This is a genomic window from Terriglobus aquaticus, from assembly GCF_025685415.1.
Lineage (GTDB): Bacteria > Acidobacteriota > Terriglobia > Terriglobales > Acidobacteriaceae > Terriglobus > Terriglobus aquaticus.
Map to the genome: position 1 here is coordinate 862,076 of NZ_JAGSYB010000001.1, position 922,746 is coordinate 1,784,821.

A 922,746-nucleotide genomic window follows, 5' to 3' on the forward strand; every position below is an offset into this window, starting at 1 on the left:
GCTACCGGAAGCCGACTTCCGCGACGTCGCTGTACAGCGTGCTGCCGCAGGCGTTCCGCAATGGCGATTTCTCTGCGCTGCTAACGGCTGCAAACGGCAGCAAGCAGTTGTACGACTCGCAGAACGGCTATCGTGCCTTTGCAAACAACCAGCTACCGATCAATAACCCGGTGGCGAAGTACCTGTTTGCGCATCCGGAGCTTTACCCCTTGCCAAATCGCACATCACCTGCGGCGGATGGTGTGTACCAGAACTACACGGGCGCGGCGGTCAAGTCGCTGGACCGGAACGATCAGGGCGACATCAAGATCGACTACAGGATCTCTGACCGCGACAGCGTGTTCGCTCGCGCTTCGTTCAGCCAGGCTCGCTCCGGTGCTTCGAATCAGGGCGTCGGTTTCGCGTTGCCGCTGGTCTCAGAGTTCCCCTTCAGCAGCTATGCCGCGAGCTACACGCGCGTCTTCTCGCCGACGATCTTGAACGAGTTCCGCGGCGGCTTCACGCGCATCGCCTACAACAGCTATAACCAGGACTTTACGGGCGTGTTCGGCAACAACGGCGATGGCCTGGTGGGTATTAGCCTGCCATTTGCGCAAACCGCACCAGGCTTCACTGCGCAATCGTTCGTGCAGAACGCGTCTACGCCGCCTTCCACTTTGGGGACGGCTGCATCGGGTCGTCTTGCTCTAGATAACAATTACGAGTACGACGACACTCTCTCGATCCAGCGTGGACGGCACCAATTGCGCGCCGGCATCCAGGTGGTCTTCTACGAAAATAACTTCCAGGCGAATCCGGCGGGCGCGCTGGGTACATTCACCTACAACGGCCTGTACACCGGCAATCCCGCGGCGAAGTCACCCAACGGTTATGACCTGGCGGACTGGGTGCTTGGCTATGCGTCTGCTTCGTCGATCAGCGTGGGCGGTACCGGACGTCGCGGTGGGAGACAGATTCGGTCCGCTTACTTCTTCCAGGACGACTTCCGCGTGAACGACAAGCTCACGTTGAATCTCGGCCTGCGGTATGAGTACGACCAGCCCTTCCACGAGGTGCAGAACCGCATCGCCAAGATCGACATTGCGACCGGGCAGTTGCGGCTGGCGGGTGTGAACGGCAACAACCGCGCGCTCTATAACCCGTTTTACGGTCAGGTTGATCCGCGCTTTGGCTTCGCGTACCAGATCAACCCGCGCACAGTGGTTCGCGGTGGCTTTGCCAGCACGACGTTTATGGACTTCAACCAGTTCGTTAGCCACGCCACCAACCGACCGTTCGTGAACACCGCAACGGCAGCGGGCGTGACGCCCAGCGCGACTACGGGTGGTACGGTCATCAATCCTGCAAACGGCTTCGCCAACGTCGCGGCAGCGAGCACACCCACCAGCTACGCAACGTGGCGCGACGACCTACGGCCCGCATTTGTGCCGTCGTACGATCTGTCGTTGGAATACCAGCTGAGCAACACGCAGACACTGATGGCAGCGTACGTCGGCAACATCGGCAACCGCCTGTTGAACCTTCGCAACATCAACCAGCTGCACAATCCGGTGGTGGGCACCAGCACCGAGGTCGCGCCGTACTTCGCGCTTGCCGGACAGACGAACACGGTCACGCTGTTCGACCAAGAAGGTATGCAGAACTACAACGCGGGCGAGGTGATCTACCGTAAGCGCGCGAGCCGCGGCATCACTTTTACGCTGAACTACACGTTTGCCAAAAACCTGACCAACGCGCAGGGATACGCGGCGCCGTCGAACATCTCTGGCGGTAGCAACTACCCGCAGGACTCATACAATCTGCGTGCGGAGTACGGCCCGGCCGGCTTCGACATTCGGCAGAACCTTACGTCGACATTTGTCGCGGAGCTGCCGTTCGGTCGTGGTCGCGCGATCGGACGCAACATGAACCCCGTGCTGGATACTCTGGTTGGCGGCTGGAAGGTAGCGGGCAACGCAACGCTGTACACCGGGTTCCCGATCACGGTCCAGGCGAACAACGCCGCAAACACAAACCAAGCTACAGGTCGCGCCAATCACTACCGCAAGCTGGTGCGCCGCAATCCCAAGTTCCTGCCAGTGGTTCAGGCGACCACGGCAAGTGGGGCGGGCCAGTATGGATGGTGGGGCAACGATCCCTCTGCTACGCCGTGCACCACGCCCGGTGTTGACAACGGCATTTGCGCTTATGGCGTGCCGGCTGCCGGGACGTATGGCAACGCTGGGATCGGTACGGAGCGCAGCCCGGGGTTCCGCGGGATCGACGCTGCCGGATTTAAGAACTTCCACATCTGGCGCGAGAACAACTTGGTCTTCCGCGTGGATGCGTACAACGTGGGCAACATCGCGTCGTACAACAACCCTGGTCGCAGCGTAGCGACACCTTCCACTTTCGGGCTTGTGCAGAGCACGCGCTCGCAGCAGCGCCAAATCCAGTTCGCTCTGAAATACACGTTCTAAGTCTGCAGTTGGCTCCTCCATAGGTCGGCCTTTGGGCCGGCCTCCTTTTTTTGGGTTTCAGCGGGACCTGGCGCGGCTGCTTACTCTGGAGGTCGGAGCCGCACCAATCCGGAGCACTGGACGCGATAGCTGATGCGGCTCTTCCTCTGCGGCGTACTTGAGCGCTCACAGCTACTGGTTGAAGCGGGCAAAGCGAGAGGCGAGCAACGCCATGAGCAGACCCAACAGCAAATAGAGCCAACCAGTGTTGCCAAGTGCGTGCGCCATGCCGAGGCGCTTGGATAGGCCAGCTACATACAGCGGCGCCAAGCCTCCACCGATCCAGCCGAGGGAGTTCATCAGGCCCGCGGCAAAGCCTCGCTCCTCTTCGGAGACGGTGTCGTAAAGCGATGCCCAGATGTTCGAGTCGTAGATTCCTTTGGCCAGGCCGAAGCCGATCAGCGCAAAGATCACCAGCGATAACGCAGATGCGCCACCGAAGAGCAGCAGGAAGGGCGCACCGACAAACAGGCCGATAGCCTGTGTCCGCATGCGTCCGCCACGCCGCTTGCGTGACATGCGATCCGCGAGCACGCCGCCCAGCAGCACGCCCAAGATTGAGGCGACCTGCACGTAAATGGTCGACTGTAAACCGGCCGACGCAACGTTCAGGTGCCAACGCTGGTACAAGAACGTGGGCAGCCACGTTAGAAAGCAGGAAGCGACGAAGTTTGCGCCGATGAAGATGCAGACCAGCAGTTGCGCACGCTGGTTCTGCGCAAGTCGAAAAAGCTGCTTTTCGAGGTTGAGGGTCTCAGGCATGCGCTTAACCGTGTTGCGCATGTGCGGCTGTCGAAGATAAAGAGCAAGAATGACTGCCAGCACCAGCCCGCCCGCTCCAAAGAAGGCAAAGCTCTGGTGCCATCCGCTGCGCTCCGCGATCCATGCCGCGAGTCCGCCACCGGCTACCGTGCCCACATACACACCCGACTGGTGAAAGGCGAGCGCGCGGGAGCGAGTGTCTGGGCCGTGGTAGTCGGCGAGCAGCGAGAGTGCGGCGGGAAAGTAAAAGGCCTCGCCCAAGCCGCTTAGCGTTCGCAGAACGATGAGTGGAGTCAGGGTATGGACGAACGCTGTCGCTCCGGTGACAAGCGACCACAACGTTAGCGCGATGACGATGATCCACTTGCGGCTGAACCGGTCGCACAAGCGGCCGGCGATGGGCCCGGTCACGGCGTACATCCACATGAATGCGGAGCCGACAAAGCCAAGCTGGTAAGGGCCCAGATGTAGATCGCGCGACAGCAACGGAAAAACGGAAAAGATCGCCTGGCGATCTGCATAGTTGAAAAAGCAGACCCACCACAGCAGCGCTACCGCGACCCAGCGACCGTCTCTTTTTTCGGTCACGCCTTACATCCCGGTCCGTGCAACGGTCGCGGGGTCAATGCCGAGATCGAAAGCGGCACTGTGCTTCTGCATCAGCCGCTCGCGCGTGTAGGCGTCGTACTCCTCCAGGCGCTCTTGCAGGGAATGGCGGATGTGCGCGGCGAGCAGCCCCGCTGCGCGATCAGCGTCCTGCGCCAGCACAGCGTCCACAATTTCGCAGTGCTGTTTGTGGATGATCTCCAGCGCTTTTAGATCGTGGCCCTGCCGGCGAATCGAGAAGATGCGCACTAAGATGCGGGTGTCGTTCACAATCTTCTGCATCCGCGCATTCTGGGTTGAGAGCACAAGCAGAGCATGCAAGCGCAGATCCAGCATCATGAATGCGGCCTGCTCCTGGTCATCCAGTCGCTGCTTGCCGCTGGTGGCAAGAGTGTGGTGAATCTCCTCAAGCTGCTGCAGTATCTTCTTCAGATGTTCGACACTGGGGGCAGGCATACCGCGTTCCGCGGCCTTACGCACCGCGAACGTCTCCAGCGCCTCGCGCACCTCGTACAGGTCGACAATGTCTGTGCGTGACAGGTCGACGACGATCGAGCTGCGATTGGGCGACTGCTCGACAATGCCCTCGGCAACCAGTTGGCCGATGGCTTCACGCACCGGTGTCCTGCTCACGCGCAGATCCTGCGAGATCTGCAGCTCCGAGAGAACGGTGCCACGCGCAATCTTTCCAGAGATGATGCCTTGCTGAAGATGGGCATACACACGCTGGCGGGCGGAGACCTTTGGCTTCTGCTTGGGCTTGAGCTTTGTTGCAGGCATGGGACTATTTTGCTTCAAAAAATGGTTGGCTGCGCATCAATAACAGTTGTCGACAACCTGCCGACCAAAATACTATGAGAAGGCACTTCAGGACTGGAGCCCCGACGCACTTGCAAAGGCCGCCCTCTGCGCCAAACCCTTTCGCCTTCCGTATTTCAGGAGTTTGCGCGGCTCTCCTTGTGCCTCGAACGCCAGAGCACGCGGTCGACCTGGAGGCGACTTTGCGACTGCTCCAGTTTCTGCAGGCCCGTGGCATCCGGTCCTTCGCGCTGAATGGCGCGACCGGCGAGTACACGCGTTCCTCACAAGACGAAGTCGCGGAGCTGCTGCGCTGCGTGAAGTCAAATCTGGTTGCGGGGACCAGCCTTGTGCTTGGCGTCGGAGGTCCGGATACCCGGCGGGTCCAGGAGTTGATCGACCTGGGAGAAGACGCCGGCGTTGACGGTTACCTGGTTTCGGTTCCTTCCTTCTTTCCGCTGGAACAGCAGGACATCGTTTCGTTCGTAGATGCGCTACTCCTGCAGAAGCCGGCCTACCTTTACAACCTGCCTGCCTTCACGACGGCGATCACGCCAGAGACTTCAGTCGGTCTGGTTCGCAGCAACGAGCACATCATCGGGGTGAAAGATTCCAGTGGTACGCTCGACACCGTCCGGCTGCTCTCTCGTGAGGCGCCGGAGGCTTCCAGGATTATCGGAAACGACAGCGCGCTACACCCCGCATTAGGAGAGGGGGTGTGCGACGGTGTCGTCTCCGGTGTTGGCGGAGTTCTGCCCGAAATGATGCAGCGGCTGTACTCCGAGACGAGCCGCAATGCCATAAGCGACACCTCTCAACAACTGCTCCAAGTGCTGGCGGAATACATCGCGTGGCTCGGCAGGTTCCCGGTACCGTGGGGTTTGAAACTGACTGCGCAATACCGCGGGCTGTTCCGGGCTGAATTCCCGCTGCCGTTTTCCAGCGAGCGTCGCACCCATGCCGAGCAATTTTCAAAGTGGCTCGATGAACATCGCGAAAATCTACAGATCTCTTAGGACTCACTTTCATGAAGACATCGATCGTGTACCTGGTGACAAGTGGCGACCTGCGCGACAGCGCCAACCGCATCTGCTGGCCCGCGCAGCGCGACCTGGAAGCTGCGCTGACCAACTGCTTGAGCAAGCGAGGCGTGACGCTGAAGCGTGCGGTTCCTGTGGACGAGGCTCGCGGGCACGGGTTCGTCAGCTCGCAGCGCGAAGGCATGGACATCTTTCTTCAGATCCCGCCGGAGGCGCCGCTCATCTTCGCAACGGCTGCGTGGCAATATACCCACCATGTGCTTCCGGGTCTGCGATCGCACAAGGGATCGATCCTTACGGTCGCGAACTGGTCAGGGCAGTGGCCGGGCTTAGTCGGTTTGCTGAACCTGAATGGATCGCTGGTGAAGGCGGGCGTGCCGTTCTCCAGCCTGTGGAGCGAAAAGTTCGACGACGAGTTCTTTTTGCGCGGTCTGGATGAGTGGCTTGCAACGGGCGAGATCACGCACGACCTGTCGCAGGTCCGCAGCTTCGATCCCGCTGGCGTACAGCTAGAGGTGAAGAAGGTCGCACAGACGCTCGCGGACGACGTGCTGCGCCGGAAGGCGATCCTTGGTGTCTTCGACGAAGGCTGCATGGGTATGTACAACGCCATCTTGGATGACGAACTGCTGAATCCGATGGGCTTGTACAAAGAGCGGCTCAGCCAGTCGGCGCTGCTTGCGGCGATGCAGCATGTGTCACAGAAGGAGGCGGACGGTGTGTATGCCTGGTTGCGCAATGCCGGCGTGACCTTTCACTTCGGTGACGATGCCGCCCAGCACTTGACCCCGGAGCAGGTGCTGAACCAGTGTCGGATGTACATCGCCGCGGTACGCATCGCGGACGAATTCCACTGCGACGCGATCGGCATTCAATACCAGCAGGGCCTGAAGGACATGGCCTCTGCCTCGGACCTTCCCGAAGGCTTGCTGAACAATCCGGAGCGTCCTCCGGTCTACTCGCCCGACGGTCGCGAGCTGTACGCGGGCAAGGCGCTGCCGCACTTCAACGAGGTGGACGAGTGCGCGGGCGTGGACGCCCTGCTGACAAATCGCGTCTGGGAAAGGCTTGGCCTGGATCCTTCGACCACGCTGCACGACCTTCGTTGGGGAGAGCTTTACCCTCGAAATTCAGCGATTCCAGAGGACTTTGTGTGGCTGCTGCAGATCTCCGGTGCGGCGCCGGCTTCGCACTTTGTGGGCGGCTACTCCGGCGCTTCCAGCATGCGTCAGCCTGCGATGTATTTTCCGCAAGGCGGTGGTTCGCTGCGTGGCGTTAGCAGGCCGGGCGAGATTGTGTGGAGCCGCGTGTTCCAGGAAGGCGGTCGGCTCCACATGGACATCGGTCGCGGCTCTATTCTTGAACTGCCGGATGCGGAGACGCAGCGGCGCTGGAACAATGTCACCTACGAGTGGCCGATCGTTCACGCGAAGCTGCACGGCATGACGCGCGATCGGTTGATGGCGCGGCATCGTGCAAACCACATGAACATTGCGTACGCTCCGACAGCGCAAGAGGCAGACCACGCGCTCGCGTGCAAGGCCGCGCTGTTTGAACAGCTCGGCGGTAAAGTACACCTGTGTGGGCGGGTACAGCTATAGGTGATACTCATTCATGGGTGCGCTGGAGCTCTTCTCGAAGAGCGCTTGGTCGACGATTCATCGGTTTAGGCTGCCGCCCTGAAGGGGTCGTGTGCCATAGTTCCTTCTCTCAGTGCAGCAATTCGAAGACCGAGTGCGGTTTAGGGGAGCGGTGCCCCGATGTGACTGGATCTCACAAATCCGACGGGTGATGCCACGGCTGACAGGTCGACCTGGGAGCAAAGGCAGCACGAGGTCCAGCCCCTTCGCATAGATCCGTCGCGAGTGCAACGAAGATCACGGAATCCAGGACCACCTTGGAACTGCGCCGGAGTCAGTGTCGGCATTTTCGGCTATCCGAGAGATCTAACCGTTCCAAGGCTTCCAGGTGTTTTCAGAAGACGAAAGCGATAAGTCGAAACGCCGTGCATTGCCCGGATCGAGCTGCATAGCCAGAGCAAGCCAGCGCGAGCGCTGGGTAAGTCGCCATTTGAGATTGGGGCGCGGCCCTCCCGCAGGCGGCTCTGAATGCGGGGCGGGAGTAGCAGTAGAGCCGGCTGGGCGTGAGGGGTGCCGGCGAGGGACGCCGTTGCCACGATGCAGGCAGCGAAGCGGAGGGAGCGGCAGGTGTTCCTCGGTTCTGAGGCGGAGCTGGCGCGAGGTCCTGGAGTCAGTCTGCGGAGCGTTCGCTGGAGGCGCGCACGTGAGTGCCAGCCGCGGGCAGTTCTTGCTGATGTCTTCGTGATTGCGCAAGACCTTGGAGATGGTGACCGCTGAAAGGCCCAGGTCTTTTGCGATTTCCTTAAGGTGACTGCCATTGCTTGTGCCTGTACTGGCTTGTTTGGAGGCTGGCTATCCCGATCGGTAGAAGGTGCACGCTTGCTTTCAGATGTACATGCTCAAGGACGCGCCGTGGAGGCCGGCTAGTGCAACTAATAGATCTTCCGCATGGGTTGAGACTTCGGGGTCAGGTCACTGCCCTCGTTTACCTCTGGAACCTTGTCATCAGGCTCTCCCTCTCGAGGACCTTGGGATCGCTGGCATCCAAGGCGGTCTTGGCTTCCATGGTGAAGCTGTCCTCAGCTTTCAGGATCATGCAGAGGTGAGTGCCAAGCAGGTAGATCTGTATGTCCGTAACGCCGGCTTTGCGGACGCTGCTTGATCTAGGGCCAAACGTTCTGGTGCAGGTGTAAGTACTCGCGACGAGGGTCGGGTCGGGCCGCAGGTCAAGGTAGAGGCAGAAGCGCTGAATGGAACTCCCGGGTTGCGAGACGCGCCAGGCCCCTATCGTAGAGCAGAAAATACCGGAGTACGCGTTGTCTGTAACGTTGACGCGGTGGTACGCTGCCGCCCAAGGAAGTTGCCTGAGGAGAGGCCATGCGGTGCGGTCGCTCGAAGAGCCGATTCCGGATGCTGTGCTGGCCGGGGTTCGCGCCCATCCTGTCGCCGGTGGCGAATGTAGTGTGGCCGTCCGGCTTGCCTGAGAACCAGGACTTGCCGCAGAGCCGTCAGGAAGCTGCCTATGTTTCGCATTGATGCGCACCATCACCTGTGGCACTACGACGCCGACGAGTACGCGTGGATTACGGATGACCTTGCTCCGTTGCGGCGCGACTTTGTGGCTGCGGACCTGATCGCGACACTGGCGGATGCAGGTCTGCAAGGTGCGATCACGGTACAGGCGCGGCAAAACGTAAAGGAGACAGAATGGCTACTGCAGGTTGCGGCCGTGACGCCGCCGGTGCTTGGAGTCGTAGGCTGGCTGCCGTTGCGGGATCCGGCACTGCCTGAGCTGCTGGAGCGGTTCTCACAAGTTGCACTGCTCAAGGGCTTGCGGCACGTGGTGCAGGCCGAGCCCGCTGGCTTTATGGACGACGCGGCCTTTCGTGAAGGGCTGGCGCATGTCGCAGCCGCCGGGCTCACGTACGACCTCCTGATTGTGGAACAGCAACTGGAAGAGGCGACGCGTCTGGTCGACGCATTTCCGCAGATCTCGTTTGTGCTGGATCACATTGCTAAGCCGCGCATGGGCGATGGCGATATGACTGAGTGGTCGCGGGGCATTGTGGAACTTGCACGACGTCCGAATACGGTTTGTAAGGTGTCTGGCATTGTCACGGAGGCGAGCAGTGGCGCCTGGTCCGCTAAATCGTTGCGTCCGTATTACGAGGTGGTGCTGGACGCATTCACGCCGAAGCGCCTGCTATTTGGCAGCGACTGGCCGGTGGTGCTGGCGCGGTGCAGCTACGTGGATTGGTTCCGGATCGTGCAGGGTTGGACCGCCGACCTATCTGCGATGGAGCAAGCGGCGATCTTCGGCGAGAACGCTGTGCGCGTGTACGGCGTTGCCAAGCGTGAGGCAGCGACGCAACAGGGAGAAAGGGCGTGAAAGCGGTGGCACTGTTGGCACCCGGGCAGGCGACTGTGACGGAGGTGCCAGAGCCCGAGCGCCGCGAAGGGGATCTGCTGCTGCGGGTGGAGATGGTTGGTTTGTGCGGGACCGATCTGAATAGCTTTCGCGGTCGCAATCCCATGGTCAGCTTTCCGCGTGTGATCGGGCATGAGATTGCCGCGACGGTGCTGGAAGGGAACGCTGAAGTGCCTTCCGGCACCAGAGTCACGGTCTTGCCGTATACCGCCTGTGGCACGTGTGCGGCCTGCCGGGCGGGGCGGTTCAACGCGTGCCAGGTCAACCAGACCTTAGGTGTGCAGCGCGACGGTGGGATGACGGAGCTGCTGAGTGTGCCGGCAGATAAGGTCTACCCGTCCGATCTGTCGCTCCAGGAGCTTTGCTTAGTGGAGCCGCTTACAGTTGGTATGCACGCGGTTTCGCGAGCGCGGGTTCAGGCCGGGGAGGCCGTTGCGGTGTACGGTTGCGGCGGCGTTGGACTGGGTGCGATTGCGGGCGCAGCGTTTTGCGGAGCGACGATCATTGCGATCGACGTCGATGACGAGAAGCTGGCGATTGCGGCCGCGGCTGGAGCGAAGCACTGCATCCACTCCCGCCGCGAGTCCGTGCACGACCGGCTGCAGGAGATCACGGGCGGTGAGGGTCCCGCCGTTGTGATCGAAGCGATCGGCCTGCCCGAGACGTTTCGTGCCGCTGTGGAGGAGGTCTCCTTCGCCGGACGGGTGGCCTACATTGGCTACGCGAAGGAGCCCGTGAGTTATGAGACCAAGCTGTTTGTGCAGAAGGAACTCGACATCCTGGGTTCTCGCAACGCCCTGCCAGCCGATTTCAGGGAAGTGATTGCGCTGCTGCGGAGAGGGGTGTTCCCGACAGAACGAGCCATCTCCGCAGTGGTTTCGATTGACGAAGCTCCTGCGATGCTGGCACGCTGGTCGGACGATCCAGCCAGCTTTACCAAGATTGTGGTCCGGATTCGGTAGTCCCAGGAGCACGCATGATTGCCTCGACATCGACACGCCCGCAACGCGCGGGAGCGGTGCTCCTGCCCCAGGGAACTGCGGGCATCTTCTCGCTGGTTGCCGGCCTGTTCTTCTTGTGGGGCATTCCCAACAACCTGAATGATGTGCTGATCCGGCAGTTCATGAAGTCGTTCGCGATTACGCGATTCGAAGCTGGGCTGGTGCAGTCCGCTTTCTACCTTGGATACTTCTTGCTGGCCTTGCCCGCCGGGTTGCTGATGGCCAAGAAGGGCTACAAGGCGGGATTTCTGACAGGTTTGCTGCTGTTCAGCACGGGCTGCTTTCTGTTCTGGCCGGCGGCACACTCGGGGCATTATCTGGCATTTCTGATTGCATTGTTCGTGGTGGCCAGCGGTCTCGCATTTCTGGAGACTGCGGCCAATCCCTTCGTTGCGCAACTGGGGCCGACCGACAGCTCTGAAGCCAGACTTAATCTGGCGCAGGCGTTCAATCCCATCGGTTCAATTGCCGGCGTGCTGCTAGGCGTTCGCTTCATCTTTTCTGGCGTGGAGCTAACGCCTGCCCAGGTGAGCAGCATGAGGGCAGCGGGCACGTACACCAACTACCTGCACGCGGAGACGTTTCGCGTGGTCGTTCCGTACCTGGTGTTGGGTGGCCTGGCCCTGCTGTGGGCGGTGATGATTGCGCTTACTAGATTTCCCGCGTTCATCCATCAGCGCGAACACGTGGCTGAGGTGGAGACCGACTGGAAGGCGCTGTTTCGCAAGAAGCACTTTGTGTTCGCGCTCTTTGCGCAGTTTATGTACGTGGCAGCGCAGGTTGGCACGTGGAGCTTCTTCATTCAATACGCGCAGCAATACGGGCACACGGACGAGCGGACGGCGGGCTTCTTTCTTACCGGTACGCTTGCGGCGTTCGGTGCTGGCCGGTTCTTGTCGTCGTTGCTGATGCGGCGGGTGCGTGCGGATCGCGTGATGGTCTGGTACGCGGCGATGAACATTGTGCTGCTTGCCGTGGGCATCACCATGCCCGGTTGGGCGGGGCTAATCGCGGTGCTGCTGACCAGCTTCTTTATGTCGATCATGTTTCCCACGATCTTTGCGCTGGGATTGAAGGACCTGGGCGGCAACACGAACCTGGGTGGCTCGTTCCTGGTGATGACGATCATTGGTGGAGCGGTCGGCACACCGTTGATGGGTCGTTTGGGAGAACACAGCACCGCTCTGTCGTATCTGATCCCACTGCTTGGGTATGTGGTGGTGGCAGCCTACGCGTTGTACATGCGGCGTTACACCTCGACGCGATTGCAGGTTTCTAACTTCGACATCTAAGCGCGGGTGTGCGCCGCAAGCGGTCGCATCCGCTTTCGCCTGATCCGCGCCTTCGCGTCAGCCACGGCACATGCTCCGCGTGTACCATGCAGTCATCGTTAACGTAGCTGACGACTGTACAGCGTGAGGTTGGTCAAGGACCGGACTCGAGGCATACCGGCTGTTCGCTCGGCTTATGTGAGTGAGCTACTGCGGGAGGGTGAGGCATCTTCGACACAACCGCGCTCCGCTGGACTCGGGCAGTTCGAAAGTTGAGGTTAAGCGTAACGGGCGCTCTGGTATCGCAGATGAAATGGACTGTATTCTGTTTGCCAGCTGGCTCGTCTTGTCGGCGTTTCCGTGGATCACTCGTGAAGCAAGTTCGATGGGCTGCGGAGTCGTTCCTCTATCGCCCCGATAGCACACACCAACGTATCGAGAGCCTTGTGTGATCTCACCCGTTCGATCTGAGCAAACCTCCGTTCGCGGCACCAGTCGCCCGATCGTCATCGTGGGTGCGGGCAGCATTGTGAATGATGCGCATCTGCCGGCGTATCGCGCCACGGGTTTGGAAGTGATCGCCATCGCGGACATGGACCAACGCCGTGCCGAGCGGGTTGCTGCCCAGTTCGGAATCCCGCGGAGCTTTGGCAGCGTGGAGGAAGCGGTGCAGAACGCGCCGCGCGATTGCGTGTTCGACGTCGCAGTCCCGGCACCTGCATTAGTACGCGTGCTTTCGGTCTTGCCTGAGGGGTCGGCCGTGCTGATGCAGAAGCCCATGGGCGAAACGCTCGAGGAAGCACGAACGATTGTGGAGCTGTGCCGGGCGCGCAGGTTTACAGCGGCCGTGAACTTTCAACTTCGCTTTGCTCCGAACATGGCAAAGGCACTTGCTCTGCGCGCTGTGGGAGACCTTGGTCAACTGCACGACTTTCAGGTGGACGTGAGCTGCCACATGCCGTGGGAGACGTGGAGTTTTCTGGCCAAAGCACCGCGGCTCGAGATTCTGTACCACTCGATTCACTACCTGGATCTGGCGCGCGCCTGGATGGGTGAACCCGCAGCCGTTCAGGCGCGCACGGTGCGGAGTCCTGTGACGCCGGATCTGAGCGCAACCAAGAGTTCGATCGTGTTGGATTACGGTGACTGGACCCGGGCGCTGATCGCAACCAACCACAGCAATGGGTTCGGAATGGGTAACCAGCGGTCGTTTGTGCAGGTGGAGGGCACGCTGGGCGCGGTGCATGCGCAGATGGGTGTCAATCTGGACTATCCACGTGGTCTGCCAGATACGCTGGATGTAAGCCTGGGCCAAGCCGGGTGGCAACCGGTGCCCCTGGGTGGCAACTGGTTCCCGGAGGCATTCGCCGGCTCGATGAACTCGCTGCAGAACTTTCTTGCTTCCACAACGGATGTGCTGCCCACACGTGTCGACGATGCCTTTCGCACGATGGCACTTGTTGAGGCTTGTTATGAATCGAGCAGGACCGGGCGGGCGATTGCACCGAACGATCTGCTGCTGCCCCACGAACTAGAGAGGTACGACGCGCAATGATCGGGAACGAAGAGAACTCTGGTGTGCTTACAGGGAAAACTGCGCTGGTTACGGGCGCAGGCAGCGGCATTGGCGCGGCCATTGCGACGGCACTCGCGGGCGCCGGTGCAGAAGTTGTGCTTGCAGATATTCGACTGCAAGCTGCGGAGGCTGTGGCGAAGGACCTGCCTGGTGCGCGAGCGCTGGAGCTGGATGTGTGTGACGCGAAGGCGATCGAAGCCGCTGCCGCGAAGTTCGATACGCTCGACATCCTGGTGAACAACGCGGGAATCGGATTGGTTGGAGATATTGCGGCGACCGAGCAGGAGGACTTTGCTCGTGTCATGCACGTGAACGTGGATTCCGTGTTCCTGGTGACGAAGGCCTTTCTGCCGCACTTGATGAAACGTCGCGGGTCGATCGTCAACATCGCTTCTGTCGCAGGATTGGTGGGCATTCGTCAGCGCTTTGCTTACTGTGCTTCCAAGGGAGCGGTGGTGGCCATGTCCCGCCAGCTCGCGGTGGAGTATCCTCAGCAGCTTCGGGTGAACTGTGTGTGTCCGGGCACGATCGATTCGCCGTTCGTCGCCGGCTTTCTGGAGAAGTATCACGCAGGTCAAGAAGAAGAAGTGCGCGAGCAACTGCGGGTGCGACAGCCCGTGGGCAGGCTTGGGAGGCCGGATGAAGTTGCTTCTTTGGTGCTGTACCTGTGCTCGCCGGCTGCCGACTTCATGCACGGCAGCGTGATCACCCTGGACGGAGGGTGGACCGCGGCATGAGCACTCCTACACTGGCTGAATTGCAATTAACGCGCGATGTGACGATCCGGGATGTTCAGGTCGTCGATGTGCGGTTTCCCACGTCGCTGTTCCGCATCGGCTCCGATGCGGTGAATACCGACCCCGACTACTCGGCCGCTTACATCACCCTTGTCACCGATACGGAGGAGCAGGGGTATGGTCTGACCTTCACTCTTGGTCGCGGGACAGAGGTGTGCGTGCTGGCGATTCAGTTCCTTGCCGGATTTGTGCGAGGACGGAAGCTGAGCGCTATCGTTAGTGACTTCGGTGTGTTTGTGCGGGAGTTGGTGCGCGATACCCAGTTTCGCTGGCTCGGACCGGAAAAGGGTGTGGTTCACTTGGCGGCGGCCGCGCTGATCAATGCTGTGTGGGATCTGTATGCACGTGTTGCTGGCAAGCCTGTGTGGCAGCTGCTGGCGGAGATGCCTAGCGAACACCTGGTGCGCCTGATGGACTTTTCGTACATCACTGACGCGCTAACGCCGGCGGAGGCGTACGAGATCCTTCAGGCGGGCCAAGTTGGCCTAGCGGAGCGCCTTGCAGAACTGAAGCGCACGGGTGTGCCAGCGTACACGACGTCGCCCGGCTGGATTGGCCTGAGGGACGATGAGGTGCGCACCTTGTGCACTCAGGCGGCCGCGCAAGGGTTCCGCCACGTGAAGATGAAGGTGGGCGGCGCGCACGAAGAAGACATGCGGCGTGCCGCGCTGATTCGTTCCACCCTGCCCCCGTATATGCGCCTGATGATGGATGCCAACCAGCGATGGGACGTGGGTGAGGCGATCGAACGCACCCGCGCCTTGAGCGTCTTCGATCCATGGTGGATGGAAGAGCCGACGAGTCCGGATGACATCCTGGGGCATGCGGCGATCCGCCGCGAGACCGGAGTGCGTATCGCGACAGGCGAGCATTGTCAAAATCGCGTGATCTTCAAACAACTGCTGCAGGCGGGGGCTACCGATGTGGTCCAAATTGACAGCTGCCGTCTCGCGGGCGTGAACGAAAATGTGACGGTGCTTTTGCTGGCTGCGAAGTTTGGCGTGCCTGTGTGTGCGCATGCGGGTGGCGTCGGCCTGTGCGAGTATGTGCAACACCTGGCGGCTTTCGATTACCTGCGGGTTGCATGCACGTTCGAGAACCGGGTGACGGAATTTGTCGACCACCTCCACGAGCATTTCACCGACCCTGTGGAGATGGTGAACGGTCACTATCGCCTGCCGATCGCGCCGGGATATAGCGCACAGATGTGGGACGCATCGGTCGCGGAGTTCCAGTTTCCGCACGGCCGAGCATGGGCCGATCACGAATCGGTATGACCGCTGGCCGGACGGACGAAGAGAGTGTGCTGTGACCACTGGGCAAGGTAGCCACCGCTTGGGTAGCTTGAACCTTGGCGAGCTCATCTGCGGTTGCTGTGATGCCGGGCGAGAGCGGAGAGGGTAGATCACCCCGGCAACGTCGCAGTAGCACCTTGCACTGACAAGAAGGCTACAACGGTCTGGCATGGTCAACTGCGAGCTCGTTCAGACTTGGTACGGGTCTGAGCGCCGCAATGTGCCTCGGTTTGCAATCTGATTCGCGTTCCTGTAACACAGACTGAACACCGCAAAACTTAGCAGACAATCAGGACCCGTATGGAGTTCTTTGCCTCTGTCCCCGCCACTCTGACCTGGAGGACGTAGATGAGACGAATCTGTGCCCATGCTCCCGCAGTTGTTGTGCTCGCTGTGGCGGCAACGACGCTTGCCCAGAACGCAACCACATCGCTGCGCGGAGTTGTGCGCGATCCAAGCGGAGCTGTTGTCGCTGGAGCTACCGTTCAGTTGAGCAACCCGGCGAACGGGCAAACGTTCAGCACTACTTCCAAGTCAAGCGGCGATTATCAGATCCAGCAGATTCCGCCAGCCAAGTACGACATCACGGTGAGCTTCAGCGGCTTCGGCAGTCAGACTAAGCGTGCCGAGTTGCTGGTCAACCAGCCTGCCACCGTGGACTTTGAATTGGCGCCTCAGGGCACGGACGTTGTGGTCAACGTGAGCACTGCCGCGCAGACGTTGAATACAACGGATGCGTCGATCGGCAACTCGACGAGCAATGCGACCATTCAGGCGCTGCCAAGCGAGACGCGCAATATCCCCGATCTGCTTTCGTTGAATGCAGGCGTCTTCTTCGTGCCCATTCCGGCCGGCTCGGACCCAGCGTTGCAGGACAGCCGCAGTGGCGCGGTGAACGGCGGACGTTCCGACCAAAGCAACGTCACGCTGGATGGTGTGGACGACAACGACCAGATTCGAGGTCTCGCGTTTACCGGCGTGCTGCGCGCAACGCAGGACTCTACGGAGGAGTTTCGTGTCACGACGAGCAATGCGAATGCAGACGCGGGTCGCTCCTCGGGTGCGCAGGTCAGCCTGGTGACCAAGTCGGGCACGAACAGCTTTCACGGTGCGGTGTATGAGTACAACAGGCCGACGATCACGGTGGCGAACGACTTCTTCTTGAAGGCTTCGCAGCTTGCGTCCGGTCTGCCGAATCGTCCGCCCAAGCTGATCCGCAACATCTTCGGTGGAGACCTGGGCGGTCCCATCAAGAAGGACAAGCTCTTCTTCTTCGCCAATTACGAAGGTCAGCGCCAGGCGGAGAGCTCGATTCAGCAGCGTACTGTGCCTACGGCGTCATACCAGCAAGGCAATCTGAAGTACAAAGATGCAAATGGAAACGTGGTCACCCTGTCGCCCGCACAGGTGACTGCGCTCGATGCGGCGAACGGTTGCAACGTCTGTGGAACGGCTGCTTACAGCGCAGGTCCAGGGCCGAACCCGAACATCCTCACCCTGCTGAATCAGTATCCGGCGGCGAACGGCACACAGCTTGGTGACGGACTGAACACCGGCTCGTACACGTTCTCCTCCCCGCACCCGATCTCGCTGAACACGACGATCGTCAAGCTGGACTGGGTGCCTTCTGACCGTCAGCGGCTGTTTGCGCGCGGCAATCTGCAGAAGGACACTACCGGAGGCGTAGAGCAGTTTCCGGGACAGGGGCCATCGTTCCTGCTGGTGGACAACAGCAAAGGCATGACGTTTGGCGACACATGGACGATATCGCCCTCGCTGGTAAACGATGTGCGTTATGGGTATGTGCGCCAAGGGTATGGCAACAGTGGTGTCGGCACCGGGGATTATGTCAGCTTCCGGTTTATCGATCCGCCGACTGCACAGACACGCACGACTGTTGTCAGTGCGCCGGTGCACAACATCATCGACAACCTGAACTGGACACGAGGCAATCACAACTTTCAGTTCGGTGGCAACTGGCGACAGGTGCATCAGAACCGCCGGTCCGATGCAAACTCCTATTCGTACGCGTCGACCAATCCTTATTACCTGAGCGGCTCGCCGCCGGATCCGTCGCTGATCGGTCAGAACGGGGTGGATTCAGGCTTCACGAACTCATACGTGGTTGCCCTGGCGAACCTGTTGGGCACGATTCCCAGTGTGACGAATCTGTACAATTATCAGGTGTCCAGCGCCACCACGGGAACCCTGCTGGCGGATGGCACCCCAATCAGCCGGAACTTCAAAGCCAACGAGTTCGAGTACTACTTGCAGGACTCCTGGCGGGCCACCCCGAACCTGACATTCACGTTTGGTATCCGGCACACGATCCTGCAGACGCCATACGACGTGAACGGACAGCAGGTAGCGCCGACCATCGATACCCACGCATGGTTTGCGCAACGCGAGGCCGCGGCGCAAGTGGGCCAGATCTATGAGCCCGATCTGCAGTTCGCGCCCAACGGTCCGTACTACGGAAAGCCCGGATACTGGCCGAAGCAGAAGTTGAACATCGCACCGCGCTTCGCAGTGGTGTACGCGCCGAACGCGAAGACCTCGATTCGGGCCGGTGCCGGTCAGTACTTCGACCACTTCGGCGAAGGGCTGGTGAACACGTTCGATCAGAATGGATCGTTCGGGCTTTCTTCGACTCTGACGAATCAGCCCGGAACCTACAGCTACAGTTCGGCGCCGCGGTTTACGAGCCGTCGCTCGTTCCCGTTCAACAATGGTGCGCCGGCCGCGTCCGTGCAGTTTCCGTATACGGCACCTGAGGGCTTGTTCAACATCACGTGGGGGCTGGATAACCGTCTGAAGACGCCGTACACCGAAGCGTTCGACTTTTCCGTTCAGCGCGAGCTCCCGGGCGGGTTCACCCTGGAGACCGCATACGTTGGTCGGCTTGGCCGCCACCTGCTGCAGAGTCTCGACCTTGCCGAGCCGGTTGACTTCGTTGACCCGCAGGGTGGGGGAGACTACTTCAGCGCGGGCGCCCAACTGTCCAAGGTCGTGGATCAGAATGCGGGCGACAACAATGCGCAGGTGGCTGCGATCCCGTATTTTGAACACCTGTTCCCATACATGGCCGGATACGACTACCCCGGCGAAAGCGCGACGCAGGCGATCTACACAAATGAGTGGGCTCCATATCGCTCCAATCTTGGCGCGACGACCGCTCTAGCAGACATCGACTTCTATTGCGTCTATGGTTGCCCGGCGAACCATGTTCCGCGCTTCTGGCAGAACCAGTTCTCTTCGCTTTACGCTCTGTCGACGATCGGCATGAGCTATTACAACGCGGCCCAGTTCACTTTGCGCCACCCGATGGCTCACGGCCTGCAGATGGACCTGAGTTATACGTACTCCCGCTCGATCGATATGGGATCGGACACGGAGCGCACCTCGGAGTTCGCGAATAATGTTGCGTTCAATGCCAGCAGCATCATCAACAGCTGGAAGCCTTACCTGAACCGTTCCGTATCGGACTTCGACACAACGCACATCATTACCGTCAACTACGTGTACCAACTCCCGTTTGGGCGAGGGCGACACTTCTTGAACGGTGGCGGCGGCTTGATGAATGCTTTGCTTGGAGGTTGGCAGAACACGGGCATCCTGCGCAGCACGAGCGGTTTGCCGTTCTCGTTGTTTGAGCCGGGCTACACCACCAATTGGCAGCAACCCGGGTTTGGTGTGGTAGTGGACAAGAAGGGCGCGGCGATCAAGCGCCACTTCGATAGCAGTGGAAATCCGCAGTTCTTTGCGAATGTCGACGCGATCAATCCAGGCACCACTACGGGAGGCCCGGTTCGTCTGCCTTATGCAGGCGAAGCAGGGCAGCGCAACAACTTCAGAGGCGACGGATACTTTTCACTGGATAGCGGCCTGAACAAGTCCTGGACGATTGAGAAAGGAACCCTGCGGTTCGCGTGGGAGGTCTACAACGTGACGAACACATTCCGTTTCGATCCGCAGTCCATCACGTCGCAGCTCACCAACAATACGCTCGGTATCGCTACGGCGCAGTTGGGAACGCCTCGCCGCATGCAGTTCTCGCTTCGTTACGATTTCTGATTTTCTACACCGATGAGATCGCCGTGGTGCACGGTTGATCTCATCGGTATGGTTTTTGCCTTTGGGCAGCGCTGCATATCGATACCAAGGATTTCTATGAGACTCATCCGGACGCGAGCCTCGCTTGCTGCACTTGCGGCAGGCCTTCTTTTTGCGACGCCTTACCGGTCCTTAGCGCAGAGTGCGGCTGCCGGCCTGCCTCCAATCACGCTTGACGAGTACCTGAACACCACGGAGATTGTCGCGGCCGAGTTGTCGCCGGATGGCTCTGCCGCGGTGTTCGGCACGAACAGTCCCGATTGGTCGCACGACCGGTTCGAAAAGAGGCTTTGGTTGTGGCGTCGCGGTGCCAGGCCACTTATGCCTTTGACCAGCGCGGGCGATGATGGGCAGCCAGAGTGGTCGCCGGACGGCCAATACGTTGCATTCGTTTCCGACCGGCCGCTACCAGCGACGCAGAAGCCCGCCGGCGATGGCAATGATAAGGACAAGACCGGCCGCATTTGGATCTTGCCAGTTCATGGTGGCGAAGCCTTTCCGCTGTATCGTGAGCCGCTGCGCCTGCACGCTTTCTCGTGGGCGCCCAAAGGCAACGTTGTCGTCTTCTCCGTGATGGAACCTCTCTCGAAGAATGCTGACGAAGCCTACAAGAAGGAATGGAAAGACACCGTTGAGTGGCGCAATAAGGATCGCGGCGACACCCTGCTGGCCCTGGCTGTAGACGCCGCGGAGCATGTCAATCAGCAGACACCGATGGCGCATGAAGACCCCAAGGTCCCTGCGGATCAGCCAGCTTATCCGCAGGGATCCAAGGTCATCGCACATAGCACCCTCGGCATTGGCGACATCGCCGTCTCGCCGGCCGGAGACCAGGTTGCGTTCGAGACTGGCCCTGTCGCGGATCGGCTGGAAGATCCCGCGAACACGGAACTCTTCACGGTCGCATTCAGCGGTGGCACGCCGCACCAGGTGACGCATAACGAGGGTCTCGAAGGTCAGTTGGCATGGGATCCCGCAGGAAAGACGATCTATGTGCTGGTGCGTGCCGCGGGAGGTTCGATCGACGGGCCGTACCAGGATGTGCAGGGGCGCGTGTACGGGATCGATGCAGCTTCTGGCACTAGTCATAGGCTCGGCTCCAAATTTGACGGCTCATGGGAGAATCTGACGATCAGCCGGGATGGCCGGATCTTTGCGATTGGCCTGAAGGGCACAAACCGCCTCGTCTACCAACTACACGGAGACGAAGCCAAGCTCGTCGCACAGACTCCAGGCGCGTACGGGCGGTTGAGCATCGCGGATCATGGTGGCTCCATGCTGTTCACCCACTCGGCCATCGGTGAGCCGACTCAGGTGTACCTCGCCGCACAGCCTGGCAGTATGGACAAGCCGGAGGCGATCACGGCATTCAATCTCGTTTTTGCGCAACGAGCGAAGCCTGAATGGCAGCCGTTTACATGGAAGGGAGAAGACGGGACGCCTGTAGAAGGCGTGCTTATCTATCCGCCAGGCGTGAAGAACGCGAAGCGACTGCGCATGCTCACTCTGATCCATGGTGGGCCCGCGGATGCCGACGGCAACCGGTTTGGTGCCAACTGGTACGACTGGGCCGGTCTGGCAGCCGCCCAGGGCTGGCTGGTCTTTCGGCCCAACTATCGTGGGAGCACAGGATATGGGGACACGTTCCAACTTGGCATTCGGCCACACCTGGTAAGCGCGCCCGGCAAGGACATCCTGAGTGGCGTGGATGCGCTAGTGCAGCAGGGAATCGCAGACCCCGACCATCTGGCGATCGGCGGATATAGCTATGGCGGCTATATGACGAATTGGATCATTACGCAGACCACACGCTTCAAAGCTGCGGTGACCGGTGCCGGCGCAGTCGAACATGCTGCGAACTGGGGCTTCGACGATCTGACGTTTGATGATGCCTGGTATCTGTCAGGTTCGCCATGGGAAAAGCCGGAGTTGTATGAGAGTGAGGCCGCCCTGTTTCAGATGAACAAGGTGAAGACGCCAACGCACATGGTCGGCGGAGACGTGGACAACCGCGTCAGCTTTTTTGAGCAGATTGTCTTCGAGCGGGCACTTGCGCGGCTGAACGTGCCGCGCGCGCTGTTGCAGTTTCCGGGCGAGAATCACCCGTTAGGCAATAATCCCTGGCATGGGTACATCAAGGTCAGGGAAGAACTGAAGTGGCTCGACAAATACGCCAAGTAATCAAGGATGGAGATTCCGTTGATCCAGCAGCATCGTCCACACGTCGTAGCGGTCGGGCTGGCGCTGCTCGCCGTCCTTTCGATTGCGAAGCCGTTTCAGGCGCAAGCTGTTCAGCCCGGGACTCAACCGATAGTGGAGACCGTGGAATACATCAAGGCCGGTAAGCTGTTTGACAGTGTGGCTGGCCGCTACGTGGATGGTGCAGTGCTTGTGGTCGAAGGAGCGCGCATCCGAAGTGTGGAAGGGAAGGGTTTTCCGATTCCTGATGGTGCAAAGGTCATCGATTTGTCAGATGACTATGTGTTGCCAGGTCTGATCGATTGCCACACTCACCTGACCGCTCGCGCGGACAAGTACGACGAAATCAATGCGTTTCGCGAGACGCCGTTCATCGCCGCGATCAATGGCGTGGTGAATGCGAAGAAGACACTTGATGCTGGGTTCACCACGGTACGTGACGTGGGTTCCCCGCCGTTTGCCGCGGTCGATCTGCGAAACAACATCAACGAGGGGTACATCCCAGGACCTCGTATCGTCGCGTCGGGTCCGGCAATCTCGATTACTGGCGGGCATGGCGACCTGAATAACTTCTCGCCTGAAGTGCGACCCATGCTGTACCCCAACGATCGCGACTTCCAGATTGCGGACGGAGAGCAGCAGGTGCAACAAACCGTTCGAGCGCAGGTGAAATACAACGTCGACGTGATCAAGATTCTGGCAAGCGGGGGCGTGTTGAGCAAAGGGGATCAGCCCGGAGCGCCGCAGTACACATTGTCGGAATTGAAGATGGCGGCGGACACCGCGCACCAGGCTGGCCGCAAAATCGCGGCGCACGCCCATGGGGCGCTGAGCATCAAGTGGTCCATCCTTGCGGGTATCGACTCCATTGAGCACGCATCGCTGGCGGACGATGAAGACATTCGTCTCGCTAAAGAGCACGGTACGTATTTCGTGATGGACATCTACGATGACGACTACATTCTGCAGGAAGCACCCAAGTTTGGTTTGCCGAAAGAGCAGATCGAGAAGGAGAGGGGTGTCGGACAGAAGCAGCGGGAGACCTTTCGCCGGGCGTGGAAGGCTGGAGTAAAGATGGCGTTTGGCACGGATGAAGGTGTCTACCCGCACGGTGACAACGCGAAGCAGTTCCACTACATGGTGCAGTTCGGTATGACCCCGACTGAAGCTATTCAGGCTGCCACAGTGCATGCTGCTGATCTGATCGGGCGTTCGGACGATGTAGGTCAGCTGACCGCCGGTCACTACGCGGACCTAATCGCCTTGAAAGCTGATCCTCTACAGAAGATAGAGGTGTTGACGTCAGTCCCGTTTGTGATGAAGGGCGGAGCGGTGACGAAAGATACTCGCTAACCCTAGGGGATGCGCGGAGTTTGTCTGCGCATCACTTCTTACGCTGACAGCTTGGCAGTGTAGTGTGGAAACCATGCGCCTTCCTTTACTTGCCCTCGCCGCGCTCGGCCTGCACCTGGTTGTCCCTGCTTGCTCGCAAGCGCAAACGGTCAATGATTCGACCGTACGCCTACTGCAGCAACTTGCCGATGCCGCGGGGCCTCCCGGAGCGGAGGAGCCGGTACGAGCCATCATGGTGCCGCTCATGAAGCAGAGCAGCGACTCGTTGCGCTTTGACGGCCTTGGTTCTGTGATTGCGCAGCAGGGGACCAGCGGACCTCGCGTGATGGTCGACGCACATATGGACGAACTGGGCGGCATGGTGCGACGCGTCACTCCCAATGGTTTCCTCACTATGCAGATGCTTGGAGGGTGGCTGGACCAGGCGCTGCCTGACCAGCGATGGATCATTCTGGGCAGCAAGGGCCCGGTGCACGCGGTCACCGGTATCCGCGACATCCATGTGGTGCCGACTGATGAGCGTTCCCGCGTCTTCAGCCGCGACAGCCTGATGCTGGACGTGGGTGCGACGACCGCCGCCGAGGTCGCCGCGCTTGGCCTGGAGCCAGGTGACCCGGTCGTGCCCGACTCACCGTTCCTGGTGATGAATGGCGGCAACTACCTTGGTAAGGGTTGGGATGATCGGATTGGATGTGCCGCACTTCTGCTGGCTATGCAGCGCACCGCGCACGAGGCCCACGCGAACCAGATCTTCTATGTCGCAACCGTGCAGGAAGAGATCGGTTTGCGGGGCGCGCGTACGGCGGCGCAGGTGGTTAAGCCAGACATCGGCATCGCCCTGGAAGGCGGAATCGTCGGGGATACGCCCGGATCGCACCCTGAGGAAACGCAGGCAAAGCTAGGCGGCGGCCCAGGTATTTTCCTGTATGACTCCAGCGCTCTGGCCAACCGGAAGGTCGTTGCCTTTGTACGGCGCACAGCCGCAGCAAGCAAGATTCCCCTGCAACTCGATCTGGTCCAGGGCTACGGCGATGACTCTGCCGAGATGCAACTGTCCAATGGCGGTACGCCTACGGTGAACATTGTCGTTCCAGTTCGCTACACCCATTCGCACAACGGGATCGTGAATCGCAAGGACTTCGATGAGACGGTCGATCTGCTCGTGGCATTGCTAAAGTCGCTGGATGCATCTACTGTTCAGCAACTGCGTGACTTCACACCTTCGCCGTAGGCGGGAAAGCCAGACGAAGGCTTGATGCTTCCACGATCCGGATGGGGGCACGGCACTGATGGGCGCGATTCAGTCCATGTCTAGTCGTGGACATGTGTCGCCATCACGATTGGCGAATACTTCCTAAGCTAAGGGCGACGCCTTACTCTTTGGCGACGTCCGTCATGTTGTCGTCGGAGATGCGATCGATCAGCTTGTTGAAGGGATCGATGCCGGCTCGTGTGGGCTGCTGGTCGACGACGAACGAATAGGTGGCGTGTTCTGCAGTCATGCGTTCGCGGCGGACGCTCAGGGTTTTCTCTTCGTCCTTCTTGCCGGTGAACACGCCCACTTCGATGACATCGTTGAGCGCCATGGGCGACTCTACACCGTTGCCGTCCGCCTGCGTCTTGCGTGCCTGCACGTCCAGCGTGACGTCGTACTTGCCATCAGTGCGTTTCTTCCACTTCGCACTGAGCGCCTTGTTGTCATACAGGACGATGCGGTTGAAGCCGTCGTCGATGAGGTATTGCAGGTCAGGTGGAGTCTGCTCGCGCAGGGCCGCGACAAGCAAGCGTGTGTCCGGATACATCTGCGACGCCGCAGCAATGCCGGTGGTGTGACCGGCGGCATCCACCTGATTGTTTGCATTGGCGTACCGGTACTGCATCAGAAAGTTCTTGAGCGCCAGATTGATCTTGTCCTCGCCCACGTAGTCGGCCAGCGTGTACATGATCTGGCCGCCCTTCTCGTACCAGACATACGGCTCGCGCTGCACAAGAGCCAGCGGTGGCTCATGCCGAATCTCGCCCGCCCTGCCGCGCAGGTAGCGATCCAGAAAGTGCCGGAAAACTCGATGCATGTAGTCATCGCCATACTTGCGCCGCATGATCTGGTACGCGGTGTACTCAGCGTAGGTCTCCGACATCATGTTGGACCCTTGCACCATGCCGCCGATCAACTGGTGTCCCCACCATTGGTGACCGAGCTCGTGCGCAGTGACGAAATATGTGAGGTCCACGTCTGTTGGCTTTTCAACGCGGTTGATAAAGCCGATCGCTTCGGAGTAGGGAATCGTGTTTGGAAACGACTGCGCGAAGCCGCGATAACGGGGGAACTCAATCACGCGATACTGAGTGAACTGGTAGGGGCTGAAGAACTGCTGATCGTACGCGAGGCCCGCCTTGGAGGAGGCGATCATCGTATCCACGTCGTAGGGATGATGCTCGTCGTAGTAGACCTCGATGTTCACGGGCCCGTTCGGCCCTTGATACACGTCGCGTTTCACCTGGTAGCGGCCGCTGATGTAATTGAAGAAATCCTGAACGTGCGTGGACCCCATGCTGTATTCGAAGTAGCGCCGCCCATTCGCTTGCCACTCCCGTTGCAAATAGCCGGGCGACAGCGCGATCTGGTCCGGGCTGGTTGAGACGACGGTGTGGTACGTGATCCAGTCTGCCTGTTGTCCGGTGAAATGGTTCTGACGCCCGTAAACGGGATCGCCGCGCTCTGCCATCTCGTGCAGAGGGCCGAGCTTTTCTTCTCGACGGCGACGCGGGTCGGCCAGTTCGTTGCCATCCTGGTAGCCAATCGCCGGAAAAATGCCGTTGTCGAAAAATGTACCGTTGAAGGCGTACTGTGCCGGCTCGTTGCCATCGCGGAAGCCTCGCGTCACATGCCGCATATCTGCGGTCATGGTCACCACGTCACCGGGAGCGACTGGCGTGGCAAACCGGTAGATCGTGTACTGGTTCAGCGGCGCAGTCAACGTGGTCTGTGCCGGACGATCGAAGCGGACGTTCTGATCCACATCCCAGTCACCGGTGAGATGGATCTCCTGGATTGGCTGACCTGTTTTGTTCTGTAACGTGAATACGCCAACCGCGTGCACGGAGCGCTGGTACGGGTCGATGTCTACCCTGGTGTCGACTGCCGTGACCTTCAACTGCGGCACACCGCGATACTGGCGGAAGTTCGTCTCGTAGAGCGCCTGCTCATGCCGGCGCATCTTCGCGGTGGTGTAGCGGTTCAGCACGTGCGAGTTGTAGTAGAACCAACCGCCCGAGGCTATGGCCAACAGGGCAAACACTGCAAACGCGGGAGCAAGGCGCGCAGCGCGCATCCGCGCCAGGTGTGTGCGTGCCTTAAGTGAGATGTCAGAACCGCGGCGCGTATAGGCAATGGACACGACTCCGAGTGCGGCGAAGATACTGACCCAGTACAGGATTGCGGTTGCGAGCGCTGGTACAAAATGCCCGAAGCCATTCATATCGCTGAGCATGTACACGGGTGTTTGGCCGGGCAGCACCAGCGTGTTCTCTATGCCGAAGTTGTAAAGGATCGGCACGATTACAAAGATGCCAATCACGATGCCGTGCCCGATGAACTTGTTGGACACAATCGTCTGCACAAACATCGCAAGGATCGCAAAGCCGACCAGTTGCGGGAAGGTGACCAGATACAGTTCCTTGAAGTACATGGGAAAGTCGTACTGGTGAAAGCCGGCGATCGTCTGCATGAGCACGCCGCATAGCAGGGTGACGGTCAGCAGCACCAACTCCACCGCTGCGATGGCAGTCAGTTTGGCAAGCCAGTCCACAGTTTCGCTCATGGGCAGCGCGTCGTGGATACCGTCGAAGTGGTTGTCCCGCTCGCGCCAGACCAGCTCCGCGGCATACAGGGTAGCGACGATGTAAAAGAAGAGCTGGGCCGATCCTTCTACTGCATTCAGCATGAGGTAGGTAACCGGCCAGACGTTTTCACCACCGACTTGGCCGGCAAAGCGGCCGTTGTTGATGGCGAAGACGATTAGCAGACCAACGATGGCCCAGAACGGAATCTCGCGAAAGATCGTGCGCAACCGGAGCCGCGCCATGGATAGGAATTGTGCCCACGTCGTGCTGGTCCCGAAGACCTGGCGGACGCGAGGCAGTGCGGTTACCACGAGCGAGCGCACAGGCTTCTGCTCTTCGTGCTCGGCGGTACGCTGACGGGCCGCGCGCTTGCTTTGCGACTTCGCGGTGAGCGCCTCCGCGCTCATGGGGAACAGCTTCCATAAGAGAAGAAGCGCAAGAAGCCCGACCCCGGACCAGAGCAGACGGTTGTACACAAACACGCCGGGGGAGTAGCCGCTGTGCAGGTCCCAGGGCAGAAGCAGGGTGTTCTTTTCGGCCACTGTCCAATATCGGGCTACGTTGTCCAGGGTGATATTGCCGAGAGGATCGAGGATGCCGGACCAGAAGTGTTCCAATGAGCGCGTGGAACCGTACACCGTAACGCCGATGATCCAAGCCATGAAGACCGCGACGCCCTGCAGATAGACCACGAAGATCTTGCGGGTGAGCGCAGCAACGGTGAAGAAGAGCGAGCCGAGGAAGAAGATCTGGAGGACGATAAGGCTGAAGAACGGCTGAAGATACCACCAGAGGTGATTGGGGCCGATACGCGCATGGTCTGCCCACGGAGCGAACGTGCCCAGGAAGGTGCCGACCATCATGCCGCTAAACGCAAAGACGGTGGTGACGAAAGAGCCGAGCCAGCGACCGCCGAGATAGGCTCCCTTGCTCACGGGTTTGGTGAAGAGGATCTGCACCGTGTCGCGCTGGAAGTCGCGCAGAACGGATGTGCCAAAGATTGCGGCCATGATAATCGTGCCAAACATGCACGAACCGACGTCGTTCATGCTGATGGCATACGGTCCGTTCAGCAGCACTTTGCCGTTGCTGTTGCTTACGGGGCCGAAGCTCTCTGAAGCCACGCAAAGAAAGCTGAATGTCACCCACAGAAGGAAGTAGACATAGGTGGCGATGCTCTTGAAGCGAAGCTTCAGTTCAAAGGTGAAGAACTCCCAAAACTGTGTCATCACTCGATCCTTGCGGTCTGGCCGTCGGCGTAGGAAAACGAAATCGCGCTTTGCTTGGTGCTGCAGCAGGGCAGGACGTGGCGGTCAGGCTGCTGCGGGAATCCGGCGTCCGTGCTCGGAGAGGTTGAGGAAGTACACGTCCTCAAGATGGCTTGGCACTGGCTCGAATCCGCTGCCTGGTGACGCCGCGCTGAATACGCGGACTTCGTGCTGTCCGCTCACCAAGTGTGTGCTGATGACGTGCATCGTGGCTTCGAGTTCTTTCAACTCTGCGTCGCTCGGCACAATGCGGCTCCAGATCTGGCCTTCGAGCGCGCGCAGCGTCTCGCTGGGAGAACCCTCCAGTAGCACCTCACCTGCTGCGATGATTGCCATGCGCGGGCACAGCTCCCGGACGTCCTCGACAATGTGCGTCGAAAGGATGACCGTCACATCGCGACCGATGGATGCAAGCAGATTCAAGAAGCGGTTCCGCTCCGCAGGGTCCAGACCTGCGGTCGGTTCGTCCACGATGATGAGTCGCGGATTTGCGAGGAGCGCCTGCGCGATGCCAAAGCGCTGTTTCATGCCGCCGGAGTAGGTGCTGAGCGACTTTTTGCCCGCGTCCCAGAGATTGGTCTGGTGTAACAGAGCGTCGACCATCTCGCGCCGCTCGCCGGCTGCGGTGATTCCCTTGAGCACGGCCAGATGATGCAGCATGTCGAGGGCGCTCATGCGCGGATAAACACCGAACTCCTGCGGCAGGTAACCGAGGATGCGACGGACTTCATTCTTCTGCTTGACGACATCGATGCCGTCCAGCGTCACGGAACCAGAATCGGGATCCTGCAGCGTGGCGATGGTGCGCATAAGCGAACTCTTGCCCGCGCCGTTCGGCCCGAGCAGGCCGAACATGTTATTGCCGATCGAGAGCGTCAGGTTTTTCAGAGCTTTTACGCCGTTGCCATAGGTCTTCGACACTCCCACAATCTCGAGCGACATGCGCCTTCTCCGTTTCCAAATTTCTGTGTAACGGAACTCTAGCAGCGCATGGGCTGACCTTGACAGGTTTTTCTAAGTAGGATCGAGCCGATGTGAGAGGGCCGGACTAGCAAAGCCCCGAGATACTGATCCCTGGCGTCTCTATCTGTTGGGAAAGGCTTCTCTCGGTAAGCCTTGGATGGCCGGAGTCGTGAGCCTCAGCTCATCCACCTACAGACTCACAAAGCCTGGTGCCGGGCGGATCGATTCTTGTGAGTTGCTTTTCGTAGATGGTCTTGACCGTGTTGCCGAGACCCTGACCAAAGGCCTGAGCTGAGGCACCGACCTTTCCCCAAAGATGAATGTCATGCCGGGTACACGGCACGATGGCAGAGATTCCGGTGAAGCTCATACCTGCACTGGAGACCATTTCGAAGTAAGCAGTGGCGTCGCTACTGGTTGCCATCTCCGCCGCTTTACTGACGGTCATACTTCCTACGGGCGAAGCTTTGAAGGCAGCATATTGGTCTGGCGTTAGGGCCTTCTCTGCCAGGATGTTGGCGATCATGTCGACTTTTTCCGCGGCGCCCTGAATATCCGAAAAGGGGAGGATCTTACTGATTCCGAAGCTCAACTCGATGCGCGGGGCCGCGAAAGCGACCACCATACCCATGGGCGCCAGCGCCGAGATGTTTTGCCCTTCCAGGAACTTGATGTCTCCACTTATGTTGCCGTCGGAGTCGATGTTTCCTTTGCCGCCGGTGAAGCTGTTGTAGCCCTGGAAGCCAATGTGGAAAGCTCCGCGGCTGTACTCTTTGCCCCCGGACAGCGCGGGCTTGATGATCAATGCCGAGCTGATCTCCAGGTACAGCGGCAATCCATCGAGGTAGCGGTAGAGAGGAATCGAGATCGCTGCGGGCAGCTTGATGCGGTCATCGCCCGTGTGCGCACCGGGCGTGTCGGTGGCAACTTCCCACTTGAAGTTCATGCCGCCGTTCAGATTCTTGAGCCCTGATTGTATCTTCTCGAGCTTGCCCTGCTGTACGTCGATGTCACCCGAAAAGTCGAAGTTGGAGACCGATCCTTCTCCATTGATGGTCGCCAGCATCCCGCCGATGGATTTCTTCATGCTGAGCGTGATGTTGAGCTTTCCGTTCCCGGGCGAGGTGGCGAAGTCCGTGGTCCAACCCTCGATGACGAGGCCTTTCACGCCACTGAGTACATTCCCCATAGCGTCTTTGGTGCCCTGCGACTCGGCCTTGTTGAGTCCCTCACTGCCCATACTCTGCGCGTAAACGACCGGAGACAGCCGGTCCCAGAAGCGAGGACCGCCGGCGGACGCAGCCTCGGATGGCGCCGCAGAGCCGAAGCGGATCGGCGCTGCCACTTGGATATGGCCGTCCTGGATAGCGTCGGTGAGCTGAGCCTGCTGAGTGAGGATGAGAAGCTGGTTTCCCTCCTGCATCTCGGACGCAACCACTTTCTTCGCAAGAAGGCCCTTGATCACCAGGACGTCGCCAGGTTTAAGCGAGGCGATCTTCGGGTCTGAAGCATCCAGCAGGAAGGCTGCTCCGTTGGTGCTGATTCCACGAATCTTCTTTGTGCCTGAGTCTTGATCGAGTACGTGGGTTGTGGGTTTGTAGGTCACGCTTGCTGAGCCCGAACCCTTCGAGAGCATCGGGCCATTGGTTGCAGTCGACTTGGCTTCGAGGTGTCCGGAATGGCAGCCGCCCACCAAGGCGGCAACGAGAAGCCAACCGGCTAAGAGAACGAGTGACCTCGCCACGCGGTGGCCTTTCTGAGGCGTGTGACCGCAAGGAGGTTTTGTTCGTAACGCTTTCGAGAGTCTTGTCTTCAACTACCGTGCCTCCGTCGATTTGGGCCGCTTCCAACTCGGATCGGCGTCAGAATCCCGCAAAGGCTTCTACTGGTCAATGGGACGGCGATGAAGCGCGTCTGAACTCTTAAGTCACTAAAGATGAGTGAGCTGCAGGCTCACCTCAAGATCGTCGGTAAGCGTTCTTTGGACCTGCGAAGTGCATCCTGCATGGACGCTCGCTCAAACGCGAGGTGGCGCGGAACTGAAGTCGGCTGTTCTAGTTGGAGGGAGCCGCGACCCCAAGGCTCTGGTATTCCGCTTGCACCCGGCGCAGCAATGGCAAGTCCACATCGCCGCCTCTCCATCGCTGAAGGAAGGTAGCGTACTCGCCGCGAGACTGTTTCAGGTCGCCGATGAGACGCCAACCGCGGGCCATGCCGAGATGCGCGAGAGGAATGTAGGGAGAGATCGGGCAGAGGGAACGCAGTTGTTCCAAGCGCGCGAACTCTTTCTCCGCTTCCAGACCCCGACCTGCTGACAGCAGCGCTTGAGCGCGGTCGTAGATCGACACAAGCTCGATGACGCGAGATCGATCGAAGGTCTGTACCGGCCGCAGTTGATCCACGGCAGCTTCCGGATGCCTACTAACCCGGCTTAAACGGGACTCCGTGATCGGCAGGATCATTTTCACGAAGATCGTGTTCTGTGGCGCAGCAGACCGCACCGCTTCCGCGAGAGTCGACGCCTGCGTCGGCTCGCCTGCGACGGCCAGGACCATCGCCGCGAACGCCTTTACGTTCAGCACGTCCGGGGCAAGGCGAAGCGAGTGGCCTACCTCAGTTCGCGCCTCTTGGATCTGACCAATGTCAGCCTCAAACTGGGCCAATTCCAGTCCTGCGTCGGCTGCGGACTCCTTGAGTCCGTTGTTGAGCGCGACCTCCTGAGCCCGGTGGAATAAGGTTTGCGCAGCACGTAGCCGTCCTTCCGCGACGCACACCCAACCTTCCAACATCAGCATCTCGGCCTGACGAGGATTTCCGGCGGCCCACTCCTCCTGTTGCTGAATCAGTGCCGCATCACCTTGCGCAACGCCGACCCGGAACATCGCCATGCGCGAGATGATCGAGTCATCCAACTTCTTTACCGACGCGTCGTGCCATACGCTACGTGCTTCCTCGTAGAGGCCCAGGCGCTGATCGGCCTGGAGCAAACCCGCGTAAGGGAACGCGTTGTTCGGCGCGATGCGCACCGCCTCGCGCGCCATTGCGCGAGCCAACTCGGGCTCGCCAAGTGTTTCATACAGATCGGCCAGATTGTTTGGTGCGATCAGGTCTTCCGGATATAGTTGCCGCCATAAGTTGTAGACCTCCTCTGCTCGTTCAGCGTCTCCCAACGCTGAGCTGTAATAGTGGGCGGTCAGGTAAAGGCGCTCCCGTTCCGTAGTGTGGAGGCGCAGATCGAAGGCCTTCTGATACACAGCGCGGGAAAGCTCGGTCTCGTTCTCATTGCCATACACTGTGCCGAGCCGGGCATAGGCCAGCGCGAACTCCGGGTCCAGATCGGTCGCAAGCTTATAGTCCGCAATGGTCTCGTGGTCCTGCCCGCGCGCCCGCTTTTGCTCGCCCGAGGCGAACGCTTGCAGGGCCGGCAGGGAGGAGGTCGTCGCCTGCAGAATGGGTGTGCCAAAGCGCTTCACGGAGCTTTCCGGCTCGCCCAGGTCACGGCGCAGACGATCGGCCGTGTCACCCAGCGTCAAGAGCAAGGCATTCGTCGATGGGGAAAAGGCCTCTTCTTGTACCAGCGCTCCACCGTTACATAATTCGGCTTGGAGTTGCACTCGCAAGCCATCCCTGATGGGAGCGACCGTACCGTGCACGATCGCTTTCGCGTGCAACGTCCCGCAAATGCGCTGGGCATCCTGGAGAGAGACACGGCCGGTGCCTTGGACTCCCCCTTGCTCCAGCGCGGCCTGGGTGGCCTTGGCCGAGGTCAGGGCGAAATAGGGTGACTCTTCCAACTTGATCCGCAAGGCGCTCAAGAGCGTTTCCGTAAAGACTACGTTTCCCGTTGTATTGTCGAAATCGGTCAGCAGTATCTGGTCGTTGGCGCGCAGCGGAGTCTGCACCTTCGAGGGCCGCAGAAGAAATAAGGCGCCACCGGCGAGCAGAAGAAGAGCGGCCGCGGCGAACCACCGCAAATGATCCGAGAAGCGCCTTCCGACTCGAGGTTCCGGGATGATCGATTGCTCAGCGGTGGTGGCAACCGAGAGTTCCTCGTGCGGCGGTGGAGTTAGTGACTGAAGTTCAGGCTTTGCCGGCGCGGAGAGGGCAGGCGATTCCTGCATGACTGGTGCAATGAAACGATAACCCCGGCGAGGCACCGTCTCAATAAAGCGGGGATTATCCGCGACATCTCCCAAGGCCTGGCGGAGCTTCGCGACAGCCGTACTTAGCCCTTGGTCGAACTCGACGAACACATCCTGCGGCCAAAGCTGTTTTGCCAAGACATCTCGCGGGACGATCTGTCCATGCTGTTCGAGCAGTGTCACCAACACTCGAAACGGCAGTTCCTGGATCCTGACGCGCTGACCACGCCGGTACAACTCGCCGGCTTCGGGCATGACCTCGAAATGACCGAAGCGGTAAATCAGCACCGGAGCGTATCTCGTCTCTGCCATGCCGGCGAGCCTTCATGGTTTGGGATGCAAGGATGTCGGCAATTCTAGCATTCCGACTCCTCAGGACGGAGCATAGAAGCTTGCAAGCTCCACAAAGGGAGGGGTTTGTCGGTTCAGGTCAAGTTCAGCTACAGCATGTTGACCTGCACAGTATGAGGAGCGAAGTTCACATCCATGCAAGTGATGGTGGAGCAAGCATGGAGTTGGAAGCGAGCGGCTCGAGCGCGCCATGGTTTTTCGTTCCTGGGCCTGGCAGTTGGCACGCTGCTCCTCGTGTCGAGGCCCGCAAACCTCGGGGCTGAAGACACGCCCGCAGCGGTTTTGGATCATGCGCGCTCGGTGTACGCAGCCCTCGGCAGCTACGCCGATACGGGCACAGTCCTGAAGGAGTACGGTCCAAGTAGCCGCGACAGCCAAAGCTTCTCCACTTATTTCACCCGAGCGCCCCGGCATTTCCTATTCGATTTCCGCCGGCCGGAAGGCGACCGCCTGGTGGTCTGGGGAGATCCCGAGGCTTTCCATGTGTGGTGGAAGGCCACTGCTCAGGTGACTGCTTATCCCAATCCGGATAATGCCCGGGCCATCACCCTGAACGATTACCCAACGAGCAATACAGTCACCAAGATTCCACCGTTGCTTTATTCCAAGGCGAATCTGCCGGGCGCTTTACAACACTTTGAGCCGAAGCAGATGACGTCCTCGGATGACGGGATAGGCCACCGGTGCTACCGGCTGGACGGTGTCACCAGTGATTCCTATGGCGGGACTGGGAACCGGGTGAACGTACACGACCTGACGTTGTGGATCGATGTAAGCAGTTACCTGGTGCGGAAGATCGTTGAGCAGTCACCCGCGCCGCCAGGATCAATCAACCGAATCACTGTCGTGTTCGAACCCAGAGCGAATCCTACGCTCGACGACCAGCTCTTTCGGTTCGCTGTTCCCAAATAAGGCACCTACAAACAGGAGAATGATCGTGCCAGTAAACGGGAACGACACACTGATTGAACCAGCGGTGCTGCTCGGACAAATAGCCGCTGCTGTGTTTGGACTGCTGCTCATCCTGATTGGCGTCGCCGTCCTCTACACCATCGCCCAGTGGGCTTGCCGAGGGCGAAAAGTTGATGGTGTCGTTGTCGGCGTGCGCCGGCGGGGCACGCAGTTCTATAGCGTGTACCGGTATGCCCTGGAGGAAGGCGGTTGGGGTGAGGCCAACGCAGTCCAAGGCAGCGGCAGCCTTGCGGGCAGAGGCACCGGCACGCGCAAGCTGATCCGTGTCACCCCTGAGCGCCCGGATGAGGCCCGTGAGGCAGCGGCACCGGTGGTGTGGTCGTTGGCCTTCGGATTCCTGCTGGGCGGTGGTTGGCTTACCTGGTCCAGCCTCGGCACCCTGAAGTACTCCCTCGTCACATGGATTGTTGCGGCACTTCTCGCCGTTGTGGTGGGACGCATGTTACGGCCAAGGCTCAAGCTCTTTCTCAAAGCTGGATCGGCACTGGCGATCCGAAATCAAGGTTTGCAATCCACGCCCGTCGAGAGTGCGGAGAGTCTCGGGTTGCCGTATAGGCGTCCAGGTGTGCAGGTTTCGAGCAGAAAGTCGGGCCGAGTAGGGCCGGTGTTTTGTCTGGCGGGCCTGGTGGTACTTGCGACCGCTGCGATACCCGTCCGCAAGTTGATCGAACTGCAGAAGGGGACGCGAACAGAAGGCGTCGTCCTTTGGCTGGAGATAAACCCGAGCAACAACCATCGCAACATCAGATTCCCGGAGGTGCAGTTTACGGCCGTGGACGGCGCGGCGGTTCGCTTTCTCGACCGCGCCGGAGCAAACCCTTCGCCCTACAAGGTTGGCGACCGCGTGACCGTGCTGTATCTGCCCGCGAAGCAAGGCACCGCCATGATCGATCGCGGCTGGCGCAACTGGGAGCCTGTCGCGGCTCTGATGGTGCTCGGAACGACGCTGCTGACGCTAGGCGTGATGACGCTGCGAGGCAATCTTCTCTCGGCACAGTCAGGCTCAGACAAATCGCTTTTGTGGACAGAGACAACGATGCGATCAGGACTGAGGAGATAAGCGTGACCAACTGTATTCGATGTAAAGCTCCTATGATTGGCGCCTACTGCACGGCTTGCAGCAGCCCTTCGTCGGCAACCCATCCCACCGTCACCAAGGAGCAGGAAGATCGCAGCGGTCCTCGCGGATTACTCTTCGCCGGCTTAGCCGTGGTGATGGCCGCGATCTTGGCGATTACTGCATCCGCGTATGCGATGCACCAGGCAAGACTCAAGGCGAAGCAGCTTGTGCGCGACGCCGAGTCCGTACCAGTCACCGTCGAGCCGGTCGCACTCTCGTCTCCTGTCGCCGGGACGGAACAGAGTGATGCGACAACCGCCGCCTTCCCGGCGTGGCAGTCGTCCTCCGCCTCTCCGAATCCAGCCCCACCGCGGAGCGGCATGTTGGTCGTTACGGCGATTGATGATCCCCAAGGCGATTACGAATCGATGAAGCAAATCCGTTCCATCGATGCGAAGGGAATTACGCTCGCCTATCACGGAGCCAAGCCAACTGAGAAGGGGCAAGACATCACCGATCTCGAACGTCTCGTGCTCGCACAGGATCTGGACAAGGCACACGACTACGCCCAACTGTTCAGTCGTAACCAACCGCAATCCATTCCTGGAACCACGGCGATCACCGTTTCCAGGGAAGTGTTCACGGACCTTTCGCAGAACCGAAGTTCTGCATTCACTTTTCAGCCGGAGGGGATCAGGGGAGCAATCAGCAACATGGTCAACGTTCTCTCGGGCTTTGGTGTGAGCAGCGAGCACCTAGGCGGTGACGCCGAGCTGAACAAGGTCTCCAAAGTTCAATGCACTTTGCACCGCGAGGGATCGGCACTGGTCGCGTTTCCTGTACTGCTCGACGATCAGCCGACCACGCTTCCAGCGCTGCGTGCTGGATGTTCCACCGACGATGGCCCGGCGGAGTTCTACATCCTGAATCAACCTAACTACCCACTGATGCTGGCGTGGAAATTCGGCGCAGGTTCGCAGTTGCAGGTCACCAAGATCTCCTACCCCCCAACCGCCAAAGCGGCCGATGATCTGCCCTCTAGCCATATCGAGCAGCAGCTCAAGGAGAACAAGAAGGTTGAGATCTATGGCATCTACTTCGACTTCGGGAGCGATCATCTCAAACCTGAATCAGAACCCGTTCTGAGAGAGATTGGTGCGGTGCTTGCGGCACATCCTGATTGGAAGTTGAAGGTAAGCGGCCACACCGACAACATCGGCGGAGACGATTACAACCTCGATCTGTCGACCCGCCGCTCCGCAGCGGTGAAGGCAGAGCTGGTCTCTAAGTACCACGTGCCCGCGGCTGCTTTGGATACGAGTGGTTTCGGTGCCGCACAGCCCATTGACACGAATGCGACCTTAGCTGGGCGTGCGCGGAACCGGCGCGTCGAGTTGGTCCGCGAGTAATAACACTTTCGAGCGAACACAGAAACAGCAAAGGAGACATCATGCTTACCAATCGATCGGCCACACGCTCTTTACCACTTGCCGCTGCGCTTCTTGGCAACGTTCTACAACCTGTCCTGGCTCATGCAGACGTGAGCTACCAGGAGACCATGCAGATTACGGGCGGAACCGTGGTGGGCATGCTGAAGATGGCTGGAGCGTTTAGTTCACAAGTCAGGCAGCTCAGTGGTCCCATGACCTTCAAGGTGATGATTCACGGGAACCGTATGGTTCGTGCGGGCCTGCATACGACCCAGATCATCGATCTTGATCGGCAGACGATCACGATGGTGGATCACGACAAGCGCTCTTACTCCGTAGTCACCTTTCAGCAGATGGAACAGCAGATGGCGAAGGTAGTGAGCCAGGCAAAGGGAACAACCGCCGCTGGATCCACCGGTGACCAAGTCGCTTTCAACGCACACATCACCAGCAATGGCACCACGCGCCAGGTTGACGGGCGGAGCGCGGCTGAATCGCTTCTCACTGTCACCTTCACGCAGCCAGACGCGAGTAAGTCTGCGATGGCTGCCACGAGTGAGATCTGGTCCGTTGCGGATTGTCCAGGGCTTAGCGAGTTGCGGGCATTTCGAGAGCGCCTCAGCAAAGAGTTGTCCGTTCAGATCGAATCGGCATCGATGGCCTCGCTGTTGTCTTCACAGCCAGGGGGAGCACAGGCACTCGCGGAGCTACAGAAAGAGTCGGCGAAGATGACGGGTTTTCCAGTGCTGCAGGTAACCCGGGTAGGATTCACCGCGAATGGTGAGCCCCTGCCGCCTCCATCTGCTGTGCCTTTGGCACACAACGAAAATCAAGGATCATCCGAAGCTGCTTCCATCGCGAAGGAAACAGCCACTGCCACTGCAACTCAAACCGCAAGCGATCAGATGAGCAAGCTTGGCACGTTCGGGCGAGCGCTCTCTGGAGCAACGATGGGATCTCTGCTGCACCACACGCAGAAGGCATCCCCTGCTGCGGGTAAGTCCGGATCCGGGACAGCCGATGCCGCTGCTGCCGTGTTGATGGAGGCGCAAACGCAAGCTTCGTCTTTTTCCGTTGCACCGGTGGAGCTCTCGGGATTCGACGTGCCAACCGGCTACAAGGCCGTGTCGTCACCGCTCAACAGCAGGTAACTCAGCTTTCCTACAAGCTGAGGGCGTTGGTGGAGCGATGATGATGTGCTCGTGCGGCATTGGATTCGCAGCCGCACGAGAATCAACACTAAAGGCCAGCAGGGATGTAAGTAATCCGAGCAATCGTTGAAAGTGATATCACTCCGGCAGCGCAACCGTATCGGTCACGTGCAACGTTGTATTGACGTCCGAAGCTCCATCTCCGGGTTGTCCGCCTCCGACGAAGACTGTGTAATCGCCCTGTGCAACGATCGGGTTGCCGAGTTCGGTGACCATACCGAGGTCTCGTGGGTTCAGGTGAAATGACACTTTGCGGCTTACTCCTGGATCTACGTTCACGCGGGTAAAGCTGCGAAGCGCCAACAGCGGTGCGCCCTTTACGCTTGGGAACTTCAGGTAGAGCTGGACGACTTCGTCGCCCGCAACCTTGCCAGTGTTTGTGACGGTCACGTCGGCATCGACCGGCTGGCCGGCAGCGATGCTGTTGCTGGAGAGGTGCAGGTCGCGATAGGCAAAGCTCGTGTAGCTGAGTCCGTAACCAAAGTTGTACAGCGGCTTGCCCGTGAAATAGCGATACGTGCGGTTTGCCATGCCGTAGTCTTCGAAGTTCGGCAACTGGTCTGTGCCCCTATAGAAGGTGACCGGCAGACGGCCGGCGGGGTTGTTCTTGCCGGACAACGTGTCCGCAATTGCGGCGCCACCCTCTTCGCCCGGGTACCAGGCCTCGACGATCGCGTTCGCGTGATCGTGGATCCAGTTCACCGATAGGGCGCTGCCGTTCATCAGCACAACGCACAGCGGCTTACCAGTTCCGGCCACTGCTTCCACCAGGTCTTCTTCAGGTTGCGGCAAGTTCAAGCTGGTCCGATCACCGCCGCTGAATCCAGCTTCGGTCACCGGCATCTCCTCACCCTCAAGCTGGCTGGTGATGCCGACCACTGCGATGACGGCGTCGGCACTCCTGGCTGCAGCCACTGCCTTTGCGTCTACCGCGTAGTTGACCGGACTCCAGATCAGTTCCGCTCCCGGGTCTCCGTTCTGCACGCCATTCTCGATACCCACGGTAACCTTGCGGCCCTTTTCTAACTCGACTTTGCCCATGGTCGATTCGACATTGCGTCCGCCGTAGGAAGTGGCGATCTGCTTACCATCGACCACGAAACGAACTGAACCGCGCGTGCGCATGCCGATCTGGTACAGCCCGGAGGCTGTGGGGGTGAGGAAGCCCGTCCAGCGAACTCCGTAGTTCTTCCGCCCAGCTATCTCTGCGGGCAGGTTCGATCCCGAAAGGTTCGCCGTCGGTTCGTTGCGACTCAGGAGCAATTTGGGTTTATCGTCGAAGGCTTTGTGAGCTTCGTTGTATTCGGCGTGCAAGCCGGGCTTGCCATCAGGCGTGGTGAGCAGGGCTATCGGCAGCGGCGTGCCTTCCGCGTGCAAGAACTGCGTTCCCGGCACAAAGGTGATCGAAGCGTTCGGGAACTGCGCATGCAGACCCTCCATGACCGACACGATGTGAGTAGGCTGCCCCGCGTAGTTGCCGATGAGTGGCGTGGTCTGGTCGGCAAGCGGACCGACCACCGCGATGCTCCGAATGCCATTACGCAGCGGCAGCATGCCATCATTTTTCAGCAGCACCATGGATTCGTCTGCCAGCTTGCGGGCGTGCGCACGGTGTTCCGCGCTGTCCAGTTCCTTCTCGTCGATCTTCGTGTACGGCACCTGGTCCGGCGGATCGAACATGCCGAGCTTGATGCGGGCGGTGAATAGCCGAATGAGCGCTGTGTCCAGTGAGCTTTCCGGCAGATAGCCCTGCTGCACGGCGTCGACGTATGCCTTGTCTACCGGTTCGCCAAAACGAGAAGAGAACGTGACGCACTCGTTGTCCATGCCGCGGAGCACCGAGATCGCCGCCCCCTGCGCCTGCGTGGGACGGTAACGGTGGTTGGCCGCAACGTCGCGTACGGCGTCGCAGTCGGAGACCACATATCCCTGAAAGCCCCAGTGGCCGCGCAGCTGCTCCTGCAGCAGGTGCTGGTTGGCGCAGGCAGGCTCGCCGTTGATTGCGTTGTAGGCGCACATTACGGAGCCAGCCTTTGCCTCGGTAATCGCGGCGCGAAAAGCAGGCTCGTAGGTGTCGACTTCGTCGTGGCGGCTCACGTCAACGTCGGCGAAGTGGCGGGTCGGCTCGGGTCCACTGTGCACCGCGAAGTGTTTCGGGGTCGCGATGCCAAGGTAGTACCTGGGATTGTCACCCTGCAGGCCGGTGATGTAGGCCACGCCCATGCGTCCCGTGAGGTACGGGTCTTCGCCATAGGTCTCCTGCCCGCGACCCCAGCGCGGATCGCGAAAGATGTTCAGGTTTGGCGACCAGAAATCCAGACCGCCCATGATGCCGGTGTGATGTTCGCGCAGGTTCTGCACGTGCTTAATGCGGCCTTCGATTCCGATCTGGCCGGCCATGGTGTGTATGCCCGCAGTGTCAAAGGTCGCAGCCAAACCAATTGGCTCTGGATACTCCGTGACGCCGTCATTGATGACACCGTGCAGGGCCTCGCTCCACCATTGGTAAGCAGGGATGTTGAGGCGGGGAACCGCAGCAGAGTTGTTCTGCATCTGCGAAGCTTTCTCGGCCATAGTCATGCGATGCACCAGGTCTGTCGCGCGCGCTTCCGGAGAGAGCTGCGTATTCAGAAACGCGGCACCGCTGGCGTCCTGTGCCAGAGCGGAGGGCTGTAGCAGAGCAGCGAGAACGAGAGCAGAGAGTGAGGCAGACGCTACGGTGTTGCGCTTCATTTGATATCTCCGGCTGAGGCTGTGGTGCAGTGTGTAGCGAAGCATAAGTGCTGGCTGAAGAAAGGCACAACGTAGTTCTGAAAGCGTTGGGCTATGGCGCTGGTGTGCGTTCCGGGATAGATCGTGAAGCTGTTCTGGACACCGTAGTTGTCGAGCACCTGATGGAGCTTGCCGGTATCCTCGCGCAGGCCGTCCTGATCGCCCACATCCAGCGCGATGGCGCTGTACTGTTTCAGAGCGTCGATGTACTGGTCCACAAACGCCAGCGGAGCGTTGGCTGCATACTTTGCGGCAATGTTCGACTGCACCACGCCGTCTTTGGTGAGGAGGTCGAAGTACAGCGGCGGCTTCTTTGGGTTGGGTGACCACGCGGCGGCCGTCGCATACTGGGCCGCGGCAAAGCCCGGCGATTGAGCGGCGAGTTGCGCCGGAGACGTGGCCGCTTCGGCTTTCTTCTCACCAGCGATGGCACGCTCGGTCGCCTGGTCTGCGGGACCCGGCCCGCCTGCTGTCATGGGCGAGAGACAGCATGGGCTCATTAGGTAGAGGGCGCCGAAGACGTCAGCGTGCTTCATGCCGATGCGCGCCGCGCCATAACCGCCCATGGAGTGGCCGACCAGACCGCGACTCTGGCGATCGGGCAGCGTGCGGTAGTGCGCGTCGATGTACTGAACCAGATCGTGCGAGATGAATCGCTCGTAGTCACCGGTGGTCGCCGAACTCGAGTACATGGAGCCGTTGTAGACCGTCTTGGAGTCCGGCAGCACCACGATCATCTCGCGACTGCCCTGGGCAAAGGCGCCTTCTATGGTCTGCGGCACGTGGATTTCGTGAGTCCATTGCTCCGCTCCGATGAAGTAGCCGTGTAGGGCGTAGAGGACCGGATAGTGTCGCGTGGGCTGCTGCTGATACGTGGCTGGCAGAAACACGATCACGTCGCGGTCGGCCGGGTCGCCTTCAAGATTGCCTTCGAGCGCGGCACTGTGCACCTTGATGTGTTGCGCGGTGAGTGGCTTGGCACCGGGGACAGGCACCGGGACCAATGTTTCTACCTGCGCACGAGCCGCAAGGAAGGATGCGAGCAGTCCGCACACCATTGCGACGGGGACAATACCGAAACACGTTCTTTTCATCGTGCACCTTGCGGTTGGGAGACTGTGACTATGTTGGGCGTCGGCAGCTTGAGCTAGGGGAGGAACGGGTCGATGGTCTGGATGTGGCCTTGGGCGTCGAACGAGAGAGGCGTGACCTTGACGTTCCGCAGGTGGTTCTTATTGGAGAGCTGCGTGTCCGCGTAGAACAGCAGCCACTGACCCTCCCATTCGACAATGGAGTGGTGAGTCGTCCAGCCCTGCACTGGCAGAAGGAAGTGACCCTGGTAGGTGAACGGGCCTAGCGGGGAGGAGCCGATGGCGTATGCCAGGAAGTGCGTGTCACCTGTGGAGTAGGTGAAATAGTACCGGCCCTGCCGCTTGAACATCCATGCAGCCTCGAAGAAGCGGCGGTCGTGATCGCCGCCAAGTAAGGGCTTGCCGTTCGCGTCGACGATCACCGCATCCTGCGCCGGTGCGGCGAGGTGCATCATGTCGGCGCTCAATCTGGCTACTTTCGGCATGAGTGCAGGTGCCGCGTCCTGATGAAGGTCCGTGCTGGAGCGTTGGCTGAAGTGGCCGTCCACCCAGTTCTGTAGCTGTCCGCCCCAGATGCCCCCGAAGTACATGTAGCTCTGGCCATCGGTGTCGGTGAAGACGGCTGGATCGATGCTGTAGGTCCCCGCGATGGGCTCAGGCTCTGCATGGAACGGACCCATCGGATCGGTCCCAGTCGCCACACCAATGCGGAAGTGGTCCTGTTTATCCCTTGCAGGAAAGTACAGGAAGTAACGGCCGTTCTTGTATGCAGCATCCGGGGCCCACATCTGCTTGCTTGCCCACGGCACGTCTTTCACATCCAGAGCGACAGGGCCGATGGTCACCGGACCATTCAGGCGATCCATCCGAAGCACGCGATAGTCGTGCATCGCGTACTCACTGCCCAGGTCATCGTCCGGGATGTTGGTGGGGACGTCGTGCGACGGGTAGATGTACAGGCGATCGCCAAAGACGTGGGCAGATGGGTCTGCGGTGAAGATCTCCCGAGTCAAAGGTTGCGAGAGGTAGTGTCGCCCATTCGGCGCAAGCGGGGCGCCAGCCTGACCGGCGGCAGCGGCCGCAACGAAAACTGCAGTGCAGAGGTGTAGCGATCTCATGAGTGCGATTCCGCCGCATAGCGTACCAGTTCTCTCGTAAGTCTGTCTTTTCCTTCATCGCAAAAAATAAAGACTGGGTCTGCTTGACAGGTTCGTGAAAGCCGGCGTAAAAACCGGCTGCACGCTTGTTGAGGGTTTTATTAGCGACAAAGAAAGAAGCCCAGGCATCACGGCTGAGCGCGTTGAAGGCGCGCCAAAGAGAATGCCTGACCCAACCCCATTTGCAACGGAGAGCCCTATGATTTACAAGTCGAAGTCCGCAAAAAACCGCGTCATCACGAGCAAAACATTCCTGCGGAGCGTAGGCCCCACCTGTCTCCTGGCGGTAAGCTGCGTGTCCGCAAACCTGGTTGCGCAAACCACAACCGCAACCCTGGGCGGAACCGTTGCTGATGCCGGCGGCGCGATTATTCCAAGAGCCGAAATCACGCTGAAGAACGAAGCAACGGGTGATCTGCGGAAGGCCACGGCGAACGGCTCTGGGGTTTTCAACTTCTCCGCAGTTCCGACGGGAGACTACGACGTAACGATCTCCGCACCGGGCTTCCGCACCTATGCGCAGACTGGCATTCACCTAAATCCCGGCGACCAGCAGTCGGTGCGTGACATTCGCCTGTCTGCTGGCGATGTGTCGCAAACGGTCGAGGTGCAGAGCGCTAACGAGACCATTCCGCTTGACTCCGGAGAACAAAGCTCCCTGATCTCCTCGGAGGAGATCAAGCACTTGTCGGTGCAGGGCCGCGATGTGACGGAGCTGCTGAAGATCCTGCCCGGCTTCGCGATCTCCAAGGGTGGTGCGGGAAGTTTCGACAATGCCAGCTACGATCCGTCGCAGGTAAACCCGACGGGCGCCCTGGGCCAGTATGCCGCGAACGGTACGCCGGTGAACGGTCAGGCTCTGCTGTCAGATGGCGTGGACATCACCGATCCGGGTGCCTTTGGCGGAGCCCTGCAGAACGTGAACTATGAGCAGGTGGCGGAGGTAAAGATCTCCACTTCCAGTTTCACCGCCGACCAGGCACACGGTCCCATTGTGATCAATGCCGTGGGCAAATCCGGCGCGAACAAGTTTCATGGCTCCCTGTATACGTTCGCGCGCACCTCACAGTTGAATTCCATCGACTGGATCGCGAAGTACAGTCAACAGGGCAAGCCGCCCGACCGCTACATCTACCCCGGCTTCACCCTTGGCGGCCCCATCCTGATTCCGGGCACCGGCTTCAACAAGCAGCGCACGCTCACCTTTTTTGTGGGTGGCGAAGAATATGCGCAGCGGAATGCCTACGCGTACGGTAGCGCTTCGGCAGCGACGCTGAACGCACTGGTCCCGACGCTTGGGATGCGTGCGGGCGATTTCAGTCAGGCGCAGTTGCAGCAGTACCTTGGTTCGGCATATGGTGTCGATCCGAATGGTGGCGCGTGCAGCTACAACGGCTCGACCACCGGCTACATTCCGAACCAGAACATCTGCCGCGTGCCGGTCACCGCGCCGAATGGTGCCGCGGTGGTGAATGGCAACATCTCGCAATACATGGATCCGCTCAGCAAGATCATCCTGAACCAGATGCCGGTTCCGAATGTGGCAAGCAACGGCACCTACAACTGGATCACCACGAACCTGATCAATAACAACCTGTGGCAGGGGCGCGGCCGAGTGGACTACGGCGGAGATCGGGACAAGATCTTCGGCACCTACAGCATCGAGAAGGGAACGTCTGGCGTTCCGCAGAATGAGTACTATTCCGCGCGCGGCAATCTGGGTGGCGTCAACGTACCGGGTGGCGGCCTGCTGAGTCCTGTCAGCTCGCACATTGCCAGCATCAACTACACACACATCTTCAACTCCACGCTGACGAACGAGTTCTACATCTCTGGCGCTTACTTCAATCAGAGCTTCGTCAACAAGAACTTTTCTGCAGTGGCGAACAATCCGTACCAGGGCGTGTTTGCCAATGGCAGCAAGGTGCAGCCGACGCTTGAGGATTACGGCAACGACGGCCTGCCGCTGCTCCGGACCCCGGACACCAGTTTCGGCGGCATCTTCGCAAAGAAGCAGGTGCGCACGGCCGGCGACAACCTGACCAAGGTGCTGGGCCAGCACACCTTCCGCGCGGGGGTGTTTTACCAGTGGGATTCAAACCCGCAGGCAGCGCCGTTCATCAACACCAATGGCACGATCAACCTGTACTACTTCGGTGAAACCTTTACCGACCCGCTGAAGGGCACCGTTCACTCGACGGGGCCGGTCGGGAGCGGCAATGGCGGAAATTACCTAGCGAACTTCGCCGAAGGCGGCATCTTCCAGTACAACCAAACCAATCTTCTGCCGAAGCCAAACCTATATTTCTGGAACCTGGCGGGCTATGTGCAGGATCACTGGCGCGTGACAAGTCGTTTGACGCTGGATGCAGGCATTCGACTGGAGCACATCACGCCATGGGAAGACAGCCACGGCCAGGGTCTGGCTGTATTTACTGCGGCTGCTTACGCCGCGAACTCGAACCCAACGCTGCCCGGCATCACGTATCACGGCATGGACAAGTCGGTTCCGAATGGCGGCCGTCCTACTCGCTGGGCCTTCACGAATCCGCGCGTCGGCTTTGCATGGGACACGTATGGCCATGGCGATACGATCGTGCGCGGTGGTTTCGGCATCTTCCGCGCGCATGATGCGTACAACAGCGCTCAGTCGCAAAACCAGACGGTGCTCGGACTTCGCCAGTACACGGTGAGCGGCCCGCTGTTGCTGTCGTCTGTGAGTTCGTACCAAAGCGCCGCGACGACTTCGACCGGCTTCACGCCCGACTCGAACGTGTATGCCTCCAATCCCAATGACGACGAGGAGCCGCGCGTCTTCACCTACAACGTCTCTGTCGATCAGCGGCTGCCAGGCCACATGCTCCTTGAGGTGGCGTATGTCGGCAACAAGAGCGATCACTTGTTGAACGATGGATCCACGCAGAACACCACACTTAGCAACATCAACTCGCTACCGATCGGGGCATTGTTCAATCCGTATCCGAACACGCGGCCAGACACCGGCGTGGCTCCGGGCACACGGTTTCCGCTCTTCGCTCCGGCTGGTGCCTCGGGCAACAATACCAATGTCGGCGGGCTACAGCAGGGCGTAATCGACGCGTACAAGCCGTTCCCGCTGTACAACCACCTGTATGTGCCAGTGCATAACACTTATGCCAACTACAACGGCCTGCAGGTGGGCCTGGTTCGCCAAACCGGCAAGGCGCACTACAGCGTGAACTACACCTGGTCCAAGGCTCTGGGTATTCAGGGGCTAGGTGGGTCGGCTACCTACAGCACACCGGCGGACCCTTTCAATTACCGCAACAACTACTACAACCTGCCGTTTGATCGGCGCAGCATCTTCAACGCTGCGTATTCCTACCAGCTTGGTACGGTCGTACATCAGCGCTTGATCGGTGGAGTTACGAACGGCTGGGAGGTTTCCGGCATCGTCAACTATCAGAGCGGTGCCAATCTGCCCAGCGTCATCAGTTCCAACTTCGGCCTGACCGGTTCCATCCAGGTTCCGGTGGGCGCGACAGCAACCGTGGGAGGCAACAGCAGCACCTGCACCACAACCAGTGGCACGGGAACCTGCACGGTGTCGGTCAGCAACACCAACATCCTGGGCACGCCTGACGTAACGTTGCAGCCGGCGATCATCGGTGCACCGAACCAGGTAACCCGTTCGGCGAAGCAGTTCATCAACGCTTCGGCATTTGGCCTGCCTACCCTGGGCACCAACGGCGCTTACAAATATGGGTACCTGCCCGGTCCTAACTTCTTCGACACGGACATCACCGCGGCGAAGACGTTCCGCGTGAAAGAATCGCAAAGCTTCCAGTTGCGCGTGGCTGCCTTCAATTTCATAAACCGAGCCAATAACTCCTTTACTCAGGTGAACCAGCAGAACTACACCCTCAACTTCAGCCAAACGAGCAATGTCACCAACTTTAACCAGGCGCTCAGCAGCGCAAACGCGGCCGCTAATCCGCAGTTTGGATTTGCTCCGCTGAAGGAAGGTCGTCGCATCATGGAGGTCGCGATTCGCTACGACTTCTAACCGGTACCAGACATTGCAAAGCGGGGACGCTTCATGCGTCCCCGCTTTGCTCTTAGCGATGCTGTCTTGCTTTGTTCGGGAGCGAGCTGTCCCTACTTGCCGCTGGCATCGGGCATCCAAATGCGAAAGTTGCCGGTGGTGTGCAGCATGCTGATGAAGTACAGAAGACCGTCGTAGTAGCGCTGCTCGCCACTAGGTACGGACGTGTTCCATAGCTCAGCGAGGAAGGCGGCGCGCGCTGCTGTGTGGCTTGCCGCAAGGCCGCTGGTTGCCGTCGTGGCGACCATACCGGGCGAGTGCCTGGTGGAGAGGGGAGTGCCGCTCAATGTGTACTGGTCGGCGAAGGTGTGGATGCCCTGCGAGGTGAGGAACGACTGAATTCTGTCGCTCAGGACCTGCGCATTCGGATTCGCCTCGAACCAGGCCTGGTCCACCGCCCAGTTGCTTGCAGTGCGCCAGGAATCGTAGCTGAAGTCGGCAGAGTGCGGATTGAATGGCGTCCGGTGTGGGCTGCCGTCAAAGTTGGTGTAGTCCGCGGAAAGACCGGTGTTGGGTCCTGTTACCGCGACGAAGTAGTTGCGGCTCACGGTAGCAGCGCGCCGCCAGAACTCGCGGTCTTCCGGCGGTCCCCACATGGCCCACAACTGGTAGAAGTGCGGCAGGTGATAGCTGGGATCGCTGAACGTGTTGCCGCCCGCGCTGGGAACGAAGACGATCATGCTGTGAGCTTCGTCGACCATGGGTCCTACTGTGGTGGAGCGTGGCGGGAACGGCTTGCCATCTCTGCCGCGCGGCACAAACGGCGGGTCCGCTGGATGAATGCGGAATGGACCGGTGGCGGTCACGACCGGATGATGCCGCATGATGCGAAGGATGCGCTCGGCTTGAGCCTGGTAGTCGTACAGACCAGAGCCGTTGCCCCAGCGGTGCGCCGCAAACAGGAGCGACATGGCAAAGTACTCCTCGCCATCCGGGGCAGGCCCGTCCGAGCGTGGAGTGCCGTCGCTGTTCATGGACCAGGCATAGTACCCGGCGGACGGATTGGCCGGATCGGTGATGAGCATGTAGGTGTTGGCCCAGTTCCAGATGGCGTCGAACTCAGCCTTGCGGTTCATTTGTACGGCGGCCATCATGCCGTAACTCATGCCCTCGGTGCGAACGTCGTGGTTCGCCACGTCGGTGATGTAGGCCAGCGGGCCGTCGCTGTTGCGCCCGGCTTCGTAGTAGATGGCTTGCGTCTGCTTGTCGCCGTGGAAGAGTTGCTCGAAGGCGGAGTTGAGGCGTGCCTGAATCTCCGCTTCACTGTGGCCGGCTTCGGCCATCAGGTTGGGATGGCGACCTGTCGCGAAGGCGCCCTGCGCACGCGTGACGGGCGCGGTCGACGGTGCCGGTTGCGCGCCTGCCTGCGCGGTAGCGACACAGCCCAGGAGCAAGCCAAGAGAGAAGCGGCACGGCATGGTCATGCTCCTGAGCGTGTTGTAGATCGTTACAGCTTGTCGGTGTAGATGGCTCGGGCGAGTAGGTTTTCGATCTGTTCCTGTCGGCCGGAGCGGGGCTTGGGGTTCAGGTTGTTCTGCAGGGCGTGCTGCTCGATCTGTTCCAGCGACAGCTTGCCCTGGAACATGTCGGCAGCGGTGCCGCTCTGCCAGCCCTGGTAGCGGTCGGTGAGGATCTTGTCGTACTTACGGTCTTCGATCAGCTTGGCCGCAGTGAGGAAGGCGCGGGCGCAGAGGTCGGCGCCGCCCACGTGGGCGTAGATCATGTCTTCGGGGGTGAAGCTCTGGCGGCGGACCTTGGCGTCAAAGTTGCAGCCACCCTTGCCCAGGCCGCCCGCCTTGATCACGTGGTACATGCTCATGGTCATGGTCCACAGGTCGTTGGGGAACTGGTCGGTGTCCCAGCCGAGGAGGGCGTCACCACGGTTGATGTCGAGCGATCCCAGGATGCCGAAGGCGCCGGCGCTCGCGATCTCATGCTCGAACGAGTGGCCGGCCAGCGTGGCGTGGTTGGCCTCGATGTTGACGCGCACCTCGTTCTCCAGGCCGTAGGTCTTCAGGAAGCCATAGACCGTCGCCACGTCGAAGTCGTACTGGTGGCTGGTGGGTTCCTTGGGCTTGGGCTCGATCAGGATCTGGCCGTTGAAGCCGATCTTGTGCTTGTAGTCGACCACGAGCGAAAGGAAGCGGCCCATCTGGTCGAGCTCTTGCTTCAGGTTGGTGTTGAGCAGGGTCTCGTAGCCCTCGCGGCCGCCCCACAGAACGTAGTTCGACCCGCCCAGCCGTTTGGTCGCGTCCATGCAGTTCTTTACTGTGGCGGCGCACCAGGCAAAGACTTCGGGATCCGGGTTGGTCGAGGCACCGGCCATGAACCGCGGGTGACTGAACAGGTTGGCCGTGCCCCACAGGAGCTTCGTCTTGTACTGCCCCTGCTTCTCTTCCAGGTAGTCGACCAGGGTGTGGAAGTTCTTCAGCGTCTCGGCGAGCGTGTCGGCGGGCGGCGCGATGTCGGCGTCATGGAAGCAGTAGAAGGGCAGGTCGAGCACGCGGAAGAGCTCGAAGGCCGCGTCCGCCTTCACCTTGGCCTGCGCGATCGGGTCACCGGGCTCCATCCAGGGCCGAAAGATCGTCGGCCCGCCAAATGGGTCCGATCCCGACATCGCCAGCGAATGCCAGTACGCCACGGCAAAGCGCAAATGCTCTTTGAGCGGCTTGCCCAGCACCACCCGCTCCGCGTCATACCAGCGATAGGCCAGTTCGTTTTCGCTGCTCGGGCCTTCAAAGGCGACAGTGGGAAAGCTGCTGAAGATCGTCTCGTTGCTCATCGGCATCCTTGTTCAAAAAGTTTCGAGGAAGCAATCCACCCCAAGCTGCGGACTTATTTCGTCCACAATCAGAAACGCGAGGATTTGCTTCCGAGCTGACGAACAAACCATAGAATGCCGCACGATCAACGGTCAACTCCAGTCGCCTTGCTCTGCAGCGGACAAACGGGCTTAGCCGTTTGTTTGTCAGGACCAAAGAAGCGCATCTGCGTCGGCTTACGGTCGATGTTGAACTCCAGCAGGCTATCCTGGCAGGCGAAGCCGGTACACTGAACGCGCTCATGAAAGCGAAAAAGAACAGTCCCCAAGCGACCTCTGTGGCTGAGCGAGAGGCGAGAGGAAAGCGTTCCGTTCGTGAGTTCGCATGGGTAGAAGCGGCCTCCAGCGAGCTGACGCGAGACATCAATCGCGACTTGATCCTGGAGCAGATCCGTTCACGGCAGCCAATCTCGCGCGTCGCTCTTGCGCGGCACACCGGCCTGCAGCCCAGCACCGTTTCCTCCATCGTGGAACAGCTGAAGCAGGAACGATGGATCAAGGAAGGCCCAGCGGTTCAGACTCCCCGCGGGCGCCGGCCCACGATGGTGACATTGAACGATGACCTGCTGATGCTGGTGGCAGACGTGCGGCCGTCCCAAGCGGTGCTGGCCGTTGTGGACCTAAATGGCCGGTTTCTCTCGCGACGTGTTGTCCCATTGCCTACCGCTCCAGAAGGAGCCGTGATGGCGATTGCGAGTGGCTTTCAGGCTCTTCGTGACGGCCACCCTGGGAAGGTTTTCGAGGGCGTTGGTATCAGCGTGCCAGGGCGGGTCAACCCTGAAACAAACGCATTGATGCTGATTCCAAATCTGAACTGGATGAACTACGACGTTAGCGGCAAACTGTCGGAGATCCTCGGTCTCACGGTCGAAATAGAGAATGACGCAAATGCCTGCCTGCTGAGCGAGTTGTGGTTTGGGAATCTGGATGGGCTGCGCAATGTGGTCCTGCTGGCCATTTCAGAGGGACTGGGGGCAGCGCTGCTGGTGGAAGGCCGGCTTGTGAGCGGAAGCAATGGCCTCGCAGGAGAGTTTGGACACGTGACCGTGGATGCCGACGGGCCAAAGTGCGGGTGCGGCAAACAGGGCTGCTGGGAGGTATTTGCTTCCTCGCAGGCTGCGCAACGCTACTACGCGGAGCAGCGGGGGCACACCGGAAAGATCTCGATGCGTGAACTGGTCTCCCTCGCGCTGGACGATGACGAAGCAGCAAAGGCGGCACTGCGGCAACAGTGCGAACACATCGGAAGTGGCTTACGCGTCGTCAACGCTTCGCTTGCCCCAGAGGCGATCCTCTTCGCCGGAGAGATCACAACGTTTTGGTCCTTGGCCTCTCCCATCATCGAAGCGGAATGTAAGCGCGGTCTGCTGGCCGAAACTGGGCCCCGGCTCATTTCTACAGGCGACGGCGAGCTAGCCCTTTTGCGAGGAGCTGCCGCTGTGGTGCTCCACCGCCACTCCGGGTATTACCGAGCTTCCTCGGTCCGGAACAGGAAGGCGAGCTCCTGAGGGCCACGCTCGCCCTGACGCTTCGTCCAGCTTTCTCTTCGATTTGGGCAAGTTCATCCGCGTCCACCTTGGGAAACGATGCCTTAAGCCTTCGCTTATAAGATCATCCGGTCGCTCTCTGGACGCCGGTACACAACTGTCCCCTTTGTCGGTCAAATCTTAATCAGCTAGCGTACGGACGAGTGCGCTCTGCGTCTAGCCGAAGGCATAGGTGCTCAAAAGCCTCGCGCGTTTGACGGCAGACCGGGATAGTTCCGGAACGAACACTCTGGGGACGGGAGATCAGAATCCGGCTGACCCGACAGGGTGACCACCCTGTTGGGAAGCAAAGCTCCTCCGCTTTTTCAGGTGAGGAGGCATGTGGTTGGTGCGAGGCAATCCTTCACGTTATCACCGGATCAACGAACTTGCCACGTATTATCGTTATGTCAAATCACCCGCTGGAAGAGCAGCGGAGGAAGGGAGGAGTCTGCCTTGGATTTGATTCAGCCGAACACCTTCCGGGATGATGCGAAGAGCCTTCTTCAGTCGATCATCGCTTCGTCCGAAGACGCAATCGTCACCAAGAATCTCGATGGCATCGTCACAAGTTGGAACTCGGGTGCGCAGCGCATCTTTGGCTACGAGCCGCACGAGATGATCGGTGAGTCGATCATCCGCTTGATTCCAGATGAGTTGAAGCACGAGGAGGATCAGATCCTCGCAAAGCTGCGCGCCGGTCAACGAATCGACCACTTCGAGACCATCCGCGTCCGCAAGAATGGCGAGCGCTTTCCAATCTCAGTGACCATCTCCCCAGTAAAGGACGAAACAGGGACGATCATCGGAGCTTCCAAGATCGCTCGTGACATCTCCGACCGTCGCAGAGCCGAGGAGAGCCGGGCGCGCCTCGCCGCCATTGTCGACTCCGCAGACGACGCCATCATCAGCAAAGACTTAAACGGGATCATCACCAGCTGGAATCCAGGTGCATGCAGGCTCTTCGGCTACCAGGCAGAGGAGATTGTGGGAGAGTCGATCCTCCGCCTGATTCCAGACGAGCTAAAGCACGAAGAGGAAGAAATCCTACGGACGCTTCGAGCGGGTGGGAAGATTGAGCACTACGAGACGACGCGCCTCAGCAAGACGGGTGAACTTCGCGAAGTCTCGGTCACCATCTCTCCCATTCGTGACAGCTCTGGCCGCGTCATCGGGGCGTCAAAGATCGCCCGCAACATAGCCGATCGGAAGAAGGTGGAGCGACTCGCCATCCAAGCAGAAAAGCTGGGCGCTACGGGTCGAATGGCAGCAACGATCGCGCACGAGATCAACAATCCGCTCGCATCCGTGATGAACCTCATCTATCTGGCGCAGCAGGACGACGTAAGCAGGGAAGAGCAGAAGAGCTATCTGAGAATCGCTGAGAACGAGTTGGAGCGGATCTCGCACATCGCTCGCCAAACCCTCGGCTACTACAGAGACACAGTCGGCCCCGTTTCCGTTCACCTGCACGACCTGGTCAACACGGTGTTAACTGTGTACGGAAACAAGCTCTCTGGTCAGGGCATCACTGTGAGCACGGCCTTCAACGACATGAAGAAGATCTGCGTCAGCTCAGGCGAGATCATTCAGGTCTTTTCGAATGTCGTCGCCAATGCAATCGATGCCATGCCCAAAGGCGGAACACTGAACATCTCCGTGTCCCGCACGATGAGGTTGGGGAAAGACGGCCTGGTAAGTACCTTTAGTGACACCGGCCGCGGCATCAGTCGCGATCACGTGAGCCAGGTCTTCGAGCCGTTCTTCACGACCAAAGGTAGCTTAGGTACCGGCATTGGTCTGTGGGTCGCCAAGCAGATTGTTGAAAGGCACGGCGGACAGATTTCGTTAGCGAGCAGCACGGAAACCGCCAACAGTGGGACGACGATAACAATCCATCTTCCTTTCATCAGCGAAGTCTCTCAAGGGAGGGTGGAACAGGATGCACTTTAATGTTGAGCACAAGACCCTTGTAGCGGACGACCTCCCGCAACTGTCGAGCTCGGGTGAGTTCGATCCAGACGAGAGCGTGGCGCAAGGGTCTGAAAGACGAGCCGGGGAGGAGTCGCTGTCTCGACGTCGGGTCCTCGTGGTCGATGACGAAAGATTGCTGGCCGACACCACTGCTGCCATTCTCCGCAGAGCTGGTTTTGAGGCGCGAACGGCGTATGGCGGCTGGGAAGCTCTCGAAATCGTCAAGGGCTATAACCCTGACTACCTTTTGACAGATGTGATGATGCCCATGATGAACGGCATGGAACTGGCGATGGCGGTGAGCAAGATGTCCCCATCTACCGCGATCCTGCTCTCTTCGGGCCAAGCTGGTGTCGCGCCCATCCTGGAAGATGCAAAAGCGAAAGGCTACGAGTTCCCGCTCTTAGCTAAGCCGGTTCACCCGTCGAAAGTCGTGGAGCGCCTGCGCGAGCTCGGCTCCGCTAGTCACTGATGGGCGATTTGGCTGGACGCTTTGTTGGTGCACGGAGTGCGCTGAGAAGCTCCGTCGTGGGTAGCGTGACGAATATGCGCCGCGCGGCGACCTCAGACGCTTGCGACGAGCGGTTCTTTCCGCTACGACTTGCGTAAAGTCTGCGTTCCTCCAAGAATCTCCATGGATCGGATGCGAGGCTTCATCCAGCACTCGATGTGCTGGCCTCACCCACGCATCTCTTCTCTGTAGTAGCCCGCGTCGTTTTCGTTGCTGTCTCTCCTGACAACGGCGTGTCACATAGGTTGCAGCACGAGCCTTATCCGCGCAAGCCATCCGCCAGCGAAGTCCGATACGCACGCCAGGCAGGAACAAGCCCGACTACGGCCGAGAGTGCAATGGTTGCTGCGCCGTAGAGCAGTACGCGTTGCGATGGCCTGGTGATCATCAGCGGGATCCCCGTTGCACGCTCCACCGCGCCATGCGCCAGTAACAGACCGACGTATACCGCGACAAATCCGAGCACCGTCGCGACGGTCGCAATCACAACTGCCTCCGCCACAAACAGCAGCAGGATCTGTGAGCTTGGCATGCCCACCGCTCGCAGGATCGCTACTTCGTGACGCCGCTCGTTCACGGCGGTGTACAGCGCGACCAGCATCGTCAACAGGCCGACCACCAGCACCGCCGCGCTCACCAAGGACAGCGCCTCGTCCGCGTAGTCCAGCAGCACCCAGAGCTCCTGCAGCGTGTAGGCCGGGATGATCGCGGAGAGCGGCTCGGGCTTGTAGGTGTTGATCTCGCGCTGCAGGTATAGCGTGCTCATGCGCGACCGCGCTCCCAGCAGAAACGACGTGATCTGATCCACATGCAGCTGGCTCACGTCCAGCTTGGGCGCCGCCTCGCCGATAGCGGGTGGCGTTCCGCCTTCCCATCCGAAGTGCATGGCTTCTTCGCCCAGTAGCGTGATGAACACGGATCGATCGATCGGAGTTCCCGTTTGTGCAAGCACGCCGGCGACGGTGAACGGCGTCGCATCGTGTTTCAGAATGGACCGCTCCTCGATGCCGTGCGACAGCGTCAGCCTATCGCCCAAGCCCAAGTGCAACTGGTTCGCCACAGATGCGCCGAGCGTGGCTTCGAAGATGCTTTGGGGCGAGTGCCCAGTAGCGAAGCTCAGACTGTGATCGCCGCGATACTTATAATGCGCGTACAGGTTGTCGTCCGTTGCGATCACGCGGAAGCCGTGGAACGAATCGCCCATGCTGATCGGGATCGTCCACGCGACTGCAGGGTGATGGGCAAAGTGCTCGTAGCTCTGCCAGGAGATGTTGTTGGATGCCGTGCCCACGTGAAAGATCGTGGACAAGAGCAGAGGCAGCTCGCCACCGCGTGCACCCACAACCAAGTCTGTATGTGAGACAGTGCCCGCAAAGCCGGCCTTGGTGCCGGCGCGCAACGCATCCACTGCGGTCAGCAACGCGATCGACAGAGCGATGGAGCACACCGTCAGCGTGGTTGTCAGCGCGCGCGAACGCAGCGACGCCAGCGCCAGCCTAAGCAGCCGCACGGCCACCCTCCGGTTGCGATGCCTGGTTGATCTCCGACAGGCTCAGCGTTCTGCTGAAGTGCGATGCCAGACCCATGTCATGCGACACATACAGCAGCGTCGTCGCGTTTCCTTGCTGCCGCGCTTCTTCGACCATCTCCAGCAGCAGCGCGACAAATTCATCGCGCCGGTTCGCATCCAGCGAACTCGTCGGCTCGTCCGCAATCAGCAGCGCGGGGTAGCCGATCAGCGCGCGCGCAATCGCCACGCGCTGCTGCTGGCCTACGGACAGGGTGCTCGGTCTTTCGTCCAGAAGCGCGGAGATGTCGAGCCGCTGTGCAAGGCGTTCTACCTCGGCATGTAGCGAGCCCTCACGCATGTGGCGCAGCCGTTCGCGATACAGCTCGCACGGCAGCAAGATGTTCTGCCGAACCGAAAGATAAGGGATCAAATTGAAACTCTGAAACACATAACCCATGCGGCTGCCGCGAACACGGTCGCGCGTGGCGGCGGAAGCTTTGTCAAAGGCCTGGTCGAGCACCTGCACGGTACCGGCAGTCGATTGCAGCACACCGGCAACCAGCGACAGCAGTGTGCTCTTGCCGCTGCCCGAGGGGCCATACAGAAAGACACTCTCGCCCAGGCCGATCCGCAGCTCCGGAATTCGCAGCACCGGCTCGCGCTTGCCGTAGCGAAACACCACATCCCGCAGCAGCACTGCATCTCGGACGCGTGAAGGCGAAAGGTCGCCTTGTAATTCCGCGTCACTGCTCATACGGCTTCACGGAGTCGCCATCCATATTGAACGACACATCGCCATACGGGCTCTGGACCGTGCTCACATGTAATTGGCCGGACACGATGATGGGCTGCGTAAAGCTCATGGCTGCCTTTTTGCCGCCGCGCAACTTCACATAGACCATCTGGTTGGGTGGAGGTGGCGGAACGTGAATGCATGCACCGGAGAACGGCACCAGCAGGAACTCCGTGACCTGCTCGGCATCATCCTCCAGCGGCACCATGAAGCCGGGGATCGCAACCGTCTTGCGATCCAGCGCCTTGGCGGGTGAAGGCTTCGCGTCGGCCGTCAGCGTCTTCAACGTCGACCACGACACCTGGGGCACGCCGGCCGTGGGTGTCGCCGCGCGTGCTGCGCCGCCCTGCAATGAAAACGATGCCAGCAGGAGCATGCTGCATGCGATACCTTTTGGGCGTATCCGCTTCATGAAGCCTCCTGCTCTGTTGGACGCGCTTTGGACTCATTCAGGAGTCAGGCCGCCATCAATCGATGGCGGCCTGAGTCTGTATACCGCTCTTGCTACTTCTTCGGGATCGCCTTGTCCTGCACCTGCGGCGGCGCGTTCACCGGCGTCGAGGTGGGGAACCGCTGTCCGCGAGTGGCGCCAAAGGGCCGTTCGCTGAACACTGTCCAACGCCTCGCCTGCCGCTCGTCCGCGCTGTGCTTCGTAGCGTCCCACATGTCTGCGGAAAGACCGTTCAGGTCGTACACGATCTTGCCGTCTTTCACGGTCATCTGACACACCAGCTTCTGTGTGCCCATCATCTTGGTGTTGTACATATCCACGAACCCGAAGTTGCCGTGATCGACGGATAGCACAGCCACGTCGGCAATGCCGCCGACGGAGAGGTTGCCGTACTGCTCCTGCCGGATCTCATGCGCCGGATGCGAGGTCATCTGCGCGATCACTTCTGGGACCGTCTCGCCCAGCACCAGCAGCTTGTCTGCCACGTTCAGCAGGTCCTTCATTCCATTGTTCATCGACCCAACGTGCAGGTCGGTCGAGATGGAATCCGGCTTGTAGCCTGACGCTACGATCGGCTTCGCTACCGTCCAGGCAAAGCTGCCGCCCCCGTGGCCCACGTCGCAGTAAATGCCACGCTGCCGCATGACCAGCAACGCTTTGGACGGGCCGCCGGTCTGCGGGTCCTGCTCGTTGCGCAGACCGCTGAAGCAGTGGGTGTAGATGTCGCTGGGGCGCAGATGGCTCTCGACCAATTGCAGCAGGGGACGCTCAATGCGGTTCGCACCAAAGTCGATCATCACAGGGATGTGCGCGATGTCCTCGGCGATCTGCGCTTGGTCGTACGGCTTCCATTCCGGCCCGGTGAAGTGCGCGCTTTTGATGCCGACGATCACGCCCGGAAATTTCAGCGCCTTTTCGCCGGTCAGCTTGCCGTCCATGTCGTCCAGGTTGTCTTCGTACTTGGCGCCACGCATGCCCGAGCCGACGATGTTCAGTTCGGCGAGAACGCGGGTGCGGCTGCGGTCGATGATGCGGTCTTTGAAGTCGTCGAAGTTGCGCCAGCCAGAGCTGCCCGCGTCCACGATCGTGGTCACGCCATTGCGCAGCGTAAAGCCATCGGGCATCACAGACAGGTCGCCGGCGTAGGAGTTCTTCTCGCCGGTACCGGTGTACACGTGCGTGTGCAGGTCGATGAGGCCGGGCGTGATGTAGTAGCCCTGGACATCAACAGTCTTCAGCGCGTCCTTCGGATTCAGGTGTGCGCCTATGGCGGCGATCTTGCCGTCCTTGATGCCAACATCGCCACTCATGTCGACGTGGTTCTTGTCATCCAGCACGTGGCCATTAGTCAGGAGGAGATCGTAGGGCAGGGGATTCGGCGGCAGAGCCGGACCGCGAACCGGGCCTTCCTGCGCTCGCACCGCCGCAGCGCTCAACAGCAGCGCTGCACACATCCACTTGCCAACCACGCCACACACCGAACGCATCAAGCTCACTCCCAGTTCTGTCTCTTACCGTTCTACGCCTTTGCCTTGGGCCTTTGCAGGCGACGCGTTACGCCCGCGTCGCCGTGAAGGTCGCCTTGCCGTACTCACCCAGGTTCACGTCGCCGGAGAAGGTGTTGCCGCTCACCGCCCCGCTGAAACTAAAGCGCACATCCTGCCCGTTCGCCTTCATCACCGAGTTCAGGAAGGCGTGATCGCCCTTCACCTCGCCCGCGATCTTCGTGGTGTAGATCTCGCCCTTCTGCTCGCCGGTGATCTTATCGCCCTGCTGCTGCAGCGTGAAGACCTGATGGCCCACACCCAGGTTGTAATGAACCTCCACGTTCCAGCGGCCGTCCAGCTTGGCCGCCGGTCCGCCGTACACGGGCACCTTCGGCACCTCGCCCGGGTTCTTCAGGTAGTGAGCGATCGTCTCCGCCACCACCTTGTACTCACCTGGCTGCAGCATGTACGGCATGATGCCGACGGACGATTCCATGTGGTCCGGCCGCATGCCCGACCCGCCATCCACCAAGATGCGGGGCGTGCCCTTGTCCAGCTTCTCCACCAGCTCGGTGCCGGTGATGCCTACCTTGCTGCCGTCCCACTTGATGCGCAGCGTTGGCGCGCGGTTCGACAGATCTTCGGACGGCATCTTGATTTCGGTCGTCACGGTCGGAATGCTCTTGACCGCGTCGGCGATGGCCTGGTCCCACTGCAGCCACTGCTTCTGCTCGGCGTCGTGATCGCGCTTGTACCACATGCGCACAGCGGCCAGCATACCCATGGCTTCTTCCTTGCCCACCTTCAGCGCGCGGCCCCAGTTGTGGTGCGGCGCAGCGTTCCAGAACGCGGCGGCGACCAGATCCTTGGGCCCCAGCAGAACGCCGGCAGTCTGCGGCCCACGCATGCACTTGCCGCCCGAGTAGCCAACGAATGTTGCGCCCGCGGCCAGGTGAATGTTAGGCACGACAGGCTCTTCAGCGGCGGCATCCACAAACACCGGCACGCCTTTTTCCTTCGCAATCGCGCACACTGTCTTGACCGACAGCGGCTCCTGGAACATGCGTGGACCGGAGTACAGGTAGATCATGGCGGTGCGCTCGCTCAGCTTCGAGCGCAGCTCGTCGTCGCTCTCCACCTCCACAATTTCAGGGCCCGACATGCGCGTGCCGAAGTCGTACGGGTTGCGCGAATACTTCGGGATAATCACCTGGTCCTTCTTGCGGATGTAGGGAAACGCCTGCGACTCTTCGGGATCGGTGCCGCACATGCAGGCAACCGTGGCGAGTGCAATGGCCGCTTCGCAGCCGCAGGTGACGATAGCCGAAGGCGCACCCATCAGCTTCGCGATCTCCGATCCCACGGCAGGCATCAACTCGTCCAGGTGAACGTAGTAGCGCGAAGCCTCAAACATCGCCTGCTTCACCTCCGGCAGCGACTGTGAGCCGGTGATGATGGTGAACGTGCCACGCGCGTTGATGATGGGCCGCACGCCGATCTGCGTGTACAGGTTGTCGGTCGGCGTTCCTTTCGCCGTCAGCGTAGTGACGGTTTGTGGCTCCACCACTCCGCCGCTCTGCGCATCCATGGCAATGGGCGCGAGCATCGCCGTGGCGGAAAAGATGCCGGAGTTCTTCAGCATCTGGCGGCGCGACAGGCGCCCTGCAGTAAGACCGTTGACCAAGGACACGCGAAGACTCCTCATCTTTCTTCATGAATGCAGCGGGAAAGCATGAACCCTGCCGGCACATACCCGCAGGGTTCCTGAACACTACAGGGCAGCGATACAGTCGATCTCGACGAGCGAATCGCCGGGTACGCCGTTGACGACAGCGACGGTAGTGCGAACCGGCGGCTCCGCACCGAAGCGTCCCAGGAACACCGAATTCATGCGTTGGTAGTTCGCCAGGTCGCTCAGGTACACGTTAACCTTTAGAACCTTCTCCATCGACGAGCCAGCGGCCTTCAGGTTCTCTTCCAGCTCATCCAGGACGTGCTTGGTGTGCTCTTCAATGGTGCCCTTGAAGTGCGCTCCCACCCCGGCCAGAAATACCAGGTTGCCAAAGGTGACGATGCTGTTGAACAGCGGCGGCTTCGCAGCCGAGGGGGCAGGCTTCTGGTCCTGGGCCGAGGCCGGCGGTCCGCCCTTGTGCACAATCTTCTTGATCCACTCCACGTTGGGGGACTGCGCCTCGGCACTTGGCTCAACCTTCGCCATGGCTGCTACGCCGGCGGTTGCCGCCGCTGCGCCTTTCAACAGATTCCTGCGGCTCTGCTTCTGCATGGTGCTCGCTCCCTCTAGGTTGCGTGATCGTTTTGCGGTTGAGTTCAGGCCTTCGTCGGTTGGCTGTTTCCAAGCAGGGCAGTGCGCAATGCTCTGCCCACCACTCTGTCTTCGCCGGGCTGCAGCATCCACACGCCCACCACTAAGGTATTCGCGTCGGACGGGATACCCTGGTTCGCGGGCCGGCAACTGTTCGGGTTTAACTCGATCGACGGTGTTCCTGCGCGCACGGCTGTGAGCACCGCTGACGCAGGCACCCGCGACACCGCCGGGTCCACGCGAACGAGCAGGTGCGGCACGTGGTTCGCGATGTGGGGGGTCACTGTTTCTGTGCGGACTCCAGGCAGGCCGCGCAGCGTCGACGCAATCAGGTCGGCGCGCTCCTGGTAGTTGCCCTGCATCTGCTCTTCCGTATGCGACAGGACCCAGTCGACCGCCGCAACCATGCCGACAATCTGTTCCTTCGCCACCTTCATGCCTCGGCACACACCATCGTTGGGATTGTTGTTGGCGTGCGCCAGGTCGGTCAATCGCTTCTTGCCCAGCAAGACACCGGCGTTCTGTGGACCGCGGATGCCTTTACCGCCGGAGAACGAGACCAGGTCGAACCCCATGCCGGTGTACTTCCACAGGTTTGAGATTGGCGGCATGTCTGCCGCGGCGTCGATGTGGCACGGAATCCCGTAATCGTGCGCCACGCGCAGCCATTCCTCGCGGCCGATCTGGGCCGGACCTTCCGGGCCAATCTCATCTTCGGCGGCGTTGAAGAAGTTCGTCATCACCGCATCGCCTGCACCGCAGGCGCGCTTGTAGTCGTCCATGGTCAGTACTTCGGTGATGCGAGCGCCCGGCGTGAAGATCGCGTGATCGTAGCCGTAGCGATGCGCCCGCTGCACGATCACCTGCTTCTTCGCGGTGCCAAGATTTTGCGGCATATCTGTAATCTGCAGCTTCGGGTTCGCCGCCTGCAAACAGGCTGCCGTCGCCAGCGTGATTGCGCTGCTGGCTCCGCAGGTAACCACCGCACCTTCGCACCGCAGCCGCTGCGCAAGGTACTCGCCGGCCTTCTGCTGCAGGTCGTGCAACCTGACCGGGTGCAGTGCCGCCACGCGAACGGCTTCGACCACCTCGGGCGGCATGCACGCCGCGGTCAACGCCGTGTATGTTCCAGCGGCGTTAATGATCTTTGTGACTCCGAGCTCGTCGTAGTAATCCACGCCGGCGGGCGCAATGGCTGCAGCAGGCGCGGTCTGCGCCGCTGCACCTGCTGACCTGAGCGAAGCGGCTAGGGCGCCAAGCGCGCCCACAAAGCCGCGCCGCGTTACCGGGTGCAAACGAAATGACGGGAACGAACGCACAGTGGTCCAACCTGACAATTCGGGGAAGAAACGAGCGGCCGGCCGCATGGGCAGACAAACCGCTCAAGGCAAAAGGCTGTTACGCCTTTGTAATCGAAGCGAGGGAACCCTTGCACAGGGCATCTGTCCTAGTTGGCCAGATAACCCCGGACAGTCCCCCGACACGGACAACTCTCGCCCGGAAAAGCGCCGCCGCTAGATCCGCCCGAACTGCTTCACCGCTTCCACGATCGAGTGGAACTTTTCGATGTACGGGTACATGCTGTGTTCGCTGAAGTCGAGCTGCTGCGCCTTCACCAGAATTTCTGCCGCGTGCGACCGCGGCACAACTACCACGCCGTCCTGGTCGGCCACGATGATGTCGTTTGCTTCCACGTGCGTGCCCGCTACGTCCAGCGGGATGTTCTTGCCGCCGAACCGATAGTGCCCCACGGATGTGGAAGGCACCGGCCCCGTCGCAAACACAGGGAAGCCGATCTTCGTCAGTTGTGGGATATCGCGCACACCACCGTCGACCACCGCGCCGGTAAAGCCGCGATTGAACATCGCCGTGCCCATCAGTCCACCCATGCCCGCGATGTCCGCTCCGTCTTCCACCTTCATCACGTACACCGAACCCGGACCGCCGCTATCGATCGCCTCCAGCATGCCGCTCAACGCGTTTGGATCCTTGTTCTCTTCTTTCTTCAGCAGCACCGTCAGCGCAACGCCCGCAAACTTCGCCGGGAAGATCGCGCGCTCGGTGTGGCTCATGTAGTGCTTCTCATGCAGGATCTGCTCTTCCGCATCGCTCACGGACGCGGCCTCCACATGCTTGTACGCGTCCAGCATGCGCGGCAGGTCCTTCGCATAGTCCGCCGCGGTCAGCGGAGTGTCCGCGTGCAGCGCCACCGTTCCAGCAGCCGCCAGCAACACTGCCGCGCTCAGGCACGCCCACGTCATCGATCGCACGTTCTTCAAAGCTCTACCTCAAACCTTTCAGTCGCAACCATGCTCGCACAACACCCTCAGAAACGGTTCAGCCGCCATCGTAAGCGGAGGGCGGCTGAACCAGTTCGACGTGTAAAGAACGCGTTTAGAAGTTGATCTTGCCCGCCAGTTGCAGCGTGCGTGGCGTGTAGCCGGTGGCTGTGCTGGTGATCGTACCGAAGTTCGAACTGGCGAAGTTCGGCGTCGTCGAGAGCACACCGTTTACCGGCGCAAACGCATTGGGTAGCGTCGCGTTCGGGTTGCCGGGGTTGGAGGAGTTGAACAGGTTGAACGTCTCGGCGCGCAACTGGATCTTCAGCCGCTCATAGATCTGGAAATCCTTGAACAGCGAGAAGTTCACGTTGCGGAATCCGGGTCCTTTCAGGTCGTTGCGGTGCAGGTTGCCAAAAGTACCAGCCAGCGGGATGGAATACGCCGAACGATCAATGCAGGTTGTTCCGTTGATGCGGGTACCGATGCCGCAGTTCGCCGTACCGATCTTTACGGCGTTCGGTCGCTGGGTTCCAATGCCGAGGACGTGCGCGCGATCATCGCTGATCGACACGTTGAACGGGATGCCGCTTTGCAATGTCACGATCGCGTTTGCGTGCCATCCGCCTAGCAGCGAGTTGCCGATCGAGCCAAACTTGTGGAAGTCCGGCATAGCGTATGTCACGGTTCCCACGAAACGGTTGCGGATATCCCAGTTCGAGTTGCCGTAATCCGCGCGCAGGTTGTTCTGGATCATAGCCGTACCGCCGCCATTGGCGTCGTTGGACGTGTCCATGTTGTGCGCCCACGTGTAACCGATCTGCGCATCCAACCCCTTGTAGGTGCGCTGGCGGAAGATTGCGGTCAGGCCGTGGTATGTGGAAAAGCTGTCGTTGTTGATCGAACGAATCTGACCGAACAACTGATAGGGACGGTTCGCATTGCTGGTCGCCCCTACTGCTGGGGCCGGCTGGTTCGGGTAGTACGAGCGATCCAGGTAGATGCCCTTGGAGCCCAGGTACTGCAGTTCAAACGCGCCGCCGTTCCACAGCTCCACACCGGTGTCGGCATTCCACTGATACAGGCGTGGTGTGGGCAGGTACTTGTTGTCCGTGAACGCACTCACGTACGTTCCGGGAATGCCCGCGATCGCTGGCCCAGTAGACTGGCCGCCGGTGGGGTTCGCAAACGTCAGGTTGCCGGTCGCGCTGTTGTTGCGCGTGTACACCACCGAAGCCGCAAGCGGGAAGTTGGTCGACGCCAGCGTGAAGGCATTCATGTGATTCGGGTTGTAGTAAATGCCGCCGCCGCCGCGGAAGACAATTTTTTCATTTGCGCGGTAAGCAACGCCCAGGCGCGGCGAGACCAGGTTCAGGTTCGAGTCGTGGAACTTGAAGCCGGGCGTGGGAACGAAAGTCGCGCCGGTTGTCGCGTTGCTGGTCGGAATGAGCGCCGTGTAGCTGGAGTTCAGAATGCGGGCGTAACCGTTCAGCGAGTAGGGAACCAGCGGCAGTTCATAGCGCACGCCATACTGAACCGTCAGCTTCTGGCTAGCCTGCCAGTTGTCCTGGATGAAGAAGCCGTTGCGCCACTCGGCTACGGAACCCTTCACCTGGAAGACCGGCGTCGTGGTCTGGAACACATAGCCCGCGATGAAGTCTGCTGCCGCGTCACCCGTCACGCCACCGTTGAAGTTGAATTGTCCGCGCGGCGTGTTGCCCGCGGCACGGCCGATGGACATCTTGCGAATGTCTGCGCCAGCCATCACGTTGTGTTTGCCGAACATGTAACTGATCTGGTCGTAGCCGTGCAGAGTGCGGTCGTCCTGGAACCAGTTCGTACCTTCCGCACCAAAGCCCTGGTAGGTGCCGATTAGCACTGTCGGAATACCGGGGTTGTTGTTTGCGGTGTCTGCGTTGAATCCCGGGATGCCCAGGTTGGTTCCGGCCTGGGTCAGGCCGTTGTTATAGAAGTAGTTCAGCGTGTTCGAGTTGAAGCGGTTGAAACCGAGCCGCAGGTCGTTGATCAGCCTTGGGGTGATCAGGTAAGTGAGACCCAGAACGCCGTTGCGGTTGCGGGTGGGCGTGGTACTGCCGGAGGTGGCAACAATGTTGCCATTTACACCGTCAATCTTTTGCCAATCGTAACGGCCGAAAATGCGCAGCTTCTCGCTGAATGCATAGTCCACGCGATCCAACGTCTGGTCCTGGTTGAATTGCGTCGCCACGTTCTGAGTGATGTTGTTTGTGTTGCCGCCCACGGTTGGATTCGCGTAGTACTGCAGGAATCTCGTTGCAAACGGCGAAACCGGAACCTGGTTATTCGGGTAGGGCTGGCCAGTCGCCGGGTTGGTCAACGGCTTGCCAAGACTGGAGAAGTCGCCGTTGCGGAAGGCCGTTGGAATCAACGTCGCGACGACCGGGCTCTGCTGATTCGAACGAATGCCTTCGTACGATCCCATGAAGAACAGCTTGTCCTTGAGGATGGGACCGCCGATCTCGCCGCCAAATTGGTTGAAGCGCACACGCGGCTTGGCCTGGGTCGGGCTGGCGAGGAAGCTGCGCGCATTGAACGCATCGTTCTGCACGTAATCGAACACCGTTCCGTGGAACTGGTTCGTTCCGGCCTTGGTGTCCACGTTGATGTGAACGCCCATGTAGGCGCCGTACTGCGCGGTGTAGTTGCCAGTCTGGGTCTGCACTGCGCCCACCGCGTCCGCGTTCGGCGTCACGGGCGAGCTGGAGATCAGCGAGTTCATGATCGTGATGCCGTCCAGCGTCAGCGAATTCGTCACTTCGCGCGTACCGGCGCCGATGAAGTTGGCTCCCGGCGGTGTTCCGGTATAACTGGTTTTGGGTCCGACGATGATGCTCGGGTTGGTCGCCGCCAACTCCAGCACACGGCGCCCGGCGATGGGCAGGTTGGCTACCTGATCCGCGCGCAGAGTTTCGCCAACCACAGCATCGTCCGTCGAAAGGGCGGGGGTGTCCGCGCTCACGGTCACCTCGGTCGACTCGCTGCCTGCCTTCAGCTCCACGTCCGTACGCACGGCCAGGTTCAGCGTTACCAGCACGCCGCTGGCCAGGGTCCTGCTGTAGCCGGACTTCTCCACGGTCACGTCGTAGGTTCCTGGCTGCACGAACTGGATGTTGTAGAACCCTCCGTTGTTGGTCGTGCCGGGGTACGCGACCTTGGTGGCGCGATCGACGGCGACTACCTTGGCACCCGCGACCACGCCGCCGCTGGCGTCGGTTACGGTTCCAACCAGGGCGGTATTGTTGGCGACCTGCGCACTACACGCAGAAACGGCGAGCAGGACCGGGATGCTGCGAAGAAATTTGTGGTTCACGGAAACTTCCTTTCAGCGCAAGTCGTCTCTTGAACGCGAAGTCTTCTCGCGCCGCAATGAGCGATTCTGCGGTGTCGTACGGATACCGCAATGTCACCTGAATTTCACGCCGCTGTCATCGGCCCCATGCCCCGCCTCGTTGTAGGTCATATGGCCTACAACGACGCTCCTGCTGAAACCTATGCGGGATCCAGGTGCACCAGGCCGCGCTGCAAGGCGTAGATCGTCGCCTGTGTGCGATCCCGCGCTCCTAGTTTGTCGAGCACCGCACTTACGTGAATCCTCACTGTTTTCTCGGCAATGCCGAGCTCTTCCGCAATCTCGCGATTGGAAAAGCCGCGCGTCACGCATTGCAGCACCTGCGATTCGCGTGGTGTGAGCGATACGCCGGGCATGCGCTCCGCCAACCGGTGCAGCGCGACCTGTGGCAGGTAACGGGTCCCACGATGCACGCTCTGTAGCGCCTGGATCACCTGCTCACCGCTGGCGTCTTTCGCCAGGTAGCCCATGGCACCAGCCTGCATCGCGCGATAGATGTCTTCCGAGCCCTGGTAGTTCGACAAGACTACGATGCGCGCACGGTATTGCTCGCGTAGCCGACTAATCACCTCAAAGCCGCTCATCTGCGGCAGCCGCAGATCCAGCACCACTACGTCCGGCCGCAAGAGGGCGTACTGCTCAATGCCCGTTTCGCCGTCCGGCGCTTCGCCCACAATCTGGATGGAGCTGTGCTTCGACAGTACGGAGTGCAACGCCATGCGCGCCAGGAAATGATCCTCCACCAGGAGAACGCGAATGGAGTTCTTCGCGGTGTTCGCCTTTTGCGCCGTGGTGGCGTGATCGAGGTCATTGCCTCCCGAATGCGATCGTCCATTCCACATCGTCATCTCTGCTCCTGTCACACACCGATCCATCGAACCACGGCGGGCTGCTGCACCGAGGGTTGCTGAATCCCTCGAAACTTGACAGTGACCACCACCTCGGTTCCTTTGTTGACGGCGCTCGTCAGCCGCAGTTGTCCACCCAATTTGCGGGTACGTTCTTCCATAACGGAGATGCCGAAGTGCCCGGCGCGCACCTGCCGGTCCTGCACCACGAAGCCGCAGCCATCATCGCGCACGCTCAGCGATAACGAATCTGCGCTGTACTCCAACTCCACCTGAATTGACGACCCTCCCGCATGCCGCAGCGCGTTCGTCATCGCCTCCTGACCGATGCAGGTGAGGTGGTGCACTGCTGACGGCGACAGGTTTACTTCTTCGCCCACCACGGTCAGCGAGGCCTGCAGGTCGTCACGCATGCGGTGCGCATCCATGGCATCCGCTAATGACTCCGACAGCAGATTCGTAATGCGGTCGGAGTTGCGCAGGTCCCAAATGATGCGTCGCGCCTCGGCCTGGCAGTGCCCCATCATGCTGCGCGCCAGTTCCAGCGACTGCAATGCCTCGCGTTGCTCCGGCGCATCGTTGCTCATCTGCTGCGACGTAGCCTCTAACTGCCAGCTCACCGCCGCGAATCCGGCCATGAGCGTGTCATGGCACTCGCTGGCGATGCGGTTGCGCTCGTCTAGCACCATGGCCATCTGCCCCTTCAGCAACTGGTCGCGTTGCCGCAGCAGTTGCACGCACACCGCGATCAGGAAGGCACAGACCATGACTGCCGCGTACCAGGTCTGGTAGAAGAACGGTTTCTGCACTACGTGCAATGTCGCCATCTGGGATGGCCACCCACCGCCCGGCAGCGCAGCCTGCACCTGAAACTGATAATCGCCCGGCGACAGCATCCAGAAGTGCGCCGAGCTGGAGCGCGTCTCCGTCCAGTCGTCGGATAATCCCGTCAGGCGGTATCGGAAGATCTGCGGCCGCAGCAGCGCCTGCTGTCCACCGCCGGCATGGAAAAACACAATCAGTTCCGGATGCCCGGGCTGCAATGTCAGTGTGTCTTTGCCAGACTCAGTTGGCGCCAGTTCACTACCAAACGACCAGCCATCGATGCTCGCCGCTCCCGGAGCATTACCCTGCGCATGCAGGCAGGGTAGTGCCTCCAGCGATAGCAGCAGCAATAACAGCGTTCGGACAAACCTGGTCACGGTGCAATTAGCGCACCACACTCCCGGCAGGGTTGGCAAGGCTTCTCAGCTCTGGCATCGCTTCGGGAGCCGGATTTTCCAATGCGCGCTCAGGGTGCACGACGAACCAGCACAAAGCTCCGACAACCGCCATGACCGCCGCGACGCCGAACGAACTGGTCCATCCAAATCGCTGCGCGATCCACGGCGTCAGCGATGCTGTCAACGCGCCGCCAAGCTGGCCGCCCATGTTGACCAGCGACGAGAACACGCCCGAACTCTTACCTGCGATGTCTACCGAAACCGACCAGAACGTGCTCTGCGACACGTACAGCGCACCTGCTCCACCGGCCAGGATAATGCCCGCAAACACGGGGCTGGCCACTTGCGACCCAAGCACCAGGAACAGCGCAGTGACCAGCATGGCAGCCGAAGCGAGATAGCAGCGGCCCACACGCAAGCCGCGAGTGCTCGTGAGCCGGTCGCTGAGCACACCCCCAACCAAGCTGAAGATCGTCATGCACAGGAAGGGCAGCATTGCGTAGCGCGCACTCGACTTCAGGTCAAAGCCCCGCACCTGGGCCATGTAGAGAAAAAACCAGCTAAAGAACACCCACGCGATGTACCCGAAACTGAAATAGCCGACCATCAATGCGGCCAAATCTTTGCGGTGGAAGATCGCGCGCCAGGAGATGGTAGGTGCCTTTTCCTCGGCCCGTCCCTGCTGGGGCAAGTCGTACGACAGCCCCTCCTGGATCTCCTGCAACTCCTTGCGCGAAACACCCAGGTGTTGCTCCGGTGTGTCCCGCGCGAAGACCCACCAAACCGTTCCGGCGATCGCGCCCACGCCCGCACTGAACCAGAAGGCCGAGCGCCATCCGTGCTCGGTGATCATCCACGTGAGCAGCGGCGGGGTAAGGCCGCTACCCGCGCCGACGCCGGCAAAGATGAGGCCGTTGACAAAGCCGCGTTCGCGCTGCGGAACCCAGCGAGCAACAAATTGATTAGCCGCGGGATACACCACGGCCTCCCCTGCGCCCAAGAGAAACCGAATCGCGATCAGCCACAGCAAGGTGTGCGGGATTGTCGTCGGCAGCATCGCCGTGAGTGCCGTTGCGATGCACCACCACAGCACGCCCATGGTCAGCACCACGCGCGGACCGAAGCGCGCACTCAAAATGCCTGCGGGGATTTGGAAGCCGGCGTACCCGATCAGGAATGCCGAGAAAATCCACCCCAGCCGCTGGTTATCGATGCCGTATTCATGAATGATTTGCAGCCCGGCGATGGAGATGTTGGTGCGATCCAGGAATGCGACACCGCTCAGAATGAAAAGCCAGAACGCTAAGAACATCCGAACCCGGCTGGTTCGTACCAACGACATACACCTGCTCCAGGCACCTCCTGTAACGCCACCGAAGGTGGCAGGACGCACTCCAGCATGGAAACAAATATCGTCAGCTTTCGCCTAGGGCATTTGCATTACCCGTTCGGGAAAGCTGGCTCCTAAGCTCGGAGAGTGCTTACGTTTCGACGGCAGGGATGCTCTAATCTCCCCGCCCAGCCCGAAGTGCGCCGCTTCCTAATTCGACTCAGAAGTCCGCTGCCGCTCGCCGCATTCCTAACGCTCGCGGCCGCAAGCTGCGCAACCAACATGGCTTTGGCGCAGAAGCCAGCTGCGCAGTCCAGCGGCGAGACCACCACTCGAAACGCACAAACGGACAACCGGCCGGAGCGCCTCGAATGGTTCCGCGACCAGGGCCTCGGCCTGTTCATTCACTGGAGCATCGACTCCCAGCTCGGCCTCATCATCAGCCACTCGCTCGCTGGCAGCAGCCACGACTACGCCAGCCGCTTCTACAGTGACCTGCCGAAGACCTTCAACCCGACCAGCTTCGACCCCGACCGTCTGGCTCGTCTCGCGCGCCTCGCTGGCTTTCGCTACATGGTCTTCACGACCAAGCACCACAACGGCTTCGCGATGTGGGACACCGCGACGACCGACTTCAGCATCACGCACACTCCGTACCGGGCCGACATAACGCAGCGGCTGCTGACCAGCTTCCGCGCGCAGGGCATCGCCACCGGCCTTTACTTTTCGCCTGACGACTTCCACTGGCTCTTTCAGAACGGCAAGCCAATCCAGCGCCTCGTTCCACAGGTGCAGCCCAAGGCGAACCCCGGCCTCATGCAGCTCGACCAGCAGCAGGTGACTGAGCTGATGACTCGCTACGGCCCGATCCGGGTATTCTTCTTCGACGGCGAGGCCACCGGCCTGCGTGACATCGTCTGGCGTTCGCAGCCGGATACGGTCGTCACGCGCGGCGCCTTAGAAACGCCGGAGCAGAACGTGCCCGGCGCACCGCTCGCCGGCGCTTGGGAAGCCAACATGACTCTGGGCACCGCATGGGGCGATCAGCCCACGGACGACGTGCTCAAGCCCGTCGATGAGGTGGTCCGCACGCTCGTTCACGTGCGATCGCGAGGTGGCAATCTGCTGCTCAACGTAAGTCCCACGGCTGAGGGCGCGTTACCCGCCGCACAGGAAGCGACCATTCGCACGCTCGGCTCGTGGATGTTCGTCAACGGTGAAGCGATCTACAGCACGCGGCCTTGGGTGGTGACGAATGAGGGCGACCTATGGTTCACCCGATCGAAGGACGGGCACTCGCTTTACGTGATCGTGGACGGCGCAGCCAATACAGCCGGCTGGAGGCGCGGCGATCGTCGCGAGTTCGTTCTCAAGACCGTGCGCGCCACTTCCGCCACGCGCGCCAGCGTCCTGGGCCAAAGTGACGAACTGGTGGAGTACCGCCCGGAGATCGACGCGAGAAGCCGCATCGAGCAGAAGCCCGACGGCCTGCACGTCTCCGTCGTTCGCGCACAACGCATGCGCGACAGCGATCAGTGGCCGCTGCCCACCGTCATCCGCCTGACCGACGTCGCCGAAGCCTTTACGCCACCAGAGGTCCGTACCTTGCCACCCAGGCGCCAGCCGGATGGTACGGTTCAGCTTCGTGGCGAATGGACCTCCAACGAATCGAGCACCGCCGCCCACGGCGCAACATTCAGCTTCGAGGTCCGCGACATCACCGGCGAAGACAAGCAGTCACGCTTGCGGGGCTGGTCGCATCTGCCGTCACAACCCGCGCCACAGCCCGGCGCCTACACTGCCAGTTTCACGCCGGAACCCGGCCACCAGTACGAGGTCCGCTCCGTCCTCGCGCACCCTCTGCTCACGCTCTACGGCCCGGTTGTCCCGCTCCAGTAACCGCGCGCGGAGCCTCCGCGTCGCTGAGTCATGATCTTTTCGGAGGCTTGAATCCACGACCGGTTAGGGTCTGCGGATTTCGGGTCAGGAAAGGTTTTGGAGTTCCTGGCGGGCCGCGGCGGAGACGGGATCGTTCTCGTCGGCATTGTGCCGGAGATCGAGGCATGCGACATAGGCGCGGCGGGCTTCCGCATTCTTGCCAAGGGCGGCGTCGGCACGTGCTAGGCCGAGCCAACTGAGCGGATAGGCGTAGCTGCTATCGAAGCCAGGGTGCTCGACGGCTTTGCCGAAGTGAACCGCGGCATTCGCGGGATCGTGGAGGGCGAGATAGGCGGACCCGCGCAGGTAGGCGATCTGGGCGTCAACATGATCGAGGACACCTTCGGCGTTTAGAGCGTCGAGCGCCTTCTGCGGCTGACCGGTGGCCAGCTCGCCCATCGCGACGATCATGGGGGCGTACAGCAGATGCCACTGCGTATCGCGTTCGCGCTTGTGGAGTTCGGCGTCCAGAAGGCGTCTGCTCTGACTCACATCGCCGAGCAGGGCGAGTGACATGAGGTCCGCGGGCTGTTCCGGATCGAGGCGTTCAGCGCGGAAGAGGCGTTCGCCGTCGGCGCGGTCGCCGCTCGCGATCAGTTCCATGGCGTTCACCTTGCGGGCATAGGCCGCGCCGCCTTCGCTTCCTTGCTCCTGGTACGCGACTGCGGCCAGGGCGGTCAGGCGCTGCGCCTCCCGGAAGCGTCCGCCCAGGCGCGCCAGCTCGGCTTCCAGCGTGGGCATGCCGAATCTGCCGGGATGGGTCGCCATCCAGGCTAGCTGCTCCCGGGCAAGTGCGTCGTCGTGGGCGTGCAGGGCGACGCGGGCCAAGGTCATGCGGACGGGTTCCAGCTCCGGCGATCCGGCCAGGCCGCGTTCGGCGGAAAGGCGCGCCCCCGCAAGATCCCCGGTGTGAATCTGCGCCTGAGCCAGACTGGCCCAAATCATGCCGGCATCCGGACGTAGAGCGGCGGCTTTCTGTTCGGCTGCGACCGCGCCCGCGTAGTCGCCAAGCTTGGCCAGGGTTTCGGACAGGGCATCCCACGGATACGCGTTGCGGGGAAACTCTTCGACCCAGAGGCGGCCGTTTCGGAGGGCGGCGTACAGGTCACCGGTGGCGGTGCCCTCATAACGCGCGGTGATGATGCGCTGCGACTGCGGATCGACGTTTTTCCGCAACTCGTAAGCGCGGGTGATGCTCGCGCGGGCGCTTTCGGGATCGTCCAGATTGGATTGGGCGATGCACAGGTTGAAGTAGGCCATCGCGAAGTCGGGATCGATCGTCACGGCTCGGCGGGAGGCCTCGAGCGCCTCGGCGACTTTGCCGGAGTTGCCGAGGATCATGGCTTCGTAGTTGGCTTTGAGCGCTTCCAACGAGACGGTTTCGTAGGTGTAGGCAGGGGTGGTGAAGCGGGCGACGCTCCAGCGGGCCTCGCCAAGCTGGCGCCGGAGGTGGTCGGTGAGGCGGCCCAGAGCGAGCGGCAGGTCCTCGGCGCGGCCCGCCTCCTGCGAGGTCGAGGCGAGGGTTCCGCCGTTGACGCAGCTCACCGCCTCAGCGGTCAGCAGGAACTGCTGGCCGGTATGGGCGAGAACGGCGTGGATGACGGCCTGACTGCTGCTGCGTTCGCAGACTTCGCGGGCCGTGGCGGAGGAAAGCGCTTCACCGTCGGGCCGACGCATGCGACGCAGGGTGTCAGCCACCTGAGACTGGGGTAGCAGCGTCACGAACGGGCTTTGCGCCAGATCGAACCGCAGCGCAGCGCTCAGGGCGTGATCCAGGGTGATGTCGCCAGTGGAGCCTTCCATTGGAGTGAGCACCACCTGGATGGGTGGACCGGAGGTACGGTGTTGCCACCAGCGCCAGCCGATCCAGCCTGCCAGGGCGAGAACGGCGGCAAAAGCGATGGCTGCCGCGGTCCAGAGCGCACCGCGCCGACGCGGCGGTGGCACGTTGACCGGGAACGAGGCAGGGGTGAGAGCGCCCGTTTCGCCGGGGAGAGCTTCGGCAGCCGGAGCGGAGCTGTCATCGATCTCCTCGGTCTCCTCTTCCACCGTGATGCGAGTGATGGACTGCTCGGAGCTAAGGACGAGCCCGGGTGAGGCGGAGTCCACGGCTTCCACGTCGCAAGCCAGCCGATAGCCACGGCCGGGGACGGTTTCGACCAGGCGGGTAGCTTCCGGGTGGCGGGTCATCGCCTTGCGAAGAGTGGAGACCTGCTGGGCCAGGTTGTTCTCGTCGACGAACTGGCCGGGCCAGACGGCGTCCATCAAGTCGTCGCGGGAGACGACGCGCGGGTGGGCACGAACCAGGCAGAGCAGAAGGTCAAATGACCGGCGATGGAGCGTGACCGGATCGGAACCGAAGCGGAGTTGCCACCGATCGCAGTCGAGCTCATAGCCGGCGAACCGGTACAGGGCGGCGCCTGCTTCGGATTTGCCGGATTTCAGGGGGATTTCAGGCAGGTTTGAGGTTTCTTTCAAGCCAGACCTCGACTGTCCGTTGGAACCTTGGGCTCGGAAGGACCGACCCAGCGATGCCGATGTGTGTGCAGCATAGCAGCCTACACGCCTCGCGGGGAGGGGTGCGGGCGATGAAGCGGATCCGGCGCATCACGGTGGAGTTGGTTCGGCAGCGGCTGGTAGTACGAGCCGGTTCGGACGCGTCCGCCATCGTGAACGCCGAGGATGGCGCTCCACGCTCCGACCGACCGGCTGCGTTGGCAAGCGAGCCGGTGGGGGCCTGTCCCCGGTGCGGCACGGAATGGGTGCTGTTGGACGACCGGCGCCTCCTGGAGGACGCTGCCACGCTGCCGGACCTGGAGGCAGCGCTGACGAGCCTTCACCTGCACTTGCACAGCGGCGAGGACGGCCGGGTGTGGGTCTGCCAAGAGTCCTTGCGGATGCTTGCCGAGCAATGGCGAGAGTCCGGTTGACCGGGAAAGCACCATTTGGCGCAGGACGGAACCTGCGCCAGGCCAGTGCCGGGACGAGAATCCGCCTCGGTTTTGAACGACGGAGTCATGAGGAGAAGTTCCATGAAGTGCAAGGTATTTAGTGAGGCACCTGCTCAGGGCAGCAATGCGGGGCGATTCGGACAGGTTGGAAGGGCGGCGCGGCTTGCGATCGGTGTGGTGCTGCTGGCCATCGCTGGATTGAGCCTGGCCGGGCCGGCCGGGGCACAGGCGGCGACCAGCGCGGCGGTCTCGCTGCGGCCGGCGAACCCGACCTTTGCCGACACGGTAACCGTGACGGTGACGGTGGCCGGGGCGGGCGGCCATGTGCCGACCGGGACGGTGACGTATTCGGTGGACGGCGGAACCGCCCAGACCGTGACCGTGGGGACACGCGGAGCGAACGGTGTGGCGTTCCTGCAGGTTGCGCCGCAGCGGCCCGGGTCTCACACGCTGGCGGTGAGCTACGGCGGCGACGCTAATTTCCAGGCCACAGATAGCCAAACGACGCCCTTCACTGTAACGGACCTGCCGGTGGCCGTGATCGGCGGCATTTATGCCCTGAACCCCTTTGTGTACACCCACGTGCAGAACAACGGGTGGAGCTCCTACGGCATATCGGGCGTGGCCGTGGACGGCGGCGGCAACGTCTTCCTGGCGTATGGGTTGACCGGCACGACGCCCGATCCGGGGCTGGCGGAGATCTCCGCGGACCTGAACTACCACGTGCTGCCGGCGACCGGGTTGGGGCGCGACCTGCAGTTGGCGGTGGACGGAAGCGGAACGCTGTACGTTGCGGACCCAAACAACTCGCGCGTGATGAAGTACACGGCGGCAGCGGGGCTGACCGCGCTGAACATCACGGGCCTGCAGCATCCGACGTCGTTGAGCTATGAGGCGTCCAGCAATGCGCTGTATGTGATCGATACGGGTCTCGGCGGGGTTATTCGGTACGACCTCCGCGCCGGAACGCAGACGACGGTGTTCAGCGGTGTGACTGGGCTGGACATGCCCGTGACAACCGACGGCGCTGGCGGCCTGTACTACGCGGTCGGGTTCACGCCGTACTTCCGGGCGACGAACGGTACGGTGACGCCGATCTTTGGCGAGTTCAACCTAGGGCTGTTCGAAGGCTTCAACGACCAGATTCAGGGGCTGGCGTATGACACGCGCCGGCACTGGCTCTACGTCGCGATCGAAGGCGCGAGTCCGGTTGCCAGCACCTTTGTGCTGGATGCGGACGGGCACGTACGGAACCGATTTCCGAACGGGCAGCGAGAAGGGCTGGACACAGCCAATCAGATTGCGGTGAGCGGGGACGGCACCGTCTACGGGACGTCTGAGGTATTTACGCCGGGCGCCGCTGCAAACCTGGGTCCGGACCAGGGACTGGCGCCGAGCGATTCGGCGGTCCTGATGCAGTCCTATGCCGCCGCGAACATGGCGGGGGTGCAGGGTGCGTTCAGCTCTTTGATTCTGGAGTCGCACCACGAACCCGGTATCGGCACTGCTTCGTGGATCGACTTGGACAACCAAAACCCGGTCACGGGCGCTTCTCTGCCGATTCCGGTGTATGGCATCGGATTGCGGCAATGGCTGGCGAGTACGCCCGGTAATGCCGCTTCGCTGCAGATGTCCGTGGGCCGCGCGGGTGGCATCGCGTACAGCGCTCCGTACCGGGGTTATGGCGACACGATTTACGCGTCTGACCAGGCGGTCAACCAGGTGGTGTTCACGCAGTACGAGCCGAACACCGACGGGACGCTGACCTTTTACCGCAGCGGAACAGCGCCTTTCACCGGCCTCGTGCAGCCGGGGCAGTTGGCCGCGATCGGGTCGGGCTACGTGTGGGTGATGGACCAGGGTGCGGCGTCAGGCGGCACTCGGATTCTCCGGCTGGATCCCTCGAACGTGCAGACGGTGGCGTACAGCGCAGCGACGGGCGATCCGGCTGGGCTCCTGAGCAATGTGACGGCGTTCACGGCCGACGGAGCGACGAAGCTGTTTTTGGCCGGTACGGAGAACGGGACCGGCGTGGTCGCGGAGATTGACTCGTTGGGATTGGAGCAGCAGATTGCGACCGGGCTTGGAACGCCGGCGGCGATCGCGGTGGATGCCGGAGGCAACGTGTTCGTGGCCGACACGGCGGGAACGCTGGTGCGCGTGGACCATCACAGCGGTGCCGTGACGACGCTGGCGACTGGGCTGCCGTTGGCGACAGGAATCTCGCTGGACCCGAGTGGGACGGTGTACCTGGCCAGTGCCGGAGCGCCGGCAGTGGTCACGGTGGACCCGTCGGGCAGCAAGGGCAGTCTGCCCGTACCGGGTGTGACGAATGCGGCATTTGCGGTGGAGGACTACACCGGCAACCTGCATGTGGTGGACGGCACAACGGGCACTGCAGTCGCGTATGTGCGATCGGTGTACAACATCGTGAACTTCGGCAACGTGGCGGTGAACACCTCAGCAACGCACAACGCGACGCTGACGAATGTGGGCAATGTCGCGTCGCCAGCACTGCAGTTGGTGCAGGCGACTGGGACGCCCTTCACGATCGCCGCGGGTGCGACGAACGGATGTCCGGTGCAGGGAAGCTCGCAGGCGGGGCTTGCCGTAGGCGCGAGCTGTCAGGTGGCGCTAACGTACGCGCCGACAGCAGTTCACAGCGACTCCGCGCAGATCACGGTGAACTCGGACATCGAAGCGCCGACCTACAACTACGGGCTGCTGTCGTCGGAATACTTCCAGGTGCAGGGCGCGGGCGTTGCGAATGCGGGAGCGCCGGTGCCGGTGCTCACGCCGGCGACGCTCGCGTTCGGCAATGTGACGGAGACACGGACCAGCGCGGTGAGTGTGGCGACGCTGACCAACACCGGCAATGCCGCGCTCACGGTGTCCGGGATCGCGTTGACGGGAACGAGTGCCGGCTCATATCAGCAGACGGCGACGACCTGCGGTGGCACGCTGGCGGCTGGAAGCAGCTGCACGATCTCGCTGACCTGCACACCGAACAGCGCGGGGCCTCAGCCGGCTTCGCTGGTGGTGAGCTTTCCGTCTCCGCTTGCGTCGGTTTCGTCCGCGCTGACGTGCACGGGAGCGACGTCCGCGGCGCCGGGCGCCAGCCTGTCGCCGGCGACGCAGGATTTCGGCAGCCTGACGGTGGGCGCGACGAGTGCGACGGAGACGTTCACGCTCGCGAGTACCGGTACGGCGGCACTAAATCTGCAGTCCATCGCAATCGGCGGTACGGATGCGTCGAGTTTCGTGATCACGGGTGGAAGCTGCTCCACGGCGCAACACGCTACGGTGCGGTCCGCGCGAGGTGGGGTGCGAAGCGCGGCGGCGGTGGCGGCAGGGGCATCGTGCACAGTCACGGTGGTATTTACGCCGGGGCATAGCGGGGCTTCGTCGGCGACGCTAAGCATCACGGATGACGCGGGCACGCAGACTTCGGCGCTGACAGGGACGGGGAATGCGGTAGTGACGACTCCACAGGCGGCGCTGACACCGGGCACCGGTGGGTTCGGCGCGGTGAGCGTGGGCGCCAGTGGAGCGGTGCAGACGTTTACGCTGAGCAACCCGGGAACGGCGACGCTGGCGATTACGTCCATCGGCATTGCCGGGCCGAATGCGAGCAGCTTCCCGATGCAGGGGAACACGTGCGGAGCGAGCCTGGCCGCGGGTGCGAGTTGCACGGTGATGATCGGGTTCACGCCCGCTGCCGCTGGTGCCGTGATCGCGACGCTAACGGTGGTGGATGCGGTTGGAACCCAGACGGCGGCGTTGTCCGGCAGTGGAACGGCGGTGGTGACTGCGCCCTCCGACTTCACCTTGGCGGTGACGCCGAGAGCGGAGACGGGCGCGCGCGGTGCAGCGATGGTGTACACCGTACAGCTACAGTCGGTGACTGCCGCAAATCCGTTCACCAGTGCGGTGGCGCTCTCGGTGGACGGCTTGCCAGCGGGTGCGAGGGCGACATTTGCACCGGCGGCGGTGGTGCCGGGAACGTCGCAGCCTGCGGCGAGCCAGATGACGGTCACGGTTCCGGTGTTGTCGGCCGAGGCGATCCCGGTGCAACGCAACGGAGGCGTACCAGCGGAGCGGCTGGCCTGCTTGCTGGCTCCGGTTGGACTCGCGGCAGCGGCACTGCGGCGAAGGCGTTTCGCCCCTCGATGGCTGGCGCTGCTGTGCCTTGTCGGCATTGGCTTCACGGTGACGGGTTGCGGATCCGGAACGGGATTCGGGCTGCCGGCATCGAGCTCGACGCTGACGGTGACGGGCACGAGCGGACCGATCACGCATACGGCCACAGTCACGCTGACGGTGCGGTAGCCCGCCATTAGAGCGCTGCCGCAGCGAGCGGCAGCAAATCGCCAGAACGCGCGCGAAGGAGACCAGATGTTGTTGAGAACGATAGGAAAGTGGATGGGTCGGAAGGAGCTTGGCTGCAAGGGTGTGTGGCTTGCTGCGCTCCTCGGTGTGGCGGCGATGCCGGCGGCGGCGCAGCGGCACGAGGTCGAGGTGGGCGCGACGTATACGTACGTGCGCACCAACCTGGTGCCTGGGTGCAACTGCTTTGGGACGCAGGGTGGCAGCGGCCTCTTCACGGTCCGGCTGTCGCCCACGTGGCAGGCGCTGGGCGAGGTGGACGTGACGCACCGCGCTGACATTACAGCGAACGGGTATGACCTGACGCAGACGGTGTTCACCGGTGGAGCGCGCTACACGCCGGCCTGGATGCGGGTACGAGTTCGTCCGTTTGGCGACGTGCTGGTGGGTGGAGCGCATGCTGGCGGCAGCCTGGCCCCCAACAACACGGGGCTGGGCGGAGCCTTCGCATTTGCGTTTCAAACGGGAGGCGGCCTGCAGGTTTCGATGCGGCGGTGGAGCATCGTGCCGTTGGATGCGGACTACCTCCTGACGACGTTTCAGAACGGTACAGGGGCTAACCGGCAGAACGATCTTCGGCTTTCCGCTGGGGTGATGTTCCGGATCCGGTGAGTGTGCGTGCCGGTCTGAAGCTTCCCGGGTGCAGCGGCGAGCCTGCTGGCCTCCGCCGCGCCCGGGAAAGTACATGCAAGTCGCGGGTCGAAGCGAGCGGATGCGTGTGAAGATGATGGCCGTTGGAGCCAAAGCTGCGAACGTGGCGGACTGTGCCGCCGGGAAGAGGGATAAAAATGCGAGTTTCTCATGGGATTGCAATGATGTTGCTCGTGGCGCTGCCGGTCGGTGCGCAATCGCCTGACGGGCGGCCGCACATTGCGAAGGAGGCAGACCTGCCGCGGATCAGCTATCCGGTGAGCGGGACGGCGCAAGAGCTGCTGCAGATGCCGAAGTCACGGTTCCTGCAGTTCGCGGCGCCGGTGGAAGCGGATATGCGAAAGATCCAGGCGCAGTACCAGATTGACGATCACACAACATTGGCCGCGATGCTGGAGGCAGAGGTGAACGTCTTGGTGCTTCGGGGCGGTCACGACCAGGAGGCGCTGGACCTGATCGCGCGCATCCGTTCGCTGGAGGATAAGCCGGCGGAGAAGCTGACGGCCGACCTGGGAACCGAGGTGTTTTTGCGGGCGCGGATGGCCGGTGGCGGAGCATCGGAAGCGTGCCCCAAGGCGGAGCCGGCTCTGTATGCCAAGACATTGCAGGGTCTGCCGTGGGAGACGGTTGCGCCGGCTGTACGGGAACTGCGGATGCGCAATCAGGTGGTCACGCCGTCATTCCTGGCGGGCATGGTGGACGCGCAGATCGGCCCCGCTCTGGCTCGGCAGCATGCCCTGACGTTGGGAGATGCGCAGTTCGTGATCGACATTCGGGGTTTTCTGGAGACGATGGCGCCGTGCAAGGCGGTGGTGCTGCCGGTGCTGGAAACCTACATGGCGGCACACCAGACGCAGAAGCCGGACATCTGGGCGGCGCGCGAGGTGACTCTGACGGACGCGGACCGGCTGACGCCGGTACCTGTGGCCATCTGGGATTCGGGCATCGATCTGCAACTGTTTCCTGGGCGGCTCTACACGAATCCGTCGCCCGGACGGGACGAGGATCCGCATGGGATTGCGTGGGACGTTTTCGACGACCGCACCCATGGTCCGCTGATTCCTTTGCCCGCGGACATCCAGCAGCAGTACGCGGAGCAGGTCCGGCTGATGGAGGGTGTGGGCGATCTGCAGAACGGGACGGACAGCCCGGCTGCGAGTGCGCTAAGGGCGCGGCTGGCGGCCATGTCTCCCGCGGAGACGCGCGCGTTCTTTGACACGCAGGCCATAGTCGGCGGATACGCGCATGGGACGCATGTGACCGGCATTGCGGCGCGCGGCAATCCCGCGATCCGGCTGGCCTACGCGCGCATGACGTACGACAACGGCAACCCGCACCAGCCACCGAGCGAAGCGCTCTCGCGGAAGTCGGCCGCGGCCATGACCGAGAGTGTGGCCTGGTTCAAGGCGCAGGGCATCCGAGTGGTGAACATGAGCTGGTGGGACAGGCCGTCAAACTTTGAGAAGGACTTGGCGGACAACGGCATCGGCAAGGAAGACACGGAACGCAAGGCGATGGCGCGGCACCTGTTCGGCATGGAGCGGGATGCGCTGTACGCGGCAATTCAGGGCGCGCCGGACATCCTGTTTGTGACGATCGCCGGAAACAACAACGTGGACAACGCGTTTGAGGAGTGCATGCCGTCGTCGTTTGTGCTGCCCAACCTGATTGTGACCGGGGCAGTGGACCAGGCGGGCGAGCCCACCGGCTTCACCAGCTATGGCGACAATGTGGCCGTGGACGCGAACGGATACGCCGTGCCGAGCGTGGTTCCGGGCGGGGCGACGGTGCGGGACAGTGGAACCAGCATGGCAGCACCGCAGGTGACGAACCTGGCGGCAAAGCTGCTGGCGGTGGACCCGAAACTGACGCCTCCCGAGTTGATTTCGCTGATCCGGGAGGGAGCGACCACCAGCGCGGACGGCAAGCGGCACCTGATCGATCCTCAGCGTTCCATGGCGCTGCTGAAGGCGAAGATGGGCGTGTCGACGCAGGCCATGATGCAGTAGCGGCACGGTGAATCCCGGAGCCACATAGAGTGTGCGGACGCCAGTCCGCACATACGTTGTAGCGCCAGGCATTCAACGCCCGTGATCCACGGCAGAAACCCAGGCGCTTGCCGGGGCCGAATAAGTGGCAAAGGCTTCAGCGGTAGTTGCGCATCGTCGCGTCGTCGCTGCCTTCCTGGGCATCGGAGTTCCGTCCGCGGAACGAAATGACACAAGCCGCAGAAGCGGTATAGCTCGCCCTGAGTGCTGGCGAGCTAAGCGAAACATAGAAGGAGTCTTGCTGGTGCCCGGAGGGGGACTTGAACCCCCACGACCGGTTAAGGTCTGCGGATTTTAAGTCCGCTGTGTCTGCCGATTTCACCATCCGGGCGTGTTGCAGGGCCGTTAGCGAGAGCCCGCCAACGCCTGTTGCTGCGTCTTTGCGGCTTCCGCTTCCAACCAGTCGACAAGCTTCACGAACGGATCGAAGCCGATCACGTTCACGCCGTCCGCGACGAAGTTCGAAAGCGCGTTCGTGTCGTAGTAGAGCAGGGAACCGTCTCGATCGTCGACGATGTATTCAATGCCGCCGATCTCGATGCCGGACGCAGCCATGATCTGCTCGACCTGCGCGATGACATCGGCTGGCGGCTCATACGCTTCCACGCGGATGCCGGACTTGGGAGCGTCGATCGCACACGCGGCCCGGTTCAGCTCCACACCGCCCGTGGTGCGGCAGATGTCCGCGGGGCACAGGTCAAAGGTCTCGCCGGTGATGTGAACCTTGATGGCGTAGAGATATTTGCCATTGAGCACCTCTACGCGGACGATGTGCTGGCCGCGGGCGGGGATGAACTCTTGCACCAGCGCCGTGGAGTCCAGGCCAAAGGCGAGTTCGCCGCGGTCGGCAGCGCGCTGCAGATCGTCGGCGCGGTCGAAACGGGTAACACCGGCGCCGGAACCGCCGATGTTCGGCTTGACCACCACGGGCCAGCGCAGGCCGGCGGTCGCCTTGACGGCCTGCGACGCACGATGGATGACCGCGGCCTTGGGGTAGGGCAGGTTGAGCGAGTCGAGCAGAGAGAGTTGTGAAGCCTTCGACAGCTCGGAGCGGAAGGCCTTCACGCCGTTGATCACGCGTACGCCGCGCATCTCCAGGTGTTCCAGAAAGCCGACGGTGTAGAAAATTTGATCGCCGTGATCGCGATTCCAGGCCGATGGACTCATGCGGTTGAAGACCAGCGAGTAGAGTTCTTCGGGGTGATCGTCTGGCGTGTAGCTGTGCTCCACCGCGTCGAGCTTCAGATAGTTGGTGCCGCGGCGATCCAGCTCAGCAAACAGCGGCTTGAACCAGTTCGGCTGTTCGTAGTAGATCGCAATCGGCTTCTGGTGCGAGGCTTCGTTCGGCATCGGGGCGGGCTCCTTCAAGGCACGGTGAGGCGCAACGCCTCTGCCTGTTCAGTTTAGCGTTGCGGCCGCAGTGGCGGCAGTGGAATGCCCAGGTGAAGCGCTGCGGCCTCGGCGGCCAGGGCACCACACATGCCGTGCACACCTCCTGCTGGGGGTGTGGAGGAACTGCACAGAAAGACGCCGGGCACGGGTGTAGAGTAGGGCGGCAGCTTGGGCCGCCGCAGCAGTTGCGACAACTCCATGGCTCCGCCGGAGACATCGCCTCCCAGCAGGTTGGGGTTCCATGCCTCCATCTGTGGAGCGGTGCGCGTGTTACGGGCAAGAATCACGTCGCGGAAGCCGGGCGCGAAGCGCTCGACTTGAGCCTCGATGGCAGGAGTCATGTCACGCGTACTGCCGTTGGGAACGTGGCAGTACGCCCATGCGGTGTGCTTGCCGGCGGGCGCGCGAGAGGGGTCGAACAGGCTGGGCTGCGAGAGCAGAACGAACGGCCGATCGTTGTCCCGACCTTCAAAGGCATCCACTTCTGAGGCGACGATCTCCTGTTCCGAGCCGCCTAGGTGGATTGTTCCCGCACGTCGGCAGAGATCGTTCTGCCAGGGGATTGGGCTGCTCAGGGCCCAGTCGATCTTGCAGATGCCCGGGCCCCGGCGAAACTTCACGTAGGGGCGGCGGCGGTCCAGCGGAAGGCTCTCGCCGGCAAGCTGCAGGAACTGCTGCGGCGTCACGTCCAGCAGGGTGCAGTCCGCCGGCGGGAGATCGTCAACGGAGGAGACCCAGTGATTTGTCTCGACGGTGCCTCTAAACGATCCGAGCACACCCACAAGCGCATCTGCAACGGCCTGCGACCCTCCTCGCGCGATCGGCCAGCCGCCGGTATGGGCCGTTGCCCCCAGCACCAGGGCGACCGCACTGGTGGCCAGCGAATCCAGAGGTACCACCGCGTGCGCCGCCAAGCCCGCGAAGAGCGTGCGAGCGCGATCGGTGCGGAAATGTGACCGCGCCAGCGTCGTAGCCGGCTGGAATGCCTTCAGGCCGAATCCGGCCAGCGCAAACGGATGACGCGGGAGATGGAAGATCGGACCGAGGACTTCGTAGATCAGGTCGTGCCAGGCCCGAACAATGTTCTGCATCAGGTCGCGATAGGCCTCGCCATCTTCGCGCAGGTGGTTGGCTGTTTCTTCTAAGGAATGGAACAGTGCGACAGCATCGCCGTTCGGCAACGGGTGAGCGAGCGGAATCTCCGGCTCGATCCAATCGAGCCCGTGCCGGGCAAGCGGGAGTGAGCGCAGGAAGGGCGACGCCACGGCCATAGGGAAGACGGCAGCGCCGATATCGTGACGGAAGCCGGGCAGCGTGGCTGCTTCTGTGCGCAAGCTGCCGCCCGCCACCGTATGGCCTTCGAAGACTCGGACACGCACTCCCTGCCGGGCGAGCGCAATTGCGGCACTGAGACCATTGGGACCGCTCCCGACGACGTTCGCGAGCTTCATACTAGTGTGGGATGCGCTTTCGTACCGCTGCCGTGTCGCGATCCGCCGCTTTGTTGCTGTCGTTACTCACCGCCTGGCCCGGGCAGACGAATGCATTTGGGCCCGATGTACCGGAACGCCTGTTCACCCTGAACCACGGCGCCATGGCAACGGAGTGGCAACTGGTGGTGAGTGCGCGAGATGAGACCCGCGCCGCCGAGCTGGCTGGCGAGGTGTTCGACGAAGTGGATCGCCTGGAAGATCTGCTGAGCAACTACCGCCCGCATAGCGAACTGTCGCGCATCAACGCAGACGCGGCAAGCGGTCCGGTCACGACCGATCCGGAGACGTTCGCGTTTCTGGAAGAGGCACAGCACTGGAGCCGGGCGAGCGACGGCGCCTTCGACATTACAGTGGGACCTTTGATGAAGGCGTGGGGCTTCTTTCGCAAAGAGGGCCGCGTGCCGAACTCGGCCGAACTGCAAGCGCTGCACGAACGGGTGGGCTCGCGCAAGATGGAGCTGCAGCCGGCGAACCGGAGTGTGTTGTTTCGCGTGCCAGGCGTGGAGCTTGATCCGGGCGGGATCGGAAAAGGATTTGCCGTAGATGCCGGGCTTCGCATACTGCGGGCCGCAGGCGTCCGATCTGCCATGCTCTCCGCTGGTAGCAGCACCATAGGAACGATCGGTCCACCGGCCGGAAGCGCCGCGTGGAGAGTGAACGCACACGATCCCTGGCGACCAGGGAATGATGTGACCTACACCCTGTTGCGCGACACAACGCTCTCTACAGCGAACTGCGCTGAGAAGAACTTCACGCTGCAGGGGCATCGGTACTGTCACATCATGGATCCGCGGACGCTGCGCCCTGTCGAGAACGTGCAGCAGGTGACGATTGTCGACCCTTCCGCAACGGCGAGTGACGCTCTGTCCAACGCCTTGTTCGTTTTGTCGCCTTCGGAAAGCATTCGGCTGCTGCACTCGCTGCCGAACGATCGTGCGTTGATCGTCACAGGCGCAGAGGACCATCGTGTGTGCACCGCGATACGATGGCGGCAGCCGATTGCGCCCGGGTTCTGCCGGCGCGTCGTGGAGGTGGAATGAATCGAAGGACCTTTTTGCAGACTTCGGCGGCGACGGCGGCCATGTTTGCGCGGGATGGACACGCGACGATGTCGGCCCGCAGCGCGAATGATCGGGTCCAGATGGGCGTGATCGGACCGGGAAGCCGAGGCAAAGAGGTGCTGCGCCAGATGCTGCACGTGCCGGGGGTGGAGGTGGTTGGCGTAGCCGATGTGTACGAGCCGCGCTTTGCCCAGGCCGACGCCGTTGCCGAGCGCACGGTATTTCACACCAAGGACTATCGCGAGCTGATCGCCCGGCCGGATGTGGATGCCTTTCTGATTGCGACTCCTCTCTCGCTGCACCGCGAACACCTGGAGGCCGTGCTGCATACCGGCAAGCCGGTGTACAGCGAAAAGGCGATGGGCTTTACCGTCCCAGACTGCCAGGGCATTATCGCCGCGGCACGCCGCAGCCGGAGCATTCTGCAGATCGGGCACCAGTACCGCTACGCGCCATGGATCGTGGCGAGCATGGAGCGCATCCGCAAAGGCGAGATCGGCGAACCCACGCACGTGTACGCGTACTGGCATCGCAACAACGACTGGCGCCGACCCGTGCCGAAGGATGACCCAAACGGAAAGTTAGAACACCTGATCAACTGGCGGCTTTACCGCGAAACTTCCGGCGGCCTCGTCACCGAGCTTGGCGTGCACCACATCGATCTGGCGAACTGGATCTTTGGCGGCCAGCCAACCCACGTGCTGGGTACCAACAGCATCGTGCGGTACCGCGATGGCCGAACAGTCGGCGATAACACCCAATGCACGTTCCTGTATGCAGGCGGCAAGCGGATGGTGTTCAGTTCGCTGACTGACAATGCCAAGCAAGGTAACGAGTTCTGGGTGTACGGCACGGAAGGCAGCGTGCAGTTCACGATCGAAGACGCCGTCTTCTACTACGAGAAGAAGAAGCCGCTGCCCAAAGAGGCCAACGCAACCGTGGTAGAGCATGGGGTGGAGACCGGGGCAAGTTACTCGACCGGCAACGAGATGCCTTACCGCGGACCCGGCGACAAGGTGCAGGTGACGTATATCGATCCGACGCTGGCCTGCGCTTCGGCCTTCTTCGCCGCGGTGCGGGGCGGAGCAAAGCCGCTGGCAAATGCTGAGGTCGGCTACCGTGCGGCGATCGCCTGCGCCGTGGCACACGATGCGGTCTTCACGGAAGAGAAAACGCCTATCCCGGCGTTGCCGGTCGTATGACGGACCGGGCAGTGGAGACAGACACCGCACCGCTGTTTATCGATCTCAGCGCAGTGTCCGTGATGCGCGGGGATGCCGTGGTGCTGCACGACATCGCGCTGGAGATCCCGGCAGGGCAGTGTGTGGCCATTCTGGGGCCGAACGGATGTGGCAAGTCCACGCTGGTCCAAACGTTGACGCGTGAGCTGTATCCCGTGGTGCGGCCGGGTATGCACGTGCGCATCTTTGGCCGCGAGCGCTGGGATGTGACAGAGCTGCGGCGGCGGCTAGGCATTGTGCCTTCCACTGCGCCGCCTCGCGATGCGCTGGGCGTGCCTGCGTTGGAGGTCGTGACCGCCGGCTTTTTTTCCGCAGCGCGATTGTGGCCAAACCTGCGGCCGACCGCAGAGATGCGAGAAGAGGCATACGCAGGCATGGAGCGACTCGGCATAGCTAGTCTGGCGGACCGGGAGCTTGGTGCCATGTCCGCAGGGCAGCAGAAACGGGTGATGATCGCGCGAGCGCTCTGCTCCAGCGGCGATGGCAGCGGCCAACGTGTGCTGTTGCTGGATGAGCCATCGAACGCGCTTGACCTGCGCGCCCAGCATGAGTTGCGCGAGACGTTGATGCGGCTTGCGGGGGACGGAGTGGGCCTGGTACTAGTGACTCACCACACGCAAGACATCGTCCCTGCATTTGAGCGAGTGCTAATGATGCAGTCGGGGCGCATCATGGCAGACGGAACACCGAGCGACCTGCTTACCGCTGAGGCGTTGAGCGATCTGTACGACCTGCAGTTGCAGGTTCAGCAGCGCGATGATCTCTACTTCGCGTTCTGAGCGGGAGGCAACATACCGCCGGGCGCTGAGCAGGCGCACGCCGTAAACCCGGCGGCGCTGCTGTGCTGCATGGCACATCGTTGCTGGGGCCACGTCGCGCGGACCGCAAACAGCCGCAGGCCGGAGGCCAACGAAGTCTGGTACGCATCGATCTGCGTCGCAGCGGCGTCGGGTGTTGTCTCCCAGCGGTGCAGTAGGTCGCTCACGCTGCGCGCCGTGAAGTTCGGCTCAGAGTACCGCTCGCGGAAGTCGTAAGCCGTGGACCATCGCCAAGCTTGCGACGGCTCTGCACCCGCCGGCGTCGCTGGAGAGACTGCGGTCGCGACTCGCTTGCTGTAGTCCACCAGCGTTGCCGAACCGGGATCGATCTGTGCGAGGAGGTAAGCGGGAGCATTGCCGCTGACAGGGGAGATGGATGGGACCGTCTTCAGTGCGACACCCGGAGCGGCGGAGTCGCTGCCTTCGATGCGATGGATTTCGTCCACATGGGAATGACCCGAGATGAAAACGCGCACCGTGTCGGCGTATTCAACCAGGAGATTGGCGAATGTGTCGTCAGGGAAGAAGGTAGCTGGCGCCTGCCCGTGGCAGATGTCGTGCGGGTGCAGGTAGGTCCGGTAGATGTTCACCTCCGGCGGGATGTGGGCAAGAACCCAGACCGCCTGGTGTGCGGCTCGGGCAGCAGCAAGCTGACCACGAAGCCAGGACAGCAAAGCGGCGGCGCTGGCGCGATTCGCTTGATGCCCACAGGTTCCCTTGTAGTCCGACGCGAGATAGAGGTCGTCGAGCGCGATCACGCGCGTGTTGGGCAGGGTCGCCGCCATAGGCAGCGCGTACGAACCGAAACGCATGAAGTCCTGCCGAGCGAGGTCGCGATCGTGGGCTGAGGTATTGCGCCAACCGGCGGAGATCGTCGGCGCCAGCCGGTGAAGCAAGCGGCTGTCCTCATCCAGCGCGTAATCTTCGCAGTCGGTGTCGTTGTTGCCGGGAGCGAAGTGGATCGTCGCCTCGGGAAAGCGCTGCTGCAACTGCAGCAACTGGAACTCGATGGTCTTTGCGGCGAAGTCTGACAGGCCGGAGCTGTCCGTCCCAGAGGGATCGAGCAAGGTGCGGTAGCGGCAGGCGAATCCGTGCACCAGCATGTCTCCGGGGACGAGCACGACGGACGGGTGGGCCTTCGCGGCATCGTCGAAGGCCGAAAGCTCCAGCGCTGGGTCGGAATCCGTTAGCTTCTCGTTGCAGGTAGCCTGCAGATTGGCGAACTGGGCGGCCGCGTCGGCCGCTGGCGGTTCAGCAAGAATGGCCGACCACTGCGCGACCGGCGCAGCAGCCAGGCGTTTCGCGCGCGAGGGGTCGCGGAACGGATCGAGATGCGGATCGCTCAGCAGCGCGGCCGTGACTGTGCCGGCGGGCGCGGCCTGCGCGCGCAACGCTGGCCCCAGCGCGGGCGCGAGCAGAGCAAGAACAAACAGCAGAAGCAACGGAAGTCTCGCGCGCACACCGAAACGAATTTCCCGTGCGCGGGTCGGCATTCAGCGATCCGTTCCGGTAAATGCGATTTGCAAAGGGACGAGTTCCGGCTGCTTGATCTTGGTTGGCCCCAGCACAGCGACGCGCGGCACCGGTCCGCGGATCATCGCCAATTCATCGCAGGCATGCAGCCGAGGACACTTCTGGCAATCCTTGTAGATCTTGTCGGGCAGCGCGGTGCGATCCATGGTAGTGCGGAAGCCGTAGTGAAAGAAAAAATCCGGGATACGCGTGAAGAGGCACGTGGTTTGCACGCCGTGCTCCTCTGCTTCGGCCAGCAAGGCCTTCAGCAGCTTGCCGCCGGCGCCCTGGCCCTTGGCTTCTGGTTTCACGACGATCGAGCGCACCTCGGCCAGGTGCGGACCGTACAGGTGCAGGGCGCCGCAGCCGAGAAAGATGCCGCCTTCCGACTCCGCGACGAAGAAGTCACGAACGTTTTCGCAGATCTCCGCGTACTGCCGGCGCAACAGCGTGCCATCCCCCGAGAGCGAGTTGACCAGCTCGAAGATGTTGGCCGCATCCTGCAGCCGGGCCTTGCGAACGCTAGCTCCGGGCATACTCAGCCTCCCGGAGAGTTCCGTCCAGCATCTCCACCGCGCTCTGCTCGGAGAGCCGCGCGCGTGCTTCCCCGAGCGCCGCCAGCACGCGCTTCATCGCCGTTCCACCAATCACGTCATGGCAGTCGATGGTTGCTCGCAGCGAGATTGCATCGTGGAAGTCCGGCCCAAACTCATCGCCAAACTGCTTCAGTTCCTCGACGGAAAGAGCGTTCAACTCGCGCCCACTTTCCAATGCAAAGCGAACAGCATTGCCGATCTTCTCGTGTGCCTTGCGGAAAGGCACGCCCTTGTTGGAGAGATACGTCGCGGCTGCCATCGCGTTCAGATATCCCCGGGATGCCGCCTCCTGCATGCGCTCGTAGCGGAACCGCAGTGACGAGGTAAAGCGATGCAGCAGCACCGTGATCTCGATGATGGTGTCGCTCGCGTTGAAGACAGCTTCCTGCCCTTCCTGAAGATCCTTGTTGTATGCCAGAGGAAGACCCTTCACCAGCATCAGCAACGTGGACAACGCACCGGTGACTCTCGAACACTTACCGCGTAGCAATTCCGTGAAGTCCGGATTCTTCTTCTGCGGCATCGCCGAAGAGCCGGTGGAGAATGCCTCTGGAAGCTCGATAAACTGAAACTCCGAAGATGCGAAGAGCGTGATCTCTTCCGCGAACCGCGAGATGTGCAAGGCAAACGTCGAGAGCACTTGGACGAACTCGATGGCGAAGTCACGGTCAGAGGTCGCGTCGATGCTGTTGGGTGTGGGAGCGGTAAACCACAGCGCACGGCTCGCGATCTCGCGATCCAACGGCAGCGTTGCCCCGGCCACGGCGCCAGAGCCAAGCGGGCAAAAGCTGAGCCGCTTCTTGCAATCCGCAAGGCGCGAAAGATCGCGTTCGATCATGGAAACATAGGCAAGCAGCCAGTGCGCCACCAGCACCGGCTCCGCGCGCTGCAGGTGTGTGTACGACGGCATCACCGCATCCCCAGCCTGCTCTGCAAGTTCAACCAGCGCGAGCGCCCAGCGCTTCATGCCCTCTGCGATCAGGTACATGCTGTCGCCCACGTACAGCCGCATGTCTGTCGCAATCTGTTCGTTGCGGCTGCGGCCCGTGTGCAGCTTCAGGGCGAGGTCGCCGATCTGGCGCTTCAGCTCCAACTCGACAAAATGGTGAACGTCTTCTGCCTGACTTGCCGAGTCTGCCCAGGGAGCGCCCGCGTCGAAGATGGTGCGCTCGTCGTTCAGGCCTTCCTGCCGCACAAGCTGACCTAGAGCTTCGATCATTTGCTGCTCTTCGTCGGCCGTCAGAATGCCTGCAGCCGCGATCATCCGCGCATGGGCGATACTGGCGCTCGCTTCCATCGGAATCAGCCGCCAGTCGAACACAAACGAGCGCTGCCACTGCTCGAAGTCAGGATCGAGAGGCTCGCGAAAGCGGCCGGACCACATCTTTGTCGGTTGGGTCGCCATGCTTATTCCGCACCCTTCAGTTGTGGCATTTCCGAGCCGCCCTGCGCACCACCGCTCAGTTGGATTAGACCCGATTCCGAGTAGGTCTTCAGCTTCGCGCGGGTATCGGTGATGTCGAGATTGCGCATGGTGAGCTGGCCGATGCGGTCACGCGGCGAGAAGGTGGATTCTGTCTTCTCCATCGAGAGGCGCTCCGGCGCAAAGGTGAGGTTGGCGCTTTCCGTGTTCAGAATCGTGTAATCGTTGCCCCGGCGCAGTTCCATTGTCACTTCGCCCGTAACGGGACGTGCGACCCAGCGCTGGGACGCTTCGCGCAGCATGATCGCTTGCGGATCGAACCAGCGACCCTGGTAAAGCAGGCGGCCCAGCTTGCGGCCGTTCTCGCGATACTGCTCGATCGTGTCTTCGTTGTGAATGCCGGTGATCAGACGCTCGTACGCGATGAAGAGGAGCGCAAGACCGGGCGCCTCGTAGATGCCGCGGCTCTTCGCCTCAATGATGCGGTTCTCGATCTGGTCGCTCATACCGAGGCCGTGACGGCCGCCGATGCGGTTCGCTTCCAGCATGAGTTCGACACTGTCGGTGTACTCGGTGCCATTCAGCGCAACGGGCACGCCTTCCGCGAAGCGTACGGTGATCGTCTCCGGCTTCACGGCAACATCGTCCTTCCACGAGGCGACACCCATGATGGGCGCAACGATCTTCATGGACGTGCTCAGGTGTTCGAGGTCCTTCGCTTCATGCGTCGCGCCCAGAATGTTGGAGTCCGTCGAGTACGCTTTCTCCAAAGACATCTTGTATTCAAAGCCGCTTTGCTGCAGGAACGCCGACATTTCCGCGCGGCCCCCAAGCTCGTCGATGAACGCTGAATCCAGCCAGGGTTTATAGACCTTCAGATCCGGATTCACCAGCAGACCGTAACGGTAGAACCGCTCGATGTCGTTGCCCTTGTAGGTGCTGCCGTCGCCCCAGATGTTGACGCCGTCTTCCTGCATGGCGGTCACGAGCATGGTGCCGGTAACGGCACGACCGATGGGCGTGGTGTTGAAGTACGTGACGCCCGCCGTGGTGATGTGGAACGCTCCAGCCTGCAGAGCAGCTATGCCCTCACGAACAAGCTGCGGGCGGCAATCGATCAGGCGAGCCTGCTCGGCGCCGTATTCCAGCGCCTTGCGCGGGATGGCCTCATAGTCCGACTCGTCCGGCTGACCTAAATTCGCCGTGTAGGCGTAGGGAACAGCGCCTTTGCGCTTCATCCAGTGCAGCGCGGCGGACGTGTCGAGACCGCCTGAGAACGCGATCCCAACCTTTTGCCCAACCGGCAACGACTCAAGAATGACCGACATGAAACTAGAACCTTTCGTTAGCGCTCCGGAACGGAACTGCTGTGTTGGATGACGATGTGCTCCAGAGCGATCTGGCCCCAGTGGCTCACGAGCGATCGAGGCACCGGCAGGCCGGAAGATAAGAGAACGTGGGCGTTCGCGCCTAGGCCCGGCGGCGTTTGCCCATGCCGCGGTCGCGCGGAATGCGCTTGGCTCCACCCAGCAGCATCAGCAGCAGCGCCTTCTGGGCGTGCAGTCGGTTCTCCGCCTGGTCGAAGACGATGCTTTGCGCCGAGTCGATCACGGCGTCGGTGACCTCCTGCCCGCGATGCGCCGGCAGGCAATGCATGAAGACGCTGTGTTCGGCCGCGTGCTTCATCAGGTCCTCATTCACCTGGTAGGGCCGGAAGATCGGCGTGCGCTTGGTCGCTTCGTTCTCCTGGCCCATGCTGATGCAAACGTCCGTGTACACGGCATCGGCACCGGTCACGGCCCTCACCGGGTCGTGCATCAACTGAATCGATCCGCCGGTCTGCTCCGCAAAGGCGATGGCCTTGTGAATCACGTCCAGCTCCGGTTCGTAGCCCTTGGGAGTCGCTACCGTAACGTGCGCTCCGAGTAGAGCGCCCGCCAGCATCAACGAGTGACAGACATTGTTGCCGTCGCCCACATAGGTGAACTTGAGGCCTTCGCAGGAACCGAAGCGCTCCTCCAGCGTGCAGAAGTCCGCGATGGCCTGGCAAGGGTGTTCGTAGTCAGAGAGGGCATTGATCACCGGAACTTTGGCATTCTCGCCGATCTCTGTCACCGTCTCATGCGCGTAGGTGCGAAGCACAATCACATCGACCCAGCGCTCCAGGTTGTGCGCCACATCGGCCAGCGACTCGCGCTCGCCCAGAACCGATTGCGTTTGATCGACAAAGATTGCATTTCCGCCGCACGTGTTGATCGCGGTCTCAAAGGTGAGCCGCGTACGCAGCGATGCCTTCTCAAAGATCAGCACCATCTGCTTTGCGTCCAGAGCGTGACGAAAGTCCTCAGGCCGTCCCTTGACCGCGTGCGCAAGCTCAAGGATCGCGGCAAGTTCCTGCACGGAAAGGTCGGAGATGGACGTGAGGTCGCGTCCGCGCAGAGCCTTAGCCGCCTCGGTGAACGCGGCATCCGACTGGATCCCAAGCTCTACACGTGGCCGGGGCTGTTCGTGCTCCGGCCGATTCATCACTACGGTCTTGCTGCTATCCATGTACCGCTTCTCCAGCAGCCTCAACCTCGCTCGTCTGCTTTGCTTCGATCTCAGGCAGCAGCGACTCGAGGGCTGCAATAGTTTCGTCTACCTGCGCGTGCGTAAGCAGGAACGGAGGCAGGAAGCGCAGGACAGTTTCACTGGTGCGATTCAGCAGGATGTGCTTCTCGAGCATCATGCGCCCCTGAAGTTCGCCTGCGATTTCGGCGGAGTGCATGTCCATGCCGAGCATCAGGCCCATGCCGCGCACTTCCGCGACGACCGGGTGCCGGGATGCGAACTCCTCAAGCTGCTGCTTGAAGTAGGCGCCCACCTCACTCACGTGGTCCAGCAGGGAAGAGCGCTCAATCTCGTCGATCACGGCAAGCGCGACGGCGCAGACCAGCGGCCCGCCACCGAAGGTGGTGCCGTGCATGCCTGGAGTGATCGCACGAGCTGCTTCTTCGTTGCAGCACATGGCGCCCATCGGCAGGCCGCCGGCGATCGGCTTGGCCAGCGTCGTCACATCGGGCTGAATGCCCGTGTGCTGGTAGGCGCACCACTTGCCGGTGCGGCCCATGCCGCTCTGGATCTCGTCGGCCAGCAGGAGCGCGCCCGTGGAATCGCACAGCTCACGTGCTGCGGCGAAGAACTCCTGCGGGACGGGATGGATGCCACCTTCGCCCTGGAGTGGCTCAATGCAGATGGCGCAGATGTCTTCCGAGAACGCGGAGCGCAAGGCATCCACGTCGTTGAACGGAACAAAGGTGACGCCCGGCATGACCGGCTGAAACGGCTCACGGTACTTGTGCTTGTGCGTGGTCGCGACCGAACCCATGGTGCGGCCGTGGAAGCTATGCTCCAGCGCGAGAATGCGTGTGCCGATGTGCTTGCCTTCGGAGCGCAACAGTTCTGCATGCGCGCGAGCCAGCTTCAACGCCGCCTCCCACGCCTCTGTGCCGCTGTTGCACAGGAACACGCGGTCCATGCCGGTCAGTTCGGTCAGCTTCAGCGCCAACGTGGCGGTGTGGCTGTGAAAGAAGAGGTTTGACGTATGTAGCAGGCCCGTCGCAACCTGCTCGGCAATGGCCTTGTTGATGGCCGGGTGGTTGTATCCCAGACCACACACGCCGATGCCGCTGAGCAGGTCAAGGTACCGTGTGCCCGCATCGTCAACCAAGTGAACGCCTTCACCGCGCGTGAACAAAACCGGATGGCGGTCGTACGTGGAAAGCAGCAGCTTCTGTTCAGCCGCCTGGGTCGCAACAAGGTTCATGTTGGTTGCACCTCCGTCCTTCGCAATCGGTTCGTGGTTCGCGATCATGGGTTCCGTCCTGTTGGGGTGAGAGTTGACGTGGTAACGAAGGGGCGAGTGCATTTCGGTTCGAGTACTTGCGAAGGTGCTCATGCTGCCATCACCTCCGTACCCTGTTCGACGCGGGAACTGATCAGGTCGGGCAGAACGCGGGCTGCCTCGGCCGGAAGAATGCGGACACGCTTCACGCCGGCCTGCAGAGCGTCGCGGCAGGCGTTCAGCTTCGGCAGCATGCCGCCGCTGATCACCGAGTTCTGTTGCAGCGCCGGAACATCGCGCAGCGACAACCAACGCATAACGGTGCCGTCCGCGCCCTTCACTCCGGGCACGTCCGTGAGGAATACGAGCGCGTCTGCCTTCACGCAGGCTGCGGTCGCTGCGGCCATCTCGTCGGCGTTGATGTTGTAGTACTCGCCGTCAAAACCAAGCGCGATGGAACTGATGACGGGCACGGAGTTCATCGTCCAGATAGCCTCGATCCAACGCGGGTCGGTGGCAGCGATCTCACCGACAAATCCCAAATCCGGCGTGGTTCTTTTCTTACGCGCGCGAAACACCTGCCCGTCGCCGCCGCAAATGCCGACAGCGGATTGCCCCTGCTGATTGAGAGATGCCACCAGGGACTTGTTGACGCGCCCGGCAAGCACCATCAGCGCGGCATCGCGCGTTTCGGCATCTGTCACACGCAAACCACTGATGAACTGCGATTCCTTACCCATCTGCGCCAGCGTGCGGGTCAACTGCACGCCGCCACCATGTACCACGGCGACCCTGTGCCCGTCCGCTACCAAGTCTGCGATGGCCTTGCCGATCGCCTGGAGCAGTTCGGGTTGTTCCAGGGAGGCGCCGCCCAACTTCACCACGTACTTCAAAGCAGGCCCTCCGATTCGTTCCATCCACACATCACGTTCAGGTTCTGAACGGCCTGTCCGGCCGCACCCTTCAACAGGTTGTCCAGGCAGCTCACCAGCACAAGCCGCTTTCCGTCCGGCCCCACCTCAAAGCCGATGTCGCAGAAGTTCGTGTGCGCCACGTGCAGGATCTGGGGCAGCTCGCCAGCTCGCCGCACCCGAACCATCGGGCTATCCGCGTAGAAGCTGCGCAAGGTGCGCTCGATGTCGACGGCAGTCGCGTTCCCAGCGAGACGTGCATAGATCGTGCTCAGAATGCCGCGCGGAATCGGCAGCAGGTGCGGCGTGAACTGAATCTGGTCCGATTGCAAGCCGAGCTGCTCCAGAAGTTCACCGGTGTGCCGATGACCGAAGACGCCGTAGGCGGACAGGTTGTCGGCCGCGTACATAAAGTGAGTCTTGGGCGTGGGCGCCTTGCCCGCGCCGCTCACGCCGGACTTGGCATCAGCGATGATGCCGCGATCCAGATCGAGCATACCCGTCTGAATCAGCGGCGCCAGAGCAAGAATGATCGAGGTCGCGTAACAACCCGGGTTGGCCACCAGCGACGCCCCAGCAATGGCAGAGCGGTGCAGCTCCGGGCAGCCGTAGACCGCAGCCGCCTGCAGCCGCGCCGCCGCTGCCGGATCGGCGTCGTGCAGCTTATACACCGCCGCGTTGGCTGGGTCGTGCAGGCGCCACGCGCCGGACAGATCGATCACGCGCATGCCGCGAGCGATTGCCTCGGGCACCCACTCGCGCGATTGCTCGTGAGGTAGAGCCAGGAACAGAACTTCAGTTCCACGATCCTGTAGCTGCTCCCACGTGAACGGCGTCACCTCCGGCGCGGGCCCACCACTATGCCTCGCAAGCTGTGGGTGCAGGTCATACAGGGACTGCGCGCCGGCAGCCGAGTTCGCGTCCATGCGGCCGAGAAAGGTGGGAACCGTGCCCTGCAGGCGAGGATGTGCCAGTAGGAGGCGGGCAAGCTCCGCGCCGGCGTATCCGGACACACCGGCGACGGCCGTGCGCAGGCCCGATGCCTGCGTCGCTGTCTTCTTGGATTCCGCTTGCTCCATCACCGCGCTCATTACCCGATCAGTCCTTCCATGCGCTCTTTCAACACCGCTGCCTGTTCGGAATCCGCGCAGATGATGAGCACTGTGTCGTCGCCGGCGATCGAACCCATCAGTTCCGGCCAGTCTTCGTAATCCAAAGCAGCGGCGACGGGCTGCGCGGATCCGGTGGTGGTGATGACGATCAGCAGGTTCTGCGCCTGCTTCACCTCCAGGCCGAAGTTCTCCAGCGTTTCTTTGATCGCGGGGACATCGTCGTCATCCTCGTGACCCGGTCCGGCAAGTGCATATCCATTCGGACCCTTGAAGATATGCAGTTCGTGCATGTCGCGCGAAAGCGTGGCCTGGGTCACGGTAAAGCCACGTTTCTGAAGTTTGCGACGAAGCTCGTCCTGCGAGGTGACCGTGGAGTTTGCCAGCATGTCGCGGATTGCCGCGTGTCTCTGTTGCTTCAATGCTGGCGCCCTCCTTCGTCTCAGATCATGAAACGATCGCCCAATCGGACGAGCGTCTCGAAATGTTTGCCTGGATCTGCGCTGCGGACCGGAAGGTCGCTGCTGGGAGGCCACTCACACATCCGATGGATGCCGCTCCGCCGGGGCTGCATAAACATGCATGACTATGTATAAATATACACAGACCTCCCGCAAACTCCAAGTCCCGGCGCCGCAGGGCAAGTCCCTGCTCGGCGTTCGGCAACATCGCTGTGAACCGGAAGTGTCATTGCCGCATTTGGCAGTTAGGATGAAGTATGGCCGCATCTTTTTCGGTACGCCGTCAGGCTGACTCGCGAGTGACCCCGTCCCTTCTGGACCCGCGTTTTGAGCGCGATTCCTGCGGCGTCGGCTTCGTCGCATCCCGCTCGAACCAGCCCTCCCACGAGATCCTCTCCAAAGCGCTCACCGCGCTAGCGCGCCTGGCGCATCGTGGCGCCGTCGCGGCTGACGGGAAGAGCTCGGACGGCGTTGGCGTGACCGCGGCCGTCCCGCGCCAGCTTCTGCTGGACAGCACCGGACTCGCGCTTGACGCGGCTTTGCCGCTGGGCGTGGCAGTTTGCATGTTTCCGCACGACTCCGCCGAAGCGGACGCCGCCATGCTGGAGCATTGTGTGACGGAGCAGGGCTTGCGGGTGTGCGGCTGGCGTGAGGTCCCCGTCAACCCAGGCGTGCTTGGAGAGATCGCGCTCGGTTCCATGCCGGTGCTGCGCCACCTGCTGGTCACGGACGAGAGCGGCGACGCAATTGAGGCCACCGAGCGGCGCCTATACCTGGCGCGCAAAGCCTATGAGCGGCGCTTTGAGGCCGGTGAAACGCACGGCTACGTAGCGAGCCTTTCCGCGCGAACCATCGTGTACAAATCGCTCTGTCTCGGCCGTACCCTGAGCGAGTTCTACCCCGACCTTGCAGACGAGCGTTTTACGACTTCCTTCGCGCTCTTCCACCAGCGCTACGCCACCAACACCACGCCGGCGTGGCACCGTGCCCAACCCGGCCGCATGCTGGCCCACAACGGCGAGATCAACACCGTTTGGGGTAATCGCGCCCGCATGGAGGCGCGCTACTCCACGTTGCCTCAAGAGTGCCAGCCGATCCTTACCACTGACGGCACTGACTCCACGTCGCTGGACGAAACGGTAGAGCTGCTGACGCGCAACGGCCGCAACATCGCGGAGGCCGTCCGCATTCTCTTGCCGCCTGCCGTAACCGAGCGCCGGAGCGCCTTTCTGGAGTACCATCGCGACACGGCGGAGCCCTGGGATGGTCCTGCCGCACTGGGCTTCACCGACGGCCGCTACGTGGGTGCAGCTCTGGACCGCAATGGTCTGCGGCCAAGCCGTTACGCCTTCACCGCCGATGGCCTGGTCGTCGCCGGTTCTGAGGCGGGCCTGGTCGACCTCGATCCGGAGCAGGTTATTCACAGTGGTCGCCTCGGTCCCGGCCAGATGCTGGTCGTCGATCTCGAGGCGCAGCAGGTGTATGAGAATAAGGCCCTGCTTGATCTGTTCGACACCGACCCCGTATACGCGGCTCTGTTGGATGAGCGGACGATCGAGGCGCAATGGGTCGACCTGCCCCCGACGGACATCGCCGCCGTGCAGCGCGCGCAGTCGAACTTCGGATACACCAAGGAAGACGTCCGCATGGTGCTGCAGCCCATGTTCGCCGAGGGCAAGGACGCCGTGTGGTCCATGGGAGACGATACGCCCCTGGCGTACCTGGCCCGTTCGCCGCGGCCGCTGTACTCGTACTTCCGGCAGCGCTTCGCGCAAGTAACCAATCCCGCCATCGATCCGCTGCGTGAGGCGATCGTGGTTTCGCTGCACACCCGCCTTGGGCCGTGGTCGCACCTGCTGGACCGGCACGCTGCGCTGCCCGGCATCTCGCTCCGGTCGCCGTTTCTTTCGGTCGGCAAGCTGCATGCTCTGCGTCAGGGCAAGTATCCGCACAACGACACACTTCGACTGCGTGAGTTGAAGTGTGTCTTCAGCAAAGATTTCTCGCTAGCCACCGGTGTTGAGGCCCTGTGTGCAAACGCGATCGAGCTTGTTCGGAACGGTTGCGAACTGCTGCTGATCAGCGATCGTCACGCTTCGGCAGACGAACTTCCGATCCCTATGGCGATCGCCGTGTCTGTGGTGCATCACGCTCTGGTGAAGGCCGGCTTGCGCACCCACACGGGCATCGCGGCAGAGGCCGGCGACGTTCGCGATGTGCATCACGCGGCCGTGCTGATCGGCTACGGCGCGGGTGTGGTTTGTCCGTGGCTGGCACTGGAAACCGCCCGCGCCAGCGCACCGGAGGGAACCAACCCCAACGAGCCCGAAATCCGCATGCTGAAGGCGTTCGACGCCGGTCTGGCCAAGATCATGTCCAAGATGGGCATCAGTGTCGTGGACAGTTATCGCGGCGCGTACCAGTTCGACATTCTGGGCCTGAGCCGCGAGGTGGTGGAGCGTTGCTTCCCGCAGACCCCCGCGCCGCTGGGCGGCATCGGCCTGCACGACATCGAAGATGCCATCCGTCATCAGTGGGGCGCACAGCCCCGCGTCGACGCAAAGGGTCTTGCCGACCTGCCCGACTATGGTTGGGTCAAGTTCCGGCGCGCCGACGAAGCCGAGCCGCACGCCTGGGCTCCGGGGCACGTGAAGGCCCTGCAGAGCGTTGTCGGCACCGCTCGCAATGTGCCTCTGCCGGCCAACCCGGCCGAGCAGTTCCGCGTGTTCAGCTCTGAAATGCAGAGCAACGGCGCAACCACGCTGCGCGACCTGCTGGAGATTCGACCGGCCGGTCCAGAGATCGCGATCGAGAAGATGCCGGCGCCGAACGCCTTCTTCTCGCGGTTTGCGGCCAGCGCCATGTCGCTCGGCTCCCTCAGCCCTGAAGCGCACTCGACCATCACGATTGCGATGAACATGCTGGGCGGCAAGTCCAACACGGGCGAGGGCGGGGAAGACTCCGACGTGTATCGGCCTCACCCGGGCAACCGGCGCGTCCCAATGCCTGGAGAGCCCGCCGCGTTTGTCGACAGGCCAGCACCCAAGGGTTCGGAGGGAGGCGTGGCGATTGCAGAGCCGATGGTCGAGGCTCCGGCCGTCCATACGCACCTGAACAACAAGATCAAGCAGGTTGCCAGCGGCCGCTTCGGCGTAACCGCAGAGTACCTCGCGCACGCCGAAGAGATCGAGATCAAGGTGGCGCAAGGTGCCAAGCCCGGAGAAGGCGGACAGCTGCCGGGGCACAAGGTCTCGGGCCTGATCGCGCGGCTTCGCCATGCCCAGCAAGGCGTGCCGCTCATCTCGCCGCCACCGCACCATGACATCTATTCCATCGAAGATCTCGCGGAGCTCATCCACGATCTGAAGCGCGTGAACAAGCGTGCCGCCGTCGGCGTCAAGCTGGTGTCGAGCTGTGGCGTGGGCACGGTTGCGGCCGGCGTGGCCAAGGCCTATGCGGACTACATCGTGATCGCCGGAAACACCGGCGGTACGGGTGCGGCCGCGCTGTCCAGCATCAAGTACGCCGGAAATCCCTGGGAGCTGGGCCTCGCCGAGGCACAGCAGACCCTGCGGCAGAACGGCATGCGCGGCCGCGTGCGGCTGCGTACGGATGGCGGCCTCTCCACAGCCCGCGATGTTCTGATTGCCGCGCTCCTGGGTGCAGACGAGTACGCCTTTGGCACTGCGGTCCTGGTTGTGCTGGGCTGTGACATGGCCCGGCAGTGCCACCTGAACACCTGTCCTACCGGCATCGCAACGCAGCGCCCGGAACTGCGCGCGCGCTTCCGCGGCAGGCCGGAGCACGTGGTGCGCTTCTTTGAGCAGCTCGCCGCGGACCTGCAGCAGACGCTGGCTCGCTACGGCCTCCCCAGCCTGGAGGACGCCATCGGCCGTGTCGATTTGCTGGAGCAGGTGCGGCATGACGCCGGGCTGGACCTCCGGCCGATGCTCGCTGATGTGGGCGACGGTCCAAGGCGCTGGGCCGATGTGCGGAACGACCGTCCCGAACGGCAGGCTGCCCTGGACGACGCATGGATCGAGCCGGCTGTGCGTGCGGCAACCCTGGGCGAGCCGTTCCGGGCCAGCGGACACATCGCCAATCGCGACCGTGCCGTGGGCGCGCGGATCGCCGGCGAGCTTGCGGTGGTGCAGGCAGCGGCGGAGTCTCCGCTCCCCACGCCCGACATTCGCATCGACCTGGAAGGCACCGCCGGACAGTCGTTCGGCGCGTTCATCACGCCGGGCATGCACTTGGCGCTGGAAGGCCAGGCGAACGACTTCGTCGGAAAGGGCCTCAGCGGCGGCACGATCAGCATTCGCGCGCGTGGTCTGGCGGCTCAGGACTCGAGCGGCTTCGTCATCCTGGGCAACGTCTCGCTGTACGGCGCCACCGGTGGCAAGTTGTTCGCCGCGGGTCGTGCGGGTGAGCGCTTTGCCGTGCGGAACAGTGGAGCCACTGCCGTGGTGGAGGGCGTGGGCGACCACGGCTGCGAATACATGACCGGCGGAACCGTGGTGGTGCTTGGGCCGGTGGGTCTGAATTTCGGCGCAGGCATGACCGGCGGAACCGCCTGGGTCAACGACATCGACGGAAGTCTGCTGGGGAAAGATCGCTTTCATGCTGATTTCCTTTCGCCGACCCGCTTTGCAGACACATCCACAGAGGCGCAGAACAACCTGCGTCAACTGCTGGAAGAACATCAGGCAGAGACGGGCAGTTCTTGCGCCGCGTCGCTGCTGGCACGCTGGGACGAGCTGGCACAGCACTTCGTTTGCTTCACCCCGGTGCCGCAAGCATAGGCCCTCGCATGTAGCATGACCTGTGTCGAGGCTGCGGCAAAGCCCATGTGGGCGCACCATTCCAGCAGCCCGCACAGGCGGCTTCATGCAGTTGGCAACATTGAACGATGTGTTTTCGCGCGTCGCAGCGCGCGGCAGCAAACGGGTCATTCTCTCCCAGGAACACAGCGGTGAGTGGAAGCCGATCAGCGGAGATGCGCTGTACTGGCGCGTACGCCGGCTCGCTGCCTGGCTGCAGGCGCAGGGGCTGCAAAAAGGCGACCGCGTTGCGCTGCTGGCAGAGAATCGCTGGGAATGGGCCGTGGTCGATTTTGCCTGCCTGGCGCTGGGCCTTGTCGATGCGCCCATGTTCCCAACGCTGAGCGCGGAGCAAACGGCAGCGCAGATCCGGGACTCTGGCGCGAAGCTTGCGTTTGTCTCTACCGCAGAGGTGGCGAAGAAAGTACAGGGTTCGGTTCAGACGATCGTCAGCATGGACGCATCGGAAGGAACCATTGCGCTCGCGCCCCTCGTTGCAGGGGACGAGCCAGCCACGCGCGACGCCGACTTCGATGCGATCCGCGCCACGATCCAGCCGGATGACCTGGCGACGCTGATCTACACCTCGGGCACCACCGGCGACGCGAAGGGCGTGATGCTGTCGCACGGGAACATCGCTTCGAATCTGTCGATGACCACCGAGATCTACCACTTCAACCAGGACGATGTGGCCGTTTCGTTTCTGCCTCTGTCGCACGTAACCGCCCGGCATATCGATTACCTCTTCTACGCAGACAACGTGACGATCGCCTATGTGAGCCGTGCGGAGCGCGTGCTGCCTGCCATGGCAGACGTGAAGCCGACGATCTTTGTCGCGGTGCCGCGTGTGTACGAGCGGGTGCGGCAGTCGGCAGAAGGCAAGGCACACAAATCCGGCGGTCTGAAGGTGAAAATCTTCGACTGGGCCATTCGCACGGGCGCTGCCCATCGCAACACGGTGGCGCAGCGAGAGACGCCGGGCTCGCTCCAGTGGAAGCTGGCCGACAAGCTTGTCTACTCGAAACTGCGCGACGCCTTTGGCGGCCGGGTGCATACCTTCGTCGCAGGCGGAGCTCCGCTGGGCATCGATCTGGCGCGCTGGTTTGCCGACGCCGGTATCCCTATCTTCGAGGGCTACGGTCTGACGGAAACCTCGCCTGTGATCGGCGTGAACCGGCCGGGCGCCAACAAGCTGGGAACGGTTGGTCAGACGATGCCGAATCTGGAGTGCCGCATCGCGGATGATGGAGAACTGCTGGTGCGCGGCCCCAGCGTCTTCAAGGGTTATTGGAACAAGCCGGAAGCCACGGCGGCTGTGTTCACCGAGGACGGCTTCTTCTGCACCGGCGATGTGGGCAACATCGATAAGGATGGCTATCTTTCCATCACCGACCGAAAGCGCGAGCTGCTGAAGACCACCGGCGGCAAGTTCGTGGCCCCGCAGCCCATTGAGAACCGACTCAAGGTGTCTTCGTCGATCGGCTTCGTCGCGTTGCAGGGGGATCGCCGCAAGTACATCAGTGCGGTGATTGCACCCAACTTCGCTGTGCTGGAAGAGACGGCGCAGAAGCAGGGGATCGACACCAAGGACCGGGCAGCGCTGGTACGAGACCCTCGCGTGATTGCTCTGTACCAGCAGGAGGTCGATCGCGTGAACCACGACCTTTCACCATGGGAGAAGATCAAGCGCTTCCGCCTCGTTCCAGACGAGTGGACACCGGAATCCGGGTACCTGACGCCGAGCCTCAAATTGAAGCGTCGCGTCGTGGTGGAACGGTACAAGGACGTGATCGAAGAGATGTACAGTGGTGCCGGCGCGGAGGCAGAGGGGTAAAGCCGAAGTTCGATACAGGATGCGGCCCGCATGTTTTCGCTTGCAGGCTATCCGAGGCTCACGGTACAACGACAACACGCATGAAGAGCGCCGCTCAGATCGTTCCGCGAGAGGTCATGGATATCCGGCAAGCGGCGGCGTATCTCGGCATCAGCGCGGATTCGCTGTATCGCTACGCCTCCGAAGGCGTCGTGCCGGCGTTCAAGCTGGGGAACCGCTGGCGTTTCAAGCGCGACCTGTTGGATCGCTGGATGGAACGCGAAAGCGGCGTTATTCCTGAGCCAGCCTCTCCCGAAGCAAAGAAGCCGGCACGATCCGCGCGCTGAACCTTACGCTGCCGGTTCCAGCGTGAACAGCGTGATCTCCGGCGGGCAACGAAAGCGGATCGGCAGGTGCACCGCACCGATTCCACGATTGACGTACAGTTGCAAGTCGCCGAGCTGAAAGAGTCCACGCACATAGCGCCGTCCCATCACCGGCAGAAACGCCTCCGTTACGCCGGGTAGCCGCACCTGCCCGCCGTGAGAATGGCCGGCAAGCATCACGTCGACCCCACCGTACTGCTTCACCACATCGGCAAAGTCGGGTTCATGTCCCAGCAGGATCACGGGTTCGCGCTCCTTTGCAACTGGGACGGTTTGGGCCAGATCGGGAAAATCGAAGTAGGCGTCGGCCGTGCCGGCGAACCATAGCCGATCGCCGCCCGCGTCCACCGCGATATGGCGGTTGTACAGCACGGTGAGTCCGCGTTGACGAAGGCATCTCGTCACAAAGGGCAGGTTGATGCAATCGTGGTTGCCGAGCGTACAGAGGCGCAGGGGCGCCTTCAGGCCGCTCAGGATCTCGGCGCACACAGGCATCGCCTTGCGCCAGGGGCCGAAAGGATTGCCGTGCGCAGTGATGAAGTCGCCGGTCAGCGCCACGACTGCTGGCTTCAGTGCGTTCACGGTGCTCACCACCTCACGCAGGTAATCGTCCTCGGCGTAGCCACGGTGGTGAAAATCAGAGATCTGGCAGATGCGCAGGCCATGGAACGCAGTAGGAAGGCGACGGAGATGCAGCGCCTGGTGCTCGACGACGAGGTGGTGCCGGTCAATGGCAGTTGCGTCCAGCAGCAGCCCGCTTGCCGCGATGGCCGCAGCGCCTACCAGGAACTCGCGACGGTTCGGCCGGTGCAGGGAAAGAACGCGGCTGCGCGCCGTTTGCTCCATCTATCCATTGTAGGTGGACAGGCCGCCGGTGCGTTGCTCCCGGCTAAGATGAAGAGGTGCTGGAACGCCTACGCTGGAAGCGACTTGCCGATCACCTGCGCCGCAACGGAAGCGCCGCGCTGCTGGTGACGCATCTGCCAGACGTGCGCTATCTCTGCGGCTTCACCGGCTCCAGCGCTGCGCTTGCAATCGTTGTGGGGCCGCGGGGTCTGCGCGGCCGTTTGTTCACTGACGGTCGATACCGTGATCAGGCTGCGTCCGAAGTCACCGGCGCGTCTGTCACCATCACGCGTGGGAGCCCACTGCCCGCCGCTGCAAAGTGGCTCGCCGCCGCGGGTGCTGTGCGCTGCGACGTGGACGCTGCGCACACCTCGATCGCCGCGCAGAAGCAGATCGTCAAGATTTTGAAAGGGACACATAGCCCGTGCCGGCTGCGCGCCGTTGTGTCTCCGGTCGCCCGTTTGCGCGAGGTGAAGGACGACATTGAACAGGAGCGCCTGGCCGCGGCGGCGCGACTGGGCTGCGAGTTGTATGACGGCATGCTGACCTTCATCGAGCCCGGCATGACCGAGGTCGAGGTGGCAGCCGAGCTGGAGTACCGTGCCCGCAAAGCCGGTGCAGAGGGCATGAGCTTTGAGACGATCGTGGCCTCGGGAACTCGCTCAAGCATGCCGCATGCCCGCGCGACCGCAAACCGCATCGAAGCAGGTGCGTTGCTCACGCTCGACTTCGGTATCATGCTCGATGGATATTGTTCCGACATGACAAGGACCCTGCAGGTAGGCCAGGGAACTTCGCGTGTTCGGCAGCGTCGGCAGCGCGAGGTGTTTGAAGCTGTGTTGGCGGCGCAGGAAGCAGCGGTCGCGTCCGTACGCCACGGTGTCACAGCCGAGGCGGTCGATACTGCGGCGCGAAACAGTTTGAAGGCGGCCGGCTTGGCGAAGTGGTTCACCCACTCCACCGGGCATGGCCTGGGGTTGGAGATCCACGAAGGTCCACGGATTGCGGCAAAGCAGACGGAGCCGCTGTGTGCCGGGATGGTGATCACAATTGAGCCGGGTGTGTATCTGACCGGTGAGTTTGGAGTCCGCATCGAAGATACGGTGCGGGTGACCGAAGAGGGTTGCGAGATTTTGACGCCGGCCTATAAGGGCTGGCTGGAGCTGTAGCAAAGGACAGAGATGGCAGACATGAACATGCTGGAACTGCGGGAACTGGTTCAGTTCCTGAAGGAAAGCGGAATCGCTGAGTTCGAACTGGATCGCGAAGACCAGCACGTACGACTGAAGTTTGAGAGCGCGTTTTCACAGCCTGCCGCAGCGCCCGCGGTGACGTATGCGATGCCCGCACCGGCACACCTGCCGGGCACGCCAGCGCCTGCAGTCGCGGCGCACGCAGCAGCACCAGCGGCGGCTCCCACCACACCGCCGGCGGTAGAGGAAGACACCGCTCACGTGGTCAAATCGCCGATCGTTGGCACCTTCTACGAAAGCTCAGCGCCAGGTGCGCAGCCCTTCATCAAGGTCGGCGACACGGTCGAGGTTGGCCAGGTGCTTTGCATCGTGGAAGCGATGAAGCTGATGAACGAGATCGAAAGCGATGTGGCCGGCGAGGTCGTCCGCATCATCGCGAAGAACGGCAGTGCCGTGGAGTACGGTCAACCCCTGTTCGCCGTCAAGGCGCGGTAGGTCCAGCGCATGTTCAAGAAAGTCCTGATCGCCAACCGTGGCGAGATCGCTCTGCGAGTCATCTCCGCCTGCCAGGAACTCGGCATCAAGACGGTCGCCGTGTACTCGGAGGCAGACCGCAACAGCCTGCACGTTCGTTTCGCCGACGAAGCCATCTGCATCGGTCCGCCGCGTTCCGCAGAGAGCTACCTGAACGTTCCAGCCGTCATCAGCGCGGCTGAGATCACCGACGTCGACGCAATCCACCCCGGCTACGGCCTGCTCAGCGAGAATGCCAACTTCGCCGAAGTGTGCCGTGCATCAAACATCAAGTTCATCGGACCTCGCCCTGAAGTCACGCGCATGATGGGTGAGAAGTCCACCGCGCGTCAGACCATGAAGGCCGCCCAGGTGCCAATCCTGCCCGGCTCCGACGGCGTGATCGGTTCCGTTGAAGAAGCGCTAGCATGGGCAGACACCGTTCGGTACCCCGTCATTCTCAAGGCGGTTGCCGGCGGTGGAGGACGCGGCATGCGCATCGTGCGGTCTGCCGATGAACTGCCCGGCCTGTACAACCAGGCCTCGCAGGAAGCGCTCAACGCCTTCGGCAACGGCGACCTCTACATGGAGAAGTTCATTGAGCGCCCACGCCACATCGAGTTCCAGGTGCTGGCCGATGAGCATGGCAACGTGATGTCGCTGGGCGAGCGCGAGTGCTCCATCCAGCGCCGCCACCAGAAGCTGATCGAAGAAGCTCCATCACTCCAGATCACGCCGGAAACACGCGCCCGCCTGGGCGGTGTCATCGAACGGTCCTTGCGCGAGATCGGCTACTGGAATGCCGGCACCATCGAGTTCCTCATGGACGAGGACGGCGAGATCTACTTCATCGAGATGAACACCCGCATCCAGGTGGAGCATCCGGTGACAGAGTTCATCACGGGCGTCGACCTGGTAAAGGCGCAGCTTCGCATCGCCAGCGGTGAAAAGCTCAGCAGCATCGTTCCGGAGCGTCCGGTCATTCGCGGACACGCTATCGAGTGCCGCATCAACGCCGAGCACCCAGAGAAGTTCACCCCATCGGCCGGCAAGATCACGGCGTTCAACCTGCCGGGTGGCAACGGTGTGCGCGTCGACACGGCGCAGTACAGCGAAGGCGTGGTGCCGCCCTACTACGACAGCATGATCGCCAAGGTCATCTGCCACGGCAAGGACCGCGAAGAGGCGATGAACCGCATGCAGCGTGCCTTGTCGCAGTTCGTGGTCGAAGGCATTTACACCACGGTGCCGCTGCAGCAGAAGATCTTCGCCGATCCGGACTTCCGTCGCGGCGACTTCGACACGAAGTTCATGGAGCGCTTCCTTGAAGCCGAAGCGAAGCGCAAGGCCGAAGCGGCGGAGAAGCTCTAACGCGTTTGCTTGCGCCGTTGCGCGGTCCAGTCGATCGCGCCCGCAAGCATCCTGAGTCAGGCCCAATGAGCCCGCACGATCTCACCACAATTCGGACGCGCTTTGCCCGCGCCATCGCGGCGCACGAACCATCGCTGCGCTTGTACGCCATCCTTGATCGAGAGACCTGCGCGCGACGCAATCTCGACATTCGCGACGTCGCCGTTGCCTGGCTTGGCGCCGGCGTTCGTCTCGTTCAGTACCGGGACAAGCTCGCAGGTGACGACGATCTGCTTCGAAACGCCCGCGACCTTCGCGCGATCTTCCCACGCGACGAGGCCTTTCTCATCCTGAACGACCGTCCCGATCTGGTCGAAGCGTGCGACTTCGATGGGGCGCACATCGGGCAAACCGATCAGGAGGTGCAGCAGGCACGCGATCTGCTCGGACCGCAACGCCTGCTCGGTGTCTCCACGCACTCCGCCGACCAAGCTCTGCTGCAACGAAACAGCGATGTGGATTATGTCGCCATTGGTCCGGTCTTTGCGACGTCCACCAAGGCCGACGCTGATCCCGTGGTTGGCCTCTGCGGCGTTCAAGCCGCCCGTGCCGTGATGCCTGGCCCACTTGTCGCCATCGGCGGCATCGGTTTGGGGGATGCCCGCGCGGTTGAGATGGCTGGCGCAGATTCGGTCGCTGTCATCTCGGCGCTGCTGCCCGGCAGCGACCTGGACGGCGTCACCGGCAGAGCGCAAGACTTTCTCGCTCGTTTGAAGTAAAACCAACCTACACGTGGTTACCTCTCCGCAAAGCAGTGCCTCGGCTGATACCGCTCCCAGCCAGCACCTCGTCAAGGGCCTTGGCCTGTTTTCCGCCACGGCGATCGTTGCAGGCTCCATGGTTGGGTCGGGCATCTTCATCGTCTCTTCCGACATGGCCCGAGTGGTCAACTCCCCGGCACTGCTGATTGCTGCCTGGCTGCTGACTGCTGTGATGACCCTGATCGGCGCCCTCAGCTATGGCGAGCTGGCGGCCATGATGCCCAAGGCGGGCGGGCAATATGTCTACTTGCGCGAAGGCCTCGGTCCGCTGTGGGGCTTCCTCTATGGCTGGACACTCTTCCTCGTCATCCAGACTGGAACGATTGCCGCGGTGGCCGTTGCGTTCTCCAAATTTCTGGGTGTGTTTTTCCCGTCCATCTCCACCAAGGCTTGGCTCTGGCACGGAGGTCATGTCCCCGCGCTGCACGTCGGCCCCATGGTGCTGGGCAACATGGATTTCGGCCTCTCCACCGCCAACCTGGTTTCGATCCTGCTGCTCGCCTTGTTGACCGCGCTGAACAGCATTGGTGTCCGGCTGGGAGCGTTGATCCAGAACATCTTCACTTCGGCCAAGTTGCTGGCGCTCGGATTTGTCGTGCTGTTCGGCCTCTTTGCTCGCAACGCGAGTGCGATCGCAGCCAACTTTGCTAACGGCAACTTTTGGCATGGCGCCAGCTGGTCCACGCTGCACCCAGTCACTGTAGGCGAGGGCGGCCCCGCCGCAATGGTTGGCATCCTTACCGTCATCGCGGTGGTCCAGGTGGGATCGCTGTTCTCGTCCGACGCGTGGAACAACGTGACCTTCACCGCGGGTGAGATTGAGAACCCGCGCCGCAACCTGCCGCTCTCGCTCGCGATTGGCACCGGCATCGTGCTCCTGCTGTACATTGCCGTGAACTTCATCTATCTCGCGGTATTGCCGCTGCACGGCGATCCGAATGCTTCAACCATTCTCGGCCGCGGCATCCAGTTTGCCAGCGAAGATCGCGTGGCCACCGCGGTCATGGAGCAGGCCTTCGCCGGATACGGGGCCCGCATCATGGCGCTCGTCATTCTGATATCCACCCTTGGTTGTGTGAACGGCATGGTGCTTGCCGGCGCGCGCGTGTACTACGCCATGAGTGCGGATGGCCTGTTCTTCAAGGCAGCAGGCAGGCTCAGTAGATCCCAGGTTCCCGTCACCAGCCTCTGGGTGCAGTTCGCCTGGACCGCGCTGCTGTGCCTCTCCGGGTCTTACGGTCAACTGCTGGACTACGTCATCTTCGCAGTACTGGTCTTTTACGTGCTCACTCTGGTCGCACTGTTCCGCCTGCGCCGTACTCGCCCGGATGCGCCGCGACCGTACCGTGCAATCGGCTATCCGGTGCTACCCGCCCTGTACATCGTTCTCGCTCTGTTCATCTGTGTTGTACTCTTGCGATACAAACCCCAGTACACCTGGCCCGGTCTCATGATCGTGCTGCTTGGATTGCCGGTTTATTTCTTCTGGCGCACCAGAAGTCGCGCCAACCTTTCAGATCTGTAGCAGCAGTCTGCACCACCCTTCGGAGGAGCACTCTACCGCGATGCCCAATATTTTCGCCCGCAAGTCCATGACGGCGCTGCTCTCGGAGGCCCACGAAGAGGGATCTCACACGCTGCAGCGAACGCTGGGCCCGTTTCAACTGACCGCGCTCGGCATCGGAGCGGTCATCGGCGCCGGCATCTTTGTGCTGGCCGGTCTGGGCGCGCACTACGCCGGCCCGGGCCTCATGCTGTCGTTTGTGCTCAGCGGCCTTGGCTGTGCGTTTGCCGGCCTTTGCTACGCGGAGTTCGCCGCCATGATCCCGCTGGCGGGCTCGGCTTACACCTACGCCTATGCGACGCTGGGCGAGCTGATCGCCTGGATCATCGGCTGGGACCTGACGCTGGAATACGCCATGGGCGCCAGCACCGTCAGTTCCGGCTGGTCCAATCACTTCATCGAGCTGATGGAGATCTTCCACATCCGCTTTCCCCTGTGGCTCGCTTACGACCATTGGACGGGGCTGGGTGTCGCGCTCGATCAGGTAGCACGTTCGGTGCTGAGTGTGCAGTTCTCATCGCTCGCCGTTGGATCGCAGGAGTACATCGCGAAACTCGGCGCACTGAAGGCAGCCCCCACCGCAGACATGCTGACGCGTGCGCACCAGGTGCTCGGCGCACCCACGATTGCCGGCCACGAGATCGGCATTAACCTGCCGGCATTTCTCATCGCGCTCGTCGTCACCACCATCCTCGCCATCGGCATCAAGGAGAGTGCGAAGTTCAACGCAACCATCGTTGTGATCAAGGTTGCGGTGGTGCTCTTCGTGCTGGGCCTGGGTGCTCACTACGTGAGCGCGGCGAACTGGGGCCACGATTGGCACACCTTTGCGCCTTACGGCTTCGGCGGCATCGGTGCCGGCGCCGCGTACATCTTCTTCGCGTACATCGGCTTCGACGCGGTTTCCACTACGGCGCAGGAAGCCAAGAACCCGCAGCGCGATCTGCCCATCGGCATCATCGCCTCGCTTCTGGTCTGTACGCTGCTCTACATCGGCGTGGCGGCCGTGCTCACCGGCATGGTGCCCTGGGCGCAGGTCAACATCGAGGCGCCGATTGCACGAGCCTTTCTCGACCGCAACCTGGTCTGGGCAAGCGACATCATCACGCTGGGAGCGCTTGCTGGCCTGACCTCCGTGATGCTGGTGATGCTGCTGGGGCAGACCCGCGTGCTCTACGCCATGGCGAACGACGGGCTGCTGCCGAAGCGGTTCTTTGCTGAAATCCACCCGCGCTTCCGCACGCCCTTCCGGAACACGTTCCTGGTGGGTACGCTGGCCGGCGTCGTCGGCGCTCTCACGCCCATCGATGACATCGGCAAGATGGTGAATATCGGCACCCTGCTGGCCTTCGTCATCGTTTGCATCGCCATCGTGATCCTGCGCCGGACGGAGCCGGACCGGGTACGTCCGTTCCGCACACCACTAGTTCCACTGGTGCCCATCCTCGGCGTGGTATTCAACGGCTACATGATGATCAAGTTGGGCTGGTTGAACTGGGCGCGTCTGATCATCTGGCTCGTCATCGGCCTGGTGGTCTACTTCTCATACGGCCGTCGTCACAGCGTGGTGCAGAAGCGGGCCGCTGGCCTGTTGCCGGCACTGGACTAGCGCGGCACTGAATCGCTACGAGTCGAAATTCAGAGAGGCGGTCCTTTTAGGGCCGCCTCTTCTCGCTTGTGGGGATACTCTGGCCGATGGCCGTCGATCGTGTTGCCGTCTCCAGCGTTACCGAGGCGGCGTGTTCTGGATCATCGCGAAGTCGCAGGTACAGCGTATGTCCGTCCGCCGGTCGCGGCACCCGCAGCGTATCGGCGGCGAAGCCTTCCGGCACTTCGATCGCTTTGCTGAAGCTCGCATCGGACGAGATGGATGCAATCAGGAAAAGGTTCGCACCGGTGAGAACGCAAGGCGTTTCAGGAGCGAACGTGCTGCCCTCCTGCGACTGAGAGGCAGCAGTCGTTGCAGGCGCGGCGCTCGCTCCATGAGCCGGATGAGCAGGGCAGGTTACCTGCTGAACCGTGGGCGTCCGCACCAGGGTGCCGAGAGGCTGCCAATCCGACGCTGTTTCCGCTGTGACCACTCGGAACTGCAGCGGACCAAACGCGGAGGCACCAAACGCTTTCTCCGGATTGAGAAACGCCAGCGCGGTGCGGCTATCCTGCAGCACAACCGAACCGTCTGCAAGGGTCAACTCCGTATGCAGCGTCCCGTCGACTGTTCCGACCTCAACCTTCTCAGAGCGGCTGAACTTTGAGGGTGACCCGGCGCGCAGCGCCACCGTCACCTTGCTGTGCAGTGGCAGCGCATCAACATCGTTCAATGCTAGCGGCAGACCTGTATCGCCCGGCAGTTCTGTCGCGGTCCGGTTCAGAACCGTCACAGACGGCCGCGCCGCATCCACCACATAGCCGGTCGTAAGAACCCTGCCGTCCCGCAGCGTAAGCGTTGCCGGGCCGTGATCGCCAGCTTTGAAGTTGCGCTTCGGCTTGCTCTTCGGATCCTGCGTGTCCGGCTGCAGGTTGAGACGCAGGCTTGTGCCATCGCCGTTCGGCTCTGCCGGTTGCAGCGCATTGCCTTCCATCGTGCCGCCCTGCACCTCTTGCAATCCCGTGCCCGTTAGCGTGCCGAACGTGTCGCCCGCATGCAGGCGCAGCTCCCGCAGCCGTGTCACGTCCGAGTACGCGGTCACCTGCACTCTTTGCATCGGAGCATTGCCATACTGTTTGATCTGCAGCGTGATACCGCCCGGCGCGGCATGTTCCAGGGGCAACACGACGTCCAGCGCATTGGGCGTGCCGTCGCGCTCCGCGTGCCAGTCCAGCCGCCGTGTGCCGCCGTCGTTCTGCACCAGCACCTGCTCGGTACACCCCGTGCCCGTTGACCGCAGAACCAGCGTGTTGGTGCGTCCTGCAAACAGCTCCGTTCGCGGCGCTGCGGTCCAGTCAGTTCCGACACGCTGCTGCAAGGGAACTGTCAAACCTACAAACGGATCGAAGCCCCAATAGCCACGGATTGTGCCATTGATCGTGATAGGATCGTCCGCCGATCCGCTGTGCGCAGCCGCATGCATCGCGCCAAGGCCAGGGGTACTTGCCGGTCCGCCCTGATGCTCGAGCGCAGGCCGGCTTGCAGGCACCGACGAAGTGGCAGGCGACGCTCCCTGCGCATCCCGCGCGGGCGGAGCAGCGGTGGCCAGTGGTTTGCGCTCGTCTGCGCCGGCAACCACCAGGCCGCCTTCAAACGCATCCGGAATCAACGGCAAATCGGTTCGGCCGTCGGGCCCCGGCTGGTCCAGGTGCAGCACCAGATCATGCGCAAAGCCCGTCGCGAACACGAGCGGCGCGCCGTTCAACGGAAGCACCATCCGGGTCTGCAGCAGGCACGACACGTGACCCGGGTCCTGCGGCTGCAGTGGCGGCGGTACAGCCTTCTGAATAGCTGGCAGCGCGATCACAATCACGGACTTCGGATCGTGGAACGACGGCGCCGCATTCAGCCGCAGGTTCAGGGCATCCTCATTCGGGAAGGCGATCGCAGGAATGTACTGGAAGTGCGCTGTGTGAAGGCCGGTCATCAGGCGCACCAGGTCCAGCACCGTCCCCACGTACGCGCTGTAGGCGGCCGCGCCGGTGTTTGCAACCATGGGCGTACCCTGAACGGCGCCAATCAGGTTCGACGTGTCGCCATTCGTGATCATCTGCGCCAGGGTCTGTCCGTGGCCGTCGTCCAGCAGCAGCGAGGTCCCGCTCTGCCGAAGGCAGCTGAGTTGTTCATCGGCAGGCCGCTTGAAGCACTCATCGTTCGGCTTCAGGTTCAGCGTCGCCGCCAGCTTGCGAGAGTGGTCAAGCAGGTCGGCCGGCGAGTTGGGCCGGACCCGCTGCAGCGCCTGCACGTACCGCTCAATGCGCGACTGCTCAAAGCTGGCCTCGTTCAGGTCCTGCGAGGCGCGAACAAAGGTCCCCGGGCGGCCCTGCACGGCATTGCGCAGGGTGGAGAAGTCACCGCCCGTCTCCGGTGCGATAAACATCAGGGCCTGCTCGGCCTCGGGTGGAACCGTGACCGTCGCTCCTTCAGCCCGCGTCTTCTTGTTCCACGTCTCGATGCGCGTGAACCACTTGTCCGGGGGCGGATTCGTCGTCCCACGCAGAAACGCAACGACGAGCAGCAGATGAACGGACTGCGAGGGAGGCAGGTCCGCGTGCACCTGCAGCTTGTCTCCCGGCTGCAGGTTGGGGACGGAAGCGATCGGCAAAGACCGATCCCCACGCGTCACGTGCACGTCGATTTTGGGTCCCAGCAAGTCGAAGCGGCCCTGCTGCGCGGAGGCGGAAAGCGCGCCCAGCGCTGCGAGTGCCAACCCCGCTCCCGCGAGCCTGCTTGTACGCGATCCTACGAACATGCTCCCTGTTAGACGACGCGTTTCCCGCGTGCGTCGCATTGGTTTGGCAGGGAAGCGGTGGCTCGGCAGACACGTGCCACTGGTCACGACATTTCGTGGCAGACGGATGCGTTGCGGAACAGCGCGTTCGTCAGCAGCTCTACTGCGTCTGCGAGACGCCTTCCAGCATTTCCGTTGGCGACATGCGGGAGGAGGGCTTATCGCTGGCAATTACGCCATCGCGAATCGTGACAACGCGGTGGGCGTACTCGGCAATGTCCGGCTCGTGCGTAACCAGCACAATCGTGTTGCCGTTGCGGTGCAGATCGGCGAACAGCCCCATGATTTCCAGGCTGGTCTTGGAATCCAGATTTCCCGTGGGCTCGTCAGCCAGGATGATTGACGGCGAGTTGACCAGGGCGCGGGCGATCGCCACGCGCTGTCGCTGTCCGCCCGACATCTCGTTCGGCTTGTGGTGCATGCGCGTTCCAAGCCCCACTGACTCCAGCACCTCGGTCGCCCGCTTTATGCGAGCTTCCGCCGCGGTTCCGTTGTAGATCAGCGGCAGCTCCACGTTGTGCAGTGCCGTAGCGCGCGGTAGCAGGTTGAAGGTCTGGAAGACAAACCCGATCTCCTTGTTCCGGATGCGCGCTAGCTCGTCGTCGTTCAGCCGTGAAACGTCATGTCCGTTCAGGCAGTAGCTGCCCTGCGACGGCGAGTCCAGGCAGCCGATCAGGTTCATCAGCGTGCTCTTGCCCGAGCCCGACGGACCCATAATCGCCACGTACTCGCTATGGCGGATCCGCAGGTTCACGCCTCGCAACGCGTGCACCTCCTGATCGCCCATCTGGTAGGTCTTCCACAGGTTGTCCGTAGCGATGACTTCGCCGGGAACACAGGTCACGCCATCGGTTGCAGGTGCATTCATTGTCGCTGTTGCCATGATGCTTTGCTTCTCCTGCCCCGCCTACGAGGCCGTGGTGCTCGCGGTGTCTTTATCGGTGTCCTGCTTCACGGCCGTCCCACTCTTCAGCGTACGCAGAGTCTTGAACCGGCCGGTGACCACCTGTGCCCCGGGCTCCAAACCCGCCGTTACTTCAATGTCCGTGGCTCCGGTCACACCGGTGCTCACGGGAACGAACTGAACACGCTGCTTCCCGTTGACCGTCTTCACCACATAGACGCCCTGCACGGTCGCTTTCTTTGTGCTGGCGGCTTGCACCGTGGAGCCGTCCTTGGGCTCCTTGCCATTGTTCTTCAGGTACACGGCTTCCGTAGCGGGATCGCGGCTAACCAGGGCCTGCAGCGGCAGCACGACTGCATTGCTTACCTGCGCGGTCTGAATCTTTGCTGTCGCGGACAGGCCCGGCCGCAGATCCTCGTTGTTCTGCCCGCTCACATTGTCCAGTGTCACGACAATCTTGAAGTCCTTGGCCTCCTCGGTGCCCGTCGTGGACTGCGACGTGGCGATGCCGGTCGTGCGCAGCAGGGCCTGGTCGCCCACTTCGGTCACATGCCCCTTGAACACCCGGCCCGGCAGCGCATCCACCGTCACGTCAACCGGCTGGTTCAGCTTCACGTTGACGACATCCGTCTCGTCCACCTTTACCTCGGCGGTGATCACACTCATGTCGGCCAGCGTCATCAGCGTAGATCCCTCGGCGTTCTGAATGCCGGTCACCATCGTCTCGCCTTCACGCACGGGAACGTTCGTGACAAGGCCGTCAAACGGGGCGCGTGAAATGGTCTTGTCCAATGCGTCGAAGTTGGCCCGCTGCGACGCAATCGCCTGGTTCACATGGCCACGCTGCGACTGTGTCTGAGCACGCGCCTGCGCCAAGGCAGCTTCGCGCTGCTGCACCGTCGCCACATCCACGTCATAGGCTGCTTTGCGCTGGTCGTAATCCTGCTTGGAAACCAGGCGGTTGTCGTACAACTGCTGGTACCGGTCGATGTCGAACTTTTTCTGCTGCAGGTCTGCCTTGGCCTGGGCCAGGTTCGCCTCCGCCGTCTTCTCCGCGGCGATATAGCTGTTTACATCCGTCTTGCTGGAGGCGATGGTCGCACTCTGGGCCGCGACCGTCGCTTCCGGCTGCACGCTCTCCAGCGTTGCCAGGGTCTGGCCCTTCTTCACGTGGTCGCCTTCCTTGGCATACAGGTGCGTGATGCGGCCAAACGCCGTGGCGCCGATGTTCACGTAGGTCTTGGGCTTGATCTGGCCTGTCCCGCTCACCACCGCAGTCAGGTCCTGGCGGCCGATGCGGGTCATGGTCACCGGCACCACGTCCGCCTGGCTCTTCAGAACGGACGCCGTAACCACCCCGGCGACAACGATCAAACCGACGATCAGCAGAACGATCTTCTTCCTGGTACTCATGGTCTCCACATCTCTTCGCGGCAAGTCGCCTGCGCATCCCGGCAAGCAAAGTGTAGTACGCCGATCTGCGCCGTTTGGTTCCGTCTGCCGAACTTACGTTCAACTGTCCCCAACAGGGAACTAGGCCGGCAGGCCGCGCAGATGCTGTCGTTCCTCAAACTCACTCGTCCAACAGACGTTACCAGCAAGTGGACTCTGGAGGGGTGCAAGCCAGAAAAGGTTGCCTCCACGTTAGCCACTTGTTCAGAAAGTCACTAGACTGGTATCCGAAACACGTTGGCTCTCGGCAGAGGGTTTGGCAGGAGTTGCAGGCAATGGCGCAGTCTTTGAAGCGGGTTATGGTAGCAGCCGTCTGGCTCAGTTTGAGCGCGGCTTCAGTGCAGATGCTTGGTCAGAATAGCGCGGGGACGCCCGCCGCGGCACAGACCGCACCCGCCACGCCTGCGGCAGCCGATCCCACCGGCAAAGTCGTCAAGTCCGAGCCGCAGGAAGAACATCCGGATCCGACCAAGCGCCGGCTCAGCGACCGCGAAAAGATGCAGCAGAACAAGTACCTGAAGAGCGAAATCAAGGGCGATAGCCCCTGGAACAAGTGGCTCAATCAGGACGTGGTCTGGATCATCACCGACCAGGAAGTCGCCGCCTTCAAGTCCCTGAAGAACGACGAAGAACGCGAGCAGTTCGTGGAGAACTTCTGGTTGCGCCGCAATCCCAATCCGGACTCGCCCGATAACGAGTTCCGCGAGCAGCACTACGCCCGCATCGCCTACGCGAACGAGCACTTTGCCGCCGGCAAACCCGGCTGGAAGACCGATCGCGGCCATATCTACATCGCTTACGGCAAACCCGACAGCATCGATTCGCACCCCAGCGGCGGCACCTACCAGCGGCCCATGGAAGAGGGCGGCGGCAGCACTTCGACCTTCCCGTTCGAGGTGTGGCACTACCGCTACCTGGAAGGCATCGGCGACAACATCGATCTGGAGTTCGTGGATAGCTGCCAGTGCAACGACTACCACCTGACCATCGACCGCTCTGAAAAAGACGCCCTGAAGCACACGCCGGGAGCCGGCCTGACCATGTACGAAGAAATGGGCATGGCCGACAAGAAGGATCGCTTCTCCGGCGGTGGCTTGGAGCAGCTCGGTAACGGCCCCTACGCCGCGTCGCAGCAGAGCAAGCAGTTCGACCGCCTGAGCACGTACGCCAAGATCATGGCGCCGCCACCCATCAAGTTTAAGGACTTGGAGCAGTACCTGTCGCAGTCGACGATCTTGAAGGGACCGCCGTTCTACTTCGACGTCCGGACCGACTACGTCAAGGTGACCAACGACACTGTGCTTATGCCGGTGACCCTGCAGATCCGCAACCGCGATGTCACCTTCCAGACGAAGGACGGCGTGTCGACCGGAACCGTAAACATCCTCGGACAGGTCTCTAACATCAATCACCGCATCGTGCAGACCTTCGAGGACACGGTGACCGTTCAGGTACCGTCCGAGTTCCTGGCGCGCGAACAGGCCAATCGCAACCTGTACTGGAAGTCGGTGCCGTTGCGCCCGGGCATTTACAAGGTCGACATCGTCATCAAGGACGTGAACAACCCGGACCACATCGGTACCTGGCGCCGGTCGGTCAACGTACCGAAGTACGACGATGAGCGTCTCTCGGCGTCCTCGCTCATCCTCGCCTCCAGCATGGCTCGCGTCCCCACCAAGGAGATCGGTGCCGGCAACTTCGTCATCGGCAACACCAAGGTTGTGCCAAGCGTGTCATCAAGCCCCGTCATTCCAGTCACCTACAAGCGGAACCAGAACCTGAACTTCTGGATGCAGGTGTACAACCTGGGCATTGACGATAAGAGCAAGCAGAACAACGCCGAGATCAATTACGAAGTCATCGATCTCGCGTCCAACAAACCGGTTTTGCAGACGAGCGAGTCCACGGCCAAGATGAATCCGAACGCTGATCAGGTGACGCTGGAAAAGAGCATGCCTCTTGCCAGCTTGCAACCCGGCAAGTACCAGGTGCTCATCAAAGTCAACGACGGCGTGTCGAAGCAGGAGATATCTCAGTCGGCGCCGTTTACGGTGGAGTAACCTGTTTGGGTCCGGTTACCTTTTACATAGGTGTCCGGCGCAGGTAGATTGAGGAGAATAGGCAAATCGCACTCAGATGCGAACGCCTTTTAGGAATTCAGCCGGAGATTGATCCGGCGGCAGGCAAGGGACGCAGGAGGGGATCGAAGAACGCACATGCAGCGGTCTTCCTGGATACTCGGCTGCTCGACGACTGCGGTGCTTCTCGCCGCAGCCGCACTCCTGCCCGGCTCTGCCGCGGCACAGACCAGCCATGTCTCGGGCGGCTACTTTCCGGGCGGCTCGGTCAGTGGCGTCATCCTCGACAGCGAAGGCATCCCGCAGATGGGTGCTCTGGTGCAGCTGTTGCTGCCGGACACTACGCCCGCTGCAGTCGCCCTTACTGACAGCAATGGTCGCTACCGTGTCAGCGACCTGAAGCCCGGGCGCTACCGGGTGCGCGTCAGTGCCGCGCTCTTTCTCCCCGCCGTACGCCAGACCCTCCAAGTCAGTGCAAACACGCGTGCCGTGGTGAACCTGACGCTCTCCACTTTGCTGGCACCGACCCAGTGGCTGCCCGCTACCCGCCGCAGCGGGGACGCAGCGGAAGACGATTGGATGTGGACGCTTCGTTCGTCCACGGTCCGCCCCGTGCTCCGCATCCACGACGACGGCACGGCAACGCTCGGCGTCTCCAGCAGTTCGCAGGAGCGTCATCGCGTCCAGTCCCAGGGCCGGATCGCGATCTACGCGAACGACGGCGGCTTCGCCCACGGCGGGAACCATGAAGTGTTCACCATGGAACGCAGCAGCGCCGACGGCACCGGAGCCGTGCTCCGCGCGGACTTTTCGGGCCCGCGTGTGCCGTTCCCGGTCGCGCCCTCGGCGGAGATCAGCGCCGGATTCGGGAGACAGCTTCCGCTGGGCGCCTCCACCCGAACAGTAGTCAGCTACCTGTCTCACCCCGAGTTGCTGAACCAGCAGGGCAGTAACGGCATGCAGGCGATGGTTGTGCGCAACGCGCAACGAATCGACCTGGGAGACACCTTCCGCGTCGATGCCGGCTCCACGTTGCGGGCGTTCAATCTTGCAGGGAACACGATAGCCGCTGAGCCCTTTTTCCGGTTGGCCTACCGCGCCGGCTCTGGTGTGGTCGTGGGATATTCCTACACGGCTTCGCGCGGCACATCACAGATGGAGGATCTGGACCGCGTCGCACCGCCTACGCCCTTGGCGATAAAGCGTGACGGCAGATTGCGCCTGTCCGGCGGCAGCGCCCACGCCGTGTCCGTCGGCGTGCACACGCCCAGAGGCGGCAAGCTGCAGGCAGAGGTGTACCACGAGAACATCGTCTCGCCACTGCTGGCAGGCGTTGGCACGGTCTCGTCCGCGGATGGTGTCTCTATGCCACTGCTGTCCGATCCAACCACCCAGACATACTTCATCGCCGGTCGCGACTTCAGCGGCGCGGGCGTTCGGTTCTCCTTGGACCAGCCTGTAACCAACCACCTGGCTGTATCGGCCAGCGTGGCCAGCGGCTCGGCTCTGGTGAACGACTCACCGGCTCCCGCCTCCATCGCGTCCGCCGCGAGCCAGGCTGGCGTCCACCAGGCGCTGAGTGCCGACGTGCGAGCGCGCGCCAACTTCGCGCGAACCGGAACACGCGCCGAAGCCGGCTACCGTTGGCAGCGGGCTTCCACACTCACCGCGGTGGACTCTTTCCGCGCCAATACCGATCCCGCTTACCTCAGCCTCCTGCTGCGGCAGAGGCTGGAGCGCTTGCCGCTGTTGCCCAGTGGCCTGGAAGTCGTGGTCCAGGTCCAGAACCTCCTCGCGCAGGGATACCAGCCGTATCTATCCAGCGACGGTCACACGCTATACCTCGCGCAGTCGCCCCGCATGCTCCAGGCGGGACTCGCCTTCACGTTCTAGCAGGCGCAACCTGCGTGGGCACTGCAAGCCCTCTCGCGCGTAAGTGTGGTATCGTAAAACTCATAACGCAAGCGGTTCCGGTCGAGCGTCTGCTCCCGATCCGTTCTGTTTGGACGCGTAGCTCAACTGGCAGAGCATTCGACTCTTAATCGACAGGTTGTAGGTTCGATTCCTACCGCGTCCACCAAAATTCCCTCGCCAAACCCTGCCACCCGCCTTAGCACTTGCATCTGTGCAACCTCCGCGTGCAACTTAGAGCAATATGCCCTTTTCCAAGGGGTCGCGCATCGGCCCACTTCTGGTCGCGGCGATCGTGATCGTCCTGCTGAATACGTGGTTCGCGGTCGCTTCGGTTCGCACCCTGAGCCAAAGTGAATACTGGCTGTCGCATACCTGGCAGGTCATCGGCCAGGTCGAAGGAATCGTTGCGTCCGTGCGAGACGCCGATTCCAGTGCGAGCGGCTTTGTTCTTACCGGCGACACGAACCGCCTCACTTCCTACTACTTGGCGCGCCAGCAGGTTACGCCTCAGATCCAGCGGTTTCGGGAGCTCACCTCCGACAACCCTCGGCAGCGCGACAATGCGGATCGACTGGAACACATCGCAGCGGAACGTCTCGCATTGCTGGACCAGGTCATTGCTGCAAAGAAGATCGGCGGCACAGAAGCTGCGGCATCCCTACTGACCGAGGATGCCTCGAGTGCCCGGCCCCGTGTCCGCCCAATAGCGGAGTCGATGCAGGACGAAGAGCGTCGCCTGCTCACCATTCGCGAAGAGGATGTGAAGCGCAGCACTCTGGTGGCGCTGCTGTCCGTCGCTGTGGCCAGCGGGCTCGACCTGCTGCTGATCGTCTTCGTGGGACGCATCCTGGTGCGCGAGCGGGAAATGCGCATGCAGACCCAGACGGCAAACCGCGAACTCGAAATGGCTCACGCAGAGGTCGAGAAGAATGTTGAGACGATCCGGCAGTTGAACACGGAACTCGAAGAGCGAGTGCGCAGTCGGACCATGGAGCTCGAGAGCACCAACCGCGAACTCGAAGCATTCAGCTACTCCGTTTCGCACGATCTGCGTGCCCCGTTACGCACCATAGACGGGTTCAGCCTGGCCCTGCAGGAAGACTATGAAGAAGCTGTTGACGAGACGGGCCGCGACTACATCCGCCGGGTCCGCAGTGGTGTGCAGCGCATGGGCGGCCTCATCGACGCGCTCCTCCAACTCTCGCGCATCACGCGCGCCGAGTTGTCCAGGCGCGAGGTCGATGTGACAGCCCTCGCGGAGAGCGTTGCGGAGAACCTGAAAGAGGAGCATCCGGAACAGCAGATTCACTTCGACATTGATCCTGGCATGCACGCAAATGCCGACCCCGATCTACTTCGTGTGGCTTTCGAAAACCTGATGGGCAATGCGGTGAAGTTCAGTTCGAAGGTTTCGGTGAGCGTAATCCGTGTGTCCTACGACCCAGAGAAGAAACGGTTCGAGGTTGCCGACAACGGCGCCGGCTTTGACATGCAGTACAGTTCGAAACTCTTCAACGCGTTCAACCGCCTGCATGGCGACAAGGACTTCAAGGGCTCCGGAATCGGTCTCGCCACAGTCGCGCGAGTCATTCACCGGCATCACGGAACCATCTCCGCGGAGAGCAGCGTGGGGAATGGCGCACGTTTCTTCTTTACGTTAGGATGAGCGCTATGGCAGAACAGCAACGGTCTATTCTTCTGGTCGAAGACGATCCTGACCACGAAGCCCTCACCATTCGCGCCCTCAGGAAATCGAACATCGTCAACGATGTGGCGATTGCGCGCGACGGCGAGGAAGCCGTAAACATGCTGCTCGGACCCAACCCGATCAAGCCGCAGGTCATCCTCCTGGACCTGAAACTTCCGAAGCTGGACGGTCTTGAAGTGCTCCGTCGCATTCGGGAATCGGACACCACGCGAACCCTGCCGGTAGTGATCCTGACCTCGTCAGACGAGGAGCGCGATGTCGTTCGCAGCTACAGTCTCGGCGTGAACAGCTACATCCGCAAACCGGTGAACTTCTCCGATTTTGCCGAAGCAACTCGCCAGCTTGGCATGTACTGGTTGGTTCTGAACGAATGCCCACCGAAGCCGTAGACGCGCGTCCGCTGCGCATTCTGCTGGTAGAAGACAACGCAGACGACGCCGCTTTGCTGGAACGGCATCTGCGGCGCTCAGGCTTTCGGCCGGATCTCAGCCGGGTCGAAACTGCCGAAGAGTTCCAGCGCGGCCTGGCGCAGCTTCCCGCTCCTGAGCTTGTTTTAGCGGACTATAATCTGCCGAGTTTCAGCGGTCCCGAAGCGCTGCACCTGCTCCGCTCGTCGGGCCAGGACATCCCGTTCATCATGATGTCGGGCGCAATGTCTGAAGAGACTGCGGTAGCCAGCATGCGTGCCGGCGCTCAGGACTATGTAATCAAGCAGAATCTGGCGCGCCTGGTTCCCGCGGTTGAACGCGAGCTGCGCGAGGCCGCCACGCGAAGTTCGCGGCGTGCCGTCGAAGCAGCATTGCACGTCAGCGAACTCCGATTCCATCGCTTGGTCGACGCCATGCCGATTGGCCTGCTGCTCGCGGACGGCCCCGGTCGCATCACATATGCCAACGCCTCGGCCGCTGTGCTGCTGGGTCACACCAACGGTGCCCTGTTGGACACCGACACGCGCCTGGATCATTACGGCATTGACGCGGCGGAGGCGATTCAGGAGCCGCGGGAGATATCGCTCGAGCGCGCCGACGGCACCTCTGCGGAACTACTGGTCGCGGCAACCTATTTGAATCCGGACAAGTCGGTCGACGATCGCGAGCTTGCGATCTTTCTAGTGGACCTGAGCAAGCAGAAGCACAGTGAAGAGCTGCTGCGCCGCACCGAAAAGCTCGCCGTCGCCGGCCGGCTGGCGGCGTCCATCGCGCACGAAATCAACAACCCACTGGCGGCAGTCACGAACTGCCTCTTCCTGGTTGCCAACACTGAGCTGACCCCGGACGGCCGCAATTTCCTTGAGATCGCGCAGAAAGAACTCGATCGCGTTGCGCAGATCACCGTTCAAACGCTGCGCTTCCACCGGCAGTCCAGCCGGCCTGTGCAGAGCGATTTGCGAGATCTGGCCGAGACGGTCCTTGCTCTGTTTGAGTTGAGATTGCGCCGTCAGGAAATCACGGTGCACCGCGACTTCGGCGGCGTGAGGCCGCTGCTCTGTTTCGAAGGCGAGATCCGGCAGGTCATCGTCAACCTGCTAGGTAACGCGATCGACGCCTCCGGCGGAGGTGGTGAAATCACGTTGCGCACGCGACAACTGCGAACAAGCGCTCGTCCGGAACAGGGGATCGCGTTCACTATTGCGGATCGTGGGACCGGAATTCCCGCTGAAGCTCTGTGCCGTCTCTTCGAGCCCTTTTTCTCCACCAAAGGAATCACCGGCACGGGCCTCGGCCTATGGGTGTCGCAGGAGATCATCGCTCGGCACGGCGGCAACATCCGTGTCCGAAGCCGGGTGCGCACCGGCGACTCTGCCGGGTGCACCGTATTCCGCGTCTTTCTGCCGCTGGACGGAATACCAACGCCCGCCGCCAGTGCGGAGCAGGAGCTTCCGGGCTAGCAGGCGGGCGCGTCGTTCTGTCCTTGCGGTCTGGCTTAGTCGACGAACTCGACCGCAGTCTTGTGCGGGATCACGCCGCGCTCATAGCCCATATCCAGCAGCTTGCGAATCGCTTCGCGACCGTCCTCGCCGTAGTTCAGCGTGCGTTCGTTCACGTACATACCGACAAAGCGGTTCGCCAGATTGGTGTCCAGGTCGCGGGCGAACTGCATCGCGTATTCCAATGCTTCGCTGCGGTTGTCGAGCGCATGCTGAATGCTGTCGCGTAGAGCCTGGGTGCACACGTGCATCGCTTCCGCCCCCAGCGAGCGGCGAATCGCGTTGCCGCCCAACGGCAGCGGTAGCCCGGTCAGGTCGCGCCACCACTGGCCCATGTCCAGCACTTTGTGCAGACCGCTCTGCGCATACGTCAATTGACCCTCGTGAATGATCAGGCCTGCTTCATACTCGCCGCGCAGAACCGCCGGAATGATCTGGTCGAAGGGCACCGTGACCGTCTCAACCTCGGGCGCGAACAGCTTCAGCGACAGGTAAGCCGTGGTCAGCACACCCGGAACCGCGATGCGGACCTTCTTCACTTCGTCCTGCGACATCGGGCGGGTCGCAATGATCATGGGACCGTAGCCTTCACCCACGGACCCACCGCACGCCATGAGCGTGTACTCCTCCTGCATGTAGGGGTAAGCGTGGAAGGAGATGGCGGTCACATCGTAGTAGGGGTCGTGAATCGCGCGCTGATTCAGAGTCTCGATATCGGTGAGCACATGGGTGAACTTGTACCCGGGGACGCGGATCTTGTTCGTGGCCAGACCGTAGAACATGAAGGCGTCGTCGGAATCCGGGCTGTGCGCGATCTTGATCTCGCGCACGTCAACTGCGGTACTGCTCATCAATGTCACCTGTTTCGAAAGTCAGAGTGGAGGGTTACTGGCGCGTGCGAGCCGACCACGCAGCAACGATGCCGGAAGCCGCAAGAATCTTGACGATCTCGCCCGGCAGGAACGGGATCACTGCAGCGTTCAGCACGGTGCGCACGCCGGCATGCGACAGCAGCGCAAGCTGCGATGCTCCCGCGGCGAACAGCACAACCGTTGCGGCGAGGCAGGCGAACACGGCAGCGAGGAACGGACGACGCGAGCGCAGAGCAGGGTAGAGCGTTCCAGCGATCATGGCCACCAGCGGATAGCTCCAAAGGAAGCCTCCCGTCGGCCCTGCAAGCTGCAGCAATCCACCCGGGCCATGCGGCGAAAACACCGGCAGTCCCATGGCACCCTCGGCCAGGTACAGCAGCATGGTCGCGCAGCCAAGCGCCGGACCCGCGAGCATCCCCACCAGCAGAACTGCCATCGGCTGCAGCGTCAGCGGCACGGGGGTAAACGGCAAGGGAACTGAAACATGCGCGGCTACCGCGACCGCCAGGCTCCCCAGCAGGGCCAGGCTGGCCTTGCGAAGCCAAAGAGCGCCGCGGGATTGCGCAGCATGGGATGTTCCGGCCAGGGTTGCGGTCGATTCTTTGACCATCACAAACGTCTCCTCAAGAAAAACTGACGGCACCTCCCATTGTAAGCGGGCCGAAGATCCACCAGTGCGGCCGCCTTTCGACCGCACTGGACCAGCTAGCACGGAAGGAGTGTGCCTTCAAAGGTTCATGCCGCGTTTGCGGTTGGACATACGGTCCAAAGCGCGGCACCATAGCAGTGCGATGGCAACTTCCTCCAACCGCAAATCGCATGGCAAGTGGATGACACGCCTGTCCCGCCTGGGCGAGCATCTCTACGGCAACCGCCGTCGTATCGCCACCGTCGCAGTCGCGGTGCTCGCGGTGCTGCTGGGCTACCATGTCGTGTTCGGACGGGATGGGCTGACCGCCTTCCGCAACAAGCAGCACGATCTCCGCGATCTGCGAACCGAAACAAGCAATCTGCAAAGGGAGAACGGGGAACTCCAGGGTCACGTCGACCGCTTGGCGAACGACCCCAACGCGATCGAGCACCAGGCTCGCGAAGACCTGCACTACACTCGCCCGGGTGAAGTGATCGTGACGCTGCCTGCGAACGACTCCAAGCACTAGCTTCAAAGTTGAAAGGCCGGACAAAGCGTCCGGCCTTTTCAGTTCACTCGCAGACTTCCGTCCAGGTCGACCGCAAGCATTGCGTCCTGCACCAGCATGCTGTGGATCTTCAAGTGGTCGAGCGTCAACTCATACCCAGTGCTCTGTTGCGACTTCGCCAGCGCGTTTCGTAGCAGGTCGGCTGCGTTGATCTTCAGCTTCTGCGGCAGCTTGCGGCTGAGGAATGGAATCAGGAGAGCATCCAGCTCTTTGTTCCCGGTGAAACGGTCGATGCGGGCATCGCGGAAGCCGATCGTTTCGCCTTCCGCGTCCGGTACCACCGACACGTCCGCTTCCGTGTTGAATCCAACACCGACGCACTTGCCAAACATGCCAGCGCCCAATCGGGAATGGGTGTGAACATGAATGACCACGCGATCGTCTTGGAAGCGCACGGACGGCTGGTCTACGTAAACAAAGCAGGCCGATTTGGTGTCGCCCTTGATGTAGTAGCGGCCGTCCGGACCGGTGAAGAGCTGCTGCTGCAAGGTCCGCTCCATCGCGGATGCGGTGACCTTCAACTCAATGGCGCGTGCCTGGATGGTTGCGAGCAACATGAAAGCCGAGACGAGCAGGATTCGGGAAAAGCGCACGAGCTATTCCGCAGGGCTGATCAGGTTGGTAGACCCGGTCCCAGAGCCACCAGGATTCGCGCCCAAGCCCAGCTTGATCAAGGCACGCGAGTCGGGAATCAGCTTGGTCTGCCAGCCGTTGTCTGCCTGCAGTTTGCGCATTGCGTCGGCGCTCGCGTCATCCCAATGACCCGACGAGCTCTGCAGGTACCCGGCCTTGACCAGGGCGCTCTGAATCTCCGTAGCACGAGCATCATCGATGGCGCGAGGACGCGAGGAACTGGCGGCGTGTGACGCGGTGCGCGAAGCGTGGCCGCCCTGGACCCGGTGATGCGAGCGGGGGGACGTCGGTCCTCGGCGCACGTGAGAGGCCGACGCGGTCATTGGAATCAGGCTGCTGGTCAGCACACCGCCCAGCAGAAGCATGCAGCGAAGGTGAGAAGAAGAAATCATCAGGAGATCTCGCAGGTGTGAGTGTCTGAGCAGTCCCCAGGTAGGGGCTGCGCCGTGCGGCAAATTCAGCGTACACAGCGTATTCACACGCGCGCAACCGGGGAACGGCTGCATGGTTACGTGAAAACGGAGCAACAGAGACCGGCGCTCGAAAGCGCCGGTTCCGTATGCGTCTACTTCTGGTTATGGCAAGGTTCCGCCGATGAAGTTGTTGCTCTTTTCCCGGTTACGCGGTGACCGGATCACAAGCACCACGTCATCGCCGCTCTTCAGACCGTTGACCAGGTTGCGGAACTGCTCTGGGTTGTTGACCGGCTTGCGGTTGATCTCGACGATGATGTCACCCTTCGAGAGACCGAACGGGCTCAGGTCTTCCGCGAACGATCCCGGAGTCACGCCTGTCACCAGCACGCCACCCGACAGACCCTGCTGCTGCAGAACGTTCGCCGGAACCGCCTGGATCGTGATGCCCAGCTTGCCGTTGCTCGACTGTCCGTTGGCCTGATCGCCGTTGTCGTCACCGTCATCCTTGCCGGCGTTGTTGGCCGCGGCTTCCACGTTCTTGCGATCCGTGATGCCTACCGTCGCCGTACGCTGTTCCGTACCGCGCAGATAGCCGATCTGTACCGTCGATCCGGGCTTGCGGGCGGAGATGTTGGCGACCAGGTCGTCCCCATCCTTCACCGGCTTGCCGTCGATCGTGGTGATCACGTCCTGCGGCTGCAGACCAGCCTTGGCGGCGGGCAGACCCGGAGTCACGCTGCTCACCAGGACACCGCCCTTAGCAAAGCCATACTGCCGGCTCACGGCAGAGGGAAGACCCGCCTGGAACTGGATGCCGATCGATCCGCGCACCACCTTGTGCTCGGGCGAGATCAGCTGGTTGTACACGTCGACGACCGTGTTGGACGGCATCGCAAAACCCACACCCTGCGACCCCATGCCGCTGGTGTAAATCGCGGTGTTCACGCCGATCACCTCACCCTTCATGTTCAGCAGCGGACCACCGGAGTTGCCGGGGTTGATCGCCGCGTCGGTCTGGATGAAGCGCTGAAATTGCGAGGGCGCAGGACCGTCGGTGATGGTGCGGTTCTTCGCCGAAACAATGCCGGCGGTAACCGTCTGCGATAGCGAGAACGGGCTGCCAATCGCCAGCACCCAATCACCCACCTGCTCGGCATCGCTATTGCCCAGCTTCACGGTCGGCAGCGTGCCGTTGTAATCAATCTTGATCACGGCCAGGTCTGTGTCTTTGTCGGTGCCGATCACGTGCGCCGGACGGCCCTGATCGCTTTCCGAATCGGTCGACAGCTTCACATAGATCTTGTCGGCCTTGTCTACCACGTGATTGTTGGTGATGATGTAACCGCGCGAATCAACAATAAAGCCCGAGCCCAGCGCACGACGCTCGCCGCCGCCCTGGTCATCATCGTCCCCGCCGTCACCACCGCCCGGCCCCTGCCCGCCAAAGAAGCGGTTGAAGAAATCCTGCATGTCGCCTGGGTCGCCCGATCCGCTGCCACCACCGCCGCGACGGCGATTGCGGTTGGCGCGGGGCGCCGCGCTCTGCTTGGGGAACTGCTCGGTGTTGATGTTAACGACAGCCGGGCCAACCTGCTTGGCGATCGTCGTGAACTGGTTCGGCGTGCTGCTTTCGCCTGAGGGGACTCTCAGGGGTGTCGCGTCGTGGCTGTCAACCGCCTGCTGCGCGCCGTGTACGGTGCCCGTCAGTACCGACCCGGTAAGAATGCCCGCCGAAAGGGTACCCAGCAGGGCAAAGGTGGCGAGAAGCCGATGATCGCGCACGCGCTCGGCAAAAGTGGTGCTCTGGACGTTCTTCGAATCCATGAAAGTTCGTGTCCTCAGGTACTGCCTTGGAAGCCGTTCCCGGCCTTCTCTGCGGTTTAGACGCAAATGGCCCGCTTGAGTATGCTGCATCGCAGCGGCCCTATGAAGCAGTGTCTCAGGTTGGCCGTTGATGAGCCGGAGCTTCGCCCCCAAACCGTTGCAGTAGGGCATGAAGTCCCATCTGCAAGGCTCACGATCGCGTGGCCCCTCGAACCCTGCCAGTTGCGGGAAGTGCCTGCAGGTACTCCGCGCTGCTTACGTCCAGCAGCACCAGCAGGATGCGCCGCAGCGCCAGCTCGCGACCCGTGCTGTCATACCACTCCTTCAACGTGTGAATGCCGCCGGCGGTCCCGCCCGCTCCCATCGCGACCGCATCCCGCCCTTGCGCCAGCGGCAGGTTCGCATCCGTCGAACCGATCCGCTCCTCCGTTCGAAGACGCAGGTGGCGATCGACCGCCCGAACACTTGCCAGCACTGGCGACTGAGGGTCCAGAGCACCGGCCGGCCGGTCACCGATGCACTCGATGCGAAACGTCAGCACGCCTCGTGACGCCTGCGCGTTGCTGGCCAGCACCGCATCCTCCACCGACCGGTACAGCAGCACCTCCAACCGCACCAGCTCATCCGCCGAAACCGAACGAATATCTACCAGCGCCGTTGCCTGCTCCGGGATGCTGGTAACGCTACTGCCGCCCTCTAGGCACCCCACGTTGAACACAGTGCGTGGATGCTGCGGGATTGGCTCGGCAACACACCGGGCCAGTGCACCGGCCAGCACCATCACGGGATTGGCGATCTCCGGCTCCGTCCAGGCGTGACCACCAGGGCCGTTCAGCACCACACGGAACCGCCGCGACCCAAGTCCGCGCGTCACCAGCGTCTCAGTACCCGCGCCCTCCAGCGCAATGGACGCGACCACGTCGCGCGCCACGGCCGAGCGCTCGAAGATGTGCCGCATCCCGCGCAGGTTCCCCTCGGCCTCTTCGCCAACATTCGCCGCAAATAACACATTGGCGGTGTAAGCCTCGGGCTCAGCCGCGCTCACTGCCGCCAGGGCCAGCAGCGCGGCCAGACCCGCACCATTGTCGGCAGCACCGGGGGCGCGCAGCAGCGATCCGTCTTGGACCGGGGCAATCTGCACGGCTGCGGAAAAGACGGTGTCCAGATGCGCAGACAGCAGGACCACTGGCTCTCCGGCCTGCGGCGCGCGAAGCCAGCCCAGGGCGTTGCCCTCCTCGTCGAGGTGAACGCCGCACAGGCCTATCTCGCGAAAGCGGTCAGCGAACCACGACGCGCGGTCGTGCTCCCCAAACGGCGGAGCTGGGATGCTCACGGCCTCGCGCTGCCATGTCTGAATGCGCTGCTCCTGCAGGTGCAGCCAGCGAAACGCGCGATGGGTACTGGCGCGGGCAGCGATCTCCTGCGTTCGCGCGAACGCGGCGGGGTTCAAGCTCCCGCTCCTTGCGCGACGGAGTACAGCCCAGCCTCCGGATCTCCCTGGTACACCACGCGCGTTAGCGACAGGCCCTGCGGTGGTGCGGTCGCACCGGCCAGTCTGCGGTCCTGCGCCGCCAGCAGTGCCGGCAGGCTCGCGGTCTCGCGCCGGCCCGCTCCGATCTCGACAAACGTCCCAACCAGGTTTCGGACCATGTGGTGCAGAAAGCCGCTGCCCGCCACCCGGTAGAGCAGAAGGTCCCGCTCCTCAGACCATGAGGACGCAAAGATCGTGCGAACGGTCGACTTCTCTTCCGTCGCCCCTTTCCGATCACGGCGATCCGGGTCACGCGCCGCGAAGGATCGAAAGTCATGGGGCCCGACGATGTCAGGCGCCGCGGCTTGCATACGCTCAACCCGAAGCGGCCATCGGCAATCCCACGCCGACCTGGCCAACAGCGGCGGGCAGATGCGTTCCTCCGCCGATCCGGGCAGGCGCCGCCGGAAAATGCAGTAGGTGTACTGCTTCCAGGCCACGCGTCCGCGGGCATGGAAGTCCGGCGCGACCACCTCTGCGGACAGCACTCGCACGCTGCCCGGCAGCTTACGATTCAACGCCCGTTGCAGCCGGTCCGGCGGAATAGGGGAGCGCAGCGACACGCTCACCACCTGGCCCTCGGCGTGCACGCCAGTGTCAGTCCGTCCCGAGCCCTGCGGCAGGATGTCCTCGCCCAGCACCTCGCGCAAGACGCGTTGCAGGTCGCCCTGCACGGTGCGCCGGCCGGGCTGCACCTGCCAACCGCAGAAATCTGAGCCGTCGTAGCTCAGCACCAGCTTCCACGTTCGCGTTGTCGCGTCCTGCGGACCCTCAAAGACCGCCTTTGTCCCGGCACCTTCCACCTATCCAGTATGCGGGAGCGCGCTGTCCGCACGGAACCGGGCTGCCCACTATACTGGGCACGTCCCGTTGCAGTCCCATCTTGCTGGCACTCCATGCTTTTTACGCATCGAGAGTCCGCGCCGAGCATCTGGAAGGTATTGCACGGACAAAGTTCGGTTTCGCGACAGGGCTCGCGCATGGAACTGCGTCCCGATGTTGCGCGTACACGTCATCACAGTTACAGGGCGGCGGACATAGTAGTCGGCCTGGCAAGGGGTACTGGTGAATTCTGGCAAGTTGCAGGCTGCGGCGAGTGTCGCTCTGTTATTGACAAGCTCGTGGGCGCAGACGGTCGGCGCCCAAACAACCCAGGCCGCGCCCGGGACGCAAACCACTCCACCTTTGGGCACACAGTCCACGCCGTCCGCCACGCCGCAGACCGCGGCACAGGCCGGCGCGCAGACGAACACCCAAAGCAACCCGACGCAGCCTGCCGCACCGCAGGCGCAACAGGTGGACACCACCGGCCGTCCCGGCGTGCCGCAGGCACCGGAGCCGAACCATCCCGGCCCCCTCTTTCTGCGCGAGACCAGCAAGGACTATTCCCACCTGAAGAGCCACTGGCGCAACCCGATCGCGCCCTACACCTCCACGGACTACCGCGCTCCGCGCCTCAGCAACACACCGCGCATCAACGATCTGCTGCGTGACGGCAAGATCTACCTGAGCCTGTCGGACGCCATCCTGCTGGCACTTGAAAACAACTACGACATCGCCATCGCCCGCGTGAACCTGGACATCGCGGACACTGATCTTCTTCGTGCCCGTGCGGGCAGCACCCTTCGCGGTGTCAGCACCGGCCTGGTCACCAACACATTGGGCGGCTCCAGCACGACGGTCAGCGGCGGCGGCGGTCCGGGTGGAACAGCCACCGGCGCAGGCGGCGGCGGCACCGGTGCATCCGGCCTCGTGCTCAGCACCAACGGTGGCGGCCCCGTTCCTCTCAGCCGCGACCCCCTGCTGACCGGCACCGTGCAGTACGAACAGCGCACCAGCCCTGGCGGTTCGGGCTTCGGCGGCTCCTCCAGCAGCAGCAACACCGGAACCGGTACGGGCACAGGAACTGGCACAGGCACGGGTACCGGAACGGGTACTGGCACCGGCACGGGAACAGGGACGGGTACCGGAACGGGCACCGGCACCACCGGCACCACGAACCTGTTCAACAGCAACCCGACCCAGACGAACACCGGTAGCTACAACTTCAACTACTACCAGGGCTTCTCTACCGGAACCTACGTCAACCTGACCTTCAACAACTCGCGTGTCACCTCCAACTCGTCGACCTCGTCGCTCAGCCCAGCGCTGTCGTCTTCCTTCAGCCTCACAGTGACGCAGCAATTGCTGCAGGGCTTTGGCAAAGGCGTGCAGAACCGCTTCGTGGTCCAGGCCAAGAACGACCGTCGTATCGCCGACTCGGCATTCCGCGCCCAGTTGCTCTACACCATCAACCAGGTCGAGAGCATCTACTGGAACCTCGTCAGCGCCTACGAAGACGTTCAGGCCAAGCAGCGCGCTCTGGAGCAGTCCACTCAGCTTTCCAACGACAACCGCCGGCAGTTGCAGATCGGCACGCTGGCTCCGCTCGATGTGGTCAACTCCGACCAGGCAGTCTCTACCGATCGCCAGTCGCTGACCACCTCTGAGTCCAACCTGGAATACCAGCAACTGCTGATGAAACAGGCGATCGTGCGCGACCTGAATGATCCGCAGCTCTCCGCGGCGCCGGTCGTTCCCACGGAGCGTGTCAGCCTTGAGCGCATGGCCGAAGAAGACACCCCGATCGAGGAGCTGGTAAAGCGCGCCTACGCGAACAGCCCCGCCATCGAGCAGGCCGTGCTCAATATGGAAAACAACAAGATCACCATCAAAGGTGTGAAGAACGGTCTGCTGCCGCAGTTGAACGCCTACGGCTTCTACGGCGGTTCGGGCTACACCGGCGAGGCCAATCCGGCCTCCATCCTGTGCCAGCAGAACCCGACCGTTCCGAACTGCGGTTTGCAGGGTGGCGGCTACGGCACAGCATTTGCCAACGCGTTCAACAACTCCGCACCCGACAAGGGCGTCGGCGTCACGTTGAATGTTCCGCTGCGGAACCGCCCGGCTCAGGCTGACCAGGCCCGCTCGCAGATGGAGTATCGCCAGGCACAGATGCGCTTGCAGCAGCTCTACACGCAGACCCGCATCCAGGTGGTCAATCAGCAGTACGCGTTGACCAACGACCGTGCCTCCACAGTGGCGGCCCAGGCCGCGCGTGACTACCAGGCACAGGCACTCGATGCCGAGCAGAAGAAGTACCGCTTAGGCGCATCGACCACGGCCAATGTTCTGCAGCAGGAACGCAACCTGGCCACGGCAGAGAACAACCTGATCTCCGCCACCGCGGCATACGCCAAGGATCGTGCAACGCTGCTGCAACTGCTCTCGAACACCTTGGATCGCTACGGCATCTCCATTGAGCAGGCAGCCAGCGGAACCCTCACCACGCAGCCCAACATCCCCGGCCTCACGGCGCCCCAGCCACCCGCGCCACCCAAGCCGCTCACCAGCAACCCCGATCCGCTGCCGCCGTACCAGGGCATCGCCGCACCCGGAACTGCAACCCCGGCCGGCACCCCCGCACCGCAGCCGCCACAATAACCAAGACACAAGAGAAATGCGCTTCCGACCTTTCGGAGGCGCATTTCTCTTTGCACCTCACCACTCCCTCTTTGAAGCACTTGGGTGCCGTGCGTATCGCAGCGTCTCTTCAGCAACTGCTCGTCCGGCTCCGCGCTCTCGTGTCCCCGCCGCGAGTCGCGCCGTGCTTTCGCGATCCGGTGCTCGACTTCGGCATCACTGCGACTTCGCCACTGGCGCTGGAACACGCTCCGGAAGTGCGCCACGGCTGCGGTGCCTACGTCTCGGAACACGGCAACTACCTGTCACTCTACCTTGGCGGAAGCACCGTCGATGGCGTGCATGCGGTGATGGACTGCACGGCACCTGCCGAGCTCGTCTTCAGCTACACGCAGATCATGGCCGGCTTCTCCAGGTTCGTGCCGCATCCCCATCACATCGGCATGCTCGGCCTCGGCGGTGGATCGCTGGCCAAGCATTGCTACGAAGCTTTCCCGGAGAGCCGGATCACCATCGCCGAGATCAGCCCTGAAGTGATTGGCCTGCGCGGCCGCTTCCTGATCCCGGACGATGATGAACGGCTCTGCGTTCTTCTCGCAGACGGCGCAAAGCTCGTTGCGAACAGCCGCGACCGCTTCGATGTACTGCTCGTCGACGCCTTCAACGAGGGCGGCCACATGGATCATCTCGGTACCGTCCGCTTCTACCGGAACTGCCATCGCGCACTCACGCCCTCCGGTATTCTGGTGCTCAATTTCAGCGGCGATGCCTGGCAAGGTTCGCTATCGGCGCTCCACAGACTTTTTCGCGATCAGGTTGTTCTGTATCGGTGCCCCGATGGCGACAACGTGATTGCGTTCGCCGGTAAAGCGACTCTGGCCAGCCACCACGAAACGGTTCCGCTGCCTCGCTGATTCGCTACTCTCGCTTTGAGAAAAAGCAGGCTCACCGCAAGCCGCCGAAAGCCTTCAGCGAAACCCACAAGTTGCTATCCGCCACAGTTCATCTGTGGTTCACTGCTGGAAAGTATTGCTTCAGTCAGGAGGGCAAACATGCCTGTGCTTCGTACCCCGGATGGTGTCGACATCTTCTACAAGGATTGGGGCAGCGGTCAGCCCATCGTCTTCAGCCACGGCTGGCCTTTGTCTGCGGACGATTGGGACAACCAGATGCTGTTCTTTCTCCAGCAGGGCTATCGTGTGATCGCCCACGATCGTCGCGGCCACGGACGATCCTCGCAGGTGAGCGAAGGCCACGACATGGACCACTACGCCGACGACCTTGCAGCCGTGGTCAACCACCTGGATCTTCACGACGCCATCCACGTGGGCCACTCGACAGGCGGCGGAGAAGTGGTGCACTATCTCGCGCGTCACGGCGAAGAGCGTGCCGCCAAGGCTGCGCTACTCTGCGCGGTCCCGCCGCTCATGGTGCAAACCGAGAGCAATCCGCTCGGCCTGCCAAAGTCGGTGTTCGACGGCCTGCAGGCGCAGCTCGCTGCCAACCGCGCGCAGTTCTATCGCGACCTGCCCGAAGGTCCGTTCTACGGCTACAACAAGCCCGGCGCCCAGCGGTCTGAGGGCATCATCGGCAACTGGTGGCGGCAAGGCATGATCGGCAGCGCCAAGGCGCACTACGACGGCATCGTCGCCTTCTCACAAACGGACTTTACCGAAGATTTGAAGAAGCTTCAGCTTCCGGTGCTCGTCATGCACAGCGAGGACGACCAGATCGTCCCCTACGTCGCCTCGGGTCCGCTCACCGCGAAGCTGCTGAAGAACGGCACGCTGAAGACCTATCATGGGCTTCCGCACGGCATGCCCACCACGCACGCCGACATAGTCAACGCAGACCTGCTTGCATTCCTGAAGAGCTAGCCGCCTCAGCAGCACACGAGCGGGAGCACGCGAATCCACGTCACCCCGCTCAGTCACGCGGCGCTGGCAAGACGTGTGCGTATGGGACCACTAGACTGGATCCATGCCGCACAACGCTCTTGCCAGCGCCGCTTCGTCCTACCTGCGATCTGCAATGCACCAGCCCATCCACTGGCACCAGTGGGGCGAAGAGGCGTTCACCAAAGCGCAAGAGCAAGACAAGCCCATCCTGCTCGACATCGGGGCCGTCTGGTGCCACTGGTGCCACGTGATGGATCGCGAGTCTTACGAGGACCCCGCACTCGCCGAGCTGATCAACCGCGAGTACATCACCATCAAGGTCGATCGTGACGAACGTCCCGACGTCGACACGCGCTACCAGGCAGCGGTGCAGGCCATCAGCGGTCAGGGGGGTTGGCCGCTCACCGCATTCCTTACGCCGCAGGGTCACCCCTTCTTCGGCGGCACGTATTTCCCGCCGACCGAGCGCATGGGCCGACCCAGCTTCCGCCGCGTGCTCGAGACCATGGCCGACGCCTTTCGCCACAAGCGCGAAGACGTGAACGATTCCGCCGGTTCCGTCATGCAGGCCATCGAGTACAACGAAGCCTTCGCCGGCGGAGCGACCGATCTGCAGAACTCCTCGGCTGGCATCGCTCTCATCGACAAGCTCGTCGCCTCGGCGCTGCAGTCCTACGACCCCCGCCACGGCGGCTTCGGATCGCAACCCAAGTTCCCGCATCCAGCCGCGCTGGACATGCTCATCGACGCGGCTTCGCGCTCCGGCCCCAATCACGCTAAGGCCGCTGAAGCTGCACAGGGCACCCTGCACAAGATGTTTCGCGGCGGCGTGTACGACCAGCTCGCCGGCGGCTTCCATCGTTATTCGGTTGATGAGCGTTGGGTCGTTCCGCACTTCGAAAAGATGAGCTACGACAACTCGGAGCTCTTGCGCAGTTACGTTCACGGCTTCCAAACCTTCGTCGATCCGGAGTTTGCCCGCGCCGCCACCGACATTCTGCGCTGGATGGACGAGTGGCTCTCCGACCGCGAGCAGGGCGGCTTCTATGCCTCGCAGGACGCAGACATTTCGCTGGACGACGATGGCGACTACTTCACCTGGACCCGTGCGGAAGCAGAAGCCGTGCTCACGCCGGAAGAGTTTGCCATCGCCGCGCCGTACTTCGACATCGGCACAGTCGGCGACATGCACCACGACCCCGCGCGCAATGTCCTGTTCCGTCCGGTCGATCTCGCTCCTCTGGCGAACGAACTGAACCTGAGCCGCGAAGAAGCAGAACGCCTGCTTGCCTCCGCGAAGCAGAAGCTGTATGCGACCCGCCTAGAACGCCCCACACCGTTCGTCGACAAGACCCTCTACACCGGCTGGAACAGCATGGCCATCCGCGCCTACCTGGAAGCCGGTCGCGCCCTGCAGCGGCCCGAGGCGGTCGCCTTCGGCCTGAGGAGCCTCCAGCGCGTTCTCTCCGTCGCATGGCGCAACGGGCAGGTGGGACACGTGGTCGCCTGGGGCGATCCGCAGGCGCCTGCGCCAGATGTTCCCGGCAACCTGGAAGACGCCGTCTTCCTCGCAGACGCCTGCCTGACCGCCTTCGAGGTCACCGGCGACACGAACTGGTTCCGCTCCGCCAAAGAGATCGCAGACAGCCTCCTCGCCCGCTTCAGCGACACCGAGAAAGGCGGCTTCTTTGACACGGATATCGCCGGTGGCACCGCGTTGGGAGCACTCAGCGCCCGCCGCAAGCCTCTGCAGGACGCCCCCACACCGGCCGGCAATCCGGCAGCCGCCGCACTGCTGCTTCGTCTGGCCACGCTGACCGGCGACGAGGTGTACCGCTCTGCCGCGGAACGTACCCTGGAGTGCTTCGCGGGCATCGTCGAACACTTCGGCCTATACGCCGCCACCTTCGGCTTGGCGCTCGGCCTCTTGGTGCGGCCCGCCGTGCAGGTCGTCATTCTCGAGGGCGAACAGGGAGCCTCGGCCGCCCGTGAGCTGGAAGCAATAGCTCTCGCGCGCTACGCCGTGAACAAGACGGTGCTCCGCATCCCCGCCAGCCGCCGCGCCGACCTGCCACCAGCCCTCGCCGAAACGCTGCCCGGCATCGAGGTGGCTACAGGCGCCGTGGCGCTGGTCTGCTCCGGCAACACCTGTCAGCCGCCGGCACGTTCCGCAGAAGACCTGATCGCCGCACTAGCCGCAGCGCTCTAGCGCGCGACCTCGGTGCAAGTTCGCCCGGCTTACCTGTTCCTGCTATCCCGCTTGCAGCGGTGCGTCACCCGAGGTGGCCGGCGCCGCCGCCGCAGCGGGCGCCTGCAGGATCGCCGTCGCCGGCACACCTAGCGGGATGTCCTCCTTGGCGAACTCCAGCAGGATGCGCCTGCGAATCTCCCGCAGCACACCATCCTTCTGGTTCGCCCTGACCCGAAGGTTCACCGGAAAGACCACCTCGCGGCCGTTGATACGGTCTACGCCCAGCACGTCCGGATCGGCAATCGCCACCTCGGCGAAAGCAGGGGAGCGACGAACATCGAGCGCCACGCGCCGCAGCACCTCCATTACCTTGTCCGGATCCGCAGACGCATCGACGGACACTGACAGCGACGCGACCGAGTACTCGCGCGACAGGTTCGATACCGTCGTAATCTGCGAGTTCGGGATAAAGTACTGCGTTCCATCTCCGTCCCGAACCGTGGTCGCGCGCAGCGAGATATCCTCCACCGTCCCGGTCAGTCCCGCCACCTTGACCACGTCGCCGACGTTGAACTGGTCTTCCACCAGGATGAACAGACCATTCAGCATGTCCTTGAAGAGCGACTGCGCTCCAAACGATATGCCGAGCCCGACCACGCCCGCCGACGCCAACAGCGGTTTCAGGTCGATGTTGAACACGGGCAGAACTTGCAGCAGCACAAGAAAGCCGATCACGCCATACGCGGTGGCTCGCAGGATGGCCGACAAGGTGCGCAGCTGCGCCGCCCGGCGTGCATTGCCGATCGAGTTGTCTGCGATGTGCCGCATCCGTTTCACGGCGAATGCCACCAGCCGCTGCAGCGCCACTGCAATCAGAAGGATGAACAGGAGCTTGGGCAGGTCGTGCCGAACAAACGAGATCAGGTCCGCATGCCAGTCTGCCAGCAGATCGTGGAAGCTGTTGCCATCCGGTGCAGAAGGCAGAGGGCTCAGCAGGGTAGCGGGCATTGCCGGGTGAAATACAGGCATCCGCTTCATCCTAAAACGCCAAGGCAGCCTCGTCAGATCACCGCGCAGTCCGATTCGACGCACGATGAGGTACGCTCGATTTTGTACCATCGCCAACTTCGGTGAGACGCGGATGGGAACCTTGGCAGAACACTTCGGTTTGGCCCGGCCCGCCTCCGCCGGTGCGTTGCTCCTGGCTTCGTTGGTGTGTGTACCGGCGATGCGCGCGCAGGTCGATGCCCGTCCTCCGGCCGGCAGTCTTCCTCACCCTGACGCCTCGGAGGAGAACGATCCCTTCCGGAACAACCCCGAGTTACGCGAGCGCCTCCAGAAAGGTCGCGCGACAGAGCGTCAAAGGCGTATTGTGGACGACGCCAATCGGCTGGTCGTCTTGACCGCGCAATACCGAACCGCGCTTGCTGCACACGGTACTGCAACGGCGGATGATCAAAAGCTTCTCATCCAAATTGAGAAGCTTGCCCGTGAGGTGAAGGACCGCATGAGGGGGATGTAGCAAGAGCAGTACCCCCGCACGGTCCGTGATGGATGGTGTGTGATGTTTGCAGTTCCGATGAGGAGAATGTCGATCCGAACCTGCCGTCTAACCGTGTGCGCAACCCTGTGTGGCGCAGCGTTTGTCACGGTCGGCCGCACCGCTACGGCGCAGTCCGCAGCGTTGATCGGCGGCAACCAGGTGCAGCGGGTGGAGAACCAGCAGAAGCAGATGGCTGCGGAAGCTCGCCAGAAAAAGATGGAAACGGACGCGGCCAGGCTGGTGGAGATGGCACAGCAACTGAAGACCAGCGTAGACAAGACCAACAAGGACGTCCTGTCAGTGGACGTGATCAAGGAAGCCGAGCGCATCGAAAAACTTGCACGTGAGGTGCGCGAAGGCATGCGACAGTAGTTGCTTTTCCTCGGGAACCGTGTCACGCTGCGTTCATGACAAAGGCAGGGGGGTGGACGTTCCCGAGGCTGAAAAGCCTCTTGCTGTGCGTAGCGCTGCCGCTTGCGGCAGCCGTTTCCGCTTCGGGCCAGAAGGGCGGCAGCAGCGGTGGTGGCCACCCAGCGCCGGCTCCCGCGCCCGCGCCCACGCCTTCTCCCGTCCGCAGCCCGGGCAACACGGGCGGCGTGTACGGCTCGTCGCCCTACGGCTCTTCGCCGTATGCCCCGTACGGCATCAATTCGCCCTTCTTCGGCGGTAGCGACGTCACGCCCCAGCAGGCCAGTCTGTACAGCCGGCTCCAGCGTCAGGAGCGCCAGAAGCGAATCGTCACCGATACCAATAAGCTGGTCGCACTGACTTCGGAGTATCAGCACGCCCTGCAGCAGGGCGGCCAGACACCGGACACCGACCGCAAGCTGCGCGACATCGAGAAGCTCGCCCGCAATCTTCGCGCAACCCTCGTCCAGTAATCGCACCCGCAATCAGTTCAACGCTGCATCGCAGTGTTCGTATCCAGCAGCGTGCTTCCGCCCTTTAGGGCCGTGGTCCCGGAGCGCATAGCTGCCGCCAACTCGGCCGGCGTCCAGGCCGGGTGAGTCGCCCGCAGCAGGGCCGCAGCGCCCGCCGCCAGTCCGGCGGAAGCACTCGTTCCCATCGCCTGCACATACGCCGCGTGGCCGAAATTAAAGCAGCCGTAGGAGTGAGCGTGATCCGACGGGGCGCCGTCTGCCGTTCCCGGCACGCCACTTGAGCAGGCGCCGCGAATCCAGCCGGACACAGCCTCGTCTGCACCGGCCGGGTAATTGCCGCCAGGCGCGGCCACTGCCTGCAGCGGAGCGCCGTAATTCGAGTAGTAGGGCAGAGTCACCGCACCGGCCGAGCACGCCGCACCCGTCCGGTTGTCTTCCGCGCAATCCGGATTGCTGGTCGCCGTCACCGCGAGCACATCGCGTGCCTGCGCCGGCAGTTCCAGGTAGCGGCTATTGCTCAGGTCAAACCCGTCGTTGCCTGCAGCCGCCACGATCAGAACACCCGCATTCGCCGCCGCATGCGTCACCTGGTCAAACGCGGACTTCAATCCGGCACCGTCACCCGTGTACAGGTCCACGATGCTGCCCAGTGATAGCACAATCACATCGGCATGCTGGCTCACCGCATCATCGATGCCCTTGAGCAGCCACGACACCAATCCCGAGGCCTGGCCCGCCTGGCACTGTGCGGAGACGGTGACGCCCGTGCCCGGCATGCGCTGCAGCACCTTGATGTTCAGAATCGTTGCCGACGGTGCCACGCCGACCACCCGGCCGGTGCTGGCGCCCATCGCGCCCGCAGCCAGCGAAGCAACCCACGTACCGTGGCCCTCCTGGTCCTGTGGCGAACCGTCATCGCAGGGACTGAAATCATCGCTGGAGTCCACCTCCGACAGGTTCAGCGCAAGGTTGGGAGCAATGTCCGGGTGAGTGCGATCTACACCGCTGTCGAGCACGGCGATGCGAACACCGCTGCCAAGCGTCCGGTTCCACGGCCCGGTCACCGTGCCGCCCAGAACGCCCATGCCGTACCCGCCCGCGGCCCGTACCGCCCATCCCTGCGGCGAGCCCTGGTAGAAGGTGTCGGTCGGAGCCGGCGTATTTGCGTTGCCTGAGTTAGAAGAGGCGCTAGCGCCGGCAGCCTGCGTGCCCGCCGGTGTCGACGCGGTTCCACTCCCGCCTCCGCTCGCCGGTGTACCGCTGCCGCTCTTCGCGGCATTGCCGCTGCCGGAATTATTGATGGCCACCGGCTGCAGCGGATCCACCGCCACGGGCCGTACCGGCGCGGACCGCCGCACCAGCACAGAACCACTCGCCTGTTCCGGCACAGCGGCGCTGCGCAGAAGCGCGTGAGCGTACACCCGGACATCCGGCAGCACCTGCGCCACCGTAGGATCCGCGGCGATCCTTCGCATGGCGGTCGCGGACGCGCTCACCGCCGCAGTCCCCAGATGCGGATGAACCGTCACCTCCGAAGCTCCCGTCTCACGCAAGCGTTGCGCGCGATCGGAGACGGCCGTTCCCGAACAAAACAAGACCAGGTAGTGCCCAGGTATGGTCGGGCTGGTCAGCGAAGGTGCCTGGGCCCGAATCGCCTGTGGAGCCAGGCTGCCGATGACCAGCACCGCCAGTTGTGCCAGCATGATTCGAAAAGGGGAAGCGAGGTTCGCGGCCACGTGTCAGGTACTCCAGAAGCGTCGGATTGGCCGGGGCTCGTTTGTGCTTCATCCCCGGACAGGTTCTGTATCGGCACAGAGCACAGGAGCGTGAGGTCGTACCCACTCACCTGGCCGGCGCGCAGGCGCGGCGGACTCCCTGCGTAAGGGCCAGCCGTTTACAATCAACCGTTGCAGGAGAGCTACGGATGGCAGGCAAAGCGGCAGGCACAGCAACCCGGGGCGGCAAGGGAAGCGCTGCTCTTTCGCGCGAGCAATGGATCCGCTTTTACCGGACCATGTACCTCTCGCGGCGCACCGACGACCGCGAACTCCTTCTGAAAAAGCAGCAGAAGATTTTCTTTCAGATCTCCGGCGCCGGGCATGAAGCCCTGCTGACCGCCGCAGGCATGACCTTGCGCCCCGGGCACGACTGGTTCTTCCCGTACTACCGCGATCGCGCGCTGTGCCTGGCGCTCGGCCAGACTGTGGTCGACCAGCTGCTGCAGGCCGTGGGTGCTGGCACGGATCCCCAGAGCGGCGGCCGCCAAATGCCCTCGCACTGGACGAATAAGTCGCTGAACCTGGTTTCGCCGTCCTCGTCCACCGCCACGCAGTGCCTCCACGCCGTGGGCTGCGCCGAGGCCGGCCGGTACTTTCACCACCATCCCGAGGCTGCCAAGGGCACCTACGCGCCCACCGACTACCGCGCCTGGAAGGACGTTCAGTTCCACGCCGACGAGGTCGTCTACACCTCGATCGGCGAGGGCTCGACCAGCCAGGGCGAGTTCTGGGAGGCTCTTAACTCCGCCTCCAACGGCAAGCTGCCCGTCCTCTTCGTCGTCGAAGACAACGGATATGCCATCTCCACACCGGTCGAGACCAACACTCCCGGCGGCAACATCTCCCGCCTGGTGGCGAACTTCCCGAACTTCCACTTCGCCGAGATCGACGGCACCGATGCCCAGGCCTGCGTGGCCGCCATGCAGGAAGCAGCGGAGTACGTGCGTACCCGCAAAGGCCCGGCGCTCGTTCACGGCCACGTCATCCGCCCCTACTCGCATTCCCAGAGCGACGACGAGCGCCAGTACCGCGTCGCCGACGAACTCGAAGCCGACGCCCTCCGCGACCCCCTCGGTCGCATGCAGGCGTGGCTCATCCAGGAAGGTCTGCTCACCGAGGATGAGGTCAACGCGCTCGAGCGCGAGGTCGACGAGGAGGTTCGAGCCGCCGCCGATCAGGCTCTGGCGGCGCCGCTGCCCGCCATCACCTCCATTCCGCTGCACGTCTATTCCGAACAGGTAGACCCGTGCAGCAGCGCCTTCTCCACGGCGCCCGCTCCCACCACCGGCACCGGCGACCGCACCATGGCCGACCTCATCAACGCCACCCTGCGTGACGAAATGCGCCGCGACGAACGCATTCTCATCTTCGGCGAAGACGTCGCAGATGCCAGCCGCGATCAGCATCTCAAATCCGGTGCTCTCAAGGGCAAAGGCGGTGTGTTCAAGCTCACCTCGGGCCTCCAGGCAGAGTTCGGCTCGGACCGCGTCTTCAACTCCCCACTGGCCGAGGCAAACATCACCGGCCGCGCCATCGGCATGGCCGTCCGCGGCCTGAAGCCCGTCGTTGAAATTCAATTCTTTGATTACATCTGGCCTGCCATGCACCAGATGCGCAACGAGTTGAGCGTCATGCGGTGGCGCTCCAACGGTCTGTTCTCGTCGCCCATCGTCATGCGTGTGCCCATCGGCGGATATCTGACCGGCGGCTCCATCTACCACTCGCAATCGGGCGAAAGCATCTTCACTCACACCCCCGGTGTGCGCGTGATCATGCCGTCCAACGCGCTCGACGCGGCCGGCCTGCTGCGCACCGCCATCCGGTGCGACGACCCCGTTCTGTTCCTCGAACACAAGCGCCTGTATCGCGAAGCGTTCGGCCGCGCGCCGTACCCCGGGCCGGAGTACATGATTCCGTTCGGCAAGGCAAAGCAGCTCCGCGCCGGCACGGACCTGACCATCGTCACCTACGGCGCTCTGGTTCCGCGGGTGCTGCAAGCGGCTCAGCGCCTCTCTAGCGAACGCGACATCTCCACAGAGGTGCTGGACCTGCGCAGTCTGTCTCCCTACGACTTCGAGGCCATCGCGGAAAGCGTCCGCCGCACTAATCGTCTGCTGATCGTTCACGAGGACATGCGAAGCTGGGGCTTCGGTGCCGAAGTCGCAGCACGCGCCGCGGAAGAGCTGTTCCATGATCTGGACGCGCCCGTGCGCCGCCTCGCCTCCATGGACACGTTCGTCGCCTATCAGCCGGTGCTCGAAGACGTGATCCTGCCACAGGCGGACGACGTCTTCCGCGCGGCAGCCGAGCTCGCCGACTTCTAAACGGGGTGCGGGAAGGAGAGCCGGAGGTTGCCTCCGCCCCACAAAATACGCAGCGGGACGCAACAAGGTCCGCCCCCGCGGGTCTAGGCTAGTGGTTGCAAACTGCCCCGGGCAGGTGATCTATGCTGCTTCGCACCTCTCGATCCCGACCTCCGCAGCCGCTTCGCCCGCGCGCGGCAGTCTCACTCGCTCTGGCCGCCCTGTACGCCTTCAGCCCCATGCTCGCCGTGGCTGCCGCGAAGCCCGCAACAGCGGCCGTGCCGGTGCGCAAGGTGGATGCCGCCGCCCTGGTGCTGAACCGCTTCAGCTTCGGCGCGCGGCCGGGCGACCTCGCCCGCGTGCGCTCCCTGGGCGCCTACGCTTGGTTCGAACAGCAATTGCAGCCCGACCGCCTGGACGACAGCGGGCTCGAGCAGCGCCTGAACGCCTACCCCGCCATGCGGATGAGCCAGGCCGACCAGATCGCTCGCTATCCAACGCCCGGCATGGTCCGCAACGCCGCAAAGAACGGCTATCTGCCGGCCGACCCGGAACTGCGCGCAATCCTCTCCGACCAGGTGGAGTTCTACCAGATGCGCAAGGAGGCGGCCGCTATGCAAACCGCGTCCGTCACACCAGCCGCATCGCTCCAGTCACGGCCCGGCGACATCCAGAGAGGCTTCAACGCCCTGGACGAAGCGACCGCGGATTCCATGGCGAAGACGGGCACTCGCTCGCAGCTTGCGGGTGGCGGAACCAGCGCATCAACCGCTCTGGACGCGCAGAAGAACGCGGCCCCACCGAACCTGGAGCAGGCCACCGCCCCTTTGCCTCAGGACGCCGTCAACGCTCTGCTCGCGCTGCCACCGCAGGACCGTTACCAGCGCCTCCTGCGTATGAGCCCGGCTGAACTCATCGGAGCCCGCAAAGGTGTAAAAGGCGACGCCTCCAAGCTGGCGGAGGGAATGACTCCCCTCCAGAAAGAAACCCTGGCCGCGCTGGCTGGAACCAATCGCATGATCTCCGGGGAGCTGTTCAGCACGCGTCTGCTCCGCGACATCTACAGCGAACGCCAGTTGGAAGCCGTGATGACCGACTTCTGGCTGAATCACTTCAACGTCTACATCCGGAAAGACGGCGAGATGCCGTCCTTGCTGCCGGAGTACGAAGACACGATCCGCACGCATGCCCTCGGCCGGTTCGAAGATCTGCTCGAGGCCACGGCAAAGAGCCCGGCGATGCTCCTGTACCTGGACAACGCGCAAAGCGTCGGCCCCGACTCGCTCGCAGCAGGACGACCGAATCCCAAGGCGCCGAATGCAAAGAAGCCCTCAGCCGGCCTCAACGAAAACTACGCGCGTGAGCTCATGGAGCTGCACACGCTGGGCGTCAACGGAGGCTACACCCAGAAGGACGTGACAGAGGTCGCCAAGGTCTTCACCGGTTGGGGCATCGAGCGCCCCGGCGAAGGCGGAGCCTTCCTCTACAACGACCGGCGGCACGAACCCGGCGAAAAGACAGTCCTCGGCAGAAAGATCAAGGAGTCCGGCGAGAGCGAAGGCGAAGAGGTGCTGCACATTCTCGCCACCAGCCCGGCAACAGCGCACTTCATTTCTCTCGAATTGGCAGAGCGCTTCGTCAGCGACACGCCTCCACCGGCCCTCGTCGATCGCATGGCGCAAACTTTCCTCAAGTCCAACGGAGACATCCGTGCGGTTCTGCGCACCATGGTGCATGCCCCGGAGTTCCTGGCTCCGCAAACGGTGAACGCGAAGATCAAGACGCCTCTCGAATACGTCGTCTCGGCCGTACGTGCCTCAGGCGCCAACGTGGGGAACCCGGTGCCTTTGGCACAGTCGCTGGAGCGGCTCGGCATGCCGCTGTACGGCTGCCAGCCGCCCACCGGGTACAAGTGGGACGCGGAAACATGGCTCAACTCGGCCGCGCTGGTCACACGCATGAACTTCGCCCTGCTGCTGGCGGCAAACAAGATCAATGGCACCACCGTGGACACGGGCACGCTGATTGCGGCGAGCACCGCCAGTCACGCGGTACCGCAGGACCCAGGCGCGGACGAATCACAGCGCAAGGAAGCCGCGCTGGAATCCCAAGTGTTGCCGCAAGGCGTAAGCGCCCAGACACGAGCAGCGGTCCTATCGCAAACCGACGACACCGCCGTACAGCAAGCCATGCGCGCCTTTGGCCAGATGCCGGCGCAGGAAAGAAACCCGGGTGCCAAGCAGATCGTGAACGTTAAGGTACGGCGAGACTTCAGTGCGGGACCGCCCGGGCCCAACCTGCCGCCGGCCGACAAGCAGGGCGCGGTGATGCTTGGGTTGCTGCTGGGATCGCCAGAATTTCAACGCCGCTAGCCTCACGGCGGGCAGCAAAGCGTAGCCGAAGCAATCGCGGCAGAAAGATTGCCGCCGCAAACAGGAGAACGGTATGCCAGTCTCACGTCGTGCATTCATGAAGGGTGGTGCGCTGGCCCTGGTCGGCACCTCCAGCATTCCCAGCTTCCTGGTGCGCTCCGTCATGGCGCAGCAAACGGAGGCGGCGGCCAGCGGTAAAAAGCTGGTGGTGATCTTCCAGCGCGGTGCAGCCGACGGACTAAACATCGTCGTCCCGTATCAGGAGCCAAACTACTACGCGCTGCGCCCGACTATTGCGATCCAGCAGAAGGATGTTCTGGACCTGAACGGCCGCTTCGGCCTTCATCCCGCCATGACCTCGCTTCTGCCGCTGTACCAGCAGGGTCATCTGGCGGTCATTCATGCCGTCGGCTCACCCGACACGACGCGCTCTCACTTCGACGCACAGGACTACATGGAAAGCGGAACGCCGGGCGTGAAGTCCACGCAGGACGGCTGGCTCAACCGAGCCCTGCAGGCGGAACGCATCAGCCATGCCACGGCCTTCCGCGCCGTAGCGCTGGGCGCGCAGGTGCCTCGAACGCTGCAGGGCCGCATGCCCGCGGTCGCCATCAGCAATGTAAACGACTTCAGCGTCGGCGGATCCGGTGCTGCTCCCGCCCCGGTCTCCAACGCCTTTGAGCAGATGTACGGCACCAGCACCGATCGCGTTCTGCACGCCGAAGGCAACGAGACCTTCGAAGCTGTGAAGATGCTCAAGTCCGCCGACCCCAAGCGCTACCAGCCGGCCAACGGCGTCGTGTACCCCAACACGCCGTTTGCCGGCAGCATGAAGCAGATCGCGCAGCTACTCAAAGCCAATCTGGGCGTGGAAGCGGCCTTCGCCGACATCGGCGACTGGGACACGCACCAGGGGCAGGGGAGCACTCAGGGCCGCCTCGCCAATCGTCTGAAAGAGTTCTCCGAAGCGATCGCGGCCTTCTGGAAAGACATGGGGCAGGACGCCGAACAGGTCACGCTGGTGACCATGAGCGAGTTCGGCCGCACCGCGAAGCAGAACGGCACCGGAGGCACCGATCATGGTCACGGCAATGTCATGTTCGTGCTCGGCGGAGGCGTTCGCGGCGGACAGGTCTATGGCAAGTGGCCGGGCCTGGCGCCGGAACAATTGAACGAAGGTCGCGATCTCGCCGTGACCACCGACTTCCGCCAGGTTCTCGGCGAACTCAGCGCTCGCACTCTCGGCGTCCGCGATCTCTCCGCGATCTTCCCCGGCACGTCGCTCTCGCCTGAAAGATTCCTGCGGCTGGTGTGAAGTCCTACGAAAGGTGGAGAGGGAATACACGCAGATGCGCTCTCTTCCAATTTTCATATCTGTCGCTCCCTGGCAGCGCAACCTTTCACTTCAAACCGCGTCATACACGATGTAGTCAGCAGTAACGCCGGGGTTACCCATCTTCGACTCTGGCATCACCTATCCGCACCAACACTTCCCACCTCTATGTAAGGCCTCCTGAACACCGGAGGCCTTCACTTCATTCTGGCGAGAATCAACGAACAGCCGGAACGCCGGACACGGTGTTCGGCACCAAGCTCTTCGGCTGCAGCAGCCCGATTCGCTCGTCCAGGAAACGGCGCAGGCTTGCTGCCTCCGCAACAGGATTTGCCTTGGGCAGTGTCACCGTCATCTTCGGATCGGCAGCGGAACGATACGCCGCAATTCGCGCGACCGTCTCGGGATCGTTTGCTGGCGACGCGATGTCCCACAGCAGCTTCGGCGTCTTTACCTGCTGAAGCGCCTGCAGGTCGAATCGATCCTTGAGCAAGAGACTCACCGGAAACATGCGTGCCCGCTTTTGGCTCCGGATCGTGCCCAGCACATCTGCAGTTGCGTTGCGCAGCACCAGCCCAGCCGCCTGCGGATGTGCGGCGGCCAGGTTTACCGCCAGGGCCGAACCGACGCCCGCTCCGTACAGCAGGATGTGATCCGCCGGTATGCCGCGCAGGCCGGTCAGATACGTCCACGCCGCCTCCGCATCCTGCTGCATATGCTCCTCGGTCGGGTGCGGCTTCAGGGCCGACCGCCCATAGCCGCGGTAATCGAAGGCAAGCACATTCAAGCCGTCGTCGCGCAGCATGCGCACCAGCGGCGCGTCAGCAAAGTCCAACTGCCCGTCACCCGGCCGTAGGTAAAGCACCGTCGCGCTCGTGGTTGCGCTCGCCGGGATCCACTCGCCCGTCAGTTGCGGCGTTCCCGTGTTGTCCGGCCCAAAATGAACGGCTTCATCCTGCAGGCCCGTTCCCGTCGCGGCAGAGTGCGTGGGGTGCAGCACCCATTGCCACGATCCCAGGCGGAACAGAATGCACATCAACAGGTAGGCGCACACAAACGCCGCCAGGATCGTCAGCCCGAACACCTTCGTCAGCCATCTCGGGTCCACCAGCAGGTGATTCGGGTCATTGCGGTTGTAGGTCACCGTCGCGCCGGCACGCTTCTGGGCAGCGGATCGGGGCGAAGCATTGCGCGGAGTTGCCATCCCATCATGGTATGCCGCTGTCGTTTCACACCGCAGTCGCGCAATCAGGCATTCTGGAAGCAGAGGAAACAATGTCGAACTGGGTCAAGCTGTGTACCGCTGCGCAGAGTCCTGCCGACGGACACGCACAAGAAGTAGACGTGCAGGGTGTCACCATCTGCCTGGCACGCGCCGACGGCACGCTCGCAGCCGTGGACAACGTGTGCCCGCACCGCGCAGGACCGCTCGCAGAGGGCTGGATCGAAGACGGAAAGATCGTCTGCCCATGGCACGCGTGGGGCTTCGATCTGAAGACCGGTGCCTGCCCGGAAGAGCACAGTCAGGTCAAGGTGTATCCCTTGCGCGAAGAGGGAACCGACCTCTTGATCGACCTCGCCTGACCGTGCTCTGGCGCGCGGTTCGTCAGGGACGCTCCGCGCTGCTAGAATCGATTGAATCCACTCCTTCAGGAGAGGCAATGCAAGCCATTTTGGCGCTCGAAGACGGGCGCATATTCCGGGGTCGAGGCTTTGGTGCGCCCGCCGAACGTTCCGGAGAAGTTGTTTTCAACACTGCATTGACTGGCTACCAGGAGATCTTCACCGATCCCAGCTATGCCGGACAGATCGTCGTTCTCACCAACCCCCAGATCGGCAACTACGGCACCACCCCCAGCGATGACGAAGGCAAGCAGCCCTACATCGAAGGTCTGGTGACGCGAGAGTTCTCGCCCATCTCGTCGAACTGGCGTTCCACGCAGGTCACCGACGAGTACCTGGAAAAGTACAACGTTCCCGTCGTCGCAGACGTGGACACGCGTGCGATCGTGCGCCATCTCCGCAATAACGGAGTCATGCGCGGCGTCATCAGCACGGCTTCGCAGGACGCGGAGGCACTTGTCGCAAAAGCGCGCTCCATTCGCAAGATGGACGGCACCGATCTCGCCAGCGTCGTCTCGACCAAAGAGCAGTACGAGTTCTCCGCGGCCGATCCGCGCAACGAGACCGGCGACAAGCTTCTACCGCCCGCGCTCGCTGGCAACGAGCGGCAGATGCACGTGGTCGCATATGACTTCGGCATCAAGCAAAACATCCTCCGCATGCTCACCCGCGAAAACTGCCGCGTGACCGTGGTGCCCGCGCAAACTCCCGCGGCCGACGTGCTCGCCATGAATCCAGACGGCGTCTTCTTCTCGAACGGCCCCGGCGACCCCGAGCCGCTCGAGTACGCGCAGCAGAACGTTCGCGATCTGGCCGGCAAGACGCCGATGTTCGGCATCTGCCTCGGCCACCAGATCTTCGGCTTGGCTCTTGGTGGCAAGACCTACAAGCTGAAGTTCGGCCATCACGGCGCAAACCACCCCATCAAGAACCTCGACACCGGCAAGGTCGAGATCACGTCCCAGAACCACAACTACGCCGTCGATCCCGATACCCTGGATGCGAACTCCGTAGCGGTGACGCACGTGAACCTGAACGACCAGACCGTGGCCGGCCTCAAGCACAAAGAACACCCGCTCTTCAGCGTGCAGTACCACCCCGAAGCCAGCCCCGGACCGCACGACTCCCACTACCTGTTCAAAGACTTCCGCAAGATGATGGAAGAGTGGAAGAAGTAATTTCGAGGCATCCACGGATGCCTCTTTTCACGGGCCTGTGATCTCATACCAGGCACAACCAGCAAGGAAGACAATGCCACGCAGGAACGACATTGCAAAGATCCTGGTGATCGGCTCTGGGCCGATCGTGATCGGCCAGTCGGCCGAGTTCGACTACAGCGGCACGCAGGCCTGCAAGGCACTCAAGGCCGAGGGCTACGAGGTGGTGCTGGTCAACTCCAACCCGGCCTCGATCATGACAGACCCCGAGGTCGCTGACCGCACCTATGTGGAGCCGTTGACCCCGCGCTACGTCGAAGAGATTCTCCGCGTAGAAAGTGAGTCGCTCAAGGCCAGCGGCAAGCCCGGTGTCTTCGCCCTGCTGCCCACCGTCGGCGGCCAGACCGCGCTCAACCTCGCCGTCGACATGGCCGACGCCGGCACGCTGGACCGCTACGGCGTGGAACTCATCGGCGCCAAGCTGGACGCGATCAAGAAGGCCGAAGACCGCCTCCTGTTCAAGGACGCGATGAACCGCATCGGCCTCGACATGCCGCAGTCCTCGCTGGTCAACAACCTGCGCGACGGTCTAGAGTTCGCGAACAAGATCGGCTTCCCCTGCGTCATCCGCCCATCGTTCACGCTCGGCGGATCGGGCGGCGGCATCGCGTACAACCGCGAAGAACTGACCGACATTCTCACCCGCGGCCTCGACCTGTCGCCGGTCCACGAGTGCCTGCTCGAAGAGTCGGTGCTCGGCTGGAAGGAGTACGAACTCGAAGTCGTGCGTGACCTCGCCGACAACGTCATCATCATTTGCTCGATCGAAAACTTCGACCCCATGGGCGTCCACACCGGCGACTCCATCACCGTCGCGCCGGCGCAGACGCTCACCGATCGCGAGTACCAGGCCATGCGCGACGCTGCCATTCGCGTCATGCGCGAGATCGGTGTCGAGACCGGCGGCTCCAACGTGCAGTTCGCCGTTAACCCGGCGAACGGCCGCATGACCGTCATCGAGATGAACCCGCGTGTCTCGCGCTCCTCGGCCCTTGCGTCGAAAGCGACCGGCTTCCCGATCGCGAAGATCGCAGCACGTCTCGCTGTCGGATACACGCTCGACGAACTACAAAACGACATTACCAAGGCAACGCCGGCCTGCTTCGAGCCGACCATCGATTACGTTGTCGTCAAGATCCCCAAGTGGCAGTTCGAAAAGTTTCCTGGAGCCGACGAAGGCCTGGGGCCGCAGATGAAGTCCGTCGGCGAGGTCATGGCGATTGGCCGCACCTTCAAGGAAGCCATGATGAAAGCCGTGCGCTCGCTCGAGACCGGCAAGAAGGCCTCCGCCTCCGACATCGAGCCGCGCCGCCTCACCCAACGTCTGGTCACCGCTCACCCGGAGCGCCTGCGCTACGTTTTCTACGCGTTCGAAAAGGGCATGAGCGTGCGCGACGTTGCACGACTCACCACCATGGATCCTTGGTTCCTCTACCAGATCAAGCAGATCGTGGATGAGCAGGCAGCCGTCGCAACCACCACGCCCGACTCCATTGACGCGCACCAGCTTCGCATCGCCAAGCGCATGGGCATCAGCGACGACGTGCTCGCTTCCTCGTGGAAGCTGGACGGCAAGGACGCGTCCGCCCGCGTCCGCGAACTGCGCGAGCAGCACGGCGTTCTGCCAGTCTTCAAGCTCGTCGACACCTGCGCCGCAGAGTTCGAGTCCTTCACGCCCTACCTTTACTCCTGCTACGACGAAGAAGACGAAGCGGTCCCCACCACGCGCAAGAAGATCATCATTCTCGGCAGCGGTCCCAATCGCATCGGGCAGGGAATCGAATTCGACTACTGCTGCTGCCACGCGGCGTTCGCCATGCGCGAAGACGGCTACGAGACCATCATGGTCAACTGCAACCCGGAGACCGTCTCGACCGATTACGACACGAGCGATCGCCTCTACTTCGAGCCGCTCACGCTCGAAGACGTCCTCGCCGTCTACAAGCACGAGGCCGCCAGCGGCGCGGAGATCGGCATGATCGTGCAGTTCGGCGGACAGACACCGCTGAACCTCTCGCTTCCACTCAAGGCCGCAGGCGTGCCCATCGTCGGCACCTCGCCCGAGTCCATCGAGCTCGCCGAAGATCGCAAGCGCTTCAACAAACTTCTCGAAGACCTGCAGATTCCGCAGCCCGCGGGCGCCTTGGCGACCAGCGTGCAGGAGGCGATCGCCGGCGCCAACCGCGTTACCTACCCCGTGCTCGTCCGTCCCAGCTTCGTGCTTGGCGGCCGCGCCATGGTCATCGCCTACGACGATGAAGCCATCCAGCGCTACATGAGCACCGCCATCGAGTACTCGCAGGAACGTCCCGTCCTCATCGACCACTTCCTCGAAGACGCGACCGAGGTCGACGTGGACGCTCTCTGCGACGGCACCGACGTCATCATCGCCGGCATCATGCAGCACATCGAAGAAGCCGGCATCCACTCCGGCGATTCGTCCTGCGTCCTGCCCTCGGTGGATCTGACCGACGACGTGCTGCGCCAGATTCGCGAGTACACCCGCAAGCTCGCTCTCGCTCTCCACGTCATCGGTCTCGTCAATATCCAGTTCGCCATCCAGCACGGCAAGGTCTACGTCATCGAGGTCAACCCGCGCGCCTCGCGCACCGTGCCGTACGTCTCCAAGGCCACAGGCATTCCGCTCGCCAAGATCGCGTCGCGGCTCATGACCGGCAAGACCCTGAAGGAACTGTTGCCAGACCAGCTCGCCAGCGGCAAGGACCTCGGCACAGGCGACCACTACTTCGTCAAATCGCCAGTCTTCCCCTGGGGCAAGTTCCCCGGCGTAGACACGGTGCTTGGGCCGGAGATGCGCTCCACCGGCGAGGTCATGGGCGTGGCTTCCACCTTTGGCGAAGCCTTCGCCAAGGCTCAGCTCGCCGCCGGACAGAACCTGCCGACGCGCGGCACCATCTTCCTGTCGGTCAACGACCACGACAAGCCCGCGGCCGTGGCGCTGGCCCGGCAGTATGTCGAGATGGGCTTCCAGCTTGTCGCAACGCACGGCACGGCAGACGTCCTGGCCGACGCCGGGCTGCAGGTCGAGCGAGTGTTCAAGGTGAAGGAAGGCCGACCCAACGTGGTCGACCTCATCAAGGGCGACCGTATCCAGATGATCATCAACACGCCTCGCGGCCAGGACACCTTCTTCGACGAAAAAGCGATCCGCCGCGCCGCGGTGCTGGCGCGCATCCCCACCATCACCACCATCGCCGCTGCCCGCGCCGCGGCAGAGGGCATCGCTTCGCTGCAAAGCGGAGAGGTCCACATCTACTCGCTGCAGGCTCTGCACGCGCAGCGTGAACCGGTCTTGGCAGCCACGGCTCGCTAAACTCCACAGCAACGCGAAGGGGCTGCCATTCCGGCAGCCCCTTTCACTTGCGCTTCAAGCGCACGAACCTACTCCACTCCGATCGCGATCCTCGATCCAACGGCATACCCGATCATCGAGAGCGGGATCCAGGTTCCGATCAGCAGACCGTCGCCGGCCATCAGACCGCTGCCGTGATCGATGGAAAAGAACGTGCGCCACAGCTTGTCAACCGGGCCGCAGCCGTCGCACAGCCCGGCTCCGGTAGGCAGGTCCAGCACGTGCACCACCGTCACGCCGAACATGATCAGGGCGCTAATCCACACATAGCGCGCCACCGTGTTGCGGTTTGCCCGCCCCGCCAGAAACCCGCCGATCATCGGCACCAGGAACGCGGCCGCAGTACACAGCAGCTTCGGCTCGGTTGAGAGCGGATCGGGCTTCACCGCCCAGAACGCGACCATCACCAGCGCAAAATTCAGCACCGCGAACAGGGTGTGCAGCAGAAACCACCCTGCCTCGCGCAACAGGTCGTTGGTCGTCTTATTCCCGCGTATTTCGACCGCTTCCATAGCGCTACTTTAGCCGTCTCCGGTCGGCATTGGTATGCCACTTTTGGGCACCCGGCGCGCCACGCGATAATGAAGCATGCTCCTCGATGGCGTTCATGTTCCGCTGACCACACCCTTCTACCCCGACGGTCGCGTGTACGCGCGCAAACTCGAACACAATGTGCGCCGGTACTCGCTCACACCCGTTGCCGGGCTGATCGTCCTTGGAGAGGGAAGCGAGGTGCTTTCGCTCGGGCTGGCCGAGCAGCGTGAGATCCTGCGAACCGTTGCAGATACGGCGGCACCGGAGAAGGTCCTGACCGCAACCCTGAACCAGGGAGGCTGCCACCCTGCCTTGATCATGGCGGAACACGCCGCCAACATGCAGTACGACCTCCTGCTCCTGGCCCCGCCACCGCAATGGGCCAACGACATCCCGGCATTGTCCACCTGGTTTCGCGTCATCGCAGACGGCGCTCCGCTGCCCTGCCTCCTGGCAAGCCGCTGCGGTGGCAGTGCGCTGCCCATCGACCTGCTCGCCGATCTCGCGGCTCACCCAAACGTACTGGGTGTCCTCGAGCAATCGCAGCACATCAGCCGCGTCGCCGATCTCCGCGACGCGACTTCGTCCGTGCGTCGCTCGGTGACCACCACCATCACGTTCACCGCTGCCACGCGCCGCATGTTGCGCCCTCCGCAAGCTGAGCTTTCGGCGTCTGCCAGTGGCTTCGTGTCGGCTGCCGCGCTGTCGGCAGGCTCAGCCACCGCGACCTCCACGGCTGCGATCCTCGAAGCACCAGCAGTCCCACAACTCCGCACGCGTACCAAGCAGGTCGGCTCTCAAATTCTCTGGGCTCACGCCGTGGACTCCACGGAGGCACTGCGCGCGGGTGCCGCGGGCATCGCCACGCCAGTGGCCGCCTCCATTCCGCAGGCAGTCTTCGAGATCTGGGCGGCCTGGAAGGACGGCGATACCTCCCTCATGCGCGAGAAACAGGGTCGCGTGGCGGCAATCGAACCCACCCTGCTGGCGGGCGGTCCGGCGCTGGTGAAGAGTGGGGCAGAGTTGAGCGGATATTTCGGTGGCCGTCCTCGGCTTCCACTGGTCGCGCCAACAGCAGAGGCTCAGCAGGAACTAGCAGCCGCACTGCACGGCATGCGCTCGTAAACGAACCGACGCTGCAGGTGCTGGCGCTTAGCGAGCTCGTGCTGCCGTGGTCCCCATGCCCAAGTCACCCAACCGCGCGCGCGCAGTCGTAGCTTCGGGTGAGTTCGGATAGCGCTGAATCAGCGACCGCAACTCGCGCGCGCCCGCCTCGGTCTGGTGCAACCCAATGAGCGCCTGGCCCTTGCGCAACTGCGCGGCAGGAATCTTCGGGTTACCCGGATACTGCTCGATCACCTTGTCATATTGCCGGGTTGCCGGGCCGTAGTCGCGCGTCTTGAAGAGCATTTCGCCCAGGTAGAAGTACGCATTTCCCGCGAAATTCGAGTCCGGGTAGAACCGGATCACATCGTTGAACTCGGCCTTGGCCAGCGAGTACTTCGCCGCGTTGTAATCGCCGAACGCGGTCTGGTAGAGGTCCGCCACCGGCGGAGCTCCGGTCGCAGCCGCAGGAGTCGCATCCGCTCCAGCGGGTGCCGTTCCTGCCGGGGGCGCCGTCTCGGTCGAGCTGTCAGACGGGAAGCCCGGAGGCGGAGCCGTGGTGCGCGGTGCACGCGAGCCGCGCGGGTTCGTCACTGGGGCCGTCTCGCTGCCCGCACCCGTTGCCGCAGGCAATGATCCACCCGGCGCGGCGCCACCCTCCAGCCGCGCGTTCAGCGACTGCTGCGAGCTTTGCACATCGCCAAGCGACTTTTCGATTCGCTGCAGGCGCGCCTTCAGCTCGTCCAGCGAATCGTTCAGCGACTGCACCTGCCCGGACACCTGGTCGACCTTGCCACCCTCACCCTGCGCCTGCGCAGCAACTTGCTGCTGCAACTGGCCCACCGTCAACCCCATCTTGTTGACCGAGTCTGCAGTCTGCTGCACTAGGTCTTTCAGCACGCCCATGCGCTCGTCGTTCGACTGCTGCAACCGGGCCACTGCGTCCTGCAGCTGCTGCACCTGCGTCTGCAGCTGGATCATCTCCTTGCTCGCTGCAAAAGCGTTGGGCGCGGCAAACGTCGTCGCAGAAAGCGTGAGCGCCAGAACGGCGGCACGGACCCGGCCGTGCCTCAGAAGTGGAAGCGAAAAGGTCGTCATGCATGGCTCCTGGCCGGCGGTGCGCCGCGTAGGCGCACCGCCGGCTCTTGCGCGTTAGCGATCCAGGTTGAACTGCGCGCGGCGATTCTGCTGGTAGCAGCTTTCGTTAGCTTCCGTGCAGAACTGTTTTTCCTTGCCGTACGACACCACGCGAATGCGATCCGCCGACACGCCCGCATTCACCAGCGCCTGCTTGGCTGCGTTGGCGCGGTTCTCGCCCAGTGCCAGGTTGTACTCGGCCGAGCCGCGCTCGTCGCAGTACCCGCCCACCACCACGCGGATCGCCGGATGCTGCGTCAGGTAGTTGGCCGCCTGCGACGCGTTCGTCTGTGCGTCCGCCCGCAGATCGTAGCTGTCGTAATCGAAGAAGATATCCTTCACCGCGGCATGGAACGCTGCATCGGTACCCATATCGCCGGAGATGTTGCTGCTGTCCCCGGTATTGGCCGGAGGTGCGGCCACACGCACGGTCACGCGCACATTCGCATCTGTTGTGCCGCCCTCGCCCTTCGCAACCAGGTGAAAGTTCGTGGAGTTCGACGGTGTCACCGTCTGCGTTCCGTTGGGGTTTACCGTTCCGATGCCGTCGATCGACACGTCCGTCGCATTCGTCGTGCGCCAGGTCAGCGTCACCGTCTGACCCTGGTCGATCGCCAGCGGGTCAGCCGACAGCGTTGCCGTGGGTGCATCGACCGCGGGAGGCGGAGGCGGCGGAGGCGCGACTTTCTTCTTGTGGCAGCCACTCAGCGACAGCGTCAGCAGCAACGTCGCTACTACGCCCGTGCCGGCGCGCTTCCACGAACTTTGGCTCTCTCGACCGGTCCAGCCCTTGCTTTGCAACATTCCGTTCTCCTTCAAAACAACGTCTCTGGGATCCGATCCCTTTGTGTTCCTCGCGCCCTCGGGAGTAGCGTCCCTCCCCATTGGGTGCAAAAAGCCTGCCGCCGGATACCTAGCGGAAGCTCCAGTTGGGCATGTCTCCGCTCGTCAGCTTCTGCTTTTCGGTTCCGTCGGCCAGCATGCTCCAGATCTGTCCGCGCGGTCCCGAACCCACGGCGAACGCAATGTGTCGACCGTCCGGCGACCAGGTCGGGAAGTCGCACCGTCCAATGCCGTTAGTCAACTGAACCCACCGCTTGCTCGCGATGTCCATCACGTAGATGTCCTGGCCGCCCGGAGCACCCGGACCGTACTTACGATTCCAGGCAAACGCCAGAAACTGTCCGTTGGGTGACCACGAAACGGACGTCGCGTACCCGCCATCCGTCATGCGCTGCACGTTCGCGCCGTCCGCATCCATGATGTAGAGCTGCGGCAGTCCCGTGCGGCTGCTGATGAACGCAATCTGCGATCCAGTCTTCGGATTCCACGTGGGCGAACTGTTCGACCCTCGCGAGTTCGTCACGCGCCGCGCTCCATTGCCGCTGGCATCGCCCACATAGATCTCCGGGTTGCCACTGCGCGACGAAGCCCACGCCAACTGGCCGGTGCTCGACCACGCCGGCGTAATGTTCAGGTCACCCGTCTGCGAAAAGTTCACCATGCGGCCCAGCAAGAGGGAATACATCCGGATCTGGTTGCCGGCATTGCTGATCGTCGAAAACGCCACGCGCGAGTTATCCGGCGAAACCCGGGGCGACAGCGCAATGCTGCCCAGGTGCGTGATCGCGTGCGGGTTGGCACCGTCGTAGTCCATAGCCCAGACTTCCTTAGTTCCACCACCCGCGTGAATGAAATACAGCTTCGTCTCTGCAATGCCAGGCAGCCCGCCGCCCAGCCGCAGAATGATCTCGTCCGCAAAGCGGTGTGCGATCTGCCGCGCATTCTCGTCGGTTGCCGTGTCGGTGTACTGCTTGCCGATCACCTGCGGATACTGCGCATTGTGCGTGTCCACCACAAACGCGTTCACCACCAGCCGGCCGCCCGTCAGGCCGAAGCCACCCAGCGCCACAAACGCCGCGTTCGCGGGGTTCTGCGACCACTGGCTCAGGTTGATGTCCTTCGGGTTCGCCGGCTGTGCCTGCGGCTCCATGCTCTTCGACACCACGTCGAACACGCCCGCGTTCTTCAGGTCACTTTCCAGCACCGCATCGAAGGTCACCTTCAGCGGCCCGGCATCCGCGTTGTCTGCGTGAAACGGAGCCGGCGCAATCCGGATGCGATCGACGCCTTTGTTGATTCCGGTGCTCAGTGTGTCCTGCGCCGCCGCTCGCACAACACTGCACGAGCTCAACACAAACGAGCATGCAAGAGAGAAGAGAAATGTGGACCGTTGTGCCATCCTCATCATGGTAGACGCTCGCCGCCGTCCCTCCGTGAGAGTTTCTCCGCGCGGGAACCACACCGGTTTCCACGCAGGCACCGCTCTGCAAACCCTTGATCTACGACGGCTCAAAGTAGTACTGCACCGTGATGTAGTTGCCCGTGTAATCCTCCGGCAGCGGCGCCAGCGTCTCAATGCGCTCCAGCGTTCGCACCGCGCTTGAATCCAGCGACCGGTTGCCGCTCGACTGCACAATGCGGACCTCGCTTAACTGCCCGCTTCGATCGATGCGAAACGTCATGTACACGCGCCGGCCCTGCGCGTCCGGATCCAGCGTTGCCGTCACCCACTGCTGGCTGATGCGCTGATTCATCTGCCGCACGTAGTACCCGAAGCGCGCTCCAAAGCTCTGGTCCGTCACGTTGATCGCCGACGTTCCCACCTTGTTCGTCACCGCCTGCATCGCAATGCGCACACCACCTGACGCTCCGCTGGTCGCCTTTTGCGGCTCCACTACCTTGGGCGGCACAATCTTCGGTGTCGCCGGTGCAAGCTTGTCCGCCACCTTCTTCGGCGGCTCCTTTTCCGGCTTCTTCACTTTCACCGGAACGTCGGTCGGCTTCGGCGGCGGCTCCGCGGCTTCCTTTGGCGGAGGCGGGGCTACGCTGGGCCGGTCCGTGGCCAGCACGTTCTCTTCCTTCGGCGGCACGCGTGGCGGCAGCGGGATTGCCGTGACCGCCGTCGCTTGCACCGCACCGGCAAGCTCCTCAGAGTCGCCCCACTTCTCAGTCTTGCCGTGAAAGAGAATGCCCGAGCCCAGGATGCCCCCGATCAGCAGCCCATGCACCAGCAGCGATCCGGCCAGCTCACGGCCGGTCGACGCCTTGCGGGTTACTGCGCGCTCTTTCAGGGCCGGCACGGCTTGTGGGCTTCTCCTGGCTCTACCTTCTGGACGGAAACGTCACTCTGCGCCGCGTCCGTCACACCGCACGGCACTCTTGCTTGCCGCCAAACAGGCTTTTAGTGCGCGACAGTCTGGTCAAACGGCCGTGTCACCACGCTGATGTTCGTCACGCCACCGCGTTTCACTGCGTCCATCACCGAGGCAAACGCTTCGAACGGAACCTTGCCGTCTGCCCGCACATAGATCACTCGCTTGGACGCGTCACCCGCGCCTTGCGATACCAAGCCCGGCAACTGGTCCAGGCTCACCGGCTTGTCTTGGAAGTACACGCGCTGGTCGGCATCGATGGTCACCACGCTGTGCTCTTCCGTCAGCTGGTTCACCGCTCGCGTCTGCGGCACGGCGACCTCGATGCCCGACTGCAGCACCGGAGCCGTCAGCATGAAAATCAGCAGCAGCACCAGCACCACATCGACCAGCGGCGTGATGTTGATCTCCGCGAGGCCTGCCTGTCTGCGACCGCCGCTTGAAAATGCCATGGTCAGCGCTCCATGCCAAGCCGGTCAGCCGCCGCGCGTACAGACGACGGTCCCGGCCCCGGTGCAGGAGCCGCCGCCGCGTTCTCGATCGCATTCAGCAGCTCGCGGCCAAAATCATCCATGCGCGATCCGAATTCCCGGATGCGCGCCGTCAACTGGTTGTAGCCGACGACCGCCGGAATCGCGACCACCAGGCCCGCTGCCGTCGTAATCAGAGCTTCTGAAATGCCCGGCGCCACGGCTCGCAGCGTTGCCGCTCCCTGGGTTCCCAGGCCGTGGAACGCATCGATAATGCCCAGCACCGTTCCGAGCAGACCCACGAACGGCGCCACCGCTGCAATGGTCGCCAGCCATGTCAGCCGGCTTTCCATCTCGGTCAGGGCTTCGCTCGAAGCAATTCCAGCGGCGCGCTCGATCGCCTGCGGGCTGCGCGGCAGGCCGCGGCCGCCGGTCTGCCGTTGATACTCCTCGACGATCTCCGTAAACACGCCAACCAGCGGCGCCGGCTGAAACTGGTCGGCAACCCCGGCGATCTCGCTCAACCGCGTGCTCTTGCGGAACGCCTTCAGAAATCGCTGGTTTTGCAGTCCCGCCTGGCGAAACGCGGAGAACTTACCGATCATGATCATCCACGAAAAGATCGACATGGCCGCCAGCACAATCAGGACCAGCAGCGCCGTGGGTCCGCTGTTGTGCAGCATGTCGGCCAGCGCTCCGCCGCTGGCGTGCGCCGCCGCCGGGCTCGGCGTGGCAGTGGAAAGGTCGTCCTGCAACAGAACAAGACCGAGCGTGGCGAAAACGTTCGCAGGCATCTTGAAGTTGAGTGTAGAACGACGCCCTTACCGCTGGCCCGCGGCGCGTGTCAGACCGCAGTACCACTGTGGGTGCGGCCTCAAATACTCGCGACCTTCCGCCTTCGACCTCGTGCTATGCTCGGCGCGAAGAGAAGGCAAAAGTCCCAGGTGTGCCGCACCGTTCACGCACCCTGCTGACGCTCTGCGAGGAACGCCCCCATGCTGCTGGAATTGCGCGCTGAGAACTACGCCGTCATCGACCACGCGGTGGCCACCTTCGGTGGTGGCCTCAACCTGCTCACCGGCGAAACCGGCGCGGGTAAGTCGATCCTCGTCGACGCTCTCGCTCTGCTGATGGGCGAGCGAGCCACCAGCGACGTCGTTCGCCACGGTGCAGAGAAGGCCGTCGTTTCCTGCGTCTTTGAAACCACGGCCGGCGCCGAAAGCATTCTCGAAGCGAACGGCATCGACGTCGAAGGCACCGAAATCCTTCTCCGCCGTGAGGTCTCCTCCGGCGGCAAGGGCCGCGTCTTCATCAACAACCAGCCCGCCACCGTCGGTGTCCTGCGCCAGCTCGCCCCGGAGCTGGCCCTGGTTCACGCGCAATCGGAAACCCTGGGCGCCTTTGACCAGGCGCAGCAGCGCGGCCTGCTCGACCGCTTCGCCGGCATCCACACCCAGAACGCACCCGCGCCCGAAGCCGCCCAGCGCATCCGCGAACGCCTCCTGGCTCACAAAGATTTGGACAAGGAACAGAACGGGGAAGCGGTCTTCGTCGCCTACCATCTCTGGCGCCAGGCTCGCGAGGCGCTCGACGCCCTCTCCACCGACGAGCAGGAGCGCCTGCGCATGGCCGACCTCTGGAGCTTTCAGCGCGGTGAGATCCTGGACGCGGCTATCACCGGCGACACCGAAGACGACGACCTCGAGGCCGAAAAGCGCGTCCTGAGCAACGCCGAAAAGCTCTACACCGCCGCCATGAGCGCCAGCGACCTCCTGTACGAAGGCGAAGCCGCCGCCGCAACTTTGCTCACCTCTGCGCAGAAGCAATTGGACGAGCTGGCAAAGTTCGAACCCAAGTTCGTCGAGCACGCCTCCCAGCTTGCCAACGCCCGCGCCACCGTCGAAGACATCAGCAGCACCGTCCGCGATTACGCCGAAAACATCAACGCTTCGCCCGAGCGCCTGGCCGAAATTGAAGACCGCCTCGCCCTGCTCGACCGCCTCAAGCGCAAGTACGGCCGCACCCTCCTTGAGGTCATCCAGTACGGCGAAGAGGTCACGCAAAAGCTGGCCGAAATCGAAAACCGCGACGCCATGATCGCCGAAGCCAAACAGCGCGTCGCCGACACCGAGCACATCTACACCTGCGTCGCGCAGGACCTAACCGAAACCCGCACCAGCAACGCGCGCCGGCTGGAAAAGCTGGCCGAGCAGCAGATCAACGATCTCGCCATGACGGTCAAGTTCCGCGTCGAGGTCGCGCCTCAAAAAGAGCAGCAGTTCTGGACGGCCACCGGCTGGGACCACATCGAGTGCCTCATCGCCACCAACGCGGGCGAGCCCTTGAAGCCGCTCGAAGAAATCGCCAGCGGCGGTGAGATGAGCCGCGTCATGCTCGCACTCAAGGTATCGGTCGAGGAGGGCGGCCCCGGCAAGACCAAGCGCCGCATCGCCCTGCCGCGCACCCTCGTCTTCGACGAAATCGACATCGGCATCGGCGGCCGCGCGGCAGAGGCCGTCGGCGCCAAGCTGAAATCCCTCGCCGCCCACCAGCAGGTGCTCTGCGTCACCCACCTGCCTCAGATTGCCGCGTTCGGCAACCAGCACTTCCTCATCAGCAAGACGGAAAAAGCCGGCCGCACCCGAACCGACATCCGCCAGCTCAAGGAGGAGGAGCGCGCCCTCGAAGTCGCCCGCATGCTCTCCGGCGCCACCGTCACCGAAACCAGCCTTCGCCACGCCGAACAGATGCTGAAAGCAAGCCGTTCCTGACAGCGGCGATCCACTTCACAATCCGCGTCTCCCGCTACTACAGTAGGTACGGCTGTTTCAGCCAGAGGAGAAAGCATGGCAAACGAACCAAGGAAGTGCGCTCACGAGGGCTGTACCTGCGTTTGCGCCGACGGCAAAAAATACTGCTCCAGCTCCTGTGAGCAGCAGACCAAGGCTTACACCATCAGCCTGGGCTGCGACTGCCCGCACACGGGCTGCAAAGGCCACCTGTAAACCTCTCATCAGGATCTCCGGACAGGTCTTCCTCACCCGCTCTGCCCGGAGACCCTGCACCGATTCAGGTGCGATTCGGCGTAGCTAGGACCTCTGCGGTCCGGTATACTGTTGACTGTGACGACACTAGCTGCTGACCCCCTCTTCGCCGAGGCGGAAGTTCCCGCCAACGATAGCCAGACCAAGCAGGTCCTCCTGCTCAAGCCGCGAGGCTTCTGCGCTGGCGTGGTGCGTGCCGTCGACATCGTAAAGATTGCGCTCGATACCTTCGGCGCTCCCATCTACGTCCGCAAAGAAATCGTGCATAACAGCTACGTTGTCGACGATCTGCGCCAGAAGGGTGCCATCTTCGTTAACGAACTGGACGAGGTTCCCGAAGGCCAGCGTGTGATCTACTCCGCACACGGCGTCTCGCCCGCGGTCCGCGATCGCGCCAAGGAGCGCGGCCTCAAAGTGATCGACGCCACCTGCCCCCTGGTCACCAAGGTTCACGTGGAAGCGATCAAGTTCGCCAAGCAGGGCTACTCGCTCGTTCTGGTCGGGCACCGCGACCACGAAGAGGTCGAAGGCACGCAGGGCGAAGCTCCTGACGTTACCCAGGTGGTCTCCACCGTCGAAGAAGTCGAAGCTCTGGTCGTCCCAGATCCCGACAAAGTCGCCTACCTCACGCAGACGACGCTTTCGCTCGACGAAGCGAAATACATGATCGACGCCCTCAAGCGCAAGTTCCCCAACATCGTCGGTCCCCACGCGCAGGACATTTGCTACGCCACGGAGAACCGCCAGACCGCGGTCAAGAACGTTGCGCACAATGCAGACGTGGTGCTCGTCGTTGGCTCCCGCAACAGCTCCAACTCCAATCGCCTGGTCGAAGTCTCCCTCAACCTCGGCACCAAGTCCTACCTGATCGACAAAGCGGAAGACATCCAGCCCGAATGGCTTGAGTCGGCTTCGCGCGTTGCCGTCACGGCCGGCGCCTCCGCTCCTGAGGTCCTGGTCCAGGAGGTTGTCGCCTACCTCCAGGCGCGTGGATTCGGATCGGCAAACGAGGTGGAAGTTATGCCGGAGAACGTCCGGTTCGGTTTGCCCCCGGAAATCGTTCAGGCAATCGCGTCGGCGCCGCGTCCCACAGTCTAGCTGCAACGCAGGAAGAAGCTCCTGCTCTGCTTCTTCTTGTGCCCGAGGTTCATCCCATCTTCATGTCGCTATCGCCTACATCCTCGAATCCGAATCAGGCTCCCACCCAGCCTCGATTCGGAAGGATCGACGTGGCTTTGGACGTCGTTCGCGGGAGCATCCAGCGATCGGTCCAGTGGCTCTTTGGCCAGCAGCACCCGGAAGGCTACTGGGTCGGCGAGCTAGAAGCCGACGTCATGCTCGAAGCCGACTACATCTTCATGCACAAGCTGCTGGGCACGGGCGATCCCGGTAAGCTTGAGCGTGCCGTCAATGAAATCCTGCGCCACCAGAACGCCGACGGCGGCTGGAGCCTCTACCCCGGCGGCCCGTCCAACATCAACTACGGCGTCAAGGCCTACCATGCGCTCAAGCTGATGGGCTGGAGCGCAGACCACCCCGTGCTCGTCAACGCCCGCAAATGGGTTCTGGCCAACGGCGGCGTCGTCGAGTGCAACACCTTCACCAAGATCTACCTGTGCGCCTTTGGGGAGTACGACTGGTCCGCCGTACCCGCTGTCCCGCCGGAGATCGTTCTTTTCCCGAACTGGTTCTACTTCAACATCTACGAGATCAGCTCGTGGTCCCGCGGCATTCTCGTTCCGCTGTCGATCATCTACGCCAAGAAGCCGCTGAAGCGCCTCTCGCCCGAGCAGGGCATCGGCGAACTTTTCGTGGGCGGCCGCGAGAACTCCAATCTGCACCCGCGCTGGGACAAGCAGAACAAGATCTCCTGGCGGAACTTCTTCCTCTTCTGGAATCGCATTGCGCAGTGGTACGAGCGCGTCCACATCCGGCCGCTCCGCCGCAAGGCGCTGAAGCGGGCAGAGCAGTGGATGCTCGAACGCTTTGAGGGATCCGACGGTCTCGGCGCCATCTACCCCGCCATGCTCAACGCCATCGTGGCTCTGCGTAGCATGGGCTACTCCTTCGACGATCCGCAGATGATCCGCGCGATGGACGAGTTCGAGAAGCTCGGCATCGACTGCCCGGAGGGCACGCCGGATTACCCGACGCCCACCTTCCGCATGCAGCCGTGCTTCTCGCCGGTGTGGGACACGGCACAGGTCGTTTCCTCTCTCGGAGATGCAGGCGTTTCCTCAACCGACCCTCGCATGGTCAAAGCCGCCGACTGGCTCCTCAGCAAGCAGGTGCTGCACAAAGGCGACTGGGCGGAGAAGGTGAAGAACGTCGCCCCGGGTGGCTGGGCCTTCTTCTTCAACAACATTCATTATCCCGATGTGGACGATACCGGCGAAGTCCTGCTGGCTCTCAAGTCCGTAGATCATCCGCAGGAGCGGCGCCAGCACGAGGCGGCGCAGCGCGCCATTGAATGGATCTTCGGCATGCAGTGCCGCAACGGTGGTTGGGCGTCCTTTGACCGCGACAACACCAAGATGATCTTCCAGTACATCCCCTTCGCCGATCACAACGCGATGCTGGACCCACCGACGGTCGACATCACCGGCCGCATTCTGGAGACGCTGGCCTCGTACGGCTACACCCGTCGCGATCCGCGCGTCGAAAAGGCCATCCAGTTCATCCGCAAGGAACAGGAGACGGACGGCAGTTGGTTCGGCCGCTGGGGCGTGAACTACCTCTACGGCACCTTCCTGGTCCTTCGCGGCCTGGAAGCCATGAACTTCGGCCACAACGAGCCTGAGGTGCAGCAGGCCGTCGAGTGGGTACGCTCCGTGCAGAACTCCGACGGCGGCTGGGGCGAGACCTGCGGCACCTACGACGATCCCTCGCAGCGCGGAGTCGGCGCCAGTACGCCTTCGCAAACTGCCTGGGCGCTACTCGCTCTTCTCGCGGGCGGCGACAACCGGTCCGACTCGGTCGCCAAGGGCGTGCGCTGGCTCACCGAGCGGCAGCAGGAAGACGGCTCCTGGAGCGAGCTCGTCCCCGGCCGCAACGGCGAAAGCTACTACACCGGAACCGGCTTCCCGCGCGTCTTCTACCTTGGCTACCACCTGTACAAGCAGTATTTCCCTCTGCTCGCGCTCAGCACCTACCAGCGCAGCATGACCAACGAGGCCTCGGAAGCCTGATCGAAGAACCCGGTGCCACCGTCGGAAACCTGTTCCGCCCTTGGCACCTGTTCCGCTTCGTCCCTTGGCACAGCAGTCGCCCTGGGCGAAACTAGAGCAAAAGGAGCAAGCAAGCATGGCAGTACCAGTCGCACAGGCGTGGACAGTCGCAACCTACGTTCTGAAGCAGAAGCTGAAGGGCCGCAAGCGCTATCCGCTCGTGCTCATGCTCGAGCCGCTCTTTCGCTGCAACCTGGCCTGCGCCGGCTGCGGCAAGATCCAGTACCCAGCCCACATCCTCAAGGCCGAGCTGACGCCCGAGGAGTGCTTCCGCGCTGTAGAAGAGTGCGGCACGCCCATGGTCAGCATCCCCGGCGGCGAGCCCCTGTTGCACCCGCGCATGCCCGAGATCGTCCAGGGCCTGGTCGACCGTAAAAAGTACGTCTACATGTGCACCAACGCTCTCCTGCTCAAGGAGAAGCTGCACCTGTTCAAGCCGTCCAAGTACCTCAGCTTCTCCGTGCACGTCGACGGCGAGCGCGAGCACCACGACTTCGGCGTCTGCCGAGAAGGCGGGTACGACATCGCCATGGAAGGCGTGCGCGCCGCAGTCGCCGCCGGCTTCCGCGTCACCACCAACACCACGCTGTTCGACGGCGCCGATCCGCACTCCGTCCGCCGCCACTTCGACCAGCTCATGGACGCCGGCGTCGACTCCATGATGGTCTCGCCCGGCTACACCTACGACAAGGCGCCCGACCAGAAGCACTTCCTCGGCCGCGCCCGCTCCCGGCGCCTCTTCCGCGCTCTGCTGTCGAACCGCAAGAAGCGGTGGCAATTCAACGCCAGCCCCATGTTCCTCGAGTTCCTCATGGGCAAGCGCGAACTCACCTGCACGCCCTGGGGCATGCCCACCTTCTCGATCTTCGGCTGGCAGAAGCCCTGCTACCTGCTCCAGGACGGCTACGCCGACACCTTCCAGGAACTCATGGACGAGGTCGAGTGGTCCAACTACGGCACGGAAAGCGGCAACCCGCGCTGCGCCAACTGCATGGTTCACTCCGGCTACGAAGCCAGCGGCGTCAACTACACCTTCGGCTCGCTCAAGGGCTTCGTCGCCACCGCCAAGGCATTCTTCAATTGGCAGTACAAGGACGACGACGCGGCCAAGCTGCTGAACGACTGGCAACCCACAAGCCACGGCCCCCTCGTCCAGATCGGCACGCCGGTTATCTCCAAGGCTTCTGCCATTGAGAACCACGACACCACCGCCGTGGTCGGGAGCTAACAACTGATGGCGACCGAACAGCAGGAGCACCTGAAGATTGAACAACTGCAGCACGAGACGCCCGACACGCAGGAAGTGGCGGCAGGCCGCGAGCGCGAAAACCTGGAGGGCTGGATACCGGCCCTCGCCACCGACGCCGAAACCCGCGAGGCCCTCGAAAAAGCCTTCGACTACCGCGGCGACGTCACGCTCACTCTGCGCTCCGGCGAAGCTCTCGAAGGCTACATCTTCGATCGCAAGCAGGGCCGCTCGCTCACCGATTCGCTCGTCCGCATCATTCCCAGCAAGGGCGAGCAGCGCACCCGCCGCAGCATCCCGTACAGCGAAATCGCCGCGCTCAACTTCAGCGGCCGCGACACCGCCGCCGGCCGCACCTTCGAGGCCTGGGTCAAGAAGTACTGGGAAAAGAAGGCCGCCGGCGAGAAGAACATCCAGATCGAGCCGGAAAAGCTAGACTAGCTGTCCATGCAGGTCTTTCTCACCGGCGCAACCGGCTTCGTCGGGAGCCACGTCGCCCGCACCTACAGCGACGCCGGGGCGCAGCTTCGCCTCCTCACGCGCTCCACCAGCAACCTTGCCGCTCTCGAAGGTCTCCGTGCAGACGCCGTGCAGGGCGATCTCCGCAGCCCCGAAAGCCTGCGCTCCGCCCTCCGTGGTTGCGACGCCCTCGTCCACGTCGCCGCCGACTACCGCCTCTGGGTGCCCGATCCCGCGGACATGTACAAGGCCAACGTCGACGGCACCCGCGACCTGCTCCGCATTGCGCGCGAGGAGGGCGTCCGCAGAGTCGTCTACACCTCCAGCGTCGCGACCATGGGCTTCCGCAAGGACACCACCATCGTCGACGAGCAGTCACCCGTCTCCGAAGCCGACATGATCGGCCACTACAAGCGTTCCAAGTGGCTCGCCGAGCAGGAGGCGATCGCCGCCGCACGCGCCGGCCAGTACGTGATGATCCTCAATCCGACCACGCCCATCGGCCCTGGCGACCGCAAACCCACCCCGACCGGCCGCATCATCGTCGACTTCCTCAACGGCAAGTTCCCGGCCTACGTTGACACAGGCCTCAACCTCGTCGACGTCGACGAAGTCGCGCGCATGCACCTCGTCGCGCTCGACCGTGGCACGCCCGGCGAACGCTACATCCTTGGCGGCGAGAATCTCACGCTCAAGCAAATCCTCGACAAGATGGCCGCCATCTCCGGCCTGCCATCGCCAAGCATGAAAGTTCCGCACGCCGTCGCCATGGCCTTCGCCTTCTTCGACGAGACGATCACTGGCAAGCTGCGCGGCAAGGAACCACGCGCCACCGTCGAGGCCGTCCGCATGGGCCGCAAATACATGTTCGCCTCATCCGCCAAAGCCGAGCGCGATCTCGGCTTCCAGGTCCGGCCCGTCTACAAGGCCCTGCGCGCGGCCATGGACTGGTTCGTCGCGAACGGGTATGCACCCGCATTTCCGCAAGCCTGAAACATGCTCCGCCGGCAGGGAAGACCGAAGCTCATCGAACGCATGGAACCCCAACGCAATCCCGCCGTCGTCATCATCGCCGCCATGCCCGGCGAGATAGCACCGCTCGTCCGCTCCTGGGCTGCGCTCGCCACGGTCGACGGCGTCGCCGGTTACCAGCACCCGTCCAACACCATCTTCGCCTTCCACGCCGGCATGGGCGCGCGCCATGCCACCCGCGCCTTTGCTCGCGCCCAGCAGGTCTGCGAGGTACGCGCCGTCTTCTCCGTGGGCTGGGTCGGCGGCCTGGTCGAATCCGCGCACGCCGGCAATGTGCTCCGCGCGGACGCCGTCCGCGACCTCGCCACCGGTGAAGTCTTTCGCTGCACGCCGTCCGAGTGGGCCAGCCACGGCACCCTCCTGACCGCCCGCCAAGTCGCGGCCCGGGAGCACAAGCTGGAACTGGCTACCCGCTACCCCGACGCCCGTATGGTCGACATGGAAGCCGCGACCCTCGCCCGCCTGGCCGCCGCGCACAACCTTCCATTCCGCTGCGTCAAGGCCGTCTCCGACGCGCTCATCGACAACCTGCCCGACCTGAACCCGTTTGTGCGGGAAGACGGAACCTTCGCGCAGGCCAGCTTCGCTCTCCACGTGGCTCTGCGCCCACGCCACTGGTCCGACGTCGCCCGCTTCGGCAAACAGGCAAAGCTCGCCGCAGCGAACCTTTGCGACTCGCTCGCCGGTGAGCTCGGCATCGAAAAGCCACGCTAACCCGTCTGCGCGCAATCAGCGAAAATAGATCCATGCCGTCCGCAACTGCCGAAGCTCCCAGCACCACCACCAGCATCATCCCAGCCACTATGCAGGCCGCGGTCTATCGCGCCGTCAACGACGTCCGTGTTGAGACCGTTCCCGTGCCGGAGATCGGCCCGGGCGAAGTCCTGCTCCGCATCGACACCTGCGGCATCTGCGGCACGGACCTCAAGAAGATCCACACCGGCTCTCACTCGGCACCGCGCATCTTCGGGCATGAGATGGCCGGCATCGTCGCCGCCGTGGGAGAGGGCGTTCAAGGCTGGGCGGTAGGCGACCGCGCCATGGCCTTCCACCACATCCCCTGTGGCGAGTGCTACTACTGCCGCAAGCAGACATTTGCCCAGTGCGAGACGTACAAGAAGGTCGGCACCACCGCCGGGTTCACGCCCTCCGGTGGCGGCTTCGCCGAGTACATCCGCGTCATGGACTGGATCGTCGGTAAGGGCCTCGTCAAGGTCCCAGCCGATATTCCGTTCGAGCAGGCCGCCTGGATCGAACCGGTGAATACCTGCTACAAAGCCGTCGATCTGCTTCACCTGGAGCCGGACGAGACAGTGCTCGTCATCGGCCAGGGCCCCATCGGCATACTGCTGGCGGCACTCGCAAAGCGCACCGGCGCTACCGTGCTCACCAGTGATCTCTACCCCGAACGCCACGCGGTTGCCGCAACCTACGGCCTTGATCGTCCACTCGACGCGACTTCCGACGTGGTCGCAGCCTGCAAAGCCGCCACCGAAGGCCGCGGCGCCGATGTAGCCCTGCTCGCGGTCGGTGCCAACAGCCTCATCACTACCGCCATGAACGCCATCCGCCCCGGCGGCCGCGTCTGTCTTTTCGCTCAAACTCAGCACGGCGAAGCGCCCTTCGATCCGGCCGCCGTCTGCATGGACGAGAAGACCCTAATGGGCAGCTACAGCTCCTCCGTCGCCATCCAGGACGAAGCCATCGACCTCGTCTTCCAGGGCTACCGCGACGGCACCTTCGACCTCACCCGTCTCATCTCGCACCGCTTCCCGCTCAGCGAAAGTGTCGCCGCCATCGATCTCGCCAGCAACCCACAGCCCGACTCGATGAAGATCGTCATCCAGAACCGCTAACGCGCCTCGCGATCGAATGCTGCCGTCGAAGCTCCTCTACAACCCGGCAGCAGGCAGGCAGCGCGAGCGGCGATCACACGTCGTGCAAGGTGTAATCGCCACGTTGCGATCACAAGGCTTCCATGTAGAGTCCGAAGCCACTCGCGCGAAAGGCAGCGGTGCGCAGCAGGCGGCAGACGCCGTGCGGCAGGGTGCTGCAGCCGTCTTCGCCTGCGGGGGAGACGGCACCGTGCACGACGTCCTGCAGGGCATCGCCGGCACAGGCGCATCACTTGGCATCATCCCGTGCGGCTCAGCCAACGCTCTGGCGCAGGAACTGCGTATTCCCAGCGATCCGTTGCGAGCCGCCACCCTCTTGCACCCGCAGCATTCCATCCAGCTACGCACCATGGCGGTGCATCGCGGCGACCTTCCAACGCTCTACTCGCTCTGCATGGCAGGAGCAGGGCCGGACGGTCTGCTGATGTATCGCATGCTCACCGTCAACCGCGGCGGTCTGGGCCGATGGCGCTACTACGAGCACGCACTCCGCCTCTTCTGCTCCCATCGCTTCCCGAAGTTTCAGGTCGAGGTGCAGCAGTCCGACGGCAGCAGGGCAGAGCACACTGTCGTCAGCGCCATGGGGCTTCGCATCGGTGACCTGCAGGGCATCTTCCGCGGCATAGGCCGCGGTGCATCCATTCACGACCCCTCGCTCCACGTCATCCTCGTCGCCCCACCCGCCAGACTCACCCTGCCCCTCTGGTTCGTTCTGGCCTGGCTAGGCCTGGCCCGCCTGCATCCCGGCATAACCATCTGCAAGGCTCAGGCACTGGTCACACAGGAGACCGTTCCGCTGCAGGTCGACGGCGAATGGGCCGGCCACGTAATTACCGCCGTTACCATGGCTGGACCGCTACAGCGCGTCCTGACACCAGCACCTGTTCAGGCATGACCGCCCGTCTTCAGGCATGACCGTTCGTCCACTTTGCACGTGCGCTAATCCGTCCGCCATGAGAAATCCCTGTCAAGCCCTCATCGCTTCCATCCCGTGCAGAATGAGGCACTTAGACATGGCACCCTATTTCGGCCAAAACCGTACAATTGGAGAAGTGGTGTTTCCCGCAAGCGGACGTGGCGGCACAACTCGCACGCCTTGCGTATCTGATTGCAGCGTAGAAACTTGCGCGTAAGTTCTTACCATGGAAGAACTTAGCGCCTCGCATCGCGGTAAGTCTCGCCACAACAAGAACTTAGCTCAACCCACCCGGGGGGAGGCAGAAGCACTCCGCACAGCGGTCTAGTGCTGGCCGCGCTTCTTCACTTCCACATTCAACCGCTTGATCTTCTGGTTCAGCGTCGACAACGGGATTTTGAAGAACTCCGCGGTCTCGGTCTGATTCCAGTTACAGCGCTCCAACCGGTCCGCAACAATGCGCCGCTCGATCTCTTCCATGATGTCGAACAGGGAAGTATCCGACCGCTGCTCCAGCAACGCCGCGCTGTAAGGATTGCCGGAAAGCTGCTGCGGCAACACATCCAGCCCGATGACCGGCGTGGTGGAAAGCACCATGCCGCGCTCCATCGCATTCTCCAACTCACGAACGTTGCCAGGCCACTCGTAATCCATCATGGCGCGCATCGCGTCGTTCGACAGTGTGCGCACGGGCATCTCGTTCTCTTCGGCGAAACGCTTGAGAAAGTGCGCGGCCAGCAGTGGAATGTCTTCCTTGCGAGCACGCAGCGGCGGCAGGTCCAGGTTGATGACCGACAGACGGTAGTACAAATCTTCGCGGAAGCGACCGTCCTTCACCGCCTGCTGTAAGTCAACATTGGTGGCAGCCACGATCCGAACGTCAACCGCGATCTCCTGCGTGCCGCCGACCTGCATGAAGCGCCGCTCCTGCAGAGCGCGCAGGATCTTCGCCTGGGTCTCCATCGGCATGGTGCCGATCTCGTCCAGAAAAAGCGTGCCGCCATTCGCGACTTCGAAGAGCCCTTTCTTCGCTGCGATCGCAGAGGTGAATGCACCCTTCACGTGGCCGAAGAGCGTCGATTCGAGCAGGTCCACCGGCACAGCACCCGTGTTGATCGCGACGAACTGCTTGTCGCGCCGCGGCGAGTTCAAGTGGATGGCTTTGGCGATCAGCTCCTTGCCGGTGCCGCTCTCGCCTTGAATCAAGACCGTGGAGCGCGAAGGCGCCACCTGCGCGACGATGTCCAGCAGCCGCGTCATCGCGTCGCTCTTGCCGATGATGTTCTCGAACGAGTAGCGCTGCTTGAGGGTCCGCTTGAGCTGAACCACCTCTTCTTCGGACCGGTGCCGGGCGATGGCGGACCGGATGTCTGCCAGCAGCTTCTCGTTGTCCCAAGGCTTCTGAACGAAGTTCTCGGCGCCAGCCCGCAATGCATCCACCACGTTGCCGACGGTTCCGTAGGCGGTGATCATGATGACCGGCAGCTCAGGCCGCAGACGCTTGATGCGCGGCAAGAGGTCGATGCCGCTGTCACCTGGCAGCGCCAAGTCCAGCAGCAGCAAATCGAACTGTCGCGAGGCGAGCAGATCCAGACCGCTGCGGCCTTCCGATGCCATCTCCACGCTGAAGCCTTCCAGCGTGAGCAGGGTTTCCAGCGAGTCGCGGATGCCGGGCTCGTCGTCGATGATCAGAACGTGGCCGTTGACGAGGTCTTGTGCGATTGCTGGCGTCTCCAGCGCCGCTTCAGGCATGAACCGCACCGGCGCTTACGTCATCAGTTTCGAAGGTCTGCATGCTTGTTCTTTGGACGTCACCAGAGTCGTCGCGTGACCCTGCGGGCCGCAAAATCGGCAGCACCAGGCGGAAGGCTGTACCCTGGCCGACCTCGCTCTCCACCTGAATGCGGCCGCCGTGCTCCTGCACAATGCCGTAAGACACCGCCAAGCCAAGACCCGTGCCCTTGTGCTGGCCTGGTTTCGGCGTGTTCTTGGTGGTGAAGAACGGATCGTAGATGCGATGGAGATGTTCCGGCGCAATGCCGCCGCCCGTATCGCGCACGGTGAGAACAATGTCGTCACCCGCTGTCTCGGTTGAGACAAACAGGTCGGTGCCGCCGTTCTCGATCATGGCGTCCTTCGCATTCAGCACGAGGTTGAGCACCACCTGCTGCAGCTTGCCGTGGCTGCCACGAATGCGCGGCAGAGGCTCAGCGAGCGCTGTGTGCACCTGCAGCCGCGCCGTGCGAAGCTGGTGATCCAGTAGTGTGAGCGTCTCGCGTGCGACGGCGTTCAGGTCGAGCGCAATCATCTCACTTCCGGTCGCCCGCGAGAAATTCAACAAGCCGTTCACGATCTCTGACGCCCGGAAGGTCTGCTGCGTAATCTTTTCCAGCACCGGACGCAGGCGCTGTGCGGTGGGATCGTCGCCGCGGGCCTGCTTCTGCAGCATTTGCGCGTAGCTGCTGATGACTGCGAGTGGCGTGTTCACCTCGTGCGCTACGCCGGCGGCGAGCAGACCGATCGACGATAGCTTTTCAGCCTGCGTCAGCTGCGACTCCAGTTGGGTCCGCTCTGTGATGTCTTCGACCAGGACGATCGAACCGACGGACACGAAGTCGCGGGTCAGCAGGGGAGCGATGGCAAGATTGGCGGTGCGGACTTCACCGGTGCGCAAGGGCAGCTTCACCTTGGACAGGTGATGCGTTCCCGTCTGGCGATGCAGGTGTTCGAACTCGGCCACAAACTCCGCGGGGAAGATCTCCGAGATATGCCGGCCGAGCGCCTCCGCGCGCGACATGGCATACATCACTTCCATTTCGGCGTTCCAGCTCTCTACGCGGTCATCCAGGTCCAGGGCAAAGATGCCGACCTTGATCGACTCGACGATGTTCTCGTTGAATTCCTTGAGCCGTTCGAACTCGGCGCGCTGCACTTCCAGTGAAGCGAAGAGCTGCGCATTCTGGATCGCGATACCGATGTAGCCAGCCAGCGACTCAAGGAGTTCCATGTCTTCGGAGGAAAGAAAATCACCCTCGCGCGTGCGACCCAGCCCGATCACGGCGATGGTCCGGGCGGGACGGTCCGCCTCGCCAATGCGACACGGCAAGTAGTAGTTCAGATCGAGCTGGCGCGACAGGCGCTGATCGTCCTCGGAAAGGTGCGGCAACTGTGCCGCGTTCTCAAAGAAGAGATGGCCCTGTGTGTTGAGCGAACCGAACTGCAGAAATGAGGCGGCGCTGGTTTGATGCGGTAGAGCAGCCAGCGCATCGGGGGAGAAGCCGTGCGACGCGGCGAGCCGGAACGTGTCGACAGGAGCGCCTGCACCTGCTTGCTGCGACGCTGCGGGTGCAATGAAGAGGGCGACTCGCTCCACCAGCAGAGCCTGCGACAGGCGATCCACGATCGTGCGGGCCAGCGTCTCCGGGTCGGTCTGCGACGAAAGTCCCCGGCTGAACTCAATCAGCGTCTCGCGATAATCGAAGCGCTTCTGATCAAATACGCGGTCGACGCGTGCCTGGATGGCGGCCTTGATCGGCTCAAAAATTAGCGCGGTCGCGATAATGGCGGCAAGCAGACCCCAGATGCGCAGGTTTGGCAGACGTGCATGCACCACCTCGGCGGAGATGCCCACGATCGCGAAATAGACGCCGACCAGGGCCGCGGTCGCCAAAGTGTAGGTCACGCCCCGCTTGAAGATCAGGTCTGTGTCCATCAACCGGTAGCGGACGATCGCCCAGGCAAACGTCAGTGGCAGGAAGATGAGTGCAAACGTCGCAAGCTTTGCCGCAGCCGGGAAAATCGGCCACGAAAGTAAAAAGGGGATGGCGTAAACGGTCGTGAACGGAACCACGGACAGCAGCGTTCCGCGGCTGAGCCACTTCAACTGCTGCCGTTCCAACGCGGCGTTGGTCGCGCGGTACCGCTGCCAGAACACGATCGCAGCGATTACGTAGTACAGCGCCTGGTAGCCGACATCGATCTGATCCAGCCGATGCTGCAGTCGCTGGGTCGCAACCAGCTCCTGCATGGCCCACACCTTCAATGCGATCAGAGCTATGCCCGGGATGTAGAGCAGCACTGCGCCGAGCCGGCGCAATGCCGAGATGCGGGCCTGCCCGAACGTAATCGCGAAATGCAAAAAGAGGGCTGGTTGCAGAGCGGCCGCTACCGCATTGCCCCAGAAGAACGTCCAGTCCAGGCCGTCAAACTGCCCGACGGACTTGAACGCGTAGAACACGCCCGAGACTAGGCAGAACACATAGAAGTGGGTCGCCTTCGGAGCCGTCCACCGCCGGAACAGAACGTACAGTCCTATCGCGAGGTATACAAGCGCGATGAGGCGCAGGCCCTGGTTGCGAGTGCGGTCCGTCGGCTCCAGGATGACCTTGAGGCCGAACTGCTGACCACCGCGCTGCAGGGTATAGCTGATGCTGCCGTACACACCGGAGCGCGCCATCTCCCGCATGAGCGGGGCAACGGTCGGGGTGGGCCGGGAGTTTGCCGCGACCAGCAGGTCACCGGTGCGAACGCCTTCACGCTGGGCAGGCGAGTCGGCCGGAACGCGGTCGGCACGCAGGCCACCGTCGACCTCCATCCACCAAACGCCGTCGGTAGGCACGTCGTACCCGGACTCGCGGACATAATTCAGCGCACCCAGAACACAGATCACCAACGTCGCGACGGCGAGCACAATGGCGAGGATCCGGTTTTGTGCGGCTCTGTCCATCCGCTCCGTACGACTCCGATCATGGTGAGTCTCTGCGTCTGTGACTCTGCTGGGTGCCCTGTGACTACGAAGATGCACGTGAGTGGCCAAACCGGCCGGCTTCGTCACACCCGGAAACTTCGTGCTTTGTCCTTCCAGCCTACTGCACTCCCTTCGGTGCGGCCCAGAGGCGGCATCTCGCCTTCCAGAAACGGGAATGCGTCTACAACAAACCGTAGCTGACTTGGTTCGGGTTGGCCCGTTCGGGGCCGAATAGCTGCTTGACCAGTGCTTGCAACTCCTGTCCACTGGTAGAAATGAATCTTTTTCACCAGAACAGCGATGCTGAGCGCATGCTGGAGCGCGATCGCGAGTGGCTGTTGCCCGTGTACGCCCGCTTTCCGATCGTCATGGAGCGCGGGGAAGGCGTGTACCTGTTCGATACATCCGGCAACCGCTATTTGGACATGATGGCTGGCCTGGGTGTGAACGCCCTGGGGCACGCGCATCCTCGCATGGTTCGGGCTACGGCGGACCAGGCGAGGATGCTGGTGCACCTGTCGCCACAGTACTGCACTCCCTACGCCGGCGAGCTGGCGGAACGTCTGTGCGCGTTGTCGGGCATGGAGGGCGTGTTCTACTCCACCGGCGGATCGGAAGCGGTGGAAGGTGCAATCAAGGTCGCGCGGGCATACGCTGCGGAGGCATTCGGACCGCACAAGCACCGGATCGTCTCCCTGCTGGGCTCGTATCATGGCCGCACGCTCGGATCTCTGGCAGTCACCGGCCAAACAAAGTACCGCGATAACTTCGGGCCAGACCTGCCCGGCGTTGATTTTGTGGTGCGGGACGATCTGGCATCGCTGCAGGCTGCGGTCTCCGACGAAACCTGCTGCATCCTGATTGAGACGGTGCTGGGCGAAGGCGGCGTGTACGAGGTTTCGCCGGAGTTCCTGGCCGAGGCGCGACGCCTCGCGGATAAGCACCACGCCTTGCTGGTGCTGGACGAAATTCAATGCGGGCTGGGCCGCACGGGTGACTGGTTCGCCTTTCCACGAATCGGTGTGAAGCCGGATGTTCTGATCCTGGGCAAGCCGCTGGGTGGTGGCATCCCGCTTTCCGCCCTGCTTGTCACCGGCCCGCTATTCCACGCGCTCGGCCTGGGCAAGCACGGCTCCACACTGGGCGGCTCGCCGATGGCTTGCCGGCTTGGTCTGGAGTTCCTGTCCGTCGTGGAAGACGAAGGTTTGCTGGCCCGCGTCACCGATACCGGTGCCTACCTGCGGACTCACTTGGATGGGCTGGCGCGCGAGCTGGACATTGCAATGGAAGCGCGGGGTATCGGGCTAATCCAAGGCCTGGAACTCAGCATCCCGGGTCGTCCGATTGCGGAAAGCGCGCTGGAGCAGGGCCTGATGCTCAACTTCGTGCAGGGCAACGTGATGCGGTTTCTGCCCAGCTTCCTGCTGGAGCGGCAGCACGTGGACACCGCCATGGAGATCATCCGGCCGTTGCTGCACAAGGCGAATCGCGAGGCAAAGGCAGAGCAGCCGGAGCTCGTCGCGCGCTAACTGCCCAGGAAGGTGGAGCGCACCCAGGTGCGTACCGCTTCCTGCATCTGCGGCAGCTTGGGCGCTGGAGATCCGGGAACGCCCATGAAGAAGTGCTCCGCTCCCGCGATCCAATGCATTTCGATCGGCGGCGGAGCCTGCCGCATCACCTCTTCCATGCGCTCGCGCGGCGCAAAGGCGTCCTCCGCGCCTGTGACCAGCAGCTTCGGCTGCGTGCACTTACTCACGAATTCGTAGCTGTAATTCCGCCCGCCGGCTTCCAGCGGCATGCCGAGACCGATGAGGCCGCGAACGCGGGAGTCGCCACAGCCTGCGCGCCAGCTTACGTTGGCGCCGAAGGAGAAACCGGCAAGCAGGATCGGAAGTTGCAGCGTCCGGTCGATCCACTCCAGCGCCGCCCGCACGTCGTCCACCTCGCCCCGGCCGTCGTCGTAGGTACCCTCGCTGACGCCGACCCCGCGAAAGTTGAAGCGCAGCGTCGGAATGCCGAGCGACTCGAACACCTTCATCGTCTGGTACACCGCGCGGGTATGCATGGTGCCGCCTGAGGGCGGATGCGGGTGACAGACCAACGCAGCGTACGCACTTGTGTCCAGGCCCTCGTTCAGCACGGCCTCCAGCCGTCCCGCGGGACCACGAAGGTCTTCAATGGTTCGGATCACAGTAGTTCCATCGTACTTGGCCGGGTTCGCAAATCAGGCTCGCTCGTCGTGGGCGTTGAGTTGTCCCGTTCAACGGAGCACTCGATCAGGCGGCACCCAGGTACTGTCGAGCCAGCATCAGGTCGTCGCGCAGGTGACGATACAACTGCTCGCGGGCAGCGTCATCACGTCCGCGCAGCACGGCCGAAGGATGAATCGTCGCCATCACCTGCTCGGCGAAGTTCGCCTGCATCAGCTTGCCGCGGTCCCGCATGAGCGCGAAGGTGCCGCCCAGTAGCGACTTGGCCGCGCTGGCGCCAAGCGCCACCACCAGCTTGGGCTTCAGTGCGTCCAGTTCGGCCATGAGCCATGGCTTGCAGGCAGTGATCTCGCTCATCCGCGGGTTCTGGTGCAGCCGCAGCTTGCCGCGCTGCACGAACTTGAAGTGCTTTACCGCATTGGTCATGTAGACAGCGTCAGGATCCACACCAGCTTCTGCGAGAGCTTTCCGCAGGACGCCGCCAGCAGGGCCGACGAAGGGCTCGCCGCGCTTGTCCTCCTGGTCGCCCGGCTGTTCGCCCACGAGCACAAGGTCGGCGGTCACTGGTCCGCGGCCCGGCACCACCTGGATGGCGTGCTCGTACAGGTCGCAGCCGCGGCAGGTAGGCAAGGCCGCCTGGATCACAGGGAGCGTGTGCTCGTGCGGAACGAACGGAGCCGCGCTCGGCTTGCCGCCCTGTTTTGAGATCATGCTTTCCACTCTGCCCTCCGCCGCCTGCAAGAGAGAGGGAAGCAGTTCCACCTCCGGCAGGTTGTTCCAGTACTTCACCGGCATGTGGCTGCGCATCCCCTCGGGATTCAGACGGGCCGGGTTGAAGATGCTGCCGTAGTAGCTCTTCCACAACGTTTCGAGTTCGTCCCCGGCAGGCGCGTGTGTGCGGTCGAGTGGCGGACCGAACTGCAACTGATGCAACTCGGGATCCCAGTAGGCCGAACCGTCCGGCGTCAAGATGGACCAGCGCATCACGGCGAATCGTTCCGCGAAGAAGGGTGCAGCCAGTTCTAAGATGCGATGCGCCGGCTCGTACCAGGCGATGAACTCCTCGCCGCGCTCGCCCTCGATGCGGCGGAAGCGAACGAAAGCGTGCATCTTGTGCTCGTCGCGCTTCACTTGCTGCACCAGGCGCAGCATCGCACTTACGTCGTGGTCCACCTCAATGCGCATCAGGTCACGATTCGACTGGAGCCGCCACAACAGCCGATACAGCAGGTTCCAGCGCTGCGGGTCACGGTGGTAGCTGGCAAGTTTGGCGCGATCGAGAAAGGCTCGAGGAACATGCGGCCGCTCCTGCGACATCTCGGCGTAGGGGCCGTCCAGTGCACTCGCGTCGGTCTGCACCGCTCCGAACAGGTCGTCGGCCTGGGCGGCGACCGTGGCGTCTGCGAGGTCGATGCTGTCCGGCTCCAGCCCACGCAGAAGAGCCTTACGCGCGAGCTCGCGCCACGCATCGAAACTGGGCGGCACCGTCACGCGTGTCACGCGCTCCGCCAGCGCGTGAAGCAGACTCACAGCACACCCGTAGCCGCGGACTGAGCGGCGGCGGCAAACAGGTCCATCTGCTGCGCCGCAACCAAGCCAGCAAGGGGCTGGGCAGGCGGTAGGGCCGCAAACTCCGCGTCGGATGTCTCGCGATCTGTCTGCTCCGTGGTGAAGGGAAGCGTAGCCACAGGCAAGTGGTCCGTGGTGACGACGAACTCGAGCACGTCTTTCATGCGCACGTGCAGCTTGCGCAGGTCCTCCATGGAAAGCTTGTGATAGCGGCGAATGCGCAGGATGCGGTCCACATTGTGGTAGCCCAGACCCGGCACTCGCAGCAGAGCTTCGCGCGTCCCTGCGTTGACGTCGACCGGAAAAAACTCGGGATGGCGGCGCGCCCAAGCCAGCTTCGGATCGATCGCCAGATTCAACTCCGGGTCGCTTTCCGGAGCGATCTCGTCGGCGGCAAAGCCATAAAAGCGCATCAGCCAATCTGCCTGGTACAGCCTGTGTTCCCGCATGCGCGGCGTGGCCTGCAGGGGCAGTCGCGTGTCCGCCTCAGGGTACGGCGAGAATCCCGTGTAGTAGACCCGGCGCAACTTGTATCCGCCGTACAGGGTGCTCGCGCGCTGGATGATGTCGCGATCGGTGGCCGGCGTGGCGCCGATGACCATCTGAGTACTCTGGCCCGCGGGCGCAAATTTGGGAGCGCTGGGCAGCTTGCGGCGGTCCTCGTCAACCTCCGCCTTGCGATCGGCGATCTGGCCCATGGTGCCTTCGATCACCGTCGCCTTTTTCTCCGGTGCAAGCTGTACCAGGTCGTCCTGCGTCGGCAGTTCGATGTTGGCGCTCAGGCGGTCGGCGTACAGGCCGGCATCGTCGATCAGGCGCTGCGCACATCCGGGAATCGCCTTGATGTGGATGTATCCGCCGAAATGGTGCACCAGGCGCAGCGTCTTCGCCACCTGCACCAATTGCTCCATGGTGTAGTCCGGAGACTGGATGATGCCGGACGAGAGGAACAGGCCCTCGATGTAATTCCGCTTGTAAAAATCGAGAGTCAGCGTGACGACTTCTTCCACGGAGAAACGCGCGCGGCGTATGTCGCTCGAAACGCGATTCACGCAAAATACGCAATCGTACGTGCAGAAGTTCGTCAGCAGAATCTTCAAGAGGCTGACGCAGCGTCCATCCGGCGTGTAGCTGTGACAGATGCCCGTTCCGTCCGAGTGCCCCACACCCTTGCCGTTGCTCGCGCGGGTGGCGCCGGAACTGGCGCACGATGCGTCGTACTTCGCCGCGTCGGCCAAAATCTCGAGCTTTTGCCGCACCGTAAGCGAGGGCATCCAACCTCTATCGTAAGCGAAGAGGAGGCGAAACTGTACTCACCTCGTCTGGGAGGTGTGATGCCACAAACACGCACGGTGACTTCGGCCACTCAGGCACAGTTCCGCCAAAATAGCGCGGTTGCACAGGCGCTTCCGACCGTGCTCTGCGGCTAACGGAAGCCGATCCTAAGCCATTTCTTCGGGGAACAGCCGGATATCCACAACGTTGCGATACTTCTCGGCGAAGTCCATACCGTAGCCGATGACGAACCGGTTTGGGATCGAGAAGCAGACATAGTCCGCTTCAATCGGCACCAAACGCCGTTCCGGCTTGTCGAGGCAGGTCGCGATCTTCAGGCTGGCGGGCTTGTGCTGCAGCATCATCTTGCGCAGGTAGCTCAGCGTCAGGCCGGTATCCAGAATGTCTTCGACCACAATGACGTGCTTGCCCTCGATGGGCACGTCCAAATCCTTGATCAACTTGACCGCACCGGTCGAAGTTTTCCCTTTGCCATAGCTGGAGACCGCCACGAAATCGAAGGTGTTATCGACCGCGATGGCCCGAGCCAAGTCCGCCAGGAAGATTGCCGCGCCCTTGAGCACCCCAACCAGCACAATGCTTTCGCCGGCGTAGTCGCGGCTGATCTCCGCGCCCAGGGCTTGCACGCGCGCGTGAATCTCCTGCTCGGAGAAGAGAACTTCGCACTGCGACGCCGGGATGAACGTGGGAGTGCGGGGTTCGACCGGCTCGGCTGCGGAATCGCTGGTAGACATCCCCTAAGCCTAAACGCGAGCGCGTGCGCCAACAACCTCCGAAACAGCGAACGTATACTTCACAAGGCGCATGTTTCCCTATATCCACATCGGCTCGTTTTCGCTCGGCACCTTTGGACTCTTCATGTGGCTGGCCGGTGTAGCGGGTGTGGTGGTCCTGCAACGCAACATGAGCCGCAACCTGATCAAGGCCGATGCGGTGGTGGTTGTGGCCACCTCCATGATCGCCGGTATTTTTGGCGCCAAACTGTGGCACGAACTGCAGCAGCCGCTTGAGTTCGGACGCGACTTGCACTCCATCATCTTGCCCGGCTGGTCCCACCCGGTAGAGATCCTAGGGAACTTTCTGCAGTGGTTTCGCGCCGGCTTTGCATGGTACGGCGGCCTGCTGTTTGGCCTTGGTTCGCTGCTGTGGCAGGGGCGCTCGCTGCGCATCGGACCGTTGCGGATGCTGGACCTCGCCGCACCTGCCGCGGCACTCGGCTACGGCATCGGGCGAATTGGCTGCCTCACCTCTGGTGACGGCGACTACGGCATCAACACAACGCATCCGTGGGGCGTTCACATCCACGACGACGCTCTCGATCCGCCACGGCCAAATCCGCCTGGACTACTGGTGGAGCCGACACCGCTCTACGAGCTTCTGTTTGGTCTGGCTTTAGCGGTGTACCTGTGGATCCGCGGGCGCAAGCAACTGCCAATCGGCCAGATCACGGGCGAATACCTTGTGCTCAGCGGGATCGGCCGTTTCCTGGTCGAGTTCATCCGTCGCAACGACCGCCTCTACTTCGGCATGACCAACGCGCAGGTCGCGGCTCTGCTCACGATCGCAGCGGGCTTGGCCATGATCGCCTACGCCCGAAAGCGCGGCATTGTGCCGGTGCCTCCAGCGGTGGAGACCTCTCCCGCCGCAGTCTGAGCACAGCTAGAGCAGCTTCAAAAACGCCTTCGCTTCCTGTAGCTGCGGGAACAGCCGTTCTTCCGCTTGAAACTCACGCGAGTGGACGCAACGCCGCCCAGCCTTGACCCGCACCGGGTGCTTCAGGTGCAGCATCTCGTGGTACATCAGGTACTCGATCGCGTAACGTGGCACCCGAGGGCCATCGAACACCCGGCTGATCATGATCGTGTTGTGCGCCGCGTCATAGTGGCCCAGCAGGCGGCGGGCCGCGTGATGACTCCAGGTGAGAATCGGCCGGCCAAGCAGGCCGAAGAAGAACTGCCGGTTCACGGATTCGAAGATCTCGTTCAGGTCGTAGTACCGGCCCACGGCAGTGGTGATCTGCTTGCGCCCGCGGGTCTGGCGCGCCTGCTCCGTCTGCCGCAGAACGGCCTCGCTCTGGGTGTAAACGCGGTAGCGGTGCGCGTGCGATCGCTCGATCGGTTTGCGGTACAGCTTGGCCAGCAGGATGTGCGCAATGGCCTCATGCACGCTGGCCGGCGCGGCCTGGAGCAGGTCGCTCAGACGCACGATGAGCTGACCTTCCCGCAGCCGGATCGTCGTGTTGAGCGATACAAAGCGTCGGAACCGGATGTCGAAGGGCGGCATGGGCGCACGCGGCCGCAGATCGCGATAGGCCGCGGCAAACACCGTGTGCAGTTCAGGCGGAGCAACCACGGTTTCAGGATACCGACGCGGACTTGTGCTAGTGATCGCGGCGGTGTGGCGTTTCTTTCTCCACCTCGTACTGATCGGGCTCGGGAGCCTTGGACGGCGGGTGCTCCTTGAAGTACTGGGTCTGTTCCGGCAGCAACTTAGCCGCGTCTTCCTTCACGTCCGCCACGGCCTCCAGGGCCAGGGTTCGCGCCAGCTTGTACTGCTCGTTTTCCGGCGGCTGGCGGAGGATACTCTGCCAACGCTCGGTGGCGGAGAGCAGCTTTGGCAGCGACTTGCGCAGATCACGGTGAGCCGACGCGTACTCATCCAGGTTGTCCTCCAACTCATTCACGATGCCGCTGACTTCGTCCATGTTCTGGTGAATGTCCTTCGCCCGACCCTGCGCGCGAACGTCGGTGAGGACGCGCTGAATACGTTCCATGCGGGCATCTATCAGCTTCTGGAACACCAGCACACGCCCGGCTGGGTCCATCGCGGCGTCTCGCAACTGCTCGACTTCTGCCTCGGATAGATCGGCTCGGCCGCGTTGTGCTTGCGCCACAGGAATAGAAGTGGCCGCGAGAAGCCAAGCGAGCGCTGCGATCCGTGCTCTCGTGCGAGCGCCCATGGCTACTTGGAGAAAATCATCGCGAGCAATGCGGTCTGCGCGGCGTCCAGGCGCTTCAGGGCCGATTGCACGTGCGGCTTCGCGTCCATGCCTGCCGCGCGGACCATGTCGCTCAGCCGGCGATGGGTCATGTGCAGCAGCAGCTCGGTTTTCTTGAGGCTTTTGCTCTGCTGCAGGTTGTTTTCCATCTTTGCCGTGCAGGCTTCCATTCGCTCCAGCGTGGCCTCGGCCTCTTCTACTTCGCCGTCCGCAAGCTGCTTTCCGGCGAGGACGCTCATTTTGTCCGCCAGATCGGCGTAGAGAAATGCCTGCTCCCGTGCGTTTGCAGAGAGCGCCCGCTGCTCGAGTTCGGTCAACAGATGTGCATCAACGACTTCCACGCCGGACTCAGCCGTGGCCGGTCTGGAAGCCACGCAGCACCCCACCAGCACCGTACACGAGACGGCGACCCGGAACCCGGCTTGAACGCGCTTCCATTGTGTCGGAACCTTCATCACGTGCATCGCAGACCTCCCTTGCGGCTGGACTACTTTGCTCGGCGAAGCACCTGCAGGCGTTGCTGGGCCTGCCAAACCTCGTCGGGAAAGGACGAACCCGCAAGCTGCAGAAACTTGCGATAGTTTTCTGCGGCTTGCGCTGTGTGAAGCAACGTATCATGCGCGGTGGCTAAGAGGAAAGTCGTCGCGGCGTCCGGAGGCAGAATTTCGTCGCGAATTTGCACGGCACGCAAAACCGTCTCGGGGTGCTGGCTGGCTGAGGCCGCAAAGGCTAAGCGGCCGGCGGCGTTCGCTTTGGCAGTTGGCGTAGGGAACTGCAGGGCCAGTGCCCGCTCGAGTTCCGCTGCCGCCTCAGCGTAACGTTTCTGCCGGATCAGGCTGTCCGCATCGTCCACCAGCAGCGTCGGATTCTTCGGGTCGGTACGGAGCAGCGCGGCGAACAGTTCGTTCGCGCGATCCGGCGTGCCCGCGGCAACGTACGCGCGAGCCAACAGGAGCGTCGTCGCCTCGTTTGCCGGATCCGCAGCGTGCAACCGCTCCAGAATCGGGATCGCCTCGTCGAACTTCTTCCCGCGCAGCAGCAGGTCCGCTCGCCCGGCCAGCAGCGACGGGTTGTCCGGGTGCCCTGCCAGCCCGCGTTGCAGTGCCTGGTCTGCCTGATCGATCTTGCCTTCTCGCAGAGAAACTCGCGCGTAGGCAGCGGTTGCGTCCGGATCAGCGGGGCTTGCGGCCAGCACACGCGCATACGCCTGCTCGGCCGCGGCGTCGTCCTGCAACGCTTCGGCGATCTCTCCGCCAAGCTCGATATCGTCTCGCTGCTCACTGCTCAGGCGGATTGCCGCCAATAATTCGTCACGCGCATGTTCCGGGGCGGAGTGCAGGTCCAGCCGCGCCAAGGCACGCTCTGCCTGCGCGCGAGCAGGGCGAGACGCGGCTTCGTCGGGCAGCGCCGTAGCTTCGCGCAGCCAACGTGCCGCAGCGGCCGCGTCGCCTTGGCGGGCGAGCAACAGACCCAGAGAGACGCGAGCGCTGACCAGTGTGGGATCGGCTTTCGCTGCGGCCTCATACGCGGCTTTCGCTCCCGCGGCGTCGCCGCCGTTGTCCAACGCAAAACCCAAGTCGTACTGGGCATGGGCGTTGTTCGGCTCGCGCACAACCAGCGGCCGAAGCACCTGGATGGCACCCGACCAATCCTGCGCTTCCATCCGCTTTTCCGCGGTCGCTATTGTGCCGTTCGCACCCGAAGTGGGGTTCGCCTGCCGCGAGCTGTCGTCCGCGGACGAACTGGTGCCCGGCGGCAACTGCCACTGTGCCGCGGCGCTCAGCGGCACAGCCAGGCACAGTACACCCAAGCTACGCCGCAACATCGGTCCGCTCCGTCTGCTCCAGCGGAGGCATGCCCAGCGACGCGCGCAACCACCGGCCTGTATAGCTTTCCGGCACACGGGCAATCTCTTCCGGAGTGCCTGTCGCCACCACGCGGCCGCCGGCGGCACCGCCTTCCGGACCCATGTCGATGACCCAGTCGGCACTCTTGATCACGTCCATGTTGTGCTCAATCACCAGCAGGGAACCGCCGCCGTCGATCAGCTTGCGGAAGGCCTGCAGCAGCGTGGCCACATCCGCAAAGTGCAGTCCCGTCGTCGGCTCATCCAGGATGTAGAGAACGCGGCTGCCCACCTTCTTTGCATCCGGCTTGCCGCTGCCGATGCTGCGAATGCTGGCGAGATGAGCTGCCAGCTTCACGCGTTGCGCTTCGCCGCCGCTCAGTGTGGTTGCCGATTGCCCAAGCCGCACGTAGCCCAGGCCGACCTCGTCCAGCACCTGCAAGCGATCGACAATCTTGGGATGTCCGGCGAAGTAGTGCAACGCGTCCTTGACCGTCATGTTCAGAACATCGTGGATGTTCCGGTTCTTGTACTTCACGTCGAGGATCGCGGCTTTGTAGCGGGTTCCGCCACACTCTTCGCAGGGCAGCTCCACATCGGCCAGAAACTGCATTTCAACCGTGACCGTGCCGTCGCCTTCGCACACATCGCACCGGCCCCCGGGAACGTTGAAGCTGAAAGAGCCCGCAGTCAGACTTTTCCGCCTGGCGTCCGGTTGTGCTGCGAACAGCTCGCGGATTGCGTCGAACGCCTTCAGATACGTCACCGGATTTGAACGCGGCGTTCGTCCGATCGGCGACTGGTCCACCATGACGACCTCGCGCAGGTTCTGCGTCCCGCCCAGTTCGCGGTAAAGCTTCTCCGCATCGCTTGTCGCGCCTTCCATGCCCAGGGCGAACTGCAAGCCCCGGTACAGCACCTGGTGCACGATCGTCGACTTGCCGGACCCACTAACTCCGGTGACGCAGCACAGCATGCCGAGAGGGATGTCCAGATCGACGCCACGCAGATTGTGAATGCGCGCCCCACGTAGTTTCAGCATCTCGCGGCCCGGCTCCCGGCGCTCGCGTGGCACTGGAATCTGCACGCGGCCCGAAAGATACTTACCCGTGAGCGAGTTGGGATCGGCTTCGACTTCGGGCACCGTTCCTGCTGCCAGCAACTTGCCGCCAAGTTCGCCCGCACCCGGCCCCAGGTCGATCAGACGATCCGCGGCGGTGATCACATCCGGGTCATGCTCGACGACTAGAATCGTGTTCCCCAAGTCGCGCAAGTCATGCATGATGCGCACCAGCCGCGCCGTATCCCGCGAGTGCAGGCCGATGCTCGGCTCGTCCAAAACATACAGCGCGCCAACCAGCCGCGAACCGAGCGACGTGGCAAGCTGAATGCGCTGCGACTCACCGCCGCTCAGCGTGGACGAAAGCCGGTCGAGCGTCAGGTACTCGAGGCCCACTTGCTCCAGGAAGCTGATGCGCTGCCGCACCTCTTCCAGGATCTTGCCTGCAATCTCCGTCTGCGCCGGCGACAACGTCAGCGTATCGAAAAATTGACGAGCGCCCGTGATGGTCAAGCCGGCCGCTTCGCAGATGTTGCGGCCCTGCAGCAACACCGCGCGAGCTTCAGCACGCAGGCGCTGACCTTTGCACACCGGGCAGGGCGCGTAGCCGCGATACTTCGACAGGAACACGCGCACGTGCAGCTTGTACTTCTTCGTATCCAGGTGTGCGAAAAAGCCGCGGATGCCGGAAAAGCCGCCCTTGCCGTCCCACAACAGCTCCTGCTGCGCGGGCGTCAGATCGTACCACGGCGTCTTCAGCGGAATGCCGTTGGCTTGCGCGAAGCGCTTCATCTCGCCATGGTGTGCGCGATACTTCGGCGTACACCATGGTGCAATGGCACCCTCGTCCAGCGTCTTCGATTCGTCCGGCACGATCAGCTTTGGGTCGAAGTCGATCGTGTTGCCGAAACCCTGGCAGCGCGGGCATGCGCCGAATGGGTTGTTGAAGCTGAACAGCCGCGGCTCCGGCTCCCGATAGGCGCGATGGCACTGCACGCATTCGAACGCAGATGAAAAGCGCAGCCGCACAGGCCCGCTCTCATCGCGGGGTGCCGTCTGGAAGACGATCTCGTTGGCCTCGCGATAGCCCGTCTCGATCGCGTCCACGATGCGCGAGCGAACGTCCGCGCTCACGCTGAGCCGGTCGCCGAGCACATAGATGGGCTGCGAGAAGTCCAGCTCCAGCAGCGACTCCGGCGTAGAGAACTCGACGATGTTGCCGTTCTGAAACAGCCGGTTGTAGCCGCGCGTGCGCAGCTCGGTCAGGCGTGCCTTCAGCTTCTCGCTCACGTCCAGCACTGGCGCGGCAGCAGCCGCCTTGTCGGCCTTCTTGTTCGCAAGCTTCTTCGGCTTGGCTGCTGGTGCGGGCTGCGTTTCCGCGTCGGGCGACGCCGGCAGGAACTCCTGCATCGGCTCCAGCGTGATCGGCCGCGGCTCGATGGGGAACAGCGCATACACCCGCGTTCCTTCCTCCATTTCGAGCAGCGTCGTTGCGATCTCGTCCACCGTGTCGCGCCTGACGATTCCGCCGCAATGGATGCATGTCACCGTTCCGCAGCGCGCGAAGAGCAGCCGCATGTAGTCGTAGATTTCGGTTGCGGTTGCGACCGTGGAGCGCGGGTTGCGCGTTTGATTCTTCTGCTTGATCGCGATCGCGGGTGCGAGGCCGTCCATGAAGTCCACGTCAGGCTTTTCAATCCGCTCGAGGAACTGCCGGGCATAGGCACTCAGCGATTCCACATAGCGGCGCTGGCCTTCGGCATACACGGTGTCGAACGCCAGCGAGCTTTTCCCGCTGCCGCTCACGCCAGTGACGACGGTGAGCGCGTTATGCGGAATGTCGACGTCCACACCCTTCAGGTTGTGCGTGCGTGCGCCCCGAATGACGATGCTTGTAGGCGCAGCCGCCTTCACGTCCGCGGGCATGCTCGCTTCCAGACCGAGTTCCACAGCCGCTGCCACCTAGCGCACCACCGTTGCGTCTTCCATGTGCGTCTGCTTCTGCTTCGGCCACAGGAGTTCGATCAGAATCAGCACCGCGCCTACCGTGATACAGCTATCGGCCACGTTGAAATCGGGCCAGTGATAGTGCACGATGTGGACCTCAAGAAAGTCGATCACGTAGTGCAGCTTCATGCGGTCGTACAGGTTGCCGATCGCTCCCCCGAGAATAAGAGCAAGCCCTACCGCCGCCGGCGAGAAGACTCGGCCCATGCGCCAGAGCATCGCAAATACGATTACCGCTGCCACCAGGGAGAACACCACCAGCGACCAGCGCACCGCCTCCGGCGATGCGGACTCGGCAAACATGCTGAACGCTGCGCCAAAGTTGAGCACGTGCGTGATGCGAAAGACGTGCGGGATCACCGTGACGGCCTGACCGGTCTGCAGGTGGGCGACAACGTAAAGCTTCGTCAGGCGGTCGACGAGCACCGCGATCAGGCTCAGCAGCAGTAGCCACGGTCGTGCGTCGCGCTGGACCAGGTACGTCGCACCGGTGCGGTCGGTCTCAACATGCGTCGCGCCCGGATCCAGCAGAACGCGTTCCTGGTTGCGCTCGTCGATCATGCCGCCTCCTGCTCAACCGCGTACGGAGCAAAGCCGATCTTTTCCAGCGCATCCGCACACCGCGCGCAGACCGTCGGATACATGCCTTCGTTACCCACATCCGTCGTGTAGCGCCAGCAACGATCGCAGCGATCCCCCTCAGCCTTAGCAAACTCTGCTTCCACAGCCGTGGCTCCAAGAGCCGGGTCAATCGCCTGCAGCTCGACTTGCGAGACGCCGAACAGCTCCGGCAAATCGCGTTCGTACAGGGAGAGCAACGGCGCGATGGCAGTGTCGGGAACTCGCAGGATGAGCTTCGCCTCCAGTGCTTTGCCGATGGCCTTGGAGGCACGTGCCGCTTCCAGCACCTTCAACCCGATTTCGCGGACTGATCGCAGTTGACCAAAATCCTCCCGCAACTTCGCCGCTTCCGCTTCGGGCGCCAGATCGCTGGCAGCAGGGAACTGCGCAATGTGCACGCTCGCTTCGCGGCCTTGCGCCTGCGGCAGATAGCCCCAGACTTCATCCGCGGTAAAGCTGAGCACGGGCGCAACGAGCCGGATCAGCGCCTCCGCAATTTTCCACACCGCCGTCTGCGCGCTTAGCCGACGTGTGTCCTTGGGAGCGAGCGTGTAGAGACGATCCTTCAGCACATCGAGGTAGAACGCCGAAAGCTCTGCATTACAGAACTCGTTCAACGCATGGTAGGCACGGTGGAACTCGAATGCGTCGTACGCCGCGCGAACCTTACCCACCACCTCAGCACAGCGTGCCAGCATGTACTGATCGAGCGCCTCCATCTGCTCCCACGCAACCGCATCAGTTTGTGGTGCAAAGCCATCCAGGTTGGCGAGCAGAAAGCGGAAGGTGTTGCGCAGCTTGCGGTAGATCTCCTCGGCCAGCCGCTTCATCAGCGGAACGCTCGCGATCACATCTTCGCGGAAGTCGACAGACGCGACCCACAGCCGGACGATGTCGCCGCCCAGCTCGTTCATCACCTTGACTGGATCGACGCCGTTGCCCAGCGACTTCGAAAAAGCGCGCCGCTGCTCGTCCAGCGTCCACCCGCTGGTAGCCACGTACCTGTACGGCGCCTCGTCCCGAATGCCGACCGAGCTCAGTAGCGAGGAGTGGAACCATCCCCGGTGCTGGTCGCCACCCTCGGTGTATAGGTCGGCAGGGAAGCGCAACTCCGGCTCGGCTTCCAGCACCGCGTGCCAGCTCGCACCGCTCTCGAACCACACGTCGAGAATGTCCATCTCCTTGCGGAAGTCACCTACCGCACCGCAGCTCTTGCAAGCCGTTCCCTCGCGCAGCAACTGCTCGGCGGAATGCGTGTACCAGGCGTCGGCGCTCTCTTTCGCAAACAGCTCGACGATGCTCTTGTTCACCGCCGGATCGCGGAGCGGCTCATGGCACTTCTGGCAGAGGAACACCGCGATTGGCACGCCCCAGATGCGCTGCCGGCTGATGCACCAGTCCGGCCGGGTCGCGATCATGTTGCTGATGCGCTCTTCGCCCCATGAAGGGTCCCACTTCACCTTCTTGATCTCGTCCAGAGCACGTTGGCGGAACGTGGTGCCGTCCAGCGGCGTCTCCATGCCGATGAACCACTGCTCGGTCGCGCGATAGATCACCGGCCGGTGGCAACGCCAGCAGTGGGGGTAGCTATGGTGAATTTCCGCCTGCGCCAGAAGCGCGCCCTTGCTCTTCAAGAGCTCGATGATCGGCTGGTTGGCCTTGTGCACGTTCAGGTTGTCGTACTCAGGCAGGCCGTTGCGCAGACGGCCGGCCTCGTCCACGTCGCACACCTGGCTCAGCGCGTACTTCTTGCCGGTCGCGAAGTCATCGGGGCCGTGTGCCGGTGCCGTGTGAACGCCGCCCGTACCGGCGTCGGTGGTTACGTACTCGGCCATCACGCCAAGTACTTCGCGTTCCAGGAAGGGATGCTGGAAGCGATGCCGCTCGAGCGCCGATCCCTTGAAGCGCGCGATCTCCACCGCGTCCTCCAGATGGCAAGCCGTTCGCACGCTCTCCACCAGCCCAAGTGCCACGATGTACACCGCACCGTCGGAGTTCTTCAGCGCGACGTAGTCGAACTCTGGGTGGAAAGCGATGGCCAGTGAGGCCGGCAGCGTCCAGGGCGTGGTCGTCCAGATCAGGCCGTACACCTGCTCGCCTGCAAGCTCCGGCGCAATCGTGCCGGCATCGCTCTGCAGGGCGTACCGCACGTACACGCTGGGCGACGTGTGCATTTCGTACTCGACCTCGGCCTCGGCCAGCGCGGTCTTGTCGTGCATGCACCAGTACACCGGTCGCAGCCCCTTGTAGACGAAATCCTTCTCGAAGAAGGCATAGAACGTCTCCAGGATGCGCGCCTCGTATTCGTGGCTCATCGTCAGATAAGGATCGTTCCAACGTCCCAGCACGCCCATGCGGACGAACTGCGAGCGCTGCAGGTCCACGTACTTCTGCGCGTACTCGCGGCATTCGCGGCGGACGGTGACCGCGTCCATCTCCAGCTTCTTGCGGCCAAGCTGCTCGTCCACCTTGATCTCGATCGGCAGGCCATGGCAGTCCCAGCCGGGAACATAGGGAGCGTCAAATCCGGCCATCGTCTTGGACTTCACGACGAAGTCCTTGATGCACTTGTTCAGCGCGTGGCCCAGGTGAATCGCCCCGTTCGCATACGGCGGACCGTCGTGCAGGATGTACTTCAGCGCACCCTCGCGTGCTTGCCGGATCTGGCCGTACAAGTCGGCGCTTTCCCACTGGGCGAGCCGTCCCGGCTCGTTCACGGGCAGGCTGGCCTTCATCGGAAAGGCGGTTTTCGGCAGATTCAGGGTGTCCTTCAGCGCTTTCGCCTGGGACATGTCAGCCCCGGTCACGCCGGCGGCGCTTTCCAGCTTGGTTTCGTTCTCTTGCATGGTTCGGTTGCGGCTCCACAGGGTCAGGGCAGCGGTGGGGCGCGCCCAACTTCCTATTGTATGCGGCTGCCGCTTCCGTCCGGTGGAAGGGAAGAGGGCTGCGGAGTCGGTGGATTGTGACCAACTCGTGAGTCATTGCGTCCAATACAGTACGGTACGTTGCGTCTGCCGGAACCACGATCGCAACCCCGGGAAGATTTTGCTCGCACGATGTCACTAGAATGTCGGCAGAGGTCGCCGCGCATTCGGACCGCCTTTTTCTAGACTCCGCACACGGAGCAGGGCATGTGATCACACTGCCCACATCGGATTTAGCTCGGCGCACCGCCGGACTGGAACATCGGAGCACACCGGAACTGAGGCAATGGCGAATACTCTCATCACACCTCCTGAACTCGACGACAACCGCCTGGAAGACTCGGCCCGCAAGCGGCGCGCATCTGGACTCGTCTATGGCTCCGACGCCGGCTCCGCTTTTCGCGCCAACGACGTCCCGGACCTGGGCCAGCCCAAAGAGCTGGAAGCTTCCGCAAATCCCTTCCAATCGCTCATTCAGAACTTTCGCGACGCGTTCTTCCCGGAGAAGCTGCCGCCGCTCGAGCTGGAATCGAAGCCCATCGCGGTCAAGGACCCCATGGCGGTCCAGCGCGATCCCATGTCGACCGCCATTGCAGTCGGCGTTCACGCGCTCGCCTTCCTTCTGATCATCTGGCTCAGCGCTAAGGCGATCAAGAAGATTGTCGCTCCGCCCAAGGCGCCCGACAAGGTGATCAGCTTCAACGACGTCACGCCTCCGCCGCCAGTGCTGCCACATGCCGTCAAGCAGAGCTCTGGCGGCGGTGGCGGCCAGCACGACATTGCGCCTGCTTCCAAGGGTGCACCACCGAAGTTCTCCTTGCAGCCGCAGATTGTTCCGCCGTCCGCACCGCCAAAGATCCAGCCCAAGCTGGCGGTGGAGCCGACCATCGTCGCCGACCCACGCAACCAGATGAAGAGCAACCTGCCCAACATCGGCATGGTCAACGGTCTTGCCGGGCCGAACGTCTCCATGGGTACGGGTAACGGTTCGGGCATCGGCAGTGGCAATGGCGCTGGTTACGGCAGCGGCAACGGCTACAACATCGGTGGCGGTCTGCCACGCGCCGGTCAGAATGGTGTTTCCATTCCGCAGGTGATCTACCAGGTGGATGCCGACTTCTCTGAGGAGGCCCGCAAGGCCAAGTTCCAGGGCGAGGTCATCGTTTCGCTGGTGGTCGATGCCAATGGCCATCCGCAGAACGTGCGCGTGCCGCGCCCCATCGGCATGGGTCTGGATGAGAAGGCGGTCGAAGCCGTTCGCCAGTACCGCTTCAAGCCTGCGACCAAGAACGGCCAGCCCATCGCCGTTCTGATGAACGTCGCGGTTAACTTCCAGATTTTCTAAGCACAGGCAGGAAAAGTGAAGAGGCCCGCCTTGGCGGGCCTCTTCGGTTCTATGTGGTCGACACTAGGCCGGCGTCGCTTCTCTTGCTGCTTCAATCTCTTCGAACGTCATGTTTTCTGCGGAACTGTGAGTCCGTTCTTTCCAGTCAAGGAACATGCGTCCGTAGCTGTCGGTAAAGCACCACTCGCGCGCCACGTGCAAGCGCTCCAGCGCGGCGTCGATCCATTCGCGTTCGCCTTCCAGCTCCGCAAAAGTTCCGATCGGTGTCTCGTCAACAACAAGCGCACCAACGCCGTCCGTCAGCTCGGTACGAAATTTCTCATAGCGGAACATGGGCGAGAAACCAAGCTCTACGAAGACCGCGCCCATCGCCTCGCCGTCTTCCACGGCTGTCTCGGTTTCCAGCCGCTCCTTCACAAATGCCGTGTCATCGTTGCCGGCCGGCGGACGTTTGTGCGTCACCACCCATTTGTCTCCGTACTTCCGCATCCGCAGGATTTTGCGCTCGCGCAGCAGGTCGCGTCCGGGCGTGTCGAACAGGGCATTGCGTTCCAGGGTCCGCGGTGTCTCCACATGGAAGCCCACCTCAGCCGCTCGCTGCAACAACCGATCCACATGCGGCACACAGAACTTCAGCTCCACCTCGGCCTTCGCCATGTCTCATTGTAGGCACGTCTGCTGCTCAGCAGCCGCTTCCGCGATGCAATCGGGAAGTTCTATTTCGGTACGCCCCTTACACTCAAGCTGATGCTGTCCGATGTGACACTGAGGCTCGACTGTTCCGCGCAGTCCATTGCGATCGCCGCGACCCTCCTGCGAAATGGCGGCCTTGTGGCCATGCCAACCGAGACGGTGTATGGACTTGCCGCAAATGCCCTGGACGCCTCCGCAGTCGGGTCGATCTTCGCCGCGAAAGGCCGCCCTCACTGGGACCCCTTGATCGTCCACATCGCCAGCACGGCGATGCTCAATAAGGTGGCGGCAGAGATCTCCGCGACCGCCCAACTCCTGGCAGATGCGTTCTGGCCCGGCCCGTTGACCATGTTGCTGCCCCGTGCTGAAGGGATCGGCGACAGCGTGACCGCAGGGCGTGCCCTGGTCGGCGTTCGCTGGCCGCAGCACCCTGTGGCGCAGACGCTGATACTCGCCGCGGAACTGCCCCTGGCCGCCCCTTCCGCCAATCGATTCGGTCACATAAGCCCTTCGACAGCGGCCCATGTTCTTCACGATCTCGACGGCCGCATCGACGCCGTTCTGGACGGCGGCCCAACCGGCATCGGCGTGGAGTCGACGGTGCTCGATCCGAACACAACCCCCATCACGATCTATCGGCAGGGTGCAGTCTCCGCCGCAGACGTAGAGCGGGTCACCGGCGTACCCGTGCAGCTCTTTCAGCCTGAACCGAACCGGAGTCCGCAAAGTCTTCCGTCGCCCGGAGTCGGCATCCGGCACTACGCTCCCCGCACGCCGTTGCGCCTGGTTGAGTCCAGGTCGGAACTGCTGGAAGAAATCGCCGCAGCCTCTCAGCCGGTCGCCGTACTGCGACCGCAAGATTGGGCGATCCCGACGGATCCGCCACAGGTCTCTTGGGGCGCGTGGGACGACACCGCGCAACTAGCTCACGGGCTGTACGCCGCACTGCGCGAGCTGGACCGGATAGGAAGCTCTTTGATTCTGGCTCCGCTGCCTGACGCACGCGCCGGGGATGATCTGCGTTCCGCAGTGCGCGATCGCCTGCTGAAAGCCGCGATGCCCGCCGAAGACGACCGGCAGAGCTAGCGGCTTCCGGCGAGACTCTCCGCAAACGAGTCCAGCGCCAGCGACCGCAGCAGATTGCGACGCATGCCGGTATACACTCCGTCCAGCCCGCGCACCGCGTTTTCGATCCAGCGGAAATCCACTGCCTGCGCCAGACGCTCCAGTTCGCGTATCAGGTCCACGTTCTGCACGCGCTCGCCCACGCCCGACTGCAGCAGAAGGATGTCTTCCAGCAGCCCAGCTAGAGCCTGCAGCATAGCCGTGGTTTTCGCCTGCCCCTCAGCCCCCGCGCGGTACGTTTCGGTCATCTTAAACAGGGCCGTGTGGTCGCCGGCATCGGTCGCGCTTCGCAGCAGCACCATCGCATCTGCCCGGGCCGCCATGTACGCCTCCACGTCAAAGCCAAGTGCCCGCCCGGCCGCACCCTGGGCCAGCCGCGCTACCAGCGCGCGCTGTTGCGGTTTCCATTCGGGGCGCCGTTCCGCGAGCAGGTGCTCCAGTTCCTCGGCAGGCAGCGCTCCCAGCCTCGTGACCGCGCAGCGCGATCGGATCGTGGGCAGCAACTCACCCACGTGCTCCGCAAGCAGGACGATGTGGGCATGGGCCGGTGGCTCTTCCAAGACCTTGAGCAGGCTGTTCGCGGCTTCCTTCATGAACGTGGCCGCGGTGAAGATAGCGACACTTCGCGGTGCCTCCACCGGTGCGCGATAAATGCTGCCGATGAGCGTTCGTACCTGTCCCAGTTTGATCAGCAGTTGCGGCGGATCAGGCGGGATCACGAGCACCGATGGGTGTGTTTGCACCAGGATGCGGGTGTCCTTCTTGTCGGCGTCGCGCATCTCCTCGCGCGCGGCCAGGGCATCCGCAACCCGCGTTTTCAGGTCGGCCGACTCCGCAATCCGCGTGCAGTTGCGGCACACACCGCAGAAGTCCGCTAGATCACCACCGCTCGACCCAACGCGCGGCTGCCGCTCACACAGCAGCGCCATCGTGACCATCAGCGCCAGTGTGTACTTTCCGCTGCCTCGCGGCCCCGCCAGGATCAGCGAATGCGGCAGACGCCCGGCGGCAATCGCGCGCCGCAAACCTTCCACCTGCACGGCGTTGCCAAGGAACCGATCGAAGCCAACAATCACCCTGTCAGGATAGCGCCGCGCCGAAGTCTAGCGCTCTCGCAGCCTGACACGGATGGGATAGCGAGGCCGGAGCGTGATCTTCTCCTCCACGTCGACCGTCTGCCCGGGAATCAGTTCCATCCGCCATCTCTGCGCGACAGTGGCCAGCACCAGCACCATCTCCATCCACGCAAAGCCCTCGCCGATGCACTGGCGGCTGCCACCGCCGAATGGAAAATAGGCGAACTTGTCGCGCTTCGCCTTTTCCTCTTCGGTGTGACGCAGCGGCTCGAACCGCAGCGGATCGGGGTACAGCTCCGGGCTACGCTGCAGCACGTACTGCGACAGATACCAGTGCGTTCCCGGCGGCAGGCGGTACCCGCCAATTTCGATTGGCTCCGTGTTCATGCGACCCATCGCCCACGCAGGCGGGTACAGCCGCATGCCCTCCGCCAGCACCATGGTCGTGTACCGCAGGCGGGTGTAGTCGTTCAGCGTGGGCAAGCGAGCCTCGGCGCCTTCGCCCAGCACCTCGCGCAGTTCGGCGTGCATCCTGCGGTCCGCTTCCGGATTCAGCGTCAACAGGTACATAGTCCAGGTCAACGCGTTCGCCGTGGTCTCGTAGCCCGCGAGAAAGATCGTGATGACCTCGTCGCGCAACTGCGCATCGCTCAGCTCGGAACCGTCCTCATCCCGCGCCAGCAGCAGAAGTGCCAACAGGTCGGTTCGCTCGGACAGCTTCGCCTCGCCCAGCGCTCGCGTATCTGCAATGATGCGGTTGATCACGCGGTCCAGCCGGGCACGTGCCTTGCGAAACCGCGTCACACCCGGAATGGGCCAGTGCAGCACGGCCTCCAGGTTGGGAAAGGCGATCAGGTAGTTGTAGATAGCCATGATCGCGTTGGTCTCATCGTTGATGGCTCGAACGTCCGCGTCCACCTCCGTTGCAAACAGCGTACGCGCTACGATCTCCAGCGACAGACTCATCATGGTCGCCGCAATGTCGATCTCCTGACCCTCGTGCCACCGGTCCCGCGCGGCTCGCGCACTCTCGACCATGGTTTCGGCGTAGGCCGCGATGCGCTGCCGATGGAAGGCAGGCGCAGCAATACGGCGCGACCGCTTGTGCGTTGGATCGTCGCTGGTCAGCAGGCCCTCGCCCAGCAGGATTTTCAGCCGCTTGATCGTGCGTTCCCGAACAAAACTGCCCGCCTGGTTGATCAGCACCTCGCGCACAAACGACGGATCATTCAGGTACACGACATGGATGTTGAAAAGCCGATAATGCGAGATCGGGCCCAGGTTGCGCGCCATGTATTCGAACAGGCGCAACGGCCGTCCAAGACGCGCCCAGGGTTTGTGCAGATAAAAGGGAAGCGCCCGCTTCAGGCCAGGAGGAATACGCCAGGTCTCACCCTTGCCGTCCGTGTACTCGTGCGCAGGCCGAAGTGTGAACGCGGCATCGGGCGCTTCGGCTTGCCAGGATGTGTTCCGGTCGGTGTCTGCGTTCGGCTCTGGTGCGATTCCCATGCACCCATTAGAACTGCCGGCCGCGCTTCGCGCGCGCGCCGCGCCAGCTCGGTTCAGTGCGGATGCGGGGTTTGCCGAAGCATTTTCAAGCCGCGAACATCGATGACACCTGCAAGCGAAATGGCCTTGTCACCGTGAGCCGTAAGACCTAGCGGCACTCTTAGCCTGCAGTGCCGGTTGACTCTGGCAGCAAGTGCGCCAGCCTGCTGCGGATAGCCGCGGCAATCTCCTCGATGCCGCCGTCGCGGAAGATCAACACCCGCTCTGGCTCACGATCTGCGATTGCTTCATACGCTGCATGCACCCGGCGAAAGAAGGCCTCGCCCTCCGCCTCGAACCGGTTCTCGTCCGCACCGCCGTGCTTCTGCTGAAACGCAGCGTTCCGCTGCTGTGCCCGCGCCAGTGACACTTCGACATCCGGCAGCAGGAGCACCGTAGCATCCGGCTGGAATCCGTTGCAGATGGCACGGTGAACCGCGAGGACCCGGTCTGACCCAAGCTGCCGGCCGCCACCTTGGTACGCCTCGCTCGAGTCGGTATACCGGTCACAAAGCACCACCCGGCCGGCCTCCAACGCTGGTTGGATCACCTCTGCAATCTGTTGAGCGCGGTCCGCGAACATCAGCGCGAGCTCCGCCAAGGGAGCGATCGGCCCTAGGACTGCTTCGCTGCGGCTGTCCAGCAAAATGGCCCGGATGCGTTCACCCAGCGCGGTCGATCCGGGCTGGCGCAGCACTACGGGATCCAGGCCGCGGCTGCGCAGCCACTCCGCAAGCAGCCGCAACTGCGTGGTCTTTCCCGATCCGTCCGGGCCTTCAAAGGTAAGAAAGAGTCCTCGACGCGAAGTCGGAGCGGCACCCACTTCAGTGCCCATGCACGTTGACCTGGAACTCGGCGCGGTCCTGTGCGGGAAAGCGGATGGAAAGGCTACCTTCGTCACCCTCGTTCAGCGCGGGCCCTGTCTGCAGATGCTCCTGCATCTTCGCATCGGTGAAGTCCAGCTTGATCGGCCCGGAGCCAATCACCTTGAAGCGGTAGCGGAAGGTTTGGCCGTCGGCAAGATCCTGCGTTCCGAAGCTGGCCGACGGGTACGCCACCTGCACCGTGTGAAGCGGTGATCCACTTGCGTTGGTCACGCTGGCCTCGACGTATCGGGAACGGCAACCGGCCAGTGCAAGCGATCCACACAGCACGGCGACAAACAGGAAGCGCATAGCCAAACTTTAGCAGTGCAGCGATGCCAAGCCCGAACGTGCGATGCCTAGCGGCTCTGCCGCGGTTCGCTCAATCCAGGCTACGGGCGCTCAGCACCACGCCGTTACTGCCGTCGTGCAGCATGATCGGGAAGGCGAGCACGCTCCAGGTGGCTGTCTGCTCTTCGGCCTTGGGCTCCTTCAGCAGTCCCCGCCGCGTGCGGTCGATGTACGTTTCGCGGGACGTCGCGACCTTTTCGAGAACGTCGCGCCAATCACGCAGCCGTTCTCCTAACTCTGTAAACAGGTTGCGCCCGGAGAACCAGTCGCGCGGCTGTCCCAGGTATTGCGCGGCCGCCTCGTTGACATAAACCCAGGTCCCATCCGCTTCCAGAATCTGCACCAGCACATCCACCCCAATGGCCCGAGCGATGCGCGAGTAATAGAAGTCTCGCGCGTCCACGACCACGGGTGCTCCGCGCCGCTTGGCTTCCAGGGCTCGCAGGGCGCTCAAAAGATCCTCGACTGAGGAATACCCCTTCAGCAGGTGCATGTCTTCTACACCGCCGAAACGGCGCTCCAGCGTTGCCGACAAGATGATGATGGGAACCGAGGGCCTGCGATGCCTCAGCTCCGTCGCGACCTCCGTGCCGAACTTGCCCTGTCCCAGGTGGTAGTCCAGCACCGCCACATCGATCGAATCGATCAGTTCGTTGGCCTCTTCGACGGAGCTGGCAGGGAAACACTCGTAGCCGTTTTGCCGCAGGATCGCCGCTCTCAGCAACAACGTCGCCGGATCGTCATCCAGCAACAGCACCCGGACGTGCGCCGGCGAAGGCATGGAGATCACATTCGGACCTGCCGTTGAACCTGCCAACTCTGCGCCGTCCTTCTGATCCTCTCCACTCATCACGGCGTTGGATGCACCGCAACGGCTCCGCGTCATCCATTGGTGTCGTTGCTATCGGTTCCGTTCCGGGCTTCGCTCACATTTCGGTCAGATCGCGATCGAAGCGCGCGCACTTCGCGAATCAACTCCGGCAACCGGGCAAAGCCCGCCGCTGCTCGAAGCCACTGCCGGTTGTCCATTGCAGGGTAGCCAGAGACCACGGACCGCGGGGCCACGTCACTTGGAATGCCTGTCTGCGCGGTGGCTACGGCATCGTCGCCCACCTTCAAATGCCCGGCCACACCCACCTGACCCGCAAGGATCACGCGGTCGCCGATCTCGGTCGATCCGGCGAGCCCAACCTGCGCACATAGAAGCGTGTCCTGCCCGACAAGCGAGCCGTGTCCCACCTGGACCAGGTTGTCTACCTTGCTGCCGCGGCTAATGCGTGTCTCGCCGATGCTGGCACGGTCGATGCAACTATTGCTCTGCACCTCCACGCCGTCCTCCAGCACGGTCACGCCGGACTGCACGATTTTGCGCCACCGGGTCCCGTCCTTGGCGTAGCCGAAACCGTCCCCGCCGATCACGGCTCCATTTTGGAGCGTCACGTCATCGCCGATCTGACAGAACTCGCGGACAACCGCATGCGCATGAGCGAAGAATCGGTCGCCGATCCGGGCCCCCTGATAGATCACGACGTGCGGCAGAACGACTGCGCCCGAACCCAGCACCACGTCTGGACCGATAACCGCGTACGCGCCGATGTGAGCGCCATCCTTGATGATGGCCGAAGGATCGACTACCGCGGTCGGGTGAACGCCAGGAGCGTAGGCCGGGGCAGCATAGAAGAAGTCGAGCACTCGCGCGAACGCCAGGTAGGGGTTGCGAATCCGCAGCGTCGCTACCGCATCAACGGCAGGGAAGTCGGGCTCGACCAGCACCGCGGCCGCTCGGGTGGACCGCACCTGCGCCGCATACTTTGGGTTAGCAACAAAGGTGACCTGGTCTGGCCCCGCGCTTTCGATGCCGGCCACACCGCGCACCGGAACTTCCGCGTCGCCTTGAAGTTCTGCTCCAATCCGTTGAGCGATTTCGCCAAGGGTCAGCGTAAGCGGCGGCATTATCGGACCTCCGTTGCGACCGCATCCGGGAACAGGTCGGCCTGAGGCACCGGTTCATCGGCCTTAGCCGAGATCTGCTCCAGTTGTTTGCGGCGGGTAGGTGTGGTGACTACGGCGACCACCTGCAGCGCAGACAGCGCCGAGCGGGGAACATAGACCCGCTGCGAGTTGCCGCGAACGTCGGGCGGCACCAGTTGGATACCCAGGTCGTCCGCCAGCCCTGCTGCCAGAGACAGGTCAAGCGCGGCAAGGCCTTCCAGGTCGTCGCCGTCACGAAAAGCGAGTCTGACCCAGAGCCCCTCTGTCCTGGGCCGTGCCAGGAACTGCTTGCGCGGCAGCCTCTCCGGGTTCGCCTCGTCGGTCAGGTTGAATTCCCGAACGAAGTGAACGATCTTCACGTCGTGCAGCGGCACGTCTTGCACCCGGCCGGCAAGGTCCAGCAGTTGCAGCACCGGACTGTCCGCTTTGCGCGAAACGAAACCGGTTGCGGGCAGATATCCCCGCAGCAGGCCGGGAGAGAAGCGCCGGACGATCACCTTCTTCTGTCCGCTTCCCAAATCCGCTCCTTGCTTGAGGGGCCAACATCTCTGGCAACGCCCTTGCCTCACCGCACATCCGTGTGTGCAACAAACCGCGTGACTTCGACGAAAGCGCTATGGTACGCTAGGGCGTTACAGGGTTCCCGCCAGGTGCGACTAAATAGAGCAGATTGTGCGTCTTAGGCGAGGTTTGTATACCGGCTCAGGCCGGTCTCCGGAGTTCAAGAACGCCCCATGGCCGATTATATCTACCTCCTGGAAAATCGCCTTTCCGCCGCCCAGCAGCGCGCCATCCGCATCGTCAGAGATCTGGCCCGCACGGAGGAGATGACAGTCTTTCTGACCGGCGGTGCCGTCCGCGACCTAACGGCGGGCAGCGCCGTTCGCGACCTGGACCTGACCGTTGTCGGCGATGCGACCAAGCTCCGGGCCGGGGTTGAGGCCTCAGGCGCCATCTTCACCGGGGACAACGCCCGCGCGCAGGTACTGTACTTCCTGTTTCCGGGCGGCGTCCGCGTGGAGGTCAGCACCGCTGTCTCTATCGAGTTCCCGAAACCCGGCAAGCCGGTCTACACTCCCACCGGGATCATCGAAGACCTTCGCCGGCGCGACTTCACCGCCAATGCCATGGCGTTGTCTTTGAACGAGGGCTCCTACGGTCTTCTCATGGATCCGTTGAACGGCGTCGCCGACATCGAGAACCGCGAGCTTCGCCTGATCAGCAATTACGGCTTCCTGGAAGATCCGATCCGCATGGTGCGCGGCATCCGCCTGAGCGCACGGCTCGGTTGGCAGATGGAGGAGCGTACCCGCCAACGTTACGAAAGTGCCAAGGCGGAAGATCTGTTCGGCTCAGTCGCGCCGGAAAGCATCGGCTACGAACTGGAAGAAATCTTCTACGAAGAAGATCCGGTGCGCGTGATGCGTGCTCTGGATGCGGAGGGCTGGCTCAAGCTGCTCTCTCCCCAGCTCGCCTCGGCCAAGCCGAACGAAGCCGCGCTCACGGACCTGCGCGAGAAGCAGGGTCAGTTGCTCACGCAGGGCGTGCTGGCGGATGCCTCCGCCCTGGCGCTGCCTCTTCTGCTTGGGAAGCTCTCCGCGGCCGATCAGGCTGCGGTGAAAAAATCGTTCGCGCGACCGGGGTTCGCCACACAGGTCGATACCTTGGAGAGCCGCACCCGCGACCTGCAGACCCGCTTCTCCGGTAAGGAAGCAGCCACCCCGTCCGCAGCGTGGCGCATGCTTCACGAAGCCGAACCCGAACTCGTCCTTTCCATGCTGCTCAATGGCAAGGGCGTGGTCCAGCAGCGGCTCAAGACCTTCCTGAACGACTCTCCAACCGCCCGGCAGCGCATTCCATACGCCACCCTGCAGGAGATGCGCATCACGCCCGATCTGCCGGAGTACAAGGAGTTGCTCGACAAGCTCTTCTTCGAGCTGATGGACGGAAAGCTGTCCACGCCCGAGGAGCTGAAGGCGTACCTGGAACCGTATTCGCCGCCAGCCCCACCGCCGCCGGTAAACCTGCGGCGTGCGCGCGCCAAGAAAGAAGCTCGTCCGAGCCGGGCCAAGGGCAAGAAGGCCGCGGCTGCAGAGGCCGAGGCAACACTTGAGACGGTCGCCGAGCAAGAGGAAGCATTGGGCGTGGCGGAAGGCCTGATGGAGCCCGGAACGCTCACCGGTCCGGATCGCGGACCCGAGCCGACACCGGAGACTCCTCTGGAGGGCAAAGTGGCACCGCTCGCTCCGAGAGAGGAGGAGCCGACGGCGCAGAAGCCTGCCAAACCCGCGAAGGCTCCGAAAGTCCTGCCCGAAGCGGACACCGAAGCTGCAAGGAAGCTCACCGCGCAACCAGCGCCTGTGGCGACACGTCAGGGTAAGGCGGCGACCACACCGCACCCGGAGGCATCCCGCGACGTTGCGGCAAAACGGCCAGTGGTGATTCCACAAGCCTCTGCGAAACAGGCTGCACCCAAGCAAGCGGACCGTGGCAACTCGGCCAAAGCAGTAGCACCCTCGCGGAACGCTGCCAAGGTGGCACCGCCCGCAAAGAAGTCAAGCCCGGCCAAGTCCGTCCCTCAGCCGAAGAAAGGGAGTGGCGGTTCGGCAAAACCGAGTTCAAAGGCAGCAGTTTCTTCCGCAAAGGGCACGAAGGCTCCGGCCAAAGCAGCCAAGGCGGTCAAGACCGCGCCTCCGAAAAAGGGTGCTGCGGCTCCTTCCGCATCTTCGAAGCAGAAGCCTGCAGTCAAAGCCGTGAAGGCGAAGAGCATCAAGCCGAACTCGGCGACTCCCGCCAAGAAGGCTCCTGCGAAAGCGCCGGTGAAGAGCGTACCCGCTAGGCCAGCGAAGAAGGCGGCTAGCAAAGCCGCTAAATCGGCTCCGAAGAAGTCTGGACGGCGCTAGCGGACCGGGCACCGTGCCGCTTCCCTGACGGAGTTGGCATCGTGGCTAGGCCGCCTCTGTTTCGTTCACGGCGCGAAAGCCGAAGACTTAAAGATCTCTCGGCCCGCGTAGGCTGAATCCATGCCGTTTTTGGAGCAGATGCGCGCGGCCGAACCCGATGCTGCCGAGCGCAAACGTCGCACCTGGGTCTTTGTCCCGTACGACAGGATCAACGATCGCATTGGTCCGCTGGCAAAGCTTGCACCTGCGGAAGCCGGCTTGATTCTGATCGAATCCCACGCCAAGGGCCGGAACCGCCCGTACCACAAGAAGAAGGTGCTGGTCGTCCTCTCCAACATGAGGCATTTCGCCCTGGAGCAACAGGCGCGCGGCGTCGCTGTGATCTATCGCAACGGTCCGCCCAGCTATGGCGAGCAGCTGCTCGAATTGCAGAGGGAATTGGGCCTGCCGAGCATTCACCTTGCGGAGCCGGCGGAACGCGAGCTTCGCAAGGATTTGGAGACATGGCAGGCGAAGGGTCTGGACCTCACCATAGGGCCTGACGATGCGTGGCTCTCCACCGCTGAGGACTGGAGCGCTGTCTTCGGCGACGAGCCCGCGTCAGCTCCGCAGGTTGGCGGCCGCGGACAGCGGCAGTTCCTGATGGAGCGCTTCTACCGCTACATGCGCAAGAAGACCGGCATCCTGATGGACTCGCCCACAAAGTTCGTGGGTGGGCAGCTCTCCTTCGATGCGGACAATCGGCAGGCCTATCGGGGCGAGGTCCCGGTCCCGACCCGACCGAGCTACCCACCGGATGCCATCACGCTGGAACTCATAGAGTGGCTCAGCCACAATGGCGTCCCCAGCATCGGCACTTTCGACGGCTTCGATCTGCCTGTCACGGCTTCGGACTGCCGGGCCTACTGGCAGTTCGCCCTGAAGGAGCTCTTGCCCAATTTTGGTCCGTACGAGGACGCGATGTCGTCCCGCGAGCCGATGCTGTTCCACTCCGCCATATCCGCGCTGATGAACGTGAGCCGGATCCTGCCGCAAGACGTTATTCGTGACGTGGCAGACGCGTACGACCGCCTGCAGCTTCCTCTCGCAAGGGCGGAAGGCTTTATTCGACAGATACTTGGTTGGCGTGAGTTCATGCGCCACATTCATCGCGTGACGGACGGATTCCGCACGGTGGAGCAGCGCCCGGATCCGCCGAGCAACCGATCGGCAAACGAGTACAGCGCGTTGCTGGTGAAGGAGCGGAACGACGCCGCTCCCGACCGGCCAGCTACGCCGTCCGCGCTCGACGCGCATCGCCCTTTGCCACCGGCATACTGGGGCGTTCCATCCGGCATGTTCTGCCTGGATACGGCGACCAGCCAGGTGATGTTTCAGGGCTGGTCTCACCACATCCTGCGTTTGATGGTGCTGTCGAACCTGGCTACGTTGTGCGGTTTCTCGCCCCGCGAGCTGACCGACTGGTTCTGGGTGGCGTATGTCGATGCGTATGACTGGGTCGTCGAGCCGAATGTGCTCGGCATGTCCACCTTTGCCGACGGCGGCATCACCGGCACCAAGCCGTACGTGTCCGGGGCGGCTTACATCAACCGCATGAGCGACTACTGTGGCAAGTGCCGGCTCGATCCCCGGAAGAGCACCGGCCCTGGCTCCTGTCCGTTGACCGCGCTTTACTGGAGCTTCCTGGAGCGGCACCAGGATCTACTGGGCAGCAATCAGCGGCTGCGAATGCCTTACAACACCCTGAACAAGAAGTCAGCGAGCGAACGGACGGAGCTGCGCAATCGGGCGGAACGGGCGATCCGACAATTGGAAGCGGGCGATCTGGTCGACTGAGGCGGACTCGACATTTCTGCCAAAACGGGCTAAACTAAAGCGTTTGGTTGCGCTTGGGAGCGCTCTCGCAAGGCAGCCGCAGCAGAAGGAGCAGACACCAAGCATGGCAAAGCGCCGCGGTAACCCCAACTGGGGCAAGCCGGAGCCGATCGGCCCGGTGGTTCCCACCATCACTTCTTTCGAACAGGTCGTCAAGGAGTACAAGCTGACCCCGGACCAGTACGTTCGCTCCACCCGGCTGCGCGAATGGGCCCGGCGGAACAAGAATTCGAAGTACATCCCGGAATCCCTGCTGGAAGCCTGGGGTTTCGAAATCGAATCCTCACTTTAAGCTCTGTTCAGTTTCCGCATCTCAGACCACCCAACGCCGCTCCAATAGGAGCGGCGTTTCCGCAGGAGTATCCATCGATGGCCCAGGCACCCTTTGTCGACGTACCCGAAGCATTGCGGCAGTTCGCCGAAGGCAAGATCATCGTGGTCGTCGACGATGAAGACCGGGAGAACGAAGGCGACCTGACCCTGGCGGCCGAGTTTGCCACGCCTGAGGCCATCAACTTCATGGCCAAGTACGGTCGCGGCTTGATTTGCCTGACCCTGACCGAGGAACGTGCGGACTACCTGCGGCTACCGCCCATGGCAACCGAGAATACCTCCCGCTTCGGGACTGCGTTTACCGAGTCCATCGAAGCCCGGGAAGGGGTCACGACGGGCATTTCCGCAGCAGATCGCGCTCACACTATTCTGACGGCGGTGCGTCCGGGCACCACGGCTGCGGACCTCGCCCGCCCGGGCCACGTGTTCCCGTTGCGTGCCCGCAAGGGTGGGGTGCTGGTGCGGGCCGGCCAGACGGAGGCTTCGGTCGACCTGGCCCGTATGGCCGGGCTGATTCCAGCCGGAGTCATCTGCGAAATCATGAATGACGACGGCACCATGGCCCGGGTGCCAGACCTGGTGGCCTTTTGCCGTGAACACAATCTCGCCATGCTCACGGTGGCGGAACTGATCCGGTACCGGCTGCAAACGGAGCAGTACCTGCACCGCGTCGGGCAATCCACGGTACAGACCCCGTGGGGCGAGTTCCAGATGCTCGCCTACGCCAGCGACGTCGAGGAGCACGCCAGCCACTTTGCCCTGGTGCGGGGCGACCTGGGGCGCGACCCTGCCGGGCAGGCGGCGGAACCGGTTCTGGTCCGGGTGCACACCCACGCAGTTGCGGGCGGAGTCCTGCAGATGGATGGCGATGAGTCCCGCCGCAACCTGGAAGCCGCTATGCAGGCCATTGCAGAGGTAGGCAAGGGCGCGCTGATCTACTTGCATAACGCCTCGCCGGGCTACACGATCGATCACACGTCAGAACGCGAGCGTGCTCCGGGTGCGCAACCTGGCCTTGGCCGCATCGTCCTCAATCGCGAACACAGCGGGCGTGGACGAGGGGAACAGACGCTCCGTCACACCGGCGTGGGCAGTCAGATGCTGGCAGATCTCGGACTGCGCCGCATTCGGTTATTGGTAAGCCGACCCACCCACGTCCCGGCTCTGCAGGGCTTTGGGCTCGAGATTGTGGAGCAGGTCCCGCTGATTGCACCGGCTGCGACGGGCCTCAAGGGTTAAACCTGCCGAGTCGCCATCAGTGCAGCGCAAGCTGCACTGGTCACGCGTGAATAGCCCAGCCGCAGGTGAATTCTATTGTGGTGAGTTGGTGATGGTGAGCGTGATGGGAACCGACTGCTGCACAGTCACGCCCGTGGTGCTCGCAGCGGAAATGGTGAACTGGTAGGTTCCTGCCGCGGCGTAGCGAATACGCGAGTCACCATGCGTGCCGCTCCCACAGCCCGAACTCATGAGCAGGGCACACAGTCCAATCGACAGCAGCAGTCCCGCGCCCCAACGCCTGCGACGCAGACCCGCCAGCAACAGCACCGGTGTACTGCACAGCACGGCTGCCCGCCAATCGGGGCGACGGCTCGCGGCCGTGTTCACCGCGGTCACGGTTGTGATGGTTGCCGTCGCGTTGACCGTGCCGTTGATCAGCGTGACCGTGGACGGATTGATGGAGCAAGCCGTGTACTGGACGATTGCCTTTGGGGTGCAGGTGAGCGCTACGGCGCCGGTGAAGCCATTCGTCGGCGTAACCGCTAGAGCGTAGTTCGCGGCAATGCCATAGGGCACAGTTGCTGAACCACTTGACGCGCCATTGACCGTGAGGGTGAAGCTTCCACCCTGCAGGCCGTTGCCGGTCAACGGGACCTGCAGCGGAGAGGAAGGATCGGTGCTGGAGACGGTCAGCGTGCCGGTGCGAGCGCCAGGCTGGCTGGGCGTAAACGTCACATTGATGGAGCAGGACGAACCCGCGGTCAACGTCACCGGTCCGCAGGTAGACGTGCCCGTGAAGTCGCCGGACGAGATACCGATCTGTAATCCATTGACGTCCGTGGCGCTGGTATTTGTCAGCGTCAGCGCTAACGTTTGAGTGTTCCCGATCAGGATGTTTCCGAAGCTGAGCCCCGAGGGCGTTGCCACGAGCTGCGGCTGTACACCGACGCCGCTGAGGGTGACGGTGAGTGCCAGATTTGTTGCCGAATTGCTGATCGAAAGCACGCCCGTTCGCGTCCCGGTACGCGACGGCGTGAACGTCACCGGGAGGACGCAGGACGCCCCTGCTGCAATGGTGCCGCCGCTGGCGCACACGGCGCCTGCCGCTGACGACGACGCCAGCGCGAAATCGCCGGTGACCGTGATCGGACCCAGAGTGACAGCGCTGGAACCAGTGTTAGTAAACGTCGCGACCTGGGCCGCGCTCGTGCGGGACAGCAGAACTCTTCCAAAATCAAGGGCGCTGGGACTTAGCGAGACGGAGGCGGAGGTACCTGTGCCGATCAGGCTCACGTACTCCAACGCGTTGGAAGCATTGCTTTGGATCTCGAGAGCTGCCGAGCGGGTGCCAGTCCCCTGTGGAGTGAAGGCCACCTGGATCTGGCACGATGCGCGAACGGGAAGCGCGCCACAACCGTTCGTGGCGGTGAAGTCAGAGCTGGTGACGACGCCAGAGATGACCAGGTCTACGGTGCCGGTGTTTGTGACCGTGACGGCCTGGGCTGCCGAAGCGTTTCCGACCGTTCCGCTGGCAAAGGTCAACGCGCCCTGAGACGTGGTGAGCACTGCGAGCGGCGCCGCGGACGCTGGACTGTTGCTCTGCACCGGTACCGTACGCCCTGCAAGGTCGACCAGAAGCGGGCTATTTTCCGCGTCAGACTCTAGTGTCAGAACTCCGGTCTGGCTTTGCGACCCAGCGTTGCCGCTAATCGTGGTCTGTGCGTTGGGCGCGTACTTGACCACCACGGCACAGCTAGCCGAGGGCGCCAACGTAGCGCCGCAAGTGCTGGTCGCCTGGAAGGGGAACTCCGCCCGAATGCGGCGGACCGTGATCTTCTCCGAGGTGCTGAGATTGACGAGCGTCAGATTTTGCGACGCCGTCTGACCGGAAGCCACCTGGCCGAAATCGATCACGCCAGTAGCGGTGAAACTGCCTGTCACACCCAGGGTTCCCGAACCGACTCCGTATCCTTCCAGGTATGCCAGGCCGTTCACCGTGGCAGTGCCGTCCGTCGGCTGACCCTGGATGAAGAGCGTTCCGGTCGCGTCTGCGTTCAGCAGGGGAGCATAGGCGACTGTGACCGTGCACGATCCGCCCGGTGCCAGACCGGCGCAGTTCGTTGCCGTGATCGGGAACTGCCGCGGCGCTTCCAGCGAGAGCGTGAGGGACTTGCCGGAAAGATTGTTGACGCGGAACACCCGGGTTGCCGAAACGCTTGCGGTGGCCAGCGCTCCGTAGTTCACCGCGATGTCCTCTCCGGGCACAATCTCCAGCCCGGCGCTTTCTCCCGTGTATAGAGCCTGAACGGAAAGGGTGTATTGCGTGGTCTGCGCTGCGCCACCCGGTGCGGTAGTCACCGGCACCGTGAGCAGACCGCTGGCCAGCGAAGTGCCAGGGGTATACGTGACGGTCAGCGTGCACTGCGTACCCGGCTGCAGAGAGGTGCAGGTGCTGCTGGTGGTGAAGTGCGAGTCACTCACGGTGACATTGCCAACCGTCGCCGCCACATTGCCGGTGTTGGTCAGAGTGATGACCTGCTGCGTTGCCTGAATGCCGGGAACGTTCCGGAAGAGCAGGGAGGCCGGCTGAAACGACAGGCCAGGGTTCACGTCGCCGTAACCCGTCAGGTTGGAGCTGACAGGCCCGGCTGACGTGTTGAAGTTCACACTTCCACTCCGCGGGCCGGTTGTGGTGGGTGCGAACTGGACCGCCAGCGTGCAGCTTTCTCCAGCCTGCAGCGTGCCGCCGCAGGCAGTGCCGCCGGTGGCGGTGGAGCTTGCTCCGAAGTCACCCGAAAAGCCAGCGGTTCCCGTCGAGATTGCGCTGGAGGTGGCGTTGGTCAGATTGAAGAACTCCGCGCCGGTGGAACTACCGACTGGGACCGATCCGAAATCCTGTGCCGCTGGGGTCAGCAAGACGCCCGAGGGCGGGATGCCGGTACCGGACAGCGCGACGGTCTGCGCCGCGCCGCCCTGCGTCGAGGTGATGCTTAGGTTCGCCGTTTGCGGTCCGGCGGATGCGGGCATGAACTGCACGCCCAGGTAGCAGCTACCGCAGCTTCCAGTCAGGTTCTGCTGGAACTGGGTGCGGTCGGGCGTGCCGTAGCCGTAGCCCTGATCCTCCACCAGCAGAACGCGAAAATCGGAGCTGCTGGAAGCAATGCTGAGGCTTGCAAAGGGCTGCGAAAGCCGGAACCACTGCACCGCGGGTGTTTGAAGCGGGACCTGGCCGAAGTTGATCAGACCACTCCCGGGCAGGAAGCCGGTCGCAGTGCCTTGCAGCGTCACGTATACCGGGCTGCTGCTACCTGCCGTTACGCTGAGCAAACCTTGGCGCAGCCCAGCATCGCTCGGTGTGAAGTGGAGTGTGACGACGCACGAAGCTCCGCCGGCCAGGGTAGACGGGCAGGCACTGGCGGCGAAATCACCGCTGACCGCGACCGCAAGCGCAAACGGGGTCGCACCCGTGTTCTGGACCGTGACACTCTGCGTTTCGGTCGAGACCGTGGTGACCACCACCGGCTGCGCAAACGTGACGGTTGTCGCGCTGACCGACAGGTTCGGGTTGACCGCCGAACCGTTCACGCTGGGCTGCGGCACGGTTTGACCGTCGATCAGAACCGAGTAGCCATCTACCGTGATGGTGGTCGCGTCCGCTGACGGCACGGTCTGCGACAGGTAGGTCACGGAGATCTGGCAGACGGATTGCGGCGACAGGGTCGAAGGGCAGCCGTCCGTTAGATGGAAGGGCAGTCCGGGCGAGAGCGAAACCGCCGTGTGGGCCTGCGCCACGTCGCTGCCATTGGACAGATACAGGTATCGCGGCGAATGGAGTCCGCCCGCGAAGACACGTCCGAAGCCGAGGTGGGTAGCGGAGACGGTGAGCGGGGAAGCCTGCGTGTATCCAGTCAACGTCAGTTCACGCGGTCCAACGACCCAGGTGGCCCGGGCGCTCCCGTCGTCCGACGCACTGGAACTGGCGGCAAGCTGAAGCGTAATGGTGCACGACGCTCCGGCTGGAAGGGTGAAATGCACTCCATCTCCAACCGGCGTGCAGGTCGAGCTGCTCTGGCTCACGGTGAAAAGCGTGCTGGTGAGGCCTGCCTGTGAGGCGAAGGTCTGCGGCGAGCCAGTCAGATTCGTCACGGTCAGCGTTCGCTGGCGAGGTGTGGTCGCGGCGGTGCTGCCGAAATCCAGCTCCTTGGGGACGACGCTCAGGGCGTCCGCAGTGAGCGTGTTTGCAGGCAGAGCTGCAGTTGCGGTTGTAGCGTTGCCCGCTGAAACCGTGATGGAGCCCGGGCCGGAGCCCGCAAGAGCCACATCACATTCCGAACCCGCCGGCAGGGAGGCGCCACAAGTGGTGCTGCTGACGGTGAAGCCTGCGGCCGTGACCTGGAGACTGACGGCGGCCGTCGCCCCTGCATTGCGCACGGTGATGTTGGGCAGATCGTCCACTGAGAGCAGAAGCGACGCATCGCTCGCCGAGTCCAGCCGTGCCAGCACGGCCGCGCCACCGTCGCATCCGCTGCCGTTGCAGGTCGTCGGCGGCAGGGCATCGCGTACCGTCGAGGGGAGAGCCGCGGTGGTCGCCGGTCCTAACGAAACGTCGTAACGTTCGGTCGGCCGAAGGGCGCTGCTCAGGGTTGGGGCGATACCACCGGCGAACACTGCGGTACCGTCGCTCGCGGTGAGAACGCCACCGGCTGAGACGGGCACACTGCTGAAGCCAGGCTCCTGCACGGGAACGCCTCCGACGCGGGCCGTGCGCTGCACCTGGCCACTGCCGTTGCCCACCAGCAGGAAGCCGGAGCCCTCCGCCTGCAACGCCGACAAGGGCAGAAGAGGCGGAACATTCGCCGACGCAGAGGCTACCGCGGCCACGAAGCCGCTTCCGCTGGGTGCCACGATCGCCGTATCGCCGGGCGCGAGCAGGGTGGAGCTGGTGACCGCCGATCCATCCTGCGCAATTCTCAGCGCCGCCTGGTAGGTCAGACTGGCTGCCACCGGCGCGTTCACCACCGTCAGCGGAAACAAGCCTGCAGCAATGTTGCCGCCCACCAGAATGCTGCTGGTGCCGCTGTCAGTAGCCGCGGACGTCAGGCCATTGCCCGGGATGTAAGTAGAAAATACGAAGCCGTCGCCGGCAGGGGTGAGCTTTGTCAGAAAGCCCGACACGGGCGAACGGGCGTCGGTCAGCAGATCGGGGATGAGGGCGTTGAGAGTAGGGAAGCCGCTGGCCGTCGTTGAGCCAACGATGTAGGCGTTCCCCGAAGCATCCAGGGCAACGCCGGCCGGCGAGGTGTCTCCATTCGCGCCGCTCAGATACGTGCTGTAGCGCAGCGTCCCGTCGGTCGTGCTGAAGCTCTGCACGAATCCGTTGCCAAAGCTGCCGGGCAGTGGCTGCTGCTGGATTCCGTTCGGAGTAACCGGCAGCGTCGCCGCAAAGATTGAGCCGGTCACGACTACCTGGGTGGACGAAGCGTCGACCGCGGTTACCGCCATTCGGCCGCTGCCCAGAAAGGTAAGCCACTGCTCAGTGAGCGCGGGCGTGAACTTCGCCAGGAACGAGTTGGTGGTGGTATCCGCTCGGTTCGGGTAGCTGGTTCCGGCGGTGCCGGTTACAGAACCGTTGGACAGGGAAGTTCCCGCCACGTACACGTTTCCAGCGGCATCCAGCGCCAACGCCACGCCATGGTCTCCGGCCTGACCCAGATCCGTTTCGGCCAGGGTGGTCGACGCGGTCGGATCCATCTTGACTAGGCGGAGTCCATCGCCAGCTTCGACCAATGTGTACAGGTTCCCAGCTGCGTCGGCTTTTAGTCCGATAAAGCGACCCTGTCCATTGACGGATCGCAGCCCGACACGGGACACCGACTGCGCAGACGCGCCGGTGGCGCCGGTCAGCAGGGCGAGCAACAGAAGTGGGAGGCGAAATGGTCGCGGCAGTCTCAATGGCATCACACGTCACTTCACAGCAGCATTCTTGCCGCCGTGCAGCCGTAATCAGTAATCCATGGAGAAGAAGGGTGCGAGTGTCTCATTCTGCGATGAGTCCACGCAAGTTGCACCGGGTCGTACTGTTCTGGAACAGATGTGTCTCCCTTTGTATCAGCGGGAGTGGTTAGGTTAGGCGGTTGCGGTGGCGTGAGTGGGATCGAGCAGGTAGTGGAAACCCCGCTCCTCCATCTCGGCTAAGAAGCTGTGGTGATCGCGGTACACGATGCCCTGCATGCCAAACCGCTGGGCCGCGTGGATGTTCTCTTCCTTGTCATCGATGAAGAGAATGCGGTTCGCCGGCACGCCCAGGCCCTCGGTGGCGGCGGCATAGATCTCCTGCTGTGGCTTGCGCAGGCGAAGCGCGTGGGACCACACGGCGTGGTGAAAGTCGCTGATCCAGTCGAACCTGCGCACGATGCCTTCGGCCATCGCGCCCGGCATGTTGGACAGGATGCCGGTGCGCACGCCCGCACGGTGCAGCAGCTTGACCCACGCCAGCATTGGCAGGTTCATGTCCGTCCACAGGTCGACATCCAGGGCCAGAAGGCGCTCTTTCTGCTCGTCTGACAGGCTCCGCCCACCGCCCTGTGCGATCGTGTTCCAGTAGGCCGGGCCGTCCAGCGCGCCCTCGTCGTAGCTGTCGCGGTGCTGCCAGTAAAAGCGGTGCAGTGTCGCCTCATCCAGGCCACTTACCCGCTGCATCTCTGCCCAGACGGCGGGCACCGGGGGCAGGCTCAGCACCATGCCAAAATCGAACAGGACCGCTTCAACTGGCTGCATAGGCAGGATTGTACCCGCGCATCTGCCAGCGTTCCGCACTGAATCTCATGCATTTTTCCAATCGCACCCACTTCGGCGCGGAAGCCGATCCGCTGACGGAGGCCGTCGCTCTCCGCCGCCGCGCCGGTCTGCCAGTGCTGGACCTGACGGAGAGCAATCCAACGCGGTGTGGGCTGGGCATCGCCGGAACAACCCTGCTGCCACCTCTGAGCCACGCCACAAACATGGTGTACCGCGCGGAGCCGTTTGGGCCGATGCAGGCTCGCAAAGCCGTTGCGAAGATCTACTATCGCGAGCGCGGCGTGCAGGTCGACCCTGCCGAGATGGTGCTCACGGCAAGCACCAGCGAAGCTTACAGCTTTCTGTTCCGGCTCTTCTGCGAGCCGGGCGACCATGTTCTGGTGCCACAGCCGAGTTACCCGCTGTTCGACCTGCTCGCCCGCATCTCCGACGTGGAGACCGTGCCGTACCCTCTGCGTTTTCACGAGTTCTGGGAGACGGACCTCGACGCCCTGGAAGCTGCTATCACGCCTCGAACCCGCGCCATCGTCGTTGTGCATCCCAACAATCCGACCGGGCACTTCACCAGCCCGGAGGAACGGCAGGCTCTGGATCGAATTGCCGCGCGGCGTGGCTTGCCACTGCTGGTCGATGAAGTTTTCTTGGACTATCCCGCCGAGCCTCAAGCGGTACGAGGCGTCTCGCAAAGCTTTGCTGCCAGTTCGCAACCTGACGCGCTGACCTTCGTGATGAGCGGTCTGAGTAAGGTCCTCGCGCTGCCGCAGATGAAGTTGGCATGGACGCTGGTGCTGGGCCCCGAGCCACTGCGCCGCGAAGCTCTCCATCGGCTGGAGTACATCGCCGATACGTTTCTCTCCGTAGCGGCGCCGGCAGCAAATGCGATGAGCGACTGGCTTCAGGTGGGCGCCTCCGTGCAGGCGCAGGGAAAAGGGCGTATCCAATCCAACCTCACGATTCTGGATCGGGAGATCGCCGGAGCTTCGGTCGTGTCCCGACTGCCAGTCGAGGGCGGATGGTCGGTTCTGCTTCGGCTGCCTGCACTCGAAGCCGACACTGACTTCGCGCTTCGCCTGCTGCACGCAACCGGCGTTCTGGTGCACCCGGGATCGTTCTTCGCCCTGCCCGGGCGAGGCTGGGTTGTGCTTAGCCTGCTGCCGGAGCCCGAGAGTTTCGAGCGAGGAGTTCGCCTCCTCGTCGACTCGATTGAGAAATGGCTGGAGGTGACTCTTTAGGTTCGGGAGAACCTTTGGAGTAACGCTTGAGGCAGAGGCTTCAACTCAGAGTTGAGATGACCGCCTGCAAGCTAAAGATTTCGCAAGTAGATGTTGTGTTCTCGTTCCAAGCCGATGGAGGTTGTATTTCCGTGTCCCGGGATAACCAGGGTGCCCTCTGGAAGGTGCAACAGCTCGCTCTGAATGCTGCGCAATAACGTGCTGGTGTCGCCGCCCCACAGGTCTGTGCGGCCCACGCTGCCCTGGAAGAGCGTGTCGCCTGCCAGGAGCAGGTCGTGATCCGGGGCATAGAGGCAGATGCTCCCCGGGGTGTGCCCAGGGGTGTGGAGCACGCGGAGTGTTGACCTGCCGACGCGGAGTTCCGTTGCCGTTCCGATGCTCTCGTCTGGCGCCTTGACTTCGGGCGTCGGCACGCCCATCCACGCAGCCTGCTGATCCATGAGAGCGACCAGCTCCAGATCGGCCTGGTGGTAGAGCACCGGTGCTCCCGTGAGTGCACGCAGGCTGGCTGCGCCGGAGATGTGATCCAGGTGCGCGTGAGTGACCACAATGCCAGTCAGACGCAGGTTGTGTTTGGCCAGTACTGCAAGGATGCGCTGAACGTCACCACCCGGGTCGATCACGATCGCTTCAAGGGTGTCCGGGTCGCCCAGCACCGAGCAGTTGCACCGCAAAGGACCTACGGGGAAAGTCTCACGTATCAGGCGGGGTGGTTGCGACTCAGCGACCTCGGGCGTGTCAACGGCCATGCGCTCTCCTGACATTCGGAACGGGTACAAACGACGAAAGGCGCGTGCAAGATGCAACGCGCCTCAAGGGCAGACAGCAGGGGATCGCTGTTACTTCTTCGCCGGCTGCGAAAGATGCGTTCCACTCAGAACAGAGTGGCTGCCCGCGCGGGAGAACATGACCGTCAGCACGATGGCGAGCAGCATGAACAGGACGGCGGACCAGGTGGTCAGACGCGTAAACAGGTTCGCCGTGCCGCGGGGTCCAAAGGCCGTCTGCGTTCCCTGGCCGCCAAAGGCGCTTGCCAGGTCGGCGCTCTTGCCTTGCTGCAGAAGTACCACGCCGATAAGAAACAGGCAGACCACGACGAAGAGGAATACCGTGAAGTAGAGAAGAAAGGTCATGCCAGTCCTTAGATCAGCCCCAGGCCACGGTTGCACAGCACGTATGGCAAGCAGCGGAACGAGCGGAAGTTGTGAATGGTGCGGAGGAGGGGACTTGAACCCCTATGCCTTGCGGCGCTAGCACCTCAAGCTAGTGCGTCTGCCAATTTCGCCACCTCCGCATCGTGTTGGCCCATTGGGAACCACGCGAACGGATCAGCCATCCAAGGGCGAGTATAGCATCGCGGGTGGTGCGAGCCGAAGCTCCAGACGCACCAGCGATCAGAAGATCTGGAGCAGTTCGCGGATGCTGTTCAGTTCCAACAGGTGCTGCCCCGGCGGCGCTGGCGCGACTGACTCGTGCTCCAGCACCCAGGTGTTGGGATGCGGCAGGAAGACGGCGTGCAGGCCGGCCGCCAGCGCCGGGTTGATGTCGCTGCGAGGACTGTTCCCGACCATCCACGTGGTAGCGGCATCGTGCCGGTGGCGCGAGCGGAGGTCCAGGTACGCCTCGCGATGCTTCTCCCGAACCACCTCCACGTGAGCAAAGAGTGGCGCCAGGCCCGAACGGCGCAGCTTCTCCGTTTGTTCCTCGGCTGCGCCCTTGGTCATCAGCACCAGAGTGTGTCGCGTTGCGAGATCGGTCAGGGTTTCTGCCACACCGGGCAGGAGTTCGATACGGGCCTCGAGGATGGACGCAGTGAGTTCGTGAATCCGGCTGACTTCCGCAGAGGTGCACGCGCGGCAGTGGAACTGCTCGATCGCTGCAAGCATGGAGGAGCGAAAGCTGATAGCGCCATAGCCATGCACCGCCACGCGTTCATGCTCGAGCTGGTTGAAGGCGCTGCGCACCTCCTCGGCCGACCAGGTGGGATGCGCGAGCAGATCGATGAATCCGGCGATCGCTCGGTCAAAGTAGATGTTGTTTTCCCACAGGGTGTCGTCGGCGTCGAACAGCAGCGTTTGCCGGGTTTCTTTCAGTTGCAGGTTCAAGAGGCCCGCCGTCATGGAAGCTCAACCAGCCACGTGTCCTGGTCGGCGTAGCTTTCCGTGGATTCGTGCAGCAACTCGAGGTGCGCTCCGTCCTGCCGCAGTTTGCGCAGGAGCCACTGCTCCGGGTAGGTGTAGGAGCCGTAGACAACGAAGCGCCGGTGCTGCTGTTCGAACTGGCTGGCGTCGACAACGCGATCCGCAAGCCCGAACGTCTGCTGCACCAGGTCCAGATGGTCGAAGATGCTCGCGTGAGCGACGGTGTGTGCCGCGTTCAGATCCTGGAGGTAGAAGACGTTGGCCAGCGTTTCAGGCGATTCGCGGTGTGCCATTTCCACGTAGGTGAGACCGTTGCTATCGACCAGAGGCAGGTGCATTTCAGCGGCGATCTGACAAGGCACACAGGGCAGCGATACCGGCAACACGCGAGCCGGGTGACGCAGTTGGAGCAGGGCGCCCGGGAGCGCGTGACCTTCCAGCAGGGCCAGGACTGCGACGATTAGTGCCGCGCTGCGCCGGCCACCTGTCCAGCGGAACAACAGGGCAGTAGCCACTGCGGCGACACCAAGGCTTGCAACACTGCCGTAGCGGTAAAAGAACGCCGCCCTGGTAACCATGAACAGGATCATGAGCATGCCGGGCAAGCCAATCCACAACAGCGCGACCGCCCAGTCGGGGCGGCGCAGCCCCCAGCCGGAGCCACCTCGCAGGGCCGGGAAGCCGGCCACCGCCAGCAGCACCACCGCGGTCAGGGCCAACAGGATCTCTTCCCGAACGAAGCGGGCGTTGTAGAACGCGAACACCATCGTGGGGGTGGGCAGGAACGACTTCGGAAAGATTGTGTGGCCGTGTTCCGCGATGAACGTCCGCAACACCGGCGTGACCAGCAGGGGCAGCGCCGTGGCAGCAATCAGACGGGGCTGTCTCCACTCGCGAAAGAGAAGAACGACCGCGATCAGCAGCAGCCAGGCCGGCACTGCTAACGCCTGGGATAGAAGGGCCGTGCATCCCGCCAGGAGGAGCACGCCCAGGTGCAGTAACGCGGGACGGCCCGCCGTCAGCCGTTCGGCGGCTCCGTCTGTCATCCACCATGCCAGGGCAAGGGCGGCGACCATGAGAGCGTAGGGTCGCGCTTCGGTAAACAAGTCGCCCGTCGGGCTGGCCAGCAGCATCGTCGAAGCGGCAAAGCCGTACAGGGAACCGAACCGCCGGGCGACCAATCTGCCAAGGAACACCATGGCAGCAAAGAAGGCGAGCGTCTCCGGGATGCGGGCACCCAGGGCGTTCGCCCCAAACAGGTGCATTGAGAACCGTGTCAGCAGGTAGCTGAGAGGTGGATTCAGGTCCAGCGCACGGAGCTGCCGAAACAGTTCGCGGAGGGTCGGCGCCTGGGCGATGTGAAAGGTAAAGAGCTCATCGAACCAGAGAGGCCGGCTCGCGATGCTGCGCAACGCAAACAGCAGGTACACCACGAACAGGAAGCCGTACAGCAGCATGGGCCGCTGGTCCATCCAGGCCGCAACTGCCTCCAGGTGACGATCCGTAGCTCTGCGAACGCGATTGAGCGACAGCAGGAGAGCTGATTCCGGCATGTGCGTCAGTTTACCAAGTGGGCTTTGCCGAGCTACCACTTGCTCCCGATGCGATCCCACCAAAAGCGCATCGTGGGAGATGTAGGCTGTCGGCTATCATGGCTGCACTTCTTTCTACGGACACCGGCCCCGAGGAGGTCCGGAGGCTTGGACCCCGATTTCCCCCCAAAGCTCGGACCTTACGTAGTTCTGAACCAGATCGGCTCGGGTGGCATGGGGGCGGTGTACCGCGCTCTTGACCCACGGCTGCAGCGGGAAGTTGCCATCAAGGTACTGCACCGCAATCTGGAGATCGCGGGCGCGTCCGAGCGCTTTCTGCGGGAAGCGCGCACCATCTCCTCGCTCAATCACCCGAATATCTGCACCGTGTTCGACATCGGCGAACAGGATGGCGATCCCTACCTGGTCATGGAACTGCTGGAAGGAGAGGCGCTGAAGGACCGGATCCTGCGTGGGCCGGTACCCGAGCCCGACCTGCGCGAGATTGCGTTCCGGGTGGCCCTGGCGCTCCAGGCTGCCCACGGCAAAGGTGTGGTCCACCGCGACATCAAGCCCGCGAACATCTTCCTAGTCGCCGACGGAGCGGGCACGGTGGATGTGAAGGTGCTGGACTTCGGTCTCGCCAAGCTGGAACGGGACGGAGAGCCCACCAGGACCCGGTCGCGCGGGCTCACGCGGGCCGGATCCACCGTGGGGACGGTCGAGTACATGTCGCCCGAGCAGGCATGCGGCGAGGAGTTGGACGCGCGCACCGACCTGTTCTCGCTGGGCGCGGTGCTATACGAGATGGCGACCGGGCGACTGCCGTTTCCGGGTGCGACCAGCGCGATCGTGTTCGCAAACCTGCTGCACCTGCAGCCGGTGCCGCCGCGTGAGGAGAATCTGAACCTATCGGTGGACCTGGACGGGATCATTCGCGCTCTCCTGATCAAGAACCGCGCGGACCGCATGCCATCCGCAACCGCGCTGCTGGATGCGCTCGCTGCAGCAGAGCGAGGCGAAGCTCGACCGCAGCCAAACAGTGCGGAGGCAATGCGCAGAGCCGTCCCGGCCCCTCCCACGTCAGTTTCGCCGCCCTATCCCGCTTCGACCGGAGCACCGGCGAACCCTGGGCCGGCGACGGAGAGCACACGGCCGCGGTCCCGCCCGCAGCGCCCGCTGCCGAGTCCTGATACGGCCGTTGCTCAGTTACCGGCGTTCGAGCCGACCGATTCGGGTACGGTCCCGCTCGTGCCGGTAGCCATCTCGGCGGAAACCGCCAGTGCGCGCCCGATTGGAAACGCCTCAGGCTCCCGGGAACTTCGTTCAAGTCCACCGCAGCCGGTAGCCGAACCTGTGGAACCGGTTGCGGCAAACCGTAAACGGCGGACCGGTGAGGCATCTCGCCAGGGCAGCCGGCAACTTGGTGCGGGTGCAGTCACGGACTCCGTTCTGCTTGCGGCTCCTCGGACTCCTGGCGCCAACTCTCGCGGACCGCTGATCGGGCTGTTGCTGCTGCTGCTGGTCGGCGGGGCGGCCGCGGCCTGGCTCGCGTTGCGGTCGCGCGATGGGGCGAATCATGCGCCCGTCATTCGCGGCACCGTTCAGGTTGTGCCTCTCAGCAACCAGACAGGCGACCCCCGGCTGGACCGCGGTCCGACGATGCTCCTGGAGACGTTGCTGGACGAGTCGCCCCTGCTCACCGTCTGGCGGCCCGCGGCACCGGACGTGCTGGAAGGCGGAACGGATGGGACGACGACCCGCATCCAGAAGATCCTCCAACCGGCTCAGGGAGACAGTGCGCAGCCCGCAGCATCCAGCGACCTCTACACGGTCGGCGGCACACTTTCCCGGAGCGGTGACGGATACCTGCTGCACCTATCGGTACGGCGGGCAGCCGGGGACGAGGAGGTCGCCCACGTAGAAGCCTCGGCGGGTTCTGCCGCAGAGGTGCCCGGGTTGCTTTCGCAACTGGTGGGACGGCTCCGACTTGCGATGGGAGAAGACGCTGCAAGCGCGACGGAGAACTCCGGGAACATAGCAGACGGTGCTGACGCCTTGGGCGCCCTGGCGGCGCTGGCCGAAGGGGAAGCGCGCGCCGAGATCGGCGATGACGCAGGTGCATTGGCAGCTTTCAACTCGGCGACGAAGCTAGCTCCATCGCTCCTGGCGGCACGACTGCGAAGTGCCGAACTGCTGTTAGGCTTGCACGCCGACCGCGACGCGTCGGCGGAACTCGACGCGATCGCCGCGGCGCCGGCCACCGGCGGACCTCACTTGCGGGCCGAGCGCAACTATCTGCTGGCCCTACGCGGTGGGAGCGAAGAGGCGCTGCAGGCGGCGGAGCGTTGGCGTGCCGCCAGACCGGCGGACGCAGAGGCGCAGGCTGCAGTGGCCGAGCAGATGCTGCGCGCCGGCCATCCCAAGGATGCGCTCGCTGCGGCTGTTGCCGCCGTCCACCTGGACCCATACCGTCTTCGCCACCTGGAGTTGCAGACTGCGGCGGAGATTGAAAGCGGGCAGCCGGATGCGGCCTGGACGCTGCAGACCACCGCCTTCAACGCGGGCCTCGGTTCGCCCGAGCTTTCCCTGGCAGCGGCAGTGCTCAAAAACGATCGCGCGGAAACTGCGTCCGCGCTGATGCGGCTGCACAATGACAAGCCAACCCTGCCGCTGTTGCTGGCCGACGCCGTGTACCGTGCCAACACGGGCGACATCGCCGGCGCTGATACCACCTTCCAACGTGCAGGAGCGATGGCGGCCGGACTGAGCGGTGCAGCCTCTGGGGCAATGTACGCAGGGGAGTTGCGGCGCTGGAACCTGGCGCTGAGCGGCCAGTGCCCTCCGGCGGGTACCGCCGACGCAGGAGGAGAGGCAGCCACCCTGGCGTGGATGACCGCCGCCTGGTGCCGTTTGCCGGCGCCCCAAGTTGAAGCTCCACACGATGAGTGCGCGGACGCAGCGCGGATGTGGCTCGCGGGAGATAAGACCGGTGCGCTGGCGTCGCTTTCCAACGCACATACTCCCGACGCCCTGCTGCTGCGGGCGCGGCTGGAACTGCTGCTGGGGCGTTCGGACGCGGCGATCTCGGACGGTCGCGCCGTCGTGGAGCGGCGCGGCGCCGCGTACCTCTCTGGCAGCATCAGCTACCCCGCAGCACTGGCGCTGCTGAGTGCCACCTATCGCGGTCGAGGCGACGTCGCCAACGCGGAAACGGAGCAGGCCGCCCTGCGCGAGCTGTGGCATGATCCCGCTGCCGTAACGCGCTTGCTGCAGATTGCGGGGAGTGCGCGATGAAGCCGCTGAGCCACCACCTAGCCGACGTCGGAGATGCGTCCCGCAATGGGACACTCAGCTCGCAGCACACAGCCGATAAGATCAAAATGCACATAGATACGAGTAGCTGCACCTTTACCGATGACTCGATGTACCGGCTGCTGATTCAGAGCGTGACGGATTACGCCATCTACATGCTCAGCCTGGATGGTGTGGTCAGCAACTGGAATCCCGGGGCGGAGCGGGCCAAAGGGTACCGCAGCGAGGAGATCGTTGGCCGACACTTCTCTGTGTTCTACACCGAGGAAGACCGGAAGCGCGGCTTGCCGCAGCACATGATCGACTGTGCGCTACGCGATGGCAGGGTCGAGGGTGAGGGCTGGCGGGTCCGCAAAGACGGAACCAGGCTTTGGGCTCATGTGACCTTGCAATCCGTGCATGACAGCAACGGTCGAACCGTTGGCATCGCTAAGATCACTCGCGACATGACGGAGAAGCGCGAGCGGGATCGGCGAGCGCTGGAGCAGGAGCGCAATTTTCGCGTCCTGGTGCAGGGCGTAACCGATTACGCGATCTATATGCTTTCGCCGGAAGGCATTGTTTCTAACTGGAACGCCGGGGCGCAACGAGCGAAGGGATATCTGGCCGAAGAGATCGTGGGCCAGCACTTTTCGCGCTTCTATCGGCCGGAAGATCAGCGGCGAGGCCTGCCGCAGCGCGCCTTGGCCACGGCCTTGGAGCTCGGTAAGTTCGAGGGAGAAGGCTGGCGCGTTCGCAAAGACGGAACCAAGTTCTGGGCGCATGTGGTGATCGACGCCATTCGCGACGAGTCCGGCGCCCTGATCGGATTCGCCAAGATCACGCGCGATGTGACAGAAAAGAAGCGCATCGAGGACCAGGTGTCTCACCTGGCGCACCATGATCCGCTGACGACGCTGTTGAATCGGAATTCGTTCCGCAACGTGGCGGAACGCGCGCTGAATCGCGGCAAGCATTGCGCTCTGTTGTACCTGGACCTGGACCGCTTCAAGCCGGTCAACGACAGCATGGGTCATCTGGTGGGTGACAAGGTACTCAAGATTGTCGCGGAGCGAATCCTGGCGGAGCTGAATGGGGCTGGCGCAGCGGGAAGACTGGGCGGCGATGAGTTCGCCATTTTGCTGACCGACGTTGCGGGAATCGCAGCCGCCAACGCCGTGAGCGAACGCCTGATTCGACGTATCTCGCAGCCGATCGAGATCGACGAAAGGACAGTTTCGGTCGGGGTCAGCATCGGGATCGCTCAGACCGATGCGGAAGGTTGCGCGACGGAGATGCTGCTGAGGAACGCCGACCTGGCACTGTACTCTGCCAAGAAAGAAAAGCCCGGCAGCTTCCGCTGGTATGAATCGGGCATGGAGTCAGAGCTGGTGCAGCGGCGTGAACTGGAGAGCGACCTGCGCCAAGCCTTGCTGCGAAACGAATTCGCGCTGCACTACCAGCCGGTGGTGGACACCACCAGCAATCGGCTAACCGGCTACGAGGCCCTGTTGCGGTGGAACCACCCTACGCGCGGCAGCGTTTCGCCGGCCGACTTCATACCGTTTGCTGAGCAGCACGGCCTCATGATCGAAATCGGTGATTGGGTGCTGCGGACTGCGTGCGAAGAGGCTTCGCGCTGGGCAGATGAGCTGACGGTGTCGGTCAACCTGTCGCCCACGCAGTTTTGCTGGCCAAACCTCGTGCCGCGCATCACAGGCTTACTGGAGTCGTCAGGTCTGCCGGCAAACCGGCTGGAGTTGGAGATCACGGAAACGGCGATGATGAACGACGTTGCCAATGCGAAAAGTGTCCTGGAAGACCTGCGCGCCCTTGGGATTTTGGTCGCGATGGACGATTTCGGCACGGGCTACTCGTCTCTGAGTTTTCTGCGCACGCTTCCGTTTACTCGCATCAAGATTGACCGTAGCTTTGTGCAGGACCTGGGACGGACGAAGGAGTCCCTTGCGATCGTGCGTGCCGTGACCGGGCTTTGCAGCAGTCTTGGCGTGGCGACTACGGCCGAGGGAGTGGAGACGGAGGAGCAGCGCCGCATCCTGAAGCGCGAAGGCTGTCAGCAGTTGCAGGGCTACCTGCTGGGGCGGCCCGCGCTACTGCCTCCTGCCAAGGACGCAGCCCGCGTGATGCCAATGGAACTCGAGTCGAGCATGCAGTTGGAACTAGTGCATTAGAAAACGGCCGCACTGGATGCTCAGGGTTCTGCGATCAGGGACGGCTGGCCGCAGCGGCAGCGGCGGAGGCCCTCTGCAGCCAGCTGCTGTACACAAAGTCCGCCTTTCTCGCCTGCCACTTTTCCCGGGGCAGCACATCGAGCTGGTCTGCTGTGAGGCGCGGCACCTGTGCTGCAATGGCCTGGATACCGCCATCGCTGTTGTCATGGCTAGCGGCTTCGCCCAGATCGAAGCGAACCTCTTGCGCCCATTCGCTGATACGGATCGTCGGCAAAAAACGCACGTCCTTGCCCTGCCACACAGGAAAGTGAAGCTCCTGGTTCAGCCAGCCTGCAGCGGACGGGGTGATCCAGGACGGCCGGTGACCCGCGCCCGGATCGAAGAAGGTGGTGAAGACGCCGCGCTCCGATCCGTTCAGGCGCACGACGCGCTGCCGCAGATCGTTGAAGAAGTCGGCACCGTGGGTCGGGATGGCGACGACTGCGTCCGCCGTGCCGTTGACGATGAAGGTGTCGCCACGCCGCGCGGAGAGCGTAAAGAGGGCAGCACCGCGATCGCCCAGCACAGGCAGCAGCGCTTTGTAGGGCGCGGCCTGGCACATCACCGCGTGTCCGCTGTCCCAATAGCCGTCCGGGCCGTCCAGGTCGCCGCCGCCCACCAGCAGCAGCGCGTGGACCCGCGGGTCCGCCGAGCCGGCAAGGGAAGCGATGAAGCTGCCCATGGAGAAGCCCATGACCCCGATGCGCGAGGGGTCGACGTCCGGCCTTACGGTGAGTGTGCTGACCGCCTGCATCACGTCGGTGACCATGAGGCCGCCGAGTCGAACGGGCATGCTGCCGGGTGACGGGATCAGTTCGTCGTGCTCTCGCGTAAAGTCCCGGTGGTCGTCATTGCGCTCGCCCTCACCAATGGGGTCGTAGGTGAGCACCACCGCGCCTGCACGCGCGTAAAGGACGCCGGTGTAGAAGGCGTACCAGCTTGTCTTGTCGCCACCGTGACCGTTCACGACGACAATGCCGGGCATGCGTCCGGGTGGTCGGCGGGCGGGGCGGTACACCACCGCAGGCACGCGCAAGCCGTAGGCGGTCTGGTAGCTGATGCGCTCGATAGTTACGCCGTCCGCGATCTCGGCCGTGCTGTAGGCCTCGACAGCGGGGCTGGGAAGCGGTGAGGGGATGTACAGCGCCTGGTCCATGCGCCGGCGCCACTCGTCGACGGTAGCTGTGCTGGCGGGCGCCGGGTCGATCTGTCTAGGCGGCAAGCCGGTAGGCGGCACCGTCGGCATTTCGGCCGGCTTGCCCCAGTTGCTGTCCAGGAACCGGAGGTACTGCTCCCAGTCGTAACGGCGCACGTCGTGCGGTCCGGAGCGGTCGTGATACGCCAAATGGGTCTCAAGGCCGACGGGCTGGTCGACGGCTGGTGCTGGACCGTCGGGGCTGACCGTGGTTGCGTCAAAGAGACGATAAACGCGAGCCGCACTTTGCGTTGACAGGAATTCGCCGTGAGGGTCCGACCACTCGTCGCCTGCGGCGGAGGCAACATACAGCGGGCGCGGGGCGATGAGCGATAGCAGAAGATTGCCGTCCACCGGGATCTCGGCATCATGGCCCTTCCAGCGCGCGTACTCCGGAGCGAACCAGTACGGGAAGGAATCTGCAAGGTGGGCTACGGTCTCGCCCAGGCCGCGGCGCTGAATCGTCTGCCCGCCGTGACCACTTTCCGTGGAGAGCAGCGCGGAGAAGCGCGTGTCCTGCGCGGCGGCCCAATCCGCGGCCTTGCCCAGCCGACTGTGACCGGTGACGGCGACGTGGCTGCCGTCGATCAGCGGGTCAAGCTGCAGGTAGTCGAGGCATCGGCTCAGGCCCCATGCCCATGCTGCGAGAGCACCCCAGGCGTGCGGCTGTTCGAGGTCGGCAGCCGTGCTGTAGAGTCGGCGGACGCTGTACTCGGCCATGCCGGGCAAGTCCGGTTCGAGATCGCCGTAGTAGAACGTGGCTATTGCGTAGCCGCGGCTGAGCAGAAGAGGGATCTGCCACCGCTCGGCATCCTTACCGCGCGCGGACGAAGGAGGTGGGGCAGGCGCGGGAGAGGCACCCTGCGCGGGACGGCTCCAAACCGCGGTGGGCTGGATGCCGGGGTCATCGACCACGCTGCTGTTGCCGCCGAAGTTGGGTCCCAGCACCAGCGGGCTGGGGTGATGCGCGTTCGCCGGAACGTAGAGGAGCAGCCGAAGCGAGTGCGCTGCCGTTGGTGGCGCGGCGACGCCAGGCGCTGGATCGAAGGTAAGCTCGATCTGCTCGCGGATTGCGGTGCCGCCCAGCGCATGCTCATTATGCTTCAGCACCCGGGCGTGCATGACGGCGTTCTTGGCAGCCGTGGGAGTGACGCCGAACTCATCCTGCTCAAAGAGGTGCAGCAGTTCCGGGCGCCGTTCGGTGTTCCACTGCGCAGCACTGGTCACACGTTGACCGCTGGCCAGCGACAGCGGATCGAGCAGCGTGTAGGGCGCGATCTTCTCTTCGTCGTACAGGTAGCCGGGCTTGCGCTGCGCCACGGCGGAAGCGGCAACGCAGACCAGCATGGCGATGACCGGCGAGACGAGAATACGTTTCATGGGCACCTTGGGCACGACGGAAGAAGTTCTGTTGAAGAGGGAGCAGCGGGATGGACCCTCGCGGCTCCCTCCGATCGCGTGAGTTGCAGACGACCCTACGGCGCTGCCGTCAGGTCCGCATGGGCGTGCTCGATGCGTTGCTGATGCTGCCGGTCGCGATCCGCGTCGGCGGGGGCGGCTGGCGCACCCGAGACGGACTTGGTCGCAGGCTTGCTGTCGGCGATCATGCGATCCGTTGCCGCCAGAGCCTCCGCGTAGTGCTTCGCGAAGTCACGAAGCTCGGCCGCGGCCGTCTCCGGGTGGTAGCCGATGCGATCCCCGGTCTGCATTGCTGCGGTCACTGTGTCTGGCACGGCTGCGGTAGTCGGGTAATCCGCCGAGAGCTGGTCATATGCCATGCGCAGGCGCTCGACGCGCCCAGCAAAGCCGTCCAGTTGTTTGCGGCGGCCTAGCGAACCCGCGGCACGGCGCACCGTGATGGTGGCTCCGTTCTGCACGTCGATGGCCTCGGTCGGCACCGTGGTGGTGAGGGTGTTGCCGTCGAATCGCCAGCCCGGGCCATTGCTCTTCAAGGTGAACGTGAGAGGCGTTCCGTTGACCGTGACCGACTCGGGCGGAAAGTCGCCGGGCAGACGCAGCTCCAGGCGACGCTGCCGGGGCATGCCGTCGTAGCTGCCGCGAACGGGAGCGACCTTGACGGTCAACTCTTCGCCGTGTTGCTGCACCTTCACATCGGTCCACGCGGTGCCTACGTTCTTCTGGTAGTCCTCTGCATGGCCCGAGTCCTCATACACGCTGTAGCTCACAGTCTGTCCGTCGGCGAGCGGGAAGACCGTAAGGATCAGTGGATCCACCGGCTTCTGCCCGGTGTAGAGCATGGGCGGCTGCATCGGCAGGATGGTTCCTGGCTTGACGAAGACCGGCAACTGCTCGATGGCGTAGCTGCGGTCCACCGCTACCGGTCCGTGCAGGTGCGCGCCAGTGGACCACTCGATCCATTCACCCTTGGGCAGCCAGATGTGCTCAGTGGACAGGCCCGTCTGCGTGTTGGCAGGGGTTGTGACCGGGGCAACGAGCATGTTGTCGCCGAACATGTACTCGTTCTTTGAGGTGTATGCCTCGGCTGCTTCCGGGTAGTCGTAGTAGAGCGGACGATCGAATGCCACGCCCGTGTCATAGGTGCGACGGCCTTCGGTGTACAGGTAGGGCTGCATGGCATAGCGAAGCTGGAAAGCGCTGCGCATCACATCGCTGAATGGCTCGGGATAAGCCCACACGCGGCGTTCGGCTTCAGGATTCTTGGTCGTGTGCGTGCGCAGGATGGGGCTGAAGATGCCGAACTGAATCCACCGGGCGTAGAGTTCCGGATCGACCTTGCCCGGCATGTGGCCGCCGATGTCATGCGACCAGTAGGCATAGCCCACGTTGGCTGCAGTGGCGGTGAACCACGGCTGGAAGGCCAGCGAGTCCCAGACCGATACGGTGTCGCCGGAGAAGCCGATCTGGTACCGGTGATTGCCGAGCCCGCCCCAGCGATGGAAAAGCAGCGGCCGCTTGCCCTCGTGCTCCTGGTCGGTGAAGTGGATGTAGTTGAGCCACCAGGTCGGGTTCACGCCTGCAACCTGCGTCTTGCCTTCCTGCTGCCAGTCGAGCCACCAGAAATCGACGCCTTCTCGCTCCAGCGGATGGTGCAAGAGGTCCATGTAATTCAGAGCGTAGGTGCGGTTCGTCAGGTCGAAGGGAACGTATTTGCCGCTCGCCGGATCCATGCCCATCTTGCGCGCAAACTCCGGATACGCCGTTTCCCACGGCTGTACGCCGCTGGCGGGGTGCAGGTTCAGCGTGACCTTTAGGCCCTGGTCGTGCAGTTCGGTTAGGAAGTCCTTCGGGTCAGGGAAGAGCGTGTTGTCCCAGCTATAGCCGCTCCAGCCCTTGCTGTGGCCCGAGGCGTCCTGCTCGTCGAAATGACGTCCAAAGGTCTTATGCCAGTCCATGTCGATGACGAAGACGTCGAGCGGCAGGTTGTTTTCATGGAAGCCGTTGACCAGGTCGCGCAGCTCCTGGTCGGTGTAGGCCCAATAGCGGGACCACCACGCGCCGAAGGCGAAGCGCGGCGGCAAGGGGATGCGGCCGGCGACGCGAACGTAGTCGCCGAGCGCGGCTTTGTAGTCGTGGCCGTACCCGAAGAAGTACAGGTCGCTTCGCTCCGTCGCCGGACGGGGCTTCACCCACGGCTGGGTTGTCGCGTCGTGCGTGGTGCTGAACGCGACGGAGTCAAAGAGTGGACCATTGTCGTCGACCACGGCCCAGCCTTCGCGCGAGACGAGGCCCTGGCCGATCGGCTCGCGAAGGTGCTCCGCACCCTGCGCGCCGTCCAGCGTTCGCGTTGTGCCCAGCAGGTTGCCGGTGGTCGCCATGCCGGGGTGCCAGGTGACCGGATGGCCGTCCAGCTTGAGCGTGATGCCGAGGTTCTGGGCGGTGAAGCCTTCGCCGTCGCCCGGCCGATAGACCAGGTGCAGGTCCGCCGTGTCGATCGTCACCTCGCGCGCCGTGATCTTCTTCTGAAACGCGGGCACGGGAAGATTCCGATTGAGAAAGATGAAGCTCGCATCATCAACGAAGTGCCCGTCTGCGCTCGACTCAAGCCGGATGAGTTGCGGTGTAAGCACGGTGAATCGAACGTCTCCGGCCGAAACGACGGCTGCTGAGTTCGCTACTGGATTGATGCCGCTGTCCGGAGCAGCCTGGGCCATACTCAAGGACGCCTGAGCGACGCATGCTGCGACCGCAAGAAGAGAAAGACGCAAAGCCATAGCTGGCAGTGTAGAGGAGATGGCATTCGGCTGGCCCGCGAAGCGCGACGGCGCAGTGGCGATCAAGGCGGTGTCAGCGAGGTTTGCAACGATATTCGCAACTGTACCTGCCGGACCCTATACTCGCTGTGCTCTGGAGGCTCCGCTCTGATGAACACCGTAAGACTTCTATGTATGCCGGCAGCGATCGGCTTTGCTGCAGTCGCGCTTGGCCAGACGAAGTTGCAGCCCGGCACGATGAAAGCAATCGCAGAGGTGAGCCCGCGCTTTGTGTCGTACAACATCGAAGCGGTTGAGGTGACCGGTGGACGCTTCTGGAAGCCGTACGGAAGCACAGCCAAAGAGACGCAGCAGTCCACGAACACGCCCGGAGCGATGGACCCAAGCCTGTATGAATACAGGCCGCCGATCGATCTCTCGAATCCCAAGCTGCGAAAGCTGGCAGCAGCGCTCGGGCCGTCGTACCTGCGCGTGAGCGGTACGTGGCGGAACTTCACCTATTTTCAGGATGACGATCAACCGCCAGCTCAGACGCCACCGGCCGGCTACAACGGTGTGATGACGCGCGCGGAGTGGAAGGGCGTGATCGACTTCGCACGAGCGGTGGAGGCCGACCTTGTGACCTCTGTGGCAGTCAGCGCCGGAACTCGCGATGCGGAAGGGAACTGGACGCCTTCGGAGGCGAAGAAATTCTTCGCCGCGACAAAGACCATGGGCGGCCATATTGCCGCAACCGAGTTTATGAATGAGCCGACGTTTCCCGACATTGGCGGAGCCCCGAAGGGCTACAACGCCGCGCAGTACGGGGCCGACGCGAAAACCTTCGGCGAGTTCCTGAAGCGCGAGGCGCCCGATACACGGTACCTGGGGCCAGGTAGCGTAGGAGAGGACATGCAGCTTGCGCCAGCGGGCACCCCCGTCAGTCTGCGCATTCGCATGCTGGACACCCATGATCTGATGGCGGCGAGCGGGCCCATCTACGACGTGTTCTCGTACCACTTCTATCCCACGGCTTCCAGCCGCTGCCTTGGAGCGAACGCCACCAAGCCCGACGTGGTGCTGACGAACGATTGGTTCCAGCGCAACGTGACGGTCTACGACTTCTACGCGAAGATTCGCAATGCATCCCTGCCGGGCAGAGAGGTGTGGCTGACCGAAACCGGAGAGGCAGGATGTGGTGGGGATCCATGGTCCTCGCAGTTTGCCGATACCTTCCGCTTTGTCAATCAGCTTGGGTCGTTGGCGCAGCGAGACGTGAAGACAGTCATGCAGAACACGCTGGCGGCAAGCGACTACGCGTTCCTCGATCCGACGACACTCGACCCGCGGCCGAACTACTGGGCCGCCGTGCTTTGGAAGCGGCTGATGGGAACAGAGGTGCTCGACCCCGGCGTGCCTTCGACCGCTTCGCTGTATGTGTATGCGCAATGCCTGCGCGACCGCAAAGGTGGGGTGGCGGTCGTTGCCCTGAATACCAGTCGCGAGGCGGCGGAAACTCTGGACGTTCCAACCAAAGCGGAGCGGTACACGTTGACCTCTCGCGATCTGTTCAGCTCGGTCGTGATGTTGAATGGACAGAAGCTGACGGCGGCACCGGACGGTGCGCTCCCGGAGATGAAAGGCACTGCCGCCCAACAAGGTACGGTCTCGCTTCCACCTGCGAGCATCACCTTCCTGACCATGGCGACGGCGGGCAATTCGGCCTGTCGCTAAATGCGGAGCGCAACGGGTGCCTTAATCCGTTGCGCCTTGTTGCTTCTGCCTAGTGCTGCTTCACCGTGAGCTGGTAAGTGCTGCTGTGCGTCAGGAAGCCGTCACTGGCGGTAAGGGTCACGGTATACGCTCCCGGTGGTGTGTAGACGGAGTTCTGGTTGGGGATCTTTCCCGAGCAGCCGGACAACAAGGAAGCGGTACACCACAAGCCCACGCAAAGGATGCCCAACCGGGCGAGTTCCGGATACTTACGACGCAGGCGCAGGAGCCCTGCAACCGAAAGCGCAGCGGCCAGGGCCGTCCAGAGAGATGTGTGACCGTAGCCGACCAGCGTGTACTGCGACGCGGTGCTGACGGAGCTCTGGACCGACACCGGTGCAGAGAGCGCCAGGGTGGAGGCGCCCGTAAGAGAACAACTAGAAACCGGCACCGTGCTGGTACAGGTGAGCGTTACGGGTGCGCTAAAGCCGGCGATGCCTGCTAGGTTGATCACGTTCGGATCGCTGAGGCCGGCGAACACGGAATCGCTGTTGTGCTGAAACGCCACCGAGAAGTCGACGCCATTGCCGGTAAGCGTAATCGACGCGCCGACGGCCGGCGCGATCGAGCCACTACGAGTTCCGGATGCCGTGGGAGTAAAGGTGACGTACAGGTTGCAGGTCGCGCCCGCGGGCAGGGTGGTGGGGCAATCCGTGGACGTGTGATAGTCCCCGGAAACAGCCAGCGACGGGAACGGCAGCGGACCGGGTGCCTGGTTGGTGATCTGAATGGCCTGGGTGGCCGACGCGCCAACGTCCAGGTTGCCGAAGTTGAGCGAAGTCACTGAAGTTCCGAAAGCCTGGACGCCGGTGCCGGTCAGTGTTGCGGCAAGAGAAGTTCCGGCAAAAGTAGCGGAAAGGGCTCCGGTTCGGGCGCCCAACGCCGTGGGCGTGAACACGACGCTAAGGGTGCATGTGGAGCCAGCCGGAACGGAGTTGCACGTGTTCCCGGCCACTGAGAAGTCACCCGTCGTACTGGCGGTAGTCAAGCTTGAGTTGAAGACCGAGTTGTTGGTAATCGAGAAAGTCTTCGCGGCGGAAGCGAAGCCCACCGCCTGATTACCGAAGTCGGCTGAGGCTGGTGCGATGGTAGCCGGGCCGCCGTTGTTGGACAGGTCGAAAAGGCTGTACTCCAGCAGCTTCTCCTGCGGAGTCATGCTCGTCGCGGTATCGCACTCGGTCGGGAAGGTCTTGCCGCGCGAGGTACCGGTGTTCTCCACGTGGTACTCGTTGAACAGAACGCGGCCGCACTGATTGTTGGTCTGTCCGACCGGAGTGGCGAACGTGAACTGCATCACGTTGTTCGTGGAGTTCAATGTCAGCCACACCTGGGTGGGCGGGTTCACTCCATTCAGATCGTTCCTGGTGGTCTGCAGGTCGATCTGTCCAGGCGTGCTGGATGCTCCCACCAGCGATAGCCAACGGGTCAGGGTCACGCCACTGCCAAAGTTGGGATTGACCGTCGCTGGGCCGTTCGCGAGTGAGCTGCTGGCCCCGCGCCAGTTCGCAACGGTGTCAAAGGGTGGGTTGTGATACATCCACTCGTAGGCGTAGTGGCTTGCGTAAACGCGTCCACCCGCGTTCGCGTACGTGACAAGGTTGCTGAGTTGCGCGGCAGGCTCGTTGAACGCGTTACCTTCGCACGGCAGCATCAGCACGTCGTACCCATTCAGCGTGGTCTGACTGCCGAGCAGCGTCGCGGCACTGGTGGTCCCGGCGTCGATGGTAGCGCCGGGCGCGTTTGCGGCAGCGAAGACCTGGATGCGTCCCGATCCGCCTCCGTCGGTGAACTCCGAGTCCGCGATGCCGACCTTGCGCAGTACGCACTCTACCTGGTCCGCGTTGCCGGTCAGCACCGCGAACTTGGGGATATCGCCCTCTGTCTGATTGGTGGGGAAGCGGGCCCCGTTGACTACGGTGTTCGTGCAGGCGGTTGTCTGCGGGATCGTGATCTGGCGACGCCACTTGCCGGCAACAATTACCAGAGGGATGTTGGTGCCGACCGGGACGTTGCCGATCGAGAAGGTTCCGTCCGGGGCGGTAAATGTACCCACCAGCGGCGATCCGGATGGCAGAGCCCCGGGTACCGGGCATGAGACGCCCGCGGGAAAAGCACCGACCACTGCATTCGGAATGTAAACCGTAACGTTCGGGATGGGATCGGTGCCGTTGGGCGCATACACCGTGCCGCTGATGCTGGTAGTTCCGCCAGACGGACATTGCACCTGTTGCTGGCAAAGACCGGTGCACGGAGCCGAAGAAGTCTGCCCCTGCAGGGCAAGCGGGACCAGAGAGATGGCAAGGCCAAAGCGGGACAAAGTCATAGGCAGAACACCCGAGCCATTCAGGCTGGTGATTTACGTGCGGTCAGACGGTGAGTGGAGCATACTGCACGAAACGCCGGATGGACAGCGGCTGCAAGGGAAGCGGGTATTTGCCAAAGCTGAGGAGGATTGCGCTGATGGTGTTTGCGTCAGTGCACCGCGTGCGAGACACTGAGCGCAAACCTTTCTAGTTGTGGAGATTGCCTGTGATGCGAAGCGGTTCCCGCCGCCCTATGTTGTGCGGCCTGTTGGCTGGATCCATGCTGCTGGGGCATGTGGCCTTTGGACAGCAGCCCAATCCGGATGAACCCGGCAAGGCCACCGATGCGAACAGGGAAAAGCCGCTACCGGTGCCCGCGGAAATTGCAAGCACGACGAAACATGATCTTCTGCTGAACGGACGGACGATTCACTACACCGCGGCGGCCGGGAACCTGTTGATTGCGGACGAGAAGGACAAGCCGAACGCAAGCATCTTCTACACGGCTTACACCGAGGATGGTGCCGACCCTCGCACCCGGCCAGTCACCTTCTTCTACAACGGCGGCCCCGGCGCGGCGTCGCTGTGGCTCCATATGGGATCGTTCGGTCCGGTGAGGGTGGTTACGGAATCCCCAAACCCGACCGGTCCTGCGCCGTTCAAAGTAGTGCCGAACGATTCAAGTCTTCTGGATAAGTCAGACCTTGTCTTCATCGATGCACCGATGTGCGGTTACTCCCGCGCGGTCGGCACGGGAAAGGTCAAGGACTTTGCCGGAGTCGACCAGGACGTTGCGGCCTTTCACAAGTTCATCGTCAAGTACCTGACGCACACGCAGCGGTGGGCATCGCCGAAGTACCTGTTTGGCGAAAGCTATGGAACGCCGCGATCGGCAGCGCTGGTCGCCTCGCTGCAGGACGACGGACTCGAGTTCAACGGTGTGGTGCTGCTGAGTTCCATCCTGAACTACGGTGTTCGCACGCCGGGCTATGACCTGACCAGCATGGTGTACCTGCCGAGCTATGCCGCGATTGCCTGGTACCAGAACAAGGTGCCACATACGGGAACGCTGGAGCAGTTTGTGGAGCAGGCCCGCGAGTTCGACCGCACCGTCTACATGCCTGCGCTGGCGCAGGGTGACCGCCTCTCCGCAGCACAGATGAACGACATCGCGGCGAAGCTTTCCGGCTTCACCGGTTTGAGCGTGCAGTGGCTGAAGGAGGCGAAGCTGCGCATTGACCCATCCCGATTTCGCAAGGAGTTGCTGCGCGATCAGGAGCGCACCATGGGTCGCTATGATGCTCGCTTTCTCGGCTATGATTTCGACGCTGCCGGGGAGAATCCTGGCTATGACCCGTCGGATACGGGCATCAGCGGAGCGTATGTGGCTGCTTTCCATGACTACGCTCAGCGCGAGCTGAAGTACATGAGCGAGGAACCGTTCTACCTAAGCGGTCCTGGCGTAAATGAAGCGTGGGAGTGGAAGCACAAGGCAGCAGGAAGCCGGGGGCAGGCGCAGGCTGTGCCTGATACCGCGGTCGACCTGGCGGACGCCCTGCGAAAGAATCCGCACCTGAAGGTGTATAGCGCGAACGGCTGGTTCGACCTGGCAACTCCGTTCTACGAAACGGAATGGGACCTGGGCCACATGAGTCTGCCCGAGGCCATCAAGGGCAACGTGGAGTTCGGGTATTATCCGGCGGGGCACATGGTGTACCTGAATGTGGACGCGCTGAAGCAGTTCAAGGTGGACCTGAGCAAGTGGTACGACGAACGGAAGTAAGGCGTCGCGCAACGGGGAATCGGCTCAACGGCAGTACAGGAGAGAAGTTATGTGTCGGATCGGATGTGTATTGGCAGGAACGTTGGCGCTGTTCTCAGTAACTGCACCCGCACAGCAGCGGGACTACAAAGACACCTACACGGCTGCCGATGCAGGGAAGGCGATCGCGCCGGCTGCGGCTTTGGACGTGATGCTAACGCAACTGGAGGTGCAGGTGATTCGTGCGGCGGAGGCGATGCCGGCGGAGAAGTACGGCTTTGCTCCCAGCACTGCAAACTTTGCGACCGGCAGTCCGGCGAAGTTCGACGGGGTGCGTACGTTCGCACAGCAGGCGACGCACCTTATCAGCGCCAACTATTACTTCTACTCGACATTGGGCAAGACCAAGCCGCCCGTGGACATGCAAGCCATGAGCAAGCTGAGCGGCAAGGAAGAGATCGTCGCTGCGCTCAAGCAGAGCTTTGCCTTCGCGCATACCCAGATCGGTACCGTGACCAATGCCAATGCCTTTACCGCGATCGAAGGCGCCGATGGCATGCATACACCTGCGACGCTGGCTGCCTTCGGTGTTGCGCATGGCTACGACCACTATGGGCAGATGGTGGAATACCTGCGTATGAACGGCATCGTCCCGAGCGGCAGCAAGTAGCGCGCTCTCATCACTCAAAGCAAACGAGCCCGCGTGAATGCGGGCTCGTTGCTTGGGTGCTGACACGGTGACCTGTGCGGGCAATTACGGCTTGCCGCGGCTCGCAACTTCGCGGTCCTCGAAGCTCTGCCGGGAAGACATAAACACCGCGAACGTCATGGGAGGCAGATCGAGGGAGTTGTTCTGCACCGTCAGACCTTCCCGGGACACGAGAGTCAGCCGTTCGCCCTCCAACAAGGTGAAGGAATACGGCTTGCTTCCAAGGTTTGCGGTAATTCGTGCCTCCTCACGCTGATACACGAGAACGCGCTGGTCCTCATCGCAGGAAACGCGAAGGTGGTTCAAGTCTCCGTCATTCAGACACACATGGCTGCGCCGCAACCGAATGAGGCTCTTGACCCAGTTGAGCATCTCAGCGTGCTTGCCCTCGTTTACTTCGTCCCAGTTCAGCTTTGAAGCCTCGTACGTCGCCTGATCTTCGGGATCCGGCACGTCGTCGCCGAAACCGAATGCGGCGAACTCCTGCCGGCGACCCTCGGCGACCTGCTTGCGAAGCTCTTCATCCTCGTGGTCGGCAAAATACAGGAATGGCGTGGAAGCAGCCCACTCCTCTCCCTGAAACAACATGGGGACATACGGCGCAGTGAGCAGCAGACCTGCCGAGACCTTGGCAGCATCCAGGCCGACGAGATGTTCAATGCGCTCGCCTTTCGCACGATTTCCGACCTGGTCGTGGTTCTGGTCGAAGTGGATGAAATGGTGCGCGGACAGGCCGCTTGGTGGACGGCCGTGCTTCCGCTTGCGGAAGTCGGAATAGTTTCCGTCATACACATAGCTCTGCTGGAGCGACTTCTTGAGGTCTGCTAACTCTCCGAAGTCAGCGTAGTAGCCCGCTTCGCCCTTCTCGGGTGTGTACAGCAGGCTGAAGAGCGAGTGGTGAAAGTCGTCGCTCCACTGCGCGTCCATGCCGTAGCCGTTGGCCTCGCGCGACCGGATGATCCGCGGGTCGTTCAGGTCACTCTCTGCGATCAGGAAAAACTCTCGCGTCAACGTGGAACTGAGCCGTTCTACCTCTGTCGAGATTTGCTCAAGAAAGTGAACCGAGGAGAGATCGATGAAGGCGTGAACCGCGTCGAATCGCAGCCCGTCGCAGTGGTAATCCTTCAGCCACATGAGCACACTGTCGACGAAGAAGCGACGTACCTCGTCCGCACCTTCACCGTCCAGGTTCACGGCTGGACCCCAGGGCGTCTTCCGGTCATCGTTCAGGTAATTGCCAAATTTGGTCGTGTAGTTGCCAACCGGTCCAAAGTGGTTGAAGACTACGTCCAGAATGACGCTGAGGCCGTTCGCATGACAGGCGTCGACGAAGCGCTTGAATCCATCGGGGCCGCCATAGGGCTCGTGCGTGGCGAAGAGGGCCACGCTGTCGTAGCCCCAGCCCTGCTTGCCGGCCCACCCGGCGATAGGCAACACTTCCACGTGGGTGATTCCAAGTTCAGCCAGATACTGCAGGTGGGGAATGGCCCCGTCGAAAGTGCCTTCCTTGCTGAACGTGCCGACGTGCAGCTCATAGATCACCGCACCGGTCTTTGGAGCGCCGCGCCATAGCTGGTCGTGCCACTCGAACTTGCTATGGTCGTACAGTTCAGAAAGACCATGCACACCGTCCTGCTGCCGCAGGCTGCGCGGATCGGGGTACGGTTGTGGGTCGTCGTCCAACAGAAAGGCATAACGATCTCCACACTCTGCCTCCGGAACCTCCAGGGTCCACCAGCCACGCTTGCTGGGACCCTCCATCGGCAAAACCTTGTCGCTCCACTGCAGGGACATCTTCTGGGCTTTAGGCGCCCAAACTCCAAAGCGATGCACTCCATCAACCTCCGTCAACTTGCCTAGTTTGAGTGCGCGAGAGCTTTTGCAGTTTGTCTCTGGACCCGGTTCATAAAGCTTTGTTGCGCGACGATTTACGACACAGTCGACGTGAGACGGACTCTGTTGAAACCGGACAGAAGCGACTGTCGCAAGCTGGCAAGCGATCCCCGCATCCGCTAAGCAGAGTTATCGGGAGTCGCTCACGGCCGGCCTGCTCGCCGATGGCCTGTCGCAATCGCCGTGCTCCACTGCCTGCATCTTCTGGAACTCGCGGATGGCGTGGTCATGCTCAGCCTGGCACTCCCGCATCTTTGCGGGATTGCCAGCCGTCGCGGAGGCGGGACAATCCTGCTCGTACTGCTTGAAGGCGAGGTCCACTGCCTGATGCTGCTGATCTTTGGCCAGGTGACGATTGCGGCAGCCAGCCAACATCAACACACCGACAGCCAGGATCAACACGCGAGAGTGCATGGTGGGCGCCTCGCGACTGAGTGTACGCGCCCCAACCAGAGTTTGGGACGGGTTTTCAAGAGCGCTTACCACACTCGCGCGGACCTAGAATCGAGGCATGGCCGCCGACTTCACCCACCTGCACCTGCACACCGACTACAGCCTGCTGGATGGCGCCTGCGACGTGGATAAGCTGGCCGCGCACCTGAGCAAGCTGGGCCAGACCGCGGCGGCCATGACCGACCACGGCAACATCTATGGCGCGGTGCACTTTGCCGATGCGATGGGGAAGAAGGGCATCAAGCCGATCATCGGGTGCGAACTGTACCTGTCGCAGACCGCGGATCACCGCGAGATGAGTGGCGGATATAACCACTTTCTTGTGCTCGCGGAAAACGATGAGGGCTACCGAAACCTAGTACGGCTCACCAGCGAAGCCTCGCTGCACGGCTTCTATCGCAAGCCGCGCGTGTCGAAAGAGTTCCTCGCCAAGCACACCGAAGGCCTGATCGGCTTCAGCGGCTGCCTCGCAGGTGAGTTGAACCAGCAATTGATGAAAGACAAGTACGAGGAAGCCAAGAAGACCGCAGGCTTCTTCCGCGAGATCTTCGGCAAGAACAACTTCTTTCTCGAGATTCAGGACCACGGTCTGGAGCCGGACAAGGGAGTCTGCGAGCAGCTTTTCCGCATGGAGAAGGAACTCGACATCCCGCTAATTGCGACCAACGACGCGCACTACGTTGCGGGCGACGACTCACGCGCGCACGAGATCCTGCTGTGCGTGCAGACGGCGGCCAGCATGAACGACCCGAACCGTTTCCGCTTCGACACGCAGGAGTTCTACATCAAGAGTGCGGAAGAGATGTACCGCACCTTCGCCGGACACGAGGAAGTCTGCAGCCGCACTATGCAGTTTGTGGATCGCTGCAATGTGAAGCTGCAAAAGGTCGGCAATCCATTCCCGCAGTTTGAGGTACCCGCGGGCGAGTCGCTGGACAGTTATTTCGAGCAGGTGTGCCGGCAGGGCCTGCGCAAGCGCTTCGATACCGCGATCGCGTTCCTGGAGTCGCGGGGCATCCTGAAGCACACGCGCGCGGAGTACGAGCAGCGACTGAATCGCGAGCTGGACTGCATCAAGGCCATGAAGTTCCCCGGCTACTTCATGATCGTGTGGGACTTCATCCGCTATGCGAAGGAACAGAACATCCCCGTAGGCCCTGGCCGCGGATCGGCAGCGGGATCGCTGGTGGCCTATGTGATGGAAATCACGGACATCGATCCGCTGCAAAACGAGTTGCTGTTCGAGCGCTTTCTGAATCCGGAGCGCGTCAGCATGCCGGATATCGATATCGATTTCTGCATGAACCGCCGCGGCGAAGTGATCGAGTACGTGACGCGCAAATACGGCCGGGAACAGGTCGCGCAAATCATCACGTTCAACACGATGGCCGCGAAGGCGGCGATCAAGGACGTGGGCCGCGCGCTAGACATGCCGTACGGCGAGGTGGACCGCATCGCCAAAATGATTCCGCCGACCATCGGCATCACCATCGAACAGGCGCTGAAAGATTCGCCGATGCTGTCGCAGGCGTATGAGCAGCAGCAGCCCGTGCGCGAAGTGATCGATGCTGCCATGCGGCTGGAAGGCCTGGTACGCGGTGCGGGAGTGCACGCCGCTGGAGTGGTGATCGCACCGCAGCCGCTGACCGAACTTGTACCCGTGACGCGCACCAAGGACGAGGGCATCGTCACGGCCTACGACATGAAGGCCGTCGAGAAGATGGGCCTGCTCAAAATGGACTTTCTTGGGCTCACCACGCTGACGGTTATCGATGACTGCCTGAAGCTGATCAAGCTCAATCGCGGCGAAGACGTCGATATGGCCAAGGTGCCGCTGGATGATCAGGAGACTTACGAGCGCGTCTTCCACAAAGCACTGACGAGCGGCGTCTTCCAGTTTGAATCGGGCGGTATGCGCGACGTGCTGCGCCGCTACAAGCCGACCACCGTCGAAGATCTGACTGCGCTCAACGCGCTTTACCGTCCGGGCCCGATCCAGGGCGGCATGATCGACGACTTCATCGAGCGCAAGTGGGGAAGGCGCGCGGTCGAGTACCTGCTTCCCGACCTGGAGCCGCTGCTGAAGGAGACGCTGGGCGTCATCGTGTACCAGGAGCAGGTGATGCAGATTTCGTCTGCAATCGCCGGCTACTCTCTGGGCGGCGCCGACCTGTTGCGCCGCGCCATGGGAAAGAAAGATCCTGAGGCGATGGCCAAGCAGCGCGACCTCTTCATGGCCGGCGCAGCAGAAAAGAAGCATCCCAAAGACAAAGCCGGCCAGCTGTTCGATCTCATCCTGCAGTTCGCGGGATACGGCTTCAATAAGTCTCACTCAAGCGCATACGCTTTGCTGGCGTACCACACCGCCTGGCTGAAGACGCACTACCCCGTCGAGTTCATGGCGGCGCTGCTGACCAGTGAAACCAGCAAACCTGAGAACGTGGTGAAGTACATCGGCGAGTGCAGGGAACTGGGCATTACGGTGCTGCCGCCGGATGTGCAGATCTCAGACGCGAACTTCACTCCGGCGGGCGATTCGATACGCTTTGGCCTTGCTGCGATCAAGAACGTGGGAGGCAACGCAATCGAGACGATCACCACGTCACGCAAGGCTCTGCAGGCGGAAGGCAAGCCGGGCTTTGCCTCACTGTGGGAGTTCTGCGAGAAGGTCGAACTGCGTCTTCTGAACAAGCGCGTGCTGGAGTCGCTGGTGAAGGCCGGCGCGATGGATGCCTTTGGTTCTCGCGCCCGGGTGTTCGCCGCACTGGATTCTGCGATGGAGCGAGCCGCCAAGTCGCAGAAGGACGCCGCGAGCGGCCAGAGCGGCTTGTTCGGTCTCTTCGACGCGGGCACACCAGCGGCAGCCACGAGCAGTGCTGCCGACGATCTGCCCAAGGTGCCGGATTGGGACGAGCATACGCGCCTGCAAAACGAAAAGGAGGTGCTCGGCTTCTTTGTCAGCGGTCATCCAATGGATAAGTACCGCGAGAAGCTGCGCAACATGAAGGCAGTGGACACGGCAACCGCATGCGAGATGAAGCCGGAGCCGGTCGTCTTCCAGCGCGGCCAACGCGAGCCGCAGAACGAGATCTCAATAGCGGGCGTGATTACCGGCCTGAAGGTCGCAAAGTCCAAGCGCAGCGGCGAAATGTATGCCTCGGCGTGCCTGGAGGACACGGTCGGCAAGATTGACCTGATCGCCTTTCCCAAGGACTTCGAAAAGCTGCAGGAGAAGCTGAAGATCGACGTGCCGGTACTGGTGCGCGGGTCGCTGCGGGGGGAGGAAGACTCAGCACCGAAGTTGAGCGTCACCGCGATCACGGCTCTCGAGGACGTGCAGATCAAGCTGCCGGAGGCGCTGCGCATCAAGGTGCCGCTGCACCATCCTGATTCGGCACTGCTGGAAAAGCTGGCCAGCCTATTCCAGACGAGGCCGGGACCGGGCAAGCTGCTGCTAGACCTGGAGGAGCCAGGCGAGTTCTGCGCCGTACTTGAGCCGAGTGGGTTTTCGGTAACTGCGGACCGTCTCTTTATCGACCAGGTCGAGGAACTGGTCGGCGCTGGTGGAGTGCGCGTGATCAACTAGCGACCAGACCTGCAAAGAACGAACGCCCCGGGGTTCCCGGGGCGTTCTCGCTTTCATCCGATCCGATGTCAGCCAGCGCGATTGATCTTCGGCAGCTTGTCAAAGATCTTGTCCACTTCCTTCGCCGTCTTACGGTCGTTCGTGTCCGCGTGCTTCGTGGAGAACTCGTCAGAAGCTGTTCCGCGGAAGACAAGCTGGTGCGTCCGCGTGTCATACATGTCGACCGCCAACGTGCCTACCGGAACCGTCTGTGAGCGGGTGGTGGCAACGCCCTCACCGCCCCATCCCCAACCGCGTCCGCCCCAACCGCCCCAGCCCCAACGACCGCCCCAGCCGCCGTAACCCCAGCCGGGTCCCAGGCCGTCGTAGAAGGTCGTGTACTCCTGCGCGTTCTGCACATTGCTAATCGCGGTGATCGCCACATCGCCGCCCTGGGGAACTTCCTGCCAGCCGCGATCGCGCAGCGAAGCTTCGATGTCAGAGCGAAGACGGCTCTCCATTAGGGGGTCACCAGAGTGCAGGCGGTAGATGGAGAACGTGTGGTACTGCTTGAAGTCGGTGCTGTGGTTGTAATCGGTGTAGACCGAGGCCGCGGCCGCCACGGCCGCCGTTCCAAGTGCAAGGGTGGCTGCCAGTGCAGCCGAAGCCAGACGCTGATGTGCTGTCTTCATCTCAACTCCTTTGGCCGCCGGTACTTCTGCTTCGGCGGCGTACCAGAGATTTGATGGAGTGACGCGGGAAAGGCAGCTTCTCAGGCGTGACGTGGCGCGCATGGCGCCGCCCGCGCCTGTCAACGGCATGCGGCTCAGCTTGGGTACATGATCGGACTTGAGTACGCCGCACATCAGAGACCCTGAGCGTAGAATGCACTCGAGAGCACATGGCAGAAATGGAAGCAGTTCGGCCCCCTGAAACCAACGAGGCGTGGCGTAAGACCGAGGTAGCTCGCAACCCGCAGCGCCTGCACCCTATGGATTACCTCGAAGCGATCTTTACGGATCACCAGGAACTGCATGGCGACCGCGGCTTCAGCGACGACTGCGCCATGTACTGTGCCATGGCACGGCTGGACGGATCGCCCGTCATGGTCGTCTGCAATCGCAAGGGCCGCACCACCAAAGACCGCATGCGGTACAGGTTCGGATCGCCGGAGCCGGAGGGCTATCGCAAGGCTCTGCGCGCCATGAAGCTTGCTGAAAAGTTTGGCCGCCCCGTCATCACGCTCATCGACCTTGCCGGCGCGTACCCCGGTTTGGGTGCGGAAGAACGTGGGCAGGGCGAAGCGATCGCCCGCAACCTCATCGAGATGTCGCAACTGCGTGTGCCGACCATCGCCTTGATTACGGGCGAGGGTGGCTCGGGTGGAGCTCTTGCCCTCGCCGTTGCGGATCGCGTGCTCATGCTGGAGAATGCCATCTACTCGGTGATCTCGCCGGAAGGTTGCGCCTCGATTATGTGGAAGGATTCCGGCAAGCGCCAGAAGGCGGCCGCGGCGCTCAAGTACACCGCTCCCGATGTGCGTGCGCTGGGCTGCGTGGATGACGTGGTAGCTGAGTCGGCCGAAGGCAATCCGGAGGAGGGCATTGCCTTGGTCGCGCAGGAGCTGAAGAAGCACCTGTCCGCGCTGGAGCAGCAATCATTGGATGACCTGCTGGAACAGAGGTACACCAAGTTCCGGAACATCGCGCAGTTCTACACAATCGACACTGTGACGCAGTCCTAGGCGGGAACCAGCCTATGGAGCGACAACACGTGCCCACGTCCGCCGGCGGTGCCGCACCTGCGACAGGCAACAATACAGCCGGTCGAGCAGCCGTCACGTTTCTGCTGTGTGCCATCTACTTTTCAGGCACGATGGCACTGACAGGCGTGCTCACCCACATCGTCGACGTGCTGCGGCCGGGCGGCTCGGGCCCACTGCTTGGACCGCTGTTGAACCTGGTCCTGCTGGTTGCCGGATTACTTGCGATCGCCCGGATGCGCGTGCCGGAGTTGCGGCCGCTGAGCGCTCTTGGGCTGGTGCGGCGACCCTCTGCGACGCGGGAAGCTGGCCTGGGCGCGGCAGTGGGATGGGCCATCGCGGTTGCCCTTGTATTGCCCGGAGTCCTGCTCCTTCGAATGCGGAGCAGTTTGTCGCTGGATGGCTTCCACCTGGGCGCCGCAACTGCCTCGATCCTGGCGCTTCTACTCTTTGTGCTGGCCCGTCAACTGGTGCTCTGCGGCCTGCCATTTCAGGCTTTGAGCCGAGCTACCTCACCCACCTTCGCCACAATCGCCTTTGCGTGTGTGGCGGCGCTGCTCACGTCGTACACGGCAGGTGCCGACGGGGCAGAGGCGATCGTCGCCTCCATGGCGCAGGTAGTCTTCTGCCTCGCCGCTGCGCGCACGCGGGCGATCTGGTTGGGTGGCGCGTTGCAGTTCGTGTGGGGGCTTTGCATCACGGAGCTCTTCGGTTTGCCCTCGTTCCTTTGGCCACCCGCAACCAGCCTGGTGCGCAGTGGCATGCAGGGTCCGCGCTGGCTTACCGGAGACGGATTCGGCCCGGAAGCTACGCTCTGGGCAGTTCCCATTGTCATTCTGAGCGCGATTGCAGTGTGGCGGCTTACACGCGACTACGCGTGGTACTACACCTTCGACCCGATTACTGGCGCAGGGTACCCGATGGATGTTGCTCCGCCGCCCGAGCATACGCGCATGGAACAGGCGAGCCAGGCGGCACCGTTGATCCAGATCGGCGGCATCGGATCGCATCCGGGATCTCCCGCCTCTTCGGCCGGAGACACAGAACCGCGCATTTAGACGGGCCCGCTGAAGCAGGCGCAAGGCGGCAGTTGCAAAGTACCTCGATTCGGCGCTACAGTCGTGTGCATCGAGGGTCTGCTTATGCGTTTTCTTCGCCTTTGCACGTTGCTGGCAGGTACCGCCGCAAGCGCGTGGCTGGGCGCGCAAACGCCGGGTCCGCAACCACAACGGGATGTCTTCGTCGTGGGCCGGGAGACCGCCATTGGGAACCCGCTCGAAGGCTTTCATCCGACTCGGGTGGATCTGCCGAGCGGGGAGTTGGACTTGGCCGCTCGCCGCGACCTGGTTCGCATGCTGCTGGCCGAAATGGGCTTTGCGCATCTGCCGCTGCCGTTGGGTGCGCCGGGTTTGGAGCTGCATGCAAATGGTCGCCTGACCGTGAGCCCGGCGGACCTGCAGAAACGACTCTACGAGAAGGGAATGTGCGCCGACCGCGGCGATCGAGTGATGGTGACGGATCTTCATTTTGAGAGAGACCGCATCCTGATCGATGTGAACGGCGGACCCTATCTGCCACACCGCTTCCTGCGGCACATTTCCGTGAACGATATTCCACTCGCAGGAGACGGTCAGGTGGGGGAGCATGCCACCGGAACTCGCATCGCCCTGTTGTTTGAAGGTCCGGTGCCGCACCTGACCGCTGCAGAACTGAAAAGCCTGCTGGAGCCGCTGCTCGATTTCGGGGTGAAATCCGGGGAGCAGGCCTACGCAGACACCCTGCCCGCGCCCATCAAGCAGGCCATTGAAGAACACCGCATCCTGGTCGGCATGAACAAGCGCATGGTGCTTGCGGCCGCGGGACAGCCGGAAAGCAAGATGCGAGAGCGTGCCGCGGACTCCACCACCGGCGAGGTCTTCGAGGAGTGGGTCTACGGTCATACGCCACAGACGATCCGGTTTGTCCGCTTCCGTGGCGATCGGGTCATCCTGCTGAAGACCGGTGCGCTGGGCAAGCCGCTGGAAACGCGGGACAAGGACGAACTTGCAGACTACCGGGATCCTTCACGGACGAGAACCGTGGCCTTAGGCGGCGATGCACCGGCAGACGAAGATCGCAAAGCGCCTTCGCTGCGGACCGATGCCGAGAACAATTCGCAGGGCAAGGCCGCGGACTCGAAGCCGGCACCTTCCTTGAACTCCGGTAACTCGAAGATCGGCGCGCAGATCGCGTCCCGATAGTGCCGCCCGATCCGGAGATGGGCCAGGCAGGATATTGGTCGCAACAACCGAGACCTCACCCGCTGGTGATACCCTAGAAGGGTTGCGCGAGAGAGAAGCTTGACCCTCCTTGGTCCGGCGGCTCGTTCGTGATCCCTGAATCACAGCACTCGCGAATCACGATTTCACTGAGCCGCTCTGCGGCCAAGAAGAGGAACACCAATGGCAAAGATTGCCAAGACTGGCGACCGTAAGAAGGTCATGGATACCACCCGCAGCACCGACTGTCCGAAGTGCGGAAAGCCGACGCGCGTGGCAAAGCGCGTGAAGGACCGGGAGCGCGGAACACCGGGCGGCATGTACATCTCCTGCTCGGCCTGCGACTTTTTCGAGCGTCTCTAGTAGAAGTTTGGAACTAATGAAAGCCCGGCCTTGTGCCGGGCTTTCGTGCATTGGTTGCACCAGCTCCGGGGCCGAAGCGACATCAGGAACGAAAGGCGGTGTCCATCTCCAGAAGCAGGGCGCGCGCTGCCTGCAACGGGTCGGACGCGCGAGTGATCGGTCGGCCCACGACCAGCATCGACGCGCCATCGATGGTCGCCTGCCGCGCAGTCGCAGTCCGGCTCTGATCGTCTGCCGCGGCGTCCGCCGGTCGAATGCCGGGAACGACCGTGATCTTCGGAAATACGATCTCGCGCATGGCCGCGACCTCTTGCGGTGAACACACGATTCCATGCGCGTTTGCGAGCATTGCCATGGTCGCCAAGCGACGAACACGGCGCTCCGGCGGCAGGTAGGAACCGGTGGCCCGCAGTTGTTGCTGATTCATGCTGGTCAGCACGGTAACGGCAATGATCTTCAGGCCCGGCGAAGTTTCGGCGGCAGCACTTACCGCAGCCTGAACCATGGCAGGGCCACCCATGGCGTGGATAGTCAGCAGATCCGGCCCCAGGCGCGCCACGCTGCGTACCGCGCCCGCAACCGTGTTAGGAATATCGTGCAGCTTCAGGTCCAGGAAGACGTGCTTGCCTTTGCCGCGGAGTTCCTCCACGATGCGGCCACCCTCCGCCAGGTACAACTCCAGTCCTACCTTGTACCAGAGGACGTCGTGGCCCAGGCTGTCCACCAGCGCAAGCGCCGGCGTTCGCTCCGGATAATCCAGTGCCACAATTAGGCGTTCACGTGCGGCCATACCAGCAGTGTACGAGGTACGTCCGCAAGAACCGGGCGATCATACGGGCTATCCTGAAAGCCGTGAGCACCGAGCACATGGATGGGCGGCCGCAACGCAATCTCACGGCGCTGAGCATCGCTGGCTTCGATCCAGGTTCAGGAGCCGGGATCACGGCAGACCTGCTTACGTTCGCGCAATTTGGTGTGTTCGCCACCTCAGCGATCACGGCCCTTACCGTGCAGTCGACGCGTGGCGTTCGTCGCGTGGAGCCGGTGAGCGCCGATCTGCTTCATGACACCCTGCAAGAGCTGGAGGCCGACCTGCCCGCCGATGGCATTAAGGTTGGCATGCTCGGCAGCGCGCCGCAGGTGGAGGTGGTCGCGCGATTTTTGCAGCAAGTACGTTCCAAGCGGCCAATCACGGTAGTGCTGGACCCGGTTCTCGTGTCCAGCTCCGGAGCTATCCTGCTGGACCCTGCGGGGCTTGGCGCAATGCAGCGCGAGCTGCTGCCGTTCGTCGATGCGGTCACTCCAAATGCACCGGAAGCGGCGGTACTGACCGGAATGCCGTGCGCTTCAGAGCTCGACGCTGAGCGTTGCGCCGCTGAACTGTGTGGTCGGTATCCCAAATTAGTGCCGGTGGTGACAGGCGGGCACCTGGAGCCACCCAGCGATCTGGTCCTCTGGGAAGGCTCGCCAACCTGGATCGCCGGCAGAAGATTGCAGTCCCGCTCTACGCACGGTACGGGATGCGTGTTTTCCAGTGCTCTATTGGCGGCTTTCCTCCATAAGGGAGATTGGCTAGCTGCGGCTCGGCAGGCGAAGGCTTTCGTGACTGCCGCGATGCAGAATGCCACTCCCCGGGGCAGCGGGTGCGGGCCCTTGAACCTGCTCGGAAAGCCGAAGCCGATATCGGCCAGCTAGACCGCTCATGCAAATACGAGGCTGGCCGATAGGGAGGGAACAGCCGTCAAGGAGTTCTCACCATGGCCACACCTGCCGTTCTTCGCCTGCCCACTATCTCGATCACCGCGACTCCGCCCTTGCCTCCGTTGCAGCCGCGTCCGGCTCGCCGCCGCACCACGCCTCAGCAGGGTCGTGCGCTGGAGGTGCTTGGCCATGCAATCGAGTACCTGGTCGACTCGCGCTTGGTGGAAGGCGGTCCGAACGTCGCAGAGAACCGCGCAATCCGCATGCTCATGGGGTGCTCCCGCACAGTGTTTGAGGAGGCGGCGGAGATCGTCCCGGTTCATCAACGACTGCAGGACTGGGTGCAGGGCCGGCTGCGTAAGCGCCACGCCTGAGCCGCGTCACAGCAGAAGCGGGCAGCGCAGACCGGTTTGCTAAAGTTGTGCTTGAGGTGAACCCCTGTTGAGACTGACGGTGAACGGACTTGACCGGGACTTCCGAGAACTGCAGCAGGACGCGACGATCGCAATGCTGGTGTCCGAATTAGGATTTCGACCGGACCGGGTCGCATTGGAGCAGAACGGCAGCATCGTTCCGAGAACACGTTGGGCCGAAGCGCCTGTCCGGGAAGGTGACCGGCTGGAAGTGGTTCACTTTGTTGGCGGAGGGCTGCCGGGCTGACGCCCACTGCCCGTAAGCGACTCCAGAAGCGCCTCCCATTTGCTGCCGTATTCGTGCCAGCCTCCCAGGTGTTGCACCCGAAGCAGCGCTGCAGCACGCAAACGCTGTTGCAGTTCGGGATCATCGGCCACCTGCTGCATGCGCGCGGTAAGCGCGTCAATGTCGCGGATCGGAACGATAAACCCTTCCTGTCCGTCGCTGAACAGATCGGCGGCGCCAGTGTTGGTCGAGGCAAGCACCGGACATCCACAGGCCATCGCCTGCCCCTGCACCAACGCAAGACCCTCTTCGATCGACGGCAGGACGAACAAGTGGCTCCCTGAGAGGATGGCGGGCAGCTCGGTCTGCGGCAGAAGACCGAGAAACTCAACGTGCTCTGTAGGCAAGGTCTGCAGCAGCGCGCGCATCTCCTGCGACACGGCTCCGACCACGCGCAGCCGCTTGGCAGGGTGCTGTACGCGCTGGAAAGCCTGCAGCAGGTATGGAAAGCCTTTGCGCAGACTGACACCGCCGACAAACACCACCTGAAACGTATCGGCTTGCGGTTCGCTCACCGGCTGGAAGCGATCCAACCGCACCCCGTATGGAATGCAATGGAGCTTCTCGCGCGGAACCCCCATCTCCACGAACGATTCGAGGGCAAAGGTAGAGGGAACCGTGATCGCGTCAGCCTGATCGTAGATGGCCTCTTCGCGCACCGTATCGCGGGGATCGCTGACGCGCCGGTCCACTCCCCAGCGGCGGTACTCCTCCGCGATCACTTGCTCTTGGTATCGCTGATGCGAGGAGCCGCGATCGCACACGAAAACGCCCCCACGCCGCTGGACGAGTTGTCCTGTCTTGAGCGCCGATCCGGAGATCGCAACGAGAGCGTCGCACTCGGGAAGCCTGCGTAACGTGTACTCGTCGAATAGAAGCGCGTTGGCGTAGCCGGTCTGGTCCGCAAGCCAGTCCGGCAGCAGGCCGTAGCGTCCCAGGATGAACTCGGGTGCGTGAATCCAGGGGAACGTGCCGACCAGATCGCGCGAGAGGCCTTCGCGCTGCACCCGCCGCCATGGCCACGTGGAGTAGATGCGCCGGAGATGACCGCGACGATGGAGCTCCCGAGCCAGGTCGAAGGAATGGAATACGCCAAAAACGGTCTGGACGATGCGCATCGGAGCCAGACCCGAGACTAACAGACCCATCCGGGGCGGCCGACATCCCACCCGGGCACCATCACCCGTTGCTCCGGGCGATGGTGCACCCAAGCGAGATGCGGTTAGGCGCTTACACCTTCGGCAACTGCGTCGTGTTCCAGCCACCACCCAGTGCCTTGATCAGAAGAACACTGGCATCGAGTCGCCGCTGCATGATCACGATTTCATTCCGCTGGTTGTTCAGGGCGGCTGTCTGATACGTGACCACCTGCAGGAACGTATCCACGCCACCCTGGTATCGAATCTCAAACAGGTTCTGCGATTCCTTCGCGGCGGTGGTTGCGGCGCGCTGCTGTTCCGCCTCGGTCTGCAGCACGCGCAACGCAGCTAGATTGTCCTCTACCTGTTGAAACGCGCTCAGCGTGGTCTGACGGTACTCCGCAACCGTTTGGTCGTACTGCGCCTGGCTCAGTTCCTTCAACGACCGGCGGCGGCCCCGGTCATACAGAACCTGCGACAGTTGCGGACCAACCGCGAAGTAGCGAGCAGGGAAGCTGAACCAGTTGAGAAGGGAATTGCCGATGAACCCACCGCTGCCACTGATGGTGAGCGTCGGATAATACGCTGCCTCCGCGATGCCGATCTGCTCGTTGGCGGCAGCCACGCGGCGCTCGTCGGCCGAGATGTCAGGCCGGCGCTCCAGCAGCTCCGAGGGGAGCGCGCCTGGGATGTTGGGCAGATCCGGGGCCTTCAGCGTTGGAGAGGTGGGCGGGATGGTAAGCTCCGCCGGCGCCTTGCCAATGAGCACCGCGATGGCATGTTCGTACTGCGCCCGCTGCTGTTCGAGGTCTGTGCGCTGCACGCGTGCCTGCTGCAATTGGGTTTGTGCCTGCGTGAGATCGCTGTAGGGCGAAACACCGCCCTGGTAGCGATCCTGGGTAAGCTGGACGGCCTGCTGGTAGACCTGGATGGTGCTGTCCAGCAGCGTCTCCTGCGCGTCTGCGCTCCGCAAGCCGAAATAGTCCATGGCGAGTTCAGCATGGAGGCTAAGCCGGGCGTTCTCCAGGTCACCCGCGGCTGCCTGCGCCTCTTCGCGGGCCTGCGTCACGCCACGACGGATGCGACCCCAAAGATCCACCTCGTAGTTCAAGTCCACCGGCAGCGAGAACACAGACACGCCGCTGTTCGCATTGGCTTGGTTGAAGTACGGCTGGTAGACCGAATCCCGAACGCCCTGAAGGCTAGGCGAGATCGCTATCTGCGGCCCGGACTGCGATCGTGCGAAGCCGATCTGAGTGCGAGCCGCACGGAAGTTGGCCTCGGCCGCGACCAGGGTCTGGTTTGCGGTGTCGACCTGCGGCTCCAGCGCATTCAGTTGCGGATCGCCAAACATCGTCCACCAGTCGCCCTTGAGCTGAGCAGCCGAAGGTGTACCGGCCTTCCAACCCTCAAACGATTGAGGTGGTGCCTCCTTGAACGCCGGAGCGGTGGCGGTTGGGGGCGGAGCGGTGTAGTTCGGACCCACGCGGCAACCGCCCACCAGCACAAGGCTGATGCTGGCCACCGCCGTGGCCAACTGGAGTAGGGAACGGTTCATCGCGCACCTCCCTGTGTGTCTGCCGCAGCCGCCGCGCTCACTTTGACGGGTTGGCCTTCTGCCAGCGAATCGGACGGGTTGAGAATGACCGAGTCGGAGGGATGCAGGCCTGCGGTGACCTCGACTGTGGCACCGTAATCATGCCCGATGCGGATCGGCTGCAGGTGGACATGCCCGCTCTGCACCACGCCTACCCGCAAGCCTTCGGAACGGAAGAGCAGTGCATTCGAGGGCAGCGTGAGCGACGCATTCATGGCGGGCACCGGCAGGTGGACGAAGGTATACGCGCCAGGCAATAGGCGCCGGCCCGGATTGTCCAGATCGACCTCAACGCGCAAGGTTCGCGTGGCCGGGTCGATCGAGGTGGCGTTGCGTGCAATGGTGCCCTGGAACTGTTCGCCAGGCAGAGCGTCGCTGGTCACGGTCACGCTGCCGCCATCGTGCACGTCTTGCGTGTAGACCTCAGGCACCGGAACAAAGACGCGCAGCCGATTCACGGACGCCATATGGAACAGCTCGCTATGTGGCGTGTTGCTGTCGCCGGCCTGAATGAGCGACCCGATGTCGACGTTGCGGGCAGTGACGATGCCATCAAAGGGCGCATAGATGCGTTCGAATCCCTGCATCTGCTGCAGCCTTCGCAGGTTCGCCTCGGCTGCTTCCAGCGTCGCCTGGCGGGCGTTCTTGTCGCTCAGCGCCTGGTCGGTTTCCTGCCGCGAAACAGCGTTCTTGGCCAGCAGGTCCTGCCAGCGCTTGGCCGTGACCTCCGCGATCTGCTCGTTGGCCCTTGCCGTGGATACCTGGGCCTGCGCCTGCTCCACCTGCTGATCCACTTCCGGCGTCTGCACCACGGCCAACAGTTGGCCCTTGTGCACGGTAGCGCCAATATCTGCGAACCACTTCTGCAGGTATCCGTCAGTACGTGAGTAGATAGGCGTGTCGATGAATGCCTCGGTGTTTGCCGGCAGCCGAAGCTCCTGGGAACGCGCGCCCAGGGTGGGGTGTGTGACCGAGACAGTCTCGATCGCGTTCTCGCGCGTCTCGGTCTTCAGCGACGACGCCGCCCGCACGCGGCTCAGCAGGCCGAGCGCGATGACCACAACCAGCGCGACACCCGCGACGGCCAGGGCGACAAAAGCTCCGCGGCCCAGCTTACGATTCGGATCGATGGTGACCGTTGGCCCCTCTGCATGGGTGCTGGCCACAGGTTCGTGCTCGCCGGCTTGTGGAGCGCCTTCGGCAGCTACGGCGGCGCGTTGCTGTTCTGTCTCGGACGGGACGGTGCCGCCGGGACGGATATCGTTCGCGTTCGCGCCCTCGTTCATCGCTGGCGTTCTCTCGTGGGAACTCAACGGAGCGTTGCCGCTCTCTGGCCGCGTCAGCGCGTAATCCTCAAAGTCAGGCATGGGCTACTTCTCCGGAAGTGGTACTGTGTGCAGATTCTTTCTTGCCCTTCGCGGCGCCATGCAGCATGGCGAACACGGCCGGCACAAAGGCAAGGGTGGCCACGGTTGCGCAAAGCAGGCCACCAATCACGGCGCGTCCCAGTGGCGCATTCTGCTCGCCGCCTTCGCCCAGGCCCATGGCCATCGGAACCATGCCGATGATCATGGCGAGTGCCGTCATGCATACGGGGCGGAACCGGGTCGCGCCGGCTTCGATCGCCGAAAGAACCGCGTCTCCGTGCTCGTCCAGGCGGATCTTGGCAAAGGAAACAACCAGGATGCTGTTTGCGGTGGCGACGCCCATACACATGATGGCGCCCATGAGCGCGGGCACGCTAAGCGTCGTGTGAGTGACAAATAGGAACAGAACGATGCCGGCCAACGCCGCTGGCAAAGCCGTGATGATGATGAAAGGGTCAAGCCACGACTGGAAGTTGACGACGATCAGCATGTAGACCAGCACGATCGCGAAGACCAGTCCACCCAGCAGCGCGGTGTATGACGTCTTCATCGTCTCGACTTGTCCGCGTAGATCCACAAAGGTGCCGCGCGGCAAAGCCTTGCGATGCCGATCGACAATGCGCTGCACGTCGTTCGCAACAGCACCCAGGTCGCGGCCCTGCACCGAGGCATAAATATCAACGACACGCCGGATGTTGTAGTGGTTTACCACGGCGGCCTCGTGCCCGCGCGAGATGCTGGTCAGGTCGCCCACGATCTCCGGCGTCGTCCGCTGCTGCGAGGTTACGGAGTTGACCGGAATGTTCTGGATGTCCTGCAGCGACGTCATGTTGTACTGCGGGTTTTGCGCGACCAGGTTGTAGTTCACGCCGTTCTTCCAGTTCAGAAAGAACATGGGCGTGAGCTGGAACGAACTGGAGAGGCTGTTCAACATGCTCTGCGAGATGTCGCGGGTGGTATAGCCACCCTGCTCAGCCTTGGTGCGCTCGATGTTCACGTCGAGCGTTGGGTAGTCCAGCGGTTGCTGAATGCGTACGTCGACCAGGCCGGGCACGTTGCGCAGTTCCGAAAGCATGCTTTGCGCCTGCGCGGTAGCGCCTTCCATGTCCGAGCTTTGGAACTGCACGTCGATCGGAGCCGGCAGGCCGAAGTTCAAGATCTGCGTCGTGATATCCGCGGGCAGGAAGTAGAACGTGGTGCCAGGAAACTGCCGGGGCAGCTTCTGCCGCAGCGCCGCAACGTAGTCGGCGGTGGGGTGATGCTTTTCCGTAAGCCCCACGAAAATGTCGCCGTCGCCCGCACCCACGATTCCGTTGGTCAAGTGCATGGTGTTCATGGCGCTGTAGGGCATGCCCAGGTTGTCCAGCACACTTTCAACTTCGCCAGGGGCCACAGTCTCCCGGATAGATTGCTCCACCTGGTCCGCCAGCCGCGCCGTCTCTTCAATGCGGGTGCCAGTCCTGGCGCGAATGTGCAGCGTGAACTGTCCCGAGTCGGAGCTGGGAAAGAAGTCCTGGCCGAGGAAGGGCACCAGCAGCATCGCCAACACGCATCCGCCCAGAAAGACGGGAAGGAATATGCGCCGCGACAGCACCAGCCGAGTCAACAGGAATTCGTAGCCGGAGCGAAGACGTTCGAACCCGCGTTCGAACCCTCGCTGGAAGTTGACCAGGGGATTGCGCGAGGGAGCCGTGTTCTTGTGGCGCAACAGGTACATGGCCAGCGTGGGCACCAGGGTTCGCGACAGGATGTACGACGCGATCATGGCAAAGATGACCGCCTCGGCCAGCGGCGCGAACAGATAGCGCGCAACACCACTCAGAAAGAACATCGGTAGAAACACGATGCAGATACAGAGCGTGGAAACGAGCGCAGGTACAGCGATCTGTGCCGCGCCGTCGAGAATCGCATCCCGCAGTTCGTAGCCCTCTTCCAGGAAGCGCTCAATGTTCTCCAGCGTCACCGTTGCGTCGTCGACCAGGATGCCGACCGCCAGCGCAAGTCCGCCCAGCGTCATCGTGTTGATCGTCTCGCCAAGGAAGCTCAGCACAATCACCGACGTGAGGATCGACAGCGGAATGGAGACCGCGATGATCAGCGTGGATCGCCACGATCCGAGGAAGAGGAGAATCATCAACCCGGTCAGCGAGGCCGCGATCACCGCCTCACGCACCACGCCAGAGATCGCTCCGCGCACGAAGACGCTCTGGTCGTTCAGCGGAGTCAGCTTCAGGCCCGCCGGGGCAATCTGCAGAGCTCGCGGCAATAACTTGTTGATGCCGGTAACAACATCCAGCGTGGACGCTGTGCCGGCCTTCAGCACAGACAAGAGAACGCCGCGATGGCCATCCTGGCGCACGATGTTCGTCTGGTACGCAGCGCCGCTGCTTACCGTGGCCACGTCGCGCACATAGACCATGGCGCCGTTCACCTGCTTGATCGGCATCAAGCTGATTTCGTCGATCGTGTGCGGCGCAGCATTGCTGCGAACGTCGTACTCCAGCGGTCCAATCTTCGCGGTGCCGCTGGGCATCACCACGTTCTGTGCGTTCATGGCGTTCAGCAGGTCACCCGGTGAGACACCCTTGGCCTGCATTTTCGCCTGATCCATGCTCACGGTGATCTGCGGCGATTTGCCGCCGTACGCCTGCGGCAGCACCGCGCCGGCGACCGTGACCAATTGCGGCCGCACGGTGTTCTGCGCAATGTCGTTCAGTTGCTGCTCGTTCAGGTTGTTGCCTGACACACCGATCTGCAGAATCGGAACGCTGCTGGCACTGAAGTTGATGATCTCCGGTGGGAGGATGCCCGGTGGCAACTGACGCAGCAGATACTGCGAGGCCGCCGTCACCTGTGCGTTCGCCGTGTCCAGGCTGGCGCCCGGCTGCAGGTAGATCTTGACCACCGAGGTGCCGTTGTAGCTAGTCGACTCGGTGTGCTGGATGTTGTCGACCAGCGTGGTCAGCGCCTTCTCGTAGGGCGTCGTCAGCCTGCCCTCAATCTCTTCCGCATTCAACCCGGTGTACTGCCACGCCACGGCAACCACCGGAATGTTGATGTTGGGGAAGATGTCGGTCGGCGTGCGCAGAATCACGACAGGGCTGAGGATGAGGATGAGGATCGCTAACACGATGAACGTGTATGGGCGATTCAAGGCGATTTTGACAATCCACATGCGAAAACCCCTGCCCAGCGGTCGACGTCATCGGAAATACCGCTGTCTCTATTAGAAGGCCCGCAGTGTGTTTCGTTCCATCCTTTGTTCCGGCAGAGCCCATCGGTTTTTCCGCTCAATCTGAGAGTTACACTGCTTTGGACGATGGAGCTACGACATCTCAGATATTTCGTTGCGGTGGCAGAAACCGGCGGTTTCAGCGCAGCTTCTCGCGCTCTGCACGTGTCACAGTCGGCCATCAGTGAACAGATTGCGGACCTGGAGGACGAAGTCGAGGTCCCGCTGCTTCATCGGAAAAATCGAACAACCACACTGACGGCCTACGGCGAAGTCTTCCTGGAGCGGTCGCGCGACATCCTCCGCATGTCAGAGCAAGCCATTCAATTGACTCGCAGTGCGTACCGAGGCGAGACGGGTCGCCTGACCATAGGTTTTTTCGTCGGCGGTGTCCGTCACTGGTTCCCGCAGTGGATTCGCCAGTTCCGCAGGCGTTATCCATCCGTCACGGTTTCGCTCGTCGAGATGCCACCGACCGCGCAACACGCCGCTCTGCTGAGCGGAACCATCGACGTGGCGTTCACTCGACCCGTGCCCGCCGCCCTGCGATCTGACCTCCGTACCGAGCAGCTCTACAGCGAAGATCTGGTCGCCGTGCTTCCGCGACAGCACAGCATGGCCGCTATGAAGAACCTGAAAATGCGCGAACTGGAAGGGCAGCGTTTTGTCATGAACGAGCGCGCCAACTCGCCAGCCGTTTTCGACAAGGTGCTTTCGTTGTGTGCCGATGCGGGCTTTTCGCCACAGATTGTGACCCAGGCTTCGGTCTCCTCCGGAGTGATCGCCCTGGTGGAGGCGGGCGAGGGAATCGGCGTACTGCCCCGCGGCTCGGAGCAGCTTGGATCGCACGATGTCGTGTTCACGCCGCTCGCAGACGAGGGTGCCACCGTTGACCTAGTGATGGCGTGGCCGGCCAGACGCGATGATGCTGTGCTGCACCAGTTCGTCGAACTGGTGCGCAGCGCCGTACGAAGCAAGGCCTTCCCCGCCAGAACTGCAGTGAAACGAGCTTCACGACAGGACGCTCCCTAGCACGTCGCAAGCATAAGAGGCGCAGCCGTGGGACGGCCTTGAGGTCTATCGGGAAACGAAGCTGGTCTGCCCCGATCCGATCTCGGCCGTCGCTCCCGGCAGCGGCGATCCATCCTGCAGGTAGTGGCCCTCGGGTGCTGCCGGCAAACGCACCGTTGCCGTGGTATTTGCGGGCAGTCGCACCGTCATGGCAAAGCTTCCATCCGCGCTTCGCGTCCAGTCCGTCACCACGGTGCCGTATGGCGAATCGAACTCAGTGCGGGCATGGGCCAGCGCCGCGTCGATCACCGGCGCGATCACCAGGTGATGGTAGCCGGGGTGCTGTTCGTCCGTTGCTATGCCGGACACGCGGCTGTACACCCACGCCATCACCGAGCCAAACGCGTAGTGGTTGTAGGAGTTCATGCCCGGATCGCCCGTGTCCCCATTCCAGCGCTCCCACCAGGTCGTCGCTCCCTTGCGAACCATGTATCCCCACGAGGGATAGGTATCGCTGAGCAGCAGTTGATAGGCCACGTCGCCGCGGCCCTCGCGATCGAGCACGGTAAGCAGGAACGGCGTTCCGAGGAAGCCGGTCGTCAGATGATTGCCGTGGCTCTGGATGTCTGCCACGAGACGCCGGACCATTGCGGCGCGCTCCGCAGGTTCCGCCATGCCCGTATACAGCGAAAGCACGTACGCGGTCTGAGTATTGCCCGTAACTCCACCTTCTTTGCCGATGTAAGCGGAACGATAGCTGGCGCGCAGCCTGCGATACAGCGCGGCATACCGATCGGCTTCATCAGTCCGTTGCGTCGCGCGCGCCATCGCCTCCATTTGCCTTGTGATTAAGGCCCAGTAGGCCGTAGCCACCAGATCCGACGGCGTATGTGGATCGGGTGCAAGCCAATCTGCGTAATTGGGTCCCAGGTCCTTCCGGCGCAGACCGTCCGGGTTGGATCGCTCGATGAATTGCATCCATCGCTCCATCGCGTCCCAGTTACGGTCGATCACGCTGCGGTCGCCATACTGCTGCCAAGTCGCGTACGGAACCAGAACGCCCGCGTCGCCCCACCCAGGCGCGCCGGTTCCTTCCGGCCCTACCCGCAGCAGGTTGGGCGAAATGTTCATGAAAACTCCGCGCGCATCCTGCGCATCGGTCACATCGTCCATGAACTTACGTGAGAACGCGTCGATGTCGTAGTTGTACGATCCCGTTCGCCAAAACACTCCGGCATCGCCCATCCAGCCCATGCGCTCGTCGCGTTGCGGGCAGTCTGTGGGTATGGAAACGAAGTTGCCGCGCTGTCCCCACAGGCCAAGCTGAAACATGCCGTTCAGCAGCGTGCTCGAGCTGCTGAAGCGCATGGAAGGGGACTGCGGCAGGCTGTTCTCCACCTCTCCAACGATGGTGTCTAGCCCGGCGTCCGCGGCAAGTCCATCAACCTGCACATAGCGGAAGCCGTGGAAGGTGAAGACCGGCGTCCACTCTTCCCATCCGCCGCCGCGCAGGGTGTACTCGTCCGTTGCATCGGCGTTGCGTAGATTCTCGGTGTACACCGTGCCATCGGGCTGCAGGCGCTCCGCAAAGCGCAGGCGAATGGTGCGGCCGCGTTCGCCGCGAACCCGCAGGCGCACCACTCCCACCATGTTCTGGCCCATGTCGAAGACCTTGGCAGAGGTTTGCGCGCCGGCAACCTGCACGTCCTTCACCGCGACCGGCTTCAGCGATTGCTCCACGTGCGGAGGCAGGTCGGCTTCGGCAGTAATTGCAATCTGCTGCGGAGCATCGCCAACCTGAACAGGTTGCCAACCGGCGGTGTTCGTGAACGGCTGCCGATTCCAGCCATTCTGCGCAAGCCGCGCATCGTAACTTTCCCCGCCATAGATTTCCGAAGAGTCGGTGGCATCGCGGGCTCCCATCCAGCTTGCGTCGGTAACAACAGTCTGCCGGTGACCATCGCGCAACGTCAGTACGAGTTCGGCTCGGACCATATCCGGGCCGGGATAGTCGCGCAAGCCAGCCCACAGCAGCGGGCTGCTGTGCCATCCCCCACCCAACTGGATGCCGAACGCATTTCTGCCGGAGTGGACCAGGTCGGTGACATCGTAGGTCTGGTAGAGCACACGTTTGTGGAAGTCGGTGAAGCCTGGCGTGAGCACATCATGGCCAACGGCAACACCGTTCAGCGACGCGCGGTAGGCACCCAGCGCGGTGATGTAAAGCCGCGCGGAGAGCACACCTGCAGGCGCGCTGAACCCTTTCCGCAACAGCGAGACCTCCGTCGAAATTCGGTCGGGAGCTGCAATCATCTTTCGACGGTCAGAACCCGTGCTGACCTGCAAAGAGCTGAGCGGACCGACAACATCGGCGGCCTGCCACGCGGCACCCGAGCCAGAGCGCGCCTGCCACGCTCCATCTGTCACCACGGTTCGTGTGCGCTTGTTCGCCTCCCGCAGGAAGATCGCCGCCGCGAAGGCGTTCGCATTGGTTGCAGCATCGTGAATGCCACGAGCGGTAGTGTGAACGACGATCTCGTTATCGCCGCTCGCACCGGCACCGAAGCGCAAAGCACGCAGAATGTTTTCGCGGTCGAACGAACTCCAATCCTGCTTGTGGCCGGTCGTCTGGCCGTTGACCTCTGCGGTGAAGGTGCCGCCCGAAAGGCAATGGAGCACCGCGGATTCGGGCTCGCTGTCCAGATGAAGGGTGAGCCGAAAGTCCGCCTGCTGATGATCCGCAACGGCTCGCGGATCGCCTTGGGGCAGCCACAGCCACCGGATATTCTGAATGGCTTGTCGTTCGACAGGATCGTCGTATCGAATCCAGCGGGCCTGCCACGCGCTACCCATCAGCCCTGTTTCCCACCAGGCGTGTTCGGCGGAGACCTGTTCCACGTGCGCCTGGTCCCAGGTATGGACACGCCAGTAATATCGTGTGCGCGGTTGCAGCGGCTTGCCACGGTAGCCGATGCCCAGAGACTCATCGGAAGCGACCTGTCCGCTGTCCCACAGGTCGGCTTTGCCAGCCGCAAGAGCTGCCGCGGTAGTTGCCACCTCGATGCGGTACGCGGTCTGCCGCCAGTTCTTCGCGGTGTCGTCGCTTTGCCAGGAGAACGTAGGTTGCGACTCATCCACACCGAGCGGATTGCTTCGGGCGTCGACTCGCAGGTACATCGGCTTGGCCTGCGACGAACTCACCACGCTCCCCATCAGCAACACGGCCATTACGTTGATCAAGCCGAGGGGAAGAGAAAACCGAAAGGTGCGCATACTGCCTCCGCTGGCTCGTTCTGGGAGCCCATGCTGACACACGCCTGGCCAGGTTCACGTACCGGCCGCTGAAGGCGATTGCAACCTCGCCATCATAGGGTCTTCCACTGTGTTTGAGACAGCGGTTTGCCGAGGCTCGCAGCGCTGGGGGCTACGACTGGCCGATCAGCACCCCTGACAAAAAGACGAGAGCTCCACCAAGGATGACCTGCACGCAGGATCTCAAAAAAGGCGTCTGCATGAAGCGGAAGCGCACCCAGGAGATCGCGATCAGCTCCAGGCCGACCACCGCGTATGCCAACTCCAGCGCCACATGCAGGTTGTTCACGAGGAAGGGGAGAGTGTGGAGGAAACCGCCGAGGAACGTCATGACACCGGTGATGACGCCGCGAATCACCGGCTTGCCGCGGCCCGTAAGCTCGCCGTTATCGGATAGGCCTTCGGAGAAGGCCATGGAGATGCCCGCACCTACGGCGGAGGCGGCACCGATGAGAAAAGCGGTGTGTGCCTGATGCGTCGCGAAAGCCGTGGCGAAGATGGGTGCCAGCGTGGAAACGGAGCCGTCCATCAGTCCCGCCAGTCCGGGCTGCACCACGCGGAGCACAAATGCGGGCTCGTCCTGAAGCAGTTCGCGGAAACTCTCCATCGGCTGCGATTGCTGTTCCATACCTGCAAGGATGCCGCCCTGGTCTCCGGAAGAAGTACGACTGCGTCAGTCTGAGAAGCCACAGATCTCCCACCGTTTTGTGCTGTGAATTTTCCAACTTTGGCCGCCGTTCCACCTTTCGTACACTGCAGAAGATGTTTGAACCGCCCCTCGATCCCGCAACCAATATGCCTGGCCAGAATGAGGAGCAGCGCCTTCGCGCGCTGTACGAACAAGAGCTTCTGGATACTGCGCCGGAGTCCGAGTTTGACGAGGCTGTAAGTGTTGCGGCCGCGATCTGCGGCGCCGCTTCCGCCGTCGTGAACCTGCTGGATCGCGACCGGCAGTGGTTCAAAGCGCGAACGGGGATCGACTATGACCAGACGCCACGTAACGGAGCCCTGTGCAATCACCTGATTGGCACGGACGACCTGCTAGTAATTCCGGACGCGATCGCCGACCCGCGATTCATGTCCAATCCCTTCGTTGTCGGAGAGCCGGGTATTCGCTTCTACGCCGCAATGCCGCTCAACACGCGGGAAGGATTCACACTCGGTTCGCTCTGCGTGATGGACCGAGAGCCGCGGGTGCTGAACGCTGGTCAGCAGGACGCCTTGCGGGCACTAGGCAGGCAGGTCGCCGCACAGATCGAACTTCGATCCAGCCTGCACAAACTGCGGGACAGAGTGGCCGAAAAAGACCGTGCCGAACGCGATTTGAGGGAGCGCAATCGGCTCTTCAGCGCTTTCATGGATCACAGCCCTGCCATCGGTTTCATCAAGGATGCGAGTGGCCGGTTCATCTACTACAACAAGCTCTTCTGTGAACGCTTCGCCGTTTCTCAGACCGAGTGGATCGGCAAGAGCGTCTTCGACCTGTTTCCCCCGGAGTTCGCGACCGCATACCACGAGAACGACCTGGCCGTGCTCACATCTGGCGTGCCGAAGGTGATTGAGGAAACTTCGCCTGGGCCCGACGGTTCCATCATGTACTGGCGATCGCACAAGTTCCGGGTCGAGACGGAGGACGGCACCTGCCTCCTCGGAGGCCTCTCGCTCGACGTCAGTTCGGAGCAGGAAGCGGTATCGCGCTTGCGCAAGCTGCATGCAGACCTGACTGCGGCAAACGTTGAGCTCGCGGAGCTTTCCACGACCGACGCACTGACAGGGCTGAGCAATCGGCGCGCTTTGGATGAGCGCTTGTCCCGGCAGTTGCAGGCCACAACAAGCGCTGCATTCATCCTGCTCGACCTGGATCATTTCAAGGCGTTGAACGATACCTATGGTCATCCCTTCGGGGACTCTGTTCTGCAGACAACAGCGCGACTGCTCAAGTCGGCATGCCGCGCACCGGATTGCGTCGCTCGCATGGGAGGCGAAGAATTTGCCATTCTCCTGGTCAACGCAGACGGAAATAGGGCAATGGAGATCGCAGAGCGGTTGCGGCAGACGGTAGAGCAACATCCATGGACGGAACGGCCCGTCACCGCTTCGTTCGGCGTCACTCTCTGCTCGCCATCCAAGAGCGTGACCCAGACTCTGGCGGAGGCGGACCAGGCCCTCTATCAGGCGAAAGCAGCCGGCCGAAACCGGGTGTGCTCGTTCGATTCTCCAGTCGCGTCGTGACGTTCAGGCGAGACGAAGAACTACGACGCGCGCGCAAGCGCACCAGACCTCGCGACTCGCTGTGACCGGCCTTTGCTGAATCAGCTCTCGATTTTCCATATCATCGCGGCATGCTCACAGTTGCAGCCACGGTGGTTGTACTCGCCGCCGCCTTTGGCCTGATCAGCGTCCGTTGGCTGCGTTTGCCGATCGTAGTCGGCACCATGCTTCTCACGGTCCTGTCCTCGGTCGGCCTATTGGCCTTGAGTGGAGCAGTCCCGTCGCTCCGGCAGGCAGCGCTCCATTCCTTCGGCCAACTGAACTATGAAGCGTTCATGCTGCATGGCTTTCTTGCTCTCCTGCTGTTCGCGGGCGCGTTCCTTCTTGACATCGAGAGCCTGTGGGAAGAACGCGTCGCGATCGTCATCCTGTCGGTCTTTGCCACGGTCATCTCGACGTTACTTGTAGGTTGCGGCATCCGGTACTGCGCTCCCTGGACGGGCTTCCATCCCTCATGGATCCAGGCGCTCCTCTTTGGCGCTGTCATCTCACCCACCGACCCCATCGCCGTGCTTGAGATGCTGCGTCGCGTCGCCGCGCCTCGATGGCTACAGGCGCAGCTTGCCGGAGAGAGCCTCTTCAACGATGGCGTTGCTGCCGTGCTCTTCATCACGTTGCTCGGTATCGCGGAGCAGGGCAGAGCGCCGTCTGTTCCTGCGGTCGTGAGCCACTTGCTCATCCAATCCGGCGGCGGACTGGCGTTGGGTTGCGTGCTGGCTTGGCCGGTGGCCCGCCTGATGCGCGCGGTAGATGCTTACCAGATCGACATCCTTATGACCCTCTCGCTCGCTCTCGGGGGTTATGCCGTTGCGGAGCATCTACACGTTTCAGCGCCACTGGAAGCCGTTGCGGCCGGCCTTGCTTTGCGATGGGAAAGCCGGCGCAATCCGAACAACATCGCGAGGGAAGAGATCGAGCACTTCTGGAGCGCCATAGACGAGGTGCAGAACTCCGTGCTTTTCGTGTTAATGGGCCTGCAGTGCCTGGTGGTCGCCTACAGCCGCGGCTTTCTACTGCTGGGCGGTGTTTCGATCGTGGTCGTGAACGTTGCGCGCTTTGCTTCCGTCGCATGCGCGCTCTTAGCGTTGCGACTGATCCAACCACACAGGCGAAGCTCGCTTGCCGTTCTCTCTTGGGGAGGCCTGCGTGGCGGGCTATCCATCGCTCTCGCCCTTAGCCTTCCGTTTGCTTTGGGCCGCGAATGGATCCTGGCGACCACGTTTATTGTGGTCACGTTTTCCATCGTGATCAAAGGAGGTTCGATGGACATCTTCCTGAAACGCTTCGCTCCGCAGGACTAAACCGCTCTCAGGCTTGCGGCTCATAGGGCATGCACTCCAATCGGCAGACAACAGTTCCTCAGGTCGACCCTCTATGTCCTAGTGAGCTAGATACTGCACTTTGTAGCTCTACTGCAAAGGCGAATCAGGCTTCGCTGCTTGCCGACAACGACGTCGTCAAGGCCGGTGAAACGGATCTGTCCTGCAATCCTGGCCTGCAAAATCGCGTTGCGGCCTTCTCTTGCGCAATCCTCGCGGATGGTGTTCACATCGATGCCATGAACGAGCCAGCGGAACTCCAAGGTCGTAAAACCGGCGAGTTGCGTCGTGGGCCCTTGGCCGACAGACCTCCCGAGGCATTTGGAGCGACCGCATCCGCCGACTTCCAACGGCTTCTAAACGAGCAGCGCGATCGCTTCGAGTTCTCGACGGCCGCGTCTGATATCGGCTACTGGTTCTGCGATCTGCCCTTTGACAAGCTGATATGGGACAGCCGCGTGAAGCGGCACTTTTGGCTCGCACCAGATACTGAAGTCGACATCCACCTCTTCTATCGCCAGATTCATCCTGACGATCGCGAGCCGACCCGCCAGGCTATCGAGACGTCCATCAACTCTCACAACCGATACGACATTGAGTACCGAACCGTTTCGCCAGAAGGAGAGATTCGCTGGATTCGCGCGATCGGGCGTACCGCTTATGATTCGAACGGCCGAGCCATTCGGTTCGATGGCGTGACGCAGGATGTGACCGAACTGAAAGTCGCGCAGCAGGCATTGGACGCGGAACGGCAAAGGTTGACCGCGGTCTTCCAAAACGTTCCGATCGGTCTCGTCTTCGCTGAAGCAGACGGCCGGGTCATCAGCGGCAATCCGCAGGCGGAGCGCACGTTCCGGTTTGCTCCGGAAACCTCTGAGCAGCCCAGACCACACGAAGGTTGGAACCTCTTCGATGCGGAGGGACAACGAGTTCCCGGCAGCGAACTTCCACTATGCCGCGCCCTCGAAGACGGCGGCACGCACCGTGCTGAGTACCTGGCATGTGCCGAAGACGGTACGTTAAAGTGGGTGGAGCTTACCGGTGCACCCATCTTCGATGTAGAAGGGAACATCTCGGGCGGCATTGTCGCGAGCGTGGATATCGACGCCCGCAAGCGCGCGGAGCAGGCGCTGTTGCGCAGCGAGAAACTGGCTGCGGTGGGTCGGCTGGCGTCCACCATCGCCCACGAGATCAACAATCCGCTCGAGTCCGTCGTCAATCTGGTTTATCTCATCCAGCAGTTGGCCAAGGACCCGGTGCTCCAGGCTTACGCGCAGACCGCACAGGAGGAGCTTGCGCGCGTCTCGCACATCGTGACCCACAGTCTCCGCTTCAATCGTCAGACCAACGCGCCCCACGCGGAACGCATCTCTCGGCTGATCGAATCCGCGGTAGCTATCTATGAACCGCGCATCACTCGTTCTGGTTCAACGCTGATGCGCGACTACGCCGAAGACGACGTCGCATTGTGCCTGCCGTCCGAACTTCGCCAAGTCTTTTCCAACCTGATCGGCAATGCCTTCGACGCGATCAAAGGGCGCGGCATCATCCGCATCCGCACTCGCCTGGTCCATGGCCCTGCAGATGAGCGATGCGTTCGCGTGACCGTCGCTGACAGCGGCTGTGGCATGGACGAGGCCGCCAGGACCCGGCTGTTCGAAGCTTTCTTCTCCACCAAGGGCGATAACGGCACTGGGCTCGGGCTCTGGATCTCCAACGAGATCCCTTCCAGGCACTCGGCAAAGATTCGCGTTCGCAGCAGTCAACAAGCCGGTCGCACGGGAACAACCTTCTGCATCTGGCTTCCCATTCACCCGGAGGTCACCAGCTACGTTCCCGACGAGAGCATTCGCAGCGCTGCGCTCCAGCCCGTGCACAGCGCTTCCTGATGAGGCATACTCGCTCGGCTTGGACGATTCGTAGGCCGTCAAGAGACGCTTTCACACGGTTTCGTCAAAGGGAAGCGATCGGCATGACTCACGACCGATCCGGGTCAATAAAGCGCTCTCGCTCCAAGCCGCTCGGTCGCCGTGAACAACTGCATGGCTTGTGGACTCATGCAGAGTGGAACGGACCTGCCGTTACGGAGCGCTCGCATCCCGCGATCGCTTCATCCCTAGGTCGGGCGGATATCACGCCGCCATATGGGCGAGACATAGCCGCAAGACTCGGATGGGCGCCACAAGTCAGCTATACAGAATATGTGTTATCGGACATAGCATGCGTGGTGCGGAGCCCGGCTCTTCCTGACCACATCCTGCTCCGGATAGCCGCCATGCGAGCGCTCAGGCATACCTAGATCGCACGTCGGCCGGCGCCTTGTCCTTACATTCAGTCGTCCAATCCTTTGCGGCCCTTGCCGTAGTGTCACCGGCCCAACGGTCCGTCGCCATCTTTGCAGCACGCGCCGGCACGTACGCACGATCCGTCGACCGCGAACGCTCGCTATTACACGGCCTACACACATCCTTCGATGGATGACACAGCAATTCCGAGAGCGGTATCATGCCTGCATTCCGTGGACCCGCTCTCCCATCTGTTCCGCTACAGCCGGCTCGCCCTCACGTGGTTCGTGGCCGTCTCCGGATGCCTGACAGCGATCGCACAGGCCCCACCCGCTGCTCCCTCCAGCAAGCCGTCGTTCACGGACGTGGCTGTGCAACGAGGCGTCCACTTCAAGGGCCAGGCGTATCACACCAGCACGAAGTACCTGATGGAGACCATGGGCTCCGGGGTCGCCGTCTTCGATTACGACAACGATGGCCTGCTCGACATCTTCTTCGTTAATGGCGCCCCGATCCCCAACCCCGCGCCCAAGGGTACGGTGCCGCAAAAGGCGTCTCCTGCCGACTGGAACCGGCTCTTTCACCAGCGCAAGGATGGGACCTTTGAGGATGTCACCGAACGCGCCGGCTTAAAAGGTGTGGGCTACGGCATGGGGGTTGCCGTAGGCGATTACGATAACGACGGTTTTGAGGACCTGTTTGTCACGTCCTACGGCGGCAATCACCTGTATCACAACAATGGCAACGGCACCTTTACGGACGTAACGGTTCACTCCGGCACAGGTGGTCCCACCACGCCTGGACAGACCTGGTCGACCTCTGCGATGTGGGTCGATCTGGACAACGACGGACGTCTGGACCTCCTGGTGCTTCGCTACGTCACTTGGGACTTCGAAGACGTGTGGTGCGGCGAACACCGCGAGGGCTACCGCTCCTACTGCCACCCGGACATCTTCCCGGTGATTCGTCCCCTTGCCTACCACAACAATGGAGATGGAACCTTCAAAGAAGTAGGCGGCGATATCGGGTTGAAGCCGGGAAAGGGCCTGGGACTGGCGCTGGCGGACTTCGATGGAGACGGCAAGGTGGACTTTGCCGTTGCAAACGACTCCATGCTGGAGTTCCTCTACCGCAACAAGGGGGACGGCACCTTCGAAGAGACCGGCCTCAACGCGGAGATCGCCGTTGACAGCGACGGCAAGACCTACGCTGGCATGGGCATCGATTTCCAGGACTATGACAACGACGGTCTGCCGGATCTCGTCATCACCAATCTCGCCAACCAGAAGTATGCGCTGTACCGCAACAACGGCGACGGCTCGTTCACCTACGACACCTACGTTTCCGGCCTGGCGCGCATGACCCTGCTGCACTCCGGCTGGGGCATCCACTTTTTCGATTACGACAACGATGGCTTGAAGGACCTGCTGATCACGCAGGGGCACGACCTCGATACGGTCCAACTGAACTTCCCACAGCTTCACTACAAAGAGCCGATGCTCCTGGCGCGCAACGAAGGATCCGGCAAGTTCGTCGACGTCTCGCGGGAAGCAGGACCAGCTTTCCAGGAACCCTGGGTCGGACGCGGTATGGCCATCGGCGATCTCGACAACGATGGCCGTCTCGACGCCGTTGTCTCTACGAACGACGGACCTGCCCACATCCTGCATAACGAGACGGCATCAACGAATCACTGGATCACGCTGCTGCTGGTCGGGCACCGCTCCAACCGGGATGCGATCGGAGCGCAGGTAAAGGTGACAACCGCCAAGGCGTCGCAGTTCTTTACGGTATCGACCGCCGGCTCGTACCTTTCGGCCAGTGACAAGCGGCTTCATTTCGGGCTTGGCTCAGAGCAGACGATTCAGCGCATCCATATCCGCTGGCCAAGCGGAATCGAACAGGATCTGACAAACGTCGCTACAGACCGGCAGCTCACCATCGACGAGCCCACCAGCACGAAATCCCCTGCGAAACCCTAGCGGCCGCTTCCTTTCCCAAAGATAGTCGACCTGTCTAGTGGCGTGAACATCCCTGGCGGGAGATCACCTGTAGCTCTTGGCGTGCCTTGATGGAAGCAGGGCTGAACTTCAGCACCGTTTCGAGCGCGGTTCGGGCATCCGCGGCATTCCCCAGGATGCAATCCGCAACGGCCAAGTTGATACCAATCGCTTCCTGGTCCTCTGCGCGCGCAAAGATCTTCGCCCACATTTTCTGCGCCGTATCCATGTCGCCCTCTCGCGCCAGGATCAGCGCCAGATCACTCGCCGCTTGCACCTCTTCTGCCCTGCCCTTCAGAGCCTCGCGGTAGATCGTCTCCGCATCCTTCCATCGGCCCTGGGCCTGGTAGATAGCGGCAAGCGTGATGCCGACGTCACTGTCTGACGGATCTTTCGCCCATGCTTCTGACAAGTTAGAGAAAGCGGCCGGAGCCCAGCGTGCCTCCCCTTTCAACACCAGGTTGTAATACGCCAGTCCAAGCTCCCGGGCCGTCACGGTCTCTCCATCCAGCGCAGGTACCACGGCAGTCGAACTCGACCCGGTGCTTTCGCCAAGCTGCGGCAATTTCAGAATGCGGTGATCGGTCCACGCGACGTGCGGAGTATCGCTAATCTCCGCCTTCGGCATGTGGCATGACGTGCAGTCCGGGTTCTCCGGATGGTGGCTCGTCGCAAACGTAGCACCGGTATGGCAGGCCAGACATTTCGCCCGATAGAACGACGCCCGCTGCGCCGGTTCGGGATGGAAATGCGGGTCGTGACAACTCATGCACGACATGTGATCGCCGCTGCGCCGCTTGCATACGCTCTGGTTCAGTTGCTCGATCTCGGTCACACTTCGTCCTGAGTTACTGGGCACGACGAAGTATGCCAGGTACTTCCGGATGTCATCGCCCGGCTTGTATTGCGTGACGGACTTACCATGAAGCTCGACGCTGGTATCCCCTTCCAGATGACAACTGATGCATACCGAATCGCGAGCCGGCGCCGAGAGTTTGGCAGGGTTCAACGCCGGCTGTTTGCCTTTACTCAGAACATGCTGCGAGGTGTCGCCGTGGCACTGTTCGCACGTGATGCCGCCATGCAAAAACGGCAAACCGGCGAACCTGTTGCCACCACCGGGCAGCGGTTCCTGAACGTCGCTCATGTGGCAGCGCATACAGCGCGCGTTCATGGGCAATGCCGAGGGTACCGACGACACATCCGCCAGGCCCGGTGCCATGGCATAACCGCGGAGCGAAGAATGGTACGCAACCGGCGACTCGAGCAGGTAGCCGTCGATCGAGTACAGATAGGTCCGTCCGAGCTTACCGGAGCCCAGGTAGTACAGCAGAGATTGCCGAGCAGCAATGCCGCGTGTTGGCACCTCATAGCTCAGCACGGCACCGTCCGGCTCAGCTCCCACCCGGTATGTGGCTCCCGAACGTGCGTGCGTGAAAACGCCCGGTATCAGCCCGTCGCTTGCCACTCCGCTGGCGTTTGCCATAGGAGTCCGAAGATACTCATCCACGATCGCCTGATGGCAGTTCCTGCAAACCGCGTCGGCCGAGCTCACAGGCGTTGGGCCCGGCGGAGCAGATCGGGGCGCGGTGCCCTGATAGCGGCATGAACCGCCGGCCGCGACACCCCCAAGAGCGTTAGGAGGATCACCAGAAGACCGAGGATCGCAAATGGGAGCGCCCAACGCCTGAGCACGCCTGTTCTCCTGCTCATTGGGGTACTTCGGCCCTGCGACCATCCGCATTCGGCGTGGTGGTGCTGGAATGAGATCCGGCAAGTTTTTGAACAATTGCGAACTGTTGGTCTGCTTCCGGAGCCTTGCCGGCCGCGCGATAGGCTCGCCCAAGAAAATAGTGCGGCTGCTCCGCAGACGGTGCCAGCGCAGCCGCTGTCTTCAGCGCAACGATCGCCTCATCAGGGCGTTTCAATTCGAGGAGCGTGCGGCCAAGTTCCAGGAAGACAGTCGGGTTGCCGGGCGAAAGCGCGGCCGCCCGTTGCAACTGCGGCAAAGCTTGGTCAGCATGCCCTTGAGCGCGGTCGAGCACGCCAAGATCCAGGTAAGGCTGGGCATCAGGTGTGTGCTTCTTCTCGGCCCAATCGATTGCCGTTTGGTACGCAGCACGAGCAAGGTCCGGCCGCTGCAATCGCTCATAGGCAAGGCCCAGGTTGTACTCAGCCTTCGGGTCTTCCGGGATCACCGTCAGGCTGTGCTGGAACGACTCAACTGCGGCAGCGTTCTGCTCTAGGTTGTACTGCGTGCGCCCCAGCAGGTACCAGGTCTGCACATCCACCGGCTCTGTTCTGGTGGCCCGTTCTAGCCAACGCTCAGCGTCGGCATAGTCCTTCAGCAGGATGTAGTCCGATGCAACGCCGACGAACTCACTCGACGTCGGGTTCCGCAACTTCGCCGCAGCGGTGTACTCCTTCAAGGAGGCGTCTGGCTCATTATCGCGAAGCAGAGTGTAAGCCAGTAGATAGTGCGCGTTCGCGCAGGCTGCATTCGCAGAGATGTTCTGCCGCAACGAGTCTGCGGCCGCTTTCCAGTTCTGCTGCATCATCAGGCTTCGAGCTTCTACCAGCGAAGGACAGGCCGCAGCGGTGGGCTGCTGAGCAAATGCAGAAACCGTTGCAGCCGCGATCATGACAACGTAAAACCACCCTGCCAAAGCGAACGGCACCGAACGTCTAGGCCTGGCCTTGTAGTCCGACATACCCCATGACCATTGCCATGAACAGAGCGAGTTGAGCTTAGCCGCACTTCCGTCCACGAGTTCGCATGCAGCTTGTGCCTGCACCCGATCTTCTGCGTTGATGGACATAGGCGATTTCACTTCGATGTAGCCTGAGGGCGAGCTGTTCTCTCCCCTTCCACGATCGTATAGATGTGATCTGCCGCAAGGCCAGAGAAAGACTGGTGGCTGTGATCTGGCCAGGTAATCTCCACAGACTCGACCGTCGTAGCATCTCCTAACCCAAAGAAGACACGCGGATCGCTGGATGAGGCGAAGCTGCCCCCGCATAGCACATCACGCCTCAGGTGCAATGGCCCGGCCACCAACGTCACGCGAGCTCCGATCGCCTCGCGGTTCGACTTTCCGGTGCCACGTAAGCTGAACTCAATCCAGTGATGCCGATCGGAAGAAACATTCCGCAGCAACGTCGGCGGACCTTCCAGGTTGTTGATTACGACGTCGATCCTGCCTTTGTTGAAGAGATCACCGAAGGCGGCGCCTCGACCCGTGATCGCCTGCGCTAAACCACTTCCTTCCACAGCTTCGACTGGCCGGAACTTAGCGTTTCCGGCATTGCGAAACAGCAGCGGGCGTTGTGCGAAGCTGGTGCCCCATTGCTGCTGGTCCACTTGGGGGTAAACGTGCCCATTGACGAAGAACAGGTCCTCCAGCCCATCTCGATCGAAGTCTGCAAAACCTACGCCCCACCCCAGGAAAGGTGTACTCAAGTCGGCGATCCCCGCCTTTGCGCTGATGTCGCTGAAGCTGAGGCCGCCATCCCCCTCATACAACAGCTTGTAATCGTCCGAAAAGTTTGTCAGGGCTAAGCCAAGGTTGCCACTGTTCTTGAAATCCGCGGCGGCGACCCCCATCGTCGCGGTTTCGCGGCCCTGCCCGTTCACCGCAAACCCCGACTCGAAGCTCTCGTCCTGGAATGTGCCGTTGCCCATATTCTGGTAAAGGTAGTTTGGAGTTGAGTCGTTGCCGACAAGCAGCTCCGGCAGACCGTCCCCATCCAAATCGACGAAGAGTGATGCCAGCCCGTAGTAGCCAGGTTTGTCGGCAACGTGAGCTTGCTCGCTTACCTCAACGAAGGTTCCATCGCCCCTGTTGCGGAATAGATGGTCAGGCGCGCCCAGCAGACCACGCGGACCGCAGAACGTAGCCACGCCACGGAAGGTACAGGTATTCGCAGCAACGCTGTTCGAGCCTGGCTGCGGTAGCTTCGCGAAATCGAACGCCGTGTACCCGGGAACGAACAGGTCGAGCAATCCGTCCCCGTCAAAGTCCCCTGCGGTTGCACCCGTCGACCACCCTCCCAGGGCAACACCCGCGCTCTCGGCAATGTCCGTGAAGGTTCCGTTCCGGTTGTTGTGATACAGCCGGTTCTTGCCAAGATTGGTGACGTAGAGGTCGGGCCAGCCATCGTTGTCGAAGTCGGCCGCGATCGCGCCAACGCCCCAGCGATCGTTCGCCACACCGGCGGACCGGGTCACGTCCGTAAAGGTCCCGTCGTGATTGTTGCGGAACAGCGCGGCGTGCGCAGACACTGCTCTACCCTCCAACGCTTCCACCGTTGAGCCGTTCACCAGGTAGATGTCCAGCCAGCCGTCGCCATCGAAGTCGAGAAGCGCGACTCCGCTTCCCAGCGACTCGGAGATCAGGGTGCGTTTCGTGCTACCGACGTGATGCTGCCAGCTGGCCAGTCCGGCGGCGCGCGTCACATCCTCAAACACCGCTTCGCCAGCCGCGACGTATCCGCCAGCAGTGATCGGACGATGACGCGCATCGTAAGTGGGCGCGTGTGCCTCTCCTGTGCTGGCTCCTCCGCCGGTTTGTGCATGCACGAGCGCATACCCCACGCAGCCCAGCAACAGGATGCAGCCTGCACTGCGGAGTGAGCCCGGCCTAGCGCGCTTGGTCCTTCGCCGAGATAACATCCTTCGCCTGCTTTGCACTGGCCTCGCTCGCCTGCCGTTGCAGCCGCGCATACACCTGCAACTCCGAACGTGCTTCTTCGTTCTTCCCTAGTGCCTTGTACGCACGGGACAGCAGGAAGTGGATCGACGGTTCATCAGGCGAGGCCTGGGCCGCGGGTCGCAAGTCGTCCAGCGCCTGCTGTGCACGATCCAGCTTCAGCAGCGCATTCGCGCGATCCACCCGAGCCTGCATCAGATCCGGGCACGTTGTCACCGCAGAGTTCAGGGGCGGCAGCGCCTCTGCCGCGGGTTGGTTCGCACTTAGAATGCTGTTTCCTAGCTTCCACTGCGTGATGCAGTTGTTTGGATCGATTCGCAGTTCCGCCCGAAACTCGTTCGCGGCAGACTCGTACTTCTCCTCCAGCCAGAACGCATTCCCCAAATGGTAGTGATTGCCGGCTTGGTTCGGATCCTTCGCGAGCGCCTTGGTGTACTCCGCCAGAGCACCGTCGTAGTTCTTCATGCTCTCGTCGACTTCGCCAGCCATAATGTGCGCCACACCCGAGTCGGGATCGATCTGGTCGACCTTGGCCAGTGACTCCTCAGACAACTTCAGGTATGCCTTGCCCAGCAAATACCAGACTTGCTGGTCTTTGGGATTGCGCTGCAGATAATCACGCAGATGAGCCGTGCCCGCAGAGCTGTCACCCGTCGAGATCTCAAGTCGGCCTAGTGCGAGCTCCGCGTCATTGTTCGCCGGATCGGCTTCGAGCGCCTTGGTCAGTTCGGCTTTCGCTTCAATGGATCGGCCGAGCCGAACGTCACTCAACCCCAGCAGCGTCTGGGCAGTCGTCATCCGCGGATCGATGGCGAGCCCCTTGCGAAGCGTCTCCGCAGCGTGACTGTAATCGCCGGTGTTGTAGTACAGCATGCCCAGGTTGTTATACGCAGGCGCCAAACGTGGTGCCAACCGCAGGATCTCGGTATAACGCGCGATCGCCGTCTGAGCGTCTCCGTGCGCCTGAGCATCGTGCGCTTCCGCATACAGCTGCTGCACCTGCGGAGTAATTGCATCAGAGCCGCGCTGAGCTGACGCGCCGCTGCGCTGCGGCTGTGCCGCCAACGGGAACAGGAAGGCAACGGACACGGCGCAGAGCATGGATCGAATGAGTGTCGGGTGAGGCATGTGATTCCGTGCTGCAGGTTAGCAGAGCCTAAGTGAAGAAAGGAAGGGGCTGCTCACGCAGCCCCTTTAGCGAGTGGTCGGTGTAAGGTCAGAACGTGAACTTTCCGGTGATCTGACCTTGTCGATTGTTTGTGTTCGTGGACGGATTGAAGAGTCCGAAGCTTCCATTCGACAGGTCGGTGTTGGTGCCGCCCGCCAGATAGGTCCGGTTTAGCAAGTTGAAGTAATCCATCTTCAAGGTGAACCGGTAACGCTCGGTCAGGAAGAAGCTCTTCTCCAAACTTGCAGCCTCATTGTAGTAATTGGGGCTGCGCAACTCGGAGTAGTTTCTCTTCGCCGTACCGATGACGTACTGGCTACCCGTCGAGGTGAAGGCCGCGGGATTGAAGATTTGCGGAGCGCTGCCCTGCTTGCCGCCAATCAGGAATTTCTTCACCAGATCGTAGCTCGCCGTCTTCAGAGGCACGCTTGCATTTCGGTTCGGGCGGTTGAAGCCGTTGAGTGGACTAGAGCCATCCACAACGCCAAACGGTGTTCCCTGTTCGTAATCAAGGATCCAGCCGATCTTCCAGCCGCCGGTAAGCTGGCCGGTAACTCCCTTGTTGTTCAGGAATGGCTTGCCAGGACCAAGCGGCAGTTCATACGTGCCGCTCACTTTCAACGTGTTCGGCTCATCGGCGCCTGAGATCGACCACTCGGGCCTCTGATCGTATTTGTTGATGCCACCATTGACAAAACTGCTGAAGCCGCTGCTGGCATTATCCAGCGAACGGGACAGCGTGTAGCCCACCAGAAACGACAGGCCGTTGCTCAGGTGCTTATCTACCTCGACTTGAAGGCTCTGATAGTACGCGGTACCGAAACCCTCGAAGTTGTTCATGATGTTATTGAACTGAGGGTAGGGCCGCAGCGCTTGCGCCACCGTCGCGCTGCCGCCGAAGTCCTTGACGAAGTTGCCGTAGGGCAAGTTCACGCCGTCTAGCTGCGTTTGCCCTGGCTGGAAGACATCGGCAAGTTTGGCGCCCAGCGCCAGATACTTCGGATCGAGTTGGTCGATTGGGTTCAGGTTGCTGGGCAAGTGGATTACCCGGTTGCCAACCCACGACGCTGTCAGGAAGGTACGGAACGGCAACTGGCGCTGCACATTCACGTTCCACTGCTGGCTGTATGGGGCAAAGCCGTCGGTGGAGGTGTTCAGAGCGTTGACATTCTGCCCGTTGCCTAAGCTCGGGTTATACGGGGTGGCTTGGGGGTTCGGCAGCGGATTGCCGTCCCATTGCCCGTATGAGGAGGTGTAGCTGTTGGTCGTGCCTCTCACAAACGAGCCGACCAGCAGGTTGCCGTAGTTTACGGCGACCTTGTTGGTGCCGTACTCGTATGCGCCACCGTTCAAGAAGGCAAGCGAGAAGCCGCCCTGAACCACGGTCTTGTCATTCAGCTTGTAGGCAAAGCCAAGGCGCGGTCCAAAGTGGCCGAAGTGAGTGCCCACTCGAGATGGCTGACCGTTGTAACCGAGACGGCTGACCGCTCCGAACAACGGTTGGCCACCAAGATTGACGGCGGAAGGGTTCTGCACGTTGGCGTCGAAGTAGACAACGTTCTGATGCACTTCTGTGAATGGTACCTGGATGTCCCAACGGAGACCGAGGTTGACAGTCAGCCGTGGAGTGATTTTGATGTCGTCCTGAATGTAAGGCGAGTAATCGATATTGCGCAGTTTCAGTTCTTGCGAGTTGCTGCGCAACGCGTTGTCGGGCAGACCAAGCAGGAAGCTCGCGAACGGATTGCCGAAGGTTTTGAAATTGGCATCACCAGGATCGTGAATCGACGTCTGGTGATTGCTGAAGTTGAACTGGCCGCCGGCTGTCTGTTCTTCGTTGTCGTCCTGGAAGGAACGTCGGATCTCGCCACCGATGTTGAAGGTGTGTCGGCCCTTCGTCCAGAGCCAGTTGTTCACGAAATCGAGACCGAGCTTCCGATTGACCGATCCAGTATTTGAACCGCTCGTTCCCCAGCTTGTATAACCCTGGCCTCCGCCGAAATTGATGTTGGGAGAGATAATGCTTTGCTGCACCACCGGCGAGTTGATGCCAGTCAGATGGTTGAACTGATTATTGATTTCACCTACCCAGCCAAATCCGGCGGTCATCACCACCTTGTCTGTCAGGGAATTGCTATAGCTCAACAGGAACACGCTGCCGATATTGGGGTAGAACCGCTGGCTGCTCAGTGGATTCGGTGCCAGCACGAACGGCGAGTGATCAAAGCCCGAGTTGTTGAAGGTATTACGCCACTGCGTGTAGTGAATGCTCTGCTTGTCGTTGATCTTGTGATCAACTACGAAGCCCCAAACGTGCTGGATGTTTGGAATAGCATTCGGCGCCGCGTTTCTTATTGTTATTCAGGTTGTAGGTACCGCTTCCCGCACGATCGGGGTCCGGCAGGTACTGCAACATGCTGACTGACGCCGGGCTGAAGCGTGCTGTCGGGATGATGTTGGTGTCACAGGACGGGGTGCTGGCATATTGGGCGGCGCTCGCGCATCCAAACGGCGCCCCCGTGATGGGATCATAGATGGGGATCAATTTGCCCGTGGTCGTGTCGATCAGGTCGCCGAAGTTGCCGGCCTTCTCCTGCACGGTCGCGACCGTCGAAAGATCCTGATCCTGCAGATTCTGCTTGAACCACTCCTGGCTATAGAGGCCGAAGGTGCGATCATGCGCGTTGTACAACTTCGGGATTGAAAGCGGTCCGCCCACTGTAAAGCCGTAGTTGTTCTCGTGATCCAAAGGGGACTTACCACTGCCGCCCTGCGCCTTGCTGTTGTAAAAGCCGACAGAATCGAAGAAATTATTGCGGTTAATCTCAAAGAGATTGCCGTGGTACTGGTTCGTGCCGGACTTGGTCTGGTACGTGAGGGCGCCCTGGCCAAGACCGAACTGCGCGGAGAAGGTAGTGCGCTCCACACGTACTTCGCCGACCAGATCGTAGGGCGGGTTGTAATTGACGGTGTACCCTTCCGTCTCCGACTGCGGTACCGGGATGCCGTTGTAGATAATCTCCTGCGAGAAGTCCACGCCACCGCTTACGCGATGCGAGAAGCTGTTGCCCGTGGTTCCTGGCGAGAGGAACTGCAGGTTGTCGATCTGGCGACCGCGGCCTGATACCTCGACCGGCAGGTCGTCCGTGATTTCCGGATCGATTGTCGTTCCGATTTGCGGCTGTGTCGTGTTCAGTGTGAGTTGATTGGCCGTGACCTCGACGGTCTCAGACGCCGATCCATTTTGCAGGGAAAAATCCACCGTGCCGACTGTGCTGACCTGCACCGGAATACCGGTCTTGACGATCTTCTGGAATCCGGGAGCCGCAATTTCCACGTTGTAGTTTCCCGGAACCAGTCCGCGCACCGTGTAGGTGCCCGCGCTGCTGGTCACCAGCTTTTGCGATACGTTGGTGGCCTGATTGGTGACGGTTACGGCTGCGCCGGGAACCACCGCACCGGCGTTGTCGGTTACGGTGCCCGTTAGGCCCGCGTCGGCTTGCGCGAAGAGGCTTGGACTCGCGACAAAAAGCGTGCTGGCCACGCATGCAGAGAGAATTGGGGATGTCCAGCGTGAGCGTGGACGGAGTGGAAACGTTTGCATTTGGTCTCCAGAAAATGCTGCGAAGAGCGCTCTAAGGTGCTTCGGTGTATGGAGGTAGATCGCGACTCAGTGTCGAGGGTGTTCCCTCAGCGACTTCGGACCCGATCAAAGGCTGGCCTATGGATCGGCCAAAAACTAATGCCTTCGATGGAGGCGTGTCAACAAGTTTTCTTGTAACCAAATGCCGAAACAATGAGGCCGTCGTGCAAAGCTTTGCGCGCACAAAAGGCCGGGCGCACAGCGGTGAAGCGCCCCGCCGAACTGGCTGGACGCGCTTCACCGACGCACGCGCTTATGGGCGTTTGTAAGTAATCCGCACCGTCTGAATCTGGTACGGTTCGACCGGCACCTCAACTGCGTTGCCGGATACGTTCAATGCACCGCCTTCAGGACGCTCCATCAGATTGGCCACAGTTGCGCCCGTTGCGCCGCTTGGCAGCATTACTCGCACCATGCCGCGCTCGCCGGCCCACTCGTACATGCGAACGATCAGAGCATCGCCGTCCTCGGCCTTCTTCACTGCCGTGACGGTCACGTTCTTCGCATCCACAGCCACGAATGAATGCTCCGATTTCCAGTCACCTTCGTGCCGGTCCACCTGCATGGCGCGCAGGCCGTAGTTGAACTCGTAGCCGTGCTCCACACTACCGGCCTCCTTCCACGTTCCGGCGTGGGGAAACAATGCATAGCTGAACTGGTGGCGCTCGCGATCAGCGTCCGGATCAGGCCAAGTGGGCGAACGCAGCAGCGTGAGCCGTAACTGGTTCCCCACTGCGTCGTAGCCGTACTTGGAGTTGTTGATCAGGCTGAACCCATGCTTGCCGTCGCCCAGGTCCGCCCACCTCATTGCAGGCACTTCGAACTGCGCCTTCTCGAAGCTGTTATTGCGAGTGGTGGGCCGCTCGATAGTTCCATACGGAATCTCGTAGGTCGCAGCCGGGCCCGTTGCTGCCAGCGGAAATGCTGCCTTCAACAGCACATGGGTCTCGTGCCAATCGATGTCGTTCTTCACGACGGCATGATCCGAGTTCGCATAAAGGATGATGTCCTGCGTGATGGTCGAGTTCTGCCAATGCCGCGTCACGCGAACCACGGACCGCAGCGGTCCTGACTCGGTCATGCTCACCTGGTCGACCGTGTGCAACAGTGTCGGCGCTACATCAAACGTTCCGGGATCGACGTTCCAGGCGTCGTAATCCTTTGGCGTGTCTTTGAAGGCCTGCAGTTCGTTGCCGCATCCACCCTGCGCGATCGCGTCGTAGCCAGATTGCTTGTCGACCATCGACGTGATGCAGCCCGTCTGCGGGTCGACCACCACACGCAAGCGCGCATTCTCAAGCGTAGTCCCCTTGCTCACAAGGTCGGACCCAAACTTCGCATGTCCCTGCGTAACTTCCAGCACCTTGTAACCCAGCGACGGCACGGCGCTCACGTCCATCAGCACGGTCGCGCTGTGGGTCGCCGCGTTGCGATCCACAACTTCTGCCGGTACCGGCTTCCCTGCCGCATCCTGCACTGCGATTTCATTCACCTCGCCTGAGGGGAACTGCACCGTCGTTTCCACCAGGCCCGAGCGTTCCGCTGCCAACGGATTCATCACAACCACCGGAACGCCATTCTTCACGCGCGTGTCCATGTGCGAGGTCAGCGTCTTCAGCGATGCCTGGCTGATCTCATTCGTCGACCAGTGCACCTGGTCGTAGTCTTTCTGTGCTTCCCGGTAAATGGTGCCGATTCCGGAGCCTGCCGCCAGGTCATGGAACTGGTTGAACAGCACCAGCTTCCACGCATCGGTAAAGCGCGTCGTCGGATATGAGCTTCCGTTCAGCCAAGCCAGCGACGCATACTTCTCCGCATTCAGAACCCATTCCTCACTGTCGCGCATGTTGCGCTTGTGATCCGCCTGAGAGGTGAACACTCCGCGGTGATACTCCAGGTACAGTTCTGAGTTCCAGGTCGGAACGGTGATCTGCCCAGCCGGCGGTGCGGGCAAAGCTGTATTGCCGCTGGCCAGGGTCTTGTAGTTCCACGTCGGCGATTCCTTTGCGATCTGGTTCTCCACCTTCGTAAAGAACGGCTGTGCCGTACCGAACTCCTCGTGCGCCGCTACCCGTCCCGGCTCCATCCAGTGCAGGCCCTCATCCAACATCGTGCGCGTCGGACCGCCACCGTGGTCGCCAACCCCGTACAGATCCAGCATGGTCGTCGTGCCCGGGTCGCGCGCGACTGCCTGCTGGAAGTCTCGTGCCAATCGCACAGGATTCACATTGTCGTTCGCGTAGTCGTGTGGGAAGTAGGTCAACACCTTGCTGCCGTCCGGCGACTGCCACCAGAACAGCTTCAGCGGCAACTGGTTTGTGTCGTTCCACGTCATCTTCTGGGTTACGAAGTAGTCGATGCCGGAACGCTTGTAGATCTGCGGTAGCTGCCAGTTGTATCCAAAGGAGTCGGGATTCCAGCCGATCCGCGTCGTTCGGCCATACAGCTTCTGAAAGGTCTGCTGCCCAACCAGGATCTGCCGCACCAGCGACTCGCCGTCCGGCATGTTCAGGTCCGGCTCCAGCCACATTCCTCCCACCAGCTCCCAACGGCCCTCCTGGACGCGCTGCTTAATCTGCGCATTCAGCTCGGGATACTTATCCGCCATCCACTGGCTGTACGCCGCCGCAGACTGCGTGTAGGTGTACGTCGGGTATTCGCTCATCAACTGGGCGGCGGTACCAAAGGTACGCTTCACCACATCGACGGTCTCGGTCCACGGCCAGAGCCACGCGGCGTCAATGTGCGAGTTGCCCGTCAGGTGCAGCGTTGCCGTCTGCAGCAGCGGACGCACCGCCTCCAGCGTCGTGTGAGCGCGCTTCAGCGAAGCATCGAACGCCGCCTGGTTGTGCTGGTCCAGCGCAGACACATCAATCTGCTGAATCGCTTTCGATAGCACATCCAGGTTTGCCGGTCCTGCTCCGAGCGCTGGCAGCAGGTGTGAGGCGCTGGCCAGTTCTTGCCGCAGGTCGTCCGGATTCGGGCGATTCGGAGCGAACGTTACCTTCATCTCCACCCGATCAAAGGTCTTCTCGTCCACCGTCGGCAGCAGCTTCACCGCCACTTGGATCTTTTCTCCCGGTTTGGCAGCATGGAAGAGCTGCACCTGCTCCAGGTCGTCGCCCAGCGCAACCCGCCGGCCGTCGAAATACAAGATCTCCGGCATCGGGCCATTCGCCGACGCGCGGAAGCGGAAGCTGACGTCCGCTCCGGTCAGGTCGTACCCGTGCAGGGTCTGCGGGATCTCGATCGTTCGCCGGTACCAGACCGCGCCCTTCCCTGCCTTGCTCCCGGGCTTTGCCGTTGGCCAGGCGCTGTCATCCAGCGTGACCGCCTCGCCGTGCGGCACATCGCCCTCGTGCACCCGCCAGGGAGCGTCCGGGAGCGTGTTCAACTGCTCCAGCCGGGTCAGCTTTTCCTGCTGCGCAGCGGTCAGCGGACCGCTGGTATCGTGCGGTGCTTGGCCAAAAGTGGTGGCTGCCACAGCAAGACTGCATGCCAGCAAACGGAGGCGAGAGACAACAAGAGTCACAGGTACATCCCCTTGGCCATGATGGAATCGTTTCCACCGAGGCTTATGATTTCAGACAGGCTGCCATAGTAGCGCATCGACCACACCTTCGTCCCTGCCTTTCACATATTCCCGCTCCCGCACCACAATCTGCACAATTGCGTGAAACCGCTTGCATTCCCGCCGCGTCTCTCAGATATTCCTGATGGCCCGTGAAGTCGGGATGGTCAGTGCGTCGGATCGGAACGTGTCGATACCCTTTGACGTAGCCAAATTGGAGGATGTAGCGCGAAAGGCGGGCGTCTCAAACGCCACGGCTTCTCGTGCCCTCAGCGGCGCAGGCAAAGTCAGCGACACCGCGCGCCGGCGCATCCTGGAAGCGGCTAAGCAACTGAGTTACACCCCGAACCGCAGCGCACAGGCGCTCAAGGGTGGTCGCTCCGGCATGATCGGCATGGTCGTGCCCAATCTGTCCGACCTCTTCTTCGCCAGTTGCGTCAACGCGGTCGAGGCGGTTGCGATGCGCAACTCCTCACTCCTGGTCGTGGCAGCCACGCACGACCGCGCAGACCGCACCGTCGATGCCATGAAGCGGCTGCTCGATCACCGTGTGGACGGCCTCGTCCTTGGTTGCAGCGAGTACCTTACGCCGCTGCTCACACGCACCCTGCGAGCGCTGCCCGTTCCGGTCGTCGGCATCGACGCTCCTCTGACCAAGGCCGGCCGTCCGTCGGTGCTGATCGACAACAGCGCCGCCGCCCAACGGGCGACCGAACACCTGATCGCAAACGGCTATCAGCGCATCATCAGCGTTCAGGTAGAGCCCACGCTCTACACCATGAAAGAGCGCCAGCTCGGCTACGAACGCGCCATGCGCGACGCTGGACTGACCCCGGAAACGCGCCACGTGCCAGACGCAACAGCAGCGCAAGCATTGCTGCGCGACCATCAGGATGGCCGAACCAGGCGGGCCTTCCTGGTGGGCAATGAGCTCGGGGCACGATACATGATCGGCGCTGCCAAGCAGCTCTCCTTGAGCATGCCCAAAGATTTCGCCATGGTAAGCTTCGACGACTTCGAACTCGCCGGCTTCCTCGAGACTCCGCTCACCGTGATCAGTCAGCCAACCACCCTCATCGGCGAAGCCGCGGCCACGAAGCTGTTTCGGCATATGCTGCACGGGACGGCAGCAAACAGCGATTCGGAAGGCGAACTGGAGACCATTCTCGAGGCCAGCCTCGTCATTCGAGGCTCGTCCATCTGCCGGCCGAGCCCCCATGACTCGCGACGCTCTACCCACACGTAGGCCTCATAGCGTTGTCATCGAAGCGCCTGATCAACCGCGAGCGGCTCCATTGCACAACCTTTCACAACTCAGCTCTCTTCTTCCGGCAACGAAATCTCGTATTTCGCAAGCTTGTACGTCATATCGCTCTTGGAGAGACCGAGCCGACGCGCTGCTTCCGCTTTACGCCCGTGCGTCCGTCCTAACATCTGCACGATCGCACTCTTCTCCCAATCGGCAAGTGCCTTTCTCAAATCCATCTCTTCCGGCACCGCTGGGTTCGGCGTCGCTGCCGAGGCAGTCGGCAGGTTCACAGAAAAGATCACAGGATCGGCGGACAGGATGCACGCACGTTCCAACACGTTCCGCAGCTCACGAACGTTTCCGGGATACCGGTATTCCTGAAGTTCCTTCAAGGCTTTGGCGTGCAGCGTGCGAACAGGCATTTTCAGGTCGCTGGCGATTTGTTGCAGAAGATGCTTTGCAAGAACAGGGATATCTTCCGCTCGCTCGCGAAGGGGTGGCACCTCCACCGGCACGACAGCCAGCCGGTAATAGAGGTCCTGGCGAAAGCGCCCGGCCTCAACCTCTCGCAACAGGTTGCGGTGTGTAGCGAGCAAAACACGAACGTCTACGTCACGAGACACGGAAGAGCCCAGACGGGTGATCTTGCCTTCAGCCAGCGCGCGCAGCAGCTTTGCCTGCGCGTTTGGTGACATTTCACCGACCTCGTCCAGAAACAGGGTGCCCTGGTGTGCGGTCTCGAACAGACCGTGTCGCAGCCGGTCTGCACCGGTAAAGGCGCCCTTCTCGTGGCCGAACAGTTCGCTCTCCAGCAAGGTATCGGGCAGCGCGGCACAGTTGACCGTGACCAGTGGTTTGGTCGCACGCGCACTCAGCTTGTGGATCGCGCGGGCGACAAGCTCTTTCCCGGTTCCCGTTTCACCGGTGATAAGCACCGTGGCATCAGTCCGTCCCACGCGCCGAATCAGTTCACGGAGTGCGGCGATCCTGGTCCCGGTTCCGTAGATCTCCCCATCCCCTTCGAGTGCCTCGACCGTGTTCCGCAGCAGGAGATTTTCCCGGCGAAGCTGTGCGTGCTGTGCAGCTCGAGCTATGACTGCTCTCAGGTTGTCGGCAGCAAAGGGTTTGGTCAGGAAGTCGAAGGCGCCTTTGCGCATCGCTTCCACGGCCAGCTCCACCGTTCCAAAGGCGGTAAGCAGAACCACCGTTCCCGTGGAGCCTGCTGACCCCGGCATTTCCAACAGCCGGCTTCCCTCACCATCCGGCAGCTTCTGGTCCGTCAGGATCACATCGAAGTCCTGCTGTTCCAGAGTCTGCTGAGCCTCTCGAAGAGATTCGACCGAGTGGATCGTATGCCCATCCTGCCGCAGGTGCAGGCCGATCAAGCGACGCATGTTCGGTTCGTCTTCAATAACCAGCACTCGCGCCACCCGCTCAGCCCTCCACCGCAGATGATTTCAGTTGACCGGCAAACGCTGGCAACTTGAGTTGGAAGCACACCCTGCCCTGTTCGTTCCTTGCAAGGGTAAGAGTGCCCTCATGAGCCTCGGCGATTCTGCGCGCGATCGAAAGACCAAGCCCCGTTCCTCCGCTCTTCGCGGTAAAGAAGGGCTCGAAGATTTGCGGTACGGCATACGCCGGGATACATTCGCCTTCGTTCTCGACCGCAATACAGACCATCTCTGCCTCGCTCGCGCAACGAACTACGATTTCTCCTCCGGCCGGTGTCGCGTCTATGGCGTTCCGTACTAAATTCAGCAAAGCCTGCTGCAGCCGGTCCTGGTTGCCGAACAACAGCGGGGCATGGGTGACAACGGGCCGGATAGAAAGCTCCTTCCGGAGTGCCTGTGCCTTCGCGATCGAACACACGTAGCCGATCAATGGCTCAGCTTCCACCTCGCGGCAGGCAAAGCGATCCGGTTGCGCATAGGAGAGAAACTCGGTCGTCAGTTTCTCCAAACGCTGCGCTTCCGCCAGCGCAATGCGTGACATCTCGTCGCGGTCTTCCTCGGAGAGCGCAACAGAGCCAGCCGCCTCCATCGCGCTCGAGATGATCGCCACCGGATTTCTGATTTCATGCGCTACCGCGCTGGCCAGTCTGCCGACCGCTGCCAGCTTCTCTTCCTCGACCAGCCGGGCGCGGGTGGTCTCCAGGTCTTCCATGCGAGCGCGCAGCTCCACGTCTCGCCTTCGCAGCAGGTCTAGTAGCAGCCACACCAAGGTGCCGACGGTATACAGCAACAATGCCAGTGTCGCTGTCTCCAACAGCTCGCCTAACTGAAAAGGCGGTCGAAAGTGAGCGGCGTAGCTCACCCAAAGCAAACCGGTCAGCGAAGCCACGGTGGCAGCCATCAGCGTGATGGTGAGCGAAAAGTACAACGCCGCTTCCAGCACAGGCAGGATCAGCAGACCGAAGTAGTGCGTGTGAAACTGCCGCGTCGCGGCCGCAAGCAGGAATGGTGCCACCACTCCGAGCGTGATCGAAGCACACACCAGCATCCGAGTCCCGCTGCGAGATCGCGTCCACTCTTTGCGAGACAGCGCAAGCTCGGCCAAGCGAAGCGAGACAGCAATTGCCGCAACCAGGAACATCGTGCGAGGCGTCGCGAAATGGAAGTACGAGAAGCCCAGCTCGACCAGAACGAACACCAGAAGCGCGACCGCGTACACAGCTGCGATCGCCGTTCTCGGAAACAGGGCGCTTGGGAATCGAAACTGACTCAGGTCGTTCGTAAGCCGCTCCCCTTTCCGTGTGAAGACTGCAATCGCCTTGCCAATTTCGCCGGCCCAAACTCGGCGTCTGCCCCAGACTTGCGCCTGCCGGTGTTCGAATGATCGTATCGAACCGTACGAACTTTCGAACGACTCCTCGCCTTCTACCGTCGGCCAAGCTGGGCAATCTAGCAAAAACGGCTACATCTCGTTTCAACCTTTTGGCAAAGTGCATGCACTACGCGACTATGGTCCGCTGCGGACCTGCACCATCGGAGATGCCCATCTCGACTGAACAGACCAATACCGTTCCTGCCACGCGCTTTCCTCTACGGAGGAGGACGACGGTCCTGGCCGTCCTCGCATCGGCGCTGGCATGGTCCGCTCAGGCGCAGAGCCCTCCCACAGCTCCCACTCTGAGTCTCCACGATGCGATCGTCCGCTCACAGGCGAGCCCTCAGGCACACATCAGCCAGGATCAGGTAGACCTCACGCGTGGAGCGGTGATACAGGCCGGTCTGGCGCCGAACCCCAGACTCTATCTCCAGTCCGAGGATCTGCGTCCGTGGGCGAGCAACTTCGACTTCCCTAACTCGACGGAGGACTACGGCTACGTCGGGCAGCTCTTTGAGTTGGGCGGCAAACGCAGCCGCCGCGTCGACTTCGCGCGCGCCAACGAACGGCAGGCTGAAGCCAACCGCACGCTGGCCAACCAGCAGATTGCAGGCCGCGTCGCGGCAGCGTATTGGTCCGCTGTCGCGAACGCCGGCATCGAGCAATTGCTGGAGAGAGACCTTTCCGCCGTCGACGAGATCGCCCGCTACAACCAGGAGCGGGTGAACTCTGGAGCAGGGCGAGGTGTCGACCTGATCCGCGTACAGATCGAACGCGACAGGCTGCGGTTGGCGCTTGCTACGGCCAAACGTGAAGTGGTCCAAAGCCGGATTGAACTGTTTCGCCAGGTGGGACAAGCGCCCGACGACGCCGTCCGCTTGTCAGACAAGCTGGACTCCAGCCTCCCGGCACAAACCCAGACACTGGCAACCGTCCTGGCCACGCGCGCAGACCTGGTCGCCGCCCGAGAGGCTGTGCAAGCCGCGGAAGCCGATGTTCGGCTGCAGCGAGCCGTGGGGGTTCCCGACCTCGATCTACTCGCCGGCTACAAGCGCAATGCAGCGGACAACACGCTCTACAGCAGCCTGCAGCTGCCGCTCCCTTTTCGAAACCGGAACCAAGGTGAGATTGCCCGCGCACAGGCGTCCGTGCATCTCGCCCAGGACCGCCTCAGGCAGTTGGAACTTTCCGCTCAGGCCGACATCACTGCCGCACAGCAAGCGTTCCAGCAACAACAGGAGATCGTCCGTGACATCCTTCCCGACATGCGCGCGCGCGCAGCGCAGAACCTGGCCATCATGGACGACGCCTACCGCTCCGGTGGAGTCGATCTGCTGCGATTTCTCGACGCAGAGCGCACGGCATTCGACGTGGAAGTAAGCGCTTTGCGCACACTTGCGGAGTATCAGCAGGCTGGGCTTCGGCTGCAACTTGCCTATGGGATGCAACCATGACGCCATCGAAACGAGTTCTCGGTTTTCTTCTACTCACCTGCTGTCTCCACGGCTGCTCCAAGAAGCAGGCGGGCGATAAGCCAGGCGGTTCGTCTGGAGACGCATCACAGAGCGCCGCCACGTCCCAGGACCAGCCAGACAAGAGCGCCAAAGGCGGCGCGCAGGCGAACGACATCGTCAAGATTCCGGCGCAGGACCAGCAGCGTGCCGGCATTCAGATCGCCTCCGTCCTCGTTCAGCGCATGCCGCGCACCCTCGCCGTGGCGGGCCAGGTAGTCATGGACGAGCAGCATACGTCCCACCTCGGCACTATCGCAGATGGCCGTATCACCTCCGTCACTGTTCTTCCGGGCGCGGTGGTTCGGCGCGGTCAGGTTCTTGGAACTCTTCACAGCCACATGGTTCACGAAACGGTGGGATCCCTGGTTCAGGCCTACGCGGCAGAAAACCGGCAGCGCGGCGCCGTCGCATTCGCGAAGCAGGCGCAGGATCGCTATCACCATCTCTACTCCATCCAGGCGGCCTCCCTGGAGGAATCGCAACGTGCCGACCAGCAGTTGCAGGAGGCGCAGCAGATGCTGGTTGACGCGCAGGCAAACGTACACATGGAGCGGGAACACCTGTCGGAGTTGCTCCAGGTCTCGCCAGAGTCACTCAACCCAAACAATCTGTACGACCGTGAACTCATCCCCATCCGCTCGCCCATGGATGGCGTCGTGATCGCGCGCAACATCAGCGTCGGCCAAGTCGTTGACACCGGCTTTGTCGCCTTCGACATAACAAACCTGAGCACGGTCTGGGTGACGGCCGCGGTGAACCAGCCGGACATTGGCATGATGCATGCCGGTGCCGCAACGGATGTCGTGACCGCCGGCTTCCCCGATCAGGTGTTCCATGGTCGCGTTGGATTGGTCGGCGACACACTTTCGCCCGACACACGGACGATCCCCGTTCGCATCGTCGTTCCCAACCCTGGCACCCGCCTCAAGCCGGGCATGTTCGTCTCTGCGCACATTGCGGAACCGCAAACGCGCGACGCCGTCTTTGTTCCCCAGGACGCGCTGCAAAACATCAATGGCATGCCTGTCGTCTTCGTCACAAACGACGGCACGACGTTCCAGGCCCGTACCGTCAACGTGGGCACGCGTTCCATGGGCAAAGCGGAGATCCTGGAAGGCCTGAAGCCAGGAGACCGCATTGTGGTCAACGGCGCCTTCATGGTGAAGTCCGAGATGCTCAAGGGCACCATGGGAGACGGCTAGCATGCGCAGGCTTGTCGACTTCTTCCTGTCCAATCGCTGGCTCGTCGCCGCGCTGCTGCTCGTCCTCATCATCGGTGGCATCACCGTCATGCTGCACCTGCCGCTGGAGGCCTTCCCGGACCTCACTAACAACCAAGTCGTCGTCACGGTTCAGTGCCCGGGCATGTCGCCGGTCGAGGTCGAGCAGCTTGTTACGTATCCCATCGAGACCTCGATGATGGGCATGCCCAAGCTTCAGATGGTTCGCTCCACCTCCAAGCTCGACCTCTCCATGGTGACAGTCATCTTCGACGACTCCATGGACAAGTACCTCGTTCGGCAACTCGTCGCCGAGCGCATCAACCAGGTGCAGAGCCGCATCCCGGCAGGCCTGCAGCCGCAGATGAATCCCATGTCCACTGCGTTCGGAGAGGTGTACCAATACACCGTTGCTGCTCCGAACATGTCGCTGATGCAGATCAAGACTCTGCATGACTGGGTCATCCGCTACGCCCTGCTAACGATCCCGGGTGTGAGTGAGATCAACTCCTGGGGCGGAGAAACAAAGCAATACACGGCCGAGGTAGACCCTGAGAACCTGCGCCGCTTCAATCTCACACTGCACGATGTAGTCACGGCGGTTACCAACAACAACGCCAACTTTGGCGGCAGCTACATCGAGCACGCCGAGCAACAGTACACTGTGCGCGGTCTGGGGCGCGCTCAGAGCATCGACGACCTGGGCAACATCGTGGTCTCGACCACGAACGGCGTACCCGTGCTGCTCAAGCAGGTCGCCTCGATTCAGACCGAGCCTCTTCCCAGACACGGCGCGGTCATGCGCAACGGTCAGGGCGAGACGGTCTCCGGCATGGTCATCATCCTGCGTGGCGAGAACGGCCAGAAGATCATCAAGGAGATCAAAGCTAAGATCGCCAGCTTGAAACTGCCGAACGGTGCGAAGATCATCCCGTTCTACGACCAGTCCGACGTCATCGATGCGACCACCGCTACAGTGCGGCGCAACCTGATTGAGGCCGCCGTTCTGGTCATTGTCATTCTTCTCATCTTCCTAGGCGACTGGCGAGCCGCTCTGGTGGTCGCGTTCACCATTCCCCTCTCCTTGCTCTTCGGATTCCTCGGCATGGACCTGTTCGGGATTTCGGTCAACCTCATGAGCCTTGGCGCGATCGACTTCGGCACCATCGTCGACGGCTCGGTCGTGATGACCGAAAACTGTATGCACCGGCTGGAGAATGGCGGCGCGGGCAAGCCGTTGATCTATGTCGTTCGGGAAGCGGCGCAGGAAGTGGCTCGGCCGGTAATCTTCGGCGTTCTCATCATCATCGCCGTCTACCTGCCAGTCCTCACCTTGCAGAGCCTGGAAGGCCGCATGTTCCGCCCCATGGCAGTCACCGTGGTCTCGGCCCTGGCCGGTTCCCTTCTGCTTGCACTGTTCGTAGTTCCCACGTTGTGCACGATCGCTCTTCGACATCGCGCTCGCAAACTCGCGGAGGCCGAACAGCACAAAGCAAGTTCCAGGCCAGGCTGGTTCGATCGGTTGCGCGCTGCATACGGTCGCTCTCTCACCCGGAGTGAAGGACATCGAAAGCCGATTCTTATCGTGTCTGTCGTGTTGATTATCCTGGCGCTCGGCTCGCTCAAGTTCATCGGGACGGAGTTCATGCCGACCCTCGATGAGGGTTCCATGGTCGTCACGTCCAAACGCCTCCCCGGCATCGCTCTCTCCGAATCCGTAACCATCGGAGACCAGATCGAGAAGACCATCAAGGCCCAGCCCGGCGTCACCAGCATCGTGACCAAGCTGGGTCGGCCGGACCTGGCCACGGAAGCCATGGGCGAGTACGAATCGGACTCGTACCTCAACTTCACACCGCAGCTGCAGAACGCGAGCGCAAAAGAAAAGCAGCGGTTTACCGACGATCTTCAGCACTCCCTGGACAAGATCCCTGGAGTCACCTACGAGATCACGCAGCCCATGCAGATGCGCATGGACGAGACGATCACCGGCACCCGCGGCGATGTGGCGCTCAAGATCTTCGGCGAAGACCTCGACACGCTGGAGCAGATGGCACACAGCGCGGAAAAGATCATCTCGGGTGTTCAGGGCGCTTCGGAAACGCAGATGGAGATCATCTCCGGCGCTCAGGAGCTCCAGGTGCGCATCGACCGCCAGGAGGCCGCGCGTTACGGCGTAAATGTCTCCGACATTCAGGAAGTGATCGAGACCCTCTACGGCTCCAAACAGCTCTCCGAAATGTTGCTGGGCGAGGAGCGTTTTCCGATCGCCATTCGTCTCCCGGCAGACATCCGCAACGATCCGGAGCGTCTGCGCTCACTCCAGATCAAGACTCCTCAGGGTGAACTCGTCCGGCTCGATCAGGTGGCTGAAGTGAAGACCGTCGGTGGCCCGATCCTGATCAACCGCGAGCAGGCGCATCGCCGGGCTGTGGTCATGAGCAATGTCAGCGGCCGAGACCTTGGCAGCTTCGTCAAGGACTGCAAATCCGCGGTCGCCGCAAAGCTGCCACTGCCTCCCGGCTATCGCTTGGAGTGGGGCGGTCAGTATGAAAATCAGCAGCGAGCGCAGCAGCGCCTCCTCATCGTCTTCCCTGTGTCGCTCCTCATCATCTCCGCCCTGCTATACGCCACGTTTCAGAATGCGAAGCAGATGCTCCTTATCCTCTGCATCGTTCCGCTCGCGCTTGTAGGAGGCGTCGCAGCGCTTTGGCTTCGCGGGATCAATCTCAATCTCTCCGCGTGCGTGGGCTTCATTGCACTCTTCGGCATCGCCGTTCTCAACGGCGTAGTTATGGTGAGTCACATCAACTCCCTGCGCAAAGACGGTAAGGAGATGGAAGAAGCGGTCCACAGCGGTGCATCCGATCGGCTTCGCCCCGTCCTCATCACCGCGCTTGTCGCAAGTCTTGGCTTTGTGCCCATGGCGATCTCGACGTCACGAGGCGCCGAGATCGAACGCCCGCTTGCCACCGTTGTCATCGGCGGCCTCATTACGGCCACTGCCCTGACCCTCTACGTTCTGCCCCTGCTTTACCCCTTGTTCAGCAAGAACGCCATTGCAGAAGCGGAGTCTCACGCATAACCGTTCTCACCGGACAAGTCCGATCAAACGCCAGGCCATACGACGCCTGGTAAATCAAGGAGCTCTTCAATGTCTTCTGCCGACAACCAGCCCCGCAGGCTCGCTTCCTTCCTCCTCGGGGTAGTAGTCACAATCGTCGTCCTCGTGCTCGGCTTTTTCGCCTACATCCGCTTCGGCCGTCTACCCGTCGCCACGGCCGATCCGTCGTTCCCCATGGAAGCGCAAATCGTCCATGTGCCACTCGAGGCGCGAATCGCGCGAGAGATGCAATCGGTACCGTTCCAGGCCGATGCGCAGACTTACCAGGCCGGAGCTCAGATCTACGTGCAGCAATGTGCCAGTTGCCACGGAACTCCAGGACATGATGTTGCCTTTGCCTCCGGAATGTTTCCCAGAACTCCTCAGCTCTGGAAAAAGCACGCAAACGGGGTCGTCGGCGTAAGTGACGACGAGCCCGGCGAGACATTCTGGAAGGTAAAGAACGGTATCCGCCTCTCCGGCATGCCCTCGTATCAGAACGTGCTCTCCCCGACTCAGATGTGGCAGGTAACGCTCCTGCTCAAGGACGCCGACAAACCGCTGCCGGCAACAGTGCAGGAAACCCTCACCAAGGATCAATCGCCGGCTGCCGCTCCCCCGGCGACGCAAGGACTCAAGCATGACTAAGCAATCGAATCTCGCGCGGCGCACCTTGGCCACGATTTCTGTGTTGGCGTTCGCAGCCACCTCTCCTGCATACGCGCAATCGACTCTCCCGGACGCGCCCTCAGCCCAGGCCGCTCCCTCTGCGTCACGTTCACATGATCCACAAAACATCGACGACCTCTCTCTCAAAGGCACCCCGAAGCGCATAGTCCTCGACGAGGTAAAGATCGTCACCTCACCGGCTCGCCTGCGGTCGCGAGATCTCGTGTGGCTCCTCCCCGTCGCTGGTGCAACCGCAGCAAGCCTTGCCACCGACTCCTACACCATGCGAAACGTGGTTAGCCGAAACCCGGACTTCAACTCCGCTGCAACCACGAGTTCCGATGTACTTCGAGGTGCATTCATCGGTGTTCCGGTTGTCCTCTTCGGCGCCGGTGAGTTGACCCACCAGGCAAAGCCTCGCGAGGCGGGCCTGCTTGCTGGCGAAGCCATGGTGAATGCCTACGCCACCAGCGAGGCGATCAAATACATCACGCTGCGCGAACGCCCGAACCTCCAGAACGCTCGCGGCCACTTCTTTCAGGGCGACGCCGCCTCCGACCCATCGTTCGTCTCCGGACACAGCATCGTGGCCTGGTCTTCCGCCGCGGTACTCGCCAGTGAATACTCCAAACCATGGCAGCAGGTAGGCATCTACACGCTGGCCACCGGTGCCAGCCTCACCCGCGTCCTCGGGCAAAACCACTTCCCTACCGACGCGTTGCTCGGCTCCGTCTCAGGATGGCTCATCGGCAAATACGTCTATCGTTCCCACCACAGACGATAGGCTGAACTCTTCTTCGCTCGTGTTCCGGCAGCAGCCTCGAAGCGAGTTCATGCTGGCGTGAATCGGACGCCATGTCCCCACCGTGCCCGCTTGCACCGGCATCGGTGCGACTGCGAAGATAGAGCGAAGATGATCGCCAAAGCCAACGTGGATTTGTCCTCCCTTCTGCGTTCGACCTTTGGCTTCTCCGGCTTCCGCGCCAACCAGCAGGCCGTCTGCGAGGCGGCCGCCGCAGGCAAAGACGTCCTGCTCGTCATGCCGACCGGCGCCGGCAAATCCCTGTGCTACCAACTTCCAGCCCTCGCGCGTTGCGGCACCGCGTTGGTCATTTCGCCGCTCATCGCTCTCATGGACGACCAGGCGAACAAGCTCCAGTCGCTTGGCCTGCGCGTCGGCCGCATCCACTCCGGCATGGATCGTGAAGCAAGCCGTCAGGTTTGCTGCGACTATCTTGACGGCCACCTGCAGTTCCTCTTCATCGCGCCCGAGCGGCTGCGGGTCCCCGGCTTTGCCGACATGCTTCGCAAGCGCACGCTCTCACTCGTCGCGGTCGACGAGGCTCATTGCATCTCGCAATGGGGCCACGACTTCCGCCCCGACTACCGCAACCTTGCCCGGCACCTGCAGGCCTTCCGCCCCGCCCCGATCCTTGCTCTCACCGCAACGGCCACGCCACAGGTGCAGCGCGACATCGTGGCGCAACTGCAACTGGAAGGCGCGGCGGAGTTCATCACGGGGTTTCGCCGCACGAACCTGGCCGTCGAAGTCCTCGAATTTTCCAAACCGCAGCGCCGCGAGATGGCACTCAAGCTCCTGCGAGACAGCGCCGCCCGGCCCGCCATCGTGTACGCTCCATCGCGCAAAGAAGCCGAAGAGGTGACCGCGTATCTGCAGGACCACTTCCTGGTCGCGGCCTATCACGCCGGGTTGCCGCCCTCCGTCCGCGAATCCGTGCAGGCCAACTTTCTTTCCGGCCAGACTGAGGTCATCGTCGCAACCATCGCCTTCGGCATGGGCATCGACAAGGCCGACGTGCGCACCGTCCTCCACATGGCCATGCCCGCCAGCGTGGAAAGCTACTACCAGGAGATCGGCCGTGCTGGTCGCGACGGCAAACCGTCGCGCGCCGTGCTCATGTACTCCTACGCCGACCGTCGCACGCACGAGTTCTTTCTGGACCGCGACTACCCGCCGCCGAACACGCTGCACCGCGTCGCCGCCGCACTCAAGTCCGAACCGATCCACGCAGACGATCTTCGCCTGTCCCTTCGGCTCGACATGGACGCCTTCGCGCCCGCGCTCGACAAGCTGCTGGCCCAGGGCGCGGCCGAGATCGACTTTGGCAACAACGTATGGCGCACCGGCATGGCGCAGTCCGAGTGGCTGCCCCGCTATGAATCGCAGGTCAGCTTTCGCCGCGCGCAGATCGACAGCATGATGCGCTTCGCCTCTGCGGCGGAGTGCCGCATGGCCGCGCTCATCCGTCACTTCGGCGACCGCAACGACAGCGCCCGCACCTGCGGCCTGTGCGACTTCTGCTCGCCCGAGCGCGCCACTGCGGGGGCCTTTCGCGACCTGACCGACGACGAAGAGCGCCTGTCGCATCGCATCCTCAGTGAGCTGGAGCGATACGGGCAGGGCCGCTCCACCGGCAAGCTGTACGAAGCGGTGGACCCGCGATCGCGGATGGAACGTCGCGACTTCGACGCGCTGACCGACGCCCTGGCCCGCGCCGGCTATCTCACCATCGAATCCGCCAGCTTCACACCGTCCGACGGCAGCGGCCGCGAGATCGCTTATCGCAAGGCAATGCTTACGCACGAAGGGCACGCCGTTGTCGCAGGCGAGCCAATCGTCGGCGTTCAACTGCGGGCCGCCGTTGGTGAGTCAACCAAGCCGAAAAAGTCAGCACGCAAGGCCTCCGCGCCCAGCGAAATGGAACCGCTCACCGAGGCACAGAAGCGCACCGACGCCGCTCTGCGCGCTTGGCGCCGCGAGGTCGCAACCGAGCTGAAGCAGCCAGCATTCTGCGTCTTCGGTGACCGGGTCCTGCGCGCCATCGCAGTCGAGGAGCCCGCAACCGAAGCCGACCTGCTGCAGATCAGCGGCCTAGGTCGCGCCAAGGTCGACAAATGGGGAGCCGACATCCTCGAAGTCCTCCGATCCGCTGGCACGGAGCACACCCCTGCTGCAGAGAGCAAGACTCCCCGTCCGCATCGCTTGCGGGAAGACGCGAAGAGCGTCAAACCAGCTGCCAAGCCGGCGCCGGGCAGATCCAAACAGGCACGCAATGCCGTCACCGCCGCCAGCCGCCCTCTCCCACTCACGAACGAGCCCGCCGGTCCCAGACTCGTGCCGAAGAAGCCAGCAGTGGTCCCAGCATCCCAGCCGCCTGAAAGCGCCTCCCCTGCACTGGCCATGGATCGTGCCCTGAAAGTCTGGCGTATGCACGAGGCAAAGCGCCTCGGTGTCGCCCCATTTGTTCTGCTCCTCGACCAGACCATCCGCGGCATTGTCGCCGCCGAGCCACGTTCGCCGGAAGCCCTCCGCGGTATCGATGGCCTATCCGCGAAATGGGTGGAAGAGCACGGCCGCGCGATTGTCGGCGTGGTCACGCCGTTTCTGTCCTCTGTCTCCGCCGAAGCGTAAGCGGACACTGAAATCCGCGATAAACTGAAGGCCTCCGCACAGCCACCGACCGATCAAGGAGTGCTTGCCATGGCAGATCAAAGCCCCGACACCAGCAACAGCGCCAACCAGAACGGCCGTTACGCGCCGCAATCGCTCCGTCTCAAAACCGGGCTCGCGGAAATGCTCAAGGGCGGCGTCATTATGGACGTGATGTCCGTCGAGCAGGCGCGCATCGCCGAAGAAGCCGGCGCAGTCTCCGTCATGGCGCTCGAGCGCGTGCCCGCCATGATCCGCGCCCAGGGCGGCGTGGCCCGCATGGCCAACCCCAAGCTCATCAAGGAAATCATCGGCGCGGTCTCCATCCCGGTCATGGCCAAAGCCCGCATCGGCCACTTCGCCGAGGCACAAGTGCTGCAGGAACTCGGCGTCGACTTCATCGACGAGTCCGAAGTGCTCACCCCTGCCGACGAGAAGTTCCACATCGACAAGCACGCCTTCACCACACCGTTCGTCTGCGGTGCGAAGGACCTGGGCGAAGCCCTTCGCCGCATCGCCGAGGGCGCAGCGATGATCCGCACCAAGGGCGAACCTGGCACCGGGGACGTCGTTCACGCCGTGCAGCACATGCGCCAGATCACGCGCGAAATGAAGGCGCTCACCGTCCTCGGCGACGAAGAGCTCTACCACGCCGCCAAGAACCTGCAGGCTCCCTACGAACTCGTCCGCATGGTCGCGAAAGCCGGCAAGCTGCCGGTGCCCAATTTCTCCGCCGGCGGCATTGCGACACCGGCCGACGCTGCCCTCATGATGCAGCTCGGCGCAGAGACCGTCTTCGTCGGTTCCGGCATCTTCATGAAGGACGGCGCTGATCCGCTCGACGTCTCCTCCTGGACCAGGGAAGAGGCCGAGATCGGTCTGTGCACTCAGAAGGAAGTGGGCACGCCGCGCAATCCCGACGAGCACGCCGAAGCCGTGTCCCGCGCGAAGGCTATCGTTCTCGCCACCTTGCATCACAACGACCCCAAGATCGTCGCCGAAGCTTCGGAAGCCGTTCTCGGCAGCATGAAGGGTCTCGCCGCGGCGGGCATCGAAGAGTCCCAGCGCATGCAGACCCGCGGCTGGTAACTTCGCGCGCTCAGAACCAGCAGAGGCCGCGTTTCAAGCGCGGCCTTTGTCTTGTGTTCAGGACAGTAGAATCAAACCATGTCGGACGATGCTCACCTGTCGCACACACCACGCATCGGTGTGCTTGCCCTGCAAGGCGCGTTTGAAGCGCATGCATCGCGCCTTCGTTCGCTCGGAGCGGAAACCGTCCTGGTCCGCACTCCAGAGCAACTCGCCGGCCTCGACGGCCTCATCATCCCCGGCGGTGAGTCCACCACCTTTCTGAAGCATCTGGAACGCGGTGGCTTCTTCGACGCCCTCAAGACCTTCGCGCGCGACACCCCGACCTTCGGCACCTGCGCCGGCGCCATCCTGCTCGCCACGGGCGTCCGCAACCCGGAGCAGCGCTCGCTTGCCGCCATGGACATCACGGTCGAACGCAACGCTTACGGCCGCCAGAACGAATCGCACATTCTCGAGACCGAAACCAGCATTCCCGGCGGCCCGCTTGAGATGGTGTACATCCGCGCTCCACGCATCGCAGAAACCGGCCCCGAAGTGACCACGCTCGCCGAGCGCAACGGCTCCCCGACCCTCGTCCGCCAGGGCCACCTCCTCGCCGCCACCTTCCACCCGGAACTCTCCGAAGACCCCCGCGTGCATCAGCTCTTTCTCGACATCGTGCGGTCGACGAAGTAGCTTTAACCGTGTGAAGAAGCCCAGCCCCTCCCATGAAAAACACGCCGGCTGGGCTGTTCGCATCTCCATCAGCTTCTTGCTTTGCACATTCCCTGCGGGTGCGGTTAGATCCCAGCAGTGCGCGGTTGAGCCACTCGCAGACGCGATCAACCGCCTTCCCGACTTCCTTCCGGGATCCGAGAACAGCAAGTGCTCCCAGGCTTTCGAGCAACGGATGGAGCAGGCATCTGTTGCGGAAAAGCGGGCTGCTCTTCCTCAGCTTCTCAGATGGGCAGCCGACCCTCGACCCACCGTTCGCCTTTCATCGCTCACACACATCTACTTCTCACTGCGCGCCTTCACCTTTGCTCCCTCATCCGGCCCGAATGGTTTGAGGCCGGACGAGATTGCGCTCACACCAGAGCAGATGTCTCGAATCGCGTCGCACCTGCTGGATCCTGACGATCGCGTCAGCTATGTGACCACATTCAGTCTGAGAACTCTAATGTCCACACCTGCCGGACGGAGAGAATTGCAGCCATTTCTACTTTCCGTGCTGCGTGGCTCCCAGGCTCTGCAGTCTTCTGCACCCGGTGTTATGGCTTTCTATCTGCTGCTCAATGGCAACCCTAACCAAGTGGCAATCGAACCTGCCCTTCTCAGCTTCCTAAATCGGGACGATCAAACGGGCGCAACGCTAAAGGAATGTCTGCATAACGTTGGTCTCGCGGGGGCACCGGAACCCGTCGCTAACGACGCGATCAATCGCGTCTTCGAGAAAGGTGCGATGTCCGACTTCCTAATACAGTTCCTTGGTCGCGTTACCCTCACGCCCGAACACCTCATGAAGCAACGTGCGCGATTGGCGGAGTTGGCCCAAGACTCTTCCGCGACTGCAGAGACACGTCACGCCGCAGCCGTCTACGCAAAGTGCTGGGGCCAAGATGAAGCTTGCTGGCATGACCCGTCTAATGCTGCACTCGGCGGGGCATCTCAGGGCAGTTCGCGTTAACTTCGTCAGCGCAAATCAAAGATTCGCTGCTGGAAAGACCCGCAGATCGCCGCCAGTCATCTCCTTGGGCAGATCCAGTCCAAGCATCGCCAGCATCGTTGGCGAAAGATCCCGCAACGATCCACCCTCGCGCAGACGAAATCCTCTCCCCTGCTCCGTCACCGCGATCAGCGGCACAGGATTGGTCGTGTGCGCCGTGTGCGGGCCACCTGTGACTGGGTCGATCAGCATCTCCGCATTGCCGTGATCGGCGGTGATCAGCCACGATCCACCATTGCGGCGCAGCGCGGAGTAGATCTCGCCCAGGCAGGCGTCCACGGTTTCCACGGCTTTGACGGTAGGCTCCATCTTGCCCGAGTGACCGACCATGTCCGCATTGGCGAAGTTCACCACCACCACATCAAAGGCTGTGTCCTCGATCGCCTTCAGTACCGTGTCGCAGATGCCGCGCGCACTCATCTCCGGAGCCAGATCGTAGGTCGCCACCTTTTGCGACGGCACCACCTCGCGCTCCTCGCCGGCAAACGGCTTCTCGATGCCACCGTTGAAGAAGTACGTCACGTGCGCGTATTTCTCCGTCTCCGCCACACGCAGGTTGCGCAACTCATGAACCGCAAGCACGTTGGCCAGCAAGTTATCCATGCTCTCCGGCTCGATCACCATCGGCACGCGGAACTTCGGATCGTACTGCGTCATCGAGATATAGCGCAGCCCCTGCGGCACGCTATTCCGCGGAATCTCTAAATCCAGTTCTTCCGCCTTCGGCAGATCGCGAGCATCGCCCGCAGTCAGGCCACCTTCCACATTCCGCGCCAGCACCCGCGTAATCTGCCGCACGCGATCGCTACGGTAGTTGAAGCAGATGCAGAGATCGTCCTCCTGCACCGTCGCAACCGCGCGGCCGTCAGCCCCGGTACACACAAACGGCACAATGAACTCATCCGTCGTTCCGCCGCTGTAGTTCTCGCGCACACGCGCCACCGGATCGGCGAAGGCGCCGCCCTCGGCAACGCCTTTCACCATCGCGTCGAACACCTTCGCTTCGCGGTCCCACTTCAGGTCACGATCCATCGCGTAGTAGCGGCCCGAACAGGTTGCAATCGCACCGACGCCGATTTCGCGCATCTGCTGGTGCAACTGCTCCAGGTATCCCGCCCCACTGGTCGGCAGAGTGTCGCGGCCGTCTAGGAATGCGTGCACAAACACGCGCTTCGCGCCCTGCTGCGCGCACAGCCGCAGCAACGCATACAGGTGCCGCTGGTGCGAGTGCACCCCACCATCCGAGACCAAACCCAGCAGGTGGATCGCCCGCCCACGCTCCATCGCGGCCTGCACTGCATTCACCAGCAGCGGCAAGCTGAAGAACTCGCCTGAATCGATCAGCGCATCGATGCGCGTGATGTCCATGCGGACCACGCGGCCGGCACCCAGGTTCAGGTGGCCAACCTCGCTGTTGCCCATTTGCCCATCCGGCAGGCCCACAAAGTGCTCACTCGCGCGAACCAGCGTGTTGGGATACTCGCGCAGCAGCATGTCATACGTCGGCTTGCGCGCCATCGCAATCGCGTTGCCGTGAGTTTCAGAACGCACGCCCCAACCGTCCAGAATGGTGAGCACAAGAGGTTTACGACGCGGCATGATTCCACTCCAAAATGGCGAAAGGGCCACGTCGATTGTGACATGACCCCCAGCCCGCTCCTGCTCACGCTACTCGCCGCAGTTCACTGATTCGATGCCCACAAACTCCGCGGTCTGGCCCAGCTCTTCCTCAATGCGCAGCAACTGGTTGTACTTCGCAATGCGGTCCGTCCGCGACAGCGATCCCGTTTTGATCTGGCCCGCTCCCGTCCCTACCGCAAGATCCGCAATGAACGTGTCCTCGGTCTCACCCGACCGATGCGAGATGATCGAGGCATACCCATAGCGGCGACCCAGCTCAATTGCCTCCAGCGTCTCGCTCACGGTGCCAATCTGGTTCACCTTGATCAGGATCGCGTTGCCGACACCCTTCTCAATGCCCTCACGCAGCCGAGCCGAGTTGGTCACAAACAGGTCATCTCCGACCAACTGACACTTGTCGCCGATCTCGTCCGTCAGAATCTTCCAGCCGTCCCAGTCGTTCTCAGCCAGACCGTCCTCAATGCTAAGAATCGGGTACTGCCGAACCCAGTCGGCCCAGTATGCAGCCATCTCGGCCGGCGTCCGCTCCGACTTGTCTGACTTCTTGAAGACGTACTTGCCCGTCTCCGCGCTAAAGAACTCACTCGATGCAGGATCCAGCGCCAGCGAAATCTGCTCACCGGGCGTAAAGCCCGCAGCCTGAATCGCTTCCAAAATCACGTCGATGGCTTCGACGTTCGACTTCAGCGAGGGCGCGAATCCACCTTCGTCTCCCACGGCAGTGTTGTAGCCCTTCTTCTTCAACACGCTCTTCAGCGTGTGAAACGTCTCCGCACCCCAGCGCAGCGCCTCTGAGAAGCTTTCCGCGCCGACCGGCATGATCATGAACTCCTGAAAGTCCACGTTGTTGTCGGCGTGCGCGCCGCCGTTCAGAATGTTCATCATCGGCGTCGGCAGCAGGCACGCATTCACGCCGCCCAGGTACCGGTACAACGGCAGCTTCAGCGCATTCGCTGAAGCGCGAGCCACCGCCATGCTCACCGCAAGAATTGCATTCGCGCCGAGCCGACCTTTGTTCGACGTTCCATCCAGCGACAGCATCGTCGCGTCGATCAGCCGCTGATTGGCAGCGTCCATGCCAATCAGTTCCGGCTCCAGCACGCTCTCTACGTTCTCCACGGCCTGCAGTACACCTTTGCCCAGGTAGTACTCCTTGTCGCCATCGCGCAGCTCAACGGCTTCGTGCTCGCCTGTCGACGCACCGCTGGGCACGGCGGCTCTGCCGATCGCGCCCCCGTTCAGCACCACATCCGCTTCCACGGTGGGGTTCCCACGGCTGTCCAGAATTTCGCGAGCTTTGATGGAGACAATTTCAGTCATGCGGACGTTTTTTCCCTCTGCCCGGCTGTCCCCGTAGATCACGCGGTGCAGCAGGCGGTCGTTCAATTTGGGCCGGCGATCCACGGCGATCTCGCCGCCGCCAGCTCCAAGAATGGATTGCACCAAGTCAGCCATGTTACGGGTCGGGCCAGTGCCGACCGGCATGTGGCGTAGCGTGATTTTAGCAGGCAGCTATCCCGCCAATTGCCTCTACAGCTTTCCGCAAATGTCGGCTCGACCCTGTTTACGCCTGTGGTGCTGCCGCCTACTACCGCGTCCAAAACTGCCACTGCGGGTCTAACCTGACGAAACGCTGGCGTACTCGCCGCCGGAGGCTCCGCCTTGTCCAAGCTCCCCCTCGCCGCAGTCTTGCTTGCAGCCACCCCCCTGCTCGCTCAGCAAACCGGTGTGTCCCATCCGCCAGACTCCGCAGTGGAGGATTCCGCGCCCGTCACGAGCGCTCCAGTTCGCGTCGTCGACGCTCCCGTGCTCGTCGTTCCTTCTGCAGCGGCACCGGTACCTGCCCGGCCGGCCTACACACCAGCCGCACCCGTGGACGAATCGCCTTCCGTGAGCCTGCAGCGCCGCGACCTCGCCCGATTTGACCCGGACGGCAAGGTGGTTGGTGATGACGTAGTCGTGAATCCAAACGCCGTAGCCGCCGGCACCATGCTGCGCGCCCGGCTTGAAACCGAAATCCAGACGGCAACCACCCAGCCCGGTTCACCCTTCCGCGCCCAGATCACAGAGCCCCTCATGCACGAAGGCCGCGTCGTAGTTCCCGCTGGTGCCGTACTCGAAGGCCGCGTGACAGACATCCGCGGTGGCCGCCGTCTACATGGACCCGCGCTCATCCATCTCCAGGCGCAGACCATCGTCCTGCCTGACGGCTCGCGCATGCCCATCCGCGCCTCCGTCATCGACACGGACAAGTTCGCCGACACGCGCATCGACAGCGAAGGCAACATCGTGCGCAAGGATCACGCAACGCAGACGCTCGCCGAGTTCTCCCTGGCAGCCGGCAGCACCGCGGCCGCAGGCGGCCTCATCGCCGGCGTTCCTGGCGCTCTGGTCGGCGCCGGCATCGGCGCAGGCGTGGGCACCGTCATGTGGCTCAAGGCGGATCGCCAGACACAACTGCCGCCCGACACCCTGCTGGTGTTAGCGCTCGACACGCCTCTGCCGATTCAGCCGCTTGTGCGCGAGCCCGAATACTCCGTGCAGCCCCTTGCGCCCGCCGGGACTCCGGCGGCAAAGCCCACTGCGCCCGTCGAGGCGGAACCGCAAGCCTTCGTTCCCACCAGTTAGCTCACTCACGAACACCGGCTACTGCCCGCCTGCTCGCTAGCGCAACTCGCCGAGCAGGCGTTTCCACGTTTTGGTGTTCCTGCGCCAGTTCTTTTTCAGGTCTTCCAGAATCCGCTCGAAATCCCCATTGCCCTTCAGCCGATTCCACAGCGGATTGCGGCTGAACCACGGGTAGTTTTCATTACCGAGGTAAATGGCGCGGCGCAGCCAGTGCAGAGCCTCGCTCTCATCGCCTTCTACCGCGAAGTAAGTCGCCAGCCGGTACGCCATCTCACTGTCCGCCTCGGCCGCCGCCAGCGTCTCATCGACAATGTAGCTCGCCGCCTTCTCGCGCTGTCCCAACTGCGTGTAGCACATGGCGATCGTGGGGAACACGATGCGCAAGGAGTCGTCCTCACGCGTCACCGCCTCCAGCACCTGAACGGCACGCTCCAGTTCACCCATGCGCATGTATTGGTAGCCCTCGCTGATGCGCAGCAAAGGCTGCTTCGGCTCCAGCGTCAGGCCCTTCTCAATTTCGTCCGCCGCCAGCTCCAACTGGTTCTGGTACTGGTACACCCGCGCCCGGTGGTTGTAGACCACGGCAGCGTTAGACGGGTTCAGCCGAAGCGCAATGTTGAACTGCTCCAGCGCCTCGTCATACAGGCCGTCCAGCCGCAGCGTTTGACCCGCCACCTGGTGCACGTTCCAGTCGTTGCCGGCCGTCTGCAACAGGTGCTCAATCCCGTGGCGAGCGCTCTCCTTCTCACCACGCGACAGCAGCATGTACACGCGATACAGGTTCGCATCCACCGATCCCGGGTCGATCGACAGCGCTTTATCGAACGCGCGCCGCGCCTCGATCAGGTGCATCTGGCCGCCCAGTCCATGACGCGTGTACTGCAGATGCGTAATGCCCAGCCCGGTCCACGCGGGCGCATACTCTTTGTTCCGCTGCGTCACCTGCTCAAAGATCTGCCGTGCGCGGTCCAGGTCTTCCCGGGCTCCGGTGCGCGACATGAACGAGCTCAGCAGCGCACTGGCCTGCAGGTAGTCTTCCGACTGCTCATCCGACAACGGCCGCGACGGCGTGTGTTCCACAGGGTGAATCGAGTAGCTGCCCTGCAGCGTGCTGAAGATCTCTTCCGTGATCTCGCGCTGCACCGCCACCAGGTCGAAGCTCTCCACGTTCATCGACCCACCTGCGCGCACTGCACCCGCCGGCACGTCCAGCATCTGCCAGTTCAGGTCGAACCCGGCCTCCCGACGCATGAAGTTGCCAGACACCACGTACTGCACCAGCAATTTGCGGCCGATGGTCAGTGGGTCCATCTGCCGGTACGGCAGACTCATCAGCGCGCTGGAAGGTCGCACCACCAGCGATTGCACCCGCGCCAGTCGCGTCGCGATCGCATCGGCCAGGGCATAGCCGTACAGTGGCGCAGCCTCCGCCGGGCCCAGGTTGAAAAACGGCAGCACCACGATTGTGTTGCGCTTTTCATTGCCGCCGCTCTCGCGGAACCGCTCGGCTAGCATGCTCAACAGGCCGGTTGTGCGCTTCTCTTCTTCCGGACTATCGAGTGACAACCGCTCCTGGTTCGGCATGCTCGCCAGCGTGTCGCCCGGGATCAGCATGCCGTCCAACTGCGACGCTTTCAGGATCGTCTTCAGCGCCTCGCGCACATCCGAAGCCGATGCGAAACGCGCCGAAGGCTGCTTCTCCAAGCATCGCAGGATCACGCTTTCCAGTTCACCCGGGATACCTGGTACGGCATCCCGCAACGATGGTGGATCGGCAAACTGGATCGCGCGAATGCTCTGGAAATCCGGCAAGTCCGGCCGATGAAACGGATGCCGGCCCGTCACCAGTTCGTACAGCACCACGCCCAGCGCAAAGATGTCGCTCTGCACGGACGACTGACCGGTCACAAACTGCTCGGGCGCCATGTAGGCGATCGTGCCGCCGCGCGCGGTGTAAGTCGCTCCCGGCGCGGGCATGCGGTTCAGCGGCTTCGACGGATTGAACTCCGCATCATCCAAGCTGATGCGGCGCGCCAGGCCGAAATCGAGAATCTTGATCAAGCCGCCCTCGGTCAGAATCACGTTGGCCGGTTTCAGATCGCGGTGAAAGATGCCAAGCGAGTGCGCCGCTGCCAGGCCGTCCGCAATCTGGATGCCTGCCGACAGCACCAGCTCCACGTTTGCCGGCCCCTCTTCGATCAAGCGGTCCAGAGGCTTGCCCGGGACGTACTGCATCACGATGAACGCTTCGTCGTCCACCTCGCCCACGTCATAGATGGCGCAAACATTCGGGTGCTCGATGGCCGAGGCCAGCCGCGCCTCCCGCAGAAACGTGGCGCGCATCTGCTCCGGCGTCAAATTGCCGCGCGTCAGCAGCTTCAGCACCACGGGTCGCTGCAGCATCGTGTCGTTCGACAGGTACACCACACCGCTGCCACCCGCACCCAGCTTGCGGATCAGCTCATAATGCTCGATGACACGGCGCTTCATAGCCCGATTCTCTCATCCGGACACAAACAGAGACTGCCACTTCGGCGGCATATTGGCACAGGACGGCACCTCTCGCGCCAACATGGTTGCCCGCCAAGCGGCGAAATCCAGCTTTGCTGCATCACACCCTCAATTCCAAGAAAAAACAACGGTGTTGACTCACGCATGCCTTCTACTGTTCTGCTGATTGACGACAATGCGATCCAGGCCGCTACCCGACAGACCATCCTGAAACGTGCTGGCTACTTCGTCATCCCTGTTCTCAACCCGCAACGCGCACTGGAACAGTTCCAGGCCAATGACTTTCCTTCCCCGATCGATCTGGTCATCACCGACCACGTCATGCCCGGCATGACCGGTGCCGACTTTGTACGGGAACTACGGAAAGCGCACGCCGATCTTCCGGTGCTGGTCATCAGCGGCATGGAGGAAGCCCAGGACGAGTACCGTGACTTGAATGTCACCTTCCGCCTCAAGCCTCTGCTACCGGACTATCTGCTCGCCTCGGTCGACCGCATGCTCCACGGAGTCCAGTCCTAAAGAGTCAGCGAGCAAAGAGCTGCGGTGCGCTCTCTCCCGAGGACATCCACGCCATCTCCGCCCTCCGGCGGAGGTCCGTCTCCATCTGAGGTTGCGCGGCGTATTTCTAGGCGCGAATAGCGGCTTCGTACGTTGCTGCGCGGCCATTTCGCCTGCGACAATCATGAACATATGCATCCCATGCCCGAGTTCGGAAGCTTTGCGCTGCTGCTGGCTCTGGTGCTCTCCGCCTACACGCTCTTTGCCGGCTCCCTCTCGCTCTATCAGGTAGCGCACGGCGTTGCCGGCCGAGTCTCGCCCGAGCGTCTTGGCGAAACCGCCCGACGCGCCGGTATCGCCACCTTCATCGCAGTTTCGGGCGCCGCATTCGCCCTGGTCTGGGCAGCGTTCACCAACGACTTCTCGGTCTCGTACATCCTGCACCACACCAATCGGGCACTCCACCCCGCCTACAAGTTCAGCGCCTTGTGGAGCGGCCAGGAAGGTTCACTGCTGCTGTGGTCGTGGTTGCTCACCGGCTACGGCTTCATCCTGCGGTTGCGCCACCGCGAAGACGTCCGCCTGTACGCCTACGCATCGACCATCCTCTCCGCCGTCCAGGTTTTCTTCCTTCTTCTGCTCGTCATCCCCGCTCCGCCCTTCGCGTTGACCCAGGGTGCGATCCCGGCCGACGGCAACGGCCTGAATCCGCTGCTGCAGTACCCGGAGATGGTCATCCATCCGCCCATGCTGTACCTGGGCTACGTCGGCTTCTCCGTGCCGTTCGCCTTCGCCCTGGGCGCACTCATGATGCGCTACCCCGGTGAAAAGTGGATCCGCATCACTCGTCGCTGGACGCTCGTCACCTGGCTGCTTCTCACCTGCGGCATCTCGCTCGGCATGCACTGGGCCTACGCTGTTCTGGGTTGGGGCGGCTACTGGGGTTGGGACCCCGTCGAGAACGCCTCGTTCCTGCCCTGGCTCACCGCCACGGCCTTCCTGCACTCGGTCATGATGCAGGAGAAGCGCGGCATGATGAAGCAGTGGAACGTGTGGCTCATCTTCACCACGTTCCTGCTCACCGTGCTCGGCACCGACCTCACCCGCGGCGGCCTCGTCTCCAGCGTGCACGCCTTCGCGCAAAGCTCCATCAGCCAGTGGTTCACCTGGTTCCTGTGCATCACCGCCGCGGTCTGCCTCTTCACCTTCTTCCGGCAGCGTTCGCACCTTGTAACGGAGCACAAGCTCGAGTCGATCGTCTCTCGCGAAAGCTCCTTCCTCTTCAACAACCTCGTCCTGCTCGTCGCCTGCTTCACCGTCCTCTTCGGCACGCTTTTCCCCGTCCTCAGTGAGTTTGTGCAGGGCTCCAAAGTCACCATGGGCGCTCCCTTCTTCAACAAGGTCGCCGTCCCCATCGGCCTCTTCCTGCTCATGCTCACCGGCGTGGGCCCGCTGCTAGCCTGGCGAGCCACCTCGATCCGCTCCATTCGCCGCAATTTCGTGTTGCCGTGCATCGCGACCTTGGGCAGCGCCCTCATCCTCGTCGCCTGCGGCATCCGCCCGTGGCGCATGGCGGACGCCGATCAGCAGGGTTCCATCTACGCCCTGGTCTGCTTCTCCATTGGTGCCGGCGTCACGGTCGCTATCCTCACCGAGTTCCTGCGCGGCGTGGGCGTCGTCCGCACCCAGACCGGCCGCAACTTCGCCTCCTCTGCGTGGACGCTGACCCGCCGCAACAACCGGCGCTACGGCGGCTATCTCGTCCACTTCGGCATCGTTGCCCTGTTCGTCGGCCTCGCGGGCGCCGCGTTCAACCAGTCCCGCGAACTCGAGATGGGCTTCGGCGATTCGCTCCAGATCGGCAGCTACAAGCTCGTCTGCCAGAGCTACACGCAGGATTCCAACCCGAACTACGACACCGACTTCGCCCTGCTTGACGTCTACGACGGCCCGAAAAAGATCACGCAGATGGCGCCCGAGAAGCGCTTCTACAACGCCAGCCAGACCACCAGTACCATCGTCGCCATTCACTCCACGCCGCTGCGCGACCTGTACGTCGTCTTCGAAGGCCGCAACCCGGAGACCGGCCGCCCCATCATCAAGGTCTTCCTGAACCCGCTCGTCTCTTGGATCTGGATTGGCGTCGGCATCGTCATCGCAGGCACCTTCCTCAGCCTCGCCCCGGGACTCAAGCCTGCCCTCAGCCGCAGCACGGCTCCACTGCCTTTGCAGCCCGAACTGCAGACCGTAGGAGCCGACTGATGCCGCGACTGATGCGCCAGCCCTCGCGCCGCCTTCTCCTGCTCCTCACCATCTTCTTCGCCGCGCTAGTCACCACGGGCGCCAGCAACACCGGCTCCCGCTTCAACGATCTCGGCCACAAGATGGTCTGCACCTGCGGCTGCAATCAGATACTGCTCGAGTGCAACCACGTCGGCTGCCCAAACTCCAGCGGCATGATCGACGAACTGCGCGGCCAGCTCGGCTCTGGCGCCAACGACACCAGCATCCTCAACGCGTTTGCCGCCAAGTACGGCCCTACCGTCCTCGCTGCGCCGATCCGCGGCGGGTTCGACAACGCCGCTTGGATCGTCCCCTTCGTGGTCTTCCTGCTGGCCATCGGCGGTACCGCCCTGCTCATCCGGAAGTGGCGCGGCCGCCATCTCATCACGCCCGAGGGTATTCCCGTCACCCTGCCCGGCACCGACCACGACAGCATGCGCGAGCGCATTCGCCGCGAGACGGAGTTCTAACTCATGGGCCTGCTCGCCTCCGCCGTCCTGCTCCTCGCCCTCTTCGCCTACACCTTCTGGCCGGAAAAGAATCCCTTCACCCAGCGCGACCGCACCCGCCTCGACTTCCTGCAAGAGAGGCGCGAGGTTGTCATGAACAACCTCCGCGACCTCACCTTCGAGTTCCGCGCCGGCAAGTACCCCGCCGAGGACTACGCCACTCAACGCGAGATACTCGAGCGCGAAGCCGCCGAAATCCTGAGCGAGATCGACGCTCTCCAGGGCATTCCCTCGCGCGCCTGAGCCCGTGTCGGTGATCGCTCTTTGCAGAGCCACTCCATCGCGCGATGGACGCCGCAGCACCGCTCTCCACGTATGCTGAACAGGTATGCTCCAGCATTTCCGTCAGTACCTCGCCGGCCTCAGCTTGGCGCTGCTCAGCGGCACCGCTTTCGCCGCCGCCTCCATCACCGGCACGGTCACCAACCAGACCACGCATAAGCCCGCGGCCGGTGACGACGTCGTCCTCATCCGCCTTGCCCAAGGCATGCAGGAAGCCACGCGCACCACCACCGACGCGCGCGGCCACTTCGAGCTCACCGTGCCCGACGACGGCATCCACCTCGTCCGCGTCACCCACGAGAAGGCAAACTACTTCAAGCCCGCGCCTCCGGGGACGCAGTCGCTCGACATCGACGTCTTCAACGCCGCACCCAAGGTCGCCGGCGTCTCGCTCGACGCGAACGTCATCCGCCTGCAGACCGAGGCCGACGGCAAGAGCCTGCGCGTCGTCGAAAACTTCTTCCTCAAGAACGAATCGTCGCCGCCACGCACCCAGTTCAGCGACCGCGCGTTCGAGTTCAACCTGCCCGACGGCGCAGTCGTCGAGGGCGCCGCGGCCCAGGGCACCGGCGGCATGACCGTTCAGTCGCCACCCGTCCCGCTGCCCGAAAAAGGCCACTACGCCTTCATCTTTCCCATTCGTCCCGGCGGTCAGACCCGCTTCCAAATCTCGTACAAGGTCCCCTACAACGGCTCGCTGCAACTCGCGCCACTCGCCACCATGGCTACCGACAACCTGGTCGTGATGATGCCCAAAGCGATGAAGTTCGACGGGGGTTCCTCCTCGCCCTTCAACTCCGTTGCAGAAGAGATGGACGCGCAGACCTACGTCGCGCGCAGCGTACCCCAGGGCAAGACCACGGCCTTCACGGTCAGCGGCGTCGGCCAACTGCCCCGCCCCACCACCACGCCGAACGATGCCTCGCAACAGGACCAGGGCAACGCCGGCCCCACCGGCACTCCCGCCACCGGCGCAGACCCGAACGCCGACCCCGGCGCTAACACCAGCGACAAGCGGCCCGGCGGCGGCCTCGGCGCTCCCATCGGCAGCCCCGATCCGCTCTCCAAGTACAAGTGGTGGATCGTCGGCGGCCTCGTTCTCCTGCTGGCCGGTGGCGCCGGCTTCCTGCTCTCGCGTCCGCAAACCGCTGCAGTCACAGGCGCCCCGCAAACCGCCACAGCGGCTGGCCCGGCACCCGCACCGGGAAGCACGCTGATGCAGGTGCTGCGCGATGAACTCTTCACGCTTGAATCCGAGCGCCTCACCGGCAAGATCACCCAGGCCGAGTATGACCGGGTCAAGCCCGCTCTTGAGACCGTCCTCCAGCACGCTCTCACGCGTCACAACAAACCCACCCAGCAGGCCTGATCGACGCTGCGACAAACAGAAGAGGCCGGGAGCAATCCCTGCCTCTTCTCATTGCTTTCTTTCCGCCTGGCTACCAGGTCGAGTACGAAGACCCATCCGTCGCCCCACCGCCCGCGCCGGAATGCACGTTGTTGATCCCCGTGTCCGTCTCGTCCACGCTGTTGTAGCTGTCGCTGTGATCAAAGATCCACGTCTGCGACGAACTCGTAATCGGATCGATCGGGATGAACTTCAGGTACCCCGAAGTCACCAGGTCTTCCTTCGATTGCGGCGCCTTCTGCTTGTCTACCGTGTAGCTGTCGATCGCCTGTCTCATCGTCGCCAGATCTTCCCGAAGCACCGATTCCTTCGCCACCCGGATATGGTGCGAATACGCCGGCACGGCCATGGCAGCCAGCGTCGCGATAATAATCATCACCACGATCAGCTCCACAAGCGTGAAGCCCTGCTCTTCCTGACCGCCCTCAGTCACCGCTGTGTTCTCTCGCAGACGCGTCACCATGATGAGTATCTCGTCCCGTCCAGCGCCGTGCCGTCGCTCTTGCTATGAACGTCGAAAACGTTCTGTCCGCCCCAGCTTGTCGTGTCCGCATCGTCCTGCATCGACCGCAACTGCCACTCATTCGTCTTGGTCATGGGATCCACCGGGATCTCGCGCAGAAACCGCACCTTCTTGTCCTTCACGTCCACGCCATTCACCAACGTGTCCAGATCCGGCGGATAGTTGAACGAGTCCACCTTGGTCTGAAACGCTCCCCGGTCCGCCGCGTCCTTGTAGCGGTCGATCGCGTCCCGCATCATCCACAGGTCAGCGCGCAGCTCTCGCTCTTTCTGCCGCTTCAACTGGAACCGCGCAATCGGCACCGCCGCGGTGGCCAGCAGCGCAATAATGCTGACAACCACGATCAGTTCCACCAGCGTCATGCCGGCTTCGCCACGGTCTCGCATTCGGCACTGCTCGCTCGCGCGCATACCTATTTGACGTGCACGACCGTCTGGGAGCCCACTGCCGGCACATTTGCCTGGGCGCTGTTCTTCGCGCCCACCCGCGCCAGCGAGACTGTCGCATCTCCGGCGCCGATCGCCTTGAAGGTCAGCACCGCAACACTGCCCGTCCCGTCCACACCGCGCACTGCCGGCGGACGCGACACCGACACCGTCACCATCCCGTTGCCCTCATCGCGGTGAACCACTGACACAGCTTGGCCATCGCGCCCCAGCATCTCGCCCGAATCCACGTTCACCAGCGACAGCAGCTTGGGGTCGAACTGCACCTGCATCGGCGCGGCATACAGATCCTTCGCGTCCGCCGCCGCCACCGAAACCTGGAACGTGCTTCCCACAGCCTGCGTCGCGTTCGACGCCACCACGCTGAATCGCACCGGTGCCCCGCCCGTCGGCTGCGCGCTGACCGGACCGGTCGCCGCCTGCTGCACTCCGCTCGGCGAAATGGTGGGCTGATTCATCTGGTTATGAAGCGCGCTCTGCGCCGCTCGCTGCGCCTGCTCGCTCCCGACTTGGCCGATCATCGCGTTGGCAGCCTGTGCTGCGGTCATCCCCGTCGCCGGAATCTGCTGCCGTTGGAACGCTCCCGTCGTCACCAGCGCACTCGTGTCGCCGCTTGCGGCCGCCAGCGTGTCGTCATGCCGCAGCTCAAAGTGCGCGCTCGTGCCCGAGTCGATCGCTCGCGTATTCAGCCGCGTAATCAGCGGCTCGCGCACAATGTGCGGAATCAGCAGAAAGACGATCTCATCGTCCGTGTTCGTCTTCGTGTTGCTGCCCAGCACCTTGTTCAGGATCGGGATGCTTCCAATGCCCGGCGTTCCCGAGACCGAACGCTCCTCATCCTTGGTCAGCAGGCCGGCCAGAATGCTCGGTTCGCCTTCCTTCAACTGGATCGTCTGCTCCACGCGCCGCTGGCCGATGATGGGCTGCTGCACACCCGAGATCGTCACAGTGCCGCTCTCGTTCGAGATCTCCATCACCATCTTCAGCGTGATCTCGCGATCCTGGTGCACGGTTGGCGTCATCTCAATGTTCACGCCCACATCGATATAGGTGAACTGCGTGTTCACCAGCGAACTCACAATGGCCGTCGACGCGCCACTCGAAAATGATCCCGTAGCGATCGGAATACGCGACCCGATCTTCAACGTCGCCTTCTGGTTGTCCGTCGCACGTACGCGCGGGTTCTGCAGGATGCGCGTATCGCTGTCCGTCAGCAAGGCGTTCACCGCGGCCGTACCAATGCTCACCGCGATGTTCGAAGCCGTGAAGTTCGCCAGGTCGTTCAACGAGGGGTTGGTGGTCGTGCTGCTGGTGCTGGTTCCCGTCGTGGTGCTGCTCGTGCTGGTAGCGGAACTACTGTTCAGCGTCGACGATGTCCCGTTGTTCAACTGCGTTCCCAGTTGCACACTCTGTGGCAGCGTAATGCCCAGGTTGCGCGTGCGGGTCTTGTTCACTTCCAGCACCGCAACGTCCACAACCACTTCACTGCGCGGCCGGTCCAGGTTATTCAGCAGGCTTTCCACCAGCAGCAGTTGGTCGGGCGTGGAACGCATCACGATCGCGTTCTGGCTCGGCACCAGGAAGATCTTCGTCTGCGGGTCCAGCACATTACGCAGCGCCGTCAGCAGTTCATTCGCATCCGCCGCCGAAGCCGCGTTGGAAATGTAGAACGTCTGCACCGCGACCGTGTCCAGCTCTTGCCGCTTCTGCTGTGTGTTCGCCGCAACAAAGATCGTGTTGCTCGTCACCGGCTTCCAAAAGGTGCCGCTGATCGTGCCCAGGATGCGCAGAGCGTCGTACAGCGACACGTTCACCAGGTCCAGCGGAATGCGGCGAGACGTGTAGTCCGGGTCGAAGATCACGTTCAGCCCTGCGCTCTTCGCGATCGCCTGGTACAGCACCTTGGTGTCTTCCACCACGTGCAGCGTCACTGGCGCATTATCCACCGGCTTCAATTGGATCGGCCCCGCTACCGTCGACGCCGCGGCAGACGGTCCTACCGGCGCCTGCTGCAGCAGCGCCGCGCCGGGCGCGTTGCTCATGTCGCGCTCAACCGCAACAATCTCCTGCTGCGCCGTCTGGTTGCCGCCATCGATGGCCAGCGCGCGCTGAAACTCCGTCAACGCGCCGTTGAAGTCGCCGCTCTGGCGCAGGACCCTGCCGCGATCCACATGCGCCGCCGCGGCTGCAAACCGCACCCGCTCGAACTTGGTCTTGTAAATCAGGTTGTCCGGCCGCTGTAGAAGCGCCTGGCGATAGGCCTCGAACGCAGCGTCGTAGTCCTCATGCGCTTCCGCATCGGCGCCGCGCTTGGCCCAACTCTTCGCCGACTGCCCATGCGCCTGCACCGGCATCGCCGCGCCGCATCCTATGGCCAGTGTGGCGGCCAACGCCAGCCCCGCGCGCCAACCTGGCGCCCGCCGCTCCGTGCCGCGGCATACGTCGGATGAGGGGACAAGCCCACCGCTAAGCGGGAAGCGAAACGGCCACGTTGCGCGGCGCGAACCTGCGGAAATCAACCTCGTTGCCCCTCTGTGGCGCGCCAGGATGCACACCGCTTCCCGCCCTGAACCGCACGGCGAAAACAATTCGAAACGTGGCCTGGAATGCCTGAAAAGAATACCATCCGTGCCTGTTGGACGAGCCTCCGCGCAGAAGGGTAATGCCCGCTGTGCCCTGCCCGTCAACCCAGACTGGTAGCATCAAATCCAGCGATGCCCCACATGGTTTCCATGCCGACGCAGTCTGCGCCTTCCAAAAAGGCAAAGCCGCGCGATCCCATCGCCGTGGGCGACCGCGACGCCGCCGTCAATCGCGCCGCCAGCCATAACTACTTCCTTACCGACCGGTTCGAAGCCGGCGTCGCCCTGCGCGGCACCGAGGTCAAGAGCATCCGCGAAGGCAAAGCCAACCTGAAAGACAGCTACGGCCTGGTCAAGGATGGCGAGTGTTTCCTGCTCAACGCCCACATCGGTCCTTTCTCGCATGGCAACGTCGAGAATCACGAGGCCACCCGCACCCGCAAGCTGCTCCTGCACAAGGAAGAACTCCGAAAGCTTGCCGCCCGCACCCGCGAAAAAGGCCTCACGCTCATCCCCACCCGTCTGTACTTCCGCCGGGGCAAGGTCAAGTGCGAACTGGCCCTCGCCAAAGGCAAGCAGGACTGGGACAAGCGCGAAAGCGAGCGCAGCCGCGAGGCTGACCGCGAAGCCAAAGCCGCCATCGCCCGAGGCCAGCGCCGCTAAACACGGCTTCGGCGCGCTCCGTCCCACACGCCTTTTCACAGGTTGTTCTCTTTCGGAACCGCAAGCGGTACGCTCATCGGTTTTGCAGACGTGAAAAATTGCGGGCCAGTCCTGTAGCCTAAAGCAAGCATGCAGATCACGTTTGCTTCGGGAGAAGCCGCCTCCATCTCGTCGCCACTGCTCGCGGTTCTTGCCGTCGACACGTCTGACCCCTCGACCAAACCCGCATCGGCGACCCCCAACCTTCTCTCGGCATCCCTGTCCGGCTCGGCCTCGCTTGAGCGCGCCCTCTCCAGCGGTGAGTTCCGCGCCTCCGTCGGCGAAACCCTTCTCCTGCATACCCCCGCGAACCTGACTGCCGAACGCCTCTTGCTGGTCGGTGCCGGCGCTGCATCCACCGTCAGCGCAAACAAGCTTCGCCAGGCCGCCGGCAGCGCGGTCCGGTTTGCACGCGAGCGCTCCATCCGCTCCCTCAGCCTCCTCGTTCCCGAAACCGCGCTCGACCCCGCAGCGGTGGTCCGCGCCATCGCCGAGGGCGCGATCCTCGCCGACTTCGACCCGGACCTCTATCGCTCCGACCGCAAGGACCGCTCCATCCTTCATCTGGATCTGCTCCTGCCCTCCGTTGTGCCATCCCCGGCTCAGGACGCGGCGCTCGAAGTCGGCCGCGTCCTCGCCGAATCGCAGAACTTCGCCCGCGCGCTCGTACTCGAACCCGGCAACATTCTTCCTCCCAGCGAGCTAGCCCGTCGCGCCTCCGCCATGGCGGTCGAAGTCGGCCTCGCATGCCAGGTGCACAGCACCGAGTTCCTCCGCCAACACGGCATGAACGCCTTCCTTGCCGTGGCACAGGGCTCCGCGCAGCCGCCGGCGCTCATCCACCTCAGCTACGAACCGGCGAACACTCCGCCGGAAGGCGCTCCGCTGCTCGCCCTAGTCGGCAAGGGCATCACCTTTGACACCGGCGGCATCTCCATCAAGCCCGCCGACGGCATGGAAAAGATGAAGTACGACATGGCCGGGGCCGCTGCCATGCTCGGCGCCATGCGCGCCATCGCCCTGCTCAAGCCGGCCGTTCGCGTCCTCTGTATCGTCTGCTCGGCCGAAAACATGCCAAGCGGCACCGCCTACCGCCCCGGCGATGTTGTCACCGCCATGAGCGGCACCACCATCGAAGTCATGAACACCGACGCCGAGGGACGCATGGTCCTTGCCGACGGCCTGCACTATGCCCGCACCCTGGGCGCCACCCATCTGATCGACGCCGCCACCCTCACCGGCGCGGTCGCGGTGGCGCTCGGCCGGCTAAACGCGGGCATGTTCAGCAACGACGAAGAGACCTGCGCCCGCTTTACCACCGCCGCAGAATCGGCAGGCGAAGCCTTCTGGCGCCTTCCCTGCACGGACGAGTACCGCGACCAGATCAAGAGCAGCATCGCCGACATTCAGAACACCGGCATCGACCGCTGGGGCGGCGCCATCACCGCGGCCATGTTTCTCAAGGAATTTACCGCCGGCACGCCGTGGATCCACCTCGACATCGCAGCAATGGCCTGGATTGATGAAGCCCGAAACTACATCGGAAAGGGTCCCTCCGGTGTCGCAGTCCGATCCGTCGTCGACTGGGTACGGTCTTACGAAAGGCGTTAGCCATGGCGAACCACACGCACACCTTCGACAAAACGGCCCTCTCCGGCGTTCGTGTGCTCATTGTGGATGACGAACCTGTGCTGGCTTCAACCTTCTGCCTCGTGCTGCAACTCGCGGGCGCCTACGCCCGCAGCGCCGAACACGGTGCCCTGGCACTTGCCACGCTTGAAACCGAGCGCTTCGACCTGATCCTCTGCGACAAGCACATGCCCGTGATGACCGGCCCCGAGTTCATCCGGGAGTTGAATCGCCGCGGCGACACCACCCCCATCCTGCTCTTCATCAATGCTGCCGACTATTCGAGCATGGAGCAGATTCGCGACCTGCGCATCGACGGTACGCTCGCGAAGCCCCTACTCCCGGCAGAACTCGTGCAGGCCATCCGCGAAACGCTCCGCCGGAACGCCTGACTACATCGCCAGCGGCACCGCGATACCCAGCCAGCCCAGAACCCGCGTCAGCTCTCGTTGGGCTACCGCAACCGTCGCCAGCAGCAGCGCCTTGCGCTCCGGATCGGCCTCGTTCACCACGTGATTGCGGTGGTAGAAGTTTGAAAACTCCTGCGCAATCTGAAACGCATACCGCGCCAGGATGGCAGGCTCCGCCGCTGCAATGGCCTGCTCCAGGGTTGCGGTCACCCGCGACAGCAGCAGCCAGAAGCTCCAAATCTCATCCTCGCCACTCAGGCCGGTAAGAGGCAGCTCGGCCAGGTTCTCCAGAGCCTCCTCCGGTGCCACGCCCGCTTTGCGCAGAATGTTCGCGGCGCGCACCGCAGCGTATTGCACATACGGCCCGGTCTCACCCTCAAACGACAGCGCATCCTGAAAGTCGAACGCGAGAACCGTATTACGCGTGTACTTCAGCATGAAATAGCGCAGCGCGCCCACGGCGATCGCATTGCCGTTCTCCCGGCATTCCTCGGCCGACATCTCCGGATTCCGCTTCTCGGATTCCGCTGTCTCCGCCGCGATCAGCCGGTCCAGCAGATCGTCCGCCTTCACGCCAAAGCCCTTGCGCCCGCTCACCTCTAGGTACGCCTTGGCGCGGTCTTCCTCGCTCAACGAGTAACCCAGATCTTCGGCGCACCGCGGTGTCAGCGCCACCATGGCGTAATTCACGTGCGTGTACTGGTCCGCCGCTTCGGTATAGCCCATACCGCGCAGGGCCTCGCGCACATTCGCCTGAGGATCATTCTGCCGCGAATCTACGAAGTTATAGATCGCGTCGGCATGCCCGAAGTGGGGCTGCTCACCATCGCCAAGCTCGGCCGAGATCCAGCAGGTGCGCCCCGGATATTCCCGGAAAACGCGATACCCAAAATCGGTACCCAAGAGGCCGAACTTCCACAGGTGGTAGGCAATGTCTTTTCCGACATACGTGACCGTCCCGTTCGAACGCACGATCACCTTGGCGTCCAGGTCCGTCTCACCCTCTTCCACCGCCTCGGTTCCGGCCCGCCGCATTACCCAGCAGCCCGCGTTCTTGCCAGCCGTCTCCTGGTACAACACGCCGCGCTGCACCATGATCTGCCGCGCCCGCTCCCAGAAGTGCAGGTGCAGAATCTCGCTCTCCCGCGGCAGAAAGTCGTACTCGATGCCGAGCCGGTTCATCGTCTCCAGGTGCCGCGACAGCACCGCCGTCGCCAGCAGGTCGGCGATCTGTGCGGTCTCACCTTCCCCATGCTCCAGCGCGTGCAGCGTCTGCAACCGCACCGCGCGGCGCGCCTCTTTCTGTGCCGGGTCCGCGTCGTACCACTGCGAAACGCGCGCATACAGATCCCACAGGTAGTAGTCCACGCGCTCGCCACGCGCCGCCAGCTCCAGCAGCAACTCGTGTACGGCCTGCAGGTCCTTGCCCTGCAGGTGCTGCAGTGCAACCACCACGTCCGCAACCTGCACACCCGTGTTATCGATGTAGTTCTGCACGCCGATCTGCCATCCCGGCTTGTACGCGTCGGGCCGCAGCATCCGGGCAAACGTGTCGCCCAGGATAGCGTTGCGCAGGTGCCCCACGTGCGCCGCCTTGTTCGGGTTAATGCTGGTGTGCTCCAAGAGGCGGAAGCCCGGCCCACCTACCGCAGAGTGCTCATCCGCCGCAATCGCCTTCACCATCGCCGCGCGATCCAGTCGCACGTTCAGGTATCCCGCTCCCGCGACCTCCACCGAGCTCACACCCTCAACACCCTGCAACGACTCCGCCAGCTCCGTCGCAATCGCACGCGGCGCCTTCCGCAACCGCTTGGCCAGCTCAAACGCGACCGGCAGCGCGATCTCGCCCAGCGACACGGACGGCGGCTGTTCCGCCGCAATGCGCTCCAACGAAACGTCGTAGCGCTCCCGCAGCACCTCGCGAATGCGGTCCAGCACGGCCTGTTGCAGCTTGCGATACATCCTCTACCCTCGTGCGGCGCGGTCAGCACGCCTCTGTTCTTTTCTCCGCTGCGGCATCCCGGCTCTCAGCGCAGCAATCGCCAGGCGAGCCTACGAAATGCCGGGAGGCGTCGCCGCGGGCAGCTCGCTCGGCAGTTCCGCCAGGTCGTCACGCAACGGCCGCGTCGCTGCGCCGCGCGCTACCCGGTGCGCCAGAAACGCAATGCCGCCCGCAATCGTAACGCTGAAAAACACCACAACGTGCACCAGGATGCCGTACAGCCCGGAGATACCCGGGGCCGCTCCCTGGCTCGTCATCGCCGCCTTGCAGAAGTTCTCATACACGCCGATTGCTCCCGGCGAAGACGGGATCAGGAATCCCAGGTTGCTCAACGTCACCGCCAGCCAGGGCCCTCGCGGCAGCACGGCAATGTCCAGCATGCGAGCAATCGACACAAAGATCATGCCCTCGCACAGCCACACCGCCACGCTCGACACCAGCAGGAACATGCGCCCCGCAAAGCTCAGCTTCAGCACCGAATCAAACAGCAGCAGCGCCCAACGCTGAACCTTTTCGGTGCGTGCGCCCCCAGGCATGCGACGCACCAGCGCCTCCACCATCCGCTGTAGCAGCGACGCCCCAAACAGCAACAGCACCAGCCCCAGCGCAACCACCAGCAGCACCGGTTCTGCAAAGTGCAACACGTTCAGCGAATGGCCGCGCACCAGCACCGGCGGCAGGGCATGCGCCGCATGCACCAGCAATCCCACCAGGAACAGCAGCAGCGTAAAGATGTCCAGCAGCCGCTCCAGGATCACGGTACTCAAAATCGTCGACGACGACGCGTTCAGGTCGTTCGCATACGTGAACACCCGCAAGAAGTCACCAATGCGGAACGGCAGCACGTTGTTCGCCGCAAAGCTGGTCAACAACACCCGCGAACACACCGCAAAGCTGGCCGCCCCGCTGCGCCGCAGCATGAACCACCAACGGTAGATGCGCAGCGTGTAGCTGCCCACAAGGAACAGCGTCATGCCCACAATCCACACTGGATGAACCAGGTGCAGCGCGCGCAGGTCGTCGTAGTGGATGCCGCGGATCGTGCGCCACAGGAAAAACCCGGAGATGCCGAATCCCGGAATCAGCTTCCAGATCTCGCGTTTGCGGTCCTTGCGACCCTCTGTGCCGATGGCGGGCTCGGCCGGTGTCACGTCACCCGGACCCACTGTGTCTGTCTTCAAAGGTCCTGCCGGCATGCTCCTTGCATCATACGATGCCAGGCGCCCTGGCCTCGCCTGTTCCGAACGACGGAACCGGTGACACGGCCCTTGTCGCCCCGCCCACGGAACTCATCTGACGCATGTCACCCAGCCAGATCCGGCCCTTGCCGCACCAACCAAAGCCGCACGCGCCATCGCGATGGTCCAGTCACGCCTGGCTCGCCTTCATTCTCGCCGCGTCGGCGCTCGCCCTGCTCCTGCTTGGCTACCATCCTGACGCGGAGGACGGTGGCATCTACGGCGCAGCCATCGCGGCCCGAATCGACCCCGCCCTCTTCCCTCACGACCGCGTCTGGGTCACCGCGCACACCCGTTTCGCCCTGTTCGTGCCCACCGCGGCAGCCGCCGTCCGCATCCTGCACCTTCCGCTGTCCGCCGTTCTTTTCGGCATCCAAGCCCTTGGGCTGGTGGCGTTGCTCTGTGCCGCCGCACATCTTGCGAAGAGCTGCTTCCCGCTGCAGACTCGGCCCTGGCTCCCGGTCCTCGCGGTAGCTGTCGCGGCGGGTCTTCCCGTCGCCGGCACGGGACTCTACGCCGTGGACCCCTACAGCACCGCTCGCAGCCTCACAACGCCGCTGCTGCTCTTCGCGCTAAGCTTCGCGCTCCGCCATCGCTGGCCGGCCGTAATCCTATGCTGGGCTGCCGCGGCCACCTTGCATCCCCTCATGGCCATCTGGGGAGCTCTCCCCCTTCTGGTTCTCGCCAGCCTGGCAACCTCAAAGCCGCGCCGTTGGATCATCGCTCTTGCCCTCGCGATCTTCCTTATCGCCGCACTGTTGGTCACCACCGCTCCCGCTGAGACGGCCGGCACCTACGCCGTCGCCCACACCCGCGCGTACTGGTTCCCCGCTCAGTGGAGGTGGTTTGAGTGGGCCGGCGCCGTGGCTCCCTGCGCTCTGCTCCTTCTCATCGCCAGGCTGTCCGGTCTGCCCCGAACGTCGAACCTGCACCGGCTCACGGCCGCCGCTTGCCTCACCTCTGCCTTGGCGGTCCTACTCGCACTCACGTTCGCTCGCGAAAGCTCAACTAGCCTGGCGGTCGCGCGGCTCCAACCTCTGCGTAGCCTCCACCTGGTCTTCATCGCCCTTTTCCCAGCGGCCGCAGCCTTCCTCCAATCGCGCCTGAAGAGCCTGCCCCAGGCTGCCCTTCCCATCCTTGCCTGCGCTGCCCTGGGCGCGTCCACCTTTGCCATGCAGCGCTCGCTGTATCCGCACACCGCGCACATGGAATGGCCCGGATTACCGCCCTCCAACCCTTGGCAGGCCGCCTTCGCCTGGTGCCGTGACCACCTGCCCACCCCTGCCCTCGTCGCCCTCGACAGCAACTACATCAACTACCCCGGCGAAGACAGCCACGGCTTCCGCGCCGTCGCCCTGCACTCCACCCCTCCGGATAACGTGAAAGATGCCGGTATCGCCGCCGTCCTCCCCGGGCTCACCCCCTCCTGGCAAGCGGGCGTCGCCGCCACCACCGGCCTGAACACCGCATCGGACACCGAACGCCGCCAGCGGCTCCTGCCTCTTGGCGTAACCTGGATCGTTCTTCCGGCCGCGATGCCAACGGCTCTCACCTGCCCATACCGCAACGCGGCCGCGCAGGTCTGCGAGCTCCGCTAACCCGCTCCGACCCATACGAACCGGCGTCTTTTGACAGCCCGCACTCGCGCCGCGCCACCAAGACAGTCGCCGGTGCGCGGCACACACCCGCATCTCACCATCGTGAGCTCGCTCACCTGAGGACCCGACCCATGCCGGATGCAACACCCGAAGCAAACCCCACCTCGCAGACTTTCTCGCCGTCCGCCCTGCGCGGAAAGACCGCCGTGGTCACCGGCGCGGCTCGTGGCATCGGCCGCGCCGCCGCCATCGCCCTTGCAGCCGCCGGCGCAAACGTCGCCGGAATCGACCTTGCGACCACGGTGGACCCGCGTTCCGGCGTTACCCCATCGACCCCCGACGAACTAACCCAAACCGGCAATCTGGTCCAGGCCAAAGGTGTTCAGTGGCACCAAACTATCCTGGATCAGCGCGACCGCTCCGCCGTCCGGCGGGCCGCCAGCGAGATCGAATCCGCTTTCGGCAAAGTAGACATTCTCTTTGCCAACGCCGGCATCCAGCAGTTCCACCCGTTGCTGGAGATGACCGACGACGACTGGGACATCACCATCGACACCAATCTGACCGGCACCGCGAACGTCCTGCGCGCATTCGCCCCTGGCATGGTGCGGCACAAATCCGGGCGCATCATAATCACCACCTCGACACAGGGCGAGCACGGAACGCTCAACGGCTCCGCCTACTCCTCGTCCAAGTTCGCCCTGATCGGCCTTATGAAGTCCGCCGCCCTCGAACTCGGCAAGCACGGCATCACCGTCAACTGCCTGGTTCCGGGGCTCATCGACACCCCGCTCACCCGCCACGAGGAGCGCTACGCCCAGGCACTCGAAAAGTCCGGCAAGACCCCGACCGGGAATGTCGAGGAAGACGAGAAGGCGGCAAAAGAAGGCCTCACCAAGAGCTCGCCTCTCCGCGTGCCCTGGATCGATCCGGACGACATCGCACCGACGGTTGTCTTTCTCGCGTCCGAAGCAGCGCGCATGATCTCCGGCGCCAGCTTCGCCGTTACCGCAGGAGACAGCGCCAACAACCTGGCTTAACGTCGTCGGGGCGGATGCTCATCGCATCCGCCCCGCATTCATCCTTCCCGATCGACTGACTCGACTGTCTCTACGGAACCCGCAGCGGCCTCAACCCGTTCGATGGGAAGAGCCCGGTCGGGTAATCGTCCGTCGGATACTGCGACTTGAAGAGGTAGCGCAGGAAGATCGTCGGCTGCACCAGCGTGTAGTTGTTGGTGTTGTTCGCCTCCAGCGCCAGCCCCGCATACCAGTGATCCGTCACGCGGTAAGACGCCTCGCCCGTAATGCTGAAGTTCGCTCCCGTTCCCGTGTTCAGCGGCTGGTACGCGGTCGCACAGTTCCGCTGCTGCAGCGACAGCACCGTGCAGCCTTGCAGCGCCGCGGTTTGCAGCGCCGCATCTTCCGGCAGCGGGAAGTACGGATCGTTGTTCTCGTGGAACGTCTGCACACCGACGGCCGCCTGCGCAACGTAGTGCCACGCGTTCCCCGAGTGCCCTGTAAACGTCACCGGCACCGTCCCCAGGATGTACACATCCGGACTGAAGTACCCGCCCAGGCCATACGACGTCGCACGCTCGTTGTGGTCGAAATGCGCCGCAAAGAGGCTTCCACCCACGTTGAGCGTTCCGATGCCCGGGAACGTGTGTACCCGGAAGTACGCTCCACCCGTACCCTCGATACGCCGGTTCTCCAGCACATGGAAGCCGGTCAGTGTCGCGTAATCCGCGCTGGCGTACAGCCCGGCACGCTCATTACCTTGATCCAGCCGAACGCCGCCACCGGTTGCGATTACACCGCCCCAGATATTGCCTGTGTTCGAGAAGCCGATGGACCCGGGATCGCGTAGACCGGCGTACGAAAGCTGCGTATCCTTCACCGGCTGCCGCTCGGCATAGAACGAGATCGGCCCACCCGCCGGACGGTACCGGAAGCGGCCCGTGATGTTCGACACAAGGAACTCGTACGGCGTGTACCCGACCGCCAGGCCGAAGTTCTGCGTCGTCATCTGGATTTCACCACCCACACCCGACGCATATTGCGGAGAAGGCGTGTTCGTCGCCGCAGCCGACAGCGATCCCAGGTACGGCACAAATCCGGTGGTGTACCGCGTCGCATCTACGGTTCCACTGCTTAGGAAAACACCCGTCGGAACGATCGTGAACCGAGCCGACTTGCCGGCCACCACGCTTGCCTCAAACGGCAGCTCGAAGTCGTACAACCGATTCAGGCCGGGGTCGCCGCTGCGCGTCCGCACATAGGAGTTGCCGCCCACCCATCCGCTGTAACTCGCCTCCAGCTGTGCCAGGTCAAGCTCTTCCTGTTGGCGCTGCGTCAGTGGCGGCCCGCCATCCGCACCCGCCGTCGTATCGGGCAGGCTATAGCTGCCGCGCAGTGGCGGCACGTTCCGCGCCACCAGTTGGGCATCCGTGGGCGCGGTCTGTCCGTTGTTGTAGGGCGGCAGATCCGGGTACGGCTGCGACGAAAGCGCTGACGGCACGGCCGGATAGAAGATCGGAGGCGCTCCCGGACCAAACGCCGCCACTGAGCTGGGCTGCCGGCGCGCCGTCGATCTCCGCCGGGCCGTTGTGGTCGTCCCCCGGGTCGGCCTCGGATACTGCTGCCCAAACCTGCCGTTATCCGGCGCCTGCGGGAACTGTGTCGTCACCGTGCGCGAGCTGTTCCCATTCGCCGACGAACTCGCCGCCGGGTAGCTCGTCGACACATCACTGGGCGCAGTGTTCGTGGGCGCGGTCGCGGGCAGGCGCGACGGCCGGGCCGTCTGCCCAGCGGCGGGCGCCAGCGATCCATACTGCGCCTGGTGCGCATCGCTCAGGTCTTCAGCCGAATCTGCTTCGGGAGGTCCCTGCACGATCTCCGGCTCCGACTGGCGGCGGCGCACCTCCGCAGCCTCTGCTGCGTCGTCCTGATCGTGATGCACTTTACCGCGCCGTGTCGTCTTCGCATTGTGCAGCGGCACCAGCTTGCCCTGCGCCGTCGGAAAATCCGTGATGATCGTCTGGCTCGGCAGATCGACCGTGCTCGCGTTGTACGACACCGCGGGGGATCCCTGCTGGGTGGGCGGAACATACGGCACGTACGGCCCGTACACCTCACCGTTCCCGAACTGCCCGGTCTGCGCTCCCTCAGGATGTGCAGCCTCTACCCGGGCAACAACTTCCGTCAGCCCATCGCCGGTCGCGGGGGAACCCGCCGCCGTCGCCGACGCCACCGCTCGCCGGATCTGCTCCTGCTCGTCTGCCCGCTGTGCCGCCACGTAAACATCCGGCGCGGCGTTGCCACTCGGCTTCGCATCCGCGGGAATGTCCGTCTCCGACATACCGGGGTACCCCATCGTGGAACCCACCGCGGGGTTCGACAGGTTCGTCGCCGGAGGAGCATAACTGCCTTGCGGGATCACATAGGGATCGCCGCCGTTCGCAGCCGGCGGTTGATAGTTACCCAGCGTCGATCGAGTCCTCGATCCATTTGCTCCGCCGCCCGGGTTGCGCATGTACTGCGGAACCGCGGGCGCACTTGCCTGCCCTCCGCCGCTGCCGACCTGAACCGGCGCCGGCCCGTACGCATTGCTGTAGCTGGGAAGATACGGCCTCGGTGCGGGCAATGCGGCCGCGCCCATGCCCGTCGGATCGCTGCCCGGTGCAAGTAGGGTCGCCAGGTCCTGCGGCTGGTTAGCCGACGGCAGCGCCCGAGGGTTCAACGGCATCGGCGCATTCAGAATGTTCGCCAACTCCGTTCCTGGATCTGGTGGCGGCAGCGCCGCCAACGACGCCTTGTAGTAGTCCGCCGCGCGCCCACTGTCTCCGCGAGCCTGCTCAAACTTGGCCGCCAGGTTCAGCATTTCGCCGTCTTTCGGGTATTGGTTCAGCCCGAAGCGAAGCCACGTCTCCGCGGCCTTCATGTCGTTCGCCGCAAGCGCGGCACCCACCGCCGTCTTGTAATCCGAAGCCGATGCCGAGGTCATATCCCCCGACTTGAAGATTGCAACCGCCTCTTTCGGCAGCCCCGCCCTCTGGTACCCACCGGCCAGCGCGCGAATTACTGCCGGATTATCCGGAAACGTCTTCGCCGCCGCATTCAGGATCTGCAGCGCCCGTTTGCCATTGCCCGCCGCGCTTGCCTGGTTGGCGCGCCGCACCGCCCAGCTTGCCCAGATGGTCTGCACCGTACGACGCTGATCGTCCGACAGGTCCTGCCGGCTGCCCAGCACCAGCAGCTGGCGGTACAGGCCCGTATCGTTGTTGCCGTTGAACAGCAGCCACGCGTTCTGAATGTCGATGTCCGCAGGCGGCATGGTGTGTTGCGCCGCGTAGTGCTGCTGCACCCGGTTCAGAAACAGCATCGCCTGCCGAGGCTGGCCAAGTCCGTTGTAGATTTGGCCAACCGTCTGCAGGTAATCCACGCTCTGCTCCAGTTGCTTGCGAACTTCGGGCGGAATCTGCTGAATCTGCGCCAGCGCCTCCTGGTCGCGACCCGAGCTGTGCAGCGTCGTCAGCAACCCGCGCCACGCGTCCACGCGGTCCGGGTTCTGGCTCAGCACGCGCTGGTAGATCGGGTAAGCCCGTGCCGGATCGTTCCGCTGCAGGTAAAGCCCGGCCAACTGCAGCTGCAGCGGCACCGGAACCAGTTGACCCGTCGTGTTCTGCTGCGCAATCGCATTTTCCAGCAGGCCCTGCGCCAGGTCGTACTTGTTGTTGCTCTGGTACACCGCCGCCACGGCGCTCAGGAATCCCGGATCCCGCAGCGCCTGGTCGTACACGCTCGGCGGCATGCTCTCCACCGTCTGCAGCGCAAGCTGGTCGTTGTGCATGGCATGCTCGGCATTCACCAGGCCCTGCCACGCCAGCACGTTGTTCGGGTCCTCCGCCAACACCTGCCGATACAGCCCGCTGGCTTGTTCAATGCGGTTCGCCTGCAGCAACAGGCTGGCGTACTGCAGCTCCGTTTCCGCCTTCACGCCCTTGGCCTCTGCCGGAAACGGCAGGTCCAGGGCCGACCGCAGCACCCGCTGGGCGTCGGCATCGCGGCCCACCGCGGAATACGCCGAAGCCAGCGTCCGCAGGTACTCCGGATCCCGCATCAACTGCGCGCGAATGCTCGCCGGAATGCGCCGCTCGGTTCCCAGCGCTGCTGCCGCGTCTCCCGCCTGGTACTGCGCCATGAACAGCGAGCGCCACGACTCCGCCCCCGGCTTCACCTTCACAAACTGCTCAAAGTACGGAACCGCCGCCTGCGCCTGCCCCGCCTTCATCAGCGTTCCACCCAGACCCTGCAAAGCCTCGGGGCTGGTTGGCCGCATCTGCAGCGCCTGCTGATACTTCTGCTCGGCTGTAGCCAGGTCATTCTCGTTCAGCGCCACGCCGCCCTCGCTCAGCGTGTAGTAGAAGCGCGAGGTCTCGAGGTTCTTGTCCAGCCCGGGGTCCTTCGCCCCGTTCTCTTTGGCCTGCTCCAGGAACGAGATCGCCCCGCCAAAGTTCTGCTGGTTCATGCGAAGGTAGCCCATCCCCGCCAGGGCACGCGCATTCTGCGGGTCCTTCGCCAGGATCGCCTTGAACCGGCTCTCCGCGTCGTCAAACCGCTTGCCGTTCAACGCCGAATACGCCGCCGCCAGCTCCGTGCCTTCGGCGCGCTCTTCCAGCGTCTCTTCGCTTACCACGGCCGATCCCGCACCTGCAGAACTCCGCCGCGCCGCAGCCGCCGAACGCGCTGCCTGCGCCTGCGTGTTGCGCAAAGCCTCTTCCAGTTGCGGATCCTTGTGCTTCTGCAGGTACGCCCGCAAATCCGCTGCCGCGGCCGGGTTCTGCGAATCCCAAACCAGCGACTGCCGCAGCGCCTGCATCGCTTCCGGGTTGTTCGGATGACGCTCCAGGTACCGGCGCCCCTCCGACCGTGTCGACGGGTTGTAGGTCAGAATGCGACCCAGCGCAATCTGGTACCGCGAATCCTGCGGAAACCGATCGATCAGCGACCGGAACCCTGCAATCGCGTGCGGTCGCCCGTCTTCTGTCGCCGCTTCCGTCTGGTAATACGCCAGGGCCCAGTCGCCCGGCGGCGGCTGCGTTCCAAATACCTGGCGATAGATGTTCATTGCCTGGGCGTAGTTCCCCTGCTCGGCCAGCTTGCCCGCCCGCTGCAGCGCCGCAAGCTGGTTCGGCTGTGCCTGCGCCGACTCCGCCCGCGCGATCCCCGGATCGTTCGGGTTGATCGCCCGCAACTTCTCCAGGTACGTATTCGCCAGCGTCGTGTTGCCGGACACCTTGGCCGCCCTGGCAAGCCCACCCAGCGCTTCCGTGTTCTTCGGATCCGCGAGCAGCACCTGCTGCCAGGTCTGCGCCGCCATGTCCATGCGGCCCCGCGTCTCCAGGGCGTGAGCCTTGTCAAGCAACGCCTGCGTCGCCGCGGCATTGCCCTGAGCCCGGACCGGCACCACCATACATGCACTCAGCGCCAGCGCAACGCCGAGGCATGCCACGGCCGGAATGTGTCCCATCTGTCTCATCGGTTCAGTCCAAGAGCCGCCAGGGCAGATTCTCCATCTCGCCGGTGCGGATCTTCGTCCGCCGGCGTAAAAGTTCCGGTGTAGCAGCATCTTACTGTCTGCCCCTCTTCCTGTGCATCAACGATCTTCGTTCTTGCAACTTATTTCTGAAATCTGCGCGTTAGCGCCACTTCAGCTTCAGGCGTCCGTTCCGGTCAAACCGGAAGCGGCCCTCCTTCCAGCCCTGGGCAAACAGCACCAGGTTCTGGTCGTAGTAGTCGCCGTTGTGCCCGTACAGGCCCGTCGCGGAATCCAGCGTGGCGTCCACGCGGTCCATCTGCGACTTCGCCGCCTTCTGCTCGCCCATGGCCAGCAGGTAGGGATACACCGCCGCCGAAAAGCCAACGGGGCTGTTCGCTTCCACCACGCTGCCGCTGTTGTCCACGCTGGCCGGAGGCGTTGCATTACCGGCCAAGTAATGCGCCATGCCAGGCATCGCTTGCAGGCTGTCGCTCACGCCCGGCGTATCCCGGTCGGCGATGCCCAGCCACAGATACACACGAATCGCGTCGTAGCTGCCCAGCGCCGGCGTGCCCGCCTTGCCCTGCGCCAGCACGTCCGGCGACGACGAAGGATGCACGCCGCCGGCATCGCCCGCCACCCAGTCCATCGCAAAACCCGACGGAGCGCCCTGCGACAGCACCACCGGCAGGTCTTCCAGCACGCTTGACCACGGCCCGCCAGGAAGCTGCTGCCGCAAACGCGCCACCACCTGCGGCGGCATATAGCTCGGGTTCAGCACCCATTTGTCCGGCGACGGGTGAAATCCCGTCGGTCCCGGAATCAGTACCGTTCCCAGACCCGGGATCAGCGAGATCTCGCTGTGCGACATCCTGTCTGCCAGCACCAGCCCCAGCTTGGTCAGCCGGTCGTCGTTCCACAGCCGGCCGGCCTCCAGGCAGTCATAGGCCAGCCACAGGTCTGCGTCTGCCGCGGAGTTCGAATCCAACTGTCTCCAGCTTCCGTCCTCCGCCTTGCCCCACTTCCACGCGGGCAGCCGCGCAGTCAGGTCGCCACCGGCCAGGTTGTCCTCGGTCCAGCGCAGCATCTGGTCAAAGCTCTTGCGATCGTTCACCACCAGAGCAAAGAACATGCCATAGGCCTGCCCTTCGCTGGTGGTCTTGTCGCCGCCGCTGTGATCGATAATGCGGCCGGAGCTGTCCAGGAAGCGCTCCCGGTAGTGCTGCCACAGAGGCCATTGCTGCTCTGCCCGGCAGCCCGCTTGGAAGGAGACCAGGCCTGCCACCACCGGCAGCAGCAGCGCCACCACCTGCGACCATTTGCGGCGCACGCCCCCGCCCCGCTCTGCCTTGACGCGCGAGCGGCGCTGCTCCCGAGGCTGTCTCAGGACCCAGGCCTCAGACGCAGGTCCGGTAGCCGTCGTTGTAACGGCGATCTCGTCTGCCATGGCCCTAGTCCTCGCCCTGCAGCCGCAGCCGTGCGCGACGCCGCAGCCACACCCGCAACAGTGCCGCCAGCAGGATCGAAGCCAGGAACACCATGATCACAACCGCCCACGGGTAGCGCGCAAAGAACAGCTTCAGGTTCGTCCAGAGGCCCAGCGACCCCACGTGGTAGTTGTCATTGCCAATGCGGTACGACGTGAACTGCGTCCCGTGCAGAACGCTAACCGACTGACCGATGTCCGACGACTGCGAAACGCGCAGAAACGTAGTCAGGAAGCTCGGGATCACCGCGCGATCGCGCAACGCGATCACCACCAGTGAACGCTCCGATCGTTGCGGCCACTCCAGCCCTTCGATCATCGCGTCCGGCAGACCGCCAGAGGTCTCCAACTGACCCGTCTGCACGTGGTCCGACGACCGTACCTTCCACCACGCGTTCCGCAACTGCGAGAAGAAGCCTTGCGTGTCCTGCACGCTCAGCCCGTTGCTCTGAATCTGCACGGGCAGGCGGCCGCTCAACGCATTCAGCGCAGGCTGATCCTCCACCGTTCCCAGAACCAGATAGTCCCGTTGACCGTCGCTCTTCAGGCCGTCCGGACCGGAAACGCTCACGTTGGTCACCGGGTATCCGGTCTGCGCTCCAAAGTGCCCCATCAAGGTCAGGTACAGCTCGATCTCATCCGCGCCCGGATTGTCGGGCAGCACCACCGTCGTCTCCGAGAGATCCTTCATGCGGGTAAACGGGTAGCCCGCGTTCGCAAACAGCTCCAGATCCGGCAGGGCCGCCAAGTGAGGAATGTCCCGGATGTCGAGGTAGCTCTCCTTCAGTACCGAACCTTCCAGGTTTAGCGGAGCCGTGTCCTGGCACTTGTTCTTTTTCGCGATCTGAAAGACAAACTTCAGCATCATCGAATTGGAGAACGGCCGCATACTCACCCGCGGCACCGGAACCTCCGTCGACAGCACCTGCGACGCCTTCTCCGAATGCGGCATCGGCGTGGAGCTTACATACGCTCCGTTCGCATAGAACTGCAGCGTGCTTTCGTTCGCCAGCGGCACCGGGTTGTAGCGGTACTCCAGATGAAACGGGATGTTCGCCGGAGCGTAGTTAATGATGTCCGGCGGAATGCGGAAATACACGCCCACCGGGACCGATCCATCACCCTGCAGGTCGCCGGTGTTCATGAACTGCCCAATGTTGACCGGATCCTTGGTGTTGGTCGGCAGCCAGCGCGGAGCGTCATCGGGCTGACTGACCGGCAGAGCCTTCATCGACACAGAAACCTGGTTGCCCTGCCACAGGTTGCGTTGCAAGGCCAGAGCCCGCGCTGCCGTGATCAGGTCATCCGCCGAATCGCCCGAGAGTATCAATACTTTCGAGTACGGGTCGGACGGATTCGTCCGCATGGAGATCGTGGCGCCGCCCGAGCTCTGCACATTCAGCGAAGCCGGCAGGTCGGCCGGGTTCTCGCTCAACAGAACCACGTTGCCCTGCGGGATTTGACCAAACGACACCGGAAAGCGCACCGGTCGGGCGTCCGTCGGCAGCAGGCCAAACCAGGAAGCCACGATCCCGGCGGCCCGCATCGCTTTGGCCGAAGGCTGGTTCAGAAACACCATCGGGACGACCGGGTGCAAGTTCACCGCGGCATCGTAAAACGGCAGCGGCAACAGCTTCAGGTCGTCCTGCAGCGGCAAGAGACTTCCTTGCAGTTCAATCGAAGTGTTCGCATCCACGTGCGCCCACAGCGTCGAGTGCGACGGATCTTCGCACTGCAAGGTGTAGTGGCCAACAAACTCAAACGTGATCTGGTTGTCGTGCACCAGCATTTCGGCCGGCATGGTGAGCGTCGCTTCCAGCAAGGCGCTGTTCTCTGCAGGTCGCCGCACCGAGAGCTGCTCCGACTCCGCAGCCTTCTCCTCGGGGGTCAGATCCGCTGGAGCGCCCGCGGTCAGCGGCTGCGTGGTCACCGGTAGCGTCGCGAACAGGGTTCCGTTCACGCTCACCTTTAGGTGCGACAGCGCGGGCAGCAACCCCGGCGAGAAGTGATACCGCAATCGCATCGTCGCCGTTTTGATGACCTGCGTCTGCGGAACCGAGAAGTACAGCGAGTGGTACGCGTCCACGCCGCGCATCACGATCGTGTCTGCGGTTCCCACGTCGGCAAGCGTAAAGACGTTATCGAACTGTCCCGGAGGCACCGTTCGCCCGTTCGCGGCCGCCTGCGTCCCAGATGCACCCGCCGACGCGCCGCCCGGAGCGGCTGCTCCCGGTTGGGCTGTTGCACCTTTTGCCCCGGGCACAGCCACCTGCCCGGCGTTGGCCCGGCCCGAAGCCTGCATTGTCAGGCCCTGCGCCGCGGCAGAGTGCCCCGTCAGCAGCCCGAGCATGGCCGCGCACAACAGCAGCACCGGCGAGATGCTGGTTGCCAGCCGGCTCGATCCTGCCGCCTTTGCGGAGGACGCAGGTTTCGACCCCTTGATCAGGCCCTTTGCCGTCTCGCGCAGACCGATCACCGCCAGCAGCATGATGCGCCCGAGGCTGCGAAGCGGGCGGTCCGGTTCCCGCGTTTCGCCCCATCCCAGCCATGTGTCGGCTCTCGAATACAACACCTGCGTCAGCGCCTCTTCTTCCTGGATCGTTAGGTCGTTGAACTGCGCCCGGAGCTCCGTCCCGTTCACGCGCAAAATCGTCGCCGGAATGCCAGCTTCGCCATCCAGCACTGGAAACAGCACACACGCCGCGGTGCCCGGTGCAATGGCGTTCTCTTCCATCATTTCCAGCATCACGCCGCCGCTCGAAACGTCTGCGGTTACGCCGTCAAACACCGTGCCGTCGGCCAGTTCAATGCGCGCCGGCACCTGCATGGTGACGCGAACCGTCTGCCGGCGCTGCTGGCTTTCCCACGCCACACCGCAGGCCACGCCCAGGATCAGCGTGTTGAAGATCGTCCAGATCACATTCATCAGGATCGTGCCGGGGTGGGTTCCGTCCCACATGTTCGCGGGCACGTCCAACACCGTTGTCAGCAGTCCCAGGCCTTCCGGTCCGCGCGGGAACTGGATGTAGCGAGGAATCGCACACAGCACGCCGATCACGTTGAACAGAATCATCACTAGGAACGGCAGGGCAATGCGCTGGTCAAAGAAGCGGCTGCGCACCACACCACCCTTTGCCGTCACGTTGAAGGAGCCCAGCTTGGGGTTGAACAGCGCCATCGTCGTCGGCAGAAAGATGTACGGCGCCAGCACCGTCTCGTAGATCTCGTTCCAGAACGAGTGCCGGTGTTGGCCCTGGATGCGCGAGTTCGTCATGGACGAAAGCACCAGGTGCGGAAACGCATACGCCAGGATCGCCGCCCAGTATCCGGGAACGTTTGTGTAACCCCAGATCAGGTAGATCAACGGAGCAAACAGGAAGATCAGTCGCGGCAGCCCATACAGGAAGTGCGTCATCGCGTTGAAGTAGCAAAGACGCTGCAGTGGCCTCAGACCCTTCGCAAACAGGGGATTATCCGTTCGCATGATCTGGATCATGCCGCGCGCCCAGCGGATGCGCTGCTTCACGTGGCCGCTCAGACGCTCCGTGGCCAGGCCCGCCGCCTGCGCGATGTTGATGTAAGCCGTGTTCCACCCGTTCATCTGCATGCGCAAGCTGGTGTGCGCATCCTCGGTCACGGTCTCCACGGCGATGCCGCCGATCTCGTCCAGCGCAGAGCGGCGCAGCACCGCGCACGACCCGCAGAAGAACGTCGCATTCCAGAAGTCGTTGGCGTCCTGCACAATGCCGTAGAACAGCTCGCCCTCGTTCGGGATCGACCGGAACTGCCCCAGGTTGCGCTCAAACGGGTCAGGCGAATAGAAGTGGTGCGGCGTCTGCAGCATGCCCAGGTTCGGGTCGCGCAGGAACCAGCCGATCGTCACCTGCAGAAACGAGCGTGTCGGTACGTGGTCACAGTCGAAAATCGCCACCAGTGGCGAATCCAGGCGCTCCAGCGCCCGGTTGATATTGCCTGCCTTGGCATGGAAATTATCTTCGCGGGTCATGTACCCGATGCCGGCTTCTTCCGCGAACTTGCGGAACTCCTCCCGCTTACCGTCATCCAGGATGTAGACGTTCAGCTTGTCTGCGGGCCAGTCGATGTTGATGGATGCCAGAGCGGTGTACCGCACCACGCTCAGCGGCTCGTTATACGTGGGGATCAGAAGATCGATCGAGGGCCACTCTTCCGGATCGTCCGGCAGCGGCACGGGCGTGCGGCGTAGGGGCCACAGTGTCTGCGTGTAACCCAGGTACAGGATCGAAAACGCGTAGACCTCCGCACCCAGCAGCATCAGGATGAAGAACGCGTCCAGCGGTCCCCACAGCGTATTGCCGGGATCGCGGAAGAAGTTCACCACCGTTGCAATACGCCAGTACGCGTACCGGAAGGTCGAAAAACACGACGCCATCATCAGCGTCAGCGTGATCAGGTACGAGCTCGACGAACGGTCCATCCAGACGCCGATCAGAACACTGACCACCCCCAGGACCGCCTGCTGCGGCCAGGTCAGTTCCAGGCTGCCGCAGTACAACAACATGCCAACGCAGGCCAGCACAACTAAGAACCGCACGAACCGTGCCACGGCAGAGGTGCCGGTCTCAAACTCCTTCCATACGGAAGCTCTCGTCATCGCTCGCTCCACCGCGCCGGGCGCGCGTAGCTCAGCCCGGGATCGGCGAGTTTCCGTACCCAGTTCGCCAGGTTCATGTAATCCGTTGCAATCGGAGCGCGCGGCGCGTAGTCAATCACGGTCATGCCTTCCGCCAGTGCTTCGGAAACGACCGGCGTGCGCTGCAGCATGATCGGCAGGAGACGGTCACCCAGGAACTGGCGCAGGACTTCACGCACGTCCAAATGCAGCGGCATCGAGGGGTCGTATTGGTTCAGCACGTAATAGGGCTTCACCGGCCGTCCGTCGATTCCGGTCACATCCTGGAACAGCCGCTCCACCGCCTGTGTGCCCAACACCGAGTTCATATCCGGGGCCACCGGCACCAGCACCCACGGGTTCGTTCCTGCCACCGCGCGGGCCAGCCACGCGCTGTTTACGCCGGCGTCCACCAGCACACGTTGCACCTGGCTCGAACGCCGGTGCAGGTCTTCCAGAACACGCTTCTGCCCCGCGTCGTCGTAGGCCCGGCCATCCGCGTCATAGCTCACCAGCACCACGGGCGCGTCGCTGCTCCCGGGTGGTGGAGAAAATGTCCGAACCGCGCCCGGCTTTTGCTCGCGAGCGCCAAAGTAGTACGGCAAAATGCCATGAACGTTGGTGTCCGCCAGCATCACCTTTTCGCCCAGGGCAGACAAGGCCCGGCCCAGGGTCGCCACGATGCTGGTCTTCCCCACGCCACCGCTGATCGACAACACGGACAGGAGAGGTGCAGGCCGCGCCCCAGAGCGCTCCCCGACGCGCGGTTCCCCGCTTTGCCGTTCCGACCCCATCAAACCGCTCAAGGCAAACCACCGCGCCGCCACCCGCTCCCGTGACTGCTGCAGCGTGTCTGCCGTTTCAGGCAACGGTCCCGCCACGACCACATTCGGGTCTGAGGAAGCTCGCGTCGGCCGGACCTCCGGATTCGATCGCTGCGAGCGCGGCCGCAGGTTGGAAGGCTGGCGCCTAAGCACCGGTCGCGGCCCCGGCACGCCAGGGTCACCAGGCGTCGCCGGAACATCCGGTCCCGCTCCACCCTCTACCTTTGCTGCCTCGGCAGGCTGCGCCGGCACACGTTCTCCGCTGAGCCATGCCGGAGGCGCCGCATGATCCGCCACACTCTCCGCATCCTGCTGCGACCGGGGCTGCCGAACCGTGCGAGCCACCGGTTCTCTGCCCGGCTGCCGTCGCCGCCGAAAGCCGCTCTCGCCCGTCCGCGGCAGGGATCGCCATTGCACGGTTTGCTCCTGGTGCGCGACCACTTCACCCGACTTCAACACCGCTTCCGCCAGCATGCCCGGCGACACGTCGCTCACTGGAGCCCTTGCGCCCTCGGCATCCTGCACGAAGCGGTCGAGCTTGTCTCGGCTCTCGGCTTCCGCTTGCGACCGAACTTCGCCCTCCGCCGCAGCCGCGTCGCGCTGGCGCGTCTCCTCCAGCGTCGGCTCCGCTTCCGTCTGCAACACTCGCCGCCGTGGGCCCGGAAGAAACATCCTCGGACTCTCGACATCCTCCAGAAGCCCACTCTTCTCAAACGGCAGCGGCGGCAATGTCTCTTCGCCGTTGCCACGGAGGTCCAGCGGGCTGAAGAACGGCACCCCGTGCTCCTTCACTGGTTCGCTCTTCGTCTCCTGCAAGGGGGCGTCACGGCGCCCTTCAGCACTGCTGGCAAGGAACACGGGACTTGGGTCATAGCGCTCCCTGACGACCTCCTCACCTGATCCCACTGCGACTGGACTTGCCTCCGGAACCGCCGCGGGTTCCGCTGTCTCCACAAAGATCTCGGGGACTCGCCGTTCTTCGACCGGTTGCTGGGGCACTTCGGACGGCGTCGCTCGCAGCGACAGCGGCGACGGTCGCACCGCGCGCACCGGACGCTCGCGTTCCCCGCTGACGCGGCTTGCAGGCCGGATATGCAGGTCCGAAGGCGCGCTCTCGCCACGTACTCTGGTTCGCGGCGACGGCGCAAAGACGCGCGCTACATGGTCTCCGTCGTAATAGTCCTCGTCCAGGTTGTAGCCGGTGTCCCGATCGTCCACAGCCGCAGCCGGTCGCCGCGACTCCGTCAATCCCAAGCCGGTGTCGCTGCGTTCCCCGGCAGCTTCCGTCATCGGCAGACCCCGGTCCGGCAGACCGTTCAGCGGCGACGGCGCAAACTGCGCATTTCCGCGGAACGCCACGATGGTGCCCGAGTCGAAGTCCTCCGAGCCAGGATGCATGGGATACACGTAGGCCTTCCGCTCGGTCGACACACGCGCCGGCCGTGCCGTTCGTACGCCGGGCGTCGACGCAAAGAACGCCGGGTCCACAGGCCCCGAGTAGTAGTACGGGTCCGAGGTCTCCCCCGGCAGCATGCGCCCTTTCGGTCCGGCCTGGGGCTTCGACTGCTCAGCCTCCGCGTATCTGGCGGCCTGTTCTTCGGCCCGCTTGCGCGCCTCCAGCATCTCTTCCTGCGCACGCTCGGCCATCACTCGCAGGTCTTCCGCGGATTGTTGCCGCCGCAGGGCCTCCTGCCGCTCCTGCTCTGCACGTTCCTCGGCACGCCGCAGTATCTCTTCGGCATGCCGTTTGGCTTCGGCATCCGCTGCAGCATCCGCCGCAGCCTTCGCTTCCGCCTGCCGGGACGCTTCAAGTTGTTTCTGTGCGCGCTCAACCTCTTGCTGGGCCGCCTCTTCCAGTTCGCGGGCAGCCTTCAGCTCCGCCTGCCGCTGCGCCTCTGCGGCACGAGCCCGCTGCTGCGCCCGGTACTCCCGGCGCGATGCGGAAAAGTCGCGGTACTTGGCTCCGGGCAGATTTGCCCACGAGTACAGAATCGCGACATCTTCCGGTGTCTCCGGAGCCAGGGGCTGCTCGTCGGCCCTTGCGTTTGCGTTGTCCACTCGTCGCTCCACTGGCAATCGCGATGTCTGCGTTTGGGGGAGTCACGCCGCCAGCCCGGAAACCGGATAGAGCCGTGGTATGACGTGCATCGCCTGTTGTGCAGTACTTGGGTCTGAGGCTACGTCGCACATGGGGTGAAGTCAACGAATTCGCCCTGCAACAAAAGTGTCAAACGCGTACCCGGAGGACTCATTCAGACGGGCCGAAATTCCGCTAAAATCCGCGAACATCTCGACATTTCCGGCGAGGAAACCAGCACCGTGATCCCCGTCCGAAGAGCTAGCTGCCGTTGCACCACGAGCCGTGCTCTGCTACTATCAGTCCTGTTGAGCGGGAGTAGCTCAGTGGTAGAGTGCTTCCTTGCCAAGGAAGATGTCGCGGGTTCAAATCCCGTCTCCCGCTCCAGGATTTCCTCAGTCCCCTTCAGGACCAGTTCCGCGTAGCAAAGCTCCCATCTCCGGTTGAGCACTGCAGCGGCAGGGGCGCGGTACCCAAGTGGTAAGGGAGAGGTCTGCAAAACCTTTATGCGTCGGTTCGATTCCGACCCGCGCCTCCATTCCTCAACCTCCCAGCATTCATAGAAGCAATAGAAAAGGCACAGCGTTCGCTGTGCCTTTTTGCTTTTCGCGAATCGACTTACCGCGAAACGCCCTCCAGCGGCGAACTCGCCGACGCGTAGAGCCGTCGCGGCATCCGGCCGGCCAGGTACGCCTGCCGCCCCGCCAGAACCGCGTGCCCCATCGCCTCCGCCATCAGAACCGGATTCTTCGCCTCGGCGATCGCCGTGTTCATCAGCACCGCATCGAACCCCATTTCCATCGCGACGGCAGCGTCGCTCGCGGTTCCAACCCCGGCGTCCACAATCAGCGGAACTTCGGTGATCAGCTCGCGCAGAATGCGAAGGTTCGCCGTGTTCTGCAGGCCAAGGCCCGACCCGATCGGCGCTCCCAGCGGCATCACCGCCGCCGCTCCCACGTCGATCAGCCTCTTTGCAAACACAATGTCATCAGAGGTATACGGCAGAACTGTGAAGCCTTCCTTCACGAGTACCTCGGTTGCCATCAGCGTCCCGGCCACATCGGGATACAGCGTCCTCTGGTCCCCGATCACCTCGATCTTCACCCAGTCCGACAGGCCGACTTCACGCGCCAGCATCGCCGCGCGGATCGCCTCCTCCCCCGTGTAACAACCCGCCGTATTCGGCAGCAGGAAGTACCGCTCCGGGTCCAGGTAGTCCAGCAGGGACTCGGTCGAGCGGTCCAGGTTCACGCGACGCACCGCGACCGTCACCATCTCCGCGCCGCTGCGCTCCACCGCGTCTCGCGTCTCCGGGCCGTCCTTGTACTTGCCCGTGCCCACGATCAGCCGCGACTCAAACGCCTTGCCCGCAATCACCAGAGGTTCCATAGAACCATTCTAAGAGCGTTGCGCCTTCATCGTCCCATCGTCCCGGGCGCGCTCCGCGCCACTTTGCCGACCCCCTCAGCAACCACCCGCAAAAGCAAAGGCCCACACCGTTTCCGGTGCAGGCCTCTAACTTTCGGTGAACTGTTGAGATTGACCTGAGGCGTCCACTCTTGCGGAGGGCCTCGGCGGAGTACAGCCGAAACGACGTTCAGTTCGGCGAAATGCCAGGTCTAGAGCGAACGCTCTAAGCCTCAGTCACCTCACGTGTTGAACCACATAAACTACTGTCAGATTTCATAGGCTGGATCATCCTCCTTTCCCGTGTAAGAGTGTTGTACGCCTTGCTCCGGGGGTGGTGCAAGTGCCGGATTGCGCCAGCGGCGGTGGGCACCCCGACCGGGTGAAACGAACCCGCCAGCACAGCCCTGACCGGCCATCCGCTTGGCCCCGACTCGAGTCACCTCGCCCTTCCTATACTGGAAGGACCTGATGCTCGCCGAGATCGCAACGCTCGCTTTCGCCCTTCTGCTGGGCCTTGCCTTTGGCAGCTTCCTCAACGTCTGCATCGCGCGCCTTCCAAGTGGTGAGTCGGTCGTTACTCCGCGCTCCCATTGCAGATCGTGCAACGCACCTCTGCGCAAGCGGGACAACATCCCGCTCCTCAGCTATCTCCTGCTGCGCGGACGCTGCCACGCCTGCGGCGCTCCCATCCCAATCCGCTATCCACTGGTAGAAGTCGCAACCGCCATCTGGTTCGCCCTCAGTGCCCTGCCACTTGCCCGCCTGCTCGCCGACCCCGCCAGCAGCGGCGACGCCCTGCTCGCGTCCGCGGTCCACTTCGTCGCCATGGCCGTGCTGGGCTTCCTACTAATCGGCCTCGCCGTCATGGACTGGACCGACCCGCGCCCCACCGGCTACCTGCCGAACGAGTTCACCCTCGGGGGCCTGGCCGCCGGCATCTTCTTCACTTTCGCCGAGTCGTTCTTCGTGCCACCTGTAGCGGTCAAGACCCTCTTCACCCCAGAAGAGGTCTTCATCGCCCACCGCCTGCTCGCCGCCCTGCTCGGCTTTTTGGTTCTCTGGCTCATCCGCACCGTATACCGCCTCGTCCGCAAGCGGCCCGGCATGGGTGCTGGCGACGCCCGCCTGCTCGCCATGATGGGCAGCTTTCTCGGCCTGGCCCCGCTCTGCGTCGCATTCCTGGTCGGCACCGGCCTCGCCGCCATCGTCGGCGCCGCACTTCTCGTCACCCGGCGAGGCACCGCCGCGACCCCTCTGCGCTACGGCAGCTTCCTCGCGGTCGGCGGCCTCTTCGCCGCCCTCTGGGGAGACCGCCTCGCCACCTGGTACCTCTCTCTTTTCCGGTAGTCCGACCCGGCTGCAACATGACCGTCACTGCGAACCAGCGGCTGAACACGCGGGGCCGCCCGGTCATCCGCTCGGCGCTAATATAGAAGCTGATGAACACGGCGCATCCCTACATCTGGAATTACATTCCGCTCGCCTTCCAACTGCTCATCGCCATCGGCATGGCCGGTGGCATGGTCGGCGCTTCGTATTTCATCGGCAAGAAGCGCCAGAGCCGGGTCAAGGCAGGCGCCTATGAATGCGGCATGGAACCCATCGGCGACGCCCGCGGCCGCTTCTCGGTCCGCTTCTACATGGTCGCCATGCTCTTCATCCTCTTCGACGTCGAAGCCGTCTTCATGCTTCCCTGGGCCGTGATCTTCCGCCAGCTCCACGGCATCACCGGCTCGCGCCTCTTCGGCTTCTGGGAAATGCTCGTATACCTCGGCTTCGTCGCCGTCGGCCTCTTCTACGTCTGGAAGAAGGGCATCCTCGACTGGTCCAACGACCGCGCCGACCTGTAGCCCGGCCTAAGCCGGCCCAAACGCTGGCTGACGCGCAATCAAGGTGTGTGAGGAAGCTTCAGCTTCCAAGGTAGAAACTCAACCTCACCGCAAACGGGCTTTAGCCCCCGAGGTAGAAAATGTCAGAACCAATCCTTGGCCTCGAAGCCGTCGAAGCAGCCCTCCCCGGCAACGCCGGTATCGCCGCTCTCCGCAGCCTCGCCGCCCGCGTCAAGTGGGACCGCAACGAGCTGACCATCACCGTCGCGCCAGAGAACATCGTTGCCGCCGCTCGCGCCGTCCAGGCCGCCGGTTACAACTTCTTTGAGGACTGCACCGCCGTCGACTGGTACCCGTCCGAGCCGCGCTTCCAGGTCACCTACCACATCGTTTCGCACAGCTTGAAGCAGCGCATCCGCCTGGCCGTCATGCTCTCGGGCGACGACCCCGCGGTCGAAACCATCACCTCCGTCTGGCCCTCCGCCAACTTCTACGAGCGCGAGGTCTTCGACCTCTTCGGCATTCACATCACTGGTCATCCCAACCTCACCCGCATCATGATGCCGACCGACTGGAAGGGCCACCCGCTCCGCAAGGACTACCCCGTCGAAGGCTACCGCTAGACCGTCGCTGTTCCCTGTTCCCTGAACCCTGTTTCCTAGCCTGAAAGGCTCTTTCCATGGCGACCATCACACCTCCCGAAGTTCTCATCCCCGGCATCGACGACGTCATCCACGACGCCCAGAAGCACGCCAAGGATCCCGGCGGCGAACAGACCATGGTCCTCAACATGGGGCCGCAGCACCCGTCCACCCACGGCGTGCTCCGCCTGGTGCTCGAGATCGATGGCGAAACCGTCGTCTCCCTCGCGCCCGACATCGGCTACCTCCACACCGGCATTGAGAAGACCTGCGAAGCCAAGTTCTACCAGCAGATCGTCCCGCTCACCGACCGCATCGACTATCTCTCGCCCATGTCGAACGAGCTCTGCTACGTGCTCGCGGTCGAGAAGCTCCTCCAGCTTGAGATCCCAGACCGCGCCCAGACCCTGCGCGTCCTCATGAATGAGCTCACCCGCATCCAGTCCCATCTGGTCTGGCTCGGAACGCACGCCATGGACATCGGCGCGCTCACCGTCTTCCTCTACTGCTTCCGCGAACGCGAAGAGATCCTCCGCATCTTCGAAATGCTCAGCGGTCAGCGCATGATGGCCAGCTACTTCCGCGTTGGTGGCGTCAGCATGGAACCGCCACTCGACTTCTGGCCCAAGGTCCGCAAGTTCCTCAAGATCATGCCGGAGAAGATCGCCGAGTACGAAGCCCTGCTCAGCGGCAACCCCATCTGGATCTCGCGCCTCAAGGGCGTTGGCCCTCTGTCCGCGGCGGACGCGATCGCACTCGGCGTCTCCGGCCCGCCGCTGCGCGCCTCCGGCGTCGATTGGGATCTGCGCCGCGACATGCCCTACTCCGGCTATGAGAAGTACCAGTTCAAGGTGCCCACCAGCACCGTGGGCGATGTGTGGGCGCGCTACGCCGTCCGCATGGAAGAGATGTACGAGTCGGTCAAGATCTGCACCCAGGCGCTCGACCGCATGCCCGAAGGCGCAATTGTCGCCGACGCTCCCAAGATCGTCCTTCCGGAACGCGAGCAGATGAAGACCCAGATGGAGTCCCTCATCCATCACTTCAAGATCGTCACCGAGGGCTTCGCCGTCCCCGCGGGCGAGGTCTTCCAGACCATCGACTCTCCGCGCGGCCTCATGGGCTACTACGTCGTCTCCGACGGCACCGCCAAGCCGCTGCGCGTCCACATGCGTAACCCCAGCTTCGCCACGCTGCAGGCGCTTGAGACCATGTGTAAGGGCAAGCTGCTGGGCGACGTCGTCGCTGTCATCGGCTCCATCGACATCGTTCTCGGCGAAATCGATCGCTAACCCCATCTCACCTACCGCCCTACCGAAGCGCGCCTTTCCCAAGTGGGCGCGCTTCTTCGTTGGGCATCCATCTCCCACGCGTTCAGGTCCACATGCTCCAGAAGCTTCTTTGGCCGTTTCACACGGAGGGCGTCATCCTCCTCGCGCTTCCCGCGATCGCGGCCCTGTCCCTGCTTCTGCGCCGCCCCGGCATGAATGCCTCTTTTCTGCGGAACCGCCGATCGATCCTTCGCTGGGCCGGCATCCTCGGTCTCGCCGCTGCGGCCTTCTTCCTTCTCGCCGACATCGCGACCATCCCCCAGCAGCGCTCCTTTCAGGACGACGAGAGCTCCGTTCTCTCCGTCGCCGCGGCCTGGGTGCATCACCAGCCCATGTACCCCTCGCTGGACGCGCCCGTCGACTACGGCGTTCTCTACGGCCCGGCCACCTACCTGCTCTTCACCCTGCCCATGCTCTTCCATGCGGAGAACGTCATGGCCTACCAGGCCTGGGTCGCCCTCGGACTCGCCGCTATGCTGGCGTTTTCCTTCGTGGCGATGCGTCGCCTTGCGCGACCCGCAGTCGCCGCCGCAGCCTTCGGCTACTACGTCTTCACAGTCGGCCTGAAAGCCGCAAACCAGTGGAGCAACAAGGGCGACCCCTGGATCCTGCTCTTCCTCGCCGTGGCGTTCTGGGCCGCTCTACGCCTCAAGCCGCGGCAAGCCGACGTCACCATCGCGCTCTGCGGTGCAGTCCTCATCGACATCAAAGCCAATCTCTTCCTGCTCGCGCTTCTGCCCTTCCTGCTTGTCTCCCGGCCCGACAGGAAGGCCCGCACAACCGCGATCCTGGCCATCCCCGGCATGGTGCTCCTCGCCCTAGTCCCGTTCCTTCTCCCCGGCATCAGCCTCTCTGGCTACGGCATACAGCTCGCCCTCGCCTCGCGCCACGGCCTGTCGCGCTCCCTGTTCCTCATCAACGTCATGTACTTCGTCCGCGTCTTCGCCCTGCCGTTCGGCGCGAGCCTCTGGATGCTTCACCGCGGTGACCCCGAGCGTGCCTCCCGCTATCTCCACCGCCGGCGGTCCTTCCTGCTCCTGCTTGCAGCCGCCTCCCTGGTCGCTGTCGTCACTGGCGCAAAAAACGGAGCGGGTGCATGGCACCTCGTCCCGCTCGGGCTGCCCTTTGCCCTTGTCATCGCGGAGATGTGGAACGAAGCTCCGCCACTCACCCCCGCCAATCTTCCCCTGCGCCTCGCGCCTGCCCTGTGGGTCTTCGGCACGCTCGCCGTGCACGGCATCGAACGCACCGCCGACGCCATCCACACCCGCTTCTACAACGACATCCCCTCGCTCAACGAGTACGATTTCGCAGACGTTCAGCGCGACATGCTCCAGGTGCAGGCCGATCACCCCGGCGACACGCTTCAGGTCGGCGTCAGCGGCGGCCACGAGTACACGCTCACCCGCCTCCGCTACCTCTACGTCATGCGCGGACAGCCGCTCTTTACCGACCCCAACGCACAGGCCGAGCGCGACGGCTCCCACGTCCCGTTCTCGCCAGCGGTTCTTCATGCACTGGCCGACTGCACGATAAGCCTCTGGCTCATCCCGTCCAGCAGCGAGCCTCCGTTCAGCATGGGTGGCGGCTACGCCTCCGCCGCCTCCGGCACAGCCGGCCTCCTCACCGACCCGCATCTCTATCCGCAGCCCTGGCCAGACATCTTCCAGCAGCACTACCACCGTGTCGTAAAGAGCCGCTACTTCGATCTCTGGGCCTGCAACGCCGCACCACCACCGGGCAACCCTCCAGACCGCCAGAACTGATCCGCGTCACCGCCCGCCCACGCCGCATCCAAGTCTGCTGAGGGACATCATGGCAGACGAACAGCAAGGGCAGGCACCGGGTCAACCCAAGAGCGGCGCAATCGGGAAAGAGGCCGCCGAGGAACTCAGTGGCAAGATTCACAACGACGAGCAGCGCAAGCTGGACAACGAGAGCGACGAGAACTACGACGCCCAGTTCCAGCAACACCTCGTCGGCCGCCTGACCCCCGAAATCACCGCGTTCAACGACAAGGCTGAATTTGCCGATGCACTCAAGCTGCACAACGAGTCCGGCATGCTCCAGTTCTTCCGCGACAACAAACCTGCTTACGCCATCCTCATCCGCAATCGCCAGTTGCACTTCCTAGACCCCGGCAGCAGCACTCCTGTCAGCACACTCCAGATCAAGGGCGGCCCCGAAGAATACGTCTTCCATGGCGGCACCGGTGCCGCCGCACCAATTGACGAGAACGACGCCGTCAAAGGCTTCATTCGTCTTGCAGCCGGCGGCAAGTTCCAGGCGGAGTAACCCGTGCCCACACCGACCAACATCCAGAGCGAGATCATCCGCCACCGCGAGTCCAACAACGAGCGGCTGAAGCAAATGGTCGACGACCAGGTCAACATGGAGACGACCCGGCCCGTCTTTCTCCGCTTCTCCGCCCACAACTACGACGACGCGGTCGGCCTCAGCCGCATGCTCTTCGCCAAGGGCATGCGCCTCATCCAGCCAGAGCCGCAGCAGGACGGCCATCACTGGACCGTCGAGGTTGCCACCAAGCACAACCTGCGCGAACTCACCCAGGAAGACTTCACCTGCGATCTGGTCACCCTGGCCAGCGGCGTCCACGCCACCTACGACTGCTGGGACTTTCTCAGCAACGACGTTGCGGAAGAAACCCAAGAGCACAACAAAGTGCCGGAAGCGCAGTAGCGCACCATCGGTCTAGCCGCACACCCAAAAAGAGAGCGGCGGAGCATGGCATCTGCTTCGCCGCCCTATGTTCCACCAGACCGCCTTACGCGCCCGGCTGCATCACTGCAAGCTCATTTCCGGCCGGGTCCGTAAAGTGGAATCGGCGTCCGCCCGGGTAGGCAAACGTGGGCACTGTGATCGTGCCGCCGGCCGCACGCACCTGCTCTTCCGCCGCGGCAATGTCGTCCGTCTCCACCATCGGCAGCGGAGCCTTGGATCGGCCATCCTCAGTGCCGTTGTACCCGATCTCCAGGCCGGACCCATGCACGGTCGCATACTCCGATCCCCAGTCCTGGTGCGTCCACCCAAAGACCTGCCCATAGAACGCCTTCAGCACCGCCGTGTCTTCGGTCGGCAGTTCCAGATACGTCACCTGATTCTTTGCCATGAGTCTCCTCCTGCGCTCGTTCGCGCGCTCTCGCAGGCCAGCCCCCATCCGCCGCGCGGCGAGGAGTTTCGCGCAGCAGGTAGACACGGCACAGTGCCGCATCGCGAGGAACACCGTGATCCTAACCGACCCATGCGGTAGCGTGAAGAGGTGAATCCGCACTCCGATCTGCTCCAGCGCGAGCTCTGGTCCTCCTGGGCTGGCGTCCTCCGTTCCTACGCCGCCGTCCACTCCCTCGGCCGCGATCAGCACGCCGTCGTCGAGGTCTCCGAAGCCGAAATCCTCCTCCGCTATGGCAGCCGCTGGATGCGCTTCACCCACGACCACATCACCAGCAGCCAAGGCGCGGAACACACCTTCGCTCTGACGGAAAACGGCCGGGCGCGCATCGACAACACCGAAGACGAGATGGACCTTTCCGCGGAACGCCTTGCTCGGGAGATAATCACTCTGTGAGCACAGTCGCAGAGAGCATCTTCTCGCCGGCAACCGCCGAGCGATTCGACAAACTCGTCACGATTTACCCGGTCAAGCGCTCCGCGCTGGTCCCCATGCTGCTCTACGCGCAGGACGACCTGGGTTACGTGACCGACGCCGCCGTTTCGGAAATCGCACAGCGCCTTGACCTTCTGGAACTCGACGTCCGCAACGTCCTCAGCTACTACTCCATGCTGCGCACCAAACCTGCCGGCAAGTTCAACGTCCAGGTCTGCACCAACATCTCCTGCATGATCGTCGGCGGCTACGACGTCCTCGACCACTGCAAGAAGCGCCTCGGCATCGGCCACAAGGAAGTCACCGCAGACGGCCAGTTCTCCCTCGAAGAGGTCGAGTGCATCGGCGCCTGCTGCTGGGCTCCCGCCATGCAGGTCAACTACGACTTCCACGAGAACCTGACGCCCGAAAAAGTCGACGCGATCCTGGATGACTACGCCGCCGGTCGCGGAAAGGATGTGAAGTAATGCCTACCCTCGTTTCGCATCCCGATGAAGTCAAGATCCTCTCGCGCCGCTTCGGCCAGGGCGCAGCCGAGCTCGATCGCTACCTCGAACTCGACGGCTACAAGGCCGCCCAGCTCGCCATCGACAACGGTCCCGAGTGGGTCATCAACGAGATGAAAGCCTCCGGCCTGCGTGGCCGCGGCGGCGCCGGCTTCCCCACCGGCATGAAGTGGTCGTTCGTTCCCAAGCAGAGCGAAAAGCCCAAGTACGTCCTCGTCAACGGCGACGAATCCGAACCCGGCACCTGCAAAGACCACGTCATCTTCCTGCACGACCCGCACGCCATCATCGAGGGCACCATGATCGCCGGCCTCGCCATCGGCGCCAAGATGGGCTTCATCTACCTGCGCGGCGAGTACCGCTATCTCCTCAAGATCGTCGAAAAGGCGGTCGCTGACGCCTACGCCAAGGGCATCCTCGGCAAGAACATCTTTGGCCGCGAAGGCATCGACTTCGACATCGTCACCCAGACCGGCGCGGGCGCCTACGAAGTAGGCGAAGAGTCGGCCCTCATGGAGTCGCTCGAGGGCAAGCGCGGCGTCCCCCGCATCAAGCCGCCGTTCCCCGCCGTCGTCGGCCTCTACGGCGGCCCCACCGTTATCAACAACGCCGAGACCATCGCCTCCGCCCCGCACATCCTGCTCATGGGCGGCGCCGAGTACGCCAAGATCGGCTCGGAGCGCAACGGCGGCACTCGCCTGTTCGGCATCAGCGGCATGGTCGAGCGCCCCGGCGTCTACGAGCTGCCCATGGGCTACAACCTGAAGAAGGCGATCTACGACGTCGCCGGCGGCGTCAAGGGCGGCAAGAAGCTCAAGGCCGTCGTGCCCGGCGGCTCGTCCTGCCCGGTGCTTACTGCTGACGAGCTCGACGTGGGTCTCGACTTCGACCAGATGGCCAAGGCCGGCACTATGCTCGGCTCCGGCGGCATCGTCGTGCTCGACGAAACCGTCAGCATGGTCGAGTTCGCCCTGCGGACCATCAAGTTCTACCAGCACGAATCCTGCGGCTGGTGCATCCCCTGCCGCGAAGGAACGGACTGGCTCAAGAAGACCCTGACCCGCTTCTACGACGGCGGCGGCAATGCCAAAGACATCAACAACATTCAGTACCTCGCCGAGAACATGATGGGCCGCACCTTCTGCCCGCTCGGCGACGCCGCTGCCATGCCCACCCTCGGCTTCATTAAGAAGTTTCGCCACGAATTCGAGGAGTACCTGCAAGGCAAGCGCACCGAAAAGCACTTCATCACCACCGACGAACTCGTCGGCGCGGCGCACTGATGAAGATCCTGCGGGGCATTCCAACTCTGGTTGCAATGCTCTGCCTTGTTTTAGTGCTGTGGTACCGACCGGCAGGCTACGGGATCATCGTTTTCGCCATCGTCGGCGCGTACGTTTTCGGCGGCACCATACTTTGGATCGTTTGGCATCGTGCCAAAAAGCAAAGAGAACTCCAGAAGCACGCTAGAACAGAGGGGCTCTAGCTGAAGCATTTCGCGATGCCTCTCAATTTAGGATGAACTCCATGCCAGACGTGACCTTCACCGTTGACGGCCAGCAGCTTACCGCACCCGCGGGCACGCTGCTCATCGATGCCTGCAAGGCCAATGGCATCCAGATACCCGCATTCTGCTACTACCCCGGCCTCTCGCTCCAGGCCGCGTGCCGCATGTGCGTCGTCCGCATTGAAAAGATGCCCAAGCTGCAGACCGCCTGCACCACCCCGGTCGCCGAGGGCATGATCGTCTCCACTGAAACGCCGGAGATCGCGCAGGCCCGCAAGTCCACCCTGCAGCTCCTGCTCGGCAATCACCCGCTCGACTGCCCCGTCTGTGACGCCGGCGGCCAGTGCGAACTGCAGGACATGACCTTTAAGTACGGCGCGGCGGACTCCTTCTACACCGAGCCGAAGAACCACCGCGAAGAGCAGCAGTGGTCGCCCACCGTCTACTTCGACCGCCCGCGCTGCATCCTCTGCTACCGCTGCGTCCGCATGTGCGGCGAAGGCATGGATGTCTACGCCCTCGGCATCCAGAACCGCGGCTCCTCCGCCGTCATCGCGCCCAACATCCCCGCCTCGCAGTCCGAAGACGGTCTGCAGCACCTCGACTGTGAAGAGTGCGGCATGTGCATCGACGTCTGCCCGGTCGGCGCTCTCACCTCGGACACCTACCGCTACAAGACCCGCCCGTGGGAGATGAACCACGTCGCCACCGTATGCACCCACTGCGGCGACGGCTGCAAGACCACGCTCGGCGTCCGCGCCACCACCGAAGGCACCGAGATCATGCGCGGCGACAACCGCGACAAGTCCGGCATCAACGGCGACTTCCTCTGCAACAAGGGCCGCTACGGCTTCGACTTCGCCAACCGCGAAGACCGCATCACCCAGCCCCTGCTCAAGCAGGCCGACGGCACCTTCAAGGCCGTCACCTGGGAAGAGGCGCTCACCTTCGCCGGCAAGCGTCTGCGTGAGATCCGCGACACCCGTGGCGGCAGCTCGATCGGCGTGCTCGGCGGCAACCGCCTCACCAACGAGGAAGCCTACCTCCTCCAGAAGTTCGCGCGCACGGTGCTCCACACCAACAACATCGACCACCACCGCACGGCCGACTACGTCACCTTCGCCGCCGCGCTCTCTGGCCACCGCGACCGCTTCGCCTCGCAGCACGACAACGAGAACGCGCCCGCCATCCTGCTCATCGGCGGCGACCCCACCCAGCAGAACCCGCTCACCGCGTGGAACCTCCGCAGCAACGTCCGCCTGAACCGCGCCCGTCTCTACGTCGCGAACCACGCGGAAATCAAGCTGCGCCGCCAAGCCAAGGCCTTCCTCCAGATCGCCCCGTTCGGCTACGGCGCCATCGCGAGCTACTTGGCAGGCGACGACAACGCCGCATCATCCGCCGCGCTCGACACGAACGCCCTCACCGGCTTCCGCGACGCCCTGCGCAACGAGCAGTCCCTCGTCATCCTCATCGGCAACGAACTCCGCGGTGCCGACCTCCGCCGCCTTATCGAGTTCGGCCTCACCCTGCCCAACACCAAGTTCGCCCTGCTGAACGACTACGCTAACGGACACGGCGCGGCGGACATGGGCCTGCTCCCAGACATGCTGCCCGGCTACGTCCCCGTCGCCGGCCAGCACGCCTACGCCTCCGAGTACGAGAACCTGCCCACCGAGCCCGGCCTCGATCTCGTGCAGATGTTCGACGCCGCCGAAGCCGGCAACCTCGCCGCCCTCTACGTCGTCAATGCCAACCCGGTCGCGCGCTACTCCGCCGACCCCGCCACCCTTAAGAACACGTTCCTCGTCGTGCACGACATGTTCCTCACCGAGACCGCGCGCCTCGCCGACGTCGTCCTTCCCTGCGCCAACCTCTACGAGAAGTCCGGTTCCGTCGTGAACAGCTACGGCGACCTCCAGCTCGTCAAGAAAGCCGCAGACAAAGCCGGCGTCCGCACCGACCTCGAGCTCCTCGTCCGCGTTGCCGACAAGATGGGTGCCAACATCCGCGCGCTCGTCCCCTTCGGCAAGTCGCAGCCGAACGGCATCCGCGCCGACGTCGGCCAGACCCGCGGCGCACAGACCGGCGAGGCCGACCGCCACGCCGTCTTCCTCACCGCCAACAACCTCGAACCGAAGCTCTCCCCCTTCGACCCGTTCGCCATTCTCGACGAGATCCAGCGCCTCGTCCCCGGCTACGACCTGCTCCGCCTGCAACTGCTCAGCGGCAACGACCAGCACCTCGCGCCCGCGGCACCCGCCGACCTCATCCAGATCGACACGCAGCGCCGCGACCTCGTCCTGCCCGCCAACGACAACCTGTTCACCAGCGGCACCCTCGGCCGCTTCTCGCCCAAGCTGGTCGAACTCCAGGACAAGTACAGCCACGAACCCATCGGCATTCCGGCCGACTGAGAGCAGACGTGAAGGCTCTCATCGCAGTACTGGTTTGCAGTTCGGCATGCGCGCAAGCGCAAATCTCAACCGCGGATGGATCCTTCCTCGACAGGGCCCGTCATGCTCAGGACGCTCCGTTCTCGCGAGGGCTGCAGTCGTTTACCTGTGCCGTTGCCTTCGATTGGCCACAGCACTTCCAGGAAGCGCCCCGCGTGGGCGACGAAGGATCGGATGAGCAGATTCGCACACTCATTCAGCCCATCAAGACAAAAGTGACCGTAAGCAGTCGTAGTGCTATACCCACCTCCAACCTGAGTGAGAGCGACGAACGGAACCTGCCCTACGGCGGTATGGCGGAAGGTCTGCTGAAGCACGCCGTCCAATTCAGCTTGAATCAGTGGCTTATGGCGGCAAACAATGGGCTGCTGCCACCCTCCGGAACAAACGCAACGGTAGGAAAAGGTACGAACGGCTTTCACTTGCATTTTGCGATGCAGGGCGCCCAGGCTGAAGCGCTGCTCACGACCGACCTCCGTCTGCAGCAAGTCAGTGCCGAAGGTGACGATACAGACCGACTCGAAACCAAATTTGCTGCGGGCCCCAACGGATACACGGTGACGTCCCTCGCCGTGGGAGAAGATGGCAGGTTCGCTCCGGGTAACCGCATCATCGCCACCTACACCTACCAGACTGTCAGCGGCTTTCAGCTTCCCGCGGATGTTGTGCTCAATCGCGAGAGTCACCACGAAGTCTGGCATTACAAGTTGACCGGCTGTTCTGTCACTTCTTCGAAGTGAGCCGCACAGCATAGTCGGTACTGAACATAACGTAAGCTGCTGATCGAGTGCGGTTCAGCGGTTAGGATGTTGATGTGACGCTCTCGCCAACTGCAATCTTTCTCCTGCTCACGCTCGTCAAGATCGCGGTCGTGCTCCTCATCACGCTCACCTCGGTCGCCTACACCGTGCTGCTCGAGCGCAAGGTCATCGCGCTAGCCCAGAACCGCTGGGGACCCAGCCGCACCGGCCCCTTCGGCCTGCTGCAGCCCTTGGCCGACGGCATCAAGCTTTTCCTCAAGGAAGACCTGATGCCCCTCGCCGTCGAGCGTCCGCTCTTCGTCATCGCACCCATGATCGCGCTGGCCTGCGCTCTCGTCTCCATCGCGGTCGTTCCCTTCGGCAAGCTCACCGTCTATCACGGCGTCGATCTCTTCCAGATCTCCGACGTCAACATCGGCCTGCTCGTCATCCTCGGCATCACGTCCATCGGCGTCTACGGCATCGCGCTCTCCGGCTGGTCCTCGAACAACAAGTACTCGTTGCTCGGCTCACTGCGTGCCTCGGCCCAGGTCATCAGCTACGAACTCGCACTCGGCCTCTCGCTGGTCGGCGTCGTCATGCGCGCCGGCTCGCTGCGCCTGCGCGATATCGTCACGTCCCAGGCGCACCACGGCCTGCTTTCCTGGAACATCTGGCCCCAGCTGCTCGGCTTCTTCATCTACCTGATGGCCGCCTACGCCGAGACCAACCGCGCTCCCTTCGACCTTCCCGAAGCCGAATCCGAGCTTGTCGCCGGCTACCACACCGAGTACTCCTCGATGAAGTTCGCCATGTTCTTCATGGCGGAATACGCCAACATGATCACGGTCTCCTGCGTGGCCACGCTGCTCTTCTTCGGCGGCGCATCCTCCCCGCTCGGCCACCTGCTGCCCGACAACTTCGGCGGCCCGATCCTGTCGGTCATCTTCCCGGTTCTCTGGTTCGTCGCCAAGGTCTTCGCCTTCCTCTTCCTCTACATCTGGGTGCGCTCCACGCTGCCCCGCTTCCGCTACGACCAGCTCATGAGCTTCGGCTGGAAGTTCCTCCTTCCGCTCGCCATGGTCAACATCGTCGCCACCGCCCTCGTCCTCGCCTTCCGCAGCTAGCACCGCCGAAGCAGGCGCAATGAGATGTCGGGTGCGATCTTGAGAGCGCAAGTACGCGAGCGTGGAGCGTCGGAGAGAAGCATAGAAACGCCTATGCCCTCATGGGTCAAGAACGTTGCTGCGATCTTCGGGATGACGCTCATGAGTTGCCTACTCAACGGCTGTCTCGAATCCGAATTCGACTTGGCTGATGCATCCAAGCTTCCAAAAGCTCTGGCGCTCCCGACCGGTCAAGCCCGCGCAAACTACCGGGTAAGGCTTCGGTTCTACTCAACGTATGGGTACGACGCGACGTTTGCCCTAATTGATTCAAGCGGGCATACCGTTCGTGAAGTCAGAGGCAAGACCGTCGGCTCATGTGCGGACAGCTCCTCATGTCGAATTACTACCGAAGACGGCGAGACAGAAGTTCTAAAACTCAGACCCTACGAGCAACACGCCGGCATGGAGAAGAATCGCAGACCGGTCGCGCTCTTCGAATTCATAGGCGAGAAGCCCTGACTCGGGTCAGACACAACGCGCGATACAATCAGCAGTGTTCCCTAAGCTGTAACCTGCAACACCTGTAAGGACTTGCCCGGACGATGCAACTAGCCCTGTTCCTCATCTTCGCCGTGCTATGCGTTCTCGGAGCGCTGAACCTGCTCTTTCAGCGGCACCCGATCAATTCCGCGCTCTCGCTGGTCGTCGTTATGATGTCGCTCGCCGTCATCTATTGGACGCTCGGCGCCGAGTTCCTCGCCGCCGCCCAGGTCATCGTCTACTCCGGCGCAATCATGGTGCTCTTCACCTTCGTCATCATGCTTCTGAACGCCGGAGAAGAGGTCCGCACCCGCGGCTCAAGGGCCGCCTACCTGGCCGGCATCCCAGGCGTCGTCGGCGTCCTCGCCCTGCTCACCTTCATCTTCCTGCGTGAGAAGAGCGCCCTCGGCAACGCCGTCATCGGCGGCGGCATGAATCCCAACGGCGAGTCCAACATCACCGCCATCAGCCGCATCCTCTTCACCGACCTCCTGCTTCCCTTCGAAGTCACTTCGATCCTCATCCTCGTCGCGATCCTCGGCGCTGTCGTCCTCGCCCGGAAGGAGAACTAGACCGGATGCACTTCACCCAGCAGAGCCTCATTCTCTTCGCCGCCGTCCTCGCCCTCCTTGCCATCGGACTCGGCATCTACTCCGCCAATCGGCCGAAAGGAAAGTAGCCGCGAGGCACACCATGGTTCCCATCGCCTACTACCTCATCCTCGCCGCGGTGCTGTTCTCCATCGGCATCGGCGCGTTCCTCATCAAGCGCAACATCATCACCGTCTTCATGTCGATTGAGCTCATGCTCAACGCGGTGAACCTCACCTTTGTTGCCTTTGCCCACATGCGCCACGCGCTCCAGGGCCAGCTCTTCGTCTTCTTCGTCATGGTCGTCGCCGCGGCCGAAGCCGCCGTCGGCCTCGCCATCATCATCGCCGTCTTCCGCTCGCGCCAGACCCTCGACGTCGACCAGATCAACCTGATGAAGAACTAACGGGAGCAGACGAACACACCCATGAATCCCGAACACCTCCTCTGGTTCATCCCGCTTCTGCCCTTCGCCGGCTTCGTGCTCAACGGCCTCATCGGCCGCCGCCTGCCGCGCACCGGCGTTGCTGCGATCGCGCTGCTCTTCTCTGCGCTACCGGCACTGCTTGTCGCTGACCTGTGGCAGCACATGCTTTCCACCGGCACGCTCGCCATTACGGCGAACTCCGCCCCGTGGATCCAGGTCACCGGCTTCGTCGTCCGCTTCGCCTTCACGGTCGACCACCTCACGCTCATCATGCTGTCGATCATCACGGGCGTGGGCTTCCTCATCCACCTCTATTCGGTCGGCTACATGGCAGAGGACCAGGGCTACTGGCGCTTCTTCGCCTACCTCAACCTGTTCCTCTTCTTCATGCTCGTTCTGGTCCTCGCCCAGAACTTCCTCCTGCTCTTTGTGGGCTGGGAGGGCGTGGGTCTCGCCTCGTACCTGTTGATCGGCTTCTACTGGCAGAAGCCCGCCGCCAACGCCGCCGCGCGCAAGGCCTTCGTCGTCAACCGCGTCGGCGACTTCGGCTTCCTGCTCGCCATGTTCCTCCTCATCCGGAACTTCGGCACGCTCGACTTCACGGGCATCTTCTCCAACATCTCCGCGCACCCCGGCATGCAGGGCGGCATCCTCACAGCCATCGCTTTGCTCCTCGTCGTCGGCGCCGCCGGCAAGTCCGCCCAGATCCCGCTCTACGTCTGGCTGCCGGATGCCATGGAAGGCCCCACCCCGGTCTCCGCACTGATCCACGCCGCCACCATGGTCACCGCGGGCATCTACCTGGTCGCCCGCGCCCACGTCCTCTTCGACCGCTCGCCCTTTACCCTCGGCGTCATCGCGATCATCGGCGCAGCCACCGCGCTCTTCGCCGCCACCATCGGCATGGTGCAGCACGACATCAAGCGCGTCCTCGCCTACTCCACCATCTCGCAGCTCGGTTACATGTTCCTCGGCTGCGGCGTGGCCGCCTACTCCGCCGCCGTCTTCCACCTCATGACGCACGCCTTCTTCAAGGCGCTGCTCTTCCTCGCCGCCGGTTCCGTCATCCACGCCCTCTCCGGCGAGCAGGACATGCGCGCCATGGGCGGCCTTCGCAAGCGCATCCCGACCACCTTCTGGACCATGACTGCCGGCGTCATCGCCATCGCGGGCATCCCGCCCTTCTCCGGCTTCTTCTCCAAGGACGAGATTCTCTACCGCGTCTGGGACAGCTCCATCAACCCCGGCCTGAGCAAGCTGCTCTGGGCCGTGGGCCTCGTCACCGCCGGCCTCACGTCCTTCTACATGTTCCGGCTCTGGTTCAAAACCTTCTTCGGCGCCGAGCGCTTTGACGAGCACGCCCTCGGCGCCACTTCACACGCCGCCCACGCTCCGCATGCCCACACCGCCGGCACCAACGCGCACGCCGCCGAAGACGAACACGACGAAGGCCAGGCACACTCCCACGGTGTCCACGAGTCGCCCTGGGTCATGCTCGGCCCGCTCGTCATCCTTGCCGTCCTGTCCGTCGTCGGCGGATGGGTCGGCGTACCGCAGGCGCTCGCCGGCTCCAATCACTTCGAGCACTTCCTCGACCCCGTCTTCGCAGCCACTACGCACGCTGAAAACGCCATCAACGCCGACCAGGTCTCGCACGGCCTCGAGCGCGGTCTCGCCGTCGTCAGCGTTCTGGTCGCCCTCTTCGGCTGGTTCGTCGCCGACCTCTTCTACCGCCAGCGCCCCGGCACCCTTGGCGCCCGCGCAGCCGGCACGCCGCTCTACCGCCTCGTCGCCCACAAGTACTACATCGACGAGCTCTACAACGGCCTCATCGTCCTGCCGATCGCCGGCCTCACCCGGCTCGTCCTCGGTGGCCTCATCGAGGGCGGCATCGTCAACGGCTCCGGCAAGCTCGCCGCCTTTGCCACTCAGGCCGCCAGCTCCGGCACCCGGCGCATGCAGTCCGGCAACATCCGTTCCTATGCCGGCTGGCTCGCCGCTGGCGCCGCCATCGTCATCCTCGTCATGACCTACACCGTCCTCGCCCACACGGCCATACGCTAAAGAAAGGACCGAGCTTTCATGCATTCCTTCGACCACTCGATCCTCTCGCTCATCATCTTCACGCCACTCGTCGGCGCGCTGATCCTCGCGCTTCTGCCCGACCGCGGCAAGCTCCAGCCCGCCGCTGCGCTGGTCGTCACGCTGGTCACCTTCGTCCTCACGCTGCACCTTCCCGCGAACTTCAACGGCACGGACGTCAGCCGCACCTTCGGCTCGCAGCAGACCTTCCGCTTCGTGCAGGACGTCCTCTGGATTCCGCAGCCCGCCATCCACTACCACCTCGGCGTCGACGGCCTCGGCATGTGGCTCGTCGTCCTCTCCGGCTTCCTCGCACCGCTCGGCGTCCTCGCCTCCTGGAACGCCATCAGCGGCCGCCGCAAGCTCTTCTACACGCTCTTCCTGCTCCAGCAGGTCGCAATGCTCGGCGTCTTCGTCTCGCTCGACCTGTTCCTCTACTACGCCTTCTGGGAACTGTCGCTCGTGCCGATGACCATCCTCATCGCCACCTTCGGCCGCACCGAGAACCGCCGCCGCGCCGGCATCAAGTTCTTTCTCTACGCCTTCATTCCCTCGGCACTCCTGCTCGTCGGCATGCTCTGGCTCTACGTCCAGACCGGCACCTTCCAACTGCCCGACCTCGCCGCCCTCGCCGCCACTCACGCCATCCCGGGCTCGTCGCACGCGCTCTGGCTCTGCTCGCTTGCCTTCCTGGTCGCCTTCGCCGTGAAGGTCCCGGTTTTCCCGCTCCATGGCTGGATGATCGACGCCTTCGCCGAAGCTCCCACCGCCGCCGTCATGGTGCTCGCCGGCAAGCTGGGCCTCTACTCGATCCTTCGCTTCTCCTTCGGCATCTTCCCGGAGCAGTCGCGCCACGTCGCTCCTCTGCTCATCGTCCTCGGCGCCATCGGCATCGTCTACGGCGCCTGCCTCGCCCTCGTGCAGGACGACCTCAAGCGCCTCGCCAGCTTCTCCACACTCGGCCACCTCAGCTTCTGCGTTCTCGGCATCTTCACCTTCACCGTCAACGGCCTCGACGGCGGCATGTACCAGATCCTGAACCACGGCATCTCGGGCGGCGCGCTCTTCCTGCTCATGGGCATGCTCTACGAGCGCTATCGCACCTACGACATGCGCGACCTCGGCGGCCTCTCCGGCAAGCTGCCCTGGATGGTCACCCTCTTCGTCATCACGGCCCTGTCCAACGTCGGCCTGCCCGCGCTTAACAGCTTCGTCGGCGAGTTCCTCATCCTCAGCGGCACCGCGCAGACCGCGCTCTCGCACCACAACATGCTCTGGACGACTATCGCCACCACCGGCGTCATCTTCTCCGCCGCGTACCTGCTCACCATGATCCAGCGCGTCTTCTACGCCGACCTTGGCAACATCTCCGCCGAGCGCAAGGGCTGGGACCTGACCGCCCGCGAGCACCTCGCGCTCTGGCCGATGGTCGCCCTCTTCGTCATCATGGGCGTCGCATCTCCCTATTTCACGCGCCAACTTGATCCGCTCGGAACAACCTACGCCAACGTGCCCGCGCGCTTCGACGCCGATCAGACCCACGCTGCCCTGACCAAGGCGGGTCCTGCCTGCCCGACTCCGGCCGCCATACAGGCCCAAATCGTCGCGGCAAACACCAAGGTCATGGAGGCCGCCACTCGATGAACAGCCCCAACCTCCTCGCGCTTCTCCCCGAGTACATCCTTACTCTGGCCGGCATCGCCATCATGCTGCTTGAACCGGTTCTGCCGGCCGGCAGCAGCCGTAAGCCTCTCGGCTGGCTCGCCTTGCTCGGCACCATTGCGGCAGGAGTCGCGAGTTTCGTCCAACTCGGTCACGGCACAATCGTCGCCTTCGCAAACACGATCCAGGTCGACAGCTACTCGGTCTTCTTCCAGGTCCTCATCGCCGCTATCGTGGCAGTCACCCTGCTCTCCTCGCTCGACTACTTCCAGGGCAACGCGGGTCACGCTGGCGAATACTTCGCGCTCACCTGCTTCGGCGCCGTTGGCATGATGCTCATGGCCTGCTCGACCGAGCTGCTCATGGTCTTCATCGGGCTTGAGATCTCGTCCATCTCCACCTACATCATGGCTGGCTTCCGCAAGACGCAGGCCGCCGCCAGCGAAAGCTCCATCAAGTATTTCCTGCTGGGCTCCTTCGCCACTGCATTCTTCCTGTACGGCATCGCCCTAACCTTCGGTGCCACCGGCTCGACCAACCTGCGCGTCATCGCTCCGGCTCTGGCCACCACGACCACGCCGCTGCTGGCTCTGCTCGCAATCGCCATGATCGTCATCGGCATCGGCTTCAAGGTCTCCGCGGCCCCGTTCCATGTCTGGACACCCGACGTCTACCAGGGCGCTCCGCCGCCGGTCGTCGGCCTTATGTCCACCGCTCCCAAGGCCGCAGCCTTCGCCGTCCTTCTTCGCATCCTCTTCGGTGGCTTCCCGCTCTATCAGTCCAAGTGGTCTTGGCTGCTCTGGGGCATCGCCGCTCTCTCCATGACCATCGGCAACCTCGGCGCCCTGCTGCAGCGCGACGTCAAGCGCATGCTCGCCTACTCGTCGATTGCGCACGCCGGTTACCTGCTGGTCGCCTTCACGGCCTTCCCGCAGGACGGCATCGCCGCTGCCGCCTTCTACACCGCCGCGTATGCCGCCATGAACGTCGGCGCCTTCGTCGTCATCTCGCTCGTCTCGGGCTACCGCGAACGCCTCCGCACCGGCGAGGACTACACCGGCCTCGCCGTCCAGCACCCCGTGCTCGCCGCCGCGTTCAGCTTTTTCCTGCTCTCGATGATCGGCATCCCGTTCACCGGCGGCTTCTTCGGCAAGTTCTACGTCTTCGCCGGAGCCCTGCACGCCGGGCACGTCTGGCTCGCCGTCATCGGCCTGCTCAACTCCGGCATCGCCTGCTTCTACTACCTGCGCCTCATCGCCCGCGTCTACTCCGTCCCGACCGGCTACTCCGCTCCGCTCGCCATCGACTTCGACCCGGTCGGCTCGACCAACCCGATGCTGAACCCGGTGGCCATTGCGAACGGTTCGGCGGCCGCCGAGCCCACTTCCGCCGCTGCCATTCCGGCCTATTTCGGCCTGGCCGTCTGCGTTCTGGCTACCCTGCTCCTCGGCATCCTCCCTGGCCACGTCCTCACCTTTATCCAGGGCAGCACCGGTCTCGGCAACCCGACCCACACCGTCGCCACGAAGAGCTGCTGCCCACCGCGCAGCACAGCCGCCACAGAACTGGCCAGCAAGTAAGCCTCACCCGGACCACCCGCGGCCCCACTCAGCATCTGAGTGGGGCCGAACCTTTTAAGTGAGTGCCACCCGCTCGGTAGACAGTGACTGTTGCTAGATCGGGCACCAGTAACGCTCTCCACCTCTAAGGGTGACCCACACGTAGGAACTACACGCCGGCCGTCGAGCGTTGACGCGCGATTCAGTCCCACGGAAGCTGTCAAGCCTTCTGAACACCTAAGGCCAGTGCCTACAGCCACTTAGGCTTGGCATACAATTACAGCGAGCTAGCTACAATAGAGATAGGACCTCTCCAAACCAGTCGATCCATCCTAATTACCCCGCTCGCCTACAGACTCGCTCGTAAATTGCTGACGGGCAGGAACTTACACGTAAGTTCTATTCACAGAAGAACTTACACGGCATAGCCCTCCGAAACTGCGAAGAATGAAGAACTTGCCTCAGAGGCGGGGTGGGGTATCTAGCCGCAAAGCAAAAGGCCCTCACCGAAGCGAGGGCCTTGCACGTGCGTACCCGAACTACGAGAGTTTCAGGAAGATGATGACGAAGGTGAACAGAGCCAGCGACTCGATAAACGCCAGACCCAGAATCAGGAAGGTGAAGATGCCAGGACGCGCACCCGGATTGCGCGCCAGCGCCTCCGCGGCCGAAGCCGTCGCCTTGCCCTGACCCAGACCGCACAGGCCGGCCGCAATGGCCATGCCGATGCCGGCGCCCAGGTAGAGGTAACCCTTGGAAGCCGCACCAGCAGCCTCCTGCGCAAACGCCGGAACTGCCATCAGCAGAACCGCCATCACCGTAAACATGTACTTCATCATCTTCATAGTCGAACTCCGCCTTCAAAGTTCCCGGCCAGTGGGTGGTTGAGGATCACCGTGCTGTCCCCCTCACGCTGCACTCGGGTCGAACCCGGCTGTGGCGAAGGCATCTCCACAGCCGTCAAAGTCAAGTTCTGCACCGCAGTCTAGTGGTCGTGCGAAACGGCCAGGCTCAGGTAAATCGCCGCCAGCAGCATGAACACGTACGCCTGCACCAGCGACACCGCAAGGTGCAAACCCATAAAGATCAGCGGAATGCCAACCGGAACCAGCGAGAAGAACGCGAGCGTGACCAGGTCGCCGGCGAACATGTTCGCGTACAAACGGACCGTCAGCGAGAGCACACGCGCGCAGTGCGAGATCAATTCGATCGGCAGCATCAGCCAGCTGATCGCCCACACCGGCCCTAGAAACTGCTTGATGTAGCCCACGCCGTTCGCCCGGACACCGTGGTAGTGGTAGTACAAGAACGTGCACAGCGCCAAACCCAGCGGAACCACAGGCGTCGCGGTCGGCGATTCGAAGCCCGGAACCAGGCCGAGCAGGTTCATCGCCAGGATGAACAGCCCGAGCACACTCAGATAGGTGACGAACCGCTCGTAACCGTGCCCGATGATGCTCTCGCCCTGGCCGGAGACAAACTCGTGCACCAGCTCTGCCGAGTGCTGAACGGCGCTTGGCTTTTCCACGCTGAGCGAAATGCGAACGGCCACAAAGTACAGCAGCAGCAGCACAAACACCAGCAACTCCATGGCGAAGCCATTGCTGATGGGGGCCGCTGGATCGGCAACATGAATGTGCAGCGCACGCAGCACGCCGTCTGCCGGCGAGGCAAACAGGTGGTTCAACAAACGGGTAAAAACTAGCTGTTCCGGCATGGTCTGATCTTGGTCTGCCCCGGCTAGATTGTGCCGCTGCGCAACAGCCGAAGACCCTCAATCAGAAGCGCAAGAACGCTCATCGCGAGTCCGGCCGCAAGTGCGAGCACACTTCCGTGCAGATACCTAAGGCTAGCATAGAGAACCGCGATCACCACACCCAGGCGTACGATGAAACCGGCAACCGCGAAGCCGATCGACGGCGCTTTGCGGTCTTCCAGCGGAACCGGTTGAGGCAGGGAGGCCTGCACCGCATCCTGTGCATCCATGCGGTGCAGCAGGGCCGTCATCAATCGGCGCCATTCGTACAAGCCGCTTGCGGAGATGCCCGCACCGACCAGCAACAGGCACGCCGACTGCCACCCGCGCAGGTACCACGCCACCGGAGCGCCGAGGGCAGCAAAGGCCAGCACCAGCCACACAGCTCGCTGCAAACTTGCCGCTGCCTGCGCCTGGGTATACGGCGTCGGTGGAACGGTTGCGACGATCTCCTCGTCGGGTACCTGCATCGGCTCATCCCACAGGTTGCGCTTCTGGTCCCCATCGTCGATCATTCGTCGCTGCTCTTCATGTACCTGCTGGCAACCGTAAAGATCTGGATAAATCCGCCCACCGCGCCCAGCAGGATGCCGACCACGCCGATCCAGTTCTGGTGAAACTTGCCGTCCAGCCAGTGCCCGACGAGCCAGCCAATCAGGCAGCCCGCGGGCAGGCCGATCGCCAGCTGAATCATCGACTCGGCTTTCACGAGATCGCCAAGGGTCCCCTTCGGTTTGCCGGGAGTGCTATCCATCGTTCCTTATCGTATCGTTCCGCGATCCCCGACCGGCATTTTCGATTGCCCGGCTGATGCGCTGAACTGCCCAGATGAAGAGACCAACTGGCAAAAGCCATCCAAACAGAAGCATCACGTGAACCGGTTGCAACAACTCGCCCATGGAGTCCCCTTCGCGCTTCCACTCTACTCCGGAGACGAACTTTATACTTGCCTCTGACACACGCAAAGTGAGGCACCCACGTTGTTTGCATCCGAGTTCGAAGAGCGGCTCTTTGAAGAGCGCAAAGAGAAGCTGAAGAAGATCGCCGCACTCGGCGCACAGGACGGCCTGAGCGAGCTGGCCGCGACCTACCCGAACCAGTTCAAACTCGAGCCGGAGGGCGGCGTTCCCTCAATTCGTGCGCAGTTCGACGATGCCTCTGCGGAGACGCTCGAAGCGGATCGCCCGCACGTCGCCCTCGCGGGACGTTTGATGGCTCACCGTCGCCAGGGCAAGGCGGGTTTCGCGGTACTGCAGAACAACGGCCGCCGCCTTCAGATCTATGTTCGCCAGGACGCCGTGGGCGAGCGCGCCTTTGAGCTCTACAAGCTGCTCGACCTGGGCGATCACGTTGGCGTAAGCGGGTATCTGTTCCGCACCAAGACCGGCGAACTCACCATCCACGCCGAGACGCTCACCTTTCTCGCCAAGGCCATGATCCCGCTGCCGGACAAGTTCCATGGTCTGCAGGACATTGAGCTTCGCTACCGCCAGCGCTACCTCGACCTCTTCACCGATGAGGGTGAGGAGGCGGCAGCTCCCTCCGCCGAGGAGGCAGCCGCCGACAGCGACAACCCGGAGGCAATCGCCGTCGCCACGGCCGGCATGAAGAGGCTGCCCGCCCGCGAAGTTTTCGTGAAGCGCGCGCAGGTATTGCGCGCCTTGCGCACGTTCTTCGACAGCCGCGGCTACCTGGAAGTGGAAACGCCGATGATGCAGCCCATCGCGGGCGGCGCGGCGGCACGGCCTTTCGTCACGCACCACAACACCATGGACATGGAGTTGTACCTGCGCATCGCGCCGGAGCTCTATCTGAAGCGGCTGGTGGTCGGCGGCCTGGACCGCGTGTACGAGATCAATCGCAACTTCCGCAACGAGGGGATCAGCACCCAGCACAACCCCGAGTTCACGATGCTGGAGTTCTACCAGGCCTACGCGAACTACTGGGACATGATGGACCTGACGGAAGAGTTGATCACCTTTGTCGCGAACGAGGTGAATGGAACGACGGTAGTCGACTTCCCCCTGCCGAAGGGCCCGCGCGCAGGCGAGATGGTGCAGATCGATCTTGGCAAATGGCAGCGCCTGAGCATGGTCGAGGCGATCCGGAAGTTCTCACCTCAAGGTGAGGCTCAGGAGATACCGAGGGACGGCAAGGCTATCGCCGAACTCTTCGAAAACGTTGCCGAGCACCACCTGATCCAGCCGACGATCATCTACGACTTCCCTCTTGCCGTATCGCCCCTCAGCAAGGTGAAGCCGGACGAGCCCGAGTGGGTGGAGCGCTTCGAGTTCTACATTGGCGGTTTCGAGGTCGGCAACGCGTTCAGCGAGCTGAACGACCCCGAGGACCAGCGCCGCCGCTTTGAAGCGCAGCTTGGCGAGCGCGAGCGCGGCGACGACGAGGCGCACCAGATGGACGCCGACTACGTCCGCGCTCTGGCCTACGGCCTGCCGCCCACCGGCGGCGAGGGCATTGGCATCGACCGGCTCACCATGCTCCTCACCGGCTCCCGTTCCATCCGCGACGTCATCCTCTTCCCGCTACTGCGGCCGGCGAAGAAGCCCGTGCTGGAGGCCTCAGACGAAAAATCTTCAGACAGCCCCGAAGCATAATCCTGAAATGCGGGTTCTAACCGGCATCATGCGTTCCCTGCCCCTCCGCGCTCTGCGGCGGACTGCCTGCTTCGCGGCAGCGGCCCTGCTGCCCGTGTCGGCCCGCCCGCAGATGCCGACGTACCGCGTGCTGCCTCGCATCACCATCGCGGAGCAGTACCTGCTGCGCAGCATCAACGCCGAGCGCGCCGCGGTTGGTCTGCGACCCGTTCATTTCAGCTTGGAGTTGCAGGATGCAGCGCACCGCCATGCCCTGCTTATGGCTCGCACCAACTCGCTCGAGCATCAGTTGCGCGGCGAACCCGACCTCCTGCACCGTGGCATCAGCGCCGGCGCGCGCTTCTATCGCATCACGGAAAACATTGGCGTGGGCCCGTCGATCCTCGACATGCACGTAGCGCTGATGCATTCGCCGCACCACCGTGAAAACATCCTGGACGACCAGGTCAGCGCCATCGGCATCTCGGTAATCCAGGTGCGCGGCTATTTCTGGGCTGTAGAAGACTTCAGCGACACGGCCGGCTAGGCGGTCCCCTCGGGAATTGCTGCATTCGGAAGCTGAGACATCCGCTCCATCATGGCCCGGCCACGCACCATCGCTTCTTCCCGCGACCGTCCGTGCACCAGCAGGCCGGCTGGGTCCATCAGCTCGGCTGTCCAGCCATGGCGATCCTCTCGCAGGGTCATGCCCGGCTCGAACGCCTCGTTCTTGTCTTCGAACGTATGCAGAACTTTGCCGACACTTTCCTGCGCCTCATTTAGTGCGAAGACTTCAAGACCACGGACTCGGCTACTCGCCGCATATTGGGCCTGCACCATGGCGTCCAGCAGGCGCTCCACCTCACGCTCGTCCGCACCCGCATCACCGGCGATCGCTGCTGCGGATTGCGGCATCCCGCGACGGTCTACGAGTACCCCCACGACCTTGCGCTTCAGATTGAAGTCGTGGAGAAGACCCATGGAACAGCTAGATGCAGACGCGGATCAGAACGCCGTGCGCTCTACGGCTAGAAACGGCATTGGCGCTTGCTGACAGATGTTCCGGGCTGCAACACTGGCGGATGTGAACATTCTTTTTGTTGGCGATGTCTTCGGATCCGCCGGGCGCGCCATTGTCGCCGAACATATCGGCCATGTGTTGGAATCCAACGCCGTCGACCTTTGCATCATGAACGGCGAAAACGCAGCAGGCGGCTTCGGCATCACGCCCGCGATCGCCGGCGACCTGTTCGACTTGGGTGCTGACGTGATCACCACTGGCAACCACTTCTGGGACAAGAAAGAACTGCTGGACTGGATCAAGGTGCCAGCCGACTCGCACGATCGTCCGCGCCGGATCATCCGGCCAGCAAATTTTGCGCCAGCCACCCCTGGCTTCGGGGTGTACGAAGGCACACTGCCCACCGGCCAGACCTACGCTGTCATCAACCTGCAGGGCCGCGTCTTCATGCAGCAGAACGATGATCCGTTCCGGAAGGCGGACGAACTGCTGAGATCGATTGCGGCCAAGGTCATCTTCGTTGACTTTCACGCCGAGGCCACCAGCGAAAAGGTCGCACTTGGATGGTACCTGGACGGCCGCGTGACTGCGGTTCTGTGCACGCATACCCACATCCCGACGGCCGACGAACGCATCCTGCCGGACGGCACGGCTTACCAGACGGACGTAGGCATGAGTGGCCCTTACGACTCGGTGATCGGCGTGGAACGCGATGCCGTGATCGAAAAGTTCCTGACAGGGCAGCCGCGCAAGTTTGAGGCGGCCAAGGGCAATCCCAAGATGTGCGCGACGTTGATCGAATGTGACGGCGGCACCGGGCGAGCGTCGCATGTGCGCCGGATCATGCTGGGCGAGTAGCCTCTGCCGCTGCAAGAGGCGCGGAAAAGGGCGGCCATGGCGGCCGCCCCCTTTCTGTGTTGCGCCGATCTGACCTAGCGGCGGCGGGTGGGTGTCGCGCGGCGTGCCGGAGCGGTACGGGCGGGTGCCTTCGCCTGGATCTCGCCACCGGTCATCTTCACCAGCAGCGGCTGCTGCGTGTAGCTGTCGAACGTGCCGACTACGTCTACCGTCGCGTCAACCGCCGGTGTCGTCTTCGGAGCCTCCTTCAACGTCACTTCCACGTCGGCCGTCTTCGGGTTTGCCGCCTTGGCATCGTCGGTCACGGCCAGCTTCAGGTCTGTTCCGTCGATCGAGACAACAACGCCCGAGAGGCGAGCTTCCTTGCCCTTGATCGGCGTGAACTCCTGCTCCGCCTGATCGGCGGTGCCGTTTTGGATGACAAACATACGGTCAGCCAGGTTGGTCTTTGCCAAAGTCGGATCGTCCTGCTTGTCTGAAGCCAGAACCTGCGTCGCCTGATCGGCCGGCGTTGGCGCAGGCTTGATCGAGGTCTTCAGGGTGTCCGGCATACTTACGCTCGCCGCAGCGGCCGTCTTCACCGCGTCATAACCATCGTCGCCACCGTGGTACTTCTTGTAGCAATACGTGGCAACGGGCTGGAACTGCGCCTTGAACTGGTCCGGCGCGTAGGTCACGGCGCGGGTCGCGTAAAAGGTGCAGCTCAGGTAATCGGGCGGCGTGGACTGGTAGTAGGCCGTGCCCAAGTAATAGGTGTCCTGCAGGATCGGACCCGGCTGCTTGGTCTGGTCTTCCGGAACCGCCTTCAACTCGGAGGTGTACGCGGAGATGGCGGCCGGGTAGTCCTTCTTGCCCAGCGCGTCGATGCCGATGGCACTGTAGAAGATGGGCGCCAACTGCTTGGTTACGGTATCCCACTGACCCTGGTCCATCGCCGCCGGCTTGGTTGCGGCGAGACCGCGCGTGGCATAGCCGGCAGCCTTGTCATAGGCCGACTGGCGCGCCGCGGCGTCAGAGGACTGATCACCCTGCGTCTTTGCGGCCGAAGTGGCGATGAACAGACCCTGGATGCTGTTCGGGTCGGCCTGCAGCAGGCGGTCTGCCGCATCGGCGGCTTTGGCCCAGTTCTGCTGGCTGTAGTAGGCCACGGCGAGCTGCTGCAGCACGGCGCTCTTCACGCTGCTCTGCGGGAACTGCTGAAGAAAGGCTTCTGCTGCCGCCGCTTTACCGGCCGGATCGGCTGCCGTTGTCACCTTGTTGTACGCGTCAAATTCCGGCGGCGACAGCTGGACCTGGCCACCCGCGGCTGCCTGACCACCTGCTGCTGCTTGGCCGCCTGCGGCCGGCTGAGCCGCCGCCTGCGCTGCTGCCGAGTACGGTGCAGCCGCAATGGCTGCGGCCGCGAGCATCGAGGCGAAAATTGCCTTCTTCATCGAACACTCCCTGTGTGGTTCTAAATCGACTGGTCCCAAGAGAGACTCTGGCACTGCAAATACAGCGATACGATGCAAGCACTGTAACAGGTGTCGCTCGGCAGCGAATAACGGACCGATCTGCCGCGGAGCACCTGCGCCGGCTTCGAACGGTAAACGAGCGCCTACTGCGCCACCCCGCCCACGCCGTGCTGCTTTGGACGCCGCTCGGGGACAAACGTGTGCCTGCGCTCGCGGAGGTTAAAGTGACCCTTGCACGCCACGCCTTGCGGTTCCGGACTGCTTATCCACAACAGATTGCGAGTACATTGCTTGATTCCGGCGGGAATGCCCTCTAGCCTGAATACATCCCGGCCGGTCCAACGGTGCGGGCGTCAGTCGCGCAACGCGGTTGTGCGGTTTTCGTGGAGGTCTCGACCTTGCTCAAGCTCAAACGCGTTCAGATTCTTGGGTTCAAATCGTTTTGTGACCGCACCGACATGCAGCTTTCCGGCAACGGAATCGCCGCTGTGGTGGGACCGAACGGCTGTGGCAAGTCGAACATCTCCGACGCGATCACCTGGGTGCTGGGCGAGCAGTCGGCGAAGAGCCTCCGCGGAATCAAGATGGAAGACGTCATATTTGCGGGCACGCGGGACCGCAAACCAACCGGCATGGCGGAAGTTTCGCTGACGCTGGTCGACCCGGAGGTTTACGACGGGCACGACCTGAACGAGCCGGTTGCGATTGACACGGCGTCGGTGGCCGACTGGGACGAAGCCGCCGAACGCCGTGCCGCCGCTGAGGCGACCGAGGCTGCCGTTGCAGAAGCGCAGCCCGGTCCACTTCAGCCTGAAGAAGAGGCTGAGGAGATCTTGGGCGAGGACGCCGCGGCTGCACCGGGCGAAGAAAACGCCCCCGCAGACGGTGCCCAGGCCGGTACGCAGACACAACCCGGCGTTGTGCTGAAGATGCGTCGGCGCAAGTTCAACCGCGCCCCGGTGCGCGCAGGCGAAATCACCGTGACGCGGCGCCTGTTCCGCTCCGGCGACTCCGAATACCTGCTGAACGGCAAGCTCTGCCGTCTTCGCGACATCCAGGACATCTTCTTCGGCACGGGGCTGTCCGGTGAAAATTACGCCATCATCGGGCAGGAGCGCATCGGCCAACTGCTCAGCTCGAAGCCTCTGGATCGCCGCTCGATCATCGAGGAGGCTGCCGGCATCACCCGCTTCAAGACCAAGAAGCGCCTTGCCGAGCTGCGCCTGGAAGCTGCCAAGCAGAACCTCTCCCGCGTGGACGACATCTTCGACGAGGTCACGCGACAGATGGCGTCGCTGAAGCGCCAGGCGGCCAAAGCCGAGCGCTACGGTGAGCTGCGCGACGAGTTGCGCGGCAAACTGCGCATCGTCCTGCGCAGCCGGCTGCTGCAGATGGATGGTGAGCAACAGATTGCCACCGCCGCCGTGACCGATCTGACCACCAGGATCGACGCGCACGCTGGCACGCTGGAGTCGCTGGACGCCGAGCACGCGGCAGGCGTGGCGCGCGGATACGAACTCGATGAGGAGCTGCGCGCTGCGAATGGACGCGTGAACGAAACGCGCGTCGAAATCGAACGCGCCACCGCGCGCATGCATTCGAACACCGACCGAGTGCAAGACCTGGCCGCGCGCCTGGCCAGCGGCGCCGATGAACTGCAGCAGGTGAAGCACCACCTGGAAGCGCTCCGTGCCGATCGGGACGGTTTGCAGCTCTTTCTGGAAACCGCCACGGCAGACACTGCTGCTGCGCGCGACGCGGCCCAGGCCAAGCAGCGCGAGGCCTCTGAGTCCGCGGCGCAGGTGAACAACGCCGACCGCGAAGCACAGCAGGGCCGCCAGCAGAGTATGCAACTGGTGCAGCGCATCAGCCAGGTGCACCGCGAGGAGGCGCAAGCGACCGAGTCTCTGGCCGGTCTGGATCGCGAGGCGCAGCGACTGCAAACGGAGAGCCAGACGGCGCGCCAGGAGCTGGAAGCGCTCGGAAAGCAGCGCGGCCAGGTCTCGATCACGTTCGAAGGTGTAACCGATCGCCTGAAGCGCCTAGAGGCCGAGATCGCGCAATTGCGTCTTGACCTGGAAGCGCGCCGCCGTGAAGAGATGGAGACGCGCCGCCGCGGCGACCATCTGCGCGCCGAGGCCGCGACGCTGCTGGGCCGCAAGAACTCGCTGGAGTCGCTCATCCGCGACCACAGCTACTCCACGGAAACGGTACGCAAGATCTTCAAGGCGAACCAGGCGAACGCGGGTGTGGCCCCGGTCGGAACGCTTGCCGACTTCCTGGAAGTCGATGATCAGTACGGTGCCGTTGTCGACGAGTTCCTGCGCGAAGAGCTGAACTACATCGTGGTGAAGAGCTGGGACGCCGCCGACCACGGCATCGGCATGCTCAAGGGCAACGTAGACGGCCGCGCAACCTTCCTCGTTCACGAAGAGAACCCCCAGACCGGGTTCCCGTTCGCCGCAGGCATGGAAAGCCGATCGCACAACGTGGATCGCGTGCAGCCGCTGAAGAACTGCATCCGCGTTTTGAACGGCTTCGGTCGATCACTTGAGGTTGTGCTGCCCAAGCTGCGCGAAGGCTACATCGCGCCGGACAGCAACACCGCCCGTTCGCTCGCGATGGAGAACCCAGAGGCGTTCTTCCTTTCACCAAGTGGTGAGACGTTTCACAACCTGACCGTGACCGGCGGCAAGGCACGTAGCGAAGGTCCGCTTGCCTTGAAGCGCGAGCTGCGCGACATCCAGGCGAAGCTCGAGCACGTACAGCAGGAATTGAGCAACACCGAGCTTTCGGTTGGCGGCTTGACGAAGCAGATTCAGGAGCATCAACACGCTCTGGAATCCAAGCAGAACGAGCGTCGCGACGCTGAGCGTGAAGCCGCCAACAGTGGCGCTGCCCTGCGCCAGATGGAATCGGAAGCGGCCCGCATCGAGCGCCGCCTGACCGACTGGCAACTGCACTCAGAGCGCAACCGCGACGCCCGCGCGCAAAAGCAGGACCTGATCGAGCGCAAGCAGGCCGAGGCGGCGCAACTGACCGCCGAGCGCGAGGCCATCGAGGCTCGCGTGAACGAGGCCGTCTTGCGCGTAGACGATCTGCGCCGCAAGCGCGAAGAGGTGCAGGCCGCTGCCGCCGCCGCTGCCGCCGCATTGGCTGGCCTGGAAGAGCGCCGCCGTAACGCCTCCGCCAACTTCGAGCAGAACCAGCGCATGCAGAACACCCAGCAGCAGCGCCAGATGCAGCTTGAGTCGCAGATCGCGGCGAACACGGCCGAGCGCGCGCGTCGCGAAGAGGAGAACGTGCAACTCGCGGCGCAGCACACCGAGCTGACCGCCGCCCGCGAGCAGGCCGCCGCTGACGTGCAGCGCTTGACGGCCGAGGCGTCGGCTCTGCGAGCGTCGCTTGCAGAAAAGAACACCGCCCTGCGCACCCTGCGCGGCGAAGTCGAGACTCTGCGCGAACAGCGCAGCGGCCTGCAGCAGAAGATCGCCAAGCTGACCAGCGACATCGAGCACCTGGAAGCGCAGACCCTCGAAGACTTGAGCCTCGAGGCGGCTGCCCTGCGTGCAGACGAAGCCGTGCAGCGCATCGACGATGCAACCACACTCGCCGCAGCGGAGCAGGAGACCCGGACCCTTAAAGGCAAGCTGGAAGCGATGGGTCCGGTCAACATGATGGCGCTGGAAGAATTTGCCGAAGCGCAACAGCGCCACGGTTTCCTCGAAACCCAGCGCAAGGACCTGCTCGACTCCATCGGCAACACGCAGGCGTCGATCAAGGAGATCGACGAGATCAGCAAGGCCAAGTTCGACGAGGCCTTCGAGATCATCAACAAGAACTTCGCAGACACGTTCGTGAAGCTCTTCGGCGGCGGTCAAGCGTTCATGAAGCTGACCGACGAGGCAAACTCCGCCGAAAGCGGCATCGACCTGGTCGCGTCACCGCCGGGCAAAAAGCTGCAGAACGTTCTCCTGCTCTCCGGTGGCGAAAAGGCGCTCACTGCACTTTCGCTCCTCGTCGGCATCTTCGAATTCCAGCCCAGCCCGTTCTGCGTGCTGGACGAAGTGGACGCCCCGCTGGACGAGGCCAACGTGGGCCGCTTTGCGCGCCTGATTCACGAGATGAGCAAGAACACGCAGTTTGTCGTCATCACGCACCACAAGCGCACCATGAGCGAGGCCGACGTGATCTACGGCGTGACCATGCAAGAGCCAGGCGTGAGCAAGATCGTCAGCGTGAACCTGAACCGGGCTGAACGCCGCGTCGCGTAAGCCGCATCGTTGGTAACCGAGTGGGTGCGGCCCGGCTTCAGCTACAGGCCGGACCGTGTTCCACTAACAGCATGGCGAACGAAGTTCCAGCGCTGGGCGGTCTGCCGCACGTTCTTTCCGGCAAGGTGCGTGACCTGTACGACGCGGGCGACGACCGCCTGTTCTTCGTCGCGTCCGACCGCATCTCGGCCTTCGACCACGTGCTCGCCAGCACAATCCCTGACAAGGGCAAGGTGCTCACACAGATCTCGCTGTTCTGGTTCGATCACCTGCGCGAGATTGTGCCGAACCATCTAATCACGGCCAGCATCGACAGCTACCCGCCTGCACTCCGCGCGTATCGCGATCAGCTTCAGGGCCGCAGCATGCTGGTTCGCCGCGCCCGCATGGTGCCGGTGGAATGCGTTGCTCGCGGCTATCTTTCCGGCTCCGGCTGGAAGGATTACCAGCGCGACGGCGCGGTCTGCGGCATCAAGCTTCCCGCCGGCCTGCGCGAAAGCGATCGCCTGCCCGAGCCGATCTTCACACCCGCTGCGAAGAACCACACCGGTCACGATGAAAACATCGGCTTCGACGCCGTGGTCGCCGCCGTCGGCGCACCGCTGGCCGAGCACTTACGTGAGCTGACGCTCCGCATCTACGCGAAAGCCTCCGAGCACGCGGAAAGCAAGGGCCTCATCCTTGCCGATACCAAGTTCGAATTCGGCTTCGTCCCCGGGTCCGACCTCCACGGCACCCTTGCTGCACACGGGCAGGCTGCCGACGGTGACGTCCTGGTCCTTGCGGACGAGGTTCTCACGCCGGACTCCTCTCGCTACTGGCTTGCCAGCGGTTACGCTCCCGGCGGGGCGCAGCCGTCGTTCGACAAGCAGTTCGTGCGCGATTACCTGCTCTCGATTCGCTGGAACCAGCAGCCGCCCGCGCCCGCCCTGCCGGATGAGGTGGTCGCGCAAACCCGAGCCAAATATCTGCAGGCATTTGAACTGCTAACGGGGCAACCGCTGAAGGTCTAGACGGACGATGCTACAGCTTCACCACGCCGTGGATCCTGTCGCGCCAACCACGTTCGGCGGGCTCAACGCTCTGGACTGGGCGCTGATTGTGCTGGTCGGCGTGAGCACCGCCATGGCGTTCGTGCGCGGTCTCATCCGTTCGCTCATCTCCGCACTTGGCGTGCTGCTGGGCATTGTCCTGGCCGCCTGGTACGCTCCGGCGCTGGCCGACATTCTTCAGCAATGGATCCGGCAGCCGCAACTTGCAGAGATTGTGGCATTTCTGCTGATTCTTACCGGAACTTATGTGGTGGCCGCGCTCATGGGCCGCGTTCTGCGCGGGGCGGCAAAAGCAGTGGGGCTGGGTTTCTTCGACCGGCTCGGCGGCGCCGCGTTCGGTTTCGCCAGGGCGGTGCTGGTGCTCGCGGTCGCGCTCATCCCAGCCGCGCCGTTTTTTTCCGCGCTGCCGTTTGCGCGAAATTCGATCCTTTTGCCCTATTTGCAGACCGCCGCGCATGGGGTATCCTTCGTGATGCCGCAGGACTTTGGAAGAAGGCTGCTGTCCGGCAGCGTCCGTCGTGGCGGCGCTGCGGCAAAGCGCGGCTTCGCAACACAAACCACCGTTGAGGGAGAGGCACAGTGAGGCGTGAACTAGACATGCTGGTGGGACAGATGCATGCAAGCGGGATCTCGTACGAAGAGGGCGTCCGCGAGTTCAAGCGCCGCTTTCTGCTGCACGTCCTGACCAATCATCGCGGCAATCAGTGCAAGAGCGCGACCGAGCTCGGCATGCACCGCAACACCCTCAGCCGCACATTGACCGAGCTTGACCTGGACACCAGCCAGATCCGCAGCGGCATGAAGCGTCCGCCGCGTTCGGAGCGCCTGGCCAAGGTGCAGTCCATCAGCAGCGCCCGTTAGTTCCCTCTCTCGTCTAACCGTTGATGCCTGTATGCTCCCGTCGCTGCGCGATGATCCTGCCGCTGGCGGCGACGCTTGCCCTGATTGGCACAAGTTCTCTTGGTGCGCAGGCCGACCAGCCCACACCTTCCGCACCCGCGGCTTCGGCCGCCGACGCGGGAGCGCAGTCCGCCGCGTCCGCGACTCCCGCACCGCAGGCTGCAGCGAGCCAGGGTAGCGCGACCACAGACTCGGCCTCCGCTGCCGCAGCGAGCGCCAGCGGCACTGCAGCATCTTCGGCCCCACCCGCAATCCCAGCTCACCCCATCACAGCGCACGAGCGGCGACTCGCCGATCGTGCCTACGATCGAGGGCTTGCGCACATGCGCGAACGCCGCTACGAAGATGCGGCACGCGACTTCGCAACCGCCATCCAGCAGGATCCTTCACGGCCCAGCTTCTACCAGGCGCTTTCCGTTGCACAGGAGGCCCGTGTGACAGGCCTGCTGCAGCACGCGGCGCAAGAGCGCTCCAGCAATCCCGCGGCTGCGGACCGCCTGCTGGCGCAGGCCCGCGGCATCGACCCTGCGAACCCGCGTGTTCTGCAGCACGACACGACTGCCCTGCCAAGCCCGCTGGTCGCGCGACCGGCTCTGCAGCAACTTGCCTTTGTGCCCGCCGGTGCCATTGTTCCGCAGGTAAACCGAGTGGTCCACACCTTCCACGAGTCCACAGATACTCGCGCCTTCGCCGCAGAGCTTGGTTCCATCTACGGCTTGCGCCTTGCATTGGACCCGGATCTGCAGAGCCGCTCGTTCCGCGTAGACCTGGACGACGCCGATTACAACACGGCCATGAACGTGTTCGGCATGGTGGCGGGCGTCTTTCCCACGCCGCTCGACGAGCACAGCATCCTGATTGCAGCGGACACGGAGCAGAACCGCAAACGCTTTGAGCACCTGCTCGAAGAGACGGTCCCGCTGCCCGGCTATAGCGCCGAGCAGATCAACGAAGTCGGCACGATGCTGCGGACCGTCTTCGAGCTTCCCGATCAGAAGCAGGTGCAAAGTTCGCCTCTGCTGAATGCTCTCGTCATCCGTGCTCCGGAAGACACGCTGCACGCGATGGACGCGGTGCTCGCCGACCTGATCGACAGCAGCAGCGAAGTCACCGTCGACGTGAAGCTGTACAGCGTGGACAGCAGCAAGGTACGCAATCTGGGCGTGACTCTGCCGACCTCCTTTACGCTGTTCTCCGCCCGTTCTGAGATTCAGAACGTGCTCAATAGCAACGCTTCCCTAATTCAGCAACTCATCGCGAACGGCGCTCTGCCGGCAGGTGCCACGGGCGCCCAAATCGCGGCGTATCTCGTCTTTGTCGCGGGCCTTGGGAACGGCAGCATCCTGCAGAACACATTGTTTCTCTTTGGCGGCGGTCTCAGCGCCCTTACCTCCGGCACCGGGAGCACGAATAGCTTCGGCGTAACGCCCATCGGCGTGGCGACCGCCTCTTTTCCCGCGTTGAACTTTGCCCTGCAGACCTCGCAGGCGGTCGCCCTGGACGACCTGCAGTTACGCGTCGCCGACCGGCAGACTGCAATCTTCAAAGCGGGTTCGCGCTATCCAATTCAGACGGCGATCTTCAGCGACATCGCGACCGGCACGAACGCCACCGGCTCGTTGTCGTCCCTGCTTTCGCAGTACCTGGGCAGTTCGGCAGCCAGCGCTCTCACGTCTGTGCCGACCATCCCGCAGTTTCAGTACGAAGACATCGGCCTGACGGTCAATGCGACGCCGCGTGTGATGAATCGCGAAGAGGTCGCCCTGAAGCTTGAGGTAAAGATCTCCGCGCTGTCCGGCAACTCCATCAACGGCATCCCCATCCTGGCCAGCCGCGACATCGCATCCTCACTTTCGCTGCGTGACGGCGAAACCGTCGTCATGACCAGCCACGTTGCGGACAGCGAAGCCGCTGCGGTCACTGGCATTCCGGGCCTGAACTCTATCCCCGGTCTGCGCAACCTGACTGATAGAACCGACAACGATTCGCACACCACCCTCGTGCTGCTCGTCACGCCACACATCGTGCGCCACAGCCACGACCTACGCCGCGGCCCCTACGTTCCCGTGCAGAACCGACCCGACAACGAATAACCGAACGCGCGTTCATAATCTGTCGGAAGAAATGGGGCTTCAGATCGTCTCCATGTATTAGCGATGCAGTGGGTTGGCTGACACTCCAGGGTACGAAGGCGGAGGTCCGCCAGTGTCCCAGCGAACAGGCGACGGTCCCATGGTGAGCACAAGCCGACCGCCCTGCGCGATCTCTTTGTGTCGCAGCCATGCCCGGTCGAGCCGCTGCCCATTCCACTCCGCCGCTGTGACGTACCGGTTGGTCGCTGAGGTGCCGGGCGCTACAATCACGAGATCTTTCCCGCCCGTGAGATGCAGTGTGACCTCGGGCAGCGCAGGGCTGCCGATCAGGTAGATGTCCTGCCCTGCGTTTGGAAAGATCCCGATCTGGCCGAACGCGTACCAGGACGACATGGCGCCCGAGTCGTCGTTGAAAGCCATGCCCATCTTGCCGGGATGATAGTTCTTCGCCAAGATGTCGCGAATGTGCTCGGCCGTCTTGTCCTGGCGGCCCGCATACACATAAAGGTAGGGCGACAGAAAGCCGGGCTCATTGCCAACATCGTAGAGACCGGGGTTCGCGAAGAAACTATCCAGCCGTGCGACAAAGCGCTCGGGACCGCCACACTGTTCGATCAGACCGGCGACATCCTGCGGAACGAAAAGCGAGTAGGTCCAGGAATTGCCCTCGTAGAAGGTCTTGCTTTCCCAACTGCCCGAATCCGTGGTTTTGAACGGCTCCAGCCATTGACCGTCGCGATGCCGCGGACGAATGAACCCCTGAAAGCCTCTGTCGCTTAGAGTGTTATCCCAAAGCTTGCGCCAGTTCGCCGAGCGCGCCCGGTACTTTGCGGCGTCGTCCCGCTTTCCTAAGCCATCTGCGAGCAGCGAGATCTCGAAATCGTCCGCTGCATATTCCATCTGCTTGGAACCGGGCCGGTCCACCCCTTCTATCGAGACATAGCCCAGCGTCTTCCAGTCGTCGAGTCCACCGCGCCCTTCCTGGATCTGGTCTGGGGGCGTGCTCTCCGCATCCTTCACTTCCGCCGCGTATGCTGTCGCCCAGTCGATCCCGCCCAGTCCTTTCAGATACGCGTCCGTGATCAGGAACTCCGCATTGCTCCCGCCCTGCGTCCGTCCGGTGAAGTTGCCGCTGCGAGCATCCGGCAACCAGCCTTCATGCCGGTAGATGTCCACGAGTGAGCGCACCATGTCGCGCTCTCGGTCGGGTGCAATCAACGTCAACAGGGGTCCGGAGCTGCGAAAGGTGTCCCAAATCGCGTAGTAGTCGTCGTAGTACGGTTCGTTCGACGTCCACAGCGGATTCTCACCCGTGCGGTCTACCGGCATCAGCATCGTGTGGTACAGCGCCGTGTACAACATGGATCGCTGATCGGCGGTCTCTCCATGCACATCCACCGCGCCTAGTGCCTTGTCCCACGCAGCAATCAGCGCATTGCGTGTGCCGGTAAAATCGAAAGCCCTTACTTCCTCTTCCGCGTTCTTCCTCGCCTGCTCCACGCTCACGAAGGAGATGCCCACCTTCATGCGCACCTCTTGTCCGCGTGTGGTTGCGAAGCTCAAATACCCGCCACTTCCGCCGCGCGCATGCACAGCCCGACTGCCCGGTTGCGGTGTACGACTGTCCGTCCATGTTCCGAATGCTCTCGCAGGCGTGTCTGTGCGCGCATCGAAATGGACCGTGTATGTCGTGGTCTGCTTGTTCCACCCGCCGGTGACGGTGGTCGAGCCGGTGACCTCTGTCGGCGAAACGATGTTCACTTCCGAGGCAAGCACAGTCTGCCCTTCGCCAGCGCTTGCATAGGCGCTCAGGCAACGGCCCATATCGAACAGGATGTTGGCTTGCTGCGCGGCCGGATAGGTAAAGCGGTATACCGAGGTGCGCCGAGCCGCCGTGATTTCGGTCTGAATGCCGAACCTTTGCAGAGTCACGCTGTAGAGGCCGATCGCAGCGCGCTCGGCCGCACGCGGCGAATCGTAGCTGCGCGGGTCCACTGCTCCCGTCGTGGGCTGCACCAAGACGTTGCCATACTTCGCGCCGCCACCGGTCCCACTGACATGCGTCTGGCTGAACCCACGAATCGTGCCGGTCGACGCCCATCCCGCATTCGCGTCGTTGGCACCGGCGTTCATATCAGGACCAGGCTTCGCCATTCCGAACGGCACGGCAGGCCCAACGAAAACATTGCCGCCGGCGTCCGCGGCCGTAAATGGATCCACGGAGTGCGCGGCCGAAGGTGGCCCACTCACCTGCGCTGGTGTTGATTGCACCAGCAACCCCGCTCCGAACGCGAGCATGCAGACGAACAGGCGGTGCAAAGCACGATTGCCACGAGTCGAGCTTGCCCGTGGTGCAGCTCCGCTGTGTTCTTTCCGTCTTTTCTGCACGGGTAATCTCCTTATTCAAAGCACCATGCGCTCCAATCACCAGAACACGAGTGAGCCGGCAGCACGCCGTTATTTGCTGTCGGGATGCGCGAGTTTTCTCCACTCCTGCGTCTCTTGCGCACTCTTTTTTTCTTGCTGGTCGCGGAGACGGCTGTATTCGCGCTGCGCTGTCTCAGCATCGCCGGTGCGATGCAGTCTGGTGTAAACGCGCGCCAGTTCGTACCAGGAGCGCTTTCCTATCTCGCCATCTTTGTCCGCAGCGGCGCTGCGCTTCAGCCAGTCGACGGCCTCCTCGTAGCGCCCGCTCGCTGCAAGTCCTCGGCCGAGAAAGTACTCCGCGACCGGCGAATCAGGGAAGGTCTTGATCATGGCTTCGAGGAGCGGAACGCCAGTAGCGGCGTCTCCGCGTTCGATGGCGATGCTGCCCACGTTGTACATGGCCACTGGATTTGCGGGGACGATCTCGAGTTCCTGCCGGTACGCATCCGCTGCGGAATCCAGCCGGCTGGTCGCACGGTACTCGTCGCCTAGAGCTTCCAACAGATCCGGGTTCTTCGGCTGTTGCTTCAGCGCCGCCTGGTACTCGGTAATTGCCTGAGTGTGCTCACCGACTTCTGCATAGAGCTGGGCTTGCACGCGGTGCACGTGCCAATTGTTCGGATCAATCTTGGACATCCGCGTGTAACTCTCGCGAGCGACCTGGTTGTGTGCGCGGCCGCGGAGCTCAAGCAGGCCCAGGTCATTGGGAGCAAGCGCGACAGCGCGATCGAACGATGCGGCGGCGAGCTCCGGATGTTCCTGCGAAAGATCCACTGTCCCCAGCCATCTAAGAGCTTCCACGTTATTAGGGTCGAGCGCGAGCTCGGCTTGAAGTTCCGTGCGGGCCTGGTCGGGCTGGTTTACCTGCTGAAGAAAAATGCCGAGGAAGAGGTGGGCGGAGGGGAGCTGCGGGTTGAGTGCGATGGCTTCGCGAAGTCTGGGTATCGCTTCAGAAACTTTGCCTTCGCGAGCCAGCAAGAGCGCCAGGTCCAGATGAACTTCAGCGAGCTTCGGCGCCAGCTCTACGGCTTGCCGAAATGCCTTTTCGGCCGCGTCCAGGTTGCCGCTGCGCAGTGCCGCGGTACCGCGCTCCACGGCGGCGCGCACCGCCGGGTCCTGCGCTCGTGCCTGCCGAAAGGAAACGCAGAGAAGCAGAAAGAGGAGCGCAGCCGCGGCGGCGCGGCAGGCAGGTTTTCGCGTGCCAGGATACACGGACTCACCATAGCGCCGAGGTTTGCAGGTTGGCAATGCGTGCCGCTGAAGTGCACCAGGGAGGGCAAGCCGCGCGCTATCATGCCAACAATCGTCGTTGCGTCACACCCGGAGCCCTGCCGCATGAACATCACCGCCGTTGCACGGAAAGCGCGTGTGTCCACGGCGACGGTCTCTCGCACGATCAACGGATCCAGCAGCGTGCAGGCCGGGACCGCCGAACGCGTTCGGAAGGCGATCGCGGAACTTGGTTTTCATCCTGACATCAATGCGCGCGCTCTCGGGTCGGGCCGCTCCAGCCTCTACGGGCTGATCATTTCGGACATCACCAACCCATTCTTTCCGGAGCTGGTCAAAGCCTTCGAAGACGCCGCGGTGGCACACCACAAAGAGGTGTTGATCGCGAACACGGGATACGACCCCAAACGGCTGGACATATGCGTGAAGCGGATGCTGCAACGTAAGGTCGATGGCGTGGCGATCATGACCTCGGAGATGGATGACGCTCTGCTGGACGTGTTCCAGAAGCGCAAGATCCCTCTGGTCCTGCTGGACGCCCACCCGGCAAGCCCGGGTGTCAGCAGCGTACGCATCGATCATTCCGCTGGCATGTTGCAGGCAGTCCAGCACCTGGCCGAACTGGGGCATACACGCATCGGCTTTATAAGCGGACCGCTGAACCTACCGTCAGCGCGGGAGCGGCATACAGCGTTCCAGGCGGCCTGTAAGCAGTTCCGCATACGGCTGATGCCGCGCCGGATGACGCAAGGTGATCACCGCGTCGACGGTGGTTATAAAGCGATGCAGCAGCTTCTTCAGACCAACACCGACCTGACAGCGGTCGTCTGTTCCAACGACCTGACCGCGATCGGCGCGATGGAGATGCTCTTTGAGAGCGGCCTTCGCGTTCCAGAGGACATTTCAGTCGTCGGCAGTGACGACATTTTATTGAGCGCTTACACTCGCCCGGGCCTGACCACGGTGAATGTGCCGCGGGAAGACCTGGCAGGAGCGGCCTTTCGCAGTCTGTTGTCTTACACGCTGGGCGCCGACGTGAACGTTGTGGGACAGGAGCACATCTTTACGCCGAAGCTGGTCTGTCGCGGATCGACTGCGGCGAATGCTTCGAGGTCTGACGAAGAGCCATGAGCGCAGCATCTTTCCGCGTTGGTTGCTCGATCGCGCTGGTGCTGTTCCAGACGGCTTTGCTGAGTGCGCAGTTGACACCTGCGTCCACCGTGGCCGACGACGCAGGCTGCCGAAAAACCTATGCCGCGAAGGAGTTCCAGGCCGCTGCCAACTGCTTTGCCGTGATCGCCGCAAGGAAGGCCGATCAGCCCGAAGAAGCAAGCGGTGCGCTGCTGATGGAAGCGAAAAGCCTGCTTCATGCGAACCAGCCAGATCGCGCCGAGGCTGCGCTGCGCGCAGCAGTAAATGCGGCTCCGCAAACAGCGGAAAGTCTGTACCTGTTGGGACTCCTGCTGGAAGAGCGAAACCAGCCGAAGGAGTCGCTCGAGATTTACACCAGGGCAGCGGCGCTGCAACCCCCAAACGGAGAGCAGCTTCGGATAGTTGCGAGGGATTACGTACTGCTGGATAGCTACAAGGAAGCTGCTCATTGGCTTCAGAAGGCGGTGGCCTTCAGTCCAGGGAACGCGGAAGCCTGGTACGACCTCGGGCGCGTGCACATGCACGATGGTCGCTATCCGGATGCGGTAACGGCTCTGAGGAAAAGTCTTGCCATCCAGCCAAGCGCGAAGGCAGAGGATAACCTCGGCATCTGCCTGGAAGCGGAGAACCAGTCCGACGCCGCCCTCTCCGCCTACGCGAAGGCGGTCACGCTCGCCGATGCCGAGCCGCATCCGAGCGAGCAACCGTTTGTGGATTACGGCAAGCTCCTGGATCATCGCAACGAATTCAGCACGGCACTGCCTCTGTTGAAGCGCGCGGCCGATCTGAATCCGAAGAGCAGCGCCGCATTCGCGGAGCTGTCTCGTGCCTACAGCGGCGCGGGTCAGACAGACGCTGCTCGCTCGGCCATGGAAACAGCGGTCAGGCTGGATTCCGGCAATTCGCGGCTGCATTTCCAGCTAGGCCGGCTGTATCGGGCTTCCGGAAGAACGGCCGAAGCACAGCGTGAGTTTGAACTCAGCTCAAAGCTGTACGGAGAAAAATCCGCGGAGTAGCGGGATTGAATCGTTTCGACAGGCGAGCATCCGCCGCGTTGCAAGTTCGCTTTCGGCTCCTCCAATCGATGGAGTTGACATGCCTTCAAATGGCCTATTAGTCTTGCGCCCGATCCTGAAAATGTAACCGCTTACACCGGGACAGGTGGGGCGGCGAACAACAGCAAATTCGGTCAAGGTACGACGAAGCGCGATCTTGAATGCGCGTGTGCTTTTGGAGGCAACATTGAGGTTCGCAATCAAAATATCTCGTGTACTTGTAGGAGCACTGCTGCTGATCTTTGCGGCGGTGTATGCCGGTGCGCAGACGAATCAGGGGCAGATCGCCGGCAACGTGCTGGACGCCAGTGGCGCTGCAGTAGCGGACGCTGTGGTCACCGCCAAAGGTGATCAGACCGGCGCAACCTATACAGCCAAATCGACCTCGTCCGGGAACTACCGCTTCCCTTCCATCCAGCTCGGCCGCTACACCATCACCACAACCGCGCCTGGTTTCAAATCCACAGTCAGCACAGGCGTCGAGGTACGCGTCGGCACCGTGACCAGCCTGGACATCAGCCTGGCAGCCGGTGGAGCGAATGAGTCGGTCACGATCACTGCTAACGCCCCCTCGGTGGAAGCAGAGTCGTCGGATGTTGGCGGCACGGTGAACACGCGACAGATCGTCGAATTGCCTCTCGCTTTGGGTGGCGTTGGCGCAATGCGCGCCCCAGAATCTTTTGTGTTCCTCATCCCTGGCACAGTCGGACCGGGTTCCGGCAACAGCAACAATGGCATCTTCATCTCGCAACTCGGCGGCGGCCAGAACTTCGGCAACGAAGTCCTGCTGGACGGTGCGTCCCAGACACGTTCAGAGAACGGCTCCTCGTTTGACGAAGAGGCGCCTTCGGTCGAAGCCATCTCGGAGTTCAAGGTGACTACTTCCACTCCGGAAGCTGAGTTTGGACGAACCACCGGCGGCATCGAGAACTTCGTGACCAAGAGTGGCAGTAACGCCTTCCATGGCACAATTTTCGATATCTTCCGCAACGAAGATCTGAACGCCAACAACTGGTTCAACAACGGATATAAAGCCTTCTACACCGCCAATCCCACACAGGGATCCGAGTCTGCCTACAACCGTCCCAACGATAAGCAGAACGATTACGGCGGGAACTTCGGCGGACCTGTCTCCATTCCCCACCTGTACAACGGCCGGGATAAGACGTTCTTTTTCTTCAACTGGGAGCAGTACCGGCATACATTAGGCGGGCCGATTACGAGCACCGTGCCCACGGTTGCGGAACGGGGAGGAAACTTCAGCGACCTGTTGGGTTCACAGAAGCTGGACAACAACGGGAAGCCAATCCTGAATCCCTGCGATGGAACCCCGCTGTACAACGGTCAGATCTTCGATCCCAACACGACCCGCACGGTCAACGGAATTCAGTGCCGCACGGCTTTCGCCAACAACACGATTCCGCAGGGCCGCATCAGCCCGCAAGCGCTGAAGCTGCTTAGCTACTATCCCGTTCCGAATGCGAGTGGCGTGTCCAACAACTACACGCTTACCACCTCTTCGCCACTGACCAACACTACCTATAGCGTCCGGGTTGACGAGAACATCGGCGCCAAGGACAAGATCTACGGCTCGTACAACACGCGCGAGAATACGCGCTTCAGTCCGCAGAATTTCCAATTGCCCGCTCCTGTGACGCCAAACGTGCAGACGCAGGATTTCATCACGCACTTCGGACGCGGTGGTTGGGATCACATCTTCACACCCAACGTGCTGAACCACCTGAATCTGGGGTACAACCGTTCCAATTCGATCAACGGCTCCATCTACCTGCAGGGTGGGACGAACTACTCCAGCCAGCTTGGCATTCCGGGGCTGGTCACCGGGTTCCCTCTGGTCAACATCACCGGCTACGTAAGCCTTAGCCGCAATCAGAACGACGACAACGTCGACAACGGCATCCGGGTCAACGACTCCCTGAGCTGGCAGAAGGGCCGCAACAGCTTCAAGTTCGGCGTGGATTACCGGTACCAGCAGTATTCGTCCATCGCCAATGACGTTACTAACGGGTACTTCAACTTCAACGGCAACCAGACCAAGGCAGCGCGAACCAGTCCCTACCAGGACGGCACCGGCCTGGGTCAGGCGAGCTTCCTACTTGGTCTGTACGACTCGGCGGGAATCACGATTCCGAATCATCAGCCGCGCTGGATCAGCAATTACTGGGCAGGCTTCTTCCAGGATGACTTCAAGGTCAACAGCAGCCTGGTGCTGAATCTCGGTGTCCGGTACGACATCGACCAACCCCGTCGCGAAGCGCAGAACAACACGTCAAACTTCAGCCCAACGGCCATTGATCCCTACACCGGAACGCCGGGCGCGCTGGTATTCGCGACCACCTGCACGAACTGCAACAAGCGCTGGGCGGACACGTGGACCAAGGACATCGCTCCACGCATCGGCTTCGCTTACTCACCGGCCTCACTGAACAACAAGTTCGTTCTGCGTGGTGGTTTCGCCGTCCTCTACGGTCCGCTGCAATACAGCGACTTTGGTGGCGCGACGACAACGGGATACAACAGCCCGGTGAACCTCAACTCGAACGGCTTCGATCCAAGCTTCAACTTGAGCTCAGGTCTCGGAAACGTTTCGTTTGCCCCGAACCTCGATCCCGGCTTCTATGACAGCCGTGATTCGAGCGCACCGCGTAACTTCAGCAATTACATCAAACCGTCCTACGGGCGCCCTCCGATGATCGAGCAGTGGAATCTGCAGGTTCAGCAGGAGCTGGCCAAAGACCTGATCTTCACCCTCGGCTACATCGGGAACGAGGGAGCGCATCTCCGTTCCGGCATCGAGAACGTCAACAATACCTCGCCGTCCACTTTCATCCGGGGCGACGAACTCACCCGTACCTTCGGCTACGAGGCTCCGGCTCTCGGCACCGCCAAGCCCTACGCGGGATTCAACAACAACGCCAACTATTTCCAGGCACTTCGGCCATTCCCGCAGTATGACTACATCGCGACGGACTGCTGTCTGCAGAACGTGGGTCACTCGTCCTACGACGCGCTCATCGCATCCCTGGAGCGGCGCTTCTCGCAAGGTTTGAATCTGCAGGCGTCGTACACCTGGTCCAAGCACATTACCAACGCGGATTCGTCCTTGCCGGGCATCAATGCCGGCGTCAATCAGGAGCAGGATCCCTCTAATCCAAAGAGCACGAAATCACTGTCCATTCAGGACATCCCGAACACCTTCGTGGTCAGCTACATCTACGAGCTGCCGTTTGGAAAAGGCAAGGCGTTCGGCAACTTCCACAATCCCCTACTTCGCGCGGCAGTCAGTGGGTTTGAGATCGGTGGAGTCCAGCGGTACCAGTCGGGACAGCCGACCTCCTTTGGCGGCGCCACCGGTATTCCTGGTTTCCAGAACTTCATTGAGTTCACGCGCGTCCCGGGTTCGCAGCTTGCCAGCCCCGCACGGCGCGGACACATTGACCCGTTCCGTCGCTTGAAGGCGGGCAATCCTAACAACTTCTACTCGGACCCGAACACAGACAGCGAGTTCAACGGTCCGACCAACACCGGCAACGCCGCCCAGTCACAGTTCCAAAACGCGCCGGCGTTTCTCGATCAGAACAATCCTCAGATCCGCATCGCGCGAGCGCAGGTTGCGTGCGTTGCACCTGGAACCGTGGTCACGCCCAACTGTGACAACGGAGGTTTTCTCTTCGGCAACGTTCCACGTGTGACGGGTGAAATCCGGAACTACCGCTACTACAACGAGGATTTCAGCTTCCTGAAGAAGACGCCCATCGCTGAAGGCGTTGTGTTCACCCTGAAGGTCGAGTTGCTCAACGCCTTCAACCGTCACACCTTCTCAACCCCAGACACCGAACCGAACGATACGACCTTCGGCGTTCCAACCGGAACCATCAACGGACCTCGTCAGATGCAGATCACCGGCCGTATTCAATTCTGACGAGAGAGCAGCAAGGTCGGCGGGAGCACGCAACCGTGCTCCCGCCGATTGCATTTCACGGCTCCAGTGGGTCTAACTGTGCGGATGAGATATGTGACAAGTCGACATGCCGTGTTGTCCCGCGTTCGTCTCCTTGTGATCGGCTCTTGCTGCTTTCTCACTGCTGCCGCGCAGGACCTGTCGCACCAACGGACAGCCAAGGAGATCGATGCTTTGGTGCGCGAGGCAAAGGTAGAGCGCGACTCCGGGCAAACGGTAGAGGCCGAGGATCTGTTGCGGAAGGCTCTCGCCGCCGATCCGCAATCGGTGCCCGCCAACAATGCCTTGGGCGATCTGCTGTTCCAGCGTCGTCGTTTTCCGGAGGCCATGGAGCGCTTCGAAGCCGTCCTGCAGGTCAGCCCGCGAGATGCTGAGGCGCGCAGTGGAGAAGAAAAGGCAGCGCTCGCCCTGGCGCTTCACTACAAAGCTTCGGGCGACGCCGACTCTTGCGTGAGAACGCTTGAACACGCCAGTGCGGAGGTCCCCGGTGATGTCGTGCTTCTGACGGATCTTGGTATTCAGCAGCAGCAGATGGGCCGGTTGAAGTCTGCGCGAGAGACTCTCAAGGCGGCGCTTGCCACCGGCCCGGAAGACCCTAAAGCCATGTATGCGCTCGGTCGTGTCGCGATGGACCTGCAGGACTTCCCCGCCGCAGAGCAGCAATTCCGGGCTTACTTACGATTGCGGCCCAACGACGCCACTGCCCACTACGGCCTGGGCCGCGTTTTCCAGATGCAGCAGCGCACCGATGCCGCCGCGAAAGAGTTCGAGACTTCTCTCCAGCTCCAGCCCGAGCAGGCCGAGTCGCGGTTTCAACTGGGCCAAATGGCCATGGAGGCAAATCGCGACGCCGAGGCGGCTTCCGACTTCCAGCAGGTCGTAGAGCGCGTTCCGTCACATGGCGGTGCGCTCACCGGTCTTGGCTTCCTGGCATACCGGCGCAAGAACTACACGGATGCGGAGCGCTGGCTCTCGCGCGCCATCGCTGCTTCGCCGGACTACCAGCCCGCACACTATTACCTGGGCCTTACCTTGCGGCGCCTTGGCCGCCAGCAGGAATCGGAAAGAGAGCTGCGTGTGGCAACAGACCTTGTCAGGAAGCAGCAAGACAAGAGCGCACCGGTTCCAGCGCCCTGATTCCTTTTTCGGGGAAGAAGACCGCACGGGTGCGGAACGTCAGCGCTGAAGCGGCAGGTGCATCACAGTGACGCTGGCATTCGGAAAGGTGTAGTGCAACTTCCTTGACGCTGGCCGCTGGTCAGCAACGGGGGCAATCCGCTGCGGGTTCTCCTCATCATTCTCGTCCAGGATGCTGCTGCCGTGGATCGTACGAATGTGCGCAGTGCCCTTCACCGGCAAACTGCCGAGATCAATTTCAGCCTCCATAGCGCGGGTCAGGTGGCGATTCACGCATGTGAGCAGCACTTCGCTTGCGTTCTCGGGTTCGCTCGCAACGCAGTCCAGGTAAGGCACGTCCGCGATCTCCGGCAGGCGCGTGATGCCGTGGCTAATCGTGTACGTGCCGCCGTCGCTCACAACGTCGAGCAGCGTATGCGGCTGCGCCTGCGCGTACTCGCGCAACACGTAGTACGCGGGTGCACCGTACACCTGGCCGCGCTTCTTCCAGATGCCGCCGAACTCCATGATGCCCGTCATGTCAGAGATGGAGAGCACGCCCGCATTGCGCATCAGCATGTTCAGGAAGCCTCCCGCAAACAGCGCGCCGCCCATGTTGGTGAAGTTGGGACTACTGCGCTGCTCCGAGATCATGAGCCACTCGGTGAATGCCACGCGAACGTCTTTGTGCCCGGCCGCGGCGGCCTGCTGCTGGATCTGGTGCATGCGGGGAGCAAGTCCCCACGGAAGCGCAAGCGCCGCCATGCTTCTGAAATCCGCGTCACCACGCAACTGCGTTGAATCTGTGACCACGAAGTGCGTCGACAGGTAGTTGAACGTCCCCGGCGCATTCGTAAGCTGCCGAGCATTCCAGTCGTGGAAGGAATCTTCATCGCCGCCTGTTGCGATCAGCCTGGCTCTGGGATCGGCAGCACGCACAGCCTGACTGGTCGCGAGCGTCACGGCGGCGATGCGTTCCGGTCCCGGGTAGGCGATCTGGAAGTCCCCCCACAGCTCATTGCCCAGTTCCCAAAGTAGCCCGCCATGGTGGTCGCCCCAGTGCGCATTCACATAGCGCACCCATTCGGCATCCGACTCGGGCGTGCCCGTGCCAAGGTTCAGTGCTATCTGCGGGCTAGCGTGAATCAGTTCACAGAAACGCAGAAATTCGTCGGTGCCGAAGGTGTTGTATTCCGGAATCCCCCAGGATGGATTGATCACGGACACACGCTTGTCCGTGGGGCCAACTCCGTCATGCCAGTCATAGGCCGATGTGAAATTGCCGCCGAAACGCACGATTGGAGAGTGCAGGTCGCGCGCCATTTGGATTTCATCAGGATCCATACCGTCGATCGCATCGGCCGGGAACAGGGACACGGAGTCGAACTGCGCACGAGCGTCATCGTCCAGTGCAAGCACCAGATCTACTGGCTCCAGCCTCGCCACCTCATTGGGCTTCAGACTGAGGCGAACTTCATACTTGGTCCACTCCGGCTTATCCGCCACCACCTGTGCCGAAGCCAGAATCTTGTCTGGCTGGTTGTGCCGCCGCAGCGATACAGAGACGTTGCCGTTGCCGCGAACGTGCTTGACCCAGAGCGATGCGTTGTAGGTGTTCTGGCGCTGCGGAGAGAGATAGACACGCTGACGGATGCCGACCGTCTTGCCCGGTAATGCCATCACCAGCAGCGACTGATTGGAGTTTGCCGCGTCGCCACGGACTGGAAGATAGCGATTGCCCTGCCGCTGATCGAGCGGCTCCCACGGCAGCGGAAGGCCAAGCTCAGAAGCTCGGCGAAGCTCCGGTCGTTCGCGAAGCATGGCTGCGATGTTGCCAGCGGACCAGAGCCCCTCTTCCAAGGATGGGTTCTCGACAACGTCGGCCCAGAGACCGCCATAGGTTGAATGCCCGATCGGCTCCAGAAAGCTCCCGAATAGTGTTGCCGGGATCACCTGCGGCTGAGCCCGAGGACTCACGTGAATGTGGGTGATGTCCGGTGGATTTGCCGACTCTGTTACCTGAGCCCGAGCTCCTGTTCGAGGCGACAGCAACACAGCGATCACGACGAGTGCCCTGGCGGAATGGCGACCTACAAGCTGACGAGCGAGCATTCTTCAAGAGCCTCCCGGAAGCGTCGCAATTATAGATTGCGACACAGTCGGTCTGTGCTCAGGGAACAGCTACACAAAACCCAAACCTGTTTCCAAGATCCTGCCAGCAGCTTTACCGGACACGACTCCAGCATAAATGGGCCTTTCTCGCTGCCGAGCGATCCGGGTTCTCTTCTAAATCCCGAAACGCTGTAGCTTCTCGTAGAGCAGCCGACGTTGGATGCTCAATCTGCGTGCCGCCTCGGACTTATTTCCTCCGGAGAGCATGAGGGCGCGTTCGATCAGGTAACGCTCCCACCTTGCGGTCGCCTCGTGGAACGGCAGTTCTTCCCAGGACTTGAGATCTGCCTCGCCCTGTCGTACTGGGGGGCGCAAGTAATTCTGCAGCCTCGCCTCGGTGATCGGTCTGCCGGCTGCTTCCACCGCTGCTTTATTCATCAGTTGCTCTAGCTCGCGTACATTACCCGGAAAAGAGTACCCCTCCAGGGCTAGCAATGCAGATGAATCGAGCGCGGAGGTTGGCATCCTGTTCAGGGACGCGAACCGTTCGAGGAAGTATTCGGCGAGTAGGCCGATATCAGCTTTCCGAGCTCGCAACGGCGGAAGCTCGATGTGGTACGCATTGAGGCGGTAGAACAGGTCGGAACGGAACCTGCCGTGCTCGACTTCCTGGGTCAAGCTCCGATTGGTCGCTGCGATCACGCGCACATTGGCCTTCGCCGCCCTGGTCCCGCCGACACGTTGATATGTCCTCTCCTGGAGGACACGGAGCAACTTCGGCTGTACAGCCAGCGGCATTTCCCCGATCTCGTCGAGGAAAAGCGTGCCGCTCTCCGCCTGCTCAAAGCTACCCATCCGTTGCGACGTAGCGCCCGTGAAAGCTCCGCGCTCGTGGCCGAACAACTCAGATTCCACAAGCTCCTCGGGGATCGCTGCGCAGTTCACTGCGACGAACGGCCCTTTCACCCGTGGACTGTTGCGATGGATGACTTTCGCGACTACCTCTTTCCCGGTTCCAGTCTCCCCTTCCAAAAGAATCGTGAGGTCGGTCTGAGCCACCTGACCAACGCGCTTGAATGCTTCGATCCAAGCCGGCGATTTGCCAACAAGCTGTTCGCTGCCATTTGCAACTGTGGACGGAGCAATGGAGAGCCGACCGTCGCGAAACCGTTCTCGCTGCAAACGTTCAAGACTTCGCTGCAGAACAACATGCTCTAAAGCACGATTGAGACTTGCGAGCACTACATCGACATCGATGGGCTTCACAAGAAAGTCGTAGGCTCCAGCTTGCATCGCCTGAACAGTGCTTTCGGCGTCGCCGTAGGCCGTAAGCACAATCACTGGAATTCGTTGCTCGGCATCATGCTGCTGCATGGCCCGGAGCACGTCCAGGCCGCCAAGCGGTGACATACGCCAGTCGCAGAGTGCAACGTCAGGAGCCTCTTCACTCAGAATCTGTATGGCCTCGTGACCGTTCGAGGCTTGCAGCACTGTGTGGTCTTCACCGGCCACTAGGTCGGAGAGTGTCTCGCGAAGGTTCTGGTCGTCGTCGATGATGAGTACGGTAGCCATGGCTCAGCGCAGTCGTGTTGGCAATTGGATTTGGATAGAGGCTCCTTCCGCCTTGTTTGCAATCGTAAGAGACCCGTCGAGTGCGTGGATGATCTCCCGCGTGATGGCGAGGCCTAGACCGGTGCCTTGGGCGCGCGTGGTGAAAAAGGGTTCGGTAGCGCTCTGCAAGCCTATGGCAGAGAAGCCGCCGGCATTGTCCTCTACGAGGATGAGCGCTGTTCCATTGTGTTCACGGCAACGTACGTAAATCCAAGGTTCCGCAGTATGCCGATCTTCATGCTGGTGCACCGCGTTCTCGAGGAGATTATCGAGCACCTGGTTGAGACGCGAAGAGTCCATGATGGCTGGAATACGATCCTCCCCGATGTAGCGAATATCGACATTGGGGAAACGAGCCCGCCATCGCAGCACGGCCTCCGTACACAGCACCGCAAGGTCGGTATCGATGAGATTGAGGTGAATCGGCCGTGAAAAGTCGAGTAGCCTCTCGATGATCGCATCGAGACGGTCCACTTCTGCCAGGATCACAGCCGTCCCTTGACAAGTAAGTTCTTCCTGGGTCTTGCGTTGCGCCATCTGTGCCCGCAAGCGAATCGTCGCGAGCGGATTTCGTAACTCGTGCGCAACCCCAGCGGCAAGTTGGCCGATAGCAGCCAAACGTTCGCTCTGCCGTACCCGCACTTGCAATTCACGTTCACGAGCCATCTGGCCCCGCAACGCCGCCGTGAGCCGATCCAGACCGTCAAGCACGCGATGAAACTCTGCCAGTCGAACGTTCGCAGGGTGTGGCTGTTCGTCGAGATCGGACTCCATCGAGGTGAGGCGGTTCAGCACAGCGTCCGTCCCTGCACCGACCTGCCGGAGAACGAAGAAAGCGAAGAGCACGGTGACGCAGGCGGTGAGACCAAAGCCAAAGGCGCTCCATAACAGTTCCCTGCGGCGGTCTGACTCCGCGCCGGGGATGCGTCGCATTAGCCAAGCTGCTCCCGATGGACCGCCTGTGCAAGCCTTGGACTCGCAAATTGGAACGGCAACGAACAGAACTACATCATGGGGACCGTGGAACTGATCTTGTTGCAAGCTTCTCGATGTGTACGCGGCCGCTGTGATGTTGAGGATTTCCGGCGTCTCACGTGCGGGAAGAGCGGCGGGGTCACCGGGGCCTTCATGGGTCGGGAAAGCGTACCCGATCAACTGGTTGTCAGCCGCGCGATAGAAGCCTCCCTCAATACCTGTGTCATCAGCGAGAACCTTCGCGGTGATCTGCTCTAGGCCCTTCTCTTGAGGCGACCGCGGACGGGGTGGTGGGGGAGGCGGTCCAGGTAGCGGGGGCGCCTCACGTGGCGGGGCAGCCGCAGGAGGCTGCGGCCGGATTGTAAAGGCCTCGATAGCCTTTACCGAGACACTTGGATCTGGACGGTTCTCGTAAGCCTCTGCCAGGGTTCTGGCTACCGCCGAGAGATGCTTTTGAGATCGTGCGACAGCATTCGCTTGTGTTGTCCGCAGAACCCAGACAAGGATCAAGAGCGTCGAAGCAAGAAGAACAACGACGGTTCCCGCGAGCAGCGCGACACGCCCGCGCAAGCTCGGCGCGTGCCAGGCCAGAACGCTTTCATGGTTGTGACGCCCTTGACTCATCGACTATGTGCACTGCAAGAACGGTTCCAAAGCTCCCATGTCATTTTCGCTGTGTTCACACGCTTCGATCAAAGGGCGACTGAGCTGTTGTACGGAATGAGCACACCTAGCTGGACGGAATGCGTACAAGAACGAGCCCGTCATAAGGCAAGAGAGACCCTGCGCAGGAGTAAATCATTCCGAAATCGCCGGTTTCAGCAGAAGTACGGTTTGGCAGCGCAGTTGCCTTGATGGATGCAGAGGTGCGGCACCAATGGATTATCGGATCTTCTCTATTCCACTCCTTCTCGCGGCGGCTTCTGTCGGCGCGCAAGCTCCCCCAGCCCAGTTCCAGCTACGGCTGCAGCAGCGTCAACCATCACAGGCCATGTCTCCCGTTTCATGGCGGGGCCTGGCGATCGTCCTCAAGGCTTCCTCCTGCGCAACGGAATCTATGTGACGTTTTCACCTGGTCTGGCTCAGCGACTTCCGACGACCTTGAGCAAAGGAGCCCCCGTCCGGGTAGAAGGTGATGAATTCTCATATGCGGGCAACAAGACCATTCAAGCGCGGACAGTCACCATCGGAGGTGTTTCCTATGCCGATGCTGCGCCCATTCCCGGGTTTCCTGTGAACCCTGGCCCTAATGGATCAGCTGCAGGCGCACGCCCGGCAGGGCCGCCGCCTCTACCTCCACCGCCGCCCGGTCCGCGAGAAGCTCGGCGTGCCCTTCTGCCTCCAGCTGCGCCTGGTCCGCGTGATGCTCGTCCCGGCCCTCCGCCACCATCTGGCGTGTCCGCTCCTCCACCTCCACCTGTAGCGGCAGGCGGCCCTGCGGTGCCTGGACCTGGAGCCGTGCCTCCTCCGAGACCTGCTGCGCCGGACGGAGCCGCACCCCCACCCACCGCAGGTTCAGCTCCGGCACCAGCTACGCCTCCGGTTCCACCATCAGTCCCGCGGGGTATCTAGCTCATAGTCGGCACCTATCTCTTCTTTAAACCTGCCGAGCTCTAACGGAGCTCGGCAGCCTAATAGCGCAAAGGAAACATCGATGCCCATCCCGCCGAAAAAGGCTGCGAAGAAAGCAGCCAAGAAAACTCCTGGCCACCACGATCCACTCAAAGATGCACGACGAACCTTCGAACATCTCGGTCGCGTCCAGGCCATCGCGAACCTTGCGCAAGCCGAAAGTGAGGCTCTTCGCTTCCTTATGCATTCTGCGGACATCGCCCTTCGCGCTGAGCGGTACAAAGATTCAGCAGACCTGCTTCGTGCCGCAGAGCATCTCTGCTTCGCAACGCTGAACAGCAGCTCGACGGAACAAGTCAGTAAGGAACTGAAAGCGACGATTGCAGCCGAGTTTGAGCACCTCCTGCACCGCGCGGAAGATCACGCAGCCCATCACGAAGCTCCTGATGCTGTTGTCGAGCTTAGAAAGCGGTTGACCGAAGACGCGAAGGCAGCCTTGAAGCGTGGCTCCTTCCGTGCGGCGCTCGAGTACGCACGGGGTGCAGAGGCGCTGGCGCATGTGGACGAGTTGGACGGCTTAGATCTCCCGGCTCCCACAGCTCAGAAGCGGCTACGAGCGTAGCAATGAGGACCTCTGCTGCGGGAATGATCGTCGCGAAAGCCGATAACGCGAGGCGCCCCAGCGTACGAGCGCTCGAATGGACCAACTTCTTCCTTGCCGACGTGCAAGCTGGGCTTGGTCCATTCGTGGCTGCCTATCTCGCCAGCATCGGCTGGCAGGCGGGAGCTGTAGGCAAAGCGTTGACCTTCGGTGGAATCGTAACGGTATTGTTGCAAACACCGGCAGGCTGGATTGTCGATCGAGCGAAATGGAAGCGAACCATCCTGATTCTTGGCAGCCTCGTTCTCGCGCTTGGAGCGATCTTGTTTGCCCTATCTGGGCGTGCAAGCGTTGTCTATACGGCGCAAGGGCTCATCGGCCTTGCAGGCCCATTCCTTGGGCCCACGGTGGCCGCGATCACAATGGGACTGGTCGGGTCGGAGCTTTTCGATTGCCAGTTTGGTCGCAACCAGGGATTCAATGCAGGCGGCAATCTCTTCGCCGCCGCCGTCATTGCGGCGACATCGCACTTCCTTGGAAATCGAGCCATCTTCTTCGCCGTAGCGATCCTGGTCCTTCCAACCATCCTTTCTACGTTAGCGATCAAGAAAGACGACATCAACTTCGATTTGGCTCGTGGCGGGAGCGAAGGCGAGAAGGAAGGCGGCAGCAGCAAAGAAGTGCGGCTGAAGCTGGCGAAGGACCACGTCCTTCTCGCCTTTCTTGGCTGTGCCTTTCTGTTTCACTTCGCGAACGCAGCCATGCTTCCTCAGCTTGGCGAACTTCTGGCGCACGGTTCGGCGAAGGCAGCTGCTCCGTTCATGGGCGCTTGCATCGCAATCACCCAGGTCGCGATGCTGTGTACGGCTGCTTACTTCGGGCGCTTCGCCAATCAACATGGCCGCAAGCAGCTTCTGCTCTTCGGCTTTGGTGTGCTCCCCATCCGTGCGGCTCTCTACACGGTCTTCCATGCCGTGCCTGCACTGCTTGCTGTCCAGGTGCTCGATGGCGTTGCCAACTCCATCTTTGGCGTGGTGTCCATCCTTGTGATTGCGGACCGCACTCGCGGCACTGGGCGCTTCAACCTGGCACAAGGTGCACTCGCCACCGCTGTTGGTCTCGGGGCGGCTCTGAGCAACACCTTTGGTGGAATGCTCATGCAGCACGCGGGCTACCGGATCTCATTCTTAGCACTGGGCGGCGTGGCCTGCTTAGCGTTCCTGCTTCTGCTCACATCCGTCCCGGAAACATCAGACGGGCGGCAACAAACCGCTCGCGCTTAGGAGGTCTATGACTCAGACAACGGATTCTCCCTTCCAACCCCTGCCATTGAACAAGACTTCGACGGTTAGCTGGATTCATATTGGCGACCTCCACATGGTTAAGGAAGGCGAGCAGAACGAGATTGATCTCGGCCGCATCGTGGATACGATCAACCGTCTGTTCTCGGACGGCAGCGTCAACTTCGTCTACCTTCCGGGCGACATCGCGGACGATGGTAGTGCCCCCGCGTATCGGGCTGTAAGGAAGCACCTCGATCGGCTCAAGATTCCATGGTTTGGCATCGTGGGTGACCATGATGTTCATGAGAAGAGCTTCGAGAACTTCACATCGTTCATCTCGGCGAGCCTCTACGGCGGCTTCATCCTGGGCGGCTACCGCTTTCTGCGCCTGAACGCATTCGGTGAGCCTCGACCGGACTCGTTCACCTTGAGCGAAGAACAGTTGGCATGGATGGAAGCAGAGCTGGCGGCCGCCGAACAACTCAAGCAAAGGGTTGTTCTCTTCCTGCATTGCTATCCGAGCGACCTGCTGCAAGGGGGCGACGCACTTCGCAAGATGCTGCAGAAGTATCCTGTGCTGCTGATCGACATGGGCCACACCCACTACAACGAGATCAGTAATGACGGAACCGTTCTCTACAGCGCAACGCGCTCTACCGGTCAGGTGGAAGAGGGTGCGGTCGGATTCTCGCTGACCACGATCGACGACGATGTAATCAGTTGGCATTTCGTGAAACCGGACGACGCAGGTTTAGTTGCGATCACCTCGCCCTCTGACCATCGACTGCTTACGGCCAGAACGGCAGCGGCACCGAAGAAGTCTTCTATCGAGGTCGCCGCGAAAATTTGGGCAGAGGGTGGGCCTACTGCTGTGAGCGCCGTGTTCTCTGGAGAAGAATTGCCTTTGCGGCTCAGCGAGGACGGGCTATGGAGGGCCGTGATCGACGGGCACCGTCTTGCAGATGGTCTTCATCAGCTGACGGTGAGCGCTGTCATGGAGAGCGGCTCAGCGTTGTCGAGTTCCATTCAACTTGCTATTGGTGACTTGCCCCTACGCGAGGTGAAGCACATCGATCACGAGAACAGCATCGGAGAGTGGTCCGAACGTGGCCTTCTCGATACACAACTGGGTCCGAACAAGAACGGAAGGAAGTGGTAGGCGCACGATGATCACGACCGTTCTCATCCTGTCGATCTCTGCGCTCAGCATCGCGCTCATGTTGCTTCGTCCCAAGAACCTCCCTGAGGTGTACTGGGTGGGAGCCGGAGCGATTCTGCTCGTAGCGCTGAGACTCGTTCCGTTGAAGCTGGCAGGCAAAGCTGTTGCCGAAGGCAGCGATGTGTACTTCTTCTTAATCGGAATGATGCTGCTCTCAGCTCTCGCGCGGGAGAATGGCGTCTTTGACTGGGTGGCATCCACCTCAATTAGCGCAGCAAAAGGTTCGTGCAGCAGGCTCTTCCTGCTCATTTACGGTGTCGGTACTATCGTCACGATCTGCATGTCGAACGACGCAACGGCAGTCGTACTGACGCCTGCTGTGCTCGCCGCCGTGAAGAAATCCAAGGCGAAGCCCTTGCCGTTCCTATTCGCGTGCGCAATGATCGCGAACGCCGCATCATTCGTGCTGCCCATCTCAAATCCCGCCAACCTGGTGGTCTTCCACGCAGGCCTCCCCTCGTTGGGCCGTTGGCTGGCATCCTTTCTCTTGCCCTCGGTTCTGTCCATCGCGGTGACCTTCCTTGTGCTCCGCTGGTATTTTCGGAAAGACATCGGCGGAGAACTCGAACAGCCGAAAGAAAAGGCGTCCCTCCGCGCTAGCGGAAGACTGGTCCTGTGGGGGCTAGGCTTGGTCGTCGTGGTCCTGCTGGTCTTCTCGTCGCTCAAGAAAGACCTGGGGTTGCCGACCTGCATTGCAGCCCTTTGCGTAACCGCCGTCGTTTGTATCAGAAATCGCTGCAACCCGCTGCCCCTGGCAAAAGAGGTGAGCTGGTCGACGTTGGGTCTGGTCGCTGCTCTCTTCGTGCTGGTCGATGCAGTAGAGAGTGTCGGAGCGTTGAGAGTCACAGAATCTGCTCTGCGGCACGCTGAAGCGCTTGGCACTCATCTCGGCTCGCTCGTGACTGCTCTCGTGGTGGCTGTTGCCAACAACCTCCTAAACAATCTTCCACTCGGTCTGATCGCTGGCGCCACCATTACCGCAACGCACACCAAAGGCTTGCTCAGCAACGCTGTCCTCATTGGTGTTGACCTGGGGCCGAATCTTTCCGTCACGGGCTCTCTCGCAACGATCCTCTGGCTTATGGCCTTGAGGAAAGAAGACATCGATGTCAGCGCGTGGGACTTCCTCAAGGTAGGAGCCATCGCGATGCCCGCGGCTCTGCTCGCCAGCATGGCTGGCGCCTTTCTCATGCACGCCGTCGTACCCGCTCAGTAACTTCAGGAGAAAACTATGAACGCTGGTTGGATCTTTCCTTTCATCATCCTCGGTGGCGCACTGCAGACCTGTGGCGCAGCCATGAACGGTCAATTGAACAAGTCGCTCGCGAATCCATATCTCGCTTCGACGGTCTCATTCCTCGTTATCACCTTCTTCTTTATGGCGCTTTTCTTTGCCGTTCCCCATCCGTTGCCCACAATCGCGAATTTGCGCGAAATGCCCTGGTGGGCGGTCTTTGGTGGATTAGTCGGTGCGGTGCAGGTATTTGCCGGTCTGACGCTCGTAAACAAAGTCGGAACGGGAAACTTCATGGCGCTGACAGTCTCGGCAGCGCTGATCACTTCGCTGGTCGTCGATCACTTCGGCTGGTTCAGGATGGACATCCATCCGATCACTTTGACGAAACTGGGCGGCGCAGTCTTGCTCATCACGGGAGTGGTCTTTATCACCCGCCGATAGTGACAAAGTTCATTTCTGTAGGGTTTGTACGCAGATTCAGAGTCCAGAGACGCGATACCACCTCATAGGCGCCGTAGGCCTCAACGATCCCGCCGCCGATGCCGGTTTCTCCTTGGGCATCACGGTCCCTAACGCCGCCGGCTTCGCCATGCATGGCATTTGTCCATTTGGACGGGGCCGAAGGACTCGTCAGGACAAGGGTCGCCTGACACCACCGGCCTTTGCATCGGACCCGCCATGCTGCTTCGACATCGCGAGACCGACTTCAATCAAGAAGTCCGGCCCTACGGGTGAGTGCCAAACCGGGTTTCTAGCTCGCTAAGCATCACGAAGGTGGTATTTCCAACCACCGTGCAGAGTTGAAAACCTCTTGTGGTATGCAACAACGTCCCTACGAGAGAGTCGAGATGCATCCAGCAAAAAGCGGTTTGCGCTTTTTGATCGTATGCATTTGTACCTTCTTCTTGTTTGAATTCGTCAGCTTATACCTGAGCTGGCCGAAACAAGCGGTGCTTGGCGGACTTACTGTGCTCGCGGCCATCACGCTCAACCAGCCTGGCAAGTCTCGCTTGCTGACTCTCACGCTCATGCTGCTTTCGATCGCCGTGACCCTGCGGTACGGATGGTGGCGAGCGCGCCTCGTGATCGGCTACTTCTCAGACGAGTCGAATCACCGTTTTTCGGTTGATGCGGTTCTGATGCTGATCCTGCTTTCAGCCGAGATCTACACCGTCTGCATCATGGTGCTCGGTTACATGCAGACGTGCCAACGGCTTCAGCGGCGCCCGGTTCCCCTGCCCCACGATGAGAGTCTTTGGCCCCATGTTGATGTTCTGATCCCGACCTATAACGAGCCCCTCTCCCTTGTCCGATACACCGCTCTTGCCGCGATCAACATCGACTACCCAACCGACAAACTGCATGTCTACATCCTGGATGATGGGACGCGCGAGGAGTTTCGCGCCTTCGCCGAAGAGGCGGGAGTCGGCTACGTGGTCCGCGAGAACCATGATCACGCAAAGGCCGGAAACATCAACCATGCTCTGAAGGGTCTTACTTCACCGCTGGTCTCCATCTTCGATTGCGACCACGTGCCGACACGGTCTTTTCTGCAACTCACCGTGGGCTGGTTCCTCGTGGAAAACAAGCTCGCGATGCTACAGACACCGCACTTCTTCTACTCGCCTGACCCATTTGAACGAAATCTGCAGCAATACAAGTCAATCCCGAATGAAGGGGAGCTCTTCTACGGAATCATCCAGGACGGCAACGACCTGTGGAATGCCACCTTCTTCTGTGGATCGTGCGCAGTCATCCGCCGATCGGCGCTGGACGAGGTAGGCGGCATTGCAACGGAGACGGTGACGGAGGATGCGCACACCTCCCTCCGCATGCAGAAGCGAGGTTGGAGCACAGGCTATATAAACATCGCCCAGGCTGCAGGACTGGCAACAGAAACGCTGGCGGGACACATTGGGCAGCGTGTGCGTTGGGCTCGCGGCATGATCCAGATTCTTCGCACAGAGAACCCGCTGCTGGCTCGCGGCATGAACTGGGCACAGCGGCTCTGCTACTTCAACGCCATGATGCACTTCATGTATGCCGTGCCGCGACTCATCTTCCTGCTCGCACCACTTGCTTACATGCTGGCCGGCCGTACCATCATCCCGGGCTATTGGCTTGCCATCCTGGCGTATGCGTTGCCTCACCTCATCATCTCGAACATGACCAACTCGCGAGTGCAGGGGGAACATCGCCATTCGTTCTGGAATGAGATCTACGAGACAGTTCTGGCGCCCTACATTCTGCTGCCCACCGTTCTGGCGTTCATCAATCCCAAGCTGGGTAAGTTCAACGTCACGGACAAGGGCACGACGCTCCAGGAGACTCGATTTGATCGGAAGGTTGCGGCACCAACCACGTGGTTATTGCTGCTGAACTTCGCGGGAGTGCTTGCGGCGCCCTATCGTTATCTGGTGCTTGACCCGGAACACCCAGGCGTCGTTCTCAGCAATCTGTTCTGGATTCTGTTCAACATCGTCATCCTGGGCGTTGCCGCCGCCGTTGCGCATGAGCAGAAGCAGCGGCGCGCTTCGGTACGCATCCCGCTGAAGGTGCGGGTACTCGGTAAGACAGCCGGCGGTGTCGCGCTACAGGGCGAAACCGAGGACATGTCCGTTGGCGGAGCCTCCATCCTGCTGACACCCGGTGCCCCACAGATGCAAGTGGGCGAAACATTCCAATTATCGTTTCCCGCGCAGACAGGTGCCTCCACGGTCACTACGACAGTCACCGACGTGGAAGGATTGCGCGTACGCGCGCAGTTTTCCAGTCTGTCCCTGGAGGAAGAAGAGACGTTGACGTGCGCTCTGTACTCCCGCGCGGATTCTTGGCTGTCTGTCCGGGAACGCGCCGAAGTCGATCGGCCGCTGGTGAGCTTCTGCCGGATCATGCGGCTCTCAGTCACTGGCCTGCATCAGGTGCTGCTTGGATTGCTACCGAGACGCAAGCGCAGGATCCCTGTGCCTGCGGCTGTCGCACGGACAGCGTCCATCCTGCTTTTCTGCCTGCTTACTCTGCTTTCCGCCCGTGCCAGCGCGCAGCACAATCCGCTGACCACACCGGCAAACAGCTTGCCTGTAACGACAACCCAAACGCCCGCGGCGGCGGCCTTCCGGCTTCGCTTCAAGGACATGGGTGTGACCGACGAGGTGGAGTTCCGAGGATCACGCGCCTACTATTCCCTTCACTTTGTGCTTCCGCATACATCGCTCCCGAAATCCGCTCAGATGTTTGTTGGGTACCGATTCAGTCCGAAAGTCAGCGGCTCCGTAGCGTCGATCCAAATTGCGCTGAACGGCACTCCACTGCAGACCCTTACGCCAGAAACGCCGTACCAAAAGACCGGTGCGTACCGGGTCACTCCCATTACGATCCCCGCCGAACTGCTCATTCGGGATAACGAACTCACCTTCCAGTTCAACGGCGGCACGGATTTCGAAGCTCCTGTGCAGGGCCGCCAGGCTGTTTCGGCCAGCCTTGCCGGCGCTTCCGAACTGGTCATCAGCAATGAGCCGTTGCAGTTCAAGCCGGACTTCGCCTTACTGCCGCTTCCTTTCTTCGACAGCGGTCTGCAGAACACCACCAATGTTCAGTTTGTGTTCCCCACACCGCCCGATAAGAAGACGCTACAGGCCGCCGGAGTTGTAGCCTCGTGGTTCGGCATCCTCGCCAGTGCCAAGCCGATACGATTTCACGTCGTCATTGGGGATCCACAGCCAGGAAATGCTGTCGTCTTCGTCAACCGGTCCAGCAAACGGGATCTGCTGCAGAATGACGTTCCTGGACCCTCGTTGCAACTGAGACCAAACTCTTCCGATCCCAATGGAACCATGCTGGTGGTAGCGGGAGACGACGGTGACCAACTGTTGAGTGCGGCTTGCGCGCTCTCGCTACGCAGTCAGCACGGCGACGACCTGAACGTACAGAGGATCGGCGACACGATTCGTTTGCGAGATTTCGATTTGCCCGCGCCGCGGAAAGTAGACGATGCACCACGTTGGCTACCTACCGGCAAGCTAGTGGATCTAGCAACGTCCAGTTCTCAAGGCAGCTTGAAGTCGGACGGGTCCAAGCCGGTTCCCCTCTACTTCCGGCTCCCTCCTGACCTTTACTACGGCGAGACCGAAAACCTGAATCTACAGCTGCGTTACAGCTACAACTCAGGTGCTATTGCAAGCGACGCTGCACTGAGAACGTACATCAACGGAGCGTTGATCAACGAGGCTCCACTGCCGGATGGCAGTGGAACCGTGCACCGTCAGCGACAGGCTCTGCTGCCAACAGCCAATCTTCGCCCGTTCACGAACACGTTGAATCTGAATTTTGACTTTGGGCCTCTCGGCGTAGGTTCCTCTGGGCAAACCAGGGCAGGCCTGCTGCAGAGCGCCTCGTTGGACTTGCGCGGGCTTGCACACTGGATTCAGTTGCCCAATCTGGAGCTGTTTGCAAACGCCGGCTTCCCGTTCACCCAGTATGCCGATCTCTCACACACGGTGGTCATGGTGCCTCGGAGTCCGACCGATGCGGAGGTGACGCTGTTCTTGGATATGCTAAGTCACTTCGGCCGGCAGACCGGGTACCCTGCGCTGCGTGTCGAAGTCGCGACCCCAGGTGACACCTTTCGGGAAGACCGCGACTACCTGATCCTCGGCTCCTATGGCACGCAATCCGCGTGGGCCACGTTGAACGAAAGCCTGCCCATTACACTCGGCGCTTCCGGGAACACACTCCAAACGGCAGACACCAACGTTAGTCGTGCGCTCCGGTGGTTCTACGGTCTGACTGGTACTACGCCTGCGGACCAGACGATTCAGCCGCACATCGATGAGGCAGACGCAATTATGGAAGGAATCGGTTCACCCGGCGCCCAGGGTCGATCGCTGGTCGTGGTCGCTCTCCGGAACTCTTCTGTCGAAGAAGCCTTCATGGACCGGTTTCTCGACCGCTCGCAGTCCAGCGAAATCTCCGGAACGGTCAGCTTGTTTAAAGGAACAAGGTTCCTGTCCTACGACCTGGATGTACCCCGTTATAACGTGGGCTCAATTACGCGGTATGCCGCGATGCGCGTGTGGCTGACCGAGCACTTCTGGGTTCTGCTTGGCGTGGTCGTTGGGTGCTCGCTGATGCTCGCGGGCTGGACGCGCGAGCACCTGGATTCGATCGCGACAGATCGGTTGCAATCAGAACATTCCGAGCCCCACGCTTTGGCATAGGAGCCGCTTCAGGAGAGAGCCGCAACGCGCTCGGCTGATTCCGGGTAGAGCGCTCTCGCTCTTTGGATCAGAGCCTTAGTTCCATACAGAAGTTGAGAGAACGTGCCACCTAAACCTGGTTCGGCGCTCTCGTTTTTGAAGCGCCCCCGGCCGAGACACCCTGCCTCGAATGTCGCAATCTGACGTGCCACAAAGCTGGGATTACAAACCCCAACCGTTCTTCGGATGATGAGTCGAGCGAGAACCATCTGCTCGACGCGGCGCTCTCGCGTGTCCGATTTGCAGTTCTTTTTGAGGAGTGATCCCCCTGTCATGCCTTGGCCAACAAAGTTGCTACGCAAGCTGATCCGGGAGGGCCTTAGCAGCTCCCGGAGATCGTTCCATCGGCTCACCGCTGCCATGTTCATCGTGTCGGCTTGCGCTCACACACAGGCCCAAACCATTCCTGGGCAAACTGCCGTGGGCACGACGCGAGCACCCTTTCCCGTGCAGGTCATGCTTGCACAGGGTGGTACGGTGGCCACGACGGCCGTCGTAACGGGCGGAGCGACGGGCCTGGACTTCACGCTTTCCGCAAACAGCTCTGCAGGCTACTGCAGTGCAACCACATATTCGCCAGGGCAAACCTGCCTGGTCGATGTGGTCTTCGCGCCGCGCTATCCGGGCATTCGCATGGGTGCCGTTGTGTTGCGGGATGGAAACAATCAGGTCATTGGCACGGCGCAGGTCTCCGCAGTCGCCACGGGTGCTCTTCCGGTGCTCTTCCCCGGACTTACATCGACGGTCGCTGGAAACGAAAACTTCCTGTACCAAAGTCCGGGCGTTAGCGACGGCATCCCGGCGGTCACAGCCCCGATCCAGTTGCCGAAAGGCGTGGCGATCGACGCGCTGGGGAATCTGTACATCTCCGATTATCTGAACTACCGCATCCGGAAAGTCACAGCGAACGCGGCCGGAACGCTGGATGCGAGCTCCATCATCACCACGGTCGCTGGCAACGGCAATCCAGGCTTCACCGGCGATGGTGGACCGGCGACCTCCGCCAGCATCGCTTCGCCGACAGGCTTGGCAATCGACGGAGCTGGCAACCTCTACTTCGCGGACACCAATAACGACGTGATCCGCAAGATCGACACCGCGGGAACCATCACCACTGTCGTGGGTCAGGCTCGTAGCGCGGGGTACACCGGCGACGGCGGGTCGCCTACGATGGCAACCCTCGATCACCCAGAGGGTGTGGCGATCGACTTGCAGGGCAACCTGCTCATTGCGGATACCCACAACAATGTGATCCGCATCGTCACTCTGGAGGCAGCCTCCCCCACGATCTCCACGTTGCAGACGAGCCAGCTAAATCTGCCCAGCCAGATTGCTGTTCGACCAGACGGTTCGCTGCTGGTTTCAAACACAGGCAGCAACCAAATTCTTTCGGTGCAATCCGGCGCCACAGCGACGGTGATTGCAGGTTCTGGTGTGCGTGGCTATGCCGGCGATGGCGGAGCAGCCACTGCCGCGCAACTCAATCAGCCAGTCGGAGTCGCGATCGATCCGGCGGGCAACATCTACATCGCCGACCAGGGAAACAACCGCCTCCGTGTGGTCAGTTCCACTAACCAGCAGATCTCAACGGCTGCGGGTACAGGTAGCGAAAGCTTCGCAGGCGATTGCTCAACAGATCAGACTCCGGCGCCGAACCTGTGCGGACCTCAAACGAATGCCTCGTTCAACGGTCCCTGGAGCGTGCAGTTCTCGCCCGGAGGCGACCTGTACCTGAGCGATCCGTTCCACAACCGCATACGTCGGTTCAGTGGGTCCAACGTCCTGGCGCGGTATGCCACCATTCGCAACCTCAAGATTTCGCCCCCGCAGACAATTACGGTACGGAACGTTGGCAACGCCCAACTTAGCCTTACAGCACCTACCTGCACCGACACCAAGATCGACGGCGCACCACCGGTGTGCGCCTACCCCGCTTCGGCTCCCGCGACGCTGGCGCCAAACGATGGCTTGTCCATTCCAGTGGACTACACGCCCAACGTACCCGGCCCCTTCCCATACAGCGGCACGGGCAGCATGCAGATCAACGTCGCCAGCGCCACACCGGTACTCTCGCCGCCTGTCATCAACGCTCAGGCGCAGGTGCTGGACGTGAACCCGACGACGACGACGCTCACTTCCGCGAGCAATCCGGGCCTGGTCAATACACCGATCCACTTTGTAGCAACGGTGAGCAACAACAACGCCGGAGCATTCAGCGGCAACGTAACTTTCACCGTCGATAACGCCACCATTTGCTCGTCCGTAGCGCTGAACGGCGTTACTGCGGCCTGCGACATCACCTTCACCAGCCTGGGGCATCATTCAGTTGTCGCGACCTACTCCGGTGATGCGCAGGATGCGGATTCAACGTCGGCTCCCGTGGATCAGGTGATCAAGCTCTCACTGGATTCGCACTCAGCAGTCGTGCCATCGCCCAATCCGCAAGTGGTCACGAACGCGGTGCAGTTCACCTTCACTGCAGTAGCTCCAAATGGCAGCCCGGCGCCAACTGGCACCGTCACCTTCAGCGAGGGCGGCACAGACCTGATCACGGTGGCTCTCTCCTCGGGTGTGGCGACGTATTCGACCACGACACTCTCCGTGGGCACGCACACTGTTGTCGCCAGCTATTCCGGCGACAGCACATACATGCCCTATCAGTCCACCGCGACTGAGACGATTACGACGGCATCGACCACGACCCTGCTCAGCACCAGCGCAACGCCTGTCTACTCCGGTCAGAGCGTGACGTTTACGGCAGTGGTGAACCCCACCATCACAACCACCCTCACCGGCACCGTCACCTTCATGGATGGCGCTACGGTCCTCGCCAGTTCTGTTCCCCTGAACGCGCAGAATCAGGCAGCCTTCACGACCACTGCCCTGTCGACTGGTTCTCATACCATTCGCGCGGTTTACAGCGGAGACGTGAACAACGCGACCAGCTCGAGCGTCCCTCTGTCCGAGCAGGTCGATCTGATCGGTACGAGTACGACGCTGCTCTCTTCTGCGAATCCGCTGCAGGCGGGCGCTGTCCTTCATCTCTCCGCACAGGTCACGATCGCCGCGGGCATGCCCGCTAATGGTCCCATCGCAGGCAGCGTTCTCTTCCGCGATGGCACGGCTGTGCTGTCCACCGTGCAGGTGGACGGCAACGGTTCAGCCACCCTGGACGTGAGCGCACTGTCCGTCGGCTCACATCTGCTGACCGCAACGTATAGCGGCAGCGCGCAGTATGCACAGAGCTCGGGAACCCTGACCCAGACGGTTCAGCAAACCGGCACCACCACGGTGGGTGCCGCACAGACGCCGGTCGCGCTGGCGGGTCTTCCGGTAACACTTACGGCCACAGTGACCAGCACAACGGGAACACCCACCGGCACTGTAACGTTTCAGGACGGTGGCACAACCATCGGAAGTTCTCCGCTGAATGCGCAGGGCCGCACCAGCTACACGACCAGCAATCTCCCCGCAGGTACGCACACCATCACAGCCGTTTACCAGGGAGACTCCAACTATACCCCGTCCACGTCGAACCCCTTCTCGCAGCAGATCAACAAGGCGGCACCGCAACTTACGTTGTCGGGCCCAGCCAGTGCTGTCAACGTAACCACTTCCGCCACGTACACCGTGGGCCTCACCACCCCGGGCGCCACGCCTACGGGAACCCTGACCTTGTACGACGGCACCAATGCGATCGGGTCGCAGCCGATCAGCGCTGCCGGCACGTTTACCTTTGCGACTAGCTCGCTGACCGTAGGTCAGCACAGCATCACTGTGAGCTATAACGGCGACCTGAACACGCAGAGTGCTGTGTCGAACGCGGCGCTCACCACCGTGCAACTCGCGCCCAGTACGGCAGTCCTGGTAACGAGTCAGAGCCCTGCGATCGTGGGCTCGTCCATAACACTCACAGCAACGGTCACGAGCGTCACGCCGAACGTAACCGGCAGCGTCCAAATCCAGGATGGCAACCAGATTCTTGGAAGTGTGCCGCTGGCGAACGGCGTCGCAGTCTTCAACACGAGCACCCTGCCCTTCGGTGTACACACGCTGTCCGCCATCTACAGTGGTGACGCGAACCACGCCACGGCAACCTCCACCAGCTTGCGGCAGGCAGTGATCTACCAGGCAGTGCTGGCGGTGACGGCAGCACCGAACCCCGCGTACACAGGTCAGGATGTGGTGCTCGCGGCGAACGTGGCCCCTGTGAACGGCACTGTACCTACGGGTACATTGACCTTTCAGGACGGCGGTGTGCTTCTCGGTTCGGTGCACCTGGATGCGAGCGGAGCAGCGGTCCTCCACAACTCCACACTTGCTGTTGGGAATCACGCAATCACGATCCTTTACAGCGGAGACGACAACTTCTCGAGTGGCAGCGCTGGGACTTCTCTCACCGTCCGCAATTCGTTGACGCAGACTTCTCTCCAGGCGAGCGCCAATCCCTCCACATACGGTGCGCCGCTCACCCTGTCGGCCGCTGTTACCAGTTCAGGAGGACCAGCGACAGGCACGGTGCGCTTCCTGGAAGGAACCAGCGTCGTTGGGGCAGCGACATTGGATGGAAGCGGCAATGCAAGCTTCCAAACGACCACTCTTATTCCGGGACCTCACTCGATCGTTGCTCAATACGTCGGAGACGGACGTGCCGGAGCATCCACATCGAACCCGATCAGCTTCCTGGTGAAGCAGCGGACAACGCTCGTCATCTCGGCTGATAACAATCCCGCTCTCACGTTGGATCGCATCGTTCTGCACGCTACGCTCGGCTACAACAACAGCTTCCCGGCCACGGGCAGCGTCACCTTCTTTGAAGGAGGTACGCCGCTTGGCACTGCGCAGTTGAACGCCAGTGGTGTCGCGACGGCTACCATCGCAGCGTTGCCGACCGGTACGCACTCCATCACCGCGTCTTATTCCGGGGACGACAGCGATTTCGCGGCGACCGCCGCCACCTTCTCTCAAAACGTGACGATACGGTCGACGATGACGCAACTCAGCGCATTCGCTTCCAACAAGGACGATCCGCAACAGATCACCTATATCGGAATCGTTCAGTCGCCAACACTGTCCAGCGTTGCTGGCCCAACTGGAACCATCTCGTTCTACCGCGGAACCACGTTGGTCAGCCTTGCTCAGTTGGATGCCAACGGGGTCACCCGCATCACGGTGGAGTTGCAGGCAAACACCTCGGCAACCCTAACCGCCGTGTACAGTGGCGACGCCAACTATGCTTCGTCTACATCGAATCCGTCAACTACCAACCCAGGTCCGCCGACACAGTTCCTGCTCAGCGTCAGCAACACGAATCTGAAACTGCAGAGCAGCCAACGACAGACCGTAACAGTCACAGTGGCATCAATCTCCGGATTCAACGACACGATGAATTTGGGCTGTGTCGGCCTGCCTTACGCGGCAACTTGCACCTTCGATAAACCAAGCATGAAGCTGGCTGCGGACGGCAGCGCCAGCATGAATCTTGTGATCGACACCGGCGATCCGCTCGGTGCAGGAGCGCAAGCCGCGGTCCATTCACCCGAGTTGTTCAGCCGGTCGAAGGCAGCCCTCTGTGGTCTGCCGCTCGCCGCCATGCTGCTGTGTGGCTTCCGGCGCAGAAGCGTTCACAAGCTGCTACTCCTCACGCTCGCAGCAGCCATCACCCTCGGTGCCGTGGGCTGCGGAGGTCTCAAGATCAACAGCACACCCGCTGGCAGCTATAGCTTCCAGGTGACCGCGATCGGGCAAGGGACGCGAGCGCAGGAGGCCGTGACGGTGACGCTCGCGGTGACACAATGAGCGCTTCGCGGCCGCAGCGGACCGCATATCTGAGAAGGATTCCGCGAACACTGGGAACGCTCGACGGATTACTGCGAACGTTAGCGTTCCTCGTCGTCTGCATGCTCGGCTCACGCACGGCAATGTCGCAGGCTCTGCCAACTGCGACCGGTCCTGGATCGAACATCACGCTCGGTGGAGCATTCTCGATCTACCAGGAGGACTACGGGAAGCAGTACCTCGGCGGAGCCTCCATCTACACCGACATCCATCCTTACTGGCGCTACGGCATTGAGGCCGAGGCGCGCTGGCTGAGACTCAACCAGTCCGAAGAAGTGACGGAATCGACGTATCTGGTCGGGCCGCGTGTCATCGTGAGTCCCCATGCGCGGGCGTTTGAGCCCTACGTGAAGATGCTCTTTGGTGCTGGCCGAATCTCGCTTCCCTTCCATTACGCCCAAGGTGGCTTTCTGGCCTATGCGCCAGGAGGCGGAGTCGATTACTCGCTGAATAACACCGTGAAGGTGCGTGTCATCGACTTCGAATATCAGCGCTGGCCGGACTTCCCCTACGGAGCTCTGAGTCCTTATGGAATCAGCTTCGGCATCAGCGTCAGACTCAATCCCATGCGCCTGCTACCTTCGGGCACTCACAGGTAAGCGGTCCGTGCGGCCAGCCCCACGGCCGCTCTCTTCGACACTCGGCTGTTGACTCGCTCCAGATGGGATTGCCCGCTTCTTCTGGCCGCAGCCTTCGTTAGCAAGATCATTCAAGTCAGTTACGGCCTGCGGAGGTGACCTAGGCACAATCCAGACACACCGGATCCCAACGACAAAGGCGAGCCACTCGGCTCGCCTCATCTGTGTCATGTTGAATGATTTGTTTTGGTGAGCTCTGGGGCTCGAACTCAGGACCAGCGCCTTAAAAGGGCTATTCGAAATCGTACTTCGGTGCACTCCGCTACACCTACTGAGATGAGTTTTCTCACTTTTCGCGCCTTTTTGTAAATTCTTTTCGCAGCTAAGCGATGCACAGGAGTGTAGACATAGCCGTGCAAAGTCGTCCCCAGTGGTGTCCCCTTCTACATGCCATCAACCTGCTGCCCGCGCTTTGAACGTCCCGCTGCAGGACCAGCAGATGTCCTCGCTTCCCTGTCTTAATGCGCGACTCGCGTCCAAGAGGTAGCATTGCGCTGCTCCTCTTCGAGGTGCACATACCGCATTCATGTTCAGTTGCGGTCGGAAGGTTCGGCATGCCCTTCCAGGCTTAAGGGCGAAGAGGTCGACGGTCCGATAACGCATCTTCCGTATAGCGCCTTATAGCCGCTCAACAGTGGCGTGAGATTCCCGCCAATCAGAGCTGTCAGGTTCTGCGAATGGGGGGCGGGGATGAGCGAGCGCGACTTTCGGCGTTAAGACGTTCTGAACGAGGTGCAGTCCGGCAGGCGGTCGGTGGGGCAGCGGCTTCTGTGTTGGGCATCAGCAAGCGGCAGGCGTACCAACTGCAGAGCCGGTTAGAGCAGCACGGCGGGTTCGGGCTGGTCACACGGGGCCAAACGTCGAACCGGAGCCATAACTCGCGCGTCGAAAGTTCGCGTTTGAGTCGGTAGAGACCGACCACGGCGATTCCGCGTCCTCACCTACTCGAAGCAGCAGACTGCACTTGTCCGGGCAAGGTGAAGGCTTCCTGGCGACACTCGATGATGCTGTTGAGAAGTTGCGTTTTCCATCGCAGCCTAGCTCGAACAACATGCCGACTTAGGACGTAGATCCCCGTTGCTTGACATTTCCCCAAATCGACAATATGGTTATCGCCGTTCCAAGTGAGAGCGATTAGACAACCGTTTGTCTTGCTCCGCTCGGGGGACACTGCTTCGGAGGCACATGAAAAACAACTACTTGGTCGCTACGCTGGGTGTCGCCGCCATCCTGCTTTCTCCCGCGGGTGCCGTAGCGCAAAGCGCGAACGCCGGCGATATCCGCGGAACCGCAACAGACGCATCGGGAGCTCTCTTACCTGACGTTACCGTGACCGTGACCAACACCGGTACCGGCGTAAGCAAGACCCTGACAACGAACAAGGACGGTCTGTACGACACCGGTCCGATCGTTACCGGCAATTACAGCGTCACCTTCATCAAGGACGGCTTCTCCAGCCTGAACCGCACCGGGTTGAATCTGGACGTCTCTACGATCACAGTGGATGGCAAGCTCACCGTCGGTTCGACCAGCGACACCGTCAACGTGAACACGGATGTGGCCCTGATCCAGACGGAAACCGGCGAACAGTCCGCAACGTTGTCATTCCAATCGATGAACCAGTTGCCCAACGTTGGCGGAAACGGTCCTAGCTGGGAGAATTTCACAACACTGATCGCCGGCGCTGCCGCTACACCATCCGCCCCACTCGGCAACTCACCTGGGCAGTCGGTTTCAGTAAATGGCAATCTGCCGTACAGCTCCATTCTCTCGGACGGCGCGGAGTCCACGCTGCCCAGCTCCGCCAATGCAGACGTCTACGTCTTCGAAACGGTCCAGGAGGTCAAGGTAAGCACGTCGGCCTTCTCCGCGCAGTACGGCGTGGGTGGCATCCTCTTCAACCAGATCAGCAAGGGCGGCACCAATCGCTTTCATGGCTCGGCGTATGAATACAACCAGAACGACGCATACAACGCCCGCCCGTACAGCTTCACCAGCGTCCCTAATGCCAAGAATCGCGTCCGCTTCAACAACTTTGGCGGCTCCATCGGCGGTCCAATTTTGAAGGATCGTGCCTTCTTCTACTTCAACTACGACCAGATCAACAACAACTCCGCGGTGAACGCGCTATCGTCGGTGCCCACCCTGGCGCAGCGCGCCGGCGACTTCTCTGCCCAGTTGATCCCGGGCATCACGTGCGCCCCCACCACGGCAGGCGGAAACAGCAGTCCGGGTTGCATATATGACCCGAACAGCACAACCGTCGTGAACGGCGCGATCACGCGGACACCGTTTTTGAACAACCAGATCCCGACCGGTCGCTTCGACAAGGTAGCCGCAGCCATCCAGGCGTTCTTCCCTGCCCCCAACCGTCCAGGCACGGTGCAGACTGCATCGTTCGCGAATGGAAAGTACACGCCCGGCTTCACCAGCAACAACTACTACTACCAAGGCACCCAGTCGAACCCTTACAAAAAGTACTTCGGCCGCCTCGACTTCAACCTGAGCGATAAGAATCGCCTTACCGCAACCGTAGCGAAGCGCGACAATCCTGCCTTCTTCATTGGCCAAGACATCTGCCCCATCAACTGCTACGCTGGCGACGTCGACAGCACCAATGCGCAGATCACCGATGTTCATAGCTTCAGCAGCAACTTCATTAACGAACTGCGTCTGGGCTACACCAACCAACTGAACTTCTTCGTTGGCCAGAGCTTCGGTGGTGGCTACCCCAGCAAGCTTGGCTTCCAATTTGCCAAGGCTGACGGTTTCCCGCAGATCAACTACAACAGCGGTTTGCTTGGACTTGGGCCCGGCATTAACGCCATCTACAAGGAGCACGTCTTCGATCCCTCCGACGTGGTCACGTTGATCCGGGGTCGCCACATACTGCACTTCGGCGGCGAGTTCCTGATCAACGAAGACAACTCAACGGCCTGGGGCAATCTGAACCCCGGAACCTTCGGCTTCACGGGCGACTACACCAAAGGCTCGCTCAACGACAAGAATTCCGGTCTGGACTATGCCGACTTCCTTCTGGGTACGGCGCATGACTGGAGCGCTCAGGTGCAACCGGAGTACGCCGGTCGGCAGAAGACGCCTCAGGTCTTTGTGCAGGACGATTGGAAGGTCCGGCCGAACCTGACACTGAACCTCGGCCTGCGCTACCAGGTGCAGCTCGGCTGGAAGGATGCGAAGAACGACCAGGCGACGTTCGATCCATCCATCACCAATCCCGCAACCAACACGCCCGGTGCCATCTGGTTCGCCGCAAACAAGACCAACGGACGCACCGCTCTGCAGCAGAACAAGTACGACATCGTTCTGCCTCGCGTGGGCTTTGCCTACACCGTGCGTCCTGACCTGGTCATGCGCGGTGGCGTTGGCCTGTACTCCTATAACTGGAGCCTGGATCAGTACGGCCAGGGTCAGGGCCAAGCAATCCTATCAAGCGGCAACGCCTCCGACAGCACGAATGGCACGGCATACGTGACAACGCTCGCTGGCAATGGATCGAATCTTCCCTTTGCCCTGCAAAGCACGGACCCGGCAAGCAAGAATGGGCAGAGCTTCAACTACGTCCCATACAACACGCCGGTCGCACGGTCGTTGCAGTACAACTTCGGCTTTGAAAAGCAGTTCGGCGCCGACATGGCCGTTCAGATCGCGTACGTCGGCAACAAGAGCTATAACCTTGTCTTTCCGTCCGGAATCAACCAGCTCACACAGGCCGGGTTGCAGCAGGCGAAGGCAAACCCAAGCCGGGCGCAGTCGTTTCGGCCGTTCCCGCAGTATCAATCTCTGAGTGGGTACCAGACCGGCGCTAATTCCAACTACAACTCGCTTCAGGTCTCCATTACGAAGCGCTTCTCGCACGGCTTCAGCTTTGACACGAACTATGTCTGGTCCAAGTTCCTGGACGATATCGACTCTTCGGGCTGGGGTAGCCGTGCGGGTACGCTGCAGTACCAGGACCCATACAACTTCCACGCCAACTACGGGCCGTCTAACTTCGACATCCGCAATGCGTGGAAAGGCAGTGTGATCTACCAGCTTCCCTTTGGCCTGAACCAGCAGTTCCTGAACCACAATCGGTTCGCGGACGCGGTGATCGGTGGATGGCGCGTGTCGAGCACCTTCCAACTGCAGGACGGGAACCCATTTACACCGACCATCAACTCGCAACAGACCAGCGACTTCGCACTGTCGGGCGGCTCCAACTTCCGTCTGCGTCCGAACCTGGTCGGCAATCCCAATCCTGCCCACCGTACCCTGCTTCAGTACTTTGACACCAACGCTTACGAGCAACCCGCTCCCTACACCTACGGTAACGTGCACCGTAATAGCCTCTACGGTCCTGGCTATGAGAGCTTCAATGCTTCCATCGGCAAAACCTTCCACTACACCGAAACCATCGGCCTCTCCATACGTGCCGACGTCAACAACATCCTGAACCATCCCACCTTCGGTGTGCCCAACACGGACCTAACCAACGGCGGTGGCCAGATCACTTCCACCAGCAACGCCGCACGCAACATGCAGTTGAGCGCGCGCTTCGCATTCTAGTGATCGCTGCTAAATGGGCGGAGGCGGGCCGACTTGGCCGCCTCCGCTTTCTTGTTCCGTCTAAACTGTTGCGAGAGGACTTGATGTACCGTATGCGTCCATCGCGAGTTGCGTCTCAGCGCCTCGTGCTTGCTGCTGCATTGTGGACCTGCAGTGCGCACGGACAAGCGGCAGCAGGCATCGCCACCTCATCGGCCCAGCAGCACCTGCAACAGGCTCACGCATTCCTCGCACAGAAGCAACCTGCAAAGGCCATCCCGGAGTTCCAGGCTGTCCTGCAAGTAGATCCGAACAACGCCGACGCTGTCGGCAACCTTGGCGTGCTCCTATACTTTGTCGGTGACTACGCCCATGCCGAACCGTTGCTCGAGCGCACGGTCGCAACGCAGCCCGTGCCAAAGCTGAAAGGGCTGCTCGGTCTGGCGCAGCGCCGCAGCGGTCAGCCCGAAGCCGCGCGCGCAACGCTCACGCAGGCCTTCCCCGCCCTGCTCCAAGGCCAGGATGCCTTTGTGCGCGAAGTCGGTCTGGAGCTTGTCGAACTCGACTCTGCCGCTGGAGACCTGCCAGCAGCAGCAGCCGTGATCGCGCAGTTGAAGGCCAGGCTGCCCGCGGATGCCGGTGTGCTCTACGCCGCTTATCGCGTCAATACCGACCTGGCAAACGAGGCCATGCTGCAGCTCTCGCTGGTCGCGCCAAGCTCGGCAGAGATGCATCGTGCCATGGCACATGAACTCTCACGCGAACGCGACCTCAAAGGCGCCATCACCAACTATCGTGCTGCCATGGCTGCCGACCCGAAGATGACCGGCCTGCACTTCGAACTGGCAGAGGTCTTACGCCAGTCGCCCGAACCGGAGCTGAAGGCCGAAGCCGAACAGCAGTATCAGCTTGCCGTAAAAGCCGACCCTTCCAACGCACAGGCACTAACGCGGTTGGGAGACTATGCTGCGGACCGGAGCGAGCACGATAGCGCAATTACGTACTATCGCTCTGCCCTGAAACTCGCACCGCAGGACTCCAACGCAAACGTCGGTTTAGCGCATGAGCTGGTCGAGACAAACCATCCCGACGAGGCTCTCGCCCTGCTGCTGAACGCCGAAAAGGCAGACCCCACTGACACCCTGGTGCACTTCCGCCTCGCTGCTCTGTACCGCCGCCTCAAGCGTCCGGACGACGCGCATCGCGAGGTCGCCGACTACGAACGCTACAAGGCCATGAAGGATAAGCTGCACGCGGTCTATAAAGAGATGCGGGTAAACGCGCCGGGCCGCGGATCGGAAGACCAGACGCAGGGAGCCAAGCCGTAGCCATGCGCTTCGCCTCCAGGCTTCAAGCCGCGCTCTGCCTGGCGGCCATGCTGCTGCTCACTGCGCAAGCGCAGTCGCCCACCGCACCAGTACTCGTGGACGTCACAGCCTCTACCGGCATCCACTTTTCCCATCTGTCCAGCCCAGAGCAGGCCTACATCGTCGAGTCCATGAGTGGCGGTGTTGCCGTACTGGACTACGACGGCGACGGCTGGCTCGATATCTACTTCACCAACGCGCCAAGCGTTGCGATGGCACTGAAAGGCGAGCGAGCCAGGAGCGTTCTCTACCGCAACAATCATGACGGCACCTTTACCGACGTGACCGACAAAGCCGGTGTAGGCTACCCGTGCTGGGCCATGGGTGCCGCCGTGGCAGACTACGACAACGACGGCAAACCGGACCTGGTCGTCAGTTGCTTTGGCGGGATAGTGCTCTACCACAATCGCGGTGACGGAACCTTTGAGAACGTGACCGCGAAGAGCGGCCTTGGCAAAGACCAGGGGTGGGCCACCGGTGTTTCGTTTGGCGATTACAACGGCGATGGCTGGCCCGACCTGTTCGTTCCGCACTACGTCGATCTCGATCTGCACGACCTCCCAAAGTTCGGCTCCGAGCGTACCTGCCAGTACCATGGCGTCGCCGTGCAATGTGGTCCGCGCGGGCTAAAGGGCTCGCCCGACACGCTCTATCGCAACAACCGCGACGGCACCTTTACCGAAGTCGCCGAGCAGGCTGGCGTAAGCGATCCTAAACACTTCTTCGGCCTAGGGTCTCTGTGGACCGACTTCGACACTGATGGCAAGCTCGACCTGTTCGTGGCCAACGATGGTCAACCGAATTACCTGTACCACAATCAGGGCGATGGCCACTTCAAAGAAGTCGCGCTGGATGCAGGCGTGGCGCTGAGTGAGAACGGAGTCGAACAGGCGAACATGGGCATTGCCGCGGCAGACACTCGCGGCAACGGCCGCGTCGATGTCGCGGTCAGTCACTTCAGCGACGAATACATGACGCTCTACCGCAACGAGGGTTCGCTCAACTTCACCGAGGCAGCTCATTCCACCGGAATCGCTCATGCCACAGAGAAGTACGTCGGCTGGGGCACGGCATTCGTCGACCTGCAGAATCGTGGCATTCTCGATCTGTTGCTAGTGAACGGGCACGTGTATCCGCAGGTAGAGCAGATCGCTCAGGGCATTCACTACAAAGAGCCGGGCATCATCTTCCAAGGCATGCCGGATGGAACCTTTCGCGATGCGACTGCGACACTGGGACCTACCTTCGGCGCTCCGCAGGTAAGCCGCGGCCTGGCCGTTGGCGACCTGTTTCATCGCGGAGGTGTCGAGGTTGTCGTGGAGAACCTGGAAGGTGGGCCGCACATTTTCAGCACCCGGCCGAACCCGGCCAACCACTGGCTCAGCCTCCAGCTCGAAGGCGACACAACCAACGTGAGCGCGCTCAATGTGCGTGTGCGCGTCACGGCCAACGGCCGCACCCAAACGCTGGAGCCGCGCTCCGGTGGCAGCTATCTCTCGCAGAGCGATCTGCGGCTGCACGTCGGCCTTGGCGCTGCAACCACCGCCGATGTCGAGGTGCTTTGGCCGGGAGCGCCGCAGGTTTTCCACGCCGTCAAAGCCGACACCTTCTACCGCCTCCATCAGGGCAGGCAGTTGGTCGTGCAGCAGTTCGCTCCAGCCAAGTAGTTGCTACCAGACGTAGGTCGCCACGGCACCGGCTGGCAGCGTCGTCTGCGCCTGCTTGCCACAATTGCGAATGGCGAAGTGCGCCTCATCCGCCGTGGTGTTACTCACAATCAGAACTCGATTACCACTCGGCGTTACAAACGCGACGTGCGGCAGCGTGCCGGGTGAAGCGGAACTCACTCGCACAGACCCCGGCGGAACAAATTCCGACGCATGCGCCGCCGTGTAATAGGCCTCGTGCCGCGTCACGGTATCGCCGTCCAGCGTCATCGCACCCACACAGATCGGACAGCCACCGTCACTCGTATGCGGACCGTTCTGTGGGTCAGCTGCCAGGTTCCACAACAGCACATTGCGGCTCCAGTTCTCAGGCGCGCCGATAATCAGCCGAGCTACCGGCTCCGCAATGGCAAGCTCAGGGTGACCCCGCTTCGGGATGACCATCTGCTCCGTAAAGTACAGGTTCTTGTTGGGGAACGCGTCATGCACCTGCGACATCGCATCGACCGTGCCCAGGTACAGGTGGAATCCCGTCCCATCGGTATACCGGTACGCCTCAGGATCCTTCAAGAGATCGATACCGTACTCCGGATGATCGCAGTTGTGATCGAAATCGATGATCTTGGTCCTGAGGCCGGAGCGTGCGATGGCAGGCCCAAGATGTTTCCCGATGAACTCGGCCTCCTCGGCTGAGGTCACAATCATGCTCGGCGTGTTCTTCGGATTCTCCGGTTCATTCTGGGGCGTGATCGCGTTAATGGTAATGCCATGCCGCTGCATCGCCTGCACGTAGTCCACCAGGTAATGCGCATAGACCTCGTAGAACTGCGGCTGCAAACTGCCGCCCTTCACCGCACCGTTGTCTTTCATCCATGCGGGTGCCGTCCACGGCGAAGCGACGATGTGGAGATGCGGCTGGATGACGAGGATCTCCCGCAGAACCGGAATCACATCCTTCTCATCCTCCGCCACCGAGAAGTGCTGCAGCTCCGCGTCGGTCTGACCTGCAGGCATATCATCGTACGTGTAGACATGGTCATTCATGTCAGACGCGCCGATGGACACCCGCACGTAGCTAGTGCCGATACCGCCCTTCGCGTCGAACAGTTCGTGCAACAGCGCCGAGCGCTTCGCGGCCGACATTTTCATCAGCAGCTGCGCTGATCCACCGGTCAAGGCGTGGCCAAAGCCGTCCATTGTCTGAAAGCGCTTCGTATCATCTACGACAATTGCGTCGCTCGCTATCACGTCTGCCTTCTTCCATCTGAGGACAGGCTTGCGGGCCAGCAGATTTGCGCGATCGGGAGTCGTCAGCCAAATCCCGGCCGCCTTCTTTGACTGTGCGGGTGCGACCGCCGGAAGGTACAAGGCTGTGATGGCAAGGCTACCCGCAACCGCGGATCGAAGGGTGTGGGACCACTGCTTCATAGGTCATCCTGGGCAAAAGATCGCAAGCAATTTAGCGCTTGAGACGCATATGCATGCCGGTGCCGAACCCTTCCATTGAGCACCTCGAAGTACGAGCTGTCAACCCACATCGAGTTGAGACAACCGTTTGTTTGGCTGCTTCGCCTTGCTCGGTGCCACAGCCGTGGACTCGCGCACAATCAAGCTCGGCTCCAAGCAGACCAGCTCCGGAACACTCTCGCCGGCCAGCTTCCTCAGCAGCGCCGAAGCAGCCTCGTGTCCCAACCGCTGCAGCGGTTGGCGCACCGTGGTAAGTCGAGGGATCTGATATTCCGACGCGGGAATGTCATCGAAGCCAACCACCGAGCAATCGTTCGGCACCCGCAAGCCTGCGTCCGTCAGCGAACGGATCACACCCATCGCCGAGATGTCGTTGAAGCAAAGAACTGCCGTAAAATCGCGCGTGCGTTCCAACAGCTCCTTCATATCGGGATAACCCAGTTCCGGCGTGATGAGATCTTTCTCCAGCCGGATCGTCAGCCTTTTCCTCACCGGGATGCCAAGCTCGTCGGCCGCCCGCAGTGTCGCTTCCCAACGCGTGTCCGAATCAGAACTGAAGCTCTGCCCGCGCATGAAGACGATCCGGCGATGCCCCAGTGCATACAAATGCTTGAGCGACGCACGCGCTGCGGCGCCCTCATCCAGAATGACACTCGTCACGTTCGGCAAAGCAACGTGATTTGCAACACAAACTGTTGGAACGGCCGGCGTCTCCTCGAGGCGTGTGTCGATCGTAAGAAGGCCTTCCGCTCCGCGCGCATGCAGCAGCTTGGGGTAGGTATGAACCAGATCCCTGCGGTGTCGGTGATGCGCGGTAAAGAAGAAATAGTTCTCCCGCATCAGAACTTCCGCCATGCCGTTTAGTACCTGTGAGTGGTATCCATCCCCCATCTCCGGTAGGAGGATACCGAGGGTTTGCGTCTTCTTGCTCCGTAGTGACCGTGCGATGTGGCTTGGCTCATAACCGAACTTTGCGGCGGCCTCCCGGACACGCTGCCGGGTCGCCTCCGGAATCGACCGATTCGGCGTGTCATTCAGCACAAACGAGACGGTCCCAGGATTCAATCCGAGATACTCACCAAGCATCTTCAGGCTGACCGTTTTGCCGGCTTTTGGAACGTCAGGACCTTGTTTGCTCATCGTGAAACCCAGTCTAGCCAAGATCACGGAAGATTAGACGTCTGACGGATGAGGGCACTCGCCGGTAGCGACGACCCGCACTCCTGCTAGTGATAGCCCCTTGCGCGGCCACCCTGAATTTCCCGTGCCAATGACGGTGCTCTCGCCCGGCCTAGCGGCTTCGATACGCAGCGATCTGCCTGGCAATCAGCAGTGCTTTCGAATGGGCATCCCTGCTTCTATCTTGATCACGGTGTCCGCCGTGCCTCAGCAACTGCTTACACTCGCGCCCTGCCGCTCACTGAGCGTTGTGCGGCAAACAGACGGCATACATGTACCAGGCCGCGTGCGGAAGCCACTCCTCGGTCCAGCGCCAGTCTTCGTCTTTGCCGGTAACGGCGAATCCCTGATTGAACGCGATGCCGTCTCGATCATCGTCTGCCGCGGTCACTCCGTTCACGACCGCGCCAGGTGCGCCGGTGTACTTCCACGAGCGAAAGAACATATAGCGCGCATCGCCGTGTCCGCTGCCGAGCAGCATGCTTGTGTCATAAGGATTGCGCCCCAGTATCCAGTGGAGCTGATCGTTAGCATAGCCCTGCAACTGCTTCTGGAAGCTCGGGTCGTCTGGAAATAATGGAGCAGCTGCGCGTGCGGCTGCGGCAAGAGAGGCGATGCGGGCATTCTCACCCTGCCACCACGGAGCAGCCTCAGAGTCGTGGGGGAAGAAATATGCAGCTCGGATCGTGCCGTCCCCCATGCGGATGACCTGGCGGGCATAGCCAAACGGATTGTTCACGGCGTGGGTCAACTCCATCTCTGCGGCAAGCGAGCGATGGATGACCGCTTTGATCTCGGTCTGCTCAGCCGCAGGAGCGATCTTTGAATACGCCAACAAGGCAACCACAGGCATGCCTGCATCGGAAGGGTGGAAGAAGGGGCGGGTGCCCGCATCGGCCCGCCAATACTTCAGCGAGCCGTAAGTTCCGAAGCGCTGCATCAGACTAGCTGCGCGCGTCTGCGCCGCCTGCAGGTACATTGGACGGTTGCTTGCCCGGTACAGCTCTGTTGCCGCGAGCAGGGCGCAGTAGTCGTCCAGAATGTTCTCCCTGCCGTCGTTCAAGAGCGTGCGGTTATTCTGAGCAAGGAATGCGAATGCTTCCTCAGCCTTTTGCAGGTACACCTTTCGAGTGAAGTCACCGTCCTGGGGCATGGTGCTGGCGAGCGCGAGAGCTGCAATAGCAACACCGCCACCCGCGCGGAAGCTCGCCTGGTAGGCGTATGGACCCGTTGCGGCCTGCACTTGCTCCGTGGAGTCGGAAGCGTCTTTCTTGAGCTGCGTGCGCCAGTTTGGATTGCCCACTTCCCGATCGGCCGCCAGCTTGTCTTTGCCCGGCGCGCTCAGGCTTTCGAGAAATGAGCCGCTAGGCTGCTTCATACGCACGAGAAAGTCTGCTCCGAACAGACCTTCATCCAGCATCCTGCGGCGTTCTTCTGAGAAGTTATCGTTCTGCCGCGCGGTGAGTTCCTTGTATCCCGCAAGCGACGCCCAGGCCACCAACGGGACCTGCTGCGGGTTGAAGTACGACGTCAAGTTCTGGTGCGACAGGTGGATTCCGTAGTCCCCGGTCGCGTCGTACCAGCCGCCGTGCAGGTCCTCTACTCGTTCCGTGCCGGGGATGCGCAGATGCCGATCTGCGCGATCCAGGTCACCGCTGCTGCGCTGCCCTTTGAAGTAGAAGATGACGTTGGAAAGCGTGTCGCGCTCCAGCAGGTCTGGCGCGACTTCGAACGGAGCGGAGGCACCGACCACCCGATCTCCCCGCATGGCCTGCAGGATGTAGCTACCCGGACGTTTCCATTCAGAGAAGTCGACAGAGGACAACGCCTCCAGATGCCAGTGATCCACGGATCCGGCGGGCGCAGCCTTTCCGCTGAAGACCACCTCTCCCGTGTGTGAATCGACCAGGCGGAAGCTTGTGGCCTCGGCCGGACCGGGGCGGTAGTTCAGCAGGAACGCCTGCTTGGGCGTGTCTGGTTCATATCCGACCTGGTCCACCAGGACGCGGGTCTGGGCCGCAAGCGGCAACGCTCCTGCAACCAGGCAAGTGGCAATGCAGGCGTTCCACGCACGTGCCACCCTGTACCGCCTCCCCTGCAAAATCGTCATTCATTCCTCCTGCCGCGATGCGAGTGTGCCTGTGTGAAATTCCGCTTGCAATATTCGTCTTCCCATCCTAATCTTCACGTCATCCGACCCTTACAATCTTTTCTAACGTTTCATTAGCAACTCGAGCGACGTATGTGCTCGCAGCATCTCAGGAGATTCTTCATGGCTCGTAGGTGTTCGCTCCAGCTCGCCGCAATCCTGGTCATTCCGTCCGCAGCGCTCGCCCAAACCGTTACCGGTTCCGTTCGTGGCACCGTTCTAGATCCAACCGGAGCAGCGATCGTCGGCGCGCAGGTGACTGCGATCAACACGGCGACCGGGGTAGCCACAGCCGCTAAAACGGAAAAGAACGGCGACTACTCGCTGCGCTTCCTGCAGATTGGCAGCTACACCATCACAGTGACCGCGCCCGGCTTTGCGGAGGCAAAATATGGGCCGTTTCAGCTGAGCATCGATCAAACGGCCAAGATCGATATTCCGCTATCGGTGAGCGGCAACTCGGCCACGGTGGAAGTGGATACCGGGACCCAGCCGATTCTGGAGACAGAAGCTCCCACGCTGGGCGAGACCTTCACGACGAACGCAATCAACAGCCTGCCATTGAACGGACGCGACTTCTCTCAACTGACGGTCTTCACTCCAGGCGCCATTTCGACCAACTACGGTGCCTTCGGTGGTCAGAACTCAATCGAACGCAGCACCGGTGCCGACAACGAGCCCAACGTGAATGGCAACCGGCAACAGTCGAACAACTATCTGCTGGACGGCCAGGAAATCAACGAAAACCTGAACAACACCATCGGGTACTCGCCCAGCCCTGACGCGCTGGATCAGGTACGCGTGATCGCCGCAAACGCCAACGCGGAGTTTGGCAATGTAAATGGCGGTGATGTGGTGATGGTCACAAAGAGCGGCACCAACTCCTTCCACGGCAGCGTGTTCGGCTTCTTGGAAAACCAGAATCTGAATGCAAACAGCTGGACCAACAAGCGCTCTGGAACGCCGATCAATCCATACACGCAAGCGATCTTCGGCGGAACGCTAGGCGGCCCGATCTTCCGGGACAAGGTGTTCTTCTTCATGGATTACCAGGGTGCGCGTCAGCATAGCGGTGGTCTGGGCACGACTCACGTAGCGCCGGCAGCGCTACGCACCGGCGACTTCTCCGCCCTGTTGCGTGGCAGCAGTCCCATCCAGCTGTACAACACACAGAACGCAGGTGGCCCTGTTCCCTATGCGAACAATCAACTTCCAATCACCAACCCGGTGGCGCGCTTCCTGTTCAGCCACCCAGAGGTGTATCCCCTGCCCAACATCCCGGGCGCCAGCGACGATCCGCTGTCACAGGTAGACAACTACAGCGGGCTAAGCAAGAGCTACCAACGAAACGACCAAGGTGACATCAAGATCGACTGGCACTTCCGTCTGAAAGATGTGCTTTCTGGACGGTATACCCAGGGCATCGCACAGGACGCCACGACGGCAGTTCCCCTTGCTGTGCAGTTCCCGTCTGCATCGGACTACCCCGATCACCTGTTCACAACCACCTGGACGCACACGTTCAGCCCGTCTGTGGTCAACGAATTACGGGCGTCATACTCGCGCATCCGTTTCAACAGCGGCGTCACGACTGATCCGAGCGGCATCTTCGGCTTGAACGGCAACCAGGTAGTCGGCATTCCGAGTGCCGCGCAGCAGACAGCGGGGTTCAGCGCGCAGCAATTCTCGACTGGGTCCATCAGCAATTTCGGTGCAAACCCAACGCCGGAGATCTTCATCGACAACGTGTTTCAATATGCCGACAACCTGACATGGCAGCGTGGACGCCACCTATTTAAGTTTGGCGCACAGATCACCAGATACCAGCAGAACAGCTTTTACCCTGGCAACAACGGCGTGCTGGGCTATTTCCAATACACCGGCCAGTTCACGGCGGATCCAAGCAGCAGCAGCACCAATATCCCATTTGCGGATTTCGTGACCAATAACGTGTATGAAGCCGCGGTCGGCCAGGTAGTCGGGCGCACGGGACAGCGGCAGTATCGCGACGCGTACTTTGCGCAAGACGATTTCAAAGTGAGCGACAAGCTCACGTTGAACCTCGGCGTGCGTTACGAGTACGATCAGCCCATCTACGAGGTCAACAACAAGCAGGCGAACCTGAACCTGCAGACAGCGGCGATCGAGTACGCGGGCGTGAACGGGAACAGCCGAGCACTGTACAACCCCACATACACCAACATCATGCCGCGCATCGGCTTCGCCTATCAGGTCACCCCGAGGTTTGTGTTGCGCGGCGGCTACGGCATTACGACGTATCTGGAAGGCACCGGGGCGAACCTGAGACTGACACAGAATCCGCCGTTCCATAACGACTTCGACAGCATCGCAACCGTACCCGCGTTCAACGGTGGCGTTTATTCTCCTGGAACTCCGTTGCACGCGAGCAGCGGCTTTCCTACGACAAATCCCCCGGTCACAACCTTCTACGCCTGGAAAAAGAATCTCCAGCCGGCGTCGATCCAGGAAGCTTCTCTGACGACAGAATATGAGCTGACCCGAACCTCATCGCTCCAGGTTGGATTCGTGAGCGAGCTTGGCCACCACCTGACTGATCCCGTGTACGCCAATCAGCTTGCCTCGCCTACCGCAACGGCACCATACGCCAGCGTGGTTGGGCAAGGCGGTGTGGTGAAGGTCACGGACTCGCAATCTGCAATGAATTACGAGGCGCTGCAGGTCGTGTTCCGTCAGCACGTCAAGGCCGGCCTGGAGCTCACCGCCAACTACAGCTACGCAAAGTCGCTGACCGATGACATCGGATATTACGGCACCAGCAACACGCAGCAGCAGTATTATCAGCAGAACGCCTACGACCTCGCCGATGAGTGGGGCCCATCCGGCTCGGATGTCCGGCACGCATTGAGCGTCACCGGCACCTATCAGGTCCCGTTTGGGCGCGGCCAGCGCTTCGGAAACAAAACCAACTTCGCGCTGGACGAGCTATTAGGTGGCTGGAAGTTGAGCGGGACAAACGTGACATACTCTGGATTCCCGGTGACCGTCACGTCCAACGCCAACTACTCTAACCTTGTCTTCGCCTATACCGGTGCGGCACGCCCTGACCAGATAAATCCGGTCACGATTCACAATCGTTCGGTCGACCACTGGTTCGGCACCGATCCCGCAATGGTCAATTCCTGCGGCTCAGACCAGCGCACCGTCCTGGTTGGATCGACCGTCGTGAACTGCGTCTACGCCTCGCAGTCCGCCAATCACTTCGGCTCGGTACGGCCGGGTACATTGCGGGCTCCAGGGTTCCTGAACTTTGACTTTGCTTTGCAGAAAAGCTTCCGGATCTACGAGTCGCACCGGCTCGACTTCCGGTCAGACTTCTTTAATGCCTTCAACATCGCAAGCTATGGCAATCCCGACAACAGCATCAACGATCCTAACTTCGGCCAGATCACGTCGACCCGTTCTACCGAGCGTCACATCCAGTTCGAACTGAAGTACGCCTTCTAAACGGGCCTCCTAACAAAGAGGGCCGGAGCTTCTGCTCTGGCCCTCTTTTCTTTTGCGAAGGAAGGAAGGAGGTTAGCGCAGCGGCTTCTTCTCGCCTACCGCTTCTACCGCTTGCTGCAGCAACCTATTCTGTACAGGGCTGTCGAAGATGCGAGCGCCGTGACCCATATTGATGTAGAGCATCCGGTACTGTGTATTGGTCCAAACCACAGGCACATCTCCCTGGGTCAGTATGTCTTTCAGTCCTAGCGGATAGTTCTCCTGAGAGAGCGAGGCCAGTACCTTGACCTTCGGATTGTCACGTGGGTTCGGCAGCCACGAGTACCATTCGTTCGCCGGAGCCTGGTAGCTCTCACCGAATCCTTGGGTGATCGTACTGGTGGTCGATTCGATCGTAAGCCTAGCTGGCAGGGGCGGCCAGTTGTTGCCATAAAAGACAGCTCCACCCAAGAAGCTGACAAACCATGGCCACCCGGAACTGGCGTCGTTATAGGCCGAAGCATGGAAGCCGACCCAGCCGCCGCCGTGCTCCATGTAGCGCTGAAAGGCCTGCTTTTGCGCTGGAGTGTGTGGCTCATCGTCGAGCCAGACAACGAGCTGGTACTGATCCACGTTGCTGTCGTTCAGGTCGTTCCAGTTGGTTGTTGCGGTCCAGCTCCAACCGTCGCGCGCGGCAACACCAGCGTAGAAGCGCAGAGCATCATGCGCGAAATCGACGTGGTCGCCCTCGGTTTCTTCCGTGTAAAAGGCGAGGGCGCGAAACTTCGGCTGGGTCTGCGAACGAGCCGGCTGCGCGAAGGCAATGGCCGCGAGGGTCAGAGAAGGAAGAACCCTGCGAGGAGCTTTCATTTCTGAGCCGCCCATGTGATTGCATTGTGAAACATCTGGGTGAACGCGGTGTTCTGAAACAGCTCAGGATGATGCCCCATAAAGAAGTACACATTGCGAGCCTTCTTCTGCGGGTTGGTCCAGATCACCGGGTGATCTCCCATTTTGATGGAGGTGTCAGGGCGATAGCTGTCTTCATCCACGCGTGCAAGCACTTGGACATTGGTTCTGGGACTCTGCGACCAGGTGTACCATTCTTCATTCTGAACAGCGAACGTGCTGGGAACGGAACGCATGACGGGGTGCTCGGGAGCTTCTACGTGTACGGTCGCGGTCGCAAACGTCCTGATGTAATCCTTGAAGAGAATGCCGCCCATGAAATCCTGAAACCAGGGCCAGACCGAAAAGCCGTCAAAGCTACCCAGCAGGCTCGCATGATGAAAACCGATCCAACCGCCCTTGCCCTCGTCGATGTAGCGCACAAAGGCGTTCTGAGCGTCTGTTGTCCAGTTATACGGCGGGTAATTCAATTGCAGGAACAAGTCGCAGTGACTCAGCAGGCGATCGTTGATGCGATTCGTGTTTTCCAGGTATTCCACCGTGAACCCGTCGCGGCGCGCCTCGCGCGCTAGCCACACCTTTGCAGCATCGACAAACGGCTTGTGTATCCCACCCTTTTCTGCCAGTGCAACGACACGAAAGGGTCGCGCGGCCCGCTGCGCAATCGCTGTTCCGCCCAGGAGTGTCGCGAATGCCAGCAGGAAACAGAAAGAGAGAAGCCGCGTGCGTCGTGAGAGCGGAGGCGATGCGGGATCGTCAGTGATCTTCGGCCGAAGCATGTTGTCAGAATACGGTCTTGCGGCGTATTTGTAACGTTGAGAAAGATACGGTTCTCTACATTCGATGTTGAATGGAAAGGCGAGAAAACCCGATGATGGCGCCACATTATGTACATCGGAAATTGGGATCTTCTGCGGCTGCCGTTCTAATGGTGGCCTTCTTGTGCAGCGCTGTTCACCGCCTCGATGCACAGGTGAGCCAGCCAGCAGAACGGCAGATTACACCGGCAGCCCTGGAGATAGACGGACAGGCTCGTCGTCTGTACGCCGCCGATGCCGGCGGCAATCGCTTGTTGAGTCTGGACTTGAAGACAGGCCAGCAGACTTCGGTTGCAGTCGGACAAAGGCCGATCGGTGTGGCCATGGACACTGTCGCGCACCGAGGCTACGTGGTCAACGCGGGGAGTGGAACCGTCAGCGTCGTAGATCTGCAGGCGGAGCGAGTCGTCGCCACAGTCCGGACAGACATCCATCCGTATGCAATCGCCGTCGACAGTCGTTTGCATCGTGTATACGTGAGCAACGTGTTCAGCAATCAGCTCACGATGATCGACGGAGCAACCAACCAAGCCACGGTCCTCAAGGCCGGTTCGCAGGATGCGCTGCTTGCGGATGCGCAGGCGCATCAAGTCTGGCTGTGCAGTTACGAAAGCGACCACCTTGCTCTGCTGGATGAGGCGAACCTGGCGATTCGGTCCATCCCTTCGGTGAACCACGTTTGGGCTTTGATACCCGGTTTGAGAGAGGGTGAAATCTTCGCTGTCTCAATCGGCAGTGATGAGCTGCTTCGGATCCTTCCCGGTGAAAACGCAGAGAAGGTCAAGGTCGGCAGCATGCCTGACGCGCTCGCGATCGACAACGATCGTCATCGCATTTACGTGGCGAACTACGCGGACAACACAGTGACTGTGCTGGATGCGGATACCCTGAAGACCGTCACGACTGTACCGGTGGGTCACACTCCGCAGGCGCTGGCCGTGGATATTGTTCGGCAACGCGCTTACGTGGCAAACACTCACGACAGTACCGTCTCCGTGTTGGATACCAAAGACAATCGCGTGATTTGGACCGTACCTGTCGCGGGAGTTCCGTACGAACTCAAACTTGATCCTGAGAGCGGTGACGTCTTTGCTGCAACGTTCGGCAGTGTCCCCTTTCGAAGGGTAGTGCTTGAAGGCAAGTGATGAGCCGGCACCGGTCCTGTTGGGTTATACACAGCTCCTGGGACCAGAGGTGTCCAGATCGCTACGCAACGTCCGGAATAAGGATCGACGGCAGCGCTTCAAGCGCGAGGGCGATGGCACCCCACAGGACAGCTTCATCCCCCAGTGTTCCCGCCGCTACGTCGGTCACTGCAAACTCCACTCCCTCCAGCTCCTTGCGCACTGCAGTCAACATTGCTGGATGGCTTCCAACTTCACCGCCAAGCAGGATGAGGCCCGGATTCAGGATCAGAGAAAGATTGATCAGGATGTCCGATATGAGCTGTGCACGGCTCCGAACCACTGCAAGGGCATCTGCATCGCCCTCATTGGCAAGATCCAGAATTTCGCGTGCAGTCATCTTTTTCGTCTGCGGCCGCGATCCGGCTATGGTGGATAACCACTCTTGTACCAAGCCAAACTCCGTAACAAGCTCTTCCAGTTCCCCGAACTCTTGCCCGGTCGGTTTACGACGGGAAAGATGAGGCAGTCGAAGATATCCAATCTCTCCCGCGCACCATTGGGCACCGTGGTGGATCTGCTGCTGCAGCACGATTCCGGCACTTACATTAGGGCCGATGCTGACGTAGACAAAACTGTCCTGGTCAAGAGCGGCACCGCCGTATCGTTCACCCTGGGCGGCCAGATTCGCGTCATTCTCAATCACGATCCGGCAACCAAAGAGTTTCTCGAGCATGGTGCGCAACGGCACAGACCGCCAGTCGTCCATGGTGCTGACGAAAACAACCGAACCGTCCTGCACATTCGTCACCGCTGGCACGCCGACCACTAACGCAAGCAGTTGCTTGCGCGCTATCCGAAGCTGCTTCAGCACTTCGCGCATCGTTTCCTGGATCAGACGGCAGACACGTTCCGGGCTGCTTTGCCCGCGAAGAATCTTGACTGAATGGCGGCACAGGACAGTCCCGTCCAGATCGGTCACTAGAAAGGCCAGCTTGCTCGAGGTGATCTGCACGCCAGCAAGACACCCATGGGCCGCGTTGAAGCGGATGATGTCGGGTGGCCGCCCGCCTTTCGACTTGCCTTCGCCGCTCGGCAACACCAGATTGGCGGCAACCAGATCTTTCACCACGTTCGTCACGGTAGGCGCTGCAAGCCCCAGGGCGCGCACGATATCAGCGCGGGAACAGGAACCCATCTGCCGCAGCACCCGAAGGGTGTTCACGGCATTCATGTGGCGCAGCACAGACGGTCTGCCGAGATGAGGAACGTTTTGCTTCACAGGAAACGGAGCGGCCTTGCAGACTCAGTCTAAGGGAGCCGGGTACGGCCACCAAGCGCGAAAGTACAGGCGACAGACCGCGGCCCAGACGACTGCTGCAGCGCTGAGACGGACGTACGGTGAGCCGGAAACTATTGCTCCATGACGCCGTACTGAAAGCGTGGCGGCAACCGGCATCCCATGCGCTCCACCATCGCCAGTGTCAGCGCCTGGGGCACCAGCAACGAGGTAATCCCCTCCCACGGCTCCGCCACGGATTCAATGTGCACGGGGAGAAGCTGCTCGGTTCGACGATGCTGCTGTGACGAGACCAGGATGACCTTGCCGCCGCGGCGAATACACTCCTCCGCAAGTTTGAGGCCAAGCTCCGGCGCGCGGCCCAGCGCCAGAATGATAGCCAAGTGAGATGCGTCTACATCAAGATTAGGGCCATGCCGAAAGCCTGCTCCGGTATGTGGCGCTGCGCGGAACCCGCTCATCTCGCGGATGCACAGCGCGCTCATCACCGCGGCTCCGTAGCCTGCACCCCGGCCCACAATCTCGATATTGGCCGCACCGGCACAGAAGCCATCGAGCTCCTGCCGCATGCTGAAGATCGGTTGGAGGGCGCGAGCGAAGACTGCCACCGCATGCTCGGCATCGCTCTGCCACGGAACACCCAGGATCTCAGAAGCCATGATGATGGCTGCCGCCGTGCTGTTCGTATACGTTTTCGTCGCGTTGCCGTATTCGGGGCCCGCGATAATCGGCAGCCGATGCCTCGCTAACTCCCAGCAGGTGCTCGCAGGGTTGTTGCAGATGAGCCCCATGGGCCGACCCGCACCGACTTGGAACAGCTTGACCAGTTCCGCACTCTCGCCGGACGTAGTGAGAAGCACCGACAGACTTTGCCCGTACCAGGCGGGCAGACCGAAATGCAACCACTCGCCCGCGTCCACCGAAAACGCGGGCCGTCCGTTGGATTGCAGGAGCGCAGATGCGCTGATCGACGAGCAAAAGGACGCTCCCATGCCGATCAACAGAATAGGACCTGGGCGATCCACGGCAATAGTGCGGAACCATTTGAGCTCTTCCGTGATCTGCGGATCGCTGCGATAGCTCTGCAGGAGCGCCTGCAGAACTTCGGGCTGCTGGCGACACTCCAGCTCCAGGATCTCCGTGCCCGTGGCACGCAACAACTCCGGCGCGGGTTCAACGCCTGCGATCCACCGAACTGGCTTCGCATCGCTCATGTGCGGCTCACCTTTTCTTCTATGCCGTTCCTAATTCTTCATTATAAAGTCAAGCAGTAGCAGGAAGTGCCAGAGTGCGTGCTGGTTGCAGAATGGAGCGCTATGACGGAGACAAACGTACCGCATTGGAACGTTGACCGGAGCTTTGTGCTTCGTGTTTCCGTCATCGCTGCTCTGAGTGGCTTGCTGTACGGCTATGACATGGGCATCATCGCTGCTGCCCTTCTTTACGTGCGCAACACCTTCGACCTGAGCGCAGGGATGGAAGAGGCGGTGGTGAGCGTCGTACTTCTGGGCGCAATGCTGGGTGCGCTGCTTGGCGGCACCGTTGCCGATCGCATCGGTCGCAAGAAGACTCTGGTGCAGGCTGCGCTGATTTTTGTGTGTGGTTCAGTGCTGGCGCCTCTCTCTCCGAATGTCGGCGTCCTGATTGTTGCGCGTGCGGTACTAGGCCTGGCAATCGGCTTCACCTCGGTGACCGCGCCGGTATACGTTTCCGAGTTGGCGCCACCACAATCCCGCGGTGGGCTCATCGGCCTGTACCAGCTCGCTCTTACGTTGGGCATCGCCATTGCGAATCTGGTCGGATACTTTCTTTCTGGCCAGAAAGCCTGGCGGCTCATGTTCGGCATCGGCGCGGCGCCGGCCATTCTTTTTCTCATGCTGGTCCTAAGCGTTCCAGAGAGTGCACGCTGGCTCGCGTCGAAGCAGCGCTTTGAGGAGGCAGCAGCTGTCATCCGCAGCTACGCGGCCGAGCCCGCGGCAACATGGCTCTTGCAGGAAATCCGACAGAGCGTGGCTGCCAAGCTCGATCAGAGGTGGGCTTCGCTGTGGAGCCCCGGCATTCGCAAGCCGCTGGCAATTGCGGTCTCGTTTACTGTGCTGCAGCAGATCACCGGCATTAACACGATCATTTACTACGGGCCGCAGATCTTCGCCATGGCGGGATTCGGTTCAGATCAGAGCGACATTCTTGCGACCTTTGTGGTCGCGGCGGTGAATGTCCTGGCGACCTTGATCGCACTGGCGCTTGTGGACCGCATCGGGCGAAAGCCGCTTCTGTATGGCGGCGTGAGCGGGATGATGGTCTCGCTCGTGGCAATTTCTCTCGCCTTCCACTCCGCTTCGGGCAGGCTCCTGGGCACCGTCGCTATCGTCTCGCTTATCGCCTACATCCTGTGCTTTGCCGCCAGCTTGGGGCCGATCGCGTGGATCCTGGTCTCAGAAGTCTTCCCGCAACGCGTTCGCGGCCGAGGTGTGGCTGCGGCAACGCTTGGCTCCGGCTTGGCAAACGCTGCGGTCTCGCTCACATTCCTCTCGCTAATTCACGCCGTCGGTAGCCCTGCGACCTTCGCTCTCTTTGCCCTGTTCTGTCTGGTGACTCTGGTGTTTGTTCGCTTCGGAGTGCCAGAGACGATGGGCCGCGAGCTGGAGAGCATCAGCTTTGCGCCGACGGCCGACGCGCCCGCCTACGATCAACTTGAACCGAGCCACTAAGGATTCCCGCACGATGCAGCACGCAACGGAAACCATACGACATTCTCTGGCTCCTGCGACCCAGGGCTACGTGCTTGGCGTTGACATCGGTGGCACGAACCTCCGGCTTGCGCTCGCATCGCGAAAGGGCAGGATCGTGTCGCGTTTGTGCACTACGACGGTGGGCACCCGTAATCCAGAAGACGTGTTGCGGCAGATTGTGGATGGTGCGGACATCATGCTGCAGGAACAGGGCCTGGGTCGGCAGCATCTCCGCTGCATCGGAGCAGGCGCGCCCGGCATCACGGACGTGGACAACGGCGTCGTCGTCGCTACCTCCTACCTGTTTGGCTGGAAGGATGTGCCGCTGGCCCGGCTCCTGGAAGAAGCTCTGCATGTGCCCGCCGCCATCGACAACGACGTGAATCTCGCGACCCTTGCGGAAGGTTGGGCCGGTACAGCGAAAGGTGAAACCGACTTCGTCTTTCTTGCGGTTGGCACCGGGATTGGCGCGGGCATCATGCTGCGTGGTGCGTTGTTGCGCGGTAAAGATTGGCTAGCCGGTGAGATCGGCTACATGGTGGTCCCGGGCACAAGTGAGGCACCCGATGCACCCGGCATACCGGGCGCGCTGGAGCGAGTATCGGGTGGCGAAGGGATCCGAACGGTGTGGGGGGAACATTGCAGTGCAAGGGGTATGAAGCAATCGCCAGAGGTAACGACGGCAGAAATCTTCGAACTCGCGCGGAACGGTGACGAGTTCTCACAGTCGATTGTGGAGCAGTGCGCAACTCCCCTTGCCTACGCCATTCACAATATGGCGCTCGTGCTCAATGTGCCGTTGGTCGTGATGGGCGGCAGTGTTGGCACGAACCCAATGTATCTTTCCGCCGTACGTGCGGCGCTGCAAAGGCGCTCGCATCGCAGTACTCCCGTGCTGGGCGCGAGCGGGCTGGATCGCGATGCACAGCTCATCGGCGCGGTGCGCTTGGCTATGAGCAAACTTGCCGACCGACAGCGCTGAGCAGGTACGCTACTGGGAACACCACAACTTAGTCTTGCTATCCATGAGGTCAGCGGTGCCCATGCCAGGATTTCTCCGAGCCAAGCAGTTCCACTCTTCGTCCCTCCTCAGCCAAATCCTCATGCTGACCATGTCGGCACCCATGCTGGGACACACTGCGGCGGGGCAAAGCAAGGCGTCGGTCCCGCCCGCGTCTGCTTCGCCTCTCCGGCAAAACGTCACGGTTCCAGCACTCATGCCTCTGCCTGCGTCATGGACGACTGGCACCGGTTCCATGCAGATCGACGCAGGCTTTCAGGTGGTACTCACCGGTTATCGCGAGCCGAGGCTCGAGCGCGCTGCACAGCGTCTTCAGCAGCGCATCGCTCGCAAGACCGGGATCAGCTTTCTTCCGCAGTCAGACGGAAAGCATCTTGCATTGACCGTAAGCACCGCTGGAGCCAGCAAGGCCGTGCAGGAGCTGGGAGAGGATGAGTCTTACGTACTGAAGGTGAGCACGACTGGAGCAACGTTGACCGCACCGAACACCTTGGGCGTGCTGCGAGGGATGCAGACCTTCCTACAGCTCATCCACCTGGGTCAGAGCGGATTCGTAGTGGACAACACACTCGTCCGCGACCAGCCACGCTTTCCCTGGCGCGGGCTCCTTCTGGATTCGTCGCGGCACTTCCAGCCAATCGCAAACGTGCTCGAAGAGTTAGACGCCATGGAGATGGTCAAGATGAATGTTCTCCACTGGCACCTGAGCGACGATCAAGGATTCCGCGTAGAGAGCCTGCATTATCCAAAGCTCCAGGGCATGGGTTCTGACGGACACTTCTACACGCAGCAGCAGATTCGCGAGGTCATCGAATACGCTCGCGACCGCGGCATTCGCGTCGTGCCGGAGTTCGACATGCCCGGCCATGCGAAATCGTGGTTCGTGGGGTATCCGGAGCTAGCGGCTATGCCGGGCCCTTACGGAGTCTTACACCACATCACGGCGGAGGAATGGGAGCATCCCGATCCCAGGCAGGATCCTGCCATGGACCCGACCAAGGAAGAGGTATACCGATTCCTGGATAGCTTCGTGGCAGAGATGGCTGCTCTGTTTCCCGACGCCTACTTCCACATCGGTGGGGATGAATGCGACGGCAAGCAGTGGGATGCAACGCCGCATGTTCACTCGTTCATGAAAGCGCATAGCCTCAAGGACAATGCGGCGTTGCAGGCATACTTCACGGGCCGAGTGCAGCAACTGGTCACCAAACACGGAAAAATCCCGGTGGGATGGGACGAAATCCTGCAACCCGACACGCCGAAAAACGTGGTCATCCAGTCTTGGCGCGGACAACGCAGTTTGTTCCAGGCGGTCTCGCGAGGCTACCGCGGCATTCTGTCTGCCGGGTACTACATCGACCTGAACCAGCCTGCCGGGCAGCACTATCTGGTCGATCCGGCTGTGCTCCCTTCACCCGATCAGCGAGATCCCACCGCACGGGGCGAAGTGGTGCCGGAGCGCCTGTCCCCTCAGCAGGAAACAGCCATTCTGGGCGGCGAGGCAACGGAGTGGACTGAGTACATCTCGCCGGAAACCCTAAGCAATCGTATTTGGCCTCGCCTCGCAGCGATCGCCGAACGCCTCTGGTCGCCGCAGGCGAACCGGGATGTGAGCACGATGTACACGCGGCTGGATTGGATCTCGCACGAATTACGTCTCCAAGGCATTCAGAACGGCGGTGTGCTGACGCCCATGGTGGAGCGAATAGCCAATACGACCGCGGTCGATCACCTGCTTGCACTGGGCGCGATTGTGCAGCCGCCGCTCGACTATCAGCGCGAGAGTTTGCCGGGGCAGAGCTACGACGAGTTCCGTCCGCTGATCCACTTGGTTGATGCGATACCAGCTGAAAGCACTGCGGCCCGTCATTTCGCCCTTCTGGCCCACGCCATTGCTACGGGTACCGCGACGACTGCAGAGCACGTGGAAGCACGCCAGTTGCTGACGCGGTGGTCTCATTTGGATGCTGACGAAGCGGCTTGGATGAGCAACAATGAACTCACGGCGGAGTTGGTTCCCGTATCTCGGTCTGTAGCACGAACGGCGGAGATCGGCCTCGCGGCGCTCGATTGCATCGAGCACACGCGTTGTGAGGCCACCGAAAGCAAAGATCAGAAGCTGGCTGAGCTGAAGCGCCTTGAGGTGCTTACGCCTGCCGCCCTGCGCAACATGATCGCGGTGTCCTCGAGCGAGTTGGTGAAAGCCACCCCGTAGAGCTGTTGCAAAGTTATGTGAATCTTCCCGGTATCAAGATGGTGATCAACAATCCCCGATCGGGGGTAATTCAGCAGTACCTCCGGCCAAGGCCACCATGCTTGCGGCAGGTACGACGATCCCGATTCGCCTGAATGGTGAGATCGACACAAAACCGCCAAGGCTGGCGACACGTTCCAAGGAACAGTTTTTCCGCAAATGTGCTCTCGGGTGCGACCGTCGCGATCCCGACCGGAACGCCCTTGACCGAGTGTGTCGTTGCCGCCAAGTCCGCAGGCCGACTCAGCGGTGCGGCCGAGTTGTCCCTCGTGCTGGTCAGCCTGCAGCTCAACCGCCAGTCCGTCGCCATGACCACGCACGAGCTTTCCAGCAATACCGACGGACGTGGAACCAGCACCGTTGCGCGAACGGGTGGAGGGACGGCGCTGGGCGCGATCGATCTGCGAACGGGCACCCTCCACTATCTGCTCTGTGCCCGTTCTGCTGATGTGCTGAAAGAACGCGAGCAGCAACGTGAGCTTCCGTCTCACTGAACAGAAGAGAGCACCCGGTAGAGGGTCGATTCGACTTTGTCCACTGGAAGGAGATCAACCGCCGACTTTTCCAAGACGTTTATGCGTGGGCTGGACAGCCAGGCCAGAACTTCGACGCAGACAAGCAGGAATACGAGGGCGGCAAAGCCTATGCCTTCACGCCATCCGCGAAGATCGAAAGGGGAGCCCGCCGCATCTCGGGAAGTTGGCCGACAACGATCATCTCCGCGGACTCTCGCGCGAAGACTTCGTACCGGCGCTGGCGCAGCTGCACGGAGAGCTAAACCAACTTCACACCTCCCCGAAGTCAACGGCCGCACGCAGCGGTTGTTCCTGGAGCAGCGTGCAGAGCGCGCAGGCCATCGCGTGGACCTCAGCATAGGAACGCAACACTGATCATGGAGGCCAGCATCGCCCAGACGAACGGCGTGCACGGAATGATGGAGCGATTCATCGCAGAGGCGGTCGACCCGCAGCGCGTGAAGGCCATGCGCGAAGCCCTGAACCATCTCAGCGAGGTAAAGACCGCGAGTTTGTCGCCAGTCTCTACATCGCCGTCACGGAGCCAGGGGAGAAGTACAAGGGTGTGCTCTACGACCAGAACGGGCGTGATTACATCACGCGGACCAATGCTCAAAGCTTATCGTCGGACATGCGGTCGATCTTCCAAGAGGCGCCCAGGGCCCGCAAGCGATCCAACTCACCGCAACAGACGGCCATAAGGCGAGCATTTCACCCGACCTGCCCGGAGGCAAAGGGCTAGGTCTGAGCAATTTCTAGGGCAGCCGACCGGCCTTTCTTCCGTCCTGAATTTACCGCTTTCTTTTTTTCTCATTTGTACAAAGCCGCCGCCGAGGGCTCGGGGAATGTGGGAGACGCCGGCAGCATCGGAGTTTTCCAAGGAACGCTAAAGGTTGGGACAGCTTCACCGCTCCACGCTTTGCGCGGCTCTGTCATTTCCACGATCCCCTGTCGTGAGTGACGAGGATCCGACTTATCAGGACCGCTCATTTTCGGCACGGGCTCCAATGATTGTCTTTGCGCGCCTTTTGTTTAGGCAGGGTCTGAAAACACACCAGAAGCGTGACGGCCACCAGATCCCTTTCCATAGTCCATTAGAGTGGAAGGTGATGCCGCGTCCTTAAGGTAGGCGACAAACGCACGGAGATCATCCAGGCAGCGATTCAGAAGATCGCCCAGGAAGGTGTGTCGGCATCCACTGCGAGCATCCCGAAAGCTGCCAAGGTTGATGAAGGTTCGCTGTTCCGCTATTTCGCGGACAAGGACACACTGCTAAACGAGGTGTACCTCGCGATCAAAAGCGATATGAAGCGATCGCTCACAGAGCCGTTTCCGACGAAGAGTTCGCTGAAGAAGCGAGCAGAGCACCTGTGGAATGGATAGCTTTCCTGGGGCGCCGCGTAATCCGTCAAGGATCAAGCTCTGACGCAGCTCACCATGTCCGATCGCATCACGGAGCAATCAAGGCAGCAGGTTCTGAGAGCATACTCGTGATGCCCACTGTCCTGGAAGTGATCGCATCCGGCAGACTTCATACCCTGCCACGGACGTTCGCATAGGCACTGTTCGTCTCCATTGCAGACGCGACCATGTTATGCATGATTCAGGATGCGGGTCGGGCGGATAAGTACAGAGCGGCCGGCTTTGCCTCTTTCTGGAGCGCCGCAACCGAAGCGTAATCGCCGACTCTGCCCTGTCGGCTGTCTTGCACTTGGCGGGAGGCTTACAGTTAGCGCGCTGACATGACCCGATGCACCTCGTCACGCAACGTTGGAGCGTGTAGCGCCGACCCTGTTTGCATACATGCAACGGTCCCGCCAGGACGAACGCGAACCCTCAGTGGCGCAGCATAGCCGTGCGGTGTGGAAGCGTTTTCCTCACGGCTCGTACGACGGACAAGGGTGCCTCTGCTGTAGCCCGGATACAGCGTGAAGTTTCCTCAGCGAAGGTGCGCTTCGGAACCGTTGGACTTGGCGAGCCAGCAGTCGGTGCACACCTTCGCCGAGAGACTATTCTCTTCGTGGGCCCAAATTTCAGCCGCCAAAGATCGATTGTTCAGCTACTACTTGCATTCTGGAGCTGAGCAAAATCGGTTCTGTCTCCCTAACGCTAGATTGCGTCTGGCTTGGATGGCTTGGGACTGACCACTTCTCGTGAAGGGACTTGAACCGCTACACAGGCTGAGGTACTTTGCACTTAATGCCTCTCAGACTAGCAGAGAGAAAACGTCCGCTTGGTGTCACTAGGGGCCGCTCGCTTTGCCAAAGCTTTGATCCGGCACCAGCCTTCCAGCACACGGAACACCTCTCAGCTCGTTTCACGCAGGTGGTGTGCCGGCAATCGGATTACACAGCGAGCACCGGTCTGCGTGTGCCTGTCAAATCGGATCTCCCCTCCAGATCTTTCGACAACCAGCTTCGCGATAGACAAGCCGAGTCCGGTGGACTGGGATTCATGCCCGTTCTTACTTGAACCAGTGTAGAAGCGGCCGAACACTGCATCCACCTCCGCTAATGGGATGCCCGGACCTTGATCTTGAACGACCACCTCGATCGTTCTGGACGCGGTGTCGGAAACGGAGTACGTAATCTGCACCGTGGAATCGACGGGAGAAAACTTGATTGCATTGTGAACCACGTTCATGATCGCGCTGCGGATCAGGCTTCGATCGCCCGTAACAACGGCGTTGTGCTCTTCGTCGCGAACACTTGTAACGAGCCGGATGCGGCGTTCTTCCGCAAGGACCTCTAGTACCTCCGCGACCTCATGTACAACGTCCACTAGAGAAAATCGGTTGGGTCCGACTGCTCCCGCCCTTTCTGCCCGGGCCAGCAGAAGCAGGCCGCTGATCGTCTCGTCCAAGCGGGAGGCTTCCTCCAGCATGCTGACCACCGCTTCTTTACCACGCTCACTCGTCGCGGGCTGTTGCAGTGAGACTTCGCCTACCGCGCGGATTGCAGCAAGCGGCGTTCGAAGCTCGTGCGCGGCGTCTGCGGTGAAGCTGTTCAGCTGTTGAAATGCTTGCTCAAGCCTGTCGAGTAGTTCGTTGAAGGCCTGCCCCATGTGTCCTAGTTCGTCGTTCGCATCGGCGATACGCAAACGGTCATGCAGGTTGCTGGCAGTGATCTGTTTCGCTTTGCGCGCCATCTCTTCCAGGGGAACGAAAGCGCGCTTGGCGATCTGGTAGCCTGCGATGCCAGCGAGGATCAACGCCACCGGAAAGGCTAGCAGCAGGATGCCGAGAAACTGCTTCATTCGCTGATGGAACGGCACCAGGCTATAGCCAAGCCGAATAAGCAGCACGTGCCCTTGCAACGTGTGCAAATGGCTGATCAGTGACACGTGCGAACCGTCCGGCATGCGGACAATACGCTGGTTGAAGCTCGAGTCTCCTTCGCCCGGCATCGTCGATCCACCCAGCGAGACCCCTCCCAGATTCGGCGTTCGATAAAGCACTGCCCCAGACAGATCCCGAACCTCCATCAAGCGATCGATCAGCAGATGTGACTGCGGGCGGCTGAAGTAGTTCTGTTGCAATTGCAGTTTGCCGTTGCTCTCGAAATACAACAGGCCTTCGACCGTCTCCACGTCCTGCACCTCATCGTGGTAGATCTGGCTCGCTACGATGCGGTACTGAAACAGAAACACTACAACCAGGTAAGTGGCCAAGATCGCCGCCAGCACCCCAACGTACCAAGCAGTCAGCCGGCCGCGAATCTGCTTTGCAAGCAGCCAGTTCATGCCTGCGGCTCCCGCAAGGCGAAGCCAAGTCCCCGCACCGTCTGCAGTAGCTTGACTGAATGGCTGTCGTCGATTTTCTTGCGCAGGCGCGCAATCTGTACATCGATGACGTTGTCCAGCGGAGTAAAGCGCGAGGTCTCCTTCCACACATCGCGTGCCAACATTTCACGCGACACGATTCGGCCCGCGTTCTCTGCCAGATAAAGCAGCAGGTCGAACTCACGCTGCGACAATTCAAGAGTCGAACCGGCTCTCGTTCCGGTGCGATACTTCGTGTTCAGACATAGATCGGCGACCCTGACCTCATGCGAATTCTCCTGGGGCAACGTCCGGCGGAGCAGGGCCTCAATGCGCGCCAGCAGTTCCGGGAAAGAAAATGGCTTTCCCAGGTAGTCGTCCGCGCCCGTCCTCAGGCCTTCTACCCGATCTTCTATCGTGTTGTGCGAGGTCAGCATCAGAACGCGCACGTCGACGCGCTCCTTCCGCAACTGTCGTAAGAGATCGATACCGCTGCGCTGGGGCAGCGTGACATCCAGAATCATCAAGTCGGGCCGTCCGCTGTGCAGCAGGAAAAAGCCCTCCTCTGCGGAAGTGGCCAGCGATGCAGCGTATCCTTCCGCCTCGATTCCAGAGACGAGGGCTGACGCCAACTTGGCGTCATCTTCCACGATCAGAACGTGCGACCTGTGCGCTGCGTTTCCCAAGGAATTCCTCTCCTCTGGATCATAGGCAAGCGTTCGACCTGCCGCTCTGGCGATCCCTACTTGTCAGAAAGTTGTCAGAGTTCTGTAAGGAACGAAGATGGTCCACTCCTTGTGAATACAGACGGAGGACCTCTTATGACAGCTCTTCGCATCGCTCTGGTTGCACTCGCCGTTGGTGGTGCGTTGCCCGCCCAGGGTGGGGGGAACGCCGGAAGTATGGCACACCTGCCCGATGATGCAGCCCTCCCCATTGTGTTCACCAGGACGGTAAGCGCTGCACACGCCCGGCCCGGCGATCCCGTTCAGGCAAGAACGACGCAGGCCGTTCGCCTGAGCGATGGCCGTGAGGTGCCTTCGGGATCGCTCGTGAAAGGTCACGTGCTGGCTTCGAAGCCGTTTCAGTATGACAAAACGCCCTACGCCACGCAGGTTGCCGGAACTCTCGAGATCCAGATTGACTCTCTTGATGCTCAAGGTCAGGCTGTGCCTCTGCACGTTGCCTTGCGAGCGCTGGCTGATCCCTTCGCGAGTCAAGCGGCATGGGAGGCGAAATCCACCGACCTTGATTCGCTCGGAACTACGACGCAGGTTGGCGGCGACCTGCTGGTGCCCTCGCAAAGCGAAATCCGCAACCAGAATGGCGACGTTATTGGCTACAACAAAAAAGGCGGCCAGTTCGCGCATCTGCTTGCGGCAGGCGGCGGTGCTGTGACGTGCAAGCCTGGAAATACCGAACAGCCGGTATCGCGCTTTTCAGCATCGGCGTGCGGTCTTTACGGCTTCGGAGATATCTCTTTGACCTCGTACACCGACTCCCAGATCGGCCTTAGCTCCACTCACGTCAGCCCTGCGATCGATAAGCACAGCACAGCCCTTCTTGAGTCGCTGCAGGACTGAGGCCTGACCGGGCAAAGCGATCTCTCAACGTTGAGGAGGCACATGCTGGCAGTCGGACCTGCAACAAAGGTGACCATTTACCTGAACCAAGATACGGGTTCTCCGCAAGGATTTCTGCGCGACGAAATCCTGACCTTTCTGCGGCAGAAAGAGGTCGGCATTGGGGGCGCAACGGTTCTTCACGCCTTCGCCGGCTATGGCTCTCATGGTCAACTGCATAAGGCAGACGAACACGACGTGGCAGGGCTGCATCTTCCCGTTGTCATCTTCTTCGTGGAAGCGCAAGAGAAGGTGGAATCAATTCTCCCGGCGCTGCTGGATCTGGTGACAGACGGGATGATCGAGGCGCACCCAACGCAGATCCTGAAACGCGTCGCCTCCAAGGAGCGGGTCATCTCCTGATGCTCTGTCCCAAAATTCTTGCTGCTGCTCTCCTGTTCCAATCTCCTGCGACCCTGCTGTATGCCGGCCAGAACCCCGCTTCCTTCCCGGTGGCAACAACGCCACTGACGCTTGCAGAGGCTGAGAGCATTGCCCTGGCCAACCAACCGCGACTGCAGGCAGCGCAGGCGCGTGCCAATGCCGCTGCCGCCCGAGTGCGCCAGACGCGGTCGGCATATCTGCCGACTGCAGCCTTCAATGCGACCGGTGTGCGCGTAGCGGATACGGGCACCTCCACCGCTGCAGGTGCCCTTACCACTTCGGCACTCTCCAACCGCTTTGCCTATGGCGGCCAGCTTACCCAATTGGTGACGGACTTCGGACGTACCAGTGCCCTGGTCAGCAGTTCCCGGTACAACGAACAGGCACAGGAAAGCGCAGCGACGCTGACGAAAGCGCAGGTGCGTTTGAACGTCCGCGCGGCGTTCTACCAGGTACTCGGTGCCGAGGCCGTGCTGCACGCCGCGCAAGCGGCACAGAGCAATCGTCACCTTGTAGCCCAACAGTTGAACGCACTGGCACAGAGCGAACTGCGTTCCACGGTAGACGTGAATTTTGCCGAGGTGCTCGCCAGCGAAGCGGATCTGGCGGTTGTCCGCGCCCAAAGTGTCGTCGCACAGCAAAGAGCGCACCTGACTACAGCAATGGGCGTGTCGAAGACCATCACGGCACCACTTGCTGAATCCGCGATGCCGGGGCCGCTCCCACCCGCTCCGGATGCGTTGCAGTCGCAGGCGCAATCGCAACGCGCCGATCTCGGGATTGCGGAAGCGCAGCAGAAGTCGGCGCAGCAGTTTGCAACAGCCGAAAAGCGTTTACAGTATCCAACGCTGACCGTTGGAGCCGCCGCTGGCGACATCCCCTTTCGCGACCACACCCTGCACGACAGCTATGCCGCTGCTGGCTTCAATTTGAACATCCCGATCTTCAACGGCGGCCTGTTCACGGCGCGCAGAGCGGAAGCCGAATCGGAGGCCCGCGCCCGAAGCAGCGATGTTGCGGAGCTGCACCTGGAGATCACGGAGCAGGTTCGGAACAGCTGGCAGCGCGCCAACGAGGCATACCAGAGCCTTGCGGTGACAGATCGCCTGGTGGCGCAAAGCAAGGAAGCCCTGCGGCTTGCGCGGGCCCGTTACGACGCGGGGCTCGGAACCATCGTCGAGCTGAACGAAGCGCAGGTCAACGAAACATCCGCGGAGATCGCTGTTGCAGATGCGAATTACACCTATCTCTCGCGTCGGGCCGAGCTCGACTTCGCCGCTGGGCTGCTTAACTGAAAGGACTCACCACGTGAACCGTACAGGCCGCGCTGTGGCCATCAGTCTGTCGACTGCTTGCTGCGTCAGCTTTCTCACATCGTGCCGGTCCAGCGCACCGCCTCCAGCAGAGCTTCCCGTGGTGCCGGTCGCAGTGGTCGGTCCGGCCACGCTGCAGAACAACGTTGTCCTTTCTGCGGAGTTCCAGCCGTTCCAGGAAGTGGACGTGATGGCCAAGGTGGCCGGCTACGTGCGCAGCATCCGCGTCGACCTGGGATCGCACGTCCGCGCAGGCGATGTTCTGGCGACGCTCGAAGTGCCGGAAATCCAGCAAGACGTTCAGAAAGCGAAAGCCGGCTTGGCTGCTGCGGAGGCAAACATTGTCTCCGCGCAGGCGGGTGTGCAACGCGCCCAGGCTGCTGCAGATATCGCGCAACTCTCGTACCAGCGCATCAACGATGTCGCCACCAAAAACAAGGGCCTGGTGCCCCGGCAGGACGTCGACGTCTCCCGGTCGCGAAGTGCGGAAGCGGCCGCCCAACTGGCCAGCGCAAAATCAGCTCTGCTGGCTGCGCAGGAGCAACGGTCCGCCGCCGCATCGGACTTTGCACGCGCCGGAGCGATGGCACAGTACGCAACGATCCGGGCGCCCTTCGATGGCATCGTGACGAAGCGCTATGCGAACACGGGATCCATGATCCAGGCAGGGATCTCGTCCCAAACCCAGGCCATGCCTGTCGTCCGGCTCGCGCAGTACAACGTCCTGCGCCTCACGCTGCCGGTTCCCGTGACCGATGCAGCCGAGGTCAAAGACGGCCAGCCAGTCGACGTGACCGTGACCAACCCGCCGCGCCAACTGCACGGCAAAATCTCGCGCTACGCCGGATCGGTGCAGATGTCGACCCGCACCATGGACACGCAGGTGGACGTGCCCAATGCGGACGGCAGTTTGCTGCCGGGCATGTACGCGGAGGTTCACCTGCACCTTGCGGACCGGCCCAACGTGATGAGCGTTCCGATCGATGCCGTGGATGGGCTGGGCACAAGTGCCGAGCAGGCGTATGTGGTCCGTGGCGGCGTGGTTCATGTCGCGCAAGTGACGACAGGCCTGCAGACAGCAACGCGGCTTGAGGTTCTTTCCGGCTTGCAACCAGGCGACCAGGTCATTGTTGGACGGCATACCGGCCTGGCTGAGGGAGAACAGGTGAAAGCGCACCTTGCTACCTACGAGAACGACGCGAGCCACGGCTAAGGCTCAGCAACACCGGAAAGAGCGAGGAAGATGTCAGGATTCTCCATACGTAACCCTTACCTGATCGTTGTGCTCTGCCTGGTCATGATGATTCTGGGTACGGTCAGCGCCGCGGATATGCCCGTGGACATGTTCCCGGCCGTCAACTTACCTGTCGTTGCGGTAGCCACCTTCTACTCGGGAATGCCACCCGCGCAGATCGAAACCAATATCACCTACCACCTGGAGCGCCAGTTCACCCTGGCCAGCGGCATCGATCACATGGAGTCGCGCTCGCTTCCCGGTGTAAGCCTGATCCGCGTCTACTTTCGCGCGGGTACGGACGCGGACGCCGATGCGGCAACCATCTCCTCGCTCGCCATGAGCGATCTGCGCGACATGCCTCCGGGCACGTATCCGCCCGTCATCCTCAAGCAGGACGCAGCGAGTATTCCTGTGAACCTGGTGACGCTCTCCGGTTCAGGACTGGACGAGAGCAAGCTGAAGGATCTGGGGCAAAACTTCGTTCGCAACCAGCTTGCAAACGTGCCGGGAGCATCGGTTCCGCAGCCCTTCGGCGGGCGCTGGCGGCAGATCATGCTCTACGCCGATCCCTACAAGCTCGAGGCCAACCAGCTTAGCCCGATGGATGTGGTGCGCGCCGTGAACGACGCCAACGTCATTCTGCCCGCGGGCGATGTCGAGATCGGGCGGAACGACTATGACCTCTACACCAACTCCATGCTGGGCGGCGCAAGCGACATCGCGCAGCTTCCGCTCAAGATGGTTGGGCAATCGCCGGTGCGCGTCGGTGACGTCGCGACCGCGCAGGACTCCTTCAGCAGGCAGTTCAACGTGGTGCGCGTGAACGGCCAGCGTGCCGTGTACCTGCCGATCTTTAAGGCGGGAGCCGACGCTAACACGATCTCGATCGTGGAGGGTGTCCGCGCGACGCTCAAGAAGCTATATGACGTTCCGGCCTCGCTCAAGACGTTGGTCGTCTTCGACCAGTCGCGCTTTGTGAAGACCGCCATTACAACGCTGCTGCATGAGGGCGGCATCGGTCTGTTCCTCACCTGCCTGATGATCCTGGTTTTCCTTGGCAGCATGCGGGCGACCCTGGCCGTCTTCTTCTCCATTCCCCTTTCGCTGCTCACTACCTTCTTTGTTCTGAAGCTCACGGGCAGTTCCATCAACAGCATGGTCCTGGGTGGACTGGCTCTTGCGCTGTCCCGGTTGATCGACAACTCGGTTGTGGTCCTCGAAAACATCTTCCGCCACCTGGAGGGCGGCGAAGCGCCGGTGGTGGCTGCAGAAAAAGGCGGCCAGGAAGTCGCGCTGCCGGTACTTGCAGGCACGCTCACCACGGTGGTTGTCTTCTTTCCCGTCACCATGTTGTACGGTGTGAGCCGGTTTCTCTTCTCGGCACTCGCGCTGGCCGTTGTCATTTCGCTGTTCGCTTCCTACTTCGTCGCACTCACCGTGGTCCCACTCTTTTGCGCACGCTTCATCAAGAGTCCGCATGGTGATGTTGTCCACGAATCGGCGGAGGCGGAGCATGCAATCAGCGCGGCACCCTCCAGGCGGCCAAGCTTTGGTGCACGCTTCAACGCGAGCTTCACGCGCGGTTTTGACGCCATGCTGCACCGCTACGACGCCTCGGTGAACAAGGTGCTCGAGGCTCCCAAACTTGTGCTCGCCGCGTTTGGTGTCGTGTTCCTGCTGAGCCTTCTTCTTTTTCCTCTGCTCGGGCTGTCATTCTTTCCCCGCACCGACGCCGGCCAGTTCGTTATCAACTTCAAGGCACCTTCGGGCACCAAGCTGACCGAAACGGAAGCCGAAGCAGCAAAGATCGAGGGCATCGTTCGCGGCATCGTCTCCAAGCACGACATGGGTCTGGCCGTGACGAATATCGGCGTCGATCCTGGCTTCTCTGCCCTCTTCACACCGAATGCTGCGACGCACACCGGATTCACGCAGGTAGCACTCACTGAGGATCACTCGGTCAGCAGCTACGCCTACATTGACCGGGTAAAGTCCGCGCTGGCGAACCAGATGCCGGAGCTGCAGACCTTCTTCTCCAGCGGCAGTCTTGTCGATGGCGTACTCAACATGGGCGCTCCCGCTCCCATCGATATCCGGGTGGCAGGCAACAACATCAACGACGACTACGCGACAGCCCAGTCGATTGCCGAGAAGGTACGCCGCATCTCCGGAGTCGCAGACGTATACATCCCCCAGGACATCGACTACCCCTCTCTCCGCATCGCGGTAGACCGCACCCGCGCAGACGAGCTTGGCCTGACTGAGAAAGAGATCGTCTCCAACATCATCACCGCGCTCACCTCAAACCAGATGATCGCGCCCAGCGTTTGGATCGATCCAAAGAGCGGCAACAATTACTTCCTCACCGTTCAGTACAAGGAGGGTCAGGTCAAGTCGTTGGAAGACCTGAAGGCGATCCCGCTGCACGGCAGGGGCATCACGCAACCGACCCGGCTGGATATGGTGGCGGACATCCAGCAGTTCAAAGCACCCACGGAACTGGACCACACGCAGATCCGCCGCTTTGTTGACGTCTACGTTCGTCCACAGAAAGAAAGCCTGAACGGCATCGCCAGGCAGATCGACCAGATTGTTGCGTCTGCACATCCGCCTCAAGGAATCGACGTAACCCTGACCGGAAGCGTGAACTCGATGAACGCGTCGTTCCGCAGCTTCGCTATCGGGCTCACCCTGTCGGTTCTTCTGCTCTTTCTTATTCTCGTGGCGCAGTTCCGCTCCTTCATCGATCCGTTTATCATTCTGCTGGCTCTCCCTCCGGGCATCACAGGAGTAATCGTCGCCCTGCTGCTGTGGGGCACCACACTCAATGTCATGTCGCTGATGGGTGTCGTCATGCTCGCCGGCATCGCACTGTCCAACAGCATCCTGATCGTGGAGTTCGCTCACCACTTGATGAAAGAGGGCATGGCAGTGCGTGAAGCGATCACCACATCGTGCCGGGTACGCCTCCGCCCCATCCTCATGACCTCCTTGGCCACTTGGATCGGTCTGCTTCCAATGGCCCTCAAGCTCGGGGAAGGCAGCGAAGCCTACGCGCCTTTGGCTCAGGCGCTTATCGGAGGCCTCACCGTCTCCGTAGTTCTCACAGTGTTTCTTGTCCCCGCCGGCTTCTTCCTCGTCTATCGAGACCAAGGCCCGACCATTTCGTGACCGGCGCCATGCCTTTCATGGGGGAGTACCGCCGAGTTTCACAGACAACGAGCCGTCCGCGCCGTCAGTGTTTGCAAAGGTCTTCCTACCCTTATTGCTGCCCCGAACTGAGCCATGCGTTTGCAGCCTGTGTACCCCTCGGACCACGGTTGACGAGCGTAGCGCAAAGCTGCCCGGAAACCGCTGACCGACGACAAACTGTAGCGGAGTTTGTGGCGGGTACCCGCCCAGACAGCTTTGGCCGGTGCGCATGAGCGGCGTAGATTCGCTCGGAACGGTCACTTTGTACGATTTGGAGCTGGGTTCAGATACAGCCTCCCCAATATGAGTGAGCCTCAATCCGCGACTGCAGGTTACAAACCGAGATGGGTCAATCGTTATCCACGAGAGAGGAGATGACATGAGAACAGGCCCTTCAGGCGACTCTGGCAATCGAATCGCATGTGGTGTCATCCCTTCGAAGCGATGATGTACTGAGGGCTTTCTGAACAACTCCTCATCATTGTAAGAAGCCACGCACAATCGGCATCTCAGACGCGTACCTAAGTTCGTCGGAAGTCGACTTCGTGAGCGGCGATGGCTTCTTCAATCGTGGCAAAAGTTTGGGTGCGTTCGTCAGGCGCCTGCTCGAAGAGCAGTTCGAGATCTTGCTGCTCTCGCCACGAGTCCTCTTGCGCTGCCTTGAAAGGGGCGGGGTAGCTGTCTGCGCTCTGCACGCAATACCTCCGCCCCGGAAGAGTTTCGAAGCATTGGTACCTTGTCAGTCCCACGGCTGTTCGTTTCCACACGTCGACGCTCTTGTACAGCATTGCCGCCGATCATATTGGGGCTGGTGGGCGGAGGACCAGCAGATCACCAACTGCCAACATCAGTACCTGTAAACGCCCTTATGGGAAGTTTGGCAGATGACACCAAGTTGAGACGACGGAAGCCCAGGGTCGATGCCCTGGGCTGCCGTGGTACACCGTGCGGCTTACCTACGCAGCGAAGCGACGACGTGCTGCAACGATCACACCCAGGACACCGGTGCCGAGTAGAGCCAGGCTGGATTGCTCCGGGGTGGACAACGTTCACCGGCACTGCTGCAGACGCTGTCGTAAAGTCAATGCCCACCACCAAGTTGTTATTCGCCCCATCGTCGAAGCAGATGTTGCCACTCGGCGAGATGAAGCTGAGGCCGTCTATGCTCGCACCCCAGTACTGCCCCCCGTAGACAAGGCTGACGTTGTTTCCGTGACCAGTCCAGATTCCATGCTCACCGGCAAACACGTGACCGTTCTTGCAACCTTTTGTTAGCACGGTCGAGAGTTGAGAGTCCGGGGTTGATGTCGCATCCTCCGCCTGCAACCGGATTGGGGTCGTTGGGTAGCTCCGACAGAAAGAGTGTGTACGTCGTCGTGTTCGTGAGCACGCTGTAAGTGGCGGAGAACTTCTGCGAAAGGCGACCACAGGGACCGGTGCCGCCAGCATCGTTCAGATGCAGGATGTAGTCGCCATAGTCATCGCCGGAGACGAAGTAGCCTGCGCAGTACCGTGCGATCCGGGTGAGTGGAATGCTTTTGCGGTAAGGCACGACGAGCACAGTCAAGCTGAGCAGGAGAGAAGGATCGGCCACTTCAACAGCCAAATCCTTGCGCCTAGAGCCTGTCTAGCCCGAGCAATGGCGTGAACCTTGCCGTAAGCAGTCCATGCATTGTCTGCAGCCACATACCGCAACTCGAATCTCGGGCGAGACTGTGAAAAACGTTCAGGACTGGGTTCTCGGTGGGAGAGCTATGTGGACGTGTCCACGCGATCTTCGTGACGGAGTCTGCAGAGGTACCTTGGTCCGCCAACAAAACCTCCAGCGTGTCGGAGCGTTTGTCGCTGTCCACCTCGTAGGCAAACGTGATGGTCGTGGCGGGTCCAGAGAAAGGCGTCAGCTCAGAGGTGACAACCTGCTGGTTCTCTTACAGGTCATCCAGGAACAACCGGCATCGTGGTAGCTCCCACCTTCCTGATCGGTGTCACCGGCAACGTTCTTCCTCCTTTACGAGTTGTCGCTGCTTTTCTTGGATGAACCGGCTACACCCTCTCGCGAAGCAAAGTGAGCACCATGATGGCCGTCCGGGTCTTCCGAGCGGTACGGGCCTTCATGACGCACACCTCTGCACACCAATGCTCTCATTGCCGCCGTTCTGCTATCGACGCCATCTTCGTCTCCCACAAGGGCGCCGCTGCCGCCCTGGGCATCAGTTTCCGCGCCGTTTGCCTACCTCATTGCTGAAGGCGATTTGAAGATCCGGAAGCTGGGAGCCGGCACCATGATCGCCGTGGGAAGACCTCCACCGCTTTGCTCGCACTCCGCACCGCGAAGGATCAGCCCAGACAAGCGGGCAGCCTAAGCGTTCCATCCTCCCTCCAGCCGAGCCCAGCCCTCAATGGCTGGGCTCCTTCGTTCAGGAGCAGAGGTGTCCCCGCTGGTGTAACCAAGACTAAGGCCAGCCCCTCGGCTGGCCCGTAAGTCCTCATTTAGTGGTGAGAGCTCTGGGGCTCGAACCCAGGACCAGCGCCTTAAAAGGGCGCTTAGGCACTTCAGGACTATGCATCGTCGTGCAGCACAACCCCTCACATGCATGTCCCTAGACACTGCGTATTTACTGAACATTATCGCTGATGCAGTCTGCATAGCAGCGCATCACCACTTGTACACAAGCAATCGCGCTCAGACGATTTTGTATCCCCGCGTATCCCCGAGCGTATACCATCGCCTCATGGCAAAGCCGAAGGCGAAGGTCGAAGGTGTCTACGAAAAGAACCCAGGAAGCGGCGTCTGGTACACCCGCCTCCGCGTAAACGGCAAGCTGGTTCGCAAGAGGATTGGCAGCTACAAGGACGCGAAGGAATACATCGAGAAAGCCCGTACCATCCGCAACACAGGCGCTGGGATCATCCCACAGACCGCGAAGCGCCCTGCCATGACGTTGGGTGAATTGGACAGGGTTGGAGGCTCCGTCACCCTTGGCAAACTCTGTGACGACTGGCTCCGGTACATCAAGGCGCATCCTCTGGAATACAAGGATCAACGCAATCCGCCCTATCGGATCGGCCTCATCAAGGAAGCCTTTGGCGACTTGCCGGCCGGGTCGATCCGTCCCCCGCAAATTGCAGACTGGCTCGACGAGATGGCGAAAGACAGGGCTCCTGCCACCATCAACCGACTCAAGACCACCTGGTCAGCAATCTTTAGGTACGGCAAGGAACGGGGACACGTCGAGACGAACCCGGCTCGGGATGTGAAGCTGAGAAGAGTTGGCGGCGGTGTCATCCGTTGGCTTAAGCCAGAGGAAGAAGCTCGTCTCAGAGCGGTGCTGCAGAAGGCAGTAGACGACTGCCCTTCCCAGAAGCCGGGGATCCGTAACCGACTCTTGCACCACATCCTTGAGTTCGACATTTCCATCGGTACGGGGATGCGCAAGAGTGAGCAGTACGGGCTGCTCTGGTCAGACGTAGACCTGGAACACAAGATGATCACGGCGAGAGACACAAAGAATGGCGAGACACGCCACATCCCCATGATCAAAAGCGTTCATGCTGCATTCTTGCAGTTGGACGCCATGCGCCTCAAGCGAAAGAACCGCTCTAGCAAAAAGCCGAACCAATCCCCTGCCGAATCCGTGTTTGGGCTTGCCGACAACAAAAAGTGGTGGCTGGCAGCACTCAAAGCAGCGAAGATCGAGAACTACCGCTGGCATGACAATAGGCACACGTTCTGTTCCCGCCTCGCTCAGAAGGGCGCCAGCCTCAAGGTGATCCAGGAGGCAGCCGGACACAAAACGATTCAGATGTCAGCGCGATATGCGCACCTGCACAAATCCCACCTTGCAGATGCCATGTCTGTGCTTGATTGAAGAGATTCGGCTCATCTGATCACGTCAGCTCGTTGTAACCCGGTGGCCCGTCAAGGAAGAGTTGATAGTTGCCAAGCCGGTAACAGAAGTGTGTCCTGTGCTCCCGATCAGTAAGCGTATCCGCATACTTAATTGCGCCATACAGAAATAGGCGGTTTAGGCCAGCTTCGAAATGCGTGCTGCTGCCGTCGAACTTTCCGTATACGCCGAAGCTGTCGAAGAGTCCTATCTGATCTCTGCCGCCAGGAGCAATCCATCTCGCATTCACAAGCTGGCCGCCTTCTGCGAAGCCATAACCATATCGTGGCGGCTCAGGAAGAGTGGAGCCGATGGCTATCAGCTGCCCTGTGATGAGGGGATCCAACCAGATGACCTTCGCGGGTGTCTTCCCTGCATTCCTAAGCCAAAAGCTGAAGCCTTGAATTAGATCGCCTTCCCACTCGACTAGCAACCAAGGCCGCTCAGAGTTGACTAGAATCTCCGCGCTCTTCAGTGCTGCTTCTGCTGAATCCGCCGCTGCCTTTGCCGCGCGTGAGTTCGCTCTCAATGTCAGGAGTAGCAAAGGAACGCCGATAATTGTGACCACCATCTGCACAACAGCAGCGGCCACCTGAATTGTTGGCGCATTCCAATAGACCCACAACCAAAAGCAATGCCACATGGGCGAAGCGTACACAGGGCCAGAAGTGCCATGCAAATTTTTCCTGCATTAAGGCTCAGCCTTCGAACACAGACTTTTTTTTGCCGCGTGTTTGCTGCACTCAGGTGGGTTTTCCAGACGGGAAAAAATCCCTTGATCTAGATTTCAGCCATGTTCACAGAGAGACTCTGTTCATGATCACTTGGGAGCCTCTCGATGCAATTGACTAGCTACTCTGATTTGTCTGCCAACCTCAACCGGGCTGCTGCCCTCTGCGCCTCATTGGAGGCAGAACGGCAACGCCTCTTCGCAATCCTCAGCAATCGCTCACACACCCGCCGTGAGGCCGCTGCGTATGGTCGCGTTCGTGCCAACTTGGACCAGCTGAATGCCGTCTTCTGCTGGGATGTCGACTTCAACGAAATGCCAACCGCTTAGGAGACCCATGGAAAACAACTTTCTCATAGCTATTTTCCGAATCGCAGAGCAGACAGGGAGCACTGAGCAGAATAAAGCGAAGTACATTGGCCTGGTGCCCAGCGAAAATCCCAACACCTGTCCGATCTACTACTTGAGTGACACGCTTTTCGGCCTGCGCGAGAAGATGACCGAGCGTGTAATCAAATGGGATGAAGTAGAACGTGCGCTCTCAAAGGGTGGGGAGTTTTACATACCTCGCCCCATGTCGATTTCACAAGGCGCGATAGATAAGCTCAAGGGAGCTTAACCCACACCCAAAAAGCCCCTCTGAGTCCATGACGGATTCAGAGGGGCTTTTTGGGTGTTGTTAGCTCTACGTGTCGAAGGCGAGTCTGCGAACCGCCTTCACTTCCTGCCGTGCTTCCCACCTGTCGATCATGGAATGGCCACAGCGGTTGCCGTGGGCTTCGCATTCCTTGGCGCCACGGTTCCAAGAGGGACTGCTTTGAGGATCCTGCCGCTCAGACCACGTACAGGTGCGTAGACGGGAGCGGTAGCGCTCACGGGCGACTGCACGAGCGAAACGACGCTCGGCACGGGTAGACGGATGACGCATGGTGGCCGGCCTCCAGATCCGGTATGTCACGGGTGCGTCATCGCTCTCTTTCCTCACAGTTTTCGTGATTGATGGTACGCTGCGCAAATGCTGCAACATCTGCTTACGTTGTCTTCTGCCTCAGCAGGTTTAGCCTCTTGGTTCTCAGTCCTAATCGCAGCGGCGGGACTCTTCTATCAGAACGCAAGAGCATTGCCTGCGGAAGCAAACTGGCCACGTGCTATGGTCTACATCACCTATTTGACGATGCTAGCGGTGCTGGTCTCTCCAGGTGGCACGTCCATAAAGAGTACAGCCAACTTCTTAGTGATCACCGGATTTGTGTGGATGTTCTATACCGGATTCGGTCGACGGTGAATGCGCTTCTGCTGAAGGTTCAGCTTTGGGGGTAGCCGGCAGAAAAACGCTCGGCTTTGCTATCGCGAAGTCATAGTGGACTAGTGCGACCGCAGAACGAGGCAAAAATGTGGCCCTTTCTTCTCCCTTTCCCACAAGGAAGTAGCCCGCATCAGTCTCTGAGAGCAGGAAGCAGGATACTCGCGCGTTCGGGAGTACCGCAGAATCTTTACTGAGGACGATAGTGATCGGAATGGGCTCCCCGCCGCCCCAAGCGGTTTTTATATGTGGGTAGAAGTACCGTGAAAAGATGAACAGTGCGAGAAGGAATTCCAAAGGAAGGCGTTTCCACCTGCCTTCAGGTGTTTGGTGTGTCATCTCATAGAAGACAACGGCTGAAATCCCTGTGATCCACAAGGTCAGGGATGTCGGCGTGAAAACGCCCCGCAGCACTAGGCTTTCGCCCGATGTATAGAAGCCGAAGCAGATCAATGAGCTCAGCACAAAAGCGCTCACCTTTCTAAATCTTGCCTTTTCGAAGACAAACAAATGAAAGGCGACCACGCTGAATGCTGCTATATACAGAGCAGTCTTCCAGCTAAAGGGACTTGACTTCACTTCGTCGAAATTGAAGACGGCCCAAGAGAAGAAGTAAAGAAAATTGGACGCGAGAATGATGCCGTAGTACCACCGTAGGAGTGCTTCCCATGGCTGCACCTCCTTCATCTTCTCTCGCGTTCGTACTTTCACTTCTTTGAGGATCGCGACTGGAATGAAGAGCAGAAACGCGAACCAAAGGCCAGCCGCCAGGATGTGTGGGCGTAATGGATTTCCCTCAGAGAATCCATAGCGGAAGCTGTGCAGTGATGTGATGAGAAAACCGAAAGCGTAAAGGCCAAAAACACTCGCAGCCAGCAACTTAGAAAGGCTTTCGAGAGACGAACCTGTCACTCGACGTGCAAGAGCATCGCTCTGATCATCCGCCTGTACGATCTCACTCACCGTGCTCTCTCCTCCTTACTGTTCACCTCTTCTTATCACTTCGTCGCTTCCGCAGCCTTTCGTACTGCCCATCGTTCAACCTGAGACACACCATTCCCTTCCTAGAGGAGAACAGCGCGCGCTCTAGCTGGCGCTCCGCGTGCATCGGTTGGTAGCTAGCATTAACGATCCTGTAGAGCGGTTCCTGAGTCTTGTACCGGCCTGTCCAGGGCAGAGGCGTCATGCCGTCTTTCTCCAGGAAGCCCACATGGTAGCTGTCGGTCGCCAGATCGAACGTGAACGCCATGATTACCGTCTTGAGATCCTGCTCCATGCAGCGGAGGCAGAGACGGGCGCCTACTGCCCCATCATCTCTTGACGGCAGGATGTTCCTGCATCGGCAGCAGACCTTGCCGGCCTCGATCTGCCGGATTGTGGATGCTCTCGGGCCGCCCATGATCGGCAGTATAGGCGAAGGTTTAGCGAAACCCGTTGGCTGTCCACCGGCTACAGTGGAAAACTAGACAGAAATTTTCCTATTGCACCTGAGCCGGTGCATAAAGCGAATGTGCAAGGTGTACCTATAGGTTGTGGGTATCGAGAGGCCACCCACGACTTGTGCGGTACGACTATCAGAAGGTGGGAGTATGCGAAGCATTGTTTTGATTCTTCTTGGTTTGTTCCCTTGGTTTTCTGCATCGGCGCAGGTGCAGCCGCCCAAGAGCGAAGCGGGCTTCAAGCACGCGTTTAGGCGCCACACGGATGGATCCTTAGAGAAGCGCTTCGACGCCCTCAGCTGTTCGTTGGTCTTGCTCCGGGTTGCCAACCGGCTCGGAACGGGGTTCTTTGTCAGCGCAGACGGTGACGTCGCAACAGCCGCTCACGTCATGGGAGACAAAATATTCCCCAGGGTTGTAGGTGGTTCCGGAGTCGGCGTGACCTTGATCATTCCGCAGGACTTTAGTGCTCAGGACGCCAATGGCTCAGTGCATCCGCTGAAAGGAAGCACGTTGCAGAACAACATCGACGCCTTCGGGGCTGATGTCGCGCTCATCAAGACTGGGATCAAGCCGCCTTGCTGGCTGAAGACGGGGGATGACACCAAGGTGCGAACAGGTGAACCGGTCATCACCATCGGTTTCCCAGGTTTGGCTTTCGGCTCAGCCACTCTTTACTCCGGCTTGGTGAGTACTGCGCAATTACTGACGGGCCTCCCAATCGGCAAGACACCGGATGGAATGCCCGTCACAAGCCAGGTCAAGACAATCCGGGTGCAGATGCCGATCTCGCCTGGTCTATCAGGAGCTCCTCTGATAAACAGCAAAAACGAGGTGATCGGAGTGATCACCTCGGCAGGAGCTTGGAATCAGGATCTGGATGTCGTTATCGCGCTGCGTCGCATGCAGCAGGCTGGGCAGATCCCACCGGGCGTGAACCTACCGAACATACAGGAGTTGGGGTGGATCGCAGAGCTTGGTGAGATTCTTCACGACTACGCGTCTCCGGGGTATGGAGACGCTGTGCCGATGAGGTATCTGAGGCCATCAGCGGCAGCAACTCAGAAACCTGCAGCACCCGCCCATTGATTGCTACTTCTTTGTTCGTCTGACTGATGGAGATGGTGCTCGCGGTATCCGGATGCTTGCCTTCTTGTTGAGCCGCACAAACGGCCGAAACGTTCGTCGCGATGGCGAGACATGCAATGACCTTGAACATGGGGGACCTCACAGGAGTTGTGGAACGGTCGGAAGAATTTTCACGACTACGGAGAAATTTAGTCATAGGGCGAACCTGCGTCAACCCACCTTAGAGGGACGCTCGCGTTCGGCAGCGGGTAGCACGACTCCGTCTATGGGCAGAGATCAGGGTGAGAGCCCGCCCCCTGCTCAACGGAGGGGGCGTGTTCCGCCTACTGAAGATCGCTCTATTGAATGTCCGCAGCCATAGCCTCGGCAATGTGCATATGGCCGCAGTCGTTTGGGTGCTGTCCCACGGACCCCGCTGGAACTGCAGGGCAGCTTGTTCCCGAGTAGCCGGGTGCCCCCTCGCCAGCCGGTACCGTGGTCGCCGAACCACTCATATCGACTGCGTTGTTCATGTAGGCGTTCGTATTGGTGAAGTTCACGAGCAGGCCATCTGCTTGGAGGGAAGAAACCACACTCGACTCCATGCCCGCATAGGCATCAGTAGCCGCTGAGATGTTCATTCCGTTCTCGTAGATCGGGGCATAGACGAACAGCGATGCCGGCGAAGCGACGGGAAGAGGCGTTTTGGCCTGACCCACACCGTAAAGCACGAAGTTGTTGGTCTGCGTCGCCGCGCCTGCAGTCTGCGATCCCGTGCCATTCGGCGAGGTGACCGTAAAGAGTAAGGTGTGGCTGCCGGCGGCTGACAGGACGTACCGCTTGGCCTGAACCGATACGGTGCTGCCCACCTTGGTGCAGAAGCACTGGCCGGTCTGCGATGCGGTGTAAAGGGTGTCGACCACTGAACCGTCGACGCTCAAGGTTGCGGTGCCGCCGTCGCCGTCACGTCCCAGGTACCAGACGTAGACCGGCTGGTTCGCTGCCGTCGTGGTGACTGTCGTGCTGGCCGTGCTGTTTTGCGTCGTGGAGAAGATGCCGCCCGTGCTGTGGTCTGTGTACGTCATCCACGTGCCGGTGGTAGTGAAGCCGGAACCAGGAACTTTGTTGCCTGTCGGTGTAGTCAGGTAGCTGAAGGTCGCAGTGAGGGCAGACCGAGCATTCGCCAAGCAGCCTGTAGTATTCCCGCACCAGTGCAGGTCATTATGCAGGGCGAAGTACGTGCGCACGGGGTTTGCGGCACTCGTCGGCTTGTCAGCGAAGGCGTAGGCGAACGCGATGTCCTCTGACTGATAGCCCGACGCGCCGTTATTCGTGAGGGTCAAACCGAGTTTGGCTGCCAGGATATTCGCGTAGCACGTGGAGTTGCCGGTCGCTCCCGTGCAGGCGGTGATGGAATCACCGTATGTGGTCAGACCCTTCGCGCCAGAGGACAAACGAGGCCCCATCAGAAAGCGATGCACGCTGTTGAATTGGGCAGGCAACTGAGCTTCTGCGATCTGGCCCGAGGCGCCTGATCCCGGTGCGCCCTGCGCTGCCAACAGACCCCAATAGGAAGAACCATTGGCCGGAGTGTTGCCGGTGTTTGCAGACTGCAGCGACACCCAGCTCGAACCGGAGTACGTCACGATGGCGCCATTCGCGTACGTCGTGCTGCCGCTGTACGCACCCTGGTAGCTGAGGCTGGACCCGCTGGACTGCGAGGACGAGAGTAAGGCCCAGTAGCTGGAGGTGTTCGAAGGCGCATTGCCCGTGGTGTTCTGCAGGGCATAGTAGGCAGACCCGCTGCTAACGACGACGTCATTCTTGATGTACGCCGTGCTGGAGTTGTAGTTGCCTTGCATCTTGAGGGATGTGGTGAGATCGCTCAGATAAGCAATCGACTGCTGAGCCTGCGTATTGGCCAAAGGCGCAAAAAGGCTGACTGCACACAGTGCAGCGTAAAAAAGTTTCTTCATAGAGATCCTTGTGTTTGGGGCAGAAATAAGAAGAGCGCCCCCACCCGTGTTGAGTGGGGGCGCGATTGCTGCCGTGCTTAGCTGGCTGCCTGGGTCAGGTACTTGACAGGATGTGTGCCGGCGTCGGTGATGAACGAACCGCCGCGTCCCGCACCGACGAAAGCCACGCTGCCCTTAGTAGTGAGATACGTGTACGGGTCGCGGTAGACCGTGAAGTCACCAACCGAGCGTAAGGTGTACAGGGATTCGAAGTCGCCAAAGACCAAACTGGTCGAGTTGGCTGCGATGTTTGGCAAGAAGTTGTCGAGAACGATGGGCCGACCCAGCAAAGTGTCGAACGGCCCAGAAGTGGTGCTCGGCTGAAAGAGTGGGCGGCCTATCTGATCGACCACACCCATCAGAGCCGCACGAGTGGTAGTGTTCATCACAAACGTGCCCCTGTCGGCATACTCCTTGTCGACGGAAGCCCAGAGATTCAAGAGATCCTGGTAAGCAATAACGCCCTTAGCTGCGCTCGTGGCTCCGTTCACAGCGCCGCTCAGATAGGAGACGTATGCTCCGACAGCTGAACCAGAGGCAGTGGAGCCCTGAGAAACGTACTTCGCGAGGCCACGATAGAGACGCTGGCCAAAGATGTCCTGGACAAACTTGTCGATGTCCCAAGCAGAGTCTTCTAACTCCTCCAGAGTCACCGAGATCACGCCCGTCGTGTAAGTTTCAGTCGCTGAATAGTTCTTCGCTAGCGAAGGATCAGCTTCAGGCGCAGGGGTCGACTCGGCCCAAGGCTGAATACCAGCAGTAGCGTCATTGCTGCTTGCAAACTGCATAGAAGCGCCTGTATCGGTCTTCTTCTGATTCACGATATTGACGACACCGCCGTAGAACTTCTGCGCTTGGGTCAAAACCGGATAGAAAGCCGGCGCAACCAGTTGGTTGCCGCCCGTGATGCTGCCGCCAACAGTGCCCACACCTAGATCACGAAGCTCAGTCTGATCGCCAGTCACCATGAATTTGCGGAATGCTCGCTTTTCGAGCTCTGCATTTTCACCGTTGTCCATCGAGCGACCGGGGACCCCGCGAGGTGGGCGGTTCGTGCGTTGTTCAGCGGCGAAAGCCTCCACACGCTTGTGACGAGCGATGTCAGCGTCAAGTTCGTCCACCTGTTGCATCATCTGATCGAAAGCACTGCGCTGCTCAACAGCTTTGTCACCCTGCATGATGGCAGTCGCATCGTGCATAAGCTTGTTACGTTTTTCTTGTAGTTCGAGAAGAGTCATAGGGATTCCTTTGGCGCCGGCTGGCACCATGTTTCGTGGATCAGTTGTAGGGGTGGAAGGCCGAGCTACTTGCGGCGGGCGAGCTCTAGGCGCATGTGCATCTTGTTGCGGTCAGACCTGCTGATCGAGCGATCTTCGTCATCCTGCTCTGGGCAGCCGTTAGCTGCACAGGCTACGTCGTCGCATTCCTCATCGGAACAGCGATCACAATCCCCGTCTTCACACGCGGAGCAGTCGCAATCGCATCCGTCTGCGTTCGAGCGCTTCGTCAGCTTAAGTTTGCCTCTGAGAGCATCAGGGCAGGAGCGGATGGACACAGAAGAGGAACTGTAAGCCTCAAAGATGCACGGCGACACTTCGATCAAGTCGGCTTTAAGGATCGTCCGGACGACGCTCCCGTCCTTGTCTACGGCCCAATCATCGGAGATTGTCTGGAAGCCGAAGCTAGTGGCGTCCAAGTCCCCGCGATCAATTGCAGCGGCGAGAGATCTTGCCTGTTCCGTATCAGGAAGCCTGCAGCTGTAGCGAAGCGCCGTAGGGCTGTCAGTCAGCGTGAGCGTCTTCGACTTCGTTCTGCCCATGACCAGGTTCGGATCATGTTGTCGTAAGCAGTAGACGTCGGATCCCATCGAGTCAGCGAACACTCCTGGCGCCAGTAATTCGCGGAAACCGCCAAGATCCTCGCTCAATGAGGAGTAAACGATCGTCCCGCTGATGGTGCGAGAACCATCGGCGCTGGTTTGCACCCGCAGTTCTCGCGCTGGTTGGTACCGGAGTTCTTTGGTTTTAGGCATCTGGTACCTGTCCTTGTTGAGGTGGCTTTCCCTGCTTCAAGAGCTCCAGAGAGTTCTCCATGTTGACAGGATTGCTGTAGACGTCCAACTCAGGCCCCGCTTCATGCAGACCTTGTATCCGTCTGCAGTCATTGCCGGTAAGCCAACCACCCTGCCGTCCAATAGCGCAACCTTGCATCTGTGTAAGGAAGTCACCACGGATGAGTTCTGCAGTGTCAAAGCCAATCTGGAAGACTGCCGCTTGCCCCGGTTTTGGCATGAGCAGTTTAAGTGCGATCTCCGCTTCGATCCTTGCTAGTAAGGGGCTGATCGTTTGCGTGATGAACTGCAGGTTCATCTGCTCGGTGTTCGAGTTGGTCATCTTGCCGAGTTCGCCGATCATATGAGCTGGCACTCGGAAAATTCCCGCCACATCTGCACGAGTGAAGGCACGGGATTCTAGGAATTGCGCCTCTTCATTAGTGATGCCGAACCGCTCGGCTTTCAACCCGTTATCCAGGATTGCGATCCGATGTTGGTTACTTCTGGTCTGCAGAGTTTCCCAATCGGTGCGCATCTTCTGCTTTGTGAGAGGATCAACCTTCTGCTCTGTTGACAAGGCCATCATCGGCACAGCACCATTGCTGAAGAAGCGTGAAGCGTACTGCTCAGCAGCAATGCTGAGGCCGAGACTGCGCTTGCATTGGAGGATCGGGCTGAGACCCAAGATCCCGTTCCAGGTCATGAGGCGAAAGTGCAGCATGTCTTCTGCCGCGATTACTCGCGACTGGCCTGCCGCCTCACCGTCAGATGTGCGGTAATAAAGTGTGTTGTCCGGCTTACGAGAGGGCTCTGTGAGTTGCGGCTGCAGATTCCACAGACCTACGGGCTTGCCGCTGCTGTCTCTTTCGATAAACACATAAGCGTTTCCAGTGAGACAGAGGTGTGTGACGAAGGTCTCTATGAGAGTCAGTGAGCTCTGTTCTTCATTCGGAGCCAAAGTGAGCAACCGACTCAGCGGGTGGGAAGTCTCCGGAGTCCTGCCGCCTGCAGTCACACGGTAAAGACGTAGCGGGAGAGACGATACTGTCTCGGCAAGCACCTTGACGCATGCAAACACAGTGCTAATCTGCATTGCGCTGCTATTGGAGATGACAGCACCCGCCTCAGTGCCACTGCCGATCCTGAAAACTTCAAAGGCTCCAGGGTTCATTGCTGGCTCCGTGGTGCTTCTTCGCTCTGACTCAGGCCGCTGAGGTGGAGGCGGCAATCCTAGTGTTTGAATTCCCATGTATTTCCTTACAGAAACGGCAGAAATAGATCGCTTTCTGCGCATCAATTAGCTATTTTTTAGGAGTCGATTGAGGGAGCAGAATCAACGCTCAACGTCTCGAAATCCGCACATTGCTCAGCAACGTGAACACTCGCGCACAGTGTGCAGGGAGTTCAGAGGCGAGTTAGCGCGAAAATTGAAGTGTGGGCAAAAATGTTGCATGGGCGTACCGGTCGCAGTCGGTCGACCTTCCAGGTGCAAATGACCCCATACCCCATCGGGTCAGCCCCTAAGCCCAGCCGGATTTAGCAGTGTGTAACGTGGGAGCCGGTTCGTCTGCCTGTAGTCGATCAGTTCATGAGCGATCAGTTCTGTTCGAACATCGCTGATCTCGTGGAGCTTGCATCCAGCTAACGTTGCTGCTGCTACGTCGCTCAGGTGGATCCATCTCCAGTCCCGTCGCAGAAGGCACACAGCGACGTTGCGGAGCAATCGGACAGCAGGCTGACTGAGACAGTCCAGGATGTCCTGTGGTGCGAGATCCTGATCGTTAACCCACATCGGTGCTGTCCTCTAGCGCCGTCTTCTGAGGGGCTGTGGCACAAGCTGGAACTTGAGATAAGAACCGCTGTCTGTCACGATCACGAGGGTACTCGCGTGCAATTCGTTCACCATCGCTTCGACTTCATCCAGTGGACAATCTGCGGTCAGAGCAGTGTCATGAACGCTCAGCTTCATCCAGTCGCGATTTTTGGCGAGGGCGCGAGCGCGCAGGCGAATCAGGCAAACCCGAGCAGCAGCACTGAGCCGCATCAAGGCGTCCCTGTCGTAGCGGTATTGCTCGTGATGTGGTGCGAGCGTCTTCTGCTCTAGCACTGTGGCACCAGGCTGTAACGATGACGATTGCCGTCAAGGCTGTGCGTGATCAGGTTCTTGCTCTTGAGTTCTGCCACTAGGCGAACTACATCCCCTAGTGTGCATTCAGCACAGCGGGCGATGTAAAGGTCGCTGAAGTGCATCCAGCTCTGCTTGCGTCGTAAAGCACCGTTGCGTAGCCGGATTAGGAACTTGCGTGCTTCATCGCTTAGGTTCGCGATCACTTCTGTTCGGTAGTGGAACTGACTTGCTTCTGTCGTCATGTCTATCCTTCGTGTGTTGGTGGTACTAGACGTTTTGCGTGAGGCTGTCTGCGACTTGCCGCCGCATTCTGCCCAGTACTTGAGGGTTGTCACTCTTGCGGAGTTCACGCTCGAATACCGCAATAGCAGTGGCGAAGATTCTTGCTAGGGTCTGTACCGGGTTCTGAGGAGTATCGAACTTCCGCCATCCAGCGAGTTCACTCGCGTGCGCAGTGACGAGTTCTTCCAACAGGAACCCCGCGAGGCTTTGTGCAATGCGAAAGTTGTGTTGCTGAGCTTCTGTCGCCACATCGTTCAGGCTCAGTGCCTTGAGCATCTGATCGACCACATATTCAACTTCGAACCAGTCACCGCCGAGGCGTTCTGCCTCTTGCTTGCCGGCTTCAATGAATTCGAGTAGAAGGCGATACCCCTCTGCGTTCTTAGGCTGTTGCTGGGGCATGTCGCCCTCCGATCTTGGGAATGTTTGGTGACTGTTGCACACTGTGCGACGTATGACGGGCGAAACTCAAGGAACAGCTGATATCTGCCTACGGCGTTCTGCCCTACGCGCAGTGTGCGAATTTCGCTAGAGTTTCCTCGCGCGCGGGCGCGTTGCAAACAATCCTGTTACCAGCAAGGAACAAGCTTGTTTACTCACTCTGTTTACTCAGAAAGAGAACCTCTTCGTTGTTCCCTGAATGAGTACACGGAGAGTGTTTCTCAAAGACTGAGGCAGAAAGAGCAGCAAAATTGAATGTAAAGAGGGGTTGGGGTGTCTCGGTGACACAAGACTCTTTACATCACGTCTTTGTCACCGGCCAGGGCTGATCCATTCACTAGACCCGCTATTTAGCGTTGCGAGGTCTACCCCTCACGACGTGGATCAATCTTGGCAAGACTGGGGTTCGCCGGGAACTTGTCGCGTTACCATACCGCGACGGCCTACACCGTCTCATAGCCGCACACTATGCAGCCGACCAGGTTTGACGCTGGGATAGTCAACCGTAACGACTCGCTCCCCACAGGCTTCATCTAGCAAGGGAACGGGTTATGAGAGAGAAGAACGGTTGCACTCGTATCGAGTGGCTAACCTGCTTCAGGCAGGGAGAGTGAAAAACACCTCATACATATATGCGAGTCGAGAAATGGCAAAAGGTGACATCGCAATGAAAAAAAGCTGTGGGGCAGCAGCTTTTCTGCCCCACGGCATTACTTCTGGTGCTCTTTGGCTCTATTCTTCAGTCGGCTGACACGCTGTTTTAGCGCATCACTTGAGATCCCCAACACTGTGGCGACTTCGGGGTAGGAGTACCCTTCCTTGAGCAGTTCGACGATAACGCGATCATCCCCTTGCACCCAATCTGGAATTTCCGGGCTGATGTCCCAAAACTGCTGTGTCGGGTAGATGAGGGGATTGTCGTCGACCGATCCGTCCTCACTCATCAGAAACAGATCCAACGAGCTCCGCGACCGCTTCTCCGATGCCAGATCTTTGGTTCGCTTGCGTTCGGCTTGGACCGCTTCCCTGATGTCTTTCTCACTGACGGTGCCGAGGTTCGGACACTCTAGGAAGAGCGCGATAGTGCTCTCCTGTGCGATGTCGTCATGCGCAATTGCAGTCTCCCTCTTGTCTGAAAGCATCAGGCCGCGAGCGGTTCGAGTTGCGAAGCCAAGTATGGCAGCCTGCAAAGTGCCTTCAAGAGCTTTGCGCTCCTCTACAGAGGCAGTCCGATACTGCTCCTGCAATTCCGCAAGGCGCGTCTCTTTCCGCTTACGGTCTGCTCCAAGGTTAGGGACCAGAGGGGCATAGTCCGTTCGACCAGTGGCAGCAAGATAGGCGAGACAATCCCTCTTCAAAGAGGCAGCGAAGGCTTTGCCGGTCCTACGAAATGAAAGGGCAGGAGGATCCGCCAAAAGGTAGTCCTCTGCAGCTTCTTCGTTGACATGCTGCAGAAGGAAGGCGCGCGCATTGTCTTCCAGGTCTTCTGCTTCGATCTGGTCGCTCTTGAACGCATCGAATGCAGCTGCAATCTCGCTCTGCCTGATCTTCGCCGGCTTCCAGCAATCACCAGTCCTCCTATCCCTGGCGAGTTCATGGGTGCAGCTTTTCGCCGTGTTGATGTGGATTTGCTCAGGATCCAGCGAGTAGCCATTCTCTGACGCGAAGGAGGCAGCAGAAGCGTAGCTCCGCATGGCCGCGAGATCGTAGATCTTGCCGCACTTCCAGCACCCGGTAAACCGTACCTGCTCTTTCGGCTGCGGAACATCGACATAGCTCTGGTGACCACCACAGCGGGCGTAGTCCTCCGAACTCGGGTAGACGTCATTACGGATGCGGTCATAGATGTTGCCAGTGACGGCATCACGGATGACGTATGGCGCTTCGCCGGCCAGCTTGGCAGCCTGTAAGTCGACGAAAGGACCAATGGCCTCCGGCTGGGTAAAGAGTTCCTCAGACAGGGGCAGAGGGGCAGCAGTCGTCACCATTAGACTGCTACCCCTGAGAGAGTCGGCAGATCGTCTGTGCCGTAGGCGAAGCTCGTCAGTTCCGCGTGTGTGATCAGCACCTTCTTGCCAAGACGACGGAACGCGAGCTTCTTCTCAGCGAGCAAGTAGTCGATGCTCCGAAGTGACAAAGACAAGGCGAAAGCTGCAGCGCGGCGATCATAGAGCATTTTCTGCAGGGACAACTGGGGCGTTGCCGCCTTTGAGGCGGTTGCGTTGTGAGACAAGACGTATACCTTTCGTGGTTACAGGAACATGAGTGGTTGCAGTGAACGACTGCAGACGCACGCTTGCGCTGCTTCGGTCACAAAGGATTGCTGTGTGTGTCTCCGTTTTGGCCTGGTGGTTCCCCAGTCGGCTCTCAGAAAGAGAGGCCGGCCCGTTTGCTCTGCTCAGAAGCAGCCGGCACGGGAAGCCGGTAGAGGTCGGACTGGGTTACGCGAACCCTGCCCTAGTTGTCCTCACAGGTACGAAGAGAAGACTCCCAAACGGGTGCCCGTCATCTCCCAACTGTTGTATTCAGGAGTACATACCTCGCGGCAGGATGTCAAGCGTTTTGACGCACAACTATCCCCTGCCCTCACGAATGAAGGTATTCGGATCAGGACTGCACCGTGCTGCGTTACGAACACCTATGCTGCTGGTGGCTACGTAACCCTTTTGTATCCCCGCAATCTGGCGGGCTAAAGCATCATCTTTTGTGACATATAAACCGCTCATTCGAGGAGGTTTATGGTGAGAGCTCTGGGGCTCGAACCCAGGACCAGCGCCTTAAAAGGGCGATGCTCTACCAACTGAGCTAAGCTCTCACAAACCCGGCAGACTCGAAAGCCTCCGGGGGCAGGTAGCCTGCTCAGGATACCGCATCGTCACGCGCCAACCAAAAGCCGAGCGGACACAGGCGCCCCCAATCGGCTTGCGCTAGCTGGTCGGCTTGTCCGGTGGCGGCAGTCGAGTGCAGAAGTCCTGCTCAAACCGCCACGCGTACTCCTCTACGAGGGCTCCGATTCGCTCCTTCGACGGCGAAGCCACGATCAACCCAGCGTGATGCTGCCTGTTCATCCGCAGAACCACTTCGGGAGCGTCGTAGGCGCTCAAGTCCGGATGCTCCTGCCGCGCCAGGCAGATCACGGAACCGGCGTAGTGCTCGCGCAACCGCGGCAGCCGGTACTCTTCGCCCCGCAGCATCGCGGCCTCCAGGCGCGCCCACTCCACCCACGGATTGATGCCCGACTCGAACTCGATCAGCTCGGCGATGTAAGCTCCGCCAACGCGTGCCGCCGTCTCCAGAAAATAAAACTTGCCGCTTTCGCTGCGGATGTATTCCGAATGCGTCACGCCGGTGACCATGCCCAACGCGGGCAGCAGCCTCGCGTCCGCCGCACACAGGTCTCGTGCGTCCTGGCTGCTCCGACTCACTGTCTGCGTCGTGAACACGCCACCCTTCTGCATGAGGGCCATGGGCGGTGTTCCGTACCGGTGCACGGCCTGCGTCAGCAGCGTTCGATTCCAGCACACCGAGTCAACGTGGTACACCTCGCCCGGGATGAAACACTCGAGCAGGTAGTTCACCTGCTCCGGTCCCAGTTCCTCTAGCGTCCGCCACAGGTCGCGCGCGTTTTCAATCCGCCGGATGCCAATGGCGGAAGCGCTGGTGCGTGGCTTCAGGAGCCAGGGCGAAGGCGTGCTCTCCAGAAAGGCACGCAGATCTTCGTAATTCAGCACCGGGGCAAACGGCGGCACCAGCAAACCGGCGCGCTGCGCGGCAAACCGCATGGCCAGCTTGTCGCGGAAGTTGCGCGTGGTGGTCTGCCCCATGCCGGGCAGCCGCAGTTCTTCGCGGACCAGCGCCGCTGCTTCGAGGTCGAACTCATCCAGCGGAACCACCCGGTCGATGTGCAGGTATCGCGCAAGCTGCTGTACTCGCCATAGCACGTCGGCCGGGCTCGAGTCATCGCTCATGGTGTGCAGTTCCGCCAAGGCGTCGCGGGGCCAGTCTGCGTCGCGCAGCTTCTCTGCCGTCAACAGAACCACCGCCAGGTCCTCTGCCGCTGCGGCCCGCAAAAACGCCTGTCCCTTTTCGTAGCTGGCGATGCACAGCATCACCGGTTTCCGCTCGCTCATGCCGCACCTCCCCCGGTCAGTTTGCGCACGATGTTCGTCGTGGAAAACCCTTCCACGGTCGGCACGATCTCCACGCGGCCGCCGTATCCCGCCACCAGTTCGTGGCCGACCACCGTCTGCACGGTGTAGTCGCCGCCCTTCACGACCACATCCGGCCGTAGCAGGTCGATCAGCTCCAGCGGTGTCTGCTCAGCAAACAGCGTCACAAGGTCCACTGACGCCAGCGCGGCCATTACCTTTGCGCGCTCGTTCTCGCTCACGATCGGTCGCGAAGGCCCTTTCAAAGCGGACACCGACGCGTCCGTGTTCAGCGCCACCACCAGCTTTGACCCAAAGCGCCGGCAGTCCTCCAGCAGCGTGATGTGACCCACATGCAAGAGGTCGAAGCAGCCGTTGGTAAACACGATCGTTTCACCCGCCGCGCGCCAGTCTTCCACGCGGGCGCGGGCTCGCTCCCGCGTCAATACCTTCTCGTTGGAAGACACCACCGGCGACCGCGTCAGCAGGCCAACCAACTCCCCAGCGCTCACCGGCACAGTTCCCAGCTTGCCCACCACAATGCCTGCTGCCAGGTTTGCCAGCTCCACCGCGGTGGGCAACCCAAGCCCCGCCGCTAGGCTCGCTGCCAGCGTCGCAATTACCGTGTCGCCGGCGCCTGAAACATCGAACACTTCACGTGCCTTCGCGGGCGACACAAAATCCGGCTCGCCCCGCTGCAGCACGCGAATGCCACGCTCACTCATCGTCACCGTCAGGAATGCCACGTCGATCTGCTGCAGCAGTTCATGCGCCGCTGCCAATAGAGCCTCGGTATGATGAGCCGCCACACCGGTCGCCACCGACAGCTCCGACAGGTTCGGGCAAATCGTCGTACTTCCGCGATACCGCGAGAAGTCCCGCGTCTTCGGATCGACCAGCACGGGGATGCCCTCTCGCCGTGCCGCCTCGATGACCCTGCGGCAAACCTCAGGCGACAGCGCGCCCTTCGCATAGTCGGAAAGCACAACCGCATGCATGCCGCGCACCGCTGCCGCCGCACGCTCCGCCAGCGCGGCATCTTCGTCCGCCGGGATACTCTCGCGCGTCTCCACGTCCAGGCGCAGTAATTGCTGCGTTCGGCTCACCACACGCGTCTTGGTGATGGTCGGCACCGCGCTTTCCAGCACGCTCGTGGCGTCTATGCCCGACCCGCTCATCAGCTCGCGCAAATCCTCGGCAGCGACATCCCTGCCCAGGCGTCCGCACAACGCGGTCTGCAGGCCCAACCCGGCTAGGTTCATCGCCACGTTCGCCGCTCCACCCGGGCGGCTATATTCGCGCGCCTGGCGCAGCACCGGCACCGGAGCCTCAGGCGAGATGCGCTCCACCTCGCCCTCCACATAGCGGTCCAGCATCAGGTCACCCACTACCAGCACGCGCAGCGACGCAAACCCGTGCTCCAGCAATTCCAGCACCCTTGCCAGTTCCGGCACCATCCTTAGGCAGCTCCTTCCAACAGTTCCCGCAATGCTTCAGCAACTTCCGCCACTGTGATGGAAAGCAGGCACTTCTTCCGCTGCTCCAGGCATGTCTCCAGGCCACAACCCGCACAGTCCACCCGATGGTAGAGCACCCGGGACTGGGCTCCATACGGGAACCATGTTCGCGGAAGGTTGCGCGCGGCAAAGATCGCGACCACCGGCGTTCCCACCGCAGCGGCCAGGTGCATCGGCCCACTGTCATGCCCCAGGAACGCGCGCGCTCCGCGAAACGCCGCCGCACTTTCGCGCGGCGTCAGGTCTCCACACACATTGACTACTGGACCTGCACCGGCTACACCGGCCCATGCCTCCGCAACAGCATCGCTGCTTCCCCGCTCTTCGTTCGCACCGGCCAGCAACAGCCCGTGTCCCGGATACCGCCCCGCCACCTCGCGCAGCAGGTCCGCCCAGTTCCGTACACCCCAGTCTTTCGACTGCACCTTGGTCCCGATGCTCGCGGCGAAGAAAGGCGCACTGGCCAGAGGCGCACGCACGGCATCCGCACGCTCCACCTCGGCCGGGGTCAGGCGCAAGTCCCATGACTCGCCGCTCGCAGCATCCAGCCGACCCAGGTCACGCAGGCTCCGCAGCAGCCGCTCCACCTCGGGCTCCCAGTCGCCGTTCTCCAGGCGCAGCGCAGCCGTCTCGCCAGTGGCCGAAACGCCAACGATCCGGCGCGCTCCGGTCCACTGCAGAAAGCGTCGGTCGCGTTTGCTGTTCTGCTCGCCCGTCTCAGCCTTCAAATAGATCGCGACGTCTGGCCGGAAGCGCCTCAGCCGCCACAGCAGCCCAAGCAGCCGCAAAGGATTGCGCGTCCCCACCGGATAGCTCTCGTATCCATGCACCAGGCCGGAGTCGCCCAGGATCGCTGCGGCCGCCGGAGCCCGCGATACCACCGGCACGTTCGTCAGCAGGCGCCGCTCGGCCCTGGGAAATGCCTGCGCGATCAGGTGATAGCTGGGCAGCGCCACCAGCGTGTCGCCCAGGCTGCCCAGCCGCAGGATGACTATCCGCCGCACGGAGTCGTCGACCACCACACCGGCGTGCTCGTCATCCGGCTCAGCAGCGCCATGCGCAGTAGCAGCGCTCAACACCCCGGCAGGCCGGCTTTCGTCACGATGAGTGTCCCCACGCTGTGCGTCTTCACGCTGTACGTCTACACTCATCAGGGACATGCTACAAGAGCCCGATGCCGCGGACCTGAAGCACGGGTGTGCCGACGCGCCGGCCACCTCGGCCGCGCTGAATGCGGCCACAGCACGCTGGCACCTTGAAACAGCTGCTCCGCGCGGCCTGATCTTTCAGCTCCATCTCGCCAACTTCGAGCTGTGGCACCTGGAGGACAAGGCTCGCGACACCACCAACGGTGATGCCCTGGTGGCTGAGACGAAGCGAGCCATCGACCGCGTGAACCAGCGACGCAACGACACCGTGGAAGCCATCGACACGGCCCTGCTTGCTCTGCTCGCGCCACGCAACCTGCCCGCGGCCGCAGCACCGTTGCACTCGGAAACGCCCGGCCAGATGCTCGACAGGCTTTCCATTCTCGCGCTCAAGCGCTACCACACCGCCGTGGAGTCCAAGCGGGACGACGCCACGCCCGAGCATCGCGACCGCAGCCTGCAGCGGCTCTCCGCGTTAGAGGAACAGGAACGCGACCTCGCCAGCTGTCTTCAGACGCTCTGGCGCGAAGTGGAGGCGGGGACGCGCCGCTTCAAACTCTACCGCCAGATGAAGATGTATAACGACCCAACGCTCAATCCCGTTCTGTATGCGGCAGCGAAGAAGTCCTAGGGAGCCGCTTCAAGCAGTTCCCGCCTGCCGTGTCAAACCTTGACCGTCCGCTGGCGCTTGCGTATAAACCTGACACGGGCGCGACATTCCATTTCATGATGGTTCTCTTTACTGGAGACCCGCGCCCCAGGACACGCAAGCTATGGCCCCCATCAAATCCTCGAACCAGACCTCGGCAAAACCCGTCAAGAAAACGAAGACGCTGGAAGGCATCCTGGCGACCACGCCCGATCCCACCCGCCAGGCCGTGCTGGCCGACTACCAGGTTGCCGTCACTCTCATGCAGCAGGGCAAGTTCTCGGAAGCACATCCAGCCATGGAAAAGCTCCTGAAGGATGCGCCGCCTGAACTGACCGACCGCATCCGCATGTACCTGGCGGCCTGCGTCGCTCAGTCCGCAAAAGGCGAGCACCAGTTCAAGAACACCGAGGAGCAGTACGACTTCGCCATCAGCCTGATCAACGACGGCCAGTATGAGGAAGCTCGCCAGCACCTGAACGAGATCGCCGACGGCGCACCCGAGGCCGACTACCCCTTCTACGGCCTTGCCGTGCTCGCCAGCATGACCGGTGACGCGGAAACCTGCCTCGACAAGCTCGGCGAAGCCATCCGCCGCAAGCCACAGAACCGCTTCCAGGCACGCTCCGACTCCGACTTCCAGTCCATGGCAGACGATCCCCGCTTTACCGAGCTGCTCTACCCCGACGCATGACCTCCTGCAGCACTGACCGGCCGCTGCGTGTCGTTGCCATCGGCGGCGGCACCGGCCTGTCCACCCTGCTTCGCGGCCTGAAGCATTACACTAAGCCGCTCGGCCCCAAGTCGAAGGATGCTCCGCAGGCACCGTGCTGCATCCAGCAGCTCACCGCCGTGGTCACCGTCACCGACGACGGCGGCTCCTCCGGACGGCTTCGCCGCGACCTCCGCATGCTTCCGCCGGGCGATGTGCGCAACTGCATTGCCGCGCTCTCCGAAGACGAGTCGCTGCTCTCGCATCTGTTCCAGTTCCGCTTTCCCGAAGCCGAGGACGGACAGGACACAGGCCTCGCCGGACACTCGTTCGGCAATCTCTTCCTCGCCGCGCTCACCCACATCACCGGCGACTTTTCGCAGGCCGTGCAGATGTCCTCGCAGGTGCTCGCCGCCCGCGGACAGATCTTTCCCGCCACCAACACCGACGTCCATCTGTCCGCGGTCATGGACGACGGCACCGTTGTCGAAGGCGAAACCAACATCACCGCATCAACCAAGATCATCCGCGAGCTGCACATGCATCCGGCTGACGCTCCGCCCATGCAGCAGACCTTGCGCGCCATCGCGGAAGCCGACCTCATCACCCTCGGCCCCGGCTCGCTCTACACCTCGCTCATCACCAACCTCCTGGTTCGCGGCATCCCGGAAGCGCTTGCCGCCTCGCGCGCCACCCGCGTCTACATCTGCAACCTGATGACGCAGGCGAACGAGTCGCTGGGCCTCACCGCCTCGCAACACCTCAGCCGCATCCAGGACCACGCCGGTGACCGCATCTTCGACTACGCGCTCATCAACGACGCTCCGCTGTCTCCCGAACTCGTCGAGCGCTACGCCCGCGAAGGCCAGAGCCCCATCGCTCCTGACATCGACGCCATCCGAAGCCTTGGCATCGTGCCCGTGACCGGCAGCTTCGCCCACGAAGGCGAAAAGCTCCGCCACGACTACGACCGTCTCGCAGAATCGCTGATCGAACTCGGCCAGCGCGGCCGCCCCAGGCATAGTCCGTGAACACCACACCGACGCTCGAGGGCCATGGCATGCGCCTCATCCCACTCGAGCGCGCTCACCTCTCAGCGCTCACCAAAACACACGACGCCTCCACCTGGCAGTGGATGAGCGAGTCTGGCGCCACGCCCGATCTGCTCGCGGCATTCATCGATCGCGGCCTGGCCCAGGCCGAATCCGGCAACGCTCAGGTCTGGACCAGCACCCTCCTGGAGCCCGACGGCTCAGCTCGCGTCGTCGGCTGCACCCGGCTAGCCGACTGGAACCAGCACCATCGCACCGGCGAAATCGGCTGGACCTGGATCGCGCCCGACCTGCGCGGCACCGGTGCCAACGCCCGCGTCAAGCTCCTCCAACTCCGCCACTGTTTCGAGACGCTGAAACTTCGTCGCGTCGCCCTGAAGACCCACCACAACAACCTGCGCTCGCAGCGTGCCATGGAAAAGATCGGCGCCACCTTCGAAGGCGTCTTCCGCAACCACATGATCATGCCCGACGGCACCTCGCGCGACACCCACTGGTTCAGCATCATTGACCGCGAATGGCCCACCGTCGAAGCCCTGCTGCTGGACCGCATCGCGCGCGAACCCCTACATACCCGGTAATCGGCAAAGCCGATAAACTAGAGGGATGGCAGAAACCCTCCAGGCCGCCTCCATCTCCGCGGCCACCGCAACACCCGAGCGCAACATCCGCAAATCCACGCTGCCCAACGGCATGCTCGTCCTTACTGAGTCCATGTCCCACATGCGCTCCGTCAGCATGGGCGTATGGATCGGCACCGGTTCCCGCGACGAATCTGCCGCACAAAACGGCATCTCTCACTTCGTTGAGCACATGGTGTTCAAAGGCACGACCAGCCGCGATGCCAAGCAGCTTGCGCGCGAAACCGACGCCATCGGCGGCAACCTGGATGCCTTCACCGGCAAGGAAACCGTCTGCTTCAACATCAAGGTGCTTGACGAGAACGTTCCGCGCGCCATGGACATCCTCGCCGACCTCGTCCTCCATCCCACCTTCGCGGCCGACGACATCCAGCGCGAGCAGTCCGTGATCCTTGAAGAGATCAAGATGGACGAGGACAACCCCGACTATCTCGTGCACGAACTGCACGTCGCCAACTTCTGGAAGGGCGACCCGCTCGCCCGCTCCATCCTCGGTACTGCAAAGACGGTCTCCAGCTTCGATGCCGACGCCGTTCGCTCCTTCCACGCCGCACGCTTCACGCCGGCTAACATGGTCTTCTCCGCGGCCGGCAATCTCGAGCATGACAGCATGCTGGCGCTGATCGAGGAGCACTTCGGCGGCCTGCAGCCTGGCGACTTCACGCACGACCGCTCGCCCGCTCCGGTCGCCACGCCGCACATCACGCTGCGCAACAAGAAGTCGCTCGAGCAGGTGCAACTCTGTCTCGGCGTTCCCTCGCCCGCTGTCGACTCGCCCGATCGTTTCGTGCTCTACCTGCTCAACAACATCCTGGGCGGCGGCATGAGCTCGCGCCTCTTCCAGACCGTTCGCGAAGAAGCCGGCCTCGCCTACTCGATCTACTCCGAGCTTTCACCCTTCCGCGACACCGGCGCTCTCAACATCTACGCCGGCACCTCCATCGAAAAAACACCGGAGATGATCGAGCTGATCCTCAAGGAACTGCGCCTGCTCAAGGACGAACCTGTCTCCGACGAAGAGCTGACCCGCGCCAAGGACCAGTCCAAGGGCAACATCATCCTCGGCCTCGAAAGCTCCGCCTCACGCATGTCCAACCTCGCGCGGCAGCAGATGTATTACGGCCGTTTCATCTCCACAGAAGAGATCACCGAAGAGGTGAATCGCGTCTCCGCCGCAGACATCCAGCGCGTCGCCCGCGAACTCTTCATCCCGGAGCGGATCTCGCTGACCCTGCTCGGCAATCTCGGCGATCTCAAGGTCACCCGCGAACAACTCGCCTGCTAGCGGAACACGCTGCGGCTCCCATCAGGGGCGAAAACTGCTACCCTTCACCTGTCAAACCGCGCGCTGACACGTCACACCTGTAGCGCCATCGATCAAGGACGAGACCGAATGCATCGCAACACCGCCGAACGCCGCTCCGGGCTGAACTCCGAACAGGGCTTCACGCTCATCGAGCTCCTGATCGTCATGTCGATCATCATCATCATCGTCACTATCGCTCTGCCGAACATCACCAAGTACAAGCGCACCGGCAACGAGACCTCGGCTGTCGGCTCCATTCGCGCCCTGGTCGCGGCAGAGCTGCAGTACCAGCAGACCTACCCGCAGAACGGCTATGCCTGCTCCGTCGGCGCACTCGGTGGTGAGAAGGGCGCCACGCCCACGCCGGCCGCCGCGGGCCTCATCGCCGCCGACCTGGCCAGCGGACACAAGGCTGGATACACCTTTGCCATCGTCAACTGCACCAAGGTGACCATCAACAACCAGGACCAGTACACCGGCTACGAAATCACGGCTGTCCCTGACGCAGTCGGCAAGACCGGCGACCGCGGCTTCTGCTCCGACGATTCCCAGCAGATCAAGGTCGACCCCAAGGGCGGCACCAACTGCTCCGTCCCGCTGCAGTAACCGACAGCGAACGAGCAACACGACGACGGCAGCGACACAGCGCAGAACAACGGGTGAGATCGGGGCCTTCCGGCCCCGAACACACGGCTACCAATCACGGGCTTTAGCTCATCCGTCTGCGGCCCTATCCCGAAGCATCCTCATTCACAAGGAGTGTCATCCTGAGCGCAGCGAAGGACCTGCTTTTCTCCGCAGCCGCACTGCTGTGCGCATGCGCCGCGACCGCGCAGGCTCAGGACGCCGCCGCCCTTGCCAAACGCGTCGACGCCCACTACAACCACCTCACCAGCCTGCGTGCCTCCTACAGCGAGCGCTACAGCGGCATGGGCCAGACCCGCGAAGAGCATGGCACGCTGCTGCTGAAGAAACCCGGCCGCATGCGCTGGATCTACAACAGCGGCAAGCTCTTCGTGCTCGACGGCAAGTTCGCCACCAGCTACACGCCCGGCGACACCGAAGCGCAGCGCCTTCCCGCCAAACAACTTGACGACCTCCGCTCGCCGCTCCGGTTCCTGCTGGGCCATACCGATCTCGAAAAAGAGCTCGACCACCTCACGGCTACGCCCGCCGGCCCTGAAGGCATCACCCTCAGCGGCACGCCGCATTACCGCATGACCCCGGGAAACCAGCCCGAGCGCATCCAGCAAATCGCCGTAACGGTCGATCCGGCAACCGGGCAGATTCACGCCCTCCGCATCGCCGAGATCGACGGCAGCACCACGGAGTTCCACTTCAGCGCCCAGCAGGAGAACGCTCCCGTCACCGACGGTGACTTCCGCTTCAACCCACCCGCCGGCGTCACCGTGGTCAACGGCCTGCCACCTTCCTAAGCCTCCCGGCCTCGTACCCGCTCCTCAGACGCCTCTGCGCAGAACGCGCAGACGTCCTTTGCGCAGCCACTCCTCCTCTTCGCTTACCGGCCAGCCTCACACGCTATCCGGCTTGCAATCCAGCTCACAATCCCCTACAAACAGATGAGCGACCGATTTGGTCCTCATTCCACTCAGGACCATTTGCCCCTGTGATTCGTCTTTCTGCCACGCTCTCTCTCGCCCTCGTCGCCGTTGCGCTCCAAGCCCAGTCCGGCCCGCAAACACCGCCGCGCCGTCTCGTTCTGGAAGCGCTCGACCTGAACCACGACGGCCAGCTCTCGCCCGACGAGATCGAGAAAGCTCCGCAGAGCCTCCTTACGCTCGACCGCAACCACGACGGCCAGCTCACCGAGGACGAATACCTGCCCCAACAGCCCGATCGTGCCGCCGACTCCGATCTCCAGCAGCGCCTCATGGCGCTCGATCGCAACGGCGACGGCGTCCTCACGCCCGACGAGATTCCCGAGCGCTTGAAACCCCTCTTTCAGCGCGCCGACGCGAACCACGACGGCAAGGTCACCCGCGAGGAACTCGCCGCCCTCGCCTCAGCCCAGTCGGTACCCCGCGGCCGCGGCGTTGGCCGCAACGGAGCCGAAGGTATGGCCCGGCTCGATCCCATCCTCAACGCGCTCGACGTCGACCACGACGGCACGCTTACCCCGGCCGAAATCGCCAGCGCTCCCGGCGCGCTGAAGACCCTGGACACGAACGCCGACGGCACCCTGCAGGCCAGTGAGATCCGTGTTCGCCAGCAGACTCCCGCCGAACGCGCCGCGCACATCCTCGACGAGTGGGATACCAACAAGGACGGCGTCCTCACCAAAGCCGAATGTCCTGACCGCATCCAGGCGCAGTTCGACGCCATCGACACCAACCACGACGGCAAGCTGAACAGCGAGGAGCTGACCACCTTCTTCGCCACCCAGCCGCAGGGCCGCGGCCCGGGCACACCCCGCAATGACGCCCCGTCCGCACCCACCCTGCCGCCCGCCGGCGGCCAGACCGCGCAACCCGTTCCACCGCAGTGAGCGGGTCTCGCATCGCGCAACGATCGTTCGGCTCGACCCAGCCATCACCCACTCAGGCGACGCTCGCTGAGTCTCACGCCGTGCCGATCCTGAGCGAAGCGAGGATCTGCTTTCCTTGTCGGTCTGTACGAACGCCGAACTGAGCTCAAATTTCGTTCTTGCAACATCTGGAGACCTCCATGCCGCGCCCTTTCTCTCTCGCTCTCGCCGCAGTCTCTGCCCTGACCGCCGCGTACCCGTCGCCGCTCCTCGCCGCGCCAGAGCTCGCCGCGCACACCTCCGGCATCTGGACCGCGCACCACGAGAACGTCCTCGGCACCTCGCTTGAGCTTCGCCTCCGCGCCGCGTCACAGGCTGACGCCGACCGCGCCGAACAGGCGCTGCTGGCAGAGTTCGATCGGCAGTCCGCCATCCTCAGCGCCTGGGACACAAGCAGTGAGTTCTCCCGCTGGCAGGCTACGCGCGGCACCGCCGTCCGGGTCTCGCCCGAACTCCTCGGTACCCTTGCCCGCTTCGATCACTGGAAGCGCCAGACAGACAACCTGCTCAACGCCGCCGCAGCCGATGCCGCCGCCATCTGGCAACAGGCCGGCACCACCGACGAGCGTCCCGCCCCTGCCGTCCTCCAGGCCAGTGCCGTCCGCATGCAGCAGCCGCAGTGGCAACTGGACGCCGTTCACAACACCGCAACCCGCCTCTCCGGGTCGCCGCTGGTGCTGGCCAGCTTCGTCAAATCCCGCATCTCGCAGGCAGCAGCAAACGCCGCTCTGGCCGCTGGCGCCACCGGCGTCATGCTCAACGTGGGCGGCGACATCGTTCTGCGCGGCGACATGACACAGCGCGTCAGTATCGCCGACCCGTCCTCGGACGCGGAGAACTCCGCCCCGCTCGACACCGTTCTACTGCGCGACCGCGCCATCGCCACCAGCGGCGGCTACCGCCGCAACAGCACCCTGAACGGCGAACAGATCTCTCACCTGATCGACCCTCGCACGGCACAGCCCGCCACCGCCGTCCTCTCCGCCAGCGTCGTCGCGCCCGACGCCGAGCAGGCAGGCGCGCTCGCCACCGCTCTCGCCATCGCCAGCCCAGCCGAGGCACACCGCCTCCTTCGCGACTTCCCCGCCGTCGACGCCCTCGTCGTATACCGCGATGGCGACCGTCTGCAGACCGCCAACTGGTCACGACTGCAGGAGCCCCGCCTGGACCGCACCGTCTTCCGCGCCGCTCCAAGAGCCGCAGGTGCTGCACCCGCAAATGCTGCGTGGAATCAGAACTTAGACCTCACCATTAAGCTGGACCTGCCCCGTACAGACGATCCGCGGTATCGCCGGCCGTACGTCGCCGTCTGGATCGAAGACGAAGACAAGTACCCCGTGCGCACAGTCGCTCTCTGGTTCCAGAAGCCGAAGTGGCTCAACGAACTCAAGACCTGGTACCGCGACGACCGGCTGCGCAACCTGTCCGAAGGCACTGATCTATCGGCCACCATCTCCTCCGCCACGCGCGCACCCGGCGTCTATACCCTGAAGTGGGATGGCAAGGACAACAGCGGCAAGCTCGTCAAACCCGGCAAATACACAGTCTGCGTCGAAGCAGCACGCGAACACGGCGGCTACGGACTCAGCCGTTACACCATGGATTTCAACGGCACACCACAGCAGACCACGCTGCCGCCGCAGCCCGAGGTCGGCACCGTTCAGCTCGATTACGCCAAGCGTTGAGGGCTGCTGTCACGGCGTCCGCTCCAGGCGTGTCAGCCGCCGTGGCGACACTGCCGCCCACAAGTCCAGTATACGAAGCGGGTACCGGCTTGCCACAAGCCCCGCCCCAGGCTCCATCCTTGACACTCGGCGCGCCAAGACGCACGCGCTTGCTAGGGAGGAGTACATCGTGTCAGAGCCAGCCACCCGCTTCAAGCAAACGTTCTTTCACGGCACCCGTGCCAGCCTGGTGACAGGGGATTTCATTCAAGTCGGATACGCATCCAACTTTCGCGACGACGCGCCTTTGTCGTGGGTTTACTTCGCCGCGACTCTCGACGCTGCTCTTTGGGGCGCTGAACTGGCGGCAGGCAACAATCCAAGCCGCATCTACGTTGTCGAGGCGACCGGTGACATCATGGACGACCCTAACCTCACGAACAAGATGTTTCCAGGCAATCCCACTCTCTCCTATCGTTCGCGGGCACCGTTGCGGGTTCTTGGCGAGGTGGTAGGATGGCACGGCCATCCGGCCGAACAACTACAACAAAGGAAGGATCGCTTGGGGGCGCAGAGCCCGCGAGGCGCGCACATCATCGATTGAGAAACCAAGGCGAGCAGCGATCGAGTGGTTTGAAGCAGGCGTCCAGACCGTCGCCAGGTGCGGCGTGGCGCAAACGCATCGCCGTCGCCTCGCGCTGGCTGCACATCTACCTGTCGATGATCAGCTTCGGCGTGATCCTCTTTTTCGCCGTAACCGGGCTCACGCTGAACCACGCGGACAAGCTGAGCGGGATGCAGCGCGTAGCTCGGTACACCGGCACCATCGCTGCCACGGCCATGCAGCCGCAACCCGATCACGCCGCCATAGAGGCGCAGCTGCGCCGCGAGCACCACATCCGCGGAGCTGTCACCGACACCCGCGATGATCCCGACCAGGTCACGCTCTCGTTCAAGGGCGCAGGCTATGCCGCTGACGCCTTCATCGACCGCCCCGGCGGAAAGTACCAGATCATCGAGACGCGCTCTGGCGCGATAGCCACCCTGAACGACCTGCACCGCGGTGCAGTCACGGGCAGGGCATGGTCGCGGATCATCGACGCCTCGGCCGTCTTCCTCACCCTGGTCTCCCTAACCGGTCTGTGCCTGCTCCTTTTCGTCTACAAACGCCGCAGCTCCGGGCTGATCCTCGCCGCCATCGGCATCGCCGTCGCCGTTCTCATTGCCCGTTTCCTCGCGGCCTAAGAGTTCCTCAAAATTGCGGCAACTCCCTGTTGCCGCCCCTAGACCGAGATCTTGCCTGAATCACCAACGTTGTTGTTGTCGGCCCCGGTCACGCTTGCAATCGCCAGCTTGGCCAGGCGCACAATCGTGCTGCGATTCGCGTCCCAGTACTCGGCCGAGTCCACTGTCACCCGAATCAGTGCAGCCGCCGGATCGTCTTCGCCTTCCGGGAACCACGCCTTCGCGGCGGGCGTCCAGTGCTCGTGAATCTGCGCTCTGTCGCGGACGATCCGCGCCTTCCCGCTCAGCGCAATGTACTTTCCGTCTTTGGGCTCGGCATAGCTCACCAGAACTTCGCTGTCGTGCCGGATCTCGTCAGTCTTGCTGGAATCGATCCGCGTGATGAACCACAGCGTGCCGTCAAAGGGCCGGTCCGGGTTCGCCATCGGCCGCGCACGCAACGAGCCATCTTCCGTCACAGTGGTCAGCATCGCGATGTGAACATCGTGGATCAGCTCACGGATCTTCTCAATACCTTCCGCACCCGAGTAATTCTTCTCTGCCATCGTTCTCCTCGTCCCCAGGAGGTTGGATGCGGTGACGGCGACGATGGTCCCCGGTTCAACCGATCACTGTGTTCGGTTCGAACGTTAGCGCTTACGTTGCCGGGAACGCCGAATTGCGCCGGCTCCCGCCGCCAGCAATACATCTTTCAGTGCTTGCCAATCGTTCTCTCGTGCGCTTAGTATCCGACTCGCATCCGGTTCAGCCGCTTTTAATGGGAGAGCCAGGCTGCCTGTTTTGAGTTAGTTGCGTTTACCTCAAAGCGGTGCGACACCGCCTGAACGGAGCCCAACCCAGATGTCCTGGTACGCATATTGCATCGCGGAGAGAAGCGCTTTCCCCGAACTCCTCCGCCACCGCCGCCCCATGCCCCTTGAGCGCGTCTCGGGCCTCTTTGGCAATCAGATTTTCCTCTTCCCCGCCAGCGACTTGGCCATTGTCGTCTCCGAGCACAACCTGGAGGACGACACCCGCGTAGCTACGCCCGACAATCCTGACAAGCCGCAGCGCGACCACGCCCGTGTCATTGCCGCGACCTTCAAGCATTCGCCGGTTCTGCCCTTCCGCTTCGGTACCAGCTTCCAGGATGATGATGCCCTGCGCCGAGCCGTCCGGTCCAATCACCGTCACTTCACCGACACGCTTGAGCGACTCCGCGGCAAAGCTGAGATGCATCTGAAGGTGCTCGTCGACGACAACTGCGCCGCCAGCAAGCCCGGCCTGCGCCAGCCCACCTCGACCGGTAAGGAATACCTCTCCAACCTGCGCGAAACCGCGTCAGCGCAACGTGAACGCCAGTCCCGCGCCCGTGCCCTCCAGGTGCAGATGCACCGCATGTTCCTTCCCATTGAGGAAGAAGTCACCTGCAAACGTGCCGGCGAAGGCAAGATGCTGCTCGACATCGCGCATCTGATCGACTCCAAGTGCGTGGAGCGCTACCAAAACAAGTACTCCACCGCGACCAACGAACTGAAGGGCTGCCAGATGCAGCTCTCCGGTCCGTGGCCGCCCTACCACTTCGTCCACCGCAATCACGCCCACGCGTAGAAGAGTCCTGCACGGTAGCAGCAAGGCCCGCCGCCATGGCGGGCCTTGCTCATTGAAATTCCTCAATCGTGCCTTCGGGACGAAATCTACAGCCCCGGTCCGACAACGCCGCGGCGGCTCAAGACCTTCGCCGCCCGCGCGTTCTTCGCCGTCTGATCCACCTTGCTCCAGAACGCCGCGAAGTAGTCCACGGCACTGATGATCGACACAACCGTCATCCAGTAGATTGCCGCGACCGCGATCCAGTGGACCGGCAGCATGAACCAGCCCGGCCCATTGCCGCCCATTAGGTTCGACCCCGGCCCAAACGTCCACTCCGTGTAGCCGCGATCGAAGATGCAGGCCACCACGCTGACAATCTGGATCACCGTCTTCAGCTTGCCAATGTCGCTCGCGTCGATGGTGAAGCCCTCGTTGGCCGCGATGGACCGCAACCCACTCACCAGGAACTCGCGACCGATCACGATCACGGCGATCCATGGCTTCACCACGGCGGGGTCAAACGCGACCAGCACCACATATGCCGAGCAGACCAGCAGCTTGTCGGCCAGTGGATCGAGCAGCATGCCCATGGTTGTGATCTGCCCACGCCTGCGCGCCAGGTAGCCATCCAATCCGTCCGTCACACTTGCCGCGATAAACAGCAGCGACGCCACCCATTCCTGGGCATGGCCATGCAGCGGCGAACTCGCCGACAGCAGCCAGATCAGCAGCGGTACCACCGCGATCCGGCTCAGCGTCATGGAATTGGGAAGATTCACGCCACCGCACCCCTCCGCGAGCTCACAGCACCGGCAGGTGCCCTCATTCTGTCACACCCTCCGCCGTGTGGAATATCTTTACCGCGCCCGTGTTGACATCGATGCTCCACGGTTCAGGCTTAGGCAGCATCATGGCACCATTGCGCACCTGCAATGGCATCCACAGATAGCGCGAGTCCCACAGTGCCTGCGGCTTCCAGATGTCCCCAATGAAGATCACAGCGTCCGGGCGGCCATCGCGGCCAGCCACCTTCAGCAGCTCCGCGCTCTGGCCGCCATACGTGTTCATCTCTGGCGGAGCAAGATTCTGAAACGTCGACCACGGCCCTGCCAGTGACTTCGCCGTCGCGTACACATCCGGGTTCGGCTTCCAACCCGTCATGTGCGACCCGATGCAGAAGTACAGGCCGCCCGTCCGCACCACGGCCCCACCCTCCAACGGCGCCGGCACAAACGCCGTCTTCTCGACAACTTCCAGAGCATCCGCGCTCAGCTTCGCGATGAAGAAGCCCTTGGTCGGCCGAGCTTCAAAGATCAGGTAGTTCGTGCCATCGTCGTCCACAAACTGGCCGATGTCCCGGCTTTCCTCGCCCAGCGGCCGAAAATGCTTCACTAGCGTGTACGGCCCTTCCATCCGGTCGGCAACCGCGACGCCGACCTCCGCAGCCTTGTAGGCCGCGTCCAGATGCACATACATCACGTAACGGTGCTTCGATCCGGGTGCCGCGACAAAGACCTTGGGCCGTTCCAGTTGCCAGTCCGTCCCATACTGCGCGACGTACTCCGCAGGCTCACCCATCTCCAGCGCGCGTCCCCGGTCCTCCCAGGTCATCAGGTCTCTGGAGCGATACACGTGCACCGCCCGTCGCTCCTTAGGTAGGTCCTGCGACCGGTCTTCACCAAACCAGTACCAGTACGCACCCTCCGGCGTCACGCCGCCGCCATGCGCCTGGATGACCTTGCCACTGGTGTCGCGCCACACGGCGCCCGGCACAACGCGCTGCGCCACAGCGCTCGTTGCGGTCAGTGAGAGTAAAGCAAATCCGACCAAGTGCCGACGCATCGCTACCCCCCTCTCTCAACGTAAACCGGCGACGCACTGCGCCGCCGGTCGCTGCGCCCGTGCGGACAGCTACGCGTAGATACCGCGCTGCTTCGTCGTATACGCGACACGATCAATCGCCAGCATATAGCTCGCGATGCGATTGTTCACCTCGTGCGACTCCGCATAGCGAATCACATCGGTGAAGCTCGCCATCATGATGCGGTCCAGACGATCGTTCACCTCGTCTTCGGTCCAGAAATACCCCATGCGGTCCTGCACCCATTCGAAGTAACTGGCCGTCACCCCGCCCGCATTCGCCAGGATGTCCGGCACGACGAACACGCCATTGCTTGCCAGGATCTCGTCTGCTGCGGGCGTGGTCGGCCCGTTCGCGCCTTCGCACACAATCTTTGCGCGAACCCTTCCTGCGTTGCGGCTGGTCAAGACGTTTTCCGTCGCGGCCGGGATCAGGATCTCGCATTCGCTGGTGATCAGGTCGGCGGAGTCCGCCGCCTCGGCTCCCGCAAAGCCGTGAATCGTCCCTGCCTTGCGACGATGCTCCAGCAGCGCCGGGATGTTGATGCTCACCGAGTTGTAGAGACCGCCATCCCATTCGGCGATCCCGACCACGCGGTAGCCCTTTTCCTGCAGCAGCAGAGCCGCATTCGACCCCACGTTGCCGAAGCCCTGCACGATCACGCGGCAGTCACCGGGCAGCATGCCCAGGTAGCGAAGACTTTGATCGCAGGCCACGCTCACGCCGCGGCCCGTTGCAGCAGTGCGCCCGCGCGATCCGCCAATGTTCACCGGTTTGCCGGTTACTACACTGGTCACCGTCTGCCGCATGTGCATGGAGTAAGTGTCCATGATCCACGCCATGGTCTGTTCGTTGGTGTTCATGTCCGGCGCCGGAACGTCCTTCTCCGGCCCAATAAACTCGACCAGTTCGCTGGTGTAGCGCCGGGTCAGCCGCTCCAGCTCGCCCTGGCTCATGCGCTTCGGATCACAGATGACGCCGCCCTTGGCTCCGCCAAACGGAATGTTCACGACGGCGCACTTCCAGGTCATCCAGCTTGCCAAGGCCCGCACCTCGTCCAGGCTCACGTCGGGCGCATAGCGAATGCCGCCCTTGGCCGGCCCGCGCGCCACCGAGTGCTGCACACGATAACCGGTGAACACCTCCACCTTGCCGTCGTCCATCAACACCGGGAAGTGCACAATGATTTCGCGGGAAGGCTGCCGCAGCATCTTCCAGATTCCCTCGTCCAGCCCCAGCTTCTGCGCGGCAAAGTCGAAGCGCGCCGCCTGTGCCTCCCAGGGATTCAACTCCTTGCTCATCGCGGCGCTTGCCGCCGCGCCCGCTGCTTCCGGGTTTTGCGATTCTTCTGCCTTCAACTCCAGTTCTGCTACTGCCATACCAAGACGCCTATACCTTTCTTCCGGTGCACCGCCACAGGCCGCGCACCTCTCATCTGACGCGGTGGGCAGGTCTCGCGACGCCAATGTCGTCAACGGACATGTGCAGACGAGGAGACGCTCCAACGGACAAACTTTGCGAAGATACGCCCTGCTGTAGTGGATTGGCAACACGCGGGAGCGCTCCGCTGCTGCCTGCGGAGGTTCGTTTTGGCACGCGATTCCGCGCTACTCGGCCGTCGGCAAAAACATGCTGAATACTGTGCCGTGCATGACCGGGTGCTGCGTGGAACGCACCCACAAATGGCCCTGATGCCGCTCCACAATACCTTTCGAGATCCAGAGCCCCAGGCCGTTCCCGTTCAGACCTTTGGTCGTGTAGAACGGCTCAAAGATCCGACTGGCCGTATCCCGAGACATGCCATGCCCCGTATCTGCCACGGCAATCCGCACGCCCGGGGTGTCGGATCGCAGGTCGAAGGCGTCGTGCGCCCGCAACAACAGCCGTCCCCCGGTCCGCATGGCGTCGATCGCGTTGGCGATCAAGTTGTTCAACACCTGCCGGATGTCGTTCTCAAAGCAGAAGACCTTGCGCGCCGTACTGTAGCTCGCCTCCACGTGAATGCCGCTGTTGACCAGCCGGCCGGCGTACAGGTTCAGCACCGGATCGATCAACTGCGCTGCCGTGACCGCCGTGGGGTTATCGGCCTGCCGATGGAAGCGCAGAGTCTGCGTCGCAATCTGCGACACGCGGCACAGTTCATCCTGCGCCAGCCGCAGGTAGCTCTGGGTCGTCTCGTTCAGGTTTTCATCCGACAGCGACAGGTAGAGCAGGTTCGTCACTGCCTCAAGCGGGTTGTTGATCTCATGCGAGATGGACGACGCCAGTCGCCCCACCGCTGCCAGCTTTTCGCTCTGTACCAGAGCCGCCTCGGCCTTCCACAACTGCGTGATCTCCAGCACCGCCGCGCTGATGGCTCGCACCGAGCCGTCTTCGGCAAACACCGGCGAGTAGTTCACGTTGAACGATCGCTTCTCGCCCGGCCGAGCGTGAAACTCGGTGGTAAACGTCAGGTCGCGCACGGTCTCGCCCTGGGCCACCCTGGCAAACATGGCGGGAACCAGCTCGGTGGCTACCACCTCCTGGAAGCGCCGGCCCAGGATCTGTTCCCGAGGCAAACCGATGATTTCTGCCTGCCTCTGGTTCACCTGCAGGTACCGGAACTCCTTCGGCTCAAACAAAGCGAGGCCCACCGGCGCCGTGTCATACACGGCCTGCAACTCGCGCCGCCGGCGTTCCGTCTCAGCCTGCTGGGCTTCCAACTGCTCGCGCGCCATCTTTGCATCGTGAATGTCGTTCGCGATGCCCAGCCACATGGTGATCGCCCCGGAGTCGTCCCGCACCGGCACTGCCTGCAGCCGCCACCAGCGCGATGCCCGGTCTTGGGCGCGAACCATCCGCGCCTCCACGTCATAGCTCTCGCCGGTCGCCACCGAGTGCAGCCAGGCAGACATCACCCGATCCCGGTCCAGCGGATCGAAGCCCCTCCGCCACTGCTGACCCGCAGAAACCTCCGCTGCGCCCAGGTACCGCAGGAAGCGCTGATTGGCATACGTGATCTCGCCGTCCGGCGACCCGGTCCAAACGGCCTGCGGCCCCAGCTCCGTCAGCGCGCGATACTTCGCTTCGCTGGCGCGGATCGCTTCTTCGTCGTTGCGCTCTCGCGTCACGTCCCGAAAGATGAGAAGGATGCCTTCGTCTGACGGCCGCACCTGTACCGTGACCGTCACGTTCAACGGGTCACCATAACTCGCTTCGAACTCGGCCGACACCCGGTCGTTCATCGCCGCAAAATAATGCCGCATGAAGTTGGGACCTGGGTACATGATCCCGGGGAAAGCGTGGAACAGACCTCGCCCTACCACTTCGCCCATCGCATCGAGCAGGCGCCGACCCGCCCGGTTCACGAAGGTGATGATCCAGTCCCGGTCCACAGTCAGAATGCCGTCTGTAACCGAATCCATCACCTCCTGCATGCGCGACGCGTTTGCTTCCTTCTCCGCGTTCGCTTGCTTCAGCGCCGTAATGTCCGCGTAGTGCACGGCGATGCCCTCGCCCGCAGGAAACGCGCGGATTCTCAGCCAAACATCGAACGGAGCATAGTACGTTTCCAGTTCCTGCGGAACGCGCTCCTCCATCACGCGCCGATACTTCTCTTCCAGCTCCGTTCCCACGGTGGTCGGAAACAGCTCCCAGTGGGTCGGTCCGTGCAGGTCCGTAGGTTTGAATCTGCTGATCCGGCGACTCTGCTCATTTGCGAAGACGATGCGGTATTCGCGATCCATCAGCAAGAGGCCGTCACCTAGCGAATGGACCGCCTCCGCAAGGCTCTGACTCACATCCACAGGCATGACCGCCTGCGGTACCGCACTGACTTGCCGCTGCATGGATGGCATTTCCCAGCAGTGTAATCACGACAGACCAGACTTCGGCAATCCGTAGAATCACTGGATGCCGCATCCACCGGAGAAGCCGGCTGCCACGTTCACACGATCGCAACGATGGCTCGTCCGCCTCGTGCCACCGCTGGCGGCGCTTGCCATCCGGCTTTTGTGCGCAACGCTTCGCTTTCACGAAGTGCTGGCGCCCGATGCACACCCGGCCGACCGCGATCGTCGCGCCGACCTTTATCCCTTCTGGCACAACTGTCTTCTGTTAGCTGCCTACCGATATCGCAACCTCGGCATTCGCATTCTGATCTCGTCTTCGTTCGACGGTGAACTCATCGCGCGCACCGTTGCTCTGCTGGGCTTCGTGCCCGTGCGAGGATCCTCATCCCGCGGCGGCGCGGCCGGCCTGCTGGGCGTTGCACGAGCGCTTGCCGCCGGCCATAAGTGCGCCATCACCGCCGACGGTCCGCGCGGTCCCGCCTTTGTCGCCAAACCCGGCGCTGCCGCGATCGCCACCAACGCACTGGCGCAACGACGTCGTCAGAGCGATATCGGGCTTCAGAACGATTCGAACGCCGCACACGATCCCGACCCCATCCTCATCAGTGCCTTCCACCTGGAGCCGCACCGCGCCTGGCGGCTGCGCTCCTGGGACGGCTTCCTCATTCCCAAACCGTTCAGCCGCGTCACAGTCGCCTGGCAAACGCCCCTGCCCGCGACCACGCCCGACCTCCAATCCGCCTTGCAACGCGCTCTCGACGAGGCTCGCCGCGTTGCCACCGAGCCCGCCCGCTGACTTGCCCGCCGGCTTGCACACTGCTCTCATACCTGAGTGCGCGTTTCCGACTTCCACTTCCATCTGCCGCCGGAGCTCATCGCCAAACATCCGCCCGCCGAACGCGACGCCGCTCGCATGCTCACCTTCGACCGTGCCACCGGGCAGACCGCCGACCGCTACTTCCGCGATCTGCCCGATCTGCTCAACCCCGGCGACCTCGTAATCTTCAACGACTCCCGCGTCATCCCCGCGCGACTCTTCGGTCGGCGCGCCGGCCTTCGCACGCAAACGAACTCGCCCGGCCCCAGCGGCACCATAGAAGTCCTACTAACCGAGCAGCTCAGCTCCACCGACTGGCGCACCCTGGTCAAACCCGCTCGCAAGGTCCAACCCGGCGAAACCCTCCTCTTCAGCGCGAAGGCCATGCAGCCGGAAACGACCCTCACCGCCGACGTCATGGCCGCCGGGGATCGCGGCGAACGCACCCTCCGGTTCCAGGACACCCCTGACTTCTTCGCCCGTCTTGACGCCCTTGGACACATCCCGCTGCCGCCGTATCTCCACCGCGCCGACACCGCCGAGGACCGCGCCCGCTACCAGACGGTCTACGCCGATCCGGCTCAACCCGGCTCCGCTGCCGCACCCACCGCGGGCCTCCACTTCACGCCCGCGATCCTTCACCGGCTTGACGAGCGCGGTGTTGAGACGGCAACCGTCACCCTGCACGTAGGCCTGGGCACCTTTCAGCCCGTACACGTAGAAGACATCGCAGACATTCACCTACACGCCGAGCACTACACGCTTCCCGCCGCGACGGCAGACGCCATCAATCGGGCTCGCCGCGAAGGACGCCGGATCGTCGCCGTTGGCACCACCACCGTCCGCACCCTGGAGCACTGCGCCCGCGAGGCCGTTGCACGCGCTTCCGCCGCCGACTGGCAGCTCCATCCTCACTCCGGCAGCACCAGCATCTTCCTCAGACCCGGCGACACCTTCCAGCTCGTGAACGCCCTGCTCACCAACTTCCACCTTCCGGAATCCACGCTGCTTATGCTCGTCAGCGCCTTCGCCGCCCAGCGTTCCGATCCGCAGCAAGGCATCGCCCATGTACTCGCCGCCTACCGCCACGCAGTCCAGCAGCAATATCGCTTCTTCAGCTACGGCGACTGCATGTTCCTGCAGTAACCAGCACTCGCTCTCCTTGCCGTCGAGCAACAAGTTCGCGAAACGCCATCTCACGCAATGGCGAAGAAATAGCGAAGACAGCGCGCCAGCTTGGGCCTACAATCACCAAACAAAGCGAGGTCCCCTAACCAATGCCCAAGCTCACCTTCGCCGCCCAAGCCCGCACCGCCCTTTCCGGAAGTCAGAGGCCGCCCCTGCCAGGCGGTCAGCAGGACACCAAGCCGGTCCGGTCCTCCGCCCAGATAACCGTCTCCGTGATCGTTCGCCGCAAGCAGCCGCTGAACGCAAACGCGCTGGGCGAGCAGCGCCTTACCCGTGCCCAGTACAAGGCGCAGCACAGCGCCGATCCCGCCGCGCTCAAAGCCGTTCTCGCCTTCGCGAAGGAGTTCAACCTCTCCGCAGAGGCGGACGCTGCCCGCCGTACCGTACAACTCACCGGAACCGTTGCCGACATGCAGCGCGCCTTCGACGTCAAGTTGAGGCACCACGCCGCTGCCAATGGCGAAATCTACCGCGTCCGTCAAGGCGATATTTGCCTCCCCGAATCGCTGCAAGGGATAGTCGAAGCGGTGCTCGGTTTGGACAACCGCCCCCAGGCCAAGCCGCACTTCCGCATCCACAAGGGCGCGGCTCAGACGCCGGACGCGATCGTGCATCCACGAGCCACCAACACGTCCTTCACCCCCGTTCAGGTCGCTCAGCTCTACGGTTTGCCCCCAAACAGCAGGGCGACCGGCCAGACCATCGCGCTCATCGAGCTTGGAGGCGGCTTCAAGACCGCTGACATTAAGGCCTACTTCCAAGGGCTGAACCTGCCCGTTCCCACGGTCACCGCCGTCTCGGTCGACAAAGGCAAGAACAAGTCCGACGGCCCCAACGGTGCCGACGGCGAGGTCATGCTCGACATTGAAGTGGCGGCCGCTGTTGCACCTGGAGCCAAGATCGTCGTCTACTTCGCCCCCAACACCGACCAGGGCTTCATCGACGCCATCACCACCGCCGTCCACGACACGGCCAACAAGCCGTCCGTCATCTCCATCTCCTGGGGAGGCCCGGAGGATAGTTGGACCGCGCAGGCTCGCAACGCACTCGACCAGGCCTGCCAGTCGGCCGCCGCACTGGGCATCACCGTGCTCGCTGCCGCGGGAGACAGCGGATCCTCCGACGGTGAATCCAGCGGCAACCACGTCGACTTCCCTGCCAGCAGCCCGCACGTGCTTGCCTGCGGCGGCACCAAGCTGACCGGCAGCGGCACAACCATCCAGTCAGAAGTTGTCTGGAACGAAACCGCGGCCAACGAGGGTGCCACGGGCGGCGGCATCTCCACCGTCTTCGCGCAGCCGTCCTGGCAAGCCGGCATCGCCGCCACGAAGTCCGGTCGCGGCGTCCCTGACGTCAGCGGCAACGCCGATCCGGCGACCGGCTACCAGGTCCGCGTGGACGGCCAGAACCTCGTCATCGGAGGCACCAGTGCCGTCGCTCCGCTGTGGGCCGGCCTGCTCGCCGTCGTCAATGCTCAAAGCAAGACAACCGTCGGCTTCGTCCAGCCCAGGCTGTATGCCGCAAACGGCAGTAGCAGCTTCCACGACATCACCAGTGGCAACAACGGCGCTTTCAAGGCAGGCCCGGGCTGGGACGCCTGCACCGGCCTGGGCTCACCCAACGTGCCCAACCTGATTACGCTGCTCGCGCAGTCCGCCTCCACGACGAAACCCACCAAGCCCAAACCGACCCGGAAGACCAGCGCAGCGACAAGTTAACCTCGTGGCCCGATCCATGTGCGCAAGCTGCGTTCGTGGATCGGGCCGACCACCATCCGGACGGAACACATCAGGCCTCAGCGCCCACCCAGCAGCCGCACCGGCAGCATGAACACCGCCCGCAACAGCTCCAGCACACCGTCCACCGCCACGCCGACAATCCGAAACGGCAGCAGCAACACCCACACCACCGGGTACAGCACAAGTGCCAACAGCGCCAGCGGCCAGTACACCACCAGCAACAAGCAAAACAGCAAAAGCTTGATCACACGCGTTTCCTCAAGCGGGAATACGCCGGCTGCCGCTATGTGGTTCCGTGCCTGTCGCCGAGCGCTACATCAAGCGTGCGGTCGGATGCGCGTGGCTGCTGCGCTGCCTTGTGGGCAGCGTCCAGCACTTGCCGCGACGTAAGCTTCACACACTCTCCCGTCTCGAACCGGATCAAGACGTGTGATTCGTGATGGTGCACATCGGTAATCTCCGGCCCTGGGTCTTGTTCTAAACCGGTCATCTTCGTTCTCCTGGTAGACCATTCACACAAGCGATCAGCTTTTGCGCCATCCACTCTAACAACTCTTGCGTCAGCGCAAGCTACTCCGAATGAACCACATACGAGTGTCTGGAAGCGGACGAAAGGCAGAATGTTCAGTGAAAAGAGCCTTGGCTTCGGGGCGCGGCAACGCGAATCGGCCACGTTCCTCAAGTCCATGCGTCGACTGTCCTCGCATCTATCCTGAAGACCTATGCCGGACACCACCCAGAAGCCGCCCGTATACCTCCTCGACAGCATGGCCTTTGTCTTTCGCGCCTACCACGCCATGCAGCGCTCGCGGCCCATGTCCACGCGCACCGGCATTCCCACGGCGGCCACATACGTTTTCATCAACATGATTAACAAGCTGCGGCAGGACTTTCAGCCGCAGTATCTCGCCGCCATCTACGAGGGCGGTGCCCCCGTGCACCGCAACGAGCGCGCCGCCGAGATGAAGACAGTCCAGAAGTTCAACATCAAGACGCAGCAGTTCGAAGAGATCGACTACGGCGGCTACAAGGCCACACGCGCCGAAACGCCAGACGACCTCAAGCAGCAGCAGCCCTACATCCGCCGCGCGCTCGAGGCCTTTCACATCCCCATCCTCAACTACGAGGGCTACGAGGCCGACGACGTCATCGGCACTCTCTCCAAGCGCCTCGCCGAGCAGGGCCACCACGTCTACATCGTCTCGTCCGACAAGGACATGATGCAGCTGGTGAACGAGAACGTCAGCATCCTGAATCCCATGAAGGACAACCTGATCCTCGACCCCGCTAAGGTCGAAGAGGTCCTGGGCGTGCGCCCCGATCAGGTCATCGACGTGATGGCCCTGCGCGGCGATTCAATCGACAACATCCCGGGCGCCCCGGGCATCGGCGACAAGGGGTCCGTCGAGCTGATTCGGCAATTCGGGACCGTTGAAGCCGCGCTCGACACCGCCCGCGACAACCCCGACGCCATCAAGGGCAAGCGCCAGCGCGAGTCCCTCGCCAACAACCGCGATGCCGTCCTCATCTCCAAGGAACTCGTCACCATTCACTGCAGCCTGCCCGTCGAGTACACCCTCGACGCCATGCAGACCACCGAGCCCGACTTGGCCGCCGTCCGCGCCCTCTACACCGAACTCGAGTTCACCACGCTGCTCAAAGAACTCCCCGCGCCCGAAACCGCCAAGGTCGACTACAACCTGGACCCGACCGCGAAAGACATCGAAGCGCTCCTCGCAGCGGCCCGTGAACCGCTGGGCGGCGAAGCCTCGAACTCAGCAAGCAGTGTCATCCTGAGCGAAGCGAAGGACCCGCTTTTCTCCGAAGCGGCAACAACTACTTCTGGGACGGCAACGAAGAAATCCGCAAAGTCCAAAAAGCAGGAACCCGACACCGACAGCCTCTTCTCCGAATCAACGTCGAAGAGCGAAGCCCATCTCCCCACCCCATCCGACCCGCTCTTCTACACGGGCGCAAACCTCGCCGGCCTCGCCATCTTCCTCCCCGAAGATCCGCAAGCTATCGCCGAGGAGACCGCTCCCGAAGACTCCGACGCCGAGCCCGAAGAGCCCGCCGACCTCCCCGCCTCAAACCTGAACCTCTTCGGCACCGCACCCGAACCTAACGACTCGCAACCGGCAAGCGCAAACACCGAACCCTTCGCCCCACCGCAAACCGAACCGCTCCTCATCGGCCTCGCCGCCGCGGGCGACACTGCCATCCTGCTCGACCTGCACAGCGAAGCCGCAGCCCCCATCCGCGCCGCCCTCGCCGACGCCACGCTCCCCAAGGCCGTCCACGACCTCAAGTCGGTCCTGCGCACCCTCGAACTCGCCCGGCTTCCCATCGCCGGCGTGCGCGACGATGTCATGCTCTACAGCTACCTCATCAACCCCACGCACCTCAGCCACACCCTGGCCGACGTCGCCGCCCGCTTCAACGACCGCGCCCTCACCGGCACCAACCGCGAGGCCACCAGCAAAAAAGCCAAGCCGGTCGAAAACCCCAACCGCCTGCCCGAGGCCGCCAGCGCGGTCCTGCAACTGCAGCGCACCCTCGCCGCGCAAGTCGACGAAGCCAGCCTCCGCCAGACCTACACCGACATCGACCTCCCGCTCGTCCCCGTCCTCCTCCGCATGGAACAGGCCGGCTGCCAGGTCGACACCGCGCTCCTCCGCGACCAGAACTCCCGCCTCGCGCTCATGATGGACGACCTCGCCAAGCGCATCCACCAGATGGCCGGCGTCACCTTCAACATCAACTCACCCAAGCAGCTCGGCGACGTCCTCTTCAACACCATGGGCCTGCCCAAGCCGCTCAAGTACGGCAAGGGCAAAGTCGTCTCCACCGCGCAGGACGTGCTCGAAGAGCTCTCCGTCCACCACGAAGCCCCGCGCCTCGTCCTCGAGTACCGCCAGCTCGCAAAGCTCCGCTCCAACTACACAGAGCAACTCCCCTTACTCGTAGACAAGCAGAGCCGCGTCCACACCACCTTCAACCAGGTCGCCACCTCGACCGGCCGCCTCAGCGCCACCAACCCCAACCTGCAAAACATTCCCGTCCGCACCGAGCTCGGCCGCGAAATCCGCGCCGCCTTCACCGCCGCGCCGGGCAACATCCTGCTCTCCGCCGACTACTCCCAGATCGAGCTGCGACTCATGGCGCACTTCTCGCAGGACCCGCTGCTCGTTCACGCCTACCGGAACAACCTCGACATCCACACCCTCACCGCCAGCGAGGTCTTCGGCGTCCCCGAAGCGCAGATGGACAAGGAGACTCGCGGCCGCGCCAAAGCCGTCAACTTCGGCATCGTCTACGGCATTTCGCCCTTTGGCCTCGCCGCCAACCTCGGCATTGACCAGAAGACCGCCAAGACCTACATCGAAACCTACTTCGACCGCTACAGCGGCGTCCGCACCTTCATCGAGCGGACCCTCGCGGAGACCCGCGAATCCGGCAAGGTCAGCACCCTCTTCGGCCGCACCCGCCCCATCCCGGACATCCACTCGCGCAACCCCAACGCCCGCGGCTTTGCCGAACGCACCGCCGTCAACACACCGCTACAGGGCACCGCCGCCGACATGATCAAGGTCGCCATGCTCCGCATCGACGCCGCCCTCCGCGCCCGCAACCTGCAGACGCAGATGACCCTCCAGGTCCACGATGAACTCCTCTTCGACGCCCCACCCACCGAAGTCGAAGAAGTCACCCAGCTCGTCAAAACAGAAATGGAGAAGGTCATCACCCTCTCCATACCCATCGTCGCCGAAGTAGGCCAAGGCCCCAACTGGCGCGATGCTAAATGACTCCCTACATAGGGTGACTCTGGATTTGGGGGTTAAAACTCATGCGCCGCAGGTCAATGAAGAACGAAGTCAAGAAGAAGAACCAAGTCAAGAATACGGGAGGGCTTCATGGGCCAGTTATTCCGAATGAAGACAAGACACTAAGCAGTTCGTACCCCGAAGCAAGCTTCAGAACCAAAGCACCTGCACAGGTAGTGCAGACCTCAAAGGACGCCTCCGAGCGTGATCTGCTTAAGATCCAGACTTGGATTTCTGGTGCTGCGGCTATTATCAGTTTGGGCGGGTTACTCCTATTGTACGGTAGCTTCTACGTCTCCAAACTTGCGGCTGACGCTGCTCGAGAACAATCTGAAACCGCTTCGCGGCAGTTATTCGTCGCTGAAAGACCATGGGTTTCCATTCAAGGGCAGGCCATCACTCCACTCACCTTTCCCGCTGAAGGACCTCGACTGACTCTGCTCTTCAAGCTGCATAATCACGGTCAGACCCCGGCGATAGCGACCTCCTTTATCGCAGAAATGCATTCACGAACGAACTTAACGGATGCCGTTCCGCAGGCTGACTCTGTATGTCACATGTTGATGGGAAACACAGAAGGGAACGGCTTAGGCCAAGAGACTGTCTTTCCGGGCGAAGATGTAACAACGAAGGAAGAATTTAGTCAGTCGTGGGCAGATGTAGGCGCGAGCAGCGTGAATAAATCATTACGGCTTTACATCGTTGGTTGTGCTGTCTACCGATCTACTGTAGGACCAAGTGAATGGCACTACACAGAGACGCTTTTCGATCTCAACAAACAAGCCGATGTTGGAGGCGCCAACACGGACATCAGTGCGGCGAAAGCAGTGGGTCCGAGTTCACTATTTCTAAACACAATGGCGTATCCACAAAAGGCTAACTGAGAAGACCAAGCAATCCTTAAAGAGGCTAAGGCAATCGGCCCCATGCTACCCTGACCCGCATGAGCAAGGTCTTTTTGGCGAACGGCAATGGAGCAGGCTTACAACTTGAGCGCATTCAGTGCCGCAACGAAACGACGGAGCTGCAGGAACGATTGCTGCACCAACCAGGCCTACTGGCAGGCGATCAGATCGATCCCCTCAGCCCTCGTAAATGGTTATTGATCCGCCGAGAGATGCCCGTGGTCAATCCAAGCACCGGCACTACAGACTTCTCGCTGGATTTCCTTTACTCCGATCAGGATGGGACACCGACTTTTGTGGAGGCTAAGCGCTGCAATGACCCACGCGCGCGCCGGGAGGTCATCGGCCAGATGCTTGAGTATGCCGCCAACGGAAAAGCCTACTGGTCCGCAGACGATATCAAGTGTGCTCTTCTCCACACGCACAAGGGGGAATTAGCGAATGCTCTCCGTGAGCTGGAACGGGGATTTGAGGACGACATTGATGGCTTCTGCACCAACTTCATATCCAAGGTTCGTTCCGGTAACATTCGCCTCATCTTCTTTCTGGAGCAAAGTTCGAACGAACTCCGCACTCTTGCGGAATATTTGAATGATCAATTCACGAATGTCGAAGTCATGGTTGTAGAGGCCAGGCAGTATTCTCTTCCCGATCCCAACGCGGGCACCGTCATCGTGCCTCGCGTGGTCGGCTTCTCAGAGGCTGTTCGCATCACCAAGGAAGCTGCTCGCGCAGACAAAGCTCAAACCACGATAGCGAGAGGCGAAGCTAATTTCTGGCAGAACATCGAAGGGGCGCTCACTGCCGAGCAAGTCGCAATCGTGCGCCACACCATTGCGGAGTTGAGCGGCATCCCTGACGCTCGTGTAACGTGGATCGTCAGCGCCGTTTTCCTCCTAGCCCGTACCCTGCCCAAGCGGGGCCTCTTCGGCATACGCAAGGACGGTTCGCTTGAGATCTATCTCGCCTACTGGCGGCCCGAGAACTATCCCGACATCACGGAAGCCCAAGCATCGATCAGGGATCGCTTCATCGACGGGATGCAACAGCTTGGCTTCAACAAAGTCAACCAGAACAGCGCATATCCGCTCCTCAAGCCCAACGATTGGCTGCACAAAGCAGATGTGATCGTCGCGCTTGTCCGGTCGCTTGAGACTCTTGAACAGGCCAGTGCTCCGGCAAGGAATGAATAAGCTGGGTGCCCCACACATCGCGTTCTTTGCGATGTGTGGGTTCGCAGCAGCCAATGCTCGCTCCCGCATACGGGCGTGAGGACGTGGTAACGTCCCGGCATGCCAATTGAACACGAACCTTGAGTTCCCAACACTTTCACACAGATCAACGGCCAGAAGATTGCCATCGTCGGCTATTCTCATTACCGCGCGGAGCGGGACGAAGATAGCCCCGACTTCACGAAGTGGGTCGTCCAGCGCGTCATCAGCGGCGAGCAAAAGGGCGACTCCTTCTTCGGTCCGGTCAGCAGGTACTTCGGTTCCGACAACAAGGCGGACTTCTGGTCCGGCGTCCTGTTCTTCAACTTCATCCCTGAGTGCATCGGCCTGACCACCAAAGGCTGGCGTCACTTCCCGCTGACCGACCAGGAGCGCGCGGGCGGTCGCTGCACGCCACTCCTGGCGGATCAGGCAACAACCGGCCGCGAAGACCCATCGTGGGGCGATTACACCTCCGGCGACCACCTCATCCGCGCCTGCGGCTTCCGGCACCCGCAGGGTGCTTCCCTCGTCCAGATGCAGCAGCAGATCGCTGCCTTCCTCAACGTGTAGATCTGAATCGCAAAGACTCGTCCGTTGCATCGCGACACGCAGAAGCGCATGCACCACAAAGTGTGCAAGCACTCACAACTCCAACCGCAGCAGGAACTTACGCCTAAGCTCCGTCGTTCGAAGAAGTTACACCAGCCTGAAATTGCAACCCATAGGAAATGAGGAACTTACCATTTCCCCAGGAGGGGGAAGGGTATCCCCTATTTCGCCCCGGTGACCGCCGGAGCCTCCCGCCGCACGAGGCGGTACAGGTGCCGAAAGGCAAAGGCGTCCTGAGATCCGGCAGAACGAGTCTCTTCCAGCACCTCCAGCAGATTGCGCCGGATCGTCATCATTTCGCGGATCTCGGCCGGCTTGCCCGAATCCGTGCCGCTGCCCGTCAGCGTCAGCGTTCCGCGCCCACCCTTCAGCGCGGAGTAGCCCGCGACATGGAACGTCTGCGCCGGTTTGCCGTTGTCGACCGCCGTGTACTGCTCACGCGCCGGATCGAAGGTGACGGCTTCGATCTCATCAACCGTCTTGTTCGGCCCGTCATCATAGACGTAGTGCCAGGTCTGCTTGCCCTCGCCGTCGCTCGTCACACTGAGCCACGTCGGCAGGTCGACGCGCTTCGTTGAGGTCGGCGGCTCACTGTAGTCGCGGTATTCCAGTACACCCACCCAGTCGCCGCGCAAGGCCGACTTCAGATCAGCCGCAACGGTGCTGCCGCTGCTCTGCCCTGCCGCGGACACGCCAACCAGCGCAGCCCGCACACCATCCACAGATCGTCCGCATAGCCCGAACATACCCGAGACACGCCGGCGGACGGGATAAAATCTTGCCGCAACATCTCGGTTCGGAACGGGTCAGAGCATCCATCCGTGAAGTGGAGCAGTTGCAAACCTTCTGGTCCAAGTTGGGCAGAGCCGCCCATTCTGGCACCATCAGGCAGCTTTTGTCCAAGCAAATTCGTCTTACCTCTTGCAAAGCCTGCGATATCACGTTAGCTTTGTAGTCAACCGTCGTTACTCTAAGTTTGGAGATCGTGCCCATGACGTTCCGCCGAATCCTCGCCTTGGCAGTGTGCGCCATTGCTGCCCCTCTCGCCTCCCGTGCACAGAGCTGCCCTCCGGGATACACCTTCACGTCCACCCCGACCGGCTTCACATGCACCCTGAACCCGCCGTCCGCGCCCGAAATTGGAGCTTCCTCCAGCATCGGTGGCGTTGCCGTTCTGCTGGGTGGCGCACTGATGCTCCGCGGCCGCAAGCGTAAGGTCGCAGTTGCTGAAGTAGCAGCGTAAGTTCCTCCGTCGGATACCAGTTTGGAGGCGCTGGCTCCCAATACCGCCTCCACCCGGCAACGGACGTACGCAACGATCGCCTGTTTTCTGACAGCGATTGTCGTTGAGAAGCTGACCTTATTGCATTTGCCCCCCGACTGGATGTTGGGCGCGGTGCAGCGATTTGGAGGAGCGCCAGCAGCCTTTGGCCTGGCGCTTCTGCTTTTTGGCTGGCGTCGGCTCGTGCGCTTCCGGTTGCCAGCGCATTTGAACCGTCCTGCTCTGCTCACCCACATCGGCCTGCTCGTACTAATGCTGGCACTTCGGCCCGTTTATGCCAGGGTCGCAGCCGCGCATAGCTTGGCGGACCCGCCGCTCTTCTGGCTGGCAACGCTCTGGACAGCGCTGATCCCGCTGCTCGTTCTAACGCTCCTTCTCGTTTTCGTTCCGTGGCACACCCTGCTGTCACTAGCCCGATCTCTCGGTTTAGCTTGGCTTTACGCGCTCGGCGTTACGCTTGCGATCTCGCTGCTGCGGATGATGGGAACGCTGGCGTGGACCACGTCGTCGGACGGGTTCGTCGGATGGGTGCAGCAGGCGTGCTTTGAACAGACCCGGGCTCTGCTGAGGCACTTCTACACCACCGTCGTGAGCAACCCGGAGAAGCACCTCCTCGGCACCGAACGGTTTCAAATCCAGGTTTCCTGGCTCTGTTCCGGCGTAGAAGGCCTGGTGCTGGTCGCCTTGCTCATCCCGCTCTGGGTCGTCTTCTTCCGGCGAGAACTAAATGTCCGCCGTGCCCAGCTCGTTGCTCCAGTGGCACTGCTGCTCACGTGGTTCGCAAACATTGTGCGACTCGCGATTCTGATTGCAATTGGAGATCATGGCCACCCGCTGCTGGCCGACATTGGATTCCATGCTCAGGCTGGTTGGGTCAGCCTGAATCTGATCACCCTGGGCTGCCTGCTTCTGGTTCAGCGACACCCGTGGTTCCGCCAAGACGGAGTTCCGGAGGCGGGCAGGCGGGTGTCGGAAGCCGTGAACTACCCCGTCGTTTACCTCCTTCCCTTCACTCTCATTCTTGGCACGTCCCTCATCACGCAAGCCCTGTCGGCAGGCTTTGAGGCCTTCTATGTCGTGCGGCTGGTGGTCGCGTTGGCGGCGCTCTGGATTCTGCGCTCGCACTACCTCCAGATGGACTGGAGGTTCAGCAGCCTCTCCATTTTGGCGGGGGTTGCGGTCGGAGTGATCTGGCTTGCAATCCGACTCAAGTTCAAGGTCGTCACACCTGGCGTTTTGATCACGACGAACGCCCTCACAGTCATGTCTCGACCGCTGCGGCTTGCGTGGATCGCGACGCGCGTTGCCGCAGCGACGATCACGGTACCGATAGCCGAGGAACTCGCGTTCCGCGGCTTTGCGGCCCGTCGTGTGATGCGAGTCGACTTCGAGCATCAGCCGTATCGTGGCATGAACTGGGTTTCATTGCTGGTCAGTTCCGTCGCATTTGGAGCGATGCACGGTCGCATGTGGCCGGCCGGTGCCGTCACCGGAGCGTTGTTTTGGTGGCTGGCCAAGAGCAAGAACCGGATCGGCGATGCAGTCGCAGCCCACGCGGTGGCGAACGCGCTGATTGCCGTCGTGGCGGTTCATCTGCACGACTACTCCTTGTGGTGACGGGAAGTCGACTTCGAGCAAGTTGCATTGAAGGCCCACCATCTCTTCGGAAGGGCTGTTCCCAAGACGCCTTCCTGCTGGTGGCAGCCCGCGTTGTGGTGCCCAGGAGCCAAAGCGCGGGGTTTCCCTAGCTCTCACAGGTGCTAGGGATCGGTATCGTCAAGCGCGTATGTACAGCCGAAATGTATGTCCGACTCCAATAAGCGCTGACTGGAACCGTCTGTGACTAACAACTGCCTCCTGGATGGATTACCCGAACCGGTGCGGGCTAACCTGCTCTCGCAAATGGAGACCATCCCTTTGCCGGTGCCGAGCAGCATCTTTGTCCCGGATCAAGAGCCGCGGTTTGTCCACTTTCTCACCTCGGGTTTGGCCTCGGTTGTCACGACGATGGAAGGCGGTGAAAGCGTTGAGGTCGGACTCACCGGACGGGAAGGTTTTCCGGAACGGGTGCACCTGCTGGGTCCACAGCGAGGGAATACACGGTGTTTTGTTCAGATGGCGGGCGAAGCTCTGCGCATGCAGTTCCGCGCTTTTCAGGAGTATTTCCTGACATGTCCGCCTCTGATGCACTCGGTACACCAATTCGTGCAACACGATTCGCTGGTGTTGGCACAGTTGAGCGCGTGCAATCGGCTGCACGAGGTAGAAGCGCGGCTAGCGCGATGGCTGCTGATGGCGCAGGATCGCGTTGCTTCAAGGGATCTGCCGCTCACCCAGGAGTTTCTGGGCCAGATGCTTGGAACCCGCAGGTCGACAGTGAATCTGGCGGCAGGCAGCCTGCAACGGGCGGGAGTCATTACATTCACGCGCGGACGCGTCCGCATTGAGGACCGGGAGGCACTGGAGGGCATGGCATGTGAGTGCTATCCGATCGTCGCGGAGTTGTTTCGGTCCCTGTACCGCTGAGTGTCAAGCGCTGCGGACTGCAACTGCGCAAGCATCTTGAGCATTGCTTCTAAACGCCCAACCTAGAGCTCCGACTCAGGAATTACTTGGACGGTCGGATAGCGATCCAATGGAAGGTTGAGCGAAGGCGGGCGATAAGAAGGCAATCGCTGGTATCGCAACAGCGTAGTGTTCGACAACGCTGCGCATGCAGGCACGGTTCGGTGAACAGGCAAGCCCCACGGGATCAGCGACCAGGCATCATGCATGGGGCCAAGCGGCTGGAACGGCATGGGTGCATAGCACTGCTGTACCAGAGCTTCGTCGAACGTGAGTCCACATTCCTCTGCCTTGTCGATCATCCAGCGGAGCGTGATGTTCGCCAGTTGAGGTTCTTTTTCTCCGCCGCCCACGTCGGTGTGAACGCCTGGAAACCAGATCTGTGTCACTTGCCCGTCGTTTTCTCGAGGACTGCCGTCAGGGTTCGTCCAGAGCGTGGGCTGGAAGGCTGCACGTCGCTCATCGATGGAAGCCGCATGGAATGCAGACCGCACGCATGGGCTCAGCGTGGTATCGAGGAAGCCATACTTCAGTGCGTCAAACGTGCCGAACAGGTGACCGGGAATGCCGAGCGCTCCTACGGTGTCCCAAACGCCGACCATCCGAATCTCCGCATCCTGCAGACCGTAGGCGGACTGGAGTTGCTCCTTCAGAAGCGCTCGTTGTGCAGTATCCCGGGTGCGATAGGCTGCAAACACACGAGGAACAGTTTGGTTATCGAAGCTTCGGGTGGGAACACCAAAGTGGGCGATCATGCCCGCCAAGCTGCGTGCGACGTACGCGCCGCGACTGAAGCCGAACAGATAAATGGAATCACCGGGGTCCCATACGTTGGAAAGGAATGCGTAGCCGTCCTGGACCTTCTGGAACAGGCCCTCACCCAAGGCGCCGCCGAACAGGTGCTCGGCCAGGTTTCCGTTCGTGCCCACACCGCTGTCGTAGTAGCGCAGCTGCGACGCGTCTTCGGTCAGCGACAGGTAGAACCGCCGGACGTTGGTGTCCGCTGTCATGAGCGACGGGCCGTGCGAGGTGTTCCACGTTCCGTCGGCGCAGAAGATGATCCGTTTGCTCATCGGGCGGCTCCTGTTGGCGCGTTACGCCGGAGCCATTGTGCCCGCGCGCTGGTAGGCCGTCAAACAAAAAGAGACGCCGCGTTGAGTGCTGCCAGGCAGCGCTACTCACACGAGGGCGTCTCAGGGATCTCGCTGGTGCGTTGTAAAGCTGGCGCTTCCAGCCGCTAGTTCGTGGGGTTGTAGTGCGCCAGGATGTAGACGAACACGCAGCCGAACGCAATGACGATTGCGCCCCAGTTGCGGTCAAGAAACGAATTGAACCCGTGCGCGTGCTCGTGTGCGCCTTCGGGATCGTGACCGGGTTGATGCTCGCTCATGTGTGTCTCCTGTTCAGGTACAGCTTCCCTTCCAATGTACCTGATGCTTTTGCCTCGATATGAGCCGGAGGGCTCTGCCGGAACATCTACACTTTCGGTAGGAGAATCTGATGCGCTTCGTTTCCACCGTGGCCCTGTGTTCGGCCGCCCTTGCAGTGAGCCTGACCGCCGTATCAATGCAGGCACAAACGGCGTCAACCGCCCATCGCGCCTATTCGAGCGCAGCGGCGCACCGGTCCACCAGCGCGAAGGCGACCGCGCCGGAAGAAGGACTAGCCGCGGTAGGAAGCATGCCCGCCGTAACGGGCCCGGTAAAAACGCTGTACGCGTTGCGCTACGTTGACCTGAAGATCGGCACCGGCGAGCCGGCCGAAACGCGCAAGTTCTACACCGTGCACTACACGGGCTGGACCACGAGCGGAGAGAAGTTCGATTCGTCGTTCGACCACGACGGCAAGGAGCCGATCGTATTTCCAGTGGGGGCGCGGCAGGTCATCGTCGGCTGGGATACGGGATTCGAAGGCATGCGGGTGGGTGGCAAGCGGCGCCTGATCGTGCCCTACCAGTTGGCCTACGGTGAGCGCGGACGTCCTCCGATCGCTCCCAAGGCAGACCTGATCTTTGACGTCGAACTTCTCGCCCAGAGCGATACGCCACCGCAGCAGCAGGCTCCACCCGCGGCGCCGCCGGCACCCAAGAATCCGACGCAGCCGCAAACGCAGCCGCAGCCCGGTAGCAATCCCGCAACCGACCCGGCAAACAAGCCGGCGGCGAAACCCGAGTAAGCCTGTGACCCTGGGCAAGTTGCAGCCACTGGCACCCTACCTGCGCCGGTACCAGAAGTCGTTCTGGCAGGGCGCGCTCGCCGTGTTGCTGTACAACCTGTCAAAGATCGCGATCCCGCTGATCATCGGCCATGCCGTGGATGACATGCAGCACCACGGCCCGGCCGGTATCGTTCTGCGATCGGTCTGGGCCCTGCTGGGCGTGGCGGCGGTTGCGGCAGTTTGCCTGTATGCATCGCGCTGGATCCTGATCGGCGCGTCTCGCGAGATCGAGTTCGACCTGCGCAACGACCTGTTCCGCAACCTGGAGCGACAGTCGTTGAGCTATTACCACTCGCAGCGCACCGGTGACATCATGGCGCGCATGACCAACGACTTGAACGCCGTTCGCCAACTGCTGGGGCCGGCGATCATGTACTCCGCGAATACAGTGGTCTACACCGCAGCGGCCATTCCGCTGATGCTTCGCATCTCGCCGCGGCTGACGCTGTGGGCGTTTCTGCCGCTACCGGTTGCGAGCGTCCTGGTGCAGTACGTTGGGCGCCGCATCCATACGCGCTTCGAGCGTATCCAGGCGATGTTCTCCGACATCAGCGCAAAGGCGCAGGAGAACTTCTCCGGTGCGCGCCTGGTGCGCGCCTTTGCGCAAGAGTCGTCAGAGATCGAGCACTTTGAAGAGGCCAACCGCGAGTACATCCGCCGTTCCCTGCTGCTGGTACGCCTGATGGCAATGTTGTGGCCAACGCTCGAGTTTGTGCTTGGTATTGCCATTGTGGTCACGCTGTTCGTGGGTGGTCGCGAGGTGGCGCTGCACAGCATCACGCCGGGCCAGTTCACCAGCTACATGGTTTTCATGGTGCAGTTGACGTTTCCGATGATCGCGCTCGGGTACGTGGTGAATCTGTTTCAGCGTGGCACTGCATCGGTAGTTCGGATTGACGAGTTGCTGCGCCAGCAGCCGGCGATCAAGGACGAGAGCGGACGCGCCGCCGGTGAGACTCCGCTGGTGCCGCGCGGTGCAATCGAGTTCCGCAACCTGAGCTTCAGCTATGGCGCGGGCGGCGATGTGTTGCGCGACGTCTCGCTGACTATCCCGGCAGGATCAAGCCTGGCGATCCTGGGACCGACCGGCGCGGGCAAGACCACGCTGGTCAACCTCATTCCCCGGCTGCTGGATGCGCCGGCGGGACAGGTGCTGATCGATGGCCTGCCGATTCGGGAATGGCCGCTCGAAGACCTGCGCCGCGCCATCGGATTTGTGCCGCAGGAGACATTCCTGTTCTCTTCGACGATTCGCGAAAACATTGCGTTCGGGGTCGCTTCGGCGATGGAAGAAGAGATTTTGGCTGCCGCAGAAACAGCGCAGATCGCTCGCGAGATCCAGGAGTTCCCCAACGGCTTCGACACGGTAGTTGGGGAGCGTGGAATTACGCTCTCAGGCGGGCAGAAGCAGCGGACCGCCATCGCGCGTGCGCTGTTGCGGCAGCCCCGCATCCTGATCCTGGACGATGCCCTGGCGTCGGTCGATACGCTGACCGAGGAGCGCATTCTGCAGGGCTTGCGCTCCGCTATGCAGGACCGGACGACGATTTTGATCGCGCACCGTGTTTCCACCGCACGCACCGCAGACCGTATCGCGGTACTGGGGAACGGTCGCATCGCGGAGTACGGAACCCACGACGAACTGCTGGCGCGTGGTGGCTTCTACGCGGACCTGTACGCAAAGCAGCAGCTTGAGGAAGAGATCGCCGTCAGCAGCTAGAGCGCAGAATGCGTCAGGAGGTACGCGTATCCGCCACGGATTAGCGCTCGCGCTCACGCTGAAACGACTTCAGCGAGCGCGGGAATGGCGTTCAACTTCGCATCACGATCGTACCGCTCAAGATCGTATCCAGCATCGCGCCAGCCTTCGTAACCGCCCTTCAGCGGACGCACCCGATGCACGCCAATCTTCTGCAGGCGCTTGGCAAGGGCCGCGCTGGTCTCCTCGTTCGGGCAGGTGCAGTACAGGATCACGTCGCGGTCGCGCGGGATGAGGTCTGCATTCTTCTCCAGCTCGGCCGGCGGAATATGAACGGCGCCCGGAATCACGCGACCGTCGGGCAGGAACTCCAGCGGGTGGCGCAGGTCCACGATGAATGGGGGAAGCACATCATCCGCAGCGGCAGCCTCTGTGAGCTCGTGAAGCTCCTCGGCCGTGATACGCGCTTCGCGCAGTTCCTGCAGGAACGCGCGCTGTCTCCAGAACCGGTACAGCACGATAGCCAGAACAGCCAAGCCGAAGAGCAGGACCCCATGCTGCACAAAGAAATGCAGCGCAGGACGAGAGCGCTTTGCGATATCGCCCATAAAGCGACCACCGAAGACGTAAGCCGATGACCAGATCAGCGAGCCCGCAAGATCGTAGGCCAGAAAGCGGGAGAAAGGCATGCCGCTCTGCCCCGCAATCGGCGGCGCCACCGCGGACAGGCCAGGCACAAACTTCGCAAAGAGAAGCGTGACACCGCCGTGGCGGCCGAAATAGCCTTCCGTCTTCTTGACGCAAGTTCCGGCTTCAAGCGAGAGCCTGCAGATGAGCCGCACGACGCGGCCGCCGTAGCGCACGCCGGCAAAGTACCACACGGAATCCGCGATCGCGCAGGCCAGCAACACCGAAGCCATCACCGGGACGGCATGCAACTTGTGGGCCGCGGTGAGTGACCCCGCGGTCAGCAACAGGGGCACGGAAGGCACAGGCACACCCAGCTGCTCCACCAGCACCCAGAGAAAGAGGATGCCGTATGCGTAATGGAGGAAGAAATCGAGTGCGATCGGCATAGGGGGAGACCTGCTGTAAGGATGACACCACCGGGCGGCGCGATGCGAAAGTTCTTGCCGGAGAAAGACAGAAGGCCCGCCGGAGCGGGCCTTCTGTCTTTGTTTTCTGTGAGTGCGCTTACTTCACGTGGACTTCCGGATCGACCGAGTAGCCGGCGCGCAGCAGTTGATCGTTGTTCTCACCCTGGTCCAGGTTGATGCGGACCGGGATACGCTGCACAACCTTCACGTAGTTGCCGGTCGCGTTTTCCGGCGGGAAGAGCGAGAGCCGGGATCCAGTCGCGCCGCCAATCTGAGCAACGGTACCGTGGTACTCGCGGCCACCCAGGGCGTCCACCTTGATGTCGACCTTCTGCCCAACCTTCATGTGCTGCAACTGCGTTTCCTTGTAGTTCGCAGTGATCCACAGGTTGGTCAGCGGCACGATGGTCAGCAGGTTCTGGCCGACGCTGACGTTGCCACCCACCGCAACGGACTTGCGGTTGATGATGCCCGTAGTCGGAGCCACGATGCGGCAGTAGCTAAGGTTCAGGCGAGCCTGGTCCACACGCGCCTGCTGCTGCTGAATGTCAGCATTCGCGGCGTTGGCGCGGGCCTGCTGCGCCTGAATCTGCTGCGGCTGAGTCACCTGGGCCTGGCGTGCTGTGGCACGCGAGGCATCAAGCCGGGCCTGCGCCTGGCGAACTGCAGCCTGCTGGGCTATCACGTTCTGCTGCGCTTCCAGCAGCGAAGCGTTGGTAGCTGCGGCAGAAGCTACTGCCTGATCGAATTGCTGCTTGCTGATCACGTCCTTGGCGACCAGCGGCGTGTAGCGATCCACGTCCAGCTGCGCCTTCAGCGCATTTGCCTTTGCCTCGTCCACACGGGCCTGCGCCGCTGCGACCTGCTTGTTCGCCTGCGCCACACCGGCTTCACCAGTGGCAACGTCCTGCCCGCTGGTCGCAACCGTGGTACGCGTCTGCACGCCGATGATGGGCACGTTCACGTTGGCCTGCACGTAGCTGGCCTTGGCGTTTGCAAGCTGGGCTTCGGCCTGCTCCAGCGCGACCTGGTAGTCGCGCGGATCGATCTCCGCGATCACGTCGCCCTGGTTCACCTTCTGGTTGTCCGTCACGTAAACCTTGGTGACCTGGCCTGCTACACGGGCGGATACCTGGTAGAGGTCGCCATCCACCTGGGCATCGTCAGTGCCCTCAGTAAAGGTGGAGCGGTAGTAGAAGAAGCCTGCAATCAGCACCAGCAGCAGCACGACCGCAACGATGATGAAGGTGCGGCGAGCCTTTCCGGCGGGATTCTCCGGCTTGGCCGCCGGTGCCTGGGCATTGGCCGCGGGCGCCGCCTGGGCCTGCGTTCCACCGCCCGAGACGGAAGTTTCTCCGCCGCCCGGCAGATTCGCTTGGCGATTCTGTTGTTCGCTGTAGTTCGGATCGTTCTCTGCCACGATCAATGTCCTCCGGCTGAAAGAGCGTTCTTGTAGTTAGTTCCGGCGGTGCCGGTGGCGCGCGCCAGCGAAAGTTTCGCCAGATTGTGCTGGTACAGCGCGCTGATGTACTGATCGTTGGCCTGTTGCGTTTGTGCCTGCGCTTCGGAAACGGCCAGATTGTCCGTGACACCAGCACGGAACCGCTGCTGCGCCTCAGATAGTGCCTCGTTGGCCAGATCCACGTTGGACCGGGCTGTCTGCACAAGCTGGCGTGCCGCTTCGATGTCGAGCAGTGCGTCGCGAACGTCCTGGTTCACCTGCTGCACCTGGTCGCTGTAGCGTGCACGCTGCTGCTGCAGCGCGGCGTCGGCGACCTGTTTGTCGCCGCGAGTCTTGGCAATCTGCAGGATGGGCGCCTGCACTTCGCCGGTGGCCGTATAGGTATCGTGCAGGTTGTTGAAGCGCGTACCGAGGCCGCCGAAGTCGCCAGTGAAGTCCACGCTGGGATACTGCTCGGCGACGGCGGCTTTCCTGGTCAGCTCGGCACCTTTCACGTTCTCTGCCATGCCCTGCAGGTCTTTGCGCGTAGCGAGAGCCTGCGCAAACGCCTGCTCCGGGGTCACCGCGTCAGCTTCGCGATATGGGACGTCGTCGGTAAGCCGGAACCGCTGCTCTGTCGGCAGGCCGATGGCGCGGGCTAGGGCGAGCTTGTCCTTCTCCAAACCGTTGCGCGCCTGCACCAATTGCTGCTGCGCGTTCTGGTAGTCCACCTGGGCACGCAGAACGTCGAGCCGCGGGCTGGTGCCTGCTTCGTGCGCGGCCGTGGCCTGATCGAGCGAGACCTTGGTCTGCGCCAGAACGGCTTCTTCCGCCGTGATGCGTGCCGCATCCGCGATGCACAGCAGGTAGGCGTTGCCCACCGTCAGCACGACCATGTTGCGCGCGTCTTCCGCGGAAAGCTTCGCCCCGGTGAAGTTGTGCTTCGACGCGAGATAGCGATCGATGGACTGGACATTCAGCAGGTTCTGCTGCAGGTAGACACGAAAATCGATCGTTTGGAACGGCCCGATGACGGGATTGAAGCCCGGAAAGTTTAGGCCGTAGGCAGCCAGGTTGATCTGCTGCACGGTGTAGTTCGCGTGGCCTGTCGCCGTGGGTAGCAGATCCTGCAACTGCTGCAGACGGGTACCGCCGGCGCTTTGCACTGCGCTGGAATTCAGGATGACGCCAAGGTTGTTCCGCAGACCGCGTGCAATCGCATCGTCCAGCGAAAGATCCAGGATGCCCGCCGTTGCGGTTCCCTGCACGATGGATCCCTTGTAGTCGTTAGCGGTCGCTGCCTGGCCGCCTGTTTGCGCGTTGCTCGCGCCATTGAGTCCGTTCAAGGTCTGCTGCGCGGCCTGTACGGTGGCTGGTCCGGATGCCTGCTGGCCGCCGGCGGAGGATCCCTGACTGGTTCCATTCCCGCTTTGCCCCTGGGTCTGAGACCGAGCCGGCAGAGCCAGGGCGGCTACTATCGCCAGCGCAACCGTCGCTCGTCCCAGGGCCCGGCAACAGCCGCTTGCTTCTGTTGCGTTGTGCATACACCTCTGCCCGTCCGAGATTGGCGCAGCAACATGCGAGGCTTCCGGGGCGGATCGCAGTGTCATGCGCTTTCGAATATCTGATGCACACCCCTGGTGCGGACGATGCAGAATCTTTACGCCGCGCCGCTCACCGCGAAGCGAAGACAAACCATGTACTCTTCTGGTTGCGGACAACGCCGCGATGCAGGAGACAGGATGGGAATTCGCACAGGTGTGATCGGTTTTGGTCTTGCAGGACGCGTCTTTCACGCTCCCTTCGTTCATGCCGCGCGCGGATTGGACCTCTCCGCCATCGTGCAGCGGACCGGAGACGACGCGGCCCGCGCGTTCCCGAATGCCACGATTTTCCGATCGGCAGACGACCTGGTTGCGAGTGATGTGGAACTGGTGGTGGTGGGCACACCCAACAGCACTCACGTTCCGCTGGCGCGCGCTGCTCTGAATGCGGGCAAACACGTGGTCATCGACAAGCCGTTCACGCCGACCACCGCCGAGGCAGAGGAGTTGGAAGCGTTGGCGCAATCACGCGGTCTGCTGCTTGCGCCGTTCCACAACCGGCGCTTCGACGGCGACTTTCTGACAGTCAAGAAGCTTTTGAATGATGGCTCTGTGGGCCGCCCGGTCACGCTGGTGTCGCGCTTTGACCGCTTCCGCCCAACGCCGCGCGCCAACACGTGGAAGGAAGCCGAAGGTGCGGAAAACGGTCTTCTGATGGATTTGGGACCTCACCTTGTCGACCAGGCCCTGGTCCTGTTCGGCAGGCCTGAGAGCATCACCGCGGACGTTCGGACGGACCGCGACGGCACCATCATCGAGGACGCGTTCGACATCACCTTGCACTTCCAGCACGAAGGTCGCGGCGTTCGAGTGGATCTTGGCAGTTCGATGATCGCTGCCGATCCACAGTCGCGGTTCCTGCTGAACGGGACGTCCGGCAGCTTTCGCAAGTTCGGCGTGGACCCGCAGGAGCCTGCGATCCTGGCCGGCGCTGCCGTTCCGCCGCAAGGCCCGGCCGAAGACGAGTGGTACACGGAAGACCGTGCCGCTTGGGGAACTCTGACCACGCCCAAGCAAGCCGGTAACCCCGCGGATCTGCAACGGGAGACAATCCCAACCGAGCGCGGAGACTATCGCAGGTTTTATGAGGGCGTCGCGCAGGCGATCTCGTCTGGAGCTACGCCACCCACCACGCCGAGGGATGCCATAAGGGTGGCCCGCCTGCTGGAGATGGCCCGGGAATCGAGCCGCACCGGCCGCACTCTCGCCGTGCCGACCGAGACCTGGTAGCCATCCAAGGTAGATCACCCGCAGGCACAAACCTTCTGAAGCATTCAAAGATCTGGCAGGAGCATTTCGACAGCAGTGGCAACATTCGAGCAAGCACTTCCCGCGGGCTTTCGCTGGTCCGCGGTTCAGGCCGGCATCAAGGCAAGCGGACGCAGCGACCTGGCCCTTGCGGTGACCGAAGAGCCCGCCGCAGCGGCGGCCATGTTCACCAGCAACCAGGTAAAAGCGGCGCCCTTGCAGGTGGATGCAGAACACCTGCGCGCCAGCGGTGGCTACGTTCGCGCGGTGCTGGTCAACGCTGGCAATGCGAACTGTGCCACCGGAGAGCAAGGGCTCGCGGCGGCCCGTGAGAGCTGCGCTGCTCTGGGTAGGACCGTCGGCATCGCTCCGCACCAGGTCTTTCCTTCGTCGACCGGGATCATCGGCGTGCCTCTGCCGGTAGAGAAGCTGATTGCCACCCTGCCTGCGGCAGTGGCTGGTCTGAGCAGTGGAGCTGAGGCGGCCGAGGCATTCGCGACCGCGATCATGACGACCGACACGCGCATGAAGGTGGCGCAGGCGGAGGTCGCGATCGGGGGCAAGCCGGTACGCATCTTTGGATGTTGCAAAGGCGCGGGCATGATCGGTCCACAACTGGTGCCGCATGCGACCATGCTGGTCTACCTGTTCACGGATCTGGCGGCCCAGCCTGCCGAGTTGAAGGCGATGCTTGCACCGTCGGTCGAGGCAAGCTTCAACAGCATCTCTGTGGACGGCGATACCAGCACCAACGACACCGTGCTGCTGTTGGCGAGCGGCGCGAGTGGCGCTGCCTACGGCAGCGCATCGCAGGAGGAGCAGCAGGCATTCCGGGATGCCCTGGGCACGGTGTGCGGTAAGTTGGCGCACGCCATCATCGATGACGGCGAGGGCGTGACCCATGTGGTCACATTGCAGATCAAGGGCGCGACAGATGATGCTGCCGCAAAGCGAATCGCAAAGTCGATCGCTCACTCTCCGCTGTGCAAGACGGCTTGGTCGAGCGCGGACCCGAACTGGGGCCGCATCGTAGCCGCCGCGGGGTATGCCGGTGTGCAGTTCGATCCGGCAGACGTCTCCGTACACATTGGCGGCCTGCCCGTCTTCGAGCGCGGCACCCGGTCCGCCGCGATGGATGAGGCGGCCGTGCACCAAAAGATGTTGCAGCGTGAGTTTGAAATCGCAGTGAGCCTTGGTTCAGGCCCGGGCAAGTGCCAGTTCCTTACCTGCGACCTGACGGTTGAGTATGTCCACATCAACGCGGACTACTCCACCTAGGCGATTTGCCCTGTAACGGCAGCGCGGTAAACGGACGTGCCATCACCTGGCGTGCCAGTCGTTATGCGCGCAACTTATAATCAAGCTGCTTTTCGCGGCGCGCCGCTGTGCGCCCGTGGCCTGAAATCCTTACCGCAACGGAGCACCCATGGCGACGCAACTGGCACAGCCCGCAGCCAACCTTGACCTGCAGCAGGAGATCCAGGAGTGGATCGAAGCGTTCGACGAAATGATCGTCGCCGAGGGTCCGCAACAGGGCGCCGAGCTGATGACGGCTCTTCGCCAGCGCGCTCGCGAAGCCGGTGTCCAGGCTGAGAACGAGCTGGCGACCCCATACCGGAACACCATCCCCAAGCACGACGAAGTGCCCTACCCCGGCGACCGCGACCTGGAGCGCCGCGTGGAAGCGCTGATCCGCTGGAACGCGATGGCCATGGTGCACGGCCAGAACAAGAAGGATGCCGGCATCGGCGGCCACATCTCGACCTACTCGTCGTTGGCCACGCTGCTGGAGGTGGGCTTCAACCACTTCTTCCGCGCCAAGTACACCACGCCCGAGGGCGACCAGCCCGGCGACATGATCTATTTCCAGGGCCACGCCTCGCCTGGCATCTATGGCCGCGCGTTCTTGGAAGGCCGGCTCACGATCGATCACCTGATCAACTTCCGCCACGAACTGCGCGACAAGCCGGGCCTGTCCAGCTACCCGCACCCGTGGCTGATGCCGGAGTTCTGGCGCTTCCCCACCGTCAGCATGGGCATCGGTCCGCTGAACGCGATCTACCAGGCGCGGTTCATGCGCTACCTGGAGAACCGCAAGCTGATCCCGGCGACTGACCGCAAGGTTTGGGCGTTTGTGGGCGATGGCGAAACGGATGAAGTCGACACCCTTGGCGCGATCAGCCTGGCGACGCGCGAGAACCTGGACAACCTGATCTTCGTCGTGAACTGCAACCTGCAGCGGCTGGACGGCCCGGTGCGCGGCAACAAGCGCATTATCGACGAGCTGGAAGGCCACTTCCGCGGTTGTGGCTGGAACGTGATCAAGGTGATCTGGGGCTCGGATTGGGACGCGCTGTTTGAGCGCGACCACACGGGTCTGCTGCTGAAGCGCATGGAAGAGTGCGTCGACGGCGACTTCCAGGCGTACAAGGCCAAGGGCGGCGCTTACCTGCGCCAGCACTTCTTCGGTAAGTACCCCGAACTGCTGGAACTGGTGAAGGACTACACCGACGAGCAGCTCGGCAAGCTGCACCGCGGTGGGCACGACCCGCTGAAGATCTACAACGCCTACAAGCGCGCCACCGAACACAAGGGTGGACCGACGGTGATCCTGGCGAAGACCGTCAAGGGGTACGGCTTTGGCTCCACCGAGGCCCGCAACGCCGCGCACAACGAGAAGAAGCTGAGCGACGAGGGCGTGACCCAGTTCGTGCAGCGCTTTAACATTCCCGTGCCGGAAGAAGAAGCAAAGAACGGCAAGCCGTGGAAGCCGGAAGAGTCCGCGCCGGAGCTGCAGTACCTGCAGGCGCGCCGCGCAGAGTTGGGCGGCTACCTGCCAGCCCGCGTCGAGAAGCCGTTTGAGTTCAAGGCACCGGAGTTGGACTTTTTCAAGGAATGGCTCGGCGGATCGAAGGGCCGCGCCGTCTCGACGACGATGGTTTTCGTCGCCATCCTCCGCACGTTGCTGAAGGACCCCAAGATCGGCAAGCTGCTGGTGCCAATCGTCCCAGATGAAGGCCGTACCTTCGGCCTGGAATCGGCAATCAAGCAGGTCGGCATCTACGCTTCGGAAGGTCAGAAATACACGCCGCACGATAGCGATATGCTGCTGAGTTACCGCGAGGAGAAGGACGGCCAGATCCTGGAGGAGGGCATCACGGAAGCCGGCTCTATGGCAAGCTTCACCGCCGCGGGTTGCGCGTACGTGAACTACAACGTGCCAACCGTGCCGTTCTACATGTACTACTCCATGTTTGGATTCCAGCGCATTGGCGACATGGTGTGGGCGTTTGCGGACGCGCGCGGCAAGGGCTTCCTGATGGGCGGCACCGCCGGCCGCACGACCATGCTGGGTGAAGGCCTGCAGCACCAGGACGGCCACTCGCACGTGATCGCTTCGACCGTTCCAACCTGCCTCAGCTATGACCCGGCGTTCGCCTTTGAGATGTCGGTCATCATCCAGGACGGTCTGCGTCGTATGTACGCCGAGAACGAGCAGGTCTTCTACTACATCACGATGTACAACGAAGACTACGCGCAGCCGGAGATGCCGCAGGGTGACAAGGTGCGCGAAGGGATCGTGCGCGGCCTGTACAAGTTCAAGGCTGCGGCCAAGGGTAACGCAACCGTGCAGCTCTTCGGCTCGGGTCCGATCCTGAATGAGGTGCTGAAGGCGCAGCAGATTCTGAGCGAGAAGTACAACGTGGAGGCGGACGTGTGGTCCGTGACCAGCTACGTTGAGCTTCGCCGCGATGCTCTGGCGACGGAGCGCTGGAACCGCCTGCATCCCGCGGAACCGGAGAAGAAGCCGTATCTGCTTGAGGCGCTGGGCGACGCGAACGGACCCGTGATCGCGGCCAGCGATTACATGAAGGTGATGCCGGACGGCTTGTCGCCGTGGCTGGGCCAGCGCCTGGTCACGCTGGGCACGGATGGCTTTGGCCGCTCGGATAACCGCGAGTACCTGCGCCGCCACTTTGAGGTGGACGCAAATGCGATCGTTGCGGCAACGCTGTCCAAGCTGGTGCGCGAAGGCAGCGTGAAGGCCAAGGCAGCGCAGAAGGCGTTTGCGGAACTCGGCATCGACACGGAAAGCGGCGACCCGTCGCGTAAGTAAAGATCCAGCACGCACCACCAGAACACCCGGTCACCATGGCCGGGTGTTTTGCTCTCTCACACTTGTGTAAGGATGAAAAGACTTTGGGCAAACCCTTGATCAGCGACGCGCAGATGCTTGCGATGCACGCGACCATGCTGCAATTGCGTCAGGCTGCTCCGAGACGAAGCGCGGCGGCGGCACCGGGCGCGTGGCCCATTGCGCTTCTCGCGGCAACGCTGCTGCAGCTTCGCAGCGATGACCTGCTGGTGACCGCGGGCGATCTGCCCCTGGCCGAGACTGCCCTGCGCAGCGGACAGCAATCGTCCTTTCACCCGGACCTGCTTCCCTTCTCGCTCGCCTGCGCGCCAGATGCTGCTGCCGCGGTTGCGGCCGGCTACGCGCTGGCACAGAGCCATACGACGCGTCCCGGCGACCATGCTCCGCTGACGATGGCGATGCTCGGCCCCGGAACTCCTCGTGCCGATGCGCTTCAACTGGCTGGCCAACACTTGCTTCCGTTGCTGCTCGTGGTGCGTGACGAACCTGGCAAGCCACGGCCTCCCATCACCGCTCCTCCTCATGTCGAGGTCGTTCCGGTGGACGCGGAAGACGCCGTGGCAGTCTGCCGGGTGATGCAGGAATCGACGCTGCGGGCACGGAACCGCTGGGGATCGGTGGTGTTGCGGGCAGTGACGCTGCCGGACAGTGCGGACCCGATTGCCGCGCTGGAGGCGCACTTGGAACGTCGAGGCATCCTACCTGCGCTGTCGAAAGCCGAAACCCGGTAGACTGGAGGCGTGGCGCCCTCCCATCCCCGGCTTTCGCGACCCAGCCGTGTCGCGGCATCTACGGCAGCCGTGTTGGTTGCGGTAAACATGGCAAGTGCACAGACAGGCAGCCCCGCCTCGGTACCCGCGCCGGCGGCGCAGACGCAGGCCGCCCCCGCGAGCTCGCAGGTTCCAGCACCTGCGAATGCGAGCCAGCCGACTCCCGCGATCGCGCCGCCACAACAGTTGCCCGACGGTCCGCTTCCCGCGCGACCGGCCTACCTGCCGCCTAAGACAAAGACGCATAGCAAACCACGCGCGGAGGCCCCCGGCGAGCCGTCCAATCCGACTCCGCCGCCGGTCGTGGCCCAGCGGCCATCGCTGCGCTACCCCGTGGTGGCACGCAACGCCTACGACGGCACACCGCAAGTGACCTATGACCGTCTCGGGTCGGCGTACATCCCGGTGGACAGTTGGATGTACCCGGCGCTGCTGCGCCTGTACTCCATGGGCTTTCTGGATACGGCCTTCCTGAGCATGAGGCCATACACTCGCCGCAGCGTTCTGCACATGCTGCTGCAAACCGAGGGCGACGTCCGAAACAGCGGCAATGAAGAAGCACTGCGACTGTTGAACACCCTGGAAGATGGGCTGCAGGGCGAACCGGACAACGGCGCCACGCAGCCGCGCGGCCTGGTGTACGGGCTGGAGCAGGTATACACAGGCGTTCGCCAGGTGGGCGGTCCGGTGCTGCGCGACAGCTTCCACGTCGGCCAGACCTTCGTGAACGATTACGGCCGGCCCTACGCAACGGGATTCAACACCTACGACGGCTTTGCGACGCTGGCAGAAAAGGGTCCGTTCTCCATCTATGTGCGGGCGGAGTACCAGCATGCGCCGCACTTCACCGGCTATACGTTCGCGCAGGCAAGCGCCCTGTCCAGCGTCGACGAGATCGACTACAACGGCACGAACCGGCCGAACAGCACCATTCCGGAAGGCGTGCAGCCGTCGCAGAACAACTTCCGCGTGCTGGAAGCAACGGCATCTGCGCACGTGTACGGGCATGAGATTTCGCTGGGCAAGTCGGACGCGTGGCTCGGACCCGGCCTGGGCGGCGCCATGGCGTGGTCGAACAATGCGGAGAACATGTACAGCTTCCGCATCAACCGCGTGGAGCCGCTGTGGATCCCTGGCGTCAGCCGAATTTTCGGGAACTTCCGCTACGACTTTTTTATCGGCAGCCTGAAAGGACACACGTATCCAAACGCGCCCTGGGCGCACTCCGAGATCATCTCCGTAACGCCGTTCCGAGACTTTCAGTTCAGCGGCCAGCGCACTATCATCTTCGGTGGCGAAGGCGTGCAGCCCGTCACCCTGGGCACCTTCTTCAAGGGATTCTTCAGCACGACGGACACCACGTCCGCACAGAAGTATTCGCGGGACAACCCGGGTGCACGGTTCTCCTCTGTGACGGCCTCGTGGCGGCTGCCCTTCCTGCGACGGGTCGCAACGCTGTACGCCGATTCTGAGACGCACGACGACGTGTTCCCGCTGGCATCGCCGAGGCGCGCGGCGTGGCGGCCGGGCATCTATCTATCGCAATTGCCGTTCGCACCCAAGCTGGATCTGCGAGTGGAGGCGACGTATACCGACTTTGTCACGACTCGTTCGATCGGCGGCATCGGGCAATACTGGGAGATCGTGCAGCGGCAGGGGTATACGAACAAGGGCTTCCTGCTGGGCGACTGGATCGGGCGCGAAGGCAAGGGCGGCAACGCCTCGCTCACCTACCACTTCTCCGGCAATGAGTGGCTTTCGCTCAGTTACGCACGCAAGAAGAATGCCAAGGACTTCATCCCGCTGGGCACAACACAGAATGACTATCGCGTCGACCTGCTGAAGCGCGTGCGGCCCAACGTGGAACTGGGCCTCTGGTACCAGCGTGAAACCTGGACCGCGCCGTTCATCCGCTCCGGGCAGCAGGCGAACAGTACCGGGAGCCTGCAGGTGAAGTGGTATCCGCGCCTGCGGTCGAGCAACGACTTATTCTGATCGCTTGCTGAAGTAAGAGAAAGGGCACAGCCAATGCTGTGCCCTTTCAAGCAGCTTGCTCTATGCGCGAGGAGCAGCGGCGATCTACACCTTCGAGCGGAAGTATTCCAGGGATTTGCGCAAGCCTTCTTCCAGCGGCACCTCGGGCTGCCAGCCGAGGATCCGCTGTGCCTTGGTGATGTCCGGACGGCGTTGTTTTGGATCGTCTTCGGGCATGGGCTTGAACGTGATCTCGGACGTGGTTCCGGTCACCTTGCGCACCGTCTCGGCACACTCCAGGATCGTCCATTCCTCCGGGTTGCCGATGTTGGTCGGCAGCGGTTCTCCTGATTTCGCCAGCAGCACGATGCCGCGGATCAGATCGCTGACATAGCAAAAGGAGCGGGTCTGCTTGCCATCGCCGTAGATGGTCAGGGGCTCGCCACGCAACGCCTGCATCATCAAGTTGCTGATCACGCGGCCGTCGTTGGGCTGTAGCCGTGGGCCATAGGTGTTAAAGATGCGCACCATGCCGGACCGAACGCCGTAGTACCGGTGGTAGGCCATGATAGTCGCTTCGCTGAAGCGCTTCGCCTCGTCGTAGACCGAACGCGGGCCGATTGGATTGACATTGCCCCAATAGCTTTCGACTTGCGGGTGCTGCAGCGGGTCGCCGTAGCACTCCGAAGTAGAAGCGTGTAGAAAGCCTGCGCCGTACTTCTTCGCGACTTCCAGGGCGTTGACCGTTCCGTCGGAGCCGACGCGCAGCGTCTCCGGTCCCAGGCGCATGTAGTCCGCCGGGCTGGCAGGCGAGGCGAAATTGAAGACGAAGTCGACCTCGCCGAAATCGAAGGGCCGGCAGATATCAGCCTGTTCGTACGTGAACCGGGACTCCGCCGCAAGATGCTCCAGGTTGTTCAGCGAGCCGGTCGCCAGGTTGTCCACGCCGATTACGGAACACCCGTCCGCCAGCAGAGCGTCGCAAAGATGAGACCCCAAGAAACCTGCCGCGCCGGTGACCAGCACGCGACCCCAGACCTGTGCCACAAAGACTCCTTTTGCATCGGCGCGCAGCCAGTGTTCGCCGGCCGAACGCCGATCGGACGAGGCTGCGCAGTTGAGGGTTGATCCTCTGAGGTTAGACCAGAGCCGGCTCACCCTGCCGGACTGGATGGGCGGCGGGACGGCCAACGCTGACATACGACAGGCCAGCGGACGCGACCGCTTCCGGATCGTACAGGTTGCGGCCGTCCAGCAGGATGGGGTAACGCAACGTCTGCTTCAGGCGCTTCAGATCAAGTGAAGCGAACTCTGCCCAGTCGGTGAGGATGAGCAAGGCATCCGCATTCTCCGCCGCCGTATATGCATCGGGTGCGTATTGCAGCGCTCCCGATTCGGGCAGCACCGCCCGGCTGCGGTCCATGGCAGCGGGATCGAACGCGCAGATGCTGCAACCTTCGCCCATGAGCATTTCGATCAAGTCCAGAGCGGGGCTCTCGCGAATATCGTCGGTCTCGCCCTTGAAGGCCAGCCCCAGAACGCCAATGCGCTTGCCGCGCAGCGTCCACAGCGCCGACCGCACCTTGCGCAGGAAGCGCTTCTTCTGTTCGACGTTGATCTTTTCCACTTCGCTGAGCAGCGAAAAGTCGACGCCGAGCTGCTCCGCGACCGAGCGGAAGGCGGCGACGTCTTTCGGGAAGCAGGATCCGCCATAGCCCACGCCGGGACGCAGGAACTTCGGTCCGATGCGGCTGTCAAGGCCGATGCCTCGCGCTACCTGTTCCACGTTCGCATCCGCGGCTTCGCACAGGTTGGCGACGGCATTGATGAAGGAGATCTTCATGGCAAGGAACGCGTTGGAAGCGTGCTTGATGATCTCGGCGCTCTTGGTGGAAGTGAGTAGCAGCGGAGCCGGCGACTGATCATCAAGGCGGCCGCCAATCGCGTTCTGGCGGGTGTAGTAGGAACCGCCGGTCAGCGGCTTGTAGATGGCGCTCAGGACCTCCGCGGCGCGCGAGCTGTCCGCTCCCACCACAATGCGATCCGGGTGCAAGAAGTCTTCCACCGCGCTACCTTCGCGCAGGAACTCGGGATTTGAGACGACATCGAAAAGCTGGCGATCCACGCCGTTGCGCTCGATGGTGCGGCGAACCCATTCGTTGGTGTAAACGGGAACGGTGCTCTTTTCCACAATGACCTTGTAGCTGTCCAGGTGGCGGGCGATCTCGTTTGCGACGGCCTCCACGTAGGACAGATCGGCATCACCCGTCTCCGACTGCGGAGTTCCCACTGCGATAAAGATGGCATCTGCCTGGCGAGTCGCCTCGCCCAGGTCTGTGCTGAAGACGACCCGATCGTTGCGGTAGCGGTTCAGCAGCTCCGGCAGGTGCTCCTCGTGGATCAGGGTGTCGCCGCCGCGGAGCGCGTCAACTTTGGTCTGATCGTTGTCGACGCAAGTCACCTGGTGACCGATCTCTGCAAAACAAACGGCGGCTACCAGGCCGACGTACCCTGAACCGACGACGGCGATCTTGATGGGCTGATCCATGCGCGTGCGCTTACTCCTGCTGTTGGCTGGCCTGAAAACCGGGGCGATGATCCGGATGCGTGTCTGCTTCCCGTCATTGTAGAAGAAGCCGAACTCGTCAAGGCAGGATAGAGCCGGCGCTGACCCAATACGCTTCCACCGTCTTTTCGGCAAGATGTCGGTTATCATCAACCGAGATGGCATCCGTTCGATCGCAGTTTCCAGCGGCTCCGGCGTCGACTGACGGCGAAGCTCAGCCGGGATTTGGAACTGCGTCCAGTGAAAGTACGCTTTCCGAAGCCCTGCTGGTTCTTCGAAAGCGCAAATGGGTACTGGTCGCCACGGTGGTTCTTGGCCTGTTGTACGGGCTGTATGAGGCCATGACCCAGCCGGTGCGGTATACCGCATACGGAAAGCTGGAAGTAGGCACCGGAGCCACGGCGGCGTACCGCGAACCGGGTTTTGCCGGCGGCGAGAACCTGAACAACGAGATGCTGATCCTGGCGAGCGACACGCTCATGCTAACGGTCGGCCGCGAAATGGATCTGGCCAACAATCCCGCGTTTTTCGGCATAACCAAGGGAACGCTGCCGCATCGCAACATCGACGACCCGGCTGTGCGACAGGCTGTCGTCGGTACTCTGCTGGGCACCGTCAAAGCCGCGAATATCCCGGGAACGCAGATTCTGATCATCAGTTGCGTTTCCGCGAACCCCAAGCTTTCCGCTGACATCGTCAACCATGTGATGGACGCCTACATCACACGCTCCTACCAGAGCAAATACGCTTCGACGGATCGCGTGTCCAAGTGGTTGAGCGGTCAGTTGAGCGATCTGAAGGCTCAGGTTGAGGCGTCCCAGGAACAACTGATCGACATGCAGCGCAAGCTGGGCGTTCTGGGCCTCAGCTTCGATCCCAGCCACGTGCCCACCACGGAAAGCACGCAGAAGGTTGACGCTCTCTCCGGAGCGCTGAGCGGCGCGCGCGTTGCACGCATCCTGGCTGAGTCAAAGTTCCGGACCCTGCAGAGCGCCAACCCGGACAACCTCGAAGGCCTGCTGGACGTATCCGGGCTGGACGGCGAACTGAACAGGCTGCGCGGCGATATCGCCACGACCAAGGCCACCATTGCCGAAGAGTTGGTGACGCGTGGAGTAAGGAATCCCAAGGTAGAAGCCGACCAGCGTCACCTGGCAGAGCTGCAGCGCGAAGTGACCACGGAACAGAACCGACTGCTGAGCCAGTCGAAGGACGCCTTCATTGCCGCACAGGCAAATGAGAATCAGACCGCGGAAGCGCTGAACCAAGCCAAGAACGAAGCCTATCAACTGCGGGACGCGACCGTAGAGTACAACCTGCGTCAGCGCGAGTACGAAACCAATCGCAGCCTGTATGACGGTCTGCTCGCTCGCCTGAGAACGGCCGGCGTTCAGGCCGGGTTGGAAGCTCTGGAGATCGATATCGTCGATCGAGCCCAGCAGCCACCGGCGCCCACGCTCAAGCCGACCAGCAGCATCCTGTTGCAGAACGGCATTTTCGGATTGATCGGCGGCGTTGTTCTGTCATTCCTGTTGGAGACGCTGGATACTGGTCTGCGGAACGTCGCTGAAATTGAGAGCGTGATGCAACTGCCCTCGCTAGCCGTAATCCCCCGCGTGCGGCGGATCTCTGGCGACAGTGGCACCACGTTGTCGGTCGCGCAGAGCAACGTGGGAGTGCTCGCCACTTCCAAGTCGCAGTTCTCAGAAGCCTTCCGGTCGCTGCGGACATCGCTGCTGCTATCGACCGCAGGTCACCCACCCAAGATCATCGTCGTCTCCAGTTCCACTCCTGCCGAAGGCAAAACGACGGTTGCGACCAACCTCGCCTGCATCCTGGCGCAGCGAGAAACTCGCGTGCTGCTGATCGACTCCGACCTGCGCCGGCCCAATGTGCACCACCGCTTCGGCCTGAACGGGCGAGTCGGATTGTCCACCGTGCTTGCCGGGGCGGCCAAGTTCGAAGACGCACTGCGGCAGGTGCCCGAAGTACCGAACCTCGACATCCTGTGCTGCGGCCCCGTGCCGCCCTTCCCCACGGAAATGCTGTCGTCCGAAGCCATGCACGATCTGCTGGTCCGCTGCAGCGAGGAATACACTCACATCGTCATCGACTCGCCCCCGATCCTCTCCGTTACAGACGGCGTGATCCTGGCCCGGCAGTGCGATGCGCTGGCGCTGGTTGTCCGTCAGGGTAAGAGCAGCCGCCACGTGGTGCGGCGCGCACGGGATCTGCTGGTCCGCGCCGGAGCGCCGGTCACCGGCGTTATCCTGAACGCCGTAGACGTGAACTCGCCGGAATACTACGGCTACTACGGCTACTCGGGGTACAGCTACAGCAATATCGACTCTGAGAGCTGGGAGCCGGAGTCGCAGAAACCGTCTCACACCCAAACGCCGACAGGTGCCGCATGAAACGTCTTCTCCACTGCATCCTGCTTGCGGGCGCGGTGCTTGGGACCGCGTCAGCCCATGCACAGTTCAACGGGCCAGCAGACACCGCCGCAGACCCGGTGAACTCTCCGCACGTTTTGACCACCGATCCGGCAATCCTGTACCCGGCCCGGCACGATAACCCCATGCACAGCGGTGACATGGTGCATGTGAGCATCTACACCGTTGGCGATTACGGCTTCACCGGCCGCGTTTCGGAAGAGGGCTTCCTCTCCGTTCCGCTGATCGATCCCGTGCAGGTGGAAGGGTTGACCATCCGCGAGGTGCAGACGTTGTTGGCACAGCGATTCGAAGCGGCCCAGATCTTTCACAACGCTCCCGTGCAAATCGAGGTGACGGAATCTGTTCGATCGCAGATCACGCTCATGGGTGACGTGCGTGGTCAGGTGTCCGGCGTGGCAGGAAGCCGTCGGCTTTTTGACGTGCTGGCGTCCGTGGGTGGTCTCCAACCCACGACGAGCCACGTCATCACCATCGATCGGCCCGGCATGGCACAGTCGATCAACGTCGACCTTGGCACCGATCCGGAGCACAGCAAATTCGCGAATGTTCCGGTATTTCCGGGCGATACCATCATGACCGGCCGGATCGGCAGCTACTACCTGGTGGGCGCATGGAAGACTCAGGGCGCATTTCCCATCCAGAACACGGCACCGCTCACCCTGCTGCAGGCCTACACGATCGGTAACGGCAAGTTCCTGGAAGGCAAGGCCAACGAACTACACCTGATCCGGACTGTCGGCACCACGCGGACCCTGACTATCGTCAAGATGGACAAGGTGCTCAAGGGACAAGAGCCGGACCCCGTGCTGCAGGGCGACGACATCCTGTATCTGCCCTCGAACAAGGTATTGGCAGCCATCCGCGGAGGCGGCGTCAATACCGCGATCGGGCTCGCTCTAACTCTGGCGTACGCGATCCCACGTTAATGGCGATGAAGCCGACGGACAGCAATCCCGGAGGAAGTTCCCGGCCGATCCGTCTCGCGTACGTGGTCAGCCACCCCATCCAGTACCAGGCACCGTTGCTCCGGGAACTGGCCGCTGATCCGTCGATCGATCTCTGTGTCTTCTTCTGCTCCGACTTTTCCATCCGCGCGTATCGGGACAGCGGCTTTGGAGCGGAAGTTCGTTGGGACGTTCCGTTGACAGAAGGTTACCGCTCCGTTGTGCTGCCCCGATGGCGGGAAACGACCAGTCCGCGCACGTTTGCTCCGATCGCACGCGGCTTCCTGCGGCACTTTGCGCGAGGCTTGAACGGGCAGCGCTTCGACGCCGTTTGGGTCCACGGGTACAGCACCGTCAACAGTCTGCACGCGATACTCGCGGCGCGAACACTGGGCATTCCGGTGCTGCTGCGCGCCGAACCCTGGCTGGCAGATCGCCCGCGTTCTGCCTGGAGACTGGCCTTGAAGCGCCTCTTCTTCACCGGGCTGCGCAGCTTAATCTCGGCGGTGCTGCCCATCGGAACGCGCAACGCAGAGTATTGGTCCTACTACTTCGGCGCTCGTTTTCCGGCATTCCTTGTGCCGTATGCGGTCGACAACGATCGGTTCGCGGCACAGATTGCGCAGCAGTACCTCGCCGCGCCTGAATCCCTGGATCTAGAACCTGGACGGCCGGTCATCCTGTTTGCCTCCAAACTGCAGGAGCGAAAACATTGCGATGACCTGCTGGAAGCCTATCTCCTGCTGACCGCGGACATGCCCGCCGACCAACAGCCGCACCTGCTGATCGTGGGCGACGGCGAACAGATGCCGATGCTGCGCGCCCGGGTCGCCGCAGTAAACGCGCCACTGGTACGCTTCGCGGGATTCCGCAATCAGACGGAGCTTCCAGGAATTTTTGCCCTTAGCACCGTCTTCGTGCTGCCGTCACGTCACGAACCCTGGGGCCTGATTGTGAACGAGGCTATGGCCTGTGGCCTGCCAGTGATCGTTTCAGACGAGGTGGGCTGCGCTGTCGACCTGGTCCAGAACGGAGCCAACGGCTTCATCGTTCCAGCACGCGACATCGCGGCACTCGCCGAGGCGCTGCGGTCGGTGCTGCTACCTGGCGTTGCGCAGCGTAGGGGCGAATGCAGCCGCCAACGCATTGCCAAATGGAGCTTCGCGGAAGATCGCAACGGTCTGAAGGCGGCACTCTCGTTTGTGACACGTCTGCCGGTTGCGGCGGCCCAGGATGGTATCTTGCCTGCAGTCCGGAACGACCATGCCAGCCGCGCACTATAGAGCTGACGAATATTTTCACGCTGCGGAGGTACATCCGTCGCAGCGGCCGTCGTTTTCGGCTGCGAACCGGTTGGCGCGCCTCGCGTGGGGAATCACATCTGCTTTGTTCTTTCGTCTGTCGCCGCGGCCGCTGCATGCCTGGCGGGCGCTTCTGCTGCGCTGTTTCGGAGCGAAGCTGGGCAAAGGTGTCCATGTTTACCCCGGGGCAAAGATCTGGGCTCCCTGGAATCTTGTCTGTGCCGATTACGCCGGCATCGGCGATGGTGCTGAGATCTACAATCCCGCCCCGATGCACTTTGGCGAGTTCTGCGTGGTTTCGCAGGACAGCTATGTGTGCGGCGCAACCCACGACTACAACGATCCCGAATTCCCGCTGCTTGCCTTCGAGATGCGGATCGGTGCACGGGCATGGATCTGCGCCCGCGCTTCGGTCGCCCCCGGCGTGCAGGTGGGCGAAGGTGCTGTGCTCGGCCTGGCGTCGGTCGCCACCCGCAACCTGGAGCCCTGGACGGTGTATGCCGGCGCTCCTGCCGTGGCCGTAAAGGAACGCAAGCGAGGTGCCGCCAAACCAGCGAGTGCATCCGGCTCGGAACCGGTGGAGCCGGTCGCTTGATCTCGGTTCTGATCCTGACCCGGGACGAGGCGCAGGCCCTGCCAGAGTGCCTGGACAGCGTGGCTTGGTCTGACGACGTGCACGTACTCGATTCCCTTTCAAGCGATGGAACCCAGCAGATCGCAAGGGAGCGTGGCGCCCATGTGACGGAGCGTCCGTTCGACGGCTATGCGACGCAACGCAACGCCGGTCTTGCGCTTCCCTTTCGGCACGAGTGGATTCTGATCCTGGACGCAGACGAGCGGCCGTCGGCAGAGCTTTCCGAGGAGATGCAGACTGCCGTACTCACCGCCCCGCCGACCGTGACCGCCTTTCGTGTGCGGCGTCGCGATTACCTGTGGGGAACTTGGTTGAAGCACGCGCAGTTGACGCCCACGTACATCCGCCTGGTTCGGCGGGGACGCGCCCGCTACGTGCGAGAGATCAACGAGGTGCTGGAGACGGACGGTCAGGTTGCCGACCTGCACGCGCCGCTGGAGCACTACCCGTTCCTCAAGGGCATGAGCTGGTGGCTCGATCGGCACAATCGCTACTCCACTGCGGAAGCTCAACTGCTGGCTGCAGGAAGTGCGACCTCCAACGCGTCGTGGCGGCAAGCGCTGCTGGGCAAAAGCCTGCAGGAGCGGCGCGCCGCGCAGAAGGCGATCTTCTATAAAATGCCAGGACGCCCGCTGGTCAAGTGGATGTACATGATGTTCGTCAGGGGGGCGGTGTTGGACGGCTCAGCCGGCTGGACATACGCCACCCTGCAGTCCATCTACGAGTACATGATCGAGGTGAAGCGCCGGGAAATCGAACTTCGCGCGCGCAACACCGCTGGCAGACCCTGAACGCAGCAAAGCCCGGCAGGATGCCGGGCTCTCAACAAAAAAGGGTCGCTAGCTGCGGAGCTTTGCCAGCAGGTCGGTCGGATGAACCGGCTTGGCCAGAATCTCGAACTCGTGGCCCTGCGCGCGTGCCTTCTCCAGCAGGTCGGCCGTGGCAGCCTGGCCGCTGAACAGCAAGACCTTGCACTGCGGCAGCTTCTGGCGGATCTGGATGGCGGCCTCAATGCCGGTCATGCCGGTCATGATCACGTCGCTGATCAACATGTTCGGCTGGAAGGCATCGACCGTCTCCAGCGCATTCTCTCCGGAATAGACTGCACGAGCCTCAAAGCCCGCCTGGTTCAGAATAATAGCCAGAGTGTTTGCGATCACTTGCTCGTCGTCGGCGACGAGGACCTTCGGTTTTGCATTGCCGTTCGTCATGTCTCCGATAAGACTACGCACCGCGGGGCTGTGTGGCAAGCGCAGGCCCTCCGTGTTGCAAACGCATGAAAGCGAAAGAGCTAGTGTTACGCTCACACAAGATGTGGGTGTACCCGTACGCACTCGCACCACTGCTCACCGCGCCGCGACCCGCCAGTCGCTGCGGCCCTGGACGACTGGAGTTGATTCGTGTCAGAAGCGATCATCCGCGCCGAGCGGGTCGAGAAGTATTACGCGCAACCCAGCGAGAACCGCATCCAGGTCATCTCGCCGACCGACCTGTCGATCGTACCGGGCGAGATCGTCGCCCTGCTCGGACCTTCGGGGTCCGGCAAATCCACGCTGCTGCGGATGCTGACGGGGCTGTCCAAACCCTCCGCGGGCGAGGTCTACTGGCACGGCCAGCCCATCTCACAGTCTGAGAGCAACGTTTCCATCGTCTTTCAGAGCTTCGCTCTGTTTCCCTGGCTGACCGTTCTGCAGAACGTGGAAGCCCCGTTGCAGGCCAAGGGCATTGCACCGGAAGAGCGAACGCGCCGCGCCATGAAGATGCTGGACACCGTTGGCCTTGACGGCTTCCAGTCGGCGTATCCCAAGGAACTGTCCGGCGGCATGCGGCAGCGGGTAGGCTTTGCGCGTGCCTTGGTCGTCGAACCGGAAGTCCTGTTCATGGATGAGCCGTTCTCAGCGCTCGATGTTCTGACTGCGGAGAACCTGCGTTCCGAGCTGCTGGAGCTGTGGCACAACCACACCATGCCCACGCAGTCGATCTTCATCGTCACTCACAACATTGAGGAAGCGGTTCTGCTGGCCGACCGCATCATCGTGCTGGGCCGCAACCCGGGTCACATCCGCACCGATTTCCGCGTCAACCTGCAGCACCCACGCAACCGCAAGATCGCGGCTTTTACGCAACTCGTGGACTACATCTATAAGGTCCTGACCCAGCCCGAGTCGCAGCCACCCGAACTGCCGCGCACCAGCGACGGCCGGCGCGTGCGCGATCAGCGCCTCATGGGCTACCAGATGCTGCCGCATGCGAGACCCGGCGGCATCGCCGGATTGCTGGAACTGCTGATCGATCACGGCGGCAAGGCCGACATCTACCAGCTTGCGGACGACCTCGCCTTTGAGATCGACGACATTCTCCCCATCGTCGATGCCGCGGCGCTGCTGGGCTTCCTGACGGTGCAGGAGGGCGACGCCATGATGACCGCCGCAGGCACCGAGTACGGCCATGCGGAGATCCAGCGGCAGAAGGAGATCTTCCGCGAGGCTGCGATCGAAAAGGTTCTGCTGCTGCGGCAGATCGTGCGTGCCATCCAGGCCAAGTCCGACCGCAGCGTTCCTGAGGACTTCTTCCACGACATGCTGGATGAACAGTTCAGCGAAGAGGAGACCCAGCGACAGTTGGAAACTGCCATCAACTGGGGCCGGTACGCCGAGTTGTTCGACTATGACAGCAGTCGCCAGCGATTCACCGAGGCCAGCGTGCCACACGAGGAGCTGGCCACAGCGGGAGACGAAGGATGAGGCTGTTGCCGGGTGGCCTGAATCTGGGGCGCTCGCGCCTGGACACGCGTTTGCCGCAAACCATGTCGCGCAGCCAGGTACTGCGTCGCACCTGGCCATTCGTGCTGGACATGATCGTGGCGCTCATCGGCCTGGCATGCTTCTATGCCATCGTGCTCGTGGCGCGTTTATGGGGCGGCAGCCCGCAGCCAGACGTGCAGATCTCGTTGTCTGCCGCCGCCTTGCCGAAGTACGCCTTCTACTCCGTGGTGCGCATGGGTTTGGCGTACCTGCTGAGCCTCGTCTTTGCTGTGGGCTATGGATACGCCGCCGCCTACAATCGCAGGCTAGAAGCGTTGATGATTGCCGCGCTGGACGTGCTGCAGTCCATTCCTGTGCTCAGCTTCCTGCCGGGAGTGATGCTCGCCATGATCGCGCTCTTTCCATCGCGACAGATGGGGTTGGAGCTCGGCGCCGTTCTACTGATCTTTACCGGTCAGGTTTGGAATATGGCCTTCAGCTTTTACTCGTCGTTGAAGAGCCTGCCGCGCGAACTAGTCGAGGCGTCCGCCATATTCCAGTACTCGCGGTGGCAACGCCTATGGCAACTGGAGCTGCCCTACGCTGCCATCGGCCTGGTCTGGAACAGCATGGTCTCCGTCGCGGGCGGCTGGTTTTTTCTGATGGCGTGCGAAATGTTCGTGCTGGGCGAGCGTGATTTCCGCCTCCCTGGCTTGGGCAGCTACCTGCAGACCGCCGCATCGGCCGGCAATGTTCCGGCGATCCTTTGGGGCTTGCTGATAATGATCGGCATCATCGTTGCTACGGACCAGCTCATCTGGCGCCCGGTGATCGCCTGGTCCGACCGCTTCAAGTTTGAGCAGGTTGAGAACGCGCGTGGCGTGCGGTCGCCCTTGCTGGCGGCGCTGCAGTCGTCCACGTTGCTGAACGCGCTGACCCGGCGAACGCTTGTGCCATTGCAGGAGCGGCTGTACCACGGTTTCGCTGTGCGTCCTCGGCACGCGGTGCGCCTGGATGACGACAGCCGCAAGCGCACGCCGGGCCTCGTCCAGGTGCTGCTCTATGTCGTGGTGCTGCCGGTCTTGCTCTACATGGTCTGGCAGGCGGTGGGGCTGTTGCGGGGCGTTCACCTGGCGGACGTGAAGCAACTGATCCTTGGAGCCGGTGCGACCTTCCTCCGCGTGATGGTGGCCCTGGTGCTGGCGTCTGCGTGGACCATTCCGGCGGGTGTGGCAATCGGCTTCCATCCCCGGCTGGCACGTATCGCACAGCCGTTGGCACAGGTTGCGGCCAGCGTGCCGGCCACGGCGCTGTTTCCGGTCCTTCTGCTCTTGCTCATCCGGAACGGCGGGGGCATGAATACAGGTGCCATCCTGCTGATGTTGCTGGGCACCCAGTGGTACATCCTGTTCAATGTGATCGCGGGTGCGATTGCAATCCCCAACGACCTGAAGGAGGTCGCGAACCTCTTTCATTTCTCGCGCTGGCAGCGCTGGCGGACGGTCATTCTGCCCGGCATCTTTCCATTTCTCGTCACGGGCCTGGTCACCGCCTCGGGTGGCGCCTGGAATGCCAGCATCATCGCCGAGTACTTCCGGCTCAAGGGCCAGACCTTCACCGCGTTTGGTCTGGGCGAGCAGATCAGTGCTGCCACCGACGCCGGCCATTTCGGCGGGCTGCTGCTGGGAACGATCCTGATGGCGCTGATGGTCGTAACGATCAATCGGCTGGTGTGGCGGCCGATGTTCCGGTTGGCCGAGACAAAGTACCGGCTAGCTGCCTGATCCGAAGCAGCGGGTCAAGGCTGGGCGGGACGCGGGCGTCGGAACGCAAAGACCACGGCCAGGATGGGCGGTGCTAGCAGAGCTCCCCAGGGCGGTAGCAGGATTCCGCCCAGGATTGGTCCCAGCAGCGCAGCCCACCACGGTACCCGCGTCTGTCGCTTCAACAGCAGCGGCTGGATGAGCAATCCGTCGACTACTGCGATGATCGCGTACAGGCCCAGCACCCACCAGAGTTTGCTGAAGTCGTCGTCATTGGTGGAGAAGACGGCCGCCACGGCGGGACCGCACACCCCCAGCACTGCGCCCACCCCGGGCACAAACTGGAACAGCGCGCCAAGTACCGCCCACAGCGGAGCGAACGGGACTCCGATCCAAAGCAGGCCGACCAACCACATGGCGCCGACGATCGCGGCGTCCAGCAGCGTCGCGCGAAACCACCCGCCCAGCGCGGCTCCCGCGCGGCGGCTATAGCTGGCTTCCCGTTCTGCGGCATCCATGGGAGTTCTGATGCGCTTCGCGGGACGTGTGACCCGGCACAGAACTCCACCCGCGCGATACTCTACCGGTATGAAGTTCGGCGTTCTGGTGTTTCCCGGTTCCAACTGCGACCATGACACGTACAACGTGTTCGAAAGCGTACTCCATCAGCCGGTTACGTTCCTCTGGCATGCATCCGAGGACCTGCAGGGCTGCGACGCCATCCTGGTGCCCGGCGGCTTCGCCTACGGCGACTACCTGCGGACCGGCGCGCTGGCCCGGTTTGCACCGGTGATGGAAAGCGTGAAGAAGTTCGCCGCGGCGGGCGGTCCGGTCATGGGCATCTGTAACGGATTTCAGATCCTATGCGAGGCAGGTCTTCTACCCGGAGCGCTGCTGCGCAACCGCGATCAGCGATACATCTGCCGCCAGGTTCACCTGCGCGCCGAGACGTCCGATTCGCCGTTTACGCACGGGCTCGGCCGGGGCGAGGTGTTGCGCCTTCCGATCGGCCATATGGAAGGCAACTACTTCTGTGACGAGCAGACCCTGGAGATCCTGCGCCGGGAAGACCGCATCGCGTTTCGCTACTGCGACGCGGCGGGCGAGGTCACCGCCGAGGCGAATCCGAACGGATCGCTGGACAACATCGCCGGCATTCTGAGCGAAGGCCGCAATGTGTTGGGCATGATGCCGCACCCTGACCGATCGAGCGAGCGTCTGTTGGGGTCGGCGGACGGTTTGCGCCTCTTCCAATCCCTCGCGGACACGCTGGTGCCCGCGTAATCCTATGGTCGACATTCATCATCACCTGATCTTTGGGGTCGACGACGGATCGCCCGATCTACCCACGTCTGTCGCCATGGTGCAAATGGCGGCGGAGGACGGTGTGACACACCTGGTCGCCACGCCTCACGCCAACGAGCAATACCCTTACGATCGTTCGGCCCACGAAGTCCGCCTGCGGCAAATCCGGGATGCCCTGCCTCAGTCGGTCTCCTCTCGCATCCAGCTTGGGCTTGGGTCTGACTTCCACCTGGACTACGACAACACCGCGAACATCGGCGCGGTGACGAAGCAGTATGCGATCAACGGCGGGCCGTACTTATTGATCGAGCTATCCGATACAGGCATTCCTGCGCGGATTGATGAGCTGCTGTACCAGATGCGCGTCGCCGGCCTGACCCCCATCCTGACTCACCCGGAGCGGAACAGCACGCTGCAACGCTCGCGCAGCCGCCTGCGCGAATGGATGAAGGCGGACATGCTGGTGCAGGTGACCGCGAACTCCCTTACCGGGCAGTTCGGCAAGCTTGCCAACCGCATCGCGTGGGAGCTGATGGAAAACCGTTGGGTTCATTTTGTGAGCAGCGACGCGCACGATCTGACGCGCCGCACACCACGACTCAGCGCAGCATATGAAGCGGTCCGCAAGCGCATGGGGGAAGACACGGCGGAGCGCCTCTTTGTGATCAATCCGTTGGCCGTCTTTCAGGGCAAAGGCCTGCCGCCGCAGCCGGAAGCGCTCGGCGTTTTCACAGACGAGCGCAGAAGCTGGTTCAGCGATCTGATGCGTCGCTTTCGATAGGTAACTTGCGGCTCAACTGAGGCCGAGCCCGCCGTCGACCGCAAGCAGTTGGCCGGTGATAAAGCAGGGGCAGGTGGCGAAAAACAGAACGGCCGCCGCAACATCGTCCGCTCGGCCGTTGCGTTGCATAGGAGTCTTTGCGGCGAAGCTGTCGTAGGCTGCGTCGTGTGTTTCGCCCAGCACGATCATGCCGGGAGCAACGCAGTTCACGCTGATCTCCGGCGCCCAGGCCTTTGCCATGGTTTGGCTGAGCATGTGCAATGCGGCCTTGCTGGTGCAGTAATGCGCGTGCGTCGCCCACGGATGCATACCGCCAAGAGAGCCGATGTTGACGATGCGACCGCTCGCGGCTTTCAGGTGCGGATGCGCCGCCTGCGCTACCAGGAAGGGACCTCGCGTGTTGGTCGCGAACATGGCATCCCACTGCTCCGGGGTGATGTGCTCCAGAGGAGCGGTTTCAAACGCGCCGGCGTTGTTGACCAGGAGGTCAAGGCCACCCAGGTAGTCCACTGCGGCTTCGACCGCGCCGTGCACCGAGCTTGGGTCCGTGACATCGCAACGAACTGCACGCGCATTGCCAGCGAGCCGCTGCAGTTCGGAGACGGTGTCTTCGGCTGTGCAGTTGACCTCGCGCGAGGTGATGACCACGTGGGCACCCTGGCGGGCGAGCGAAAGCGCTAACGCTTGGCCAATCCGCCGGGCTCCACCTGTCACGAGCGCCCGTTTTCCGCGTAAGTCCGACACGGCCTAGTTCGGTCCCGTCGTGGTTCCAGTCGTCGCTCCCTGGTTCCCCATGGGCGCGCTGGACCGGTTCGGCTGAGGCGGCGGCGTGGTGGAGGCCGGCACGCTCACGTTGTGGTCCGCCTTGGGCGAAACCGTGGGATCCCCGCCCTGCTTAGGATCGGCGGGGGCTCCCGGCAGCTTCAGCACCGGATCGGTCGCCGTGATCGCTTTGTTCTGGGTAGGCGCGATGGTACGGTGTGTCGGCTCCTGCACACCGGACTTCTGCGTGGACACGCCGGAACGCTCCGCATACGTGGAGTACTGCTCCTGCGGCCGCTTCATCCGGATGGTGAGCTGCTTGGACGGGGAGTCCAGCGTGATCGTGCCGGAGTAGGTCGCAAAACCGCTGGCGATGACCTGTACCTGGACTACGGACCCGGTGGGGATGATGTCGATGAACGCTTTGCCATCCACGCCCGACTTGACCTCGAGATTGCCCTCGTCGTTGCCGTCCTTGGTGGGGTGAAAGACGACACCGGCATTCTCGATTACTTTGCCGCTGGTATCACGCAGCACCAACACCTCAAGGTGACTCGTCTCTGGAGGTGCCTTGTACTTGCGGCCATGCCGTTCGGACTGCCCTGCCAGGGTTGCCGCAAAAGCAAGAGCCATTCCTGCGTAAAAGCCTGCCTTCTTCGTGATGCCCATACCGCGTGGTCCAACCATGTGCCGTATTTTAGCTGCGATGCGCTGCCGCCGGCTTGGCGTACCAGCGCGAGGCTGGCTGTCGGCGTAAGCAGACCTGAGTGCAATTTACTCAGATTTCATGCTTGAAGGACTTGACGGCGCATGGGTCCGGTTCGTACATTAGCAATCGGAAGGTGCGAGTGCCAAACGCTCGCGCGCTCTGCCACCCACTGCCGGACGAGCGCCGCAGTGCCAAGCACACAGTGCACCACATCAAGCAAGGAGCAAGGACTCACATGGCATCCACGTTTACACCGCTGCACGACCGCATCCTGGTCCGCCGGACTGAAGAAGGCGAGACGATGCGCGGCGGCATCATCATTCCGGATTCCGCGAAAGAAAAGCCGCAGCAGGGCACGGTTGTGTCCGTCGGCAAGGGCAAGTCGAACGACGAAGGCAAGGTTTTCCCGCTCGACGTAAAGGCTGGCGACGTGATCCTGTTCGGCAAGTACTCCGGAAACGAGATCAAGCTGGACGGCGAAGACCTGCTCATCATGCGTGAGGAAGAAGTTCTCGGCATCCTCAAGTCGTAGGCCCAGCCTGCTGCGTATGCGGCAGATACGCGCCGTACCACTTTCTTCCGCGCTGACAGCATGCCGGAAGCAACACAGAAGTTGAACTCTCGCGACCACGGTCGCAAAGGAAGACAAAGCAATGGCAAAGACGATTCTGCACGGTGAAGATTCCCGTCAGGCGATTCTGCGCGGCGTGAACACCCTCGCCGACGCCGTCAAGGTAACGCTCGGTCCGAAGGGCCGCAACGTTGTTATCGAGAAGAAGTTCGGTTCCCCCACGATCACCAAGGACGGCGTGACCGTCGCCAAGGAAATCGAGATCAAGGACCCGATCGAAAACGTGGGCGCGCAACTGGTGAAGGAAGTTGCTTCGAAGACCAGCGATGTGGCCGGCGACGGCACCACGACCGCAACCGTGCTGGCGCAGGCTATCTACCGCGAAGGCGTGAAGACCGTTGCCGCCGGCGCGAACCCGACTGCCTTGAAGCGCGGCATCGACAAGGCTGTTGAGGCCATCGTCGGCAAGCGCGCCGAGGACGGCACTGTCAGCGGTGGAGCTCTTTCGAAGCTCTCCAAGCCCGTTTCCGGCGACATGATCGCGCAGGTCGGCACCATCTCCGCGAACTCGGATTCGCAGATCGGCACGATCATCGCCGAGGCGATGAAGAAGGTCGGCAAGGACGGCGTGATCACGGTCGAAGAGTCGAAGACCATGGAAACGCAGCTGGACGTGGTCGAAGGCATGCAGTTTGACCGCGGCTACCTGTCGCCCTACTTCGTGACCGATGCCGAGCGCATGGAAGCCGCGCTGGACGATCCGTACATCCTGATCTACGAGAAGAAGATCAGCTCGATGAAGGACCTGCTGCCCCTGCTGGAGCAGATTGCGCGCACCGGCAAGCCGCTGGTCATCATCGCGGAAGACGTGGACGGTGAGGCGCTGGCGACCCTGGTGGTCAACAAGCTGCGTGGCACGCTGAACGTTGCCGCCGTGAAGGCACCTGGCTTCGGCGACCGCCGCAAGGCCATGCTGGGCGACATCGCGACGCTGACCGGCGGTCAGGCGATCACGGAAGATCTGGGAATCAAGCTCGAGTCCGTGAAGATTGAAGACCTCGGCCGTGCGAAGCGCGTGACCATCGACAAGGACAACACCACGATCATCGACGGCGCAGGTCAGGACGACAAGATCGAAGGCCGCGTGCGCGAGATCCGTTCGCAGGTTGAGAAGACCTCGAGTGACTACGACCGCGAGAAGCTGCAGGAGCGTCTTGCCAAGCTGGTGGGCGGCGTCGCCGTCATCAAGGTCGGTGCTGCTACCGAGACCGAGATGAAGGAGAAGAAGGCCCGCGTAGAAGACGCAATGCACGCGACCCGCGCTGCCGTGGAAGAAGGCATCGTCCCGGGCGGTGGTGTGGCCCTGGTTCGCTGCGCTGCTGACGTGGATGCGCTGATCAAGACGCTGGAAGGCGACGAGAAGATCGGTGCGACCATCATCCGCCGCGCCATCGAGGAGCCGCTGCGTCAGATCGTTGGCAACGCCGGCGAAGAGGGTGCCGTGGTTGTGGGCAAGATCCTGGAAGGCAAGGACAACACCGGTTACAACGCGGCCACGGGCGTGTTCGAAGACCTGGTTGCGGCCGGCGTCATCGATCCGACCAAGGTGACCCGCACTGCCCTGCAGAACGCCGCATCGATCAGCGGCCTGCTGCTGACCACCGAGGCGCTGATCTCCGAGATTCCGGAGAAGGCAGCACCGGCGGGTGGCGGTCACTCGCACGGCGGCGGCATGGACGGCATGTACTAAACCCAACGCCTGCATCGGTCGCTGCGGCCGATGTAACGAGAAAGCCCCGGAGCAATCCGGGGCTTTCTCGTGTCAGCTCTTGTCTTCCCTTCGGCACTTATCCCGCGATGCAGCAGGCTTTCAGGTAGGAGTGAAGCATCAACTCCAGTTCGTCACGCAGGTTGGGCAGTTCGGCCTCGGGCTGTTCCGCTTCCAACAGACGGCGTGCGACCCCGTTCATCGCGGCGAGCACGATGGACGCAACAGATTCAGGGCTCTTTTTCAGGTGAGGCGCAGTGGCGAACATTGCGGTCACGTCAGACCGCACAGTCGCATACGCTGCCTTTGCGATCTCCATTCCATCCACGTCCGAGCTGATGGAGTACAGCGCGGCACTACTGGGAATGTGGTGCATCTTGGCTGCGAGGTACGCCTCTACGAGGCCGTCCACCATAGCGATAGGCTCACTTCCCTTCTGCTCGTTGCAGGCGTCGCGCATGGCTGCGACCACCTGGTCCATGTGTCTTCGCAGGCACGCCTGCAGCAGCGAGACCTTGTTTGGGAAGTACTGGTAGAGCGTGCCAACCGACACGCCGGCGCGAGAGGCGACACGCGTCGTGGTGAGTTGCTCCTTGCCGACCTTGGTCAAAACCTGAAGGGTCGCATCCAGGATCGCTTCCACCGTGTCGCTCGATCGAGCCTGAACTGGCGTCTTTCTTGGCCTAAGTGCGGTTCTGGGAAGGGTGGACAAATGCGAACTCCGAGGCCGGTCAGCGCCACATCTAAAGACGCGAGATTGGAAACGGGCGCTGCCCGTCTTCCATGGAGGAATGATGGCAACGAATAATCTGGGTGGCACCTTTACTTTTCCTGACACAAACCTGACCGTCAATCGACTGGGCTACGGCGCGATGCAACTGGCTGGTCCCGGCGTTTACGGCCCACCCAAGGATCACGACACGGCTATCGCGGTGCTGCAGGCTGCGGTCGAGGCTGGTGTGAATCATATCGACACCAGCGACTTTTACGGTCCGCATGTGACGAATCAACTGATCCAGGAAGCACTTTACCCGTATCCGGAAAACCTGGTGATCGTGACCAAGCTGGGCGCTCGCCGCGAGGCTGACAAGTCTTGGAAGCCGGCGCAGTCGCCAAGCGAGTTGCGCTCCGGCGTGGAAGATAACCTGCGCAACCTGCGGCTGGACTCGCTGCAAGTTGTGAACATGCGCATTATGGGCAACGGGCCACATGGGCCGACAGAGGGCTCCGTTCGCGAACAGATTGAAGCGCTGGCGCAGATGCAGCAGGAAGGCAAGATTCAACACATTGGTGTGAGCAATGTGACTGCGGCTCAGGTGCGCGAGGCACGCAGCATCGTTCCGATCGTGTGCGTGCAAAACCTGTACAACCTGGTGCAGCGCGAGGATGAAAGCCTGCTGGATGAACTCGCCGCAGACCACATTCCGTATGTACCGTTCTTTCCGTTGGGCGGCTTCACACCGCTGCAGTCGTCCGAGTTGGAGACCGTGGCACGTTCGCTGAATGCAACACCGATGCAGGTGGCGTTGGCGTGGCTGCTGCAGCGTTCGCCGAACATCCTGCTGATTCCGGGAACCTCTTCGCTGAAGCATCTGGAAGAGAATCTTGCCGCTGCCTCGCTCAAGCTGGGGGAGGAAGCGCTGGCATCGCTGAACCAGATAGGGCGCTAATCTGGACTCGACACCATCCAAGCAGGAGACCCGATCGGGTCTCCTGCCTTTTTTCGGGAAGATTCAGCGACACACTCCGGAACTTCGGCGCTCGCCCCGTGTTGAGCTTTGAAGGCGACATGCACCCCCGACACTCACGCTGTCCTGGTTGGACGTTTCCGGCGGATAGCTCTCTGTCGCCAAGATGATTACCTGCATCTGTTCTCTTTTTCCGGCGCTTCGCGTCAGAGTGCATAGGAGACGCGGCATCCCGACCCTTTTTCATCCCTACCCGTACCGTTCCCGTGCACGGAACAGGCAATCGCTAAAAGGGTCAGCGCTCCGATCTGGCGTGGGCCGTGCTCCAGTCGGCGATGCAGAACCGGGTGTGGCCCGACGGTTGTTTCTGATCGGCCTGCTCGCTCTGCTGATCCGCATGGTCGTGGTGCTCGCCATGTACCGCGATCTGCCCGTGTCGGCTGACCACAACGAGTTCGGCTGGGAGCAGGGATGGATCGCGCGGTCCATTGCCCTGGGTCACGGGTTCACGTCGCCCTTTCAGCCGCTCGACAACGTTCCCACGGCACTGGTTGCGCCGCTCTATCCGTACCTGCTTGCCGGCATCTTCCGGGTCTTCGGGCTCTACTCGAATCTGTCCGCCTTTGTGGCGCTGGGACTGAATGCGCTGATCAGTGCGTCGGTGGTCGTCCCGGTGTACGCCCTGGCGAAGGAAGCCTTGGGGATCTGGAAGGGACCCGCGCGGAAAGGCGTTCAGCCTGCCTCTTCACCGAGCAATGTCTGGACACGCCGCGTGCCCTGGATCGCGGCGACGGTGTGGGCGTTGTACCCGTACTCCGTTACGTTCTCCGGAAGCTATCTCTGGGATCACACACTGACCGGCGCACTGTTTGCATGGACCTTTCTGTGTGCCTTGCGTCTGCGGCAATATGGCCCAAGCGGGTGGGCCCTGTGGGGTTTGCTGTACGGGGTCACAGCCCTTTCCAACCCAAGCGTCCTCTCCCTGTTTCCAGTTCTAATGCTCATCGCGGTGATCGGCGGCGGCATGTCCGTGCGAGCAGGCCTGCTCCGTGTATTCACGGCCGGAGCGGTGCTGGCGCTGGTACTGCTCCCATGGACAATCCGCAATATCCGTGTGCTGCACGCCGTAGTCCCCATGCGCGATGGCTACTGGGGCGAGTTCTACGCCGGCAACAACGACGACACAAGCGAGACCAATCCTGGCTGGACCCATCCTGGCAGCAACCCCGCGGAACTGAAGCGGTACGAACACCTGGGCGAGCTTCGCTACATGGCTGAGAAGCGAGAGATTGCGCTGGAGCATGTGTCGCGGAAGCCGGGTATGTTTGCAGTGCAATGTGTCCGCAGGTTCGTTCGATTCTGGACGGGGTTCTGGAGCTTTTCCCCGGCGTATCTCCGGAACCAAGGCTTGGACCTGCCGAACGTGCCCTTCTGCACGGTACTCACGGCGTTGAGCCTGATCGGGCTGCGCACCCTGTTGCGGCTGCGCCAGCGCGCAAGCGTGTGCTTTCTTGTCACGCTACTGCTCTTCCCACTCCCTTATTACCTGACACACGCGTCGGTGGACTACCGGCAGCCGATCGAGCCGGAGATTGTGGTGCTGATCGCGTTCGGTAGTGCAGAGTTGTGGCGCAAGTGGCAGGTGCGGCGCCAGACGCGGCAGCAACTCACGCAAGGCGTGCTGGTGGGCAGCTAGAAAAGTCTGTAGGGCACGTGCCCTTGGCAGCGCCGGTGGTCGCCATGAGAAGCTGTTGCGGTGCCGCTTTCCTTGTGCGGCTTACCGGAGACTGCCCATGCCGCTGTTCCTGCCCCGCTGCCTCGCTGCGTCCGCCGTACTGCTTTGTGCCGTCGCTCCCACCTTTGCGCAGAATGCGCCGCGCGATGTGCTGATGCCCAAGCCAGCCAGTGTGCAGTTTGCGGCAGACGGTCTGCGCGTGCAGCCCGGTTTGACGGTGGTGTTGTCGCGATCGCAGTCGCCGCGCCTTCAGGCGGCAACACTTCGCTTCCTGAAACGCATGGAGGACAAGACGGGAACGGAGCTGCCGCGGTCCATCAGCACCGGCAGCAGCGGCACGATCGTGCTGGAGGTTGCGAGCGACGGTGAAGCGGTGCAGGGCCCGGAAGAGAACGAAAGCTATTCGCTGGAAGTGACCACGACCGGCGTGCACCTGAAAGCCGCCACCACAGTGGGTGCGCTGCACGGCATGGAGACGATCTACCAGCTCACACAGCCTGCCGGGAACGGTTACGTGATCCAGGCTGCAACGGTGCAGGACAGCCCGCGCTTTCCGTGGCGCGGTCTGATGATTGACTGCAGTCGGCATTTCGAGCCGCTGGACCTGCTGAAGCGCAATATCGACGCCATGGCCGCGGTGAAGCTGAACGTATTCCACTGGCACCTGGTCGACGATCAGGGATTTCGCATCGAAAGCAAAGTCTTCCCGAAGCTGACGCAGTTGGGCTCGGATGGAAAGTTCTACACGCAGGCTGAAGCGCGCGAGCTGGTAGAGTACGCGCGTGCACGCGGCATACGAGTCGTGCCGGAGATCGAGATGCCGGGTCACTCCGCGGCTTGGCTGGTGGCGTATCCGGAGTTGAACAGTGGAACGAAACCGGACGGCATCCGCCAGGAGTTCGGCATTTCCGATACCGCGCTGGATCCCACGCGCGACGAGACATACCAATTCATCGGACGGTTGCTGGCGGAGATCACGACGATCTTTCCGGACCCGTACCTGCACATCGGCGGAGACGAGACACCCGCTCCGGACTGGAAGAAGAACCCTCGCATTCTCGAGTTCAAGAAGGCGCACAATCTGAAGGACAACGAAGCGCTGCAGGCGTACTTCAACACGCGTGTGCTGGCGATCTTAACCAAGCTGAATCGCAAGATGCTGGGCTGGGATGAAATCCTGAACCCTGACCTGCCGAAGAGCATTGTGATTCAGTCGTGGCGTGGCGAGGCGTCGCTGTCAGCAGGCGCGCAACAGGGGTATCAGGGGGTGCTTTCCGCTCCGTATTACCTGGACGCGATGAAGACAGCAGGCGTTCACTATCTGGCTGACCCCGTTCCCGCGGAAACGAAGCTCACCACCGATCAGCAGAAACTGATCCTAGGCGGTGAGGTCTGCATGTGGGCGGAGCAGTTGAACGAGCGCACAGTAGAGTCGAGAGTCTGGCCGCGCACCGCGGCGATGGCCGAGCGCTTCTGGTCTGCGCAGAATGTTCGCGACGTCGATGACATGTATCGTCGACTTCTACCCACCTCGCTGGAACTGGAGACGTTTGGGCTGCGGCACCTGTCGAGCGAGGACGCGGGCCTGCGGTCGATTGCAGGGACAGAGCGCATCGGCGCTTTACGGAGCTTTGCCCAGGCCTTTGAGCCTGTGCCCTTCGGCAACCGCTACCAGGAGCAACACACGTCGCAACTAACGCCGCTGACGAACTTCGTGGATGCCGTGGTACCCGACCCGCCGGTGAAGCATCGGCTGGAGCTTGCCACTAGAGCTTTGACCGGCAGCGCTGGCACGCCTGCTGCGAGCACCGCCGCAACCGAGCTGACGGAGTACTACCAGACGGTCGGCGCTTCGGTGCCGGACGTGCAAGCAATGATCGCCAATGCGCCACGCCTGCAGCCCATGGCTCAGCGCGCGCAGCAGTTGACCGCCCTGAGCCAGATCGGCGTCCAAGCTGTGCACTATCTGACCGCTCACCAGCCTGCGCCGCCTAGCTGGAAAGCCGACAGCCTCGCGCAACTGGAAGCTGCGAAGAAGCCGTCAGCGATCGTCCGATTCGTGTTTCAGGATTCGCTGACGCAACTCGTGCAGGCGGTGCAGTAGACGGCGTTCTCATCCACGCGCACAAGAAGAGGGGCACAGCCTGGCTGTGCCCCTTTGCTGACTTGAACGCGACTACTGTCGGTAGACCCGGGACTCCCACGGCCGCAGATGCAAAGTCGACGATCCCGGAGCGTCGGAAGTGTCTCGATAGTTACCAAGCTTCAACTGCCCTGCCGCGGAGCCACCCGGCAAGCTGTACTCGACTGGCTGCTTCGAAAAGTTCAGCACGACAAGGTACTTCGCAGAGCCGAGCGTGCGCGTGTAGATGAAGACCTGTTGATGCTTCGGGTCCAGGTCCTGGTAGTCGCCGTAGACGAAGGCAGGATCGCTGTGGCGCAACGCAATCATCTGCCGGTTGAAGCTGTAGATCGAATCCGGATCGTTCACCTGGCTGGCGGCGTTGATCGTCGTGTAGTTCGGATTCACCGGTTGCCAGGTCTTTGTGCCACTGCTGAATCCAGCATTCTTGGTTGTGTCCCACTGCATGGGGGTGCGTGAGTTGTCGCGGCCGTACGCGGCGGCACCCTGGATCAACTGCTGTTCGGTCATCCTGCCCGAAGCTACGTCCGTCTTGAAGCGGTTCTGCACTTCAATATCGTTGAACTCGCTGATCTTGGTCCACGGATAGTTGGTCATGCCGAGCTCATCGCCCTGATACAGATAGGCCGTGCCACGCAACGTGAGCACCATCGTCTGCAGCATCTTGGCGCTCAACGCGCGATTCTCTGGCGTAGAAACATCTCCCCAGCGAGACACCACGCGCGACATGTCGTGGTTGCCGAGGAAAACGGTGTCCCAGTCCTGTTTGCCGAGCACCCGCGCATGTGCGCTGTAGATGGCTTTCAGGTCGGGCAGGTTCAGCGGCGCATACTCGTAGCCGCCTTTGGCACCGATGCGAGTCGCATCAAAGTTGAAGATTTCGCTCAGCTCATGGCGGTCCTCGCCGACGATGTTGTGCGTTTCCGCGAGCCCGATGCCAATGGCCTCCCCGACGCTCATGTCGTCGTACTTGGAGAGCACCTCGCGATTCATCTCCTGCAGGAACTCGTCGCGTCGCGGACCGTTGGCCCACACCTTGGAGGGGTCCTTCAACTGCTCCGGCGACAGGTCAGGCAGGCCGGGAATTTTGCTGATCAGCGGAATCACGTCCATGCGGAAGCCGTCGACGCCCTTGTCGAGCCAGAAGCGCATGAGGCTGTACACCTCTTGGCGAACCTTCGGGTTCTCCCAGTTCAGATCAGGCTGCTTGACGGCAAACAGGTGCAGGTAGAACTGCTTTGTCGTGTCATCCCACTGCCAGGCTGAGCCGCTGAAGTACGAAGGATAGTTGTTGGGCGGATCGAAGCCGTGGGGTGCCGAAGGGTTCGGCCGTCCGTCGCGCCAGATGTAATAGTCGCGGTAGGGATTGGTGCGCGACTTGCGCGATTCCTGAAACCAGCGGTGCTCATCGCTAGTGTGGTTCACCACAAGGTCGATGATCAGGCGCATGTGCCGCTGCTTGATGCCGGCGAGCATGCGATCGAAGTCGGCCATGGTGCCGAACTCCGTCATCACCTTGCGGTAGTCGCGGATGTCATAGCCGTTGTCGGCGTTCGGCGAATCGAAGTGGGGGCTCAGCCAGATCACGTTGATCCCGAGCTTCTGCAGGTAATCAAGGCGGCTGGTGATGCCGTTAAGATCACCGATGCCGTCACCATTGGAATCCTGGAACGAGCGCGGATAGATCTGATAGACCACTGCCTCCTTCCACCATTGCCGCGAATAGCCGTTGATCACGGTCACCGCATGGGCTGGAGTGGATGCATCGGCTTGCGCGGTCGCAACCGGAGTGGAGGGTGAAAGCAGGGTCATCGCAGCGAGGCAGAGCAGGCAGGTTCTAAAGGAGCGCACGCCCGCATGGTACTGCGAGCGTGCGCGATTGCAAAATGCGGTCTACTCGCGAACGGTACCAGCCTGCACCTCTTCCTGCGCGTGCAGCTTTACTCCCGGCAGGTTGGTGCTTATCTTCAAGCGCTGCAGATCACGTCCGCTGTCCTGGAAGGTTACGTCGTAGGTACGCGAGAGTGCCTGCTGGAACTGACGGAAGAACGGCGCGATGGAGGGCGGCGTGATCTGGCCCTGGTTGTAGGTATCGCCACCGGTCTTCTGGGCGAGTTCACTCAGGTAGTTCTGGCCCGAAGAACTCGAGTAGAAGCCGTTGACCGCGCGTCCACCGAAGTAGATGGAATACACAGGCACGTTCGACTTCTGCGCCAGGCGGATCGTCTCGTCCACGTAGGGACTGTCCTGGTTCAGCGGACTTACGGAGCCGTTGTAGTAGTCGATCCCGTTCGTGATCATGATCACCACGCGCGGCGCTCCGGTGCGGGTGGGCCAGTGCTTCAGCAGATCCTGCAGGCAGAAGTAAGGGCTGGCGCTGATGCCGGGCGCGGAGAGTGGGATCCGCACGCCCTTGGCAACTACGTCCGGGTCAGTGCTAAACGGCTGCCCAAACGCGACGGTGCCGTTGCGCATGTAGCCCACGCTCACCGCGGTGTTGCCATTGGCAGTGCTGCGGGCGAAGTCGACGACCTCGCGGAGATTGGTGTCGAAATTGGTGCGAAGGCCCTCATCCAGCAGTACAGCTACTTCGAGCGGCTGCGACCGCGCGCCCGCCGACAGACCGGCAGAGGCGATCGCTGGGGTCACGTTCACAACCGGAACCTCCCGGCCACCTACATTGACCGTAACGTCGCTTGCTCGTAGAGCGGGCGCGGCAGCATCATGCTTCACGTCTGCGCGCACCAGCACGCGCGTCGGGCTCGGCCCCTCTTCCTGGGGAGCATTCTTCTGTGCGGAGATAGAGCCGCCGCACGCGGCCAACAGCAGAACAACTGGGGCGAAACGTACGCCTGAAATCATTGAAAAAGTCCTCCACGTGCTCATAGGCACATGCCTATTGGATGTGCGCCATGGCACGAAGAGAGCTTTGTACAACGCCCGATTGGGTTGCAGGCGTTGATTGGCATTGGCGCGATCAGTCGCGGCTGAGCCGCACCTTGACGCCGACACGGAAGTTGAACGGCAGCGCTGGGTAACCGATTGGTCCCATGCGTTGCTGACCAAGCAGGTTGTTCATCTGGCTAAACAGAGCAAACTGCGGACGCACCTGCCAGGTCGCATCTGCATCCAGCCGAACGAACCCGTAGGCGAGATTGCGGTTGGGCAGCAGCAGCGAATTGTCGCCAGCAATGCTGGCGTACGACAGAAACGTGCTGTCGTCAGAGCGCGAAGAGAACGCCGCCTTTAACCCAGCCGTCCACTTCGCGGACGCATATTCCGCGACAGCGAAGCCGGTGTGGGGAGCACGCCGGAACGGCCTTGCCCCAATCAGCGGAGAGCTGCTACCGATGGGAATGTCCGGGTAGTTGGGATTGGTATTTGGAAAGCCTCCCAGGACGGCGGTCACATCCCCACTGAACGAACGCTCCACCTTCGCGTCGAGGTAGGTGTATCCACCCCGGAACATGAGGTGATGCATGGGGCTGTATTCCAGGGCCGACTCGACGCCCTGAGCCCGATAATCCAGAGAGTTCGTATACGCTCCGTAGCTTCCCGGCACCAGTGCGCTGAGAGGAATGCCAAAATACTGCTGCAAATCGGCGGCGCCTACGTATTCGACCTGCCGGCCGAACTGGTTGTGGAAGTAGTTCGCGCGCAGCATCAATCGCTGGCCGTAAATGCTCTGCTCCAGACCTCCTTCGTAAGTGCGGTTGCGTAACGCTCCAATCGGGTCCACGTGGTACTGCGCGATAGCAGCGGTGTTCCCCGCCTGCGCCAGGGTGGTATACAGAGATCCCAAGCCGGCGGCTAGGCTAGGCTCTTGCACGCCCTTGCTGAAGTTGAAGTGGAGACGGGTGCCATGCAGCCAGCCCTGGCCGGGTCGGATTGCATACCCGGCAATGCCGAGACGAGGTGTGCCTTCCGTCCCGTACAAGGTATTGTGCTGCAGCGCCCCGCCGAGTGAGTAGAAGATGCGACCCAATACATCGCCCTGCAACTGCAGCGTGTACTGGTAGTCGCGACGTTCCGCATCCTGCGTCGAGAACGAGGAGCGATAGCTGCCACGCTCCTGCAAGAAGCGGAAGCCAGCCAGCGCAGCCAGATGAGGGGTTAATCGGTAGTCGGCGTTGTACTGCACGCCATCGCGGTCGGAAACAGAGTCGGAACGGTCGTTCTGGCCCGTGAAGAACTCGGCCTGTCCGGTTGCGACGGTTCCGTTCGCACCCCGAATGGTAACCACGTTGCCGTAGTAGCTGGTGAAGCCAAAAGCGGTGACCGGTGTGCCCACCGCGCCGTACTCGAAGTACTGTTCCCGTTTGCGCGCGCCAAGATACCGGGCGGTCTGGTGCAGGTTGCCATGCAGGGTGCCTTCGAGCACGCCAGACAGATATAAGTCCTGGTCGGCCTGCTTTGCCTGCGAGGCGAGACCATAAAAGTCCCAGGCTCCGGGCACGCCAGTAGCGCTCACACCGCTGCGCACCGTGCCGCGCAAGGAGAGATCGGTGGCAAGCTGCACGCCGACGTTCGCGGCCACCGTGGTCAGGTGGAAGCGATCGCCGGGCAGAGCATTCGACGAGTCGAACCGGCTCACACCGGCATAGCCGTCCAGCCTGCGGTGCGCTCCGGAGATCTCGGCTTCGTTGCGCCAGGTATGGAAGTTTCCGGCGTCGCCGGAGTACGTGAACACCGGCCGTGAACTGCCGCGTGGTGTGTCGAACCGGATGGTGCCGGCAAGCGCGTCGGTGCCGTACAACACGCTGTTGGGACCGCGCTGTGATTCAAGCCCGCTGACCGCGGTGCTGCTCACGTTGCTAAAGTCGAACCGCCCGCCTACATCGTTGGCTGGCACGCCGTCGATCATTACGAGGTTCGCGGTGGAGTCTCCGCCGCGCACGAACAGGCTCGTGATGCCGCCATAACCGCCACTCTGCACGACTGAAACGCCGGGCTGAAGTCGGAGCTCATCCGAGATGCCGAAGCGAGTAGCTAACTCCTCGCGAGGGATCAGCGTAACGGCGACACTGGTCTGCTCCAGAGGCGTCGGCAGACCGGTGGCGGTCACCGTGACGTCCTCCCGGCGCGGCTGGATGCGCAGAAAGATATTCTGCTCGACCGCTCCTTCACTCGATGCAAAGAGCGGAGCCGAGCTTTGCATTGCAAAGCCAGCAGCCGTCGCCCGTACGCTGAAACGGCCACTGCGACCTTTTGCGCTCAGAACGTAGGTGCCGTCGGGATCCGTGGAGGCAGAGGTGACTTCTTGGCCTTCTTGCATCAACGCGACCGTACCGGGAACGCCGCGACCGAGTGGGTCGCGCAGAGTTCCTCGAATCGTCGCTGCCTGGGCAAGTGGAACGGCGAACGCGAAGAGTAAGGGCGCGGCACAAGCGTGCACAACCGCGCGCCTTCCTTGGAAGGTGAAATGAGACATGCAGGTTCTCCTACGCTCCCCTCGGAGCGCTGGTTCGAAGCCGGCAGCCGGAATCGGTCTCCTGACTTACGCGCTCTCGATCGCGCCCCGTGGTACGCCGAGGTCCGTCTTCCCACGCGAACGCAGTGACGGGCCGGCATCGAGGCGGAACGTGCAGAGCTCCTGATGGAGCACCGCAGGCGCGCTTACAGTTGCGGGGCAGTGGCGGATTCTCACCGCGCTTCCCATTGCACTCCGGTGCGCTTGGGATTGGTGGGACGATGCGCAGCGATGCCGCGGTCGCAGGTAGGGGCGTAGATGTCAGTCTACGCGCTGCCGCGCCGCTCGATCGCTAGTTACGCGATGTGAGGATCTGCGCGATCACACTCGCGGCGCGTTCGCACTGCTCCGTGGATACGTCCCGATGCGTGACAAGCCGAATGCGCCGATCGCCAACCGCGCTGGCCAGCACGCCTGCTTCGCGCATGGCGGCGACCACGCCGGGCGCACCCCCATCTACGACGAAGAAGACAATGTTGGTCTCTGGCATCGCCTCCAAGCGAAGGCCGGCAACGGACCCGAGGCGTTCGGCCAGAAGCCGGGCGTTGCTGTGATCCTCGTGAAGGCGCGCGGGCATGTCGTTGAGAGCGATAAGCCCGGCAGCGGCCAGAATGCCGACCTGTCGCATGCCTCCTCCGAGTGCCTTGCGAACGGAGCGAGCACGATCAATGAAAGCGCGAGGGCCGACCAGGATGGATCCTATTGGCGCGCACAGGCCCTTGGACAGACAGAAGTTGACCGAGTCGAAGCCGTCGGTCAGCGTGGCAACGTCGGTACCAAGAGCTGCGGCAGCGTTGAAAATGCGCGCGCCGTCGAGGTGAACGGGCAGACCGGCTGCGTGCGCGCCCTCGATGACTTCTTGCATCACTGCACGAGAAGAAACGGTGCCACCGGCCATGTTGTGCGTGTTCTCAAGCCAGACGAGGCCCGTCTGCGGCTTGTAGTACAGGCCCGCCGTTGAAAGCGCCTCGGTGATGTGCTGCCAGGTAAGCACGCCCCGATCTGCAGAGATGGTGCGCAACTGGCAGCCACTGAACATGGCGGCCATGTTCATCTCCCAATCCAGCACGTGAGCACGCGCTTCGCAGATGATGTCCTGCCCCGGGCGGGTGTGCAGGTGGAGAGCAATCTGATTGCCCATAGAGCCGGTGGGGACAAAGATGGCTGCCTCACGGCCGAAGACCTGGGCGGCACGCTCTTCCAATCGGTTCACCGTCGGATCTTCGCCGTATACATCGTCACCCACGTCCGCCGATGCCATCGCCTCGCGCATCGCCGGGGTGGGCTTGGTCACGGTGTCGCTTCGCAGGTCGATGAGTTCGCGGGAAGTGGGCATGATCATTTCTCCTCTTTGACTAAGCGGCCACGGTGAGTAGTTCGCCGAAGACGGATGAAGACAGCACGCGGCCCTGTGCTGTGAGTGCGAGCCTGTCCGGCGAGACGGTCATCAGGCCGTCGTCCGAAAGTTCGCGAGCGCGCTCTACGAGGGCGCGCAGTCGTACAGGTTGACGCATGGCGGCCAGGTCGGCGATCGACACACCCTGCGCCAAGCGGAGGCCGAGAAAGACGGCCTCTTCGAATGCGGCATCGTCGCTGATAGGCAAGGTCTCACTCGGTCCAGTTGCCTCGAGATACCCATCGAGTTCATCCGCGTTCTGAAAGCGCACCGCACGGCCGTTCTCATCCAGCAGCATGGAATGCGCGTCCAGACCAAACCCAAGGTACGGAGCGCGTTGCCAGTACTTGAGATTGTGACGAGACTGCGCGCCAGGTCGAGCGAAATTCGAGATCTCGTACTGTGCGAAACCTTCGCTGGCTAGCGTGTCACAAGCCTGGTGGTACAAGTCCGCGCACATCTCCTCGGAGGGCACGGCAGAAGCGTGGTAGCGTGCCTGCTCTCCCAGGACCGTCAGTTGTGAGGTGGAACGAATCTTTTCGACCTCGGTGCCGAGCCGCGAATCGCCGTCTGTCTCCAGCATGTAAACCGACACATGTTCCGCCGGGCTCTCAAGTACGCTCCGCAGCGATTCGGTCCAAGTTGCAGGGGTCTGGTAAGGCAGCCCGGCGATCAAGTCCACACTCAGCCTGGGAACACCGGCGGCTTGCAGGCGCTCCAGTTCTGCGCGGCACACATCGCCCGTGTGCAGGCGCCCTACGGCACGCGCTTCCCTGTCCACGAATGACTGCACACCGAGAGAGACGCGATTGATGCCGGACAGCAGAGCCGATTCGAGCAAGAGCTCGGCGATCTGTCCGGGTGCGGCTTCCAACGAGATTTCAGCATTTGGCAGCAGATCAAATTGCCGGCGCAGGGCCCCGAACACGTCTGAGATTTGCGCAGGCGAAAGCAGCGAGGGCGTTCCTCCACCCAGGTAAATGGAATCGACCGTGCGCGGCATCTCGCAGGCGAGCGCGCGGGCGGCTTCCGGCGAGCGCTGAATCTCCTGGATCAGCCGATCCACATACGCCTGCATGCGCTCGGGCGGAAATGCATCGGACGCGAAATTGCAGAAGCTGCACTTGGCCCGGCAGAACGGGACCGAGATGTAGATTCCGACTGGAGAAGCCACCTGATCATTTTCCCATGCAGGCATGCAGCAGGCGCACGTTCGCTGAACCAGTACGGCGGCTCTCCGCATCTAGAATGGGAAGTACATGGCGAAAGCCGATCCAAACAAGCGCAAGCGCGAAAAGAAGCAGGGCGCCGCGGCCGAAGACGACGTTCTCGGCAAAGCCTACGACAGCCGGCTCATGCGCCGCCTGCTCACGTACCTGCGCCCCTACCGTCTTGCGTCAGGGCTCAGCCTGATCGCCGTTCTGCTGAAAGCGGGCGCGGATGTGGTCGGTCCGTACATGGTAAAGCTGTCGGTCGATCGCTATATGGTCGACACGCCATCGCCGAACCCGCCGTGGTTCGTGCGATACCTGTCGGCGAATGCGCTTACCGGCATTGCGCAATGCGCAGGCATCTATCTGGTGGCGCTGCTTCTCAGCTTCGGCCTGGAGTTTGTGCAGACCTACCTGATGCAGTGGACGGGTCAGCGGGTCATGTTCGATCTGCGATCGCAGATCTTTCGCCACCTGCAGCGCATGCACGTCGGCTTCTACGACAAGAATCCGGTCGGCCGCCTGGTCACGCGGGTGACCAGCGACGTGGACGCGCTGAACGAAATGTTCACGTCCGGCGTTCTGGCGATCTTTGAGGATGTTTTCGTTCTCATCTTCATTGTCGCGATCATGCTGCGCATGAGCTGGGCGCTCGCCCTGCTCACGCTGGCGGTCCTGCCGGTGATCATGTACATCACCCGGCTGTTCCGCATCGCTGTACGCAAGAGTTACCGCCTCATTCGAGCGGCGATTGCCAAAATCAACGCGTACACGCAGGAACACATCAGCGGCATGAGCGTGGTGCAGTTGTTCAATCGCGAAGAGCGCTCCTACGCGGCATTTGTGAAGACCAATGCCGAGCATCGCGACGCGTATGTGGACCAGGTGCAGGCCTACTCGTTGTACTACCCTGCCGTTGAGTTCCTGTCGACGCTGGCCATCGCGTTTGTGCTGTGGAAAGGCGGCCTGAGCGTACTGTTTGAGCGCCGCTTCCTGGGCAGCACGGTCACGCTGGGTGTTCTGGTTGCGTTCATTCAATACGCCCAGCGATTCTTCCGCCCCATCCAGGACTTGAGCGAGAAGTACAACATTCTTCAGGCTGCAATGGCTGCGTCCGAACGCGTCTTCGGCCTGATCGACACTGCACCTGAGATCGTTTCGCCGGCCAATCCGGTCACGCCGGCGCGCACCGGCAACCCTGCGCTGGGGTCGATCGAGTTCCGCAATGTCTGGTTTACCTATCAGCCGTTGACGTCGGAGCAGGAGGAGCTTGTCGCTCGACTCTCTGCCGAAGAGCTTGCCGCAATGCCCGGCATTGAGTGGATCCTGCGCGGCGTCTCGTTCACCATCGCGGCCGACCAGACAGCCGCCATTGTCGGTCACACGGGTGCGGGCAAGACGACGATTACCGCGCTGATGATGAGGTTCTACGACATCCAGCGCGGCAGTGTGCTCGTCGATGGAGTGGACGTCCGGCAACAATCGCTGGAAGCCCTGCGGCAGCGCTTTGGGGTCGTCCTACAGGACGCCTTCCTCTTCACGGGGACGGTGCGCACGAATATCCGGCTGGGCACGGCGCGCATCACCGATGCCGAGGTAGAGCACGCGGCCGACGAGGTCAATGTAGGCGACTTCGTACGATCGCTTCCCCATGGCTTTGACACCGAGGTCCATGAGCGCGGCGCGACGCTTTCGACGGGGCAAAAGCAATTGATCAGCTTCGCGCGTGCGCTGGCGCACCGGCCGGCAATCCTGATCCTGGACGAGGCCACATCCTCCGTCGACACGGAGACGGAGCTCCGGGTACGTGCCGCGCTGGAGGCGATGATTACGGGCCGGACCTCCGTACTGATCGCGCATCGACTGTCCACCATCCAACGCGCAGATTTGATCTTGGTCATGCACAAGGGCCAACTGCGCGAATCCGGAACGCATCATGAATTGCTGACCCAGCGCGGCCTGTACTGGAAGCTGTATGAGCTGCAGTACAAGGATCAGGAGCTCGCCCGTGACCTTGCGATCGAGGCTCCCCTGGTGCCGGAAGGCGTGTAGTCCGCAGCAGGCAGCCTGCTTTCCACCCGCCCCGATAGCGCTGCGTCCACTAGTGCAGCGCCGACTTCATGCCCTCGGGTATGCTTTGACTTTACGTAACCCGCAGGGACTCCGGGCGGGATTGTGGAAGGGACACCGAGACGTGCAATGTTCAGCCTAATGCCCAAAGATCGCACCTTCTTCGATCACTTCGAGGAACTCGGGCGTTTGCTGGAGCGCTCCACAAGTGAACTGAGCCAGTCCATGAGCCTATGGCCCGCGTCAGACGGGCACGTGAGCCAGATGGAACAGGCACGGCACGAGGCGCATAGGGTAGTTCGAGAAAGCCTCTTGAGACTGGACACTGCGTTTATCACTCCCTTTGACCGAGAGGACATTCTGGAACTGTCCAGCCGCCTGTATGAAGTGATCGCCGTAATCGCTACCAGCGGTCGGCGCATGGAGCTCTACAAGCTGGAGGAGATGCACCCTTCGCTTCGTTCGCATACCGCGGCCATTGAGGTGATGGCTCGCGAGCTTGCCTCCGCGCTGAGGCAACTGCGCAAGGAAGTGAAACTCACCGCGCTGCGGCCCAACCTGGACGAGATCGGGCGGCAGGAGGAGCAGGCTCGCCAGGCGCGCGATCGCTTTCTGCTGGAGCTGTACTCGGGCCAGCCGGATGCGTTGCAGGTGATGAAGAAGCGCGAGGTGCATGACCTGATGTTGGAGGCCATCTACCTCCTGGACAATCTCGGACGTACCGTTGAACGCATCCTGCTAAAGAACGATTAGCCGCAACCCACGACACCTGCATGCACGCGATCCCCCTAGCCCTGGTTGTCCTGGTTGTTGCAATCGCACTCCTGTTTGATTTCCTGAACGGGGTTCACGACGCCGCGAACTCAGTCGCGACCATTGTGACCACACGTGTGCTCACCCCAACGCAGGCCGTAGCCTGGGCAGCTTTCTTCAACTTTGTCGCGGCATTTGTCTTTGGAACCGGTGTGGCTCACACCATCAGCAATAACCTGATCGATCCGGCCGTGATGAGTGTGTACATTGTGCTTGCGGGACTGCTTGGAGCCGTAGTGTGGAACGTGCTCACTTGGTACCTGGCCCTGCCGACCAGTTCGTCGCACGCGATCATCTCTTCCCTTGCCGGCGCCGCCCTAGTCAAGGCCGGCTCTCACGCGATTCTGCTTCGCGGGTGGGCGCCGGTGCTGCTGTTCCTGGTGATCTCGCCCCTGATCGGCATGGTGCTGGGATACGTGTTCATGCACATTGTTGCGTGGAGCACTTATAGGATTCCGCGCGAACGCGCGAGCAAGCTGTTCCGGTCGCTCCAGTTGTTTTCCGCGGGCGCTTACTCGTTGGGTCATGGCACCAATGACGCGCAAAAGACGATGGGCATCATCGTCGCGCTGCTCGTCAGTTCCGGGTACTCTCGCTACGCCACATCACGGCACGTACTGTTCGGCATGCACCACGAGATTTCGCTATGGATCATCCTGAGCTGCCACGCTGCCATCGCGCTCGGGACAATGATTGGTGGCTGGCGCATCGTGAAGACCATGGGATCCAGGATCACCCCACATTTGCGGCCAATGGGTGGCTTTTCCGCAGAGCTGGCCGCGGCATTCACCATTGGGCTCGCGACTTTCGCCAAGGTACCCATCTCCACCACACACGCCATTGGCGGCGCGATCAGCGGTGTGGGCGCGACAAGAGGTGTGCACGCCGTGCGATGGGTTTGGGCCCGGCGCATCGTCTACGGCTGGGTGTTGACGTTTCCGGGCGCAGCACTGATTGGCGGCCTGTTCTACCTTCTGCTGCACGTCACGCTGGAGCCGCTTGTCGGAGTGGCGGCACGTTGATCCCCGGATCACCGGCAAGAGCTTTCACGCAGAGCCGGCGGTTCCGCCTATGCTAGGCAGGATGCGTCCCGATCCCCTCATCTTCGTATCTGCCGGAGAGGCATCTGGCGATCACTACGGTGCGGAACTGATTGGCAGCCTGCGGGGAAAGCTGCCACAGGCGCGGTTCGTCGGGCTTGGCGGTGCGGCAATGGAGAGCGCCGGCCAGCGACGCATTGTCCGGGCGGAAGACGTCGCCTTCATGGGCATCACGGAGATCGTGCGGCACATCCCGCGGGTCTTGCAGAGCTTCCGCCGGCTTGTAGCCATACTTCGCAGGGAACGGCCGGATGCCGCGGTCCTGATCGACTTCCCCGACGTAAACTTCCGGCTGGCAAAGCACTGCAAGCGGCTTGGTATCCCGGTGATCTGGTTCGTCAGCCCGCAGCTTTGGGCGTGGAAGCGGAAGCGGCTGCGCTGGGTGCAGGAGCGCGTCTCGCAGATGCTGACGATCTTTCCCTTTGAAGAGCCGTTTTACCGTGCTCGCGGCGTCAAGGCCGTGTTCGTCGGTCACCCGCTCGCCGAGGCACCGCTGCCTTCTATCACTCGCGAGGAGTTTGCAGTGCAGCACCACCTCGATCCCGCTAAGCCGTGGATCGCGCTGCTGCCCGGCAGCCGACGGTCTGAGGTGGTGGCTAACTTTCCGACGCTGATCAAGGCAGCCAACTTGCTCGGGGATTGCTATAACTTTGTCGTTCCTGTCGCCTCAGGGCTGGACCTTGCCGAGGTAGAGAGCACGTACCTGCACAGCGTGAAAGTGCCTTTCTCGTGGACGCGGGATGCACGGTCCGCGCTGTTTCACAGCCGGGCCGCCGCCGTGGCCAGCGGCACCGCAACCGTGCAGGCCGCGGTGCTAGGGACGCCCTTTGTCACGGTCTATCGCGTGTCCAACCTTACCTTCCGCACCGCGAAGCGGCTGGTGGCGTACCCCCCTGAGGTGATCGCCGATCTGGACGAGCACGGAAACCTGCCGGTGGCCATGCCCAACCTGATCGCGGGCCGGCGGGTCACCCGCGAGCTGCTGCAGGATCAGTTCACGGCGGAAAACGTCGTGGCGGCATTGCGGCCACTGCTGGCGGACGGCGCCGAGCGCGAGGAAGCTCTGGCTGGATTGCGTACAGTGCGGCAACGCCTGCTGCCCGCGGGCGAGCAGACCGCCACGGAACGCTTACGGGATGCCGTTCTGCAGGCTCTCGCTTCGGCCTCCTGAAAGGGCGTGTTTGCGCCGTTGATCTTGAACCATACGAGTCGCGTCTAACAGGTTGAGGGTGCGCTTGAAGCGCGCGCCACCTTGCTGCTTTTCGAGGACTGGATGCCTACTGCTGCACGATTTTGCCGAGCCGCACTTTCCGGCGTGCTCGTGTGTGTCACACCGCTGCTCGCACAGACCGCCCGCCAGACGATTCAGGTGACCGGCTACACCATCGACGCCGATCTGGACCCGGCGACGAACAAGCTGAGCGCGACCGCAATCGTGACCGTAAACGCTCTGGAGGACACCTCCACCGCAACGTTTGAGTTGAACAACGGCCTGCGGGTAACGCAACTAAACGGACCCAACGGCAAACCGCTAGAGTCCGAACGGAATGCCCGTAACTCCACCATCGCCGTCGCGCTGCCTGCAACGTTGGCCAAGGGCACAACCGGCACCATGAGCTTTACCTACAACGGTGTGCTTTCAGGGTCGGATACAAGCCCGGTGGAGGGCATCAAGACGGCCGAGGTCGCCAACCCAATCTCGACCCTGCTATACCCTGGCCGGTGGTTCCCGGTGATCGGCCTGTTCACGAACCGGTTCACCATGAACCTGCACGTGCGTGTGCCGGGCGACCAGACGGCAGTCGCATCGGGCTTCACCGGGAAGAAAAGCCTGCCCGGCAATCGGACGGAGTTCGATTTTGTCTGGTCGAAACCGGGTTTCCCCGGCACGCTGGTGACGGGCAAGTTCCTGCCGGTGATCCATCCGGCGGGTGTATCCAACATTTCGCTGTATGTACTGGAGAAGAACAAAGCGACTGCACAGGAGTATGGCGCCGTCGCTCAGCGCCAGATGGAGTACTTCACCACTACATTTGGCCAGCCCGAATCCAGCAAGCTTCAGGTTGTCGAGTTGCCTACCGACACCTTCACGGGCACATGGGCACCGGAACTTGCCGGCATCGCCGGCAACCGCATCGGCCTCGCCAACAGCTACCGACTGCTCTCGAACACGATCGCGCACCAGTGGTGGGGCTCGGAGATCAGCCCTGCAACGCTGGGAGACGCCTGGATCACCAACGGCATGGCTCGCTATGCCGAGCTAATGTACCTGGAAGAGTCAGCCGGCAAGGGTGCTCTGCAGGCGGTGCTGCCGGACATTCAGGCCAGTGCCCTTGCCTATGACACGGCACCACTCAGCACGCTCACCCGCGTTGATCCCTTCTCGCCGCAGTTCCAGTCGGAGACGCCGGATAAGGGAGCCATGGTCTTTCACATGCTCCGCTACCAGATGGGCGACGAGAAGTTTGTCGCGTTCTTGCGTGGGCTGCTGTCCCAATACACGGACAAGTCAGTGCGCGGCACAGATGTAGCAGCCGTGCTGAACGCGCAGAACAGCGGTGTAAACACGGCGGGTTTCTTTGCGCAGTGGATCGACGGCACTGGAGCACCGAACTTTACGGACAAGTTCTCGGTCTTTCGGCTTGGCGGCAACAAGGGCTTCCGCACCATCGGATCGATGTCGCAGGATCTAGACCTGTTCCGCATGCCGGTTGAGCTGCGCATCGAAACGGACGGCAAGACGGAGTCGCAGCGCATCGATGTGAGCGGCACCGACTCCACCTACACCATCGAGACCTTCGGCAGGCCGCGCCGCATCGTCATCGACCCGGATAACTGGATCCTGAAATCGACACCGGACCTGGCGGTTCGTGTTTCCGTGCTGCGTGGCCAGTTGCTGGTGGCGCAGGGCGACCTGATCGGCGCACTGGCCGAGTACCAGAAAGCCTTGGACCAGAATCACAGTTCGTCGCTCGCGAACTATCGCATCGCGGAAATCTTCTTCACGCAGCGGAACTACCAGTCCAGCGCCAACAGCTATCGCGATGCTCTGCGTGGCGACGGCGAACCGAAATGGACCGAGGTTTGGAGCCACATCGGTCTTGGCAAGATCTTCGACGTGACCGGCCAGCGCGATCGCGCCGTCAACGAGTACCGTCTTGCCGTCCAGACCAATGACAACACCCAGGGCGCGATCAACGAGGCACGGCAATGGCTGACCAAGCCATACACGCGCGAGGCGCAGGGGCAGTAGCGAGCGAAGGGCATGGCCGGTTCGGCCACGCCCTTCACCTCACCCATTCGTTGTGAAGTGGGGCGGCACGTTAGCGTCGAAGGCCTGAGGTTCGGCGGGCGTGAGCTATAGCTGCGATATGCCCCAATTACCTTCGCCGGCGTGCGAGGCTCGAGCTCGCATTCCGCCAAGCTACTGCGTGGGCATAGAAGATACGGAAGGTTGCGCCACACGGACGTCGCGGCCGAGCGATCGCCAGAAGCTCTCTGCCAGTTCCGCGGCTTCCGCGGACGTCTGCGCGCCGACGTGCAGCGTTATGGAGTCACCCGCGTCATGAGCCCCCAGAAAGCGGTCAGCCCGATAGGTGCACGCTGCCAGATCGTTCACCTCGAGCACACGTGTCGGCATGCAGATGATTGTCTTGGGCGGCGCCATGCGATCGACCATGCTGATGATTTCGAGCTTGGATTCCAGTTCGTCCGGAACGAAGTCGACCGCCAGATCTGCTTCCCGGACGGCGCTCTCCACCTCTGTCGCAAGTTCGAGCGTGCCCGGCATGCCCTGGGTCGGTATCTGCTCCAACGCAGTGCGCAGGCGCGAAGGCAGGACGTCTTCCAGCACTACACGATGACCGGCACGTACCGCCTCAGCCGCAAGGGAACGGCCCGCTTGCCCGGCGCCGATAATGGCGAGGGTAAGCGGGCCGAATGAACTCGAAGCCTCTGCGGACAAGCGCGCTAGGCCTTTTCAACTTCCGTTTCCAGCGCCTGCAGAACCGCGCTGTAGCTCGGGTCGGAGTTGCGGATGTGCTCCCCAACGCGGGTGCGCTCCTCAGGCGTCAGTTCTGGCAGGGTAGCCAGGATTCGGCGCAGTGTAACGGCAATGTCGTCCACATAGTTCATCGTGCGGATGGCTTCTCCGGAGAGCGGCATGGGTTAAAACTCCTTCCTAAGAAGTGTACCGTGCGTATCGCAAGCCAGACGCGCTCAAGCCGCGACGCTGACGGCGTCAGTCTCGGAACGCTGTTTCTCCTTCGCCTCGTCGCCCTCCTTGGCCGATTGCTCTTCCATCTCTTCCGGGACGTAGCTATCGCGGTCGCACTGCTCCGTGACGTGACGCAACTGCAGGGCGATATCGGGATGCAGGGCTTCGGGAGCGTAACGCCAGGTCCAGTTGTTCTCCGGAACGGACGGCGTGTTCATGCGGCCCTCGCTGCCCAGGTGCAGCAAGTCTTGTAAGGGGATGAGGCAAATGGCAGCAACTGACCGTTCGGCCAGGCGGATCATGGACCACACCACGTCATTCTCATGCGCCAGCGGGCCAACGTAGGTCAGCAGGTTGTTGCGGTCGGTCTCTTCCGCTTCGCGCCACCAACCCAGAGTCGTGTTGTTGTCGTGAGTGCCCGTGTACACGACCATATTGGTGGTGTGCTTATGCGGCAGGTGCAGGTGGGCGCCTCGGCCCGCAAAGCCGAACTGCAGCACTCGCATGCCCGGCATGTCGAAGTCGTTGCGCAGCTTTTCCACCTTGTCGGTAATGACGCCCAGATCTTCCGCGATGAACGGAAGCGAGCCTCCCAAGGTGGACTTGAGCCGATCAAACAGGGCGTACCCGGGCGCCTCAACCCACTCGCCATTTAGTGCCGTTTCCTCGGCGGCGGGGATGCGCCAGTACGCTTCGAAGCCGCGGAAGTGATCGAGCCGGAGCAGGTCATAGAGGTCTAACTGCCGCTTGACCCGGTCTACCCACCAGTCGAATCCGTGCTGCTCCATGTAGCGCCAACGGTACAGCGGATTGCCCCAGCGCTGGCCCGTGGCGGAGAAGTAGTCCGGCGGCACGCCCGAAACGGCAGTCGGCTTCGCTTCTTCATCCAGTTCAAACAGCTCACGATTGGCCCAGACATCGGCCGAGTCGTACGACACGAAGATCGCCATGTCGCCCATGATGCGCACGTCGCGGGACATGGCAAAGGCGCGCAGGGCGCTCCACTGCTCTTGGAAGAGGAACTGGATCGCGTACTCCGTATTCAGGGCGTCCGCGTGTTCAGCGTCAAAGGCCGTCAGGGCTTCGGCGTCGTGTTGTGAAAGACCCGCCGGCCAGTCAAGCCAGTGCTTGTACTCGTTCTCGCGACGGATCACCACGTAACGCGCATAGTCGGTTAGCCAGTAATCATTGCGTTCCCGAAAGCTGTTGTAGCGTTCGCAAACTTCACCCGTGCTCTGCTTCAAAAAGCGGCGAGCCGCTTCTTCCACCAGCGGCAGCTTCCGCTCCGTCACTTGAGCGAAATCGACATTGCCGTCTGAACCCGGCAGATTTGCGCAGTCCTCTGCGGCCAGCCAACCCTGCTCCTGCAGCGTGTCGAGCGAAATGAGCAGCGGGTTCCCCGCAAAAGCGGAGATCGCGCTGTACGGTGAGTTCCCGTAACCCACCGGATTCAGCGGCAGCACCTGCCACACACGCTGCTTCGCCGAGGCGAGCCAATCGATCAGACCGTACGCCGCGGGGCCAAAATCGCCGATGCCGCCGTTGGAAGGAAGCGACGTGACGTGCACCAGAACACCAGAAAGCCGTTCAGAGACCATTTGCTCCATACGATGCCGACGGAGCGGCGAAAGCAACGGCAAGCGCCTAAAGTGACAAGCCCGACGTAAGAACGCCGGGCCTGACACTTATTTGTCCTTCAACCTTTAAGAGCCGAGCGGTAGGCCGGGCTGCTTCGGCTGCTGGTAAATGCGAATCGCACCCTTGGCCTTGTACCGGTCCAGCAGCGTGCCCATGTACACACCGAAGATCTCCGCGCGCTTCCGCTCGATTAGTTCCGCGCGGCGCGTGGCGTAGGTTTTCGCAATGTCCTCAGGCGATGGTTCCTGTTTATCCAGTACCTGCAGAATGACGCCTGCAGATCCGTTCTCGACGCTCAGACCGCCGGTGATCCCGCCCTTGGGCAGGTCAAACGCCGCGCTGGCAGGGCCGTTCATCTGTCCCACGTCCGGCACGTTGGCGTCACGGCCAACCAGGTCGCTCGACTTCACCGGAACGTTCTGCTCGGCTGCTGCCTTGCGCAGATCGTGCAATTCCTGCGCGCGCGTCGCCAGTTTGGTCAGGCGAGCCTGCAGCAGGCCAGGAACCTGTTCGGCCTTGTAATCGTCCAGAACATGTCCCTTCCACTCGGCGAAGGTGGGCGCGTGCGCCGGGTGGATGTCGTCGGTCGTGTACACGACCATCTGTCCCGGACCGGCCGGAGCGACGCGAGGCGCATCGCCCTTCTTCTGTCCGAAGGCGCCCTGCAGCATCTGGGTCGCGTCAGGCAGACCGCTGACAGGACCGCCGGTCGGGACGTAGTCCGTCGTGGTCGCGTGCAGGTTGTGAGCCGCGGCAGCCTTGTCGAGCCCTTCCTTTGCGGCTTCGGACGCAAGCTGCGAAGCAAAGCTCTGCAAGGCTCCTGCGGCCTTCTGCTGCTCCAGAATGGGCCGGATCTCCGCCGCAACTTCGCTCAGCGGCTTGTCGTGTGCTTCGTCACGAGCCTCCGCCTGGATGATGTGGTAACCGAAGTCGGTGCGGACCAGATCGCTGGTCTGCCCGGCTTTGAGCGCCATCGCGGCAGCTTCAAACGCAGGCACCATCTGGTGGTTCCGCTTCACGTAACCGAGTTCACCACCCGCATCCTTGGAGCCGGGGTCCTGCGAGTTCGCCTTGGCCAGCGCTGCAAAATCTGCACCCTTGCGAATCTGGTCCAGCAGGCCCTGCGCCTTGGCCTTGGCTTCGGCGTCGGTCTTGGCATCCGCACCCTTGGGCGCGCTGATCAGGATGTGGCGAACCTTGACCTGCTCGTCAACGTGGTAATCCGCCTTATGCGCGTTGTAGTACGCCTGCAGGTCGGCATCCGTTACCTGAGGACGGCCGCCTGGCAAGCTGCCGGCGTCCACCGGAATGTAGGTGATCTTGCGCTGTTCCGGAATCGCGTTCGCGTAGCGCGCCTGATTCTTCTGGAAAAAACTCTGCAGTTCGCTGTCGATCGGGTTGATCGCCTTCGCTACGTCATCCGCCGTGATGGCGGCATAGTCGAACTTGATCTTCATGCCCTGCTGCCGCACTTCTTCGCGAACGGCGTTGTCGCTCACATTGGCGTTGGCAGTGATGAAGGCCACCAGCTTGCGCTGCGTCAGTTCGTCGCGCAGCTTGTCTTCAAACTCCTGCGTGGAAGCGAAGCCGATCTGCTGGGTCACAAACTGCCGGTACTTGTCGTCCCCGATGTACTGGCCGTTGGGGAAGAACAACTGGCCAAGCTGGCCATGCTGCAGGTCGTATCGAACATCGTCGTCCGTAGCCACCAGTCCGAGACGGTGCGCTTCCTGCTTCTCAATGGCTCCAGCCAGCAGGATCTGCTGCGCCTGAGGCTGCAGGAACTGCGCAAACTGCGCTGGGTATCCCTGCCGCTGCGCCAGGTTGCCGGCCAGGTTTGCGACCTCGGTGCTCTGGATGGTCTCCGAACTGCCGAACAGGCGTCCGATCACCCCGGGTTCGCGGACGGTAGCGTATGCGCCTTGAGGAGCGCCGGCGAAACCCTCGTAAATGCCGGGGACGAGCGTGATCACCATGGTGATGATGGCCGCACCGATCACCACACCGAAGATCGCCTTGGTCAGGCGATTGTCACTTTGCAGAAAACGAATCATGTCTGGTGGTGGGACGAAATCCTTCTCGAAATGCCGCGAAGCCGGCGGAACGCAGGCGCACGCGGTATCACCGCTTCGCGCGAAACGCTGTGCCAAGTATAGAGCAGCCCCGGCCCGGCTAAGCCGCCGCTTCCAGCAGCATTCTTTGCTGCAGCAGGCTGACCAGTGCTTTCTCTTCCTCGTGCAGCCCGTGCGGGTCAGTTTCCCGGGACACAGCTTCGCTTCGCTCCGCGATCTGCTCGTCCAGTTCTTCCTTGGCCTCTTGCTTGGTCAGACCGCCCATGTAGGCGTCGATCACCGCCGGGTGAACATAGCACTTGCGGCACACCGAGGGCGTGTTGCCGAGTTCCGACGCGACCTGCTTGATCGCCGCGACGATGTTCTTCTTGGCTTCCGTGACATTCCGGAACGGCTCGAACTCGTGGAGCATCTTGGCCGCCATCACTGTCCCGTGCCACGTGCGGAAGTCTTTGGCCGTGAAGTGCTGGCCCGTAATCTCGCGCAGATACTCGTTCACCGCCTGCGAATCGATCACGTGGTGGTCGCCGTCGTGGTCGACATATTGAAACAGCTCGTGACCGGGAATCTCTTCGCACTGGCGGATAATGCGGGCCAGCCGGCGATCGTGCAGGTGAATAGTGTGGTGAACGCGGCTCTTTCCCTGGAAACTGAAGGTGATTTCCGAGCCATGCACGTCGACATGCTCGTGCTGCATGGTCGTCAGCCCATACGAGTGGTTTTCGCGAGCGTATTCGGTGTTTCCCACCCGGATATGGGTGACCTCCATCAGGCTGACAATGGTCGCCAACACCTTGTTGCGGGGCATGCCGTGCAGTCCCAGGTCGTGGTGTACGCGAGCGCGAATTCCGGGAAGCGCCTCGGCAAAATGGGTCATGCGCTCGTACTTGTTCTCGTCGCGGATGGCGCGCCACTTAGGGTGGTAGCGGCTCTGCTTGCGTCCACGGGCGTCGCGGCCGGTGGCCTGCAGATGGCCGTTGGCCTCTTTGCAGATCCAGACCTGTTCCCACGCTGGGGGGATCACCAGCGACTTGATGCGGGCCAGGGTTTCCGCATCCTTTACCGCTGTCCCGTCAGGCATGAAGTAGCGGAAGCTGCCACGGAAGCGCTTGCGGGAGATGCCCGGGCGATGATCGGTAACGTAGCGAAGACCCGCAGCCTTGGCGAAGTCCGCCGGATCGTTCAGAACACTCATCGACTCGACGGGGGCCGTTGACTTTTGGCGCTTCTGTCGGGACGAGGTCGCAGGCCGTTGCTGCCGGGAAGAGGATGGGTTGCGCTTACGCATCGCCTGAGTTGGATGCATCGTCATGATGCGGCGTTCGGATTAGGTGATGGGGAGCGGAGCCGGTTTGCCTGTGGCGAGAGAGCGAGCTTCCCCTTGGTGATAACAAGAAAGGCGCGTGCACTCAGGTGCACGCGCCTTTGCTTCAGCGAGTCGTTCTCAGTAGTAGTAGCCGCGAGGGTAAGCGTAAGGGTATGGATACGGTGCCGGGCCGTAACCGTAGCCCGGCGGGGGCAGTGGCCGGCGAGCTCCTTCAGGGCCCGCGTAGCTGCCCAGGCGCTGCATCTCCGCCTCAGAGACAGTCAAAAGGCTGACCGGAGCCGTGAGTGGGAAGCGCAACAGCGCCTCTGCCGGAATGTGCGCGTTGCCTCCACCGCTGGCTGCGGCAGCGCCGAGGCCGGCAGCGCCACCCACGCCGGCACCGATTGCAGCGCCGGTTCCGCGACCCGCGATGGCACCAATGATCGCGCCCACGGCCGCGCCCCCGATCGCGGAGTTTACGGACTGTGCCGCCTTGTCGCGACCCGTCACGGTGAACGTCTGGCTTTGCAGCGGGATATTCTGCCCGCCAAGGTGCAGCGCCGTCAACTGGAGCGTGAGGCTCCCGCGACCTTTCAGCGCACCAGCACCCTTCGCGTCCACAACGGTTCCCTGCACCTCGGCACCGCGTGGAATCGCGATCAGACCGTTGGCGAGAATGTCGTTCTCAACCACGGCCGTGAAGTTGGTGCCCGGTTCGGCGTCGCCGCTGGAGAGCCAGCGCGTGATGCGGACGGGCAGCACCACACCCGGAGCGATGGTGACGTGTTGACCCGCCGGCTGACCGCCCTGCGGCCCGTAACCGTACGGTGCTGGCTGACCATAACCCTGCTGAGCCTCCCACTGGCGGCGATACATGCCGGGCGTTGGCTGCTGCGGATAACCCTGATTGTTCGCGTACGGACCCTGCTGCTGCGGATAGCCCTGCTGTTGCGGATAGCCCTGCTGAGGGTACTGCTGTGGCGCGCCTTGCGGATATCCCTGTTGTGGATACTGTGGCGCGTTTGCCTGCGGGTACTGTTGCGGTGGCGCACCCTGCGGATATCCCCCCTGAGGGTACCCGGGCTGCGGCTGCGGGTAGGTCTGACCGACCTGCTGCTGACTGTTCGGCATTGGGTACGCCTGCTGCTGTGGCGGCAGTGGCTGAGCGGTCTGGCCTGCGGGAGCAGGTGCCTGGTTCGGCAGACTCTGCTGTGACGTGGCGTCCGGCTCATTCAACGCCGCCATCCCGGCCTGCTCATTTGCGGCTTGCTCAGTCGCTGAGCCCGTGGTTGTGCCCGCCTGATCTCCCGCAGTGCCGATGGTGAGCTGGTCGACGACTTTCTTGACACCGACGGTGTGCGCCACGACCTGCTCGGCTGCGTTGCGCGTCTGCTCATCGGGCACAGAACCGGACAGGGTCACCGTGCCGAACGCGGTAGTGGTTTGGATCTGCTGCGAGGCCAAGCGATTGTCCGCGGCCATCGCCTTCAGGACGCTCGCCTGGATGGCTGCGTCGCTGGTGGTGGATTGCTGTGCGGCTGCGCCGCCAGCCAGAACGGCAGACATGGCGATCGCTGCCAGAAATCGATACCTTTGTTGCATGGTGCTGCTCCACGCGGGACGGAAACGTCGCGCCCGCTAGCCGTTCAGACGCAATTTACTGCGGGAAGTTGCGCGCGAGAAAAGGCTCAGCTTCGGCCCTGACGCGTCACCCGGATCAGCACTTCCAGAATGCGCGTTGCAGCCTTGATCGACGCCCTCCAATCGCCCGAAACCTTGGACACTCCGCCGTACCGGACGCGGTAGCTGACCGGAATCTCCTGGACGCGCAGGTGGTGCTGCACTGCCTTAATCTGCATTTCCAGATTCCAGCCATAGGTGCGCTCCTGCATCTTCAAGCGGTCCAGGGCATCGCGGCGGATGGCGCGAAAGGCGCACATGTCGGTGTACCGGAAGCCGTATACCAGCCGGACGATTTGCCCGACGAACCAGCCGGCGAAAACTTGCGATCCGAGCATGGAGCCCGGCTGACGGACACGGCCCCGCCGGTCTCCGCCCAGTCGCGTCCCCAGGACAAGGTCCTGCTCGCCTCGCTGGATCGGAGCCACCAGTTCTGGGAGATGCGTTGGAACGTCCGCACCGTCGCCATCCATGAAGACCAGGATTTCGGATGCCGCGGAAGCGGCGGCCACGCCAGCCAGGCATGCCGAGCCATAGCCTCGCGCTGCTCGAACCACGCGGGCACCCGCCGCTGCTGCAACCTCCGCAGTCGCGTCCGTGCTGCCGTTGTCGACGACCAGGCACTCCTGGATTTCGGCCCAGGGCAGCTCATTGACCGTATAGCCGATCGACTCCGCTTCATTGAGCGCGGGAATGATGACCGAAACACTCATCGCGCGGCCTCACTCGTCACCGCCCGCCAAGGCAGGGGCAGATGCAAGCTGCCCCGATACTTTCGCCACAGTAGCCAAAGCAGCAATGCAACTGCGCTCGCGCCGTAGGTCCAGCTATTCGCATGGAACATCTTCGGACCCGGTTCCGCGTACTGCGTCGTCAGCCAGTAGAAAACGCTGTAGACATAGACGATGCCTGGCAGTTCCGGCAACAGAACCAGGAACGGCAGCAGCCACGCCACGTACCAGGGGTAATGCGGCGAAAACAGCAGCATCAGAGCGAATGCCAGTGCTGCCGCGGGTCTCAGAAAGGCTGTGCCCGGCATCTGGCTCGCACGCCAGCACCACAGCATCAGCGGCAGAAACACGGCAGCGCAAAAGGCGAGAAACGCCGGTGTGCCCAGACCTCTGAAACCGGGAACATGCCGCGCAGCTTCCAGGAGGAAATAGCGAGTACCAGAGTCCATGCCCTCCTCCGCTGCGTATCCGCCGGCAAAACCGAACACTTTCATGCCCACACTGGAGTACACCGCATATCCGGCAACAATCACCGACACGACAGCAGCCGGCATGCGCCAGTCGCGACGCTTCCACAACGCGGGAAACAGCAGCAACGGGTAGAACTTGATCATCACGGCCGCGCCCAACGCAAAGCCGGTGAGCCAGGGACGATCTCGCAACCGGAACAGAAGCGCCAGGCACACGGCGGCGATCAGCGCAGCATCCAGGTGTCCGCTGGAACCGAACTCCCAAATGCATAGCGGGCTCCAGGCGTAGAGGATGACCTCTTCCCTGCGGCGACCCATCTGCTCCAGCATATTCGCCAGGGCAAATACCGTCACGCCTTCCAGCGCGTACATGGTCAGCTTCATCAGCGTGAGCGTCGGCGAGAACCAGGTGGCGATCCAGAACAGCATCTGCGCCACTGGCGGGTAGATAGTCGGCGCATAATCGCGACGATTGATGTACGGGAAAATATCGTCTTCCTGGAGCCATCGCAGGTGCTCGTTACCCGGGAAATAGCGGTAGGGATTGATGCCGTGGTGCTGCACATATCCGTCCCAGACATATCGGTAGATGTCACTGGACAGGTGTGGCTCCGGCGTCAGCAGCGCCAGGCGGCACAACAACGCGGTGCCAACGATGATCCAGAACGAGCGGCGATCCGTCGGCTGCGTCCACACCACGAGTCCTGCGGCCAGAGACACGGCCAGAGCACAGGTAGACGTTTCGGAGTAGCCGATCACAAACGTGTCGAACTCAACGGCAAGATGACGCGACAGGAAGAGGAGCGCCAGGCCGAGCAGCACGAGGACGACGTTCGTGCTCCCTGGTGAGCCGCGGTACAGCAGCGAACGCCAACTCATAGGGTGAGTCTCAATGTCGTGCTTCATGAACGAGACGAGGTCGGCGCAGTGCGCCAGGAAACTTCGCCTGCCGAGGCGAGATCTGCGAGGAAGGCGCGGGTTGCAGCGGCGTCGAAGCCCTCCGTGGTCGCGAAATGAGGGCGGTTCCCGTCCAGCAGCTCGGCAGCCAAGACCCGCAAAGTGGAAGCGTCGTCCACGTCATACCAGACCGGCAGGTGCACGACCTCGATCCCGGCTTCGCTGCAGCGCTCCAGCGTCTCCGCGTGCACGAACTCCGTACTCCAGGTGATGCGCTCGAACGGTTCCGGGTGTGCCCGTTTCAGGCCGATCAGGTAGTATCCGCCATCGTGCGACCCGCCCAACACCAAGCGGTCGCCGGGCTGGTTCAGCGCGTCCACCGCCTGCTGCAACGCGGCGTGCGGCAAGGTGGGCGAATCGGAGTCGATCAGGCAGACAGCACCGAACCCGCACGATAGAAGATCCGTTGCAGCAAGATGAAGACGTTCGCCGAACCCGTCACCGCGCTGCAGAATCAGCGAAAACCCGTCCGGCGCGATGCCGGCAAATGCTGCTTCTTCGCCGGCCGGCGTGTAGCAGAGCACACCGCGGCCGCCCCGTACCTCCGCGATGTTTCGCGTGGTGTCGCGCAGAAAACAGATGTTCAGTGCGGCCGTCTGCTCCAGCGTCAACGGCGGAGACAGGCGAGTCTTCACCTTCCCCGGTCGTGGGGCCTTGGTCATGACCGCCAGGGCGCAGTGTCCGGCAAGCTCGGGGTTCGATTCGGAGGGCCGCAGCAGCGGATACGGCGTCGGCGCCACGTCAGGCAATGCACGGCTCCAGCAGGTCGGCTGTGTTCACAGCCGAGACTTCTTCCACACCAGCCGGCTTGGTGCAGACCGCAAACTGGTAGCGGCCGTCGCGGCGGAATACGATGTCCTGCCACGGCTGCGCCTGGACCAGGCCACCAAACTCCGCCTCGGTCATGGTGGTCACACGGTGAGGCTCAACGTAAGGTACCTTGGTGAACGAGGAAAGCTTCGCCAGAAGCCACATGGCGCTGAGCGGAAACTGTGTCCGCGCGCTTTGTACCGGCTCGGCGACAAAGCACTTTCCGCCCGGCCGAAGTACCCGGAAGATCTCGCGCATTACATCGTCGCGGTTGGGCACGACGAGAAACAGGCGTGACACGACAATGCTGTCCACAGTGCCGACGGTCGCCGGAAGCTGGTGAACATCCGCCTGGTGAAAGCTGCAGTTTTGTAGTTTCATGGCAGCCGCGCGAGTGCGCGCTCGGGTCAGCAGCGCCTTGCTCAAGTCAATGCCGGTGGTTCGAATGTGAGGATAGTTTTCAGCGAAGCGACAGGCATAGAAGCCGGGACCACAGCCAAGCTCCAGCAGGTGTGTGCCGGCCGGCGGGCCTTCCCCACCCCACAAGCCGTCGGCTATCTCCGGCGAATGGTCATGAAACAGGTGTTCTCGACACAGTGCGTAAAACCAGCCGCAGCGCTCGAACAGGCTATCGGAGGGGGGACAACAGCCACCCACGATGTCGGTGCTGACTGGTTCTGCCATGACTTCGCACTCCACCCGGCACCTGGGCCGATTTCTAACTTGCTTCCAAAAGCGCCGGGGTCGCGCAAGCCCGCGCGCAACTGCCTGACCATGCACTTGGATGCTAAGAACAGCCTAAGCATACGGGCTGGCGCGCGGTGACGGCAATCACGAGATTTGCGCCGTACAAAACCGTTCGCGGAGGTTATGGATGATCCGCAACTCTGCCCTGCACGGCGTCATCAAAGGCAATCCCATTCTTCTGCAGGAGGTCTCCCAACGCGCGGTCGAGGGCCAGTTGGGCCTTTTGATAATCGGATCGTGCGGCGACCTCGGTCGCGCGCGCCTGGGCAAGGTAGGCCTCGTCTTGCACAATCAGGTAGTTGGTGCTGGCGCCCACTGAAAACTTGTCGATTTCTGCCTGCAGCAATTGCTGTTGGTAGTTGCGGCTCTCAACTGCCGCGGCGTATGCCTGGTGCGCGTTCTCCAGCGCCACGGTTGCGTTTTCCACCTGCTGCCGAACATCGTTTTCCAGCTTCGCAGCCCGGCCCTGCGACTGACGAAGTTGAACCTGGTCGCGTGCCGCATCGGCCTGGGCGATGCGGTTCCGCAGCGGTAGATTGAGCTGGATCCCGCCCTGATAGATCGTCGACAAGCGCAGACCGCCCTGGGTCAGCGCGGCCGGCGTGGTCGCCACGCCGGTACCCGGCGATCCCACAAGCTGGTATGGGACCAGCGACGAGCCCCGGGTCTGCACGTTTGCGTACACGTTCAGCAGGGGCTTCACCGCGTTGGCCGTGCCCCGTGCGGCAATCTCGTTTGCCTGCACCTGGATGCCGGCCTGCAGCAGGTCGGGGCGCGTTGCAAGCGCATCGGAGGTCAGCCGCGGCACGTCGAGTTGTGGTGGGGCATCCGGAACATCGATGTGGTCGGTCGGAACGATGGACGCAAACTGCGCGCCGGGGTCACTGAGGCGCCTAAGCAGGTTCTGCCGAAGGATGACCTCCTGCTGGCGGTATTCCCCACGAGCCTGGATCAGATCCAGCCGGCTCGCCGCCAATAGCGCCTGCACGCGCGTCAGCTCGATGGGTGCCAGCGTTCCTTCGGCCACCTGGTTCTGATCGTCGCGGAAGAGCCGTTCGGCCGCGGCCAGAGCATCTTCGCGAACCCCGATGTTTTCCCCGAGCGACACCAGGTCGTAGTACAGCCTTGATATGCCGTAGACCGTCTCGAGCAGTTGCTGCTCAAACAGGAGTCGCGAGACCTGCTGATCGAGGCGCGCGATGCGCACAAACCGTAAATTCACCTGCCTGCCGCGGCCGCGTAACAGCGACTGCGTAAAGGTGAAGTTGGTGGAGGGCGCGTGAAATGGGTTGTACTGCGAATTGTTGGCGTAGAGCACCTGGGGCGCGTTGCTGACGAACGCCTCAATCTGAGCGCCAAACGAGAAGCCCTGCTGGTAATCGACACCCGTATTCACGAAGTCGAGCGGGGGCGTATTCACATTGGTGCCGCCACTCCCCGTTCCTGTGCCGGTTCCGCTTCCCGTAGTGGTGGTGGATTCCAGCGATTTCTGGTCAGAGCGCCGCAGATAGCCGGCCTGCCCCGTGACCACAGGATCGAACAGCGGCGTCTGCGGCCCGGGCGCGTAGGCGAAGCCATTGGTTTGGCTCAGCGATTGCTGCACGGTGTTCCCGGCCTGGGTGATCTGGCTAAGGTCGGTTACCTGGGGCGCGGTGGCCGCGGTTGTGCCATCTGTAGCTGCGTTCAGCAGAGGGCTCGTCTGCGCACCCACACCTGGTGCCGTTTGCGTGATCGTGTAATCGATCCCGCGAAGATTGCCGCCGCCACGGGCGCGGGTCAGGTCCGTGTCGGCCAACAGCAGGTTGTACCGGCTCACCTCCACGTCCAGGTTGTTCTCCACCGCGAGCGCCACGGCGTCGTGCAGAGAAAGGTATAGCTTGCCGTCTCGCACCAGCGAGTCGATCCGAACGGAAGTTGCTGTGGGCAACTCCGGCACATGCGCTGCGCGGTACGGGGCGATGAGTCGGATAGGACTCGTCTGGAACGCGGCCGGGGCCTCTCTCCGCGGCAGTTGCGAATCGCCACGCACCTGCTGCGTTTGGGAATTTCCACCGACCGCGCCGGGAAGTTCCGGTGTCAGCGGCTCCACATCGCGCAGGTCGACCGAACTGCCGTCCGGCCGGGGCAGAGGCGCGTCCGGAGATGCGGTTGGTTGCTGCTGCCCAGGCACGGCCTGCTGGCCCGGCGCCTGGGGCACAGCGGGCAGCGCTGTCTGCGGTGCCGTGTACGGAGCCGGCTGCTGCCGCCCTTGCGGGTCCTGCTGAGCGGCGGCGGCGGACGCAACAAGAACTACCGCAGCCACGCCGATCGGCAGAGCCATCCGATTCAGAGAAACGATGGACCGAATGCCAGAGATCATCGGCCGCTCGACTTTCCGCCGTCGGCTTTCTGCTGCGGACCGTGCTGCTGCACATTCTGGCCCTGCTGCGATGTCCCGTTGTTCTGGCCACGCTTGCCCTGATTGTTGGTGCTCTCCGCTTGCGAATTCACAATGCTCTGGTCGCCGTACTGGTTGGGTCCACTGTCGGGCGTCTGGTGTGTTTGGGCCTGGGCACCCTTTCCAGTTGCGTCATTCTCGCTGCGCTGCATCAATTGCGGCCGTACGACGGCGCCTTCGCGAACGTCGTCCGTAACGCTGGTGATCACCGTGTCGCCGTCGCGCAGGCCGCTGACGATCTCGACGGACGGACCATAGTCTCGGCCGATTGACACCGGCGTCATGTGTACGTGGTTGGTGGGGTCGACCACGGCCAGCGTGGTCCGGTCGTTGCGGATCACCACCGCGTCACCCGGAACTGCAAGCGGAGCCTCCCCGCGGACCTGCTGGAACGACACAACCGTGTACATCCCGGGAAACAGCTTGCCGCCGCGATTGTCGATATCGACCTCCGTGAGCATGGTCCGAGTGTTCTGGTCCAGCGAATCGGCCGTGCGCGTCACGGTGCCTTGCACCGGCGGGCCGCCCATGCGCTCCTGCACAAACACGGCCGCGTTCATCCCCTTGCGGACGCTGGTGGCGTACCCCTCAGGGACGCTGACCAGAATGCGGAGCGTATCGATTTGCGAGATGACAAAAATGGCCCCACCCTGCGCGCCGCCTGTGGTCGGGGCCGCGCCTGTCGACGTGCTTCCGCTGGAGCCGCTGTTATTTGCGGAGGCCACTCCGGCCGTGCCGCCGTTGCTGGACGACGTGGTCGGGTTGGGCGCGCTCATGGCAGCACCATTCGAGCCGACCAGGGCGCCCACATCTGCATTGCGCTGCGTCACCACACCGTCGAACGGCGCGGTCACCCGCTCATAGCTCTGCAACGCAATCACCCGCAAGAGGTTCGCGCGATAGCTTTCCACGTTGCGCTGGGACGATGCGACCGTGGCTAGCTGAGTGCGGTAGTCGGTCTCGCGCTGGTCGCCATCCTGCCGGGAAAATACACCCTTGGCGACCAGAGTGCGCCAACGCTCCCAGGTGACCCGCGACAGGTCGAGCTGCGCCTGCTGCTGTGCCTCCTGCGCTTCGGCCTGGCGCAACTGCTCTCGTGCCTGGTCCACCTGCTGGTCCAATTCCGGCGCATCGATCAGGGCCAGCAACTGCCCCTTGCGGACGTGATCGCCGATGTCGACAAAGCGCTTCTTCACGTAGCCATTGGCACGCGCAAACACATAGGCGTCGGTGAAGGATGAAGTGGTTCCCGGCACAGTAAGCTGGCCAGGCGCCGCTGTCCGGCTCACCTTGACCACATCGACCCTGGGGTTCTCGCGTTCGCGCTGTTGCGCCTCTGCCTGGATGCGCTTGTTGCGGTTGTGGCGCGGCAGATAGCCGATGAAAAAGATGAGTAGAAGCACGGCAATCCCGACCGCTGCCCAGAACAGAATTGGCCTCCAGTTCCGGCGCTTATGGCGGTGGTGCTTGTCATAGTCCTGCTGGACTTCCCTGTCGTGCGCCACCTGCTCATGGCGCTTGTGAGCGGCCTGGCGCGCAAGCGACTCTTCCCGTTCCCATTCGGCGCGGGTCATCCGGCGATCGGGATCTTCGGAGACCTCGCGAAGGCGCTCGTCTTCCGGATAGATTCGCTGCTGCAGGTCGTCGCTCATCGTGGTAGGTTCCGTCCCCGTGCGCCGCGTGTCGCGGTCTGGTGGTGCGTATGGCTACGCGGTTCTTGGTTGTGCGCTGCCGGGAGCCTGCGATGCCGATTGCGCGGCCCGCTCCTTCTCCTCGGCCTCTTCCCGCTCGGTTTGCTCGATCTCCTCGGCCCAGTTCTTCGGCGCGTCCTTGCGCAACCAGGAGTACATGATGGGAACCACAAACAGGGTTCCAAGGGTGGCAAACATCAAGCCGCCGATCACGGCGCGCCCAAGCGGAGCGTTCTGCTCCCCGCCTTCGCCCAGCGCCAGAGCCATTGGGAGCATGCCGATGATCATGGCCAGCGCGGTCATGACTACAGGCCGCAAGCGTGTGAAGCCTGCGTTCTCCGCAGCTTCGATGTTGTTACGTCCAGCGATTCGCTCGTCATTGGCAAACACGACCATCAGGATCGAGTTTGCTGTAGCGACACCGATGGTCATGATGGAGCCCATGAGCGAAGGCACGTTGAAGGTGGTGCCGGTCAGGAAGAGCATCCATAGGATGCCCGCGAAACCCACTGGCAGAGACATGAGGATGATCAGCGGATCGAGCCAGCTTTGAAAATTCACCGCCATAAGCAGATAAACCAGGATGATGGCGAAGATGATGCCGAGACCCAGCCGCTCAAACGAACTGGTCATCGTTTGCACCTCACCGCGCAGAGCGATCTGCGACCCCTTCGGAACATCCTTGCCCGCGCGGTCGATGATCTTGCGGATATCGCTGGCCACGCCACCCAGATCCCGCTGATCGACGTCTGCGTAAATGTCATACGTTGGCTGAATGTTGTAGTGGTCAATGATTACGGGCGTGATGTCGCGCTCGAAGTTCGCAACGTTGCCCAGCAATTGGCTCACGTTACCGGCAGGACCGGTCACCGGAATGCGCGACATAGCCTGCATCGAGTCGATGCGATACTGCGGGGTCTGCACCACAACCTGGTAGTTCACCCCGGAGAGTGGGTTCAGCCATTCGTTCGGCGCGGTCTGTCCCGTGCCGGTCAGCGAGATCAACATGCTTTGTGCAACATCCTGCTGAGTCAGGCCGATCTGGCGCGCTTTGAGCCTGTCTACGTTGACATTCACCGTGGGCAGTGCCACCTGCTGGTGGATGTGCGCATCCGCAATGCCTGGGATTGCCTGCACCTGTTTCAGCAGTTGCTGCGCGAGCTGGTAATTCTGCCGTGCGCGACCGGCAACCTGGATATCGATCGGCGCTGGCAGACCGAAATCAAGAATCTGATTCGTGATGTTGGCCGGTTCGAAAAAGAACGTCGCCTCCGGAAATTTGTCATGCAGATCGTGCCGCAACAGCCGTTGATATTCCTGCGTGTGACGCTTGCCCGGCTTTAAGGAGATGAGGATCTCGCCGTCTGTGTCGGAGGTCGCACCTCCAGAGGTAAACGCGAGGTTGATACCGCCGTTGGGCAGACCGATGTTGTCCAGGATCAGCGTGACCTCGTCGGCCGGTAGGAGGTGCCGGATCTCTCGCTCAACGCTGGCGAAGTAAAGCTCTGAGTCTTCGGGCCGCATGCCTTCCGGCGGATAGACGTGGAGCCGCATCTGCCCGGAATCGACATAGGGGAAGAAGTCCTGACCGATGAAAAACAGCAATGGCAAGGAGAGCACCACGAAGAGACCGAAGCCGGCGATGGTCAGGCCCTTGTTGTCGAGCGTCCAGGCCAACACCTTGCGATATTGATCGCGACGGCGATCGAACCAAGCGTCGAACTTGTGGTGCCACCGCCAGAGAAAGTTCCGCTCCGCTTCCTTCTCACTCGCGCCTTCATCCTGGTACAGCGGCAGTTCGGCCGCCAGCAGGAAGTGCATCATCGTTGGCAGTAGCGTTCGCGACAGGAAGTACGACGCGAGCATGGCGAAGACAACGGCCATGGCGAGCGGCGTAAAGAGGAACCGCGCAGGTCCTGTGAGCAGAAGCACGGGGGTGAAAACGATGCATATGGACAACGTGGACACGAATGCCGGGGTGGCCACTTGCTGCGCACTATCGAGAATGGATCGCACCAGCGGCTTCTTCTCGCTCATGTTGCGGTGCGTGTTCTCGATCTCGACCGTTGCATCGTCGACCAGGATGCCGACAGCAAGGGCCAGGCCGCCCAACGTCATCACGTTGATGGTCTGACCAAGGGCATACAGGATGACCAGCGACGTGGCGATCGAGAGTGGAATGGAAGTGCAGACGATGAGGGTGGACCGCCACGATCCAAGAAACAACAGGATCATCAAGCCGGTCAGCGTCGCGGCGATGATCGCCTCGCGCACTACTTCGCTGATGGACTCACGCACAAAGATGGACTGGTCGAACAGCGGTGTGATCTCCAGGCCGGGAATGCCTGCCTCGATCTGGGGCAGCATCTTTTTCACGCCATTCACAATGTCCAGCGTGCTGGTCTGGCCGTTCTTGAGTACGGTCAACAGAGCGCCACGCTTGCCGTTCTCGCGAACGACGTTGACCTGTGGTGCGGAGCCGAGGCGTACCTGCGCCACGTCCTTCATTTGGACCACCGCCCCGTTAGCGGCGCGGATTGGCATGTCGTTCATCGCGCTGACCAACGCGGGCGACGAGTTCAGCTTGATGATGAACTCTCGATCGCCCATGCGCGCGACACCGGCGGGCAGAATCAGATTCTGCTGGTTCAGCGCGGTCGAAATATCCTGGGCTGCAAGGTGGTGCGAGTACAGCAGGTTCGGATCGATATCCACCTGCACCTGGCGCACCTTGCCCCCGTACGGCAGAGGCACGGAAGCACCCTGCACGTTGGCCAGCCGCGGTCGGACAAACGAGGTGCCGTCGTCGTATAGATCTTCTTCCGTGAGCCCTTGACCATTCAGAGCGAGCTGAACGATGGGCACGCTCGAAGCGTCGTATTTGATGATGTTGGGCGGGTATGTGCCCGGCGGCAGGATGCGCAGAATCGTTTGCACCACCGCGGTGATCTGCGACAACGCGAGCTCCACCTTTACGGTGGGCTGAAAGTACACGCGAATGACGGACACACCCTGGTAGCTTTCGCTGGACGTGTGTTCGATGTCGTTGACAGTGGTGGACAGAGCCCGCTCGCACACGGTGACGATGCGGCCTTCCATGTCCTGTGGAGGCAGTCCGCTATAGCTCCAAACAATCGTGACAACAGGAATGTTGATGTACGGATAGATATCTTTCGGCGCAGTGATCACCGTGCCGATGCCAAGCAGCATGATGAGCATCGATAACACGACAAACGTATACGGGCGCCGCAGCGCCAGGCGTACGATCCACATCCCTGCTTCTTTCCCTTGCTGATGTCAGTGCGTTGGATGCAAAAACATTGTGGAGTGTGCCAGCGATCGCAATTGGCAGACAGTTGTTGATCAGGCGACAATGCCGGTATGACAACGGCATCCGCGTTTCTGGGCATTGACTGCGGCACACAAGGAACCAAGGCGCTGCTGCTGCAGCAGGATGGCAAGACCCTGGGCCGCGGCTACGCCAAGCACGACATCATCGAGCGCGCCAATGGAGCGCGCGAGCAGGATCCGCGATGGTGGGTGGATGCGTTGAAAACGAGTGTGGCCGCTGCCATGGCCTCGCACCCGAACGCTGCTGTGCAGGGCATCGGCATCTCGGGTCAACAACACGGGCTGGTTGTGTTGGACGAAGCGAACGAGGTCATTCGTCCCGCCAAACTTTGGAACGACACGGAAACCGCGCCGCAGAATGAAAAGCTGCTGACCCACTTCGGTGGACCGGAAGCATGGATAGAGCGGTTCGGCATCGTCCCGCGAACGGGCTACACCGTAAGCAAGCTGCTTTGGCTGAAAGAGGTTGAGCCGCAGAACTTCGCGCGAGTGCGCCACATCCTCCTGCCGCATGAGTACTTGAACCTCTGGTTGACCGGAAACCTTCGTGCGGAATACGGCGACGCCTCCGGAACCGGGTACTTCGACCCGCGCAGCCGCAAGTGGATTGCCGAGGTGCTGCAGTGGATTGACGGAGGAAGCGGTCAGTTGGTCTCAGCACTGCCGCAGCTGATCACGCCGGAAGACGCCGTCGGCAAGCTCCGCCCCGAGATCGCGGACGAGCTTGGACTACCGCACGACTGCCTGGTTGCAAGCGGCGGTGGCGACAACATGATGGGAGCTCTGGGCACCGGCAACGTGAAACAGGGCGTGGTGACCATGAGCCTCGGAACATCGTCTACGGTGTACAGCTATCGCGACGCTCCCGCCGAGGATCGCAGCGGCAACGTTGCGCCCTTCTGCAGCAGCAGTGGCGGGTGGCTGCCGCTGGTCTGCACGATGAACGCGACCAACGTGGTCACACAAACAGTGGAACTGATCGGCAGCACTGTAGCCGCTCTGGAACCCGCATTGCAGAACACACCGCCCGGCGCCGATGGCCTGGTGTGGCTTCCATTTCTGAATGGCGAGCGCACCCCCGACCTGCCCTCCGCACGCGGCACGCTGCTGGGCGTCTCAGCAAACAACTACACGCAACAGCACCTGATCCGCGCCATGGTGGAAGGCGTCAGCTTCGGCATCCTCGCAGGCTTGGAGCTGATCCTGCAAGGCGCCGCTGCGCAAACCGTACAACTGATCGGTGGCGGCGCGAAGTCGGCCGAATGGCGGCAACTGCTGGCGGATGCAACGGGCGCAACGATTCAGGTGCCTGCGGAGGAAGAAGCAGGCTGCCTCGGTGCCGCCATTCAGGCGATGTACGCGTGCGGCTGCGCCGCGGGAGACGGCGGTTCGTTTCAGGAGTTGGCCGACCGCTATGTGCGCGTGGATGATTCCAAGACGGCGAGGCCGAACCCTGCGAACCGTGATCTCTACCGTGCAGCCATGCGCGCTTACCAGGATGCACTTCACCACCAGTATCCGGAGACGGCAGGCAGCAGCGCAACATAGCAGAGCCGCGCTCTGCTGTAATGGGAGAGTTCATGCAAGCCGCTCCTATTCACGGTCTCCTGATTCTCGATAAGCCCGCGGGCCTCACCTCGCACGACGTGGTTGCGCTGGCCCGGCGCGCCACGAACGAGCGCTCCATCGGACACCTGGGAACGCTCGATCCCATGGCCACCGGCGTGCTCCCGCTTCTGATCGGCAAGTGGACGCGGCTGGCTTCGTTCTTCTCCACCGCAGAGAAGCTCTATACCGGCACCATCCGCTTCGGCTTCAGCACCGATACTTTCGACGCCGAGGGCGAGCGCATGAGCGAGCCGGAGCCGCTGACGCGCTCACTGGAAGAGCTACGCGCCCTAGCAGAGAAGTTTCGTGGAGAGATCGATCAGATGCCGCCGGTATTTTCGGCGAAGAAGATCGATGGCGTTCCCGCATACAAGCTTGCGCGGCAGGGCAAGCCCGTCGCTTTGAAGACATCACGCATCACCATCCATAACTTCACGCTCGATGCTTTGGACGGCGACACGGCCGAGTTCAGCATCCATGTGTCGTCCGGGGGTTACGTGCGTTCGGTGGCGCATGAACTGGGTCAGCTAGCCGGGTGCGGTGCGCACTTGAGCAGCCTGCGCAGGGTGCAGGCCGGACCCTTCACGCTGCAGCAGGCATGTACCCGCGACCAGTTGATCGACGCGGTGAACCACGGAAACGTGCGCGATCTCCTGCTTCACCCGAGGACAATCCTGCCGGAGTTCCCCGCCGTCGCAGCGGACGAGTCGTCTCTGACCAAACTGCGCAACGGACAGGCAGCGAACCTGCCGGAGTATTCGCAAAGCAGGATGGTTAAGGTGTTTCGCGGTCAAACGGAGCTGGCAGCGATATGCAGGCGCGTGGCCGGAACCCTGTTCCAGCCGCACCTCAACCTCGTGTAATCGACATACCTATTTCTTCAGCATCGGCTGCAGAAAGCCGAAGATATTCTTCGCGACCTGCCGGCAGCCCTGAGCAGTGGGGTGCACCCCATCCTGCTGGATGCTTCCGCTCACGCCCCACACGCCCTGTAGCAGAAACGGGTAAAGCGGGACGGAATACTTGTCTGCGACCACGTGGTACGTGCGGTTGAACTCCTGAATGTAAGCCTGGCCGAACTGCGGCGGCAGCGTGATGCCGGCAAGCGCAACTTCGGTTCCGCTGGATTTCAGTCGCTGAACGATCGCGTCCAGGTTGGCTCGCGAACTTGCAACGGGCACTCCGCGCAGACCGTCGTTGCCGCCGAACTCCACCACCGCGATGGCCGGATGCAAGGCGAGTACGCGGTCGACGCGCGCCAGACCGTCCTTCGTGGTTTCCCCACTGATGCCCAAGTTGACCACGCGGTAGTGATACCCGGCCTTGTCCAGCAGGCCTTGCAGGCGCGACGGATAGGAGTCGGCTGCGTCTACGCCGTAGCCGGCAGTCAGGCTGTCGCCAAAGCAGGCGATCACAGGGCGACCGTCATCGACGGCCTGTTGTTCCGTGGTGCTCATAGGCTTGGAATGTGCTCGCGCAATGGCCGCCTGGTAGTTAACGGCGCTGTTCTGGTTTTCGGATTGGCGTGTGGCCTGGCCGGGTTTGCATCCGTTCAGCCAAAGAGGGAGCAGGAAAAGCAGGGTAACCAACAACAGGAGCCGGGTTCGAGAGAGGTTAGGCATAGCGTCAATCATGTGAGATGCAGTGCGATACTGAGCGCGTGAGTTCCACGCCAAGCATCCGCGTTTCCAACCTGATCAAGACCATCCGCAACGGTTCCCGAACGGTCGAAATCCTTCGGGGCATCAGCTTTGACGTGACGGCCGGCGAGTTCGTCGCCATGGTCGGCGCGTCGGGCTCCGGCAAAAGCACGCTGCTCGGTCTGCTGGCCGGGCTCGACACACCCACCAGCGGCAACGTCAATCTGAACGGAACCGAGATCAGCTACCTGAAAGAGGACGATCTTGCAGCCGTCCGGGGCCGTCTGATCGGCTTTGTCTTCCAGAGTTACCAGTTAATCCCCACGTTGACCGCGCTGGAAAACGTGTTGCTGCCCTACGAACTGAACAGCAAGGGTCAGGAGCGCGAAGGCCTGGAACGTGCCCGGGGCCTGCTGGATGCAGTGGGTCTTGCGGATCGCGGAGATCATTATCCTGTTCAGCTCTCCGGCGGCGAACAGCAGCGGGTCGCCCTGGCACGCGCGTTTGTTCTGCGTCCGCCCATCGTGCTGGCCGACGAGCCTACCGGCAACCTGGACTCGCGCAACGGCGCGCAGGTGATGGACCTCCTGCTGAACCTGAACCGGAAGGAAGGAACCACGCTTGTGCTGGTCACGCACGACCCTGCCGTTGCTGCGCACGCGTCTCGCACGCTGACCATACGCGATGGCGCGTTGGTTTCCGATCAGCGCAATGACGCCTTCCCAGGGAGCACCAGCACTAATCCGAGGTTCGGCTGATGGCAGCGCTTCCTTGGTCCACGGCGGCGCGCGTCGCCTGGCGAGAGTTGCGAGCCTCGCGCACCAAATTCCTCTTCGTGGTTCTCAGCGTCGCTGTTGGCGTGGCGGCGCTTACAGGCGTGCGCGGCTTTTCCGCATCGTTTCGACATACTCTGCTGATCCGCGCTCGGTCGATTTTGGCAGGCGATTTGGGCGCAAGGATGTTTCAGCAGCCCACACCAAAGCAACTTGCATTGCTGGACCATGCCGCAGCCGGGCTTCGCCGCACCACCGTCACAGAGATGGCGTCCATGGCCACCGCCGCGAACTCGATGGATCCATTGCTGGTCGCGCTCAAGGCCATCGACCCCCGCGAATATCCCTACTATGGCCGGGTCGATCTGCAGCCGTCCATGCCCTTGGAACAGGCCGTCGGCAACGATTCGGTTGCGGTCGGTGAAGATCTGCTGATTCGCCTCCGCTTACATGTGGGCGACAGCATCACGCTCGGTGACCGCACCTTTCGCATTGCCGCCGTGGTCGAGAGCGAGCCGGATCGCTTGTCTGGTGCCTTTGCCGCAGGACCGCGGGTGCTCTCGAGCCAGCAGCAATTGGCGGAAACACACCTGCTGGCCACCGGTTCGCGTGCGAGCGAGCGATTCCTCTTCAAACTTCCATCACCCGACGATCGTGTCGTGGCAAAGCTCAAGGCTGCGGTCGAGGAAGCCCTGCCGGAAGCGAACGTCTCCGACTATCGGGAGACCAATCCGGCGATCACTGTTGCGCTGGATCGCGCGACAGACATCCTCTCCCTCGTCTCTCTGGTGGCACTGGTGCTGGGCGCGCTGGGCGTGGCGATGGCCATGCGCACCCATCTGCTGGAGCGGCTTGACTCCATCGCCATCATGAAGTCGCTGGGTGCCCAGAGCAGCAGCGTAGTTCGCATTTATCTTCTGCAAACCATCTTCCTGGGGCTGCTGGGCGGGGTTGTCGGCGTGCTGCTGGGCGTTGCGGTGCAGGTTGCGCTGCCGCTGCTGCTTGGCCGCATGTTGGGACTCTCGCCAGAGCTGCACATCGCGGGCAGCGCAGTGCTTACCGGCATCCTTACGGGGCTGATCATCACGGTCCTGTTTACGCTGCCGCCACTGCTCGACATCCGCAACGTTCGTCCCATATCTATCTTGCGGCGCGCCGTGGATGCGGAGCCCGCTCCGGCACTGCAACAGCTGCGTCAACGCCTGCGTGCCAACCTTGTACAGGTGGGCGCTATGGTGCTGATTTTGGCCGGTCTGGCCACCATTGCCGGTGTGCTTTCCGAGTCTCGCAAGGCTGGCCTGATCTTTGTGGTCGCTCTGGTCGCGGTATTGCTGGCTCTCATCGCTGCGGCAGCTTTGCTGCTTTGGATCCTGCGGCGCACCTTACAGCGCACGCGATTTTCGCTACCGCCTGCAGTGCGCCACGGGCTGGCGAATCTGTATCGTCCCGGCAATCCCTCAGCCGCTCTGTTGGCTGCGCTTGGCTTGGGTGTGATGCAGGTTGCTATCGTCTTCTTTCTCGGCCAGGCCTTCACGCACGAGCTGAAGCTGTCCACGCGCACGGACCTACCCAACGTCTTTCTGGTCGACATCGCCGATAACGAACTACTCGGTCTACAGAGTCTGCTGAAGCAGCAGCCGGAGGTTCGCGGCACGCCGGAATTTGTTCCCGTGCTGTCCTCGCGCATCCTGTCGGTGGACGGGGTTCCAGCCGCTCAATTGAAGCTGAAGAACTTCCCTCAGCGCATGCTGCAAAGCATTACGCTCACCTGGTCGGAGACGCTCCCCGAGGGCACGACGGTGCTGCAGGGTAAGTTCTGGCAGCCTGGCGAAACGCGGGCGCAACTCGCCATCGGCGAACGTCACGCGGAACGCCTTGGTGTAAAGCTGCACTCGCACATCGTCTTCGCAGCCGGCAGCGACGCGGATCGACCGATCGATGCAGAGGTCTCAGCCATCGTTCGCTCCGACGGTCAGCACGCGTACTCGCGCGCCGAATTCATCCTGCCGCGCGCGCCGCTCGACGGCATTTCGGAGGTCTGGTACGGCGCGGTGCATTCCGACCCGAACCAGGTAGGCGAACTGCAACGGGCGTTGTACGCAAAGTATCCGACCGTCACCGTGATCAACGTGGCGCAGGCGTTTGAGCAGCTGCGGAAGATCCTTGTGCAGGTTCAGCTTGTGGTGCAGTTCCTTGCAGGTTTCTCCATCTTTGCCGGATTAGTCATTCTGGCATCAGCCGTGGCAGGCACGCGCTACCGCCGCGTGCGCGAGGTGGTTGTCCTGAAAACGCTCGGCGCTACCCGTTTGCGCATCGGATCCATCTTCACGATCGAATTCGCCGTGCTCGGCCTGGTCGCCGGCCTTGTCGGCCTGCTCTTCGCCAATCTCAGCACGCGGGCGCTGCTGCGCCAAATGGACCTGGGCTACCACCTGAACGCGGCCGAGAACCTCGGCATGTGGATCCTTGTCGCGCTGCTCACCGTGGCGACGGGATGGCTTGCAAGCTACCGCATTCTGGGCCAGAAACCACTGGAAGTATTGCGCGAAGAATAACCCTACTGCGGGTACTCTCTTCCCTTCCACGAAACCTGCTTGGCGAGACCGACCTGCTGCCAGGACCGTACCAGCAACAGCGCGAGTAGGGGCAGAGCAAACACGGCCAGCGCGATGTCGATCGCATTTGCTCCTGACCGGCGTGTCCGTGTCCAGTAGCGCAGAATCACTCGCAGCCAAAGGACCCAGAACGCTGCTCGTTGCCACAGCAGCCACGGCAGCGACAGGCTGAGCACCGGCAGGCCTACCAAAAGAACGAAGTCCAGTATTCGTGCCGCGGCCAGCCATACCGGCCGCGGAAACAAGAGGGCCAGGTTCTTCGTCCAGCCTGCCATCATCTCGCCTGTGGTGCGATACATGCGCGCCGCCACGCTTTCTGGCGCATACCGCAGGCGAATGCCGTGGCGGCGCTTCAGCAAACGCGCCAGGGCCACATCCTCCAACACGCGATCCGCAACGGCCTGATGGCCGCCTACGCTGAAGTAAGCCGCCCTCTGCACCAGCAGGAACTGCCCGTTTGCCGCGGCGATCGGACTTCCAGGATCGTTGACGAGCTTTGGTGGATACGCCGTCGCTAGTTCTGAGAACACCAGAGGCAAAAGGGCGCGCTGCACTACGTTGGCCGCGATCTGCCGCGGCGAGTAGCTCAGCATCGCCACGCCGTGCCGTTCCGCTTCGATCACGGCCCGATGCGTCGTTCCAGGCTCATGCAGCGTGTCGGCATCGGTGAACAGCAGCCACTTCGCCGTCCGCGCCACAGGCTGATTTACTCCAAACCACAGGGCGGCATTCTTGCCGGTGAACCCGTGCCGTCTCGCCTGCAGTTGCGGAGCGCGCAAGACGTGCACTCCTTCGTGCTTGCCTGCGACATCCTGCGCAATGCGTAGGGTGTCGTCCGACGATTCGTCGTCGATCACAAAGATGTGCCAGTGCCGGCCCAACTGAAACCCGTCGCCTGACTGTCCGATCAGCGATGCCAAGCACCCTGGCAGATTATGCGCCTCGTTGCGAGCCGGGATCAGTACGGACAACTCGTGGGTGTCAGCCTCGTCCTGCTCCAACTCCACATAGGACCGCGACCGCAGCGAGGATGCCGGGTGCGTGGGCGCACTTCCATCCAGCCGCAAAGTAAACTCCGGCTCCTGTGATGCTGTTTGCTGTTCCGGGTCGACCATCGCTTCGTATCATAGGACCTGTGCTGCCCTCCTTCCGCTTCGTCCGCCGTTTCGCCGCGCTCGTGCTGCCATGTGCCCTGCTGGTTGCCAGCGGCTGCAACCGGGGCGACCACCCGCAACAGGTCTCGCAGCAAGCGCCGGATTTTGTGGTTCGCGACGGTGCGCGCACGGTCCGCCTGCAGGATTATCGGGGCAAGACGGTCGTCCTGAACTTCTGGGCCACATGGTGTGCGCCCTGCCTGGACGAGTTGCCGAGCCTGCAACAGATGCAGCAGCAGGTGCCGCAGGTGCAAGTGCTGGCGGTGTCCATCGATGACGACCCCGTGGCCTACGCCGATTTCCTGAAGCAATACAAGCTGAAGCTGTTCAGTGTGCGAGATGGATCCGAAGGCGCGAACCTCCGCTTCGGATCGATCCGCGTTCCAGAAACGTTTGTGATCGACCGCAACGGTGTCATTCGCCGGAAATTCGTCGGTCCGCAGGACTGGACGTCGCCCGAAATCGAGAGCTTCCTGACGAAGCTGTAGATTAGCGTCGTCGCCAGAACCACACCGCGACGCCTGCAGCTACCGCCGCACCCACGCCCAAACGCACTCGCGCGCGCCGACGCTCCTCCAACAGAGGCCGGCGAGCAAGTTCTTCCGGTGCAGCTGTGTTCCTGTCAGGATGGCTCGCCAGGTCCAGCAACTCCGCGAGGTGCACGCCATGGCGGGAGGCGTTTTGCGAAATGGCCTCCCGGCATGAGAAACCGTCGGCCAGCACCGCCGTGGACATCGGGGCTTCCCGAACTGTGGGCAGGAGGACGCGCTCTGCGAGCGCCTGCGACACGTCGAAGTTTTCTTTCTCGAAGCCGAACGGACCCGCCATACCGCAGCAACCCGAATCCAGCACCGTGGCGCGAGCGCCCATGCGCTGCAGCACCTCTTCTTCGGCGCTCATCTTCATCAACGCCTTGTGGTGGCAATGGCCCTGGACAGTCACCTCCACGGGCCAGTGGGGCGGCTGCCAATCCGGAGCGTGCTTCTGAAGGAACTCCGACAAGAGATACGTCTGATCGCGGAGCCGCTGCGCCCGCGGATCCCCGGGCAACATCTCGGTCAACTCGTCGCGGAAGACCGACGCACAGCTCGGCTCCAACACGACGACCGGCATGCCCGCGTCCAACTCCGCTTCGATGCTGTCCAGGGTTCGCTGCAAATAAGCTTTTGCCTGGTCCAGCAAGCCGAAGTCATACAGCGGTCGTCCGCAGCAAACGTGCCCGCGGGGCACATGCACCCGGAAGCCTGCTGATTCCAACACCCGCTGCGCAGCGGACGAAACCTGCGGCTGAAAGTAGTTGTTGAACGTGTCCGGCCAGAGCAGGACATCGCGCACACCGCGTCTGTTGCCGGGCGCGCTCATCGGTCCAGCCGACTTACGAATAGATTGATAGCTGCGAGCCGCGAACTGCGGAATAGCGCGCTGCTGTGCCACTCCAAGCAGCGCCTTCGCCAGGAACGCCACGCCCGGCACACGCAGCAGCAAATTGAGTGCCTCGGGCGAGGTCCACGAAGCAAGCCGCGCCCACTGGTCGATAAACCCGAACGCATAGGCCCGCAACGGTCGCCGATGCATTCGATGATAGTGGGCCATGAACTCGGCCTTGTACGTGGCCATGTCCACGTTCACGGGGCACTCACTCTTGCAGGCCTTGCAGCTCAGGCACAGCTCCAGCGTCTCCTTCACGTCTTCGTCGTCCCACAGCGCCTCGCCCACACCGCCGCCCAGCACTTCACCCTGCAGCATTTCAAACAGCGCGTGCGCCCGGCCACGCGTCGAGTGCCGTTCGTCCCGCGTGGCCATGTAGCTGGGGCACATGGTGCCGCCGACCTCTTTGCGACACTTGCCGACACCAACGCAGCGCTCTGCCGCATGCGCAAAGCTGCCTCCATCGCTTGCATACGCAAAGTGCAGATTGGCGGGCTCCGCTGGCGCAAAGTCCGCGCCGTAGCGAAGATCGGCGTGCGGCTGGCGGGCGCGGATGAGCTTGCCGGGATTCATCTTGCCGGCTGGATCCCAGAGGTCCTTGAAGCGCTCAAACGCGCGCATCAGTTCCGAGCCGTACATCTTTTCCAGCAGCGCGCCCCGTGCCTGTCCGTCGCCGTGCTCTCCGCTCAGCGACCCGCCGAAGCTGACCGTCAGATCGGCGGCCCGGTCCAGAAACGCGCGAAAGTGCCGGATGCCCGCTTCGCTGCGCAGATCAAAGTCGATGCGCACATGCACGCACGCCTGCCCGAAGTGACCATAGAACGCGGTGTCGTACCCGAACTCGTCCAGCAGGGCGCGGAAGGCGCGCAGGTACGCGCCCAGCTTTTCCGGCGCAACCGCGTGATCCTCCCAACCTTCCCATCCAGGCTTCTGCCCCGGCACAAAGGCGGTCGCACCCAACGCTGCCTCGCGAACCTCCCACAACCGGCGCTGCTCCCTCACAGGCTTGATCAGCAGCGCCTGCGCTACTCCGCCCACCAGCGAGTCTGCAAAAGCCGCAGCCCGCTCCTGGCTCTCAGCTTCAGTGTCGGCGCCGAACTCTACGTACAGCCAGCCGTTACCCGCAGGCAGCAGACCGATGCTCGCCAGCAGCATCGACTTGCGGCGCATGAATTCGACCAGCTTGCCGTCGAAACCTTCCACAGCGATCGGCTGGTGCTCCAGGATTGCGGGGACATGATCGGCTGCGACGAAGATGTCCGGAAAACCGACCACGACCAGCGTTCGACACGATGGATTGCGCTTGAGGCGCAACTTCGCCGAGAGAATCACGACGCAGGTGGCTTCGCTACCGACCAGCGCCCGCGCCACATTGAAGCTCCGCTCCGGCAGCAGTTCATTCAGGTTGTAGCCGCTGACTCGCCGCGGGATATCCGGAAAGCGTTCACGCACCAGCGCGCCGTACTGGTCGCGCAGCTCAAGCAACTCCTGGTAGATCTCGGCGCGGCGATCGCGCCCCGCGAGGATTCGCGCAAGCTCCGCTTCGTTGGTCTCACCAGCGGTAAGGATCGTGCCGTCGTACAGCAGCACTTCAAGCTCAAGCGTATTGTCGTCCGTCTTGCCGCCAAACAGGGCGTGCGAGCCGCAGGAGTTGTTGCCCAGCATGCCGCCCAACGTGCAATGCGAATGCGTTGCAGGATCCGGTGCGAAGAACCACCCAAGCGGTTTGACGACCGCCTGCAACGCATCCAGCACGATGCCGGGCTCCACGCGAACCCAGCCTGCATCGGCGTCCACCTCAAGCACGTGGTGCATGTATCGGGAAAAGTCGAGAATGACCGCCACGTTTGTACATTGGCCGGCAAGCGACGTGCCTGCGCCGCGCGAAAGCAGCGGAGCTCCGAAGCTACGGCACACCGCCACCGCCGCGATGACGTCTTCGCGCGTGCGCGGCAGAACTACGCCGATAGGGATGTGCCGGTAGTTCGACGCATCGGTCGCGTAGAGGGCTCGCGTTCCGCGATCGAACTGAACGTCACCCGTGACCGCCTGCCGGAGAGCTGCTTCCAGCTCCCCGGCCTGATCGAAATTGTCTGGAGAATACGCGTGCGACGACGGAGGTAGCGGCGCAATCTGCACCAGGTCCGGCAAGGTGGTACTCATCAGCACGAGCATACGCGCTTGGCGGCGCGACTTGCACCTTGCCTGCCTGGGCCGATTTAGGAGGTGTAAGGCGCGAGCGGCGGGACGTCGTAACCCATGTCACGCAGTACCTTGCGCATGTACTCCTGGCTCTTGCGCACGCCGGGTACCGGGTCGTCTGCCTTGATCTCGTATTCCAGATCGACGTAGCCGGGATAGCTGATGTCGATCAGCGCCTTGAAGATCTTCGCCACTGGCATCACGCCTTCGCCCACCGCCACCTGGCTCTCGCGGCTGTGGGGATCTGCAAGATCCTTCAAGTGGCAGTCGTACAGCCTCTTGCCGGCCATGTTCACCGCTTCCACCGGATCGGTGCCCGCGCGCAGCGTATGACCGAAGTCGATGCAGTATCCGACGCGATGATCCAGCGGCTCAATGAACTTCTGGATATCGAAGGGCGACGGCCATTCTTTGTCCTCAGGTCCGTGATTGTGGATGGCCATGCGGATGTCGTACTGGGAACAAAAGTGCGCGACCCGGCCTAAAGCCTCATGCGAAGGAGATCCGACGAACAATGGGATCTTTGCCGCTTTCAGATATTCAAAGGACGGCCGAACCGCCTCGTCCGTGTCGGTCTTGAAGTAGATGGTGCCGGCGGCCGTCAGCCGGATGCCCGCATCGCGAAACACCTGCGCACGCTGCGCAACCGTGTCCAGCGGCTCCATGGGCAGGTGGAAGTCCGGCTTAATGTTCAGGTCCCGCAAACCCAACTGCTGCAGCATCTGGATCATCTGCGGAGTCTTGAAGCTGCGAAAGCTGTAGGAGCACTGGCCGAATTTCAGCGGCGACGCCTTTGCCGCGAGCACCGGGAACGGAAACATGGCTGCTGCGGAAACGAGTGCTGCACCGCGCAGCACGTCACGGCGAGTGGTAGTCGTCATGCGCGCCAATGTACATGCTGCGCACAACGCACGTCCACCCGGCGACTACTGAGTGTGAGAAGGCTTCGGCAATGGCTGCGACGTTGGCACGGGTGAGCCGAAAACGGGAAGACCGTTGCTATCCCACGTAAACGGCTGCGCCCGCGGCGAACGCTGCCCTCCGCATCCCTCACCCGAAGCGTCATTCGCGTGGTACAGCAGCCAATCCTGTTTGCCATCCGGCGAGCGGAAAAAGCTGTTGTGCCCCGTTCCAAACACCCCAGCAGATTTGTCCATGCGAAAGACGAAATGGTCGAGCTTGGTCCATGACTTTGGATCCAGCAGGTTGCTGCCGCGGCGCGCCTGCAACAGGCCAAGTGCGTAGTAGTCCGTCCAGCAGCCCGACGCGGAGTACGTGAGAAAAATGTCGTCGCCGTGCTGCAGGATCTCTGGCCCTTCGTTTACGTCCACATGGGGCAGCGCCGGGTCGCTCAACAGATCGCCCACCTGCTCCCACGGGTACTCCGGCCGCGAGAGCCGCACCCGCTCGGAGTCGACCGTCCAAGGGTTCTTCAGGTGCGCGATGTAGATGTCCTGCTCGCCATTGCTGTCGCCGGGCCAGCCCGCCCACAGCAGATACTTCTGTCCGTCTATCTCTGCGACAGTAGCGTCGATGGCCCACTTGTTCGTCGAGTCCGTCACTTGTCCTTTCATCTGCCAGCTGCCGCTTAGCGGGTCGTCTGACGCGTTCTCCAGCACGAACAGGCGATGCGTCTCGTTCCTTCCGGAATCCGCAGCGAAGTACAGGTACCAGCGCCCGTCCAGGCGGTGCAGCTCCGGCGCCCAGATGTCGCGGCTGGTCGGACCGTCCGCGGGTGGGGTCCAGACCACGCGGTGGACCGCATGGGCCAGATCGGTCATGTCCCGGGTCGCCCACAGGGTCAGGTTCCGGCCTGTCGTCTGGGTATAGAAGTAGGTGCCGCGGTACTGCGTGACCCAGGGGTCCGCACCATGTGGCAGCAGAGGGTTGGTGAACGTGTCACTTGCCGCGGAGGCGGTCTGCGCCAACAAGCCAGGCGGTGCGCACTGCGCACTAACAACCGCACAGGACACCAACACCGCTGTACGAAGCCAGAAGCCGAAACGGGCGATCATGAGTCTCCTTCCGCCATGGCCACTGTTTCGACGCAAGCAAGCCACGCGCTCACCCTACTGCAATTCGAATTCGACGACTGCCATGGCCGCGCTCGGCGTTGCTTTGCCGGCAGACAGGTAGGGTTTGAACCTCCACTGTTGTACCGCATCCAGGGCCGCATCGCGCAGGGGCGGTGGCCCGCTGATGACGCGAGCACTACCGATCGAACCATCCCGGTCGATCGTCGCCTGAATTTTCACCTCACCTTGCACGCGTGCCGACGCAGCGCCAGCAGGGTACTGCGGAGACGGACTGTAGACCAAGTTGCCGGCCATCATGCCGAGGCAGGTTGCGCGCACCAGGGCGTGAACCGAAGTACCCGGCACTGGCCGGACCGCGCCTGAGGCCAGATCGGGCGCGCGCAGTTCCGCGGCCAGTACTGGATCGTCGGAAAGCCCGGAGTTCCCTGCCTCTCCCGGATGCCGCCTCAGCAGTCGCGGAGATCTGCGCCTGCCGTTGTCGTCAGCATCGGCGGCATACGCCGGCAGCCTTGGAGAGTCCAGTTGGCGGCTAAGCGCATCGGCCGGCACCGGCGCCGTAAGCGAGGGCTGCCGCGCAGTCTTGGCCACCGCGCTGCCGGGAAACAATGAAGCCGGACTGGCCGAGCTCGCGGTCAAACTGGCGGAGGGCGGGCTGACCCGGATGATGGGCGCACCTGCGTTTGCGCTTAGCACGGGCTGACTGACATCGCTTGGCGAGGGCGTCGGAGCGGCCGCCGATGCGTTCCCTTCACTCGCCCCCTGTCGCGATGGTGGGGGGTGCAGAGTGGTGGAACTCGGCACCGTGCTTCGCGACGACGCAATATCGGCACGATCTCTGGGCGCGGTGGCCGTCGTGGCATTCGGAGTGGCTTGTTCCCGCGCCGAAGCGCCACCCGTCGGCGACTTCGGCACATTCGCTGACGGGACCACCGTCACCTCTCCCGGCGTTGTGGACCTGCTCCGTTGCCACAGCGCCAGCAGCGCTGCCAGGACAACCGCCGCGGCCACAACCCAGAGGGCGCGCTGATCCTTGCGCCGGGACACGCCTGCATCGAGTACACCCACCTGACTCGGCCTGCCAGGTTGATTTGGAGACTCGACCCGACGGTTCTCCAGGGTGCGGCGATCCTCCCGGCGAGGAAGCACCGGGCGTGGCTCTGCTTGCACCGCTCCATCACGAAGTGGCAACTCTGGCTCGCGCGCTTTCACCGCTGGATCGTGTGCTGGCATCGCTAGGGGCTGCTTTGGCTCGGTTCGCGCCTGAGGACCAGCCATCATCGCGTCACCGCGGTTCGGCGTGCCGTCGAACGAATGCTTCGTTTCCATCAGGAAACGAAGGAGGGCGTGCGCGTCGTCTTCGTTGATCTCCGCCGCCCAACGCACACCAGCCCCGGCAACCGCCACGATTGCAAGCAGGTCCGGGGAGCGCAAAGGCACATCGCTCTCGTCCAGAATCACCCATAAATGCGAACTCAGATCACGGTGGAATGATGGGTCTTCCAGCAGCCGCATGACGATCTGGTGAACCGAGGATGAATCGTCCAGCGGGACCCCAGCCAGCGAGAAGAACTTGCGCAGCGACGCGATTTCTCCGGGAAAATTCGCGGAGACCTCCTGAAGTTCGACGGGCTGAAGCATGAACCTCCTGCGTTCCTCTGCCGTCTATCGTATTCGCAGCACACGGGCAGGGCGACGGACGTCCGCGTAATAGCGCGGCCCGATGTCTGCCTCTTTTGTGCTATCGGAAACGCTCGTCGGCGCCGCTTTCGCTTCGGACGCAATGAGTCATCGCGTAAGTCTGTGACAGGACGCTTGCGTCTCGGCTGCAGGTGTAACCGCGTGCCTGCAACGCGGCGGGAACCCACGTGTCTCCTGACATCACGGGCGCTACCAGGTACACGTCATGGCCGGGCTTGTAGTCGCGATACTCCGTTAGCGCAAACGGCAGCACGCCAGCCACCACAAAGCGCTGCAGCACCACCTCAGGGATGCCGTCCGGGATAGTGCGATAGCCATCCGCATCCGTGATCATGCGCAGCCGTTTCCGTTCCTCGGGTCGCGCGTACCACCAGAGCGTGGGAAACGCCAGAGGACTGGCAATCACCTCATCGTGCGTGAAGATCGCCGCGTTTGCTTCCGTTGGAGAGACGCGAGGATCTTCCTTCAGAAAACGACGGAGCGCAGAAAGAGGAAGCACGATCAGAAGAACCGCAATCCCAAACTGTACCGCGGGCAGCCTGCGCCACGCCGCTGCGGCGAGCCCCACCCCAAGAAGCAATGGTGCGCACAGATAGGTTGGCGAAGCATAACGCGGAAAGAAATAGTGGTTTGCCGCGCCGGCTGCAAAGGCGAGCACGGCAGCAGCATACAGCGCCAGCGCTGCGAGCAGCGGGAACTCCAGGTCGCGTCCTGCCTCGTTCTCTGCCCACTGCTGCCCCGCTGAACGCCGTTTCATCAGCAGGCTCAGACCAGCCACAACCGCCAGCAAGATCGCCTGCCACCGCCGCTCCACGGGGATGGCCAGCACCTCCAGCAGCTTGGCCAAGGTTGGCAGGCCCGGCGTTCTTGCCGACATGGGAACCAAGCTCATGTAGCGCGCTTGAATCTGGTGGGCGAGTATGAAGTCAAAGCCGAAGGCTGTTGCCGAAAGCGCAACCGCTAGCAAGAGGCGCTTGTCCGCGCGTCTCGTCCGGTACCAGTACAGAAGTTCGCCCGCAACGATCGGAACGAGCGTGTATAGCAGGCTGAGCGCGTGGATCGTCGCGGCAAACACAATCGTGAGCGCAAGCGGCCACAAACTTGTTCGGATTCCCGCCGCTCGCCGGTTGCGATACGTGTCGTAGAACAGCAGGCTGGCGGCCGACACCGCCATCAACGCGGCGTAGGGCCGAATGGTGAACATGAACTCCACGCCGCGCGACGCCGTCAGAAGCGCCGCGCTACAGAGTCCGGCAAGCGGTGCACCGCGACGCTCGAACAAGAGAAAGAGGCAAAGCACGGCCATCATCATGGCCAGAGCGGACACCGCGTGAACTCCAACTGCCTGAGGCAACGGCAGCAGCAATCCCAAGCGTGCGGCCACATGGCTGAAGGGTGGCTGGCTATCGGCGGGCACGGCGGCCAGATAGGCGTGCCACGACGGTGCTTCAGCCGTCAGCACTGTGCTGATCTGGTCGAACTCCATGGCCCGCGGCTGAACCAGGATCGTAAAGCGCGCGCCAAGAAACACCAGCAGCACCGCCAGGCCAACCCAGGCGCCACGGCGTTGCCACACTGGCGCGCCGGAGGACGGCGCTTTAGAACGTGCTACGTCGGTTGTTGAAGCAAAGAAGTGGCCTTGGCCCGGCAGCGCAGACATCATCTCGTCTCAGCATATCTGTGAGCAGTTCCGGCGCGGTGGTGCGAACCTCTCCGGCTTGCCGCCGTCACCCGGCCGCGACGCTCAACGAGCTTTCGCTTGGCGCATGACGCGCGCCCAACACCTGCAGCAGCGCAGATACCACCAGGGCCGCAACTGTCACGCCAAGGCCCCAGCGCAGATTGCTGCGATCGCTCACAAAGCCGATGATGCGCGGCGAAGGCACATCGCCCAGCAGGTGGATCAGGAAAAGCTGACCGGCGAGCGCAGTCGCCCGCACCTGTGCCGAAACCGAGTTGACGATCGCCGCATTCACCGGTCCGCTGGCGAGGAACAGCGTGAATTCCGCCAGCGCGAGCGCCGGCAACATTGTCTTGACCGGGCCAAAGAAGCAAAGCAGCGCAAACGGAATGCAGAGCGCCGGGCCGAGCGCGCTGACCCAGTACAACGCGCGATGATCGCGAGGCAGCCAGCGCTGCGCTATCCACCCTCCGGCGGCCGTGCCCAGCAGTCCCGTTGCGGCAGTAATTGCGCCTACGGTGAAGCCCGCGCTCGACGAACTCATGTGCGCCTCGCGCTGCAGAAATGAAGGGATCCAGGCCGAGATGCCGCCGATCGTGAAGGTCGACATCGCGTAGCCGAGCGTCGCGAACAGATAGGCCGGGTTCTTGAGCAAGCCGAGGTAGTTGTCCATCCGCGCTGCGCCGCGTTTGGCCTGAGCCGTCTCCCCCTCGTCCAGCCCTCCACGCTTCGGCTCGCGCATTAGGAAAAGGATTGCAAGTGCTAACAGGAGACCCGGTATCGCCGAAACATAGAAGGCGCTGCGCCAGCCATGCACCTGTCCCAACCAACCGCCGGCGGCGTACCCGATCGCGGCACCCACCGGGATTGCGATGTTGAAGATGGTCAGCGCGCGATTCCGCTGTTCCGGGGGATAGAAGTCCGACAGAAGCGCCGGGCCAAAAATGCCAAAGCTGGCTTCCCCAATGCCGAGCGCCGCATGCCGCACCAGCAACGCGTCGAAACTGTGCACCAAGGCGCTGAACAGGTTCACCGTGCTCCAGAACAGAGCGCCGATCACGATCAGCGGCTTGCGCGGAAAGTGATCGCCCAGCCAGCCAGTAGCCGGAGCGGCAATCACATACGTGATGAAGAAGTACGTCACCAGCGACCCGAGCCGCTCGTCGCTCACATGGAACTCGGCCTTGACCAGCTCCTGCACGCCGTTCAACACATACCGGTCGATGTAGTTGACCAGGTTCAACCCGGTCAGCAACACCAACGCAACGGTTGCAGCCTTTGCATCGGCCCTGCGGTGACTACTTGCGTGTTCCGTCATCGCGAAGAGACTAGCAGGTCACAGCGGCATCGCGAACCGCTACTTATCGCGCTTTGCCCAGCAGTTTGTTGGAACTACGGTCCTACGGACGCCGTACCTCCCTGTACACAGGAGTCCAATGCATGAGAGTTCTTCGCGCGGCAGTGATCTGCCTGCCTCTCGCAAACGTGGGTGCTATGCAAGCACAAACAATTCTGGATGCCATTCAGCGTGTCTTCGACCACCAGATGGATGCCTGGGCGCGTGGCGACGCCCATGCCTTTGCTGCAGATTTCGCTCCGGACGCAGTCTTTGTCACCGTGCGCGGTGACTTCGTCCAGGGCCGTCCCGGGATTCAGGCCAACCACGCCTTCATCTTCAGCGGCCCGTACAGGGGCAGCAAGCTAAAGGAGTCCGTAGACGTTATTCGCTTCCCCGCTCCAGGTGTCGCGGTGGCTCACCTTTCGGTCGAGCTCTCCAACGTCGCCGCTTTCCCGCCCGGCATCACTCCAAGCGAGCCTGGCCTGTTGCGCACGCGCTTTCTCCTCGTCCTCACGCAACAGAACGACACCTGGCAGATCAGCTCCGCCCAGAACACGATCGTGGTTTCCCAACCACTGCGCTGACCGCTCTCTCATACCAGCAGCCGACCATGGATGGCCGGCGCTTCGGTCTGCCCGGGACTACACAGCCCGGGGCGGCACTTCGGTCTGGTTCACCGGCCGCGGATACCGCGCCCAAACCACCGTGCTGATACCGCCGCGCGGACGAAAGTCGCCCTTCACCTCGGCCCACACCGGGTCGGTCGCCTTTACGACGTCATTAAGAATCTGGTTGCAGATGTTTTCCTGGAAGATACCTAGATTGCGGTAGCAGAAGAGATATTCCTTCAGCGACTTCAGTTCCAGGCAATGCTCCTTGGGCATGTAGCGTATTTCGATCTTGCCGAAGTCCGGCAGGCCCGTCTTGGGGCACACGCTCGTAAACTCCGGATCGTCGATCAGGATCTCGTATCCGGCAAAGCTGTTCTTCCAGGTTTCAATCTCGGGAAACTTGGTGTCGAGCCCCGCCACTGCGTGCTCGTCGGTGTACCGTTCGCTCAAAGCCATGCGTCAAGTTTACTTAAGTTGCCTTGCGGAAACGAAGCGGCCCGCCACGGATCATGGCGGGCCTTCATCGCTTCGGCGTACCTATTCGGGGTCAGTCGCGACGGCCAAGCGTCGGCCGATCGTCGCCCTTGTCTTGCTGCGATCCGCTGCTGCCGTTTGGATCGTTGTTGCTGGCGCTGGTACGGCGCAGCGTCGGCTTGTTCGGATCCTTCTTGTCGTCGATCTTGCGCTTGTTCTGGATGCGCGCCAGCCGCGCCTTCACGTCGTCAAACTCGCTGGTGGTCACCAGGTAGTCCGGCCGCGCGGGCAGGATCGTCGCAATCTCTTCTTCTGAACGAGCAATGCGATCCGGGGTCTGCGGATGGTCCGAGAATGCGCGGCCGAGGACGCCAGGCTTCCGCTTCTCCAGCGCATTCAACTTTTCGAACATGGTCACCAGGCCCTGCGGGTCGTATCCGGAACGGTAGGCATACTGCACGCCCAGCCAATCGGCCTGTGCCTCAAATCCGCGGCTGAACTTCAGGAACGTGAGCGGGATGGCGAGTTGCGAAGCCTCGTAGATACCGTATGCCGTATATCCGCCCATGAAGATCAGCGGCACGGTGCTTAACTGCATGTACTCTGCGCGCGTCATCTGGCGGGCGGCATGGTGCGCGGCCACGTGAGCAATCTCGTGCGCCATCACGCCGGCCAGCTCGCTTTCGTTGTCGGCGGCCAGGATCAGGCCGCTGTTCACGTAGAAGTAGCCGCCCGGGAGCGCCATAGCGTTAATCTCGTCAGAGTCGATCACCTTGATCGTGAACGGCACCTTGGCATCGCTGTTCTTCACCAGGTTCTGGCCCACCCGGTTGATGTACTCCGTCACCACCGGGTCCGTGATCATGCGCGAGGTCCGCTCGACTTCCATGGCGTACTGTTTTCCATTCCGGACTTCCCAGTCCGTGGAAAACCAGTTGCCCATGCCGCGGCCGCCAATGTCGCGCGTCCCGGCCGCGTTCACATCCTCATCGGAGCCCTTCTTGATGTCCTTTTTCAGGTCGTCGCCGGGATCGGGGATCGGCTCGTTGTTGTTCTTATTGGCCTCATCGCGCGCCTTGTCCAGGTCCTCTTTGCTCGCGGTGGGCGGCGGTCCGTTGGTGGGGCCGCTGTTTGGCACCTTTGCTGGGTCCTGTTGAGTTCCGGGGGTACCGGTCGGGGCGGTCGCCGGGGCAGGCGTGGTGGTCTGCGCACCGGCCAGACCGGCCGTTGTCGCGCAAAGCGTGGCGATCAATGCGAGAGTCCGCAATTGCATGGGGTGTACTCCTGGGCCGGACAGACGGGCGCAGTCCTCCCTAAGCAATTAGACGCTGATTCTGACAAGTTGTCGCGCCGCCATGCGCCAAGCCGATCGCATCCCACAGGGTTATGAATCAGGGTGAAGAGATCCGGCAAGAAAGTGACTCGCTGGGAGCAGTCGATGTGCCTGCGCTGGCGCTGTATGGCGCGCAAACGGTCCGGGCGATCGAAAATTTCCCGATCAGCGGCCTCACCGCGAGCCCCTACCTCATCCGCGCCATCGCTGCGATCAAGCTAGCCGCGGCACAGGCGAACGGCACGCTGGGCCTCCTCACTGTCGACCAGGCCCGGGCGATCCGGCAGGCCGCGCAGGAGGTCCTCGATGGCCGGTTCCATGACCAGTTCCCCGTTGACGTCTTCCAGGCGGGCGCCGGTGTCAGCTTTCACATGAACGCGAACGAGGTGATTGCCAACCGCGCGAACCAGATCCTGGCGCCGGACGCCGTCACCCTGGGCACCTACGTACCCGTACACCCCAACGATCACGTGAACTACGGCCAAAGCACCAACGACGTCTTCCCCACGGCCATGCGCGTCAGCGCCCTGCTCGCCATCCGCGATCTGCAACCCGTGCTCACCTCGCTCGCTGAAGCGTTCGACGGGAAGGCGCAGGAGTTCGATCCGATCCTGAAGTCCGGGCGCACCCACCTGCAGGACGCCACGCCGATCCGCATGGGCCAGGAGTTCGCCGCGTACGCCCGTGCTATCCGCAGCGCCGCGTCAGCTATCTCCACGGCTGCGGAGCCGTTGCACGAACTGGGTCTGGGAGGCTCCGCCGTCGGCACCGGCATCAACACGCATCCCGAGTACCGTGCGCTCGCCATCCGCAACCTGGCCCGCGTTACCGACCTGCCGCTCCGGCCCGCGGACGACATGCGCTTCGCCATGCAGTCCTGCGCGAGCGTTGCCACGCTCTCCGGTGCACTCCGGTCGCTCGGACTCGAGATCGTGCGCATCTCCAACGACTTGCGCCTGCTCGCCTCGGGTCCCAACACCGGCCTGCGCGAAATCGATCTGCCTCCCCTGCAACCGGGGTCCAGCATCATGCCGGGCAAGGTCAACCCGGTGCTAGCGGAGCTTGCAGCGATGATCGGATTCCAAGTCGCCGGCAACGACACCGCGATCGCCTTGGCGGTACAGGCCGGCCAGTTGGAACTGAACGTGATGATGCCGACCATGACGCACAACCTGCTGCAGTCCATCACCATCCTCACGAACTTTCTGCGTGAGTTCGATCATCGCTGCATCCGCGGCATCACTGCCAACGCGGATCGATGCGCGCTGTATGCCGCTTCGACCGTGGCACTTGCCACGGCGCTGAACCCCTACATCGGCTACCGGCGGGCGGCGGAGGTGGCAAAGCAGTCCGTTCAGACTGGCCGAAGCATCATCGAAATCGTCCGGTCGGAGAAGCTGCTGAGCGAAGCACAGATCGCCACCATCCTGGACGCGCGCGCCATGACGGAGCCTCGCGCCCCAGAAGAAAAGCCCACCGCATAGGTGAGCTTTCGCTCAGCGGAAACTGCGAGCTACTGCCGGCCGAAGCGATACACCAGGCCCACGTTCACGCCAACACTATTTTGCACCGTGCTGCCGAACGTCGTCGCTACATAGGTTGGCTGGATTCGGGCAGCGAGATTGTTGTAGAGGTTGTAATCCAGGTTTGCGGAAACGCTGAACGTCGGGTTCGCGTTGGAATCCTTCCACAACCCGATGTTCTGGCTGGGCAGTCCCTTGGCGTCACCACCGAACTTGCTCAGGGTCACGCCGCCCTCGCCCAGGAAGCTGACAGAGTACTTTTCCTTGCCAAGGAACCGGTACTGCACACCACCCATGAAGTTGTAGTGGCTGATCTGCGGACGATAGATCAGGTTCTGTGCAAGCTGGTTCGGGATCTTTGCATTGCCGTAATTGCCGCGAACGTCACCGACCACGCCCCAGCGCTCGTTCCACTGCCGTACACCGTTAGCCCAGAAGTTGACCTCGTTGATGCGTAGGAGCTCGGATCCCGGATGGAAGCGCAGGTAGCCGCCACCTCCGCCTACCTCGTACCGGTGCGAGTACGCATCGTGAATGTTGCGGGCAATGCGAGCCTGCCGGTTCGCGTTATACCGGCGTCCGCCGGTCGCAGGATTGGTGCGTGCCGGAGGCGTGCTCTGGGGCGCCGCTTGGGTGGGTGCGGCGGCCGGCGCAGACGCGTCCTGGCTGCTGGAGGAGGTCGAGTTTTGTGAAAACGCGGGAACGGCGCACAGCGCCAGGGTGGCGGTAGCGCACAGCGCGCGCACACCCGTTGTGGTGGAACGGAACATCAACCAATACTCCTCAAGCGGCTCGGGCGGTGCTACGTTCAGTCCAGCGGAACCCGCCTCACTCATTAGAACATCCAGCGGCGGAAAGGTTACGTCGTTCAGCCTGGCTCCCTCCCGTTTCATGCCGAAATCTTCCAACTCGTACACCGGCGGCTCGGGCAGGCGCCGGGCCAAACCCGCTGCCCGACGCAGTGGTGCCGGCCGCTTCTTTGTTGGCCTGGCGTCGGGCATTCTGCTCAGCGCGGCGGCGATTCCGGCCTACTTCTACTTCGGCCATCCGCCTGTTGCCGTGTCCGACAAGCCCGCGCTCTGGGAACACCTGACCGAGAGAGTTGCCGTTGACCGGCGGATGGCGCGCGACGCCCGGCCTGCGCCCTTCCCTGCCGGCGAAGACGCGTTCGAAGGCGCAGCCCGGACCTACCGCTCGCAATGTGCACAGTGTCACGGCTCGCCCGCACTCGAGTCGCAAACGGGTGCCGCCATGGTGCCGCGGGCGCAGCAGTTCTTCACCCGCGACCGACGAGCGACCGCCGCCAGACCTGCCGGCGAGCTCTACTGGGCAACAGCGTTCGGCATCCGGCGTTCCGGCATGCCGGCGTACCGCAAGTCGCTCAGCAATACGCAGCTGTGGCAGCTGGCGCTGCTGCTGCACAGCGCCGACCAGGAGCTGCCCGATCCCGTTCGCGACGTGCTGAACCCGACGCTGCCGGCCACCGCTCCCACGGGTGTCCAGCCCGCAGAGGCCCGCGCTGCTCAGACCTCACGACCGCGCTGATCAGCGGAGCGAATACGCCAGCCCCGTGGTGAATTGCACGCTGTTCTTGCGATACCCAGGCGACGGGTTGTTCAGATAGTCGTCTGTGCCGTTTAGGTTCACACTCAACCGCTGCAGCAGCGGCATCGTGAACCCGAGCGCCAGATGCCCGGAGTAAGCGTCCAGGTTGTTCCACGCCGGCAGGAACGAGAAGTTCTCCGTCAAGGTCAGCTTGCGGGGAAAGGCCCGCCGATAGCTTTCGCTGATCGTGGATCCGATCAGGTTCTGGTTTGAAGTTGCCGTCAGGAACTGCTGCTTCTCGTAGTGCGTGTCCGCCTTCAGGTCCAACTGGTGCACCGGCGTACTGAACGGCGTGAAGCCGAATCCCGCACCATACACCTGCTGCAACTGCAGTCCTTGCGAGAAGTTGTGATCGAACGCGGTGTCTGCCAGCAGGTACAGCCGCTTGCTTGTGTACTCATCCCGCTCGCCGTCCGCGTGAAAGATGCTCGTCTTTACCGTCGACGCTAGCGTCGGAGCTGCTGTCGGATCACTCGCCGGCAGTTCCGGCGTGGTCAGCGTCCCATAGGTTTCCTGCACATTCACCGTGGTCTTGTTCCGAGCACGGAAGTACGTCAGCACCGGAACTTGCCGCACCAGCGAGCCGCCCACGTTCACCGTGCCGCCATGCTGCGTACTTTGCACAAAGGTAGTGCCCAGGTTCACGGTCCCATTCCAGCCATCCAGAGGACCGGCGCGGTGCACCAGGTCCTTGGTATAGGTGGCGCCGTCGACAATGTAAGCCACATCTTTCAGGGGAATGGCTGGTTGTGCCGTGCCGCTTGTGGACTGCACCACGCCCGCGGCCGTGACTACGATCTGCTGCGGCTTCAGCGCCTGCGACTCCTTCACCGGCGCACCGTGCCGCAGAACGGCAAATGTCCCCGCGGTCTGCAGTTCTTTCACTTTGCTCAGCGGCACAGTCACGTCACCTACGTTGTCGCTGTGGAACACAACCGTGTCGTTCACCCCGCGCAGCAGCTTTCCGGTCAGCCGATCGCCATTGACGAACGTAAGTACGTCGGCAGCTGGTGCAGCAGCCTGCGCCCACGCCGGCGCGCCGCAAAGGATGACCCACAACACCCCAAATACCTTCGCCGCATCAGTCCAAACCCGCACACTCACCCTCCTGCTTCAGGCTACCCGCAACCTTGAATAGCCCAGCATCACAGACGGCACGTGGCAGCAGCGCGCAAGGCCAGCGCAACTCCTTCAAGCAAAGCGAGACGGTCTACTCTAAGCGAAGCCATGCCCTTTCCTTACAGCAGCCTGCCGATTCCAATCCCACCGGCAGCCCGGCTCTCGGCGACGCTGTTTCACTTTTTCGAGATCACGGCGATTGTGCTGGGCGCGCTGGGCGGTGGCCTTGTCTCGCGCCGCGACCGCAGGTTCCGCTTCGACATAACCGGCATCGTTGGTCTGGGACTCATCTCCGGTGTAGGCGGCGGTATCGTTCGAGATGTCATGCTCAACGAAGGCCCTCCGCTTTCGCTGGAGCACCCTTCCTACCTTGCTTACGCCCTGCTTGGCGCCGCGCTCTCCCTCATCTTCGGCCGCTCCATCGGGCCTCGCATCCTCGCATTCATGTCGCTGGTCGATGCGCTTTCGCTCGGCTTCTTCACCGTGGCAGGCTCCACGCGAGCCATGAACGCTGGCCTGGGCTTCTTGCCCTGCCTGCTGCTCGGCGTTACCACCGCTGTCGGAGGTGGGTCGCTGCGCGACATCTTTTCCGGCCAGTCGCCGAAAGTGTTTCAGGAGGGAGAACCCTACGCCCTGGTATCCGCCATCGCGGCGCTCCTGTTCCTCCTGCTGCAAAAGATCGGGATCGCGGTCAATCAGGCGGCGGCCGTTGGCACACTCGCCGGATTCGCCCTGCGTATGCTGGCCATCCGTTATGGCTGGCGGACCCATCGCGTGCAGCACCTTTCCGACCACTAAGCCGGGCTACAAAGCGGATCGCCGGCGAAAGTCACGGATCACGTCCGCAGGGTCGCGATGCTCGCCCTCGACGGCCTGGTTCATGGCCTGCATGTCAGCTTCCGTGCACTTGCCGGCAAGCCGTTGCAGCGCCCGCGCAACTGCGGGGTGAGCTTGCAGCGTGTCTTCACGCACCACCGGCATGGCCTCGTAAGGCGGAAAGTAGTGCTGGTCGTCCGCAAGCACCACCAGATGCATGGTTGCGATCGCGCCATCGGTGGAGTTCCCAGAAACGATATCCACCTGGTGGTTCGCCATCGCTCGATACAGCAGGCCAAGATCCATCACCCGCGGTGTGCCTTGAAACTGGAGGTGATACTGCTGCTCCATGCCGCGCAAGCCGTCCGGCCGCTCCTCGAATTCGTACCCTACGCCCAGCCGCAACTGTGAGGCGGCGGTGTGCAGTTCGCTCAACTTGGTTACATGCAGCCGCTGCGCATCGTCGGCGCGCATCACCATGGCAAAAGTGTTCTCGAATCCGAGCGACGGCATGACTCGCACGCCTTTTTCCGCGTACAAGCGCGTGATCGTGGCACGCACGCGGTCCCGGTCGCGATCGACCGGCTGCTTGAAGATGGAGCTGAGCGCCGTGCCCGAGTACTCCACGTACGCGTCGATGCGCCCCGCGAGCAGCGCCTGATGCGCGATGTAACTGCCCGCCAAATAGAAACGCCGGTCGACCTTCTCGCCTTCCGCCTCAATCTCCTGCGCCAGCAACTCGCCCAGCAGTACCTGCTCGGTAAAGTTCTTTGCTCCGATCACCACGTGCGAACCCCGCGGCGGATCGCACGCCGAAAGGCACAGGAGACAGATGCTCAGCAGCCCGCATACCAAGGCCCGCTGGGCAGCGCTCACGGTTCTCTCCGCACGGCAAATCGATGCTCTGCCAGCCCCAGCACCGCATCCAGCACAAGCGCCAGCAGCGCCGACGGGATCGCGCCCGCAAGCACAAACCGGTTGTCCACAGACGCCACGCCCCGGAAGATCATCTCGCCCAGACCACCGGCCCCGATCGCCGCCGCGATCGTGGCCACGCCCACACAGGTCACCGTTGCCGTGCGGAGCCCCGCAAGGATCACACTTGCCGAAAGCGGCAACTCCACTTCGATTAGCCGCTGCCACTCGGTCATGCCCAGCGCCCGGCTCACGTCGATCAGGGATGGATCGACGCCGCGTATGCCCGCATACGTGTTGCGCAGGATCGGCAGCAGGGCATACCCGGTGAGCGCAACAATGGCAAGCCGCGCGGCGCGATCCCCCAGGAACGGCACCGGCAGCAGCAATCCAAACAACGCTAGTGAAGGCACGGTCTGCACCACGTTTGCAAAGCCGATCACGGGCCGTGCCCAGCGTTCATGCCGCGTTAGCCAGATGCCGGCGGGCAGCGCGATGAGCGTTGCCAGTAAGACCGACCAGCCCGTCAGCCACAAGTGCTCCACCGTCAGCCGGCCCAGTTCATATCCGTGCTCGCGGAGAAAGTTCATGATCCCTGCTCCGCTTCGGGCGTGAACCGCTGCACCGCGCGCACGTAGTCCACAACGCCGGGTTCGGTGGATTCGAGCACCTCTCCCGAGGAGAGGTCGGCATACACGCGGCCATCCGCCACAAACAGAATGCGGTGCGCGAGGAAGATGGCCTCCTGCAAGTCGTGCGTCACGATCAGCGCCGTGGTCCCGAACCGCGCCAGCAGGTCGCGCAGCATGGCCTGCATCTCCGCGCGGGTCAGCGGGTCCAATGCGCCAAACGGCTCATCGAGCAGCAGCAGCTTCGGCGAAGTTGCCAGCGCGCGCGCCAGCCCAACCCGCTGACGCTGACCGCCGGAGAGCTCGTGAGGCAGCCGGTCCGCGTATTGCGTCGACGGCAGGCCGACCGTGTCCAGCAACTCGGCCGCCCGCTGGTTCCGTTCCACATCTGGCTTGCCTAGCAGTTCCAACGGCAGCGCCACATTGCGGCCGACACTCATGTGCGGGTAGAGTCCGGTTTCCTGGATCACGTACCCGATCGAGCGTCGCAGGTCGCGCAGGTCGTCAGCCTTCGAGCGCGCATGCACCGTGTGTCCCAATACACGGACTTCGCCCTCGGTCGGCAGCACAAGCCCATTCACCGTGCGGAGAAGCGTCGTCTTGCCGGAACCGGAACGCCCCAGCAACGCCGTCGTCGTTCCTGGCTCCAGTTGCAGGGAAACATCGTCCAGAATTCGCCGATTTTCGGTCCCGGAAACAGCAAACGGCGGCGTGAAGCTCACACGGGTGAACGTCACGCCGCCGTTGTCGGTCACGCGTTATTCGTAGGTGTCCGGCTGGTCTGCTTCGTCGTTCGCAGCAGCGCGGGCTCCGGCCGCGTTGCCGCCCAGCGTGTCCAGACGGCCGCTAGGCTCGTCCAGGTCCTCACCACCTGCCGGCTCCTGCAGGTCCTCACCCGCATCCTCCGGTCCCACCTGCGGCGCAGTTAGCGATCCGCCGGCGCTGCCGTCCAGGCCGTCGTTTTCTCTCAGGTGCTGCTCGCGTCCTTGTGACGCGTCGTCGAAGCTTCCGTTCGGATCATCCAGGTCCAGCGCCATCTTCTCCTCCGGCTCCGCAGGCACGGGTGCGTTGAAGTGCTCGGCGGTCGGCTCTGCCGTTGCGGCCTGCGTGTTGCCCGGCTGACCCTTCACACGAACCACCGTGATCTTAGAGAAGCCTTCGCGGAAAGAGGGTGGCCGCAGACGCTCTGCCATCTTCTGCATCACATCGTCCGCCACGCGACGGTCCCGGCGCGAGTTGCGCTCCATGCACACGGAGAGCGGCACATCGAAATACACGGCCTGTGCCTCGTATCCGAACGACTTCGCCATCTTGATCCACTGCCGCCGCTCATGCGCCGACAGGTTGGTCGCATCCACATAGTTCCACGGCATTTTGGCAATCAGCCGCGCCCGCAGCAGTGACCGCAGCGTAGAAAACACTAATCCGCTGTAGCGCTGGTCGGTAATGTCGTCGAACAATATGGTCCGAAGCATGTCGCTGCTCAGCGGGGTCACGCCACGCCGCTTGTACCAGGTAGTTTTTCCGGAACCGGGCAAGCCGATCGCCAGCACCACGTAACCCTTTGGAGCGGCCTGGTTGCCCTCGCCCGCACCCACCGGTTGCGGTTCCGCGGGCGGTGTCGCCAGCGACTCCGGCTGAGTCTCCAGCACGATGGCACCGGGCTGGCCGGCGTTCGTGTCCAGGTCCTCTTCCGCTGCCCGATCCTCTCCGGCTTCTGCATCGCTACCCGCGGCTGCCGTTACGTCATCCAGCAGTTCCGCCGGATCGTTGTCGTCAGCTTCCGCCTTTTGCGGAACCTCAGGATAGGAGGGGCGTAGTGCGGCCGGCTGACCGGTCGGAATCTCCTGCCCGATTTTACCAGTGGCCTCGCTATTGTTCGGGCCACGTTTTGATCGTCTTCTCATTCTGTCGCGCATCCAGTTGCGCGTTCCTTCGCGCATGTGCTGCTTTCTCTCAGGTTGGAACTGCATCCCGGACCGCGTCACAGGTCCACCGGGGCTCAGTCGCTTCTAGCATACCGTGCGGGGTGCACGCAAAACGGTGCAATCTGTCGTTGCTGCCAGCCGGCGGCTGCGGCATGCTCTGGCCATCGCCAGCTAAAATGAGATCGATGCGCCCGGAGCCTTCCGGCGCAGACACATACGCACCAATGGGAGTCGCATGGCTGTAAAGGTTGGAATCAACGGCTTTGGCCGGATCGGCCGCAATGTCTTTCGCACCGCGCTGGGCAATCCTGAAATCGAATTTGTCGCGGTCAACGACCTCACCAGCCCCGCCACGCTGGCGCACCTGCTGAAGTACGACTCGATCCTCGGCAACCTGAAGAACGAGGTCACCGCCGGTGACGACTACATCAGCGTGGACGGCAAAAAGATCAAAGTCTTCGCCGAACGCGATCCCGCCAAGCTGCCCTGGGCTGAAGTGGGCGCACAGGTCGTCGTCGAGTCCACCGGCCACTTCACCGACGCCACCAAGGCCAAGGCACACCTGGGCGAGACCGTGAAGAAGGTGATCATCTCCGCTCCAGCGACGAACGAGGACGCGACCATTGTCCTAGGTGTGAACGAGGGCATCTACGACGCGGCGAAGCACCACGTGGTCAGCAACGCAAGCTGCACCACCAACTGCCTCGCACCGGTGGTCAAGGTGCTGCACGACACCTTCGGCATCACCAGCGGCATCATGACGACGATCCACAGCTACACCAACGATCAGGTCATCCTGGACTTCCCGCACAAAGACATTCGCCGTGCTCGTGCCGCCGCGCTCAGCATGATCCCCACCTCCACCGGCGCTGCGAAAGCCCTCAAGCTCGTCATCCCGGAGATGGCCGGCAAGCTCGACGGCTTCGCCATCCGCGTCCCCACACCCAACGTCTCGGTCGTCGACCTCACCTTCAACACGGAGAAGCCGATCACCATCGAATCCATAAACGCTGCCCTGAAGCAGGCATCGCTTGAAGGTCCGCTGAAGGGCTATCTCGGGTTCACGGACGAAGAGTTGGTCTCTGCTGACTTCCGAGGCGATTCGCGTTCCTCCATCGTCGATTCCAAGCTGACCAAGGTGGTCGGTGACAAGACCGGCAAGGTCATCAGTTGGTACGACAACGAGTGGGGCTACAGCTCGCGCGTGAAGGACATGATCCTGTTCCTCGCAGCCAAGGGGCTCTAACCAGAACTCCAGAACGGTCCAGCCAAACTCCGGCTGGACCGTTTTCGCATGGAGGAGACCGTTTTGGCCGCATCCCTCGAAATCACCGCCCCGCTTCGCGCACAGGCCATCAGTTCCATCCAGCGGTACGCGGAAGAGAACCTGGGCGACCCGCTCGGAGATCTCGCCGCCGGCAACCTCCTCGACTACTTCCTCTCGGAGATCGCACCGCTCATCTACAATCAGGCCGTCTCCGACGTGCAGGAGCGCCTGCAGCATCGCATCGGCGAACTTCACGGCGAAATCTACGCTGACACCTTCCAGTACTGGACCCGTCTCGAGAAGCGCCGCAAATCGCGCAGCTGACAAACGGAGCTCACACGCCCTTGCGAACCTCAACGGACATCCCCGCATCTACCCGCATCTAGGAGAACCATGGACTTCCTCTCCATCCGCGACCTCGACCTGCACGGCAAGCGCGTCTTCATTCGCGTCGACTTCAACGTCCCGCTCTCGAAAGACGGCGGTGAGATCCTTGACGACACCCGCATCCGCGAGACGCTGCCAACCATCGAGTTCGCCCTGCGCGCCAAAGCCCGCGTCATCCTCGCCGCCCACCTTGGGCGACCCAAGGGGCAGCGCGTCGAAAGCATGAGCCTGCGTCCCGTGGTCGACCGCCTCCGCATGCTGCTCGACGCTGATCTCGGTGCATCGCGCAATGTGGCGTTTTCTCCGGACTGCGTTGGCGAAATCGCGCACGAGCTGGTGGATCATCTCGAGTACGGCCAGGCGCTCCTCCTCGAAAACCTGCGCTTTCACGCGGGTGAAGAGAAGAACGATCCTGAGTTCGCCAAGCAGCTTGCCAGCCTGGCCGATGTCTTCGTCAACGACGCCTTCGGCGCTGCTCATCGCGCTCACGCTTCCACGGAAGGCATCACGCACTTCGTCTCACAAAGCGCCGCGGGACTGCTGCTGGAGAAAGAACTGAGCTATCTCGGCAAGGCACTCGATCAGCCCGATCGCCCTTTCGTTGCCATCATCGGCGGCGCCAAGGTTTCAGACAAGATCGAAGTCATCGACAACCTGCTCAACAAAGTCGATGCGCTCCTGATCGGTGGTGGCATGGCGTACACCTTCCTCAACGCCAAGGGTCAGAAGACCGGCAAAAGTCTTGTCGAAGCCGACAAGGTCGACGTCGCTGCCGCAGCGTTGAAGAAAGCGGAAGAGAAGGGCGTATGCCTCCTCTTGCCCGTCGATCACGTGCTTGCCGACCGTTTCGCCGCCGACGCAACGACGCAGATCTTTGATGGCACGGGTGACTTCCCTGCGGAACAGATGGCCCTCGACATCGGCCCGAAAACAATTGAGCTCTTCACGGAAGAGATCCGCCCCGCACGTCTCATTATCTGGAATGGCCCCATGGGAGTCTTCGAAATGCCAGCCTTCGCCAAAGGCACCATCGCCGTCGCTCATGCCGTTGCCGACAACGAAGATGCAACCACAATCGTCGGCGGCGGCGATTCGGTCTCGGCAGTCCACGCGGCCGGCGTTGCCGATCGCATCAGCCACATCTCCACCGGTGGCGGCGCCTCGCTGGAGTTCCTGGAAGGAAAAACATTGCCCGGTGTTGCGGCGCTCACGCGCCGCTAGGCCCGCATGCATGTGAGCCGGCTGAGGGATTGCCCTTTCGCGCCGGCTTGCCTAACCTTGCCCTACGCCTGAGGACGAACTGTATGCGCAAGAAAATCATTGCGGCCAACTGGAAGATGTACAAGAACCCGAGGGAGTCTCTTTCTTTCCTCGACACATTCTTGCCTCTGGTTGCCGGACACGAGCGCGATGAAATCCTGATCTTCCCCACCGCCACGTCCCTGTCCACCGTCATCGACCGCGTGGAAGGCACCAACGTGCATGCCGGCGCCCAGACCATGCACTGGCTCAACGAGGGTCCATTTACCGGCCAAACGTCGCCCACCATGCTCACCAGCATCGGCACCACGCACGTTCTGCTGGGCCACTCCGAACGCCGCCTCTACGCCAACGAGAGCTACGAGCACGTCAACCTGAAGCTGAAAGCCGCGATCGCGCACGACCTCATCCCGATACTCTGCCTTGGCGAAATGTTGGCGGACCGCCAAACCGGCTACACCAAAGACACGCTGCTGGCCCAAATGGGCGCAGCCCTGGCAAACTTGCCCACCGAAAAGGCGCAGACTCTCGTCATCGCGTACGAGCCCGTCTGGGCCATCGGCACCGGTTCCACAGCAACCCCGGACGTTGCGGACCAGGCTCATGCCATCATTCGCGGCGACCTGAAGAACCGCTTCGGTCCCGTTGTGGCCGATGCCGCTCGCATTCTGTATGGCGGGTCCGTCAAGCCGGACAACGTCAGTGCACTGCTGGCCATGCCCAACATTGATGGTGCCCTGATCGGCGGAGCCAGCCTGGATCCACACTCGCTCGCGTTGATGGTCCAGTACGCCGCACAGTAGTGATTTGTCCGCAACGAGAAAGGGCGTCCCTACCGGGACGCCCTTTTTGCACCTAGCGGCGGTAATAGGGCCGGTGGTGGCGGTAGTACGGACGGTGATAGGGCCGATGGTAGAAATGCCGACGGTACGGCGGCCGGCGGTACGGCTGGGCAAAGGCGCCAGCGGTCGCAGTCAACCCGACAACCATCAACAGAGCGGTTACAACAAAGCGCAACATCCTTGTCATGCGAGAAAACTCCAGAGGCGGAAAAGTCCTTGCCGCCTAAGACGTCATCCACGCGCGAGATGTTGCGTTCTACCGAACCACGCCAGCCTCACGAAACGGCCAGTACACAAACTCGGCCTTGCCATAGATCAAGGCCTTGGCCACTGGGCCAAACTCCCGGCTGTCAAACGAGATGGAGCGGTGATCTCCCATCACGTAATACTCCCCTGCGGGAATCTCTGTTTCGGGCTCGGAGCGCTCATCCGCGTATCGCGCCGGAACGTACGGTTCCTGCAACGCCACACCATTGATGTACACCGTGCCGTGCTGAATGGAGACCCGATCCCCTGGCAAACCGATCACCCGCTTGATGTAGCTCTTTGAAAGATCACGCGGATATTGGAACACCACGACATCGCCCCGGTGAATCTGTCCCACCCGGTACGCGATTTTGCTGATGAATAAGCGATCCTGGTCCTGCAGCATCGGCACCATGCTGGTGCCTTCCACGCGAACCGGCTGATACAGAAAAAGGATGATCAGCAGCGACGCAATCACCGCGATCACGACATCGCGCGCCCACTCATTGCGGGTGCTGTCGCCCTTACCTGCCCGCCCGCTGCCCCCACTGCGCTGCCATGCCAAGGTGTTCTGTCGCCTCCGTGGTCTCCTTCAGATACAGACGCACGCTCACCCACAATAGCGCACTCGTGCCAAAGTAACGCCCTCGCGTCAAACCGCATCGTACGTCCGTTGCACTAGAATAGAGTTGGCGAGAGACGGAGATCTTATGCCCGCAACGACTATGGAGCCAGAAACCAAGTTGAACGCCCAGCAAGGTACGCGGGACAACGTCCCTGCAGCCCTTCCAAATCTCGCGACGGAGCGGCCCAACGAGGCGGCCGAGGGCCTGGACACCAAGTCTGCCATCGACATCGCGCGCATCATCAACGCCGAGGACACCAAGGTTGCCGGGGCTGTAAAGAAGGCGCTCCCCGAAGTTGCCAGGGTGATCGACCTGGTGGCGCGCAGTCTTCGTGACGGTGGTCGCCTCATCTACGTCGGCGCCGGCTCGTCTGGCCGCATTGCGGCGCTCGACTCCTCCGAATGCCCGGCAACCTTCTCGACCTTGCCCGCTCAGGTGCAATACATTATGTGCGGAGGCCCGAAAGCGTTGGCCAGCGCCGCGGACGTGAACGAGGACTCGCCGGAGATGGGCCATCGTGACATCGCAAAGCGACGCCCCACGCGCAAAGACGTGATCATCGGCATCTCCGCCTCGGGTCGCACCCCCTACGTGGTCGGCGCCGTTGAGTACGCCAAGGCGCGCGGCGCAAAGACCGCCGCTATCGTCTGCAATCGCGACTCCGCTCTTGCCGAGGTGGCTGACATCACCATCACGGCCGAGGTAGGCCCGGAAGTAATCAGCGGTTCCACCCGGCTGAAAGCCTCCTCCGCCCAGAAGATGATCACCAATATGATCACCACGGGCGCGATGACGCGGCTTGGCTATGTGTACGACAACCTGATGGTCAACGTACACATGAAGAACGCCAAGCTGGTCGAGCGCGGCATCAACGTGCTCATGCGGCTGACCGGCGTGGACCGCGAAACCGCAATCCGAACCATCAAGTCCTCCGGCAAGTCCATTCCCCTCGCCGCGGTGATGCTCAAGGCGGGTGTCGACAAGATGGAAGCTCTCCGCCGGCTGCAGAAAGCTGACGGAAACGTCCGGCTGGCCATCGAAGACTCACGCCTCGAACTCTAGCGTTTCATCCCATCTGGTCTCAGCCCGGTCCTTGGCCGGGCTGAACTGTTGTATCTAGACTGCGAAGGGCTCGGTCAGGCTGTGACTCTGGGGTGTGAACCACTCGCCACCGTTTGGCGTTACGACCATGTCATCTTCCAGGCGCACACCGAATTCGCCGCTCAGGTAAATGCCAGGTTCGTCGCTAAAGGTCATGTTCGCCTGCATGGGCGTGGCATTTCCGCGCACCAGGTACGTCCACTCGTGCATGTCCATGCCGATGCCATGCCCCAGCCGGTGCGTGAACGTCTTGTAGTCCGGTCCAAAACCCGCGTCGGTGATCACCTTACGCGCCGCTGCATCGACGCTCTGGCACTCGTTCCCGCTCTTCGCCGCCTCCCGCGCCGCAGTCTGCGCTTTCCGCACCACCTCAAACACCCGCTGCATCTTGTCCGTCGGTGTGCCGTACACGAACGTGCGCGAGATATCGGAGTAGTAGCCCTCCACCGTGCATCCATCGTCGATCAGCACAATGTCGTTTTCGCGAATCACCTGCGGGGTCACCGACCCATGCGGCAGGGCGCTGTAGATGCCCGTCTCGCACGACGCAAAACCCGGAAACCCAACGCGGCTGTACGCTGCCGCAACCAGCGCACTGAAGTCGCTGGTCGCCATTCCGGGATGGCCCGCCTTCCATGCGGCTTCATACACCTCAAACGTCACCTGGTTCGCCAGTCGCATCAGGGCGAGTTCGGCTGGGCTCTTGATCATGCGGCAGCCCGCGCTCACCGGCGTCCCATCCACGATGTGCCAACCCGGGCAGGCCTTAGCAATGCCGTCTGCAAATACAAAGGGCGTCTTCTCCTCAATGCCCAGCGATCCGGTGCGCAGCCCTGCGTCCATCAGTCCCTTGCTCACCAGCTTGTACGGGCTCTCATTCTCCAGCCACGTGTACACGCGAATGGTATCGCCACCCGGCACTGTGGACAGCCGCTCGCGCACCCGCGCTTCCTCGAAGAAAGGACACACGATGAATGCCGCGCCGCGTGCAGGGATCACGTAGGCCATCATGCGCTCACTATTGCCCCAGCGCAGACCTGTGAAGTAGACCAGCGAGGTGCCGCCCGCCAGCAGAAGCGCGCCCATCTTCTGCTGTTGCAGCAGCTCTTGGGCCCGCTGCACACGCCGCGCACGCTCGTCGTTGCTGATCGGTACGGCTTCGCTTTTGCGGTTCTTCAGCGCAGCGATGGAAGGCGGCAACGCACGGTTTGCATCAGCGTGATCCGGGACGCGCTGAGCCTGTAGGCCGTCACTGACCATCGCTCCGGTTGCAATCAGACTGCTCTGCAGAAAGCGGCGACGCTGCATCGCTGACTCCTTCTTCTCGCGTCACCTGTTTGGTGCGCGCTTGCCTCTAGGTGTGTTCTTTCAACATACACGCACGTTGAATTCGCCCAGTGCTGGCGCAACCTTTTGCACGCTTGGGGTCTATGAGTACAGAGCGCGGCACACAAGCCGCCGACACAAAAGGAGCACTCGCATGAAGCACGCACTGTTTACCGCTGCACTCATCCTTGGTTCTCTCACCTCTGCTTCTGCGATGGCCCAGGCGCCTGCACAGGACCCTGCGCCCGCGCAGCAGCAGCGCCAAATGCACCACGACCCACACCGCCAGGCCATGCACCTGAGCAAGAAGCTCGGCCTCTCCGCCGATCAGACTGCCAAGCTGGAGCCGATCCTGGCCCAGCACCGCGACCAAGTGGAGGCGCTGCGGCAGAACACGGCTCTCACGGCCGAGCAGCGGCACGCGCAGATGCGCGATCTGAACCGCAACACGCACCAGCAACTGGCAGGCGTACTCACCCCCGACCAGATGCAGCAGTGGAAGGCGATGCGCAAGGAGCACAAGCATCGTGAGGATGCAGGAGCGTCCGCGCCCACCGGTGTCTAACCCGTTTTCTCCCGGGTCTGACAAGAACGGCTGCCGACCCGGCAGCCGTTCTGTTTTGCACCGCTCTCTCGGCCAAAACGCACCCAACTCGGCACCTCGTACCATCGCCGCGGCCACCCCGCCGTACACTCGATCTATGGACAAGTTCGTCGTTCGGGGAGGCAATCCCCTTCTCGGCACCATCAAGGTTTCCGGCGCCAAGAATTCCGCTCTTCCCTGCATGGCCGCTGCCATCCTCACCGAAGAAGAAGTCGTTCTCGAAAACATTCCGCAGGTCCGCGACATCGAGACCGAGCGCAAGCTGCTCGAGTCTATGGGTGCCACTTGCGAACTGGGCTATGGCCGCGCGCAGCACCGCACGACTATCCAATGCGCCGTCCTGAGCGACCCGGAAGCGAAGTACGAGATCGTGAAAACCATGCGCGCCTCCTCGCTGGTGCTTGGGCCGCTGGTGGCGCGCACCGGCATGGCTCGTGTGGCGGCACCCGGCGGCTGTGCAATCGGTGGACGCCCCATCGATCTGCACCTGAAGGGCCTGGAACTGATGGGTGCGAAGATCACCCAGGAGCACGGCTACATCGAGGCCCGCACCGATCGGCTCAAGGGCGCGCACATTCTCTTTGACAAGATCACCGTCACCGGTACCGAGGACCTGCTCATGGCCGCCGTTCTAGCCGACGGCGAAACCTTGATGGAGAACTGCGCCCAGGAGCCGGAAGTCACCGACCTCGCTGCCATGCTCACCGGCATGGGCGCCCACATCGAAGGCGCTGGCACCAGCACCATCCGCGTGCAGGGCGTAAGCAAATTGAATGGCGTCAAACATCGCATCAATCCCGACCGCATCGAGGCTGGCACCTTCCTCGTCGCCGGTGCGATCAGCGGTGGCGACCTCAACGTCGACTGCTGCAACCCGAAGCACCTGGCCGCGGTCATCGCCAAGCTGGAAGAGTGTGGCGTTCGTTTGGACGTCGGCAAAGACAGCATCCGCGTTCGCAGCGAGGGCAAGCTGAAGGCCGCCGACATGGCGACCGTGGAATACCCCGGCTTCCCAACCGACATGCAGGCCCAGTTCATGGCTCTTGCAACGCAGTGTGAAGGCACCTCGGTCATTACTGAAAACATCTTTGAGAATCGCTTCATGCACGTCAGCGAGCTGAATCGCATGGGTGCCAACATCAAGGTGGACGGCCGCACCGCGACCGTTCGCGGCGGCACTCCCCTGCAATCAGCGGCGGTCATGTGCAGCGATCTGCGAGCATCGGCCTCACTGGTCCTCGCGGCACTCATCGCAGACGGCGAAACCATTCTTGATCGCGTTTACCACATCGATCGTGGGTACGAGCGCATCGAGGAGAAGCTGCGAGGCGTCGGCGCGCAGATTCGCCGCATGGGCGAGGTTTTCGGCAAGCGCTGAAGCGTTCGCCACTCGACCATCTCCGCCTCCGCCATCGTCCGCCGAACGTCATGATCCCTCGCGCGGGAGCAAGATTCCAGCTCCCGCGCTTGCTACCATGGGCACATCCTTGCAACTCCAGGTGCCCCGCCGATGAAGCTCATCCTGCCGCGTCTGTTCGCATGTGTCCTGTCCGCTTCGCTCGCTTTGCCGACGTATGCGGAACTGCCACTTGTCCCTGAGCGCACCGACTGGTCCACTCCCGCGGCCGCGTGGTGGTCTCACGTGCAATACCTTGCCGACGACAAGCTGGAGGGCCGCCGTGCGGGCACCCCCGGCTATGACAAAGCGGTCGCCTACGTGGAGGAACAGTTCCGCCAAATTGGCCTAGTGCCGGCTGGCGTGAACGGGTACAGGCAGCCGGTAAGCTTGACGCCTTACCAGGTGGATGGCGAAAAATCCTCAGCGCGGCTGGAGACTTCCGCCGGCGCGCAAACCTTCACAGTGGGCAAAGAGCTTCAGGTGTCTCAGGACTCCAAATCCGAAGTCAGTGCACCACTCGTGTTTGTGGGGTACGGTCTTCGCATTCCGCGCAAGCACGTCGACGACTACACCGGCGTAGATTTAAAAGGCAAGATCGCGGTCTTCTTCAACGCGCCGCCCGAGCGGCTGCAAGGCCCGCAGCGCGCCTATGCACGGGGTGCCGACCAGCGGTGGCGGGAACTGCGCGCTACCGGCGCCATCGGCATGCTTTCGCTCGCCCTGCCCCGCTACATCCCAGGACAGGAGAAGATGACGCCCGACCAGATCGCCAAGGCGCAGCCCCAAAGCGCGGGCGGCCAGCGCGTCACCTTCACCGACGCGGAGACCTTCGGCTTGCCGGGCCTGCAGTTTAGTGGCAGCATTGCCGACGCGAAGGCCGCGGAGAAGCTCTTCGCCGGCACCGGGCACACCTACGCGGAGCTGCTCGACCTCGCCAAGGCGGGCAAGCCGCTCCCGTCTTTCCCCATCGCAGGCACCTTTGCGGCGCACACCTTGGTCCAGCGCAGCACGCCCGTCAACGCTCCGAATGTCGTCGGCATGTTGCCGGGTTCAGACTCGCGCCTGAAGAACGAATACGTTGTCGTAAGTGCTCACCTGGACCACCTTGGCATCGGCCGCGAGATCGATGGCGACAAGCTCTACAACGGTGCCATGGACAACGCGAGCGGCATCGCCTCGCTCATCGAATGCGCCAAGCTGCTGGCCGCACAGCCACACCCGAAGCGCTCCGTGATCTTCATCGCGCTTGTGGGCGAAGAGCTCGGCGAACTCGGCTCGCAGTATTTCGCCACCAAGCCCACAGTGCCGAAGCAGCAGATCGTCGCCGACCTGAACATGGACATGTACCTTCCGCTCTTCCCGTTGCGCTTTCTTGAGGTGCAGGGGCTCGGCGAATCGACCTTGGGCAACGACGCCCGCGCCGTCTGCCAGTTGAACGACGTGGAAGTGCAGTTCGACAAGCAGCCGGACGAGAACCGGTTCGTCCGTTCCGACCAGGTCAACTTCGTGAAGCAGGGCATTCCTGCGCTCGCCTTCAAGTTCGGCTGGACGCCTGATTCGCCGGAAGAGAAGACCTTCAACGACTGGGTCAAGACGCGCTATCACAAGCCTTCCGACGACCTGAACCAGCCAGTCGACAAAGTAGCGGCAGCGCAGTTCACCCTGGTTCTCGCCCAGCTCACCACCCGTGTTGCCAACGAACAGCCACGCCCCTCATGGTACCCCGAAAGCAGCTTCAGCAACACCGTCGCAGCCCGGTAGCACCAAAGGCAGGCGTACTCTTAAAGGTGAGGCGTTCGTGTTGATGGTCCATGGCCACCACTTCGCTATGTAGGACTGAACTAACCATTTATGCAAGAAGACATCCTCACCTACGAACTCCCCACCGCGCCCGCCGCCCTCCCCGGCATCACCGTCGCCGTGCTCGGCACCGGCAAGATGGGCGGCATCTTGCTGCAGGCATTCCTCAAGAACAACCTGCTGCACCCGGAACAGATTCGAGCCACCGTCGCTCACCCGGATCGTGCCCACGCGCTGTCGGCGCAGTATTCGGTTGAGGTAACGACGGACAATCTGGAAGCGGCCCGCGCTGCCGACGTGATCCTGCTCGGCGTCAAGCCCATCCAGGTACCTGCCGTTGTCGAGCAGATTCGGCCCGCCCTCACGCCAGACAAGCTCCTGCTCTCCTTTGCGGCTTCCGTCAAGACTTCTGCGATCGAGCAAGCAGCGGGCATCGATCTAGGCGTCGTGCGCGCCATGCCCAACACACCCGCTATGCTGGCGGCCGGCATCACCGCTCTGTGCAGCGGCCGATTCGTCACACCGCAGCAGATGGACATCGCACAGCGTATCTTCAGCACGGTCGGCCGTACGGTCATCGTCGATGAGAAGCACATGGACGCCGTCACCGGTCTTTCCGGCTCCGGCCCGGCGTTCCTCTACATCGTGATCGAGGCCCTGGCCGAGGCCGGAGTCAACGTGGGCCTGCCGCGCGACGTCGCCACTCAGCTCGCCGCTCAGACGACCTACGGCTCTGCCCGTATGGTGCTGGAAACCGGCTATCATCCCGCGCTGCTCAAAGACGCCGTCACCACGCCGGCCGGCTGCACCGTCGACGGCATTCTGGAGCTGGAAGAAGGTGGCCTGCGCGTCACCCTCATCAAGGCCGTCAAGCGCGCGACACAGCGTGCCCGGGAACTCGCCGCAGGCTAACTCAATGGCGACCACACTTCCAGCACCGGTCCGAACAGGCGGCATCGACCGCAAGTTGACCTACTTTGCCTGGTTGACGCTCGGCTGGAACGTGCTTGTGGTCATCTTCGGAGCGGTCGTCCGCTCCACGGGTTCGGGGGCGGGTTGCGGTAACCACTGGCCGCTCTGCAACGGCGAAGTCATTCCCGTCTCGCCGGGATTGCATACGGTCATCGAGTTCACCCATCGCATGATGACCGGTGTCTCCGGCTGGCTGGTCCTCGGTCTTCTTCTGGCAGTGCTCCGCTGGAAGCCCCGTCCTGACCCGGCCCGCAAGGCTGCAGTAGCCACCATGGGCTTCCTCATCCTGGAAGCTCTGCTGGGCGCAGTTCTGGTGAAGCTCGGATACGTGACCGGGAATCGCTCGACTGGCCGCGTCGTGGCGCTTGCGATCCACCTCACGAACACCCTCACGCTGGTCGCGTTTCTAACGCTGACAGCTTGGCTCGTCTCGGGCCGCCCCAAGCCCAGGCTCGCGCTGGGTGCATGGCTCACGCTCGTCGTCACTGCGCTCATGGGCGTCAGCGGTTCCCTGGCAGCGCTTGGCGACACCTTGTTCCCGGCAACCTCGCTGCGCGCCGCATTTGCGCAGGACTTTACCGCCGGAGCGCCGATGCTTCTGCGCCTCCGCACGGTACATCCAGTCAGTGTGGTGCTCGCCACCGGCGCTCTGCTGTGGGCGGTGACCCGTGTCAACCGGAGTAAGCGGCTGGCCTCGTGGACGCTTGCACTCTTTGCGTCGCAGATCGTCGCAGGCATCGTCGATCTTGTCCTGCTGGCGCCGTGGTGGATGCAGGTGGTGCACCTCCTTGGGGCGGACCTGTACTGGGTTTCGCTGCTGCTGCTGCTTTTCTCGACAGACGCCGTTCCGGAAGCAAACTGGGCACCGCAAATGAAAACGCCGGCGACAAGCTGAGAGCTCATCGCCGGCGTTCTTCTGTCGCGCTTAGTGCTTATCCGTTACCGCGTCCTTAGTCTTGTCATAGGCCTTCTCGGTTCCATGGGCTGTCGCCTTGGCAGCCTTTTCTGTCCCGTGTTTGGTCGCGTCCCAGCCTTCTTTGGTCTTTTCTTCGGTCACGTTTGCGGCCTTCTTGGTTCCGCGCTTTGACTTGCGATACGTGGTCTTGGTGCCCTTCTTCACGGCGCGGCCGGTGTCCTTGGTCGCGGCAGCCGTTTCGTGGCCGGCGTTCTTGGCGTCCTGATTGGCCGTCTGGGCAACGACGGGGGCCGCGATCAGGGTGGCGGCCAGCATGCATGCAGCAAACTTGTTCATACGTTCTCCTCGCACACGGTGCGCAAAACTTCTACCGGTGTAGATGACTGAACCCGGGTCTTCGTTGGTCGTTGCGCATAATCACTCCCGCAATCCATACACCGCGCGGCGCTTCCATCCTCTGAATCCGGTCCTGTATAGTCCCCACATCCGGCCATCTACGTGTCGGAACACCGCAACAGATCGCCGCTCGGGCGAAACGGATCGAGGAATATGGCAGGCATCAGCAGCGCACCGGCGAACTTCGCCGCCGCACCGTCACACACTAATCGCGGTGCGCTCACCATTGTGACCACGCTGTTCTTCATGTGGGGTTTTTGCACGGTGCTCAATGACGCACTGATCCCACATCTTCAATCGATTTTCTCTCTCAGCTATCTGCAGGCATCGCTGATTCAGCTTGCCTTCTTCACCTCGTACTTCATCTTTGCCCAGCCTGCGGGTTGGCTGGTCGAGCGCATCGGATACCAGCGCACCATGGTCGTCGGCCTCGTCGTCATGGCTGCCGGAGCTCTGCTGTTCCTGCCTGCCGCCAGTACGGCAATTTACGGGATCTTTCTTGGCGCTCAGGTTGTGCTCGCCGCCGGCGTGACCCTGCTTCAGGTCGCAGCCAATCCCTACGTCACCATCCTTGGTCCGCCTGAGACCGCTGGCAGCCGCCTCAACCTGACACAGGCTTTCAATACGCTCGGCGACACCGTCGCGCCATACTTCGGCAGCATGCTCATTCTGGGCCGCGCCACAACGGAAACGGCTCCAACCGATGCCGCTGGTGTGGCCGCGTACCACATCCGCCAGGCAAGCACGGTTCGGTTGCCTTACATCCTGATCGCGTCGATCCTCATCCTGCTCGGCGTCGCCATCGCCCTCTTCCGCTTTCCCCGGCTTGAAGTCACACGCGACTTCCGCCCCAGCGACTTGACGCCGTCAAGCGACAGCATCTGGAAGCATCCGCACGTGTGGCTGGGCGCCATCGCCATCTTTATTTACGTGGGTGCCGAGGTTTCTGTCGGCAGCTTCCTTGCCAAGTTCATCGCCGATCCCGCAATCGGCGGAATGACGCTCGAATCGGCGACCAAGATGGTCACCTTCTACTGGGCTGGCATGATGGCCGGGCGTTTCGCCGGTTCCTACGTCATGCAGAAGGTCGCATCGCACAAGCTGCTGGCCGCAGCCGGTCTGGGTGGCTTCCTGGTTGTGCTTGCGTCCGTATTCACGACCGGTCACACCGCCATGTGGTTCATTCTTGCGGTTGGCCTGTTCAACTCCATCATGTTCCCGACCATCTTCACTCTGGGCGTGGCAGAGGTCGGCCCGCTAACCGGTCGCGCTTCCGGTCTGCTGGTCCAGGGCATCGTCGGTGGCGCTCTGATTCCTGTGATGATGGGCAAGCTGGCCGACACCTACGGCATCCACCACGCGCTGCTCTTGCCCTGCGTCTGCTACCTCTTCGTCATCTTCTACGGTCTGCGGGGCTACCGTATCCACGCCGGCGAGGCACACTCGGAGCTTCGCGCGGTCTAACTGGACCTGCCCCGTATTTGCAATGCTTGATGACAGCAACCTGCGCCCGGAACGCACTCCTTTGCGTTCCGGGCGCATCGTTCATTCACACGGCTGCGCTACCCTAAGCCTGCATGGCACGACGCAAAGCTCAGCCCGCAAAACAGGACCCCGGCCCTGAACACCGCTTCTTCAATCGCGACGAGAGCTGGCTGCGCTTCAACGCCCGCGTGCTGGAAGAAGCCGCCGACCCGACCAATCCGCTGCTGGAACGAGTCAAGTTCCTTTCCATCACGGCCTCCAACCTCGACGAATTTGTAGAGGTCCGAGTAGCCTCCATCCTCCAGCGCATCGAAGACGGCTTCACCGTTCCGGCCGAAATGGACGACGACGGTCTATCCGAGCAGGCGCGTCTCGACGCGCTGGCCGACCAGCTCCATCGCTTTGTTCACGCGCAGTACGACTGCTGGACCCGCGATCTACTGCCAGCCCTGGCAGCGCAAAAGATCGAGGTGCTGGGTTGGCAGGATCTTGACGCACCATCGCAGGAAGCCGCGGAAACCTACTACCGCAACGAGGTCGATCCACTTCTTACCCCGGTCACCATCGATCCCTCGCACCCGTTCCCACGCGTTCTGAATAAGGCGCTGTGCCTTGCCCTGTTGCTGCGCCGCAAGCGCGGGAAGGCCAACAGCCTGGGCGTTATCACCGTTCCGCGCTCGCTCAACCGCATGGTCCCGCTCCCAGGCCCTGCGGGAGCGGTCCGCTTCGTTCCATTGCACGAAGTTATCGAAGCGCACGCTCCGCGCCTCTTCCCCGGGTACCAGATCCTTAGTTGCTCGCCCTTCCGCGTTACCCGGAACAGCAACCTTTACCTGCAGGAGGAAGAGTCCCGCTCCCTTCTGGAGAGCGTGCGTGAAGAGCTTCATAACCGGCGAAAGGGTGACGTCGTCCGTCTTGAGATCGAGAGTGGCGCGGACGAAGCTCTGCTGGAAGATTTGCGGATGAATTTCGATCTGGATCGCTGGCAGATTTTTCGGACCGATGGACAGGTCAATCTCACCCGGATTGCCGACCTCTATTCCGCCGTGGATCGCCCTGATCTCAAATTCCCCAAGTTTCAGCCGCGCGAGTTCGCTTTCAGCCGCGATAGTTCCGGCGCGCCACTCAACATCTTCGAGACGCTGCGCGGCCATGACATCCTGCTGCATCATCCCTTTGACAGCTACAGCACGGTCGAAAAGTTTATGGAAGCGGCGGCGCACGACCCGCAGGTTGTCAGCATTAAGCAGACGCTCTACCGCACTTCGTCCAACTCACCGCTCTTCCACGCCTTGCTCGAGGCCGCTCCCACGACCGACGTTACCGTCGTCGTGGAACTCATGGCCCGCTTCGATGAAGATTCCAACATCCGCTGGGCGCGCAGCCTGGAAGATGCCGGCGTGCAGGTGTATCACGGCCTCATCGGTCACAAAACCCATGCCAAGCTCGCCCTTCTTGTGCGCCGCGATCCCGACGGCGCGATCCGCCGCTATGCTCACCTCGGCACCGGCAACTACAACTCGGTCACCGCCCGCTTCTACACCGACATCAGCTTTCTCACCGCCAATCCGGCCATTACAGCGGCCGTTTCGCGCGTGTTCAACTACCTGACGGCGCAGGCCGAGCAACAAAGCTACCGGCCGCTTCTGGTCTCGCCCATCACCCTGGCTCGAGACCTGCTGGACCTCATCGCACGGGAAGCCGAACACGCCCGGAACGGCCGACCCGCCCGCATCATTGCCAAGATGAACGCCCTGCTCGACGGTAAGACGGTCACCGCCCTCTACGAAGCCTCGCAGGCAGGCGTGGAGATCGATCTAATTGTTCGCGGCATGTGCTCCCTGCGGCCGGGTGTGCGCGGTCTAAGCGAGCGCATTCGTGTCCGTTCCATCGTCGGCCGCTTCCTGGAGCACAGCCGCATTTTCTTCTTCGCGAACGGGAGCGACGTTGCCGTCGGAAGCCCGGGCGACACCAGCGAGGTCTTCTGCGGTTCGGCAGACTGGATGCCGCGAAATCTCTACGATCGCTGCGAAGCTGTCTTCCCCGTGGTCGCCAGCGCTTTGCGAAGCCGCCTTCGCAATGAGATCCTGGAGACGTATCTTCAGGACAGCGTGAAAGCTCGCCTGCTGCAACCATCGGGCGAATACATCCGGGTTCCTCGCCAGCAGCCGGCCATTGAGGCTCAGGCTCGCTTTATGGCCCTGGTTACCGACCCCAACGCCGCCCAGCCACTCGCGCCCACGGCCGAAACCGCGTCAGCCGGAAAGGCCGAGCAGGCCACTTCACCTTCGAAGCCGCGGACCCCACGCAGGCGCGTTAAGACACAGTAACGTACCTGGCAAAAGGACGGGGCCAGCAATCCGCTGGCCCCTCCTCTCCGATCCGTTCGTTCCCGTAGCAACGTGCGTACCTACTGCACCGTGACCGGCAAGGTGTACGTGTGCCGCAGCGTCCCATCACTCGATGTCGCTGTGATGGTCAGCAACTGCGTCCCCAGCGGCGTTCCAGAACTTCCAGTGCCTCCACCGCCTCCACTAGTACCGCCCGAGGATGTACCGCCGCCATTCAGGTTGTTGGTGGAATCCACCATGCCCAGACCGCAACCATTCGTCAGGACTACGGAGAAGCACAGCATCAACAGGACCGCTCCAATCCGCCGTGTGCGACGGAACGGCACCAGCAACAGGGCCGCGAGAGTCGCGCCAGCGCCGCCCAACATCCCGTCGGAATAGCTTGGCGCGCCGCTCGCGCTCTGCACCGCGGTAGTCACCGTCAGCCCAACTGAACCGCCCGCCATCACCGTGGACGGCTGAAACGCGCAGGTAATCTGGCTGCCACCGGGCGGCGTACAGGTCAGCACGACCGACGAGTTGAACCCGCTTGTGACGGACAGGCTGGCGGTACCGCTGACTGTGCCGCCCCGCGGGACCGTCAGGCTCCCCGGATTCAACGACACACTAAAGTCGCCGAAGTTGACGGACGCTGACGCAGAAGTCGACGGGAGAAAGATCCCGTCGCCGCTGTAGACCGCTGAAAAGCTGTGCGGCCCCGCAATCGACCCATACACGTTGGTCGCGGCGGTGGACTGGTTCGTGCCCGTCGCGCTCAGCGTGGCGGTGCCTAACGTGATCTGGCTTCCGCCGCGCACGTCGTAGAAGGTGACCGTCCCGCTTGGAATACCAATCAGGCTGGCATCGCCTCCGGTCAGCGTGGCGGTCAACTGAATCGTCTGCCCTGCATTGGCATAGATCATGCTCGGCTGCAGACTGATCGCAGACGCCACCCTCGCTGGTGAAACCACCACCGCAGAAGACCTGCTGCCGTAGCAAGTGGTGTCGCCGCCATACACCGCGGTCAACGAGTCGCTGCCCACCGGCAGCTTGCCCGCTACGCTCACCGTTCCGCCACTCAGCGTTCCGTTCGCGACAAACACGTTGTTCGACAGAAACGTCACCTGTCCCGTGCAGTTCACGCTTGGCGCTACGGACGCCACCGCCGCGGGAAAGCTAGGGGCTACGATCGCAGTGAACGTCGTACTCTGGCCCGCCAGCGGCTGCGCGGGCAACAGCGTGAGCGTCGTCGTGGAGGCCACCTTGCCCAGCGCCACAGCCAATGTTGTGGCGGTTGACGTGCTTCCCGAATAGTTAGAATCGCCGCTATACACCGCAGTAATCGAGTGCGTTCCCACCTGCAGCGCCGCCAGGTTCAAGGTCACGAACCCGTTGCCCAGCGTCGCCGTTCCAACCACACCCTGCAGACTCGACCGGAAGGTAATCGTTCCTGTTGGAGCTCCGGTCGCATACGAAGCTGGCGTGACCGTAGCCGTGAACGATGCACTCGATCCGAAGTTGAGCGTGGTTGGACTGATCGACAGCGCGGTGCTCGTCGTCACCAGAGGCGCGCTCACGACCACGGCAGCAGAGTTCGCAGGACTATAGCTGGTGTCGCCGCTATACGCCGCGACCAAGCTGTTGGTGGCCCCGCTCAGCGATGCCGTATACGTGCCTGCACCGTTGTTCAGCGTCACGCTGGCAATCTGCACGCCATTGTTCTGAATGGCTACCGTTCCCGTGGGAACCGTCGTGCTTCCACTGGGTGCCGCGACCGAGATCGCCAGGTCGTACTTCTGCGTAGCCGAGTTCGCCACGGTAGCTTCCGGTGTGCTGGTCAGCGTCACCGTCGGGGTCGCCGTCGTCACCATAGCGGCAAAACTGGTCGGCTGGTTGCAGGCAAAGCTGCCGTTGCTCGTGCAATTGGCCTGCAGTGTGAGCTTGCCCAGCGTGGTTGCCGGCACGTTGACGACTGTGCTCGCGCTGCTGCTGGTGCTGCTGGACAGAGTCGCCGTGTAAGTAGTCGGCGTGGCGGAGGTGAATGCGGTCACCGTAACAGGTCCGCTTGGAACTCCCACGCCGCTTGATGATTTTGCCGTTACCGTCACGGGAATGGTCCCGCCCAGCTTTGTGTTGGGAGCGGTCGCCGTCAGAACCACATCTTCCGGTGTAACGGTGCTCGTAACGATGTTGCTGGTCCCTGGCGCAAACGTAGCGTCACCGCTATAGGTCCCAGACAGGTCATAGACATCGCCCGGCAGCGTAGTAGTGCTGAAGGAGGCAACGCCTTTCGAATCCAGAGAGCTGGGCCCGAGCGTGGCCGTACCGCCAGACCGGCCCTTGAGCGTCGCCGTAACCGTGCCGGTCGGCGTTCCACCGGTGCCTGTAACGGTATACGTCAGCCCCAACGCCTGCCCGTGCGTGACCGTCGTGTTTGACACAGCAAGAGCGACATTCACGCCTGTTGCGCCGGTTGCCAGCGCTCTCACCAGGGCCGCCACGTTCACGGCTCCCAGGCCGTCGGTCGCCGTCCATGTCCCCTCCGGCGCGTTCGGGTCTTCGTGCGTGAAGATGCCGTGACCCACGGCCAGCCGATACAGTTGCGGCGCCAGCGGACCCACTCGCCCGTGCTGCACGGCAAACGTCTGCAACGCCTGCAAAAGCCCTGCAACATCCGGCAACACCCCATCCGGCAGAGCGCGATTTCCATCGGCAGGCAATCCTGCAGCCGCCTGCCACTCGGGTCGGCTCGTCGCATCCTGAGAGGTCTGCACAAGCCCAGCCGCATTCGACAACATCGCCACGCTGGCGGTGTCGCTGCCGGCGCCGCCACTGGTCGTCTGCAGGACGGTGATGCCCTCCGCTGCCGCTTCGGCGAGCAGTTCCTGCCACTCCTGGGCAGCACTCGCGTCCACGGGTGGCACGGTCACAGCTGCCGCTGCATTCGACTCAACCGCATCCGCCAACACGGAAACGGCGTCGCCGGCGATCACCACTTGCGCTCCCGGGATACGGTCCAACTTCGGACGCGAATCCGCAGCAAACGACACCGTCGCCGCCCCCACGGCCGCTCGGGGCGCCAAGTCCACTCGGAATGCCCGACGCACCTGTGCCGCGGTCCCGCGGAACGCGATACGCATTCCGTTCGTCGCCGTGCCGTCCACCTGGAATCCCTGCTGCCGAAGCCAATCAGCGGCAGCCTGCCGGGTGGTCGCGTCCGGCGCAAACCGGTTTGCGAACTCTTCGGGCGTAATCCAGCGGCGATACTCTGCCGCCCCCGGCGTCTGCTGCGCCTTCAGCAGCGCCTCAAGGGAGGCCTGCTGCTCGTCCGTACGCTTCAACGTCAGCCGCAGACCACTTACCGGCAGCGAATCGGGGACCGCGCCCTGGGCGTGCACCGTGGTCGGGAACAGCATTGCAAGCGCGGCGAACACACACGCCCACACGGCGAAAAGGACCCTGCGGGGAACACGGTCGGCAAGTGGCGGCATAGATGGAATCAGTGTGGAGGAGCTGCCGCAGGGCGGCAATAGTCCCGATGGGGGACACGAAACGGGGTTCGGCACCGCAGCCTCGAGGCTTCCCAGCGGCTACTCTAGGTGCATGGAAGCGCTCGGAATCGTCATCATGGCCGCCGGCAAAGGCACTCGCCTCAAAAGCAGCCGTCCCAAGGTCCTACACGCCGTCGGCGGCAAGCTGCTGCTGCAACACGTGATCGATGCTGCGCTCCAGATCGTGCCGGCATCTGCGATACAGATTGTGATCGGACACCAGGCCGAGATGGTGCGGCAGGCCGTGCAGCACACCGGCGTTCGCTTCGTCCTGCAGGCGGAGCAGCTCGGTACGGGCCACGCCCTCCAGTGCGTCAAGCAGTCCTACCTCGCGGATCGAGTCGCCCCGCCCGAGAACCTCATCGTCCTCTCCGGTGACGTACCCCTGATTCGGCCCGAGACCATCGACCGGCTCTGGCAGACCCACACCCGCGAGTCCGCCGCCATGACGATCCTGACCGCCGTGCCCGACAACCCTCACGGCTACGGCCGAGTGCTGCGCACTGCCCCGGGCTCGGCTGAGGTTCGCGCCATTGTGGAACAGAAATCGCTGACTCCCGAGCAGCTCGCCCAGCCGGAGCAGATCAGCGAGATCAACAGCGGCATCTACGCCTTTCGCACCAAGTCCCTCTTCCAGAGCCTGGACGCCCTCACCAACACCAACAGCGCCGGCGAGTTCTACCTGACCGACGTTGCCGCACTGCTTACCTCGGCCGGCGAGCGAGTAGTCGCAGTGGCCGCTGACTCCGTTGACGAAGTCTTGGGCGCCAACACTATCGCCGAGATGATGCACCTGGACGCCGCCCTGCGCCGCGCCACGGCCGACCGACTGATGGCGGCTGGCGTCACAATCTTCCGGCCAGACACCGTGGTCATCGACAGCACGGTTGAAGTCGGCCCGGACACGGTTGTCGAACCGTACGTCCAGCTTCTTGGAAAGACCCGCATCGGCTCGCACTGCCGCATCCGGTCCTACAGCACACTCGAAAACAGCACGGTTGGCGACGGCGTCCTGATCCGCAACGGCTGCGTTCTCGACTCGGCGGAGGTGGCGTCCAACGCCCTCCTTGGCCCTTACGCCCACCTGCGGCCACAAAGCCGCATCGGCGAGGGCGCCCACGTCGGCAACTTCGTTGAGACGAAGAAGGCGACCTTGGGGGCGGGCTCCAAGGCCAATCACCTCAGCTACTTAGGCGACGCGGAGATTGGTGCCGGCGTCAACATCGGCGCTGGTGTCATCACATGCAATTACGACGGCGTCAACAAACACGTGACCCGCATCGGCGACCGCAGCTTCATCGGATCGGACAGCACCCTGGTCGCTCCGCTGACCGTCGAGTCGGAAAGCTACGTCGCCGCCGGTAGTTGCATCACCGAGACGGTCCCGAGCGGCGCCTTGGCCCTGGGCCGGGCACGCCAGGTGACCAAACCGGGATGGGCCGAGCGCCGCAAAGCCGAGCAGCGTAGCCAAAAGGACTAATTCCTGCTCACCTCCGGTTCTCTCGCCCGTCCGGTCGCGTCATTCTATGAACTTTGGAAGACTTTTGCATTTTTCTGTAGAAAGGGGAAACTAACAGCCCCAATCTGCGTCATACTGAGTGTGGGCGATGAGAAGTTCCAAAGCCCATTCGAGTTTCGCGGACGGTAGAGCGCACATCCCGCCGCAGCAAGTTGCGTCACTGGCCTCCCCCGTATGGGTGTCACAACCCATACGGGCTTTTTTTGCTTCCGCGAAGGTCCCCGGCGCCGAAACCGATAAACTCGACTCATGAAGCGTTATCTCGCTCTGGCCGCCATCGCCTTCGCGACCGTTGCAGCCTCCGCCCAATGGGGCAATCCCGCCGAAGACATTCCCGCCTACAACGCTGCGGCGCCGCACGCTCCGCTGCCGCCCGTCCTGTCAGGTGGCCAGCTCAGCGGTCCTTACTTCGCGCACCCGTACCAGGTCACCACGTACCAGATGGCGCAGAAGATCCCGACCGTCCTGCACCAGTTGCCCTGCTATTGCCGCTGTGACCGCGCCATGGGCCACAACAGTCTGCATTCCTGCTTTGAGGGAACGCACGGCGCTGCGTGCTCCACCTGCATGAAGGAAGACGTGTACGCCTACCAGCAGACGAAACTGGGCCGCACCCCAGCGCAAATTCGCACCGGCATCGAAAAAGGCGAGTGGATGAACATCGACCTGGAGGCTGCGAAGCTCTAGCCGCTGCAGCGCTCGCAGAGCAGCACCCGGCGAGCGCTACACCATCGGTTTGGACGCATTCGCGTCCAACGGCCAGAGCCAGGCTGCTCCGCGAACACCACTCGCGTCGCCATGCACCGCCTGCAGGATCGGCGTTTCCACCGGCCCGCCAAACGTGTACTGGTTCAACAGCCTCGGGACATTGCGATACAGCCGGGCCAGGCGCGAAAGCCCGCCACCAATCACAAACGCGTCTGGGTCCAGAATGTGGACCAGCCCCGCCAGGGAACGCGCCACTCGATCTTCGAGCCGCTGCAGGGCGGCCTCTGCTTCGGCATCGCCCTTCTCACTCAGCGATACGATCTCCGGCCCGCGTAGTGCTTTGCCCGTCGCCTGCTGAAAGTCCCGCTCGAGGCCACTCCCCGAAATCCACTTCTCAATACATCCACGCCGACCGCAGTAGCATTCAGGTCCGGGCCACTCCTCGGGTGATTGCAGCGGAAGCGGGTTGTGTCCCCATTCGCCCCCGAGCCCGTTGGGCCCGCTGTGAACCCGTCCCTCGATCGAAACACCGCCACCACAGCCAGTCCCCAGGATTACGCCAAACACCACCGGGTACCCGGCAGCCGCGCCGTCGATTGCTTCTGAGATCGCGAGGCAGTTCGCGTCGTTCGCGCAGCGCACTTCCCTGCTCATCCGCGCGGAGAGATCGCGCTCGAGTGGCATACCGTTGAGCCACGTCGAGTTCGCATTCTTGACCAGGCCGGTCGACCGAACGACCGTTCCCGGGATGCCTACGCCCACTGTGCCCTTCACGCCGGCCCGGGTCTCCAGAGCCTCCGCCGTGGATGCAATCGCCTCGATCGTCCCGGGGTAGTCGCCCTTCGGCGTCGCCACCCGGATACGGTCCAGTTCCTTGCCGTCCGCGTCAAACGCGCGGCCTTCGATCTTTGTTCCGCCCAGGTCTATCCCGATCCGTATGCGTTCGCGCACCCTCTGCTCCTGACCCTTTTTCAATCCCGTATCGAACCACAGCAATCACGACCGCGCGTTGAGATACGTGGTCACATAATCGCGCACACCCTCTTCCAGAGTCGTAAAGGGCTGGTTATACCCGGCAGCGCGCAGTTTATCCATCTTTGCTTCTGTGAAGTACTGGTACTTGCCCTGCAAAGTTTCCGGCATGTCGATGTATTCAATCTGCGGCCGGTGTCCCATGGCCGCATACACAGCGGTCACCAGGTCGTTCCAGGTGCGCGCAGTGCCGGTGCCGCAGTTGAACAGGCCTCCAATCTCCCGGTGCTCGGCCAGGTACAGCGTCACATCCACCGCATCCTTTACGTAGACAAAATCCCGCATCTGTTCACCGTCGCGGTAGTCCTGGCGGTGACTCTTGAACAGTTGCACCTTGCCACTGCCGTCCCCGATCTGCCCGAAGCTCTTGTTCACCACGGATCGCATGTCATCCTTGTGGTCCTCATACGGCCCGTACACGTTGAAGTACTTCAATCCGGCGATCGGGTTCTCGCTTTTCGTGAACAGACCATGCTTCAGCGCCCACAAGTCAAACATATGCTTGGAGTAGCCGTACATGTTCAGCGGCTTCAAACCCGGTGTCAGCGCATCGCTGTCGTCGTAGCCCAGGCTGCCATCGCCATACGTGGCCGCCGACGACGCATACACAAGTCGCACACCCTTAGCCTGCGACCACTCACACAGCGCGCGGGTGTACGCATAGTTGTTACGCAAAAGGAAGTCCGCATCCCGCTCAGTCGTCGACGAACACGCTCCCAGATGAACGATGCTGTCGATCTCGGGCAGTTCCGCTTCGCCCAGGTCGTGCAGACGATCCAGAAACTCCTCCGGTGAAATCAGATGTTCGTACTCGAGGCCGACCAGGTTTTTCCACCGCTCGTCCGTTCCCAGCCGGTCCACCAGCAGAAGTTCCGCATTGCCACGCCGGTTCAATTCCGCCACCACGTTGCGCCCAATAAAGCCGGCAGCGCCGGTTACCACGGTCGTCTTCATCGCATCCCCGATTCTAAGCGCGAGCAATGCGGCACACAGCCGCTTGACAGTCTTGCCGCCTCCATCAGTATGCTCGGGGTGCAGGCGCGCCGAAACGTTTTTCGTTCAGGTGTGCCTCTATCGCTTCCTTCCGCGGAGTTCTCTTGGCCACCGTGCAACGCCCCGCAATGTCGCAGGACACCCCGGTCCAGCAGAACCAGCTTCGCTGGGTGGTCTGCGGCCTGCTCTTTCTGGCAACGACCATCAACTACATGGATCGGTCGGTCTTCTCGCTGATCGAGCCCAAACTGCACGATTTGCCCTTTATGGGCTGGAACCCCGCCGACCCGACGCACAGCGTCTTTAATAACAACTTCGGCAACGTCCTCATCTTTTTCCAGATCGCCTACGGGGTGGGCCTGCTGGTCAGCGGACGGATTATCGACCGCCTCGGCACCAAGGTGGGCTACGCGCTGGCGATCCTCATCTGGGGCATCTCCAGCATGAGCCATGCCTTTGTCGGATCGGTGGCCGGCTTCTGCATCGCGCGGTTTATGCTCGGTCTCGGCGAAAGCGGCAACTTCCCCGCCGCCCTCAAATCGACCAGCGAATGGTTCCCGCAGAGCGAGCGAGCGCTGGCCACAGGTATCTGGAACTCCGGCGCGAACGTCTCCGCCATCATCGCGCCGCTGCTTATCCCATTCGTTGTCGCGAAGTACGGCTGGCACGCGGCTTTCATCACCACGGGGTCCTTCGGCATGCTGTGGCTCGTGCTGTGGCTGCTGTTCCCCTATGACAGGCTGCGCCGGGGATCCACCCAGACCCAGCAAAATCTCGAGCTTCCCGTCCGCAAGGCCGGCCTCCAGCCCGACCGCATTCCCCTGGGCTACATTCTTCGCGAGCGCGGCACCTGGGCCTTCGCTCTGGGCAAGTTCCTTACCGATCCCATCTGGTGGTTTTACCTCTTCTGGCTTCCCAAGTACTTCCACGAGAATTACGGTCTGTCGCTGAACGAGCTGTATAAGCCGTTGATCGTGGTGTACCTGTCGTCGTCGGTCGGGTCGATCGTCGCCGGTTATCTGCCGGGCGCGCTCATGCGCAGCGGCATGACGGTCAACAAGGCGCGCAAGCTCGCCATGCTCATCTGCGCCTGCTGCGTTCTGCCCGTGGCCGCAGTTCCGTACATGGCAGCGCATCACATCGGCCTGTGGCCGACTATCGCGCTGTTCTCGCTTGCCGCCGCGGCTCACCAGGGCTGGTCGGCCAACCTCATGACCACACCAAGTGACGTTGTGCCGTCCACTGCCGTGTCAACCGTCGTCGGTGTGGGTGGTGCGTTTGGCGCAGTCGGCGGTGCTCTCTTCACGGCAGTCGTGAAGAAGAACATCACGACTCATCCGCTTGTCCTGTTCGCCTTCGCAGCATGTGCCTACCTGCTGTCGCTTGTCTTCATTCAATTGCTGGTGCCACGCCTCGGCGCACCTTCCGCGCAGCTCGAAGCCGACGCTGACGTGCTGCCGTAGACATCGGCGTACCCCGACCGGAAAGGGCATAGCTGCAGCTATGCCTTTTTTCTCGCTGCTTGAACGGCCCAAGCCGCTGAGACGCAGGCGCAGCGCAGAATCAGAAGGCCGCGCTGCTAAACTTCAGTGAGTCCGCATGCCTTCGAAGTTCTACGTCACCACTCCTATCTACTACGTGAACGCGCGGCCACACATTGGCCATGCCTACACGACCATTGCCGCCGACGTGCTCGCCCTGCACGCCCGCATGCAGGGCCGCGACACCTGGTTCCTGACCGGCACCGACGAGCACGGCCAAAAGGTGCAGCGCTCTGCACAGGCTGCCGGCGTCAGCCCGCAACAGTTCGCGGACGAGGTCTCCTCAAGCTTCCGCGCGCTCTGGCAACGCATGGGCATCAGCTACGACCAGTACATCCGCACCACGGACAAGGCGCACCGCCGCGGCGCTCAGCAGCTTTTCTCCACCCTCTACGAGCGTGGGCAAATCTACCTCGACAGCTACACCGGCCAGTACTGCGTCTCCGAGGAGATGTTCGTCGAAGGTCCCCCGGGCACCATTGGTCCCGACGGCCGGCCCACCGAGACCGTCACCGAAGAGAACTTCTACTTCCGCCTCTCCGCCTTTCAGAAGCCGCTGATCGACCTCATCGAGTCGGGCCAGCTTGCCATCGAGCCCGAGTCGCGGAAGAACGAAGTTCTCTCGTTCCTGCGCGGCAATGTCAACAGCGGCGCTGAAACCCTTCTCAGCGACACCGGGGTGCCGTACGTCCCCGGCGCTCTGAAAGATCTTTCCGTCTCCCGCACCAGCTTCGACTGGGGCATCCCCGTTCCCGAGCCCGCAGCCAACACGACCGAGCAGAAGCACGTCATCTATGTCTGGCTCGATGCGCTCGCCAACTACATCACGGCGCTCGGCTACGGCGACTCCTCCGAAGAGGCGCGCGAGAAGCTTGCTCGCTTCTGGCCCGCCGACGTACAGCTTGTCGGCAAGGAGATCGTTCGCTTCCACTGCGTCTACTGGCCCGCCTTCCTGCTCGCGGCTGGCCTGCCCTTGCCGAAGAAGATCCTCGCTCACGGCTGGCTGCTGTTCGAAGAATCGAAGATGTCCAAGTCGCGCGGCAACATCGTGCGCTCCGAGACGATCCTCGATGCCTTCGGCGCGCTTCGCCCCGACCTCGACAAGGAGCTGCAGGACCTCTTCGGCGCCGACGTCCTTCGCTACTTCCTCCTGCGCGAAATCTCGTTCGGCCAGGACGGCTCGTTCAGCTTCGACGCCCTCATCACGCGCTACAACAGCGATCTCGCAAACGGCTACGGCAACCTGGTTAGCCGCACGCTCAAGATGGTCGAGCAGTACTTCGTCGGCACCGTGCCGGAAGCCGGCCTGAGCACTGAACTCACCGTCGCAACAACGGACGCGATCCGCTCGGTCGGCGAGGCGCTCGCGCAACAGCAGTTCACCGCTGCCGTCACCGCCTGCGCCACGCTAGTCACGGCCATCGACGGCTACATCACAATCAACGCGCCGTGGAAGCTGGCAAAAGATGAGACACAGCGCAACCGGCTCGCCTCCGTTCTGCGCACCGCCGTCAAAGCGATCCGCATTCTCACCGCGTTGCTGCACCCCGTGCTTCCCTTCACCACCGAAGCTGTGTGGCAGCAGCTTGGTCTGGGCTCGCTGCGGCGCGCCGTTGCGAATGGCGAACTCACTGATCTGACTCACGGCGGCTTTCCCGCCAACGCGCGCCTGGGCACGCTCAAGCCGCTCTTCCCCCGCGCCGACAAGGAGACACTCACCCGCATGACCGACGCCGAACAGAAGCCCAACGCGCCTACAACCGATCCGGAAGCACCCAACACGCACGCCGAGCAGGTCGACCCGAACACACAAACGCTCGCGCCCATGACCGAGGCCACGACCGGCAACGCACCCGCCGCGCAAAGCACCTCGGCCGATTCGACAGGTACTGCGCCCGCAGCAGACGCACCCGCGGAGCCCGACACCCCGCAGATCACCATCGACGACTTCGCCAAGGTAGACCTTCGCGTCGCCCAGGTACTCTTCGCCGAACGCGTTCCCAAATCCGACAAGCTCCTCCGCCTTGAAGTCGATCTAGGCTACGAGAAGCGCCAGGTCCTCGCCGGCATTGCTGCCTACTACGAGCCCGAAAAGCTCATCGGCCGCAAGGTCGTCATCGTTGCCAACCTTGCCCCACGCAAGCTCCGCGGCTACGAGTCGCAGGGCATGGTCGTTGCCGCCAGCGTAGGCGACGGCACACCCGCCCTCGCCAGCTTCCTCGAAGACATCGAGATCGGGGCACGTCTCCGCTAGTTCGCATGCATATCGTCGACTCGCACGCTCATCTCGACTTCCAGACCCTCGCCGGAGACCTCGACGGCGTTCTCGAACGGGCCCTCGCTGCGGACGTCCGCACCATCCTGGCTGTCGGCATCGGCGACGGCCCCGACACGATGCATCGCGCCCGCGACCTCGCCGCTAGTTTCAGCGGTAACACAAAGGCACCCCGCATCGTCGCCAGCGCAGGCATCCACCCCCAGGAAGCCAACGCTGCCACGCCCCAAGCGCTGGCCAAGCTGCGCGAACTCGCTGCCGATCCGCTCGTCGTCGCCATCGGCGAGATCGGCCTCGACTACTACCACGCCGACAACCCGGACATCTCCGTTCAGCAAGACGCCTTCCTCGCCCAGCTCGACATCGCGCGTTACGTACGCAAGCCGATCCTCATCCACTGCCGCACCAGCGAGCTTGCAACGCCGCAGGCGAAGGCGCGCTTCGGCACGGCTGACGCCGCCGAAGACCTCTTCCGCCTCATCGAGCAGCACTGGACACCGCACAACATCGGCGGCGTCATGCACTGCTTCAGCGGAACCGCCGCGCAGGCTCGGCGCTCGCTCGATCTGGGCTTTCACGTCTCCTTCGCCGGTAACAGCACCTACCCGCGCTTCCCCTTTATCCGCGAAGCCATTCAAGTCGTCCCGCTAGACCGCATGCTGGTCGAGACCGACTCGCCATTCCTCGCGCCGGTACCGCACAAGGGAGAGCGCAACGAACCGGCACGCACCCGCATCACCGCCGAGTTTGTCGCAAAAGAGCGCGCCATTTCTATCGAAGAGCTCGCCGCCGCGACCACCGCCAATTTCAACCGACTCTTCGCGCTCGACGAATAGGCGCACGGTCCCCAATTTCCGCATCCATTAACCTTGAAGAGACTCGGGCCGATCGGCCCACCGCACGAGAGGAACATCCATGGCACAGGACAACAGCTTCGACGTGGTCAGCAAGGTCGAAGTGCAGGAAGTGAAGAACGCCATCGATCAGGCACAGAAGGAAGTCAACGCCCGCTTCGACTTGAAGAACTCCAAGTCAACGATGGCTCTCGAAGGTCAGGACGTCATCCAGCTTGCTTCGCAAGACGAATACACGTTGAAGGCGATTACCGAAATCCTGCAGCAGAAGCTGGTCAAGCGCAATGTGTCGCTCAAGAACCTGGAGTACGAAAAGGTCGAGCCCGCAGCCAACAGCTCCGTTCGGCAGAAGATCAAGCTCAAGCAGGGCATTCCGTCCGAAGCCGCGAAGAAGATCACGGCCCTGGTCAAGGACTCCAAGAAGAAAGCACAAGCGTCCATCCAGGGCGACACCGTCCGCATCGCCTCGAAAGACCGCGACACGCTCCAGGAAGTCATGGCTTTGCTCCGGGGCAAAGACTTCGGTGTGGAACTTCAGTTCACCAATTACCGCAGCAATTAGCGGCCGGGCTGTGGCCACGCTCTGCATCTGCCTTTCCCGTGTGAGAATCTGAATCAACGTGTCGCCTTTGTCCATTGCGAGTGCCGCTGAAGTGGAGCACCTGCTCCATGACGATCTACAGGCTGTAGAGCAGGAGTTCGCTCGGCAGTCCCAATCGCAGGTGGAAGTCATTACCGAAATTGGCGACTATCTGCTGGCTGGCGGTGGCAAACGCATCCGCCCCCTGCTTCTGCTGCTTTCTGCCAAGAGCCTTGGCTTCGACGGTGAAAGCCGCATCCGCATGGGCGCGGTAGTGGAGATGCTGCACACCGCGACGCTGGTCCACGACGACATCATCGACAATGCCACCACGCGCCGCGGCCGCCCGAGCACCAACGCAAAGTGGGGGAATTCCAAATGCGTGCTCGCCGGCGATTGGCTCTACATGCAGAGCTTCCAGACGGCTCTGCGCGAGCGCAATTTTCACGTTCTCGACCTGCTCATCACTCTGACGCAGCAGATGGTTGAAGGCGAACTGCTGCAGACCGAAAAGCTCGGCCACCTGATCAACGAGGAAGAATACTTCGACCTCATCTATCGCAAGACCGCCTGCCTGTTCAAGGTGAGCATGCAGCTTGGCGCCGCGCTCGCCGGCTCAGAGGATGTGATCGAGCAGCGACTTGGCGAGTACGGCCGTAACCTCGGTATCGCCTTCCAGATTGTGGATGATGTTCTGGACCTGACAGCGACCACGGCCAAGCTGGGCAAGCCGGCCGCCAGCGATCTTCGCGAGGGTAAGGCTACCCTGGCGGTCATTCACGCGCTGGAGCGTGGCACGGGTGCAGAACGCGAATGCATCCGGACGGTGCTCAACGATCGCGGCTTCGATCGCGTCACGCACGCTACCATTCTGGACATCCTGAAGCGTCACGGGTCCATCGCCTATGCCATGGACGCTGCACGCGCCTATGCCGAGGCAGCTCGGCAGTCCATCGCAGAGATGCCACGCTCAGCCGCCCAGCGCGCCCTGCTCTGGGTTCCCGGCTTTGTAGTCAATCGCGAAAACTAGCGACCTCCCTTAGCGATCTTCGAGCTTCCACGATGGTGTCATTTCGACCCGGAGCAGGACAGCTTTACGGTCCTGCGCAGTGGAGAGATCCGCTTTTTCTGATGCAGCACGGAGTGGAGCGCGTCCAAACCGCGTCACCCACCCCGGACCGTGTTCCACACCAGGGCCGTCGATAGAACAATCACGATCACTGCCGTTCCCCACGCGACTGCGTTGAACCATCGCGAGTTGGTGTGTTCGCCCATCAGCTCCTTGTCGTTCACCAGCTTCAACATGAAGTACAGGATCACCGGCAGCAGCAATCCGTTCAGCACCTGCGACAAGATCGCCATGCTCACAATGTTGAAGCGGGGCAGCAGCACCACCCCTGCTCCCAAGGCCAGCAGCAGCGTGTAGAACCAGTAGAAGATCGGTGCCTGCTTCCAGCTTCGGTCTAGACCGCTTTCAAAGCCCAGCCCCTCACACACTGTATAGGCCGTGGTCAGCGGCAGGATGGACGCCGCAAACAACGAAGCGTTCAGCAGCCCCGCCGCGAACAGCAGAAATGCGTAATCCCCCGCAATGGGGCGCATCGCCTCTGCCGCATCCGCCGGCACGCCGATGTTGCGTACGCCATGGACGAACAGCGTCGCCGCGCACACCACCACGATGAACCACGCCACCACGTCGGTGAAGATGGACCCGATGATCACGTCCAGTCGCGACGCCTTGAACTGCCGCACCGTTACGCCCTTCTCCACGATCGAGGACTGCAGATAAAACTGCATCCACGGCGTGATCGTCGTGCCAATCACCGCGATGGTGGAGTACAGGTATGCGTGGTCGCGCCATGCCGAGCGCGGCGGCAGCTTCACTGTCTGCACCAGGGCTTCGTGCCAGTCGGGGCGCCCCAGCACACCAGCAACGATGTAGGCCAGGTACACCACGCTGGCAAACAGGAAGATCTTTTCCACACTCTTGTAGTCGCCGCGCACCACCAGCGCCCACACCAGCAGCGCTCCGATCGGTACGCTGATGAATTTCGACACATGAAAGAGCTGCATCGATCCGGCAATGCCCGCGAACTCGGTCACCACGTTCGTGAAGTTCACCACGACCAGCAGCAGCATGCAGACCGCAGTCACGCGCAACCCGAACTCTTCGCGGATCAGGTCGCTCAGTCCCTTGCCCGTCACCGCGCCCATGCGCGCGCACATCTCCTGCACCACGATCAGCGCCAGCGTGATCGGAATCATCGTCCACAGCAGCGAGTAACCGTACTGCGCACCCGCCTGAGAGTACGTAAAGATGCCACCCGCGTCGTTGTCCACGTTGGCGGTGATGAACCCAGGCCCCAGCGCCGCGAGGAAGAACAGGATGCGGCCGCGCCAACTGCGCCACAGGCTCACGCGTACACCTCGCCATCCCGTGCATGTGACGCCGCACCGCGCCCTCGGGTCAGCGGCGCCACGCGTTCCAGAATGAGCCTGACCTGCGTGTCATTGTCATAGCCACTCGTCCACGCGCGTCTCTGTCCTGCCAGCGCAATGCGATTGCGCGCCGCCTCGTCCGGCAGGTATCGCCGCACCTTTGCCAGCAGCTCGTCGTAGCCATGAAAGAACACGGCCTCCTCATCCTCTACGAACCGTGCCGTGTGCCCGGGGCTGCGCTCCGCAAGTAGAAACCCGCCGCAAGCCGCGATCTCAAAGCTCTTGTGCACGAACTCGTCCGCGTTGCTGTGGGTGAGAAAACTCAGGTTGATTCTGGATCGCCAGATCGCCGACCGGTACTGATCCCGGTACAATTCGCCCTCACGATACAGAGCCGCAAACTCCTCCGCGCTCAGCTTCGGCTTCCAATGCTGCGGCCCGCCGCTAATCGCCACCGGCAAGCCCTCGCGTGCCAGCCGTGTCAATGTCTCCGCTCGCTGGTCATACGCCGTTCCGATGAACGAGACACCGCGATCCCTCTGCGCGTCCGTGTACGGCTTTTCCGCGGGGAAATGGATGGTGGGTTCAAACGCGGTTTGAATCTTGATCACATCCCGAGCGCCTGCAGCCATGTACTCGGGCACATTCGCGTCGCGCTGGGTGCAGTGCAGATCGAACAGCGGGATCGTCTTCGCATACAGTCGCCAGCCCGGATCCCGTCGCGGCCCGAAGAAGTTGTCGATCATGTAGCTGATGGTGGGAATGCCCATCGCGCGGAATGCGTCCAGGGTGGCGGGCTGCAGAAATAGCGCCTTGTCGCACCACAGCACATCGGGCCGGTGCTGCCTCGCGAGCGCGATCAGGTCACGGTTGAACCGCCGCACCTCCGGGCCTGCTACCAGCCGATGCTCCACTTTGCGGAGCAAAACCTGCTTCATGCCGTAGCCATATTGATTGACCGGAATGCACGTATGCCCCCCACGTTCCAGTGCAAGCCTGCGGTACTCCGCTGAATCGTTGGGCGACAAGTGCGCCACGTACAGAACCCGCACCTATCGCTCCTCCCGCAGCAGCGCGATCACGTGCTCAGCGTAGATCACGCCTTCCAGCTTGCCTTGTTCGTCCACCACCGCCAGGGAACGCAGGTTGTACTTGTCGAACTGCTCGGCGATCTGCTTCGCCGTCATATCCACGCGGCAACAGTGAATGCGCTCTTCCTGCACCTCGCGCAGCGGAGTATCGGCACTGGCCAGCAGGAGGCGAGCCAGGTTCACCACGCCACACAAACCGCCGTGTGCGTTCGTGATGAAGATCTCAGTAACGGTCTCCACATCCCCTTCAAAGTCGCGCAACGCCTGTACAGCCGAGGCTACGGTAGAGCCTTCCGGAAGCGCTACCAGGTCGCTCGTCATCATGCCGGCCGCCACGTCTTCCGCAAACTCCAGCAGTTCCTCTACGTCCTGCCGTTCCTCCGGCTCCATCTGACGCAGAATCGCGTCCGAACGCTCCTCCGGCAGCTCCGAGAGCAGATCCGCCGCTGCCGCCGGATCCATTTCCTCCACAATGTCGGCCACGCGGCTGGACTCCATGTGCTCCAGCAGCGATCTCTGCAGCTTCGGCTCAATCTCCTCCAGCGCCTCGGCCGCAACCTCTTCATCCAGCGACTTGAAAATCGCATCGCGCTCTGCCGGTGCCAAGTCCTCCAGGATGTCCGCGATGTCCGACGGGTGCATCTTCGACAAACGGTCCTGCTCCACCGTCAGCCGGACGCGGCGCGCCGGGTCGCGATCAATCAGGTCGACAAACTCCCACGGGATCACGCGCGGCATAAACCGATGCGCCACCGACTCCACGGCGGCCGGCGGCAAACCGTGCAGGAGCCTGCGCATGGCGCCGCGCATGCCGACCTCTACCTCCGCGATGCGCAGGTCACACGCCCGCCCGTCTTCGCACTCCCACACCAGGTCCACGTCGTTCACGCGCACCACCTTGTGGCCGTGCACGTCAATGATCTGTTGGTCGAGCACGTCGCGTTCCAGCAACACGCTTGTGGCATCTTCCACCAGCGGCTCCGGCGTGTAATCTTCTGCGACGAGCATCGACGCATCGGCTTGCAGGTGCAGGTGCTCCGTCCGAACCGTAACCGCTTCTGATCCGCGGAACCGGCCGTTGCGAGTGAGCACCAGGGCGTACACATGCGTGGTGCTTTGCAGGCCGCGAAACAGAAACTCTGCGATCCGGCCGGCGCTGCTGCCGTCCTTGCGCAGCACGGGGCGGCCCAGCAGCGTCGCTACGGTGGTGCGCCGTGCATGAACTGCTGACACTGTCGCACCCTCCCACGGTCTGCCCTGGCCTGCGCCTATGGGCAGTCTAACTCGCCATGCAGCCTGCAGTTGGCGCTCCGGTCCGGCCAGCAGCAATGACTGCCACAAAGCTTGGAACCGCTGCTGATTGCTCTGCGTACCTCAGTTACGGCAAACACGACACCTTGACTTTCCGCACCCGCACAAGCACACTGCCCCCAGAACGCGGTTGTAGGTCAACCACTTCGAACGCATTCCGTTTCTTCTCCAGATGGTGCATGTGAGCGACTCCATGAACGAATCCCTGAACGGTTCCGTAGACGGCTCGGAAGGCCGTTCCCTCGCAGGCCGGATCGAGCTCACGCTGCCTTCAACCCTGGCCACGGTCGACCGCATGGAGCAGGAAGCGGAACGCTTCGCCACGGAACACGGCTTCGGCGAAGACGACGCCGCCAACATCGCCATGGCCGCCCGCGAGGCCGCCGTAAATGCTGTCATGCACGGCAACAGCTACAGCAGCGACAAACAGGTGCACGTGCAGCTCACGTCTGATCAGGCGGCTCTCACCCTCTCCATCCAGGACGAAGGTGCCGGTTTCAACGCAGCTCTTCTGCCGGACCCACTCCTGCCGGAAAACATCCTGCGCAGCTCGGGCCGGGGCATCTTCCTCATGCGTGCTCTCATGGATGAGGTAAACTTTCGCCAATTGAACCCCGGCACGGAGCTGGTGATGACCAAGCGCCGGCAGCCGACATCGTAGAAACCATCAGTCTGGCAGATTGGCGGAACCACGCCACGCAACTCTCCCCGGAGGAAAGACCATGAGCATGAAGGTAAGCACGCGCCAGGTGGACGGCGTAACCATTCTCGACCTGAGCGGCCGCATTACCCTCGGCGAAGGCAGTGTCACCCTGCGCGATGCCATCCGCGACCTCGTCAACAAGGGCGAAAAGCACATCCTGGTGAACCTCGGCGACGTGAGCTACCTCGATAGTTCGGGTCTCGGCGAACTTGTGAGCGCATACACCAGTGTGAAGAACGCAGGCGGCGAACTTAAGCTGCTGAACCTGACCAAGAAGGTCCACGACCTGCTGCAGATCACCAAGCTCTACACAGTGTTCGACGTCAAGGACGACGAAGCCAGCGCTGTTGGCTCCTTCTCCAAGTAGTCACACACGTTCTCCAAAGCAAGAAGGCCGTCGCACTCGCGACGGCCTTCTTCGGTTTCAGCGCTTCTTTACGACCCGAAGTCCACCTTGGGCGCGGCTTTCGAAGCGGGATCGGCTTCGAAGTAACCGGTCTTCTTCTGGAATCCGGCGATTCCTGCCCACACGCTGTTCGGAAACACCGTAACTGTGTTGTTGTAGTCGAGGATCGCCTGGTTATAGCGTCGACGCGCCACCGCAACCCGGTTCTCCGTCCCGCTCAGCTCGTCTTCCAGCCGTAGGAACTGCTGGTTGCTCTTCAGGTCCGGATAGTTCTCCTGCATCCGCAGCAACGGCAGGATCGCCGTGTTCAGCCGGTCGTTGGCCGCCAGCTTCTCATTCGGCGTCTGCGCCTGCAGCAAACCCGAACGCGCCTCCGCGATCGCCGTAATGATCTGCGTCTCTACCTTGGCGTACTGCTTCACCGTGCTCACCAGGTTCGGAATCAGGTCCGCACGCCGCTGCAATTGAATCCCGATTTCGCTCGACGCCTCGTCGACCGCGTTGCTCTTCACTGCCATGCTGTTCCGGGCAGACACATAGCTGCCGCCCACCAGAACCACGCCCAGCACCAGCAGTACCACTACAACAAGGCCTGCAATCGTTCCCTTACGCATCGTTCCTCGCTCCGTATTTCCGTTCAGCATCTGTGCCATCGCTCAAACCTCCGCCTGACTACCAGCCGCCACCAGCGCCACCGCCGCCGGAACTGCCACCGTCTCCGCCACCGAAACTACCACCGCCGTCGCCGCCGCCCCAACCACCGCCGCCGCCATCTCCCCAGCCGCCTCCGCGGCCGCCCCAACTGCGGCCTCCGCCCAGCAGATTGCCCAGGATCAGCCCCGAGAGGAAACCTCCGCCACCGCCCCCACCGTACCCACCACCGCCACGTCCGCCTCGACCGCCGCGAAACAGCAGGAAGAGGATGAACAGCAGAAACAGGGAGCCAAACAGCCCAAACCCGCCGCTGCTCTGCGATGATCCCTCGCGGTGGTACGTGTGCTTGGGCTGAGTGTCCAGCGTCACGCCAGCGTCTTTCGCGATCACATCGGCGATCTCGTTCACGCCGGCGCGAACCGCACCGTCATAGTTCGCGGCCTGCAGATCCGGCACCATGTCACGGCCGATGTCGCCTGTCTTGCCGTCCGGCAGGATGCCTTCCAGGCCATAGCCGACCTCGATCCAGCGCTTTCGGTCCTCAATGGAGAAAACCATCAGTACGCCGCGATCCGTCTTGGCCCCGCCCGGCTTCCACTTGGCGAATAGCTCATTGGCGAACTGCTCCACCGGCTCGTCATCGTCGATCTTGTGGACCGTCACGACGAACACCTGCGCCTTGGCCTGCGTGTCCAGCGCCTTCAGCAGCGTGTTCAGGTCGCTCTGCGTGCTCGGGTTCAGCACACCGGCCAAGTCCGTCACGTAATTCGACGGCGGGCCCATCGTTTTCACGGACTCGGCATGCAGCACCGGCCAGAACAGGCCCAGGCAGCACAGCAGCACAACGTACAGTCGCGATTGCCTCGTGGCCATCACACTGGATAATACGCGGGCGATCCCGTAGCGGTTCCTTGCAGACACATCCCATTCGGATGACGTTTGTCATGCGAACGTCAGCCGGTCGCGACAATCCTTCGACCCGCTATCCTGATCGCATGTCGCTCGTACCTCAGCCACCTGTTGCCCGCCGCGAACCACACCCCACGCACCTGCACGGCCAAACGCTGGAAGACGACTACTTCTGGCTCCGCAACAAGGAATCGGAAGAGGTCCTGAACTACCTGCGATCGGAGAACGAGTACACCGCTGCCGTCATGGCCGGCACCGAGCCGCTGCAGGACGAACTCTACCGCGAGATGCTCTCGCACATCAAGGAGACGGACACCAGCATCCCGTACCGCGATGGCGACTGGTTCTACTACACGCACACCATCGAGGGACGCCAGTACCCGATCCACTGCCGGCGTCGCGCGAACGCCGCGCGTGAGTACGACGAGTCAGCTCCCGAACAAGTTCTGGTCGACGTGAACCAACTTGCCGAGGGCAAGCCCTTCCTGTCGCTTGGCGCACTCTCCGTCAGCCCAGACGGCAACCTGCTCGCCTACACCACCGACGAGACCGGCTTTCGCCAGTACACGCTGCATATCAAGGACCTGCGCACCGGTGACCTGCTGCCCGACACCGCCGAACGGGTCGGTTCCCTCACCTGGACGCCCGACAACACCATGCTCTTCTACTCGGTCGAAGACGAGCAGACCAAGCGCCAGCACCAGGTCTACCGCCACACCCTGGGCGACACGGCAGACCGCGACGCTCTCATCTTCCAAGAGCCAGACGAGCGCTTCAACGTCGGCGTGGGCCGCACCCGGGATCGCAAGTACATCCTGATCGAGTGCGGCAGCCACACCACGAGCGAATACCGCTACGTCGAAGCGAGCCTTGCCACCGAGCCGTTCCGTATCCTTGCCGAGCGCGTTCCTGACCAGGAGTACTACCCCGATCACCGCGACGGTCTCTTCTACATCCGCGTCAACGACACCGGTAAGAACTTTCGCGTCGTCACGGCACCCGTGAACGATCCTTCTCGTGAATCCTGGACGGAGCTTCTGCCTGAGCAGCAGGACATTCCGCTGGACGACTTTGAAGTGTTCCAGAACTTCGCAGTCGCCGCGGAGATCGTTCAGGGTCTCGACCGCCTGCGCGTGTACCGCTTCAATCACAACATCCTGGACACCTCGACGCCGCAGACGGTTGACTTCCCCGAGCCCGCGTACAGCGCCGGCCTGCATGTGAACCGCGAGTTCGACGCGACCGGTTTCCGCTACAGCTATCAGTCGCTCGTTTCACCCGCGTCCGTCTTCTTCTACGACGTCGCAACAGGCGACAGCACCCTGCTGAAACAGCAGGAGGTGCCCGGCGGCTTTGACCGGGAACGCTATGCCTCCGAACGCGTCTGGATTACGGCGGCAGACGGCGTGCGCGTTCCCGTGTCGCTTGTCTACAAGCGCGACAGCTTCCACAAGGACGGCACGAATCCGCTCTACCTCTACGGCTACGGCTCGTACGGCTTTGGCCTGCCCATCGGCTTCTCCGCCACGCGGCTTGCCCTGCTGGATCGCGGCATCGTCTACGCCTACGCGCACATTCGTGGGGGTGGCGACCTGGGCGACGCTTGGCACGATGCCGGCAAGATGATGCAGAAGCGCAACACCTTCACTGACTTCATCGCGTGCGCCGAGCAACTGGTGGCGCAAGGCTACGGTGCAAGGGACAAGGTCGTCATCGAAGGCGGCAGCGCCGGCGGCCTCCTGATGGGTGCCGTCGCAAATATGCGGCCTGACCTGTTCCGCGTCGTCGTCTCCCACGTTCCGTTCGTGGACGTGATGAACACCATGCTCGACGCGTCCCTGCCACTCACCGTGGCCGAATACGAGGAGTGGGGCAATCCGAATGAGCCGGACGCCTTCGCCTACATGCGCAGCTATTCGCCATACGACAACCTGCAGACGGGCGCCTACCCCGCGACGCTGGTCAAGACCAGCCTGAACGACTCGCAGGTCATGTACTGGGAGCCGGCGAAATTTGTAGCCAAGCTTCGCACGCTCAAGACGAACCCGGACCAACCGCTCCTGCTGCACACCAACATGGACGCGGGCCACGGCGGCGCCTCCGGCCGCTACGACTACCTGAAAGAGATTGCGCTCGATTACGCCTTTGTTCTAAAGCAACTGGGCATGGCGTAGGTCCGCCTTCCGCAACCTGCCAAGAAGAAGGGCGACCTACCGGGCCGCCGCTACTTCTTCGATCGTGTCGCCTTCTCCCGGCGCCAGGAACAGGTTCGTTTCCAGACCGTGCTGCTTGTCGTACAGCTCACGGTAGCGACCGTGAAGCGCGAACAGCTCGGCATGATCTCCCCGCTCGACGATGTGTCCCTGCTCGACGACGAGGATCTGGTCCGCGTTGCGAATGGTCGATAGCCGATGCGCGATGACAAAGGTCGTCCGCCCCTGCATCAGGTAGCTCAACCCGTGCTGAATCATCGCTTCGCTCTCGCTGTCGAGCGAGCTCGTCGCCTCATCCAGGATAAGAATGCGCGGGTTCGCCAGAATGGCACGGGCAATCGAGAGCCGCTGCCGCTGGCCGCCGCTCAGCTTCACGCCACGTTCGCCAACGATCGTGGCGTAGCCCTCGCTAAAGCGGTTCACGAACTCGTCCACGCGCGCGATCCGACAGGCCTGCTCAAACTCTTCTTCTGTGGCTTCAGGACGCGAAAACAGGATGTTCTCGCGCACGGTGCCGTCGAACAAAAAGGTCTCCTGCAGAACCACACCTAGTTGCGACCGGTAGGTTCGCAGATCGACCGTTGCAAGGTCATGTCCATCCACCAGCACGGCCCCGCTGTTCGCATCATGGAAGGCGCAAATCAGCGAGATGATCGTCGACTTGCCCGATCCGGATGAACCGACCAGGGCAGTCACCGTGCCCGGTTTCGCCTCAAAGCTGATGTCGTGCAGCACCGGCTTGCCCGCTTCGTATTCGAAGCCGACATCCACAAACCGCAGGTCCCCTTCAATCACCGGCAATTTCACAGACCGCCGGGTGTCTCCATTCTCCTCGCGCTCGCCCATGATTTCGCTCGTGCGATCCAGGCCGGCAAACGCTTCAGTGATCTGCGTCCCAATCGAAACAAGCCCCGCGACAGGCGCGATCATGAACGCCAGAAACAGGGTGTACGTCACGTAGCCGCCAGTCGTCAGCGTTCCCGCGACCACCTGCCGCGCCCCCATCCACATGATGAGCGAACCGACCACGCCAAGCACTGTTGTGCTCGACAGTGACATGACCGACTGCGCCGTGAGCGTGCGCAAGACATTTTCCAGCAGCCGCCCGGCATTGCCTGCAAACACGCGAGCTTCGCTCTCTTCCGCGTGGTATCCCTTAATCACGCGGACGCCACCGAGCGATTCCGTCAAGCGACCGGTCACCTCGGCATTCAGCTTCGCCCGCTCGCGGAAGATGGGACGGATCGTCTTGAAGGCTCGCCCAAGAATCACGGCGAAAATCACCATGACCAGGAACGTCAACAGCGTCATCCTGACTGACAGGAACAGCAGGTAGCCAAACGCAAAAATCGCGGTCAGCAGGCCGCCGACGAACTCCACCAGGCCCGTGCCGATCAGGTTGCGCACGCCCTCTACGTCCGTCATGATGCGCGCGACCAGGTTGCCGGTCCGGTTCGCGTCGTAGAAAGCGACCGGCAGCCTGCCCACGTGCTGCTGCACCTGGATGCGCAAGTCCGTGATGAGCCTCTGCCCCGCCTTTGAAAGCATCTGCGTCAGCGCATAGCTCGTCACGCCCTGCAACAGCGTCGCCGCCAGCACTGCACCCACGATCCAAGGCAGCAGGTACAGGTGATGCTGCCGCATCACCCCGTCAATCAGGTAACGCGTCGACGCCGGCAGGACCAGGCCGCTGGCGCGGTTAACGATCATGATCAGGAAGCTGACCGTAATCAGGCCCAGCCGCGGCCGGGCCAGCTTCTTGACCTCCGGCCAAACCTTCCGCAGCGATGGCTTCGGTTTGGCCGCGGTCATGTCTGCCGATACCGACCGATTCGCATTGCGCGGCGTCCGCTCGCCGCGGGCCCCGCCATGACTGCCGCCACCCAACGATCCGTGCCCAAACGATCCCATGTCTTCCTATCAGATGGTTCGGGAGTAGAAACGGTCCAGTCGGCTGGCGAACACTAGATTAAGCGGCGGTTCGCGTGATGCGCGCGCGAATGAACGAACGCACGCACAGGGCCGTGAAAACCAAGCAGATCAGCGCCATCGCCATGGACTCCTCCACGGCGAGCGGCCGGAGCACCTGATCCGCGTGTCCGGTCAGCAGCTTCACCGCACCGCCGATCGACCGCACAAACGGCAACAGGAAACCGACCAAGCCCAGCGTTACGGCGATGTGCATCCACAGCATGCGACGCTTCGCATCTTCGGTGTTCGCCAGCGCGCCGCACACCAGCAGCGCAACTCCGAAGTACGCGGGAATCAGCGCCGTCGGAGCATGCGCCATCCCCACGTACACGCCCACACCCAGCAGTACCAGCAGCACACCTACCGCCATCGTCAGTCTCGCCACAACGCTCTCCTATGCCTTTGCTGCCGTTTCCATCGCCTGCACCACCTCTGCTGGCTTCCAATCGTTGCCCGGATACCAGTCCAGGATGCGGCCATCCTTGCCGACCAGCACCGTCGACAGCGAATGTTGAATCTGGGTACCGCTGCCGGTCACACCCACGTTGAAGAACTGCTCCACCGCCGGCAGGTCCGCCTTGCTCGGCGCAGCGAACTGCCAGTGATCGAACTTCTCCTGCGTGTACTTGCCCGTGTACGCTCCGCCATACGATCGCAGCACAGCCGGCGTGTCATACACCGGATCGAACGAGATCGAGAGCAGGTCGGTCTTCGCATAGGCCGCTTGATCCTTCTGCAATGCGGCATTCACCTCGGCGAAGTTACGGCTCATCTTGGGGCAGAAATCACCCAGCGGGCAGCGGGTATAGATGAACGTCAGCAGCACCGCCTTACCTCGCAGGTCGCTCAGGTGCATCACTTTGCCATCCTGGTTTAGCAGCGCAAAGTCCTGAACAGCATCGCCTTTCTGCGGCACATGGTATTGCTTCTGCGGCACGGCATCAGGCCGCGCCTGCCCAACGATCACGATGTTGCGCAGGCGAGCGTGATGGAAGTCGCCATCGCTATCCTTGTCGACCACGATCTGCGCCGAAATGGTGTCGCCAGGGTGCACCTCGCCCAGCGCCGCGGCGTCCACGCTCTTGTAGGGCATGGTCATGGCTTCCATGAAGCCCGGCACCGCCTCATGCGCCAGCATGATCTCCTGCGTATTGGCGTCCACGCTGATGACCCGGCCGCGCACCGGGTAAGCCGCTTCTGTCATGCCGGATGGCTTGCCATCGCCGCCATACCTGCAACCGGAAACTCCCGTCAGCAGCGGCAATGCCAGCAAAGCTGTCCATAGTGCGCGTCTCTTCACACCCTGATGATACGTCCCTAAATCCGGCCCGGGCACCCTCGCTTTCGAGCGCATGGAAGCGATGGGATGAGGAACGCGCCGATTGCCGGGCTGCTATCGTTGACCTCGGGACGAGCTTTCGCCTGCAAAGGACCGATGCCGGACACACACAATTTCACCTCCTCCACGGGTGCACTGGGGGCGCCGCTGGCTGCCCATGGGCACCAGATGGAACAGCCACGTCGCACGCCTGCTCCCGCCGAAGCCATCCCGCGTTCGCCACTGCTGCACTATGCTGCGCTTCTATCCGGGTTCGGCACCGCCTTTCTCGGCCCATCGCTGCCAGCGCTCAGCGCCGGCCTCCACCTGTCGGACCGCGGTGGCGGAGCCCTGTTTGCAGCCCAGTTCACGGGCGCCTTTCTAGGCGGCTGGTTTACGCGTGCTCCGCTCCGGCGATGCATGCTGCGCGGTTTCACCTGTGCCGCGGTGGGCTTTGCCGCGTTATCTTCCACGCTGGCGTTCCACGCCGCCCTGGCCTGGGCACTGGCAGCCCTGCTCCTGCTCGGCTTCGGCGTGGGCCAGATCATCACGTCGAATAACCTGCTGGCCTCGCTGCTTTGGGCACACCGCCGGGGAGCCGCGCTGACCCTGTTGAACTTTACTTGGAGCGCCGGCGCCCTATGCTCCCCGTTGTTCGTGCCTGCACTGGTTCGCGCCAGTGGTCCGGCGCCTGTTCTCGCAGGCTTTGCCAGCCTGCTGTTCGTTGGCCTGATCGCAGTCTTCGCGTTGCCACCGGCGCCGAACCCGCTAACTTCGGTGACTGAGTCGTCGAGAGCACAGACCGGACTGTCTCAGCGCACCTTTCTTTTCTTCTGCCTGCAGCTTTTCCTTTACGGCGGCGTGGAAACCAGTCTGGACGGTTGGCTGCACACCTACGATCTGCGCTACACCCACGCCACGCACGCCTTTGCAGCATCCACAGCGGCCTTCTGGTTCTGCCTGGCGGGGACGCGCGCCGCAGCTTCCGCTCTGCTGCTGCGTCTGCCTGAGCGCCAGTTCCTCCGTGGCGGTCTGGCCCTTGCCGTCCTAGCTTTGGCAACGCTGCTGGCGCTAGGACCCGGCCGGGGCAATCTCATTCCCGTGCTGGCCGGGATCACCGGAGCGGCCTTGGCGCCGTGGTTCCCTCTCCTCTTCTCCGGGCTGGTTAGCGAGGGCCCGACCGCACCCCAAGCGGGACGCATCGTCGCTGTCTCCGGCCTGGGCGCGGCCGCGATCCCATGGCTGGTCGGCCAGATTTCTGCCGGCACAGGATCGCTCCGCACGGCACTGCTACTTCCCATTGCAGGCGTTCTCTTTTTGCTTCTGCTTAGCTTCCGCAGAAGATCGCGGGAGCTTGCCGCCGAGGAAATCCCGTCCCAAATCAAAAGCGGCGCAGGCGTATAAAAGACGAAGATGCTGGACGCAGAACAACTCTTCCGTCAGGCTCGCGAAGGCGCGCTGCTGCTGACGCCCAACATGCGTTCTTCGCGGAATCTGCGGTCCCGCATCGTTCAGTTCGCAACAGATCCCGCAGAGGCGGCACTGGTTTCAGAACGTGTCCTCCCATGGCGTGCCTGGACCTCGCATCTGTGGCGGCAGGCCCTCCTGCAAGGCTGGGACGAGCGCATCCTGATGCAGCCCCTTCAGGAACGCCTAGTGTGGGAGACGATCCTCGACGCGGACCCGGAGGTGGAACGGAACGACGCCCTTCTTGGCTTGTGCCAGACGGCAGCCGACCTGCTCTACCAATACGAGGCCATCGCGTTTGCACGTTTCGACACATCGGCCGAGGCGGCATCCGACCCGGCTCGCTTCGCCCGCTGGTTTCGCACCTTCCAGCAGCACTGCCAGCGCGAGCTGCTGCTGCCGCAGGCGGCCCTGGAAACGGCGCTCGCCGGCCACACTGCCGCATTCCCGGCGCAAACTATCGTTCGCTGCGGCTTAGCCGGTCTGCCGCCAGCGCAAGAAAATCTACTGACTTCCTTTGCCAGCAGCGGATCGGCAGTCCTCGAAGCTCGCTCAGAGCCAACTGCCGCTTCCCGCACGCTTCTGCGCTGCGGGGACGAACGGGCTGAACTCCGTGCGCTGGCCGAACACCTTTCTGCTTCGCTGGCCTCACCAACCCGGCCGAGCGTCGCCATTGTCGTTCCCGACCTTTCCTCTGCCCGCGACCGCATCGACCGCACCCTGCGCGAACATCTTCAGTCCGCCACTGTCGCCAGGAGCTTCACGAGAGATCGCAACCCGCTCTGGGAGTTCTCGACCGGCCGGCCTCTCGCGTCCTTGGCCGTGATCGCGGACGCGCTCTATCTGCTCGCCTGGAGCGTGCGCGACCTGGACGGAGAAGAGGTCTCCCGCGTCTTGCGATCGCCGCACCTGCAATGGCCGTTGGACGCGGAGGCGGTCGCCTCGCTCGAAGCAGCCCTGCTGCGCCGCAAACCGCACCTGAGCGGCACCTGGAGCGCTCGTTCCGTCGCACGCATGCTCGCGGAAAGGAGCCCTGCGCTGGCCGGCAGCCTGACCGATTGCAGCCGACTGTGGCAGGGTCTGCGCTCCACCACCTCCAATTACGGCAGCTTTGTTGAGCGCGCCCGTCACGTGCTGCGCGACTGCGGCTGGCTCCGCTCCGGCGAACGTTCCAGCGCCGAGTTTCAGGCGGTCAAGCGTTTTGAAAGTCTATTGGACGAGCTTGCCGCGCTGGATGTCGTGAGCGCCGCGCAGCCGGCGTGGCCAGAGTTTGTCCACCGCCTGACGGCAGCAGCACGCTCCACGCGCTTCGCGCCGGAAAATACCGGAGCTCCAGTCCAGATCCTCACACCCGACGAAAGCACGGGCCTCTACGCCGACGAACTATGGTTCCTCCACGCCGACGAAAGCCGCTGGAGCAGTTACACCCCAGCGCACCCACTGCTGCCCTCTGCCCTGCAGAGGCGCTTCGGCATGCCTAGCGCAGATCCCGCTCTGGACCAGCTCCGCCACCGCGAACAGACAGAGCGCATCGCCGGCATCGCCTCTCGCGCCACGTTCAGCTTTGCAGAGTCCGGTGAGTCCGGCGATCTCCGTCCGTCTGCAGTGGTCGCCGCCTTGCCCTCACTGCAGCACAGCGTCGCCGGCCCTTCCGGTGCTATCGCCCAACTCCAGGCAAGCGCCGAGCTGGAAAGATTTGAAGATGGCGAGCTAATTCCTGTCGCTCTCTCGGAAAACATGGGGCCAATCTCCGGTGGTGTCAGCACGCTGCAGAGTCAAGCTGCATGCGCGTTCCGCGCGTTTGCGGAGCGCCGGCTGGGGTCGGCCGGTCTAGACTCGCGCGATCTCGGAATGGACGCACGGGACCGCGGCAGCCTTCTTCACAACGCGCTGCAGATCTTCTGGCAGCACACGCAAACCAGCGATAACCTGCATTCTCTTATCGCGGAAGACCGGCTCAATGCACAGATTCATCGCGCCGTAGATCTGGCCCTGCGCGGGCAACGCGAACCGGGTGATCCCTGGACCGAGTCTTACCTGGAAATCCAGCGGACGCGTCTCGAGTCGCTGATGCTCCGCTGGCTCCGCAAAGAAGCGGAACGTCCGCCATTCCGGATCGCGCACCTGGAACGCGAGGTAACAGTTACGGTTGGCGGCTTGCCGCTGAAGGTCCGCGTTGACCGCGTGGACACCGTGACCTTGCCCGAGCTCGGCACAGCTCACGTGATCGTCGACTACAAGACAGGCGACCCGAGCGCGCGCAAGTGGGAAGGTGACCGGCCAGACGAACCGCAACTCCCCCTTTACGCCACCTCTGCCGTGACGGAGATAGCAGACAGCCCGGAAACTCCCGTGGGTGCCATCGCGTTCGGCGTAGTCCGCGCCGGCGACAAGCTCAACTTCGTCACCGCGCCACGCAACTCCGCCTGGCTGGTCGCTGGGCCGAAGGCGAACGCGATCACCCTGGACGGCGAGATGAAGAAATGGCGCAACACCCTGACAACCCTGGCCGAAGAGTTCCGTAGCGGAATCGCCGCAGTCGGCCCCAAGGAGTATCCCGCGACCTGCCGTTACTGCGAACAGCGCCTGCTGTGCCGGCTGAAACCTGCACTGCTGGACGCCGAAGAGTCCGCTGAGGTGGACGGGTGAGCGCAACCTTGCTGGAGTTCCCCAGCCCAAACCAGACCTCCGCAACTGAACCAGCAGACGCCGCAGAGCGCGCGAGCGCGCTCGACCCCGAACGCTCCTTCCTCGTGGAGGCGCCCGCAGGTTCCGGCAAGACCGGCCTGCTCGTTCAGCGTTTGCTCGCGCTGCTGTGCCGCGTCCAGCGTCCCGAGTCGGTGCTGGCACTTACGTTTACCAACAAGGCCACAGCGGAGATGCGCGAACGCGTGCTGAAAGCGCTCGATCTTCCGCAGAAAAATCCGTCCACGCTCAGCGACTTCGAGCGCACCACCCACAGGCTTGCGAGCGCCCTGCTGCAGCACGATCAGGCACTCGGATGGAACCTGCAGGCCAACAGCCACCGCCTGAATATCCGCACCATCGACTCGCTTTGCGGTGAGATCGCCCGCTCGCTTCCGCTCACCTCGGGTGCTGTCGGCCAGATGACTCCGGCGGAGGATGCGCGGCCTCTGTACCGCCGCGCCGCCCGCGCTGTCATGCTCCGCCTGGGCGGCGAGGATGCGGTCCTGAACAACGCGCTTCGCACCGTCTTGCTTCATCGCGATGCCGATCTCCATAACTGCGAGTCGCTCCTCGCAGAGATGCTTGGAACCCGCGAGCAGTGGCGCCGCCTTATCCCACTCACGCGCGACGAACTCACGGACGAGTTCCTGGATCGCGTGGTCAAGCCTCGACTTGACCAGACGCTCGAGACCATCATTTGCACCGCTCTCACCTCGCTGGAGAGGGCTTTCCCGCCAGACCTGCTGCACGACCTGACCGCCTTGGCGACGCAACTCTCAGCCGCAGACGGCCACAACGGTGCGCCGAACCCGATCGCGAGATGCGCCGCACTCCGCAACCCACCGGGAACGCGAGCAGCAGACGCGGAGCACTGGGCGCTGCTTGCGGGGCTACTTCTGAATACCAGTAGCCCACACACTTGGCGCAAGAGCATGAAGAAGAACCACCTGGGTCTAGTCGCTACGCCCAAGCAAAAGAAGCACCTGACAGACCTGATCGAGACTCTTTCCTCCAACGACACGTTGCACCGGCACCTCTGCGATCTGCGCAACCTGCCTCCGGCGGCCATGCCAGCCGACGACTGGCGCATGACTAAGGCGCTGTTCCAATTGCTGCTTGCTGCGCTGCAGGAACTGCACGCCATTTTCCGCGACACGAACACCTGCGACTTCACGGAACGCTCGCTGGCAGCGCATGCTGCCCTGAACCCCGCAAACGCCGGACCAGAATCCGGCCTGCGTGAGCACAGCGAATTGCAGCACCTGCTGGTGGACGAGATGCAGGACACCTCCAGCGCTCAATACGAGCTACTGGAATCGCTGACCCGCGGATGGGATGGCACCTCCCGCACCGTGTTCCTCGTCGGCGATCCGAAACAGTCCATCTACCTGTTCCGCCAGGCACGCGTGGAGCGTTTTCTCGGCAGCCTTGCCTCCGGCCGGCTCGGCAGCATCCCGTTGACCGCCCTGCGCCTCACCACCAACTTCCGCTCCGCGGCCCCGCTCGTCGACTCCCTTAATCAGCTCTTCGATCCGATCTTCCGCGCAGTCGGAAACGGAGAGATTCAGTACACGCCTGCCACCGCTGCCCGCACGGCCCAGCACGGTGAACTTCACTGGCACATCGACCCTCTCTGGGGCGAGGTTGGCAGCGAAGAACGCGGTACCAGCCAACGAGAAGTGCAGCGACAGCAGGCCGAGCACATCGTCCATACCATCCTCCGATTGCGCGAGGACGAGGACGCCAACAAGCCGCTCACGTTTGCCGTTCTAGTCCGCGCCCGCGAACACGCTACACACATCACGCGACTGTTCCGCGAGAGCGGCATCGCCTTCCGGGGCGTTGAGCTGGAAGCGCTGAACGAGCGGCCCGAGGTGCTCGACTCGCTCGCACTCACCCGTACGCTGCTTCACCCGGCGGACCGCGTCGCATGGCTTGCCGTGCTGCGCGCGCCCTGGTGCGGCGCGACTCTGGCGGACCTGTATCACCTGACCGGCGCAGATCAAGGGGACCGCAACACTACCGCTCCGCGAAAGCTTTTCCGCGAGCGTGCCCCTGGCCTGCCTGCCGCATCCCAAGCCCGGGTTCTGTGCACCCTGGACGTTCTGGACGCGGCAGTGGACGCGGTTGGCCGCATGCCGCTTGCTGAGGTGGTAGAGCGAGCCGGGCGCGCTCTTGGCACCGACCACTTCCGCACCGCTGCCGAGCGCACCAACGTTCAGCGATTCCTTGAACTCTTGGAGCAGGCCGAGGCCGAGCTGCAGGTCCTTGACGCACAGGATCTGCAAGCGCGGCTCTCACGGCTCTACGCCGAGCCTGACACTGTCCCGGGAGCGGTCGAGGTTATGACGATTCACAAGGCCAAAGGCCTGGAGTGGGACGTCGTCTTCCTCCCGGAGTTGCAGCGCTCCTCCGGCCGCAACGGGCAACGGCTGCTGGACTGGCTGGAAGTCCCGGGGTCGGACGCGGCGCAAGGCTCCAGTGCGGGACTCCTGCTTGCTCCCGTTCCGCCGCGCGGCACGAAAGCTTCCGAGCTCCCCTGCTACGTCCGCTCCGCGCGGGAGCGCCAAACGGAGGCGGAACTTGCCCGGCTTTTCTATGTCGCGGTCACGCGAGCGCGGCGGCAGCTTCACCTCTACGCAGCTCCAGCGCTCAAGAAGGACTCACACGAGGCTTCGCACCGCGCGGGCACTCTGCTCCGCACCGCTTGGCCCGCCGCTGAGGCGACCGTGCAGGAACAGGTCCAACGCAAATCCCAGCCGGAAACCCTAGAGATGCTGCGGGCGACCGCTGCAGAACACGACGGCGGAACAGGAAATCTGGCAGACCTCTCCCGCGTCTCCGCCAGCTTCGATCCCACGGCACTCGAGCAGAAGATCAGCCTTCCCTGGCTCCAGGCCAGCGCCGCTGAGGCGCCCGCCACAGCCAACCCCGCGCAGCCTCTGGAAGCGGTCACGCGACCGGAAGGTTCGCTAGGTTCCCGCGCTCTCGGAACTGCAGTCCACCTCTTGCTTGACCAGCTTGCGCAGGAGATCGCCACCGCGCCGGCTCGGCCAGCGTCAGCCCTGGCTGACACGATCGCGGGGTGGCGGGGCCGCATACGCGCAACTCTTCGCAGCCTCGGCACCGGCAAGTCCGCCATCGAACGGGATACGGACACCGTACTGCTCGCGCTGGACAATACCTTGCGGAGCCCGGAAGGCTTCTGGTTGTTGCAGCCGCACGCGCGCGCCATCAGCGAACGGGCGCTTGCGGCGGAAGACAACGATGGTGGACCGCTCCGCACCCTGCGGCTGGACCGCAGCTTCCTCGCAGGCGCGCGTCCCGGCACGACCGCCGATCCAGGGCAGGAAACGCTTTGGATCGTGGAATACAAGACCGCCACTGCGGGCAACATGCCACTCGATCAGTTCCTGGCCGAGCAGCGACTCCGCTACGCTCCGCAGCTTCGAAACTATGCGCGCCTGCTCGCCGCATCTGACGGCGCAGCAAGGCGGGTCATGCTGGCGCTCTTCTTCCCGTTGCAACCGGCGTTCGACTCCTGGGAATTGGAGAGCGGCGACGTACCAGCGTTGACCCCTGCTTGACGGCGAGCGTAGCAAAGCACAATCGTCGACGGCGGTTCTTCCGCCCACTCCGAGAGACGTTCTAGTGGATCGGCGGACGTTCCTCAAGCGGTTCGGGAACTGTCATGCTCACGCCTGCCGAACTGTGGCGAACGTCGCTTCCACTGACCCAGAAAATTACGTCTTCCGCGATATTGGTCGCATGGTCGCCAACCCGCTCCAGGTTGCGCGCGATCATGATGGCGTTCAGCGCCTGGGGAGTGTCTGCCGGCTTCTGCTTGATGCGCTGACTCAGGGCTCGGAACGCAGCCCGGTTGATCTCGTCCACTTCGGTGTCGAGGGTCAACACGCGCTCCGCCAGCAATGCATCGCCATCGATGAAGGCCTCAATGGCTTTGCGCACCATGGCAGCGGCCAGCGTTCCAAGCTTGGGGATGTCCACGGGCAGATCCGCCTCGCCCATCTGGGTCATCTCTCGCGCGCGAATCGCAATGTTCACCGCCAGATCGCCCACCCGTTCCAGGTCGGCATTGATGCGGATCACCGAGAGGATGAAGCGCAGGTCAACCGCCATGGGCTGCTGCATCGCCAACAGATCCAGGGCCGCCGCATCGATCTCGCGCTCCAGCAGGTTGATCGCCGGCTCCGACCGTCGCACTAGCTCTACCAGCGACGTGTCGCGAGTACGGTAGGCCTCGATCGAACGCTGGATCGACTGCTCTGCAAAGCCAGCCATCACCAGCAGCTTCTCTTTGAGAAGGTCCAGTGATTGATGAAACCGCGTCCGCATCCGTCAATCTCCCTTTCACCGCTCCGGGTTGGGGGCACCGGGCTGCTGTTGCTGTTGTGACCGGCGCTAGTTCAACGCACGGCCTTCTCGAGTGTTCGCGATCCGTCTGCTGCGCAGAAGCTGTTCGGCGTGCAGAATCCACCATCGAGCAGGTTGGCAATCAACCTACTCTACATGGATGAATTTGCCATAAACAGTGTGCAATTGGCTGCGTCTGACATTGACGCCCTTTCACTCACCACGGACCACCGAGTGCAACGGGCCTGTCCGGCTCAGAAAGCCTCGTCCGCTGTGTCCGCTCCGACGGCGGAGCTTGCTACCGGCAGAGTAAAGCGAAACTCAGACCCGCGTCCAAGAGCGCTGTCGAGCGTGATAGTGCCGCCGTTCTCCTCAATGAGGAGGCGGGCGATCGCCAGGCCAAGTCCCGTCCCGCCGCTCTCGCGCGAGCGGGCCTTGTCGACCCGGTAAAAGCGCTCAAACAAGCGGCTGTGGTGCTCCATAGCAATGCCCGGCCCAAAGTCACGCACCCGGAACAGCACCATGCCGTTGCCCGTGTCTTCTGCCGCGACCTCGATCCGAGGCTCAGAACCGTCGCTCGGCCGGCCGTACTTGGCCGCGTTCTCCAGCAAGTTGGCCAGCACCTGCTGCACCGCAATCTCATCCGCCAGCACCGGTGTGGAAGTTGCACCCGATACTGTAAGTCTAGCGGAATCGCTGGTGAAGTTGCGCACGGCATCCTCGATCAACGTGCTCGCAGCGATGGACCGCCGCAGTGGCTTGCGGTCCGGAGCCTCCGTGCGCGCCAGCACCAGCAGATCCTCCGTCAGCCGCGACATCCGATCCACGTTCTTCAGGACGATCTCAACCCACGGCTCGGCTTCTGGCGCGATCAAACCACTGTCGAGCAAGGTTTCAGAGTAGCCACGGACGGACGTGAGCGGCGTGCGCAACTCGTGCGACACGTTCGCGACGAACTCGCGCTGCGCCCGCTCCAGCGCCTCAGCGCGGGTCACATCCCGCAACACCAGGACCGCGCCGCCGTTCGGCAAGGGCGCGGCATTCACATCGAAGATCCGGCCCGGCAGCAGCGTACTTGTTCGCAGGCTCGCCGGCGCGCGGTCCTCTACGACACGATCGACCAGCTCCAGCAGCGCGGGATCACGCAAGGTATGCGCCAGCGACCGACCCATGCGGATGACCGCACCCAGCCCGTGTGTGTCCAGGATCCGGCCCATCTCCGCATTGGTCCACGCCACGCGTCCGCCGCTGTCCACGCCCAGGACGCCGTCCTGCATGCCCTCCAGCAGGACTTCCAGTTGCAGACGCTTGTCGTCGGCGGCTTGCAGTTCCTGCCTGGCCTGAGCCTCACGGCTAGCCGCGAGCGCAACTACGGGTTGCAGTTCGTCCAGTACGGGACGTCCCTGCGCCAGGGCTTCAATCTCTGCCCGCAGACGCCGTTGGACCAGGCCGCTAACCAGCAGAGCTAGCACGACCGCCCCCGCCGCTCCCAGCCAGGGCCGCACCACCGCCGCAGCCAATGACAGCAGGGTTGCCGTCAGCACCAGCAGGCGTACGCGACCGGTCAGCGATCGAACTTGCAGCAAAGGTTCCCCTCAGGAGTGGTTCAGCGCAGTGGAGAAGGCGGCTTTGGCACCTTGGACGCGCGATAGCGCCGCACGGTGCAGCGCCGCCTTACTAAGCGTCTGCGCGTTCGAAGCGGTACCCGGCTCCGCGCATGGTCTTTAGAAAGCGCGGGTTCTCCGCGTCCTCTTCCATCTTTTCGCGGATTCGCCGGACGTAAACGTCTACCGATCGCGGCGTCACAAACCGGGCATCGCCCCAAACCGCATCCAGCAACTGATCGCGCGAGAACACGCGTCCGGGGTGCCGTGCCAGGTAGTCCAGCAGCCGGAACTCTGTCGCGGTCATCGTGACGACTTCACCGCGCAGCCGCATCTGCATGGCGCCGCCGTCCAGCTCCACATCGCCGAAGCGAATTACATCCGGCGATGCCGGCCGTTCGAATCGCCGCAGCACGGCTCGCACGCGGGCGACCATCTCGCGGGGGCTGAACGGCTTGGTGATGTAATCATCCGCGCCCAGTTCCAGACCCTGCACACGATCCGCCTCTGCGGCCATGGCGGTTAGAAAGATGACCGGGGTCGTGCTCAACTTTGCGTTCTGCCGGATGCGCCGACACACATCCAGACCGCCGCCACCCGGGACCATGATGTCCAGGAGAAACAGCGCGGGGGTCTCCCGCTCCGCCGCGGGCAGCACGTCCGCCGCGTGGTCAAAGCTGCGAACCGCAAATCCTGCGCTTTCCAGGTTCAGCCGAACTAAATCCGCGATGTCGGCTTCGTCTTCCAGTACAAACACGATCTGTGACAAACATTGCTCCCGTGGCGGCCGGACGGCGCGCAGCACGCCCTCAGCCTAGCGCACACGGAAGTCGCCTTTGCAAACAGCCGATGAAATTCCGGCAGTTCGCTTCCCCGGATTACGCCTGCATCGATTCTTCCGAGGGCCGCAGCCGCACCATCCGCTCCACGGCGTAGGGTGCGCGGCTGGCACCTGAATGGAAGTGCCGCACCTGCAGTTCTCCCAGGAGGCCGATGCCCATCAACTGGATGCCGGCCAGCAGCAGAACGCCACTGATCACAAACAGCGGACCGTGGGCCAGCAGCACGTGTCCGCCGGTCCAGATTTTTGCAATCAGCAGGTACAGCGCCAGCAGGCCGCCGCCCAGGATGCTCAGACCGCCGATCGATCCGAAAAAGTGCAGAGGCCGCGTCAGGTATTTCAGCAAAAAGCGAATGGTCAGCAGGTCGAAAAACACCCGAAACGTACGCGAGATTCCATAGTGACTCTTGCCATACAACCGGGCAGGATTGGAGATCGGTACTTCGCAGATCGAAGCGCCGTACCAGGAGGCCAGCGCCGGGATAAACCGGTGCATCTGGCCGTACAGCGGGATGTTCTGAATGACCTCGCGACGGTACGCCTTGAACGTGGTGCCGAAGTCGTGAATGCTCACGCCGCTCAGCTTGGCCATAATCCAGTTGGCCGCGCGCGAAGGAATGCGGCGCAGAACGAAGTTATCGCCGCGCTGGGCGCGCCAACCGCTGACAACGTCGTAGCCTTCTTCCAGCTTCGCGAGGAAATTGGGGATCTCCGTCGGATCATGCTGCAGATCGCCGTCCATGGCGATGACGAACTCGCCGTTCGCATGATCGAAGCCTGCTGCCAGGGCGCTGGTCTGACCGAAGTTTCTGCGGAGCTTGATGACCAGGACTCGGCTGTCGACCGCTGCGATCTCTTCCAGAAGGCGGTAGGTCCGGTCACGCGAACCATCATCCACAAACAGCATCTCGAACGTGTCGCCTACCTGCTCCATTACGTCCTTCAAGCGGTCGTACAGGGCGGTCACGTTATTTTCTTCGTTGTGAAACGGGACTACTACGGAGTATTTCGGCACAGTAATATGGTACGCCTTTGGCAAACGCAAACGACGGCAAAGGACAGCGCGTACGCCCCCGCTTTTCTGCATCCGTGCGCTAGCGGGATGCATCCACTTTGATTCTGTTGACTACCGATGAACTGCACCTGGATTGGTTCCTTCGAAACCCTCCTACGGTGCTACCGTCAGACAGACCATGGCGAAACGAATCGTAGCGGCGTTCATCCTGCTCGCAGTTCTCGCGGCAAGCTACTGGGCTTACCAGCGCCACCAGCTCGCTGCCCGCCTGCGTAACGGGGATGTCACGACATCCGAAGTGCGCGATAGCGACGGCGACATCGCACACGCAACGCCCAGCCGGTCCGACACGCCCGGCACCATCAACACGGAGCCTGTGGCAGCAGCAAAGACCCGCAACGCCAGCACTCAATCCGCTTCCCTGTCGCAGTTGCAAAGCGAAGCCACGGCAGCGATCGACAACGTAGCGGCTCCCGCCACAGACACCGAGGCGCCAAACGCACCCAACGGTGCGCGCTTCGCCGGTTCGGGACGCTTCCAGATCTATCGCCAGGGCAACCTCACCTGGCGCGTCAACACCGACGACGGATCGTCCTGCATCCTCTTCGCCACTGACCAGGAGTGGCGCAAGCCCATCGTGTACAACCACGGTTGCCCCAACAGCTAGAATCGCTCGCGCACGTTGTCCATGCGGCGCCGATCTTTCTTCGACGGCTTTCCTTCGTGCAGCACCTCGAAGACTGGCATCATGCGCCGCTGTTCCGCAGCCTCGGCGCGTTTCGCCTTGCTTTCCTCGGTCTCTTCATACAGTTGCTGCGCAACACTTGCCGGACCCCGCTGGTCGCTCAGCCCCAGCACGCGTACCGTAAACTCGGCTGAATCGGTGCGAACACGAAGCACATCGCCCGGCGAGATATTCCGCGACGCCTTGGCCGCGTGATCCTGCACGGAGACCCGGTTAAGCTCGCACGCCCTCGCCGAAAGCGTCCGAGTCTTGAAAAACCGCGCTGCCCAAAGCCATTTGTCTAAACGAACACCCGTCATCTGCTGTCTTTGGATGCGGTCCAAGCCGCCGCGTAGCAACGGTGCATCTCGCCGGGAAAGAGCCGGGATGCGGCCCGCAGCCACCGCTCGCCAGCCATCCTCTCTGCCAAGGCGCACCCGCTAAGCTGTTCCAGCAACTCAGCATCGATCGCGCGCAGCTCACGCCAGGTTTGCGCGGTTCGTGCAAGGATGCCGTCCGCATCCGCGACGACCAGCCTCTCTGCTCCGCGCTCTATCAGCACTCCACCGGCCTCAGCGTCCTTGTCACCGGGCCACACGGCATCCGGCTGCACGCCCCGGGCCGCTGCCTCTCCCCACACGGTTCCAGCCGCATCCAGCACAGCCACGCTCACGGGCAGGCCCTTGCGGATCTCGTTCTTCAGAATGCGCAATGCCTCGCCAAGCGTGGTCACCTGAAAATCGCTGAGACCCTGGAGCCCGCTCTCGCGCAGGCTGGTCTCGTCCGCGCACACCCAAAGCACTGCGCCACCCGTGGCCAGCACCGCCATGGCAAAGGCAGCCGCTTCGTCACTGGCGGAGAGCAGTACCAGCCGCCCTGACCACGTGTCGTGCCGCTGCATCAACGACAGAAATGCCGCCAGGGAGCGCCGCTGCAGGGTGTTCTCACTCCGGTCCACACCGCTCCTCCGTACAAGCAGCCTAAACTGGGCCCATGCAGACGTTGTTACGCTCCATCCGCTCGCTCGCGCTCACCTTCTGGATCGGCAGCATCCTGTTTTTTGGCGCCGTGGTGGCACCCCGCGCCTTCCAGTTGCTCGGCAAACAGGCGGACTTTGGCACCTTCATTGGAGCCTGCCTCCTCACGCTGCACGGCGCGGGTCTGTGGTGCGGCGTGCTCATCCTGGTAGCGGTCCGGCTGCTGAAACATCACGCTCGCCTGCCGCTGGTACAGGTCGCGCTCGTGTTTGTCATGATGGCGCTCACCTGGGCCAGCAACCGCTTCATCATTGCGCCCATGGAGCATGACCGCGCACTCGCGGGCGGCCAGATTGAAGCACTGCTGCCCGGCTCACCGTTGCGCACCGACTTTGACGCGCGTCACAAGTGGTCTACGACGGTGGAAGGCATCGTCCTTCTGCTCGGCGTGGTGGAGATCATCCTCGCCAGCAGCGAGCGCGAAGAAGTGCTCATCGTCGACCGAGACACGGAACGCCCCGGTGCGCTGCCGCCAGTCCGCAAGCGTCCGCTCGGCCTGGACGAACTGTAGCCCTCGCAACACGGGCACATTCAAAGCAAACGAGGCAGAGCTTGAGCTCTGCCTCGTTCTCCTGCCGCCGTAATTGCCTCGACTACTCCACCGGCATCCTCGCTTTGTACCCGTCGCGAGCCGCCACGGTGTACTTCACCTTCTTATTCTTCTCGTCGACCATTTGCAGCGGCATACCTTCGTTGTCGACCAGTTCCACCTTGATCTTGCGATAGGTGCCATCCTGGGCAGTGTTCGTCGGCCGGTACGTGATGATGTACTGGTTCCGAATCGACTGGTTGATCTCGCTGAAGATGTCCGGCAGTTCACCCTCGAAGCGCGGGAAGTACGCCCGGCCGCCTGTCATCTGCGCAAACGTCCGCATCTGGTTATCGGCCTGCAGGTAGTCCATGCGCGCAATCGCGCCCATGCGGCCGTCCGCCAGCGTGCGCAACAGGCCCCCCGTGCTGATGCAGTAGATGCTCACGTTTTGTGCGCTTTGCACCTTTTTCAGCATGGTGTCCAGCGTGATCTTCGAGAAGGTATCGCGGCCACTCGAGATCAGGATGATGTACTTGCGGCCGTCGATCCGGCTCACCCGATCCAGCGTCTCGTACAGGGCATCGAACTCGTCAGTGTCGCTGAAACCAGGGATGGTCAGCGTCTGCAGCGCCTGCGCGGTGACCTGCTTGTCCTTGGTGAAGTCCGTCAAAATGTGGGTACGCAGGTCATACGTAATGACCGCGATGTAGTCCTCCGGCTTAAGCGACTTGAAGAACACATACGAGGATTGCCGCATGTCCTGGATGAAGGCCCAGCTATTCGCGGCGAACTCCAGCAGCATCACGGCCGTGATCGGTGCAGTGGTCTGCCGCACCTCAGTGATGCGCTGCGGCACACCATCCTCGAGCACGCGGAAATTACCGGCCTTCAAACCGGGAACGAACTGGCGCGTCTTGTCGAGCTGAACGCTCACGTCCACGTTCACTACGGGAACGTCGACGCGCAACGTGTAGTTCTGCAGTTCTTTCGGCGTCTTGTCCTTCGGCTGTTCCGGCGCTGGCGGTTCTGGCTCGGGATCGGCGTACTTGCGCTTCCGCACCACGGGAGCGTTGTCCTGCACGGGACCCTGGTCGGGCTGCGCCTGCGGAGTCTGCTGTGCAGGCGGGGTCTGTGGCTGCTGTTGCGCGCCAGTTGCGGGGCAAAGAGCGCCGGCGCTCAACAGCGTGGCGGCGAGCACAAGCGTTTGGGAAGTCCGGAAAGGAAGCACGGGATCAGGTCCTCAAGCAAAACTGTAAGCGAAACGTCCGGAGCAGCGTAGACGATGTCCGCGCGGTTGCGTCCGGCCAAAGACAAGTGGCGCCTGCGCATTGGCAACACTGCCGCAACGTCTCTACTCTGGTAGACGTGATTGGTCGCGCAACGGTTCCAGCAACGGAGAAGCCCTGGCGGCGAGCCGCGTTCCGTCTCTGCTGGACGCTGGCCCTTTGCGCCGTTGGTGCCGGCTCGCCCGCCCTGCGCGCGCAGGCCGCTGCAGCGTCCGCCGGGCCGCCGCTCCACGCTGAGCCCTTTCCGCTGAGCGAAGTGCGCCGCGGCCAGCACGGCACTGCGTGGACCGTGTTTGAAGGCCGTGTTCCGGAGCCCATGGACGTCGAGATCCTGGGCCGCATGCCCAACAGCATCGGCCCCGGTCAAGACATGATCCTTGCCCGGCTGCACGGCACCAAGCCAGACTTCACGGGCGTGGTCGCCGGCATGAGCGGATCGCCCGTGTACATCGACGGCAAGCTGCTGGGCGCACTCAGCTTTCGCATCGGCCAGTTCAGCAAAGAGCCCATCTGCGGCATCACGCCGATCGAGTACATGCTGCAGGTCCGCGATTTGCCGAACGCTCTGAACCCCACAGCGCCGGAGCGTCCTGCCCCGCCCGCCACCCCCGCTGAACCCGTGGCTGCCCTCGCACCTTCCTTTAGCCCTGCACGCAACGACGGCCTAACGCCCATCGCCACCCCGCTTGTCTTCAGCGGCTTCTCCGCAGACACCCTGGACCGTTTCGGTGCAAATTTTCGCGCGCTCGGCCTTGAACCAGTCAGCGGCCTGGGTTCCGCGTCGCCGGACACGCCCCAGCCGGAGCCGATCGTGCCCGGTTCAGCGGTTTCCGCGGTTCTGGCGCGGGGTGACCTGAACATCGCAGCCACCTGCACGGTGACTTACCTCGATGCGAAGCAACTGCTGGCCTGCGGGCACCCCATCACACAATACGGCGACATCGACGTGCCCATGACCAAGGCTGAGGTGCTCGCCACCCTGCCGTCGCCCCAGAACGCCTTCAAGATCGTCAACACGACCGAAACTGTAGGCGCGTTCACTGAAGATCGCTCCAACGCAATCGCCGGTTCGTTTCGGGTACAGGCACCCATGATCCCGGTCGCGGTCGAGCTTGCGCCCGTCGCCGGTTCCGGCCTTCCTGCCCGCACCCTGCACTTCCAGGTACTCAACAATCGCGAGCTGACGCCCCAGGTGCTGCTGGCCGGGGTATACCAGGCGCTCAGCGGAACCAACACCTCGGGCAGCGAGATGAGCCTGCGTCTTACCGGCTCGGTCGCCATCGCCAACCACGAGCCGCTCCGTCTGGATGCCACTCTTTCCTCCGGCGAGGGCCAGCCCGCAGCCGTGGGAGCTGCCGTGCTGCTGGCGCAGCGTTTCAGCCGTGTCTACGGCAACGCTCTGGAACAGCCGGTGATTACGGCAGTGGACCTGCACGCCGCTGTCGTACCCACCCGCGAGTCCATCCAAATCGAATCCGCCCGCCTGTCCACCGACGAGGCTCGCCCCGGAGACACCGTCGTGGTGCAGGCGACCATCCGCCCGTGGCAGCAGTCGGCCCGCGTCGTGGAAGTGCCCATCAAGCTGCCGACCACGTTGGAGAACGGCCCTTTGCGCATCGTCGTAGGAGACAGCACGACCATGGATCGCCTGGTCGCGCCTCCAGCTGGCAGCGCGCCGCATCCGCTTGACCTGGCCGACACCATCACCCAACTGAACCGCACCCACACCAACGACCGGCTCTACGTGGCCCTGCTCGATCACGAGACGCAGGGGGTCACCGCCGCCGCGGCACTGCCGTCCTTGCCGCCGGATGTGGTGAACACCCTGCAACCGCTCCGCGACTCGCGGGAAATCTCTTTCACCTCTGAAACCGCCAAAGAAGCTGGCTCCGTTCCGCTGGACGCTGCCGTCAGCGGCTCCCAGGTCCTTACCCTTCGCATCCGCTAGACCGAGCCGACGAACTCAAGACGAGGTATTGCTTTGCCATTTCGAACGGAGCGTTCCCGGATACAGCCTGGCTTTCGCGCAGGCAGATTCGGACTTCTGCTCACCTTCGCCTGCCTGCTGCCCGTGTTTCCCGCTCTCCGGGCGCAGGGCACGCAGCAATGGACGACCCAGCGTTTTGAGGATTTCGAACGCGGCACCGCGACCGGCGTCGCCATCCGGAACGACGGTCGCCTGGAACCCGCTCCGCACCTGGAAACGATCGCCAGCACGAAGGCCACCTATCTCTGGTCTCTGCTACCGCAGCGCGACGGCTCGACCCTGGTGGGCACGGGTGTGGCCAGCGGAGGTTCGCAGCTCCTGCGCATCGACCCGAAAGGCGCCACTACAACGGTGGCCGACTTTAAGGAACTTACCGTAACCGCAATCGCGCAGGCCCCCGATGGCAGCACCCTGGTCGCCACAGCTCCGGATGGGAAGGTATACCGCATCGGACCGGGCGGGAAACCGGAAGTAATCTTTGATCCGACACTTACAGCGGAGAAGCCGAAGTATCTCTGGAGCCTGGCTGTAACCCCGTCCGGCGATATCCTCGTTGCAGCCGGTGCGCCCGCCGCGATCTATCGAATCGCTCATGGGGCCGCTTTAGGAACAAAGCCCGAACTCCTCTTCCAGTCTGGCGACCAGCACATTCGCACCCTGCTGCTAAGTGCGGACGGCAACACCCTGTTCGCCGGTTCCGATGGCAGCGGCATCGTCTACCGCATCCCGCTGAACACACCCGGTCACAAGGCCTTCGCTCTGTACACCGCCCCGAAGCACGAGATCACCTCGCTCGCCCTCGATCCCGCCGGAAATCTCTACCTGGCGGCCATCGGCGACCGACGCCCGCCGGCACTGCCGCCGTTGCCCGCCGCGGGGGAGCCCCGCATCTCCATCACCTTCACCCAGCCCGGCTCTTCCGTCGCCGCGCCCACGAACGCCCTCGTTCCGGATGGCTCTGAGATCGACCGCATCGCGCCAGACGACACACCAACCCGCCTGCTGAACCTGCGGGAAGAGATCACCTACGCCCTTGCGTGGCGCGGCAACGCCCTGCTTGCCGCTACCGGCAATCGCGGCCACATCTATCGCATCGACCCTTCCCGCCCTGGCAGCTATACCGACGTGGCCCACACCGAGGCCAACCAGGCCGTAGCCATGGCCGCTACGGCCAATGGTGTGCGCATCGTCACCGCTAACTCCGGCCGCCTGCTCGAGCTGCAGGACACGCCGGCCGCGGACTCCACCTACACGTCCGACGTGTTTGACGGCACGTTCGCAACGCAGTGGGGGCGTGCGGAACTGACGGGAACCCGCGATCGCATCGATCTATTCGCGCGTTCCGGCAACGTGGAGAACAATCGCAGCGGCCTCGGCGACCTGTGGTCCGACTGGCAGCCGGTTCGCCCTGACCAGACCCCGCTACCGGTGCCCGTGGCCCGGTACCTGCAGTGGAAGGCCGTGCTTCACCCGGGCGCAGTTCTGAACGCCGTCGCCGTCAACTACCTGCAACGGAATGTGCCACCGACGGTTGAGGACGTCGTGGTGCAACCGGGCGCTCGCGTCCCGTCCTCCTCTCCCGCGACACCGCCCACAACGGTGCCGGTCACATTTCGTGCCAATGGAACGTCGGCCCCGACGCCACCCGCCGAGATCACGCCCGGTCCCCTGCTGGCCCAGCGCGACCCGAAGGCGGTCACGGTCCGTTGGATTGCCCGCGATCCTAACGGCGACGACCTGATGTTTGCCGTGTATGCCCGCGGCATCGGAGAGCAAACCTGGCGCCTGCTGAAGGACCACATCTCCGAACGGGTCTACAGCTTCGACTCCTCGCTGCTGCCCGACGGCCAGTACGAGATCCGCATCGTCGCCTCGGACGCACCCGTCCACAGCGATGCCGACGCCTTGACCGCCGAGCGCATCTCCGAGCCATTCATCATCGACACCACGCCGCCTACCATCAGCCCACTCACCGCGGCCCTGCGCGACGGCAGACTCACCGCAGCCTTTGAGGCGCACGACGCTACCTCGCCCATCAGTCATGCCGAGTTCTCCATCGACGCCGGTCCGTGGCAGTACCTGGAGCCGATCGGCCGGCTCAGCGACTCTCTCGCGGAGCACTACCTCCTTGACGTGCCGATGGCCAGCACAACCCCAAGCGCAGGCGAACACACGGTCGCTGTTCGCGTGTTCGATCGCAACGAAAACACGACCAGCGCCAAGGCACTTGTCCGATGAGAGCCGGCAGGAGCGGGATCGATGCGCTTTGAATTGTTCGTGGCTGCCCGCTACCTGCGTGCGCGCCGGCGCCAGGCGGTCATAGGCGTCATCACCGCCATCTCTGTCATCGGGGTTGCGGCTGGCGTAGCCGCGCTGATCATCGCACTCGCCATCACCAATGGCATGCGGCGCGACCTGCAGTCGCGGCTGCTCGGCTCCACCGCGCACGTAGACCTGATGCGCGTTTCTGGCGACGGCATTCGCGACTGGCGCTCGCTCGTGCAGCGGATGCGGCAACAGCCCCACGTGACCGCCGTTGCACCAGGCCTGTACGGCCAGGTGCTCATCTCGCGCGGTCCACGCTCCGGCGGAGCCCTAATTAAAGGTGTCGTTCCCGCCGACGAGAAGACCGTCTCCGACCTGTTGAACCACGTTCAGAAGGGCTCCGCAGACGCCTTTTCCAGCGATGCGACGTCCGCCTTGCCACCAGTCGTGATCGGCTCCGATCTGGCGGAGACGCTGGGTGCCGCGGTGAACGACTCAGTGTTGGTGACAAGCCCACAGGGCGAACTCACTCCACTTGGGCTGCAGCCCCGCTACGCACGCTATCGCGTGGTCGGCATTTTCCACTCCGGCTTCTACCAGTACGACAGCAGCTACGCCTTCATGCGCCTGGCCGACGCCCAGCGCCTGTTCAGCGAACCCGACCTTGTGTCGGTGCTGAGTTTCAAGGTGGACGATCTGTACCAGGCCGCCGCGATTGGCCGCCAACTGGAAGCCGCCGCCGGACCTGGCTACCAGACGACCAACTGGATGGACCAGAACCGCGAGCTGTTCCGCGCGCTCAAGCTGGAGCAGGTGGTCACCTTCATCGTGATCGGCCTGATTGTTTGCGTCGCCGCGCTGAACATCCTGATCGCGCTCACCATGCTCGTTATGGAGAAGACTCGCGACATTGCCGTGCTGATGAGCTTCGGCGTTCGCCCCGACCAGGTGCGCCGCATCTTCCTATTGCAAGGCCTGCTGATCAGCGCAACTGGAACCGTGATCGGCCTTGTGATCGGGTACGGCGTGTCCTGGGCCGGATCGCACTACCGCTTCATCCCGTTATCGGAAGCGGTGTACAGCATCGACTACCTGCCCTTTGCGCCGCGAGTGATCGACGCCGTGATCGTCAGCGTTGTTTCCCTGCTGACGGCGCTCGTGGCTACGCTCTACCCCAGCAACTCCGCCGCGAAGATCCTGCCCGCCGAAGCGCTCCGCTACGAGTAGCGATTGTCTGCAAAAGAGGAAGCACAGCCGAAGCTGTGCCTCCTATGCCGCCGAGAGTTGAACGCCTACAGCGCCCACCCATTCACCCGCAGCCACGCGTACAACAGATCGGGCCACGCATTCACCTCCGGCACCGTCTGGGCAAGGCCCAAGCCGTGCCGTCCGTGCGGAAAGATGTGGAGCTCTGCAGAAACCTTGTTCTTCAGTAGCGCCTGGTAGAAGAGCACGGAATTCATCACCGGCACCACGGCATCATCCGTCGTGGACCAGAGGAACGTGGGAGGCGTCTGGGCTGTCACACGCTCATCCGCGCTCATCGATGAACGCTGCTCCGCAGTCGGCGCATCGCCCAGCAGGTACTTGACCGAGCCCTCGTGCGCCACGCCCTGCTCCATGCTGATCACGGGATAGCACAGCACCAGGAAGTCCGGCCGGCTGCTCACGCGATCGATCGGATCCTCCGCTGACGGGTTCCCGCTGTCGAACATCGTCCCGGTACTCGCCGTCAGGTGGCCACCTGCCGAGAATCCGAGCATGCCGACGTGGTCTGGCGAGATGCCCATCTGTGCCGCGTGCGAGCGCACATACCGCACCGCGCGTTGCGCATCGCCCAGTTCGATGGGGTGGTGATAGGTGGGGCCCAGACGATACTTCAGCACCACCGCCGCCACGCCGTGCGCGTTCAGCCACTGCGCCACCTGTAGACCTTCGTGATCCATCGCAAGATGCGCGTAGCCACCACCGGGGGCCACCACAATCGCGGTGTGCGTGGGGTTGGCCGCGGGCAGGTACACCGCCACCGTCGGTATGTCGGGGTCCGCTTTGCCCACCGCGCCGGGCGCGCCGTTCGGCCACAGCGGAATCGCCGCGTGAACATCCAGCGGTTGATCCATGGACGCGGGCTTCGCTGGCGGCACGGGCATGCCTACCGACGGGGCTGCGGTTGTGTCCTGCGCACGCACACCGATCGAGAGACAGGCAGCGCACAGCAGCGTTGCCACTTGGGTAAACTTCCGCATCCGGCAGATTCCTCCAGCACTTAACCGCTCAGAAAAGACAAACACTCGTCAGGGTAACGGATGCGCTTTTTTCCGGAACGTGATGTTCTTATGTCCCAAAAACTGCGGCACGATCGCCACTGCGATGATGCACGCCTGAGCCGCATAGGGAGCCAGAGCGGGCCGCGGCAGCCAATGCGACAACAAGGCCGCTAGCGGGCCGACGGCAAACGTGCTCAGCAGCAGGCTAGGCACGTACACCACGAAGCTGCGGCTGTATTCCTGCCAGTAGTTGCCGCGGGTGTGGAACACAAACCACTTGTACGTCAGGAACGACACGGTGATGTTGATGCACATGGCGACCAGCGCGGCCACGCTGGTCATGGTCGCCGCGTGATCCGGCCTGAGCCGGACGAAGATCCAGGTAAACAGAAACGTATCCAGCATGCCGAACAGCGTGTTGCTGGCGCCGGCCATCAGGAAGCGCAGAGCTTCGCCTTTCGGAATGCGGTCTGCCAAACCAGCCATTTAGAAGTTGATCCGTTCCTTCTCCGTCACCAGCGGCCTGTTCTGCACGATCGTATGGATCGACCCAATGTATTCGCCAATGATGCCGATAGCGATCAACTGGATCGACCCTAGAAAGAACAGGCCGATCATCGTCGGAGCGAGGCCCAGCTCAAAGTGGTTCCAGAAGAGCAGCTTTGCGATCAGGTAGAAAAACCCGATGAGCAGGCTGATGCCGGCAAAGACGAAGCCGCCAAACGTGACCAGGCGCAGCGGCACCTTCGACAGGTTCGTGATGCCCAGCATCGCCATGTCGTACAGCGTGTAGAAGTTGTTCTTGGTGATCCCGCGCTCGCGCCGCTTCTGCCCGTAGGCAATCTGCTTAATGGGAAAGCCGACCTCTGCAACCATGCCCCGGAAGTACGGGTACGGATCGCCATAGCGGCGGACCACTTCCATCACCTGCCGGTCGTACAGACCGAAGCCCGTGTAGTGCCGCAACACCTGCACGCTCGTCAGCCGCTCCACCGTGCGGTAATACGTGGTCCGGATACGGTACATCAGACCGCTTTCCTCGGACGAGGTCTTCACACCGACAACGACCTTCCAACCCTTTTCCCATTCGCGGACAAACTGCTCGATCAGCTCCGGCGGATCCTGCAGGTCGCTCAGCAACACGACCACCGCGTCTCCCTTAGCCTCCAGCATGGCGTGGTGCGGCGAGCGGATGTGTCCGAAGTTCCTCGCATTCACGATGACCTTCACGTGCGGATCGTCCGCCGCAAGCACGCGCAGTTCATCTACTGTCGTGTCCGTGGAGGCGTTGTCGATGATGATGTGCTCGTAGTCGTACTCCGGCATGCGCCGAAACACTTCGCGCACCCGCTCGACCAGCGGCTGCACATTGCCGGATTCGTTGTAGGCCGGGCTGACGACGCTGATCTTTTTCATGTCTCGCACTCCTGGCTCAGGTCTGTTCTGCTCAAGCTCGTTTCCAACCGTACCATCCTGCCGTGCGCTGAATGGTCTCCCGCAGGTCGACTGTCACGCGCAGCCCCAGCTCTCGTTCCGCCCGCTCCACGCTGGGAACATAGCGCGACACGGGCGCGCCCGCCGCGGCCTGCTGCCGCACCTCAACCGCGGCACCTGGCGCCAGAACATCGCGCACGGCTTCGGCAACCTGCCGCAGATTCAGGCTTTCGGGAGAACCCAGGTTGTACGCGCGCCCACTCGGCGCCTGGAACAGCATCCGCCACATCCAGGCCACGGCATCGCCGGCGTACAGATACGATCGCGTCGGAGTTCCATCGCCCTCCAAAATGATCGGTCCACCACGCATCGCATCTCGGATGAAGTTGCCCAGGGCGAAGTGGCTGTCCAGGGGCAGATGCGGGCCGCCCAACGCGAAGATGCGAGCGCTCACATGCTCCACGCCGTACTCCCGTTCGGCCAGTGCTCCAAGCAGTTCGGAGACGCGCTTCCCCTCCCCGTACACACTCTTCACCGTCATGGAGTCGGGCGCGCCAGCATACTCTTCCGGCAGGTTCACCACATCACTCGGCTGCCGCCCGTACACCGCGCCAGAGCTCGTCTGCAGCATGCGCTTCGTACCGTGTGTGCGCGCAAACTCCACCGTGCGCTGCATGCCCGCAAGGATCGTGCTCCACATCTCCTGCGGCTCTTCGGCGAGTTGTTTTGCGCTGGCCTCCGTTGCCGCCGCGATCAGGTATTTGTGCTCGCCTTCAGGGAAGGCGAAGTCACGCACGTCCCCCGCAACCAGGTCGATGCCGCAATCGCCCGAGAACAGGTGAGGCATCTTCGCTCGAAACGCGTCCGGCCGGCGAGACAGAGCGGTCACGCGGGTATCCAGCTCCAGTTCGCGGCGCACCCAAACGAAACTCTCCAAGAGCCAAGAACCCAGAAACCCGGTGCCACCGGTGATCAGGATGCGCTCGCCGCGCGCTTGCTCCCACAGGTCTCTTGTTTGCTCCAGCACAGCACGGAGGTCGGCATGCGCGATCGGGCGCGCCACAGTTCCGCTGCCCGCACCGCTCAAGCAGTCACCTTGGTCACAGGATCGGCCGCAAGATACCGGAAGACCTTTGCCGCAGTCTCCGGTGGCAGGTCTGGCGACATGAAGTGCAAGGGGTTCGACTCCATGCTGCCCGCTTCCGTGATACGGCTCGTGATCTTCGGCCAATACGTCTGCTTCGGATCGATGTTGACCAGGAAGGCGGCGGGCCCGTCAGAGTGGAAACGCTCCAGGAAGAGCGGGTCGTTCTCGAAGCCTGGCTGCAGCGTCATCACCGGGATGGAGTACGCCGGGAACAACTGGTGCCAGTCGGGCAGACCGAGGCCGGTCTCGATGTCGCAGCCGACGTAGTGTCCCTTGAAGTAGTTGATCTGGGACATGCGGATCGATGCATAGCCGTGGTCGTCGTTGAGGAAGATCTTCAGCTTCAGCTTCTGCGCCCGGACGGTGCCCAGCTCCTGCAGGTTCTGAGAGAAACCACCGTCTCCCTCCATCAGGATGGTCCGCCGCGGCCGCATGCCGATTGCGGCTCCGATCGCCGCGCTTAGGCCGTATCCCATGCTGGCCAGGCTCTTGTTGGTCTGGCTACGCTGGCCACGTTTCAGATTCCAAACCTGCATCGCACTGGTAAATGCGCCGCCACTCGAACACGGGATCACGATGTCGTTCTCGTCGCAAAGCGAGCTGAGCGTGTGGTTGAACACGAACGAGGACAGGTACGGCTCCTGCACCTTGTTCTCGGGATCGAGCAGCGGCACCTCGCTGCGCACCATCCGGCAGAACTCAAGCCACTCGTCCCAGTCCCCGGGTTGCACCGTGGCTAACTCGCGAAGTACCGCGTTCGCATCGCCGTGAATTGGCATGTCTACCCGCGGATGGCCCTTGGCAAGCTCACGAGCATCGATCTCAACCTGGACCAGTTTTCCAACAGGCACATACTGTTGCCAGTTGAAGCCGGTCTGCTGAAGTCCTAACCGCGTGCCCAGCGCGATGACCAGGTCTGCCTGCTGCTGCAGAATGTTGGCCGATCGCTGCCCCCACGTATTCGGCCGCCCGAAGTAGTACGGGTGCTCGGAGGGCACACGATCCATGCCGTTCCAGGTCACCATTAGCGGCAGCCGCGTCCGTTCCAGTGAGGGCATCAACTGCTCTGCCACAGCGCGGTCCACACCGCCGCCCAGCAGTACCACCGGCCGCTTTGCTTCCGCAAGCATAGCCTTCAACTTCGCGATCTGATCGGCAGACGGCGTAGGCAGCGCAGGCAATTCAACGACGGCCTTGCCGTCCTTCGATGCGTTCGTGAGCTCCGCCTCGTCAACCGGAGCACCCTGCAGGTCCAATGGCACTTCCACAAAGACCGGACCTTTGCGACCCGAGCTTCCCGCCTGCGTCCATGCGTTAAACGTGCGCTGATCGATGATCTTCTCCATCAGCACCGACTTCACCGAAACAGGACCGGCAATGGCGACGCCGTCCACCTCCTGGATGCCCCGCTGCCGCACGTCTCCGCGGTTCAGGTCGGCCACCTTCACCTGTCCTCCCAGCACAAGCAGTTCGTGGCTTTCGAGGAATGCTCCGGCGAGCGCGGTGATCAGGTTGGTCATGCCGGGACCCGCTGTGACTAGCGCAAAGGCGCGCGCTCCGTCGCTGATCTCGGTTAGGTATTCCGCAGCGACACCCGCCGCTACCTCATGGACGATGGGCACGCAGGTGAAGCGGTGGCTGCAGCTTTCCAGCAGGTGCATGATGTTGCCGCCCGCCAGGTAGAAGCAATGCGTATAGCCAAGCTGCACGAGCCATTCGGCCATCAAGTCGGAGTATTTTGTGCTCATACCAGTTCTCTATCTTCCTGCGGTTGCGCTCGCTCCGGAGGCAATCAGGCGTAACTTTCAACCACTTCCTGCACCGCGCTTCGCGCCCGCTCCAGCGTTTCCGGAGTTCGCGGCAGCCGTGCCAATTCCACGCGCCCGTCCGGGGCAATCAGGATGAACGTGTAGAAATCTTTGCCGTGCTTCTTATCCGATCCGATGCGATCCAGCACATCGTCCAGATCCAGCGTCGGCAGCACCGACCTGACCGTCGCATCCGACGCCATCATGGTTCGCAGGTGCTCGCGCAGCCGCGTCACACTCGGCACTGCGCTGTAATCGACACCGGCGCGCTCCTGCATGGCAATGGCGCACTGAATGCCCAGCCCCACCCCAATGCCATGTGCAATGGCAAAGTGCGAGGCGCCCTCCATCGCATGACCGAACGTGTGCCCAAAATTCAGCAGCAATCGTTCCTTACGGTCGAACTCGTCGATCTCGATGAACCACTTCTTGGATCGGAGGCTGTTCAGGATCAGCCCTTCCAGAGCGTCCGTACTCATGTCCACAGAAGGCTCAAAGCTCATGTGCTTTGCGAATGATTCCTCGCCGTGGCAAAAGCAGATCTTCACCGCTTCAATGAGCCCGCTTGCGCGCTGATCCGGAGGCAGGGTATGAACGAACTCCGGATCCACCAGCACTCGCTCCGGCGGATGAAACGTCCCCACAAGATTCTTGTAGGGCCCCACGTTGATGCTCGACTTGCCACCGATGCACGAATCCACCATCGCCAGCACGGTCGTCGGAACATACGTCCACTTCAGGCCGCGCATGTAGACCGACGCGATGAACGCTGACAAGTCCTGGATAATGCCGCCGCCCACGGCGACCAACTCCGTGGATCGGTTTGCACCTCCACGCCGCATCTGCTCAATCAGCGCCGGCGAAGCTTCGAGCGCCTTATTGGTTTCGAGCGCCTCTACAAACACCGGATGCGCCGCCTCGCTCGGCCACGCACTTCGGAAGAACTGATCCGCGATGACCGCGGAACCCGCGAACTCACCCGCCCAGCGCGCGAAGCCGCCGGCCTCCACGTGCACGCTGTACTCACCACTGGACGACTGGACGCTAAAGGATGCGGACACGGCTGAACCCCAGATCGGCCGCAACAAACTGGCCGGTAATGCCGGTGTTCTCCGGCGAACACAAATACAGCACTGCGGACGCGACATCCTCGAGCGTCGACAGGCGGCCAAACAAGGTGGCAGACTCCAGCACACCGATCTGCTCCGCCGTCAGGTTCTTTCGCGTCATCGGAGTGTCGAGCGCACCCGGCAGCACGGCGTTCACCAGGTGCCCCTCCGCCCCCAGGTCCGCCGCAAGCGACAACACCAGCCCCTGCAACGCCGCCTTGGTCATCCCATAGGTCAACTTGTTCTGACGCGCGATGGTCTGCCAGATGGAGCTGATCACGCACAGCTTCGCCGGCGCGGTGAGTAGCTCGGCCTGAAGCAAACCCTGCAGAGTGACAAGGATGTAGCCACAGTTCGCGCGGTAGACCTCTTCGTGCCTGGCGAGGTCCACGGTTCGGATGCTGTCGTTGACGTTGGCTCCCTGTGCCCAGCAAACCGCGTCAAATGGACCGGCAGCTGCAAGGTCGGATCCGGCCAACTCCTCCGCGAACGGGTCATGGGTGAGCGCAGTGACACCAGGCCCGGTCACAGTGGGTTGTGTGCGTGCTACCGCGACCGTGTGCCAGCCTCGCTCGGCGGCGGCGATAACGATCGCGCTTCCGATCGCACCGCTCGCCCCGAAGACCAGAAGACGGTGCGCCATTAACGGTTCAGTACCGCCCAGCGCTTTTCGAGCATGTCGATACGCTTGGCGTCTTCCTGCTGAATCGAACCGTAGTAGTCCCGCTTGTTCAACAGCCAGAGCAGTTCAAAGTGAACCGCGTTCAGCAGGCCGTGATCGATGTGCGGCTGCTTTGCCGATTGCGCATCGAAGATCACCTTGCGCGTCTCGAACCGGGTCAGGTGTACGTCGACCATCTCCTTCAACACGGGGATCGAATCGCTCGAAACACCGCCGCCGACTACCAGGTCGATTCCCTTGGCCTTTGCTGCCGCAGCCGTCTTCAGAACGTAGTCCGTTACTTCGCGACCGTTGATCGCGTCACGTCCCAAACCGGCGGACAGCGAGAAGTCCACACGACCGAACACCACGCCGGCAATTTCCGGCGCCTTCGCCGCGAACTCGGTCATGTCGTCCAGGTGCTCGAACGCGTTGATCGTTTCCAGGTTGAAGAGGAAGTCCGTGTCTTCCTGCTCTTCCTTGCTGTACACCTTATCCACTGCTTCAGCGAACTTCGACAACGCGTAACGACTCTCGATCATGGGCGCGATGATGTAGTCGACGCCGATCTGCTTGGTCTCGATCAGGTCGCGCATGGCCTCGCAGCCGCCGATCTTGATCGCCAGCTTCAGCCCGGCTTTGCGGCAGATTTCTACCAGCCGCAGCATCTCGTCGACGCGCGTGCCTTCCGCTTCATACTCCGCCTTCACCGCCAGGTAGCCATACTCCTGCCGTCCCTTGGTCAGCAGATCCAGCATTTTGCGCTCGCGCCCGTTCATCCTTTGTTCTCCTGAAACCGAAAACCCCGAGGGGCTGCAAAAGTTATGCCGGGGACGACAATCCCCGGCAGGCATTATGCCGTGATCGGCAACACGGCGCTTTGTTCCGCAAAGGCATGCATCGTCTCTGCGATGTAGTCCAGCATCGGCTCCGTCAGGCCCGGGAACACACCTACCCAGAACACCTGGTTCATCACGAAATCGGTGTTCGTCAGTTCGCCCACGACGCGGTACTCCCAACCCTCATAGGCCGGTTGACGCAGCAGGTTGCCGGCAAAGATCAAACGCGTCCCGATCTTTTTCGCATCCAGCGTCTTCGTCAATTGGTCGCGCGTGAACGGAGCCTCCGGCTTCACCGCGATGGGAAATCCGAACCAGCTCGCGTCGCATCCGGGCGTTGCCTCCGGCAGCACCAGCCAGCGCTCCATTCCAAGGGACTGCAGCTTGGTTCTCAGATAGGCAAAGTTCTGCTTGCGGCGTTCGATGAACTGCGGCAATTTCGCAATCTGCGACACGCCCAGCGCGGCCTGCATGTCAGTCGCCTTCAGGTTGTAGCCAACGTGCGAGTACGTGTACTTGTGATCGTAGCCACAGGGCAGCGTGCCCAGTTGCCAGTCAAACCGCTTGCCGCAAGTGTTATCCACGCCCGGCTCGCACCAGCAGTCCCGGCCCCAGTCGCGAAAGCTTTCAATCAGCACCTTCAGCGCGGGCTTGTCCGTCAGCACGGCTCCGCCCTCACCCATGGTGATGTGGTGCGCCGGGTAGAAGCTGACCGTGGCGATGTCGCCGAACGTGCCAACCTTCTTGCCATTGAACTCTGTGCCCAGCGCGTCGCAGCAGTCCTCGACCAGCCACAGGTTGTGCTTCTTGCAGAACTCACTCACCGCTTCCACATCAAAGGCGTTGCCCAGCGTGTGCGCGATCATCACAGCCTTGGTCTTCTCGCTGCGCGCCGCTTCCAGCTTGGAGATATCGACTTCGTAGTGCGGCAGCGTCACATCGATGAACACCGGAACGCAACGGTTTTGCAGGATCGGATTTACGGTCGTCGGAAATCCCGCTGCAACGGTGATCACTTCGTCGCCGGGCTTGATCTGCCGGTCGCCCAGCTTTGGGGATGTGAGCGCCGAAAACGCCACCAGGTTCGCCGAAGATCCGGAGTTCACCAGCGAGGCCGACCGCAGCCCGAAGAAGCGCGCAAGCTTGCGCTCGAATTCCTTCGCCCATCGACCTGTTGTGAACCAACCGTCCAGCGCCGAGTCGACCACCGCGGCCATATCGTCGCCGTCGATCACCTTGCCGGAAACGGGTACCGTGGATGCGCCTGCCTCGAACTCGCGCGCCGGAAACGCCTCGCTCTGAAACTCCCGCGTCAGAGCCAATATCTGTTCGCGAAGGGCTTGTGCTTTTTCTGTCATGACCTGCCCCTAGCTTACACAACACCGGGAGCGTGCGATGCATTCTCACCTACCACTTGCGTTACATTGGAACGAAGGTTCCACCGACCTAAACTCGCTACAACATCCGCCCAGTCACCGCATTTCAGCGCAGTGACTATGGCATCGGGGTACGCATGAAGGCAGTGATTCTGGCCGGAGGTCTTGGAACCCGGCTCAGCGAAGAAACATCCGTTCGACCCAAGCCCATGGTCGAGATTGGCGGCAGGCCGATCCTCTGGCACATCATGAAGATCTACTCGCACTACGGCATCAACGATTTCATCGTGTGCTGCGGGTACAAGGGCTACGTCATCAAGGAGTACTTCGCCAACTACTATCTCCACATGTCCGACGTGACCTTTGACATGGAAAAAAATTCCATGACGGTGCATGGTTCCGTCGCAGAACCCTGGAAAGTAACTCTGGTGGATACTGGCGATGGTACCGGAACGGGCGGTCGCCTTCGCCGCGTGGGCAAGTACCTGGAGGGCGAAGAGGCCTTCTGCATGACCTACGGGGACGGCGTTTCCGACGTCAACATCGCAGAGCTGATCGAATTCCACAAATCGCACGGCAAGGAAGTCACCTTGACCTCCGTTCAGCCTCAGGCCCGATTTGGCGCTCTTGGTCTGAAAGACTCACACGTCTACGCCTTCCAGGAGAAGCCCAAGGACGAGGGCGGTTGGATCAACGGCGGCTTCTTCGTTCTGTCCCCACGCGTTCTGGCAGAAGTAACGGACGACGAGTGGATGTTTGAGCGCGAACCCATGGAAGCACTCGTCGCCAAGGGCGAGGTGCAGGCCTTCTTTCACCATGGCTTCTGGCAGGCAATGGATGCGCTGCGCGACAAGCACCAGTTAGAAGAGCTGTGGGCGAAAGGCAAGGCGCCGTGGAAGCTTTGGTAAGCGCCGCCGGCAGTGTGATCGGCCCGGACCGCGCCGTCTGGCAGAACCGTCGCGTCTTTCTTACTGGACACACCGGATTCAAAGGTGGCTGGCTCTCTCTATGGCTCGCGCAACTGGGTGCACGAGTTCGCGGTTATGCGCAGGACCCCTACACCACGCCCAACCTTCTGGAGGCGGCGAAGATCCCGTCCGTGATTGAGGACGTACGCGGCGACATCCTCGATCGGGCCAAACTCGAAGCAGCGATGACGGAGTTCCAGCCGGAGATCGTCATCCACATGGCCGCACAGCCGCTGGTTCGCCTCTCCTACGTGGACCCGCTTGGCACTTACGCGACCAATGTGCTTGGTACGGGTCACGTTCTGGAGGCCGTGCGCAAGACACCTTCGGTGCGTGCCGTTGTCTCCGTCACGACCGACAAGTGCTACGAGAACAAGGAGTGGCACTGGGGCTACCGGGAGAACGATCCCCTCGGCGGGTACGATCCGTATTCCTCGTCTAAGGCCTGCGCAGAACTGGTTACGGCAGCATACCGTCAGTCGTTCTTCAACGTCGCCAAGTTCGCGGAGCATCGCTGCGGCATCGCCTCAGCACGCGCCGGCAACGTCATCGGGGGTGGAGACTGGTCTGACGATCGGCTGATCCCCGATCTCGTCAAGGGCTTCCTGCGTGGCGAGGCTGTCCGCATCCGCCGTCCCAACAGCATCCGTCCCTGGCAGCACGTGCTCGAACCTCTCTGGGGCTATATCCGCATTGCCGAAGAACTGTACAAAGGGAACGCGTCGGCCGCATCGGCCTGGAACTTCGGACCGGCCGATGACGATGCTTGGCCCGTTGGGCGCATCGCGGAGAAGATGGTGCAGGTCTGGGGTGATGGTGCGAAGTGGATCCTGGACGCCGATCCCGGTGCCCATGAAGCCGGCTACCTGAAACTGGACGCCAGCAAGGCTCGCGCCGAACTCGGTTGGCACCCATCGCTTCACATCGGCACCACGCTCGAGTGGCTCGTCAACTGGTACCGGGCACAGGACCGCGGCGAAGACATGCAGGCGTACACCCTCAACCAGATCACCGCCTACGAAGATCTCCTGAAAGCGTCGTGACCTTTGCCCATTTCCGCCGCGAGCCTCTCGCGGCGGAAGTGGGCGGACCTGCCAGAACTTGGTACCAAGAGGCGCGGTTCAGCGAGACAGCCGCACCCGGACGACCTTTACTCCGCCTCAAACCAAAACACCCGGTCCAAGGCCACCTGCAACATCGCCGCAATCAGGAACGCCACTTCCAGCGAGGGCGAGTACTTCCCGCCTTCGATTGCGTTCAGCGTCTGGCGGGACACCCCGATGCGGCTCGCCACGTCCTGCTGCGTCAAGCCCCGCTCCGCTCGCAGTTCGCGCAACCGGTTCCGGATCATGCTGTCCGCCGGTACAGCGCCATTTGCGTTGCCAGCTTCGTCAGTTCCGCCACTGCGATGGCAAACAGCAGCGTATTGATGACCGCTGCCGCGCTCAAGGCCGCGAGAAAGCCCAGGTGGTGTGCCGTCGAAGCGATCGTCACCATCAGACCGGCCAGCAGCACAGAGTACCCTACCCGGTACCCGCGGCTTTCGATCGCGCGGTCCCGCTCATCCCGCCATTCCGGATTGCTCGTCAGCGCCAGAAGTGACTGCAACACGATCTGGGCCACGATGAGCCCGAGTACGAGGTACAACGTTTCGACCAGGTGCACCTGCCGATGCCGAAGCATCCAGAAGTATGCCGCGTACAACAGTTGCGTCCCAAACAAGATCCAGACTCGCTTCTCCTGATACCCCATGCCCAGCCTCCAGTGTCAAGAAAATTTGACACAACCAAGCTACGTCTCAGCTCCTAAGATGTCAAAAATCTTTGACACTACGTCGACTGACCAAGCCGACGTTTTCGTTCTCAAGGCGAGGAAGCGATCAACTGATGAGGCCGAGGCGGCAGACTTTACAGCTTCCGCAGTGCCTCGCAGGCTCGGTCCAGGTCGGCCTGCTGCTTGCCGAAGCAGAACCGCAGCATCGTTTCTCCCCTACCCTCTCGGAAGAACGCCGATCCTGCAACGGCGGCCACGCCGGTCTCGCGCAGCAGCGTGCGTGCCCGCTCCGCAGCGTTCGCTCCCGGAATGCGCGACGCCTCCGCGAAGATGTAGTACGCGCCTTGCGGTTTCGGTGCGCCGAAACCGGCACTGGTCAGAACCTCGCAAAGTTGGTCTCGCTTGCGCAGATGCTCCGATTTCAGATCGTCGTAGAAGGAAGTTCCGGCAAGTTGGGTCAGCCCCGCTAAGGCTCCGTACTGCCCGGGCGAGGGCGGGCAGATGTACACCAGGTCGTGAAAGTACCCGATCGCCGGAACCAGGTCCGCCGGTGCAGTAAGGTACCCGATGCGCCAGCCAGTCACGCTGAACGTCTTCGATACTCCTGAAATCGTGATTGTGCGCTCGCGCATGCCCGGCAGCGTGGCCATCGACACATGTTTCGCGTCGTCGTAGATGAAGTACTCGTAGATCTCGTCCACGATCACATACAGGTCGTGCTCCTGTGCCACGTCGGCAATCTGCTGCAGTTCTTCCCTGCTGTAGACCTTGCCGCATGGGTTTGCGGGTGTGTTGATGATGATGGCGCGCGTACGGTCGGTGATCGCATCTCGCAGAGCCTGCGCATCCAGCTTCCAGTCGGGTGGGGTCAGCGGAACGATTGTGGCGGACATGCGCAGGCTGACCACCGTACTCACGTGATACCCGTAGAACGGTTCGAAGAAGATGACCTCGTCGCCGGGATTCAGCAATGCCAAAAGCGTTGCATACAGCGCTCCCGTCGCCCCGTTCGTGACCAGCACTTCCTTCTCCGGATCGGCAACGATGCCGTTGTGCTCCTTCAGCTTTGCCGCGATGGCATCACGCAAAGCGGCGATCCCGTCCAGGCGGGTGTAGATATTGCGGCCGCCTAGGATCGCATCGATTGCCCCCTGCTGCACCACCGTGGGCGCGGGTGTGTCACAGATGCCTTGAGCCAGGTTCACACCACCCGCGGCGTCACAGGCCACGCTCATGGCGCGAATCTCCGATTGAACAACGGCCGGGGCGATGTGGCTGAGGCGGGCGGGAACCTGGGAGCGTGCGGGCATGACTCAATGTGCCGGAAGTGACCGGGCGGAGGCAAGTGTGCCATCTCAGAACAGCCGCGCATCTCATGAGCCCATGAGCGAGCCGCGCCGATTCACGCTGCAACGGGAACAGATGTTCGATCTTCAGAAGACTGGCCGGCTGGCCGAGCTGTTCATGGTTCCGCGAGAACAGCGGACAGCCGCGTGGATCGACGCCTTCTTCGACGCAGTGTGGCACGCTTCTCTCGAAATCCCGGAGTCGCCCTTCTTCCAGGGGCCGGACACGTTTACCTACCTGCGCATGCACGTACCGTCGCCAGGCAAGCCGTTCCAATCGAACTCGCTGTCGAACGTGGGTTCTTTCGCAGTGGAACGCGGCGCTGGCGTTGCCATCTTCGCCTCTCCGGAGGCACCCGAGCCCGAATTCGTCCTCAGCATGGGCCGAGTCGATAGCTTGCTGCGCTACGACTCCTGGCGTGGCGATCCGGTCGACCTGGAAGAGGTGGCCGCTAAAGCCGCAGCTCAGACGAAAGACGAGCACGGCATGGAGACCTTCACCGCGCAACGTGGAATGGAGGTGATGGTCGGTTCGCCAAACACCACTCTGCTGCCGCCACACACCGCGGGCATGTTGCACCGGCACCTGGCCGAAGGCTGGCGCATGTCTGACCCGCGGATCGCCCTGATGATCGTGCCGGACATGGCGCCCAGCCGCAACCTTGTCCTCGGTAGGAAGTTGAGCGAGTTTCCAGATGCCGTCACTGCGGCGAGGCAGACGCAGTCACTGCTCTGGTATCTTCCGCCCTCGCGCAGCCTGGTGCTCATGCCCGAGAGCTGGACCCTCGACCAGATGCGGCCACTTACTGAGTTCTTCAAGAAGATCGAGGTCGGACCAACCGCTACCTAGCTGGGTCCAGAGGCTGGCTGCGAATCACCGTCTCGCCAAATCTCTCCATCTCTTCCAGTTGCGGGCTGAACTGCAGCAGCAACAAGTCGACGCCGGCACGCTCGAACTCGCCCACGCGGTCGGCAACCTGCTGCGGGGTTCCGGTCAGGCCGGAGCGCAGGCCACGGTTGGACACCGAGTACTCCTCGATCGACATCTGCCGTTCCAGCTGGGTTCCGCTCAGCCATTGCTGGTAGTTCGCAAAGCCCTTTGCGCTCGCGTTCACATCCGTGATGCGCGCCAGTTCCGCCTTCACCTCGGCTTCGGAGTCGCGCACGACGGCATATCCCGCCACCCCATACTCCATCGGCGGCAGGCCCAGGCGCTCCCGGCGCTCTCGCATGTCCGTGATCTTCGCTGCCACGTGCTCGGGAGAGTCGCCGTGCATGACATAGGCGTCACACTTCTGCGCGATCAGGTTCTTCGCGGCTTCGCTTTCGCCGCCGGCATAGATGGGAGGCCGTGGTGTTCGTACCGGCTTCGGTTCCATCACGGTGTCCGTAACGGTGTAGTGCTTGCCAGCGTGGCTGAAACGGGGCTCCGACCAGATGCCGTTAACCACGTCGAGCCACTCGCTAGTGCGGCCGTAGCGATCGTCGTGCTGGTCGAAGTGGACGCCGTACATGGCAGCTTCCTGCTGCCACCACGACGACACGACGTTCAGGGCGAGACGGCCGTTCGAGATGCGGTCGATGCTGGCAGCCTGTTTGGCAAACAGGGCGGGAGCATGAAAGGTGGGGCGAACCGCGACCATGAGTTCCAGCGTCTCGGTGACGGCGGCCAGGGCCGCGGCCGTGGACCACGCGTCCAGGCTCGGTGCGTCGATACCCTTGATATCGTTCAGGTTCAGTTCCGCAATCAGCGACAGGTCGAAGCCGATCTGCTCGCTGCGCTGCGCAAGCCGCCGGGTATATGACCAGCTTGCTTCCATGCTTTCGTTTTCAACGTTGCGCAGCCAGCCACCAAAGACCGGCATCCAGTACCCGTAGCGCATCAAACTCTCCCTGCTCCTTCGATTATGCGGGAGGTTGACGTGTGTTACACACGATGTGCGAGGGGCACGGGAATCGGAGGGCTAGGAAGCGCCACTGCCCCGCAGTACCGCAGGAAGGGTGCGCATCAGGATTCGCGCATCCATCAGCAGCGACCAGTGGTCAATGTAGTAAAGATCCAACTTGATCCAACCGTCAAAGCTGGTCGACGACCGTCCACTCACCTGCCACAGGCCAGTCATGCCCGGCTTGACGCTGAACCGCCGCACCAGCGACAGCTCTGCGAAATTGCTCACGTCGCGCATGGGCAGTGGCCGTGGGCCAACCAGCGACATCTCTCCCCGCAGAACGTTCCACAACTGTGGCAACTCATCGAGCGACGTCTTGCGAAGCAGACGTCCGATGGGCGTGATGCGAGGATCTTCCTTGATCTTGAACACCGGGCCACCGGTCTCGTTCAAGTGCTCCAGCCCGGCTTGCTGCTGCTCCGCATCCGGCACCATCGACCGAAACTTGAACATAGGAAATCGGCGCTTGTTGAGCCCGTAGCGGACCTGCGAAAAGAACACCGGGCCGGGGCTGGTTGCCTTGATGAGACCGGCAATCAGCAGCATGAGCGGCGAGAGCAATAGCAGCCCGATCAGGGCACCGGCGACATCGAAACTGCGCTTGATAATCTGCCGCAAATCGCTGTGGACCATGTGGAAGACGACGCGCTCGGCGTTGTCTCCCTGGGACTGACGCCGCTTCGTGACAGACGTCGCAAATTGGTCCGACAGGTACTGCGACCGAACGCCGCTAGCCTCACACAACTGCAGAACCTCGCAGATGTCCTCGTAGCACGACCGCACGGGCAGCGCGATCAGCACTTCGTCGATGTGCTCGCGCATGAGCAGGTCTTGCAGATCGGAGATGGTGCCCAGGATCGGCCGGCCCGCGAAAGTGCTTTCTGCAACAGGAACCGAGTCCACATACCCCACCACGTCATACCAGTACTGGCGATCCAAAGAGAGCCGCGCTGAAAGCTCGCGCGATCGCTCGCCTGTTCCGACAATGATGGTGCGCCGCGTCTCCCGTAGCATCGGGCGAACATAACGGTCTGAGCAAAGCGCCAGGCCACGGCTGAGCGCGGCCAGCATGTAGCTGCCCACGAAGAAGCTGAGCAGCGGCGTGATGATGCTGCTGTCCAGGTTGCGCAGGTGCAGCATGATCAGCGTCATGACGGAGCAGATGCCAATGCCCGTGTACAAGCGCAATAGGAGGTTGCTGCCGTTCGTGATGCGACGGCCGTCGTACGCTCCGATCGAGTGCAACACGGAAGTCCAGAACAGGGCGCAAAGAGACAGAACAAGCAGGCCTTTGACTGGTACACGCAGCGCAAGAATGTAGGCAGGATGGTGCAGGGCGTTGCTCAACCCGGACGGCATCGTCAACGCACATAAGCACAGCGTAAGCAGCCCGACATCGGTCAGCTTCATGCACACGCCCAGAACGGGCTTGTAGGAAACTGCGGCCGATCGGGACGTGGCAAGCTGCTGCTTCATGCGGGCTAAGCGACTCCGTGAGTCCGCAGAAATGCTTTGCTGCGGCGTATGGACCCGGCCGACGATGATCTGTTCCTGCAACGTCATTCGCAGGTCAGTCTAGAGTTGTTCCCCTGCCCGCCCGATGCCCCGTAGGTGGTAGGCGAGAGCGCGGTGAACACTGCGTCGATGAGACCAAAAGCCTTATCGGCTACATGCTATGCCAATTCAGTCCCGGGCTCGGAGAGAAGCCGGATCGCGGCGCGGTACCCATGCAGAGTGCCGGTATCCACGTACGAGCGTCCCGCCCGCACCCCGCATGCACGCCCGCCTTGTGCGAGCCATGCGTTCACCAGAGTTCCAAGGTATTCGTCTTGCCGGTCCGCTTGGCACCACAACGCATGCAGTTCATGGAAGACGCGGCCCGGCATCCGTAACGCACCCCAGATCCAGTGACTGGTGGCCTTTGGATCCTTAACCTGGATCTTTTCTACGTCGCCCGCCTCGGTGGTCACCACGGCGTCAAACAACTCCGGCCTCTCCACAGGAAACAGGAGAAACGAGAGGCGATCCTCAGGCAGTTGGGCGAGACCGTCATGCGGGAACCAAATCGTGTCCGGCAGACCGATTGCGACCGGTTCGTCCGGCCCGATCACCGGGGCCGCCCGAAACAGCGCATCACACAATCCGCCCGCTGCGGGCTGCACGGCGTACACGATATCCGCGCCCCAGACCCGCGACCCGTAGTAGGCGAGGATGTCCGACTTGCCCGGAGAGATGACGAAGCAGAGCTTGTCGCAACCGGCCGCGATCAGGCGCTCCACCAAGTACTCGCTCACCGCTCGGGGCCGCTCCGTGCCGTCCGTTTCCACGCGGCTGCCCACCGGCAGCAGTTCTTTGCTAAACGCCAGCGGCTGGATGCGGCTGCCAAGACCGGCGGCCGGAATGATGCCCCACATCAGCGTGCTCCCGCGATTGCTAGCGTTGGGACTGCTGGGTGCCAGGCCTGCTCCAGCAGGCTCTCCAGCGTCTTGGCGCGCGCGTCTGCGGTGTGCTCCACCAAGACCCGATCCCGCGCCTGCCGTGCGATGCGATTCCGCTCTTCCGGGGAACGCTGCAATGCATGCACCACGTCGTCCGGGGAGTCGACCAGCAGGATCTGCTCCCCGGGAGTCAGAAACGTGTCCAGGCCCTCCCACTGGTCACTCAGCAACGGCGTGCCACAGCTTGCCGCTTCGAACAGACGTCCCGACGGGCAAAACCCGTACTCCGCCATGGCTTCTCGCGTGATGTTGAGCGTCCACTGCGAAGACGAGAAGAACGCGGGGTGCGCCGCCGGTGGAACGTGACGATGGAAGAACAGATTGCTGGTCCACGGGAAGTCTGCCGGATACTGCGCTCCACCGATTAGAAATGCGCGCTCAGGCAAACGCCGCGCTGTTTCAAGAAACAGTCGATCCAGCGCCGGCTGGCGATCGGGGGCGTAGGTGCCCAGGTACGACAGATCGCAGAGGTAATGCTCCTGAGGCGGCACCGGGTGGTGCTGCAACGGATCAACCCAGCCATACAGAGGCGCGACGTTCCTCGCACCGAGTCGCTGTTGCAATTCCGTCAGGGCGCGGCCACCCGTGTAACTGAGCACCAGGTCGAAACCGGCCAGACCGTCCGGAGGCAGGTATTCGGGACGTTCCCCGGAGTCCAACGACCGCAACGTGACCGGCGTATCCAGGTCGTAGAACACCTTCAGACCAGCCTTGGATTCGAGCAGCATCTGCGCAACCTGGCTGCCTTCCGGACAGTAGCTGGTCACAATCGCCACGTCGGCACTGTCGAGCGCCTGCTGCGCTGCAGCACGGACGCCGTCAAGATCCGGGTAGAACTGCAGTTCGCCACCGCCCGGCAGCTCCGTCAGGTCACGTGCATCGCGATAGTACTGAACGTCTTTTTCAAAGAAGGTGACGTGGTGGCCGCGATCGGAGAGAGCCCGCAGCAAGCCGCGCCAGAGCGTGGCGTGGCCGTTGCCCCACGATGAGCTCACCGTCAGGCCGAAGATCGCAATGTTCCATCCAGACAAGCAGAGTTCCCTGAGAATGCTAACGGCGGTCGGACGGTGCCAGGACTGATCCGGCCCGCGCGTGACCGCGTGGTAATTGACACTGAGATGCAAAGAGGAGCCTGGCGTAGCCAGACTCCCCGGTGAGCCAGAGGGCGAAACCTTGCCTGCAGCATACACAGCATCTATGAAGATGCTGCGGTTCGCCGCAATGCTAGCGCCGGCCCGCCTTCTTTGCTGTGGACTTGACTGAGGCGCCCTTCTTGGCCGGCGCCTTTTTCGCTGCGCTCTTGCTTGCGGTCTTCTTGGCGGCGGCTTTGGTGGCCGGCTTGTTCGGTCCGCGGCCGCCCTGGTAGCCCTTGCTGCCGCTCGACTTCGAAGCCGACTTCTTCGCCGAGGTGCCCTTCGCGGCTGTCTTGCCTGCCGACTTTGTGGAACCCTTCTTCGCGGCTGCCTTCGTGGCCGGCTTGTTGGGCCCGCGTCCGCCTTGGTAGCCTTTGCTGCCGCTGGACTTCGTGGCCGACTTGCTCCCGGAGGTCTTCTTAGCGGACGTCTTGCTCGCCGCCTTCTTCGCAGAAGTCTTGCTTGCGGAACTCTTCTTGGCGGAGGCGCTCGCGCCGCTAGTCCGCGAGGCTGACTTCGCGCCAGTGGTCTTCGACGCTGATTTAGCGCCACTGGTCTCCGACGCCGACTTCGTCGCGCTCTTCTTTGCGGAAGCCTTCTTAGCCGGGGCCTTCTTCGTCGACTTCGACGAGACGGACTTCTTCGCGCTCTCCGACAGGCTCTCGGGATGCACGAACTTGTTGAAGTTGCTTTCCGCACCCTCCGACGTGACGTCCTGGTACACCATCACCAGACCGCTTTCATCGAACTTCTTGAAGAACGGCTCCCAATCGATTTCCTGCAGCTTGTCGTCGTTCGCGTTCGGAGCGTCGGGGAACTCCAGGCGGATGATGCCCACCTCGTCACCCTGTTCCGTGCTGGCCACGTCCGCCGGCCGCCCGCCCCGCTTCTCTGCCCACGCTCGAATCTCGTCGTGGTCCTGCGTCGTCTTTGTAAGCGCCATCCTATTCACCCCTGTGTGATTGCTGCGTTCAGTCCGGGCTGCACCGACGATGCAGCACTCATCGACTGTGATGACGCATGGTCCCATTGTGCTGTCTGCTTCGGCAATACCTTTCTTCTTTTCAGCACGGTCGAGTTACAAGTACGCACACTTGTGCGGACCGCGAACGAAGAATCGGCTGCTCCCGCACAGCACAGGATGGTTGAGGCTAGGGTGGAACTTCACCGCCCCGAGTTGCGGATGCTCCGTCCAGAACACCCGCCTAAGGGTCGCGGCTAGCGCGAGTGATCTTCCGCGATGCCCGTGCTTGCCGCCCCTGAGCCGTCCGGCGGACGCTCTGAAGTAGTGGTGCTGAAGGCTCCCGGTGTCGAGGCGACCTGCCCGGCCTTGCAGGGTGGAGGCGTCACAAGTGTCCCGTTAACCTTCACGGGCCTAGTCGTCGTTCCAGCGGCAACCTGCTGACACGGAACCGCGGCCGCCTGCACCTCCATGCCCTTGGGCAGGGCGGGAGCGTTGGCCAAATGCCGCTTCTGTTCGTCGCTCATGGGCAGAGCGCCGGGCCAAACATACGGAGCTTTGTTCACCGTTCCATAGCCGATGCTTGGGTATCGGCCGGGCTGTTGGAAGTCATGATCCACGGCGAAGAAGATAGAGCGCTTTGCCTTGCCGGATAGCGGCTTTTCGCTGGAAAGCTGGACCACGTGGTCGTCGGGCGTTGTGATGGTGAGGGTCGGTCCGTCCAGCGCATCCTTCAGCTCTGTGGAGTAGGGGAAATGCACGGGGGAGGCGACGATGGTGCCGTAACCCGGCACAGACACATACAGGTAGAGGAAGCTCGGAATTTCGTAGTTGAGCCGTGCACGGCCGATCATGCCGTCGACCGTCAGGGTGCCATTCTGCACGTTCAGCTCTACGCGCTTTTGCTTCAGCAGCTCTTTCCGTTTCTCCTGGCAGGACTTGTCCTTCTTCGCGCACGGTGGGATCTTGACGGGATTACCCTGGTCGTCAAAAACCGAGATGGCGATCTCGTTGTCTTCCAGCTTCAGCAGCTTGGCTTCCGCCTCCTGCTGTTTTTTCTGTTTCTCCGCTTCCTTCTGCGCCTTGGCTTCTTCCTTCTTCCTGTCTTTGTCGACGTGCCCGGCGGCCTTCGCTTCTCCGCGGGAGATCGGGTCGTCGGGCTTGCCCTGTCCCTCGGAAGTTGCAGGGGGAACAGCAGCGACCGTGCCGGCCGGCTGTGGCTGTGAGGCAGCCGGGGCCGGAGCGCCGTCCGATACCGAGGAGCCGGGCACTTGCTGGGCGGTCAGAACGGAGCACGCGAGCAGGATTGGAGCGAAGCGGAGATAGGCAAGGCGCATTGGGGGCAGTTCCTTCAAAGGCGGTGTCGAACGCCATCAAGATAGCCAAGCTGTAGCCTATCGGCGATACCCCTTTCGGGCCAGTACACTGAAAATCGACGTGCCCAAGCGACAGACTTCTCTAGCAAAAAGCCAGCGCAACCGCCTCCCGGGCAAGCCGGTGGTACCGGCGGAGTTTCGGCGCAAACGGCCCATGGTTCCCGCTGGATGCACAAAGGAGCAGATGCTACGGGAGGCCATCTGTTCCGACGCTCCCGAGGAGGCCCTGAGATACCGCGGATTCGCCAGCATCGCGGGCATCGACGAGGTCGGCCGGGGAGCCCTGTTCGGCCCTGTCGTCGCGGCTGCGGTCATCCTTCCGCGGCGTACCACGCGACTGCAGCGCCTCGGTCTGCGCGACTCCAAGCAGTTGAAGCGCGAAGATCGGGAACGTCTCGATCGCGAAGTGCGCAAAGCAGCGATCGCGTTCGGCATCGGTGAGGTGGATGCAGCGGGCATCGACCGGATCAATATCTACCAGGCGAGCCGGCTGGCCATGCGTCTGGCCGTGGAAGCTCTGCCCGTTGAGCCCGATCACCTCTTGATCGACGCGCTGCGAATCGAACACGCCTGCGCGCAGACCAAGATCATCTATGGCGATTCGTTGTCCATCTCCATTGCGGCAGCGAGCGTAATCGCCAAGGTGCACCGCGATGCCATGATGCGTGAGATGGACAATCAGTACCCGCAGTACGGGCTCGCCAACCACAAGGGTTATGCCACGCCGGAACATCGCGCCGCGCTCAAGAAGCACGGTCCGTGCGAGCTGCACCGGCGCAGCTTTGCCCCGGTTGCGAAGTTCTACGGTCCGGAGGCGTTGCGGCTAGCACTCGAAAACGAGGAGCGCCTGCAGGAACAGGCGTTGCGGGACGATGACGTGCTGGACACTTTGCTGAACGATGCACCTGAGGAGGAGCTTTGCCTGGAAGATTGATGTGCGTGGTAGCGCACCCGGACGATGAATGCTTCGGCTTCGGCGGAGCTTTGGCGCTGGCAGCCGATGCGGGATGGTCGACAAGCGTGATCTGCCTCACGGACGGCCAGGCCGCAACAAACCGCGGCACCTCCACAGACAGTGCCGACCTGGGTCGCATGCGTCGCGAAGAGCTGGCCGCAAGCTGCCGGATCCTGGGCGTTTCTGAGCATGAACTGCTGGACTACCATGACGGACGCCTGGAGTTCGCAAGCTTGCACGAGGTCGGCAGCCGTTTAGTCGAGCGCATGCGCTCCTGGAAGCCCGATGTCGTGCTCACCTTTGCTCTGGATGGTGGCCTAAACGTGCATCCGGACCACGCCGCGGTGAGCGCCTTTACCTCGGCGGCGTTCCGCTGGTCAGCGCGGTCCAAGCGCTATCCCGAGCTCGGGCTGCCACCGTGGACACCGCAGCGGCTCTACCACCTGAGTACCGACTTCTGCCTCGCCGATCGCGAGCCGCTGCTGCCCTCACCGTGGACGGTCAAGCTCGACATCACAAGCGTGAAGCAGCGCAAAGAGGAAGCCTTCCTGGCCCACACATCGCAGGTTGCGGTGTACGACAAGGTGAAGCCGTACTGGGACCGCTACGGAGATTTCGAGTACTACACGCAGATGGCAGCAGCGTCGCCGGAGCAGATGCAGCAGACTACCTCAATCTTCGAAGAGCAGTAATCGGTCTGCACGGCACACCGCCCCTCTCGGCAGCTTCGATCAGGCCGCGGTTTGCAGGGTGGGCCGCGCCCGCCGCTTCTGCCACCAACTCCACGCGGGTCGGGCCAGCAGCAGGACTGCGAGGACTACGGTATCGGCGAGCGGCGCCAGATTGCCCTTCTTCACCAGCCACCAGTAGTGCACCATAGCCAGAATTGCTGCACCGTAGACCACGCGATGCAGCGTCTGCCACGGTTTGCCGCCCATTCTCCGCATCACGCTCTGCGGGGACGTAATCGCCAGCAGGAACAGCAGGAACCAGGCCAACAGTCCAACCTGGATGAACACGCGCTTTTTCAGGTCATCGCGCAGGGTCGGCCACACATCGATCCAGTTCTGGCGTAAGGCATGCCACTCGTGCGCTTTCACGTTTGCCAGAGCGGAAGTGATGTCGAAGCCGGAAAAGAGGAAGACGTACACCAACAGGTGCAGCGTCGCGTAGTAAAAGGCGAACAGGCCGACCATGCGGCGGTAGCGCACCAGGAAGCCGAGCCTCGGCGAAAGGCGCCGCACCGGCGAGATAGCCAGACCGATCAGCAGGCAGTACACGGCCAGGTCGCCCGTGTTGTGTGTCAGCGTCGCTACGGGATCGGAGCCGAGTTGATTGGCAAGCAGAGCCCGGACAAGCAGTAGTGACGGCGTGAGGAATAGCAGGAAGATCAACGGCTTCGTCCACTGCACGGCGCGGTTGGTCATGCGTGCTCTGCCCTGCTCTTCACGGTCTGGTAGCCCTCGTTCGCGACAACTAGTAGTTCTTGATCAGGTCCATGCCCTTATACAGGCCCGCAACCTGCTCCGCATAGCCGTTGAACGGCAGCGTGGGTACCGTGTGCGGCAGCAACGAGGTGTCGATGCGCCGTTCGTGAGCCTGGCTCCAGCGCGGTTCATCCCTTTGCGGGTTCACGTTGCTGTAGAAACCGTATTCGCTCGGGCTCAGGGTATCCCATGTGGTTGCGGGTTCCTCCGCGACAAAGCGGATGCGGGTGACCGACTTGGCTGACTTGAACCCGTACTTCCACGGCACGATGATGCGCACAGGCGCGCCCTGCTGATTTTCAAGGGTCTCGCCATACGAGCCGAACGTGAGCAGGGTGAGGGGGTGCATCGCCTCGTCCATCCGCAGGCCTTCGCGATACGGCCACTGGATCATGCCGGGAGCGTCGGACTCCTGCTTGGGGTCGAAGAACGAGATGAACTCGACGTACTTCGCCTGCGCCTTGGGCTGAGCGAACTTGATCAGTTCGGCAAGCGAGTAACCGACCCAGGGGATCACCATGCTCCATGCTTCGACACAGCGGAAACGATAGGTGCGGTCCTCCAGCGGACGGTAGCGTAACAGGTCGTCGATGCCGACCGTCTTCGGGTTATTGCAAAGGCCTTCCAGCGTGACCGTCCAGGGCCGCGTATGCAGACTGCCGGCGTGGTCAGCGGGATCGCGCTTGTCTGTGCCGAACTCGTAGAAGTTGTTGTAGGTGATCGCCTTCTGCTTGGGCGTGACCGTCTCGTTAACGGCCGGAAATGAACCTGGGCGCGAGGGCAGTTTGTTCGCCGCAAAGGCAATCCCGGGCGTGCCGATGGGTGGCAGCTTCTTGCGAGCTTCGTAGAGCAGGCCCGCCGCCGCCAGCCCGCCGAAGATCAAATTCCTGCGGTTCAGGAATTTCTCTCTCGGTGTTACTTCGGAGGAACGGAATTCCGGTGCGTTCTTGAGCAACATCAGGCTGACCCTCTGAACAGTAGACGCGCGCCAAGCTCCCGTGGATTGATCATTCGCCGGTGCGGCGAACAGAGCGACGCGCGCCTTTCAACCGGATCGCATCAGAGTGTTCTGAGGTGCTGGATGCACCATCTGCCCGGAGACACGATGACCGAACTCAGCGCCGCCCGTGAAAACGTCCTGTTCCGCACTGCCGATTTCTTGTTGGATCATCGCCGCACGGGCGAACCGGTGGCCGATATCCCTGAAGAATTGCTCCCCCTTTCGGAGCAGGAAGCGTTCTTTGTTCAGGACACCATGATGCGCGCCTATGACGAGATCGGAGGATGGAAGATCGGCGCCCGCTCCCCGGATGGAACACCTTTTTTCGCACCGATGCCGGCCCAATGGATGGGTGCAAACGGAACCCTGTTTCGGGGACCGATGCACCGCCTGCACGGGGTGGAAGCAGAGATCGCCTTTCAGTTGAAATCCGACCTGCCGAAGCGCTCTGAGCCGTACACGCGCGACGAGGTGCTTTCCGCGATTGGATCGTGCCATTCCGCAATCGAGGTGATCGAATCGGCCCTGCTCGAGCCGCTGTCTGCACCTCGCGAAAGCATGATGGCGGACATGCAGATGCACGGCGGATTCGTGGCAGGTCCCGCGATTCCCAATTGGCAAGACATCGATTGGCAGAAGGAAGGCGTTCACCTGATGGTGGATGGGAGCGTGCGCGTGGAGAATGTGGCTTCGAATCCGGGTGGTACAGACTTTCTGCGGCTGCTCACCTACTTGGCGAACGAAGGCTCTCATCGCACCGGCGGCCTGCGTGCCGAGCAGTGGATCACGACCGGCAGTTGGACCGGTGTGACCTGGGCAACGCCCAGCGCCCAGGTGTCCGTCGAGTTCGACCACGCGGGAAGCGTGAGCCTGCAGTTTGCGGCGCAGCCCTTCTAACGCCGCATCGAGGCAGCACAACCCCGGAGCATAAGCCTGCAGCTCTGCGCCGGTCCGCGGATGCCCTCGTGCATCCCGAATGCTGCCGGGATGAATCACACAAGGTACTCGAGGTGGCAAAATGGCGCGTCCCTACTGGTCCGGTACCATTCAGATTTCGCTGGTGAGCTTTGGCGTGAAGTTCTTTGTGGCGACGGAGTACAAGAGCGAGATCCGCTTTCACCAGATCAGCCGCTCCACCGGCGAGCGGGTGCGCCACCAAAAAGTGCTGCAGAGCGCGGTCGATAATGGCGCTCTGGAAGAGGGAGCGGAAGCGGCAAGCGTCGGCAAGGACGATATCGTAAAGGGGTACGAGTACGCCAAAGGGCAGTACGTGATGATCGAACCCAGCGAGATTGCCAATCTGCGTGTGCCGTCCAAGCACTCCATTGCGATTGACCAGTTTGTGAACGAGGCCGACATCGATCCGGCTTACTTCGAGAAGCCGTACTTCGTCACGCCCGATGGTGACGCGCAGATGGAGGCTTTTGCGGTGGTGCGCAAAGCAATGCGCGCCGCAAAGAAGGTCGGTATCGGCAAAATCGCATTCGGAGGCCGCGAGCACATTGTGGCGATCAAGTCGAATGATGACGACGAGCATCCCGGCCTGATGGCGTACACGATTCGCTACCAGCAGGAGCTGCGCAGCCCGATGGAGTACTTCGGCGGTCTGCGGCCAGTGGAGATCGACGAGGATCAATTGGATCTGGCAGAACAGTTGATCAAGCGAAAGACCGGTAAGTTCACGCCGGAGAAATACCAGGATGGATATGAGATCGCGCTGAAGGAATTGGTAGATGCCAAGGTGAACAATCGGCCCATTCCGGTTGACCAGCCTGCTCCGCGCCACGCCAAGGTGGTGAACCTGATGGATGCGCTGCGGGACTCGTTACGTGGAAATGGCGCTGCCACCGAAAGCCCTGAAGAGGACGCCAGCAAGAAGAAGGCGCCGCGCAGTGAGAAGAAGGCTGATGCGGCCAAGCAAAGCTCGAAGGTGCTGAAGATGCCGGCGAAGAAAGCTGCACCGAAACCTGCCGCGCGCACCGGGCGGGCGCATGCAAAATCGGCCTGACCCTCGCTTCCACGGATCGGAGCGTGCTCCACTAAGGGGCGGCAGGCCTAGATCGCCGGCACTACCGTTACGAGCTCACCTGCGGCGATTCGTCGACCTGCGCTACCGGTCCGTTTCGCGTGGATCTCTGCTGGTTCTCTTCAGCACGATTGCGGCATTCCGGCTTTCGCACTTTCCGAATAATCACGGCACGCCCTGGCTGCTGGTGCCGCTGGTCTGTGCGATCGCCGGCACAGCCGATACGACCCGCTGCATGCAAAAGCGCTGGAACTGGTATCACGGCGGTGTGGTGCTGTGCCTGTACACCGACCTGATGGCCATCGGGATGATCACGTTTTTTCTTCTGTACCCCTTGTGGCTGTGACCTGTAGTCTTCCGTACAGTCACCAAGCCACATCGGGAGAAAAGCATGTTCAAGGGATTCCGCGACTTCATTCTGCGCGGCAACGTAGTCGACCTTGCGGTTGCCGTGATCATCGGCGCGGCCTTTGGTGCCATCACGGCATCGCTTACGGCAGACGTAATTACACCGTTGATCGCCGCACTGATCGGCGCGCCGGACTTCTCCTCCCTCGTGATTCACGTGCCCGTCCTGCACCAAGTTCCACCGCCGTCTCCGCTGCCCGCGGGGTACGTGGCCCCGGGCGAGTTGCACATTGGCAAATTCCTGAACGCGGTAATCAACTTTCTGCTGAACGCGGCGGCGATCTACTTCATGATTGTGGTTCCTATGAAGTACGTGATGTCGCGCATCGAAAAGCCTGCCGCCCCCACCACCCGGCCTTGCCCGCAGTGCCTCAGTGACATCCCGGTTGCGGCAACCCGCTGCAAATTCTGCACGGAGCCCGTGTCCGCCGTATAGCTGCACGGCTTCTGCCTGAGAACTTAGAAACAGGAAGGCCGCCCTCTTGGGGCGGCTTTCTTTGGCTGCTTAAGGCTTAGCGCAGAGCCATCTGCTCGGTCACGATCTGCGTCAGGTCGGGCTTGCGCAGCCCGTGAACCTCTTCGTTGTACTTATCCACCTTGCTCGACCAGTTCATGGAGCAGAACTTCGGCCCACACATGCTGCAGAAAGCCGCTTCCTTGTAGTAGTCGTCCGGCAGGGTCTCGTCGTGCATGCCACGAGCTGTTTCGGGATCGAGCGACAGCGCGAACTGCTTGTCCCAATCGAAGGTGTAGCGGGCGTGCGAGATTGCGTCGTCGCGGTCGCGGGCGCCGGGGCGATGCCGTGCGATGTCTGCAGCGTGCGCCGCGATCTTGTACGCGATGATGCCGTCTTTCACGTCCTTCTCGTTCGGCAGTCCCAGGTGTTCCTTGGGCGTCACGTAGCAGAGCATCGCCGCACCATGCCATCCGATCATTGCCGCGCCGATCGCGGAGGTGATGTGGTCGTAGCCGGGCGCGATGTCCGTCACCAGCGGTCCAAGCACGTAGAACGGAGCACCGTCGCAAAGCTCCACTTCCTTATCGACCTGCTCCTTGATCTTGTCCATGGGGACGTGCCCCGGGCCTTCGATCATCACCTGCACGTCGTCCTTCCACGCCTGCCGGGTCAGTTCGCCGAGTGTCTTCAGTTCCGCGAACTGCGCTTCGTCGCTGGCATCGGCAACACTGCCGGGGCGCAGTCCGTCGCCAAGCGAGTAGCTCACGTCGTACTTGGCCATGATCTTGGTGATGCGATCGAAGTTCTCGTACAGGAAGTTCTGCTTGTGGTGCGCGGTCATCCACTGCGCCATGATGGCGCCGCCGCGCGACACGATGCCCGTGATCCGCTTGCTGACCATGGGGATGTACTGCACCAGGACGCCAGCATGGATGGTGAAGTAATCGACTCCCTGCTGCGCCTGCTCCTCGATCACTTCCAGGTAGAGGTCGATGTTCAGATCTTCCACGCGCTTCACGCGGCCAAGCGCCTCGTACAGCGGCACGGTGCCAATGGGCACGGGCGAGTGGCGTAGGATGGCTTCGCGAATCATCGGGATATCCCCGCCGGTAGACAGGTCCATCACCGTGTCCGCGCCATAGTGCACCGCGGTGTGCAGCTTGCGCAGCTCCTCGTCTACATTGCTGGTGATTGCGGAGTTTCCGATGTTGGCGTTGATCTTGCAGAGCGAGCCGACGCCGATCGCCATTGGCTCCAGCTCCGGATGCATGATGTTGGCCGGAATGATCATGGTGCCGCGCGCAATTTCGGAGCGGATGAACTCGGGGTCCAGCTTTTCCTTGTGCGCAACATAGGCCATCTCCTCGGTGATGAGGCCTTTGCGGGCAAAGTGCATCTGGCTCATGTTGGTGTCGCCGGTGCGCGCGGCCTCTTCGCGGCGCTTCACAATCCACTCGGCGCGCGGCTTTGGCACGGCGTAGTCATTGCCGGCCGGCTGGCGGTGTCCGTTTTCCGCCTTGTACCCATAGGGGTTGCCGCCGCCGTGGTTCCCGTTGCCGTTGCCGTTTGTCGCCGAAAATGCGCCCATTTTGTGCAGTTCTCCTGTGGTTCGCGCTTCGGTCGAGTATACGCCGCGCCAGCTTTCTCCTTCCGTCGGTGGAGGCCGAAACCGGCCCGCCCTGCTACGCTAAGAGCATGAAGTCTGGTAGCTCCATCAAGGTGATTGCCGCAACCGCGATCATCGTGGGTGTCGTGTTGTGGCTGGCCATCAGCGGCGCCAAAGACGCGAAAAGCTATTACGTGACCATTGCCGAAATGCAGAAGCTGGGCGACAAGGCGTACACCCGCAACCTGCGCGTCGCCGGCAACGTGAAGCCCGGGTCAATTCACCGCGTAGGAACTCACGCCGACTTCGTGCTGCTGGAGCTTGGCAAGGAACTGCCCGTGCAATACAACGGCACGGAACCACCGCCTGACACATTCAAAGACGACGCTCAGGCTTTGGCCATGGGTCACCTTGGCCGCGACGGCGTATTTCAGGCGAACCAGTTACAGGCCAAGTGCGCCAGCAAGTACGCTCCCGCACAGCCCGGTCAGAAAAAGGCCCTCGTAGCGCCGACCGCGGCGATGGTTTCCCGGTAGCACCCAGCCGTAAAAGCGATACGATAACTGCGATGCCACACGCGGTGGAGCTCCAGGACGTGTCGCGCCTGTATGGCGGCTTTGCTGCGTTGCGGCGGGTCTCATGCGTCTTTGCGACCGGCGGCATGCATGCCCTGCTGGGCGACAACGGAGCGGGTAAATCGACACTGCTGCGCATGGCCGCGGGCCTGGTCACTCCGACTCACGGTACGGTCCGCGTGTTGGGCGGAACACCTGCACAAAATCGTTATCGCATTGCGTACATGAGCCACGCGGCCATGCTGTACGACGACCTGACGCCCATGGAAAATCTCGCTTACTTCGCCCGCCTGCACTGCTCCGCCGACGCGTGCGCCATGTGCCACGCTTCCCCTGAGATGGCGCTGCGGGCGGTTGGCTTGGACCCGCACCTGAAGCGGCCGGTGAGTCAGCTTTCGCAGGGCATGCGCCAGCGTACCTCCCTCGCGGCCGCGATCCTGGCCGACCCGGAACTGCTTCTGCTGGACGAGCCCTTCTCCAACATGGACGTCAACGGAGCGCGCGAACTCGTCGCATTGCTGCAGGACTTCCTGACCTGGCCGCTGACCGGCAACGCACAGGGCGCGCGCACGATCATCCTGACCACGCACCAGCACGACCTGGTACGCGGCGTGGCAAACTCGACGACCTATCTGCGTCGCGGCAGCGTGGTCCCGGCCGCCGAGCGCTTTGAGGCGGAACCGGCCCAGCTTGAGGCCTCGGCGGCGTGAAGACAAACGCCTGCCGCGTGCTGGATCAGCTTGGTATTGCCTACCGGACGCAGGAGTATGCGGTGGACCCGAACGACCTGGCAGCCACCACGGTCGCCGCAAAAATCGGAATGCCCGTAGAGCAGGTCTACAAGACGTTGCTATGCCACATGGCATCCGGGGAGTACGTGTTCGCCGTGATCGCGGGCGACGCCGAACTGGACCTGAAGAAACTGGCCGCCGCGGCCGGCGAGAAGAAGGCTGAGCTCGCCCCACTCAAGCAGTTGGAGCCGCTGACCGGCTACATCCGCGGTGGCTGCACGGCCCTGGCGGCAAAGCGCGAATTCCCCGTGTACGCGGATGAGCTGATGGAGCTCCACGAGGTGATCAGTGTTTCAGCCGGTGTGCGCGGCATGCAGATGCTGCTAGCACCCGCCGACTACCTTCGTGCAACGCACGCCACGGTGGCGGACCTGACCAAAGCGACACTCGGGTCCGCAGCCGCATGAACGAGCTGCGGCACTATGCTTCCCTGGTCGGCCTGCACCTGAAGAAAGAGCTGCGGCTTGAGTGGCGCCGGCGCGACACGCTGATGGGCATGCTCTTTTTCACCCTGCTGATCGCGGTAGTGTTTTCGCTGGCGTTTGATCCGACCTCGAATCCGACGCTGGCGCGGCAGATCTCCGGTGGTGTGGGCTGGCTGGGTCTGCTGTTTGCGGCCACCACATCCCTGAATGGTTCGTGGAATCGCGAGGAGCGCAACCAGGTGCTGGACGCGCACCGGCTCTCACCCTCTCCGCCGTCGGCCCTCTTTCTAGGTAAAGCGATCGCGAATTTCCTCTTTGTCACGGCGGTCGAACTTATTCTGGTTCCGGTGTTTGTGCTGTTCTATAACCTGCACACGCTGGGCGATTGGCGGCTGCTGGCGGCCGTGCTGCCGCTGGGCACGTGGGCGCTGGTGCTGAACGGCACATTTTTTGCGGCGCTCAGCCTCCGTGGCCGCAACCGCGACCTGCTGTTGCCTATGGTGCTGTTTCCCATGTCCATCCCCGCTTTGCTGGCGATGGTGAATGCGACGACGTCCATCATTACGGGCGAGTTTGACCCAATGCTGTGGGTTCGGCTGTTGGTGGGCTACGACGTGGTCTTTACAACCGTCGCCCTGCTGTTATTCGCACCGGTGCTGCACGCGGAGTAAGCGGATCATGCTTTTGGCGGAGACTGCCGGCGCTGCCATCGGCGATACTGGAGGCGACGCATGAAGCGCCTTTTCTATCTTTGCGCGGGGCTCGCGGTCGCGCTGCTCGCCTTCAGCACGTACAGAGCATGGTACGTTGCGCCCACCGAGGCCACCATGGGCCCGGTGCAGCGTATTTTCTACTGGCACGTTCCGCTGTTCATCGTGGGTGAGGTCACGCCTTACGTGAACATGCTGGCTTCGCTCGGCTACCTCTATTTCCGTTCGCGGAATACGCGGTTGGCGCTGCAGGCGGACGCCCTTGCAGTTGCCGCGGCTGAGGTGACCACGGTCTTTGTGGGTCTTGGCCTCGTGGCCGGCATCCTGTGGGGCCGGCCGGCATGGGGTATCTGGTGGGCGTGGGACGCGCGCACCACGAGCACGCTACTGCTGTGGCTGCTGTATGTGAGTTACCTGCTGGCGCGGCGGTTCTCGTCCGACGAGAGCAGCAAGACCCTGGGTGCGGTGCTGAGTATTTTTGCCGGCGTGAACGTTCCGATCGTCTTCATGTCGATCCGGTGGTGGCGCACGCAACACCCCGCACCCGTGCTCACTGGCGATGGATACCTCGATCCGTCGATGAAGGCCGTGCTTGGCTGGAATATCCTGGCATTCTTCGTCTGGGGCACCGTGCTGGTTTGGGCGCGATACGCCATTCTGCGAGTCGAACAGCAGACCGCGGAGCATCGCCTGCACACCCTGCTGGAACGGGAGGCCGTGTAGTGGAGTACTCCGCTGAGAGCATTCGCTTCCTGCACGCCGCTTATGCGTTGATGGCCCTGGGACAGGCCGCGTATGTCACCTTCCTGGTAAAGCGTTGGAACCGTGTGAAGCTGGAAGCCGCGCGTGCAAAGAGCCTCGATGCGTAGGCAAGCTGCACTGGGGCTCGCTTCCCTGCTTCCCGTGCTGGCCGTATCCGGCTGCCGCCACTTCAAGTTCCCCGACGAGCCCGCAAACTATCGCGAGTATGCTTACGTGACCAGCGGTGAAAACGGCACCGTAAGCGTGCTGGACCTTGTCCAGATGCGGCAGGATCGCGTGTTGCAGGTGGGCACCAATCCGACCGGCGCTGCGGCAAACCCCTCGCGGAACGAAGTGTACGTCGTGAATACGGGAACTTCCGGGCACGACGGCAGCCTCAGCGTAATCGACACCACGCGAAACGCGGTCACCGCGACCGTACCGTTACACAGCCGTCCCTACCAGATCAGTGTGGATATGCAGGGACGGCGAGGATATGTGGCGAACGCGGGCTCCAACACCGTCAGCGTCATCGACCTGGTGAATCATCGCGAGTTGGAGACGATCGGCGCCGGAGAAGAGCCCGGTCTGGCCAGGATCTCGCCAGACGGCCGCACGCTCGTCGTCTCGAATCGGAAGGCCGGGAGCGTGTCGCTGTACAGCGTAAGCGACTCGGGTACGCCGCAACTGCGCGCGACCTTTGGCGGTTGCACCGGCGCGACCGACATCGCAATTACACCGAAAGAGCCGACACAGCCCTCCACCAAGGCCTTTATTGCCTGCTCCGGAGCCGATGCGGTCCTTGGCATCTCGCTGGCGCAGGCGCCTAATAGCTGGGCGGCCCGCCAGGACGCTTCCGCCACTACCGACCACGAACTCGCGCTGCTGAAGGTCGGCAAAACGCCGGTGCAACTCGCGGTAAAGCCGGACGGCGGCGAAATCTTCGTATCTAACTTCGGCTCGGGCACGATCAGCGAGATCTCCACGTGGACGAACGAAGTGGGCGGCACGTATCCCATCGGGATGCAGCCTTCGCACGGCATGGTTTCGGCGGACAACAGCACGCTTTGGATCGCGAACTTCGGCGGCGAATCGCTCAGCCTCTACTCCATCGATGACGGTCGTATCACCGGCAGCGTCCGGACGGGCAGCGGCCCCGATGTGCTGGCGATGAGTGCCGACGAGCACCTCTTGCTGGCTGCGGACGCGCGCAGCGGCGACGTGGCCGTGATCCGCACGCGCGATCGCAACGGGCCAACCCTCTTCACGCTACTGCCGGCGGGCTCGCGGCCAAACGCCATCGCCATCAAGTCCTTCACGCAGAAGCCCTAGCTGCCGGGCATCGCTCCTACGCCTGCTGCCGGGCGAGTACCAGGGTGATGTCGTCCGGCTGCTCCCCCTCGCCGATCCAAGCATCCAGCGCTCGCATGACTTCCCCGCTGATGACATCCAACGGTTCGTCGCGGAACTGGCGCACGACGTCGATCAGCCGATCTTCGCCGAACTCACCAAAATCGTTCTCGGGCTCGGTTACACCATCGGAATACGCGATGAGGATGTCGCCTGGTTCCATCTGCAACGAGCCTTCGTCGTAGCTCATGTTGTCCATCAGGCCCACGACGGTGCCGCCACGATCCAGCCGGTGCAACGAGCCGTCGGTGCGCAGAACAAACGGCGGTAACTGCCCGGCGTTTGAGTATGTGAGGCGCGCGGACGCCCGGTCGTAGTGAGCCAGAAACAACGTCGCGTACTTTTCGGGCGTGGTCGACCGGTAGAGGTGCTTGTTCAAGAGTGCAAGCACGCGGCCCGGCGCCACAAACAGCTCGCTGCACTCCTCCGAGCCACCGTGCGTGGCCAGGCGAGCGCTTGGGGCCTGCAGCTCTTCGCTGGCGAACCGGTAGGCACGCACTGCAGAGTGCAGCGTGGCCATCAGCAAAGCCGCCGAAATTCCTTTGCCGCTGATGTCACCAAGGGCGACACCCAGACCCGTGACTTCCCTTTGCGCGCTGCCGTTCTCGCCTACCTTTCGGTCAAATGTGAGGAAGTCATAGTAGTCGCCCGAAACCGTGCGTGCGGGGCGGCATATGCCATGCAGTTCCAGTTCGCGAATCGGCGCGGTGCGGAGCAGAGGAAACAGGTTCGCCTGAACCTCCTGCGCGATGGAAAGTTCACTCTCCATGCGCTCCTTTTCTTTCTGCTGCTCAATCAGGCGTCCTAACGACCAGCTCATGCGATTGAACGAGCGGGCCAGATCCGCAAGCTGGTCATCCTGGTTCACCGCAATGCGGTGCTGCAGCTCGCCACGGTCGATCGCCACAGTCGCTTCATACAGGTCTTCCACCGCCCCGGTGATGCTGCGGCTGAGGCGCAAGCCCACGTACAGCGCAAACGCCTCAAGCGCCGCAAACAACAGGCAGACGATCAGGAAAGCGATGCGCACCAGGTCAGTGTTGCGGCCGGTAAGCGCTTCGGAGAACAGCTCGTTGTAGAGCACCGAGGGACGCGACTCGACGTTCATCGGAACTGCCAGCATCTCGCCGCTTTCCCAGTCTGCCGCGCTAAGTGAGGAGAGGAAGCGCACGCGAAAGTCCAGCAGGTTTGCGGCTGGGGGCGCTGTGCCGCCAGCAATGCGGGCGTGCTCCTCCTCTGCGCGGCTCATGTGGTGCGCGGGTCGGGGCACCAGGCCGGGAAGCAGGTACATGCGCCCAATGCCAGCGGATGCGCTGGCTAGCCGAGCATCGTCTAAGGGCTGGCTCGAGATGACGGTGAGGGTATGGCCATCTGCGGTCTGAATGGAATCAGCAGCGGCCAGGTACATCACCGCGCCATCTTCCACAAAGCCGTCCAGGCCATGTGCCGCACGATGGGCGACCCAGTCGGACAGCCAGAGTGGGGATCGCGCGTGCCCCGTAATGCCGGCAACGGGGACTGGATGACCATCCTCATACAAAGCAAGCTGCAGTCCTGCCCCTTGGGCTCCGCGCATCGCGTCCTGGAAGCCGGGCAATGACAGCTCGCCATTCGCATTGTTCGTCTGTCTCAGATTCAGCATGGCTGCCGCGTGTCGAGCCAACGCCATGTTGCTCTGCTGCAGCGTTGCGGCCTGCATCTCAAGCCGCGAACTGACCAGGTGGACCGCGAACTGTCCAAAGGCAACGTAGCTACTCAGAAAGACCAGTGTGAAGAACAGGGCCACTGGAGCCAGGCCGATCAGCAGGTACGTCAAGACCAGTTTGTTTCGAAGCCGCCAAAGTAGACCGCGCCGCAACTGGATCACCACATAGGTGGCCGCCCACCCGACAAGCACCAGCAGCAGGACCCAGCGCAGGTACGACATCACGGCGCCCACCCACCCGGGCAGCAGCGAAACACCGAAGACGATTAGCGTGCTGACAGCCAGCAACCGCAGCGATGGAGGGACCGGCTGCGTCGCATTGGCCGAGGACGCCGCCTGTAGGGCCACCAGCCGCGGGTCCGTCTTGGCCTGCGGACGTGCCCGCCACAGCAGAGGCATCAGTCCTTCTCCGTTTGCTGGCGCAGCAGGTACAGACCGTACCGCGTCGCGGAAAAGTGGGCGCCTGCCAACAGGATCAGGCCAGAAAGGAAGGCCCACATCATCAGCCCGACCGAGATGTAGAACGGCCCATACACTCTCTGAAAATCCAGCCATGGCAGGGCGGCAATGTAAAGGTGTTTCGCGACCTCCCAGAAAGCGCCCGTGACAATGGCGGCGGGCAGAACTGCGCGCACGGGAACGCGGCGGTTCGGTAGAACCCAATAGATGAGGAAGAACATGGCCATGCTGCCGGCACCCGCGAGCACGTTGAGAAAAAATCGTGAAGTGACCTGGTACACCACGTTATCGGTATGGCCGAAGAAGAGGAACCCCAAAACAGCTTGCTGCCCCGCCGACAACGCAACGGAGACCATGGCCATGAAGCCGACCGCGAACGCCAGGCCCAGCGACACCGCCTGGTTGTGCAGGTAGTTGCGGTTTTTCGGAGCACGCCAAACGTTGTTCAGCGCGACTTCAAGCGGCAGGAATACACCGGTCGAACTGATGACCAGCATGATCAGCGAGAAGGCCTGCGCCCCCTTGCGCGGGTGGGCCAGCAGGGCCATGTTGCGCATCACGAAGTCTTGGCCAGTGGGCAGAAAGCTATGCATCAACTGCCCGACCACGGTGCTCATGGTGCTCGAGTGGAAGACCTGTTGCGACAGGGTGAGCAGGAGCACGATGAACGGAAACAGCGACAGGATTACATTCGCAGCGACGGAGAAAGCATAGGTGTGAACATCGGTGCGGGTGAGGTATCGCAGCAACTCGAATAGGCTGCCGGCAAGCCCATGCGCCGCAGGTTCGGGCCACAGTTCCCGTTCACCCGGAGCCACAGGCAAGTCGTCGCTCACCTCGACTGCATTGTTTGCGCGAAGCGTGTCGGCCGGCACGTCGCTGGCATGCGATGGGGGAGTGATAAACGGCATCTTGGGCGACTCGTATCGATGCTACTACCCGGTGGTGTTCGCAACGGCAGACTCGCGCGCACAGAGGAGTCCGACGAGCAACACCGCCGCGCCTGCCAGAGGAACGAACAGGCCCGCTCGCAGAGAGTGCGCTGCCTGCGACACCTGCCCGATCAGAAAGGGCAGAAGCGCCGATCCCAAGCCGGCCAGCAGGAATGCGGCGTTGCCTGCCTCGCTGCCTGCCAGGGACCGCGCCAGCAGTTCTGGGTAGATGGGTCCCACGCCAAACCCGCAGCAGAATGCACCGGCAATCAGCATCCCTGCCGAACCTGCCCAGAGCAGCATGAGCAAACCGCACACCAGGAGTGCCGCGAAAGCCGCTGCCGTATAGCGGCCCTGCCCAAGCCGGAGCCAGCGGACGGAAAAGACGACGCGGCTCAGTAGCAGGCCCGCCCACAGCGCCGTTCCTGCCGTCACAATCATGCCGTAGGTTACGCGGTCGCGGAGCGCGTACGTCACCAGCCAAGCACCTACGCCTGCCTCAATGCCTGTGGTCAAAGGCAGCGCGATCGCGGAGACAGTCTTGATGCTTCGCAACTGTCGCCAGGCTGCCCATTGCCCCTCTAACGGAACATGTTCGTGCCACAACGAAAGAGCCGCGGGCGTGCCGCATAGTAGGACTGCGACTGCATAGGCTTGCAAAGTAGCCGCCACACCGAGCTGCGCCGTAGACCGCAGCAGCAGAAACGGTGCGCATGCAGCTCCGATGGCCCACACCAGGTTCAGCCGGGTGAGTTCCGTTGCGCGCCGGTCTGGAACCTGCCGCGATCGCAAGAGGGTGACGGCAGTCATCATCAGACCCAAGCCGAAACCGCTCAGCAGAACGGCGCCGGAAATCGCAACTCCGTGCAGCTTCGTCAACACCGAAATCGGTACGGCCACCGCAGCCGTGGACAGCAGAAGCATGCGGCCCAGGCGTCCTCGCGCGCAGAACGCGCCTGCGGTCGTTCCGATGAAGAACAGCAGGAACAGACCGCCAGATCCCGCGTCGTGCAGATCGGAGCCACGCACCAGGAACGGCAGCAGCGTGCCCGGCAGCACCAGGCCAACACCGGTGAGCGCGAACAGAAGATACAGCGAAAGGGTTTGCACGGTCTGTTTCTCTGGCCCGGACTCCGCCGAGTTCGAGTCAAACCGATTCACTCTCGGCCCCCGTCCAACGACCTGTGGACGAGCGCACCACCAGTTCTGGCGCGACCATAATTTGTCTCGCAGAGGCGCGGGATTCCGGTGGAGCGTTCAAGGTTTCGAGCACCGCCTGCGCGGCCAGCACGCCCATGTGGTGCAACGGCTGACGCACCGTAGTGAGGGTGGGCCGATGGATGCTCGCGAGTGCAATGTCGTCGAAGCCCACGACTGACACGTCCTCTGGCACGGACCGGCCCGCATCCAGCAGAGCGTGAATCGCACCGATCGCGGACATGTCGTTGAAGGCGACGATTGCCGAGAAATCCCCACCCTGGTGCAGCAGTCTGCCGGTCGCGCGGTATCCCGGCTCACTGGTCGGAAGATCTTCTTCCATCTGCGCCACCCGTTCAGGCAAGAACCGCAGACCCACGGACGCTGCAGAAGCTTCGATTGCGCGCCATCGGACCTCCGTCTCTGAGCTGAACGACTGCCCCTTGATGACGGCAATACGTCGATGTCCGAGGCCGTGCAGGTGCTCCAGCGCCATCTGCGCCGCTCGGGCATTGTCGAGCACGATATTGGTCACGTATGGGTGCGGGTCCGGGCAGGAGACGGTGACGGTCGGGATGGGACCGAAGAGTGGCAGCGCGGTATCCACGGCAATCACCGCATCCACAGCGCGTTCCGCGAACTGGCGCTCCGACCGCTCCAACACTTCCGCCCGATGGTGGTGCGTGATCATCATGATGGCGTAGCCAGCGGAAGAAAGCGTTTCCTCGATGCCAGCGAGCACGGCTGCCGAGTAGCCCTCCGAAATCTCCGGGATGAGCACACCCACGCTGGTGGACTGACCACTGCGCAGCGACCGCGCCAACTGGTTGGGCCGGTAGTTGAATTCGCGCGCGGCTTCCAGAATGCGGGTCTGTGTCGCCTTCGGAATGGCCTGCGCGGCGGGCGATCCGTTCAGGACGCGCGAGATGGAAGCCATGGACAGACCGAGGTGCTCGGACAAGGTTCGCAGCGAAACGGTTCCGGTTCTGCCGCCGGCAGCGGGTGCGGCTTCCAGGGCTGGCCTGTTCATGGGTTTTGGCTCGATCCTCACAGTTCGGAATGGGTTTATTAGAGCAGAGATCGGTGGAGTCGCTTGACAGCGCCTCAGCAGAAGAGAGATAGTCGGCGAGGCCCTGTGCAAAGGTTTGCGCGGCTCCTCTGCCCTGATTTACGCAAACCTTTGCACTGGCTCTCGGAGGCTATTCCATGTTCGTCCCCAACAGCTCTTCCAGCAAGAAGGGTTTCCTTTCTTCCGGCCGGGCCATGCTCCTGGCCTCAGCCGCCGTCGTGGCTTTCGCCCCGGCAGCTCACGCCCAGTTCCGGGCTTCCATCACCGGCACCATCACCGACCCCAGCGGAGCCGTTGTGCCCGGCGCCCAAGTCACGCTGCACGACAACCAGACCGGAAAAACCCTCACTTCCACCTCGAACGAAGCCGGCGTTTACAACTTCAACGCCCTGCCGCCGAACACCTTCACGCTCACGGCCACCATGGCTGGGTTCACGACCAAGACGATCAACAACCTGACCATCACGCCCGAGCAGGCCAACAACATCAACGTGCAGCTGCTGATCAGTTCCAGCAACACCACCGTTGACGTGAGCGCCGACGCCGTGTCGCCGCTGGAAACTGCAACGGCGTCCATCTCCGGCACCATCTCGGCGAATGAGATTCAGCATCTGCCGACCGCCGGGCACGACATCTATCAGTTGGCGCAACTGGCGCCAGGCGCATTCGGAGACGGCCAGCGCAGCGGCAGTGGAGGTACGAACACCCTTCCCGGCCAGCAGGGTCCCGGTGGATCCAGCAGCACCCAAGGCATCTTCGCTACAGAGAACGGCGCACAGGTGCTGGGCAATGGTGGCCAGTACGAGACGAACGGCTTTAGCATCGATGGCATCAGCACCACGTCCGCGGTATGGGGCGGAACGGCGATCATCACGCCCAACGCCGATTCCGTGGACAACCTGAAGATCACGACCAACGGTTACGACGCTGAGTTCGGTCGCTTCAGCGGAACCAACCTACAGGTAACCACAAAGAGTGGAACGAACCAGTTCCACGGCAGCGCCTTCTTTCGCGCCGTGCGTCCGGGTCTGAACGCCTTCAACCGCTACAACGGGCCGGGCTCGCTAGCGCCTTTCGCGCTTGGACCAGGAGTCGCAAACAACAACGTGAACCGCGCGGCCGCACACGGTCTGGTGCGCGACACGGCTCGATACAACGACATCGGCGGCAGCATCGGCGGTCCGATTCTGAAGGACAAGATCTTCGCGTTCTTCGCGTACGAGACCATCCGAAACAACTCCACCTCTGTTCAGAACTTCTGGTACCAGACGCCGCAATTCCTGGCTCTGGCGCCGAGCGGTTCCATCGCCAATCGCTACACCACGACCACCGGCACCAACCTGGTCGGCACGAATACGCAGATCACCTCGACGTGCGCTGCTGCAGGTTTGACCGAAGGCCAAGGCTGCCAGACGGTGAACGGCGGCATCGACATCGGCTCACCCCTGCGCACCGCTCGCGGCACGCAGGATCCCACCTACGTGAGCACCTCGCAGCCGGGAATCGGCGGTGGCCTGGACGGTGTTCCCGACCTGGTTCACATCCAGAGCTCGACACCGCAGAGCATCACGCAGGTGCAGTACAACGGTCGCATGGACGCGGACGTTACGCAGAAGGACCACCTCGCGTTCACCATCTACTGGCAGCCGGCGAGCACGGACAACATCAACGGTCCGGCATATGCGTACAACACATATCACCACACCCAAATCAACGAAGCACTGGCACTCATTTACAACCACACCTTCTCGTCGACCCTCTTGAACGAGGCGCGCGTGAATGCCGCCGGCTGGCGCTGGAACGAGCTTGCTGACAACCCGGGTGTGCAGTTCGGACTGACTCGCACGTCCATCAACACTCCGGGAATCACGAACAGCGGGAGCGATCAGTTTGTGCAGCAGGGTACGGCAGGGCCGAGCCACCTGAACCAGTGGACGTTCGGGTACAAGGATGTTGCGACGAAGATCATCCGGACGCATTCCATCAAGTTCGGCGGTGACGCAACCCAGTTGCACTACCTGCAGGATGCCCTCGGTGCCGCGAGGCCCAATTTCCAGTTCTCGAACATCTGGACGTTCCTGAACGATGCTCCGTTCGGCGAGTCCGGGCAGTTCAATCGCTTCACGGGTGTGCCGTTCGACAACCGCTTCGACATGCGCCAGTGGATCACCGGCGCGTTCGTGCAGGATGATTGGAAGGCGACGCCAAACCTTACGCTGAACATGGGCGTTCGGTACAACTACTTCGACTCGCTGTACTCGAAGCAGAACAACCTGCCGCACGTGGTCTTCGGCTCCGGCGCTTCTACCTTCACCGGCCTGAGCCTGGTACGAGGTGGCAACGCATGGGTGCCGCAGAAGTACAACTTCGGTCCACAGTTCGGCTTTGCCTACAACCCGGAAATGTTCAACCACAAGGTTGTCGTACGCGGCGGCTATGGCCTGAACTACAACCAGCTTGAGATCGCCCTATCGGCCAATCTCTCGAACAATGCCGGCGACTCTGTGACGCCGAACTTCGTCGGAACACCGCAGGCGGCGGACGCGCGGATCATCTATTCGCTGCCGCAGGACCTGACACAGATCTTCGGATTCGCACCGAACCCGAATACGGTGACAAACTATGGAGCGAACGGGCTGCCCACCAGCACCGGTCTGCGGCTGACCACGATTCCGTATCACAACAAAACGCAGCAGGTGCACCACTACTCGCTTGAAGTGCAGGGCGACCTGGGCCACCAGATGGTCGCCAGCGTGACCTACCAGGGCAGCGCGGCACGGCACCTGGTGTATCACGAAGACCTGTATACCCGCGGCGCTTTCCTGGGTCAGGCTTTCAATCCTCAGATCAACTACGTCGAGTCGTTCAGCGACAACGGCCAGTCGAACTACAACGCTCTCATCCTTGACCTGAAGCACAACATGGCGCACAACTTCAGCGTGGATGCGAGCTACACCTGGGCCAAGAGCATGGACGATAACTCCGGCCCGTACACGATGGACCCGTACAGCTACAACCCCGTGTACCTGCGCGCCCGATCAGATTTCAACGTGAACAACGCGTTGAAGATCTTCGGTGTGTACTCGCCCAAACTCTACTACGGCGACAACCGCATCATGAAGGTGCTCGCAAACGGCTTCAACATCAGTGGCATTTACAACCTGCACTCCGGCTTCCCGTGGACACCGACAGTGAACTACGGAACTCAGGCTTACTACGTCGGCAGCGGCTACAGCACGCTGCGGCCGACGCGCTATCTGGGCGGAGCCGGTCACAGCACCAGCAATCGCGCATTCATGAGTACGGGTCTCAGTCCGAACTTTCCAAATGGCGGAGCGGCATACTATGCGTCGTACAGCGCAAGCCAGTTGCAGCCTTCCGCGTTCCCGAACTTGCCAACTTTCTTTCCGGTTCCAGGTGTGAGCCGCAATGCTTTGAACGGACCGCACTACCAGGATCTGGACGCCACACTGACCAAGTCTTTCGGCCTGCCGAATAAGTACCTCGGCGAGCGGACGGGACTTGAGTTCCGCGTGGATGCTTTCAACGTGCTCAACATCACAAACCTGAGCCCAAACATTGACAGCGTGATCACCGATAGCGGCTTCGGCGTGTCCACTGGCGGCCTTGCAGGACGCCAGGTACAGTTGCAGGCGCGTATCAGCTTCTAACGCGCTCTCTGTTCGGTCACGATGGGGAGAGTGTGCGGCCCGGCACTCTCCCCTTTGCTCGCTACACCACAGGGCATGTGACCTTTGCTGCAGCCCTGCACCCTTATCGTTAGGACCATGAAGATGAAAACGCGGTACACCGGAACCACTTTGTTCGCCGCCGCTGCACTGCTCTGCAGTGGCACGTTCCTGCCTGCACAGCAATCACCTGCGGAAGAGCGCATTACGGTGGATGCGTCTGCGAAGACCACACCCTTTCCCCATTTTTGGGAACAGACCTTCGGTTCTGGCCGCGCGATCCTCTCGCTGCGCGAGAGTTACCGCCGCGATCTGAAGCAAGTGAAAGACGCCACCAACTTCGATTCCATTCGCTTCCACGGCATCTTGATGGATGAGGTCGGGCTGTATGATCCCGATCGCATGACGAAGAACCCGGGCCTGGAAGCGCAAAAGGCGAATGACGCTTCCATCTACAATTTCAGCTACATCGACCAGATCTACGATGGCCTGCTGGACCGCGGCGTGCGCCCTTACGTGGAGCTGAGCTTCATGCCGCGCAAGCTGGCGGCCGATCCCAGCATCACTCAGCCGTTCTTCTATCGCCCCTTCGTCTCTCCGCCCAGTGACTACGCGAAGTGGGACGCGATGATCACCGCATTGGGTCAGCACCTGATCGAGCGGTACGGCCTGGACGAGGTCAGCCACTGGAATTTTGAAGTGTGGAACGAACCTAACCTGGACTTCTGGGGTGGCGATCCAAAGCAGGCGACGTACTGGACGTTATATGACCATACCGCCCGCGCTCTGAAAGCGGCCTCTCCGCGGCTTCGTGTGGGTGGTCCGGCCACGGCGCAAGCGGCATGGGTGCCTGACTTTATCAAGCATGTGCACGACAGTCATGTGCCGGTCGACTTCGTCTCCACACACGTGTATGCGAACGACCTGGCCAAGGACGTCTTCGGAACCAATGAAGACATCCCGCGCAGCACGATGGTGTATCGTGCCGTGAAGAAAGTGCACGATCAGATCGCAGCGTCATCCATGCCGACCCTGCCGCTCTACTTCAGTGAATATGGCGCCAGCTACGCGAACGAATCGAACGTGAGCGACTCGCCCTACATGGGACCGTGGCTGGCGAACACGATCCGTCAATGCGACGGCCTGATCCAGAACATGGCCTACTGGTCCTTCAGCGACGTCTTCGAAGAACAGGGCGTAGTGCGTACACCCTTCTATGGCGGGTTCGGCATCATCGCCGCGGACAACATCCCCAAGCCCTCGTTCAACGCGTTCACGCTGCTGCACAAGCTAGGTACGCAGCGGATCGCCCTCAAGTCGGAAAGCGCACTGGCGAGCACAGACGGGAACGGTGCCGTAACGATTGCGCTCTGGAACTATGCCGTGCCGGGCGGGGAAGGTACCACCTACACGAAGCCGCAAGGGCCCGCGGGGCCGGATCGGAGCTTCGACTTTCAGCTAGAACACGTCGCGAAGGATGCGACAGTGCAGGTATGGCGTGTGGACCCGACACACGGCAACTCGCTTGCGGCTTTCGACACGATGGGTCGTCCTTCGGGTTCACTGACGCGCGAGCAGATTCGCACGCTGCAGCAAGCCGCTGCCCTGCCCGCGCCTGAGTCGATGACGCTGCAGAATGGGCATCTGAAGTTGACGGTACCGGCGTATGGGCTCGCAGTGATCACGCTGCAGAAGCAGTAGAGGTGGGAGATATGGTCTGGAAGCGAAGCGGTCGGTCCATTTGCCTCGCAACCGCGGTTGTATGCGCAACGGTCAGCAGTGTGCCAGCGGCGATGGGGCAGCAGTTTGATCGCTTCGCCCAGCATGTCATCTTTGCCGGCAGTCCGGCGTCTGAGTACTACTCGTACAGTCGCGGCAGCCTCTCGTCCCCAAGCACGGTGAAACTGATTCATGATCGCCTGCCGCTGGAAACGGCGGAGTTCAAGAGCGGACCAAACGCGCTGGAGGTGTCGTGGACCTCTGCCGTAAACGGCGGGTGGGATGTGAGCATCGATCCCATTCAATGGCGCAATGGCGAGTTGCAATGGCAAGGCAAGACTGTTTCGTTCTGGGTGTGGTCACCGCAGGGTGTGCATGCGGCAGACCTGCCGCGCTTCGCGGTGACTAGTCGCGGCGGAGGTCACACGACTGCTACCGCGCTGGGCGAGTTCACTGGTGATGTGCCAGCCAAGCGTTGGACGCGCATCGCCGTAGACACGAGCAAGCTTCCCTCGGCTTCGCTGCACCCGTTCGACCCCGCCGGGCTGAATGGTGTGCTGTTCAGCCAGAACAACGCAGATGGCAAGCCACACACGCTGTACGTGGACGAGATCCGCATCGGCGAGGAAACGGCCGTGCAAGCCACGCCCTCGGTTCCGAGCGCGCTGAAGGCGACAGGATACGAGCGGCATGTCGACCTGGAGTGGCAGGCACCGGACGATCCGGCCACGACGGAGTACGTGATCTATCGCTCCGAAGACAACGGCCCGTATCGGCAGGTGGGTGTGCAACGGTACGGCGTGCATCGCTTCACGGACTGGCTTGGCGCGCCGGGCAAGACAGCCCGGTATAGCATCTCCGCGCGCGATGCGCAGATGCACGAATCGGCGCGTACCGAGGCAGCGTCCGCTGCCACACGCTCCATGACCGACGATGAACTGCTGACGATGGTCCAGCGCGCCAGCTTTCGCTACTACTGGGACAGCGCAGAACCCAACAGTGGCATGGCGCTGGAATCGCAACCAGGACCGGACCACCTGGTCGCTATGGGTGCCAGTGGGTTCGGCGTGATGGCTTTGGTGGTCGCGGTCGATCGCGGCTTCATCACGCGGGAGCAGGGTGCCGAACGCATGCTGCGGATCGCCAACTTTCTGGAGCACGCGGACAAGTACCACGGCGCCTGGCCACACTTTCTGGACGGCCGCACCGGCAAGACAATCTCGCTCTTCGGCATCTACGACGATGGCGCCGACCTGGTTGAAACTTCTTTTATGATGGAAGGCTTGCTCACTGCGCGGCAATACTTCAACGGCGACACAGCGCAGGAGCGACAACTTCGCGACATCATCAACCGGCTCTGGGGCGGCGTGGACTGGGATTGGTTCCGCGCCACTCCGTTGCATGACGCCCTTTGGTGGCACTGGTCGCCTAACTACGCCTTTCACGTTGCCAATCGTCTGCAGGGCTGGAACGAGGTGATGATCACCTACCTCCTCGCAATCGCGTCGCCCACGCACGGCATCCCGGCATCCACCTTTCGCACCGGGTATGAACGCGAGGGAAAGGACGCCACAGGCGAGTACGGCATCAAGCACACATACTTCGGTATCCTCCTGGAGCAGGGCTACCTTCCCGGAACGCCCGGGCCGCTCTTCTTTACGCAGTACAGTTTTATGGGCTACGACCCGCGCGGCTTCCGCGACAAGTACACCAACTACTTTCGAAACAACCGCAACGAAGCTCTGATGAACCAGGCCTACGCCATTCACAACCCGGGACACTTCAAGGGCTATGGAGCGAACAGTTGGGGCTTTACCGCCGTGGACGGGCCAAACGATTCGTACCACGAGTACGGCGCGGGCGAAGACGACGACGGCACCATCGCCCCCACTGGCGCGGTCAGTTCCTACGCCTACACGCCGGAGCAATCCATGCTGGCGATCAAGCATTGGTATCGCGATATGGGCAAGAACCTGTGGAACATCTATGGCTTTCGCGACGCCTTCAACGAAAGCCAGAACTGGTACAGCAGCACCAACATGGGACTGAACCAGGCACCGCAGGTAGTCATGATTGAGAACGGCCGCACCGGCCTGGTCTGGAAGACATTCATGTCCAGCCCGGAGATTGCGCCCATGCAAAGAGCGATCGGCTTGGTTCCGGACCGGGATTGATCGCTAGCGGCTTAAAAGCCTGTGCCGGCGCCCGCCAATCCGCTGGCGAGCTGGCAGAGATTCCTCAGGGAGCCGGGTTCGCACCGATGTGCGCCTGCTGCACCCAAGGTGCAATCGTCTTCGCAAACAATAGTGAATTCTCCGCCACGTGATCGGGCCGGATGTGTCCGTTTGCGTCATCGCCCGCGAACCACGACGGCGGCAAAATTAACGGTTTCGCCCCAATGGGCTGCCCCATATGCTCCACGGCATACAGTGCATCCGAACACCCGGGAATCGGTGCGAGGTATACCTTGACCTGCGTCTGAGGCGTGGACAACTTCTGCATCAGGGCACGCACGGAAGCATCCCCGGTCTTCCACATACCGTGCGCGACCAGGTGGCACGTGTCTGGCATGGGCGGGAAATCGAATGCGTAATCCATGTGACCCAGCGTCGCGTCCGTGTTGTGTTCGCGATCACCCTGGTGCAAGGTGAACGAGAGAGTGTTCCAACCGAGCGTGCTGTACACCTTTAACGGAAACGTAAGAAACTCGGCCGGCTTGCGCATGGCGAAACGGAGAATATCTCGCAACGAACCGTGGCGAAACAGCACCTCTTCCCCTTCAAAGAGCAAATCGTGCCGACGGGGATCGTTATAGTCCAGGTTCCACGGAGCGAAGTAAAGCACCAGCAGGCGTGGCGGCCGGTTGTGTGACAGGTAGCGCTGCAGCGGAATGTCTCCAAGCACAGGAAGACTGCCGATCGTGTTGGGAATGACAAGTGCCTTGGTTCCCAACGTGGCGTTCACCACGCGGGGATCGATTCCGATAAACGCGCTGGAGTCGCCGAAGATCACTACGTCCGCGTCGGCATGGCGCACGTTGTACCCGTAATCCAGCACTGGTCCGAACTTGCTCACACCCAACCGCGAGAATCCTGATCCGGGCATCATCACCAGCGGGAAGGTCAGAAGGTAAACCGCTAGTGGTACCGCCAGCACCCAAAGGATCGATCGGGCGAACTGGCGAGGCGTGTACTCCGCCCGCGGATGAAGGATCTGTTCGATCCGTTCCCGTTCGTTCATCGTTGCGGTCTGCGACATGGGTTCGTCTCCCTGGCGAGGTTCAATGGGCTGTATTGCAGCGAGCGGCGGCGACACAAGCTAGAACTGGAAATAAAGGAACGTGGACGGAACCTGCATGCGCACCAGTACCAGCAGCAGAACGGCCCCGAGCACAAAGCCCCATGCCGGCGTCGGTCGCCATGCGATGCGCACCAGGCTCGGCTGCAGATCGGACGGTGCAAGTTGCAGAGACGGCTTGAACCGCGCCAGCATCTGCTGCGTGTTTGGCAGGCACCAGACGATCAGGTAACCCACCACCAGGCCCACCAGCGTGTTTACGCCCAATAGCGAAGCGGAGCGTAGCGGCACAGGACCATGGTGCCGGCCTATCATGCCTGCCAACATGTCCATCGCCGCGCCTACACCAGCGGCGCGGAAGAAGACCTGCGCGATCAGCACCGCAACATAGGTCAATAACAGGCTACCGATGCCGCGCAACCGGCGGACCAGAGCCGAAGGAGCGGCCGTGGCCGGACGCGTCGTTCGCCACACCCGCCAGCCATGATTGATGCACAGGTATAGCGCATGCAGCAGGCCGAAGATTACAAACTGCAGACCAGCACCGTGCCACACGCCTGCCAGAAACAGGGTCACCGTCGTCGGGAACGCCACCAGCTGGACGAACCCCTCCACCGTCGCGGTCGCCTTCCGCGAGATCTTCTTGCCTTGCCGCACCCGCCTGCGATTGATCCACATGGCGATCGGGTTATAGAGATAGCTCATGATGTAGCGGGTGAGCGTCATGTGCCAGCGCTGCCAAAAATCGATGATGCTCCGCGACTTGTACGGCGAGCTGAAATTGAGGGGGAAGTTAATTGAGAACATGCGCGCCAGCCCCAGCGCCATGTCCGAGTAGCCGGAAAAGTCGAAGTACAACTGCAATGAATAAGACAGCACACCGACCCAAGAGCCGCCGGTATGCAGAACTCCCGTGACCAGAAACGCGCGGTCAGCCTCAGTACTAAACCGATCCGCGAGCACCACCTTTTTGAAGAGCCCCATGACAAACCAGGCGAAGCCCACCGCCATGTCATCGGAGCGCAACCGGAAATCGCGCCGGGCATGCAACTGGGGCATGATTTCAGCGTGGTGCAGAATGGGACCCGCAATCAGGTGCGGAAAGAACGTTACGAACAGAACGTAGCTGTCCAGGTCCTGCCGATGCGCCGCACCCTGCTCCAGGTCCACAAGGTATGCGATCTGCGTAAAGGTAAAGAACGAAATGCCGAGTGGCAGAATCAGGTCTGACCAGTTGAGCGGATGGTGAAACACCGCCGTCACACCGTTGATCCATGGAACGAAATACTTGAAAGCGCACAACACAGCCAAGTTGGCGATGATTGCGGCCCAAAGAACGGTCTTGGTCGGCAGCCGGTCTTCAAGCCGGCTCGCAATCAGTGATCCGGCGGCGTAGTTGAACAGGATCGACCCGACCAGCAGCAGTAGGAATCGCGGACTCCAATATGCGTAGAACGCCAGCGAACTAAGTGCCAGCCAAATGATTACCGCGCGCCGATGCCAGTGCGCCGCCACTTGGTAGCCGAGAAGCACGACGGGAAGAAAAACAAACAGAAATGCATACGAGTTGAACAGCACGGTATCCCGCTTTTCCTCCCTGCCTTGCCTAGGCCTTGACCTGCCGCGACTCCAGCTTGTACTCCAGAACGCCCGCAAGTTGGCCCACGTTGTGCAACGACTCCAATTCCGCGCTGTTGAACTTCACACCCATGCGTTCCTCAATGGCAACGATCAGCCCGATGTGCGCCATGGAGTCCCAGCCGTCGATGTCTGCGGCCGTAGTCTCCGGAGTCAGCGTCAACGTATCGTCGTCAAAAACCTCTCGGAATATCTCCGTCAGCTCGCGGTACAGGTGTGGGTTGTCCATGTCTTTCCTCCCTTGATCGTCATCGGTACGTCGCGCGAAGCATAGCTATCCAGCCACAGTTCCCATCGCGTTGCGTCCTCTTGTTGGCCCAGTGCTGCAAATCCCAGCCGCTGATAGTGATCGCGTACCATGCCATTTTTCGCGGTGGGTCGGTACGTTCCTACAATGCGGGTGCAACCCATCGCGCGGGCCTGCTCCACCAGCACATTTAGCGTAGCTTCTTCCACGTTACGTCCCAGCACGCGGCAGCTCATCAGCCACGTCTCCATATCCAGCGTAGCCGAGTCGGCGAGTCGTCCCACCAACAGTGCGATCACGCCATTATCGCCATACACGTCCGACAGCCGCAGTTGCAGGGTGAGCACCGACGGATCGTCCAGCATCGCCGCGACCTCCGCCTCCGTGTACCGACGCGTCGTCAGATTGAATTGGTTGGTCTTGTTCATCAGCTGAACAATGCGCTTCAGCCCGATGGAATCGAAGGGGCTCCACGTCAGCTCCATCTGCAGCGCCTGCAGGAATCCACCCATGTCCGTGGTTGATCGACGCAGATTCTCTCGCTCTGCATTCGAGCGATATAGCTCAGCGCGGGCACGGTCCTCGGCTGTAACCTCCAGGGCCTCGAAGTATCCCGCCGCCGCCAGCGTACCCACATACCCGGAAGGGTCTTCCGGCAGTTCCGGCACAGCAACCATGGGCAGCTCGCGGCGTACCAGCGCTCGCTCTGCCGGGTTGTCGTCCACGAACACCAGCGAGTCCAATCCGATGTTCAGGGTCTCCGCGATGTACCGCAGGTTCGTTGCCTTGTCCTGCCAGTTGGCCACAAAACAGGCGATGTGCTTTCGACGCAGCACCATCTCCAAGTGATCCGCGAATGGCGCCAGGGCGTTCGCCTCATCATTCTTCGAACAAACCGCAAGGATGATGCCGCGCTCTGAAAGCTGCAAAGCATAGCGTTGCAGCGCGACATGCGCTTCACCCACTGCGCTTCCCTGCCCCAGCACAATGCCTTCCATGCCGTCGTCTCCGATCACACCACCCCACAGGGTGTTGTCGAGATCGAGCACAAGGCACTTCGACGATTTGCCCCGCAGCGCTGCCAAGATGCGGCCGACCTGCTCTCCGTACAAATCCGAGACGCGGGGATGAACCTCCTGCTTCGAGCGGTTCCAAAGTGCAGGTTCAAACCAGCGGGAGAGGCCGTCAATGGCTGCCCACGTATCCACCGTGAGCAGATACACACCTTGTGCCTCTGCTTCGGAACGCAGAAGGCGATTGACGCTCTCCACCACCGATGCCGGCGACTGCGGGAGTCGGCTTTCCTGATTACCCATGACCGGCCAGTGCACGGGCAGAACGGTCTGCTGGACGACAACGCATCCCAGCATTTCCTTTACGGCCCGCCACAGTTCGCGCAGGTCGGCAAGCACCTGTTCCGCACGGCCTTCCCCACCGCTTGCCGCTACGTGATGCGCGTCCAGCGCAAGGCACACCACATCGGGTCGAAACGCATGCAGTCCTGAGCTAACATCCGCAGCCTCCTGCCGGTACATGCCGAATGCGTTCTCGTACACATCCACCAGGACGCCGTGCCGCAACGCACCCACTCGCACCCCGGCATGCAAGTGCCCCAGCGTGGATGACCCCAGGAGCGCCAGGCGAACTACCGGCAGGCCCGGCAGGTTGCCGTGCGCGGACCGATAACGCTGCACGGCCTTATCAAGCCTGCCGGCCCGCACAAAGTCCATGCGCGTATTGGCGAGCTGTTGGAAGGTGCTTGCCGCAGAATGAGGCTCTTGCGTTTCCGCAAGCCTCAAGCGATCTACCCAGTCCTGCTGCTCAGGAAGCCACGACAAATTAGACAACCGCACTCCGTACAAAGAGATATGAGATCAACGCTTGTTATACTCCCACTCGGACGCGGGATTGCCCCAGGCAACCACGCCCCTGTCGCTTCTTAGCGGCACTGCTTCGCTCGCGGGCAAGACACCGCCTGCACAATTATTGTTCATCTTCCCCACGGTGTATACGTGGCAGAAAACTGCTTTTGCGAGTGCGTCGTGCAGGGAATTCCAGCATGCTTGGGCTTTTCATAACGCACGAGTGCCGTGCACTTCACACAGCAGGACAGCGACATTCTCTATGCAACAACCTGATGATTCGCCATTCGCCTTGGCGCGAAATGACAAGGCATGGATGGCTGCCGGCTTTTTCTTGTCTTTGTCGGTAGCGTACATATTCGGCAGACATCGGATCTTCTGGGAAGACGAAATGCTCGGATGGATGCTGTTGCACGATCCTTCCTGGTCCCACATGATCTACGCCTGGAAGCAAGGGGCCGACGGCGGCGGATTCTTGTTCTACCTGCTTGGTCGCGGGTGGTTTGCGATCTTCGGCGCGTCCGATCTCGCCTTTCGCCTTTTTTCCGCGACGTGCTTTGGTGCGGCCTTCTGCATTACGTGGGCTGCAGCACGGCGCTTCTACAGCGTCGGTGCCGTGGCCTTCGCAATGTTCAACACCTGGTTTTTCAGCCCATCCATCGTCACGCACATGGCCGAGGGCCGATTCTACGGCCTGCTCATGCTGAGCACCTCCCTTGTGGTGGCTCTTGCCTTTCGAATTCACGGACAGGAGGCGATTGAACATCGAAGCACACGGACGAGCATGGGTCTCTGTCTGCTTACGTTCTTTTTGCACGGTCTACTCACCGCCAGCCACACGCTTGGCATTCTGTACAGTGCGGCTTTGCTGCTGGGCGCCATCGTGCTTGATGCTGGCCGCCGCCGCTTTCAGTGGCCACTTTATGCGGCTGCTGCGGCATCCTGGATTCTGTTGCTCCCGGAACGCACGGCAATACGAGCCTCAGCCCAGGTGGGCAAGCCCTGGTTTTGGACACGGCCTCCAGGCCCGCTCCGCTTCATCGGCGCCTTCACCAGCTTCTCGCGAGAGATTACGGTGTTGCTGTTTGTCATGTGCATCCTTGTTTTCGCCTCACAAAATCGGAGCGCAAGACAGACGATCTCGGCAGTCGCGCAAGCGTTCAGCAAACGACGGGCGGTGTATGTCGTTGTTGGCGCGCTCTGCTTGGTCCCGGTCGGCATGGCGATCGGTTCTCACATCGGCACCTCTCTGTTCATAGACCGCTATCTGCTTCCGCTCAACATCGCTACCGCGCTGATTACGATGGAGCTAGTCCACCTGGTGAACTGGCATAACCTCCGCCTCGGGCCCGATTCCGGTAAATATGTGCGGCCTCTGCGTCTTGCCGCTGGCGGTCTCTTCGCGTTGGCTCTGCTGTACAGCGTATTCGTCGATCTGCGCCAGCACCCGATCCAGTCCTCCAACTACACAGACCGGCTCACCGCACAATTACCTAAAGGCGCTCCGGTCGTCTGCGAAGACGCGTGGGCTTTCACCGAGCTTATCGGCAGGCAGCACAGCTCCGGTGTGCTCTACACCTACCTGCTGGACTGGCCTCAAAGCATCCGGTCCGACGCTCCGCGCCTGGAAGTCACGCAATACCACCTCATGGAGAACTGGAAGCGTGTCGGCTACTTCTCCGGATCGATCTATACGCGTGATGATTTCCTGCAACACCATGATCGCTTTTTCGTCCTCACGCGCCAGATCACACCAGCCGACCGCTTCGGCCGGTTCATCGGCAACCCGTTGGCAGAGAGATTTGCCCACACGCCCGGCTACCAGGTCAGGATGTACGCCAAGGGCGACCCACACAACCTCGAAGATCCGAACGTCTGGCTAGTATGCCGGGAGAACTGCAGTCCTTAGTGACTCGTTAAGGAGCTGGCCTACGCGGTACTTCTGAGCAAGGGACGTCTCTTCGTAGCCCGCAAAACCTGCGCGTCTTCAATCGGATTGGCACACAGCGACACCACCGCGAATGTATCGACACCGTCTTCCGGACGTCGCTGCGGGCGCCATGCTGTTGTGCCTTGCGCCCGAAGTATATGTATTGGCATGTACGCACGAAAAAAGAGCGGCACCCCTAGGGAGTGCCGCTCTGGACCGGATCAGTTCAGCACAACTAGAAGATGATCTTGCCAATGACCTGAAGTTGGCGCGATGACCCCAGATCGCCCACCGGGAAGCGCGTGGACGAAATGACACCCAGGCTCGTGGAACCCACTACAGCGGAAGTTCCCGGGTTTCCGAAGCTGGGATGGTTAAAGATGTCGAACGCATCGGCACGCAGTTGGAACTTCACCCGCTCTGTGATGGCAGTGTTCTTCTCGATAGAGAAGTCTGTATCCGCAAATCCGGGCCCGCGCAGCGCGTTACGGGCTAGGTTGCCAAAGCCCGTCGCGGGCAGTTGGAACGTGCAGTTCGTCGCGGGCGCCGCACAGACCGATGGCGTGAACCACTGCACCGTAGACGCAGACGTCCGTGTCTTCGTGTACTGCACAGGGGCCAGCAAGTTTGGGTGCAGCACACCTGACGTACCGGTAAACGTCGACGAAGTGGTCACGTTTAACGGATTACCCGTCTGCCACTGCGAGATGCCCGAAAGCTGCCACCCTTCAACCAAGCGGTTGCCCTTGAAAGGCAGTTGGTAAACAGCATTGAAGGAGATGCGGTGAGTCGTGTCGAAGTCTGAAGGACCGTAGTTCAGGTATGGCCGCGTCGCATCCTGCAGCACGGTACCGCTGAGCGATCCAGTGTCCAGCGACTTTGAGTAGTTGTAGTTGAAGTTGAAGTTCAAGCCGCTGCGGAACGCCTTGCGCAAGGTGAACCACATGGCGTTGTAGTTCGACATGCCCACAGAGGACACCTGCGTGATGTTCACACCGCTGATGTTTGCGTTCGGGGAAATCGGGCTGTTCGCCGAAACGGTACGGAATGGCCGCACTCCTGCAGCGTTCGGCTGATTGATATTCAGCGGGGTCCGCAGATGCTTGCCGACAGAACCGTAATACCCGATGGACGAGGCCACGCCAAACGGCAGTTCCTGCTGCACGTTGAAGTTGAAGGTCTCGGTGTACGCATTCGACAAGTCGCGCTGCACGCCTGTGATGCCAATGCCCGAAGCACCCGCCGCATTGTAAAGACGATTTAAGGGAATTGTCACAGTGGCGCTGCTATACGTAACGCGGTTGGCGAACGGCGGATTGCCATTCAAGCCGCTCACCACATTTGTCTCCGGCTGGTCTGCCATGAAGCCGTAGGCTCCACGCACCACCGTCTTGTTGGTCCCGAAGACGTCGTAGGCGAAGCCCAGGCGCGGCTCGTAGTTGTAGTTCTGTTTGTAGGGGCTGTTGCCATAGCCATTCGTGCCCACACGATACAGAGAGGCTGTGGTCGTATCGAATACGACCAGCCGATTGGCGCCGTCCACCGGCGCTCCGTTCCATTCATAGCGGAAACCAAGCTCCGCGGTGAGGTTGGGTGTGATCTTCCAGGAGTCCTGTACAAAGCCGCCGACAGCGTTGACATACAGGCGGTTCGACGTCCGGGTAGGTGTAATGCTGAAACTGTTGGCGCGGCCCGTCTGAAAATTCGCGACCGTGTTAAAGCCGATGGTGCCGGTGTCCTGGGAGAAGTTCACGTTCAGGAAGCGGCGGAACTCACCACCGAACTTGATGGAGTGCTTGCCCACGGTGTACGTGGCGGTGTCTGAGAAGATGCCGAGCGTGTCGAAGCGGCCTTGCGGAAAGCCGGAAGGTCCACCGAAGTTGAGGCCCGGCCCGGTGATCGTAATCTGCGGGATGCCGTTGGGTCCGGTTGTACCGGTAGCCAGGCCTAGTGTAGTCGGGTCGGTCGTGACGTTTGGATTGAAGGCGATGGCTATGCGATTGAAGCCGAGTCGTGCCTCATTGACCAGCCGTGGCGAGAAGACGTGGGTTTCGTTCAACGTGAGGATCTGACGCGTCGCAGCGCGATTGTCGCCGAACCCGGGCACAGAATCACCCTGCAGCGTCGGTTCAGTACGCACGTCCTTCTGCAACGCATAGAAGCCGTGCAAAGTATCGCTGGGTCCGAACGTATGGCTGATGTCGATCGTGCCCTGGTCCGTATTCACCGGGCCTGCCGCGGTGCCGATAAATCGTGCACCCGTTGTGTCATTCGCAAGTGGGATATAGGCAAGCAGACGCTGCGCCACCGGATCAGTCACAGCCGCACGCTGCGCTGCGGTAAGGACACCACTGTTCAGCGCCAACCCCTGCGACTGCCGCAGGCCTTCATAGCTCGCAAAGAAGAACGTGTGATCGCGCCAGATGGGACCACCCAGCGCTGCGCCGAAATTGTGACGCTTTAGCGCGGGCATGCGAGTGCCGGCAGGGCTGAAGTAATTGCGCGCGTCCAGGGCTTCGTTGCGGATGTAATCGAACACTTCGCCGTGGAACGCATTCGTGCCGGAGCGCGTGCTCACGTTCACCACGGATCCCGAGGACCGGCCATACTCCGCGGAAAACGTCTGGTTGTTGATCTTAAATTCAGATGTGGTGTTGATCGAGGGCTGGAATGTGATCTGGTTCTGCACCATGTCATTCAGGTTCACGCCGTTAATCTGGAAGTTCACGGAGTCTTCGCGATTGCCCGCGGTCACAAACGAGTTCGCTCCCAATCCGCGGCTGGGCGAGGTCAGGCTTCCGTTCGCCGGCGCAGTCACGCCACCAGGGGTCAGCACGGTCAGGTCCAGGAAGTGGCGTCCATTCAGCGGCACCTCCTGCACCGTCACGCGGTCGATCACCTGTCCGACCGTGATGGACTCCGAATCAATCAGTGCAGCCGTGCTCTCTACCTGTACGGTTTCGCCGGACGAAGAAATCGTAAGCGGCGCATCCAGGTTGGCGTGTGCGTCCACGGCCAGCGTCAAGCGCTGCACGGTGAACGTGCCGAAACCCGTGGCCGTCACGCTCACGGAGTAGTCGCCGGGTGCCAGCGAAGGCGCTACATACTGGCCCGCTCCGTCGCTGGTGAGCGTGCGCTCTACGCCGGTACCCAAGTTGCGAATCACCACCTGCGCACCGGGTAGAGCGGCGCCGGAAGGATCTTTCACCGTGCCGGACAGCGTTGCGGTGGATTGTGCAAAGGTCAAAGCGGGTGCTGCCAGAACTGCTGCCAGAGCGAGGAACGGAATGCGCTGCTTCATGGTGCCTCCTGAGATCAACGAGCTTCGTGCGGGTACAGAACATCGCTGCGGAGTCTGGCAATGTTGCCAGACTTCCGCAGTCGGAATCTGCCATGTACGTTCTTTACCGCCGGAGTCTGGACCGGGCGGGTGTTGACGCAATTGCAGCACCGTCGCCTGGAGGGGCCCAAGGCTAGGCGCGTAACGAAGTGGTTAGTGCGTAAGATATCAGATACCAACGCTACGTTCATCACACATTCATTCCGCAGGGAGATGTTCATGCGCCGATTCGTCGTCACCGCCGCTCTTCTGCTGTCCACTGTTGCGGCTGCAGCCCAGGTGCATCCACCCACCGACGAGCTGCCGTGGCTGACTAATACAGTCGCGGTCACCGGCTACGAATCCACACTCTCCGCACGGATCGCTGAAGCATTGAAAGACATGCACCCTCAGCGTGACAGCATGGGCAACGTCTCTGTGACCTTCGGCACGGGTGCACCGCACCGCCTGATTGCCACACCCATCGATGAGCCAGGCTATGTCGTCAGCCGCATCGAACCCGACGGCTACCTACGCGTCCAGCGCCTTCCGCAGGCGGGCCTGCCGCCGCATTACAACGAGATGCAGAACGCGCAGCAGATGCTGATCACTGCACGTAAGGGTGCCACCGTGCCCGGAGTGATCGCGGGGCTGTCCATCCATCTCACACCGGGACGAGCGAACGTACCTGACCCGGACGATCTGGACAATCTCTACGTGGACATCGGCGCACGTTCCGCTGCTGCCGTTGCAAGCAGCGGCGTCGATGTCCTGAGTCCTCTGGCAGCAGATCGGGCGCTGCTCCGCGTAGGCCCGCATGGGTGGGCCGGTACGGCCGTCGGCGACCGTGTGGGCGCTGCGGTCCTGTTACAACTAGCGCACGTGCTGGCCGCGAAACCCGGCACCGGTACGACCACCGTCGCGTTCGTCACACAGCAGTACGCCGGTTCGCGCGGTCTCACGCGCATCCTGCAGAGCACTCTGCCACAAGAGTTGGTCTATGTGGGGCGCGGTCGCAAGGACGCAGCCTCCGCAAAAGCCTTACCGGCACCACTGGGCGCCGGCACCGTTCTCTTACAGGCTGCATCCGCGCCCGCCGCAGACTGGCTGGGCGATACCGCCCTGCACACGGCAAGCGCTGCCCCGTTTCTGATCCGCGGATACGGCACCGCGATGGCGCTGCCCGCGCATGCCGCACATCTCGGCGTGCCGATGCAGTATCCACTCACAGCGGGAGAAATGGTCGATGACCGGGACCTCTCCGCACTGCTGCAGACGCTGCTGCGCTATGTCGGTGCAACGGCCTCCGTCGCTTCGCCAACACCTGCCGTCGCCATGGCGGAGCCTGCACTGCCTGCCCGGCCATCCACACCGCCTGAGCTTGCAGCGGTGCTCAAGACTCTGACGGAAACCTATGGCGTCAGCGAAGTAGAAAAGCTGCCCCGCGAAGCTGTTCAGCAACTACTGCCGCCTTGGGTAAAGCCGGAGACGGATTCTGCCGGCAACCTGATCGTTCGCTTCGGAAACGGCAACAAGCCGGCTGCCATGTTCATGGCACACACCGATGAACTTGGCTTCCGCGTGAAAGCCATCAACCCTGACGGCACACTCGATCTCGACAACAAAGGCGGAGGCTCACCGGCCTTCTTTTGGGGCCACCCCGCCCTGATTCACACCGCCGCTGGCATGCGCGGTGCAGTCGTAGCTTTGCCGGACAACTTCGATTCCAGCACCTTTCACTTTCCTGCCGACTTCCGCGTTGCGGCGCGCCTCAATGTTGGAGCCGCAACGGCTACAGATGTCGAGGGCATGGGCATCAAAGTAGGCGACTTCGTCACCATCCCTAAGCGACTCCGAACACTTCAGGAAGGTCGAGTGTCCGTTCGCAGCCTGGATGATCGCGTAGGATGCGCCGCCATGGTGGAGGCCGTGTGGGCCTTGGGCAAAGACTTTCACCGAGACGTGACCTTTGTGTGGTCCACACAGGAAGAACTCGGCTTGTTGGGCGCCGCAGCGTACGCCAAGTCGGCGAGCGAGCACGGTGCGATCCCGCAAACCATCTTCGCCATCGATACCTTCGTTTCTTCAGACACACCGCTGGAGTCGCATCGCTTCGCTGAGGGCAAGCTGGGAAACGGCTTCGTCATCCGCGCGATCGACAACTCCAACATCGCACCCTGGGCTGATGTGCAGCGTGTGCAGAGCGTCGCGCAGAAGCACGGCATCCCCGTGCAGTACGGTGTGACCGGTGGCGGAAACGACGGCGCAGCCTTCGTTCGATATGGAACGACAGATGTCGCCCTGAGTTGGCCGCTGCGCTACGCGCACTCTCCAGCGGAAACTGTGGACATGCGCGATGTGACTGCTTTGACCAACATTGTCACGGAACTCGCGAAAGAGTGGTGACCCGTCGAAGTCCGAACGCCCCTCTAGAATGGCTCACAAGACAGAAGGAGTTCGAGGTCAGCCTTGAAGAAATTGCAGGTATCACTCAGCCTCACGGAGCAGGCTCACGAGAGTATCAAGCACTACATCCTAGCGAAGAACCCTGGGGCGGATGTTCGCCTGACAGAGACGTTCTTTGCAGACCAGCTTGGCATCAGTAAGTCCCCAGTACGCGAGGCGCTGAACTCCCTGCAGAGCGAAGGCCTGGTTCGCATTGAGCCTCGCCGCGGCGCCTACGTTCATCGGTTCTCTGCAAAGGAAATCGGCGATTTGTACGATCTGCGCGAAGCACTGGAGTCGTTCGCGGCGATGATTGTGCCGATCACACCGGACCTTGTCAGCACGCTGCAACAGAGCGTAAAGCGCACGGAAGATCTGCTGGTCTCTGGCCACAAAGCTGCCTATATCGACGAAGACATCTTCTTCCACCAAAGCATCGTGGCTGCCACCGGAAATCTGGAACTGCTGCGGGTCCACAACAATCTTCAGGACAAGCTCTGGCTCTGTCGCTGTCAAACGTATCGCCTCACCTCGTCCGACACACCGTCCGCTCACCGCGCAATCGCCGAAGCTATCGCACGTCAGGATCGGGAGCAAGCCAAGAAGGAGACCAGCGATCACATCCGCTTCGTTCGGAGTGCTCTGCTAGAAGCCTGTCAGATGACGTCAGATGGCGAACAGGCTCAACTCACCACATCTCTGGAACCCGGGTCGCCGAGATAGGTCTCCTTCCAATCTACGGCTGGAAGAATTCCTCCTCCAGCATTCTCGACAGGCAGTGGTACACGGGAAGATGCAGTTCCTGCACCTCATAGGTTTCCGCAGCGGGTACCCGCAGGCAGATGTCGCAATGCTCCTTCAGCGCCCCTCCTGAAGAGCCCGTCAACCCAATGATCTTCAGACCGCGTGCTCGCGCCACTTTCGCGGCCTCACACACGTTGCGCGCATTTCCAGAAGTGCTGATGCCGATGAAGATGTCTCCCGGACGGCCGAGCGCCCATACCAACTGCGCATAGATCAAAGTCGGATCGACGTCGTTGGCGAAGGCCGTAGTGAAAGCGGGAAAACCGGTGAGTGGAATGCAACGGATTGCCCCTTGCAGGCGGCCCGCAATTGCCTCGTCGAGTCCAGTGCGTTCCGCCGCACTGAGAGGCCGAGTCCGACAGAAGCCTTTCAGGAGCTCCCCCGCCCAGTGCTCTGCGTCTGCTGCGCTGCCACCATTCCCTGCGATCAGCAAAACCTTGTCTGCCGCGTGTGCCTGTCGAAGCATGTCGAAGGCGTCTCGCATTGCACGGGTGAGAGCGACAAGTTCAGGCCGGCGCCGGACAAGTGTATCGAGATGCTCACTCATAATTCGCGCTCAACATTCCAGATTGCTACCGTGCACTACCGCAGCAGAAAGGAAAGCCGGAAGACACGTCTTCCGGCTTTAGGAGGACCAGGCAGCTAGAAATTGATCTTTGCACCAAGCTGGACCACACGAGGAAGGTTGGATTGCCCATTCGGTGTGCTCGTCGCACCGCTGAGCGTCCCAAAGGTGTTGTTTGTGGGTGTCATATCCGGTCCATTTGGAACGTAAGTGTTCGTGAAGTTGAACGCCTCAAATCGGAACTGCGTGTTGAAGTGCTCGGTGATGTTGACACGCTTCGAGATTGACGCATTGCCAATGGGAGCGTTGGGGTTCCGGATGGAACCAATCTGAAAGGGAGCGCCACGCAGATCCAGGTTCGCGGAGTTGATTTGCTGGAAGGCGATGATGCCGCTTGAGCAGTTGCCGGTCTTGGTCCCGTTGACATTCAAAGTGCAGGTGTTGAAGTACTGCGTCTTCGAGTGCGGGCTGCCGATGCGCGGATCTGCAACTACCAGGTAGCCGCCATTCAGTCCTGCAGGAACACCCGACTGAATGATGTAGGACACCTGGACCTGGAAGCCGCCGATGAGCGCTTCCACCCAACGAGAATCGTTCGAGAAGAACTGGTGATGGCGGCCAAACGGCAGTTCGAACACCATCGCCGGTGTAAAACGGAAAGGCCGGTCCTGCGCTCCGATGTTCTTGAACGGCGCAGGATCCTGGGGGTTCAGGAACGCTAGTGCTTCCTGGGTCTTGGACCAGGTGAAGGCGGCGCTGATTGAAAGACCCTGGGAGTAGCGCTTCTCCCCGAAGATCTGGAGAGAGTCGTACCAGATCTTCCCAACGGACTCCTGCCCATAGTTGATCGTCTGGAACTGCGGGAACGGAAGGAGCAACTGAGAGAGCTGCAACCGGGGAGACGTTCCCAGAGTGCTGCCCGGTATCAGGCCAAAGAACGGATTCGGCTGGGTCTGTGAGAGATACGCGGAAGCCGAGGCAAAGCCTCCAGACGCTGCCGCATTCCGGGCCTGCGCAATCTGGGCGTTGCTCAACACATTCAGGTTGCGCGGCCCGCCCGCCTGGTTGTCATTGGTGTTGATGTGGTTGCTGCGGCTGCCTACATACCCAACATCGATCCTGATGTTGTACGGTAGCTGCTGCTGCATGCCGAAGGAAAACTGGTGGACGTAGGGGATGTACCTGTTCGGATTGTTGAAGGTGACGCTCTGACCTTGGAAGGTCGCCAAACCGAGCGAGCTTCCCGTCGGCTGCAAGACACCGGTCGCAAATGGATCGTTGAGCGGTTGCGCCGACGGGTTGTTCCCGCGTGGCCTGTAGTTGTCCGCTTGACTGCCAGCGGCCGCGTTCGTCGGGATCATCGCGGTATCCTGTGCGAAACCTTGTGCAGGACTCAACCCGGCTTCAGGCAGGTAGAACAGCCCGTAACCACCGCGGAACAGATTGTCCTTGCTCACCTGGTAGACCGCACCAATGCGTGGCTGGATATCACCAAACCGCGTGTTGTAGAAGGCGCGAGGCTGGCCGCCTACCCCGGCAAACAGCAGGCCGCCCTTCAGCGAAGCGCAAGCGGGACAGTATGACGAAGCAGAGGCCGCTGCGGCGGCGAGAGGCGAGGCCGCGTTGACGTCGAATCCGCGATTCGCACGGTTGTGCAGTTCGTACGGCGATCCCTCAATGTCGTATCGCAGGCCGGCGTTGATCGTCAGCCGATTCGACAACTTGAAGTCGTCCTGGATGAACATCGCGTAATAACGGAAGCGGTAGCCGGTATAGGGCGTGTACTGGATGATGCCGTTGTTCGGAAAGCCCAGCAGCAACGCGGCTACGGAAGAACCATTCCCGGCTGTTTGTGCTGCCGTGGGGTTCGACTGCGTTTGCAGACGCGTGAAGTTGAACCCGCCCTGACCCAACGTATAGGACGCTCCACCATTGTTGAAGTCGACATCCCGAAGGTCAGCACCAAGATGCAGGGAGTGCCGGCCTACGACCCACTCCACACTCGGCTGGAAGCTGATGATGTTGCTGATGCCGAACCGAGGATCGCGCGATCCGATACCGGTCGAACCCAAGCCTCCAGGCAGGTTGACACCGTTCGTGTTGTCGAACCCGAGCTTGGGGAAGACGTCGACAAAGCGCTGCGCTGCATAGTTCGAGCTGAAGCCGTATTGCGTGGGATCGACAGTTGCCGAACGCGTGCGGAGTACGGATTCGTTGTAACGGGAGTAGGCGACCCGCAGGTCCATGGTCAGCCGGGGAGTAAGCTGCGTCAACGAATCCAGAACGGCATTGTTGTTGATACGCGCCAGCGGGTCCTGGGCATCCAGCAACGGAAGCGGATAGTTGGTATTGCCCTGGTCGGTCTGGTTGCGACGACCATACGAGTAGCGCCCGTAGATGCGCTCCTTCTGTCCGAAGTTCTGATCGATGCGGATGTTGTAGTTGTTGAACCGATCGATACTCAGGTTCGCGCCGACGTTGTAGTTGTTGTTGGAAGTTGCAGTCGTAATGTTCGGTGCAGGAAAGGCCTGCGCCAACTTGAAACCGGCACCGTTGAGCCGCGCCGCCGGAATGATGTTGTTTGGAAACTGATCACGAATGCAGCAGTTCCCCCGAGCGTCAAGCCGCGTCGTATACGGATCGTAGATGTTTACGCCGGATTGCGAGAAGTCTCCGTTGCGCTCCGCCGCGGTGATCGTGCCGACAAGTCCGGGCGACGGCGTATTTTCCTTGTATCGCTCGATCCCGAACAGGAAAAACGTCTTATCCGTGCCGTTGTACACGCCAGGAATCCGCACAGGCCCGTTCACCTGCAGGCCGTATTGGTCAAGACGCGGAGCGGCCAAGAACTGCTTGGTGACAGGATCAATCGAGTAAATCGGCAGGTTGTTGAACTTGTTACCGACGTTGTTCGCGTTGAAGTTATAGCGTTGCAGGAAGTAGTACACGTCCCCGTGGAGCTGGTTGGTTCCGCTCTTCGTGATCACGTTGAAGATGCCGCCACCGGTGCGACCGTATTGGGCGTCGTAGAAGTTCGAGACGACCTTGAACTCTTGCGTGACCTCTGCGGTGGGAATGAAGGCCACGTTCAAATTCACGTGAGACTTGTCGCCAGCCGTATCGGAATAGGCGTCATCCGGGGCGCCATCAATCAGGAAGCTATTGGCCTGGCGCAAACCGCCGTTCACAGAAAAGTTGATCACGTCGCCGTTGTCGAAAGGCCGACGAAAGCTCTGATTTCCCTGGAAGACAACACCCGGAGCCAGATCGGCCAGGTTGATAGGATTCCTGCCGATGATCGGCAACTCCGTCACCTTGACGTTGTCGATCAGCGCACCGCGCGTGGCGCTGCCAGTGTCGAGCAGCGGCGGATCGGCAGTCACCGTTACCACGTCACTGGTGGCGCCTGCTCCCAATGAGAGGTCCACCGTAAGTTTGTCTTGCACGTGCAGCTCGACATTGTTGCGCACGACTTCGCGGAAGCCCTGGGCAGAGGCACGCACCGTGTAATTTCCCGGGTCAAGAAATGGCACCGTGTAGTCGCCAGCGCCGCCGGACTTGACCGTTGTGTCCACTCCAGTGCCAACGTTGTGTACGGTCACCGTCGCGTCGGGGATCGCTGCCCCGCCGGTATCCTGCACGTGTCCGCTTAGGACCGCACGGGATTCTTGCGCTCCTGCGTGGCTCGCACCCGCAGAGACAGCGATGCTCAGAAGCAGAACTTGCCCTGGCTTACGGCTTGGATGAAAAGAAAACATGTTGGCCAACCTCGATGCGCAGCAATTGGAATCGGTTCCAAAATTGAATGGCCCCAACGATGCTCCTTTCGAAGCGCACCTGTCAAGAGCTTTCACACTCAGGCTGGGTCGGTCGCCCGCAGCCCGCAACTCCGAACAATCCGGGACGCAATCGTAGTCTTGACACGCCATCATGCGGTCGTTACAGTTCCCCTTGCCGAGTCTTGAAATCGATTCCAAAACTCAACCACTCGCGACATGCCCGCGGTTGAGCGTCACTCTTGTCTGCTCGCCAAATGAGGCACTCCTGATGTCGCTTTTTCGGAAAACGCTGCTGCGTGCAATCGTAGTCAGCGCGTGCTGCCCTTTCATCGCTGCACAGACATCTCGGTCAGCAGAAACTGCCGCGGCGCAAACCTGGCCGCCCGACGCTGCGTCCCTGCAGCTTCACATGATCGGCAACGCGCACATTGATGCTCCGTGGCTGTGGCCCCTTTCGGAAGCCGACGCGATCGTCCACAGCACCTTCCGATCAGCCCTTGATCGAATGAAGGAAGACAGCAGTCTGACGATGACCACCAGCTCCTCCCAGTTTTACGCCTGGGTGGCTGCCAGCGACCCGGCGATGCTCCAGGAGATCCGAGCGTATGTGAAGTCTGGGCGCTGGGACTTGGTGGGCGGTTGGTGGGTCGAGCCCGACGTAAACATGCCAAGCGGCGAGTCGCTGATTCGACAAGGACTCTACGGACAGCGGACGCTCGAGAAACTATTCGGGCGCATGGCCGATGTTGGCTACAACCCTGACTCATTTGGGCACAACGGCAACATGCCGCAGATCCTGAAGCTGCAGGGCATGCCGTACTACGTGTTCATGCGGCCCAACGCAATCGAGAAACCCGACATCCGGCAGAACCTGTTTCAGTGGCAAGGGATCGATGGCACGCGGGCGCTGACGTACCGTGTCCCGCTCTTTTACGACGATCCTGGCGACGTCCGCAGTCACATGTTGCGGACCGTAGCCGCACTCGCGGGACAGCCGGAACGCACTGACATGGAGTTCTTCGGTATCGGCGATCATGGCGGCGGACCAACGAAAGAAAACATCCGTTCCATCCGCGCCATCCAGGGTGAAAAAGGCGCGCCTCACATCTTCTACTCCACGCCCGATCGTTACTTCTCGGAAGTGCATCAGCATCTGCCGTCCGATATCCAGGTGTATGAGGGCGATCTTCAGCATCACTCGGTCGGCACCTACACAGCGGGTTCCGCCAGAAAGAAGCTAAACCGCACGACCGAAGCGATGCTCATCAGCGCAGAGAAGTTTTGTGCGCTGGGGTCGTTCGCATGGGGCGCGCAATACCCAAAGGCCGACTTCGAAAAGGCTTGGGAACGCATCCTGCTGTTGCAGTTTCACGACAGCATGGCCGCGACAACGCTTCCGGAGCACGAGCAGGTAGTGCGGGATGGCTACGGCCGTGCGCGGGACATCGCGACCGAGGCCATGAACGACTCGCTACAGCGGCTCGCCTGGCAGATTCCGACCACGGATCCGGATTCAAAGTACATCGTAGTGTTCAACCCGCATGCATGGGCGGCACCACTGAAGGTCGAATACGACCTTGGATGGGAGCCGGGAACAGTCACGGCAGTAGAAGACGATCAGGGGAACTCAATTCCCTTTCAGTGGATCGACCCCACGGCAGTAGTGAACCATCGGCAGCGCCTTGTGGCTGTGGTTGAAATACCCGCGCTCGGCTACAGGCAGATTCGTGTTCGAAAGGCTAGCAGTCACCCCTCTGCAGGGAACGAAACGCCCCGGGCGGAATCCAGCTTGCTCGAGAACAGCCATCTGAAGCTGACATTCGGACAGGGAGGGACCGTTACTCTCTTCGACAAAGATTCCAGACAGTTCGTGTTTGGCGGCGCCAACAAAGGCATGCGCGCTGTTGTGTTCGCGGATGCCAACGACACCTGGGCGCACCAGGTGCATGCCTACACTGACGAAGTCGGTGAGTTCACCCCTTCTGACGTGAAGGTTCTGGAGAACGGGCCTTTGCGTGCGAGAGTACGCCAGACCCTGCACTATAACGCCTCCACGCTGAGTATCGACTGGATGCTGTATGCGGGTAGCCGTACCGTCGATCTTCGTGTATCGCTCGACTGGCACGAGCATCTCAAAATGCTCAAATTTTCCTTCCCCACGGAACTAGAGAAACCGCAAGCCACATACGAGATCGCGTACGGCGCGGAGCACCGCGACAACGCAGGCTTGGAAGACCCTGGGCAGCGATGGATCGATTTGACGGGTCTCCAGAATGGTAAGCAGTACGGCCTTGCCATCCTGAACGATGCGAAGTACGGCTACAGCGTGAGTGGTGGTGATATGCGCGTTTCCATTGCCCGCGCTGCGGTCTATGCCAACCATGAGCCGCGCGAGTTGAAGCCCGGTGTCGATTACGCGTGGATGGATCAGGGAGTACAAACCTTCTCGATGGAACTGATGCCCCATGCAGGAACTTGGCAAGAGGCCGGCGTCGTCCGTGCGGCCGAAGAACTGGTCACCGAAGTTCCCATCGTCTACCAAGGCATTCATCCCGGCTCGCGCCCCACTTCCGCATCGTTTCTCTCGACCGATTCGAAGGACATCGTGGTCGAAGCCGTGAAGCAGTCGGAAGACGGATCCGACCTGATCATTCGTTCCTATGAAACGGCCGGACACAACGCCAGTGCGACATTAAGCGTGCCCTCCCTCAATGTTCGGTGGAATGGCTCGTACCATCCATTCGAGATCAAGACCCTGCGACTCGATGCACGGACGCATGCGGTGCGAGAGGTCGATGCGCTCGAACGATAAGTACCAGCAAGAATCCGGAGTGCTTGTCGGTGTCGATATCGGCGGCACAAAGACGGCAGTGGTCTTGTGCGCGGAAGCACCACATGTCCTGTGGCGCAAAGAGTTCCCCACCAAACCTGAACTCGGTTGGGAACAAGCGATGGACAAGGTGATTACCCTCATCCGCGAAGCGCTCATTGAGACCTCACAGAAACCACGTCGCATCGGCGTCAGTTGCGGTGGACCACTCGATCGCGAGACGGGCACGATTCAAAGTCCGCCCAACCTGCCGACTTGGGATCGCGTCCCGGTCAAACAGATCCTGGAGAGCAACTTCAAGGTGCTGTGCACCGTGGAGAACGATGCCAATGCGGGTGCCGTTGCAGAGCACCAGTTCGGCGCCGGTCGCGGCTGCCGGCACATCGTGTTTCTCACGCTAGGTACAGGGCTGGGTGCAGGTCTTGTTCTGAATGGCCGCATCTTCCGTGGCGCGAACGGCATGGCCGGCGAACTTGGCCATGTGCGCCTCACCGAGCATGGTCCCAACGGGCACGGGAAGGCAGGCTCCGTGGAAGGTTGGGCCAGCGGCGCAGGCATCGCCATCCAAGGCGCTGAGACGGTGCGTGCCGCAACGGCAGCAGGAGAGCAGACCTCCCTTGCGTCCGGGCTCGAAACTCTGTCGGCGCGAGATGTTGGGCAGGCGCTATCCGCTGGCGACCGTGTCGCTCGCCGCATTGTGCAACAAGCGGGCGAGCGTCTTGGTGAAGCACTTGCAATTCTGGTAGACATCATCAATCCAGAACGCATTGTGATCGGGGGCATCGCGGTCAGACTCGGCGAAGAACTGCTTGAGCCAGCACGCCGCCGGATGCATGAGGAGGCTTTGCCGGAAGCGGCCGCTGTGTGCTCCGTCGTTCCAGCAGAGCTAGGCGAACAGATCGGCGACATGGCCGCCATCGGTGTAGCCATGGGTTTGCACGACGTCTAGCGGGCGACTTCTATGATCCGGTCCATGCAGTTCTCGCGCTTAAGACTCTTCGCATCGGTTTTCTCCTTCGCACTCGCGCTGCCCTGCTTTGCCGCACCGAGAGCCAACGCTTGCGTCTCCCCTGCCGGCCACGTGCATGTAACGCTCGACTTCGAGACGCTTCAGTATCAGGTGACTTTCGACGACGCTACGATCTTGGAGCCATCCCCTCTCGGCCTAGAGTTCAAAGACCAGGCGCCGCTCGGCCCAATGCGTCTCGTCCATCACGACTCCAGGCGGGTCGATCGGTTCTGGCATCCCGTCCTCGGCAAAGCCTCTCAGGTACGGGATCATTACCAGCAAGAAAGTTTCGATTTAGCTGAGAACTCCGCTCCCTTTCGCAGGCTGTCACTGCAGGTACGGTGCTTCGACGACAGCGTCGCCTTCCGTTACCAGATACCGAATCAACCCGGCTTCGAGAACTTCACCATCACGCGGGAGAAGACTGGCTTTCGACCACCCGACGGTGTGGCTGTCTGGGCTTCGAGTTACAAGACCTTTCGCTCCGCATACGAAGAGGAGTATCCAAGGCGAGCCTTCAACGAACTGCCCGAGGGAAAGCTCCTGGGATTGCCAGCTCTGCTACAAATCTCCCCGACTACTTTTGCGGCCATCACAGAAGCGGACCTCACTGATTGGGCCGGCATGTATCTGGTTCGTGAAGGAGCAACGCTCACTGCTTCCTTGTCGCCGCGGCTGGACGGGGATGGTCTTGTAAGAGCGAGCGCTCCACGCAACAGCCCGTGGCGCGTGATTCTGCTCGCGCACACGCCGGCTGCGCTCCTCGAATCGCACACTATCGAGAATCTGAATCCTTCCTCTCGCATTGCCGACGCAAGTTGGATCAATCCCGGGATAATGGCGTGGGATCACTGGTGGAGCGGCGAAGTGGAGATGACGAACGCCTCTAACGAGCGCTTCATCGATTTCGCCTCGTTCATGGGCTTTCCATATCAGCTGGTGGACTGGCAATGGTACGGTCCCTTCAACAAGCCGGAGGCGGACATCACCAAGGCTGCGCCACAGCTCGATATGCCTGCCTTGCTTCACTATGCGGCGGAACGAAACGTACGCCTCTGGCTATGGCTCCATTCCGGCGATGTCGACCGGGCACGGTCGGCAGGAACGCTCGATGCGGCGTTCGCCACCTATCGCCGCTGGGGAGTCGCTGGCGTCAAGATCGACTTCATGAACAGTGATGATCAGGATCGCGTGCGATGGTACGAAGAGATCGTGCGACTCGCCGCGCAACATCAACTGATGGTGGATTTTCACGGAGCCTATAAACCTACAGGCCTGGAAGTCACCTGGCCGAATCTGCTGACTCGGGAAGGCGTGCTCGGCAATGAATACAACAAGTTCTCGACCCGCGACACGCCCACCCACAAAGCAACGCTTCCCTTCACCCGAGGACTGGCGGGTCCTATGGATTACACACCGGGCGGATTCCTGAACACCAGTCCGGCAAAGTTTCGGCCTACAACGCCGACACAGGTGATGGGCAGCCGTGCCAATGAGTTGGCTCTGTTCGTCCTGTATTGGAGCCCACTCACCTGTGTCAGCGACGATCCTGCGCATTACGTTCTCGGCGGCAAGGAGGCTCCCGGTTTGAGCTTTCTTCGTGGTCTTCCTACCGTTTGGGACGAAACACGCGGGCTAGATGGCGAAGTGGGAAAGCACGTAATCGTCGCCCGCCGCAAAGACAAGGATTGGTGGCTTGGCGGGATCACAGCAGATGACGAATACATGCTGCAGTTGCCCCTGCGATTCCTCGGCAACGGACGTTACGTGGCGCACGTGTACCAGGACCCGACCGCGCCCGACGCGCCGTATACCGAGGTTCGAGAAGAAACGCGGACCGTCACTTCCGCCGATTTGTTGTCCGTAAAGATGCGCCCGGCCGGCGGCATCGCCGTTCACTTCGAGAGGATCGGCCGATGACTCATGATCATCGCGAGTGCCCGCCACACGACGCACGGTGAATCAGCTCCACTTCCATCTTCACCATCTTCGTCTGCACCTGCCCTCGATCGAGTGCCTCAAAGAGCATTTCGGCTGCACGCCTTGCAATCCCAACGACCGGCTGCCGCACTACGCAGATTGGCGGATCCAGCGTATCCGCCAGTTCAAAGTCATCGTACGCCGCGATAGCGACCATTTTGGGAACTTCCAGGCCAGCATCGCGCAGGATCTTGTACGCGCTGACCGTAATCGCGTTCTTGATGCTGAACACCGCGTCGATGCGAGACCGTCCCGACAGATATGGCGTGAGTGCGGCCACGGCCGACTCGTGATCCTGGACACTCACTTCGGCCAGGTACGGCAGCCCTGCAGCGCGCACCACATCACGATAACCCTTCACGCGTCGCTTACTCGTAAAGAGTTGCGGATCACCGCTCAGGCACAAGATGCGCTTTCTGCCCGCTTTGACAAGGTGCTCGGTCGCAGCTTTTGCACCCGCATAGTTATCGCTCAGCACGACGGGTATGTCTTGGCCGGGAAAGGGCCGATCGAAACACACCACGGGGAAGCCGGCGTGCTTGAACATGGAAAAATCTGCACCGTCGGAGGGTGCCAAGATCAGGCCATCAATCCTCCGCTGGATCAAGGAAGCTACCTGCTCTTGTTCCCGGGCCGACTGGTTTTCCGATACCGCAAGCAGCAGCAGGGTTCCGTGTCCCCGCGCAACCTCCTGGATCGCTTCCGCAGCCGCGGAAAAGAAGGGATCCGCGACACTCGGAACAACAAGGCCGATCGTTTTCGTCCGCGCTCCCTTCAAGCTTCGTGCCGCCTGATTTGGGTGATAGCCGAGTTCTTCGATGGCCTGCTGGACTGCGGCCAACCTTCGAGCGCTTACATTCTGACCACCGTTGATCACGCGCGATACCGTGGCCGCGCCCACGCCTGCGCGCCTGGCCACATCCATCAGTGCCGGTACGCTACGCTTGGGCTTCATGCTTCAGGCGAACTTTCATAGGCGAGCCTTCGTGCCGAACCGGCAGTCAACCATAGAGCACTCTGCTTCCCCAAATAAGTCGTCTCCATTGGACTGGTCTGCGCGTGAACACAGGGGCCTGACTCGGGACGTGATCATCATACGTGGCCCGTTACCTCATCCAGAAAATGTTGTGGCGGGGTTCGCCGCTATGGTTCTTTCACCGACGTTGCTCGTATGCTTCGACGCCGAGCAGTGGAGACTGCTAGCTACGCCTCAGGATCCAATCCGCTCCCATCCGGTTACGACGAAGGGACGCTTCTGCGAACCCGGTTGTTGAACACCACCCTTGCCTTCCTGCCAGGCCAACTGCAAACCGCCCGCTGCGTGTGGAGCCGACCAGCGGCGGTGGCCGTCCCCATACACCCGAACGGAAAGCCGACGGGCTTCAGCAGCACCTGTGTGTGGGCCCACTTCCGCCCACGGCATCAGGCTCCCGGCCTTGATATACAACGGGATGTTTCTAGTCGAGCCTTGCACTGTGATCTTCCGTTCGGTGACCATGGCGCCTGTCCAGAAATCCTGCCACTGGCCTGGCGGGAAGACGATGTTGCGCACAGCTTCGCCAGCGAACAGGGGCGCAGCCATCAATCGATCTCCAATCAGATACTGATCATCCACTGCCGCAAGCGAGGGATCATCCGGAAAGTCCATGACCAACGCGCGGAACGGAGGAACGCCTTCAGCCCGGTAGCGGGCGAATGCCCCTCGCAGGTATGGCAGCAACTGCATGCGCATCCCGATGATTTCCTGGCAACGTGCCTGGAGCGCTTCCCAACCTTCGCTGAATTCGTTCCGATTGTTCTTGTCGCGATCCATCTGCTTCCACGGTGGATTCCGGATGTACCACGCATTCACCATTGCGAGCGGCGACAGAACTACTGTCTGCAGGCGACGCACCAGGTCTTCTGCGCTGCTCGCATCGCGCACCTCCGGGCACCACAGCAACCCGCTGAATCCGCTGTTCACGAGCGCTCGAACGAATTGGCGGTGGTCGTACAGATCGCTGTAGAGAACAAACGGGTACGGCGCCGCCAGCGCTCCACTTGACCGCACCAACCCATAGGTCTGCGTACCGCGTTTGCGAAACTCGTCCCAGATCGTGTCTTGGTAGCGCAGACCAAACTGCGCGTGCATCTGCTCGCCATCGATCCCCGAAGGAAAGCGGCTGTTATCCGGGAAAGACCAACCCTCAGTGAAATCCGAGTTGTCGCATTCATCCAGCTTGAAACCGCTGATCCCCCGATCGATCAGCTCGCGGCCGTGATAGCCGCCGAACACCCGCCGTCCACCCTCTGCTGCGAAGTCCGGAACCAAGCCATCCCACACTGCGATATCCCCGGCAAACGGCACCAACTCCGCAAAGATGGGAGACGCTGGATGCGTAAATGCGTGCTCCCACAGATTGACTCTGAAGCCCTCGGACGCTGCTTGTTGAATGAAGCTCGAGGGTTCGGGAAAGCGATGCCTGTCCCACGCAAACGTGCATGAGTAGGCATGGGTTTGCCAGCCCGGCTCCAGCCCCAGCACGTCGCACGGGATGGCGTCAGCGCGCAGGCTCTCTGCGAGCTTTAGCACCTCATCGCCGTTCAGGTGCATCTCCGCCCGGTACCAGAAGCCCAGTCCCCACTCCGGCGGAAGTACGCCACCGCCGGAAAATAAGTTGTAGCGCTGCACGGCCTCCAGCATCGTAGGGCCGCCAAACACATAGACGTCCAGGCCAGCACATCGCGGAGCTTCAATGCGCACGCTCCCCTGCAAGTCACGGTCGCGCACCCGCATCCGCTGTGGCGTATTCACCTCCAGCGAGGACGCCGACTCGGCTTGCGTGGGTTTCGGATGCGCCTCCCCGCAGTAAAACGTCGCCTGCCGGAACGTATCGATGAGCACGCCATAGCCGCGGGTGGTTACGTAGAACGGCACGGGAGCGTGCGAATCGCCAGAATCCACCTTGGGATCTGCGTTCACGCGAATCGTTCGCTTCTTGCTGCGTTGCTGAAACGAGAGAAGTTGCAAGCCGAAGCCATACATCAACTCGCCCTCAGCGAGCGGCAGGTTCAACTCCGTTCCGCGCTGCGTGATGCGGAACTCCGGTATGGGCAGCGGACAATGCGCTATCGCCGCCAATGAACCGAGACCCTGCAGTGCAGGAGGTACCCTGCGCGACCGCACCGGAGTCGCCGCCTCGGGCGCGCCGATGGTGGCCTTCCAAATGCCAGGCGCCACAGAGATCCACTCGGGCATTCTGGAAGAGTCAGGTGGCAAAGCACTGGAGCCGCGAGCCTGACTGGCTGCCAGCAATGCCCCCGACGCAATTCCTTTTACGAGATCTCGCCGGTCCATGCTGCCTCCGCTTAGAAGCATAATGGTATCGGTTCCAAACTGTCCTTTGCGTGCCAGCTTTCTTAGGAGAATGACGGGATGAGACAGCAGGTCACATTGACCGCGCGCCGCCTGATCACAGCGGAAGGATCGCTCGATTTTCCCGTGATCGGTATCGACGCTGAAGGCCAGATCATCGGGATCGGCAGTGACCCCGCCGCCCTGGCGGACGAAACCGAAACACTGGCGGCGTGCTACCTCGACATTCACCACCATGGCGCGGCCGGCATCGACGTAATGAACGCGTCACCCCGCGAACTTCAAAAGATGCAGCGCTTCCTCGCACGACATGGCGTAGCGAAGTACCTTCCCACCACCATCACGGCTCCGCTGGACTTCACCCTGGGTGCCCTCGACAGACTGGCTTCTCTGATCGAGGCCGACATCCATATCGACGAAGCGCATCCCGCCGGGATTCACATAGAAGGCCCGTTCCTTTCTCACAGCAAACGCGGCATGCATCCTGCTGAGTTCCTTCAACAGCCCAGCATCGAGTTGTTCGATCGATTGCAGAGCGCAGCGCGCGGCCACATCCGCCTGATGACCATCGCCCCAGAACGGTGGTCTCTGCCCGAAGCCTCACCCACGCAGGAACATCGAGCGAGCGCCACGGAACTGATCCGGCATGCATCCGCGCAGGGTGTCCGATGCTCCATCGGCCACAGTGACGGCTTGCGCGCCGATGCCTTGGCGGCCATAGATGCGGGTGCAGTCAGCGCCACCCACACCTTCAATGCAATGCGCCCGCTGGACCATCGCGAGCCCGGCATCCTGGGCACCGTCCTGGATGACGATCGTCTGTTCGCCGATCTGATTTGCGACGGTGTGCACGTGGACCCCGTTCTCGTCCGCTTGTGGCGCAAAGCCAAAGGCCCGGAACGCGCAATCCTGATTACGGACGCGCTGTCTGCGACCGGAATGCCCGACGGCAACTATACCGCCGGCAGCACGCCCGTTACGGTACAGGGCGAGCATGCATGGGTAACGTCTGATCTCCAACACGGAAAGCACACCTTGGCGGGTTCCGTGCTTACGTTGCAGCATGCCGTCGAGAACCTGCGGATATTTACGGGCGCAGGCCTGGACGAGGCGGTTCGCATGGCAGCGCACAACCCTGCTGCCATGCTAGGCCGCCGAGAATGGACCAGCCTGCAAACGGGCGCGCCTGCAAATCTCAATCGTTTCAATTGGAGAGGCAAACTCATAGCCACGTACCTTCAGGGGACAAGAGTTTCGAACGCCTGACGCTTTGCTTGTTGGCCTGAGGCTCAGATCCAAGAAAGACGCCCCGCTCAACAGGCGACGGCAGCCGCTACCAAGCTCAGCTAAACTCAGCCACCATCGCATCGTAGACGCGACGCGCATGGTCAAAGTGTTCCGCCGCAGCCCGCATCTCCTCCGGCCGGATTCGCTGCCGCTTCTGCTCCCAGCAGACATCCACTCCTTTGCGACACCACATCGCGCTATCCTTTGACGCCCGCACGGGCCGGCCAGCCACGCTGACCACCACCGGGTTGGTATGGGCCGAAGGATAGATTCTCAGCGCCAGCCAACTGCTCTGCTCAATCTGCGCGGTCATGCGTATCGGCTGCGGTGTGCCATCGGCACGGATCACCAAGCGTCCAGCAGTCTTGCCGTTCACGATCAGTTCTACCGGGACATTGCGGCTGTCACCGATCCGCGCCCGTTCCACGTGCCAGTATGGCTTGTCATACGGTGAGGCCTTCTGGATGGCACGCGTCCCCTCCGTCGAAATAGGGTCAAGCCTCGCAACAACTCGCGCCGTCACTTCGACTTCACCGGGAACGCGCAGATCCAGCGCATGCTCGCCGCGCAGTTGGCTGTTCACGCGGAAATCCATCAGGTGACTGCGTCCGTCTCCAAAGTAGCTTGGCCCGTGAATCAGCCCTTCAATCCACTTGGCGTACCCAGAGTCGCCTTGTGGACGCTCGCTCAGTCGCACGTAGGACCTTCCTCCTCCCACGCACGCATCCGTCAGACAAGGAAAATCCGTCTCGCCCGCAAACGGCGTCGCAAACCCGCAATTCAGCGTGTGGTACCAGATATTCATCTCCGCAAACGGCCAGAGATCACAACCGGAGATAAAGTCCACGAGCCCCGAATGCGTCACATCGGCGATGAACTCATTCGCGCCACTGCTGTTGAACGGCGGGATCACCAGGTTGGGCAGCGCCGTGCTGTCCGTAACCAGCCCATGCCCGGAATGAGCGTAGCCCGCGATCGCACCTTGCTGGTGAGCCCAGCGCAATATCGGAGCGTTCCAACTCGGCCAATCCTGGATCTCATGCGTGTGCGGAAACTCTTGGTCTCGAAGCGATAGCAGGACCAGGTGACCGCAGTGGCTCGACGGAAAACCCGACACCTCCACGTCATATCGCACCAGCGAATCTATCGCAGGCGGCGACGCCGAGTGTTGAAGCCGATCAACTACTGCAGCTTCTTCTCTGGCGGCAATGGCAGTCGCATCGTGCGCCATTCCTTCGTGTGCAACCGGGCGTGAACTTGTCTGCACAGCGGAGGGGAGCGCGTGGCCGGTGAAGAACTGCTTCTGGTACTGAAAGCCGGGACCCCAGTTCAGCACAGACGCGAGATCCAGCGCCTCTCCATCGGCCTGCCGCTCCATCACAACCGGCGTAACGCCCTCTGTCGGACTCTCGTAGTGCGAGCAGCCGGCCGCGTGGACGTGCGTATCGCCCGAGTAGTATCCAAACTCAGCAGGGTCGATCCACCGCTCCAGCCGCACCTCAATCGCCGTATCTCCGCTACGAACCTCGACGTCCTGCCAATTGGCGAAATATTCCGGACCACGCGAACTCTGCACACGATACCGTCCCTCCGGCAGCAGCACAGATTCCCCGTCGTATCGATACACATGCGGCTGGAAACTCAGGTCGGGCATCAAGCGCTTCGTCTGCGCCGGGTACACGCGGCCAAGGTCGTCGCGAATCAGTAAAGACGCAATCGCCGGTCGCCCATGCTCGTCACGGATGTGTGTCCGCACCTCCTTCGCCGCGACACACCGGAAGAGCACCGGCAACGAACTACGGAATCCAAGGTCCTGCTCGCCCCAGCCGCAGTCGGCCTGCAGGGTCGCTTCCCGCTCTCCCACATCCCGGCTATACAGCTGAACGATCCGGTACTCCAACTCGAGTCCGGTAAGCGCCGGCGTCATAGGCGGCGCGTTGAAGGTCGCTACCCCAAGCCAGCGGTTGCGCGCTTCCACCTCGTCGACCGCACCGTTTGTAAAGTCCTCGACGCCCGTGATCGCCAACGAAGATCTTCGACCGACCGCACCGGCTTGTGGAGATTTAACATTCAGAACCGGTGTGGTGCCAGCAGCATTCTGAACGCGCACCAGAAATGTTCGCCATCCGCCCTGCACCAGTTCGCCGCGTGCAGCTCCGCGCGAGACGGACAGGCGCATCTCGGGATTGATTTCCACGTTCATCAGCACACTGGACGCAAGTGCATCCTCAATCGCCTGGACGGCCGCGTCTTCCTGTGGCTGCGTATTCGCTTTGAGCGCCGCTTCGATCGCTGCTTCCGCAGGTTGCGGCAACGGAGTTCCAAGACTGTGGAGCGCCTGCATCAGGCGGCGCGTCGCCGCTGCAAACGGCTGGAACTCCACCTGAGTTCTCGGTTGCTGAGCCAGCATGCCATGCACGGCGAGCTGATGCATTGCGACCGATCCCAGCGTCAGCCGTGCCCAATCTCGACGCGTGATGCGCACAGCCACCTCCCCTCATCCCTGCTGCAGACGAGGCTGCATCCCAACCTGGCGTTCAAGATCTCGTGACAGTCGTGACTTGGTCAAGACCGCCTCTTCGCAGGCGGGAACAGCTTGGTCCGGAGTCCAGCCCATCAAGACTACGGAAAAGCGATTCTCAAGTCTCCACACAGTCAAGCCGGTGCCACGAGCACCAGTTCGCTACCGATGCTCGCCCGCAACACTCTTGTTGCAGACGCTATCAAGCACGACAGGCGACCACACGTGATCCGTGTGGTCGCCTGTGAAACTGCTGCTCCTGCTGAATGTTCTTGCGCCCTTTGACCGGGCTAAATAAGTGGCGGAGAGTGAGGGATTCTCCCGTCGACTCCTGCTAAAGCCCCTGAATTCAGCATCTAAATCGTAAAATCAGGCTAGCGCCGGAAAGATATGCCATTGGCAGTATATCGTTTTGTATCGCCCTGTCACGCGCTATCTCTGCGTCACGCGGCCTTTTCTGTCACAGAAGTGTCACGAGACCCATGAATCGCCCGCAACATGCTATTCGGAAACGCCGATGTGAGCAGCCAAGACGGGCACGCTCGTACGACGAACTTCTTCAGCGTTTTATCGATAGAGGCATGCTTCGAACCGTCCGGCTATGCAGCCTCAGGTGGACTGGCCGATGTACGAGTTCGCCGTCCGGGCCGAGAAGCGCGGCATTTACATAGGTGATGCCGTCCGCTTCGTGGATGCCGAAGCCACCGTGGACGTGACCGAAGCAATGGAGGAGCGGGCTCACTCGCTGCGTAGCCGACAGCAATTGAGGATCACCATAGTGCTCGATGTGCCCCGGAGGGCGATCTAATACTCCGTACGGAGGTGCATGCGTGATCAGGACGTGAGTGTTCTCGGGGATGCAGGCCCAGAGCCGCTGGCGGTCAGCAGGGGACGACAGGCCGAACGCCCCTCCGTAAAGAGGCGTGACTGGACTGGCCCACAGACGTAGGCCCTCGATCTCCACACCAGTGAATGAGCATGTCACCGCCGGGAAGGTCATCTAGCTCACGATGCAGCCCTTGTGTGTCCGAGAGGATGGTGAGAGTGAGGTGAGACAAGAAAGCCAAGCCGATCGCAGCCCTTCCCGTGGAAATGTCGCTCATCGCGTTTGGGCCGCCTGGCTTGCTCATCGTGGATCCAGTCGTGCCACCTTTTCCCTGTCGACTCCGGACTAGGCTATCTGCTCGTCGAATGTCAACTAGCCTTCTGAACGAACAGAAGTCTGCAGAACTCATTGAGCACTTCCGGGAATCGCGACCGCTGTTCGCGATTAAGGTCCTTCTGTCTGACTCGACGTCCTTCCGGCTTTTTATGTGTCAGTCTGCGAAGCGGGGCCTTCAGAGGACGCAGTTGAAGTTTGCATTTGCCGTCGAATTTCCATTAGTTCCTGCCATAGAGTGCCCAGTCGCTGACGGAACGATACGGCCTGATCTTCCGGTAATGGAACAAGGGATGGCCGTTGCTCGCTACGATGTCACCCGTGAAAATGATAGGTTTGGAATCCAAATTCAGGAATGCGCAGGAGAGAATCTGCATGCCTGCGTGCTCTCGCAGCCACTCAGCGCGGTGCGTCGTTCCCCAAAACTGCTTTCCTCCTTATCGTGGAAGGCTTCAGGTGCGACTCGATAGCCGATCTTCGGGATGGTCTCAATGAGATGCTTTCCACTCGCCGTCTTACCCACTGTCCGGCGAAGCAAGAGAACAGTTTGGGTCAGATTGGATTGTTCAACACAGGCATCTTCCCAAATATGTTTCCGAAAGGCCTCATAAAGCACTGGTTCGCCTTTTGCACGAACGAGGAGGAGCAACACCTTCAACCGCCTTGAAGTGAGCCTTATTCTTCGCCCTCCTTCTTCAAGAAGAAGAGGCCTTCTGTGAAGGGTATAGCGGCTGAAATGATAGGTGTTCATAGCTTGCACCTGAGAGAATAGACACTGACAGATCAACTCTTAACTCGTTGAAGCTCTTTTGGAACAGCTTTTTTAGAGTTCCTTCAATGTCGGCAGAGTCGATTGCGCGGCATCGAGGGACGCACGTTGCGCAAGCCAATCTTCTTCTCCCAGTACTCTTCCGCGCGGGATACTCGCCGAGTCGCTAGTAATCGGACCGGTGTCGTAAGTGCATTGGCCTGTTCTCGCCGATCGAGAACAAGCTCATCCAGAATGGCGAATGATGTTCCACCTCGCCAAACCTGTCCTCGGCATTACGCTGCCTGCTAACCTTCTCGCTCGCGGAAGCTCAGCATAGTGCCGTCAGGGTGGCTAGAAGCTGTTTATGAGGCGCACCCTTGCCCGCTCTCACAGTCCAATGCGGTTGACTGCCCATCATTCGGAGTTTGCGTTTAGCTTCGAACTACTGTCGCGAACCATGTCCGGCTGCCGGATGCGTTCGGCCACGCACTCGATGCTCGAGAACCGAAGCCGCCGCTTCCAAGCAGACCTCACCGCTGGCCGACTTGACTACACAAAGGGTGAGATCCAATGCCCGCTACTTACCTGACGCCAGCAACAATTGGATCAGCTGCATCGTCTCGCTGGCCGGCAATTGTCGTGCCATGACCAGCACCGTGTCGGTACGGACCTTCTCCCGCCAGAAACTTAACATCTGCGGAGCAATCGCTGCAAACGAGATGCCTGTCGCCGTGAACAGGCCCGTAATCGCCAGCGTGTTTGCACGGTAGACATAGATCAGAAAGCAGCAACCCGCAAACACGGCCACCAAAGCTCCGATACAGAGCCGAAAATACATCTCGTTGTTGGTAATCACCGTTTTCAGGTCGGCAATAAGCTGTTCTTGTGAAGGCTGGGTCTCTTGGGCGGCTACCGCTTCACCTAGATGGTAAGAACGCGCACCTAATACGTCTCTTAGCCTTCTCATCCTTTTCTCCTGAACGTCTCGCGAACGTCAAAGCTGGCTTCGGGGAAAGTTTTAGCCGTCCGGTGAATACGGTCGATGACCTGGCGATAGAAAGCCATTCGGACTGAAAGGTCAGCGCTTTGTTCATTGCATAGGCAGTGCGTGCCGGGACACGCATCGTGGATCAATTGCGCGAGCAGCACGGAATTGCATACCGTCAGGTCTAGCCAGGAAGGCATCCGTTCGGGAAGCCCGGCCAGAATGTCGGTGACCGTCTGAAAGCCTTCGCTGAATTCCACTGCTGCTCCCCGGCGGAACATGCCCGGAGCAGCATCTTCAAGCTGCAGCCTGCGAAGTTGCCACTGCACCTGCTGCGCGGTCAGAAAACCTGCCTGCTTGGCAGCCGGGCTGTTCTCGTTCAGACGGCCTTCCAGCGCGCGGTTCAGCAAAGCGAGCAACTCGCCTGCTTCCATCTCGCGATCCATCGCCACTTCGCAGTCCATCGCGATCAACGTCTGCCGCAACGTAAAATCACTCCACGCCAGTTTGGCTAACGCCTCTGCATCGGTCAGATCGCTTTTGCGAAAACGGGCGCTTCTCCAGTGCGCCACCAGCGACACCACTGGCCAGGAGCGGCAAAGTTCATACCAGTCCTCCAGCCGTGCGTTGCGGATCACTCGCACACCTAACCGCTCCACATGCCGCAGCAAGTCCTCGATCATTCCAGCCAGGGGCGCATATTTCCCCCAGCGCTGCACGGGAGACAGATATCGATACTCGGGGCGGTCGTTTTCCCGGACGAACGTTCCCTCTTCTCCTTCCTCAAAGGCTCGCACGAATGTCTCCACCTGGAGAGGCACGCAAACCGCGATGGCACAGTTACGCGGCTCTGTTACCGCTTGGCCCCAACCCGCTTGGCCGCCTGTCCTCCACAACATATAGGTCCTTCCTCTGCGAGTTCACGAGATGAATATCCACCTTCCTAATGCCGGGATGAGCCTTCTGCAAGTCGATTTCAAGTCGTCGGAGCGCAAAAAACAGATCGGCTTGTTCCGAGACGGCGTGGAGCAGGACACCAATCTGTTGGGGAAGCAAAGCTGCGGCCGAGGCCATATCTGAAAAGAACAGGCGGATGCGGATCAACAGCGGCTTACCAAACCAGCCTTTCGCCGGAATCTCAAGGCTCGCGTCTATGACCGCATGTCCGTCGACCATGTGCGGTGCGGAAACCTCCCGCACTGTTGCCTTAGAAAGGTCGTACTCGGCCGTAAGTGCGCGGATATCTTCCTCGGACATGGAACCTTCAAAGCTGGCATCTACCGCTTCGTGGTCCTTCATCTGCGCTTCGGTACTGCGCACGAACCCTCGACCTTCTTCTTCATCCACACCTTGAAAATGCAGATGGAGGCTATCCGCGCCTAAGGTATCTTCGGCTGTAGAGCGCACCGCTTCTACAGCCGCCGGCAGGTTGTCCGCCTGCATGTGCAGGCCCGCCGGACCCACGATGTCATAGCGGTGGTCCGCAACGCGCGATACGATTATCACCGGTTTCGCTTGTTTCGCTTTGCCTGCGGAGAACGCGGCAACAAGCCGGCTCCTCTCAGGATCCGGTGCGTCTTTAGTGCTCCACCATCCCGGCGTGTCTCCGCCGTCCGGCACCTGCCTAGGGTCAAAGCCCATGCTCGCGCCTTCGGCAAACCGGCCGCCGCGCGGGTACAGGCTGTCGGTGAGCGTGCGCAAATCGCTCGCCTGGTCCTTTAGCATCCCTTGAATTTCCCGCTTCAGCACCTCCGGATCTTTCTCCGCGTCCCGTCCCGCAAGGCGGGCAGTCTCCGGTATCTTTTCAGCGTCGGCTTCGCTGTGGTACACCACCGCGTGACCATCCTCCGTAGTGACACGCACCTCACCCGCCCGCAGCGAACTGTCCACCTTAAAGTCCGTCACGGCTGCGGAAAGATTGTGCCCACCGGTGGCGCCGGCGACCTCGCCCATTGCGGTCGAAAACACCACGGACGGCGTGTGTATCCAGATCGATCCGGATCGGCTGTTAGCCTCATTTTCGTAAAGCATTCCTGCTACTGTCCGAAACTCAGCAGACAGAACGGGTTGCAGCGCCGACGATACGCGCTGGCACAGATGTGCGATCGTCCGCGTATCCTTGTCGCTGCTAGCGGCTCCTGACCGAGCTGCTGCGGGATCGGCGATGCACGCGATCAACTCGTCGTACTGCTCCGGCGAAGCCTCTTCCGAGAACTTCTCCAAAAGGCCGTGCGCATCGCGGATGCTGGCGCTCACCGGGTCGTCGCCCTGGAATAAAGGATCACTGTCCTTTTTCTCCGTGATAGCTTTGATGAGCTGACCGGTTTTTTCCTTCAGTACAGAGACAGCATGATGCTCGTGATTGCCCGGAGTGGCCTTGATGCCAAAGTGGGTAAATATCTGGTACAGACCGGCATACTGCACCACACGCACCAGATTCGGGTCGCTGAGCTGGCTGTAGTATCCGTATGCCGTGTCCTCAGCTTGCCGCAGATTCGCATTATCCAGCGCTAAGTAATCGATTGGAAGTGAGCCGAGCTGGTTCAAGGAAAACACCTCGAAGCCGGAAAACTGTGACACGTAGCCAGCACCGCGAGTGTTCCAGTTAAACAAGACCTCGTTTGTGTTTGCCTCCCGGTTCAGTGGTTTTCGAAACGGATAGGTTGCGGGATCAGGATAGGGGAAATTGACATACCGGATTAGCCCATGCATCGACCAAGATTTGAGCATCTGGTCCGTAATATTTAAGAGGCTGCCGTATTCCGTGTCGAGGAGCTGGTCGCTCAGGTAGATCGGTGCCCAGTCAATTTTTTCCGCGCCGTTTCCGGTCTGGTCTGTCTTGCCTGCCCACAAAAACTTGCGCTCGTAACTCTGCTCCAACTCCCCGGTGTTCGCCGACGCCAGTTGCAGGATCGTCTCTGTCCGGAGTGGAGGCATCCACGCAATCGACGTCGATCGAGTCCGCCCCACGATCGCCACCTTCTTGGCGGATCCGATCGCTCCTAATATCAGGTCAGAATCGACGGCAAACTCCCGTGCTTCCACGCTCGACTTGTCCAGGTTAGCGTCCTCGCCCACGCACCACACTACGAGGCCAGGTTCGGCCGTTGCGTACACCCCATGCGCGCCCGAATCCAGCAGCGTCTGTAATGTCACGGAGTTCCCGCCCAGAACTGGTCGCAGTCTCAACACCTCCGGATCCGACGGTTTCGCTCTGTGCGGAAGGGCGGCAAGGAAGAACATCAAAAACACCAGCGTCAGAAACGTGAGCGACAAAGGCCGGCTCCTGCGCAGCAGCTTGCGCGCAAGCCACAGGTATACGAACAGGATCGCCAGCAGAACGGAGATAGCCGCGATCGAAAACGAGGAAGGCCGCTCCCGTGTTCCACCGATCAGCCAGCGGTTTAATTGCGAAGAGGTCACATGCAAGTTCAGATCGGTGCCCGGGGCGGTCTCTCGCACTCCATTCACTGGTACGGTGTATGCCTTGTACGCCGTGCCGAATAGCGTCCTGTGGAGCGCGATCACCAACTCTTGGATCTGTTCGTCCCTACACGGACGCAAACGCATCACGATGTCTTTGACCCAGCCGTCCACGCCGAATCGCTTCTTCGCCGTTTCCGTCGAAGCGATGCACGGTGACAGCCTGCTCACATCGTCGAGAGCTACGTTGGGCGGAGGCTCCGAAACGATCAGGGTCCGGCTGCCATCCTCACCTGACCGAGAGAGCGCGACGACCTGAAGGTGGAACGGATGAGATGTGCGAAAACTTTGCCACGCTTCAATCTGCGCGCCTGAAGCGCTCGTCCCGTCCGCCTCTTGGCTATGAGCGCAAGGAGAGATCGATAGAAAAGTCAGAAGCGACGTCAAGATAAAGTAACTAGCCCTGCTATGGCGCATACTCACTCCTGGACAGTCGTTGTTGCGGAGGTGACTGGCCCTGAAAATCACGTGTCTAACGCAACGGTCCGTCATCAGGCATGCCTGCCCTGATTTGAGGAGGCCCATTCTGTTGAAGAAAGGGGTCTCCACGCGTCACTTGCCTGAGGCGACAGCACGGGAAGTGTGCGCCAGCATAGCAGGTCTACAGGAGTGTGCAACTACAATATTCTTTTCGCTGCGGACTTTAGCCGCTGCTGAAAAACAGCCTCGAAGGCAGCAGTGGCTTTAGTCCACCGAACCGAGTACTTCATAACCCGAGGCTGCGCTGTCCGAACGTGTGCTCGTTATGCCGAACGAACAGTTCACGGTGAAAGTCACGATTGCATGCGCTTCCCAACGGAAGCAAATCGCAAGCCTGCTCACGATTAGTCCAGCGTCCCCGTCATAACCAGTATCCCTTAGTAGAGTTGCTGTGGCTTTGTCACTGCTATTGCCTCCCCATCGCGGCTGACGGCGAATTCTCGTGCCTCTCAGAAAGCTGAGGCGACTTATTCAGATCGAGATGCGACAACAGATGCGTCTGAAGTGAACTTAATGATCGCAAACCACACGGAGCCTGCCTCTATTCGGCTATCTCAGGTGGCTCCACTTCGTACGGCTCTACGGGTTCAGGCGGTTCAGGAACTTCCGGACCTTCTTCGGGGCCGGGGAACGCTGGCGCTGGAATGAGTTGTGGGCCGTCATCCGGGTATAGGTCAGGGACGTTCGATGGCGGGGGGCCTGGCAGGGTTTCGTAATTCGGCTCTTCGAGCTCCGGTGGTGCAGGCCCGGGTTCTGGTATAGGCGGGTAACTAGACACGGCGCAGTCTCCTTTGGCGAATCTTGAGCGAACCTAGTTTCTCGAATCGTAGGATAGTTCATCTGACTGATCAACAGGATTCCTAAGTCGCGAAAAGCTTGAGGCCTTCAGCTTCGTCAGATCGTTTCTCTACCCGGGATCTGCATTGTGTCATGCGTCTTCGCCGCCGTGTTCAGTGAAGCTTTTGTCGGTCGGACGCAGTTCACGCGCGCTGAAGCTCAAGTCGGGCGACCAGAGAACCTTCGCGGCAGCTGTTAGGTACTGCAGAAGCGATCCGAGTGTCTTCACAGGTCTAATCATTGATGTCAGTGTCGATGTGGCGGCCGCCAAGATCGTACGGGCCAACTCCAGGCTGATAGGTCCTACAAAGCCCTCGTCCGTTCGCCGGTCAAATCATCAGGCAGGTGCTGATCCCCCTGTGGTTCTACGAGAAGCGACCGAGCGGGTGAGCTTGCTCCATCCGCCTGTAGCGCCGGTCCACGGACATCCGGCCTTACCCAATTGGGGAAGGTAAAGACGGCGCTGACGTTTCCGAAGGGCACCGGTTCGCGCTCACGGATACTTTCGAGCAGTGTGGTTGCGCGCAGTGTCTCGCGAAATCGCGGATTCTAAGCGGCGTCCGGATGAAGCGCGGAGGCGCTCTGCTCCAAGCAGTTAACCGCGTTAGCTCACCACAGAGCCCGAGACAAGTGGTTGGCCCCCACTAGTTGAATCTCAACGAGCGATAAATCGCCAATGCACTCGTGGACCATCGAACGAGCGCAAGCGCGGTAGCCTTAAACTCCGGTAGCACGCGAGCCATCGCTTTAGCTTGGAGAACTAACTCCCCGGAGTCTCCTCTCGCAGACGCACAACAGGCCGCCATGGCGTCAGGATCTGCCAGCTTCGTCGAGAAACATCGACGGCCCGATCAGTTTAACCTCCGCCGGAGACGATGGCATTACCATTCCCAAAATTGAGAAGTGACCTAGAGACGGGGCAGCGCATCGGCTACGAAGCTGGAAAGCGGGCCTGAGAATCGAACGTGGTAGATACCATGCTGCTTGAATCTCTGATTTTGCAGACTTCAGCGAGACACGATGTGACTTGCCGGCGCCTGACCTTGCCCAGAAGTGCTGCAGCGTCCGAAGCTCTAACCATCACCTCGATCGCGATATCTTGCAAGCTCGCTGTCGATTCGCCGTGCCTTAGCGCGCTGCGACTTGCCTCCCAACGGCTCGCGGCGTCACGGTGCTTTATCCATGGATGTGCAGATGTTTCGGTTACGAGGGTGTCTTCTGGAGCGAGCGGAAAGAGCGGTTCATCTTCGTTTTGGTTGTCGATTGCCTCGTGAGATCACTTCTCATCGGACGTGGTCTAGCGGCAAAGCCTGAGCGCCCGCTCTTAGCGACTCAGACAAAGCAGAGCAGCGAAGAGCAAGCACCGGGCTCAGCGAAGAAGGGATCACATGACCCATTCCGTTTCTTTAGACTTGTCATCCTCTTCAAGAGCCTTCCGCGCGGCTGCCGCATAATGCTGCAGGACTTCGAGCATGCCCTGTTCATTGAGGTAATGCGCCAGGTGCACGAGACAGGCTCTCGCCGGAGCAAGCGTGATGCAAGCGTCCTTTTCGAGGTCTGAAAGGTTAAAGAGAATCGTCACGCTAGCAGCAGCGCGATCAAGAAGAAGATCGGGTGAATCGGTCATAAATCTAACCTCGGTGTTGTTTGTTGGTGGTGAGGACAAGCAACTGGCACTGAGCCCGTCGCCAGCCCGTGGGCGCGATCTAAGATCGCCTCTGTGATTCAGGTGTTCGTTCCAGCGCTCGCTGGTTCTGCGAGGCAACAGGTCTGGCTAAAGCTCCTCAGTGAGGAGCTTTAGCCAGCTCTCAGGCGGCCTCCTTCATCTCGGGGCTTTCTAACAGTTGCAGTTCGATCAACTTGCTATGGCCCTGTGTCGCCGGGTTAGGCGTTTTCAGCATCCTGATACGCGTGGCAATCAGCTCCGCGTGAACGCGGAAGCACTGATTGATAGCGCCGTACCCAAGAGGCTCATCTTGCGGCCACTTGTGACCAAGGTAGTCACGAAGAACCGCCGCCCATTGGCTTGGGCTCTTAGGGCCGCTGCACTGCTCGGCGCGCTCTCTGAGCAGCCCGCAGAGCGGTTCAAAAAAACGCACGGTCTTGTATAGCTCGAGCTGATCTCCGCGACGAAGTAGAAGATTCCTGCGTGAGATGGATCGTGTTGGTGGGAGGTCGGTGTACACTCACCTCCTACCAACACGCCTGAAGAACGCGCGTTTTGGCCTGAGAAGATGTCCACCTCGCCGATGACGCAGACCTGGTCTGTTCCGTCGATGGTGTCAGGGTAGAGCTTTAGGCGAACGAGATGATCTTCGAAAAGAGTCCGCGCAAGCGCAACATCTTCCTGCAACACCTTCTTGAACTTGCTCAGGTTCTGTCGAACCAGTTCCGTCAGGGTTTCCGGGGAGACCACGACCTTGCGTCGACTCTTCGCGATCCGCAACTTCTCACGTAGAGAGATGGCTTCTCTTTCCAACGCAGCTATGCGTTCTGCGACCACGAGAGACGGTCCCTGCTCCGCGATGACGAGAAGATTCTGAATGCCTTCTTGCTTCAACCGGAGTTGGCTTTCCATCTCTCTCAGGCCTGCCCGGCTCGCCCGTTCCTCTTCTCGCCTGAACCTTGCGGTCAATTCGGCGTGGGTGGAGGAGACGAGAGGCTCGAAGTTCGCGGCGCTCAGCAGCTTCGAAGCGAAGAGTTCGGTCAGTTGTTCTGAGAGAACAGATTCGGGTATGCTCAACCGGCTGGTGCACCCGCGGTGCATGCGTGCGTTCTCGCACCTGTACCGAGATCGACTCTGTAAGCCGTTTGCGATCAGTTTTTCGCCACAGAGACCGCAGAACAGGAAACCGCTGAAGAGGTATGGCCGGTCCTTGGCCCTGTTGTAACCGCCCTCCACCCGAGACTTCTGCTTGCTGGACATCTTGGATCGACGCTCCGCAGCTGCTGCCCAGAGCTCGTCTGAGACGATCCTGAGTTCTGGCGCGTCGATGCGAACCCACTCTGTCTCAGGCTTGTCGACCTTCTGGATCTTGCCGGTATCAGGGTCTTCTTCCTGGTGGCTGACATTCCAGATGTACTGGCCTATGTACTTGACGTTTTTCACGATCGTCTTGATCGGATCTGAACCCCAGTTCGATTCCGTCTTGCGCGCTCGCGAATTGATCGGCGACGGAATCATTTCCGCGTTCAGCAGCTTGGCGATCCCCATCATGCTCTTGCCGTCCGCGTACATCTGGAAGATGCGCCGTACCACTTCAGCCTCCTCTTCAAAGATCACGAGCTTGGAGCCGAGGGTTCCGCCTTGCGTCGTCGCGTTCGGGGCGTTCGGATCGAGGACACGGTCGCACCTATAACCGTAAGGAACACTTCCGACGTGGAAGCCCGCGAGGACGCGTCCCTTCTGCCCGGCAAAAGACTTGTCTTGCAGGTTCTTCACGAACTGCTGATCGATCATCGCGTTCACATTCAGGATGATCTCCCAACGGTTCTAGACGTGTCGATGTCCTGCTTCGCGAAGCAGACCGCGGTTTTGCGTTTTCCTGCGTCTTTCACGAACTCCAAGATGTCGTGTACATCCCGGGCGCACCGCGACGTATCGTCAAAAAGCACAACGCCGAACTCTCTCGGCTTGCGCTTCATGGCCGCGCGCAGGGCCCCAAAGCCCGGCCGATTCCGTGTGTTTGTCCCAGATTGAGCGGCGTCCTGATAGATGTGGTCATCAAGAAGAATGATGCCGTTCTTTTCGGCATACTCTCGGCAGGATCGCTCTTGATCCTGCAGGGAGGCGGGGCGCTGCATCGAGGTCGAGTACCTCGCGTAAAGCGCTGCTCGACGTGTAACACCGCCTGTCGAGGTGTTGGTGAGGTTAGAGGGTCTCAATGTTTCGCCTTCCTTTCAGCGGCGCAGGGTCCGACCTGCTGAAGCCGGTGCCTTGTCTGGTGGTCTGAGAGCAAGAAGGTGGACAGGATCCGCCCAATCCCTTGCAAGAGCGTTTGTGGTGCGTGGTCAGGGAAGATCCCGGGATCAACTGGAAGACGGACGCTGTTCCGTTGCTTCTGGTCTGGCCGTATGGGCGCGGTCCGGATCGCGCTGGTCGGGCTTGCTGGTTGCCTTGCCACCTTGTTCCTCCTTGTTGCTGCGATCAGCGTCGGTTAAGGTCACGGGAGCTTCGGGCGAAGCGGAAGCTTCCAGGTCGGGGGTGGCAGGCGGAGCCGGCGTGATCTCTTCGGCCACCAGTTTCGGATTTGGAACTCTCTGAAGCTCGTCAGCGAGAATCCTCATGAAGCTCGCCTTCTGCTCCGCGCTCAGGTGCTTGCGATGGAGCAACCGTGCGTACCTCATGGCGAGGTTCTGGACTTCAACGTCGCTAATCTCCTCAGTGAGGAGCTTTCTCCTGCCGATGAACTCCTGGACGTAGCGGTCAGCAGTCGCCTTGCTGATCCCCGCCTGCTTGAGTAACTTGCTCCACTTGCCGTCCCGGCCGGTCTTCGCCAAGGCTTCCTTGTAGGCAGCAAGGTTTCTTCCGAGCTCGCGCCTGTTCTCTTGAAGCTGCTTCCGGGTCTTGGCGACTGCTGCCCTCGTCTTTGCCTTCGCAGACCAGAGCTCCGTGATCTTCAACTCCATGGCGTCAAGCTCCGAGCTGGAGGTCTCCGCAGCAGGTGGTTTCGTCGTACCCGAAGTTGCGATCGACGTGATGCACGGCATAGGGCAGCTAGCACCCTGCTCAGCCTTGACGATGGCTGGCTTCTTTGCCGAGGGTGGCGGTCCGCTGAACTGGATGGTGTTCATTTCGCCACCTTCCCGTTGAGCATGCGGCTGTCGAGCCAAACCGCGAGGGCGATTGGGTCGAAGCGGTACCCGTTCGGGGTGCGTAACGCAGGCAGGCGTCCGCTTGCGCACCATCCACAAATGGTGTTGCGGCCGAGTTGAAGTAGGTTCATAACCTCTCGTGTGGTCAGGTAGCGGTCGAACTGGCGGATGCTGTCCACCAGGCTCGTCCGCGCATCGGGAGCGTCTTTCAAGGCGTTCATACTGGCTAATACCGACCGGTTGTCCCGAACCTGAATATGGGGCTGTGGAAAACTTTCGCGCCTGCACTGGGCCGTACAGCTTGCCTCGGGCCACACCGACGCGAAGCCGGGCGCTGGTGCAGTCGCTCGGCCCGAAGCCATTAGCGGCACTCCGGTTCTTCCAGAAAGCTGAAGCTTGCGTTCACCTGTGAGCGAGTCCTGTCGGAGCGCAGGTCCGCCGCAGCCAGGTACCGGAGCGTGGTCGTCAGGTCGGAGTGTCCAAGCCATCGCTGGATAGTGGTCGCTGGGACGCCGGCTTCCGCATGGGAAGTCGCGAGGGTCCGGCGAAATTCGTGCAGGCCCCAGCGCCGGCACACCGCCTTGCTGGAACACCGTTGACCACCACGTGTCACGCAGGAATTGCAGTTGAGGCCTGCATGGAAGGCGAGGCGCTGCAGTTCGCGGAGGTGATGACGGTTTGGAGCTCCGGATTTTGACGGAAAAAGGAGGGAGGATTGACTGCCAGCCTTCAGATTCTCCAATTCTTTGATCAGGCTGTCCGGCACCGGAACTGACCGCTCTTCCTTGTCCTTCAGTCGGAACTTGTATGCAGGCTTACTGCGCGCCGAGATGACCTTGTTGCGGAAGTCGACATCGTCCCAGGTGCAGTGCGTAACCTCCTGCTCGCGAAAACTCGTGGCCAGAAAGAATGTGAAGAGGATGCGCTGTCGCGTGGTGGCGGCCTGCAGAAGTTTGGCGACCTGGTCCGGGTGGTAGGCACTCACGACCTTCTCGTCATAGCGAGGCCAGTCTGCGGGCCGAAGAACTCGCGCGGTCCCGTTGCCAATGAGCAGGGAGTTGATGCGCGCCACGTGGTTGAACACGGTGCGGTCGCTAAGTCCCTTTGCCTTCAGGTGCAACATGTGCTGCAAAATGTCATTGCGGCTAATGTCCGCGACCAGACGAGAACCATACCGGCCGGCGAAGAGGCCCAGCATGTTCTTACAAGCAGCGAAGGTCTTCGCTGCACGCATTGCTCGGACTTCGTCTAAGTATTCCTGGACTGCGATCTGTACAGTGCGCGCAACTGCGGCTCTGACTGATGGAGTGTTGGGTGCAGGATCTTGGACCGCACGCCCAAGCGCAGTGGCGGACAGATCATGCTCACGGTTGCGGAGAGCGGCCACTGCGGCCTGCGGTTCGGCACCTACGGATTCCCAGACCCTCTTGCCGTATTTCGCGTAGCGGAGATAATAGACCCCCTCCGGATGGGCTGCCTGCTTTCCGTCGATAATGGCGTAGCCGGCTCTCAGCGTGTGATTTTTGTTCCACGCAGGAGCCGCGAACAGGTCCTTGCGGCCCTGCTTGATACGGATGTAGAGGCGAACTTTCGGAACCTTCGTCTTCAAACAGAAACCCTCGAAGGCATATACCTCGAGGGTTACCTGAAAGACGATTACTAGTCGCCGGAGCGCCTAGTAATGCCGAATGTGTCACAACGAGTGTCACAGACTGCAATTTGGAGCCGAAACTTGGGAACTTTAGAAAAGTGGCGGAGAGTGAGGGATTCGAACCCCCGATCGCCTTACGACGATGTCTGATTTCGAGTCAGGTGCATTCAACCGGGCTCTGCCAACTCTCCGTGGCTCTAGTTTATCGCACTCCGGGCAGCCGCGCGGTCTCCGCGCTTCCACTCAGATCGAGTTCGATTCCGCGCTTCTCACTTCAAAGACGTCCAGCGCCTCCTCCAAAGGCGCTCTCCAGTCCATCTGCGTTGTCGGATCATTCCGACGCGTTACGCGGATACTCACCGCAGAACACTTGTGCTTGCGCGCTAGCTCAAGCAGCTCCTCAAAGAACTCGTGGTACACGCCTGGGGGCGTTCGCTTGCCAAGGATCATTGGTGCAAGGTTCTCCTGGACTTCTTCGCCGGTGTCCGGCTGTCTCTTTGCCTTCCGAGAGATGCCACTCTCCCGAACGGGCGTCGGTGGCAACATCAGTCCCGCTTGGGGTATGGGTGTCATCCGAATCATGCTGCAGCAGTTGTAGCAGCCCATGCACTTTCCCGGGTAGATTCGAGCCCACACAGTCAACCCCGGTCAAACATCCGTTTGATTTCCAAAAGACGGACCAGCCTTCCACAAGCGGGTTCGGCGTACCATGCAGGCTTGTCAGCCAGGACCACAAGCTTCGTCCCACATTTGCACATGGGCCCTATATCTTGTGCTTGCACGGTTCACTGGCCCGAGCTAGAGTAGGCATACCTCGAAAGCGCGCCACTGGCTCGCTTTCCAGATGAAGCCGGCAAAGGCGAAATTAAGGCGAATACAATGAGAATGTGGCAGCTTGGCGGAGCTGCCCTGCTGCCCGCCCGCTCGGACTGCACTCGTAACTAGATCGATTCCGGGCAGCAGCGGCCCACAAGCAAGGAGCACTATGGCGACCACAACCCTGCAGACCAGCCTTTCCGACATCAACTCGGGCTTCCCGTCCCGCGACGAAACCCCGGTGATGCACGTAAAGAAACGCAACGGCTCCCTGGAAGCCGTGGACGTCAACAAGATCGTCCGCGCCGTTCAGCGTTGTGCCTTTGGCCTGCAGCACGTGGATGCGATCCGCATCGCCTCCAAGACCATTGGTGGCCTGTACGACGGCGCGACCACCCGCGAGCTCGACACCATCTCGATCGACACCGCGGCCGCGCTGATCGCCGAGGAGCCGCAGTACTCCAAGCTCGCCGCCCGCCTCTTGCTGGCCACCATCATCAAGGAAGTCGCCAACCAGAACCTGCACTCGTTCTCGCAGTCCGTCGAATACGGCTTCCAGCAGGGCATCGTCTCCGACGCCACCGCCGAGTTCGTCCGCGTTCACGCCCGCAAGCTGAATCACGCCATCGACGAAACGGCCTCCGACCGCTTCGAGTACTTCGGTCTGCGTACCGTGTACGACCGCTACCTGCTGCGCGATCCTCTCTCCCGCAAGGTCATCGAAACACCGCAACACTTCTTTCTGCGCGTCGCCTGCGGTCTGGCCGGCACACCCAACGAAGCCATCGAGTTCTACAAGCTCATCGCCGCGCACGAGTACATGCCCAGCTCGCCGACGCTTTTCAACTCCGGCACCAGGCACCCGCAGATGTCCAGCTGCTACCTGCACGACTCCCCGGGCGATTCGCTGGAATCCATCTACGACGCTTATAAGGATGTCGCACTGCTGTCCAAGTTCTCCGGCGGCATCGGCCTCGCCTTCCACCGCGTCCGGTCTGAAGGTTCGCTCATCCGCGCCACCAACGGCCTGTCGAACGGCATTGTGCCGTGGCTGCGCACGCTTGATTCGTCCGTCGCCGCCGTCAACCAGGGCGGCAAGCGCAAGGGTGCCTGCTGCGTCTATCTGGAGCCGTGGCATGCCGACGTCGAAAACTTCCTCGAACTCCGCGAAAACACCGGCGACCTCTCCCGCCGCACCTACAACCTGAACACCGCCAACTGGATCCCCGACCTCTTCATGAAGCGCGTCGACCAGGACGGCCTGTGGTCGCTCTTCGATCCCAAGGTGGTACCGCATCTGCCTGATCTCTTCGGCCCCGACTTCGATGCCGCCTACGAAAAAGCCGAAGAAGAGAAGCTGTACAGCAAGCAGATGAAGGCGCGCGACCTGTACGCCAAGATGATGCGCTGCCTCGCCGAGACCGGCAATGGCTGGATGACCTTCAAGGACGCCTGCAACCTGAAGAACAACCAGACCGGCGGGCCCGGCAACGTCATCCATCTCTCCAATCTCTGCACCGAAATCACTGAGGTGACCAGCAGCAACGAAACCGCTGTCTGCAACCTGGGCTCCATCAACCTGGGCCGGCACACCACGCTCGACGAGGACGGCCGCGTCGTCTTCGACTTTGCGAAGCTGGCCAACACCGTCCGCATCGCGGTACCCATGCTCGACCGCGTCATCGACATCAACTTCTACCCCATCCAGACCGCGGCCGACGCCAACAATCGCTGGCGCCCCGTGGGCCTCGGCGTCATGGGCCTGCAGGATGTCTTCTTCCAGATGCGTCTGCCCTTCGACTCACCTGAGGCACAGGCACTCTCCGCCCGTATCCAGGAAGAGATCTACTACCACGCACTCGTGGCCTCGGTCGCGCTGGCCGAGAAGGCGGGCCCGCACGCTTCCTTCCACGAAACTCGCCTCAGCAAGGGCCAGTTCCAGTTCGACCTGTGGAACGTGAAGCCCACTCACGAAGCTCGTTGGAACGATCTGCGCGAGCGCGTCGCCAAGTTTGGCGTCCGCAATTCCCTGCTCATCGCCATCGCGCCCACCGCAACCATCGCGTCCATCGTCGGCTGCTACGAGTGCATCGAACCCCAGATCTCCAACCTGTTCAAGCGCGAAACGCTCTCCGGCGAGTTCCTCCAGGTCAACCGCTACCTCATCGACGAGCTCAAGGCGCGTGGCATGTGGAACGACGCCATCCGTACCAAGCTCAAGATCGGCGAAGGCTCTATCCAGAACATCGATGAGCTGCCGGACGACCTGAAGCTGATCTACCGGACCGTGTGGGAAGTTCCCATGCGCTCGCTCATCGAAATGGCTGCCGCACGCAACGCCTATGTCGACCAGGCACAGTCACTCAACCTCTTCGTCGAGTCGCCCAACATCGGCCGCCTGTCGTCCATGTATATGTTCGCGTGGAAGGCCGGCCTGAAGACCACCTACTACCTGCGCTCGCGTCCGGCCACCAAGATCGCAAAGACCACCGTGCAGCGCGCCGCCATGAGTTCGGCCCAGCCGCTCGCTGGTGTTCCCGGCACCCTGCAGGCACACGAACCCAAGTCGTCTGAGGTGCCGCCCACCGTTCCGGCAGCCACCGCCGAGGCAATAGCCTGCTCGCTTGAAAACCCGGAAAGCTGCGAAGCCTGCCAGTGATCTTCATCTTCTCGACACGTCCAACAGTGTCATCCTGAGCGAAGCGAGGGATCTGCTCTCCTTCGCTCAGGCATACCTTTTCTCGGAGCCACGGCTCCGACCCAGCACCACCAGGAGCCCACCGATGTCCGCAACCCTCGATCCAATCTCCGTCGCCGCAAACGGAACTGCCCACAACAATCCAATTACCTCCGGCTCAGCGGTCACCGCGCCTGACAACATCCTTGATCCGGGCCTGTGCTTGACGCTGCGCCCGATGAAGTACCCGCAGTTCTATGACATGTTCCGCGACGGCATCAAGAACACCTGGACCGTCGAAGAAGTCGACTTCTCCACCGACCTGGTCGACCTGCGCTCCAAGCTCTCGCCTGCGGAAATCCACACCATCAAGCGCCTCGTCGCCTTCTTCGCCACCGGCGACGCGATCGTCTCGAACAACCTCGTGCTCAACTTATACAAGCACGTCAACTCGCCGGAAGCGCGCCTCTACCTCTCACGCCAGCTCTACGAGGAGGCCGTGCACGTGCAGTTCTACCTGACGCTGCTGGACAACTACGTCCCCGACCAGGAAGAGCGTTACGAGGCCTTCGCCGCCGTCGAAAACATCCCGTCCATCCAGAAAAAGGCCGACTTCTGCATGAAGTGGATGGATTCCATCCAGGCATTGGACACGCTGCAGACCCGCGAAGATCGCCGCCAGTTCCTGCTCAACCTCATCTGCTTCGCATCGTCCATCGAAGGCCTCTTCTTCTTCGCCGCCTTCGCCTACGTCTACTTCTTCCGCAGCAAGGGCCTGCTCCACGGTTTGGCCTCGGGTACCAACTGGGTCTTCCGCGACGAGAGCTGCCACCTCGAGTTCGCCTTTGAGGTCGTCAACGTCGTTCGCCAGCAGGAGCCCGACCTCTGGGACGCCGACCTGGAACGCCAGATCGTCGAAATGCTGGAAGAGGCTGTGGACTGCGAAGCGCAGTTCGCCGAGGACCTGCTCGCCGGCGGCGTAGCCGGCCTCTCCGTCCGCGATATGCGCGCCTACCTCGGCTACGTTGCCGACTCGCGCCTGCAGCGCCTGGGCATCGCCCCGCACTTCAACACCAAGAACCCCTTCAGCTTTATGGAGCTGCAGGACGTCCAGGAACTCACCAACTTCTTCGAGCGCCGCGTCTCCGCCTACCAGACCGCAGTGGAAGGTGAAGTCGCATTCGGCGAAGACTTCTAGTCGCCACAGCACCTACAAGCAGGCTCGGGTCGAAATTCACGACCCGAGCCTGTCTAGTTCAGCAGTAATCCCACCGCCTTTGGCGTCAGCAAACCAGTCACCGACTGCCGAAATTCGGCGCCGATGCGTGGACTCGCTACCTTCAGGCACCTTCTTCCCTTTTCATCACATCCATCTTTGCAGCTATGTCAGAAAAGTTTGCAGGCCTGAACCCGACCGGCGCCGACACCGTGGACCCTGACCAGGTCGAAACCACGATCCAGGGCAAGCAAATCGGCGAGCGCATCCGCCGCCTGCGCACCCGGCGCAGCATGGGCCTGGTCGAGCTTGGCACTCGCACCGGTCTTTCCGCCAGCTTTCTATCCCAGTTGGAAACCGGCCGCGTCGTGCCCACCGTCCGCAATCTGGCACGCATCGCCATGACCTTTGGCAAGGACCTGAGCTACTTCTTCCGCGAAGACCAGCCTGCGCCCTTCCGCATCATGCGCAGCACCGAACGCATCCGGCTGCACCGCGCCTCGGACGCTACGCCCTCCTTTGTCTCGGAAAGCATGCACTCCCTGGTCTCCGACGGCCAGATGGTGCCATGCCTTGCCGAGTTCAACGGCAGCGATCGCGACGAGGTCTTTCGACCCAAAATCTTCGATGGCGTCGAGTTCACCTTTGTGCTGCAGGGCCCGGTGATTCTCAATACTGACAACGAAAACACCACCCTACAGACCGGCGACGTGGCTTGGCTCGATGGCGGTCGCAAACGGCACTATTGCTGTCCCGCCGGCACCCACGCCAAAGCGATGATCATCACCCGCCACAACAAGAGCTAACAGGCGACTCAAGCTAATCCGAAGCACACAAAAAAGCAGGAGCTATCTAGCTCCTGCTTTTGCTTCTATGCGGAATCTTCTCGATTAGTGGCAGCAGGCATTGCCGCGCAGCGCTTCCCGTCCCGCTCGGTATAGAAACGGCACCAGCACCAGTCCAGCAACGGCGTCCGCCCAGCCCACGTGCAGCACTGAGCGCACCAGCAGTCCACCCAGAACAATCCCAGCCTGAATCGCGCAGAAATTCGTCTGGCGAGCATCCGCCATCATCGCTCGGCTGTTCAACCCCTGGGCCACGGTACGCTTGGCGCGCGTCAGGATCGGCATGCTCACCAGCGCTGCCGCGGTGATCGCCATGCCCGTCCATCCTGGAGTCTCAGCCCCGCCCCGCATCAGCGAATACACCGAATCGATCAGGACATAGATAGCCAGGGCATAGAGGCACCAGCCGGCCACCTTCAGGCTCAACCGCTCTGCACGGTGCTTGCGGTCATGATCCATCTCGTGGGTCATGCGCCAGTACAGCGCCGCGCCGCTCAGCATCTCGATGCAGCTATCCCAGCCGAATCCGGCCAGCGAGATACTGTGCTCCCGATGAGCCCCGGCCAGGGCCACTGTCGCCTCCAGTGCCGCCCAGCACACCGTGACGATCTCCAACTGCCTGCCGCGCCGGGCCAGCCGCTCCCGTTCCCCGTCCGTCAGTACCGTCGGTATCGTACAGGCGGCACCTTGCGCTGTTACTACGTCGGCCATCTGCTCCAGCATACTGCGCCTCGTCTTCATTCGATGAATCTTCGCCAGAATCGTCGCAAACCGTGTTCAAAACGCCCGATCTGTGGCAAGATAGAAGGGTTGGTCTGAGCAGGTGTGTCCAGCGTGGCAGAATCGCGCGGACGGGTCCATGCACCAGCCGCTCGCGGGTTCCCTCCACGAGCGGGCCGGAAGCGAGCTCAAGACACGTCAACAGGAGATCGTCATGGCTAAGGTATGCCCCATCACCGGCAAGCGGCCCATGTCCGGCAACAAGGTGTCGCACGCGAACAACAAGACGCGCCGCCGTTGGGAGCCGAACCTGCAGTGGAAGCGCGTTTGGGTTCCGTCGGAAAAGAAGTTCATTCGTATGCGCGTCAGCGCGCGTGGTCTGCGCACCATCAACAAGCTCGGCGTTGAAGCCGCCCTGCTGCAGGCGAAAGGATAACCAATGCGCACCCTGATCAAGCTTGTTTCCTCTGCTGGCACCGGCCACTTCTACACCACCAGCAAGAACCCCAAGACCTCAACGGGTAAGCTGGAAATGAAGAAGTACGACCCAGTCGTGCGCAAGCACGTGCCCTACCGCGAAGCCAAGATCTAACTTCGTTCTAAGCTCTCGAAAGGCCACGCATTCGCGTGGCCTTTTGCATTGGTTTGGTTCCTCCAGGCCGGCCTGGGTAGTAGCATGCTCGGCATGAAGAACATCAGTCCGTTCCTTTGGTTCAACGACAACGCAGGCGAAGCCGCCGACTTTTACCTAAGCGTCTTTCCGCACGCCCGCAAAGTATCCGAGGTGCGTTCGAAAGGCGTTGGGCCATGGCCGGTCGGCAAGGTCGCTACCGTCACGCTTGAACTGGAAGGTCAGGACATGATCTTCCTGAACGGCGGCCCCGCCCAACAGCTCACCCCAGCCTTCTCGTTCTTCGTAAGTTGCGACTCGCAGCAAGAAATCGACACGTACTGGGACAAGCTGATGCAGGGTGGCAAGCCCATGGCTTGTGGCTGGCTCACCGACCGTTTTGGCCTCTGCTGGCAGATCGCACCGCGCAACATCGGCCAACTCATTAGCCACCCGAAGGGCATGGCAGCCATGATGAACATGGTCAAGCTGGACATCGCAACGCTCGAAGCCGCCGCCCGCGAAGATTGATCTCTCCGCGATGTGCCGGCTCGGTCGCGGCAGCGGTTAGAACTGAATGCGTGCCGTCACCTGCAGCTGCCGCGGCCCATTCACCATGCTGTTCACTACCTGAAAGTCGAAGCGTTCGGTCCAAGATCATACGGTTGCGCAGACACGTGCCAGTTGAACGCCTCGAACGCCTCTCCCCACAGCGGAAAGTTTCTCCGACCTCCGTAATCCGTACCTAAGCCCTAATCCCACCGCTGCTACTCCACCAGCACGGCCTTACTCAGGTTGCGCGGCCGATCCACATCCACACCATTCCGGACGGCCACAAAGTACGCCAGCATCTGCAGCGGGATTACCTCTTCGATCGGCAACAGATGCTCTGGCTGCTCGTCCACGAACAGCGTGTGCGTGCTCAGATCGGAAACAGCCGCGTCGCCGCGATTGGCAATCGAGAGCACGGTCGCTCCCTGCTTCTTCATGCCTTCCAGCAACTGCAGCGTGCTCTCGTAGCGCCGCACCGAATCGGCGTCGGCAGTATCGCGCGTGGCGATCACCACCAGCGGCACCTCGGGCGAGACCAGCGCGTTCGGCCCGTGCCGCAGCTCGCCAGTCGGGTAGCCCTCCGCGTGCAGGTAGCTCGACTCCTTCAGCTTCAGCGCACCCTCACGCGCCATAGGGTAGTGAATGCCGCGACCCAGAAAGAGCAGCGTCTTCGCCCGGCTATAGAACGGCGCGACCGCCTCCACCGCGCGCTCCCAGTCCGGCAACTGCGCCGCGATACTCCTCGGCAACGCAGCCAGCCGCTGCAGCCGCGTCGCAATCTCCGCCTCCTGCATCGATCCCCGCACCTCGGCCGCAGCCAGCGCTAGCAGGTGCAGCACCGTCAACTGCGCCGTGAAGCTCTTGGTTGCCGGAATGGCTACTTCTCGGCCGGCCGGCGTCGGCAGGCTCACCCCCGCCTCTCGCGCCATCGACGATCCTTCCACGTTGGTGATCGCCATCGTCCGGTGGCCGCGCTCGTTCGCCGCGCGCAGGGCGCCCAACGTGTCAGCGGTCTCGCCAGACTGCGAGATCGCCAGCACCGCCGCCTGCTTGCGAGCCGTCGCCGGACGCAGTGCGTACTCGCTGGCATATTCCACGTCTACCGGCAAGCCGGCCAGGTCTTCGATCGCGATCTCGCCCGTCAGCCCCGCGTGACGACTCGATCCGCTCGCCACCACGATCATGTCTGGCGCGGACACCAGCGGGCGTACGCGCTCCACGAACTCCGGCCGCAGCCGGCCCTCCGCGCTGTACATTGCGATGGTGCGGTCCAGCGACTCCGGCTGCTCGTAGATCTCCTGCAGCATGTGGTGCGGCCATTCGCGTCCGCCGCCATTCAAAGACGTGCTTGGTGAAGAACTCATACCAGCAGTGTAAGGCGCACCTCGCTCGCTTTTCGACGCATCCTACTCGGTCAGATGCGCCCTCATGCCGACTGGCATCAATCCCAGGCGCACACACAAGGGGACGCGATGCAGTTGAAACGCTCCACATTAGCGATCGCCGCTTTATCCACCGCTCTGCTCGCGACAGCTTGCAAGAAATCCGACGCGCCTGCGCCCGGCACAACGCCCTCCGGCAGTCAGCCGACCGCCGCCAGCGCACCCACCGGAACCACCAACGCCGTTCCTCCCCCGGCCGGAACGCCGGGCACCAGCCCTCAGCCTGTTGCCCCGGCGACTACCGCGTCCGACGCAAACGTTGCCCCTGGCACTGTCGCCGCTCCGCCGGCCAACGCACCGGTAGCCCGCGCCGCCACTCCTGTAGTTGCCGCACCTGCCGCACCGGTAGCTCCGGCCGCAATCACCGTTCCCGCTGGCACCCGCGTCACCGTGGTCACCAACCAGAGCTTGTCGGGCGAACATGACGATGTGGGCACACCCTTTACCGGTTCGCTCAGCCGCCCGGTGGTCGTCCACGGTGCTGAAGTCTTCCGGCGCGGCACGGAAGTGCGCGGCGAAATCGTCTCGGCAAAGGGCCGCGGCCGCTTCAAGGGCGCAGGATACCTCGGTATCGCCCTCACCTCCATCGGCGGGTACCGCGTCGAGACGAGCGAATACTCCGTTCGGGCAAAGGGTCGCGGCAAGCGCACCGCCGGCTTCATCGGTGGTGGCGGCGGCGTCGGCGCGCTCATCGGCGGCCTGGCTGGCGGCGGCAAGGGCGCCCTCATCGGCGGCCTGGCGGGAGCAGGCGCGGGTACGGCAGCAGGTGCCATGACCGGCAGCCGCGACGTTGTCATCCCGGCCGAGTCAGCCGTCGCCTTCACCACCCGCAACAGCATCACCGTCAAGCGCTAACAAACCACTTCGGGATAGGAAAGGCCGCGAAGTTCGCGGCCTTTCTCATTTCCAGCGCATACGCGTTCAACGATCAGTAGTCCAGCAGAAAGTCGCCTTCGCTCATGATCTGCTCTTCCCCGCTGGCATTGCCGACCCAGATGTTGAACCCGAGGCCGACCACGTCGATGTGCGTGGAAGACTTCCACGGTGCGCCCGTGTGCGCTCCGTACGGGTCACCAAAGGCGATGTGAATTCCCGGAAACTTCTCATCCTGCAGAATGTTTCCGATCACCCGCTCCACGCCAATGTTCGTTCCGATCGCAAACTCGCCCACCCGGTCCGAGTTCGCGTCCGTGTGCGTGTACGCCCAGAAATCCTTCTCCAATTGCTTGTTCGAGCAGGAGATCCGCTTGATGCGGTTCCCCTCGATCGCGATGGACAGCGGCTGCTTCCGCAGGATGCCGTAGCGCGCGCACAGGAAGTCGCCGACCACGCCATCTACCACGAAAACCCCGTTCACTTCATCGGGAGCGGTGAAGCACTCGCCGCCCGGCAGGTTGCCCCACTTCTCCGTGGAGATGATGCCGCTCGTTTTAAACCACTTGTACTCCGGATTCAGCGTCACGTGGATGTCCGTGCCCGCCGGCGTCGTCGCACGCACATAGGTGGACTGGCGCACCTTGTCCAGCACCGCCTGGCTCAGCCGGTCCACCTCGGCGAAATCGGCGCGCATGCCCTGCACCATGATCTCCGGCGTGATGTTGACCATGTGGGCGTGGCGCATGTGCCTGCGATTCACGACGTCCGTCATCTGCATGCGGCTACGTAGCTCATTCGGCTGCACTTCCACCGCAAAGATGCTCACCTGCGACGACTCCATGTCGTCCAGCACAGCGCGCGGCATGTCCGTCAGCGGCCGGGGCGCCAGTTCTTCCAGAACGAAACCGTTCCAGAGGCATCCAATGCGGTCCAGCTCCACCGCGATCGCCGCGGCGATCTCCATGGTCTTCTCGTCGGTGATCAGCGTCACCTTTTCTTCATTCTGGATCCGCAGACACGTGTTCACGGCGTTACGCGCACCCGCCTGGAACGTCGGTGAGTACGGAACGGCGGTAAGTCGGGTAGTAGCTAATGCAGTCGCCATTGTCCTTAGTGTTTCAGATGCATGAAGGCGTCGGAAGACTTTCTCTGCCGCAATTTGCCCCGGGGCTGCGGTCTGGGCCAGGTCCGGCTGGGTCTGACCTCCGCCCCGAACTTTCCCATCCGCACGCAGAGACGCCCCTGAATCCAGGGGCGCTCTGGGAAGTGCGGTTGAGGACTGGCCTTACGCCCGGTAGATTTCGTGCGGAATGTGGTTCAGCATCTCCAGGTGCGCCGCCGTCGGCTGCGACGGCCCGTTCATCACCTTCAGAAACGCCGTTTGGAATGCCTTCATTTCGACCGGCGTTCCCACCGTCACGCGCACATACGTCGGCAGCGCAGGCCACACGCGGCCGATCGCCACCTTCTCCTGCAGCATGGCAGCCTGAACCTCGCGCCCCGGCCGGTTTACATCCACCATGAACATGTTCGCCTGCGATCCCGGGATGTACTTATAGTTGTGCTTCTCCAGGAAGCTCAGCGTGTCATCCAGGGTGTCGCGGTTGATCTTGCGCCGCAGCGGCACCAGGTCCTTGTCGGTGAGCGATGCGTGCGCCATGGCCGCCGCGATCAGCGAGATCGAACCGAGCTGCCGGTCGCTCGCCGTCACGGTCTCAAACTTCGCCAGCAAGTCCGGCCGACCAAACGCGAAGCCGGCGCGAACGCCTGCCATGCCGTAGATCTTCGAGAACGTGCGCAGGACGATAACGTCCTTCCCTGCGGCAACCTGGTCGATCACCGACTCCTGATTCGAGAAGTGGAAGTATGCCTCGTCCACAATCACCACGGAACCGGCCGGCTTGTTCTGGATGAGCCAGAGGATGTCTTCGCGCGGCGTGATCGTGCCCGTCGGATTGTTCGGATTCACGATGTAGTACGCGCCCGGGCTGGGGTGGGCCGCCAACATTGCCTTCACGTCGTACTTCCAGGTCGTCTTGTCCAGCGGCACCATGATCGCCTTGGTCTTCATGGTGGCTGCCGCACGCGGCCCCTGCTCATAGGTCGGGTCGCCGCACACCAGCGGCTTGTCCGGGCTGATGTTCGACATCAGCGCCATGTCCAGCGGTCCGCCGGAACCGGGATACAGCCGCACAAACGGCGTCTTGCCTGGGCCATACGGCAGGCCAAACTGCTCGCTGATCGTCTGGATCGTCGCCGGCATGTATTCCTTGTCGTACCGGCCGCCCTTCTTCGCCGCCGGCATCATGGCCGCAAGCGCGCTTCCCGCGGGTCCCAGCGGGTTTTCGTTGGACGAAATGATGACGGTGTCCGGCGGCAAGGGACGGAACTCGCCCATGTCTCCGCCACGGCGGCCATAGCCGCCTGCCGCCGCGGCCTGTCCGGCCGGCGTGGGCTGCGCAGCCTGCTGGGCAAACGCGGGAACACTCATTGCTGCGGACGCGATGCCGGCCGAACGAAGAAAATTGCGACGGGAAAATGAAGTGCTGCTACAGAACTTCTGGAAATCCATGGTGCCTCTCCTCAGGGTGGACTGCGGGGTGACAGAATCGGATACACGCCGGCAAAACGACGCGGAAGTGCGTTTGCGGTTGGGTTCAGCTTGGAAGGATGGATCACCTGTGCTACGTCTGTGCAAGATGATTTGTTTCAAAATACCGTGAAACGCGGCGTTGTGCGCGAGCTCATCGCAAATTCTGTGAATCGTCTTCCGGAATCTACACTCCAGCGTGGCTGCCGACGGTCTGAATCATCGGGACGCCTACCCTAGGCGGCGTCTTTCGCTGCGTAGATGTAAGCGGACACCATCGCCTTCGCCGTCCTCACTTCGGTGAGCACCCGGTCGTACTCGGCACCCTCGAACTCATCCAGCCGTTCCCACGCGCCCGCCAGATCGTCTGACTCGAGCACCATCACCGGAACGACTTCGCCTTCGCCGTCCAGTACCAGCGCCGGAAAGCCCATCGACGCACCCCACCCCTGCTCGATCAGCCTGCCTCGCACAGTGCCTTCCAGCCATTGCCCACGCAGGTCCGCCACTTGTCCGTGATTTTCCTTGCCAGGCGCCAGGCTGCCGTACACCGCCAGCCGAGGCGTCCCGTCTGCTTCGCTCATCACTGCTCCTGTTGCACAGGCATCTGCGCTCGCCTAAAGATCCGTCCGCGTCTCGCGCGCCATGTAGTCCACCACGGCTTTCAGGTCGCCGGTCTCGCGATACACTGCCAACTGCCGGTCGGCACCGCTCCCCTGCTCCAGCATCGTCCGGATATACCCGATCTGCTCGCGGCTGCCCAGGTCATCGACCACGTCGTCCACAAAGTGCAGATACTCCGCGATCAGGTCGCGCTCCGGCACCTCGCACTCCTTGCCGAAGTCGATCAGCTTGCCATCCAGGCCATACCGCACCGCGCGAAACTTGTTCTCCATCAGCAGCGCCCGCGAGTACTGCCGGAAATCCACGTTGTTCGCATGCAGGCAGTGCAGCTTCATCGCGGTCGCCTGGATCAGCGCCGCAATCGCAACCGACTCCATCGCCCGCATCGGGATATCGCAAACGCGGACCTCGACCGTATTGAAGAACGGGTGCGGACGCACGTCCCACCACAGCTTCTTCGCGTTATCGATTGAGTTCGTCTTGATCAGCAGATTTACGTAGTTCTCAAACTCCGAGTAGCTGGCGAAGCTGTCGGGCAGGTTCGTCCGCGGAAAGTTCTCAAACACTTTGGCGCGATAGCTCTTGTAACCCGTCTCCATGCCCAGCCAGAAGGGTGAGTTCGTGCTCAGCGCCAGGATGTGCGGCAGGAAGTACCGCAGCGAATTCATAATCCGAATTGCTGCCTCGCGGTCCTCGATTCCCACGTGCACATGCAGGCCGAAGATCAGGTTTGACCGCGCCACCAACTGCAAATCTTCCACCACCTGCGCGTATCGCGGATCGGGGTAAATCTCCTGCGAACGCCAGTCCGCAAATGGATGCGTCGCCCCGGCGACCAGCGTCAGGCCATTCTCTTCTGCCAGATGGATCATGTTGCGGCGCAGATCGAAGAGGTCTTCCTGCGCCTCCTGGATGTTCCGGCAGACCCGCGTGCCGACCTCGATCACGGACTGGTGCAGCTCCGCTTTGACGCGCTCTTCCAGCCGGATCTTGCCGTGCGCCAGCATCTCCGTCGACACGTGCGACCGCAGGTCGCGCGTCTCCGGATCAATCGTCTGGTACTCCTCTTCGATCCCGAGCGTGAACGATGGACGCAATCTGCACCTCCGGCCACAGCCGATGCCGCCGTGGTGATGCAGATGCTATCGCATTGTGAATCGGTTGTTACGCCAGCCGCATACGAGCGGGCCCGGTTACTGCGCCGAGCCCTGGTTCAGCTTCTCGTACCACCGAGGCGGCCGCGCAAACAGCGTCAGCTCGCCGGCGTGAGACGCGGCACGCGATCCACTCTCGCAGTGGTTCTCCGTCACCACTCCCTTGTTCGCGATCTGCTGCAGGTTGTACCCCGGCATCGCCTCGCGGTCCGAAAGCTTGCGGCAGTCGAACAGACCATCCGGCACAGCCAGCACCCGCACGGGCGCAGCACTCGGGGCCGGCAACAGCGCCTCTCCCTGCTGATCTGTCGTCAACAGGTAGCCAGCCGAGTTCCGCTCGTCGTACCACACGCGCACACGCCCGTTGCGGATGGGCAGACTGCTACGCCCATCCAGCAACCGAACCCGGAAGTGAAGATCGCCCGCAGGCACCGCGGCCTCCGGCTCGGGCTTCGGCTGTTCCGCGGCGATCGGCGCAGGAGGCACCGGCACCCCGGCCGGCGGCCCCTGCAACTGCGCCCACACCTGTGAGCCGCCCAAGGCAAACACAGTCGCCATTGCCCACGGCGTGTAGCCACGCATCCGGCTAGCGCGCAACGTCTTCGTCACGGCTCGCGTTCGCTGCCTGCTTCTTTGCCGCCGTCTTCTTCGCTGGAGCCTTCTTGGCGGGCCCACCCGCGCCCAACCCGGCTTCCTTCTTTGCCGGTGCTTTCTTCGGCGGTGGAGGTCCCTTCTTTGCGGCCTTCTTCGCCGCACCCGCAAGCTCGGCCTGGTGACCCAGCAGCGAAGCCCAGCGCAGCTCCGGCCCCTGGCCGTCGTTAGCCTGGGCGCGTTCCACCGCCAGACGCGCCACGGCGTCCACAATCCACTCGAAGTTCTCTTCGCCCACCGAGTGCAGGTCCGCATCGGGCGCCGGATTCATAAAGTCGATCGCGTATGGCACGCCGTCTTCCACGGCGAACTCAACCGTGTTCAGGTCATAGCCAAGCGCGCGGCACAGCGTCAGCGCATCGCGCTCCACCCGCTCCAACAGTTCTTGAGGATAGGTCGGCGGATTCTTCACGTACCGCTCATGGTGCGGCCGCGACGGATCGTACGGCATGATGCGAACCTCGCGCTGACCCACCACGTAGCACCGGAAATACTCGCGGAACTTAACCGCCGCCTGCAGCGTCATGCACAGGTCGCGGGTCTGGTGGTAGGCGTCGAAGAACTCCTCCGGCGAGTGAACGTGAAAGACGTCTCGCCAGCCGCCTCCATCGTGCGGCTTCAAGAACGCGGGAAAGCCCACGTACTCGAATACGCTCTGCCAGTCATACGGATACTGCTGGTTGCGAAAGCTCACATCGTTCGTATCGGGCGGCATCTGGAAGTGCGGCACAATCGCCGTGCGCGGCACTGCGACGCCCAGCTTTGCGGCCAGAGCGTAATTGAAAAACTTGTCATCCGCCGACCACCAGAACGGGTTGTTGATGACGTCCGTTCCCGTCAGCACGGCATTCTTCAGGTAGGCGCGGTAGAACGGCACATCGTGCGAAATGCGATCCACGATTACCGAGTAGCCACTGGGCACCGCTTCCTTGACCGGCCCGATCTGTACAAACTCAGCCTGGATATCCGGCAGCCCCATCGCGTTCACCCGGTCCACGAACGCCTGTGGAAACGTGTTCTCCTGCCCAAACAGAATGCCGATCTTCTTCACGTGCCATGCTCCTTACTGGTCTGAGATGCCCGGCCTCTCTGAGCCGTTCGTCCGTTCGTTACAGATACTCCTGCGCCATCCGCTTCCACCACGGCCAGTCGTGCCCCGTGCCGTCGCCCCACACGTCCAGCCGCACCGGAATGCCCTTCTCCCGCATAATCCGCCCCAGCCGCTCGTTGTCGTCCCAGCACTGGTCATGGTGGCCCGTCGCCAGGACATACGTATTCCGACGCATTCGATCCAACCGCCAGCTCTCGCCCAGGTTCGGCAAGAAATGGGTCGGCAGCGTGAAGTACGCGTCGTCGTCGTAGTAGCCGCGCAACATGCCGGCCACAATATCGAAGGCGCCGCTCATGCTCAGCGCGGCCGTGATCACGTCCGGATGCTTCAGCGCCATGCTCATGGCGTGAAATCCGCCAAACGAACACCCCAGCACCGCAACGCTTTCCCGCCACGTGCGCCACCGAATGTGCGGGATCAACTGATCCACGATGTATCGCTCGTACTGCAGGTGCCGCGCGATTCGCCATCGCCCCGGCACGTCCCGTGCGTACCAGCTCTCGCTGTCCACCGAATCCACGCACCACAACTGGATCTGGCCGCGCTCGACTTTGTCGCGAACCGCCTCCACCATGCCGAAGTGCTCAAACTCGAAAAACCGCCCCATCGAGCTCGGAAACACAATCACCGGGAGCCCTGCGTGTCCCCCATCCGCGGAAAAGACGAGCCGTTCCATGGACCGTCCGAGCGCCGCGCTATGGTCGACAAAGTACTCCCGCTGCATCCGCGCGCTCCTGCCCTCGGGTGTTCCCCGGCCAACTTCGTCCCGCCCGGCCTGCTACCCTGCTGAGACTGTATCAAGCATGGAAAGCCTGCTCCAACGCGGTAACACCGCCCCGGCGCCCGCCCTCACGACGGCCAGTCTGGCCTTTCCGCGACAGCCTGAGCAGCGCTACTTCCGCCTGCAGAACTGGATTTCCGACGTCCTTCCCGCGCCGCGCGATCTCTTCCTCTGGCTCCCCGAGGCGTACCTGCAACAACCCGAGCGCCAGTTTCCGATCCTGCTGCTGCACGACGGGCAGAACCTCTTTGACGGCGAGCTCTCCTACATCAAGGGCCAGACCTGGCAGTGCGGCGACACGGCCGACGACGTCTTCGCGCGCGGGCTGGCGGAACCGACCGTCCTGGTCGGCATCGCCAACACCGGCTCCCATCGCATGGCCGAGTACACCCCCACGCCCGACACTCGCCTGGGCGGCGGCAAGGGCCCGCGCTACGCCCGTCTGCTGACGGAAGAACTTCTTCCCGCCCTGCGCCGCGACCTTCGCCTTTTGCCCGGGCCATCCAACACGGGCCTTGCCGGATCGTCTCTCGGCGGCCTCATCTCCCTTGCCATCGGCCTGCGAGAGCCGGAGGTGTTCGGAAAGCTGGGCGTCTTGTCGCCTTCCGTCTGGTGGGACGGCCGCACCATTCTGGACGATGTCCGCTCCCTCCCAGGTCACCTGCCGCTTCGCATCTGGCTCGACATGGGCACAGCCGAAGGCCAAATCCACGTTCGCGACACCGATCTTCTCTGTCATCTCTTGCAGCGGAAAGGCTGGCACCTGGACGCTCGCTCCACGCCGCCTCTGCCCAGCGGTCTGCGCCGCGCCGCCAGCGTGTTTGAGCGCCCCAGGCCGCCCGTCAGCCCGGACGCCGACCTGCACTACGAGCGGGTTGCAGGCGCCTTCCACAACGAGGCAGCCTGGGCCGCGCGATTCGGCCAGGTGCTCCAGTTCCTCTTTCCGCCGCGGCCCTGAAGTCGCCGAAAAGACGTCAGTCGCTCGTTCCGAACTGGTCGCTGCCCCAGGCTAAAATCACACGGCAGTCACGTTACACTTCCCAAACAGCGCAAAATCGGCGATACTCATAGGGTTGGAATCAGTGTGCCCGCCGCGCACCGCGTGGCCCGGCTCCCAGTGAGCCGGATTCGCCACTCCCCACAAAGTTCGGAACGTTTGAGAGGGTATTTTCTGTGGTCATGATTCGTCTGGCGCGCGTAGGCGCCCGTAAGCAGCCGTACTACCGCGTCGTTGTCATCGAAAAGGACCGCGCCCGCAACGGACGTTCCATCGAAGTGGTCGGCACCTACAATCCCCGCACCGAGCCCGCGACCGTCAACCTGAAGCGCGATCGCATCGACTACTGGAAGTCCGTCGGCGCTCAGCCCTCTGAGATCGTGGCCAAGCTGATCGCGAAGAACCCGGCACCCGCCCAGGAACCGGTCGCAGTCTAGCTCCTTCGCCGCTCCGCCGCATTCCCATTCCGGGAATTGAGTCACCGTACACCCTGCCGGCCTCCACTCTGCCGCGCAGGGTGTACCTTTTTCTGCAATGTCGTGCCGCCTCTCCGGTTCTCTTGCCCTATCTTAGGAAGGGAGCGCGCAACCGCCAACGCAGCGATGCGCCAATCTGTATCCACCTAAAGGTTTGCATGACGGTACCTTCTTCCCAGAACACACCCGAGACCTTGCCCGACCGGATGTCTGAGCTGCTGCTCGCCATGGTCGAAAAGCTCGTGGACGACCCCGATTCCCTTCACGTCGACACCGACACCAACGACGCCGGCACCACCTTCCGCCTCTACGTCGCACCTGACGACCTGGGCAAAGTCATCGGCAAACAGGGCCGTACCGCGCGCTCCCTGCGCACCATCCTCAGTGCCATCGGCAGCAAGGCGAATCACCGCATGCAGCTCGACGTGCTGGAAGACGACGAAGCAGACGACTTCGAGGATGACGAGGAAGGCAGCGACGAGGCAGCGGAAGACTAACCGCTGCCGCGGCACACCTCGAGTCGGCAGAGCTGGACCTGACTTCGAAGAACGTGATGGATGCGTTCCAGCCGGGCAGCAGATTTCCTGCACTTTGCCGCAGCTCAACTTCTCTGCAATCCTGATCTCGTGACAACGCCGTCCCAAACCGATTGGACCCTGCTTGCCCAGGCCGTTCGCCCACAGGGTCGCCGCGGCGAGATCCTGTGCGATCTCCACACCGACTTCCCGGACCGGTTTGCCGACCGCCGGGAGCTCTTCCTGCGCCGCGGCACCGCCGAGCCCACCCCCGTTCAGCTTGAGAATCATTGGTTGCCGACGGGTAACTCCGCCGGCCGGGTCGTTCTGAAGTTCGCCGGTGTCGACAGCATCGAAGCTGCGGAAGCCCTTGCGGGCGCCGAAATCGTCGTTCCGACCAGCCAGCGCGTCGCCCTCGGGCCAGACGAGTTCTACATCAGCGATCTCCAGGGTTGCACCCTGGTCAATGTGGCAGGCGGGGACGGCCCTGACGACCTGGGCACCATCACCGACGTCCACTTCGCAACCGACCGCAACGGCAGAAAGCTCGAAAATGCCACCCCCGTTCTGGTCGTAGAAAAGCCGAACGGCGACGAGATTCTCATTCCGCTGGCGTTGGAGTTCCTACGCAACCCCGACCTGGCAAATCGACGGATCGAGATGGCGCTTCCCGGCGGCCTGGTCGAAGCCAATGGCTGACGAGGCCGCAAACCGCTCGCGCACCGCCCTCCGTTTCGACATCCTGACCATCTTTCCAGAGTTCTTCTCGAGCGTCCTCTGCTACGGCGTTGTCGCCCGCGCCCTTCAGACGGGTATCGCGACGGTCCACACCACCGATCTCCGCGACTTCACCACCGATCGCCACCGTACCGTGGACGATCGCCCTTTCGGTGGCGGCGAGGGCATGGTGCTCAAGCCCGAACCAATCTTTGCCGCCGCCGACGCGCTCGGGATCACGCCGAAGCCCAACCGCGACACCAAGCGCGAGACCGTCATCATGCTCACGCCGCAGGGACGGCCGTTTACCCAGGCAGTCGCCCGCACGTTAGCGCTAACGGAGCGCGTCGTTCTGCTGTGCGGGCGCTATGAGGGAGTGGACCAGCGCGTCATCGACCACCTCTGCGACCGGCAACTTTCCATTGGGGACTACGTGCTCTCCGGTGGCGAACTCGCAGCCGCGGCAGTGGTGGACGCGACCGTCCGCCTGCTTCCCGGCGTTCTCGGCAATGCGGATTCATCCCACTACGAAAGCTTCGGCCTTTCAGCGGACGGCGCCGCCGCCGACGCGGACACACCGCTCGCCGTCAGCCCCGCCGCCGGCCTGCTGGATTACCCGCATTACACCCGCCCGGCCGAGTTCCGCGGCTGGGCGATCCCGGATGTTCTCGCAGGCGGCAATCACACGGAAATCCGCCGCTGGAGGCGAGAACGCGCCCTGGAAACCACCTTGCAGAATCGCCCCGACCTGCTCCGCGAGGAAGATCTCACTCGCGAAGACCGCAAGATCCTGGGGAAACTCAGGGCAGCTGCTCCGTCCGCAACCCCTCACCGGACCGATTGACCTGCTTCACGGCCCGGTGCAATGCGGGAAGCCCCAATTTCCTTCACTCCTCGGCCCTTTTCCGCTATACTGAACAACGACTCTAAGTAAGGAAAACTGCGTCATGTCGATTCACCCCATCATGCAAAAGCTGGCAGACAAGCTCCAGCGCACCGATCTGCCCGAGTTCGCCCCCGGCGACACTGTCCGCGTGCAGGTGAAGATCAAGGAAGGCGACAAGGAGCGTCTGCAGGCGTTTGAGGGCATGTGCATCGCCCGCAAGAACGGACCGCAGGGTAGCTTCACCGTCCGCAAAATGAGCTTCGGCCAAGGCGTCGAGCGCATTTTCCCGTTCAACTCCAAGGTCGTCGACAAGGTCGAGAAGGTTCGCTCGTACGAAGTACGCCGCGCCAAGCTTTTCTACCTGCGCGGTCTGCGTGGCAAGGCTGCCCGTCTCCGCGAAGTGGGCCGCACCGCCTAGTCCCTCCTCCGCTGCACGAAAACGCCGGCCTCGCGCCGGCGTTTTCTTTGCAGATGGAGCGCCGCGAAGCGCTTTGACACTAAACCTTCTTTAGCGCGGCGTACCGCTCCTGAGCAAAGTCCCAGTTGATGACGTTGTAGAACGCCTGCACGTACTCCGGCCGGCGGTTCTGGTACTTCAGGTAATAGGCGTGCTCCCACACGTCGATCCCCATGATCGGAAACATGCCGAGGCCGAGCGGAGAGTCCTGGTTGGCCATCTGTGCAACGCCGACCTCACCACCGCGTTTCATCGCCAAAAAAGCCCACCCACTACCGAACTGGGCGAGAGCGGCCTTGGTGAAGGCCGTCTGAAATCCCGCAAAGCTACCGAAGCTCTTGTCGATGGCCGCGGCCAGATCACCCTTCGGCAGCGCACCGTTGTTCTTCGCCAGCGATGGCCAGAACAGCGAATGGTTCGCATGTCCACCGCCCTGGTTGCGTACGGCGGTCCGCTTATCCTCCGGTACCACTTGCAGGTTTGCCACTAGAGCTTCAACGGGCATGGCCGACAGCTTCGGATCGTCCCCGATCGCCTTCACCAGGTTGTCCACGTAGGCCTTGTGGTGCTTGTCGTGGTGAATCGACATGGTCTGCGCATCGATGAACGGCTCCAGCGAGTCCGGTGCATAGCCGAGCGGCGGCAAAACCCCGATTGCGTGCGTTGCAACGGCTTGCGAAGCCTCAGCGGCCCACGCCCGAATGGAAGGCGAGAGCGCCAGAGCGCCTGCCGCCAAACCTGACATCTTCAAGAACTCGCGACGACCTGTCATAGCTGTCTCCTTACGAAAGCGGTATCGTTCGTCTACTGCCCGCCAGCTTCGCCGGCGAGTTTCTCAATATAAGCAGCCTCGTTCGTCAGTGCCTGCACCAGAACGCCAAGCTGCTGCTGCGCCTCATCGTAGCGCCCATCTTCGACCGCTTCGCGAACGCCTGGCAAGGTGCTGGCGCCGTAGCCGGTGTAGGTGCCCGGCGCATACAGCAAATGCTTCACCCAGGGACGGCCTGGCAGACCGGCGTCGCTCAGCAGCTTGCGCTCCGCGACTGCCAGATCGTTGTTCAGGGTTAAACGCTGGGCTGACGACAGGGCAGCAGCGTTAGCGCTAACGCTGCCATACTTCGTCGCCGCCGCGTCGAGTCTACTGACCGCCGCATCCAGGGTGCTGAAGTCCATCTGGGGCGGCACCGGCAAGGCTGGAGGCGGCAGAAGCGGGTTCTTGGGATCGTCTGCAAGCTTGTACGCACCGGCCTGCAAGGCGCGGTTGCGGCGCTCGGCCGCCTGACGCAGATCCTTCACCTCAGACTTGAGATTTTCGCTGTAATCGCGAACAGTCAGCGCGAGTTCATGAAAGCTGAGCGGCATCACGTCTGCATCGGCCACGCGCATGACCATGGTGCCTGCCGTCTGTGCAAACAGCTTGCCGTAGACCTGGTCTTTGTCGGCGAACTGGTCCCAGTGCCACGGCGTGTCGTACGCGGAGTGGTAGGTGCCGCTGTGGTCTTCGCCGCCAAAGCCGATGTTGATCGACGCGACGCCCAGGTGATCGACAAACCCGGCGTAATCCGAGCCGCTGCCCGCCGGTCCGAGCGCGACGGTCGCGCGCGCCTCACCCGCATCGGGACGAGCACCGCCCCGGCCGCGACCGGCCTGCTGTGCTGCCTTCTGCCGGGCAAAAACGGAGGTGTGGCTTTCGGGATCGGTCATCTCGCGAACCACGTCGTTGACCAGCAGTTCGTAACTCTGCGATCCCTGCGCGCCAAAGAAGCCCCGGCCGTTCTCGTCGGAGTTGATGTAAATAGCGCCGTGCTTGGTCAGCTCGTCCGCATGCGCCTCCGCCCACTCGGTCGAGCCCAGTAGTCCCGGCTCTTCCCCGTCCCACGACGCATAAACCAGCGTCCGCTTGGGCTGCCATCCCTGCTTGTGCAGCTCGCCCAAGGCGCGTGCTTCTTCGATCATGGCGGACTGCCCGCTGATCGGGTCGTCGGCACCGTTGACCCAGCCGTCATAGTGGTTGCCGCGAACAATCCACGTCTCAGGCTCTTCGGAGCCCTTCAGGGTGGCGACCACGTCGAGCACCGGCTTGGTGCCCCAGTCGGATTCGATTTTCAGGTGAACCTTGGAAGCGCTGGGGCCGAACTTGTACGTAAGCGGTAACGCTCCGCGCCAGCCGGCGGGCACTGTGCGGCCCTGCAGTGAGGCGAGCAGAGGCTGCGCATCACCCCAACTGACCGGAATGGTCGGGATCGGCATGATGACCTTGCTGTCCGCGATCGCCAGGCGCTTTGCACCTGGGACGGACGCTACGCCGGGGGTCAGCGGATCGCCCGCGTAGAGCGTGGTGTCGGCAACCGAACCGCGCTGCACTCCCCACTCCGGCCGCATGGGACCGGAGGGGATGACGTCACCGGTGCCGAAGCCGTCGTCGGCCGGGTCGCTGTAGATGATGCAGCCAACCGCGCCGTGCATGGCCGCCAGCTTCGGCTTCAGGCCGCGCCAGCCACCGCCGTAGCGAGCAATGACGATCGCGCCCTTGACGCTGACGCCATAGCGGTCCAGTTCTTCATAGTCGGCCTTGTTGCCATAGTTGACGTAGATGAGCGGAGCGGTCACGTCGCCGTCGGCGGCGTAGATGTTGTACGGCGGCATGGCCGGGCTCTTGTCGTGGGTGTACGGATCTTCGGCGACTTCGGGTTCGCTGAGCCGCGCCTTGTACGGCTTGGGCCCGGTGAGTTCCAGGACGCGCGTCTTCGGCGTGGGGTAGAGCACGTCAAACTGCTCGATTTTGGCGTCCCATCCCCAGGACTGGTACTGCTTCAGGAGCCATTCGGCGTTGGCACGCTGGGCGGCGGAACCAACGTTGTGCGGGTGCGCGGCCAGCAGGTGCAGGTTGTCGCTGATCTTCTTTGCGTCGGGCAGCGCCTGAAACTTCGCTTCCCACTGGCGTTCCGTGGCGGAGTCCGCTGCGGTGAAACCCTGGAGCGGCTTGCTGGTGTCTGGCGTGCCGTTGGCGGCCTGTGCCTGCTGTGCGGTGAGCGACAAAAGCGGCTGAATCAGAACGGCAGCCACGGCAAGGACAGCAAGACGACGCATCGGGTCTCCCAAGGTGCAAGTTGGTTGCGGTAAGAACGTTATACGCTGTCGCGCGTCGCCCGACTCGGCTCGCGATGTCAGACCAAGCTGGTCCGCAATCTTGGTATGATGGTGAACGGGGCATTTCTCAAACTTGCTTGCCCCGGAGTTACCGTTGCATCTGGCAGAGTTGAGCACGGGAGAAAGAGCGGTTGTCACCGGCGTGGCGGTGAGCGATGCGCACTGCCAGTTGTGCGGGCTGGGCGTTGTGCCGGGCGCCGAGGTGGAGATTGTTCGCCACCTGAGCCGGAAGACCATGCTGATTGTGCGCGTGGACGGGTCCGACGTTGCTCTGCGCGAGAGCACGGCGCAAAGCGTGAAGATTCGCAGGTCCGAGTAGCCATGGAGTTCCAGACCATTGGCCTAATCGGGCCACCGAACGTTGGCAAGTCGACCCTGTTCAACAGGCTGACCGGGTTGCGTCAGAAGGTGTCGAACTACTCCGGCGTGACGGTGGAGCACCGCAGCGGGCGGTTGCGCGGGACGAGCAAGACCGTCATCGACCTGCCAGGCGTTTGGACGCTGACTCCCTCCTCGGAAGACCAGAAGATCGCTGTCACCATTTTGGAAGGCAAGCAGCCGCACCTGCCACGGCTGGATGCGGTGTTGCTGGTCGTCGACGGCACACAGTTTCACAAGTACAGCCTGTTGATCGGCGAAGTCCTGGCAAGAAAGCTGCCGACCATGCTGCTGATCAACATGGCGGATGAGTTGGAGCAGCGCAAGGGCTACATCGATCCACTGGCCGTGGCACGCGAACTGCACACACCAACGACGCTAATCAGCGCGGCCCGTGGTACCGGCATGGACGCCGTTCACCAATGGCTCAAGCAGGATCATTCCCCTGCAAACGTCTTACCCGTGCTACAGGCCGGTGGCAATGCCGCTCCGTGCGCGCCGAACTGCGGCGACTTGACGGCGGCGGGTGCGTACCGCAGGCCGCAGCACTCGACGCTGACGCGCGCGGTGGACCGCTGGGCGCTGCACCCGGTTGCCGGGCCGATCCTCTGCCTGATCTTTCTGCTGTTCGCGTTCCAGGTGATCTTTCGCGTGGCGTACCCGGCGGGGCAGGCGCTGACGAACTGGCTGGGCGACCTGGGCACCCGGGCTGGGACGATCCTGCCGGATACCATTCTGCGGGCCATCGTGGTGGACGGCATCTGGAACGGGATTGCATCGATCTTGGGCTTCCTGCCGCAAATTCTTTGCATGTTCCTGGTGATCACGGTGCTGGAGGACAGCGGCTACATGGCTCGCGCGGCCGTAATTGCGGACCGCACCATGGGACGCGTGGGGCTGAACGGCCGGTCGTTTCTGCCGCTGCTGTCGGCGTACGCCTGCGCGGTGCCAGCCATTATGGCGACGCGGGCGATTCCGTCGAAGCGCGACCGCATTGCGACAATCCTGATCGCTCCATTCATGACGTGCTCGGCGCGGCTGCCCGTGTATGCGCTGCTGATTGCGGCGTTTATCCCGGCGCGCCCGCTGTTCGCGGGACCGCTGGGCGGCGTCGTCGGACTGCAGGCTGCGACGATGATGGGGCTGTATCTGGCGGGTCTGCTGGCGGCGCTGGTTACGGCGATGTTGCTCCGGTCTACGGTGATGCGCGGGCAGGCTTCAGCGTTTGCGATCGAGTTGCCGAACTACCGCATGCCGCGCCTGCGCACGATCGCGCTGGCGATTGTGGATCGCAGCAAGGTGTTTCTGAAGCAGGTTGCCACCGTAATCCTGGTGCTGAACCTGATTGTGTGGTTCCTTGCGCACCTGCCGCTGCACAATGGGCAGCCGAGCGAGGTGGGGTCGAGTATCCTGGCGCGCATCGGGTCGTTGATCGAGCCGTTGCTGCATCCGCTTGGGTTCAACCGGCCGGTTGGCATCTCATTGCTGACGGCGTTTGTTGCGCGTGAGAGTGTGGTGTCGACCCTGTCGACGCTGTACAACAGCGTGCATCCCGGCGATCTGCTGCGAGCCGACATCGGCATGGCCGGAGCGCTGGCGCTGATGATCTTTTTTGCACTGGCGATGCAGTGCACGGCAACGCTGGCGGTGGTTCGGCGTGAGACAAATAGCTGGAAGTGGCCGATTGCGCAGTTCGGCTACATGACGGTGCTGGCGTATGTGGCGGCGTTTGTGACGTACCGCGTTGCGTTGATGCTACACCTCTGATCCCTTCGGGGGGACGCAGCATCCGGATCCGGCTTATTCTGAAGCCGAATGATCACGTTCTACGTGCCGGTGAACGGCAAGCTGCAAGCGGATGCGGACGCCCGCTGTGACGAAGCGCTTTGGATCGATCTGTTCGATCCTTCTCCGGACGAGGAACACCGCGTGGAGCAGGAGCTCTCTCTGCAGATTCCCACGCGTGCCGAAATGCGCGAGGTGGAGAGCAGCAGTGCGCTGTACCGAGAAAGCCACGCAACCTTTGTGACCGTCCGCGCGGTGCTGCGCGACCCGGAGGAACAGCCGCGGCTGACGTCGATCACCCTGGTTCGCACGGACCGCGTCCTGATCACGGTGCGCTATGGGACGCCGAAGGCATTTCATGAGTTCCTGTTGCGCGTGTCGAAGGAGAGTGCCGAGGTCCACAGCAGCATCTCAGTGATGCTGTGCTTCCTGGAGACGCTCGTGGACCGCGATGCCGACATCCTGGAAGAGATTGGCGACTCGCTGGACCCGGTGTCGCGCGAAATCTTTTCGCAGAACGCGGCGGCCATGAAGTCCATTGCAGCGGCAGACCTGGGCGGCGTGTTGAAGTCGATCGGGCGCAGCGGCGACCTGGCCTCGCGCGTGCGGGAAAGCCTGCACAGCGTTGGGCGATCAGTTCCCTTTCTGCTGACAGAGATCCATGACGATCACGCGGCGCGCGTTCGCCTGAAGACGCTCGCCAGCGACGTGAAGTCGCTGCTGGAGCACGACAACTTTCTGCAGACGCAGATTCAGTTCCTGCTGGACAGCAATCTGGGCCTGATCTCGATTCAGCAGAACGCCATCATGAAAGCGCTGAGTGTGGCGGCCGTGGTGTTTCTGCCGCCAACGCTGATTGGATCGATTTATGGCATGAACTTTGAGCACATGCCGGAGCTGCATTGGCACTTCGGCTATCTGTATGCGCTGGGGCTCATGGTGCTGTCGGCGCTGGGGCCGCTGCTGTACTTCCGATGGCGACGGTGGCTGTAGCGATAGGCAGGCGACGCATTTCGGACGCGAAGAAGGGGCGGCCTACGGGCCGCCCTCTTCGTTGTGTAAGCGCTGCTGCTAGAACAACACCTTCAGTGCAAACTGCACGACACGCGGCGTAAACGTGCTGCTGACGATGCCGCCGCCGGTTGGTGTCCCTGTGTTTGCGGTGGGAGCACCGCCCGTGAAGCTTTGCAGTGTCCCGGAAAGGCCGCTGGAGGGCAGGTAGAGGTTGGTGTGGTTCAAGACGTTGTACAGCTCTGAGCGGAACTCAAGCTTCACGCCTTCCGTGATGGGAAAGCGCTTGTTGACGTCCAGATCCGTCTGGTAAAAGGCGGGCGTGCGGGCGGGATTGCGGGACAGATTGCCGAAGGGCGCCTGGTAAAAGCCCTGCGCGTTTTGCGTGGCTGGCAACTGAAGCGCAGCGTAGTTCACGTATTGCACGTAGCCGGTGTTGGCCTGGCGAATGCTGCGGCCAAGCGTGAGCGGCTGGCCCGGCACGCGGTTCGGACGATATAGGTTGACGCCGCGGTAGTTCGCCGTGATCTGGAGTGAGGATGCGGTGGCGCCGTTGGGCGTGTAGGTGAGATTGAACGGTGTGCCGCCCTGCGCGGTGTTGACGCCGGTGAGTTGCCAGCCACCCAGCAGGGTGTCCACGAAGCGGTTGGCGTTGTTGCCGAAGCGGCGACCGCGGCCGTAAGGCACCTCGTACACCAGGCTGGTCACGTTGATAACTGGCGTGTTGTAGTCCGACTGCGCGTACTCGGCGGCAAGATTGTTTGCGTCTTGCGGCGACGGCGTGTTGCCCTCGAGCGAGGCGCTGGCGTTGTCGAGCGAGCGCGACCAGGTGAAGCTGTTGAGCAGGGTGAGGCCGCCCACCATGCGCTGCTCGTAACGGACCTGCAGGGCGTTGTAGTTGCTGTATCCCTCGTTGAGGGCCTCGGTAATGTCGGACGGCCAGTTGCCGAACGGACGCGAGTAGACGGGCGTTGCCGTGCCGTTGCTGGCGAAGGTAGTGCCGACCACGTTGCGCTGGTTGCCGTTGAGGAACTGCTGCAGTTTCAGGCCGTGATTGCCGACGTAGGCGACGTCGACTAGGCTGTTTTTGAAGAGCTGTCGCTGGACGGCCAGGTAGTAGTTCTCCACGTAGCTGTCGCGCGTGTTGCGCGGCACCCACGTGATGTTGTCAGACGCTTTGTTGAAGTTGGTGGCGAGCGTGGAGGGGAAGCCCTGTTCGATGGTGACGTAGCAGGATTCGGTGGTGGCGTTGAACGTGACGGAGTTGGCGGAGGCGCAATGGTTGGTGGCGCTGGGTGTCACCTGGGTAACGGCCGCGAACTGAGCCTGCGGAGCATTGATGGCGAGGATGTCGCCGGAACCGGCACGCGTGTAGTGCACGAAGCTGGTTCCGAAGCCGCCGCGGATGGACAGTTTGGGGCTGGCAGCGTAGGCGAAACCGATGCGCGGAGCGAAATCGTTCAGGTCAGGGTTGACCAGCGTTTTGCCGTACACGCCACCCGCCGTGATCGGAGTGATGCCGTTGCCGGCAACGGCACCGGGCGAAAGCGTAAGCACGGTCTGGCTGGTCGGATCCCAATTGGAGATGTAGTTGTTCTTCTCCGAGTAAGGCGAGCCGTACTCCCAACGCAAGCCGGCGTTCAGAGTGAACTTGGACGAGACCTTCCAGTCGTCCTGCGCGTAGGCGCTGTGCAGCGTTTGCCGCAGATGCGCTTCGAAGTAGTTGGCCAAGGCGTAGGTATTTGACAGGCCAAAGAGGAAGTCCGCCCAGTAGCTATCCGCCACCTTGGCACCCACCGCACTGTAGCCGCCGCTGAATCCGTACTGACCATAGAGTGGGTTGTTGTCGAGAACGCCCATCCAGATCTTGAGGTACTCATAACCGAACTTGAGGGAGTGGTTGCCGCGCACCCAGGTATAGTTGATCTTCGGATCAATGAGGGCGGGGTTCTGGAATTGCGGGTTCGTCGTCTGGCGACCGAACGCAGAGAAGCCGCCGGAGATGCCGATGGCAGGCAGGCCACCCGCGAGGCTGGGTGTGGTGGGCAGGCCGGGGATTGGGATGACGGGCGTTCCGGCACTCAGCGGAGTTTTGCCCGCCTTGGTACGTGAAAGTCCGAGGCGCACATCGAGCACGCGATTGGCACCGAAGAGGCCGGTGTAACCTAGAGCAATCTGCTGGTCGAGGATGCGCTGCGGGCCCGCGGTCTGACCTTCAAGTGGCAGAGGAATCGTTGGGAAGTTCGTGCCGGTTTCCTTGCGGTCGCTGATGCGGAGGAAGTACCGGGAGGCCGCGTTGGGAGCGTAATCGAAGCGGAGATCGCCCTTATCGCCGTAGTCCTTGAACGGGATCTGGGCGGAGTAGTCATTGACGTTCGCACCGCCGCTGGAGGCGGGGCCGCTCTGCGGCAGGCCGGGGACTGCAGTGCGGAAGGCATTGACGATCTGGAGCGAGAGTGGGTTGAAGGCGCTCTGCGGTATGGGCGTGCCGGCGGTGTACGTCACTCCGGTGAGCGGGTTGCGAACGGGTGCAACGAGAACACCGTTGAGTTCGTTCTGCGTTGGCAGGGTAAGAACGAAGAGCGGCTTGGTGATGGCGCGCAGGCCTTCATAGTCCAGGAAGAAGAAGAGCTTGTCGCGGAAGATGGGGCCGCCGAAGTTGCCGCCGAACTGGTTGCGGTTGGTGCTCGGTTTGCGGAACGGAATGGGGCCTGTCTGCGTGTTGAGACTGACGGGCTTGAAGAAGCCGGCGGCGTTCAGGTCGGTGTTGCGAAAGAAGTCGTATACGGTGCCGTGGAACTGGTTACCGCCGGACTGGGTGGCGACGTTGATGGTGGCGCCGGAGCTGCGACCGTACTCCGCGCTTTCGTTGTTCGTGACGACGCTGAACTGCGCGACGGAGTCGGGCGGAACGGCGATGATCTGGTTGTCAAAGCCCTGGTTCGATTCGCCGTAGCTGTTGTTGTCCATGCCGTCGAGCAGGAAGTTGTTGAAGACCGAGCGCTGGCCGTTGACGTTGTACGCGCCCTGCCGAGTGAGACTGTTGCCGTTGCTGGACGTGGTGGCCGCGGTGGGTGCCTGGCGCACGCCGGTGACCAGGCCGAGCAGATCGCTGTAGTTGCGGTTGACGATGGGCAGCGCTTCGGACTGGTAGTTTGTGATGGTCTGGTCGCGCTGGCTGGATTCGGTCTGCACCTGGAGGGCGACGTCCGACACCTCGACCGTGGTGGATGCAGTGCCGATCTTGAGCGTTAGATCGATGCGTTGACGATTTCCGACCGACACGGTGATGTTTTGCGCAACGGCGCTGGAGAAGCCGGGAGCTGTGGCGGTAACCGTGTACACGCCCACGCGCAACTGCGGGATGTCGTAGTTGCCGACCGAATCGGTCTTTGCGGCATTGCTGACGCCCGTGGCGGTGTTGACGATGGTGACATCGGCGTTGGGCACGGGCGCGCCACTTGCATCGCGAATCGTGCCGAGCAAGCTGCCGTTTTCATACTGTGCGTGCACAGCCGGAGCAGACAGGACGGCGGCAGACGCGAGACAGATAAGTGCAGGGAGCGGGCGGAGGAGATGTCGCATAGGTTTGAGTGAACCGCGCCACTGTAACAGAGCAATGAACGAGCTGTGAAGGCCGGGTCAATGCGTCGTGGGAGCCGAAGTCCGGCGTTACTGCTGAATGAGCGGTGAGCAACGGGAACGGCTCCCGGAAAGACCGGAAGCCGTAGTCATGAACATAGGCAAGTTGCGGGTGTTGGACCTACGCGGACGGGCTTCCCTGGTGGCGCACGTCATCACCATGGACCCAGAAAATTACGTCCTCGGCGATGTTGGTGGCGTGGTCGCCAACACGTTCCAGGCTGCGCGAGATCACCAGCGTGTTGAACGCCTGCGGTGTGAGGTGAGGTTGTTCCTGGATAACGGTGGCAAGGGTGCTGAAGGTCTGACGATTTAGGTCGTCCACCTCGTCATCCGCCATCAGGACCGACTGCGCGAGAGCGGCGTCGCCGACCAGGAAGGCCTGCAATGCGTTCCGAATCATGGCGACCGAGACCTTGGCCAGACGCGGAATGTCAACCGGGATTTCTGCCGATGGCAGAGTCGCCAGTTCCTTCACCCGGCTGACGATGCTGACCGCCTGATCGCCGACACGCTCGAGGTCAGACTTGATGCGGATCACGGCGAGCACGAGGCGCAGATCGCCTGCGAGCGGCTGTTCGGTTGCGAGCAGGTCGAGGGCGAAGCGGTCGATCTCGCGCTCCATGCGATTGATTGCCGGCTCGCTCTGCAGCACCAGTTCGCACAGCTGCAGGTCTTTGCTGAGGTAAGCCTCAGTGGAACGCTGGATTCCCTGTTCGACCAGGCCGGCCATGACGAGCAGACGTTCCTTCAACTCGCCGAGCTTCTGCTGAAAATTGATGCGGCTCAACCGAACCTCCCGGTGATGTAGTCTTCGGTGCGCTTGTCCGATGGGTTGGTGAAGATCTTCTCGGTTGCGTCGAACTCCACCATGACGCCCGTGAGAAAGAAACCGGTCTGCTCGGCCACACGCGCAGCCTGTTGCATGTTGTGCGTGACGATCACGATTGTGTAGTCGCGCTTGAGTTCGAAGATCAGGTCTTCAATCTTGGATGTGGAGACAGGATCGAGCGCGCTGGCGGGCTCGTCCATCAGCAGAACTTCGGGGTCGACGGCGAGGGCGCGCGCGATGCAGAGGCGCTGTTGCTGACCGCCGGAAAGGCTGGCTCCCGACTTCTTGCGGAGATCGTCCTTCACCTCGTTCCAGAGGGCGGCCTGCTTCAGCGAACGTTCGACCACTTCGTCGAGAACGCGACGTTTGCGGAAGCCGTTCAGGCGGAGACCGCTGGCCACGTTGTCGTAGATGGACATGGTCGGGAACGGATTCGGTCGCTGGAAGACCATGCCGACGCGACGTCGAACTTCGACCGGCGAAGCGTCGGTGTAGATGTTCAGGTCGCCCATGTTGATGGTGCCTTCAACGCGGGCGCCGGGGGTGGTCTCGTGCATGCGGTTCAGGCAGCGGACGAACGTGGACTTGCCGCAACCGGACGGACCGATGAGCGCTGTCGCCTTGTTAGCTGGTATGTGGAGGCTTACGTCCTTGAGGGTATGGGTGGTGCCATACCAGGCGTTGACGTGCTCCACTCGAATATCGACACCCACTCTAACGTCCTCCCGCAAGGCTGTTGCGCGCGGCAAACAGCCGGACCAGCGTGACAGAAACCATAATCAACAGGATGAGCACCAGCGCGCCCGCCCAGGCAAGACGATGCCACTCGTCGTAGGGCGACACTGCGTATGTGTAGATCTGCAGCGGCAGCGCAGCCATGGGCTGATTCAAGTTCAGGTTCCAGAATTGATTGCCAAAGGCGGTAAACAGCAGCGGCGCGGTCTCGCCGGCAACGCGCGCAAAAGCGAGCATGCAGCCCGTGATGATGCCGGGCGACGCGGCGCGCAGGCTGACGGAGAGCACAGTACGCCACTGCGGAATGCCGAGGCCAAGAGCAGCTTCACGCAGCGCCGTTGGGACCGTGGCAAGCATTTCTTCCGTGGTGCGCGTAACGGTGGGCACCATCATGATCGCCAGCGCGACGCCACCCGCGAATGCGGAGAAGTGGTTCTGCTTGGTGACGATCAACGAGTACGCGACGATCCCCATGACGATGGAAGGCACGCCGTTCAGCACGTCGGCGGTGAAGCGCACGCCATGGCCCAGCCAAGTGCCGCGGCCGTACTCCGCCAGGTAGACGCCGGCCGCAATGCCGAGCGGGATACCCATGAGGCTGGCCACCAGGAGGATCATGCCAGATCCGACAATGGAGTTCGCCATGCCTCCGCCGCTTTCACCAACGGGTACGGGCACCTTGGTAAAGAAGGCGAGATTGAGCGAGCTGGCGCCCTTGTAGATGAGGTAGCCCAGGATTGCGACGAGTGGCACCAGAACGACAAGGGTGCTGAGCACCGAGATCGCGGTGACCAGGTGGTCCTTTGCGGTGCGTGCGCGACTGCGGGCGAGGCTGGGAGCGTAAGGAGAGGTTGCCATCGTTACACCGCCTTTGCCGTGTTGCCGCGAGTGACGGCCCACACCAGCAGCCGGGCCACAGCGTTGACCACGATGGTCACGATGAAGAGTGCCAGGCCGATTTCGACCAGAGCGCTGAGATAGAGATCGCCCGTTGCCTCAGAGAACTCGTTCGCGATGACGCTGGACAGGGTGTGCGCCGGGTTGAACAGGTTCTTGCTGATGTCCGGGTGGTTGCCGATGACCATGGTGACGGCCATGGTTTCGCCCAGGGCGCGGCCAAGACCGAGAATCACGGCACCGACGATGCCGATACGAGCGTTCTGAAGGACGCCGAGGCGGATCATCTCCCAGCGAGTCGCGCCCAATGCGAGCGCGGCTTCGCGCTGGTGATTGGGTACAGCGCGCATCACGTCGCGACTGATGGACGAGATGACCGGGAAGATCATGATGGCGAGGATCACACCGGCGGTGAACATCCCCACGCCGAAGTTCGGTTCGACGAAGAGGCCGGTCCAGCCCAGGGTTTTCTCCAGGAAGGGGCCGACCTTATCGCGGATCAGCGGCACTAGGACGAAGATGCCCCAGAGGCCGTAGACCACGCTTGGAATTGCAGCCAGCAGTTCCGTGAGGAACGAGATAGGTCCGCGCAGCGGGATGGGACAGATCTCGAGAACAAAGATCGCAACGGCGAGCGAGAGTGGCACCGCGATCAGCAGGGCGAGCAGCGAGGACACCAGCGTTCCGAAGATGAACGGGAGTGCGCCGAAGTCGCCGTTGACCGGATCCCAGTTGCTGCTGCGAAAGAAATGAAAGCCGAACGCGTGGATCGAAAGCTGCGATTTCTGGATCAGGATCCAGACAATGAGCACCACGATCACAAAGAGGCTGAGAGCACCCAGCAGCATCAGGCCTGCAAAGCCGCGATCAGCCGCGTTCGCAGATCCTCGAGCGCGCAGGAACGCGCGGATGCCGCTCGCATCCTCAGACACAGCGCTGACCGGCGTCACCGGGGGCTCAGGCTGCTTCCTCGCGACTGTGACAAGCGGAACAGAAATGTTTTGAGGTGTCTCGTTATCTGCCATGGGAGTTTGCTGCAATTGTTGGCCGTTCCACATGCGCAGTGCTCGACCAGAACACTGCCCGACCCCGGACCGTTTGGGTACGGTCTCTATAGTAAGCGGGAGCCGCTGGCGAAAGCGGCTCCCGTTCGTTTCTAGTGGATCTGGTTGATGGTCTGTGCGACGCGGTCGGCCACGGGCTTGGGCAGCGGAGCATAGGTCATGCTGGCCGCTTCGGATTCGCCGTGCTGCAGCATCCAGCGAAGGAAGTCGACCATCACCTTGCCCTTGTTGGCGTCATCGAAGTGCTGGGGGATGAGCAGCCAGGTGAAGGACGCGATGGGGTAGCTGTTCGGTCCGGGAGCGTTGGTGATTGACACGCGGTAGTCGGCCGGGATCGTCTTGATTGCCGCAGCGGCTGCCGCAGTCACGCCGTCCGTGGAGGCCTTGACCCACTTGCCGGACGAGTTCTTCACTTGGCCGAAGCTCATGTGGTTCTGCTCGGCGTAGATCAATTCCACGTAGCCAAAGGAGAACTGGCTGTTGCGGACCATGCCGGCGACGCCCTCGTTGCCCTTCTGGCCGATGCCGACCGGCCACTTGACCGAGGTTGCGCGGCCGATTCGGCTCTGGAAGTCCGGGCTGACCTTGGACAGATAGTCGGTGAAGATGTACGTGGTGCCCGAACCGTCAGACCGGTAGACCGGCAGGATCTGGTGGTCCGGCAGGTTCACGCCCGGGTTGTCACGCGCAATGCGCGGGTCGTTCCAGTGATTGATCTGGCCCAGGTAGATGCCGGCCAGAACTTCCGGCGAGAAGTTCAGTTCTTTGTTGACGCCGGGCAGGTTGTACACCGGGACGACTGCACCCAGAACCGTGGGAATGTGGAAAAGCTTGACCTTGGATTCCGAGAGCTGCTGGTCGGTCATAGGACCGTCAGAGGCGCCGAAATCGACGATCTTCTGTGAAACCTGGCGGATACCCGCGCCCGAACCGACGGATTGGTAGTTGATCTTCACGCCCGGGTGGGAGCCACTGTACTCGCTGAACCAGCGCGAATAGATGGGATTCGGGAAGGTGGCACCGGCGCCGGTAATGTTCTGCGCGCCAGCTCCGACAGACAGGGTGGCCAGTGCAGCCAAAGTTGCGATTTTGAATTTCATTCGGATCTCCACTCTCGTGCAAAACGTTGGATCACGTTGATCATCCGCATCCCACCCAGATGCTGTGTGCTGCGTGGGATGCGGGAATTTGACCGGAAGGATGCGCGTTTATGGGATGTAGTAGCGCATGCCCGTGTGGATCATGTTGTCCAGAGCGCGCGGACCGGACGGGAACCCCGTTGTTCCGGTCGCACCGGACCAAAGGTTGCGCTGCAGGTAGCTGTACGTTGCCTGGTACTGCAGGCGACCGTACTTGGGGCTGCTGACCAGGCGATAGGTGAAGCCAATCATGGGCTCCTGGATGTAGCGCGTCGGTGCGTTGCAGTTCACAGGCGAGTCGGAACCGCCGGTGCTGGATGCTGGGTTCGCCGGCAGACCGTAGCATCCGGCGTTGTTCAGGTTGGGTGCACCGTAGCCGAGAAGAGCTCCGTTGAAGGCGCCGACGGTCTGACGGTAGTACGTACGCTGCGCGTACTCGCCGCCATAGTAGGCATATACGTCAAGGTTCTTGGTCGGGTGCGTCTCAAGCGAGAACAGGCCGTGGTAGTTGTGGATCGGCTCAAGCGTTCCGTCGGGGCGAAGGGTTGCGTCTGCAAGCTGAGCAGAGCCGTACCGTCCCGTGCCGTCGCCCGCCATCATCTGCACGGCAAGATCGACATACTTGCTGGGCGAGACGCGAGCGCTGAGGAATGCGCCACCGGCTGCCTTGGTGTTGTTGGTCGCCGTGGTGGAGAGGACGTAGGTGGCGGTGGAGCCCGTGCCGGTCGTGCCCAGAATCGGGAAGTACCGGTCACGCATGAAGCGCGCGAGGCCACCGAGTTCGAAGTGCGCCTTCGGGTAGTCGAGGGCGAACTTGACGATCACGTCGGGCGCCACGTTGTTGGCGTAGGTGCCGTTGAAGGCGTTGAACAGACCGCCGTTCGCACCGGTTCCGGCGAAGTAGAAGTTGGTGGGAACGGCGCCCGTGGTGGCGGATGTCGCGGTGAAGTTGGTGATCTGCGCGTTCTCAAGCGACATGGCGGCAGTGATCTGACCGGTGCGGATGTCGCCAAAGCGCTGCTGGAGGCGGATTGCCGGCTGACGGGCCCAACTGAAGCCCACCATGTACTGCGGATCGACGGTGTTGGGCAGCTTCTCCGTCCGTACGTCGGTGCTGCGACCGTCTTCGGTCACGAGCGACCACATCTGACCACCGGTCACAGCAAAGCCACCAACGTCTGCCCTGCCCCAGAACTGGCGCTGGCGGAGTGTGTAGCTGTTGCTCTGGTTGTCGTTGGACGTGGTACCCGAGCTGAGGAAGTCAGCTTCGATATAGCCCGACAACGCGAAGCGCCCGGCGTTGCCCTGAACGAGGGCGCCAATCCGGCTCTGACGGCCGGAGAAGTTGAACTCGCTGATGTGGCCCTCGTTCGCTGAGGGGAACGGGATGGAGTTGAACGGAGTGTTGATGTCAGAGTTCAGGGAGCGCTGACGCCACACGCCTTCTAGCGCGAAGAAGGCTACCGGGGTGATCGTCACGCCCTTGTAGTGGATCGCGGCGGGAGAGTTGATCTGCTCGGAGACGGCGGCCTGGTTGTTGACCACGGTCTCCGTCAGGGTGCTCTGCTCGGTCTCCAGTTGTGCAACGCTGCTCTTCACCTGCTGCACGTCTGCCGCGGTCTGGGCGGACTGCGTGGAGAGCTGCTGCGTGGTGGCCTGGGCTGCCGCTGCCTGCGTCTGTGCGTCGCTCGCGGACGCCTGCGCCGCCGTGACCTGCTGATCGCGCGTAGCCAACTGGCTCTTCAGCGCATCGATCTGGCCCTGCTGCGCGGCCATCATCTCGCGAAGTTCGCGAATCTGGCGCTCGCTGGAGCTCTCCACTTTACGGCGGGTTGCGGGCCTGCGCTTCTTCGCAGTGCTCTTTGCAGCCGTGTTGGCTTGCCCGGAGATGTTGTTGGAAAGCAGCGCCGTCGCAAGCAGCGCGGCGGTGAGACTGGCACGTCGTTTCATGATGGCCCCTGTGAGAATAGGCATGCAAAATCGCAGACTTCGGTGCTTGTTTTCGCCAGATGTGCTGGTTGGCTTGAGTATTGCGAGAGCGCGTGAACGGCGCGTGAACACAGAGTTGCAGGATGAACAATGCGCCCGGGCTCACTGCGGGTGCGCCCTCAGGCAAGAGGCGCTGGCGAGCTTCAGATTGTCGGTCCTAGAGAGAAATAGCTCCGCACCGGCGAAGTGCCGGGCGGAGCTTTAGGGCGCGCAGATAGATCGCTTGATCGCGCTTTCTGAGCGCGTCTGTTCTAGACGTTCGCGGTGAAGCGGGTGAAGACCCAGAACAATATGCCGGAGAGAACCGCTGCTGCCGGAAGCGTGAAGACCCAGGCAGCCGCGATACTCATGAGCGTCGACCGTTGCAGGCCGCTGCCGTTCGCAGCCATGGTGCCCGCCACGCCGGAACTGAGGACGTGCGTCGTGGAAACGGGCAGGCCAAAGCGGTCAGCGCCCAGGATGGTGACCATGGCGACCAGTTCAGCCGAAGCGCCCTGCGCATACGTCAGGTGCGTCTTTCCGATCTTTTCGCCTACGGTGATGACGATGCGCTTCCACCCGACCATGGTGCCAAGGCCCAGAGCGAGCGCCACCGCGACCTTAACCCAGGACGGGATGTATTTGGTCGACTTGTCCAGGAAGCCCTTGTAGGCCGCGAGCGTCTGCGTTTCCGAGTCATTCATCTTCAACCCGGCCTTGGGCAGCAGCCGCATGGTCTCGCTGATCAGGTACATCTGGTTGCGCACGTTGGCCTGCAGATTCTGCGGCACGTTGCCCAGCGAACCGTAGCTGACGGCTTCGTTGCGGACCGCGGTGACCATCTGTTGCAGGGCGGGAACTGTGGACGGCTGGTATTTGTGCGAGGAGACAAACTCTTCCAGGTCACGATCCGGGTCCTGCACGACCGCGGCCGGATCGGCATAGTGCTGGAGCGTCTCGACCACAGCCGTAGAGGTGGCGGCGAACTGAACAACGGAGCCGCGGTCGACGGTGTGGTTCAGGGCATAGGCCGTGGGAACCGTGCCGACCAGGATGAGCATGATGAGGCCCATGCCCTTCTGCCCGTCGTTGGACCCGTGGGCGAAGCTAACGCCCGTGCAGGTAAGGATGAGCAGCGCACGGATGTAGAACGGGGGCGGCTCTGCGCCTTCGGGCGCCTTGTAGAGCCGAGGATCGCGCGCGACCAGCTTAAAGAGAAAGAACAGAAGTGCCGCAAGAACAAAGCCAATGAGCGGCGAGAAGATGAGCGCCTTGAAAACCTTGATTACCTGCTCCCAGTCCACGCCGGAGGTGCCGGTGCGGCCATTCAGGAACTGGTTCGCCAGACCCACACCGAGCACGGAGCCGATCATGGTGTGGGAGGACGACACCGGCAGACCGCGCCACCAGGTTGCCAGGTTCCACAACACAGCGGCGGTGAGCAGGGCGAAGACCATGGCGAAGCCTGACCCTTGCGACACCTTCAGGATCAATTCAATCGGCAGGAGCGCCACGATTGAGAAAGCCACTGCGCCAGAGCTGGTGAGGACGCCGATGAAGTTCCAGAGGCCCGACCAGACCACCGCGACGTGCGGCTCCAGCGAATGGGTGTAGATGACCGTGGCCACAGCGTTGGCCGTGTCGTGAAATCCGTTTACGAACTCAAACCCAAGCGCGATGAGGAGTGCCGTACCAAGCAGCACATACGGAAAGACGGACGCCTGGTGCACGGGCGAAAGATCGATCGCGAGCCGAGAAACGATATAGATCACCCCGGCGACAAGGACCAGGGAAAAGGCGAACACCCCCCACTTGGCGGGCTTGTTGTTGCTAAGCTTTTGGTCCAGGATCGACGGCTGGGAGACCGCGGGAGCTGCTGTAGCCAAGTTTCACCTCAGGGGGAGTCGAGGTGAGGGTACGTCTGGCGGCTCGGGCGCCGTGTTACGGATCCGTGAATTTGCAGAGAATCCGGCGGATTGTCTCGGCTTGCTCGCTGAGCCTTTAGATGACAGGGGCTGAGCAGCGTTACAGCTTTACGTTGCGATCGCTCAGCCCGCCACCACAGGTGGTGTTAGCGCATGCAAAAGGACGTTCCCTCGGTTGCCGCCGAGCGAAGGCGCTGGGCGAGAGTGCGAGCGGGCCTGGCCAACTCGCCCATCGCGGGCCAGTCCTGCGACAGTTCTTCCATGCGCTCCGCGACAGCTTCGCACTTGCGCCATTCAATGACGCTGCCGTTGGACGCGGCCTCGATAAAGCTGTGGATGGGATCGGCACCAAAGGTTGGTTTTCTACGCGCGGCCTGCTCCAGCCGATCGCAGAAACGCTTGTGCGAGATGTAGGTAGAAAAGGATGACACGGCGCTCATTCCGCAGACGTTACTCGATGCTGGTGGAACCGAACTATAGTTCGGAGGGTGTACTGGCGCACTGGAAGTGGGATTGCTGGTGCCCCGTTTTGGGACGGCCGCGAAGCTCCGGAGGCATCGTGCATGGTGGGTGAATGGTCCCCCTCATTCACCCACCATGCACAGCAAAGACGAAGTCTGTGCTGGGACAAAATCCTACTGCAACGGGCCCTTCTGTCGATTACTTTCTAGTCACTAGCCACAGGTTACCGATTACGGGTGCACAACGTACCCTGGGTGTGACCCAAGTGGGGCATGTTCCCTACCTATCGAATCGAGCAAGATGGTCTTGTTCGTAACACAGACCTGGGAGAAGAGGGCTTCGGAGACGAAGCCCATTTTTTTGCCTTGGTGTGTGCGGATCCGACTCCCCCATCCCCGCTGGTATTCGCCGCACCCATCAGAGCTCACTCTGCGTTGTCGCGGGCGCAAGGCTTACCAGGCTGGGACGCGGTCCTGCAGGCACGCCTGAAGAATGTGGATAGCGGAGTTGAGCACGAGCAGAGAGCCGAAGATGAACGAGCGTGTCTTTGTTGTTCCGAGTTGCATGTGGACTGTATCGGCAGCGATGAGAAGAAGATCTCTCTCGGAAGAGACGCCCGGGTCTTTGGCGGGCGAATGCCGGTCAGATGGATTTCGAGGACGTCCCCTCCGGCCGGGACGTTGCTCCATGTGCGCTTTTGGCGTGAGCGGGTTGCTCTGGTTATAGCCTATATTTCCAATCGTTTACGGCATGGAATGTCGTGCGGCTATGCGACAACCTGATGAAAGTGCTTAGCCATCTAGGTAGCAATCGGCTGAGCAAGCGAAGCTCTCGGTCGTAACCAGGGTCATCGGCCCTGGTGACAGCGGAAAGCTCATAGCCGGGCCGACGCCATCGTGCATCCGCGCGACGGACGCACCGAGACACGTCGACTCGGAATCAGCAATCCGAAACCCTCCCTTGCAAACCCCCTCGCCCGAACACGCTACACCCGGGCACCCACCTACTCGCAAGGAGACTCCGCAATGCCGCCCTCAAAATCGTCCGCCCCCAGTTCCCGTCAACTCCCGTTTGGCCCCAAGACTCTTGTGATTGGGGCTTCCGCGCTGGTTGCATTCGGCCTCACCAGACGTTCCAAAGCAGGGACCGCGCTCGCCGCCGTAGGTGGCGTGCTCGGGTACCAAGCCGCAAAGGCCTCCCCTGCCACTTCGAACACCAAAGTGGCGTTCCTTGTGAACGCTCCCGCGGATCAGGCGTACAAGTTGTGGCGGAACTTCAGTGGTCTGCCGCGCTTCATGGTTCACCTTCAATCCGTCCGTGAACTCGATGCCCGTCGTTCCGAATGGGTCGCGTCAGGGCCGGCACAGCGTCAGATTCGCTGGAATGCGGAGATCACCGAAGACACGCCCAATCAGCGCATCGCATGGCGCTCTCTCCCCGGCTCTGACGTTCAGACGAGCGGGTCAGTCGAGTTCCGTGCCGATCCGCAAGGACGGGGCACGTTCGTGACCGTAGACATGCAGTACGCCGTGCCGGGTGGTCCTCTCAGCACGGGTGTCGCTGCACTTTTCGGTAAGAACCCGGACTTCGTGGTGCGGGAGGATATGCGCCGCTTCAAGCAACTGCTCGAAACCGGTGAGGTCCCCACGACTCGCGGCCAGTCACACGGTCCGCGCGGGATCCACGGTCAAGCTGCGCAAGTTCTCCTTCGTGAGAAAGCCAACCTGCCGGATCCGCAGGTTCTGCAGGCGCACGGCCAATCCGCATAGCAGGCTCCACCAGCGAATCCTGACGGCGTGCGGGTCACTCATCGCACGCGCCCGATCCCTCTTAATCGATACAAGGAGCTCCGTGATGAAAGCCGTTTGCTGGATGGGCAAAGAAAAGATGCAGGTCCACGATGTTCCCGACCCCAAGATTCTCAACCCGCGCGACGCGATCGTACGTATCACTTCAACCTGCATTTGCGGATCTGACCTTCACCTCTACGACGGCTTTATCCCGACGATGGAACAGGGCGACATCATGGGCCATGAATTCATGGGCGAGATTGTTGAAGTAGGGCCCGGCATCAGCAAGGACAAGCTAAAGGTTGGTGACCGAGTCGTGGTTCCATTCACGATTGCGTGCGGCAATTGCCAGTCCTGCAAAGACCAGCTCTGGTCGTGCTGCGACAACTCCAACCCAAACGCATGGATTGCCGAGAAGATGATGGGCTACAGCCCGTCAGGTCTCTTCGGGTACACCCACATGCTCGGCGGCTATAGCGGCGGGCAGGCACAATATGCGCGCGTGCCCTATGCGGACGTCGGCCCACTCAAGCTGCCGAGTGACATACCCGACGAGAAGGTCGTGTTCCTCTCGGACATCTTCCCAACCGGCTACATGGGCGCGGAGAACTGCAACATCCGTCCCGGGGACACCGTTGCGGTTTGGGGCTGCGGTCCTGTCGCGCAGTTCGCGATCCGCAGTTGCTTCATGCTCGGAGCAGGACGCGTCATCGCCATCGACCGGATTCCAGAGCGGCTGGCGATGGCTCGGGCAGCCGGAGCGGAGACGCTGAACTTCGACACGGACAACATCCTGGACGCGCTGCACGACATGACCGGCAACCGCGGCCCCGACGCATGTATGGACGTGGTCGGCCTGGAGGCTTCGGGACACGGCATGATGTATGCCTACGATCGCGCCAAGCAGATGGCGCGGATTGAGACGGACCGTCCCATCGTTCTCCGTCAGGCCATCCTGGCATGCAAGAAGGGCGGCACGGTCTCAGTTCCGGGTGTGTACGGCGGTCTCGTCGACAAGTTGCCGATGGGCGCCTTCATGAACAAAGCCCTGACCATGAAGACGGGCCAAACCCACATGATGCGCTACATGGGACCGCTTCTGGAGCGCATTCAGAAGGGCGAGATCGACCCCTCCTTCGTCATAAGTCACAAGTTGCCGATCGACGCCGCACCCGAAGGCTATCGCATGTTCCGCGACAAGCAGGACCGCTGCACGAAGATCGTCCTGAAACCGTGGGAAACATCGGCCGCAGCCTAACAGTGCTACCCGCAAAGGAGTGATCTATGTCTGAATCAGCATATGGGAAGTCCTCTCTTGATTCCCTCCCCAAGGTCATCAGTCCTACGGCCCATGGCATCGTCGACTACTGTCACGCGGCCTTCTTCTTCACCGTTGGTATCGTCTGCGCACGAACGCAGAACAAAGCGGCGTCGCGAGCTGCTTTTGGCACCAGCGGTTTTATCCTCCTGCAAGCGCTGCTCACGGACTATCGCCTCGGAGCCAAGCCGGTGATGTCGTTTGAGACTCACGGCAAGATCGACGCGGTCGTCGCTGCAAGCTCCTGGGCCGTGCCGCTGCTCTTCGGCTTCCAGGACACCGCGGCCGGCAAGATCTTCGAAATCAACTCTCTTGCGGAAGCCGGGGTAGTTGCGCTGACCGACTGGGACAGCCAACGTGCTCACGAGGAACGCGAGACGGCTTGAAGGCAGGTCGCCCCGGAGTGTGACTATGTTGCTTGTACGGCTCCAGCAGATCAGCGGGATTGCAATCGTTCTGCTGATCCTGCTGGATGTTTTCCTTACCGTTCTCTACGCGAGGATGGGCAGTGGACTTCTGAGCCCACACCTATCTCGGCTGGTCTGGCTTGCTTTCCGCGGGCTCGGTCGGATCTTCCCTAGAAACTGTGACCGGATCGCCTCCTTCTGCGGGCCCGTGATCCTTGTCTTCTTGGTGTTTGTCTGGACACTCGGGCTCACGGTTGGAAATGGGCTTCTCTTCCATCCGGTCCTGGGAAGCGCGATCCAGACCAGCAGCGGAAAGACGCCCACCGATTTTGTAAGCGCGCTCTATGCAGGAGGAAGTAGCATCTCGATCGTCGGAGCAGGCGATTTCTCTCCGCAGGTTTCCCGGTATCGCTTGATCTACCTCTTCAACTCCGTCGTGGGCCTATCGGTCACCTCGCTAACTTTGACCTACCTCATGCAGATCTACAGCCAGCTGCAACAACGAAACACATTCGCTCTGAAGATCTATCTCGCAACCTGCCGAACCGGAGATGCGGCCGTTTTGGTAGCGGGGTTGGCACCAGGCGGCGAATGGAGTCACGGCACCTCAGTACTTTGGGAGCTCGCTGCGGACATTGCTGCGGTGAAAGAGGCGCATCACTTCTACCCAATTCTGTTCTACATGCGGTTCACGGAACAGTACTACTCACTGTCCTTTGCCACCATGGTGTTACTCGACACGGTCACGATCATACGGTCAGCGTTGAGCGATCAGAACGCTACTGTGCAGCAGTTGCGCGCACTCGACCAGATCTGGGAGGGCTCGCTGTTGTTGCTCACTTCACTTGAGAAAACCTTTCTGCCCCAAGGCGTGCCGCCCACTCAGCCACCAACTTCGCAGCAACGGGAGCTCTGGGAGAAACGTACCTCGAAGGCGATTACGCAGCTCCGGGAAGCAGGTCTTGATACGTCCGATTACACCAATGCTGGCAGCAAGTACATCCAGCTTCGCACCGTGTGGGACAGTCACATCCAAACTCTTGCGCCATCCATGCTGTATTCCATGCAGCAGATCGATCCTGCAACATACGGGCAAGCGCATTGATCCAGTTGCAGGTTCAGCAAACTTTACTCATCAAGAAGGAGATCGTATGGGACTCTTTGGATTCGGCAACAAGCAGCCGCTCGCCGGAAAGCGTATCGCGATCATCGCAACCGAGGGCGTTGAACAGGTTGAGCTGACAAGCCCACGAAAGGCGCTGGAGAAGGCTGGTGCGACCGTGGAACTAGTCTCCCCTCACAAGCTCATCAAGGGAGGAAAGATCAAGGCTTGGAACCTTGTGAAGTGGGGAGACTCGTTCAAGATCGATGTGAATCTCTCGCAGGCTAAGGTCTCCGCCTATGACGGACTACATGTTCCGGGAGGAGTGATCAATCCGGACATTCTGCGCATGAACACCGATGCCGTCGAATTTGTGCGGAGCTTCTTCGAGGCGGGAAAGCCGGTTTCCTCGATCTGCCATGGTCCCTGGATGCTGATCGAAGCGGAGGTCCTTCGGGGAAGAACATTGACCTCGTGGCCTTCCCTGAAGAAAGACATTCGGAACGCAGGCGCGAACTGGGTAAATGAAGAGTTCGTTCGAGACGGACGCCTGGTCACAAGCCGAGGCCCTCAAGATCTGCACGCCTTCAACAAGCAGATCACGAAGCTGTTCGAGGAGGCCTAGCTTCTCAGGGGTTAGCCGAGGGAGGTCGTTATCAGCTTGGTCACAGCGGCGGCCCTAGTCACGCGCCTGGACGAGGGTGAAGCGACGTTTCAGTTTCAGAAAAAAGGATTCGAAGTAACGGTACGACAGGTGAGCGACAACCACGCTCAGCACAAGCACCACAATTGTGCCGAATGCATTGCGGCCCATCTCTCTCATCCCAAGGGAAGCAGCGACCCGGTTCAGGAGAGATTTCGCCTGTTCAAACACAAGGAAAAAGACGAAGGAATGGAAGAGGTACAAACCGTATGAAATGCGGCCCAAGTACGCCAGCGCTTTCGGAACGTGATGCTCTGACATGCCAAGCATCGACAGGAACATGAGGCAGGTTCCAAGAAGAATCAGCAGCCAGCCGGCCACCGAACCCCCTGCGGTGGGCTGAGGCTCCCAGCTTTGCACCTGGAATCCCAGCATCGCCCCGAACCAGCACGCAATGCCCGTAGCCATGCCAAGCAATCGGACAGGAGCCGACCACGTAATCAAGCGTCCTCGAAGCACAAGAGCGATGAGAGTTCCGGCAGCGAAGAACTGAAAGTGAACAAAGCTGTTCGTCCACTCTCCGTGGTCGCCGGGACTCCGGTGAAGTCCGTACAGGAAGACCGCGATGTAGGCGCCCGCGAGACACCCGTAGCTGGTAACAGCTAAAGCCTTGCGGCCGCCCCAAGCGGCAAGTACCGGAACCAAAAGGTAGAACTGCTCTTCAACAGAAATGCTCCAGAGCGGGTCGACGGAGCCCGCGATCCAGCCTTTGAACGTGATGTACCAATTGCCCGAGAAGAATGTGAAGGCGAGCCATGCCAGGGGATTATCGGTTCCGACACCCGGGACGAATCGGTTCAACAGTGCGAGGCCGAAGAACACAGCGAAGTACAGCGGCCAGATGCGAAGAATGCGACGCACATAGAACGCGCGAACATGAATTTGGCCGGTCTCTGCCTCCTCGCGAAGCAAAAGCTCGGTGATGAGAAACGCGCTCAGCAGAAAGAACACCGGCACACCAAATGCGCCTACCGTGCACACTCGGTACACCCACAGGTCCTTTACCGGATCTGTAGGCACGTAGTCCATCCGGTGAAACGCGAAGACCGCGAGGAACGCCAAGAACCGCAGGACGTCCAGCTCTGGCCGGTAGTATCGCTTGGCCTGTTGCCTTGACGGCTCAATCATAAAAATCTGTTCTTCTCAGCGACACGCAAGCAATCCTTTCACGTCGCCGCTGGCCAACGAACAGGTGCAAGATCTCGGCACCAGTTCGCACCTCCCATCGGACCGTGCTGTCCGCGTCGGTGCGCGCAGTTCGCGGCACAGGTGCGACCGCAGCTCGCCTGACAATGGAAGCCTCGCCGAGTGTTCGGGCCCGACAGAGCAGTAGTCCCCATCCCCGATCGGAAACGCGTCAGTAGCGAACACCGGATGAGCGTCTTGACTGGACTGATCAGTATCGGCCTCGGTTCGCGCGACTGACAAGGCCTACAAAAGAAAAATTTACACTGGCGAAACTTGACGTTAAAATCGCTGAAACTTATTCGCAATCTGAAGAAAGATGAAAGAACCTTTTCATCGCCAACCGGTTCGGGTCTCTACGCAGAGAGGCCGAACCATGCACATGCAGCGCCTTTAGGAGAGCCGGATGTTGAGAAAGCTGGTGTTCGTTGTACCCATTGCCATTGCCGCTGTAAGCGCAAGCCTACCGGCGCAGACCATCACTGGAAGTGTGAACGGAACCGTGACGGACGCCTCTGGTGCAGCTCTGCCGAATGCGCAGATCACGGTCACCAACGTTGACACCAACGTGAGCAGCAAAACGCAGACCGCCGGCGACGGTGTGTACAACCTGCGCTTCCTGCAGGTGGGCCGTTACAAGGTCACCGTCGAGGCGCCGGGGTTCGCACCTCAGATCCTCGGACCGTTCTCGCTCGAAGCCGGCCAGGACGCCAAGTTCGACGCCAAGCTCGGCGTCGCCGGCAACGCGCAGAACGTCGACGTCTCTGCATCGCTCGCGCCCCTGCTCAACACCGAAAGCGGCGAACTGGGCACCACCCTCGATACCCACGCCATCGACAACACGCCGCTGGTCGGTCGCAACTTCAGCTCGCTCACCGTCTTCACCGCGGGCGCCGTTGCCACCAACCCGACCGACTTCACCGGCGTGAACGCCATCGAGCGCAGCACGGGCGGCGGCGGACAGGTCTCCGTCAACGGCAACCGGCAGCAGGCCAACAACTACCTGCTTGACGGTATTGAGATCAACGAGACCATCAACAACACCATCGGCTACAATCCCAGCCCCGACGCCCTCGACCAGGTCCGCGTCATCAGCGCCAACGCACAGGCCGAGTACGGCAACGTCAACGGCGGTGACATCGTCGCCCTGACCAAGAGCGGCACCAACCGCTTTCACGGCTATGGCTTCTACTACGTCAACGACGACTCCATCACCGCCAACAGCTGGGCCAACAACCTGAACAAGATCGCCAAGAGCAGCTTCACCAGCAACATCTTCGGCGGTGGCATCGGCGGCCCCATCCTCAAGGACAAGCTGTTCTTCTTCGCCGACTACTCTGGCAACCGCTACCACCTGGGCGGACCCGCGGTCTCCAGCGTTGCCACGGCACGTATGCGCGCCGGTGACTTTGGGGAATTGCTCGATCCAAACCTGAGCACCCAACCCACTCAGCTGTACAACTCCCTCGTTCCCGGCGCTCCGGCATACCTAAATAACCGGCTGCCCGTCACCGCCGTCAGCCCGGCTGCACGTTACCTCTTCTCTCATCCCGAGCTCTACCCCCTGCCCAATAAGGCCGCCGTGGCAGGCACGGTCATCTCGGGTAACTACGTCGGCGCCTCCAAGAAGCGCATCTTCAACGACCAGTTCGACGTCAAGGTCGACTACCACTACCACGACAAGGATCAGTTCTTCGTCCGTTATAGCCAGAGCACCGCGGGCGACACCAATACCAACCCCCTCGCCATTACCTTCCCGACCGCGTCCACCTATCCCACCAAGGGCGTTGCCATCAACGAGGTGCACACCTTCAGCCCCTTCATCCAGAACGAGGCGCGCGTCGGCTTCTTCCGGACGGTTTGGCACCAGGGCCTGCCCGTGGACAGCACCGGTGCATTTGGTCTGAATGGCAACAGCCTGCTCGGCGTCGGCATCGCCAACACCGTTCCGGGATTCACGGCTCAGGTCTTCAACATCAGCCCTGCCACCAATCTTGGCAACTCCGCCATCTACTCCGACAACGCGATGAACAACTTCACCTACGCTGACAATCTGACCATTCAGCGGGGCAGCCACGTCATCAAGATGGGTGGCCAATTCATCCGCTACCAGCAGAACAGCATTTACACCGGCAACGACGGCGCGCAGGGCCAGATGCAGTACAACGGTGCCTTTACCGCGCGCAACAGCGCGGGAACGCCACCGCCGGCCGGCATCAAGGATACCGGGTTCGACGTCGCAGACTTCTACCTGGACCGCGTCTACTATGCTGGCCGCGGCACCCTGGCCGGCCACACCGGACAGCGCCAGTGGCGCGACGCGCTCTTCGTCCAGGATGACTGGAAGGTCTCGCCCACCCTCACCGTCAACCTCGGCCTGCGCTGGGAGTACGACCAGCCCATCTACGAGGTCAACAACAAGGAAGCCAACCTCAACCTCGCCACCGGTGCCATCCAAATCGCGGGCGTCGGCGGCAACAGCCGCGCCCTGTACAACTCGGTCTGGACCAACTTCATGCCACGCATCGGCTTCTCCTACAATCCGGTGCAGCGCGTCGTCGTCCGTGGCGGCTTCGGTACCACCACTTATCTTGAGGGCACCGGCGCCAACCTTCGCCTGACCATCAACCCGCCGTTCCAGACCTCGCTCTCGTATTCGGCCGCAATTCCCAGCGCCTCCAGCACCGGAACCAGCGTCACTGCTGCCACTGCGTTCTCTTCCAGCAGCGCGGCCTGCAACAACCTCACCAACCCTGGCTGTGGCGGTCTCTTCCGCGCCTGGGATCCCAACCTGCGGCCCTCCACCGTGACCGAGTACAGCCTCACCACGGAGTACCAGCTCAGCAACTCCTCGTCGGTCCAGATCGGCTATGTGGGCGAGTACGGGTACCACCTGATCCAGGCCGTCAACGCCAACCAGGTGTACAACTCCTGCTTCATTGGCGGACAGTACGTCGCGTACAACAGCGCGGCCTGCTTCGCGGTGAACAAGGCGCCCTACTACCAGCTGGTCGGCCAGAGCGGACGCGTGGCTAAGACCGCCTCGCAGGCCATGTTCAACTACAACGCGCTGCAGGCCACCTTCCGTCAGCGCCTGAAGTACGGTCTGCAGTTCACCGCCAACTACGCCTACAGCCGCTCCCTCACCAACAGCCTCGGCTTCTACGGCGTCGCCGGTGTCAGCGGCAACAGCGCCTACGCCGCCGACCCGCGCAACAACACCATTGAGTACGGTCCCGCTGGCACCGATACGCCGCACAACCTCAACTTCACCATGAACTACGAACTGCCCTTCGGCCGTGGCCACGCCTTCGGCGGCAACGTCAATCACCTTGTCGACGACGTGATCGGCGGCTGGCGTTTGGGCGTATCGGGCTTCGTCTACGCCGGCTTCCCCACCACCATTACCGCCCCGGACAACTCCTTCCAGAACGACGGCCAGCAGCGCGCGACCCGGTATCGCCCCATCAAAGTGGTGCATCGCACGACCACCAACTGGTTTGGTACCGATCCGTCTGCAGTCCCCTGCCAAACGGCAGGCGTCGATAACGGCGTCTGCGCCTACGGTCAGCCGGTGGTCGGTGCCATCAGCCAGCAGCGCCCCAACACGGAACGCACTCCCGGCTACCAGCAGTACGATGCCTCCGCCTTCAAGGACTTCCACATCCGCGAGGGTATGAGCTTCACCCTGCGCTGCGACGCCTCCAACGTCTTCAACATCGCCAGCTACGGCAACCCGACTCGCGCGATCAACAGCTCCACCTTTGGTCGCATCACCACCACCCGTTCCGGCCCGCGCACCCTCCAGCTCGCAGCTAAGTTCAACTTCTAGCGGCTCAGGCCAACACAAGAGAGCGGCAGCCAGTTTGGCTGCCGCTCTCGTTTTTGCTGAGGCTTCTGTGTGACTTGAAACGGATGTGAAGTTTCATTCGTCATCTAGGACAAGCGCCACATACGATGGGCTTACCTCTTCTTGGAAGATGAGCTATGGCGATCCTCGTCCCACGGACCGATCCCCGATTTCCGGTTGCGAGCCGTTCCCGCAACTCGCGCTTCCCATCGTCGCAGGCGCACGTTGCCGGGCGGGTCGCGTACTGCGCCGACGCCGAGGATGTGGCACGCGCGTTGCAGCAGACGATTGATGCGGGTTTGCGGCCGACCGTACGGTCGTCCGGGCATTGCTATGAAGACTTCGTCGTCAACAATCCCAACGGCACCATTCTGGACGTTAGTGCTCTGGACCGCATTGGCAGTGGCGCGGGTGGCGCTGCGCCGTACACCCTGGGAACGGGCACGCAGCTTGGCCGCGCCTACGAAGGCTTGTTCAAGCTTGGGAACGTCTGCATCCCCGGAGGAACGTGCTACACCGTTACCGCAGGCGGCCACATCTCTGGCGGTGGGTACGGCACTTTGGCGCGCATGTACGGCCTGACGGTAGACTGGGTCACCGCGATCGATGTGGTGACGGTCGACGCCCAGGGCAAGGCCGTGCCGCGGCGCGTGAGCAAGACACAAGATCCTGATCTCTTCCGCGCTCTTCGCGGTGGTCAGGGTTCCAACTTCGGCATTATCACGGCGTTCCACTTCGATCGCCTGCCGCCAATGCCCGAGCAGTCTGTGCATGGCTCCGTCACGTGGGACTGGAACGAAATGACCGAGGACAAATTCGTTCGCATTCTGCGCGCGTATGGGGCTTGGATGGAGCGCACCAGTCCGCAGAAGGAAGCGCGGGGCATCTTCGCCGGCCTATACATGACGAGCAAGGCAACTGGTCGCATGCAGATGCGGGCCGAGCTGACAACAGAGACAGGGCCGGTCAAAGACGTCTCTGTGCTGCTGGACCTGCTGGATCAGTTCGGACCCTGCAAGCCATTGTCTGCAAAGCCCGAATCGAGCAAGCCAGTAGTGGATACCAACACGCCTGCATTCCGCATGGGCCCGCCGCCGGGTGACTCGGTGTGCTACGGCGAGCGGCCCGTCGTCCGCACACCCTGGATCGACTCAACGCTGCTGAATCAGAGCGGCAACAGTGTTGTGCTGGGCGATAGCCACCGCGCCAAGTACAAGTCCTGCTACATGACGTCGAACTTCAGCGAGGAAGAGGCGCAGGCGTACTACCGCGAACTGAGCCGAGACACCAACCGCGGCCTGGTCGTCGCGGTCGATTCCTACGGCGGCGCAGTGAACAATCCGCAACGGGCAGAGGATACCGCGATTCCGCAACGATCGTCGGTGATGAAGCTGCAGTATCAAAGTTACTGGCAAACGCCCGAGGACGATGCCCCCCGACTCGCCGCCATTCGCGATACGTACAACGCGGTGTACTCTGTCAGCGACATTCCTGAGCGTTACAAGGGAACGCCCTTCGGCTGCTCCCGCTATGAGGGTTGTTACATCAACTATCCGGACGCCGACATGCTGCAGCATGCGCACTGGACGGAACTCTACTACGGCAAAACCTATCCCTTTCTGCAGGCCGTGAAGCGCACCTACGACCCGCACAACATCTTCCACAACGCCATGTCGGTTCAGGTCTGAAGGGGGAAGGTTACCGTGCCATCCTGCTCTCGCCGTCGCCTGTTGCAAATGACCGTCGCACTTGCGGCGGCTGACCCGTTGCGGACACTTGCAGAGCCGTTTGTGCCGGAGGATCTGCCCGGCCGGCTGCCTACGCGAGGCACGCGCTTGTATGCGACCGTGTGCGACCCACCTACGCGCAAGGACGGAATTGGCGTCTACCAGTGGCAGGGCGATGCCTGGCGTCGTCAGCAATGGCTGCCAGCGGAGGGCGCCGGTCCCATGCTGGCGGATCCTGAGGGCCAGCGCCTTTTTGTCGCGCACCGGGCTGCTTCCACGGGCATGCCGGCGGGCTCAGCGGAAATGATGCGCATCGATCCGCGCACCGGCCTGCTGACTCGAGGAGAGCAGCAACCGCTGGCCTTATCCAGCCGCCATCCTGTTGCGATGGCGCTCTCCCCCGACCGGCAGGTGCTGGCAGTAGTCGCCGCGGGTGGCGTCTTCTCGTTGCTGCCCGTGCAGTCGGACGGAACACTGGGAGAGGTACGAGCGGCTTACAAACACCTCGCATTGCCTATCTCGCACACCGACAAAGCGAGCCTCCGGTTCGAGGCCGCTCCGCCCGAATCAGGGGACGGCAAGCTACAACCCGTTCAGCGATTGAGTCTGCAACTGGAGATGCGATGCCTGGAGTACGAGTGCGCCCCGGACGGTCTCACCTTCGCGAGTTCACGTGAGGCGCAGTTCGGGTCGCCAAGCGAGGCAGACATCATGCTGCCCGGAGTGCGTACGTTCGTGCTGCAGCCGCCACTGGTCTAGGCGCGTCCACCTGGCATCGAGGGTTTGAGGACGATACGGTCGCTACTGCCGCAGCTGCGATCGCATGACGCATACCCTCTGCGTACCAGTGCCCACATTGCGGCCTTTCCACTATCGACCCCTTCTTGTATCCCGCAACCACGCGTTCGCGGCTTTGAATGGATCCCAAACGCAACGGGAAGGCTCCCGCCTTCCCGTAAGCTAGCCATTTATGGTGACCCGGGCAGGAGTCCAACCTGCGACCTTCGCCTTAGGAGTGCGCCGCTCTATGCATCTGAGCTACCGGGCCACGTGGATGTAGTGTAGCCGCTCTTCCCTTCCGCCGGTCGTCGCCTTGCCCTGGCTCACCGGACGGGGTTGGCGCTTTGGTAAACTTCTGGTGGAGTCTTATGCCCCAGATTGAGCGCCGCAAGGCCGTTACCGTGAACATTGGCGGAGTTCGCGTCGGGTCAGACGCGCCCGTGGTCGTGCAGTCCATGACCAACACCGATACCGCCGACATCGAAAGCACCGTTCAGCAGATTGCCGCCCTGGCGCGCGCCGGGTCGGAGATGGTGCGCATCACCGTCAACAACGATGCCGCCGCCGCCGCAGTGCCTTACATTCGCGACGGCATTGCTGCCAAGGGCTGGAACACGCCCATCATCGGCGACTTCCACTACAACGGCCATCTGCTGCTGGCAAAGTACCCGGCGTGCGCCGAGGCGCTGGCGAAGTACCGCATCAATCCCGGCAACGTTTCGATCGGCCGCAAGGACGACGACAACTTCCGCACCATGGTTGAAGTCGCGGTGAAGCACCAGAAGCCGGTGCGCATCGGCGTGAACTGGGGATCGCTGGACCAGGCGCTCTTGACCAAGATGATGGACGAAAACAGCCGCAGCGCGCAGCCGCTGGAGGCGCGTGACGTGATGCTGGAGACGATGGTGCGGTCCGCGCTGGACAATGCCGCTGCTGCAGAGCGTTACGGCCTGCGTCGCGACCAGATCATCCTGTCGGCCAAGGTGTCGAACGTTCGCGACCTGATCGATGTCTACAGTGAACTTGCGCGCCGTTGCGACTATGCCCTGCACCTTGGTTTGACCGAGGCAGGTATGGGCATGAAAGGCATTGTCGCCTCGACCGCCGGCTTGGCGCCGCTGCTGCTGGCGGGCATCGGCGACACCATTCGTGTCTCGCTCACGCCGACGCCCGGCGGCGACCGTTCGGAAGAGGTGCGCTGCGGACAGCAGATTCTGCAGGCGCTGAACATCCGCAGCTTCATGCCGCAGGTGACAAGCTGCCCCGGTTGTGGCCGCACCACGTCAACCTACTTCCAGATGCTGGCCGAGCAGGTGCAGAGCTACCTGGTCGAGCAGATGCCGGAGTGGAAGAAGCAGTACCCGGGCGTGGAAGAGATGAAGCTGGCAGTGATGGGCTGCATCGTGAATGGACCCGGCGAATCGAAGCATGCCAATATCGGCATCAGTTTGCCAGGGACGTTTGAAGAGCCGAAGGCGCCCGTGTACATCGACGGCAAGCTGGCGGTGACGCTGAAGGGCGACGGCATCGTCGACGAGTTCAAGGTGATCCTGGACGACTATGTGAAGAGCCACTACGGCAAGGCTGTCGTAGAAGAGCTGGTCACGGCTTAGCTCCGAAACAGAGCTGCACACGTAGAAAGGCGGGACACGATGCGTGTCCCGCCTTTCTGTTGCCGCATGGACGCTTTTACGCAGCCAGAGCAGCTTGGCGCAGTGTCACCTGCTTTGCCGCGTCGGCCACAATGCCGTAGGTACGCAGACGGTCTTCCGTGGTGTAGGTGTCGGTGACAGCGAGGACTTCGTCCAGTCCCAGCTCATCGACCAACTGCTGCAGGCCTTCCCGGACCGTTGCAGGTCCGCCGACGATTGCCGCCGCCAGCCGTGCATCGACCGCGTCGCGCTCAGCCGGATTCCAAAGACCGTCCATGCTGTCGACCGGCGCTTTCACTTCAACCGGCTGGTTGCGGATGAGTGCCAGGAAGCGCTGCTGCGGCGTGGTAAACAGGCGCTGCGCTTCGGCGTCGGTGTCCGCAGCGATCACAGGAATGCCGGCCATGACGTAAGGATCGCGGAGCACCTCGCTTGGGCGGAAACTCTGACGATACAGCCGAACCGCCGCTGCGAAATACTGCGGCGCAAAGTGGGCGGCAAAGGCGAAGGGCAGGCCTAGCTGGCCGGCGAGCTGCGCACTGAAACCGCTGGATCCAAGCAGCGTAACGGGAACATTGGTTCCCTGCCCTGGGACGGCCAAGACCATCTGACCGGGACGCGGTTCGGCCAGGTACTGCCGCAGTTCCGCAAGGAGTTCCGGGAAGTCGTCGCCGGTGCTGCGCAGATCTTTGCGCAGGGCACGCATGGTGTAGCCATCGCCGCCCGGCGCGCGGCCGAGGCCCAGATCGATGCGTCCGGGATAGAGCGATGCGAGCGTGCCGAACTGCTCCGCCACAACTAAGGGAGCATGGTTCGGCAGCATGACGCCACCGGAGCCAACGCGAATGGTCGAGGTATGACCGGCGACGTGACCGATCAGTACCGCGGTCGCGGAACACGCCAGGCCCTTGATGCTGTGGTGCTCCGCGAGCCAGTAGCGCGTGAACCCAAGCTGCTCCGCGTGCTGCGCTGCCTGCACAGTCCGCGCGATGCCGTCACCAGGCGCTTCTCCGGGTCGCAAACTTACCAGGTCCAGCGCGGAGTATTGAAGCGTTTTACTCATGACAATTGGATGTCCATAACGACAATCGGACGCACGTCGCGCACCGCCTCACTCGCACATTGCCGGGGAAAAGCGGACAATGCAGAGACGGTCAGAACGCCACCCGAGCGTGACGACCGCCTGCCAGGACGACAAAACAAGCCGTGATCAAAGCAACGAAATCAGCACCCGCCATTCTGCCCCCCACCACCAACAAGCACCTGATTCGCTGGGTCGAGAAGATCGCCGAGCTGACGCAGCCTGACAGCATCCACTGGGTCGACGGCTCCCAAGCCGAGTACGACTACCTGTGCGACAAGCTGGTGCAGGGCGGCACGTTTCATCGCCTCAATCCGCAGAACTGGCCCGGCTGCTTCCTGGCTCGCAGCGCGCCGAACGACGTGGCGCGCGTGGAAGATCGCACGTTCATCTGCTCGCTTTCGAAAGACGCCGCCGGCCCGACCAACAACTGGATGGACCCGTTTGCGATGCGGCGCAAGCTGAAGCAGCTTTTTCGCGGCTGCATGCGCGGCCGCACCATGTATGTGCTGCCGTTCAGCATGGGTCCGGTGGGCGGCCCCATGTCGCGCATTGGTGTGCAGTTGACGGACTCGGAATACGCTGTCGTGAACATGCGCATCATGTGCCGCATCGGTCTGCCGGTGCTTGCCGAAATCGACAAGGATGAGCAGCGCGTTGTGCCGTGCGTGCATTCGGTGGGCGCGCCGCTTGCGCCGGGCGAGCAGGATGTACCGTGGCCCTGCAACGACGAAAAGTACATCGTGCATTTTCCGGAGACGCGCGAGATCTGGAGCTACGGCTCGGGCTACGGCGGCAACGCCCTGCTGGGCAAAAAGTGCTTCGCCCTGCGCATCGCCAGCAACATCGCGCGCGACGAAGGCTGGATGGCCGAGCACATGCTGCTGGTGGGTGTGGAGTCGCCCGCAAACGCAGAGGGTAAGACCGAGAAGACCTATGTCGCCGCGGCATTTCCGTCGGCCTGTGGCAAGACCAACTTTGCCATGCTGGTGCCGCCCACAGGATTCGAGGGATGGAAGGTCTGGACCGTCGGCGACGACATCGCCTGGATCAAGCCGGACGAGACGGGGCAGCTGCGCGCGATCAACCCGGAGACGGGCTTTTTTGGCGTGGCGCCGGGTACCAGCGAGCAAACCAATCCGAATGCCATGTCGACGCTGCGGCGCAACACTATCTTTACCAACGTGGCGGAAACGCCGGACGGTGGCGTTTGGTGGGAAGGCATGACCGAACAGCCGCCTGCGGAGTGCATCGACTGGCGGGGCGAGCGGTGGACGCCGGAGCTCGCGAAGGAGACGGGCCGCACCGCCGCGCATCCCAATGGCCGCTTTACCGCGCCCGCATCGCAGTGCCCAACCATCGATCCGGACTGGGAAAAGCCGGAGGGCGTTCCGGTGAGCGCGATCCTCTTTGGCGGCCGCCGCTCCACGACGATTCCGCTGATTTACCAGGCGTTCAATTGGTCCAGCGGTGTGTACGCGGGTGCGACGATGGGCAGCGAAACCACGGCTGCAGCGGCGGGCGCGCTGGGGCGTGTGCGGCGGGATCCCATGGCCATGCTGCCCTTCTGCGGCTACCATATGGGCGACTACTTCCGGCACTGGATCAAGATGCAGCGCTCGCTCACCAGCACGCCACGCATCTTTCACGTGAACTGGTTCCGCAAGGACGAGAATGGGCACTTCATCTGGCCAGGCTTTCGCGAGAACATGCGCGTGCTGAAATGGATCGTCGATCGTGTGCGCGGACGCGCCCAGGGTCGCGAGACGCCGATTGGCTGGACACCGCTGTACGACGACATGGAGTGGACCGGACTCGACTTCTCAGAGGAGCAGTTCCACCGGGCGCAGCGCGTGGACGTGAGTGAGTGGCGTCGTGAGGTGATTGGGCATGAGGAGTTGTTCATCGACCTGCACCACCACCTGCCGCCAGAGATGATCTACGAACGCGAACTGCTGATCTGCAGACTTTGAGGAAGGCCGTGCCGGCGGCACGCTGCATCAGGCATGATGAAGCGTGCCTGCAAACCAAGCGAACTCGCAGCCGCGATCTCCGGCGACCATCGTCTCGCTCCTGCTGCTGTTCGCGGCCGGCCTGATCAACTTCTTTGATCGATCGTCGCTGGGTGTAGCCGCTACTTCGATTCGTGCCGAGCTGCATCTGTCGGCGACAGAGATCGGAGCTCTTCTTTCCGTCTTCTCGTTCGCGTATGGCATTGCGCAGTTGCCGTTGGCGGCGTACCTGCGACCACGCAACGCGCAGCGCACGCTCGGTGCCGGTCTGCTGTTGTGGTCGTGTGCACAGGCAGCTTCCGGCGCGGTGCATCGGTTTGGTACGTTCCTTGCGCTGCGGGTCGTGCTTGGCGCGGGAGAATCGCCGTTCTACCCTGCTGGCGTGTACCTGATTCGCCAGAACACGGCGGAGCATCAGCGCGGGCGTGCCACCGCCGTTTTGAATCTTGCCTCAACCCTCGGTCTTGCCATGGCACCGCCGTTGCTCACGGTGCTGATGCTGCGTTATGGCTGGCGCGGCATGTTCTTGGCGCTTGGCGTGGCCGGCACACTACTCGCCGTGCTGTGGCTCCTGCTGCCATCAACCGCGGCTGCCAACGATGGATCGAGTGGTGCTGCCGCTCTGCCCTTTGCTGCGCTGTTGCGGCAGCGCACCATCTGGGGCATGATGCTTGGCTTTGGCGGCCTGAACTACGTGAACTGGTTCTTCATCTCATGGCTGCCGGGATACCTCGAAACTGGCCGACACCTGTCCATCCGCAGCAGCGGATGGATTGCCGCGACACCTTTCCTGGCAGGCGCCTGCGGCGCTTTGTCGAGCGGTGTTGTAACCGATCTGCTGATCCGGCAAGGCAGGCCTGCTGCCAGGATGTATCGCGCCTGCATTATCGTCGGCCTGCTGCTGTGCGGAGGCACCACGGCCTTGGCCGACGCCGCGGCCACAACGCGTGGCGCCGTGGTCCTGGTCAGCGCCGCTGTGTTCTTTCTTCAGTTCGCCGGTACGTCAGGTTGGGGTCTGGTACAAAGTATGGCTCCGCCTGCGAACGTGGCTGCCGCTTCCGCTCTGCAGAACTTCGGCAGCTTCATGCTGGCCTCGCTTGCTCCCGTGATCACCGGCAGGCTGCTGGACCGGACACACTCATTCCAGATTGCCTTCTGGGTCTGTGGCGGGATGGCTGTGTTTGGGGCTGCCTGCTATGCCACGCTCACGCACCGCCCCATCGCACTGGCCGAGGTCGCCGCATGAAGCGCGCCATCACTGTCGTTGGCAGCATCAACCAGGACCTCGTCGTTGCCGCGGACCGCGTTCCCGGGCCAGGCGAGACGCTGTTCGGCGAACGCTTCGCGCTGAACCCGGGCGGCAAGGGAGCGAACCAGGCGGTAGCGCTGGCGCGACTTGGAGTAGAGACGGCGATGCTAGGCTGCGTGGGTTCGGACACCTTTGGCCGAGATCTGCTGCAGGCTCTGACAACTGCGGGAGTCCACACCGGCATGGTCGCCACGGTGCCCGGAGCATCCGGCGTTGCCCTTGTGCAGGTGGAAGCACACGGCGAAAACCGCATCACCGTGATCGCCGGTGCGAATGCAGCGTTGCAGCCGGAACACCTGCGGCAGCACGCCAGAAGCCTTGCTGCGTCGTCCATGATTCTGACTCAGCTGGAGACGCCCATGGACCTGACCCTGGCTCTGGCCCGGCAATGCCGGACGACCGGTGTGCCGCTGATGCTCGACCCTGCGCCTGCCGCTCCGCTGAGCTCGGAACTGCTGGAAGCTGTAACCTGGCTCACGCCGAACCTGAACGAGGCGCAGGCCCTGCTCCAGAGCGGAGAGTCACCGACCACACCGCGGGAAGCAATGGGCATGGCAGAACGGCTGCTGCTTCAGGGGGCACAGGGCGTTCTATTGAAGCTGGGCAGCATGGGCGCTGTGACCGCCCAGCGTGGCGCAACGACTCTGTTTCAGCCGGCATTCCGGGTCCCGGTGCAAGACACCACCGCTGCCGGTGATGCCTGTAATGCGGCCTTCGCCGCAGCGCTCACGCGCGGTGAGACAGTCGCTGCATCGCTCCGCTTTGCTTGCGCTGCCTCGGCAGTCTGCGTCACGCGTGATGGCGCGCAGCAGGCGATGCCTACGCGGGATGAAGTGGAAGCCTTGCTGCAGCAGGCCTCCGCGTGAGCGAGCGCGGGTAGCGCGTTACAGGCAGCGTCCTACCAGGAATGCGCCGACCTTCCGAAGTTCTGAGGGAGCATCGCAGAGCGGAGCTTCCTTGTCGGTAAGCAGGAATGCAACGGGTTTCCCCTGCCCTTGAATCCGTTCACGGGCGAATCGGAAGTTGGCGAAATCCGGATTCTCGACCGTGGGATGAGCAGCCTGGAACGTACGTGGGTCCACGTCCAGATAGAACAGCACCTGCACGTAGTTCAGCGCGATGCCATCGCTGACGTACGCCAGATCGCCTCCGCGAGTTTCCTCGGTCAGCACGTGGAGCGCGGCCGGTAAATCAGGATAGGTGTACGGCCGAACCTCGGATGCGTATTTGCTGCTGAAGTAACCGGGTAGGAATCGCACCACTGGGACTGCGAACAAGAGCCCCGCGACAAGCAGAACACTGCCCCGGTACAGGGGTTCGGAGCGCAACGACGCAAGGAAGGCTAGTCCGGCAGCCGCCAGCATGACGATCGGCACGCCGAACTCGACGGCACGAGACGTATTCAGCGGGATGAAGAGGATGATGGGAACGCAAGCCAGCGTCCAGGCCAGGAATGGATCGCGAAACCTTCTTCTGCGGATCGCAGCCACGGCGATGCTCGCTGCGCCCAGATACGAAAGGATCATGATGATCTTGGGCAACGGCGCTCGACCGGGCACCTGAAAGGTGGGAATGTCGGTCCAGAGGCCCTTCATGACCAGGTGCAGATTGGAGCGCACTCGAGAGGCCGGGCCGGCGGCTTCGCTTTGAATCTGGTCGAAACGCGTGACCGTCAGCAACGGAACGGAAAAGGGCAGATGCTTCTCGAACGGCATCTCGCGTTTGGTTACGTGATTCTTGACCAGGAAGAGGCCGAGTGGAGCCGTGAGCAGAAGAAACAGCGCAAAGGCTGCACTCCACGCCCGAGGCCGCTGCCGGATCTCCCGAAACGCGATGATGCCCAACAGCGGCAACAGCGCCATCAGCAAGACGATCGCGATGCCGTAGGTGTAGGCCGCAGCGGCGAACGGGACCAGGCAAAGAGCGACCGTGACTCGCGACCGGTTCTGCAGCGCCAGCGTCCAGGTGAATGTGCCCAGCAGCAGAAAGAATGGCAGTGGCGTGTTCTCAATGCCGATGCGGCTGATAAAGATATGCCACGGGCAAAATGCCAGGATGGCTAACGCGGCAAGTCCCGCAAGCTCTCCGTACCACAGGTAGGCCGTAACGAAAATCAGCGGCAGCGTCAGAATGCCGCACAGCAGAGGGATGATCCGCGCCGTAAACGGTGTGAGCTTATCGGCGGCAACAAACGGGATCGTGAGATACGCCTGCAGAACGTTCTGCCCGGAACCCCAGCTCAGGAAGTAGGCCGGGTAGCGGTTGCCCCATCGGTCGCTGCCGGTTTCCAGGAGGCACTTCGCTTCGTAGGCCTCAGAGACTTCGTCCTGCTGCAAACCGACCGGAACCGCCGGGAAACGGTGGAGCCGGAGGACGGTACCTGCGAGGAAGAGGAGAAGTGCCAGAACGAGGGTACGACGCGAGACGCTCCGAAGGCGGAACAGACCATCGCTGCTTTCTGAAGGTCTTCCGTTCACGAACTTCACCGGCGACTCAGCCCTCCACAGATCCAGATTAACGAAGGGCGCAAATGAAGCGAGCAGTCCGACTCAGATCACGTGAATTGGCTCCGCAGGTAGGACTCGAACCTACAACCCTTCGGTTAACAGCCGAATGCTCTGCCATTGAGCTACTGCGGAACAACTTGAGGACGAGGTGCCGGCGGGCGGGCGCCGGCTCAACTCGCACTTTCTTTATAGCATTTGGTGTTTCACGCGTCAAAAGCGAGCCTGCACGTTGCTGTGCGGACGGCCAGATTCTTTCCCTATCGATACAGCACGATTGCGATGTTGTACGAGGCGAACGCACCCGCAGTTTGTGGCTTGGGACATGCGCCCACTGCTGCCGTTCGCGCGGGGATGGTGCGCATGCGCTCACGGAGAGCTTCGGGCATTTGCGACAGGTCGCCCGTGGAGTATCGCACCGTCGCTGCGGCGCGTGACCCCACATATCCGGTGGACATGCCACACGTGGCACGCGCCTCAGGGCTGGGCGTGGCCTCCAACTGCATGCCGCGCAGCAGGTCGGCCACACGATGCTCCTGATCGTCGAGCGATACCTGCTCGACGGTGTGGCTGAAATCTTCGACAGCCCATAGCGAATCGCCGGCCTGAACCACGGCGATGCCGATCGCATCCACCTGGTCGTCCAGGATGTTTTCCCGGTGGTGAGGCGACTGCATCAGAGCGCCATGCATGGTCACGACGGACGGGCCCACCGCGACATTCTCCGTAATGCGCGAGAAGTGGGCACCGGCCGAAGATCCGCGCGACATCAGGTCAGGCTCCCCCTGCAGCCGGTGCGACAGGGTGCTGGCACGGGCCATCTCCGCCGCATGCCCCGCGGCCGCCATGCGCAGACTGTTATCCAGCTTCAGGGGAGCCATGCCGGCCATGGCGCGTTCGGTGTTGATCTGATCCAGAAGGAACTGTTCCGCGACACTGGCGCTCGCGGCGGGCGGCTTGATGCTCATGTCCAGCGACGAGATCTGTGCACGCGCGCTCTGGGCGAACGTCAACCCCAGAACGACTGCTGCCAGGCTCGCCAGGATCCGCTGGTGTAGGCTCATGGCTACATCAGACCACACCCGAGTCAAAATTCGCGTTCGCCCCACTACAACCTTCAGGTGAATCAGACTGGTAATTTCTTACCAGTCCTATCGGCTCCATTCGGGATTGCAGGAGGCAGGTTCGGGCCATAGCGCACCATTAGTTGCAGTAGCTTTCGCGCGGCCCAGTAGCGCGGTCCATAGCGGGAAGGCGACTCGATAGTTCGCAAGAGCCAGCCAAGATACATCTTGTCGGCCCAGACAGGGATAGCGGCCTGATCGCCCGACAGAAACGCGATGGCGGCACCGATGCAGTGAATGCCCGGCACGAAGGACAAGCGGCGGCGCAGGTAAAGGCCGAGCCGCTCCTGGGTACCTCCGCCTATAGTCACCACGACGTGCTGCGGTCGCAATTGCTCCAGCCGCTCCAGCAGCACGGGATCTTCCAGATCGGTGCCGTCCATCGCACCGTACATGGGAGCGTTGTAGACATGCGTGTCTGGTACGACGATGCCCTGCTCTGCCAGCCATGCCAGGTTGCGCGCCGCCGATCGCTCGCCCGCCATGATCCAGAACGTGCTGCCTTCAGATCGCACCTGTGGCCGCTGCAGCAACTCCCTCAGGTACTCCAGCCCGGAGAGCCGCAGCAGTTTCCGCCCGCCACACCGCCGCGCAACCAGGTGATTCCACACCAGCACCATGAAGGCACTGTCCGCGATCACCAGGTCCGCCTCCAGCAGCGCCTGACGGTAGGCAGGTTGCGTCTGCAGGTCCTTGAGCGCGGGCGCCGCCGGCACCACCAGGAGGCCACCACGGAGCATGCGGTCAACCGCCGCATGCACGTCGCCCATAAAAAAACGCACACCGAGAACAGTCTCGGTGTGCGCTGGTTCAGAAGCTTGCATGTCTTCTAGTGTGCCCCAACCGGTGCGCCAGACAACATCTCCGACTCGATCCACTCGTAGGTCTTGCGCATCCCCTCGCGCAGCGGGATCGAGGGCTCCCATCCAAGCTTCTCGCAGATGAGCGTGTTGTCGCTGTTGCGACCGTTCACACCCTTGGGCGCACCCAGGTTGTAGTTGCGCTTCAGCTTGATGCCTGCGATCTCTTCCACAATGTCGACCAGTTGATTGATGGACACCAACTCGCTCGACCCCAGGTTCAGAGGCTCCGTCACGTCGCTCAGCGCGATCATCTGCGTGCCTTTCAGGCAGTCGTCGATGTACATGAACGAGCGGGTCTGGTGGCCGTCGCCCCAGATTTCGATCTCGTGCTTGCCGCTGTGCTTGGCCTCAAGCACCTTGCGGCACATGGCCGCGGGTGCCTTCTCGCGGCCGCCCTGCCAGGTGCCCAGAGGACCGTACACGTTGTGGTAGCGAGCCACGCGCGTTTCCAGACCGTAGTCCTCGCGGAAGTGCCGGCAGAGGCGTTCGGTGAACAGCTTCTCCCAGCCGTATCCGTCCTCCGGCAGCGCCGGATAGGCGTCGCTTTCCTTCAGGGCGACCACGTCAGGATTGGTCTGCTTATCGCCGTTATAGACACAGGCAGACGACGAGAAGAAGAAGCGCTTCAACCCGGCCTCTTTCGCCGCCATCAGAAGGTGCGTTCCGGTGAGCACGCTCAGCATGCACAGGGCTTTGTTGTTCTCGATAAAGCCCATGCCGCCCATATCAGCGGCCAGGTCGAAGCAAACCGTCGCGTCTTCGAGCGACGTGCGGCAGTTTTTCAGATCCTTCAGGTCGAGCGACAAGTTCTTCAGTCCCGGTGCGTCAACCGTCTGATACCACTCGTTCAGCGGCTTGATGTCGACTGCCGCGACCACAGGGATGCCCTGGTCGATGAGCGCACGCGTCAGGTGGCCACCAATGAACCCGCCCGCACCGGCAACTACCACCCGCTCCTGCTTCAAATCCACGTCGTTGACTCCTTGGAGATCTGTCCCCAGTGTCTCACGGTGCCGTTTGAGGGCGAATGTCTTCGCAATCGGGCTAGCATAGGCCATGCGCTACACGGCAGGCCGCACCTCGGATCGCATCGCACTCTGGATCGTCCTGTCTCTGCTGTGCCTGCTGGCGCTTGTGGCGCTGTTCGCACCACAACTTGCGCCGCATGACCCCGCGTCCATCCAGCTCTCAGCGCGATTGCTGCCGCCCGGGCATGGGTACCTGTTCGGAACGGACGAGCTCGGGCGCGACATCTTCTCGCGGGTGCTGTTTGGGGCGCGCATCTCGCTCGGGGTGGCCACAACGGTCGTGGCGCTATCCCTAGTGGTCGGCATGGTGGTGGGCGCGATCGCCGGCTTTTACGGCGGCTGGCGCGACACGGTGCTGAACCTCTACGTGATGAACGCCTTCCTTGCTCTGCCCGGCATCCTGCTGGCCATCGCCTTTGTGGCATTCCTGGGGCCGGGCCTGCGCAACCTGATTTTCGCCCTGGCATTGACTGGGTGGGTCAACTACGCCCGGCTCGTGCGCGCCCAGGTGATGGCGGCGCGTGAGCGGGAGTACGTGGAAGCGGCTCGGTCGCTGGGTGCCTCAGACACGCGCATTCTGGTGCGGCACATCCTGCCCAACATCGCGCAGCCGATCATTGTCCAAAGCGCGATCGGTTTGGCCGCAGCGGTGCTCGCGGAAGCGACTCTCAGCTTTCTCGGACTCGGAGTGCCGCCGCCGGCAGCAAGCTGGGGCTCCATGCTGAACGACGCACGCGCCCACCTTTTCGATGCGCCCTACATGGCAGCCTTCCCTGCCGGTGCTGTCATCGTCACCGTGCTGGCCATGTCGTTTTTGGGGGATCTGCTGCGTGACATGGCCGACGTTCGGGGCTGAGTAGCGGCCACGATCGGTAGCGACAGGGATGGGGGATCGCTTCGCATGAGCGGAACCATGGCTGTCCACAGAAAGAGGAAGGCGCCCGGATCAGTCGAGATCGACGGGCGCCCGCAGGATCAACCCTCCCCCAGGGCTGCCTACAAGAGGAACAATATCAACATCCGACGCGGAAATGTAGTCTTTCGTCTACATCTTTCCGGGTATGTTGCTGGCACCGAATTGGGCAGGGCCGCCGACGGAGGTCCATAGTAGCTCGACATCCTGGCGCTCATTCTGTGTGGAAATCCCGAGCGCTTCGAACACTGCTGCCTCGACTGGCTGGCGGTCGGCATTTGCCTGGACGATCAGCAGGACCGCGGGTCCGGCACCTGACAGTGCAACGCCCAACACGGAGCCCAGCCCTGCCAGCGGAAGCAGCTTCGGCAGCAGAGGGCAGACGGCCTCGCGAAATGGCTGGTGCATGCGGTCCGCCATCGCGGCGCGCAGCAGAGCCTCATCGCCTTGGGCGAAGGCGGCGGTCAGCAGCGCCACGTTCTGCACGTTTGCGATGGTGTCGGCACGCGAATAGGTGTCCGGCAGCAAGGCGCGAGCCGTTTTGGTGGAAAGCGACGCCTGCTGCATGACCAGCAGCAATTGCCAGGGCTTTGCGGGCTGCAACGAGATTGCGTCTACGCTCCCGCCACGAATCGCGGACGCCACGAATCCGCCCAGAACGCAGGCAGCAACGTTATCCGGGTGGCCCTCGCGACGCGAAGCCTCGGCGAGCACGCCGCGAGCGCTCCAGCCAAGTCCGCCGAATTCATTCGCCAGCGCTACGCCCGCAACCAGCGCCGCCGCGGAAGAGCCGCACCCCATGCCAAGCGGAATCTCGTTGTGCAGATGCGCGGACAGCGTGGGTACAGGCTTTCCCGCTGCTTCCAGAACCTCGCGGCAAGTGGTCAGTACCAGGTTGTCCTCGACGTTTTGAATCTTGGCGGCATCCCGGCCTGTCGCCACCAGACTCGCCTCGCTGGCAAGCGCGGCCTCCACATGGAGGTGAAAGTCCATGGCGAGTCCAAGCGCGTCGAACCCAGGCCCCAGGTTCGCCGAGGTCGCGGGCAGACGCAGCGTCACCGAGTGCTGCGCCGATTCATTCGCGGCTTGTGTGGAGCTCACGCCCGCGCCATCTCCGCTTCCAGCGCACGCAGCACGGCCGACTCCTCCGCCTCCAGCACTAGCGGCGGTTTGCGGTACGGATTGGCTTCGGCCATGCCGGTCGCCAACAGGTCTTTGTGGAAATCGATGGTGTACTCGGGATCTTTCAGGGTATGACCGGTCAGCAGCAGAACCACCCGCTCACCGACATCGATGCGCCCCGCGGCGACCAGCTTCTTGGCACCGGCGAGCGTTACTGCCGAGGCCGGCTCGCAGCCGATGCCCTCGGCACCGATCTGCGCCTTGGCGAGCGCAATCTCCTGCTCGCTGACCGACTCGCACCATCCGCCCGTGGCCTCGATGACGCGGGCGGCTTTGCGCCAGCTTGCCGGGTTGCCAATGCGAATGGCAGTAGCGCGCGTGTCTGCCGTCACAGGCCTCAGCATCTTTTCGGCGTTCGTGAACCACTGGAACAGCGGATTGGCACCCTCCGCCTGAATGACCGAAATCTTCGGGACGCGGTGGATGAAGCCGAGATGCTTCAGCTCCGCGAAGCCTTTACCCAGCGCCGATCCGTTGGCCAGGTTGCCACCCGGCACGATGACGTGGTCCGGCACCTGCCAGTCCAGTTGTTCGCAGATTTCGATGGCGGGCGTCTTCTGCCCTTCCAGCCGGTACGGGTTGACCGAATTGAGCAGATAGATGGGGTTTCGGCGAACCAGTTCCGCCAGCATCTTCACGCAGCCATCGAAGTCCGTCTTCAACTGCACGGTCAGCGCGCCGTAGTCCATGGACTGCGACAGCTTGCCCCAGGCGATCTTGCCCTCGGGAATGAAAACGATCGACCGCAGACCAGCCCGCGCCGCGTAGGCTGCCATCGCGGCGCTGGTATTGCCCGTGCTGGCGCAAGCCACCCACTGGTAGCCCCGCTCTGCCGCAACGGACAGTGCGGCCGTCATGCCCGTGTCTTTGAAGGAGCCGGTCGGGTTCAGGCCCTGGTGTTTGGCTAGAAGGAAGTCGAGACCCAGCAGCTTTGCGCAGCGCGGCAGGTCGTACAACGGGGTGTTGCCTTCACGCAGGGTTACGGCGTGAGCGTCATCCTGCAGAATCGGCAGGAGTTCGCGATAGCGCCAAACACCGGATTGGTCGATGGGCAACGTGGAGTCGCGGCGCTCGGCCCACAGATGCCGCAAAGCCGAAGCGTTGGGCAGGTTGCGCGCACCAGCGCCAGCGGCCTGCGAGGACTCGCTCCACGGGTATTCCACCTCGTACAACTCACGGGTTTCCGGATCGCGAAAGTCGCTCGCAATCTCCTCTGGCGAGATGCGAGCATCGTTCGCGATGCATCTTAGCTGGTGTGATCGGATTGCCATCGTTTTGTCTAGCCTACCCCACGCACTTGCGCAGAACCGCCCTCTGGCGGACGATGCGAGCCGTCACTCTCCTGCTGTTGTTCCTCGGTTTGAGCACGTTCAGCCTCAGTGCGCAGGGCGCTCTCAAGGCCGAATCGAAAGCAGGTCCGTCAGAAGTCACAGTCTTTGCCGCTGCCGACATGGAGCCGGTTCTGCAAGTCTTAAGCCCCTATTTTGAAAGACGTACGGGCATCAAGCTCAAGATCAGCTTCGGGTCCTCCGCAACACTGAGTCAGCAGATTGTGGACGGTGCTCCCGCGGATATCTTCCTTTCCGCAGACTTCACGTTTGCCGAGCGGGTAGTGGCCGCGGGAAAGGCAGACTCCACCAACCCGACCCCGTATGCTCGCGGCATCCTGGTCCTGTGGGAGCGCAAGGACGGTCCGTTCCAACCGCTCAGCCTGGACGTGCTGAGCCGCAAGGACCTGAAGAGCGTTGCGATCGCCAACCCGGACCACGCGCCGTACGGCCGGGCCGCGCTTTCCGCGATCAAGAAGCTCGACGTGTACCCGAACCTGGCGCCCCATCTGGTGCAGGCCGAGTCCGTCGGCCAGGCGGCGCAATTTGCGCTGAGCGGGAACGCCCAACTCGCACTCATGTCGCAGACAATCGCGATGAGCGGGAAGTACAAGGAGGCGGGCACGTTTGTGCTGGTTCCGCCGGTGACCTACCTGGAGATCCGACAGTGCGCCGTGGTGATTCAGAATGCAAAGCACCGGAGCGAAGCACACACGCTGCTGAACTACCTGACCAGCGACCCGATTCAGCAGCATCTGCCCGAGTTGGGGCTGCGTCCGGTCCAGTAAGGTTCGGCAAAGTGCGGCTCTACAATCGCCTCTGAGTTGAAGACAGGGAGATCGCATTGTTCGATACGGAGGCACTGGGCCTGACGCTGAAGCTCGCCTCGATCACGACCGTGTTGCTCCTGTTGCTCGCCCTCCCTCTCTGCTACGTCATCGTCTTCGCGCGCAGCCGGGGTGGTGTTCTGCTGGAGGCACTAGTGGCGCTTCCCCTGGTGCTGCCGCCCACGCTCTTGGGCTACTACTTGTTGGTCGGCCTGGGTCCGCTTACGGCCGTAGGGCGGACATTGACGCACCTGCTGGGGCACACGCTGGCGTTTTCCTTTCCCGGCCTCGTGGTCGGATCCATGCTGTACAGCCTGCCGTTCGCGGTGCAGCCGCTGGCGGCGGGGCTGCGTTCGGTCGATCCGCGTTTTCTGGACGCCGCAGCTACGCTCGGAACGTCTCCGCTGGCCTCTTTTCTCCGAGTGGCCCTGCCCCTGGCGCGCCCTTCCCTGCTCACTTCCGCGGTGTTGACCTTTGCCCATACAGTCGGGGAGTTCGGCGTGGTGCTCATGCTGGGCGGCAACATTCCCGGGCAGACGCGCACGCTTTCGATCGTCCTCTATGATTTGGCGGAGAGTGGTGACTTTGCCGCGGCTAACCGGATCGCCATCACGCTTCTCGTGCTTTCGACGGCCGCCCTGGCCGTGCTGTATCTGCGGCCGGACCGCCGCGCATCCTAAACTCGAATCGGATCCCCATGGAATCTCGCCCGCCGCTGCCGCCCTTTACCCCTGAGTCCGCCGCCGAAAAGGCGCGCAGGGCCGAGGACGCCTGGAACAGTCGCGACCCGCATCGCGTTGCGCAGGCGTACACGACGGACAGCCAATGGCGAAACAGATCCGAGTTCCTTAGCGGTCGGGAAGAGATCGTTGCCTTTCTGCAGCGCAAGTGGGAGCGCGAGCTGGAGTACCGGCTCATCAAAGAGGTATGGGCCTTCACGGGGGAGCGTATCGCTGTCCGGTTTGCCTACGAGTGGCACGATCACGCCGGCCAGTGGTTCCGCAGCCATGGCAACGAGCAATGGCTGTTCGACAGCAACGGGCTGATGTCCCGCCGCGAGGCCTCGATCAACGACGTTGAGATCGGTGAGGGGGATCGTAAGTTTCACTGGACGGCCGGCACTGCTCGTCCTGCCGACCATCCCGGCCTGACCGACCTGGGTCTGTAGCTCGGTGGAGACCTCGTCCGCACCGCCACTCGAGGAAACGCCCTGGCTGCGCCTGGTTTGTGACGAACGCCTGGGCAGCCAGCGGATCGCACACGACCTGAGGCTGACCCGGCTCTGGACTTGCATGTTTGGCCCGTCTGGCTCCGGGAAGTCCACTCTGCTGCGGCTGATTGCCGGTCTCTTGCCGCAGCACTCGGGCGTGTGCCAGTTACATGGGCGCGAGTTGCGCGGCATGCCGCCGCACCGGCGCCGTGTCGTGCTGGTCGAGCAATCGCCAGCGCTGTTCCCCAACCTGAACGTGGAGGAGAACATCACCTTTGCACGCCGGTCTGTCTTCGGAAGGCGAGACGTGGAGGAGCGACGGGCCACGGACGCGTTGCTCGAGGACTTTCAGCTCGGGCCCTTGCGTGGGGCGGCCGTGCACACACTTTCCGGCGGCGAACGCCAACGCGTTGCCATCGCCCGGGCCCTGTACGCAGAGCCGAAGGCGCTGCTGCTGGATGAGGTGTTCACCGGGATGGATGCCGCGCTGCGAGAAAGCCTCATCGCGGTGCTGCGACGGTACCAACAGCGAACCGGTGTGCCGATCCTGAGCGTTACGCATGATGTCGGTGAGGCATTTGCGACCGCGACGGAACTGCTGCGCATGCGAGACGGGGCGGTCGTGGCGCAAGGGCCGCCGGAACAGGTGCTTCAGGCAGAGCGCTCGGAACTGCTTCGGAGTCTTGCCGCCACGCAGGATGTCGCGTAACTCGCACCCGCTCAGCCGACGTTGACCGGCTCCTGCTCCAGCTCCACACCGAAGCGCTGTCGGACGCCGGCAACGATCTGTTCGCGCAGCGCCGCGATGTCCCGCTGCGTCGCGCCGCCCCGGTTGATCAGGGCCAGGGTGTGCTTGGACGAGATGCCTGCCTGCCCCAACACGGTACCGCGCACGAAACCGGCACGCTCCAGCAGCCAGGCGGCAGGCAGCTTAACTTGGCCGTCCGCCGCAGGCCAGTGCGGCACGTCCGACTCGGCCAGCCCCGCAGCTTCTGCAACGGTGCGCAGCGCGTCCGCGGGCACGATAGGGTTTCGGAAGAAGGATCCGGCCGACCGCGAGTCCGGGTCCGCCGCGTCCACGACCATTCCCTTGCCCCGACGAATTTTGCGTACCGTCTCCGCAACCTCGATCAACGTCGGCCGCGCCGGCTCCGGGAAGGCGCGCTTCAGGTCGGCGTACGAAAGGTTGGGCCGTACCGTGGCACCATCGCAGCGGCGCAGGGCAAACGTAACCCGCAGAACGATGTAGCGCCCGCGCTCGGCACCGTTCAGCAGGCTGGTGCGGTAGCCGAAGCCAAGGTCGGCGTTGGTCAGTTCGACGAGCGCGTTCGTTGCTGTGTCGAAACAGCGCACCGACACCAGGGTCTGCGCAATCTCCTGCCCGTAGGCTCCCACGTTCTGCACGGGCGTTCCGCCGACTGTGCCGGGTATCCCCGCGAGACACTCCATGCCCTGCAGATCGCGATCAACTGTGAACTGCACCAGGTCATCCCAACTCTCGCCCGCCGCGGCGGTCACGTAGACCGGGTCGCCGCCACGGTCCACCTCCTCGCGAACTCCACGCAGGCCGATGTGCAGCACAACGCCCGGGAAGCCCGCGTCGCTGACCAGCAGATTGCTGCCGCCGCCGAGTACGAACAGCGGCAGGCCCCGTTCTCGGGCGAATGCTACAGCGGATGTGACCTCAGCCTCAGTCTGGGCAGAAACGAACCAGCGCGCGGGTCCACCCACACCCAGGGTGGTGTAGGGCGCCAAGGGCACATTCTCCTGCACCGCCAGCGATGTCTCCGCCGGCGCCTGCTGATCCGCCATCGCCTGCCCGCTCACGTCATCAGGCTACCAGCGCGGATCGTTTCGCCACCGGGCGCGTCCATTTAGAATGACGGTAGGGCTGCCGCAGCACGGAGCAGCAAAGACGCGGCGACCCTACGCAAGTCAAGGAGACGTTTTCATGTACCCAGAGATCATGGTCATTCCAATGCGCGAAGAACTCACCCGCGCCGGTATCCAGGAGGCCCGCTCGGGGGCTGAGGTCGACTCTGCCATCGCGCAGCCCGGCACCACCATGGTCGTGGTCAACAGCGTGTGTGGCTGCGCGGCTGGCAAGATGCGCCCGGGCGTTCGTATGGCCCTGCAGCACACGCAGAAGCCGGATCGCGCCATCACGGTGTTCGCCGGCCAGGACCGCGAAGCTACGGACAAGGCGCGCGGCTACTTCGGCGGCCACCCGCCCACCTCGCCTGCGATTGCGATCCTGCGCGATGGACAGCTCGTGTACCTGATGCAGCGCTCGGCGATCGAGACCAGCAATGCCCCGGCGATCGCGCAGGAACTTGCCCGCGCGTTCGACGTGTACTGCGCCAAGGCGACCGTATAAACCGACACATCCATCGGAGAAGCGGCCCGGGAGAAATCTCCCGGGCCGTCCCGTTTTAGTACAACGCGGTCTGCTCTACTGATTCGCCGGCCGACTCCGCCGATAAGCGGGGTGTGACACAGACCCACGGAACTCAACCACTCTCATCAACGGCACGCGTCGATCTGCGCAGTTGGCGGCTCGATGTGATCGTCCGCAAGCACGTGGAAATCGTGCTGCAACGATGCCACGGCAACAAACTGCGCGCAGCGGAACTGCTCGGCATCAGCCGGTCTACGCTCTACCGCATGCTTGACGCGTACAGCGTCATGCTCGCGCCCAACCAGCAGTAGGGTGGGAACGCAGCGCTTCCAAATCAGCGGAGCGCTGCGTCGTACACTCACCTGTGATGAAGCAAACCCTCGCCTTCCTGGCACTCGGCCTCTCGCTTGCCGTGCCACTCGCCGCATCCGCCCAGGTCGACACACCCGCCACGCGCTCGGCACAGCTTCACAAGCTGTTTGAGAACTACTGGCAGGACCAGTTGAAGAACTCGCCGGAGACGGCAACCAGCGTGGGCGACAAGCGTTACAACGACCGGTGGAGCGACTACACCGGAGCCGCCGTAAATGCGTGGCTTGCCCGCGAACGCGACTATCTGAACAGGCTCGCCACTTTCGACACCACCGGTCTTGCCGCGCAGGACAAGATCTCGGTGGACCTGCTGGTGCGGAACCTGATCGACGACCAGGAGGGTGCCCGGTTCAAAGAGTGGCAGATGCCCGTGAATCAGTTCAACGGCCCGCAGACCGGCCTGCCGCAGGTTGTGGACGTGATGCCGTTTGACGATGTGCACGACTACGACAACCTGATCGCGCGGCTCAAAGGCATACCCACCGTCTTCGCGCAGGTGGAAGAGTCCATGTCTCTGGGCGCGGACGCGAAGCGCACGCCTCCGCGCTTTGTCATGGAGCAGGTGGTAAAGCAGGTCGACGCGATCTCGAACGCAAAGCCGGAGGACACTCCGTTCCTGGCGCCGCTCAAGCACTTCCCGGCCGGCATCTCTGCCGAGGATCGCAAGCGCATCACCAAGGAGGCGACGGACGCCTGGACGCAGCAGGTCCAGCCTGCGTACGCGCGCTTCGGCAAGTTTCTGACCGCGCAATACATTCCGGCCTGCCGCACGGAGCCGGGCGCCTCTGCCCTGCCCGACGGAGATGCGTACTACGCGTTTCGCGTGCGACAGAGCACCACGCTCAAGCTGACGCCGGCGCAGATCCACCAGATTGGCCTGGACGAGGTGAAGCGCGACGAGACTGAAATGCTTGCGATCGCGAAGAAGCTCGGCTTCACCGACCTGAAGAGCTTCAACGCGAGCATCAAGACCAACCCCAAGCTGCACGCCACGTCAGCCGACCAGCTGCTTGGCGTGTACAAGGGCTACATTGCCGGGATGCAGGCCAAGCTGCCCCAACTCTTCGGCACCCTGCCGAAGGCGCCGCTGGAAGTCGTGAAGGTGCCCGACTACATGGCCGCGCAGCAATCGCAGGCCTACTACGACGAGGGCACACCCGACGGCAAGCGTCCCGGCCGCGTGTTCGTGAACACCTATCACTTTGCAGACCGCGGTCTGGAGAACGCGGAAGCCGTCAGCTATCACGAGGGCGTGCCGGGACACCACCTGCAATTGAGCATCGCGCAGGAGGTGCAGGGCCTGCCGGAGTTCCGCAAGCACAGCTACTACACCGCCTACACCGAAGGCTGGGGTCTGTACAGCGAGAGGCTGGGCAAGGACGTGGGCTTCTACCAGGATCCCTACAGCGACTACGGCCGACTGGAAGCGGACATCTGGCGCGCCATCCGCCTGGTGGTCGATACGGGCGTGCACTCCCAGCACTGGACGCGGCAGCAGATGGTCGACTTCTTCCACGACCACTCCGGCATTGACGAGACCAACATTCAGAGTGAGACGGACCGCTACATTGCCTGGCCGGCACAGGCGCTCGGTTACAAGATGGGGCAGCTCAAGTTTATCGAGCTACGCGAGCGCGCCCGCACCAAGCTTGGACCGAAGTTCAAGCTGAGCGACTATCACGACCTGGTCATCGACTCGGGCGCTCTGCCCATGGACTTGCTGGAACAGCGCGTGGACGCCTGGATCGCGGCGGGCGGAGGCAAGCCACAAAACTAAAGACAATTCACTTGTCGACGCATCGATCGCAGGACTAGAACTGGATCTCTGTAATCCCAGGAGGTCCAGCCTATGTGGAAAACCATCGTCTCTCTCGCGCTTGCGTGTGTCATTGGTGCGGGGGTAGACAGAGCACTCGTCTCGTTCGGAACAGTTCACGCGGCGGAGGCTGCTGCTGGCCTTCAGGCATTCCAGGTGGCGCCCATCGGACGTGACTCGGCGATCACGGTGTACGACTCCAACAGCCGTACGTACTACGTCTACCCGGCGATCAATCAGGGCAGCAGCCAGATCAACTGCGAGTTCATGTTCCGGCTCTCCCGTGCTGGCGGACCGATGGAACGCCGAAACTGTTCTCCCGCTGGCTGGTAGCTGCTTACAGCTTGGCCAGCATGCGGAGGCTCTGCAGCCGCTCTTCCAGGTGACGCTCCAGCATTGCCCCGGCAAACCTGCGCAGATCGACCGCGCGACCACGCGGCCATGCTTGCCCTTCGAATGCGGTGATCGGGTTGCGAAACATCTCCTCGGCAAGCTGCAGCGACTCCGCGCTCAGGGGAACACTGCCCTGCGGCCGCGCCTGCGTCGCAAACAGGCCATCTCGCACCGGCGAAAAGTAAGCAGCCTGCCCGCGCAGCGACGCGCCAGTCGCCGAGCATCGGGACAGGTCGGGCATCCAGCCCAGCAGCCGGTTGATCCACAGCAGGAAGTACGTCGCCGGCAGGAACACGTTGTCGCCGCGCATGCGCTTTGCCACCGCCAGCGCCAGGCGGTAAACGTCGTCCTCGGGAGCACGGTCGGGCAGCGCTGCTTCCAGCACCTCGGCTACCAGGGCCAGCCCGGTGGCGCGCGGCAGGTCAACCGGCTCGCGCAACGGGGACCAGAGAATGTCCAGTTGATCCAGGCCGACCAGATCCTGCTTCGGCTTCTCCCGCCAGGTTGCGCGCACCTCGGTCATGGGTTCCAAGGCGCCGCCGAAGCGTTTGCGAGAGCGCATGGCATGCCGTGCCACGCCGCGCACCACACCCTGCTCGCGCGTGAACAGGGACACCAGCAGGTCTGCTTCCGCAAACGGCCAGGTTCGCAGCAGGATCGCTTCGGATTGGTGGATAGCAGCCATGCTTCAGCAACACAAACGCGCAGCCGAAGCTGCGCGTTCAAGGAAGATCCTCAGAGTGGTTTAGCGTCCGAAGTGAACTGCGTTCTTCTGCGCGAAGTCCGCCCACTTGTCCGGCAGATCGTCCGCTGCGTAGATGGCCGACACCGGGCACACCGGCACGCACGCGCCACAATCAATGCATTCAACCGGATCGATATACAACTGATCGACCGTCTCGTTGCCGTCCTCGCCTTTTTTCGGGTGGATGCAGTCGACCGGGCACGCATCGGCGCACGCCGTGTCCTTTGTTCCGATACAGGGTTCCGCGATTACATATGCCATGGTACGTCTGTGTTCCTTTCAAACCCGGAAAATCGTGAGAAATCGATGATACCAGCTATGAAATGCGACCGTTGCGGACGCAGTTTCGGAGACCGCGCAGAGCCTACTGCTGCGCGTTGACCTCTCGCCGCTCACGGAACTCCTGCGGGGTCGGGATGGGTGTCATCTCTTCGCCCGCAAACATCTTGCGGAAGACCTCCCGCAGTTCTCCGCCGATATTCCCGTTGCTTGCCAGGACCTCGTGCGAGTTCAATTGAAACTTCGATCCGTCGAAACGGGTGATCTCGCCGCCTGCCTCTTCCACCAGCAGCATGCCCGCCGCCGTATCCCAGGGGTTCAGGTTGAACTCCCAGAAGCCTTCCAGCCGACCGCAGGCAACATAGGCCAGGTCCACGGCCGCGGCTCCCGCGCGCCGCAACCCGTGGGAGCGCAGCGTCAGTTCATGGTAGAAGTGCACGTTGGGCGACTCGTGCCGCTTGCGCGAAGGGAAGCCTGTGGCCAGCAGTGATTCCTGCAACTGCTTGCACGCGGAAGTATGAATGCGCTTCCCGTTTAGCCAGGCACCTTTGCCCCGCTCGGCATGAAACAGCTCATCGCGCAGCGGCTCATAGATCACTGCCGCGACCATCTCGCCATCCTCGTCGTCGCGCAGCCCGGCGGGCCGGTGCTCCAGCCCCATGGACACTGCGAAATACGGAAACCCGTGTGCGAAGTTCGTTGTGCCATCGAGTGGGTCGACGTACCACCGGTACTCCGCTCCCAGCCGTTCCCGCGCCCCTTCTTCGCCAAACACGCCGTGATCCGGAAACTGAACGCGCAGATGCTCCGTGATCAGCTTTTCGCTCGCGCGGTCCGCCTCTGTGACGATGTCTACGTCGCCCTTAAACTCAGTGGCAACACCTTTTTCGTAGAAGCGCTTCAGCAGCGCTCCCGCTTCACGCGCAATCTGCGAAGCAGGCGTGGCGAACTGAAACTGGCTTGGATCGTAATAGCTCATCGCACATGAGCATACGCTGCGGACGTTAAGCTCGCCTCAACGCGCGTCGGCGTAATACCCGGTCCGGTAGCGCAGGTGGGCGCCGGCCTTCACGGCAGGGTCGGTAAGCGATACGTCGATCCGCCGGAAGCTCGTGTCGTGCCCACGACGTGGTGCGTAGTAGCCCAGCAGGTACTGCGTCCGCAGCGCGTCCGACAGGTGGGCGAACGCGGTCTTCAGGTCCTCGCGATCGGTCACGTAAAAGTACTTGCCACCCGTGTCGTTCGCCATCTGGATGAGGGCGTGCTCCCCAGCAACATTGCGCCCTGCATCCGCCAGGATCGGCACGATGATGATGGGGTAGATTGCCGCTCCTGCGCGCTCTGCCTGCTCCACGGCGCGGCTGTAGCTCATCTCGCGCTTGGTCGGGTTGTCGCCGCCGTCGGTCACCAGCACCAACACGCGGCGACGTTCGGCATCGGGCTTGGCCTGGCTCAGCCGTTCGCTGGCCACGTAGATCGCGTTATAGAGCGCGGTATCGTCGCCCTTGCCCAGCCGGTTCAGACCTTGCTCAATGCGCTTGGGATCGTTGGTGAAAGGGACCAGTTCCTCGCTTTCATCGCTGAAGGCGATCAACCCCATCTCGTCCTGCTCACGCAGCAGGTCGCGAGCGAACTGCTTTCCGGCTTCCTTCTCCGTCTTCATCTGCGACAGGACAGAGCCAGACGTATCCACCGCCATCTCGATCGACAACGGCGTGGACGACTCACGTTCAAACAAGGCGATCTTCTGCAGCTTGCCGTCTTCGCGGATCGTGAAGTCGCTTTGTTGCAAATCGCTGATGGCAGCGCCGTGCGCGTCCGTCACGTTCACCGGCACATTGATGAGCCGTGTCTCCACCCGGTAGATCGGCACGTCGGCCTGAGCAGGCGGAGTCGAACCTGTCGCAGTGCCAGCCTGTTGCGCACGTTGCGGCGCGGCCAGCGCGAACCACGCAAACGACACCACGGCAACGGCAGACACAGGCCAGCGAAGCAAGCAGAAACTCCAAACCGTTGGACGGAAGCTGCTACGAAAGGGTGTCTGCTGTCGCACCCGTCAGCGAGATCTCCGCCGGGAACGGCTCGCCGGCGCCCCACACCGCACCATCGACAAACACTTCTTTCTTCCAGATCGGCACCTGTTTCTTCAGTGTGTCGATGAGCCAGCGGCAGGCCTCAAAGGTCGGTCCACGATGTGCGCTGGCTACTGCGATCAGCACGCTGGTTTCACCGACCGTCAGGCGTCCCAGCCGATGAACCAGCGCCACGTCGCGCACGCCAAAGCGCTCCATCGCTTCGGCCGACAGAGCTCGCATCTGTTCCAGCGCCATGGGCTCGTACGCGGTGTAATCCAGGTAGAGCGTCTGACGCCCTTTGGTGTTGTTCCGGACGATGCCGTCGAACACGGTTACTGCGCCGTCCTCGCCGGCTTTCAGCGCGTCGGTCACGCCCTTGCTGTCGATCACTTCGGTTGTCAACACTACGTGCAAGGCACTTTCCCCATCCTGGTTCCGCCGCTGACCGGGGGCAGCAATGCAACCTCGTCCTCATCGTTCAACTGCGTCGTTACCGTTGCGTACTGCTGATTGACGGCGACGGCTAACGCGTCCCAGAGTGCATTGAGCTCGGGCGAAACCGCGCGGTAGTAGCGCAATAGATCCGCCACGGTTTGCCCCGGGAACTGCTCCAACTCCTCCGCCTGACCGAATCGGTCTCTCAACATACCGAAGAACAGGACACGCAACCGCATTCCTTCAGCATATCGGCAGCGGTCAGGACGCCAAAGCCACAGGCACGGCGCCCTGGACAGAAGCGCCCGCAAGCCACGCTCACGGCGCTACAGGATCTTCTTGATCCCCTTGCCTGTGCCTTTCGCGATCTTGCCGGTGCCCTTGGCCGCACCCACGCCCACATCCTTGCCGGCCACCGCGCCACCCTTACCCACATCGCCTGCGGCGTTCAAGGGGTGAAGCGTCACTGCATCCGCAGCGCCTTTACCCACACCGCCCGCGGCTGCACCTGCACCTTTGCCCACGCCACCGGCTGCAGTGCCCGCACCAACCACCGGAGCCTTTGCTACGTCGCCCGCACCCTGCGCTACCTGTGCCTGCATCGCCATGGAGAAGATGCCCAACGCTGCCACACACATAACTGCTTGCACTCGCATTGCCATACACCTCACACAATTCGATGCACGACGATCGCGAGCCGTTGATACAGGCGTTTATCCCCGATCCGTGCGCATCAACGATGCGGCGAGGCTGGATCCAAAACTCCAAAAAATGGATCATCAAATCTGTGGAACTTCTGTCGATTCAGTCCTACACCGTTCATCGAGATGAATGGCGCAAATGCGGTTTGCAGGTGCTTTACTGGGCGCGTTGGAAATCGGCGAAAACCGGCGTTCCAACTCCTTGAACACAATTCATAAAAGGTTGAGAACGATGAACCTTGTTGCCAAGACCCTGAGCTTGCTTGCAGTTGCTGCTGTTTCCGCCTCCCTCGCCAAAGCCGATGCCATTCCCTACGGCAACACCGGCCAAGTCGCTCCCGAGGTAGCCACCTTCGCCACTTCCAACGGCGGTGTGAACGTCTACTTCTACGGCAGCACCGCTGCCAACAGCGACACAGTGCGGGTGTACGACGTCCAAACCGGCTACAACAGCGGAGACATCCTGCCCAATCACACTACAGCGCAGGGCACAGAAGTGACGGTCGGCACCGGTCCCGGGCAGATCAACGCCGGCGATCAGCTCGTGTTCTTCATCAATGGCCCCGCTGGCCTCTTCGCTAGCGCAGCCAGCTACAGTTCCGACAATGTGAACCATGGCTACGTGACGAACTACACAGGCGGCGTTGCTGGCATTCCCGCCGGTCTGTTCGTGGGCTTGGAAGACCTTCCGAGCAGCAGTAGCGACTTCAATTACAACGACGACACCTTTGTGTTCACAGGTGTCTCGGCACCATCCATCTCGGCGACCCCGGAGCCGGGCTCACTGGCTCTGCTTGGCACCGGCACGCTGTCGCTGCTCGGTGTGGCGCGTCGCCGTTTCCTCGCCGCGTAGGTCCTGCGCGCAACAAGCAAAAGCGGGCAGCCACTGACTGCCCGCTCTTTTCGTTTACGCACAGAACACTTCATCTAGAAACTGCGGCCTCGTTCCCCGTGTGCATTGTGCGTGGGGTCGAGCTGTCCAACGATCAACCTGTGGAAGCATTGTCGCCTTTGGGCAACACAGAAGTTGTCGCTAAGTGGCTACAAAGTAGCCGTTTAGTGCTCTACTGAGTTCGCAACACGTTGCTGTATTTGCTGCCTTGTAGAACCAACAAAAGATCACAGAACATCTAGTGATCACGCTGAACTCTTCTTGAAGTCCTTCTTCTTTCTGGCTCTCTCTGCTCTTTCTGTTCTTTCGGCGGAAGCGGATGCACGTGTGTGAACCAACTTCGGCACGATGACACTTCCGTCGCCACTGGCGTGACCACACAGACGGTCGCACCGAGCCCGGACCAGGTTCGCTGGCTCTGCTGGGCACCGGCACATTGTCGCTGCCCGGCATGGCACGCCGGCGCTTTCTCGGCGCATAGTTCCTCCCTCAGAGGAGAAGGCGGACAGCCACACGCTGTCCGCTTTTTCATTTGTCATCCAGCGCTCCAGCGTCACGCAACCGATCACAATTCGTGAGGAAACACGGAACCACCTGAGCCAGGCCTGCGTACTCATGGACATCAAGAACTAAGTTTGGGAATCAGCTTGCCGTCGCCGGCGAACTGACCGGCTCGCCTTCACCAGCAGCCGCCGCGCCCACCAGTGTCTTGCATCCCTATCAGGAGCAGCAACATGTCCATTGAGAAGTCGTTTGTCATTTTGGCCGACGAAAGGATTGACGTCGTCGTTTCCAGCGCTACAACGGGAGGCAAATACAGCATCCTCACGGAAGTCGCACCACCGCAGGCCGGTCCGCCTCCACACATTCACACGATGGAAGATGAGTTCCTCATGCCGCTCTCCGGCAGCTTCGAAATCTTCGACGGAACCGAGTGGTCTCCAATGCCCGCGCAGGGCTACCACACGCCCCGCGGCACGCTTCACACCTGGCGGAACAGCGGCCAGGAGCCCGCGAAGCTCCTCATCATGGCCACGGGCGACTCCTTTGACGTCTTCATCGAGAAGCTCGTGGGCCTGAACATTCCTCGCGACTTGCAGCGACTCGTAGAGATCTCTGCCGAGCACGGCATCTCCTACGTCCTTAGCCCGGCTCCGGACGAAGCGCAGTCTCTCGCTATGGCATGAGAAGCGAGGTCCGCCCAGAGCACTGAGCGGACCCAAGTCGCGCTTCCAGTTAGGGCGGACTTAGCTTGACTTGCTTCTGGTCTGCCTTCTGGCAGCGGTCTTGTTCGCTCTCTTCGTACCCGAACCCGCTGTCTTCTTTGCTGGCGCTTTCCTCGTCTGCTTGCGACTGGCTGTGCTGCCCGGCGACTTCGCTGCTGTGCGCGTTCCAGACTTCTTCTCCGCTCCGTTGCGCTCCTGTTCCGCGTGGTACTTCGACAGGAGCGTGTGCCCCTTTGCGGCGAGCGTATGCGCCTCGCTGATGGTCTTCGGAACCTTTTCGCCCCATGCGTGGGCACTCAGCGCCAGTCGCGTCGGTTCGCCCTTCGGATCGATCATGGGTCCACGCGGGTGGGTGAAGGTGCGGACCAGGAACGAACCTTTGCGCAGCATCTTTTCGGGCGTGTCGGCCTTGCCGGTCACGCCTGGTTTCAGGTGCGATCCGTCCCGCTTGGCAAAGAAGTCGCGTCCCACCTGGGTCAGACCTCCCTTTGGATTCCGTCCTGCTTTCGGCATGCTCTGCGGAGCACCCTTTGCCGCTGTCTTGCGCGCCGTCTTTTTCGCCGCACCTTTGCTGGCCTGCTTGGTTGCCATTGATTCCTCCCTGCACCACTTAGGAGGCACACCGAGCAAGCGCGGGTTGGCAACGCCTTCACGCGCAAAGAAAAACGCAGCGACACCGTCAACGTACGGCGTCGCTGCGTTTGCATTCCAAAGGATCAGGCTGCTGAGAGCAACTCCTCGCGCACCTGCTCAGCCTGCTGCGCTTCGCGCAGAGTGTGTGGCAGCGCGACGTCGAGCACATCCTCAATGCGCGATGCGTAGTGAATGGTAACGCCCTCGATCTGGTCCGCCGTGAGATCTTCCTCCACGTTCGGCTTCACATCGATCGGCAGGATCACGTCGCGAACCCCAGCGCGCTTGGCCGCAAGGAACTTCTCCTTGATGCCACCGACCGGCAGTACATTGCCGCTCAGGGTGATCTCGCCCGTCATGGCCAGCAGCGGACGCACGGGGCGGTCGGTCAGCAGGGAGACAATCGCGGTCGCCATCGTCACGCCCGCCGAAGGTCCGTCCTTCGGAATGGCACCGGCCGGCACGTGCAGGTGCAGGTCGATATCCTTCAGCACGTCTTCGTCGAGGCGGAGCAGACCCGCATTGCTGCGAACCCACGTAAGCGCTGCCTGCATGCTCTCCTTCATCACGTCGCCAATCTGGCCCGTGATCTGGAAGCTGCCCTTGCCCTTCATCTTGTTGGCTTCGATGAAGAGAACATCGCCGCCCACAGGAGTCCACGCCAGGCCAACCGCGACACCGCTGCGCTTGGTGCGCTCCGCAATCTCGGTATCCACACGCACCTTGTAGCCGCCCAGGAACTGGTGGATGACCTCGTCCGTTACGGTCAGCGGCTCGGTCTTGCCCTCGGCGATACGGCGCGCCTGCTTGCGGCACACCGTGCCTACCAATTGCTCCAGCTTGCGCACGCCCGCTTCGCGCGTGTAGTGGCGGGCAATGATCGCCAGCGACTCCCGCGGAAACACGATGCGTGGCTCGCCTTGCAACTCCTCGGGCTTGTTCGACTCGGGCACTTCGGCCGTTGCCTCTGCCGTGGAATGGCTGACTGCGGCATCCCCGTTCAGCAGTTCGCCGCGGTCGTCGCCGACGGCCGCAGTTGCCGTATCCGTGGTGACCGGTTCCGGGTGCGAGCCTTCGGGTTCAATCCCGTTCTCCTTGATCTGCCGCGGCACCAGGTACCGTTCTGCGATGTTGACCTTCTCCTCCTCGGTGTAGCCGGTGAGTTCGATGATCTCCATGCGATCCAGCAGCGGAGCCGGGATCGGATCGAGCTGGTTAGCCGTGCAGATGAACAGCACCTTGGACAAATCAAACGGCTGGTCCAGGTAGTTGTCGCGGAACGTCCCGTTCTGCGCCGGGTCCAGCGTCTCCAACAGAGCAGCAGCCGGATCGCCGCGGAAGTCGCGGCCAAGCTTGTCGATTTCGTCCAGCATGAAGACGGGGTCATTCGTCTCGACCCGCTTCAGGTTCTGCACGATCTGCCCTGGCATGGCGCCGATGTAGGTGCGACGGTGGCCGCGGATCTCCGCCTCGTCGTGCATACCGCCCAGCGAGATACGCGCGAACTTGCGACCAAGCGCCCTTGCGATCGACTTACCCAGCGAGGTCTTGCCCACGCCCGGAGGTCCAACGAAGCACAGGATCGGTCCCTTCATGTCAGGCTTCAAGCGCCGGACGGAAAGGTAGTCGAGGATGCGGTCCTTTACCTTCTGCAGGCCGTAGTGGTCCTCGTTCAGGCACTCTTCTGCCTTCCGGATGTCGACTTCCCCGCCGGACGACTTCGACCACGGCAGCAGCGCGAGCCACTCCACGTAGTTGCGGGTCATGCCGTAGTCGGGCTGCGCCGGATTCATGCGCTGCAGGCGGCCAAGTTCCTTCAGGGCTTCCTTTTTGGTGTCGGCCGGCATCCCGGCAGCTTCGATCTTTGCGCGAAGCTCCTCAACGTCCTTGTTGCCTTCATCGCCCTCGCCCAGCTCCTTGCTGATCGCCTTCATCTGCTCGCGCAGGTAGTACTCGCGCTGCGACTGCTGCACGGCGTCCTGCACTTCGTTCTGAATCTTGGAGCGCAGTTGCTGCACTTCCAGCTCCTTCACCAGGTGCCGATTCAAACGCTCCAGCCGCGCTGCGATGTCAGGAGTTTCCAGCAGGTCCTGCTTATCGGTCGTGGTCAGGAACGGGAGCGAGGACGCAATAAAGTCCGCGAGCCGGCCCGGCTCGTCGATGTTCAAGGCGATCGTTTGCAGGTCGTCCGACAGGGTCGGCGACGCCGTGACAATCTGCTGGAACTGTGAGACCACGTTGCGCTGCAGGGCTTCCAGTTCCGGAGAGTTCACGACGTCCAGGTCGGGCCACCGCTCATACGTTGCGGTCAGAAAGGGCGCGGTCTGTTCAAAGTCGCCCAGACGAGCCCGCTCCATGCCTTCCGTGAAGACAAAAAGGGACTGGTTGGGCATCTTGACCACCTTGTGGATGGTTGCGATGGTGCCCGTTTCGTGCAGGTCGGCAGCATCCGGCGTGTCCTGCCGCGCGTCCCGCTGTGCCACAACCAGGATGGTGCGCTCATCGCCAAGCGACTGAATTAGTTGAATGGAGCTCTCGCGGCCTACCGTCAGCGGCATCACGGCGTGGGGAAACAGCACCGTTTCGCGAACGGGAAGCACCGGCAGAGCTCGCTGGCTGGACGGTTTCGCCTGCTCTTGCCCGGCGTTGGGCTGGATGACACTTAGAAAATCATTTGGCATGTTGAGCGAACCTCTATCAAATCTTCCCACATAGGATGTGTCAGCATCAGCTCGGGATTCACTGTCCTATCGGCTCACACCGGACTTCGGGTGAGCTAGTCCGTTTCGCGATCAAACCACTGTTCTCTCAAGGGTGGGGAACAGGTATCCCATGTCAGACGCGCGCTGGTTCGGCAGCCGTGGTCTCCACCGTTACGGATTCGGTGTATCGGCCCAATTCTTTGACAAAATGGCATTCCCGGGACAAGCTCTGTAGCACTGCGTCTAAGCCGGCCAGCGATTGCATCCGGAGATCGACAAAGAAGACGTATTCCCAGGGCCGACCCGGCACGGGACGGGATTCGATCCGCGTGAGATCGGCGCCGTGTTCTGCCAGCAGAGACAGGGCATACACCAGCGAGCCGGGCCTGTGGGCTATGGAGAACGCCAGGCTCGCCTTGACCGGTTGCTCCGCAGCCAGGGTATCCAGAGGCGCCGCGGCAGTAGGCACCAGCAGCAGGAACCGGGTAAAGTTCTGCGGATCGTCCTCCAGGTCCCGGCGCAGTATTGTCCCGCCGTACACCTCAGCCGCATACGGTGCGGCGATCGCGGCCTCGGCTGGATTGCCGCTCGCCAGCACCAGCTTCACGCTGCCCGCGGTGTCATACGCCGGAACCGCTCGGCATTTGGGGTGGGCCAGGAAGAAGCGGCGGCATTGCGAGAGCGCGACCGGGTGCGACAAAACTCGCTCGATCTGCTCGATGGGAACGTTCGTCGCTGCAATCAGGGCATGGCGGATGCGAAGCGAGCGTTCGCCCACGATACGAACCTGGTGGTTCAGCAACAGATCGTAATGGTCCGCCACGGCTCCATGCAGGGAGTTCTCGATGGGCAGCACCGCCGCGTTCGCTGCGCCTTCGGCAAGGCGCTCAAACACTTCGACCGAGAGGCTGCATGGCACGAGTTCCGCGTTACCCACCATCTCCTGAACCGCCAGGTGGCTGTTCGACCCCGGCTCTCCCTGAATTGCAACCCGCATTCTCCCTGCTCCTCTTCAGCTCACTCGAGCCCTGCTCCCCGGCAGGACCGATCCTTCCGCCGGCCCGACACGACTCAAGGGCTTTGAAAGAAAACTAGAAAGACCTTCCCGGAATGGCAACCCTCGAAGTGTACGTGGCAACTATGTTGATGTGGCTGGAAAGGCCGCGCATTTCAGCCCTGGCGGCAAGCGTTCAGGGCATCAGGAGAAAGACGATGCTTTGGACGATAACCATCCTTCTGGTTGTGCTCTGGATTCTTGGTCTGGTCAGCAGCTACACGCTCGGCGGTTGGATTCACATTTTGCTGGTGTTGGCCGTGATCATTCTGATCTTCAACCTGTTGAGCGGACGCCGAGCGCTGTAGTCGGCACCTCATCCATAGCCTTCCGGAAGCCGCTCGCATGGGCGGCTTTCCGAATGTTTGCGGCAGCATCCTGCCGCCAGGAGAACCATCATGAATTTTGACGAGATCAAGGGAAAAGCCCAGAACGCGTTCGGCAAGGCCGAGGAAGCAGTTGGCGAAGCGATTGGCAGCCGCAATCTCTCAAATGCCGGCGCGGAAGATCGCCTGAAGGGTGCCGCCACGGAGACCTGGGGCAATGCCAAGGACGCGGTAGGCAAGGCACATGACTCCGCGACGGAGTCCTCGCGGGATGCTCATGCCGACGCAGCCTACCAGGCCGGACGAGCGGACGGACATATCGAATCCGGCAATGCGAGCTTGCGCGACCGCATTGTGAGTGGAGCGGAACACTTCAAAGACAACATGAACGAAAAGATCGACCACTTCAAAGCAGAGCAGGACGCCAAGCGCGATCGCTTCTAATTCTCCATCTGATTGATCATGGGCTGACCCAGTCCGTTCTTCGCGATTGAGATACGGAAAGGCCCGTCCATCTGGACGGGCCTTTCTCTTCAGAGGTGCCGCGTGACGGAACTGCGCGATAGCTGCCGGAGTTCGGATCTGAAAGCATCCCTGCCCGGCAGTCGCCCGAGCAGGCTAGGCTCCCAGGAGGCGGCGGCGCGCTGCGGCAGCCACTCCCAAGGCGCCCGAGAGTACGAGGCTGATGGTGCCCGGTTCCGGCACCGGGCTATTTACCGGGAACGGGTCGGACTGCGTACCCACAACGGCTGTCTGGAGCCCCAGAGTGGCGGACGTCCCAACAAACGTAAGGGTCGAGATGCCTGTCGTGCCGTTGGAAGTGGTCGCCCCGACCGAAGCCACGGCCGACCCTGACAGGTGAGCCGACACCTGGGCGGCTGCACTCAGGGCAAGGGTCCCATTCAGCAGGCTGGCATCCGAAATCGTGATCGTCGAGCTCTGGCAACCGGAAAGGTTGACCAGGACGCATACACGCGTGATGGATAACGCATTCACCAAGGGCGAAGCGTTCACCTCTGCGAACGTGTAATTCGAGAGGCCGTCTGAAAAGCTCAGCACGCCGCTGAGGGGGTCGACGGTGGTGTTGGTCTGGTTGAGCGTCGTGCTGCCGACGGTCAGGCCATAACCATCACTGAGGGGTCCGTAGCTGCTAGCGTGCGCAACTGAAAGACCGGCGAGAAGGCAGAGAGTAGGAAGTAATGCAAAGCGGTTCATAGTGGTAACTCCTTGACCGTGTAGATACGAGGTCGGAGTTTGACGACAGAATCACTCTGCTGTGGGATTGACAACCATATATCGGGTGAGGGTCAATCCCACGCAAATCGTGCGTCACCTAACACTTTGTAGCCAATGTACGGAAATTACGTGTTGTGAGTAAGTTCCGAAGCAGACTGCAAGTAACTAGGTCGAGCATTACTTATTGTCGCCATCTGGCAACAGACGGAGGCGTTCGAAGCGGTGTCGCCTAAGGTCGACACCGCCCTCTGCTCGAGGAAGAAGAAAGAGACCTCCTCTTTTCGCTCCAGCGGACCTTCGGAGGCGGCTCACACGAACAAAGTGGTCAGGAAGCGCCGAACACGAGGACGTCCGCAGCCGCGGCGAGGAAATAGACCAGCGAGATGATCCCGTTCAGCGTGAAGAACGCTGCATTCATCCGGCGGATATCTCTGGGCGAGATGATCGAGTGCTCGTACAGGAGCAGAGCTCCGACCAGCCCCACCCCAGCCATGGCTATCCCGTGCAGGTGGAACAGCCGCACCAGCCAAACCAGCACGACGAAGAGGACGGCGTGCATGCCTCGCGCGATCCAGAACGCTCCGCTCATCCCAAAAGCCTGCGGAACGCTGTTCAGGCCGTTGGCCCGGTCGTGTTCGCAATCCTGACAGGCGTATAGAACGTCGAAGCCCGCCACCCACAGCAGCACCGCCATGGTGAGCACCACGATGCGCCAGTCAAGCGTGCCCCGGACCGCAATCCACGCAGCAGAGGGCGCAATGCCCAGCGCGAGGCCCAGTACCAGGTGCGACCAGCGCGTGACCCGCTTCATGTAGCTGTATGCGAGCACAACGCCGAGAGCCACGGGCGCCAGCAGCAACGTGAGGCGGTTGAGCAGGGCCGCAGCCACCAGGAACACCAGGGAGCTGACCAGGGTGAACGCCCCGACAAAGCCGCTCGACAGGAGCCCGGCCGGAATTGCCCGCGTCGCCGTGCGGGGATTGATGCGATCAATTTCCGCATCGACGAGGCGGTTGAAGGCCATGGCCGCGGTGCGCGCACTCACCATGCAGACGATGATCAGGAGAAGGGTGCGCCAGGGCGGGACGCCCTTCGCAGCCAGCACCGCCCCGGTCAGCGCAAACGGCAGCGCAAACACCGAGTGCTCCCACTTGATCATCTCCAGGGTGACGCGCGTGTTGCGCGCCACAGCCGTCAGCGTGCCCATATCTCCAGTGTAGGCGTTTCGCTGCCCGGAGAGATGGCCGCCGACCAGTCCAGAGAGCGCCCGGCCACAATCGAGCGTGGCTGACGACGGTGAGCTTTAGCGCTCGCGCCCGCTGCTGTTCGCGACTTGCAGGTCGTTCGTCACCTTGAACGCCCCTGAAACGCCGTTCGCGCGGATGCCAGCAGCGTCCTTGTCCGCCTGATTGTCGACCACCCCGGTAAGGGTGATGTTGCCGTTGACGACCGTGATGCGAATCGGCTTGGCGGGATCGATGGCGTACTTGTTGAGAGACGGAAAGCCATAGATCGCCCGCGCGGCGGCCAGGCGGATACGGTCGTCGTTCGGCGAAACCGGAGCGACCTCGATGTTGTCGATCACGTCCCGAACGCCCGGGTAGTGCGAGACCAGCGATACCGCCGAATCCTTGTCCGTCGGTCCGTACGCTACGCCGCCCAGCGTGACTACACCGTTCTGCACGCCGATGGTGAAGCTGTTGAACGCGGTGGTTCCGTAGCCCACGCGATCATACGCGAGCTTTTCTGCCAGTTTGTTCCGCAACTCGATGTCGGACACGGGAGTTTCGCTGGCCGGCCCGCCACCCACGACGATCTGGTTGCTGACAGCGACGACGCCCTTCTTGTGGTGGATCTTGTGCTCGGCGTCCTCTTTGGTGGCGTACACGTCCACCGTCCCGGTTAGGGTGACGACGCCATCCTTCACCGTCGCTGTCACACCGCTGAAGCGCTTCGAATCCAGGCTCTTCTGAACCTCTGCCTGCACGTCCGCATCGTTGGTTTGCGCCAGCACGGGCAGGCTGAGCGTGGCCGCAAGCGCAATCGCAGTAACAAACTTGGAAACGGTAGCATGCTTCATCTCACGACCTCTCCTTCTGTCCGCCAGTGCCAGTGCGGCGGGGATCAAAGAAATAGAGCCCGAATCCGGTCAAGAAGTTGGATCGGTCGACGCTGGCACCCGGACAAAGGCGCGCGCACTGCCGGTTGCCCGGGTGGTCCCGGCCGGCTAGTGGTACCGCTGCCGGATCTTGTAGACGATGGAGAAGACACCGTTTTCGTCGCGGCTGGCAACGATAGTGACGTTGTCGCTCACCTGGTACTGCGCAGCGATCAACTGCTGCTGCGACGCGTTCACGCTGGTCGCGAACGTCACGGTGATCTTGGGCGTCAACTGCTGCTCGACCGTAATGCGGGCGGACGAGGTGCCGATCGTACCGACGTACGCCGGATCGATCTTGACCTTGCCAGCGCCGCCGAACAGCTTGTTCACTCGGTTGGAGACAGTAGCGTTCAGCGCACCACCCAACAGGGCGTTGGTGGTGGGATCCTGTCCCTGCTGCTGCAATTGCTGCGAATTGATGGACGCTTCCTCTGCCGTGCGGCCCAGTGCCAGCAAGTTGAACACGTCCGATTGCGAAAGCGGTGGCTCAGAGCGGTAGGTCAGCTTGGGATTCTTCGACGTGCCGTGCAGGCCGATGATGACGTCGTAATTCTCCACACGGGCGGTCGCATCGATATCGACGATCGGATCGATCCGAATCGGGTTGTTGAAGTAGATCTGCCCGCGCTCAAGCTGGTATTTGGTGTCGTTGAAGGTGGCGGAGCCGTCGGTGAGCGTGACCTTGCCCAGGACGCTGGGAACTGCCGCAGTGCCTCGCAGCGAAAGGTCTACCGTGCCAGCCAAGCGCGCGTAGCTGTTCTGAAAATCAAGCGACGGAGAAGACTGTACCCGCACATCGAGCGCGATCTTGTTCATCAGCGAGTCAGGATCTGGCGGCGGCGCCACGTCGCCCGCGCTGGACGCAATGGAGCCGAAGTCGAAGGTCTGCGCCAGGCCGAAGCGCGTGATCAGGACGTTGCCCGACAGCGTGGCTCCGTTGCCATCGCCCTGCAGGCGGATGTTTGCGTTTGCGGTGGCCGAGACACCGTAGTACCGCACGCGGACCGCGGTGGCGGTTGCGGTCAGGTCGGCGAAGAGGCCGTTGCGGAACTGCAGGAACCCACCCACCTTGATGCGGCCGCCACCGGAGTACGCCGTTAGGTCATCGACCACCAGGCGATTTTCGGTGAAGGTCGCGGTGCCGTTCATGTTGGACAGGCCGTTCGGCACTTCCGCGTAGGCCAGGTTGGTGTTGGCGAAGGTCACCTTGCCACCCAGGACCGGCTTGCCCGTGGTACCGGAAGCGGTGACCGCTAGCTGGATGTTGCCGGACGCCAGAATTTCGGGGTTCAAACGATGTGCGATGGCGACGTTCACGCTTCCGTTCGCGCGCGCATCGATGCGACCGCCTGCGGGTGGCAGCGGAGACCCGTCGGCCGTAAAGACCTGTGCGGAGCCCGACGCCGTCAGATCCGTCTCCGGACCGACGATGTGGAAATCGTCTAGCCGGGCCACGCCCGCCTGCAACGTGGCTCGCACCGGAGCGACGCTGTGGAAGTCTAGACCCTGCGTGCGAACCGCAAGCGGGTTGATCACGAGAGCGCCCTGCAGAGCATAGGGCTTCTTCGCGGGGCCGCTTACCGTCAGGTCGCCGCTGATCTGCGACGTGGCATCGACCGTGGATCCAGTCAGCTTCAGAGCGTTCGCGACATCCAGGTTCGTAAACGTGGCGTGCGCCTGCATTGGGTAATCGCCCGCAAGCTGCAGTTGTCCGTTGGCCTGGATGGCGGTGTTGAGAAGGTTCGAGTTGGCGTTCAGGTAGACGACATCGCGCTCGCTGTGCACGTCGGCCACGAGCTGCCCGATCGGCTTGCCTGTATAGGTCGCGTTTGCCAATTGCAGGTGGGCGCGCAGGTTCGGCACGTCCACGGTGCCGTCTGCATCCGCCTGGAAGGTGAGCACACCGTCCACGGGCGACTTCGCCTGCTGCACGGCCTTCAGGTTGGACAGCCGGATGTCATTGCCCTGCAGGTGAGCCTTCACGTGCTTCGATTTCAGGTCGTAGCTGCCGTTGCCGTCGACCTGAACCCCTTGTGCACGCACCTGCAGCGCCGTCGCGGTGATGTTCTGTCCCTGAACCGTTGCGTTGGCGGTGATGGCATCGAACGGCTGGTCGTACGCGACGCCGTTACGCAGACCCACGTTGCCGCTGCCGTTCAGATTGCCGAGCGTTCCGGTTACGCGCGCGTTCGCGTTCAGGGTGCCTGTGACAGGCAGCTTGCCCTGGCCCGCAATATCGAGCACGTCATGCATCTGCGCATCATTCAGGTGAACCGTCAGATCGACTTTGGCGAAGTCGTCGAACTCGTAGCTGACTTCCCGGCGACGCACCACGCGATGCGGCTGTACCGCGCCAGCAAGCTGCAGCACGGCGGTTCCACGCTTGATAGTGGAGCTGGCAACGGTGATACCGCTCTGCGAGTACTCGGCGTCGGCGACGACAGAGTCGATCGCCACATCGCCGGTGGATCCCAGGTGGGCCAGCAGTTGGTTGGCCTGAAGGTGACCTTTGACATCGATGTCAGCGACGGGTCCTTTAACGGTGCCCTGGAAGTGGGCATCACCGTGCAACGCAACCGGAAGGGCGGCACTGCCCTGCTTGCCGTTGGACTTGTAGCCGGCGGCGTTCAACAACGAGTCGAACTCGCTCAGGTCGCGCAGGTCTGCCTGCACGTTCAGGTTCGTGACGTAACGCTCCAGCGCCAGCGACCCCGTGATGTTGACGTTGCTGGCGGGGGTGTGCGCTTCCAGCTGATCGATGGTGACCAGTTCGTTGGAGCCGCGGTAGTTTGCCTTGACCACACCATTGACCGGAATGTCCTGGAGCGCGCCGTGGCGACGGAGCCCCTGCGGCGCGAGCCGGAGGTCGGCCTGCACGATGACGGACTTCGGCAGGTCGTTGGTGTCACCGCCCCACTCCACGTGGACGGGCCCGTTCACAGCAGTGTCGAAGCCGAGATCGGTGTATTGGCGCGGCTCGGTAATCTCGTTGATTGTGCGGAGCGAGATGTTGGCCAGCTTTACATCGATGTAGGCGTGGGCGCGCTGCGTAGGCGGCAGCACCGGGGCACCCGTGGCGACTGGCTTTGCGTTCGCAATCTTTGCCGTCGCATTAGCGGTCTTCTGGCCGGCTACAACGGTGGGTGACTGCGCCGGAGTCTCCGGCGGCACCACACCCAGCCAGTTGCTCACACGCATATCGCCGGAGATAGCGCCGCCGGCGGGCAGGTTCAGGGCGATGGCGTTGAACAGCAGATCGGTGGGCGTGACGCGCACATTCGCTCCGCCATTTACGCCCGACACATTCACGTACTGGTCGCGATAGCCAACCTGGTGCAGCTTGGCACCGCCGGCGACCAGGTAGCCCTTCTCACACTCCGGGCTGGGCGGCAGAGCCTTGGTGTTGCCCGGGTTCGAGCCCGGGTGACGGCGCTGCCAGAAGTGCGGCTGCTGCTGGGCCGCCTGCGGCGTGACGGCACAGGAGTGGCCGGCGATGTCCAGGTCAACCGTGCCCGCGTCCAAGCCGGGGAAACCGCTGAGAACACTGATCTGCGGCACCTCGAGATTGCCCTTCACCTGCACGTTCCAGACGGGGTTGTCGAAGTTCTCGACGCGCGCGTTTGCGTCCAGGTGCGAGCTCTTACCCGTGTCGAAGGTGATGTCCTGGATCGCGATCAGCTTGCGGCCCAGCTCGCCCTTCACATGCAGTCTGCTCTGCGCCTGCGGCATCTGCTGCATGCGCGTGCGCAGGTCGTCCATATCGATGGTCAGACCATAGTGGTCGCTGGCCGTGATGTAGCGGACGTTGACACCAAGGTTATTCGCCAGCAGGTCGAACGGGATCGCCTTGTCGTTCAGCAGGACGACGCCGTTGTTCAGGTCAACCTTGCTCGCCTGCAGGTCCAGCAGCGTATCCAGAACCGGCTCATTGCTGGTACTCGGCTTCTTCGGCACCGGCTGGTTGGTGGTGCCGTCTTTGTTGATGATCAGGTGGAACTGCGGCCTGTCTACCTGCAGCAGCGCGAGCGTGATGAACTTCATCGCGCCGGTGCTGTTGGTGGCGTGCGCGAACAGGTTCTTGAGCGTGACGCGCACGAAAATGCGATCAGCCGCCACGTACGGCGCCTGCCCGGGGCCTTCCAGCCCGTGGATCACCAGGCCATCAGCTTCTACGGAGAGGTGCCAGAGACTGAAATGAACCGCCGCTAAATCGACCTTGCCGCCAGTGGACTCTTCCAGCGTGGACACCAGCGTGGAACGAACCCGATTCTGGAAGTCTTGGGTATTGGAGTAGATCGCCAGCCCACCCACAATGAGCAACAGCAGGATGAACACCGTCGCCACCAGCCAGGCGAGCACCCGCACAACCGGGTGGCGGCGCTTGGCCGCGGTGGCTTTCGGCGGCGTGGAAGGGTTCTGTTCGGGAGCGGGATCGGGAGACAGGAGCGACATTACGGCATCTCCTCCCCGTCCTTCAGGATTCGGACGTTGCCGCTGTCACGCAGCGACTTGAGCCATTGATCCAGCAGCTTGCTTACCTGCTGTTGCAGCAGCAGCTCTTCGATACGAGGGCTCAGCACTTCCAATGACGGCGGCGTCGCATGCTCCTTGCGATACTGCGGCAGCATTGTTTCCGTGTAGAAGTCTTCGATCTGCTTGTCGGTGATGCGAATGCCGGAGCGGAAACGCTGCTCGATGAAGCGCAGCACCTCGGCGCGCAACTGCAGCCTTGACCGCAATTCGTCTTCGGTGAATCCAGCCTGGGCCAGAAAATTGGCCCATCCCGCATCGCTCTTGCAGTCCGCATGCTGGCATGCGGGCAGGTCTTTGCGTAAATCGCTTTCTTCGGAATCGACTTCTGCCTTGTCCACCACGGGAGCGGGCTGCCGAATCTGCTGCAGGATCAGGTCGCGGTCGATTAGGCGCGTCAATGCCTGCGCGCGTGGTGTGTCGCCGCTGCTGGTGCGATACGGATAGAGCTTGGTGAACCGCATCTCCTCGTCCACATCGCTCTCGAGGATGATGTCGCTGTTGACGATGGCGACAAGCTTGTCGACAACTTCGCCACGCTCAGCAGGCGACTTGTTCTCGTTCGCCTTCTGCTGCGTGGCGGACGCGGTTGCCGGGGTCGTCTGCGCACCGCACACACCGGAGCACAAGGCCGCGAGCAGCGGCAGCGATCCGAAGAAGGCGAGGCGATTTGTGTGCGCGGCGATCATTAGAAGCTCTGCCCGATCGAGAAGAAGAACTGGATGTGGCTCGCCTGACCGACCTGGTGATTCGGCAGCGACTGCGAGTAGTCGTCGATGACGGGATACACGGTCGGATTCAGGTTGTAGCTGAGGTCCAGGCGAACTGGACCGACCGGTGTGTGATACCGGGCACCCAGACCTATGGCGTGCGACCAGTAATTGAAGTTGCAGGTGCCAATGGTGGTGAAGCCCGTCACCTGCCGGCACGTATTCTCGTTCGGTTGGTGGAAGTTCTTGAACGACGGAAACACATCGGCGAGGTGCAGGAAATTGTTGCCCATGTCGTGGAACACCACGAACGAGAGGCTGTCGCCAACGACCGGCAGCACCGGTGCTGGCAGGCGCAGTTCGAACGTGTTGACAAAGACTGCATTGCCGCCGACGGGGTATCCGGTGGTCAGGTCGCGCGGTCCGGCAGCGTTGATGCCAAAGCCGCGATGCGAGGTGGCGCCGCCGGCGTACAGGCGCTCGGGCAGCGGCACTGCATTGCACGAGGCGTTCGTGTTCAACAGGTCGCCGGTGCATCCAGTCACGCCAGCATTTGGATTGGTGCCGGTCTGGTGGATAAAGCCGAACCGGGTAAGCCGCGCAAAGGTATACCGACGCTTGAGCGTGCCCCACGAGTGGTACGTAGCGAACGTAGTGTCAAGCCGGTTGAAGTTGGTCTGCGAACCAAAGTAGGAGTGTGCGAAGAAGTCGGAAAACGTCAGGTAAACGCCCTTGGTCGCGTCCAGGGGGGACGGATTGCGCGTGTCGTGGAACCAGGTGAAGCCAGGGCCACCCACACGAACCGGCTGCGAGAGCAACGGAATCAGGTTCGCCGTGACCTGCAGGCTGTCCTGGTTTACGCTGACGCGGCGGTACTGGAAGTCGTAGAGAAACGTGTCTGCCTTCGGAACCTTTTGCGTCACCCGGAACAGGCCCTGCAAGGTGCTGGCCTGGAAGGTTGAGATGTTCTGCACGTTGGTATAACCGCCGCTGATCTGCGCGGTCAGGTTGGGGTTGCCGAAGAACCGCGGTCCGTTCAGGGTGGCCGTGGCGATCTTCTCGAGCAAGCCGTAGGTACCGTGCACGGTGATCGACTTGTCTGTGCCGAATAGGTTGATGCGTGTCACGTCTGCCGAAACCCGGAACGACGCACCTGCCCTCCCAGCAGCTCCGCACCCGTTTCCCGTTCGACCGTCGCCCAGGGAGGCTTGCGCGCGGCAGTTGGGTTGTGGGGTGGAAAGCTGCGTTTCAAAACCGGCGCCGTACGTCACATCCCACCGCTTCGCCTCGGTCAACTGCACGAGAACGTTCTTGCGGTCGATCTGCCCATTCGGGTTCTGAATGGCGACATTCGCTTCACTAAAGACGGCCAGGTCGTAGTAACGACGCTGCATTTCGACCAGCGCAGAGGCGTCGAGCGGGTCGCCGGCTTTCAACTGCAATTGATCGATGATCAGCTTTGGCTTGGTGTTCTCAGGACCGGTGATCAGGACACGATTGACGAACACCTGCTCGCCCTCGGTCACCTGGTACTGCACGTCGGTGCGCAAAGGATCGCCAGCCTCAGGCGTCTGCTTCACCTCGACGCGCGCCTGATCGAAGCCCTTCGACAGGTAGGCCTGCAGCACGCCATCGCGATCGTTCTGCAGCGTTGCGGTGGAGAACGGCTGGCCTTCTTCGGCAGTGATCAACTGCTGCATCGCCTGCTGCCGGTCGGGCGAAACACCGGTGATGGAGACCTTGCCGTATTTCTGCTGCGCGCCTTCGTTGATCGTGACGTCCACGGTGATCAGAGCGAACTTGCCGTTCTCGTTACTCTTGGTCTCCTTGGCGTCGATGGTCACCTTTTCGAAGCCGTTCGCCCGGTACAGCGACGTGATGGAGTCCTTGTCGTTGCCGAGGAGCACCGGGGAGAACTTGCCGAACCGGTTGAATGGGTCTGCCTTGGTGATCGACATCCGCTCGCGGATGGTCTGAGTGTCGAAGTACTTGTTGCCGTGGATGTTGATCGCGGCAACCTTGTAACGACGTCCCGGCCGCGCGTCAAACGAGACGACCTGGTTGATATTGCTAGGGGGCGGTAAAAGCGTGCCATCCGGTGCTACCTGGTTGTTGCCGATCTCCGGCTTGACGGACGGATCTACCTCCGCGTCGAAGTATCCCTGCCGCGCCAGGAACTCGCGGATGTTGTGCGCGCCTTCATTCAGCAGGTCCTGATCGACGGTTCCCTCTTCATAAATGGGAAGCAACTGCTTTTGACGCGCCTTCGATACCTTGACGCCTTCAATCACGACCTTGACCGTGGGTCCCTGGTGATCGACGAAGTTGTAGTCCAACTGCCCGCGGTCTTTTGCGTATTGCGAGTTTTGCAGCGCGATCGCGGCTTCCAGCCGATCGTTCTTCTGGTAATAGCTGCGCAGCCGCTGCAGACCCGTTCCCACCGTGTCGCGGGTCACGCGGTTCTTGGTATGGAAGAACTTGAGTGTGGTGTTGGTGGTGTTCAGTTTGGCAACGTCGCGGAACTTCTCGGGCGTCATCCCGGGATCGCCTGAGATGGTCAGGTTGCCGACGATGGCGCGCCGACCCACCACGACGTTGTAGGTGATGTCGACCTGGTGACCGTCCTCCCGACGCAGCGTGCGCGACTGGATGCGCGGCTCGTAGTAGCCACTCTGTGCCAGCGACTGGCGAATCCCCTGCTCGCCTGCAGCGACGTCGGCTGCCACAAACGGCAGGCCGGGCTGCAGTTGCGTCGCGTACTCCAGGATGGAGGCGAGCCGTCCGGACTTGACGCCCTCAATCACGACCCGGCCCACAAAATAGCGTGGTACGCCTGAGAAGACTAGAACGAGGCCGTCGCCCTGCTGCTCCGCGCGAATCTGGATATCACGGTAGCGGCCGGTCAGGAACAACTTGCGGGTGGCCGTTCGTACCTTCGCGGGATCGAGCGCGTCCCCCACGTTGAATCCCAACTGGCCCGGGATGGCCGCCTGGCTCTCGAACCGCACGCCCTCAAAGCGGATGGCAGCAATCCGGCGTCCGCGCAACGAGTACAGCGAACTCGCAGCCTGTGCCGCTTCTAAGTTCGCCTGGGCGTCCTGCGCCTTTTGCTGGTCGACTGGGCTGGTCGAAATTGCCGGAGAGTTCGCCGAGGGCGTCGACGTTCCCGGTTGCGCCGGAACCGGAGTATTCCGCTGCCCGGCAGGATTCGCCGTTTGCGGCACCGGTACCGCGCCCTGCTGTGTGCTTCCGCCGTTGGCGTTTGACGGGCTCTGCTCCTGCGGCCAGGCCGTGCTCAGGGGCAACAGGAACGCCAGCATGGCGGCACCACAACGGCTGACCGTAACCGCACGACTGCCCGCGCTCCACGCCGAACCTCGAACCGCCCTGCACCCTGCCTGCAACGTCAAATCTCAACTTCTCCGCAAAGAGCACTACGCCTTTGCTGCACTGGGAATGGCAAGCTCTGATAGGAGAGCCTGCATTCGACGAATCCTCCGCTCACCGGAGGCGCGATCTCGTCAATGGTCTGAATTGTCTCGTAGGATGCCGAATCGTGCCTTCGGGTTAGTGGGACCCGGGTACCTGCCTCCTAACCCCAGGAACGCAGCCGTGCCGCGGCCTACACTTGCTGTATGCAGACGGAAACCGCAGAAGTGTCGCCAGGGACGGGCCAAGCGGAGGAGCGCTGGGACCGCTATTCGAGGCAGATTCTTTTCCGTCCCGTGGGTTTGGAGGGACAACAACGCCTTGCGGAAGCCCACGTTGCGGTAGTGGGCTGCGGTGCGACCGGTGCAGCCGCGGCATCTCTGCTGGCGCGTGCTGGCGTGGGCCGCATTACGGTGCTCGATCGCGATTTCGTCGAATGGTCCAACCTTCAGCGCCAGGTGCTCTTTACGGAAGAGGACGCTGCGGAAGCACTGCCCAAGGCGGAAGCGGCACGTCGCAGACTGTCCGGCATCAACGGCGAAGTGGAGGTACTGGCGCATGTCGCCGACCTGTCCCCTTCCAACATCGGATCGCTACTGACCGGCGCGGACATCCTATTGGATGGCACCGACAATTTCGAGACACGCTACCTGCTGAACGACTTCGCAGTCGAACGCGGGGTGCCCTGGATCTACGCTGCGGCCATTGGGAGCTATGCCGCGACGATGAACATCCTTCCGGCGGGTGAGCACCGGACAGCCTGCCTGGCGTGCCTCTTCCCCGAACCGCCCGGAGGTACCGTCGAGACCTGCGACACTGCAGGCATCCTCAACACCGCCGTTAACGTCGCAGCGTCGCTGCAGGTGACCGAAGCGCTGAAGCTGCTGACGGGCAACGCCGCACAGATGCGTCGCACGCTGTGGTCAATGGATCTTTGGACCGGTGAGTCCGCGCAAATTCGTGCAGACAAGCCCCGGACAGACTGCCAGACCTGCGGCAGGCGGGACTTCCCGCACCTGCGTGGCGAGGGTCGCCCGCACATCACCCTGTGCGGCCGCAATTCCGTGCAGATTCACGAGAGGAGCCGGCCGGTGGATTTCCAGGAGCTCGCGGACCGCCTCCGCCCACACGGCGAGGTGCGCTTCAATGGCCTGATGCTTCGCTTCCACCTCGGAGAGTTCACCCTGAACGTCTTCCCCGACGGCCGGACCGTCGTGCAGGGTACCAGCGATCCCGTGCGGGCACGCACGCTCTACGCCCGGTTCATCGGCAGCTAGCAGTCGGGACGGAAGCTTCGATACTTGGCGGGGCGCATGCTCCCGTCCAACGGGATACAACCCGAAGGTGCGCGCGCTTCTCACATGGGCACCTGCTGTTTTCGATTCACCGGGCACGCGGCTAGCCTGCGTTATCCTGAAGGTGGCATCGGCAGCGGAGCAATTCCGAGACTCCTTCGCTAATTCCGGCGGAGCACGATCGCGAGGCCCATGCACACACAGGTTTATTCAATGGCTCAAACGAATTCGACGCCTCCCCCTGGGTTGTTCAAACGGAATCCGCCCATCGCTGGTGAGGCCGACGCCCTGGAGCGCGCCAAGAACGGCGACCCGGACGCCTTTTCCAAGCTGTACGCCCTGCACAAGCGGCGTGTGTACACGCTATGTCTCCGCATGCTGGGCAACGTCTCAGAAGCCGAGGACATGACCCAGGAGGCATTCCTCCACCTCTATCGCAAGCTCGGTTCCTTCCGCGGCGAGAGTGCGTTTTCCACCTGGCTGCACCGGCTCACGGTGAACCTGGTGCTCATGCACCTGCGTAAGAAGGGCCTGCAGCTCGTATCCCTGGAAGAAACGATCAACCCGTCCGAAGAGGACGCGCCCAAGCGGGACTTCGGATCGCGTGACCCGCGTCTCTCCGGTTCGGTGGATCGCGTGGCGCTGGAGCGTGCGGTTGGAACGCTGCCTCCGGGATATCGCCTGGTTTTCGTGCTGCACGACGTGGAAGGCTACGAGCACAACGAGATCGCGGAGATGCTGGAGTGCTCGACCGGCAACAGCAAGTCGCAACTGCACAAGGCGCGTCTGAAGCTGCGTGAAATCCTGCGACAGCAGGAGCAGGCAGCCGGCAGCCCGAAGCTGCAGGAGGCGGCTCAATGATTCAGCACGACGAGAACACACCCTGGACTTGCGAAGAGTTCGAGAAGGCTTTGCCAGACCTGTTTGAGCGGGCGCAGGGCGGCAAGCTGAGCGCCGACCCTCGATTTGCCGATATCCTGCGGGACTGCCCGCAGGCCGCTGAGTTGGTGCGCGATCTGGAATACATCGCGGAAACCGCTCGAATGCTGCTGGAGCCCGAGGGTGACGCCCCCACCGACCAGGTCTGGTCCAAGATCCAGAGCCGGTTGCAGGACGACGGCCCCGCAAACTAACCGCATCTCCTGGCGGACCTCCGGTCCGGCCAGGAGCATGCTTTTCGTTCCGCTTGTCAACAGCGTCGCAAGTGTGTAGGTTGTTCCAGAGATGGCAGTGCAGTTTACCTTCGCATCGTTTGCTTACCGCTACTGGTGGCCAGTAGCGGCTCAGGCGACGGTTGCGCGGAACGACTGCCACACGCAGTAACACCCAGCAAAACCGATTTCGACCCGAGCCGCGGCCCCTAAAGCCGCGGTTTTCTGTTTTCCCGCAACGCACCGCCGGAGTCCGCCATGAACGCAGTTTGTGAACCGGAAGAAGCACTCGAAAGCCAGCCGGAAACGGCGATACTCGAAGAGCGAGCCACCATGCCTGCCAGACCAGCAACTTCACCAACCCGCATCGTACTCACCGGTTTTATGGGAGCGGGTAAGTCCACAGTGGGCCGGTTGCTGGCGGAGCGCCTCGGTTGGCGGTTCGTGGACGTGGATGAAGCCATTACCGAAAAGGCCGGCATGCCTGTCACACAGATCTTTGCCAAGTACGGCGAGTTCGTCTTCCGCCGCATGGAAACTTCAGCCATTGCGCACGCTTTGGGCGAACGCGACGCGGTGATCGCGCTCGGTGGCGGCGCTGTGGAGGTGCTGGCGAACCGGCTCTTGCTGGAGCAGACACCTCGCACGACAGTGGCATTTCTTGAGGCCTCCCTGCCCGTCCTGCTGGCGCGCTGCCACGCACAGGACGGCGGAGAGACGCGGCCCAACCTGTCCACAGCGGAGGAACGGTTTCAGTACCGTGCCCCGCTGTACCGGCGCGTTGCGCGCCTGCGCTTGAACACAGGCGAGCAGACGCCGCAGCAGATCGCTGCGGCGTTGCAGGAGATGGCCGGCGTGGGCGCCAGCACCGATCTGCCGTAACTTTCTGAAGTTTGTCTGCAGGAAAACGACAGGCTCCGCCATTCCCGCATCACAAGCGGGAACGGAGTATTCAAGTGGAACTCACAGGATTACAGGAACGACGCCGCACGCGCGGGTACATCCTGTTTACGTTCTTATTATTGGCCTGCTGCGGTCTGGCGTGGAAACTGCATCACGTCTTGCTGATTTTGTATGTTTCCGGCCTGTTCGCTGTAGTTCTGAACCCGGTCGTGAAGCGGATCGAGGGCTTCCGCATCCGCGACAAGCACCTCGGCAAGGGCCTTGCTACGGTGGCGCTCTTCGCCGGCATCCTCTTGGCGCTGGTGCTGTTCTTCTGGATCGGTCTGCCGCCAGTGATCCGCGACTTCGCGAACTTCGCAACGGACCTGCCGCATCGCATCCCGCAGATCCTGGCCAAGGTGCAGCGCCTGCCGATGGCCTCCAAGATCGACATGTCCAAGGTGGCTGCCGAGGTTCAAAACATCGTCGGTGCGGCCGCAGCCTACGTGTTCGACGCTCTGCCCCGCTGGGCGACCCACCTCTTCGACGTGCTGACCGGTGTCATCCTCTGCATCTACTTCATCCTTGAGGGCGACGAAGTCTACAAGTACTTCCTGTCGCTCTGGCCGTCGGATAAGCGCACGCGCCTCTCGAACACGCTGTTGGAGGCTGAGGAGCGTGTCTCCAAGTGGCTGGTCGGCCAGTTGCTCCTGATGGCCTGCGTGGCCGTGTACATGCTGATTGCGCTGGGTGCCCTGCATGTGCGGTACTTCGTCCTCCTTGGCATTCTCATGGGCATCACCAACCTGATCCCCGTCGCCGGCAACCTGATCACCATCACCATCGCCATCCTGGTCGCGGCTTCCGATAGCTGGACCAAGGCGCTGGGCGTCGTCATCGTGTACTTCATCTATGTGCAGATTGAGAACGCCATCCTGACTCCGCGCATCATGAAGACCAGCGTGGACCTGATGGGTATCACCGTGCTTGTGGCCCTGCTGTGCGGAACGGAGATCGCCGGCATCGTCGGAGCGCTGGTCGCTGTGCCTACCGCAGCCATGGTGGTCGTATTTGCCAACGAGTACCTGGTGCAGCATGAAGATGACCCGGCGCGGGCCGGTTAGCGTCCAGAGACGGAGCGCGCCGGTCCTGACCGGGGTCGGCGCGATATCCTAGAGCGGAACCGATGGCCGTCACCGCTTCCATTCCCGCCGCCAGCCAGGCACGCCGCTCCACGCTGCTGGCCGACTACGCGGAAATGTTCAAGCTGCGAGTTTCGCTGATGGTGGTCATCACCGCGGCAGCGGGCTACTACCTTGGTTCACTCCGGTCCGGCATCAATCCGCTGCAAATGCAGTTTGTGCAGGCCATGCTGGGCATCGGCATCGTCTCTGCGGGGTCCAGCGCCCTAAATCAGGTGCTGGAACGGAAGTCGGACGCGCTGATGAACCGGACGGCTCGCCGGCCCATGGCTGCGGCCCGCATCGGCCTAGTCCACGGTGCTCTGCTTGGTCTGCTTGCCGTGGGTCTGGGGTCGCTGTACCTGGCGACGGTCACAACGCCGCTTACCGGCTTTCTCACGCTACTCACAGCCGCGAGTTACGTTGCCATCTACACGCCGCTGAAGCGCATCAGCATGATTGCGACCTTTGTCGGGGCATTCCCTGGCGCACTCCCTCCGCTCATCGGCTGGACGGCCGCGCGGGGCCAGATCGAATGGGAAGCTGTCGCACTGTTCGCCATCCTCTTTGTCTGGCAGTTCCCTCACTTTGAAGCGATTGGCTGGCTCTACCGGGTGGACTACGCTCGCGCGGGCATTCGAGTCACGGCCGTGGCGGTACCGGGCGGACGTGCCACTGCCGCACAGGCTTTGTTCTATGCGATTCTCATGCTGCCGGTCAGCCTGTGGCCGGTGTTTCTGGGCATGTGCGGCTGGATCTATGGCGCATGTGCAATCGTGTTCGGCGCTGCGTACCTGTGGTACACCGTGCGATTCGTTGGCATCACGCGCGACCTGGCGCCGGACGCCTCTCGCAAAATCGCTCGCGACCTTCTGAAGGTCAGCGTCATCTACCTTCCTCTGCTGCTCGCGGCCATGATCCTGAACGCGCACGGCCGGTTCGCCTACTAACCTATGTCGACTGCCTACCCTCCCGTTCCTGCCAACGAGCGCATCCATACGCCGAAGTCCGCGGTCTTTGGCATCCTTGCCGTCTCCGCGCTGGCGAGCGCCTTCCTGTTCTGGCTGGTTTACTTTCATCCGCCGATCGATACCACGCACACGCGCTTCCTGTTTCTGCCCGCGCTCAACGCCGTGCTGAACGGCCTTTCCGCGATCGCACTTGTGCTCGGATTTCTGCAGATTCGCAACCGCAACGTGCGCGCGCACCGCGCCTTCATGTCGGCGGCCTTCGTCTTTTCCACGCTGTTCCTGGTGTCGTACATCGCGAACCACGCGCTGCACGGCGAGTATCACCTGCCGATCGCGCACACCGGCGGCCTGTGGTGGAGCTATCTCACGCTTCTTCTGTCCCACATCTCGCTGTCCATCATCGCGCTGCCGCTTGTGCTCATCACGTTCTTCCTTTCCCTGTCTGAGCGCTTTCCGCAGCACCGCAAGATTGCGCGCTGGACCTTTCCGATCTGGCTTTACGTTTCGGTTACCGGGGTGGCTGTGTTCCTGATGCAGGCGGCTATTCGCCGGTGACCGCGCCGGCTCAGCGCGTTCCCGGGCGCATGCGCAAAGACACGCGCGCGATCCTGCGCGTGGCCGCGCCCATCTGGCTGGTGGGCATGGCCTGCTGGCTCTTTGTCGCGCTCAGTGGCGGCCTGACCAAGCACGGACCCACGACGCCCTGGGGATGGATCTGCCTCATGGTTGGGCTTGGCTGTGTTCCTACCGGTTCGCTCTTTCTCCTGCTGGGCATCGGCAAGTATTTCGAAGACCGCAAGCGGGTCTCCTGACCGGTTCCACGCACACACCCGGCAGCAACTTAGAATCAGAACGTGGCACGCAAGCAAACCTCTTCCACCAAGGCCCCTTCCGCACAATCGCCCGCCCCGTCGCCGCAGGACCTCGAATCGCCTGAGGCGATTGCTGTCGTCGACGACATCCTGGCTGGCGTTGGCCTGACTCACGGCACCCGCTCGTCACGCCGGGGAAGCTGGGCCGGCGGGGAGCGCAAGCCGGTGGGCCGAAAGAAGGCCGAGGCGGAGCGCGCTGCCGCCAAACCCAAACAAAGGCCGCTGGTCCTGCGCTCGCCGATGCTCGACCGGGATGGCCTGATCCATGGCTTTTCCACGCGGCAGGGCGGCTTTTCGCGTGTCTTTCGGCCCGGCCTGCCCGCGGGGTACGGCGACCTGAACCTGGGCTTCACGAAGCAGGACGATCCCGAGCTGGTTAGGCAGAACCGATCCGCCTTCCTCAAGGCGCTTGGCGCGAGTGGCATGCAGGGCTTCGGCCTCCTGCAGCAGAAGCACACGCCGGTAGTGCGCATCCTGAACCGTCCCAAGGACGCGCAGGACGACTTTCTGGAACCGGCCGCCAAGCTCGGCGACGCCCTGATGACGGACGTTCCTGGCATCCTGCTTACGGTGCAGGCTGCGGACTGCACACCCGTGCTGCTGTTCGACCCGGTGCGCGGAGCAATCGCGGCGATCCACGCAGGCTGGCGCGGAACGCTGGCCCGCATCGTGGAGCGCGCGGTGGGCACCATGCGTCTGCGGTATGGATCGGATCCGGCGGACGTCCTGGCCGCCATCGGCCCCAGCGTCGGCCCAGACAGCTACGCTGTTGGCGAAGAGGTTCGCCACGAGTTCGAATCCCAGTTCGCCTATGCACCGGAGCTCTTCCACGAGGTCTACGAGTCCGACCCGATCCGCGATAAGTACCCGCTATTATTCCTGACGGCGCGCGCGCCGGGGCACTCCCCGATCGGGCCGCAGTTGCACCTGGACCTGTGGGAGGCCAACCGGCGGCAACTGCTGGACGCGGGTGTGCGCGAACACCATATCCACGTAATGGCCGAAGATACAGCCGCCGACACCGGCCGCTTCTTCAGTTATCGCGCGGAGCAGGGCTTCACCGGCCGCATGATGGCCGCCATCGGCTTGGCTGCTCAGCCAGCGAAGGGAGACGAGTCGAAGCGGCGCAGCAGGTCTGCCGGGTCGCGGTAAACCGCGATCGCGCCGGCGTCCTTCAGCTCCTGCTCGGTCCACCCGCCACAGGTCAGCGCAACGGTTTTCACGCCAGCCTTGCCAGCCGCCTCAATGTCCCAGGGCGTGTCGCCCATCGCGACCGCGTCTTCCGGCTGGATACCCAGCTTCTTCAGCGCGGCTTGGAAGATGTCGGGCGCGGGCTTGCTCTGCTCGGCGTCATCCGCGGTGGTGTGCTCTTCCACTAGCGCGTGGATGCGCAGAAGCATCAGGAAGGCGTGCAGGTCTTCCTTGTTGGTCGAGGAAGCGACGGAAACGCGAAGCCCCTCCTGCCGCATGCGCTTCAGCAGGTTCTTCGCATCGCTGAACGGCACGATGCGGTCCATGTATTCGCGATGGAACAGGTCCTTGCGGAAGTTCTTCAGATCATCTTCCAGCTCGGCGATCCGGTCTTCCGGGACATAGGTTGCGATCACCTTGTCGCCACCTTTGCCAATCTGCCGAACCATGTCTTCAAAGCCGATGTTGAAGCCAAAATTTGCGAACGTGCGCTGCCATGCCTCGGCATGGAAATGATTGCTGTCCAGCAGGGTTCCGTCCAGATCGCAAAGCACCGCTTTATACATTGAGTCCCTCACAGGACTAGATGCAGGCGGAGCATGCCGGGTCAGCGCCGAACCGGATCGGACGGCAGCGAAGAAGCGTCAGTTCTCAACACCTTCGTCGGGCTGCTAGGCGTCGGTCGCGACCTCGTACGGTACTCGCACGATGAACTCGGTTGCGCCAGGTTTTGAGTGGAGCTCGATGTTGCCGTTGTAGCTTTCCACGATGCGCTGCGCAATGCCGAGCCCCATGCCGGTGCCCACGCCTGCCGGCTTGGTCGTGTAGAACGGCTCAAAGATGTGCTGCTGCTCAGGCTCGGGGATGCCGGGACCGTCATCGCCGATGCTCACATACAGATCCTCGTCCTGCTTCCAGGTACGAACCGAGATGTGCCCGCCCTGCGACACAGCGTCAATGGCGTTGTCGAGCAGGTTGGTCCAAACCTGATTCAGGCCGCTGCAGACACAGGTTAGCGGCGGCAGGTTGGATCCAAACTCCTTGGTCACGGTCACCTGCTTCTCGCGGAATTTGTGCTTCAGCAGCATCAGCGTCGCATGCAGGCTCTCGTTGATCGCAAGGCTCTGTTGTCCTCCCTGCCCCTCATGCACATAGGTCTTCACCGCCTTGGCAAGGTCGTGGACGCGCGCCACACTTTCTTCCACCAGCGCGACCTGCTGAATGCTCGAGGCGGTGGCCTCCAGCCACTGCAAGGGTTCCTGCAGTTCGGCACCGGGAAACGCCGCGGCGAGGCACTGCAAATCGGACGACGTCATGCCGATGGCGACCAGGGTCGGAGCCAGGTTCCAGGCATCCTCGACACCGTGTTCGTCCAGCCAGGAGCCGAGTTCTTCCTCGCGATCGGACTGCTGCAGCGAGTCCATGCACACATCGCGACGTGCGTTCAGCACCCGCTCCTGCAGATCGGTGAGGCAGGCTCGCTGCGACTCAGAATGACCGTGCTCTGAGAACTTGCGCGCCAAGAGGTGCATGCGGTTCAGGTTGTCCCGCAGTAACGAAGCCGCTCGGCGGGCCGCTGCACCGGGATTGTTCAGCTCGTGCATCAGACCCGCGGTCATGGTGCCCAGGGCCATCAGGCGCTCCTCCTGCGAGCGCATGACCGCCTGGCCGCGCCACCGCATGTGGAACTCCTTCAGGATGGCTTCCCGCAGGTTGGGACAGGAAGCCATGAGCTGCCAGAACATCTCTTCGGAGACTCGCAGGCCCCGCAGAGGGCCAACGCTGGTCACGGTGAAATGGCTGACGCCGCGGGCAAGAATCGTCATCTCGCCCATAAACGTGGGCGCGGTGACGTTCTTGCGAAACAGGCTTCGCTGATCTCCTGTTTGCCGCGTGAGTTGCACTTTCCCTTCCAGAAGTATGTGGAAGTCGTGCGTGCGGTCATCCTCCGTAGCCAGCACCTCGCCGTCCACATGCCGTTTTTCCTGCGCCACCGATACCAGGCAGGCCAGTTCTGTTTCCGGCACATCCGCGAAGATATCGCGGTGAAGCTGAGCGATGATGTCCTGTTCGTGCGCCGTGCGGCCAAAGAGGCAGTCGGGAGCTTGATTCAGGGTCGGCGTTGGGGTTGCTGTTGCCATGATGGGTTAGAACTCCGCCAGATATTGATGAACGAACTGAATTGCAATGGAACCTTCGCCAACGGCGGAGGCGGCACGCTTGACGGAGCCGTGACGCACATCGCCTGCGACAAAGATGCCGGGAACACTGGTTTCCAGCAGGAATGGATCGCGGCCGCCAGGCATCTTATCGATGCCGACGCGGCGCAGGTCCGGCCCGGCCAGAACAAAACCACGATCGTCGCGCAGAACTTCCTTCGGCAGCCAGTCGGTCTTTGGTGCAGCACCAATGAAGATAAACACGGAAGAGGCCTCGCGCGATTCCACCTTCCCGTCACAGTTCACCTGGATGCAGCGCAGGTGGTCGTCCCCGCCGAACTGGATGATTTCTGTGCAGGTGTCCACGACAATGTTGGGCGTGGACGCGATCTGGTCGATCAGGTACTTCGACATGCTCTTTTCCAGCGAGTTCGCGCGGACCAGCATGGTCACGTTCTTCGCATACTTGCTGAAGTGCATGGCCGCCTGCCCGGCAGAGTTGGCACCGCCCACCACAAAGACGCTCTCGTCCTTGCAGGAGGCAGCCTCGCTCTGAGCCGCACCGTAGTAGACGCCGCGGCCGACCAGCTCCTCCGCGCCAGGCACGTTCAACCGGCACCAGGAAACGCCGGTCGCGATCAGAATGACTGAGGCGCTAATCTCGCGCCCATCGCTCAGAACGACGATGCGGTACTGGTTCTCAACGCGGATGCCGGTCACGCGCTCGGTCACAAACTCCGCGCCCAGCCGCTGCGCCTGGATGAATCCGCGCTTGGCGAGTTCGTCTCCGCTGAGGCCCTGCGGGAATCCCAGATAATTCTCGATGCGCGAGCTGGACCCGGCCTGTCCTCCCGGAGCTTCCGGCTCCACAATCAGCGTCCGCAGCCCTTCGGACGCGCCATACACGCCCGCCGCTAACCCCGCCGGGCCCGCGCCAACGACCACAACGTCGTAGAAGTCCCGCTCCACCTGGGTCTTCAGACCGACTTTGGCAGCCAGGTCCTGCTGGGTGGGTTGCACCATCGCGGTTCCGTCGTTGAACACGACAACCGGCAGCTTCGCATCATCGATGCCGCGCGACTTCAGCAGGTCCAGCGCCTCGGACGTGTGCTGCGGGTCCAGCCAGCGATAGCCCACGTGATTGCGTGTCAGGAACTCGCGGACGTTGTGATCCGCCATGCCCCACCGCGTGCCCACCACCTGCAAACCCTCGTAGGGTGGCTTGTAGCCTTCGTGCCAGTTCGCTAAGAGGTCATCCAGCACGGGATACAGCTTTTCTTCGGGCGGATCCCACGGCTTATTCAGGTAGTAGTGAATTTTTGCCGTGTTGATGGCCCGGATCGCTGCTTCCGTGTCTGCGTACGCAGTCAGCAGGACGCGCTTAGCGTCGGGATACAGGTCGATCGCGCGGCTCAGGAAATCAACGCCGGTCATGCCGGGCATGCGCTGATCGCTCAGAAACAGGGCGACGCTCTCGCCGCGCCCCTTCAGCTGCGAACAGGTGTCGATCGCCGCCTGGCCGCTGGCGGCGCGCAGAATGCGGTAGTTCTGTCCGTAGTTGCGGCGCAGATCCTGGACCACCGCTTCCAGAACGCTGGTGTCGTCGTCGATCGCGAAAAGAATGGGCCGTGGCATGGTTCGAGTTTCGCACCAATGCGCTCGCACGTGCAGGTGCGGCGCTGCTCCCTATATCGGATGAGGCGTCGGTAACCCGGGATTCACACCAGGCAGGGCGGGTTTACGATGCTCCTGTGCCGACCGCAGTGCTGCTCGCCGAAACAGACGTCCTTTTCTGTGCGGGGGTGGCCCATGCTCTCCGCGAGGAACCCGATTTCACCCTGCGAGAGCCGCCCCTGCGCCACCTGGACGAGCTGGCGACGGCCTTGGCGACCGAGGCGGGCGCAATTGTGCTCGTGGCGGAGGCCCTGATCCGCAACCTGGCGCAGACTGCGGGCGCCGCGGCCAGCCACGACTGCAAGCTGGTCCTGCTGACCTCCGGTGCCCTGACGCTGGAGTTCAGCGAGCTTCCCGCGATCCGGGCCGTCCTGCGCAAGAATGCCGACTCGAAGCAGCTCCTGGCCTGCCTGCGAACCGTCGCGGCGGGCAAACCCTGGTCCGCCGCGGGCGCGGAGACCCAGCGCAAGACCACCGGCTCCCGCATCCTGGCGGAGCTTTCCCCGCGCGAGCTGCAGGTGATGAGCGGTGTCTCCCGCGGCGCGAAAAACATTGAGATTGCGCGCGAACTGAAGACCAGCGAACAGGTCATCAAGAATATGCTCGGCCGCATTTACGACCTGGCGGGCGTGAGCGACAGGCTGGAGCTGGCGCTTTTCGTCCTGCACCACCCGGAACTGGCCGAGGCCGCCCGGCAGTTCGGGCAGACCTCGACGGACCGGTAAGGCGCGGCGTTCGCCCGGTTCGGGTATGTCCTAGATGCCGTCCGGGTGCCGGAACTCATCCTGATCCGGCAGCACGCCGAGCTTCTCCGCAATTGACTTCGCCTGGGTGAACAGCAGCAGGTAGTCCGGGCCACCCGCCTTGGAGTCGGTTCCGCTCAGGTTGAAGCCGCCAAACGGGTGCGCGCCCACCATCGCGCCGGTGCACTTGCGGTTCAGGTACAGATTGCCCACGTGGAACTGCTCGGTGGCCACTTCCAGCCGCTCCCGGTTATTGGAGTAGATGGCCCCGGTCAGGCCGTAATCGGTGTTGTTCACAATCTCAATCGCCTCTGGGAAGCTGCTGGAGCGGATCACGGCCAGCACCGGCCCGAAGATCTCCTCCTGCGCGATGCGAGCGTCGGGCGCAACGTCTGCGATCACGGTCGGCTGCACATACCAGCCGTTCGTCTCGCTTTCCGCCGGGCCGCCGCCGGTCAGCACCCGACCCTCCCCACGGCCGATCGCGATATAGTCCAGCACGCGACGGTAGGACGTCTCGCTAATCACCGGACCCATCGCGAAGTTGTCGGCGGGATCGCCCTGCCGGATCTGCGAAACCCGTTCGGTCAACTTGTCCAGGAACACGTCGTAAATGTGCGTGTCCACGATGGCACGGGAACAGGCCGAACACTTCTGGCCGTTGAAGCCGAAGGCCGAAGCCACCACGCCCTCCACCGCGGCGTCGATGTCGCAATCGTTGTCCACGATGATCGCGTCCTTGCCTCCCAGCTCCAGCACGGTGCGCTTCAGGAACTTCTGCCCGGGCCGCTGCTTCGCCGCGCGCTCGTGTACGTCCAGGCCCACTTTCTTGGATCCGGTAAAGCTGATGAATCGCACCTGCGGATGCTCGACCAGCGTGCGCCCCGCGAGCTCGCCGCTGCCCTGCAGCAGGTTGACGACGCCCTCGGGCATGCCGGCCTCTTCCAGCAGCATTAGCAGGCGAACCGCGATGGTGGGCGCGTCGATGCTCGGTTTCATCACCACGGTATTGCCCGTAACCACGGCCGCAACGGTCATGCCGCACAGAATGGCGAGGGGAAAGTTCCAGGGCGCGATCACCGCGCCCACGCCGAGCGGGAGATAGCGCAACTGGTTGCGCTCGCCCGGGAACTGGATTGGCGTCTCGGCGCGATCGAGCCGCAGGGCTTCGCGCGCATAGAACTCCAGGAAGTCGATGCACTCCGCCACGTCCGCGTCAGCTTCGGCGTAGTTCTTGCCGACCTCAAAGGTAAGCCAGGCGCAGAACTCCAGCTTGCGCTCGCGCAGCAGCTCGGCCGTACGCGTCAGCAACGCCGCGCGCTCGCCAACCGGAACAGCCTTCCAGCTCTCAAACGCCTTGGCCGCAGCCTGCACAGCCTGCTCCACGTGCTCCACTTCAGCCTCAGGATGCACGCCGACCAACTGCGCTGGGCGGGCCGGGTTGGTGGATCGAATCTTGCCTGGGGCGTGCACCCGGTTGCCACCGATGATCAGCGGATACTCATGGCCGAGCTGCGACTCCACATAGCGCAGAGCTTCCTGCATGCCGCGCTTCACGTCGGCAAGGGTGAAATCGAGAAATGCCTCGTTGCGGAAAGGCGCGATTGGCGCGGGGCCGCTAGTTGGATCCGTATCGTGCAACGTGGGAATAGTGCTCGTGGCCATAGCTCAAGTTTACGCCGCACCCGGGCGGGGTTGCAGCTCAGGAACCGGGCGAGGGAGAACCGTTCAGCATCTGATCCGTCGACTTGCTCATTTTGGCAGTGCGCTCCAGCTTGTCCCAGCTAAATGGCCGTCCGTCGATCACGCGCTTCACCGTCTTCAGCAGCACCACCGAGAACACCTGCCGATAGGTGAACCGCTGGATCCAGATATGAACCAGCAGCCAGCCATCCCCCTTGCTCGCCGGATGCTTGCGTTCCAGCATGAACGCCAGCGCCGATGCCGAGAAGTCGATGATCATGAACGCCAGAAAGTACGTCAGCAACTTCAGGAAGCTGGCGGAGCTCGCCGCCTCCGGGTGGAAGTGTCGGTCGTACAGCCAACGGAACAGGCTCGCCACAAACATCAGGTCGATCAGCGGCGAGACCAGCGGTAGCAGAATCTGGAAGATGATGATGTTGGGCAGTGCGAACAGGCCCATGGCGCGGCGGTTGCGCACCGCACCCAGGTGCTTGAACACTGCCTGCATGATGCCGAAACTCCACCGGAACCGCTGGCGCATCAGGCCGTTGGCATTCACCGGAGCCTCGGTGAAGGCGAGTGCCTGGTCTTCGTAGATGACCTCGTAGCCCTTTTCGAGCAGGATCATCGTCAGGTCGGCGTCTTCAGCGACGGTGTTCGAATGGTAGCCGCCGGCTTCCTGCACGGGAGCGTAGCGCCACGCGCCGATGGCTCCCGGCACCACCACGACCACATCGAACAGGTCCAGCGCGCGCCGCTCGAAGTTCTGGCTGGTGATGTATTCCAAGGCCTGCCAGCGTGTCCACAGATTCACACGGTTGCCGACCTTGGCGTTGCCAGCCACGGCACCGATCTTGGGATTGGCGAAGTGCGGCACCAGGCGAGCGATCGCGTCGTGCGCGATCACCGTGTCGGCATCGATGCCGACGTAGATCTCCTCTTGCACCAGGTTGCTCAAGGCATAGTTCAGCGCCTCCGCTTTGCCGGCGTTTTCCTTGCGAACTACGACGAGCCGCCCGCTCTCAATGTCGGCCGCGTAGGCCTCGCGCGCAACCTCCGCTGTGCGGTCCTTGGACCCATCGTCGATCACGATGATCCGCAGATTCTTGTAGGTCGACATCATGACCGAGCGGATCGTCCGCACGATCACCTTCTCCTCGTTGTACGCCGGAATCAGCACGGCAACACGAGGCTCATAGTCGGGTCCGGCGTAGACCTTGCGCTTCCGGAAGCGATCGATCAGCGCGAACAGGCCGATGATGATCAGGCGCGCGCTCATCAGGATGTCGCCTAGAAAGAAGACCGCGACCACAAAGTGGTTGAACGTCGCCAGGCCAAAGAACGCGATCGAATCCACCATCGCAAACGCTTTGCGGCGCCATCCCGTTACGGACGGCATCACCTGCTCGCGAGTCTTGCCGACAAGCGCACTGACTGGCACAAGTTCGTAGCCCCGCTTACGAAGTTCCTGGATCAGCACTGGTAGGGCGGCCACGGTGGGCGATCGATCACCACCACCGTCATGCATCAGGATGATGGAACCGCGCAGGTCCTGTCGCTTTTCGCTGAGCTGAATCTGCTCCAGCACGCTTTGGACGATCTCCTGCGGCGTCTTGCGCGGGTGCTCGTCCCAGTCGTTCGTGTCGATCTTGTCGCCGACCACGATGTAACCGAGCTGCTGTACCCGTTCTACGGGTGCCGCCTGGTCATTCGTATCGGGTTCCTGATCGATGGAGTATGGCGGCCGGAAGTACAGTGGCTGCACACCCAACTTCGCCGCGAACAGACGCTCCGTCAGGTTCAGTTGCAGGTCCACCTGCTTGGGTGAAATACCGCTGATGTCCGGGTGCGTAAAGGTGTGATTACCAATCTCGTGCCCCTCGCGGTACACGCGCTGCATCACGCCGACATTGTCCTCGGCCTCCTGGCCGATCATGAAGAACGTGCCTTTGACGCCGTACTTCTTCAGGATGTCCAAGATGCGGGGGGTGTACTCCGGGTCGGGTCCATCGTCGAAACTGATCGCGAGCTTCTTGGGGTGGTAACCGAAATAGGTCACGGTGTACGACCGGGGAAGGATCGCCATTACATCGGAATCAATCAGCTTGGAATCATCATCAATGGTCAGAGTGCGATGCCCGCTCCGGGGACTTCCGGAGACGTGCATAACGTCACCCTCTCCTTCGATATCAAGGTCCCAGCCCGGAGGTACATCAGCTAGATCGTGCACCGGGTTCGCCTTCATCGGCTGATCCCATATCTTCCACAACGACTGGTCCTCTTCACCCAAACGCCACAGGGCAAACGTCTGGATGCCGAGTTGCCGCGCTGCACGCATCTCGTTATAGGTCGTCACAGCGTCCAGAAACCAGATCTCGTGCCGTTGCTGCTTGTCTTCGTCGTCGTAGGTGAAATGCGGATTTCGAGAAACGTCATCCAAGTCGACTTCGGAACCTGAATCGATGGCGGATTGCCATACGGATTGCATGGTTTTGTTGTCCGAGTAGATGACTTTCGGAGTGAACTTCGGCGCGGGTTGCTTCTTGCCCCGCTTTGCCTGCCCTTGCGAAGGCGGCAGCGACATGGTCCAGTCGTACCCGTAGCTGCCGATGGCGCAGACCAGCTTCTCCTTCGGCACCTCTGACAGAATCTTCTTGAGATTGTTGACGAACCAGTCCTGGCTTGCGATAGGGCCAGGACCGCTGTCGGTCTGGTGCTCGTCATAGTTCATCAGCAGCAAACCGTCAGAGTTCGCGGCCATGAATTTCAGATCCCAATCGTCATCGCCGACCGGCACGTTGATGTAAAGTCGCAGCCCACGCTGATGCATCAGCGTATACAGGTTTGCAATCAGTTCGCGGTAGCCCGCCTGAGCGTCAGAAGGAATGTCCTCAAAGTCGAGAGAGAGACCGTGATACCGCTGGTTCGAGGTCAGCAGCCTCATCGTCTGCGTAACGAAATTGGATCGCGCAGCAGGGTCCTTCAGAAAAACGCCCACGGCAGGGATAAAGGTCTGCTGTACGTCGTCGAAGTTGTTGACTAGGGGGAAGATTTCCGTGTTCGAGCCAGAGCTGGCGATCAGCCGCTCCACCTTGTTCTCAATGTCGATGCTGTGCACACCGGCGCGATCAACCACGTCAAATGGACGGCTATCGATGGAGTAGCCGGTCAACTTGCCATCCGGGGTGATGACGTGGAGCCACTCGGGGAAAAGAAGATCGATTTGCTGCACGTGCTGCCGCAATGAGCTATAGCTGGATGCGTCGTAATCCACGTAGTAGGCCGCTCGCAAGCCTTCGTCGGTGTTTAGCGGAACATCCGACGGCTTACGGTCCGTCCGGCGGTGGGCCGAGCGCGCCTTCTTGCCTTTGTCAGCTAACAAAGGTGGCGTATTCAGCGCGCGGTAGTTGTGCTTCGGCTGCTCGAGCAGCAGCTCCGGCAGGGGCCGGATGCGCAGAACACCGATCACGAAGATGACAAAGCAGACCAGTCCGAACGCGGCAGAGATGTCCAGGATGCGGCGCAGGCGCTTCCACCGCCGGCGTTGCTCGTCATAAAAGATCGGCTTGGTGCTGTTCGGCATGCCCTTGTATCGTACCGTCCCGACTCGCTCACTTGTCAGCAATCCGGTGAACTGCCGGTATGATGCAAGTCGATGCGAAAGGTCCATTGGCGCGGAGCCGGTTTTCTGGTTGCCGCGTTCCTGTTGGCGGGGTTGGTTCTGCGCTGGTACTTCGTGCAGTACCAGCCCTTTGTCGCAGGCGATTCCAGCCTCTACCTCGACATCTCGCAGAACTGGATCGACGCCCACATCTATGGTCTGTCGACGAACGCGGCGCCCCGCCCCACACTGATCCGGCTGCCCGGATATCCCATGGTGCTCGCGGCCATTCAGCTAGCCGTGCCAAGCTCGAGTGCCGCGCCAGACGGTTCCGGCGTGTTCCGCTTGCTCATGTGGCTACAGGTGTTGGTAGACCTGGCGACCTGCGTTCTGGTGTCTCGCCTGGCATGGCGCAACTTCGGTCGCCGCGCCGGTCTGTCCGCGCTGGCCATGAGCTCGCTTTGCCCGTTCCTGGCGAACTACACCGCCGTGCCGCTCACTGAATGCTTTGTGCTGTTCACGGTCGCGCTTGCGTTCTGGGCCGCCGACCTGTGGCGACGGCAGCCACGCATGGTGTGGCTCGTTGTTGCCGCACTTGCGCTGGGCTACAGCATTCTGCTTCGGCCCGACCAGGGGCTGCTGGCCGCGGCCGTGATCCCCCTGTTTGTCCGCACGTCTGGAGAACGCCACACGTGGCGATTTGCTCTGCTCTGCGCCTCCTTGACCCTCCTGCCGCTGGTCCCATGGACCGTACGCAATGCACGCACCTTCCACGTCTTTCAGCCGCTCTCTCCCAAGTCCGCCACCGACCCCGGCGAGCCGTATGCCAAGGGATTCCCGCACTGGTATCGGACCTTTGCCATCGACTTCACCAGCACGGAAGACGCCTACTGGAACTATCCGGAGATCGCAGTCGACGCAGCCGACTTGCCCACCCGCGCCTATGACACACCGCAGCAGCGAGCGACCGCAACAAGGCTGCTGCACCAGGCCGCCGCCGCAAAGAAGCTGCGCCCCGACGTCGAATCCGGCTTCGACAAGCTCGCCGCCGAGCGCATCCACGCTCATCCATTCCGGTATTACGTTGCGTTGCCCATCGCGCGGCTCGTCAACATGCTGCTGCACCCGCGTATCGAGATGCTCCCGATTGACGAACGTTGGTGGCGCTTCCGCCTCCATCCCGGCCAGACGGTTTTCGCCACCGCGTACGCTGCGCTCAATCTGGCCTACATGGTGTTGGCGGCGCTCGGCTTGCGATCTGCCTTCCGCGTCGCCCCTGCCCTTTCCGCCAGCATGTGCGCCTTCGTCCTGCTGCGATGCGCTCTGCTGCTCACACTGGACAACGCGGAGCAGCGCTACACGCTGGAGTTCCTGCCAGTCTTTTTCTTCTTCGCCGCCGCATGGTTCGCCCGGCCTCCAGGGCGCGAGGCGGCATGAACCGCGATGAGCAGATCGCACGCTGGAAGCTGTTGACAGAACACCTGCTGCCCCACCGCGCACGCGAACAGCACTGGCCTCTGCGGCTGGATCACTGCTTCAAGCGCGTTTGCCTCGACTACGCCTTTCAGGACGTCTGGTACAACCACCTGCAGAAGCCAGCGGAGCGGCACATCACAGGCGATGCGCTGGCGCGTGCTCTGGAGTGCGCAGAAGCTCTCCTCTCGGACGATGCCACGCTATTACGCCGACGCAACGAAGATAGCTTGCGCTGGCGCGGCAAACTGCGATGACACTCTTTGCTGATAACGCTTGTCGAGCGCACGCTAACCGCGACGACGAGCTTCTAAGCACGCCCCCTGCGCAGCTTCGAAGCCATCCAGAACTGCTGCAGGATGTAGCTGTCCGTCATGCCTGCGATGTAGTCGGCGATCACGCGCGGCAGCCCTTCGGTCTTGCTCTCCTCCACATAGCTGGGCGGCATGCGGTCAGGATGCTGCAGAAAGAAATGAAACAGCAGCGCTACGACGTTGTCGGCCTTTTCGTGTTCCGCCTCCAGCGTCGAGCAGGTGTACAGGTGATCGTGCAGGTAACGCTTCTCCTGCAGGCGCATCGCCTCCATTTCCGGAGAAAAGACGGCGATCCTCTCCGGGAACTGCCGCACCTCATCCAGGGTCGCTAGGCCGGCATCGTCCACTCGGCGGCGCATGGTCGCAATCAGGTCAGCCGTCAGTTCGTCCTGCATCCACTGCAGCGCTTCGTGAAACAGGAACTTGCGATCCACCGTCGGGTGCAGATCGCGCATGCGATCGTACGCCCGGCCCATAATGCCGATGTGATCGCAGATGTGCTCGATTTCCAGCAGACCCGACTCCACACCGTCGTCCAGATCCGCCGTCAGGTAGGCGATTTCATCGGCCAGGTCGATCAACTGCGCCTCAAGCGGCGGACGCTGACCCAGGTAGTACGCATCGAGCTCCGGGTACTCCTCCGCCGCATAATCGCGCGAGTGCTTGATGATGCCCTCGCGCACGCCCAGCGTCAGGTTCAAACCGCGGTGCGCGGCGTACCAGTCTTCAAAGTGTTCCACAATGCGCAGCGCGTGCAGATTGTGATCGAACCGGCCACCATGCTCGCGCAGGCATCGATCCAGCGCACGCTCGCCCGCATGGCCGAAGGGCGGATGGCCGATGTCGTGCACCAGCGCCAGCGCTTCGACCAGCTCTTCGTTCAGCCGGAGGGCACGCGCAACTTCACGCGCAATCTGCACCACCTCGATCGTGTGGGTCAGCCGCGACCGAAAGTGATCGCTCTCGCGGCTGGTGAAGACCTGCGTCTTGCCGGCAAGGCGCCGGAACGCACGCGCCTGCACAATGCGCTGCCGGTCCTGTTCAAAAGGCGACAGCTTCGCCTGCACCGGCTCATCCCACACGCGCGGCGACAGCGCCTGTTCCGCGGCACCCCACACTGACAGCCGGCTCAGACCAGTTGCGGCTGTGCCGGCTATGTCGTGCTGAACAGATCCCTTCACTCAGTCCCAGACTACGGCGTCAAGCGGGTTTCCCGCGAGTTCTTCGCCAGCTTCACCCGCGCGGTATCCAGGCGCTTGTGCAGCTTCGTCACATCGTCCTGCTCGATGTCCGCGGGCAGCGATCGCGCATACTCTGTCTGTGCGCGCTCCCACTGTGCGACGGCCAGCTTCAACTTGCCGTTGCGCTCCATGGCCTGACCCAGGTGGTCGTGCAGCGTCGGATCATTCGGGTTGCGATCGACCGCCTGCTGCAGCTCGGTTTCCGCCATCGCGTACTGGCCCGATTTGAAGTACGCCCAGCCCAGCGAATCCAGATAGGCGTAGTTCTGCGGGTCCAGCTCGACCGCTTTCTTCAGCATCGCCGTCGCTTCAGTCAGCTTCACTCCACGATCCGCATACATATAGCCCAGGCTGTTCAACGCCGCCGCATTGTTCGGATCGATCGCGAGCAGAGCCTTCAGGTCCTTCTCCGCCTCGTCAATGTTGTTCTGCTTGTCTGCAATGCTGCCGCGCAAAAACAGCGGGTAGATCTTATCGTCCGGCTTTTGCGAGAACACTTCGGCCTTCTCAATCGCGGCAATCGCCTCCGGGTACTTCTTCAGCCGGAAGTACATTTGCGCGATCGTCAGGTACACGCCGCGGTCTTCTTTCTTGCCGGTCAACTGCTTGTTGGCGATGGCGAAAGCCTCGTCCACCTTGCCGGTGTCCAGCAACTGCCCCGCGTACAGCGTCTGAATGTCGCTGTCTTTCGGCAGAGCCGTAGCGGCGGCCTGTGCCACCTGCAACGCCTTAGCGTAGTCGTGCACATCCCGATAGGTATCCACCTCATCGCTATAGCCGCGCTCGCGCAGGTCGCCACCCAGTTGCACCATCTGCTCGTACACCGCGGCGGCATCCGCAGTGCGGCCCTGCTCGCGGTACAGATTTCCCAGCCGCTCCAGGAAGAGGCCGCGATTCGTCTTGTCCCCGTCCGTCGCATTCGGGTCGTACTTTGCCGGCCCGGCAAGTGCGGTTTTCAGCACCTGCTCCGCGTCGCTGTAGCGGCCCAGCGAGTCATAAATCAGCGCTTCGTTGTAATTCAACTCCAGCGAATCCGGGACAAGCGCTTCCGCCTTCTTGATCGTGGTCAGCGCCTGGTCGTAGCTTCCCTTCCGGCGCTGCACCTCCGACAGGCGGATGTAGCTCTGCGCGTCCTGCGGTTCGGCAGCGACAATCTGCTTCAGCTGGTCCTGCGCCGCGTCCAACTGGCCGTCGGTCAACAGCGCACTTGCCAGTCCGCGACGAGCATCCAGGTTGTCAGGGTCGTCATCGATCGCACGCTGGTAGGCGGCTGCGGCCTCTTTCGGCTTGTGCAACTGATCGTAGGTTCCGCCAAGCGCAAGCTCCATACGCGAGGTACGATCCTCTGGCGGGACGGCAGACAGCGTCGTCACCACGCGTTGCAGGTCGCCCTGCTCGCTATAGAGCCGTGCCAGGTTCAGCAGCGAATCTTCCGAACCGGAGTCCAGCGCCTGCGCTGCCTTGAACTGCGCTTCCGCCTTGCTTGAGTTGTGCGCCAGCTCATACAACTGGCCCAGCAGCAGGTGGTTCTCTACCGAATCCGGTTCCAGCTTGACCAGGGTCTCGTACTCGGTAGTCGCCAGCGTCAGCATCTGCGACTGTTGGCCGTTCTGCACGTCGCCTAGCGAACGGAAGTAAATGCGGCCGAGCAGCCGATGCGCCTCTACGTCGTCCGGGCTCTGCTTCACCTGGTCCTGCGCCACCTGCACGGCTTCGCGGATGCGCCCGACCTTGAAATACAGTTCGGCAAGTCCGTCCTGCAGCATCTTGGAGCTGGGATCGGCCGACAGCGCCAGCTTGTACTGCTCGATGGCCTGCGTCGCGTAGTCCGATCGGCCCTGCGTCGTCGCCAGATCCTCATAGATCTGTGCCAGGCCGTAGTGATAGTAAGCGGACGAGCGACCGTTGTTGGACGGGACCGTCGCTACCCCGGCGGATGCTGCCGGCGCAGGATCCTGTTTCTGCGCGGCGATGGGCAGGGCGCTGATGGCAGCCAGCGCAAGTGCGGCAATACGAATCGGTGTGCTGCGGTGCGGACCGGTCATCGGAAAAAACTCACTTTCGCCCGGGTGTCCGCTCGGTCATGGCCGTTCCGGGTCTTGGCGCGTGTCACTCATTAGACGATAGATGCCGCACGGAGTTGCGCTGTTCCCCCGCGCGACCGAGCGGAGAAGAAGACAGAAGCCGCCAGAAGCGCCTGCGAGTGCGCCCTGGGCCGCTTCCAGTCCTTCCGTGCGCATTAGCCGTGGCGGAAATGTCGCATGCCCGTGAATACCATGGCAAGTCCCAGCCGGTCCGCCGCGGCGATCACCTCGGCATCCCGCACGCTGCCGCCTGGCTGAATCACCGCCGTCGCGCCAGCGGCTGCCACCACTTCCAGGCCGTCCGCGAACGGGAAGAATGCATCGGATGCGGCGACACTGCCGGCGGTCGGCAGTACGGCCTTCTGCGCCCCGAAGCGGGCCGCGTCCACCCGGCTCATCTGCCCGGCGCCCACGCCAACGGTCTGGCCGAACCCACCCTCCGCTCGCGCATACACAATCGCGTTCGACTTCACGTGTTTGCACACCGTCCAGGCAAAGCGCAGGGCTGCCATTTCGTCGTCCGTCGGCTTTCGCTGCGTCATCACTTTCAGATCAGACTCGCCCAGCGTCCCGCGATCCGCTCCCTGCAACAGCGCGCCGCCTGAAACCTGCTTGAACACAAACTTCGTCTCTGCCGGAACGATCTGCAGCAGCCGCAGGTTTTTCTTGGCCGCGAAGCGCTCCACCGCCTCTGGCGTGAACGACGGCGCCACGATCGCCTCGACGAACAGCTTCGCGATCTCCTCGGCTGCCGCGGCGTCCACCTCGCGGTTGATGCCGATGACACCGCCAAACGCCGACACCGGATCGGCTGCCAGCGCTCGCAGGTAGGCGTCGCGCACATCCGCGCCCTGGGCAGCGCCGCAAGGGTTAGTGTGCTTGATAATCGCTACCGCGGGGCGATCGAACTCGCCTGCAAGCTCCCAGCAGGCATCCAGGTCGACCAGGTTGTTGAACGACAACTCCTTGCCCTGTAGTTGCCGCGCGTTCGCGATGCCCTTGCCGGAGCCGTCGGTGTAGACCGCCGCTGCCTGGTGCGGGTTCTCTCCGTACCGCAGCGGCTGCAGCATCGGCAGATTGATCCGGATCGCGGACGGCATCCCCGCCGCCCGGTCCCGCAGCGCCGGTTGCGAAGCCTCGCCGGTGGGCGCCTCCAACTCTCCCAGCGCATTGGCGATTGCGGTGTCGTACGCCGCCGTGGTGGCAAACGCCGCCTTGGCCAAGCGCCAGCGCGTGCCGAGACTCAGCGCTCCTTGAGCCGACTCCATTTCCGCCGCGATCGAGTCGTAATCGCCCGGGCTCGTCACAATCGCGACGTCCTCAAAATTTTTCGCCGCCGAGCGCACCATGCTGGGGCCGCCAATGTCGATGTTCTCGACCACCTCGTGAAACAGCACGCCCGGCTTCGCAGCCGTCTTTTCAAACGCGTACAGGTTCACCACCACCATGTCGATGGGCTCAATGCCGTGCTGCTCGACTGCCGCCACATGCTCGGCCTTGCCGCGGATGTGCAGAATGCCGCCATGCACCTTGGGATGGAGGGTCTTCACCCGGCCGTCGAGCATCTCCGGAAAGCCGGTCAGATCGCTGATGTCACGCACCGGCAGGCCTTCGCCGCGCAGCGCCGCAGCCGTCCCGCCGGTCGAGACCAGCTCCACACCCAGCGCATGCAGGCGCCGCGAAAACTCAACAATACCGGTCTTATCGGTCACGCTGATCAGCGCGCGACGCACAGGGTTTGAGGGATTCATTACCGTTGATTGTACGGCGCAGAGGAACAGCGCCCGCTGCTACAGCCGCAGCCCGCCGGTCAGTTCGCTGACCTGCGCGACACTGTTCGACGCGCACCATTTCTTCAGGCCCGTCGCGATCTTTTCCACCGCGCGCGGATCGGCATAGCTCGCCGTTCCCACCTGTACTGCCGTCGCGCCTGCCAGCAGAAACTCCACTGCGTCCTCCGGCTTTGCAATGCCGCCCAAGCCGACCACCGGAATCTGCACGGCCTTCGCCGCCTCCCACACCATGCGCACCGCGATCGGCTTAATCGCCGGTCCGCTCAGTCCGCCGGTTACGTTGGCAATGCGCGGCCGCCGCGACTTCACATCGATGGCCAGCGACACAAACGTATTCACCAGCGAAACCGCATCCGCGCCAGCCTCCTGCGCCACGCGCGCCATCAGCGCGATGTTGGTGACGTTAGGCGAGAGCTTCACCATCAACGGACGCTTAGAAACCGCCTTCGTCCGGCTCACCAATTCCGCCAGCGCCTCGGGGTCCGTGCCAAAGACCATGCCGCCATGCTTCGTATTCGGGCAGCTCGCGTTCAGCTCATACATTGCAACGCCGTCCGCGTCGTTCAGGCGCTCCATCACCGCAACGCAGTCCTCCACGGTGAACCCGAACACGTTTGCAATGCAGACCACCTGCTTCATCGCGCGGATTGCTGGCAGCTTGTCGCGAACGAACGCCTCCACTCCAACATTCTGCAGGCCGATGGCGTTGATCATGCCCGCCGCGGTCTCGATGATGCGCGGCGCTGCGTTCCCAGCCATGGGCTCGCGCGACAAGCCTTTGGTCACAAACGCGCCAATGCGCTCCAGGGACAGGATGTCCTCGAACTCCACGCCGTAGCCGAAGGTTCCGCTGGCGGCGATCACCGGGTTGCGCAGCCGAACGCCCGCAACCGTGACCGCCATCTCCGGGGCCGAACTCAATGCCCCGCTCCAGTTACCGGACCGGTCGAGCCCGCCGCCTCTGGCCGCATCACCTGCGTAAGCACATGGCCGACCGAAGCCGAGGGCTGATTCAGCCGCAGCAGCGATGCAAACGTCGCTGCGATGTCTACCGGCGCGACCGGGTCGTGATACGTCCCAGGCACAAATGCCGCGCCGAACAGATCCAGCGGAACGTGCCGGTCATACGCGTTCTGTGAATAGTGTCCTGCCCCCGCGGCCGATCCCGGATATTGGAACAGCCCCAGGTTCATGTGCACGGCCCAACGGACATAGGGCGAATAGCTGTTCTGCACACGCAGTCCATACGGATCGTTCGGCAACCGTCCATCGCGCATCTGCGACGCCGTGTAGACCGCCCGCACCCGTTGCGATTCCGGCAGCCTTTCCGCGGACACGGCGTGTCCCGCCGCCGCAAGCTCCTGCTCCGCGAAGAAGCTGCGTACCGCCTCAGCCGTTGCCTCCTCTGCGTCCTCTTCCTTCACACCAGCAGCCTGGAATGGCTCCGGCTGAATCTGCAGCCAGGGCAGTTCCGGGCTCAGCACCAGCGACCGTCCATGCCGATCCACCTGCGGAAAACGCTTTTCCAGCGCCGCCTCGACAAACGCGATCATCTTCGGGGCAGAGAAAGCAGCGCCCGGCATACCGATCCGTGCCGATTGCTGCTCGGTCGGTGCCACGCCATGATCGCCGCTCAGGGCGACCACCACATTCTGCAGCCCCACATAGCTGTCGAGCCAAGTGAAGAAGGCGTCCAGTTGCGCGTCCGCCGCATCGATCATGGCGCGCTGCTCCGGCGAGTCCGGCCCCACACCATGGCCCAGGATGTCCGTCGACGAGATCGACAGCGTCAGCATATCTGTGACACCGGCCGGGTTCCTGCCCATCTGTTCGCCCTGGATCAGGGCCTTCGCGAAGTCCAGTTGATAGCTGACCGACGCCGGTGTGCGACCCACCCGGTCATAGAACTCACCCGTGTCCGCGTGCGCCTCCCGGCGGGCCTCCGCCGCGCGCTTCGATGCGTTGAACGCCGCGGCCCACGGCGGCAACTGCTGCATCCAGTACGTCGACGTGATCCAGGCACCGCTGGTGTGGTCCGTCCAGAACGCACCCTTGCTTGCATGACCACTCGTCAGGATCGCGGCGCGATCCTTGAACGACACACCGTACACCTTGGCCTTGCCGTTCGTTGCCAGCTCCAATTCATCGCCCACGGTCGACGCCAGCTCGTTGTGTGGCGACGCTCCCGGAGACACCGGCTGCCCGGCAGGCATGCCAACCATCGTGTACCGCGTGTCTTCCACGCTGGTAATCTCGTGCGGCACACCGTTCGGTCCCGTTACCCACCACTGGTTCAGCGGAATGCCATGCCCATTGGTGTAGCTTCCGGTGCCGATGGTCGAGTGCCCCGCCGCCGTCACCAGGTTGGCATAGTCGTAATAGCAATCCGTGAAGTGCGCGCCCTGCTTCAGAAACAGGTTCCAGCCATTCTTTGCGTGAAAGTCCGCGCGGTACCGGTCCAGGTAATCGCCGCGAAACTGGTCAAACACCAGGATGATCGCCAGCTTGGGCGAGCCGTTATACGCGTCTGCATGCACGGCGGCAGAAGGCAGCAGCAGAGCGGCGGCTGCAAGGGCGCAGGAAAGGAGGCGCATACCCAAAAGCATACCGTCCGCCGGCGTGCGCAGGATGAAACAACCGCAAAGCCGTTTACGATAGAACGATGCTCGATCTTGCTTTTGTGCGGGCCAACCTCCCCGCCGTGGAAGCTGCCCTGCGCGCCCGCAACGCCGACCCCGCGGCCCTGCTGGGCAACTTCGGCGATCTGGACCGGCAGCGGCGCGAAGCGATCACCGCCGCCGAATCGCTCAAGGCGGAGCGCAACCGCCTCTCCGAACAGATTGGAAAGAAAAAGCGCGCCGGCGAAGATGCCACCGAACTGTCGGAGCAGGTGCGCAGCCTGCGCGAACAGGGCGAGTCGCACGAACAGCAGGCCGCCGCGCTCGACACTCGCCTGCGCCAGATCCTGGAAGCAATTCCGAACCTGCCGAACGCAACCGTTCCGCAGGGTTCTGATGAACACGCAAACGAGCTGGTCAAGACCGTCGGCGAGCCGACCAAATTCGATTTCACACCCAAGCCGCACTGGGAACTCGGCGAAGCCCTGAATATCCTCGACTTCGACCGCGCCGCCAAGGTCAGCGGCTCCCGCTTCGCCTTTCAGTACGGCGCCGGCGCTCGGCTGGAACGCGCCCTGGCCAACTTCATGCTCGACCTGCACACCCGCGAGCACGGCTACACCGAGGTGCTGCCGCCCTACATGGTCAATTCGCGGTCTCTTTTCGGCACCGGCCAATTGCCCAAGTTCGCCGAAGACCTCTTCCACTGCGATGATCGCGGCGCGTTCACTCCCGGCGAACTGCAAGAGAACGACCACTGGCTTATCCCGACTGCGGAAGTGCCGCTGACGAACATCCTGCGCGATGAAACCGTCGACGAATCGGCGCTCACGCTTTCCCTGTGTGCCTACACGCCCTGCTTTCGGTCCGAGGCCGGCTCCTACGGCCGCGACGTGCGCGGCATGATCCGCCAGCACCAGTTCCAGAAGGTGGAGATGGTCAAGATCACCACGCCGGACAAGAGCTATGACGAACTCGAACAGATGACGCGCAACGCCGAGACCGTTCTGGAACGTCTGGGCCTGCCCTACCGCCGCATGCTGCTCTGCACCGGCGACATGGGCTTCTCGTCCGCCAAGACGTATGACCTCGAAGTCTGGCTGCCGGGCCAGGGTCTCTACCGCGAGATCAGCTCCTGTTCCAACTGCGAAGCCTTCCAGGCGCGCCGGGCCAACATCCGCTTCCGCCCCGTAGGCGCAAAGAAGTCGGAATACGTCCACACGCTCAACGGCTCCGGCCTGGCAGTAGGCCGCACCTATCTGGCCGTGCTGGAGAACTACCAGCAGGCGGACGGCAGTATCCGCATTCCCGACGCTCTGGTCCCCTACATGGGTGGGCAGACGGTCATCACGGCGCAGTCGGCCATCACCGCGGGAGCGCATGCCTGATGTTCAAGACCCTGCGCAGCTATATCTTCTGGTCGCATGAGCGCGGCTCCCTGCACTACGACGTGATGGTCACTCTCATCCTCCTGTTCATCTTTGTCACGCCGCGGTTCATCAACTACCACGACCGGCCCAAATTCCAGTTGCCCTCGCAGATCATGGTGGAAAACGACGGCAGCGGCGAGCTGATCTACCAGGTCCGCGCCGCCGACGTAGTCAGTTCCGAACGCGGCGGCAAAGATGAAGACACGCGCATCCGGCGTGCCCTTCGCCGTCTGATTGAACCCATCGCGGGCGATGTCTACATTGAGCGCTACGAGGCGCTGACCGGCGCCGAAGGCCAGGTGAGCGGATACCGCGTCTGGGCGCATCGCTAGCATTTCGCCGCGCGTTGGACGAGTGGGACCAGCTATCCGCAACGCAATCGAAAGCGAGACACATCCTGCGACGGCGATCTGTGTCTAACGAAGTGCGCATATGCGCTTGGAGTCGTGATGTTCAAGACCGCCCTGGCCACCATTGCCGTTCTGCTCTCCAGCACAGCCGCACTCGCCGCTACCGACCCGGCTCTCGACAAGGTGCTGCGTCAGTTGGACGCTGCCTCAGCGAAGTTCCAGTCCACCGAGGCAGACGTTAAGGATGAGTTCTACGAGAGGGTCGTCCGCGATACCTCGACACAGACCGGCTCCGTGTACTTCCTCCGGTCGGGCGGCGGCACAGAGATGGGTCTCGCGATCGGCCAGAAGCGCATCAGCTTCAAGAACGGGCAAGGCGTACTCTACGATCCGAATGGCGCTTCCAAATTCACCAGCTTCAGTGCCGGCCAGAACCAGCAGAAGGCCGACAGCTTTCTAACCCTGGGCTTTGGTGGCAGCGGCAAAGACCTGGAGCGCGCCTGGGACATCAAGCTGCTCGGCACAGAACAGATCACCGACGGCACAACCCCCGTCACCGTCGACAAGCTCGATCTCGTCCCGAAAGACCCCGGCGTGAAAAACACCTTCACCCACGTCGTCATCTGGATCGACCCGACCCGCAGTGTGAGCCTCAAACAGGAATACACCACACCGGAAGGCGACAAGCGCACCGTCACCTACTCGCACCTGCGCTACAACACCAAGATCGACACCAAGAAGTACGCCCTGCCCAAAAAGTAGAGCACCTGCAACAGAAAGAGGCGCGGCCATTCGCCGCGCCTCTTTCTGTTGCAAAGATCAATTACTGCACTACACCGCTCGGCCGCATACGCAGCAGTTCGATCGCGCATCCCACCGCGGTTTGCGCCAGCAGCTTCAGGTTGTCGGCAACGATCCAGAACCGCAACACACCGGAACTGTCCGCGGCAGATTCCACTAGGATCTTGTCCTGCCCCGCCGCCGCAATGTTCGACGCCGGTGGATCGTCCGCCGCCACGGGCTCGATCAGGTCGCTCCGCAGCGCTTCCTCAACCGTTTCCAGGCTTGCCGCCTCACCTGCTTTGACGAACAACGACACCGCATAGCCATGGAAGGCCGGCGCCTGCACCCACTGCAGCATTGGGGCCGGCGCACCGTCCAGCAGCGACCCAAGCTGCCGCTCCACCAGGGACTTCGTGCTTGCAACCTCGAACTTCGCATCCTCGCCCAGACGCCCCAGCAGGTTGAACGCGACCTGCACGTCGTGCTGCTCGGTAGGCACCGTCTGGAAGGAAAGAAGGCTGATCGTCTGCTGATGCAGTTCATCCAGCGCCGCAGCACCGTTCTCGCTGGCGGGCTGCAGCACCGTCGCATATGCGTCCTGCAGCAGACCCGCCTTGTGCAGCGGCACCAGCACGGCTGCGAGCATAGTCGCGGCAGGATGAGCCGCAGCAACTCCAGTGGTCTCCAGCGACAAAGTCGTATGGTCCCGCACCCGTGGCGAAAGCACCGGCAGCCCGCGCACCGTTCCCGTTGCGTCGATGGCCGCTGCCCCGAATCGCACCGCATCTTCCCAGTAGCGGCCCGCGTCTGCCGCAGTTGCAAAGATCACGGCATCCGCACCCTCGAACGATGCCGGCTCGACGGCCTGCAACACCGACGCTTCGCCGCCGATGTCCTCCAGCTTGCCCGGTTCGGCATCGCTATCCAGCAACACGACCGTGCCCGAGCCCAGCGGGCCCGCGTTCAACTCTTCCGCGATCTCGCGGCCCAGCAGGGACGACGCCCCAACCACCACGATCCGGTGTGTGTCTTCTCTCATACTCTCTGTCAGATGCGCGGAACGGCGATCCGCTGCGCCGACTCGGCCGGCAAGGATCTCAGGCGCGGGCGTCTCGCCTGCGCTGCCGGCCCTGTGCCGCGTAGACGACACGCGCCCCCATGCCGCTGACCATGTACGCCAGCGCCACTGCAATCAGCAGGTAGTTGCTGAAGTAGACCAGCAGCGCGCCCAGCAGCACGATCAGCACAAACAACCGCATTGTGTGCTGCGACCGCAGGCCGATCTCCTTGCCGCTCCAGAATCGCCATCGGCTTACCATCAGAAATCCGATGAACAGCAGCAGCGACATCCAGACAAACGCGATGTACACGTTGTCGATGGGGGATCCGTCGAAGCAGTGCACCACGCTGGCCACCACTCCCGCAGCTGCCGGGATCGGCATGCCCACAAAGTAGCGCCGCCCTGGGCGCCCGGGATTGCTCGGCAACGGATTCACGGTCACGTTGAACCGCGCCAGCCGGCACGCTCCGCAGACCAGGAACAGGAAGCAGACAAACACGCCCGCATCCACCGCGCTCTGCCGCAACTTCAGGTTGCCAACCAGCGGCAGCATTCGCGTGCCCCAGGTGTACGCCAGCACGCTCGGCGCAACGCCAAACGTGATCACATCGGCCAGGGAGTCCAGCTCCCTGCCAAAGTCGCTGGCCGTGTTGGTCATGCGGGCAATGCGGCCATCCAGAGCATCAAACGGGATCGCAAACAGGATTGCCAGCGCGGCCCGATCGAAATACGTCTGGTCGTGCGACGTGGTCGCCAGCACGCTCTGCACAATCGCGTAGAATCCCGCGGCAATGTTGCCTGCCGTAAACAGCGACGGCAGCACGTACATGCCACGCCGGGGCCGGGGACGCGTCTGTACCGGCGCGTCCGCCAACTACACCCCCGCTACAGTTGCGCGCGCCTGCTCAGGCGTTGTGGCTGAAGCGACCGGCATGGTGGCGATGATGGAGGCTCCGCCACGCACGCGGTCACCCTTCTTCACGCGCAGATTCGCATCCGGCGGCAGCAGCACGTCTACGCGGGATCCGAACTTGATCAACCCGAAGCGATCGCCCTTCTGCAGAACGTCACCCGGCTTGACCCAGCACACGATGCGGCGCGCCAGCAGCCCGGCAATCTGCTTCACCTGCACCGAGTACCCGCCATCCTCGATCACCATGACATTCTGTTCGTTCAGCACGTTGGAATCGGCGCGCATGGCGTTCAGGAACATGCCCTGCTTGTAGTTCACCTGCGTCACCGTCCCGCTGATCGGGGTCCGGTTCACGTGAACGTCGAAAACGTTGAGGAAGATGCTGAGCCGAAGCCGGCTGCCCTGGGGCGTCTCGATCCAGTCCGCCTCGGTCACCTTGCCGTCTGCAGGGGACACGACCACGTTCGCCTCGGTGGGCACGCGACGCGGCGGATCGCGGAAGAACCAAAGGAAAAACAGCGCCAGCAGCACCGGAATCCCGGCGATCCAGGACGAACCCGTGAGGCGAAACAGCAGGTAGGACACTACAGCCAAACCCAGGGCGTAGTAGATTCCATCTCGGACCATAACTGCCTCTTATCTTACCGGATAGGGCGCCGCATCAACCGGCCGCCGGCGAAGGTGACCAGCGAAGGGTCATCAGAACGGCATCCTCCACCGGGTCGGGGTAATACTGCCGCCGGGTTCCTGTCATGACCATGCCGGCGCTCTCGTACAAGGCGCGCGCCGCGCTGTTGCTGCGCCGCACCTCCAGCCGCAGCACTTCCGCCCCATCAGCGCGCGCCAGTTCGATGGCCCGCCGCAGCAGACGCCCGCCCACGCCCTGCCGCCGGCAAGCCGTCGCAACGGCCATGCTCTCCAGCTCCGCCTCCCCCAGCAGCAACGAGGTCTGCGCGAAACCCACGATTTCAGCGTCAAGCTCCGCCACCAGAAGGCGCCGCAGCGGTCCGTCTTGCGCCCTAGCTGCCTCCACCGCCAGAGCGCTGCTGTCCCACTGCGGCAGCTCGGCATCGGCCCGGATGAGGGCCAGCACCGCACCCGTGTCTGCTGCGGTTGCTTCCCTCAGCATCACGGCTGGCTCAGCGCCTGTCGCGCACGCAACGCCAGCTCCGCATCCGGAACGCGCAGGTACAGCGCGTCAATCAGGGCCACGTCGGCCCATCGCTTGCTGCAAACGGCTTCGGCCGCAGCGGCACGGAGCGCCGCTGCCAGGTCACCCGCGCTCACAAATACCGCACTCGGCCTTGCCGCGCGCAAAGCCTCCTCACACACGGCAACCGGCTCCCCGCCGGCGGCCGCGGCCGCCTGCTCGAGCGTGAGCACCTGCGCAGGTTCTCGCTCCTCGTTCACGCCGAGCAGGCTCGCAATAGCCTCAACCCCTGCAAACCCACCAGCACCCATCACAAAGCGCTCGGCATAGACATCGCCTCTGCCCGCCTGCAGCCACGCCCAAACCGGCGCGATTCCTGCAGCGGCCGCCAGTACCTGTAAGCGCGACAGCGTCACCAAAGGCAGCCCCGCCGCTTCGCACAGCCCCTTCGCCGCAGCCAGGCCGATCCGCACCCCGGTAAACGACCCAGGTCCGCGCACCACCGCTATCGCCTTCAACTCACTCAGCACCAGCCCGGACTCGCTCAGGACGGCACCAATAGCGGGCAGCAGTTCTTCCTGCGTTGCCCGCACACCCAGCCGCTGCTCGCTTCGCGCAGCCGGGGTCACTTCGCCCACCGGGAACACGGCAACGTAACCCTCAGAACCACAGGTGTCGATGACCAAAGCCGCTTCCATACAAGTCACATGATAGGGTTCGCCGCTCGCTCGGGCAGGAGTGTCGCTCCCGAAAGAAACCAAGCGACCGGCTCACCACGCCGAAATCCGCCAGTCCCACGGGAACAAGTGTCGCTTACGTGGCGTCTACCAGCCGCAGCACAGGAGTTTCCGCCGATGCGCCGATCTGCCCTCCCTGCCTTGTTTCTGCCGTTGAGCATCGCCGCGCTTCCCACTCTGGCGCAACAGGCGACCCGCTCCGCCCCCGTCGGCCCAACCGCGCTCCATCGCGCCGCAAACGCCACCCACGAAGGTTCCGAAAGCCTGCCCATCCGCCGCGTCGCGCTCTACAAGAACGGCGTTGGCTTTTTCGAACACTCCGGCACCGTGCGCGGCGATCAGGCCGTGACCATCGACTTCACCACCGCCCAGCTCAACGACGTTCTGCAAAGCCTGACCGCCGTCGACCTCGGCGGAGGCCGATCCAGGGCGCTGGGTACAACAGCACCACGCCTCTGGACCAGCAGTTGAAGGCTCTGCCGCTGGCGCTCGCTGCCGATCCCACCGCGACCGACCTGTACAGCGCCATTCGCGGCGCTCGCGTGGAGATCACGGGCGAAGGCGGCGCGTTCACCGGCCGCATTCTCAACGTCGAGATCCGCGAAACCGCCACGCCAAAACTAGCAGCCGCGGACGGCACCGCTCCCATCCTTGAGCGCCAATACCTGACCGTCGTCTCGGACGCCGGCGTGGTTCGCACCTTCGAACTCACCGGCCGCACCGGCGTCCGCCTGCTGGACCGCAGCGTGCAGGGCGGCCTGGAACGCTACCTGGAAACGCTCGCCAGCAACCACCAGGATGGCCTGCGTCACCTGACGCTCACCGACTCTGGCACCGCCGCCCCCCGCGAACTGCGCGTCAGCTATATCAGCGAGGTGCCGGTGTGGAAGTGCACCTACCGCGTCCTCTTCGACACGGCCGGTCGCGGCACCACGGCGAAGTCCGCCACACTGCAAGGCTGGGCCGTCATCGACAACACGGTCGGTACGGACTGGAATAACGTGCAGCTCTCGCTCATCGCGGGCGCGCCGCAAAGCTTCGTGCAGCCCATTTCGCAACCCACCTACAGCCGTCGCCGGGAGATTGCCTTACCCCAGGAAGCGCAGCTCACGCCGCAGACCCACGAAGGCGGACTTGGCACAGGTACGGGCTCTGGCATGCGCTCCGGCAGCGGCAATGGGTACGGTTCGGGTGCCGGATACAACGTGGCTGGGGGTGTCATGGGGAGCCTCGGGTTGAGCACGCACGGAGCCGTCCCGGCCGGACAGCGGTCCATCGCTTCCGATGGTGTCCACCGCGATCGGCTTGCCGCCCTTGCGGAGTCGGCGGCTGCTTCGCCAGTCTCCTACGAAGAAAGCGCGTCTGCCTCGATAGCCCCTCAAATCACCACGAGCAGCTTCGACGACTACTTCGAGTACAAGCTGACGGAGCCGGTCACGATCCGCAAGAACGAATCCGCACTCGTGCCCATCCTCCAGGCCAAAGTCGAAGTCGACCCCGTTACGCTGTGGTCGCCTTCTGAGCCGCAGCCACTGCGCGCGCTCTGGGTGCGCAACACCAGCGGCCTCACGCTCGATCGCGGCAGCTTCTCCATCCTGGAAAATGGCAACTTCAGCGGACAGGGCCTACTCGATCCGATCCACCCGGGCGAACGCCGCCTGCTCAGCTACGCCGCCGATCGGGCTGTTCGCGTCACGCCCGAAGTCGCGGCCCAGCCTGACAGCCGCTCACGCCAGGTGCAGCAGATCACCGTTGCCCGAGGTGTGATGACCGTTCGCTCGGCAGAGGTCGCCGAAGAGACCTACCTTGTTCACAATGCCGCGGGTGACGTTCGCACCGTGATCGTCGAGCGGCCAAAGCGATCCGGGTGGACGCTGGACAGCGATCCCAGGCCGGAAGAGACCAGTGCAAACGCCTACCGCTTTCGCGTAGTCGCGCAGCCCGGCGAGACGGTCCGCCTCCACGTTGGCGAGCGCCACGACCTCCGCGCACGCTACCAGCTTGCCAACACCAACGAAGACCAACTCCTCCTGTTGCTGCGACAAGACGGCAATCCGCCCGCGGTTGTCGCTGCCCTGCAACCAGTGCTGGCCGCCAAACGTCACCTGTCCGACCTGGACGCGGAGGTCGCCAGACACGACAACCAGGTTCGCGACATCACAAACGACCAGACCCGGCTGCGCAACAACCTGCAGGCGCTGAAAGGCACTGCTGAGGAGCGCGCGCTCGCCAAGCGCTACACCGATGAGCTCAATCGGCAGGAAGACCAGATCGCGCAACTACGCACGGAGATCGCTGCGCTCCGCCAGCAGCAACAGGCCACACGCGACGCCCTGGCCACACAACTCGAATCCCTGCAATTGGACGTGACGCTCTAAACCCGTGCGGCCTGGCTCTGCGGAGAAAGGCCGACACCTTACCCCGGAGAGTTACTGCGCTCCGCCGGCCAGCGCACCGGACGCGTCTGCGCCCACCTTGGGGAAGTATCCGCTGCGGGTCCGCACGCTCAGCCGCGAGTACCCGGGCGCCTTTGCATCCACATGCACCTGGCGGTAGCCGCCCAGCCGCGCCGGTTTGGTCGGCTGGTAGCTGATGGTGTACTGCTGCCGAATATCCTCCGCCACCTGGTGCGCAATGTCGTCGACCTCTTCCAGCCGTCGCGGAAAGTACGCCAACCCGCCGGTCTGCTCCGCCAGCGAGGTGAGCACACGGCGCGCATGGCGGCTCTCGCGCTTGTCCTCGTCTGGGCCGAACAGGAGACCCACGCAATAGATCGTCGGGCCATCCAGCTCCTGGACGCGTTTGATCGCCTCTTCGAGCGTGGTGCTGGAAGCGTTATCGTCACCGTCCGTGATCAGCAGCAGCACCTGTTTGGGCCGCTTGGCATTGCGGGACAGGTAGTCGGCGCTGGCGATGATCGTGTCATAAATGGCCGTTCCACCAGACGCCTTCACATAGCTCAGGCCGGCCTCCAGCTTGTGAATATCGCTGGTAAAGTCCTGGTCGATGTAGGGATCGAAGCTGAAGTCCACCAGGAATGCCTCGTCCTGCGGATTGGACAGCCGCACAAAGTCCAACGACGCCTTGCCAACTGCAGCGCGCTTGTCATACATCGACCCGGAGCTGTCGATCAGGATGCCGAGCGACACCGGGAGGTCCTCGTGCCGGAACGACGCGATCGTCTGCGGAACGCCGTCCTCGTACACGTGAAAGGCGTCCTTGCCCAGCGTTTGCACCACGCGGCCGTTGCCGTCCAGCACGGTCGCGTTCAGCCGGACCTCGCCCACGTTGGTGCGCAGCGTATAGGTGCCGCCCTGGCGCTCCACCTGCTGGTTCGGCGCGCTCGCACCCGTAACGGTTGCAGGCGGTGGAGCGTCCCCGTCCGGCGACGCAATCGGATCACGATCCACCGTCAGCGACGGCGACGAACCGGCAGCGGCAGGCGCGCTTTGTTGCGCCTTCGCGGCTCCGGCGCCCAGCACCACGCAACACAAGCCTGTTAGAAGAACCTTTCGCACACTACTCCGATGGTGCATAGTACCCTGTCCGGTTGTGTACGCTCAGCGGCGGCAGCCCCGGAGGCGGATTCAGACGCACCTTCAGCTTGCGCCACTGCCCGTCCTTCTTCAACTCCGTCGGCTTGTACCCCACCACGTATTCGTTCCGTAGCTCGGCAGAGATACGCGACGCGATGTCACCTAACTCATTCACGTCCGACACGCGGAACAGCCGGCCGCCCGTCATCTCGCAGATGTCCGTCAACAGCGCCGGACCTTCCTTCTCCTCCACGGTGGGTGCGTACTGGTCGAAGATGCCAATGGAGTAAATCTGCACGTCGCTTTCGCGCACGGCGCGCCGCAACTCGCCCTCGCTGTAGCGAGAGCGGTTGTCGCCGCCATCGCTGATGATCAGCAGCGCTTTGCGCTCGTACTTGGCGTCCTTCAGCTTGTTGATGCCCATGTAGGTCGCATCGATCAGCGCGGTCCGAGCCGTTGGCTTCAGCATCACCATGCGCGCGTCAATGTCGTCCACATTGCTGGTGTAGTCCACCACCACCGCGGGCCGATCGTTGAAGGCGATCACGAAAAACTCATCCTGCGGATTAGACGTACGCATGAACTCGCTGAGCGCCTTGCGTGCCCGCGCATACTTGCTGCTCATGCTCCCGCTCAGATCAAAGATGATGCCGATGGTCACCGGTGCATCGTCGGTGGAGAAGCTGCGAATCGTCTGCGGCCGGTCGTTGTCGTACACGTAGAAGTTTTCGCGCTCCAGCCCCGTCACCAGGCGGTTTTGCGAGTCGGTCACCGTCATGGGCACCAGCACCAGGTTGGTCTCCACGCGGATTGTCTCGTTCCTGCGTGCGCGGCCGTCGTTGGGCGCCTCTTCCGGAATCGGTTTGCGCGCCGGCTCGACAGGCCGTGTGGGCGTCTTCGCATCGCCCAGCGGATTCTCCTGTGCCTGCAGACGCGGCAGCGTCCACACCAAACACAGCACGACGCACAGCAGCCATCCGACCCGGCTTCCGCGGAGGAAGCCGTTCCGCTGCCCGTTACTCAGCAGGTGTGTCATGGTGCGACGCTCTATCCTTACTCCTTCAGATGCGACGGACGCAATCCGCAGCCCGGCGGTAGCGACGTGGCAGCTTCTAGCGCTCCAGCAAGCCGTTTCGCACCGGGACTCCGCGCTTCGGAACACCGATTCTACGCGACGCCGGCCACAGCTCATGCACCCGGTTTCACGGCATCCACATCGTGCGTGCTGCCGTATACCCGTACAATCGGCAGCAATCCCATTCTGTTTCGTACCCCGGAGAAGACCCACAGCCTCATGCAGATCTATCCGTTCCGCGCGCTTCGCTACAACACGGGCCTCGTCAAGCTGGAAGACGTAGTGACCCAGCCCTACGACAAGATCTCGCCCGCGATGCAGGACGCCTACTACGCGAAAAGCCCCTACAACCTCATCCGCGTCATCCTGGGCAAACGCGACCCCGACACCGAAACCGACAACGTATACAGCCGCGCCGCCGCCTACCTGGCCGACTGGCGGCAGAAGCACGTCCTACAGGAAGACGCCACGCCCGCCCTGTTCGGCTACGCCCAGCGTTACACGGTTCCCGGCACGAACGAAGTTCGGGAGCGCCGCGGGCTCATCTGCCTCGGCCACCTGTACGACTATGAGCAAAAGGTCGTCTACCGCCACGAACAGACGCTGAGCAAGCCGAAGTCTGACCGGCTGTCGCTGTTCAAAGCCACTCGCACCTACTGCGAGCAGATCTACATGCTCTACAACGATCCGGCGTTCACCGTGGAAGACCTGGTGTTCGGCAACAAAACCGGCGAACCTGCCACCGCGCCCGATCAGACCGTTACGGACGAGTATGGCGTCGTGCACATGCTGTGGCACGTGACCGATCCGCGCACCATCAACTTGATCGTCACCGCCCTGCAGGACAAGAAGCTGATCATCGCCGACGGCCACCACCGCTACGAAACCAGCACCGCCTACGCACGCGAGCGCGCCGCCGAACTCGGCGTGCCCGACTCGACCACGCACACCGCTGGCCGCCCCGAGCCCTTGTACGGCGCCGGCGACGAAGCGCCCTCCGAGTACGCGGACGAACACGGCGAAGCCAGGCTGCCCTCGCCCCCCTTCCCGGAAGCCGCGATGATGATGACGCTGGTCAACATGGACGCGCCGGGCATCACCATCCTGCCGACGCACCGCGTCGTCTTTGGCCTGGGCGAGGGTGCAGTGGCCAGCTTCCTGGAGCGCGCTGCCGAGTACTTCGAGGTCAGCCGCGTCGACACCAACCACGACGCGAAGGACTCCGACGCCGAGAAAATCGAGGACGCCTCCGCCCTGCTGGCTCCCCTAACAGCTTCGCCAGGCGTCGCCTTCCTCGCCGCCACGCGCGACGGCAATTACCTGCTCTCGGCGAAGCCGGAAGCCATCGATGCCGCGCTGCAGAGTTTCACGCCGCGCCAGCGCGCGCTCGATGTCGTCCAGCTCCACGGCCTCATCTTGGAGCAGCTGCTTGGCCTGTCTGCGGAAAGCATTCGCAACCAGCAGAACCTGCGCTATCTGCGCTCGGCCCCGGAGGCCATTGCACAGGTCGCACGCGGCGAGGCCGACATCGCATTTCTCGTTCGCCCCGTCACGCTGGACCAACTCCAGAACGTCTCGCTCTCCGGCGAAGTCATGCCGCAGAAGAGCACCGACTTCTACCCCAAGCTGCTCAGCGGACTGGCTTTCTACGCCCTCGACTAACCTGCGGCACCCTCACCTGCCTTCCCCACCTTCGCCGCCCCGGTTTGCGGTGAAGGTGGGTTCTACCCGCTACAATCACCTCTGACCCGTGAGACGCTCGCCCCTCATCCTGCTCGGCGCACTCGCCACTCTGCCCTGCCTTGCGCAGCAGCCGACGCAGCCGCAGAAGCTCACCATCGTTCTCGACCCTGCCCGCGGCGGCAGCGAGTACGGCGCCCGCATCGATACGAAGACCTACGAAAAGCAGGTCACGCTCGACATCGCGAACCGCCTGCGAGCCCTGCTCGTGGCGCGTGATTTCAACGTGGTGCTCACCCGCGACAGCGACGCCCTGGTCACCAATGAGCAGCGCGCCGCGGTCGCCAACCAGAGCAAGGCCATCGCCTGCGTCTCCCTGCACGCCACTGCGGCCGGCAACGGCCTCCACCTCTGGACCTCCTCCGTGAACGCCATGCCGGTCGGCAGCACCGCCGTTCTATGGGACGAGGCGCAGGCACCCTTCGTGCAGCGCTCGCAACGGCTTGCCTCCGAGTTCGCTGCGGCCTTTTCGCGATCCAAGATCGCCGTCTCCAGCGGCCACACCTGGATCCGCCCGCTCGACAACATGCAATGCCCCGCCGTTGCGCTTGAAATCGCCCCGGAGGACAGTGACACCGTCGCCAGCGACCGCACCTACCAGGCGCATCTTGCCGACGCCATCGCCAGCCAGATGGTCTTCTGGCGCGGCCACGCCGACGTCGTGCAATCCATCCTGAACCCACCACCTCCGCCCGCCGCACCGAAGCCGGCCACGCCTGAGAGCGCTGCCGGGGCAGGCAAGACTGCGGCCCACGACACGGCCAACCCTGTCACGCCGGCGCGAACGCGCACCGCGCCTGCGCCCGTAACGCCCGGCACCGCTGCCGCCTCGCCCGCGACGCGAACGACGCCCGCGACCACACCCGGTGAGGCGCCGCAGTGATTCCCCGCTACCAGCGCATCCTCTTCGCGGTGCTTCTGCTCGCCTGCATCGGCATGGGCATCGTGCTGTGGAACCATCAGCGCCACAACTACTCCCTGCGCGATGAGGCCACCACCGACGCGCCCATCGAAGCTCCCAGCTACGCCGCCGCAGAGAGCGTCACCCTCGCGCTGGCCAACGACAGCGACGGCTCCATTACGCCGACCACGCGTGACATCGCCCTGCCCTCCACGCCCGCGGTCCGTGTCCGCGCCCTTCTGGAACATCTGCTGGCCGAGTACACTTCGCGCAAATCGCCGCACCCGCTCGGTGGCGGCGTCGCCGTGGAGGACGTCTACCTGATCGACCTCCCGCTGTCCGCGCCCGCGCCGCGCAATGCAGACGGCTCCTTCGCCGGCAGCAGCCTGCCCACTCGCGCCGCAGACACCACCGGGATTACCGACCCGCTCACCCGCGCTACCGGCCAGCTCGCCGTAATCAATCTCCGGTCGGCCTGGTGCGACGCACACCCCAGCGGCATCACCGTTGAGACCCTCACCATCGACAGCATCCTGGGCACGCTGCACGCTGCCATCCCGCAGGTCACCGAGGTGCGCTTCCTCGTCGATGGCCAGCCGCGTTCCACCCTCGCCGGCAACGTGGAACTCGACCGCACCTACGACGTCGTCGACACCAGCAACGTCGTCACACCCGCGCAGCATGAGTAGCGCGGCAGCAGACACCGTGGCACGCCCCTGCATCGGCGTCTTCGATTCCGGCTTCGGCGGCCTCACCGTGCTCCGCGCCCTGCTGCAACACCTTCCCGGCGCCGACTTCCTCTACCTGGGCGACACCGCACGGCTGCCCTATGGCTCCAAGTCCGCCGAGACCATCACGCGCTACACCTCTGCTGCTATCCACACGCTCGTCGGCCACGGCGCCCAGCTTGTCGTCATCGCCTGCAACACCGCTTCGGCGCTCGCGCTGCCACATCTGCAGGGCAACAGCGAAGTCCCGCTGGTCGGCGTCATCCAGCCCGGTGCGGAGGCTGCAAAGCTCGCTGTCCGCGACATACAACTTCCCGTGCTCGTGCTCGCCACCGAGGCCACCGTCGCGTCCCACGCCTACCAGCACGCCTGCGCGCAGCACGGCCTCAGCACCATTGAGAAAGCCTGCCCATTGCTCGTGCCTCTGGTGGAAGAAGGCTGGACCGACCACCCCGTTACCCGGCAAGTTGCGGAGATCTACCTGGAAGAGTCCGTCGCTGCGACGCGCCCCGGCGCCGTGCTGCTCGGATGCACGCACTACCCCCTCGTTCGCCCACTGCTGGAGCGCTCCATCCACAGCCTTCTCGGTCCCATCCCCGTGATCGACTCCGCTGAAGCGACCGCAATGCACATACAGGGCATGCTGCCGGCTGCATCGCACAACAGCAACGCTCCATCCGCGCTCCGCTTTTTCGCCACCGATTCACCCCAGAAATTTCAGCGCCTCGGCCAGCGCTTTCTCGCGCAGGAGGTCGACCTTGTGACCCTCGTCGACCTCGACCGTTAGTGCGCCTGCAAAGCTCCATGCGTCGCTGCAGACTGCTATCCTCATCCTCGGAAAACAAGAGCTCTCACGCATGCCTTACCTCCTAAAATCCGAGCCCGACAAGTACTCCTTCGACGACCTTCTGCGCGATGGCGAAACCACCTGGGACGGCATCAAGAATCCGCAGGCGCTCATCACGCTGCGCAACATGAAGCGCGGCGAGCACTGCGTCATCTACCACTCCAACATCGGCAAAGAAGCCGTCGGCACCGCCACGGTTGTCTCCGTGGATTCGTCGGACACGAAGAATCCCATCGTCCGCCTGAAGGCCGGCAAGCGCCTCAAGCAGCCCAAGTCATTGGCCATGCTGCGCGAAGCTCCCGTCTTCCAGGATTCGCTGCTCTTCCGGCAGTTTCGCCTCTCGGTAGTGCCGCTGGACGATGCGCAGTACGAGTGGCTGCTGCACGCCGAGGCAAACGTGCCGCCTTCGGCCACGAAGAAAGCTGCGGCGAAGTCGTCCACCGGCAAAAAGCCCGAGCCCGCCGCGAGCAAGACCGCGGCCAAGAAATCCGCTCCCAAGAAATCTGCAGTTAAAGGAAAGAAAGCATGATCGATCTCCAGGGCAAAACCGCCGTCGTCTTCGGCCTCGCCAACAAGCGCTCCATCGCCTGGGGCATCGCGCAAAAGCTGAACGAAGCCGGCGCGCGCATCGCCATCTGCTACCAGAACGATCGCCTGAAGCGCGACGCCGAGTCCCTGTCCGCCGAACTGCGCGACGCGAAGACCTTCCAATGCGACGTCTCTGTCGACAGCGAGATCGACGCAACCTTTGCCGCTCTCAAAGAGACCTACGGCACCCTCGACATCCTCGTTCACTCCGTAGCTTTCGCCCCCGCCGACGCCATGAAGAACGACTTCCTTGAAACCCGCCGCGACGACTTCCGCATTGCGCTCGACGTCAGCGCCTACTCGCTCATCGCGGTTGCGCGCGCCGCCGCGCCGCTCATGCCCGCGGGCGGCTCTATCGTCACGCTCACGCACTACGGTGCAGACAAGGTGTTTCCGAACTACAACGTCATGGGGGTCGCGAAAGCCGCGCTCGAGTCCGCCGTCCGCTACCTCGCCATGTCGCTCGGCTCACGCGGCATCCGCGTCAACGCTGTTTCCGCCGGCGCGATCAAGACGCTTGCCGCCCGCGGCATCGGCGACCTGCAGAAGATGCTCGACGCCTCGGAAGCCCGCTCTGCGCTGCACCACAACGTCGATACGCTCGAGGTCGGCAACGCCGCCGCCTTCCTGCTCTCGCCACTCGCCAGCGGTATCACCGGCGAAATAATGTTCGTGGACGGCGGATTCAACATCACCGGCATGTAACTGCACTCGCGTCATCAAAACGCCCGCTCCCCGTCCGGAGCGGGCTTCTGCTTTATGCTCAATGCCATCCCCATGACTCATGTCCGCATCTGCCTCGCCGCCGTGTCTGCTTTCGCGCTTGCAGCTTGCCACGTCAGCGCCCAGCAGGCACCAACTTCGCCGGCGCCCATCGTGTTGCACGCAGCGCGCCTGCTTGATATCGCTTCCGGCCGCATCGTCACCCCCGGCGAAGTCCTCATCCAAGGCGACACCATCCGCGAGGCCGGCAGCGCCGTGTCGCATCCGGCGAACGCCACCGTCCGCGACCTGGGCGACACCACGCTCATGCCAGGCATGATCGACGCGCACGTCCACCTGTTCCTGCACGTCGGCAACGAAGCCAATCAGACCGTCGACGAATCCGTACCGCAGCGCGTGCTCATCGCCGCCGACGCAGCAAAGCACGATCTCCTCGCGGGTTTCACCGCCGAGCGCGACATGGGCACCGAGGGCGCAGGCTGCGCCGACGCGGCCGTGCGCGACGCCATCAACTCCGGCCTCATCCCCGGTCCGCGCATGCGCATGAGTTGTAATGCCATCGACATCAACGGTGGCCACGAAGACAACAGCGGCCGCAATCCCGAGCAGCACCTGCTTAGCAATGCCGACCGCGCCAACAGCGCCTCGGAAGTGATCGCCGTGATGCGCGAGCAGCACAAGCAGGGTGCCGACTTCACGAAAATCTACGAGACCGGTCGCGACCACCTGGAGAACGGCGTCTTCACCACGCCCTACCAGTACACCGAGGCCGAACTCGCCGCGGCGGTCGCGGAAGCCCACCGCACCGGCTCCGTCGTTGCGGTTCACGCCACCGGCGAACCCGGCACGGGCTACGCCGCACAGGCGGGCGTCGCCTCCATCGATCACGCCTACAATCTCTCGCCCGAGACCATGCGCCTCATGCGCGACCGCAGCATCTTCGCCGTTCCCACCTTCGCCATCGGGGAGTACTTCGCCGATCACGTGGCATCACCGCACCAAGCGGAAATCCGCCATGCGGAGGAAGCCTTTCACGCCGCCCAGTTCAAGAAGCAGCTTGCCGCCGGGGTTCCTTTCGCGGTCGGCTCCGACGTTGGCCCGTTTCCTCACGGAACCCAGGCCCGCGAGTTAGTCCTGATGGTGCAGAACGGCATGACACCGCTGCAAACACTGCAGGCCGACCTGCTGAACGGCGCAAAACTGCTGGGCTGGGCCGACAGCATCGGCCAGATCAAGCCCGGCTACAAGGCCGACATCATCGCCGTCCCCGGCAATCCGCTCCAGGACATTCATGTCGTCACCGACGTGCGTTTCGTAATGAAGAACGGCGAAATCTTCCGCTAGACCCGCTCACCCTGCGCGATACACTCCTGTCGCAGTCCTGCGGGAGGAGCGGACCCATGAACCCGAACCCTTTGAAAGAGCCCTGCTCTCAATGCGGCTCGGTGGCCTGGGAACGGCTTGGCCGGCAAAGTACCTGGGAGCGGATCATCCTGCCTTTCCTGAACCGCTATCCCTGGCGCTGCGCCCTCTGCAATCGCAAACGCTACCTGTCGCTGCGGCACGATCCCGAGGAGTTCCTGCGCAGACTCAGGTTGCGGGAACAGGACCGCGATCGCGAGCGCACGTAGCGCCTGGACCAGCAGTCCCTGTTCCCCGCACCGGAGTAGAAGCATTCACGAGCATTCTGCAGTGTGAGCTATCACGCGACCTTTTCGCCCAGCTCTGCCCACCGCTCCATCAGCGCATCCGCGGCCGCTCGCGCAGCTTGTTCCTCCGCAAGCGCCTTCTGCAGCCGCCCCCCATCCGACGCGATCGCCGGATCGCTGAGCGCCGCCGTCGCACGCTCCAGCGCGGCGTCTGCCTCCGCAATGCGCGCTTCGATCCCGTCCCACTCGCGCTGCTCCAGGTAGCTCAGCTTCTTCTTCGCGGCAGGCGCGGCCGATGCCGGCTGTGTCTGCACAGGAATTGGTGGCGCGACAACCTGCGGGCTCAGCCGTTCCATCTCACTCACCGCCTCCGTTCCCATCCGCGCGCGCATCCACTGCTCGCTCTGCCCGTAATCCGCAAAGCGTTCGCTGTTGCCGCGCCCGTCCAGCGCCAGCACCGTCGTGCTCACGCGATCCAGCATGTAGCGATCGTGCGTCACCAGCACCAGCGCGCCCGGATAGTCCAGCAGGTTCTGCTCCAGGATCTCCAGCGTTGGGATGTCCAGGTCGTTCGTCGGCTCGTCCAGCAGGAGCACATCGGCGGGCTGCAGCATCAGCCGCGCAATCAGCACGCGAGCGCGTTCGCCGCCGCTCAATCGCTCCAGCGGCTGATTCAATTGCTCTCCCGTAAACAGAAACCGCGCTGCCCAGCTTGCCACGTGCACCACGTTGCCGTTGTGCACCACGGAGTCGCCCTCTGGCGCCAGCGCGCGCCGCAGTGTCAGCGACGGGTCGATCTCGCGCATCTGCGAGAAGTACACCATCCGCAGCATGTTGGCTCGCTTCACCGTTCCCGCAGTCGGTTCCAGTTCACCGGTCAAGAGGCGCAGCAGCGTCGTCTTTCCGCTGCCGTTCGGCCCCACCAGGCCCAACCGCATGCCGTTGGTCAACAGCAGATCCAAATCCCGCAGAATCGTGCGGCCGTCCAGGTCCCAGCGCACCTGCTCCATCTCCACCAGACGCTTGGTCTGGCGATCCGTCGCCGCAAAGTCGATGCCCGCCGTCTTTGTCACCGCCCGGCTGTTGCGCTCGCTCAGGTCGGCGATCATCTCGTGCGCTTTGTCGATGCGTGCCTTGCTCTTCGTCGTGCGAGCCTTGGGCCCACGGCGCAACCAATCGATCTCCGTTTTGACCGCATTGCGCAGGCTCTCGTGCGCCTTCTGCTGCGCCGCAAGCTGCTCCTCGCGCTCCTCCAGGAATCGCGAGTAGCTCCCATTCACCCGCAGCAAGCCGCCGGCGTAGATGCGGTTCAACTCCACCGTCACGTTCGCCACCTTCTCCAGGAAATAGCGATCGTGCGACACGATCACGGCCGCAAACGGCGCATCCTGCAGCATCTCTTCCAGCCACGCAATGCCTTGCAGGTCCAGGTGATTCGTGGGCTCGTCCAGCAGCAACACGTCCGGCTCGGCAATCGTCGCCTCGCAGATCGCCAACCGCTTCCGCCATCCACCCGACAGCGACGCAGCTTCCGCCTGCACATCCGAAAATCCCGCACGCCCGGCCATCTCGCGCAGGCTCTGCTCGTGCTCATCCGCCGGCACCAGCGAAGCTGCCAGCGCCTGCTCCAGAACCTGCCGCACCGTCACGCCTGGCGCGAACTCTGAGTTTTGCAGCACCAACGAAACCCGCGCCCGCTTACGAACGGCGACCTCGCCCGAGTCGGCATCCTCGCGTCCGGCCAGCACGGCCAGCAGCGTCGACTTGCCCGCGCCATTCGGCCCGATCAGGCCAATGCGGTCGCCATCGTTAACCGTGAACGACAAGCCTTCAAACAACGTCTTCGCGCCAAATCGCTTACTCAGCGACTGCGCATTCAGAATCGGCGGCATCCCTCAAGTTTACGAGATGGCGAAGACCTCTACGCCACGCACCCAAGCTTCACTGGCTCCACTCAGAGCATCTGGACGAAAAACCAGCGCTCCTCGTCCGCCTCTCCGCGGGACAGCAGAACCTGCCCTCGCGCACGCTGCGCCACCGACGCGAACTTCTCGCCCCACTCCACCAGCACCAACGCGTCCGGGTCCGCCTCAAGTTCCTCGATCCCCAACTGCGCCAAGTCTTCCTCGCGCTCCAGTCGGTAAAGGTCCAGATGGTGGATCGTCCGCTTCGGCCCGCGATAGGTGTGCACCAGCGTGAACGTCGGGCTGGACACCTCTTCCTCCGGCGCTCCAATCGCACGCGCCATGCCGCGCACCAGCGTCGTCTTGCCCGCGCCCATTTCGCCCGTCAGCAGCACCAGGCGTGGCGTAGGCAGTGCCAGTTCCAGGATCGTCTCCGCCAGCGCCAGCGTCCCGTTCACACTGCGCGTCTTCAATCGCTTCTCAATCAAGCTCGGCTCTCCCCTCCGCGGACCACCGCCCTCCGCGCCTGCGCACGCCACAGATCCAGGTCGCTCCATCCTCATCCTGCACGCGGTATCGCAGCGCATCGCTCAGGTGCGCAATCGTGTCGGTCGCCAGCAGCGTGCGCTCATCCCGTCGCTGCACCGCCAGGTCCGCCGCCAATCCATGCAGGTACACCGCCGCCTCCACCGCGCCTGCAACCTCGTGTGGGAACTGCGCCAGCATCGCCGCCACGATACCGGTCAGAATGTCGCCTGAGCCACCCTTCGCCATGCCCGGATTGCCGGTCGTATTCACCGCCACGCGACCGTCCGGATGCGCCACCAGCGTGCGCCACCCCTTCAGCACCAGGTGCAGTTGATGCTCCGTCGCAAACTTTCGTGCCAGGTTCAGGCGATCTGCCTGCACCTGCTTCGTGGACACACCCAGCAGGGTCGCCATCTCACCCGGATGCGGCGTCAGCACAAGCGTCCGCTTCGATCCGTCCAGCAACTCCGCCTTGCCCTTGAACGCATTCAGACCATCCGCATCCAATACGAGCGGCAGCGTGGTTTCGGCTACCAGCCTCTGCACCATCGCCGGCGTTTCGCCCTCCGTTCCAAGCCCAGGTCCCACTGCCAGCACGCTGATCTTCTTCAGCAACGTCTCAAGCCGTTCCGGCGAAACATTCGAAAGCGCCAGCGCGCCGCCTTCCGCCTCGTCGAGTGCGGCGGTCATCAGCTCCGGCGTAGTCAGAGCAACCGTCTGCTGGATCGACCTTGCGACCGCCGCCGTCACCAGCCCTGCACCGGTCCTCAACGCAGCCAGCGAACTCATGCTGGGCGCGCCAGGCTTGCCCGCCGCACCACCCACCACGAGCACGTGGCCGTACATGCCCTTATTCGAGTCCATGGGCCGCGGCGTTTCCAGTAGCTTCGTCGAAGCTCCCGTCCAGGTCAGGCGCTCCTCGGAGCGGACAAGCGACTCCGGAGTTCCAATCGGCGCAACCACCACCGGCCCGAAGTGTCCCGTGGTCAGGTGCCCGAACAAGTGCGCGGGCTTCGGCGCCGTGAACGTAATCACCGCATCCGACCGGAACGCATCGGGCGAACTCTGCTCGCGCAAATCCGCGTCCCATCCGCTCGGCAGATCGACGGACAGCACCGGCGTCCGCACCTCACGCAACAGATCGCGCAGTGCCGCTGGCAGCTCGCGCAACGGCGGCTTGAACCCCGTTCCCAACACCGCGTCGATCAGCAGGTCGGCGTCCTCCAGCTTCGTCCGCAGCCCCCGCACCTGCTCCACAGAGCCCACCGCAAACGGCAGCGCGCGCGATGTCTGCAACGCCTTGTACGCCTCGGCCGCCGCCCCCTGCGCCTTGGCGGGGTCGCCCAGCACGATCACGTCTACCGACAAACCGGTCCGCGCCAAATGCCGCGCAGCAACGAATCCGTCGCCGCCGTTGTTGCCGGTTCCGCACAGCACCACCACGCGTCGCGCCCGCCGGAACTGCCGTTGCGCAAACCGCGCCACCGCGGCACCCGCGTGCTCCATCAGCTCTGCAAACGGAACGCCTGCTTGCTCTGCTGTTGCTGTATCGATCGCGGCCATCTCTGCCGCCGTCACCATCTGCATAGAGTGCTTGGATGCGCCCGCACCCGTCGCGACGCACCTTGCGGCGCCGCTCGCCTATCGCAGAGGCACAGGGCTCGTCGCATCGCGGTCGCGATACCACGGCGCCCGGAAGCGCAGAATGTTCGCTCCGCTGCGGCACGGCTCCATCAGCGACGACGCCAGCAGCACCCACGGATTGTGTACATTGTGCGTGATGCGCCGGAACCAGATCTTGTCCACGTAGTCCTCGCCTACGTTCCACAACAGGCCGCCCACGGGCGTCACGAAGAAGTCCACCATGCCGGTTTCATTCGTATTCCGGCCCAGCTTGGGGCTGTAGTACGTCTTGATACCGATGTTCCCCATCGACGACTCACTTACCGGCCCCACCTTCCATTGCGCGCTGTAGACCGCCGAGTAGGCCGTCGCTCGCAGCCGTCCCATCCAGTAGCGATGCGTGTTCTCAAACACCAGCGCACGCTGCTTGGGATCGTTCTGCTCATAGATGCTGTTGGTGATTGCGCCCATGATCGGGTGGCCGATGTAGTCGACCCCGAAGGGGTCGCCATCGTTCCACCGGTTATAGCTGTAGCGATGCAGCGTCAGCTCGTAGTCGTACCAGAAATCGGTGTTCAGAAAGTGCTGCTGTGCGTCCTCATCCATCGCCAGATTGCCGCTGTGCTGCATTGACAAAAACAGCATGGAGCTGCCGATCACGCGAACCCAGCTCACGCGGCACGGCTTTCCATGCAGCTCGTGATTCTCACATTGGGTGTTGCGCTCGATCTCCGACAGCTCGTGCGGGCTATCCTGCTTGATCGGCAGCGCACCTGCGCGCCCGGCACCTGCAACAGGGGCTGCACCTGCGCCTAGAGCCATTGCGGCGCTTGCCACTGTGTGCTCCGCCCATGCGGGCGCGGGTGCCTCGGGCAATTCCAGCGCAACATCCTCGTTGCGAGAAGCTGCAGAGGGCCGCTCCGCGCTCAGCTCCGCAATCCCCTGTCCGCCCGCGCGGATCGCGCAGATTGCCACCCCGAGCAGCAACAGGCAGAGGCGAAACCAGGAACGCAGCATCTACTCAGTCTACGTTTGCAGCCCGCTAAAAGCCGCGCGGAGCGCACAGAAAGTCGAACCTCTACAATCCCCTCATGCTGTGGTCTCACATCCTGCGCGAAACCACGGCGCTTGCGTCCAACCCCGGCTCCGACCCCAACATCACGGACGTGGTGTACGACTCACGGCAGGCCGGCGCCGGCTCACTCTTCGTCGCCATGCGCGGTGGCACCGCCGACGGCAATCGCTACATCCGCCAGGTTCGCCAGCAGGGTGCGGCGGCAGTGATCACCGACTCGCGCGAGACCTTTGCCTTTCTGGACAGCTCTGAGTCGCCCGTAGCCCTGGTCGAACACGGCCGCCGCGCCCTCGCGCAAGCCTCCGCCGCCTTCTTTGCGCATCCCGAGCGCCAACTCGCCACCACCGCCGTGACCGGCACCAACGGCAAAACCACCACCGCATTCCTCACGGAGGCTCTGCTCGCACGAGCGGAACGCACCACGCTCCTGCTGGGTACGGTCGAAACCCGCGTTGCAGGCCGCGTTCTCGAGAGCAAACACACCACTCCGGAAGCGCGCGACCTGTACGCCCTCTTCCGGCAAGCCGTCGACGCCGGCGCGACCGAAGCCGTGATGGAGATGAGCTCGCACGCGCTCGACCAGGAGCGTGTCTTTGGCATCCCCGTCGACGTCGCAATCTTCACCAATCTCACGCAGGACCACCTGGACTATCACGGCACCATGGACAGCTACGCCGCGGCGAAGGCGCGCCTCTTCCAGGGCGTCGGTGCGCCACCGCCGCGCGTCGCCATCGTCAACGCAGACGACGCCTACAGCAGCACCATGCTCGCCGCGGCTGCTCCCTGCCAGACCACCTGGCGCTACAGCCTGCAGGACCGCGCGGCTGACTTCTTCGCCACCGACCTGCGCCTCTCGGCCGACGGCACTCGCTTTGCACTGCAAAGTCCCTTCGGCGAAGCGCTCGTCACGTCGCCCCTCGTTGGCCGGGTAAACGTGTACAACCTTGCCGCTGCCATAGCCGCCGCACTCGCGCGCGGTCTCGATCTAGACACCGTTGTCGCCTCCGCCGCCGAACTCGCACCCGTTCCCGGCCGTTTTGAATCCGTCGCCAACACACTCGGCTTGACGGTGCTCGTCGACTACGCCCACACCGACGACGCCCTGACCAACGTGCTCAACCTTGCCCGCGAACTTGCCGGCAACGCACGCGTCCTCACGCTCTTCGGCTGCGGCGGCGACCGCGACCGCACCAAGCGTCCGAAGATGGGCCGCGCCGCCGCACTCGGCTCTGACCTCGTCGTCATCACGAGCGACAACCCGCGCAGCGAAGACCCCGCCACCATCGCCGCCGAAGCTCTGCAGGGCGTGCGCGAAGCAGGTGGTGACGCCGAGGTCGTCCTGGATCGCGCCGCCGCGATCGCGCACATCCTGCGGCTCGCCCGCAAGGGCGACATTGTCATCCTCGCCGGCAAAGGCCACGAAAAAACACAGACCGCGAACGGCAGCAGCCTTCCGTTCGACGACGTTGCCGTTGCCGCCGCCGCGCTCCGCACCCTCGAACACGAGCAACAGAAGGACCCCAGGCACGCATGAAGCTCACCCTCGGACAGATCGGCGACATCCTCCACGCCGAAGGCGACTACAACACCGCGACCGCGGCTTACGGCTACTCCATCGACACGCGCACCCTTGCCGCCGGCGATCTCTATTTCGCCGTCACCGGCGAACGCCTTGACGGTCACGACTTCGTCGAAGCCGCGCTGGAGAAAGGTGCAGCAGCCGCAGTCATCAGCACCCGCTGGGTCGTGCCGGATACCGTGGATCCCACCAAACTGCTTCGCGTTCCCGACAGCGAAGACTGCGTGCTGCGCGCCATGCAGACACTCGCTCGCGCCGTCCGCCGCATGTGGTCCGCGCACCCGCTCGCCACGGGCGAACCGCGCCGCGTCATCGGCATCACCGGTTCCGCCGGCAAGACGACCACCAAGGAGTGTGTCGCCGCCGTGCTCTCCGCGCGCTTCCACGTGCTCAAGTCCGCCGGTAACCTGAACAACGGCTTCGGCCTGCCGCTGCAACTGCTCAAGCTGGAGCCCGAGCACGAGGTCGCCGTGCTTGAAATGGGCATGAACCATGCAGGCGAGATCACCGCGCTTGCCCGCATTGCCGAGCCCGACTGGGCCGTCGTCTCCAACGTCGCGCCGGTCCACCTGGAGCACTTTGCGGACGGTATCCAGGGCATCGCCAACGCGAAGTACGAACTCGTGCAGGCGCTGCCGCCGGAAGGCGTTCCCTTCCTCAACGCCGACGACACCCACGTCCGCACCTTCAGCCGCAACCGCGAGCAGCACACCGTCTTCTTCGGCGTGGAACACGAGGCTCCCATCCGCGCCACGGACGTCCAGAACCTCGGCGCAGACGGCATGCAGTTCACCGCGCTCGCCTACGGCGAAACCATGCCCGCGCACATTGCGCTGCTCGGCGAACACAACGTCCTCAACGCGCTCGCTGCCATCGCCGTCGGCCGCAAGGCAGGCATCCCGCTCGAGCGCTGCGTAGAGGCTCTCTCCGCCCTCACCCCCGCCGATAAGCGCGGGGAGCTTCTGCACTGGCACGGCGCGAAAATCATCAACGACTGCTACAACAGCAATCCTCGCGCGCTCGACAGCATGAGCACCGCGCTCATGGCCGTTCGCGCGGACCGCCGCATCGTCGTCGCGGGCGAGATGCTGGAACTCGGCCCGGAAGCCGCGCACCTCCACCGCTGCTGCGGTCAGCACATGCGCCGCATCGGCATCGACCGCCTCATCGCCGTACGCGGAGAGGCCATCCACATCGCCGAAGGCTTCGGCGAAGGCGCCATCTTCGTCGACACTCCCGAACAGGCCGGCGAATGGCTCCACAACAATCTGCACACCGGCGACGCCGTCTTGCTGAAGGCCTCGCGCGGCGTCCGCCTGGAACGAGCCCTCAGCGCTCTCACACCGGAATAGCCCCGCTCAGCAGGCTTCCGTTCTCTCCGGGCGAACATCGGCGGATGCCCGAAGACCGTCGTGCTCCGGTAATCTGAAAGCACTGCACCCGGCCCGCGCGGAGGAACGTTGCTCTACTGGCTCCTGTACGAAAAGCTCTACCCCATCTTCCGCGTCTTTCGCATCTTCCGGTATCTCACCTTTCGCTGCGTCTTCGCCAGCCTGACCGCCCTGCTAATCGGCATGCTGATCGGTCCATTTGTCATCCGGCGCCTGCGCGAGTTCCAAATCGGGCAGTACATCCGCGACGAAGGCCCCGAGAGCCACAAGACCAAGTCCGGCACGCCCACCATGGGCGGCGTGCTCATCGCCATCGCCATCCTCATCCCCACGCTGCTGTGGAGCGACCTGCGCAACCCGTTCGTCTGGCTCGTCATGGCGTCGACCGCGGCGTTCGCCGGCATCGGCTTCGCGGACGACTACATTAAGGTCGTACACAAGCGGAACCTGGGCCTGACCGGCCGGCAGAAACTTGCGCTGCAGTTCCTCGTCTCCGGCGCGGTCGCGGTCACGCTCACCATTCTTCAGGGCAAGGGCTTCTATTCCACACGGCTCGTCGTTCCCTTCCTGAAGCACTTCCGGCCCGACCTGATCATCGGCTCCATCCACTACACGCCCGGCCTGTACTGGGTGTCCTTCCTGCCGTTCGTGCTCTTCGTCATGTTCGTCATCACGGGCGCATCCAACGCCGTAAACCTGACGGACGGCCTGGACGGCCTCGCCATTGGCTGCACCATCGTCGCCGCCGGCGCACTCACGGTGCTCACCTATGTCAGCGGTCACGTGGTCTTCTCCGACTATCTCGAACTCCAGCGCATGCCCCTGGTCGGCGAACTGACCATCTTTTGCGGCGCCATGGTCGGAGCCTCCATCAGCTTCCTTTGGTACAACGCCCACCCCGCCGAAATCTTCATGGGCGACGTCGGCTCGCTCATGCTCGGTGGCGCAATCGCCACCGTCGCCGTCGTCATCAAGCAGGAGCTTTTGCTCCCCTTCATCGGCGGCGTCTTCATCCTGGAGGCGCTCAGCGTCATGCTCCAGGTGGGCAGCTACAAGCTGCGCGGAGGCAAGCGCATCTTCAAAATGGCACCGCTGCACCACCACTTCGAGCTCAGCGGCTGGTCCGAGTCCAAGGTCATCACCCGCTTCTGGATTCTCGCCCTCGTCTTCGCCCTCTTCGCGCTTACGACGCTCAAGCTGCGTTAGCCTGTAGACCGCATGGACCTGAAGAACAAGCGCGTCCTCGTCGTCGGCCTCGGCAAGTCTGGTGTCTCCGCCGCCCTTTACCTGCGGCGCATGGGCGCCCGCGTCACCGTCTCCGACGCACGGCCCAGCGAGTCACTCGCCAACGAAATACCCGCCCTGCTCGCGGCCGGTGTCATGGTCGAAACCGGCGGTCACGGCGTGCTCACCTTCCGCCGCCAGGACCTCGTCGTCGTCTCGCCCGGCGTTCCTCTCTCCACGCCAGAAATCCAGCAGGTCCTGCGCTACGGCACACCTCTCATCGGTGAACTCGAGCTCGCCGCACAGTCCATGCAGGGCCGCGTGATTGCCATCACCGGCTCCAACGGCAAGACCACCACGACCTCGCTCATCGGTCACATCCTGCGCCATGCCGGACTCACCACCCAAGTCGGCGGCAACATCGGCCTGCCTGTCGTCGAACTGCTCGCAGCGGACACGCCAGACACCTGGAACGTGCTCGAAGTCTCCAGCTTCCAGCTCGAAACCATTCAGACCTTTCGCCCGCACATCGCTCTGGTGCTCAACATCACGCCGGACCACCTCGACCGCCACGGCACTTTCGAAAACTACGCCGCGGCCAAGGCGCGCATCACCGAAAACCAGACCGCAGCCGACCATCTGATCTTGAACGCCGAAGACAAGCCCACGCAGATGATCGCGGCAAAAACCGCTGCGCAAATCCACTGGTTCAGCGGCAACCGCCGCGTCAAGCAGGGCGCGTTCGTGCACAACGACGGCATCTATCTCATCCGCAGCGAGGGCGACACACCCGAACCCGTCCTGCCCCTCGTGGAGATCCCGCTGCGCGGCGCGCACAACGTCGAAAACGTGCTCGCCGCCATCCAGGCCGCAGCCCTCGCCGGCGTGTCCCTCGCCACCATTCGCGAGGCGATCGGCACCTTCCGCGCCGTCGACCATCGGCTCCAGTTCGTCGCCAACGTGAAGGGTGTCGACTTCTACAACGACTCAAAAGCCACCAATGTCGACGCCACCATCAAGGCGCTGCAATCGTTCGATCGCGGCGTCCGCCTCATCCTCGGCGGCAAAGACAAGGGCAGCGACTACACCGTTCTCGCGCCGCTGCTGCGTGAGCGCGCCTCCGCCGTCTACACCATCGGCGCCGCCGCACAGAAGATCGAGCAGCAACTCGCTAACGTCGTCCCAATCCGCCACTGCGAGACGCTGCAGAACGCGCTCACTCGCGCCACGGCGGAAGCACGCACCGGCGACACCGTCCTGCTCGCTCCGGCCTGCGCCTCCTTCGACCAGTTCCAAAGCTACGAACACCGAGGCCGCGTCTTCGCAGACCTGGTGCACGCCCTCAGCAACGCTTGAGCGCTGCGCAGTCGGGCCGCATGGCGTCCCGCCGCATCAACAACGCGCCGTTTTGACGCGCGCAGCTCACCCCGGCAAGCGAGTACGATCAAGCGCATGGGGCGTGCATTCAGTTCCGGCCTTCCTCTCGCGCTGGCGATGCTCGGCGCCACGGCCCGCGCGGAACATGTAGTCGCGCCAAAGGCCTCCCTCCTCGACATCACCGCTCGTCGCGCGGAGCTGAAGGCGAATCGCAACCCTCGCGTCACAGAAGCGGTGCAGCATCTGGACTCCTGCGTCGCCCTGCCAGCGGTTCCCGCGCCCACCGGCCGCATGCTCATCCCGCACCACTATCTCAGCGGCAGCCACGGCCCGGTCAACCCCGAAGAAGCCAAGATCACCCACACCTACAACGAGTTCGAACGCCGCATCTCCGCAGGCATGAACCAGTTCGTAGCCAACGGCAGCCACGCCGAGGCCGACTGCGCCCAGCAGCAGATCGACACCTGGGCACAGGCTGCAACGCTCCTCGACTACGACCCCAAGGAAAGCTCGCAGGCCTGGTTTCAGGTCGAATGGACGCTCTCCTCCGTGGCAATCGCCGAATCCGTTCTGGTGAACGATCCCGCGCTCAATCAGCCCATTCTTCAGCGCGACATCGCCTGGATGAACAAGGTCGCGCACCGCACGGTCGACTTCGACAAAGCCAGCAACCAGCGCAACAACCACCACTACTGGCGAGGCCTGGCTGCCACCGCCGTCGGCGTGGTCTCGTCCGACGATGACCTCTTCACCTTCGGCCTCAACACCTTCCGTGAAGCCGTGAACGAGATTGACGCGAACGGCGCTTTTCCGCAGGAGATGGCCCGCCACGAACGCGCCATCCACTACCAGGAGTTCGCGCTGCAACCGCTGATACCCATCGCCGAATTCGCGGAGCGCCAGCACATCGACCTCGATGCCTACAAGTCGCCCACCGGCAAAACCATCGCCGACGCGGTCGCTTTCCTTGGCCGTGCCGTCGCAAATCCGTCCATCGTGAAGCAGTACGCCTCCGAGGACCAGATGGTCGAATCCAACGCACGCGACTTCTACTCCTTTGCCGACTTCTACCTGCACCGCTTCGGCATCAACAGCACCACGCAGCAGCTCGCGAACGGCATGACCGCACCCAGCTACGCCAGCCGTATCGGCGGCAACACCACCGTGCTCGCCGCACCCACGCAACTCTCAACCGCGGCAACGACCAACACTTCAGCGAACACGCGCTGACTTGCTGACTCGCTGACCTGCTGACTGGCTGTTCCAGATGAAACGCACCCGCTACACCAAGTACAACGGCGACCTCGCCAGCGAGCTCGCGCTCGACGACCTGATGCAGGCGCTCTCCGACTTCCTGCTCGACTCCGGCTTCCAGGACCCCTTCTCGCAGTTCCAGGAACTCAACGGGGAGCACACGCTGGAGAACCTGCGCGAAGCTCTGCGCCAGGTGCTCGAATCCGGCGAGTTCATGAACGAAGACGAACAGGCCCGCTTTGACGAGATGGACGCCGACCAGCGCGAGCAGATGCTCAGCGACCTCATCGACCGCATGCAGGCCGAGAACTTCATCAGTTCCGACCAGCAGCAGCCCGGCCAGTACTCTGATGGCAAAGTTGATCACGCCAACTCACCCGGCGACATCGCGCAGCCCGCGCCACCGCAGGGCGACGCGCGCTTCAACGTCACCGACAAGTCCATGGACTTCCTCGGCTACCGCACCCTGCGCGACCTGCTGGGCGCCAACGGCCGCGCCATCGCCGGTCGCCACGAAACGCGCTACGAGGCCAGCGGCGTCGAGTCCTCCGGATCCTCCAAGCCCTACGAATTCGGCGACGTCCTGAACCTCGACGTCAACGCCACGCTCTCGAACGCCATGCAGCGCGAGGGCATCGGCCTGCCGCTCAACGTCGAGTACAGCGACCTCGAAATCCGCCAGTCCGAGTACCAGAGCGCCTGCTCCACCGTGGTCATGCTCGACTGCTCCCACTCGATGATCCTCTACGGCGAAGATCGCTTCACGCCCGCCAAGCGCGTCGCCATGGCGCTCTCACACCTCATCCGCACGCAGTACCCCGGCGACGACCTTCACCTCGTCCTCTTCCACGATTCCGCAGAAGAGATGCCCGTGCAGCAGGTCGCCCGCGTCAAGGTCGGCCCCTGGTACACCAATACCCGAGAAGGCCTGCGCGTCGCGCAACGCATCCTGCGCCGCAGCAACAAGGCAATGAAGCAGATCGTCATGATCACCGACGGCAAGCCCTCTGCGCTTACCATGCCGGACGGCCGAATCTACAAAAACGCCTTCGGCCTCGATCCCATCGTCATCGCCGAAACGCTGGAAGAGGTGAACCGCTGCAAGCGAGCCGGCATCGTCATCAACACCTTCATGCTCGCGCAGGACTTCGCCCTCATGCAGTTCGTCCAGCGCGTCACCGCCATGTGCCGCGGCAAGGCCTATTTCACCAGCCCCGAACGCCTCGGCAGCTACGTCCTCATGGACTTCATGCAGCGCCGCATGAAGACCATCCAGTAGCTCAGTCGTTCGCGGACCTCCCGCCAAGCGCGCGGCGCACACCGCGATAGCTCTTCTTCAGCGCACCACCGGTGTGCCGCGCCGCACTGCCCAGCGCGTGCCCGGTTTTATCCGTCGTCACTACCATCGCTGTGTTCGTCCCACGCGCGCCGGTGGACGCGCCAAGCCCAGCTCCACCCAGCCCTGCGTTGACACCCAGAATCGCAGCCTGCGCTGGCCGCTTCTCCGGCGTCGCCCACGCAATGTCCGTCTCCGGCAACCGCTCCAGCCGCGACATGCGGGCCACAGTGAAGTCTGAACGTGTCATCTTCTCCAGCAGCGGCCATTGCGGCGCATGCGTCCACGCCACACTCGGCACGTTCGCCTCACCAAGATTGATCAAGTCACCCGCCGGCAGTTCGTGCATGTGCACGCATCGATCGCCACCGCAACCGTAGTTGCACAGCCGTTCGGCGAAGTACGAGGCATGCTTCCCCGCGGAGACCCACACGCGCGCGCCGTGATCGACAGCATCGATCGTCGACGCCCGCGTCACCTGCCCTGCATCGCACACCGTGTCCTCGTGCGCCGCTGCGTACCACGCACTCGCCTTCCAAGACTCTCCATCGGAACGCAGCAGCACCGCTACGTGCTCCGTATCCAGCGCATGCCCCATCTCACCGCAGTCGCGCCGCCACAGATGGTAGTAGTGAATCTCCACCTCACCGGCCCGCCCACCAGGACTCGCCTGCGCATAGATCGTGCCGTCGTCCGCACCCACCCGCGGCACCGAAGCATCCGGCACAAACCGCGCCGGCACCTTCGAACAGTCGTTCTCGCTCACCATCCAAACCGGCCGAAACTGCTCAATCAGCCGCGCCTCCAGCGCATCGCTCAGCCCATCACCATCCGAATCGATCCCTGCGACCCGCTGGCCGCTCGCCGCGGACACAAACACGCAACTCGCAGCGATCAGGAAACAAGCAGCGGTTCGTGTCATACAGGCATGCTACGCGCGTAGGATCGCCAGTTACACTCAGACGCAACATGGTCGCATCGCTTCGACGAGCTCGGGTCGCAATCGGCATCGTGATGCTCGGCCTTTTCGTCTCCGGCGTGACTGCTTTCCCGCTCGAGACCGAATTGCGCGGCTTTGTTCGCCTGCTTCACCGTCCGGCACTCGTCAGCTTTGCAATGCAAAGTCATCTTCTGCCCTGGTTTGAACGCGTTCTCCAGGCGCTCACTGACGCAAATCAGCGCTACCCATTTCTCGCATACGGGACAGACTGGCTCGCCTTCGCTCACCTGGTACTCGCAGTCCTGTTCATCGGCCCCTTTGTGGATCCGGTCCGCAACAAGTGGGTCTTGCAATTTGGCTTGATCGCCTGCGCCGGCGTCTTGCCTCTTACCTTCATCGCAGGGCCGATCCGGACCATCCCGTTCGGCTGGAGTCTTATCGACAGCTCCTTCGGCGTGTTCGGCTGCGTTCCTCTCGTCGTCGCCCTGCGACAGGTGCGTCGACTGGAGCGCCAGCACCTGTGAAGCTCCGGCTCACTTCTTTCTCGCATCGATCACATGAGCTCGAACATCAAGCACATGATGCCTGACTCCAAGCTCATTCTGCGCGACTTTCGTCCCGGCGATGAAGCCGCCTTCCGCAGCCTGAACGAGGCGTGGATCACGCGCTTCTTCAAGCTGGAAGCCTCGGATCTCGCCGTCTTCGACGATCCGCAGTCATACCTCATCGACAAGGGCGGCCGCCTCTTCTTTGCCGAACTCGACGGCGAAGCCGTGGGTTGCTGCGGCCTGCTGCCCATGCGCCCCACGGAATACGAAGTCGTCAAAATGGCCGTCAGCGATCGCGCTCAGGGCCGTGGCATCGGGCGCCGCCTCCTGCAGCACACCATCGATCAGGGCTTCGCCATGGGTGCAACGCGCCTCTACCTGGAGAGCAACACCGCCCTCGGACCCGCGCTCCATCTCTACGAAGCGCTCGGCTTCCAGCACCTGCCGCCCGAACGCATCACGCCCTCACCCTACGCGCGCGCCAACGTCTTCATGGAACTTCTGCGTCCCGCCTAACGATCGCTGCCGCCCAGCCGCTTCCACACCAGGTACGTGCCCCACGCTGCTAGCGTGCAGTTGTCTCGAACGCGGCCATCCAGCAGCATGCGCTCAAACTCCTCCACGCTCACCCGGTGAACGGTCAACCCGTCCTCCTCCGGCTCCAGGTCGCTCTCTCCCTGGGTCAGGTCCTCGCACAGGTACACGTTGTGCTCCTGCCGCATGGCCCCGTACGCAATCCAGTTCTGCCCGATGCGCGTGATGCGACCCGCGCGCAGCCCGGTTTCTTCGCGCAGCTCGCCGCGAGCCATCTCTTCCACGTCGGCGTCCGGATCTTCCCATCCACCCTGCGGCAGTTCGAAGTAGCTGCCCTGCACCGTGTAACGGAACTGATGCACCAGCGTGATGAAGTCGCCCTGCGGCGTGTGCTCCAGCGGGATCAGGATGCATGCCGGTTCTTTGTCCAGCACGCCATAGATGCCACGCACCCCTCCACGCCGTTCGATCACATCCTCGCGCACGCGTGACCAGTTGTTGCGGTACACCTCACGCGAAGAGATCGTCTTGATCGGCGCCTCTTCCGGCAGCACAGGCCCCGTCGGCAGACTCTTCCACTCAGAACTCAGAACACACCCCTTGCAAACCCTTTCCCACGTCGGCGGACACGGCCCGAACGCACGGCCTGCTTCTCCGCGCACAAAAAAGGCGCAGCCGGAACTCGTCTGCGCCTTCGTTTCTGGAACGGCTTACATCACTGCCCAGTCAGGTTTCCGCTCACCGGCTGCATCACGTTCGTCGCCGGGCTTTCGCCGCCGGTCAGGTTACCCGGCGAGGCGTTGCACTGCCACCCGATCTTGTTGTGGCTGCCGTCGCAAAACGGCCGCTTCTCGCTCACGCCGCAGCGGCACAGGCTCACGGCGGGTTTGCCCGTCAGGTCCCACTCCGCTCCGTCCGCATCGATCAGACGAATGCCACCCTCTATCCGCAACGGTCCGTTGCGCTTGACCGTAATCGTTACCGCATCTGCCAAGAACTCACCTCTTCACCCTGCCATCGTGTCGCGCGGCTCGCGCTCGCGTCCGCATGCAACGGTGTAGCGGCAGCATAGCAGAGCGCCGGTGCCGCCCCACCATCGCGAGGCCACAGACTCGCCTGCTCCGATCGCTAGTGAGGCCGCAACCGAATCCGCAAGTCGTCCGCCAGCGCACGCATCTCACGCACCTTGGCTTCAGCCGCCGGGTTCAAATCGCCATCGCGCAGTACTAGGTCGCTCTGCAGCAGCAGACCCGTGATCGGTCCCCGCATGCTTTCCGCCAGCGAGCGTGTCACCTGCTCGCGGACCTGCATCTCCATCTGCTGACGACGATTCAGAATGCCGCGCAACAGCCGCGCCACACCCGAGGCGCCCAGTGCTCGCAGGTCGACCTCCACCGGCAATGCGTCGCCGGTGTTCTGCCACAGCATCTGCGTCGGTGTCACCTCGCCATCCGGCAGCGTGGCATCCACCATCACCGCGTCAAAGCTGTAGCGCCGCAGCGACGCCAGCGCGGCCCGCCGGCTCCGCACCAGTTCAATTACCACCCCGGCGCGTTCGCTGATGGCTTCCGCCATGTTGTCCGCACCGGTGATTGCCGTCACCAGCAGTACCGTCGGCGCCAGTTCAATTTCATGGCTCATCGCCAACTCTCCTGTCCCCACTACCCCGCTTGTCCAATGCATTGCAGTTCCTCCTGGCACCGCGGCCGGTCAGAGGCGCTCCGAATCGATCCGAAACGCTCATGCCGCCAACTCGCCTATGCCGTACTCCTTCAACTTCCGGTACAACGTCGTCTTCCCGATTCCCAGCAGCTTTGCGGTCATGATCTTGTCGCCGTTCAGTTTCTGAAGCGCCAGCAGGATCATC

General features: G+C 62.2%; 710 protein-coding genes, 9 tRNA genes, 2 pseudogenes and 1 riboswitch (2 of these 722 only partly in view). Of the genes and pseudogenes, 364 read left to right on the forward strand and 357 right to left on the reverse strand.

Annotated elements, in window-relative coordinates:
• A protein-coding gene (locus OHL12_RS03770; protein WP_263412496.1) for a TonB-dependent receptor crosses the window boundary here: on the forward strand, window positions 1–2,459 show its 3' portion. 985 nt of this gene lie to the left of the window's left edge; the window shows 2,459 of its 3,444 coding nt (coding positions 986–3,444); the start codon falls outside the window, past its left edge; the stop codon is at window positions 2,457–2,459.
• Between the two features lie 171 nt (window positions 2,460–2,630).
• Here OHL12_RS03770 and OHL12_RS03775 read toward each other — a convergent pair whose 3' ends face one another.
• Together OHL12_RS03775 and OHL12_RS03780 are read right to left on the reverse strand one after the other, a co-directional pair.
• Complete coding sequence (locus OHL12_RS03775) at window positions 2,631–3,848, reverse strand: MFS transporter (RefSeq protein WP_263412497.1); 1,218 nt, start codon at window positions 3,846–3,848, stop codon at window positions 2,631–2,633.
• Window positions 3,849–3,851: 3 nt separating this feature from the next.
• On the reverse strand, window positions 3,852–4,646 hold the full coding sequence (locus OHL12_RS03780; protein ID WP_263412498.1) for a GntR family transcriptional regulator: 795 nt from the start codon (window positions 4,644–4,646) through the stop codon (window positions 3,852–3,854).
• Between the two features lie 74 nt (window positions 4,647–4,720).
• Here OHL12_RS03780 and OHL12_RS03785 point away from each other — a divergent pair, with 74 nt between their 5' ends.
• The 12 genes from OHL12_RS03785 (at window position 4,721) to OHL12_RS03840 (ending at window position 24,548) form a co-directional block, all read left to right on the forward strand.
• Entirely contained in the window at window positions 4,721–5,680 is a 960-nt protein-coding gene (locus tag OHL12_RS03785) for a dihydrodipicolinate synthase family protein (protein ID WP_263415068.1), read from the forward strand.
• Between the two features lie 11 nt (window positions 5,681–5,691).
• Window positions 5,692–7,305 carry a fucose isomerase gene (locus OHL12_RS03790; RefSeq protein ID WP_263412499.1) on the forward strand — a complete coding sequence of 538 codons (1,614 nt, stop codon included), beginning with the start codon at window positions 5,692–5,694 and terminating at the stop codon, window positions 7,303–7,305.
• Between the two features lie 1,501 nt (window positions 7,306–8,806).
• A complete protein-coding gene (locus tag OHL12_RS03795) occupies window positions 8,807–9,673 on the forward strand; it encodes an amidohydrolase family protein (RefSeq protein ID WP_263412500.1) in 867 nt (288 codons plus the stop codon).
• Window positions 9,670–10,674, forward strand: coding sequence for a zinc-binding alcohol dehydrogenase family protein (locus OHL12_RS03800; protein ID WP_263412501.1), 1,005 nt, complete (start codon window positions 9,670–9,672; stop codon window positions 10,672–10,674). The genes OHL12_RS03795 and OHL12_RS03800 overlap by 4 nt, the downstream gene beginning before the upstream one ends.
• Before the next feature lie 14 nt (window positions 10,675–10,688).
• Entirely contained in the window at window positions 10,689–12,005 is a 1,317-nt protein-coding gene (gene fucP, locus OHL12_RS03805) for an L-fucose:H+ symporter permease (protein WP_263412502.1), read from the forward strand.
• Between the two features lie 427 nt (window positions 12,006–12,432).
• On the forward strand, window positions 12,433–13,539 hold the full coding sequence (locus OHL12_RS03810; protein ID WP_263412503.1) for a Gfo/Idh/MocA family protein: 1,107 nt from the start codon (window positions 12,433–12,435) through the stop codon (window positions 13,537–13,539).
• Entirely contained in the window at window positions 13,536–14,297 is a 762-nt protein-coding gene (locus OHL12_RS03815) for an SDR family NAD(P)-dependent oxidoreductase (protein ID WP_263412504.1), read from the forward strand. The genes OHL12_RS03810 and OHL12_RS03815 overlap by 4 nt, the downstream gene beginning before the upstream one ends.
• A complete protein-coding gene (locus OHL12_RS03820; RefSeq protein WP_263412505.1) occupies window positions 14,294–15,634 on the forward strand; it encodes an enolase C-terminal domain-like protein in 1,341 nt (446 codons plus the stop codon). Before OHL12_RS03815 ends, OHL12_RS03820 begins: the two co-directional genes overlap by 4 nt.
• A gap of 366 nt (window positions 15,635–16,000) precedes the next feature.
• Window positions 16,001–19,726 carry a TonB-dependent receptor gene (locus tag OHL12_RS03825; RefSeq protein ID WP_263412506.1) on the forward strand — a complete coding sequence of 1,242 codons (3,726 nt, stop codon included), beginning with the start codon at window positions 16,001–16,003 and terminating at the stop codon, window positions 19,724–19,726.
• A gap of 96 nt (window positions 19,727–19,822) precedes the next feature.
• On the forward strand, window positions 19,823–21,946 hold the full coding sequence (locus tag OHL12_RS03830) for a S9 family peptidase (protein ID WP_263412507.1): 2,124 nt from the start codon (window positions 19,823–19,825) through the stop codon (window positions 21,944–21,946).
• A gap of 6 nt (window positions 21,947–21,952) precedes the next feature.
• A complete protein-coding gene (locus tag OHL12_RS03835; protein WP_263412508.1) occupies window positions 21,953–23,317 on the forward strand; it encodes a Xaa-Pro dipeptidase in 1,365 nt (454 codons plus the stop codon).
• A 73-nt stretch (window positions 23,318–23,390) separates the two neighbouring features.
• Entirely contained in the window at window positions 23,391–24,548 is a 1,158-nt protein-coding gene (locus tag OHL12_RS03840) for a M42 family metallopeptidase (RefSeq protein ID WP_263412509.1), read from the forward strand.
• A 142-nt stretch (window positions 24,549–24,690) separates the two neighbouring features.
• Here the strand turns inward: OHL12_RS03840 and OHL12_RS03845 are convergent, their stop codons facing one another.
• From OHL12_RS03845 to OHL12_RS03860, 4 genes are all read right to left on the reverse strand, one after another.
• Window positions 24,691–28,389, reverse strand: a complete 3,699-nt coding sequence (locus OHL12_RS03845; protein WP_263412510.1) for a M1 family aminopeptidase — start codon at window positions 28,387–28,389, stop codon at window positions 24,691–24,693.
• 84 nt (window positions 28,390–28,473) lie between these two features.
• Window positions 28,474–29,370, reverse strand: coding sequence for an ABC transporter ATP-binding protein (locus OHL12_RS03850; protein WP_263412511.1), 897 nt, complete (start codon window positions 29,368–29,370; stop codon window positions 28,474–28,476).
• A gap of 202 nt (window positions 29,371–29,572) precedes the next feature.
• A complete protein-coding gene (locus tag OHL12_RS03855) occupies window positions 29,573–31,087 on the reverse strand; it encodes a hypothetical protein (RefSeq protein WP_263412512.1) in 1,515 nt (504 codons plus the stop codon).
• Between the two features lie 358 nt (window positions 31,088–31,445).
• Window positions 31,446–33,845, reverse strand: a complete 2,400-nt coding sequence (locus OHL12_RS03860) for a winged helix-turn-helix domain-containing protein (RefSeq protein ID WP_263412513.1) — start codon at window positions 33,843–33,845, stop codon at window positions 31,446–31,448.
• Window positions 33,846–34,019: 174 nt separating this feature from the next.
• Here OHL12_RS03860 and OHL12_RS03865 point away from each other — a divergent pair, with 174 nt between their 5' ends.
• The 4 genes from OHL12_RS03865 to OHL12_RS03880 are packed head-to-tail and all read left to right on the forward strand — an operon-like array spanning window position 34,020 to window position 38,497.
• Window positions 34,020–34,796: a LolA family protein gene (locus OHL12_RS03865; protein ID WP_263412514.1), complete on the forward strand. Its 777-nt coding sequence runs from the start codon at window positions 34,020–34,022 to the stop codon at window positions 34,794–34,796.
• 25 nt (window positions 34,797–34,821) lie between these two features.
• Window positions 34,822–35,916, forward strand: coding sequence for a DUF3592 domain-containing protein (locus OHL12_RS03870; protein WP_263412515.1), 1,095 nt, complete (start codon window positions 34,822–34,824; stop codon window positions 35,914–35,916).
• Window positions 35,877–37,325, forward strand: coding sequence for an OmpA family protein (locus OHL12_RS03875; protein ID WP_263412516.1), 1,449 nt, complete (start codon window positions 35,877–35,879; stop codon window positions 37,323–37,325). The genes OHL12_RS03870 and OHL12_RS03875 overlap by 40 nt, the downstream gene beginning before the upstream one ends.
• A 41-nt stretch (window positions 37,326–37,366) precedes the next feature.
• Window positions 37,367–38,497, forward strand: a complete 1,131-nt coding sequence (locus tag OHL12_RS03880; protein WP_263412517.1) for a hypothetical protein — start codon at window positions 37,367–37,369, stop codon at window positions 38,495–38,497.
• Between the two features lie 138 nt (window positions 38,498–38,635).
• On the opposite strand, the gene OHL12_RS03885 is transcribed toward OHL12_RS03880, so the two are convergent.
• From OHL12_RS03885 to OHL12_RS03895, 3 genes are read right to left on the reverse strand one after another with little or no spacing between them, the layout of a single operon-like run.
• On the reverse strand, window positions 38,636–41,290 hold the full coding sequence (locus OHL12_RS03885) for a glycoside hydrolase family 3 C-terminal domain-containing protein (RefSeq protein ID WP_263412518.1): 2,655 nt from the start codon (window positions 41,288–41,290) through the stop codon (window positions 38,636–38,638).
• On the reverse strand, window positions 41,287–42,423 hold the full coding sequence (locus tag OHL12_RS03890) for an alpha/beta hydrolase (protein WP_263412519.1): 1,137 nt from the start codon (window positions 42,421–42,423) through the stop codon (window positions 41,287–41,289). Before OHL12_RS03890 ends, OHL12_RS03885 begins: the two co-directional genes overlap by 4 nt.
• A gap of 53 nt (window positions 42,424–42,476) precedes the next feature.
• Window positions 42,477–43,433, reverse strand: coding sequence for a glycoside hydrolase family 43 protein (locus OHL12_RS03895; protein WP_263412520.1), 957 nt, complete (start codon window positions 43,431–43,433; stop codon window positions 42,477–42,479).
• 343 nt (window positions 43,434–43,776) lie between these two features.
• Between OHL12_RS03895 and OHL12_RS03900 the strand changes: the two genes are divergently transcribed.
• On the forward strand, window positions 43,777–47,622 hold the full coding sequence (locus OHL12_RS03900; RefSeq protein ID WP_263412521.1) for a TonB-dependent receptor: 3,846 nt from the start codon (window positions 43,777–43,779) through the stop codon (window positions 47,620–47,622).
• Window positions 47,623–47,714: 92 nt separating this feature from the next.
• Here the strand turns inward: OHL12_RS03900 and OHL12_RS03905 are convergent, their stop codons facing one another.
• Window positions 47,715–49,079 (reverse strand): glycosyl hydrolase family 8, encoded by a 1,365-nt coding sequence (locus OHL12_RS03905; protein WP_263412522.1) that lies wholly within the window; start codon window positions 49,077–49,079, stop codon window positions 47,715–47,717.
• A 29-nt stretch (window positions 49,080–49,108) separates the two neighbouring features.
• Window positions 49,109–50,443, reverse strand: a complete 1,335-nt coding sequence (xylA, locus tag OHL12_RS03910) for a xylose isomerase (protein ID WP_263412523.1) — start codon at window positions 50,441–50,443, stop codon at window positions 49,109–49,111.
• 281 nt (window positions 50,444–50,724) lie between these two features.
• Between xylA and OHL12_RS03915 the strand changes: the two genes are divergently transcribed.
• From OHL12_RS03915 to OHL12_RS03925, 3 genes are all read left to right on the forward strand, one after another.
• On the forward strand, window positions 50,725–51,990 hold the full coding sequence (locus OHL12_RS03915) for an ROK family transcriptional regulator (RefSeq protein ID WP_263412524.1): 1,266 nt from the start codon (window positions 50,725–50,727) through the stop codon (window positions 51,988–51,990).
• Between the two features lie 306 nt (window positions 51,991–52,296).
• The gene (locus OHL12_RS03920) at window positions 52,297–53,961 is read left to right on the forward strand and encodes a PAS domain-containing sensor histidine kinase (protein WP_263412525.1); all 1,665 of its coding nucleotides are present in this window, start codon (window positions 52,297–52,299) and stop codon (window positions 53,959–53,961) included.
• Complete coding sequence (locus OHL12_RS03925; protein WP_263412526.1) at window positions 53,951–54,454, forward strand: response regulator; 504 nt, start codon at window positions 53,951–53,953, stop codon at window positions 54,452–54,454. The genes OHL12_RS03920 and OHL12_RS03925 overlap by 11 nt, the downstream gene beginning before the upstream one ends.
• Before the next feature lie 298 nt (window positions 54,455–54,752).
• Here OHL12_RS03925 and OHL12_RS03930 read toward each other — a convergent pair whose 3' ends face one another.
• The 12 genes from OHL12_RS03930 to OHL12_RS03985 all read right to left on the reverse strand — a co-directional run bounded on the left by OHL12_RS03930 (window position 54,753) and on the right by OHL12_RS03985 (window position 70,137).
• A complete protein-coding gene (locus tag OHL12_RS03930; RefSeq protein WP_263412527.1) occupies window positions 54,753–56,003 on the reverse strand; it encodes an ABC transporter permease in 1,251 nt (416 codons plus the stop codon).
• Window positions 55,990–56,757: an ABC transporter ATP-binding protein gene (locus OHL12_RS03935; RefSeq protein WP_263412528.1), complete on the reverse strand. Its 768-nt coding sequence runs from the start codon at window positions 56,755–56,757 to the stop codon at window positions 55,990–55,992. Before OHL12_RS03935 ends, OHL12_RS03930 begins: the two co-directional genes overlap by 14 nt.
• Window positions 56,747–57,172: a DUF3299 domain-containing protein gene (locus OHL12_RS03940; protein ID WP_263412529.1), complete on the reverse strand. Its 426-nt coding sequence runs from the start codon at window positions 57,170–57,172 to the stop codon at window positions 56,747–56,749. Before OHL12_RS03940 ends, OHL12_RS03935 begins: the two co-directional genes overlap by 11 nt.
• 128 nt (window positions 57,173–57,300) lie before the next feature.
• The gene (locus OHL12_RS03945) at window positions 57,301–58,734 is read right to left on the reverse strand and encodes an amidohydrolase/deacetylase family metallohydrolase (protein WP_263412530.1); all 1,434 of its coding nucleotides are present in this window, start codon (window positions 58,732–58,734) and stop codon (window positions 57,301–57,303) included.
• A 67-nt stretch (window positions 58,735–58,801) separates the two neighbouring features.
• Window positions 58,802–60,424, reverse strand: coding sequence for a Cys/Met metabolism pyridoxal-phosphate-dependent protein (locus tag OHL12_RS03950; protein ID WP_317889799.1), 1,623 nt, complete (start codon window positions 60,422–60,424; stop codon window positions 58,802–58,804).
• Window positions 60,425–60,505: 81 nt separating this feature from the next.
• Window positions 60,506–61,018, reverse strand: coding sequence for a RidA family protein (locus OHL12_RS03955; protein WP_263412531.1), 513 nt, complete (start codon window positions 61,016–61,018; stop codon window positions 60,506–60,508).
• 44 nt (window positions 61,019–61,062) lie between these two features.
• On the reverse strand, window positions 61,063–62,376 hold the full coding sequence (locus OHL12_RS03960) for a selenocysteine synthase (RefSeq protein ID WP_263412532.1): 1,314 nt from the start codon (window positions 62,374–62,376) through the stop codon (window positions 61,063–61,065).
• Window positions 62,377–62,571: 195 nt separating this feature from the next.
• Window positions 62,572–63,327, reverse strand: a complete 756-nt coding sequence (locus OHL12_RS03965) for an RraA family protein (RefSeq protein WP_263415070.1) — start codon at window positions 63,325–63,327, stop codon at window positions 62,572–62,574.
• A 124-nt stretch (window positions 63,328–63,451) separates the two neighbouring features.
• Complete coding sequence (locus OHL12_RS03970) at window positions 63,452–66,685, reverse strand: TonB-dependent receptor (protein WP_263412533.1); 3,234 nt, start codon at window positions 66,683–66,685, stop codon at window positions 63,452–63,454.
• A 179-nt stretch (window positions 66,686–66,864) separates the two neighbouring features.
• Window positions 66,865–67,572 (reverse strand): response regulator, encoded by a 708-nt coding sequence (locus OHL12_RS03975; RefSeq protein WP_263412534.1) that lies wholly within the window; start codon window positions 67,570–67,572, stop codon window positions 66,865–66,867.
• Between the two features lie 11 nt (window positions 67,573–67,583).
• Window positions 67,584–68,774, reverse strand: a complete 1,191-nt coding sequence (locus OHL12_RS03980; RefSeq protein WP_263412535.1) for an ATP-binding protein — start codon at window positions 68,772–68,774, stop codon at window positions 67,584–67,586.
• A gap of 7 nt (window positions 68,775–68,781) precedes the next feature.
• Window positions 68,782–70,137: an MFS transporter gene (locus tag OHL12_RS03985; RefSeq protein ID WP_263412536.1), complete on the reverse strand. Its 1,356-nt coding sequence runs from the start codon at window positions 70,135–70,137 to the stop codon at window positions 68,782–68,784.
• Window positions 70,138–70,407: 270 nt separating this feature from the next.
• Between OHL12_RS03985 and OHL12_RS03990 the strand changes: the two genes are divergently transcribed.
• Window positions 70,408–72,024, forward strand: coding sequence for an alpha-L-fucosidase (locus OHL12_RS03990; RefSeq protein ID WP_263412537.1), 1,617 nt, complete (start codon window positions 70,408–70,410; stop codon window positions 72,022–72,024).
• Window positions 72,025–72,108: 84 nt separating this feature from the next.
• Here OHL12_RS03990 and OHL12_RS03995 read toward each other — a convergent pair whose 3' ends face one another.
• Window positions 72,109–74,541: a winged helix-turn-helix domain-containing protein gene (locus OHL12_RS03995; protein WP_263412538.1), complete on the reverse strand. Its 2,433-nt coding sequence runs from the start codon at window positions 74,539–74,541 to the stop codon at window positions 72,109–72,111.
• A gap of 110 nt (window positions 74,542–74,651) precedes the next feature.
• Between OHL12_RS03995 and OHL12_RS04000 the strand changes: the two genes are divergently transcribed.
• The 4 genes from OHL12_RS04000 to OHL12_RS04015 all read left to right on the forward strand — a co-directional run bounded on the left by OHL12_RS04000 (window position 74,652) and on the right by OHL12_RS04015 (window position 82,060).
• Complete coding sequence (locus OHL12_RS04000; RefSeq protein ID WP_263412539.1) at window positions 74,652–74,993, forward strand: hypothetical protein; 342 nt, start codon at window positions 74,652–74,654, stop codon at window positions 74,991–74,993.
• Between the two features lie 102 nt (window positions 74,994–75,095).
• Complete coding sequence (locus OHL12_RS04005) at window positions 75,096–79,343, forward strand: choice-of-anchor D domain-containing protein (protein WP_263412540.1); 4,248 nt, start codon at window positions 75,096–75,098, stop codon at window positions 79,341–79,343.
• A 93-nt stretch (window positions 79,344–79,436) separates the two neighbouring features.
• Window positions 79,437–80,012 (forward strand): outer membrane beta-barrel protein, encoded by a 576-nt coding sequence (locus OHL12_RS04010; RefSeq protein WP_263412541.1) that lies wholly within the window; start codon window positions 79,437–79,439, stop codon window positions 80,010–80,012.
• Window positions 80,013–80,212: 200 nt separating this feature from the next.
• Window positions 80,213–82,060, forward strand: coding sequence for a S8 family serine peptidase (locus tag OHL12_RS04015; RefSeq protein ID WP_263412542.1), 1,848 nt, complete (start codon window positions 80,213–80,215; stop codon window positions 82,058–82,060).
• Window positions 82,061–82,341: 281 nt separating this feature from the next.
• Here the strand turns inward: OHL12_RS04015 and OHL12_RS04020 are convergent.
• From OHL12_RS04020 to OHL12_RS04030, 3 genes are all read right to left on the reverse strand, one after another.
• Window positions 82,342–82,430, reverse strand: a tRNA-Leu gene (locus tag OHL12_RS04020).
• 14 nt (window positions 82,431–82,444) lie between these two features.
• Window positions 82,445–83,449, reverse strand: a complete 1,005-nt coding sequence (locus tag OHL12_RS04025; protein ID WP_263412543.1) for an ATP-grasp domain-containing protein — start codon at window positions 83,447–83,449, stop codon at window positions 82,445–82,447.
• Between the two features lie 53 nt (window positions 83,450–83,502).
• Complete coding sequence (locus tag OHL12_RS04030; RefSeq protein WP_263412544.1) at window positions 83,503–84,942, reverse strand: phytoene desaturase family protein; 1,440 nt, start codon at window positions 84,940–84,942, stop codon at window positions 83,503–83,505.
• An 11-nt stretch (window positions 84,943–84,953) separates the two neighbouring features.
• Here OHL12_RS04030 and OHL12_RS04035 point away from each other — a divergent pair, with 11 nt between their 5' ends.
• From OHL12_RS04035 to OHL12_RS04045, 3 genes are read left to right on the forward strand one after another with little or no spacing between them, the layout of a single operon-like run.
• On the forward strand, window positions 84,954–86,024 hold the full coding sequence (locus OHL12_RS04035; protein WP_263412545.1) for an FAD:protein FMN transferase: 1,071 nt from the start codon (window positions 84,954–84,956) through the stop codon (window positions 86,022–86,024).
• Complete coding sequence (locus OHL12_RS04040) at window positions 86,021–87,247, forward strand: Gfo/Idh/MocA family protein (protein ID WP_263412546.1); 1,227 nt, start codon at window positions 86,021–86,023, stop codon at window positions 87,245–87,247. Before OHL12_RS04035 ends, OHL12_RS04040 begins: the two co-directional genes overlap by 4 nt.
• Window positions 87,244–88,065, forward strand: coding sequence for an ABC transporter ATP-binding protein (locus tag OHL12_RS04045; protein ID WP_263412547.1), 822 nt, complete (start codon window positions 87,244–87,246; stop codon window positions 88,063–88,065). The genes OHL12_RS04040 and OHL12_RS04045 overlap by 4 nt, the downstream gene beginning before the upstream one ends.
• Here the strand turns inward: OHL12_RS04045 and OHL12_RS04050 are convergent.
• The 9 genes from OHL12_RS04050 to OHL12_RS04090 all read right to left on the reverse strand — a co-directional run bounded on the left by OHL12_RS04050 (window position 88,050) and on the right by OHL12_RS04090 (window position 97,900).
• Window positions 88,050–89,597 carry a metallophosphoesterase gene (locus tag OHL12_RS04050; RefSeq protein ID WP_263412548.1) on the reverse strand — a complete coding sequence of 516 codons (1,548 nt, stop codon included), beginning with the start codon at window positions 89,595–89,597 and terminating at the stop codon, window positions 88,050–88,052. The genes OHL12_RS04045 and OHL12_RS04050 overlap by 16 nt on opposite strands.
• The gene (locus OHL12_RS04055) at window positions 89,598–90,152 is read right to left on the reverse strand and encodes a GNAT family N-acetyltransferase (RefSeq protein ID WP_263412549.1); all 555 of its coding nucleotides are present in this window, start codon (window positions 90,150–90,152) and stop codon (window positions 89,598–89,600) included.
• The gene (gene argH / locus OHL12_RS04060) at window positions 90,139–91,617 is read right to left on the reverse strand and encodes an argininosuccinate lyase (protein WP_263412550.1); all 1,479 of its coding nucleotides are present in this window, start codon (window positions 91,615–91,617) and stop codon (window positions 90,139–90,141) included. Before argH ends, OHL12_RS04055 begins: the two co-directional genes overlap by 14 nt.
• Window positions 91,618–91,619: 2 nt before the next feature.
• On the reverse strand, window positions 91,620–92,963 hold the full coding sequence (gene argG, locus OHL12_RS04065) for an argininosuccinate synthase (RefSeq protein ID WP_263412551.1): 1,344 nt from the start codon (window positions 92,961–92,963) through the stop codon (window positions 91,620–91,622).
• Between the two features lie 142 nt (window positions 92,964–93,105).
• The gene (argF, locus tag OHL12_RS04070) at window positions 93,106–94,185 is read right to left on the reverse strand and encodes an ornithine carbamoyltransferase (protein WP_263412552.1); all 1,080 of its coding nucleotides are present in this window, start codon (window positions 94,183–94,185) and stop codon (window positions 93,106–93,108) included.
• The gene (locus tag OHL12_RS04075) at window positions 94,178–95,488 is read right to left on the reverse strand and encodes an aspartate aminotransferase family protein (RefSeq protein ID WP_263412553.1); all 1,311 of its coding nucleotides are present in this window, start codon (window positions 95,486–95,488) and stop codon (window positions 94,178–94,180) included. The genes argF and OHL12_RS04075 overlap by 8 nt, the downstream gene beginning before the upstream one ends.
• A gap of 80 nt (window positions 95,489–95,568) precedes the next feature.
• On the reverse strand, window positions 95,569–96,351 hold the full coding sequence (gene argB, locus OHL12_RS04080; RefSeq protein ID WP_263412554.1) for an acetylglutamate kinase: 783 nt from the start codon (window positions 96,349–96,351) through the stop codon (window positions 95,569–95,571).
• Window positions 96,348–97,460 (reverse strand): N-acetyl-gamma-glutamyl-phosphate reductase, encoded by a 1,113-nt coding sequence (gene argC / locus OHL12_RS04085; protein WP_263412555.1) that lies wholly within the window; start codon window positions 97,458–97,460, stop codon window positions 96,348–96,350. Before argC ends, argB begins: the two co-directional genes overlap by 4 nt.
• Window positions 97,460–97,900: an arginine repressor gene (locus tag OHL12_RS04090; RefSeq protein ID WP_263412556.1), complete on the reverse strand. Its 441-nt coding sequence runs from the start codon at window positions 97,898–97,900 to the stop codon at window positions 97,460–97,462. The genes argC and OHL12_RS04090 overlap by 1 nt, the downstream gene beginning before the upstream one ends.
• Window positions 97,901–98,196: 296 nt before the next feature.
• Between OHL12_RS04090 and OHL12_RS04095 the strand changes: the two genes are divergently transcribed.
• The 3 genes from OHL12_RS04095 to OHL12_RS04105 all read left to right on the forward strand — a co-directional run bounded on the left by OHL12_RS04095 (window position 98,197) and on the right by OHL12_RS04105 (window position 104,919).
• Complete coding sequence (locus OHL12_RS04095; protein WP_263412557.1) at window positions 98,197–102,741, forward strand: glutamate synthase-related protein; 4,545 nt, start codon at window positions 98,197–98,199, stop codon at window positions 102,739–102,741.
• A gap of 85 nt (window positions 102,742–102,826) precedes the next feature.
• Entirely contained in the window at window positions 102,827–104,593 is a 1,767-nt protein-coding gene (locus OHL12_RS04100) for an AMP-dependent synthetase/ligase (protein ID WP_263412558.1), read from the forward strand.
• 80 nt (window positions 104,594–104,673) lie between these two features.
• Window positions 104,674–104,919, forward strand: coding sequence for a helix-turn-helix domain-containing protein (locus OHL12_RS04105; protein WP_263412559.1), 246 nt, complete (start codon window positions 104,674–104,676; stop codon window positions 104,917–104,919).
• A 3-nt stretch (window positions 104,920–104,922) separates the two neighbouring features.
• Here the strand turns inward: OHL12_RS04105 and OHL12_RS04110 are convergent, their stop codons facing one another.
• A complete protein-coding gene (locus OHL12_RS04110; RefSeq protein ID WP_263412560.1) occupies window positions 104,923–105,804 on the reverse strand; it encodes a metallophosphoesterase in 882 nt (293 codons plus the stop codon).
• Window positions 105,805–105,860: 56 nt separating this feature from the next.
• Here OHL12_RS04110 and OHL12_RS04115 point away from each other — a divergent pair, with 56 nt between their 5' ends.
• The 6 genes from OHL12_RS04115 (at window position 105,861) to OHL12_RS04140 (ending at window position 112,854) form a co-directional block, all read left to right on the forward strand.
• Entirely contained in the window at window positions 105,861–106,973 is a 1,113-nt protein-coding gene (locus tag OHL12_RS04115) for a M24 family metallopeptidase (RefSeq protein ID WP_263412561.1), read from the forward strand.
• A 12-nt stretch (window positions 106,974–106,985) separates the two neighbouring features.
• The gene (accB, locus tag OHL12_RS04120) at window positions 106,986–107,492 is read left to right on the forward strand and encodes an acetyl-CoA carboxylase biotin carboxyl carrier protein (RefSeq protein WP_263412562.1); all 507 of its coding nucleotides are present in this window, start codon (window positions 106,986–106,988) and stop codon (window positions 107,490–107,492) included.
• Window positions 107,493–107,501: 9 nt separating this feature from the next.
• Window positions 107,502–108,881, forward strand: coding sequence for an acetyl-CoA carboxylase biotin carboxylase subunit (gene accC / locus OHL12_RS04125; protein WP_263412563.1), 1,380 nt, complete (start codon window positions 107,502–107,504; stop codon window positions 108,879–108,881).
• Between the two features lie 65 nt (window positions 108,882–108,946).
• The gene (gene thiE / locus OHL12_RS04130) at window positions 108,947–109,639 is read left to right on the forward strand and encodes a thiamine phosphate synthase (RefSeq protein ID WP_263412564.1); all 693 of its coding nucleotides are present in this window, start codon (window positions 108,947–108,949) and stop codon (window positions 109,637–109,639) included.
• Between the two features lie 13 nt (window positions 109,640–109,652).
• Window positions 109,653–111,206 carry an APC family permease gene (locus tag OHL12_RS04135; protein WP_263412565.1) on the forward strand — a complete coding sequence of 518 codons (1,554 nt, stop codon included), beginning with the start codon at window positions 109,653–109,655 and terminating at the stop codon, window positions 111,204–111,206.
• Window positions 111,207–111,246: 40 nt separating this feature from the next.
• Window positions 111,247–112,854 carry an amino acid permease gene (locus OHL12_RS04140; RefSeq protein WP_263412566.1) on the forward strand — a complete coding sequence of 536 codons (1,608 nt, stop codon included), beginning with the start codon at window positions 111,247–111,249 and terminating at the stop codon, window positions 112,852–112,854.
• Between the two features lie 46 nt (window positions 112,855–112,900).
• On the opposite strand, the gene OHL12_RS04145 is transcribed toward OHL12_RS04140, so the two are convergent.
• From OHL12_RS04145 to OHL12_RS04155, 3 genes are all read right to left on the reverse strand, one after another.
• Window positions 112,901–115,603, reverse strand: coding sequence for a hypothetical protein (locus OHL12_RS04145; protein WP_263412567.1), 2,703 nt, complete (start codon window positions 115,601–115,603; stop codon window positions 112,901–112,903).
• 181 nt (window positions 115,604–115,784) lie between these two features.
• A complete protein-coding gene (locus OHL12_RS04150) occupies window positions 115,785–116,567 on the reverse strand; it encodes an ABC transporter ATP-binding protein (RefSeq protein WP_263412568.1) in 783 nt (260 codons plus the stop codon).
• Between the two features lie 24 nt (window positions 116,568–116,591).
• On the reverse strand, window positions 116,592–118,001 hold the full coding sequence (locus tag OHL12_RS04155; RefSeq protein WP_263412569.1) for an efflux RND transporter periplasmic adaptor subunit: 1,410 nt from the start codon (window positions 117,999–118,001) through the stop codon (window positions 116,592–116,594).
• Window positions 118,002–118,315: 314 nt separating this feature from the next.
• Between OHL12_RS04155 and OHL12_RS04160 the strand changes: the two genes are divergently transcribed.
• From OHL12_RS04160 to OHL12_RS04185, 6 genes are all read left to right on the forward strand, one after another.
• The gene (locus OHL12_RS04160) at window positions 118,316–120,100 is read left to right on the forward strand and encodes a GWxTD domain-containing protein (protein WP_263412570.1); all 1,785 of its coding nucleotides are present in this window, start codon (window positions 118,316–118,318) and stop codon (window positions 120,098–120,100) included.
• Between the two features lie 156 nt (window positions 120,101–120,256).
• Window positions 120,257–122,011, forward strand: coding sequence for a carboxypeptidase-like regulatory domain-containing protein (locus OHL12_RS04165; RefSeq protein WP_263412571.1), 1,755 nt, complete (start codon window positions 120,257–120,259; stop codon window positions 122,009–122,011).
• Window positions 122,012–122,122: 111 nt separating this feature from the next.
• Window positions 122,123–122,198 (forward strand) — tRNA-Lys (locus tag OHL12_RS04170).
• A 75-nt stretch (window positions 122,199–122,273) separates the two neighbouring features.
• On the forward strand, window positions 122,274–123,698 hold the full coding sequence (locus tag OHL12_RS04175; RefSeq protein ID WP_263412572.1) for a sensor histidine kinase: 1,425 nt from the start codon (window positions 122,274–122,276) through the stop codon (window positions 123,696–123,698).
• Window positions 123,699–123,703: 5 nt separating this feature from the next.
• Entirely contained in the window at window positions 123,704–124,129 is a 426-nt protein-coding gene (locus OHL12_RS04180; protein WP_263412573.1) for a response regulator, read from the forward strand.
• Window positions 124,111–125,628 carry a hybrid sensor histidine kinase/response regulator gene (locus OHL12_RS04185; protein WP_263412574.1) on the forward strand — a complete coding sequence of 506 codons (1,518 nt, stop codon included), beginning with the start codon at window positions 124,111–124,113 and terminating at the stop codon, window positions 125,626–125,628. Before OHL12_RS04180 ends, OHL12_RS04185 begins: the two co-directional genes overlap by 19 nt.
• A 35-nt stretch (window positions 125,629–125,663) precedes the next feature.
• Here the strand turns inward: OHL12_RS04185 and OHL12_RS04190 are convergent, their stop codons facing one another.
• Complete coding sequence (locus OHL12_RS04190) at window positions 125,664–126,518, reverse strand: menaquinone biosynthesis family protein (protein ID WP_263412575.1); 855 nt, start codon at window positions 126,516–126,518, stop codon at window positions 125,664–125,666.
• A gap of 34 nt (window positions 126,519–126,552) precedes the next feature.
• The gene (locus OHL12_RS04195) at window positions 126,553–127,182 is read right to left on the reverse strand and encodes a biotin transporter BioY (protein ID WP_263412576.1); all 630 of its coding nucleotides are present in this window, start codon (window positions 127,180–127,182) and stop codon (window positions 126,553–126,555) included.
• A 148-nt stretch (window positions 127,183–127,330) separates the two neighbouring features.
• On the opposite strand from OHL12_RS04195, the gene OHL12_RS04200 reads away from it, so the two are divergent.
• The gene (locus tag OHL12_RS04200) at window positions 127,331–127,699 is read left to right on the forward strand and encodes an FtsB family cell division protein (protein ID WP_263412577.1); all 369 of its coding nucleotides are present in this window, start codon (window positions 127,331–127,333) and stop codon (window positions 127,697–127,699) included.
• 38 nt (window positions 127,700–127,737) lie between these two features.
• On the opposite strand, the gene OHL12_RS04205 is transcribed toward OHL12_RS04200, so the two are convergent.
• The 5 genes from OHL12_RS04205 to truA form a co-directional block, all read right to left on the reverse strand.
• Window positions 127,738–128,331 carry a hypothetical protein gene (locus OHL12_RS04205; protein WP_263412578.1) on the reverse strand — a complete coding sequence of 198 codons (594 nt, stop codon included), beginning with the start codon at window positions 128,329–128,331 and terminating at the stop codon, window positions 127,738–127,740.
• A 3-nt stretch (window positions 128,332–128,334) separates the two neighbouring features.
• Window positions 128,335–128,763, reverse strand: a complete 429-nt coding sequence (locus OHL12_RS04210; RefSeq protein WP_263412579.1) for a peptidoglycan-binding protein — start codon at window positions 128,761–128,763, stop codon at window positions 128,335–128,337.
• Window positions 128,764–128,946: 183 nt separating this feature from the next.
• The gene (locus tag OHL12_RS04215; RefSeq protein ID WP_263412580.1) at window positions 128,947–130,611 is read right to left on the reverse strand and encodes a trypsin-like peptidase domain-containing protein; all 1,665 of its coding nucleotides are present in this window, start codon (window positions 130,609–130,611) and stop codon (window positions 128,947–128,949) included.
• Between the two features lie 190 nt (window positions 130,612–130,801).
• Window positions 130,802–132,061: a M20/M25/M40 family metallo-hydrolase gene (locus OHL12_RS04220; protein ID WP_263412581.1), complete on the reverse strand. Its 1,260-nt coding sequence runs from the start codon at window positions 132,059–132,061 to the stop codon at window positions 130,802–130,804.
• Entirely contained in the window at window positions 132,058–132,945 is an 888-nt protein-coding gene (gene truA / locus OHL12_RS04225) for a tRNA pseudouridine(38-40) synthase TruA (protein WP_263412582.1), read from the reverse strand. Before truA ends, OHL12_RS04220 begins: the two co-directional genes overlap by 4 nt.
• A 262-nt stretch (window positions 132,946–133,207) precedes the next feature.
• Between truA and OHL12_RS04230 the strand changes: the two genes are divergently transcribed.
• From OHL12_RS04230 to OHL12_RS04245, 4 genes are all read left to right on the forward strand, one after another.
• Entirely contained in the window at window positions 133,208–135,625 is a 2,418-nt protein-coding gene (locus OHL12_RS04230) for a TolC family protein (protein ID WP_263412583.1), read from the forward strand.
• Between the two features lie 140 nt (window positions 135,626–135,765).
• Complete coding sequence (locus OHL12_RS04235; RefSeq protein WP_263412584.1) at window positions 135,766–136,518, forward strand: fused MFS/spermidine synthase; 753 nt, start codon at window positions 135,766–135,768, stop codon at window positions 136,516–136,518.
• A gap of 138 nt (window positions 136,519–136,656) precedes the next feature.
• Window positions 136,657–137,481, forward strand: coding sequence for an alpha/beta fold hydrolase (locus tag OHL12_RS04240; protein WP_263412585.1), 825 nt, complete (start codon window positions 136,657–136,659; stop codon window positions 137,479–137,481).
• A 103-nt stretch (window positions 137,482–137,584) separates the two neighbouring features.
• The gene (locus OHL12_RS04245) at window positions 137,585–139,711 is read left to right on the forward strand and encodes a thioredoxin domain-containing protein (RefSeq protein WP_263412586.1); all 2,127 of its coding nucleotides are present in this window, start codon (window positions 137,585–137,587) and stop codon (window positions 139,709–139,711) included.
• Window positions 139,712–139,753: 42 nt separating this feature from the next.
• On the opposite strand, the gene OHL12_RS04250 is transcribed toward OHL12_RS04245, so the two are convergent.
• Window positions 139,754–140,722, reverse strand: coding sequence for a mechanosensitive ion channel family protein (locus OHL12_RS04250; RefSeq protein ID WP_263412587.1), 969 nt, complete (start codon window positions 140,720–140,722; stop codon window positions 139,754–139,756).
• A 121-nt stretch (window positions 140,723–140,843) separates the two neighbouring features.
• Here OHL12_RS04250 and OHL12_RS04255 point away from each other — a divergent pair, with 121 nt between their 5' ends.
• From OHL12_RS04255 to OHL12_RS04265, 3 genes are all read left to right on the forward strand, one after another.
• Window positions 140,844–141,215 carry a hypothetical protein gene (locus OHL12_RS04255; RefSeq protein ID WP_263412588.1) on the forward strand — a complete coding sequence of 124 codons (372 nt, stop codon included), beginning with the start codon at window positions 140,844–140,846 and terminating at the stop codon, window positions 141,213–141,215.
• 66 nt (window positions 141,216–141,281) lie between these two features.
• Window positions 141,282–141,608 (forward strand): hypothetical protein, encoded by a 327-nt coding sequence (locus OHL12_RS04260; RefSeq protein WP_263412589.1) that lies wholly within the window; start codon window positions 141,282–141,284, stop codon window positions 141,606–141,608.
• Window positions 141,609–141,643: 35 nt separating this feature from the next.
• Window positions 141,644–142,117: a hypothetical protein gene (locus OHL12_RS04265; RefSeq protein ID WP_263412590.1), complete on the forward strand. Its 474-nt coding sequence runs from the start codon at window positions 141,644–141,646 to the stop codon at window positions 142,115–142,117.
• A 17-nt stretch (window positions 142,118–142,134) separates the two neighbouring features.
• Here the strand turns inward: OHL12_RS04265 and OHL12_RS04270 are convergent, their stop codons facing one another.
• Complete coding sequence (locus OHL12_RS04270) at window positions 142,135–143,820, reverse strand: S8 family serine peptidase (protein WP_263412591.1); 1,686 nt, start codon at window positions 143,818–143,820, stop codon at window positions 142,135–142,137.
• Window positions 143,821–144,041: 221 nt separating this feature from the next.
• Between OHL12_RS04270 and OHL12_RS04275 the strand changes: the two genes are divergently transcribed.
• The 3 genes from OHL12_RS04275 (at window position 144,042) to OHL12_RS04285 (ending at window position 149,885) form a co-directional block, all read left to right on the forward strand.
• Window positions 144,042–146,219, forward strand: coding sequence for an alpha-ketoacid dehydrogenase subunit alpha/beta (locus OHL12_RS04275; RefSeq protein WP_263412592.1), 2,178 nt, complete (start codon window positions 144,042–144,044; stop codon window positions 146,217–146,219).
• 122 nt (window positions 146,220–146,341) lie between these two features.
• Window positions 146,342–148,570, forward strand: coding sequence for a DUF1800 domain-containing protein (locus OHL12_RS04280; protein WP_263412593.1), 2,229 nt, complete (start codon window positions 146,342–146,344; stop codon window positions 148,568–148,570).
• A gap of 73 nt (window positions 148,571–148,643) precedes the next feature.
• Window positions 148,644–149,885, forward strand: coding sequence for a DUF1501 domain-containing protein (locus OHL12_RS04285; protein ID WP_263412594.1), 1,242 nt, complete (start codon window positions 148,644–148,646; stop codon window positions 149,883–149,885).
• Window positions 149,886–150,120: 235 nt separating this feature from the next.
• Here OHL12_RS04285 and OHL12_RS04290 read toward each other — a convergent pair whose 3' ends face one another.
• Complete coding sequence (locus tag OHL12_RS04290) at window positions 150,121–151,107, reverse strand: alpha/beta hydrolase (protein WP_263412595.1); 987 nt, start codon at window positions 151,105–151,107, stop codon at window positions 150,121–150,123.
• 11 nt (window positions 151,108–151,118) lie between these two features.
• Between OHL12_RS04290 and OHL12_RS04295 the strand changes: the two genes are divergently transcribed.
• The 3 genes from OHL12_RS04295 to carB all read left to right on the forward strand — a co-directional run bounded on the left by OHL12_RS04295 (window position 151,119) and on the right by carB (window position 156,077).
• Complete coding sequence (locus tag OHL12_RS04295) at window positions 151,119–151,487, forward strand: Rieske (2Fe-2S) protein (RefSeq protein WP_263412596.1); 369 nt, start codon at window positions 151,119–151,121, stop codon at window positions 151,485–151,487.
• 77 nt (window positions 151,488–151,564) lie between these two features.
• Window positions 151,565–152,704, forward strand: a complete 1,140-nt coding sequence (gene carA / locus OHL12_RS04300; protein WP_263412597.1) for a glutamine-hydrolyzing carbamoyl-phosphate synthase small subunit — start codon at window positions 151,565–151,567, stop codon at window positions 152,702–152,704.
• 73 nt (window positions 152,705–152,777) lie between these two features.
• The gene (carB, locus tag OHL12_RS04305; RefSeq protein ID WP_263412598.1) at window positions 152,778–156,077 is read left to right on the forward strand and encodes a carbamoyl-phosphate synthase large subunit; all 3,300 of its coding nucleotides are present in this window, start codon (window positions 152,778–152,780) and stop codon (window positions 156,075–156,077) included.
• A gap of 68 nt (window positions 156,078–156,145) precedes the next feature.
• Here carB and OHL12_RS04310 read toward each other — a convergent pair whose 3' ends face one another.
• The gene (locus tag OHL12_RS04310; RefSeq protein ID WP_263412599.1) at window positions 156,146–156,628 is read right to left on the reverse strand and encodes a hypothetical protein; all 483 of its coding nucleotides are present in this window, start codon (window positions 156,626–156,628) and stop codon (window positions 156,146–156,148) included.
• A gap of 76 nt (window positions 156,629–156,704) precedes the next feature.
• Here OHL12_RS04310 and OHL12_RS04315 point away from each other — a divergent pair, with 76 nt between their 5' ends.
• Window positions 156,705–157,775, forward strand: coding sequence for a dihydrodipicolinate synthase family protein (locus OHL12_RS04315; RefSeq protein WP_263412600.1), 1,071 nt, complete (start codon window positions 156,705–156,707; stop codon window positions 157,773–157,775).
• Window positions 157,776–157,802: 27 nt separating this feature from the next.
• On the opposite strand, the gene bamD is transcribed toward OHL12_RS04315, so the two are convergent.
• The 6 genes from bamD to OHL12_RS04345 all read right to left on the reverse strand — a co-directional run bounded on the left by bamD (window position 157,803) and on the right by OHL12_RS04345 (window position 163,370).
• Window positions 157,803–158,852, reverse strand: coding sequence for an outer membrane protein assembly factor BamD (gene bamD / locus OHL12_RS04320; RefSeq protein WP_263412601.1), 1,050 nt, complete (start codon window positions 158,850–158,852; stop codon window positions 157,803–157,805).
• Window positions 158,853–158,906: 54 nt separating this feature from the next.
• A complete protein-coding gene (gene pal, locus OHL12_RS04325; RefSeq protein ID WP_263412602.1) occupies window positions 158,907–159,695 on the reverse strand; it encodes a peptidoglycan-associated lipoprotein Pal in 789 nt (262 codons plus the stop codon).
• 109 nt (window positions 159,696–159,804) lie between these two features.
• A complete protein-coding gene (locus OHL12_RS04330) occupies window positions 159,805–161,133 on the reverse strand; it encodes a DPP IV N-terminal domain-containing protein (RefSeq protein WP_263412603.1) in 1,329 nt (442 codons plus the stop codon).
• Between the two features lie 100 nt (window positions 161,134–161,233).
• Window positions 161,234–162,034 (reverse strand): energy transducer TonB, encoded by an 801-nt coding sequence (locus tag OHL12_RS04335; protein WP_263412604.1) that lies wholly within the window; start codon window positions 162,032–162,034, stop codon window positions 161,234–161,236.
• A gap of 101 nt (window positions 162,035–162,135) precedes the next feature.
• Window positions 162,136–162,558 carry an ExbD/TolR family protein gene (locus OHL12_RS04340; protein ID WP_263412605.1) on the reverse strand — a complete coding sequence of 141 codons (423 nt, stop codon included), beginning with the start codon at window positions 162,556–162,558 and terminating at the stop codon, window positions 162,136–162,138.
• Between the two features lie 2 nt (window positions 162,559–162,560).
• On the reverse strand, window positions 162,561–163,370 hold the full coding sequence (locus tag OHL12_RS04345; RefSeq protein ID WP_263412606.1) for a MotA/TolQ/ExbB proton channel family protein: 810 nt from the start codon (window positions 163,368–163,370) through the stop codon (window positions 162,561–162,563).
• A 201-nt stretch (window positions 163,371–163,571) separates the two neighbouring features.
• Here OHL12_RS04345 and OHL12_RS04350 point away from each other — a divergent pair, with 201 nt between their 5' ends.
• The 9 genes from OHL12_RS04350 (at window position 163,572) to OHL12_RS04390 (ending at window position 174,374) form a co-directional block, all read left to right on the forward strand.
• Window positions 163,572–165,347, forward strand: a complete 1,776-nt coding sequence (locus OHL12_RS04350) for a DNA repair protein RecN (protein WP_263412607.1) — start codon at window positions 163,572–163,574, stop codon at window positions 165,345–165,347.
• Between the two features lie 351 nt (window positions 165,348–165,698).
• The gene (locus OHL12_RS04355) at window positions 165,699–166,718 is read left to right on the forward strand and encodes a 4-hydroxy-3-methylbut-2-enyl diphosphate reductase (protein WP_263412608.1); all 1,020 of its coding nucleotides are present in this window, start codon (window positions 165,699–165,701) and stop codon (window positions 166,716–166,718) included.
• A gap of 62 nt (window positions 166,719–166,780) precedes the next feature.
• Window positions 166,781–168,808 (forward strand): squalene--hopene cyclase, encoded by a 2,028-nt coding sequence (gene shc / locus OHL12_RS04360; protein ID WP_263412609.1) that lies wholly within the window; start codon window positions 166,781–166,783, stop codon window positions 168,806–168,808.
• A gap of 115 nt (window positions 168,809–168,923) precedes the next feature.
• On the forward strand, window positions 168,924–170,075 hold the full coding sequence (gene hpnH, locus OHL12_RS04365; protein ID WP_263412610.1) for an adenosyl-hopene transferase HpnH: 1,152 nt from the start codon (window positions 168,924–168,926) through the stop codon (window positions 170,073–170,075).
• Between the two features lie 6 nt (window positions 170,076–170,081).
• Window positions 170,082–170,534: a hypothetical protein gene (locus OHL12_RS04370; protein ID WP_263412611.1), complete on the forward strand. Its 453-nt coding sequence runs from the start codon at window positions 170,082–170,084 to the stop codon at window positions 170,532–170,534.
• Window positions 170,535–170,540: 6 nt separating this feature from the next.
• Window positions 170,541–171,545: a hopanoid-associated sugar epimerase gene (gene hpnA, locus OHL12_RS04375; RefSeq protein ID WP_263412612.1), complete on the forward strand. Its 1,005-nt coding sequence runs from the start codon at window positions 170,541–170,543 to the stop codon at window positions 171,543–171,545.
• Between the two features lie 42 nt (window positions 171,546–171,587).
• Window positions 171,588–172,298, forward strand: a complete 711-nt coding sequence (locus OHL12_RS04380; RefSeq protein WP_263412613.1) for a phosphorylase family protein — start codon at window positions 171,588–171,590, stop codon at window positions 172,296–172,298.
• Between the two features lie 32 nt (window positions 172,299–172,330).
• A complete protein-coding gene (locus OHL12_RS04385; RefSeq protein WP_263412614.1) occupies window positions 172,331–173,440 on the forward strand; it encodes a zinc-dependent dehydrogenase in 1,110 nt (369 codons plus the stop codon).
• A gap of 16 nt (window positions 173,441–173,456) precedes the next feature.
• Window positions 173,457–174,374: a diacylglycerol/lipid kinase family protein gene (locus OHL12_RS04390; protein WP_263412615.1), complete on the forward strand. Its 918-nt coding sequence runs from the start codon at window positions 173,457–173,459 to the stop codon at window positions 174,372–174,374.
• A gap of 345 nt (window positions 174,375–174,719) precedes the next feature.
• On the opposite strand, the gene OHL12_RS04395 is transcribed toward OHL12_RS04390, so the two are convergent.
• Both OHL12_RS04395 and OHL12_RS04400 read right to left on the reverse strand, forming a co-directional pair.
• A complete protein-coding gene (locus OHL12_RS04395) occupies window positions 174,720–176,147 on the reverse strand; it encodes a sigma-54-dependent transcriptional regulator (RefSeq protein ID WP_263412616.1) in 1,428 nt (475 codons plus the stop codon).
• Window positions 176,140–179,121 carry an ATP-binding protein gene (locus tag OHL12_RS04400; RefSeq protein ID WP_263412617.1) on the reverse strand — a complete coding sequence of 994 codons (2,982 nt, stop codon included), beginning with the start codon at window positions 179,119–179,121 and terminating at the stop codon, window positions 176,140–176,142. The genes OHL12_RS04395 and OHL12_RS04400 overlap by 8 nt, the downstream gene beginning before the upstream one ends.
• 296 nt (window positions 179,122–179,417) lie before the next feature.
• Between OHL12_RS04400 and OHL12_RS04405 the strand changes: the two genes are divergently transcribed.
• Entirely contained in the window at window positions 179,418–180,671 is a 1,254-nt protein-coding gene (locus OHL12_RS04405) for an aspartate aminotransferase family protein (RefSeq protein ID WP_263412618.1), read from the forward strand.
• Here OHL12_RS04405 and OHL12_RS04410 read toward each other — a convergent pair.
• The 4 genes from OHL12_RS04410 to hpt form a co-directional block, all read right to left on the reverse strand.
• A complete protein-coding gene (locus OHL12_RS04410; protein ID WP_263412619.1) occupies window positions 180,668–181,333 on the reverse strand; it encodes an alpha/beta hydrolase in 666 nt (221 codons plus the stop codon). The two genes, OHL12_RS04405 and OHL12_RS04410, sit on opposite strands and share 4 nt — an antisense overlap.
• An 85-nt stretch (window positions 181,334–181,418) precedes the next feature.
• Window positions 181,419–182,882 (reverse strand): UdgX family uracil-DNA binding protein, encoded by a 1,464-nt coding sequence (locus OHL12_RS04415; RefSeq protein WP_263412620.1) that lies wholly within the window; start codon window positions 182,880–182,882, stop codon window positions 181,419–181,421.
• On the reverse strand, window positions 182,879–184,195 hold the full coding sequence (locus OHL12_RS04420; RefSeq protein ID WP_263412621.1) for a putative DNA modification/repair radical SAM protein: 1,317 nt from the start codon (window positions 184,193–184,195) through the stop codon (window positions 182,879–182,881). The genes OHL12_RS04415 and OHL12_RS04420 overlap by 4 nt, the downstream gene beginning before the upstream one ends.
• Before the next feature lie 168 nt (window positions 184,196–184,363).
• The gene (gene hpt / locus OHL12_RS04425; RefSeq protein WP_263412622.1) at window positions 184,364–184,951 is read right to left on the reverse strand and encodes a hypoxanthine phosphoribosyltransferase; all 588 of its coding nucleotides are present in this window, start codon (window positions 184,949–184,951) and stop codon (window positions 184,364–184,366) included.
• Window positions 184,952–185,021: 70 nt separating this feature from the next.
• Between hpt and OHL12_RS04430 the strand changes: the two genes are divergently transcribed.
• Window positions 185,022–185,870 carry a prolipoprotein diacylglyceryl transferase gene (locus OHL12_RS04430; protein ID WP_263412623.1) on the forward strand — a complete coding sequence of 283 codons (849 nt, stop codon included), beginning with the start codon at window positions 185,022–185,024 and terminating at the stop codon, window positions 185,868–185,870.
• A 6-nt stretch (window positions 185,871–185,876) separates the two neighbouring features.
• Here OHL12_RS04430 and OHL12_RS04435 read toward each other — a convergent pair whose 3' ends face one another.
• From OHL12_RS04435 to ileS, 7 genes are all read right to left on the reverse strand, one after another.
• Window positions 185,877–186,500 carry a M48 family metalloprotease gene (locus OHL12_RS04435; RefSeq protein ID WP_263415071.1) on the reverse strand — a complete coding sequence of 208 codons (624 nt, stop codon included), beginning with the start codon at window positions 186,498–186,500 and terminating at the stop codon, window positions 185,877–185,879.
• Window positions 186,501–186,597: 97 nt separating this feature from the next.
• Window positions 186,598–187,110, reverse strand: a complete 513-nt coding sequence (locus tag OHL12_RS04440) for a hypothetical protein (protein ID WP_263412624.1) — start codon at window positions 187,108–187,110, stop codon at window positions 186,598–186,600.
• 68 nt (window positions 187,111–187,178) lie between these two features.
• Window positions 187,179–187,679, reverse strand: coding sequence for a hypothetical protein (locus OHL12_RS04445; protein WP_263412625.1), 501 nt, complete (start codon window positions 187,677–187,679; stop codon window positions 187,179–187,181).
• A 23-nt stretch (window positions 187,680–187,702) separates the two neighbouring features.
• Window positions 187,703–189,040 (reverse strand): tetratricopeptide repeat protein, encoded by a 1,338-nt coding sequence (locus tag OHL12_RS04450; RefSeq protein ID WP_263412626.1) that lies wholly within the window; start codon window positions 189,038–189,040, stop codon window positions 187,703–187,705.
• Window positions 189,027–192,047, reverse strand: coding sequence for an excinuclease ABC subunit UvrA (gene uvrA, locus OHL12_RS04455; RefSeq protein ID WP_263415072.1), 3,021 nt, complete (start codon window positions 192,045–192,047; stop codon window positions 189,027–189,029). The genes OHL12_RS04450 and uvrA overlap by 14 nt, the downstream gene beginning before the upstream one ends.
• 36 nt (window positions 192,048–192,083) lie before the next feature.
• Window positions 192,084–192,689 (reverse strand): signal peptidase II, encoded by a 606-nt coding sequence (gene lspA / locus OHL12_RS04460; protein WP_263412627.1) that lies wholly within the window; start codon window positions 192,687–192,689, stop codon window positions 192,084–192,086.
• Window positions 192,686–195,541, reverse strand: coding sequence for an isoleucine--tRNA ligase (ileS, locus tag OHL12_RS04465; RefSeq protein WP_263415073.1), 2,856 nt, complete (start codon window positions 195,539–195,541; stop codon window positions 192,686–192,688). Before ileS ends, lspA begins: the two co-directional genes overlap by 4 nt.
• A gap of 418 nt (window positions 195,542–195,959) precedes the next feature.
• Between ileS and OHL12_RS04470 the strand changes: the two genes are divergently transcribed.
• A complete protein-coding gene (locus tag OHL12_RS04470; RefSeq protein WP_263412628.1) occupies window positions 195,960–197,018 on the forward strand; it encodes an energy transducer TonB in 1,059 nt (352 codons plus the stop codon).
• A 63-nt stretch (window positions 197,019–197,081) separates the two neighbouring features.
• On the opposite strand, the gene OHL12_RS04475 is transcribed toward OHL12_RS04470, so the two are convergent.
• Complete coding sequence (locus OHL12_RS04475; RefSeq protein ID WP_263412629.1) at window positions 197,082–197,675, reverse strand: class IV adenylate cyclase; 594 nt, start codon at window positions 197,673–197,675, stop codon at window positions 197,082–197,084.
• 90 nt (window positions 197,676–197,765) lie between these two features.
• Between OHL12_RS04475 and OHL12_RS04480 the strand changes: the two genes are divergently transcribed.
• Window positions 197,766–198,797, forward strand: coding sequence for an L-threonylcarbamoyladenylate synthase (locus tag OHL12_RS04480; protein WP_263412630.1), 1,032 nt, complete (start codon window positions 197,766–197,768; stop codon window positions 198,795–198,797).
• Here OHL12_RS04480 and OHL12_RS04485 read toward each other — a convergent pair.
• The 7 genes from OHL12_RS04485 to OHL12_RS04515 all read right to left on the reverse strand — a co-directional run bounded on the left by OHL12_RS04485 (window position 198,794) and on the right by OHL12_RS04515 (window position 205,184).
• Window positions 198,794–199,912: a DNA polymerase III subunit gene (locus tag OHL12_RS04485; protein WP_263412631.1), complete on the reverse strand. Its 1,119-nt coding sequence runs from the start codon at window positions 199,910–199,912 to the stop codon at window positions 198,794–198,796. The two genes, OHL12_RS04480 and OHL12_RS04485, sit on opposite strands and share 4 nt — an antisense overlap.
• Window positions 199,913–199,939: 27 nt before the next feature.
• On the reverse strand, window positions 199,940–201,421 hold the full coding sequence (locus OHL12_RS04490; RefSeq protein ID WP_263412632.1) for a cytochrome P450: 1,482 nt from the start codon (window positions 201,419–201,421) through the stop codon (window positions 199,940–199,942).
• Between the two features lie 160 nt (window positions 201,422–201,581).
• Window positions 201,582–202,295, reverse strand: coding sequence for a dTMP kinase (gene tmk, locus OHL12_RS04495; protein ID WP_263412633.1), 714 nt, complete (start codon window positions 202,293–202,295; stop codon window positions 201,582–201,584).
• On the reverse strand, window positions 202,285–202,635 hold the full coding sequence (locus OHL12_RS04500) for a hypothetical protein (RefSeq protein WP_263412634.1): 351 nt from the start codon (window positions 202,633–202,635) through the stop codon (window positions 202,285–202,287). Before OHL12_RS04500 ends, tmk begins: the two co-directional genes overlap by 11 nt.
• A 70-nt stretch (window positions 202,636–202,705) precedes the next feature.
• Entirely contained in the window at window positions 202,706–203,524 is an 819-nt protein-coding gene (locus OHL12_RS04505) for a response regulator (RefSeq protein WP_263412635.1), read from the reverse strand.
• Window positions 203,525–203,556: 32 nt separating this feature from the next.
• On the reverse strand, window positions 203,557–204,612 hold the full coding sequence (gene lpxD / locus OHL12_RS04510; protein WP_263415074.1) for a UDP-3-O-(3-hydroxymyristoyl)glucosamine N-acyltransferase: 1,056 nt from the start codon (window positions 204,610–204,612) through the stop codon (window positions 203,557–203,559).
• A gap of 14 nt (window positions 204,613–204,626) precedes the next feature.
• Complete coding sequence (locus tag OHL12_RS04515) at window positions 204,627–205,184, reverse strand: DUF6982 domain-containing protein (protein WP_263412636.1); 558 nt, start codon at window positions 205,182–205,184, stop codon at window positions 204,627–204,629.
• A 216-nt stretch (window positions 205,185–205,400) separates the two neighbouring features.
• On the opposite strand from OHL12_RS04515, the gene OHL12_RS04520 reads away from it, so the two are divergent.
• The 4 genes from OHL12_RS04520 to ribB all read left to right on the forward strand — a co-directional run bounded on the left by OHL12_RS04520 (window position 205,401) and on the right by ribB (window position 211,016).
• Window positions 205,401–207,569 (forward strand): CCA tRNA nucleotidyltransferase, encoded by a 2,169-nt coding sequence (locus OHL12_RS04520; protein WP_263412637.1) that lies wholly within the window; start codon window positions 205,401–205,403, stop codon window positions 207,567–207,569.
• Between the two features lie 120 nt (window positions 207,570–207,689).
• Window positions 207,690–209,405, forward strand: coding sequence for a cryptochrome/photolyase family protein (locus OHL12_RS04525; protein WP_263412638.1), 1,716 nt, complete (start codon window positions 207,690–207,692; stop codon window positions 209,403–209,405).
• Between the two features lie 103 nt (window positions 209,406–209,508).
• The gene (locus tag OHL12_RS04530; protein ID WP_263412639.1) at window positions 209,509–209,736 is read left to right on the forward strand and encodes a hypothetical protein; all 228 of its coding nucleotides are present in this window, start codon (window positions 209,509–209,511) and stop codon (window positions 209,734–209,736) included.
• Between the two features lie 77 nt (window positions 209,737–209,813).
• On the forward strand, window positions 209,814–211,016 hold the full coding sequence (ribB, locus tag OHL12_RS04535; protein WP_263412640.1) for a 3,4-dihydroxy-2-butanone-4-phosphate synthase: 1,203 nt from the start codon (window positions 209,814–209,816) through the stop codon (window positions 211,014–211,016).
• Between the two features lie 72 nt (window positions 211,017–211,088).
• Here the strand turns inward: ribB and OHL12_RS04540 are convergent, their stop codons facing one another.
• Together OHL12_RS04540 and OHL12_RS04545 are read right to left on the reverse strand one after the other, a co-directional pair.
• Window positions 211,089–216,956 (reverse strand): choice-of-anchor D domain-containing protein, encoded by a 5,868-nt coding sequence (locus OHL12_RS04540; protein WP_263412641.1) that lies wholly within the window; start codon window positions 216,954–216,956, stop codon window positions 211,089–211,091.
• A gap of 168 nt (window positions 216,957–217,124) precedes the next feature.
• Window positions 217,125–217,775, reverse strand: coding sequence for an HAD family hydrolase (locus tag OHL12_RS04545; RefSeq protein WP_263412642.1), 651 nt, complete (start codon window positions 217,773–217,775; stop codon window positions 217,125–217,127).
• A gap of 47 nt (window positions 217,776–217,822) precedes the next feature.
• Between OHL12_RS04545 and OHL12_RS04550 the strand changes: the two genes are divergently transcribed.
• On the forward strand, window positions 217,823–219,028 hold the full coding sequence (locus OHL12_RS04550; RefSeq protein WP_263412643.1) for a pyridoxal phosphate-dependent aminotransferase: 1,206 nt from the start codon (window positions 217,823–217,825) through the stop codon (window positions 219,026–219,028).
• Window positions 219,029–219,099: 71 nt separating this feature from the next.
• Here OHL12_RS04550 and OHL12_RS04555 read toward each other — a convergent pair whose 3' ends face one another.
• The 5 genes from OHL12_RS04555 to OHL12_RS04575 form a co-directional block, all read right to left on the reverse strand.
• On the reverse strand, window positions 219,100–219,777 hold the full coding sequence (locus OHL12_RS04555) for an MBL fold metallo-hydrolase (protein WP_263412644.1): 678 nt from the start codon (window positions 219,775–219,777) through the stop codon (window positions 219,100–219,102).
• A gap of 90 nt (window positions 219,778–219,867) precedes the next feature.
• Window positions 219,868–220,161 (reverse strand): preprotein translocase subunit SecG, encoded by a 294-nt coding sequence (gene secG / locus OHL12_RS04560; RefSeq protein ID WP_263412645.1) that lies wholly within the window; start codon window positions 220,159–220,161, stop codon window positions 219,868–219,870.
• A 76-nt stretch (window positions 220,162–220,237) separates the two neighbouring features.
• Window positions 220,238–220,322: transfer RNA gene (locus tag OHL12_RS04565), tRNA-Leu, on the reverse strand.
• Window positions 220,323–220,422: 100 nt separating this feature from the next.
• Complete coding sequence (locus tag OHL12_RS04570; protein ID WP_263412646.1) at window positions 220,423–221,148, reverse strand: HAD family hydrolase; 726 nt, start codon at window positions 221,146–221,148, stop codon at window positions 220,423–220,425.
• Window positions 221,145–222,722 carry a glycosyltransferase family 39 protein gene (locus tag OHL12_RS04575; RefSeq protein WP_263412647.1) on the reverse strand — a complete coding sequence of 526 codons (1,578 nt, stop codon included), beginning with the start codon at window positions 222,720–222,722 and terminating at the stop codon, window positions 221,145–221,147. Before OHL12_RS04575 ends, OHL12_RS04570 begins: the two co-directional genes overlap by 4 nt.
• Before the next feature lie 147 nt (window positions 222,723–222,869).
• Here OHL12_RS04575 and OHL12_RS04580 point away from each other — a divergent pair, with 147 nt between their 5' ends.
• Together OHL12_RS04580 and OHL12_RS04585 are read left to right on the forward strand one after the other, a co-directional pair.
• Window positions 222,870–225,998, forward strand: coding sequence for a serine/threonine-protein kinase (locus tag OHL12_RS04580; RefSeq protein WP_263412648.1), 3,129 nt, complete (start codon window positions 222,870–222,872; stop codon window positions 225,996–225,998).
• Window positions 225,995–228,187: a putative bifunctional diguanylate cyclase/phosphodiesterase gene (locus OHL12_RS04585; protein WP_263412649.1), complete on the forward strand. Its 2,193-nt coding sequence runs from the start codon at window positions 225,995–225,997 to the stop codon at window positions 228,185–228,187. The genes OHL12_RS04580 and OHL12_RS04585 overlap by 4 nt, the downstream gene beginning before the upstream one ends.
• Window positions 228,188–228,221: 34 nt before the next feature.
• Here the strand turns inward: OHL12_RS04585 and OHL12_RS04590 are convergent, their stop codons facing one another.
• A complete protein-coding gene (locus OHL12_RS04590; protein WP_263412650.1) occupies window positions 228,222–230,801 on the reverse strand; it encodes a glucuronyl esterase domain-containing protein in 2,580 nt (859 codons plus the stop codon).
• 95 nt (window positions 230,802–230,896) lie between these two features.
• Complete coding sequence (locus OHL12_RS04595; protein ID WP_263412651.1) at window positions 230,897–233,554, reverse strand: glycoside hydrolase family 31 protein; 2,658 nt, start codon at window positions 233,552–233,554, stop codon at window positions 230,897–230,899.
• A 210-nt stretch (window positions 233,555–233,764) separates the two neighbouring features.
• On the opposite strand from OHL12_RS04595, the gene OHL12_RS04600 reads away from it, so the two are divergent.
• Window positions 233,765–235,327: a hypothetical protein gene (locus OHL12_RS04600; RefSeq protein ID WP_263412652.1), complete on the forward strand. Its 1,563-nt coding sequence runs from the start codon at window positions 233,765–233,767 to the stop codon at window positions 235,325–235,327.
• 49 nt (window positions 235,328–235,376) lie between these two features.
• Here OHL12_RS04600 and OHL12_RS04605 read toward each other — a convergent pair whose 3' ends face one another.
• Window positions 235,377–237,689: a choice-of-anchor D domain-containing protein gene (locus OHL12_RS04605; RefSeq protein WP_263412653.1), complete on the reverse strand. Its 2,313-nt coding sequence runs from the start codon at window positions 237,687–237,689 to the stop codon at window positions 235,377–235,379.
• Window positions 237,690–237,898: 209 nt separating this feature from the next.
• On the opposite strand from OHL12_RS04605, the gene OHL12_RS04610 reads away from it, so the two are divergent.
• Entirely contained in the window at window positions 237,899–239,452 is a 1,554-nt protein-coding gene (locus OHL12_RS04610; RefSeq protein ID WP_263412654.1) for a S10 family peptidase, read from the forward strand.
• Window positions 239,453–239,501: 49 nt separating this feature from the next.
• A complete protein-coding gene (locus OHL12_RS04615) occupies window positions 239,502–240,101 on the forward strand; it encodes a DinB family protein (protein ID WP_263412655.1) in 600 nt (199 codons plus the stop codon).
• A gap of 84 nt (window positions 240,102–240,185) precedes the next feature.
• Here the strand turns inward: OHL12_RS04615 and treZ are convergent, their stop codons facing one another.
• Window positions 240,186–241,973: a malto-oligosyltrehalose trehalohydrolase gene (treZ, locus tag OHL12_RS04620; RefSeq protein WP_263412656.1), complete on the reverse strand. Its 1,788-nt coding sequence runs from the start codon at window positions 241,971–241,973 to the stop codon at window positions 240,186–240,188.
• 189 nt (window positions 241,974–242,162) lie between these two features.
• Entirely contained in the window at window positions 242,163–242,447 is a 285-nt protein-coding gene (locus OHL12_RS04625; protein WP_263412657.1) for a hypothetical protein, read from the reverse strand.
• Between the two features lie 97 nt (window positions 242,448–242,544).
• Here OHL12_RS04625 and dnaE point away from each other — a divergent pair, with 97 nt between their 5' ends.
• Window positions 242,545–246,072, forward strand: coding sequence for a DNA polymerase III subunit alpha (gene dnaE / locus OHL12_RS04630; RefSeq protein WP_263412658.1), 3,528 nt, complete (start codon window positions 242,545–242,547; stop codon window positions 246,070–246,072).
• A gap of 68 nt (window positions 246,073–246,140) precedes the next feature.
• On the opposite strand, the gene OHL12_RS04635 is transcribed toward dnaE, so the two are convergent.
• Entirely contained in the window at window positions 246,141–246,743 is a 603-nt protein-coding gene (locus OHL12_RS04635; RefSeq protein WP_263412659.1) for a DUF4136 domain-containing protein, read from the reverse strand.
• Between the two features lie 209 nt (window positions 246,744–246,952).
• On the opposite strand from OHL12_RS04635, the gene OHL12_RS04640 reads away from it, so the two are divergent.
• The 4 genes from OHL12_RS04640 to OHL12_RS04655 all read left to right on the forward strand — a co-directional run bounded on the left by OHL12_RS04640 (window position 246,953) and on the right by OHL12_RS04655 (window position 250,434).
• A complete protein-coding gene (locus OHL12_RS04640; RefSeq protein ID WP_344687956.1) occupies window positions 246,953–247,795 on the forward strand; it encodes an acetyl-CoA carboxylase carboxyltransferase subunit alpha in 843 nt (280 codons plus the stop codon).
• 29 nt (window positions 247,796–247,824) lie between these two features.
• A complete protein-coding gene (locus OHL12_RS04645; protein WP_263412660.1) occupies window positions 247,825–248,871 on the forward strand; it encodes a hypothetical protein in 1,047 nt (348 codons plus the stop codon).
• 84 nt (window positions 248,872–248,955) lie between these two features.
• Window positions 248,956–250,053, forward strand: a complete 1,098-nt coding sequence (locus OHL12_RS04650) for a DUF2845 domain-containing protein (RefSeq protein WP_263412661.1) — start codon at window positions 248,956–248,958, stop codon at window positions 250,051–250,053.
• 201 nt (window positions 250,054–250,254) lie between these two features.
• The gene (locus OHL12_RS04655; protein WP_263412662.1) at window positions 250,255–250,434 is read left to right on the forward strand and encodes an Rcat domain-containing protein; all 180 of its coding nucleotides are present in this window, start codon (window positions 250,255–250,257) and stop codon (window positions 250,432–250,434) included.
• Window positions 250,435–250,516: 82 nt separating this feature from the next.
• Here the strand turns inward: OHL12_RS04655 and pyrF are convergent, their stop codons facing one another.
• Window positions 250,517–251,224 carry an orotidine-5'-phosphate decarboxylase gene (pyrF, locus tag OHL12_RS04660; protein ID WP_263412663.1) on the reverse strand — a complete coding sequence of 236 codons (708 nt, stop codon included), beginning with the start codon at window positions 251,222–251,224 and terminating at the stop codon, window positions 250,517–250,519.
• Window positions 251,225–251,286: 62 nt separating this feature from the next.
• Here pyrF and thiD point away from each other — a divergent pair, with 62 nt between their 5' ends.
• From thiD to thiS, 3 genes are all read left to right on the forward strand, one after another.
• Window positions 251,287–252,129, forward strand: a complete 843-nt coding sequence (thiD, locus tag OHL12_RS04665) for a bifunctional hydroxymethylpyrimidine kinase/phosphomethylpyrimidine kinase (RefSeq protein WP_263412664.1) — start codon at window positions 251,287–251,289, stop codon at window positions 252,127–252,129.
• A gap of 62 nt (window positions 252,130–252,191) precedes the next feature.
• Window positions 252,192–252,509: a hypothetical protein gene (locus OHL12_RS04670; protein ID WP_263412665.1), complete on the forward strand. Its 318-nt coding sequence runs from the start codon at window positions 252,192–252,194 to the stop codon at window positions 252,507–252,509.
• Between the two features lie 133 nt (window positions 252,510–252,642).
• Entirely contained in the window at window positions 252,643–252,795 is a 153-nt protein-coding gene (thiS, locus tag OHL12_RS04675; RefSeq protein ID WP_317889834.1) for a sulfur carrier protein ThiS, read from the forward strand.
• On the opposite strand, the gene OHL12_RS04680 is transcribed toward thiS, so the two are convergent.
• From OHL12_RS04680 to OHL12_RS04695, 4 genes are all read right to left on the reverse strand, one after another.
• Entirely contained in the window at window positions 252,765–253,952 is a 1,188-nt protein-coding gene (locus tag OHL12_RS04680) for a glycosyltransferase family 4 protein (protein WP_263412667.1), read from the reverse strand. The two genes, thiS and OHL12_RS04680, sit on opposite strands and share 31 nt — an antisense overlap.
• A gap of 112 nt (window positions 253,953–254,064) precedes the next feature.
• Entirely contained in the window at window positions 254,065–255,531 is a 1,467-nt protein-coding gene (locus tag OHL12_RS04685; RefSeq protein ID WP_263412668.1) for an efflux transporter outer membrane subunit, read from the reverse strand.
• Window positions 255,528–256,937 (reverse strand): efflux RND transporter periplasmic adaptor subunit, encoded by a 1,410-nt coding sequence (locus OHL12_RS04690; RefSeq protein WP_263412669.1) that lies wholly within the window; start codon window positions 256,935–256,937, stop codon window positions 255,528–255,530. The genes OHL12_RS04685 and OHL12_RS04690 overlap by 4 nt, the downstream gene beginning before the upstream one ends.
• Window positions 256,930–260,112 carry an efflux RND transporter permease subunit gene (locus OHL12_RS04695; RefSeq protein ID WP_263412670.1) on the reverse strand — a complete coding sequence of 1,061 codons (3,183 nt, stop codon included), beginning with the start codon at window positions 260,110–260,112 and terminating at the stop codon, window positions 256,930–256,932. The genes OHL12_RS04690 and OHL12_RS04695 overlap by 8 nt, the downstream gene beginning before the upstream one ends.
• A gap of 144 nt (window positions 260,113–260,256) precedes the next feature.
• On the opposite strand from OHL12_RS04695, the gene OHL12_RS04700 reads away from it, so the two are divergent.
• Entirely contained in the window at window positions 260,257–261,201 is a 945-nt protein-coding gene (locus tag OHL12_RS04700; protein ID WP_263412671.1) for a LysR family transcriptional regulator, read from the forward strand.
• A 45-nt stretch (window positions 261,202–261,246) separates the two neighbouring features.
• Here the strand turns inward: OHL12_RS04700 and OHL12_RS04705 are convergent, their stop codons facing one another.
• Both OHL12_RS04705 and OHL12_RS04710 read right to left on the reverse strand, forming a co-directional pair.
• Window positions 261,247–264,453 (reverse strand): alpha-L-rhamnosidase, encoded by a 3,207-nt coding sequence (locus OHL12_RS04705; protein ID WP_263412672.1) that lies wholly within the window; start codon window positions 264,451–264,453, stop codon window positions 261,247–261,249.
• Between the two features lie 151 nt (window positions 264,454–264,604).
• Window positions 264,605–265,120, reverse strand: a complete 516-nt coding sequence (locus tag OHL12_RS04710; protein ID WP_263412673.1) for a VIT1/CCC1 transporter family protein — start codon at window positions 265,118–265,120, stop codon at window positions 264,605–264,607.
• 134 nt (window positions 265,121–265,254) lie between these two features.
• On the opposite strand from OHL12_RS04710, the gene OHL12_RS04715 reads away from it, so the two are divergent.
• The 4 genes from OHL12_RS04715 (at window position 265,255) to OHL12_RS04730 (ending at window position 272,349) form a co-directional block, all read left to right on the forward strand.
• Complete coding sequence (locus tag OHL12_RS04715) at window positions 265,255–266,724, forward strand: sensor domain-containing diguanylate cyclase (protein WP_263412674.1); 1,470 nt, start codon at window positions 265,255–265,257, stop codon at window positions 266,722–266,724.
• Between the two features lie 110 nt (window positions 266,725–266,834).
• Window positions 266,835–268,064, forward strand: coding sequence for a cation:proton antiporter (locus OHL12_RS04720; protein WP_263412675.1), 1,230 nt, complete (start codon window positions 266,835–266,837; stop codon window positions 268,062–268,064).
• Window positions 268,065–268,321: 257 nt separating this feature from the next.
• Window positions 268,322–269,971 (forward strand): two-component system sensor histidine kinase NtrB, encoded by a 1,650-nt coding sequence (locus OHL12_RS04725; protein ID WP_263412676.1) that lies wholly within the window; start codon window positions 268,322–268,324, stop codon window positions 269,969–269,971.
• A gap of 833 nt (window positions 269,972–270,804) precedes the next feature.
• Window positions 270,805–272,349: a CRTAC1 family protein gene (locus tag OHL12_RS04730; RefSeq protein ID WP_451923605.1), complete on the forward strand. Its 1,545-nt coding sequence runs from the start codon at window positions 270,805–270,807 to the stop codon at window positions 272,347–272,349.
• A 34-nt stretch (window positions 272,350–272,383) separates the two neighbouring features.
• Here the strand turns inward: OHL12_RS04730 and OHL12_RS04735 are convergent, their stop codons facing one another.
• From OHL12_RS04735 to OHL12_RS04765, 7 genes are all read right to left on the reverse strand, one after another.
• Window positions 272,384–273,853 carry a tetratricopeptide repeat protein gene (locus OHL12_RS04735; protein ID WP_263412678.1) on the reverse strand — a complete coding sequence of 490 codons (1,470 nt, stop codon included), beginning with the start codon at window positions 273,851–273,853 and terminating at the stop codon, window positions 272,384–272,386.
• Window positions 273,854–274,076: 223 nt separating this feature from the next.
• Window positions 274,077–275,045: a tetratricopeptide repeat protein gene (locus OHL12_RS04740; RefSeq protein WP_263412679.1), complete on the reverse strand. Its 969-nt coding sequence runs from the start codon at window positions 275,043–275,045 to the stop codon at window positions 274,077–274,079.
• A 149-nt stretch (window positions 275,046–275,194) separates the two neighbouring features.
• Complete coding sequence (locus OHL12_RS04745) at window positions 275,195–276,946, reverse strand: CRTAC1 family protein (RefSeq protein ID WP_263412680.1); 1,752 nt, start codon at window positions 276,944–276,946, stop codon at window positions 275,195–275,197.
• 61 nt (window positions 276,947–277,007) lie between these two features.
• Window positions 277,008–278,204 carry a tetratricopeptide repeat protein gene (locus OHL12_RS04750; protein WP_263412681.1) on the reverse strand — a complete coding sequence of 399 codons (1,197 nt, stop codon included), beginning with the start codon at window positions 278,202–278,204 and terminating at the stop codon, window positions 277,008–277,010.
• An 88-nt stretch (window positions 278,205–278,292) separates the two neighbouring features.
• On the reverse strand, window positions 278,293–280,605 hold the full coding sequence (locus tag OHL12_RS04755; RefSeq protein WP_451923606.1) for a TonB-dependent receptor domain-containing protein: 2,313 nt from the start codon (window positions 280,603–280,605) through the stop codon (window positions 278,293–278,295).
• Complete coding sequence (locus OHL12_RS04760; protein WP_263412683.1) at window positions 280,538–281,788, reverse strand: carboxypeptidase-like regulatory domain-containing protein; 1,251 nt, start codon at window positions 281,786–281,788, stop codon at window positions 280,538–280,540. The genes OHL12_RS04755 and OHL12_RS04760 overlap by 68 nt, the downstream gene beginning before the upstream one ends.
• 352 nt (window positions 281,789–282,140) lie before the next feature.
• Entirely contained in the window at window positions 282,141–285,371 is a 3,231-nt protein-coding gene (locus OHL12_RS04765) for an alpha-mannosidase (protein WP_263412684.1), read from the reverse strand.
• Window positions 285,372–285,603: 232 nt separating this feature from the next.
• Between OHL12_RS04765 and OHL12_RS04770 the strand changes: the two genes are divergently transcribed.
• A complete protein-coding gene (locus OHL12_RS04770) occupies window positions 285,604–286,704 on the forward strand; it encodes a LacI family DNA-binding transcriptional regulator (protein WP_263412685.1) in 1,101 nt (366 codons plus the stop codon).
• A 68-nt stretch (window positions 286,705–286,772) separates the two neighbouring features.
• On the opposite strand, the gene OHL12_RS04775 is transcribed toward OHL12_RS04770, so the two are convergent.
• Both OHL12_RS04775 and OHL12_RS04780 read right to left on the reverse strand, forming a co-directional pair.
• On the reverse strand, window positions 286,773–288,137 hold the full coding sequence (locus OHL12_RS04775; RefSeq protein WP_317889801.1) for a sigma-54-dependent transcriptional regulator: 1,365 nt from the start codon (window positions 288,135–288,137) through the stop codon (window positions 286,773–286,775).
• Between the two features lie 4 nt (window positions 288,138–288,141).
• Window positions 288,142–289,377: a sensor histidine kinase gene (locus OHL12_RS04780; protein WP_263412687.1), complete on the reverse strand. Its 1,236-nt coding sequence runs from the start codon at window positions 289,375–289,377 to the stop codon at window positions 288,142–288,144.
• A 320-nt stretch (window positions 289,378–289,697) separates the two neighbouring features.
• On the opposite strand from OHL12_RS04780, the gene OHL12_RS04785 reads away from it, so the two are divergent.
• From OHL12_RS04785 to OHL12_RS04825, 9 genes are all read left to right on the forward strand, one after another.
• A complete protein-coding gene (locus OHL12_RS04785) occupies window positions 289,698–290,987 on the forward strand; it encodes a TolC family protein (RefSeq protein ID WP_263412688.1) in 1,290 nt (429 codons plus the stop codon).
• A complete protein-coding gene (locus OHL12_RS04790) occupies window positions 290,984–292,249 on the forward strand; it encodes an efflux RND transporter periplasmic adaptor subunit (protein WP_263412689.1) in 1,266 nt (421 codons plus the stop codon). The genes OHL12_RS04785 and OHL12_RS04790 overlap by 4 nt, the downstream gene beginning before the upstream one ends.
• Before the next feature lies 1 nt (window position 292,250).
• Window positions 292,251–295,352 carry an efflux RND transporter permease subunit gene (locus OHL12_RS04795; RefSeq protein WP_263412690.1) on the forward strand — a complete coding sequence of 1,034 codons (3,102 nt, stop codon included), beginning with the start codon at window positions 292,251–292,253 and terminating at the stop codon, window positions 295,350–295,352.
• Window positions 295,353–295,421: 69 nt separating this feature from the next.
• Entirely contained in the window at window positions 295,422–296,018 is a 597-nt protein-coding gene (locus OHL12_RS04800; RefSeq protein WP_263412691.1) for a c-type cytochrome, read from the forward strand.
• On the forward strand, window positions 296,011–296,823 hold the full coding sequence (locus OHL12_RS04805; protein WP_263412692.1) for a phosphatase PAP2 family protein: 813 nt from the start codon (window positions 296,011–296,013) through the stop codon (window positions 296,821–296,823). The genes OHL12_RS04800 and OHL12_RS04805 overlap by 8 nt, the downstream gene beginning before the upstream one ends.
• 129 nt (window positions 296,824–296,952) lie before the next feature.
• The gene (locus tag OHL12_RS04810; RefSeq protein WP_263412693.1) at window positions 296,953–299,472 is read left to right on the forward strand and encodes a RecQ family ATP-dependent DNA helicase; all 2,520 of its coding nucleotides are present in this window, start codon (window positions 296,953–296,955) and stop codon (window positions 299,470–299,472) included.
• A gap of 69 nt (window positions 299,473–299,541) precedes the next feature.
• Window positions 299,542–300,579, forward strand: coding sequence for a pyridoxal 5'-phosphate synthase lyase subunit PdxS (gene pdxS / locus OHL12_RS04815; RefSeq protein WP_263412694.1), 1,038 nt, complete (start codon window positions 299,542–299,544; stop codon window positions 300,577–300,579).
• 78 nt (window positions 300,580–300,657) lie between these two features.
• Complete coding sequence (gene pdxT / locus OHL12_RS04820; protein WP_263412695.1) at window positions 300,658–301,257, forward strand: pyridoxal 5'-phosphate synthase glutaminase subunit PdxT; 600 nt, start codon at window positions 300,658–300,660, stop codon at window positions 301,255–301,257.
• A 214-nt stretch (window positions 301,258–301,471) separates the two neighbouring features.
• Window positions 301,472–302,248, forward strand: coding sequence for a hypothetical protein (locus OHL12_RS04825; protein ID WP_263412696.1), 777 nt, complete (start codon window positions 301,472–301,474; stop codon window positions 302,246–302,248).
• A 15-nt stretch (window positions 302,249–302,263) separates the two neighbouring features.
• Here the strand turns inward: OHL12_RS04825 and gpmI are convergent, their stop codons facing one another.
• Both gpmI and eno read right to left on the reverse strand, forming a co-directional pair.
• Window positions 302,264–303,886: a 2,3-bisphosphoglycerate-independent phosphoglycerate mutase gene (gene gpmI / locus OHL12_RS04830; RefSeq protein ID WP_263412697.1), complete on the reverse strand. Its 1,623-nt coding sequence runs from the start codon at window positions 303,884–303,886 to the stop codon at window positions 302,264–302,266.
• 69 nt (window positions 303,887–303,955) lie between these two features.
• Window positions 303,956–305,371, reverse strand: coding sequence for a phosphopyruvate hydratase (gene eno / locus OHL12_RS04835; RefSeq protein WP_451923604.1), 1,416 nt, complete (start codon window positions 305,369–305,371; stop codon window positions 303,956–303,958).
• Between the two features lie 219 nt (window positions 305,372–305,590).
• Here eno and OHL12_RS04840 point away from each other — a divergent pair, with 219 nt between their 5' ends.
• The gene (locus OHL12_RS04840) at window positions 305,591–306,556 is read left to right on the forward strand and encodes a hypothetical protein (RefSeq protein WP_263412698.1); all 966 of its coding nucleotides are present in this window, start codon (window positions 305,591–305,593) and stop codon (window positions 306,554–306,556) included.
• A 36-nt stretch (window positions 306,557–306,592) separates the two neighbouring features.
• Here OHL12_RS04840 and OHL12_RS04845 read toward each other — a convergent pair whose 3' ends face one another.
• The gene (locus OHL12_RS04845) at window positions 306,593–309,046 is read right to left on the reverse strand and encodes a serine/threonine-protein kinase (protein ID WP_263412699.1); all 2,454 of its coding nucleotides are present in this window, start codon (window positions 309,044–309,046) and stop codon (window positions 306,593–306,595) included.
• Between the two features lie 165 nt (window positions 309,047–309,211).
• Between OHL12_RS04845 and OHL12_RS04850 the strand changes: the two genes are divergently transcribed.
• The 5 genes from OHL12_RS04850 (at window position 309,212) to OHL12_RS04870 (ending at window position 314,008) form a co-directional block, all read left to right on the forward strand.
• Entirely contained in the window at window positions 309,212–309,586 is a 375-nt protein-coding gene (locus tag OHL12_RS04850; protein WP_263412700.1) for a response regulator, read from the forward strand.
• Between the two features lie 180 nt (window positions 309,587–309,766).
• Window positions 309,767–311,827: a heme lyase CcmF/NrfE family subunit gene (locus OHL12_RS04855; RefSeq protein WP_263412701.1), complete on the forward strand. Its 2,061-nt coding sequence runs from the start codon at window positions 309,767–309,769 to the stop codon at window positions 311,825–311,827.
• Complete coding sequence (locus OHL12_RS04860) at window positions 311,827–312,318, forward strand: cytochrome c-type biogenesis protein CcmH (protein ID WP_263412702.1); 492 nt, start codon at window positions 311,827–311,829, stop codon at window positions 312,316–312,318. The genes OHL12_RS04855 and OHL12_RS04860 overlap by 1 nt, the downstream gene beginning before the upstream one ends.
• A 3-nt stretch (window positions 312,319–312,321) precedes the next feature.
• A complete protein-coding gene (locus tag OHL12_RS04865) occupies window positions 312,322–312,600 on the forward strand; it encodes a hypothetical protein (RefSeq protein ID WP_263412703.1) in 279 nt (92 codons plus the stop codon).
• A gap of 85 nt (window positions 312,601–312,685) precedes the next feature.
• Window positions 312,686–314,008, forward strand: a complete 1,323-nt coding sequence (locus tag OHL12_RS04870) for a carboxypeptidase-like regulatory domain-containing protein (RefSeq protein ID WP_263412704.1) — start codon at window positions 312,686–312,688, stop codon at window positions 314,006–314,008.
• A gap of 70 nt (window positions 314,009–314,078) precedes the next feature.
• Here the strand turns inward: OHL12_RS04870 and OHL12_RS04875 are convergent, their stop codons facing one another.
• Genes OHL12_RS04875 through OHL12_RS04885 form a run of 3 tightly spaced genes read right to left on the reverse strand, consistent with a single transcriptional unit; the run spans window position 314,079 to window position 317,370 of the window.
• Window positions 314,079–314,510: a type II secretion system protein gene (locus tag OHL12_RS04875; RefSeq protein ID WP_263412705.1), complete on the reverse strand. Its 432-nt coding sequence runs from the start codon at window positions 314,508–314,510 to the stop codon at window positions 314,079–314,081.
• A complete protein-coding gene (locus OHL12_RS04880; protein ID WP_263412706.1) occupies window positions 314,504–314,956 on the reverse strand; it encodes a type II secretion system protein in 453 nt (150 codons plus the stop codon). The genes OHL12_RS04875 and OHL12_RS04880 overlap by 7 nt, the downstream gene beginning before the upstream one ends.
• Before the next feature lie 26 nt (window positions 314,957–314,982).
• Window positions 314,983–317,370 carry a cohesin domain-containing protein gene (locus OHL12_RS04885; RefSeq protein ID WP_263412707.1) on the reverse strand — a complete coding sequence of 796 codons (2,388 nt, stop codon included), beginning with the start codon at window positions 317,368–317,370 and terminating at the stop codon, window positions 314,983–314,985.
• 360 nt (window positions 317,371–317,730) lie between these two features.
• Here OHL12_RS04885 and smpB point away from each other — a divergent pair, with 360 nt between their 5' ends.
• The 3 genes from smpB to OHL12_RS04900 all read left to right on the forward strand — a co-directional run bounded on the left by smpB (window position 317,731) and on the right by OHL12_RS04900 (window position 320,321).
• Window positions 317,731–318,261 carry an SsrA-binding protein SmpB gene (gene smpB / locus OHL12_RS04890; RefSeq protein ID WP_263412708.1) on the forward strand — a complete coding sequence of 177 codons (531 nt, stop codon included), beginning with the start codon at window positions 317,731–317,733 and terminating at the stop codon, window positions 318,259–318,261.
• A 129-nt stretch (window positions 318,262–318,390) separates the two neighbouring features.
• The gene (locus OHL12_RS04895) at window positions 318,391–319,911 is read left to right on the forward strand and encodes a leucyl aminopeptidase (protein ID WP_263412709.1); all 1,521 of its coding nucleotides are present in this window, start codon (window positions 318,391–318,393) and stop codon (window positions 319,909–319,911) included.
• A 2-nt stretch (window positions 319,912–319,913) separates the two neighbouring features.
• The gene (locus OHL12_RS04900) at window positions 319,914–320,321 is read left to right on the forward strand and encodes a response regulator (protein ID WP_263412710.1); all 408 of its coding nucleotides are present in this window, start codon (window positions 319,914–319,916) and stop codon (window positions 320,319–320,321) included.
• On the opposite strand, the gene OHL12_RS04905 is transcribed toward OHL12_RS04900, so the two are convergent.
• Both OHL12_RS04905 and OHL12_RS04910 read right to left on the reverse strand, forming a co-directional pair.
• Window positions 320,322–322,301 (reverse strand): arginine--tRNA ligase, encoded by a 1,980-nt coding sequence (locus OHL12_RS04905; protein WP_263412711.1) that lies wholly within the window; start codon window positions 322,299–322,301, stop codon window positions 320,322–320,324.
• A 90-nt stretch (window positions 322,302–322,391) separates the two neighbouring features.
• On the reverse strand, window positions 322,392–323,522 hold the full coding sequence (locus OHL12_RS04910; RefSeq protein ID WP_263412712.1) for a lysylphosphatidylglycerol synthase transmembrane domain-containing protein: 1,131 nt from the start codon (window positions 323,520–323,522) through the stop codon (window positions 322,392–322,394).
• A gap of 119 nt (window positions 323,523–323,641) precedes the next feature.
• Between OHL12_RS04910 and OHL12_RS04915 the strand changes: the two genes are divergently transcribed.
• Together OHL12_RS04915 and OHL12_RS04920 are read left to right on the forward strand one after the other, a co-directional pair.
• Entirely contained in the window at window positions 323,642–325,177 is a 1,536-nt protein-coding gene (locus tag OHL12_RS04915; protein WP_263412713.1) for a hypothetical protein, read from the forward strand.
• Between the two features lie 131 nt (window positions 325,178–325,308).
• Window positions 325,309–326,217: an SDR family NAD(P)-dependent oxidoreductase gene (locus OHL12_RS04920; protein ID WP_263412714.1), complete on the forward strand. Its 909-nt coding sequence runs from the start codon at window positions 325,309–325,311 to the stop codon at window positions 326,215–326,217.
• 70 nt (window positions 326,218–326,287) lie between these two features.
• Here OHL12_RS04920 and OHL12_RS04925 read toward each other — a convergent pair whose 3' ends face one another.
• From OHL12_RS04925 to OHL12_RS04940, 4 genes are all read right to left on the reverse strand, one after another.
• A complete protein-coding gene (locus OHL12_RS04925; protein WP_263412715.1) occupies window positions 326,288–331,717 on the reverse strand; it encodes a cellulose synthase subunit BcsC-related outer membrane protein in 5,430 nt (1,809 codons plus the stop codon).
• A 160-nt stretch (window positions 331,718–331,877) separates the two neighbouring features.
• Window positions 331,878–333,164 (reverse strand): cellulose synthase complex periplasmic endoglucanase BcsZ, encoded by a 1,287-nt coding sequence (gene bcsZ, locus OHL12_RS04930; RefSeq protein WP_263412716.1) that lies wholly within the window; start codon window positions 333,162–333,164, stop codon window positions 331,878–331,880.
• A 4-nt stretch (window positions 333,165–333,168) separates the two neighbouring features.
• A complete protein-coding gene (gene bcsA, locus OHL12_RS04935; protein ID WP_263412717.1) occupies window positions 333,169–337,836 on the reverse strand; it encodes a UDP-forming cellulose synthase catalytic subunit in 4,668 nt (1,555 codons plus the stop codon).
• Window positions 337,833–340,736, reverse strand: a complete 2,904-nt coding sequence (locus OHL12_RS04940) for a cellulose synthase operon protein YhjQ/BcsQ (protein ID WP_263412718.1) — start codon at window positions 340,734–340,736, stop codon at window positions 337,833–337,835. The genes bcsA (OHL12_RS04935) and OHL12_RS04940 overlap by 4 nt, the downstream gene beginning before the upstream one ends.
• 331 nt (window positions 340,737–341,067) lie before the next feature.
• On the opposite strand from OHL12_RS04940, the gene OHL12_RS04945 reads away from it, so the two are divergent.
• A tRNA-Gly gene (locus tag OHL12_RS04945) sits at window positions 341,068–341,142 on the forward strand.
• 76 nt (window positions 341,143–341,218) lie between these two features.
• Window positions 341,219–341,293 (forward strand) — tRNA-Cys (locus OHL12_RS04950).
• Between the two features lie 80 nt (window positions 341,294–341,373).
• Here OHL12_RS04950 and OHL12_RS04955 read toward each other — a convergent pair.
• Window positions 341,374–342,144, reverse strand: coding sequence for a thiazole synthase (locus OHL12_RS04955; protein ID WP_263412719.1), 771 nt, complete (start codon window positions 342,142–342,144; stop codon window positions 341,374–341,376).
• Between the two features lie 489 nt (window positions 342,145–342,633).
• On the opposite strand from OHL12_RS04955, the gene OHL12_RS04960 reads away from it, so the two are divergent.
• From OHL12_RS04960 to OHL12_RS04990, 7 genes are all read left to right on the forward strand, one after another.
• Window positions 342,634–343,512 carry a prepilin peptidase gene (locus OHL12_RS04960; RefSeq protein ID WP_263412720.1) on the forward strand — a complete coding sequence of 293 codons (879 nt, stop codon included), beginning with the start codon at window positions 342,634–342,636 and terminating at the stop codon, window positions 343,510–343,512.
• 92 nt (window positions 343,513–343,604) lie between these two features.
• Window positions 343,605–344,015, forward strand: coding sequence for an NADH-quinone oxidoreductase subunit A (locus tag OHL12_RS04965; RefSeq protein ID WP_263412721.1), 411 nt, complete (start codon window positions 343,605–343,607; stop codon window positions 344,013–344,015).
• A 119-nt stretch (window positions 344,016–344,134) separates the two neighbouring features.
• Window positions 344,135–344,617 (forward strand): NADH-quinone oxidoreductase subunit C, encoded by a 483-nt coding sequence (locus tag OHL12_RS04970; RefSeq protein WP_263412722.1) that lies wholly within the window; start codon window positions 344,135–344,137, stop codon window positions 344,615–344,617.
• Window positions 344,618–344,673: 56 nt separating this feature from the next.
• A complete protein-coding gene (nuoD, locus tag OHL12_RS04975; protein WP_317889802.1) occupies window positions 344,674–345,927 on the forward strand; it encodes an NADH dehydrogenase (quinone) subunit D in 1,254 nt (417 codons plus the stop codon).
• 92 nt (window positions 345,928–346,019) lie between these two features.
• Window positions 346,020–347,732 carry a hypothetical protein gene (locus OHL12_RS04980; protein ID WP_263412723.1) on the forward strand — a complete coding sequence of 571 codons (1,713 nt, stop codon included), beginning with the start codon at window positions 346,020–346,022 and terminating at the stop codon, window positions 347,730–347,732.
• A gap of 49 nt (window positions 347,733–347,781) precedes the next feature.
• Window positions 347,782–348,261, forward strand: coding sequence for a hypothetical protein (locus tag OHL12_RS04985; RefSeq protein WP_263412724.1), 480 nt, complete (start codon window positions 347,782–347,784; stop codon window positions 348,259–348,261).
• A 3-nt stretch (window positions 348,262–348,264) separates the two neighbouring features.
• Entirely contained in the window at window positions 348,265–348,666 is a 402-nt protein-coding gene (locus tag OHL12_RS04990) for a ribonuclease E inhibitor RraB (protein WP_263412725.1), read from the forward strand.
• A gap of 85 nt (window positions 348,667–348,751) precedes the next feature.
• On the opposite strand, the gene OHL12_RS04995 is transcribed toward OHL12_RS04990, so the two are convergent.
• Complete coding sequence (locus OHL12_RS04995) at window positions 348,752–349,096, reverse strand: VOC family protein (protein ID WP_263412726.1); 345 nt, start codon at window positions 349,094–349,096, stop codon at window positions 348,752–348,754.
• A gap of 150 nt (window positions 349,097–349,246) precedes the next feature.
• Here OHL12_RS04995 and OHL12_RS05000 point away from each other — a divergent pair, with 150 nt between their 5' ends.
• From OHL12_RS05000 to OHL12_RS05055, 12 genes are all read left to right on the forward strand, one after another.
• The gene (locus tag OHL12_RS05000) at window positions 349,247–349,552 is read left to right on the forward strand and encodes a transcriptional regulator (RefSeq protein WP_263412727.1); all 306 of its coding nucleotides are present in this window, start codon (window positions 349,247–349,249) and stop codon (window positions 349,550–349,552) included.
• Window positions 349,549–350,058: an NADH-quinone oxidoreductase subunit NuoE family protein gene (locus tag OHL12_RS05005; RefSeq protein WP_263412728.1), complete on the forward strand. Its 510-nt coding sequence runs from the start codon at window positions 349,549–349,551 to the stop codon at window positions 350,056–350,058. The genes OHL12_RS05000 and OHL12_RS05005 overlap by 4 nt, the downstream gene beginning before the upstream one ends.
• Window positions 350,058–351,380, forward strand: a complete 1,323-nt coding sequence (gene nuoF, locus OHL12_RS05010) for an NADH-quinone oxidoreductase subunit NuoF (RefSeq protein ID WP_263412729.1) — start codon at window positions 350,058–350,060, stop codon at window positions 351,378–351,380. Before OHL12_RS05005 ends, nuoF begins: the two co-directional genes overlap by 1 nt.
• 244 nt (window positions 351,381–351,624) lie before the next feature.
• Entirely contained in the window at window positions 351,625–354,021 is a 2,397-nt protein-coding gene (locus OHL12_RS05015; RefSeq protein WP_263412730.1) for a molybdopterin-dependent oxidoreductase, read from the forward strand.
• 194 nt (window positions 354,022–354,215) lie between these two features.
• Entirely contained in the window at window positions 354,216–354,800 is a 585-nt protein-coding gene (locus OHL12_RS05020; protein ID WP_263412731.1) for a hypothetical protein, read from the forward strand.
• Between the two features lie 74 nt (window positions 354,801–354,874).
• Window positions 354,875–355,927: an NADH-quinone oxidoreductase subunit NuoH gene (gene nuoH / locus OHL12_RS05025; protein WP_263412732.1), complete on the forward strand. Its 1,053-nt coding sequence runs from the start codon at window positions 354,875–354,877 to the stop codon at window positions 355,925–355,927.
• A 93-nt stretch (window positions 355,928–356,020) separates the two neighbouring features.
• Window positions 356,021–356,428: a hypothetical protein gene (locus tag OHL12_RS05030; RefSeq protein ID WP_263412733.1), complete on the forward strand. Its 408-nt coding sequence runs from the start codon at window positions 356,021–356,023 to the stop codon at window positions 356,426–356,428.
• 83 nt (window positions 356,429–356,511) lie between these two features.
• Window positions 356,512–357,021, forward strand: coding sequence for an NADH-quinone oxidoreductase subunit J family protein (locus OHL12_RS05035; protein WP_263412734.1), 510 nt, complete (start codon window positions 356,512–356,514; stop codon window positions 357,019–357,021).
• A gap of 121 nt (window positions 357,022–357,142) precedes the next feature.
• A complete protein-coding gene (nuoK, locus tag OHL12_RS05040; protein WP_263412735.1) occupies window positions 357,143–357,445 on the forward strand; it encodes an NADH-quinone oxidoreductase subunit NuoK in 303 nt (100 codons plus the stop codon).
• A gap of 21 nt (window positions 357,446–357,466) precedes the next feature.
• Window positions 357,467–359,530, forward strand: coding sequence for an NADH-quinone oxidoreductase subunit L (gene nuoL / locus OHL12_RS05045; protein WP_263412736.1), 2,064 nt, complete (start codon window positions 357,467–357,469; stop codon window positions 359,528–359,530).
• A gap of 18 nt (window positions 359,531–359,548) precedes the next feature.
• Window positions 359,549–361,192, forward strand: a complete 1,644-nt coding sequence (locus OHL12_RS05050) for a complex I subunit 4 family protein (protein WP_263412737.1) — start codon at window positions 359,549–359,551, stop codon at window positions 361,190–361,192.
• Window positions 361,189–362,790 carry an NADH-quinone oxidoreductase subunit N gene (locus OHL12_RS05055; RefSeq protein WP_263412738.1) on the forward strand — a complete coding sequence of 534 codons (1,602 nt, stop codon included), beginning with the start codon at window positions 361,189–361,191 and terminating at the stop codon, window positions 362,788–362,790. Before OHL12_RS05050 ends, OHL12_RS05055 begins: the two co-directional genes overlap by 4 nt.
• A 518-nt stretch (window positions 362,791–363,308) precedes the next feature.
• Here OHL12_RS05055 and OHL12_RS05060 read toward each other — a convergent pair.
• The 4 genes from OHL12_RS05060 to OHL12_RS05075 all read right to left on the reverse strand — a co-directional run bounded on the left by OHL12_RS05060 (window position 363,309) and on the right by OHL12_RS05075 (window position 365,279).
• On the reverse strand, window positions 363,309–363,614 hold the full coding sequence (locus OHL12_RS05060) for an ATP synthase F0 subunit C (RefSeq protein WP_263412739.1): 306 nt from the start codon (window positions 363,612–363,614) through the stop codon (window positions 363,309–363,311).
• A gap of 140 nt (window positions 363,615–363,754) precedes the next feature.
• Window positions 363,755–364,486: a F0F1 ATP synthase subunit A gene (gene atpB / locus OHL12_RS05065; RefSeq protein ID WP_263412740.1), complete on the reverse strand. Its 732-nt coding sequence runs from the start codon at window positions 364,484–364,486 to the stop codon at window positions 363,755–363,757.
• 23 nt (window positions 364,487–364,509) lie between these two features.
• Complete coding sequence (locus tag OHL12_RS05070; protein WP_263412741.1) at window positions 364,510–365,040, reverse strand: hypothetical protein; 531 nt, start codon at window positions 365,038–365,040, stop codon at window positions 364,510–364,512.
• On the reverse strand, window positions 365,037–365,279 hold the full coding sequence (locus OHL12_RS05075; RefSeq protein WP_263412742.1) for an AtpZ/AtpI family protein: 243 nt from the start codon (window positions 365,277–365,279) through the stop codon (window positions 365,037–365,039). Before OHL12_RS05075 ends, OHL12_RS05070 begins: the two co-directional genes overlap by 4 nt.
• A gap of 226 nt (window positions 365,280–365,505) precedes the next feature.
• On the opposite strand from OHL12_RS05075, the gene OHL12_RS05080 reads away from it, so the two are divergent.
• Together OHL12_RS05080 and OHL12_RS05085 are read left to right on the forward strand one after the other, a co-directional pair.
• Window positions 365,506–367,140, forward strand: coding sequence for a lysine--tRNA ligase (locus OHL12_RS05080; RefSeq protein ID WP_263412743.1), 1,635 nt, complete (start codon window positions 365,506–365,508; stop codon window positions 367,138–367,140).
• Window positions 367,141–367,147: 7 nt separating this feature from the next.
• The gene (locus OHL12_RS05085; RefSeq protein WP_263412744.1) at window positions 367,148–367,666 is read left to right on the forward strand and encodes a CAP domain-containing protein; all 519 of its coding nucleotides are present in this window, start codon (window positions 367,148–367,150) and stop codon (window positions 367,664–367,666) included.
• Here OHL12_RS05085 and OHL12_RS05090 read toward each other — a convergent pair.
• Entirely contained in the window at window positions 367,663–368,100 is a 438-nt protein-coding gene (locus OHL12_RS05090) for a hypothetical protein (protein ID WP_263412745.1), read from the reverse strand. The genes OHL12_RS05085 and OHL12_RS05090 overlap by 4 nt on opposite strands.
• Window positions 368,101–368,203: 103 nt before the next feature.
• Here OHL12_RS05090 and OHL12_RS05095 point away from each other — a divergent pair, with 103 nt between their 5' ends.
• Window positions 368,204–368,998 (forward strand): TIGR00282 family metallophosphoesterase, encoded by a 795-nt coding sequence (locus tag OHL12_RS05095; RefSeq protein WP_263412746.1) that lies wholly within the window; start codon window positions 368,204–368,206, stop codon window positions 368,996–368,998.
• Window positions 368,999–369,072: 74 nt separating this feature from the next.
• Here the strand turns inward: OHL12_RS05095 and OHL12_RS05100 are convergent, their stop codons facing one another.
• Window positions 369,073–370,431, reverse strand: a complete 1,359-nt coding sequence (locus OHL12_RS05100; protein ID WP_263412747.1) for a YfgM family protein — start codon at window positions 370,429–370,431, stop codon at window positions 369,073–369,075.
• Between the two features lie 419 nt (window positions 370,432–370,850).
• Between OHL12_RS05100 and smc the strand changes: the two genes are divergently transcribed.
• From smc to OHL12_RS05125, 5 genes are all read left to right on the forward strand, one after another.
• A complete protein-coding gene (smc, locus tag OHL12_RS05105; RefSeq protein WP_263412748.1) occupies window positions 370,851–374,726 on the forward strand; it encodes a chromosome segregation protein SMC in 3,876 nt (1,291 codons plus the stop codon).
• Window positions 374,727–374,797: 71 nt separating this feature from the next.
• On the forward strand, window positions 374,798–375,739 hold the full coding sequence (locus tag OHL12_RS05110; protein ID WP_263412749.1) for a phosphoribosylaminoimidazolesuccinocarboxamide synthase: 942 nt from the start codon (window positions 374,798–374,800) through the stop codon (window positions 375,737–375,739).
• Window positions 375,740–375,746: 7 nt separating this feature from the next.
• Window positions 375,747–376,361, forward strand: coding sequence for a CvpA family protein (locus tag OHL12_RS05115; protein WP_263412750.1), 615 nt, complete (start codon window positions 375,747–375,749; stop codon window positions 376,359–376,361).
• Window positions 376,358–376,639, forward strand: coding sequence for a helix-turn-helix domain-containing protein (locus OHL12_RS05120; protein WP_263412751.1), 282 nt, complete (start codon window positions 376,358–376,360; stop codon window positions 376,637–376,639). The genes OHL12_RS05115 and OHL12_RS05120 overlap by 4 nt, the downstream gene beginning before the upstream one ends.
• A 23-nt stretch (window positions 376,640–376,662) precedes the next feature.
• Window positions 376,663–378,771, forward strand: coding sequence for a hypothetical protein (locus OHL12_RS05125; RefSeq protein ID WP_263412752.1), 2,109 nt, complete (start codon window positions 376,663–376,665; stop codon window positions 378,769–378,771).
• 57 nt (window positions 378,772–378,828) lie between these two features.
• Here the strand turns inward: OHL12_RS05125 and OHL12_RS05130 are convergent, their stop codons facing one another.
• The 3 genes and pseudogenes from OHL12_RS05130 to OHL12_RS17375 form a co-directional block, all read right to left on the reverse strand.
• Window positions 378,829–381,069, reverse strand: a complete 2,241-nt coding sequence (locus OHL12_RS05130; protein ID WP_263412753.1) for a GH92 family glycosyl hydrolase — start codon at window positions 381,067–381,069, stop codon at window positions 378,829–378,831.
• A gap of 159 nt (window positions 381,070–381,228) precedes the next feature.
• Entirely contained in the window at window positions 381,229–381,834 is a 606-nt protein-coding gene (locus tag OHL12_RS05135; protein WP_263412754.1) for a tetratricopeptide repeat protein, read from the reverse strand.
• A 123-nt stretch (window positions 381,835–381,957) separates the two neighbouring features.
• Window positions 381,958–382,410 (reverse strand): annotated as a pseudogene (locus OHL12_RS17375) (tetratricopeptide repeat protein); the annotation flags it as partial.
• Window positions 382,411–382,533: 123 nt separating this feature from the next.
• Between OHL12_RS17375 and OHL12_RS17380 the strand changes: the two are divergent.
• The 4 genes from OHL12_RS17380 (at window position 382,534) to OHL12_RS05155 (ending at window position 389,754) form a co-directional block, all read left to right on the forward strand.
• The gene (locus OHL12_RS17380; protein WP_399260764.1) at window positions 382,534–383,559 is read left to right on the forward strand and encodes a LacI family DNA-binding transcriptional regulator; all 1,026 of its coding nucleotides are present in this window, start codon (window positions 382,534–382,536) and stop codon (window positions 383,557–383,559) included.
• A complete protein-coding gene (locus OHL12_RS05145) occupies window positions 383,556–384,596 on the forward strand; it encodes a tetratricopeptide repeat protein (RefSeq protein WP_263412755.1) in 1,041 nt (346 codons plus the stop codon). The genes OHL12_RS17380 and OHL12_RS05145 overlap by 4 nt, the downstream gene beginning before the upstream one ends.
• 226 nt (window positions 384,597–384,822) lie before the next feature.
• Complete coding sequence (locus OHL12_RS05150; protein WP_263412756.1) at window positions 384,823–388,578, forward strand: TonB-dependent receptor; 3,756 nt, start codon at window positions 384,823–384,825, stop codon at window positions 388,576–388,578.
• 93 nt (window positions 388,579–388,671) lie between these two features.
• Window positions 388,672–389,754 carry a tetratricopeptide repeat protein gene (locus OHL12_RS05155; RefSeq protein ID WP_263412757.1) on the forward strand — a complete coding sequence of 361 codons (1,083 nt, stop codon included), beginning with the start codon at window positions 388,672–388,674 and terminating at the stop codon, window positions 389,752–389,754.
• A 39-nt stretch (window positions 389,755–389,793) separates the two neighbouring features.
• Here OHL12_RS05155 and OHL12_RS05160 read toward each other — a convergent pair whose 3' ends face one another.
• The 5 genes from OHL12_RS05160 to OHL12_RS05180 form a co-directional block, all read right to left on the reverse strand.
• Complete coding sequence (locus OHL12_RS05160) at window positions 389,794–391,710, reverse strand: alpha-L-arabinofuranosidase C-terminal domain-containing protein (RefSeq protein WP_263412758.1); 1,917 nt, start codon at window positions 391,708–391,710, stop codon at window positions 389,794–389,796.
• Between the two features lie 309 nt (window positions 391,711–392,019).
• Window positions 392,020–393,417, reverse strand: a complete 1,398-nt coding sequence (locus tag OHL12_RS05165) for a sigma-54-dependent transcriptional regulator (protein ID WP_263412759.1) — start codon at window positions 393,415–393,417, stop codon at window positions 392,020–392,022.
• Between the two features lie 3 nt (window positions 393,418–393,420).
• Complete coding sequence (locus OHL12_RS05170; RefSeq protein ID WP_263412760.1) at window positions 393,421–394,389, reverse strand: sensor histidine kinase; 969 nt, start codon at window positions 394,387–394,389, stop codon at window positions 393,421–393,423.
• A gap of 1,288 nt (window positions 394,390–395,677) precedes the next feature.
• Window positions 395,678–395,959 (reverse strand): hypothetical protein, encoded by a 282-nt coding sequence (locus OHL12_RS05175; RefSeq protein WP_263412761.1) that lies wholly within the window; start codon window positions 395,957–395,959, stop codon window positions 395,678–395,680.
• 330 nt (window positions 395,960–396,289) lie between these two features.
• Complete coding sequence (locus OHL12_RS05180) at window positions 396,290–396,562, reverse strand: hypothetical protein (protein WP_263412762.1); 273 nt, start codon at window positions 396,560–396,562, stop codon at window positions 396,290–396,292.
• A gap of 65 nt (window positions 396,563–396,627) precedes the next feature.
• Between OHL12_RS05180 and OHL12_RS05185 the strand changes: the two genes are divergently transcribed.
• The 10 genes from OHL12_RS05185 to OHL12_RS05230 all read left to right on the forward strand — a co-directional run bounded on the left by OHL12_RS05185 (window position 396,628) and on the right by OHL12_RS05230 (window position 419,653).
• Window positions 396,628–397,887, forward strand: a complete 1,260-nt coding sequence (locus tag OHL12_RS05185; protein ID WP_263412763.1) for an MFS transporter — start codon at window positions 396,628–396,630, stop codon at window positions 397,885–397,887.
• A gap of 7 nt (window positions 397,888–397,894) precedes the next feature.
• Window positions 397,895–399,046 carry a metallophosphoesterase family protein gene (locus OHL12_RS05190; protein ID WP_263412764.1) on the forward strand — a complete coding sequence of 384 codons (1,152 nt, stop codon included), beginning with the start codon at window positions 397,895–397,897 and terminating at the stop codon, window positions 399,044–399,046.
• A 7-nt stretch (window positions 399,047–399,053) separates the two neighbouring features.
• Window positions 399,054–400,322, forward strand: coding sequence for an arsenic transporter (locus OHL12_RS05195; RefSeq protein ID WP_263412765.1), 1,269 nt, complete (start codon window positions 399,054–399,056; stop codon window positions 400,320–400,322).
• Between the two features lie 15 nt (window positions 400,323–400,337).
• Window positions 400,338–400,784 carry a DMT family transporter gene (locus OHL12_RS05200; RefSeq protein ID WP_263412766.1) on the forward strand — a complete coding sequence of 149 codons (447 nt, stop codon included), beginning with the start codon at window positions 400,338–400,340 and terminating at the stop codon, window positions 400,782–400,784.
• A 407-nt stretch (window positions 400,785–401,191) separates the two neighbouring features.
• The gene (gene bcsA, locus OHL12_RS05205; protein WP_263412767.1) at window positions 401,192–405,559 is read left to right on the forward strand and encodes a UDP-forming cellulose synthase catalytic subunit; all 4,368 of its coding nucleotides are present in this window, start codon (window positions 401,192–401,194) and stop codon (window positions 405,557–405,559) included.
• Between the two features lie 459 nt (window positions 405,560–406,018).
• The gene (locus OHL12_RS05210; protein ID WP_263412768.1) at window positions 406,019–411,397 is read left to right on the forward strand and encodes an Ig-like domain repeat protein; all 5,379 of its coding nucleotides are present in this window, start codon (window positions 406,019–406,021) and stop codon (window positions 411,395–411,397) included.
• On the forward strand, window positions 411,394–412,035 hold the full coding sequence (locus tag OHL12_RS05215; RefSeq protein ID WP_263412769.1) for a hypothetical protein: 642 nt from the start codon (window positions 411,394–411,396) through the stop codon (window positions 412,033–412,035). The genes OHL12_RS05210 and OHL12_RS05215 overlap by 4 nt, the downstream gene beginning before the upstream one ends.
• A gap of 1,224 nt (window positions 412,036–413,259) precedes the next feature.
• Window positions 413,260–416,640, forward strand: a complete 3,381-nt coding sequence (locus tag OHL12_RS05220) for a carboxypeptidase-like regulatory domain-containing protein (RefSeq protein WP_263412770.1) — start codon at window positions 413,260–413,262, stop codon at window positions 416,638–416,640.
• A gap of 92 nt (window positions 416,641–416,732) precedes the next feature.
• Window positions 416,733–417,947 (forward strand): tetratricopeptide repeat protein, encoded by a 1,215-nt coding sequence (locus OHL12_RS05225; RefSeq protein WP_263412771.1) that lies wholly within the window; start codon window positions 416,733–416,735, stop codon window positions 417,945–417,947.
• Window positions 417,948–417,949: 2 nt separating this feature from the next.
• Window positions 417,950–419,653, forward strand: a complete 1,704-nt coding sequence (locus OHL12_RS05230) for a CRTAC1 family protein (RefSeq protein WP_263412772.1) — start codon at window positions 417,950–417,952, stop codon at window positions 419,651–419,653.
• A 3-nt stretch (window positions 419,654–419,656) separates the two neighbouring features.
• Here the strand turns inward: OHL12_RS05230 and OHL12_RS05235 are convergent, their stop codons facing one another.
• The 3 genes from OHL12_RS05235 to OHL12_RS05245 form a co-directional block, all read right to left on the reverse strand.
• A complete protein-coding gene (locus tag OHL12_RS05235; RefSeq protein ID WP_263412773.1) occupies window positions 419,657–421,081 on the reverse strand; it encodes a glycoside hydrolase family 30 protein in 1,425 nt (474 codons plus the stop codon).
• 99 nt (window positions 421,082–421,180) lie between these two features.
• Window positions 421,181–422,260: a LacI family DNA-binding transcriptional regulator gene (locus OHL12_RS05240; RefSeq protein ID WP_317889803.1), complete on the reverse strand. Its 1,080-nt coding sequence runs from the start codon at window positions 422,258–422,260 to the stop codon at window positions 421,181–421,183.
• Window positions 422,261–422,537: 277 nt separating this feature from the next.
• Window positions 422,538–424,379, reverse strand: a complete 1,842-nt coding sequence (locus OHL12_RS05245; RefSeq protein WP_263412774.1) for a glycoside hydrolase family 9 protein — start codon at window positions 424,377–424,379, stop codon at window positions 422,538–422,540.
• A 192-nt stretch (window positions 424,380–424,571) separates the two neighbouring features.
• Between OHL12_RS05245 and OHL12_RS05250 the strand changes: the two genes are divergently transcribed.
• Window positions 424,572–427,934, forward strand: coding sequence for a TonB-dependent receptor (locus tag OHL12_RS05250; RefSeq protein ID WP_263412775.1), 3,363 nt, complete (start codon window positions 424,572–424,574; stop codon window positions 427,932–427,934).
• 72 nt (window positions 427,935–428,006) lie between these two features.
• Here OHL12_RS05250 and OHL12_RS05255 read toward each other — a convergent pair whose 3' ends face one another.
• Together OHL12_RS05255 and OHL12_RS05260 are read right to left on the reverse strand one after the other, a co-directional pair.
• Entirely contained in the window at window positions 428,007–428,798 is a 792-nt protein-coding gene (locus tag OHL12_RS05255) for a ThuA domain-containing protein (protein ID WP_263412776.1), read from the reverse strand.
• A complete protein-coding gene (locus OHL12_RS05260) occupies window positions 428,780–429,601 on the reverse strand; it encodes a ThuA domain-containing protein (RefSeq protein WP_263412777.1) in 822 nt (273 codons plus the stop codon). The genes OHL12_RS05255 and OHL12_RS05260 overlap by 19 nt, the downstream gene beginning before the upstream one ends.
• A gap of 194 nt (window positions 429,602–429,795) precedes the next feature.
• Between OHL12_RS05260 and OHL12_RS05265 the strand changes: the two genes are divergently transcribed.
• Window positions 429,796–430,785 (forward strand): YVTN family beta-propeller repeat protein, encoded by a 990-nt coding sequence (locus OHL12_RS05265; RefSeq protein ID WP_263412778.1) that lies wholly within the window; start codon window positions 429,796–429,798, stop codon window positions 430,783–430,785.
• A 61-nt stretch (window positions 430,786–430,846) separates the two neighbouring features.
• Here OHL12_RS05265 and OHL12_RS05270 read toward each other — a convergent pair whose 3' ends face one another.
• Window positions 430,847–431,998 carry an ROK family transcriptional regulator gene (locus tag OHL12_RS05270; protein WP_263412779.1) on the reverse strand — a complete coding sequence of 384 codons (1,152 nt, stop codon included), beginning with the start codon at window positions 431,996–431,998 and terminating at the stop codon, window positions 430,847–430,849.
• Between the two features lie 179 nt (window positions 431,999–432,177).
• Complete coding sequence (locus tag OHL12_RS05275; RefSeq protein WP_263412780.1) at window positions 432,178–433,278, reverse strand: SIS domain-containing protein; 1,101 nt, start codon at window positions 433,276–433,278, stop codon at window positions 432,178–432,180.
• 102 nt (window positions 433,279–433,380) lie between these two features.
• Between OHL12_RS05275 and OHL12_RS05280 the strand changes: the two genes are divergently transcribed.
• The 5 genes from OHL12_RS05280 to OHL12_RS05300 all read left to right on the forward strand — a co-directional run bounded on the left by OHL12_RS05280 (window position 433,381) and on the right by OHL12_RS05300 (window position 439,969).
• Window positions 433,381–434,775: a sugar porter family MFS transporter gene (locus OHL12_RS05280; protein WP_263412781.1), complete on the forward strand. Its 1,395-nt coding sequence runs from the start codon at window positions 433,381–433,383 to the stop codon at window positions 434,773–434,775.
• A gap of 13 nt (window positions 434,776–434,788) precedes the next feature.
• Window positions 434,789–435,778, forward strand: coding sequence for an ROK family protein (locus OHL12_RS05285; protein ID WP_263412782.1), 990 nt, complete (start codon window positions 434,789–434,791; stop codon window positions 435,776–435,778).
• A gap of 61 nt (window positions 435,779–435,839) precedes the next feature.
• Window positions 435,840–438,032: a beta-N-acetylhexosaminidase gene (locus tag OHL12_RS05290; protein WP_263415080.1), complete on the forward strand. Its 2,193-nt coding sequence runs from the start codon at window positions 435,840–435,842 to the stop codon at window positions 438,030–438,032.
• A gap of 242 nt (window positions 438,033–438,274) precedes the next feature.
• Window positions 438,275–438,565, forward strand: a complete 291-nt coding sequence (locus OHL12_RS05295; RefSeq protein ID WP_263412783.1) for a hypothetical protein — start codon at window positions 438,275–438,277, stop codon at window positions 438,563–438,565.
• A 1,170-nt stretch (window positions 438,566–439,735) separates the two neighbouring features.
• Window positions 439,736–439,969: a TetR/AcrR family transcriptional regulator gene (locus OHL12_RS05300; RefSeq protein WP_263415081.1), complete on the forward strand. Its 234-nt coding sequence runs from the start codon at window positions 439,736–439,738 to the stop codon at window positions 439,967–439,969.
• Window positions 439,970–440,893: 924 nt separating this feature from the next.
• On the opposite strand, the gene OHL12_RS05305 is transcribed toward OHL12_RS05300, so the two are convergent.
• Entirely contained in the window at window positions 440,894–442,327 is a 1,434-nt protein-coding gene (locus tag OHL12_RS05305; RefSeq protein WP_263412784.1) for an ATP-binding protein, read from the reverse strand.
• Window positions 442,324–443,031: a response regulator transcription factor gene (locus OHL12_RS05310; protein ID WP_263412785.1), complete on the reverse strand. Its 708-nt coding sequence runs from the start codon at window positions 443,029–443,031 to the stop codon at window positions 442,324–442,326. The genes OHL12_RS05305 and OHL12_RS05310 overlap by 4 nt, the downstream gene beginning before the upstream one ends.
• Before the next feature lie 135 nt (window positions 443,032–443,166).
• Here OHL12_RS05310 and OHL12_RS05315 point away from each other — a divergent pair, with 135 nt between their 5' ends.
• From OHL12_RS05315 to OHL12_RS05340, 6 genes are all read left to right on the forward strand, one after another.
• On the forward strand, window positions 443,167–443,928 hold the full coding sequence (locus OHL12_RS05315; RefSeq protein ID WP_263412786.1) for a hypothetical protein: 762 nt from the start codon (window positions 443,167–443,169) through the stop codon (window positions 443,926–443,928).
• A 42-nt stretch (window positions 443,929–443,970) separates the two neighbouring features.
• The gene (locus tag OHL12_RS05320; protein WP_263412787.1) at window positions 443,971–444,330 is read left to right on the forward strand and encodes a DUF190 domain-containing protein; all 360 of its coding nucleotides are present in this window, start codon (window positions 443,971–443,973) and stop codon (window positions 444,328–444,330) included.
• Entirely contained in the window at window positions 444,330–445,646 is a 1,317-nt protein-coding gene (locus OHL12_RS05325; protein ID WP_263412788.1) for a TolC family protein, read from the forward strand. Before OHL12_RS05320 ends, OHL12_RS05325 begins: the two co-directional genes overlap by 1 nt.
• Window positions 445,647–445,659: 13 nt before the next feature.
• On the forward strand, window positions 445,660–446,877 hold the full coding sequence (locus tag OHL12_RS05330; protein WP_263412789.1) for an efflux RND transporter periplasmic adaptor subunit: 1,218 nt from the start codon (window positions 445,660–445,662) through the stop codon (window positions 446,875–446,877).
• A 30-nt stretch (window positions 446,878–446,907) separates the two neighbouring features.
• On the forward strand, window positions 446,908–450,072 hold the full coding sequence (locus OHL12_RS05335; RefSeq protein ID WP_263412790.1) for an efflux RND transporter permease subunit: 3,165 nt from the start codon (window positions 446,908–446,910) through the stop codon (window positions 450,070–450,072).
• A gap of 328 nt (window positions 450,073–450,400) precedes the next feature.
• Window positions 450,401–450,541, forward strand: a complete 141-nt coding sequence (locus OHL12_RS05340) for a superoxide dismutase family protein (RefSeq protein WP_317889804.1) — start codon at window positions 450,401–450,403, stop codon at window positions 450,539–450,541.
• A gap of 508 nt (window positions 450,542–451,049) precedes the next feature.
• Here the strand turns inward: OHL12_RS05340 and OHL12_RS17385 are convergent.
• Together OHL12_RS17385 and OHL12_RS05345 are read right to left on the reverse strand one after the other, a co-directional pair.
• A complete protein-coding gene (locus tag OHL12_RS17385; RefSeq protein WP_399260790.1) occupies window positions 451,050–451,139 on the reverse strand; it encodes a PEP-CTERM sorting domain-containing protein in 90 nt (29 codons plus the stop codon).
• Window positions 451,140–451,327: 188 nt separating this feature from the next.
• Window positions 451,328–451,699 (reverse strand): hypothetical protein, encoded by a 372-nt coding sequence (locus tag OHL12_RS05345; RefSeq protein WP_263412791.1) that lies wholly within the window; start codon window positions 451,697–451,699, stop codon window positions 451,328–451,330.
• Window positions 451,700–452,825: 1,126 nt separating this feature from the next.
• Here OHL12_RS05345 and OHL12_RS05350 point away from each other — a divergent pair.
• Window positions 452,826–453,962 (forward strand): tyrosine-type recombinase/integrase, encoded by a 1,137-nt coding sequence (locus OHL12_RS05350; protein ID WP_263412792.1) that lies wholly within the window; start codon window positions 452,826–452,828, stop codon window positions 453,960–453,962.
• Window positions 453,963–453,981: 19 nt separating this feature from the next.
• Here the strand turns inward: OHL12_RS05350 and OHL12_RS05355 are convergent, their stop codons facing one another.
• A complete protein-coding gene (locus tag OHL12_RS05355; RefSeq protein WP_263412793.1) occupies window positions 453,982–454,638 on the reverse strand; it encodes a hypothetical protein in 657 nt (218 codons plus the stop codon).
• Window positions 454,639–455,047: 409 nt separating this feature from the next.
• Between OHL12_RS05355 and OHL12_RS05360 the strand changes: the two genes are divergently transcribed.
• The gene (locus tag OHL12_RS05360) at window positions 455,048–455,329 is read left to right on the forward strand and encodes a hypothetical protein (RefSeq protein WP_263412794.1); all 282 of its coding nucleotides are present in this window, start codon (window positions 455,048–455,050) and stop codon (window positions 455,327–455,329) included.
• Window positions 455,330–455,941: 612 nt separating this feature from the next.
• Here OHL12_RS05360 and OHL12_RS05365 read toward each other — a convergent pair.
• On the reverse strand, window positions 455,942–456,976 hold the full coding sequence (locus OHL12_RS05365) for a hypothetical protein (protein WP_263412795.1): 1,035 nt from the start codon (window positions 456,974–456,976) through the stop codon (window positions 455,942–455,944).
• 22 nt (window positions 456,977–456,998) lie between these two features.
• Window positions 456,999–457,412, reverse strand: coding sequence for a hypothetical protein (locus tag OHL12_RS05370; RefSeq protein WP_263412796.1), 414 nt, complete (start codon window positions 457,410–457,412; stop codon window positions 456,999–457,001).
• A 190-nt stretch (window positions 457,413–457,602) separates the two neighbouring features.
• Between OHL12_RS05370 and OHL12_RS05375 the strand changes: the two genes are divergently transcribed.
• Entirely contained in the window at window positions 457,603–458,541 is a 939-nt protein-coding gene (locus OHL12_RS05375) for a S1 family peptidase (protein WP_263412797.1), read from the forward strand.
• 338 nt (window positions 458,542–458,879) lie between these two features.
• Here the strand turns inward: OHL12_RS05375 and OHL12_RS05380 are convergent, their stop codons facing one another.
• From OHL12_RS05380 to OHL12_RS05440, 13 genes are all read right to left on the reverse strand, one after another.
• Window positions 458,880–460,496 (reverse strand): SGNH/GDSL hydrolase family protein, encoded by a 1,617-nt coding sequence (locus tag OHL12_RS05380; RefSeq protein ID WP_263412798.1) that lies wholly within the window; start codon window positions 460,494–460,496, stop codon window positions 458,880–458,882.
• A gap of 77 nt (window positions 460,497–460,573) precedes the next feature.
• Window positions 460,574–461,773: a phage major capsid protein gene (locus tag OHL12_RS05385; RefSeq protein WP_263412799.1), complete on the reverse strand. Its 1,200-nt coding sequence runs from the start codon at window positions 461,771–461,773 to the stop codon at window positions 460,574–460,576.
• A 65-nt stretch (window positions 461,774–461,838) separates the two neighbouring features.
• Window positions 461,839–462,567, reverse strand: a complete 729-nt coding sequence (locus OHL12_RS05390; RefSeq protein ID WP_263412800.1) for an HK97 family phage prohead protease — start codon at window positions 462,565–462,567, stop codon at window positions 461,839–461,841.
• Window positions 462,560–463,759 (reverse strand): phage portal protein, encoded by a 1,200-nt coding sequence (locus OHL12_RS05395; protein ID WP_263412801.1) that lies wholly within the window; start codon window positions 463,757–463,759, stop codon window positions 462,560–462,562. The genes OHL12_RS05390 and OHL12_RS05395 overlap by 8 nt, the downstream gene beginning before the upstream one ends.
• Window positions 463,760–464,392: 633 nt before the next feature.
• Complete coding sequence (locus OHL12_RS05400) at window positions 464,393–464,695, reverse strand: hypothetical protein (RefSeq protein ID WP_263412802.1); 303 nt, start codon at window positions 464,693–464,695, stop codon at window positions 464,393–464,395.
• Window positions 464,689–464,958 carry a hypothetical protein gene (locus OHL12_RS05405; protein WP_263412803.1) on the reverse strand — a complete coding sequence of 90 codons (270 nt, stop codon included), beginning with the start codon at window positions 464,956–464,958 and terminating at the stop codon, window positions 464,689–464,691. Before OHL12_RS05405 ends, OHL12_RS05400 begins: the two co-directional genes overlap by 7 nt.
• Before the next feature lie 25 nt (window positions 464,959–464,983).
• Window positions 464,984–465,400 carry a hypothetical protein gene (locus OHL12_RS05410; protein WP_263412804.1) on the reverse strand — a complete coding sequence of 139 codons (417 nt, stop codon included), beginning with the start codon at window positions 465,398–465,400 and terminating at the stop codon, window positions 464,984–464,986.
• 749 nt (window positions 465,401–466,149) lie between these two features.
• Window positions 466,150–467,427: a sigma-70 region 4 domain-containing protein gene (locus OHL12_RS05415; protein WP_263412805.1), complete on the reverse strand. Its 1,278-nt coding sequence runs from the start codon at window positions 467,425–467,427 to the stop codon at window positions 466,150–466,152.
• Window positions 467,427–467,630: a hypothetical protein gene (locus tag OHL12_RS05420; RefSeq protein ID WP_263412806.1), complete on the reverse strand. Its 204-nt coding sequence runs from the start codon at window positions 467,628–467,630 to the stop codon at window positions 467,427–467,429. The genes OHL12_RS05415 and OHL12_RS05420 overlap by 1 nt, the downstream gene beginning before the upstream one ends.
• Window positions 467,631–468,178: 548 nt before the next feature.
• Window positions 468,179–468,254 (reverse strand) — tRNA-Lys (locus tag OHL12_RS05425).
• Window positions 468,255–468,366: 112 nt separating this feature from the next.
• Window positions 468,367–469,569: an ATP-grasp domain-containing protein gene (locus OHL12_RS05430; RefSeq protein ID WP_263412807.1), complete on the reverse strand. Its 1,203-nt coding sequence runs from the start codon at window positions 469,567–469,569 to the stop codon at window positions 468,367–468,369.
• Window positions 469,566–471,044 carry a bifunctional D-glycero-beta-D-manno-heptose-7-phosphate kinase/D-glycero-beta-D-manno-heptose 1-phosphate adenylyltransferase HldE gene (hldE, locus tag OHL12_RS05435; protein ID WP_263412808.1) on the reverse strand — a complete coding sequence of 493 codons (1,479 nt, stop codon included), beginning with the start codon at window positions 471,042–471,044 and terminating at the stop codon, window positions 469,566–469,568. Before hldE ends, OHL12_RS05430 begins: the two co-directional genes overlap by 4 nt.
• 2 nt (window positions 471,045–471,046) lie before the next feature.
• Window positions 471,047–472,255: a glycosyltransferase family 9 protein gene (locus OHL12_RS05440; protein WP_263412809.1), complete on the reverse strand. Its 1,209-nt coding sequence runs from the start codon at window positions 472,253–472,255 to the stop codon at window positions 471,047–471,049.
• A gap of 7 nt (window positions 472,256–472,262) precedes the next feature.
• On the opposite strand from OHL12_RS05440, the gene OHL12_RS05445 reads away from it, so the two are divergent.
• The 11 genes from OHL12_RS05445 to OHL12_RS05495 all read left to right on the forward strand — a co-directional run bounded on the left by OHL12_RS05445 (window position 472,263) and on the right by OHL12_RS05495 (window position 482,066).
• Entirely contained in the window at window positions 472,263–472,883 is a 621-nt protein-coding gene (locus OHL12_RS05445) for a DUF4254 domain-containing protein (RefSeq protein ID WP_263412810.1), read from the forward strand.
• Between the two features lie 142 nt (window positions 472,884–473,025).
• The gene (locus tag OHL12_RS05450; RefSeq protein ID WP_263412811.1) at window positions 473,026–473,595 is read left to right on the forward strand and encodes a tetratricopeptide repeat protein; all 570 of its coding nucleotides are present in this window, start codon (window positions 473,026–473,028) and stop codon (window positions 473,593–473,595) included.
• Window positions 473,592–474,644, forward strand: coding sequence for a gluconeogenesis factor YvcK family protein (locus OHL12_RS05455; RefSeq protein ID WP_263412812.1), 1,053 nt, complete (start codon window positions 473,592–473,594; stop codon window positions 474,642–474,644). The genes OHL12_RS05450 and OHL12_RS05455 overlap by 4 nt, the downstream gene beginning before the upstream one ends.
• On the forward strand, window positions 474,641–475,246 hold the full coding sequence (locus tag OHL12_RS05460) for a GNAT family N-acetyltransferase (protein ID WP_263412813.1): 606 nt from the start codon (window positions 474,641–474,643) through the stop codon (window positions 475,244–475,246). Before OHL12_RS05455 ends, OHL12_RS05460 begins: the two co-directional genes overlap by 4 nt.
• Before the next feature lie 25 nt (window positions 475,247–475,271).
• Window positions 475,272–476,591: a M16 family metallopeptidase gene (locus tag OHL12_RS05465; protein ID WP_263412814.1), complete on the forward strand. Its 1,320-nt coding sequence runs from the start codon at window positions 475,272–475,274 to the stop codon at window positions 476,589–476,591.
• A gap of 108 nt (window positions 476,592–476,699) precedes the next feature.
• Entirely contained in the window at window positions 476,700–477,218 is a 519-nt protein-coding gene (locus OHL12_RS05470) for a prepilin-type N-terminal cleavage/methylation domain-containing protein (protein WP_263412815.1), read from the forward strand.
• Between the two features lie 323 nt (window positions 477,219–477,541).
• Window positions 477,542–478,048 (forward strand): LolA family protein, encoded by a 507-nt coding sequence (locus tag OHL12_RS05475; RefSeq protein ID WP_263412816.1) that lies wholly within the window; start codon window positions 477,542–477,544, stop codon window positions 478,046–478,048.
• A 191-nt stretch (window positions 478,049–478,239) separates the two neighbouring features.
• Complete coding sequence (locus tag OHL12_RS05480; protein WP_263412817.1) at window positions 478,240–479,118, forward strand: EF-hand domain-containing protein; 879 nt, start codon at window positions 478,240–478,242, stop codon at window positions 479,116–479,118.
• A gap of 179 nt (window positions 479,119–479,297) precedes the next feature.
• The gene (locus OHL12_RS05485) at window positions 479,298–480,842 is read left to right on the forward strand and encodes a DUF2271 domain-containing protein (RefSeq protein ID WP_263412818.1); all 1,545 of its coding nucleotides are present in this window, start codon (window positions 479,298–479,300) and stop codon (window positions 480,840–480,842) included.
• Window positions 480,843–481,011: 169 nt separating this feature from the next.
• Complete coding sequence (arr, locus tag OHL12_RS05490) at window positions 481,012–481,425, forward strand: NAD(+)--rifampin ADP-ribosyltransferase (protein ID WP_263412819.1); 414 nt, start codon at window positions 481,012–481,014, stop codon at window positions 481,423–481,425.
• 29 nt (window positions 481,426–481,454) lie between these two features.
• Window positions 481,455–482,066: a PepSY-associated TM helix domain-containing protein gene (locus tag OHL12_RS05495; RefSeq protein WP_263412820.1), complete on the forward strand. Its 612-nt coding sequence runs from the start codon at window positions 481,455–481,457 to the stop codon at window positions 482,064–482,066.
• Between the two features lie 38 nt (window positions 482,067–482,104).
• Here the strand turns inward: OHL12_RS05495 and OHL12_RS05500 are convergent, their stop codons facing one another.
• Entirely contained in the window at window positions 482,105–482,611 is a 507-nt protein-coding gene (locus tag OHL12_RS05500) for a pyridoxamine 5'-phosphate oxidase family protein (RefSeq protein WP_263412821.1), read from the reverse strand.
• Window positions 482,612–482,906: 295 nt separating this feature from the next.
• Between OHL12_RS05500 and OHL12_RS05505 the strand changes: the two genes are divergently transcribed.
• The gene (locus tag OHL12_RS05505) at window positions 482,907–483,656 is read left to right on the forward strand and encodes a GvpL/GvpF family gas vesicle protein (RefSeq protein ID WP_263412822.1); all 750 of its coding nucleotides are present in this window, start codon (window positions 482,907–482,909) and stop codon (window positions 483,654–483,656) included.
• 86 nt (window positions 483,657–483,742) lie between these two features.
• Here OHL12_RS05505 and pgsA read toward each other — a convergent pair whose 3' ends face one another.
• The 4 genes from pgsA to OHL12_RS05525 all read right to left on the reverse strand — a co-directional run bounded on the left by pgsA (window position 483,743) and on the right by OHL12_RS05525 (window position 489,326).
• Entirely contained in the window at window positions 483,743–484,417 is a 675-nt protein-coding gene (gene pgsA, locus OHL12_RS05510) for a CDP-diacylglycerol--glycerol-3-phosphate 3-phosphatidyltransferase (RefSeq protein WP_263412823.1), read from the reverse strand.
• 43 nt (window positions 484,418–484,460) lie between these two features.
• Window positions 484,461–485,480, reverse strand: a complete 1,020-nt coding sequence (locus OHL12_RS05515; RefSeq protein ID WP_263412824.1) for a family 43 glycosylhydrolase — start codon at window positions 485,478–485,480, stop codon at window positions 484,461–484,463.
• A gap of 69 nt (window positions 485,481–485,549) precedes the next feature.
• The gene (locus tag OHL12_RS05520; protein ID WP_263415082.1) at window positions 485,550–486,800 is read right to left on the reverse strand and encodes a Glu/Leu/Phe/Val family dehydrogenase; all 1,251 of its coding nucleotides are present in this window, start codon (window positions 486,798–486,800) and stop codon (window positions 485,550–485,552) included.
• Between the two features lie 306 nt (window positions 486,801–487,106).
• Window positions 487,107–489,326 carry a PAS domain-containing protein gene (locus tag OHL12_RS05525; protein WP_263412825.1) on the reverse strand — a complete coding sequence of 740 codons (2,220 nt, stop codon included), beginning with the start codon at window positions 489,324–489,326 and terminating at the stop codon, window positions 487,107–487,109.
• A 64-nt stretch (window positions 489,327–489,390) separates the two neighbouring features.
• Here OHL12_RS05525 and OHL12_RS05530 point away from each other — a divergent pair, with 64 nt between their 5' ends.
• The 3 genes from OHL12_RS05530 (at window position 489,391) to OHL12_RS05540 (ending at window position 493,052) form a co-directional block, all read left to right on the forward strand.
• A complete protein-coding gene (locus OHL12_RS05530; RefSeq protein ID WP_263412826.1) occupies window positions 489,391–490,125 on the forward strand; it encodes a lysophospholipid acyltransferase family protein in 735 nt (244 codons plus the stop codon).
• A 36-nt stretch (window positions 490,126–490,161) separates the two neighbouring features.
• Entirely contained in the window at window positions 490,162–491,292 is a 1,131-nt protein-coding gene (queA, locus tag OHL12_RS05535) for a tRNA preQ1(34) S-adenosylmethionine ribosyltransferase-isomerase QueA (protein ID WP_263412827.1), read from the forward strand.
• A gap of 131 nt (window positions 491,293–491,423) precedes the next feature.
• Window positions 491,424–493,052, forward strand: coding sequence for a S53 family peptidase (locus OHL12_RS05540; protein ID WP_263412828.1), 1,629 nt, complete (start codon window positions 491,424–491,426; stop codon window positions 493,050–493,052).
• Window positions 493,053–493,129: 77 nt separating this feature from the next.
• On the opposite strand, the gene OHL12_RS05545 is transcribed toward OHL12_RS05540, so the two are convergent.
• On the reverse strand, window positions 493,130–493,321 hold the full coding sequence (locus OHL12_RS05545) for a hypothetical protein (protein ID WP_263412829.1): 192 nt from the start codon (window positions 493,319–493,321) through the stop codon (window positions 493,130–493,132).
• A gap of 474 nt (window positions 493,322–493,795) precedes the next feature.
• On the opposite strand from OHL12_RS05545, the gene polA reads away from it, so the two are divergent.
• From polA to OHL12_RS05560, 3 genes are read left to right on the forward strand one after another with little or no spacing between them, the layout of a single operon-like run.
• On the forward strand, window positions 493,796–496,879 hold the full coding sequence (gene polA, locus OHL12_RS05550; protein ID WP_263412830.1) for a DNA polymerase I: 3,084 nt from the start codon (window positions 493,796–493,798) through the stop codon (window positions 496,877–496,879).
• Between the two features lie 56 nt (window positions 496,880–496,935).
• On the forward strand, window positions 496,936–497,781 hold the full coding sequence (locus tag OHL12_RS05555) for a hypothetical protein (RefSeq protein ID WP_263412831.1): 846 nt from the start codon (window positions 496,936–496,938) through the stop codon (window positions 497,779–497,781).
• A 59-nt stretch (window positions 497,782–497,840) separates the two neighbouring features.
• The gene (locus OHL12_RS05560) at window positions 497,841–498,995 is read left to right on the forward strand and encodes a hypothetical protein (protein ID WP_263412832.1); all 1,155 of its coding nucleotides are present in this window, start codon (window positions 497,841–497,843) and stop codon (window positions 498,993–498,995) included.
• 182 nt (window positions 498,996–499,177) lie between these two features.
• On the opposite strand, the gene OHL12_RS05565 is transcribed toward OHL12_RS05560, so the two are convergent.
• Together OHL12_RS05565 and OHL12_RS05570 are read right to left on the reverse strand one after the other, a co-directional pair.
• On the reverse strand, window positions 499,178–499,345 hold the full coding sequence (locus OHL12_RS05565; RefSeq protein WP_263412833.1) for a hypothetical protein: 168 nt from the start codon (window positions 499,343–499,345) through the stop codon (window positions 499,178–499,180).
• A gap of 441 nt (window positions 499,346–499,786) precedes the next feature.
• A complete protein-coding gene (locus OHL12_RS05570; RefSeq protein WP_263412834.1) occupies window positions 499,787–500,347 on the reverse strand; it encodes a hypothetical protein in 561 nt (186 codons plus the stop codon).
• 269 nt (window positions 500,348–500,616) lie between these two features.
• Here OHL12_RS05570 and OHL12_RS05575 point away from each other — a divergent pair, with 269 nt between their 5' ends.
• The 3 genes from OHL12_RS05575 (at window position 500,617) to OHL12_RS05585 (ending at window position 503,433) form a co-directional block, all read left to right on the forward strand.
• Window positions 500,617–500,868 (forward strand): hypothetical protein, encoded by a 252-nt coding sequence (locus OHL12_RS05575; RefSeq protein WP_263412835.1) that lies wholly within the window; start codon window positions 500,617–500,619, stop codon window positions 500,866–500,868.
• A gap of 120 nt (window positions 500,869–500,988) precedes the next feature.
• On the forward strand, window positions 500,989–502,524 hold the full coding sequence (xrtE, locus tag OHL12_RS05580) for an exosortase E/protease, VPEID-CTERM system (protein ID WP_263412836.1): 1,536 nt from the start codon (window positions 500,989–500,991) through the stop codon (window positions 502,522–502,524).
• 222 nt (window positions 502,525–502,746) lie between these two features.
• Window positions 502,747–503,433, forward strand: a complete 687-nt coding sequence (locus OHL12_RS05585; protein ID WP_263412837.1) for a Crp/Fnr family transcriptional regulator — start codon at window positions 502,747–502,749, stop codon at window positions 503,431–503,433.
• A 62-nt stretch (window positions 503,434–503,495) separates the two neighbouring features.
• Here the strand turns inward: OHL12_RS05585 and OHL12_RS05590 are convergent, their stop codons facing one another.
• The gene (locus tag OHL12_RS05590) at window positions 503,496–504,545 is read right to left on the reverse strand and encodes a DUF2235 domain-containing protein (protein ID WP_263412838.1); all 1,050 of its coding nucleotides are present in this window, start codon (window positions 504,543–504,545) and stop codon (window positions 503,496–503,498) included.
• Between the two features lie 164 nt (window positions 504,546–504,709).
• Entirely contained in the window at window positions 504,710–504,862 is a 153-nt protein-coding gene (locus tag OHL12_RS05595) for a hypothetical protein (protein ID WP_263412839.1), read from the reverse strand.
• Between the two features lie 110 nt (window positions 504,863–504,972).
• Here OHL12_RS05595 and OHL12_RS05600 point away from each other — a divergent pair, with 110 nt between their 5' ends.
• Entirely contained in the window at window positions 504,973–505,647 is a 675-nt protein-coding gene (locus OHL12_RS05600) for an FKBP-type peptidyl-prolyl cis-trans isomerase (protein WP_263412840.1), read from the forward strand.
• 4 nt (window positions 505,648–505,651) lie between these two features.
• Complete coding sequence (locus OHL12_RS05605; RefSeq protein ID WP_263412841.1) at window positions 505,652–507,409, forward strand: ABC transporter ATP-binding protein; 1,758 nt, start codon at window positions 505,652–505,654, stop codon at window positions 507,407–507,409.
• 53 nt (window positions 507,410–507,462) lie between these two features.
• On the opposite strand, the gene OHL12_RS05610 is transcribed toward OHL12_RS05605, so the two are convergent.
• The 3 genes from OHL12_RS05610 to OHL12_RS05620 all read right to left on the reverse strand — a co-directional run bounded on the left by OHL12_RS05610 (window position 507,463) and on the right by OHL12_RS05620 (window position 511,470).
• On the reverse strand, window positions 507,463–508,464 hold the full coding sequence (locus OHL12_RS05610; protein ID WP_263412842.1) for a VTT domain-containing protein: 1,002 nt from the start codon (window positions 508,462–508,464) through the stop codon (window positions 507,463–507,465).
• Window positions 508,465–508,582: 118 nt separating this feature from the next.
• On the reverse strand, window positions 508,583–509,905 hold the full coding sequence (locus OHL12_RS05615) for an HlyD family secretion protein (RefSeq protein WP_263412843.1): 1,323 nt from the start codon (window positions 509,903–509,905) through the stop codon (window positions 508,583–508,585).
• Between the two features lie 2 nt (window positions 509,906–509,907).
• Window positions 509,908–511,470 (reverse strand): TolC family protein, encoded by a 1,563-nt coding sequence (locus OHL12_RS05620; RefSeq protein WP_263412844.1) that lies wholly within the window; start codon window positions 511,468–511,470, stop codon window positions 509,908–509,910.
• 198 nt (window positions 511,471–511,668) lie between these two features.
• Between OHL12_RS05620 and OHL12_RS05625 the strand changes: the two genes are divergently transcribed.
• From OHL12_RS05625 to OHL12_RS05645, 5 genes are all read left to right on the forward strand, one after another.
• Entirely contained in the window at window positions 511,669–512,760 is a 1,092-nt protein-coding gene (locus tag OHL12_RS05625) for a Gfo/Idh/MocA family oxidoreductase (protein WP_263412845.1), read from the forward strand.
• Between the two features lie 75 nt (window positions 512,761–512,835).
• A complete protein-coding gene (gene argJ / locus OHL12_RS05630; protein WP_263412846.1) occupies window positions 512,836–514,056 on the forward strand; it encodes a bifunctional glutamate N-acetyltransferase/amino-acid acetyltransferase ArgJ in 1,221 nt (406 codons plus the stop codon).
• Between the two features lie 148 nt (window positions 514,057–514,204).
• A complete protein-coding gene (aceE, locus tag OHL12_RS05635) occupies window positions 514,205–516,895 on the forward strand; it encodes a pyruvate dehydrogenase (acetyl-transferring), homodimeric type (protein ID WP_263412847.1) in 2,691 nt (896 codons plus the stop codon).
• An 83-nt stretch (window positions 516,896–516,978) separates the two neighbouring features.
• Window positions 516,979–517,665: a thiamine pyrophosphate-dependent enzyme gene (locus OHL12_RS05640; protein WP_263412848.1), complete on the forward strand. Its 687-nt coding sequence runs from the start codon at window positions 516,979–516,981 to the stop codon at window positions 517,663–517,665.
• 87 nt (window positions 517,666–517,752) lie between these two features.
• Window positions 517,753–519,699 (forward strand): capsule assembly Wzi family protein, encoded by a 1,947-nt coding sequence (locus OHL12_RS05645; protein ID WP_263412849.1) that lies wholly within the window; start codon window positions 517,753–517,755, stop codon window positions 519,697–519,699.
• A gap of 84 nt (window positions 519,700–519,783) precedes the next feature.
• Here OHL12_RS05645 and OHL12_RS05650 read toward each other — a convergent pair whose 3' ends face one another.
• Window positions 519,784–520,725, reverse strand: coding sequence for a UDP-glucuronic acid decarboxylase family protein (locus OHL12_RS05650; protein WP_263412850.1), 942 nt, complete (start codon window positions 520,723–520,725; stop codon window positions 519,784–519,786).
• A 91-nt stretch (window positions 520,726–520,816) separates the two neighbouring features.
• Window positions 520,817–522,226: a UDP-glucose dehydrogenase family protein gene (locus tag OHL12_RS05655; RefSeq protein WP_263412851.1), complete on the reverse strand. Its 1,410-nt coding sequence runs from the start codon at window positions 522,224–522,226 to the stop codon at window positions 520,817–520,819.
• Window positions 522,227–522,402: 176 nt separating this feature from the next.
• Here OHL12_RS05655 and OHL12_RS05660 point away from each other — a divergent pair, with 176 nt between their 5' ends.
• The 5 genes from OHL12_RS05660 (at window position 522,403) to OHL12_RS05680 (ending at window position 528,370) form a co-directional block, all read left to right on the forward strand.
• Window positions 522,403–524,658, forward strand: a complete 2,256-nt coding sequence (locus tag OHL12_RS05660) for a GumC family protein (protein ID WP_263412852.1) — start codon at window positions 522,403–522,405, stop codon at window positions 524,656–524,658.
• Window positions 524,655–525,626 (forward strand): polysaccharide biosynthesis/export family protein, encoded by a 972-nt coding sequence (locus OHL12_RS05665; protein ID WP_263412853.1) that lies wholly within the window; start codon window positions 524,655–524,657, stop codon window positions 525,624–525,626. Before OHL12_RS05660 ends, OHL12_RS05665 begins: the two co-directional genes overlap by 4 nt.
• Window positions 525,626–526,927, forward strand: a complete 1,302-nt coding sequence (locus OHL12_RS05670) for a glycosyltransferase family 4 protein (RefSeq protein ID WP_263412854.1) — start codon at window positions 525,626–525,628, stop codon at window positions 526,925–526,927. The genes OHL12_RS05665 and OHL12_RS05670 overlap by 1 nt, the downstream gene beginning before the upstream one ends.
• A 103-nt stretch (window positions 526,928–527,030) precedes the next feature.
• Window positions 527,031–527,540: an LbetaH domain-containing protein gene (locus tag OHL12_RS05675; RefSeq protein WP_263412855.1), complete on the forward strand. Its 510-nt coding sequence runs from the start codon at window positions 527,031–527,033 to the stop codon at window positions 527,538–527,540.
• Window positions 527,537–528,370: a glycosyltransferase family 2 protein gene (locus OHL12_RS05680; RefSeq protein ID WP_263412856.1), complete on the forward strand. Its 834-nt coding sequence runs from the start codon at window positions 527,537–527,539 to the stop codon at window positions 528,368–528,370. Before OHL12_RS05675 ends, OHL12_RS05680 begins: the two co-directional genes overlap by 4 nt.
• A 48-nt stretch (window positions 528,371–528,418) precedes the next feature.
• On the opposite strand, the gene OHL12_RS05685 is transcribed toward OHL12_RS05680, so the two are convergent.
• Window positions 528,419–528,790 (reverse strand): response regulator, encoded by a 372-nt coding sequence (locus OHL12_RS05685; RefSeq protein WP_263412857.1) that lies wholly within the window; start codon window positions 528,788–528,790, stop codon window positions 528,419–528,421.
• 189 nt (window positions 528,791–528,979) lie between these two features.
• Here OHL12_RS05685 and OHL12_RS05690 point away from each other — a divergent pair, with 189 nt between their 5' ends.
• Together OHL12_RS05690 and OHL12_RS05695 are read left to right on the forward strand one after the other, a co-directional pair.
• Complete coding sequence (locus OHL12_RS05690; RefSeq protein WP_263412858.1) at window positions 528,980–530,323, forward strand: ABC transporter ATP-binding protein; 1,344 nt, start codon at window positions 528,980–528,982, stop codon at window positions 530,321–530,323.
• Window positions 530,320–532,107 (forward strand): ABC transporter permease, encoded by a 1,788-nt coding sequence (locus tag OHL12_RS05695; RefSeq protein ID WP_263412859.1) that lies wholly within the window; start codon window positions 530,320–530,322, stop codon window positions 532,105–532,107. The genes OHL12_RS05690 and OHL12_RS05695 overlap by 4 nt, the downstream gene beginning before the upstream one ends.
• Window positions 532,108–532,121: 14 nt before the next feature.
• Here the strand turns inward: OHL12_RS05695 and OHL12_RS05700 are convergent, their stop codons facing one another.
• On the reverse strand, window positions 532,122–532,604 hold the full coding sequence (locus OHL12_RS05700; protein ID WP_263412860.1) for an AI-2E family transporter: 483 nt from the start codon (window positions 532,602–532,604) through the stop codon (window positions 532,122–532,124).
• Between the two features lie 70 nt (window positions 532,605–532,674).
• Here OHL12_RS05700 and purQ point away from each other — a divergent pair, with 70 nt between their 5' ends.
• Window positions 532,675–533,370: a phosphoribosylformylglycinamidine synthase subunit PurQ gene (purQ, locus tag OHL12_RS05705; RefSeq protein WP_263412861.1), complete on the forward strand. Its 696-nt coding sequence runs from the start codon at window positions 532,675–532,677 to the stop codon at window positions 533,368–533,370.
• A gap of 4 nt (window positions 533,371–533,374) precedes the next feature.
• Window positions 533,375–534,172 (forward strand): tyrosine-protein phosphatase, encoded by a 798-nt coding sequence (locus tag OHL12_RS05710; protein WP_263412862.1) that lies wholly within the window; start codon window positions 533,375–533,377, stop codon window positions 534,170–534,172.
• A gap of 12 nt (window positions 534,173–534,184) precedes the next feature.
• On the opposite strand, the gene OHL12_RS05715 is transcribed toward OHL12_RS05710, so the two are convergent.
• A complete protein-coding gene (locus OHL12_RS05715; RefSeq protein ID WP_263412863.1) occupies window positions 534,185–534,886 on the reverse strand; it encodes an SDR family NAD(P)-dependent oxidoreductase in 702 nt (233 codons plus the stop codon).
• A gap of 33 nt (window positions 534,887–534,919) precedes the next feature.
• Window positions 534,920–535,621, reverse strand: a complete 702-nt coding sequence (locus OHL12_RS05720; RefSeq protein WP_263412864.1) for a hypothetical protein — start codon at window positions 535,619–535,621, stop codon at window positions 534,920–534,922.
• Between the two features lie 257 nt (window positions 535,622–535,878).
• Here OHL12_RS05720 and OHL12_RS05725 point away from each other — a divergent pair, with 257 nt between their 5' ends.
• Together OHL12_RS05725 and groL are read left to right on the forward strand one after the other, a co-directional pair.
• The gene (locus tag OHL12_RS05725; protein ID WP_263412865.1) at window positions 535,879–536,175 is read left to right on the forward strand and encodes a co-chaperone GroES; all 297 of its coding nucleotides are present in this window, start codon (window positions 535,879–535,881) and stop codon (window positions 536,173–536,175) included.
• Window positions 536,176–536,296: 121 nt separating this feature from the next.
• Window positions 536,297–537,964 carry a chaperonin GroEL gene (gene groL / locus OHL12_RS05730; RefSeq protein ID WP_263412866.1) on the forward strand — a complete coding sequence of 556 codons (1,668 nt, stop codon included), beginning with the start codon at window positions 536,297–536,299 and terminating at the stop codon, window positions 537,962–537,964.
• A 97-nt stretch (window positions 537,965–538,061) separates the two neighbouring features.
• On the opposite strand, the gene OHL12_RS05735 is transcribed toward groL, so the two are convergent.
• Window positions 538,062–538,625: a TetR/AcrR family transcriptional regulator gene (locus OHL12_RS05735; protein ID WP_263412867.1), complete on the reverse strand. Its 564-nt coding sequence runs from the start codon at window positions 538,623–538,625 to the stop codon at window positions 538,062–538,064.
• Window positions 538,626–538,773: 148 nt separating this feature from the next.
• Between OHL12_RS05735 and OHL12_RS05740 the strand changes: the two genes are divergently transcribed.
• The 3 genes from OHL12_RS05740 (at window position 538,774) to OHL12_RS05750 (ending at window position 543,509) form a co-directional block, all read left to right on the forward strand.
• On the forward strand, window positions 538,774–539,652 hold the full coding sequence (locus tag OHL12_RS05740; RefSeq protein ID WP_317889805.1) for an aldo/keto reductase family oxidoreductase: 879 nt from the start codon (window positions 538,774–538,776) through the stop codon (window positions 539,650–539,652).
• 367 nt (window positions 539,653–540,019) lie between these two features.
• Window positions 540,020–541,366 (forward strand): ArnT family glycosyltransferase, encoded by a 1,347-nt coding sequence (locus tag OHL12_RS05745; protein WP_263412868.1) that lies wholly within the window; start codon window positions 540,020–540,022, stop codon window positions 541,364–541,366.
• Between the two features lie 97 nt (window positions 541,367–541,463).
• Window positions 541,464–543,509, forward strand: coding sequence for a beta-N-acetylhexosaminidase (locus tag OHL12_RS05750; RefSeq protein WP_263412869.1), 2,046 nt, complete (start codon window positions 541,464–541,466; stop codon window positions 543,507–543,509).
• A 72-nt stretch (window positions 543,510–543,581) separates the two neighbouring features.
• Here the strand turns inward: OHL12_RS05750 and OHL12_RS05755 are convergent, their stop codons facing one another.
• The 5 genes from OHL12_RS05755 to hemW all read right to left on the reverse strand — a co-directional run bounded on the left by OHL12_RS05755 (window position 543,582) and on the right by hemW (window position 551,588).
• Window positions 543,582–545,360 carry an alpha,alpha-phosphotrehalase gene (locus OHL12_RS05755; protein WP_263412870.1) on the reverse strand — a complete coding sequence of 593 codons (1,779 nt, stop codon included), beginning with the start codon at window positions 545,358–545,360 and terminating at the stop codon, window positions 543,582–543,584.
• An 81-nt stretch (window positions 545,361–545,441) separates the two neighbouring features.
• Entirely contained in the window at window positions 545,442–546,410 is a 969-nt protein-coding gene (locus tag OHL12_RS05760) for a vWA domain-containing protein (RefSeq protein WP_263412871.1), read from the reverse strand.
• 115 nt (window positions 546,411–546,525) lie between these two features.
• Window positions 546,526–548,979, reverse strand: coding sequence for a TonB-dependent receptor (locus tag OHL12_RS05765; RefSeq protein ID WP_263412872.1), 2,454 nt, complete (start codon window positions 548,977–548,979; stop codon window positions 546,526–546,528).
• Between the two features lie 55 nt (window positions 548,980–549,034).
• Window positions 549,035–549,205: riboswitch (cobalamin riboswitch) on the reverse strand.
• A gap of 105 nt (window positions 549,206–549,310) precedes the next feature.
• Complete coding sequence (locus tag OHL12_RS05770) at window positions 549,311–550,354, reverse strand: threonine aldolase family protein (protein WP_263412873.1); 1,044 nt, start codon at window positions 550,352–550,354, stop codon at window positions 549,311–549,313.
• 19 nt (window positions 550,355–550,373) lie between these two features.
• On the reverse strand, window positions 550,374–551,588 hold the full coding sequence (gene hemW / locus OHL12_RS05775; protein WP_263412874.1) for a radical SAM family heme chaperone HemW: 1,215 nt from the start codon (window positions 551,586–551,588) through the stop codon (window positions 550,374–550,376).
• A gap of 85 nt (window positions 551,589–551,673) precedes the next feature.
• Here hemW and OHL12_RS05780 point away from each other — a divergent pair, with 85 nt between their 5' ends.
• The 5 genes from OHL12_RS05780 to OHL12_RS05800 all read left to right on the forward strand — a co-directional run bounded on the left by OHL12_RS05780 (window position 551,674) and on the right by OHL12_RS05800 (window position 558,861).
• Window positions 551,674–553,677, forward strand: coding sequence for an ABC transporter ATP-binding protein (locus OHL12_RS05780; RefSeq protein ID WP_263412875.1), 2,004 nt, complete (start codon window positions 551,674–551,676; stop codon window positions 553,675–553,677).
• 159 nt (window positions 553,678–553,836) lie between these two features.
• On the forward strand, window positions 553,837–554,448 hold the full coding sequence (locus OHL12_RS05785; RefSeq protein WP_263412876.1) for a DUF47 domain-containing protein: 612 nt from the start codon (window positions 553,837–553,839) through the stop codon (window positions 554,446–554,448).
• Window positions 554,449–554,468: 20 nt separating this feature from the next.
• A complete protein-coding gene (locus tag OHL12_RS05790; protein WP_263412877.1) occupies window positions 554,469–555,530 on the forward strand; it encodes an inorganic phosphate transporter in 1,062 nt (353 codons plus the stop codon).
• A 61-nt stretch (window positions 555,531–555,591) separates the two neighbouring features.
• Window positions 555,592–556,779, forward strand: coding sequence for a lipid-A-disaccharide synthase (lpxB, locus tag OHL12_RS05795; RefSeq protein WP_263412878.1), 1,188 nt, complete (start codon window positions 555,592–555,594; stop codon window positions 556,777–556,779).
• Between the two features lie 102 nt (window positions 556,780–556,881).
• Window positions 556,882–558,861: a M1 family aminopeptidase gene (locus OHL12_RS05800; RefSeq protein ID WP_263412879.1), complete on the forward strand. Its 1,980-nt coding sequence runs from the start codon at window positions 556,882–556,884 to the stop codon at window positions 558,859–558,861.
• 171 nt (window positions 558,862–559,032) lie between these two features.
• Here the strand turns inward: OHL12_RS05800 and OHL12_RS05805 are convergent, their stop codons facing one another.
• From OHL12_RS05805 to OHL12_RS05865, 13 genes are all read right to left on the reverse strand, one after another.
• Window positions 559,033–559,572 (reverse strand): 3-hydroxyacyl-CoA dehydrogenase NAD-binding domain-containing protein, encoded by a 540-nt coding sequence (locus OHL12_RS05805; RefSeq protein WP_263412880.1) that lies wholly within the window; start codon window positions 559,570–559,572, stop codon window positions 559,033–559,035.
• Between the two features lie 5 nt (window positions 559,573–559,577).
• Window positions 559,578–559,772 (reverse strand): hypothetical protein, encoded by a 195-nt coding sequence (locus OHL12_RS05810; RefSeq protein ID WP_263412881.1) that lies wholly within the window; start codon window positions 559,770–559,772, stop codon window positions 559,578–559,580.
• A 54-nt stretch (window positions 559,773–559,826) separates the two neighbouring features.
• Window positions 559,827–561,509, reverse strand: a complete 1,683-nt coding sequence (gene malQ, locus OHL12_RS05815) for a 4-alpha-glucanotransferase (RefSeq protein ID WP_317889806.1) — start codon at window positions 561,507–561,509, stop codon at window positions 559,827–559,829.
• A gap of 18 nt (window positions 561,510–561,527) precedes the next feature.
• The gene (locus OHL12_RS05820; RefSeq protein WP_263412882.1) at window positions 561,528–563,516 is read right to left on the reverse strand and encodes a peptidylprolyl isomerase; all 1,989 of its coding nucleotides are present in this window, start codon (window positions 563,514–563,516) and stop codon (window positions 561,528–561,530) included.
• 118 nt (window positions 563,517–563,634) lie between these two features.
• On the reverse strand, window positions 563,635–564,729 hold the full coding sequence (locus OHL12_RS05825) for a DNA topoisomerase IB (RefSeq protein WP_263412883.1): 1,095 nt from the start codon (window positions 564,727–564,729) through the stop codon (window positions 563,635–563,637).
• Window positions 564,730–564,978: 249 nt separating this feature from the next.
• Window positions 564,979–566,442 carry a BON domain-containing protein gene (locus OHL12_RS05830; protein WP_263412884.1) on the reverse strand — a complete coding sequence of 488 codons (1,464 nt, stop codon included), beginning with the start codon at window positions 566,440–566,442 and terminating at the stop codon, window positions 564,979–564,981.
• Between the two features lie 86 nt (window positions 566,443–566,528).
• Complete coding sequence (locus OHL12_RS05835) at window positions 566,529–567,233, reverse strand: glycosyltransferase family 2 protein (RefSeq protein ID WP_263412885.1); 705 nt, start codon at window positions 567,231–567,233, stop codon at window positions 566,529–566,531.
• Window positions 567,230–568,600, reverse strand: a complete 1,371-nt coding sequence (locus tag OHL12_RS05840) for a glycosyltransferase family 87 protein (protein ID WP_263412886.1) — start codon at window positions 568,598–568,600, stop codon at window positions 567,230–567,232. Before OHL12_RS05840 ends, OHL12_RS05835 begins: the two co-directional genes overlap by 4 nt.
• Window positions 568,601–568,623: 23 nt before the next feature.
• Complete coding sequence (locus OHL12_RS05845) at window positions 568,624–569,418, reverse strand: TIGR04282 family arsenosugar biosynthesis glycosyltransferase (RefSeq protein ID WP_263415085.1); 795 nt, start codon at window positions 569,416–569,418, stop codon at window positions 568,624–568,626.
• A gap of 1 nt (window position 569,419) precedes the next feature.
• The gene (locus tag OHL12_RS05850; protein ID WP_263412887.1) at window positions 569,420–570,172 is read right to left on the reverse strand and encodes a class I SAM-dependent methyltransferase; all 753 of its coding nucleotides are present in this window, start codon (window positions 570,170–570,172) and stop codon (window positions 569,420–569,422) included.
• Window positions 570,173–570,356: 184 nt separating this feature from the next.
• Window positions 570,357–572,594 carry a TolC family protein gene (locus tag OHL12_RS05855; RefSeq protein ID WP_263412888.1) on the reverse strand — a complete coding sequence of 746 codons (2,238 nt, stop codon included), beginning with the start codon at window positions 572,592–572,594 and terminating at the stop codon, window positions 570,357–570,359.
• Window positions 572,591–574,324 (reverse strand): efflux RND transporter periplasmic adaptor subunit, encoded by a 1,734-nt coding sequence (locus OHL12_RS05860; protein ID WP_263412889.1) that lies wholly within the window; start codon window positions 574,322–574,324, stop codon window positions 572,591–572,593. The genes OHL12_RS05855 and OHL12_RS05860 overlap by 4 nt, the downstream gene beginning before the upstream one ends.
• 54 nt (window positions 574,325–574,378) lie before the next feature.
• Window positions 574,379–577,636: an efflux RND transporter permease subunit gene (locus OHL12_RS05865; RefSeq protein WP_263412890.1), complete on the reverse strand. Its 3,258-nt coding sequence runs from the start codon at window positions 577,634–577,636 to the stop codon at window positions 574,379–574,381.
• 108 nt (window positions 577,637–577,744) lie between these two features.
• Between OHL12_RS05865 and xylB the strand changes: the two genes are divergently transcribed.
• The gene (gene xylB, locus OHL12_RS05870) at window positions 577,745–579,262 is read left to right on the forward strand and encodes a xylulokinase (RefSeq protein ID WP_263412891.1); all 1,518 of its coding nucleotides are present in this window, start codon (window positions 577,745–577,747) and stop codon (window positions 579,260–579,262) included.
• A 32-nt stretch (window positions 579,263–579,294) separates the two neighbouring features.
• Window positions 579,295–580,185, forward strand: coding sequence for a tRNA pseudouridine(55) synthase TruB (truB, locus tag OHL12_RS05875; protein ID WP_263412892.1), 891 nt, complete (start codon window positions 579,295–579,297; stop codon window positions 580,183–580,185).
• Between the two features lie 9 nt (window positions 580,186–580,194).
• On the opposite strand, the gene OHL12_RS05880 is transcribed toward truB, so the two are convergent.
• The gene (locus tag OHL12_RS05880) at window positions 580,195–580,779 is read right to left on the reverse strand and encodes an arylesterase (protein ID WP_263412893.1); all 585 of its coding nucleotides are present in this window, start codon (window positions 580,777–580,779) and stop codon (window positions 580,195–580,197) included.
• 203 nt (window positions 580,780–580,982) lie between these two features.
• Between OHL12_RS05880 and OHL12_RS05885 the strand changes: the two genes are divergently transcribed.
• Together OHL12_RS05885 and OHL12_RS05890 are read left to right on the forward strand one after the other, a co-directional pair.
• On the forward strand, window positions 580,983–581,720 hold the full coding sequence (locus tag OHL12_RS05885; protein WP_263412894.1) for an ABC transporter ATP-binding protein: 738 nt from the start codon (window positions 580,983–580,985) through the stop codon (window positions 581,718–581,720).
• Entirely contained in the window at window positions 581,720–584,290 is a 2,571-nt protein-coding gene (locus OHL12_RS05890; protein ID WP_263412895.1) for an ABC transporter permease, read from the forward strand. The genes OHL12_RS05885 and OHL12_RS05890 overlap by 1 nt, the downstream gene beginning before the upstream one ends.
• Before the next feature lie 2 nt (window positions 584,291–584,292).
• Here the strand turns inward: OHL12_RS05890 and OHL12_RS05895 are convergent, their stop codons facing one another.
• On the reverse strand, window positions 584,293–585,465 hold the full coding sequence (locus OHL12_RS05895; protein ID WP_263412896.1) for a glycosyltransferase: 1,173 nt from the start codon (window positions 585,463–585,465) through the stop codon (window positions 584,293–584,295).
• Between the two features lie 20 nt (window positions 585,466–585,485).
• On the opposite strand from OHL12_RS05895, the gene OHL12_RS05900 reads away from it, so the two are divergent.
• Entirely contained in the window at window positions 585,486–585,992 is a 507-nt protein-coding gene (locus OHL12_RS05900; RefSeq protein WP_263412897.1) for a TlpA family protein disulfide reductase, read from the forward strand.
• A gap of 1 nt (window position 585,993) precedes the next feature.
• On the opposite strand, the gene OHL12_RS05905 is transcribed toward OHL12_RS05900, so the two are convergent.
• The 6 genes from OHL12_RS05905 to OHL12_RS05930 form a co-directional block, all read right to left on the reverse strand.
• Window positions 585,994–589,095, reverse strand: a complete 3,102-nt coding sequence (locus tag OHL12_RS05905) for an FAD-binding and (Fe-S)-binding domain-containing protein (protein ID WP_263412898.1) — start codon at window positions 589,093–589,095, stop codon at window positions 585,994–585,996.
• A 56-nt stretch (window positions 589,096–589,151) separates the two neighbouring features.
• On the reverse strand, window positions 589,152–590,015 hold the full coding sequence (locus tag OHL12_RS05910) for a sugar phosphate isomerase/epimerase family protein (RefSeq protein WP_263412899.1): 864 nt from the start codon (window positions 590,013–590,015) through the stop codon (window positions 589,152–589,154).
• Between the two features lie 45 nt (window positions 590,016–590,060).
• Window positions 590,061–591,149 carry a glycoside hydrolase family 43 protein gene (locus OHL12_RS05915; protein ID WP_263412900.1) on the reverse strand — a complete coding sequence of 363 codons (1,089 nt, stop codon included), beginning with the start codon at window positions 591,147–591,149 and terminating at the stop codon, window positions 590,061–590,063.
• Between the two features lie 54 nt (window positions 591,150–591,203).
• Window positions 591,204–592,808 (reverse strand): energy transducer TonB, encoded by a 1,605-nt coding sequence (locus tag OHL12_RS05920; protein WP_263412901.1) that lies wholly within the window; start codon window positions 592,806–592,808, stop codon window positions 591,204–591,206.
• A gap of 100 nt (window positions 592,809–592,908) precedes the next feature.
• Window positions 592,909–594,444 carry a glycosyltransferase family 39 protein gene (locus tag OHL12_RS05925; RefSeq protein WP_263412902.1) on the reverse strand — a complete coding sequence of 512 codons (1,536 nt, stop codon included), beginning with the start codon at window positions 594,442–594,444 and terminating at the stop codon, window positions 592,909–592,911.
• A gap of 151 nt (window positions 594,445–594,595) precedes the next feature.
• Window positions 594,596–595,867 carry a spinster family MFS transporter gene (locus OHL12_RS05930; protein ID WP_263412903.1) on the reverse strand — a complete coding sequence of 424 codons (1,272 nt, stop codon included), beginning with the start codon at window positions 595,865–595,867 and terminating at the stop codon, window positions 594,596–594,598.
• A gap of 176 nt (window positions 595,868–596,043) precedes the next feature.
• On the opposite strand from OHL12_RS05930, the gene OHL12_RS05935 reads away from it, so the two are divergent.
• A complete protein-coding gene (locus OHL12_RS05935; RefSeq protein WP_263412904.1) occupies window positions 596,044–596,472 on the forward strand; it encodes an SgcJ/EcaC family oxidoreductase in 429 nt (142 codons plus the stop codon).
• 57 nt (window positions 596,473–596,529) lie between these two features.
• Here OHL12_RS05935 and queF read toward each other — a convergent pair whose 3' ends face one another.
• Window positions 596,530–596,955, reverse strand: a complete 426-nt coding sequence (gene queF, locus OHL12_RS05940) for a preQ(1) synthase (RefSeq protein ID WP_263412905.1) — start codon at window positions 596,953–596,955, stop codon at window positions 596,530–596,532.
• Between the two features lie 91 nt (window positions 596,956–597,046).
• Complete coding sequence (locus tag OHL12_RS05945) at window positions 597,047–598,246, reverse strand: M48 family metallopeptidase (RefSeq protein ID WP_263412906.1); 1,200 nt, start codon at window positions 598,244–598,246, stop codon at window positions 597,047–597,049.
• Window positions 598,247–598,359: 113 nt separating this feature from the next.
• Here OHL12_RS05945 and OHL12_RS05950 point away from each other — a divergent pair, with 113 nt between their 5' ends.
• Window positions 598,360–599,790 carry an aspartate ammonia-lyase gene (locus tag OHL12_RS05950; RefSeq protein WP_263412907.1) on the forward strand — a complete coding sequence of 477 codons (1,431 nt, stop codon included), beginning with the start codon at window positions 598,360–598,362 and terminating at the stop codon, window positions 599,788–599,790.
• A gap of 29 nt (window positions 599,791–599,819) precedes the next feature.
• On the opposite strand, the gene OHL12_RS05955 is transcribed toward OHL12_RS05950, so the two are convergent.
• Entirely contained in the window at window positions 599,820–600,722 is a 903-nt protein-coding gene (locus tag OHL12_RS05955; RefSeq protein ID WP_263412908.1) for a hypothetical protein, read from the reverse strand.
• Here OHL12_RS05955 and OHL12_RS05960 point away from each other — a divergent pair.
• Entirely contained in the window at window positions 600,721–601,374 is a 654-nt protein-coding gene (locus tag OHL12_RS05960; RefSeq protein ID WP_263412909.1) for a c-type cytochrome, read from the forward strand. The genes OHL12_RS05955 and OHL12_RS05960 overlap by 2 nt on opposite strands.
• Here the strand turns inward: OHL12_RS05960 and OHL12_RS05965 are convergent, their stop codons facing one another.
• Complete coding sequence (locus tag OHL12_RS05965; protein WP_263412910.1) at window positions 601,375–602,532, reverse strand: DUF481 domain-containing protein; 1,158 nt, start codon at window positions 602,530–602,532, stop codon at window positions 601,375–601,377.
• 129 nt (window positions 602,533–602,661) lie between these two features.
• Between OHL12_RS05965 and OHL12_RS05970 the strand changes: the two genes are divergently transcribed.
• Window positions 602,662–603,351 (forward strand): trimeric intracellular cation channel family protein, encoded by a 690-nt coding sequence (locus OHL12_RS05970; RefSeq protein WP_263412911.1) that lies wholly within the window; start codon window positions 602,662–602,664, stop codon window positions 603,349–603,351.
• 6 nt (window positions 603,352–603,357) lie between these two features.
• Here the strand turns inward: OHL12_RS05970 and OHL12_RS05975 are convergent, their stop codons facing one another.
• The 4 genes and pseudogenes from OHL12_RS05975 to OHL12_RS05990 form a co-directional block, all read right to left on the reverse strand.
• Complete coding sequence (locus OHL12_RS05975) at window positions 603,358–604,152, reverse strand: glycine betaine ABC transporter substrate-binding protein (protein WP_263412912.1); 795 nt, start codon at window positions 604,150–604,152, stop codon at window positions 603,358–603,360.
• A gap of 89 nt (window positions 604,153–604,241) precedes the next feature.
• Complete coding sequence (locus OHL12_RS05980; RefSeq protein ID WP_263412913.1) at window positions 604,242–604,874, reverse strand: ABC transporter permease; 633 nt, start codon at window positions 604,872–604,874, stop codon at window positions 604,242–604,244.
• Window positions 604,871–605,668, reverse strand: a complete 798-nt coding sequence (locus OHL12_RS05985; RefSeq protein ID WP_317889807.1) for an ATP-binding cassette domain-containing protein — start codon at window positions 605,666–605,668, stop codon at window positions 604,871–604,873. The genes OHL12_RS05980 and OHL12_RS05985 overlap by 4 nt, the downstream gene beginning before the upstream one ends.
• Window positions 605,669–605,962: 294 nt before the next feature.
• Window positions 605,963–606,820: pseudogene (locus tag OHL12_RS05990) on the reverse strand (AAA family ATPase); the annotation flags it as partial.
• A 256-nt stretch (window positions 606,821–607,076) separates the two neighbouring features.
• On the opposite strand from OHL12_RS05990, the gene gap reads away from it, so the two are divergent.
• The 4 genes from gap (at window position 607,077) to tpiA (ending at window position 610,558) form a co-directional block, all read left to right on the forward strand.
• Window positions 607,077–608,087 carry a type I glyceraldehyde-3-phosphate dehydrogenase gene (gene gap / locus OHL12_RS05995; RefSeq protein WP_263412915.1) on the forward strand — a complete coding sequence of 337 codons (1,011 nt, stop codon included), beginning with the start codon at window positions 607,077–607,079 and terminating at the stop codon, window positions 608,085–608,087.
• Window positions 608,088–608,150: 63 nt separating this feature from the next.
• The gene (locus tag OHL12_RS06000) at window positions 608,151–608,432 is read left to right on the forward strand and encodes a DUF2164 domain-containing protein (RefSeq protein ID WP_263412916.1); all 282 of its coding nucleotides are present in this window, start codon (window positions 608,151–608,153) and stop codon (window positions 608,430–608,432) included.
• A gap of 69 nt (window positions 608,433–608,501) precedes the next feature.
• Window positions 608,502–609,716 (forward strand): phosphoglycerate kinase, encoded by a 1,215-nt coding sequence (locus OHL12_RS06005; protein WP_263412917.1) that lies wholly within the window; start codon window positions 608,502–608,504, stop codon window positions 609,714–609,716.
• Window positions 609,717–609,799: 83 nt separating this feature from the next.
• Window positions 609,800–610,558, forward strand: a complete 759-nt coding sequence (gene tpiA / locus OHL12_RS06010) for a triose-phosphate isomerase (protein ID WP_263412918.1) — start codon at window positions 609,800–609,802, stop codon at window positions 610,556–610,558.
• Window positions 610,559–610,610: 52 nt separating this feature from the next.
• Here the strand turns inward: tpiA and OHL12_RS06015 are convergent, their stop codons facing one another.
• Entirely contained in the window at window positions 610,611–610,784 is a 174-nt protein-coding gene (locus OHL12_RS06015) for a hypothetical protein (protein WP_263412919.1), read from the reverse strand.
• 69 nt (window positions 610,785–610,853) lie between these two features.
• Window positions 610,854–611,408 (reverse strand): signal peptidase I, encoded by a 555-nt coding sequence (lepB, locus tag OHL12_RS06020; protein ID WP_263412920.1) that lies wholly within the window; start codon window positions 611,406–611,408, stop codon window positions 610,854–610,856.
• Window positions 611,409–611,553: 145 nt separating this feature from the next.
• Here lepB and murQ point away from each other — a divergent pair, with 145 nt between their 5' ends.
• On the forward strand, window positions 611,554–612,531 hold the full coding sequence (murQ, locus tag OHL12_RS06025; RefSeq protein WP_263412921.1) for an N-acetylmuramic acid 6-phosphate etherase: 978 nt from the start codon (window positions 611,554–611,556) through the stop codon (window positions 612,529–612,531).
• A gap of 54 nt (window positions 612,532–612,585) precedes the next feature.
• Here the strand turns inward: murQ and OHL12_RS06030 are convergent, their stop codons facing one another.
• Entirely contained in the window at window positions 612,586–613,878 is a 1,293-nt protein-coding gene (locus OHL12_RS06030; RefSeq protein ID WP_263412922.1) for a M24 family metallopeptidase, read from the reverse strand.
• 172 nt (window positions 613,879–614,050) lie between these two features.
• Here OHL12_RS06030 and OHL12_RS06035 point away from each other — a divergent pair, with 172 nt between their 5' ends.
• From OHL12_RS06035 to OHL12_RS06055, 5 genes are all read left to right on the forward strand, one after another.
• On the forward strand, window positions 614,051–614,461 hold the full coding sequence (locus OHL12_RS06035; RefSeq protein WP_263412923.1) for a hypothetical protein: 411 nt from the start codon (window positions 614,051–614,053) through the stop codon (window positions 614,459–614,461).
• Window positions 614,462–614,597: 136 nt separating this feature from the next.
• Window positions 614,598–615,878 (forward strand): UDP-N-acetylglucosamine 1-carboxyvinyltransferase, encoded by a 1,281-nt coding sequence (gene murA, locus OHL12_RS06040; protein ID WP_263412924.1) that lies wholly within the window; start codon window positions 614,598–614,600, stop codon window positions 615,876–615,878.
• 132 nt (window positions 615,879–616,010) lie between these two features.
• On the forward strand, window positions 616,011–617,660 hold the full coding sequence (locus OHL12_RS06045; RefSeq protein ID WP_263412925.1) for a M28 family peptidase: 1,650 nt from the start codon (window positions 616,011–616,013) through the stop codon (window positions 617,658–617,660).
• Between the two features lie 90 nt (window positions 617,661–617,750).
• Window positions 617,751–618,611: a pyrroline-5-carboxylate reductase gene (proC, locus tag OHL12_RS06050; protein WP_263412926.1), complete on the forward strand. Its 861-nt coding sequence runs from the start codon at window positions 617,751–617,753 to the stop codon at window positions 618,609–618,611.
• 4 nt (window positions 618,612–618,615) lie between these two features.
• On the forward strand, window positions 618,616–619,566 hold the full coding sequence (locus OHL12_RS06055; protein ID WP_263412927.1) for a COX15/CtaA family protein: 951 nt from the start codon (window positions 618,616–618,618) through the stop codon (window positions 619,564–619,566).
• Window positions 619,567–619,596: 30 nt separating this feature from the next.
• Here OHL12_RS06055 and OHL12_RS06060 read toward each other — a convergent pair whose 3' ends face one another.
• On the reverse strand, window positions 619,597–619,923 hold the full coding sequence (locus OHL12_RS06060) for a hypothetical protein (RefSeq protein ID WP_263412928.1): 327 nt from the start codon (window positions 619,921–619,923) through the stop codon (window positions 619,597–619,599).
• A 213-nt stretch (window positions 619,924–620,136) separates the two neighbouring features.
• Here OHL12_RS06060 and OHL12_RS06065 point away from each other — a divergent pair, with 213 nt between their 5' ends.
• Window positions 620,137–621,447, forward strand: a complete 1,311-nt coding sequence (locus OHL12_RS06065) for a sugar MFS transporter (RefSeq protein WP_263412929.1) — start codon at window positions 620,137–620,139, stop codon at window positions 621,445–621,447.
• 113 nt (window positions 621,448–621,560) lie between these two features.
• On the forward strand, window positions 621,561–623,798 hold the full coding sequence (gene ppk1, locus OHL12_RS06070; protein ID WP_263412930.1) for a polyphosphate kinase 1: 2,238 nt from the start codon (window positions 621,561–621,563) through the stop codon (window positions 623,796–623,798).
• A gap of 80 nt (window positions 623,799–623,878) precedes the next feature.
• On the opposite strand, the gene OHL12_RS06075 is transcribed toward ppk1, so the two are convergent.
• Entirely contained in the window at window positions 623,879–627,244 is a 3,366-nt protein-coding gene (locus tag OHL12_RS06075; RefSeq protein ID WP_263412931.1) for an Ig-like domain repeat protein, read from the reverse strand.
• Window positions 627,245–627,401: 157 nt separating this feature from the next.
• Here OHL12_RS06075 and glmU point away from each other — a divergent pair, with 157 nt between their 5' ends.
• Entirely contained in the window at window positions 627,402–628,829 is a 1,428-nt protein-coding gene (gene glmU, locus OHL12_RS06080) for a bifunctional UDP-N-acetylglucosamine diphosphorylase/glucosamine-1-phosphate N-acetyltransferase GlmU (protein ID WP_263412932.1), read from the forward strand.
• Between the two features lie 288 nt (window positions 628,830–629,117).
• Window positions 629,118–629,555, forward strand: coding sequence for a CYCXC family (seleno)protein (locus OHL12_RS06085; protein ID WP_263412933.1), 438 nt, complete (start codon window positions 629,118–629,120; stop codon window positions 629,553–629,555).
• 36 nt (window positions 629,556–629,591) lie between these two features.
• Here OHL12_RS06085 and OHL12_RS06090 read toward each other — a convergent pair whose 3' ends face one another.
• Window positions 629,592–630,527, reverse strand: a complete 936-nt coding sequence (locus OHL12_RS06090; RefSeq protein WP_263412934.1) for an ROK family protein — start codon at window positions 630,525–630,527, stop codon at window positions 629,592–629,594.
• A 45-nt stretch (window positions 630,528–630,572) separates the two neighbouring features.
• Window positions 630,573–631,562 (reverse strand): ADP-glyceromanno-heptose 6-epimerase, encoded by a 990-nt coding sequence (rfaD, locus tag OHL12_RS06095; protein ID WP_263412935.1) that lies wholly within the window; start codon window positions 631,560–631,562, stop codon window positions 630,573–630,575.
• 152 nt (window positions 631,563–631,714) lie between these two features.
• Between rfaD and OHL12_RS06100 the strand changes: the two genes are divergently transcribed.
• From OHL12_RS06100 to OHL12_RS06120, 5 genes are all read left to right on the forward strand, one after another.
• A complete protein-coding gene (locus OHL12_RS06100) occupies window positions 631,715–633,064 on the forward strand; it encodes an MFS transporter (protein ID WP_263415087.1) in 1,350 nt (449 codons plus the stop codon).
• A 136-nt stretch (window positions 633,065–633,200) separates the two neighbouring features.
• Window positions 633,201–635,396 carry a methionine--tRNA ligase gene (metG, locus tag OHL12_RS06105; RefSeq protein WP_263412936.1) on the forward strand — a complete coding sequence of 732 codons (2,196 nt, stop codon included), beginning with the start codon at window positions 633,201–633,203 and terminating at the stop codon, window positions 635,394–635,396.
• Between the two features lie 5 nt (window positions 635,397–635,401).
• Entirely contained in the window at window positions 635,402–636,253 is an 852-nt protein-coding gene (locus tag OHL12_RS06110) for a TatD family hydrolase (RefSeq protein WP_263412937.1), read from the forward strand.
• A gap of 79 nt (window positions 636,254–636,332) precedes the next feature.
• Entirely contained in the window at window positions 636,333–636,833 is a 501-nt protein-coding gene (locus OHL12_RS06115) for a YajQ family cyclic di-GMP-binding protein (protein WP_263412938.1), read from the forward strand.
• 58 nt (window positions 636,834–636,891) lie between these two features.
• A complete protein-coding gene (locus tag OHL12_RS06120) occupies window positions 636,892–637,881 on the forward strand; it encodes a polyprenyl synthetase family protein (protein ID WP_263412939.1) in 990 nt (329 codons plus the stop codon).
• Between the two features lie 134 nt (window positions 637,882–638,015).
• On the opposite strand, the gene OHL12_RS06125 is transcribed toward OHL12_RS06120, so the two are convergent.
• The 3 genes from OHL12_RS06125 to OHL12_RS06135 are packed head-to-tail and all read right to left on the reverse strand — an operon-like array spanning window position 638,016 to window position 641,614.
• Complete coding sequence (locus OHL12_RS06125) at window positions 638,016–639,269, reverse strand: Nramp family divalent metal transporter (protein WP_263412940.1); 1,254 nt, start codon at window positions 639,267–639,269, stop codon at window positions 638,016–638,018.
• Window positions 639,266–640,342 (reverse strand): CgeB family protein, encoded by a 1,077-nt coding sequence (locus OHL12_RS06130; protein ID WP_263412941.1) that lies wholly within the window; start codon window positions 640,340–640,342, stop codon window positions 639,266–639,268. Before OHL12_RS06130 ends, OHL12_RS06125 begins: the two co-directional genes overlap by 4 nt.
• A complete protein-coding gene (locus OHL12_RS06135; RefSeq protein ID WP_263412942.1) occupies window positions 640,343–641,614 on the reverse strand; it encodes a magnesium transporter MgtE N-terminal domain-containing protein in 1,272 nt (423 codons plus the stop codon). It lies immediately after the preceding gene.
• 271 nt (window positions 641,615–641,885) lie between these two features.
• Here OHL12_RS06135 and OHL12_RS06140 point away from each other — a divergent pair, with 271 nt between their 5' ends.
• Both OHL12_RS06140 and OHL12_RS06145 read left to right on the forward strand, forming a co-directional pair.
• On the forward strand, window positions 641,886–642,353 hold the full coding sequence (locus OHL12_RS06140) for an ATP-binding protein (protein ID WP_263412943.1): 468 nt from the start codon (window positions 641,886–641,888) through the stop codon (window positions 642,351–642,353).
• Between the two features lie 61 nt (window positions 642,354–642,414).
• Window positions 642,415–642,762, forward strand: coding sequence for an STAS domain-containing protein (locus OHL12_RS06145; RefSeq protein ID WP_263412944.1), 348 nt, complete (start codon window positions 642,415–642,417; stop codon window positions 642,760–642,762).
• Between the two features lie 68 nt (window positions 642,763–642,830).
• Here OHL12_RS06145 and OHL12_RS06150 read toward each other — a convergent pair whose 3' ends face one another.
• Together OHL12_RS06150 and OHL12_RS06155 are read right to left on the reverse strand one after the other, a co-directional pair.
• Complete coding sequence (locus tag OHL12_RS06150) at window positions 642,831–643,454, reverse strand: LemA family protein (RefSeq protein WP_263412945.1); 624 nt, start codon at window positions 643,452–643,454, stop codon at window positions 642,831–642,833.
• A 19-nt stretch (window positions 643,455–643,473) separates the two neighbouring features.
• A complete protein-coding gene (locus OHL12_RS06155) occupies window positions 643,474–644,328 on the reverse strand; it encodes a TPM domain-containing protein (protein WP_263412946.1) in 855 nt (284 codons plus the stop codon).
• 122 nt (window positions 644,329–644,450) lie between these two features.
• Here OHL12_RS06155 and OHL12_RS06160 point away from each other — a divergent pair, with 122 nt between their 5' ends.
• Window positions 644,451–646,538: a S9 family peptidase gene (locus tag OHL12_RS06160; protein ID WP_263412947.1), complete on the forward strand. Its 2,088-nt coding sequence runs from the start codon at window positions 644,451–644,453 to the stop codon at window positions 646,536–646,538.
• 36 nt (window positions 646,539–646,574) lie between these two features.
• Here OHL12_RS06160 and OHL12_RS06165 read toward each other — a convergent pair whose 3' ends face one another.
• From OHL12_RS06165 to OHL12_RS06175, 3 genes are read right to left on the reverse strand one after another with little or no spacing between them, the layout of a single operon-like run.
• Window positions 646,575–648,488 carry an ABC transporter ATP-binding protein gene (locus tag OHL12_RS06165; protein ID WP_263412948.1) on the reverse strand — a complete coding sequence of 638 codons (1,914 nt, stop codon included), beginning with the start codon at window positions 648,486–648,488 and terminating at the stop codon, window positions 646,575–646,577.
• A 58-nt stretch (window positions 648,489–648,546) separates the two neighbouring features.
• Complete coding sequence (locus OHL12_RS06170; protein ID WP_263412949.1) at window positions 648,547–648,933, reverse strand: hypothetical protein; 387 nt, start codon at window positions 648,931–648,933, stop codon at window positions 648,547–648,549.
• Window positions 648,934–648,942: 9 nt separating this feature from the next.
• Window positions 648,943–649,848 (reverse strand): SCO family protein, encoded by a 906-nt coding sequence (locus OHL12_RS06175; RefSeq protein ID WP_263412950.1) that lies wholly within the window; start codon window positions 649,846–649,848, stop codon window positions 648,943–648,945.
• Between the two features lie 135 nt (window positions 649,849–649,983).
• Here OHL12_RS06175 and OHL12_RS06180 point away from each other — a divergent pair, with 135 nt between their 5' ends.
• The 3 genes from OHL12_RS06180 to OHL12_RS06190 are packed head-to-tail and all read left to right on the forward strand — an operon-like array spanning window position 649,984 to window position 657,608.
• Window positions 649,984–651,270: an MFS transporter gene (locus OHL12_RS06180; RefSeq protein WP_263412951.1), complete on the forward strand. Its 1,287-nt coding sequence runs from the start codon at window positions 649,984–649,986 to the stop codon at window positions 651,268–651,270.
• A 9-nt stretch (window positions 651,271–651,279) separates the two neighbouring features.
• Window positions 651,280–653,982 (forward strand): PD-(D/E)XK nuclease family protein, encoded by a 2,703-nt coding sequence (locus tag OHL12_RS06185; protein ID WP_263412952.1) that lies wholly within the window; start codon window positions 651,280–651,282, stop codon window positions 653,980–653,982.
• Window positions 653,979–657,608, forward strand: coding sequence for a UvrD-helicase domain-containing protein (locus tag OHL12_RS06190; protein ID WP_263412953.1), 3,630 nt, complete (start codon window positions 653,979–653,981; stop codon window positions 657,606–657,608). The genes OHL12_RS06185 and OHL12_RS06190 overlap by 4 nt, the downstream gene beginning before the upstream one ends.
• A gap of 61 nt (window positions 657,609–657,669) precedes the next feature.
• Here the strand turns inward: OHL12_RS06190 and phoU (OHL12_RS06195) are convergent, their stop codons facing one another.
• The 4 genes from phoU (OHL12_RS06195) to OHL12_RS06210 all read right to left on the reverse strand — a co-directional run bounded on the left by phoU (OHL12_RS06195) (window position 657,670) and on the right by OHL12_RS06210 (window position 661,855).
• Window positions 657,670–658,377, reverse strand: coding sequence for a phosphate signaling complex protein PhoU (gene phoU, locus OHL12_RS06195; RefSeq protein ID WP_263412954.1), 708 nt, complete (start codon window positions 658,375–658,377; stop codon window positions 657,670–657,672).
• A 272-nt stretch (window positions 658,378–658,649) separates the two neighbouring features.
• The gene (locus OHL12_RS06200; protein WP_263412955.1) at window positions 658,650–659,981 is read right to left on the reverse strand and encodes an ATP-binding protein; all 1,332 of its coding nucleotides are present in this window, start codon (window positions 659,979–659,981) and stop codon (window positions 658,650–658,652) included.
• A gap of 91 nt (window positions 659,982–660,072) precedes the next feature.
• Window positions 660,073–660,768, reverse strand: coding sequence for a winged helix-turn-helix domain-containing protein (locus OHL12_RS06205; protein ID WP_263412956.1), 696 nt, complete (start codon window positions 660,766–660,768; stop codon window positions 660,073–660,075).
• Between the two features lie 109 nt (window positions 660,769–660,877).
• On the reverse strand, window positions 660,878–661,855 hold the full coding sequence (locus tag OHL12_RS06210; protein ID WP_263412957.1) for a glycosyltransferase family 2 protein: 978 nt from the start codon (window positions 661,853–661,855) through the stop codon (window positions 660,878–660,880).
• A 178-nt stretch (window positions 661,856–662,033) separates the two neighbouring features.
• Here OHL12_RS06210 and OHL12_RS06215 point away from each other — a divergent pair, with 178 nt between their 5' ends.
• On the forward strand, window positions 662,034–662,522 hold the full coding sequence (locus OHL12_RS06215; protein ID WP_263412958.1) for a hypothetical protein: 489 nt from the start codon (window positions 662,034–662,036) through the stop codon (window positions 662,520–662,522).
• On the opposite strand, the gene OHL12_RS06220 is transcribed toward OHL12_RS06215, so the two are convergent.
• Both OHL12_RS06220 and OHL12_RS06225 read right to left on the reverse strand, forming a co-directional pair.
• Entirely contained in the window at window positions 662,519–662,899 is a 381-nt protein-coding gene (locus tag OHL12_RS06220; protein ID WP_263412959.1) for an RNA-binding S4 domain-containing protein, read from the reverse strand. The two genes, OHL12_RS06215 and OHL12_RS06220, sit on opposite strands and share 4 nt — an antisense overlap.
• Window positions 662,896–663,537, reverse strand: coding sequence for a hypothetical protein (locus OHL12_RS06225; protein WP_263412960.1), 642 nt, complete (start codon window positions 663,535–663,537; stop codon window positions 662,896–662,898). The genes OHL12_RS06220 and OHL12_RS06225 overlap by 4 nt, the downstream gene beginning before the upstream one ends.
• A 35-nt stretch (window positions 663,538–663,572) precedes the next feature.
• Between OHL12_RS06225 and OHL12_RS06230 the strand changes: the two genes are divergently transcribed.
• Window positions 663,573–664,127: a DUF4149 domain-containing protein gene (locus tag OHL12_RS06230; protein ID WP_263412961.1), complete on the forward strand. Its 555-nt coding sequence runs from the start codon at window positions 663,573–663,575 to the stop codon at window positions 664,125–664,127.
• An 82-nt stretch (window positions 664,128–664,209) separates the two neighbouring features.
• On the opposite strand, the gene OHL12_RS06235 is transcribed toward OHL12_RS06230, so the two are convergent.
• Window positions 664,210–665,376, reverse strand: a complete 1,167-nt coding sequence (locus OHL12_RS06235; RefSeq protein WP_263412962.1) for a VWA domain-containing protein — start codon at window positions 665,374–665,376, stop codon at window positions 664,210–664,212.
• A gap of 137 nt (window positions 665,377–665,513) precedes the next feature.
• On the opposite strand from OHL12_RS06235, the gene OHL12_RS06240 reads away from it, so the two are divergent.
• From OHL12_RS06240 to OHL12_RS06250, 3 genes are all read left to right on the forward strand, one after another.
• On the forward strand, window positions 665,514–667,382 hold the full coding sequence (locus tag OHL12_RS06240; RefSeq protein ID WP_263412963.1) for a SpoIVB peptidase S55: 1,869 nt from the start codon (window positions 665,514–665,516) through the stop codon (window positions 667,380–667,382).
• A gap of 123 nt (window positions 667,383–667,505) precedes the next feature.
• Complete coding sequence (locus OHL12_RS06245) at window positions 667,506–669,659, forward strand: WD40 repeat domain-containing protein (protein WP_263412964.1); 2,154 nt, start codon at window positions 667,506–667,508, stop codon at window positions 669,657–669,659.
• Window positions 669,660–669,680: 21 nt separating this feature from the next.
• Window positions 669,681–670,913, forward strand: a complete 1,233-nt coding sequence (locus OHL12_RS06250; protein ID WP_263412965.1) for an ABC transporter permease — start codon at window positions 669,681–669,683, stop codon at window positions 670,911–670,913.
• Between the two features lie 65 nt (window positions 670,914–670,978).
• On the opposite strand, the gene OHL12_RS06255 is transcribed toward OHL12_RS06250, so the two are convergent.
• From OHL12_RS06255 to rfbH, 9 genes are all read right to left on the reverse strand, one after another.
• Complete coding sequence (locus OHL12_RS06255) at window positions 670,979–671,932, reverse strand: alpha/beta hydrolase (RefSeq protein ID WP_263412966.1); 954 nt, start codon at window positions 671,930–671,932, stop codon at window positions 670,979–670,981.
• A gap of 48 nt (window positions 671,933–671,980) precedes the next feature.
• Window positions 671,981–672,439: a GtrA family protein gene (locus tag OHL12_RS06260; protein ID WP_263412967.1), complete on the reverse strand. Its 459-nt coding sequence runs from the start codon at window positions 672,437–672,439 to the stop codon at window positions 671,981–671,983.
• Window positions 672,440–673,369 carry a glycosyltransferase family 2 protein gene (locus OHL12_RS06265; protein ID WP_263412968.1) on the reverse strand — a complete coding sequence of 310 codons (930 nt, stop codon included), beginning with the start codon at window positions 673,367–673,369 and terminating at the stop codon, window positions 672,440–672,442. It lies immediately after the preceding gene.
• A 31-nt stretch (window positions 673,370–673,400) separates the two neighbouring features.
• Entirely contained in the window at window positions 673,401–674,474 is a 1,074-nt protein-coding gene (locus tag OHL12_RS06270; RefSeq protein ID WP_263412969.1) for an NAD-dependent epimerase/dehydratase family protein, read from the reverse strand.
• Window positions 674,471–676,282 (reverse strand): thiamine pyrophosphate-binding protein, encoded by a 1,812-nt coding sequence (locus tag OHL12_RS06275; protein WP_263412970.1) that lies wholly within the window; start codon window positions 676,280–676,282, stop codon window positions 674,471–674,473. Before OHL12_RS06275 ends, OHL12_RS06270 begins: the two co-directional genes overlap by 4 nt.
• A 44-nt stretch (window positions 676,283–676,326) precedes the next feature.
• Window positions 676,327–677,403: a 3-dehydroquinate synthase gene (locus tag OHL12_RS06280; protein ID WP_263412971.1), complete on the reverse strand. Its 1,077-nt coding sequence runs from the start codon at window positions 677,401–677,403 to the stop codon at window positions 676,327–676,329.
• Complete coding sequence (locus OHL12_RS06285; protein WP_263412972.1) at window positions 677,387–678,094, reverse strand: SDR family NAD(P)-dependent oxidoreductase; 708 nt, start codon at window positions 678,092–678,094, stop codon at window positions 677,387–677,389. The genes OHL12_RS06280 and OHL12_RS06285 overlap by 17 nt, the downstream gene beginning before the upstream one ends.
• The gene (locus OHL12_RS06290) at window positions 678,094–678,891 is read right to left on the reverse strand and encodes an aldolase/citrate lyase family protein (RefSeq protein ID WP_263412973.1); all 798 of its coding nucleotides are present in this window, start codon (window positions 678,889–678,891) and stop codon (window positions 678,094–678,096) included. Before OHL12_RS06290 ends, OHL12_RS06285 begins: the two co-directional genes overlap by 1 nt.
• Before the next feature lie 74 nt (window positions 678,892–678,965).
• Window positions 678,966–680,309: a lipopolysaccharide biosynthesis protein RfbH gene (gene rfbH, locus OHL12_RS06295; RefSeq protein ID WP_263412974.1), complete on the reverse strand. Its 1,344-nt coding sequence runs from the start codon at window positions 680,307–680,309 to the stop codon at window positions 678,966–678,968.
• Between the two features lie 155 nt (window positions 680,310–680,464).
• Here rfbH and rfbF point away from each other — a divergent pair, with 155 nt between their 5' ends.
• Together rfbF and rfbG are read left to right on the forward strand one after the other, a co-directional pair.
• Window positions 680,465–681,235: a glucose-1-phosphate cytidylyltransferase gene (gene rfbF / locus OHL12_RS06300; protein ID WP_263412975.1), complete on the forward strand. Its 771-nt coding sequence runs from the start codon at window positions 680,465–680,467 to the stop codon at window positions 681,233–681,235.
• On the forward strand, window positions 681,220–682,338 hold the full coding sequence (gene rfbG, locus OHL12_RS06305) for a CDP-glucose 4,6-dehydratase (protein WP_263412976.1): 1,119 nt from the start codon (window positions 681,220–681,222) through the stop codon (window positions 682,336–682,338). Before rfbF ends, rfbG begins: the two co-directional genes overlap by 16 nt.
• 107 nt (window positions 682,339–682,445) lie before the next feature.
• Here the strand turns inward: rfbG and OHL12_RS06310 are convergent, their stop codons facing one another.
• The 3 genes from OHL12_RS06310 to OHL12_RS06320 form a co-directional block, all read right to left on the reverse strand.
• Window positions 682,446–682,646: a helix-turn-helix transcriptional regulator gene (locus OHL12_RS06310; RefSeq protein WP_263412977.1), complete on the reverse strand. Its 201-nt coding sequence runs from the start codon at window positions 682,644–682,646 to the stop codon at window positions 682,446–682,448.
• Window positions 682,643–683,017 (reverse strand): hypothetical protein, encoded by a 375-nt coding sequence (locus tag OHL12_RS06315; RefSeq protein ID WP_263412978.1) that lies wholly within the window; start codon window positions 683,015–683,017, stop codon window positions 682,643–682,645. Before OHL12_RS06315 ends, OHL12_RS06310 begins: the two co-directional genes overlap by 4 nt.
• Window positions 683,018–683,202: 185 nt before the next feature.
• Entirely contained in the window at window positions 683,203–684,378 is a 1,176-nt protein-coding gene (locus OHL12_RS06320) for a pyridoxal phosphate-dependent aminotransferase (RefSeq protein ID WP_263412979.1), read from the reverse strand.
• Between the two features lie 73 nt (window positions 684,379–684,451).
• Between OHL12_RS06320 and OHL12_RS06325 the strand changes: the two genes are divergently transcribed.
• The gene (locus OHL12_RS06325; protein WP_263412980.1) at window positions 684,452–685,264 is read left to right on the forward strand and encodes a hypothetical protein; all 813 of its coding nucleotides are present in this window, start codon (window positions 684,452–684,454) and stop codon (window positions 685,262–685,264) included.
• Here the strand turns inward: OHL12_RS06325 and OHL12_RS06330 are convergent.
• From OHL12_RS06330 to OHL12_RS06355, 6 genes are all read right to left on the reverse strand, one after another.
• Window positions 685,257–686,297 (reverse strand): LLM class flavin-dependent oxidoreductase, encoded by a 1,041-nt coding sequence (locus OHL12_RS06330; RefSeq protein ID WP_263412981.1) that lies wholly within the window; start codon window positions 686,295–686,297, stop codon window positions 685,257–685,259. The two genes, OHL12_RS06325 and OHL12_RS06330, sit on opposite strands and share 8 nt — an antisense overlap.
• An 81-nt stretch (window positions 686,298–686,378) precedes the next feature.
• Window positions 686,379–687,839: a sugar transferase gene (locus OHL12_RS06335; protein ID WP_263412982.1), complete on the reverse strand. Its 1,461-nt coding sequence runs from the start codon at window positions 687,837–687,839 to the stop codon at window positions 686,379–686,381.
• 197 nt (window positions 687,840–688,036) lie between these two features.
• Window positions 688,037–688,777: a sugar phosphate nucleotidyltransferase gene (locus OHL12_RS06340; RefSeq protein ID WP_263412983.1), complete on the reverse strand. Its 741-nt coding sequence runs from the start codon at window positions 688,775–688,777 to the stop codon at window positions 688,037–688,039.
• The gene (locus OHL12_RS06345) at window positions 688,777–689,892 is read right to left on the reverse strand and encodes a CgeB family protein (RefSeq protein ID WP_263412984.1); all 1,116 of its coding nucleotides are present in this window, start codon (window positions 689,890–689,892) and stop codon (window positions 688,777–688,779) included. The genes OHL12_RS06340 and OHL12_RS06345 overlap by 1 nt, the downstream gene beginning before the upstream one ends.
• Before the next feature lie 193 nt (window positions 689,893–690,085).
• Window positions 690,086–690,937 (reverse strand): hypothetical protein, encoded by an 852-nt coding sequence (locus OHL12_RS06350; RefSeq protein WP_263412985.1) that lies wholly within the window; start codon window positions 690,935–690,937, stop codon window positions 690,086–690,088.
• 275 nt (window positions 690,938–691,212) lie between these two features.
• The gene (locus OHL12_RS06355) at window positions 691,213–692,292 is read right to left on the reverse strand and encodes a hypothetical protein (protein ID WP_263412986.1); all 1,080 of its coding nucleotides are present in this window, start codon (window positions 692,290–692,292) and stop codon (window positions 691,213–691,215) included.
• 223 nt (window positions 692,293–692,515) lie between these two features.
• On the opposite strand from OHL12_RS06355, the gene OHL12_RS06360 reads away from it, so the two are divergent.
• Window positions 692,516–693,265: a ribonuclease HII gene (locus OHL12_RS06360; protein WP_263412987.1), complete on the forward strand. Its 750-nt coding sequence runs from the start codon at window positions 692,516–692,518 to the stop codon at window positions 693,263–693,265.
• Entirely contained in the window at window positions 693,250–693,978 is a 729-nt protein-coding gene (locus OHL12_RS06365) for a PIG-L deacetylase family protein (RefSeq protein WP_263412988.1), read from the forward strand. Before OHL12_RS06360 ends, OHL12_RS06365 begins: the two co-directional genes overlap by 16 nt.
• 39 nt (window positions 693,979–694,017) lie before the next feature.
• On the opposite strand, the gene OHL12_RS06370 is transcribed toward OHL12_RS06365, so the two are convergent.
• Complete coding sequence (locus OHL12_RS06370; RefSeq protein ID WP_263412989.1) at window positions 694,018–694,713, reverse strand: protein-methionine-sulfoxide reductase heme-binding subunit MsrQ; 696 nt, start codon at window positions 694,711–694,713, stop codon at window positions 694,018–694,020.
• Between the two features lie 49 nt (window positions 694,714–694,762).
• Window positions 694,763–695,731 carry a protein-methionine-sulfoxide reductase catalytic subunit MsrP gene (gene msrP / locus OHL12_RS06375; protein ID WP_263412990.1) on the reverse strand — a complete coding sequence of 323 codons (969 nt, stop codon included), beginning with the start codon at window positions 695,729–695,731 and terminating at the stop codon, window positions 694,763–694,765.
• A 147-nt stretch (window positions 695,732–695,878) separates the two neighbouring features.
• Here msrP and OHL12_RS06380 point away from each other — a divergent pair, with 147 nt between their 5' ends.
• From OHL12_RS06380 to mscL, 4 genes are all read left to right on the forward strand, one after another.
• Window positions 695,879–696,670, forward strand: coding sequence for a 2-keto-4-pentenoate hydratase (locus tag OHL12_RS06380; RefSeq protein WP_263412991.1), 792 nt, complete (start codon window positions 695,879–695,881; stop codon window positions 696,668–696,670).
• A 121-nt stretch (window positions 696,671–696,791) separates the two neighbouring features.
• Window positions 696,792–697,781 carry a non-homologous end joining protein Ku gene (gene ku, locus OHL12_RS06385; protein ID WP_263412992.1) on the forward strand — a complete coding sequence of 330 codons (990 nt, stop codon included), beginning with the start codon at window positions 696,792–696,794 and terminating at the stop codon, window positions 697,779–697,781.
• Window positions 697,765–698,145 (forward strand): permease, encoded by a 381-nt coding sequence (locus OHL12_RS06390; protein ID WP_263412993.1) that lies wholly within the window; start codon window positions 697,765–697,767, stop codon window positions 698,143–698,145. The genes ku and OHL12_RS06390 overlap by 17 nt, the downstream gene beginning before the upstream one ends.
• Before the next feature lie 45 nt (window positions 698,146–698,190).
• Window positions 698,191–698,643, forward strand: coding sequence for a large conductance mechanosensitive channel protein MscL (gene mscL, locus OHL12_RS06395; protein ID WP_263412994.1), 453 nt, complete (start codon window positions 698,191–698,193; stop codon window positions 698,641–698,643).
• A 76-nt stretch (window positions 698,644–698,719) separates the two neighbouring features.
• Here the strand turns inward: mscL and thiC are convergent, their stop codons facing one another.
• Window positions 698,720–700,252, reverse strand: coding sequence for a phosphomethylpyrimidine synthase ThiC (gene thiC, locus OHL12_RS06400; RefSeq protein ID WP_263412995.1), 1,533 nt, complete (start codon window positions 700,250–700,252; stop codon window positions 698,720–698,722).
• A gap of 107 nt (window positions 700,253–700,359) precedes the next feature.
• Here thiC and OHL12_RS06405 point away from each other — a divergent pair, with 107 nt between their 5' ends.
• From OHL12_RS06405 to OHL12_RS06435, 7 genes are read left to right on the forward strand one after another with little or no spacing between them, the layout of a single operon-like run.
• Window positions 700,360–700,806: a cytochrome c maturation protein CcmE gene (locus OHL12_RS06405; protein WP_263412996.1), complete on the forward strand. Its 447-nt coding sequence runs from the start codon at window positions 700,360–700,362 to the stop codon at window positions 700,804–700,806.
• 32 nt (window positions 700,807–700,838) lie between these two features.
• Window positions 700,839–701,555: an ABC transporter ATP-binding protein gene (locus OHL12_RS06410; protein ID WP_263412997.1), complete on the forward strand. Its 717-nt coding sequence runs from the start codon at window positions 700,839–700,841 to the stop codon at window positions 701,553–701,555.
• On the forward strand, window positions 701,552–702,043 hold the full coding sequence (ybaK, locus tag OHL12_RS06415) for a Cys-tRNA(Pro) deacylase (RefSeq protein WP_263412998.1): 492 nt from the start codon (window positions 701,552–701,554) through the stop codon (window positions 702,041–702,043). The genes OHL12_RS06410 and ybaK overlap by 4 nt, the downstream gene beginning before the upstream one ends.
• On the forward strand, window positions 702,040–702,732 hold the full coding sequence (locus OHL12_RS06420; protein ID WP_263412999.1) for a heme exporter protein CcmB: 693 nt from the start codon (window positions 702,040–702,042) through the stop codon (window positions 702,730–702,732). The genes ybaK and OHL12_RS06420 overlap by 4 nt, the downstream gene beginning before the upstream one ends.
• Before the next feature lie 60 nt (window positions 702,733–702,792).
• A complete protein-coding gene (ccsA, locus tag OHL12_RS06425; RefSeq protein ID WP_263413000.1) occupies window positions 702,793–703,494 on the forward strand; it encodes a cytochrome c biogenesis protein CcsA in 702 nt (233 codons plus the stop codon).
• On the forward strand, window positions 703,494–703,640 hold the full coding sequence (locus OHL12_RS06430) for a hypothetical protein (RefSeq protein ID WP_263413001.1): 147 nt from the start codon (window positions 703,494–703,496) through the stop codon (window positions 703,638–703,640). Before ccsA ends, OHL12_RS06430 begins: the two co-directional genes overlap by 1 nt.
• Window positions 703,633–704,844, forward strand: a complete 1,212-nt coding sequence (locus tag OHL12_RS06435; RefSeq protein WP_263413002.1) for a YncE family protein — start codon at window positions 703,633–703,635, stop codon at window positions 704,842–704,844. Before OHL12_RS06430 ends, OHL12_RS06435 begins: the two co-directional genes overlap by 8 nt.
• A gap of 16 nt (window positions 704,845–704,860) precedes the next feature.
• Here OHL12_RS06435 and OHL12_RS06440 read toward each other — a convergent pair whose 3' ends face one another.
• From OHL12_RS06440 to OHL12_RS06455, 4 genes are read right to left on the reverse strand one after another with little or no spacing between them, the layout of a single operon-like run.
• Window positions 704,861–707,026 (reverse strand): PP2C family protein-serine/threonine phosphatase, encoded by a 2,166-nt coding sequence (locus OHL12_RS06440; protein ID WP_263413003.1) that lies wholly within the window; start codon window positions 707,024–707,026, stop codon window positions 704,861–704,863.
• A complete protein-coding gene (locus OHL12_RS06445) occupies window positions 707,026–707,997 on the reverse strand; it encodes a YihY/virulence factor BrkB family protein (protein ID WP_263413004.1) in 972 nt (323 codons plus the stop codon). Before OHL12_RS06445 ends, OHL12_RS06440 begins: the two co-directional genes overlap by 1 nt.
• Window positions 707,998–708,021: 24 nt before the next feature.
• Window positions 708,022–709,179 (reverse strand): MFS transporter, encoded by a 1,158-nt coding sequence (locus OHL12_RS06450; protein WP_263413005.1) that lies wholly within the window; start codon window positions 709,177–709,179, stop codon window positions 708,022–708,024.
• Window positions 709,166–710,245, reverse strand: a complete 1,080-nt coding sequence (locus tag OHL12_RS06455) for a LacI family DNA-binding transcriptional regulator (protein ID WP_263413006.1) — start codon at window positions 710,243–710,245, stop codon at window positions 709,166–709,168. The genes OHL12_RS06450 and OHL12_RS06455 overlap by 14 nt, the downstream gene beginning before the upstream one ends.
• Before the next feature lie 176 nt (window positions 710,246–710,421).
• On the opposite strand from OHL12_RS06455, the gene OHL12_RS06460 reads away from it, so the two are divergent.
• From OHL12_RS06460 to OHL12_RS06470, 3 genes are all read left to right on the forward strand, one after another.
• On the forward strand, window positions 710,422–713,955 hold the full coding sequence (locus tag OHL12_RS06460; protein ID WP_263413007.1) for a TonB-dependent receptor domain-containing protein: 3,534 nt from the start codon (window positions 710,422–710,424) through the stop codon (window positions 713,953–713,955).
• Between the two features lie 117 nt (window positions 713,956–714,072).
• The gene (locus OHL12_RS06465; RefSeq protein WP_263413008.1) at window positions 714,073–715,674 is read left to right on the forward strand and encodes a GH39 family glycosyl hydrolase; all 1,602 of its coding nucleotides are present in this window, start codon (window positions 714,073–714,075) and stop codon (window positions 715,672–715,674) included.
• Between the two features lie 92 nt (window positions 715,675–715,766).
• Window positions 715,767–717,866, forward strand: a complete 2,100-nt coding sequence (locus OHL12_RS06470; protein ID WP_263413009.1) for a glucoamylase family protein — start codon at window positions 715,767–715,769, stop codon at window positions 717,864–717,866.
• Between the two features lie 64 nt (window positions 717,867–717,930).
• On the opposite strand, the gene OHL12_RS06475 is transcribed toward OHL12_RS06470, so the two are convergent.
• Genes OHL12_RS06475 through OHL12_RS06490 form a run of 4 tightly spaced genes read right to left on the reverse strand, consistent with a single transcriptional unit; the run spans window position 717,931 to window position 722,673 of the window.
• Window positions 717,931–718,950: a hypothetical protein gene (locus OHL12_RS06475; protein WP_263413010.1), complete on the reverse strand. Its 1,020-nt coding sequence runs from the start codon at window positions 718,948–718,950 to the stop codon at window positions 717,931–717,933.
• A gap of 60 nt (window positions 718,951–719,010) precedes the next feature.
• Window positions 719,011–720,567, reverse strand: a complete 1,557-nt coding sequence (locus OHL12_RS06480; protein ID WP_263413011.1) for an MBOAT family O-acyltransferase — start codon at window positions 720,565–720,567, stop codon at window positions 719,011–719,013.
• A gap of 28 nt (window positions 720,568–720,595) precedes the next feature.
• The gene (locus tag OHL12_RS06485; protein ID WP_263413012.1) at window positions 720,596–720,856 is read right to left on the reverse strand and encodes an acyl carrier protein; all 261 of its coding nucleotides are present in this window, start codon (window positions 720,854–720,856) and stop codon (window positions 720,596–720,598) included.
• Window positions 720,826–722,673, reverse strand: a complete 1,848-nt coding sequence (locus OHL12_RS06490) for an HAD-IIIC family phosphatase (protein WP_263413013.1) — start codon at window positions 722,671–722,673, stop codon at window positions 720,826–720,828. Before OHL12_RS06490 ends, OHL12_RS06485 begins: the two co-directional genes overlap by 31 nt.
• Before the next feature lie 109 nt (window positions 722,674–722,782).
• Between OHL12_RS06490 and OHL12_RS06495 the strand changes: the two genes are divergently transcribed.
• Window positions 722,783–724,645, forward strand: a complete 1,863-nt coding sequence (locus OHL12_RS06495) for a hypothetical protein (RefSeq protein WP_263413014.1) — start codon at window positions 722,783–722,785, stop codon at window positions 724,643–724,645.
• A gap of 256 nt (window positions 724,646–724,901) precedes the next feature.
• Here OHL12_RS06495 and OHL12_RS06500 read toward each other — a convergent pair whose 3' ends face one another.
• Window positions 724,902–727,967 (reverse strand): TonB-dependent receptor, encoded by a 3,066-nt coding sequence (locus tag OHL12_RS06500; protein ID WP_263413015.1) that lies wholly within the window; start codon window positions 727,965–727,967, stop codon window positions 724,902–724,904.
• A gap of 258 nt (window positions 727,968–728,225) precedes the next feature.
• Between OHL12_RS06500 and OHL12_RS06505 the strand changes: the two genes are divergently transcribed.
• Complete coding sequence (locus tag OHL12_RS06505; protein ID WP_263413016.1) at window positions 728,226–730,391, forward strand: M20/M25/M40 family metallo-hydrolase; 2,166 nt, start codon at window positions 728,226–728,228, stop codon at window positions 730,389–730,391.
• 63 nt (window positions 730,392–730,454) lie between these two features.
• A complete protein-coding gene (locus tag OHL12_RS06510; RefSeq protein ID WP_263413017.1) occupies window positions 730,455–731,153 on the forward strand; it encodes a GntR family transcriptional regulator in 699 nt (232 codons plus the stop codon).
• Window positions 731,154–731,166: 13 nt separating this feature from the next.
• On the opposite strand, the gene OHL12_RS06515 is transcribed toward OHL12_RS06510, so the two are convergent.
• Together OHL12_RS06515 and OHL12_RS06520 are read right to left on the reverse strand one after the other, a co-directional pair.
• A complete protein-coding gene (locus OHL12_RS06515) occupies window positions 731,167–731,781 on the reverse strand; it encodes a D-sedoheptulose-7-phosphate isomerase (RefSeq protein ID WP_263413018.1) in 615 nt (204 codons plus the stop codon).
• Window positions 731,782–731,876: 95 nt separating this feature from the next.
• Window positions 731,877–735,440: a TonB-dependent receptor gene (locus OHL12_RS06520; protein WP_263413019.1), complete on the reverse strand. Its 3,564-nt coding sequence runs from the start codon at window positions 735,438–735,440 to the stop codon at window positions 731,877–731,879.
• Between the two features lie 547 nt (window positions 735,441–735,987).
• Here OHL12_RS06520 and OHL12_RS06525 point away from each other — a divergent pair.
• Genes OHL12_RS06525 through OHL12_RS06535 form a run of 3 tightly spaced genes read left to right on the forward strand, consistent with a single transcriptional unit; the run spans window position 735,988 to window position 741,337 of the window.
• Window positions 735,988–738,390, forward strand: a complete 2,403-nt coding sequence (locus OHL12_RS06525; protein WP_263413020.1) for an alpha-mannosidase — start codon at window positions 735,988–735,990, stop codon at window positions 738,388–738,390.
• Complete coding sequence (locus OHL12_RS06530; protein WP_263413021.1) at window positions 738,374–739,357, forward strand: ROK family protein; 984 nt, start codon at window positions 738,374–738,376, stop codon at window positions 739,355–739,357. Before OHL12_RS06525 ends, OHL12_RS06530 begins: the two co-directional genes overlap by 17 nt.
• 24 nt (window positions 739,358–739,381) lie before the next feature.
• The gene (locus tag OHL12_RS06535; protein ID WP_263413022.1) at window positions 739,382–741,337 is read left to right on the forward strand and encodes a glycoside hydrolase family 97 protein; all 1,956 of its coding nucleotides are present in this window, start codon (window positions 739,382–739,384) and stop codon (window positions 741,335–741,337) included.
• 7 nt (window positions 741,338–741,344) lie between these two features.
• Here the strand turns inward: OHL12_RS06535 and OHL12_RS06540 are convergent, their stop codons facing one another.
• A complete protein-coding gene (locus tag OHL12_RS06540) occupies window positions 741,345–742,352 on the reverse strand; it encodes a LacI family DNA-binding transcriptional regulator (RefSeq protein ID WP_263413023.1) in 1,008 nt (335 codons plus the stop codon).
• A gap of 255 nt (window positions 742,353–742,607) precedes the next feature.
• On the reverse strand, window positions 742,608–744,617 hold the full coding sequence (locus tag OHL12_RS06545) for a TIM-barrel domain-containing protein (RefSeq protein WP_263413024.1): 2,010 nt from the start codon (window positions 744,615–744,617) through the stop codon (window positions 742,608–742,610).
• 195 nt (window positions 744,618–744,812) lie between these two features.
• On the opposite strand from OHL12_RS06545, the gene nagA reads away from it, so the two are divergent.
• Window positions 744,813–746,018, forward strand: coding sequence for an N-acetylglucosamine-6-phosphate deacetylase (nagA, locus tag OHL12_RS06550; protein ID WP_263413025.1), 1,206 nt, complete (start codon window positions 744,813–744,815; stop codon window positions 746,016–746,018).
• 76 nt (window positions 746,019–746,094) lie between these two features.
• On the opposite strand, the gene OHL12_RS06555 is transcribed toward nagA, so the two are convergent.
• A complete protein-coding gene (locus OHL12_RS06555) occupies window positions 746,095–748,473 on the reverse strand; it encodes a CehA/McbA family metallohydrolase (protein WP_263413026.1) in 2,379 nt (792 codons plus the stop codon).
• A 712-nt stretch (window positions 748,474–749,185) separates the two neighbouring features.
• On the opposite strand from OHL12_RS06555, the gene OHL12_RS06560 reads away from it, so the two are divergent.
• Window positions 749,186–749,368 (forward strand): hypothetical protein, encoded by a 183-nt coding sequence (locus OHL12_RS06560; protein WP_263413027.1) that lies wholly within the window; start codon window positions 749,186–749,188, stop codon window positions 749,366–749,368.
• Between the two features lie 700 nt (window positions 749,369–750,068).
• Here OHL12_RS06560 and OHL12_RS06565 read toward each other — a convergent pair.
• The 10 genes from OHL12_RS06565 to OHL12_RS06610 all read right to left on the reverse strand — a co-directional run bounded on the left by OHL12_RS06565 (window position 750,069) and on the right by OHL12_RS06610 (window position 762,304).
• Window positions 750,069–750,470, reverse strand: a complete 402-nt coding sequence (locus OHL12_RS06565) for a winged helix-turn-helix domain-containing protein (protein WP_263413028.1) — start codon at window positions 750,468–750,470, stop codon at window positions 750,069–750,071.
• Window positions 750,471–751,047: 577 nt separating this feature from the next.
• Window positions 751,048–751,437 (reverse strand): hypothetical protein, encoded by a 390-nt coding sequence (locus OHL12_RS06570; protein ID WP_263413029.1) that lies wholly within the window; start codon window positions 751,435–751,437, stop codon window positions 751,048–751,050.
• On the reverse strand, window positions 751,434–752,252 hold the full coding sequence (locus OHL12_RS06575; protein ID WP_263413030.1) for a hypothetical protein: 819 nt from the start codon (window positions 752,250–752,252) through the stop codon (window positions 751,434–751,436). The genes OHL12_RS06570 and OHL12_RS06575 overlap by 4 nt, the downstream gene beginning before the upstream one ends.
• Before the next feature lie 43 nt (window positions 752,253–752,295).
• Window positions 752,296–755,325 (reverse strand): hypothetical protein, encoded by a 3,030-nt coding sequence (locus OHL12_RS06580; protein ID WP_263413031.1) that lies wholly within the window; start codon window positions 755,323–755,325, stop codon window positions 752,296–752,298.
• A 2,314-nt stretch (window positions 755,326–757,639) separates the two neighbouring features.
• On the reverse strand, window positions 757,640–757,882 hold the full coding sequence (locus tag OHL12_RS06585; protein ID WP_263413032.1) for a hypothetical protein: 243 nt from the start codon (window positions 757,880–757,882) through the stop codon (window positions 757,640–757,642).
• Window positions 757,883–758,173: 291 nt separating this feature from the next.
• Window positions 758,174–759,715: a recombinase family protein gene (locus OHL12_RS06590; RefSeq protein ID WP_263415088.1), complete on the reverse strand. Its 1,542-nt coding sequence runs from the start codon at window positions 759,713–759,715 to the stop codon at window positions 758,174–758,176.
• An 11-nt stretch (window positions 759,716–759,726) separates the two neighbouring features.
• On the reverse strand, window positions 759,727–760,140 hold the full coding sequence (locus OHL12_RS06595; protein ID WP_263413033.1) for a recombinase family protein: 414 nt from the start codon (window positions 760,138–760,140) through the stop codon (window positions 759,727–759,729).
• A gap of 144 nt (window positions 760,141–760,284) precedes the next feature.
• Entirely contained in the window at window positions 760,285–761,049 is a 765-nt protein-coding gene (locus OHL12_RS06600) for a hypothetical protein (protein WP_263413034.1), read from the reverse strand.
• Window positions 761,046–761,291: a helix-turn-helix domain-containing protein gene (locus tag OHL12_RS06605; RefSeq protein WP_263413035.1), complete on the reverse strand. Its 246-nt coding sequence runs from the start codon at window positions 761,289–761,291 to the stop codon at window positions 761,046–761,048. Before OHL12_RS06605 ends, OHL12_RS06600 begins: the two co-directional genes overlap by 4 nt.
• Window positions 761,292–761,431: 140 nt before the next feature.
• Entirely contained in the window at window positions 761,432–762,304 is an 873-nt protein-coding gene (locus OHL12_RS06610; RefSeq protein WP_263413036.1) for a tyrosine-type recombinase/integrase, read from the reverse strand.
• 126 nt (window positions 762,305–762,430) lie between these two features.
• On the opposite strand from OHL12_RS06610, the gene OHL12_RS06615 reads away from it, so the two are divergent.
• Window positions 762,431–762,733: a hypothetical protein gene (locus OHL12_RS06615; protein WP_263413037.1), complete on the forward strand. Its 303-nt coding sequence runs from the start codon at window positions 762,431–762,433 to the stop codon at window positions 762,731–762,733.
• An 87-nt stretch (window positions 762,734–762,820) separates the two neighbouring features.
• Here OHL12_RS06615 and OHL12_RS06620 read toward each other — a convergent pair.
• Window positions 762,821–762,912 (reverse strand) — tRNA-Ser (locus tag OHL12_RS06620).
• A gap of 794 nt (window positions 762,913–763,706) precedes the next feature.
• Here OHL12_RS06620 and OHL12_RS06625 point away from each other — a divergent pair.
• The 3 genes from OHL12_RS06625 (at window position 763,707) to OHL12_RS06635 (ending at window position 768,236) form a co-directional block, all read left to right on the forward strand.
• Window positions 763,707–766,196: a ribonucleoside-diphosphate reductase subunit alpha gene (locus OHL12_RS06625; protein ID WP_263413038.1), complete on the forward strand. Its 2,490-nt coding sequence runs from the start codon at window positions 763,707–763,709 to the stop codon at window positions 766,194–766,196.
• A gap of 124 nt (window positions 766,197–766,320) precedes the next feature.
• A complete protein-coding gene (locus tag OHL12_RS06630; protein ID WP_263413039.1) occupies window positions 766,321–767,412 on the forward strand; it encodes a ribonucleotide-diphosphate reductase subunit beta in 1,092 nt (363 codons plus the stop codon).
• A 185-nt stretch (window positions 767,413–767,597) separates the two neighbouring features.
• Window positions 767,598–768,236 (forward strand): helix-turn-helix domain-containing protein, encoded by a 639-nt coding sequence (locus tag OHL12_RS06635; RefSeq protein ID WP_263413040.1) that lies wholly within the window; start codon window positions 767,598–767,600, stop codon window positions 768,234–768,236.
• An 84-nt stretch (window positions 768,237–768,320) separates the two neighbouring features.
• On the opposite strand, the gene OHL12_RS06640 is transcribed toward OHL12_RS06635, so the two are convergent.
• Window positions 768,321–769,016 (reverse strand): cation transporter, encoded by a 696-nt coding sequence (locus OHL12_RS06640; RefSeq protein WP_263413041.1) that lies wholly within the window; start codon window positions 769,014–769,016, stop codon window positions 768,321–768,323.
• A 193-nt stretch (window positions 769,017–769,209) separates the two neighbouring features.
• Here OHL12_RS06640 and rpmB point away from each other — a divergent pair, with 193 nt between their 5' ends.
• The 3 genes from rpmB (at window position 769,210) to OHL12_RS06655 (ending at window position 770,136) form a co-directional block, all read left to right on the forward strand.
• Window positions 769,210–769,431: a 50S ribosomal protein L28 gene (rpmB, locus tag OHL12_RS06645; RefSeq protein WP_263413042.1), complete on the forward strand. Its 222-nt coding sequence runs from the start codon at window positions 769,210–769,212 to the stop codon at window positions 769,429–769,431.
• 3 nt (window positions 769,432–769,434) lie between these two features.
• The gene (gene rpmG, locus OHL12_RS06650) at window positions 769,435–769,587 is read left to right on the forward strand and encodes a 50S ribosomal protein L33 (protein WP_263413043.1); all 153 of its coding nucleotides are present in this window, start codon (window positions 769,435–769,437) and stop codon (window positions 769,585–769,587) included.
• Window positions 769,588–769,671: 84 nt separating this feature from the next.
• Window positions 769,672–770,136, forward strand: coding sequence for a VOC family protein (locus tag OHL12_RS06655; RefSeq protein ID WP_317889808.1), 465 nt, complete (start codon window positions 769,672–769,674; stop codon window positions 770,134–770,136).
• 236 nt (window positions 770,137–770,372) lie between these two features.
• On the opposite strand, the gene OHL12_RS06660 is transcribed toward OHL12_RS06655, so the two are convergent.
• Window positions 770,373–771,521 (reverse strand): SIS domain-containing protein, encoded by a 1,149-nt coding sequence (locus OHL12_RS06660; RefSeq protein WP_263413044.1) that lies wholly within the window; start codon window positions 771,519–771,521, stop codon window positions 770,373–770,375.
• Window positions 771,522–771,629: 108 nt separating this feature from the next.
• Between OHL12_RS06660 and OHL12_RS06665 the strand changes: the two genes are divergently transcribed.
• On the forward strand, window positions 771,630–772,454 hold the full coding sequence (locus OHL12_RS06665) for a superantigen-like protein SSL4 (protein WP_263413045.1): 825 nt from the start codon (window positions 771,630–771,632) through the stop codon (window positions 772,452–772,454).
• 73 nt (window positions 772,455–772,527) lie between these two features.
• Here the strand turns inward: OHL12_RS06665 and OHL12_RS06670 are convergent, their stop codons facing one another.
• The 7 genes from OHL12_RS06670 to OHL12_RS06700 all read right to left on the reverse strand — a co-directional run bounded on the left by OHL12_RS06670 (window position 772,528) and on the right by OHL12_RS06700 (window position 779,329).
• Window positions 772,528–773,580 (reverse strand): aminopeptidase, encoded by a 1,053-nt coding sequence (locus OHL12_RS06670; protein WP_263413046.1) that lies wholly within the window; start codon window positions 773,578–773,580, stop codon window positions 772,528–772,530.
• A 180-nt stretch (window positions 773,581–773,760) separates the two neighbouring features.
• The gene (locus tag OHL12_RS06675; protein WP_263413047.1) at window positions 773,761–775,047 is read right to left on the reverse strand and encodes an aminotransferase class I/II-fold pyridoxal phosphate-dependent enzyme; all 1,287 of its coding nucleotides are present in this window, start codon (window positions 775,045–775,047) and stop codon (window positions 773,761–773,763) included.
• Window positions 775,048–775,301: 254 nt separating this feature from the next.
• Complete coding sequence (locus tag OHL12_RS06680) at window positions 775,302–775,649, reverse strand: gamma-glutamylcyclotransferase family protein (RefSeq protein WP_263413048.1); 348 nt, start codon at window positions 775,647–775,649, stop codon at window positions 775,302–775,304.
• Window positions 775,650–775,682: 33 nt separating this feature from the next.
• Window positions 775,683–776,786, reverse strand: coding sequence for a carboxylate-amine ligase (locus OHL12_RS06685; protein ID WP_263413049.1), 1,104 nt, complete (start codon window positions 776,784–776,786; stop codon window positions 775,683–775,685).
• Window positions 776,787–776,882: 96 nt separating this feature from the next.
• Window positions 776,883–777,452 carry a hypothetical protein gene (locus OHL12_RS06690; RefSeq protein WP_263413050.1) on the reverse strand — a complete coding sequence of 190 codons (570 nt, stop codon included), beginning with the start codon at window positions 777,450–777,452 and terminating at the stop codon, window positions 776,883–776,885.
• Window positions 777,430–778,545 carry an ATP-grasp domain-containing protein gene (locus OHL12_RS06695; protein WP_263413051.1) on the reverse strand — a complete coding sequence of 372 codons (1,116 nt, stop codon included), beginning with the start codon at window positions 778,543–778,545 and terminating at the stop codon, window positions 777,430–777,432. The genes OHL12_RS06690 and OHL12_RS06695 overlap by 23 nt, the downstream gene beginning before the upstream one ends.
• Window positions 778,546–778,603: 58 nt before the next feature.
• Window positions 778,604–779,329 carry an esterase family protein gene (locus OHL12_RS06700; protein WP_263413052.1) on the reverse strand — a complete coding sequence of 242 codons (726 nt, stop codon included), beginning with the start codon at window positions 779,327–779,329 and terminating at the stop codon, window positions 778,604–778,606.
• Window positions 779,330–779,408: 79 nt separating this feature from the next.
• On the opposite strand from OHL12_RS06700, the gene OHL12_RS06705 reads away from it, so the two are divergent.
• From OHL12_RS06705 to rplS, 6 genes are all read left to right on the forward strand, one after another.
• The gene (locus tag OHL12_RS06705; RefSeq protein ID WP_263413053.1) at window positions 779,409–780,344 is read left to right on the forward strand and encodes an alpha/beta hydrolase; all 936 of its coding nucleotides are present in this window, start codon (window positions 779,409–779,411) and stop codon (window positions 780,342–780,344) included.
• A 221-nt stretch (window positions 780,345–780,565) separates the two neighbouring features.
• Window positions 780,566–780,820: a 30S ribosomal protein S16 gene (rpsP, locus tag OHL12_RS06710; RefSeq protein WP_263415090.1), complete on the forward strand. Its 255-nt coding sequence runs from the start codon at window positions 780,566–780,568 to the stop codon at window positions 780,818–780,820.
• 197 nt (window positions 780,821–781,017) lie between these two features.
• Window positions 781,018–781,356 (forward strand): KH domain-containing protein, encoded by a 339-nt coding sequence (locus tag OHL12_RS06715; protein ID WP_263413054.1) that lies wholly within the window; start codon window positions 781,018–781,020, stop codon window positions 781,354–781,356.
• 129 nt (window positions 781,357–781,485) lie between these two features.
• Entirely contained in the window at window positions 781,486–782,073 is a 588-nt protein-coding gene (gene rimM, locus OHL12_RS06720) for a ribosome maturation factor RimM (RefSeq protein WP_263413055.1), read from the forward strand.
• Window positions 782,066–782,935, forward strand: coding sequence for a tRNA (guanosine(37)-N1)-methyltransferase TrmD (gene trmD / locus OHL12_RS06725; protein WP_263413056.1), 870 nt, complete (start codon window positions 782,066–782,068; stop codon window positions 782,933–782,935). Before rimM ends, trmD begins: the two co-directional genes overlap by 8 nt.
• A 103-nt stretch (window positions 782,936–783,038) precedes the next feature.
• Window positions 783,039–783,395, forward strand: coding sequence for a 50S ribosomal protein L19 (rplS, locus tag OHL12_RS06730; RefSeq protein ID WP_344687742.1), 357 nt, complete (start codon window positions 783,039–783,041; stop codon window positions 783,393–783,395).
• Between the two features lie 79 nt (window positions 783,396–783,474).
• Here rplS and OHL12_RS06735 read toward each other — a convergent pair whose 3' ends face one another.
• Both OHL12_RS06735 and OHL12_RS06740 read right to left on the reverse strand, forming a co-directional pair.
• Complete coding sequence (locus OHL12_RS06735; RefSeq protein WP_263413057.1) at window positions 783,475–784,206, reverse strand: superoxide dismutase; 732 nt, start codon at window positions 784,204–784,206, stop codon at window positions 783,475–783,477.
• Window positions 784,207–784,238: 32 nt separating this feature from the next.
• A complete protein-coding gene (locus OHL12_RS06740; protein ID WP_263413058.1) occupies window positions 784,239–786,524 on the reverse strand; it encodes a transferrin receptor-like dimerization domain-containing protein in 2,286 nt (761 codons plus the stop codon).
• 154 nt (window positions 786,525–786,678) lie between these two features.
• Between OHL12_RS06740 and OHL12_RS06745 the strand changes: the two genes are divergently transcribed.
• From OHL12_RS06745 to OHL12_RS06755, 3 genes are read left to right on the forward strand one after another with little or no spacing between them, the layout of a single operon-like run.
• On the forward strand, window positions 786,679–786,903 hold the full coding sequence (locus OHL12_RS06745; protein ID WP_263413059.1) for a FeoA family protein: 225 nt from the start codon (window positions 786,679–786,681) through the stop codon (window positions 786,901–786,903).
• A gap of 2 nt (window positions 786,904–786,905) precedes the next feature.
• Window positions 786,906–788,729, forward strand: a complete 1,824-nt coding sequence (gene feoB / locus OHL12_RS06750) for a ferrous iron transporter B (RefSeq protein ID WP_263413060.1) — start codon at window positions 786,906–786,908, stop codon at window positions 788,727–788,729.
• Window positions 788,730–788,777: 48 nt separating this feature from the next.
• Window positions 788,778–789,740, forward strand: a complete 963-nt coding sequence (locus OHL12_RS06755; RefSeq protein ID WP_263413061.1) for a magnesium transporter CorA family protein — start codon at window positions 788,778–788,780, stop codon at window positions 789,738–789,740.
• Window positions 789,741–789,818: 78 nt separating this feature from the next.
• On the opposite strand, the gene OHL12_RS06760 is transcribed toward OHL12_RS06755, so the two are convergent.
• The 9 genes from OHL12_RS06760 to OHL12_RS06800 form a co-directional block, all read right to left on the reverse strand.
• A complete protein-coding gene (locus OHL12_RS06760) occupies window positions 789,819–793,244 on the reverse strand; it encodes a carboxypeptidase regulatory-like domain-containing protein (RefSeq protein ID WP_263413062.1) in 3,426 nt (1,141 codons plus the stop codon).
• A 277-nt stretch (window positions 793,245–793,521) separates the two neighbouring features.
• Window positions 793,522–794,190: a phosphate signaling complex protein PhoU gene (phoU, locus tag OHL12_RS06765; protein ID WP_263413063.1), complete on the reverse strand. Its 669-nt coding sequence runs from the start codon at window positions 794,188–794,190 to the stop codon at window positions 793,522–793,524.
• Window positions 794,187–794,945 carry a phosphate ABC transporter ATP-binding protein PstB gene (gene pstB, locus OHL12_RS06770; RefSeq protein WP_263413064.1) on the reverse strand — a complete coding sequence of 253 codons (759 nt, stop codon included), beginning with the start codon at window positions 794,943–794,945 and terminating at the stop codon, window positions 794,187–794,189. The genes phoU (OHL12_RS06765) and pstB overlap by 4 nt, the downstream gene beginning before the upstream one ends.
• A gap of 1 nt (window position 794,946) precedes the next feature.
• On the reverse strand, window positions 794,947–795,825 hold the full coding sequence (gene pstA, locus OHL12_RS06775; RefSeq protein ID WP_263413065.1) for a phosphate ABC transporter permease PstA: 879 nt from the start codon (window positions 795,823–795,825) through the stop codon (window positions 794,947–794,949).
• A 2-nt stretch (window positions 795,826–795,827) separates the two neighbouring features.
• Window positions 795,828–796,889 (reverse strand): phosphate ABC transporter permease subunit PstC, encoded by a 1,062-nt coding sequence (pstC, locus tag OHL12_RS06780; protein WP_263413066.1) that lies wholly within the window; start codon window positions 796,887–796,889, stop codon window positions 795,828–795,830.
• Window positions 796,890–797,020: 131 nt separating this feature from the next.
• On the reverse strand, window positions 797,021–798,028 hold the full coding sequence (gene pstS / locus OHL12_RS06785; RefSeq protein WP_263413067.1) for a phosphate ABC transporter substrate-binding protein PstS: 1,008 nt from the start codon (window positions 798,026–798,028) through the stop codon (window positions 797,021–797,023).
• Between the two features lie 108 nt (window positions 798,029–798,136).
• Window positions 798,137–800,017 carry a hypothetical protein gene (locus OHL12_RS06790; protein ID WP_263413068.1) on the reverse strand — a complete coding sequence of 627 codons (1,881 nt, stop codon included), beginning with the start codon at window positions 800,015–800,017 and terminating at the stop codon, window positions 798,137–798,139.
• 290 nt (window positions 800,018–800,307) lie between these two features.
• Window positions 800,308–801,921, reverse strand: coding sequence for an inorganic phosphate transporter (locus OHL12_RS06795; protein ID WP_263413069.1), 1,614 nt, complete (start codon window positions 801,919–801,921; stop codon window positions 800,308–800,310).
• A 185-nt stretch (window positions 801,922–802,106) separates the two neighbouring features.
• Window positions 802,107–802,391: a hypothetical protein gene (locus OHL12_RS06800; protein ID WP_263413070.1), complete on the reverse strand. Its 285-nt coding sequence runs from the start codon at window positions 802,389–802,391 to the stop codon at window positions 802,107–802,109.
• A gap of 1,056 nt (window positions 802,392–803,447) precedes the next feature.
• Here OHL12_RS06800 and OHL12_RS06805 point away from each other — a divergent pair.
• From OHL12_RS06805 to OHL12_RS06825, 5 genes are all read left to right on the forward strand, one after another.
• A complete protein-coding gene (locus OHL12_RS06805) occupies window positions 803,448–804,191 on the forward strand; it encodes an SRPBCC family protein (protein ID WP_263413071.1) in 744 nt (247 codons plus the stop codon).
• Between the two features lie 85 nt (window positions 804,192–804,276).
• Window positions 804,277–805,470, forward strand: coding sequence for a zinc-dependent alcohol dehydrogenase (locus OHL12_RS06810; RefSeq protein WP_263413072.1), 1,194 nt, complete (start codon window positions 804,277–804,279; stop codon window positions 805,468–805,470).
• Between the two features lie 26 nt (window positions 805,471–805,496).
• Window positions 805,497–805,916: a hypothetical protein gene (locus tag OHL12_RS06815; protein WP_263413073.1), complete on the forward strand. Its 420-nt coding sequence runs from the start codon at window positions 805,497–805,499 to the stop codon at window positions 805,914–805,916.
• A 25-nt stretch (window positions 805,917–805,941) separates the two neighbouring features.
• Window positions 805,942–807,042, forward strand: coding sequence for a hypothetical protein (locus OHL12_RS06820; RefSeq protein WP_263413074.1), 1,101 nt, complete (start codon window positions 805,942–805,944; stop codon window positions 807,040–807,042).
• 46 nt (window positions 807,043–807,088) lie between these two features.
• Window positions 807,089–807,664, forward strand: a complete 576-nt coding sequence (locus tag OHL12_RS06825; protein ID WP_263413075.1) for a type 1 glutamine amidotransferase domain-containing protein — start codon at window positions 807,089–807,091, stop codon at window positions 807,662–807,664.
• Between the two features lie 54 nt (window positions 807,665–807,718).
• On the opposite strand, the gene OHL12_RS06830 is transcribed toward OHL12_RS06825, so the two are convergent.
• Window positions 807,719–808,870: an acyltransferase family protein gene (locus OHL12_RS06830; protein ID WP_263413076.1), complete on the reverse strand. Its 1,152-nt coding sequence runs from the start codon at window positions 808,868–808,870 to the stop codon at window positions 807,719–807,721.
• Between the two features lie 547 nt (window positions 808,871–809,417).
• On the opposite strand from OHL12_RS06830, the gene OHL12_RS06835 reads away from it, so the two are divergent.
• From OHL12_RS06835 to OHL12_RS06845, 3 genes are all read left to right on the forward strand, one after another.
• Window positions 809,418–812,759, forward strand: coding sequence for a TonB-dependent receptor (locus OHL12_RS06835; protein WP_263413077.1), 3,342 nt, complete (start codon window positions 809,418–809,420; stop codon window positions 812,757–812,759).
• Window positions 812,760–812,914: 155 nt separating this feature from the next.
• A complete protein-coding gene (locus OHL12_RS06840) occupies window positions 812,915–814,465 on the forward strand; it encodes an FAD-dependent oxidoreductase (RefSeq protein WP_263413078.1) in 1,551 nt (516 codons plus the stop codon).
• A 48-nt stretch (window positions 814,466–814,513) separates the two neighbouring features.
• On the forward strand, window positions 814,514–815,263 hold the full coding sequence (locus tag OHL12_RS06845; RefSeq protein WP_263413079.1) for a lactonase family protein: 750 nt from the start codon (window positions 814,514–814,516) through the stop codon (window positions 815,261–815,263).
• Between the two features lie 212 nt (window positions 815,264–815,475).
• Here the strand turns inward: OHL12_RS06845 and OHL12_RS06850 are convergent.
• Window positions 815,476–815,552, reverse strand: a tRNA-Arg gene (locus OHL12_RS06850).
• Window positions 815,553–815,652: 100 nt separating this feature from the next.
• Here OHL12_RS06850 and ispG point away from each other — a divergent pair.
• A complete protein-coding gene (ispG, locus tag OHL12_RS06855; protein ID WP_263413080.1) occupies window positions 815,653–816,897 on the forward strand; it encodes a flavodoxin-dependent (E)-4-hydroxy-3-methylbut-2-enyl-diphosphate synthase in 1,245 nt (414 codons plus the stop codon).
• A gap of 76 nt (window positions 816,898–816,973) precedes the next feature.
• Here ispG and OHL12_RS06860 read toward each other — a convergent pair whose 3' ends face one another.
• Window positions 816,974–817,999, reverse strand: coding sequence for an LLM class flavin-dependent oxidoreductase (locus tag OHL12_RS06860; RefSeq protein ID WP_263413081.1), 1,026 nt, complete (start codon window positions 817,997–817,999; stop codon window positions 816,974–816,976).
• 143 nt (window positions 818,000–818,142) lie between these two features.
• Between OHL12_RS06860 and OHL12_RS06865 the strand changes: the two genes are divergently transcribed.
• From OHL12_RS06865 to rbsK, 3 genes are read left to right on the forward strand one after another with little or no spacing between them, the layout of a single operon-like run.
• Complete coding sequence (locus OHL12_RS06865) at window positions 818,143–819,990, forward strand: phosphoenolpyruvate carboxykinase (GTP) (RefSeq protein WP_263413082.1); 1,848 nt, start codon at window positions 818,143–818,145, stop codon at window positions 819,988–819,990.
• A gap of 43 nt (window positions 819,991–820,033) precedes the next feature.
• Window positions 820,034–821,275 (forward strand): MFS transporter, encoded by a 1,242-nt coding sequence (locus OHL12_RS06870; protein WP_263413083.1) that lies wholly within the window; start codon window positions 820,034–820,036, stop codon window positions 821,273–821,275.
• Complete coding sequence (gene rbsK, locus OHL12_RS06875) at window positions 821,272–822,204, forward strand: ribokinase (protein ID WP_263413084.1); 933 nt, start codon at window positions 821,272–821,274, stop codon at window positions 822,202–822,204. Before OHL12_RS06870 ends, rbsK begins: the two co-directional genes overlap by 4 nt.
• A gap of 18 nt (window positions 822,205–822,222) precedes the next feature.
• Here the strand turns inward: rbsK and OHL12_RS06880 are convergent, their stop codons facing one another.
• The 5 genes from OHL12_RS06880 to OHL12_RS06900 form a co-directional block, all read right to left on the reverse strand.
• Entirely contained in the window at window positions 822,223–823,815 is a 1,593-nt protein-coding gene (locus OHL12_RS06880; RefSeq protein WP_263413085.1) for an ArnT family glycosyltransferase, read from the reverse strand.
• A gap of 87 nt (window positions 823,816–823,902) precedes the next feature.
• A tRNA-Asn gene (locus OHL12_RS06885) sits at window positions 823,903–823,977 on the reverse strand.
• 125 nt (window positions 823,978–824,102) lie between these two features.
• The gene (locus OHL12_RS06890) at window positions 824,103–824,906 is read right to left on the reverse strand and encodes a CAP domain-containing protein (protein WP_263413086.1); all 804 of its coding nucleotides are present in this window, start codon (window positions 824,904–824,906) and stop codon (window positions 824,103–824,105) included.
• A gap of 62 nt (window positions 824,907–824,968) precedes the next feature.
• Window positions 824,969–825,790, reverse strand: a complete 822-nt coding sequence (locus OHL12_RS06895; protein WP_263413087.1) for a WecB/TagA/CpsF family glycosyltransferase — start codon at window positions 825,788–825,790, stop codon at window positions 824,969–824,971.
• Between the two features lie 5 nt (window positions 825,791–825,795).
• Window positions 825,796–826,800, reverse strand: a complete 1,005-nt coding sequence (locus tag OHL12_RS06900; RefSeq protein WP_263413088.1) for an NAD-dependent epimerase/dehydratase family protein — start codon at window positions 826,798–826,800, stop codon at window positions 825,796–825,798.
• A gap of 85 nt (window positions 826,801–826,885) precedes the next feature.
• On the opposite strand from OHL12_RS06900, the gene OHL12_RS06905 reads away from it, so the two are divergent.
• The gene (locus OHL12_RS06905; RefSeq protein WP_263413089.1) at window positions 826,886–827,713 is read left to right on the forward strand and encodes an ABC transporter permease; all 828 of its coding nucleotides are present in this window, start codon (window positions 826,886–826,888) and stop codon (window positions 827,711–827,713) included.
• A gap of 189 nt (window positions 827,714–827,902) precedes the next feature.
• Here OHL12_RS06905 and thrB read toward each other — a convergent pair whose 3' ends face one another.
• Both thrB and thrC read right to left on the reverse strand, forming a co-directional pair.
• On the reverse strand, window positions 827,903–828,871 hold the full coding sequence (gene thrB, locus OHL12_RS06910) for a homoserine kinase (protein ID WP_263413090.1): 969 nt from the start codon (window positions 828,869–828,871) through the stop codon (window positions 827,903–827,905).
• The gene (gene thrC / locus OHL12_RS06915; RefSeq protein ID WP_263413091.1) at window positions 828,868–830,223 is read right to left on the reverse strand and encodes a threonine synthase; all 1,356 of its coding nucleotides are present in this window, start codon (window positions 830,221–830,223) and stop codon (window positions 828,868–828,870) included. The genes thrB and thrC overlap by 4 nt, the downstream gene beginning before the upstream one ends.
• A 53-nt stretch (window positions 830,224–830,276) precedes the next feature.
• Between thrC and modA the strand changes: the two genes are divergently transcribed.
• The 4 genes from modA to OHL12_RS06935 all read left to right on the forward strand — a co-directional run bounded on the left by modA (window position 830,277) and on the right by OHL12_RS06935 (window position 833,026).
• Window positions 830,277–831,068 (forward strand): molybdate ABC transporter substrate-binding protein, encoded by a 792-nt coding sequence (modA, locus tag OHL12_RS06920; protein ID WP_263413092.1) that lies wholly within the window; start codon window positions 830,277–830,279, stop codon window positions 831,066–831,068.
• Window positions 831,069–831,124: 56 nt separating this feature from the next.
• Window positions 831,125–831,787, forward strand: coding sequence for a molybdate ABC transporter permease subunit (gene modB, locus OHL12_RS06925; RefSeq protein ID WP_263413093.1), 663 nt, complete (start codon window positions 831,125–831,127; stop codon window positions 831,785–831,787).
• Window positions 831,788–831,804: 17 nt separating this feature from the next.
• The gene (locus OHL12_RS06930; RefSeq protein WP_263413094.1) at window positions 831,805–832,275 is read left to right on the forward strand and encodes a nuclear transport factor 2 family protein; all 471 of its coding nucleotides are present in this window, start codon (window positions 831,805–831,807) and stop codon (window positions 832,273–832,275) included.
• A gap of 124 nt (window positions 832,276–832,399) precedes the next feature.
• Window positions 832,400–833,026, forward strand: a complete 627-nt coding sequence (locus OHL12_RS06935) for an ABC transporter ATP-binding protein (RefSeq protein ID WP_263413095.1) — start codon at window positions 832,400–832,402, stop codon at window positions 833,024–833,026.
• Window positions 833,027–833,037: 11 nt separating this feature from the next.
• Here OHL12_RS06935 and OHL12_RS06940 read toward each other — a convergent pair whose 3' ends face one another.
• Window positions 833,038–834,129 (reverse strand): UDP-N-acetylmuramate dehydrogenase, encoded by a 1,092-nt coding sequence (locus OHL12_RS06940; protein ID WP_263413096.1) that lies wholly within the window; start codon window positions 834,127–834,129, stop codon window positions 833,038–833,040.
• A 139-nt stretch (window positions 834,130–834,268) separates the two neighbouring features.
• On the opposite strand from OHL12_RS06940, the gene OHL12_RS06945 reads away from it, so the two are divergent.
• The 4 genes from OHL12_RS06945 (at window position 834,269) to OHL12_RS06960 (ending at window position 837,236) form a co-directional block, all read left to right on the forward strand.
• Entirely contained in the window at window positions 834,269–834,694 is a 426-nt protein-coding gene (locus tag OHL12_RS06945; protein WP_263413097.1) for a BrxA/BrxB family bacilliredoxin, read from the forward strand.
• A gap of 113 nt (window positions 834,695–834,807) precedes the next feature.
• Window positions 834,808–835,026: a helix-turn-helix domain-containing protein gene (locus OHL12_RS06950; RefSeq protein WP_263413098.1), complete on the forward strand. Its 219-nt coding sequence runs from the start codon at window positions 834,808–834,810 to the stop codon at window positions 835,024–835,026.
• Window positions 835,027–835,082: 56 nt separating this feature from the next.
• A complete protein-coding gene (locus tag OHL12_RS06955) occupies window positions 835,083–836,864 on the forward strand; it encodes a DUF885 domain-containing protein (protein WP_263413099.1) in 1,782 nt (593 codons plus the stop codon).
• A 72-nt stretch (window positions 836,865–836,936) separates the two neighbouring features.
• A complete protein-coding gene (locus tag OHL12_RS06960; RefSeq protein WP_263413100.1) occupies window positions 836,937–837,236 on the forward strand; it encodes a hypothetical protein in 300 nt (99 codons plus the stop codon).
• Window positions 837,237–837,240: 4 nt separating this feature from the next.
• Here OHL12_RS06960 and recO read toward each other — a convergent pair whose 3' ends face one another.
• The 7 genes from recO to OHL12_RS06995 form a co-directional block, all read right to left on the reverse strand.
• Entirely contained in the window at window positions 837,241–837,981 is a 741-nt protein-coding gene (gene recO, locus OHL12_RS06965) for a DNA repair protein RecO (protein ID WP_263413101.1), read from the reverse strand.
• Window positions 837,982–838,041: 60 nt separating this feature from the next.
• Window positions 838,042–838,302: a 4Fe-4S dicluster domain-containing protein gene (locus OHL12_RS06970; RefSeq protein ID WP_263413102.1), complete on the reverse strand. Its 261-nt coding sequence runs from the start codon at window positions 838,300–838,302 to the stop codon at window positions 838,042–838,044.
• Window positions 838,303–838,405: 103 nt separating this feature from the next.
• A complete protein-coding gene (locus tag OHL12_RS06975; RefSeq protein ID WP_263413103.1) occupies window positions 838,406–839,299 on the reverse strand; it encodes an inositol monophosphatase family protein in 894 nt (297 codons plus the stop codon).
• A gap of 36 nt (window positions 839,300–839,335) precedes the next feature.
• Complete coding sequence (locus OHL12_RS06980) at window positions 839,336–840,316, reverse strand: VWA domain-containing protein (protein ID WP_263413104.1); 981 nt, start codon at window positions 840,314–840,316, stop codon at window positions 839,336–839,338.
• A 31-nt stretch (window positions 840,317–840,347) separates the two neighbouring features.
• The gene (locus OHL12_RS06985) at window positions 840,348–840,800 is read right to left on the reverse strand and encodes a molybdenum cofactor biosynthesis protein MoaE (protein WP_263413105.1); all 453 of its coding nucleotides are present in this window, start codon (window positions 840,798–840,800) and stop codon (window positions 840,348–840,350) included.
• On the reverse strand, window positions 840,800–841,069 hold the full coding sequence (locus OHL12_RS06990) for a MoaD/ThiS family protein (RefSeq protein WP_263413106.1): 270 nt from the start codon (window positions 841,067–841,069) through the stop codon (window positions 840,800–840,802). The genes OHL12_RS06985 and OHL12_RS06990 overlap by 1 nt, the downstream gene beginning before the upstream one ends.
• An 87-nt stretch (window positions 841,070–841,156) precedes the next feature.
• Entirely contained in the window at window positions 841,157–841,462 is a 306-nt protein-coding gene (locus tag OHL12_RS06995; protein WP_263413107.1) for a hypothetical protein, read from the reverse strand.
• Window positions 841,463–841,509: 47 nt separating this feature from the next.
• On the opposite strand from OHL12_RS06995, the gene OHL12_RS07000 reads away from it, so the two are divergent.
• The 3 genes from OHL12_RS07000 to OHL12_RS07010 all read left to right on the forward strand — a co-directional run bounded on the left by OHL12_RS07000 (window position 841,510) and on the right by OHL12_RS07010 (window position 843,610).
• Window positions 841,510–841,737, forward strand: coding sequence for a hypothetical protein (locus tag OHL12_RS07000; protein WP_263413108.1), 228 nt, complete (start codon window positions 841,510–841,512; stop codon window positions 841,735–841,737).
• Between the two features lie 26 nt (window positions 841,738–841,763).
• Window positions 841,764–842,384 carry a PEP-CTERM sorting domain-containing protein gene (locus OHL12_RS07005; RefSeq protein WP_263413109.1) on the forward strand — a complete coding sequence of 207 codons (621 nt, stop codon included), beginning with the start codon at window positions 841,764–841,766 and terminating at the stop codon, window positions 842,382–842,384.
• A 773-nt stretch (window positions 842,385–843,157) separates the two neighbouring features.
• Complete coding sequence (locus tag OHL12_RS07010) at window positions 843,158–843,610, forward strand: cupin domain-containing protein (RefSeq protein WP_263413110.1); 453 nt, start codon at window positions 843,158–843,160, stop codon at window positions 843,608–843,610.
• 60 nt (window positions 843,611–843,670) lie between these two features.
• On the opposite strand, the gene OHL12_RS07015 is transcribed toward OHL12_RS07010, so the two are convergent.
• The 3 genes from OHL12_RS07015 to OHL12_RS07025 form a co-directional block, all read right to left on the reverse strand.
• Entirely contained in the window at window positions 843,671–844,240 is a 570-nt protein-coding gene (locus OHL12_RS07015) for a DUF6321 domain-containing protein (protein WP_263413111.1), read from the reverse strand.
• A 125-nt stretch (window positions 844,241–844,365) separates the two neighbouring features.
• Window positions 844,366–846,963 (reverse strand): endopeptidase La, encoded by a 2,598-nt coding sequence (gene lon, locus OHL12_RS07020; RefSeq protein WP_263413112.1) that lies wholly within the window; start codon window positions 846,961–846,963, stop codon window positions 844,366–844,368.
• A 154-nt stretch (window positions 846,964–847,117) separates the two neighbouring features.
• Window positions 847,118–847,981 carry a prephenate dehydratase gene (locus OHL12_RS07025; RefSeq protein WP_263413113.1) on the reverse strand — a complete coding sequence of 288 codons (864 nt, stop codon included), beginning with the start codon at window positions 847,979–847,981 and terminating at the stop codon, window positions 847,118–847,120.
• 113 nt (window positions 847,982–848,094) lie between these two features.
• Between OHL12_RS07025 and OHL12_RS17335 the strand changes: the two genes are divergently transcribed.
• Window positions 848,095–848,346: a lmo0937 family membrane protein gene (locus OHL12_RS17335; protein WP_317889809.1), complete on the forward strand. Its 252-nt coding sequence runs from the start codon at window positions 848,095–848,097 to the stop codon at window positions 848,344–848,346.
• 90 nt (window positions 848,347–848,436) lie between these two features.
• Entirely contained in the window at window positions 848,437–848,808 is a 372-nt protein-coding gene (locus tag OHL12_RS07035; protein ID WP_263413114.1) for a CsbD family protein, read from the forward strand.
• Window positions 848,809–848,982: 174 nt separating this feature from the next.
• On the opposite strand, the gene OHL12_RS07040 is transcribed toward OHL12_RS07035, so the two are convergent.
• The 6 genes from OHL12_RS07040 to OHL12_RS07065 all read right to left on the reverse strand — a co-directional run bounded on the left by OHL12_RS07040 (window position 848,983) and on the right by OHL12_RS07065 (window position 860,321).
• Complete coding sequence (locus OHL12_RS07040; protein ID WP_263413115.1) at window positions 848,983–849,579, reverse strand: PEP-CTERM sorting domain-containing protein; 597 nt, start codon at window positions 849,577–849,579, stop codon at window positions 848,983–848,985.
• 346 nt (window positions 849,580–849,925) lie between these two features.
• A complete protein-coding gene (locus OHL12_RS07045; protein ID WP_263413116.1) occupies window positions 849,926–850,807 on the reverse strand; it encodes a UbiA-like polyprenyltransferase in 882 nt (293 codons plus the stop codon).
• Between the two features lie 96 nt (window positions 850,808–850,903).
• Window positions 850,904–851,680: a BON domain-containing protein gene (locus OHL12_RS07050; protein ID WP_263413117.1), complete on the reverse strand. Its 777-nt coding sequence runs from the start codon at window positions 851,678–851,680 to the stop codon at window positions 850,904–850,906.
• A gap of 147 nt (window positions 851,681–851,827) precedes the next feature.
• Complete coding sequence (locus OHL12_RS07055; RefSeq protein ID WP_263413118.1) at window positions 851,828–856,213, reverse strand: translocation/assembly module TamB domain-containing protein; 4,386 nt, start codon at window positions 856,211–856,213, stop codon at window positions 851,828–851,830.
• Window positions 856,213–856,980 carry a peptidylprolyl isomerase family protein gene (locus OHL12_RS07060; RefSeq protein ID WP_263413119.1) on the reverse strand — a complete coding sequence of 256 codons (768 nt, stop codon included), beginning with the start codon at window positions 856,978–856,980 and terminating at the stop codon, window positions 856,213–856,215. Before OHL12_RS07060 ends, OHL12_RS07055 begins: the two co-directional genes overlap by 1 nt.
• Window positions 856,980–860,321: a BamA/OMP85 family outer membrane protein gene (locus OHL12_RS07065; RefSeq protein ID WP_263413120.1), complete on the reverse strand. Its 3,342-nt coding sequence runs from the start codon at window positions 860,319–860,321 to the stop codon at window positions 856,980–856,982. Before OHL12_RS07065 ends, OHL12_RS07060 begins: the two co-directional genes overlap by 1 nt.
• A gap of 315 nt (window positions 860,322–860,636) precedes the next feature.
• Here OHL12_RS07065 and OHL12_RS07070 point away from each other — a divergent pair, with 315 nt between their 5' ends.
• From OHL12_RS07070 to pgeF, 9 genes are all read left to right on the forward strand, one after another.
• The gene (locus OHL12_RS07070) at window positions 860,637–861,707 is read left to right on the forward strand and encodes a ThiF family adenylyltransferase (protein WP_263413121.1); all 1,071 of its coding nucleotides are present in this window, start codon (window positions 860,637–860,639) and stop codon (window positions 861,705–861,707) included.
• Between the two features lie 210 nt (window positions 861,708–861,917).
• Window positions 861,918–862,586, forward strand: coding sequence for an RNA polymerase sigma factor (locus OHL12_RS07075; RefSeq protein ID WP_399261010.1), 669 nt, complete (start codon window positions 861,918–861,920; stop codon window positions 862,584–862,586).
• Window positions 862,583–862,858 (forward strand): hypothetical protein, encoded by a 276-nt coding sequence (locus OHL12_RS07080; protein ID WP_263413123.1) that lies wholly within the window; start codon window positions 862,583–862,585, stop codon window positions 862,856–862,858. Before OHL12_RS07075 ends, OHL12_RS07080 begins: the two co-directional genes overlap by 4 nt.
• Window positions 862,859–863,134: 276 nt before the next feature.
• Window positions 863,135–863,758, forward strand: coding sequence for a shikimate kinase (locus tag OHL12_RS07085; protein ID WP_263413124.1), 624 nt, complete (start codon window positions 863,135–863,137; stop codon window positions 863,756–863,758).
• 74 nt (window positions 863,759–863,832) lie between these two features.
• Window positions 863,833–864,882 carry an AI-2E family transporter gene (locus OHL12_RS07090; RefSeq protein WP_263413125.1) on the forward strand — a complete coding sequence of 350 codons (1,050 nt, stop codon included), beginning with the start codon at window positions 863,833–863,835 and terminating at the stop codon, window positions 864,880–864,882.
• Between the two features lie 62 nt (window positions 864,883–864,944).
• On the forward strand, window positions 864,945–865,889 hold the full coding sequence (gene cyoE, locus OHL12_RS07095) for a heme o synthase (protein WP_263413126.1): 945 nt from the start codon (window positions 864,945–864,947) through the stop codon (window positions 865,887–865,889).
• A 3-nt stretch (window positions 865,890–865,892) separates the two neighbouring features.
• Window positions 865,893–866,465: a DUF420 domain-containing protein gene (locus tag OHL12_RS07100; protein WP_263413127.1), complete on the forward strand. Its 573-nt coding sequence runs from the start codon at window positions 865,893–865,895 to the stop codon at window positions 866,463–866,465.
• Window positions 866,462–866,722, forward strand: a complete 261-nt coding sequence (locus OHL12_RS07105; protein WP_263413128.1) for a hypothetical protein — start codon at window positions 866,462–866,464, stop codon at window positions 866,720–866,722. Before OHL12_RS07100 ends, OHL12_RS07105 begins: the two co-directional genes overlap by 4 nt.
• Before the next feature lie 42 nt (window positions 866,723–866,764).
• Entirely contained in the window at window positions 866,765–867,934 is a 1,170-nt protein-coding gene (gene pgeF / locus OHL12_RS07110) for a peptidoglycan editing factor PgeF (RefSeq protein ID WP_263413129.1), read from the forward strand.
• On the opposite strand, the gene OHL12_RS07115 is transcribed toward pgeF, so the two are convergent.
• The 3 genes from OHL12_RS07115 to OHL12_RS07125 form a co-directional block, all read right to left on the reverse strand.
• On the reverse strand, window positions 867,877–868,539 hold the full coding sequence (locus OHL12_RS07115) for an HAD family hydrolase (protein ID WP_263413130.1): 663 nt from the start codon (window positions 868,537–868,539) through the stop codon (window positions 867,877–867,879). The genes pgeF and OHL12_RS07115 overlap by 58 nt on opposite strands.
• A gap of 105 nt (window positions 868,540–868,644) precedes the next feature.
• A complete protein-coding gene (locus OHL12_RS07120; protein ID WP_263413131.1) occupies window positions 868,645–870,114 on the reverse strand; it encodes a sensor histidine kinase in 1,470 nt (489 codons plus the stop codon).
• A 6-nt stretch (window positions 870,115–870,120) separates the two neighbouring features.
• Window positions 870,121–871,767, reverse strand: a complete 1,647-nt coding sequence (locus tag OHL12_RS07125) for an FAD-dependent oxidoreductase (protein WP_263413132.1) — start codon at window positions 871,765–871,767, stop codon at window positions 870,121–870,123.
• On the opposite strand from OHL12_RS07125, the gene OHL12_RS07130 reads away from it, so the two are divergent.
• Window positions 871,761–872,531, forward strand: a complete 771-nt coding sequence (locus OHL12_RS07130) for a helix-turn-helix transcriptional regulator (RefSeq protein WP_263413133.1) — start codon at window positions 871,761–871,763, stop codon at window positions 872,529–872,531. The two genes, OHL12_RS07125 and OHL12_RS07130, sit on opposite strands and share 7 nt — an antisense overlap.
• Before the next feature lie 30 nt (window positions 872,532–872,561).
• On the opposite strand, the gene pruA is transcribed toward OHL12_RS07130, so the two are convergent.
• Window positions 872,562–874,214, reverse strand: a complete 1,653-nt coding sequence (gene pruA, locus OHL12_RS07135) for an L-glutamate gamma-semialdehyde dehydrogenase (protein ID WP_263413134.1) — start codon at window positions 874,212–874,214, stop codon at window positions 872,562–872,564.
• A 37-nt stretch (window positions 874,215–874,251) separates the two neighbouring features.
• Window positions 874,252–877,815 carry a polysaccharide deacetylase family protein gene (locus OHL12_RS07140; RefSeq protein WP_263413135.1) on the reverse strand — a complete coding sequence of 1,188 codons (3,564 nt, stop codon included), beginning with the start codon at window positions 877,813–877,815 and terminating at the stop codon, window positions 874,252–874,254.
• Window positions 877,816–877,887: 72 nt separating this feature from the next.
• On the opposite strand from OHL12_RS07140, the gene OHL12_RS07145 reads away from it, so the two are divergent.
• Together OHL12_RS07145 and OHL12_RS07150 are read left to right on the forward strand one after the other, a co-directional pair.
• Entirely contained in the window at window positions 877,888–879,270 is a 1,383-nt protein-coding gene (locus tag OHL12_RS07145) for an ArnT family glycosyltransferase (protein WP_263413136.1), read from the forward strand.
• Complete coding sequence (locus OHL12_RS07150; protein WP_263413137.1) at window positions 879,267–879,563, forward strand: hypothetical protein; 297 nt, start codon at window positions 879,267–879,269, stop codon at window positions 879,561–879,563. The genes OHL12_RS07145 and OHL12_RS07150 overlap by 4 nt, the downstream gene beginning before the upstream one ends.
• A 53-nt stretch (window positions 879,564–879,616) precedes the next feature.
• Here the strand turns inward: OHL12_RS07150 and dgt are convergent, their stop codons facing one another.
• The 5 genes from dgt to OHL12_RS07175 all read right to left on the reverse strand — a co-directional run bounded on the left by dgt (window position 879,617) and on the right by OHL12_RS07175 (window position 887,332).
• The gene (gene dgt / locus OHL12_RS07155) at window positions 879,617–880,801 is read right to left on the reverse strand and encodes a dGTP triphosphohydrolase (protein ID WP_263413138.1); all 1,185 of its coding nucleotides are present in this window, start codon (window positions 880,799–880,801) and stop codon (window positions 879,617–879,619) included.
• Between the two features lie 11 nt (window positions 880,802–880,812).
• Window positions 880,813–882,906: a tetratricopeptide repeat protein gene (locus OHL12_RS07160; protein ID WP_263413139.1), complete on the reverse strand. Its 2,094-nt coding sequence runs from the start codon at window positions 882,904–882,906 to the stop codon at window positions 880,813–880,815.
• Between the two features lie 194 nt (window positions 882,907–883,100).
• Entirely contained in the window at window positions 883,101–884,696 is a 1,596-nt protein-coding gene (gene purH, locus OHL12_RS07165; RefSeq protein WP_263413140.1) for a bifunctional phosphoribosylaminoimidazolecarboxamide formyltransferase/IMP cyclohydrolase, read from the reverse strand.
• 39 nt (window positions 884,697–884,735) lie between these two features.
• Window positions 884,736–885,641, reverse strand: a complete 906-nt coding sequence (locus OHL12_RS07170; protein WP_263415093.1) for a dihydroorotate dehydrogenase — start codon at window positions 885,639–885,641, stop codon at window positions 884,736–884,738.
• Between the two features lie 14 nt (window positions 885,642–885,655).
• Complete coding sequence (locus OHL12_RS07175; RefSeq protein WP_263413141.1) at window positions 885,656–887,332, reverse strand: alkaline phosphatase family protein; 1,677 nt, start codon at window positions 887,330–887,332, stop codon at window positions 885,656–885,658.
• Between the two features lie 68 nt (window positions 887,333–887,400).
• On the opposite strand from OHL12_RS07175, the gene serS reads away from it, so the two are divergent.
• The 3 genes from serS to OHL12_RS07190 all read left to right on the forward strand — a co-directional run bounded on the left by serS (window position 887,401) and on the right by OHL12_RS07190 (window position 889,898).
• Complete coding sequence (serS, locus tag OHL12_RS07180) at window positions 887,401–888,744, forward strand: serine--tRNA ligase (RefSeq protein ID WP_263413142.1); 1,344 nt, start codon at window positions 887,401–887,403, stop codon at window positions 888,742–888,744.
• A complete protein-coding gene (locus tag OHL12_RS07185; RefSeq protein WP_263413143.1) occupies window positions 888,744–889,118 on the forward strand; it encodes a hypothetical protein in 375 nt (124 codons plus the stop codon). Before serS ends, OHL12_RS07185 begins: the two co-directional genes overlap by 1 nt.
• Window positions 889,119–889,235: 117 nt before the next feature.
• Window positions 889,236–889,898, forward strand: a complete 663-nt coding sequence (locus OHL12_RS07190; protein ID WP_263413144.1) for a LolA family protein — start codon at window positions 889,236–889,238, stop codon at window positions 889,896–889,898.
• Between the two features lie 61 nt (window positions 889,899–889,959).
• Here the strand turns inward: OHL12_RS07190 and OHL12_RS07195 are convergent, their stop codons facing one another.
• Genes OHL12_RS07195 through tsaB form a run of 5 tightly spaced genes read right to left on the reverse strand, consistent with a single transcriptional unit; the run spans window position 889,960 to window position 893,740 of the window.
• On the reverse strand, window positions 889,960–890,958 hold the full coding sequence (locus OHL12_RS07195; RefSeq protein WP_263413145.1) for an Asd/ArgC dimerization domain-containing protein: 999 nt from the start codon (window positions 890,956–890,958) through the stop codon (window positions 889,960–889,962).
• 58 nt (window positions 890,959–891,016) lie between these two features.
• Window positions 891,017–891,853 (reverse strand): CDP-diacylglycerol--serine O-phosphatidyltransferase, encoded by an 837-nt coding sequence (gene pssA, locus OHL12_RS07200; RefSeq protein WP_263413146.1) that lies wholly within the window; start codon window positions 891,851–891,853, stop codon window positions 891,017–891,019.
• Window positions 891,854–892,519: a phosphatidylserine decarboxylase family protein gene (locus OHL12_RS07205; RefSeq protein ID WP_263413147.1), complete on the reverse strand. Its 666-nt coding sequence runs from the start codon at window positions 892,517–892,519 to the stop codon at window positions 891,854–891,856. It abuts the gene before it with no gap.
• Window positions 892,520–892,553: 34 nt separating this feature from the next.
• Window positions 892,554–893,021, reverse strand: a complete 468-nt coding sequence (gene rimI / locus OHL12_RS07210; protein WP_263415094.1) for a ribosomal protein S18-alanine N-acetyltransferase — start codon at window positions 893,019–893,021, stop codon at window positions 892,554–892,556.
• Window positions 893,021–893,740, reverse strand: a complete 720-nt coding sequence (gene tsaB / locus OHL12_RS07215; RefSeq protein WP_263413148.1) for a tRNA (adenosine(37)-N6)-threonylcarbamoyltransferase complex dimerization subunit type 1 TsaB — start codon at window positions 893,738–893,740, stop codon at window positions 893,021–893,023. The genes rimI and tsaB overlap by 1 nt, the downstream gene beginning before the upstream one ends.
• A 156-nt stretch (window positions 893,741–893,896) precedes the next feature.
• Between tsaB and OHL12_RS07220 the strand changes: the two genes are divergently transcribed.
• Entirely contained in the window at window positions 893,897–894,250 is a 354-nt protein-coding gene (locus tag OHL12_RS07220; protein ID WP_263413149.1) for a hypothetical protein, read from the forward strand.
• Complete coding sequence (locus OHL12_RS07225) at window positions 894,247–896,157, forward strand: DUF4139 domain-containing protein (protein WP_263413150.1); 1,911 nt, start codon at window positions 894,247–894,249, stop codon at window positions 896,155–896,157. Before OHL12_RS07220 ends, OHL12_RS07225 begins: the two co-directional genes overlap by 4 nt.
• 51 nt (window positions 896,158–896,208) lie before the next feature.
• Here the strand turns inward: OHL12_RS07225 and OHL12_RS07230 are convergent, their stop codons facing one another.
• Window positions 896,209–897,297, reverse strand: a complete 1,089-nt coding sequence (locus OHL12_RS07230) for a VWA domain-containing protein (protein WP_263413151.1) — start codon at window positions 897,295–897,297, stop codon at window positions 896,209–896,211.
• A gap of 1 nt (window position 897,298) precedes the next feature.
• Window positions 897,299–898,351 (reverse strand): VWA domain-containing protein, encoded by a 1,053-nt coding sequence (locus OHL12_RS07235; protein WP_263413152.1) that lies wholly within the window; start codon window positions 898,349–898,351, stop codon window positions 897,299–897,301.
• A gap of 258 nt (window positions 898,352–898,609) precedes the next feature.
• Between OHL12_RS07235 and OHL12_RS07240 the strand changes: the two genes are divergently transcribed.
• From OHL12_RS07240 to OHL12_RS07275, 8 genes are all read left to right on the forward strand, one after another.
• Window positions 898,610–900,052, forward strand: coding sequence for a DUF1015 domain-containing protein (locus OHL12_RS07240; protein ID WP_263413153.1), 1,443 nt, complete (start codon window positions 898,610–898,612; stop codon window positions 900,050–900,052).
• An 88-nt stretch (window positions 900,053–900,140) separates the two neighbouring features.
• Window positions 900,141–901,013 (forward strand): N-acetylmuramoyl-L-alanine amidase family protein, encoded by an 873-nt coding sequence (locus OHL12_RS07245; RefSeq protein WP_263413154.1) that lies wholly within the window; start codon window positions 900,141–900,143, stop codon window positions 901,011–901,013.
• The gene (locus tag OHL12_RS07250; protein WP_263413155.1) at window positions 901,010–901,720 is read left to right on the forward strand and encodes a GerMN domain-containing protein; all 711 of its coding nucleotides are present in this window, start codon (window positions 901,010–901,012) and stop codon (window positions 901,718–901,720) included. The genes OHL12_RS07245 and OHL12_RS07250 overlap by 4 nt, the downstream gene beginning before the upstream one ends.
• Window positions 901,721–901,736: 16 nt before the next feature.
• The gene (murI, locus tag OHL12_RS07255) at window positions 901,737–902,546 is read left to right on the forward strand and encodes a glutamate racemase (RefSeq protein ID WP_263413156.1); all 810 of its coding nucleotides are present in this window, start codon (window positions 901,737–901,739) and stop codon (window positions 902,544–902,546) included.
• Between the two features lie 70 nt (window positions 902,547–902,616).
• The gene (locus tag OHL12_RS07260) at window positions 902,617–903,135 is read left to right on the forward strand and encodes an EVE domain-containing protein (protein WP_317889810.1); all 519 of its coding nucleotides are present in this window, start codon (window positions 902,617–902,619) and stop codon (window positions 903,133–903,135) included.
• Entirely contained in the window at window positions 903,132–903,899 is a 768-nt protein-coding gene (locus OHL12_RS07265) for an enoyl-ACP reductase FabI (protein ID WP_263413157.1), read from the forward strand. Before OHL12_RS07260 ends, OHL12_RS07265 begins: the two co-directional genes overlap by 4 nt.
• Before the next feature lie 54 nt (window positions 903,900–903,953).
• Window positions 903,954–905,261, forward strand: coding sequence for a metal-dependent hydrolase family protein (locus OHL12_RS07270; protein WP_263413158.1), 1,308 nt, complete (start codon window positions 903,954–903,956; stop codon window positions 905,259–905,261).
• A 56-nt stretch (window positions 905,262–905,317) separates the two neighbouring features.
• Window positions 905,318–905,548 carry a hypothetical protein gene (locus OHL12_RS07275; RefSeq protein WP_263413159.1) on the forward strand — a complete coding sequence of 77 codons (231 nt, stop codon included), beginning with the start codon at window positions 905,318–905,320 and terminating at the stop codon, window positions 905,546–905,548.
• Window positions 905,549–905,619: 71 nt separating this feature from the next.
• Here the strand turns inward: OHL12_RS07275 and OHL12_RS07280 are convergent, their stop codons facing one another.
• The 4 genes from OHL12_RS07280 to OHL12_RS07295 all read right to left on the reverse strand — a co-directional run bounded on the left by OHL12_RS07280 (window position 905,620) and on the right by OHL12_RS07295 (window position 910,638).
• A complete protein-coding gene (locus OHL12_RS07280; protein ID WP_263413160.1) occupies window positions 905,620–907,458 on the reverse strand; it encodes an ABC-F family ATP-binding cassette domain-containing protein in 1,839 nt (612 codons plus the stop codon).
• Window positions 907,459–907,520: 62 nt separating this feature from the next.
• A complete protein-coding gene (gene tsaE / locus OHL12_RS07285) occupies window positions 907,521–907,958 on the reverse strand; it encodes a tRNA (adenosine(37)-N6)-threonylcarbamoyltransferase complex ATPase subunit type 1 TsaE (protein ID WP_263413161.1) in 438 nt (145 codons plus the stop codon).
• A complete protein-coding gene (locus OHL12_RS07290; RefSeq protein WP_263413162.1) occupies window positions 907,951–909,585 on the reverse strand; it encodes an NAD(P)H-hydrate dehydratase in 1,635 nt (544 codons plus the stop codon). Before OHL12_RS07290 ends, tsaE begins: the two co-directional genes overlap by 8 nt.
• A gap of 54 nt (window positions 909,586–909,639) precedes the next feature.
• On the reverse strand, window positions 909,640–910,638 hold the full coding sequence (locus OHL12_RS07295) for a hypothetical protein (protein ID WP_263413163.1): 999 nt from the start codon (window positions 910,636–910,638) through the stop codon (window positions 909,640–909,642).
• 74 nt (window positions 910,639–910,712) lie between these two features.
• On the opposite strand from OHL12_RS07295, the gene OHL12_RS07300 reads away from it, so the two are divergent.
• The 6 genes from OHL12_RS07300 to OHL12_RS07325 all read left to right on the forward strand — a co-directional run bounded on the left by OHL12_RS07300 (window position 910,713) and on the right by OHL12_RS07325 (window position 918,800).
• Window positions 910,713–912,230 (forward strand): UDP-N-acetylmuramoyl-L-alanyl-D-glutamate--2,6-diaminopimelate ligase, encoded by a 1,518-nt coding sequence (locus tag OHL12_RS07300; protein WP_263413164.1) that lies wholly within the window; start codon window positions 910,713–910,715, stop codon window positions 912,228–912,230.
• Window positions 912,227–913,627: a UDP-N-acetylmuramoyl-tripeptide--D-alanyl-D-alanine ligase gene (locus tag OHL12_RS07305; RefSeq protein ID WP_263413165.1), complete on the forward strand. Its 1,401-nt coding sequence runs from the start codon at window positions 912,227–912,229 to the stop codon at window positions 913,625–913,627. Before OHL12_RS07300 ends, OHL12_RS07305 begins: the two co-directional genes overlap by 4 nt.
• Before the next feature lie 108 nt (window positions 913,628–913,735).
• Entirely contained in the window at window positions 913,736–914,872 is a 1,137-nt protein-coding gene (gene mraY, locus OHL12_RS07310) for a phospho-N-acetylmuramoyl-pentapeptide-transferase (protein ID WP_263413166.1), read from the forward strand.
• 12 nt (window positions 914,873–914,884) lie between these two features.
• The gene (murD, locus tag OHL12_RS07315; protein ID WP_263413167.1) at window positions 914,885–916,246 is read left to right on the forward strand and encodes a UDP-N-acetylmuramoyl-L-alanine--D-glutamate ligase; all 1,362 of its coding nucleotides are present in this window, start codon (window positions 914,885–914,887) and stop codon (window positions 916,244–916,246) included.
• Window positions 916,247–916,342: 96 nt separating this feature from the next.
• Window positions 916,343–917,497 (forward strand): alginate lyase family protein, encoded by a 1,155-nt coding sequence (locus OHL12_RS07320; protein WP_263413168.1) that lies wholly within the window; start codon window positions 916,343–916,345, stop codon window positions 917,495–917,497.
• Window positions 917,498–917,534: 37 nt separating this feature from the next.
• Window positions 917,535–918,800 carry a vWA domain-containing protein gene (locus tag OHL12_RS07325; RefSeq protein WP_263413169.1) on the forward strand — a complete coding sequence of 422 codons (1,266 nt, stop codon included), beginning with the start codon at window positions 917,535–917,537 and terminating at the stop codon, window positions 918,798–918,800.
• Between the two features lies 1 nt (window position 918,801).
• On the opposite strand, the gene OHL12_RS07330 is transcribed toward OHL12_RS07325, so the two are convergent.
• The gene (locus OHL12_RS07330; protein WP_263413170.1) at window positions 918,802–919,779 is read right to left on the reverse strand and encodes a hypothetical protein; all 978 of its coding nucleotides are present in this window, start codon (window positions 919,777–919,779) and stop codon (window positions 918,802–918,804) included.
• A 47-nt stretch (window positions 919,780–919,826) separates the two neighbouring features.
• On the opposite strand from OHL12_RS07330, the gene OHL12_RS07335 reads away from it, so the two are divergent.
• Together OHL12_RS07335 and OHL12_RS07340 are read left to right on the forward strand one after the other, a co-directional pair.
• Window positions 919,827–920,321 (forward strand): hypothetical protein, encoded by a 495-nt coding sequence (locus OHL12_RS07335; protein ID WP_263413171.1) that lies wholly within the window; start codon window positions 919,827–919,829, stop codon window positions 920,319–920,321.
• 33 nt (window positions 920,322–920,354) lie between these two features.
• On the forward strand, window positions 920,355–920,861 hold the full coding sequence (locus OHL12_RS07340; protein ID WP_263413172.1) for a GNAT family N-acetyltransferase: 507 nt from the start codon (window positions 920,355–920,357) through the stop codon (window positions 920,859–920,861).
• On the opposite strand, the gene OHL12_RS07345 is transcribed toward OHL12_RS07340, so the two are convergent.
• The 4 genes from OHL12_RS07345 to OHL12_RS07360 form a co-directional block, all read right to left on the reverse strand.
• On the reverse strand, window positions 920,858–921,433 hold the full coding sequence (locus OHL12_RS07345) for an NUDIX domain-containing protein (protein WP_263413173.1): 576 nt from the start codon (window positions 921,431–921,433) through the stop codon (window positions 920,858–920,860). The two genes, OHL12_RS07340 and OHL12_RS07345, sit on opposite strands and share 4 nt — an antisense overlap.
• 161 nt (window positions 921,434–921,594) lie before the next feature.
• The gene (locus tag OHL12_RS07350) at window positions 921,595–921,873 is read right to left on the reverse strand and encodes a CDGSH iron-sulfur domain-containing protein (protein WP_263413174.1); all 279 of its coding nucleotides are present in this window, start codon (window positions 921,871–921,873) and stop codon (window positions 921,595–921,597) included.
• A gap of 134 nt (window positions 921,874–922,007) precedes the next feature.
• Window positions 922,008–922,520, reverse strand: coding sequence for a hypothetical protein (locus OHL12_RS07355; protein WP_263413175.1), 513 nt, complete (start codon window positions 922,518–922,520; stop codon window positions 922,008–922,010).
• 99 nt (window positions 922,521–922,619) lie between these two features.
• A protein-coding gene (locus tag OHL12_RS07360; protein ID WP_263413176.1) for a sigma-54-dependent transcriptional regulator crosses the window boundary here: on the reverse strand, window positions 922,620–922,746 show its 3' portion. It continues 1,556 nt past the right edge of the window; 127 of the gene's 1,683 nt are visible here — the last part of the coding sequence; its start codon lies beyond the right edge, outside the window — the gene reads right to left on this strand; its stop codon occupies window positions 922,620–922,622.

What these genes read in the sequence shown, in the direction of transcription:
- OHL12_RS04905 (WP_263412711.1), bottom strand. Translation starts at nt 322,301, where the DNA reads ATGTATCGCAAGCTGCAACAGGCCGTGCTGGACCGCATTCGCGAGGTG.
- atpB (WP_263412740.1), bottom strand. Translation starts at nt 364,486, where the DNA reads ATGCCGGAACAGCTAGTTTTTACCCGTTTGTTGAACCACCTGTTTGCC.
- OHL12_RS06935 (WP_263413095.1), top strand. Translation starts at nt 832,400, where the DNA reads ATGTTTGGCCCGTCTGGCTCCGGGAAGTCCACTCTGCTGCGGCTGATT.
- OHL12_RS05855 (WP_263412888.1), bottom strand. Translation starts at nt 572,594, where the DNA reads ATGATCTCTGGCATTCGGTCCATCGTTTCTCTGAATCGGATGGCTCTG.
- OHL12_RS04025 (WP_263412543.1), bottom strand. Translation starts at nt 83,449, where the DNA reads ATGCCGAACGAAGCCTCGCACCAGAAGCCGATTGCGATCTACTACGAA.
- OHL12_RS05540 (WP_263412828.1), top strand. Translation starts at nt 491,424, where the DNA reads ATGCCCAAGCTCACCTTCGCCGCCCAAGCCCGCACCGCCCTTTCCGGA.
- OHL12_RS06790 (WP_263413068.1), bottom strand. Translation starts at nt 800,017, where the DNA reads ATGAAACGACGTGCCAGTCTCACCGCCGCGCTGCTTGCGACGGCGCTG.
- OHL12_RS05100 (WP_263412747.1), bottom strand. Translation starts at nt 370,431, where the DNA reads ATGAAGAAGGCAATTTTCGCCTCGATGCTCGCGGCCGCAGCCATTGCG.
- OHL12_RS03850 (WP_263412511.1), bottom strand. Translation starts at nt 29,370, where the DNA reads ATGTCGCTCGAGATTGTGGGAGTGTCGAAGACCTATGGCAACGGCGTA.
- lspA (WP_263412627.1), bottom strand. Translation starts at nt 192,689, where the DNA reads ATGATCGACGAGCGCAACCAGGAACGCGTTCTGCTGGATCCGGGCGCG.
- OHL12_RS06660 (WP_263413044.1), bottom strand. Translation starts at nt 771,521, where the DNA reads ATGAGTTCTTCACCAAGCACGTCTTTGAATGGCGGCGGACGCGAATGG.
- OHL12_RS06805 (WP_263413071.1), top strand. Translation starts at nt 803,448, where the DNA reads ATGCCGCCCTCAAAATCGTCCGCCCCCAGTTCCCGTCAACTCCCGTTT.
- OHL12_RS06975 (WP_263413103.1), bottom strand. Translation starts at nt 839,299, where the DNA reads ATGAGCTATTACGATCCAAGCCAGTTTCAGTTCGCCACGCCTGCTTCG.
- OHL12_RS06990 (WP_263413106.1), bottom strand. Translation starts at nt 841,069, where the DNA reads ATGCGGTTGCGTGTCCTGTTCTTCGGTATGTTGAGAGACCGATTCGGT.
- OHL12_RS04260 (WP_263412589.1), top strand. Translation starts at nt 141,282, where the DNA reads ATGTCGATCCGAACCTGCCGTCTAACCGTGTGCGCAACCCTGTGTGGC.
- OHL12_RS05725 (WP_263412865.1), top strand. Translation starts at nt 535,879, where the DNA reads ATGGCATCCACGTTTACACCGCTGCACGACCGCATCCTGGTCCGCCGG.
- OHL12_RS06675 (WP_263413047.1), bottom strand. Translation starts at nt 775,047, where the DNA reads ATGGATTTCCAGAAGTTCTGTAGCAGCACTTCATTTTCCCGTCGCAAT.
- OHL12_RS05085 (WP_263412744.1), top strand. Translation starts at nt 367,148, where the DNA reads ATGCGGGTTCTAACCGGCATCATGCGTTCCCTGCCCCTCCGCGCTCTG.
- OHL12_RS03865 (WP_263412514.1), top strand. Translation starts at nt 34,020, where the DNA reads ATGCAAGTGATGGTGGAGCAAGCATGGAGTTGGAAGCGAGCGGCTCGA.
- OHL12_RS05015 (WP_263412730.1), top strand. Translation starts at nt 351,625, where the DNA reads ATGCCAGACGTGACCTTCACCGTTGACGGCCAGCAGCTTACCGCACCC.
- OHL12_RS03835 (WP_263412508.1), top strand. Translation starts at nt 21,953, where the DNA reads ATGGAGATTCCGTTGATCCAGCAGCATCGTCCACACGTCGTAGCGGTC.
- OHL12_RS06230 (WP_263412961.1), top strand. Translation starts at nt 663,573, where the DNA reads ATGCAGACGTTGTTACGCTCCATCCGCTCGCTCGCGCTCACCTTCTGG.
- OHL12_RS03905 (WP_263412522.1), bottom strand. Translation starts at nt 49,079, where the DNA reads ATGCCGTGCCGCTTCTCTCTTGGCTTGCTCCTGGGCTGTGTCGCTACC.
- OHL12_RS07290 (WP_263413162.1), bottom strand. Translation starts at nt 909,585, where the DNA reads ATGCAGATGGTGACGGCGGCAGAGATGGCCGCGATCGATACAGCAACA.
- OHL12_RS06445 (WP_263413004.1), bottom strand. Translation starts at nt 707,997, where the DNA reads ATGCCGTTTATCACTCCCCCATCGCATGCCAGCGACGTGCCGGCCGAC.
- OHL12_RS04340 (WP_263412605.1), bottom strand. Translation starts at nt 162,558, where the DNA reads ATGGCATTTTCAAGCGGCGGTCGCAGACAGGCAGGCCTCGCGGAGATC.
- OHL12_RS03945 (WP_263412530.1), bottom strand. Translation starts at nt 58,734, where the DNA reads ATGCGTTCGGTGTGTGGCGTGGTTGGCAAGTGGATGTGTGCAGCGCTG.
- OHL12_RS06325 (WP_263412980.1), top strand. Translation starts at nt 684,452, where the DNA reads ATGAGCGAGCCGCGCCGATTCACGCTGCAACGGGAACAGATGTTCGAT.
- OHL12_RS03915 (WP_263412524.1), top strand. Translation starts at nt 50,725, where the DNA reads ATGAAAGCGAAAAAGAACAGTCCCCAAGCGACCTCTGTGGCTGAGCGA.
- OHL12_RS04050 (WP_263412548.1), bottom strand. Translation starts at nt 89,597, where the DNA reads ATGCCGACCCGCGCACGGGAAATTCGTTTCGGTGTGCGCGCGAGACTT.
- ccsA (WP_263413000.1), top strand. Translation starts at nt 702,793, where the DNA reads ATGAAGCGCCTTTTCTATCTTTGCGCGGGGCTCGCGGTCGCGCTGCTC.
- dnaE (WP_263412658.1), top strand. Translation starts at nt 242,545, where the DNA reads ATGGCCGCCGACTTCACCCACCTGCACCTGCACACCGACTACAGCCTG.
- OHL12_RS05165 (WP_263412759.1), bottom strand. Translation starts at nt 393,417, where the DNA reads ATGGCTACCGTACTCATCATCGACGACGACCAGAACCTTCGCGAGACA.
- OHL12_RS04980 (WP_263412723.1), top strand. Translation starts at nt 346,020, where the DNA reads ATGCTCCAGAAGCTTCTTTGGCCGTTTCACACGGAGGGCGTCATCCTC.
- gpmI (WP_263412697.1), bottom strand. Translation starts at nt 303,886, where the DNA reads ATGCCGCGTCGTAAACCTCTTGTGCTCACCATTCTGGACGGTTGGGGC.
- OHL12_RS05170 (WP_263412760.1), bottom strand. Translation starts at nt 394,389, where the DNA reads ATGCGACGCATCCCCGGCGCGGAGTCAGACCGCCGCAGGGAACTGTTA.
- OHL12_RS04350 (WP_263412607.1), top strand. Translation starts at nt 163,572, where the DNA reads ATGCTGCTGGAATTGCGCGCTGAGAACTACGCCGTCATCGACCACGCG.
- OHL12_RS07075 (WP_399261010.1), top strand. Translation starts at nt 861,918, where the DNA reads ATGCACACACAGGTTTATTCAATGGCTCAAACGAATTCGACGCCTCCC.
- OHL12_RS07260 (WP_317889810.1), top strand. Translation starts at nt 902,617, where the DNA reads ATGCCTTACCTCCTAAAATCCGAGCCCGACAAGTACTCCTTCGACGAC.
- OHL12_RS03830 (WP_263412507.1), top strand. Translation starts at nt 19,823, where the DNA reads ATGAGACTCATCCGGACGCGAGCCTCGCTTGCTGCACTTGCGGCAGGC.
- OHL12_RS04725 (WP_263412676.1), top strand. Translation starts at nt 268,322, where the DNA reads ATGAACGAGCCAGCGGAACTCCAAGGTCGTAAAACCGGCGAGTTGCGT.
- OHL12_RS06275 (WP_263412970.1), bottom strand. Translation starts at nt 676,282, where the DNA reads ATGAGCACAAAATACTCCGACTTGATGGCCGAATGGCTCGTGCAGCTT.
- OHL12_RS07195 (WP_263413145.1), bottom strand. Translation starts at nt 890,958, where the DNA reads ATGAGAGAAGACACACACCGGATCGTGGTGGTTGGGGCGTCGTCCCTG.
- OHL12_RS06470 (WP_263413009.1), top strand. Translation starts at nt 715,767, where the DNA reads ATGGGGCAGCAGTTTGATCGCTTCGCCCAGCATGTCATCTTTGCCGGC.
- OHL12_RS05200 (WP_263412766.1), top strand. Translation starts at nt 400,338, where the DNA reads ATGAACGCTGGTTGGATCTTTCCTTTCATCATCCTCGGTGGCGCACTG.
- OHL12_RS06030 (WP_263412922.1), bottom strand. Translation starts at nt 613,878, where the DNA reads ATGCAGCGTCGCCGCTTTCTGCAGAGCAGTCTGATTGCAACCGGAGCG.
- OHL12_RS04870 (WP_263412704.1), top strand. Translation starts at nt 312,686, where the DNA reads ATGCTCCAGCATTTCCGTCAGTACCTCGCCGGCCTCAGCTTGGCGCTG.
- OHL12_RS04250 (WP_263412587.1), bottom strand. Translation starts at nt 140,722, where the DNA reads ATGCCTGTATTTCACCCGGCAATGCCCGCTACCCTGCTGAGCCCTCTG.
- OHL12_RS04710 (WP_263412673.1), bottom strand. Translation starts at nt 265,120, where the DNA reads ATGGAACAGCAATCGCAGCCGATGGAGAGTTTCCGCGAACTGCTTCAG.
- OHL12_RS06180 (WP_263412951.1), top strand. Translation starts at nt 649,984, where the DNA reads ATGCCGGACACACACAATTTCACCTCCTCCACGGGTGCACTGGGGGCG.
- OHL12_RS07005 (WP_263413109.1), top strand. Translation starts at nt 841,764, where the DNA reads ATGAACCTTGTTGCCAAGACCCTGAGCTTGCTTGCAGTTGCTGCTGTT.
- OHL12_RS07190 (WP_263413144.1), top strand. Translation starts at nt 889,236, where the DNA reads ATGTTCAAGACCGCCCTGGCCACCATTGCCGTTCTGCTCTCCAGCACA.
- OHL12_RS06955 (WP_263413099.1), top strand. Translation starts at nt 835,083, where the DNA reads ATGAAGCAAACCCTCGCCTTCCTGGCACTCGGCCTCTCGCTTGCCGTG.
- OHL12_RS06150 (WP_263412945.1), bottom strand. Translation starts at nt 643,454, where the DNA reads ATGGCACAGATGCTGAACGGAAATACGGAGCGAGGAACGATGCGTAAG.
- OHL12_RS06860 (WP_263413081.1), bottom strand. Translation starts at nt 817,999, where the DNA reads ATGAGTAAAACGCTTCAATACTCCGCGCTGGACCTGGTAAGTTTGCGA.
- OHL12_RS03785 (WP_263415068.1), top strand. Translation starts at nt 4,721, where the DNA reads ATGAGAAGGCACTTCAGGACTGGAGCCCCGACGCACTTGCAAAGGCCG.
- OHL12_RS03790 (WP_263412499.1), top strand. Translation starts at nt 5,692, where the DNA reads ATGAAGACATCGATCGTGTACCTGGTGACAAGTGGCGACCTGCGCGAC.
- OHL12_RS05500 (WP_263412821.1), bottom strand. Translation starts at nt 482,611, where the DNA reads ATGGCAGAGAAGAATTACTCGGGTGCGGAAGGTATTGAGAAGATCCGT.
- OHL12_RS05800 (WP_263412879.1), top strand. Translation starts at nt 556,882, where the DNA reads ATGCCTACTGCTGCACGATTTTGCCGAGCCGCACTTTCCGGCGTGCTC.
- murQ (WP_263412921.1), top strand. Translation starts at nt 611,554, where the DNA reads ATGCCCGCAACGACTATGGAGCCAGAAACCAAGTTGAACGCCCAGCAA.
- xylB (WP_263412891.1), top strand. Translation starts at nt 577,745, where the DNA reads ATGACAACGGCATCCGCGTTTCTGGGCATTGACTGCGGCACACAAGGA.
- OHL12_RS03795 (WP_263412500.1), top strand. Translation starts at nt 8,807, where the DNA reads ATGTTTCGCATTGATGCGCACCATCACCTGTGGCACTACGACGCCGAC.
- OHL12_RS06435 (WP_263413002.1), top strand. Translation starts at nt 703,633, where the DNA reads ATGCGTAGGCAAGCTGCACTGGGGCTCGCTTCCCTGCTTCCCGTGCTG.
- OHL12_RS04505 (WP_263412635.1), bottom strand. Translation starts at nt 203,524, where the DNA reads ATGAGTGGAGAGGATCAGAAGGACGGCGCAGAGTTGGCAGGTTCAACG.
- OHL12_RS04095 (WP_263412557.1), top strand. Translation starts at nt 98,197, where the DNA reads ATGGCCGCATCTTTTTCGGTACGCCGTCAGGCTGACTCGCGAGTGACC.
- purQ (WP_263412861.1), top strand. Translation starts at nt 532,675, where the DNA reads ATGAAGTTCGGCGTTCTGGTGTTTCCCGGTTCCAACTGCGACCATGAC.
- OHL12_RS04700 (WP_263412671.1), top strand. Translation starts at nt 260,257, where the DNA reads ATGGAGCTACGACATCTCAGATATTTCGTTGCGGTGGCAGAAACCGGC.
- rfaD (WP_263412935.1), bottom strand. Translation starts at nt 631,562, where the DNA reads ATGAAGACGACCGTGGTAACCGGCGCTGCCGGCTTTATTGGGCGCAAC.
- OHL12_RS04570 (WP_263412646.1), bottom strand. Translation starts at nt 221,148, where the DNA reads ATGACGGCGGGCCTCTTGAACCTGCAACTGAAAGAAACCCGGCAAACG.
- OHL12_RS05645 (WP_263412849.1), top strand. Translation starts at nt 517,753, where the DNA reads ATGGCAAGTGCACAGACAGGCAGCCCCGCCTCGGTACCCGCGCCGGCG.
- pal (WP_263412602.1), bottom strand. Translation starts at nt 159,695, where the DNA reads ATGTTGCAAAGCAAGGGCTGGACCGGTCGAGAGAGCCAAAGTTCGTGG.
- OHL12_RS05910 (WP_263412899.1), bottom strand. Translation starts at nt 590,015, where the DNA reads ATGACGACTACCACTCGCCGTGACGTGCTGCGCGGTGCAGCACTCGTT.
- rimI (WP_263415094.1), bottom strand. Translation starts at nt 893,021, where the DNA reads ATGCTGAGGGAAGCAACCGCAGCAGACACGGGTGCGGTGCTGGCCCTC.
- queF (WP_263412905.1), bottom strand. Translation starts at nt 596,955, where the DNA reads ATGGCTTTGAGCGAACGGTACACCGACGAGCACGCAGTGGCGGGGCTC.
- OHL12_RS05810 (WP_263412881.1), bottom strand. Translation starts at nt 559,772, where the DNA reads ATGCCGCTCTCCGGAGAAGCCATCCGCACGATGAACTATGTGGACGAC.
- OHL12_RS03825 (WP_263412506.1), top strand. Translation starts at nt 16,001, where the DNA reads ATGAGACGAATCTGTGCCCATGCTCCCGCAGTTGTTGTGCTCGCTGTG.
- OHL12_RS05660 (WP_263412852.1), top strand. Translation starts at nt 522,403, where the DNA reads ATGGCATCCGTTCGATCGCAGTTTCCAGCGGCTCCGGCGTCGACTGAC.
- OHL12_RS04240 (WP_263412585.1), top strand. Translation starts at nt 136,657, where the DNA reads ATGCCTGTGCTTCGTACCCCGGATGGTGTCGACATCTTCTACAAGGAT.
- OHL12_RS04735 (WP_263412678.1), bottom strand. Translation starts at nt 273,853, where the DNA reads ATGGCAAACGCCAGCGGAGTGGCAAGCGACGGGCTGATACCGGGCGTT.
- OHL12_RS06735 (WP_263413057.1), bottom strand. Translation starts at nt 784,206, where the DNA reads ATGACAGGTCGTCGCGAGTTCTTGAAGATGTCAGGTTTGGCGGCAGGC.
- OHL12_RS04885 (WP_263412707.1), bottom strand. Translation starts at nt 317,370, where the DNA reads ATGCCGGTGCAGGCGCATGGGCAGTCGGCGAAGAGTTGGGCCAAGCGC.
- OHL12_RS06410 (WP_263412997.1), top strand. Translation starts at nt 700,839, where the DNA reads ATGCCACACGCGGTGGAGCTCCAGGACGTGTCGCGCCTGTATGGCGGC.
- OHL12_RS06420 (WP_263412999.1), top strand. Translation starts at nt 702,040, where the DNA reads ATGAACGAGCTGCGGCACTATGCTTCCCTGGTCGGCCTGCACCTGAAG.
- OHL12_RS06330 (WP_263412981.1), bottom strand. Translation starts at nt 686,297, where the DNA reads ATGCGCTACGGGTACTGGATGCCGGTCTTTGGTGGCTGGCTGCGCAAC.
- OHL12_RS04285 (WP_263412594.1), top strand. Translation starts at nt 148,644, where the DNA reads ATGCCAGTCTCACGTCGTGCATTCATGAAGGGTGGTGCGCTGGCCCTG.
- argF (WP_263412552.1), bottom strand. Translation starts at nt 94,185, where the DNA reads ATGGATAGCAGCAAGACCGTAGTGATGAATCGGCCGGAGCACGAACAG.
- OHL12_RS06970 (WP_263413102.1), bottom strand. Translation starts at nt 838,302, where the DNA reads ATGGCATATGTAATCGCGGAACCCTGTATCGGAACAAAGGACACGGCG.
- OHL12_RS07055 (WP_263413118.1), bottom strand. Translation starts at nt 856,213, where the DNA reads ATGTCGCTCCTGTCTCCCGATCCCGCTCCCGAACAGAACCCTTCCACG.
- OHL12_RS06140 (WP_263412943.1), top strand. Translation starts at nt 641,886, where the DNA reads ATGAACGAATCCCTGAACGGTTCCGTAGACGGCTCGGAAGGCCGTTCC.
- OHL12_RS05865 (WP_263412890.1), bottom strand. Translation starts at nt 577,636, where the DNA reads ATGTGGATCGTACGCCTGGCGCTGCGGCGCCCGTATACGTTTGTCGTG.
- OHL12_RS04530 (WP_263412639.1), top strand. Translation starts at nt 209,509, where the DNA reads ATGGCAAAGCGCCGCGGTAACCCCAACTGGGGCAAGCCGGAGCCGATC.
- OHL12_RS04385 (WP_263412614.1), top strand. Translation starts at nt 172,331, where the DNA reads ATGCCGTCCGCAACTGCCGAAGCTCCCAGCACCACCACCAGCATCATC.
- OHL12_RS04370 (WP_263412611.1), top strand. Translation starts at nt 170,082, where the DNA reads ATGGCGACCGAACAGCAGGAGCACCTGAAGATTGAACAACTGCAGCAC.
- OHL12_RS17335 (WP_317889809.1), top strand. Translation starts at nt 848,095, where the DNA reads ATGGCAACCCTCGAAGTGTACGTGGCAACTATGTTGATGTGGCTGGAA.
- OHL12_RS06740 (WP_263413058.1), bottom strand. Translation starts at nt 786,524, where the DNA reads ATGCGTCGTCTTGCTGTCCTTGCCGTGGCTGCCGTTCTGATTCAGCCG.
- OHL12_RS04575 (WP_263412647.1), bottom strand. Translation starts at nt 222,722, where the DNA reads ATGCCGGAATCAGCTCTCCTGCTGTCGCTCAATCGCGTTCGCAGAGCT.
- msrP (WP_263412990.1), bottom strand. Translation starts at nt 695,731, where the DNA reads ATGTTGCTCAAGAACGCACCGGAATTCCGTTCCTCCGAAGTAACACCG.
- OHL12_RS07010 (WP_263413110.1), top strand. Translation starts at nt 843,158, where the DNA reads ATGTCCATTGAGAAGTCGTTTGTCATTTTGGCCGACGAAAGGATTGAC.
- OHL12_RS04100 (WP_263412558.1), top strand. Translation starts at nt 102,827, where the DNA reads ATGCAGTTGGCAACATTGAACGATGTGTTTTCGCGCGTCGCAGCGCGC.
- OHL12_RS17380 (WP_399260764.1), top strand. Translation starts at nt 382,534, where the DNA reads ATGAACATCACCGCCGTTGCACGGAAAGCGCGTGTGTCCACGGCGACG.
- OHL12_RS06705 (WP_263413053.1), top strand. Translation starts at nt 779,409, where the DNA reads ATGGAAAGCCTGCTCCAACGCGGTAACACCGCCCCGGCGCCCGCCCTC.
- pyrF (WP_263412663.1), bottom strand. Translation starts at nt 251,224, where the DNA reads ATGGCCGCACGTGAACGCCTAATTGTGGCACTGGATTATCCGGAGCGA.
- OHL12_RS06960 (WP_263413100.1), top strand. Translation starts at nt 836,937, where the DNA reads ATGTGGAAAACCATCGTCTCTCTCGCGCTTGCGTGTGTCATTGGTGCG.
- tsaB (WP_263413148.1), bottom strand. Translation starts at nt 893,740, where the DNA reads ATGGAAGCGGCTTTGGTCATCGACACCTGTGGTTCTGAGGGTTACGTT.
- OHL12_RS04730 (WP_451923605.1), top strand. Translation starts at nt 270,805, where the DNA reads ATGGGCTCCGGGGTCGCCGTCTTCGATTACGACAACGATGGCCTGCTC.
- OHL12_RS06485 (WP_263413012.1), bottom strand. Translation starts at nt 720,856, where the DNA reads ATGGACAACCCACACCTGTACCGCGAGCTGACGGAGATATTCCGAGAG.
- OHL12_RS04400 (WP_263412617.1), bottom strand. Translation starts at nt 179,121, where the DNA reads ATGGACAGAGCCGCACAAAACCGGATCCTCGCCATTGTGCTCGCCGTC.
- trmD (WP_263413056.1), top strand. Translation starts at nt 782,066, where the DNA reads ATGGCTGACGAGGCCGCAAACCGCTCGCGCACCGCCCTCCGTTTCGAC.
- OHL12_RS04805 (WP_263412692.1), top strand. Translation starts at nt 296,011, where the DNA reads ATGACTAAGCAATCGAATCTCGCGCGGCGCACCTTGGCCACGATTTCT.
- OHL12_RS06335 (WP_263412982.1), bottom strand. Translation starts at nt 687,839, where the DNA reads ATGAAGCAGCAGCTTGCCACGTCCCGATCGGCCGCAGTTTCCTACAAG.
- OHL12_RS07295 (WP_263413163.1), bottom strand. Translation starts at nt 910,638, where the DNA reads ATGCTGCGTTCCTGGTTTCGCCTCTGCCTGTTGCTGCTCGGGGTGGCA.
- OHL12_RS05465 (WP_263412814.1), top strand. Translation starts at nt 475,272, where the DNA reads ATGGCAGAAACCCTCCAGGCCGCCTCCATCTCCGCGGCCACCGCAACA.
- OHL12_RS04275 (WP_263412592.1), top strand. Translation starts at nt 144,042, where the DNA reads ATGGCAGGCAAAGCGGCAGGCACAGCAACCCGGGGCGGCAAGGGAAGC.
- OHL12_RS04655 (WP_263412662.1), top strand. Translation starts at nt 250,255, where the DNA reads ATGGCAAAGATTGCCAAGACTGGCGACCGTAAGAAGGTCATGGATACC.
- OHL12_RS06340 (WP_263412983.1), bottom strand. Translation starts at nt 688,777, where the DNA reads ATGTGGGGCATCATTCCGGCCGCCGGTCTTGGCAGCCGCATCCAGCCG.
- OHL12_RS05960 (WP_263412909.1), top strand. Translation starts at nt 600,721, where the DNA reads ATGCCGAAATCTTCCAACTCGTACACCGGCGGCTCGGGCAGGCGCCGG.
- OHL12_RS05390 (WP_263412800.1), bottom strand. Translation starts at nt 462,567, where the DNA reads ATGCCTAAAACCAAAGAACTCCGGTACCAACCAGCGCGAGAACTGCGG.
- OHL12_RS04585 (WP_263412649.1), top strand. Translation starts at nt 225,995, where the DNA reads ATGAAGCCGCTGAGCCACCACCTAGCCGACGTCGGAGATGCGTCCCGC.
- OHL12_RS05130 (WP_263412753.1), bottom strand. Translation starts at nt 381,069, where the DNA reads ATGCTCGCGTTCGGAGCGGGGTTGCTGGTGCAATCAACACCAGCGCAG.
- OHL12_RS06605 (WP_263413035.1), bottom strand. Translation starts at nt 761,291, where the DNA reads ATGAACGCCTTGAAAGACGCTCCCGATGCGCGGACGAGCCTGGTGGAC.
- OHL12_RS07070 (WP_263413121.1), top strand. Translation starts at nt 860,637, where the DNA reads ATGCAGACGGAAACCGCAGAAGTGTCGCCAGGGACGGGCCAAGCGGAG.
- OHL12_RS06610 (WP_263413036.1), bottom strand. Translation starts at nt 762,304, where the DNA reads ATGCGTGCAGCGAAGACCTTCGCTGCTTGTAAGAACATGCTGGGCCTC.
- OHL12_RS05755 (WP_263412870.1), bottom strand. Translation starts at nt 545,360, where the DNA reads ATGACCCTGCTTTCACCCTCCACTCCGGTTGCGACCGCGCAAGCCGAT.
- OHL12_RS05290 (WP_263415080.1), top strand. Translation starts at nt 435,840, where the DNA reads ATGCCAGGATTTCTCCGAGCCAAGCAGTTCCACTCTTCGTCCCTCCTC.
- OHL12_RS04525 (WP_263412638.1), top strand. Translation starts at nt 207,690, where the DNA reads ATGCCGTTTTTGGAGCAGATGCGCGCGGCCGAACCCGATGCTGCCGAG.
- OHL12_RS06525 (WP_263413020.1), top strand. Translation starts at nt 735,988, where the DNA reads ATGATCGGCAACGCGCACATTGATGCTCCGTGGCTGTGGCCCCTTTCG.
- rpmG (WP_263413043.1), top strand. Translation starts at nt 769,435, where the DNA reads ATGCGCACCCTGATCAAGCTTGTTTCCTCTGCTGGCACCGGCCACTTC.
- OHL12_RS07045 (WP_263413116.1), bottom strand. Translation starts at nt 850,807, where the DNA reads ATGGGCACGCTGACGGCTGTGGCGCGCAACACGCGCGTCACCCTGGAG.
- OHL12_RS07120 (WP_263413131.1), bottom strand. Translation starts at nt 870,114, where the DNA reads ATGGCAACAGCAACCCCAACGCCGACCCTGAATCAAGCTCCCGACTGC.
- OHL12_RS05125 (WP_263412752.1), top strand. Translation starts at nt 376,663, where the DNA reads ATGCCTGTATGCTCCCGTCGCTGCGCGATGATCCTGCCGCTGGCGGCG.
- OHL12_RS06825 (WP_263413075.1), top strand. Translation starts at nt 807,089, where the DNA reads ATGGGACTCTTTGGATTCGGCAACAAGCAGCCGCTCGCCGGAAAGCGT.
- OHL12_RS05250 (WP_263412775.1), top strand. Translation starts at nt 424,572, where the DNA reads ATGGCTCGTAGGTGTTCGCTCCAGCTCGCCGCAATCCTGGTCATTCCG.
- OHL12_RS06535 (WP_263413022.1), top strand. Translation starts at nt 739,382, where the DNA reads ATGCAGTTCTCGCGCTTAAGACTCTTCGCATCGGTTTTCTCCTTCGCA.
- tpiA (WP_263412918.1), top strand. Translation starts at nt 609,800, where the DNA reads ATGCGCAAGAAAATCATTGCGGCCAACTGGAAGATGTACAAGAACCCG.
- OHL12_RS04490 (WP_263412632.1), bottom strand. Translation starts at nt 201,421, where the DNA reads ATGGGAATCGCACCAGAGCCGAACGCAGACACCGACCGGAACACATCC.
- OHL12_RS04845 (WP_263412699.1), bottom strand. Translation starts at nt 309,046, where the DNA reads ATGAAGCGCCGTGTCATCGAGCATTATGAGCTGATCCGCAAGCTGGGT.
- OHL12_RS06045 (WP_263412925.1), top strand. Translation starts at nt 616,011, where the DNA reads ATGAAGCTCATCCTGCCGCGTCTGTTCGCATGTGTCCTGTCCGCTTCG.
- OHL12_RS05225 (WP_263412771.1), top strand. Translation starts at nt 416,733, where the DNA reads ATGCGTCCATCGCGAGTTGCGTCTCAGCGCCTCGTGCTTGCTGCTGCA.
- rfbH (WP_263412974.1), bottom strand. Translation starts at nt 680,309, where the DNA reads ATGACAGAAAAAGCACAAGCCCTTCGCGAACAGATATTGGCTCTGACG.
- OHL12_RS06755 (WP_263413061.1), top strand. Translation starts at nt 788,778, where the DNA reads ATGATCACGTTCTACGTGCCGGTGAACGGCAAGCTGCAAGCGGATGCG.
- OHL12_RS04390 (WP_263412615.1), top strand. Translation starts at nt 173,457, where the DNA reads ATGCTGCCGTCGAAGCTCCTCTACAACCCGGCAGCAGGCAGGCAGCGC.
- OHL12_RS03890 (WP_263412519.1), bottom strand. Translation starts at nt 42,423, where the DNA reads ATGAAAAGAACGTGTTTCGGTATTGTCCCCGTCGCAATGGTGTGCGGA.
- OHL12_RS05620 (WP_263412844.1), bottom strand. Translation starts at nt 511,470, where the DNA reads ATGCACAACGCAACAGAAGCAAGCGGCTGTTGCCGGGCCCTGGGACGA.
- tmk (WP_263412633.1), bottom strand. Translation starts at nt 202,295, where the DNA reads ATGGGCACTGAAGTGGGTGCCGCTCCGACTTCGCGTCGAGGACTCTTT.
- OHL12_RS06500 (WP_263413015.1), bottom strand. Translation starts at nt 727,967, where the DNA reads ATGAAGCAGCGCATTCCGTTCCTCGCTCTGGCAGCAGTTCTGGCAGCA.
- OHL12_RS04925 (WP_263412715.1), bottom strand. Translation starts at nt 331,717, where the DNA reads ATGAGACAGATGGGACACATTCCGGCCGTGGCATGCCTCGGCGTTGCG.
- OHL12_RS04790 (WP_263412689.1), top strand. Translation starts at nt 290,984, where the DNA reads ATGACGCCATCGAAACGAGTTCTCGGTTTTCTTCTACTCACCTGCTGT.
- smpB (WP_263412708.1), top strand. Translation starts at nt 317,731, where the DNA reads ATGCCCCACATGGTTTCCATGCCGACGCAGTCTGCGCCTTCCAAAAAG.
- OHL12_RS06220 (WP_263412959.1), bottom strand. Translation starts at nt 662,899, where the DNA reads ATGACGGGTGTTCGTTTAGACAAATGGCTTTGGGCAGCGCGGTTTTTC.
- OHL12_RS04715 (WP_263412674.1), top strand. Translation starts at nt 265,255, where the DNA reads ATGTTTGAACCGCCCCTCGATCCCGCAACCAATATGCCTGGCCAGAAT.
- OHL12_RS05320 (WP_263412787.1), top strand. Translation starts at nt 443,971, where the DNA reads ATGCTGGCAGTCGGACCTGCAACAAAGGTGACCATTTACCTGAACCAA.
- OHL12_RS06475 (WP_263413010.1), bottom strand. Translation starts at nt 718,950, where the DNA reads ATGTCGCAGACCGCAACGATGAACGAACGGGAACGGATCGAACAGATC.
- OHL12_RS07065 (WP_263413120.1), bottom strand. Translation starts at nt 860,321, where the DNA reads ATGCTGGCGTTCCTGTTGCCCCTGAGCACGGCCTGGCCGCAGGAGCAG.
- OHL12_RS04850 (WP_263412700.1), top strand. Translation starts at nt 309,212, where the DNA reads ATGCCTTCTACTGTTCTGCTGATTGACGACAATGCGATCCAGGCCGCT.
- OHL12_RS04690 (WP_263412669.1), bottom strand. Translation starts at nt 256,937, where the DNA reads ATGCCTGACTTTGAGGATTACGCGCTGACGCGGCCAGAGAGCGGCAAC.
- OHL12_RS06260 (WP_263412967.1), bottom strand. Translation starts at nt 672,439, where the DNA reads ATGGCTGGTTTGGCAGACCGCATTCCGAAAGGCGAAGCTCTGCGCTTC.
- OHL12_RS05030 (WP_263412733.1), top strand. Translation starts at nt 356,021, where the DNA reads ATGCCCTCATGGGTCAAGAACGTTGCTGCGATCTTCGGGATGACGCTC.
- OHL12_RS04480 (WP_263412630.1), top strand. Translation starts at nt 197,766, where the DNA reads ATGCTGTCCGATGTGACACTGAGGCTCGACTGTTCCGCGCAGTCCATT.
- OHL12_RS05880 (WP_263412893.1), bottom strand. Translation starts at nt 580,779, where the DNA reads ATGAGCACCACGGAACAACAGGCCGTCGATGACGGTCGCCCTGTGATC.
- OHL12_RS06115 (WP_263412938.1), top strand. Translation starts at nt 636,333, where the DNA reads ATGGCACAGGACAACAGCTTCGACGTGGTCAGCAAGGTCGAAGTGCAG.
- OHL12_RS06290 (WP_263412973.1), bottom strand. Translation starts at nt 678,891, where the DNA reads ATGAACGGGCGCGAGCGCAAAATGCTGGATCTGCTGACCAAGGGACGG.
- OHL12_RS04855 (WP_263412701.1), top strand. Translation starts at nt 309,767, where the DNA reads ATGCCCGAGTTCGGAAGCTTTGCGCTGCTGCTGGCTCTGGTGCTCTCC.
- OHL12_RS05740 (WP_317889805.1), top strand. Translation starts at nt 538,774, where the DNA reads ATGATGGCAACGAATAATCTGGGTGGCACCTTTACTTTTCCTGACACA.
- OHL12_RS05825 (WP_263412883.1), bottom strand. Translation starts at nt 564,729, where the DNA reads ATGAGTGTTCTGAACGATCCGGCGGACTTCGCCAAGGCTGCGGGTCTT.
- OHL12_RS05325 (WP_263412788.1), top strand. Translation starts at nt 444,330, where the DNA reads ATGCTCTGTCCCAAAATTCTTGCTGCTGCTCTCCTGTTCCAATCTCCT.
- xylA (WP_263412523.1), bottom strand. Translation starts at nt 50,443, where the DNA reads ATGAGCAACGAGACGATCTTCAGCAGCTTTCCCACTGTCGCCTTTGAA.
- rbsK (WP_263413084.1), top strand. Translation starts at nt 821,272, where the DNA reads ATGAAGCGCGCCATCACTGTCGTTGGCAGCATCAACCAGGACCTCGTC.
- OHL12_RS05475 (WP_263412816.1), top strand. Translation starts at nt 477,542, where the DNA reads ATGGGCCAGACCCGCGAAGAGCATGGCACGCTGCTGCTGAAGAAACCC.
- OHL12_RS05595 (WP_263412839.1), bottom strand. Translation starts at nt 504,862, where the DNA reads ATGAGCGAGCATCAACCCGGTCACGATCCCGAAGGCGCACACGAGCAC.
- OHL12_RS05555 (WP_263412831.1), top strand. Translation starts at nt 496,936, where the DNA reads ATGAAGAACGAAGTCAAGAAGAAGAACCAAGTCAAGAATACGGGAGGG.
- OHL12_RS04165 (WP_263412571.1), top strand. Translation starts at nt 120,257, where the DNA reads ATGCAGCGGTCTTCCTGGATACTCGGCTGCTCGACGACTGCGGTGCTT.
- OHL12_RS05565 (WP_263412833.1), bottom strand. Translation starts at nt 499,345, where the DNA reads ATGAAGTTGAAGAACAGGACGCCGGACCAGAAGTCCGCCTTGTTGTCG.
- bcsZ (WP_263412716.1), bottom strand. Translation starts at nt 333,164, where the DNA reads ATGGCAGACGAGATCGCCGTTACAACGACGGCTACCGGACCTGCGTCT.
- groL (WP_263412866.1), top strand. Translation starts at nt 536,297, where the DNA reads ATGGCAAAGACGATTCTGCACGGTGAAGATTCCCGTCAGGCGATTCTG.
- OHL12_RS07220 (WP_263413149.1), top strand. Translation starts at nt 893,897, where the DNA reads ATGCGCCGATCTGCCCTCCCTGCCTTGTTTCTGCCGTTGAGCATCGCC.
- OHL12_RS04405 (WP_263412618.1), top strand. Translation starts at nt 179,418, where the DNA reads ATGAATCTTTTTCACCAGAACAGCGATGCTGAGCGCATGCTGGAGCGC.
- OHL12_RS06715 (WP_263413054.1), top strand. Translation starts at nt 781,018, where the DNA reads ATGACGGTACCTTCTTCCCAGAACACACCCGAGACCTTGCCCGACCGG.
- lpxB (WP_263412878.1), top strand. Translation starts at nt 555,592, where the DNA reads ATGCGTCCCGATCCCCTCATCTTCGTATCTGCCGGAGAGGCATCTGGC.
- OHL12_RS04010 (WP_263412541.1), top strand. Translation starts at nt 79,437, where the DNA reads ATGGGTCGGAAGGAGCTTGGCTGCAAGGGTGTGTGGCTTGCTGCGCTC.
- pstA (WP_263413065.1), bottom strand. Translation starts at nt 795,825, where the DNA reads ATGGCAACCTCTCCTTACGCTCCCAGCCTCGCCCGCAGTCGCGCACGC.
- OHL12_RS06530 (WP_263413021.1), top strand. Translation starts at nt 738,374, where the DNA reads ATGCGCTCGAACGATAAGTACCAGCAAGAATCCGGAGTGCTTGTCGGT.
- OHL12_RS07150 (WP_263413137.1), top strand. Translation starts at nt 879,267, where the DNA reads ATGAACCGCGATGAGCAGATCGCACGCTGGAAGCTGTTGACAGAACAC.
- OHL12_RS07080 (WP_263413123.1), top strand. Translation starts at nt 862,583, where the DNA reads ATGATTCAGCACGACGAGAACACACCCTGGACTTGCGAAGAGTTCGAG.
- OHL12_RS06630 (WP_263413039.1), top strand. Translation starts at nt 766,321, where the DNA reads ATGTCCGCAACCCTCGATCCAATCTCCGTCGCCGCAAACGGAACTGCC.
- OHL12_RS05115 (WP_263412750.1), top strand. Translation starts at nt 375,747, where the DNA reads ATGCTACAGCTTCACCACGCCGTGGATCCTGTCGCGCCAACCACGTTC.
- OHL12_RS04825 (WP_263412696.1), top strand. Translation starts at nt 301,472, where the DNA reads ATGGAGCAGGCATCTGTTGCGGAAAAGCGGGCTGCTCTTCCTCAGCTT.
- OHL12_RS05195 (WP_263412765.1), top strand. Translation starts at nt 399,054, where the DNA reads ATGATCACGACCGTTCTCATCCTGTCGATCTCTGCGCTCAGCATCGCG.
- OHL12_RS06565 (WP_263413028.1), bottom strand. Translation starts at nt 750,470, where the DNA reads ATGAACACCTATCATTTCAGCCGCTATACCCTTCACAGAAGGCCTCTT.
- accC (WP_263412563.1), top strand. Translation starts at nt 107,502, where the DNA reads ATGTTCAAGAAAGTCCTGATCGCCAACCGTGGCGAGATCGCTCTGCGA.
- argC (WP_263412555.1), bottom strand. Translation starts at nt 97,460, where the DNA reads ATGAGCGCGGTGATGGAGCAAGCGGAATCCAAGAAGACAGCGACGCAG.
- OHL12_RS05395 (WP_263412801.1), bottom strand. Translation starts at nt 463,759, where the DNA reads ATGAACCCTGGAGCCTTTGAAGTTTTCAGGATCGGCAGTGGCACTGAG.
- OHL12_RS07100 (WP_263413127.1), top strand. Translation starts at nt 865,893, where the DNA reads ATGTCGACTGCCTACCCTCCCGTTCCTGCCAACGAGCGCATCCATACG.
- OHL12_RS05035 (WP_263412734.1), top strand. Translation starts at nt 356,512, where the DNA reads ATGCAACTAGCCCTGTTCCTCATCTTCGCCGTGCTATGCGTTCTCGGA.
- OHL12_RS06015 (WP_263412919.1), bottom strand. Translation starts at nt 610,784, where the DNA reads ATGACAAGGATGTTGCGCTTTGTTGTAACCGCTCTGTTGATGGTTGTC.
- OHL12_RS04345 (WP_263412606.1), bottom strand. Translation starts at nt 163,370, where the DNA reads ATGCCTGCGAACGTTTTCGCCACGCTCGGTCTTGTTCTGTTGCAGGAC.
- OHL12_RS04555 (WP_263412644.1), bottom strand. Translation starts at nt 219,777, where the DNA reads ATGGCCGTTGACACGCCCGAGGTCGCTGAGTCGCAACCACCCCGCCTG.
- pstS (WP_263413067.1), bottom strand. Translation starts at nt 798,028, where the DNA reads ATGAAATTCAAAATCGCAACTTTGGCTGCACTGGCCACCCTGTCTGTC.
- OHL12_RS05890 (WP_263412895.1), top strand. Translation starts at nt 581,720, where the DNA reads ATGGCAGCGCTTCCTTGGTCCACGGCGGCGCGCGTCGCCTGGCGAGAG.
- truB (WP_263412892.1), top strand. Translation starts at nt 579,295, where the DNA reads ATGCAAGCCGCTCCTATTCACGGTCTCCTGATTCTCGATAAGCCCGCG.
- OHL12_RS06635 (WP_263413040.1), top strand. Translation starts at nt 767,598, where the DNA reads ATGTCAGAAAAGTTTGCAGGCCTGAACCCGACCGGCGCCGACACCGTG.
- OHL12_RS05590 (WP_263412838.1), bottom strand. Translation starts at nt 504,545, where the DNA reads ATGAGCAAACGGATCATCTTCTGCGCCGACGGAACGTGGAACACCTCG.
- OHL12_RS04280 (WP_263412593.1), top strand. Translation starts at nt 146,342, where the DNA reads ATGCTGCTTCGCACCTCTCGATCCCGACCTCCGCAGCCGCTTCGCCCG.
- rplS (WP_344687742.1), top strand. Translation starts at nt 783,039, where the DNA reads ATGTCGATTCACCCCATCATGCAAAAGCTGGCAGACAAGCTCCAGCGC.
- OHL12_RS06285 (WP_263412972.1), bottom strand. Translation starts at nt 678,094, where the DNA reads ATGGCGCACCGTCTTCTGGTCTTCGGGGCGAGCGGTGCGATCGGAAGC.
- OHL12_RS05920 (WP_263412901.1), bottom strand. Translation starts at nt 592,808, where the DNA reads ATGCTTCAGCCCGTCGAACTTCAGGAGGTCTCCGCGAATTTTCCCGGA.
- thiS (WP_317889834.1), top strand. Translation starts at nt 252,643, where the DNA reads ATGCTGGTGTCCGAATTAGGATTTCGACCGGACCGGGTCGCATTGGAG.
- OHL12_RS03820 (WP_263412505.1), top strand. Translation starts at nt 14,294, where the DNA reads ATGAGCACTCCTACACTGGCTGAATTGCAATTAACGCGCGATGTGACG.
- OHL12_RS06370 (WP_263412989.1), bottom strand. Translation starts at nt 694,713, where the DNA reads ATGACCAACCGCGCCGTGCAGTGGACGAAGCCGTTGATCTTCCTGCTA.
- OHL12_RS05060 (WP_263412739.1), bottom strand. Translation starts at nt 363,614, where the DNA reads ATGAAGATGATGAAGTACATGTTTACGGTGATGGCGGTTCTGCTGATG.
- OHL12_RS04955 (WP_263412719.1), bottom strand. Translation starts at nt 342,144, where the DNA reads ATGGAACCTCTGGTGATTGCGGGCAAGGCGTTTGAGTCGCGGCTGATC.
- OHL12_RS06680 (WP_263413048.1), bottom strand. Translation starts at nt 775,649, where the DNA reads ATGAGCGAAGCAGACGGGACGCCTCGGCTGGCGGTGTACGGCAGCCTG.
- OHL12_RS05720 (WP_263412864.1), bottom strand. Translation starts at nt 535,621, where the DNA reads ATGGTTGGACCACGCGGTATGGGCATCACGAAGAAGGCAGGCTTTTAC.
- OHL12_RS07305 (WP_263413165.1), top strand. Translation starts at nt 912,227, where the DNA reads ATGAAGCTCACCCTCGGACAGATCGGCGACATCCTCCACGCCGAAGGC.
- nuoK (WP_263412735.1), top strand. Translation starts at nt 357,143, where the DNA reads ATGGTTCCCATCGCCTACTACCTCATCCTCGCCGCGGTGCTGTTCTCC.
- OHL12_RS05220 (WP_263412770.1), top strand. Translation starts at nt 413,260, where the DNA reads ATGAAAAACAACTACTTGGTCGCTACGCTGGGTGTCGCCGCCATCCTG.
- OHL12_RS06615 (WP_263413037.1), top strand. Translation starts at nt 762,431, where the DNA reads ATGCTCACGGTTGCGGAGAGCGGCCACTGCGGCCTGCGGTTCGGCACC.
- OHL12_RS05375 (WP_263412797.1), top strand. Translation starts at nt 457,603, where the DNA reads ATGCGAAGCATTGTTTTGATTCTTCTTGGTTTGTTCCCTTGGTTTTCT.
- OHL12_RS05970 (WP_263412911.1), top strand. Translation starts at nt 602,662, where the DNA reads ATGCCCTTTCCTTACAGCAGCCTGCCGATTCCAATCCCACCGGCAGCC.
- OHL12_RS05215 (WP_263412769.1), top strand. Translation starts at nt 411,394, where the DNA reads ATGAGCGCTTCGCGGCCGCAGCGGACCGCATATCTGAGAAGGATTCCG.
- OHL12_RS04605 (WP_263412653.1), bottom strand. Translation starts at nt 237,689, where the DNA reads ATGACTTTGTCCCGCTTTGGCCTTGCCATCTCTCTGGTCCCGCTTGCC.
- OHL12_RS04685 (WP_263412668.1), bottom strand. Translation starts at nt 255,531, where the DNA reads ATGAACCGTTCCCTACTCCAGTTGGCCACGGCGGTGGCCAGCATCAGC.
- OHL12_RS04985 (WP_263412724.1), top strand. Translation starts at nt 347,782, where the DNA reads ATGGCAGACGAACAGCAAGGGCAGGCACCGGGTCAACCCAAGAGCGGC.
- OHL12_RS07015 (WP_263413111.1), bottom strand. Translation starts at nt 844,240, where the DNA reads ATGGCAACCAAGCAGGCCAGCAAAGGTGCGGCGAAAAAGACGGCGCGC.
- OHL12_RS05505 (WP_263412822.1), top strand. Translation starts at nt 482,907, where the DNA reads ATGTCCTGGTACGCATATTGCATCGCGGAGAGAAGCGCTTTCCCCGAA.
- OHL12_RS04380 (WP_263412613.1), top strand. Translation starts at nt 171,588, where the DNA reads ATGGAACCCCAACGCAATCCCGCCGTCGTCATCATCGCCGCCATGCCC.
- ileS (WP_263415073.1), bottom strand. Translation starts at nt 195,541, where the DNA reads ATGTCCCAGGCGAAAGCGCTGAAGGACACCCTGAATCTGCCGAAAACC.
- OHL12_RS04595 (WP_263412651.1), bottom strand. Translation starts at nt 233,554, where the DNA reads ATGGCCCAGGCTGCTCCGGACAGCGGCATCAATCCAGTAGCGAACTCA.
- nuoF (WP_263412729.1), top strand. Translation starts at nt 350,058, where the DNA reads ATGCCTACCCTCGTTTCGCATCCCGATGAAGTCAAGATCCTCTCGCGC.
- OHL12_RS05945 (WP_263412906.1), bottom strand. Translation starts at nt 598,246, where the DNA reads ATGCAATTGCGGACTCTCGCATTGATCGCCACGCTTTGCGCGACAACG.
- OHL12_RS07085 (WP_263413124.1), top strand. Translation starts at nt 863,135, where the DNA reads ATGAACGCAGTTTGTGAACCGGAAGAAGCACTCGAAAGCCAGCCGGAA.
- OHL12_RS07140 (WP_263413135.1), bottom strand. Translation starts at nt 877,815, where the DNA reads ATGCCGAACAGCACCAAGCCGATCTTTTATGACGAGCAACGCCGGCGG.
- OHL12_RS06155 (WP_263412946.1), bottom strand. Translation starts at nt 644,328, where the DNA reads ATGGCCACGAGGCAATCGCGACTGTACGTTGTGCTGCTGTGCTGCCTG.
- accB (WP_263412562.1), top strand. Translation starts at nt 106,986, where the DNA reads ATGGCAGACATGAACATGCTGGAACTGCGGGAACTGGTTCAGTTCCTG.
- ispG (WP_263413080.1), top strand. Translation starts at nt 815,653, where the DNA reads ATGCCCCAGATTGAGCGCCGCAAGGCCGTTACCGTGAACATTGGCGGA.
- OHL12_RS06700 (WP_263413052.1), bottom strand. Translation starts at nt 779,329, where the DNA reads ATGCAGCGGGAGTACTTTGTCGACCATAGCGCGGCGCTCGGACGGTCC.
- OHL12_RS07040 (WP_263413115.1), bottom strand. Translation starts at nt 849,579, where the DNA reads ATGAACCGCTTTGCATTACTTCCTACTCTCTGCCTTCTCGCCGGTCTT.
- OHL12_RS07025 (WP_263413113.1), bottom strand. Translation starts at nt 847,981, where the DNA reads ATGCGGGTTGCAATTCAGGGAGAGCCGGGGTCGAACAGCCACCTGGCG.
- OHL12_RS03885 (WP_263412518.1), bottom strand. Translation starts at nt 41,290, where the DNA reads ATGAAGCGCAACACCGTAGCGTCTGCCTCACTCTCTGCTCTCGTTCTC.
- OHL12_RS04865 (WP_263412703.1), top strand. Translation starts at nt 312,322, where the DNA reads ATGGGCCTGCTCGCCTCCGCCGTCCTGCTCCTCGCCCTCTTCGCCTAC.
- OHL12_RS05750 (WP_263412869.1), top strand. Translation starts at nt 541,464, where the DNA reads ATGCCGCTGTTCCTGCCCCGCTGCCTCGCTGCGTCCGCCGTACTGCTT.
- phoU (WP_263412954.1), bottom strand. Translation starts at nt 658,377, where the DNA reads ATGCGGACGCGGTTTCATCAATCACTGGACCTTCTCAAAGAGAAGCTG.
- OHL12_RS05380 (WP_263412798.1), bottom strand. Translation starts at nt 460,496, where the DNA reads ATGAAGAAACTTTTTTACGCTGCACTGTGTGCAGTCAGCCTTTTTGCG.
- OHL12_RS06665 (WP_263413045.1), top strand. Translation starts at nt 771,630, where the DNA reads ATGCAGTTGAAACGCTCCACATTAGCGATCGCCGCTTTATCCACCGCT.
- OHL12_RS06820 (WP_263413074.1), top strand. Translation starts at nt 805,942, where the DNA reads ATGTTGCTTGTACGGCTCCAGCAGATCAGCGGGATTGCAATCGTTCTG.
- OHL12_RS05485 (WP_263412818.1), top strand. Translation starts at nt 479,298, where the DNA reads ATGCCGCGCCCTTTCTCTCTCGCTCTCGCCGCAGTCTCTGCCCTGACC.
- OHL12_RS07175 (WP_263413141.1), bottom strand. Translation starts at nt 887,332, where the DNA reads ATGCGCCTCCTTTCCTGCGCCCTTGCAGCCGCCGCTCTGCTGCTGCCT.
- ppk1 (WP_263412930.1), top strand. Translation starts at nt 621,561, where the DNA reads ATGGCACGACGCAAAGCTCAGCCCGCAAAACAGGACCCCGGCCCTGAA.
- OHL12_RS06890 (WP_263413086.1), bottom strand. Translation starts at nt 824,906, where the DNA reads ATGAGCCTACACCAGCGGATCCTGGCGAGCCTGGCAGCAGTCGTTCTG.
- thiC (WP_263412995.1), bottom strand. Translation starts at nt 700,252, where the DNA reads ATGGGCGCATTTTCGGCGACAAACGGCAACGGCAACGGGAACCACGGC.
- OHL12_RS07280 (WP_263413160.1), bottom strand. Translation starts at nt 907,458, where the DNA reads ATGCCGCCGATTCTGAATGCGCAGTCGCTGAGTAAGCGATTTGGCGCG.
- OHL12_RS04995 (WP_263412726.1), bottom strand. Translation starts at nt 349,096, where the DNA reads ATGGCAAAGAATCAGGTGACGTATCTGGAACTGCCGACCGAAGACACG.
- OHL12_RS06060 (WP_263412928.1), bottom strand. Translation starts at nt 619,923, where the DNA reads ATGAACAAGTTTGCTGCATGCATGCTGGCCGCCACCCTGATCGCGGCC.
- OHL12_RS05240 (WP_317889803.1), bottom strand. Translation starts at nt 422,260, where the DNA reads ATGAGCAAACAAGGTCCTGACGTTCCAAAAGCCGGCAAAACGGTCAGC.
- OHL12_RS03880 (WP_263412517.1), top strand. Translation starts at nt 37,367, where the DNA reads ATGCTTACCAATCGATCGGCCACACGCTCTTTACCACTTGCCGCTGCG.
- OHL12_RS06405 (WP_263412996.1), top strand. Translation starts at nt 700,360, where the DNA reads ATGAAGTCTGGTAGCTCCATCAAGGTGATTGCCGCAACCGCGATCATC.
- OHL12_RS04545 (WP_263412642.1), bottom strand. Translation starts at nt 217,775, where the DNA reads ATGCAGCCAGTTGAAGCGGTCCTGTTCGATTTTGGCATGGTGCTGAGC.
- OHL12_RS03860 (WP_263412513.1), bottom strand. Translation starts at nt 33,845, where the DNA reads ATGGCAGAGACGAGATACGCTCCGGTGCTGATTTACCGCTTCGGTCAT.
- OHL12_RS05905 (WP_263412898.1), bottom strand. Translation starts at nt 589,095, where the DNA reads ATGAGTACCACCTTGCCGGACCTGGTGCAGATTGCGCCGCTACCTCCG.
- OHL12_RS04190 (WP_263412575.1), bottom strand. Translation starts at nt 126,518, where the DNA reads ATGAGCAGTACCGCAGTTGACGTGCGCGAGATCAAGATCGCGCACAGC.
- OHL12_RS05695 (WP_263412859.1), top strand. Translation starts at nt 530,320, where the DNA reads ATGAGGCTGTTGCCGGGTGGCCTGAATCTGGGGCGCTCGCGCCTGGAC.
- OHL12_RS06005 (WP_263412917.1), top strand. Translation starts at nt 608,502, where the DNA reads ATGGACTTCCTCTCCATCCGCGACCTCGACCTGCACGGCAAGCGCGTC.
- OHL12_RS05280 (WP_263412781.1), top strand. Translation starts at nt 433,381, where the DNA reads ATGACGGAGACAAACGTACCGCATTGGAACGTTGACCGGAGCTTTGTG.
- OHL12_RS03845 (WP_263412510.1), bottom strand. Translation starts at nt 28,389, where the DNA reads ATGACACAGTTTTGGGAGTTCTTCACCTTTGAACTGAAGCTTCGCTTC.
- OHL12_RS06185 (WP_263412952.1), top strand. Translation starts at nt 651,280, where the DNA reads ATGCTGGACGCAGAACAACTCTTCCGTCAGGCTCGCGAAGGCGCGCTG.
- OHL12_RS06585 (WP_263413032.1), bottom strand. Translation starts at nt 757,882, where the DNA reads ATGACCGATTCACCCGATCTTCTTCTTGATCGCGCTGCTGCTAGCGTG.
- OHL12_RS05405 (WP_263412803.1), bottom strand. Translation starts at nt 464,958, where the DNA reads ATGACGACAGAAGCAAGTCAGTTCCACTACCGAACAGAAGTGATCGCG.
- OHL12_RS06515 (WP_263413018.1), bottom strand. Translation starts at nt 731,781, where the DNA reads ATGAGTGAGCATCTCGATACACTTGTCCGGCGCCGGCCTGAACTTGTC.
- OHL12_RS04450 (WP_263412626.1), bottom strand. Translation starts at nt 189,040, where the DNA reads ATGTTGCGGCGTAGCTTGGGTGTACTGTGCCTGGCTGTGCCGCTGAGC.
- OHL12_RS07235 (WP_263413152.1), bottom strand. Translation starts at nt 898,351, where the DNA reads ATGACACACCTGCTGAGTAACGGGCAGCGGAACGGCTTCCTCCGCGGA.
- OHL12_RS03990 (WP_263412537.1), top strand. Translation starts at nt 70,408, where the DNA reads ATGGCTTTGGCGCAGAAGCCAGCTGCGCAGTCCAGCGGCGAGACCACC.
- OHL12_RS07335 (WP_263413171.1), top strand. Translation starts at nt 919,827, where the DNA reads ATGGTCGCATCGCTTCGACGAGCTCGGGTCGCAATCGGCATCGTGATG.
- murD (WP_263413167.1), top strand. Translation starts at nt 914,885, where the DNA reads ATGGACCTGAAGAACAAGCGCGTCCTCGTCGTCGGCCTCGGCAAGTCT.
- recO (WP_263413101.1), bottom strand. Translation starts at nt 837,981, where the DNA reads ATGGCTGCTATCCACCAATCCGAAGCGATCCTGCTGCGAACCTGGCCG.
- OHL12_RS04175 (WP_263412572.1), top strand. Translation starts at nt 122,274, where the DNA reads ATGCCCTTTTCCAAGGGGTCGCGCATCGGCCCACTTCTGGTCGCGGCG.
- OHL12_RS04860 (WP_263412702.1), top strand. Translation starts at nt 311,827, where the DNA reads ATGCCGCGACTGATGCGCCAGCCCTCGCGCCGCCTTCTCCTGCTCCTC.
- OHL12_RS05710 (WP_263412862.1), top strand. Translation starts at nt 533,375, where the DNA reads ATGGTCGACATTCATCATCACCTGATCTTTGGGGTCGACGACGGATCG.
- OHL12_RS05665 (WP_263412853.1), top strand. Translation starts at nt 524,655, where the DNA reads ATGAAACGTCTTCTCCACTGCATCCTGCTTGCGGGCGCGGTGCTTGGG.
- OHL12_RS06945 (WP_263413097.1), top strand. Translation starts at nt 834,269, where the DNA reads ATGTACCCAGAGATCATGGTCATTCCAATGCGCGAAGAACTCACCCGC.
- OHL12_RS06570 (WP_263413029.1), bottom strand. Translation starts at nt 751,437, where the DNA reads ATGAGAAGGCTAAGAGACGTATTAGGTGCGCGTTCTTACCATCTAGGT.
- OHL12_RS07185 (WP_263413143.1), top strand. Translation starts at nt 888,744, where the DNA reads ATGTTCAAGACCCTGCGCAGCTATATCTTCTGGTCGCATGAGCGCGGC.
- OHL12_RS07270 (WP_263413158.1), top strand. Translation starts at nt 903,954, where the DNA reads ATGCTCAATGCCATCCCCATGACTCATGTCCGCATCTGCCTCGCCGCC.
- OHL12_RS06455 (WP_263413006.1), bottom strand. Translation starts at nt 710,245, where the DNA reads ATGAACAGGCCAGCCCTGGAAGCCGCACCCGCTGCCGGCGGCAGAACC.
- OHL12_RS05145 (WP_263412755.1), top strand. Translation starts at nt 383,556, where the DNA reads ATGAGCGCAGCATCTTTCCGCGTTGGTTGCTCGATCGCGCTGGTGCTG.
- feoB (WP_263413060.1), top strand. Translation starts at nt 786,906, where the DNA reads ATGGAGTTCCAGACCATTGGCCTAATCGGGCCACCGAACGTTGGCAAG.
- OHL12_RS07325 (WP_263413169.1), top strand. Translation starts at nt 917,535, where the DNA reads ATGAAACGCACCCGCTACACCAAGTACAACGGCGACCTCGCCAGCGAG.
- OHL12_RS04210 (WP_263412579.1), bottom strand. Translation starts at nt 128,763, where the DNA reads ATGATTTCTTCTTCTCACCTTCGCTGCATGCTTCTGCTGGGCGGTGTG.
- OHL12_RS04180 (WP_263412573.1), top strand. Translation starts at nt 123,704, where the DNA reads ATGGCAGAACAGCAACGGTCTATTCTTCTGGTCGAAGACGATCCTGAC.
- OHL12_RS05410 (WP_263412804.1), bottom strand. Translation starts at nt 465,400, where the DNA reads ATGCCCCAGCAACAGCCTAAGAACGCAGAGGGGTATCGCCTTCTACTC.
- OHL12_RS05955 (WP_263412908.1), bottom strand. Translation starts at nt 600,722, where the DNA reads ATGAAACGGGAGGGAGCCAGGCTGAACGACGTAACCTTTCCGCCGCTG.
- OHL12_RS05180 (WP_263412762.1), bottom strand. Translation starts at nt 396,562, where the DNA reads ATGCGCCAGCGCCTCTGCACCCCGTGCGTACTCGAGCGCCGCACGGAA.
- pstC (WP_263413066.1), bottom strand. Translation starts at nt 796,889, where the DNA reads ATGGCAGATAACGAGACACCTCAAAACATTTCTGTTCCGCTTGTCACA.
- OHL12_RS06815 (WP_263413073.1), top strand. Translation starts at nt 805,497, where the DNA reads ATGTCTGAATCAGCATATGGGAAGTCCTCTCTTGATTCCCTCCCCAAG.
- OHL12_RS06065 (WP_263412929.1), top strand. Translation starts at nt 620,137, where the DNA reads ATGGCAGGCATCAGCAGCGCACCGGCGAACTTCGCCGCCGCACCGTCA.
- OHL12_RS04875 (WP_263412705.1), bottom strand. Translation starts at nt 314,510, where the DNA reads ATGGTGACGCGTCTGCGAGAGAACACAGCGGTGACTGAGGGCGGTCAG.
- OHL12_RS05780 (WP_263412875.1), top strand. Translation starts at nt 551,674, where the DNA reads ATGGCGAAAGCCGATCCAAACAAGCGCAAGCGCGAAAAGAAGCAGGGC.
- hpnA (WP_263412612.1), top strand. Translation starts at nt 170,541, where the DNA reads ATGCAGGTCTTTCTCACCGGCGCAACCGGCTTCGTCGGGAGCCACGTC.
- OHL12_RS07125 (WP_263413132.1), bottom strand. Translation starts at nt 871,767, where the DNA reads ATGCCACGGCCCATTCTTTTCGCGATCGACGACGACACCAGCGTTCTG.
- shc (WP_263412609.1), top strand. Translation starts at nt 166,781, where the DNA reads ATGTCGCTATCGCCTACATCCTCGAATCCGAATCAGGCTCCCACCCAG.
- OHL12_RS04110 (WP_263412560.1), bottom strand. Translation starts at nt 105,804, where the DNA reads ATGGAGCAAACGGCGCGCAGCCGCGTTCTTTCCCTGCACCGGCCGAAC.
- OHL12_RS06085 (WP_263412933.1), top strand. Translation starts at nt 629,118, where the DNA reads ATGAAGCGTTATCTCGCTCTGGCCGCCATCGCCTTCGCGACCGTTGCA.
- OHL12_RS05560 (WP_263412832.1), top strand. Translation starts at nt 497,841, where the DNA reads ATGAGCAAGGTCTTTTTGGCGAACGGCAATGGAGCAGGCTTACAACTT.
- lon (WP_263413112.1), bottom strand. Translation starts at nt 846,963, where the DNA reads ATGCCAAATGATTTTCTAAGTGTCATCCAGCCCAACGCCGGGCAAGAG.
- OHL12_RS06320 (WP_263412979.1), bottom strand. Translation starts at nt 684,378, where the DNA reads ATGCCCGCACGCTCCCAGGTTCCCGCCCGCCTCAGCCACATCGCCCCG.
- OHL12_RS04795 (WP_263412690.1), top strand. Translation starts at nt 292,251, where the DNA reads ATGCGCAGGCTTGTCGACTTCTTCCTGTCCAATCGCTGGCTCGTCGCC.
- OHL12_RS05830 (WP_263412884.1), bottom strand. Translation starts at nt 566,442, where the DNA reads ATGCAACAAAGGTATCGATTTCTGGCAGCGATCGCCATGTCTGCCGTT.
- OHL12_RS04965 (WP_263412721.1), top strand. Translation starts at nt 343,605, where the DNA reads ATGAACACGGCGCATCCCTACATCTGGAATTACATTCCGCTCGCCTTC.
- OHL12_RS06440 (WP_263413003.1), bottom strand. Translation starts at nt 707,026, where the DNA reads ATGCCTCTGCTGTGGCGGGCACGTCCGCAGGCCAAGACGGACCCGCGG.
- OHL12_RS05235 (WP_263412773.1), bottom strand. Translation starts at nt 421,081, where the DNA reads ATGAAGCAGTGGTCCCACACCCTTCGATCCGCGGTTGCGGGTAGCCTT.
- OHL12_RS04155 (WP_263412569.1), bottom strand. Translation starts at nt 118,001, where the DNA reads ATGAGTACCAGGAAGAAGATCGTTCTGCTGATCGTCGGTTTGATCGTT.
- OHL12_RS04895 (WP_263412709.1), top strand. Translation starts at nt 318,391, where the DNA reads ATGCAGATCACGTTTGCTTCGGGAGAAGCCGCCTCCATCTCGTCGCCA.
- OHL12_RS06625 (WP_263413038.1), top strand. Translation starts at nt 763,707, where the DNA reads ATGGCGACCACAACCCTGCAGACCAGCCTTTCCGACATCAACTCGGGC.
- OHL12_RS06250 (WP_263412965.1), top strand. Translation starts at nt 669,681, where the DNA reads ATGCGCTTTGAATTGTTCGTGGCTGCCCGCTACCTGCGTGCGCGCCGG.
- OHL12_RS05625 (WP_263412845.1), top strand. Translation starts at nt 511,669, where the DNA reads ATGGGAATTCGCACAGGTGTGATCGGTTTTGGTCTTGCAGGACGCGTC.
- OHL12_RS06110 (WP_263412937.1), top strand. Translation starts at nt 635,402, where the DNA reads ATGCATATCGTCGACTCGCACGCTCATCTCGACTTCCAGACCCTCGCC.
- OHL12_RS06390 (WP_263412993.1), top strand. Translation starts at nt 697,765, where the DNA reads ATGCAAAATCGGCCTGACCCTCGCTTCCACGGATCGGAGCGTGCTCCA.
- OHL12_RS07300 (WP_263413164.1), top strand. Translation starts at nt 910,713, where the DNA reads ATGCTGTGGTCTCACATCCTGCGCGAAACCACGGCGCTTGCGTCCAAC.
- OHL12_RS07000 (WP_263413108.1), top strand. Translation starts at nt 841,510, where the DNA reads ATGCACGACGATCGCGAGCCGTTGATACAGGCGTTTATCCCCGATCCG.
- OHL12_RS04200 (WP_263412577.1), top strand. Translation starts at nt 127,331, where the DNA reads ATGGCAACTTCCTCCAACCGCAAATCGCATGGCAAGTGGATGACACGC.
- OHL12_RS04705 (WP_263412672.1), bottom strand. Translation starts at nt 264,453, where the DNA reads ATGCGCACCTTTCGGTTTTCTCTTCCCCTCGGCTTGATCAACGTAATG.
- OHL12_RS05860 (WP_263412889.1), bottom strand. Translation starts at nt 574,324, where the DNA reads ATGAGCGACGACCTGCAGCAGCGAATCTATCCGGAAGACGAGCGCCTT.
- uvrA (WP_263415072.1), bottom strand. Translation starts at nt 192,047, where the DNA reads ATGCCCGCGGACGTGAAGGCGGCTGCGCCTACAAGCATCGTCATTCGG.
- OHL12_RS05790 (WP_263412877.1), top strand. Translation starts at nt 554,469, where the DNA reads ATGCACGCGATCCCCCTAGCCCTGGTTGTCCTGGTTGTTGCAATCGCA.
- OHL12_RS06265 (WP_263412968.1), bottom strand. Translation starts at nt 673,369, where the DNA reads ATGAAAAAGATCAGCGTCGTCAGCCCGGCCTACAACGAATCCGGCAAT.
- OHL12_RS05670 (WP_263412854.1), top strand. Translation starts at nt 525,626, where the DNA reads ATGGCGATGAAGCCGACGGACAGCAATCCCGGAGGAAGTTCCCGGCCG.
- OHL12_RS05370 (WP_263412796.1), bottom strand. Translation starts at nt 457,412, where the DNA reads ATGGGCGGCCCGAGAGCATCCACAATCCGGCAGATCGAGGCCGGCAAG.
- OHL12_RS04880 (WP_263412706.1), bottom strand. Translation starts at nt 314,956, where the DNA reads ATGCGAGACCGTGGCGAAGCCGGCATGACGCTGGTGGAACTGATCGTG.
- OHL12_RS05075 (WP_263412742.1), bottom strand. Translation starts at nt 365,279, where the DNA reads ATGGATAGCACTCCCGGCAAACCGAAGGGGACCCTTGGCGATCTCGTG.
- OHL12_RS06590 (WP_263415088.1), bottom strand. Translation starts at nt 759,715, where the DNA reads ATGATCGATCAGCAGTTCGTGAAGAACCTGCAAGACAAGTCTTTTGCC.
- OHL12_RS05850 (WP_263412887.1), bottom strand. Translation starts at nt 570,172, where the DNA reads ATGGCAGAACCAGTCAGCACCGACATCGTGGGTGGCTGTTGTCCCCCC.
- OHL12_RS06555 (WP_263413026.1), bottom strand. Translation starts at nt 748,473, where the DNA reads ATGCATCAGCTCGCCGTGCATGGCATGCTGGCTCAGCAACCGAGAACT.
- OHL12_RS06465 (WP_263413008.1), top strand. Translation starts at nt 714,073, where the DNA reads ATGAAGATGAAAACGCGGTACACCGGAACCACTTTGTTCGCCGCCGCT.
- OHL12_RS04150 (WP_263412568.1), bottom strand. Translation starts at nt 116,567, where the DNA reads ATGGCAACAGCGACAATGAATGCACCTGCAACCGATGGCGTGACCTGT.
- OHL12_RS05135 (WP_263412754.1), bottom strand. Translation starts at nt 381,834, where the DNA reads ATGTCCAAGATTGATCCGAACAATTGGCACGTGCACCGCGTGCAAGCC.
- OHL12_RS05930 (WP_263412903.1), bottom strand. Translation starts at nt 595,867, where the DNA reads ATGACGGAACACGCAAGTAGTCACCGCAGGGCCGATGCAAAGGCTGCA.
- OHL12_RS05385 (WP_263412799.1), bottom strand. Translation starts at nt 461,773, where the DNA reads ATGACTCTTCTCGAACTACAAGAAAAACGTAACAAGCTTATGCACGAT.
- OHL12_RS05530 (WP_263412826.1), top strand. Translation starts at nt 489,391, where the DNA reads ATGCCGCATCCACCGGAGAAGCCGGCTGCCACGTTCACACGATCGCAA.
- OHL12_RS04445 (WP_263412625.1), bottom strand. Translation starts at nt 187,679, where the DNA reads ATGCACGTGATGAAGGTTCCGACACAATGGAAGCGCGTTCAAGCCGGG.
- aceE (WP_263412847.1), top strand. Translation starts at nt 514,205, where the DNA reads ATGGCGACGCAACTGGCACAGCCCGCAGCCAACCTTGACCTGCAGCAG.
- OHL12_RS07275 (WP_263413159.1), top strand. Translation starts at nt 905,318, where the DNA reads ATGAACCCGAACCCTTTGAAAGAGCCCTGCTCTCAATGCGGCTCGGTG.
- OHL12_RS06600 (WP_263413034.1), bottom strand. Translation starts at nt 761,049, where the DNA reads ATGAACACCATCCAGTTCAGCGGACCGCCACCCTCGGCAAAGAAGCCA.
- metG (WP_263412936.1), top strand. Translation starts at nt 633,201, where the DNA reads ATGCCTTCGAAGTTCTACGTCACCACTCCTATCTACTACGTGAACGCG.
- OHL12_RS04045 (WP_263412547.1), top strand. Translation starts at nt 87,244, where the DNA reads ATGACGGACCGGGCAGTGGAGACAGACACCGCACCGCTGTTTATCGAT.
- OHL12_RS05950 (WP_263412907.1), top strand. Translation starts at nt 598,360, where the DNA reads ATGAATCAGGGTGAAGAGATCCGGCAAGAAAGTGACTCGCTGGGAGCA.
- OHL12_RS05655 (WP_263412851.1), bottom strand. Translation starts at nt 522,226, where the DNA reads ATGGATCAGCCCATCAAGATCGCCGTCGTCGGTTCAGGGTACGTCGGC.
- OHL12_RS04265 (WP_263412590.1), top strand. Translation starts at nt 141,644, where the DNA reads ATGACAAAGGCAGGGGGGTGGACGTTCCCGAGGCTGAAAAGCCTCTTG.
- OHL12_RS04015 (WP_263412542.1), top strand. Translation starts at nt 80,213, where the DNA reads ATGATGTTGCTCGTGGCGCTGCCGGTCGGTGCGCAATCGCCTGACGGG.
- OHL12_RS06145 (WP_263412944.1), top strand. Translation starts at nt 642,415, where the DNA reads ATGAGCATGAAGGTAAGCACGCGCCAGGTGGACGGCGTAACCATTCTC.
- OHL12_RS06905 (WP_263413089.1), top strand. Translation starts at nt 826,886, where the DNA reads ATGCGCTACACGGCAGGCCGCACCTCGGATCGCATCGCACTCTGGATC.
- OHL12_RS04005 (WP_263412540.1), top strand. Translation starts at nt 75,096, where the DNA reads ATGAAGTGCAAGGTATTTAGTGAGGCACCTGCTCAGGGCAGCAATGCG.
- OHL12_RS06165 (WP_263412948.1), bottom strand. Translation starts at nt 648,488, where the DNA reads ATGGGATCGTTTGGGCACGGATCGTTGGGTGGCGGCAGTCATGGCGGG.
- thrC (WP_263413091.1), bottom strand. Translation starts at nt 830,223, where the DNA reads ATGGCAATCCGATCACACCAGCTAAGATGCATCGCGAACGATGCTCGC.
- bcsA (WP_263412717.1), bottom strand. Translation starts at nt 337,836, where the DNA reads ATGACGAGAGCTTCCGTATGGAAGGAGTTTGAGACCGGCACCTCTGCC.
- OHL12_RS05835 (WP_263412885.1), bottom strand. Translation starts at nt 567,233, where the DNA reads ATGAGTGTTTCGGTCATCATTCCCGCGCTCAATGAAGCGGAGTCGATC.
- OHL12_RS05770 (WP_263412873.1), bottom strand. Translation starts at nt 550,354, where the DNA reads ATGCCCACTTCCCGCGAACTCATCGACCTGCGAAGCGACACCGTGACC.
- OHL12_RS04540 (WP_263412641.1), bottom strand. Translation starts at nt 216,956, where the DNA reads ATGCCATTGAGACTGCCGCGACCATTTCGCCTCCCACTTCTGTTGCTC.
- OHL12_RS05915 (WP_263412900.1), bottom strand. Translation starts at nt 591,149, where the DNA reads ATGATCGCCCGTTTCGGCTTCTGGCTTCGTACAGCGGTGTTGGTGTCC.
- OHL12_RS05520 (WP_263415082.1), bottom strand. Translation starts at nt 486,800, where the DNA reads ATGAGCAAGGAGTTGAATCCCTGGGAGGCACAGGCGGCGCGCTTCGAC.
- OHL12_RS04750 (WP_263412681.1), bottom strand. Translation starts at nt 278,204, where the DNA reads ATGCCTCACCCGACACTCATTCGATCCATGCTCTGCGCCGTGTCCGTT.
- OHL12_RS04295 (WP_263412596.1), top strand. Translation starts at nt 151,119, where the DNA reads ATGCCGCTGTCGTTTCACACCGCAGTCGCGCAATCAGGCATTCTGGAA.
- OHL12_RS05185 (WP_263412763.1), top strand. Translation starts at nt 396,628, where the DNA reads ATGAGGACCTCTGCTGCGGGAATGATCGTCGCGAAAGCCGATAACGCG.
- OHL12_RS07205 (WP_263413147.1), bottom strand. Translation starts at nt 892,519, where the DNA reads ATGGTCCGAGATGGAATCTACTACGCCCTGGGTTTGGCTGTAGTGTCC.
- murA (WP_263412924.1), top strand. Translation starts at nt 614,598, where the DNA reads ATGGACAAGTTCGTCGTTCGGGGAGGCAATCCCCTTCTCGGCACCATC.
- OHL12_RS05430 (WP_263412807.1), bottom strand. Translation starts at nt 469,569, where the DNA reads ATGAGCGAGCGGAAACCGGTGATGCTGTGCATCGCCAGCTACGAAAAG.
- OHL12_RS06460 (WP_263413007.1), top strand. Translation starts at nt 710,422, where the DNA reads ATGTTCGTCCCCAACAGCTCTTCCAGCAAGAAGGGTTTCCTTTCTTCC.
- rpsP (WP_263415090.1), top strand. Translation starts at nt 780,566, where the DNA reads ATGATTCGTCTGGCGCGCGTAGGCGCCCGTAAGCAGCCGTACTACCGC.
- OHL12_RS06895 (WP_263413087.1), bottom strand. Translation starts at nt 825,790, where the DNA reads ATGCAAGCTTCTGAACCAGCGCACACCGAGACTGTTCTCGGTGTGCGT.
- OHL12_RS04970 (WP_263412722.1), top strand. Translation starts at nt 344,135, where the DNA reads ATGTCAGAACCAATCCTTGGCCTCGAAGCCGTCGAAGCAGCCCTCCCC.
- OHL12_RS05305 (WP_263412784.1), bottom strand. Translation starts at nt 442,327, where the DNA reads ATGAACTGGCTGCTTGCAAAGCAGATTCGCGGCCGGCTGACTGCTTGG.
- carA (WP_263412597.1), top strand. Translation starts at nt 151,565, where the DNA reads ATGCAAGCCATTTTGGCGCTCGAAGACGGGCGCATATTCCGGGGTCGA.
- OHL12_RS05335 (WP_263412790.1), top strand. Translation starts at nt 446,908, where the DNA reads ATGTCAGGATTCTCCATACGTAACCCTTACCTGATCGTTGTGCTCTGC.
- OHL12_RS04610 (WP_263412654.1), top strand. Translation starts at nt 237,899, where the DNA reads ATGCGAAGCGGTTCCCGCCGCCCTATGTTGTGCGGCCTGTTGGCTGGA.
- pdxS (WP_263412694.1), top strand. Translation starts at nt 299,542, where the DNA reads ATGGCAGATCAAAGCCCCGACACCAGCAACAGCGCCAACCAGAACGGC.
- OHL12_RS04615 (WP_263412655.1), top strand. Translation starts at nt 239,502, where the DNA reads ATGTGTCGGATCGGATGTGTATTGGCAGGAACGTTGGCGCTGTTCTCA.
- hpnH (WP_263412610.1), top strand. Translation starts at nt 168,924, where the DNA reads ATGGCAGTACCAGTCGCACAGGCGTGGACAGTCGCAACCTACGTTCTG.
- OHL12_RS04635 (WP_263412659.1), bottom strand. Translation starts at nt 246,743, where the DNA reads ATGAAGACAGCACATCAGCGTCTGGCTTCGGCTGCACTGGCAGCCACC.
- OHL12_RS04315 (WP_263412600.1), top strand. Translation starts at nt 156,705, where the DNA reads ATGCTCCTCGATGGCGTTCATGTTCCGCTGACCACACCCTTCTACCCC.
- OHL12_RS03975 (WP_263412534.1), bottom strand. Translation starts at nt 67,572, where the DNA reads ATGACGATGTGGAATGGACGATCGCATTCGGGAGGCAATGACCTCGAT.
- OHL12_RS04695 (WP_263412670.1), bottom strand. Translation starts at nt 260,112, where the DNA reads ATGTGGATTGTCAAAATCGCCTTGAATCGCCCATACACGTTCATCGTG.
- OHL12_RS05230 (WP_263412772.1), top strand. Translation starts at nt 417,950, where the DNA reads ATGCGCTTCGCCTCCAGGCTTCAAGCCGCGCTCTGCCTGGCGGCCATG.
- OHL12_RS03985 (WP_263412536.1), bottom strand. Translation starts at nt 70,137, where the DNA reads ATGTCGTTGGTACGAACCAGCCGGGTTCGGATGTTCTTAGCGTTCTGG.
- OHL12_RS04770 (WP_263412685.1), top strand. Translation starts at nt 285,604, where the DNA reads ATGGCCCGTGAAGTCGGGATGGTCAGTGCGTCGGATCGGAACGTGTCG.
- OHL12_RS05190 (WP_263412764.1), top strand. Translation starts at nt 397,895, where the DNA reads ATGACTCAGACAACGGATTCTCCCTTCCAACCCCTGCCATTGAACAAG.
- OHL12_RS04430 (WP_263412623.1), top strand. Translation starts at nt 185,022, where the DNA reads ATGTTTCCCTATATCCACATCGGCTCGTTTTCGCTCGGCACCTTTGGA.
- OHL12_RS04000 (WP_263412539.1), top strand. Translation starts at nt 74,652, where the DNA reads ATGAAGCGGATCCGGCGCATCACGGTGGAGTTGGTTCGGCAGCGGCTG.
- OHL12_RS05935 (WP_263412904.1), top strand. Translation starts at nt 596,044, where the DNA reads ATGCAAGCACAAACAATTCTGGATGCCATTCAGCGTGTCTTCGACCAC.
- OHL12_RS05470 (WP_263412815.1), top strand. Translation starts at nt 476,700, where the DNA reads ATGCATCGCAACACCGCCGAACGCCGCTCCGGGCTGAACTCCGAACAG.
- OHL12_RS04160 (WP_263412570.1), top strand. Translation starts at nt 118,316, where the DNA reads ATGGCGCAGTCTTTGAAGCGGGTTATGGTAGCAGCCGTCTGGCTCAGT.
- OHL12_RS05575 (WP_263412835.1), top strand. Translation starts at nt 500,617, where the DNA reads ATGACGTTCCGCCGAATCCTCGCCTTGGCAGTGTGCGCCATTGCTGCC.
- OHL12_RS05360 (WP_263412794.1), top strand. Translation starts at nt 455,048, where the DNA reads ATGGAAAACAACTTTCTCATAGCTATTTTCCGAATCGCAGAGCAGACA.
- pruA (WP_263413134.1), bottom strand. Translation starts at nt 874,214, where the DNA reads ATGGCCACGAGCACTATTCCCACGTTGCACGATACGGATCCAACTAGC.
- OHL12_RS05760 (WP_263412871.1), bottom strand. Translation starts at nt 546,410, where the DNA reads ATGATTTCAGGCGTACGTTTCGCCCCAGTTGTTCTGCTGTTGGCCGCG.
- OHL12_RS03815 (WP_263412504.1), top strand. Translation starts at nt 13,536, where the DNA reads ATGATCGGGAACGAAGAGAACTCTGGTGTGCTTACAGGGAAAACTGCG.
- OHL12_RS07330 (WP_263413170.1), bottom strand. Translation starts at nt 919,779, where the DNA reads ATGACACGAACCGCTGCTTGTTTCCTGATCGCTGCGAGTTGCGTGTTT.
- OHL12_RS05525 (WP_263412825.1), bottom strand. Translation starts at nt 489,326, where the DNA reads ATGCAGCGGCAAGTCAGTGCGGTACCGCAGGCGGTCATGCCTGTGGAT.
- OHL12_RS05515 (WP_263412824.1), bottom strand. Translation starts at nt 485,480, where the DNA reads ATGCGTCGGCACTTGGTCGGATTTGCTTTACTCTCACTGACCGCAACG.
- OHL12_RS07050 (WP_263413117.1), bottom strand. Translation starts at nt 851,680, where the DNA reads ATGAAGCATGCTACCGTTTCCAAGTTTGTTACTGCGATTGCGCTTGCG.
- hldE (WP_263412808.1), bottom strand. Translation starts at nt 471,044, where the DNA reads ATGGTGCCGGAACTGGCAAGGGTGCTGGAATTGCTGGAGCACGGGTTT.
- OHL12_RS05450 (WP_263412811.1), top strand. Translation starts at nt 473,026, where the DNA reads ATGGCCCCCATCAAATCCTCGAACCAGACCTCGGCAAAACCCGTCAAG.
- OHL12_RS04650 (WP_263412661.1), top strand. Translation starts at nt 248,956, where the DNA reads ATGCGTTTTCTTCGCCTTTGCACGTTGCTGGCAGGTACCGCCGCAAGC.
- OHL12_RS04590 (WP_263412650.1), bottom strand. Translation starts at nt 230,801, where the DNA reads ATGAAACGTATTCTCGTCTCGCCGGTCATCGCCATGCTGGTCTGCGTT.
- modA (WP_263413092.1), top strand. Translation starts at nt 830,277, where the DNA reads ATGCGAGCCGTCACTCTCCTGCTGTTGTTCCTCGGTTTGAGCACGTTC.
- OHL12_RS04035 (WP_263412545.1), top strand. Translation starts at nt 84,954, where the DNA reads ATGCGCTTTCGTACCGCTGCCGTGTCGCGATCCGCCGCTTTGTTGCTG.
- OHL12_RS03780 (WP_263412498.1), bottom strand. Translation starts at nt 4,646, where the DNA reads ATGCCTGCAACAAAGCTCAAGCCCAAGCAGAAGCCAAAGGTCTCCGCC.
- OHL12_RS06035 (WP_263412923.1), top strand. Translation starts at nt 614,051, where the DNA reads ATGAAGCACGCACTGTTTACCGCTGCACTCATCCTTGGTTCTCTCACC.
- OHL12_RS05820 (WP_263412882.1), bottom strand. Translation starts at nt 563,516, where the DNA reads ATGATTCGTTTTCTGCAAAGTGACAATCGCCTGACCAAGGCGATCTTC.
- OHL12_RS04960 (WP_263412720.1), top strand. Translation starts at nt 342,634, where the DNA reads ATGCTCGCCGAGATCGCAACGCTCGCTTTCGCCCTTCTGCTGGGCCTT.
- OHL12_RS05275 (WP_263412780.1), bottom strand. Translation starts at nt 433,278, where the DNA reads ATGAGCGATGCGAAGCCAGTTCGGTGGATCGCAGGCGTTGAACCCGCG.
- bamD (WP_263412601.1), bottom strand. Translation starts at nt 158,852, where the DNA reads ATGACGACCTTTTCGCTTCCACTTCTGAGGCACGGCCGGGTCCGTGCC.
- OHL12_RS07160 (WP_263413139.1), bottom strand. Translation starts at nt 882,906, where the DNA reads ATGACCGGTCCGCACCGCAGCACACCGATTCGTATTGCCGCACTTGCG.
- argG (WP_263412551.1), bottom strand. Translation starts at nt 92,963, where the DNA reads ATGTCGGTCATTCTTGAGTCGTTGCCGGTTGGGCAAAAGGTTGGGATC.
- OHL12_RS04600 (WP_263412652.1), top strand. Translation starts at nt 233,765, where the DNA reads ATGAACACCGTAAGACTTCTATGTATGCCGGCAGCGATCGGCTTTGCT.
- OHL12_RS06560 (WP_263413027.1), top strand. Translation starts at nt 749,186, where the DNA reads ATGTACGAGTTCGCCGTCCGGGCCGAGAAGCGCGGCATTTACATAGGT.
- OHL12_RS05090 (WP_263412745.1), bottom strand. Translation starts at nt 368,100, where the DNA reads ATGGGTCTTCTCCACGACTTCAATCTGAAGCGCAAGGTCGTGGGGGTA.
- OHL12_RS04040 (WP_263412546.1), top strand. Translation starts at nt 86,021, where the DNA reads ATGAATCGAAGGACCTTTTTGCAGACTTCGGCGGCGACGGCGGCCATG.
- OHL12_RS04810 (WP_263412693.1), top strand. Translation starts at nt 296,953, where the DNA reads ATGATCGCCAAAGCCAACGTGGATTTGTCCTCCCTTCTGCGTTCGACC.
- argH (WP_263412550.1), bottom strand. Translation starts at nt 91,617, where the DNA reads ATGGCGACCCAACCGACAAAGATGTGGTCCGGCCGCTTTCGCGAGCCT.
- OHL12_RS04435 (WP_263415071.1), bottom strand. Translation starts at nt 186,500, where the DNA reads ATGCCGCCCTTCGACATCCGGTTCCGACGCTTTGTATCGCTCAACACG.
- OHL12_RS06215 (WP_263412958.1), top strand. Translation starts at nt 662,034, where the DNA reads ATGGCGAAACGAATCGTAGCGGCGTTCATCCTGCTCGCAGTTCTCGCG.
- OHL12_RS03955 (WP_263412531.1), bottom strand. Translation starts at nt 61,018, where the DNA reads ATGCAGAAGCAGAGCCGCAGGAATCTGTTGAAAGGCGCAGCGGCGGCA.
- OHL12_RS07060 (WP_263413119.1), bottom strand. Translation starts at nt 856,980, where the DNA reads ATGATCGCCGCGCACACAAATCGCCTCGCCTTCTTCGGATCGCTGCCG.
- mscL (WP_263412994.1), top strand. Translation starts at nt 698,191, where the DNA reads ATGTTCAAGGGATTCCGCGACTTCATTCTGCGCGGCAACGTAGTCGAC.
- OHL12_RS04920 (WP_263412714.1), top strand. Translation starts at nt 325,309, where the DNA reads ATGCCGGATGCAACACCCGAAGCAAACCCCACCTCGCAGACTTTCTCG.
- OHL12_RS06810 (WP_263413072.1), top strand. Translation starts at nt 804,277, where the DNA reads ATGAAAGCCGTTTGCTGGATGGGCAAAGAAAAGATGCAGGTCCACGAT.
- bcsA (WP_263412767.1), top strand. Translation starts at nt 401,192, where the DNA reads ATGCATCCAGCAAAAAGCGGTTTGCGCTTTTTGATCGTATGCATTTGT.
- OHL12_RS04720 (WP_263412675.1), top strand. Translation starts at nt 266,835, where the DNA reads ATGCTCACAGTTGCAGCCACGGTGGTTGTACTCGCCGCCGCCTTTGGC.
- hpt (WP_263412622.1), bottom strand. Translation starts at nt 184,951, where the DNA reads ATGTCTACCAGCGATTCCGCAGCCGAGCCGGTCGAACCCCGCACTCCC.
- OHL12_RS05270 (WP_263412779.1), bottom strand. Translation starts at nt 431,998, where the DNA reads ATGAATGCCGTGAACACCCTTCGGGTGCTGCGGCAGATGGGTTCCTGT.
- OHL12_RS06655 (WP_317889808.1), top strand. Translation starts at nt 769,672, where the DNA reads ATGCTCGGCATGAAGAACATCAGTCCGTTCCTTTGGTTCAACGACAAC.
- rfbF (WP_263412975.1), top strand. Translation starts at nt 680,465, where the DNA reads ATGAAGGCAGTGATTCTGGCCGGAGGTCTTGGAACCCGGCTCAGCGAA.
- OHL12_RS04520 (WP_263412637.1), top strand. Translation starts at nt 205,401, where the DNA reads ATGGCCGATTATATCTACCTCCTGGAAAATCGCCTTTCCGCCGCCCAG.
- OHL12_RS06845 (WP_263413079.1), top strand. Translation starts at nt 814,514, where the DNA reads ATGACCGTCGCACTTGCGGCGGCTGACCCGTTGCGGACACTTGCAGAG.
- OHL12_RS07115 (WP_263413130.1), bottom strand. Translation starts at nt 868,539, where the DNA reads ATGTATAAAGCGGTGCTTTGCGATCTGGACGGAACCCTGCTGGACAGC.
- ku (WP_263412992.1), top strand. Translation starts at nt 696,792, where the DNA reads ATGGCGCGTCCCTACTGGTCCGGTACCATTCAGATTTCGCTGGTGAGC.
- OHL12_RS04625 (WP_263412657.1), bottom strand. Translation starts at nt 242,447, where the DNA reads ATGCACTCTCGCGTGTTGATCCTGGCTGTCGGTGTGTTGATGTTGGCT.
- OHL12_RS05055 (WP_263412738.1), top strand. Translation starts at nt 361,189, where the DNA reads ATGAACAGCCCCAACCTCCTCGCGCTTCTCCCCGAGTACATCCTTACT.
- OHL12_RS05840 (WP_263412886.1), bottom strand. Translation starts at nt 568,600, where the DNA reads ATGAGTTGGCGTTCGCTGCTGTACCGCGGCTCACCAGGGAGCACGAAC.
- carB (WP_263412598.1), top strand. Translation starts at nt 152,778, where the DNA reads ATGCCACGCAGGAACGACATTGCAAAGATCCTGGTGATCGGCTCTGGG.
- OHL12_RS04800 (WP_263412691.1), top strand. Translation starts at nt 295,422, where the DNA reads ATGTCTTCTGCCGACAACCAGCCCCGCAGGCTCGCTTCCTTCCTCCTC.
- OHL12_RS03900 (WP_263412521.1), top strand. Translation starts at nt 43,777, where the DNA reads ATGATTTACAAGTCGAAGTCCGCAAAAAACCGCGTCATCACGAGCAAA.
- OHL12_RS07145 (WP_263413136.1), top strand. Translation starts at nt 877,888, where the DNA reads ATGCGAAAGGTCCATTGGCGCGGAGCCGGTTTTCTGGTTGCCGCGTTC.
- OHL12_RS04670 (WP_263412665.1), top strand. Translation starts at nt 252,192, where the DNA reads ATGGCCACACCTGCCGTTCTTCGCCTGCCCACTATCTCGATCACCGCG.
- OHL12_RS05785 (WP_263412876.1), top strand. Translation starts at nt 553,837, where the DNA reads ATGCCCAAAGATCGCACCTTCTTCGATCACTTCGAGGAACTCGGGCGT.
- OHL12_RS07265 (WP_263413157.1), top strand. Translation starts at nt 903,132, where the DNA reads ATGATCGATCTCCAGGGCAAAACCGCCGTCGTCTTCGGCCTCGCCAAC.
- OHL12_RS05255 (WP_263412776.1), bottom strand. Translation starts at nt 428,798, where the DNA reads ATGGGCGGCTCAGAAATGAAAGCTCCTCGCAGGGTTCTTCCTTCTCTG.
- OHL12_RS05765 (WP_263412872.1), bottom strand. Translation starts at nt 548,979, where the DNA reads ATGTCTCATTTCACCTTCCAAGGAAGGCGCGCGGTTGTGCACGCTTGT.
- OHL12_RS04475 (WP_263412629.1), bottom strand. Translation starts at nt 197,675, where the DNA reads ATGGCGAAGGCCGAGGTGGAGCTGAAGTTCTGTGTGCCGCATGTGGAT.
- OHL12_RS04245 (WP_263412586.1), top strand. Translation starts at nt 137,585, where the DNA reads ATGCCGCACAACGCTCTTGCCAGCGCCGCTTCGTCCTACCTGCGATCT.
- OHL12_RS06355 (WP_263412986.1), bottom strand. Translation starts at nt 692,292, where the DNA reads ATGCGCCTTGCCTATCTCCGCTTCGCTCCAATCCTGCTCGCGTGCTCC.
- OHL12_RS04915 (WP_263412713.1), top strand. Translation starts at nt 323,642, where the DNA reads ATGTCACCCAGCCAGATCCGGCCCTTGCCGCACCAACCAAAGCCGCAC.
- OHL12_RS04185 (WP_263412574.1), top strand. Translation starts at nt 124,111, where the DNA reads ATGCCCACCGAAGCCGTAGACGCGCGTCCGCTGCGCATTCTGCTGGTA.
- OHL12_RS05685 (WP_263412857.1), bottom strand. Translation starts at nt 528,790, where the DNA reads ATGACGAACGGCAATGCAAAACCGAAGGTCCTCGTCGCCGACGACGAG.
- OHL12_RS04640 (WP_344687956.1), top strand. Translation starts at nt 246,953, where the DNA reads ATGGCAGAAATGGAAGCAGTTCGGCCCCCTGAAACCAACGAGGCGTGG.
- OHL12_RS04330 (WP_263412603.1), bottom strand. Translation starts at nt 161,133, where the DNA reads ATGGCACAACGGTCCACATTTCTCTTCTCTCTTGCATGCTCGTTTGTG.
- OHL12_RS04310 (WP_263412599.1), bottom strand. Translation starts at nt 156,628, where the DNA reads ATGGAAGCGGTCGAAATACGCGGGAATAAGACGACCAACGACCTGTTG.
- OHL12_RS06310 (WP_263412977.1), bottom strand. Translation starts at nt 682,646, where the DNA reads ATGATCCGGAACCGGTTGCGCGAACTGCGAGCGGAGCGGGGCTTGACG.
- OHL12_RS04420 (WP_263412621.1), bottom strand. Translation starts at nt 184,195, where the DNA reads ATGCCCTCGCTTACGGTGCGGCAAAAGCTCGAGATTTTGGCCGACGCG.
- OHL12_RS04680 (WP_263412667.1), bottom strand. Translation starts at nt 253,952, where the DNA reads ATGCGCATCGTCCAGACCGTTTTTGGCGTATTCCATTCCTTCGACCTG.
- OHL12_RS04105 (WP_263412559.1), top strand. Translation starts at nt 104,674, where the DNA reads ATGAAGAGCGCCGCTCAGATCGTTCCGCGAGAGGTCATGGATATCCGG.
- pdxT (WP_263412695.1), top strand. Translation starts at nt 300,658, where the DNA reads ATGTCGGACGATGCTCACCTGTCGCACACACCACGCATCGGTGTGCTT.
- proC (WP_263412926.1), top strand. Translation starts at nt 617,751, where the DNA reads ATGCAAGAAGACATCCTCACCTACGAACTCCCCACCGCGCCCGCCGCC.
- OHL12_RS06350 (WP_263412985.1), bottom strand. Translation starts at nt 690,937, where the DNA reads ATGGCGCTTACAAAGACGACGCAGGACCACGACGAGATTCGAGCGTGG.
- ribB (WP_263412640.1), top strand. Translation starts at nt 209,814, where the DNA reads ATGGCCCAGGCACCCTTTGTCGACGTACCCGAAGCATTGCGGCAGTTC.
- OHL12_RS07240 (WP_263413153.1), top strand. Translation starts at nt 898,610, where the DNA reads ATGCAGATCTATCCGTTCCGCGCGCTTCGCTACAACACGGGCCTCGTC.
- OHL12_RS05440 (WP_263412809.1), bottom strand. Translation starts at nt 472,255, where the DNA reads ATGAGTGTAGACGTACAGCGTGAAGACGCACAGCGTGGGGACACTCAT.
- OHL12_RS05600 (WP_263412840.1), top strand. Translation starts at nt 504,973, where the DNA reads ATGCGCTTCGTTTCCACCGTGGCCCTGTGTTCGGCCGCCCTTGCAGTG.
- OHL12_RS06255 (WP_263412966.1), bottom strand. Translation starts at nt 671,932, where the DNA reads ATGCGGAAGTTTACCCAAGTGGCAACGCTGCTGTGCGCTGCCTGTCTC.
- OHL12_RS05050 (WP_263412737.1), top strand. Translation starts at nt 359,549, where the DNA reads ATGCATTCCTTCGACCACTCGATCCTCTCGCTCATCATCTTCACGCCA.
- fucP (WP_263412502.1), top strand. Translation starts at nt 10,689, where the DNA reads ATGATTGCCTCGACATCGACACGCCCGCAACGCGCGGGAGCGGTGCTC.
- rpmB (WP_263413042.1), top strand. Translation starts at nt 769,210, where the DNA reads ATGGCTAAGGTATGCCCCATCACCGGCAAGCGGCCCATGTCCGGCAAC.
- OHL12_RS04395 (WP_263412616.1), bottom strand. Translation starts at nt 176,147, where the DNA reads ATGCCTGAAGCGGCGCTGGAGACGCCAGCAATCGCACAAGACCTCGTC.
- OHL12_RS05895 (WP_263412896.1), bottom strand. Translation starts at nt 585,465, where the DNA reads ATGGTCGACCCGGAACAGCAAACAGCATCACAGGAGCCGGAGTTTACT.
- OHL12_RS06640 (WP_263413041.1), bottom strand. Translation starts at nt 769,016, where the DNA reads ATGAAGACGAGGCGCAGTATGCTGGAGCAGATGGCCGACGTAGTAACA.
- nuoD (WP_317889802.1), top strand. Translation starts at nt 344,674, where the DNA reads ATGGCGACCATCACACCTCCCGAAGTTCTCATCCCCGGCATCGACGAC.
- OHL12_RS05445 (WP_263412810.1), top strand. Translation starts at nt 472,263, where the DNA reads ATGCTACAAGAGCCCGATGCCGCGGACCTGAAGCACGGGTGTGCCGAC.
- OHL12_RS05110 (WP_263412749.1), top strand. Translation starts at nt 374,798, where the DNA reads ATGGCGAACGAAGTTCCAGCGCTGGGCGGTCTGCCGCACGTTCTTTCC.
- OHL12_RS04470 (WP_263412628.1), top strand. Translation starts at nt 195,960, where the DNA reads ATGGCGAATACTCTCATCACACCTCCTGAACTCGACGACAACCGCCTG.
- OHL12_RS04550 (WP_263412643.1), top strand. Translation starts at nt 217,823, where the DNA reads ATGCATTTTTCCAATCGCACCCACTTCGGCGCGGAAGCCGATCCGCTG.
- OHL12_RS07170 (WP_263415093.1), bottom strand. Translation starts at nt 885,641, where the DNA reads ATGGCGGTCACGGTTGCGGGCGTTCGGCTGCGCAACCCGGTGATCGCC.
- OHL12_RS04900 (WP_263412710.1), top strand. Translation starts at nt 319,914, where the DNA reads ATGGCGAACCACACGCACACCTTCGACAAAACGGCCCTCTCCGGCGTT.
- OHL12_RS04215 (WP_263412580.1), bottom strand. Translation starts at nt 130,611, where the DNA reads ATGGATTCGAAGAACGTCCAGAGCACCACTTTTGCCGAGCGCGTGCGC.
- OHL12_RS07320 (WP_263413168.1), top strand. Translation starts at nt 916,343, where the DNA reads ATGGGGCGTGCATTCAGTTCCGGCCTTCCTCTCGCGCTGGCGATGCTC.
- OHL12_RS07355 (WP_263413175.1), bottom strand. Translation starts at nt 922,520, where the DNA reads ATGAGCCATGAAATTGAACTGGCGCCGACGGTACTGCTGGTGACGGCA.
- serS (WP_263413142.1), top strand. Translation starts at nt 887,401, where the DNA reads ATGCTCGATCTTGCTTTTGTGCGGGCCAACCTCCCCGCCGTGGAAGCT.
- OHL12_RS05455 (WP_263412812.1), top strand. Translation starts at nt 473,592, where the DNA reads ATGACCTCCTGCAGCACTGACCGGCCGCTGCGTGTCGTTGCCATCGGC.
- thiE (WP_263412564.1), top strand. Translation starts at nt 108,947, where the DNA reads ATGAGCCCGCACGATCTCACCACAATTCGGACGCGCTTTGCCCGCGCC.
- OHL12_RS03940 (WP_263412529.1), bottom strand. Translation starts at nt 57,172, where the DNA reads ATGCTCCTGCTGGCATCGTTTTCATTGCAGGGCGGCGCAGCACGCGCG.
- OHL12_RS06540 (WP_263413023.1), bottom strand. Translation starts at nt 742,352, where the DNA reads ATGAAGCCCAAGCGTAGCGTACCGGCACTGATGGATGTGGCCAGGCGC.
- OHL12_RS06380 (WP_263412991.1), top strand. Translation starts at nt 695,879, where the DNA reads ATGACCGAACTCAGCGCCGCCCGTGAAAACGTCCTGTTCCGCACTGCC.
- OHL12_RS03935 (WP_263412528.1), bottom strand. Translation starts at nt 56,757, where the DNA reads ATGAGCAGTGACGCGGAATTACAAGGCGACCTTTCGCCTTCACGCGTC.
- OHL12_RS05285 (WP_263412782.1), top strand. Translation starts at nt 434,789, where the DNA reads ATGCAGCACGCAACGGAAACCATACGACATTCTCTGGCTCCTGCGACC.
- OHL12_RS06670 (WP_263413046.1), bottom strand. Translation starts at nt 773,580, where the DNA reads ATGGCGACTGCATTAGCTACTACCCGACTTACCGCCGTTCCGTACTCA.
- OHL12_RS06830 (WP_263413076.1), bottom strand. Translation starts at nt 808,870, where the DNA reads ATGATTGAGCCGTCAAGGCAACAGGCCAAGCGATACTACCGGCCAGAG.
- OHL12_RS04055 (WP_263412549.1), bottom strand. Translation starts at nt 90,152, where the DNA reads ATGCCCGGAGCTAGCGTTCGCAAGGCCCGGCTGCAGGATGCGGCCAAC.
- OHL12_RS04075 (WP_263412553.1), bottom strand. Translation starts at nt 95,488, where the DNA reads ATGATCGCGAACCACGAACCGATTGCGAAGGACGGAGGTGCAACCAAC.
- OHL12_RS04500 (WP_263412634.1), bottom strand. Translation starts at nt 202,635, where the DNA reads ATGCGCTTCCTGTTTGTCGCCGTGCTGTGTGGATCGCTTGCACTGGCC.
- OHL12_RS05315 (WP_263412786.1), top strand. Translation starts at nt 443,167, where the DNA reads ATGACAGCTCTTCGCATCGCTCTGGTTGCACTCGCCGTTGGTGGTGCG.
- OHL12_RS04030 (WP_263412544.1), bottom strand. Translation starts at nt 84,942, where the DNA reads ATGAAGCTCGCGAACGTCGTCGGGAGCGGTCCCAATGGTCTCAGTGCC.
- OHL12_RS05070 (WP_263412741.1), bottom strand. Translation starts at nt 365,040, where the DNA reads ATGATCGACGATGGGGACCAGAAGCGCAACCTGTGGGATGAGCCGATG.
- OHL12_RS04140 (WP_263412566.1), top strand. Translation starts at nt 111,247, where the DNA reads ATGCCCAATATTTTCGCCCGCAAGTCCATGACGGCGCTGCTCTCGGAG.
- cyoE (WP_263413126.1), top strand. Translation starts at nt 864,945, where the DNA reads ATGGCCGTCACCGCTTCCATTCCCGCCGCCAGCCAGGCACGCCGCTCC.
- secG (WP_263412645.1), bottom strand. Translation starts at nt 220,161, where the DNA reads ATGACCTTTCTTCTCTACTTCACGGTATTCCTCTTCGTCGTGGTCTGC.
- nuoL (WP_263412736.1), top strand. Translation starts at nt 357,467, where the DNA reads ATGAATCCCGAACACCTCCTCTGGTTCATCCCGCTTCTGCCCTTCGCC.
- OHL12_RS06360 (WP_263412987.1), top strand. Translation starts at nt 692,516, where the DNA reads ATGCTACGGGAGGCCATCTGTTCCGACGCTCCCGAGGAGGCCCTGAGA.
- OHL12_RS06055 (WP_263412927.1), top strand. Translation starts at nt 618,616, where the DNA reads ATGGCGACCACACTTCCAGCACCGGTCCGAACAGGCGGCATCGACCGC.
- OHL12_RS03925 (WP_263412526.1), top strand. Translation starts at nt 53,951, where the DNA reads ATGCACTTTAATGTTGAGCACAAGACCCTTGTAGCGGACGACCTCCCG.
- OHL12_RS05700 (WP_263412860.1), bottom strand. Translation starts at nt 532,604, where the DNA reads ATGGATGCCGCAGAACGGGAAGCCAGCTATAGCCGCCGCGCGGGAGCC.
- OHL12_RS05415 (WP_263412805.1), bottom strand. Translation starts at nt 467,427, where the DNA reads ATGGTGACGACTGCTGCCCCTCTGCCCCTGTCTGAGGAACTCTTTACC.
- OHL12_RS05350 (WP_263412792.1), top strand. Translation starts at nt 452,826, where the DNA reads ATGGCAAAGCCGAAGGCGAAGGTCGAAGGTGTCTACGAAAAGAACCCA.
- OHL12_RS07035 (WP_263413114.1), top strand. Translation starts at nt 848,437, where the DNA reads ATGAATTTTGACGAGATCAAGGGAAAAGCCCAGAACGCGTTCGGCAAG.
- glmU (WP_263412932.1), top strand. Translation starts at nt 627,402, where the DNA reads ATGGAAGCGCTCGGAATCGTCATCATGGCCGCCGGCAAAGGCACTCGC.
- OHL12_RS04785 (WP_263412688.1), top strand. Translation starts at nt 289,698, where the DNA reads ATGCCCATCTCGACTGAACAGACCAATACCGTTCCTGCCACGCGCTTT.
- OHL12_RS07340 (WP_263413172.1), top strand. Translation starts at nt 920,355, where the DNA reads ATGAGCTCGAACATCAAGCACATGATGCCTGACTCCAAGCTCATTCTG.
- OHL12_RS03840 (WP_263412509.1), top strand. Translation starts at nt 23,391, where the DNA reads ATGCGCCTTCCTTTACTTGCCCTCGCCGCGCTCGGCCTGCACCTGGTT.
- OHL12_RS06840 (WP_263413078.1), top strand. Translation starts at nt 812,915, where the DNA reads ATGGCGATCCTCGTCCCACGGACCGATCCCCGATTTCCGGTTGCGAGC.
- OHL12_RS04270 (WP_263412591.1), bottom strand. Translation starts at nt 143,820, where the DNA reads ATGCTGGCACAACTGGCGGTGCTGGTCATCGGCAGCCTGGCTCCACAG.
- purH (WP_263413140.1), bottom strand. Translation starts at nt 884,696, where the DNA reads ATGAATCCCTCAAACCCTGTGCGTCGCGCGCTGATCAGCGTGACCGAT.
- nagA (WP_263413025.1), top strand. Translation starts at nt 744,813, where the DNA reads ATGAGACAGCAGGTCACATTGACCGCGCGCCGCCTGATCACAGCGGAA.
- OHL12_RS06505 (WP_263413016.1), top strand. Translation starts at nt 728,226, where the DNA reads ATGCGCCGATTCGTCGTCACCGCCGCTCTTCTGCTGTCCACTGTTGCG.
- OHL12_RS06930 (WP_263413094.1), top strand. Translation starts at nt 831,805, where the DNA reads ATGGAATCTCGCCCGCCGCTGCCGCCCTTTACCCCTGAGTCCGCCGCC.
- OHL12_RS05980 (WP_263412913.1), bottom strand. Translation starts at nt 604,874, where the DNA reads ATGAACTTTCTCCGCGAGCACGGATATGAACTGGGCCGGCTGACGGTG.
- OHL12_RS05260 (WP_263412777.1), bottom strand. Translation starts at nt 429,601, where the DNA reads ATGCTTCGGCCGAAGATCACTGACGATCCCGCATCGCCTCCGCTCTCA.
- OHL12_RS04290 (WP_263412595.1), bottom strand. Translation starts at nt 151,107, where the DNA reads ATGGCAACTCCGCGCAATGCTTCGCCCCGATCCGCTGCCCAGAAGCGT.
- polA (WP_263412830.1), top strand. Translation starts at nt 493,796, where the DNA reads ATGCCGGACACCACCCAGAAGCCGCCCGTATACCTCCTCGACAGCATG.
- OHL12_RS06940 (WP_263413096.1), bottom strand. Translation starts at nt 834,129, where the DNA reads ATGGCGGATCAGCAGGCGCCGGCGGAGACATCGCTGGCGGTGCAGGAG.
- gap (WP_263412915.1), top strand. Translation starts at nt 607,077, where the DNA reads ATGGCTGTAAAGGTTGGAATCAACGGCTTTGGCCGGATCGGCCGCAAT.
- OHL12_RS05610 (WP_263412842.1), bottom strand. Translation starts at nt 508,464, where the DNA reads ATGCCGATCGCACTCGATTTCTTCCTCCATTACGCATACGGCATCCTC.
- OHL12_RS06160 (WP_263412947.1), top strand. Translation starts at nt 644,451, where the DNA reads ATGTCGCTCGTACCTCAGCCACCTGTTGCCCGCCGCGAACCACACCCC.